Genomic DNA, 922746 nt, shown 5'->3' on the forward strand with positions numbered 1-922746 from the left:
GACCACCTGACCTGCTGGATATGTTGGCGCAACGGCCGGATCAAATGGCAAGATCCCGCTTAATCCTACTCCTGTCGATCCTGTTGGACCTGTAGCTCCCGGACTTCCTGTGCTTCCTGTTATACTCACACCCGTTGCTCCAGTAACTCCTGTCGCCCCTGCTCCCGCCAATAACGTGTAGTCCGGAGACGTTCCTGGTGTTCCCGTTGGGGATGCAGCAGTAGCGATATACGTACTTCCGTTGAACGTGACTACTTGACCGGCGGGATATGTCGGAGCAACGGCTGGATCAAATGGCAAAATCCCGCTTAGTCCTACTCCTGTCGATCCTGTTGCACCTGTAGCTCCGGGATTTCCTGTACTTCCTGTTATACTTACGCCTGTTGCACCAGTAACTCCTGTAGCTCCTGCTCCTGCCAACAACGTGTAGTCTGGAGATGTCCCTGGTGTCCCCGTTGGGGATGCAACAGTGACGATATACGTACTACCATTAAAAGTAACGATCTGACCGGCTGGATATGTCGGGGCAACGGCCGGATCAAACGGCAAAACGCCAGTTAAACCTATTCCTGTTGCTCCCGTTGGACCCGCTGAACCAGTAGGTCCGGCACCCGCAAGCAATGTATAATCTGGAGAGGTATTTGGCGTTCCAGTCGGAGATGCCACATTCGTAATATAAGTACTGCCGTTAAACGTAACCACCTGACCTGAAGGATATGCCGGAGCCGCAGCAGGGTCAAATGGCACCGATCCTTCCAAACCTACGCCTGTTGCTCCAGTCGTGCCAGTTACTCCTGCACTCGCAAGCAATGTATAATCCGGAGAGGTATTTGGCGTTCCAGTCGGAGATGCCACATTCGTAATATATGTTCCACCTGCATAGGTTACAATTTGCCCGGAAGCATACGACGGAGCAAGCGCAGGATCAAAAGGAACGATGCCTGTTAATCCTGCACCTGTTGCTCCCGTAGCACCAGTTGTTCCACCCGATAACAATAATGTAAAATCTGGCGAAGTTCCCGGGATACCCGTTGGGCTATTTACATTAGCTGCATATAAATTCCCATCATAACTGACAACTTGGCCTTGAGAATAACTTGGACCTTGTGTTGGATCATATGGCGTTACATTATCAAACCCTGCTCCCGTTGGTCCTGCTGGACCCTGAGCACCTTGTGGTCCAGCGGGACCAATCGGACCTACAGGACCTGCTGGGCCTACTGGACCTGCTGGACCCGCTAAGCCCGCCTCTCCAGGAGGCCCTGCCGGCCCCTGTACTCCAGGCACACCTGGCACTCCGGGGACTCCGGGCACCCCCGGTGGACCAGCAGGTCCGGTTATCCCGGACGAACCAATTCCTATGGTTGAACGGCTAAGTGATATAGACGTATTCCGAATCAATCCTACAAGCTTATCTTTCTCTGGCGGGGGTACCTCAAGCAACAAAGTCACACTCAACAGATCATCAAGCAGGTTCTGCAGATTGCCAGACAAGTTGACTAACGCAACAGGTACGACCTCTGAAGCTGCAATGGTTAATTCCAATACAGCTTGAAGCTCGGCTTTTACGCCAGCACGAAAACCTGACTCGTTCACAAAAGTAAGTACATTCCGTAATCCTGACTGCAGCGCAAGTATGTTAGCAGATGTAGGCTGACTAACTGCAGCGGGGATGGTGATTGCCAACGATTGAAGTAACGTTTCAAATTGCTCCTGCTCACCTGTTGTTATAGGAATGAAGGGCGATCCCGCCCTGAACGATCTACCTTCCAAAAAAGCTTTGATATTTACCCGTTTACGCCTATCGGACATGCTTTATCCAATCCTCCTTTAACTACCTTGTTTTTCAAGCTTATGTCACGTTGGAGGGAAAATTATCTTGGACAATAGAATTGTTTCGTTAATTTATCAACTTTTATATGTTCCACGTTGAACAAGATTAAACGGTACACTTCAACAAAAAAACACCCTCCTCAGGAGGGTGTTTCCACAATTTTCGTATGAAATCCGGCTATTTCGGGGAATTCACCGGAAATTGTAATATAAACTCTGTACCTTCGCCAAGCGTACTGTTCACATGAATGATACCATGATGTGCATCAACGATATTTTTCACGATCGCCAGACCCAGTCCAGTACCCACACTTTCTCCACGAACCCGAGCCTTATCCGCTTTGTAGAATCTTTCAAAGATAAATGGCAGATCGGAAGTAGGGATACCTGCACCCTCATCCTTAATCGACACTTTAGCCATGGACGTTCGATGATCTCCAGCCAATGTGGCCGCAATAATGACATTTTTGTCGGGAGGTGTATGACGAAATGCATTATCAAGCAGATTGGTAAATACCTGCTCAAGACGATCCTCATCAGCCTGCTGAAGCATAATGCTTGACTGACTACATTCAAAATGAAGCCGGATATCCTGTTCTTTGGAGCGTACGGAGAATTTCCGATACACCCGTTCCAGAAGTTCCACCAAATCGACTTCCTTCATCGCCATATCCGTATGCCCCGCTTCCATCCGGGCCAGATCCAGCAGATCCTTAACCAGTCTGCCCATCCGTAGGGATTCATCATGAATGACCTGAATCAATTCTTCACTTTCCTCGGGTGAAGCTGCCATGCCATCCAGAAGAGCTTCACTGTAACCTTGCATCATGGATAACGGCGTTCGTATTTCATGAGACACGTTGGCGACGAAATCACGACGCATTTTCTCCAAACGAACCTCTTCAGTCACATCACGCAAAACGGCAACCGCACCTCGAACAACACTATCTGCATATAGAGGTGTCATCTGAACAGACCACACTCCCTGCTGAACATGCACATTCGAGCTCTGATCGCCGCCATGCTCCATAACCAGTTTGAACAAAGGAATCAGTGGTTCGGGAACTTCCCGTGAAGACACACCCCCATTGTTTACTTCCTGCCCCTCTTCGTCCTGTGCCCAATCCAGGTCACACCAAGCCTGCATGATCTTTTCCCCTGGAGGATTCGTCAGAATAACCTTACCTTCACCATCAAAAGTAACAACGGCATCCGTCATGCTACGAAGCACACTCGCCAAATGCTCCTTTTCATGGTTCAGGTTCCGAATGTTGTCCTCCAGTTGAGCCGCCATGTGATTGAATGTGTTAGCCAGTTCACCAATCTCGTCGCTAGTCACGAGAGAGAGCCTAGTCCCATAATTTCCTTTGCGAATTGCGTTGGCTGCCTGAATCAGCTGCTGCATCGGCTGAGTGATCTTCGTGAACAAAAAGAGGGCGAAGAATGTCGTTAAACTGAACCCGATGATACAGACATACGTGAACAGGCGCTTGATGTCCCTGGACTCCGATTCCGCAAAGTTCGTATCGATATACGGTAGCAAAAAAAGACCCAGCGCGATGAGCACACAGCCCACGAGACATATAATCGTAATCCATAACTTCCCGACCAGTGATCTCCAGAAATTGAAACTATTTCGGTACTTCCAGTTTATAACCCACACCCCAAACTGTCGTAATCATAGCCGCCGATTCAGGCGACACCTTGTTCAGCTTTTCACGAAGACGCTTGACGTGTGTATCCACGGTGCGGAGATCACCGAAAAACTCATAATTCCAAACATCCTTGAGCAATTCCTCTCTGGAGAACACTTTGTCCGGAGAGGTCGCCAGGTAATGTAATAACTCATACTCTTTTGGTGTAAGACTTATCTCTTCCCCACCTGCAGTTACCCGATGAGCGTCATGCTCAATAACCAGATGAGGGAATACGATATTGTTGCTTGAGTTACTTTCTTTGGACAGATATGCAGTTGCCGAAGAACGACGCAGGATTGCCTTCACCCGATAAATCACTTCACGTGGGCTGAAAGGCTTCACCACATAGTCATCTGCGCCTACTTCAAATCCTTGAACACGGTTAATTTCTTCACCTTTTGCAGTAAGCATTAATACCGGAGTCGATTTCACCTGACGAAGACGAGTGCACACTTCTACACCATCCATGCCAGGCAGCATAACATCGAGCAAAATCAGGCCATAATCTCCAGCTGTTGCTTTTCGCAATGCTGTCTCGCCGTCTTCCGCTTCATCAATTTCATATCCTTCTTTTTCAAGATACATTTTCAAAAGTCTGCGGATCCGTTCCTCATCGTCCACGACCAGTATCCGGTTCTCATGTTCTGCCATTCCACTCCAGCCCCTTTGCAATAACTCCAATCACTTCTATTATGTTCGATCTGGCGAACAATATTTGAATGCCCACTTTTAATGCAGGGGCAATGCATGGTTTCATGGATTTTTCTCCAATACTTTAGCGAAACTGCCTATCCTAGTCGGCTCCTGCATAAGAGTGCAGTCCGGCAATGATCAAGTTCACACCTACCAGGGTAAACATGACAACAAGGAATCCGAGCACGGCAAGCCAAGCAGATTTTCGGCCCTGCCACCCTTTGGATAAACGCAAATGCAGGTACACACTATAATAAAGCCATGTAATCAATGCCCACACTTCTTTGGGATCCCAGCCCCAGAAACGGCTCCAGGCAATCTGAGCCCAAATCATGGCAAAAATTAATGCCCCTAATGTAAATATCGGAAAACCGATGGCGATTGCACGATAACTGATTTCATCCAAATCATCAGCATCAATGCCGTCCAGCATAGGTTGCAGAGCTTGTCCGAGCGGTCTTCTTACGATTAATCGTATAATTCCGTAGAGAATCAAACCTACAATCAATGACCAGACTACCGTATTCAATTTGCGTCCGGCGTTAACTCCGTTCATCCAGGATGGCGTCTCAAGTAGAGGTTCCTTCATCCCAAGAAACGGTGTCATACTCTCCACTTCACTCTGATAAGGTGCAAAAATTGGAGGCATGCGATAAATCACTTTCTCTATTGTACTATCTTCCTGTACCTCTGTGTCAATGCTGGCCGTTTTCTGGACAAAAACTGTCTCGTACCCCGTCGCACGAAAGGCAAATACGGTTCCAATAAACCCGATTACAACGACAATCGTAACGAAGGTAAACTCCACCCAGCCGCGCTGACGTCTGGACGATTTGTCTTTCCCACTGAAATCAACGGTACGGAGCAAATACATGAAGCCTGCTGCAAACCCAACCGCGAAGAAGGCTTCACCTAGAGCAGCAAGCGTTACATGGATTTTAAGCCAAATCGATTGCAATGCGGGGATTAAAGGCTGTACTTCCTGTGGGAATACGGCGGCGTATGCCATAATAATAATGGTAAGTGGTAATGCAAACAGTCCAAGCAATGATTTTCGATAGATGGCATATACCACAATAAATGCGACCATGATCATCATGGATAAAAAAGTCATGAACTCATACATGTTACTGACAGGAATATGGCCTGCTCCAGCCCAGCGCGTAAAAAAGAAAACGAAATGCGCCGCGAGTGCAACGATCGAAGCGATAAATGCTCTTTTCCCCCATCTGGCTACATGAGCCTGAGGATCTCGATTACTCCACTTCTTGCCCATAACAGCAATAGCATATAACAAAAATGCAGCACAATAGAGAAAAAAAGATACAATAAATGCGTCGCTGCTGAAATCCAATAAACTCATCCTTGGTTCCCCCCGTTATCCAACGACTTCTCATCCACTTCAAGATTCATCTGTTTTAACACGGCTGATACTTCACGTCTGAAGCCAAACCAGTTTTTGTTGGTGTGTCCTCCCAGTGTGAGCTGACCATCATCAATTCGGATCCAGATACGACGGTGATGCCAGTAGAAGCCCATGACCAATCCCAACATCACAATTCCGGCTCCAACCCAGACAAATGGCATGGCCTTATCTACACGTATATTCAGATAACTTACGGATTGGATAATATCAACCTTATCCATGCTGTCCACTTCAAGCTGCAGAGGAATTTCTCCCCCTATCAGCTGCTGGTTTATTGAATCCTGTCTAAAACGCTGTTTATCCACCTGTTTTGCGAAATAAAGATATTGAATCCCTTCTTCAGGCAGCTCCGGGCCTTTAATTACAAATAAAAAGGCTGGAGCATTAGGTGAAGGGGACAAGGATTTGGGCTGACCGTTTTCATCAAGTCCAAAATCCATAAACTTGTCTTTTACGGTAAGTGAATATGGACCTACCTCGAAGGAGCGCTCTGTATCGACCATGTCAATCTGGAATGAACCGTACTTCTCCCCCGTTTTGGCATCGACCAAATCAGGAGTTACAGAGCGAATGGTAGGTGTAAGGTCGTAATCGAACTGATACGCTTTCAACCCATGATAGTTTAATGGATGATTCACCTTTACATCATGACGGGCAACCTCATTTAATTGAGGCTTCTTGGATAGATCCGAGCAATCGGCGGTGCATTCATAGAGCACAACTTTGGTTTCGAACAGTTTTGGAACAATTTTGTTCAAATTTCGAAATTGCTCGGGAACTTCCTCTTCACTGTAAAATTCAACATTGAACTGTTCGTTTTTTAAGTACATAGAGGTATTAGGGATTTTCTTAATCTCGCCTTCCGGGAAGGCAACATGCTCGTCCAGATTAAGTCCGGGAAGGCCACGGGCCAACACAGCCAGAAGAAAAATAATTAAACCAATGTGAATCACATAGGGTCCCCACCGGGCGAATCGTTGCTTCTCGGCCAGCAGCGCACCTCCCTCTGTATGCACTCGATATCCCTTCTTTTTAAGCGGCGTAACCGCTTTCGTAATCCATTCTTCTGCCCCCTCTTCAATGGGACCTTGATATACCAGACGCTGCCTCGTTAGAAACTGCATGTGTTTACGGATTTTTTGCTTGTTGAGTGCCTTATAGAGCGGAAGCACCCGGTCTAAACTGCATATGACGAGTGAAGCCCCGATCATAACAAGCAATAGGATGAACCACCAGGATTCGTATGTATGGGACAGACCCAGCAGGTAATAGATATGGCCCAACTGTCCATAGGTTTCTTTGTAATACACAGATGGATCAATGTTGAGAAACGTACTCTCTTGAGGGTAGATGGTTCCCAACATGGACCCTACAAGGGTAAATACAATCAGATAGACCGCAATCTTCACGGATGAAAAAAAGTTCCACACACGATCAATGATATTCGGGTTGCTGCGCTGCGAACGACGGGCCCTGCCATCATAGCGCATTTCCAGAACTTCTTTCGATTTAGCCTCAGCTTCGAGCAGCGGTTTACCACATGCTTCACAGAGTACGGTACCGACCGGGTTCTGATGTCCACATTCACATTTGGTATTCTGGAACACGACTAGACCTCCTGTCAGGGCTGCTTCGCCAGTTGTGAAATTTGAGCGTCAAGCGTATCCAAATCAAGTTGACCGATATGAATGGTAGAGATTTTGCCCGTATTCGATACGAAAAAGGTTGTAGGCATCGGCGAGATTCCGAAATCCCGAATCGAAGTTTTGTCCTGGTCGAGCATAATCGGAAAATTGACGCCCACCTGACGAACAAAATTATCCACGGTCATCTGATCTTCTCCAGCATTAATGCCGATAAATTGAACACCCTGATCTTTCCACTTGTCTGCTTGAGCTTGAAGCGCTGGCATCTCTTTCACACAGGGCTCACACCAAGTGCCCCAAAAATTGATCACCATGGCCTTACCTTCATATTCTTCAGACGTATGCACTTGACCATCCAGGCCCAGCAATTCAAAAGAAGGAGCCTTGTCCCCTTCTTTCGGCTTGCCATTCGAGCCGGATACCGATGTGGTGATCGCATATCCGCCCAACACCAGGATCAATAACAAAATGACGATTTGCACCGTTCTTCTTGATTTCCCCATGTGCTGCTCCCCTTTGCAGTGACTGATTCGTAATTGTTCATCGTCTCTCCCAACTGTGAACATCCTATGAACAATTATAGCGAATTTCGTCACAAAACTGCGGCGGTTTTATGAAAATTATGTGTCCTCAGATTACCTTTTTTTCATTTTTTTGGCGGGTTCCGATTTTGCGAGTGTAATCAGGTTATTGACTTCCTCTTTGGTTAAATTACGAGTTAGTCCCCGTTTCAGGTTTTGCAGCAAAATACCTCCAAAGGAAATCCGTTTCAAGCGAGTTACCGGGTGGTTAATCGCCTCAAACATACGTCTTACCTGGCGGTTACGACCTTCGTAGATGGTAATGGAAATGACAGCTTCATTGTTAGCTGTGTCCACATCCTTGTACTCCACCTCTGCCGGAGCCGTCATCCCGTCATCCAGCATAATGCCTGTCTTTAATTTCTCCAGGGCAGTACCATGCGGAACGCCTTTGACCGTTGCCAGGTACGTTTTGGGTACATGGTGTTTTGGGTGCGTCAGCAAGTGAGCGAACTCACCATCATTGGTCAAAATGAGCAGACCCTCTGTGTCGTAGTCCAGTCGTCCCACCGGATATACACGTTCTTTGACACCTTTAAGATAGTCGGATACAATTTTCCGTCCTTCCGGGTCAGATGCACTCGTGATCACACCTTTGGGCTTGTTCAACATCAAGTACACTTTCTTTTCACTGCGAATCGGTTTTCCATTAACCGTAATCATATCCTCTTCGGGGTTCGCTTTTGTACCCAGTTCGGTTACGACCTCCCCGTTAACTTCCACTTTGCCGGACAGGATCAGTTCCTCGCTCTTACGGCGAGATGCAATACCTGCCTGTGCGATAATTTTTTGTAATCTTTCCATGTTTGTCATGTCACCTCACACTAATGATACCCATCAAGGCGGGAAATCACAAGGATAATCCAAGGAAAATGTAAACAGGAGGCGATAATGCCCTTTTTCAGCACGATCTCGTGCATATTTAATTAAAAAAGGCCCATCTTCCCATTTCCTGCACCATGACAGGAACTACGAAGATGAGCATGTTTAGTTTTGTGAATATGTATATTCACTTGACGTTAACGACGAAGAATTAACTGGTTACCTTGCCTGCGACAGCAATCTGTTTCTTGGCAGGTGATGTGGTTTCTTTGATGAAAGACTGCAATGTTTTCGACGTAATATAATAGGTTTTTCCGCCATATACAAATGTCATCATACCAATGACCCGATTATTCTGATCGAGTACTGGCCCTCCGGAATTGCCTTGTGCCATGGCTTTCACAATACTGCCAATTCCCTTTTTGCCCGGCACATCCGAAGCTTGGCTGCTGTATACCCGGCTTTTGGCAATCGTATTATAGGTTGAAGGAAACTCTTCGTCCAGCAGCACCAGATCACCGGCAGGATTCTTCGGAAATCCAATTGTATATACAATCTGGTTATCCCTCGCGCTTGCAAACGTAACCGGCTCAGCATCCATATCCTTGTCCAGCTTCAGCAAGGCCATATCAGTTACGGGGTCTGTCTTGATAATCTTTGCTTTAATGGGGCGTTCCAAGTGACCTGGACTCGCTACGGTTAACGTACCTTCGTCTCCATCCATTAGTTCAGCAAACTCCTGAACTACATGGTAGTTGGTCAGAACTTCATCCTTGGAAATCAGTATGGAAGTTCCCACGTCATAGTACACCATATCCGGCTCATCCTGCTTGACCAGACGAACGTTCACCACAGGGAATGAATCTGCAGTAACGGCCATTTGTGCACGAAGTTGTTTGTCAAAGTAACCTGTAAAATGAATCGTGTTGACTGCCTGAGCAGCCGCCATGCCTGTCTGTCCAGCAAGCAAAGAAACGGCAATGATGCTTGACATACCTAAGCGGAGCATTTGTTTTATCCTTTTATGCATGCGTCACTCTCCTCCTCCGCTATCATTCTAGCATATCTAGTATATCGGAAGGAGAGTCATTATATTTTAACCAAAGACAATCAAACAAATAGCCAGAGCAGCAATAAATCCGACCAGGTCAGAGAACAATCCGACTTTGAGTGCATATCGGCCATTTCGTATGCCAACGGCTCCAAAATATACCGTCAGTACATATAAGGTTGTATCTGTGCTCCCTTGGATTGTGGAAGCCATACGTCCGATCATAGAATCCGGGCCATATGTTTTGATTAGATCCGTTGTAAAAGCAAGAGAGCCTGTCCCGGTTAACGGACGTAATATGCCGAGTGGCAGTACTTCTCCGGGAACGCCCATCCAGGATACAAGCGGAGCGAACAGACTGATAACATAATCCAGTGCGCCTGAAGCCCGGAAAACACTGATTGCTACCATCATTCCCACCAGATGCGGGATAATGGTGATCGCCGTGGAAAATCCATCTTTTGCTCCATCAACAAAGGATTCATATACCGGAACCTTTTTAGTAAACGCATATAATGGAACGAACGCGATAATAACCGGAATGGCCCAGACGGAAATCCAGTTGATGAAGGTTAACATGATGGATTCATCCTTTCATGCTGGAATTACCGCTCTTTATAACACGTGGCGGTCTGTTTAAGGTCCTGTTCCTATACCAGCGATCTGCCAAAATGGCGGCGAGCGTGGCAATAATCGTTGCCATCAGCGTGGTGCCCACAATCTCTGTTGCATTGGCTGAATGGTAGTTCAAACGAATGGCGATAAGGGTGGTCGGGATAATGGTTATACTTGCCGTATTTAGTGCGAGCAATGTACACATTGCAGGGGAAGCTGTTTGTTTATCGGGATTCAGCTCCTGCAGCTGCTGCATGGCCTTGATTCCCATTGGCGTTGCCGCATTGCCGAGACCAAGCAGATTAGCGCTCATGTTGGACAAAATATAACCCATAGCTGGATGATTCCGGGGCACATCAGGAAACAAAAAGGCAACGACCGGACCGAGCAGTTTGGCTATTTTACCAAGCAATCCTGCATCTTCTGCCATTTTCATCATCCCCATCCAGAACACAAGCACACTAATTAATCCAAAACATACGGTTACCCCCGTTGCCGCCCCATCAAAAGCAGCCTGGGTAACAACCTCAATATTTCCTTTCGCCGCTGCAAAGCCAAACCCAACAACAATCATCATAAGCCAGATTACGTTAATCAAGACGTTAAAACCTCCTCTGGAAGCACAGTACATCCCAGATTCACGTTGAATGAGGTACTTATGCTTCCTGATCATTATGGAGATAACAAATGACTCAGCACCGCCCGCCATGCAGTTGCCCAGGTTGAAACTTTACCGATCTCGCCAAGAGCTGCGTCATCTGACTTCGGCTCAGGTGGAATGTAGCTGCCTTTGCGATACACCGGGATTGAACCAATAAACTCCCCTTTGAGCTTCAGATCAATGCGCCCAGCGAGGCCGAAGGATGGATCCAGTTGCTCCTCATTCTTTTCGCCTCTTGTCTCCGCTGGATTGGTCGTTAACACCAGCCTTTTGGTTACGCCCGACTTCTCACTCTCCGCAAGTGGATACGTAAATCCACGCCCCGTAATAACATCCGTGTTAGCCACTGGCTGCTCTTTTTGAGCAATCTCCACCAAAGGGAAATTCTCAAATCCAAAATCAAGCATGCGCGCATGATCATTCCAGTCATTTCCATCATTTAACGTGACAGCAGCCAGCTGCTGACCATTCCGAGTTGCGGAGCTAACCAGGCACCGAAACGCCTTTTTGGTATATCCGGTTTTCACCCCATCAGCGCCTTCATACAATCGCAGCATTTTATTTTTGTTGTGCCAGGAGTACTCCCAACTCTCATTCGGATTAGGCGCTGATTTGTCCTCGGTAGCAACGATTCGTTTAAAAACAGGATTGTGCAGTGCATAAGCCGTTAAACGGGCCAAGTCATTGGCTGTGGAATAGTGTCCATCTGCATCAAGACCGTGTGGATTCATAAAATGGGAATGCTTAAGTCCAATTTCCTCTGCCTTTTGGTTCATTAACAGGACGAAGCCTTCTTCCGAACCCCCAACATGCTCTGCGATAGCAGAAGCGGCATCATTGCCTGACCTCAGCATTAAACCGTATAACATGTTTTCCAGTGTCATTTCTTCTCCCAATTTGAGATAAAGGGATGACCCTTCCTTGGCAAAAGCGGTTGAGGATACTTTTACTTTGTCATCAAGTTTCCCTTGTTCAATGGCGACAATGGCTGTCATGATTTTGGTCAAACTGGCAATGCGCAGTTCCTTATCCCCGTCCTTGCTGTATAGGATTCTTCCAGAAGTCACATCAATGAGCGCTGCGCTCTGCGCATGGGTTGATGGGCCAGGGATCGTTCCTTGTGCTTCAGCAACCTGTATGAAAGGCAGAAGCAGCAATGGTACAAGCAAACTAATCATTACTTTCTTAAACATTCGCATCAATTCATTCCTCCGGGTCACTGGAATCTTGTACTAACTTATGTTCGGACAACCTAAAGTATGTCCCATCTTTCCAAACAGCAAAAATCCCTCTCACAAAGATCTGTGATAAGGGATCCAGATAAAACGGCTTAGCTGTAAGTGGTATGATCTGGTGTAACACGTACGCCAGAGTCATCATTCTGCGAAGTATTACGCTGGAACATCCCCTGTATTCTGTCAAGAACATAAGGTGTAGAATCAATGAGTTTCTCAAACAGATGAGTGGAGTTGTCCAGTGGCACGATGTGCACGCCTTGTTTTCCAACAACAAGGAAGGCAATCGGACGGATGGATACGCCGCCACCACTACCTCCACCGAATGGTGAAGCAACGTTGGCTGAATGAGCACTCTCAGTCTTTGCACCAGGAACGGAGCTGCCTTCTTTGCTCTTTCCATCATTCACATGAAAATCGCTGCCTCCAGTTGCGAATCCAAAACCGACTTTACTGATCGGCAGAATAACCGTGCCGTCTGGTGTTTCGACCGCATCGCCAACAATGGTATTAACATCCACCATGGCCTTGATATTCTCCATTGCGGTTTCCATTAAGCCTTGAATTGGATGATCTGACATTTGAATTCCCTCCAGTTTCAATTTAAACTAGGTTTGATCTAACCATATCATCCCCAAACCTGATCAGACTATGTAAGTCTCAGTGCAGAACAAGCAAGGAAACAGCACCCAACATTCTTGGAGGACTATCAAACAAAAGCAACCGAAATAGCATGTTACTGGGTTTGCCCGCGTTCAACCTTGCTGTTTTTTAATTTTTGCTTATGTCTGCGCCGTTGTTCCCGCAGTATTCTCAGCCACATTCGCCATCCGCCATCCACTTCAAAAACCCGTGTCATCAGCCTCACTCCTGCGAGCATAACCGCCGTAATGCGAATTCTCATTCTGCAGTTCAGCTCGGTTTGAAACTCCATTTCATCTTCCCAAACAGGAACCACTTCAAGCATGGGCGGACGTTTAAATTGAATCTGATACGACAAAAAACCGATGATAATCGACTTGATGCTCCATACCCAGCCTGTAAGAATAGCAGTGTGCGCTGCATCTCCGATACCTATTCGGGTTGACCAGGACAGCTGGGTCATATGTACACGGCTTAGCGTTTGTTGAACCCAAATTTTAAGCGCATCCGTAGCCCTCATCATGATTTTTACTTCTTTTGCCCACTTTTGGACTTTACGTTTGTTGACACGCTCGTGACCCTCGGCTTCTCCGTGCTTATGGTTCACATGCTGTTCGGTTTTTACCAAAAAACCTTCTTTCATATTACGAAAGACGATGCTTGGTATTTCATAGTTAATTCGCACAATACCGTAAAGGAGACGAACATTAATCCGAGCGTAATCATCACTTTTATGTTTACGGAACGTAAAATGCACATGAACATTCGAGATGAGAACAGCGGCAAGCAGCAGTGCGGCGAACAAGCCGATTCCTCCAAGCCAAATCCACACAGGCCTTACCTCCAAGCCCTCAATTCTTTACACGTCTAGTATGACACTCTATATAGGAAATAATTCACGGCTGACCTGAAAATTCCATACATAGTTGAAATTCCCCACGTTTGCTAAGGGTTCATGGTATGCAAAAAAACCGCCACCTTATCAGGCACCGGTTTATTACTGTTTCCTATGGACAATTCGAGCTTACGAGTCCAGATCCTCGTCATGAACCTCATAATTGTTATCCATATTTTCATGGTCAAACTCATTCTGATCCGTGCTTCCCGAGTCCACCTGTTGTCCATCCAGCTTGTTGAACAGCATCTGTGTCTCTTCTTCCAGATTCTCAGAATCTTCAAACAAACCCGGTTCAGGAAGATCTTTAAGTGAAGCAAGTCCAAAATAGTCAAGAAACGATTTGGTTGTTCCGTACAATATAGGTCGTCCAATCGCCTCAGCTCGTCCTACTTCTTCAATTAAATCCTTATTGACCAGTGTATGGATGGCCCGTTCGGATTTCACACCGCGAATCTCTTCGATCTCGACCCGTGTAATGGGCTGACGATACGCCACAATGGCTAGTGTTTCAAGTGCAGCCTGAGATAATGAGGTCCGTGCAGGAGAGTAAGCCAGCTTTTCAAAGTACGCAGCATGCTCCGGCAGCGTTCCCAACTGGACCACTCCCGCTATTTTGAGAATTTGAACGCCTCGCCCCTGGTTCATGAAGTCAGCGATCATTTCCTCTACGGCATCGGATACCAGTTCTACCCGCTGATCCACGATCTCGGCAATTTGTTTGATGCTTAGACCTTCCTCTCCGGACAAAAAGAGCAGCCCCTCAATAATCGACTTCAATTTCGGAAAATCCATGATTCCTTGCTTCCCCTCTCCACTCCATAACGATATCCTCAAACATCCGCTCCTGGTAACAGACAATCTGTTTCATCTTCATCAGTTCCAGTACAGCCAAAAATGTGACTACAATTTCATGCCGGTAAATCTGATCATCCAGCAGTTTGGAAAATAACAGCCTTCCTCCCGGTCCCATACTCTCCAGAGCTCCAACGACATCACGTATACGATCCTTCACCGAGATCTCATCGCGCTGAATTCGTGTAACCGTTGTACGCTTCTCTGCCTTGCGCAGTGCCTTCTGAAAAGCGGCAATCAGATCCGAAGTATGCAATCCCTCTACCGGATTTGATTGGGTCTCCACAGGCATATACGGCCTCAGGTCCTCAGGCTCTTTGGAGAAGATAAGGCTCCGTTCCCATTCCCGCTCATGCAGATGACGGGCTATTCCTTTGTATTTGCGATATTCTATCAGACGTGCAATCAGCTCCGCACGTGGATCATAATCTTCTTCTTCCATATAATCATAATCCTCAAAGTCTTCAATCACCGGTGGTTTGGGCAGTAAAAGTTTGCTCTTGATGGACAGAAGCGTTGCTGCCATTACCAAAAACTCACTCGTAATATCCAGCTCCAATTCCTGCATCGAATGCAGATACGCCATATATTGATCGGTAATATCGCTGATGGGAATATCCTGGATATGAATTTCTGCCTTATCGATCAGATGAAGCAGCAGATCCAAAGGCCCTTCAAAAGTTTCCAGTTTATATGTAACTACCGTCACTAGACGAATCCTCCCGCCAGAAAAATACAAAACCCCGCTAAGCCGCCGAATCCGGTCTCCCGAATTCGTCTGCGCAGAGCAGGGCACTACATTAAATAAGCACTATTTTAGCTGTTTCGTCAAGTTCGCCATTTCAATTGCAGCCGTGGCAGCATCCCAACCTTTGTTACCAGCCTTCGTACCAGCACGTTCAATCGCCTGTTCAATATTCTCCGTTGTAACCAGACCAAAGATCGTTGGCACGCCAGTTTTGAGGTTAATAGCCGCCACTCCTTTTGCCATTTCATTGCACACATAATCATAATGTGTCGTTGAGCCACGAATAACCGTTCCCAGTGTAATGACAGCGTCATATTTGCCGCTCTCCGCCATTTTCTGTGCAATCAGCGGGATTTCGAATGCTCCTGGAACCCAGGCTACGTCGACTTCACTGTCCTGCACCCCGTGACGTTTGAACGCATCAAGTGCTCCGCTGAGCAATTTGCTTGTAATAAATTCGTTAAAACGTCCTACAACCACTCCATATTTTAAACCTTCCGATACCAAATGTCCTTCAAAAAAGTTCGGCATTTAAGTCATCTCCTCTAATGTATAATGTAATGTAATTAACCGATTTGTGAGCATTTATTTTTCCATAAATTACATGAGAAAAAAGATTAATTTTTCTCTTCGTTCTGTTCGATATCATCGAACTTCAACATATGCCCCAGCTTCGCCTGCTTGGTATGCAGGTAAAGCGTATTATCCTCGTTCTCTTCCATCTGGATGGGAACACGCTCCACTACTTCAAGACCATAACCTTCAAGGCCTTTGATTTTGCGGGGATTATTCGTTAACAGACGAATTTGGCGAACGCCGAGATCCTTCAGAATCTGTGCACCAATACCATAATCACGCAGATCAGCGGCAAACCCCAGTTTCAGGTTGGCATCTACAGTGTCCAGACCTTCCTCCTGCAGCTTATAGGCTTTGAGTTTGTTAATCAGTCCAATGCCCCGGCCTTCCTGTCTCATATAGAGCAGAACGCCATTGCCTTCATCATGAATCTGTTTGAGTGCTGCATCGAATTGCGGTCCGCAGTCACAGCGGTGGGAGTGGAATACGTCGCCTGTAAGACATTCGGAGTGAACACGAACCAATACGGGCTTGGAAGAGTCGATTTCACCTTTGACCAAGGCTACATGCTCTTTGTTGTCCACTGCATTCGTATAGGCCACTGCTTGAAACTCGCCAAAATCCGTTGGCATGCGGACAGCCACTTCACGTTGAACCAGCTGTTCCTTCTCATTACGGTAACGGATCATGTCCTGAATACTAATCAGTTTCAGGTCATGCTTGCGGGCAATCTCCTGCAGATCAGGCAGTCTCGCCATCGTGCCATCTTCCTTGATGACCTCACAGATCACACCAGCCGGATAGGAACCGCACATGATCGCCAGATCAACAGCAGCTTCCGTGTGCCCGGCGCGGCGGAGCACTCCTCCGTCTTTGGCAATGAGCGGGAACATATGCCCCGGCTTGCGGAAATCACTGCTTTTGGCTTCCGGATCAATTAGACCCTTCACCGTAATGGATCGTTCATGTGCAGATATGCCTGTTGTTGTATCCTTGTGATCCACGGAAACTGTAAATGCCGTTCCATGGAAGTCCGTATTTTGCTGAACCATCGGTTTCAGATTGAGCTCATCCGCACGCTGCTGCGTAATGGGAACACAGACCAGACCTCTGCCCTCGGTAATCATGAAGTTGATGACTTCAGGTGTAGCCTTCTCTGCCAGCGCAATAAAGTCCCCTTCATTCTCCCGATCCTCATCATCCACAACAATGACGGGTTTGCCGCGCATCAAATCGTATATCGCTTCCTCTATGGGATCTAATATGGATTGATCTGACATAAGTTCCCCTCCAGTCTCTCTTTGTAATGGTTATGCTCCTTATGCAAAGCCATGGTTGGCCAAAAACTCTTCACTGATGCTTTTCGGTTTGCCAGCACCCGTTTCGGGATGCCCTTTGCCGTAATGGAGCAGATGGTCCACATATTTCCCCAAAATGTCACATTCAATGTTGATGGTATCCCCCGGCTTTTTCACCTGAAGCACCGTTTCTCCAATGGTATGGGGAATAATCGATACGGTAAACGAGGCTTCTGTCGTCTTCACCACGGTGAGACTAATGCCATCGAGGGTTACCGAACCCTTTGGAATTAAATATTTGAACAGTTCGTGGTCGTCAGGTTTGATCTCAAAAACAACCGCATTCTGATCACGTGTGATCCCGCCAATGACTCCCGTACCATCTACGTGTCCTTGTACGATGTGGCCACCAAAACGCCCACCCGACTGCATCGCCCTTTCCAGGTTCACTTTACTGCCCGATTGCAGCTGACTCAGATTGGTATGACGGTAGGTTTCAGGCATGACATCTGCGGTAAACCCTCCGCTTTCCAGCGTCGTTGCCGTAAGACATACTCCGTTTACAGATACACTGTCACCAATCTTCAGATCGTCCATGATGGCGGAAGCTCCGATATTCAGGACCAATGCTTCGCCTTTTCGACCGATACGCCGAATCTGACCGACCTCTTCCACCAAACCGGTAAACATGCTGCCGCCTCCTTATGCTTATATCTTGCCTTGCTTATTCGATCCGTTATTCAGGCCAGACAGGGATTCCGCCAATACTGATATTATCTCCAACTTGCTCAATTTCCAGCTGATTCAATTGAATGGCCTGACTCATGCGCTCCACCCCTTCAAATCGGAAGCTTCCCGGTGTGTCGTATCCGCCCACAATCTTTGGAGCGATAAACATCAACAGCCGATCGACCAATTTGGCTTCCAGCATGGCACCATTCAATGTGCCTCCACCTTCAAGCAGGATGGAGCCGATTTCCCGTTCTCCCAGCTTGCTAAGCGCACTCAGCAAATCCACACGTGGTCCAGGACCACAGCGAATAATTTCAACACCGTAGGCTTCTAGACGTTCGGCCGCCTCAGGGCTCGCCTCATCGGTCGTAAGTACCCATGTCGGTGCTAGTCCATCCTTGACCATCTTGGCCCCAACCGGGAGACGCAGCTTCGAATCGACAACAATTCGCACAGGACTGATCCCTTCCACTTGGAGGCGGGTGGTCAGCTCCGGATTGTCTGCAATAACCGTATCTACACCAACCATGATGCCCTGATGACGATGGCGAAGTACATGTACGATTTCCCGTGCGGGTTCGTTGGAGATCCATTTGCTGTCTCCACTGCGGGTTGCAATTTTGCCATCCAGCGTGGATGCCGTTTTTAAGGTGACAAACGGCAAACCGGTGGTAATGTACTTAATGAATTTTTCATTCAGACGTCTTCCGCGCTCACGCAGAACGCCAACTTCAACCTCAATGCCTTGTTGACGCAGCATACTGATTCCTCTGCCGGATACCTGCGGATTTGGATCCTCACAACACACCACGACACGCTTCACTTTCTCGTGAATCAAACGTTCGCTGCATGGCGGCGTCTTGCCATAGTGGCTGCACGGCTCCAACGTAACATAGACCGTACTGCCCTCAGCATCGCTGCCAGCCATATTCAATGCGTGTACCTCCGCATGGCCCGTACCCCGCTTGAGATGACTTCCCAGACCTACAACCCGGCCTTCTTTTACAACAACACATCCGACGACAGGGTTAATCCCCGTTTGCCCTTGTGCACGTTCTGCCATATCCAACGCAAGCCCCATATAAAATTCATCATTGATTATTTCCAAGTCCGGTCACCCCACGGTTAGAATCTTAGATTATAGGCCTCCCATCGAGCAGAGAGGCGGTTATACCATATCCAAATAAAAAATCCCCACTCGAACTATCGTTCGGGTAGGGATGATGAGAGACATGTGTCACCAGCAGGATGTCGTTGATACGATTGCCAACAGCACTCCGCCATAATTCCATTTCAGGCAAGTGAAAGCAAACACATACCTAAAGATCACAATTACAGGTAAAGAGCTTCTATGATGTGGCATATGTATGGAAACCGCCGGATAACCGACATTCCCTGCACAGAAATAAAACCTCGTCTCATGCTGTGCAGCAACGCATCTGCGGAATGCAGTCCAATTAGGGCTGCATCCTCTCCTTCTCCCATCCAGACTATACTGTCGGTTCTGGAATTGCACCAGATCAGCCATCTGCCACAGGCAGACAGGTCACGGACTTTGCAACAGTGCTGGATAAATATCCTCACACAGGTGCATCACCGCCGGTAGGGAATTTCACCCTGCCCTGAAGGATCGCTTTCGTTATTAATTGGATGTTAGCACTTTAACGCCGAAAAATCAATTGTTTTTTGTTCCTTTTTGTCACATACTAACTTTTAATAAGCAAAAGGATATAAAAAAACCGCTTCGTCTTATCAACGAAACGGCCATTTTTATCGATTAAGAAAACGATTAAACTTCTACGACTTCAACAGTTTCCATTTTGTCGCGACCTTCGAAAGCATCTACGAACTCCATACCTTTGGTTACTTTACCAAATACGGTATGTTGTCCATCCAGATGCGGCTGTGGCTGGTAGCAGATGTAGAACTGGCTTCCACCTGTGTTACGGCCTGCATGTGCCATTGCAAGTGTTCCGCGCTCATGTTTGTTCGGGTTGATCTCACAGTTGATTGTGTATCCTGGGCCACCTGCACCCGTTCCGTTAGGGCATCCGCCTTGTGCGACGAAGCCTGGAATTACGCGGTGGAATACAAGACCGTTGTAGAAGCCGGAGTTAGCCAGCTTCTCAAAGTTTGCCACTGTGTTTGGAGCTTCTTGATCGAACAGGTCGATTAGAACTTCTCCGCCGTTTGCCATTTTGATTTTCGCTTGTTTCGCCATATGTAAATGACTCCTTTCGTATTGACCATCGTTAGTGGTGCCATCCTGCATGACCCTGGGCCAAGCTCTATAGCACTTTTCTTAGTGTACACCGAAATGAGTCCAACCGCAAAATAAACCGCATTTTTTTTCGAAAATGTTGGGTCTAAAGGCAAAAAAAAGACAAAAAGGACTGTTCCTTTTTGTCTTTTTTACTATTTAGTATTTCTTAACATTAACGGGTTACAGGCTGTTTAGCGATACGCTCAGGCACGAGGTCATTCTGAATGATGTCCTGGTACGTTTCGCGACGTACAACAACATCACCTTGGCCGTCTTTAACAAACACGACTGCCGGACGGCGAATTCGGTTATAGTTGCTTGCCATGGAGTAGTTGTACGCACCTGTGCAGGCAACGGCAAGCAGATCCCCGCTCTGAACTTTAGGCAGGTCCAGATCCCAGATCAACATATCGCCGCTCTCGCAGCATTTGCCGGCAATCGACACGGTCTCCTGAGCAGACTCATTAGCGCGGTTGGCGAGTACAGCTTCATATTTGGATTCATACAGTGCTGGACGCGGGTTGTCCGTCATCCCGCCATCAACTGCAACATATTTGCGTACACCAGGGATATCTTTGCTCGTACCAACGGTGTACAGTGTCGTACCTGCTTCACCAACAATACTGCGGCCTGGTTCTACCCAGATTTCCGGAACGTCATATCCAATTTGGGCAAAGTGATTTTTAACAGCATCCGTGATGGCTTTTACATACTGAGCCACTTCAAGCGGAGTATCCCCTTCTGTATAGCGGATACCGAATCCACCGCCCAGGTTAACCACTTTGAACGCTACGTTAATACGCTCATATACACTCGCAGCGAATTCAGCTACACGCTGAATCGCCATTTGGAAACCTTCCACCTCAAAGATTTGAGAACCGATGTGGGAGTGCACACCCAGCAATACCAGGTTGGACTGTTTGGAAGCGAGTTCAATCGCTTCAAATGCCGTTCCGTTACCGATATCGAATCCAAATTTCGAATCCGTTTGACCTGTGGAAATATATTCATGCGTATGCGCCTCAACACCAGGCGTCACACGAAGCAGGATGTTCACTTGACGATTCTTCTCTGCGGCTACAGCCTGCAGCAAGTGCAATTCATTGAAGTTATCCACAACGAAGCAGCCGATCTCGGCATCAAGTGCCATTTCGATCTCTTCCAATGTTTTGTTATTGCCGTGGAAATGAATGCGTTCAGCAGGGAATCCTGCTTGCAGTGCTGTAAACAGTTCACCGTCCGAAACCACATCCAGTGAGAGCCCTTCTTCCGCAGCCAGAGCACACATCGCCATTACGCAAAACGCTTTGCTTGCATATGCGACTTGGAAACCCAGCCCAGATGCACGGAATGCATCCATGTATTCTCTGCAGCGGTCGCGAACCAATTGCTCGTCCACAACATACAGTGGTGTTCCAAATTGTTCTTTCAAGTCCGTTGCATCTACTCCGCCAATTTCCAGATGGCCTTGAGCATTTATTTTACTTGTACCATGTAAATACATAATCAGCATTCCTCACTTTTTTATATACTGGAACAGCTTCTTCTATTCCAATGATTTTACACCAGTATATCAAATTCGTCAGCGAGAAGAATGGATTTTTAGGCAGATCATTTGTGTTTTTTACTTTTTCGCTTTTCACCGTCCGGATCATCGGGCATTTTGGTGTTATCTCTTGTTTTGTTGAATGATGGACGTTTCTTATTTTCAAGCAGAGGCATACGGAACAGGAAGTTCCCCAGGGCCTTTGCATTAAAAGGTATAAACGGCCATAAGTAAGAGGAATTATAGGATCGGTGTATAGTCAGCGCTATAACAAGCAGTGTTGTACCTACCACAAACCCCGGCACCTTAAAAATGGCAACAGCGATCAGCAGAAACAGCCTCACCAGCCGATTCGCAAGCCCAAGCTCATAGCTTGGTGTCGCAAACATACCGATGGCAGCAATAGCCATGTACAGAACGACCTCATTGACAAAATATCCTGTTTTTACAGCGATATCCCCGACCAATATTGCTGCAATCAAGCCCATTGCCGATGCAAGAGGTGTAGGAGTATGAACTGCCGCCATACGTAACAAATCGACCCCAAGCTCAATTAACAGGAACTGCAAAATGATGGGCAGCTTCACATTCTCTTGTGGACCAATAAAATCCAGTCCCGCTGGTTTGAGCGCAGGATCAATAACCATCAGCATCCATAGCGGCAGCAAAAACAACGAGATTAATATGCCAGCAAAGCGCACCCAACGCAAGTAAGTCCCCATAAACGCAGTCTGTCTGTTCTCTTCTGCATGTTCACACAGATCGAAGAAAGTTGTAGGCAAAATCATCACACTTGGCGATGTATCGACGAAAATGACGACCCTGCCCTCAAGCAGATGAGATGCCGTAACATCAGGCCGTTCCGAGTAGCGCACCAGAGGGAAAGGGTTCCATCCCTTATTGATAATCGCTTCCTCCAGCTGTTTATCTGCTGCCGGTATACCGTCGATATCTACCCGTTTGATTTTTTCGCGGACTGAATCCACCTGCACTTTATCGACGATATCATCGATGTACACCACGCAAACATCGGTTTGAGTTCTCCGGCCCACTTGCATGATCTCGAACTTCAATCCAGGGTCGCGAATCCTGCGTCTCACCAAGGTCACGTTGGTCAGAAGTGTTTCGGTGAAGCCGTCCCTTGACCCCCGGACAACGCGTTCGAGAGAAGGTTCTTCGGGTGAGCGAACCGGATAACTCCGTGTATCCATCACTAATACCGAGCGGTCCCCTTCAACAAATAAAGCACTCATACCCGTAAGAACCTTGTTGATGACAGCACTCATTTTATCGACTTTCTCTACCTGGATATGTGGAATGTAGCAATCGAAATACGACTTAAGCGCATGGCCTGATATTTGATCAGGGGTTAGATAGGTCAACCTTTTCAACACTTCCAGCAAAATTTCATCTTTTGCAAATCCTGTCAGCATCAATAATCCGACATTTTTGCCTCCAAGGGTCATCTCTCTCATATTGACATCAAAGGACTCCCCGAGGCCCAAAACCTGCTTCAACGTATACTTGTTGTCACTCATACGAGCGGAGATATCATCCCTGTCCTGCCAGTACTGCACCGATTCTTCAACACTATCGGACATCTCATCCTGCTTCTTTTTTTCGTACGCCCTGCGCTCCTCTTCCTTTTGAATTTCATAGGGCGTCTTGTGCATCAGCTCTTCGGGTACTCCCTCACCTGAACCATGTCCAAGATTGTCAGATCTCACATCCATTTTCTTTCCTCCTTCGATTCCTTGACCTAACGCTGATATACAAAAAAGTCAAACAAGGAACCTGTCATTTTGCCCAAAATCATGGCCAGCAGCAGTCCAAACAAATACGATTTCATGCCCAGACGTTTAGCAAGTACTGGCAGCACATTTAATACCTCGGTCAGTGCCGCGGCAAGCAGGCCGATAAACACACCGCAAAAGCACCCAATTATTGGACTCAGGATCAATATTCCATGTACCTTCCAATGCCAGAAATCAGCAATGGTTCCAACGAGCGACCCTCCGATCAATGCTCCCTCATACCAATGCGTTTTGTCATAAGAACGGGTGAGCTGCGCCAATCTGGGGATCATATCAAGCACGAGAATGAGGGCGATCACGCCGCTTCCTACGGCAACTCCTCCCGCAATCCCAAGTACAATACTGATCGCTCCATTAAGAACGCTCATCGGCATTCATCTCCCCGCGTTCCTGCTCATGCATTCGTTCGGTTTCCTCAATGACGACAAACTTGTCTACATTTTGCTGATATAAAAACATTTCCACTTCAAGCGGAGTAGGTTCCTCATTCCACTTTTTCTTGAATAAATGATTAAAGAATACAGCCATACCAAACCCGATTCCGATGGAGTATGCCACCTGAAACAAATAAGGATGCTCGTCCCGGCGACCCGTTATCATTTCCACGATTCGAATCTGAACTTCCTGCATGTTCACATCTGCATGGAAATTCATGATGGTCAGGGCCGATCCAAAGAACAACAACAGCCAGACCAGGATGAACAGCGATTTGGAAGGTTTGCCCGTGCCCGCAACGACCTCAACCAGCGTATGCCCCGAACCAATGAGTTCGACGGTAACTTCCGGCAGCAGGCGCCGTATCTGAGGGATGATCTGCAAAATGTCAATCAGGATCAGATTGCCGTCCTCCGGTCCCGGGCGCAGCAGTTCAAGCTCAAGCAGCCTTCGTTCCCCATCTTCCGGAGAGGTTAACACATGAGCGATATCACCAAGCTTGACGCCTCTGCCCCTCTGGATGCGGATACGGCTGCGCAGACGAATATAGACCGTTGGAGTGGGTGTCAGAGACATCCGAAACACTCCTTTACTGCGTAATTTAGGTTAGTATTTGAAGAATGTGCAAATTTATTACATTCCGGTTGGAAAAAGGTTCGGTAACCTGCTGACACTCCGGGATGGATCGGTCACTGGCCGCTGTTCTTCGAATGTTAAAGAATAGAACTGACACGCGGGCACTTCGGCGGCAGACCAACCTTGCGATCGCTGTTGTCTCCAAATTTCCCTTATTAAATTTTCTGTTGTAGAAATTCGGAGTCAAAGGCGAACGCTTCGCTTCTTCAGGTTTATTCTGCCGCCTGCGTTGCTAGTGTAAGCATGAAGTAAACCTCCTGCGCTTCGCTCCCTTGACCGATTCCATCCCTCCGCTGCATGTGTCCCCGCTTTCCAAAAGACTGAAAAAATATGCTGGAGGGTGGGTAGTCGAGAGGAAGACTGTTTTCAATTGATCAACACTTTAAAAGCTAGCCTATTCCACAACAAAAAAAGCCGCCATCTGGCGACTGGACTGGATAACCTGGCAGAAAGACGGTTAATCGATTCGTTCCTCTTGTTTCTTCTCGGCGAGCTCTCTTCTGAATCGTAAAGGCGTCTTTTTCATGCTTTTCCGAAACTGGTTAATGTAATAGCTCGTGCTGTTAAAACCGACCTCATACGCGATTTCGGTGATACTGCGGTCGGAGAGCCGCAGAAGTTCAATGCTTTTCTGGATCCGGTAATCCATAACATATTGCATGGGTGTAGTTCGCAGGATTTGCTTAAAATACCGACATGTCTCCGATCGGCTTAACTGTCCCATCCTTGCAATATCCTCCAACCTGACCGGATCGGCATAGTTCAGATGAATCCACTGCAGCATATCCTTCATTCTTCTGCTCCTGGTCATCTCGGATGCATCATGCTCCAACGCATATCCGTTCTTAATGAGAAGCGTCCACATATCCAGCAGCGCTGAAGCAACCTTCAATTCGTAATAGGGCGCTTGACTCACAAGCTCCGTTCTAATTAACCTGATGGTCTCCAAAATCAGTGCTCCCCAGGCAATGCCCCCATCTATATAGAGAAAAGGCAAATTGGTAGCCGTTATATAGGGGTGTACATACTTTACGTACAGATCTGAAGGCGCTGCAAGTTGGGGCGTCAAATTCAGACATAGATATATGCAGTTATTGTTCCCTCCATGATCTTCGGCCATATGCAGAACTCCACTGTTAATAAAAATGCCATCACCTTTGGATACTTGAATTATTTGGTCGTTAATATGGAACAACACTGTCCCCTGGAGAACCGCAACAAACTGCAATTCATCATGCCAGTGCAGGGGGATGTGTCCGTGTATATTATTCACAATGGTTGTTTCATAACAGGCAACAGGTAAAGTATCGGTCCGATGCTTCGTCATTTCCTTCAAATTTTGATCAATGATAAATTCAGTCTTTTGCATAAGCCTCATCTCAATATATTTATATTTTTACGTGTAATATTGATATTAATATATCGCATTTCTCCTTAATATAGCACTATTCTTATATTTAAGGTGAGGCGATCAAGAGTGACAACATCTGCAAGTTCCAAGCTATCGGGTATCCTGCTCGTTCTAACAGGGGCCATCTGCTGGGGGATCGGAGGAACCGTATCCCAAAAACTGTTTCAACTGGATGGTATTGAAGTCAATTGGTATGTAACTGTTCGATTGCTGAGCGCGGGTACCCTGCTTCTGGTTATTCAATCTTTTACACACAGCAGATCTCAGATTATTGATGTATGGAGAAATAAAAAGACAGCTGTACAACTGATCCTATTTGGATTAGCAGGTATGCTCGCCGTTCAGTATACGTATATGGCTTCCATTAAACACGGTAACTCGGCTGTGGCGACTCTGCTTCAGTACCTTTCCCCCATCATGATCATGATTTACATTGCACTGCGGAAGCAGTCTGCACTCACGCGCAAGGACCTTGTATGCGGCATCCTCGCACTCCTGGGCTGTTTTCTACTGCTGACGAATGGCTCGGTTACACAGTTATCTGTCTCCTGGCTTGCGGTGATCTGGGGGTTATTGTCCGGGGTAGCTGCTGCATTCTATACACTTTATGCTGTACAGCTGATTAAGAAATTTGACTCACTTGTTATCGTTGGCTGGGCCATGATTATTGGTGGTCTGGGCCTTAGTTTGATTCACCCGCCATGGAAAGCGAACTTTGCCAGCATCTCTACTGAAACATACGGGTATTTGGTATTTACGGTTATCTTTGGGACGATGATTGCTTTTTGGTTCTACATTGCGAGTTTAAAAAGCCTTACACCCAAGGAGACCAGCCTGCTTGGAAGTGCTGAACCTCTGGCTGCCGTTGCTACAACCGTCGTATGGCTCCATGAACCCTTTGGTTTCTATCAATGGCTGGGTACTGCCTGTATTATCGGGTTGATTCTGGTCATGCAATACAATCGCTCAGGATCATCTAAACGGTTGAATGACAAACAACCTCACTCGCGTTAGGTGCGCGATGAAAGGTTGTTAGTTGTCGTATATTGGCGATTCGGCAACCGTGTTGGAGTCCGCACTCCATCATCTACTGCGCGATCTGATCGCGAATCGATTGAAGTATCTTTTTCTCCAGCCGGGAAACCTGAACTTGAGAAATCCCGAGCCTAGTAGCGACCTCCGACTGCGTCTGATCCCTGTAATACCGTAGATAAACGATCAGTCGTTCCCGCTCACTAAGGCCGCCGATCGCTTCATTGAGCGCCAGCTTATCAAACCAGCGTTCCTGAGATTCGTCGGCAATCTGGTCCATCAATGTAATCGGATCCCCGTCGTTCTCAAACACGGTCTCATGAATAGACGTCGGCGGTTTGTTCGCTTCCTGGGCAAAAACAACCTCCTCCGGGGTCACCCCCAGTTGTTCAGCCACTTCCTTGATCGTTGGCAGACGGTCAAGGTGTTTGGACAGTTCGTCCCTTTTTTTGCGGACTTTATTCGCCATTTCTTTCAGGGAACGACTAACCTTGAGGGTTCCGTCATCCCGCAGGAAACGTTGAATCTCTCCGATGATCATCGGTACCGCATAGGTAGAGAACTTCACATCATAACTAAGGTCGAATTTGTCCACCGATTTGAGCAGGCCGATACAACCAATCTGGAACAGATCCTCCGCTTCATATCCCCTGTTCATAAAACGCTGAACGACAGACCAGACTAGTCTGATGTTGCAGTTCACCAGCGTATCCCGTGCGACATGGTCACCCGACTGACTGAGCGCAATCAGCCGTTTGACCTCGGCATCGTCCAAATAGGTCTGTGAAGATGGTTTCACTTCAGCATCCATTAGACCAACCCCTAATTATACATTGCTTTCTTGGATTCAATCCTCTTCTTCATCTTGATGGAGGTGCCTCTGCCGGGCTCGCTGCTGACTTCGAATTCATCCATGAAGTTTTCCATAATGGTGAAGCCCATGCCCGACCGCTCAAGTTCGGGTTTGGATGTATATAGCGGCTGTTTGGCCAGTTCCAGGTCTTCGATTCCTTCTCCGCGATCTTCCACAATAATTGTAATCATGTCTTCGCGAATTTGCGCCTGAATGGACACGACACCCTCGGGATTGTTGTTATACCCGTGGATGATACTGTTCGTCACCGCTTCCGAGACAACCGTCTTCAGATCGCTGAGCTCGTCCATTGTGGGATCAAGCTGGGAGATAAATGCCGCGACAGTCACCCTTGCGAACGATTCGTTCTCCGACTTGGCCGCAAATTGCAAATTCATGAAATTTGTTCCCGTACCTTCACTCATGAGACGACCTCCAGACCCGAGAGAGCTGTTCCCTCATTTTCGTAAATCGGCATGATCTTGAACAAACCCGACATTTCCAGCAAACGATAGACCGGCGGATTAACATCACATACAACCATCTTGCCGCCTTTATTTTTAATGAGTTTGTATCTGCCCAATATAACACCCAGACCCGAACTGTCCATGAATTGAAGATCTTTCAGGCTAAGCACCAGATGTTCACACTGTCTGCGTTGGATGGCCTCATCCATTTGCATTCGAACCATATCGGCTGTATGGTGATCCAGCTCCCCGGATAATCGCACAATCAGAATCCCGCGGTGATGTTCCATTTCCACATGCAAGTTCACGTTTGCTCACTCTCCTCCCAGTCTTGAACAAGGATTTCTACGTTTCCGAAGGCTTTTCCTGCCCCCCGACAAAACTAGAAGAAAACCCCTATTTAACTACAAAATACGTTCAAGGAATGTATGCAGAACGCGCAAATCGGCGTTTAATCAAACAGGTTCGATGTTGTTCGTTTAAACAGCTTCCACCAGCCAGCCTTATTCACATCCTGAGGGGCCTGGATATCGAACTCCTTGATGACCTCGTTTCCTTGGTATACGACAAGCTTACCTACGCTCTGACCAGCCTTGACGGGTGCTTTCACTTCTTTTGCCATTAACAGCTCATGGCGGAACTCATCGGATTTGGCGCCTTTGCGCATCAGCACACTATAATTTTGCGTAGCCGTCAGCGGCAGCTCAGCGACTTCCCCTTTTTCAATTTTAAGACTGCCGAGCTGATCCCCTGCTTTGTACAAAGGTTTCATTGTGTATTGTCCGAACGCATAGTCGAACATCGAAGACACTTCAGCATTTCGAGTTTTCGTATTCGGTTCACCCAGCACTACAGCAACCGTACGCAGTCCGTCCTTCATAGCGGTAGCCGACAAGCAGAATTTGGCTTCTGATGTATAACCCGTTTTCAGACCGTCTGCGCCTGAGTAGAAACGGACCAGTTTATTGGTATTCACCAGCCAAAAGGGCTTTTCCGTATCTTTACGAAGGTAGTCCTGGTATGCTCCCGTGTATTTGGTAATGCCTGAATGTTTCAGCAGTTCACGACTCATCAGCGCAATGTCATGTGCGGAAGAATAATGATTCTCCACTGGCAGTCCGTTACAATTGGCAAAGTGAGTATCTTTCATACCGAGCTCTTTCGCCCGTTCATTCATCAGCTGTACAAAAGCTTCTTCTGATCCGGCAATTTTCTCTGCCATTGCAACAGATGCATCATTACCGGAAGCCATGGCGATTCCTTTTAACATGTCATCAACTGTCATCTCTTCGCCAGGTTCAAGGAAAATCTGTGAACCACCCATGGATGCAGCATATTCACTAGTTCTCACCTTATCCGTCAGCTTCAGCTTGCCGGAATCAATGGCTTCGATCGTCAGCAGCATGGTCATAATCTTTGTAATACTCGCCGGAGGCAGCTGATCATGACTGTTTTTTTCAAAAATAACCGTTCCCGTATCGGCATCCATCAATATGGCAGAACGAGCGGACGGGGCAAGATCTGTCCCTCCTGCCGTTTTGGGTGCTTCCTCCGCCAGCGCTGTTGTCGCCATAAGGGGTAGCAAAATACATAGGGTCATGAACGATGCCATTATTCGTTTCTTCACTAGGGTTAACCTCCTCAAATGACTTGCTTACTGCATGCTCCATGCATGTACTGCTAATCATTGTCGGCGCGTTTTCAGTAAATTATTCCATCCCATGAATGATTTCCCGAACTTTTTCTATTCTCAAACAAATGTACAAAAAAACGTGCCCCTCCTGAAGAGAGAACACGTAAGCTGCCCACTGTTGTGTAACGAGGGAATCATCCCCCTAAATCCCAGGAATAGATATTCCAGAAGATAAGAAACGAAGTTAATACGACAGATATACGGATGTTCCACTTTGTCGGAGCGGTATAGGTTTGATAGATCATGATCAAAACGATAATGATACTGGCAGCCAAAAACGCAATATTCGTTTTAACAAAGAAAAGCAGCAGCAGCACTCCAATATGTATGACTCCGATAAGACGGTCAATATTCATATCAAACCTCCTTACATCACATATAGATCGTTATAACTCCACTGAATGTTTTTTCCTTAGGCAGAACATTTTCATGTTACTCTTTCTATATTTTCTGAATTTCACTTTTTTGTAAAAAAATAAAAAAAGACAACCTCTTGAATGATCCCAAGGACCACCATAGGTTGTCTTACTGTAGCTTACGATTTACATTTGCGGAATGACGGCCAGAACAAGCGCAAGGAATGATTCACGAACACGCTCAGTCGTTTCCATGACCTCATCATGGGACAGCGGCTGATCAAGGATTCCAGCTGCCATGTTACTGATGCAGGAAATGCCGAGCACTTCCAGACCAGCATGACGTGCCACAATAACCTCGGATACCGTAGACATCCCCACCGCGTCTGCACCCAGCGTACGCAGCATCACGATCTCAGCAGGTGTCTCATAGTTAGGACCCAGCAAGCCTGCGTATACACCTTCACGCACATTAAAGCCTTGCGAAGCCGCTGTATCTTTCGCCAGTGCGCGCAAACGGCGGCTGTAGGCTTCAGACAGGTCAGGGAAGCGCACGCCCATTGCCGGGTCATTAGGTCCGATCAACGGATTTTTGCCCGTCATATTCAAGTGATCCGAGATCAGCATCAGATCGCCTGGCTCGTACGAAGTGTTCACACCGCCGGCCGCGTTGGTTACGAGCAGTGAAGATACACCAAGTTCTTTCATGACACGTACAGGAAACGCTGTGAGCTCGGGGCCATATCCTTCGTACATATGGAACCGGCCTTTCATCATAACAACCGGGCGGCCTTTAATGGTGCCGACCAGCAATTCCCCTTCATGCCCTTCTACCGTGGAGACCGGGAAGTGAGGAATATCCTGATAGGCAATACTTACGCCATCTTCGATAAGATCGGCCAGAATGCCAAGACCCGAACCCAAAATCAAACCGACTTCCGGCTTAATGGAGCTTTTGCTTTGAATGTAAGAAGCAGCTTCCTGAATCATCTGTTGATTTAATGCTGTCATTTCAAATGTTCCCCCTTGAGTTGAAACTTCCGTCTATGTCAGCTAGGTGCATCGTTCAGGTATATTCCTCCTGACCGATGCACTCGCTTATGTATAACGGCGTTTAAATGTGTACAGTTTATTTTATCCTAAATCAGCTATATGTTCCGCATCTATTATTGAACTTTTAGCGTTAAAGCCAATTATTTTGCTCGCGGATGATGCGTTTCATAGATCTCCTTCATCGTTTTGCGGCCATGATTCCCATATTGTTGTCCTGCCTGCTCCACATGGCCCAGCATGTCCTGTACTGCACGAGTATCCGCCCCGCTAGCAATCAGGTGGGCCGCAAAGGAATGGCGCAGCGTGTGCGGTGTAATCTCTTCCGAAATCCCTGCATCCATCGCCGCTTTTTTGAGCAGCTTCCAGAAGCCCTGGCGGGTTAAACGTCTTCCGGACACGTTGACGAACAGGGCCTGCTCGTCCGAGTCTGTTTTGAGCAGGCGGTTACGAAAATCGTTAACATACACACTTGCCCAATGTGCTGCCGGTGCGCCAATCGGCAAAATCCGTTCTTTGCCTGCACCTCCGCATCGAATAAACCGCATGCCAGGTTGAACATCCCGTATATCCAGTGCGATCAATTCCGAGACCCGAATACCGGTAGCATACAAAAGCTCAAGCATGGCACGATCACGCACCCCTTGGGCAGAGCGAGTATCGGGCGAGGCCAGAAGGAGTTCAATTTCATCCACCGTCAATACCTGTGGCGGCGTTTTGTCTGCTTTCGGAGCCTCGACATCAAACGTTGGGTCCTGCAGAATCTCGCCACGACGCATTAAAAAATGAAAATAGGAACGCAAGGATACCACGCTGCGAGCAATGGTCGCATTGGCACGCCCCGCCTGCTTCAGCTTGCCGATAAACAAGATAACATGAGTACGACGCACCTGCCCTGCCTCACGAATACCGTATTCCTTATCTGCAAATTCGATGAACTTGTCCACGTCCCGAAGATACGACTCCAGCGTACTGCTTGACATCCCTTTATCTTCTTCCAAGTATAAGGCATAGGGGTGTATCGTCTGTCTCATGTACAACGCTCCTCATCTGACAGCATTGCCGAACTGGCAACCTGCTTCCGTATTTGCATCCCTGGCTGTCCGGACTACTCCCCATACCAATAAAACAAACGGAGTCTCTCCGCCAGCGTAAGACGTGCTTCTCCATTGCCTGGCCAAACCGTCTCCTGAAAGACTTTGACTGCATTTCCTGTGGGCATCTGATACTGATCCACAGGTGAGATCCAGCCGTTGAACAAATCCAGAACATGATAGAACAGATAAACCAATCCTGCAAAAACTATAATAAATCGTATAAAACGAAGCCCTTGGCGCAGTGAAATAATCATGGGTTGTCCCCCTCCTGGTTTGAATCCCTTCATCTAGAATCAGGGTATGACGACAAACGCAGGAATATGACATTTGAGATGACATCAGAGGTAACCTCACATCATGTACTGGACCAAAAAAGCTCTCCCGTCAAAACCGCCGGTGAGAGCTTGAAGATATGCTATGTTATTCTTCATCTTTGGGCTTCTGGTCATTTTTAGCTTTGCAACGATAACAAATCCCATGAAAATCCAGTCGGTGATCTACTACCGAAAAGTTAAATTCCCGCTCCAGACGCTCTTCAAGCGGTCCAAGCCAGTCTTCACGTATTTCATCCATACTTCCGCATTGAACGCAAATTAAGTGATGATGGTGATGCTTGGATGTATCTCCGCGCAGATCATAACGCGCTACACCGTCGCCGAAGTTGATTTTCTCTACAACATGCAGCTCACTCAGCAGTTCGAGGGTACGGTACACGGTTGCCAGACCGATTTCGGGAGCTTTTTCTTTAACGAGCATGAATACGTCTTCCGCACTCAGATGATCTTCTTCATTCTCAAGAAGTACTCTTACGGTGGCTTCCCGCTGGGGCGTTAATTTATAACCTTGGGACTGTAGTTGCTGCTTAATTTTATCGATCCGTGCTTCCATTTTCTCCCTCCCCCTAGGAAATCACTGCACACTGCAACTTAACCCACTTCTTTCATTATAGGGGGAGTGCGTAATTAAAGTCAACATTTTACACGGTCCGTTACGGCGCTACGCCGGGAGCAGCATTGGCGTTACCCAGCGCATCATCGCAGGTGTTACCCAAGTTTCAAAAGACGCGACGCCTAACAGCAGTCCAGCCATAACCAGTGTCAGCAGCACATAAGAGGCAAACGGCCTTTGTCCACCCGGCGCCCGCTGCATGAGTACACGATTCCGAATGATATATAAGGAAAAGGTCATGGCCGACACACTGCAGATCAGCAATACCGGAATGACGAACAAATTATGCGGCGCGACGGATACCAGGGCAAACAGCAGCCCTTTCCAGGAATACTGTCCGACGAGATATCCAACGGTAAATCCGATCAGCACTCCTTTTAGAAAATCCAAAACCAATATACCCGGCAATCCGATGACGGACAGGCCCAGTATCCAGATAAGTCCAACCCATTTCAGATGTAGTATCGCTATATCCCAATAGGTTCCGGATTCGACGATCTGCCCGCTGTGCTGGACTGTCATGAAAAAATTGCCCAGATAGCCCTCCAGATCCTGACGCTGTTCAAGAGACAGGGCATTAACCATCAAGGCGCCAAAAATGACACCGACCAGAAACAAGACAGCTACAAATACATATAACGAGGTTTGACCTTTGAACGTGAAGTAGGAAGAACGCATACAGGAACGGGTCCCCTTTCCGGTTATCATGCTGCAGGATCTCTAAGAAATCCACACAGTCATTCTATGAACCGAAGTACGTGGGTATGACTCCTTGTCCCGATACGCTCCCTATCCTTCCCTTCTACCTGTCTTAGTCCATTTCCTTACCAGAGACCTTGCCATAGGTTCCCCCGCCTCCGGATGACAACTCCAGTCGACCATTTCGAGCAGAAACGATAAGACTGGCGAGAACGGGTCCCACAACACTCGCAAGCTCCTCTTCACTTGTTCTATGAAGGACATTCATTTCGGTGCCAAAGTGTTCCAAAAGCTGACGCAGCTTTGCCTTGCCCAGTCCCGGGATAAACTCAAGCGGTACCTGATAGTGGTACGGTGGCCTGAATTCTGGAACGTGAGGGCTCTCCCGATCTGCAATGGCCAGTATACGATCCAGAACGCCCTGCACCAGCTTCGTACTGCCGCAATAGGGGCAGCGTTCTGCTGACATCGCCTGTTCATCCATGATGCTGCCACAGGCTGCACAATACGTGCGGTGGTATTTGCCAAGCCTCGGGTTCAAGCCGTAATTGGCCCTGATACTTCTTCCAGCCTGCCCCTTCAATGCCATGCTGAATTCTTCAAATGAAGGATGGGCAATCTGCAGCTCATTATACTCGCGTCCGATTTTACCAAGGGAATGTGCATCCGAATTGGTTAGAAAAGGGAGCTGGTCAAGCTCCTGAATGTAGCTGGCCATAGATGAGTCTGAGCTTAATCCTAGCTCCACCGCATCAATCAGGCTTGTATCCAGCACATCTGCCATACGCGGAGCCGTGCTGCCATAGATGCCTTTATGAGGTGTAAAGGCATGTGCGGGCACGATGAGCCCGCCACGGGCTTTTATCTCGGCCTGCATTTCGAGGGATGAGACATATACCCGTTGTGAACTGAGATTCACATTTTTCATATAACGCTGCATCCACTCCGTAAATGACTTCATCGTTGTCAAATCACGAAAGTAGGCCAGCATGTGATATTCTCTCATCTCCGGTTCGCGCAGCTCGATTTCGGTACCGAGAAGAATCGTGGTGTCCTGGTAGGCAATGCCTCCATCCTTCAGCTCGGACATCGTGCCATTCTCAAGCAGCTGCTCGATATCCATCTGTACCACTGGTGAATGGCAGTCTATGACGCCGAGCAGATGAATTCCCTTGCGCTCTGACGCTTCACGAGCAATATTCTCGAAGGTCAGATCCCGGCTGCCACTGATTTTAACAGCTTCACCGCGGGACGTACGCCCAATGTGGATATGCAGGTCTGCGTAACAGGAATCCCACGTGTTAGACGTTGTCTGCTGATCTGCCATCATTAAAACCGCCCTGTTGTTCTGTACAGATCCCATGCGTACACAGCCATCATCGTTTTTGCATCACTGATCCGGTTCTGATCCATGAGCTGATAAGCTTCCTCAAGCGTGATTTCAGATACCTCGAGAAATTCGTCTTCATCCAGTGCCATGTCTCCGGCTTCGAGCTCCTCGGCAATATACAAGTGAATGATCTCGTCTGCGAAACCAGGTGATGTATAGAAAGAACGCAGATGACGCAGCGACTTGGCTGCATAGCCGGTTTCTTCTCGTAATTCACGAGCGGCCGCAGCCTCCGGCTCTTCTCCCGGATCAAGTTTGCCTGCAGGTATTTCCACCTCGGTACGCCCCATCGCCTGACGATACTGATCAACCACCAGCATGCGATCCCCATTCAGGGCAAGCACAGCTACGGCCCCGGGGTGACGAATAATCTCACGTGAAGCTGTCTGTCCATTAGGCAGCTTGACCGTATCGACCTGAAGAGAAATGACTTTTCCTTCAAAGATTGGCTTCGTCGAGACTGTTACTTCATCGAGCTTGGGATTAGACGGGTGGTTAGAGCCCGTTTGGTTGGTAGGATTCATATAGGATCAACTCCATTTTTTAAGATTTTATATTCACAATACGTATAATCCCCCGTTTTTTGGCATATCGTGAGCCTATAACCTTTCGAGAAATATAAAACAAATCAGGGGGATATCCAATGAACAGTTATGTGACATCTCAATCGGTACATGTGGTCGGACAAGCAAGGCAAGTCCAGCTTATACTCAAGCAATGGCTGCGTGAATGGGGTCCTGATGCCAAACTAAGTGAACTGATTGCGGGACGAAAGTAATCCTTGTTTACTTTCATTTCTCCCATGAAATATAACATGAATTCACAAAAAGTCCGAATCCGATGCTAACCGGTTTCGGACTTTTACGTAGAGAGGTGCTTGCTCCCAAATAAATACCTCTCAATATATGCTTACTTGCTGCCAGAAGCGGTCTCCTGAATGATGGCTACGACAACCTGGGACAGTTTAACGATATCTTCCGCACGAATGCGCTCTTTTGTCGTATGAATATCCTCATAACCTACCGCCAGATTGACGGTCGGAATGTTGAAGCCATTGAAGATGTTGGCATCACTGCCACCACCCGAAGCAAACGTACTTGTTTCCAGACCCAGGCCGCGAATCGCACGCTGTGCAAGCTGCACAACCTCATGCTCATCGTGGAACCCGAAGGCAGGATACAAAATCTCGCTGCGGAATTCGGCTGTGGCACCGTATTTGCGGCAGGTTGTTTCAAGAGCTTCACGCATCTGAGCAATTTGCTTTTCCACTTTTTCCTGTACAATACTGCGTGCTTCCGCTTCAATCTGTACAAAATCACACACAACGTTCAGTGCAGATCCGCCCTGAAACTTGCCAATATTGGCTGTGGTCTCATCATCAATCCGTCCCAGTGTCATTGCTGCAATGGCCTTCGCCGCCACTTGGATGGCACTGATGCCATCTTCGGGGTTCACACCTGCATGTGCAGATTTCCCATAAATGTTCATCTGAATCTCGGCTCTCGCCGGGGCAGCCACACAAATTGTTCCCACTGCACCATTGGAATCAAGTGCATAACCGAATTCAGCCTCAATATCTTTTGGATTCATTGCACGGGCACCGACCAGACCGGATTCTTCGCCAACGGTAATGACGAACTGAATTTTCCCGTGTGGAACCTTGTTCTCCTGGATCGCCCGAATCGCTTCAAGCAGAGCAGCAATACCTGCCTTGTCGTCTGCTCCGAGGATCGTTGTTCCATCGCTGCGAATCCAACCATCTTCCCCAAGCTCGGGTTTAATTCCCTGTCCAGGAGTTACAGTATCCATGTGGCAGGTAAAAAAGATCGGCGCTGCCTCCGGTGCACCATCCGCTTCCCAGGTAACAATCAGGTTACCTGCTCCATGCCCGGTTTTCTCCATGGTGTCGTCCTCATAAATGCTGAGACCCAGCTGGGTAAACTGCTCCTTCAATACGTTGGAGATGTTATGTTCATTCTTCGTTTCACTGTCGATCTGCACCAGTTCCATAAACTGATGTACAACACGTTCCTGTTTAATCATAGGACTTTCCTCCCTCTCATGGATACGGTACAATACAATTAATATGCTTGTTTATTTTTCATTTGTTGAAAGGAGTTCTCTCTTCATGCAAAAAAAGAAATGGTTCAAAATCGTGATCTATCTCATGCTGATTGCCATGATCGGGTCTACCCTTTTCATTGCTCTTGAACCTCTACTATTTGGATAGAATCTGAAGCCCTTGACTGTCTGAACTAGAGACGGACAATGGCTTCTTTTTCGGTTCTCCAAGTCATCTCGTATGGAAAAATACGTCCGAAATAGGGGACAATCTGCTGGGCAACTTGCTCCACGGTGTAGGTTCTGCCGGTGATGTCCTCGAGAGAGGTTACGCCGTACTGCTCTATGCCACAAGGGATAATCCCCTGAAATCCTTCATCCTGAATACCTGAAGTAATATTAAAAGCAAAACCATGACTCGTCACGAATCCTCGCCGATGTTTACAACGGTTGAACTTTACCCCGATGGCAGCGATCTTCATATCTCCGATCCATACTCCGGTGTATGCCTCTTTCCGGCCTGCCTCAATTCCCTCATCTGCCAGGTAATCAATGATGACCTGCTCCAGATTGCGCAAATACCCATGTAAATCAAGAGCTTCATCACGGCCGAGAACGAGCAGCGGATAACCAACAAGCTGGCCTGGACCATGATATGTAATATCACCGCCACGATCAATTTGAAACAAGGTAATCCCCTTTGCCTCGAGCTCCTCCTTGCTGAGAAGCAGATGCTCCGGATGATTCTGAGATCCGATTGTATACGTGGGAGGATGCTGCAGCAGAAGCATCTGCTCGACTCCCTCACCTTCGTCCAGCTGCTGTACAATTGCTTTTTGGCGGTTCCAAGCCTGTTCATAATCAAGCATCGGTATGTATGTCACATCCAGCGGCTTGTTCATGATTTCCCCACACCCTTCCGCTTCATTGTCCAAACCATATTTGATCGTTTAACCGCAGACAGTGGGAAAAAGTGCACGGCCTTTGGCACATACACTTTCCCTTGACAACTCTATTTCATTAATACACCTTTGTTTCCATATTATAACCCTCAAGGTTTTCCTTGACCCGCTGCAAGAACCTGCCGCAGATGACGCCATCCAGTATCCGATGATCCAGAGACAGACACAGGTTGGCCATCGAACGAACGGCAATCATGTCATTAATGACTACAGGCTTCTTCACGATCGACTCAAACGTGAGAATTGCCGCTTGTGGATAGTTAATAATCGGTTGCGAAAGAATTGAACCAAAGGAACCGGTATTATTGACTGTAAACGTACCACCTTGCATATGATCCAGCTTCAGGGTACCTTCACGGGTTTTGCGTGCCAAATCATCGATTTCCCGGGCCAGACCTGCGATATTACGCTGATCCGCATGCTTGATCACAGGTGTCAGTACAGAGTCTTCCGTACCTACCGCCATGGACAAGTTAATATCCCGTTTAACGATAATTTTGTCGACAGCCCAAACCGAGTTCATAATCGGGTAATCCTTAATCGCATTTACAACACCCTTCATCATGAAGGAGAGGTACGTCAGATTAATGCCTTCTTTACGCTTGAACTCATCCTTGAGCTTATTGCGCAGCATGACCAGGTTGGTAACATCCACTTCAATCATGGTCCATGCGTGAGGGATCTCCGATACGCTCTGACGCATGTTCCGGGCAATGGCATTACGCACAGGAGTAACATCGATAAAATATTCCGATCTTCCCTGGCCGCCACCTTCTACTTCAATCTGCGGGATTTTCGGAGATTCCGTCAAATGAATCCCTGAATGTCTCACGGGAACGCCAGCATCCTGCGCAGAAACCGCTTCTCTTGCGGAGATTCCCGTTTCTGCCCCGTTTTTGTTCAAACCGCTAAACGGTGAAGCAGATGGACTAGCTTCAGAGGAAGGTTGTGCTGACGGTATACTTGTTTGGCCACCTTGAGCGATAATAGCAAGCACATCCTTGCGTGTGATGCGTCCACCTGCTCCTGTTCCTTGAATGGCCTGCAAGTTGAGACCATGTTCTGCTGCAAGTGACTGTACCGCAGGAGAGTAGCGATTACGCATAGGCTGATTGGGATCATGACCTGCTGGAGTCACGGATCCTTGCTGTGCATTGTTCTGCTGGGATACTTGTGTCACTTGCTCTGCCACTTGCTCATCATCCGCAGCTGCTACCTGCATCCGGCAGATGGCTTCGCCAACAGCAATCGTCGTACCTTCTTCTACCAGAAGGTCGCCCATGATTCCATCCACTGTCGATGGAATCTCTGCATTGACCTTATCGGTGATTACTTCACAGATTGGCTCGTATTGTTCAACCCGGTCGCCCGGTTTTTTTAACCATTTTCCAATGGTAGCCGAGACCAGCGATTCTGCCAGCTGCGGCATAATGACCTCGATCCATTTCATACGTTCAGCCATTTGTTATATCACTCCAAACTTTGCTTTTAACCTTTTTTTCGAACAGATTGTCGAAACTTATGATCAACCGAATTAATACTCCGCAAGGGTGCGCATCGCTTCCTTCGCTTTATCCTTGCTAAGCATGTAGAATTTCTCCAGTGTCGGGCTGATTGGCATCGCCGGTACGTCCGGTCCGCAAAGACGCTGAATAGGTGCATCCAGATCGAACAGGCACTCTTCGCTGATAATAGCCGCAACTTCGGCACCAACACCACCTGTTTTGTTGTCCTCATGAACAATGAGCACCTTGCCTGTCTGACGAGCGGAAGCAATGATCGCTTCACGGTCAAGCGGCTGCAATGTACGCAGATCCAGAACGTGGGAAGTAATCCCTTCTTCTCGCTCCAGCTCTTCCGCAGCCTGCATTACAAAATGCAGCGGCTGGCTGTACCCGATAACCGTGATATCCGCACCTTCGCGAAGCACATTTGCTTTGCCGATCGGAACGATGTAATCATCCTCTGGTACGTCTTCTTTAATCAGCTTGTAACACTTCTTATTTTCGAAGAACAGTACCGGATCCGGGTCGCGGACGGCAGCTTTGAGCAAACCTTTGGCGTCGTATGCCGAGTAAGGAGCGATGATTTTCAAACCAGGTGTACCAAAGAAAATGGATTCCGGACATTGTGAATGATACAATCCTCCGAAGATCCCTCCGCCAATCGGCGCACGGATAACAATCGGACAGCTCCAGTCATTGTTGGAACGATAGCGGATTTTGGCCGCTTCACTAATGATCTGATTGGTTGCCGGCAGCATAAAGTCTGAATATTGCATCTCCGCAATTGGCTTCATGCCATACATAGCCGCCCCAATGGCTACCCCTGCAATGGCGGATTCGGACAAAGGTGTATCCATCACACGCATCTCGCCGAATTGCTCTTGCAAGCCTTTGGTTGTGGTAAACACGCCGCCTTTTACACCGACGTCTTCACCCAGTACAAAGACATTCTCGTCTCGCTCCATCTCTTCTTTCATCGCAAGACGGATCGCATCGATATATTCCATAACCGCCATGATTACCGTCCCCCTTCTTCGCTGTCCGCGTAAACGTGCGTCAGAGTATCCTCAGGTTTCGGATATGGCGCGTTGTCTGCATATTCAGTCGCTTCTTTCATTTCCAGCGCGAGCTGGGAAGCCAGATCCGCATCCCGGGCTTCGTCCCAGATGCCGCAATCAATCAAATAATTTTTCATCCGAAGAACGCCGTCCTTCTTCCAATTCTCGTCAACCTCTTCCTTGGTCCGGTAAGCCAGATCATTGTCGGAAGTGGAGTGAGGAGATAAACGGTACATCATGGCTTCAATCAGGGTAGGGCCTTCACCGGCAATGGCACGGCGGCGCGCTTCTTTGACGGCAGCATATACTTCAAGCGCATCATTGCCGTCAACCCGTAATCCAGGGAAGCCGTACCCCAGTGCGCGATCCGATATCTTGCCGCTAAGCTGCTTATGGACCGGAACCGAGATGGCGTACTGGTTGTTCTCACACATAATAATGACAGGCAGCTTGTGAACTCCAGCGAAGTTAGCTCCTTCGTGGAAGTCTCCCTGGTTGCTTGAGCCTTCACCAAACGTAACAAATGAAACAAATTCTTTTTTCTGCATTTTTGCTGCCAGTGCAAAACCTACGGCATGAGGTACTTGAGTAGTAACCGGGCTTGAGCCCGTAACAATTCGCAGCTTTTTATGACCAAAATGCCCTGGCATCTGACGGCCGCCGCTATTCGGATCTTCCGCCTTGGCAAATGCAGAGAGCATCAGCTCGCGAGGCGTCATGCCTACCGCCAATACGAAGCCGTAATCGCGGTAATAAGGTAAGTAATAATCGTGATCCCGGTCCAGTCCAAAAGCAGCACCCACTTGCGCAGCTTCCTGACCTACACCGGATACGTGAAAGTTAATTTTGCCGGCCCGCTGCAAGAGCAAGCAACGTTCATCGAACTTGCGTGCAAGCAGCATGTATTTGTACATGTCCAATACTTCTCCATCGCTAAGTCCCAGCTGTTCATGGCGGTGGACCGCATCTGCAGTACCTTGTGAACTCATATGAGGTACCTCCTTTTAATCAGAGCCTGTGCCCGTCTTACAACCCGATCTTATAACCTGGTACTAAGACTTGGCTTAACCTTATTATAATCCCTTTTGCCCAAAAAAGGAAAGGACCTTTCTTATAAGCCTGTTCAGACTTACATTCCAATGGCCTTTCCGTCTACGGCCAACATCGCTTCACCCATAATTTCGGAAAGGGAAGGATGGGGATGAATCGTCTGGCCTACTTCCCAAGGCGTCGCGTCCAGCATTTGTGCAAGTGAAGCCTCTGCAATCAGTTCCGTCACATGGGTACCAATCATATGTACACCCAATATATCATTCGTCTTGGCATCGGCGATTACCTTCACAAAACCGTCCCTGTTTCCATGAACGAGCGATTTGCCAATCGCCTGAAACGGAAACTTGCCGGTCTTGACATCGAAGCCGCGCTCTTTCGCTTCACGCTCCGTGAAACCAATGCTTGCAGCCTCAGGACGAGTGTACACACACCGCGGAATACGGTGGGATTCGACTGCATGAACGGTTTCACCTGCCAGATGATTCACGGCCAGAATGCCTTCATGACTCGCTGCATGCGCAAGCTGTAATCCACCAATAACATCTCCAATGGCGTAAATATGCCCTTCACCGGTCTGCAGATGTTTGTTTACCGCGATGAATCCACGGTCCAGTTTGATATCCGTGTTTTCGAGTCCAATATTCTCAACATTAGCCTGCCGCCCGACGGAAATCAGCATTTTGTCCGCACTGAGCGTCTCCTGCTGATCGTCATTAATCTGAACATCAATTCGAACGCCTTCTTGACCAGCCTCATATGATTCTGGCATGATTTTAGCCTTTGTCAGGAAGCGTACTCCGCGTTTGCCGAGCAACCGCTGCATCTCCCTTGCCACGTCCTCGTCTTCTGCGGGTAACACATGATCTGCAGCCTCGACAACCGTAATGTCCACCCCGAAGTCATTCAGCATGGATGCCCATTCCAGCCCAATCACGCCACCACCCACGATGATGAGTGATGTTGGCAGTTCATCCATCCGCAGAGCTTCGTCACTGCTCATGATATACCGGCCATCCGGCTCCAGGCCCGGAAGTACGCGCGGACGTGACCCGGTAGCAATGATGAGATTGGTCGGCACAACCGTATCCATCTCTCCATCTTCAAACTCTACAGCTACGGCTCCGCTCTGCGGCGAGAAAATGGATGGTCCGATGACACGGCCTTTGGCCTGTACGACCTGAATCTTATTTTTTTTCATCAAATATTGAACGCCCTGATGAAGCTGTTCTACAATGGCATCCTTACGGGCCTGCACTTTGGGAAATACCAGCGTTGCTCCAGCTGTCTCAATTCCATACGATTCGCTCTCTTGAATCTCTGCGTACACTTCTGCACTTCTTAGCAGCGCCTTGCTAGGAATACATCCGCGATGCAGGCAGGTGCCCCCAAGCTTGTCCTTCTCGATAATGACGACCTGTTTACCCAACTGGGCAGCACGAATTGCGGCAACGTAACCTCCGGTTCCTCCTCCGAGAATGGCAACATCACATGTAATTGGCATCTTTTATGTTCTCCTCTATCAATATGATTTCGTTATGAATGGAACGATGTTGATGATGGTGAAAAGCCTTTTGCAGAACTTTACTATATTCCATTGTACTCCCCTTGGGCAGTCAACTCAAAGTTTGTCCTAACACATGGACAGCGTGCACAAACCAAGCTATGATGGAATCAGGCATGACCTGTAAGCGCAACCTTTATTTTACGTCGACATTTGGCAGAAGGGGTTAAATGGTGATGAATACTAGACTGGTCTTTGCACGGTTTTTGGCGATTTTGGTCCTGGTTATTCCCGGACTAATGGCCATGAAAGGTTTTTTGATGATGAAAGACGCCCTTTTCCTATATTATGCTGAGCACGGGAATGATCAGATCTCACCAGGATTCCAGTGGCTTTCCTTTGGAGGCGGGCTTCTCTTGTTTGCTGCAGGCATGAGTTTCTTGGGGGGCTGGATTTTGTTCCGTGACCGTAAACGCAATTATGTGGGTCCCCGTTTCCGTTCCAAAAACACAACCGAACAGGCAGAGACACCCGGCAAGCTTTCATAAGTCCGGGCTTTTTGCTGTTCTCCCCAGCTTTATCATTCATGCAGGATCAGGTATAATGCTTATTTATTCACATGGATGTCTCAGCATCATCCCGTACGTAACTAGAAGAAAATGATGCGAATGATCGACATCAAAAAAAGACAGGATGGTTTAACATGATATCGTTTCTCATGACGCTGCAAAGATTGCTCAAGGGCATTTTCCACGCGTTCAAGGACCCCAAGTTTCTCGCACTCTTTATCTTGACTGCAGCAACACTGCTGTCAGGAACGTTGTTCTATACCCGTGTGGAAGGGCTGCACTGGATCGATGCGCTTTATTTCTGTGCCGTGACTCTGACGACGGTGGGGCATCCTGAATTTGTGCCTACCACTGGTTTCAGCAAAGCATTTACCGTGATCTACATGTATGCTGGCATTGGCCTTACCTTTGCCATGATTGCCAGAATTACAGCAGGTATTCTATTTCCTCGCAAATTGCAGACAGAAGAGAACCCGGAGTGATCTCCGGGTTATTCGTATAATGCATCCCTCAGCTTTGTTGACATCCGGGACTCTTTGGAAGAAGACTTCAGAATGGTTCTGCGCAGGGTTAAATTGCTGGCCTGCAGCCGCTCTATTTCCGCAAACAGATCGGCAATCAGTGCCTCCGCGCCTTCATGAAGGACAGCCTGTCCCTTTAATTCCTCATACCGCTGCTGCATTTCATTTATCGCTTCATTCACTTGTAAAACACCTCTTTTCCAATACTACAGCTTCACAACTGCCGTTACCAACAGTGTAATAATCCATATAGTAACACAAAGCAGCTTGGATTAGTTCTAGCTCTGAACGGAGATTTTGTGGTACTCTGTAATGGTCGCTTTTTTTGTTGAATCCGTATGTGAGAGGAGTAGCAGCACCGTGCAAACAGGACGTATTACCGTAATTACTGGACCCATGTTCAGTGAAAAATCCGGTGAACTCATTCGCCGTTGTCAGAAATTGATTCAATTTGGCCGTAAAAAGGTCGTTGCTTACAAACCAGCCGAAGATGATCGGTTTGCTCAGGACGAGATTGTCAGCCGAATCGGATATCGCCTTCCCGCCCATTCCATCCCCCGACAATTAACTCCGGAATCCGTGGAGATGATTCTTGCCCAGACCAAAGATGCTGATGTGGTTGCTTTTGATGAAGTGCAATTTTTCAGCAGTGCCATTATGGACCTGGTCTCCGAGCTTGCCTATTGCGGCAAACACGTGATTGTAGATGGTCTTAATATGGATTATCGAGGCAAGGAATTCGGATATATTGGGGGTCTGCTCGCCATGGCCGATGACATTGAGAAACTCTCCGCATTCTGTGCAGTTTGCGGAAGCCCTGATGCTGCCTTCACTCAACGTATTGTGAATGGAGAGCCAGTCACTCTTGGCCCGGTTGTCATGATTGGCGATTCGGAAGCTTACGAACCACGCTGCCGCTGCTGTTTCATTCCTCCTCACAAAGTAGAATGCTAGTTCAGCTTTTATTATATATTCGGCAGGTTCTCTGATACAGATCTCTGAGTCAGACCTGCCTGTTCTTAAAAAGCCCTGAAGGGCTTTTTTTGCTTAACCACTGCATTCGCTCTACCCGGTTCAACATTCATTACAAAAAAGCACCGCTTCAAAGCGATGCTCTAATTCGTAGTCTCCCACTATTCGCGGGAAACAAAATATTTGTTGGTCATGTAGTATGCGTCACCGCGGGACGTTTCTACCATTCCTTTTTTGGCGTCCAGAAATACGATCTCTTTACACTTCGTACAATACCATTTGGTTCGCTTATATGGAGATTCCGTTACATATGCCGTACCGCATTTGCAATCAATTTTCATCAATAGCTCGGTTGATTTATATGCACTGGACAAGCGTTCCAGATTATCCTGCTGCTGTGTGGGCATGATGGTCTGTTGATAATCGGATAAATGATTTTGAACTTTGAAATCTGCCACGAGGCCTGCATTCAATCCAAAGAACTCTTTCCCAATCTCGGTCACGAAGCGCTTCTCATTTCTGTAGCAATCCAGCCACTCAACAATCTGCTTATTAGACAGTGGAACCGTACCCTTGATACCGCTGTTTAAGGTGTAGGTCATGATGTATAAAGTATCGTCTTGTCTACCTGAGTACATTAGAATCCTCCTTCGAATACATTTGCTAATGTACTACAAAAATGCTCATAAATCAAAGCAATGTTATTTCCTGAGCATGATTCTTCCTATTAAATGGGGTACATTCCACGTTCATCCGCCAACAGCTTACAGGAACTGCATACACCTGCAACATTTCCCTGAGGCGCTGCGTAATGAACAACTGATTCAACTTTTTTCTTGCAAATGGAGCAGTAGTGCCTCCTTTCTTTTTTAGGTATGTAGTCCGATAGCTTCACTACGTTTTGTTTGCGTCTGAATCCGCGTAAGAAGCCCAGCCATTTCATCTCACTCTCACTCTTTCTCTAGACTTAAATTGCAGCCATTCTTCGTCGTTCTCCGGTCAAATTGAACTTGCCGGTATTATGTATACCATTCCCAGTTGTGCACGTCTATCTCATAATCTATTCGACGTTTTAGAGCCTTTTCCTGTCTTTAATCGGTACACATATCAAAAAAAACCGACAAAAGCTATCCTCCCTGGACACAGAACGAAGGATAGCCCTGTCAGCGTTAATCTTTATTTATAAAACGTACCCAGCACTTCCAGCGCCGGCGAACGCTCAATTCGAAATGGATAAATGTATCCTTGATTCAGCCTGGTAAACCTGCGGCTCCACAAATCCAAGCCGGAGGTAAATTGATAGGCCTGGTATACAAATTTGGAGCAATAATTTCGTTCAATGCTTCGCAAATTGGTCTGCAATCGATAAAACTTAACCTGCTTGTAGTGTTCGTGCACCCACTCGGCCGCACGCTGCCCAGCCTGGTTTAAACGTGAACGAAATACAATGAAACGATCTCCTTCATAGAACCTGGTAAGATACCACTCTAGGGAATCGGCGAACACGGGTCCATAAGGATGAACATGATACACTTTGCCGTCCAGTCCAATAATCCCCATGTGTCCTGCATAATAGGTCGATTCCGAACTTGGCGTGTAAACGATATCTCCCGGTTCCAGCTTCATTTGCCCAAGTTCTGCGACAGGAAGATCCTGCTGCAGTCGTTTGGCTGCGGATCGCTCACGCCTACTCTCAACCAGTAATCGATGCAAAGCACCGGCAACAGCAAGATAAATGGCTGCGTATTTGATTCGTTTCTTTCCTTTGGTAACCCTGAGGACAGAGGAAATGAAACTCCGAAACATTTTAGACATACCCCACCCCGTATTCTCCACTCTGTCAGATTTATTCGTCTATTTTCATATTATAGTTTTCACTTCGGAACTGATCAAACTGCCATACATCTTAGCTGCTGCATGTTTCAGTGTCTCTTAACAGAATAACCCAAAATTCCGATATTATAATAAGTATGATTAAAAAATCATGCGACTATCACACCCAGGAGGAATATCCTATGTTATCCGTTTCATCATCGAACAGAAGCACCGGAACCAATCAGAGCAGCAGTAATACAGCTACCAAAACGGACAAGATCATCCAGGACCTAATGAAACAAAAAGCAAGACTAAGCGAAGAAATTCAAACAGTGAGATCCAATGAAAAACTGGATACTAAAACGAAAATGCAGCGCATTCAAACCCTGAACTCCAGTATCCAGGAAATTGACGCTCAAATTGCTCAAATTAAAGCAGAAGAGATTCAGGAAAAGACACGTCAAAAAGAGAATGAAAAGCCCAAGAGTTCTGAATCTCAACCTGAAGATACGGTCTCACTCGGTTCTGTAATCAAGAATAGCAATACATACGATCAATTGGGAAAGCTGGTTGGATCCCGTGAGAAAATGCAAGGTTCAATCAACACGCTTGAGGGCGGCGTTCGATTTGATCGCACCTTATTAGACAGTAATCCTCATGCAGATAACGGCAAATCGGTAATGCTTGAAAATGCAGAGCATACCGTTTTTCAGATGAAACGAGAAATGGTTCAGGAAGTTAAATCCCACATTAGAAGTACGGATAAGAAAATTGGGGAATTACTCCAAGATATAAACGAAACAGCTCCACGCAATGAACCGACTGCTGAGAAAGCTTCTACAGAAGAGGTGAAAGCGGAAAAGGAAAATAAAGACCATATCCTTTCGGATAACAACGAGGTTACGGACAACAACAAACATTCCAATTCTTCAACAATGTTAACCCCCAATACATCAATTGACATTTTAGCTTAATAAATTTAGACACACAAAAAATAAACCACAACCCTAATACCTGATGTTCAGTCAAGGTAATTAAGGTTATGGTTTTTTGATTTGGTATTTATTCTTCTACAACACCGAGAGCTTTGTTTTTCTCTTTGAATCGGCTGTTATGAGAAGATACATAGGCAACTTTTTCTGCCTCAGGATCCATGTAAAGTTTGGCACTGTTGACCGCTAGGGCAGCATCCGTGAAAGTTCCTGCAATAAGATATAGCTTGCTGCCATAATCCACAAAGTCGCCTGCCGCGAATACACCCGGAATATTGGTTTGAAGCTTCTCTGTTGTGGTTACATGCCACTCTCCAAGATCCAATCCCCAGTCCCGAATGGGGCCAAAGTCACTCTTCATGCCGTGATTAACGATAATTGCATCGACTTCCAGCAGTTCACTTTCACCTGTTTCCACGTGGGATATCGTCACTTGTTCAATTACTTCGCCACTAACACTGTGCAGCGTATTCACTGCATAGGGTGTACGAACATCCACCGAGGATTCTCTCATACGAATGACATTTCGCTCCAGTCCGCCGAAGTGATCGCGTCGATGTACAACCGTGACTTGTTCTGCCAGAGCTTCAAGCTCGTTGGCCCAGTCGACTGCAGAATCGCCTCCCCCAGAGATAAGCACACGTTTGCCCCGGAAAGGTTCCAATTCCTGCACCGTGTAGTGCAGATTCGTTACCTCGTAACGGTCAGCTCCCTCAAGTTCCAGCTTCGCCATTTTGTATATTCCATAACCGATTGCCATAATGACGGTCCGAGTCCAGTGTTTCTCACCCGTAGCAGCCGTCAGAATAATCGTACCGTCAGGCTGACGTTCAAAACCTTCAATTTGCTGTTCAAACACAATCGTAGGGTCAAACGTTCTCGCCTGCTCTTCCAACTGCTTAATCAAATTTGCGCATAAAATCGGTGTTACACCACCCACGTCCCAGATCATCTTCTCCGGATAAAAGAGCATGCGTCCGCCGAGTCTGTCCCGTGCTTCAATCAATTTTGTTTTCATATCCCGCATACCGCTATAAAAGGCAGAGTACATCCCGGCGGGACCTCCGCCGATAATGGTTACATCATATAGTTCCAACTGCTGATCCATATTAAGGTTACCTCCGTTAATTCGATCCATAACATCGATTATTTGATATCGATTCTCATTATCACTTAATCCCTAGTTTAATGGGAATCTTATCAAAATACAATGGATAAAAATAAAACAATTTTCTCAAAACAAAGATGATCCAATAAGGGTCATTTTGTTTTTACTGTATCCAATAAATGTTCCACAACATAATCGAGCTGTTTGTTGATGGAATATACATCCGAATAATAGAAGAAATCAAAGTCAATTTCAATTAAACGTCCTTCTTTTACCGCGGGTACACTGCTCCAAACCGGATTATCAGACAGATCGTCTGCTCCTTCATATACAGATCGGAACACGTACTCCCCCAAATACTCGGGGAGAACTTCCATGGATACAGTTGAACCTGCAGCAGCGGTTACTGTATCTATTTTTTGCTGAACAGCTTTTGGCGCTTTCATGCCCAAGTACTCATAAATCACCTGAGAACCCCGTCCATATTGCTTGCTTTCCGCAACGGACATCTCCTTCAGACCACCTTCGACGATGGAAACCGTTTTGTCCAGTATGCCTGCATCAGCAAGTTTTTTCTTGCCTGCTTCAACTTTACTGTTTAATTCAACAATTAGCTTCTCGGCTTCCTGCTCTTTCCCAAAAATATTTGCGATATCCCGAAGTCTTTCTTCAGTGGTCATTTTCTCGTATGGAATGTAAATCGTAGGTGCAATATCTTTTAATAACGTATACGTTGCTTCCGAAGGTACAATAATCAGATCAGGATCCAGATCAATGACAGCCTCCGCATTTGGTTCAAACCAGCTCCCCAGTGAATTTACCCCGTCAAGCTCACCTTTGTACGCCGCTCCATCGAATACTTCCGAAGTGCCGATTGGTTTCACCCCAAGAGCAACAACATCTCCCTGGAGATAAAGCACCACGACACGTTTGGGATTTGCAGGCACAACCACTTCTCCCTTCACCGTCGAGATCGTACGCGTTTCGTTATCCTGATTCGTCTGTGCACTTGCATCCGTGGTGGTTGAGGCTGCAGTGTTAGTGTTCGAACTGCTACCCGTTGCTTCGCTGGCAGTCGGCGCTGCTGTTGATCCTGCCCCGCAGGCGGATAACATCATGGTCAAACTTAATATGGCAATGAATATCATGCTGGAGCTAGCTTTTCTTTTTTTCATTCGTGTAGACCCTCCGTTAACATATTGATAATGATTATCATAATCAATATATCTTTGGTTACGTCTACTGCCAATGGACAATTCAGAGACATCTAATGGACGATCCTCTATTATCCTTTGTTCTCTAACTTTTTGCTGATAACGGATCGGCGGCATGCCTACATGTTTTTTGAATAGGCGGCTAAAATAATATACATCGGAGTAACCGACCTCTGCTGCAATATCCCTCAAGGTAGTGTCCGAATAACCCAGCAATTTTTTCGCTTCTGTCAGCCGTAACTGGATCAAATAATCGATCGGGCTAGAACCTGTCTTCCGTTTAAACTGCATGGACAGATGACGTGAGCTGTAATTGAAATGATGTGCCAACGTATCAAGGGTCATGTGCTCCCTATAATGGGCTTGTATGTACTGAAGCACCTGTTTCACTGGATCTGGACGTGCTGTGCGTATTTCCTGCTCTGCCAGTTGAGACATAAGTTCGTAGACAAATTGATAAAATAGGCTTTTGAGCTGAAGTTGATCCAGATGGCTTGCGTGAATCCAGGCCTTTTCCATTTCATTAAGATAACGCAGCAATAGAAGAGGTTTGTCCGGCAAAAATGTATATTGAAGCGCAAATGGTGTAACCGAAGCCTGTTCTAAGCGCCATACATACCTCGGTTTCGGGAAGGCAAGAATTGCTCTGTAAAACAGCATAATATATTCGAACTCATCTTTGGCTTCGATATCAAGTCTTGACCCCTTAGTTCCATGCAGCAAGTTAAATTCCTTCGTCACATGCTTTTGTCCATCCATTTCAACGAGAGCATTTCCCCTCAAACTGTACATAAAACTGTTCGCAGGGAGATAATAGGCTTGAATTCGCTCTCCTGCTTCCAGAACAACCCGGCGAACATCCAGAATTTTGACCGCAGCCTGATTCCAAAGTTGTATCTGATCATTTGATTGCATGAATCTCTCCCCAATCTTACCTTCCAAATCAAACTTTCTAATTATCTCTCTATTATAAATGATAATAATTTTCATTATCAATAAAAAATAAATTAGAAAACAAAAAATAATGCCGCAATCTATAGGACGCTAATCGACCCGTAAATCGCGGCATTTAGTATGCTGTTGCTTTCATAATTACCTAACTACTCCCGGTCCTTTCAAGACACCTTATGCTCGATTCTCAGCTTGTCGGCAACCATCGCGATGAACTCGGAATTCGTCGGTTTCGACTTGCTGATGTTAATCGTGTAGCCAAACAGGTGGCTGATGCTGTCGATGTTTCCGCGTGTCCATGCCACTTCAATCGCATGGCGGATAGCCCGTTCTACGCGGGACGGCGTTGTTTTGAATTTCTCGGCAATCGCAGGGTACAGCGTTTTGGTAATCGCACCTAAAATTTCGATATTGTTATATACCATGGTGATGGCTTCACGTAAATACTGATATCCTTTAATATGCGCTGGAACGCCGATTTCATGTATGATGGACGTGATGCTGGCATCCAAATTTTTGTGTTTGCCCATTGGCACTACATTAGATTTGTTGGTCATAAACATGGATGAACCACTGTTCGTGCTTGAAGAGACGGTTGTCTGGGATCCTACAAGCTGGCGAACTCGGTTAGCGAGCACTTCCATGTCAAAAGGTTTGAGGATGTAATAAGAAGCACCGAGCTGCACGGCACGCTGTGTGATGTTCTCTTGACCGAATGCCGTAAGCATGATCACTTTCGGTTGTGGATTCAGGTTCAGGTTGCGCAGACGCTCCAATACACCCAGCCCATCCAGATGAGGCATAATAATATCCAGAATCAATACATCCGGCACATCACGGCTTTGCTCCAACAACTGCAGTACTTCTTCCCCGTTGTAGGCAATTCCGGTAACTTCCATATCTTCCTGTTCGGATATATATTCGGCAAGCAAATTCGTAAATTCACGATTATCATCAGCCAGCAATACCTCAATTTTTTGCAAAACGGTATCCTCCTTTGGTTTAACCACTGTTTCGTACATTTCCTTACAGGTTAAATTTTCGACACAGGCGAGGAAATTCCTTCTGTCGAAAATTATTTTTCTTTATTTTTTTTTCGCATTGCTATATAATAAATAATTTATTTCATTATGTGATAATTATCTTTTCCATTCGACAAAAAATCTTAAGGCGGTTTACCCAGCCTTAAGATTTTTTGCTTTTTCCTTTTTGATCATCACGCCGGCATCCTGTAACATCCACTCGATGAAACACCCGTAACCTGATTTAGGGTCATTAACAAACACATGTGTCACAGCGCCAATAAGCTTGCCATTCTGAACGATTGGGCTGCCGCTCATTCCCTGAACGATCCCACCCGTTTTATCAAGCAGCTTAGGATCTGTAATGCGAAGCACAAGACCTTTGGTTGCAGGCTCCGATTGATCGGCCACATGGACTATATCGATGGCGAAACGTTCAACCTGCTGACCATCGACAACAGTCAAAATTTCTGCCGGTCCTTCCTTCACTTCATGTGAGAAAGCGACAGGAATTCCTTTGGTGTATAAACTGTGATCGGGATTGTCGGACATCTTACCGAATATGCCAAAAGCCGTATTACGTTCAATATTGCCTAATATTTTGCTTTCCTTAAGAAAATGTGCGCGTTTTTCACCCGGATCTCCGGATTCACTTTTGGATATAGACGTCACATTTGACTGGACAATCTGTCCACTGCCTACAACAATGGATGTTTGAGTGTTCATATCCGTAATCACATGCCCCAAAGCTCCATACACGCCTTGGTCTGGTGCGTAGAACGTTAAAGTACCTACGCCTGCCGCAGAATCACGAATGTACAATCCAAGCCTCCAGGCCTGATCCTCGGCATCGTATGCTGGTGTGAGTCGTGTTTTAACGGTTTCCTTCCCACGTTGCAATACCACATCGATCCCTTTTTTACTTTTTCCTGCTTGCTCTACGGCTTCAGCAACGCCTGCAACACCATCCAGACGTTTGCCATTCATATGGGTTATCAGATCCCCAAGTTTAATGCCTGCTGTTTCTCCTGGAGAGACTCTTTGGTCTCCTTCAGCATGGACCAAGTGATGACCTACAACCAAAATCCCAGCGGACTTTACTTTTACGCCAATGGTTTGACCCCCGGGTACAACTCGCAAATCCGGAATCACGTTCACATTAACCGTTTTGACCGGAATTTTGCCCCACAGCTTCAAGGTTAATTTCGCTTGCCCTGTCTGCTGAGGATGAAGATGCAACGGTTGCTGCTTCGTGACATGCACTGCTTGCTCCTGTCCATCTAAACCAACAATATCCGGTCGGTCTACAACGGCGCTGGAAGAAGCCGGTACAGCGAGTCGTACATCTGCTTGCCTGCCTGCAAATACCTGTAATTCGTCAGGTAAGGAGGCATAACTCTGCACAGGCTGAATGGCCTGGCTGATTACACATAGAAAGAAGGCAAATAAAAGACCTAGCAATTTCTTCCTGAGGGGGGAATTCAATGGCTGTCACACTCCCTTTGCTTCTTTCGCTTGACGAAAGGTGGTCGCCAATTGCGTACCTATAAGATAACCTTGCCCCCAGGCTTTTATTACTGTCAATCATTACGCCGGTCGCTCGTTTCCTCCTTTTTTGGCTTCCGCCAAATTCAGCATTTCCTGTGCATGATGCAATGTTTTTTCTGTAATTTCAACACCACCGAGCATACGTGCCAATTCCTTCACTCTGCCCTCGTTTGACAGCGATTCCACCTGCGTCATTGTACGCCCGTCAACGACATGTTTTTCAATGAGGTACTGGTGATCTGCCATACAGGCGACTTGTGGCAAGTGTGTAATCGAAAATACTTGGCAGGTTGAGGATAAACGGAACAGTTTCTCTGCAATCGATTGTGCTGCCCGTCCGCTAACTCCTGTGTCAACCTCGTCAAATATAAGGACTGGAATTCGATCGTGACGCGCGAAAATACTCTTCATGGCAAGCATTATTCGGGATAACTCACCACCTGATGCAATTTTACCTAATGGGCGCAGCGGTTCGCCCGGATTCGGCGAGATGAGAAATTCGGCATTGTCCGCTCCCTGACGACTCAGCCGGAGCCTGCGCCCGTTCCATTCAATCCCCTTCGGATCTTCTGATGGCGTTATTTGTACACGCAGCGTTGTACGCTCCATTTGAAGATCCTTCAGCTCACTCTCCACCTGAGCAGCGAGTTCATCGGCACACTGCTTGCGTACCCGGCTCAGATCCTCTGCAGAATCCATCACCAGCACCAGGAGCTTGTCACGCTCAGCACGCAGTTTCTCCAGGCGCTCGTCCTTGTTTTCCAGCTGGTCTGTTTCATGGCTAATCTGTTCATAATAATTCAAAATAAGGTCAACACTGTCCCCGTACTTCCGTCTTAGACCAGAAATCAAGTTTAAGCGCTGCTCAACCTCCTCTAGTCGACCGGGGTTAAACTCTATTTTTTCACGGTAATCCCTTAACTGGAATGTAGCATCCTCCAATTGATAAAAGGCCGACTGCAGCTGTTCCACGATAGGCTGTAACCCTTTGCTATCGTAACCAGAAATATCTTCTATCCGGGAGAGGGCAATGCTTACTGCCTCGAGTCCGCGCTGACCACTGAGCAGATCATATGCACCGGCAACACTGTCCATCATTTTCTCACTATGGGATAGCTTGACCCGTTCCTCTCCAAGTAATTCATCTTCACCGCTTGTTAACCCGGCAGCAGCAATCTCCTCCAGTTGAAAACGATACATATCCAGCAGCTGATATGCACGCTGACTTGACTCCTGAAGGGCACGCAGTTCTTTCTCAGCAGTAATGAACCGGCTGTACCTTTCCTGATATTCCGACTTTACTGGACCAATGACAGCTGCTCCGTAGGTATCCAGTAAGCCCAGATGGCTTTCAGCACGCAGCAAACTTTGGTGCTCGTGCTGACCATGAATATTAATCAGTTTTTCTCCCACTTCTCGCAGCATCGTCAGATTGACTAACTGACCATTGATGCGGGATGTGCTCTTACCCTGTGTATTCAGCTCCCGTCTAATCACGAGGTGTTCTTCAGGTTCACAATGAATCCCAAGCTTCTCCAGTGTTTCCCACACCGGATGACCCTGTTCCATCTCGAACAGGGCTTCCATCTCCGCTTTGTCACAACCGTAACGGATCAGATCGGCCGAACTCCGGCCACCTGCGATCAAACCGAGCGCATCTATAATGATTGATTTACCTGCACCTGTTTCCCCTGATAACACATGAAATCCTGCGTGAAATACTACATCCACTTCTTCTACAACAGCCAGATTACGAATCGATAATGTAACTAGCATCGGCCAAAGCACCTCCGGATGACAAACTCAGCAATTATGTTTAAAATCGGATTTTAAGAAATGTAACCCATAATTCGATCGATAACCGTCACGCTATTTTCTTCAGTACGGCAAATGATGAGAATCGTATCGTCACCACAGATTGTACCCATAACTTCAGTCCATTCAATATTGTCCAGCAAGGCCGCAATGGAGTTTGCCGTTCCTGGCAGACATTTCATTACAACCAGATTATTGGTGTGGTCAATATGGAGAAAGTTATCCACTAGTGCCCGTTTCAACTTCTGGATTGGATTATACCGTTGGTCTGTTGGCAGTGAGTACTTGTAACGACCATCATCCATTGGAATTTTGATCAACAGTAATTCTTTAATATCACGGGATACCGTGGCCTGTGTCACCTGAAAACCGGCTTGACGCAGCGCTTCAACCAGATCATCCTGGGTTTCTATTTCATTCTGACTAATAATTTCACGTATCTTAATGTGTCGTTGTCCTTTCATACATGCCTCCAGTTTAAATAGTTACCATTGATTCCCTAGCTTAGATCATCCCCATCATATACATCTTCCTCATAATCCATCAAACGGATGATCTTCACGCTGGATTCTTCCGTATCCACGTACAATATACCTTCACAACCTGGATACAACAATAAATAGTACAAAAAGCGATCCCGTATGGCAGGACCTGTGAATTCCACCGGCTGTCTACGCCTTGACGTCTTGACCAAATATCTGATCTCATCACGCTCGGCAACATAATCAACAAACAGCCGACTATAAAAAACGGATTCATTGACCTCAAAGGCGAGCGGTATTTTCATTTTGCCTCCGATGACTTCATACCCCTCTGCTTCAAGCAGATCAACAACCGGGGAATGCGGTATGTCGGAATTCAGCTGCATGCCTGACAAACTTACCGGTACCGGTCGATTCAGCCAATTACGCAAACCGTAAAAGAGCCATATGATTAAAATGACAGCAATTACACCTATAACGATTGTGTCGGATTGCCCTTTCATCATCGTTCACCTCGAAGACTTATTCGAGGTCCGGCAGTCGATCTCCTGTTAATAGGATCACCTTTCCAGCGAAAAGAAACTCATCCTATGATGAGTTTCCCGTAAAAGTATGTGCGGCTTCCATAGCAACTTGCTGGGCAAGTGCATCGAGTGAAGCCAGATCCTTCTCTTGTTGTGATGCATCCGGTTCTTCCAGACGCCAATGAGCGAGAAATTCGATATTGCCCTCTCCACCGGTAATAGGCGAGAAGGTTAAGCCCCGAAGTTTTAAACCAAGTTCATTCGCGAAGTGAAGCATGGTTTCCAGTACTTCCTTGTGTACTTTTGGATCCCGAACCACACCAGACTTACCTACCTTCTCACGTCCTGCCTCAAATTGAGGCTTGATCAATGCTACAATATCTGCCGGCTGCTTCAGGAGAGCAAGCAAGGGCGGCAGTATAATACGCAGCGATATGAAGGATACATCAATGCTGGCAAAGTTTGGCTCAGGTCCAATTAAATCCGCAGGCGTCACATATCGAAAATTGGTTCTTTCCATCACGGTAACCCGGTCATCATTGCGTAACGACCAGTCCAGCTGATTGTAACCTACATCAATGGCATATACATGCGATGCTCCATGTTGTAATGCACAATCCGTAAATCCACCCGTTGAGGAACCAATATCAAGCATGACCAGGCCGTTCATGTCAAGGACGAAGTGTTTAATTGCTTTTTCAAGCTTCAATCCACCCCGCCCCACATAAGGATGCACCGAGCCTTTAACCTTTAGTTCAGCTTCCCGTGGTATTTTCATGCCTGCCTTTTCTATTCGTTCATTGTTGGCATACACCAGTCCAGCCATGATTGCCGCTTTTGCCTTCTCACGACTTTCATAATAACCCTGCTCGACCAGTAGAACATCAATTCGTTCTTTCGGGAGTGACATGTCTTTCTCCTATCATATAGTTAATTCATTTATATAGGTAAAGCAATCCATTGATCAAGAAGGAAAGCGGGTTCTGGACATGCCGTAAGAGGTTTGAGCTGCCAAACTGCGCAGCTGCACACATACGTTATCTACCGTAAGCCCAACTTCGGCCCGTTGTTCATTGATGCTGCCATGTTCAATGAATCGATCCGGAATCCCCATAAGATCAACATGTACATCATGCAGACCCTGTTCAGCATAGAACTCAAGCACCGCGCTGCCCATACTGCCTGCTTGAGAAGCTTCTTCAAGCACAATCAGTTTGGTACCACGAATCGCGAGATCACGAAGCATTTGCTCATCCAGTGGCTTGAGGAAACGTGCATTGATCACTCCGACTGTAATGCCTTCCTTTTTCACGGTTTCAGATGCTTCTTCAGCAACTTGAACCATGGAACCCGAAGCGATAATGGCATAACCTTCAGATGGGCGCAGCTGTTCCCAAGTACCGATTGGAATCGGTACGAGCTGCTCATCCATTGGAACGCCTACCACATTGTTTCGAGGATACCGGTAAGCAATAGGTCCTTCATTGTAATCAAGTGCCGTTTTCATCATGTGACGCAGTTCATTCTCATCCTTCGGCATCATAAGTACAATATTAGGAATATGTCTCATAAACGCCACATCATACACGCCTTGATGCGTCTCTCCATCAGGTCCAACAAACCCCGCACGGTCAATGGCAAAGATCACATTGGCATTATGACGGCAGATATCATGCACGATCTGATCATAAGCCCGCTGCATAAACGTAGAATATACAGCAAAGACAGGCTTCAGGCCTTCCATGGCCAGTGCAGCACACATGGTTGCAGCATGCTGCTCTGCAATCCCTACATCAATCATGCGGTCCGGGAATTCCTTGCTAAATGGAATAAGCCCCGATCCTGTCGGCATAGCAGGCGTTACAGCAACAATACGCTGGTCTTCTTTCGCAAGTTCAACGAGTGTCTGACCGAATATTTCGGTGTACATTGGTTTGCCAACTGCCTTGAGCACCTGACCGGATTCTATTTTATAAGGAGAGATACCATGCCATTTGTGTGAATCTGCCTCAGCTGGCTGGTATCCCTTACCCTTGGTTGTTAGAACATGAACGAGAACGGGTCCCTCCACGTTATCCGCTTGCTTGAACGTCTCAATTAATTTGGGAATGTCATGTCCATCGATAGGTCCCAAATAAGTGAAGCCGAGTTCTTCAAACAAAACACCCGGAACCATCATGTATTTGACGCTATCCTTAATCCAGCTTGCCGATTTAGCCAAACGGTCTCCAATGGCAGGAATCTTTTTGAGCATTCCTTCCACATCATCCTTGGCTTTAAGATAATGGCGATCGGAACGGATTTTGCTTAAATATTTATGCATCGCCCCAACATTGGGTGCAATGGACATTTCATTATCATTCAAAATGACCATCAGTTTTTTCTGCTCATGACCAATATGATTAAGTGCCTCAAAGGCCATACCACCTGTAAGAGCTCCATCACCAATCATGGCAATAACCTGATTATCTTCGCCCTTCAAATCACGTGCAAGAGCCATACCCATGGCAGCAGACAAAGATGTACTACTGTGTCCAGCCTCCCATACATCATGCTCGCTCTCATTACGCTTGACGAACCCGCACAATCCATTGTGCTGACGCAATGTATCAAAACGGTCCATGCGTCCAGTAAGAATTTTATGCACATACGCTTGATGCCCTACATCGTAAATCATTTTGTCTACGGGACTGTTATAACAGTAGTGCAGGGCTACCGTGAGCTCAACCACGCCTAAATTCGGTGCCAGATGCCCCCCCGTTACGGACAATTTCTCAATCAGAAATTGCCGAATCTCTGCGGATAATAAAACAAGATCATCCGGAGACATCGATTTTAGATCACTGGGTTGTTTAATTTGTGGAAGCAGCACGAGAATCTCCCCGCTTTCCTAGATTGTTTGATTAATTGGATAACACTTTTCAAACTGAATTTTATTAAATAACATTAAATCATTATAACATAAAAGAACAGGAATCATAATTTACGGCTTCATACTCCAGATTGCGAGCTTTTTCGCCAGCAAGACAAGTGAATTGAACCATTATTATGTATCCGTTATGTCAAATGTAATCACCGTGCAAAAAGCACATTAACATTATTACACCGATCTAAATCTTACGAAACAGCCGCAGGGCAGTTTCATTTACTTTTTAGACTAATGATCTCTGCGCATTAAATAATCTGCGATCTCCATCAACCGCGATGAATCTGACAAGTCAGCTCTGCCAAGAGCCTCTTTTGCGGATTGGGTCAAGGATTCCACCTGTTCTTGAGACGCTTCCATACCTATGAAATATGGATAAGTCACCTTTTGCTGATTTACATCACTTTGGGTTTTCTTGCCCATTTTTTGCTCATCCCCAGTCAGATCAAGGATATCGTCCTGAATCTGAAAAGCTAGACCAAGATCACGTCCGAATACACGCAGTGCATCAAGCTGTCCTTCTGTTGCACCACCAATACGGGCACCAGCCAGCAATGAGAACACGATCAAATCACCGGTTTTATGCAAATGAATGTACTGCAGTTGTTCCAGATCCGTCATCCCTTGCTCACCTTCCATATCGGCCACTTGCCCACCAACCATGCCACGGGCACCAGCCAGTTCGGAAAGATCCTCCACAATAGAAAGCAAAGCTTCTGCCGGAACACCGTTCTTGCGGCCTGCTTGCACCACACTATAGAACGCATGAGTCAACAAAGCATCCCCTGCAAGAATCGCGGTGGCTTCACCGTAAACCTTGTGATTCGTTAATTTTCCCCGACGATAGTCATCATTATCCATTGCAGGCAGGTCATCGTGGATAAGAGAATAGGTGTGTACCATTTCCACGGCGCAGGCTACCGGTAGCGCAGCTGCACGCTGTGCTCCGAGGGCTTCAGCCGCAGCGACGACCAGAAGAGGACGGAGGCGCTTGCCTCCAGCCATAAGTGAGTACTGCATCGCATCACGCAGGGATTGAGGCACATCCCAGTGAACTGGGAGAATCTCTTTTAAAGCTTTCGTAACCTCATCTGTAGTCTGTTGGAGATACTGTTCAAAGGAAGGACGACTACTCATTGCCTTCACCGCTCTCAACTTCCGAAGCACCGAACGGCTTCTTCCGAAGTTCCCCATCTTCTTCTACGATCATTTCAATCTTGCGTTCCACTTGTTCCAGCTTGATTCCACATAACTGGGAGAGTTTCATTCCTCGCTGAAACAGATCAATGGCCTGTTCTAATGGAACATCCCCATGTTCCAGCTGAGCTACGATATCTTCAAGTGCTGCCATTGCCTCTTCAAAATTCAGTTCCGGTTCATTCGCCATGGATGTTGTCATCCTCCTTCATTCCCCAAACCTGACAGTCCAGCTGTCCGTCTGTTAATTTAATCTTAATTGAATCTCCAGGCTGCACTTCCTTCAACGATTTGATCAGTCTTTGCTCCTGCTCGTCATACACCAGACTATATCCCCGAGACATGACTTTTAGCGGGCTTAGAGCATCGAGGTGGCGCACGGAAGATTTCCATTGCTGCTGCTTCGATCTGACGATAGACCTCATCGCAAGTTCAAGCTGACGCCGCGCTGCGGCATTTTCCCGTTGAGCCGTATTCACCTGTTCGCGCGGATTAAACCGCTGCAGAGCAGCACGAAGACGCTCCTGTTTCTCCGCGGTCCATTTCATTCGTGTATCTACTGTCCTCAAAAGCCGCTGTTGCAGCATGTCCAATCGTTCTGTATGCTGCATCAATGTCCGTCTTGGGTGAACAAGTACCGGCGAACGCTGTAATCTTGCAAGTCGTTCACGGTTATGTGCAGCCCGTTGACGTAGACTATGCTGTAGCTGACGCTGTCTTAGCGCAATCTGCTCAAGCAGCTCTGCACGGTTTGGCACAGCCAGTTCAGCAGCCGCTGTTGGCGTCGCAGCCCGCAAGTCTGCAGCAAAGTCTGCAATGGTAAAATCGGTTTCGTGTCCGACTGCAGAGATCACTGGGATATCTGAATCAACAATGGCTCTTGCGACCATCTCTTCATTAAAAGCCCACAGTTCCTCCAGTGATCCCCCGCCCCGGCCTACAATCAGCACGTCCGCTTCACCAAGGAGATTCAGGTTGCGAATGGCTTTTACGATCGAAGGTGCTGCGCCTTTACCCTGAACCAGAACAGGATATAGAAGAACTTTCGCAGAAGGGTATCTGCGCTGCAATGTTATCATGATATCCCGTACAGCTGCTCCTGTAGGAGACGTAACTACACCGATCGTTTTGGGATACCTCGGAATAGCACGTTTCCTGGACGAAGAGAAAAGCCCCTCATCCTCGAGCTTCTTTTTCAATTGCTCATAAGCCAGATAGAGGCTTCCGATTCCGTCAGGCTGCATCTGAGTAGCGTAAAATTGATATTGACCGTCCCGCTCATAAACCGATACATTTCCACGAGCAATAACCCTTGCACCCTCCTTTGGCACAAAGGGCAATCGCTGATTATGGGACGCGAACATAATAGCCTTAATCCGGCTGTCCTTATCCTTCAATGTAAAATACATATGGCCGCTAGAGTGATGTGTGAAGTTGGATATCTCCCCACGCAGCCAGACGTCCGACAGGACCTGATCGGATTCCAATTTCATTCGGATATACCGATTCAGGTCTTTGATGGAGTAGATCTGCCGATCTGCCACAAATGTACCTAGGCCAATCCGTGAGCGCGTTTGGCAGCGATCAGTGTATTTTGCATCAGCATGGTGATCGTCATTGGTCCAACGCCACCCGGAACTGGAGTAATAGGACCGGAAACTTCCTTCACACTTTCAAAATCCACGTCTCCCGCCAATTTACCATTGTCCAAACGGTTCATACCCACATCGATGACTACAGCACCCGGTTTCACATAATCGGCATCCACGAAGTTTGCACGACCGATTGCTACGACCAATATGTCGGCTTGACGCGTAATTTCTTTCATGTTTGCCGTACGTGAATGACACATTGTTACAGTTGCATTCTCACGTTGAAGCAGCAAAGATACCGGCTTGCCCACAATATTGCTGCGTCCGATCACAACAGCATGCTTACCTGACATTTCCAATCCTGTCCGCTTGATCAGTTCAATCACTCCAGCAGGTGTACATGGCAGCAAACTGTCATCGCCGATCACAAGGTTACCCACATTGACCGGATGGAAACCGTCCACATCTTTTTCAACCGCTATTGCATCAATAACAGCTTTCTCCTCAATATGCTTCGGTAATGGGAGCTGAACGAGAATCCCGTTGATCGAGCTCTGATTGTTCAGCTTGTCCACCAGAGCCAGCAAGTCCTCTTGGGACGTATCTGCATCCAGACGATGTACTTCGGAGTAAAAACCGAGATCGTGACAAGCTTTTTCCTTATTTCGCACATAGACTTGGGATGCCGGATCTTCCCCGACGAGCACAACAGCCAGACCAGGCACAACCCCCTGTTCGCTAAGCTGCTTCACTTCTTCAGTTATGCCTGCGCGGATCTCCTGGGACACTTCTTTACCGTTAATAATAGATGCTGTCATTGTACTCTCTCTCCCTTATGTGAACATTTAATAAGTAACTCGCTATTTAGGACAATTTCGCTTTGATCGTGTCAACTTCCTGGATCATGCGTCCAAGCACACCGTTAACAAACTTCCCGGATTCTTCTGTACCAAAATGCTTGGACAGTTCAATCGCTTCGTTGACCGATACTTTCGCCGGAACGTCTTCCCGAAACACCATTTCATATGCGGCCAGCCGCAAGATCTGACGGTCTACCCGAGATAGACGGCTAATTTGCCAGCCCTTGAGATAATCCACCAGCAATCCGTCGATGGCTTCCTTGTGATTCCATGTTCCTTGAACAATTTCCGTTACATAACTGCGCATTACATCTGCATCGTGAATAACGACTTCCGTTTCATTTTCCTCGGCCGCTTCGTTAATCAGCATATTTACAGCTTCAGCTGCACCTACTTCATTCATTTCCATCTGATACAGACTTTGTACCGCAATTTCCCTTGCCAAACGTCTTTTCATGTCCTGCCTCCTGCAGCGCTCATCCGAGCGTCATCATGCTTATTTTAAAATAAAAGAACCATCCACGCATCATGTTTGTGATGCTAATCGAAGTGGCCTTTACGATATGGTTATTGTTATCCCTTTTCACAAAAAAACCTGCAGTACGTTTCCTCCAAAAAACGGGCATATTAAACTAAGCTCTTTTCGGAAGAAACATATTGCAGGGTTCAGGTGGCTCACTTAAACGGACGCCAGCGCTCTCCGAGCCATTGTCCCCATTCCCTCCAGGGAATGAACAAGCCCAGCTTCGAATCGCTTCGTCTGCCTAATGTATAACCGATGAACACCAAAAGTGCAAAGAACAACATATCCCAAAACCCGGTAAACAAATAAAGAAATCCAAAAAAGATGCCGCCCACAATTCCGGTTATCCGGCCTCTGTGACTATCCCAAATCTCTCTCCACAGCATCAGTGAAACTCACCTCATTCCACTCGACTCTTGTAGTTAGGCGACTGGGTAACATTGGCAACATACACGGTTACATTCGAAACCGGGATCCCCGTAATCTCGTGTACATGATCATGTATGGCCTTTTGCAAATCCGAACTCAGCGTTGGAATTGGCGTCTCGCCATCGACCACTGCACGGATCATTATCTCCAATCCTGACTCAACCACACGAATACGTGCCTTAACATCGCGTACTCCCCGGAAGCGGGAAGTTGCTTTCAGGCAGAGATTTTCAATGGTCTCCATTGAGATCTGCACATCACCGTATTCCGTACGCTGATCTACAGATGGCAACGAAGCCCGCCCACGCCGTACCGAGATGTAAAAAAAACGCAAACTCAGGATAAACAAAATCGCAGCTGCAACAACGGCTGCAACAATGACGTTCTGTTCCTGCTGGTAATTCAATTCGTAAGGCAGTACTCCACTAATGAGTAGAATGACAACTGCCGATATTGCTCCAACGCTTATGCTGTATATAAACAACAGAAGCCGATCCAGTATTTTCGCCACGAACTGCACAGCCTCCCTTGCTCACTAACGTTGCTGTAACCTGAACACATACATATCATGTCAACACGTTCTATCCATATGTCCCAATGGAAAATGAAGACATGTCCAAGACGGGATAACCCCCGGCAGTCATGCCGGGGGAATCTGTCTTCTTTTATTTTACACGCTGACTGTTCAGGTCAATCTCTTCCACTTTTTCAGTGCTTTTGAACTGAACGTCATGAATATGCACGTTAACCTCGTTCACATTCAATCCAGTCATATTCTCAATGGAGCGTTTAACATTTTGTTGGATTTCAGTAGCCACTTGGGGAAGACGATAACCATACTCGATGATAACCGATACATCCACTGCAGCCTCGCGTTGGCCCACTTCCACTTTAACGCCTTTGGAGAGGTTTTTGCGACCAAGCAATTCAGCAAATCCACCCGCGAAACCACCGCTCATGCCTGCTACTCCTTTAACTTCAACCGTAGCCAGCCCAGCGATTACTTCAATGACTTCAGGTGCGATCTGGATTTCACCGATATCCGTTCGTTCAAATTCTGTCGGTAGTGTACTCATAACTGTTCAACACACCTTTCGCGTAATAAGTTTGCGGCCATCCGTCAGGGCGCTGTCCTACAGGCTTGATGGCTTTGGACACCCTGCCGGCCCGGGAAATTCCGGAACCCCTGCAAGCAAACTTCACCACGAAAAGTGTGGGCTTATCCCTTGCAGGAGACATGCGCTCTTATTATTACATACTATATCATTTGGGCTAGATTATGACAAACAAGCCCAATATGCTTGTTAAATCTCGTTTTCCTCGAGGAATTTAATATCAAAATCGCCCCGAATGAATGTTGGATGTTCCAGCAATTTCTGATGGAAAGGAATCGTGGTAGAGATGCCTTCAATCGCAAACTCAGCCAGTGCACGTTTCATTTTGGCAATCGCCTCTTCCCTGTTCGCACCCCACACAATCAACTTAGCGATCATGGAGTCATAAAACGGAGAAATCGTGTAGCCCGGATAAGCTGCGCTATCCACGCGGACCCCTGGACCACCTGGTGCAAGATAAAAACCAATTTTACCTGGTGAAGGCATAAAATTGCGATCCGGATCTTCAGCATTGATACGGCATTCGATTGACCATCCGTTGATGACAACATCTTCCTGACGGAATGACAGCGGGTTGCCTTCAGCTACCGAGATCATTTCGCGTATCAGATCCACGCCTGTCACCATTTCGGTAACAGGATGTTCCACTTGAATACGCGTATTCATTTCCATGAAATAGAATTCTCCGTTAGGGCTGAGCAAAAACTCAAGTGTTCCTGCACCGGAATAATCCACAGCCAGTGCTGCACGAACCGCAGCCTCGCCCATCCGTGTACGTACTTCCTCATTCAGCACTGGACAAGGTGCTTCTTCGACCAGCTTCTGACGACGGCGTTGAACAGAACAATCACGCTCGCCAAGGTGTACTGCGTTCCCATGCTTGTCGGCAATGATCTGAATCTCGACGTGTTTCATGCCTGTCAGGAATTTCTCCAGGTACACCCCGCCGTTGCCAAAAGCCTTTTGCGCTTCCTGCTGAGCAGCCGTAATCTGTTTGATCAGGGCTTCTTCATCTTCCGCGATACGAATCCCCTTACCTCCGCCACCTGCAGTAGCTTTGATAATAACAGGGTAGCCAATATCCCGGCCAAGCATGATCGCTTCTTCCATGCTTTCGACAAGACCGTCGGATCCCGGAATAACAGGAACGCCCGCGTCCTTCATCGTTTGCTTGGCGACAGCTTTGTCACCCATCTTGGTTATGGCTTCAGGGGAAGGACCGATAAAGGTGATGTTGCAGGAATCACAAATTTCCGCAAAATCGGCGTTCTCCGCAAGGAATCCATAACCAGGGTGTATTGCGTCACATTCCGTCAATGTCGCCACACTCATCAGGTTGGTGAAATTGAGATAGCTGTCTTTGGACAACGTAGGCCCAATACAATAGGCTTCGTCTGCAAGACGTACATGCAGAGAATCCTTGTCCGCTTCCGAATAAACCGCAACTGTCGAAATACCGAGCTCACGACAGGCACGAATAATGCGTACCGCGATCTCTCCACGGTTCGCAATCAGTATTTTTTGAAATTTCATTTCGTTATTGTCCTCCTTCGAAGCTAAAGCGGTTGCCTCTCCCCGGCGATTTACCGTTATTCCGGTTTAACCAGGAACAGGGGCTGTCCATACTCGACCAGCTGTCCGTTCTCAACCAGCACTTCAACGATTTCTCCCTTGATGTCGGCATCAAGCTCGTTCATCAGCTTCATCGCTTCAATGATACATACCGTTGTTTTATCAACAACCTTATCACCAACGCTCACAAAAGGACCCGCTTCCGGTGAGGAAGCTCTGTAAAAAGTACCCACCATCGGGGATACAATTTTATGTAAATGGCTTGTAGTATCCACTTGCGGAGCAGCTTCTGTTACAACTGCAGCAGGTTGTTGTGCCTGCGGAGCAGCAATGACTTGCGGTTGAACCGCAGCTGCCTGAACGTATTCGGTTTTACCCGGTTTGCGGATCGACAGACGTGATCCTTCATTTTCAATTTCCAACTCCTGAACGGAACTTTCATCTACCAGTTTGATCAGTTCTTTGATCTCACTCAATTTAAACATTTCCATTATTCACTCCTTCGGCATCATGCCAGTCTCACTAGGACGGTCATATGGCTTTATGTATTATATCATAATCGTTAAAAATGGAAAGAGCCCGAGACTTTAACAAGCTCCCGGGGCACTTCTCCATGGATCAGATTACTGTTCTGTCACGTATTGCACGCTGATTCTGTTTTGCGTAACGGCGAGCTCTTTCATGACTAAGTCCACGATAGAAACTGCCTGCTTAACGTCCAGTTTATCACTAAGCACGACTACTTTATACTTGTCAGCATCTTCTTGTACGATCGCATTGGCGAACTGTTGGGACAGCGTTTCTTCAATGCCGTTAATTTTGGCTTCTTTTTCCTCCAATGCACGGAGCTCTTCAGTCGCTTTCGCATTTTCCTCTGGCGTTTTGCTCAGATCGCCGGCAATGGTCATAAGTTCCTCATACTTGCGATTGTTGCTCTCTTCGCGCTGCCATTGATAATTTTGGAACTGACTGCTTGCGGATGCCGCCGTATTTTGTTCTTCCATCTCCTTCAGTACTTCTTCATCCGTTTTGGTTGCATTTCCCTCGGTTTGACTGCTGGCATCAGGTGTGGTGGCCGTTCCTTTATCTGCTTCTTCATTCGTTTCAGCCTTGTTCTCACCTGATTCTGCTGCTGGAGTTTGCTCTGTTTCAGCAGCCTGCTGTCCTTCAGCAGCCGCAGGATTCTCCGTTTCCTCGGAAGCTGTCTGGCCTGCAGGATCAGAACCGGTTACTTCGCCTTCGTTCACAACTTCATTGATAACCAAACCTTCTGTAGGATCAAGAATGCCGGCTGTCTCTTTGACTTCCCCCTGATTGATACCATCCACTTGCTGGCTCTCCGCCACTGGGGCATTAACTGGACCAGAATCTTCAGTGAACAGATAATATGCGGACAAAATGACCATCAGACTCAGCATAGAAACGAGCCATACCGTTTGGCGTTTGTTATTCATTAGAACTTCCTCCTCAAATTAGCTTGATTCGTATAATAACTGGGCCATTCCACTCGGATTGCACTTGACTAGTCCTGCTTACGCGGCACGACCGATATTCGGTATGCAGCGACATTCAGTCCTTTTTCCACAGCATCGGTTATCAAATCCTTCACGACTTTGTTTTCGGCACCTTTGGCAACGACGAGCACCCCCCTGATCTGTGGTTTGAGCTTTTTCGTAACAATCGGTGTCTGATCCCCTGAAATTTCATAAGTAATGATCTCGCCATCGCGGGTATATTGGGTCATGTGCCTCTTGCCTCCGTTTGCATCCGTCTCCTCGGTCAGCTGCTGCGAATCTTTTACGTTTCGTTGCACGACCAATTCCTCGGTGGAATCGACAGTGACCATGACATCCACCGTTCCTACACCAACGATGTTTTCAAGTACACCCTTGATCTTGTCTTCAAATGCGAATTCTATGGCCTGAAACGGATTTTGATCTGCCGGATCAGTTGGTAAAGACGCCATCGATGCTACCGGATCCGGGGGTTCTCGTCCGATGTTCTCGGAATCAATCTTTTTCACATTGACGAAGGAGTTAAACAGCATAATTCCTACTCCGATCAGGCCCAGAATGATGAGCCAGCGGAACGTCTGGCTTCGTCTGGCTCCGCCTTCGCCTCCACCGAGCAGGCCTTCAATCTTTTTAAGCCATTGCTTCATCGGATACCCTCCTTTTTTTACAACGCCTGAGCGCTTTTCTGTTCCTTCACCTGTACGTTGGTGGCATCAATATCCCACTTTTCGGTGAGAAGTGTAATAATTTGCACAGCTTGCTCGGAGCGGGACGTCCCTTGTTCTTTTTGATCATTGCCTCCAGAATCTCCATTCACAGGCTCGGATACGGTCCCATTCGTTTCATCTTGGTCCAGAGAACCTTCATTAACTGCATGTTGGTTAACATTCTCTTTGCCCACCTCAATCTGTACTTCAGGCACCTGTACCTGTCCAATCTCGATTGGCTGCGGAGATGAAGCTGCTTCGGAAGAATCCCCAGCTTGTTCAGATTCGAACACCGGGCTGGAGTTTACCGCTGTACCTTGCTGCTCAGTATCATTTCGCTTCCCGCTCCCAGGAGGGGACATTTGCACGATGACACTTTTAATCACGGGCAGATCCCCTTCGGAAGAAGCCTCTGTATCGGCCTGGCGTTTGGACATGACCAACTGGACTTCAACGGATTGAACCCGTTCTCCCGTCGTTTCCTCGATCTGCCCTTTCATCACACTCGCGAGTTCCCGTGCCGTCCACTGCAGGGATTGTTCCTGCTCATTCGATTGCAGCTGCCTGCCTTGAGCCAAGATCTGTTCCAGTGTGACATTCGCATCCGATGGTGATTCCATGGCTGTCATGGCCCGCTTCAGTTCACCAACCGGATCACTCCGCAGCAGCTTGGTAATGGGCGACAGGAGTGTTAGGAGGATGAGGAGGCTCAGCACAAGCTTGACGTAACGCTCCATGGAGCGGTTGGGTAACAGCATATCCACGAATGTTGCCAGCAGCACGATCATGATCAATTCCCGGAGCCAAGTGCTCAGCCACCCCATCCTTCCAGCTCCTTTCCCGAGATCACCTGCTCATCTCATCATGATTGTCAGGTTGCCTGCAGTAAGCAGTATCGTAATTGCCAGAAAAAACATCAATCCCACGGCAGCCAGAGCTGCGAAGACATAGATCATCGATTTCCCTATGGCTTGCAGGCAACCAACGATCGGCGTATCTCCTAACGGCTGCATGATTGCTCCTGTAATGTTGTAGATAAGGGCAAGTGTCAATATTTTCAGCGCAGGAAACGCACATAAAAACAGGATGATAATGACACCCGTTAGGCCAATGGCGTTTTTGACCAGCATGGAAGCCGTGATAACCGTGTCTGTTGCATCTGCAAATGTTCTTCCCACAATGGGGACAAAATTGCCTGCGATATACTTGGCGGCTTTGAGGCTTACGCCATCTGCAACGGAGCTTGAAGCCCCCTGTACTGAGATAACTCCGAGAAACATCGTCAGCAGAATGCCGAGTAATGCAACGCTAATGTTGCGAAGCAGATCTGCCAGTTGAGTCAGCTTATATTTGTCTGATATTGAACTGACAAGGTGCAGTACAGCCGAGAAAAATAATAGCGGAAATACAACGATGTGAATCAGCGTGCTGACCAGATGGATCATGAAAATGATCAGCGGATGCGTAACAGAAACGGTAATGATGTTTCCCATGGAGGCCAGGAGTGTGAATAGTAAAGGCACCATAGCCATCATAAAGTTGACCATACCTTCAATGGCTTCCTTGGCATATCCAATGGCTACGCTGAAGCTGTTAATCGCAATGACGATGATGACCATGTAACAGAGGGAGTAGGCGATTTTACTTATGTTGTTTTTCTCAAATGCGGTCTGCAGTGTTTCCAAAATCATGCTCAGCACACTCAGCATCACGATGGTGACGAGCAGTTTGCCGTTATATAAAATCTCATGCAGCATGAAAGTGCCAATGGCCACAAACACTGATTTTAGACTGAATCCCTCATTGCCCGGGATAAGCATATCCATGAAAGAAGGGGTCTTCCCATCCGGAAAAAAGCCACCATATTGCTGCATGAGCTGATCCCAATATTTCTCCACTTGATCCTTGGGAAGCTGATCGGCCTGCTGCTGCATCCATTCATCCGTGGGTGAGCTTGAGCCTGCTGCAACCTGTCCCATTATGGCAAACAGAAAACACAGCACCAGCACGATTGTAAGGCGCCATCGCTGCTTGTCTTGCATCATGTTCATTTGCTGTATGCACGCCTCCTTCTAGACCGGCATCAGCTTCATGACGGTTTCAATAATAATGCTGATGATCGGAATAGCGAGTACGAGGATCAATACCTTACCGGCAAGTTCAATCTTGGAAGCGATGCTCTCCTGCCCGGCATCCCTTACAATCTGAGCACCGAATTCGGCAATGTATGCTATACCAATAATTTTCAACACCGTTTTCAGATAGATATTTTCCATGCCTGAATTTTCGGCCAGCCGCTTCAGCACCTCAATCACAGCGCCAATCTTGCCAATGAGCAGCATGAAAATCACAATGCCTGTCGCAGCCGCAATCAGAAATGCAAACATCGGCTTCTGTTCCTTAACGATGAGAATAAGAACTGTTGCAATCAGGGCTAGACCCACGACTTGGATAATTTCCACAGGTCACCACCATCCCGGCTTCATGACCGTTTTCATTGAAACAGAAAGATCGATTTGATCTCTTGCAGCAGGCTGTCCAGCATGCGAACAACCATGAACAATACAACGACAAATCCGATCACGGTCACCCAGTGCGCCATATCTTCCTTTCCCATTTGTTTCAGCACCGTATGAATCATCGCAATGATGATTCCGATGCCCGCAATTTGGAAAATTGCGTTCACTTCTAGATTCATGACCTTGGCACCTCACTATCGCGGCAATTTCAAAAGATCAGAATGACGATTAACGCTCCGACAAGCATCCCGAGACTGCGGCTCATCCGTTCGTATTTCATTTGATCGGCTTGAGCACGGGATTCCTCATGCATAAGTTGTTGAATGGCTAGCGAAATGTGTTTGGTCTGATCCTGACGGTCGCTGGTGCCAAGGCTGTAGCTTAATTGCAGCATGACTTCCCTCTCATCTGCTTTCATCGCTGATTTTCCCCATGCTTGTTCGATTCCGGACTGCAGACTCTCTCGTGCTGTGTGACCCAGCGGAGGCTCCATTTGCTTGGCTGCATGAAGAAACAGGGTTTTGACAGGCTCCCTGGTTTGAACTCCCATTTTCCCCATCGCATCGGGAAGCGGGGTCAGTCCGTAGTTGATCTCCGTCATCAACCGCTGCAGGGCAGCAATCAATTCTCGCAGCTGTCTAGGTCTGAGCGCATACTGTTTGGCACGGTAAAAACCCGCGAGTGTGCTGGCAAGCAGAATCATTACAGCACCCAGCATGTTAACCAAAGGCTTCACCTCCTGCCTCGGTCTGCTGAAGACCTCGCATTTTGCCATCGGCCACCTTGAAGCTCATGCCTCGGCTCGTCCGCTGCAGCTGAACATAACGCTGAAACATCTGTGCTGCGATTAAGGTGCGTAATGCAGGCCTGGATGACAGCTCGGACAGATCCCGGCCGTGGGCAGTTGCAATAACCGAAACACCGGAATGCAGTGCCTCCATCACAGCTTCTGCATCTTCCGGACGACCGATCTCGTCCACGATAAGCACGTCTGGCGACATGGAACGAAGCATCATCATCATGCCTTCCGCCTTGGGACAACCATCCATGACATCGGTTCGGGGACCGATGTCAAACCCGGGTACACCTTTATAACTTCCGGCGATCTCGGATCGCTCATCCACAATGCCAACCTTAAGACGTGGCCTTAGCCCCTGAATCAGCTCACTGACACCTGTTAGCTTGGTTCCACTACTGATTTGTCTGGCCAAATCTCGCAGCAACGTCGTTTTCCCTTGCTGAGGCGGTGAGAGTATCAACGTGTGGAATACCTGTCCGCTCTTCAGATCCAACAGGTGGGGCAGGATTCGATCAGCTACCCCATGTACTTCCCGAGCTACCCTGACGTTGAAACCATTAATATCACGCAAATATTCCACTCGGCCGCCGCTTAACACCGTTCTGCCGGCCAATCCAATTCGGTGGCCTCCCGGAATGGTGATGAATCCTTTGCGCAGCTCTTCTTCCAGCGTATAGAGCGAATGATTGCTGATCAGATCCAGAAGCCGGTGTGTTACCTCTTTTTGAGGAATATAAGCTTCTTCAGGCTTCGCTGTCGTGCTGCCTTGTGCAGTAAGGAAGTGATAGGCGTTCCCAGCATTGATCTCGAGCGGCCTTCCTTCGCGGATACGTACTTCCTCCACTTGTTCCAATATAGCGGGCGGCATCCTTCCCAGAATGGTTCGAATCGGTTCCGGAAAGAGATCCTTCCAGTTCACCTTCATGAATAGGCCCCTCCAACCCTAAAATCGTATTTACCGCGTATCAGGTGCTTGTTCCTATCTCAAGTCTATGCCTGTACATTCAATTTATGACGCTGAAATCTAGCATTTCTTTCAGAACAGGCTTGAGAGTCAAATATCATAGATCCAGGCTTCTTCTAGGCACCCGTCTATATCATCATGCATATAGTGCTTGCAGACAGGTGAAATCCATTCCGGAGGGAAGAAAGTACCATCTATCCCCAATTGAAGAGAGGAGTTGTGGGGAGTGCAAGTCGACGTGGTAGGCAATGTGAATGAAGTCCGAAGAATCGATATCGCAGGGCGAAGTGCCGTTGTAATCGACGTGCTGCGTACAACAAGTACAATCGTTACAGCCTTGGCCTATGATGCTGCGGGTGTCATCGCGGTGGAGACCGTTCCTCAAGCCAAACAGATGACTGTTAAAGATTCGATTCGCGGAGGGGAGCGGTTCAACAAAAAAATCGCTGGATTCGAGGTGGGCAATTCCCCCTATGAATATATGACGCAGGAGATCGCGGGTAAAACCGTGATCCTGACCACTACCGACGGGACACGTGCGCTGATCAAAGCTGCCAGGGCAAGACATGTGCTGGCGGGTTCATTTTTGAACGTGCAGGCTGTTGCAGCTGCTCTCTGCCTGCTCCGAAGGGACGTTCTTTTGTTATGTGCAGGAGATCAGGATGAATTCGCACTGGAAGATGGATTGTGTGCAGGATGCATTATTGAAGAGCTGTACCGTCAATCCCATTACCCTATCAGGCTGAACGATCTTGGCAAGGTACTGCATCAGGCGGTTACCCAGTGCGAGGACACTTTACCGGATCTTGTCCGTGTATCTACAGGTGCAAGGCGGCTTGACAAATTGGGCAGAATGCATGACGTCACTTACTGCTCCCAGTTAAACGTGCTCGACTGTGTACCAGAGATGAGAGAAGATCATCGTATGGAATTGTTTCGGGGCTTGGAGGGAGAAAGGATATCCAAATTACTGTAAAGCACAAAAAAAGGTGTTCTGTCGCCTGGATGGGGCGATACAGAACACCTTTTGATCATTTATACATAGGCATCAAATTATCTGCGAACTTGTGGACCGCCAACGACAGCCTGCTCTGCCGTGTCGAGATCATACGCTGTGTGCAGTGCTTTGATCACATCATGAAGTTTGTCACCATCGATGACGCAAGATACCTTAATTTCCGATGTGCTGACCATTTTGATGCTCACACCTTGAGAAGAGATCACTTGGAACATTTTGGCTGCAACTCCTGGATGGCTGACCATGCCAGCACCCACGATTGATACTTTAACCAAATTATCTTCCGATGTGACTTCACGGTATGGCAAACGGCTGTGAAGGCCCTCTAGGACACGCAGCGCGTTCTCGCGATCAGACAGTGCCACCGAGAATGAAAAGTCTGCTTTACCGTCCATCACACCACTTTGTACGATAATATCGACATCGATCTGTTCAGATGCAAGTGCACCAAACACCTCGGCAAGAACTCCCGGTACGTCGGGAACTCCCAAAATACTGATACGAGCCACATTTTTGTCATAGGCAATTCCGCTTACCACGACACCTTGTTCCATTGCTGCTTCCTCCTTCACAACCGTTCCTTCATTATGGTTAAAGCTGGATCTTACAATCAAAGGCACACCGGAATGCTTCGCGTATTCAACCGCACGCGGGTGCAGCACTGCGGCCCCCAGGTTTGCAAGTTCCAACATTTCGTCATACGAAATTTCCTTAAGCTTGCGTGCGACTTTGACAATCCGGGGATCTGTCGAATAGATTCCGTCTACATCCGTATAGATTTCACACGCATCCGCCTTGATGGCTGCTGCCAGCGCTACTGCCGTTGTATCCGATCCACCGCGACCAAGTGTTGTAATTTCTCCATCTTCGGTCATGCCCTGAAATCCTGCAACGATTACAATATTGCCGTCCGCAAGCGCTTCATTCACACGTTCCGGATGGATATTATTAATTCTTGCTTTTCCATGTACCGGTTCAGTACGGAAGCCTGCTTGCCATCCGGTAAACGAAATTGCCTTACGTCCCAGTGCCTGAATGGCCATGGATAATAGCGAAATCGAGATCTGCTCTCCTGTGGTCAGCAGCATATCCATTTCCCGCGCAGGCAATTCACTGTTCAGCAGCTTCGCCTGATCAATCAGATCATCTGTCGTATCTCCCATAGCCGAAACCACAACCACACACTGATGTCCTTCATCAGCTTTCTCTACAACACGTCCGGCTACACGCTTCATGCGTTCCGTATCTCCGACCGAGCTGCCCCCAAACTTCATGACGTACAATGACAACGCAAATCCACTCCCTACCTTGTGCAGTATGCATAATTATGTCCATCGCCATTATTCTCTCCGAAAAATGACTTTAACCCAGTATATTACGAAAGTGACTGATAGGCTAATCTTTTTTCGAAAAAACCCTCTGCCAAATCATTGGCAAAGGGTTGAAATCATTGTGTATTTTGCTAACACCCCGTGAAAGTTACGCGCGGGAAGAGTATTTACCTTCACGTGTATCGATCAACAGCACATCGCCTTCGTTGATGAACAATGGCACTTGTACGTTCAGGCCAGTTTCCACTTTAGCGTTTTTGGTAGCACCTTGAGCAGTGTTACCTTTTACGCTTGGCTCAGTCTCGATAACTTTCAACTCTACGCTTGTCGGCAGGTCAATACCGAGGATCTCACCTTGGTAGCTAACGATTTTTACGTTCATGTTTTCTTTCAGGAAGTTCAATTCCCATTCCAGTTGGTCGCTTGTCAATGTGAACTGATCGTATGTTTCGTTGTCCATGAATGTATGCTCATTGCCACTTGCATACAGATAAGATACGCCACGGTTTTCGATGATCGCACGGCCAATCGTTTCACCTGCACGGAATGTACGCTCAACGGTGTTACCGTTACGCAGGTTTTTCAATTTGGAACGTACGAAGGCAGCGCCTTTACCTGGTTTAACGTGTTGGAAGTCAAGTACAGTGAAGATATCTCCATCCACTTGTACGGTCAAGCCTGTTTTAAAATCGTTTACTGAAATCACGAAAAATCCCTCCTGATATGGTTGAAAAGTAGGCGATATAAGACGATGGTTAATTTATAGGTCGGTTCATCTCTGAATTGCTGACCATGTGCTAGAGTGGCCGTTACGGGTTCGGATCGTTCCTCTGATCGCTGTTGTCTCCTCATTTTCTTAATTAGACTTAGCTTAGGTTGAAAATGAGGAGACAAACGCGAACGCTTCGCTTCTTCAGAATCGATTCCGCCCCTTCACTACTTTTGCAATGATCCAGAACAATCAGCAATAACCTGTACCTAAAAAATAAAAATCGTATTATATCGCTAGTGGCTAGAATGTTAGCCGATAACGGTGAACTTCTTGTCCGACTTCGTTAAGATATGAATGCCTGTTTCCGTGATAACCACGTCATCCTCAATACGTACGCCGCCAAGTCCATCAATGTAGATTCCCGGTTCAACGGTTACAACCATGCCCGGTTTCAACACATCGTCACTTAGTTTGGACAGGCGCGGAGCTTCGTGAACTTCCATACCCAGGCCGTGGCCTGTGCTATGTCCAAATTGATCTCCATATCCGTATCCTGCAATGATATCACGTGCCAGCGCATCTGCTTCCCGTCCGGTCATGCCCGGTTTCAGGTTTTCAAGCGTATGTAACTGGGCTTCCAGTACAATATCATAAATTTTACGCAGCTCTGGTACAGGTGTACCCGTTGCAATCGTGCGTGTCAGATCTGAACAGTATCCGTCAAGCAATGCACCGAAGTCAAATGTAATTAGCTCATTTTGTCCGATGACCTTGCTGCTCGCTACACCATGCGGCATTGCGGAACGTTCACCCGAAGCTACAATGGTGTCGAAGGAAGAGGATGTCGCTCCATGCTTGCGCATGAAAAACTCCATTTCCAAATCCACTTCACGCTCAGTCATGCCCGGTTTGGCAAACTGTAAAACGTGGCTAAACGTAGCATCGGCCAGATCAGCAGCTTTTTGCATTACAGCGATTTCATCCTCATCCTTGAAGATGCGAAGTTGTTCCACGATGCCTGATACAGCTTTCAATTCAATGGATTGAAGTGCTTCAGCATAAGCGGAGTGCGTGCCAAATGTGACTGTATCCTGCTCGAAGCCAACCTCATTGATGTTTGCTGATGCCAGCAGTTCCCGCACCGATTCCATCGGTTTTGGTCCATGCTCCACAACGGTAAATCCTTTTGCTTGCTGCGGTGCCTGTGTCATATAACGAAAATCAGTCAGCAGATAGGCTTCCTGTTCCGTAATCAGCACATATCCCGCTGACCCTGTAAAGCCCGTCATGTAACGACGGTTGATCGGGTTCGTAATCAGCATTGCGGTGAGTTCGCGCTCACGCATGGCCTCACGCAACTTATTTACTCGTTTGTTTTCCATCGGTAACCCTTCTTTCTCTCACATTCCCGGGTCCCCGGCTCAGGTTTGTTTGTCCAGATGACGCACGAGAGCCAGCAGCCCCAGTTCATAGCTTACATCGCCAAATCCGGCAATCTGCCCGATTGTTTCTGCAGCAATCACTGAATGATGTCTGAAAGCTTCGCGTGCATGAATGTTGGATAGATGTACTTCCACGGTAGGCACTTTGACTGCATTAATCGCATCACGTATAGCATAGCTGTAATGGGTGAACGCTCCGGCATTCAGCATGATTCCGTCTGCATCGTCCATCGCTGCATGAATACGATCAATGATGTCTCCCTCGTGGTTGGATTGATAAAAAGCGATGGAGACGCCAAGCTCCTCAGCCTGTCTGCGAATCTTGTCCTCAATATCCTTCAGACTAAGCGTTCCATAGATGCCAGGTTCACGTATACCAAGCATGTTCAGGTTCGGGCCATTGATCACAACAATCCGTTTCATAGCTGCTCCATCCTTTCTGCAAATAACCATCTGCTATTTTAACACAGCCATTGCCGGATTGAGAAGCTTTTTTGCGGCTATGCTCCCGCTTTCTCGGGCTCGCGTTTCCGTTCGTCCGTGTACTCCATGGCTACGGTATAGCCGATGAACAGCCCCCACAGCAAAAAGAAGCAAAACTCAGTGATAATGGAATCCCAAGTCAGACGGTTTATCGGCTTCACCATGTCCAGTTTGGGGCCAACCAGTACAAAGATGATCAGCCACCAAACGATCCCGTAACCGATACCGGGCAAGGGGCCTTTCCATTTTCTCAGCGTATATGTGTAAATTAGTGCAGCCACAATGGAGAACACAATGAAAAACAGCCAGCCTGTCAGATGCCCTGCAGCGGTATAGATGTACTCATGTTTGAAAAAGGGCTCCGCCAAAAAGCCCAACGGGATGATACTGAAGTGAAGCAGGTAGTTTAGCCAATGTATCCCTCCCCAAATAAAGCCTGCAAAGAAACCAAGCTCCACTGCAAAAGAAAACGGTTTGGTATAATAATGCTGCCCCTGGCGCTGCTTGGAGCGTCTGCCCTGATTCGCCTGAATTTCCGCATCCCCATGCTTTGTATCCACATGAGAAGCGTGTCTATCCGTATATTCTGCCATCTATATTCTCCTTTGCCTCAGTCATCTGTGTCTAAATAAAACCAGATTTCGATCATTCTCTACCGGGTAGTATGTTCAGAACAGGACAAACTTAACAACAACATCTCAAGGTTTGTCCCTGAAACTAGAAATCGGTCTCAAAATTCGATACAATAGGGGTATAAAACTACCTTTGAACCTGAGGGTATAGAACAGAATAGGAAGGTGAATAATTTGCCTCAACAATCCAAGCCTGTCAGCTACGGGGGGCAAGCTGTCATTGAAGGCGTAATGTTTGGCGGTAAACATGTCAACGTTACAGCTGTTCGAAGAAAAGACGGCGAAATTACGTATCTGGAAGTTCCCAAGCAAGACAAGACCTGGGTCATGAAATTGCGGCGGATTCCGTTACTGCGCGGGATTGTCAGCATTATAGATTCAAGTGTCAAAGGAAGCAAACATCTTAATTATTCTGCTGACGCTTATGCTGATGATGAACTCGAACCTGAAGAGAAGGCGAAACAAAAAGAAAAAGAAGGTTCCGGCTGGAGCCTTAGCATGATTATTGGTGTTACAGCGGTAGCCATTCTATCCTTCCTTTTTGGTAAAATTGTGCTCACGCTGCTTCCTGTCGTCATTGAGAATTTTTTGTTTAAAAATGCATTCGACAATCAGTTTTTGCATAATTTACTGGAAGGCGGCATTAAGCTGATTCTGCTTCTTGCTTACCTGTGGTTGATCTCACAGACGCCAATGATTAAACGACTATTCCAATACCACGGAGCGGAGCATAAGGTCATTAGTGCTCATGAAGCCGGTGAGGAACTTACACCTGAGAATGTTCAGAAATACAGTCGACTGCACTACCGCTGCGGAAGCAGCTTTATCATGCTGACGGTGATTATCGGTGTTTTCCTGTATTCCCTTTTCACCTACGACAACCTCTGGGAACGGATGGGACAGCGCCTGCTGTTACTGCCTGTTGTCCTCGGGATTTCATTCGAACTATTAAAGCTCACCAACTCGGTGCGTGACATTCCCGTACTGCGTTATCTCGGATACCCTGGACTTTGGCTGCAATTGCTCACTACCAAGGAGCCAACCAACGAACAGGTGGAAGTGTCCATCGCTTCATTTAACCGCATGCGTGAACTGGATGCGCAGCTTGCCAATGTATCAGCTACGTCCGAAGTACCTGTTGCAACACTCGATCCTGTGAAAGGGTGATTGATATGAATAAGCAGGCGGTCATGACTATCGTTTTTTGGGCAGCCATTGCTCTAGCTGCATTTGGAATAATACGCACACTGGGAGACAGAGGTATTCTCGGGTTGATTATTCCTGTTGTCGTTCTTGGGGCTATATTCCTGCTCTATAAGTTCCCACCGGGGCGTTGGGCACGTAAAACCAAGCCCAAGATCAAACCTTCTGCACGCACCATGGCTAAAATGAAGGCTCAATCCGGGTCCGGAGCAAGAAAAAGCAGCGGTTCCTCCAAAAAACGGAAAGATTATCCCTTTCATGTCATTCAAGGAAATAAGGGAAAAAGCGATGACGATATTCCCAAGTTTCACTAGTTTTTATCTGCAAAGTAAAAAGCACTGCTTCGTAACAGGAAGCAGTGCTTTTATTTGGTTATACAGGCGTTAAAGGGGGCGTTTGAGTTTTTTTTCGCTCTTCTCTTTTTTGTTTATCCAACTGCTCATCATAGAACTTCGTGTTCCATCGACTAAAAAACTCCGTACCTGCGGCAACACCCGATAAATACAATGCAGTACTTTCCTGTACGGACAGATTAAACTGTGTCGGCTTAACGCCCAGGGTGGGTATTTTAATCGTTCGGAAACGGTTAATCTGCTCAATATATCGCTCATCATGCGCTGTGAGCATCGTCTCAACCAATGCCTGAAGCATGCTTAAAGGACCTTTGATTCTGCTAGGCTCCCCCTCCGTCTTGCCAACCAGCTTGAAACCGATCGTGGGAATGATGTCTCCATCGCGCGCTGTACGTTCCCCGTCAAACAGCCATAACGGAAAATTACTGAGCAATCCTCCGTCCACGACATACACGAACTGATCGGGAAAACGCATGCCTTTGGACATCACAGGCGATCTGCGTATAGCCACCGGGTCAAAAAAATAGGGAATACTGCAGCTCATTCTTACAGCCTTGGCTACTTCGAACTTATTAGGGTCAATACCGAAACGCCGTATATCATCTGGAAGTACCAGTATAGTCCCGTTCGAGATATCCGATGCGGTAATCAGAAGCTTACCTGGTGGCAGGTCTGCGAATGTTCGAATTCCTTTTTGCTTGAGCATGTTCCCAATCCATGATTCAAGTGCTTCACCTGAATATAAACCCTTTTTCAAAAACAGCCTTGCCGCTGGTCCAATCCAGCGTATATCAAATATAGGTGAACGCCGCAGCAATGAGGCAAATGGCGTATTCTCTATGATGGATTTCATCTCTTCCGCTCGATATCCTGCGGCAATCAATGAAGCTACGATCGATCCGGAGGACGTCCCTGCCACACGATTGAACTGGACACCATAGTCCTGTGCACTCTGCACGGCACCTGCAAGCGAAATTCCCTTTACGCCTCCGCCTTCAAACACCCCATTGATTAACATATTAAAAACCCCCGTTCTCCAGGCAGTCCATTCCTACTGCCACTCTATGAGAACGAGGGTTGGTCATATTACGCTAAAATGAACTAAAGTCCATAATATGCTTTTAATTTCGCAATCAAGCCCAGCGGATTCTTCGTCAAATACTGCGAGCTAAAGTAAATATCGCCTTTGATCGTATCGTATTTCTCATTGTACGCGAGCTGATCAATAATTTCCTGGGAAGTCTGCCAGCCAACTTCAGGCGTACCCAGCTTATAAGGCGAGTGCCCAATATACAGTTTAACGTCGGTATTAGCGACTTCGTTTGCCCACCAATCCACCACTTTGTCATAGCGTGCTGCACTTAACGTCATGCTCCAGTATACTTGAGGTGCGACATAGTCAATCCACTCCTGTTTGATCCATGTACGTACGTCCGCATTCATGCTGTCATAGGCAGTTACTCCCGCTTTGGTATCGGAACCGGTGATATCGACAGCCTTATTGCGCCATACACCAAAAGGGCTGATTCCATACTCTACACCAGCTTTTACTTGGTGGATGCTCTCACCCAGCTGTTTAACAAACTGATTGATATTATCCCGTCTCCACTCGGCACGGTCTTTGGTATTCAATGTGTTATAGGCTTTAAAGGCAGCGTCATCGTTAAACGTTACATTAGAAGGATAAAAGTAATCGTCCAGGTGAACACCATCAATATCATATTGGTTTACCACTTCCATAATGGTGTCGATGATATGCTGTCTGGCTTCCGGAATTCCTGGATTAATGTAAAGTTTACCCGATGCATTCACGATCCAGTCCGGATGCAGTTTGGAAACATGATTGGCAGCAAGTCCGGTTGTGCTCACCGAGTTGGTTGCCCGGAACGGGTTAAACCAGGCATGGAATTCCAGTCCCCGTTTGTGAGCCTCCTCAATCATGAAGGCAAGTGGGTCATATCCTGGATCCTTGCCCTGAGTCCCTGTTAGCACACTATTCCATGGTACAAGACCTGAAGGATAGATGGCGTCTGCATTGGCCCGAACCTGAACAAATACGGCATTAATTCCCATGCTTTTGAGCGTATCCAGCTGCTGAGTATACTCCAGCTTCTGCTTTTCCACATTGCCTTTGGCACTGGAGGAAGGCCAATCACCGTTCACTGTTGAAATCCATGCACCACGCATGTCATCCGAGCTTGGCGTACTACCTGTTCCTCCTGGATTTGCCGGGGTAGCCGGGTCTGGCGTAGGAGCGTCTCCTGTCGTCAAACGAATTGTCTGTTCTGCCTGATTCCAATTCACTGTAATTCCAAGGTTTTCACTAACGAATCGAATTGGAACCATAACACGGCCCTTCTTCAGTTCAACCGATGCATCCAAATCGACTGCGATACCATCTACCGTCGCTTGCTGGCGTCCACTGGTCATGGTGATGACCGATTCGGATTTCTTGATCGTTACGGTCCTCGAAGCTTGTGACCAAAGGACGGACGCTCCCAATCCTTCACTAATTACACGCAGCGGAACCATCGTCACATTCACTTTGGGCAAAATGTAGGGCGATACATCGGATTCCAAACGTTGACCATCCAGATAAATATCAATCTCTTTTTGTGCAGCCTGCGCACTCAACCCAGCTGTCTGTAAACCCAGCACGAAAATGAGCAGCAGGATCAAACCATTACGAAGCTTCATCAGTACAATCCTCCATCATCATTAAAATTCTCGGCAAATTCTGCTAGTTTAATAGACGCTCCAAAGGATTGGTTAGTTGCGATAATTCACCAAATTATGGACAACAAAAAAACAGAGAGTATCTCTCTGCCATTTACAACGACAAAGATACACCCTCTGTTTTTTGAAAGTTTAAGCTCTTAAGGACCTCTGTGAATGCCCTATGCTGCCTCAGGATTCGGTATTGCTCATGAGTTCCTGAATATTTTGCAGATCACGCAATCGGCTCTCGTCCTGACGGAAATATTCTACCAAAGACTCGATGCAGGTAATGGAGTCCCAACTTAGATGATGCTCGATTCCTTCCACATCCTTGTAGATATTCTCTTCCTGGACACCGATCGTCGTCAAAAATTGTTCAAGCAGATGATGGCGTTCCATTAAACGTTTCCCCATCTTTTTCCCTTTTGGAGTAAGTACCAACCCGCGGTACTTTTCGTAAATCAGGTACTCGTCTTTGTCCAGCTTTTGGATCATCTTGGTCACCGATGAAGGATGCACTTCCAATCCTTCAGCTATATCTGACACACGAGCATAGCCCTTTTCATCAATCAGTTTGTATATACGCTCCAAATAATCTTCCATACTGGGCGTTGGCATCTGCTTCCCTCTCTTCTCTCTGACCGGCAATATTCTTGCCTGATCCCTATCTTATAATGATACATGTTATCAATACGCATTGGCAAGTCTTGTACGAATCAATCGCTATGTCGTTTGTAACACATGGGCGCTTCTGATCCGGTACGCAAGTATTGGCAAGGGTGACTTCTGCCCGTGTGAGGCAAACTAAGCAAGTTCCTATTGAAAGGAGTGATTCCGTGAGTACAAGTGTAGCGCAGCCCCCGGTTCGCAAAGCAAAAGGTACTAAACCCTTTATTCCCGATTTGGTCTATTTTGAACCCGGTGCGCTGGAATATGAGAAGGGCAAACGGATTATGGAATGGGTCACTTCCAAAGAAATTCCATATCAGATGACGACCTCCCATAACCGGATCACCAATCTGCCTGGTGAAACAGAGCAGGAAAAATACCGGATGGCGAAGCGGACCCTGGTCGTAGGTGTGCGCAAAACACTCAAATTTGATCAGTCCAAACCTTCCGCTGAATATGCGATCCCTATCTCAACGGGATGCATGGGCCATTGTCATTATTGTTATCTTCAAACCACGCTTGGAGCCAAGCCTTACGTCAGGGTGTATGTAAATACCGATGAGATCATTCAGGCGGCTAAAGGCTATATCGATGAGCGAGCACCTGAAATCACCCGATTTGAAGCAGCCTGTACTTCCGATCCGGTAGGACTCGAGCATATTACCGAAAATTTGAGTGATTTGATCCGTTTTATGGCGGATGAGGAATACGGACGTTTGCGGTTTGTGACGAAATATCATCACGTGGACCCATTGTTGAACATCAAACATAACGGTCATACCCGTATCCGGTTCAGTGTCAATTCGGATTATGTCATCAAGAACTTCGAGCCTGCTACTTCAAGGTTTGAAGAACGTATTGAAGCCGCAGGCAAAATCGCGCATGCGGGGTACCCGTTAGGATTTATCATCGCACCCATCATGTGGTATGACGGATGGCAGGAAGGATACGCGGAGCTTTTACAGAAGCTTGCCGACACGCTTCCGGAAGATGCCACGAAGGATCTAACGTTTGAAATGATTCAGCATCGATTTACCAAAACGGCAAAAGCCACCATTGAGAAACGCTACCCCAAAACCAAACTCGAAATGGACATCGAGAAAAGAAAAATGAAATGGGGCCGTTGGGGGCAGTATAAATATGTGTACAAGGATGACCAACAGGACGCACTGCGTGAGTTCATCACAGAGCAAATTTTTGAACACTTCCCGTTAGCGAACATTGATTACTTCACCTAAGTACTGACATCATATCCACGGTAGTGGCGATCAAAAAAGCAGGTTACATGGGACAGAATGTGCTCTGGCCTTCATGTAGCCTGCTTTGCTTATTTTCATACATTTAGTAGATCAATGGCCTTAACTGATACTTTGCTCAAATAATCATCCAATCGGGTGTAATCTGCTGCAGCCAAATGGTGATTTTGGTCATTTGATCCGTGAATAGCAGCACACCCAAAAACAGCATAAGCGCTCCCCCGGCTTTCATCATCACATTGGAATATCGCAAGATCCAGCGTGTTGAACCAATGAAAAAGGCTAGGATGAAGAAAGGTAATGCGAATCCAGCCGTATAACCGGTGATCAAGGCCAGCCAGGTTGTCGGTTCACTCGCAGCCATCGCAATAATCGCTGTCAGGATAGGTCCGATACACGGCGACCAGCCTGCGGAGAAACCAATCCCGAAAATAAAAGAGCCCAAGTAACCTGCTGGCTTCCATTTTAAATCCATCTTGCGCTCTTTCATCAGAAACTGCGGTTTGAATACCCCTAACAGGAATAAACCCATGAGCATAATTAAAATGGCAGATAACTGACGAATCAAATCACGGTTATCATTGAAAAATTGCCCAAACAATCCTGCTCCAAGTCCAAGCGAGTAAAAAACAGCCGAGAATCCCAAAATAAACGCCAGCGTGTGCGTTAACGTTTTAAGCCGTACTTCACGCTGATTGCGATCGTCTTTTAATCTTTGTACTGTCATTCCCGTAATGTAGGATAAATACGAAGGGTATAGTGGAAGACAACACGGTGATATAAATGAAGCTAATCCTGCGATAAAAGCCAGCCACACATTAACATCAGGCATGAAGCGGTGGTCTCCCTTCCCTGGGGCTCACTTGCACGCATATTTCTTCAGGCTCGGAACCCTTTTTTTCCAATCATCGTAAGAATCAGCATCATGATAAGCAATAATACAATCGTTGCTCCTGGAGCCAAATTCCAAATTCCCGCTACCACCAGACCAATAACTACTGCAATCTCCCCGATAACAACCGAGAGAATAATGGCTGACTTGAAACTGCGAGCCATAAGCAAACTTACGGCTACAGGAATGGTCAATAGTGCCGACACCAGCAGTGCCCCCACGATCTTAATCGCAGTACTAATCACCAGAGCCGTCATTACCGTTATCAGCATGTTAAGCAATTTTACAGGCAGACCTGTAACTGCCGCAGCGTCTTCCTCAAAACTGAGCAGGAAAAACTCCTTATGTAGCAGCGCAACAACGATAACTACAATCAGCGTTACCACTCCAACTAACTTCAAGTCGGTAGAGTCCAGTGTATAAATGCTGCCGAACAAGTAACTCATCACATCCGTATTGTACCCTTTGCCCAGTGTAAAGAACAACGAAGCAAGCGCGACGCCACCTGACATGATTATAGCAATGGATAACTCGGCATAAGTCTTATATGCCTTGCGCAGCTTCTCTATAGCAAAGGATGCGAGCACAGCAAAGACAAGTCCCACTGCAATCGGATAAACCTCAATCAAAAAACCGAGGGCAACCCCGGCAATCGTAACGTGAGATAGGGTATCCCCGATCATGGACAAACGCCGCAGCACCAGAAACAGTCCAATCAGTGGAGCTGTAATACCGATCAGCAATCCTCCTGCCAGTGCACGCTGAAAAAAATCACTCATTAAAATCTCCAAAACACACGACTCCTTCAGCCTTGTCTAATCTAGTTGTACAATATCATTATCGTACCAGGGCAGTAGTATGCTGCAAATTGGTCTCGGCACAATCCTCCACCTCATGCGAATGACGAACATGAAAGTTGATTTTCCCGTTGGTTGCTGCCGCTTCTGAACCAAGATAATTCTCCATCCGGTCCATATCATGTGAAACCATCAGGAACGTCATCCGGTGGTGTTCATGCATATGGGTAATAAGCTCAAAGAAACTTGCTTGAGACTCGGCATCAATCCCCACTGTAGGTTCGTCCAAAATCAACAAATCCGGGTGATTGATAAGCGCACGTGCCAAAAACACACGCTGCTGCTGTCCTCCGGACAATTGTCCAATCCGTTTGTTTGCCAGATCCTCGATACGCATAACCTCCAGTGCATCCGTGCACTGCTGCTGCGATTTGCGCGTTATCCGGCGGAACATATTCTTATTGTTGTACAAGCCAGACATGACCACTTCCCGCACGGTTGCAGGGAACAATGGGTTAAATGCATTTTTTTGCGGGACATAGCCGATCCGTTCCCAATCCTTGAATCTGCGAATCGACTGTCCGAACAATTTGATATCCCCCTGCGCTGGAGGCAGTAGTCCCACCAACATGCGCAGCAGTGTCGTTTTTCCCGCTCCGTTTGAACCGATAATACCGACAAAATCCCGTTCCTTGACCATAAAATCAAGATTTTCGATCACTCGCTGGTCACCGTAAGAGAAAGATAACTTCTCAATCTCAATGATTGGATCATGACATAGTGGCATGATTTGCTGCATGGCAAAGCCGCCCTTCATTATATATAAGGATTGCAAAAGAATCCTTCAGTCTATCTTATTTTAATGCGATCAGCAGATTTTGCAAATTTTTCTCCATCAGGGTGAAATAATCATCCCCATTAGCTGCCTGTTCCTTGGTAAGTCCTTCAACCGGATTCAGCACCATCGTTTCCACACCGGCTTCGCCAGCGAGTGTTTTGGCCAATTTGTCGGAGACCAGCTCTTCGAAGAAAATGTACTTGATGCCCTCTTCCTTCACAAGCTTGGACAGATTAACAATATCCTGACCTGTTGGTTCGGCATCCGGGGATAGCCCCATGATGGCATGCTGTGTCAAACCATAATCACGTGCAAGATATCCAAATGCTTGATGGGACACAACAATTTCTTTATTGGAGACTTTGGATAATTCGTCCGTAAAGCGCTGATCGAGCGCTTCGAGTTTGGTACGAAGTTCCTCATAACGCTGTTCGTAACCATCCTGATGATCAGGATCTACTTCGACCAGACTATTTTTGATATTTTCAGCCATCACGATAGCCGACTTGGGACTTACCCATGTATGAGGATCCACGTGATGGTCTGCAACGTCCTCTGTGCCTGCTTCTTCTGCGTGTTCGTCTTCATGCTCTTCTCCATGGTTATGCCCATCATCACCTTCAGCCGTCAGCAGGCTCACTCCATCACTTACAGCCACAGACTTCACTTGAGTATCGCTGTTAAGGGACTTGAGAAAGTTAGGTACCCATCCTTCTAGGCCAGCACCGTTGTATAGGAACAATTGTGCCTTGGAGGTGTTTACAATGTCCTGGCTCTTTGGCGTCCAGTCATGGGGTTCAACGCCGGTTGGCAGCAAATTAATAACGTTTGCGTCTTCACCGCCGATAGCTGTTGTAAACGCATATACAGGATAAAAACTCGTGATCACATTCACTTTGCCTTCCTCGATCTTGGCACTTTCCGAATTACTTTGTCCACACGCCGATAACATGAGCAAACTGAGAATAAGCAAGCTGCTCCATAACCATTTCGTTCTGGTTTGGCCACGTTTGCTTGTATGCTGTATCCGGGTATTCCTGGTTAGTGTTGTTTCATTATACCATTTCACTATTGCTTCACTCCGCATCTCTTAATCGTAAACATTACTGAAAGAATTATAGGTAACCTGAACGTGGTTGTCAAGCGGTCGGGTCCTATTTATTCTCCCCTGGAGCGCAGAGTTCATAACAGTATATGCTTGTTTTCCTACGTTATTAGCGGGGCAATCAAGACGAAAGAAAAAAGCGACCCGATAGCATCGGGTCACCTTCATTCTTCATATAATCAAGCGTCGGACTACATGTTCAGCAAATTTATTTTACTTGAGCACCATTAGGCATATTGTCCGGTACCGTAGCCAGTGTTAATTGGTCTCCATGAGATGCCGCCAAAATCATTCCTTGGGACAGCTCACCGCGCAATTTTACTGGTTTGAGATTCGTTACACAAATGACTTTGCGTCCAACCATCTCTTCCGGGGAGTAGAACTTCGCGATCCCTGATACGACCTGACGCTGCTCATAACCGAGATCCAGCTGCAATTTGAGCAGCTTATCTGCTTTTTTGACCGGTTCACAGGCGATAACCTGTGCTACACGCAGTTCCACTTTGGCAAAATCGTCGATGCCGATTTCTTCCTTGCTCTCAGGTGCAGTCACAGGTTCGGAAGCTTGCGCAGAATCACCAGCATTGCCTTGTGCGCCATCCGCTTGCGGTTCCGCTTTTTTGCCTCCGGTCATGGCTTCAGCAATATACGCAACCTCCTGCTCCGAGTCGAGACGAGGGAAAATTGGGTCACCCTTTTGCAGAGCATTACCCGCTGGAATGACACCCCACTGCTTAGACGTATCCCAAGCTGTAAGTTCGCCTTCCTGAATACCAAGCTGTTCCCAGATTTTATGCGGAGCACGAGTCAGGAACGGCTGGAGCAAGATGGAAGCAATACGCAGACTTTCGATCAAGTGAGACATAACAGATGCGAGTTCATCCCGTTTCGCTTCATCGCGTGCCAGAGCCCAAGGCTGTGTCTCATCAATATATTTGTTACTGCGGCTAACAAATTGGCTGATCGCCGTCAGCGCAACGGAAAATTGCAGATTTTCCATCGCCTGCTCCACTTTATCCACCGCAGCAAGGCCGGCTTCTTCCAGTGAAGCATCGAATTCTGTTACACCCGAAGTAAATGCTGGTGCCTTGCCTTCAAAGTACTTATCCACCATCGCAACGGTACGGTTAAGCAGGTTCCCCAGATCATTGGCCAGATCCGAGTTCACGCGCTCTACAAAGCTCTCTGGAGTGAACGTACCATCCGAACCGAATGGAACTTCACGCAGCAGATAATAACGCAGTGCATCCAGGCCGTAACGGTCAATCAGGGTCACTGGATCAACCACATTGCCCTTGGATTTGGACATTTTGCCGTCCTTCATCAATAACCAGCCATGTGCAAATACTTTTTTCGGCAAAGGCAGGTCAAGCGCCATCAGCATGATTGGCCAGTAGATGGTATGGAAACGAACGATTTCCTTACCTACCAGATGAACATCTGCAGGCCAGAACTGGTCATACAGTGATGAATCGGATGATCCGTAGCCGAGAGCCGTAATATAGTTGGACAATGCATCAATCCAAACATATACGACGTGCTTCGGATCGCCTTTGACTTTAACGCCCCATTCAAACGTTGTACGGGAAACGGCCAAATCTTCCAGACCCGGCTTGATAAAGTTGTTGATCATCTCGTTCTTGCGGGATTCCGGCTGAATAAAACCAGGATTCTCTTCATAATATTTCAGCAAACGATCTGCATATTTGCTCATGCGGAAGAAATAGGATTCCTCTTTGACAAGTTCTACCGGGTGTCCGCTATCTGGACTTTTGGCAGCGACAATTTCACCCTTCTCATTCTTTTCCACATCAACCAGTTGGGTTTCCGTGTAGTACGTTTCATCTGGAATGCTGTACCAGCCCTCGTACTCACCCTTATAGATATCTCCCTGTTTAAGCAAACGATCGAAAATATCCTGTACAACCGTTTTGTGGCGTTCTTCCGTTGTACGAATGAAGTCGTCATTGGAGATATCCAGCTTGTTCCACAGCTCCTTGATGCCTACAACGATGTCGTCTACAAATGCCTGTGGTGTCTGCCCCTTCTCCTGAGCCTTGCGTTCAATTTTCTGTCCGTGCTCATCGGTTCCTGTCAGGTAACGCACTGCATAACCGCGCAGACGTTTGTAACGAGCCATTGCATCTCCAGCTACCGTTGTGTACGCATGCCCAATATGCAATTTGTCACTCGGATAATAAATCGGCGTCGTCAGATAAAATGTTTTTTGATCAGTCATGAAAGACTTCTCCTCCTTCATATGTCATGCTTACTTTCGCGTTCTTAACTAAAAAAGAACACAAAAAACTCCCGCCCCTATGGGACGAGAGTAGATCTCACGTGTTACCACCCAAATTCCCCGTGCTTTTTGCAAAACACAGGCTCTGCCGGTCCTTCGACCGCCCATTAACGCTGGATCACGCCCCAACCTTACGACAGCGTCTACATACACGTCTGCACGCTCGGAAGAGGTTCCTCCGGGACCATATTCCATCCTCCTCCCAGACCGGTTCTCAGCTCATCCGGCTCTCTGCACTGGGGGTGTGTCTGTACTTATCCCTTCACTGGAAATCATTATACGAAAAATATACTGAAATGCTGCCCTCTTTGTCAAGTCGGCAGCTGCACAACTACGACCATGTCATTTGATCAGGTGGTTAATGACTCCACCTTTATCCCTCATCATGTACCATGACCGTTTTTTCTGTCTTTGGCGGAACCAGATCAACGCCTCCCGGATGAAACGGATGGCATTTTGCGATACGCTTGGCAGCCAGCAGCGAACCTTTGAATGCGCCATGAACCTCAATCGCTTCCATTGCGTATGCCGAACAAGTTGGATAGAAGCGACATGTAGGTGGCTTCAAGGGAGAAATATAATTTCGATATACCCGAATGGGCGCCTGTGCCACTCTGCGGGATAGCTTCATGGTTAGTGTTTCCCGTGATCGTGTGAATGCCCAGTGGACACTTTCGTCGGAGCATATTCCGCACAATCTTTGCAGTATCCGAACACTTCAAATTTATGATCCACAACCTGAAACTGTTCTGGAGCATCTGCCAGCTGCATCGGACAAAAAACGATCGGATAGGTCTTCTGACATTTCAGACAGATCATATGATGGTGATGGTGATCTTCACTGCAATGCGCTCTGAATTTTACACCGTCTTCAAAAATGACCTGCTCCAGTACACCCAAATCCTGCATGACACGCAAGTTCCGGTATACCGTGTCAAAGCTCAGTCCGCTGTAAGTCTTACCCATATATTCATAGACGTCCTTGGGTGTAAGATACCCAGGAGATTCGGCAAATAACCGGGCCAGTGTCTTCCGCTGATCCGTAATGCGAAGTCCCTGTGAGGACATAGTATTAATAATCTGTTCTGTCGACAGCATGACTTCAAGCACCTCCTGTCATACAAGCATTATGCATACATCCTAAGAGCAAATCCAAATTAGCAAAAAGCTGGATTACTAAAGTATATTCGTCCAGATGCTACCCATTGGACTTCATGTGAATTACAATTATGCAACACTGATACCATGCTTGTTATTATAATTCTAATAATGCCTCAAATTCGGATTAGAGTCAACGAAACGGCTAGCTCACTATTCATCGTCAGTTTATTAAGAGTTTCATTAAAAAGGACCCCATTCACATGGAGTCCTTCTCTGACGGTTCAGAAGATTATTTCTTCGGGCGACTTTTGGGGTGATCGGGTATATAAGATATAAGCTTTCACTCCAAACCGTCCGTTCCTCGTTGCCTGGTCAAGATTACTTCTCAGCTGGAAGCGGCGTGAACAACAGATTGACAGGAAGATTGCTTCCTGGGGCCGCTGAGAACAGAATGGTAACACTCTCACCATAAGAGCCTGTACGGTAGAGTACACTTTGCTCGTTAGGAGCACTCAAGGATTTACCCTCGGATATTTGCACAACCTGGCCATTAACAAGTGCCACACCGGAATATTTACCACCACGAGGGTTGAACGAGATCAGCGTACGCGGTGCTACGTTATTCAGTGTAATTTTATAAAGCACACCAAAGTTACCGGCGTTGGAAGCATCTGTGTAGGCCATCGGGTCTGTTCCGACCAGGTTTGGATCACTTGCATTGTCACCAAGCGGAAGACGGGAAGGCTTCGCACCTACTTCCTGATCATACGTAATGACACGTGTTGCATTCGGGTATGTTCCCCGGTTGTGAACACCATCACGATCCAGTACAGGTAGCGTAGACCATACTTCCATCGGGTCTTTGTTTTCTTCAATCATAATAATGTTGTAGTCCAGTCTGTAATCGCTGAATACATCGGAGTACAGGGAGATTACTTGGCCCTTCTTCATCGGCAGAGCACTAAGTTCTGTAAGAACCAGTTTGCTCTCTCCAGGCTGCAGGACAACGTCCAATTTGCCAGTGCCTTCCTGCATGGATTTGAACCAGCGGTCAATCGATAGCTTCCCAGCTACAGTAGCAAACGGAGATGGACCCGCGAAGCCCATGTTTTGCTGCTCCAGTGTTGCCGGATACATATTGTTGTTGGTAGCCACAACGTACATTTTTACGTTTTTACCTGTATTATTCACGTGGTGAATCATAAAACGTGTTTGTCCAATCGAAGATTCCTTGTAGACAATTCCTTCGCTGTTGACCGTTTCCGGACTGTTACTGCGAATCAGAATGCTTTGCTCATCATAGTAAGTGTATGGAACTTTCTCCATGGCAGGTACTTCTCCACCATTGAAGGTAAACTTCCCACCAACCGGTGTGAACAATTGATTGAAATCAGAGAGAGTGTACAACGTTTCGCCCGTGATATTGATGATTTTAGAATAGCTGTTACTCAGACCGTGTTTGTCTGTAACTGTAATCGTAATGGTCTTCGGTCCTGGAACAAAGAATGCCAGTGCGTTGTTGTCCCACTCTGTTGTCTCAATAGCATTCTCGTCGTCTGTGCTTTGATCAATGTAGGTTATCTTTTCACCCATTTTGTACTCTTCCTTGTCTGTAGTGAACATCGCTACAGGAGGAAGATTGGGTTTTTGGACCTGGATTGTGACAGAGTAAGGATCACTCCATTGACCGCTTGAATCCTGGACAGCATACGTTACCGTATATGTACCTGGTTGGTCGAACGAATCCTGACGGCCAGTCCAGCGCTCATCCACAATATCCAGTCCTTTGGGAGAACTGTATTTCGTTGTGTATGTTACGTTGTCACCGGCAAAAACTTCTTTGGGTACCGTGAAACTGGCTACCGGTTTGGTACTCAGTTTCAATACCACCGTTTTGGCGGATTGGTTCACTGTATAAGTAATGTTGAGTGCCTGTGTAATTGAAGTCAGCGGCACCATAAACGTATTCTTTTGTTGGTAAGCAGCGCCCTTCATCGTTCTTGCTTCACCATTAACGGTATAGATTTTGCTGTTGGTCTTGAAACGCAGCTCATCTTCCCCGCTAATAATGATCGTTTCCTTGGTCGTGTTGTCGTACTTCACATCATAGCCAACTCGGTCAACCAGCGCGCGGATCGCTACATAGGATACACCATTTTTGACAGCCATCGGCTGTCCGGCAAGGTATGTCTTGCCATCTTGCACCATTTTATTGCTGTTCATGTACAGCGTCAGGTCTCCGCCGGCAGTTCCGGACTGACCACTAGTGGAAGGCTGCTCAACCTCTACAGGTGTAGGTGCTGGCGCTTCTTCCTCTGTACCTTCTGCATCTTCAGATTCAGCAGGAGCTGCAGGGTCAACTGGAGTAACGTCTGTACCTGATGATTCTGTGGATTCAGGATTCGTCTCCTCCGTTGTATCGTTATCGGAAGTCTGTGTACCTGATTGATCTTTTACTTCGGATTCCGCTATGGTTTGTTCTTTCTTAATAACCTCAACGGATTTAACTTTGGCTGTATTCACTGGTGTCGAATCGCTTTGATCAGCTGCCTGTGCATTCGCAGGAATGGCTGCAAACGCCTGAAAAACAGCTAAAGCGGTAAGTATAGACAATTTCTTCTTCAAATTCATTCTTTTTCTTTGGCTCCTTCTGCTCCCATTTTATTAATATCCCCCTCAAAAAGTCATACTATTAGACGCTTGTCACCGGGAAAAGTTGCTAAAAATAATAGATTAGAAATGTAAAGTTTTAATAGAGCGAAAACACTATGAAAATAATTAGTTATCATTTCATCATCATTCAAAGATTCAAATGATATATTCAACAAAAAAACCTTACCATTATATGGATGAATATCACCACATAATAGTAAGGCCGTCTTTATCACTTTAAAGTTAACTTAATCGGACGGGCAAGCTTCCACTCGGATTCAGTTCACCCGTAATTAACAAGGAGAGTGCACGTACCACGGCAGGTGTATTTTCGTAAGTACATACGTAAGCTCCCGGCCTGGGTATTTCCAGCAGATCATAGGGATTACGCAAAGCTACAACAATTAATGAATGGTTTACACTCAGCCGTTCAATCAAGTAACGCTGACCTTTGGGAAGAACCCCAGCCGAGGTGTACGTGCATACAATGACTTGTTCTCCCTCCATTACACTTTTCGTAATTCGTTCTGCTTCTTCATATGACGGCTGTGTTGTTATCTTATGCTCACGAACATGATTTTTGTATTGTCCAAGCACCACCCCAAGTGAATCCGAATGGGACCAGGGTTCATCTACCTCTGTTCGCTGTACAACCTCAGGCCATACAACAAACACATTTTGTTCAGGCTTTAATGGCAGTACACCGTCATTATGAACTACGGTAATGCTCTTGCAAGCAATTTCATCTAACAGCATATTCTCCGGAACGGATGAAAACGAATTTTGTTCACTCGATTGTTCACTTGATTGATTACCGCAGCGTTTTTGCTTCCAATCCACGACACGCTCCAGCGCCAGGTCAATGATCTGCTCGTCGATGTCTCCATGGCGGACCGCTTCCACCACAGCATCTATAGCTGCAATTTGCTCCTCCAGGGTATGACTGACCAGAATTAAATCTGCTCCCGCCTTAACCGCACGAACAGCCGCATTCGCAACCCCATATGGTTTGGATATTGCGTGCATCTCCAGACAATCTGTAATAATAATTCCTTTAAACCCCATTTGTTCGCGCAGCAATTCATGTAATACGTTACGGGACAACGTTGCTGGAATAGGCTCAGGTTCAATTGCCGGAAAGATTACATGTGCGGTCATGATGGCATCCACACCTGCCTCAATGGCCCGGCGAAAAGGCCGCAGCTCCACCTGCTCCAGTCTTTGCCATTCATGCGGAACCGTTACCATGCCAAGATGTGAATCTACGGCTGTATCTCCATGCCCCGGAAAATGCTTCGCTGTGGCAGCTATGCCGCTGGACTGATATCCAGCAATGGCTGCCGCACCATGGACCGCGACGTTCTCGGCATTTTCCCCATAAGATCGCACGCCTATCACCGGATTAAGAACGTTATTGTTCACGTCAACAACGGGTGCAAGGTTCATATCGATCCCAATCCGCTTAAGCTCAGCCCCAAGAATTCGCGCACATTGATACGTATAGTCCGGATGACCTGTTGCACCAAGAGCCATGCTTCCCGGTACTCTGGTAATCCCGTCCTTATCAATTCTCGCAACCATACCGCCTTCCTGATCTACCGAGATCATAAGCGGCAGCTCACTGCTTTTTGCGGACAAGCTCTGCAGCTCGGCAGACAAACGGGTCAATTGTTCCACACTTTCCACGTTGCGCCTGAAGTAAATAACACCCCCAACATGGTAGTCCTGTATCAACCGCGTAATCTGTTCGTCCACTTGCTGTCCATGAAAGCCGCACATAAACAGCTGACCCACCTTTTGCTCCAGTGTGAAATGTCCCCATGAGCTCATGTATGCATTTCCTCCTCCAATGAAGTGGCTATTCTATGGCTTTGCCTGTATTCGGACGGTTTCATATGAAAATGTTTATGGAATACCTTGGAGAAATAACGCCGCTCTTTATAGCCCGTGGCTTCCCCAATTGACGTAATGCTCCATTCCGTTGTACTCAATAACATCGCTGCTGTTTCCATCCGTTTCTGGGTCATATATTCAACAAATGTAACCCCGACATGGCTTTTGAACAGCTGACAAAAATAACTTGAACTAATACCAAGCCAATCCGCTACTTCATCTATGCCAAGATCATGATCCAGATGTGTATCCATATACTCACATGCGGACTTGATCCATTCCGAAACCGAAGGACGCGAGGTGCTTTGTTTCTGACAGTGCCGGTATCGCTCAATAATCTGGTGGTCCAGACATACGGGCGTATCATCCAGAATAATCCTTGCCTTCATTGCTGAGTCAACAGCAAAGATGGCATTAAGTCTCTTTTGAATACGCTGAGCTAGTTGATCTGCTCTGGTCTCCCATCCAAGCGAAGCCTTGAGCAATATCCCCCATTCTCCCTTACGGACGTGAGTTATGATGCTTCCTTCGATTATTTCGGTTAGATCTCTAAGATTGGTATGAATTTCATCATGCCACTGCTGATGCTGGTCAGCTGTCCATCCGATGGAATGGCGGAAATAACCTTCTGCATCCACAAGAATCAGGACATAGCGATCAGCAGAGGGCAACGTTTCCGAGGATTGCACGGGGAAGCATGCCAGGTTTTCCTTTTCACCCCGCAGCAAGTCTGTCACATGTTTGTGCCTGATCCAGTTTTCCATTTCTATACTTCGATGGCGTTCAGACTCACTAATTACTCTCTTCTGAATAATTTGTTCAGTTAACTCACGTAATTTGTTCTCCAGATCCGAGTAATCAATGGGTTTACATATGTATTCATGTACATTGTAACGGATGGCCGTTCGGGCATATTCGAACTGCTGATATCCGGTCAGCAAAATAATTTCACATGACTCGCCCCGCTCGCGCAGGATTCGAATAAGTTCCAAACCATCCATGGTAGGCATGCGGATATCGCACAGCATAATGTCAGGATGGCAATCAGCCACCTTATCCAGTGCTTCTATTCCACTTCTGGCCGTGCCCGTAATTTCAATCCCCATGTCCTCCCAGGGCAGGATCAGTCTCAAATTTTCCAAAATCGGCAGCTCATCATCAACAATCATTGCCGTCAGATTCATCTAGGCATCCCCCTGCTCATATCGTGGAATTATGCATTGAATCACTGTCCCATGTCCTGGAGCAGAACATATGAATATGCCATATCCCGCCCCGTATCGAATTCGTATCCGATCCGCTACACTTCGTAAGCCGAGTCCCCGGCGTTCAGCCATGGAGGATAGGGAAAGCTCCCCTTCCTTTGCATGCGAATGTTCCGGAGGATCCTCTGCCATATATTCGAATCTCCCCATTATTTCCTGGGGAATGCCAAGTCCGTTATCCTCCACTTGCAGTATCAGATTATGGTGGAGCTCAAACGCACTGATTCGAAGTACTCCCTTGTACTCAATACCCTCGAAGCCATGCTGAATGCTATTTTCTACTAAAGGCTGCAAGGTCAGTTTAAGTACGGAGGATGCATATAAATGAGTAGGAATATCCACTTCGTACGTAAACAATTCGCTGAATCTGTATTGCTGAATTTCAAGATAACTCTGGAGATGCCTTACTTCCTCGCCCAGTGGAATTTCTTCCTGATCCTGAATACTGATACGAAGAATATTGCCAAGACGGTTTACCATTTCGCTGACTTTCCGTCCCTCTCCTCGCATCGCAAGCCCGTTGATGGATTCCAATGTATTGAACAGGAAGTGTGGCTTGATCTGAGCCTGCAGCACACGCAGTTCAGCCTTGGCCTTTTGCTGCTGCTCTGCCCGCACACGGCGAAACAGACTTCCAATCCTGTCCAGCAGTTCATTGAATCCATGGGCAAGAAGCTGCATCTCATCGAATCCCTTACCCTCAACCCGTGCGTTGAAGTCACCATCCTCGACTCGCCGCATGAAACGGACCAGCACCGCAATATTGCCGGTTATCCGATTCATGAAAAACAGGTTGAAGACCATCGCAGCAAGAAGACAGACCAGAATAATAATCACCGACCAGCCTGCAAACACGTTCGTTTCAGCCGACAGCGCTTCCCAAGAGGTGACACTGATTAAACTCCAACCGTAGTTTTTCAGATGATACTGGGACAGGATACTCTCCGTGCCATCAAATACGGTCCGGATGCTGCTGAAGCCAGGGCCATAACTGGATGCGTTCACACCGAGGTTCTCCATCTTCTCCCCACTGTATCGCCCGGATGGGTCATAGACTACCAAACCTTCTTCATTAATTAATAGAAAGGACGTATTTTGAGCAGAATCACTGATCTGCAAATGCCGGAAGATGCGATCGATCTCCCCCTTTTTGATTTGTACCACCAGAATTCCGATATTTTGAAAATAACTGAGTTCCTTCACTAACCTGATCTGCGTAAAGACAGGATCGTTACCGGTAAGTTCGGGATACTCAAGCGGGGCAAGCCATTTGGGCACGCCATTAAGCTGATGGATTTCCTGAAATAAAGGGTGTACCTTGAATTGCTGAAAAGGAAGCGTTTCAAAATTTTCCTTGGTAAATATGGAGACGATCTGATTGTTCTGGGACGAACGCAGATCATATAAGAAAGCATAGCTAATGAACGGATAGTTATATAGAAGAGATCGGAAATTGCGCTGGCTGGCATTGAGCGATAATTGATTACCGGTCCCGAGATCCTGCTTGGTCGGATCTTTGGCGTTAAGTGCCATTTGAAATACCGACGTGGCGATCCCGTTATCCGTGACATTGTTTATCTGCTGAAAAACATTTTCGATATTGTAACTAATGGCCTGGAGGGCATATTCGGCCTGTTGGTTGTATTTCTTCTCAATTGTATGTGAGGTAACCAGAAACATCCCGATACCCAGTGCACACATCGGTACAATAATTAACAGCAGAAATGCCAAGGCCAGCTTCATGCGCAAGTTCATATCCGTTCTCCCCAATAACCGCTTAGGCCATCAACCCTTGACGCCGCCTGCGGTCACACCTTCAATGATTTTCTCCTGTAGTATGGCGTAAATAACAATGACAGGCACAACACTATATACAATTCCTGCGGACATCTGGGCATAGTTCATCTGGTACTGATCACGAAACTGGACCATGCCTACAGGCAGGGTGCGCAGCTTATCTGTAGATAGGAAATAATTGGCGAGCAAAAATTCGTTCCAGTTGCCGAGGAAATTCACGATAAATACCGTAACGATGGCTGGAACTGTAAGAGGTATCACTATTTTAGCAAAGATCCCTGGGGCCCTCAAGCCATCCATTACCGCTGCTTCCTCTATCTCTCCGGGAAGTGATCTCATAAAAGCAGCCAGTATGATAATCGTAAAAGGAATGGCATTCGCTACATAGGGAACAATCAGAGCCAGATGCGTGTCCAATATGCCCAGCTTGCGGACGAGCAAATAAATGGGCAGCATGAGCGCATTGTTCGGAATAAGCATGCCGGCCAGTATAAGACTATAGAGAAACAGGCTCCACTTGCGGTGTCTCATCCGGGTTACAGCAAAAGCAAACATGGCGCCCAGTATAATGGTACCTGCCGAAGAGAGCACCGAAATGTACATGCTGTTCCAGAAATACGTACCAATCTTGGCGTTGACCCAGGCTTCCACGTAATTGCTAAACACCCAGTTCGTTGGCAGACCAAAAGGATGAAGAGCAATCTCATTGTTATCCTGTTTGAATGAAGAGAAGATAACGAATAAAAAGGGAAATAAAATAGCGATCAAATATAACATCAACAACACATGAGGAATACTGGCTCGTATATGCTTTACCATCAATACTCCACCCTTTCGTTGTGCCTTGCCACGAGCAGTTGGTACACAGCCGTCAGCACAAGTGTCAGAGCAAAGATCAGGACCGCTACCGTATTGCCGTATCCATATTTAAAATTGGTAATCGCATATTTGATCATATACGTAGCGAGCACCTCGGTGGAGCCGGCCGGTCCGCCTTTGGTCATTACAAGCACAATATCTGCTGCCTTCATCGCTCCGGCAATGGACAGCATGATGACAACCGAAATAATGGGCCTGATGAGTGGCAGCGTGATTCGGGTGGCCCGCTGCACTGCCGTCGCACCATCGATGGCTGCCGCTTCATCCAGGTCACGGGGAATGGCGAGAATGGCCGCCAGCACCATGACAATGTAAAATCCGGTCCACTGCCAGGCATTGGTCACAAGAATGGACAGCATCGCGAAACGATTATCCGAAAGCCAATACACCGGCGGAATGCCAAACGTATTGAGCAGTTGATTCAATAGCCCGATGTTGGGCTCATAGATAAATCCCCACAAAATACCGATGACTGCCGTCGACATAATGGAAGGTAAAAAAACAGCCGTTTTGTATACTCCCTTTAATCGTTTGACATTGGCAATAAGCAATGAGAATAATACAATCAGTGGGACCTGAATCAATACGGAAAATCCGATAAAAAAGCCATTATTGCGTGTGGATATCCAAAACCGTTCATCGGTTAAAGCCTTGGCGTAATTCGACAAACCCACAAATCGTGGGTCTGTCGAAACGCCATTCCAGCTGGTCAAGCTATAGTACAGTGAGCTGCCAATCGGATACAGGAAAAACATGACAAACAAGATCAATGCCGGTAATACAAACAGCGTGTAAATGAGTGGGCTGCGGAGTGAAGTATTCATATTCAGCCTCCTTCAGTAACTTCAGTTGCAGCTTGAGGTAGAGTAGATCTATTATTCCACAGAAGCGTTGGCTTCCTCCTGAACTTGCTGCAGCTCCTCCGCCATCTTCTCCGGCGTGGTCTGTCCACCAATTAGTTTTTGAATCTGCAGATTGCTGATCTCGGTGGTCACATCCGCCTGTACCAGCGCATCAAAGGCTGGGAATGATGTCTGGGATGCATTCAGGACAGCAACGATTTCCTTCATCAGCTCGTCGGTAATGCTGTCCGTTAATACCTTCTCATCCAGCTTCATGGCAGGAAGGACTCCATCTTCCACAAGTCCACGCACCTGCATATCTTCATTATAGAAGTTTTTGATGAACGCTTTTACCGCTTCCAGCTTCTGAGGATCTTCCGCTACAGATGCCGAGAAGCCATATCCATTATTGACGTCACGCATAAGGGAAGTCTGATCTCCCACGCCATTCTCTACCGGCGGCATATTGAAGAATCCAACCTTGCCGATCAACGATTCCCCGCTCTGTCCTTCCTTAAATACTGATGATTTCCATGTTCCGTCATACATCAATATTGCTTCACCACTTGTGAATTGAGTCGTATACTCTGCGTATTCGAAGCCGAGCTCGCCTTTTTTGAAATACCCCTTATCGACCCATTCCTTATGCTTCGCAAAACCTTGAATCACACCCGGATCGGTCCATTTGGCTTCACCAGTTGCAAACTTCGCAGTAATCTCGGGACCGGCATAACGGGACCACAGATGATTCGTCAACATCAGCGGGACCCAGCCCGCTTTGGAAGCAGAGGCAAGTGGCACTTTCCCATCCGCTTTGATCTCGGCCAGCATGTTATCAAGCTCAGCCATGGTCGTTGGTGCTTGCCAGCCCTTTTTTGCAAAATATTCTTTGTTATAGAAGAAACCTTCGCCTGAACCACCAATCGGCAGTCCATACACTTTGCCTTCATACGTGAATGGTTCAAGGGATGTATACTGATCCTGAATGCCCAGCTCTTGCAAAATCGGTGTCAGATCCAGCAGCATGCCTTCCTTGGCATACACTTTGGAGTCCGGGCTGCCGAACAGTTCAAAAATATCCGGTGGATTGCCGGCAGCCATTTCCCCGCGAAGCTTTTCCTTCCGGTTTACATCCGATTCAACCCCGTCCAGCGTAAAGGTCAGATTAGGGACCTCACTTTCCACTTTGTCGACGACGTCCTGCAGAATGGCCAGCCGTTTCTGTTTATCCGCCCCTACTTGGGTGTGACGCAGCAGCATTTCCACCGGTTCCTTGCTCGTCTCCGGTTCGGAGCCAGAAGCTCCCTGCGGATTTTCGTTCCCTGAGCCCGAACATGCAGCCAGCGTCCAGGACGTAACCAGCAGCAGTGAGAGCAGCATTATCATTCTTTTTTTCATCGTCGTTGACCCTCCTCGGCATATTGCGCATTTGGTTTTACACTCTGATTATAAAAAGCCGGAGCTACCATCGTAAGGATGACAATTCATCAATAAGGGGATAAAATCCTTCACTGAACAAGCCTTTTCGTAATCCTCATGTAAAATGCAACAAAAAACAGCCCTTGCGACGTTTGTCGCAAAGACTGTTTGAAGAGTGGGTTCATTTTCTATCGGACCCATGGATATGGATCATTTTGCCCGAGCAAGTGTGTCTGTCGTTTCTTTCCGCCCCTGTTCAATCAAGCGATAAGCCCGTTCCACTTCTTCTTCGGTAGGAGACGGAACGCCTTCGAGCGGATATACTTTTCCCAGTGCCTGCCATTTGTATATGCCCATCTGGTGATACGGTAAAATCTCAAACTTCTCCACACCATTCAATGTTCCGATATAGCGTCCCAGGTTAAGCAGATCTTGTTCATCATCATGAATGCCTGGCACGTATACGTGCCGAATCCACATTTTCCGGCCATGATCCGATAACCAGCGGGCCATCCGAAGTGTTCTCTCATTGGATTTCCCGGTAAGCTTGATATGCTTTTCATCATCGATATGTTTCAGATCCAGCATGACCAGATCCGTATGGTCCAACAAGTCAAGAATACGCTCAGGTTCATTATAGCCATTGCTGTCCAGGGTGGTGTGCAGTCCCCAGCGCCGCTTCACTTCCTTGAAAACCTGGCCGACGAAATGAGCCTGCAGCGTCGGTTCGCCTCCCGATACCGTAAGTCCGCCACCCGAACTGCGATAATAGGTCAAGTATGGCTCGATCTCAGCAAGAACTTCCTCCACGCTCATATCCCGGCCTCCATCAAGCGCCCATGTATCCGGGTTGTGACAATATTGGCATTTCAGGTGACATCCCTGCATAAAAAGCACGAAGCGGATGCCTGGGCCGTCAACCGTCCCGAAAGTTTCGAGTGAATGAATATGTCCGTTAACCATGCTGCCTCTTCCTTTCTGTATCCGCATCCGCTGTGCGTTTATGATGGTGATCTACTCCTGTTTACCGTTTTATTACATCGAACCGTGGAAGGTCCGGTTAATGACATCCAGCTGCTGCTCACGCGTCAATTTGATGAAGTTTACGGCATAACCGGATACCCTAACGGTCAATTGTGGATAATTTTCAGGATGCTCCATGGCGTCAATCAACTGCTGACGATCGAACACGTTCACGTTCAGATGGTGAGCACCTTGACCGAAATAACCGTCCATCATGGCAACCAGATTGGATTTGCGCGTATCGGACTCTTTACCGAGCGCTTTAGGCACAATCGAGAATGTGTTGGAGATACCGTCCAGGCTGTGTTCGTAAGGCAATTTGGCTACAGAACCCAGGGATGCCAGAGCTCCTTTTTTGTCACGTCCATGCATCGGGTTGGCACCTGGAGCAAACGGTTCGCCTGCTTTTCGTCCATCCGGTGTTGTACCGGTTTTTTTGCCGTACACCACATTGGATGTAATGGTCAATACAGATTGGGTTGGAATGGCATTGCGGTACGCTTTATGTTTGCGGATCATGCCCATGAAGCTCTCTACCAGTTCAACCGCAATGCTGTCGACACTGTCTTCATTGTTACCGTAACAAGGGAAGTCTCCTTCAATTTCAAAATCAACGGCGATTCCTTGCTCGTTACGAATCGGTTTAACTTTTGCATATTTAATTGCACTCAAGGAGTCGGCTGCAACGGACAGGCCGGCAATACCACAGGCCATGGTGCGTACGATATCGCGGTCATGCAGAGCCATCTCGATCCGTTCATAACTGTATTTGTCATGCATGTAATGAATCACGTTAAGGGTATTCATGTACAGTTTAGCCAGCCATTCCATCATCGGTTTGAACCGTTTCATGACCTCATTGTAATCCAGCACTTCGCTTGTAATGGCCGGATATTCCGGTCCGACCTGTGCTCCGGATTTCTCGTCACGTCCACCATTAATCGCATACAGCAGTGCTTTCGCCAGGTTGGCACGAGCGCCGAAGAACTGCATTTGTTTACCGATCTTCATCGCCGATACGCAGCACGCAATACCATAATCATCTCCGTAGATTGGACGCATCAGATCATCATTCTCATACTGGATGGAGCTGGTTTCAATGGATACTTTGCTGCAATACTCTTTGAACGCCTCCGGAAGTTTGGTAGACCAGAGTACGGTCAGGTTAGGTTCCGGTGCGGGTCCCAGATTGTGCAGCGTGTGCAGGAAACGGAAGCTGTTTTTCGTTACGCGTGTTTCCCCGTTCACGGACATCCCGCCGATGGACTCGGTTACCCATGTCGGGTCACCGCTGAAGAGCTCGTTGTAGTCCGGTGTACGCAGGAATTTGACGATCCGCAACTTCATGACGAAATGGTCAACCAGTTCCTGAGCCTGCTCCTCGGTGAGATGACCTTCCTGCAGGTCACGTTCAATGTAAATGTCAAGGAATGAAGATACACGTCCAAGGGACATGGCCGCACCATTTTGCTCTTTGATGGCAGCCAGGTAACCGAAGTACAGCCATTGGAATGCTTCTTTCGCTGTGGTAGCCGGCAGGGAGATATCAAAGCCGTGCATTTCGCCCAGCTGCTTCAATTCCTGCAGAGCCCGGATTTGTTCGGATAATTCTTCACGCAGACGGATGACATCTTCATCAATGACATCCACTTCAAGAGCGTTCAATTCTCCTTTTTTGGCACGGATCAGGAAGTCCACCCCGTACAGAGCAACCCGGCGGTAATCGCCGATGATCCGGCCACGGCCATAAGCATCAGGCAGACCGGTAATGATACCTGCTTTGCGTGCTGCACGCATCTCGGATGTATACGCATCGAATACACCCTGATTATGTGTTTTGCGAATATTAGTAAATATATCAATGACTTCTTGAGGCATTTCGAAGCCGTAAGCCTGACATGCATCAATCATCATGCGAATTCCGCCTGTTGGCTGAATGGAGCGTTTGAATGGAGCATCAGTTTGCACACCGACGATCTGCTCTTTGGATTGATCCAGATACCCGGGTTCGTGAGACACGATCGTTGCCGGAGTATTTACGTCCACATCCAGTACGCCGCCGTTGTCCCGTTCCTTTTTAGTCAGATCGGATACGATGTCCCACAGGTCTTTCGTATTCTGTGTTGCCCCTGCGAGGAATGACTCATCCCCATAATACGGAGACAGGTTATGTGCCAAGAAATCATTCACATCCACGGATTTGGTCCATGTGCCTTTGGTAAAGTTTCTCCAGCCTGTTTGTTGTTTTACGTCTTTTTCGATCACCGACATAGTAATCCCTCCACAAATTTGGATTTCCGGACACATGACAGGGTGCAGCAAAATCGTCTCATCTGTGCCCAGAGCCGCGATTAATGTGAACTTTTTCACATATCAGCCGGAACACGTTCTCTCTACATGGGAACCGGAACCGCGGGATGGATGTTTTTCTTACATTTTCAGTATACGTCTTGCGGGTTTCACCATCTGTGATTTTTATCACAAAGTTAGTGAACTTCCTCACTTCACCATCGCAGGATCATGATGAACCCAATAATTATTCACACTTAGCCACTGCGCGGGCCAGAACAACTTCCGATCGCTGTTATCACTGGATTTTTTTCATTTCTTATTCTAATTGGAAAAATCCATTGATAAAGGCGAGCGCTTCGCTTCTTCAGTTTTTTCTGTCCTCTCCGTTAATGTGTGAATACCAAACCGTTCAACGGATCCCCAAAGGATTCCGTCATCGACAAAAGGACGGCAATGTGGGCTCCCCTTTCGGGGAACCCTGAACCTATTGCCTAAACCTTAAACTCATTTTTGCTTGTTAACGATACTGTTTATTCAAACCGTCCGTAGAAGGCATTGCGGTAAACGTCTGCCAGTTCAGTCACCAGCGGCAGTTTTGGATTGGCGGTTGTACATTGGTCTTCGAAAGCACGATCGGCCAGGTAATCCACGTGAGCTTCAAAGTCCTTGGCATCAAATCCGATTTCCTGGAACGATTCCTCAATACCGAGTGTTTTGTTCAGTTTGCGAATTGCATTGATGAGGCTGTTCACCCCTTCTTCTGTAGTACGTGCAGGCAATCCCAGAATTCGGGCAATTTCAGCATACCGCTCATCTGCTACGAAGTGCGAATATTTCGGGAATGATGCAAATTTGGTCGGTTTTTTCGCGTTATAACGAATGACGTGCGGCATCAGGATTGCATTGGTACGTCCATGTGCGGTGTGATACTGTCCGCCCCATTTGTGCGCCAAGCTGTGGTTAATGCCCAGGAACGCGTTAGCAAAAGCCATACCGGCAATCGTCGAAGCATTATGCATTTTCTCACGTGCCAGTTTGTCACCTTGCAGCGCCGATTGCTCCAGGTATTGGAATACCAGCTGGATCGCTTTGATCGCCAGACCATCGGTGTAATCATTGGCCATAACCGATACATACGCTTCGATGGCATGTGTCAGTACGTCCATACCCGTATCTGCAACCGCTGTTTTTGGCAGTGAATAGACGAATTCAGGGTCTACGATGGCTACATCTGGAGTCAGCTCATAGTCTGCCAGTGGATATTTGGTGTTGCCCAGATTTTTATCTGTGATTACGGCAAACGATGTTACTTCCGATCCTGTACCCGATGTTGTCGGTATCGCTACGAATTTTGCTTTTGATCCAAGGCGCGGATATTTGTAGATCCGTTTACGGATATCCATGAATTTTTGCTTCAGATCATTGAAGTCCGTGTCCGGATATTCGTAGAACAACCACATGGCTTTGGCAGCGTCCATTGGTGATCCACCACCAAGAGCGATAATGCAGTCAGGCTGGAAGCGGCGCATCATTTCTGTACCACGGTCTACCGTTGTTGTTGATGGATCGGGCTCAACATCCGAGAATACTTCGATTGCTACCGGCATTTGGCGTTGACGCAGATAATGCTCCACTTTTTCCACATAGCCCAGTTTGACCATCATGGCATCCGTAACGATGGCTACGCGAGTAATATCAGGCATTTTGGCCAGATACTGCGTTGCTCCTTTTTCGAAGTACACTTTGTTTGGCACTTTGAACCATTGCATATTCACGGTACGGCGAGCCACCCTTTTCACGTTAATTAAGTTGACGGCAGTGACATTCGATGAGGTCGAGTTACGGCCATATGAACCGCATCCCAGAGTCAATGACGGCATGTTCGTGTTGTAGATGTCCCCAATGGCGCCGTGTGTCGATGGCGAATTCACGATAATCCGTCCCGTTTGCAGACGATCCGCAAATTTGCTTATGACTTCTTCATTATTCGAGTGAATAACGGAGGAGTGACCCATGCCGCCAAAGGCAACCACTTCCGCAGCACGCTCAATCCCTTCAGCTGCCGTTTTTACTTTGTAACAAGCCAGTACCGGACTTAATTTCTCTGCAGACAGCGGGAACTTGGTGCCGACGCCCTCAATCTCTGCTACAAGAATTTTGGTACCAGCCGGAACCTCAATTCCACACATTTGCGCAATGGTTACTGCCGATTGACCGACAATCGCCGGGTTAACCGCACATTTCTCCGCATTAATGGCACCTGCTGTCAATTTCGCAGCTTCATCCTTGTTGACGAAATAACACCCGTTCGCAATCATTTTCTTTTTCACCTGATCGAAGATCGGTTCTTCGATGATGACCGCTTGCTCGGAGGCGCAGATCATACCGTTGTCGAATGACTTGGACAAGATCAGATCCGTTACAGCCTGATTGATATCTGCCGTTTTCTCGATAAAGCAAGGTACGTTCCCTGGTCCAACGCCCAGTGCCGGTTTACCACAGCTGTACGCTGCGCGTACCATGCCTGATCCACCCGTTGCCAGAATGAGCGCCACATCGTTATGATTCATCAGTGCATTCGTGCGGTCCATGGAAGGATCATCAATCCACTGGATACAGTCGGCCGGAGCACCATGCTTCACCGCAGCTTCGAGCAGAATTTTGGCGGCTTCGCGGCTGCAGTTCTGAGCGGAAGGGTGGAATCCAAAGATGATCGGATTACGTGTTTTGATGGAAATCAACGCTTTGAACATCGTCGTGGATGTCGGATTAGTCACCGGTGTAATACCCATGATAATGCCTACAGGCTCCGCTATTTTCTGGAAGCTCTCATACTCGTTATCTTCAATCACGCCTACGGTTTTGTCATATTTGATGCTGTGATACACATATTCTGTTGCAAAGATATTTTTGGTGATTTTATCTTCATACACTCCGCGGCCGGTTTCTTCCACTGCCATTTTGGCAAGCATCATGTGTTTGTCCAGACCTGCCAGTGCCATGGCTTGCACGATGCGGTCAATCTGTTTTTGATCCATGGACATGAATGCTGCGTGTGCTTTATTCGCTTTGTCAATTAACGTTTGAATATACTGACCTGCTGTCGGTTCTTTTACTGGGGCGACTTCGTTCTTTACAGCCATCTCCCTCATCCTCCTAAAGGTTCGTATTGTTTTTTTGGTTTGTCTCTCTTCTTTACGTACACATCGTAACATGTCGAAAAGGTTAATTATGTGATTTTTTTCACAAAGTATAACAAATTTAATTTAAGTTTTTTGGAGTTCCTTCTGAAGGTCATTTTCACTTCCTATTTAAAATATATAGCTGTCAAATGCAGCCTTCCCTCTCCAAAGTGAATTTAATCACAATGTTTGAAATTTCGCCATTTTTGCCCCCTTTCCATGCCCCTCAAACGGTAAGATTAGGTATATACTGAACTTAAAAATTGAACCACCGCAATTTGTACCGTCCTCCCCTGCGGAATTGACCCTAATCAGGACGGTAACGGTTGCGGCGAACCACGGAGCGCGGACTGCAGCATGAATGTAATCCCCCTCCGGTGGATACAAAGGGGAGATAGACTTATGAGAGAACAACTGAGTGTCATGGAAAAACGCGGCAATACCAACTGTTTCTCGGAAGTGAATTTCAATCATCTGCTCGTAACCATGAAAGACCGTACCTATCCTGAAGGGACCCACCTGTATTGGGAAGGTGATGTGTCCGACAAACTTTATTATATGAAAAGGGGCCGTGCCCAGATCACCAAATCCACGGATGAAGGCAAAGAGCTTATCATGTACATGTACCAGTCCGGTGATATGATTGGTCAGGCAGATCCGTTCTTCGGTTCCAAGCATACCTTCTCGGCGGAAGTGCTGGAAGACAGTGAAATCGGTGTACTGGAGCACAAAGACCTGGAAATGCTGATCTGTCAGCACTGTGACTTCGCCATTGATTTTATGAAATGGATGGGCATTCATCACCGCTTAACCCAAACCAAATTTCGTGACCTCATGTTATACGGCAAACCTGGTGCGCTCTGTTCCACCTTGATCCGATTGTCCAATTCTTATGGCGAGCCCCACGGCGATCACGTGATTATTCATAAAAAAATTACCCACACGGATCTGTCCAACATGATTGGAGCTACCCGCGAAAGTGTGAACCGCATGCTTAGCGATTTGCGCAAAAAAGATGCCATTGAATATGATAACGGCATGATTGTTATCAAGGACCTGAAGATGCTCCAAGGCATCTGTCATTGTGAATTATGTCCCAATGAGATCTGCCGCATCTAAGCATTAAGCACTTGAAGTCATCACCTTCCGGTAATGAGCTTAATCTATAAGTGACATGAAAAAAGCCCGTCCTCCTAAAGAGGTGCGGGCTTTATGTTTATGTTTAAGATGCCGTTAACTGTAATTTAACCGCATCCCGTGGATTCAACTTCATATCCAAACCGTTTTCCATCAGTTCCTTGTCATTCACCATGATCACCCAACGCTGATTCATGCGTGGAACAACATTTTCAACCGAAACGACGTATTTGTTATTTTCCGACATTCTGACGATGCCGCTGGACTTAAGTACATCGCGAACCGTGCACTCCTTGATATAGACACCCGCATATTGACGATTAAGGTCTGGCATAATATTGCCGCCGCTGATCTTGAGCAGGGTTGTCTGATATGCAACACCTTCTCCTGTACTGTCGGCGGCTTTTACGTAAATGATCACTTCATCCTTGGCATGAAGCTCCATGCCCCAATTTTCCGGATCAATATCCTTGCCGTTTAGCTTAACTGCCCAGCTTAGCGAGGAATCAAGTGAAACTTCCCCTACGGATTGAATCCGCTTGCCGTCGGCCGTAAAATCAACCAGACCACTGTTCAATAGCGCCTTCTTAAGCGTGAGTCCTTCACTAAAATCCCTCTTGATCGACTTCGTTGCATCAGGTAAAAAAGTGCTTCCATCGACAGCAACGGTAATGGTATTGGAAGTATCGGTCTCCTTGACCACCGGCTGTTCAGAAGGCTGTGTCTCTGTACATCCGGCTAGAATTGCCATGATAAGCAAACATAAACCGATGTAACCGGGGAACTTCTTCATCATGTCGGTAACACCACCCTGCTTAAAATCTTCACCCTGTTGTCCATAACCTCTATTATGGCACAATATTCATCCAAAAAAAGTGTCAATGCCGTTACTTTTCTTCCATATTCCATCCTGCAGCACAAAGAGCCCGCTTGCGGGCTCCTTCGTTCGGATCGTTCAACCCTTATATTTAATTCCCCTCTATTGAACACACGCCTGCATATAAGTCCGGCCCCCGTCCCCATTTTTCAGGTACGGATTAAGCCCATGGAACTGTTCCTCCGACACATACACACCTGTCAAAAGTCGCCCTTCGAGCAGCTCTCCATCCATCTGTACACAGAATGTAGGAGCTGTTACGTATTCCTGATACAGCGGGATCTTACTGTACGGATGGTGAATCTTGTAGAGCTTGCCCTGCTCATGCAGGGGACGCTCTGAGAAGTATGTCGGTACAATGTACCGGGCGATGACATCCAGCTCTTGTGTGGTATAAAAAGCTTCATCACCAAGCCACGGTGCCAGCAGCCTGATTTTTTCATACTGGGACCATACAATGGCTTGAATTAGCATTTCGGGTTTTACATATCTTCGTTTCCCGGAAGCTCCAGTAAGCTGGCCACGTGGAAAATCATCATCCAGCTTATCCTGCACAGACCCCGGGTATCTTATTTCACAACCAATGCATTTCCAGCCTGACGATGTCTGAATCCACTTTTGCAGGACGACCGGAGCCAGTTCTTGCCCATTGCTGTTTCCAAGTGGAACTGCTTCCCCTGGGTCCTGGTTACCCACGCGGGGATTAAAATAATATTTAAACAGTTCCGCAGCTTTTTTGTAAATCAGATGAACCTGAATGGATGCGCTCTCAAGTTCCGCAATATCTTGCTTGCCGTAGCGTACTTCACGGGATAAGCTTTCTTCTCTCATGACAAGTGGCCTCCTCGCTCCGGCCGCCTGCGGCCATTTTTCTTAAATTATACTATAACTTCTGTCAATATGTGCAAGGCCTGCAGGAAAAAGGTGGTTTATTTCTACATTCCTGTATATTGAACAGACAAGCCATGATGACTAAGTAAGCATATAAGACAAAAAACTCCTGATTTCATCGAAATCAAGAGCTCTCTGTTGTCAGGTCACATCATTGAGCCTGGACATATGAATCGTTTAATCTACCCATTGCTCTGCCCAATCCTGAATTTGGTTCATGACAGGCTGCAAAGCTTTCCCTTTTTCTGTTAGCTCGTATTCAATACGAACCGGCGTCTCGGGATAAACATGACGAATCAGAATACCTTCACTCTCCAGATCCTTCATCCGTTCAGATAACATCTTGTCACTCATTGACGGAATCAGGTTGGAAATATCCTTGAATCGCTTAGACCCACTCATCAACGTTTGAATAATCAGACCGTTCCAGCGTTTGCCCAAAAACGAGAATGCCGTCTCAAAACGCGGACACATCCGTAAATCTTGGCCTTCCACATTAATCACCTCTTTAGAGATCACTGAACTTACATTTAGTTAGTATATTTCATAATAACACATTTACGTCACAAAGAAAACGTCTGCCGTAAAAAAGTTAAAATTTAATAGGCTTCTTTGCAATTTGACTATACAACAAGTATACCTCAGGACGATTCGATGAACCATGGCAAATATCGTATAACTCCCATGTACCTATCTTACCCAAAAAGAACCCAACTGCCACAGTCATACTTGACTCGGAGAAGGGTTCTTAGGTATACGTTTCATTTGCCCATCAGATACTACTTTTGCGGCCTAGACCAGCACGCCACCAAATGGTCTTACAGGTTCGCTCTTGCCAAATTGCGGCTTGAAGCTGCGGGCAGGATATGCCCATTTTACTGCATTGCTGATCACTCTCAGAATTTCCGGCTTGTAATACGTCGGATACGTTTCATGGCCTGGACGGAAGTAGAAGATTTTGCCTTCGCCGCGACGGAACGTACAGCCGCTTCGGAATACTTCCCCACCCTGGAAGTTGCTTACGAACACGAGCTCATCGGGTACCGGAATATCGAAGAATTCACCGTACATTTCTTCCTTTTCAAGTACAATCTTGCCTTCAATCCCATCCGCAATGGGATGAGAAGGATTGACACACCATACGATCTCCTGCTCGTCAGCAACACGCCATTTCAGATCACAACTGGTGCCCATCAAGGCCTTGAACGGTTTGGAGAAATGCCCGGAATGCAGAACAATCAATCCCATGCCGTTCAGTACTCGCTGTGCAACCTTCTGTGAGACCTCGTCGCTTACACGATCATGTGCCATATGTCCCCACCATATCAGCACATCTGTGGAATTCAGCACCTCATCACTTAAGCCGTGTTCAGGCTGATCCAGTGTAGCTGTCCGAATCGCAAATCCTTCGCCGCCGAGTCCGTCTGCCAGCGCCCGGTGCAATCCGTCCGGATAGACTTCCCTTACTTCATCGTGAATTTTCTCATGGACAAACTCATTCCAAATGGTGACGTTAATCATATTCAATTTCCCCCTAGTATAGCTCTAAACCCACCACATATCGCCCAGCGGTTCCTCAATCAATACTTGCCGGAGATTTTGTACGGCTTTAGAGAATCCTTCTTCAACCGACATCAGACCGTCTTCGTGTTCAATACTTACAACATAATCGTAGCCAACGAGACGCAGGGCACTGATAATATCTGCCCAAGTCTTGTTATCATGACCATAACCTACCGAGCGGAACTGCCAAGCGCGGTCAAGCATGTTTGTGTAATCCTGCATATCTGTCAAACCATGTTTGTTTACGTTTACCGGATCGATCGTTGTATCTTTAGCATGGAAGTGATGGATCGCGCCTTCACGTCCCAGAATGTGAATCGCTTGTACCGGATCAATTCCTTGCCACCACATGTGACTTGGATCCAGGTTCGCACCAATGACTTCGCCTGCAGCTTCACGCAGTCTTAACAATGTAGCTGGAGTATGCACTGAGAATCCACCATGCAGTTCCAATCCTACTTTCACATTGTGATCTGCTGCATACTTGCCCCACTCTGTCCAGTACGGGATCACTTTGTTCTCCCATTGCCATTTCAACACTTCCTGGAAATCATTCGGCCACGGTGCAACAGGCCAGTTCGGATACTTCGCATCTTCATGGTCTCCCGGACATCCGGAGAATGTGTTTACTACAGGAACTTCCAGCTTTTGTGCCAATTGGACTGTTTTCACGAAATCATCGTGGAAACCTTTGGCGATATCTTTTTGCGGATGAAGCGGGTTACCGTGACAGCTCAGTGCGCTGATGGTCAGACCTCGTGATTCCACTGCATTTTTAAAGTTTTTCAGTGCTGCTTCATTGTTCAAAAGCTCCTCCGGGTTGCAATGTGCATTGCCTGGATGGCCTCCAGTTCCGATCTCTACTGCTTTCAAACCCTTGGATGCTACGTAGTCAAGTGCATCCTCCAATTTACGTCCTCCGAATAGTACCAAAAATACGCCGAGTTTCAAGTGCGATTCCTCCCTGGATTAAATATCGAATAATTGCTGATTAAATGAACCAAGAACTGCAAAAATGTACCGTTCAGATCACCAGTTTGTTTTAATAGTGTGGAAAATCTAGAGCAATTCTATCCTGAAATTAAACGTAACAATACTGGTTATTCCAGATGGAAAAACCATCTTCCTGTGTTGCCCTAACTTCAACTTAAATCAACTGAATTACCTTAATTCGATTGCACAATTTCTGTCGGATCCTCATTTGCTTTGGTGGCTGCATTTGGATCGTAAGTACTCTCAAGCATAACGTGCTTGCCCTCCAAAGAAGAGCGCTGGAATGCATGCATCGCTTCTAGCACGTGATACGCGAGCTTGCCGCTGGCTTTGTGTTCCCGTCCGGCACGAATGGATTCGACCATCTCGGTAACACCAATTCCGCGTTCATTCTGACTGCTCTCGAAGACAGGGGTTACCGTTTCCCAGGTGTCCTGACCGAATCTGCGCAGCTTCACTTCCCCATTGAAATAGTTAGGATCCGGTACACTCAGCGTGCCTTCGGTTCCGTAAATCTCAATTCGAGGTAAGTCCGAAGCTCCACGAATATCGAAGCTGGTAATCATCGTTGCAATGGCTCCGTCGGTAAAATCGATGGTACCTGCCAGATGCGTCGGAGTTTGTACCCGGAGAGGCGTTCCTTCCTTCGGTCCCGAGCCAATAACACGATCGGTGATCTGAATGCCTGCAGAAGAGCTAATTCTCCGAATGGGTCCCAGCAATGTAACCAGCGCTGTCAGATAGTATGGTCCCATGTCAAACATAGGTCCTCCACCTGCAATGTAAAAGAACTCGGGATCGGGATGCCATGCCTCAGGTCCGCCACCCATGAAGAAGGAAGTCGCCGCAATCGGTTTCCCGATCAGACCGTCTACAATAGCCTGACGTGCCGTCTGAATGCCTGATCCAAGGAAGGTATCCGGTGCGGAACCAACATACAATCCCTTCTCTTCAGCAAGTTCAATGACTTTGCGGCCGTCTTCAAGCGAAATGGCCAGTGGCTTCTCGGCATAGACATGCTTGCCTGATTCGAGCACAGCCAGATCGGTCATGGCATGACTGCCAGGCACCGTCAGGTTCAACACAAGCTCGATTTCCTTATTTTGCAGCAACTCATCTACATTGTAAACGTTTGCGATATTAAATTCATCTGCCCGTTCCTGAGCACGTTCACGGATCAAGTCCGCTACGGCTACAATTTCAATGAGCGGGCTATTTTTCAGATTCTCCAGATAGATGGCGCTGATGTTACCGCACCCGATGATGCCTGCTTTTAATTTCTCCAATGTGACGTTCATCTCCTTACGCATGGTGAGAAGCTGTGATGAATGTTTTGTGCCTTGAATTTAATACTATGGTATTCCGTTTTGGGTTCAATTAAAATGAATAATATGATCGAAACATGAACTATCTGGTCATAATTTTCAAATTGCAAGGAGTATGCCAATGCCGACCGATTATTCCTGCCAGGTTCTTACAGCAGGCTTCTCATTTCATCGCAAACCCTATGCTGGTATTCATCCCGACGGGGTTAAGAACTACCTCCTAAGGCTGCAGACCGACGGTCGCTGCCGGGCACGAATAGACGGCGAGATGTCACTCGTCGATGCGGGCGATCTGCTTCTTTTCAGTCCGGACGAGCCTTATGAACTCAAAATAGACAATGAACGGAATCCGATGGGAGAACGACTCGTAGAGAGCGGTGACTACCATATCTTTTTTAATGGTTCCTGGGTGGATGAATGGTGGGAACGCCACAAAAGGCCAAACCGGATTAAGGTCGAATTGACCGAAAGCCTGCTGACCCTGTTCCGTCAACTCGTGCTGGAGCAGCGCCGAATCTCCAATCCATATCCCGAGATCTCCAGTTACTACATGCGTATCTTATGTCTGGAGGTGGATCGTCTTCTCTCTGAACATCCGACGATAACCAACACCAACTATGTGGCGTATGAAATAAAAAATTATATCGAGGAGAATGCTTCCTCCCTGTTCAAACTTGAAGATGTAGCAACCCATGTTGGTATCAGCGTTTCACGCGGGGTTCATCTGTTCAAGGAAGCGTTTGGCAAAAGTATCATGCAGTATACCCTGGACGTACGGCTGAACATGGCCAGAGAACGGATCATCTTCAGTCCAATGACGCTGGAGCATGTCGCCGAATCGTCGGGGTTTAACAATTACACGTATTTCCACCGCGTATTCCGCTCCCGGTTCGGCATGTCGCCCAAGGAATTCCGGCTCATACACCGAGAACAGATGTAAGGTATTATACGTAAATTCTGCTTATTTGCGCGCGGCGATTGCCTCCGATACCACCATGGCCAAGTCTTCGTTGCCAAACATGGACAACACACCCAGCACCGTATCATCCGGAATCTCTCCGGCTTCCTCCTTCGGCACAACCAGCTGCAGCACTTGCTGCAGCCGTTCATTGCTCTGCTGATCCGGGTAAGCTTGCCGGTACATCTCTTCTGGGTCCAGTCCATGATTGGCACACCACTGGGCAAATACAAGAATCATCATTTCTTCTTCCTGTTTATAGGTTTCTACGACCGCTTCCTCGATCTGTTTTCTGCGTTCCTTTTCATATTCGTCCATTGTGTCATTCCTCCATATGAGTTATGTTCTTTATCCCGTTTTCACAAAAAATCACTTGCGAATCAGCTGCTCTGCCAGCTCATGGCTATCCATTACGTGGCTGGAGCTAATGATGCAATCGTCCGGCGTGTCCAGGTTAGCCAAGAAATGATTGACGGCTCCGCTAAATCCTCTGCGCGTTAATATGGAGTCCCAGCTGCCGAAAGTTTCTTTGCGCTCAAGCTCTCCGCGTTCGGTATATCTGGCCTCTTCCATATTCACAACTTCTACCGATCTGCCTCCGCCGTGAAGTTCGATCTTCTCCAGGTCAGCCCCCGCCTCGCGCACCATATCGAATCGTCCGATGGCCTTTCTTCCAAGCTTGGCTGATCCGGCAGCATGAAGAAGCTGGTCCAACTCATTCGTGCGGACCCATTGATGAACCAGCTCCACATGATGATCCGAATACCATAACATCAGATCCAGCATATGAATCAGATCATCATAGATCGTTTTTGCTGCAGGAAGATGCTGAATGCCTGTCCGATGCTTCGTTAACATCAGGGATTCAAACCCCTGCCCCCGTTGCATCCACGCTTTCGCTTTCTGGTACATCGGTGCAAATCTTCGGTTAAAACCTACCGCAAGGAGCAGCCCCTGTGCCTCAGCAAAAGCAGTCATTTCTTCGGATTCCCGCAAGGTGTAGGATAGCGGTTTGTCCACATATACAGCCAGTCCCCGTTCCAAACATTGCATGACAATATCAAAATGTGCTTCCGTTGCTGTATGTACAAAAACGGCATCCAGATCCCAGGACAATAGTTCCTTCAGATCCGTCGTTCCGTTATCTAATCTATAAGCATGCTGAGCAGCCGTTACCGGCTCTGGAGAACGGTTCATAATACCGGCAATTTCCACATCAGGATGCGCGGTTAACAGGGGCAAGTATACTTTGTGAGCAATACCCCCAAGTCCGATGATCCCAGCTCGGGTTCGCTTGGTTGTTTCCATGATAAGCATTCCACCTTCAGATGAGTTCTAAGTTCCACGACCTATAGTGTAACCCTTCAGCCAGCAACATGCCAGTTGATCAGCACAAGAAGGATTGAATTATCCGGTTCCCGGTCGAACGTGGTACACTTGGGTAGAAAGGCATATAGGATCAGGAGATTGGAGTAGTGCCCTGACCTGAAAGGAGCGTTTGGGGATTTGCGGAAATGGTTATGGCTCCTCTTGTATGTTTTGCTCGCCGGAGTCACGTTTATTAACAGATATGAATTGCTGGCATGGACCGATCAGAATCAGTCCATACCCCTTTTAATTATCATAGCAATGCTTTTTGCGTTGGTACCTGTGATTCCCTACAAATTTGTAATCGCAGCTTTGGGGTACAGTTACGGCACCACAACAGCAGCTTGGGTATGCTGGGTGGGGACCACCCTCGCAGCACTGCTCGTTTATGCGGGAGCGAGATATGCTTTTCGTCATCAGGCCAGAGCTTACCTGGATCGCATCCGTGGATTGAGTCGTTTTACCACCTGGATGGAGGCGCATCCCTTAATGGGCATTATGACGCTTCGCCTGCTTCCCGTTGTGCCTCAAACTGCGGTTAATATCTATGCCGGCATTACCTACACCCCTTTTTGGGTGTTCATGGTGGCTACGGCCATCGGAAAAATGCCTGCCATCATAATTTTTGCCTATGCGGGCGCGCAAGCGGAAACTTCCATCTGGGCGAGTCTGCTCATTTTTGTGGGATACTTTGCCATTATGGGCCTCGTTTTACTGCTGTTTCGTGTTCGCTCGCAAAAAAAGACCTGATGATTATTCATCAACATGACTAATGAGCTTCATCGTCCCTGTCCGGCTTGGTTGGCTTGCCAATTCAGGATATAATAGAAGTGTAAGCCAAATTCATTAATCTTCATCAGAAATGGAGTGACTATAGCATGGAACAACATTCAAGCGAAAAAGCAACATTTGCAGGCGGATGCTTCTGGTGTATGGTATCCCCCTTTGAGGAACTGCCCGGAATCCACAAGATCGTATCGGGTTATACAGGAGGACATACCGAGAATCCCACATATGAGGAAGTCTGTTCGGAGACGACAGGACACGTAGAGGCCGTTCAAATTACGTTCGACCCTTCCATCTTCCCTTATGAGAAGCTCGTCGAGTTATTCTGGCAGCAGATCGATCCGACAGATACGGGTGGACAATTCCATGACCGCGGATCTTCATACCAGACGGCCATCTTCTACCACAGCGAAGAACAGCGTCAGATTGCAGAAGCCTCCAAGGCGGCTCTGGAGCAGAGCGGACGGTTTGATAAGCCGATCTTCACACCCATTTTGCCTGCCAAACCATTCTATGAGGCGGAAGAACATCATCAGGACTATCACCACAAAAATCCGGCTCACTATAAACGGTATCGCAAAGGCTCCGGACGTGAAGACTTTATCGAGCGCAACTGGTCCGGCAATGTGGATAAAAGCAATCTGAAAGAGCGTCTGACTCCACTTCAATACGAAGTGACCCAGAATAATGCAACGGAACCTGCGTTCCACAACGAGTTCTGGGATCACCACGGTGACGGAATCTATGTAGATATCGTTTCTGGCGAGCCTCTCTTCAGCTCAACGGACAAGTACGATTCCGGCTGCGGCTGGCCAAGTTTCACGCGTCCATTGCGTGATTACAATGTGAAGGAAAAAACGGATCTCAGCCATTTCATGATTCGTACCGAAGTCAGAAGCCGTGAAGGAGATTCCCATCTGGGGCACCTGTTCAACGACGGTCCTGTCGAAGCCGGTGGTATGCGGTACTGCATTAACTCCGCCGCTCTTCGCTTCGTACCGAAGGAAGACTTGCAAAAAGAGGGATACGGCGAGTATGCAGTCCTCTTCAAATAAATTAAATACGACTGCCTGACCGTAGAACCAATACACGGTCCAAAAAAGCAGGAGCAGCGGGTTATCACCGGTGCTCCTGCTTTTTTCATGTTCCTATATGAATCAGATACGACATGTAAAGAGTTCTTGACACCCACACTTTTTTCCATTTACAATACAGCTGTAAAGAGTTCTTTACAACCTAGTAGCACGGAAAGAGGTTGATTCATGCAAAACCGCATTAAGCTGCTGCGTGAAGAGCTGGGCATATCCCAGGGCAAACTCGCCGAGTTGTGCGACGTCAGCAGACAAACCATTAACGCCATAGAGAATGACAAATACGACCCCAGCCTTCCGCTCGCCTTTGCCATTTCCGAGGCGCTTGAGGTCACCATCGAGCAGTTATTTCAGTACGAAAGGAAGAATTCAGAATGAAAATAAAGCATTGGAAAATGACACTTACAGGTGCTGCAGCATTTATTGTGCTTGCTACCGTTATTTATCGTACTGCAACAGGAAAGGACATTGGATTGAACGATATTGCTTCACTTGGTGCAGTTACGATTCTTTTCCTGTCAGCCCTAACTTGGGGCAGCAAAGAGGATCGTGATGGGGTGCGTGAGGATGAGGAACTGGGCAGACGTATTACGGAGCAGAGCTCGAAAGTGGGATATTTTATACTGACCCTGTTCATTCTGGTGGCCGTTGGCATAGATCAATGGGTCCATGAAAAGCCAAGCCTCCTGCTATTATCGCTGCTCGGACTTTCCATGGTTACGCTGCCTTTTATCGAATGGGTTCACATCCGCAAATACAGGACAACAGAGGATTAACGTATCTGCGCAACGTCCCTCCCCTGATGCCCTGTTCCATTTACTTCTTCACATCCAGCTGACGACCCAGCCGATCCAGTAGGCAAATGGAATGAGCAGCAGCTGAGCCACAAGCGTGCCGAATAAACGAGATACCAGCATGCAGCCATAAATCTGATTCATTCGGTCCAAACGGATTTCGCCTCGCAGGGATTTGTCACTGAGCAGAGAAATTCGCGGATCGATCAGGATCGTTAGCAAAATGGTCGCCATTCCGTTGATCAGCCCTGTCGATTGAGACGCAGCCACTGCCTGCCCTGGATATAGATAAGCTGCGTACAAACTGGATAATACGCCCGTTGTGTAAATGGCTGTGACCGCTACATTAAGCGTCATTAGACGTCTTGGCATTCCATGCTGTACTAGCCGCTTAGCCATCTTCCAGGAAGGCGGTGTAATATAGTAGGCTGCGTTTCTGATCTTGGTGCCGTTCAGCAACCTGCGTACCATCACCGGAATGGACCCCGCTGCTTCAAAATGCACAACCATTCTGGACGCAAGCTTGACCATCGTTGGAAAACACAATATGGCGATTGCGGTTCCTGCTGTTGCCGCCCCCATCAGCCAGTGCAGCTGCACGGCAAAATGTGAGTTCCCTCCACTTGTTGCGGTATCCACCAGATTCCCTACCATCGGTCCCTGAGCCATGTTCGATGTACGCGATACCAGCAGCAGAATCCCGGACAAGGAAAGGGCCAGCGCAATTCTGCGGGTTCTTAGCCCGCCAAGACGAAGTGCATAAGACAGGCTGTCTGCAGCATGAATAAGCATGGTAAACAGCATCGGAATTGCCAGACTCAGACTGAACATATGATTGTACTCCTTTTATTTTCCTATATTGGACTTTTTGTACATGTGACAGCATTATACCCCTCCAGCTTGCAAAAGTATAGGAATGCCATCCCTGTATGACAGCTCATTCCCACTTCACAGCCTGTCCATTTTGTCGTTTATCCCTTCTCCCATAGGGTAATATACAACTAACCATGATTACTCTATAGGAGGGATTCAGGCATGCCTTGGAATAAGAATGATTATCCGGTATCCATGAAAAATCTGGAGCCCCGTATTCGAAATAAGGCGGTTGAAATCGCCAATGCCCTGCTGGATGACGGGTATGAGGAAGGACGCGCAATAGCGATAGCCACTGCCAAAGCCGAAGAATGGGATGAGAACCACCCTGAAGCGGGTTCAACGGATTCGAGCCGATCATCTGATGGTAGCGGTTCTGCTTCTAAACGTCGCCATTCAGAGCCCGTCTCCTCTTCCAAAAGCCATGACAATATTCACGTCGTACCCACGGACTCGGGCTGGGCCATTAAGGAAGAAGGCCAATCCCAATATGTATCCACGTTTGACACCAAATCGGAAGCGGTGAACGCCGCCAAAGAAATCAGCAACGAGCAGAACATTCGGGCCATTATTCATAACCAGGATGGACAAATCGCTTCTTCCATCAAACCCTGACAGGTTTGTGAATCGCCCTGATCTTGAATCCATATGAAGAGTAACTTCCCAGCTTAGAAAAGCATCAAAAAAAGTCCTTTTCACCGCCGCTCAGGCAGTCAAAAGGACTTTTTGGTTAATTTCATTTAATGTGTGACTCCTCTCGCCACCGAAGTCCGTGATGCAGGGGCAGTCACCGCCTTGGCTGCCGAAGGCATCGATACCTTCACAGCTGAGGTCGTAACAGGCCGGCGTACCGGAACACTGACCACGTACGTAATGACTTTGCTGGCAATCCACACGGCCAGAATGGTATATAAAGTTTCTTTTACCGGAAGAAAGAAAAGGGATAAGCCCAGTACAAACGCATCACTGACAAAGAAAACTGTTCCCAGCTTCCATCCCTTCCAGCGGCTAACGAGCACGGCGAGAATATCGTCTCCGCCTGTCGCCCCGCCGAATCGGAGCACGATCCCTGCCCCTACACCCGTCAATACGCCGGATAGGACTGCGGGAATCCACAGGTTTCCGTTGAATGACATCTGCAATGTGGAGTATCGTTCAAAGCCGTCATAGAACAGGGAGAATGCGCCGACGCCAATCAGCGCCTGAATCATGAACTTCCAGCCCTTGATGAACCAGGCCAGAATCATGACCGGGATGTCGAGTAACAGCATGCCAATGGCAGGCGATAAGCCCGTCGCGTATTTTCCGAGCAGGGCCAGACCGACAAATCCGCCCTCCGATAAATGATTCTGAAAATTAATGTGATAGTAGGCAAATGCCAAAATAAAAGTACCGAGCAGCATGATGGCGAGTTTTCCCGCCTCAGCCTTAATGTGTTGTTTGGTTAACGATGTTCTCTTCATTCAGGTTCCCTCGCAGTTTGTAGGTTGGTTTTTAGACCGACCGTACCCTGCAAAAGGCAAGCCTGGAAGAAATCATCGTATTTGTCCTTCGAATATTCATTCCAATCCCCTCTTTCGCAGAGTCAGCCGTTTTTTTGAATACGGTTGGTTTACTCTACAAGGGGCGCTAAGTGTATGAGAGATCGTAACGTTTCCAGATCGTCCTTGGGGAGATTGTCCTTCGGGAACTCATGGTATCCTGATCCTTTCTGTCTGTTTGTGGTTAGCTATTTCAATTAAACTGGCGTACATCACACGTTTGACTCATGAACTTTACACTTAACCACATCGATTGCAGCTCCCTCTTCCGATCGCTGTTATCCTCGGAATTTTTTTGATTCCCTTCTCCTAAGGGAAAAATTCGGTGATAAACGCGAGCGCTTCGCTTCTCCAGATGGGTTCTGCACTCTTCGTTCCGTGTAAATGACAATCTGATAAAAACATGTAATTTCTCTATCCAGTTTAAACTTCTATAGCTAACTTGCTTGTTCTTCTATTATATAACACCGACGTGGACGGGTCTAAACAGCAGACCCTTCAAAAATGCGCATAAAGCATGCTCTGGGCGGCTCCAGCAGGCAAACAGCCACACCAGGACAATCAATGCTTACTAATGGTGCAACCTGCTCCTTCATTCTATGACCAATGATTGCGAATATAACTGTCCAGTCACCCAACTGTGACAATTTGGGGCCATTTTTTATTTTTGTGCGAATTTTGAAGGAATCATTGGGAGCTTTCACATACACTATAGCAAACGAAATCGGCTTATTCTTGACCAGCGTGGACGTTTTCCAGACTTACTCTGCTTTTTATGGTATAATATAACAATTGAATCCCACTACCGTTTAAGCGAGGCGGATTGATGAAAACGTTGAAGCCAAGAGTCTTTATTGGCTGCTCGCTGGAAGCGAAGCCGATTGCAGCCGCAGTACACGAAAATTTGCGTTTCTCAGCCGAAGTTACTCCTTGGTACTCCGGTGTTTTCAATCCAAGCAGCTATACGATGGACGATCTGGAAACAGAGGTGCGCACGACGGACTTTGCCATTTTTATTTTTCATCCGGATGATATATCCAAAATTCGCGGGAAGTACTATGCATCTGTCCGGGATAATACAATGCTGGAAATGGGTTTGTTTATGGGCCGTTTGGGACGAAAGCGTATTTTTTTCATTCTTCCGGAGGATATTACAGACATCAAGGATGCTGCAAAAATTGAGGGATTACGTATGCCTACCGATCTGCTTGGTTTGAATCCACTGGTCTATGAGATTCGTTCTGATGGCAAGTGGGCGCCAGCCGTGTCGGTTGCATGCTCCAAAATCGCTGACAGTATAGAAGAACAAGGACGATGGGTAGATCCAGAATTGGAGAAAATCATCAATCAGCATAAAGTGACTGAAGGAGAAGCACGGTTACAATTGCTAAAGCTTCTGAGGTTCTTCAGAGAGCTGCTGCGGGTTCGCAAAGCTGATGCCGTCATGCTCGACCGAATGAGTGATGCCCTCCGTACGGCATTTGTGTCCCATCCTCCATTCGCAGTACGTGGTACAGCCATATACCGTACAGATGACAGTGGTTATATCGAGCAATTATGTGGTAATGTAGGGGAACCGGGGAGAAAATATGAGTTGTCTGCCAATGACGACAAAGAGCCGGATGACCCCAAGCGCATCCTGGTCATTGATTCTTACCGTGAAAATAAAATCAAGATTAACCTGTATGACGATTACCTTGAGAAAGAATATCTGCTATGCTATCCTGTAGCCAAGAGGTATGTGATTACGGTTCATATTATTGGACATATAGAAGCGGATGAGGCGGTATTTCAACAGATTGACCTACAGAATCGTCAACTGTTTAACGCCATCAACGATTTGTTAGGAGGCGAACCGGAATGAAACCGGAAATGAAAAAAATAAGCAAGCGCTGGGGCAGCGAAAAGAAGGTACGCCTCAGCTCTGCGCCTGAATCATCACGACCGGTTCCGGAACCTAAGGAAGAAGATCGTTTCCACAAACCGGCCGTCCCGCTAATTACGATCGGCCCCTCGCTTAAGGGGAAGGAAAGACCTTATAAGGTCATCCTGGAAAAAGAAGCTTTGTACGAGAAACCTCAATATTTAGCTTAACTTTCTATGCATTGTTCTCGATTCTGCCGCTGTAATCGGCAGTACGTCCAGGCCCCGCCGCCCAAGGCAGGGGCTTTTTTGTTGGCATTCTCCCGCAAGTAAACCAACCAACCGGAACATCCTCTCCCCACTAACCTCGTAAAGCTTAAGAATCCAGTCCTGCAATTGCATTAGGCCATTTCTTACGCTCTTAGGTTTCCTGCAAAACCCAGAAATTATACCTAAAATTTGGAGTATGCTTGTCCTGTTCAATCATCCCCATAATGAACGTACATGGCCCTGCCGAAAGCCCAATCCCATTTTTTTCTTGTTGTATTCCGTATCACCGTTGCATATATTGATTATAATATAAGAACACATGTTCTGTAAATATATATGTTCGAATTCAAGGTTAAGGAAGTGAATGTATGTCATCCTCCCCTTCCGCCCCATCCCCTACGGATGAAGACCATCAATTGGTTAAAAGCCTTGTTGTGCGTACCCTGCTGCTGGATGTGCTTGAACGGGATATTCACACCCTGGATACACTACTGCTGAAAATGCCCGAGGTGTACGTCCTATCCCTGACCCGCATACAAAATCAGGTACTTCAAGAAATGCTGGCAGTTCGGCAGCAGATGCGGAAACGCGGTGTCAAAATTGTTGAGGAGAAACGTGAACAGGAAGGCATCGAAACACTCTACCTGTGCAGAGGATATTGGCAGCGGTTCTACATGCTCTGGACGTTCGCACGTAATGAAGTTAAGCAAGAACTCAGCCGACATCTGCATATTGATCTGACGCAGCGCTTGTAGCTTGGACCAGAATACAGGTTGACCCGGAGTGGCCGGGTTCATTAAGATGGAATAGAACGTTATCGTTATCAACGATGAGACTATATTAGACGTGAAATGAATTCTTCCTAAAACAAAAAAGCCTGCCGTCTATAATAAGGCGAACAGACTCTATGATTAGAAATTCCCTCAGACGTCTCATTACTCAAGGAGTTGTACTTCATGAATTCAAATTCGGGTAACCAACCATCCACCAGATATACAGGCATTGCTGCAGATATCACCGAGTTGATCGGACAGACGCCGGCGGTAAAACTCAATAGGCTCACAGGCAGCGACTCTGCTGACGTATATGTGAAACTGGAATATTTCAATCCAAGCGGCAGTGTCAAGGACCGTGCCGCTTACAATCTGATCGTTCAGGCTGAACGGGCAGGGCTGCTGCTTCCCGGAGCAACCATCATCGAGCCGACCAGCGGCAACACCGGCATCGGTCTGGCCATGAATGCAGCCGCCAAAGGATATAAGGCCATTCTCGTCATGCCGGACAATATGTCCAAGGAGCGCATCAACATTCTGAAAGCCTATGGCGCAGATGTCGTACTCACTCCAGCGGCTGAACGGATGCCCGGAGCTATCCGCAAAGCCAAGGAGCTTCACGCTGACATTCCGGGAAGCTTCATTCCTCAGCAATTCGAGAATCAGGCCAATCCGGATATTCACCGGGTTACCACTGCTCCCGAGATTATGCAGCAGATGGAAGGCAAGCTGGATGCCTTCATTGCAACCGCGGGCACAGGCGGAACCATTACCGGAACCGGTGAAGAGCTGCGCAAGCAGCTGCCAGATATCCGGATCTATGCGGTGGAGCCCAAAGGTTCACCCGTGCTGTCCGGCGGCGAGCCCGGTCCCCACAAGCTCGTCGGTACAAGTCCGGGGTTCATACCGGACATTTTGAATACCGACGTGTGGGACTCCATTATCCAGGTGTCCGATGAGGATGCACTGGATACCATGCGGCAGCTTGCTGCCCGGGAAGGGCTGCTGCTCGGCCCTTCATCTGGTGCTTCGGCCTGGGCCGCACTGCGCATTGCGCGGGAATTGGGGCCAGGCCACCGAGTGCTCTGTATTGCGCCGGATACCGGGGAACGGTATTTGAGCATGGGTATTTTTTAACACAACATAATCTGTACTCCCAAAAAAGGCTGTCCCTTAAGTCATCATGTTGACCGAGGGCAGCCTATTCACGTTCACTTACTCCATGAACCGGATACACGCTTAGCTAGGAGTAAGGGAAACTCCACTTCAGGCACCCTCAACATCATATCAAAATCAAAATAAGCTCCTGCTCACCTGCAGATGATTCATCCGCAGAGAACAAGAACTTATTCGATAAGGAATCATTTTAAGAACATTTAACCTAAAGCAATCAGTGTGTCAACGTGGTCCATTCCACACCTTTGGGAAGCAGGGCCGCAATGCGGTCTTTGGCTTCCTTTTTGGTATACAGCGATTCATCGAGAATAACCGCAGAACCCGAGTCACTGCTTGTGCGAATCAAACGTCCCAGACCTTGCTTCACGCGCAGCAGCATGTATGGAAGATCAATCTCTTCGTAGGGTGCCGCCGATGCACTGCGTTTAGCATTAAATACAGGATCCTGCGGTGGATACGGAAGCGACCAGATCATGACATTGGATAATGAAGGCCCTGGAACGTCCAGTCCCTCCCACAGATTGACGGAGCACAGCACACTCTCCTCATCCTGCTGGAACGCTGCAATCAGATCACTGATCTCCCGGTCGCCTTCGTACATGAATCGCAGTCCCTGCGCTTCCGGGACATGAACGATGTCCTGTTTAAACGTTAGCAGCTCTTCCATGGTACGGAACAGAATAAGCGCACGACCGCCACTTTCCTGAAGCATCGACACAGCATCGCGCATCCGATTTTCGTTCTCCGGGTGACCTGGTACAGCTTGATCTGTAATCTTCATCTGCATTTTATCCGCATAGTCATATGGAGAAGCAACCGAGAATGATACAAAATCATCAATCCCCAGACTGTCTGCTACATAACGGAAGGAATTGTCCACAGACAAGGTTGCAGACGAGAATACAATTGGAATCCCGGTATTGAACACGCGCTCGTTCAGGATTTCTTTTACCGTGCGAGGCATGATGGACAGTGTCGTCTCGTCCTCATTCTCTTCAGCCCAGCAAATGTAGCCATCTTCCTTGCGGAACAGAGACAATGCTGTCTGGATCATATCCAGATGTTCTTCCACTACTCGCATTTGATACCCATCCAGAGAGAACAGTCCGCTCTCAAACACCAATTCTTCACCGATGGCATCCAGCACACTGGTCAGACGTTCAATTTCACGCAGCAGCGGTGCTTCTACCCGAACTTCCTTCCGTTCCGATCCAGGGATAGCTACCGTGTAGGTATCCAGCAGCTTAAACAATCGTTCACTGCTCTCAATGGCTTCGTCCACACGTTCTGCAAGGGTTTCACGAATCTCCCCTTCCAAAAGCCGGGTTACAAGTTCCTCAAAGATGCGGTGTTTCAGTTTGTAGCTGAGTGCGTTCAGCGCTGCCTCTTCAAGCAGATGTCCTTCATCAAATACAACCGAGCTGTGATCAGGCAGCAGCGGCAGCTGTCCCTCGCGTTTGCGGGCCTCATAGGTCCACACATGCTCCATGTAATAATCATGGGAGCAGATGATGATGTCCTTGGAGCGGCGATAGTGGTCACGTGATAACGTCAGGCCGCAGCGCTGTCTTTTTGGACAAACAAAGCAATCCTGGAATGGGTCCCAGTTGATCTTGTTCCACTGGCGATCGTTCAAATGCGGATACTGTTTGCGGTCACCATAGGGATGGAAAGCCTGAAGCGTTCCAGGTGTATTCACGAAGTCCGGCAGGCTCTCATGCACTTCTTCAATGACAGGTGCATCCTCATCCGCGAATCTCACTGCACTTAATTTGTTCAAACAAACGTATTGATCTGGTGATTTACCGAGACGAGCGTCCACCTGAAGATCCAGATGTTCAGCCAGCTTCGCAATATCTCCGCCCGGCTTCACCAATTGTTCAATCAATGACTCATCGGCGCAGGCAATCACTGCCGGTTTGCCCGTATAACGTGCATAACAGACCGCATAGAGCAGGTAGACTAACGTCTTGCCTGTCCCTACACCAGCCTCAGCCATAATAGTCTTTTTATCTCCATAGGCCCGTTCGAGCTGGTACGCCATAAAAATCTGTTCATCCCGTACCTCGAAGCCGGACTCAGGCAAAATATCGTAAAAAACATCGGCTACCCACTCTCCCAATCGGGATACAAAGGGCTCTGCCGGGTCATATGCAAAAGGATAACGTTGTGTAGACAATCCTTGGTCAGCCTCCATTCTTATACAAGCGGTCCTCAACATTTCCCGTTCAAAAAAGTCCGCTGGGCAAAAGTTAATTATCTCATACCATGAGGTAAGTGACAAGCTTTTTTTTATTACAAGAAATGTATAGAACAAGGATGCAGGGAAAATATATATTCGAATCCATCAAAAGGAAAGGCGGTGCTCCATGGATCATCATTCTTCACAATCAGAGCATTCCCCAGACACGTCACCAGAGACTTTAACGGATCGTCAGGGCCATCCCATCACCGATAATCAGAATGTCCGAACCGTCGGCAGCCGGGGACCGACTACGCTGGAGAATTATCATTTTCTCGAAAAAATTACGCATTTTGACCGCGAACGTATTCCTGAGCGGGTGGTACATGCACGCGGTGCTGGTGCTCATGGCATATTCGAAGCATACGGAACAGCGGGGGATGAACCCGTATCCAAATATACACGTGCTCGTCTGTTTCAGGAGAAAGGCAAACAAACCCCTGTGTTTGTCCGTTTTTCCACGGTAATCCATGGTGGGCATTCACCAGAGACGCTCCGTGACCCGCGCGGCTTCGCTGTGAAATTTTATACCGAAGACGGCAACTGGGATCTGGTTGGCAACAACCTGAAAATCTTTTTCATTCGTGATCCGCTAAAATTCCCGGATATGGTACATGCCTTTAAACCGGACCCGTTGACCAATGCACAGGACATGGAGCGGTTTTTCGACTTCGTTTCGCTTAGTCCAGAAGCTACCCATATGATTACGTTCCTCTTCTCTCCATGGGGAATACCGGCCAATTATCGCCAAATGCAGGGATCGGGCGTCAATACATACAAATGGGTAAACCAAGAAGGCACGGGCGTGCTCATTAAATATCACTGGGAACCCCTCAAACAAGGGATACGGAACCTGCTGCAAAAAGACGCGAGCGAGATTCAGGGACAGAATTTCAACCATGCCACCCTGGATCTCTATCATGCGATTGAACAGGGAGATTACCCGGAGTGGGAGCTGTGCGTTCAGATCATGGAAGACGGCGAACATCCGGAGCTGGACTTCGATCCACTCGATCCGACCAAGCTGTGGCCGCCAGAGCAATTTCCATTCTTGCCTGTTGGAAAAATGACCTTGAACCGCAATCCTGAGGACTACTTTAACGAAGTGGAACAAGCTGCGTTTGGCACTGGTGTTCTCGTGGATGGGCTGGATTTCTCGGATGACAAATTGCTGCAAGGGCGCACCTTCTCCTACTCGGATACCCAACGTCACCGGGTTGGTGCGAACTATCTGCAGCTGCCTGTGAATGCTCCCAAAAATCGCGTAGCTACCAACCAAAGCGGTGGTCAGATGCAGTACAAGGTGGATCGCGCGCCAGGACAGAACCCGCATGTGAACTACGAGCCTTCTTCTCTGGGGGGTCTTTTCGAAGCGGCTCCACGCGGCAAGGAGCATGAACCTCTTATTGAAGGTCGTCTGGTTCGGGAGAAAATTCCGCGTCCTAACGACTTCGGTCAAGCCGGTGATACATACCGGGCGTTTGAAGATTGGGAGCGAGAGGAACTGGTCAGCAACCTGGTTGATGCACTCTCCAAATGTAAACCGGACATTCGTGAACGCATGATCTCACACTTCACTCAGGCCGATGCCGACTACGGTCGCCGTGTAGCTGAAGGACTGGCATCTGTGCCGACCGATGACAGTGCCACGGTTCAGCCGAAACATGAACCAAGCGCGGAAGAAGCATCCCGGCGCGGGCACGAAGCAGATCCGTATTAAAATTCGAAACAAGGACAGCTGTGACAGAAGAGGTTAGCAAGTAGTACCGTATCGAAATTCATCCTTGGATCTGACCACCATGTGGCAAGGGTCCCGATGGCATCTGCCTAAAGCAGCTGTAATCGGGGCTTTTTTTAGTTATATCCATGGACAAATAATCTTCTAATTAAGTCCTTCTTTTCCAAGTTTAATGTGAAGTCCAGGTGCATTTCGGTGGATCAACCTTGTTTTCATGCCATTTTGTCATCCAGTTGACCCCTTCCCCGCGTTCATTTCAGATGATTGCTCGTTAAATTAAGGCGATCTGCCAATGTAAGGATTATGCATCACCTTTTAAATAGCAGCACTTCAGACCTCGACGTCTGACATACCGGCTTGTATAGCTGACCCAATGAAATGATTATTGTTGATAACGCTTACACGTTTTACGATGAACCTGTGCCTTACCGAAATGCACTATCCCATAACCAAGGAGGTTTCACAATGAAATGGTTCCCTTCTGCTTCTAATTATCCATCTGTACGCTCTGAACGTTCGTTGAAATCGAAAATGGCCTGCCTCTGCCTGTGTGCTGCTTTTCCTGTATTGTTATTTGGCGGGGGATCCGCTGGAGCGTTGGAACTCATCGAGAATGGTGCACAAAATTCATCAGAACAGGCTGCCTCGACAACTACCGCTACAATTGCTGCTGGTGATTTATATGTCGCTCCTAACGGATCAGCAAACAATCCGGGAACGCTGGCAAGCCCGACTACACTTGCGAATGCACTGACCCAAATTGCTCCGGGGAAAACCATTTTTTTGCGCGGCGGAACCTATAATTTCTCGGAAACCGTTACGATTGAGCGCGGCAACAGCGGCACGTCTGGACAGCGCAAAAATCTGGTTGCTTACGGAATGGAAAAGCCTGTCTTCGATTTCTCGGCCCAGGCCTTTGCGTCCACGAATCGGGGCTTGCAAATGTTCGGGGATTACTGGTTTGTTAAAGGGATCGAAGTGAAAGGGGCAGGCGATAACGGGATTTTTATCGGGGGCAGTTACAACCGTCTGGAGCAGATCGAGGCTCATCATAATCGGGATACGGGGATTCAGCTGGGACGATATGCTTCCACCGCCGCCAAGAGTGAATGGCCTGCTTACAATGAAGTCATCCGCTCCTACTCTCACGACAATTATGATCCTGATAACGGCGAGGATGCAGACGGTTTTGCCGCGAAATTGACTGTGGGCCCGGGCAACCTCTTCGATGGCTGCATTGCAGCCTACAATGTGGATGATGGATGGGATCTGTACAGTAAAACAGATACGGGTGCTATCGGTGTGGTCACGATTCGTAACAGTATTGCGTACGCCAACGGCGCTACTTCCGACGGTACATCCACCACTGATAGTGATGGTAACGGCTTCAAGCTGGGCGGCGAGAAAATTGCCGTGAATCATATTGTGGAAAACAGCATTGCCTTTAATAATAAAAAACATGGCTTCACGTACAACAGTAATCCCGGTTCCATTCAGATGAAAAACAACACGTCCTGGAACAACGGCCAAAGCAATTTTGCCTTCGATGTAGGCACCCATCTTTTCACCAACAACCTGTCCTTCCAGGGCGGCGCCAGTGACAAAACAAGCGGAACGGACGTCAGCAGCACCAACGTCTGGTGGAAAAACAAAAAGAGCGTAAATGACAAAGGCCTGCTCGCGAGTGCAGATGACTTTGTCTCCCTTGTACCGTCTGTAACTCGCAGCAGCGATGGGACGCCTGTACTGGGTAATTTCCTGAAGCTTGCTGCAGGCAGTGATCTGATTGGCTCGGGTACGCCAGCGGGTACGAATATTGGAGCAAGATAAGTGGTATGTAGTTTTGAGTTAGAGTAAAATGAAACGGTTTAAAGAAGAACCCCCTTCACGATGCCAGCCAAATTTGCCGGTGTTGGTGAAGGGGGTTTTTGAGTTGCTGTGGGATCCGGTTGACCTATGAATTTTCGCTATTTCTCCTGTGGATATATAAATACATAATTATTCTCATCCGACTTCTCTTCGGAGAAAACAAAATCTAACCGATCAAAGTTTCTAATCTCCTTGACATCTGTAATCTTACGTTCTGCCATGTACCGTACCATCTCACCTCTGGCCATTTTCGCCCGGGTTGCCTTTTCAACCATCTTCCCATTGACCATTTGTCCAAATACACAATTGATAAATCGGGTTTCCTCGCTCAAAAAAGGAATGATGTTTTTACTGTACTCTTTGGAAGCCAAATTTAGAATACAATTGCTTTCTGATTGAAGCTGATCTGCCAGCTTGCTGCCCCAAAAATGATAGAGCGAGCTGAAACCCGGACCTTGCAGCTTGCCCTGCATCTCCAACCGATAAGGTGTAACCCCGTCCAGAGGCCGTAACATGCCATAAAAACCAGATAATATGCGCAAATGCTGCTCCAGATACGCCAGTTCTTCCTGCTGAAAAACACCCGCTGCCATATACTGATACTGAATGCCCTCATAGGCATAGATGGCTGGCGTAAGATTGGCTTTTACATTCATTTTTCGAATCCGTTCCATGTTCTGTTCAGCGATTGCATCATTACACTTCCATAACGCCTTGAGCTCGTCATAGGATAACTTTTGGAGCACACTCAACAGTTGTTCTGACTCGTTTATAAAACGCGGCATCTGCGCGCTGGTCATCAGATCGGTATCGATCTTCATCTTTTTGGCAGGTGATATGATAATTCTCATCGTGCTAATCCATCCTTAATCTACCGTTGTTTTTATCGTTATCCATTGTACAGGATTGGACAGGCGAATCCAATGATGAAGCATATTTCCCTCTCTTGCCTTTGTAGAATAACTTGGAACAAACAGACTGTAGTCTAGGTTACATTTCGACATGAACAATCGATCGAACCCGCTTTGTCTGGCATAGGCCCTTGCTACTAGACCCAAGCAAGAACTTATCAATATGCTATTAGCTGAAGTTGGGCCCATATTCTCATGGTCACCATGAACTGTTTTGTTATGATTATGTACGATGTATTTGTATTGCTATTTTCCAAAGAGAAAGGGTGCCGCATTTTATGTTTGTTTTTCATTTACTACTCGCTCTCGCACTTTTGGGCGGTTCAGGCAGCTCCAATGATGTCACATCTACACCACTGGAAATCAATCCGTTACAGCCTCATCCTGCTGATTCTGAGCTTGTCTTGGAATCCGGTTTAAAGCCTTTCCGTGCTGAACTTACATACAAAGGACTTAAGCCAGATTATAATCCATTCGAGCAAGCTGCCAGCGATCTTCAGGACAAGCTTTTTGAAAGCGCACCATCTCCGCTTCTGTCCGAACCGGGAGATACAGGCACATTTGATTACGGCGGACAACTCAAACTGTTAAAAGCTGTGCCTCTGAAACAAAGTATTGAATTCGGGCCATTAACGATTCATATTATGGATGTTCAATTATTAGAGGCCCGTGAGATTCCTCAGGACTCCCGAGAAAACATTGCTATTCTTAATCAAGAAGATATCGGTTCTGATATGACTTATATCAAAATCGTCTACAGTGTAGAAAATACAACGGATCAAAATATCGGATTTTACGGTTTGAATTCAATCCATCCGAACACGGGTAAACCCATCTCAGCAGATCGTAATTTCATGAGGAAATCTTATGTTTATCATCAATACGACGGCGTAGTCATGGATAATATGGTCTATGGTTTCGTATATACAGATGACCCCGACAAGCTGGAATCCATTGAATTGGTTTTCAATAGAATCTATGACTATGACACCGGAGAGACCATTGTAGAGCCTACTTCGTTGAGTATTCCTTTCACGGTCCAACCATAAAAATAAACTCATATTTACTTCAGTGCCGAGATATCATTTGTCCGCGATAATATCATTGTTAAACCCCAGCCACGTACCTGCAGAAGAGCAGCATACACAGCTGGGGTTCCTTGTTGTTATTAAAAAAATGTATTTGCTCTATCTACTGCCTCAACCTGTCTCATCTCGTAAAATCATGCTGCCCAATCGTCAGGAGTGTCGGCCTGCTTTTGCTCCATAGCGAAGTTGCAATCTTCGGATTGTAATAATAGAGCGCACCATTCGTCGGATCAGCACCATTCAAAGCTTTACGCGCTGCCTTATAAGAAGTAGCCGTCGGCTTTGTATTGAACTGACCATCATCAATTGCAGTGAACTGTCCTTTCTGGAAAATCACCTGCGGAATGGATGACGGAAATGCATTGGATTGCACCCGATTCAAGACGACCGCCCCTACAGCAACCTGTCCTTCAAAGGATTCCCCGCGCGCCTCCCCGTGAATTAGCTTCGCCAACTGGCGCAGCGTCTCACCTTCGGCTTTAACCTTTTTATTCAGCCTATTCAGTGTCGCCGGGCCTGCAATCCCATCCGCACTCAGGCCCTGAGCCTGCTGAAATTTGCGTACAGCGCTTTTGGTAATGGAACCGTAATATCCGGTCAATCCGGCTTTGAAGTAACCCAGATCCCGCAATTGCTCCTGCAATTGCAGCACATGCTCACTTTGAACGCCCTGCTCCAGCTTCTGGGCTCCCGCAGACGGAGCTGCCATCGTGAGGCCAAGAGCAATCGCAAAGGCACTGAGTAGTACACTGACTCGTCCTGCTCTTTTGCCAGCCTTTTTCCCCCTCCGATGAGTTACTGCCCGACTCACGGTGATCGGTTCCATGCTGCCAGCAATTTTGCTTAATTCTAACCTATAGGCCCTGATCAGTTCATTGGCACTTTTCGTTCCACTCACATTATGCTTTTTAGCCATTTTATTCGTTTGATCCATTTTATTATCGTTTTTCATGATTCAATTAACCTCCATTATTCTGAGTCCAGACTCCATATCTTCCCCTGAACCCTCCCTTATGGACATCCCGAGTGTCATTATAGGATATCGCCAAAGTGCCGTCTATCGGACCGATGGAGCATGAAAAACAGGGCCTTGAATATAGCAAAAAGAGGCATGAGCCCATGGTCATATCAGGGCTCTGCCTCTTCTTGTATCAACCTTATGCCGCTTGTCCAGCCTCCATTTCCGTAGGCAGGCAGACCCGCACAAAAGTTGCGCTTGAATTTATTTACATCTACTCTGCCAGTTCCTGACCCTTCGTTTCCCGGCCGAGGAACAGTACAGCCGCTGCGCCAATCAGGATCGTCACGAAGAAAATCGTGAAAATCAGGCTGATGGCCACCTCACGCTGAACCAGCATGCCGACCATCAATGGAGCAAGTACGCCCCCAATGCGGCCCACCGATGTGGCAAGACCCACACCTGTCGAACGAACCGAATCTGGATATAGTTCCGGACTATACGCGTACAGACCACCCCACGCCCCCAGATTGAAGAAAGAAAGGCAGATGCCTGCGGTGAGAATCGCCGCTTCGGTTGTTGCCAAACCAAAAGCAATCGCGCTCACTGCCGTCAGTGTAAGATAAACAACCAGGACGAATTTACGTCCGTACCGCTCGATAAAATAAGCCGCTGTAAAGTAACCTGGGAGCTGTGCCAAGGTCATAATCAGCACGTACTGAAAGCTTTTGACCAGAGTGAAGCCTTTGGCCATCACGACGGAAGGCAGCCACAGGAACATGCCATAGTAGGAGAAAATTACCGTAAACCACAAGATCCAGAGCATGATGGTTGTCCGGCGATGCGGAGCAGACCATACTGCAGCCACTTTCTCCCGGAACGTCGTCTTCCGGATGGTCTTGTTTTGCTTGTAACGCGGCGGGTCCTGAATGACACGGCGCAGATACAGCGCGTAGAATGCCGGAACGGCACCAATCGCAAATGCAATTCTCCAGCCGTATTCAGGAATCACAAAGTTGGCAATGAGTGCCGATACAATCCAGCCTCCAGCCCAGAAGCTCTCCAGCAGCACGACGGCACGGCCGCGTTCTGCTGTTGGCATGGATTCTGATACCAGTGTGGAGGCTACAGGCAGCTCGCCACCAAGCCCAATTCCAGCAATCAGGCGCAGTACGCACAGTACGGCAAAGCCGGTCGCCAGTGCAGACAAACCGCTCGCAATGGTGAAGATTAACAGGGTCCACATCAAAATGGCCTTACGGCCAAAACGGTCAGCGAGTGCACCCGCAAGCAATGCACCCAGCGCCATACCGATGGAGTTGATACTGGTCAGCACACCGACTTGTCCGGGACTGAGGCTCCATTCCTTGGCAAGAGCTGCCACGATGAAGGAAATCATGCCGACCTCCATTGCATCAAACAGCCAGCTCATCCCGGCACTAAACAGCAGCTTGCGCTGCTTGGGATTCCGCAACACTTCCAGTTTAGTCATAACGATAGCTCCTTGATCTCTATGTAGTCATTCTGACACTAAACCATTATTATGCAGAATGATCCAGAAATCAATGAAAAATACGCTCTCCTCCACGTCACCTTCCAATAGCTCACCCCTTGAGTGAACCCGCTGTCAGACCTGCAACAAAATAACGCTGGAGCAAAATGAACAGCACAATCATCGGAATGGCCGTCACCAGTACTCCAGTCAGCATCATCGGATAGTTCGTCACGTACTCCCCGCGGAACTGCATAAGTGCCAGCGGTAACGTCAATTTGGACTTGCTGCTGAGCATGAGCATCGGAATAAGCAGATCATTCCAAACCATGACCAGCAGGAACGTAGCCGTTGCCGCAAGTGAAGGCGCAGCCAGCGGCAGCGCAATCCGTGTGTATAGGCGCCACTCGCTTGCCCCATCCATGCTGCCCGCCTCCAGAATTTCGGCATTCAGCATGCGCATGAAACCCGTCAGCATGAATACGGAGACAGGCATCAGCATCGCGGCCGATACAACGATCAGGCCCGTCAGACTGTCAGACCAGCCCAGCGTACGTGTAAGGGAGTAGATCGGCAGCATGCTGACCTGGGAAGGAACAATAAGCCCAGCCACAAACAGGCCAAACACAATCTTACCCACGCTTCCGCCCCAGCGAACAATGGCGTAGGCAATCATGCTGCTCAGCAGCAGCTCAATCACCACCGTCCCCAGTGTCACGACAAGACTGTTTCCGAAATATTGCCACATTGGCTGATTGCGAAACATGCCCGTAACGTTATCCCATGTAAACGGATCAGGCCAGCTGAATGGACTGGTAAAGAAGTTGCTGCTTGTTTTGAATGAGGATACAAATACGAAGTACAGCGGCACGATAATCAGCAGCGCGTACACCAACAATATCAGGCGATTGAACCATTTAAGAAACATGTGAACTCCCTTCTGCCTCTTGTGTGAGCACGTTCCGGCATCAATAGCTTACCCGGTCGGCACGCAGTGCCTTGAACTGCACAAACGTCAGCAAGGCCAGCAGAACCAGGAAGATCATCGAACCCGCAGAAGCGAGGCCAAATGAATAGCTGCCAAAGGCGGTATGATAGATATACGTCGTCAAAATTTCAGTTGCGTAGTTCGGGCCTCCGTCCGTCATGGTGAAAATAAGATCAAATGCCTTAAACGATTGGATCGTTGTATAGGCAACCACGATCGTAGCCGAAGGGGCAAGCAGCGGCCAGGTCACCGTACGGAATACCTGCCATTTGCTGCCACCGTCCATTCGGGCGGCCTCATACAGTTCAGCCGGAATACCTTGCAGTCCAGCGATAAACACAATCATCATTTGCCCGGCATGAGCCCAGACCTGCACGGCTGCAATGGAGTAGATTGCAATTTTGGGATCACCGATCCAGTTGCGTGCAAGACTCTCCATACCTGCCCCGTTTAACCCATAGTTGATCAATCCAATGGATGGATCATACATGAAAGCCCAGATCAACCCAACCGATACGGAGGACAAAATGGCCGGGAGAAAATACAGGGCGCGAAGTACAATCCGCGTTTTGGTGTTTCGGACGAGCAGTAATGCCAGCACAAGTGAAATAAAGGTTTGGGCAATAACCACTGTGAGCATGAATTCAACGTTATTGCCAAAAGCCTTGCGAAAGACGATGCTGCTGAGACTGTCCTTATAATTATCCAGCCCTACAAACGCATACGACGGGGATACCCCGTCCCAATCCGTAAAGGAGTAGAACAGCCCCGTCAATGTAGGAAATACGAACAGTCCCACGTACAGCAGCAACCCGGGTAACAGAAACAGGGATAGCTGAATACGATTCTTCATGACTTATTTCCCGATATGCTGTTCGATGATCGCTTGTGCCTGCTGCGCAGCTTCTTCAGGGGAAGTCCCGCTAAGCACGGCCTGAATGGAGTTGGTGACTGCCTTCTGATTATCTCCGTTCAGAATGGTGAACCGTGGCTGGAACACGGTCTTTTTGTTTGCCCACTCCCCTGCAACCTGGAGTTCTGCAGAATCATACTTCACGTCATTTACGGTTACGTTCTGACCCGTCTGGTTGGCATACGCTCCAGCCACTTCGGGTTTGCTCAGAAACTCGATAAATTTCTTCGCTTCTTCCGGATGTTTGGACTTGCTGTTTACCGCAAGCATGAACGTCGTGGTATGAACCCCTTCATACTTTGCCTGATCTGCACTTACGGTAATAGGTGCAAGCAGCTTTTGCTCCAAATTCGGATTTTGCAGCTTGTTCTGAGCGAGCTGATAGGAACCACTTGCAAGCATGGCTGCCTTCTCCTGAATGAACAACGCTCCGGCCGCCGGGTCCTTGGTACCCAGTGCATCCTGCTGGAAGTAGCCTTTATCGTTCAGCTCCTTAATCTGCGTGAGTGTTTTCACCCAGAACTCATCTGTCAGTTTCGCCTCGCCTGCTTCCACCTTGGTAAAAATGTCGTCACTTGGTGCATTATTCATCACCATGGTGTTCATGAACTGCCCTGGACCAATGTCCGCTCCGGCAAAGGCAATCGGGATAATTCCGTTGTCTTTCAGTGTCTGGCAGAGCGCCAGGAAACTGTCCCAGTCCTTCGGCGGTGTCAGACCGTATTTTTCAAACAGCTTCACATTATAAATTGGATCGTTGTATACGAGCTGATACGGAATGGCATATTGCTTGCCATCCTGCTGGCCTGCCTCAATCAGCTTGGAGTTATAGGCAGAGAGAAAAGATGACCCTGTCAGGTCCGTGAACAATCCGGCTTTGGTAAAAGCATCGAACTGTGCACCCGGGAAGGAGGCAAATACATCCCCTACCGAACCATCACTGATTTTGGATTGAACGGTGGATTGATACTGATCTGATGGGAGCGTCTGCATCTCCACATGAATGTTCGGATTTTCCTTTTCAAACGCGTCAATGGTCTTGTTCAGCGCTTCAGCATCTTCACCACGCCAGTGCATGAAGCTGATGGTGACTTTGCCTGAACCGGAGGCACCGTTATCGCCTGCTGCAGAGTTATCCCCGCCTCCACAAGCGGACAGCAGCAAGGACATGACCAGCATACTGACCAGGGGAAGGATCAATTTTTTATTTTTTCTCATGAAAGACGACCTCCTGAGTAATGATGAATTAGGTAATAATTGAATTAATTGCTGCTAAGCTGATGCTTCACATTTCTTGTACTCCACTTGCTGCGAATGATCGGCATTACTTTCTCACCGAATATTTCGGCTTCTTCCAGATGCGGATAGCCTGACAAGATGAATGTGGTCACACCGAGATCCGCGTATTCCATCAGTCGTTCAGCAACCTGTTCTGCCGTGCCCACGATGAGGATTGCCCCGCCCGAACGAACAACGGAAAGACCTGTCCACAAGTTGGGACCCACAACGAATTGCTGCTTCTCGGACAATTCACGGAGCTCATTCTGTCTGCGCTGGTTGGTGGCGTCTGTCTGAGCAAAAGCCGCTTTCGCCTTCTCGATGGCTTCAGGGGGAACTTTGCTAATAATCTCCCACGCTGCTGCCCAAGCTTCTTCTTCGGTATCCCGAATGAGCACCTGTGCCCGCATTCCGTAACGCAACTGGCGATCCTGTCCTGTTTCCTGTTTCACCTGCTCGCGGATCACTTCGATCTCCTCAATCTGTTCCTGAATCCAGTCGTGCGGTTCACCCCACATGAGGAACGTATCCGCATGCTCTACAGCCACTCTTTTGGCAATGGGTGAACTTCCCCCCAGATAAAATGGAGGGTAGGGCTTCTGGACCGTTTCCGGCATGCCTACCGGACCCTTAAAGTTGTAATACTGACCATTAAACTCCGAATTATCATCGCTAGATGCTTCGGCGTTCGCTTTGGAACCACTTCCGGCAAACTCGGTCAGGTTGAGTCCGGTCGATTGTGTCCACGAACGCTTCATCACTTCCATGTACTCGCTCGCCCGTACGTAACGTTCGTCATGGGCATGCGCCAGCGGATCTCCCAGTTCCTCCAGATCTCGGACCGAGCTGCCCGTCACGACATTAATCATGGCACGTCCGCCAGAGAGTTGATCTAGTGCAGCTCCCATCCGTGCGGCGAGCACCGGTGTAACCAGGCCTGGTCGAATGGCCACGAGAGGACGAAGTGTTTGAGTGTGACTCATTACTGCCGAACCGACGACCCAAGCATCCAGACATGCCCCACCGGTCGGAATCAATACGAATTCAAATCCTGCCGTTTCGGCCGTTTGTGCTACCTGTATCAAATAATCCAGGCTCGGTTCCCGTTCCGGGGCGACCCCAACATATTTTCCGTCTCCAGCCGTTGGCAAAAACCATCCGAATTTCAGTTCTTCGTGTTCACTCATATAAGGTCATTCCTCTCTGTTGATAAATAAAGTCCCATTTCAAAAATAAAACTAACAGCTGCGAAGTAGCCGTTCCGGTAACGAATCGTTCTTCCGATCGCTGTTATCCCCGGATTTTTTTGCATCCCTTTCTCAAGGGGAAAATTCCGGGATAAAGGCGAGCGTTACACTTCTCCAGAATCGATTTCGTCCCCTCCACTACTTTTGCACTTATCAAAAACTGATTTTAAGATTGCACCTTATTTTCAAATTGTAATTTGTAAGAAGTATTCTAATGCCGATTAATTAACTTGGTTTAATAGGTATGGTCATCATATCAATTGATTTGTCTGTGATCAATGTCATTTTACGACAACTTTATTTTGTCATTTTGTGGTCATCTTACAGGAATAAGTCATCCTGTTCTTGAATATATACAAAACCCACCTGTATAATAGGTTATATTATATTAACTCACAGATAGATATTGAAAATTAAACTTATGTTAAAGAGGTGTTCCTGATGACGGAGAGCATGAAGGAGGACCACCACGAGTTTTTGGATATTATTTTTTTTACTCCGTCCGAATTCGAGAAGGCTGGTGGAGCCTGGCCTATACGAATCGGACGCAATATCGCCAAGAACAATTATCATATCGGCCCTCGCACAACACCTTATCATTACCTGCTGTTTGTCCTCGAGGGAGAGGGTACATTTATACAGAACGGACAAGAGTATCCCCTCAGAGCCCGGGATGCATTCTGTCTGTTTCCGCATGTGACCCATGAGTATTGGACTGATCCCAAGGAGCCGCTCCAGAAGATCTTTATCGCCTTTGATGGTACCCATGCAACCGAACTTCTCTCGCGGCTTGGACTTACGCCAGATGCTCCTCATCGTTCCGGTATACTGACTCCGGAGACGGCTAGTGGAATGCGTGCTTTTATGGAGGAAGTTCGCAGACCTCAGGGGGGAGCAAGTGACCTGGGACGCCTCACACGGTTTCTCGGTCTGTTTGATCGCGTTTCTCGTTCCTCTGCCGCCAAGGGAATGCAGCCGGATGCGGCTATCCCCTGGCTGCAAAAAGGGAAGGAATACATGGATATCCATTTTGCCGGAGGGATCACGGTAGAGGGCGTGTCTGCTCATGCGGGGGTCGACCGAACCCATTTTGCCAAACAATTTCGTAAAGCGTACGGGCTGTCTCCGGTGCAATACATCCAGCAGCTCAAAATGGACCAGGCCAAGCGCCTGCTCGTCCAAACCCCTTTGACCTTGACGGAAGTAGCTCATTCGGTCGGTTATCCGGATTTATTCTCCTTCTCCAAAGCGTTCAAAAAACAGGTGGGTCTGCCGCCCAATCGGTACCGGACAAGCGAAAACGGTAAAAGCTGATGGCCAAGTCCAGCGCGGCAAAAAGCAAATAAAAAGAAAAAGGCAAGTCTCCATTAACCGGAAACTTGCCTTTTTGCTGCCTTACTTTTCCCATACTGTCCATTATTTCTCCTCATCACTCTTGCGAGCCAGGGGAAGTCCATTTTCCTTTGCGTACCACGCTTCATAATGATGCACAGCGACTCCAGTAAATGAGGAATGAGATCCGGCCAGGTCAAACACCCTGGCGATCTCTTCATCCATATTGCTTATGGATTTTCCGAAAAAGGTCAGATGCTCACCCTCATGTGTATCGGCAAGCTCCGCTCCAATCCATACGTCCTTATGAAGTTCATCCGCCTCATCCAGCTCTTCCTTCGACAGGTCGTACATCTGCTGTCCACTATCCCGATAAGCCATGATCGCAACGGCATCAAAGTGGGAAATGACCCACCTGCTGAACGTTCCTCCGCCTTCGGTTGCCTGACGGGCATCCAGCCAGAACGGTATGGCTGCACTCATATAGAGTCCTGCATCCTTACCAGCTTTCGTCCAGGCCTTCATGTTGTCACTCCACTCTGCAATGACGCTGTCCTGCTCATTCTCCCAGCGCTGCAGTTGGTAGGGCTCCACATCCAGCTGAATGCCTTCGAAACGCTCATTTTTGGCCGATGCGGCATTATATGCACGAATGCGTTCGATGAAAGTGAGTCCCTCTTCCTGTTTGTCCCTGTAGGCCCAGTCCGCATGACCATTCAGGGCATGTACCTGGATCTCTGCCTGCCGGGCAGACGCAATGAATTTGCGATACGTATCATCCGATACCTCATCCTGTATCTGTAGGAAAATGACATCAACACCCTGCTCTTTGGAGAAGGAGATGATATCCGGGGTCTGTTCTGCGATGATGGAAGCATCCCACAGCCAGGTCGCTTTTTTCTCCTCTGCCGAAAACCATTTGAACAGCCAGGGCAACAGCAGCAAACAAAAGGTCAGCGCGAGCAGAGCCCATTTTGTCCTCACCGACATCCTGCCCCAGCGAATCATGTTGTTTCTCAGACGAGCAACGCTTCACTTGGTTCCAGCACAGGATGCTGAACCGAGTGTCCAATTTTGTAAATGTGCGGCTGTGTGTAGGTCCGGAACGCATTGCGTGTATCCAGAATTGGCACACCCAAATCGGCAATATCGCTGTATGGCAGATCTCTGTGGTTGGTAATCAGCACGATGCAGTCATATTTCTTGAATTGCTCCAGGTTGAATGCTTCGCTGTACACCGTATCGTCATGCTTGTCACGGAAGGAATCGGCATATGGATCGAAGTAGCTGACATTCGCTCCGCTTTCCTTGAACAGTTCATATACTTCGAGTCCCGGTGACTCACGCAGGTCTGCAATATTCGGCTTGTACGACATGCCGAGCAGCAGGATGTTAGAGTTCCGAACAGATTTCGCGTATTCGTTCAAAATCGTTGATGTTTTGTTCAGCACATAGTACGGCATGTTGTCATTGGTCGATTGTGCCAGCTCGATAAATTTGCTGTAGAAGCGGAACCCTTTCGCTTTCCAGGACAGATACATCGGGTCAAGCGGAATGCAGTGGCCTCCGATGCCTGGGCCTGGGTAGAACGGCATGAATCCAAAAGGCTTCGTCGCCGCTGCATCAATGACTTCCCAGATGTCGATGCCCATGCGGTCACACATCATCGCCATTTCATTTACAAACGCAATGTTTACGCTGCGGAACGTATTCTCCAGCAGTTTGGACATCTCCGCCACTTTTGGTGAAGATACAGGTACAACCGTTTGTACATACTTGCTATACAGTGCCGTACCAAGTTTCAGACAAGCTTCCGTTGTCCCGCCGATAACTTTCGGCGTATTGTACGTGGTAAATCTTCCGTTGGACGGGTCCACACGTTCAGGCGAGAAGCAAAGGAAATAATCCTTGCCGGCTTCATGGCCGATTTTGTCCAGCTTTTGCTGAATCAGTTCTTCTGTTGTACCCGGGTAGGTTGTGCTCTCCAGTGTAATCAGCATGCCCGGTTTCATGTGCAGTTTGATCTGATCCACTACAGTCTCAATGTAGGATGTATCCGGATCCTGGTTCTCACTGAGCGGTGTTGGCACGCAGATGCTCAAGGCATCAATGACGCGCAGCATGCTGTAATCCGTTGTAGGCTGGAAGCGGCCTGTTTGCATCACTTTTTTCAATTCCTCGGACGAGATATCGTGAATATAGGAATCCCCATTATAGATACTGTCGACCTTGGACGCATCCAGGTCAATACCGATTACCGTAAAGCCTTGATTCACCATTTCCACGGCAAGTGGAAGTCCTACGTAACCGAGCCCGACCACGCCGAGCACCGCTTCTTTGTTTTCAATGGCATTCAGTAAAGTATGGAATTGTTGATTCTCCATGATATTCCCTCCAGGTTAATGTATTTGTAAAGTTCCGTAATTCCGTTTCGGTTGATCATCTTATTAGTGCAGGCAGCGACGAATACGTGCATCCAGCTCCACAGGGGAGAAAGGTTTGGTCATATAATCGTCCACACCGCTGCGGAAGCATTGGCTGATCGTCTGTTCGACACGCTGCTCGGTCAGCACAACAATCTTCGGCGGCTGCTCGACATCCAGGTTCTGAATATGGTGAATGAACGGCAGGCCGTCAATGCCATACAGATTGAGTTCAGTCAGCACCAGATCAGGTGACACCTTCTCAATCAATTCAAGTGCAGCAAGCCCATCTACAGCTTCATACGTCTCATAGCCTTGCATTTTTAGGCGCAGCTGGAGGAACTCACGAACCGTGGGGTCGTTATCCACGATCAAAATTCTGCCCGGCTCGTCCGCCGTCTTGTCCAGCGTATAGATATGAATCTCCGACGGGTCAACCAGCTTCGCGGATTCAGCCATGTGCTGAATCGTCGCCTGAGAAGGACGCTCACTATCCTTGAAGCTCGCCAGCGTAATCTGCGGCTCGGCTCCAGGAACCGTCTCCTGCAGCTCATGCTTGATGCGAAGCCCTTCATAGTGGACTTCGTTCAGCGTCAAACCGGGCAGCAGGACCGCAAGCGTCTGGGTTGCCCCATCCGTCCATAGCTGGAAGGCGAACTCACTCGTTTGCTCCAGATAGTTCCTGACCTGCTGCTCCGGCTGGGCCTGTACACCTCCGCAATGGATGAACATTAAGCCGCAAGTTCCGGCACCCGTATCCTTCAATCCCTGTTCTACACTTCGGTACACATTAACGGCAGCTTCACGCTGCAATGTTGCCGTATTAGGCATGTTCTTTTCCACCCTTCTCCCTTGGTTATCTATTCTGTTGCTGCTGTATTGCCATTCGTGAAAATTCAATGCTGCTTATAGCCAGCACCATTCGATGCAGATACGAATCAGGCAGCTTCGGTTCCCTTTTCTTCCTCGGACCAACTCTGACGTGTCATGGTTCCCCATGAATTGTTGTTTTGCATGAACTGAATATGTCCCTGCAATCTCCACAGCACGCCAAGCTGGTGATAGCCTACAAATTTTAAAGCGGAGTAAACCAGCATTTTGACCAGATCCGACAGCTTGTTGTATCTCCGGAACGCAATTTCTTCCAGAATCAATGCCCCTACGCTCAGCAGATAACCGCTCACGAAGTTCAGCAATCCGAACAGAACAAGAATCGGCCACTGCGTCATATCGAGCAGCACATAACCAGCAAGAGCGATCAGACCGGTAATCCGGAAATAAGGGTTGAGCGCTTCAAAAATGACGTTGTATGGCATGGTCAGCATGCCCATCACCTTATATTTCGGGTTGAACAGCATGCCGCGGTTCTCCAGCATGTTCTTCAGGTTACCGCGTCCCCAGCGCTTGCGCTGACTGGACAAGATGCGGTAGGAATCCGGCGCCTGTGTCCAGCAAACAGCTTCAGGACAAAAGGCTACACGGTATTTCAATTTATTTTCCAGCATATAGCGATGAAGCTTGATGATAATGTTCATGTCTTCTCCGGGATATCCGTCCCGGTATCCGCCAACGGCAATGACAGCATCTTTGCGGAACATACCGAAGGCACCCGACACGATGATCAGTCCATTCATGTGGCTCCAGCCAATCCGTCCGCCCAGAAAGGCTTTGAGATACTCAATGGATTGGAACATCGGCCACATTTTGCGCGGCAGGGAGACATCCTGTACAGCTCCGTTCTCGATTTTGCATCCATTCGCTATGCGAACATCTCCGCCAATCGCCACCGTCTCTTCGGGATTCTCCATATACATGCGTGCCATGCGAATCAAGGCATCCTTTTCCAACAAAGAATCAGCATCAATGGAAGAAATCAGCGGATAGTGGGACAGGTTAATTCCCGCATTCAGCGAGTCTGCCTTTCCCCCATTTTCCTTGTCGATTACATACAGATCGGGGAATTCCGGATTGTGGTATATCCCGCGTATGGTTTGACAAGGAATTTTGCCGCGCATCTTGGTATCCGTTACGGGTTTCAGACGGTATTCCTTCAGCAGCACTTTCAACGTACTGTCACTGGAACCGTCATTCACCACGATGACTTCATACGTTGGGTAATTCAGTGTCATCAGACAGTTCACATTTTCAATAATCGTCAATTCTTCATTGTAAGCAGGCACCAGCAGGGATACTGAAGGCACCAGCTCCGATCCTGACAATGTGTTGTATTTGGAATAATGGGACCGTCTGAAAATGGTCCAGATGTTACGGAATGATAGCGCCAGAATGGAAAAATACAGCGCATTTACAGCAACGACATAGTAGATGGCTACCATGCCATAAATCAATAATAGATCCCTAAGCAGTGTAATCCCCTCCTACCGCAGCCACACTGGTGCGTCTCTTCGTTGTTCGGTTACCCGGTACAGGGGCAAAATATTGGTCATAAAGCAGTCTTCTCTTGTTATGCACAATCATCTGGTCCACCGCTTTGTGATCGGCTCCGGATTGCTTCATCGTGCTCTCAATTTGCTGCATGGCAATCTCGCGCTCAACACCGGTACCTTGCACCGCTGCCTGACATAACGCTTCGAATCCGGGTTCGCCCAGCATGCTCAAGCTCTCTGCACTCGTATAGCGCACTCTCCAGTCTTCGTCACGGAGCGCCTTACGCAGCAGTGGAATGCTGCCTGCCGCATGCTTCGAACCAAGCGCCTGAACCACTTCTGCCCGTACTTCCGGATCAGCATCCTTCATCAGCTTGAGAATCGTCTCATCCTGAAGTGCCGGACTTGCACTCAGATACAGCTTCACCGCTTCCGCCCGTACATCCTGATGCTCTGCACCGACCAACCGGTCGAGTGCCGGCATGACTTCAGGTACAGCCTGTCCCCACATGGCAACAAGTCCAACCTTTACAAAATCAGGATTGCGGTCTTCCAGCAGCTCAATCAGAAGTCTGCTCGTATCCAGACTGGTCTCAAGCAAAATGTCCGCAGCTAGATGATGAATCGACTTCCCTTTGGTCAATAACACTTCAAGCATGTCCTTCAATTCACCCTGACGGGTTGTGCTTCTCGCAATGGAACGTCCAATCACGAATGCCATGGGCCCAGGCTTCTCATCCTTGAGCAACTCCATTAGGCCCGGAACGGCTTCTGGACAGCGCATGCCGCCCAATCGGTAAGCTGCATCGATCTGCCGACCATAACGCAGACGGCCCAGTTCTTTCAGATCATGCTCTACGAATCCTGCTTCGCGACAGAGTGCAATCAATTTGTCCCGGTACTCCCCTTTGAATTGATCAATCCACTCAATAAGCTTGCTCTGAATCACCTGTCGTTCAACCGGAGCCAGCTTGCCGGGAGGCAATCGCAGCGGACGGCCTTCAGTCAGTGCCGTTTGCAGATACGTGAAGTAATCCCGCTGCTTTTGTTTGTAGAATTCAATCTTGCGCCGTTTGCCGTTATGGGACACTTTCATGGCAAACAGCAGGATCACACCCAGAGCGACGAGCGCTATACAGATGTATAAAAATAGATAGGCCAAAGCCAAACTCGAAAACATGTGAAAAGGTCCTCCTTTATACTCACTTAATTCATCTGAGAACTTGGAATTTGTTCAAAGACTTTCTTCATTTCTTCGTAACTCAGCTTCAGTCGTTCACTGTATTTCACCTGTTCCCACGGCTGCCAGCTATAAACAGGCAAGGTTGTCAAATCCAACGTCGTCTGATCACCTGCAGGCCAGGCTACGTTGCCCGTCGATCGATCCATTAACCATGGAATCAGCGTTATCCCTTCGGTCGTCACCGTCTTAAACGTCCGTCCTTCCTGCAGGGGTCCATAATCGATCACTTGCAGTGAACTTGGGTCACCAAACCCAAGCAGCATCCAAGGAACTCGCATCTCCACTTGATTGCCGTCATACTGCCAGGTCGTCAATGAATCCGTGTCGGACTGTCCGGGAGCCGTTGTTCCCCGCTTCAGGATTCCTACCTTCTCATTCATAAACGGATGAGCGGACCGGGTATCCGGCGGCGTCATCCTCAGACTGACTGCCAAATTCCATGGATGGAAGGGATCAGCGGCATCAGCGTGCTTGTCCGGCAGCATATCGTATCCTTCCTTGCCGTACAGACGCTGGTTAAAATCATAGTCCTTGGCGATCTCAACCTGGGATTCATCATCCTGTCCCAGCGTGATGACCGTTTCGAGACCGTCACTTAGCGTTCGTTCCGGAAGCCGCTCGCCAGGCTGATTGCCGCCTGCCAGTGTATCCGTGCCTATGCGGAGCACCGTTTGATCTGGATCAAACGGCTGGTCCAGCGTCATCCCAATGTACAGGTAGGCCTCGTCGTGGGTCAGCTTCATTTCCTTAATGCCGTCCACCTTTCCCTGCCATACCGTAACTTCTTTTTCGTTCAGTGCAGCCCAGTCATCCAGTTTCCCATCGATGGTCAGCTGTTCCTGTTTGCCGGGGTCCATGGCGAGCAGACCGAACATTTTCTCGTTGGTCAGCACGTTTAGCCAGTAGGCCCGCCGATCAGCAGGGATTTCAAAAGGCATCGTGTTCCAGGTTTTCTTGAACCATTCATCCTGCCACATGAACAGAATCGCTCCCGCATACCCTTCGTCATAGATATCCTGAGTCAGTGAAGCGTCAATGGCTCCTTGTTCAGCCTCATTATGTCCGCCCTGATCCCTTCCTCCCATGCCTAGATGAGAAATCCCAAGGGAAGAAGGTACACCATACTCCGTTACCATCACAGGCATATCGGAATACTCGGCTTTTAGCTTGCGTAGATAGCTTTTGTACGTGTTGTACTCGCCGTTTGCATCCTTGATCGTTTGAAGGGTCTTGTCCGTATGGAATAAATCCGGATAGTAGGGATACACATGGTATGCTGCAAAATATCCTCCCTGCCATTCCTCCGGCTGAATATGCCGGGCATCCACACTGACGAGGTCCTCCTCGTACAATGGTTCGCCTGGGTGTTCCAGCACATCGGTTGTCACCCAATTGGTGAACGTCATCGGATGTTCCCATCCATACTTCTTCTCCAGAACGGCTGTGTAGTCCAGCAGCTCGGCTAACCAGTTCTCGAAAGGCGAAGCATCTGCAGTCCCGGAAAAATGAACGCCCTTGTATTGCGGAACATCGGGATGTTTTTCATTCGTGTTGTCTACCATCGTGGGATCCCACTCTGTGCCAACATGCCAGGCCATCAGATATTTACCGGCATTCTTCTTGTACTTGCCGCTGGAGGCTCCAGCCTTTTCGGGAATATCCGCATCCCCATATACCGCGGTTACCGCTTTTTCAATCTCCTGCTTGAACGTCTGTTCAATGTGATCAGCAAAAGCGTCCTGCTTCTCAATCAACTCTTCTTCCGGCGACCATATACCCTGTATAAAATATAACGGCTGCTCCCGGCCTCGGTTATAATCGACCAATGCTGAGTAAAAAATCGGTTCGTGGACCGTATATACCCGTATGACATTGGCCCCCATCTCCTGAATCTGCTGGAACCACCTTAGGTAATCCTCTTCGGTCAGGGGAAATTCTCCCGGATAATATCCCGGCGAAGTTGCACCCAGGTTGACGCCCTTAACGAACATCTCCCTCCATGTTCCATCGGGCCCGTATTCCATGAACCGGTCTCCCTCGGTCTTGAATTTCATCTCCGTGCCATTCTCGGCTGTGTAGGTAACGAGCTGGGGCTGCATGTAGTGCCAACCGGCCAATATTCCACCGGTCAGTACAACCGCTCCCGTCAACATCGTCAACATCCAGCGCTTTCTTCTTCGTCTGCTCATGGCTCCTGATTGCTCACCTCTCTATTATGCATCCTGCCTGTTTTGGTCTGAATCTGAAATTAAAGCTAACAGACATGCAGCCATTCATACTGCTTGGATGTCCGCTCCGGGTAGAGATGCCAGCGGTGTGTTCTCACTATAGCGCCAATACTCTGCATTTGTAACTAGGCTGATGGAAGCAAACGTGGAATGCAACATTCTGCCCATAATTCGTAAAAACGGCCATGAACTAGCATGAAAAGTTTGCCTAGCTTCTCTTCTTCACGAATGCCATTTTGACATTAAGAAAACCACGTTCTGAACTCTCTAACCTGTTGCAGTTCTCTACCCGTTAAAGTTATATGCAACGCGGTATGCAGCAGCTGTTTCTGCTTGAACACTTACCCCTTTAAACGCAAGTAATATGTTAAAGTTGCGGACGTTTTTACAGTATTAACCATAAAGATTACAAAATTGATACTATAGTCCGATAACGTATCAGTGAAAACCCGCGGCCTGACAAGGTTTTCTGAAAAGTGCAGAAAAGCAAAAAAGGACATCAGTCCCCCCTTATAGGACTGTGCCCATTTATATTACTTTTACAAAAAACGAAATGAACACCAGGTCATCACCCTGAAGTCACGAATCTCTTACATCAAATGTAAAAAAGCACATCTTATTTCCTAAATTCTGACTCTATTATTTGGATTCCATAATTGTGTCCAATTTGCAAAAAAATTCCGGTTGCCGCTTTAGAGCATTCGGGATATGCTTATAAAACAGGAACACACGTTCCAAAATGTAAATAAACTGTAAAAAAACATACGGCTGAATAGCTCTGTCTGTTCGTGAACAGCCGAATCATGGAATAAAGGAGAGACCTGTTATGTCCCGCAAAGATGGACGCGTCATTATGCTCGCAGACTGCCAGTCATTTTATGCCAGTGTGGAGAAATCGGCACATCCCGAATACAAAGACCGTCCCCTTGTCGTAGCGGGAGATCCAGCGCGCCGTTCCGGCATCATCCTTGCGGCCTGCCCTATTGCCAAATCTTATGGAATTACGACGGCTGAGCGACTGGGTGAAGCCCTCGCCAAATGTCCGGACGTTGTCGTTGTTCGCCCCCGGATGGCGGAATACATTCGCGTATCGCTTCACATCACCCGGATTCTTCAGTCCTACACTGACCTTGTTGAGCCCTACAGTATTGATGAGCAGTTTCTCGATGTCACCGGAAGCCTGGAGCTGTTCGGCAGCCCGGAGACGATTGCCCGCAGCATTCAATCCAGGGTCATGGAGGAGACGGGCGTGTATATTCGGATTGGCATCAGTGATACCAAAGTGGTGAGCAAAATGGCCTGTGACTTATATGCCAAAAAAGTCCCCGGAGGCATCTGTGTACTGAATCGTAAGGACATGGTGAAAACAATCTGGACCAAACCTGTCCGGGAGATGTTCATGGTCGGTTCACGGATGGGGAAACATCTCTATAACATGGGTATTCACACCATTGGTGATTTGGCACAGACGCCTCTGACCAGACTGAGGGAACGCTGGGGAGTTAATGGTGAAGTAATATGGCGCATTGCTCGCGGTTTGGACGATTCACCCGTGAAACCCGGGACATACACACATCAGCAGCAGGGCATTGGACAACAGATGACGCTTCCCAGAGATTATGAGTCCTGGGAAGAGATCAAGGTTATCCTGCTTGAGCTGGCAGAGCTCGTCTGTCGACGCTCCCGGGATAAATCACTGATGGGTAACGTGGTCTCCGTGGGATGCCGCGGGCAGGATTACGACCGCCCAACTGGCTTCTCGCGCCAGATGAAGGTGAACGAGCCAACCAACATTACGGATGAAGTCTATGATGCGGCCGCGGCGCTCTTCCTTCGTCATTGGGACGGATTACCCATCCGCCGCATCAACATCTCACTGACCGGGCTGGTGCCTGATTCCGAAGTACAGCTGTCCTGGTTCGATGATCGTGAACGCAAAAGAGAACTGGAACGTGCCACAGATGACATCAAGCGCAAGTTCGGAGACACCGCCATCATGCGGGCTTCCTCGCTCTGCTCGTCTGCACAGGCACAGGACCGTTCCCATAAAATTGGAGGTCATTACAAATGAGTAAAAAACTGCAGCAAAACGGACTCTTTGAGTCTTCGCGCATGATGCTTCCCGAGCACCGGGAAGCTTACATTCTTCATCAGGAACAGCTTGCTCCCCGGACCCGTCCATCACTGGATGCTCAGGCAGCGGAAGAAATGTCCCGTTTGCTCAGCAATTCAATGATGCTTGGAGATGCGGTGACCATAACCCTGTTCCATGAACATGACGATATCCGGTTTACTGGACAGGTACTGAAGCTGGACCCTACTGTACGAACTCTAAGGCTGTTGACATCTAACGGGACCCGGGACGTTCAGATGAATCTGATTACCAATGTGACACTGGCGAATGAATGACCCAGAAGAAAGCAAAATCCACGTTCCATCTTATATCGGCAATAGGAACTATTCACTTTGCCAACTCTCATTAGCGAATATTCCGCAATAGATGCAGCCGAATTCATGCATGCAGGACCCTTTTCCTACACTTCCAATATGGCTTTACGAGGCAACCCAACACCCATTTTTACTGGAATCGACTTCGTCCAAAAGAAGCAAAATGACCGATATATGATTCATCGGCCATTTTGGTGGGTATATGGGGAAATCTTTAGAAAAGACTCCAGTCAAATTCCTTGGAAAGGCGTTCCAGCAAATGCACACCCGCAATGCTGTTCCCTTTTCGATTCAGAGCTGGTCCTACAAGACCAATGCCAAATTGGCCAGGAACAAGGGTGATAATTCCGCCGGATACTCCGCTCTTGGCAGGCAGCCCGACTTCAATGGCAAATTCGCCCGATGCGTTATACATACCGCAGGTCGTCATGAAGGTTTTGGCAATCTGTACATAACGGCGTGGAATGAGTTCATTTCCGGTAATCGGATCTGTGCCATCATGAGCAAGCACCAGAGCCATCCGCGCCAGATCCGCACAAGTCACCTCGATCGAACAGTGTCGGAAATAGACACAGAGCACATCTTCCACATCTTCCTTGATCACACCATTATGCTTCAAAAAGTAAGCCAGCGAACGGTTCAAGTGACCTGTCTCCGATTCGGACCGGAAGACCTCTTCGTTATAGTCCAGCTGATCATTATTCGCGAGCTTGCGGAAAAACTCCAGAATTCGCCGTGACTTCTCTTCCTTGCAGTCTCCCGCGACCAGGGAGGACACCGTTATGGCTCCTGCATTGATCAGCGGGTTAAAAGGGATACCCGGTTCAACCAGTTCAAGCTTGATCATCGAATTGTAATCGTCACCCGTAGGTTCTTTTCCTACATTAAAGAAAACCGCTTCTTCCCCATGATCCATCAGGGCCAGAATTAGTGTGAACACTTTGGAGATGCTCTGCATCGTAAAGGGTACACCGCAATCTCCGGCAGACACATGATTGCCTTCGGCGTCCATAATATGTATACCCAGCTCATCCTGTGAAGCCTTGACCAGCTCCGGGATATAGGAAGCGACCTTTCCCTGCCCTGTATGCAAACGACTGGTCTCCAGCCATTCCGGCAGCAATTCGTTGAGACGCTCCATTACCGTATTGCTCATCTCCATCCCCTCCATATCTCTGTGCAGCATCCTGCATTATTCCCGGCCGGGTATGAGCTCCATGCCAGGTATAAGCAGAATGTGTATATATCATTACCCTTCTGGCTTGATCGGTTACCGACGTACCCTAAGGTTTAATTCCAGAATCTCGCCGGGGAGTCCTTCCATATCGCCTGTCCATGTGGATACAAAGTTCTGTCTGGTTAATATTCGACGGGATGCCACGTTGGATGGGTCAATGATCGCGTAGAGCACACCAATTCCCGCCGCCTGTGCTTTTAAAATGAGACGCGACGCAATGGACGTGCCATGACCTTGGCCCCAGTATTCAGGCAAAACCATATAGCCCATCTCCGCTCGGGACGAATCGGATTCATCCGGAATGAGTTTGGCGTAAGCGAGCCCAGCTCCATCTGCACCTGATACCCGGTAATATCCGCAACTGGAGCTCAGATTATAATCTAGCATGGACCGGAATTGGGTCTTCGCCTCCTCCTCCGGGAGAGTTCGTTCCGTAATCTGTTTCATGACTTCCATATTGGAAACCAAAGCATAATAGTCTGAAAAATCGGGTTCAGCATATTTAACGAAGTTCATCGAAATCCTCCTCCAGCTCCGAACAGATGTTGTCGTCCTTTAATTCACCTAGAGTATAGCAGAAGCAAAGGATACAATGCACGCTACCTCCAAGCGATCTACTACCAACCAGTTGTGTTCCCCTAACCCTATTGAAAAAAGCGGCCTCCGCAGAGACCGCCATTCATTTACTTAATATAGAAACATTAAATTATAACGATATTCTAGTTCGAATTCACTCAACTTGCCCGGGATGAAGGTTTGAGACTCATTGGGCCTTCATGCTGACGTGTACGACGATTTTGACCCGGAGGTGTAATCATCAAGGCAAGCAGCAGGGAAACAGCACAGAGGATGGCAATAACGATAAACGTCAGATGGAATCCGCCCAGCAGGGCACTGATGAAGGATCCAGCCAAGGCTCCGATGCCAAATCCCTGATAGATGACGCCATAGTTTTTGCTCTGATTTTTCAGTCCGAAGTAATCCGCGACAATCGCCGGAAATACGGTAATGTTACCACCGAAACAGAACGCTACTGCAGCCACGCAGGCGAAGAACACACCATAGGTCAGCGGAACGAGGCTTAGTATCATGACGGCAACTGCTGTAACCAGCAGTGCCCCGGCAATGACTTTCATCCGGCCTACTTTGTCCGACAAGGCCCCCAGAATGATACGCCCTGCTGTATTGAAGATCGCAACCATTGCTACAGCATTCGCAGCGGTAGCCACGTCAAGACCTGCCAGCTGTACGCCGATGTCTTTGACAATACCGATCAGATACAAGCCGCTCATACAAGCCGTGAAGAAAATAATGAAGAGCATATACGCTTCTTTGGTGCGAAGCATTTCTTTTACCGTGTACTGATGACGAATAACTTCTTCCTGCTTCGCCCCTTCAGTCTTGCTAACGGGAGCCTGTTCACGAACAACGGCTTCACGAATCAGGAAAGATCCGGCCACAATCAGGACCAGGACGATGATACCCCAATACATAAATGCCTGAGCAGGTCCTACAGCACCAATCAATGCCGAGTTCACATATTTAAACAACAGACTGCCTGTACCAAAAGCACCAACGGAAATACCCGAGATGAGACCTTTGCGTTCGGGGAACCATTTGATCAAGTTGGATAACGACGTGATGTATGCGGTCCCGTCTGCGAAGCCAACCACGAATCCTGCCAAAATGTAGAGCAGTGTTAATGAAGTAACCTGAGAACTGAGCACCAGTCCCAGACCAAGAACAATCCCTGCAACACGGATCAGACGCTGAAGTCCCCACCGTTCCTGCAATCGGCCTGCAAACAGCGTAGCAAATGCGAGTGCAAAACTCGTGATCGAAAAAGTTATCGCGACCGAGCTGACGTCCCATCCGAAACGGTCAGACAGCGGTTGATTAAATAAACTCCAGGTGTAGATGGTTCCAAGGCCCATTTGTACAATAATTGTTCCAAGTACAATAAGCCAACGATTCATTTTTATGGATGTCGATGCTGAATTAGGTGCTGATGAAATAGCTGCTTTCATCGTGATCTCCCCTTTGCCGATGTCATGTCTGAGCACATTGTCCAACATTTGGTGAATGACAATGCTGCTTTGAATGCGTTCACAAGCTAATCATACATGAAAGGGGATTCATAACACCGATTTAAGCATGAGTTGCATCAGAAACGGAATGAAATGCCTCTATATGCGCATGAGCTGCCTGAATTCCTTGACCTTGCCCCGGCTAACCGGCACTTCCGCTTCCAGATCGCGCAGACGGAGCAGATAGGTATTGTTAAACCAGGGTACAATCTCACGAATTTGAGACAGATTGACCAGGTAAGAACGGTGACAGCGGAAAAAGGACTCCTGAGGCAGTCGGCCATGAAAATCCGAAATGCTCACTGGCATCGTAAACTCACCATTTTTGGTATACACCTTCGTTACTTTCTCTTGTGCTTCCGCATAATAAATGTCGGCTGTATCCGTTACGATAATGTTATCGTTTCGCAGCAGATTAATTCGTATTCCACTTCCGGCGACAGATGCTTTTGGCGGTGATCCTTGTACGGAAGTGTCATCCGTCACTTGAGCCTGCCCGTGTTCAACCAATCCCTCTCCCGCATGATCACGTTTGAAGGCATTCTCCAGCTTGAGCAGCATGGCTGCAATTCGTTTCTCATCATAAGGCTTCAGAATGTAGTCAAAGGCTTCCAGCTCGAATGCTTCTGCTGCATGCTCCTTGTACGCAGTCGTAAAGACGATATAAGGCTTACTGGCGAACTTCCCGATATGATGGGCCAGCATCATGCCGTCCAGGGATGGAATGTTAATATCGAGAAAAATAACGTCCACTTCCTGCTCCTGCAGAAATTTTAGTACATCCAGTCCATCTTCCAGGCAGGCAACTACTTCAATCTCACTATGTTCCTGAATCAAATAATTCAATTCTTCACTTGCAGGAATTTCATCTTCCACGATAAGGGCTCTCATAGACCAATCACCTTGTCACGACATCTCCTTTGGGTACGTCAAAAATAATATCAGTTCCTTGCTTCAGCCGCGTAATGGTTACACCTTGTCCATAAATGAGCTTCACCCGTCGATGAACATTATATAGACCAATCTGATTCCCCGGCATTCGGTCATGATAGACCTTCTCAATGATATCGGGGTTGATACCAGCACCGGTGTCACTAACTCCTATTCGTACAAAATCAGGGTAATCCTGTACCCGAATCCGCACTGTTCCAGGACCTTTGACCTTGAGGACACCATGAATGATGGCATTTTCAACAAGTGGCTGAATAACCAGACTTGGAATATGCACCGCCACTTCATCAATCTCATAGATCACGTTAAGCCTGCTGCCATAACGGGCTTTCTCAATCTCCACATAATTGCGGACCTGCTCCAGCTCCTTATGGATATCGATCAGCTCATCCGACAGCTCCAGATTATAGCGCATATATCCCGACAGATTTACAATCAGCTCCCGTGCCCGGTCAGGCTTCGTTCGAATCGAAGAAGCAATCGCGTTCAGCGCATTGAAGAGAAAATGAGGATGAATGGTCGTCTGCAATGCCCGCAGTTCCGCTTTGTTGGCGGCTGCCTTAATCTCTTCGACCCGAGAAACTTCCATCTGAGTGGAAATAATCTGGGATAGTCCCACAGCCATGGTTTGCAGCGGATACGTAATTTTATAAGCTTTACGGTAATAAATCTTCAGGGCTCCCGTGACCTCGCTCCGCTCCTTGAGCGGAATAATTAGCAGGGAATGAATATCCGGTGTTTTCTCATCCGTCACATCATTACTGATCGTAATCTCTCCGCTGGAGATCGTCTGCTTCGTCATCTCGCTAATAATCTCATTGCCAATGTGATATCGTTCTTCCCCGAACCCGACATAGGCCAGTACATTGCGAGTATCCGTAATGGCAACAGCGTCAGCCTGGATATCCTCCTGAATAATGCGACAGATGGTCCGCAGGGAATCCTCATCAATGGAGCGGAAGTAAGGCAGCGTTTTGTTCGCAATTTCCAAGGCCAGTTTGGCCTGGCGTGCTGCGATCATTTCCTTTTCCCCTTCCACACTCTGCACCAGCAGTACGATCAGTCCAATATTGACCTCACCCAGAATCATGGGCAATGCAATCTTGGATACAATGTCCGCACCGAGCGGGTCCGGATAGGAATATAGCAGAATTAGCAGCATCGTAAGTGCTTCACAGATCATCCCGGCCGCAATACCAATCATCCACCGCTTCGACTTGGGTGTGTATTTATGAATGTAACCCGACACCAGACCGGCAATGATACTCGTTATGAGACACGGGATGGCCGTAATCCCATCCATATCAATCAAATACCGATGCACTCCCGATACGATCCCCGTAATAATCCCTACAGGTGCTCCAAACAAAATGCCACCCGACAAAATAGCGATAATCCGCACATTCACCAGTGAACCTTCAACATTGATCCCGGTATAGGTACCAAAGATCGCAAAAGCACAGAATAGCAGCGTCACGGCCACATATTCCTGCGGCCTTAGTTTCCCCTTCTGCAAAATCTGTCTAAAACGAGGTACCCTCGATAAAAAGAATAAAAAGATAATTAGCAGCGCCGCCCGCTCAAATAAACCCAGCAGCATCGTAAACATTTCCATGAAGCCCGCTTCCTCCAAATCCATCAAAAATCAGCAATATGCCTTATGCTTTGTTATTGCATCTCCGGTTTTCCCTTTTACATGATCCTATGAATGCTCATTTTGCGTTCATCCTTTTTGCTCGTATGCACCAGTTTACCGCTCTGCCAAGGAGAAAGCAAAGTCATCAGGTGGAAATGAGATGTAAAAGGATGCAGTGGAGAGTCTTTTGCTCCATTCAGACAGACTTTAAGGAATCCGTTACACCTTATTATGAGAATTAGTATGGAATGAAAAATCTAACGAACCTATGCCACGCTATATAAGTAAAAAACTGCTATTAACCTCCGCGAAAAGACGATATAACAGCTCTACGACTCGTGACGACACCGAACCCGAAGAATTTACCCGGATATCGTACGCTCAGTTCGTTACAACTATTTTAGCTTTTCGTTGAAACATGTCCTTAAGATGCATCACGGACGATTGGTCTGATGCCTACCATCAAAAAAGGCAGCCCATAAGTCAATTTCCTGACTTATGGGCTGCCCCGCCCTTTAACCAACCTACACCCTCGATGTACGTTGAGTTTTTATAAAAGGAATATTGGATAACACAGTAGCGGAGAGTGCAGAACCAATCTGGAGAAGCAAAGCGCTCGCCTTTATTCCCGGATTTCCCCATTCAAAAAGGGCGTTCAAAAAAATCCGGGAATAACAGCGATCGGAAGATGGTACTGCAATCGTAGCGGTCACGTGTACTGTCCTGCATGCATTTTATTATCCTCAACCTACAGCGACCTCACCGAAACATCCCCCACAGCTTAATCAAATGAAACGTATTGTTGGGATCAATCTTCTGGGCGATGACGAAGGCAACGAACTGCTCCTCCTGAGCTGACGAGAAGTTTTCATTCAAGATAACAGCAGATGACTTGACCAATCTTCTAACCTTGGCCCGGTCCTGAAGGTCAGACTTCGTAATTCCGTCAATCAGCTTTTTGATGCGATCTTTGACAGCAGGATTCTTCATCTTTAATTTGATCCGCTCCACCAGCTGCGGACTGATTCCATATTGTTGGTAACCCAAAACGTACAGCACCTCCCAAAAATGAACTCACTTTCTATTCATATGACGGGAGGGCTTGTTCACTTGACTTTTTTCGCACGAATTGCAGGAAAGCCATGCATTCAGGCCACAATCAATCGATCAGATCACCCTGGAATACCTGCTGCTGCTGTAAATACTCTCGCAAACCCGTATAGTCCACAGATGTCCAGAAATTCGGATCGCCGATCAAACTGGACACATCATCCCTCGCTTGCTCCAATACGGCAAAGTCTGCAACCATATCCGCCAGGCGGAATTCCGGTAATCCACTCTGTTTGGTCCCAAAGAAATCCCCCGGTCCCCGCAGATCGAGATCACGGCGAGAAACTTCAAAGCCATCCTCCGTTTCGGTCATGACCTTCATGCGCTCTTGCCCAACCTCTGTTTTGGGATCGGCGATGAGCACGCAATAGGACGCGTGGGCCCCCCGGCCAACACGGCCGCGAAGCTGATGCAGCTGGGACAGGCCAAAACGGTCCGCATCCATAATAACCATTAACGTAGCATTCGGTACATCGACGCCGACTTCCACCACCGTGGTGGAGACGAGAAGCTGAATATCGTTGCTGTAGAACGCACGCATCATCTCTTCTTTCTCCCCAGCCGTCATCCGTCCATGCAGCAGGCCCACACGATAATTCGGAAAGTTCTGCTGCATCTGCACATGCAGATCAATCGCATTTTGGACATCCAGCTTCTCGGATTCCTCAATTAAAGGGCATATAAGATAAGCCTGACGGCCCTGATCCACTTCACGGGAGATGAAACCGAGCACACGCTCCATCATGTCATGTTTAACCCAATAGGTGGAGATCGGAATTCGTCCCTTCGGCCGTTCCGAGATCGTGGATACTTCAATATCCCCAAATGCCGTAATCGCCAGCGTCCGCGGAATCGGGGTCGCCGTCATGGTTAACACATCGGGATTATAACCTTTTCGCCGCAAAATGCTGCGTTGGTTCACCCCGAAGCGATGCTGCTCATCCGTCACGACAAGACCCAGATCACGGAAGAATACATCTTCCTGAATCAAGGCATGGGTACCCACCACGATATCAATCATCCCCATTTGCAGCGAAGCGATCAGATCCTTGCGTTTCCGTCCATTCACGCTGCCCGTTAGAAGGCCCACCGTTACACCAAAAGGTTCAAACAGCTTTTGCAATGATCGCATATGCTGCTCGGCCAGAATCTCGGTAGGAACCATTAGAGCTCCCTGGAAACCGGACCGTACCGAGGTATACAGTGCTATGGCTGCAATCACCGTTTTACCCGAACCCACATCGCCTTGCAGCAAGCGGTTCATGGAATAAGGCGAACGCATATCGTGAAGGATTTCCAGTTCTACCTTTTTCTGAGCATCGGTCAGTTCAAACGGCAGACTGCGCACAAACTCGCGAATGGTGGCATTATCCGTTGTATGCACAACCCCATCCATCCGGTTTCGGTTCAATGCACGATAAGCCTGCATCTTCAGCTGGAACAAAAACAATTCCTCATAGACCATGCGCTGTCTGGCCTGCTGGCCTTCCCGATTATCCTGCGGACGGTGAATCCCTGCGATTGCCTGTTTACGAGGCATCAGTCCGTATTTTTTCATCAGAGATGGGGGTAAGATCTCGGGTATCATGTCTCCAAATTGAATTAACCCCTGATTGATCGTCTTGCGCATCCAGGATTGCGTCAGCTTGCCCGTTACCGAGTAGACCGGCTGCAGCGTACCTGAACGGCCATCTCCCTTATCCGGAAACTCCGAGTCCGAGACGGTCATCTGCATGCGCTTTTGTTCCCACTTCCCCGTAAGCACAATTTCGCGGTTTGGCGTAAGCTGGTCTTTTAGAAAATGACGATTAAACCAGGTTGCCGTAATCATCCACTCTTCGGTCATCACCTTGCAGGTGAGACGGGACTTTTTACCATAGCGCTGCAACACCGGAATACCCATGATCTTACCCTGGACCGTAATCTTGTCCCCATCTTTCACTTCACTAAGAGAACGCAGACGATAATCCTCATAACGGAACGGATAGTATTCAAGCAGATCTTTAACACTAGAGATGCCAAAGGCGTGAAGCTCTCCCTCTTTGAGAGCACTCACGCCGTTAATTTGCTTAACCGATATTTCTTCCAATTTCATGTTTAATCCCTCATTCCGGAACAGGCCACATAAAGATGGCAATAACGCCAGGCCCAACATGGCTGCCAATAACGGCTCCAATATTGGTGTACACCACTTCATTCAGTGTAAAATGCCCACGCAGCTGCTCTGCACAAGCAATCGCTGATCCGGGATCTGCGGTATGGCCTACGGCCAGGTTCACACGCTTACCCGCAAGGTCCTGCTGAAACAGCTCAATGATGCGTGCCATTGCTTTTTTGTGTCCCCTGACTTTTTCAACAGCGTATATGACACCTTCCTCATCAATGGACAAGATGGGCTTAATATTCAGTAAGGTGCCTAGAATAGCCGCTGCCTTCCCGATCCGTCCGCCTTTTTGCAGGTACTCCAGTGTATCCACCAGGAAAAATAGCTTACGGCTCTTCTGCATGGCTTCCACAGCTGCAGCAATCTCGGCTGCGGACTTGCCTTGACTCGCGAGTTCAGCTGCCTGAACAACCATCAGACCATATCCATAAGATGCCGACTTGGAGTCCAGCACCGTAATGTCGCCCTCGCGCTCCAGCAGGGATTTGCCCAGTAGTGCCGATTGATAGGTTCCACTCATGCCTGATGACAGGTGAATCGAGACAATCGGACGTTCCGGGTCTTCATCCAGCAGAGTCTGGTAGATGTTCATGAATTCGGTTGGCGAAGGCTGTGACGTTGTAGGTAACGCCGAAGCCTTCTCCAATTTGGCATAAAACTGTTCCGAAGTCAGATCAACGCCGTCTGCATAACTTTCTTCACCAAACAGAACACGCAGTGGAACCACATGAATTCCGTATTTACTTACAAGCTCTTCCGGTATATCTGCGGTACTGTCTGTTACTATCGCAATCTTATGGCTCAAGCGAGATCTCCTCCTTGCGTGAGTGTACTATCAGGACTCCACAGAGAACAAATAATAATAAACTGGCTGTCCTCCGGAATGTACCTCCACCTCAGCATCAGGATATTGCGACTCCAGCCATGCCGCAAGCGCTGCGGTAACCTCAGAGTCAGCTTCTTCCCCTTCGAGGATGGTAACCACTTCATCTCCATTCTCCATCATCTGCTGCAGCAAGCCTTCACACGCACGCAGCATGCTTTCATTTGTCGCAACGATTTTGGAATTATGGATGCCAATGTAATGGCCTGCCTTGATATCCAGCTCATCATACTGAGTATCTCTTACGGCATGAGTAACCTGACCCGACTGCACGCGGCCAATGGCTTCAAGCATCTGATCACGGTTGGTATCAGCAGACTCATCCTCTTGGAAGGCAAACGCAGCTGCCATTCCCTGCGGAATGGTTTTGCTCGGGATCACCGTGATCCGGCGTTCGTCTTCAAGCAGTTCTCGTGCCTGTTCGGCAGCAAGGACAATATTGGAATTGTTTGGCAAAATAAATACCTGTTCCGCAGCGATCGAGCGAACTGCATTCACAAAGTCCTCGGTACTTGGGTTCATCGTCTGTCCGCCGGACAGAACAACATCCACTCCGAGGCTTTGGAAGATTTCTGCAATACCCTCGCCTGAAGATACAGCGATAAAACCATACGGAGCCATCTCATCTGCAGGAGGTACTGCCTCTTCATGACTGCGCGTCGTTTCAGGCGGAATCTCTGCGAACAATTCAGGAGAAGGCGCTATGTCCATGCCCGCCGTCAGCAGATCCCGGTGCTGTTCACGCATGTTCAAAATGTGAATCTGAGTAATTTCGCCGTAACGAAGTGCCAGATTCAGTACATCTCCAGGTGTCTTGGAGTGCACATGCACTTTGATCACTTCGTCGTCAGCAATAATGATGATGGAATCACCATTAACTGACAACGCTTTCCGGAATGCCTCATCATCGAATGCCACGCCTGCATTATCTCCGAGCTGGCGGTTAATGAAGAATTCCATATCATACAGGAATTCGATATCTTCCGTTTCCAGTCTAGCCTGTGCAGACAACGGCATCTCTGGAGCAATGACCTGCTGTGCAGGCTTTGCAGGCACCTCTTCTGCCGGTACAGCTGGTTTCAATGCGGACGATGCCACAGATGGTTGTACTTCTTTTTGCAGGGATGCACGGCTAACACCGTCGGTCTGCAGCAGTACTTCCATAAAACCTTCGTAAATATATACAAGCCCCTGTCCACCCGAATCCACGACGCCAACCTGTTTTAGTACAGGCAGCAATTCCGGAGTCGTTGCCAGTGCCTCTTTTGCTTTTAACAATACTTCATTCATTAATTCGGTAATATCATTCGTCCGTCTTGCATAGTAGCTGGCATGTTTCGCCGCTTCCTTAGCCACGGTAAGAATGGTTCCTTCGACAGGCTTCACGACAGCTTTGTACGCTGCGTCCACGCCGTTTTGGAGGGCTGCTGCAAATTGGATCGTATTCAGTTCCTCATAAGGAGCAGCTGAACGACTGAAACCACGGAACAACTGCGATAAAATAACGCCAGAATTCCCCCGTGCGCCCATAAGCAGGCCTTTCGATAAAATACCGGCAGCTTCTCCGATGGAGGCAGAACTCTTGCGTTTAATCTCTGCAACTCCCGCACTCATTGTCAAATTCATGTTCGTTCCCGTGTCACCATCCGGCACAGGGAAAACATTCAGGGAATTGACGTGCTCTGCATGCTGTCCAAGTTGTTCCGCGCCGGCAAGTACCATTGCGGTGAAATCTGTTCCATTTAAAGAACGTATACTCAAGTGAGAATTCCCCTTCCTAGCTTGATACACGAACATCTTGCACCAAGATGTTAACTGGTCTGTTCATGCGTTGACGCTTCTGCGTCATTCTTCGTCCACACCTTGTCCGGCAAAGGCATACAATTCAACATGTCATCCGGATCTACGGTCTGGGCGGCCGAGCCACCGATATCCTGCAACCGCTGAAGCCCGAGTTCGGGGCATACGGATATGCACCGGTATCGAGAGCCGGCATGAATGCCGCATGGAGACTGGTGCCAGTGATGGAAATGTCACAGCGCACAGCGTTGCCAAATTGCAGACCCCCGACCTCTTGGGACGGTCAAATCTCCGGCTTTCTCGCGGCAACAGCCTGTTCACCGCTGTATTATGGACTATTCAACATTGTACTATATTAGGCAGGAGAAATAAATAAAGTTTTTGGATCAGTTGACGAAGCTTTTTTGGGTATGATATTATATTCAAGTATTGTTTTATGCAGGTTAAGTAATGGAAATGATCCGGCCATGCCGGCTTGAACAACGCCATTAGCTACTGGAGCCTGACCACTATGGTCAGGAAGAACAATTTAGCCTTTAAGGAATGACTTTCGTCTCTCCGAAGGCAACTGGTTATTTTAGGATAGGAGGTGTAATCTATGTCTCGCAAATGTTATGTGACAGGTAAGAAACCGGGCACCGGTAACCACGTATCCCACGCTAACAACCGTAACCGTCGTTCTTGGGGCGTAAACGTTCAGAAGGTCCGCATTCTCGTGAACGGTAAACCAAAACGTGTATACGTAAGCACCCGTGCACTGAAAGCCGGTAAAGTGACTCGCGTATAATCACGCAAAGCTACTATAAATCGGATAAGCAAAAAGCACCTTGTTCCTTGCAGGTGCTTTTTTGGTATTCAAAAAAGTACATAAATACCTGCACAAGCATGTGAATGCCCGCCGCATGGCACTTCTCAGGTCGGATTCCCCAATCGTCCTGAAGCCATAGCGGCGGTATTCGTCTTCCGAGCCTGCTCTCGATCTTATCAGTTCTTTTGAAACGTATTAAGGATCGCCTTTACAAACCCTCCCAAAAACTTCGGCAGTTTGAATGTGTAAAATTTCATACTTCACCCTCCCCATCATGCTCATGCATCCGCCGTATCCTATGCTTCAGGGCCTTCTTCACCTTAAACACGACAAAAAAGGCTACATGAGAAACCTGCTCATGTAACCATATTTATGCGGAACCACCTGTCCCTATTCCAACATGACGAGCCCGAAGAACAGCTCATTTACGTTTGGGCAGGAACAAATTGATAGACAGCGATCATGAATACGCTCAGCAAGTAATACAGTATGCTGAATATGACGAAGGTAACACGAGATCGTGTACGATCAAACTTTCGAAAATACATAATGACAACGCCCACGCCAATCAGTGAGGTAAGCGCATTGTATGGGGATTGAATGACTGCAAATAACGCAAGCACCAGTCCCGTTACAAGGCTGGCAGCCATTGTCCACAGCGTCTCCTTAAGGCCCATAGATCAGCCTCCGTAGCTGCTACGGATTTCGGCAATGGCGGCTGCACGGTCCTCACGTCCGAATACCGCACTACCTGCGACGAGTACATCCGCGCCAGCTTCAACAACGAGTGGTGCTGTATCGGCTGCAATTCCCCCGTCCACTTCGATGTGTACGTCATGGCGCCCTTTTTCATTCAGCCAGCTGCGAATTTGTCTGATTTTGTTCATGGTTCCCGAGATGAATGCTTGTCCGCCAAACCCAGGATTCACGGTCATGACCAGAACCATGTCCACGTCATCCAGCACTTCCTGAATGGCACTGGCAGGCGTCCCCGGATTCAGAGCAACCCCGGCCTTGACTCCCTGTTCCTTAATCAGATGAATCACACGGTGCAAATGCACACATGCCTCGGCATGAACGGTAATAACAGCCGCTCCTGCTTTGGCAAACTCCTCAACATACCGTTCCGGATTCTCAATCATCAGATGTACATCCAGTGGCAGGTTGGTACGTGGCGCAATAGCTTTTACAATGGCAGGACCCAGCGTAATATTCGGAACGAAATGGCCGTCCATGACATCAACGTGAATCCAGTCGCCTCCAGCAGCTTGCGCCTCTGCTACCTCAGCACCAAGACGTGCAAAATCTGCAGATAAGATGGATGGAGCAATTTTAATCATAATTAGTACCTCCGCTTCTTGTCTTTCATTTCTGTAAGGAACTGCTCATAATGCCGGTAACGGCTGTCGGAGATTAGACCTTCCTCCTTGGCTGCAAGTACTCGGCATTGGGGCTCATGTGTATGGGTACAGCCGCGGAATTTGCACTGATCCGCATACTGGGCAAATTCACGGAAACAGGTGGATAATTCCTCGACACCAATCTCGAGAAAGTCCAGTTGGCTGAATCCGGGTGTATCTGCTACAAATCCGCCATTATCCAGCGGGATCAATTCAACGTGCCTGGTCGTATGTCTTCCGCGGCCAAGACGCATACTGATTTCACTCGTTTCGAGTGTCAGCCCTGGCATCAGGGCATTAAGCATGGATGACTTACCTACACCGGACTGACCCGAGAACACACTGATCTTGCCTGCAAGGCGTTCTTTGAGTAGTTCATTGCCCTCACCGGTTCTCGAACTGGTCGAGATGACTTCATACCCAATCTGTTCATAGAGAGCCTTAACCTCAGCTACAGTGTCCCTGGTGTCCTTCTCTGGATCTACGAGGTCCTGCTTCGTTAATACAATTAGAGCATCCAGTCCTGCCTGCTCAATATGTACAAGAAATTTGTCCAGCAGATTGAGGTTCATGTCCGGTTCTTTAACGGAGAACAGAAGAACAGCCAGGCTGACATTCGCAACAGGAGGACGGATTAATTCAGTCTCCCGTTCCCGAATCTCATCTACTGTTCCTTCGCCATTCTCTGTCAGCATATAGCTAACGCGGTCACCGACAAGCGGAGATATGCCTCTCTTTTTGAATATGCCTCTCGCTCGGCATTGAACGGCGGAGCCTTCAACCGAAGGCACCCCGTTTTCTAACAATGGCATGACATAATAGTAACCGCTTAGCGCTTTTACGATGATACCTTCTGGCATAGCTCCGTCGCCCTCCTTTGATTTGCGGTGCATTCCAACCTAACGTCAGCAATAAGCCGTCCTCACGGACGGCTTGTTGCGTTTACGACTTCATTCTTCTTTTCTTTTCCATGCCCCTTGCCATTATTCATGGCAGACGTATCTTCACTTTCATTATCTTCTTCACCGTCGGCAGGAGTCGATTCAGGTTCACCTTCCTGGTTACCGTCGACGCTGCCTTCGTCACCACCGCCGCCTTCTTCAGGCTCATTCGCTGGTGGTGGCTGGTTACTGATCTCTGGCTCAATGGATGGCACGATTACGGTACCATTTTTGGCTTCAGCGTAGGTAACCACGTACGTATCCAGGAATTGACCATCACGATATACAGATACAGCACCATTCTCATTCGGAGCAAGAACAAGCGGAATGGTCAGGGCTTGATTCGACTGTTTAATGGTTCGAGTACCCCATTCCTGATTCTTGCCGCGGGCATCTTCGAATGTAATTCGAATCTTGCTGTTTTTGCCCTCTTCTTTTGGTGAAACATTGATATTGAAGGAATACTCGAGCGCCTCAGGAGGATAACCTGTGCTGACGAAAATGGTAATTTTGTCACCAGGTTTCACGTCGGCTCCGGCTTCCACAGGCCATTGCTGGGTCACTTTACCCCGCTCAACCGTATAGCTCGACTCTTCCTGAACCTGAGCCAGAACCAGTCCGGCAGACTTGATCAGCTGCTCTGCTTCGTTACGGGTGCGATTTTTCAAATCTGGCATCTTCACGGTTTCCGCGCCTCTGCTGACGGTTAAGACAATTTCGGTCTGTTCCGGATCAAATTCTTGATCGGCTCCAGGTGTCTGGGACATAACCAAGCCTGAAGCAACGTCATTAGAATATTCATCTTTACGCTTGATCCGATCCTCACTGATTCCCAGATTTGTCAGATCTTTAACTGCATCCTCATAGGCATCACCTTCAACGCTGATCATTTTGGTCAGTTCCTTTTCAGCTCCAACACTAAGTTGAATTTCCGAACCTTCCTTGACCACATCACCTTCGTTTCGGCTTTGTTCGAATACGATGCCGGGATCGACACCTTCCTTATACTGCCGGATGACGTCATCGCTCACAACCAAACCTTCATCCTGTAGCATCTGGCGCGCCTTTTCTTCAGTCTGGTTCACGACATTTGGCACTTTTACTTCAGGCACAACGAGCATGCCTTTGACGTACCACACAACACCCACCATGGCGATTAGAATTAAGACAGTCAATGAGATCAATAGTGTTGGTTTTTTCCAGTTTTTCGTCTTGGGCTTGCCTTTATGGTTCTCTTCGTCCGATTCCATGACCGGAGCCGCGCCCGTAGAAGTAATTCCACGTGGTTCCGGTTTGATGGCAGGCATGACACGCGTCTGATCCACATCATCCTCATCGGGGAAGTCGATCTTGTCTTCATTGCGACGCTCTGGCATCAAACAGGTTTCCAGATCGTTCTGCATTTCCTTGGCCGACTGATAGCGCTCCTGCGGATTTTTTCGCATCGATTTCAAAATCACATTTTCCACACTTTGCGGAATCAGCGGGTTGAATTTGCGAGGTTCATCAAATTCTTCCTGCAGATGCTTCAAGGCAACACTGATCGGACTCTCGCCGAGGAACGGAAGCTGCCCAGTCAGCATTTGATAGAGTACGATACCGAGAGAATATAAATCCGACTTCTCGCCAGTAACAATCCCTTTGGCATGCTCTGGTGAGAAATAATGCACCGATCCGACTACGGAACCAGTCTGTGTAATCGTCGTGGAGGTAACCGCTCGGGCAATCCCGAAATCGGTAACCTTCACACGGCCATTTCGGCCAATCAATATATTATGCGGTTTGATATCCCGATGAATAATCTGATTATGATGTGCATGATCCAGGGCGTCTGCAATTTGGGAAGCAATTCGAACAGCCTCATCCACCTGCAGCGGAGCCCGCTCTTTAATAATCTCATTCAGGTTTTTGCCTTCTACATACTCCATGACAATATAATGAACGTCATCTTCCTGGCCTACATCATAGATGCTTACGACGTTGGGGTGAGATAAGGATGCAGCTGACTGCGCTTCTCGACGGAAACGTCGGATGAATTCCTCATCATGTACAAATTGCTGTCTCAGCACCTTGATCGCCACATTCCGATTCAGAAGCAGATCCTGGGCCTTGTACACAAGTGCCATGCCGCCACCGCCAACACGCTCAATGACTTCATAGCGTCCGCCTAGCTGGTGCCCTATCATGACTCACACCCCGTTTCCGTCACCACGGAACCTTCCTGTTGCACTTCAAACAGCGCAACCGTGATATTATCATCTCCGCCAGCCAGCAGAGCCAGCTGAAGCAGTCGATCGGCACGCTCTTCCAGCGGCAACTCCTGATTCCCTGCCACTTGAACGAGCTGTTCATTGCTGACCAGATTGCTAAGTCCATCACTGCACAACAGCAGAACTTCGCCTGTTTCCAGCTTGATGGGATCCAGATCTACTTTGACTTCTGCATCTGTTCCAAGAGCACGGGTCAGCACGTTGCGACGCGGATGATGAGATACGTCTTCCTTGCTGATCTGACCATTTTTAAACAATTCATTCACCAGGGTATGGTCTTCCGTTAACTGGATCACTTGTTTGTTTGCAATTTTGTAAGCTCGGCTGTCCCCGATATGACCGATAACACCCTCTGCATCATTCAACAAGGCAGCAACCACGGTCGTACCCATGTTGTGGTATTTGTCGTCTCCGGATGCAGTCCGATATATCACTTCGTTGGCATGCAAAATAGCATCGCTGAGGGCAGCAGACAAGGATGCATGTGACAGCCCCGGTTCCAACGTTCCCAGGTCATGCACCAATGTCTCAACTGCCAGACGGCTGGCGGTATCTCCAGCGAGATGCCCGCCCATGCCATCAGCGACAATACCCAGTATATACCCTGTCTCCAGATTGCGGATCCAGGCTGAATCTTCATTAACCGAACGCACGCGTCCGATATGGCTCACATGAACTGTTTTGATCAAAACGTTCTCACCTCAACTCCATATGCTTTGCACGAAGCTGACCGCAAGCGGCAGCAATATCATGTCCCTGTTCACGACGAATGGTTACATTAACACCCTGCTCCGAAAGAATCTTCTGGAAATTGAAAATGTCGCTTCTCGATGTTCTTACATACTTGCGTTCAGGTACGTGATTGACCGGGATCAGGTTCACGTGGCAGAGCATGTTCTTGAGCACACTTGCGAGTTCCGCGGCATGTTCCGGCTGATCGTTCACGCCACCGATAAGTGCATATTCGAATGTGATTCTCCGGCCCGTTTTGGCCAGGTAATACCGAAGGGATTCCATCACATCGTCAAAAGGAAAACGACGGTTTACCGGCATCAATTTGGAACGCAGCGCATCATTCGGTGCATGGATGGAAATGGCCAGGTTAATCTGTGTATCTTCATCCGCAAACTTGTAGATGTTTGGTACAATTCCGCTTGTGGACACCGTGATGTGGCGCTGACCGATATTCAGGCCCTTTTCGTGAATCATGATGCGCAGGAAAGTCATCGTCGCTTCGTAGTTTTCAAACGGTTCGCCCGAACCCATGATGACAATACTGCTTACACGTTCGCCGCGCTCATCCAGAATCTTCTGAGCCTGTACAACCTGAGCAACAATCTCGCCTGCTGTCAGGTTACGCTTCAGCCCGCCCAGTGTAGAAGCGCAGAATGTACAACCAATCCGGCAGCCCACCTGTGTCGTTACACAGATACTGTTACCATAGTTGTGTTTCATGATAACTGTTTCGATGGCATGATCATCATGAAGACCGAACAGGAACTTCACCGTTCCATCCTTGGATTCAAACTTCGTAATTTCGGTAAGGGTTACAAATTCAAATTGCTCTGCCAGCTTCTCGCGCAATGCTTTGGACAGGTTCGTCATCTCACTGAAATCATTTACTCGCTTCACATAAATCCAGTCGAAAATCTGACCACCGCGAAAAGCGGGTTCCCCATTCTCAACAGCCCATTGCTGCAGCTCTTCCAGGGAAAAATCATATATAAAAGGTTTCATTTTGTTGTCAACACCTATTCCTTCTTTTCTTTTCATTCTTCCTATTCTATCACAAAGACCACTTTACATCCATGTATGCCCTAGAGTCTTGCACTTCATGCATTATAACACCTTGGCGCACAGGCCGCACCCCATTACAAAAGAAATCCGCCGAAGTTCCCCCCGGCGGCCTTCCTTGCGTGCTATGGATTTATTCATCAGCTGCACGTGTCAGCCTCGCAATGAAGAAGCCGTCACTGTGTGCATACTGGGGCAGAATCTGCACGCCTCCGTTTACCGGATTCCACTTTTCCATCTCGGTTCCGGTCCAGGCAGAATCCACGGCCTGGTATTCAGGATGGTGCTTCAGGAAGTCAGCGACCATAAGTTCGTTCTCTGCCGGCTCAATCGTACATGTGCTGTAGACCAGAACGCCGCCCGGCTTCAACAGCGGTGCAACCCGGTTCAGTAATTCTCGCTGCAGCCCCGAGATATCTTCGATATCTTCAGGCGATTTGGTCCATTTGACATCCGGCTTCCGGCGAATGACACCGAGACCTGAGCAAGGTGCATCCAGAAGGATCCGGTCGAACGAAGCATGAGGATAACGCTCATCCAGATCCAGTGCATCTCCGGTTACTGCGTCGATACAGCTCAGACCCAACCGGTCTGCCTGATCCATGATAAGCTGACGCTTATGTGCATGCACGTCATTGGCAATAATCCGACCACGGTCCTGCATTTTCTCGGCCATATGAGCTGTCTTACCGCCGGGAGCTGCACAGCAATCCAGTACAATTTGACCTTCTTCAGGTGCGACCGCTTCCGCCACAAGCATGGAACTTTCGTCCTGTACTGAGAACAATCCATCCCGATACCATGACGTTAATGCCATATTCCCACCGCTGCGTACAAGAATGCCGTCAGGACTTAACCGGGAAGGCTCTACCACTGCACCCGTGCTTTCCATCTCGTGCATAAGCTTCTCACGTGTGGTCATTGTCGTATTTACCCGGACACTCACTGCCGGTGGTTCATTATTGGCCTTGCAGATAGCTTCTGCTGTCTCTTCACCGTATTGGCCGATCCAGCGTTTAACCATCCACAGTGGATGAGAGTGTTCCAGTGCGATGCGCTCAGCAGCTGGCAGATCATTCGGAATCCGCAATTCATCCCGGTTACGGATCATGTTGCGCAGAACGCCATTGACCATACCCGAAATTCCCTGGTGACCCAGTTTCTTCGCCAGATTGACGGCTTCACTGACAACAGCATGTTCCGGAATCCGATCCAGATACAGCATCTGGTAGACGCTGATCCGAAGGAGACTTCGTACCCATGGCTGGAGCTTGGCCATTCCTTTGGCTACAAAACGTTCCAAGAAATAATCAAGCGTGTTTAGTCTTGCGATTGTTCCGTATACCAGCTCGGTTGCCAGCCCCGCATCAGCCGGACTAAGCTCCGCCTCTTTCAAACGTCGATTGAGCTCCAGATTACTGTAGGCTCCATCCTGCTCCACAGCACTTAGCACTTTCACTGCAAGTGCGCGTGGAGAAGTTTTGGGTCGTTGAGAGCGCGAAGCTTCTCCCGAGGTTCGAGAGCCCCCAGCGGTTCTGGAACCACTGGGTTTCCCTGGATTCGGGCGTCGGTTCTGTTTAGCGTTACCTCTGCTCGGACTGTCTACGGATCTGCCGGATCTATTCTCACTCATCGTAACACCGTGCCCGGTTTCAGCGTACCGCCGCGGCCAAAGTCAGCCGCCTTCATCGCTTTCTTGCCGGCCGGCTGAACTTCAGTCAGCCAGAGTGAACCGTCGCCGGTCTGTACCTCGATACCGGATGCATTCAGCTGCAGCACCGTACCTGGCTCAGCTTGTCCTTTGGCTCCGGTCTCTGAAGCTCCCATTTGATTGGGATTAGCAGCAGCCCATACTTTAAACACCTGCTCGTCCCACATCGTAAATGCACCAGAGAACGGAACAAGACCACGGATCTGGTTATAGAGCTCACGGGATGTTCGATTCCAGTCCATTTTCTCGTCTTCTCTAGTCAGGTTGCGGGCATACGAAGCTTCGGCTTCATCCTGAGGGACAGCCGTGGTTTCCCCTGCAATAAGACGGGGCATTTCTGCCTGCAGCAGCTTGGAGCCTGCATCACTGAGCTTCACAAACATGGTGCCAGAGGTGTCCTCATCCGTAATTGGAACTTCCACACGTGAGATCATGTCCCCAGTGTCCAAACCTTCTGCCATAAACATCAAGGTAACTCCCGTTACGGACTCCCCGTTAATAATGGAGCGCTGAATTGGAGCACCACCACGATATTTAGGCAAAAGCGAACCGTGCACATTTACACAGCCTCGCACAGGCATATCCAATACGGCCTTCGGTAAAATCTGCCCGAATGCTGCAGTCACAATCAAATCAGGCTTCCACTCAGCCAATCTGGCCACGGATTCAGGATCACGCAGCTTCACCGGTTGAAATACGGGCAGGCCATGGCGCTCAGCCGCAGCCTTAACAGGCGTTGGCGTGAGCACTTTTTTGCGGCCTTGCGGTTTATCGGGCTGGGTGACTACCCCCACCACGTTATAACCCTCAGCGATGAGCATATCCAGAGAAGGAACAGCAAATTCCGGGGTACCCATAAAAACAATATTCAAATCCATCACTCCTTAATTACGTCGCGGTCCAGTCTGATCGGCTGCAATTTCGTATACCTTCTCAGCGATATCCGTGAAGAGTACGCCATCCAGGTGATCAATCTCGTGCTGGAATGCCCGGGACAACAGACCGCTGCCTGTAATAATCAGTTCATTGCCTTCACGGTCCAAGCCTTTAACGGTAACTGTCTCAAAACGGCGAACGTCGCCGTTAATACCTGGAATACTCAGACAGCCTTCCGGCCCAAACTGTTCGCCTTCACTTGCGATGATTTCAGGATTGATCATTTTGATGAGGCCCTGTTCATCCCCGGCATCAATGACAATCAGGCGTTTCAAAATGCCTACTTGAGGGGCTGCAAGACCTACTCCTTCAGCGTCATACATGGTATCTGCCATATCATCCAGCAGTTTTTGTACATTGGGTGTTACTTTTGTAACTTCCTTGGCTCTTTTGTGAAGCACCTCATCTGGTTCTTTAACAATAATACGAATCGACATGTTGTAAGCACCTTCCTAACCCAAATCTCATGTTGGGTATCATTCTTTTGATTATCGTTTGCTTTGTTTTTAATCTATGTTTATACCGCTTGTTCACATCCACATTTTGCTCTAATCATTTCCCCAATTTTTATCACACGAAGTGTCCATGGAAAACGATGCATCATGCTTACATTAACATTTGCGGGTCTACATCCAAACTAATGAGCAGTTTTTGCGCCTGAACATCATCGTCCATGCGCCGGGCTGTCTCCAGGGCAATTCCGATAGCGTCTACATCCCCCCGCCATTTTATCATACATTGGAATCGGTATCTATTCTTGATCCGGGGAATGGGCGAGGCTACAGGCCCTAGCACGTCGAAGGCATCGTTGCTGAAACGGTCGAGGCTTCCCAGCCAGCCTGCTGCATTGGCACGTTCTTTCAACAGACGTGTGTAATTTTCAGCCAGCCGTATTAGTACAGGCAATTGCTCATGCGAAAAGGTCACCAGAATCAGGCGGCAATACGGCGGATATTGCAGATTGCGGCGGTGAAGCAGTTCCTCACGCACAAAAGAAACATAATCATGCTGGCTTGCATGTCCAATGGAATAGTGCTCCGGCGTATAGGACTGCACAAAAACCTCACCAGGCAATTGATGGCGCCCGGCACGGCCCGCTACCTGGGTCAACAGCTGGAAGGTCTTCTCGGCAGCCCGGAAATCGGGCAGGTTCAGTGCCGAGTCTGCCGTGATGACACCAACCAGGGTAACATCGGGAAAGTCCAATCCTTTGGCAACCATCTGGGTACCAAGCAGCACATCCGCTTTTTTCTCCCGGAACTGCTTCAGAAGTTTCTCATGCGACCCCTTCTCCGTCGTTGTGTCCACATCCATGCGGATTACACGTATTCCCGGAAACAACTTGGCCAGTTCTTCCTCCACTCGCTGCGTACCTGTACCAAAGTAACGGATATGTTCACTGCCACATTCCGGGCACACCTCGGGAGCAGCTTCCGCATACCCGCAATAGTGACACCGAAGATTGTTTGAACGCTGGTGATACGTCAGTGAAATATCACACTCGGGGCAGCCAGCTACATAACCGCAGCTGCGGCACATGACAAAAGTGGAATAGCCTCGGCGGTTCAATAGCAAAACGGTCTGCTCCCCGCGTTCCAACCGTTCCTCCAGTCCCTTGTGCAGAGCCCGGCTGAACATCGAACGGTTGCCATCCTTCAACTCTTCGCGCATATCAATGATCCGCACATCCGGCAGATTGTTGCCAAGCGCCCGAGTAGGCATTTCCAGCAGCAGCGGGGCAAAATCATCATTGCTCTGCGAACGTGCGGCATAGTAACTTTCCAGCGAAGGCGTAGCGGAGCCCAGGACCACGACAGCCTGATGCTGCTGTGCTCTTTTTACAGCTACATCACGGGCATGGTATTTCGGCGTTTCTTCCTGTTTGTAAGAGGTCTCATGCTCCTCATCCATAATAATTAGACCCAGTCGGTCAAATGGAGCAAAAACAGCGGAACGTGCGCCAATGGCAACCTTTACTTGGCCTTCCCGGATTTTGCGCCATTCATCATAACGCTCTCCACCCGAAAGACGGCTGTGCATAACGGCAACCTGGTCTCCGAATCGTCCTTTAAACCGCTCAACCATTTGTGGTGTGAGGGCAATCTCAGGCACAAGAACAATCGCCTGCCGATCCTGCTCAATACATTGCTGGATCGTCTGCAGATATACTTCGGTCTTACCGCTGCCTGTTACACCATGTAGCAAAAAGACGCCATGGCGCCTTTCCTGTAATCGGCCATTTATTTTATCGTACACATTCTGCTGCTCTGCGGTAAGAGCAAGCGGTTCAGTGGCGCGAAACTTTCTGCCCTGGTAAGGGTCACGAAAGACTTCCACGTCTTCCGTTACCAGCAGCCCTTTCTCCTCAAGCCCTTTGACGGTAGCCGCAGACACTTGAAGCGTGGCCAGCAATTCTTTCATCGGCATCGGCAGCAGCTCTTTCATTTCCAGCAGAAAAGCAAGAACCTCCTTCTGCCGCTGTGCCTTAGCGGGGAAAGATGCAAGCGCCTCCTGCGTCGCAGCCGCATCTACCGCCAAATCCACTGCCTTCATCGTTTTTTTGTTCAGCTTGTCCTTGATTGCCTGGCTCTCCAGCAATACACCGCCAATCAGAAGCTTTTTGATCAACGCTGCATGATTGGGATATTTACGGCTCAATTGCTGCAAAGGCACCTGTCCCCGACTTTGAACAAAACGTATAATGTCCTGCTGCACCTTCTCGGAAGTGGACTCCTCTCCCCACACGAAGAGGACATCTTCATCCGACGATGCTCCGGCCTGCTGTCCATCCAGTGCATCCCCAATAGAGATATATCGTTCTGCTTTACCTTTCAGTGCAGTCGGCACCATGACCTGCAGCGATAAAATGCGGTTGCTGGCATATCGCTCACTCATCCACTCCGCGAGCTGCACCAGATCTTCTGACAAGGGGGGAACGATGTCCAACAGTTCCTGAATAGGCTTCAACTTGAAGGATTCTGTTCCGGTACGCGGTACAAGATCAACCACAAATCCCTGCACGGTTCGATGTCCAAAAGGTACACCTACCCGACTGCCAATCTCAATCCAATCACGCATCGATTCCGGCACCAGATAATCAAAGGGCCGATCGGTCTGTTTCACCGGAACATCGACAATAACCTTGGCGATCTCCATATTTAATTCCTCCCGGCAATGCGCTCCGCCGCAATCGCAAGCAATCGGTGAGCTATGTCCTCCTTAGACATCACCTGAAGCTCTTCCACCAACCCTTCACGGTCATATATATGAACCGCATTGGTATCTGCTCCAAATCCGATACCCGGTCGGGCAACGTCATTGGCTACGATCAGATCACAGTTTTTCCGTTCCAGCTTCTCCCTTGCGTACATCTCTACAGAATGGGTCTCTGCGGCAAAACCAATTAGAAATTGATGATTCTTTTGCTTCCCTAATGTTTCAAGAATATCTATATTTTTAACAAGTTCCAGCGATAGCGTATCGCCTTTCTTTTTTATTTTCTCCTCATGTACTTCCTTGGGACGGTAATCGGCAACTGCCGCAGCCTTAACGACAATATCAGCATGTTCCCAGTGACTCGAGACCGCTTCGTACATATCCTGGGCAGACTGCACCCGAATCACTTCCACATTTGTTGGCGGCTGAACTTGTGTATTGCCCATAACGAGCGTAACCTCTGCTCCCAAATCACGTGCTGCTGCAGCTATAGCAAATCCCATTTTGCCGGATGAGTCATTGGTAATATATCTGACAGGATCAATACGCTCGATCGTCCCTCCGGCCGTCACGACCACTTTTTTGCCTTTTAACAAGGGGGACTGTTGTTTCAAGCCCGGTTTGGCTGCTGCCTGATCTTCAAAAAAACGTTCAACCACCTCAACAATTGTCTCCGGCTCTTCCAATCGCCCTTTACCCACGTATCCACATGCGAGTTGTCCTTCACTAGGTTCAATCATCAGTGTTCCTCGCTCGGAAAGCAGACGCATATTGTGCTGGACAGCTGGGTGATCATACATATGAACATTCATGGCAGGTGCGATCATTACCGGGGCAGTCGTTGCCAGCAGTGTTGTGGAGAGCATGTCATCGGCCATGCCATGTGCCATTTTGGCAATAACGTTAGCTGTTGCCGGGGCAACCAGAACCAGATCAGCCATATCGGCCAAATGAATATGTGATACAACCGATGGCTCACGCTCATCGAATGTATCACTGTAGACTACATTTCGGGTCAACGTTTGCAGCGTTAATTCGGTAATAAACTGTTTGGCAGAGTCCGTCATAATGACGTGAACGTCCGCCCCTTTTTGCACCAGTCTACTGCATAATGTAGCCGCCTTGTATGCGGCTATGCCGCCAGTCACGCCAAGTACGATTTTTTTACCGTTCAACATGGTTATTTCCCCCGATATATACGACGTATAAACGATGAATAGAGAAAAAAATAACAACCTCGCGGTTGTCAAATAAGTCCGGCTTGCGCCGTATGCAGTTGAAGAGCAGCCGCAGGCGGCTTACTCTTCTTCCTCTTCGTCCTGTCCTTTGATGACAACGAGATGATCACCATAAATTTCTTCGAGTGCAACGCCAACCTGTTTATGGGATCTCGCATTTCTCAGATCCGTTTTTTCGCCTTCACGAAGCTGTCTGGCCCGGCGGGAAGCAGCAACAACAAGAGAATACTTGCTGTCGACTTTGTTCATCATTTCATCAATAGAAGGATACAGCATGTTTACAAAACACCTCTTTGCATTAGTATAATCCCTTCGACCCGCCCAACAGAATGCAACCATTCAGTCGTTCACATGAACCGAACTTCGTCTGACCATCTATAGATATATGTCAGCAGTTCTCCGAATAATTGCATCCTGCGGCAGCCAAAAAAATTATTTATTGATCTTACAATGTTCGGCGATAATAATGCTTTCTATTCGTTTGCACGCCAAATCAATCTCGTCATTAACGACTGCGTAATCGTACTGCTCCAGCAGACTAATCTCATCCACGGCTACGGACATCCGGTGATCAATGGTTGCCTGACTCTCCGTACCGCGTCCCTGGATGCGATCTTTGAGCTCGTCCAATGAAGGAGGCAGCAGAAATACAAAAATCCCTTCCGGGAACTTCTCTTTTACTTTTAACGCGCCTTGAACTTCAATCTCAAGAATGATGTCGCGGCCTTCGTTAATCGTTTTCTCCACAAAGTCACGTGGTGTTCCGTAATAGTTACCTACATATTCTGCATGCTCCAGCAGCTGGTCTTCAGCAATCATGTTCAGGAACTCTTCATGACTTCTGAAGAAGTAGTTCACACCATGCTCTTCACCCAGACGAGGCTGGCGAGTCGTTGCAGACACAGAATAGATCAACTCCGGCACACGTTTGCGCAAAGCGCTGCATACTGTACCCTTCCCGACCCCAGATGGGCCGGACAACACTATCAGTAATCCCTTAGACATATTACACTCCATTTTATTCGTCGTTGTCATCATCTTTCGAAGAAAGACGATGGGCGACCGTCTCAGGCTGAACCGCCGACAGAATGACATGATCGCTATCCGTAATAATCACGGCACGAGTACGTCTTCCGTACGTTGCGTCTATCAGCATATGACGATCTCTTGCCTCTTGTATAATTCTCTTGATCGGCGCCGATTCCGGACTTACGATGGATATAATCCGGTTCGCCGATACGATGTTACCGAATCCAATGTTAATGAGTTTGATTGCCATAATCAGGTTCTTCCCCCTATACATGCGACTCTCTTGCCGAAATATGGCCGTTCATTCGATATTCGCCGCCTGCTCGCGAATTTTCTCCAGCTCCGCCTTCATCTCGACAACACGGTTCACCAGAGCCAAATGGTTGGCTTTTGATCCAATCGTATTGACTTCCCGATTCATCTCTTGAATAAGAAAGTCTAACTTGCGGCCTACCGGCTCTTCACTCTTCAGCAGTTCCCTGCTCTGTCCGAAGTGGCTGAGTAGACGCGTAAGCTCCTCCTCTATGTTAGAACGATCGGCAAACACAGCAATTTCCATACCCAATTTATGCTCGTCAAAAGGGAAAGAGCCTTCCTCCTGCATTTCCGTAAGCCTTTGTCTTAACTTGTTGCGGTAATCTGATACCACAGTAGGTGCAAGAGCAAGCATCTCGGTATGCAGCGACTCCAGACGACTAATCCGCCGTTCCAGATCACTGGCCAGATGAAGACCCTCACGCGCGCGCATTTGCTCCAGACTGGACAAGGCCTCTTCCAAGCTCTGCTGCAGCACACGCTCCCATTCGTCCTTCTCTTCCTCCGGAATTGAACTCGTTCCATCGGAATGAACCATGACATCCGGCAATGAAAGCATGTCCATAATGCTCGGTTTGCCCTGCATCCCAAAGCGGGATTCCAGCTGTTCTGCTGCCTGCAGATAGGCCCTGACTGCCTGCTCATTAAGCACGGCAGGAAGAGCCTGATCTTCATCTTTTTCTTTCATTACATAAACATCAATCCGCCCTCGCTTCAGCCGGCTCTGTACTCTTTTCCTCAATCCGTCTTCATAACATGTCCATTCTTTTGGCATGCGCATCATCACTTCACAGTAACGATGATTGACGGATTTGATCTCCAATTGTACCTTGAAGCCTCCAAAATGAAAGGCAGATTGACCGTATCCGGTCATACTGAATGACATCGGCATCACATCCGTTACACTATTGTAATTGATTATTAGGGTTGAAACAAGTAGGACATTGGTGCTCGGACTTCTCCCATACATATTGGGTCAGTTCGGCAGTCATGCCGTAGAACATAAACGGAGTCATCAGGTAGATCCCCTTGAAATGGGCTGTTGCCACATCCAATAGCTCTTTGGCAATTTTTACGCCCATTGCCCGTCCTTCTTCTCCTTCGAGACCAGCCATGCGAGAACGAACTTCATCCGACAGCTGAATGCCTGGAACTTCGTTGTGCAGGTATTCTGCATTTCGTCCACTTGCCAGCGGCATTACACCAACGAAAATAGGCACTTCCAAATGTTTGGTCGCCTCATGCATGGCTACGATCAATTGCGGGTCATAGACAGGCTGAGTCATAATGTAATCGGCTCCGGAGGCAATCTTTTTCTCCAGCCTCTGAACCGCCTTATCCAGATGTTTCACATTCGGGTTAAACGCTGCTCCGATGACAAAACCTGCCTTCTGTTTAAGCGGTTTGCCGGAGAACGCTACACCGTCGTTCAATTGCTTGATCATACGTATAATTTCAAATGAAGTCAGATCGTATACGGAACTGGATCCGGGAAGATCACCGAAACGCGCTGGATCACCTGTAACCGCAAGCACGTGGTTGATACCGAGAGCATCAAAACCCATCATGTGTGACTGGGTCCCAATAAGATTTCGGTCACGGCAAGCAATATGTACAAGCGGACGTAAGCCCGTACGATCCTGAACGAGATGTCCCAGAGCCATATTGCTCATGCGGGTTACCGCCAAAGAGTTGTCAGCCAGTGTCAGCGCATCCGCACCAGCGGCTTTCAGTGTTTCGGCACCTTTCATGAATTTGGCAATATCCAGGTCACGAGGCGGGTCGAGTTCAACGATAACGGTGTGGCGCTGTTTGACCAGATCCACAATGGTCGGCTGTCCACCACGGCCGGACCGTTCATCCACATTTTCATGCAGTACGATACGCGGTTTTGCTTCTGTTGGGTCAGGCAGGACGATGGGTGCTGCAGTGTATTCGGAAAGAGCCTGTGCGATTGCCGCAATATGATCAGGCGTTGTACCGCAGCATCCACCGATAATACGGGCGCCCAGATCGGCGAATTGCACCGCGGTCTGCCCGAAATATTCCGGTGTGGCACCATAACGGAACTGGCCATCGACGTAGTCTGCCGCCCCCGCGTTAGGGTAAACAGACATCGGAACTCCGATTCGCCCGGATACGGTTTCCATGGCACGCATAATTCCGTTTGGACCAGAACGGCAGTTAAATCCAATCACGTCCGCACCCTGCTCACGCATGATCCGGAACGCTTCCGGCATCGTGTATCCATCCAGCGTATGTCCAATATCCTCAACTGCAAACTGCCCAATCACCGGCAGATCACTCAGCTTGCGAGCCTGCAGCAGGGCGATATCCATCTCTTCGATATCATAGAAGGTTTCAAGCAGAATCCCGTCAACTCCTTCTTCAAGCAGGGCAAAAATCTGCTGTTCGTAAAAACGCTTCAGTTCGCTTGTCGATACATTGGTCCGCTTGCCTCCACGAATGGAACCCACGGCCCCTAGAACGTATCCGTTTGAACCGGCGACCTCCTTGGCAATGCGTGCACCTGCACGATTGACTTCCGTCACTTTCGATTCCAGTCCGAACTTGGACAATTTGTCATAGTTGGCAGAGTACGTATTGGTCTCAAATATTTCAGTACCCGCTTCCAAATAACGACGATGCACATCTGCTACCACTTCAGGTGAGACCAAATTTAATTCTTCGTATGAAATTCCAACCGGGAAACCCATTTGGTACAGATATGTTCCCATCGCCCCATCTCCAATGAGAACTCGTTCCTGCAAGACACTCCGCAAATCCGCCTTCATCCCTTTTCCCCCCGCCTAGCTGATCATTTCATACTAATGTAACACAAAAGCCGATCAATAACGTAGAAAAACACAGGTTTTCCATGAAATTCAGTCAAAAAAAGAGGCCCGAAGGCCTCTTGGCTTAATCTGTCATCTTATGATGTGACTCCCTTGAAAACAACCTCTGCCGGTCCGGTCATATACACATGATTGTCAGCTTCGTTCCACTCAATATGCAGGTCCCCGCCTTTGAGGCTAATAACTGCCGTACGATCCGTATGTCCGTTCAATACGGAGGATACAAGCGTTGCACAAGCTCCGGTCCCACAAGCCAGGGTCGGACCCGCACCGCGTTCCCATACACGCATATCGACGAATCCGCGATCACGCACAGTGGCAAACTCAACATTGATCTTTTTCGGGAACATCGGATGAACTTCCAGCACCGGCCCCCAAGTCGAGAGATCAAAGTTCACTGCATCATCTACATAAATGACAGCGTGGGGATTTCCCATCGAAACTGCCGTGAATTTGAACGCCTGTCCGTTCACTTCAATAGAATGATCCACTACAGGATTAGCATCTACCGTTGTCGGAACCTGAAGCCCGTCCAAAATAGGCTCGCCCATATCTACACGAACGGTTGCCACTTTGCCGTTAAGTACATTAAGGGTTACCGGCTGCACACCAGCGCCGATGGTTTCAATTGTGATGTGCTCCGATGTTACATGACCATGGTCATAAACATATTTCGCTACACAGCGAATCGCGTTGCCGCATTGTTCCGCTTCCGAACCATCGGAGTTCATGATGCGCATCTGAAAATCCGCCTTCTCCGAAGGCAGTATATAAACGAGTCCGTCCGCACCGATGCCGAAGAAACGGTTGCACCATTTCACAGCAAGCTCTGCTGCATCAGCCGGAAGCTGTTTCTCTCCAAATACAACGATAAAGTCGTTGCCAAGTCCGTGCATTTTTGTAAATTCCATATCCTTGCCCACTCCTTTTGGCAGTCTGCTGCCAAAGCGTTATTCTTGCCTGTTTACACAAAAAAGCTATCCTGCAAAATGTCGAAGGCTTTCGCCCCGAATCATTTTGAGGATAGCATAACGAAAACGATAAGGAAATGCTATTGATTTTATGCCGAAAACTTTGTACTTTTCGGTACGAAGCTTCCAGGACCCATCCGGCGACGGTTACGACGGCCACCCCAGACACTGCCTGCCCCCATCAGGAACGTTGGGATACCTGCGGCAACAATGGAAATGGCCCATTCACGCATGCCGAGCGGTACGGTTTTGAAGATCGGCTGCAGCGGTTCTACGTACATCACAACCAGCATCAGCACGACGGACGAGATCACTGCAAGAACCAGATATTTGTTCTGGAGCGGATTCCGGTGGAAAATGGAGCGCGAACTCCGGCAGTCAAATACATGAATAAGCTGAGCCAGAACAAGTGTTGCAAAAGCCACGGACTGTGCCTTGATAAGCTGACCCGGTTGATCCGGAGCTGCTTGAAGAGTAAGCCAGAACGCACCTAATGTACATAATCCAATCAATACACCGCGGCTGATGATTTTCCACCCAAGTCTCCGGGCAAAAATATTTTCCTTGGCGCCGCGTGGCTTGTGCTCCATCAGGTCTTTCTCCGGCTGATCCACACCCAGTGCCATGGCCGGCAGGCCATCTGTCACGAGGTTCACCCACAGAATCTGGATGGGCACGAGCGGCAGCGGCAGTCCCATCATCATCGCGAAGAACATCGTCAAAATCTCGCCCACGTTGGAAGCAAGCAAGTACCGAATAAACTTCCGAATATTCTCATATATATTACGCCCTTCTTCAATCGCGGCTACAATAGTAGAAAAATTATCATCACTGAGAATTAAGGCAGATGCCTCTTTCGTCACATCCGTACCTGTAATTCCCATCGCAATCCCGATGTCCGCCGCTTTGATCGCTGGTGCGTCGTTGACACCGTCCCCTGTCATCGCTACGACATGGCCTTTACGCTGCAGGGACTTTACAATCCGGAGCTTGTGCTCAGGTGACACCCGGGAGAAGACATAGATGCCTTCCACCTGTTTATCCAGCTCATCGTCCGTCAATCCTGCAAGCTGCTGCCCGCTTAACGAACCTCCGCCCCGCGGAAGAATGCCCAGCTGCTGGGCTATCGCCTCAGCAGTAGTCCCGTGGTCACCCGTAATCATGACCGTCCGGATACCTGCTCTACGGCAAGTTGCAATCGCATCTCTGACTTCTCTCCGAGGCGGATCAATCATGCCTGCAAGTCCAACGAATACAAGCTGATTCTCGGCAGCCTGTTCGTCATCCACTTTTTCCTCAGGGCGTACTTCACGATAAGCCATCCCCAAGACACGCAGGGCTGCTCCGGCCATCTTCTCGTTTGCAGCCATCACTTTCTGTCTCAACGTTCCGGTGAAGGGCACAACTTTGCCTTCCCATAAAATATAGCTGCATTGTCCGATCAACACATCAGGGGCACCCTTGGTGTAGACCATGCGGCCTCCCTGATGCTGGATAAGGACAGACATTCGTTTGCGGTCCGAATCGAACGGGAACTCCTGTTGACGTACATATAACTCTTTGAGACCGGCAGGAGTAAGACCCATTTTGGAAGCCAGGGTGACGAGCGCTCCTTCGGTTGGATCGCCTTTCAGCTCCCATACGACGCCATCCTCCTTGATCGCCTCCTTCTTGCCATCCTTACCCTTTTTCTTATTGCGTTCTTCCGAAAAACTTTCCACAATACTCGCATTGTTACATAACGCACTGATCTGAAGCAGTCTTCGCAGCGTCTGATCACTCTTCAGCTCCACCGTATGGCCGTCTTCCAGCATCTGTCCTTCCGGTGCATACCCGTCCCCGGTGACTTGGATACTGCGACCTTCCAGCCATACATCGGTCACTGTCATCTTGTTCTGGGTTAATGTCCCTGTCTTGTCCGAGCAGATCACGGAGGCACAACCAAGTGTCTCGACAGAAGGTAATTTTCGCACAATGGCTTTGCGCTTAATCATTCGCTGCACACCCAGCGCAAGTGCAATCGTGACGATCGCCGGCAAACCTTCAGGTATGGCAGCCACCGCCAGACTGACACCAGCAAGGAACATCCCAATCGCCGGTTGTCCATGCAAAATACCAGCTACAACAACCATCACGGTAAGTCCCAGTGCGACAAAAATGAGTATTTTGCCCAGTTGCTCCAAACGATGCTGAAGCGGCGTCTCCTGTTCCTCGGTATTTTGGATAAGATCGGCAATTTTGCCCATCTCGGTATCCATGCCTGTCCGAATGACAACGCCCCTGGCCGTCCCGCGGGTAACCATGGTGCCCATAAATCCAATGTTTTTCTGATCGCCGAGCGGTACGGCATCGTCTGCAATGGGGTTGCAGTGTTTGCTTACCGGAACCGATTCTCCAGTGAGTGCTGATTCCTCCACATCCAGACTGTTCGTTTCCAGCCATCTTACATCAGCCGGGATGCGATCTCCACTCTCGACAAGGATGATATCTCCAGGCACCAGCTGTTTGGCAGCAAGCTGCACTTCCTGACCGGCCCGAACAACTTTGGCAAGAGGTGCGGACAGCTGCTTCAATGCGCGGAGGGAACGCTCAGCCCGAAATTCCTGTACGAAGCCCAGAATGGCATTTAACACAATAATCGCCACAATGGTAACGGCATCCAAATATTCTCCGAGCAATCCGGACACCAGTGTTGCCCCCATCAAAACGAGCACCATAAAGTCCTTAAATTGGTTAAGCAGCAGTGTAATTGGGGATATACGTTTTCCTTCACTCAGCTCATTTGAACCGGCGAACTTCCTCTTCTGCGCAACAGCTTCATCCGTCAATCCTTCCTCCAGACTGACGTCAAGCGTGCTGCGAAGCTCTTCTACGCTTAGTTGATGCCACTTGGTCTGTTCCATGCTTCAAGGTTCCCCTCCCAGTCTATATTTCCTGTAAAAGACGTTCATACAGCTGCTCGTGATCGCTAACAGGCAGCTGTATGTCACGCCGGACAAACTACCTGCTCTATATGTATTCGGACAGGACCCCAATTAGCACCCGGATGGTGAATCCTTTCCCTGATGGACAGAATAGGCTAAAATAAAAGTCTGCGGTCATAACGCAGTAAAAGCCGAGTTATCTTATGCAAGAAGGCAAGTGACAAACGAACTGCAACCGGTTCTGATTTCTACATATTCCAGTTGTGTGTTTCAGTTATAGATAGAGAGGAAGTTGAAAAATATGGCATTGGACGGCATTGTTACACGAGCCATCGTACACGAACTGCAGGGCTGCAAAGGCGGCCGCATTAGCAAAATTCATCAGCCTAACGGCCATGATGTCGTACTGACCCTTCGTGCACAACGCGGGAACAGCAAATTGCTGATATCGGCCAGTCCGACGTATCCCCGTGTGCACTTTACGGAGAAGACATTCTTAAACCCTACAGAAGCACCAATGTTCTGCATGCTGCTGCGCAAGCACTGCGAGGGAGCCATTATAGAAGAGATTCGTCAGATCGGCATGGAACGGATCATCCACATCGACGTTCGTCAACGCGATGAACTCGGTGACGTATCCGTAAAACGAATCATCATTGAGCTCATGGGGCGTCACAGCAATATCGTATTGCTCGACCCGGTTACGGGAACGATTTTGGACGGTATACATCACGTTACCCCTTCCATCAGCAGCTATCGGGTCATCATGCCCGGCTTTTCCTACACTGCTCCGCCAGAACAGCACAAAGTCAATCCGCTGGAAGTGAACAGCGCTGTATTCCTCAAGGGTTACTCTGAAACGGAAGAAGAGGCTGCCCGCTGGCTTGTGAATTCCTTCAGCGGCCTGAGTCCGCTGATCGCAGGCGAGATTGCTGCTCGTGCCTCTAATCGTGACAATGGAGACGCGTCGGCCGAGGCGAACACCCTCTGGAATGCCTTTGATTCTGTGATGGAACCTGTGAGAGAGAATAACTACACCCCTATCACAGGACTGAATGCCAAAGGGAAAATGATCTTCTCAGCTGTCCGTCTTCAGAGTATTCAGGATGCGGAGAAGACCTACGACACGATGAGCAAATGCATGGAGGATTATTACGGGGATAAAGCCGAGCGGGATACGGTAAAGCAAAAGGTAAGTGATCTGCTGCGTTTTCTGCAAAACGAACGAAGCAAAAACGTCAAAAAACTCGATAATCTGAACAAGGATCTGGTCGAAGCCGATGACGCGGAAAAATACAGATTATGGGGTGAATTGTTATTTGCTTCTCTTCACCAGATTAGCAAGGGAGACAAAAGCGTTGAGCTTGTAAACTTCTATGATGAAGATCAGGCAACCATTACCATCGCACTCGATCCCCTGCTTACACCATCGGACAATGCGCAGCGTTACTTCAAGCGGTACAACAAATATAAGAACAGTCTGGCTGTCATTCATGAGCAGCTTGGCAAAACCAAGGACGAGATCGTCTACCTGGACAACCTGCTGCAGCAGCTGTCCATCGCCTCCATGAACGATATTGAAGAGATCCGTGAAGAACTGGTTCAGCAGGGATATCTTCGCGACCGCAACAAAAAAGGCAAGAAGAAAAAGAAAAACGATCGTCCAACCGTACATCAGTTTACCTCGACTGAGGGGATTGATATTCTGGTAGGCAAAAACAACTTGCAGAATGAATATGTCACTAACCGTCTGGCGTCGGCCAATGATACATGGCTGCACACCAAAGACATCCCGGGTTCACACGTTGTCATTCGCAGCACGGACTTCGGGGAAGCTACGCTGGAGGAAGCAGCACAGCTCGCAGCTTATTTCAGTCAGGCCAAGGAATCAAGCAGTGTTCCTGTGGACTATACCTTTATTCGTCACGTACGGAAACCAAGCGGTGCCAAGCCAGGTTTCGTCATCTACGATCATCAAAAAACACTATTTGTGACGCCCAATGAAGAGTTGGTCAAAAGCCTGCCATCCTCCATCAAAAACGGATAGGCCGCTGGTGCAACCATAAACAAAATGACACTAAAAGGCCCAGAACAGAGAATATCGTGTTCTGGGCTTTTCAATTTGTGTTATAGTTGGCGGTTTGCCGCTGTCCGCAGTTGTTCAAGCACATCCAATGCTACCGTCTTGCTCCCCAGATCCCCGTGAAAAACAACCCCCTGTCTCACACCGTGGTAATCTGAGCCACCTGTCACAATTAAATCAAATTCATGTGCCAATGCGGCATACCTGTGTTCCTCTTCAGGGCCATGGTCGGAATGAAATACTTCAATTCCGTCTGGACGGGACTGCTCAATGATCCGGCGAACCAGTTCATCATCTCCATAGAGACCCGGATGTGCAATAACTGCGGCTCCCCCTGCCTCTCTAATCCACTGACAGGCATCTTCAGGAGCGACACGTGGAACCGATACGAAGCCTGGCTTACCTTCCGCCAGATATCGATCAAAAGCATCCCTCATATCGACAGCATAGCCTTTGCTGACCAGGACATCAGCCATGTGCGGTCTGCCAATGCTCTCATCCGGCTCCAGAGGACGTCCCAGCCCCTCAATAACTTCCTCCCAGCTGATATCAAGACCAAGCTCCTGCAGTTTGGCAATAATGCGATGATTGCGTTCCTCCCGTGCATCACGAAGTCCATGCAGCCGCTCCAGCAAGAGTTCATCCTTTATATTCATATAATAACCCAGCACATGGATGTCTTTGCCTCCAGCGCGGGTACTGATCTCAACGCCGGCTACAACCTCGATACCACATTCCAGGCCTGTCTGCTGTGCCTCTGCCACACCTGCTACTGTATCATGATCCGTGATTGCAACGGCTGACAGTCCCTTTTGTTTGGCCAGCCTTACATTTTCGGCAGGTGACTGCATACCATCCGAAGCCTGACTATGCGTATGAAGATCACAGCGTCCGTTAGGTTGATCCATTAACAACATCTCCTTGCTACATGGTTGTGTTCACGATTACTTAATTCCTTTATCCATCATTTCTTCCGCTCCTGTGTTCTCCTGCTGTCTCAAGTAGTTCAAGAAAGCTACTGCAGATAGAGGGAGCAGGGAAGACTTCAAATGAATGGCATAGAATTGTCGTTTGAATGCAAGTCCGCGGATCTCAACAATATGCACGAGACCAAGTGCTAATTCATGCTGAACGGATGAAGGAGATAGCATGGTAATACCCACACCAGCTTCAACCGCCGATTTCACTGCACCCGTACTTCCAAGCTCCATCACGACATTCATGTCCTGCGGGTCAATGTTTTTCTTCTGCAGCTGGTCTTCCATGACCTGTCTTGTACCGGAGCCCTTCTCCCGCAGTACAAACGGATATACCATAACCTCTTCCAGCTCCACTTCCCCGCGATCGGCGAGCGCGTGACCTGCCGGAACAATCAGCTTCAATTCGTCCTGCATCACCGGTTCCACAATCATGTCGGGATGATGGATCGGGGCTTCGATCAGACCAAAGTTCAACTGGTGTTTCAAAATATCGTCCATAATTTGCGTTGTATTCATCACTTTCATTACGATCGAGATATCGGGATATTGCCTTGCAAAGGGACCAAGCATCCTCGGTAAAACATATTCGCCAATGGTCAAACTGGCACCGAGCTGTAATCTCCCCTGAAGCATCTGCGTGAATGCCGACATAGCTTCATCGGTCTGCCTGACCAGTTCCACGCTCCGCTTGGCATGCGGCAGCAGGGTTCGCCCAGCTTCGGATAATTCTATCTTCTTGGTTGAACGGTGCAGCAGCTTGGTGCCAAAATAGTCCTCCAGTGATTGAATCTGCATCGTCACTGCAGGCTGAGTCATATGTAAGGCTTGCGCAGCTGCTGAAAAACTCCCCTTTTCCGCCACGGTGTAAAAAATATGCAACTGATGAAAATTCATATCTTCGCCCCTCTTCTGTACACTTACTTCATTGTAGCCGATTTCTTGAATTCCAACAAAAAAAGCATGCAGCTTGTCTGCATGCGATGTAGCTTGAATATATCATGGCTAAAATCTTAAATGTTTCTTCTGAATTACCTATGCTTCCGACTGTTCTTCACCAGAGTCATTCGTCTGGAATGCCTCAACCAGGAATAATACGATTTCAGGTCACGGAGCTCAATGGTCTCTGACATTCGCCCCAAAAAGGTAACTACAATCATCTTGTGAAGAGGATTGCCGGCGATGTCATATTCACCTTCAAGCTCGGAAAATTCCGCAACCACTACCACATCCTCGTCGATGAGGTAGACGTCCTGCTCATTACGGTAGTATGGCGTAATACGGTCCTGCTTCAGACACTCCCATAACCAAGCCGCAATATGGTCATCATCATTACGTGTGGGCTCAATACGGTCTGCATACCGCATTTTGGCATGATGGGTAATGACGATGTCAGCCACTTTTTTGTCTCCAAGAGCTACGAAAAACGGCTCGTAGGTGCTCCAACGTTGCATCACCTTATCACGCATGGGAATCACTCTCCACCAGATAGGACTTTCTATCTATTTATTACCAAATATATTACAACATAAGTCCCGCAAGCTCAAGGCGTAAGTTCAGATTTTTTCACAAAATCCGTTTTGTGCCTAAATCTTTATAAAAGTGAGCAAAAACCTATGATGACCAATAACCTTCTCTCTATACTAATCTCTTTTTAAAAGAAAAGGAACCCGCGATATGCCGGATTCCGCAGAAGGTATTCAGTTTCTCACATCTACCTATAACACATGTCGTCCTGCGCCGAGCTCGACATCCATCGTTCTCAGCAGCTCATGTGACGCATCACATTTGTATTCCCAGAACATCAATCCCGCGAGATCCTGTTCCAGGATATATCGGCATTTGGCCGTTACTGATTCCGGATCGTCGTATGAAATGAGCGTGTTGCCATTAAACAAATAAGGTGCCTTCGCTTCATCATCCCAATACCGGATATATCCATTAAGGTCAATATATTTCTCGCTTAACTCTGTATAATCCGGACCGTAGCCTCCGGTCGTCTCAGCCATCTGATGCAATCCGTTGTTACGGTCAGGCACCCCCTCCCACATTCGAGAGTAAAATGCCGCACCAATGACGATTTTATTTCGGGGTACACCCGCCTTTAGAAACATGCGTACGGACGCATCCGTGCTAATCCGGTATAAATCACCTGTCGCAGTATAGAGGTTGGTATGGTGTCCAGTCAGCACCTGAAAACCTCCACGCATGTCATATGTCATCAGCTGCACATAATCAAGATACTGCTGTACCTGATCCATTTCCGTACCGTCAATGTAGTACTGGTCAGCACCGGCTGCAATCGTCAGCATGTAGTACCGATCATCTTGCTCACCTTGCTTCGTCAGAGCTGCCCTCATCGTTTTTAACAAAAGTGTAAAGTTAACTCTGTCCTCTGCAGAGGCAGCAATACCCGCCTCCCCATAGCAAGGGTACTCCCAATCCAGATCAATCCCGTCCAGGCCATAGGTAGTCACTGCCAGAACAGCTGATTCTGCGAGCTTTTGTCTTCCTTGCTCAGTCGCAGCTGCCTCCGAGAATCCGCCTGCACTCCAGCCTCCCACAGACAAAATCATTTTTAAATCCGGGAAAGCTTTCTTGATCATGGGAATCCGATCCATATGCTGCAGATGGCTGGTCTGAATGATACCTTCCTTTATATGACCAAAAGCGATATTGATATGCGTCATCCGGCTCAGCTCTGCCTCCGGTACATTATGCAAATCTCGATGTCCGACGTATCCAATAATCCATTTGGGGTTCATAGGCTGCCTCCTTCATGTTGGAATGGTTCACTGCGCTGTCCGGCCAGCTGCGAGCTTACCTGAATGGCTTCCTTCACGGCACCAATCCGATATCCCGATGAGACATAACGAATCTGATAAGCCTCATCCAGAACAACCAGATGGGGGTACCCTGACTCTGTCGCTCCAGAGCTGCGGAACACCTCGGGCAGTGAGGCAGGTGTTGCCTCGCCTAACCGGACTTGTGACGGCAGCATCTCGAGCTGTGGGGCCTTCAAGGACTTCCCCGTAACTGATGAGCCAGTAATCAAGATAACCGGTATATTCCGTTCCATTATTTCTTGCCTCAAGTCAGCAATTTCCTTCAGCAAATGCATGGTCGGTTCGCGGTCCGGTTCAATCCAGGAAAGAAGTATGCCTGAGGCCGTTCCACTTACGCTACGCTCGAGTGTAGATACGTTCTTGTCCTGCCATCGCAGTTCCATGTGTTTATCCACCGTTCCAAGGACAGGAATTTCTTCATCGGCGCTGCGGAAGGTTACGGCAACACAAGACTCTTCTCCTTCGTTCAAATTAAAATAGGTGAATCGAGCTCTTACCGTGCCGTTTTTCAAACGTACGCCTGTCGTCATGCGATAGGCTCCCTCCTCTGCTGGCAGAGGCTCGTCAAACAGCTTTGTCTCTTTATAAGGAAAATGCAGGGTCACGTATTTCCCCTGAACAAGACGAGCAATGGAAATATTCTCATAGTAGGAAGCCTCCGGCATGTTTCCTCCTGACTGGTTTTGCACAAGACGAATGCTTCCCATTCGCTGCTTCCCCTTTTCTTTATTACCAAGATTCGCGAAGATCCAGGACCCTTTCTGCCAATACTGCGGCTTGCGTTCGCTTGTATGCAAACGGGATGGGATGCCAAGGCTGCGACAGAGGGCAACAAACAGGATCGCCAGCGATTCCTCGTCCCCGGCCATGATCCGAAAGGTTCCTGCTGCTGTACCTTTTCCTTTCAGATTGGGCAGATCCTCCCAATGAGTGAACTTTTCCTTGAGTGCCTCAGCAAGAAGCGAAGGCTCTCTCACCATTGCGTCTCTCTCATCTGAAGCAAACGCGGCTCGGAATTGTTTCCTGTACGGCCCAAGCATTTCAAAGGCAACACGCGGACATAACAAATAGGGAATAAACAAGGTATCCGGGAGCATACCACGCAGCGGAAGCGAATAAGCCAAATGCTCATGCAGGACCGGACGGAACGTATCAATCAAATCTTTACTATTCAGCGACTCCAGCAGCAATAACGGCCATTGCCCGTGCTCAGGAGAGCTTTCCCTGAGAAACGCGGCAATTTCATGGCTATTTCCGCGCGCCTTCTGCATGACGTCCCATACCCTCGCCTCCGGAAGGTTTAGCTCGTGAGATAGATCGATGCTCTCCTTATGGGTTACAAACGTTGCTTCATACGCAGTCCGGATGTACGTCCCTTCCGACAAACGCTGCTGATGGAGCGACTCCGCTTCCTCTGTTAATGCCGGGAGTTCCTCTCCCACCGTCTCAGGCGGAGGAACCATTTCGAAATCAATTACTCCGCTCTCCTGCTCAGGTTGATTTTGCAGATCCAGCACGAGTTCCAATCGGTCTGTTTGGTCAATCGTGATCTTATGCTCCCGCCACCGTCCCTGATATACCACCCGGATGAGTAGATCTCCATGTCCCGTTTTGAAGACCACTTCTCCGTCTTCATTCGTTAATAACTCCGCAATCGGATAGAATTCGGCCATGTTATACAGCTCAAATCGCACGGAAGCACCCTCCACTGCCACTCCCGCCAGATCCTTGACCGCTACGGTCAGCTCCTTCGTTGGAGCGTAATTCTCCAACAGATTCAGCTCGGTGTACCATTCGGTTGCCAGTGTCACATCCTCTGGACCATGGTAACCACCCAGTACTCTCGTATTCATCAGCATCGACCGACGGGCAGGAGGCGTAAACCATCCCTGGTTCAGCCTGGCCTCCGGTTCACAGGCGCCGATATAATGCCAGGTTCCGTCAGCCCACGCTTCCACCCAGGCATGATTGTCGTCACAATGCGCCCAGCGAGGAGTGTATACCTGACGGGCAGGGATACCAATACTTCGCAGTGCGGTCACTGCCAGTGTTGATTCTTCCCCGCAGCGCCCCCTTGCACTCCGAATCATGGTGAGCGGCGAAACCGTCCTAAGGTCGCTGCCAGTATAGACTGCCTTTTCATGGCACCAGTAGTTGGCCTCCAGAATCGCGTCTGACATCGTGAGCGACGTGATGCGACCCGCCAGTTCTGCGTAGAAGATCGCTCGGCAATCCTCAATATTCTCCGTATTCACCCTGCATGGAAGCACAAAGTGAAGGAACAAATCATCCGGTACCCGCTGCCCCCATGGAACCTCCCGCCGTATTCGCAGAGTTGATCTTACGTGATTTAAAAACAGTGCACCCGGAACATCTGCCACATCCTGAAGCGGACTGTATGCATACACAAACTTGAGCGCCCACTCTTCTTCTACGGTCAGCGGCTCCCTAAATACCGAAAAGATCTCGTCAGCCTGTGCCTGGACAAGCTTCTTTTTGATACGGAGTCTATCTTCAATCGATTTCATTTCTTCGGGAGTAAGCGAAAACGCCGACGTTTGCACACTCATTTCGTATCCCTCTCTTCCCACAGGTTCCCGTCCTCGCGAATGAACCATCTTCCGGTCCCATCCGCAGTCGCAGCTGAAATTTGAAATAGGCTTGTAGCAGCATAAACCTCAGGATGAATTTCCACTTCAGAAATCCAGCCGAGCAATGACAGATCTTGCGTAAACGTTCCATTCTTTTCTCTGTAATTACGCTGCAGATAATATAGCTTTCTTAGCTCCCATTTAATCCGTTCATCCTGTGGCAGCACAAAATCGTCATGACCATCCTCACCCGCAAACACAACATAACCCCACAGTTCGGGATAATGCATATTCACCAGTCCCATCGGCGACCAGACCCAGTTGTCCTCGGGATATGGCTTACCGGTTGCGGGATCCATTATTTTGCGGTAATTTCCATCTACCACTTCAGTCTGCCATTCTACCCGTGAGAAATTGACTCTCCAAAATTCACCCGGCAGGGGTGCCCGCTTTTCCTTGGCGCATTCCTTCAGACTGGTCCACGGGATCGCAACCTCCACAGACCATTTCCGGTTAATCCCTTCGGGATGATTCAACTCGCCGTCAATATACACGGCTGTCTTCAATCCTTTTAAATCCCAGCTGTCCAGCGGTGGGCCTCCGTCCCGGTATGGCTTGATGAGGAGCAGGTCCCATACCGTATTTAGCGCATTGATCTCGAATTCGTAATAACCGTGGCTGTCCCCGTCAGGATCAATAAAAATTTCAAAGTCATTATCATAAAAAATGACAGAATCCCGCTCCGTCAGCGTTGCCCAGATCTGATCTTCCCAAAGCTCGGCACCAAAATAAAAATATTCATCATCCCATAGCATTTTCACCCTTGTATCCTTGGCCGGAGCAGGACGAAGATTCCCTTCAATATCTACGAACTTGTCCGTCCATTCCGCCTGATCCCAAAAAGGCTTATCCAGCCTTCCGTCAAGCTCCAATCCACCTGCTGCACGATGGCAAATGTAGTGTTTCGGCTGATAAATATCGATATGTGGTATAGGCACGCCACTTAGCATCATGTTGATCCCTCCATTCAGTTATGAGTAACGACTGCCCCGGTGCCGCCATACATGTCTACCTTTTCATCGAACTCCAGCTTCACTACCGTTGTCAGTTCATGGGTGTCTTCGCCCGTCAGGTGAATCCAGGTTGTACCAGGAATTTGAAACCACGGAACCCCGCCGTGAATGTCATACGTCAGTTCTTTGCCTGAATGCAGCACGGATACTTTCCTGATCTCGTTGCACAGTCCCTTCACACAAATGCTTTCCTTCGGATCGCCATGCACAAAGAGATAGAGTGTCTTTCCATCTGCCGAGAGCGTGCTTCCATCTCCATAATATCTGCTCATAATTCCTTCTCTTGTCCCGTATACCGCTTCTACATGCGCTCTAATCCACTCTCCCAGTCCAAGCAGGATGGCTTCCTGCCTCTCATCAATTGTTCCGTCCTCTCTTGGGCCAATATCGAGCAACATGTTGCCACCCATGGAGATGCAGTCGCAGAACATGCGAACGATCTGAGACAGTGATTTGTAATGCTGATCCGTAGGGACGTAGCCCCATGAGGAATTGATCGTTGTACAAAACTCCCACGGCCCATCTGGTCTCGTAATCGGCAGCCCTTGTTCGGGCGTTTTGTAATCCCCATGTCCCTGCAGGCGTGAATTGATGATGAGATCTGGCTGCATTGATTTCAAATACTGCTTGAACTCCGGCAGGTTCCACTGCTTCTCGCTTCGTTCCCAATCCCCGTCAAACCACAGCAGGTCAACCTTGCCAAATCCGGTGAGTAATTCTTTCAATTGATGGTTGTTAAACCGCAAAAACTTCTGCCATTTGGTTTCATCCTGAACCCCATCCAAGGGATAGGAGAACGGATTGCTAGAACCGGGGTCATCCGGCACCTTGCCACCTTCATATACACTTGGGTAATCCGGGTGGGACCAGTCGATCAACGAGTAGTAGAGTCCAAGCCGAAGTCCCTTCGCCGTGATCGCATCGGCATATTCTCTGACAATGTCACGCTCAGCCCGTGTTTTCTTTACCGTGTTCAAGTCACTGTACTGTGTATCCCATAGAGCGACTCCGTCATGATGCTTGGTTGTCAGCACAGCATACTTGGCACCCGATTTCTCGATCAGATCCGCCCACGCCGCGGCATCGAACTTGGAGGCCGTGAATCCCTCCATTTGCTTCATGTAGTCGTCATAAGTCATGCGCCCATTGTAAAAAGACCACGACTCCGCAACACCGTCCACGGCATAGATTCCATAGTGAATAAAAATCCCCAGCTTCGCATCCTCAAACCATTTCTGCATCATCATCTACACCTTTTCTCTGCGATATTTGGAAACCGTGTGCACACGTGCGAAAAAGCTATGTCCAAACCGTTTTTTTATTGATATCATTTATAAGAAAAGAAATGGCATTTCTCCATATGGAAAGGAGGCAGCATTTCACTTGCGAATGGACTATTTCAAATCCAAACTGTTCCTGAAATACATTTGGTCCTACCTGTTCATTCTGCTAATTCCTCTCGTATTCATGACCGTATTTCTCTATGAAAACGCAGTTAAAACCCTCCGTACTGAGATTGAAAGCTCGCGTCTGGCCCAGTTATCACAAACCAACGTAACCATTGACAGCCGCATGAAAGAGCTGAGCGAGATTGCTTCCCGCATTTCTTACGATAATCGGCTCTCTTCCTATCGGGTCACCAATACCCAAACTAGCCCGGAAGCCATTCGTGCCTTGGATCAGTACAAAGCCACCAGTTCCATGATTGATGAAATCTATCTTTATTTCCACGATGATACACGTATTTATTCAAGCAAAGGTCTGACCGATTTTGAGGTGTTTGCCGACAATCTCAGCTTCGAGAGATGGGACAAACAATCCCTGTATAACGATCTCAACGAAACGAAGCATCCTACCGTAAGACCTGCCGATGTGGTAACCAAAACTGGTGGAGTACAGGACCGCAAGCTTGCTTACCTTATTCCCATTACTCCCAACAGTCTGAACCCCCACGCCACGGTCATGGTTTTTATCAAGGAGTCGCAGATTACGAGCCTGATTGATTCCATACTCGGAAACTATCAAGGGCTGACCTATGTCCTCGATGCAGAGGGTCAGGTCCTAACGGCCAACCATCAGGGAGATACCCTAAGTACAGATGCATTGGCTTCCTTGTTTAAAACCATTACTCCAGGAATCCAGGAGCGGACGCTGGACGGCAAAGATCATTCGATCGTATCTGTGCAATCGGAAACCAACGGCTGGACTTACATGACTGTAATGCCAAGCTCCCAGTTCTTCAGCAGTGTACTGGATGTCCGGAGTTTCATGATAATGATCATAGGTATTGTGCTGCTGGTCGGAGTCGCCATTGCTCTCGTTCTCGCCAAGATGCAGTATCAGCCTATCTCAACTCTGGTCGAATTTGCCGCTTCCCGTTTCCCGGAAAAGAAACCTGATGGAGAATCTCGAAATGGAAATGCCAATGAACTGGAACGGATTCGTTCTGCCTTGCAGCATTACAGCTCCCGCATTGATTTACAGGAACCGTATGCTCGGAACCAGTACTTGTCGACCTTAATTAAGTCTGGAAATCCAGATCCATTATCTTCTGAACTGGTGCAGCTGTTCGACCTGAAACTGAACAAGGATTTTTTGTTTGTCATGGTCATTGGCTGGAATGATTCCAAGCATGCCGATATGGAACTCCGCCGCCGCATTGCAAGCAGTCTTGCACATATTGAATTGCCTGATCTGCAGGCAACCGGTTATGGCGTTGAGCTGCCCCAGCTGGACCGATTCGGTTTAATCATGAGTTTTGATTCCGCTGAAGGAATCGACCTGATAACACGAATAAAACAGTTTATGGAGCAGATAAGAGGCTTGCTTTTGGAAACATTGTCCATAACTCCGTTGATTGGTGCCGGAAGTGCTTATTCGCAGCTTCATGAACTGACCCAATCTTACGTTGAAGCCTGTTCTGCTTTTGATTTGCTTGTACCAGGTGAGTATGGATCATCCGCTTTATTTGAAGAAATGTCCAAGACACCGAGCCATTCCTACTGGATTCCGAACCATATGCAGCTGAAGCTGGTTCAAAGTCTGAAACAGGGAAATATCGATATCGCTTCCCAGATGATTCGCTCATCCGTGACCAGTTTGCAGTCTTCGATGCTGCCTGCACTGCTTGTGCGCTGCATCAGCTTCGATCTGCTGAACACGATCCTTAAGACAGCTTCGGAACTTGGAGAACATCAAATGCTGCAGCAGATTGCTCCCAACATGGTGTTTAGCAGCTCGCTGGAAGAGCTTGAATCCGTTCTGCTCTTGCTTGCCTCCCAGTTATGCAATGAGGTGAAAAAGGATACGCAGCAGGAAGAGCAGACATTGATAGACCGCATTATTGAATATATCGATGCCCATTTTACAGATCACAATCTTAGCCTGGATACGCTTGCGTATGAATTTGAAGTTTCACCTTCCCATGTGAGCCGCTCCTTCAAGGAGAAGACTGGAATCAACTTCCTTCAGTACATTTGGCAAAAACGACTCGACAGGGTCTTTCATCAGCTAAAAACAACGGATACCCCTCTGAAAGATCTCATTCAGGAAGTCGGATATCTGGATACACCGAATTTCATCCGTAAATTCAAGAAGGAGACCGGGCTTACACCAGGACAATATCGCAAGATTCATCGCACTACGGGTAGTGATGCAGGAACTGAATCGGCCAGCTAATAACAGGAAAGCCAACAGACGAACAATCAGGATTTCCGTCGATGTTGGCTTTTTTCTGTTATTTCAGAATGCTGCGAACGGGGATTCACATCTGTTTACTTGCCTGCGGAATTCCACGTATCATACACTTCCTGATAGATTTCCTGAATCCGGTCTCCACCCATTTTCTTCATCTGTTCAACATAGCCGTCCCAGTTGGACAATGGCTCTTCCCCGGTTACAAACTTCGCTTCCATCTGCTTCACGTACGTATCAAGATCAGATAACAATGCGGAGGCTTCATCCTGCTGTTCGTTGGTCAGATACGCATTCGGAAACGGTGCTTTACCGATCGGTATCAGCTTCTCTTCGTTCTCTTTCGCTATCCACTCGTCAAATTCGGTCGTCAGACCATTTGTCAGCTCCGGTGAGTTATGACCCGGAGTCAGCATGCCGAAGTTTGGCGTAATGGTGCCTCTGTACTCTTCCCGATCACCGCCTCCCGGAACAGGCAGCCATTCTTTTTCATACGTATCTTTGTTGGTATACTTCCACAGCGTGCCTTCAGGACCTTGATTGAAGAGCGTTTGTCCCTCGATGGAATACAAGTAATCGATCCAGCGCATGGTTGCTTCAGGATGCTCATTCACACTTGTGATGGCAAATGTTCCGTTAGCAGAGAGTCCTGGATGCATACCGTAAACAGGCGTTCCTGCAATATCGCTCGCCACGGGTGTCATAAGCGGATTTTTCATTGCCGCATCCGGATCGCCACCCAAAGTAAAGTAGGAGTAATAGTCGTTAAAGAGAGCAATCTGATTGTTTTCCCCTTTGGCTTTTTTCTGCTCAGGGGTTTGCGAGAAGGTTTCGTGATCCAGCAAATCTTCCTTCCACAAACGATTCATAAATTCCAAATATCCCTTGTATCCTTCCTGCATCGGGCTGTAAAACACCTTATCTTGCTTATCTACGTAAACGACAGGGTCATATATGCCCCAGAAGCCCAGAAAATACATGCGCAGATCATCCAGCTTCACGGAGGTCAGTGGAATTTCATCGGCCTTGCCGTTGCCATTCGGATCTTCTGTCTTCACTCGCTTCAGCAGCGCGTACAATTCCTCTGTCGTTTTTGGCAGTTCTTTTACACCAAGCGCTTCCAGCATACTGCCGTTATACCACATGGGACTGCGATACCAGACGGCGGCACTGTCGATAAATGGCAGGGCATAAATGTGTCCTTCGGGCGTTGTGAACGATTTGCGAATATCCGGATTCTCATCGAACAATTTTTTAATGTTCGGAGCATATCCCCCATCAATGTAAGGTTCAAGCGGGATAAGTGAGCCTTGGGTGCCATAGGTCACCTGCTCTGCCGGTGTAAGATCGGCTCCGTACAGTACATCAGGCAAATCTCCACTTGCAAAGACAAGGTTCTTCTTGGTTGCAAAGCTGTCAATCGGAGTAAGCTGAAATTCAAACTTGATGTTGGTAAGCTTCTCTGCTTCCTGAATAACAGGCATGGTATTCCAATCTGCCACGCCTACATCCTGGGACATCATGGTCAATGTGATCGGTTCCTCCACAATAGGAAAGCCCTCTTGCTTCACCCCTGTCTCTTCCGGTGTACCCGGTTCAGCGGTTGAACCGCCATCAGGAGATGCTCCGCATGCCGCAAGCATGCTTGCAGCAAGGATCAGACTTAACAGAATCGTTGATTTCTTGTGAGCTCTCTTCATGACAACAACTCCCTTTTTGATGATTTATTTGGTATAGATCAGCCCTTGACGGAACCGATCATGACACCCTGAACGAAGTACCGCTGCAAAAACGGATAGATGATAATGACCGGAAGTGTCGATACAATAATGACTGCATAACGGACGAGTGCCGCCACTTCGGCTTTGTTATTCAGTGCCGAGGCCGATGAGCCGTCCATCATGCCGGAGCCTTGAGCTGACATTTCCTGCAGGACAAGAATCTGTCTTAACACGAGCTGAAGCGGATATTTGGCCGAATCATTCAAATAGATCATTGCTGAGAAATAACTGTTCCAGTGACCTACTCCGTAGAAGAGCGCCATAACCGCTATGATCGGCATGGATAATGGCAGTACGATTTTGAAAAACAGCTTAAAATTAGAACAACCGTCCATCTGTGCAGCCTCCTGAAGCTCGCTCGGGATCGTTCCTTGGAAGAAGGTGCGGGAGACGATGATATTCCATACCGAAGCTGCAGAAGGCAAAATCAGTGCCCACATGCTGTTGATCATGCCGAGCTCCTTAATCAGCAGATAGCTCGGTACCAGCCCTCCGCCGAAGAACATCGTGAACATAAAGATGCCCATAAAGAACCCCCTGCCGACCAGGTCTCTTCTGCTGAGCGCATAGGCTGCAGGAATGGTGACCGCCAGGTTCACGGCAGTACCGACAACCGTATACAGAATCGTATTTGCGTAGCCTGACCAGATTCGTTGATCCTGAAGCACACGCTCATAACCTTCAAACGTGATATCTTTCGGAAATAGCCACATTGCACCTGAAGCAACTTCCTTCGGATTGCTGATGGAGGCGCTAATCATATATACCAGCGGGTACGCCACAAGAAGGAAAGCAATCGTAACGTAGATGTAGTTCAAGGTTAGGAAAATTTTGTCTTGTCTCGTTTCCTGAATACCGGTTAACATTCAGCCTCCTCCTTTACCACAGACTGTTCTCGCTCGTCTTGCGTACGATTTGGTTGACGGTAACGAGCAAAAACGCATTAATTACAGAGTTAAACAAGCCGACAGCGGTAGAGAAGCTGTACTGGGCATTTTCAAGACCTGAACGGTATACGAAAGTGGATATGACATCGGAAGATTCCATGTTCAGCGGGTTCTGCATCAGAAGGATCTTCTCAAACCCGACCCCCAGCAGACTCCCCATGTTCAGAATGAGCAGGATCGTCATGGTTGGTACCAGCACGGGAATGTTAATGTGCCGGATCCGCTGCAGTCGGTTTGCCCCGTCTATAATTGCTGCTTCATGCAGGCCAGGATCCACTCCAGACAACGCAGCGAGGTAAATGATCGTTCCCCAGCCCGCACTTTGCCATACGCCGGAGAGAACGTATACCGTCTTAAACCATGCAGGGCTTGTCAGAAATGCGGGTGCATCTATTCCCATCCATTCCACGAAACGGATCAGGATTCCGGTTGATGGAGAGAGGAAAGCAATCACCATCCCAACCATCACGACAACTGAGATAAAATGAGGTGCATAAGTGACGGTTTGGACCAGCTTTTTGAAACGTTTATGCTTCAGTTCATTAAACGCCAGAGCCAGAATAATCGGAATCGGAAACCCGACAGCCAGCTCATACAAACTGATCGCCAGTGTGTTCCACATCAAATCCCAGAAATAATAGGATTCAAAGAATCTTACAAAATGATCAAAACCTACCCAAGGACTCCCAAATACTCCGCGTACCGGATTGTAATTTTTGAACGCAATCTGGATGCCGTACATGGGTCCGTAATGAAAGATGAGAAAATACAGAAATGCGGGTGCAATAAACAAATACAGTTGCCAGTTTCTCCAGACCTTTTGCCATCGCTTTCTACTGATGTTCGGCTTGTATAATGTCTGCTGCCGATTGGCCGTTTTTACTTCCTGCACACAGGATCGCCTCCTTCTGTCGCTTCTCATGTTTGGGTCATACGCTGCAGGAAAAACGTTGGAGCATTCATGTTGCATGTTAGTTTTGTTGGCGCAGCTGTAGTTTAACAATAGGGGATCAGGTATTTTTTCGTAAATATGTCATTTTGTCAGGTCCAATAAACATTGATACAACAAGGTTTTTTAACATTTCTCCTCCAGTTTAACAATTCATAAATGTGTTGTTTTCGACCAAAAGAAAGCGATTACAATTGCAAAAGTGGAAAATTACCAATTGAAATTTTCGTGTGTACACGATTTATTTTACATCACGTTTACTTATTTTCGGTGAATTCACTCTTTTAATGTTATTTTAATTAACAATTTGATGACATATTCCTGCCTTCGCTTAGTACTTCTATGATTTCTTCATGGTCGGTATTTACCTACTGTTCATATGTACCACGTTCTTGCAGGTGGATCGAAGTATGATCCCAAAAGAAAAGGTCGCCATGAAGGCGACCTTGATCAAATATGTTTTATTATTCCGCGCTTATGTTCAGTTCCACCAAATCACTTTGAAGACTGTATATTTTAAATCCCGTAAAAACTTGTTTTGTCCATCGTTTTACTGGCATACTCTGTCTTGATTTCGTTACGGTAAGATCTTTCAATCTTGCGCACATAGGACAGCCGCTTCACATTTTTCATCGTATCTTCAGCCCGCTCTGCATTAACATACATGACGACATAATGCATACGGCGGGAAATGTAATGAACGGTACCATACTTTTCGAGATTGCGGGCTGCTTTTAGATCACTAACCCAAATAATAAATCCTGTCCTTTCCGCAAACATCATTTCCCCCGCCCTTCTTATAATGGAGACCGGACGCTTCGAGGAGAAGGTCCGGTCTATATGGATTTTAATTCATTCGGAATTCAGTTAACCGCAGCTGCACTTGCCGCCACTTCCACAGCCGCCACCTTTGGGGTTCGGGTCATTGCTCGGAACCTTGATTGTGGTAGAGACTGCATAAGCAATGGTCTCGGACATCTGGTGCAGCATTTCATCGAGCGCTCTCTCCGCCTGCTTAAAGCGAGCTACTGCCTCAATTTGTTCCAGCTCCTGTTCCAGAGCCTTCACCTGGTCTTTTGCAGCATGATAATCCGGGTGGAAGTGCCCAAAACGCTGTGTTTCTTCAAACAGTTCCTTTTTGGCTTCCAGCTTGCGTATTCCCGCTTGAACCTCCGGATTGCTCTCAACTTGCTGCTTCCAATATAAATAATCCGATACTTCGGCAGATTGGTTAATCATGTCGCCCAGTTCATATGCGCCCGTCAACACTTGGGCCATATCGACCGTGTTCAATTCCGCTACGCTCATGAAATTCATCCTATCTATATATAAAGTTCTACGTAAGGTAGACTACTTTATCATAGCATATCCCCCGGTAGTTAAGAAGAGTTTTTCCTGCAAATAGAAAATAGGGGAACATAAGCTCTTCCTGCTTCAGATCTGTTCCGGAACGATTAATCTGATCTTGTCCCAATCCATGGGAGAAATGGTGCACCGCTCTATTGCCCTCTCGTCTGCCCCAGGTACAATCCAGCCTGTCAGCGTCCAATCGTCCTGTCCCTGAATTTGATCCGGAATAATGTATACCTCGGATTGTTCGTTTCTCAGTCCCAGCTTGGTCTGCCATTCTATCGCTTTTGCCGTAATCTGACGTGTCGTGGACATATGATATCGCCGCCAATCGTTATGCCACATGTCGGGAATGGAGCCGAATGCGGGTAAATCAACCGACTGCTCTGCTATCGGCTGTCCGTGTGTATATGAAGATGCCCTATCCGGTTCATTTTGAATCAGGCCTTCCCTGCCATGCTCATAAAAGCTTTCTCGTAGACCGCTAAGCCCAACTCTTGGCTCATGCGTGTGAGTCTCAGTACTCTTATCCTCCCCAGACCCCTCGCTGCATATGAAATCAGTCGAATGTATACTTTGTATTTCCTCTGCATTTCCCCTGTGCTGCGCGTTCAATCGCTCCCACTCATTCCCCCACTGTTGAATCGCGTGATACACATGCTCAGGGACTCCCGTGGCAGCATAACGGCGCAGAAATCCCACCACCTTGTCAGACGTAAATCCGCGATGTGACGCATTTACAATTTGTTCTTTGGTCACACGATAGATGCTCATGCGATCACAGCTCAGCAGTTCGGCACAATTCTCTATTTTCCAGCGGACCTGAGGAACTACCTCTGCCGGGACCATAATTTCGAAATCAGGCTGTACAAAGAAAACATTCTTATCGCTGTCCAGTTCCTGCTGTACTTTCAAGGGCAACAGCTTCTCAGGCTCAACCAACCAGCGAAAAAACAAATCACCCGATGCATTTTCACCACTCTCTCCGTACCCCCATCCAGCCAGTGCGTTTAGCCAGCTCTGAACATATTCAGGAAGCCCGGTATCACTTCCACTGCCCTTGAAATGCGGAATCAGATCTGAAATATTGAACCAGGTCTCCTGTCCTTTACCAAGCAAGACCAGGCGATAGCGAAAATGTTGTTCTGCAGGTCTGGTTACACCATATCGCTCCATGCACACCTTGAATATCTCGCGATGCATGAACGACCACGGCTGCTCTAACCAGTGACCCAGAGTCTCATCATGTACCCTTATTTTCTCCTGATCCTTGTGGAGAAGCCCCAGAGCAAGCAGCATGTCCAGCATAATAGCAACATGAACAGGGTAGATATCCGGATGTTCGTAGTTTAAATTCAATCCGGCAAAGTCATCAGGGCATAAATGAGTCAAAGCGCTCAACCGCTGCAGCATTCTCTTGTGAATCGTACCTTTATTCGTCAATGTAAGCCCTTCTCTTGCGATCCAGGCCAATAGATGAATGATTTCGGCAGCGATATCAGGCCTTGCTTCACGAATAACGTGAATTTGACTACCATTGACCATCTGGGTTTTAGATTCCTTCTGATCCTGTTCATGTATTAAAAATGGATGTTTTCCGACTCTATTTGCGTAGGCTACGGTTAATGCAGGGATATAACGCAGCGGAATGTAGTATAGGTTCTCTCCCCAAGTTTTGCGAACCGCTTCGATCCACCCTTTTTGTCTTAGGCGCATAAAACCTAACCTGGCTTCCGCCCCGCTCAATCCTTCTTCCGCAGACTCAGTGGTGGTCATCATTACTGAAAAGGGTTGACACGCATGTTTGTGAAAAAGAGCACCAAGTACCGAATGTTCTGTTGCTGACAGTTCCATTATTTCATCGATATCCACTGCTTCATGTCCATGCATTACAATGCTCCCGCCTTTCCTTTTCCCACACTAACGATTAATGATGACTTAAGTATGTTCATGTATTATGGAGTATTCATATCCCTGCTCGACCAAAAACATCTGACGGCGCAATGCAAACTCCTGTTCCTTGCTATCCTCTGATACCAGCGCATAGAAATATGCTCTATTGTCACCAGGCTTAGGCCTTAAAATCCTGCCCAGTCGCTGAGCCTCTTCCTGCCTGGAGCCATAACTTCCCGATATCTCAAGTGCAACAGCAGCGTCAGGAAGATCGACAGCAAAATTCGCCACCTTGGAAACGACAATGGTTTTAATTTCGCCCCGCCGAAAGGATTCGAACCACTTTACCCTTTCGTGCTGTGACATCGTACCCGAGATCAGCGGAGCGTCAATTTCCCGGGCAATGGTTTCGAGCTGGTCCAGATACTGACCGATCACAAGTGCAGGCAAACCATCATGTTGACGTAGTAATCGTCTGATCACTTGTAGCTTAGCAGGATTTTCCGCTGCAAGACGAAACTGATGTTTTCCTTCTGCCTCCAGATAGGTCGTTTTCAGATCTGTTGAAAAAGGAACACGTATCTCCTGACACTGCACATTGGCAATCCACCCTTGCCGCTCGAGGTCTTTCCATGGCATATCATAGAGTTTAGGACCAATGAGGGAGAATACATCCTGTTCACATCCATCTTCCCTCACCAAGGTTGCCGTCAATCCCAGCCTTCGCGTAGCTTGAATATCCGCAGTTGCCCGGAAGACAGGAGCAGGTAACAAATGCACCTCATCATAAATGATGAGTCCCCATTCCCGCTCACTCAGCAATTTAATGTGAGTAAAATCGGAATCTTTGGATTTTCGATGTGTAAGAATCTGATACGTTGCCACCGTGACAGGCCGAACCTGTTTTTTCTGACCGGAGTACTCCCCGATTTGATCCGAAGTAAGGGTAGTTTTATCCTGTAATTCCTGAATCCACTGCCGCACAGAGGTCGTATTGGAGGTCAGGATGAGGCATTCACATTGAAGACGTTCAAGTACTGCCATGCCAATGACTGTTTTTCCAGCTCCACAAGGCAGCACGAGCAGCCCGCTCCCTCCCATGCCCTCACTTCCCTCAAATGCGTCTACAGCTTCTTTCTGATAAGAACGTAGTTCAAAGGCTTTCTGATCGATATCGGTTTCATGATGTGTATTCTTTTCATTTTTCCAACCAAACGGAAGACGTGTTCCTGGGCGATAGCCTGCATAATCTAGTACAGGGTAGCCCAGACGCGTCAATTCTTGCTTGAGCAAGCCCCGCTGTTCTCCGCGAACGACAAGCTCATCCCGGGCAACACGCTCCATCCGAAAGGCCGCAATGGTTTTGAGCCCGCTTAATTCATCCAGCAGTTGTTCACTGTCTCCAACCAGACGCAGGTGCTGGTGACCCTGCTCCCAATGCAGCTTCAATTTTCCGTATTGTTCTACGATTCTCCGAATATCCTGCACAAGTGCTGCGGGTACATTCCAGCGAGAAACGGACTCGAGACTGCTAACGACTTGTTCCGCACTCCAACCGAGTGCTGCAGCATTCCACAGAGATAATGATGTCATGCGATAGGTATGGAATCCCTCCGGCGTCTTTACAAGTTCGGCAAATACGCTTAGTCGTGTCCGTGCCTGCTCGAATCCCGGATGACCCACTTCCAGCAAAATCGTAAAATCCCGTTGAACAATACAGGCATCCGTCTTCTCCATGTCTACTCCTCCGATCCGGTACCGATTACGTTGTGCTCCAAAATAGATGCTCATGACAAAAAGTTCAGTTCCGGCACACCCAGAAATGAACCTTTACAGCCGACACCTACCCGGTAAATTTGCAAAAAAAAGAGCACCCTACTTCTATGAGTAGGATGCCCAACTATACCCAAAACATTCTATTTGCCACCCATATAATCGGTAGCCATGGCAATAAAGAGCTTAACCGCATGCTGCATGGCATCTTCATCAAAATCAAACTTTGGATGATGATGCGGATAAATGGCGTCTTTGTCCGGATTCCCTGCCCCGACAAACATGAAGCAGCCTGGAACCTGCTGCAAATAATAAGCGAAATCTTCTGCTGGCATCAGCATCGGAGACGTGTGCACTTGTTCATCTCCGAACACCTGAACGGCTTTGCGGAAGAAGCGGTCTGTTTCTTGCTTATCATTGACTACAGGCGGATAACCCATGATGTAGTTCACTTCCGTCTGTGCCCCATATGCACCACCTGTTTGGGAAACGATGCGATGTACACGTTCCTTCATTTCGGCTCTCGTTTCTTCATCAAACGTTCGGACTGTGCCACTCATTTTGCAGGACTCGGCTATGACATTCTGGGCAGATCCTGCCTGCATTGTACCAATCGTCAGCACCGCAGGTCGCAGCGGATCCACGGAGCGGCTGACCACCGTCTGCAGCTGCATGACAAGTGCAGAGCCTGCAACCAGACTGTCCACGGTTGACTGCGGCATGCCACCATGTCCGCCCTTTCCTTTGATCTCAATGTAAAAGTCGTCAGCAGCCGCCATCAGTGGTCCTTCCTTGCTGGCTGCCACTCCGACCGGAAGAGGCGTCCACAGATGGATGCCATAGATGACATCCACGCCTTCAAGCGCACCATCCGCAATGACTTTCACAGCCCCTCCAGGAAGCAGTTCTTCCGCAGGCTGGAACAAAAAGCGAATCTCGCCTTGGATATCAGCCTTGTGCTTGCTGAAATACAATGCCGTTCCAAGTAAAATGGAAACATGACCGTCATGACCGCAGGCATGCATTGCTCCTGCCTTCTGTGAGGCATACTCTACGTCCTTCTCATCCTGGATGGGCAGTGCATCCATATCAGCCCGAAGCATGACGACTGGACCGGGCTTGTCCCCCCGAATCGTACCAATCACACCATGACCACCTACATGACGTTTCACTTCAACGCCAAAGCTCTCCAGCATATCCGCTACAAAAGAAGATGTCTTTTCCTCATGAAAGGAAACCTCGGGATTGCGATGAAGATGACGCCGCCATTCCACCATATGGATTTGCAGATCGTCCCACCATATATTATTTGTCATTTTCTCCCCATCCTTTCGATCTTGAACGGAACTTTCATCAAGTCCGAACCATCCTCTTCAAACCTATTGCTGTATATTGTAGCAGAATTGGAAGAAAACCGATACGAAACGCCTTGGGAAAGCTTGCACGGGAAGGGGAAACATACTATCATGAACTAGAGAAATGCACGAGAATTATACTCGGAAGCTATGAGGAGGATCAGACGCTTATGATTTTTGAGAATACAGGCTTGGATGGCTTGAAAAGCGACTTGGCATACCTGGATGAGAGCGCCGAGAAAGTCGGATTTGTCCGGTGGCAATGGGAGTATTACCGTGCTACATATGACTACAAAATTGAAGATGACAACACCAACTCAGAATACTTTGTACGTATTAACACCCGTGTAGTAGATGGCAAACTTGAAAAACCGGATACCGTGCTCTCTGTCGAGGCTGTTTATCTTGGCAAAGCAACCTTTCCGCACGGTCTCGATTATGACTCTACCGTTCCGCAGCCAGTCGTGAAGCTGGCAGCCCAAAAATTGCAGCAGCTCAAAGAACTGCTGGAAGCATAGGCTGGGCCAAACCATGAAACAACAATCGGCCCAAACGAAAACGAAGAGAGGCACGCCAGATTTCCAACTGCTAATCCTCACTTTATTGTTAGTGGGCTTTGGACTGCTGATGGTATTCAGCTCCAGTTCCAGCATTGCAATTGCAAACAGTAGCTTTAACAATGATCCCCTATACTTCACGAAAAAACAACTTATGTGGGCGGTTATCGGTTTAGTTGGTATGTTCTTTGCCATGAACATTCGTTTTAATAAATACAAGAAGCTTTATGCACCTTTTTTCCTGTTCACCACGGTATTGCTGGTGCTCGTACTAGTTACAGGCGCCATGTTGAACGGTGCACGAAGCTGGATCCGCATCTTTGGCTTTAGCCTTCAGCCTGCGGAGTTCGCCAAAATTGCCATAATCCTATACCTTTCTGCACTGATCACCAAAAAAGGCGAACGCTTCAGGGACCTCAAGACAGGTTATATTCCGGTCCTAGTCATTGTCGGGTTCATTGCAGGATTGATTATGCTGCAGCCGGACTTCGGTACCTGCTTCATTCTGGTATCCACCTGTGGTCTCGTCATCTATGCAGGCGGAGCAAGCATGAAGCATATTATGGGTTCGATCCTGCTCGTTGTACTGGGAGGGGCACTCGCACTCGGTGCGAATGCCCTCTTCTCCTCCATGTCTCCTTCAGACGCTGTGGACAGTACTGCGGCCTCTGCCGAGCAGAATTACAAGATCGGGCGTATTCAGGCATTCCTTGATCCGTTATCGGACACTAGTGGTGGTAGTCTCAACCTTTTTCGCTCCCTTGTGGCCATCGGTGACGGCGGCATGACCGGTTCGGGTATTGGACAAGGTACGATGAAGCTTCATTATCTGCCAAACGCGTATAATGACTTCATTTTCTCTGTTATTGGGGAAGAGCTTGGTTTCCTGGGGAGTACGCTATTCCTTTTGGTTTATCTGTACTTTATCTGGCGAGGCATTATCGTCTCGTTGCGCTGTCCTGATCCGTTCGGAACGCTTGTGGGTATCGGAATCATGGGATTGATCGCCATTCAGGCGTTCATCAATATCGGAGGCGTGACCCAGACCATACCGGTGACGGGGGTTACCCTTCCGTTTATCAGTTATGGAGGTACCTCACTCTTTGTGATGATGGTGGCCATGGGTATTCTGCTCAGTATTTCGCGTACGAACAACCAGGATGTCATTAAGGAAGAGAGAACCAAGTCCGTAACGGTACAAACGCAAACACGTACTTCTCCCGCTCTTCGTTCACGGGATTCCAAATCCATTCGTCGTATTCGTTAACAGGTGTACCAGAATAAAAAAAAGACTTCGCATCCTCGGGATGTGAAGTCTTTTTTGGGTTAACTGGAGCTCAGAGAACATCAACGTTCATCTGCTCCAGTTAAATTGGAGGTTAATACCTTACAGGTCGTCGCCTTTGAAGGATACGCCTTCTACCTTCACGTTCACTTCGACAACGCGCAATCCGGTCATGGTCTCTACCGCTTCTCTCACATTCTGCTGAAGCATACGGGATACTTCATGAATCGGTGTCTCATACAGGACGATGATGCGCAGATCAATGGCTGCTTCCAGTTGGCCGACCTCAACGCCTACGCCTTTCTGTACGTTTTTACCGCTGAGACGTTTGGCCCAGCCCTCTGACAATCCTCCAGACATTGCGGCAATCCCGGGTGTCTCCATCGCAGCCATTCCGGCAATTTTCGCCACCACGTCATCGGCAATCCGGATGTTACCGCCTTCTAGTTGAAGTTGTTCTGCCATGCCACATCCTCCTTCACTTCGTTACTCGTATTTTAAATCCTTTCCACCCCAAAAAGCAAATTAAACTCGAAAACATGCGTTTACAACCTACCACCATTTGGTTATATTGAAATATGAAAATAATCTCATAAGGCTTTCATTGTCATTTAAAACAAAATAATTTTAACCGAGGTGTTTGTTGTGAGAAACCGGATTTCATCCATTTTGCTGATTGTCTTCTTTGCCCTCAGCGCCATCGCCCACTATCTGCATTGGAATCCGATCCTGCAGTTTGTGATTTCAGCCATTTCGGTTATTTTTGTGGCCGGTTTTTTAGGGAAAGCCACCGAAAATGTTGCGCATTATGCGGGACAGCGACTTGGCGGATTCTTGAATGCAACGTTCGGTAACGCTGCCGAATTGATCATCGCCATTTTTCTGGTCAAAGAAGGACTATTTGACATGGTAAAAGCCAGCCTCACCGGTTCCATTATCGGAAACCTGCTGCTGGTGCTGGGGCTTAGCATCTTTGCCGGAGGACTCAAGTTCAAAATTCAAAATTACAACGTCTCCCTTGCGGGACTAAACGGCTCCCTGATGATTGTGGCGATCATTGCCCTGTTCATTCCAGCTGTTTTTCTCAACACCCATTCGATTACTCAAAAGGACACAGATACGCTTAGCCTGATTGTCGCAGGGCTGTTGATTATTGCCTATATCGCTTGGCTCTTATTCTCGATGATAACACACAAGAACTATCTCGCAGATGTCACTGTCGATGAAGACGAAGAATTACCGCATGAACATGCGCCGGCGTGGTCCAAGAAAAAATCGATTCTATACCTGGTTATCGCCACAGTTATGGTAGCCTTTGTCAGTGAATGGCTCGTGGGTACTCTCGAGGTATTTACCGAAGAGTTTGGTCTGAGCGAACTGTTCGTTGGTGCATTTTTGGTTGCGATTATCGGTAATGCGGCCGAACACAGTGCAGCCATTATGCTTGCCATGAAAAACAAGATCGGTGCCGCTGTAGAGATTGCGGTCGGAAGCAGCTTGCAAATCGCACTTTTTGTTGCACCTGTGCTGATTTTTGTGAGTTACTTTACAGGCAGAACCATGGATATCGTCTTCACAACGATTGAGCTTCTTGCCATTGGAGTATCCGTATTTATCGCCAAGTCGATTACCCAGGATGGTTCAACGAACTGGTATGAGGGGTTGCTCCTGCTGGTTGTGTACATCATTCTGGGTGTATCCTTCTTCCTGGTGTAACGTTAGAAGCAACATCAATTCAGACATATATAACGAATAACAAAAGCAGTCCGGAAACCCGTTTCCAGACTGCTTTTGTTTATGGTCGCTTACGCTGCGCACTCAATATTTTCACCACGTTAAAACATACAAAAAAAGCATGCAAAACTCCTGCATGCCTTCTATTCTGACCCACACGATTGCAGGCTATTGCTCATTCTTTTTGTTCAAAGCTTCATATAGAATTGCCAGATTCCGCTCAAGCGCGCTTACCAGCTGCTTACCAGCACCTTCAGGAAGAAGCCCTGCACGAACAGCAAAATCGACTTCCTTGGAGAACCCATACATCTGTGTATCCAATACTTCCTCATAGAGAGGGCAGTAGCGGGTAGCCAGATTCTCCATCTGTACTTCAATAAGCTTCTGTATTTTATCTGCATCTTCTTGAAGAAGACTGATCGCTTTCATGTTCAGCTGGTCCTGCAGATCAGATGAAGTCATGCATTTTTCCCCCCTATGTCCCAAAAATCGCGTAAAGACGTTCTACCTCTAATATTAGACGAAATCAGGAGCTAATACAAGAACCTGACCAAAATAACCACTCAAAACGAAGGCTTGGACAGCACGTATTTTAACTCCTCGGCAACGGACCCAAAGAACCTGTTCATTTGTGTATACGAAAAAGCACCCCCGCCAAGACAGGCGGAGATGCTTCCTGGAATGATTACTCGGATGCGATGCTTACATTCAGGCCATGTTTGGCAAATACTTCTGACATGGCTGCTTTTGCTTCGTCTGCATCTGGTCCATGAACATGAAGTTCATAGCTGTGTGTGCTGATCAGCGTGGTAAACAAACCGAGAATACTTTTCACATCAATATACTTGTTCTCCGAATGAAGCACGATTGAAGAAGTAAACTTGCCTGCTGTTTGAGCAATTTCCACTACAGCCGCGTTATTACTCGACATAGGAATCCCTCCGTCTTTTCACATTTGGTATCATCTATTAATTACCACTACATGATACCGTGAATCCGCTTTCCTAGCAACAGCAAAATCCCGCAGTTACTTCAATTGGTCTGGATTCAGGCATTCCAGCTCTGGAATTACAAAGATGCCGTCTTTACGAATCAGCACATCGTCAAAATAAATTTCGCCGCCGCCGTAGTCTGGGCGCTGGATGAGCACAAGATCCCAGTGAATGGAGGAACGATTTCCGTTGTCCGTTTCTTCATATGCCTGCCCAGGAGTAAAGTGCAGACTGCCTGCAATTTTCTCGTCAAACAGAATATCCTTCATTGGATGCAGAATATGCGGGTTGAAGCCAATCGCGAACTCACCAATATGACGTGCACCGTCATCGGAATTCAGAATCTCATTCAAACGTTCAGTATCGTTACTTGTCGCTTCAACGATCTTGCCATCCTTGAAGGTGAACTTGATGTTTTCAAATGTTACCCCGTTGTACAGGGTTGCTGCATTATAACTGATTGTTCCGTTTACAGAATCACGCACAGGCGCACTGTAAACTTCGCCATCAGGAATATTTTTTTGACCAGAGCATTTCACTGCACCGATATCTTTAATGGAGAAGCTTAGATCTGTTCCTGGTCCTGTAATACGAACTTTGTCCGTACGGTTCATCAGGTTAGCCAGGGAATCCTGTGCTTTGTCCATTTTGGCATAATCCAGGTTGCACACATCGAAATAGAAATCTTCGAATGCTTCCGTGCTGGTATTCGCAAGCTGCGCCATGCTGGCATTCGGGTAACGAAGCACAACCCATTTCGTATGTTTAACTCGCTGCTCGCTATGTACCGGATGGGAATACAGGGAGTTATACATTTTCATTTTTTCTTCCGGCACGTCGGACAGGTCGTTCACATTTTCGCCTGCGCGGATACCAATGTAACAATCCATTTGTTTCATGCGGTTCAGGTCAATCTCTGCCCAGGTTTTCATCATCTCTTCTGTAGCATTTTTCAACATCGCACGTTGTACCGTCTTGTCGGTCAGCTGCACAAAAACATTGCCGCCTTTTTTGCCTACTTCTTCAATAATAGCGTTGATCAGATCACGTTCCGATCCAATCATCTCAACCAGCACGTTCTCGCCAGGCTGTACATCTACAGAGTAGCCAACCAGGTTAGCTGCAAGTTTCTGAATTCGTGGGTCCTTCATCTCGTAAATCCTCCTGTCATCTGCCATTCAAAAATTGAACAACGGTAAATTACGATACTATTGTAGCACGCTACTGCAATCCCGTCAGCAGGCAGACCCCACGTCTAATCATATGTTTTAAAATTAACATCCATGACCAGAGCTTCTTTGGTGCTTTTGTTGCTTGCATCTTGGTACGTCACCTGGCTTTCCGAAGAGAGCCGCAGCGGCAAACTGGTCTTCCGATCCACAGTCAGATGATATACCGTTTGTACTTTAGCCTGTTTCATCATTTGCTCCATACTGGCTTCACCCTGCAGCCAAACCTGGCTCAATTCCTTCTCAAGCTTCGCCTTGCTCGCCCCTTTGATATTACTCGCCTTGTGCATATATTCTGCCTTAATCGCGTTCATCTCGTCGTTCAACTGGGTTGTGGCCCAGGCTTTGGCATCTTCAGGTGCCAGTTCAATCCGCAGGATCCTTGTTCTTCGACCAGAACCGTATTCGGATTTTATCGTTTTGTTCATCCGGTCAATATTCTCCAGTTGGGCGATGGGGTTGAAACGGGACAGCGATCCACGGAGTGGTTCTTGCTCTGCGGTCAATGCCTCCCATTGTCCCTTTTTTCGTTGAAAAGAGGCGCTGAATCCGCTTGGTTGGGTAATCAGATTTGCAGAAGCGGCATGCATACCGTTTACCTTACTCGACCCTGCTGCAGTGACTGCTCCTGGGAGTCGTGTCTGCAGCGTTAGCTGATCATGATTTTCCAGCTTTCCTTCAAATTTGAACTGATTTTCAAAAAGTCCGCTGCTCTCTCGTCTTAACCCTGCTTCCCCTACAAAATCCAGCTTCTCCTTACCTGCAATTCCGGATAAGGCCATGGAAAACACCTCTTCTGGAGTGCGTTCACGATGTATCAGCCCACAGCCCGGTGCAGAAAGGATAACAACACTCAAAAGCAGCATTAATGTACGCATACCCTGCCTTGTAATCATCTAAAATCCATCCTTCCGTCCAAGGTTCTCCATAGCCTGCCCCTCCTGTATACCCTTATACTTCACATCAACGCAAACTTTGCTGCAAAAGAAAAAAGAGAGAACGACTCCAATCCATGGAATTGTTCTCTCTTAGCGTGTAACTTCCTGTTCTTCCAGCACGATCCGGTTGCGTCCGTTATGTTTCGCCTCGTAGAGCGCCATGTCTGCCCGGTAGAATAATGATTCTACACTGACCTTGTCATCCATCCAGTTCCACTCGGCTATACCACTGGATACGGTCACGGGTGGCCTAGTCTCTTCCGCCACTCGGGAGCGTATGACCTCTGCATACTCGAGTGCCTGGCGGATCCCCAGCTGCGGCACGTAAATGGCAAGCTCTTCGCCACCCCACCGGGCACAGATATCATCGGAACGAACGGAGGATTTAACAATATCACTAACCTGCTTCAACACCTGGTCCCCGGTTTGATGGCCAAATGTGTCGTTCACCTGTTTGAACTGATCAATATCAACCACAATTAATGAACCACAGAATTCATGGGCCTGCTTTTCGTGAATGACACTATCGAGATAATGTCTGACGTACAGTCCAGTTAACATATCAAGGTTGGCCAAACGGCGAACCTCCGCATGCAGCGTTGCATTGGAGAGAGCCAGTCCTACGTGAATGGACAGCATTTGCAGCAGACGATAATTATCGTATGAAAAATACTGCTGTTTGGGATGACCCAGCAAAATGGTTCCCTTCACTTGACCGTTGACTCGAATCGGTGAAGCCATCAGTGACATGGAGCTGGTAATCTCCATAAACACGGAAGACACTTTGGTGTACTGTGCATAATTGGACAAAATGAGCGGTTCTTCTGTCTGATACAGCAGACCAGCGATACCGTAATCCAGCGAAAAGGATTTATGACGCATTTCCCCAATATTGGATGACATCACTTCGAAACGATTCGTGGTGTCATTCAATTGAAGAATACAACAGGATTCAGCTTGAAAAATATCCTTTAACTCCAACTCGGCCATTTTATAAATCTCTTTCAACTGCAGACTTCTATTTAGACGTTGTGTCAAATCATTGATTAGACGAAGTTCCTGAATCAACATGTTCGATTGCTCATGCAATTTGGCATTCTCAAAAGCAGTTCCTGCCATATCAGCCATCATGGTGATAAGCTGCAAGTCCGGCTCTTCCATGAGCTCGTCATTCATCTCGATATGAAACACACCATAGATACCCTGCTTCCCTTTCAGCGGAAGTCCGACCTCCACAATACGATTCTCCCCCTGATCGGAGCGAATGACTATCGTTTGTCCATCTTTAAATGAACGGAGACAAATATCTTCCCCATGTTCATGGACAAGCAAAGGTCTGATTCTCGGATTGGAACTGTTGCGATCTTGGGACATGTACAGATTCATGTGTGTGGTCGGATACAAATAATCAATACTGTCAAATACCTCGTCCAATATGGCATCCACGTCCATTTTGTCATGCATCCGCTGCACGATCTGAAAAAGAATGGACCTCCGGTGCTCTTCACGCGCCGTTTGCTCATGAGCTTTTAGCAGATCTGCCATAAATATGTATTCAAATCTTCGGTAAAAGCAAGTACGATAATGCGCTGCCTCAGATCGAACAATCTCTTCTGATGTTTCATAACGATGAGGCTCGTAAATGAAAGCTGTAAACACGGCGAACATATCCTTGTTGATTCTGGAAAACAGAGGCTCGGCAATGTATAGGAAATCCCCGTATTCATCTGAACCCCGCAATGATTCCGCCCGTCCGGTTTCAAGGCACATCATTACCGTCTGAACTGATTCAGGCCTGTCCATAGACTCATCGGCGGTCGTTGCTACACAAGTACCTTCTGTATTCCACACGCTGTAAATCGCAGATGATGCGCTCCAGTTCGAATCATGCTGAGTCAGCCAATCCGTATAGGCTTGCTGCAGCAAGTTTTTCAAATATGAGAAATCAAAAGGTGTGATATCCATTTGCTGCATCCAGAACGCATGCTCATTACGCTGAGCTGCAGAAGATGCGGAATCGCCCGAACTTGGCGAATGCATGCTGGCTGGTAAACTTCCTAGATGTTCTAACATGTCAGGCGCTCCTTTGCACCGTTTTTGCAACCTCTAAAGGGATGCATTAATCTGCAGACGTTATCGCAAACCTGCAAAAACCTTACGATAACCTTAATGTACATGATCATTTAAAGTTAAGATACATTCTATTTTACTCTCTTTATTGCTTTTTTGCATCCATATTTCAGAAAATCGTCCCATTTTTTTGGGCCTAATGACCTATCGACAAATTTAGACGTTTTTTTGCCTTTCTCCTACCCTTGACTTTGTCTCTTTTAAACTGTAATATAAATTGTTGATGAAGACTACTAATGGGTCTTTAAATTTGGGCATTACCGGTTGTGTCACCCTCATTCTTTTTGTTGCTTTCAGGACAGCGGCTGAACTTTCCTGATTGACGTATGTGTGGCCTTGCCCGCATCAACAAATTGGAGCGCAAACAGAGCCCTATATGAACTTTAACTAAAAAGGAGCTACTATAAACATGGCACGTTACACTGGTCCTAAATTTAAATTGAGCCGTCGCCTCGGCATTTCCCTGAGCGGAACAGGCAAAGAATTGAAACGTCCTTTCCCTCCAGGTCAGCACGGAGCTAACCAACGCAGAAAAATGAGCAACTACGGTATGCAGTTGCAAGAAAAACAAAAACTTCGCCACATGTACGGTTTGGGCGAAAAACAATTCCGCACTCTGTTTGCTAGAGCGCAAAAAATGCAAGGTATCGCGGGTGAAAACTTCATGTTCTTGCTTGAGTGCCGCCTTGACAACCTCGTTTACCGTCTTGGATTTGCTAACTCCCGTGCAGGAGCACGTCAGTTGGTATCCCACGGTCACGTAACAGTAAACGGTAAAAAAGTCGATATCGCTTCTTACCAAGTAAGCACTGGCGATGTAATCGGCCTGCGTGAAAGAAGCCGCGGTCTTTCTTCCGTTAAGGAAGCTTTGGAAAACCGTTCGCATCTTCCAGCATACCTTGAATTCAACGACGCTGCTGTAGAAGGTAAATACATCCGTCTGCCTGAGCGTTCCGAGTTGTCCCAAGATATCGACGAAAAACAAATCGTCGAGTTCTACAACCGTTAATCGTTGGAATTTCAGTAAAGCATCACACAAAAAGCGATTCGAGATTTTCTCGGATCGCTTTTTTGTTGTCTGCAAATTTTTGCATATAGGATTTAGTAGGCATGAAAAATTTCATATTCCATAAAATAATGGCAATTTTCGACCATTGCTTGTATTTCTCAGGCATGCAAACCCGCCTTTTTATGCTATAATAAGTGCTGTTAAAAGGAGGAAGACACTGAATGGTTGATGTTAATAAGAAAAAGCCCGATGAACAGCCTGCCCGCAAGCGCAGCTTCGCCCGCAGACTGGGCAGTGTCGTCAAATGGGTGGTTGTCCTGGGTTTTATGGGGGCACTATTTGTAGGCGGTGCTCTGATGGGATACGTCAGTTCCATTGTAAAAGACGAGCCCGTCCGCTCCAGGGCCCTGATTGAACAAAAAGTCAGCGAAAACTCCATCACAGGCTTTGCTTACTTTGCCGACGGTAGCCCGATCGGTCAATTACGTACGGAAGAAGACAGGCGTCCGGTCACCTTTGACCAGATACCACAGAAAGTTATTGATGCTGTCATATCGATTGAAGACAATCATTTTTACGAACATAAAGGTGTAGATATGAGCGGAACGCTCCGAGCCGTGAAGCAGAAGGTGCTGAAAGAGTCTGTGCAAACGGGCGGAAGTACGCTGACTCAGCAATTGGCACGGCGTGTGTTCTTGAATCTGGATCGTACCGAAGACCGCAAAGTCAAGGAGATACTGCTGTCCTTGCGACTTGAACGATTCCTGACCAAGAACGAGATCATGACCGCGTATCTGAATAAAGTTCCTTTTGGTAACGGCTCCAGTGGATATAATGTGTATGGGATCAAGGCAGCCGCCAAAGGACTGTTCAACATTAATGATCTGGAGAAAATAAACACGGCTCAGGCAGCCTATCTTGCCGGATTGCCTCAGCTCCCCTCCTCTTACTCAGCCTTTAACGGAAAAGGCGATTTTGTAGAGGATAATTTTGAGCGTGCAATCAACCGCCAGCATCTGGTATTACGCCGTATGCTTGAACTTGGCAAAATCAATCAAACCGAGTATGACGAAGCTCTTGCTTTTGATATTAAGAGTTCGCTGGCACCGAAGACCGTCAAGGCTTACAACACTTATCCATATCTTATGATGGAAACCGAACGCCAGGCTGCACAAATTTTGATGAAACAAATGAATTCTGACACAGCAGCTGAAGGAACTTCCGAGGGTTCAGATTCTACCGAGGATGGGTCCCAAAAGGAAAGCAGTGCTCTGCTCGAAGAAGCTCAGCAGCAATTGCGTACAGGTGGCTATCGCATATACACAACGATTAACAAAAGTGTGTACAAAACCATGCGTACCATTGCCGAGAATGACAGCAATTTTGCTGCGGACGATCCCAAAAAGGGAAAAGAACAGACTGCAGCTATCATGATTGATCACAAAACCGGGGCTATTCTAGGCATGATCGAAGGCCGCAGTTTCCAGGATGAACAGATGAACTATGCGACCCAGATGATCCGTCAGCCTGGTTCAACGATGAAACCTATTGCCGCCTATCTGCCTGCTCTGGAAGAAGGACTGGTACAACCAGCGTCCATCATTGATGATTCACCGATTATTCTTAAGGATGGCCCTAATGGGTTCCATATTCCGAAGAATGCGAACAATCGTTATCAGGGACTTGTAACCGCTCGTAGAGCGCTGAACTATTCCCTGAACGTTCCTGCACTCAAACTCTTCAATGAAGACGTCGGGATCGAAAAAGCCTGGGCATTCTCCAAGAAGCTTGGCATAACGACTATTCAGCAGCAAGATTATCAGGCTCAGACGGGTGTTCTCGGGGGACTCCAGTACGGTGTAACCGTGGAAGAACTCACGAATGCTTACGGAGCTATTGCGAACAATGGGGTATATAACGACTCATACATGATTAGCAAAATTGTAGACTCCAAAGGAAATATCGTTTATAAACATGAATCCGAACCTGTCCAGGCATTCTCCGAACAGACGGCGTACCTGATGACAGACATGCTAAGAACCGTAATTACAGAAGGTACTGCGGATAAGGTTCGTGAAACGTATAAGTATACGAAAAGTGCACCTATCGTAGGAAAAACGGGTTCAACGCAAAACTATGCGGATGTCTGGTTTGAAGGCTATACGCCTGATGTTACGCTTGGTGTGTGGGTTGGATACAAACAGCCTGTTAACACCCTTGAAACCAAATCTCAGCGTAAACGTGCCCAGCAGCTCTGGTCTCAGATTATGAATGAAGTCGTTGCAACCGACAAGGAACTGTTCGTGACGGATTCATTCAAGAAACCATCGGGCATTGAAACACGTACGGTATCTGCTTATAGCGGCAAACTGCCAACATCACTGACTGACAAATTTGTAACCGATATTTTCAACAGCAAATTTATTCCCAAAGATAGTGATGATGGTGTCTCCAAAGCAAAATACATTACCTACAATGGTGTAAACTACATCCCTCGTGATGAAACACCTGGCGACATGCTGAAGGAGAAGACGGTTATTAAACGGAAGAAACCGATCTCCGATCTGATCAAGGAATTGCAAAATGCATTTTCACGGATGAGCCGTCACGAATCCCTTGCCTATTACCTGCCAGAAGATGCGGATGCAGACATGCCAACACAAGTCGACCCGAGATCGGACAATGGCAAGGCACCAGATGCACCAGGGAATGTGAGGATATCCGTTGCTAATGGCAAAGCTGTAATTACATTTAACGCAACGCCTGAAAATGACGTTGTCGGATATCGGTTGTATCGCTCCGTAAATGGTGCCGGCTTCCAGAATCAGGGCCAAGTTGTCCTGACAGGTGAATCGAGATCATTTACAGCATACGCACAGGGCGGGAATTTCACTTTCTATGTCACTGCTGTCGATGTAGCCGGCAAAGAGTCTGCTCCTAGTGCTGTGGTTAGCAGTGCAGGAGTCTCAGATCCACTCCCAGATGAGGAAGTAAAAGAACCGATCAATGTTCCTGGAACCATCGTTGAGCCGGAAGAAAATGAAAACAATAACGCTACAACCACCGTTCCAGGTACCCCTGGACAGGTTAGCGTAGCAGCTCTCACCCAAGGATTGCGCATTCAATGGGCCTCCAATCCGGAGAGCGATGGTGTACAGAGCTATGCCGTCTATTACAGTGAAACGGGCTCTGCCCCTTACACCAAGATTGGAACAACTTCGGGTACCTCAATGGATTACGGTGTACCAGCCTCTACAAGCGGATGGTTCAAAGTATCTGCCATCAACAGTGTAGGAGAATCCGAGCCCTCTGTTGCTGTCCCATATCAACCGTAAGATTGCCGTAACGCACGTTTTTTTAAGCCCCCACCCTCTCATTAGAGGATGGGGGCTTTTCTTCATATAATAAAAAGCCTGATCTGCATCTTACGCAAATCAGGCTAGTTCTTAAAAATACAGGCACCGCGTATTCAGTAATTAATCTTCATCGGTTATTAATCTTCAATGGTGGACAGATCACCTGTCGGCAAATCGAGCTCCCAAGCCTTCAGCACACGTCGCATGATTTTACCGGAACGAGTCTTGGGAAGTTTATCCTTAAACTCGATCTCTCGCGGAGCTGCATGAGCAGACAAGCCTTCTTTTACAAATCGATAGATTTCTTCCTTCAACTCAGGAGTCGCTTCATAGCCCTCACGCAGCGCTACAAACGCCTTGATGATCTCCCCGCGCGTCACATCCGGCTTACCGATAACTCCGGCCTCTGCTACGGCAGGATGCTCTACGAGCTTGCTCTCCACTTCAAATGGACCAATACGTTCTCCGGAAGAATTGATTACATCATCGATCCGGCCCTGGAACCAGAAATACCCTTCTTCGTCCATATACGCCGAATCCCCAGATACATACCAGCCAGACAGCCTGAAATACTCATCGTATTTGGCCGGGTTATTCCAAATCTTCGCCATCATGGATGGCCAAGGTGTACGTATAGCGAGGTTCCCCATGCTGTATGGAGGGAGTTCCTGTCCCCGGTCATCGATAATGGCTGCTTCAATTCCAGGCAGCGGCCGCCCCATTGAACCAGGCTTAATCGGCATCTCCGGATAGTTACAAATCAGCTGTGCTCCGGTCTCTGTCATCCACCAGGTATCATGAATCCGCTGACCATAGGCTTTCCATCCCCAACGCACCACTTCCGGATTGAGCGGTTCTCCAACCGACATTACATGCCGCAAGCTGCTGAGATCATGTTGTGCAATAGTCTCGTCCCCTGCACCCATCAGCATACGGAACGCGGTCGGAGCACTGTACCAGACGCTGACTTTATTTTTCTCAATGGTGCTGTACCAATCTTGCGGGCTGAACCGGCCACCACGAATGACATTGGTCACTCCATTCAGCCACGGTGCAAAAATTCCGTAAGAGGTACCTGTTACCCATCCAGGGTCAGCCGTACACCAGTACACGTCATTTTCCCGTAAATCAAGAACTACCTTGCCTGTATAGTAATGCTGAATCATGGCATTTTGGACGTGATAGACCCCCTTAGGCTTGCCCGTAGAGCCCGATGTATAGTGAATAAGCAACCCATCCTCACGATTCAGCCACTCCACTTCCATATCATCCGAGGCTGCAGACATCTCTGCGTCAAAGTCGATTAGACCCTCTTCAGTCTGGGCACCTCCACCCACAACAAAGATATGCTTCAGTTCCGTCAGTTCCGCACGTTTAATGCGTCCCAGCAGTTCTGGCGTCGTGACGAGAGCTACGGCCCCGCTGTCTTCCAGCCGGTCTTTGACTGCCGTCTCCATAAACGCCTCAAACAGGGGTCCGGCTATAGCTCCTGCTTTTAACACACCAAGCAGGCTGAAATACAACTCAGGACTTCTTGGCATAAAAATAAACACCCGGTCTCCCCGGACAATGCCATATTTGCGCAGGACATTCCCAAAACGGTTTGATTGCTCGCTCAAATCCGCAAAAGTATACGCTTCTTCACGCGAGGCATCACTGTATAACAGTGCCGTTCTCCCGCCTCTTCCTTCCAGTACATGACGATCAATCGCTTCATGCGCCATGTTGACTTTTCCGCTGGCGTGCCACGTAAAGTGCCTCTCCACCGATTCCCAATCAAACCGGCTTCGGGCCTCTGTGTAATCGCCCAGGTTAGATTCAGACACAACCGTTTGCAGCATCTCACCATGTGCTTGACTCATGCTTGCCAGCCTCCTTCAACTCGACATTTCGATTTCCCATAATGGGTTACTTCTCATTGCCTTTGTGTTGACTGAACTTCCAGTTAGCGCTTACATTAATAGAGAGAAATTCTCATCATGCACCTGTCTGGCCAAACCAATGAACTCAAATCTGCTTGAATTGTGAACGTTTTTTGTCTACGCAATTATAGCAAATCTACACAATCATCGTCTATGGGTTTTCAATTTTTTGATTTTTTGCTATAAGTAGGGGGAGAGAGGAGCATGAACCATGGAGCATATCAAGGCGTATCATATGCGTTCCATCTTCAAGTCCGGCCACCGAGTCACGGTAGAAGGCCCTGTGCCTCCCGAGGCAATCACCAAACTTGCGTTCCATCCCGATCTGGATGCCTTTCGTCGTCCTTCTGAGCAGCAGGAAGCGCTAGCCGAGATTGCAGCATTGCCTGAAGGAAGAATCATCATTGCACGTGAAAATGAGACGATTATCGGATATGTTACATTTCACTATGCGGATGATTGTGAACGCTGGTCTGAAGGGAACATGATGGATCTCATTGAGCTCGGAGCTATCGAAGTGGCTGACGAATACCGTTCACTCGGGGTCGGACGCGAGATGCTGCTCACCGCATTTGAAAATGGACAGATGGAAAGATATATTGTGTTCACCACGGAATATTACTGGCATTGGGATCTGAAGGGCAGCGGCCTTTCCGTCTGGGATTATCGCAAAATGATGGAGCGACTGATGCAGACTGTGGACATGACGTGGTACGCCACGGACGATCCCGAGATTTGCTCTCATCCGGCCAACTGTCTCATGGTGCGCATCGGCAGTGAAGTACCCATGTCCTCCGAGGAACAATTCGACCGTGTACGGTTTCGTCATCGCTTCATGTATTAATACCTTTATTGAGATATACGTGTATCTGAAAAAAACCGCCTCTCTCGGCAGCTCCAGATGGCAAGCTGGAACTGCCCACGAAAGGCGGTTTTCGTTTATAGACTCATACTTCTATATGGCAGCTTCTGAAAGAGACTCCACATTACATATTTTCAAGCATGTGCTCGACAATCCGATGAGAACGCTGAGAAGATTGCACGGTAAATTCAGCAAAGTTCACATGAGCTGACCCGTCCGCTTTATCGGACATGCCGCGCAGCACAACAAAAGGAACCCGATTCATGAAGCTAACCTGAGCGACGGCAGCTCCCTCCATCTCCGCACATGCTCCATTCATTTCGGTATACAGCATGTTCACGGTCTCCTTGCTCGCAATAAACTGATCTCCGGACAATACCTTACCAATCAGATACTTGGCTCCCTGTGCCTTGCAGGCTTCCTCTGCTAATGCAATCAGAGCAGGTTCCGCGGGGAATGCAGAGGTTTCCTGATACGGGATCACTCCCCGTTCGAAGCCGAGCGGAGTAACGTCCATGTCGTGCTGAACGCATACGGAAGAGATTACGATATCTCCAATGTTCAGTTCCGGGTTGACTGCGCCCGCAACACCCGTAAATATAATCCGGTCCACTTGGAAACGATCGATCAAAATTTGCGTGGTCACCGCCGCGTTCACTTTGCCGACACCCGATTTACACACCACGATCTGCTTGCCCAGCCATTCACCCGCCACATATGTAATGCCGGTTTGCTTCACCATCTCCAGCTGCTTCATGCCAGCCAGCAGAAGTTCTACTTCTTCATCCATAGCTCCAATGATCCCAATCGTTTCCTTCAATCTTGCTACCCCCTATTCACTTCCGGACCTGTCCGGTTCGCCTGATTCATCCTCATGAAGCACAAAAGCTCCGTCTCCGGAGCTTCCGTATATCCATTATGTAGAGAGAATTCCTTCTCCCTTTCCGAATTGCTTTGGCTTAGCCAGCGTGGCTTACTGACAGACGAAGAATCGTTTCATGCGGCAAAATAACCCGTGGGTTCTCCACATTTTCCTTCTTCATCAACTTGGTGAGCAAACGCATCGCTACTGCGCCAAGGTCATACATCGGCTGTGCCACCGTTGTCAATTGAGGACGAACCATGGAAGCCATACGAATGTTATCCACACTAATGATGGAGAAGTCGTCTGGTACCTTCAAGCCTTCATCCTGAATGGAGTGAATGGCACCAATGGCCATTTCGTCCGTTGCAGCAAAGATGGCGGTTGGTCTCTTCTTCAGTCCGAGGAAATATTTCATTGCTTCCACACCGGACTCGTAACGATAGTTACCGATCCGTACCAGATCCTCCTGATATTCCATTCCCGCCGCTTCAAGTGCTTTTTTGTACCCTTGGAAACGGGCATACCCGTTCGCAGGATCCTGCAGTGTACCACTGATCATCGCAATTTCCTTATGCCCATGACGAATCAATGTGTTCACCGCATCAAAAGCTGCAGCTTCGTGGTCGATATCCACGGAAGGATATGTTCCCTTCTCGTCACTCGTTGCACAGAGCACGATTGGTACAGCCGCAGACTGAAACGCCTGAATATGTTCATCCGTTACTGTTCCACCCATGAAGAGCAGGCCATCTACCTGTTTCTCCAGCAGCGTGTTGATGACACGGATTTCTTTTTCCTTTTTCTTGTCCGCATTACACAAAATAATGTTGTAGTGATACATATTCGCAATATCCTCGATCCCGCGGGCAATCTCTGCGAAAGTCGAGTTTGAAATGTCCGGAATAACGACCCCGACCGTGGTTGTCTTCTTGCTCGCCAAACCTCTGGCTACCGCATTCGGACGATATCCCAACCGCTCGATGGCTTCATATACTTTTTTGCGCGTTTGTGGCTTAACATTCGGATTGTTATTTACCACCCGCGATACCGTTGCCATGGACACACCAGCTTCACGTGCCACATCATAAATGGTTACCGTCACAGTACTTCTCTCCATTACCAGTAAATTTTCATACCATTTTCATTAAGATTTATATTACGACAAATTTTTGCATTAATCAATTAAAATAGGCTTTAGGACTCACTTAGAGCATTCGTGAGTGTGGACGAAGTAATATCCGAATGGGAAGTATGCCATACAGGGATTCCTTTTTTGACCAGAATCGCCTGCGGAGATTCATGCTTAACTCCCAGCTTGTCGGCTGCTTCATTAGACACAGGCCGATCTTCCACGACGTAAATGATGCCATAGTTTACATTTTCATTAGGATTATTTTGCAAATAATTGTTCATCTCCTGATAAGCATTCGCGCTGATCGGGCAGCGTGTGCTGTGCTTAAACAGAAGCAAGGGTTGGTCTTCAGTAGCCTCCACTGCGGAGTTTAGCTGTTCAATACTTGTCATTTTAGTCATGTCAGCCATTTGATATACATCCCCCTTTTTCAGGAATACCGCTATGTTTAGCGTTTTCACTCTAGGATATCTTAACAAAAAGCGCATGAAAAAGCCAATTTTCATGAAAACAAGCATTTAGCACGTCAAAATTAGACAGCATTCGAGAAATGCGCCTGCCATACAAAACCGGACAATTGGCTCAGCCTGCGCTCCGTGGTTTCCATCCATTCTTCGTCGCCCGACTTCTGAGCATATCCCATAATATCAAGCAGCAGATTAATTCGTTCGTTTACGGCTTGCTGCATGTGATGTTCCATCTCGCGATCACTTGCATCTGGCCAGGCCAGCAGTTGTTCATGAAAGAGATCTGCAAGTTCATTTTGCTTGCCAAAGGATAGATCCTGTTTCACGGGTTGTTCCCCCAGCTTGCTGATACATTCTTTCAAATCCGGCTTGACCGGCTGTAATACTTCGTATGAAACACAATCCGTGCATGCGAAAACTGGCACATTCCGAATCTCCACTTTTTTCGCATAAACTACAGTTCTCAATTCCAATTCCATTACATGTCCGCATTTGCACGTTTTGCGCACATTCATCACCTCATTCGTTCTATACTCGTATACGTTACCATTCGACCTTTCTCCGCGTAATCCTGCTGCAAACCACAGGTTGTACAAATTACCACTCCCCCCAAATGCAGGTTGTCGAAAATAAGTTTTCATATATATGTAACCGCTATCCGAACAGGGAAAATGCACAATCATGAAGTGTCATACAGAATCTGTTACAATATAAGTTGCGACATCCTAACCACGGCAAAAGGAGAGATGGTTGTGAGATTAACAGGAAAAAAAGTCATCGCACTGGTCGATGAAGAATTTGAGGATCTGGAGTTGTGGTACCCGGTACATCGTGTGCGTGAAGAAGGTGCAGAGGTACATCTGGCTGGAGAGAAAAAAGGTAAAGTCTACATCGGAAAATACGGTGTTCCCGCTGAAGCGGAATACAGCTTCGATGAACTGGACAGTTCACAATATGATGGCATTCTCGTGCCAGGCGGCTGGGCACCTGACAAGCTCCGCCGTTATCCGAAAGTCCTTGAACTGGTGAAGGACATGCATGCAGATCGCAAGCCGATTGGGCAGATCTGTCACGCTGGCTGGGTGCTGATCTCCGCCAAAATTCTGGATGGGGTCACCGTAACTTCCACACCTGGCATTCGGGACGATATGGAAAATGCCGGAGCAATCTGGAAGGATGAGGCCGTTGTTGTCGATGGACATATCATTTCGGCTCGTCGTCCGCCTGATCTTCCTCCCTATGGCAAAGCATTCTGTGATGCACTTGCTGAAAAGTAAATCAGGAATACAAAAAAAGCCCTTCGCTCATGGCGAGGGCTCTTTTTTTTGTATCATATTAACTTAAATGGTATAAAAATGAATATATTAATTTAAAGGTATTTTTCATGCCTCAATGGACTCAAGAAGCATTGGACCCGCTTTGTTCATCAGGATTTCCTGTTGAATCATTATATTTCTGCAAACGCTGCTCAATGTCTGCACTGGTTCTCAGTGCAAAGCAGTCACGCGCCACTTCTTTGGCGTCCACGGCTGTTGTGTTCAGCACCCTGTGCTTCACCCGCAGCAGAGATTGCGGTGACATGCTAAGATTACGAATGCCCAGCTCCAGCCAAAGTGGAATGGAACGTTCGTCACCTGCCATCTCTCCACACACACTAACCTCAATTCCAGCGGTGCGAGCAGCATCGACCGTTGCACGCAGCATTCTCAGAACTGCCGGATGATACGGATGGTACATGTGAGCAATCTGTTCATTCATACGGTCTACAGCCAGCACGTACTGTACCAGATCGTTTGTCCCGATGCTGAAGAAATCCGCTTCCTCGGCCAGCAGGTCAGCAATCATGACTGCTGCAGGCACTTCGATCATGATTCCCACTTTAATATGAGGATCATAAGCAATTTGACGTTCATCCAGATCGGCCATCGCTTCACGCAGAACCTCATTGGCCTGTCTAAGTTCTTCCACAGAGGAGATCATGGGATACATAATCTTGACGTTCCCTGCCGCACTGGCCCGCAGAATTGCTGTGAGCTGTGTCTTAAACAGATCCTTGCGGTCCAGGCTGATCCGGATGGCCCGATAACCCAAAAATGGATTATCCTCTTCAGGCAGTTCGAAATAATCGAGCTGTTTGTCACCGCCAATATCCAGTGTACGAATGACCACGGATTGACCTGCCGTCTTCTCCGCTACCAAACGATACACCTCATACTGTTCCTGCTCGCCTGGGAAGGTCGCACGGTCCATGTACAAAAATTCCGTGCGGAACAGGCCTACACCTTTTGCCCCGTGCTTGAGAGCCAGATCCAGCTCCTTCACGGAGCTGATGTTCGATGCCAGATGCAGCATTGCTCCGTCCTTCGTGATCGCATCCACTGTAGCGAGTACTTGGAGCTGTTCCTTTTTCTTCAGCTGTTTGCTGCGAATCATGGTGTACCGTTCAATTGTCTTGCGATCCGGTTCTGTGAATACCAAGCCGTTATCACCATCCACCACTAACATATCCCCGGTGTCCACTGGCATGCCAACACTCGCTTCCAAACCGGAAACGAGGGGGATGCCAAGCGCACGGGCCATAATTGCCGAATGCGACGTCTTGCCACCGATCAGGGTCACAATGCCCAGTACGTGACTGGGATTCAGATGGGCCAGCTGTGATGGAGACAGTTCCTTGGCTACAAGTATATAAGGTTGAGTATCCGAAGGGAGCGTAATCTCCGGGGCTCCCAGCAGATGCTTCAACAATCGGTTGCCGACATCCTTGATGTCGATCGCCCGTTCCTTCATATATTCATCATCCAGCAAATCGAACATGGTAACAAAGTGGTCAATGGCTTCTTTTACCGCCACTTCTGCCGCTTTGTACTGCCGTTCAATAATGCCGCGAATCTCGTTCATGAATACCGGATCTTCCAGAATGGCCAGATGTGCATCAAAGATGCTGGACTCCTCCGGACCGACAACTTCCTTGAACTCATTCTTGATAAATTCGATCTCATCCTTCGATGTCCGTATTCCCTCGTACAGCCGTTCGAACTCCTGGGCGAGATCCACCGAGTCCATCTTCTGGTCCGGCAGATCCCATTCCCAACTGGGCAGGACAAATGCTTTGCCGATGGCTACGCCTGCAGCTCCATTGATGCCTTGTATCTTCATTCTACCCCTCCAACGTTCCTGTCATAGAGCACCACGGACATGACGGATGCCTGACCTTTCTTGACTTGCTTAAATGGAGCAAAGCTCCATGATTTAACACGATCCGGATTCGTAATCACCATCGGTGTAGTGAGTGAAGCTGCCTCTGCCCGCAATACAGCCAGATCAAACTTGATCAACAACTGCCCGGGCTCGACGGTATCTCCTTCCTGAACAAAGGCTTCAAAATGCCCCTTCAGCTGCGAGGTATCGATACCGATATGAAGCAGGACCTCAAGTCCTTCCCGAGTGGATATGCCCAAAGCATGCATCGTCGGATACAGGTGCATAATCGTTCCGTAGACTGGTGACACCAGCTCTCCCTTTTCCGGAACAAAAGCCACCCCATCCCCAACCAGCTTCGCTGCAAAGATCTGATCAGGCACCTCTTCGATCGGCAGCATTTTGCCTTGAACCGGTGCACAGAACAGGACTTGCGGCAAATCCCGCTCCAGGAGCTTGGCAATCTCTTCACGAATCAATTCGGAATACGTGCCAAACACGACCTGGACGTTACCGCCACCGAGCTTGATCAGCCCCGCAGACCCCATACTCTTCATGGCTCCCGTATCGATGAGACGGTCGTTGTGCACCGTCAGACGAAGCCGTGTAATACATGCCTCTACCTGAACGATGTTCTCCTTACCGCCCAATGCTTCCAGGATCAATGGTGCCTGGTAAGGAATATTCCCCACCCACTCCTCCAGCATGGAGCCTTCTTCCCGTCCTGGCGTTGGAATCTTGAACGTACGGATGGCCCAACGGAACAGGAAGTAATAAACCAGCCCATATAGTATGCCAATCGGTATGAGTTTCCAAGCATTCTCTGATAGATGGAAGTTGAGTATGTAATCGATAATCCCGGCGGAATAAGAGAAGCCGTGCCTGATATCAAGCCAATAACCAATCCACATCGCAAGTCCGGACATAACGGCATGTACGATAAACAGATAAGGTGCTGCAAACAAAAAGGCAAATTCAATCTGCTCGGATACACCTGTCAGAAAACAAACCAACGCAGAAGTGAGAAATGTCTTTTTGATCTTCGGTTTCAGATCTTCCCTTGCCTCCTGGATAATTGCAAAGGCAATGGCAGGTATGGCAAACATCATGATGGGAAACAACCCTGCCATAAAGTAACCCGCCGTTGGATCGCCTGCAAAAAAACGTGGCAGATCCCCCTGCACAATGTTACCGTCTGGCGTTTCATACGTCCCCAGCTGAAACCAGAACACATTGTTAAGCAAGTGATGCAGTCCAAATGCAACCAATACTCTGTATAGCACTCCGTAAATGAACAACCCAAAACCGCCGAGACTGTATTCCCAAGCGGCGATCGCATTCAGTCCATGCTGTAGTATGGGGGCGAGCCACAGCATGAAACAGGAAAACAGCGCCGAGCACAGCCCAACGATCAGCAATACAAATCTGGACCCGCCAAAAAATTGCAATATCTCAGGCAGCTTGATGCTTTTGAACCGATTATGTGTCACCCCGGCCAGAGCGCCGAGAATAATTCCAACTAAAGAAGCTGGCTGTATGGTTCCATCCCCGAAATGGCGAGTCACCTGATCATATATAACGATACCGGCCAAAGCGGCAAGTCCCGCTTGTCCGGCCTGGTTGGAGAGTCCCAATGCTACACCGACAGCAAACAAATACGGCAAAAAATAAAAAATACCGTGTCCGGCCACGGTAGACACTTCACCAACAACTTTCAATCCCCAGGCGTCCCAGGGCAAACTGCCAACACTCAGCAAAATTGCGGCTGCGGGCAGGACCATTGTAGGCAGCATTACCGCTCGTCCGAGCTGCTGCAAGGATCCGAGCCAATTCATGGCGACCTCTCCTTTCTATCCTAGATGGTAAGCTTTACGAAACGTTTTGTCAAAGCAAAACGGTAAGCTGCTGGAAATTTGCCGCAAACTCTTATGACTAGCGACCAAATGACCACCACAGCTACAATCTTAAGGCAAGAAAGCAGTTTAAAGCGAAGGAGCATTCGCAGCTCTAAACACAGAAAAATCCCGTTAACTTGAAGTTAACGGGATCCAGTCTATTCCATATTCGCTTAACCGCGTCCGGCACCGCGCAGAACGATGGAGTCCTCCACCTTGATGCAGCGATTCGTTACGGCTGTCATTCCGTTCTCAGCCGCAATCTGTACAGCCTCATCATTGTGAATGCCAAGCTGGAGCCACAAGACGTTTGCTTTGATGGCTGCGGCTTCACGAGCTACTTCCGGTGTATATTCGCTGCGACGGAACACATTCACAATATCCACGGGCTCGGGAATATCCGCGAGGGTTGCATATACTTTCTCACCAAGGATCTCTCCCTGTGCTTGTGGATTAACCGGAATGATCCGATATCCTCTACTCTGCATGGCTTCTGCAACCATGTAGGATGTCCGATCCGATTTGTCCGATAAGCCGACGACTGCGATGTTGCCTGCCTTGCGTAAAAGTTGCCCAATTTCTTCGCGAGTTGGGTTGTTAAATTCCATGTTCAAGCACCATCCTTTTCTGCTTAAAGTGCGTGTTCAAAAAGACCAGTTTTCAGTACCGAGAAGATGGGATGAAGCTAGAAATGGAGTAGCGGAGCGTAGGGAAAACTACGTGAGCAACGGACATTTCGGCTGAATTCCATATTCGATGCTGATGATGCCGCTAGGCATCCTTCGTAATCAAAAGCGGACTTTTTGAACAACCTCTTAAACGTGTTATTTTACTCTTTTACCCATTGAACCGAGGCGCCAAGCGCCTGCAAATGATCAAAATATTGAGGATAGGACTTGGCTACGTGGTGTGCATCCCGAATACGAAGCGGCTCTTTGGAACGAAGGCCAACCACGGTCAATGCCATGATAACGCGATGATCGAAGTGAGCATTAATCTCTACGCCGCCTTCGACGCCCTCCGGACGTCCGTGAACGATAATCTCGGCCTGGCGCTCTTCCACGTTTGCCCCTGCCTTGCGCAGCTCGTTCAGGTAATCCGTAATTCGGTCACATTCCTTGTAGCGCAGGTTCTCTACATTATAAAACCGTGAGGTCCCTTCCGCAAATACAGCCGCGGCTACCATCGCCAAAACAGCGTCCGTCGCTGCATCTCCGTCAAATTCTACGGCTTTCAAGGTTCCGTTACCTTGTACATGTACCACATCATTTTCATGCGTGAGCGGCACTTCCATCATTCGCAGAACGTCAACAATCGCGCGCTCCCCCTGTTTACTCTGTTCCATCAGGCGCAGAATCTTCACATCCGATTGAGTAACCGCCGCTGCAGCCAGAACTGCGGCCGAACCAGGATAGTCTCCTTGAACGGTATACGTTTGCGGTTGATAAGCCTGACCACCAGGTACGCGGAAAGACATGTAATCATCGCTCGCATGAATAACGATTCCTGCCTGTTCAAGCACTTCAAGTGTTTGACCGATTACCACTTTGGACTTGAGGTCGTTCAACACTTCAATGGTGCTGTCTTCTGCAAGAAGCGGAGTAACAAAAAGCAATGCGCTCAAATACTGGGAACTTACTGATCCGGACACACGGATATGCCCGCCCTTGGCATTACCACCTTTGATCGTGATCGGCAGTCGTCCTTGTTCATGCTGCACTTCAACACCAAGCTGGCCAAGAGCATCAATCAGGTCGTCATGCGGACGTTTACCGAGTGAGTCCGGATAGGTATTCACAAAGGTAACTTCAGGGCAGAGCGCGGTTACGCCCATCAGGAAGCGAAGCACTGCACCTGCGTTGCCTACATTTAACTCGCGCACATCACGAGGATGACTGCCGAAGCCTTGAATGACGATCTTGCTGTCATCTTCTTCTAGTACGGCTCCAAGATCACGGATACATCTGCGCATTGCATCACTGTCTTCGCTGTGGGCCGGATAATGAATTGTACTTGTACCTTCTGCCAGTGCTGCTGCGAGCAGATAGCGGGTAGTGTAGTTTTTGGAGGAAAGGGCTCCAATTTCCCCATTCAGTGTAGGGGTTGGTTTAACAATTACGTCCATGGATGAAATTCTCCTTCATTGATCAGATTAATCTGCTTTATATATTTGTTACAAATAAAACGAAGTCGATTCGCTAAATTGACATCCCCCACATAGCTTGGGTATCATTATAGGCGTTAAGTCCATACAGAAAAGAGGACCTGAATGATGACTCAAATAGCTGAAATAGAAACATCCGAGCTGCGTCGCCGCCTGCAGGCAGGAGAGAAGCTTCAGATGATAGACGTTCGTGAGGACGAGGAAGTCGCGCAAGGCATGATTGAAGGAGCCAAGCACATCCCGCTGGGACAAATTCCGGACAGATTGTCCGAAATCGAAAAGTCCGGCGAGATCATTCTGATCTGCCGCAGCGGTTACCGCAGCGAGCGTGCCGCCGAGTACCTGCAGCAGCTTGGTTATGCAGGCTGCACCAACATGGTTGGCGGCATGCTGCAATGGCAGCAGGAAGACTGAGTAATATGGAGCAGAAACCCAACACAGCGTTATCAGGAATCGCAAAAAGGCAATTTCCCTGTAGCCTTTGGATTCCGCTCCGCTACAGTCAGTTTTAAACGGGCCATCTGGCCCGTTTTGTTATATTCCCACCAAATCATTGCTCCTTATCATCTGCTTCACAGTTGTAACTCCCCAATACTTGAGGTCATAATAGACATCAAAATGCAGCGAATACAAGCTTAGACGCGGTAATGCGCTAAAATAAGACGAGACACTTCAGCTGCGGATAACTCGGTTGTATCCACTGTGTAATGCGCAAATTTATAGGCGTCCTTCCGTTCCTTCATAATGGTATGAATGCGCTCCTTTGCATTGCCTGCCAGAAGAGGACGTTTATCATCGCCGCTTACGCGCTGTACAATTACTGCGGGATCAGCAGTCAGCGCAACAATCCAGCCGTTCTTCGACATGACATCACAATTGTCAGAACGTAGTACCACACCGCCTCCGGTTGCGACCACCTGCGACTTCTTTTCCAGAATCGAACATAACATGCGGCTCTCAGCATCACGGAAATACGACTCACCTTTGCTTGTGAACAATTCCGGAATCGTACAGCCTTCCTCTTTCTCCACCGCGGTGTCCACATCGATCAGCTTGTAACCCAGCTCACGGGCGAGCAGGTCAGCTACCGTTGATTTGCCGGTTCCCATCATGCCTATGAGAATAATATTGTTAGACTTGCTCAAGGGTGTACACTCCTTTATCTCAAGCATTTCATGAGCGCTTTTGTCCTATCATAACACAGCCCTGCTAACGGGGGAAGGCCACAATAGGTCTGTTGGAAAACAGACGTATCATGAAAAATGACCCGGAAGCATCCGGCATACCGGAACTCCAGGCCATTCTTCAAGAAAGGGTGTCTCAAACGAACAGGGAGAGCACCCCAACCTCATATTAAAGCTGTTAAGCTTCGAATGAACAAATGTATATTATTCCATCCAGTTGTGATGAAAGCTTCCCTCTTTATCCACACGTTTGAACGTGTGAGCGCCGAAGTAGTCACGCTGCGCTTGCAGCAGGTTTGCAGGCAAACGCTCTGTACGATAACTGTCGTAGTAGGAAAGCGCGCTGGAGAAGCCAGGTACCGGAATACCTTGCTGTACAGCAGCTGCTACAACTTCACGCCACGCATCCTGGTAGGATTCAACGATATTTTGGAAGTATGGATCCAGAAGCAGGTTTTTGAGTGCTGCATCTTTGTCATAAGCTTCTTTGATGTTTTGCAGGAACTGCGAACGGATAATGCAGCCGCCGCGGAAGATCATCGCGATGTTACCGTATTTCAGATCCCAACCATACTCGTCGGAAGCCGCACGCATTTGGGCAAAGCCTTGTGCATAGGATACGATTTTACTTGCGAACAATGCTCTGCGTACACTTTCAATGAACGCTTTTTTATCGCCGGAGAACGCTTCGGCTTTCGGTCCATTCAGGATTTTGCTCGCAGCTACACGCTCGTCCTTCATCGCGGACAGGAAACGGGAGAATACGGATTCTGTAATCATGGACAACGGTACGCCGAGATCCAGCGCGCTTTGGCTTGTCCATTTACCTGTTCCTTTTTGTCCAGCCGCATCCAGAATAACGTCAACCATCGGTTTGCCGGTTTCCGGATCGTATTTGGAGAAGATATCTGCCGTAATCTCGATCAGATAGCTGTCCAGTTCGCCTTGATTCCACTCTGTGAAGATTTCGTGCAATTCCTCAACGGAAACATTCAGAACGGATTTGAGCAGGTGGTATGCCTCACCAATCAACTGCATATCTCCGTATTCAATACCGTTATGCACCATTTTGACGTAGTGTCCGGCACCATCCGGTCCGATATATGTACAACAAGGATCGTCGCCAACCTTGGCGGAGATGGCTGTCAGAATCGGTTCAACCAGCTTGTACGCACTTTCCTGTCCGCCCGGCATAATGGAAGGACCTTTCAACGCGCCTTCTTCACCGCCGGATACACCGGTACCGATAAAGCGAATGCCTTTTTCCTCCAGCTCTTTGCTGCGGCGCTGGGTATCAGGGAAGTAGGCGTTCCCTCCGTCAATAATGATGTCGCCCTCATCCAGGTGAGGCAGTAATTGCTCAATGGTTGCATCCGTCGCTTTACCGGCTTGTACCATGATCAAAATTTTGCGCGGGGATTCCAGGGATGCCACGAACTCTTCAATGGAGAACGTGCCTGTGAGGTTTTTGCCTTCAGCTTCTTTCAGAAGATCATTGGTTTTCTCCGGGGAACGGTTAAATACCGACACCGTGAAGCCTCTGCTTTCAATGTTAAGGGCCAAATTTTTGCCCATTACTGCAAGTCCAATGACACCGATCTGTTGTTTTGCCATCTGGGTCCTCCATCCTTTGCTCCAATTAATTTTATTGAAATTGACTCTCAACAATACCCCCATTTTAACGGTTTTACGCATGGAAGTGAACCCCGTACTCCTGCTGCGCAACGAGAAAACACCCCAAATATCTGAGGTGTTCATCGTATTTTCATAAATACGGTCTTCCTGCTCAACCTTCGAGCATCAGCATGTGCCCGGACAGACGCTTTAATGTCTCTCGGCAGATGTCTGCTTTCTCTGTATTGTCCATCTGAATGGCAGCGTACAGACGCTCCAGTTCATCATCAATTTCCATCCGCAGGAGCATGAGACGCTCCTCCCCTTCTCGCGATAGAAACATCTCTTCCATCTCCTCCGCCGTCGGCGCGGGTTCCTTTTGAAAAATGACACGCTGTTTGAAGCCGGAAACTTCCACGAGACGTATTACCTCACCAAACAGAATGTTCTCCACCGTCATCTGCTGATCCTTGAAACGTTTAACGACAGCATGCCCGCGTGTATCCCCTATCAGCTTCTCAAGCCATTCTGCCAGCTTGGCGTCCTTAATGATGTAGTCACCTGTCATCTTGTAGTTCCCGCTGCGTGTCTGTTGAAAACGGAGCTTTACCAGCTTGCGCCCGGTGCGGACAGACAGAATAAAAAAGGATTCATCCTCGCTCCAATATAGTGAATACCCTTCACGAATAAGGTCTTTGATCAAATTTTGGATATGCCGACGGTTGAACCGCAGCTCCAGATTGCAATATTCAACTTCATAACTCTTATTCACGGCACTCCCCTCCATTTGTACCGGATGTGTTACCGGTCCTCTTCTTCCCGTGCTTAATTCATTGCTTCTTCCGTATCGGCTTACCCTATTTTATACTTCATTTTATGTAAGGGTACTTGGTTATTTGACTATTTTTCATCGAATCCTACAGTGGAATCGATGTTTCCGCGAATGCACAGGGGCAAGCCCCCGAATTTCATGATATACTGGACGCGAAATGGAGGAATACAGATCAATTTCTCGGGTTTTAACGACAACGATTTTGATGTATTTCAAGTTTGAGGATTTTGATAAAATCATTTAGCAAGCTGAAGACGGGGAAAAAAGCCGAGGTGATGTGCGGTCTGCGCAGGGATCGGGATATTCCGCTTCTTGCAGACGGGGACAAGTTCATGGAAACGGTCCGTTCCACATCCCAGACGCTCCTCCCGCTGTACAAGATGTCTTTTGCTTAAGTCCCTCAGAAAAATGGGTCCATTAACATCTATAAACAGTAACCATGTTCTGAATGTTGTGGCTTGCATATAGCAAAAGGAGTTCCAACACCGGATTCAACCCGGTATAGGAACTCCTTTTTATGTTCATTTGGCAGGTGCTGTGCGATACGGTCTTCGCGATAACACAAAATGCACAACCGCAAGCCCGGCCATAACAACAGCACTTCCGATAAATGGAGCCGGGTGGCTGATGTGGTCCCATAACAACCCCGAAACGATGGGGCCCACAACCATGCCGGACCCCTGAAGGGTGAGGAAAAATCCCCAGATGGCCCCTCGCTCCCCCTTCGGTATGAGAGTAGCCACGAAGGTATTCCAGGCAGGTAAAATCATGGCATAACTAACCCCTACCATCATAACGATGCCGAAAACAATCGGAATGGATGTAATGGACGCAAAGGCAAACAGACTTGCAGAGGCGAGTAAAAAGCCCATATGCAGAAATATCGATGTCCCGAATCGATCCACCATTTTACCCACTGGAAGCAGGGCAATCACCGTTATACCGCCGCCTGCGATTAACAGCAGACTATACAGGTTTGGTGAAATATGAAGGTCAGTTCGGGTATACAACGTAATAACCGGACTGAGGAGGCCTATAACAAAGGACTGCATAAACAGGGCAGGGTATACCAGCGGATTGACATTAAGCGTGCTGCGCACCCGCTGCAGGGTCCCCTGTACACTGTTTTTGAGCCTGATTAAAGGTGTAAGCAGATGAGGCTTCGGCGGGTATTTAACCGCTTTTGCGGTCGTTTCCCCTACTGTATGCTGCTGTTCTTCCACCACCACCCGTCCTGGTAGAATCATGGCGACCAAAATAACGAGGACGGCACAGCCAAGAAGGACAAGAAATACGGTACGATAATCGTGGTCGGTACGCTCAAGCAGCCAGTTCATGCCGATCGGTCCAAGTCCCGTTCCACCCAAAGCGGCCATTTCCAGTGCCCCCATCGCTGTTCCGTTTTTGTTTTGAGGTCCTGACAGGGCAGTCACCCCCGTCATGGCACAGGGCCAGAGCGGTGATGTCCCCACACCAAGAATCAGACAGGCCAGAGCCAGTCCAAATGCACTTTTGAAAAATATGATCATGAGTACCGCAATCAATGTACAGATCAGGGCCGTCACCATCGTTGCACGAAAACCGATGCGTTCTGCTGCCCAGCCCGATGGTGCCCTGAACAGATTGTCACCCAGGTATTGAAGGGCAAAGGCTACACCAATCACCCCTGCGGACAATCCCAAAATATTATCCATATACACTGGCAGGACGGCCACCAGTAGTGCTCCTTTAATCACTTCAACCAAGAAAAGCGTTAACCACATCGCGATGAAAAATGGTGAGCGCAAAATTTTGGCTGGTTTAATTTCTGTCTGCATTTCATATTCCCCTTTCGGTGTTCACCGGCCCATCTCCTATCCATACTGTAACCGTCAGGGATACGCCCAAATCTTAGCAATTTGAAAATTTGTCAAGCCTACCGCTTGCATTCGGTTCCTAATTTGCTATACTCATCTTTGTTTGACATTTTATCAGGAAAGGTTGTGACAGCACTGATGGATCACCGCCGTACGCCGCTGTTTACCGCTTTAAAAAACCATGCGGCACTCAATCCGGTGCAATTTCATATCCCGGGACATAAAAAAGGATTGGGAACGGATACCGAATTTCGTGAATTTATCGGCGATAATGCCCTCTCCATAGATTTGATCAACATCGCTCCGCTGGATGATCTTCATCAGCCAACCGGTGTCATTGAGGAAGCGCAGATTCTGGCAGCCGATGCATTCGGAGCCGATCATACCTATTTTAGTGTGCAAGGCACAAGCAGTGCAATCATGACTATGATTCTGTCGGTATGCGAACCGGGTGACAAAATTATTGTGCCCCGCAACGTTCATAAATCGGTCATGTCTGCCATTATTTTCTCAGGAGCGAAGCCTGTTTTCGTATCTCCCGCACAGGATGCCAACCTCGGTATCGACCACGGCGTGACTACAGGTGCTGTACGACGTGCGCTTGAGCGTCATCCGGACGCCAAGGCATTGCTGGTCATTAATCCAACGTACTTCGGTGTATGTACAGACCTAAAAGAGATTGTCGAACTCGCACATAGCTACCAAGTGCCTGTACTTGTGGATGAAGCACATGGCGTACTCATTCATTTCCATGAGGAACTGCCGTTGTCTGCAATGGCTGCCGGAGCGGATATGGCTGCAACAAGTGTGCACAAACTTGGCGGTTCCATGACACAGAGTTCCGTGCTGAATCTGAACACCAAGAACGGATTTGTGAATCCGCAGCGTGTACAGACGATTCTCAGTATGCTGACTTCGACGTCCACTTCGTATATCTTGCTTGCTTCACTTGATACGTCAAGACGCAATCTGGCGCTGCACGGTCACGAAATGGCGCAAAAGGCCATTGATCTGGCCCAATTCGCGAGACGTACCATTAACGATATTGACGGTTTGTACTGCTTCGGCAAAGAGCTGCTCGGTACGGAGGCAACCTTTAACTATGATCCAACTAAAGTAACCATTCATGTCCGTCATCTTGGCATCACAGGCTATGAGACCGAGAACTGGCTGCGTGAACATTACAATATTGAGGTCGAGCTCAGTGATATGTATAATATTCTGTGCCTGATCACTCCTGGCGATACGGATGAATCGGTGGACATCTTGCTGAACGCACTTCAAGATCTGTCCCGTACGTATTATCAGGTTAACCCTGCACATGAACTTGTGGTTAAGGTTCCTGACGTTCCACAATTGATGCTCACACCGCGTGATGCATTCTACGGGGATACGGAGGTCATTCCTTTTAAAGAATCTGCAGGACGTATTATCTCTGAATTCATCTACGTATACCCGCCTGGAATTCCGATTCTGCTGCCGGGTGAGGTTATTACGCAAGAAAATATTGATTACATTATCGACCATGTAGAGGTTGGATTGCCTGTAAAAGGCCCCGAAGACCGCAGTGTCACCAATGTGAAAGTCATTGTGGAAGCAGATGCGATTTTCTAAGGGATTAGTCTAATGATCCTACCCCCATGGGTAATGATATCGAAGGACCAAGCTCCGGCTTGGCCCTTTTTTGTTGCTTTTTTAAAGCGTGAAAACAAACAAAAGACCCCTTGAGATCAAGGAGCCCCGTTGTTCTATTGCATAAGAAAAAAATTACTCTTGTCCTGCGACGAGCTCGTTGTATGCCGCTTCAACGCGGTTCCACTCGGCTTCGTCTTCAATATTGTAGAGCACCATTTCCTCGTCTTCTTCTTCCATACGCAGAATGATGCCGTCAGCTTCAGGATTGTTACGTTCCAGTAGGAGCGCATAAACATGGTTTTCCACGTCAAACGTCTCCACCAAAACCATCTCCACGTCATTTCCGTTCTCGTCTGTCAGAGTCAGAAGAACTTCTTCATGCTCGTGGTCGTGGTCATGGTCGTGACCGCAGCCGCAGGCATCGCCGTGTTCATGTGTGTGATCGCTCATTGATATACCTCGCTTTGTAAATAGAAATTGTGTAACCTTGCATATCGTAACATGTTCGCAAGGCTAGGTCAATTTACTCAGCAACGTTATTTTTCGCCTCATTCGTTCAGTGCGGTAATGATTTTCTCTGCCACCAGAACGTAGTTGCTGTTTGCATTTTCTTTAATATGAAAACCAACCTGGTATTTGCCAGCACGACTGAAATCATACGTAAAATCGTAAGTCCGGAACCAGAAATTATCTTTCTGGGTTTTGAGCTCCTGGGATTGAATATCCTTCACCTGGCCACTCGGATTGGTAATGGTCACCTTCACTGCGGCTACATCCGTTGTTAAGCTGTCCACTTGAGAAAACACATTGAATTTCAATTTGCCAACGTTCACGTTGCCAAATACGGTGTCTCCCTTAAACAGAAAAATATGTACATTCGGCTTAATCACCGTTACTCGCTTGTTGCTGTTATCCCATTTGGCGATCCCGCCTGCTTCTCTCACAGGTACATAGGTCGTTCCATCGATCAGGTAACCTCCGTCAGCTGCTTCCTTGCCGTTAATGAGCACCCGAACCTTTTCGTTTACGGAATCCGCAAACAATAAAGACCCGCCGAGCAAGGAGAATACCGTGACACACAGCAATATTCTTTTCCATTTCATTCCGTCAATATTCCCTCCCCTGCTGCAAGCTGTTGTACATTTATACTGCAGGTTCAACTACAAAGTTGCGCTGTTTTTCATCATTTTTCATTTTTTATCCAGAAAATTTCCCACCCCTTGGAACAATCAAAAAGAGGCCCTTCTCCTTCGAGAACGCCTCTGTAGTATGGTTGTTGTAAATACGAGCTTATACGAATTATTTCTGGGAAACTTCAGCCTGAAAAGACACTTAGGAAGTCGTGTGCCGAGTCAGGATGCAAGGAACGCCTTTCCCTACGGCTCCTGCCGTCCGCATGCGTGCAGCGTATTCCATGCCTCGTGTACAGGGTGTCTTGCATCGCTCGCACACATCTGAAGTGACCAATTTCATGGACACACGGAGTTTGTCACTCTTCAACGCTGGTGCTTTTTTACCTTTGGCCTTTGCCATCCCGGATTCCCCATTTCCGCAAGTGCTTACTAATGTAGTGCATCATATGGGGATTCGCCCGGTTTGGTGTCAATGCCGAACGACTATTCTTGCGAGATCGTTAGATAAAACCACCGTTTACACGCAGTGTCTGTCCGGTGACCCACTGCGATTCAGGGCTGACAAGAAAAGAGATAACACTTGCAATGTCCTCCGGTTCGCCCAAGCGACCAAATGCATTCATCTTGCGCAGCCCTTCCAGCTGCTGTTCTGTCTTGCCAGCGGCAAACAGTTCCGTATTCACCGGACCAGGTGCCACTGCATTAATAGTAATCTGTTTGGAGCCGAATTCCTTCGCGAGCTGTCGAGTAAATTGCTCCACTGCACCCTTGGTACCTGCGTACACGCTATATCCGGGAAACATCTGGCCAATTACGGAGGTGGAAAAGTTCACGATTCGTCCTCCGATTTCCATGATTTTCAGAGCTTGTTGACAGGCAAAGAACGTCCCCTTCACATTAATCGCAAATTGCTGGTCAAACTCCTCCTCGGTAACGTCCGCCAAAGGTGTCGTTTTCATCACTCCTGCGTTGTTGATCAGAATATCCACTTTGCCCAGCTGCTTCACCGTTTCGGCAAATAAGTGCTCCACATGATTCTTTTGTGCCAAATCTGCGTGGATCGCGATCGCCCGGACACCCTTTTGCCGAACTCGTTCTGCCACTTCTTCAGCCTTGTCTGGACTGCTCGCATAGTTGATGACGATGTCTGCGCCAAGCTCGGCGAGCTGCAGCGCTATAGCCCGTCCAATTCCGCGTGATGATCCAGTAACGATGGCAACTTTACCTGATAAATTTGTCATGAGATTACTTCCTCCCTGTATTCAGATGAAATACACCTTGCTCAATCAGCAACCATACCTGCTCAAATTCCTCATCGATGGTCTCACGATGCCATTCATACGCATGTGCGGGATGATGAAAGCGAGCTGTTGCGTGTAAAATTCCTGCAGCAACCTTGTTCGGTTTCGGGAAACGAAGCTGCTGGTTCTGCTGTATAATCTCGGCGAGATGCTGTGTTAACTGCTCCACATGTCTGTAAATGAGTTCTGCCGATTCCTGTGTAACCTTGGCATACATATCAAATAACTCTGTGTCTGATTCTGCATAGTGCCGTTTAAGGTGATTTAAGGTTTCGATATATTTTTTGAGATGCTGTATTCCTTCTCCAGCTTCGGTCTGTACGCTTACGACCTTCGCAAGTGGAGCGATAATCTCATCTTCCAACCACTGTGCCGTTACACCTTCAAGCAACTCCTTCTTGCTGGCATAATGCCTGTAAATGGTTCCATGGCTGACTCCAAGCAATTTGGCTACATCTGTAACGGAGGTTTTGGCAGCACCAAAACGCCGGATGGTTTCCTGCGTGGCTGTAATGATCTGCTCTTTGGTCAGAAATTCAGAAATTTTGTCTTTGGTCATATCCTTAAGATGGTTAGACTAACCACCCATTTGTCACCTCCATCGTAAAGTTAGAATATCACAGTTTATGACAAGTGACAAATATTGATTTTTGTCATTTGTCACTCTAATGATAAATGCTCTTCAATCCCAGCAAAAAAGAGCCCCAGCAAAGGGACTCTTCATCTAATCGCTTCTTTATTTAGAAAACATACTTGAACAGTAAGAATAGGACAACCAGAATTCCTCCAAGAATCAGCCAGTTGCTGATTTCCCACCAAATGCCTTTACCTCCACCCGATATAAGCTGTTGTTCACGCTCCTGATGACGCTGGCTGTGTGTTTCTGTCTCTGAGGCATGCGGTGGTTTGCTAAAATCCATCATATACATTCCCCTTTCCAGCAGCTAAGTTCCGCCTTCAAGTTCCATTGTAACCCAGAATTGAGTTAAAGAATTAATTAATCTCATAGTAGATTCTGTTATCTATTCAGCGGATAACTCATCCTCTGTAACCCATTTATGATTTTTCACCAGATCTCCTCCAGTTGTCGGAATGTAATCCACCATATACACTGTCGTCTGTTTAGCGGAATCAACGGTGGCTTTCGCCCCTTTCATACCGGTCATGTGATCGGCATCCAATACAACCTCTGCTCCAACTTTAGAGGGCTTATCTTTGGGCTCCTTTATTTCCTCCTGAATCACCCACTTGTGATTCTTCACCGGCTCTCCTCCCGTTGTCGGTGTATACGTAACAGCATAAACGGTCGTTTCATAGGCCCCAACAATCGTAGCGGTTGCCCCTTTCATACCGGACATATGGTCGGCACTCATGATAACCTGGCTGCCAACCGGATAGGTAGGATCCACCTTTTCCATAAGCCCTTGCGGCAGCTCTCCTGAATCCGAATGGTGCATTTCTCCTGTAGTGGCTGTATGACTGTTATTGCTGTCTCCGCTGCCATTGCCGCTATTCTGTTCCGTATTTTTACCGCAACCACTTACTATCAGACTTCCGGTGATCAGTAGAGATACCATCATCATTACGTATTTTTTCATGTCTACTCTCCTTTGAAATGCTAATCTAGATATCCTATAATATACCCCATATAGGTATATTTCAACCTTCAACCTCCAAGCTTTACCCTTAGACCACTATAATAAAAAAAAACACCTTCAACTCTGTCCTTTCCCCTTTTTGCAATGGCAATGGGACAGACATTTGAAGGTGTTCTTAGTTCGTATTGATTGTTACGCCATCTCCAGAGTTACATTCACATTGCCTCTGATTCCTTTGGAGTATGGGCAATAGTCATGGGCAAGTTTGACAAATTTCTGGGCTGTCTCTTCGTCAAGACCCTCAATTTTCACTTCCAGCTCCACTTCCAACTTCACTCCGTTGTCCGAAGGATCTGTAACAAGCATAACCGTTGCAGATACGGTGCTTCGCTCAATTTCCACATTGTGTTTCTTCAATTGAAACTCCAAAGCAGAGTTAAAGCATGCACTATATCCTGCTGCAAACAGCTGCTCCGGATTCGTAGCCGTAGTCACTTTACCACCAAGCTCCGGCGGTGCAGCTACATCCAGCATAAATACGTTATCTGGTGATTGTACGATCCCTTGACGTCCACCTGTATTGATTACTGTCGTTTCATATAGAGTTTTCATTGTCATTTCTCCTCTTCATCATTGAATTTTATTTGATAAAATAATCTCGTTTAATTATTGTTTACAATTTGATTGTACACAATTTAATTTTGTTTGTAAATAATTATTTTGTTATAAAAAAAGAAGCCGCCATATTGGCGACTTCAACACTTCGTTTTCTTATTTTATTGCCTCTGATCCTGAAAAATCAGTTGAAATTTCCACTTGCGCGCGTGTCGGTCTTGGTAATGTTGCAATCACTCGCTTACCCATGGCAATAAACGGCTTTTCGATATACAGATAAAGGACATATGATAAAGTTATTGTTATAACCAGCAAAGATACAAAAGACAGCCCTGCTGTAAGGAGCTTTGAATAATTTAAATCGATGAAGAATTTTATTATGAAAGGCATTATTATCATATGCATCAAGTAAAGTGAATATGAAATGTCAGCGCCGAATTTAGACACTTTATTCGAAAGGAGTCCTCCAATTAATGAAATAATTGAATATATACTTCGTGGCAAAACAAGCTTCAAATTCTCGTAAAACATTAAGAAGATGAGCCCGATAGATAAGATAATTGTTAACCTGTCCTCCACCGCAAGAATAATGCACCCGTTAAGAGCAACAAATCTCCATCTAAGTTTTTTCAAGGCTGCCGCCGCAACCATCATACCCAAGATAAACACAGGCATTCTAAAGAAAAGGGCAGCTGGCATATCAAAATATGATTTTAAATAGTTAAGTGATAAAACAGATACTACAACGGAAATAACGGTTATCACACTAAATCTCAAACTTGCTTGTTTTCTAAACAGGACAGCAAAAATTATCGGGAACATAACGTAAAATTGCATTTCAAGTGATAAACTCCATGCTACAGATAGTATAGTACTGTCTTCGTGAGGTATCAGCCCATGAATAAAAAGTAAATGAGAGAACATACCCACCAATGTTGGCGTCTCTAATTTGCTCTCATTACCAAAAACAGTAATCGAACTACCGGTAAAAAACTCCAATATTTCTTTCCTTAACAAATACATATTTTCAACAAGGAAAAAGGCAGCAATTATAGCAAGAAAGTATATAGGGTAAAGTCTGAAAAATCTTCTCAAAATAAATTTTACTCCTGTGGACGCATCAAGAAATGGTTCTCTTTCTTCCCTGAGAATATAGTGGTAAGTCATTAAGAAACCAGTTATGATCATGAAGCCATTTACAGCTATTATGGGCTGTTGTAGTAGACTCGAAACAAAAGGAATATTAAAGAAATTTGTGCCCCCAATAATGATGTAGAAGTGCCCACAAACAACCCATAATGCTAGTAAAAACCTCAAACCATCCAATACACTGGTATTCAACTTCATTGCCCAGCACCTCTCTATCCACTCGTCTTTTGATACATAATGTATCATTTATTATTTGCTTTGATCAAGCACAATAATGAGTGAACTACATAAAGTGGCCTAACCGATTAAGAAACGTTAATGTTAAATGTACGGAACCCCTTGGACACTATAAAAATTACTTCCACAAACAAGAAAAAAGCCCTTGCTACGCAAGGACTTTTCGATATGATCTGTAGTGGGCTCGAACCACTGACCCCTACCCTGTCAAGATAGTGCTCTCCCAGCTGAGCTAACAGATCATGATAACCTATTCTGTTCGAATGAAGTAACAGTATCATACCAAGTAAACGCCTACAATGTCAATGGTTTATTGGTTATATTTTGTGGAGATTGGAGCACACTAAGGAATGATTACCATTTCATTAAAGAGGTGACTTCTATGCCACACGCAAGCTCCCATAAATCCTGGACCTATCGCAAAAAATGGGGCTTCATTCTCCCCCTCACCATACTTATTCTCGTGATCTCCGGTTGCAGTCTGGAACGGGATGAACATACCGTGCGATTTCAACAACTACAGCAACCGAATGTAACGGATGACCTGCCTGTTTGGCTTGATGTCTACTCGAAATCTGTCCATGAAGACGTCTATTCGCCTCAGGGAAACAGTGAACTTTTGCCCTGACACTCTTGCATGTTATCACTCATCCTCATCCCACTTTCTGGAGTAGGCTTTCTTGGTTACGTAATATAATAAAGCGATCATTCCGGCAGACATCAAGAGTGTAATGGTCATAATTCCTACCACGCCCATCCTCTTCGCCCCTCTCCTAATATGTTCCAGACTCAACTATACAGGAAAAGCGATTTTTTGTATAATGCAGTCTGATATGTCGCTCAAGAGCAGAAAGAAGGAATGGAATTGGCAGCCGAAATTAGTTATGTAACGACAGATGAACAGCTCCAGCAAGCATTGGGCATCCGCCATGACGTTTTTGTCATCGAGCAGCAGGTGCCTGCCGAGATTGAAATCGATCAATTTGATGTCATCAGTCCTGATGTACATCATGTTTTATTAAGTACGAACGGACAGGCTGTAGCTACAGGACGACTTATCTATTACAGCAAGGATACGGCCAAAATGCAGCGAATCGCTGTGCTTCAATCCCACCGTTCATTCGGTTATGGACGTGTACTCCTGCTTGCCATGGAAGAGCGGGCACGGGAGCTTGGCTTGACTTACTCTGTACTGGATGCGCAATGTCAAGCCCAGAAATTTTATGAGAAGCTCGGATATGAAGTGATCTCGGAGGAACCTTTTTATGATGCCGACATTCTGCACGTACGCATGAGAAAGAGTCTGTAAACCTATCCTTCAGTGAATCTACGTGTTTTACAAGTGTTCTACGATGTCATGCATACTTTTCTTCGATTCGGACAGGCTAAAGGGGAACTCAAATTCTCATTTCCTCAGATAAGGAGTGTGACATGATGAATCAGACGACACGTGAGAGCTTCACAGCAGTACAAAAGAATGGCGACGGTGATCTGACTGGCTTTCAAACCTCATCTGGACGCATACTTGATTATCAACAAGCGCTGGCAGAAGTACAGGCAGGAGCCATAGCGGGTGTGAATGTGTTTAAAGGCAAGGACGGGGAAATGTACATTCGCGGCGATGCGGACGGCGACCCGACCAACAATCTGGATCAACTCCCCACTTTCTGAATATATGAACGATGTGCAATAACGAAGCAAGCGCCAGTCCGCATCCCGGATTGGCGTTTTTTCATTTCGCAATAAAGTTTCCCTAGTATTCCAAAAAATATTTAACGGCATCTCCAGCAGGCTGACTCTTGCGGATCGGCTGCGGATCCTGTTCCCATGCCTGCAAGATTTGTATTCCTTCCAGCGTCGACTTATCGCCCCAGTTAATATGCTGTCTGCGCTCCAGTTCAAGCAATGATTCGCGAATGAGGTCACGGCTTCGCCCCGTCTTATTCTCCAGCTCATCCATTCGGGGCATACGTCGTCGCTGCCCAGCATAATTAACGATAATTCGTAAAATCTTCCGTTCAAAATCGTTTAACATATGCCCGCCTTCCCGTCCTTATGAAGGATAGGACGCCATGCCAGAATACCTTGCTCCAGGAATGTCCGGGGTGATCCATCTGCTCCTGCAGATGCTCGGATTCTCCCACCTCGCACACTGTTAATACGAATCTGACGCTGCGTAATATGTCCTGCACGATCCATGTACACGAGCTCCACCATCTGGCCAATATATTTCCCCAGCATAATCATCCCTCCGATAAGAACGTTTGTTTGTATTACCTATTATATGCGAACATAAGTTCTTTATTCAATAACTAAAAAAAGGATTTTATACAGCAAAAAACCAGGCTTGTCCCATCATTCAGAGATGCCTGGCTTTTTTTATTTTTTAGTGTCGATCCGATTCACTGAACTGCACCTTTTTTAACTGCTGCGTAGACGGATTAAAATCTACATTGACATACACAGCAAACTCTTTGCCATCCTTGCCCCGCACCCATAACTTAAACTGCTCCCGGGATTGGTTGGCTGTCAGCGATGTACGTCCAATATGCTTGTAATCCAGAATGTCCACATTATATTTGGTCTGCGTTTCTTTTACCGCGATGATTCCCCACTTCGCATAATCTGGAACGGGAGCCGCTGAACTCGTGGCTAGTCCCGACAAACTCAGCATAATCGTCATCAGTGTAACGATAAGTAATCTCATATTAATCACTCCTTGGGGCTTGTTTCCGTTAGCCTGCCCATGGGAGATATATTTTACACCATCAGTTGAATGATTAACCGCATAGGCTGCTGCACCCAGCGAATTATCTGAAGGATTGTTTGATGCCGATCCATCGGAGGATTGAAGCTTATTCCCCAGTCTCCTGACAATAAATGATCCGTGGGGTCCGGATTGGACGGTGTATCCAGCCCATACTTTTTCTTTAAGGCTTCCCTCGTTTCTTGATCCACTTCGACTTCATGATGAACATAAGCAGAGACCTGCTCCACATGAAGAAGTAAAAGTATACCTATCGTAAATACAGCGATAAGCCAACGTTTAAGCAAAACTTGTCCTCCTTTTCATTGCCCTCAGCGAAAATCCTCAATGACTCTAATTGTAACCCTAATACACTCTCAATGGAAACTAGATCCTGAATCGGATATATACGTCTTTAGCCCCAAATATGCTATATGCGGTTTGATTCTCCCATTCTATGTGTAATAGGCCTTGATAGACTGAAGGATGATCTGAACACCCATTTCGAGGAGGTTATATGTAAATGTTCAAACGAATGGATGAAATCTTGATTGAAATTCCCAATGTCGAGAAGCCCGATCCCAATGCAGCCGCATCCATACAGGAGCTGCTAGGCGGCAAATTCGGAGAGATGTCAACGTTGAACAATTACCTCTACCAATCGTTTAATTTTCGCTCCAAGGAAAAATTGAAGCCCTTCTACGACCTCGTCATGAGTATTACAGCCGAAGAATTGGGTCACGTGGAGCTGGTGTCTCACGGGATAAACCAATGTCTCAGAGGTTCTACCGCCTATAAAGAACCCGATGATACACCCCTTGGTTCCGTGAAGGATGCACGTCTATCCTATCATTACCTGGCTGGGGCCCAAGGCGCCATGCCTTTTGATTCTATGGGCAACCCATGGACCGGTGCAAATGTGTTCAACAGTGGTAATCTGGTTGAGGACCTGCTGCATAACTTTTTCCTCGAATGCGGCGCACGTACACATAAAATGAAAGTATACGAAATGACGGACCACCCTGCTGCCCGGGAAGTGGTTGGGTTCCTGCTTGTACGCGGCGGCGTACACGTCGTGGCCTACGCCAAAGCGCTGGAAATTGCAACAGGCGTGAACGTGACCAAGCTGGTTCCTATTCCTTCATTGGACAACAAGGCGTTCACCGAGGCCCGAAAATATGAAGAAAAAGGCGTACACACCAAGCTGTACACGTATAGCGATAAAGACTTTAATGCCATCAGCCAAATCTGGAAAGGAACACACCCTGAAGATGGACAACCACTTGAAGTCATTCAAGGTGTTCCAGAAGGCTTTCCGATTCCCGAAGCCCCTGCGGTGGAAGAAGAATTCGCCCCAGGCATTTCACATGAGGACTTCGCAGAAATTGCACGTCGTCTGAAAATGGCGGGGAATATTGCGGATTGATAAAGCATGATGATGTCATAACATATAAAGCCCTCGTTTGCTAGATAAGCAGATCTGAGGGCTTTTGTTTTTTTGTGCTTCATTCACTTTTTTTGTTCTTGCACCGATTCCACTGGCTCCACATCCCGGACTTCGAGTTCAATCTGGGCCTGATTATCATCCGCTGACATGGCATCCCGCATGCGAACCGTCCAAATTCCTTTATCGGCATGAAACTCAACGTCTTCAATGACCGGCAAACTTATCTCCTTACCATCGGATGAATAAATTCCGCCGCGAATTGCGTCCGCCTCACTGATCTTCGCGCCATCGGGCGTTGCCGCAGCATACTCTGCAATGGACTCTGCTCTTGCACGACCTGGATAAGGCTCAACCTCCGGACTTCCATCCGTCCAGACTTCAACATACGTACCAATCTGAGAATCAGGTACATTGGAAAACCATTTTGCCGGATAATACTTACGGGTTTCTCCATTCGTTCCGATTTCCTCATGTTCGGGATTCACAACAAGGATGGAATTCTCTTTGCGATCCACCACATAGCCGGCAAACCCTTTCTCTTTCGGAGCATCTGTTCGCGGCGGTTTCCCTTCCTTATGAACCTGTGCCGAACACCCTGTAAGAATTAAGATGATGAGCAGCAGAAGAACGATCATACGACTGGCCACTTCCATTCCCCCTCTATAGGCAACATGTAGTGCAATCTATTTCTCTGATAATAGACGGCTTCCCACTACACGATGTTGCAAAAGAAGAGCATGATTACTGATCAATTTCTTTGGGATCTTTTGTATGCAACCCTTCCCCAAATGATCAGACCTGCACAACACAGCAGAACACAGTAGCCCCAGGCAAAAAGCATGGCGATTCCCAGCCCGATATTGGCATCCAGCCGTTCATCGGTTAACTCGGTATAAAAAGCAAAGCCCAAGGGCACCGCCCCCACGATAAATAATACGGCCATCAAACCGCCCCAGCGTCTGAACACCGGCTTTTGATGCGATTGCGACAGTTTTTTAATGCCTCGATACAGGATGACCAGAAGCAAAAGGAATATCAGCCACGTGCCAAGAATTTGCGTCATCTTGTCCGCCTCCTTCGAATATAATCCCAACTTATCATGTAGAAGAATCATTTCCTGCTTATCCATTATATTTCGCCTTCTCCGGTACATTAATCACATCCATATGAATTAAAACAAAAACGCCTTCACCCGGCCCCATGCGAGCCCAATGAAGACGTTCTGTTACCATGTAAATTGCTCTATCTGGTTCTGCTCAATAGATAGAGGAAGTATGGGGCCCCAAGGATGGCAACCAGAATTCCCGCCGGAATCTCGGAAGGCTGCAGAATGACACGGCCCAGCGTGTCCGCAATGAGAACAAGAAGAGAACCGACCAAAGCGGATGCAGGTAAAAGAAACTGATGCTTCGGACCCACAAGGCGTCTGGCCAGATGCGGTCCGATCAGACCTACAAAACCAATTCCGCCACTGACAGATACGCAGGACCCGGCAAGACCTACGGCAGCAGCAAGCAGGATGAGTCTTTCACGATTAACCGATGCACCAAGTCCACTGGCGGTCTGGTCCCCAAGGTTCAGGACATTCAGTACACGCGCCTTATATAGAACGACCGGAATAAGAATAATTAAAAATGGAAGCAATGCCGTTACGAACTTCCAGTTTGATCCCCAAATGCTGCCTGCCATCCATGTCGCCACAAACTGATACTTCTCCGGACTGAGCCGAAGTGTAAGCACAATCATAGCAGAGCTGATTCCGGCAGCTACCCCAATTCCCGTAAGAAGCATACGGGTAGGCATAATGCCCTCTCCCTTCTTGTATGAAAGGACATAGATGAGAAAGGCGGCAAAACTGGATCCAATCAAGGCAAGAATCGGCAGTAAAAATACAGGGGCCGCCGTTGTTGTAGGGAAAAAGGATACGAATAGCATTACGACGAGCCCCGCTCCTGCATTGATCCCAAGTATCCCCGGGTCCGCCAGTGCGTTACGGGACACGCCTTGCAAAATACATCCGGACAAGGCAAGCCCGGCACCAACCATGATTGAAATTACAATCCGGGGCAAACGGAACTCAAACAGGATGAGCTCCTGCTTCGGAGTTCCCCCACCGAATAACGTACGCAGCACCTCAAAAGGGCTCAGCTTCGTGAACCCCGTGTTCATGCTAATCATAAATGCAGCAATAATCAATGCACCAAGTACAATCATAACAATGGTGCTTTTCGTTCTCTTTTTGCGCTCAGCACCAGTGAGAGTTGAGGATCCCATAATTACAGAGACCTCCTTTCTTTACGGGCCAGATAGAGGAAGAACGGTACCCCGATCAAGGCAACCAGAGCACCGATTGGTGTCTCGTATGGCGGATTAATCATGCGTGCTGCCAGATCGGCGAACACCAGCAGCAAGCTGCCCATGACAGCGGAACATGGAATGATCCAGCGATAATCAACCCCGACGATTTTACGTGTAAGGTGGGGGATGATAAGTCCAACGAAACCTACAGCACCAACCACGGATACGGCCGTACCCGCAAGAATAAGCACAACGATAAGACCAACGAGCTTAATCAAGCCAGTACGCTGTCCCAGTCCGACGGCAATCTCTTCGCCAAGACTAAGAAGCGTGATCGAACGAGAAATAATCAAGCCTACAATGAGTGCAGCCAGGACCCAGGGGAACATGACCCCAAGTTGAGACCATTTTGTACCAGCAACACCTCCCGCTGTCCAGAAGGCCAGATCCTGTCCAATTTTGAAATACAATGCAATCCCTTCACTCAGTGCGGACAACATGGCGGATACCGCTGCTCCCGCGAGCACCAGTCTAAGAGGCGTAAGGCCGGATCTGGACGCTGCTCCGAATCCGTATACAAGCAGTACGCCAAGCCCTGCCCCGATAAAGGAATACATAATGATATACATATACGGCATACCAGGGAAAAAAGCGAAACACACAGCCAGGGCAAATCCTGCCCCGGAATTCAGCCCAAGCAAGCCCGAATCTGCGAGTGGATTGCGTGTCATCCCCTGCATGATTGCACCAGCTACAGCGAAGCAGGCACCAACCATCGCCCCGCCAAGAATACGCGGCAATCGAATTTCCCAGATGATCTGATGCGGGGTAAGATCCGGGTTGAAGTTAAAGATGGCTTGCCAGACTACACCGAGTTTAATATCTGCGGCACCAAAAGAAATGGACAAGGCCATACCCAGGGCGAGCAGTACGAGACCACCAGTCAGGATCAAGGTAGCAGCCCATGGACGAGTATGTATTTTGGCTGTCGGAGATTCCGTATTATGACTTGCCGATGAAGCCTTCGAACTCATATGTGCCCACCCTTGTTATGAGTGGAGTAGACCAATCCTATGTACATAACAATCACCTCTCTGTTATTGCCGTTCTTTTAATGATATTGATTCTCATTCCCATACATCATTGTATGTCAACAATCTCTCGCTGGCAATGGACAAATGGGACAAGTTTATTGCATTAAACATTTTTTAGAACCAAAAAAGCTGCACCGAGCATAAGGGCTCAGGTGCAGCTTGTGTTTTTTTGTTAACGGCTATGTACTCCAATCAATGCGGCCAGTACATCGGGAACATCCGTAATGATCGCTTCCACACCCATCTGGATCAATGCTTGCATCTCTGCAGGATCGTTTACGGTAAACGGATGTGTCGAAATTCCCTGAGCCTGCGCAGCAGCTACTTCCTCCTGTGTTACAGCCAGCTTATATGGATGCAGTGCCGAGGCCTCCAGTTTGGCTGCATAGTCATAAGGACGATAAAGTTTTTCCATGTATAGAAGTGCCGTCCGAATCTCGGGAGCAATACGTTTACACTTCACCAACGATGCATGATTGAAACTGGAAAGGATCACTTGCTGTTCCAAATCCCAATTTCGAATGGCTTGCACAATCTTTTCTTCCATGCCCTTGTAAGCAACAATTCCATTTTTCAGTTCCAGATTAAGCAGAATCCTTTTTCCCCGCACGAGTTCAAACAGTTCTTCCAGTGAAGGGATTCGCTCTTGGGCAAAATCGGCATGGAACCAGCTACCTGCGTCAAGTTTGCGTAATTGCTCGTATGTTGTATCTTTAACCCAGCCGGATGCACCTGCAGTCCGGTTCAATGTCTCATCATGAATCAGTACCAATCTGCCATCACTGGACATCTGAACATCCGTCTCAATACCCGTGGCTCCAAGCTGCAGACAACGTTCGAACGCAGCCATTGTATTCTCGGGACAGACGGCGGAAGCTCCCCTATGCGCAATAATTTCAATCGCCATTCCTCAGCACCTCCTGTATTCGCACATCAAATCTAGCAATTCCACTATACGACCGGTTTGTCATAACCGTATTAACAGAACGTTTAATGCATGTTCGATTCCATATTGGACGTAGATCGTTTGGGGAAGATGTCCATTCAGATTGGGGATTCACTCATTTTTGCGAACTCAATCTGCAAATCGACATAACATAGTATGAGCGATAGAAGTTCCGTACTCCGTCATAAGGAGGTTGACTATTGAAGCCCTTAAGGAACAAGACCCTTCCCCCGCGCTCTCGCATCTCCCAGTCACAGTCGGCTTCCAGGCATTTCAGTCCCTCTGTGCACATCAAAAACCAGTCTAGCAAAAAAACAGCGTCGAATCAGCGGAACACAAATTACATCTCTTCCAGAACCTTGGATCAGCTGGCTGTTGTCGCTGCCATTCTCTCCTTGATCGCAGCTGCCATAGGGCTATATATCGCCTGGAAATCACTGAGTATACCAGACGAGACCGCTGTTGTGGTATAGACCAGTGCAACTTGTAGAACAGCTCTGCATGCCAGACGGTTGACCCTGTTCCTAAATGTCATGCAGGAGCAGGGTTTGTTTATTTTAAGTTCTAATTCATTTCTTCGCAGGAAAAACAAAAAAACCGTTCCCCTGAAACGCCGACAGCTGCCGGCGTTTCTTCGGAAAGGCTTATTCCTCATTCGGTTCGCTTCAGATCCAGCCTTCCCACCCGGGAATGGCTGACCGAATTACAGAATGAAGGTGCGGGAGATGATAACCAGCAGAATGAACAGTACCAAAATCGCGCCTGTAGATGTCCATGCTCCGCCGCCGAAGCCTCCGTATCCATACCCGTAACCTGTGCCTTTGATTTCGCTCATGAGTGACACTCCCCTCTTAAGAAAGTACACTATAGACTATGTCTCGGGCCGCAATTTGCTTGGGCAGAACGGAAAGTTTTCCGCAGATGCCGGTGGTCAACCCCTAACTTGGATTACTTTTGTTCATTAAGCTGAGTCCATTTCTGAGTCAACTGTGCGGGAACGTAAGCCGACATCTTCGCAAGCAGTTCGGCCGGTTCGGATTCAAGACTCCATAGGCTGAGATGAGAAGTATTCGAAAATCCTTCATGGACACTATGCTCCACCAGTTTCATCAAAGGTTCGTAATAACCGTTTACATTCAATAAACCAACTGGTTTACGATGAATACCGATTTGAGCCCAGCACAGCACTTCGAACAATTCCTCAAAGGTGCCCATTCCACCAGGAAGGGCGATAAATCCATCCGACAGTTCCGCCATTGTTGCCTTACGCTCGTGCATTGTCCCTACTTCAATCAGCTGTGTAAGGCCTCCATGCACAATTTCTCCACGAAACAATCCGGTGGGCATAACGCCAATGACTTCTCCGCCATTCGCCAGAGCTGCATCAGCCACCGCACCCATTAATCCCATGCACGACCCGCCATATACGAGGGAGAATCCGTTATCTGCTATTTGCTTGCCCAAGTTGATGGCTTGCTGTGTATAGTCCGGATGATTCCCGGGGTTGGAACCTGCAAAAACACATATACGTTTCAAAGGGCTTCACTCCTTCTTGTTGTCTATCTCATTAGTATATAACAAGAATGTCATTGCTATGTTACCCCTTCATATTGTCTGGAGACAAAAAAAGCCCGACCGTTTGCAGCCGGCCGGGTTCCCATGTTATTACACATCATTTAGAAGGGGTTGTTACATTTAATATAAAGGCCGAAGATTAAATCTATATGATCTTTACATGAAATGAATATTAAATATACGTGCCATATTAGCGTATGCCCCGTCTGGTACGCACTACAAACATATGCTTGTCCTTGCGAAGCAACCGCCCATCTGCAAGCTCGACCTGATCTTCATCATGACGAAGAATCGTCGTGGACAGGGCTACAATTTTGGCCCGCCGCCATATCATGACCTGTGACTTAAAATAGATGGCATTGTCAAATTGAATGGCCTTTTTCATCACATATCCGACCTTATGCACCTCAGAACGTGCTTTCTTCAGAGGAAGGCTCTCTTCGGGCAGAGGTCTGATCATTGCGATATTGTCGAACGACACCTTGATCCGCTTCGGTCCGATTCGTACACAATCCGATTCTTCATCCCACTCTACCAGGGTTCCCTTCAGTGGCTCTCTTATTCCTGTTGCCCGATATACTGCTACTTTTCGTCCAACCCAATGCCGCAATGTCCTCACCTCCGCTTATCTAGTTTTCCGGTATAGTCCAATCAATCGGTTGAATACCCTTGGAGGTCAGGAAGTCGTTGGCTTTGGAGAAAGGCCGACTGCCCAGAAAACCACGATGTGCGGCAAGTGGACTGGGGTGTGTTGATTCCAGCACCAGATGTTTGTCCCGGTCAATAAAGGCTCCTTTTTTCTGTGCATGACTGCCCCACAGCATGAACACCATCGGTTCCGAGCGTTCATTCAAGGCACGAATCACCGCATCAGTGAACTTTTGCCAACCCAGCCCCTGATGAGAATTCGGCTGGCCCTCGCGTACCGTAAGTACATTGTTAAGCAGCAACACACCTTGTTCCGCCCAGTGCACCAAGTACCCGTGTTTGGGAATTGGCAATCCCAGATCTGCATGAAGTTCCTTATATATATTTAGCAGCGAAGGCGGAATGCGTACACCTGGCATGACCGAAAAGCTTAATCCATGGGCCTGTCCAGCTCCGTGATATGGATCCTGACCCAGAATGACCGCTTTGACCTGGTGATAAGGGGTCAGTTTGAGCGCGGAGAACAGATTTTCTTTGGAAGGATATACCGTTTGTGTTTTGTATTCTCCCGCTAATGCATAACGTATATCGTTAAAATACTCCGATTCAATCTCTTCTCTAAGAACTGTGTCCCAATCGTTTTCAAACATATGTATGGGCTCCTTTCCCTGATGACAACATACCCGTGCTGCCAGAAACCTCTGGCTGCCCTTGTGTTGAGCCTGATTCAAGGCTCATAGACTATCCATCATTTTAACATACCTCCGGGCGGCAGGCCAGAAATGTGCTATAGGGGCATATCTGCTCAGACTCTGACTGGTCCTCTGATTATTCTATAAGCTATTTTCATGAGCTATAAACTAAAAAAACGAGCCCCCAGATGGCTAAGCCAACCGGGGACACGTTTTATGTTCATGCATCCATTTTGCGAAAACCCATACACTACTTCTGCATTTAGTACTTAATCAGATCCAGCGTTTCGTCGAACAGGAAGCCTTGCTCTTCGATCTTGCTTTCGTTGCCGACAACGCAGCGATTTCCTTGTTCCAGAATTGCAGATACGAGGGCAGCCGAATCAACGATATGAGCTTCCGTTGTACCCAGCACTTCATCACGCTCCTGTTGAAGATCTGCTTCGGTAACGTTGGACAAATAGCATTCCAGTGAGAAGTTCCCTTCCGAATATGGTGTTCTCGGGGTATCCAGATCCTGGATGGCACCGATAATATACCGCGTCATTTCACGTTCATCCGCTTTGAAATTTTGCAAGTACTGCGGAATGTCTTCATACACTTTGTAGGTTTTCTCAAGGTTAGGGTCTCTGTATGAGGCCAGATAGCTGTCTCCATTCCGTCTAAAACCGCTCATGCAGCCGTAGGCACCACCCTTGGCCCGGATATTCGTCCACAGATAATCAAGAGACAAGATCCCCTGAAGAACCCGCAGCGAGCCTGTATACTGGAAGCCCTTGGTGAGGAAGTTGCCCGTCTGAACAACATATTGCACTTCCGAAGGTGACTTGAAGCCTTCATTATGATGAACCTCTTGGAATTCAGCATGCTCCTTCGCCACATCATGTGTATACAGCTTGGATTTCAGGTCAGACACCTGCTGCTCCAATCCTTCATACCCTTTCTCATCTGCGGTATAGCTGACAAGCAGCAGTTCAGGTCTGAAGATCATGCCAGTCAATTCTTGAAGACGAGTGGCAAGCTCTTCTTTTCTCTCATCATAGTTCGCCTGGAGCTCTTCAATCCATTGATAAAAGGCGATTCCACTCACAGCTTCCCGGAAGGCAGCCACTGCTGAATGTTTGGCAGAAGATCTGCCCATGGCCGCAGAATGTCCACTGTTGATCAAGCTGCGCTGCAATTGTCCCTTCAGTTGGGAAATGATCTCATACAAGCGCTTCGAGTCGTCGAACCGGGAAGTCAGAATGATCTCTTTAATCATGTCAAACGCAAACCCCAGCTTGCTGTACAAAACCTTCGCTCCGAATTCAAAGTGAGCCCGGTACGCGTTGTACTGTTTCGCATCAGCACTCGCACCTACGCTTGCACTGATTCCGCCTGAATGGATATGAATTTCATTGGATAACTCGTTGAATGAGAAATTTTTCGTATCCACATAACCAAGTACACTTTTCAGCAGACCGGCATAAGGCAGCAGATGCTGCGGGATCTCTTTGACATCAAATAAAAGCTTCAGATAACCAATCCCGTTGGTGTATAGATTGTGATGCAGGATCGTTGTGCCCTCTACCGTCTTCAGGGTTTGGTACAGGGTCGATGCTTTGGGTTCGATATCTTCAATCGACAAGGTCGGAATAACCTGCTGTTGTTCTTTGGTGGAAGGCTCATTTTGATAATCCGCAAGCTCTTTTGTTTTTTGCACCAACTCTGCGATTTCGGTTTCATTCAGACTGGACTGATAGGATTTCAACCGGGTTCGCAGCGCTTCTTCCTTCCGCTGGTTCAGCCCTTTATCCGGAGTCACGGCAACAAATGAGGTATGTGTATTTTGCAGCAAATACTGCTCAATCAACTGCTCGAAGTATCCTTCATTCATTTTGGTTCGCAGCGTTGCAAATACGTCATTGGCCTCCAGGTGTGCAAATGGCGCCTGATCATCATAGAGCCAGCTCTGAAGCGTGTAGAAGCCATAGATGAGCCCTTTCGGCATTCTTCCAAAATCAGCTTCACGATGGTTAAATTCATAGGAGTTAATTCCCGCAAGCAGCGCCTTGGGATCAATTCCTTCCTTCACCACACGCTGAAGCACTTCCTGCACTGTATCCAAAAATACCTGCTTGCTCTCCAGGTTACTCTTCTTCAAACCGATGGTCAGTACAGGCTGATACAAGCTGTCGTCATACGAGCCATAGACTTCTTTGGCAATCCCCTTATCCAGCAGTGCCTGCTTCAGAACGGCTCCTGGCGCACTCAGAAGGGCATACTGCAAAATTTGAAAGGCAATATTCAGTTCCTGATCCAGCGTGGTTCCAATGACGGCATTATACGTCAAAAAGCTGTTATCCACTTCCGACTCCGTACTTCCCGCCGAATAGGTTTTGACCACATCCACCCGCTCGCTGAAGGCTTCCTGTACTCCAATCTCCGAGTCAGTCTCGATACGATCGTACTGGTTCAGGTAGGTTTCATCCAACCATTTCAGCTTCTCTTCCATATCCATATCACCGTACAGGTATATGTAGCTGTTCGAAGGATGATAGTATTTCGTGTGGAAATCGAGCAAGCCCTGGTAGGTCAGATCCGTGATCTCATCCGGAATGCCTCCAGACTCGCAGGAATAGGTAGTATCCGGGAAAAGTGAATTCAGGACGGCTCTGCGTACAACACGCTCCGGTGATGAAAATGCCCCTTTCATCTCGTTGTACACCACACCGTTATATGTCAATTCATCCTCTGGCGAGGCCAGATTGTAGTTCCAGCCCTCTTGCAGGAATATTTTCTCGTTCTCATAAATGTTGGTGTTCAGTACCGCATCCAGATAAATATCCATCAAGTTGTGGAAGTCATGATCATTGCGGCTGGCGATCGGGTAGATCGTTTTGTCCGGGTACGTCATTGCATTCAGGAAGGTATTCAGTGAACCCTTCAACAGCTCCACAAAGGAGTCCTTTGCCGGGAACTTCTTGGATCCGCACAGTACGGAATGCTCCAAAATATGAGGTACGCCCGTATTGTCACTCGGAGGGGTTCTAAACCCGATACTGAACACTTTATTGTCATCCTGATTGGATAAAACGACAATTCTGGCACCTGACTTTTTATGTTCAAGCAGATAACCATCTGATTTCAGTTCCTCCATCCTGCGTTCCTGTAAAACCTGGTAAGACTGAAGTTGTTTCAACATATGCTGATCCTCCATCAAAAGAAATTTATTTTTGCTTCTTCGAGTTCCGCAAGATAAAGGTAATTTATGCCTATGGATAGTATACACCATCGTTTCATGTCTTCCTAACTTACAGCCTGAGGCAACTAGACGTCTCCTGATATGTATTATGTACAATTTCGGTTTATGAACCCGAAAGGCCCGGAAATTCAATTCCATAGGGCTCAAAAGGGTATAAAAAAAGATCGCATCGACAGCTTGTTCAACAAGCGTCATGCGATCTTCTTAATAAGGATGCCGAGGACCGGGATCGAACCGGTACGGTAGTCACCTACCGCAGGATTTTAAGTCCTGTGCGTCTGCCAATTCCGCCACCCCGGCATATGTATGTATTACTTTATTACTTGAGGCGACAAGAAATATCTTATCATAGGACTGAACATAATGCAACATATAATTTATTTTTTTAAAATACAACTACCATAAAAAAGTGAAAAGGCACTACCAGCGTCAGCTGGCAGTGCCTAGAAAGTCCGAGTTGCGGTCCCGGACTTTCTATAAACCATCTATATTAAGGGAGGTGTGAGATCATAATACCGCCCCAACATTAAAGAAACCTAAAATCAGGCTTAAATTAAACTAAAAAGTTGCAAGAATCCTGTTCTACGCATCTTCCCCCTTCACAATCGGTGCAATGTGGGCAGCATCTTCCTCACTGCATTCCACCACGATAAGGAAGTGATCCTGAAGAAGCCACTGCTCATAATACTGAGCATCCTCTTCAGCAATACCGGCTTCTGCCAGAGTAAGAACGAGATCATCCGTTTCTCCTCCAATTTCATTGCCAGCCAGTCGGCGAACCGCTTTGCCCGCAGAGATCGTCTGGTCCATGCGTTTTCCCAATGCTGCGAGTACACCCTTGAAGACACCGAATGCACCATCTGTACCAGCACCCTTCAACGGTTTGTCCAGACCTGCTTTTTCACTGATCAAATCAAGATCCAAATGCTCCTTCGCCACAACCCCCATCGCTTCCGCTTCCAATCCTGCTTCCTTGAGCTGGTTAAGCATGATAATCGCTTCGTTCTCCGTTTGAACCAGCCCAACCAATAATTGTGTCATTCCGTTCCCTCCCTAATAGGACATGTAATAAACGCAACGTTATTCCGACTTGGATTAAAGCTCTAACAAATCATCTATTCCATAAGACAATTCACCTAAACCAGAAGGATTTATTTCTTTTCTGGAAATTCATACCTAGTTCTGATAGACTAGATAAAGAAGCCAAATTAACCATTGAAATTATTGACATATTAAGCAACCATCTCATAACCAGGAGCAATGTCTTATGAAAAAAGAGGTAGAAATTGCCATTCGTCGTAATCAACAAATTGCAGTTCGCAACACCAGCGGTCAAACGGTGACCGGATTTCCCGAGCGTTCTGCTGACTCATCCATTCTTACCCTTCGTACGGTCCAGGGAAACCTTTGGATTCCTTTTGATGAGGTTGAGCAGGTTACCCGCATACTGAGTATCCGTTCCCATCATATGAAGGGTATGCAGTTGAGTATTGCAGATCTATAGCTCCGTAGTTGTAAAAAAACAAAAACCAGACCCACTCGGGTCTGGTTTTTGTTTTGGCCTATGGCCTGTATCCTTATGCTACTGTACAACAAACTTCACCCGTGTTCCATCCGGATATGTACTCAGCTGATTACCAACCCATGAACCCGCTCCGCGGTTGTCCTTGGGCGTAATGTACTTGATATCTGCATTTGACCCGCCTTCAGCACACATGGCCATGGGCCACTCATCCCGATCCTTCCCTTTCTTCACGGGTACACCCTTGAGTGACAGGTCGCGATTGGCGTCTGCGCCCTCACGATCAATCGTGCATACATCCGAGTGCCCTGCCTTGATGGCGTCCTTGATATGCTTCGCCGTCTCCGGATACCGATCTGAGGGAAAGGTGATGGTGTGATCCACGCCCTGACTGCTCCCATTAAACGGGGACGGCAGATCCAGCGGCAATTCTCCCTCGAACCAGGCAAAGACAGCCAGAACCACCAGCGTTACCAGCGTAATAAACGATTTCTTAAGATTGCTCCAACCTTTGTTTTTCTTCTTCCTTGTGCGCTTCCTCTTCATGCTGTCTCCCCCGTTCCCTCTTGCATTATACCAGAACGTTCGTTCGTGAAACAATACCAAAAAGACAGTCCGCTTCCTCCCGAACTGTCTTCTTTCCGTTTATTCTTATTAATGGCTTGTTATCCCACATGTGGGATAACCTGCTGCCGTAACAGCGGTAGTGTCACATGGAAGTGTGTTCCCTGCCCTAGTACACTCTCTACAGCAATGTCCCCCTGCATCAATTCAAGTAGTTCCTTACAGATGGTCAATCCCAGTCCACTGCCACCAAATCTGCGGGCATGAGATACATCCGTCTGGGTGAACGCCTCAAATAATTGGTGTAGCTTCTCTTCAGGAATACCGATTCCTGTATCACTTACGGTGAATAGCAAGGTAATGGAATCCCCGTGTTGTTCCTTCACATCAAGCTGCAGTAACACTTCACCTTGCTCCGTGAACTTAATCGCATTGCTCAGCAGGTTATCCAGTACTTGACGCAGACGCAACGGATCCCCAATTAAAACGTCCGGTACCTGCATGTCGGCCTGACAGCGCAATTGGACCTTCTTTTGTTTAGCCGCAGGCTCGTGCGTTCTAACGATCTGTTGAATGAGCTTAAGCGGCTGAAATTCGATTTGTTCAACTTCCATCTTGCCGCGCCCCAGCTTCGCCATGTCGAGACTGTTATTCACAATATTGAGCAAGGCTTCACCGGACTGACGGGCGAGGTCCAAATATTCTTCTTGCTCCTCACTGATTTCACCCATGCTCGTTAACTCGATCATGCCCATAATCCCATTGAGCGGTGTGCGCAGTTCATGATTTAATTTTCCGATAAACTCCAGGTGTCCCCTGCTGTTCATCTCTGCCATCCTGGCCGCCATGCGAAGCTGCTCTTCGGCATATTTCCGTTCAGAAATGTCATATTGTATGCCAACAAAGAAGAGACACTGTCCCCCATCATCAAATATGGGATCAATGTTCAATTCGTTCCAGAATTGTTGACCACTTTTGGTATAGTTTAAAATATCAATTTTAATGGACTCCTGCCGATTAAGAGCTTTACGAATTTTGCTTACAGTTTCGGGATTCGTGTCCCTGCCCTGAAGGAATCGGCAGTTCTGTCCAACGACTTCTTCAAAGGTATAGCCTGTCAGAGCAGTGAACTGTTCATTGACATATATCAATGGTTGCTCTGGTGAAGTTGCATCGACCACAGTTACGGAAGATTTAAGCTTGGATATTAAAAACTCCCACTGAATGGGTATGGAGTGCTTATTTTGGATGCTCATGCTTCCCCTCCTGTTTTCTTGTGGTCCGTTGCATCAAATAAATATATAATTAGAATGATAACAATTGGGTCTTGGATCAACCGAAATCAATATATTTAATTGTAACACAGTTATTCAAATGATGTGGTTTGTGGTTAAAATACGCTTAACTCACACCAATCCGTCAGGAGGAACACATCATGAAATTTCTGTTGATTGTTATTATTGTTATTCTGGTATTGTACTTCTTCACTAGACGCAGACGTCGTTAATTTCGATTCGGGTCATGCAAACAAGGAAGGAAGATTGGGCATGAGAACCCTCTTTTTTATTTTCATGACACTTTGCATTATCAATCTCTGTTTTCCCAAATTCGGATGGTATCTCCGTTATGGATGGATTTCCAAGGGAGAGTCCGAACCCAGTAAGCCTTATATGACGTTTACCCGAATGACCAGTTTGGTTATGCTGATTATTGCTTTTACACTTGCAGCAGCCTGAAGAGCATATACTTATGAAGCAGTTGTCCACACGGATAACTGCTTTTTGAGCTATCAATGAACAGAAAATGATAATTTTATTTGTGGTGCATTGACCTCCATCCCTTTACTATTAGTATTGTTATTTCAGCGTACTGAATATATATGAACCTAGAAAGGGCATCTATGCATGAACATCATTTTCTACCCATACTGGGCTGCGAAGACACTCCTATCCTTTATACATGTATTATATATCATGGTTATCACTTTACTGGTCTATGGACAGACCGGATCGGTACTCTATGCCGTACTATTTCCTTTCATTCAGATGACAGCACGAATTGTGGCAGCCTTAACCTCTCCTTGGCTTGTGGGACGTTTCGCTGTGACCAAACTACTTATTGGCATTCCAGTAGCTAAGACGCTTATGTTCACCGGAATTGCCACATCACTTCCTTACCTGACTTTACATATCCCGGTCTTACTGGCTGTTATTACCGTTCTTTCCTTTCTGGAGGGCTGGGAGTCGCTGGTGCTTGACAGCATCACCCCCCGCCTTGCTGTACAAGACGAAGAGCTCGCAAAAACGAAACTCCTGCTATCCTTCTCCAGACAAACCGCAATCATTGTTGGATATGCAATAGCCGGTTTGCTTGTCAGTCAATGGGAAGCTTTACAGACATTCTGGGCAGCTGCAGCCATGTCATGGGCCAGCTTGACGCTTATGGTCGCCATCGGTTTACTCCTCGATGATACTAATGAAATGGGGGGCCTCAGACATCTTGAACGTCCTAATCAAAATGTCCTCCGGGAGGGCCTGTTATTGACTGCAGCTTTCGGTGTGTCTGCCATCTTGTTTGGATGGGTTGCGGATGAGTCAGGAATCTGGCTGGTCTATCTCATCGGAGGAGCCGTGCTAATTCTTTCATCTATATTTACTTCCGGAATAATTCAAGCACGCCAGCCCGCTCAATCCGAGCATAGGCATTTTAGAATAAAATAAAAGACGAGCAGATCCCTGCTCGTCCCAGGCTGTTCCGAACATTGGCGGAACAGCCTATTTTTTTTGAAAACCATATGCGCTGGTCATATCATTATCTAATCTAACGGGTAATCGGTTAGCGGCTTGCCTTGCTTGTAATATAAAGTCGGTGACAGGATGTTGAAGAAAATATGAGCATCAGAAAGGCCTTCGTCTGCCAGAATACCATGGATGGAAGATGCAATGCGATTGTGAACTTCCTGATCACGCTGGAACATCAGAATCTCAATCGAGGCAGGAGATGGGGTGAGAGCTTGTACATCATAACGCTCTGCCTTCAGTCTTTCTTGTGGAATATTACAAATGAGAGCCATCTGCTCAGTAATCCGGGGGACAGTTTCCTCCAATTGATGACCTGTGAATCCTCTAAAGCGAATAAACGGCATTACAATCCCTTCAATCTCTAAATTTAGTCTCTTATGTGATTTTAAGCACATTGTTTTGGCTTGTCAAATGCAAGGGCTTTCCGCTGCTCATCATTAGGGCGCAGGAAAGCCCCGCTGAAAATTCAGCGGAGCATGGTGCAGCGATTCGGTAGTTGACCGAATACGATATTACACCCAGAATGCTTTTGTGATGATGACGAGCAGAATGAAGAGTACCAGAATTGCCGCAGTAGAAGTACACATACCGTATCCTACTCCACCAACATTGTTACAGCCGTATCCAACTTGACTCATTTGATTGGCCTCCTTTGAATTTCAAGGTATGCCATAACATATGCCAATTCAGCACGATTGACCGGGCATATCCCCAATCCGCTACGCCCAATCCACATTAACTATTCCAGGCAAAATACACTGATATTCAGGTCAGCGGCCATCCAGTCCTGCCCTGTCCCCACTGACTTCAGGTCAATGATTCGGGTCCGAGTATCGTTTCTCGATTCGATCAGAATATCGCCACTCGGTGTGATGCAGTAGGCAATTGGAATACTGATGTCCGAGTCCCGATAAGCTCCGTCAGCATGGCTTGTCCCCATGATCACACACTGCTCCGCAATCGCAATTTGCCTCGCCTCCTTCAGCCATTCCGCATATTGCTCCTCACTGAACATCCCAACACCGATGGAATGCATGACCAGATGAATCTGCCTATCAAACTCCTTACGAAAACCCTGCCGTACCAATTCGTCACACAACAAAGTACCGATTACCCAGCCAGCCTCCTCAACCGTAGTGGCAGGTGTGTATTTCGCCTTTTCAAGCACGATGTCTCCTGCCTTATTCATAATGATGGCTCGATCCTTGGGTTTCTCATCCAATCTGCGGTGTCCGGACACAATCATCGTTTCATACGTTGCAGCCAACCTACGCGCTTCTTCCACATTCTGATTCAGATACCCCTCTGGATACAGCACAATATCCACATCAGGGTTGAATCTAAGTTCCCTTTCCAACTGGCTAAGGGCTGGCTCCAGTTTCGGTTGTCCAATCAGGATTTTCATTTCACGTGTCCCCCATTCATGAATAAAAGAATAACGATCAGCTTTCCAAACTTTGTAGCAGCGAACGTGCTTCTTCATGATCAGGCTCCATCACAAGTACTTCTCGGGTGTAATTCAGGGCTTCGTTTTCGAGCTCCAGCTCATAACAGCACACGGCCAAATCGTATAATACTGCTGAGCTGCCCTTAACTCCATCTGCTTCCAGAGCAAGTTCAAGAAAATGTTTCGCGTCTTCATACATCCCCATTTCATTCAACAATTGCCCTGCTAGAAATGCAATATCCCCCATCTGTTCCATTGTGTAATAGGAGGACCACATCATCTGAATGCCATGCTGGATATCCAACATCTCTTCATCACTTGCCTCAGGAAGGAGATCAGATATTCTCTGGGCACTATGTATCAAAAATTCGGCATCATACCTGCCCAAACGCCAAAAGGGCAAAAGCTGCTTAAGTTCCATTCTGCTTAGCTGATGGTCGAACCATTCTTTTATACTGAAGAAGTCATCTGGACCAAAACGCTCAATCTCTCGCAGATAGGCCAGTCTTATATTTACGTAGCTTATTGGCTCTTCTACCATTAACATACATCCGATATTCAGATCTTTGTAATGATGTGATGTAAAACGAACATGCGCTCCGCGCTGCTCAAAAACATGTTGAATGGCATGATAGTTCGCCGTCAACGAGAAGCTGCCATGAAGAACAAATTCAGGCGGCTCCGCAAACTTCCAATGATCCAGTCGATGATCCCCTTTATCAGCTGTAATAAGCACAAACCCGGATTGGGATAAAGTCTCCAGACGTTCCAGGCAAGCGAGTCCTGCGGCCGGGAATAAAATATGGGAGTCTTCCAGTTCTTCCTGGTATAGTGATATGACGTCTCGATACGGAAAGTCCGGTTTACTGTACTGCGGTGCCGGACGATACGCATAACCCAGCTCCATGTTTTTCAACATTTCATTAGGCTGAAGATTCGTGGAAACATCGGCATTCGATATTATAACATCACATTCAAAGATCTGCCCTTCACCAACATAGATCAATTCTTGAGGAATACTATCAAAGAAGTAGTTGGCAATAATCAGTATTGGCTGACCCAGCTCACCCGGGCGAATAACCGTACCCGCTACCGTCAAATTTAATTCCGTGTCCTGCATGGCATCAAATTGTGCAAAATCAAGCAATCCTTGCTGGATCAACGGTTGCATGGACGGATGATCCCTCCACCCCGTAACATTGTCAGCAGCAAGATCCGTCATTACATAACGAAAGGGCGGCAGCGTGGTTTCAGCATAGTCCCTGAGCTCGCATAGTTTGGTCACCATTTGAAAAGCCAAGCGTCCTACGCCAGCACCCAACTCCAGAATGGTTACCGTCTCTGATGTCTGTCCCTTGGCAGCCAAGTCTTGAAGGAAGCCAAAGATCATTTCCGCGTATGCAGTCGCAATCATGGGATTGCTTGTAATGTATTGTGGAACCTGATTATCCGTCCAGGCCTGCAGCCCTTGCTGCTCATAATAGGCTCGCTGCCATTCCCATACCGGAGCTTCACTGAAACGGAAGCGCTGTCCATCCTTTTCAATCATGTCATTCAAAACCCGCTTTCTATCCATAAATTCATTGGTTTTCATTATATCATAAGCCTGACACATCCCAAGAAATTCAGTACTCCCCCAATTATAAAAAAAGCCTGCCTTATCAGGCAGGCAGTGATAACCCCAAACTTCTTCGGTCTCGGATCATCGTTAAAAGCTCTTTTGAACTTCAGAAGCAGGTACGGGATTAGTCGGAGTACAATGCTCCATCAAAGTTCTCAGGACCTACACGAATGGTACCCAGCAAGTTCGAGCTGATAAAAGCGGTGTACGTCAGTTGCGGAAGAACTGGCGGGTTGTAATCATCCGCGGAGAATGTAATAACTTGAGGTGCCAGTACGCTTAAGCTGAAGGTGGACGTTGCGGAATATACAATGGGATCCGTTGGAGCCGTTCCGCGAACAACCGTAATCGTGATTCCGACGAGCGCCAATGGAAGCTGCACGGATACCGTACCTTTCATTTGCACACGCGGATTCGCCCCTATGCCAGCAGTCGTTACCAAGCCAATCTGTCCAAACAATTGCGGTGTATTCGCTACGAGGATAGGAACAGAAATGGAGTTAGCCAAGCTGGCATTCTGCGAGGTTCTCGCATCAATAAATTGACTCATGAAATCTACCTCCTATGGTTGGAATAGGATAGTATATGCGAGATACTAGAGACGGCATGGACAGACAAGGATATCCCAAAAAAAAGGCACCTCATCAAGTACTGCTTCCATCTTGACTAGACCCGTATTTGAAACTCTTCAGGAGGATTCTCTATGATCCTTTTAAGCGAGGATTAGACAGCCGTCCGGCTCATCTAATTTTTACCGTGTTTAATCCACCGATAGTATGATTAAATATGGCTAATGACAGTTTAGGAGGTGACTCGTATGTGTGGCAGATTTACCATAATTGACCCTCTAGAGGAATTAATGGACAGGTACATGGCTTCCATAAGTGAAGACTACGAGTATCAACCCAATTATAATGCTGCACCCATGCAGTATATCCCAGCCATTATTGGAAGCACCCAAGGAAACCGTCTGGGTTCCCTTCGCTGGGGCCTCGTCCCTACGTGGGCGAAAGACGACAAGGTTGGAAATAAGATGATCAACGCACGGGCAGAGACATTGGACACGAAGCCTTCATTTAAGCGCCTCATCAGCTCCAGACGCTGCATTATTCCCACGAATGGCTTTTATGAGTGGAAGAAGGAAGGGACGCATAAACAGCCTCTCCGTATTCTGCTGAAGGACGAACAGATCTTCTCGCTCGCTGGACTATACGACACTTGGGCAGATTCCGAAGGAAACAAATTGAGTACATGCACCATTATTACTACTGAACCAAACGAACTGATGGCAGACATACACAATCGGATGCCTGTTATTTTACGTCCACAGGATGAAGAAGAATGGCTGGATCGAAATCATAACGACGTCCCTTCCCTGCTGTCGCTTCTGAAACCGTATAAGTCTTCTGAAATGAGGGCCTATAAAGTGTCCAGGGATGTGGGGAATGTCAAAAACAATTCGGAAGAACTGTTGAAGGAAGTTGATTAGCCATAGCGATCATCTTCCATAAGTTAATCGCCACATGAAAAACAAGACAGAAAAAAACCCTTGCTGCGCAAGGGTTTTAAGAGTATGGGCCCTGAGGGACTCGAACCCCCGACCAATCGGTTATGAGCCGACCGCTCTAACCAACTGAGCTAAGGGCCCTAGACATAATGTATAACGTGCAGATGATGGCTGTGAATCATCCAAGTGAAGCTAAATTGCGGGGGCAGGATTTGAACCTGCGGCCTTCGGGTTATGAGCCCGACGAGCTACCGGGCTGCTCCACCCCGCGTCAGTAAAATATTAAAACAGCGACTTAATTAATATACACCATGCCACCCTAATAAGTCAAGGGGTAATGTCAGGGAATAAAACGAACGCCATATCTTCCTCTTTTTGAACGATATACTTCCACTTCTGCTGGCTCATTATGACCGTAAATCCACCCGTCCTGCTCCATACGTTTGGCAAGACACCCTGCCTGAAATTTAGTTGCATATAGCTTGCTGAAATATACCCAGCGCATCCTTTTCTTCCTTTCCGGAGTTATGATTCATCTCTGCTTGTTGTAGAATACCCCATTTCCCAAAAAAATAGCCGCCAGAGGTTAAAAACTCCAGCGACTATTTTGCACTATGCCAATATTAAAACTGTCTGCTTCCTTGTTAAGGCTTAAAATGTGGCCTTGGGATCCTTTTTTAATTTCTCTAACATTTCATTACCTTTGGCTGCCCACTCACCAAGTGCTTCTTTTGGCGTCTTCTTGTTCTCAAGCACCTGAGTGAAGTATTCCATGCCTTTCTCGCTCACTTGCCAGAGGCTCGGCATTTTTTGGTACAGATTATCCAAATTGGTATTGGTAGGAGGCACAGGCTTCAACGTATAGAACGCCTGGATATTGTAATCCAAACCGTCCTTCGGTTTAATGAAGCTTTTGCGGGATACCATCTCATAGCTGCTGCGTGCCTTAATCTTAGCCCAATCTTCACTGTTCATATATTTGATCAATTCCCAGGCATCATCCGGATTTTGAGCGGAACTATTGATCGCCATCAGGCTGCTGAGATAGATATTACCACCAATTTCAGGCGCTTCCGGATGTACTGGAGGTGTTACCACGTCCCAGTCCACCTTGGTGAAGCCTTCCATTTTATCTGCATTTTTGTTTGCGTCAATTAATTGGTTGATGTAGCTGTAATCCCCAATAACCATAGCAGCCTTGCTGCTCAGGAACAGATCACCTTGAAGCGGGTTATAACGTCCGTTCGGATCCTGATCCTGAGGTTCGTCTCCTTTAGGGATCACTTTATCAATAGCAAGCTTGCTGATGGTACTCCATACCTTCTCCCATTGCGGTGAATCTACGGTCATTTTCTCTGCTTTATCATCGAAGATCTTCAATTGCAGAGCACTGTAATATTGCTGCATGGTGTAGTAAGGGGAACCACCCTGGTACGTGGAGAATGAGAACCCGAATTCGTGATCTTTTCCTTCACCTTTGGTCAGACGTGTTGCCAAGTTGAAAATATCATCCCACGTCATGTTATCTGTAGGTGGCTCTACGCCTGCTTTTTGGAACATCGCCTTGTTATAGAACAGTGCGGACGAGGAGAAGGTCGGTGTCAGCGCATAGATGCTCTGATCGCCCAGATCCTTGATGCCTTCAATAACACTTGGCACAATATCGCTGGTATCGAATTTGTCCTCCTGTATCAGTGGGTCCAGCTGTTTCACCATATTCTCCTGGATGAGCGATTTAAGCGTAGCCGTGTCAGCCACAACGACATCCACTGGATTATCACCAGTCATGATTTTCTTCATGTTTTCCAGGCTATCTGGCATTTCCTGCTGTTCTTCCTGAGTGCCATAGCCATACATGCTGCCCTGATCTACTGCAGCCACCACTTCAATCGTTACATTCGGATGTGTCAGTTCAAATGCATCTGTAAATTGCTGACGGAAATAGCTGTCATCCTGGCTTCCCCACAATGTAGCCACACGCAATACACGCTGCTCTGTGTCCTTGGCCTCACTAGCTGTACAGCCCGCAATCAGCGGCAATGCCAGACTGGCTGTAGCCAGCACAGCAAGCACACGTTTTCCCCAAAACCTGTTCTTCATCTCCCAATTCCCCCTCAAATTTATCTTGGCGGTGTAATCACAATGCGCTCACCGTCAAATTCCAATGTTGCCCTGTTGTCAATGGCCAAGGCCTCCAAATACTCTTTGGGTACCTGAAGGCGTCCCGCCCGGTCAATGATGACAAAGGCCTCATGGATATCCGGTGCTCCCGCTTCAGATAATCCATGTTCGTCATCCAGGTTCGGATTCCGTTTCACAAACTCGGTGCTCGTCAAGCCATCACGTATCGCTACAATACGGTCCACCTTGCCGGCAAGCGTCAGATCATGGGTAACAATAACGATCGTGACGCCCAGTTCCTTGTTCATTTTGCGAAAAATGTTCATGATCGTATCACAAGTCTCGGAATCGACCGAGCCTGTTGGCTCATCTGCAAGCAGAATCTTGGGACGATTGGAGAGCGAGATGGCTATAGCCACCCGCTGCTGCTCCCCTCCGGATAATTGATGCAGCTTGTTGTGCATCCGATCCTTCAGCCCAACCCATTCCAGCAGCTGCATCGCGTATGCGCGATCACGTTTGCCGCCAAGAATCATGGGTGTTTCCACATTCTCCAGTGCCGTTAGATAAGGCAGCAGGTTACGCCCATTATTTTGCCAGATAAAGCCTACGGTATGACGTTTGTACTCTACTAGCTGGGCGTCTGTCATTTTCAGCAAATCCCAGTCTCCAACAACCGCAGTACCAGCCGTTGGACGGTCCAGTCCTCCCAGAATGTTAAGCAATGTGGATTTACCGCTGCCGCTGTTGCCGATGATTGCCATCATTTCACCTTGATTGACAGTCAGATTGAGACCTTGAAGGGCAACGACTTCCACATCGCTGGATTTAAAAATTTTTACGAGTCCTTCGCATTGGATCACGTTTACCTCTCCTCTCCCATTTTGACCGCTTGGTGAACCCGCAATCTGCGAATCTGCCACAGCAGCATCGTTGCTCCCACAATCAGCATGACCACAGTCACGCCGTACAGCTGCAGCATATCTTGTTGTTCAAATACAATCCGGAACGGAGGTACCTGTGCAGATACATTATCTGTCGTTTGTAAGAATGGCAGGAACAGACGACTGGATACCTGACCGATTCCGATGCCAAGTAGAATGGAAAGACCTGCCGTGAACACTTGTTCCAGGAGCAGCATTCCGCTCAGCTGTGCACGTGATAATCCCATGGCTCTTAATACACCAAACTGGACAACACGACCTGAAAGGTTAAAGAACCAATACAGGATGTACCCTATCAGGGATATGATGACCGAGACCAGGAAGCCCAGACTCAGGATGCCGAACACACCGCCACGTGACGGATGTTTGCCCTGGGACACCAATTCTGTACGCACATCGCGTACGGAGGATAGCTCAATGCCCTCTGCTGCCAGCTTCTCCATTAATGGAGCCACCTTGGCATCAGGTTCCATTTTCAGCCAGACCTCATACGGAATCAGCGGCACCTGATCATAGATATAGTCCAGATTGGCCACGAAGAATGGCGTCTGGTCCGGATACTGTGCAGGCCAGTATGGGATAATGCCGAAAACCACGAATTCAATGGCCTGGCCCTGAACGCCAATAGAGATCAGATCTCCCGTTTTGAGCTTGAACTTATCCGCAAATTTGGATGAGATCAACACAGCCCCTTCATACTTGCCTAACAAGTCAAGATACTTATATGGATGTGCCGGGAACAGGTCGTTACGGAACCACGCCACCTTAGCAAAGTCCACATTATCAATCCCGACCAGCATGCCCTGGCCGCCGGATTTGCCGGATACAATGATATTCCCTTTCGTCTGCAGCACTCTCGCGGCATGTTCCACACCGTCCAGTCTGCGGAATACTTCAAATGGAGGTTCGGAGTAAATGACTTTGGATGGTTGGGAATTCCCACCGCCCCCACCTGGAGCACCTCCACCGCCATTTCCGCCTCCGGCAGCACCACCGCCACCAGAACCTCCGCCACCGTTTCCACCACCTTGCTGCCCTCCGCCTGAACCACCGTTCTGACCGGAACCGCCAGGCTTAACTTCAGGTGTTCCTTCCCATACCGTTTGCATAATGACGTCAGAACCATATCGGTACAACGTACGCTCAGTAGAGTTCAGATCAATGGTCCGAGCTGCAGCCGAGTTGTACACACCAAGCCCGAGTGTCAAAACAAGCAGGATCATCAACGGGTAATAAGACGATGATGACCGCGATAACTGTGTCAGGGTCAAGTAGAGTGGAACCGGCAGGAATTTGCGCCCAATCCACTGAATGAGCTTCAGAATCCACGGGAACAACCGCAGGAAGAACAGCCCCAAGGCAAAGATCGCAAGCGCAGGTACAAAGAATAGAAACGGCTGTACCTGCAGCTGATCTGTCGTCATACCCGTCTGGAACGTCAGCATCTGACGTTCATAGAACAGGTAGTATCCATATCCTGCAAGACCCAGCAGCAGGATATCGAGGAACCAGCGCTGCCATATGGGAGCACGATCCGTACGTGCCTGACGTCGCTTGGCCGAAACAATCGTCGCTCGTGCATAGGTTATTGCCGGAATAAGTGAAGCAATAATGGCTACGAGTACGGCGACAAGGCCCAGCAGGATGGCTTCCTTGGACACACCGATTGGAATCGACTTGCGATCCACGAACGACAGGAACCCACTGGCTGATCCAATGCTTTTGGCCATAAACCAGCCAAGCATTGGACCAATCACGAGCGCGATGGCCCCCAGAAAGATACCCTCCAGCAGGTATAGGGAGAAAATTTGTCGTGCTGAAGCTCCGCGGCTTCGCAGTACCGCAATATCACTTTCCTGCTTCTGCAGGGACTGTCTGGCATTCATTGCAATAAAATAAAAAACCATCGCAATCATCGGTGCTGCCAGTGTAAACAGCATTGTCTGCAGCTGCAGACTCTGACTGCGGAATTGCTTCAACAGATCACCAAAGGTGATATCCACCTTCGTATCCTTAAGCCGCTGGTACAGATCGATATCCAAACGTTCCAGCATGGATGTCAGACCCGGCAGCTGACTAGTTTGGATTTCCTTCAGATCAAACGCATAATACCAGCGCGAATTCTGAAGAGGAATTCCTTTTTCCTTCAGCAACACATCATTGAACACGGACTCATCCACATATAGCCCATTCATCATGCCATCGAATCCCTGAACCCAATATGGACTATTCAGATCATCTGCCTTGAAGGAACCGGTGATTTTGACACGCAATGTGATATCAAGCCCGCTGTACACGGGGTATTCCAGAATATCACCGACGTGCAGGTCGTTCCGGTACATGCCTTCCTCCAGCATAACCGCTTCAATAATGTCGTCCTTCACTTGATTGCCTGGCTTCACGCCGGCCGTATAATTCACCTGTGCATCCAGCCCGCTCATCGTTCCGAGCGTCATGCTCCGTACCCGGCTGGCATCCACCTTGGTGGGATCCTCCGGATTCACCTCGGTGCTCCGAATGGATCTGGAGTTCACATACGTATGAAATGGAAAACCAATATCGCGAGGTACATCCTCCCGAATATAGCGATCCACTTCTTCTAATCCACGCGTGTCTGTCTTAACCCCGCCTGGCGCCTGATAACTCATAAGCAACGAACCTGCAGGCAGCCCCTCACTGTTATCCTGCAGGGTCTGTGCCACCACCCGTTTCAGTGCACCGTCGGCATACATCGGTATACTGACAGTGAATGCTACCGCCACAATCAGTCCGATCAGTGTACTGAATGTCATCCAGCGGGTGTTCCACATTTTCCGGAACAACAGTCTGAGCAATGGCAGCCCCATTAGCGGCCCACCACTTTCTGTCCAACCGTCAGACCCTTCAGAATTTCAACATCCGTGGATGTCTGCTGCCCCACTTCAACGTCCACTTCGCGCTTGCTGCCATCACTTTCAACGACCTGCACGTATGTTCTTGAACCGATGGAGCGCAGCGCCGATACAGGAATGACTATGGCATCCTCCGTACGCTGGGTCACAATGGATACTGTCAGAGGGGTTCCGCGTTCCACACCCTTGGGCATTTTCGTCAGGGAGACGATAACATACTGGTCGAGGGTTTCTTTGACTGGCGGGGTGCCTCCTTCGCCTGTACCTCCACCGTTTCCACTTCCACTTCCAGCAGCCTCAGCAACAGGCATCACTTTAACTCTGCCGGATACCTTGCCCGCTCCATTGATGTCGACATCCGCCTTCATGCCAGCCGAGAATTTCTCGAGATCTTCCTTGGCAAATGTAGCTGCGACAACCAGATTTGACGTATCCGCGATCGTTGCAATCGGATCATAGGCTTTGACTGCTGCACCCTTCTCCACCTGAACTGCAATAATCGTTCCTCCGAACGGAGCGGTCAGCGTCGCTTTACCTAACTGCTCCTCCAGATCAGCCAGTTCCTGGCGCAATTCTTCAAATGCAATGGTGGCTTCTTCGAACTCCACCGGATCCATCTCATCTCGTTTACGAAGCGTTTCTTTCATTTGTACTTCCGATTTGCGAATCTGCAGCTTTTTGGCCCGAATTTCCTTTTCTACACTCTCCACGTCGAGCTCTGCGAGGAGCTGGCCTTTCTTCACTTTGTCCCCCGGTTTCACGTTCAGTTCCTTGATGTGCATACCGTCCAGCGTGAAATACACCTTCTCTTCCCGCTGACTCATCATTTTACCGCTGCCGCTAACCTTTTTTTCCAGCGTTTCTGTCCGGACCTCATATTCCGGCTTTTTGGAAATCGTAGGCGGCGTGATCGGCGGAAGCACTTCTTCCTCTGTTTCTGCCGGCAGCAATGAGCAGCCCGACATCGTTGCAGCCATAATTGCACCAATTACAATTAGCGCTGCACGTTTCCCCCTTTTCGGAGCGGCCTCTTTACTGAATAAATCTGCCGTCCGCCATTTCATAAACATGGTCCGCAACCTCCAAAATCGTAGGATCGTGTGTAGTCATACATATGGTTACTTGTTCTACTTCAATAATATTGCGAAATACGGACATAACCTGTGCTCCCATCTTGGAATCCAGCTCAGCTGTCGGCTCATCCGCAAGCAGCAGTCTGGGTCTATGGGCAATGGCCTTGGCGATCGCGACCCGCTGCTGCTCCCCCCCGGACATCTCGAACGGCCGGTGCTTCACCCGTTTGGACAGTCCGACCAGATCCAGACAATGGCCAACCCGATCCTTCCATTCCGAGCGAGGCACATCTGCCATTCGCAATGACAGCTCTACATTTTCCCATGCCGACAGCAAGGGCATCAGTGCATAGGCCTGAAAAATAAAACCGATTTCCTTACGCCGCAGAGAGGTCCGCTTCCGGTCACCCCAATCCTGCAAAGGCTGTCCGGAAAACAGTATGTCCCCACTGGAAGGCTGATCAAGTCCGCCCAGCATATTGAGCAGTGTCGTTTTGCCTGAGCCTGATCGCCCTTTCAGCATAACCAACTGCTGCGGGTTGACTTCCATGTCGATGCCCTTAAGTACATGAATAATCCGGCTGCCCGTCTGAAAGCTCCGATGTACATTACGAACTTCCAGCACAGGTCCGTCGTACGGAGGCAGCAAGCTGGCTTTTGCCTTGGGCTGGGACTTCGCTTCGGGTTCGGCAGCGGCAACGGCCACCTCATCCTGGATCATTCCATCACTTATGGATTGCGAGTCGGTGGAAGGACTATCGGGGTCACTTATGTATGCCGAGGCTTCCTGCCCGGCGGTGTTCTGCTGCTCTGTGTGCCCTTTTGCATGCTTCCCGCCTGACTGGCTTTTGGCAGATTTCTTACTGGAAAATAATTTCTTCATGCCAGCAATCACGCTCATCCTTTCTTAACATCCCAATCATTTCATTAAGGGTACTAAAATTAGAAATCTATTCCATACTACACTGCATTATAAACGACCGGTCCCAACTAAAAGTTACAAGCTTTTTACAACGTAGCCGGGAAAAAGTTAATATTTTGATGAACAAACGAAAAAAGCACCCCAGAGTGCGGGATGCTTCTTGCCAATTCTATGAATTTGCCTCTATAGCGCCAATCATTACAATTTTGATACTGTTCACACGTCGAACAGCACAAGATGCACAGATGATATTATTTACCAAATGAAGAAGGATCTTCACGCCAGGATTTGAGCAGCTCGAAATCACTCTCCTGGATGGTTCCTTGAGCCAAAGCCACGTCCATTAGGGCCGTATAGTTGGAGAGGGTTTGCAGCTGAATGCCGGCTTCTTCAAATGCTTGTACCCCTTTATCCAGCTGATAGCTGAAAATCGCCAGCACGGCGAGAGGTGTTGCCCCTGCTGCACGTACTGCTTCGGCGGCTTTGATCGAGCTACCTCCTGTTGAAATCAGGTCCTCGATTACAACCACCTTTTGGCCTTCAGTAATGATGCCTTCAATCAGGTTTTCCTTACCATGTCCTTTCGCTTTGTCACGAATGTAGGCCATCGGCAGATTCAGCTTCTGAGCTACCCATGCTGCATGTGGAATACCTGCGGTTGCTGTACCTGCAACGACTTCTGCATCCGGGTACTGCTCACGAATAATGGCAGCGAAGGCTTCGGCAATGTCATTGCGGATCTCTGGATAGGACATCGTCAGACGGTTGTCACAATAGATCGGGGACTTGATCCCCGACGTCCAGGTAAAAGGCTGCTGCGGGCGCAGTGCCACGGCGTTAATCTTCAGCAGTTGGGAAGCAATATGATTAGGAATCTCGTTCAGTGCGGTCATGCGTTCAACATCTCCTTCAAAATGGTTTCTGCTGCTTCACGTGGATTGGGCGCACCTGTAATCGGTCTGCCTACAACAATGTAATGACTGCCTCTGGCGATGGCTTCCCCTGGCGTGAGGACACGAGTCTGGTCACCAAGACCGCTGCCTGCCGGCCGAATTCCCGGGGTAACGGTGTGAAAATCACTGCCGCATGCTGCCCGGATTGCCGGCACCTCAAGTGGAGAAGCCACAACGCCATCCAGGCCTGCTTCATGAGCCAGTCCAGCATAACGAACCACTGCCGCTTCCACACTTCCCTCAATGCCAATCTCGCTGTTCATTGTTTCCTGACTTGTACTCGTCAGCTGGGTAACTGCGATGATTTCCGGCCTTCTCAGAGAAGGATCTGCAGCCAGCGCTGCTTCCGCTCCTTCGCGTGCAGCACGCATCATGCTTGTACCGCCTGCTGCGTGTACGTTGAACATGTCTACACCGAGGCGGGTTATACTCTCGGCACCACCGCGAACGGTATTGGGAATATCGTGCATCTTCACATCGAGGAATACCGAATACCCTCTCGCTTTCAGCCCCCGGATAAAGTCCGGACCCGCTGCGTAGAACAGCTGCATTCCCACTTTCAGATAACACGGAATACCTTCGAGTGCCTGTACCAGCTCTTGGGCCTGCTCCGCATCAGGATAATCGAGTGCGACCATCAAACGGCCAGCCATTTCATTGAAATTAGGGTGATTCATCCAGTCCGCTCCTTCCACATGCTTGTTTTTTCCGTTTTTGCCCGATATAAAGGACATCCCGCCAGCCCGCAGGCTGACTGATGTCCTTCATCAGTACCTTTTTATTTTACAAAGACTGGCATTGCCTCTGAAGAGAAGTTGATCGTTTGCAGCATGATCAGCAGGGCACGAATCGTATCCAGGGAAGTCATACATACAATGCCGTTCTCTACCGCTTCACGACGAATTCGGAATCCGTCACGCTGCGGTGTTTTGCCTTTGGTCAGTGTGTTGAAGACAAAGTTCGCTTCACCGCTGCGAATCATATCCAGAATGTTCGGCGAACCTTCGCTCAACTTGTTCACCGTCGTTACCGGAATGTTTGCCGCTTCAAGCGCAGCTGCCGTTCCTCCAGTAGCCATGATTTTGTAACCCAGTCTGTAGAAACCTTCAAGCAGCGGTACAGCTTCGTCCTTATCTTTGTCTGCCACAGTAACTACAATCGCTCCGGTTGCCGGAATTTTCATTCCAGCTCCGATGAGACCTTTGAACAACGCTTTGGCGTAATTCGGGTCACGACCCATAACCTCACCTGTGGATTTCATCTCAGGTCCAAGGGTTGGTTCCACACGACGCAGCTTCGCGAAGGAGAAGACCGGAACTTTCACCGATACATGATCCGACTCAGGCCACAGACCGTCCACGTAACCCAGATCTTTCAGCTTCACACCAAGGATCGCCTGTGTTGCCAGGTTCGCCATCGGAATGTTCGTTACTTTGCTCAGGAAAGGTACTGTTCGGGATGAACGCGGGTTCACCTCAATGACATACACTTGGCCATCATGGATGACAAATTGGATGTTGACCAGACCAATCGTTTTCAGTTCTTTTGCAATCTTAATTGTGATGTCAACGATTTTTTCTTTCAAATCGTCGGACAGGTGCTGTGGCGGATAAACTGCGATGGAGTCACCGGAGTGCACCCCTGCACGTTCGATATGTTCCATGATGCCTGGAACCAGTACCGTCTCACCATCACAGATAGCGTCCACCTCAACCTCTTTACCCAGCATGTAACGGTCAATCAGTACCGGGTGCTCGGGATTGATTTTAACCGCCTGTTCCATATATGTCAGCAATTCGGCATCAGAGTATACGATCTCCATCGCACGACCACCGAGTACATAGGAAGGACGAACCAACACAGGGTAACCCAGGCTTTGCGCCGTCTCTACTGCATCATCTACGGAAATGACTGTTTTACCTTTAGGCTGTGCAATTTCCAAACGGGACAGAAGACGTTCGAATTTCTTGCGATCCTCTGCTTCATCGATGCTCTCCAGGTCCGTTCCGAGGATGGTCACACCTGCATTACGCAGTGGTGCAGCCAGGTTGATAGCCGTTTGACCACCGAACTGTACGATAACGCCTACCGGCTGTTCCTGTTCAATCACGTTCATGACATCTTCGAAGAACAGAGGCTCGAAGTACAGACGATCGGATGTATTGAAGTCCGTGGATACTGTTTCAGGGTTATTGTTAATAATAACCGCTTCGTAGCCTGCCTTTTGCAAGGCCCATACTGCGTGTACTGTTGAGTAGTCGAACTCGATCCCTTGACCGATCCGGATTGGTCCCGAACCCAGCACTACGACTTTTTTCTTGTCCGAAGGGATAACTTCATTCTCCGTTTCGTACGTCGAGTAGTAGTATGGCGTTGTTGCTTCGAACTCCGCTGCACATGTATCAACCATTTTGTATACCGGACGAAGGTTTTCCTGCTCACGACGAGCTCTAACCTCTGCTTCCGTTGTCAGTGTGCTTCCAGGTTGGCCTTGAGCACGCAGTTCAGCAATTGCACGGTCCGTGAATCCAAGACGCTTCGCTTGATACAGCGTTTCGGATGACAGCTCGGATTCCTCACGGATACGATCTTCGAAGCCGACCAGACCTTCAATTTTGTCCAGGAACCACCAGTCAATCTTCGTCAGATCCTGCAGTTGTTGTAATGTATACCCTCTGCGGAATGCTTCAGCCACCAGGAACATGCGCTCATCATCGGCTTTGACCAGACGTTCGTTGAGCGTAGCTTCGTCCAATGTTTCTGCCTCTTTCAAGTACAGACGGTGCACACCGATCTCGAGTGAGCGAACTGCTTTGTGAATCGACTCTTCAAAGGTACGGCCGATAGCCATAACTTCGCCTGTTGCTTTCATTTGTGTACCCAGCTTGCGGTTCGCGGAAGTAAACTTGTCGAACGGCCAGCGAGGGATTTTGCTCACGATATAATCCAGTGTTGGCTCAAAGCAAGCATAGGTTTGGCCTGTTACCGGGTTTACGATCTCATCGAGCGTGTAACCCATGGCGATTTTGGCAGCCATTTTTGCAATCGGATAACCGGTTGCTTTGGAAGCCAAAGCCGAGGAACGGCTTACCCGTGGATTCACTTCGATAACATAGTACTGGAAGCTGTGCGGATCCAGGGCGAATTGTACGTTACATCCACCTTCAATGTTAAGGGCGCGAATGATTTTCAGGGATGCTGAACGCAGCATCTGATATTCACGGTCAGACAGCGTCTGGCTTGGTGCCACAACGATACTGTCACCTGTGTGAACGCCGACCGGATCGAAGTTTTCCATGTTGCAGACGACGATACAGTTATCGTTCTTGTCACGCATGACTTCGTACTCGACTTCTTTCATGCCTGCAATACTCTTCTCGACCAGACATTGTCCAATCGGGCTGTACCGAAGTCCTGCTGCGACGGTCTCGCGAAGCTCTTCTTCATTCGCACAGATCCCGCCACCTGTTCCGCCAAGCGTATAAGCTGGACGTACGATAATTGGATAACCAATTTCAGCTGCAAATTCAAGAGATTCTTCAAGTGTCGTTACGATTACACTCTCAGGCACAGGCTGTTCCAGTTCACGCATCAGATCACGGAACAAGTCACGATCTTCTGCTTTCTCGATGGATGTCAGCTGTGTTCCGAGCAATTTCACATTTTCACGTTCCAGGACACCGGCACGAGCCAGTTCCACGGCCATGTTCAAACCGGTTTGACCGCCAAGCGTAGGCAGCAATCCGTCTGGGCGTTCCTGACGAATGATCTGAGTGACGAAATCGAGTGTAATCGGCTCGATATACACTTTGTCAGCCATGTTAGTATCGGTCATGATGGTTGCCGGGTTGCTGTTAATGAGTACAACTTCCACGCCTTCTTCTTTCAGTGCCTGGCAAGCCTGTGTACCGGCATAGTCGAACTCGGCCGCTTGACCGATGACGATTGGACCGGAACCAATCACCAGGATTTTTTTGAGGTCTTTGTTAATCGGCATGTTATTGTGCTCCTTTCACTGCGGCTGCCAATACGGCTTGACGCGGCTTTTGCGGGTTAGTGATTTTGTGCTCACGAATCATTTCGATGAAACGGTCGAACAGATAGCTGTTATCATAAGGACCTGGCGCTGCTTCCGGGTGATATTGTACCGAAAACGCAGGGAATGTTTTATGTTTCAAACCTTCAATGGTCTTGTCATTGTTATTGATGTGTGTAACTTCCAATTCAGTGTTTTTCACTGACTCTTCGTTAACCGTGTAACCGTGATTCTGGGATGTGATGAAGCAGCGCCCGCTTTCCAGTTCTTTGACTGGGTGGTTACCACCGCGGTGTCCGAACTTAAGCTTCTCTGTATCCGCGCCTGCTGCCAGTGCAAAGAGTTGATGACCGAGACAGATACCAAAGATTGGATACTCGCCAAGCAGTTCACTGATCATTTTAACGGCATGTGGTACATCTTTTGGATCCCCAGGACCGTTGGACAGCTGAATACCATCCGGATTAAGACGGCGAATCTCTTCTGCAGTTACATCATGCGGCACGACAACAACGTCACAGTTGCGCTTGCTCAGTTCACGCAGAATTCCTGTTTTTGCACCATAGTCTACAAGAACGATACGCTCAGCCGTTCCCGGACTGTTGTACACATGCTGCGTAGACGTCAGAGGTACCTGGTTGCGCAGCTCGGCGATGCTTGTGTCTCCCATCATCTCCAGCAGCTCTTCCACAGGCTTCGATCCTGTTGTGAGAATTCCCTTCATTGTGCCGTGATGACGAATCCGGCGAGTCAACATGCGTGTATCAATTTCGCTGATGCCGACGATGCCGTACTCTTTCAGCAGATCATCCAGGCTGTATTCAGCGCGCCAGTTGCTCGGTACCGTCTCATGACGGCGAACTACGAAACCATGCACGAATGGACGGATTGACTCGAAGTCGTCACGCGTAATGCCGTAGTTACCGATCAGCGGATACGTCATGGTTACGATTTGACCGCAATAAGAAGGATCCGAAAGCACCTCTTGGTAGCCTGTAATTCCCGTATTAAAAACGACCTCACCCGTTGTTTCACCTTCAGCACCGAACGCTTTCCCGATGAACAGTGTGCCGTCTTCCAACAATAATCTTGCCTGTGCCTGCATCCCATTTCACTCCTCTGTGTTTATAAACTTGAATGCATTTCGTTGAACATGGGGTGCGTGTCACGGTAGCGGTGACTTCGTGGACAGAAAGCCCTTCGATCGCTGTTATCCCCAGATTACTCTTTATCCATTTTATAAATGGATGTAATCCGGGGATAAAGGCGAACGCTTCGCTTCTTCGGGTCTTTTCTGTCCACTTCGTGTGCTACTGTGGCTCCCAAGTTCAAAACCATACCATTCAAATTTGCTTGTTTCGTATGTTAGGCTCTCGGCATGGTCTGCCTCGAGTTAGTTGAAAAGATGTAATTGCATTAAAGAGTTAATAACTCATAGGTAAACCGATTTACTGTTGTACCGTGTTATTCCATACGCTTTTGCCATCCACCCAAGTCTGTACCGGCCAGCCTTTCAGCTTCCAGCCTGTGAACGGGGTATTTCTTCCTTTGGTTGCGAACGTTGCAGGATCGACTGCTTTTTCCTCGTTCAGGTCAATCATGGTCAAGTCCGCAGGTGCTCCTTCTTCCATCCTGCCTGTATCCAGTCGGAATACCCGTGCCGGATCGGCTGTCATGCGTTTAACCAGGAAGTCCAGACTCCAAAGTCCTGTTTCTACAAACTTGGTGTACAGCAGCGGGAAGGCGGTTTCGAATCCGACGATTCCGAATGGTGCCAGTTCCATGCCTTTGGCTTTCTCCTCTTCACTATGCGGCGCATGATCCGTTACAATCATGTCCAGCGTTCCGTCCAGCAAGCCTTCAATGCAAGCCTGCACATCACGCGGTGAGCGAAGTGGCGGGTTCATTTTCCAGTTGGCATCCATGCCCGGGATGTCCTCATCGGACAGTACCAGATGATGCGGACACACCTCAGCCGTAACCTTGATGCCGATCGATTTGGCCAGACGAATCAGGCGAACGGATTGTTCTGTACTTACGTGGCAGACATGGTAGTGCACCCCTGTTGCTTCGGCAAGAAGGATATCACGACCAACGTGAATCGCTTCGGATTCATTCGGAATGCCTTTGATACCATGGCGCTTGGAGAATTCTCCTTCGGTCACGTATCCACCTACAACCAGAGAGTCGTCTTCACAGTGAGCGATGACTGGCATATCCATACTTGCCGCGAGGCTCATGGCATCTTTCATCATCTGCGCGTTCTGCACGCCTACGCCGTCATCCGTGAATCCGATGGCCCCTGCTTCTTTCAAAGCGGCAAAATCGGTCAGTTCGCGACCAAGCTCGTTTTTGGTAATGGCCGCATACGGCAGAACCTTTACCAAATCAGCTTCCTTGGCTTTATTCAGAACCAACTTTACTACATCCGGACTATCTGTTACGGGTCTTGTGTTAGGCATGCAGGCGATTGTTGTAAAACCACCTTGGGCCGCTGACCTGGCACCTGTCTCGATGGTCTCTTTGTGTTCGAAACCAGGTTCACGCAAATGCACGTGCATGTCGATCAAGCCCGGAATTAGCAATTTGCCTGAAGCATCTGTAATGCTGTGCGCAGATTGTTCTGCTTGCAGGACGGCTTTGTCCTCCACACCGACGATCTTTTCGATCTTGCCTTCATTTATAATGATCGTTTTCCGTTCGAGTTCCCCTTGAGCATTCAAAACATTCGCATTTTTAATAATCTGTAGCATAATTGCCCTCCGCTTCGGTTCTCACCCGGATTCCCTGAGGATCCGAATGATTTGGATTAATCGTTTACTTTACCGTTCTATAGAAGATCCGCCCTGTCAGCCTATGACCCATAGCCAGACCCTGTTACAGCTTTAATGCGCGTTCCATGACCGCCATGCGAATCGGAACTCCGTTCGCCATCTGCGGGAAAATCCGCGATGCTGTACTCTCTACAACCGCGTCGTCAATTTCAACGTTCCGGTTAACAGGAGCAGGGTGCATGATAATGGTGTTTGGATTCAGGCGTGCCGCCCGTTCTTCCGTCAATCCGTAGTGTTCGCGATAATCCTCTGCCGAGGTAATGAGACCATGCTTGTGGCGTTCCAACTGAACCCGCAGCATCATGACTACATCTGCATTCAGTGCTTCGTCCAGACCTACATAAGGAGCGTGCTCTGCGAGTTCCGGTGCTTGCATCGTTTGCGGAGCACAGAAGCGTACATCTGCTCCGAACTTTTGCAGCGCCCACAGGTTCGAGCGTGCAACCCGGCTGTGCATGATGTCTCCAATGATCGATACACGCAGACCTTTCAGCTCACCGAAGGCTTTTCGCATGGTGTACAGGTCCAGCAATGCCTGGGTTGGATGTTCGTTATTTCCATCTCCCGCATTGACCAGTGGAACATTCACCTTCTGTGCCAGCTGCTGCAGAACACCTGCTGGTTTCAGCCGAATGACTCCTGCATCAATGCCCATGGATTCAAGTGTTCGAACCGTATCATAGATGGACTCGCCCTTCTCTACACTTGAAGCTGCTGCCGTGAAGTTCAGCACTTGTGCACCCAGTCGTTTCTCGGCCATTTCGAATGAGAAGCGAGTACGCGTACTGTTCTCGAAGAACATGTTGGCAACAAAGCGTGATTCAAGTACAGGTACCAATTTATCCTTCTGAGCTTCCCAGTGGGCTGCTCTGTTCAGAATCGCTTCAATCTCACTGCGACTAAGTTCTTTCAGTCCAAGCAAGCTCCGGTCCTTCAATGCTGTCTGTGTAATCATCATGCTTGCTCCCCCCGGTTCTGAATGATTTTGACTTCGTCCTGTCCGTCCGTTTCCATCAGTGCCACTTCAATCTCCTCTGATTTGGAAGTCGGCACGTTTTTGCCGATAAAATCAGGTCGGATTGGAAGTTCCCGGTGTCCGCGATCCGCGAGTACGGCCAGCTGAATGTTCTGCGGTCTTCCACAGTCCATCAGGGCATCCATCGCTGCACGAATGGTGCGACCGGTATAGAGCACATCATCGAACAAAATCACTTTTTTGTCATGAATCGAAAGTGATTCAGGTGTCATTGTCAACAGTTCCTTGCGATTCGCTTTGTTCTCGTCCAAGCGGTCATCGCGATAAGGAGTTACATCCAGTTCTCCCCAGGGGACCTTGGCGCCTTCGATTTCTTCAATCTTCGCGGCGATCCGTTCAGCGAGATAAACGCCTCGCGTACGGATACCAACCAGCACACAACCGTCGATCCCTTTGTTTTTTTCCAAAATCTCATGGGCAATCCGTGTTAATGCGCGGCGGATCGCCGTTTCATCCATAATGACATGTGTTTCTGTGCTCATGCGTTCAGCCTCCTCAGGATTTCCCTCCAGATCATGGCCCCGTGACAGGAGAACAAAAAAGACTCCTTGCCGTGTTTATTGGCAAGGAGTCTCCGAACTTCAGACCGCTCTGAAGAAAGTTTACTCTCGGGATGCACCGTTACATTGCCGCAGCAAAAAACGATGTATCGTTCACGTTACCTTGCCAGTCTCACGGGACTGATTTAAAGGTGCTATTCATGTCGAACATATTGAAGTGCCTCACAGGGCGCTATTGATCACTATGCTCGTTTATCTTCATGAATTATGACAGAAAGACAACCCCCTGTCAACACCTCACCTTAGCAGGCGAACTCCCCTGCTGTATTCCCTTTAGAATCAACAGGTCGGCTGAAAAACATCCATGCACATTACATTTCATTCATTACTCATAATTATACAATAATTCTGCATATTTATCCATAGGTATTTGCAAACTTGAATCGATCCAATATAACCCTTCTGTTTATAGCTGCTAATATTACCTACAGGAAAGATCGATTATTCAAGCAAGAACGGGGTAAACAACTTTAAAACGAGCCCGTTCACATTACCTTACATAGGAACCGATATACATATAGATTTGTATCTTCCTGAGTTGGGAATGATATAAAACCTGTAATTTGTTTTTGAAATAGGAGGACATCATGCGTAACATATGGCAGATTTACAAAACGGACTGGCTTCACATTTTAAAAGTACCAACCGGCATATTCTTAATTGCAGCCATTATTTTACTGCCCGGGGTGTATGACTGGGTCAACGTCAAATCGGTGTGGGATCCCTACAGTAATACTCAAGGAATCAAAATCGCGGTAACCACGGAAGATCAGGGTGCAACGGTTGCCGGAACAACGGTTAATATAGGAGACGAATTAGTGTCCAGCCTGAAGCAGAATCATAAGCTGGGTTGGACATTTGTGGATCAGGCTGAGGCGAGCCGTGGTGTGCAGACGGGTGAGTATTATGCAAGTCTGCTTATCCCACGTGACTTTTCATCCAAAATCACCGGTATTGTCGATGGGAAACTGGAACGTCCCGAAGTCGTCTATACCGTGAATGAGAAAGTCAATGCCATTGCTCCCAAAATCACGGGATCAGGCATCTCTTCAATTACAACGCAAATCAACGAAAGTTTTACTGAAGCGGTTAGCGAGGCGGTATTAACCAAATTAAAAGAAGCTGGTGTGGAGATCGATGCACAGCTACCTACCCTGCGCAAGATGGAAAATGGAATCTTTACACTGGAAAAGAATCTTCCTGCGATACAATCTGCGGGACAAAAAGTGCTGGAAGTGGAAAAGGCGATGCCGGAAATCGTCAAAGAAGCCCAAAAAATTGTAGAAGTCGAGAAGCGTTTGCCCGAAATTAACGAAGCGGCACAGTATATACTTAAGGTGCAGGAATACTGGCCACAGATTATGAAGGCCTCTGCCGAGGTACTAGCCATACAGGAGCGAATTCCGGATATTCGAAACGCAGTCGAACGTATTCAAGAAGTGGATGAACATTTTGGTGAAGTATCCGGTGTCATTGATACGGCTTTAACCAAAACGGACAAGGCTCTAACTATCGTAACCGCTGCTCAAGATAAACTTGTCACGGTCTCAGGCATTACAGAAAACGGAGTAGAACTCGCTGAAGGCATGAATCGTTTCGTGGATGCCAGTGAAGAAGCATTTCAGACCATCGGACCGGTGATCCGGCAAAATCTATTGCTGGTGCAGCAGATTGCAAGTGCTGGTGGAGATCTGTTTAAACGACTTCAGAGTACGGATCTTAGCGTACTCCCTACAGCGGACGAACTGGACAGCATAGCTGTTCGGCTTGCCGTTGCCGTAAAATTGGTTGACAGTATGACCGACCTATTGGGCAAGATGGACAATCTCCTTCCAAACCATCCGTTAGCCGATAAAATCACCAGATTGAATACCCTATCGGACAAGTTACAGCTGCAAATGAAGCTTGCCGGTATCATCAGCGATGCATTACGTCGCAATACCACTCCACCAGCTGATATCATTGCTCAGCTGAGCACGTTATCAGAGGAAATCAACAGCGGCGTGAACCGAATCCTTGGAGCGTATGATGCTGAAATTGAGCCTGCTCTTACTACCGGAGCAGATAAACTAAAATCTATTCTCTCTGCATCAGCAGATACTTTACAAGGTGCCCAAGACAAATTACCGGATGTAGCGGACATCCTGTCAGCTACCAAGGAAGGTATTACTTTTGGACAGACGGAATTAAGAAAAATCCAAAGTGATCTGCCCCAAATACAGAACAAGATTCATGAAATCTCTCAGACATTACAAAGTAAAAGTGAAGCTTTCATCCAGGCACTGAATACAGTAGCGCCTTTAATTCAGAATGATCTGCCCAAAGTCGGAGCCAAGCTGAACGAAGCAGCCGATTTTGTCCGCAACGATCTGCCTAAGGCGGAGAAGCAGATTGGCAGAGCATCCGACTTTGTACAACATCAATTGCCAGAGGTTGAAAAAGGCGTGCACCGCGTTGCCACACTTGTGCGAGAGGACCTGCCGGATCTGGAAAGTGCCATCAGCAAGGCGGCAGATAAACTCAGAGAGGTCGAAGGCAATAATCAATTTGCCGAACTTGCCAAACTGCTGCGCGGGGATATTGAGGAAGAGAGCGCCTTTCTTGCGAGTCCCGTTCAGATCAAGGAAAATCAATTGTATCCGATTCCCAACTACGGATCGGCCATGTCGCCATTTTACGGCGTACTGTCCCTGTGGGTCGGCTCAACGCTCCTGATTTCCCTGCTTCGGGCTGAGGCAGAAAATCCGGACGGTAAGTTTCGAGGGTACCAATTGTACCTTGGACGCTTGGGTACGTTCCTGACTATAGGGTTGCTTCAGGCTGTGTGCGTAACGGTCGGAGATATGTTGATTCTCGGAACATATGTAGCAGATAAAATATGGTTTGTCCTGTTTGCCATGTTGGTAAGCGCCGTGTTCGTCACGATCACATACACCCTATTGTCCGTGTTCGGAAACATTGGAAAAGGAATTGCGATTATATTCATGGTGTTTCAGTTCTCAAGCTCAGGAGGAACATTCCCGATCAGCATGACTTCTCCCTTCTTCCAGGCATTGAACCCGTTTATGCCCTTTACGTATGCGATCAGCCTTCTTCGTGAATCAGTCGGTGGCATTCTGTGGTCGACTGCTCTCAAGGATATTCTATGGCTGTGTATATTTATAGCACTTAGTCTGATCCTAGCACTGGTGCTGAAACGTCCCCTTAGCAGTCTCACCAAGCGTTCAGCCGAGAATGCAAAGAAGACCAAAATCATAGCCTGATTCCAATAAAACAACCCTCTGGACGATGCTTCAGAGGGTTGTCGCTTAGTATTCACCCATTGAATCGAATTACACATTGAATTCAAAGAAAGAGAGACAAGCCGAGTGGATATCATATCCATATGACTTGTCTCTCTTTTGCTGTGACAACTGATTCACATCAATTCACTGTCTGGGTCTGCTGCAATTGTTCGTATGATTGTTTGATCGTGGTGAGTGTTTCTACATGACGGTAGATATTATTCGTTGCCATCACCAGTACACTAATGAAGAGTAAACCGAGCACTATTTTTTTGCCGATCCCTGGACGAAGACCAATCACCCACCCTCCACCAAGCAGGAAAAAAGCAAACAGATAGTGACCAGCATACAGGTACATATCGTATTGGAACACAGCCAGCCCGAAGCCAACTACGATATGCAGCAGAAATGCAAACAAAATATAGGGTGCTAGGGTCCATACTTCCCGTTCACGAATTCTCTTGATAAACCCGATCAGCGCCAGCAGCAAGATAAAGATACCGACAAGCTGAACATGAATCGGGTTGGAGCGGGACAAATCCGTTACAAAAGCGACCAGCCCCGGATCCAGCAAATGAACTTTGGGAGAGAGCATCGGATTAATCGTCAGCAGAGTCAGTGCCTTCCAATGAGCCGTAAATTGGAAAGGTGTAGCATAGCTCGTCCCTCCGTTCTGGATTCCGAGCAACCAATTGCTAACCCAACTTCTTCCCCCGAAAGCGACATACTGAATGCCTGTTAATACGATTATGAAGGCAACCGCCAGTGCCATGATTCCAATATACTTTTTCCATGTGGAAGCCTTGCGCCAGGTACGCCAGTTGAAAAACATAGCAGCAGCCAGAGGAACAATGTTCGTTGAGGTCAGTCCAAAGTTGATCGTTGCAATCAGGGCATTTGGCACATAGCGAACGTCATCCCGTTCACGTGTATATTGCATATAAAGAATGGACCATAGGATAAAGAACTGTACATACGGATAGGAATCCGGAATAAGTGCCGTAAACATCAGATACGAACTAAATCCGAATAGAACCGCGAAGAGCAGTGGTGCTGCGATCTGTCTATCCTTATGGCTAAGAAAAATAAAGACAAGCACTACGGATCCGGCATTGATCAGGGATTGCAGAATGAGGAAGAACCAGTTCCCTCCCAGCAACTGCGATACTGCACCAAGCGTGACGACAAGAAATGATATTAACGGATGAATAACCGAAGAACTGTTTGCCCCATAGTACATGGACGGATCAAAATTAAATAAATTCAGTGGAAATTGTTGTGTATTAAACGGGGTATATGCTCCAAGAACCTGTGACTGATCCGCCATGTACAGAACATAGGGCACATTCATCAGAGCATAAAAAAGGGCAAATCCAGCGAAAAGGCATAGTGCCGTCCAATTCGTTTTGCGATCATACCATATGTAGTCCAGAAATTTCATGTATTCACATCCAATATGTCATTTTTCAAAATACTCTCTACATTTCCTATCTGCATTACCAAACCAAGAAACACAAACCGCCCATAATGCAAACCACACCCAGCCAGCGAAGCGGGCCCACCTTCTCCCTGAATGCAAACTTTGCAATGAAAAGTGTCCAGACATACGTCAGCGCATTGGCAGGCAGGACCACTGTTAAGGGAAGGAACTTCAGCAGCACAATGTTCAGAAGCGCGCCCATACCATAAAAACCGAGGCCCATGAGGACATGCTGCTTTTTGCGACTTGTGGCGTAGGCTTTCAAACCAGCACCACCCATAGCACCGCATAATGTCATTACAATCAGTACAACTACCATCCAGCTATCGATCAACACTGGTTAATGTCACCCCGATTCCGAGCAGTACAACGGCTGCAAACTTCTGTATCGTGAGCTCTTCTCCCAGCAGAAAGTGACCGTACATGAGCGCAAAAACATAGCTTGCACACATCAACGGATAAGCCACAGACAACTTTTCTAGAGCAAAAGCCTTAATCATCAAGATGGCTCCCAGCCCATAGCACACAAATCCGATGCCCAGATAAATCCACTCCGTCAGCCCCCATTTCCAGAACAACTGTCCGGTGGCCGTGAGGAAAGCGGAGACAAGCATTAACCCCTTGCCTGTATGACGCCCCTTCATTTCCCCCACGATAATGCCTCCATATCCGGAACACTTCTGTTAATAAAATAGCGCTGTGCCACAAGCTGCATCACCGGCAGATCGGACAGCGAATCAGAGTAAGAGCAGGACTGTTCGTAATCAATAACCATGTTTTTCTCACGCAGGTAAGCTTGTATCCGACGCACCTTCTCTTCTCCTTTGCAATTAACGCCCTCGATCGTACAGGTGTACCCATTCTGGTGGCGCACGAGTTCGGTTCCAATGACATGGTCTACCCAAGGAAAATTTTTAAAATATTTCATATAAGCATGCGGAGACGCAGTCACCAGCAACACATGATAACCCGCTTCCTTGCGATGCTGCATTTCCACACTCGCCTCTGCAAAAATGGCAGTCCGCAATCGGGTTTCAAAAAAATGCTCCAGATCCTGTTCGGTCATGCGCTCAATACTCTTAAAGTATGAACGCTTGACTTGTTCCACACTCATTAGCCCCGCCTTGAACATCGCGGTATGAAAGGCAATAAGCGGAAGTCTCCATACCTGCCCAGGGTAACGGCGAACGCCGTAGTGCACGAACTGAAACATCGAATCCCGGCGTATAATCGTTTTATCAATATCAAAAATGGCAATTTTACTGCTTCTCACCCTGATCCCCCTCAAACTTTATAATCGATAAGTTCCTTATTCAAAAATCGCAAAGATGACCACAACACTAACCACGTACAGAATGACGGTAACCAAAATGGGCTTGTCCTCAAACAAAACACGATCCGGTGAGCCCCCCTGGTTTTTCATATGAATGAGATACAGATATCGGAACATGCCGTAGATCACCAGCGGAATGGTCCACATCAGGTGAATTGTACGGTCAGAGGTGAAGGTGAACAAAGAGTAGCTAATAATCGTTGCTGTCGTCACGATGGTATTAAACTGATCCAGCAGTGTTACGGAGTAGTTATCCAACACCTTACGATGTGAACCGGTATTTCCCTCAAGCAGAGTAAGCTCATTTCTCCGTTTGCCAATCGCCAGAAACAGGGACAGCAGCATGGTGCAGATCAGGAACCACGGTGTAAAAGGTACATGAATCAATACACCTCCTGCTATGGCACGAAGAACGAATCCTGCTGCAATGGTCATCATGTCCACAATAACGAGATGTTTAAGCACTAAAGAGTAAGATACGTTCAACAGGAAATAAACAATGCATAGTCCACCAAAAAGCGGGTTCATCACAAAAGCAATGCCTACAGAAAGAATCAACAGGATTATGCCAAACAGCAGAGCGTAGGCAGGTGGAACCTGTCCAGAGGCAATTGGCCGGAACTGCTTCACCGGATGCTGTCGATCCCTGTCCCGATCCACGTAATCATTTAAAATATACACACAGCCTGCAACAAGGCTAAACAAAATAAAACCAAGCAAGGTCGATAAAATGGTCTCAGTGCGAATTTCCTCAAAGGAAAACAATAACGCAGCAAATAACAGCAAATTTTTGGTCCACTGTTTCGGTCTCAGCAGCTTAAACAACCCTGTCATGGTGTTACCCGTTCCTGCTGTATGTGAGGACACCGTATTTGTTCTTGAAGTCAACAATTTCCATAACTCCCTTCCAAACCTACTTATGTATATAAAAATAACGTAAAGATTTAATCATAAGTTTGTTGGGTAATTTTGTAAAGGGATAAAACGGAATTTATTATAAAATTACGGACATAAAAAAAGAGACCGTCTCCGGTCTCTCGATTTATTTCATTCACTTGTATTGGTGAATTCCATTAGAATTCGAATTGTACGTCACTCAGACGACGTTTGATTTCAGCGATAACGCGTTTCTCTTCTTCTTCCCCTTTGGCTTCAAAGGTAACGGAGAATCGAACAAAGTTACCTGCATCATCCCAAGGTACAGAAGAAATCAATTTTTCACGAATCAGGAATTGGGAGAAGTCTTCCCCGGACTCGAAACGACGTCCGCCTACTACACCTTTTGGAGCTTCAACATACAGGAAGAAGGAACCTTTCGGTTTCTCAGCCTGGAAGCCCAGTTCATTCAGCGCAGCAACCAGCAGGTCATGACGACGGGAATATTTCTCTGCAATTTTCTCCGTAATTTCCGGATGGTTCAGACCGTAGGCAGCAGCCTTCTGAATCGCGATGAATTGACCCGAATCGTTGTTGTCCTTCACATCACTGAAAGCTTTAACAACGAGCGGATTCCCTGCAACAAATCCAATTCTCCATCCTGTCATGTTGTAAGACTTGGACAAGGAGTGCAGCTCAACGCCTACATCCTTCGCTCCAGGTACGGACAGGAAGCTGAATGGTTTATTGCCGTCATACGTGAGTGCCGCATATGGAGCATCGTGAACAACAACTACGCTGTACTTTTTCGCCCATTCAATCACTTTAGTGAAGAATTCAACCGTAGCGCCAGCACCTGTTGGGTTGTTTGGATAGTTCAAATACAGCAATTTTGCACGTTTTGCAATATCCTCAGGGATGGTTGTCAGATCAGGCAGGAAATTGTTTTCCTTCGTCAGCTGGATGTTGTAGACTTCTCCGCCCAGATATTTAGTGTGTGTTCCCATAACCGGATAACCAGGAACCGTCATGATCGTTACATCACCTGGATTAATGAAGCACGAAGGCATCATTGCCAGAGCTGGCTTGGACCCAATGGAGTGCACAATTTCCGTTGCCGGATCAATGCCTTCAACATTGAATACATTTTTCAGGTAAGCGGCTGCTGCTTCCTTGAATTCAGGGATTCCGTTATCAGCATAACCGCGGTTCTCCGGTTTGGAAGCTTCTTGCGCGAGTGCAGCTACGATGCCTGCATCAGCCATCTCATCCGGTTCGCCTACGCCAAGGTCGATCAGTTCAACATTTGGAAAATCTTTCTTTGCCGAAGCTTTGGCGCGTTTGATTTTCTCGAATTTATAAATGTTGGTGTCTTTACCATAGTTGGAGCCGCCAATACGGTCGGCAAAATTGGTTTGAATGTATGTTTCTTGATATTTATCGATACTCATACTCATGTTCATCTCCTCATTTGACGCAAATTTCTACAATCTAATATGAAGCATTTGCCCATGTATAGCCATGGACAAATTATCCGAACATTTGTACTTTCCCGAGGGGTCAGCGGCTGCGCAGTGATGCAAGGACATCTTCCATGTCTTGTGGAAGCGGAGCTGAGAATTCCATGTATTCGCCTGTTGCCGGATGAACAAAACCAAGAACCGCGGCATGCAATGCCTGTCCATTCATTTTGATCCCCTTGTTACGTCCATAGATTGGATCTCCCACAAGCGGATGACCAATAAACTTCATATGCACACGGATCTGATGCGTTCGACCGGTCTCCAGTTTCAGTTCAAGCAGCGTATAATCGTTAATTCTCTCCGTAACATTAAAATGCGTGACAGCATGTTTGCTGTTACGTTCGGTCACGGTATACATTTTACGATCATTCGTATCACGCCCAATAGGCGCGTCGATCGTTCCCTGATCATGACTCAAATGACCATGAACAAGTGCGATATACCGGCGGTTTACACTGTGATCCTTCAACTGGGCAGCTAATGAGGCGTGAGCCCGATCGTTTTTGGCAGCCATCAGCAGGCCTGACGTATCCTTATCAATCCGGTGCACGATTCCAGGACGTAGCTCTCCGTTAATGCCGGAAAGATCTTTACAGTGATACATGAGCGCATTCACAAGTGTACCTGATGTATGTCCAGGTGCCGGATGTACCACAAGACCACGCGGTTTGTTAACGACGATGACATCGCTGTCCTCATATACCACTTCAAGCGGAATATCTTCGGCAATGATCTCAACAGCCGTCGGTTCAGGAATCTGAAGTTCAATCCGATCACCCTCAGCCAATTTGGCATTAGACTTTACACCAGCTCCGTTTACGGTAACCAGACCATCTCCGATCCATAGTTGGACCTGAGAACGGGAGACATCATTCATTGCTTCAGTAATATATTTGTCAATGCGTTCCTTCTTATGCTCAGCAGAAACGGTCCATTCCAATCGTTCATTGTCATTCATCAGGTCATCGTCTTGTGCAGACGTATCCCCAGTAGTTTGTTCTTCATTGTGCATTTTACTCATGATGTTCATTCCCTTCAATCTTCGCGGCTGCCTTCTCGCGCCGTCCCTCAAGAAACGTCTCCACAATAATCAGTGCAACCCCGATACAGATGGCGGAATCGGCGATATTGAAAATCGGAAACGTATAACTGCCAAAATTAAGCTGGACAAAATCCACGACTTCACCCGTCAAAGCGCGATCCAGGAAATTCCCGATGGCTCCACCTAGCACCAGACTGAGTGCTACTGGCAGCAATTTGTGCGGGGAGTTTTTCACTTTTTGCAAGTACCAGATCAAAGCAATCACCACGATCACGGTAACGACGATAAAGAACCAGCGTTGGTCCTGCAAAATACCGAAAGCTGCGCCTGAGTTGCGATGTGAAGTGATTACAAAGAAATTGCCTATAACCGGAATTTCTTCCCGAAGTTCCATTTGCGTCGCAATTAAATACTTTGTTCCCTGATCCACCAAAAATACGATAAAAGCGAGGATATAATACACCACGTTTGTTCGTCACTCCGTTCTTGTCTTTTCCAAACCATACCAGGCTTTACGCCAGACTTGTTCATTGTAGCACAGCTGTTTGGAAGTCGTCCACGACGGGCGTTTTCCCTTTCTTAATGGCAAAATCGATAACATTTCCCTTCTGTAATCAAGGGCTGATTGGCACATCCTAGACCAGAGACCAAATTCGGATTCCAGACGGACAGAAAGGGGAAAACGATGGCACATCTTACTTCAGAACAAATCCAATCCTTGCGTTCCCAATTGATGGCTGAAAAACGTGGTATTGAACATCGGCTTGAGCAAAATGACCATTACGGCCTCAGTGGATCCATGAGATTTCAAACGGGTGAATTATCCCCCATTGATAATCATCCCGGTGATGTAGCTACCGAAATGTATGACCGGGAGAAAGATATTTCCCTTTTGGAGCATGATGAATTCCAATTGGAGCGTATCGACTCTGCCCTGCATTCCATCGAAGAAGGCCATTACGGAACTTGCGCAGTTTGTCAGCAGCCCATTCCTTACGAGCGTATGCAGGCCGTTCCTTACACCAAGTACTGCAAAAAACATCAGCCTGAAACGGTAGTATCCGATAACCGCCCAGTGGAAGAAGAGTTCCTCGCTCCGGCCTTTGGACGCACGAGTCTCGATGAGCGCGATGATCAGAACGGCTTCGATGGCGAAGATGCATGGCAGATCGTTGAAAGTTGGGGCACATCGAACACACCAGCCATGGCTGAAGGTCGCGATATTGACAGTTACGATGTGATGGCCATTGAAGCTACAGATGAGGTTGAAGGCTGCGTCGAAGCTTATGAGAGCTTCGTAGCAACCGATATTTATGGTCATGACGTATCCATCGTTCGCAACAGACAGTACCGGCAGTATTTGGAGAATCGTGAGGGTGAAGGCTTGCTCGAAATGGACAACGATTCTGTTCCATATGACATGTACTAGACATGCTGCACCTCTAATATGTGTTCAATTCAAGCTGACGCTGTACGATACGGACGATATCTGCAATATAATCTCCTACGATTGGCAGATTGAGGGCTCCCAGCACCTGTAACACATAAATGATGGTGGCCGCAAAAAAAGTAAAACCAATGGCGATCCCTACACCTCGTGCTGCGCCTGATAACAGGTTGAGCCCAATCAGTTTCCACGGCCGATTCAACAATTCCGTATATTGTGCAATACGTGAACGTTCAAGCTCATTAGCGAGTCGGTTCGTCAGGGTATGGAGTTCCTCAATTTTGTCATTATCGCTGCGTGGTGGATTGGATGGTGAAGCGGACGATGCCTGCTTGTCTTCATTCATGTGTTCGCTCAGTTCCTTTGGTATCATAGAGTAACTGCACAATAGAAATCATTGCCCATTTGCATAAAAACCAAACGAGCCAAGATACAGGGATTGTTCCCTGAGTCTAAGGCTCGTTTGTCTATACTCTATATCCTTTCCTAAATGGAATAGAGATACTCTACTTCATTTGGGATCCAATTTGTAACTTGAGTTTATCGATTCATCTGTATCAAAAGAGAATGGGGTTACACCTCGATATAAACGCCCATTGCTTTACCGCCAGCTTCAATGCGTTCCATACCTTCATGGGTACCAAATGTGACTTCAGTAACGAGTACATTCTCACGCAGGACCTCATCAAATGCCTCAATTGCAGCCTGGAGCTCAGGATCAACATCCAGTGTCAGGCGTACTCTCTTCTCAATCGGCAGATCCAATTTTTTACGTGTGTCTTGTACGGAACGTACAACTTCACGTACCCAGCCTTCCTGTTCCAATGCCGTTGTGATTTCGGTGTTGAGTGCTACGGTCAGACCGTACCCCGATGCCGAAGCAAAACCGGATTTGGCTTGTTTCTCCACCAGCAGTTCCTCACTTGTCACCTGCAGCTCTTCTCCTTCAGGAGAAACCACATTCAGCACACCTTCTGTCACTACTTTGCGTGTCTCCTCTGCTGACATGCCTTTGAAGAAGTTCTGCAGGAAACCTACGTTCTTGCCGTATTTTTTCCCCGCTACTTTCAGATTGAGTTTCAATGTGAAATCAACGAATTCGGCATCGTTATGCTCCGTACGGATACCTTTGACATTGATCTCATCCTTGATGATTTCTTCATAGCTCGCCAGATCAAATCCTTTATCAAGCGAAACGATCAACTCGGATAACGGCTGGCGATTCTTGATACCTGTTTCGTTACGCACGTTACGAGCGAGTTCGACCACTCGGCGAGCTGTCTCCATATCCTGTTCCAGATCCAGATCGATCAACGCTTCATTTGCTACCGGGTAATCTTCCATATGGACACTTTCACCTGTAGTCAAGTTCAGATAGATATCTTCCGCAAGCATCGGTGTGAATGGCGCAACCAGCTTGGCTGTAGTTACAAGCACCTCTGTAAGTGTGCGATAAGCATCCAGTTTATCTTCGGTCAAGCCACTTCCCCAGAAACGGTCACGGGAACGACGGATGTACCAGTTGCTCAGCTCATCGACGAAGGCTTCAATCGCTTTGGATGAATTTAGATAGTCATTGACGGACAGTGCCTTTTCCACAACGATGATCAGACTGTTCAGTCTTGACAGGATCCAGCGATCCAGCTTGTGCGCTGAAGGCTTAAACGGATGTTCCTGTGGATCAAAACCATCAATGGTCGCATACAACGTCAGGAATGCATGCGTGTTAACCAATGTATCCACCATTTTGGATTTCGCTTCACCCACAATACCTTTGGAGAAACGTTTGCTGTTCCACGGTGCACTGTCAGACAACAGAGCCCAACGGAACGCATCTGTACCATATTCTTCAATGACTTCCCATGGATCAATAACATTGCCTTTGGATTTGGACATCTTCTGTCCGTTCTCATCCAATACGTGGCCTGTTGCCATAACCGCCTTGTAAGGTGCTTTGCCTGTCAACAGAGTAGATACAGCCAGCAAGCTGTAGAACCAGCCACGTGTTTGGTCAATTCCTTCGCAGATCATATCTGCCGGGTATTGCTGTTCAAACGTTTCTTTATTTTCAAATGGATAGTGCTGCTGGGCAAATGGCATGGAACCACTGTCAAACCAGACATCAATTACTTCCGGAGTACGTTTCATTTCATATTTACCACAGGAGCTGAGTACTTTGACTTCGTCTACGTATGGTTTGTGCAGTTCCAGGTTCTCTGGTACATCTCCAACGGCACGTGCACGCAGCTCAGCGATGCTGTGCGGAGCGAATTGTTCGCCAGTCTCTTCACATACCCAGATGTTCAGCGGTGTTCCCCAGTAGCGATCACGGCTGATGTTCCAATCCACCAGATCCTCCAGGAATTTTCCGAAACGTCCTTCACGAACGTGGCCTGGATACCATTCCACTTCACTGTTGTTTGCAATCAGTTGATCCTTGATCGCTGTGGTTTGGATAAACCAGCTGTCCATTGCATAGTAGAGAAGTGGTGTATCACAACGCCAACAGAATGGGTAGCTGTGCTCATATTTCTCTTTGCTGAACAGGCGGCCTTTCTCGGACAGACTTCTCACGATATCAATATCGCAATCCTTAACGAAGCGTCCCGCGAAATCCGTAACCTGTGCCACAAATTTACCTTCAAGGTCCACCATGTTAACAAAACTGATGCCATTCTCGCGGCATACCCGGTAATCGTCCTCACCATGTGCTGGTGCCATGTGTACAATCCCTGTACCACTTGCATCCGTTACAAAGCTCGCACCCAGAATAACGTTTGTTTTTTCAGCCTGCACGTAGTTGAATGGAGGATCATACGTTTTACCAACTAAATCAGAGCCTTTCAGTCCACCAATGACTTCATACTCGCCTTTCGAGTCCTTCATGACTTTTTCCACGAGATTGGTTGCCATGATGTACACTTCTTCGCCCTGGCGTACACGGGAGTAATCCATGTCCGGATTAACCGCGAGTGCAACGTGAGAAGGCAGTGTCCAAGGCGTAGTCGTCCAGGCAAGCACATATTCGCCGCTGTCATCCAGCTTAAATTTGGCTGTGGCACTTAGGTCTTTGACATCCTTGTACCCTTGGGCCACTTCATGGGAACTCAGGGTAGTCTGACAAGATGGACAGTACGGACTCACACGATGTCCACGGTAGAGAAGTCCTTTTTCATGAATCGTGGCAAGGATATTCCATACACTCTCAATGTAATTGTTGTCCAGCGTGATGTACGGGTTATCCATATCCGTCCAGTAAGCAATACCTTCTGTCAGATCACGCCATTGCTGCTCATATTCAAATACGCTCGCTTTACATTCATTGATGAATTTTTCCACACCGTAATCTTCGATCTCCCACTTATGGGAAATGCCGAGCTTCTTCTGTACACCAAGCTCAACAGGCAATCCATGTGTATCCCAGCCAGCTTTACGAACCACACGGTAACCTTTCATCGTATTGTAACGTCCTACAAAGTCCTTAATAACGCGTCCAAGCACGTGACCGATATGCGGCTTGCCGTTTGCCGTCGGCGGTCCTTCATAAAACACGAAATTCGGTTTGCCTTGACGGTTCTCAATTGATTTCTTAAACGTATTTTCCGTTTTCCACTTGTTTAGCATGCGTAGTTCTCTAGCACGTGCTTTTTCTTTGACATCCACTCTTTGCATCATGATCTTCCTTTCAATAATTGGATTGTGGACCGTCCACAATTCACATTTTTGGACACAAAAAAACCCCATCCCTGGAAAGGGACGAGGTTGTGCTCGCGTTACCACCCTAATTCTGTTCATCACAAACCATATCCAATCACATGGGTATGCTTTGTCATTAACAGCACTTGTGCCCCGCTTCACTACAGCAGGGTGCCGATATAACGTTCGGCTTACGGTTTCGCTTACGCACGGCCATTCATCACCGCTTCAGCGTCACTTCTCCGGGGAGATATTCGGCTATAACCCATCCATTGGCTTGCACCAAACGCCAACTCTCTGAGGGATGAGATCATAACGTACTTGAACCCGTCATGGAATCATTATTCATTATGAATATAGTTATAGCCTCTTTAGAGTCAAAAGTCAACCGGGCAGGCAGACTAATAAATTTCCTTCATTTCCCGTTCACGATCACGGACTTCCTGTTCGCGACTCTCCAGTGCTTCCCATCCATCCTGGGACAGCAGTTCGAGCTGTGCTTCAACAAGCGTACGGAAACGGGCCCGGTAGATCGAAGCCTGCTTTTTCAGTTCTTCCACTTCCAAAGCAATCTTGCGAGACTTCGCCAAGGACTCGTTCACGATCCGGTCAGCATTTTTCTCTGCTTCCTTCACAATGAGCTGTGCTTCCTTCTTCGCATTGTTCTTCACATCGTCGGCTGCTTCCTGCGCTATGATAATCGTTTTGCTGAGCGTCTCTTCAATTGTGGCAAAATGATCCAGTTTCTCCTGAACGGACAGCAACTGATTGCTCAGCTCTTTGTTCTCGCGAATGACGCCTTCGTAATCTTTGATGACTTGATCCAGGAATTCATTGACTTCATCCTCGTCATACCCGCGCAAGCGTCGGGAAAATTCCTTGTTATGTATGTCCAGCGGCGTTAATGGCATGCTGTCCACCTCCTGTTAAAGTTCCTTCCCGTTCCGAGAAGGTTTGCAGCACATGGGTATTACCCAAAGGGTCGTATGCAAGATGTCATATAGCAGCTTGAACGACTTGCACTTGCAGAATCGACGTTCTGATTCCAATACAGTTATATCGACTTTGCACTTCAATGTATATCGGAAACAGCGAATGTTTTTTACACCTTTATCTTAAACATTTCGACAAGAAAACGGGTTTTCCTGCAATGCCGCTAAGCAAATTTGCCGATTTTTACACGACAACGTCCCTTTTTGGTCATCCCATCCTGTTCCAGCACCTTGAAACGGCCAAAACCTTGAATGGAGACCACGTCCCCGGCTTTCAGAGCTTTGGACGGATCTTCCTCGACTTTCCAATTTACCCGGCATCGGCCCGCTTTGATGGGAACTAGCACTTTACTGCGACTCAGTCGGTACACATCCGCACAAATTCCGTCCAGACGCAAGGATGCAACAGTGATATCCATCGTCTCCAGTTTGCTCTCCGACCACTTCATCTGATGCAGAGGAAGCAGCTCTGTAAACACATGAACCCGATGTACCTGGTTCAATTGAAGCGATAAAAAAGCGCCGGTCTCCGCTGCCACCACGGTGTGGCATCCGTCATCCAGCACTTGGATATCTCCGATCTTGCCGCGTTTCAGTCCAAGCCCGAGCAAGGCTCCCATGTAGTCCCCGTGCTCCAGCTCTGTAATTTTCTGATCATCTGACGTGATGCTAAGCACCTGCATACCCATATCCTCATCATCGAGATACCGATAATCTGGTGCAATCAGCGCACGTTTGCGTTCAGCTGCCTCGTAGCCTCCGTCCAGACGAATCTGGACGTCATTGCGACGATTGACAAGCGTTTGCAATATAAAGGCCTGTCTTGGGTCAAGAAAGTCCGTTAGCTTCATGTCATGAAGCTTGCCAGCTCGTTCCACCCAATCCGAGGCTTTATCCACGAAGTCACGCTCATCATGGCTAAAATGTTCGTAAATTTCACCACTCATCTATGTTCACCCTACCCTATCAGAAGTAGCTGATGATCGAGAGCAAACCTGATCTCGCCAGTTGAAGAGTAATTAACGCAACGATTGGTGAGATGTCCAGCATGCCGAACAAAGGCGGAATGAAACGTCTGAAAGGACTCAGATAGGGTTCCACCAATTTGGCAAGCCACTCACCAATGACGCTCTCCCGCGCGTTCGGAAGCCACGACATCAATACATATCCAATAATCATGTAGAAATAAATCTCAAACAGGTAAAACACGACGACTTGAAGTTGATACAAAAGCGGCTCACCTCATTCTGTTGTAATCTTGCTCGCTGTCAGCCAGTATTTCCGTAATTGCTCCTTGAATTTCAACGGTATCCGGCGTACAGAGAAAAATGTTGCCGCCAATTTTAGAAATTCCCCCGCCCAGTGCGTAAACTGTGCCACTCAAAAAATCAATGACGCGCAGTGCCTGATCTTGGCGCACCCGCTGCAGGTTCACAACCACTGTACGATGCGAACGAAGGTGGTCTGCAATTTCTTGAGCTTCGTCATAGGAACGCGGTTCATAAAGGACAACTTTAACATTTTTCTGGGAATGAATGCTCACAACATTATTCCCCCTTTGGTTTCTACGTTTATCTAGACTGGAGGTTTCAGCTTCCTGTTGTTCGGATTCAGCCTCCTCTTGTGCAGCCAAACGTTCGCGTTCCACAATCTCTTCCTCTTCTTGAAGACCAAGGAAATTCATGAATTTATTCATTACGCCCATCGTGAATCCTCCTCTTTTCCTACGAGAATTGATCCCAGCCGTACCCATGTTGCCCCTTCTTCAATCGCCACTTCAAAATCATTGGACATTCCCATCGATAGCTGAGTCAATGGTTCCGATGTCAGGGCTTGTCCATTCAAATGATCTCTCAGCTCACGCAGTCCACGAAATACGGGACGCGTAAGCTCCGGATCCTCTTCGTGGGGAGCCATGGTCATCAGACCGACGACCTTCAGGTTGCTGAAGCTGCTGATCTCACGCAGAAATGAACTCGCCTGTTCGGGCTGCAGCCCATATTTGCTCTCTTCACCCGATATATTCACCTGCAAAAATGTTTCCACTTGTGTCCCCAGAGCAGCTGCCTTTTTGTCCAGCTCCTTAGCCAGAGACAAACGATCCAGTGAATGTATGTAGCGGAATTTGCCTATGACGTCTTTTACTTTGTTGGTCTGCAAGTGACCGATAAAATGCCATGTTCCTTGCTGACCAAATGCTTCCCACTTGGCTTGTGCATCCTGCCAGCGGTTCTCTCCAATATGCTCAAGGCCACTTTCCAGCACAGCGCCTGTCGTTTCAAGGGAGACGTACTTCGTGACCGCAATCACATTTACGTCTTCGCGCTGGCGGCTACTGCGCTGGCATGCAGCTTCGATCTTCTGATTTACCTGTTGAATTCGCTCCTCCAATGACACAGAGGGTCACCTCTCTTCCAGCCCAATCCAGCTCGCCATTCTTCCGGTCGTTCCATTTTCCTTGCGATACGAGAAAAACAGTTCCGGGTGGCAGCTTGTACACCACGTTGTACATTCGATATGATCCGGCAATATTCCTGCTTTCATCATAATGTGTCGATTACATTCTTTCAAGTTTAACATCGTCTTTCCATTTCCAGACGAATGATATGCTCGGCCCTGCACAGAGTTGTTGTATTCATCATTACCCGGAGCAGATTCAAACCAAACCCGTACATGCTGCATAACTACCTCATCCACTTCATAACAGCAATCCCCAATGGAAGGGCCTATAGCTGTCCGGATATCCTGTGCCCGGCTACCATATTCCCGTTCCATGGTTTCAACCATTGACTGGGCAATGCCGGCAACAGTCCCTTTCCACCCCGCATGAGCAAGCCCCACGGCTTGTTGCACCGGGTCGTAGAAATATAGCGGAACACAATCCGCATAAAAGGAAGTAAGCAGCACACCAGGTACATTGGTGACCAAGCCATCCGTGTCCTGCAGCGCTGACTGTCGATCCATCAGACCTCTGCCTCGATCCTCAGCTTGTATAACAGCCACATGTTTGCCATGGACCTGTTCACCACATGTCCAGGCGCTTACCGAGAAACCAAGCTTTTCGGCCACCAGACGACGATTTGCCAAAACGTCTGAAGGATCATCGCCAACATGATAAGCGCAGTTTAGAGTGGCATAGGGTTCACTGCCCACCCCTCCCTGTCTTGTGGTAAATCCTGCCGTCATTCGGCTGAACTGTTCTCTCCACGGCTCCACATATAATAACAACGGATCTGGGCTTCCATTCACCACTTGATCTTCAGTCCGTTCAAAAAATGGTTTATTCAGAACAAAGGGTTCCATCTTATCACCTCACAGCTTCCAGTGTACCAAATGAGCCACGTTCTGTCTTGATTATATCGTTCGACGCTGGCTTCGGTCCAATCGTTCCAGGCGTTCAACCCGCTCCATACGGCTGCTTTGCTGTTCATCATACATCTTTGCTTCGCGATCTCGCTCATCATAGCTCGTTTCCCTGACTTCATCCAGTTTAACCAAAATAACGTCCGAACCGATCTTAACAATGTTCCTCCAGGGAATAACCAAGTCTGTTCCGCCCCCGAACAATCCCATGAACCGGCTGTAACCGGGTACCACGATGGCCTCAATTCGTCCCTGCTTGAGATCCAGTTCCAGATCACTAATCTGCCCCAGACGTTTGCCATCCGTGATGTTAATGACATCCTTTGTCTGAAAATCGGAGATCTTCATCCCTCTTTGTGCCGACTCACTTGCGTTTACTTTCATCTGTCGCTCGCCCCCCGCCTAGTCCGCTTATACCGTTCAACGCTTCTATACAATATATGTTTTATAGGCGAAAAATGTCCTGTTTTTCGGGGTATCCCTGAAATAAGTACAGCTTGATTCGAAACTAGGCGTTCTCTTAAAAGCCGCTCATTCGATCGCAGTTCTCTCCAGACCTAATCGTATGTTTTTAAAAATAGAAAAAAGACGACCAACGGATTTCAACCGTTAGATCGCCCTTGTGAATGAAGTGATGTTACGTCTTCACATGTTTCTGCATCTGCTGTATAGCCGATTTTTCCAGACGGGACACCTGAGCTTGGGAAATTCCAATCTCATCGGCAACTTCCATCTGTGTTTTGCCTTCAAAAAACCGCATGGACAGAATCATTTTCTCCCGCTGTCCGAGACGATGCATGGCCTCGCGCAGTGCAATTTCCTCAATCCACGACACATCCTTGTTTTTATCATCACTGATCTGATCCATCACATAGATTGGATCTCCACCATCATGATAAATGGGTTCGAATAGTGATACCGGATCTTGAATGGCATCCAGTGCAAAAACAACATCTTCCTTGGGCACGTTCAATGCTTCGGAAATTTCGAATATGGTCGGTTCACGAGAATTTTTGTTGGTCAAACTGTCGCGCACCTGAAGCGCCTTATATGCGATGTCCCGTAATGATCGGGATACCCGGATCGGGTTATTGTCACGCAGATAACGACGGATCTCACCGATAATCATCGGTACTGCGTACGTTGAAAATTTGACATTCTGGGATAAATCAAAATTATCAATGGCTTTCATCAGGCCGATACAACCAACCTGGAACAGATCATCGACAAACTCCCCCCGATTGTTAAAGCGCTGAATGACACTGAGTACAAGCCGCAGGTTGCCATTCACTAATTTCTCTCTTGCTGAGCGATCATGGTGCTGCTGTAGGGAATGAAACAATTCCCGCATTTCTGTGTTGGTGAGGACAGGCAATTTTGCGGTGTCCACGCCACAAATCTCGACTTTGTTTCGGGTCATCGTGATTTACCTCCCAAGGAGAAACATTAATGTACATTATCTCCGGGGCAGGCTTTTTTATTCGTCCCTGGCATCCTTGCCATTAATACCCATTATACTAAAAGCACAAGATTAGACCATCTTATTAAACTCCTTTCGGAGTCTTTTAATGATTCTTTTTTCCAGACGAGAGATGTAGGATTGGGAGATTCCAAGCAAATCTGCAACATCTTTTTGTGTCTTTTCCTCCCCGTCGGTCAAGCCAAAGCGAAGCTCCATAATCATCCGCTCACGTTCGGTCAATTTTTCCAGGGCCTTGTGCAGAAGCTTCCGATCTACCTGCTCTTCAATATTTCGATAGATTGTATCGTTCTCGGTACCCAGTACATCCGATAATAATAGCTCGTTTCCGTCCCAATCAATGTTGAGTGGTTCATCAAAAGAAACCTCTGTCCGAATTTTGCTGTTACGCCGCAAATACATCAATATTTCATTTTCAATGCATCGCGAGGCATAGGTCGCCAGCTTGATTTTCTTTTCCGGATCAAACGTATTGACAGCCTTGATGAGCCCAATCGCTCCAATGGAAACCAGATCCTCAATGTTAATGCCTGTGTTTTCGAACTTGCGAGCGATGTACACCACCAGGCGAAGGTTTCGTTCAATCAGCATGGCGCGAATTGCTGCATCCCCTGAAGAGAGCTTTTGCAGCAAAAATTCCTCTTCTTCCCGCGTCAGTGGAGGCGGCAGGGCTTCACTGCCCCCAATATAATAGATCTCCTCACTCTTCAAACCAAGCAGAAATAACAGACGGTAATACTGCAGCTGCGCCACCAGTTTCCATTTCACAAGCATGTACGTTCCTCCTATACCACATTCAGCGGCTTTTCTGTTGCTCCCGCAGAGAGAGCCGTAGACTGCGCAGAGGCAGCGTCTTGCACAAGCTCAGGGTGAATGACCGCGCGGTACTTTCCTTCTGACGACAACACTCCGCCATCCAGCCCGATTAGTACTTTGGTTGTCTCGTAACTCATTTGATCCAATGTCACTCTCACCAGATCAGGCTTGATTGCCAGCATAAATGCCGTCCCCTTGTTGATCCCACGGTAGGGTACCAGTCTTAGTCGACCCTGCCAATGAAAATCCTCCTGGTCCAGCTCCATAATAAGGTTGTCCGGTGCTTCTTCCTTCAACCGACCTTTCCAGGAAGCTGGCAGCATGTCTTGCCACAGTGAAACCTCCATCACCATAACCGGCAGACGGGAAAGAGGGTCCGTGAGTTGATTACCTGTATCGACAAGGCCTGTACAAGAAATAGTTACATCATCGATATAAACCTGCACTTGTCCCAGATAGGTTGTCATAAGGTCTGATTTTCGCTTGGAACTTTGCACGGCTTTGAATAAAAACAGCACTGCAAAGAATACGATAAAAGTAAACCAGAAGGCGATCTTCAGATCAAAAGACATTCCGCCCGAGGCTGTATACCAAATTCCGTTAAACAGCTCGCCCGAACTCTGAAGCATGTAGTGTATACCTAAAATGCCTCCGGCAGCGACGAAGTTAATGACATAGAAGGTACCCAGATTCCTCATAAACGCCTGGAGGCCCTTAAAACCAAAAGCGATAAACAACATCACGAGTGACAAACCAAACTTGATCAAAAAGGTAAACATAAAATCAAACTCCGGCACAAACATCATGACGACATAGAGGGCGCCCACAATGGAAGACAGCAGCCATCTCCACCAAACCAGCTTCGTTTTGCGCATCCAGGCTGTAAGTCCGATGAGTGCACCGTCAATACACAGGTTTGTCAAAAAAATAAGATCAACATAAACGACCAACTCTTCACCTGCCTCGTACCAAATATCGGTATAGCGTTGTTCCGATATTCTATGAGCATACACACAAGTATAAGGAGCTTCCTGTTCAAAGTCTGTCTAATCATGGGGGTGTCATCTCAACTTTTTTTGTCGTAATTCCTCGTGACCCTTGTTCAGAATTTGTTCATTTCTGTTTGATATGCTGTAGATAGAAAAACAGAAAAACCCGGTTTCTCCATAAGGAGAACCGGGTTTGAAGTTAAATATGAGTGCTGCTTAGTCGTTATTGTTATTGCGTGAGCGATTGCGCAAAAATGTCGGAATATCCAGCTGATCACTGCTCGGCTGGTTTCCGAACGGACGAAGATTAGGCGAGCGATTCTCAGCAGGCTCACTCGTTGGTGTCGGTTTGCGTCCTGGTGGTGGTGAGACAGGCTTGTCTTCAAAACCAGTAGCAATAACCGTAACCTTGATTTCTTCTTTCAGATTTTCATCAATGATGGCACCGAAGATCATGTTCACTTCTGGATCGGATGCAGACGTAACAATCTCGGCTGCTTCATTCACTTCATAAAGTGACAGGTTGATGCCTCCTGTGATGTTCATGATAACCCCGCGTGCACCTTCGATGGATGTTTCCAGCAATGGGCTCATAATCGCTTTGCGAGCAGCCTCAGCCGCACGATTTTCACCTGTTGCTTCTCCGATTCCCATCAAAGCAGATCCACGTTCAGTCATAATGGTTTTTACGTCTGCAAAGTCAAGGTTGATCAGACCCGGTACAGCAATCAGATCCGAGATACCTTGTACCGCTTGACGCAGTACGTTATCTGCTTGACGGAACGCCTCAAGCATCGGCGTCTTTTTATCTACAATTTCAAGCAAGCGGTCATTCGGAATGACAATCAGCGTATCCACTTTTTCCTTGAGAGCTTCAATCCCTTGCTCTGCATGGCTGGAACGTTTGCGTCCTTCGAAGGTGAATGGACGTGTAACCACACCTACGGTAAGCGCACCGCACTCTTTGGCAATCTCAGCGATGACCGGAGCTGCACCTGTACCTGTACCACCGCCCATACCGGCAGTTACAAATACCATGTCCGCACCTTTCAATGTGTTCATGATCAAGTCGCGGGATTCTTCAGCTGCTTTTTTACCTACATCCGGGTTGGCACCTGCGCCAAGACCACGGGTCAGTTTATCACCGATTTGCAATTTATGTTCGGATTTCGCCAGATGCAATGCTTGAGCATCCGTGTTCACCGTTATAAATTCTACACCTTGTACACCATTTTCGATCATACGGTTGACTGCATTGCTTCCGCCGCCGCCTACACCGATGACTTTTATTTGAGCCAAGCTCTCCATCTCGAAATCAAATTCCAACATATTATTCCATCTCCCCCTCAATGTGCATGGATGGCCCGTCCAATTTTTGATTGAACCGAATCAATTTCATATATCGACGAACGAAGGCGTATATATTAATACCAGCGCATTCAGACGGCTTCTAGAAGTATGAAATAGATTCAACCTGTTATATAAATTCGCTGAACATATTTTTCAGCCGTTCGAACAAACCCGGTTTTTGCTCCGATTCCGGAGACGCACTCGGCTTAACACGGTTGGTCGGTTTCTTGTTGTTATTATTATTGTTGCTGCCACCGCCACTGCTGCTTACCGATGGACGAATGCGCAAACTGCGAATTACACTGTGCAATATACCGACACCGCTTGTGTAGCCCGGGTCGCGAACACCGATGTAATCCGGAACGGCAATTCGTACCGATGCAGCAAGCTCATGCTGAGCTACTTGCAGAACACCTGGCATGGAGACGGTCCCTCCCGTTAGTATATAACCTCCGGGAAGCTCCGTGTAACCGAGGCGCTTCACTTCTTGGGAAATCATCTGGAATATTTCCTGAACACGCGGTTCGATAATCGCAGCAAGGTCCTCCTGCGAGAATTCCTTGTCCACATTGCTACCGATTCGCGTGACTTTGAACATGACGTCAGCCGCAGCATCATCAAGCCATGCGCAGCCATATTTCAGCTTCACCTTTTCGGCTTGATCAGTTAAGGTACGCAGTCCATACGCAATATCGTTGGTAACAAATTCTCCACCGATCGGCAGGGTTGACGTTGCAACAAGACTGTCTTCTTCAAAGACAGCGATGGTTGTTGCACCTGCTCCAATATCAACAAGAACAGATCCCATCGTTTTTTCGTCCTTAGATAAAGCAAGCTGACCTGCTCCAAGTGACATGAGCACCAGATCGCTTACCTTCAGACCCGCTTTTTCCACGCAGCGCAAAAGATTATGTATCGCGGTTTTTGCACCCGTTATGATTGTTGCCTCAACTTCCAGTCGAACTCCAATCATTCCCCGGGGATCCTGTATGCCCTCCAAGCCGTCTACAACGTACTGCTTGGCGACAACATCAATAATTTCCCGTTCCGGCGGAACCGCAATCACCTCGGCTGCTTTCAACACCCGTTCCATGTCTTCTTCTCCGATTTCACGATCCTCGTTAGACACTGCCACGACGCCGTGACTGCTCATCAGTCCGATATGATTTCCTGAGATTCCAACATATACTTCGGATATTTGAATACCTACCATACGTTCAGCATGATCCACTGCATTGCGGATCGACTGCACCGTTTGATCGATATCTACGATTACACCTTTGCGAATTCCCTCCGAGTCGGCAGATCCAACTCCAATAATATTAAAGGTTCCATTATTAATTTCCCCAATAATAGCGCGAATTTTGGATGTACCGATGTCCAAACTAACAATGATGTCATTGTTGCTCAAGTCTGTGGCACCTCCTGACTCCAATAGTAAAATACGTTCGGGTTTAAACACTCTTAAAACATATTCAACACACGTTAGGCTTTCCCTCTTTTTTCTACAATTTTTTTGGGTGCCAAGATCTGGTTGCGAGACATAAAACCTTGAAGAAAAAAGAAGGAGACAACTTATGTGCCATAAGTTCAAGTGTATCATTTTTTCTCCGTCTCAGAAAGAACAACTTTCACGGATGAAACAGGGTCAAACCCCGACCCTGCTTGGACTTTTCATTAACTGCCATACATGATTAGCAAGAGGATCAGGGCGTTGCACCTGGCTCTTCACCATCTTCAGGGTCATCCGCGATAAAAGGCACGTACGTGTCTGCCTCAAGCATCGTGATTTTCCCTGGCCGCTCCGTCTCAATAACCTGATTCAGGTACTCCACCTTATCCGGCAGCTTGGAGATCGTGGTAATCACTTCAAACTGTGATTTGGTATACAGCCGGATCTGATCCGGAAACGAAGGCGTAGGGTTAGGAATAATCTCCGATATATCCGTTGTCAATTCGTTTGGAATTTTGGCAAGCGTCTCACTCAATTGTTCTTTGAGCGGATCGTCTGCTTTCCACTGAGTCAGAATGGGCTTCTCCACAGCAACTCCAATATTGGCCGGAACATTCAAGCTTGTCCCACTGGCCAGGATCGCCTGGAGTGTACCATCCGCACCCAGTTCGTAAGCAACGGTCGGATACTCCTGAACCTTGATATGAACGATCCCCGGAAACTGTTTATCTACTGTCACATTTGCTACCGCTTTGAACGTCTTCAAACGCTCGATGACCTCAGCGGAGCTTGTCCCAAAAAACTGATCGCCTTCCTTCAAACCACTTTTCTCCAGCAGTTTGGAAGTTGTCGTGTATACATTACCCGTAATCTCAATGCTCGAAATCCGGCTCATGGAAGAGCGGAAGAACAGCACGGCAAGCAATACAATAAAAAGAAGTAACAGAATAAGAACAAGTTTACGGCTTGTGTTTCCTTTAGGCCGATTCTTCTTCAGAACCGGAATTTGACTTTTAGGCATAGGTCGCGCTCCACAAAGCCTTCGGCCCCCTCCCACAGCATTCTGAAGAAGGGGACTCAAAGGACGTTAATTGGCAAAATCCAGCTGTTTCGAAACGGGGGACTGTCGCTCAACCGAAGCTCCAAGGCTCTGGAACAACTTCTCGATGCGGTCGTACCCTCTGTCAATATGATGCACTTGCTCAACAATCGTTTTCCCCTGGGCAGCAAGGCCGGCAATAACCAGAGCTGCACCTGCACGCAGGTCGGTTGCTTCAACTGTAGCTCCGTACAAACGCGGGACTCCACGGATAAAGGCTGCATTCAGATCGACCGAAATATCTGCACCCATGACGTTAAGTTCATCCACGTGCTTGAAGCGTCCCTCAAATACCGTCTCCTTCATTACACTGAACCCATCAGCCAAACTGAGCAAGACCATGATTTGCGACTGAAGGTCAGTCGGAAACGAAGGGTACGGTGATGTTACAATGCGATCCACGGATTTGGGACGGCTCATACAGCTCACCGTCATTATATCATTGCAGACCGTGATTTGAACACCAGTGCGCTTCAACACATGTATAAGGGAAGTAAGGTGTGCCGGGTTGCAGTGTGTCAGGGTAACATTGCCTCTTGTCGCTGCTGCTGCAATCATGACGGTACCGGCCACGATCCGATCAGGTATGATCTCGTAGGAACAAGGCTTCAGTTTCTCCACACCGTTAATCGTAATTGTATCGGTGCCGGCTCCAATTATACTTGCACCCATCGCGTTGAGAAAATGCTGCAAGTCCTGAATCTCAGGTTCTCTGGCTGCATTGAATATCGTTGTTGTGCCCTCAGCCGTAACGGCTGCCATCATGATATTTTCCGTGGCACCTACACTTGGGAAGTCCAGATGAATATCCGTTCCAACCAGCTTACGGCCCCTACAGATAATCTGTTGATCAAGCTCTTCAATTGATGCTCCGAGCGCTTCCAGGCCCCGGAGGTGAAGATCAATCTTGCGTTCTCCGATGGCACAACCACCTGGCTGGTATACGGATACTTGCCCAAACTTAGCCAGCAATGGCCCCATCAAGAAAATGGAAGAGCGCATCTGTTTCATCAGATCCTCAGGCACATCATATGACCGGATAGACGATGTATCAATCGTCACTGTTCCCTGTTCATGCCGACACGTGCATCCAAGCCGTTCCAGGATATACAGCATTACTTCAATGTCCAGCAAGTGTGGAACGTTGTGCAGTGTGACTTCTCCATCTGCCAACAAACTTGCAGCCATGATTGGTAAAGCGGCATTTTTTGCTCCATGGATGCGTATGGATCCTGAGAGGGGTTTCCCGCCTTCAATCACCAATTTGTCCAATGTATCACCTCCGGGGTTTACCGCTCACCCACTGGAAAGACTTCCGGTACCAGGTTATACCGTTTTGAGATGATATAGTTGCTATGAATTTGCTGCATAAGGGTGATAACGTCCTCTGCTGTAGCTTGACTGGACTGACAATCAAATTGGCATGCAAGATGGATACCTGTAGGCCTCCCGTGTTTACCCTTTGGCTCTGCTGTTTGAAACAGCCGGGCCTCTCGGTCACTGGGCGGATTTCGGAATACGCTGCCTGCGTACGCATATGAAGTGGCAAAACGTCTATGATTTTGGGCAAGCACAATCACCTTCCGAAACGACTTTGCGCTCATTATGCCGAACTGAATATACAGCTTCTGGCACAACACCTCTCCATTAATGCAGCACAGAGTGGCAATACGCAAATTCCCTGTCCTCCTTGCTGTAACGTACCCATTCGCCTGTCTCCAGCACAATCTCAGCGGATTGAAATATACGTGACACATCCGATCCACAAGCACCAGCGTTGAATGTACACAACTTCTGCCCGCAGGGCCCACTTCTTTTGGTACTAACCACAATCACCTTTAATAGTATGGAATGCTTCTGCCGTTACGCATAAATCATGCTGCTCAACATCCATGGAAGTATCCCCTGCTATACGACAAAAACCGTGATGCGGCGCCTTGGAACGATTGTCACAATTTATACGGTATCTTATGTCAGTCCTGCCTTGTGTGTGACAATCGCCCAGAACACACTTTACCTGCGTACAGCAAGCCTTTGAATCTCCTTCACCAGCACCTCGGCTGCATCCGGCTTGCCAAGTTCCCGAGAAGCAGCGGCCATGCGTTTGCGGGCCGCTTCATCATTCATAATGCGGGCAATGGCCTCATATAACGCTTTTCCCGACAGATCCTTCTCCAGCATCGTGACTGAAGCTCCGCCACCTTCCAGTGTACGCGCATTCGCTTCCTGATGATTATTCGTCACGTTAGGTGACGGTATCAAAATGGACGGAATGCCAAGCGATGTAATTTCGGCCAGGAATGACGCTCCTGCACGATTCACAATCAATGAGGTACAAGCGAGAACCTCAGGCATATTATGCACATAAGGAAGCACATGCAAGTGGTTTGGCATCGTTCCAAGTGAACTGCGTATCGCTTCACGTGTTTCGTCAAAATAGGATTCACCCGTAACATAAACGACGTGTACATCGTCCAGCTTCTCCAGCATGGGAGCCATGTCCACCATCGCTTTATTGATGGCCTTTGCCCCGCGGCTGCCTCCAACAACCAGCACAACCCGGCTGTCCATGGGCACGCCCAGTGTGGCAAATCCTCGATCACGGCTGGCCTTGGCAACCGTGGTTGCCCTCGGATTACCCGTATACACGACTCTTTTCGCTCCCGAAAAAGCCTTCTCGGAACCTTCGAAGCTAACTGCAACGGTATCCACATAACGAGTAAGGAACTTGTTGGTTAAGCCGGGGATCGCATTTTGTTCATGAATGACACTTGGAATCCCCAGTTTGGCAGCTGCATAAACCACAGGTCCACATACATAGCCGCCTGTCCCGATCACCACATCAGGTTTGAATTCCTTCAGCATTTTCTTCGATTTTCGGACGCCCTGAATAAAACGCATAACGGTCTTCAGATTGTCCACGGACAACTTCCGTCGAAACCCTGTAATATCAATGGATTGAAAAGGAATGTTCTCCTGTGGCACTAACTTGCTCTCCAGTCCACGGGTTCCTCCAATATATAAAAATGTCGAGTCCGGATTCTCCGCCTCACATTGTCTTGCTATGGCAACGGCCGGATAGATATGTCCACCGGTACCGCCGCCGCTTAGTACGACTCGCATCGCATAGTCACCTCGCATAACGTGATAAGTTTAACAGTATCCCTAGTGCTGTCAGCATCAAGGTCAGAGATGATCCGCCATAACTGATCAGCGGTAGGGTTATTCCGGTAACGGGCATGAGCCCGATGACTACGCCGATATTGATAATGACTTGTACAGCCACCATGCCGATAATGCCTACACCCAGCAAACTGCCAAAAGCATCCGGTACTGTCATCGCAACTCGCATACCTCTCCAGACCAGTACCAGAAACAGTAGAAGTACAATGAGTCCGCCAATAAACCCGAGCTCTTCAGCCAGTATGGAAAAAATGAAATCCGTTTGCGGTTCGGGCACATAGCTGTATTTTTGCCGGCTCATCCCAAGGCCCAGACCTGCCAGGCCACCCGGTCCGATTGCGTATAACGATTGTATGATTTGATAGCCGGCACCCAGCGGATCGGACCATGGGTCGAGAAAAGCCGTTATTCGTTTCAACCGGTAAGGAGCCGCCGCAATCAATGCAGCAAACCCAGCAACGCCGCCAAGGGCAAGCAGCAGCAAATGTTTCATTCTCGCGCCTGCCGTAAAAATGATCAGCATGGATGCACCCATCATGACCGTGCCTGTCCCCAAATCGGGCTGCAGCATAATAATGCCGAAGGCGAGACCTATCAATCCAAGCGGGGGCAACAATCCGGTTGTGAATGTTTTAATTTTTCCCGGTTCCTTGCTCAGCCAGTGGGCCAAAAACAAAATCATGCCCAGCTTCATGAATTCAGAGGGCTGAATACCAAACGATCCAATGCCAAGCCAGCTTCGTGCTCCGCCGCGGACCACGCCGATCCCGGGAATTAACACCGCAATCAGCATAATAAAACAGGCGATCAATATCGGTTTAGCATATTTCCGCCAGACCCGGTAATCCACATTGGCTGTGACAAACATGGCAGCCAGTCCGAGTCCAGCAAATAACAACTGTCTTTTGACAAAATAAAATGAATCGCCATAGTCATGAAAAGCAAGCACCGAGCCCGCACTATAGACCATAATAATGCCGATGGCAAGCAATGCCACAATACAAATCAGGAGCCAGATATCCGGCGCCGGTCGCGTCTGTTTCATCAGGAGGCCACCCCTTGCATGGAAGTAGGGGCTTTTCCACCCCCCTACTTACAAGTTATGCGCCGCCTCTTTAAAAATGCGTCCCCGCTCCTCATAAGAAGCAAACATGTCCCAACTTGCACACGCCGGTGAGAGCAAGACTATATCACCAGGCGCTGCAAGCCGCGACGCTTCCTGTACTGCAGCGGTTAACGTCTGGGCAGCATCATCCTCATTATCGACGACCTTAATTTGCTTTAATCCCGCCAGTTCCGCGACCTTGGCGATTTTCTCACGTGTTTCGCCGAGAGCCACAACCGCTTTTACCCGTTCCTGGAATAAGGGGAGCAGCTCCATCATGTCTGAACCCCGATCCAGTCCTCCGGCGATCAGCACGACCGGATCCTTGAAGGAGTTCAACGCCATGACGGTTGCCTTCGAATTGGTAGCCTTGGAATTGTTGTAGTACTTGGCGCCATTGTGCTCCAGCACATACTCCAAACGGTGTTCAACCCCTTTGAATTCGGACAGGGGTTCCTCAAGCACAGCGGGATCGGCACCTGCCGCTACTGCAATGGCTACCGCAGCCAGCGCATTCCCAACATTAAATTGTCCTGGTATTCCAATGTTCTCAACGTCTATAACGATGTGATGGTTTCCTTGACCGTCGGCATATACCACCTGGCGTCTCACATCATCCTCTTCTCCATCCACGTAAGGAGGATCGACGTATACGCCCGCTTCCAGCTTCTCAGTCATGGAGAACGGAAGCAGCCTGCTTTTAATATAAGGAACCAATTCCCGGCATACGGGATCATCCCAGTTCAGCACGGCTACGTCATCCGCAAGCTGATTGGCAAAGATTTTAGCTTTGGAAGCGATATAGTCATCCATATCCCCGTGATAATCCAGATGCGTTTCTGTAACATTAAGCAGACTTGCAATCCGTGGACGGAAATGGACAGTTCCCTTAAGCTGGAAACTACTAAGTTCAACGACCATCCAGTTATCGGCCGTAGCTTGTTCTGCCGCCTCGCTGAGTGGTGTACCGATATTACCGGCCACAATCGGGTTCAAGCCTGCATGCTCCAGCATGTTGCCGACCCATGTGGTTGTCGTTGTTTTCCCGTTGGAACCTGTAATCCCAATCATCGGTGCTGCACAGAGGTGATAAGCCACTTCCACTTCCGTTACAACCTCAATTCCAAGGGAAAGAGCCTGCTGTACTGGTGGCGCCTGATAAGGGATGCCCGGGTTTTTAACCACAAGCTTCACACCCTCATGAATCAGATCATCGGGATGGCCCCCGCATACAACAGAAATTCCCAAAGCCTCCAATTCGGATGCTTCGGGACACTGTTCCCTCTCTTTTTTATCATTCACTGTGACTTTCGCTCCCGCACGGTCCAGCACCTTGGCAACTTGCACGCCACTCTTTGCCAGTCCGAGCACAACAACCTGTTGACCGCGATATGATTCAGGATGGTTCATGATTTACAACCCCTTGTTGAGATAAAGTCCGAGCGCAGCCAAAATAGCACCAACTGCCCAAAAAGTAATAACAACCCGCCATTCCGACCATCCGCTTAATTCAAAGTGGTGGTGAATAGGACTCATTTTGAATACACGCTTGCCCCGGGTCTTGAATGATACCACTTGAATAATAACGGATAGAATCTCGATGACGAACACACCACCAATGATTACAAAAAGAAGCTCCGTCTTCGTAACAATGGCAACGGCACCAATGGCACCACCAATACCTAGTGAGCCCGTGTCTCCCATAAACACTTTGGCCGGATGCGCATTGTATACAAGAAAACCAAGCACAGCACCAATCATGGCTGCTGCACATACCGCTGCCGGCATAGACGTCGCCTGCATCGCTACAATTGCAAACGCCCCAAACGCAATAGCACTGATTCCGGACAGCAAGCCATCCAGTCCATCCGTAAAGTTAACGGCATTGGTGATCGCAAGCATCATGAACACGACAAACGGATAATAGAACCATCCCGTCCAGTCGAAGGAGACGGATGTTCCAGGGATCGAGATCGCTGTGCTGTGCCCATTTTGAATGAGCAGGAAACACATCACGGCACTGAAAAACAGCTGTCCCAACATTTTTTGTCTGGCGGTCAGTCCCAGAGAACGTTTGAATACAATCTTGATATAGTCATCCAGGAAGCCGATCAGGCCAAAACCGAGCGTAGCCACGAGCAGCACATAGAAATCCGTATTTTTGACTGCTGAAAATTTCAAAAAGGCTAATGTAAAAGCAAGCAGGATCACAACCCCGCCCATCGTCGGCGTCCCGCTCTTTTTCAGATGGCTCTGCGGCCCGTCTTCCCGAACCTGCTGTCCGAATTTCATTCGGCGAAGTAATGGAATCAATAGCGGTGCAGCAATCACCGCCAAAATAAATGAAACGCCGATTGTTAACAGTAATACCTGAAAATCCATGGGTTCACCCCTCTAGTCTACTCAATTCTGTAATGATGCTATTTTTAGTGATTCGACCACGTCCTCCAGCTTCATGCCCCGGGAGGCCTTGAACAAAACGACGTCTCTGGGATGCAATTTTTCCAGCAGGTAACGGGTCATCTCTTCCTTGTTTTCAAATGCATGTACGGCTTCTGCCGGCATGTGCAGTTTTGCACCCTCAGCTATATTCACCGATAACGGTCCATAGGTTAGCACCATGTCCATTTTCCCAGGCGTAATATACTCTCCGATACCACGGTGAAGCTCCTCTTCCTGAGGTCCAAGTTCCAACATGTCTCCAAGTACGGCTACTCGAGAGCGATAACCTTTGAGTCCATCCAACACATCAATAGCTGCTTTCATCGACGTTGGACTTGCATTGTAGGCATCATTAAGCATCGTCAGTCCGCTGACTCCTTGAATAACCTCAATACGCATGCCCGTCAGTTTCAAGCTGGATAACCCGGAAGCAATCTGTTCGGCTGTTACACCAAAGTGACGTGCAACTGCAAGTGCAGCCAGACAGTTAACGACATTGTGTGTACCCAGCAGAGGAAGCGTAAGTGCTTGTTCCCCCAACTGTTTTGTCGTGAAAACAACACCGTTCTGCGCATTCATGAGTCCTGTCGGGTAATCATCATTGTCTGTCTGAAGTCCAAATGTAAATCGTTTCATTCCCTCGGGCTGCTTCGTTTCCGCTTCAGCCAGAACCTGCTTAATCAACGGCTCGTCTCCGTTATAAATTAACAGGCCACCTGGTTTCATGCCTGCAGCAATTTCGGCTTTTGCTCTGGCAATCTCCAGCCTGGAGCCAAGCTGCAGCAGATGGGATTCACCAATATTCGTAATGATGGCGATATCCGGCTGAGCAATCAAAGACAACGCCTCAATTTCTCTGCGGCCGCTCATGCCCATTTCCAGAATCACAATCTCGGTATCTTGTTCCATGCTTAGCACCGTAAGCGGGAGTCCGATATGATTGTTGAAGTTTCCCTGCGTCTTATGCACCTTAAATTTGGTAGAGAGAATGGCATCCACAATGTCCTTGGTTGTTGTTTTGCCATTGCTGCCGGTAATACCCACCACGGAAGTTTGGCTCTCTGCCAGATAAGTAGATGCAAGCCCCTGCAGGGCTGCCAGCGTGTCTTCAACGACGATGACTGCTCCTCCCTGCGGGGGAAAACCATGGTCATTCTGCCATAACGCCCCTGCGGCTCCCTTTTCTAAACAAGCTTGCACAAATTCGTGTCCGTCAAATCTCTCACCGACAAGCGGGATAAACAAACTGCCTTCTACTGGCTTGCGTGAATCCGTAAATACACCTTCAACGCGGATGTCACCGTAAGCAGTGTAGTCGTTTAGTGTTCCTCCGCACATTTCGGCCAATTGCGCTAATGTTCTTTTTATCAATTGGATTTGCCCCTTATCGCCTCTTTGGCTATGATCCGATCATCGAAATCCGTTTTGGTTGTTCCGATAATTTGATAGGTCTCATGACCCTTGCCCGCAATCAATACTACATCGGCTGGGCTTGCCATTTCAATAGCTTCATGTATTGCCTGACGACGATCTACGACCATGAGATAACGATCAGATGGTACGCCTTCTTCTACCAGACCTACTTCAATATCTTTGAGAATCAGATCCGGATCCTCTGTGCGTGGATTGTCAGAAGTTACAAAAACAATGTCACTATACTTCGCTGCAATTTTCCCCATTAATGGACGTTTGGTCCGATCCCGGTCTCCCCCACATCCAAATACACAGATGACTCGCCCTTCAGCAAACTCTTTTACCGTTCGCAATACGTTTTCCAAGCCGTCTGGTGTATGAGCGTAGTCCACAATAACTGCAAATGACTGACCTTCGTCTACGGCTTCAACACGTCCATCCACACCAGGAACCGTCTCAAGACTGCGTTTAATCTCTTCCAAGGGTACTCCTTCAACAAGTGCAGCAGAGATAGCTGCCATGGCGTTATATACGTTGAATTTCCCTACCATGCGCAAGTTAATGTCTGTACTGCCTGCGAATGTCTCCACATGGAAAGACGTGCCCTGCGATGTAATCGAGATGTTGGATGCCCGTACATCAGCATTATCTTCCATGCCATATGTAATGACTTCAGCTGCAGTCACTGATTTGAAATAATTGGCCGATGGATCGTCAGCGTTAATGACCGCAAATTTGCGACGGGAGACGTCTTCTGCAAACTCGTTGCCAAGTCTTGCAAAGAACAGGCCTTTTGCTGCGCGGTACTCTTCCATGGAATTATGATAGTCCAGATGATCTTGAGTCAAGTTGGTGAATACCGCAGTACGGAAATTGGTTCCTTTTACACGTCCCTGCTCCAGCGCATGTGAGGAGACCTCCATTACGCAGCAGTCCGTCCCCGCTTGAACCATATCATACAGACTGCGCTGCAGATCGAGTGCTTCTGGTGTAGTTCCCGACATTGGATAGGTCCGCCCGTCGTAACGCATTTGAATGGTACCAATCAAACCTGTCTTCTGTCCATGATCACTCATGATCTTTTCAATCAGATAGGTGGTGGTTGTCTTTCCGTTCGTTCCCGTTACACCAATCATATTCATCTTATGGCTTGGTGAGTCAAAGAAAGAGTCTGCAAGGACTGCCATTGCAAAACGACTGTCTTTGACCAGCAGCTGCGGTACAGGTAGTTCCAGTTGTCGTTCCACGACCAGTGCTACCGCTCCGGCATTCACTGCTTTTTCCGCATAATCATGTCCATCTACCGTATGCCCCGGAAGACAGATAAACAGATCTCCCGGTTGAACCTGGCGGGAATCTGTCTGTAAGTTTTGGCACTCTGTATTAGGCTCGCCAATCAGGCGTGCAGTTGTCAGCTTCGATGCAAATTGTTTTAAAAGCACATGAATAACCTCACTTCTCCAAGTTTACTTCTGCTCAAGGCATTTACTTTTTATTAATATCGTCCATATAGCCATTTAATGAAACGCAACTTTTTGAATTTTGTTGCGCTAGGACTTGGAGCCGGTTAAGGCTCCTGTCCTGCTTCCCCTGTATGATCGTGTGCTTCTTTCAGCACATCACTCATATAGATTCGTATGGTAGAGCCCTGCTCCACCCTTGCTCCTGGCTTCGGAGCCTGGTTAATTACGTACTTCCCGCTGCCGGACTTTGCCAGCATAAAGTTCATGTTGAGATCTTCATACAGATCTTCTACCGTTGCACCTGTGAGATCGGGAACCGTAACAATTTTGGTTTCGCCATACTTGTATTCTTTTGCAACCTGATCCTTGCGCACAGGAACATTCATATAGTGCAGCGAGTCTTCAAGAATATTCTGTACAATCGGAGCTGCAACGACACCCCCGAACTGAATCCCTTTTGGATTATCGACAGCCGTGTACACTACGATCTGTGGATCATCTGCCGGAGCAAAGCCAATAAAGGATACAATATGCTCGGTAGAGGAATAACGTCCGTTAATAACCTTCTGGGCTGTACCTGTTTTGCCTCCTACCCGATATCCGTCGATGAAGGCCGGTCTTCCTGTGCCTTTTGCAACAACACTTTCCAAAGCCTCACGAACCTGCTTGGATGTGTCTTCCGAAATGACCTGCCGCACAAGTTCCGGCTTGACTTCTTCCATCACTTCACCCGTTTCGGGATGAACCCACGCTTTGGTTACATAAGGTTTGTAGAGCTTGCCTCCATTGATGGCAGCCGAGACGGCCGCCACTTGCTGAATAGGTGTAACCGAAACGCCTTGCCCAAAGGCTGTTGTCGCAAGCTCCACAGGACCCACACGGGACAGCTTGAACAAGATACCACTTGCCTCGCCGCTCAGATCAATACCTGTTTTGGTCCCAAATCCAAAGTCTTTGATGTAAGAAAACAACGACTCTTTACCTAGCTTTTGACCTAGAGCGACAAACCCGGGATTGCAGGAGTTTTCCACGACTTGCAGGAAGGTTTGACTCCCATGGCCGCCTTTTTTCCAGCAGCGCAGCCGGGCACCTCCAACCTCAACATATCCTGGATCAAAGAACTGATCCTGCTGCAGATTCACCTTCTTCTCTTCCAATGCTGCCGCCAAAGTAATGATTTTAAAAGTTGAACCCGGTTCGTATGTCATCCATATCGGTAAATTCCGGTTATAGATTTCAGACGGATACTGCTGGTAATCCGCTGGTTCATACCCTGGTCTGCTGGCCATGCCGAGGACTTCACCCGTCTTCGGGTTCATGGCGATAGCCAGAGCGGAGTTTGCCTGGAATTTGACCATGGCCTGATCCAGTTCCCTTTCCATAATGGATTGGATCGATTTGTCGATCGTCAGCTCCAGGTTAAGACCATCTCTTGGTTCCACATACTTCTCAGATGAGCCCGGCATAAGCCTTCCGGCCGCATCGGACAAGTAGGACACACTGCCATTTAAACCGGTCAACTTCTCATCATACCTTTTTTCCACCCCAGTCAATCCCTGGTTATCAATCCCCGTAAAACCAAGAATGTGAGCGGCCAGATCATCATAAGGATAGAATCGTTTATTATCCTCTGCAACAACGATACCCGGAAGCTTCAAATCACGAATGCGCTGAGCTTTCTCCATCGTAATTTTGCGGCCGCCGGGTTGTAGTCGTACAATCAGTTCTCTTTTCTTGATGGTTGCCAGCACTTTCTCTTCAGTCATTCCAAGTAAAGGGGCTAGTGCCTTCGCTGTAGTTTCCGCTTCCTTCACTTGAGCCGGAATCGCCATAATCGTCGGTGTAGTTACATTATAGGCAAGAGAGGTACCATTGCGATCCAGGATCTCTCCCCGTTTGGCTGAGTATGGAATGTTCCGCCGCCAGGACTCCTCCGCTTTCGCAGACAATTCCGGGCCTTTCCCGAGTTGTACATAAGCAAGCCTGATCACCAGGGCCGAAAATAACAATACCAAAATGAGCAAACTCCATAACAGCCTGCGCCGTAAATTTACACTTGAACCCTTCACGAAAAGATCCCCCCACTCGTCCCAAAATCATGACCTCGTTCATTCATGAATATTCGGGACAACCGGGGGTTAGAACAAGCTATAAATTCAATGGTTATGGGAGGACCGGATCAATCGCGGCACCAGAAGACGAGTCCGTCTCATTGGTTGGAGCCTCGGTTCCATCCGAGTTCCCCGTTTCTTCTGTCTTGCTGGACTCTTCTGCTGTCCCCTCTTCCTCCAATGCAGCATCTGAAGACTCAGGATCTTCATCCGCTATGCCGGTTACTGCGGCCTTGGCAGTCTGCAATGTGAGCTGTATGGTCCGCTGTTCCCCGGAGACCTGCTCCTTTTGACTCACGACATAACCCTCACCCTTGACAATCACTCCCACTTTCATGAGTGAAAGAACTTCCATGGCATCCCGAAGCGATTCGCCTGTGAGATCAGGAACTTTCATACTGCTGCTGTCTTCCGTAAGCAGATAGATTCTCTGACCTGGGTTCATAAATTCGCCTGCCGCAGGGTACTGACGAATAACACTCTCGCCCTTCCCTAGGGTCTCGTAAGCAATTCCTGCGTTCAGAAGGTGGCTTCTAGCCTGTTTGGCTGTTTTCCCAGTCAAGTCAGGAGTCTTCGTCTGAACGATGGTAGCTGCCTTTTTGTCCGAGGTCTTTGTTGTATCTTTCGGAACACCCATATATTGCAGAGTTTGACTGACAATCTTTTTGAATACAGGAGCAGCTGCAGCCCCACCACCAATGTTGGTTCCACTCGGTTGGTCAATGACGACCAGCATCGCAATTTTTGGATTGTTTACAGGAGCAAATCCGATAAACGAAACGACGTCTTTGGTTTTACTATATTCCCCGTTCACCCATTTTCTTGCTGTACCCGTTTTACCGGCCACCCGGTATCCTTCTATATAGGCGTTACGCCCAGTACCGATCTGCTGGTCTGCTACAACCTGTTCCAAATAGCCACTTACCAGTTTTGCAGATTCCTTGGAGATGACCTGACGAACCTCTTTTGGTTTGGTCACTTCAGTTGTTCCGTCATTTGGATTGATGATTTCCTTCACCAGATGTGGAACCATCAGTTTCCCGCCGTTGGCAATGGCTGAGATGGCAGCCACCTGCTGAATCGGGGTTACTTGAACCAAACCGTGACCATAGGCTGCTGTTGCAATTTCGGACTTATAAACCAATGGTTTGATCGGTGAAGCAGACTCGCTCGGCAGATCAATCCCCGTTTTTTGGCCGAATCCGAATTCGTCTATGTAATGACGCAGACGTTCGCCGCCAAGCATGTTGTAACCGAGATTAACAAAGGCAACGTTACTTGAACGTTTGACGCCTTCGAGATAGGAAATCTGACCATAAGCGTGGCCATTATCACTAATCGAAAATCCCCCAATGTTGATCCGTTTGGACTCAAACGTCGCGTTTGGATCAAACAGCTTCTCTTCTACAGCACCAGCCAATGTAACAATCTTAAATGTTGAGCCTGGTTCGTAGATGGACTGTGTCGCATGGTTAATGAAATCTTTTTGGTCCGGGGTTTCCCAGTACGTATTGGGATTAAAATTCGGCCAGTTCGCCATGCCCAATATTTCCATCGTGTTTGGATCTGCTGCAATGACGGTCATACTGAGCGGATTATACTGAGCAACTGCTTCCTTAATGGCATCTTCAATGTAAAATTGAATGGTATCATCAATCGTCAGCTTCAGGTTATTTCCGTTTTGAGGTGGAAGATAGTTGTCCTGAGAATCTGGAAGCTTGATGCCTTTGGCATCCTTTTGGTAGTTCAGGTAACCATCAGTGCCCGTCAGTTCTTCATCATACGAAACTTCAAGCCCGTTTACAGCTTTACCGTCACGACTCATGTAACCCAGAAGATGCGAAGCAAGGGTTTCTTCCGGATAAAAGCGCTTCGATTCCTGTGCCATTACGATAGCGTTCTGAGCCTTGTACTCTTCCTTCAGTTCTTCCCTCAGCGCAGTTACTTTAGCTGCCAATTCCGGGCTGATTTTGTAACCCTCACTTCGCACCTCACGCTGTTTGTAAAATTCCCCTTTTTTATCTTTGGCAGTCACCAAAGCACGCATTTCACTTTCATTCTTGCCAAGTATTGCAGACAGTTTTGTCGTGACAACATCTTCAATCCCAAGCTCATTGATCATCTCGGGATTGACCGATACCGTATATGCCGGCGCATCTGTTGCCAGAATGTTGCCGTTCCGATCCGTAATAGACCCCCGGCTTGCCTTAATCGTCTGCTCACGTTCAACCAGCTCGGATGCATATCCTTGCCAGGTACTGCTGTTTACCACTTGTATAAAAAAGATTCGGGTTATCAGTACAAGAAAAAAGAGGGTAATACATCCCCCTATAAGCAGCGTGCGCATCTTTATTCTTTTTACCATCGGTACACCTCTTTACTTACTTGCTGTATCCGAAGACGACTCTGTATCCTGTGAGCTCGTTACACCTGTTGAACGAGGCACGATTATAACGTCTTTGCCGGACGCTTCTACATAGCCAAGTTTGCGGGCATTTTCAATAACCAAATTGTTTAGTCTTTCCTTTTCAACCTGCAGGTCTGCGATGGTTTTCTCCGCTTCTCTTGTCTCGGACAACGTTGATTGAGCCTGCTTGTTCAGATCATAGATATGAGCATAACGCCACATCAGTGCACCACCGATAACGATACAGACGATCAATGTCATCAGGTACAAGAATTTCTCTCGTGCAGGAAGACCCGTACGACGAGTGACCACTTTGGTGGTTTCCTTGTACCGCTGCTGCGTCACACGTTCTTGGGTTGCTTTTTCTTTCACTGCAAGGTTACCACGTGTATATGCCATACAAAGACTCTCTCCTTCGCTCTTGGTTTACAGTTTCTCGGCTACGCGCAGTTTAGCTGAACGTGCACGGGAGTTCTCGGCCAGTTCCGTATCCGTCGGAATCAGCGGTTTTCTGTTGACTAAACGCAGTACACCTTTACCGCCGCACACGCATAACGGAAAGTCAGGCGGGCACGTACACTTCTCCAGATAACTGCTGAATATTTGCTTGCAAATCCGATCCTCAAGCGAGTGAAAGGTAATAACAGATACACGTCCACCTGGTGCAAGACACCGAACCGCCTGATGCAATGCTTCCTCAAACGCACCCAGCTCATCATTCACTGCAATCCGCAAAGCCTGAAAACTGCGCTTCGCCGGATGTCCACCTGTACGGCGAGCAGCAGCCGGGATGCCTTCCTTAATCAATTCCACTAGCTCTCCTGTGGTCTCGATAACAGCCTGGCTTCGTTTTTCCACAATGACGCGGGCAATTCTTCTTGAAAACTTTTCTTCACCATAACGATATAAAATTCGGGCAATCTCCTCTTCAGGCCATTCGTTGACAATCTCTTTGGCTGTCAGAAATGCATCCTGATCCATCCTCATGTCCAGCGGAGCATCGTGATTGTAACTAAATCCACGTTCTCCTTCATCGAATTGAGGTGATGACACACCCAAATCGTACAAAATGCCATCCACCTGTGGCACGCCGTCCTTCATTGGGACATCCAGTTCTTTCAGAACCTGCTCCAGATCACGGAAATTCGTTTTTACAAGCGTGATGCGATCTCCATAGGAAGCAAGCTTCTCGCGTGCATTATCCAATGCCCAATCATCCTGATCCAGTGCGATAAGCCTTCCCCCTGGACCGAGCTTGGAAGCAATGACGGAACTATGTCCTCCTCCACCTAAAGTGCAGTCCACGTATATACCGTCCTGCTTGATGTTTAATCCCTCTGTTGCCTCTTCTTTGAGTACGGTTATGTGGTGAAACAACCTGCACCCCTCCTGACTTTATAGATCAAAATTAAAATCGACTAGCTTTTCGGCAATGTCGTTGAATGCTTCCTCGGATTGATTGAAATAACTCTCCCATATGCCTTTGCTCCAGATCTCCACCCGGTTCGACACGCCAAGAACAACACAATCCTTGTCCAATTTGGCATATTCCCGTAAATTGCCCGGTAAATTTACCCTACCCTGTTTGTCCAATTCACATTCGGTAGCACCCGAGAAAAAAAACCGGGTAAACGCACGTGCATCCGACTTCATCAAGGGCAGTGCTTTGAGCTTCTGTTCCATGACCCCCCACTCCTCCATAGGGTACACGAAAAGACATTGGTCCAAACCCCGTGTGACAACGAAAGACGGTCCCAGAGATTCGCGGAATTTGGCCGGAATAATAACCCGACCTTTGTCATCAATGCTATGTTGGAACTCCCCCATAAACATTGGCCCACTCACTCCTCACCCGTTTCTCCCACTTTGCCCCACTTTCCACCACCTAAGCATAATAGATTCGCACTAAAAAATCAAAACCCTTCTTGCTTGCTTCATTTTTTTCAATTTGCTTCATAAGAAAAACGCCTTTGATCCTCTTGCTCAGGATCAAAGGCGTTTCCCCGGTACCGGTTATTCTACTTACAATCGCTAATGAGCCATATCATCAATACACTATTCTAAACCCTTTGAATCAGTTCATCAGCTTGTAATTATTGGGTTTCCTTAAAACTTCCAGCTATCCAAATATTTCTCCTGTTCTGCTGACAACGAATCAATAGAGATATTCAGGCTTTCCAGTTTGTAGCTGGCAACTTGCTGGTCAATTTCATAAGGTACGTTAACAACAGTTTTACCCAATGCAGCGTAATTCTCGCTAACATAACGCAATCCCAAAGCCTGCAATGCAAACGTCGTGTCCATAATCTCAGCAGGGTGACCATCAGCTGCACCCAGATTCACGAGACGGCCTTCTGCAAGAAGGTACATTTTACGTCCATCTTTGAAACGATACTCTTCAATATTGCGACGCACAGTGCGGATGGACTCTGAACGTTTGGCAAGCTCAGGTTTATTCACTTCCACATCGAAATGCCCTGCATTGCTCAAAATTGCTCCGTCTTTCATCACATCATAATGTTCCCCTGTGATCACGTCTTTATTGCCGGTAACAGCGATGAAGAAATCGCCCAATTTGGCTGCTTCCACCATCGTCATGACTCGGAAACCGTCCATATGCGCTTCAACCGCTTTAATTGGATCGATTTCAGTTACAATGACATTGGCGCCCAGACCTTTGGCACGCATCGCCACACCTTTACCACACCAGCCGTATCCTGCTACAACCACATTTTTTCCAGCTACCACCAGGTTGGTTGTACGGATAATGCCATCAAAGGCAGATTGGCCTGTGCCATAACGGTTGTCGAACAGGTATTTGCAATAAGCGTCATTAACCGCAACCATCGGGAATTGCAGTTGTCCTTCTTTCGCCAAAGCTTTCAGACGGATAATACCTGTTGTCGTTTCCTCTGCGCCTCCACGAATCGTAGCCGCAAGGTCAGGGCGTTCGGAAGCGATAATGGTTGCAAAGTCGCCGCCGTCATCAATAATCAGGTCGGGTTTAACTTCCAATGCACGAAGCTGGAGCTGCTTGAACTCTTCTGGCCCCGGATTGTATTTGGCATACACTGTAACACCATCTTCTACAAGAGCCGCACATACATCATCCTGAGTTGACAGCGGGTTACTGTGTGTAATGGTCACTTCTGCGCCGCCAGCCTGAATGACTTTTGCCAGGTAAGCTGTTTTGGCTTCAAGGTGAAGGCAAATGGCAACCTTTAATCCTTTGAAAGGAAGATCCTGCTCAAATTGGCGACGAATGCGGTTCAATACAGGCATATGTGCTTCAACCCAGTCAATTTTCAAGTGTCCTTCTGAGGCGAGTCCCATATCTTTAACAATACTGTTTTGCAGTGCAGGTGTAGTCATGCCCATCCTCCTCGTTTATCTGTGTTTCTTCTATTATAAAGGTCTGCTGAACCACACAGTTACAGTTCAATCACTTGATGTTGACCCCGGAATTCACGTCCGCTCTCAATGAGCTCCTGAATCCACTTGGTTCCATAACGGTTCAAGTAGTAGAGCGCATTGTGCACTCGTTCCTGTGGTTTGTTCATAGGAAAGAGCGAGTTCTGTATGCCGTTCCAATGTCTGAGGCCAACCTCATGTTTATCCGCGATCGCCTTCTGTGTTTGCTTTTGCAGATATTGCATCTGTTCGTTAATCTTTTTCAGATTCGTATCACCGATCCGATCCAGTCCAGCGTGAATTTGCGCAAGTTGATCAAGCAATGGACGATAAAGCTCAGCAAAGGATTGCTGGACTTGCTCAAATTGCTCCTCGACCTGGAACGTTTCCTGTCCTGCGAGCCACTTCTCTCTTTTTTCTTCCATATGATATTGCACATCTTGGAAAGAGAGCTGGTACTGATTCATGTGCTTGTGATGGACATCCTCCAAAATGGTGAAGGACAACCTCGGCAGCAAGATGGGCATTTGCAGACCGAACTGGCGGAATGCGGTTCTGGTCAGTCCCCAGTATGCAATCTCACCTTGTCCCAATATCACCGCAGCTACAGGCAGCACGGAATCCTGCATTAACGGGCGGGTGAGTACATTATTACTGAATCGCTCGGGATGTTCCCTCAGCTCCTGAAGCAATCGTTCTTCTGTAAACGACACTAGCCCTTTTCGATCCGTGTACAAACCATCCTTCAGGAACAGGAGCAACCGGGTTTCATCATGGATATAAAACAAATTTGCTCCGTCTTCAGCGACTTCTGCCGGCATTGGATAGCCCGCTTCCTGTACCTTCGAAGCACCCTGCAAATAAGCTTCACGCAATGAACTATTCTCGCGAATCAATCGTTCGAATACAGGGCGTTCCAGTTCTCTTAATCCGGAATCCGCAGCATCCATTAGGACCAGTCCAGTACTGCCAAACAATGCCGACACCATTCTCGCAAAGGCATCACTAAGATTCGAGCTGGACTGATGGATCGAGACGAGCATCTCCATTAATCCTGGTTTATGTACAGTATCCGGCAGAAGATGCTCCACCTGCTCGATTACGTTCATCCATTGTTCCGTCTCAATCGTGACCCCGCTCACCGAATTTCGGCCATCGAACCGCCCATGCAGCTTGACCTTGGTCATTTCGCCCTTGTGACCGGGCAAATAGGTGTGATTCACTTCGTCCCAGTCATGGTCTTCACCAGCGATCCAAAATACGGGAACCACTGGTCGCTGGAGCTTGGCTTCAGCTTCACGGGCAGCTGCAACGACACTCGCGGCTTTGTAGATGACAAATAACGGCCCTGTCAACAAGCCGCTCTGCTGCCCACCAGTAACTACAAACGTACCTTTCTCGGCCAAACGTGCGATAGAATGATGTACGGCTTCGTGATCATTCAAACGTTTGTTATATATACGTAAATACTCTACCAGGTTCTCGCGATCCACACGTGTGTTCTCCGACTGATCCAGCCACTCGGCACGCGCATGAAGTCCGGACTCCCAGTGAATGTCATACTCGTAAAGGCCCCGCGCAGCATCACGTGAGCAGATGTAATCTTCTGCAAGTTGTGTTCCGCTGCGGAGTGCCTCGGTAATACCTTTCATGAGGTCTGCCTCCTATTCTGCTTCAAAGAGCCTTTCTTGATTGTACCGAACTACAGGCCACTTCGTCAAAAGAAAGTCACCTAAAAAATTAAAAAACCGCCGAACAAGCCGGCGGTTTAATAACATCAATAAGTCCAAACGGAATAATAATTCCTTATACGTATGGTTCGGAAACCCAGTGACCTTTGGAAATCTCGATCAATTGAGCATTCTCCAGGTTATACGGATCGTTTACAGGACCCGTTGCTCCATTTTGGATTGGTCCAGACTGTTCGTCCGGCAGCAAAATGCGGCGTTTGTTTGCTTCCACTTCCGGATCGGGTACAGGAATAGCAGATAGCAATGTTTTGGTGTAAGGGTGAACCGGGTTAGAGTAAAGTTCTTCACTCTCTGCCAGCTCAACTACTTTACCCATGTACATAACAGCAACGCGGTCACTGATATGTTTAACCATGGACAAGTCATGCGCAATGAAGAGGTAAGTCAAACCAAGGCGCTGTTGAAGCTCCTCGAGCAACTTAACCACTTGAGCTTGGATGGATACATCAAGTGCAGACAAAGGCTCGTCACAGATGATGAATTTAGGATCCACAGCAAGCGCACGGGCAATACCAATCCGTTGTCTTTGACCACCGGAGAATTCATGCGGATAACGAAGCGCGTGGCTTGGATTCAAGCCTACGAGATCCAGCAACTCCTCTACACGTTTCTTCCGCTCTTTACCGCTGGAAGCCAGTCCATGAATATCAAGTGATTCGCCGATAATATCCATAACGTTGAAACGTGGATTCAGTGATGCATATGGATCTTGGAAGATCATCTGCATGTCTTTACGCATTTCTTTCATTTTGCGTGGAGATAGCTTATAGATATCCGTTCCGTTAAAGTTTACATTTCCGCCCGTTGGCTCATAAAGGCGAAGAATCGTGCGTCCTGTTGTGGATTTACCACATCCGGATTCACCTACAACCCCGAGGGTTTCGCCTTCAAAAATATCAAAGCTGACATCATTAACCGCTTTGAGAATGTTTCCTTTACCCAAATTGAAGTATTGTTTCAGGTTCTTCACTTCAACTAGCGGCTTGTTGGCACCTTTGATAATACCAACCGGAGTCGGTTTTTCTTTCTTAGGCTCGTCCAAACGAGGCAAGGCGTTCAACAATTTGATCGTATATGGATGCTTAGGATTGCTGAAAATCTCAGCTGTCGTTCCCGTCTCCACAACTTCGCCTTCCTTCATAACGACAACCCGATCACACATACCGGCTACTACACCAAGGTCATGGGTAATGAGCATGATGGAAGTTCCCAGCTTTTGCTGCATATCTTTCATAACGTCCAGGATTTGTGCCTGAATCGTTACGTCGAGTGCAGTTGTCGGCTCATCCGCAATCAGAAGGGATGGACGACATGCCAGGGCAATGGCGATCATTGCACGCTGACGCATACCACCGGAAAATTGGTGTGGGTAGTGATTCATGCGAATTGCCGCATTTTTGATACCCACGAGCTCCAACATTTCCAGAGCGCGTTTCTCCGCTTCTTTTTTGGACATGTTTTGGTGTTTGCGAAGCACTTCGGTAATTTGTTTACCGACTTTAATTGTAGGATTCAATGAAGTCATTGGATCCTGGAAGATCATCCCGATATCTTTACCGCGGATAGCTTCCATTTGTTTATCTGTTTTTCCAAGCAGGCTCTGCCCGTGAAAAGTAATCTCTCCACTTTTGACCTTCGAAGGCGGGGAGGGAATCAACTTCATGATGGTTTGGGCGGTAACACTCTTACCACTACCGGATTCACCAACAATCCCCAGCGTCTCTCCTTTGCCAAGTTCAAAACTCACATTTTTAACGGCATCAAATTCACCAGAACGTGTTGTAAATGACACGCTTAGGTCTTTGACTGTTAAGATTGGCTCCATAATCCCACCTCCTATTTCTATTTACGTAATTTCGGATCGAGTGCGTCACGCAGACCGTCTCCGAGCAAGTTAAATGCAAGCATTGTAAGTACCATCAGACCTGCAGGGAACCACATCCGCCAAGGATACAGCGTCCAGCCTGTCAATGCGTCATTGATCATCGAACCCAGGGAAGATTTCGGTGCAGATACACCCAATCCGAGGAAGCTCAAGAACGCTTCAGCAAAGATGGCATTTGGAATAGATAGAGTCAGCGTTACGAGAATTGGTCCTACTGCATTCGGCAGCAAGTGGCGGAACAATTGACGTCCTGTGCTTGCGCCCATAGACCGCGCTGCAAGAATAAAGTCTCTGTTTTTCAATTGCATAATCTCACCACGTACAATCCAGGACATGCTGATCCAGCCTGTGATCGTAAGGGCAATGATGATCGTCGTAAGACTTGGTTCCAAAACAACGAGCAACAAGATTACAACGAGCATGTAAGGCAGGGAATAGAGAATCTCGGAGAACTTGTTCATGATACCATCAACACGTCCACCGTAGAAGCCCATAATCGCTCCGTAGATTACCCCGATGACAAGGTCAATCAAGGCAGCGGCCAGACCTACAGTAAGGGATACACGTGCACCTACCCAGGTTCTTACCCATACGTCACGACCGAGCTCGTCCGTTCCGAACCAGTGCTCCGCACTTGGCGCTGCATTGGCATTAAGCAAATCATTAGAATAATAATTATAACTTGTGAATAACGAAGTTGGACCAATCAAAGAGAAAATGACAACAAGAACCAGAATGCCCAAACTGATCATCGCGGCCTTGTTGGTTGCAAGTCTGTACATGGCGTCTTTCCATAACGATACACTTTCTTGCGATTTCACCGCTGCCTGACTATCCAGGGCAGTGTTCGCCGTTTCTTTATTGTTATTGTTCGTGCCAGACAACGTTATGCCCCCTTCCGGCTTTCCAGCTTAATTCTAGGATCAATCAGCACATATGCGATATCTGTAAGGAAACGTGCCAACATCAGGAGGATACCATAGAAAATCGTAATCCCCATGATCATTGTATAATCCCGGTTCGTAATACTCTCTACGAATACTTTACCAATTCCCCCGATGTTAAAGATTTGCTCAATAACGACGGAACCCGTGATGATGTTAGCTGTCATCGGACCTACATAAGTTACAACGGGAAGAATACCGTTACGAATAACGTGTTTAAACATGATTGCAGGCCATTTCAGACCTTTGGCTTTTGCTGTCTTGATGTAATCCGCGTGCAGTACTTCGAGCATGCTGGAACGCGTCAAACGTGCGATAAAGGCAATCGGGGATGCAGACAATGCCGCAACCGGAAGTACATAGTCAAGCGGTCCGTCGAATCCCATAACGTTAAACCAACCCAGTTTGAAGGCGAAAACGTATTGAAGCAGGGATGCGAGCAAGAAGCTCGGTACCGCGATACCAATTACCGCGAGGATCATCGTGACATCATCTATCAGCTTACGATGGTAAACCGCAGCGATAAGTCCTAGCAAAACCCCAACAACGACAGAGATCACAATAGCGAAGATCCCCAGTTTCAGAGATGCTGTAAACGTTTGAGTGATCATGTCGGTTACTTCTTGATTCAGATATTTCATCGAAACACCAAAATCACCTTTGAGAATTCCACCCATATACTTCAGGTATTGTTCATACATCGGTTTGTCCAGCCCATACTTCTCTTCCAGTAGTGCCCGAATTTCAGGCGATACTTTTTTCTCGGATGTAAAAGGGTCACCCGGAATGGCCTTCATCAGGAAGAAGGTTGCTGATGCGAGTATGAAAAGCGATAGCAGCATAAATAGCAATTTTTTCAGCACGTACTTAACCAACCCTTGCACACCTCCAAAAACAATATTTTGTATACAAATCGATTGTAGAATTAGACATGAATAAAGTCCAATCCATTTATCGGAAATTTCAAGAATTATAAGGAAAATCGGTGCACATACAAAAAAATCGGGATATATATGGAATTCCACATATATATCCCGAAGTAATCATATAGACTTCAGAACAACTTATTTCTCTTCCAGATATGCACGAGTGAAGTCAATTGCTCCACTGAAATCAAGTTGTACGCCTTTCAGGTAAGGCTTAGTCAAAGATACGTTAGTGTAGTAGTAAATCGGCATTACGCCCATTTCATCTTGAATCAGGATTTTCTCAGCATCAGCAAATGCAGCCATACGTGCAGCTGGATCAGCAGATTTTACAGTGTCTTTAACATCTTTGTCGTACTGTTCGTTGCTGAATTTGGAATCATTGTTTGTGTTTCCAGTAGTCCACATTTCCAAGAAGTTGTACGGATCGTTGTAGTCTGCAGACCAGCCTGCACGAGCTACTTGGAAGTTTTGGTTTTGACGGTTCTCAAGGAATACGCCCCACTCTTGGTTTTCCGTTTTCACGTCAACACCAAGGTTTTTCTTCCACATGTCAGCTACAGCAAGCGCGATTTTCGCGTGAGCATCACTAGTGTTGTAGATCAATGTAACAGCTGGCAAAGTTGTGTAGCCTTCTTCTTTCATACCTTCAGCAAGCAATTTTTTAGCTTCTTCAACATTTTCAGTGAAGTAGTCGTCTTTGTGCTCATCACGGAATTCGCCGTTTTCACCGCGGATACCTGGAGGTACAAAGCCGTAAGCTGGAACTTGTCCACCTTGTGTAACTTTGTCAACGATCAATTGACGCTCGATCGACATTGCGAAAGCTTTACGGATTTTAGCATTGTTGAATGGAGCTTCATTAACGTTGAACTGGTAGTAGTACGTACTTGCAATACCAGTTGCTTTGAATTCATCCGGCAATTCCGCTTTTACAGAAGGAATTTGGTCGGTTGGAATTTCACCGTTAGGTGCACCAGTGTAATCCAGTTGTCCAGACTTGTAAGCTTGCAGCTCGGAAGCACTGCTGCTTGTCAGGGACATGTTGATTTCAGACAATTTGATGTCAGAAGCTGCGTGGTAGCCTTCGTTTTTCTTAACTACGATTTTTTGACCTTTAGCGTATTGATCCATTACAAATGGTCCGTTAACGATCATGTTTTTGTAGTCTGTGAAGAATTTATCGTTTGTGTCAGCAGATTGGTGTACTGGGTAGTACGTGTAGAATGCAGTCAGACCCAAGAAGTAAGGTGTTGGGTTTTCCAACGTTACTTCGAGTGTGTGCTCATCAGTAGCTTTTACACCCACTTGGGAGAAATCTGTGATTTTAGTACCTTTGTATGTTTCGTCTTTGCTGAGGTTGTAACCTTCAGCGCCTTTGATGTAGTACAATTGGTAAGCGTACGGGGAAGCCGTTTCCGGTTTCAAAGCACGTTCCCAAGAACGAACGAAGTCTTCAGCAGTGATTGCATCACCGTTGCTCCATTTCGCATCCGGATTCAGGTTGAACACATATTTCAAACCATCTTCGGAAATTGTCCAGTCTTTCGCAACGCCTGGTGCTTCTTTACCATTCTCGTCGATGCGTACAAGACCTTCATACAAGAATTTCAGAACAGTGTTGGTTTGGCTGTCTTTTGCCTGAGCCGGGTCCAACGTAGGAGGTTCAGCTGTCAGGTTAATTTTCAGCACTTGATCTTTTGCGAGGCCGCTTCCCTCGCCTGCAGAGCCAGTTCCCGTGTTACTTGTTGTGCCTTCATTTTTCGATCCGCACGCTGCAAGTACGGTACCGAACGCCAGAATCAGCGTCAAAAGGACTAATAGACTTTTCCTTTTCATCTAACACTTTCCCCCTAAATTGATGTGGTTTATGTTTATAGATTATACAACCACCGGTCAAAAAAATCTACATTACTTTTTCAGAAAGTAATGTTTTTTTCAGTTTTCGACAAAATCGACACATTTTTTGGCCGTTTTGCGTTATGTAACCTTACATCTGTTTCATTAAGTATCTAAATAAGCCAAATATAGTAAACGAGACATACCCAAAACTCATCATTACAAAGGCCATGCGCCAAACGGCCCGGAACATTCGACCCCCATCGACCTTTCCTTTCAACCTATTTTGAGCCCCTCCAATCAATCCAAGTGCAATTAGTATGAGTATCATGGTTAAATAAAATCCAAAATTCGAATCAAATGTTAAGTTGAATAACGCCGAAACCGAGAAAATCAGAAAAACCGTGGTGACATCCATTGCTGTGCGAAGTGAAGCTCGTTTATCCTTTTTCCACCCATACATGACCCAGTACACAATAAGAAACGGAAAAAACGGTAGTATGCTCAGCACAATAAAAAAACCCATTAACTCACTCCTTCCGGCCTAATTCCTTCGATCAGATGAAGCATTAATTCATGCTGTGGAGCAGTCAACCCACACCGACGCGCCAGTTGTACCATTTGCCCACTGATGGATTCCACTTCGGTACGCCGTCCTTGCATAACATCTGCGAGCATCGAGGATGTATTCGAAGCCGTCGATCGACAAACGGATAGAATTTCCTCCCACATGTCGGTACCCAGCATAATATCGCTCGCCTTGTAAATGGCTAAAGCTTCATCATATAAACGACGCATGACCTTTAAGCGATAATCATTCTGAAGCAATTCTCCATTGGGTATTCTCCATATCGCAGTGAGTGGATTAATGACAGCATTGATCAGAAGCTTCCTGTATATCAGCTTATCGATTTGATTCGACGCTGTACAGTTAAATCCTGCCTGCTGCAATAGTGCCTCCAACCGAACTTCTTCCAGATTCCTTGAGGTGTCTTTCTCTACTTCTTTCGTATGTACATCTCTACCAAACCAGGTTTGTCCCTCACCAGCCCGTATGACCCCATACTGCACCCTCTTGGCACCTTCTGTAGTTACTGCCCGGTATATGCTGGACAACGGCAGGGCTGCTTGTATCTTCTCTATATGACCCATCCCGTTCTGGAAGCAGACAATGTTAAGGATATAATCTTTCATCGTCTCCATGATATGAATAACATCATCTATACTTGTCTGCTTAACCATGAGGAGAAGCCAATCACTAGGTTGATCATGCCAGTGAGCAGACCATTCGGTTATTGGATAGGCCTGAATATGTTGAGGAAGCAACTTAGTCTTCTTCCCTTGCTCTGTAATCGTTAGTCCGCGTACACGCAGTTCTTCCGCTTGTTCAGGCGTCCTTGTCCAAAACCGCACAGAATAACCTCCAGCCTGAAGCTTTCCTCCATATAAAAGACCAAGTGAGCCAGCTCCTACAATGTCGATCACCATGAGACATCCCTCTTCCACTCTCAATAATTACATCTATATATAATAGAACAAATAATTCAAACAAAAAACCCGTCTTACCTGCCGTTTGTAACGGAGATGTGACGGGCCTGATCAAATATCGTCATTCTTACAAACTTGATCCGTTATTCAATTCGTTCCAGATTGCCGTTGGCATCCATTTTGAAACGAGTTTTTAGTTCCTCATCTTCTTCAGCCAGAAAGGCAAGCCTGCGTGCACGATCCATGATCTGAATCAATGCCTTGTAATCATCATTTACGACACGGTAATCGGTTTGCACTTCATTCACTTGTTTGGATAAACGATCATTCTCACAACGAAGCTCATGGAGTTCATCTTCTTTTTCACGAAGTTCCTTTTCGAGCATTTTGAGTTGACGCCCATTTTCCTGAACATTACCTTTCCACTGGCGCAAAAAGCGAATTACTGCATCAATGGATAAGGAGTCTTCTGAAACGCCATCGGCCTTGTACAGGTTTTCTTCCGTATCAAGCGTAGATAGAGCTGCAACCTGTGGTCCAAGCAAAGCTGGCTGTTTTCGGAGATAACTTCTCTTTTGACGCTGTGCCTTCGCATTGCTGATGGCAGACTCATACTTTTTACGCACACAGCTGTTCCAGCGAAAACCGCAAGCGGCAGATGTTCTGCCTATTTTTTCGCCCACTTCCTCGAAGGCTGCGAGTTGTGTGCTGCCTTCCCGAATATGCCGCAAAGTCACCTCAGCCAAGATCAAATCGTCCTCTGTACTCCAAGCATCCTGTCTCACTGCAGTCATGCTATAATACCCTCCTAACAACATCCTAAAATAACCGTCCTCATTACCGGTTTCCCGGTTTGTGAATTAGGTATAAAAGCTGCTTCATTCATTCTTATGCCTCTCATAGAGTTCATAGAATTGATTTCATACTAAAATGTATGTCCATATTTGCGAGCACTCATACCTTACATATGGAAAAGGTGACCTATTTGCTCACGGATTCGATAAAAAAGAATTCGCTTTCATATCCAATTCTGTTTACACCTTTTTCCTTTCCCGGTATAATGTTGTGTAGACAATCTATGATCGTACATAGAGAGGAGGACTAACCGTGGCACGCATGTTTCGGGTACTCGGGTTCTTCACGCTAACGATTGGCCTGATGGCTTTTGCGGGAGATTTGGTCGAGATGGCTTTGCTTTTTTTCCTGCAGACTGCGTTTTTCGTCATTTTGGGGTATTTAAAATTCACCGAAAGAACGTACATATTGCTCTTCTGGGGTTATATGATCGTTACTTTCACAGGGTTCAGCTACTGGACTGTGTTCCAAATGGGGTTGCCGCTTTAATCCGCCAACAGCATCAAAGCGATTCGGCCATAAGCCGTTTCGCTTTTTTGTTTTTCCTTTATGGCTGTCTGATTAATGGATTGTTTTCAGAGTTATGTAACCACTAAGGATATTTCAAGATTTCATTTCATATATTGTCTGGAAGACAGAAGCCTGTACAATGAATATTGTACTTGAAGGAAAGGAGAATGATACGGTGAACCGTCGATATAGCATTTGTGCCCTAATCCTATGCACACTACTATTTGGTCAACCTACATCGGCATATGCCTATGGTGAACCTTCACCTGAGGAAACACGTGAAATTTTGCAGAAAAGTCTGTCCATCGTGGAAATCGATCACGAAATTGAACGTATTGCCGTAAGGCAGAAGGAACTCAATCAACAGCAGGAAGAATTGAATGTTCAGCTCCAGGAACAGGAAGATCAAATACATATTCAGCAAGATCGGGCAGGCGCTGTAGTAAGGTCGTATTACACCGGAGAACGAGACAGCCTTCTCATGACGGTCCTGGGGGCAAGATCGTTCAAAGACTTGTTTATCTTATTTGACTACTACCAAATTATTATTGGCAGAGATCAGGCAGTGCTAAGCAAATATCAGGACCGTTATCGCAGCATGCAGGAAACTTCAACGAAAATAAGTCAGACCACGGCTGAGCTGGACGAACTAAAGACTAATTTGGTAAGACAGCGAGAGCGTGTGGTTGCATTGCAGAAGGAAGTAGACGGACAAGTTTCGGCAAGTGGGAACCCGGCAGCCATTCAGAAGTTAATGGAGGAATTGACGATTTATTGGGAAAATGTTGGCATTTATGAGGTCAAACGTTATTTCAGAGCACTAGCAGCAGCCATGCAAAATCTCCCTCAGTTTATACAAGAACAGAATGGCGGAATTTCCACAACCGGAACAGCCTATACCATTCAAATTGGACAAGACGATCTGAATCAATTCCTGCGTGAACAGAACCCGATCTTCGAGGATTTTGCCTTTCAGTTTGACGACCGAATTACAGCCTCCGGACAGCGTGATCAGTTACAGCTCAGTATTGAGGGTCATTATACGGTAGAAAATGAACCTCAGAATTCGATCCGTTTTCATGTAGATAAGCTTGTTTTCAACCAATTGGAACTACCTGATACGACAAGACGTATGCTTGAAAAGGAATTTGATCTTGGTTTCTACCCGCAGAAAATTCTGTCCTTCGTGAAAGCTACAGATGTATCGACAAGTAAAGGGGTACTTGAAGTTAAACTCGCCATATCATTTTGATGATTGCTGCATTTTTAAAATGTCATTCACATACTGATTCGCAGAAACCTCTCCCTGAAGAAACTGTTGAACTTTCTTATTATATTGTAATACCAGCTCTGGGTTATCCATCACAGGGGTTTCAGATGTTTTGGACATAAACCATTCCTGACCATTACCACTCATTATTTGCCCTTCGACTGAGAGCTTTTGGGACGCTGTGTTCAATTGCTGCTGTTGACCAGGCAAATGATGAGCTTGCTGGTACCAGTCTGATTGCACGGAATTGGAGGTCATGCCCTCAATCCATCGACTGGCCTGCTCTGCTTCATGTGAACCCGACGTAATTACGAAACTTCTGGATGTTACAGGTGCAAGGGGTTTAAACATAATCCGATTCGTTAGACGATCTTCAGTTGCCAGATCATTGTTCACCAGTTGGGAAAAAGGTGTCACCACCATTAACGCTTCTTCCTGCATGTCTTTATCAGCAAAATCCGGGTCGGTATTTTGGGCCTGAATATAAGGTTGAACTCGGTTAAGCACCTGCAGCACCTGTTCATATTCCCCAGCTGTATGCGACTCTGTTGACGTTTTCAACTTACTCGGAGCGACTCCAGACCCAAACTCATTTAACCAAGCATCTGCAGCGGAAGCATCATCAATGTTGATCGCAAGTAACTTCTGGCTCTTATTCTCCATTTGACTAATAACCCTCGTCCACTCATCCAGGTTTTGTGGTAAACGTTCCAAGCCAGCATCAGCAAGAGATTTAGACCGTGATGCAAGGACGTAAGGGTCGAAATCAAATGGCATTCCCCATTGATAACCATTCCACTCTGTCTTCTCCCGTAATGGAGATACCGAGTCACCAAGCGCCTTCGACAATGTTGTTGCATTTAAAGGGTACAGATGCCCTCTTTTGGCGTAACCCTGAATTTCCTCACTATTAAGCAGGATTACATCCCCGCTGTCCCCTACAGCAAGCTCGTTATCCAGTACCTTCTTATATGTATCCGAGGGCAGATTCCGTAGATTGATGTTCACCACCCGCGCGGCAGCAACTTGTTTTGCGATTGCCGAGAACACCTGAAACTCACTTTCAGACATCGAAACGACAATTTCAACCGGCGCCTGTTGATTCTCACTACGGGTTACAGCATTAGGAAAGGCATCATTCTCCTGATCTTGATCCTGGTTCTGTTGTACTCCTCTAAAATCAAAGCTTGGAGACAGGATCGTCAATGAAAGCAGCAGCACTGCAAATAAAACAACCTGATGTCTACGCTTCATTAACTCTCCTCCTCGCTCCCTATATTTTTCCTGTAAAATTTATTGTAACAAAAAAGTAGTACTCCTGTCCTATCCTGCCAAAAAACATATTTTTGAGATTTTGCATACTAAGAGAATACATAGGTCTGTGCAATAACTCTTTTTAAATATTTCAGCAAAAAAAAGACCGGCTCCAATGAGCCGATCTTTTTTTATATTTTCCCGGGAAATATATCCGCTTAAACTTATAACAAATCCGCCGCCAATTGAGCCAGTTTGGAACGCTCCCCTTTTTCAAGCATAATATGTCCACTAATGCCCTCTTGTTTGAATCGTTCCACAACATAGGTCAGACCATTGCTCGCGGAATCCAGATACGGATGATCGATTTGCTCAGGGTCACCCATCAGTATGATTTTACTGCCTTCACCTACACGCGAAACGATGGTTTTTACTTCATGACGTGATAGGTTCTGGGCTTCATCCACAATAATAAATTGACCAGGTATGGAGCGTCCGCGAATATACGTTAATGCTTCCACCTGTATACTGCCTAGACCCATCAAAATTTTATCGATATCTCCAGCCTTTTTTGTATCGAACAAAAACTCTAGATTATCATATATAGGCTGCATCCACGGTCTCAGCTTCTCTTCCTTTTCCCCTGGTAGATAACCGATATCCTTCCCCATGGGAACCACTGGCCTCGCAATCAATAACTTTTTATACTTATGATCATCCTCCACCTTAAGAAGACCTGCAGCGAGAGCCAGTAAGGTTTTACCTGTGCCTGCTTTGCCCGTAATGGTCACGAGTGGTATATCGTCATTCAGAAGTAATTCCAGCGCCATACGCTGCTGAGCATTTCGAGCACTAATCCCCCATACGTTATCATTGCTTAGGAACAGCGGCTCAAGTTTGGTTCCCTCCGTGTTTACCTTTAGCAGCGCTGATTTGTTGGTACCCATTTCATCCTTAAGAATCACAAATTCATTAGGATACAGCTTATAGGACAACTGCAATGGTTTAATTGGCAGAAAACGATATGTGTAAAACTCATCGATTACCGACGGGTGAACTTTCAAGGCTGTATAGCCTGGATATAGTTCACTGAGCCCTGCAGTCCGATCGGACAAGTAATCTTGAGTGAACAGACCGAGTACATCTGCTTTGATACGTACAAGTACATCCTTGCTTACCAACACAACCTGCCGTTCCACAACCTCTTTCTCATTTTCTTCAATTTGATAATTTAGCGCAACCGCCAGGATTCGGTTATCATTGGTGATTTCACCGAACATTTCTTGTACCCTTACAAAACTGCGATGATTCAATTCGACCTTCAGGTTACCTCCATTGGCGAGAGGAACTCCACTGTGCAGGTGACCCAGTTCACGCAGACCATCAAGCAATCTCGAAACATTTCGGGCATTGCGGCCAATCTCATCAGCATTTCTTTTTTTGGAGTCAATTTCCTCCAGTACAACCGCGGGAATGATTACCTCATGTTCCTCAAAGGCAAAAATGGCATTGGGGTCATGCAGAAGCACGTTGGTATCCAATACAAAAATCTTTTTCATTCAATCCCCTCCAAAGCGGCGTCGTTAAAGGCATGGTTTGGAACGTGAACTCGGGAATGCCGGATTAGATCATAGGTTTTCCATGCACAAGCAGTCCTTTTTTCCCATTCCCAAGTTCATCTGTGATCGTGTGATCTTTCAGCAGCGGCATGGACAATCATGCTCCCATACATAAATGTATTCGTCTCGGACAAAATAATTGCAACATTCTGAAAAACTCCAAGAAAGGATGAACATTTATGAGATATTGGGTTTGTACGCTGCTTCTGATCTTTATACTTACAGGCTGCAACAACACTACACGCAATGCCTCTCAAGAGCAGCAAGGAACTCATGCGAGGGGGTACGGAGGGAATGTTACAACACGGCAAGATCAACAAAACGGATCCCATATGCTCTTCACAGAGGATGACCGAATGAATCCTTCACGCCTTGACCGTTTCAATGAGAATACGGGTGAAGTTCATGAACTGAACGTTGCTGATGATAACCAGACAGGCCGCATGACCAATGAAAATCGAATCACCCATCTCAAGGCACTTGCCAAGCAAGTGGAAGGTGTCAAAGACGCCAATTGCGTCATTCTCGGAAATACAGCGGTCGTTGGCATTGACGTAGATGGCGAACTGGAACGTGCTCGTGTAGGAACAATTAAATATTCTGTTGCAGAAGCTTTGCGCAAAGATCCAGAAGGTGTTGATTCGATTGTTACCGCTGATGCGGATGTTACCGAACGAATCAGGGAGATTGGTGAGCATATCCGCCAAGGACACCCCATATCCGGATTTGCTTCTGAACTCGCTGATATGGTGGGACGAATTATTCCACAGCTCCCGAAAGACGTCAAGGTCCGTCAAAACCCAGTTGAGCAGGCTCCTGAAGAGCAGCAAATGCAGCAGCATACCACCGACAAAAAGCAACAAAAAGCCCAGTGATTTCTCACTAGGCTTTTTTCATGGCAGCAAAAACCTGCTCATCTAATTTCTCAGCAGCACGCTGATCGTATATTTTGACATATTGAGGCATAGAAGATAGCTGGGCTCCATAAAACAGGGCATTTCTGACCGCTTCAATGGAGATGTCGAAACAGCACATATTAAAGGGTACATCCTGCAATGGGTCCTGTCGAACAGAAGCACGTCCATTGATGGCATAAACCGTTTCTTCTCCAAATACCGTAACGGTAATCAACGGATTTTGTTTCATATTGTTCACAAGACGTGAACGATGATCCAAAGCGACCCGAAGCGTGGACGCATTCTCCGCATAGATCCAGGAGATTGCGGTGGATGTCGGGCCTCCAGATTCAATGTCTACCGTATTCAGGAGTACAAACGTTTCGTTCTTGAATTGCTGCAAAAGAGATTCAGTCAATTGTGTGACGGCTTCGGACATTAAACCAGCCCTCCCTAACCTTCTTTATGCAATTCTTGATACTATGAATGATGTTATTATAACACACCCGGAAACTTGCTTCCAATCCCCCAGCTACTCTGCCGCCGGAGTAGCTGTTACTTTGCCTGAGAGCGTGTCCTGCAAGGCTTGCTTCGCATTGGCCAGCTCCGTCTCATTCACATAAACATAAGGGCTTCTCCAGTCCCCGGTTACAGGCGTATAGTGCACATCCGATTTGGAAATGTTCCAATACGTAGCAATAAAGTTTTTCATCTGCTCGGATTCCACGTCGGTTGTCATATTGTCATCAATCGCACCAATGACTTTGCTAATCTTCGTCACACCACCAAGTGACTTCATCTGATCCAGCATGGAATTCAGTACCTGGTTTTGACGCTTGTTACGGTCAAAGTCATTGGATTCATCCGTTTTGGGATCACAGTTGGATTTGCGGTAGCGTACAAAATCGAGTGCTTGCTTGCCGTCCAGATGCTGATCACCCGCAACCAGATTAATATCTGTATTGTCGGCCGTATCCCGGTAACACATATTTTTGTCGACCGTCACATCCACACCACCCACGGCATCAACGGCATCGCGGAATGCCTGGAAGTTAAGCACCGTTGTGTAATTGATATCGACGTCAAAATACTTGCCCATCATTTCTTTCATCTGATCCTCAGCATTCTTACCTGAGGTCTTCTCCTGGGCTTTAAACTTAGGATAGTATGAGTTCAGTTTATTTGCCTTGTACCCTTCAAGTTCTATCCGCGTATCACGCGGCAAGGAAACAATTGTGGCCGTTTTGGTATCCGGGTTCATGGCTGCTACCATAACAACATCGGACAGATACGTTCCGGTTTCAGGACGGTTATCTGTACCCAACAGCAGCATGGTAATGGGCTTAGTCTTGGCCGACATCCCTGGAGGCACTGGTTTATCAATGCCGGTGTCCGCCACCTGATTGTATACCCAGTAGAGGTATCCCCCACCTACAATGATGGCAATCACCAAAAGGCTCAAAACGAATTTGGCAAATGTGCGCACCCGCTTTTTCTTTTTTGGTGGCTTACCTTTACTGTTGTTAGACCCTGAAGCTCCGGATTTGGCTGGTGCCTGTCTACGCGGAGGCAGTCCGTTCGAATTCGAGTTCATATCTTCAACACCTTTATCACATCTGTTTTGGTCCAAATAAAAGACAACCGCTTTCCCGAAGGAAAACGGATGGACTGTACAGAGACAGATTTTATAAATTTCTGGCGGCAGCTTCCGCCTTTTTCTTTTGACGACCTTCGATGAAATAGCGCACTCGCACTAACAGCATCAAACCGACGGCTACCAGCAAACATTGAATAATTGGGAGCTTATCGATCTGAAAAATAAGAAGCATGAATGTGCCCATCGCCATCAATAGATAAAGAAAGATTTCCTTAACAAGTGGCAATTTCTGACGTACCCGAAACACCTTATTATATACGTAAGTAATCAGCACAAAGATGACGATGTAGGCTACGATCGGGTGTGATGCGAACCATGCTTGCATGCACAGTCAGCTCCTTTCGTTGTTCATGCTTGTATAAGTAAACCGGTTGCTGGAGTACCCTAGCAGCTTAGAGAGCCAGTACGTGCTATTGTGACCGTTTCGGTTTCAGATCGTTCTTCCAATCGCTGTTATCCCCAGATTTTTTTAATCCATTTACACAATGGTAAAATCCGGGGATAAACGCGAACGCTTCGCTTCTTCAGAATCGATTCTGATCCCTACACTACTTTAGCTCCACAAGCTTTCATTACTTACCGGGCCCATCAAACGTTAACTTATACATACTATTTTTTGTTAGTTAATGATTAAGCGTTATTTTGAGCCATTTTGCGTTGTTTTTCTGCACGCTCACGCTCGGATTTGTTCAGGATCTTCTTACGAAGACGAATAGATTTCGGTGTAATCTCACAATATTCATCTTCATTCAGATATTCAAGCGCCTGTTCCAACGAGAAGATAATCGGCGTTTTAATTTTAACTGTGTCATCTTTACCAGAAGAACGAACGTTAGTCAGTTGTTTTTCTTTGCAGATGTTGACAACGATATCATTGTCACGCGTATGCTCCCCAACGATCATACCTTCGTAAATTTCTGTTCCTGGCTCAAGGAAGAGCGTACCACGATCCTCAACACCCATCATTCCATAGAACGTAGATGTACCCGTTTCAGTTGAGATCAGTACACCTTGGTGACGTCCACCCACTTGACCGGATACGACTGGAGCGTAGCTGTCAAATGCATGGTTCATTACGCCATAACCACGAGTCAATGTCAAGAAGTTGGTGCTGTATCCAATCAGACCACGTGCAGGAATCAGGAACTCCAGACGTACTTGTCCGCTACCCGTGTTGACCATGTTAACCATCTCTGCTTTACGTGCACCCAGGCTTTCCATGACGGAACCCATGCTTTCTTCAGGGATATCAATCAACAAGCGCTCAAGAGGTTCCATTTTCTTACCATCAATTTCTTTGACGATAACTTCCGGTTTGGATACTTGAAGCTCATATCCTTCACGACGCATATTTTCAATCAGGATACCGAGGTGAAGCTCACCACGTCCGGATACGATAAATGCATCTGGGCTCTCTGTTTCTTCAACACGAAGGGATACGTCCGTTTCCAATTCCTTCAACAAACGCTCACGCAGTTTACGGGAAGTTACCCATTTACCTTCACGGCCTGCGAATGGACTGTTGTTTACGAGGAATGTCATTTGCAGTGTTGGCTCGTCAATTTTCAGAACCGGCAAAGCTTCAGGGTTGTTCGGGTCAGCAATCGTTTCACCGATGTTGATATCCTTAATACCCGCGATCGCAACGATGTCACCTGCGCCAGCTTCCTCTGTCTCAACACGTTTCAGACCTTGGAAACCAAACAGTTTCTCGATACGAGCTGTTTTACTTTTGCCATCACGCATAATAACCGTAACGGATTGGCCTTGACGAATCACACCGCGGTTTACACGACCGATAGCGATACGTCCGAGATATTCATTATAGTCCATCAGCGTAACGAGGAATTGCAGTGGCTCTTCAACGTTCTCTGTTGGATGAGGGATATGACTTACGATGGTATCGTAGATCGCCATCATGTTGTCATCTTGTTTGGCAGGGTCGTCTTCCATGCTGGATGTTCCGTTCAATGCGGAAGCATATACGACAGGGAATTCAAGCTGCTCATCGCTGGCACCCAGTTCGATAAACAGGTCAAGTACTTCATCAATAACCTCAGCCGGACGAGCCGCTGGACGGTCAATTTTGTTTACAATAACGATTGGAGTCAGGTTGTGCTCCAGTGCTTTACGAAGTACGAACTTCGTTTGTGGCATACAGCCCTCATAAGCATCGACAACGAGCAATACACCGTCAACCATTTTCATGATCCGTTCTACTTCACCACCGAAGTCGGCGTGTCCTGGTGTATCTACAATGTTGATCAGGTAATCTTTATAAGTTATAGCCGTGTTTTTGGCCAAAATCGTAATACCGCGTTCACGCTCCAAATCGTTGGAGTCCATTGCGCGCTCCTGTACCGTTTCGTGATCACGGAAAGTACCGGATTGCTGGAGCAACTTGTCGACTAGCGTTGTTTTCCCGTGGTCGACGTGGGCAATAATCGCAATATTGCGAATGTGTTCTCTTGAATGCATGGTTTGTATCCATATCCTTTCCAATTTCAATTCTTATCTACTAAACTTCCCGCATTTCTGCAGGCTACTCACCCAAAATAAGCGTCGGTGATATCCCGACGCATGTCTTTATCCCTTATATTATAGTTGATCATAGCTAAAAATCAAGATATTTCGCTTGGAGCAAGGTCGGGCAATGTTACCAGCCCTTCCTCCCGCGCCCGCGTCCAAGCAGCAACCAGACTCCGCCCAAAATCAAAAGGATCGCCAGCACATAAATAATTCCGGTATGAAGCAGGGTGAATCCGAATAAGACAATGGACAACGCACCGATGCCCCATGCTGCAGGCAGCACAAACTCGGGTTTATAGCGTTCAGCAAGTCCATACTCGAGTAAGCCGGCAGCAATCCCCAGCAAGAATGCCGGCCAGAGGCTGCTCATCAACCCTCCGCCCCATGTGTTCGTAATACCGAACAAGATACCATACACCGTTAATATCCCTGCGGGAACAAGTGACCACGTAGGAGTAACTCTTGCATAGTACAGGGCGTGTAGGGCAATTCCCGGCAGCAATAGAAGCAAAGGCCAGAAATGGCGTCCAATAAAGCCAAATACCCCAAGCTTGCCAAGCAAAATAATGATACCTGCTGCCACGATAAATATGCCGATCGCTCGTTCATTTCTCATCTTCATCTGCAATCACCTCTTATATCAATTAGGCTATGTAGGTTATAAGCTTCAACGAATTCGCCGTTTCATGATGACCAGCTTTTGTAGACCTGCCTCTAGTGTAGCCCATGTTTTTGCAAAAAACTATACTTGATGTCGCATTTCGTCGCTGCTCTTTTTATGTATTACCCTAAGAGTATGAATCCGTCGCTTGTTCCTCAATATTCACTACATGAGACGATTCAATTCAACAAAAAAACCGCCCTCGGCAGACGGTTGTCTCTTCACTCTATTTTTTCCGTGCATACCCAGAACAAAATTATGCATTTCGTCTGACAAACTTGTGGGCTCCTCCAACCGCTATGACCAGACCAGCCATCGCCACAGGTAGCAGCGTATGTGCTTCCGCTGTCAAGCTGCCAAGCCACTGACCCAGCTTCGGGTCACTCATCACCATTTCACCTGCCGTGAATGCCAGGATCCCGGAGCCCGCGAATACCAGAATCGGGAATCGTTTCAACAAACCGACAATTAAGCCGCTTCCCCACACCACAATGGGAATGCTGATGGCTATTCCGATGACGATAAGTGCCAAGTCTCCATCGGCTAATGCCGCTATGGCAAGCACATTGTCCAGACTCATTACAAAATCGGCAATCAAAATGGTCTGAACCGCTTTCCAGGTCGTAGAAGCTTCCCGAATATGTACTTCGTCTTCGTTTTGAAGCAGCAGCTTCACGGCAATCCAGAACAGTAATATCCCGCCCGCAGCCTGTATAAAAGGAATTCCTAGCATTAACACCGCTGCAAAAGTTAGCACACACCTTAGTACAACTGCACCAAAAGCCCCCCACCATACCGCTTGCTTACGCTGCTTCTCCGGCAAATCCTTACTCGCAAGCGCGATGACTACCGCATTATCTCCACTCAAAACCAGATTGATCATTAGAATTTCAGTCAACAGCCACAATGTATCCATGTTTCTCCTCCCCCCACTCTTACTTGTATGTCAAAGTTGTCCATGCTATTCTTAACGATTGAACAAGCTTTTTAGGTTCGGACATATAGAGGGAGTGACAGCATATGGAGCTTTTTAGCGCTGTTTTTTGGCTTGCTTTGGTGAAAATTGTATTTATTGATCTCATGCTGGCTGGCGATAACGCAATCGTTATCGGCCTTGCTGCACGTAATTTGCACCCTTCAGTGCAGAAAAAAGCGATTCTCTACGGGACAGCGGGTGCGCTAGTGATTCGGATTGTAGCCACAGTGGTTGTACTCTGGCTGCTTAAGGTGCCTTGGCTGCTGCTTGTAGGTGGCGTTTTGCTGATCTGGATTGCTTATAAACTATTGGCTGACCAAGGTGAAGAACATAGTGATATTAAGGCAGGCAGCTCCTTATGGGTTGCCGTTCGCACCATCGTCATTGCAGATGCTGCCATGGGACTGGACAATGTCATTGCAGTGGCTGGCGCGGCTGAACAGCATCTGGTACTCGTTATCATCGGATTGTTGATCAGTGTACCGATCATCGTATGGGGAAGCACCCTGTTCATCAAGTTAATCAATCACTTCCCATGGATTATATATCTGGGGGCCATTGTACTCGGTTATACCGCATCCCACATGATTACAGAGGAACACCGGCTTGTGCCGTTTTTCACCGAGCATCCTGCCCTTCGCATTCTGTTTATCGTGCTGGTCGTTGCAGGCGTGGTATTCGCAGGATACCGCAAACGCTCCAGCAGTAGACAAGGTGGAGAGCACCAGCGATCCTATTCGTAAAATAAAGATACACAAAAAAAGGACCAGCCGATTTGCCATCGGCCGGTCCTTTTTTTCCATCTCAGGCAACATAGTCCTTATTATGTCATTCTACCAGTTCAAGGGAATAGAATCAGAACCAGTCTTCCTTGATTTCATTCCCCGTATTTTCACTCGTTGCAGGAGCTGCTTCCCCAGCATGCAGAACGATGGTTTCCGTCCGAGCGACAGCTTCATCTATCCATTCCGGCAGATGGCTCATTGTTGCTTCAATTTTGTCCACAATGCGAAGATTCGGATTCGTTGTAGGTGATTTGGGCACGAACAGCGTGCAGCAATCCTCGTAAGGCAGAATCGATATATCATATGTTCCAATCTGTTTGGACAATGTAATAATTTCCTGCTTGTCCATCATGACGAGAGGACGCAAAAGCGGTAGTTCTGTTGCACGTCCGATGACATTCATACTTGGCAGCGTCTGGCTTGCAACTTGACCAAGGCTATCCCCGGTAATTAATGCAAGCGCCCGCTCACGTTCAGCGAGCTTGGTCGCAATTCGCAGCATGGAACGGCGCATCAGGGTGATGATCAGATTATCCTGACCCAGCTGGGTGAATGCCGTTTGGATCTCCGTAAAAGGAACCAGGTGCAGTTTGATGGTACCGGCATGATCAGCCAAGGCACGAGCCAGATCGATCACCTTTTCCTTGGCACGCTGGCTGGTGAACGGATAACTGTAAAAGTGTACACATTCCACTTCCAGTCCACGCCTCATGGAGGCCCATGCCGCTACAGGACTATCAATTCCTCCCGACAGCAGCGCCATCGCTTTGCCGTTGGTACCCAGAGGGAACCCGCCGACAGCGGGAATCACTTCATTGAAGATATAGGTCCCCTGATCTCGAATCTCCACTCGCAGTTCAATGTCCGGATGACGTACATCCACACGAAGCTGTTGGAACTTTCTTAATATCGGGGAACCCACCATGTGGTTCATTTCATGTGAAGAATGAGGATACTCTTTCCACACCCGGCGGGTATTCACTTTGAACGTCGTACCTTCCTTGAACTCGTTTTCTCTCTCATCCATGAAAGCTACAGCCGTTTCCACGATATCCTCAAGCACAGAAGGAGTTACTTTAACCGGACTGATGGACATTACCCCAAAAACCCGTTTGAGTACGGCAATCAGTTCGGTATGGGAATGCCCCCCGAGATCCACATACAATCGACCAAATTCCTTGCGCAAGCTTGCGCCTGGATATGGCTTGAGCAGGGCCCTTACCTGAGTAATAATGGTTTTTTCGAAACGTGAACGATTTTTGCCTTTCAGCATAAACTCTCCAAAACGGAGAAGCAGCATATCATATTTCATTTGACTTTACATCCGCCTTTCCAACGGGCGCAGCTGCGCCACCATCTGATGCAGCGCTTGTTCCAGCAAGGCCACATCCTCTTCTGTATGTTCGTAACCTAGACTAATCCGCAAACCTCCTGATGCGCTCGCGGCATCTCTTCCTATCGCAAGAAGGACTCTGCTGGGCTCCGCAGAGCGGGAGGAGCATGCTGATTGTGTAGAAACAATGATCCCAAGCTGCTCCAGCGTATGGAGCGCAACTTCAGCCTTCATCCCCGGATAGGAAAAGTGAATAATATGGGGAGCTCCATCCTGTCGGCTGTTCAGATGAAGTTCAGGAATGGTTTCAATAGTTTCCATAATCCGATCTCTCAGCACTGTGGCACGTTCAGCAAACTCCAGCTGCCGTTCTGCCGCAAGACGCATCGCTTTTGCCATACCTACAAGCAAGGGAACATTCTCTGTTCCTGCTCTCATGCCCTGCTCCTGCGAACCACCAGACAGCAATGGGGTAAGTTCCACTCCACTTCGTACATATAGGAGTCCCGCTCCTTTCGGACCACGGATTTTGTGAGCAGATAAACTGTACAGATCAGCTCCCCACGAAGCGGGCTTTGCTTCCAGTTTGCCAAACCCCTGTACCCCATCCACGTGAAAAAGCACGCGCGGTGCAGCACTTTTCAAACGGCTGCCTATCTCTGCAACGGGATGGATGATCCCTGTTTCATTGTTTACATGCATCAGGCTGACAAGAACTGTGTCCGGTCTTAATGCATCCATCACCTGCTGAGTGCTTACACGGCCATCCGAATCCACGGGCAGCCAGGTTACTTCCCAGCCCCACTGCTGCAGCTGCAAAAAACTCTCATATACGGAAGCATGTTCGGTAGCCGTCGTAATCAGATGTTTTCCCCGTGTCTGATACCTAAGTGCCGCTCCTTTTATGGCGAGGTTGTTACTCTCCGTTGCCCCTGAAGTGAACACGATCTCTTCGGGCTTAACACCAAGTGCTGCTGCGCACCCGGAGCGTGCACGCCTCAACAGTTGATCCGCTCGTTCTCCGTACCCATGAATGGATGACGGATTGCCAAAATGTGCCTCCATAATTTCAGCCATCGTTCGAACTACGTCTGAATCAGGAGGAGTTGTTGCTGCATAATCAAAATATTTCAAATGAGGTCAGACCTCCTTCAGATGTTCTCTAATCCTACAGTGAGCATTGTAACACGATCCCGTCCCAACACAAAAAGACCAATCAGGAACAGGCTGGCTTCCCAGGCATGCTCCCGAATTGATCTCCTCCTGAACTCGCTGTAAAACAATGATCTTTGACGCTATACCGTATATTTTGACTGTGCTTTTTCCACTTTGGAAATATACGCCTGTGTCTCCGCAGGCAACTGGTTAAGTACACTCATCAGCTCACTGTCGTTTGACACACCCAAACGGGAAACGCGCCCTGGACCAGCATTATAAGCGGCGAGCGCCATCTTCACCTCGCCACCAAAACGCTGAAGCTGAAGGGAGAGATATTTGGTTCCGGCATCAATGCTCTGAGCAGGATCAAAGGCATTCGTTACACCGAGACCAGCTGCAGTCCCATCCATTAATTGCATTAATCCCTTGGCACCTGCGGATGATACTACGTTCGGATTGAATCCGGATTCCGTGTCAATGACAGCCTTGATTAGAGATTCAGGTACTCCATACTTGGCACTTGCCGCTGCAATCAGAGATTCAAAATCGGTTGGAACGGATCCCTTGGCATCAGCATTTACAGTACTGGTATGTGTAGACAAAGATACATTCTCACTGCTGCTGGAAGAATTCACACTTGCATCCGTAGTATACAAACTGCCCAGTTGTAACCACAACAAGCCGTCACTGGATCTTTTGGAGATGCCCATTGACGTTGAAGAAGATGAATCGCTGCTGTTCGAAGCATTTGTACTCGAACTCAACAGCCCGTCCATCATATCGGCGAAGTCTGACGATGAACCCACAGTTTCACCTGATACATTCGTTTGATTGGCAACATTGGACAATTGAAGTTCCAGTAACTGCCGTGACCCGTTTGGATCAATCTGCATCTGTTTTCCCACTCCCGTATAAATAAACGTATATTATGCCTATATTCTACATCGTTTTACAAAAATCTGCCATGATTTTCAGAAAAATAAACCCATTTATTCTTCTGTTTGCGTAAACGCGAAAAACCTTCACCCATAACCCGGATTTACGGGAAGGGAGAAGGTTAAGATATGCCCTATTCAGTTCAAAATTGCTGGCTAAAAACATGTATTTTTCGTCAACAAGAGTTTAACGGGCAAATGGAATCATGAAGAAATAACTGATCGTAGCGAGTGCTCCCAGTCCAATGGACCAAGCTCCGGCCGTTTTACGCCCGTTTACATAAGCGTAATAACCAAGCACGGCTGCAGCCGGACCAAGTACGATAGACCACATAAATAAGGACGCAATCCCGCAAGCAAGTCCAATATAACCAGAGACCTTACCGGTTGACTCCATAACGCGGTCAGCTTCATGCTTTTCCGGGGCTGCTGCTGCCGGTTCAGCGCGTTCTGTACGTACAGAAGCCGGAGGTGCAACCTCTGCACCATACTCCTCGCGATGTTCACGTCGCGGATAATCCACACGCTCACGTTTTTTTACATTGGCGGGAGTGGCAGTTTTGGAACGATGAAATGGATAATCCTCTTTATTATCATTCTTCACTTCAAAGCACCTCCATAATAATTAGGGATGACTGCTCATTTGGGTTTGAATGTGTGACAGCATGTTGCCGAAGAAGTACGCGCATGATCCTGATGATCCGAATCAAACGTCTCTCCAGCAAATTCTTCATGCAAACGACGGGTAGCGTGTTGGTCGATGTCAATCATGATGGCATCGGCGTGACAGAAATTGTTTTCTCCCCAGAAATGACAGTTGGACACACTGCATTTGACAATTGGCTTGTCTTGGCTCATATATTTATCACCTCGACATCTATTGTCTCCCCAGTGTAAATCGGCTATTCTCTGGCGAGATGTCAGATGATGACATGAATTTAGCCACTCTTTTCTTGTCTGAGAACGCCAAAAAAACCGCCATTACTGGCGGTTTCATCCATTTTATAAAGTGGGTACAGCTAAACTATGCGTGATTGCGTTGATTCTGCATCCGGCGCTGGGTCAAATAGTCACTTTCATAAAAGGCCAGATCATCGCGCAGTTCTTCATACGTTTTGGAAACTTCAAGAATAACATCGCGTACTGCACGAACCGGCTTGTCACGGAAGCGAATGGCATCCTGGCCTGTGTACGCATATCTTCCGTCTTCGGAATAGCATTCATTTTTGGGATAGAAAAAGCTGTTTACGCATTGATGATAGGTATTATAGAGAGCCTTTTCGGCAAAATCGACATCAAAATTGGCACGACGCAGCACAACGCCAAGTTTTTCGTAAGAAACTTCAGAAAAAACAAGCAAATGACGGAGATCCGAAAGAAATCCTTTGTAGAAGGTTGTCGATTCCTCAGTCTGGTTCTGATCCAGTTCAGGCAAGGCATTTTCATTCAAAAATTGTTCGATCCGATCGATAGCAGGTTTTAACTTTTCCCTAGTTGACTCACAAGTTTTCTGTACATTGGCTGCTGACATAAAGGTAGCTCCCCCTTAAATAAGTCCTTACATATAGGTCGGCCACGGTGGTTGTCCCCTGACCTTGAATTCTCAGCTACTATCCTACCATAAAAAGATGACGAGCGGTATCCCTTAATCATCCTTTACATATCCGCCACGATCCTTACCCATTAAGCGAAGTCAGCTCCGTTTTAACCTGCATAAAAATAACCGCTTTTCCTAACGATAGAACTATGCCAAGGACAACGATGAATACAGGAAACTCATGACTGCTGTCCAAAATACAAGAGGAGGTTATATTCCCCATGTCCAGACCTAAATGGATAAACTGGGCCATTGCCGCCGGTGCAGGAGCGCTTGCACTGACCCTGCTGCTTCCGACATCCAACCGTCCTGCACCTGAGCCGAGTGCCATGCCCGATGCTCCTCATGAGGAACATGCAAATAAACAGCGTTTAAAAGTCCAGGATGTGAAAGCGACAGATTTACTGACACGTATGGATGCCAAGCAGCATCTCCGCTTAATGCTTGAGAAGAGCGCCACTATGAATGAAGCCGAGTTCGGTCGGTACGTTCAGGATTTACAGCGTACACACGATCATATTCGTTCCATTGATGTGCTGGATAGCAAGGGAACCGTCAAAAAACATTTTGCTAAAGAATCTGGTCAAGGAAGCAAAGTGGAGCAGCAAAAACTGGAACACTCCCTTAACCTTGCGAAAAAAGCGGTAATGAAACGCCAAAGCTTCGAATCTTCCTCATTTCCTCTAGGCAAAGAAAAATATTTCGTAATGGGCCTGCCCTCCAAGGATGGGAACAAAGCGGTTGTTGCACTCTTTAGCCAAAGTGTCTTGAATGCGGTGGAGCAACACCAGCGCAAAAATCTTCGCATGATTCCTTACCCGCGTGAGGGCAAATTCAAAATCGAATCCGTACACCCAGATACCCTTAACGAAGTCACGGTAAAAACAGGTCATGATAATGCCAATGCCAGCCATTTTTATGAAAATGAAATCGTTATTCGTTTCCGACAGGAGCCGGGTGAACGGGATATGCGGATCATCAAATCCGATTTGCGTACCCAATCTGCGCGTAAGCTGGGATACACTTATGTTTTTCGTTCAGAACACATGAACTACGAGCAGCTGCATTCCTATTTTGAACGCAAATGGAATCCGCTGTATATGGAACCCCACTACATGTATTTAACCAATGAAGCAGCACCTGAACAAACCGATACGGATGTAACGATTCCCAACGATGTTCTGTTCACGGATTACCAATGGAATCTCCCCGCTATTGAAACCAATCGGGGCTGGAATATTACAAAAGGGAAAGAAGACGTTATTGTTGCCGTAGTGGATACCGGAGTGGACCTCAATCATCCGGATCTGAAAGGCAAGCTGCTGGAGGGTTATAACGTCGTTGATCCGAAGAGCAAGCCACTTGACGATGTGGGCCATGGTACACATGTAGCCGGAATCATTGGCGCTATTGTCAATAACAGCGAAGGCGTGGCGGGGATGAGTTGGTATAACAAGGTTCTTCCCGTGAAGGTACTGGACAATTCAGGTTCAGGAACCACGTATGCCGTGGCCGAAGGCATCATTTGGGCTGCGGACCACGGTGCCAAGGTCATCAACATGAGTCTGGGCAATTATGCAGATGCCCAATTCCTCCATGATGCCATCAAGTATGCCTTCGATCGCGATATTGTCCTGATTGCTGCAACCGGGAATGATAACACTGAACGGCCTGGATATCCTGCCGCTTATCCCGAGGTGTTCGCAGTTTCGGCTACCGATCCAGATATGAATAAGGCTTCGTATTCCAACTACGGCGATTATGTGGATGTAATGGCACCTGGCAGCAGCATCGCTAGCACGTATCCCAACAATCAATATGCCGCCCTATCCGGAACGTCAATGGCCAGCCCCCATGTCGCTGCACTTGCTGGATTAATTCGTTCGTTGAATCCGGATCTGACCAATACGGAGGTCATGGACCTGATGCGTCAGAGTGTCATCGACCTTGGTGACCCCGGTCACGACAAGTATTATGGTTATGGTCAGGTCGATGTCTACAAGGCCCTTCAGTCCGCTTCAAGCAATAGTGCACCCTTACAGTTTTGGCCACAACATGTGAGGCAGCAGATGGATAATACGATGAAAAAATATACGAAGTAGCCTTTTGTGGATTGAAACTCAATTTGCTTCGTGTACAAAAATAAAAGCAGCTGCGCCCCGGGGCGTATGCTGCTTTTTGAGCTGTTCTCTATTTCCCCGGGGCACCCGCTGCGACTAGCGTTTGCGGGACGATGTGCGGGCTTTGCCGGATTTTTTCACGGATTTTTTCTTGCTGTTATAGCTGGATACATAGCAAGGATCTTCTTCTTTGACAACGACAGGATACAAATGGTGATGAACTGGCACACAGTGCGTTTTTTTGATGACTTCGATCGGGTGGATGACAGGTACGATCTGCGGAACGTAGTAATCCTCAACAACCTGGATCGGGTCACATACAATCGGGCAAAGCGGTGGACAGTAATGGTTCATTTAAAACCAACTCCCTTTCAAGTGATACTATAACGTATTGCACTAGGACGAAAGTGGATTGGATGTATGTCCTTGTTCCAAAAAATTAAATGAGCGGGAGCCTGTCCGCTGCTGTTCCCCCCTGCGTAGGCATGACCCTCTGAATAACAGCGCACAACACACGAAGCCCTTCACACAACCCTTTCAGATTCGTTACGGTAAAGCAGATTCGCAGACTTGCCGTATCCGTCTCACCTACATAACAAGCAGATCCCGGCAAAAAAGAAACTCCTGCAGCCAGAGACTGACGGTGGAGCTCCCGCATATCCAGACCATCTGGCAGCTGAAGCCACAGGTTTAACCCACCTTCAGGCAAGACCCAGTACATACCAGGCACACGGTACTCCTCCAGAACATCGGATGCTGCCTGTAGTCTCGCGTACAGCTCTTCGCGTAATCGAACGATATAGGAGCTATACTGATGCTGAATGAAGGATTGAATTGCCTTTTGTGTAAGTAAAGGACTGCCCAGATCTGCCGTGGATTTGGCTGCAACCAAACGGGTCAGCACACTCCCTTCAGCGATGGCGCAGGCTACGCGGCAACCTGGAGACAGCACCTTGCTGAAGCTTTTGATATAAACGACATGGCCTGTAGCATCCATCGATTTAATGGACGCAGGAGGAGAATCGCGGAAATACAGATCAGCGAATGGATCATCCTCCAAAATGAGACAGTGATAACTCTGAGCCAGATTCAACAACTGGGCCCGTCTTTTGGCACTCATCGTTACACCTGTCGGATTGTGGTATGTAGGGATGGTATAGATCAACTTTGGCGGGTACGTGTCGCAGAGGCGTGTCAACAGATCAATACGCATGCCTTCACCGTCCATTGGCACGGTAATGATTTTGGCTCCCCTGCTCGTAAATACATCAATTGCGCCCGTATATGTAGGAGCCTCCATATAGACCACATCTCCTGGCCCAACGAAGGTGCGGGCAACTAAGTCGATCCCCTGCTGTGTCCCACTTGTAATTAGCATTCGCTCTGGGGCGACTTGCAGGCCCCTTTCGGCAAAATGGCCTGCAAAGGTTTGGCGAAGTTCCCGGTCCCCCTGAAAAGAGCCATACGCTGCCATGCGTTCAGGGTGGTCGGAGGACAGCCTGTAGGCACTATTAATAATTTCAGTCGTTGGCAGCAGCTCGGGCTGGATGGCTGACATATGCAGTTCATACTGAACCTGAGGAGACGCATCAAAATGCCGCCAAAGCTGCGCACGCGGCAAATAATCCACAAGTGCCATCTGCCAGTTCCACGGGGTATTATTATCGTGATTTCGCTCGGCTTGCTGTTTTTTATCTGTATCCACCGTTTGATCCATCTCCTGGGCCCCGCGTACATAGCATCCTTTTCCCTGTGAACAGGTTATCAGTTGAATGGCCTCAAGTTCAGCATACGCCTTAGACACGGTAACGAGACTTACTCCCAGGTCCGCGGTCATTTTACGTACAGACGGCAGTCGTGTTCCAGGCTCAATCAATCCTGAACGGATCCGATCTGCGAGTGTAAGCGCGATCTGAATATACAATTTGGTACTGCTTCCCCGTTTCAATTCAATGTGCATCTGCCCGCTCCCCCAACTGTTATCATCCACATTTTACTGTTATATCGCATTCCGGCTATTATAGTTTATAATATCAGTATAACAGTGAATAACAGGAGATGAGAACACGATGAGTATCCCTTGGTCCAAAATGGCTTTAAACACCCCGTCCTCTGTCGTTCGCGACATGCTTCAGGCTGCACAGGCGCCTGGAATGATATCCCTTGCCGGAGGTTTGCCAGCACAGTCATCATTCCCGGTTGAGGCTATACGTGACGCATATCAACAGGTGTTTATGAGCGGTGCAGCTGCCCTTCAATATGCAGAAACGGAAGGCTACAGACCGCTGCGCGCCAAAATTGCCGAGCGTCTGGAATCCAAGGGCATTCCCGCTTCCCCCGATCATATGCTCCTGACTACAGGATCACAGCAATCCATAGATCTGGTGTGCCGTATTCTGCTTGATCCAGGTGACCGCGTACTGGTTGAATCACCAACCTACCTGGCTGCTCTTCAAGTTATCCATTCTTATCAGGCCGAATCCCATGGAGTAGCCTGTGATGAAGAAGGCATGCTCCCTGAATCCCTTGAAGAACAGTTAAAACAGCATCAGCCGAAACTGGTATACATTAATCCAACGTTCTCCAACCCTTCAGGCAAAGTGTGGAGTCGCACCAGAAGACAGCAGGCCGTTGACCTATGTCGCAAATACGGAGTGCTCATTCTGGAGGATGATCCCTATGGCGAAATCCGTTTCAATCCGGAACAACTGGATGCGCCTTCGCTCGTCGAACTGGATGCAGCGTCCTACGATGGACCATCCAACGTCATCTATACGAGCACATTCTCCAAAACCGTAGCTCCAGGACTTCGTACGGGTTGGATTCTTGCTTCAGCAGATATTGTTAAGATCGCTGCACGAGCGAAACAGGGAGCCGATCTGCATTCCAGCAGCATCGACCAGCGAGCTCTTCATGCCTTACTCGAAACGTTTGATCTTGATGGGCATATTCGCAGCATTTCCAAGGACTACGCCAAACGAATGAATACCATGACTTCCCTCATGAAAAAGAAAGCTTGGGAAGGAATCACTTGGAATTCTCCGCAGGGCGGCATGTTCCTGTGGCTCGAACTGCCTGAAGCGATGGCAGCCAGCAATTTGTTTACTTACGGTATTCAGGAAAAAGTGTGCATTGTACCTGGTGATTCCTTCTATGCCGGAACTCCTGAACTGAACCGGATGCGTATCAACTTCACGCATACAGACCCTGAGCAGCTTCCTGAAGCCGTTGAACGTATGGACCGAGCTATTCAGCGCTGGCATGCTGCTGTACAATCTGATACGGCGGTTACACTGTAATAAACTGTCATTAACTGTATTATGACTAGTATCCACTCAGAGCTTAATGCGTAAAAAAAATAAGGCGGCAGATCCGAGAATATCGGGTTCTGTCGCCTTATTGATGTTTAAATTTTTTTAGAAGAAAAGTACAATTAAATGTGAGTAAATCGTTTCAATACATGTTGTTGCAGTTTGGAAAGCTTACCGTAAGCCGGGTTCTGTGCTCTTCGTGGTTCAAACGGGAACTACCCTCCCACCACAAGCGACAATCATCTATCTAGGCCATACATTGCTGCACAGCTCAAGCGACCAACCTAGACACACCTCGGGCTAAGGCTGCCTCCTCCGAAGAGTCGGCTGTGTCCCATTAGGTCTTGCTCCAGATGGGGTTTACCAGGAACGAAGTCACCAGCGTTCCTCGGGGTCTCTTACACCTCGGTTCCATCCTTGCCTGTACCGGAAAATCCGGCCATCGGCGGTCCATTTCTGTGGCACTATCCTTCAACTCGCGCTGACTGGACGTTATCCAGCATCCTGCCCTGTGGAGCCCGGACTTTCCTCTCGTGGCAACAAGGCCACCAGCGATTGTCTGTCAAGCTTTCCGAACAACATTACATAGTATACAGGCATTTGAGTTTACAAACAAGCTTAATATTACTGGAAACGGGTGATCCCGACATAACTACATAAACTGGAATACTTCCGTATTGACCTCCGAAGCCGTCACTTGGGTCTCATACCGCTTGTCTGTCAATCGTGAACGCAGCCAGTCCGCTGTTTTGGACTTCATGATCTTCTCGGCATTATGCCCAGCATCTATGATGCACATGCCAGCCATCAGCGCATCATGAGCGGTGTGATAATCAATATCTCCCGTTACGATGACATCGGCCCCTTTGAAATGAGCAGTCAGGGTATAACGGCTTCCCGAACCGCCGAGAACTGCTGCTTTTTTGATCTGCCGGTTCAGATCCCCTACTACACGAACGTATGGCACGTTTAATTGGGCCTTTACGACCTCTACCAGCTCACCCAGTGTCTTTGGTTCCTTGAGGGGTCCCAGACGCCCCAGACCGAGTGTACGGCCTTTTAAATCCATTGCATACAGGTCATAAGCCACTTCTTCATAGGGGTGAGCCTTCAGCATGGCCTGCACAACTTTGCTCCGCAGACTCTGCGGTACAATGGTCTCAATACGCATCTCTTCCACTCGCTCCAGCTGGCCCTGTTCACCGATAAAAGGCTGTGTTCCCTCTCCTGGTACAAAGGTTCCTGTTCCTTCGGTATTGAAGCTGCATTTGCTGTATTGGCCAATACTTCCGGCTCCAGCTTCCAGAATGGCCTGAAGCACCTGTTCATGATGCGTGCGCGGGACGAATACAGCCAGCTTGTACAGATGGTCTGTATGTACATCTTCCAGTGACTCCTTACTCTCAATGCCAATCGCTTCAGCCATCCAATCATTCATGCCGCCTTCGGCCACGTCCAGATTCGTGTGACTGATATATACGGCAATATCATGCTTGATCAGCTTCTCATACAATTTCCCCATCGGTGTATCCGTATTGAACGATTTTACCGGCCGGAAAATAATAGCATGGTGTGCAATGATGAGATTGGCACCAATTCGAATAGCTTCTTCAACAACTTCATCCGTAACATCAAGAGCAATCAGAACGTGATTTATCTCTTTTTGCAGACTGCCCAGCTGCAGTCCGATCCGGTCATCGGGTACAGCCAGATGTTTGGGAGCCAGCTGCTCCATCAATTGAATTACCGTTTGACCTTTGGCAAACATTCGAGCACCTCCTTCAGGCTTGCAATCAGACGTTCCACCTCAGCAGCCTTTTCACGGGAAGAGTTCTGGTCCGACTTTGAGATGGACTGCACAACACCCCTAAGCTTAACGATCTCACTTTCCCATTTCGCAAAAAATATGTCTGTGGGTCTGTCCACCAGATATGGACCCATACGCAGCAATAGATCTTGTGTAAGAACGACTCCACCTTCAAGCGGACGGGCGAGGTACACTTCCTCATTCGCAATTGGACTGGATGCCTGCGGCATGGCTGTAATAATCTCATAGATCTTTCCATCTTCCTCAAGCAATCGCTCCGCCACAACCACCCATTGATGATCCAGCAGCCAGCGTCTGAGGATATCCTCACCCACATTAGGTTGAAGGATAAGCATCTTCACTTCTTCCAGTTTGGAAAGGCCGCGGTCCAGTATGGAAGCAATTAATGCTCCACCCATTCCTGCAATCGTAATGACATCTACCTCGCCTGCAGAGACGACTTCAAGCCCGTCTCCACGACGAACGGTAATTTGCTCCTGCAGCCCTGCATCACTTACCTGTTTGCACGCGGCCTCGTAGGGTCCTGGGTTAACTTCTCCGGCCACAGCACTTGCAGCCTTCCCACTGCGAACAGCAGCCACGGGCAGCAGTGCATGATCTGAGCCTATATCGGCTATACGGCTGCCCTCGGGAATTTGATCATGTATTTGTTGTAATCGATTCGAAAGTTTCATGAAGCACCTGCACATTCATTTAATTTATTGATTTGCATTGGACAACGAAAAGCGATAAAATGAAATCCAATCAAACATTTCAAGGATTAATTACCAAAACCAAGCAATTAAGACATTCCATTTAAAAATAAAGGAGACCTCGCCGCCGCCTAAGCGGCTTGCGAAAAGTCTCCCGTAGTTCTGTTATTCGAGGAAATCCTTAAGCCGTTTGCTGCGGCTTGGGTGGCGCAGTTTACGAAGAGCCTTAGCTTCGATCTGACGAATACGCTCACGCGTAACTCCAAAGACCTTGCCCACTTCTTCCAGCGTTCTCGTCCGTCCGTCGTCCAGACCAAAACGAAGGCGAAGTACATTCTCTTCACGCTCTGTCAGCGTATCCAGTACGTCTTCAAGCTGTTCTTTCAGCAATTCATAGGCAGCAGCATCTGCTGGAGCCAAAGCCTCCTGATCCTCGATAAAATCGCCCAGATGGGAATCATCCTCTTCACCAATCGGTGTTTCGAGGGAAACCGGTTCCTGTGCAATCTTCGTGATCTCACGCACTTTCTCCACACTCAGATCCATTTCAGCTGCAATTTCTTCTGGCGTTGGTTCGCGTCCAAGTTCTTGCAACAACTGACGGGATACCCGGATCAGTTTATTTATCGTTTCGACCATGTGCACCGGAATACGAATGGTACGTGCCTGATCGGCTATCGCACGTGTGATGGCTTGACGAATCCACCAAGTCGCATAGGTACTGAACTTATACCCTTTTTTGTGGTCAAACTTCTCTACGGCCTTGATCAGACCCATGTTTCCTTCCTGAATCAGGTCAAGGAACAGCATGCCGCGTCCCACATACCGCTTGGCGATACTGACAACGAGCCTGAGGTTGGCTTCTGCCAGTCGGCGCTTCGCTTCTTCATCCCCGTTTTCAATCCGTTTGGCGAGCTCCACTTCATCATCCGCAGACAACAAAGGTACACGACCAATTTCCTTCAGATACATCCGGACTGGGTCATTGATTTTGATTCCCGGAGGCAAGCTCAGATCATCATCAAAGTGGAACTCATCGTCTCCCTCTCTGCTGTTGTTTTCTGAGTCATCATTAGGACGAAGCGTAACCTCTTCATCATTTTCGTTTACCACGTCGATACCCAGGTCACTTAATTGTTCGTAAAACTCATCCATTTGCTCAGCATCCTGCTCAAACGGGGAGAGTTTCTCAATAATTTCCTTGTAGTTCAATGAAGCTCTTTTTTTGCCTGATTCAATCAGTTGATCCTTAACCTGATCCAGCGTCAATTCTGTTTCTAGTTCAGTATGCTGATCATTCGCCATAACTCGACTCCCTCCTCCCTAGAAACATCCAACACACGGACATTTACTGTCTCTCTAGGGCAATCATTTCAATTGCGATTTGTGCCGCGCGTACAAAATCACCTGCACGCTCTGCAGCAATCATTTCTTCCTTTTTTAGATCGTACTCTTTTTTGCGCGGATATTTCAGCACTTCCCTGATACAATCATCGAGTATCTGAACGTTCCATTCACCCGGGCCATCCATCATTGAGATTGAGCTGACGGTTTTCTCCAATCGATCATCATGCAATGAGGACATAAAACGGCTTGTATCCGGCGATTTGCCTTGCGCATAATAGGCATATAGATAAGCAGCAATAGCTGCATGATCATCCAAGTTAAAAGCTTCACCAAGATGCTCATTCACATACTGTGCAGCCTCATCATCCTGAAGCATCCAGGCAAGCAATTTGCGCTCAGCAGCATGGTAAGCCGGCAACAGATTGGGTGTAGGCACCTGCCTATTTTGTTGCCTACCATTATTCCACCTTTTCGGGTTATTATCCCCATACTGCTCGTTATTTTTCATGGACTGGCGCTCTTCATTACACTCCTGCTTCAGTGTCTCAAATGATACATCCACTTCAGCAGCCAGTTCACGCAAATACACTTCGCGTTCCGTAGGGGAAGATAAAGGCGCGATTAGCTTTACCGCTTCCTTGGAATAGGCGATCAGACCGCCGCCTTCTAGCAGTATATGGTTTTTTTTAAGGTTTATAAGCTTAAATTTTGTTGTGGTCACAGCACCGTCTACAATCTGGTTGCGAAACCGTTCACCACCGTACTTCCGAATAAAATCATCCGGATCAAGTCCTTCGGGTATAAGAGCCACCTTAACCTGCAGCCCGGCTTCTTCCAGAATGGGGAAGTTCTTAAGTGCAGCGGCCTGCCCTGCTCGGTCACCGTCATAACAGATAATGACTTCGTCGCACATGCCCTTGAGCATAAGCGCCTGGTTCTCAGTCAGCGCTGTGCCCATGGCCGCTACTCCGTTCTGGATCTCTTGATCCCAAGCGGAGATCACGTCGCCGTAACCTTCAAACAAAATAGCTTGTCTTTGTTTGCGAATTGCATTTTTGGCCTGATGCAGATTGTAGAGAACTCGGCTTTTGTTGAATAACCGGGTTTCCGGTGAATTTAGGTACTTCGGCTGCCCGTCTCCCAAAATGCGGCCTGCAAATGCAATCGGTTTGCCGCTTCTGCCATTAATCGGGAACATAACCCTGTCTCGGAAGCGGTCCACATAGCCCTGACCTTCACTCCGCTGCGACAGAAGACCGCCCTTTTCCATCTCTTCAAGTGGAAAGTTGCGCTTCTCCAGAAATTGCACCAACGTGTCCCAACGATTCGGCGCATAACCAATCTGGAACTGGTCAATCAGCTTGTCGCTAAAGCCCCGCGAGCGTAAATACTCCATGGCTGCTTTTCCATGCTCTGTATTTTTCAATAAGAAATGATACAGCTTTGCAGTTAGCTCATACGCCTCCAGCAGACGTTCGGTCTCCGGATTTACATGAGCGGATTCACGCCCTTGCCAGTCCCCCATCGAGATGTGACTTTCTTCCGCCATCGTCTTGACAGCCTCGGGAAAGGATAACCCTTCGATTTCCATCCTGAATTTGATGGCATTTCCACCCGTGCCGCAACCGTAGCAGTAGAAAATTTGTTTCTCTGGTGTAACTGTAAACGAAGGCGTCTTCTCGGAATGAAAAGGGCAGAGGCCTTTCATGTATTTCCCCTGCTTGGTCAGATGCACAAATCGGCTCACCGTATCGACAATATCATGCTGCTGTAACACCGATTCAATAATGCTTTCGGGTATACCGCCTTGTCCGGTACTCATCTCTGGCCACCTTCATCTCTTTCAGCACGTAAATATAATTCGCTAAACTTACACATTCTCCTGCAAATCTTTCAAAAGTTTTGTCAGTTTATGTTGAAAAATTTCCCGATCCTGCTCTGTGAAAGGCTTTGGACCCTTCCCATAATGCCCTCTTTTCCGTGCTTTGGCAGCAGTATGCCGGGAATCGAGCATAAAATCAATGTCACGATCATTAAATTCGCGACCACGAAATGATAAAACATAACAACGTTTGCCAAGCGCGAGTGCTGCCAGTCCGTAATCCTGTGTAATGACGATATCACAGGGCTTGATATGATTGGCGATGTACAGATCCGCGCTTTGATCACTGCGGTCCACCTGCACGGTACGCACCCCTTCTCCTCCCTGAAGCAAATGATCAAAGGAAGATACTAACAATACGGGGATATCAAAACGGCGGGCCGTTTCTGCAATCTCAGCTTTCACCGGACAAGCATCTCCGTCCACAACAATCTGGCGTACATTCAACTCACTCAACCTCAGGATCACCCGGCCTCATAAAATAGCTGCATATTGTTATATACGACTTCCGCCAGCGAAATTCCTTCTGACCAGTCAAGGTAAATCAAAGGCTAAAATACGGAACGGCTGTTAAAAATAAAATTTCACAACCTGTTCCGTATATTTATACCCTCATATATCCTTCTTTAATACTGAATTTGAAGTGTATGCTCTAACCCGTCTGTGCCGGGATATTATACTAACACCAATTTGGAGAAATCGGCAAATCCTTTCAAGTCACGATCGATAGCTGCGAGCAAAGCCAAGCGATTGGCACGGACTGCTTCATCTTCGGCCATAACCATTACGGAATCGAAGAATGATGTTATGGCTTCCTTCCAAGCTGATGCAATCGCCAGCGCTTCCGCTGCATCGTGCTGCGACAAGGCTTTGCGATATTCCTCATTGGTTCTGTTCCAAGCTTCATGCAGCTGCTTCTCTCCCTCTTCGGTAAACAGTTCAGGATGAACAGAAGCATTCGACGCTTTGGCAGCAAGGTTACCCACCCGGTTGAAAGATTCCACTGTTGTTTTGAACGCATCACCGGTTTGAACAGCGGCCATCAAGGCCTCGCCTTTTGGAACAATGGCACTAATATCATCGAATCCGGCAGAAATCACGGCATCAACTACATCATAACGAACGGTTTCGGACAACAGTTTCTTCACACGAAGACCGAAGAAGTCCTGCAAATCTTTACGAACCTCTTCATCTGCTCGTTTCAAAAGGTTCATCTGAGCATGTACCTGAAGCGCAACCCCGAACACATCCGAGAGAGTCAGTGGAAGCTGATGATCCAGCAAGATTTGTACAATACCCGCGGCCTGACGACGAAGTGCATATGGATCCTGGGATCCAGTCGGGATGATATTGATGGAGAAACAGCCCACGATGGTATCCATTTTATCTGCAGCACTAACAATCGCACCTACGAGTGAAGCAGGAGATTGGTCTCCGGCAAAGCGCGGCTGATAGTGTTCAAATACTGCTTTGGCCACTTCTTCCTTCTCGCCTGCCTTGCGAGCGTAATCCTCACCCATGACACCTTGCAATTCAGGGAATTCACCAACCATCAGTGTAACCAGGTCAAACTTGCAGATATCTGCAGAGCGGCTCACCGATTCAGCAACGTCAGCAGAAACCTGCAGCTTGGATGCGAGACCGTCCGCAATTTTGCGAATACGGCGTACCTTGTCACCAACGGTACCCAGTTCCTCCTGAAAGACAATGCTCTCCAGTTTGGACAATGCGTCCTTAATCTCGAGCTTCTGGTCTTCTTCGTAGAAGAACTTGGCGTCGGACAGGCGGGCACGCAGTACTTTTTCGTTACCTTTGGCGATGACATCAAGTGAATCACTGCCTCCGTTACGAACGGTTACAAAGTAAGGCAGCAATTGTCCTGCACTATCCAGCACTGGGAAGTAACGCTGATGCTCACGCATCGAAGTAATCAATACTTCCTGAGGGATATTGAGGAATGAAGGATCGAACGTTCCGAACAATACGGTTGGCGTTTCCACCAAAAACAGTACTTCCTCCAGCAAATCTTCCTTGATGGCAATATCCCAATTTTTCTCAGCAGCCAGTGCCTGAATCTGGGAAACAATCATTTGCTCCCGTTCCTTGATATCTGCAATAACATGTTCGGAACGCAGCAATTCAACGTAAGAAGCAGGGTTAGTAATCACGGTCTCCTTACCAAGGAAACGATGTCCCCGAGTTACATTCCCGGATTTCACACCTGCAACTTCAATATCAATAACCTCACTACCAAGCAGAGCGACAATCCAGCGAATCGGGCGGACAAATTTAAAATCATATGAAGCCCAGCGCATGAATTTAGGGAATGTCATGGCGTGCAGAATCGACAGCAATCCTTCACCGATTACAGTTGAAGTCTCTACACCTTTGCTGCTCTTGGTTGCATAGATGTACTCGACTCCGGCGAGTTCCTTAAACGTAAACTGATCCGGATCAACACCTTGACTGCGTGCAAATCCGAGTGCTGCTTTGCTCCAGTTGCCGCTCTCGTCAAGTGCAATTTTACGGGAAGGACCTTTTACTTCTTCTTCTACATCCTCTTGCTTCTCGGCAACATTCTGAATCATGACAGCCAAGCGACGTGGTGTAGCATAAGCGTTTACCTCACCATGTGTTATGCGGGACGCATCCAGCCATTTCACAATACGATCCTGCAGCTGTTCTATCGCCGCGCGCAAGAAACGTGCAGGTACTTCTTCCAGACCAATTTCAAACAACAGATCCTTAGACATGCTCTGCTCCCCCTTTCTTGATCAGCGGGAAGCCAAGCTTCTCGCGCTCTTCCACATATGTTGCAGCCACTTGGCGTGCCAGATTCCGGACACGCGTAATGTAACCGGTACGCTCTGTAACACTGATTGCTCCACGAGCATCCAGCAGGTTAAACGTATGGGAACATTTCAGCACATAGTCATATGCGGGAAATACCAGATGCTGTGCCATAGCCTTATTGGCTTCTTCTTCATGCATGTTGAAGAGGGTAAATAGCATCTTTACATCAGATACATCAAACGTATATTTGGAGTGTTCAAACTCAGGCTGCAGGAATACATCACCATAGGTGATTCCCTCTACCCATTCCAGATCAAACACATTTTCTTTTTCCTGAATGTAAGAAGCTAGGCGCTCCATACCATACGTAATTTCGACAGCTACCGGGTTCGTCTCAATTCCACCGACTTGCTGGAAGTATGTAAACTGTGTAATTTCCATACCATCGAGCCATACTTCCCATCCCAGGCCTGCGCAACCAAGAGAAGGATTCTCCCAGTTGTCTTCAACAAAACGGATATCATGTTTAAGTGGGTCAATCCCCAAACAATTGAGACTTTCCAGGTAAATTTCCTGAATGTTGTCTGGTGAAGGCTTAATAATGACTTGAAATTGATGGTGCTGATACAGACGGTTCGGGTTTTCTCCGTAACGTCCGTCGGAAGGACGACGGGAAGGCTCTACATAAGCTACTTTCCAAGGCTCTGGTCCAAGTGAACGCAAAAAGGTCATCGGGTTCATGGTACCTGCTCCTTTTTCCGTATCATATGGCTGGACAATAATACAGTTGTGCTCGGCCCAGAATTGTTGCAGCGTGAGAATCATCTGCTGAAAATTCATAATCATGCTCCTTTTCAATAAGTTTATTGGCAAGCTGAAAATACTTCCGATTTGCACAAGGCGTCGATCGAAGCCCGACGTAGAACGGACAAAACGCGTTTTGCGAGAGATTCCCGGAATGTATCCACCAGCCTTGCCGGAAATAATTCCACAATCAAAAAAAAAGCCCTCGCCCTACGCCTGTTGTCCAGACGTAGGGACGAGAGCTACTCCCGCGGTTCCACCCTACTTGGCTTGTGTACAAAACAGGATAACCTGTTCACGCAAGCCCACTTTTCCGTGTCCATTCATGCTCCCGAGTGCCATTTCACAGACCGATTCAACCCGGCTTACACCATCCCAGGCTCGCTCAATTATCGTAGTCAAGACCGTTTGGCCTATCTACGAGAATAATAAATCAGGTCCCCTACTCTCTCGTTCAATGCATGTCTCCAAAAGAGAAATTATAGTTCATATTAAATAAAAAAGAGTGCAAAGTCAAGTGAATCTTGTCATACCCAGAAAACACAGCTTAAATCCCGTATTTCTCCATCTGATCGAGAAAAGAACGGGATTTCAAATTGAGACCCAGCTGGTGATCCATGAAGGCTCTCATGATCTTCTTCATTTCATCTCTAGTGGCCTCACTGACGGATATGTTGCCCAGTCGCTGCAAATCCAGCTGTGCAAATAACCGCAGTAACCTTAGAGCTTTGGGACTTACGGACAACGCAGGTGGATCAAAGTGTTTACAGGCTCTGCACAGCACACCACCGAGCCTTGGACTTACAAACAACTGTTCATCGGGCCGTTCCTGGCCGCATGAAATGCATTCATCAAGCGACGGGCCATAGCCCGCCGATTGTAATATTTTCATCTCATAGAGACTGGTAATGACGCTGGGGTCCTTCTCTTCCTTTAACGCTTGAAGACAAGCCTTAAGCTGCTTGAACCAGAAAGCACCTGTTTCCTCATCCTGCAGGACCCGATCCAGCAGTTCACATGCATAGGATGCATAAGCTGCTTTAACCAAATCTTCCCGCAGCTCATGATATGACTCCATGATTTCGCCCGCATTTAGTGTCCCCAGGCCCGTGTTACGGAAATATACGTATTGACCGTACGTAAACGGCTGCACCAGCGCAGCATGTCGGCTTTTGGGCTTTTTGGCACCACGGACGAGTACGCCTACTTTTCCACCACTTTCGGTGCAAAGCGTAATAATTTTGTTTCCCTCGCCGTAGTCCATGCTGCGGATGACAATCCCTTCCACCCTGTATAGCATGCCTCGTCACCTAACCATTCCCGAATTAGCCAATTAACCCTCGGCTTCTTCATCTTCTATCACTTCCCCTGCAGTATCAGACTCCTGTCCTGTTGGCGCACTAGCCTCGGTATACAACAAATAGGACTCCACATCCCCCGTCATTGCAAAAACCTTCCACGAAAAATCTCGCATCAGAATTTCATCCTCTCTTCGGAAATGACGTCTGCATCTACCAATTAGGATGGAGTCTTGCAAGGTAAACTATGTGTTGCAATTAATGGATACTTGTTCGATTAAACGTCACGGTGGAAGCCGAGATCACGCAGAACGCGATCCTGATTTCTCCAATCCTTTTTCACCTTAACCCACAGATCCATAAAGATTTTCGAACCGAGCAGGTTCTGAATATCCGTACGCGCACGTTTGCCAACTTCTTTTAACAGGGCCCCCTGTTTACCGATAATGATCCCTTTTTGAGAGTCACGCTCTACAAAAATAACGGCCGAAATGTACACTACCCCGTTGTCCTGTACCTTCATATCCTCGATGGTTACAGCAATGGAATGTGGGACCTCTTCCCGGGTCATTTGCAGAATCTTCTCCCGAATCAGCTCCGCACAAACGAACTGTTCCGGGTGGTCTGTAACCTGATCTTCCGGGTAGTATTGCGGTCCTTCCGGCAAATACTTGCCGATCTGATCGAGCAGTGTACTTACATTGCTGCCGAGCTTGGCAGAGACCGGTACGATTTCTGCGAAATCATGCAGCTTGCGATACTCCTCAATAAGCGGCAGCAGCGCTTCCGGTTCAATTTTATCAATTTTGTTCATCACCAAAATGACAGGAGTCCGAACATTTTTCAGTTGTTCTGCGATGTAACGGTCACCACCGCCCATTCCTTCGGAAGCGTCAATCAGGAACAAGGCTGCTTCAACTTCCCCAAGTGTATTCAAGGCAGTCTGGTTCATATAGTCACCCAGCTTGGATTGCCGTTTGTGAATACCCGGTGTGTCCAAAAAGACTACTTGCTTGTCTTCGGATGTGTAAACGCCATGTATTTTATTACGAGTGGTTTGTGGCTTGTCTGACATAATGGCTATTTTTTGGCCAATAACCTGGTTCATCAAAGTCGACTTACCAACGTTAGGACGCCCAACAATAGCTACAAAACCCGATTTAAATGCTTTTTTCTTCATATGTTCCTCCTCAGGCGCCTAGGCCTGGAATAGTTTATTTTTTGGCAAAATCCAGATCTGACGGACCAAAAGCCCAAGGCAGCAGCTCGGCAACCGTCGTTTCCTGCAGGTCACCATTCAAGTTGCCCATGATGACTTTCATATCCGGCTCACACAGCTCAACCATAACCTGGCGACACACGCCACATGGAGCGATTGGACCTTCCGTATCTCCTACAACGGCAATGGCCTTGAAACTGCGAGGCTGCTGCCCCCCTGCAATCGCACTAAAAAGTGCTGTTCGCTCCGCGCAGTTGCTTGGTGTATAGGCAGCATTCTCAATATTGCATCCATGATGCACATTGCCTTCGCTATCCAGCAGAGCTGCCCCTACGCCAAAATGGGAATAAGGTGTGTATGCTTTTGCACGTGCCTTAATGGCTTCTTGCATGAGCTGTTGATTATCCATAATCCAAATCTCTCCCTCAGGTTATCACTATAATAAACTTCATGTTATAACAGGCTTATCAGAAACCAAGCCAATGTAAAACCGGTTTGAAGAACACCATACATCCGATGACTACAGCGAACACCGCAGCCAGCAAAACTGCGCCAGCCGCGGTGTCTTTCGCCGCTTTTGCAAGCGGATGAATATGCGGATGTGCCAGATCTACCGCTGCCTCTACGGCCGTGTTCATTAATTCGGTGACCAGCACCAAAAAGATGGCTGTCAGCACAAACATCCAGTCTGTTCTCGAAATCCCGAAGATAAATCCTGCCGAACACATGATGACGGCTACTCCCGAATGAACCCTTACATTTCGCTGTGTCCGAAAACCGTATACGATTCCTTCTGCCGCATTGCGGAACACCAGACTCCAGGAGCGCCTTTTCATTATCGTGTCAACCCGGCCTGGGCGAGTACAGCTTCCTGTTTGCCCATCATTTCGGCTTCGCTTGCTTCGTCCTGATGATCATATCCGAGCAGGTGCAGGAAACCGTGCACAAACAGGAAACCAAGCTCACGTTCAAATGAATGCCCGTATTCTTCACTTTGCAGGATCGTACGAGGAACGGAGATAATGATGTCACCGAGAACATCTGGCATCTCCTCCATCTCTTCATCCTCATCCAGTTCGTAGATGATGTCCAGTTCCTCATCCATGGTTTCATTCATGGCAAATGACAGCACATCTGTCGGACGATCGATTCCGCGGTAATCGCGGTTCAGCTCATGAATCTGGGCATCATCCACAAATGTGAGAGCAACTTCTCCATCTGCCACGCCTTCAGCTTCTCCTGCCAGGTTCAGCAATTGCTCCAGCATTGCAATCATCTGTTCAGTAATTTCTTTATCCTGTTGATCATTATTCCATGCCAGGTTAAGACTCATTCTTTCATAACTCCTGTCTGCTCATATTAGTAAGTCAACCTGCTTCAGGTGAGGTCGGCTTCGGTTTTTTGATCTCTTCCGGGTATTCAATCCGGGAGTGGAAAATTCCCATTACCGTCTCTTTCAAGGTCTTCGCTACGATATCCAATTCACGCATGGTGAGATCACAATCGTTAAACTGATGGTCATCGAGACGTCCCTTGATAATCTTCTCAATCATGGATTCCACTTGTTCCACAGTCGGTTTGCGCAGCGACCGAACTGCTGCTTCAACGCTATCCGCTATCCCCACGATAGCCGATTCCTTGGATTGGGCTTTTGGACCTGGATAACGGAAATCTTCTTCTGTAAAATCAGGCTCCACTCCCGCTTCCTCAGCTTGACGCAGCGCTTTGTGATAGAAGTAATGGAGGAAGGTCGTCCCGTGATGCTGCTCCGCGATATCCCGGATCGGTTTCGGGAGCTTGTAATCCTTCTGCATTTCCACACCATCTCGTGCGTGCGCAACGATAATTGATTTGCTCAATTTAGGATCAATGGAATCATGGGGGTTCTCCATATTGTTCTGATTTTCAATGAAATATATCGGTCTCTTGGTCTTGCCAATATCATGGTAATACGAACCAACTCGGCAGAGCAGACCATTCGCTCCGATAGCCTCGGCCGCGGCCTCGGACAGGTTTCCTACCATGACACTGTGATGATACGTGCCCGGTGTTTCTGTCAGCAATTTGCGCAATAACGGGTGGTTCGGGTTGGACAGCTCCACCAGCTTCAGTGCTGATAGTATACCAAACGAAGTTTCGAAAAACGGCATAAGCCCAATAACGAGAATCGCTGTTAGTACACCACCGGCAAAAGCAAATCCTACGCCATACAGTGTTGTTGTACGATTCCAGTCCCCCGTATCAATCAACGACAGTGTAAAGACGGCAATGGAACCAAACAGGCAGACCATGATGGCCCCCTTTAAGATGGTGGAGCGCTGGCTTGCCCGGTATGTCGCGAAGATGGCAACAAAAGACACCAGCACCGCAAAAAAGCCAAGCTCAAAATCAAAAATTTGACCTTGATGCGTATTCAGGATGATGCTTGACAACATGCCAATGATGATCGAGCAAACGAAAGCAAGCGATGTATCCAGCAACAAGGCAATTAACATCGCCCCCACTGCAACTGGTGCAAGGAAGCCGACATATGACCTGTCTGCTGTCTGGATGAATGCCGTTACATGCATAAGCACAATCGTAATAATGAAAATGAGTACAAGCATCAGCAGCTGTGCATTATTATATTTGAAATGCGTTCCGCTGAATTGCTGAATATACATCAGAATTGCTGCCGACAGCAGACAAGACAGCATGAGAAGACCTAGCTGCGGCCAGTAGTTCACTTCGTTTTTCAACAAATCATTTTCATCAAGAAGGGCGTACATTTCGGGGGTTATCATTTCGCCCTTGGCAACCAGTGTATCACCTTGCTTGATATAGACTGTCTGTGTATTTTCACGAGCCTGTACCTTGGCTTCCTTTGTCCCCTCTTCATCATAGAAACGATTGGACGTTACTACAAGACGGGCGAGCTCCTGAACAACCTCACGCTGCGTGCGCTTGCTAAGGGAACTTACACTTACCATTTCGGCAACTTTTGCCCTTGCTGTCGTAGCATCACTGATCTGATCCGTCATCAATCTGGACACGATATCCCGTCCAACGGACTTCATCTCCTGGATATCATCTGAGGTCAAGCGAGATATCTTGATATAGGTTTCTTCCGGAATTCGGTAGCTTTGCTCCTGCACCACGTTTCTGATCTCTTCCAAAAGAGTTTCGGAATATGTACCCGCTTTCCGATTGTTATTGATAAAGTTGGACACAAAATCCTTCTGCCGCTGCGGAATCTCATCACGATAAATATCAATCTTGTCCTGACTGGAAATCTGGTCATCCTGATTCAGACGGTCAATACGATCCAGCAGGGTGGTCATCAAATTTTCATTTCGCAGCTGCACAATTTGATAGATCGGCTGTACACGCTCAGCAGCTTCTTCCTGAGCTTTCAGCGTTGCCTTCGTGTTTGGAATCTGCATGGGCGCAGCAATATCCACTTCGCTTCGTGTGCCTTCCTGAATGTCATACCGCTCGGGAAGCAGCTTGGAGGCCAGACTGAAGTAGAAGAGTATCACCAGAAACAAAAACAGAAGATAGCGTGCCCACACGCTATACTTCCATCCTGTGGTTCTATTCTGAAAAGATTTGCCTTTTGACAGTTCCTTCGAGGTCACTTTAGACAATCCCTTCTATTCTTGATTTTCTGCGGCGTGGTTGTATGCAACGATAATTTTTTGGACGAGGGAATGCCGTACAACATCTTGCTCGGCAAAATAGACAAATCCAATTTCTTCAACTTCACTGAGTATCGTTTTTGCTTCCACCAGTCCAGACTTTTTGCCGCGAGGTAAATCAATTTGCGTTACGTCTCCGGTAATGACCATTTTGGAGCCAAAACCAAGACGGGTCAAAAACATCTTCATCTGTTCAGGCGTCGTATTCTGAGCTTCGTCCAAAATGATGAACGAGTCATCGAGTGTACGCCCCCTCATATATGCCAGTGGCGCAATTTCGATCAAACCGCGCTCCAGTGCCTTGGCCGTTTGCTCTTGTCCCATAACGTCATACAAGGCGTCGTACAAAGGCCGCAGATAAGGGTCAACCTTTTCCTGCAAGTCTCCAGGCAAGAAGCCCAGGCTCTCGCCCGCTTCAACAGCAGGCCGTGTAAGCACGATGCGCTTAACGCTGCCTTCCTTGAGAGCTGTAACCGCCAGTACAACGGCCAGATAGGTTTTACCCGTACCAGCTGGACCGATGCCGAATACAACATCACGTTTCTTAATTGTCGTTACATAGTGCTTCTGTCCAATGGTTTTAACACGAATCGGTTTGCCCCGGTAAGTCGTCGTTATCTCACCCTTGAACAGATCAAGCAGCTGGTCTGCACGCAGATCCTTAGCCAGTTCAATGGCATAGCTGACGTCTCGCTCGGTTAGCACATACCCGTTACGCACCAATTGCAGTAACACATCAAATAATTGTTCAAGCGATTCCACATTCTTTGTATTGCCATGAATGACAATCTCTGCTTCGCGAGAAGCGATCTGGGCTGGAATCTCGGATTCAATCAGTTTCAGAAAAATATCTTGGGGTCCAAAAAGAGATTGACCCTCTCCCGCACTCTGGAGGGAGATTCGTATGCTGCGTGTTTGTTCTGACAAATAGCCTCATTCTCCTTGACTATGGACTAACGGAAGTTCTTCCGCAATGCTTTCTTCCACTTCAAATAATACTTTCATATAAACTTTACCATTCTCTTTCTTCTCATGCAAAATTTTTTCACTTAAAATTTTTGTTCCTTTGCCGTTTTTGGCGATAATATCGTTTCTGGCTCCCTCCAGCCCTTTCGTTCGGGCCCACTCCACCGTCTTTTGTTCCTCTTGCTGCGTGGTCTCCATATCGGTCTCAGTCAACCATCCCAGCGGAAGCGTGAACGATCGCCATGTTAGCGGCTTATGGTCACTCGCCGTATTGAAAGAACTGAAAGGCGTCTTCCCATATCCCCACAGCTGAACAGCCCAATCCCCAAGCACAACATAGAAACGTTCCTTACTCTCACCTGTCAAGGTGTTGTGTTTCTGCACGAGAGGTACTTCCACCTCATATTCACGCCATACGAGTCCACGAACCTCGCCTTTGGCCACAACATTCTCTGTATTCTCTTCATCACCCAAAATCCCCGATATTAATACCTGACCTTTCTTAACACGTGTATCCTTCTGCACAACAGGACGCCCCTGTTCTGCGTATATCTGAGTAACGACTGCATCCGATTTGCTCACCAAGTGCCTTGGATTCAGCAGCGGTTCGCGTTGAGGCTGTGCAGATTCCACGACCTGGATCGTAATGGTTGTCCCCTCTTTGCTCACACCGATCCAGGTTACGTCGGGGAGTGCCAAAGCCATCTGCCTGGAGAGCTTGTCCTGACTCTGGAGTCTGAACCCCCACTGGAAAGGATATATCCCTTCTTTTTTGGCTGCAGCAAGCACCACATCAGTGGGAATCTTCACATTCCCTTTCACCTCAACATTCCAGACCATCGATGATAATGCAAACATGGCAATCACGAAAAGCACCATGCCCCCAAGGAAGAACTTCCTTTTCATTAATCTGGCCATAAAAAAAGGAATCCCGCTGCGGTGCGTCACCTTCACCCTGCAGCCTGTCCGCTTCAACAAAGGACGCAGCCTAAAAAAATGCGGCAGCAGAATATTCATCTCTGCCTTGCGTCCATCATGGGCACGCAGGTTCCACACTTCCAATCCCTGCTCTGCCACCATGTTGATCAGCGCTTCGATGTCTCCCCCAGTGACCGTTATTCGGACTGCACCTCGCAGTTTGTACAGACTGGGCTGTTTCATCCGTTTCCCTCCGCTCCATTCATATGTATATCCAGAATTGTCCCTTCCACCGCCACTTCATCCGGCAAAATATTGCGAATCATCAGATCAACGCCTTTAATCTCGAGCTGACCCTGGGTCAAAGCCAGAACAATGCGATTCGGCGTAAAATGGATCACACCGCGATGATTTTCGATATACAATTGCTTGCTGCCGATCAGGGTTAACCGTGGCATATCATAAAGCACGTCCTGCGGCAAATCCAGCACCTCACTGGTCCATCTGCGCAGCTTGCGGCTGATCCGGGTCATACGAAGGTCTTCCCCCTTCCTCTACAGTTCAACTTATGCGGAGAAACATGATTTTATGAAAACTACAGCTTCTGTTAGATCATTAATTCTTTAAAAAGGAGCACAACAAAAAAAGCCGTCTCTGGCATATTGCTCACCAGAGACGGCTCTATTCCCGTCCAATAGCTTGACTTGCTACAGTTTCCCTCGCGTACCGAACGGTTGCTTGGAACGGGGAGAACCCAGTACTTCTGCCCATAATACACCCGTGCGAATATCCGCCGGTCGGAGCGGAGACGCTCCCGATTCATCGGTGCTGGACTCATCCCAGCCGGAGTCAGACACAACGGGTCTATTTGCAGAAGAAATGCGATTCAATCGCTCTTCAATCAAGCGCTGCTGTTGTTCCATTCCTCTCATCTGTTCCTCTAGTGAATTTTCCATGGCGCTCATAGAGCCCTCACTTCTGTAGTCACTTGCGGGGCGAGAAGTTGCAGCAGGTTCCGAATAAGGCTGATCATAACGTTCTTCATATTGCTCTTCGTCATATCGATCGTCATACTGTTCATCATAACGGGGATCTGCTGGTCCGGAAGACTGCTGTGGAGATGAGTTGTCTCTCGAGCGATCATCCCGTTCTGAATTACCGCTGCCTCCAAATGTAGGCATCCCGTTGCCAGGACGCTTTTTGTTCGGATCAGCCGTTTTGGCGGCTTTTCCCAAGAAAGAGAAAAGCGCAAAACCGATGACGGCCACTATATACAAATTATCAAAAATCCATTCAAATAGGCCCATATGCACTCACCGCCTATCTTCCGTTTTTGGAATCACCCTGATCGTTGGAATTCGAACCTTCACCAGGTTTTCCCAAAGTATTGCGCATTTGAGTATCAGCCTCAATATTTTTCAGATTCATGTAGTCCATGACCCCGATTTTACCGCTACGAAGTGCTTCGGACATCGCCAAAGGTACTTGGGATTCGGATTCAACCACACGCGCTCTCATTTCCACTACACGTGCCTTCATCTCTTGCTCTTGGGCTACAGCCATTGCGCGACGTTCTTCCGCTTTCGCCTGAGCGATGCGTTTGTCAGCCTCAGCCTGCTCGGTTTGCAGGAACGCACCAATGTTCTTACCTACATCCACGTCCGCAATATCAATGGACAGGATTTCAAAAGCTGTACCGGCGTCCAGACCTTTGGACAATACAGTACGGGAGATCAGATCCGGATTTTCCAGAACGTCTTTGTGGGAATTCGAGGAACCGTTTGTACTTACGATACCTTCACCGACACGGGCAATGATCGTCTCTTCACCGGCACCACCGACGAGACGGTCAATATTGGCCCGAACCGTAACCCGAGCTCTAACTTTAACTTCAATACCATCTTTGGCTACCGCAGATACAATTGGTGTCTCGATGACACGCGGATTAACACTCATTTGTACAGCCTGCAGTACATCACGACCTGCAAGGTCAATCGCCGCTGCGCGTTCGAATTCAAGTGGAATGTTGGCACGCTGCGCCGCAATCAAAGCGTTGACTACCCGGTCTACGTTACCACCAGCAAGGAAGTGACTTTCCAGCTGGTTCATTGACAATTGAAGACCCGCTTTGGTTGCTTTGATCATAGGATTTACGATTCGGCTAGGTGTTACACGTCTGAGCCTCATCGCTACTAGTGTAATAATTCCGACACGTACGCCGGATGCAATGGCCGAGATCCAGAGCATTACTGGGAAAAAGCTGAAGAATACGCTCAATACGATAATGGCAACTACCGCAACGAGCAAAACCGTAATCAAGGTTGGTTCCATAGTCAAAATTCCTCCATTTGCACTTAAATTTTGTAAAAATCATCTTAAAAGTTTATGCTGCTAATTTTAGAAAAACACCATTCGGCAAGCAGCACTGCCTTATGGTTATGTACACTGCCGAAGCCCATCAGAACTCCGGCAAAACAAGCGTTTTACACCGGCAAAGCTTGTTGGACCACAATCCGGGTGCCTTCGGCTTTAACCACAATAATCGGTGTATCAACTGGAATAAAGTCCCCGTCCGAAACCACATCGACCCGTTCCCCATTAAATATTGCTGTTCCAGAAGGACGAAGCGGAGTCAGGCTGATCCCTTGGAGACCAATCAGTTCTTTACGTTCTGTCGCAGATGAATAACCTCGATCGGCAGACAATCTGTCACTCAGTATAAATCGATTCCATATGCCTCTGTCTTTAAACAGTATCACCACGATGGCTATAACCACCAGCGCTGCTCCGAAAGCAATTCCCAGTGATACAAATGCATCACTTGTGTCATAAGCCGCACGCACGACACCAGCCACAAGCGCAATGGATCCCAGTATGCCCAGGATACCAAAGCTTGGAATGAACATCTCCAGAATCATCATGATGAGTCCAACCGTAAACAGCACCCATGTCTCTGCTCCTGCAAATCCAGCAATGTAGTTCCCCGAGAAATAGAGGATAAAGCAGACGATCCCCACAATGCCAGGCACTCCGAATCCAGGCACAATCAGTTCAATAATTACGCCTGCAATTCCAAGAAACAGTAGTACAGTCATCACAACAGGATTCGTCAGAAAAGAAGATATATTCTCTGCAGCGGTTCGCTCCACAGTAAATACATCATCCTGACCATACCCCAACCAAGCTGCTGCCTCTTCCGGAGTTGAACTGATATGGTCCGCATATCCCACTTTCAGCGCTTCCTCGGCTGACAAGGCAATAATTTCACCCTTTTGCTTTGTTTTGTTGATCTCCGGCATCTCCACAACCATGTTGACATCTGTCATTCCGGCAGCGATACTACCGTCACGGCCGCCTTGTTCTGCCGCTCCCTGCATTTTGCTCTTCCAGAATGCAACCAGCTTCGGATCATCGACATGCTTACCCGTGCTGTCCACCATCGCTGCCGCGCCAATCATACTTCCTGGCGACATTACGATCTTATCTGCATTCAAGGCCAGAAAACTTCCAGCCGAAGCAGCATCTCCGCGGACAAAGGCAACGGTCTGAACAGGGCTTTCTTTAATCAAGTTACCCAGTTCTTCAGCCGTATCGACCCGTCCTCCCGGCGTATTGATATCCAGAACAATCAGGCCAGCATTCATCGATTCAGCTTCCTTGAAGCCACGCTCCATAAACTTGCCTAACCCCTGCTCGATTGGTTTATCAACCGGAATAATATATACGGCGCCGCTCTTTTCAGCTGCTTGTGCAGACGGCGATCCAACCCAGAGAGGAAGCAGCAGTGTCAGCAGCATCATGAGCAACAATGGCCCCGCAAGCCTCTTCCGGCGCTTTCCCTTCACAATAATCCCCCCTTTTCCATTATTGTTATACTGTCCAGCTTATGGTATTTATTACGTACAATGCAACATTTCGTTTCAAAATCTTAAAATTATATTTGAAAGCCAGAGGAATTGCAAGATATTAAATCTAATTTTATGTATATTAACCATTTTAAAGTAAATTTTTTGTCTGTTTTGAACATTATACTGTTTCTTTCTCCTGACATCGAATTCTCCCATGCTAAATCTAATAAAGTCTGAGGTGTAAATTCAGTACCATGCAAACAGGAAAAAACACCCCCTGACAAGTCAGGAGGTGTTCATTGATTGCTTTATTGCAGAAATTGTTGAACTGCTTGATTAACCAGTTTGCCGTCCGCTTTGCCTTTAACTTTCGGCATAAGGACCGCCATGACTTTCCCCATCTCGGCTTTCGAAGAAGCACCGGTTTCCTGGATGGTCTGCTGTACAATAACTTTAATTTCTTCTTCGGTAAGCTGTGCGGGAAGGTACTGACCAATTATATCAATTTCCGCTTTTGCATTTGCCGCGAGTTCTTCACGGCCCGCTTTGTCAAATTCTTGGAGGGCATCTTTGCGCTGTTTGATTTCACGACTCAGGATATCAAGCACTTCGTTGTCATCCAAAGTTCTTTTCAAATCTATTTCAAGATTCTTGATCGTCGAACGAATCAACCGAATGGTGGAGAGCTTGAACTTGTCCTTGCTCTTCATCGCTTGCTTCATATCTTCGTTCAATCGTTCGCTAAGATTCATGTTGTTCAAATCCTCCTAAAACTTTCTCTTACGAGCAGCCTCGGACTTTTTCTTGCGCTTTACGCTTGGCTTCTCATAATGCTTACGTTTCTTCACCTCAGCCAAGACGCCATCTTTAGCGATGGAACGTTTAAAGCGACGAAGTGCAGCATCAATAGTCTCGTTTTTGCGAACTTTAGTTTCAGACACCAGTTTTCCCTCCCTCCGACCAGACCGTCCAAGAGCAATAACACGGTTCATCACCTTTCATTATAGGCGAAAGGTAATAAAGGTGTCAACCTTAACGTAATGATCACTTTATTTATGCGAATCACAGTGCTTCTTTTTTCACCACCCAACAGGAGATGTAGAGCACAGGATCCATTATGATTTGTGCGAATCCGATAGGCTTGTCAGCGCACCGAGTCTGGTGCCTCCAAGCAGATGATAGTGCAGGTGATGGACGGTTTGTTCCCCATCTTTGCCGCAGTTATTAATCAAACGATAACCGGACTCATCGACTCCAAGGCGTTTCGCTGCTTCCTGTGCTGCCAGATGAACCTCACCAATCAGTGCTATATCATCTGCTGTGACATCATTCATGGAAGCAATATGTTTTTTCGGAATAACGAGGACATGTGTCGGTGCAGCGGGCTGGATGTCGTGAAAGACAACCACATGTTCATTCTCCAAAACTTTATTGGAGGGAATGCTGCCCTCTACAATTTTGCAAAACAAGCAATCCATTGTTCATACCCTCCTTTGATTTGAAGATTTATGTATACCTCTCTATCATACCGTAAGTGAAAAGTGACGTCCAATCTCACATGAAAAATAGCTAAACTCAATATGCTAGCCCCTTTGCTAGCATGCCATTAAAACCCCATTACAATTCTCATTCACTATTCGTTGATGAATAGCACAAAAAAAAGGACCTTTCTACATCCAGGTAGGCAGCAGCATGTTGCCAGAATGAGAATGGTCCTTATGATTTAAAATCCTAATCCGACTTTCAGTCCTCCATTAATAGTATGGCAGCAGTGTTAATGCAGTCAGCCCGATCAAGGGAAGCACCAGTCTGTTAAAACGTCTGCGACCATAACCATAGTATGGATAGGGATATGGATACGGATAACCGTACCCCGGATAAAACCCACGAGCATGAGATACGGGATAACCTGCTCCCGGCATCGCGTTTGGTCCCCAATTTGCATGATGCGCGGCTTCAGGACCGACAGGCACTGCCAAATAAATCATGTCGTCATCCACATTTTCCATAATACCGTCATAATGACTTCCATCCTTCATCTGTACACATACATAACGATGAATGTGTTCCTTACAGATCTTCTTTGCTTCCATCTTCTCCACTTCAGTACGCCTCCCTTATCGTGCTTCATCACCCTTTCATGGTATTCAGATCTGGGCGAATTGACACTAAAGGAACAGGGCAAAAAAAAGAAGCACCCCCTGAGCGGATTTCGAATGAAATCAGCTGCCGCGGACGTCTGACCGGGAAGCTTCCTGATCAAACGTCCGCCGGGGTACTTTACATAAGGTATGTCGGCTTGACTGTAGTATAACAGCTGGTTGAACCTGTATCTGTGAGGTAACTCACTCCATTTTACAAGATTCAACTTAAATATCCTCGTTTTACAGTCGAAGTAAGTCAATACCGATTCTCCGCTGTTAAAATCAGATAGCTTTATTAGCTTTCGGAGCAAGCAAAGAACATTTGTATATCAGAGACTCTCCAATACTACCCGTGAACCGCCTCCTGCTTCGCTCGCAGGAATAACAACCAGCTTGCGCGGCAGACGAGCCCTCAGTTCCGGTACGTGGCTGATGACCCCGACGGCCAAACGATCATCATGCAATTTCTCGAGCGATGTAATGACCGTATCCAGCAGATCCGGGTCCAATGTTCCAAATCCTTCATCCAGGAAGAAGAATTGAAGCGGGTACTGGCCGCGCAGCTGAATCTGTGCGGACAAGGCGAGTGCCAAGGACAACGAGGTCAAGAAGGTCTCTCCACCAGATAAAGTGGATACCGGACGCTTAACTCCACCGTTGGCATCATCGCAGATGACAAATCCACCGCCCGAATCCACCTCGAGTGAATAGCGCTGCTTCGTAAGAAAACGCAAACGCTGTGACGCAGCTTGGCTAACCTGCATGAGCTGCTCTTCTGCAATATACTCTACAAATGCATTGCCTCTGAAGGCTGCCTGCAGTTTGCTGAGCTGCTCCCCGTGATGACTCACTTCTACCCGTTTGTTCTCCAATTCGGTCCAGCGAACGTGACGCTGCTGAACATCTTCCAGATCCCGTTCTGCACGAGCCTTCGCACTTAGCGCAGCTTCATCATCAGCACGTCGTAACTTCAGACGTTCTGTGCAGGCTAACCACTGCTCTTCGGACACTTCTGCTCCACCCAGCTTTTGCTCCAGTTCACGCAGCTGGGAAACCAGCTCACGTTCCCTTTCACGATGATGCTGAATCTCTGCTGCCAGTCGCTCAGCCTCGTCTGCAGGAATCGCTGCCTCCAGAACGGCTTGTTCAGAGTCAAATGGAGATTGATCAAGCAATTGCTGCCAGCGTGCCTGCGCCTGTTCCAGATGCTCCGATGCTGAATTCAGGGCCTGTCTGGCCATGACGTCTTTCTTGGCAGACTCCTGTTTCAGGTTGTCCGCTTCCTTGAAGCGCCGGGCCGAGTCGGCTGCTGCTTTTCGCAGCCCATCCAGCTGTGACTGCGTGACAGCGATGAGCTCTTCTACACGTTGTTCGCCCACCCACTGGCGCAGTCGTTCTTCCTTCTCGGCCAGCTGTTTACGGTTTCCCTGCCACTCGGTTTGCCACTGGATCAGCTGTTTGTCCAGTTCAACCAGCTTTTGTTGGAGGGACTGTACGGACTGTTCCTTTTCTTCCAAAAACGTGACACTCTTGTTCAGCCGTTCCTTGATGTCTTCGGCACGTGCATCGCGTTCCTGCATCGCCTGATGAAGGGCGACAGCCTCCTCTGGGGCGATGCCGGGCAGTTCTGAGGCCCAGCGGCCTTGCAATGCCGCCGCTGCTGCCTCGCTTTCAGCCAGCTTGCGCTCCGCCTGGACGAGACCGGCACGGCCGGCCTCCTGCGCGGCTGCCGCCTCCATGCGGCGCTGCTGCGCACCCACAGCCGCCTGCTGCAACGCGGCTGCTTGCGCCTGCACTTGCGTCGCGGCGTCAGCCAGCGCACGCGCGGTCTCGCGCAGCGCTGCGGCACGCGCCGCCCAGTCCGCAGGTGATTGCCCGTGTGCGGGCAAACCTGCGGGCTCTTGCTCCGCTGCCGCAGGCGCGGCCTCGGCTGCGGCCGGTGCTTCGCCGGCCGCGGCGCCAAGCTGCGTCAGCAGGCTGCGACGTTCGTGCAGCTGCTGGCGCAGCCCGAAGCGCAGCTCCTGCAGCTCTGCCTGCAGGCTGCGCAGCAGTTCCAGGTCCGCATCGCCTGCGTGCGGACCTTCTCCCGGCGGCGCAGCCGGGAGCGGGTGGTGTGCGGAGCCGCACACCGGGCATGGCTCGCCGTCACGCAGCTCGGCGCGCAAGGCGGAGGAGAGCCGGTGCAGCTCCTGCTCGCGCATCGAGCCGCGCAGCTGCTCCTCCGCGCCGGCCAGCAGGCTTTGTTCACGGCCGATGTCCTGCTCACAAGCAAGCATGGCCTCCAGACCCGCCGACGCCTGTTCAATCAACAGCTTCCGCTGTTCTTGCAGGCGTTCCTCTTCACTTATCGCCGCCTGAAGTTTGCTTTCTGCCAGGCTGGCAGACTGCTTGTACGTCTCCATCTCAGCCTGGTTCTGACGCAGCTGCTCTGCTGCCGTATCCAGCCGATGCCGAAGCTCCAGCGCAGCTTGCAGTTGTCTTCGCTCCTCTGACTTGACTTCATTTGGCTTCAGACTTTCCTGCAATTCTTCCCGCCGTTTTCGTCCACGCTGCTGCAGTTCTTTTTCCTTCTCCAGCTGCTGGCCATGAACTTCCTGCTCAGCCTGTCCTTTCTCCAGAAGCTGCTTCAAACGTGAGCTGTCCTCCAGAAGACTGTCTCGTTCCCGCTGCAGCTCTTTGGCCTGTTCCAACTGCTCCAACCGAAGCAGCAGCTTGGGTTCGCCCTCAGCCAGCTGTACACGTGTCGTTTCGGCCTTTTCTGCTTCAAGCACAGATAATCGTTCGTGTTCCACGGCTTGTTCATGTGCAGCAGAAGCTGCAGTTTGTCGCAGCTTATGCTGGGTAACTGCATCCCGCATCGTCTGAAGCGCAGGCAGTATGGCATCTGCTGAGCTCGACTGTTTCAAGCGCTGCTCCCCGGTTTCGATTTGCGGTTCGAGAGCTTTGAGCTTATGTTGTTCATCCAGACGCTTCTGGCGTTCATGACTTAATTCACGTATTTTACCCTGCTGTTCCGCTTCCTTCGCAGCTTCATCCAGTGTCTGACGGGAGAGCTCCGCATGCTTCATGGCCTCCTGCAGAAGACGTTTGGTTTCTTCCAGCGTTTCTTGGCTTGCATTGCCAAGACCCTGCTGCTCTGCCAAGAGCGCTTGATGAACCATATCATTATCCTTCACGCGCCGGCTGAGCTTAATGGCAAGCTGATCCCCGTACTTTTCCAAATGAAACAGCCGCTGCAGCATCTGGCGTCGTTCACTACCTTTCAGCGATAGAAACTCAGCGAATTTCCCTTGAGGAAGCACTACAGCCCGCGTAAAATCATCCATTTTGAGCCCGATCACTTCTTCCACACAACGGTTCACATCAGCTAACTTGTCAGCGAGCACCTGTTCCTCTCCATTTACGGTCTCAATAAATTTACTGATCGTATTGCTTACCGATATTTCGTTATTCCGCTTAAAACGCCGTTCCACCCGAAATCTTCGCGCTCCTTCAGCTGACGACAGTTCGAAGGTAAAAGCGACTGCGAGGGCATCCTCAGCATGATTCATAATCCCCTGAGTTCCGTTAACTGCCCGCTCGACCTTTCCGTACATGGCAAGAGTAATGGCATCCAGCAGGGAAGACTTTCCGCTGCCCGTGGGGCCGAAAATTCCGAATAATCCGGTTTCGGTCAGTACCGTAAAATCAATCTCCTGAGCTTCACGATAACTTTGCAATCCGGCCACTTTTAATAAAATCGGCTTCATCTTCCTTCGACCTCCTCACGCACGCCTGGCTCGTCCTCGTCCACCAATTCTAGGAACAGCTGTACCAGACTGTCCTCCGGCTGTGCCCCGCCCGTCTGACGCTGGTAGAACTTGCGGAACAATTCATGCACAGGCAGCTCGGAACGCTGCTCCAGCAATCCGGCAGCGGCCATCTCCGGATACACTGGACGGATATGAATAATGCCATCATGTGACTTGCGCAGCTGCTGGATCTCTTTGAGTGACATGGCATCGTCCAGCCACACTTCCATATCAATGAATGCTTGGGCGTCTCTTCCCTCTTCCAACCAGCGATACACCTCGGCCAGACCTCCGCGTGCCTTCCAGCGCACAAGGGGGCGTCCACAGGACAACAGCACTTCTTCTACATTCGGAGTTCCGCCTGGCGCCAAATCCACCATCGTTACCGATTTGCTCTGTCCTGCTTCCGAGAAGCTGTAGGCCAGCGGCGATCCGCTGTACCGGATCACGCCGTCCCCTTTCACAGCCTGAGCGCGATGAAGGTGTCCAAGTGCTGTATATTGCGCACCGATTGATAGTGAAGATGGATCTACTGTGTAAGCCCCGCCCACCTGAATTGGGCGCTCCGAATCGCTTTCAACCCCGCCCAGCACATATATGTGACTCATCGCCAAATTCACCGTATCCGGACCAAATGAGTTAGCCAGACGCTGCATGAGCATGCCAACCCGGCGGCTATAAGCTTGACGAAGCACATTTTCATCACCATCCGTGGTGAGAACTTCATTAAGCCTTGCCTCTGAAGGATAGGGCAGTGCAGCAATTTTGGCAGTCTCGCCTGTTCTAGGCGCATGAATAGTCACCGCTTCCGCCGTTGGCATACCGACAAGTGTAATCCCCTGTCTGTTTACAAGTGGTGTCACAGAGGCTACCCGTTCCGGCTGATCATGGTTACCTGCAATGACTACCAGTGGTCTTCCCCGCTCGCTAAGCCTGGCTGCCGCCTCGTAAAACAGCTGCTCTGCCGAAGCAGGCGGATTGACCGAGTCATACACGTCACCAGCCATCAACACGGCATCAGCCTGCTGCTCATCTGCCAGTCTTACAAGTTCATCGACGAATTCTTCCTGCTCACGCAGCCTGCTTCTTCCTTCCAACGTTTTTCCCAAATGCCAGTCCCCGGTATGCAAGATACGCATATTCCGTTCATCCCCTCTCCCTACAAAAACCTAATCATAAGAGTGCCTATCCCTAAATATTAGAAGCTCATTCCTGAATGTCACTAGCCAATACGGAAAACAAAGGGGACACCATCGTTTCTAAGAAACCGATTCGTCCCCTTCGTGACTTTCATCGTCAATCGCAAGCACATATAACGAATATATCTTCCGTTTCAAGCTGCTCCATTAAAGTTCTACAGCATGTCCACCATCAAAGAAGTACAGCCACTTCCGATCTACCTTGCGCCCCAAAATATCTTCAATCGCCCGGCCATACAGCTCCAGCTGAAAACGATAGTTTCTGGTCAGTTCGTTTAATCCTCCGCGATGTTCCAGCACCCGGTCCGTTTTGTAATCCAGCAGCGTAAGCTCACCGTCCACCTCGTAGAGGCAATCAATGATCCCCTGTACAAGTACGGTTTCATTCTCGAGCGAGGCCTGTAGTCCGCTGTCTTCATCCAGGGATTGCATTCCCGCATTCGATGACAGATGCTGCACCCATTCGGCGGGAGAATGCTCTGCTGGAAGTCCATAGATAAAAGGAATCTCCCGTTTTACCCAATCAGCTCGCAGCAGCTCCGTGCCTGGTTCCGTCTGAAAGAATTGAGCCAAATGTTCAGGTTCAATCACTTCTGCCTGATAAGGCAGCAAAATCTGAAGTGTGGTCAGTCTTGCAAGCGTCTGTTCCACAATCGCGGCATCCACATTCGTTCCATCCAAAGGTAAATGCTGCATCAACGTATGATACACGGTCCCGCGCTCAGCCCCCGTCAACTGTTTCTCTTCCATAAACTTCGGGCGGCGCAAATGCAATTTGAAGGAATGCTCATTCATGCCATCCGTCCGGCCATGATGTGTCTTACTGACCTTATGTTCGGACTGCGGGTTTTCGAGAACCTCCGCATCATCCATTTGTCTTTCCAGCTCTTCCATCACATGTAGAGGTTGATGGTCCTGTATCGCAAGCATTGTCTTTAACTCTGAGACGGACGTGCTCGCAGCCACCTGGGTTGCCGCTTCATATGGATACGTCCATGATAGGCGCCGCTCAACGTTTAGCATCCATTCGGTTTCAGTTCCGACCCTATCAACCTTCATCTCATCTCGTGATAGCTCATCTGGTAAATCTCGATCTATCTCACCATGAATTGTGGAGGGGTATAAAATCACCGGTTTTACAGCTTGTAGAGCTTTCATTCGTTCTTGACGTGCTTCTGCCAATTCGTCTTCCTCACCATGTTTTGAATCCACAAAGGTCTCTCTCGATACCCAATCGGCAGACATGACGGAAATGCTCCAGCGTGATTCATCATCCATCAGACAAGCAGCATAGGAGTCTTGTACACCAGCCAGTTCGCGTAATGGAGCGGCCGACGGATGGCGAATTAGAGACGGTCCGATCCAATCCAGATAACTTCGTCCTGCCGCGAGCAGGTAATCCGGCAGAATCAGTTCCGAACTGTCTTTGATCTGTGACCAGGCGGCTGCCTTTTTGGCAGCATCCTTAACCGTCCCAACCAGAATCATTTTCTCCTTGGGCCGAGTCAGGGCAACATACAGTACCCGCATCTCCTCAGCCAGCAGCTCAAACTGGGCTCTGCGTCGAATGGCGAGATTAGCCAGTGTGGGATAAGCCACCCTATTTTCCCGATCCACAAATCTTGGACCGAATCCAAGCTCCTTGTGCATTAAGAACGGTGCATTCAGATCCTGCTGGTTGAACATTTTGGAGATGCCAGCCACAAATACAACCGGAAACTCCAACCCTTTACTCCGGTGAATGGTCATGATTCGGACCGCATTGTCCTGTTCGCCCGATCCCGCCACTGTTCCCAGATCCCCACCATTCTCACGAAGTCTGGAGACATAGGTCAAAAAGCGGAACAACCCCCGATTCGACGTCGATTCTTCATATTGACGCGCACGGTCATACAGGGCTTTCAGGTTGCTTTGACGCTGTATACCTCCCGGAAGACCACCTACCCAGTCCAAATAGCCAGTCTCCCTGTATATACGCCAAATGAGTTCACTTAGACTGCCTTGACGTGCCTCAAGCCGCCATTGCTGCAGCTGGCCCATAAAATGAATTAATTTCTGCTTTAATTCCGATCCTGCATGGGCTGAGTGCTCTCCTGGATCATGATAACCATCCTTTTCGATACCCTCATTCAGAGATTGCTTCTCAGATACCACTGACTCTGCTGTAACAGCGGCCTCTTGCTGGACCTGTTCCAGTTCTGTCCAGATTTCCGGCCATTGCATCTGTACTGCAGACGAATCATCATTGGTCACTTGCCCGATCTGAACAGCAGATACAACTGCATCATAGAAAGACTGCCTTTTATCCCCCAGACGAATTTGTGCCAAATCCTCTTCATTTAAGCCCACAATCGGTGAACGCAGGACTGAAGCGAGCGGAATATCCTGTCTTGGGTTGTCCACGATCTGAAGCAGGGATAACATGATCTCCACTTCCGTTGCCTGAAAATAACCCTTGCTCTGCTCCCCTCCGGCCGGAATTCCCTGCTGCCTGAATTCTTCGATCATTAACGGAGCCCACATCAAGGCAGAGCGCAGCAGGATGACAATGTCGCCGTAACGGGCAGGACGCATTGTTTTTAACGCCTTATCATACACATTCAACGCAGGCTGATCGGTATCGCCAACGATCTCCCGAATGCGCCGAGCCATGGCCCGTGCTTCCAGTTGAGCCGTTTCCAGTTCGGCACTTTCCAGTTCAGCCGACGCCAGGTGATCTCCATTTTCATCTACACTCTCACCCAGGTCCGGGCCTCCCCCTTGTCGGTCAATCAGAAGCAGTTCCGGCGTATAAGCTTCATCTCCCTCGGTTTCTGGTGGAAACGAAGCCCCATAGGCTAGCTGGGCCCGTTCGTCATAAGCGATCTCTGCTACGCCCTCATTCATGAGCTGACGGAACAGCATATTTACCGAATGAACCACTTCAGCACGACTACGGAAGTTACGTGCCAGGTCAATGCGTCTGCCTGCACGCGGCGTGCTTGCTTCTCCTTCATCACTTTGGGTGTCAGAGTTGTATTGACGGTATTTATTAAGAAATAGTCCCGGCTCAGCCAAGCGGAAACGGTAAATACTCTGTTTCACATCTCCTACCATAAAGCGATTACCTGGATTCTCCCTGGAAATTAGCTTTACGATATCTTCCTGAACGGTATTGGTATCCTGATATTCATCCAGCAGCACTTCATCAAAACGAGCCCTGTATTCCATTGCTGCATCTGAAGGCATGGAGAGCTCTGGCGTGGAATCCTCATGACGCAAAATGTGAAGACAATAATGCTCCAGATCGCTAAAATCAACCTGCCCACGCTCTTGTTTGGCCAGCTTGTAACGTTCGCCGAACTCACTTACAAGTTTGGACAGTTCCTGCATGAGCGGAGCAGCCTGCTCCAGCTCCTGCCAGAAGGAAAATGCACTCCGGCCAAAGAGCGAGCCTTTCAGATCGGTGATTGCCTTTTTTGCAGCCTCCCGAAGTTCCTTCACTTGTTCCTGCAGCGCCGGATCGGTTTGATCCTTTTTGCAGGGTTTCAGCTTGCCAAAAGCTGCGGGCTGAAATACTTCAGGCAGTCTCTCCCATGGCATAACCTCCACGGCAGACAGGAGCTCCTCCACCATGGCCAGATCTTCCTTTAAGGTATCCGCATACGGTTTTGGCCCTTCCGGCTGTAACGCAATGCCAATGCCTTGACGCAAGAGTCCCGCTGCACCGCTCAGGGTAAGTGCGGCATCTCGTAAAATGCTCTGTACCCATGCTGAATGACCAAGGGCCTCTACGCTTTCAACTTGAAATGCAGATGCCATTTCGGCGAGCCAGTGATCCGGCCAGGAGTGACTGCGCGAGAAATCATACAGGCGCTGCACAAGCCGGTGCATGGCATCATCGTTCCGTTCACCGCTGAACCAGTCCACAAGCTCACGGAATGTGCTGCCTTCACCTTCTTCCCCGTATTTATCTTCAAACAGCTCTTCCAGGAGCTCCTGACGCAGCATTTCGGCTTCATTCTCGTTTAATATCCGAAAAGCCGGGTTAAGCGGTATTTGCTGATAGTAACGGCGAATGACTTCCATACAAAATGAATGCAGCGTTGTGATTGAAGCTCGCCCAAGCAGCGATAACTGTTTGCGCAAATGCTCCTCCTCAGGCTCTTCCTCGAGTGCACGTTCAAGTGCTTCCCGAATACGCTGCTTCATCTCAGCAGCAGCCGCCTTCGTAAAGGTAGCCACCAACAATCGATCCACGCTGAAGCCACGAGAAGGATCGGCTATTTTACGAATAATCCGTTCGACCAACACAGCAGTTTTACCCGACCCCGCTGCTGCAGCAACGAGAATGTCTTCACCACTCTGGGAAATTGCACTCCACTGGTCATCGCTCCAGAAGCTGCCTTCCGGTTTTGGCATATTCGTCATGACGTCTCCCCTCCCTTGTTGTGTGACAGCATGTCCCAGATTTGCTGTTTGCCTGGCTTGGACAACAGATTATATTCATTGCCTTCAATATTCTCATCAAATTGACAGACGGGTTTAAACGGACAGAATGTGCATGCAACCTCCTGCTGAATGCGGTAAGGCTCTATGGCCACATCCCCATCCGTAATGCGGGTCCCGATCTCCCGGATATTACCTCGAACAGATGCGAGCAGCGTGTCCCACTGGTCTGGCGTAGCTACCGCTGCGCTGCTATAGAAGCTGCCGTCCGCCTTGAGTGCAACAGGAATAATGGCCGAGTAGCCTTTATCCAGCGTGTTATCCATCTGTGCAATGGCATCACGATCTGCCAGAAGCAGGCCCTTCATTTTGAAGCGTTTCAGCAATTCCTGTCCCGCCTGTTCTGAGGTCATGCCGTTCGCAGATTGCAGCAATGGGTTATGCACATGGAAATACAATGTTCCTCCAGGCATCGCCGATTCTCCCAGCCACTCTTCGGCAGCACTAAGCAGCACTTCCAGATACGTAAGCATCTGCAGGGACAGTCCGTAGTACACTTCATGCAATTTGAGATCCGTCTGGCTCGATTTATAGTCAATAACCCGAAGCAAAATTCCATTTTCTCCCTCGGCGACATCAACCCGGTCAATCCGGCCCACAATCTCCATCACACACCCGTTCTCCAGTTCGAAACGAAGAGGCGGCAAGGGTTTGCCTGGCCCAAAGTCCAGCTCAAGACCAATAGGTTCAAAACTCCCACGTCTCGATTGCTCACCCAAAATGACCGAAGCCCGGCTTACAATATCCTTCAGTTTGCGGAAAATGTAGCCGTAACGTTTCGTACTCAGCAGAATCTCGCCCTGAAGCTGAGGAGCAATCTGATCCACCGTTTGCTCCGCTTCCTTGCGGCATTGTTCCGGAGAGAGGCTGCCCCAGCTGCGGTTCTCTTCACGGAGTCGTATCGCCAGCTGACTCAGGGCAGCATGGAACAGCTGCCCAATGTCCGGAGCTTGAAGACGATATAGCTGACGCTCTTTCAAGCGTAATCCGTGCGAGGCAAAATGGGAGAATGGACATGCCACGAATCGTTCCATTCGAGAAACGCTTGTCCGCACCTCCGTGCCATACAATCGGCGGCTTGTCGAAGTGCGCAGTGGCAATGCACGATTGCGATAAAAAATGGAGCCCAGCAATCGCTCCAGCTGAGGTCTGAGGCTCTCATTCGTGCAGTGCCAGTTGTAGACCGACCACCAGAGTTCAGGAATCTCTTCACCCCTGCGCCATCTGCGCAGCTGCCCAATCAGAACCGACAGACTCTGCTCTGGATGAATAACGTAAGACCAGTGAGCTTCTTCCAAACCCGTTACTGGCGGCTGTGCAAGAAGTGGCACTTCATTCAATCCGAACATCTTTCGTACATGTCTCACAATTTCCGAAGGCAAAAGCGTTTTGCCCTCATCATCAGCCACAGGGTAACTTAACCACAACTGCTTACTTGCAGCAGTCAAGGCGGTATAGATCAGGAAACGCTCGTCCAGCATTCGTCTTGTTGTTCCAGGTCCAAGGCCGAGACCTCTTTCGGTCAGCAGCTCCCGCTCCTGCTCCGTTAACACGCCATCTTCCTGCGGCACAGCCGGGAGTTCACCGTCAACGGCTCCCAGAATGAATACATACTGGATATCCTGCAGGCGAGTCCGGTCCATGGAACCGACCAGCACCTGATCCAGCGCCGGCGGAACAAGTCCTAGCTTCAGCTCAGTCAACCCCGTCTCCATCAGGCCCGCAAACAGATCGATGTCCAGTCGTTCCGTTCCCATCATATCCACCATCTGGTCCAGCAGATCCAGGACAGCTCCCCACATCTGACGATGTTCCCGCGAACGCTCCGGGTCACCCTGAGCTGTTGCCTCAGCAGACATCATTTCGAGTTTCCAAGGAATTTCTGCGTCTTCGAGCAGTCCATATAGTGCAGCACACTGTTCTCTTGCCGTCTTGGCCTTGATCATGCGTTTCTCAAACGCAGCCATCGGATCCGTAATGACCGTTCGGCATTTTTCCATGAGCGACAGCATTTGTTCCCGCCCTCGGCTTCGGCCGTCTTGTCCATTGTCTTCCAGAGACAGACTCGGGACGTATTTCCAAGGCTTGCCGTCGGTCCAGCGGTATCCGTGAATTCCACACGCGAGTATATAATTTTCGAGCTGGTCCATATCTTCACGAGTGATGGAACCATCACGAGGAAGCAGCAGATCCGTTTTGACACAGCGAAATACATCTTCGTAACGCCAGCGGCGACGAACGACATCAATTGCAGAACGAATGAATTCCGAGAGCGGATGATGAAGCTCACTTCTTCTGCGATCCAGGAAAACGGGCACGTCATAGTCCCTAAAGAGTGGCTCGGCAATATCGGCATAGGCATCCAGCTGACGAACGAGTACGGCCATGTCCCGATAACGCACGCCTTCCTCCTGAGCCAATCTGCGCATTTCCCGCAATGCACCTTCCATCTCAGCCCTGCGATTTTCGGCTGCGTATAACTTCACGCCCGCATCGCGGCCATCACTTCTCCAACGAATCCGTCGGTCGAACCCAGACTCCAGATGGGCCAAACCAGGGCTGTGCTCATATCTTGGCAAAACAACCGGCTGCAGCACCATCGTTTCGCTCATGACTCCCAGATCCTCAGCCATACCCTTGAGCCGCGCATATGCGCTCGCTGTTGGATGGAACAGATCCAATTCGCTGGGCAGTGCGCCGTGATCATAAGGCCGATCCAAGGTCAACGTAATGGTTACTGAAGAGGACTGAAGCATCAGTCTTCCAATTACGCTCATTTCCTGTGGGGTAAAGCCCTGAAAACCGTCAATCCAGATTTGTGCATCCTGAAGAAGCTCACTCTCTTGCAAACGTTCGTTCAGTTCTGTCAGCGTGTCTTCATCATCGATGTAGAGTTCCGTTAGTTCCTGTTCATAATCACGATATATAAGAAGCAAGTCATGTAACTTGTCACCCAGGATCGGCGCTGAAGAAGATGTATTCCAATTAGAAAGGCCTTCTTCCAGCAAGCCGGGATCTAGTTCATAACGCTTAAACTCACTGTACAAATCATTCAAATGCCCTATAAAGCCCAATTGATTGCCCGAAGCGCCAAAAAGCTTCAACTCTTCCTTGCGCCGCTGTAATACTTTATAAAGCAGCATCTTTTTCCCCTCGGCTCCGATTGGAATCCGCGCAGACCCACCCGCTTCCTGCATGATACGATAGGCTAATCGGCGAAAACCCAATACTTCTGCACGCATGGTGCCTTTGATCGCGCCAGAAGAAACCAGAGCCTGCTCGGTGCGAAACGAGCTTTGTTCCGGAACCAACCATATGAGTGGTTTGCCTTGAGGTTCCTTTTGAAGCAAAGACGTAATTTCCCGGGTAATCAGCGTCGTCTTGCCGCTGCCTGCCCGGCCAATAATAAAGCGTACAGACATGTCTAATCCTCCAAACCATCACGAACAAGATTTTAATTCCCAGTATAACATACCTGACCTGGTTCGGAACATACGTTTGCCACAATCCGGTAAAGGCAAAATGATTTCCTGTAACACGAAACAAGCCCACAGCTTATTACACCGTGGACTTGTTTCTTAACAGCAACTTTTAACAAAATGACAGATCAGTTTGTTTTGCTGCGCACTTCAAAGATTGCAAATTTCAAATAATGCCCTTCATCCACACCCAAAATTTGCGGGTGATCCTTGCCGGCAGCTTTCCATTCAATCAGGCGCAGTACCTTGCCCGCATCTTCAGCTGCATCCGCAATCGTTTCCAGGAAGAGATCGGGACGCATATGATACGAACAGCTCGCTGTGACCAAATACCCACCTTCATTCACAAGCTTCATGCCATGCAGGTTAATATCCTTGTATCCACGGCAGGCGCCTTTGACTGCTGATTTGGTTTTGGCAAAGGCAGGTGGGTCAAGAATGACCACATCAAATGTTTTCCCGCCGCCAGCTGCAAGCGCTTTGGAGGTATCCACTTTCTGTTCGGCAGCCCGCGCACGTACGGAACGCTCTTCTACTCCCTTGACCTGTTCACGTAAATACTGGAAGGCGTCAGCGACAACAAATTCTACCCGATCCGTAAAACCATTCAATTCTACATTGGTGCGGGCACTTTCAATAGCATGCTCTGAAATATCCAGGCATGTGACTTTTTTGGCTCCATATTTGCAAGCGTTCAACGTGAAGCTGCCCGTGTGCGAGAAGCACTCCAGAACAGTTGCCCCATCCCAATAGGGGAAGGTTACCACTTTACCACTTTTATTTACAGGCAGCAGCTGATGGCTTCCCTCTTGTTCCACTTCCTGCAACGTTATTCCGCTTTTATAGCCCCAGCCCTTCATAAGCGGTTCAATCGCCGCCCGATTCTCGCGCTGGTCGAAGAAATAGCCTGTTTTCTGGCCTTCCACGATATCCACTTTAATAAGCAAGCCATTCTCGGTTACCGTCACATGACGTGGGCACTCCCCATACAGCGGTCCTTTGGTCTGCTCGAGTCCTTCCAGTTCCCGAATCGGCACATCACTGCGCTCATAGATTCCTTCCGGCTGCATCACTTCAATCAGAGCCTGTACGATGGCTTCACGGCAGCGATCCATTCCCAAGGTAAGCAGCTGTACAACAAGAACACTGCCAAAACGGTCCACGATCAGACCCGGCAAAAAATCAGCTTCTCCATAAACGAGGCGATACGCCTCTCCATCCTGGATAAAACGTTCCCGGTGACGCAGGCAGTCGCTGAAGCGAGCAGCAAAAAAGGCGGTGTCCATCTGCTCCAGCGGTTGATATGAAACGACTCTCACCGTAATCTGTGAAGCCGGGTTATAGTATCCTGTCGCCAGATAACGACCTTGATGATTCAATACGTTGACCAGATCTCCCGGTTCGGGGGTACCGTCAACCGAGGCAATTTCGTTGTTATATATCCATGGATGTGCATGTTCAAGCCGCTTTTTGCGACTGCGTTCCAGTGTAACCGATGGCAAGGTAAATCCACTTCCTTTGTAGTTAGTTAGTTGAAAAGATAGGTTTGGTGCAAATGGTGACCGCTGCGTGGACGGATTGGTCTTCCGATCGCTGTTATCCCCGGATTTTTTTTGATTCCCTTTTTACAAAGGGAAAATCCAGGGATAAACGCGAACGCTTCGCTTCTTCTGATCCAATTCCGTCCCCTCCGCTCCGTTTGCACGAATCACCGTATCTTTTGAATGGTGAGGTGAGTAGGTTAAGACAATCCTAAATTACGGAATTGAAAAATATATGTTGCTGCTACGGGACGGATTGGTCTTCAGATCGCTGTTATCCCTGGATTTTTTTCGATTCCCTTTTTCCAAAGGGAAAATCCAGGGATAAACGCGAACGCTTCGCTTCTTCTGATCCAATTCCGTTCCCTCCGCTCCATTTGCACGAATCACCGTCTCTTTTGAATGGTGAGGTGAATAGGTTAAAACCCAATTCTAAATTACGAAAATGGCAAAGTACTTGTTGCCGCTACGGGACGGATTGGTGTTCCGATCCAATTCAGTTCGCACCAATAATTTCCGGCTGTCATGGTTGTCCTCTCTTATTCATAAGATGAGATAACGACTAGGCACGGAAGGAATGATGAAACGAGATGTTCAGAGATGTTGTGCTGCCGCTCATATATGGGCTAATTATCTTTTTTGGTGGAATGAAACTGATGGAAACGGCCTTGCAGCGAATGGCTGGGCCAATGCTGGCCGGGTGGCTTAACCGAGCTACCTCAGCTCCATGGAAAGGCATGGCTTTCAGTGCAGGAGCCACGGCAATACTACAGAGCAGTACCGCCGTTACGGTGCTCACCATTGGTCTCGCGAATGCAAGATTAATTACCTATGGTCGCACACTAGGCATTATTCTGGGCACGAATATCGGTACATGTCTGACAACCGAGTTGATTGGGTTACAGATTGGACGTGCTGCCCTGCCCTTGCTAGTCATCTCGCTTACAGGTTGGGCTGTCTTTGTTGTTCTTAGTGAACGCAATCAAGCAGCCCCCGAACACACCCGAAGATTCCTAATCAACTCACAATACAGCTTTCTTGCAGCTGCCGGTTTTGCTTTGGTGATGACCGGCATTCAAGTCATGCAATCCATTGCCGTCCCCCTGCGCAGCATGGGCGTATTCCAGTGGTTTTTGGATCGCTCGGCTGACAGCCTGTGGTGGGGGTTCCTGGCTGGTGCCTGCCTTACGGCTCTCATTCATAGCAGCGCAGCTGTCATCAGCATGGCCATTACGCTGGCCGCTACTGGAGTGCTGCCTGTGGAGATTGGTATTGCCATTGTGATCGGGTCCAATGTCGGGACTTGTGTCACGGCTGTCATTGCAGCCGCCGGAGGAGCTTCCGCAGGCAAATTCGTTGCAGCCTCCCATGTTGTATTGAACATTGCGGGAGCCTTGATTTTTATGCCGCTGATCGGGTTGCTGCATGCAGCTTCAGCTTGGCTGTCAGCGGACTACGGGGCACAGATTGCGCATGCCCAGACCCTTTTTAACATCATCAGCTCACTGCTTGCATTACCCCTGTGCTATCTGCCGATCTGGCACAAAAAACCACCGGCCTCCGCTCCATCAGCGAAATCGCCCGCGGCATGATGCTTGGCTCCTCTACTTGGAAAAAAACCAAGCATCGCCGTACGGCAAAGCACTATACGTTAATGCCCAGCTTGTTCAGTGCCACGCGCAAAATGTTATCGTTGTTGTCGTAACCGTTCTGCTGCTGTCTTGACCAGGCCTCTTCTGGTGCGTACCAATCGACTCCCTTGATCTCTTCGATCTGCGGCTGCAGGTTTCCGCTCTCTGCTTCAACCAGATAATAGTGAACTTCCTTGTCTACCGGACCAAATTCAACGTGCTGATATGTGTAGGCAATGATATCGACAGGCTCCACAATTCGACCGACCATGCCTGTCTCTTCCAAAATCTCGCGCAAGGCGGTTTCCTCTACCGTTTCCCCTGCTTCCATCTTGCCTTTGGCAAGTGTTGTTTTGCCATAACGATCAACAATAAGCTGAATTTGAAGACTGCCGTCTTCCCCTTTACGATAGACTACACCGCCTGCGGATATTTCCTTTTTGTTCATTCTGGTTTCCCCCGTTCACAGATATGTCTTGCCTTTAGTTGAAAAACAAGGACCTCATCTCCCCGGGTACGCTCCCCAAGGAAATGAAATCCTTGTTTTACTGACGCCTCGATTACATCGCTGCGGACTTCAGATTATCTTCCAGTACACGAACCAGCGTAGCTTGGCTTTCGTTTACACCCGCTTCGGTCACTTTGACGCGGCACACTTTACCGATCATGTCCGTAGAGCCATCGAATACGAGCTGAATGTAGTTATCGCTATAACCATGCAATTTCCCGCTGCCTTCACGGCCTTTAGCTTCACCTTCCGGAATGACATCCAGAACCTGACCTACAAATTTCTGTGCATAAGCCAGCTGCATTTGTTCAGACAGGTCGATCAGTTCATGCACACGGGCATTTTTGACTTCTTCATCCACTTGATCTTCCATTCGGGCAGCCGGTGTTCCTGTACGTTTGGAGTACGGGAATACGTGCATCTCCGAGAAACCGATTTTTTTCATCAATTCATAGCCGTTACGGAACATTTCGTCTGTTTCACCCGGGAAACCAACGATTACGTCCGTTGTAATAGCCACATCCGGCATCGCTTCACGAATACGAAGCATTTTGTTATAAAATTCTTCGGTTGTGTACTTGCGGCGCATCCGCTTCAATACAGTGTCATCACCCGCTTGCAGCGGGATATGGAAGTGACGTACCAGCTTGTCCGAACGCTTAATGACATCCAGCATCCGATCATCGATCTGGCTCGCTTCAATGGAACTGATACGAATCCGTTCAAGGCCTTCCACTTTATCCAGATCCCACAGCAGATCAGTCAGATCGTAGTTCTCCATATCGTCACCATATCCACCGGTGTGAATGCCTGTCAGGACAATTTCCTTATAACCGGCATGTACAAGCTGGTGAGCTTGCTGAACTATGCTGTTTGCTTCCCGGCTGCGGGAGAGCCCGCGTGACCATGGAATGATGCAGAACGTGCAGAAGTTGTTGCAACCGTCCTGAATTTTCAGGAATGCACGCGTACGATCCGCGAAGTCCGGCACATCCATCTCCTCAAACACACGAGTTTTCATAATGTTCCGTACGGCATTGACTGGCTGACGGGACTCCTGAATTTCGCGAACATAAGGTAAGATTTTATCCCGGTCCTGCGTTCCGATGACGAGATCCACTCCAGGAATGTCGAGAATCTCTGCTGGCGAAGTTTGGGCGTAACAGCCCGTAACTGCCACAATCGCATCCGGGTTGCGACGAATGGCACGACGGATGATTTGACGGCTCTTTTTGTCCCCGGTATTCGTTACCGTACATGTATTAATCAGATATACATCTGCTGTCTGTTCATCGAAGTCCACTTGTTCGTAACCTTCATTTTTGAACAATTGCCAGATCGCCTCTGTATCATAAAAGTTAACTTTGCAGCCCAAGGTGTAAAACGCCACGGATGGCATAATTACATTCCCCCCATTTCTCCGGATTCATATAAAACACAAGTCAGCGCTGCCATCCCTGCGGTCTCGGCACGTAATATTCGCTTGCCCAGACCAACGGATACCGCGCCTGCCTGATCAGCTTCCAGCGTTTCTCTTTCGGAGAACCCGCCTTCAGGTCCAACCACAATCAACACGTCTGCAGCCGCATCAGGTGCGAGCTGTTCAATAAACGGCTTCAGCGCATCGCGCATCTGCTTGCCGTTCTCCTTTTCATAACAATAACATACCAAACTGTAGCCCTCAAAAGAAGACAGCAGCCCTTTCCAGGAAAGTGGCTGCTCGACGGATGGAATGCGATTCCGATGACTTTGTTCAGCGGCTTCCTTGGCAATTTTGCGCCACCGCTCCAACCGTTTGCCTTCTTTCTTGGCATCATATTGGACAATCGTCCGTTCCGAGAGGAAAGGTACAAAGGCTACCGCTCCGATTTCGGTACATCTCTGAATAACCGTCTCCATCTTGTCACCCTTCGGCAAGCTCTGGGCCACCGTTACGCGAATACGGGCTTCATGGTCCATTTTCAGAGATTCCACGATATTTGCCGTTACCTGGCCAGCTTCGATGCTCTCAATCTCCACCAAAGCCTCACGACTCTGTCCATCACTGACAATCAGTTTATCTCCAGGCTTGCCACGCATCACTTTACCGATATGGCGCGCATCATCTCCCAGAATGACAACAGAATGCTCTGTAAGCTGTTCTGCAGATACAAAATAACGCTGCATGGGTTTATCCACCTATTCTTTCCTGTTATGACTGGCATTCACCCTGCCGGGCGGCAGGCGTGAATCCAATCGCCACAGATGATCATACAACTTTTATGTCCTTCTGACCAGCATTTCAGTCCAAAAAACCTTGAATCCAACCTTATCAAAAGAAGCCCAAAATCAAATACGAGAAATCCACATACATGTTATATGCCAACTGGTATAAAGGTTGGATGGTTACTCTTTGCAGAGGAGGAATGATCAGAATTAGTAGAAAGATGAAAATGGACCATTGCTCCACTCCTTGAAGCTTGCGACTGATGGACGGTGGCAAAATATCTTCAAGAATTCGATAGCCATCCAGAGGTGGCAGCGGGATCATGTTAAACAAAAACAGGAAAAAGTTCGTCAGGTTAAACATGTAAAAGAATGTGGAAATCGCCGTGAACAGCCGTTCATTCTCAATCCCGCCCATGACGCCAGAACCAACCAGCGAAGCGTATATAATCGTTCCGACAACAGCTAGCAGCAAATTACTGAGCGGTCCAGCGAACGATACAATGACACCCATTAATCTTGGTTTGTCAAAATTCGCACGATTGACCGGAACAGGGCGCGCCCAACCGAACCCTGCAATGACAAGCAGCAGTACACCAAACAAGTCAAAATGCACTACTGGATTAAGGGTGACCCGACCCAGCAGCTTGGCGGTCGGATCCCCAAATTTATTGGCAAAGTACGCATGGGCAAACTCATGCACTGTGAAAGCAATTAGAATCGTCAGCAGGAAAAACGGGAGCTGATCAATGGGATAACGAAAGAACGAATTCAGAAAGTCCATTCGTTACCTCTTTCTGGCAACATAAGCCAGCCAGTCCTCGTCACGGTGGACCGCACTAATTTCAAAACCGGAAGCAACGAGTGCATCATGCACAACCTGCTCTTTGTTTTTCCAGATCCCTGAAGCAATATAGACACCGCCTGGTTCCAGTGCATTGTATACATCATCAATAAACAGCATAATAATCTCGGCCAAAATATTGGCTACGATTACTTTCACAGGCAGCTGAACACCTAATGCAGGATCTTGGCTTCCAAGAACAGATAGGAGATCACTCTCTTTAACCGTAACTTGCTCCTCCAGGCCGTTCAGATGCACGTTCTCCTTCGCACTCGATACTGCAACCGGATCAAGATCCAGTGCCAGAACATGCTTTGCACCCAGCTGAATGGCACCGATCGCCAAAATACCTGAGCCCGTACCCACATCAATGACTTCCTCGCCGCCCTGAATTACCGTTTCCAGTGTCCGCAAGCATAGGGAGGTTGTCGGATGTGTACCTGTACCAAAAGCCATACCTGGATCCAGCTCGATGATCTTCTCTTCCGGACTTTCGGGTGTGTAGTCTTCCCATGTCGGTTTGATCGTCAAACGATCGGATACGCGGACCGGCTTGAAGTACTGTTTCCATGCGTTAGCCCAGTCATCTTCATCCACCGTACGAACCTCATACCGGATCTCACCCGCATCAATATCAAATTCGGAGAGCTGCTCAATTCTCGGGTTAACTTCTGCTTTAAGGGCTTCCATGTCCATACCTTCCGAGAAATACCCTTTAATCACAGCCAAACCTTCTGGAATATCATTCAAAGGCAGCTCATACCACTGGCCATAAGACGTATCACGTTCTTTATTTAATGTGCCAGATTCTTCGATCGAGACCCCTCCAGCACCTGCTTCATGCAAAAAATTCGAGATCATTTCCACAGCTTCTTCTGTGGTATGTATTGTTAGTTCATGCCATAACATACTTGATTTTTCCTCCTCATTTTTCAAACATCCCAATCATTGTACTACACAAGGGAGCAGGAGCACAAAACCGTTCCTGAGATTTAAAGCAAAAAAACAGGACACCCGCAGCTAACTGCTCGGATATCCTGTTTCAAATTATGTTAAAAAAAGGGAGAATCCTCAGCAAAAACGTCCACCATTCTGGGTAATCATCTCTGCCGCCTGAGGGAGATAGTCGCTTGGTAATGAAACGGTCAGTAGGATCTCTTGCCCAGAAGGAGCGGATGCACGTTGTTCTTTCATATCCGTGACCTCGCCATTGGACAACATCTCAGGTTCATCACTGATGAGTGCAAGCACATTCAGTTCGCCACTGAATCCCCCTGTTATAGCTGTAGGTGCTACATCCATAGGCTCCTGTGGTTCTGTGTCTCTTGCAAGCGACTCGCTCGCAAGGCTCTCGATGCTCAACTGATTCGGATGCAGCAATGCCAGAGCCCTTCGTGCAGATTCGGCTTCCGACCAGCTGGTGAATACCGCCTCGATGGTTACAGCCGAGCGTTCTTCATTCATGAAGCTCCCGTCCCTGACGACGATCAGCCGCTTCACTGCGCCGGATTGCCTCTACATCATCATGGTCCGCAACCTCAGCACTGAATTCCACATCTTCGTTTTTAGCGGATTGCATCCGTTTCATCTTTTCCGTTTTTGTTAAAATCTTGCCTGGGCGTTCGTGTTCAGCCATCGTTATAATCCTCCCTCAAAATAAGTAAGTTAGTCCGCTTATTTCTAGATCATTCCACCAGCTTGTTCAATAATGGATAACGCTCTGTGATGAACCGCTTCGTCAACCACAACGGTTAACAATACATCTCTGCCGGTAGGACCTTCTTGCCCACCATCACTCATGCCACTTGCAGAGGGATCTGCTGCGGCCATGATTCCCGCTGTTGCATTCGTACCAAGCGCACCAGGTACCCATGATGAGAAGCTGCCTGAAACTCCTGGAGTATAGGAAGCGCCACTGGGTCCAATACCTGCGTAACGGCTGAAACGATTAATGGACAGGTCTTCCACACGCAAGGCTTCCAACTTTTTTGCTGCACCCTCGGCTTGCTCCGGACTATGAAAATAGGCCAAAATGTTTTTTTCGGTCATTCGATTCACCTACTTTCCAATATTGCGCATACAGTTATGCATGATCGTTCTCGCCTTGCTATCTTTCCGCAGTATTGCTCATATTATGCAGAAATCTCCCATGTGGGGCACCTATGGGTAGCTACTGTCATGTAACGCAGGAGCAGCACTCAAGCTTGAATCTTATGTTTATGAAAAAAAGGACACCACGGCATAAATCGCTGTAGTGTCCTTCATATCTTATATATTGATGCTCAGTCTCCGCGGAAAGCCCGTTTCACCCGGTCAAAGAAGGATTGTTCATGTTCATGGGTTTGCTCTCCATCCAGTGCAGCGATTTGACGAAGCAGATCTTTCTGCTCATCATTCAGCTTGCTTGGTGTAACAACAACCACTTTTACATGTTGATCCCCTTGACCCATGCCACGCAGGCGTGGAACCCCTTTGCCTTTAAGACGGAAATACGTTCCCGTTTGTGTACCCGCTGGAATTTTCAACTTCACTTTTTCAGTCAACGTTGGAATCTCAATCTCGTCACCCAACGCTGCCTGAGCAAATGTAAGCGGAATTTCACAGTAGATATCATCGCCTTCACGCTCAAAGAAATCATGTGATTTCACACGAATGACGATATACAGGTCTCCTGCTGGTCCACCTCGCAGACCACCTTCACCTTCACCAGTCATGCGCAGTTGAGCGCCGTCATCCACACCCGCTGGGATGCGAACGTGAATTTTGCGCTGCTTGCGGACTTTACCACTACCGCTGCATGTTGTACATTTTTCTTCAATGATTTGACCAGAACCATTACAGTTCGAACAAGCACGACGATTGACCATGCGGCCAAATGGTGTATTTTGCACGACTTCCTGTTGACCGCTACCTTGGCAGACCGAACAAGTCTTCGGCTTCGTACCCGGTTTGGCACCTGAACCATGACATGTATCACAGCTTTCGGTACGCGGAATGGTAATGTCGGTTTCCTTGCCGAACACCGCTTCCTTAAATTCGATGGTCATGGTGTACTGCAGATCATTTCCCCGCTGCGGAGCATTCGGATCACGTCGTCCGCCGCCACCGCCAAAGAACATATCGAAGATGTCGCCAAATCCGCCGCCGCCGAAATCACCGCCACCGCCGAATCCACCCTGATTCGGATCGATATGACCATACTGATCATACTGAGCCCGCTTCTGGCTGTCGCTGACTACATCATAAGCTTCTTTTACTTCCTTAAACTTGGCTTCCGCATCTTCTGCCTTGTTTACGTCAGGGTGATACTGACGGGCAAGCTTACGGTAGGCCTTTTTGATTTCCTCGTCGCTTGCATTTTTGCCAACGCCGAGTACCTCATAATAATCTCGTTTTTCAGCCACTCTTCCACCCCCATAACATTCACCTTATCGCACATCGTGACAAAAGGAAAGTCAAAGCACGGAAGACCCGGCTATGACTTTCCCCTCGATCCGAACGTCACCGATGATTAATCCACGAAAAACCGTGAATTCATTTTATTTTTTATCTTCATCCACGACTTCGTAATCAGCGTCTACGACGTTGTCACGTTTAGCGGAACCTTGTTGCTCTTCAGCACCTTGAGCTGCTTGCTCTTGTGCCTGCTCATACAGTTTAACAGACAGTTGTTGAACGATCTCTGTCAGTTCTTCTGTAGCTGCTTTGATATCTTCCAGGTTGTCGGAAGCCAGCACGCCTTGCAGTTTTTCTTTTGCAGCATTGGCTTTCTCAACTTCACCAGCATCTGCTTTTTCGCCAAGATCTTTGATCGTTTTGTCCACAGAGTAGATCAGTTGATCTGCGCTGTTTTTCGCTTCAACGAGCTCTTTGCGTTTTTTATCTTCTTCAGCGTGCAGCTCAGCATCTTTCATCATTTGTTCAACTTCAGCATCGCTCAGACCGCTAGAAGAAGTAATCGTGATTTTTTGTGTTTTGTTCGTACCTTTGTCTGTTGCAGATACGTTAACGATACCGTTGGCATCAATATCGAAGCTAACTTCGATTTGCGGAACACCACGTGGAGCTGGTGGAATATCTCCCAGCATGAAGCGTCCGAGCGTTTTGTTGCCAGCTGCCATTTCGCGTTCCCCTTGCAGGACATGGATCTCAACGCTTGGTTGGTTGTCTGCATATGTGGAAAACACTTGGGACTTGGATGTAGGGATCGTTGTGTTGCGCTCGATCATTTTGGTAAATACGCCACCTGCAGTTTCGATACCCAGGGACAGTGGAGTTACGTCGAGCAATACGACGTCTTTTACGTCACCTGTCAGTACGCCCGCTTGTACAGCTGCACCCAAAGCTACAACTTCATCCGGGTTAACGCCTTTGTGAGGCTCTTTACCAGTCAGTTTCTTGATCGCTTCCTGTACTGCAGGAATACGTGTGGAACCACCAACCAGAACGATTTTGTCGATATCATTAGCAGTCATGCCAGCATCGCTCAATGCACGGCGAGTTGGTTCAAGCGTTCGCTCAACCAGACCAGCAGAGATTTCTTCGAATTTCGCACGGCTCAGGTTCAACTCCAAGTGCTGAGGAACGCCATCAGCTACAGTGATGAACGGCAGGGAAATCGTTGTAGTCAATACGCCGGAAAGCTCTTTTTTCGCTTTTTCCGCTGCATCTTTCAAACGTTGTACCGCTGCTTTATCTTTACTAAGGTCAATGCCTTGATCTTTTTTGAATTCACTTACGAGATAATCGATGATGACTTGGTCAAAGTCATCGCCACCCAGTTGGTTGTCACCACTAGTCGCTTTAACTTCGAAGAAGCCGTCACCCAGTTCAAGGATGGATACGTCGAATGTACCGCCACCCAAGTCATATACGAGAATCGTTTGGTCTTCCGATTTCTCCATACCGTATGCCAAAGCTGCTGCAGTTGGCTCGTTGACGATACGCAGAACTTCCAAACCTGCGATTTTACCTGCATCTTTGGTTGCTTGACGTTGGCTGTCATTGAAGTAAGCAGGCACCGTGATAACCGCTTGTGTTACCGTTTGGCCAAGGTAAGCTTCAGCATCGGATTTCAATTTTTGCAGGATGATGGCAGAGATCTCTTGTGGAGAATAATCTTTGCTATCGATTGTTTCTTTGTGGGAAGTACCCATGTGACGTTTGATCGAGATGATCGTACGATCCGGATTCGTGATCGCTTGGCGTTTAGCTGTTTCACCAACAACGCGCTCTCCATCTTTTTTGAAACCCACTACGGATGGGGTTGTACGTGCGCCTTCCGGGTTAGGGATAACGACAGCTTCGCCGCCCTCCATTACCGCTACGCAAGAGTTGGTTGTTCCTAAGTCAATACCGATTACTTTGCTCATCGGAAAATTTCCTCCCTCAACTATTTAAAATGGATCAGGCTGATCCTTATTTGCAGTTCTTCCTTATCGCGCTCTATGTGTGTATACCTTTATATTAAACCTCGTCACAGCTTACATACCCATGGAGCGAGGCTCATAATTCTGCAACCCAAATTATGAGCTGACTTTAACCATGGCAGGACGAAGTACTTTATCCTTCAGCATATAGCCTTTTTGGACTTCCTCTACAACGGTACCTTCTTCATACTCGTCGCTCTCCACTTGCATAATGGCTTGGTGGAATTCAGGATTAAACGGCTGTCCAACCGTATCCATTGCAGTCAGACCTTCATTATTCAGCACCGTTTCCAGCTGGCGGAAGATCATTTGGATGCCTTTGGAGAAAGATTCGGACTCCGTACCTTCCGGCACAGTAGCCATGGCACGTTCGAAGTTGTCAATAACCGGCACCAGTTCGGTGACCAACTTCATTGAAGCATACTTCGCCAGTTCCTCTTTTTCCTTTTGTGTACGGCGACGGAAGTTATCAAAATCAGCTTGAGCACGGACAAAGCGCTGCTGTGTTTCCTCAGCCTCTGCCTTCAAACGTGCGAGCTCATCTTGCCCCTGATCTGCTATCTCCTCTGCCTGCGCTTCTGCAGCTCCTGCTTCGTTAACAGGTTCCTGGCTCTCGGCCGCTGTCGTTTCCTGCTGTTCCTGTTCTTCTGCTGCGAATGATTGCTCCTCTTTCAAGATGTTCACCTCCTTATACTAATGAATTCGTTCAATCCCGTATCCTTATGGCTTGCGGCATAGTTCCTATTTGAAGCGATGCGTTAGCATAGCCGTTAAATCACGAGATAATGTATTTAAAATATGAATGACACGTGCATAATCCATCCGTGTGGGTCCCAGTATCCCGATTGATCCCAGAGCTTCTCCATCCAATGAATAGGATGCAGTAATCAAACTGCAGTTGGCGAAGGCTTCATGATCATTCTCGGTGCCGATACGCACCTGAATACCTGATCCACCCGGTACAGGCATCATTAATTTCATGAGTGTTGGTGTCTCATCCAGCAGGTCAAGAATATCTTTTACCTTTTCGACATCTTTAAATTCCGGTTGGGTTAACATATTCGTTGCACCACTAAGGAAAAGACGGTTATCATGTTCGTTGTCAAAAGCACTGTTCAGCACCTGCATAACTTCCTCGTAGCGTGAAATATGCCGTTCCATCTCTTGCCCCAGCTCGGTGTAGAGGCGGGATTTCAGCTTGTAAATTGGCACTCCAACCAGTTTGGCGTTAAGCAAGTTAACCACTTTCTCCATCTCCGCTACCGAGATCTCCGGAGGAATTTGAACAGTCTTATTCTCCACTTGACCCGTGTTAGTCACAATAATAGCCACGGCCGTATTTTCATTTAGCGGAAGCAGTTGAAAATGGCGCAGCGACGTGTGAAACACTTCGGGTCCAAGCAGGATTGAAGTATAATTGGTCATGTGGGACAAGATGACTGATGCATGCTGAATTACTTGCTCCATGACGTTCAATTTTTCGGCAAAGAATGATTTTAGGTCATCCAGCTCTTGCGGCTCCACCTGATTCCAGGGAACCAGATGATCAACATAATATCGATAGCCTTTATGCGAAGGGATACGGCCTGCCGAGGTATGCGGCTGTTCCAGAAAACCCATATCTTCGAGATCCGCCATTTCATTACGGATCGTAGCCGGACTGTATCCAACATCTCCCCTTTTGGAAATGCTTCGGGACCCTACGGGCTCAGCTGAACGGATATAGTCATCCACTATAGCGTTCAGAATCATACGTTGACGCTCTGTTAACATGGTGAGTATTCCCTCCTTCTGACTGTACCGTCCCATGTCGTTAGCACTCCGGTTAGATGAGTGCTAAGCGGTAATACAAAAATACCAAACTGACGTGAAGATTGTCAAGTCAGTTTGATGAGTGCACTCATCTATTTATAGTATAGACTATTCCTGGCCAGTCATAACAGTGTCAGTCACTTATTGCTATAAAAGAAAAGGACCCTGCTCAGACGAAATTTACATTCTTCCGAAGCATGTGGTCCTTCATATTTTATGCAGATACATTCAATTCCTTCAGCACCGCGATCTCATCACAGCAGTCCTGCTTGCTGCAATGAACACAGTCTGTCCACACTTTTTCCGGGAATATCTCCTTGTTCACCACGGCAAAGCCATTTTTGAGGAAAAAGGAGACTTCATATGTCAGGGCCATGACCTTGGGGATTTGCTGCTTCTCAGCTTCCTCCACCAAACGGTCCAGCAGCAAGGAACCAATACCCATGCCTTTGTGTCCTTCAGAGATGCCAAGCGATCTGACTTCCACCAGATCATTACCGAGACGGCACAGCGAGCCGCAGCCCACCACCTCACCGTTTACTTCGGCTACAACAAAGTGTTCCAGCTGCCGGTGCAGTACTTCCCTTGATCGCGGAAGCATGATCCCACGTTCAGCATATCCCTTAATCATTTCAAACAATGGTTCAACATCTTCCGGCACGGCTTTTCTGCATATCGCCGACATCCCGCTCTCCTCCTATACAAGCTTTCCAGAGGAAAGCTGACTTCGTAGTTGTTATCCATAACACGCTCTGTAAAATCAATATGAATAAATATACAACAGAGTGTATGGAATTTCAAGCTACGAATTCAGCGATATCGAACCGATAAACTCGGCAAAAACGTCATTCCCGAACAGAATCCCCTGTTCACTGAGCCGGAAGCCGTCTGACGTCCGTTCAAGCAGTCCTGCATTCAGCATTTTGCCAAGCGGCTTAGCAAACACGTCTTCCATGGATTCTCCAAACTGTTCACTGAACCGCGAAGCAGATGCACCCTCCAGCATTCGAAGTCCAACCATTAGATAATCTTCCATAGCTTCCGCACGGCTGATCTCAAAATGGTCCAGGCGAGGCAGTCCTGCGCGGGAAGCTTCGACATAAGGATTTATACCTTTAATATTCATATGACGCTCACGGCCCACGTATCCATGCGCACCAGCCCCAAGACCATAATAGTCCTCATTACGCCAATACGTAATGTTGTGTCTGCTCTCAAAACCGGGTTTGGCAAAGTTACTGATCTCGTATTGCCCATATCCCGCTTCTTTCATTCGCTTCATTAATAGAAGATACATCTGCAGCTCATCATCTTCATGAGGGAGCGGCAGTTGATTTTTTTGATACAACGTATGGAACAGCGTATTCTCTTCCACTTTCAAACTGTAAATGGAATAGTGAGGCAAACCCAGCTCAAGCGCCTTATCAATACTCTCATTCAGCATTTCCACGGTTTGATTAGGCAAGCCAAACATCAGGTCGATGGACAGATTAGTCAATCCTGCCTTGCGGGCATTCTCCAGACTGCGGTATACATCGTCCGTATTATGAATCCGTCCAATGCCTGTCAGCAGGTCATTTTGAAAAGCCTGTACGCCGAAGCTGACGCGGTTCACTCCGCCTTCTTTCATCACCGCAAGCTTCTCTGCATCTGTCGTCCCCGGGTTAGCTTCCATCGAAAATTCAATATCGTCCGCCCAATTCGGGAAATACGTTTTAACCGACCGCAGGAACACGGCCATTTCGTCCGGCTTCAGAGCCGTTGGTGTGCCACCGCCAACAAAAATCGTTTTGATCTCTCCTGGCGGATTGGCTTTGACGGTATGTTCCATCTCTCGCTCCAATGCCTCAAGGTACTGCATTACAGGCTGGTCCTTCAGTACATAGGAGTTAAAATCACAATAGAAGCATTTATTTGTGCAAAAGGGAATGTGAAGGTACACCGCTTGGGGTGCACCTGTTTTCCGGCTGTGTGCTGCCAATGTCATGGCAAGTCCCCCTCTATTTGAAAAAAGGAAAGCCATCCGGCTTCCCTTTCAGCTTGGTTTATTTAGTATTCTGTGCAACATGTCTTGCCATATAATTTGAAAACACACACTCTGTGATGTACCTCAAATTAAATTGTTTAACGCATTCTCTGATACGCAACGTATTGTTGTACCCAGAGATTGCGTTTTAGTCATCAATTTTCAGCACCGCCATGAACGCTTCCTGCGGTACCTCAACGTTACCGACCTGCTTCATCCGCTTCTTACCTTCCTTCTGCTTCTCCAGCAGTTTCCGTTTCCGCGAGATGTCACCGCCGTAACACTTGGCGAGTACGTTTTTACGCATGGCTTTTACGGTTTCACGTGCAACGACCTTTGTACCTACGGATGCCTGAATCGGCACCTCGAACATTTGCCGTGGAATCAGCTCGCGCAGCTTCTCACAGATAATGCGGCCGCGGTTGTATGCACGATCACGGTGAACGATGAAGGACAGGGCATCGACCTGTTCACCATTAAGCAGGATGTCCATCTTCACCAGATTGGACTGACGATAACCGGACAGTTCATAGTCAAAGGATGCATATCCTTTTGTACTTGATTTCAACTGATCGAAGAAATCATATACGATCTCGGACAACGGGATCTCATACGTAATGGTAACCCGAGTTGTATCGAGATATTCCATATTCACGTATTCACCGCGTTTGTTTTGACAAAGTTCCATAATGGTACCTACATAATCATTCGGTACGATAATGGAAGCTTTTACGTACGGTTCCTCAACATAATCAATTCTTCCCACCTCAGGATAGTTGGATGGGTTGTCGATATGCAGGACTTCGCCATTAGTCAATGTGACGTGATAGATTACGCTTGGTGCCGTTGTAATCAGCGGAATGTTGAACTCGCGCTCAATCCGTTCCTGAATAACATCCATATGAAGCAACCCCAGGAATCCGCAGCGGAATCCAAATCCGAGTGCACTTGAAGTCTCCGGTTCGAAGCTGAGGGAAGCATCGTTCAGCTGCAATTTCTCCAGCGCTTCACGCAGATCCACATAATCGGAAGTCTCAATTGGGTAGAGACCGCAATAAACCATGGGATTGATTTTACGGTAACCCGGCAAAGGTTCCGGTGTTGGATTTTTCGCATCAGTTACGGTATCCCCGACTTGGGTGTCACCTACATGACGGATACCTGCAACGACGAAACCAACATCGCCGACGTTCAGCTCGTCCACAATGGTCATGCGTGGTTTGAACGCACCCACTTCAATAACCTCGAACGATTTTCCTGTTGCCATCATTTTGATTTTGGAACCCGACTTAATTTTGCCGTCAATGACACGGATATATACAATTACGCCTTTGTACGGGTCATAGTGCGAGTCAAAGATCAGCGCTTTCAGCGGTTGGTCAGGATCACCCTGCGGTGCAGGCACGCTCTGTACCACCTGCTCCAGGATTTCTTTGATCCCGATGCCTGCTTTGGCCGAAGCGAGTACCGCGTTGCTCGTGTCCAAACCAATGACATCTTCCACTTCCTGCTTCACCCGATCCGGATCTGCACTTGGAAGGTCGATTTTGTTGATGACTGGTAAAATCTCAAGATCATTGTCCAATGCCAGATACACGTTTGCCAGCGTCTGCGCTTCAATTCCCTGAGCCGCATCCACAACGAGAAGAGCGCCTTCACATGCAGCAAGACTGCGAGATACTTCATAAGTGAAGTCTACGTGTCCAGGCGTATCAATCAGATTGAGCAAATATTCTTCACCATCGTCGGCTTTGTAGTTCAGGGCAACAGCCTGCAGCTTGATCGTAATACCACGTTCGCGTTCAAGCTCCATTTGGTCCAGTACCTGCTCCTGCATTTCCCGAGTGGTGAGCGCACCTGTGTACTCCAAGATCCGGTCCGCAAGCGTTGATTTGCCGTGATCTATATGTGCAATAATTGAAAAGTTACGAATTTTACGTTGTCTTGCCCGAATGTCAGTCATTCCTTACCCCCAGAAACAGCCTAGTGTCAATCACTTCATTATAACAGTTGATGCAGGGTGCATCAATCCCGCGTTGTCTCAACTTTATAATAATCATCCCGTTTTGTGAATCTCCAGGGGTTTATTTTACCTATACCGAGCAGCTTTTTATTCAGCAACCCCGCTAAACAAGGAAACTACCCACTTAATACCATTATGAGACAGATTTTGGAGCAGTCCGGCGGTTTTATCTGCAAGCACATCGACGGGGGCCTTGTTCTGTTCCGCCCCAAGTACCTGACTCGGCGTTTGTACAGGAACAATCGGTGTCTCTATTTTTTCCTGTTGCACGGGAACAGCAGTTTCCGATTCGGCAGCGGGTTCTGGTTCTGGTTCTGTTTTGACTACGGCTGGCACCTCTGGAATGTTACCTACCTGAAAGTTACTTCCTGCCAGCTGCATCCCCAGCAGAACCCCTAGTAACATGAGTACGATGACCGTTAGCATTTTTTTGCCGAATTTGGACACATGCTTCCCCTCCAATCAGGTTACATTTTGAAATAATTAACTACCCTGTGACTTGGTCCCCGTACTTGCTTTATCCACGTTCTGATCTTCCCAATATACTTCGGCAATCATGTCAGCAAGCACTTGTGAAGTTCGCTTGAGCTCAGCCCCTGTATTGTCGATCCCACCGATTTCAATCAAAATGCTGTTGGGCGAGAGGGTTTGATTGTACTCGCCATTATTGGCTCCGCCGCCATCCTTGCCCCAGACTCCTCTGGAGACACCAGGGTACTTTGCTTCAAGTTTCTTGTGTATTTTTGCAGCGAAAGCTTCATTTTGTTGCCAGTTCGGATTCTCATGCCCGATGATGAAATATACTTTGGCATATCCCTTCCCATCAATGGTTGTGGTTGTTTTGTTGTGACGCTGGGAATCCCGGTGAATATCAATGAGATAAGTCAAATCATCATTTTCGGCAAGGGCTGCCTTTACCGTCTGACGTGAATATTTATAGGAATAGTTCCAGTTATAATCCTTCACTTTGGTAGGGTAATCGTCCTTTGCATGCTCCACTCCAACGCCAAGCTTTTGCAAACTGTCAGAAAGGTACGTCCCTACCTGAAAAACGTTACCTGTTGCTTTTCCGGAGGAAGGGTTATCACTCTTCGTGCCAAGCAGCGGATTGTATCCTTCACGGGGATGGGAATGATAGATCAGCACGGCTTTTTTACCCGTTGTAGCTTCACCTTCCTGACCACCGTTCTTCGGCGGCGGATCTTCTTTTACTTCTCCGCCCTCAGGCTCGTCCGTTTCGGAATTGTTCGGGTCATCCTGACCTGGTGGAATATGCAGTTCGCCACCTGTTTTGCCTCCTCCAGCTGATGCCGTATCCGTCAGCCCTGGTCCGGGTTGATAGTCTTCAGGTGCTTCGGCCTTCTCGTTTCCTGAACCCGGCCGGAGCAAAACCGGTTGATTGCTGCCCATGCCTGGCATCTCTCTTGCAATCAGGCTTTTGGGATCCTGTGGATTAACATTCGTAAGAAGTTGAAATACAAACGTAGTCAAGTTTTCGCCGGAGAATGCGGAAGTCTGCTCCTTCTGGGTCAGGTGGGGCATCTCCATGCCGAGCATATCCACAAAAAAGCGGCTGGATACGCTACTTGCGAAACCTTTCATGGAAGAAACCGGCGAGTTGTTCAACCTTTTCTCTGCCATGCCCCCCAGACCGAGTACAACAAAAAACAGAGCGGATATAATCATAAGCAGCAGCAGCGTACGGCCCATGGCCAGCACGTGCAGACATCTTTTTTTCCACTTTCCGATATTCCAGGCCAATATTTTGTTCATTCTTCTGTCTCCTTCCCTGCTGGACAACTCTTATACTTCAACTCTATGAGCCTGCAAGAATTGATAGAACAGAAAATAGAAATAGAAGAAAGACAAAAAAAGAAAGTCCGATAGATTCGGACTTTCTGCCTGTGATGGTTTACTGATTAATGAGTATACGCCGCAACGTTATCCGGATTCACTGCGTCATGCAGGGCAGCATTCAGGCCTGTCGCAATAACGTTGGCAATTCCCTCGATGAATTCATCGATTTCCTTTGGAGTAACAATCAAATCGTGTCCGAGTGGCTCCAACACCTCTTTCACCAAACTTAAACGATCCTGCTCACCGATATCGTCCAGCATGCCCATAATCTGCTTCGTTTGATCCGTCTCTTGACGGAAGTGTGCACTCATCATTTCAATGACATTATTTACTATAGTAGAAGCATAACACACGGTTGGTACACCAATGGCAATACATGGAACACCCATAATCTCTTTGGTAAGTCCGCGCCGTTTGTTGCCGATACCTGAACCAGGATGAATCCCGATATCAGCCACTTGAATGGTGGTGTTGACACGTTCAAGTGAACGAGAGGCCAATGCATCAATGGCAATAATGGCATCCGGTTTGGTCCGATCCACAATCCCCTGTACAATGTCGCTCGACTCAATTCCTGTAGTACCAAGCACACCAGGGGCGATGGCACTAACTTCACGATATCCTGGTGCCACCTGATCCGGTACCAATTCAAAGTACTGACGGGTTACCATCAAGTTCTCGACCACCAGTGGACCAAGCGAATCAGGAGTTACGTGCAAATTACCGAGACCTACAATAAGCACTTTGGATGTTTTGTTAACCCCAGCCTTGGTTAGAAAATCCTCCATCTCCCGCGTAAACTCCGCTGCCACGCGTTCCTGAAGTTCGGTGTCCCCGTTACGTAGTGACGGGACTTCCAGTGTGACGTAATGACCTTTGACACGTCCAATGGTCTTTGCGGCAGCATCGTTCAGCACATCAATCCGTGTGATGGTAATGCCGTCTTTTTCTTCTACGTCTTCCCGCAGCCCGGGAATCGTTTGTTTCTTTGAACCCTGAGCCATCTCCTTTGAGTCGATTGCCAAGTCAGTGCGAACGGTATAGTTCTGTAAATCAAGCGTCATCTGTTCCTGCCTCCCTTACCGCATTTGAGCATATTGTGTGGGGAAAAGGGGTTCTTTATGCAATGCCGAGAACACTATAGGAATATTTGTTGCATTTTACATGCTAGCGTGCTAGAATATTTTAAGTTGTGAAACGTTTGTATTCATGCGAATGCCTTACAGGAGGTGAATGTAATGCCAAACATCAAATCCGCTGTTAAACGCGTAAAAACGAGCGACAAGCGCCGCGCACTCAACGCTTCCCAGAAATCTGCACTCCGTACAGCTGTTAAAGCTGCTGATGCTGCTCTGGTAAGCAACGAAGTTGATACTGCAAAAGCTGCGATTCAAGCTGCTTCCAAAAAGCTGGACAAGGCTGTAACTAAAGGTCTGGTTCATAAAAATGCTGCAGCACGCAAAAAGTCTCGCTTGGCGAAAAAACTGAACGCTCTTTCCGCACAAGCGTAAGAAGCGTTACTTATACGATCCAATGGAAAAATCCTGAACAGCACCGTGCTTTCAGGATTTTTTAGTATCTGGTCTAATAAGTATATGAATAAAGAACCCGTATCCGGTGATCTATCCGGATACGGGTTCTTTTATTGCGAATCAATTTGATCTTACGATGCAGTCATTATGCCCCAAGTCTAAGCAAGAACAACTCCAAACCAAGCACCTTATCGACTGCACCTGTCTTCATCTGGTAATCCAGCTCACTAAGATGACTCAGAATGTTTCTGAGCCGTTCCGGTTGAAACTTGCGAGCCTGCTCTCCGGCAATTTTAACGGCATATGGATGCAAACCAAGCTGGCTGGCAATTTGCTGCTGCGAATAACTTTGCTGCCCAAGCTCTTTTACTTGTATCATGATTCGGAACTGACGAGCGATCAGGGCTGCAATTTTAATGGGCTCTTCACGCTGTTTCAGCAGTTCATAGAACAGTCCCAGCGCTTTCTCCAGACGCAAATTGGCTAGTTCCTCCACCAAGGCAAATACATTCTGCTCCGTACTGCGCGCTACCAACGACTCAATGTCCGCACGGCGGATGGTTCCTCCGTTACCCGCGTACAGACACAGCTTGTCTACTTCAGCAGACAGAGTCTGCAAACCTGTCCCTGCATAACTCACAAGTGTATCGGCAGCCCCTGCTTCAAAGGACACATCCCGCTGCTTCGCAAGCTTCACGATCCAATTCAGTAGTTCTTCTCCGCTCAGTGGAGCGAAAGCCAGAACAACTGCCTGTTTTTTAACTGCCTTTACCAACTTCTTACGCTCATCCAATTTGTCCCCCTGTGCAAGGAAAACAATGGTACTGTAATCAGCCGGATTATCCATATAGGTAAGCAGACGATCCACCTGGTGATCCATTTTGGACTCTTTACCTGCCGTAAACAAGCTCGCATCCCTTACAATAATTAATTTCCGAGGAACCAAAAAGGGAACCGTCTCCGCTTCCTCAATAACCACCTCTACAGGTGTTTCGGACAGATCATACGGAATAATCGCAAAATCCCGATGCTCTTCCTCAATAACCTGTTCTTTTAACATCTCCGTAAATTGCTGTATCTGGTATTTCTCCGTTCCGTACAGCACATATATCGGAGCCGTCTCCCCACTCCGTATCGCCTTTGTTGCACTTTTCACATCCATCACGGTGCCCCCTATCCCTACTATCCTACCAGAAAACTGGACAGACAACAAAGGGGCCTTCATCCTTAATAACGAATGAAGGCCCCCTGGTCCTACATCTATATAAACGAGGACACCAGCGATTCTAGAAATGGCTGGGCTCCGGTCATACGACGTCAGTTGTTACAACTGAGATAGGACGTTATTGATACGTTCAGTATATTCTTGCCAAGCTTGAAATGTTCTGCTGATTCGAGAGAGTAGGCTCACATTCTCCGAATTATTTGGTGGAAGTTCCAGCCGAGGCTGAAGGTACAGTAAATGAATTCTTTACCGTGGTTCCATCCTTGTCTGTCTCATAGTTAAACGAGGTACTGTCGCTGGACCAGCCGGCTGTCTTCAATGTACCTTCCAGATTGCGTTGTTCCACCAGATTCAGAACGTCTGAATCCGTAGCTGATTTGGAATACACACTTAATTGATTATCGATCAGCATGACCACATAAGATCCATCTGGTGAACTCCATTCCTTCGACGTCATGGTAGAGGTTATCCCCTGATCCGGTGCCACAAATTCTTTACTGCCATTCGGCGACGCAGCTCCTGAATCGGTACTGGAAGATTGATTATCTTCAGTCGGTTCCTTCATTTCTACCTCAGGCGCGATTCCCTGTGTGTTGTATGATTCTGGATCTCTACGGTCACTTGTTTCTGTTGATTCTTTTTCATTCTCTTCTGCAGGGGGTACCGCAGCTGTACTTGAATCCTGATTTTTGGGCTGCGTATCCTGTCCTTGATCCGGACTCTTCTGACTATCGGAAGTATTAGGAGCAGAGGGAGTATTTCGAGCTTCCGTGCTGTTGTCCGATCCAGACGTCGGGCCTGACTGGTTTGGCGTTTGGTTATCCGTCACCTTAGGTTCCTGTACGTTATCTGACTCATTTTCATCAGGAACAATCTCTGGATCCATCTTTTCTGCCATGGAAGACTTATTCTCAGTATCATCCACGAATGGACCGTTATTGCTATCAGGCGGTAAGGATTCGTCATTCTCCAGCTCCCGACTTAGCTCATTTTGTTCAACCGTACCAGTCTCCTGAGTGCTGCCAGAACTCATCATCATAGACTCGGCATTCTCCACCTTTTCAGGTTCGTAACCAAAGATCGCAACTCCCAGCACGACTGCCGCCGCAGCCGCACCCATGGACATCCGGCCCACCATGGAATTAAGCCACTTCTGCTTCGGTTTGCTCTCACTTGAACGTTGTAAATTCTCGAATGCAGCAGGGACAGGAGTCATTTCCTGTATTGTACTGCTTTGTTCCCTCCGCGCTTCGTCAATTGCATCCAATTGAGGCATAATGGCATCAACCAAACTGAATTTCGGGGTCACCTGCGGCAAATCTTCTAATTCTCTGGAAAGAGCTCTAAGCAAACTAAAATTCTCGGCGCACTCCGGGCACTGGGCCACGTGCTGTAGCATCTGCGCAGTTTCCGCGTCGCCCAGATCATGATCCAGATACCGGTGCATCCATTCCACCACCTCTTCGCATTTCATCCTGTCACACCACCTTTCTGATACTCCTGAAGTAGATTTTGCAATTGCTGTCTGGCTCTGAATAAATATGATTTGACTGTATTCAGCGGAAGATCAAGACAATCCGCAATTTCGTTATACGATAAATCCTGCAAATATCTGAGTACGATTACCGTTCGATGATGCTCTGGAAGCTTGTTGATCGCATCCTGAATATCTTTGGCAACATACGTGGACATGACTTCAAACTCCACATCCTGATTATCCTGAAATACCATCTCATGCTCGTCAATGGAGACCGAGGGCTTGGTTCTTCTGAATTTATCAATACAAATATTCGTTACGATGCGCTGCACCCATGTTTTGAATTGGGCTTTTTCTTCATAGGAATTAATTTTGGTATAGATTCGGATCAATGCTTCCTGAGCAGCGTCCAAAGCATCCTGTTCATTATTTAAGATGTAATATGCGGTTCGGTATACATGCTGTTCTATGTCCCGCAATAGGGTAATTAGAGCGTCGCGATCGCCCGATTGAGCGGCTCTGATGAGTTCCGGCTCTACCACAAAGGATCCCCCTCTCCCTGCAACCTTACAGACGTGTTCATCAATAAAATTGTTGCAAAGTTAAGTATTTTTTTAGACAGAAAAGGTAAAACAATGGAACATTCACACTTGTTATCGCTTACTAAGCTCAGCATAATTCTAGAATACGGTACTAGATGTGAATATTACCACAACAAAGTAACGGCTTATGTATGAAGGGCCGCTGAAACTTATCTTAGAATAACAGAAATTGCATACTGAGTCACCACGCCGCTTCAACCAGCCATTCCATTACTTACACGACTCAATTCAATTGCAATGGCATACATTATAGATAAACGCGTGAAAGTTTTCAAAAATAAAAAAAGTCGAAATTTGTCCAAATTTAAGCTCTTTTTAATGTAATTTTCATGAAAATAGTGTATTGTAAATTTACATTCATAATACGAGGTGATGAGCATGACAGCTCTTGCGAAAATTCAAATATTAAAAGAACAAATGCCGAAGGAATATCAAAGCATTTCCCATTTTGTGGAACATGCATTGCAATCCATTGATACTTTGGTTGAGGAACACCGTAAATATACCGCTGCACAGGCGTTATACGGCGATAAAATCGTCGGATCGGAAGAACGTCTGTACAGAGAAACTGTACTTGATGTCAGAGAGCAGCTTCTCCTCACACTGGAAAAAACAGTGGAAGACCTTTTGCACAAAGGTGACAAACATTGGAACAAACATTTTAAGGACGGCGTTGAATAATTCATTTCATTAATAAATGGCCCGTTTCGGCTATACTCCAACTGGGAGGCTAGCCGAAACGGGCTTTTTTGCATTAATAAATACTAATCAGTTTTCCATTAATAAAGCTCAAGGCACGCAATAAATTCGGCCCAGCATAGACCCACACTTCTATTTTCCCCTTTGAACCCATTTCTTGGGTGATGCTCGTGGGGTCTCCCCAAGCCAATCCTGCTTGTGTCGTCGTCATACCGAGAGCGACTTCACCGGCAATAATCTTCTTCCACGTGGACTGCGACCATTTGTATTTTTGGTAGGGGTCATAAGGGAAGAATTGATCCGCATCCGACAGCATTTCCGTGACCTGGCTGGCAGTGCCTCCGGCATAAGCAACAACCGTTTTACCTTTCGCGTTACGAAATACTACAGAGTAGCTCTTATCTCCAGAATCATACTTATCCATCTTGATATCCGTTATTGTTACTTTGCTGAAACGTTGCCCCAGCTCGGTGGTACTATTAATCCAATACGATTTTCCAATCAATCGACTAAGACTTCCAAGTTCTTTTTTCTTGATAAGAGCGGGTGTATCCTTCGATTCAATAAGAACGGATGACTTACCGACCAGAACCTCTGCCTGTTTTAGCTCCCCATCCCATCGAACTTTAATCCCTGCAGTCTGGCTCAAGAGGCTTGCTGGAAATACCGTCTGTCCTCCAATAGTTTGCACCTTCCCTTTTAACTTGAGATCTTTATTGTTAAATTGTGCAGTTGCACTCCCCTTTTGCAGAGTGATCTTGTCATCTCCAAATTGAATCACAAAAGACGATCCTTTCACATCGACTTTGGCTCCTAACGTCTTAAACACTGACTGAACTGGCAAATATATGGTACCATTTAATAGCGCAGCTCCTGTCAGCTTTTGCTGCACTCCAACATTCAACTGAATACTTGAAGTCAGGTCTTCTATTGTGACTGTTACCTTGGTCGTTCCAATCCCTGTAACCTCAAGTTTGCCGTCACTCTGAATTTTAGCAACTTGAGGATTTTCCAACGTTATTTCCGCAGGCAGCGGCTGACGCTTGGTTTTAAAACCGTTGCTATATGTCTGCTGAACCGAAAGTTCAACTTCATCTCCAATAACAGCTTCTTTCACCGATGCTGTTAATGTTACTTTAGTTAATGTAGGGACCTGGAGTGGTACCATTTGCCCTTCATTATAGACAACCCAAGAGCCATCCTGTAATCGTGCATATAATTCATCCAGCTCATACGAATATATAAGCTGATCGACATTCATTAGCCCCGGCAATCGTTCAGACTTATATTTAGCCGTACGATCGTAGCTCCATACCGTGCCATCTTTCTTCACCGTTAGCAGTTTATGTGTATTCCCTTGCCAGATTAGGGATTGAACGTCACTCGCGACCTGTACCTGCTCCTCTTCATACATCATGTTAACAATAACCACGGATCCGTCGCTCTTCAGAACAGCAGCATATGCACTATTGGTGGCAACGGCTTTTCCATCCGCTACATTCCCTACTTTTCGAACAATGTTACGATAATCCGCATAATAAACGTCTCCCGACGAAGATAATGCCCCGTATGCATAATTACGATCCACTGGATAAGGACCGACGTCGATAATGGATTCCAAGCCTTTAATCTGCTTTCCATCGTCGTGGAGTGTTCCATCCCGTAGAAGTATCAAACCATTTCCATACACCTTTTCTACGCCATTGTATTGATTGATCTCAGGCTTCTGCGGGTTGTCCACATCCCAACGATAGACTTGCCCATCCGTAGTCCAGCCATATAGGGAATGAGAATCACCTTTGGAGATGCCAACCAGGTTTCGATTTTGCGTCCAGACTCCACTGGTCAAGCCCTTGGACCAAACCGTACCATTGTCCAGTAAATAGTGGTTACGATCCAGCACGGAAATGATCGAGCTGCTTGTAGTGGATGCTGCTGCCGCAGGAGACTGACCGGGCAGCAAGCTGGAAAAGATAACTCCAATACACAACATCAATGTTATTCTGAGCCACTTGGCTCTGATATGCTGGTTCATTCCGTCGTTCTTTCGTGTTGTTTCTTCGTAGCCTATTGCTTCGTATCCCATTGCTTCTTATCCCCTTCTTATTATGTATCTCGGTATCGCTGGTGCCCAATAAAACTGGGACTAATCATTATTCGGTAAAAATAACCATTGTCCTGCACTGGGCGAAAATTCATAATTCATCCATAATCAATTTTTGACGTACGTCAATCTTGCCGTCCTTTATTCTCATCTGAATTTCGCCCATCTGATCTGTTCGGTATATCTGCGAACCCACAGCTTCGAGGCGTTCGAGCACACCCGGGTTGGGATGTCCGTATGTATTGTTGGCTCCTGCGGAAATGACTGCTGACTGGGCATTCCAATACTGCAGCCATGCCTCGGTCGACGAAGTCTTGCTGCCGTGATGCGCAACCTTCAATACATCGACTGCCGCTCGAGTGGCGGTAGACAAAGAGAACGAATCTCGCTCTTGTTTGAATGCAGCCGCAAGAGATCCGTCTTGGATCATATATAATAGATTCTGTTCTGCTGCCGCATCCATATCTCCTGTGAATAACAGGGAAGCCCCCGCCATATCCAGAAGGAATACAACCGAATCATGATTCTGGTGTTCAGACACAGGTAGCCTGTCTCCTTCATTCAGTGAATAATCCAGATCCGGTGCTATGAAATGAAGCATGGTCTCTGCATCAGGTGCATATGACATTCCTTGTTGAATGGCATATAAAGGGATATGTCGTTCTACAGCTGTATCCAGCAGCTTTTCGAAATTGTCTTTGCCACTTGTTGTGCCGTTAAACATGAAGCGCTCAACCGGAATCTGCTCAAGCACGGCCTGCAAGCCTCCGGCGTGATCCTGATCGGCATGCGTCAGAATGACCGCATCCAGTCGGTGAATACCACGTTTTTTCAATAAAGGTACAACCACTTTAGCCCCCACTTCGTAGGGATCTCGCCGAATTTTCCAGGATTCCTGATTGCCAAAATGAACTGTACCACCACCATCCACCAAAATATGTTTACCTCCAGGCGTAGTAATTAATGTGCTATCCCCCTGGCCAATATCCAGAAACTGAACGACCCCAGTCCCGGGAGGCCGTGGAGTCCGGTAAGCCCAGCCCAACCCGGCAACAAGAATCAGAACTAGCAAACCACACAACCCTTTATGAAGCAAACTCATCCGTTCACTTCCATAGTAGCCTGCACCTCGTGCCATAAACGCACTTGTATATTCCGGCCACGCAATGCTTGCACTGAGTGTAGTCATTGATCCAGAGCTGTCGCTCCGAACCTGATCACCCCTACCTTGGTTTTTTGTCGGGGTAACGATCATACCAGGCTGAACCGCTTCAACCATACGACGTTCTGGGGAAGCATGAATCAATGGTACCGTGTCTCCTTCAACGTTCAAGGTATGCAACATCTCTCCTTTCCCCTGACGAAGAAGGTACAAAAGTACATATAAAACCGCATAATATGCCGCAATCCATAATAGAGAAGGTGTAGCCCAAATGAGTACAAAACCCGGCAGGCTGTTCATCCATTCCACGCTCACAAATGTCAGTTTGTTGAGTAACATTGCAACCCAAGCAAGAGGTTTGGCCAGAGGCATCCATAGGAATGACAATAGAAGTGCGACCGTCCCAAGCGGCAGTACAACAGCACTAATTAAAGATACAAGCAGAAAATTGGCTGCGAAGGAAAGCAGTGAAAACTGGTTGAAATATAAAATAGTAACTGGAAAAGAAATAAGCTGTGCGGTTACCGTCACTGAAGCTGTCGCTGCAATGGCTTTGGGCCATCCGTTAAATAAACGATTTATAAGAGGCATATAGATCATCAGCCCTGCAGTCACGAGAAAAGACAGTTGAAAGCTCACGCTGAGCAAGAAATAGGGATTCCACCACATCATCATCAAGGCAGCTGCACTGATCATCTGCAGTCCATCCCTGGTCAGCCCTCGCCTGGCCATATACAAACCAATCATGGACATAATCCCTGCACGAATTACGGAAGGTGAACCTCCAGATAACAGAACATAGGCAGGGATTAACAACAAGGCAATGGTAAGTGATGTTTCGCGTGTCAACCTCAGCCACGACATCAGAAGTAATAGCGACGCCACATACACCGCAACATGTGTACCCGAGATAGCCAGTATATGCGTAAGTCCAAGTTGTGAAAACTGACCATACGTATCGGGATCGATGTCACTTGCCATACCGATAATAAGCCCTTTCATGTACCCTGCATGTGGTTCGGGAAACAGTCTGTCTACAGCAGAACCCAATTGGTTTCTCACCAGGTCATTCCAGCGGAGTATATTGAACTGCCCAACCCCTTCAGGAGAGGTGGCTGTTACCGAACTGGCTCCCTTCACTTTGAACAACCAGTGGATGTACTGTGTCTTTAGATAATTCCGATAATCAAAACCGCCGAAATTCCTCGCTTCTCCAGGCAGCGCCAGGGAACCCGTCAACGTGATTGCATCCCCTCGTCGCCATTCTGCCGCCACCTGCTGTTCTTCCTCTGCAGCCAATCGCACCTGCACCATCAGGCGTTCTTTTTTGGCAGGCAGCTGAAGAATCTCTGAATCTGTCCCGGATTGGCCCTCTCCTAGCGATTCAATGGAAGCAAGCAGAATCTGAAAGTCTGCCCGGTCGCCGTCAATCCGAACGTCTGAATCCAATGTTGCATGAAGCGTTGCAGCGTACCCGTCCAACTCCTCTACTGCCATATGAGTAATCTCGGGCAAACTGCTAACATTCCGAGCCTCATTCCACTCCCAGTGCACAGCACCACCCATTAGCGATGCAATTAACAACAACGCGGACCACCCGCGCAACCCAATCCATCCAAGTAGAAATGGCAAACAGGCAATAGCACCTAGCATCCCCCAAAAGAGTGTCCATCCAGTCAACGCACATGCCAGCCCACTGCCGCATAACCAACAGACGGTGAACACTACCAAAGGTCTACCCTTCACTAACTTATTCCTCCCTCCGCCATAAATAAATGAACGCAAAGAACCCCCGGCAGCTGAACCAGCTAAACCGGGGGTTCTTCCCCATCAACGCACTGAGCAATATTCTTTTTTTAAAAAGAGATCCTGCCTGTGTTTTCAAACATCCAGTCGCATTAGATCATCTTCAATCACTAATCGTCATCATGGTTTCACGCGGCGGTTGATAATTCTCCAACCTGCGGAATGTTATTCCCTTCTGAACCATCATGCGTGTCACTTTGCCTGTATCCTTGGGATAAGGGCGGTGAAAAACAATCTCCGTTATGCCGCTATTCGCCAGCATATTGGAGCACGTCCAGCAGGGTTCATCCGTCACGTACACGGAAGACCCTTCACGGTCATTTCGATCGGTGAACAGAAGCAGATTTTGCTCCGCATGTATTGTCCGTATACACCGCTGCTTTTTAATCATTTCCTCCTGGCCATCCGTCACCACCAGCTCATACTCTTCAGAAATCATGCATCCGGCTTCGGAACAGTCGGGAACGCCCATGGGTGCACCGTTATACGCTGTTCCAAGCAATTTTTTACCTTGAACCAGCACGGCCCCCACATGGCGCCGCGAACAGCGGGAACGGGTTGAGACCATATAAGCGATGTCCATGAAATAAGTATCCCAATCTTTGCGTACGTCTGCTGTACTCATGTTCGTTTCCTCTCCCGTTCGTTAATAAGTTACACTTTTTGCAATGCATATTTACTTAACATAAGAAAACTTTGGTTTACTATTCGTAATCATTTTATTACAGCCATTATCGGATCTGAACATAGGGGGCCATTTTCTCCAACATTTTCATCCCAATTCCCTTGACCTTTGTCAGATCACTCACTTTGGTAAATGGACCATGGGCATTTCGATAGTCGATGATGGCCTGGGCTTTTTTCTCCCCTATGCCCGGAAGCTCCGTAAGTTTGGAAGCAGGTGCAGTATTAACATCAATTTTACCATTATCGATATCCTGTACCGGCTGAGCAGTTTGGATATTTTCTTGTCCAGCTTCCGCAGCAGGTGCCGCTGCCGTTGACGAAGCAACCTCTGGTTCGTTTGACGCGCTATTTGAACCGGCCTCTTCATCGACAGGTTTTCCCTGTTCAGTTTCCTTCGAATCAGCAACATCAACAGCTTTCTTCGCATTTTCATCCGCAGTAACCTTTACTTCGCCTTGACCCAAAACAGCCGACTGCACAGCAGAGGGATCCTGCTCTTTCGTCGGCGTCTCGGTGCCGAGCTGCATGGGTTCCCAGCCAGAAGGCGGCTGTTCACTTTTGCCCGACCATAATATGAATATACTTCCTATCACCGCAGCAGCAATGGCTACTCCCTGTTTCCATTTCATGATTCCCCCACCTCTCCCTGTCTTCAAAATAAATATTCTGAACACGGGCGGTGCTTCCGAACCGTTAAATGTTGCTGGTGAAATCAAAGCTTTGCTTTTTTCATGTCATGTCATACAAGTCCTGGTGCATAGACTAGAAGGAACGAACTGCGCCAGTACCGTAAAGCATGAAAGGAGGCCTGAAACAATGAAGGTTGGATTTATCGGAACCGGCAGCATGGGAAGCCTGCTGATCTATGCCTTGATTCAATCCGGAGCACTTGAGCCCCGGCAGATCGCCGCAAGCAATCGGACCCCTTCCAAAGTGCGTCAGTTATCCCTCCGTTATCCCGGTCTGCATGAATCACAGAGCAATCGGGAAACTGTCATCCGAAGCAACATCATATTTCTATGCGTGAAACCACTCGAATTCAAGCATGTTATTGACGACATTCTGCCTGTTGTAAATTCCAATCATATCATCGTCTCGATTACGAGTCCCGTGCAGCTGCGCCATCTGGAATCTTCACTTCCTTGCAAAGTCTCCAAGATCATCCCCAGCGTTACACACCAGGTCGGCAGCGGAGCATCCCTGTGCATTCATGGCGAACGCATGACCCCTGAAGACCGATCCGTTCTGGAGGGACTTCTCAGTCACTTCAGCAGACCTTACCAAGTCGATGAAGCCTGCACGCGGATCACATCCGACTTTTCCAGCTGCGGACCTGCATTCATATCCTTCTTTCTGGAACAATGGATCGAGAGTGCTGTCAAACTAACAGGGATCAAACGCGCAGACGCCTGCGCTCTTGCAGGTGAAATGCTCCTCGGAACAGGCAAGCTGCTGACGGAAGGAGGATATACACCCCAAGAGCTCCAGGCTCGCGTTGCCGTTCCCGGTGGCATTACCGCCCAGGCACTTGCTTTAATGAAAAACAGTCTGGACGGTGTTTTTGACAGCCTTATCCATACAACCCACGACAAGTATGAAGAAGACTTGTTAAAGCTGGATGAAGTATTTAGAGCCGGTGAAATTAACCGGCAACAATATTAACAAGTTTGCCTGGAACGGCAATGACCTTGCGAATGGTCTTGCCTTCCAGAGCCTGTTTGACAGGCGCCAGTTCCATTGTAAAGTCTTGCATGCCCTGTGCATCGAGATCTTTGGCAATCGTTGCCCGGGTTACGATTTTGCCGTTGACCTGTACAACAATCTCCACTTCAGCATCTACCGTCATGGATTCATCATACTCCGGCCAAGCTACGTAGGAGATGCCTCCTTCATGTCCAAGACGGCTCCACAATTCTTCCGCCATGTGCGGTGCCAGCGGGGACAAGAGCTGTACGAAGTTTTCCATCGCTTCACGTGGCAATGTATCAGCTTTGTAAGCATCGTTGATGAAGATCATCAACTGGCTGATCGCTGTGTTGAAACGCAGATGTTCCAGATCATCCGTAACTTTTTTGATCGTTTTGTGAGCTGTGCGTTTGAATTCTTCCGTTCCGCCATCCACAGTGATTTTGTCGTTGATTGCTCCAGTATCCTCGTTGATGAAGAGACGCCATACGCGTGACAGGAAGCGGTACATGCCTTCTACCCCGTTAGCATTCCACGGTTTGGTAGCTTCCAGTGGTCCCATAAACATCTCATAGAGACGCAGTGTATCGGCTCCGAATTCATTCACAATTTCATCCGGGTTAATGACATTACCACGGGATTTACTCATTTTCTCATTATTGGTTCCCAGAATCATACCCTGGTTCACCAGTTTGTGGAATGGCTCCTTGGTATTCACCACGCCCAGATCATACAACACTTTGTGCCAGAAACGAGCATACAGCAGGTGAAGCACGGCATGCTCGGCTCCCCCGATGTACAGGTCAACCGGCAGCCACTGCTGCTGTTTCTCCTGGGAGATCAGCTCTTTGTCGTTGTGTGGATCGATAAAGCGCAGATAGTACCAGCAGCTTCCCGCCCATTGTGGCATCGTGTTGGTCTCGCGGCGGGCTTTCATTCCCGTTTCTGGGTCCACCGTATTTACCCACTCCGTTACGTTCGCCAGTGGAGACTCCCCAGTACCTGAAGGTTTGATCTGATCGATATCCGGCAGCAGCAAAGGAAGTTGATCTTCCGGTACCGTCTTCATTGTTCCATCTTCCAGGTGTAGAATTGGAATCGGCTCACCCCAGTAACGCTGACGACTGAACAACCAATCGCGCAGGCGATACGTTGTTTTCCCTTGCCCCTTACCATTCTCTTCCAACCATGCGATCATTTTCGCAATCGCTTCTTCGTTATTCAGTCCGTTCAGGAAGTCGGAGTTCACATGCGGTCCGTCGCCGGCATACGCCTCTTGTGTTACGTCCCCACCCTGGATAACTTCAATGATGTCCAGACCGAACTGCTTCGCAAATTCCCAGTCCCGACCATCATGACCTGGAACCGCCATAACCGCTCCTGTACCGTATCCTGCGAGCACATAATCCGCAATCCAGATAGGCAGCTTTGCACCATTAACCGGATTGATCGCATAGGCACCAGTGAATACGCCTGTTTTTTCTTTGGCCAGATCCGTACGTTCCAGATCACTCTTGCGAGCAGCCTGCTCCTGGTAAGCCTTAATGGCTTCACGCTGTTCTGCTGTCGTAATTGCATCGACCAATTCATGCTCAGGAGCAAGAACGGCAAAGCTTGCACCGAACAGGGTATCCGCACGTGTTGTAAACACTTTAATAACTTCTTCACTGCCCTCAATGGCGAATATAACCTCTGCACCTGTGGATTTCCCAATCCAGTTGCGCTGCATATCCTTGATGCTCTCGGACCAATCCAGCTCTTCCAGATCTTCCAGCAAGCGCTCTGCATATTCCGTGATTTTCAGTACCCATTGACGCATCGGTTTGCGTACAACCGGATGACCACCGCGCTCACTTTTGCCGTCAATAACCTCTTCGTTAGCCAGTACCGTACCCAGCGCTTCACACCAGTTAACCGGCACTTCATCTACGTATGCCAGGCCTTTTTTGTACAACTGGATGAAGATCCATTGTGTCCATTTATAGTATTCAGGGTCTGTTGTGCTGATCTCACGATCCCAGTCGTACGAGAAACCAAGGGACTTGATTTGACGACGGAAATTGTCGATGTTGCGGAATGTAATTTCCCGCGGGTGCTCGCCCGTGTCCAGAGCGTGCTGCTCAGCAGGCAAGCCGAAAGCATCCCAGCCCATCGGATGCAGCACATTATAACCACGCATACGTTTGAAACGGGAAACGATGTCTGTTGCCGTATACCCTTCCGGGTGACCTACGTGCAGACCTGAACCGGATGGATAGGGGAACATGTCGAGTGCATAAAACTTCGGTTTACCCGGGTCTTCACCTGTTTTAAACGTTTTGTTCTCATCCCAATACTGCTGCCAACTTTTCTCCATAACCTGCGGCTGATAGCCGTGCTTCGGCTGGTGATTTTCACTCATCTATTGTTCCTCCTCTTGGTTATTCACTTTTATTGCAACAAAAAAACCTCAGCATCCATAGCGTTTGCAGCGCTAGGGACGAGAGGTTGAATTCCCGTGGTACCACCCTAGTTAGCGGACGAACGTGCTTCGTCATCCACTCCCTTTGGACCTGTAACGGCGGTTAACCGATGCGGATTTCCATTCCTGAACGAATGCCAAACATTCAAGCACAGGATGGTGTAATCACCGCATTTCTCCAAGGCGAGTTCGTGAAATACTGTCAATCGGCTTGCACCAACCGCCGACTCTCTGTCATGTACAGGACCCACTACTGTTCCTTATCATCGAAATATGTATACAATATCGGGACCATTATATAAAAAAGCAAGACTAAAGTCAATATTGCTTGGTTTTTGACTATAGATAATGCTGTTCTTCCCCATTCGGCCTAGGACAAACGAAATCGCTCGATTCCTTCTTCCAAGTTATTAATTGCCCACTGAATGTGTTCCTTGTTATCATATTGTCGATATTCGCATTCAATCCACAGGATCAGATCAAAATACAGATCGTACAAGCTTCTCCGTTTTCGCTCACTCTCCGTTGTGATGACCCTACCATAACCCTTTACAAACCCTGGTGTATAATTAAAATGACTGAAGTAGTGCTCCATCAGGGGATCCGCCCAAAGGCAACGCTCAAAATCAATAATGGCTGTAATCTGCCCCTGTTCCACAAACACATTGCCATCCCACAGATCCCAGTGAATGAGTACCGGCTCGTTGACATCACTCAGTACATCCGATTTCTCTCTTATCAATTGGGCAAGCTCATCATAATCCATAGGAAGTTTTACGCCAGCCTCTCTTCCGTCGGTGAGCAGATCATCCATCAGACTCAAAAATGCTTCCTTCCAGGTGTTATACTTTGGTTTCTTTTCTGAAAAATAGCCAAACTTTTCACCTTTGATCTCATTGATCCGGCGATTGAATGCACCAAGCTGCTCTTCGATCTCTGCCTGCTCTGCTGCACTATACTGATCCTTGACCTTGTTATAAGGCGTGCCAGGCATATATTCCATTATAAAGTACTCCGCCGGAGCAAGACTGCATGTTGTATCACACGCTAATACACGGGGGACCGGTACATCTCGAAGCTCTCCCACGAGACGCAGTGCCTGAACTTCCGCCATCAGAAGATCCTGCTCACAACGCAATGGTTTACCAACCTTTGAAGGAGCGATTTTGAGCACCGCCTCTTGCCCGTTACCGAGCGAGATATAATAAGCATGGTTGGCCCATCCGTCAATCATTTCCCTGTATTCCTGGATGCCTGTATTAAAATGTTGCTTGGCAATTGCATTCAGCTGTTCTGAAGTCAGCCTGGTTTTGTATGTACTTTCCATTCTGCACCACCTTTTTATCAATACGAATTCTAATCATTAAGATCTTGTAATCGTTTTCCATTCTTGTCCATTATGGCTCTCTTCACCCTTGCTGACAATGCATTTCATCATAAAAAACAGAAAAAAAACCGCCCTTACTGTTGTAAGGACGGTCCCTATCTGGAATCTACTTCACCGCGACGTAAAATAGCCGCTGCGCGCCTTCTCCAGCTTCTTTCCATGTGAAATCAGCATATACACGGACATTCCTGAATCCAGCTTTGGTCAGTTCCAGCTTCATCCAGTCCGGATCGTATGCACGCTGAATGTGAACCTCTTCGAACCGCTGGTACATATCCTTGCCGCCGTCATCCACCCGGGAAAAAATGCTGAGATGATGCTCAATCTCACACCGTTCACGATCCATGTCGCAGGTCCAGATATAGGATACGGAGCGTTCATCCAGGACAAAAGGCTGCTCTTCTTCATATCGGATCAAGGTGTCTGGATGATGTACATCAAACAGGAATGTCCCTTCCGGCTTCAGCATCTCGTAGGTACGCTGGAACGTACGAATGACATCTTCCTTTTCCAGCAAATAATTAATGCAGTCACAGAAGGAGATTACTGAATCCACCGGTTCGGGTACTCTCCAATCCCGCATATCCTGCTGAACCCAGCGGACACTGCCTTCACGATACAATCGATGACCTTGAGGGGTTCCCTCCATTTTGCTTCGCGCTACAGATAACATATCCGCAGACAGATCAATGCCCGTCACTTCAAACCCCGAGTTGACCAGCGGGATCGTAATGGACCCTGTTCCACATCCAAGCTCGGCTACGCTCTTGGGCATGCCGTGCTGCTCCCAAGCTGTTCTTGCAAACCTTATCCAGTCCGGATAAGGCATATCTTCCATTAATTCATCGTACACATAAGCAAATTTACGGTAAGACATGTCAGGCACCGCACTTTCAATTTCATTTTCCGATTCCAAAAGAAAAAGCAGGGGCGTCCGGAGTTCACCCAGCCTTGCCCTGCCTTCCTTCGTTCCAATATGTCGTTAACGATTACTTGTTTTCACTTGAATCTTTGGGAGCTGATTCCGTCAAGTACGTCCAGTTTTCCTTCTGCGTCACCAGTCCGTCTTTCATCAGCTTGCCCAAAGCACGCTTAAAAGCTGATTTGCTGATTCCAAAGCGCTGCTTGATGATATCCGGTGGAGTGGCATCCGAATAAGGCATACCGCCCATAGGGCGCTCTTTCATAAACGCCAGAAGTTTGTCCGCATCTTCGTTACGGCCTACCTCTTTGCGAGGGGACATGGCCAGGTTAACACGCCCGTCTTCACGAACCAGCGTTACCCGACACTTCACCTTTTCACCCAGCCGCAGCATTCTGTTGCGCTCAGATGAATGGATCATGCCGATAGCACCGAAGCCAAGTACTCCGCCTTCTACAAGCACAAAAGTACCCATCTGCAAAGGTTTGTACACCGTTGCTTCCACCCACTCGTTCAACCATGATGTTGGAGCGTGGAATGACAGGGGAGCAAGCTCACGTTCCCCGGCCAATTTGGCACGAAGACGCCCCTGCTTGTCATGTTCCATAATAACAAAAACTTCATCGCCCACGTGTGGACGTAGTTCTTCCAATTCGGGCAATTCACGGATAGGGAGCAGCAGCTGCCGTCCAAGTCCCATCTCAAGGAAACAGCCAAGGCGCGGGTGGATATCTGCCACAACCAGTCGCGCCATTTCGCCCAGAGTGAGATATGGTTTTTTCATGGTTGCTGCCAAACGGTCCTCTGTATCAAAGAACAAAAAGACCTCGAGCGTCTCCCCGATTTTGACATCCCGTGTGAGTTCCGTATAGTGAAGCAGTACATCTTCCGATCCTGTCGTCAAAAAGTAGCCAAAAGGCGATACTTCACGATCAACCGGTAGGGAGACGACCGTACCTGCAATCAAACTCATACCGTTTCCACCACTTTGGCGTCAGACCATAGCCGTTCAATGTTGTAATATTCGCGCTCATCACGATGGAAAATATGCACAACCACGTCGCCCATATCCATCAGCACCCAACGTGCGGAATCCATGCCCTCAATTCCTTTAATGTTAACGCCAGCTGCATGTGCCTGTTTGCGAATTTCTGTTGCAATGGACTGTACCTGTGTATCGGAATTACCGTGACAGATTACGAAGTAGTCTGCAACCAGAGAGATGCCTTTCAGGTCCAGTGCTACAATGTTCGATGCCTTTTTATCGTCAGCGGCGGTTACCGCCATATTCATAAGTTCTTTCGATGATACTGTCATGAACCAACCTCCATATTTTATAAGTGTGCAATCAGATCATTCCGCGACAACATCGTTAGCGGATAAATGACGCGTCGCTGCGAGATCAGCAAGCTGATCGTGGAATCAAAACCGGCAATCAGTCCCTCTTCCAAGCTGCGCTCTGCCTGCTCACGAATGTGATCTACGCCTGGGAAATCTCTTCCCGGTTCAATATAGTCAGCAAGACATACAACCTTATCGAGCAGACTCATACCTACACGCCCGGAAGTATGCCAGCGGATTGCGTTAATGATTTCCGGATCATCAACACCATAATCGCGCTGTGCCACAAAAGCACCTACTTCAGAGTGCCAGAGCTGCTTGTCATGCTGTAAAAGTTCTTCGTTCAATCCGTTTTCACGGATGACCGCTTCCATCTCGGATACAGGCCAGTACTTGGCTACGTCATGCAGTATGGCTGCGAGGTCTGCTTTGACAGGATCCGCCCCATACTTCTCTGCCAACTGGACGGCCTTTTCCATTACGCCAAGCGTATGCTTCCAGCGCTTCTCCGGCATCTGACCGGAAACGGCCTTAATTAATTGTTCACGGCTTAGCCCCATATAAACCGCTCCTTACAATATATTGATGAACTGCATCAGGGATCATGAACCGTACCGAATGCCCCTTAGCAAGTCTCCTGCGAACAGCCGTGGATGAGATGTCCACCAGGGGCATCTCGGCCAGCAGCACGCTGTTCTGCAGTTCTTCCGGCAGGTCATCCAGATGCAGCTGAAATCCTGGCCGCCCCACACCGATAAAGGTTAATTTGGCAGCCAGTTCTTCAATCTGTTCCCACTTCGGAAGATAGTTCACCATGTCCGCTCCGATAATGAAATAAAATTCATGCTCCGGATAACGGCGCCACAGTTCCTTCATCGTATCGATCGTGTAGGACACCCCGCCGAGTTCCATTTCGATGCCCAGCACTTCATACTGCTCTACACCTTGTACCGCAGCCTCAGTCATATCCAGGCGCTGCTGTCCCGAAGCTCCAGCTCCGCGTTTATGGGGCGGAACATGGGAAGGCATAAACCAGATCTCATCCAGGGCATGTGAATCTCTTGCAGCTTCGGCAGCAAGCAGATGTCCCATGTGGATCGGATCAAACGTCCCGCCCATGATGCCAATCTTCACCCGTGTCACCGTCCTAAGGAAGTTCGATTTGTTTGTTGTCGCGTGATTCCTTGTACAGGATGATGGTGCTTCCGATAATCTGCACCAGTTCGCTGCCGGTTTCCCGAGCCACTTCTTCAGCGATTTCGTTTTTGTCATCCAGACAGTTGTTCAGCACTTGCACTTTCATCAGTTCGCGTTTCTCGATTGCCTCTTCAATATGACGGAACAGATGATCATTGGTGCCCCCTTTTCCGATCTGAAATACAGGGGTCAGATGATGTGCTTGTGAGCGCAAAAAGCGCTTTTGTTTACCGTTTAACATAATTACTCCATAACTCCTTATGCCCGGCAGGCACTGTAACAGCGTTTTTCGTCTGTCTGTTGCCTGACCGTTCAATGATATTTTTCACTGATTAAAACTATCCAATACAGCGCGTCTCATGGTCTCAACTGGCGCAGGAATGCCGAGCCAGTGTTCAAATGCGACCGCGCCCTGATACACAAACATACCTAGGCCACCGTGCACAACGCATCCACGCAAACGTGCTTCTCGCAGCAAGCGTGTCTCCAGCGGATTATAGATTAAATCGCTCACGGCAGCACCTTCCCGAATCAACTCCGGATTCACCGGTACATCATCGATATGCGGATGCATGCCTGCCGCCGTAGTGTTGATCACGATATCAGCGAAGGCTAACACTGCTGCAGCTTCTTCCATGCCGCTGCCAGTAATGTTACCCAATCCATGCCCTCTCAGATCGGAGGCAAGAGCCTCTGCTCTCTCGGCTGTACGATTCAGGATGCTAATTCGTTCCGGTTTCTCCAGTGCCAGAGCATAGATGACGCCTCTTGCAGCGCCTCCTGCCCCAAGAACTGCAATCTTCTTGCCTGCGAGTTCCGGCACTGCCTCTTCTTTCAACGAACGAACATAACCAATACCATCGGTATTGTACCCAGTCAGTTTACCATTATCGTTGACGATCGTGTTTACAGCACCAATCAGCCGCGCACTTTCATCAATGACATCGAGGTATTTCATCACTTCTTCTTTGTGAGGTATTGTTACATTAACACCCCGGTACCCCAAGGCAACAATGCCTTTAACGGCTGCTTCCAGCTGCTCTGGACGAACATGAAGCGGCATATACAATCCGTTCACACCCGCTGTCGCAAGAGCCGCATTATGCATAGCAGGTGACTTGGAATGCCCAATCGGATCACCAAAAACTCCGAGCAAAACAGGAAGTGAAGTATAGGTATTCTTTTGTTCTGGCATGCGTCTGCCCCCGATCTATAGAGAATCAATTTGCCGTATAACTAGATCAAAGATGGACGAACCAGCACTCGAATACCTTTTGGTGCATGTACAGCGACAAGCGCCCCATTCTCACCATTGACCTTAATCCAGCCCAGACCGGATATGAACACATCGGACTGGCTGCCGCGTTTGATACGGAACTCATGCCGTGTCCATTCAGGCATGTCCGCTGCATCCTCTCGGCTTGGCGGGGACAGCAGTTCTCCGACGTGGTCACGATACAGATCATCTGCACGCTCCAGCTTCGTCCGGTGAATATCGATTGCATTGCTTGTATAACAAGTGAAGGACTGACGATCACCTTCAATGAAATCAAAACGAGCCATGGCACCAAAGAACAGCGTCTGTCCGGCATTTAATTGATACACGGCCGGTTTAAGCGGCTTGTCCGGCATGATGGCTGCCAGATCCTTGCGTGATACGATCTCACTGAAACGCCATGGATACACGATTCCCGGCGTATCAATAATAAATTTGCCATCATCGAGTGGAATGTTAACCATATCCAGCGTCGTTCCCGGATAACGGGAGGTTGTCAGTTCCTGCTCCAAATCGCTGTAGTCGCGGATCAGACGGTTAATCAATGTCGATTTACCCACATTGGTACCTCCGACCACGTATACGTCACGATCCTCGCGATAGGTACCAACAAGCTCCAGCAGTCGATCAAATCCCTGATTTTGCTTGGCACTGCAGAGCACGATATCCACTGTACGCAAACCTTGCTCCTTAGCCTGCTTCTGTACCCAGTTACGAACCTTGTTCCAGTTGGTTACCTTAGGAAGCAGGTCCGTCTTGTTAACAGCCAGCAGAACGGGATTGTTTCCTACAAAACGCTGCAGACCGGAAATGATGCTACCGTCAAAGTCAAACAGATCAACGATATGGATGACAAGCGCATCCTTATCCCCGATTTTGCTGAGAAGAGCCAGGAATTCGTCCTGATCCACCGTGACGGATGATGACTCATTGTAGTTTTTGATCCGGAAACAACGCTGACATATGACCGGTTCACGATCCAGCGCTTTCTCCGGAATGAACCCCGGTTTGTCCGGATTTTCCGTTTGCAGATGCACTCCGCATCCACTGCATCTTACGGCAGAATTGCCGTTATGCGTTTCTGTCATTTCTTCTTTTCCTCCTCAAGCCATAAGCCTTTCTTGCGCAAACTGGTTAGAGCAATCCGTTCCACGCGACGATTGAAGCGGGTCATGAAACCTTCATCACCAATGGAAATGGGCAGTACCAAGACCGTATAAAGTCCCAGTCGGTTGCCTCCATATACATCCGTAAGCATTTGATCGCCTACAACAATCGTTTTTTCTGGAGTTAGCTCCATCATCTTCATTGCTCTACGAAACGGTGCATTCGATGGTTTGCGTGCACTATGCACAAACTGGATATCCAGCGGAGTCGCAAACAAAGATACACGGTTCAAATTGTTATTGGACACGATCATCAGCTTGAAACCCGCCTCTTTCACACGCGCAAACCATTCAATCAGTTCCGGCGTGGCATCAGGAGCTTTGGCACCGACAAGCGTATTATCCAGATCAGTTATAATTCCACGGTAGCCTTGAGCGTACAGCTCTTCCAGATTTATGTCAAAAACCGTGTCTACTCGCAGCTTGGGCATTAACATTTTAAACAAAGAAGTCACCTCAGTTTCATACGACACACTATATCACAAATCCGTCTTTCCTGAAAATGCATACAGTGCCTGATGGTATGGGAAAAAGGAAAAACGGGACGGGCATCCTTTATGCCCGTTCCGCTTTGAGTTCCTTGCGCAGCTTCGAGGCTGTCTCATAGACTGCCTTCCAATCGTCCGAAGTAACGGAAGCTGGGCTATAACGCGTGCGTTCAAACATCGCCAGCAGTTCTTGCAGCGTTGCTGCCGCAGCCGGTTTGGCCTGACTCCATCGGTTGACAGACTCGCGCAGGGTCTCGTCTCCGCTTCGGGTCAATCCTTTTCGTTTCACATAGCGAATCCAGCGTTCCGTCTCTGCAATAACTTTCTGCTCGGGGGTAAGTGGTCCTCCAGTGCGCAGACGCAGCATCCAAAAACGGAGTGAGAAGCGATTCCGCCAGAACATATAAGCGACCCATAGAGCAAGTACAGCCACCGCCGCCCAGATCACAAACGCGGGAATGCCGGATGCTGCTTGTTCAGGTGCAGGTGCTTGCTCTTCTTCTACAACCTGTTCTTCTTCTGGTTGTTCTTCAGGCTCGTCTACCGGCTGTACATCAGGCTGTTCCGTCAACAGAGGCATATCGAAGCCAGGTGTCGCTTCAACCGGAATCCATCCGTATTCACCAAAGTACACCTCAGCCCAGGAATGGGCATCTGCATTGGTCACGGTATACGTCGTCTCAATCTCAGAACCAGGCTGGCGTGGAGCCTGCATGTCGGAATTAAGAGACATTTGGCCAGGGGCATATCCTTTTACCCAGCGGGCGGGAATACCTTCAGAACGTGCCATCATGACGAGTGCCGTTGAGAAATAATCACAGTACCCCTCACGGATGTCAAACAAAAATCCTTCAACAAAGTCATTGCTCACTTTTCGGGATAAATCGGGATTGTTAGTGTAATTAAAGTTTTGTTGTAAGTAGTCTTGCAGTAATGCCACTTTTTCATACGGCGTATTTGCCGCAGCCGTTATTTCGGCCGCAAGCTCTGTTACCCGGTCCGGGAAACGGGAAGGCATTTGCAGGTACATGTCATCTGCAGGATTGCTTCCATATAGATCATCAAACGTCTTGGTACGGAGCTCATCTTCCACGATGACTGGTGCTTCGGATACAACCGTATACGTTTTAGGGAATTGCGGCTGCTGCCGATCTGTGACAATGTGCAGCTCTGCCTGATTTGCATTCCACAGCATCCGGCCTGATTCGTTCTCGCCATTGACCGAACTTACTTCAGTTATGGAATATGCACCAAAGAGGATTGGATACACACTATCGTTCAGCATGGTTACCTTTTGCGTAACTTGCTTGGTATTTACGTTACCCGCATCCTCATTCTCAAGGGTTTGTCCAATCTCTACATCTTCCGAGGACACCCGTCTGCGGTCATCCCACCCTGTACCGGTGTACTCTTCCCGGGTTTCACCCCGCCAGTAATTCCGTTCATTGGTCGTTACCGACATGACTGGTGTGTAGTCAAAGTTGAATCCACCGCCCAGCTGATTATCTTCCCGGCTGTATCCGGACTCTGTTGAACTTGGAATATCCAGCGTCCCGTTGCCAGTCTGGCTGGTAGAGCTTCCGGTATAGTTACGCCATGCCGTATAAGGATCTGTCAGCGTAGGCGGTACTTCGGGCATGTTAACACTCGCTACAATAATCAGAGAAAAAATAATGGCGATGTTGGCGAGTATTTTGTACGGATAACGGAGCAATCGTTTCCAGCCCTGTGGGTAGTTCAATTGGAAGTTGCGGAAGTGCTGGCAAACGAGCCACCCCATCCCGGCAAACATGACCCAAGCCACTTCAATCCAGAGTGGAATCTGGGTGAAGGAATCCAGAATACCCATCGAAACGATGTTCACACCCAGAAAAACTAGAATACGGCGTGTTGTCGTCACCAGACGAAGAGCAGCTTCAAGCATGACCCATGCGCATAGGGAGAACCAGATGTACGGGGTCAAATGCAGCAGAAATTGCTCCGTCCGATCGCTCAGTGTACCGTAAGGAATGTAGACAGAGTAATCAATGAGCGTTTTATGCAAAATATAAATAAGAACAATTGCCTTGATGATGTTACGGTATATCGTTTTGAAAGGTAAAATAATCTCCAGCACACTGACCGCAGCCAGCGTCCATAATACCAATGATGTCGTCTCGGTGTACCAGGATTCCTGTGTAAACGAAATCCACTGCATCCCAATCAGGAAAATCCAGAGCAGCGACGCGGCATGGTACCATGATCTTTTCCCCATCGACTGTTCTCTACTATTCGTACTCATACAGAACCTCCCCCCATAACCGTTGGAAGTTCCTGCAGATGGGAAACTACAAAGGATCTCGTGCCTCTTCCTCGGAGCATGGCGGCCCATTCGGCACTCTGACGTGAATCCTTGGTATCAAGGATAATATGACATGGAGTCATCCCGCGAGTATCAGCCCACCGCAGCAGTTCCAGTACTTTTTCATCCTTCTGGGGAGATATGACTACAAAATAAGCGCCCTGTGGCAGCTGACGAGCAAGCTTTTCAATACCGGGCAGCAGTCTTTTATCCTGACCATCATTCTGAACATCCACCAGATGATGCATCATCTTCTGCCGATCCATCAGGCTTTCGCTTGGAGGAAGCAGCGTCGTTTGGTCAGATAGCGTCATCAGCCCCATACCCATCCGTTCTCTCGTACCATACTCCAATAACGATGCCGCAGTGGAAACCGCCAGCTCAAATGTTTCCCCCTGCTCGTAACTGCTCGCCAGAGCGTCAAGTATTAAGATGGTTTTGGGTACCGATTCATGTTCGAACTCCTTGGATTTCCATGTTCCTGTCTTGGCTGTAGCATTCCAGTGAATACGGGACAGCCTGTCGCCATACACGTAATCACGAACACCGTTGATTTGAGTTGTTTCCCTGCGGGAACGCGTCTGTGCGGTCTGTGGACCAGACAGTCGTGATTTACGATCGTACAGCTGCCAGTACGGTATGAATACGGTACGAGGCAGCACCCTAAACTCGCCTTTGGCCTTGAATGTACCACGATGCTCAATCAGGCCAAAAATATCCTCGCTTGCACATTCCGTTTCGGAAAACGCGTATTTGCCGCGCTCCAGCGGCGGAGTCTGGAAAGACAGCTCTCCATTTCCCCGCATGTTCGGAATCAGGCTCTCCCTGAAAGACCAGGATTCTCCGTTATGACGGTGCAGCATTTCACGGACAACCACGTAGGGCAGTGGCAAAAATCCGGGAATGGTCAGCCTGAGCTTCACCTGAACCTGGTCACCGGCATGCAGCAGCTCTTCATGGTCCTGACCCGATGATAGCATTCGTACACCGCGTGCACGTCTTACTCCACTGAATCCGGCAATGGCAAGATACAGACAAAGGAGGGTTACCATCGAAAGCAGCATGATGGATGTTTTCCCGCCCTGGAATAATACATAGGCCAAGCAGCAAATCCACACCGTCGCGATACTCCATACGCGGGGGTGGCGCATTCCTCTTCTGACATTACTCAAAAGCGGCTTCATGAATTATTGCCCCATGGAGACGGGCACACGAACCTGCTGAAGTACAGAATTCAGTACGGCTTCAGAGCTCATGCTGTCCAGTCTCGCTTCAGGACGCAGTACAATCCGATGGGAAAGGACATACGGGGCCATCGTTTTTACGTCATCCGGGAGCACATAATCACGTTCCTGCAGGAAGGCAAACGCCTTCACCGCCATCATGAATGAAATGGCTGCACGCGGGCTGGCCCCCAGCAGAACGGACGGATGCGAACGTGTATTGCGAACGACGTCAAGCAGATAGTCCATGACCGGATCACCAATAAAGACTTCCTTGATTTCCTGCTGAATCGCCGATATCTGGTCCATGTGAGTTACGGACTCCAGCCGGTCCACGGGCTGTCCTGACTGATGCTGCTTCAGTAGTGTTCTCTCGATATCCTTGTCGGGATAACCCAGACTTATTTTCAGCATAAACCGGTCGAGCTGTGCTTCCGGCAGTGTATACGTTCCCTCAAAATCAATTGGATTCTGGGTAGCACAGAGCATGAACGGGTGCGGCAGATCATAGGTATCGCCATCTACCGTTACACTGCGTTCTTCCATCACTTCCAACAGAGCTGACTGGGTCTTCGTTGTTGCCCTGTTGATCTCATCCGCCAGAAGTATGTTGGTCATGACCGGACCCGGACGGAAATAAAAGCGCTCGTCACGCGGGTGGAATACGGATACACCTGTAATATCACTTGGCAAAATATCTGGATTACATTGAATGCGGCGGTATTCTCCGCGCATGGATTTCGATAATGCTTTGATCAACTGTGTCTTGCCTGTTCCGGGTACGTCTTCGATCAGAACGTGTCCGCCTGCAAGCAAAGCTGTGAGCAAAAGTTGAATTTCAAAGGATTTCCCCATTATGCAAGATTCTAGATTAGAACGAACTGCTGAAATGATTTGGATCGACTCTTTGCGCACAGGCATGTGGTCTAACCTCCTAAAAAAGCATACAGATTTCCTTTTATTGTACATGAACAACGGGCGCGAGTACACTCGAAGAGAATCACAATTTGTTTCCAGCCGTCAGATTGGCCGCCATTCTCGCATGATTGCGACAAAAAGCCCCGGATGTTAAACATCCGGAGCCTTTTAGTGTATACATATATGGCTAAAACCATTGAACTGCGCCTTGTCAGCCTTTCGGCCGAACCACCAGCGCGGCGAGAAAGGAGAAGATAATCGCCGCTGATATCCCTGCAGCCGTCAAGTCGAATATCCCGGTAATAACCCCGATCCATCCGTCCTTTTCAAGCTCGGTTAATGCCCCGTGCACCAGTGAGTTACCGAAACTGGTAATGGGAATGGATGCCCCTGCCCCTGCAAATTTAACCAGCGGATCATACCATCCGAGCGCATCCGCCACCGCCCCTGCCACAACGAGTGTACTCATCGTGTGAGCCGGCGTCAGCTTGACGCCGTCCATCAGCAGCTGACCCACTACACAGATCAATCCGCCAACAATAAACGCCCATAGAAATTGCATCGTTTATCCCTCCTTTTCAATGGCTACGGCGTGTGCAATACACGGGATGCTCTCACCCTGCTGGTAGGAAATCGGTGACAGCAGTGCACCCGTGGCCACAACCAGTACCCGTTTGAGATCGCCTTTTTGCATTTTGTTCAATATATGTCCATACGTTACAGTCGCTGAGCAGCCGCATCCACTGCCGCCTGCTACAACGAATGGCTGCTTCTCCCGATCATAAATCATGAGTCCACAGTCATTAAACGTCGTTTGTTCCATGGGGATGCCTTCCTTTTGCAACAGTTCCTTCGTGATGGGGTGTCCAACCGAAGCCAAATCGCCAGTGACGATAAGATCGTAATACCCTGGTTCAAGCCCTGTATCCCGGAAATGAGACACGATGGTATCTGCCGCTGCTGGGGCCATGGCCGCCCCCATGTTAAACGGATCCTTGATGCCAAGATCCATGACCCGTCCAATCGTTGCCCGCGTGACAGCTGGGCCTTCCCCTGAGCGGGAGACTACGCCGCAACCAGATCCGGTCACGGTGTACTGTGCATAAGGAGGTTTCTGGGATCCATACTCGGTCGGGTAGCGGAACTGCTTCTCCACTGTGCAGTTATGGCTGACCGTACCGGCGAGGACATAATCACCTCCACCTGAATCAACAATTAGGGATGCTAATGCCAGGCTCTCCATGGAGGTCGAACAAGCCCCAAATACACCGAGGTAAGGAGCTCCCAGTTTCCGAGCCGAAAAGGAACTGCTGATGATCTGGTTGAGGAGATCGCCACCAATGAAAAACTGCAGTTCTTCCTTTGTGATGTTTGCATTGATGAGTGCCAGCTGTGTAGCTTGTTCAAGCAGCTTGCGCTCCCCTTTTTCCCATGTTTTCTCACCAATCTCCAGATTGTCATAGACGTAATCGAAATCGGCGGACAGTGGTCCAGCTCCCTCCTCTGGCCCAACAACCGCAGCCCTGCCGATAATTCGAGGGCGGTTCTCAAACTCCCAGGTTTGGCGTCCGACAAGCTTCATAGATGCCCACCTCCTAATCCAAGGAAGGCGTAGATGATACCTATAATAAAGGCAGCCACGACGCCGAATACGATAACCGATCCGGCTAGCTTAAACATGTTGGCTCCAACGCCAAGAACAAGTCCCTCCGCACGGTGCTCCAATGCTGCTGAGCACATCGAGTTGGCAAAACCGGTAACCGGGACCGCTGTTCCTGCTCCGGCCCACTGGGCAATTTTATCGTAGACCCCAAGGCAGGTGAGGATAACCGAGATCAGGATCATGACCGCAACCGTAGGACTGGCCGCTTCCTTGGAAGTCATATCGAAACCTGCCTTGAATGCTTCCTGGATAGCCTGTCCAATGATGCAAATGAATCCCCCGACAAAGAAAGCCTTAATGCAATTCGCAAGGATCGGACGAGCGGGCTCATGCTTTTTGGCTACTTTCTTGTAATCCTGTTCGCTGATGGACAGGGATGATGATTTTTTTCCGTTACCGGATCCTTTGGTTTGAGCTGGCAAGATTCAGAACCTCCTTAGAAATCGTATAGGTCGCACAGCTTGTCGCTGCATCTCGTGTGGAATCCTATGTTCATTGTTTGTTAATCGTGGGAAGGTTATGTATCCGGCGAATTGCATCAATTGTTTCCAGTTGGGGAGAGAACGGTTTAGCAGCTTAAATTCAATACGCCGGATTAGAGAGAAGTTGAGCTAATCGCACAACAGTCAGGTGTGAAGTATTTCCCTATAAATAAAGAAGTACGATGACGAGCAAAATAAAAAGGACGATAAAAAGGATATCTTCATTGCCTTCATGAGGTGGCTTCATCTGGTGTCCCAACTCCTTCCTGTCGTCAAGCAAACGAATAAAAATCCCCGGTTATGGGAACGCAGGAGCGTCTCAACTCATGCATATTCAATCATGCTGTGAAAGGCGTGAGGGAAAAGCCCAATCCAAAAGAAAACTTCATGTTCATTGTACTAATGATGCATCCGATACGTGACACAGACATGGACAATTAGGTGCGCAAGGTTCATACTATAATGTGACCAGTGGTTAATAATGTCCTTTAAGAATGGAGGACAACAGTCTGCAGCCGTTCTGTCAAGACTGTCATACATACAAGCAGAGGAGTTGTCGACACATGAATGAAAAAACAATGGAGATGTTTCGTACGTTAACGGAATTCCCTTCCGCTTCCGGATTCGAGCGCGAGCTTCGCGGATGGATGAAGGAGCAGCTCTCCCAATATACAGAGGAATTTGTCCAGGATCGTCTGGGAAGCCTTTTCGGTGTACTTCGCGGTGAAGAATCAGGCCCGAAAGTTATGGTAGCCGGACACTTTGATGAAGTGGGCTTCATGACAACAGGCATTACGGAAACGGGCATGGTTAAATTCCGACCGCTTGGTGGATGGTGGAGTCAGGCTGTCTTGTCTCAGCGCCTTCAGATCATCACTCCCGATCGCCGTATAACGGGCGTTGTAGGTTCTACGCCTACTCACTTGCTGGATGAGTCCCAACGGAGCAAACCGGTTGATCTGAATCACATGTACCTGGATATTGGTGCGGATAACCGTGCTGAAGCCGAATCTTGGGGGATTCACCCAGGCATGCAAATCGTTCCAATCTGTGAATTTACACCCATGGCGAACCCGAAAAAAATCATGGCAAAAGCCTGGGATAACCGCTACGGAGTCGGACTTGCCCTTGAGCTCGTTGAGGCACTCCACCAAGAGAAGCTTCCAAACACGCTGTATTGCGGTGCAACAGTTCAGGAGGAATTGGGGCTTCGCGGTGCGCGTACAGCTGCCAATCTGATTGAACCAGACATCTTCTTCGCCCTGGACTGCAGTGCAGCCAATGACATGACAGGTGACAAACAGTCCTTTGGACACATTGGGCAAGGTGCTCTGCTTCGTATTTTCGATCCAGGCATGTTCACTCACCGCGGCATGGTGGAATATGTGCAGGATACCGCTTCTTCGAACCAGATCAAGATGCAATACTTTATCTCACCTGGCGGCACGGATGCAGGACAAGTTCATCTGAGCGGAATTGGCGTACCTTCAACCGTCATTGGGATCTGTGCCCGTTACATCCATACCTCATCTTCCATCATTCACACCGATGACTATGATGCTGCCAAGGCACTGCTTGTCAAATTGGTGAAGGGTTTGGATCGTACGACCATGAACACCATTATTGAAAACGCGTAATGCTCAGGGAGTGACAGAATTGAACAACTCTGGTTGATCTCTCTCCAGATAAAGAGGCGTTCCGACTTTGGTTGGAGTGTCTCTTTTTTTTTGCGTAAAAATAGATTAATAGTTCGAACATTATAGGAAATAACACATAAGATACAACAACGAAAGAGAACAAAACACCAAGCAGTGGGGGTCCTGTCATGGCAGTGGGAAGGAATGGAAAATCGAATAAAGGCTCCAAAAAATCAAATGCCGCAAACTCCCTTCTCAATGGCAACCTTAAAGGTAAGAACCTGGAACTCATTGTTGCAGCATTGCTAGTTAGCGGCAAATTAAGAGTCGACGCTGTGACCTTGTTTCGCGAAGCTACTCTGGTCGTTGAGTTGGTTGGACAATATAAAACACTGACAAACATTACGCCTTCGAATGCCGATAAACTGGTCCAATTTCTTGACGAGATGGGCGATGTGACACTAGATGATGTGATGCGAGCTTTCCAAAAAAGAATGAATTCCTAAATGAATGGAATGAAATGAGGCTGGGATGATGTCTGACTTTGACGGAACTGGATTTGCAGAGCTATTAATTGTAGTTATCCTTGTTGTGCTCTTTGTATTTGGCTCTTCGGATATTGATGAGCTTACCGATTCCCCATCCTCTTCCTGAACCTTGCTCCCAATTGTGGTTTAGCCCCTATACACGGTAAGGTTTAGTACAGGATTCGGAGAGCCAATAAAAAACGCCAGTCCTCTATTCTGGACTGGCGTTTTTGAATTCATGCTGATGTTGTCATGCGACATAATCCGATAAAGTAACCTCGATGCCTATTACTCAGAGTTACAGAAATAACGGTGAAAATGCGATCCATGCCAAAATAAGCGTTAGCACAATACATACATTCTCGACCACGGCTCCATGTTTGGTCCCCGTGCTCATTAAATTCGCCCTGATCCTCCACTTGAGTGGCGGAAGCGGACGAATCCCTCGATTCGTCAACGAGTCTGCAAGCAAATGCATGGCATAGGCTACGCCTCCGGCAACCCAAATCTCCGGTCCCTGCTCATGCGTTGTGCTGTACAGCAGTCCTCCCCAAACTGCAGTTCCATAGACCGTATGGGTTAAACCTCTGTGGGTCAGCGTAGTACATAACATGAGCAGACTCCCTGCAATCAGGTTCCATGGTGCGAGGGCGTGACCGTAGAATACAAGGCCCAGTCCGATGGCGAACATCAACACCTTGCGGAGCGAACGCGATGGCAGGAAAGATACCAGCCCGACCAAAATGGCCAGCAGCAGATTCCAAGGCTTCGCCTGCACATAAAAATACACAAATACGGCTGTAGGCAGCAAAATGGTTTGCAGTAGCCTGATCAGACTATTAGGCAGCGCCTTGGATACCAATAAGGAATTCGGCTCATCAATGTCCGGCAGCAGCGAGCCAATGAGCGCAACCGTAACAGCCGGTGCCGTGACTTGCACACCCATCAGCTGCAGTACTGAAAGTGAAACGCCTGTTCCAATAATCAGGTGGGATCTTCCCATCATGATGCGAAAACTTCCTTTCGAAGAAATAGGGAACATCATATCCCATTCTCGATGTTACAACGAAAACAAAAAGAGAACAATAGTTCGTATTTCTTATTTTTAAGCAGCATCTGGACCTCAATACCTTCCATTCTTCAAGCTCCAATAAAAAAACAGTTTCCGTGACCGGGCTCACACTTTTTAATTTGTGCTACTTATCTCTTTCTTAGTGAAATAAATCACATTAAGTGTTAGCAATTCACGGTATGATTCAAATATAAACCACTAAAAATGTTGATATTGTCCAGTGTTAAACCAAGGAGGCTTACACACATGAACGGAAACAGAGAAAAACTTGTCGTGATCGGTAACGGTATGGCCGGCATTAGTACAGTTGAACAAATTTTGAAATTAACTTCACGCTATGACATTACGGTCTTCGGCACGGAGCCCTATCCCAACTATAACCGTATCATGTTGTCCTATGTTCTGGAGGGCAGCAAAACCATTGATGATATCGTGCTGAATGATCTGCACTGGTATAAAGACAATGGCATTACACTTCATACCGGTACAACCGTGTCCCGTATTGACGCAGATACCCGGGAAGTCGTGACAAATGAAGGCACACGGGTGCCCTACGACAAAGTCATTATCGCTACAGGTTCCAGCTCCTTTATCCTGCCCGTTCCGGGTCATGATAAAGAAGGCGTTGTTGGATTTCGGGACATTGCCGATTGCAACATGATGCTGGAAGCAGCAAAGCAATATAAAAAAGCGGCTGTTATCGGGGGAGGTCTTCTCGGACTGGAAGCAGCCAAAGGCCTGGTACAGCTCGGCATGGACGTCACCGTAGTTCATCTCATGCAAGATTTGATGGAACGCCAGCTCGATCCTCAAGCTTCAGCCATGCTAAAAGCGGAACTGGAGCGTCAGGGCATTCGTTTCAAGATGGGCGCACAGACAGCTGAATTGATCGGCGGGGAACGTGTGGAAGGCCTCCGATTTGCCGATGATACCGTACTGGATGCAGACTTTGTCGTTATGGCTGTAGGCATTAAACCGAATACGATTGTAGCCCGCGAAAGCGGCATGGAAGTTAACCGGGGGATCGTCGTGGATGACTACATGCAGACCTCACTCGAAGGTGTATATTCTGTCGGGGAATGTACCGAACACCGGGGAGTATGCTACGGCCTCGTTGCCCCATTATTCGAACAAGGCATGATTCTCGCCAAGCATATCTGCGGCGTGGAAACTGCTCCGTATGAAGGCTCTGTCGTATCAACCAAATTAAAAATCTCAGGTGTGGACGTCTTCTCCACAGGCGAATTTCTCGATAGTCCCGACCATACGGTGATCAGCCATAAAGATGACTGGAAACGGACCTACAAAAAAATTCTGCTGCGAGACAACATCATGGTCGGTGCCGTGCTCTTTGGAGATGTGACGGATTCTGCTGAATTGCAGAAGTTAATCAAACAGAAAACCGAGATGACGGATGAGCTGTATGCCTCACTGATGGGGACGGGCTGTGGTGGTCACAAAAAAGCTGCTTCTATTGAAACGATGGCTGAGGACGAAATCGTATGTGGATGTAATGGTGTAACCAAAGGAACGATTGTCGATGCCATTACGAATCAAGGTCTGAGCAGCGTTGATGAGATCAAAGCCTGCACAGGCGCAACCCGTTCATGCGGCGGATGCAAACCGGTAGTAGAACAAATTTTACAATATGTACTGGGAGATGGCTTCACAAGCGGCGCCAAACAGGGCATCTGTGGATGCACCTCCCTCAGCCGGGATGAAATTGTAGCCGAGATCAAGCAAAAAGGATTGCAGACGACCAAAGAAGTGATGAATGTCCTGGGCTGGAGCCAGCCTGAAGGCTGTTCCAAATGCCGGCCGGCAATTAACTACTACCTCGGCATGATTGCACCGGATACGCATGAAGACGAGAAGGAATCCCGGTTTGTCAATGAACGTATGAACGCCAATATTCAGAAAGACGGTACGTATACGGTAGTACCGCGCATGTACGGCGGCGTAACCACGCCGGAAGAACTGAAACGCATTGCGGACATTTCGGTCAAATACGATGTAAAAGCCGTCAAGGTTACCGGGGGACAACGTCTTGATCTGATCGGGGTCAAAAAAGAGGATCTGCCGCAGGTATGGGCGGAGCTGGATATGCCTTCCGGTTATGCTTACGCCAAATCGCTGCGTACGGTCAAAACATGCGTCGGTTCCCAGTTCTGTCGCTTCGGTACCCAGGATTCCATGGCGATGGGTGCCCTGCTTGAACGCAAATTCGAGCGTCTTGATCTGCCTGCCAAATTCAAGATGGCGGTTAATGGTTGCCCTCGGAACTGTGCGGAATCATGTACGAAAGATATCGGTATCGTAGGTAACGATGGAGGCTGGGAGTTGTTTATTGGCGGTAATGGCGGTATAAAGGCCAGACTGGCAGACTCCTTATGCAAAGTTAAAACAGATGCAGAACTCATTGAACTCTGCGGTGCAATTATTCAATACTATCGGGAAACAGGCAACTATCTGGAGCGCACCTCGGAATGGGTAGAACGGATGGGGCTTGAGCAGATTCGTTCAGTTGTAGTGGATAATCTGGAGGAACGCAAAGCACTGATGGGACGCATCGAATTTGCTCTGAACCATGTGGAAGATCCATGGAAAAAAGCACTGCGTAACGAAGAAGGCCAGACCAAACTGTTCCAGGGGATTGAAGTGTCGGCTCGTCCTTAAGCTCTAACCCTTAAAATAGTAGCTTTCTATACTGGATTAATATGATATTTAATTTGCAGGTGAACCTGCCATAGAAAAGGAGCAGTCCATATGACAACCAAACAATCAGGCACCTACTTTCCGGCGGGAGAGATTGAAGAGTTTCTCCCCCGGATCGGGAGAGTGGTAGAAATTGAAGGCCTACAGCTGGCTGTCTTCCGCGCCTCTGACGGTACCGTATTCGCTGCCGATAACCATAACCCCCACCCCAAGGGTGGGCCGCTCGCCGAAGGCATCGTATCTGGACATTATCTCTATGATCCGCTTTACGATTGGAAAATTGACTTAAGTACGGGTGAAGTGCAGGCACCAGATCAGGGACAGGTTCAGATGTTTCCGGTGAAACTCGAGAACGGACAGGTCTGGATTGCTGTATAGCTAGCTCCATGAGTAGGAACGAGATAGATGCACAATAATGGAGGAGACCAGGATGTATACACCAGGTGTTGAAGGAATTATTGAAGCTGCCGTTAAAAAACGGGATCAGATGAATGCCAGCTTGCCGCGTTACATGGTAGCTGCCTTAATGGCAGGAGCTTACGTTGGGCTTGGAATTATTCTGATCTTTAGTATCGGTGCACCGCTGCTTGCAGCTAAGTCACCCTTGCAAATGATGCTGATGGGCATGTCCTTCGGGCTCGCCCTCACGCTCGTCATTTTTGCAGGCTCGGAATTGTTCACAGGCAACAACATGTTTTTTACCATGAGTACGCTGGCGGGCCGGACCACAGTTCGGGAAACCTTGAAAAACTGGGGACTTGTTTTCCTCGGAAATCTGATCGGGGCCATTCTGCTCAGTCTGCTTATTGTAGGCAGTGGCTTGTTTAAAACAGCTGCACCCGAGCACTTACTGTTTGCCGTATCAGCCAAAAAGATGGCTGCACCCGTTACCGAATTGTTCTTCCGCGGTATTCTCTGTAACTGGCTCGTCTGTCTGGCCATCTGGATGGCGGCCCGTTCCAAAGAGGATATTGCCAAACTGGTACTAATCTGGTGGTGTCTGTATGCGTTTATTGCCAGCGGGTATGAGCACAGTGTCGCCAACATGACGCTCTTATCACTGTCCTGGCTGCTGCCCAACCACCCCGATACGATCACACTGGCAGGTTGGCTGCACAATATGATTCCCGTCACGCTGGGCAATATCATTGGTGGTGCGTTGTTTGTCGGTATGGCGTATTGGTTTATTTCCCCGGTTCGAAAGAAAGCCTGATCGGATCTCGTACACATTTTCCTTCATCGAGAACCATTAAAAATCTAAAAAAACCACCATGAATCAGCTGAATAAAAGTTCAGTCGACATGCTGGTTTTTTGGTTTTGTCCGTGGATATCCCTTTTGTGTCTTTATCCCCATGCTTATGTCTTTCACTTTCAAGGTTTATTTTTACCTTTCTCGCATACATCGTTAATCCGTGGTTAACATAATTAAAGTATAGTCGGATCATACTCAACCAACAAAGGATGATAGCCTAGATGGGAATTCATACGTACTTTAGGTCACTGAACGATCTTGAACGCATCATTCGAACGCCTGGCAAGTTCAAGTTCGAAGAACACTGTGTTTCTGCCCATTCCTGGAAAGTAGTACAGTATGCCAAGACACTGGCCGATATTGAAGAACTGCACGGAGTAAGCATCGATTGGAAAAAGTTATACGAAATTACCAGCAGCCATGACTATGGTGAAATCTTCATCGGTGATATCAAGACACCCGTCAAACATTACTCGTTGGAACTGCGTTCCATGCTGCTCCATGTGGAAGAAGCGATGGTAGAGCATTTTATTCATGAAAATATCCCTGAGGAATTTAAGGACATTTTCCGCAGGCAGCTGCGAGAAGGCAAAGACAATTCCGTAGAAGGCCTAATTCTAGAAGTAGCGGATAAAATGGACCAGGTATATGAAGCCTTTGCGGAACTGCAGCGTGGCAATACGGAGAAAGAATTCATCGTCATGTACCGCTATGCACTGATCAAAATCAAAAATATCGACCTTCACTGTGTACGTTACTTCTTAGACAACATTCTGCCTGACATGATTGAAGAAGGCATTCGCTCCCCGTTCGATATCCGCAAAATCACCGAAGAAGCTTTGTCCCAATAATCAGCGCTGGCCATCTTGGTCCACTTGATCCGGGGCATGGCTTCTTTTCGTTATGGATGGTGATCTAAAACATAATATTTGACAACCTCACAATTTGTAACTATTATAGTTACAACGGTGGTGATCATCCATGAAACAAATCAGCAGCCGCTTTTCCATTGCGGTTCACACCCTGTCCTTGATCGCTGTTGCACCGCATGAGTGCACTGGGGATTTTATCGCTTACAGCGTAAATACAAATCCCGTGATTATCCGGCGGATCATGTCCAAGCTGAAACAGGCCCGTTTGATTGAGGTCAGACCTGGTGTCGGCGGTGCTTCGTTATTAAAGGACCCTGCAGACATCACCCTTCTGGATGTATACCGGGCACTCGAAGTGGTCCAGGAAGGGGAGCTATTCAACTTTCACAAACATCCGAATCCGGATTGTCCCGTGGGCAGCATGATCGAACGTACCTTGCGAGCCGAGCTCATTGAGGCTCAGACAGCGATGGAACAGCGCTTGAACCGCGTAACCATACAGCAGATGATGGATCAGGTTCATGTGTCTGAATAAAAGAAGCTCATTTCGAGCTTTTTTTAACCCTTCGGTTGTAATCACATCTGTTATAACGGACTTGATTACATCCAAAACTTTTTTCAAAATACTTAAACCATTGGAGGAACTTTTCATGAAAATTTTGGTTACTGGCGCAACAGGTCATTTGGGTTCACTGGTCGTAGAAGCTTTGTTAAAAACGGTATCAGCCGGCGATCTTGCTGTAAGTGTACGAAACCCGGAGAAAGCGGAAGCACTGCGCGCTCAAGGCGTTGACGTTCGTCATGGTGATTTCGATCAACCGGATACACTTGTCAAAGCTTTCGCTGGTGTAGATCGACTGCTGCTCATCTCCACAGATGGCGACAATGAGACACGTATCCGCCAACATCAAGCTGCGGTTCATGCTGCCAAGAGTGCAGGTGTTGGATTTATCGCGTATACCAGCGTGGTAAATGCCCAGAATAACACCCTTTCCCTGGCTGAAGTACACCGTGCCACAGAACAGGCGATCCGCGAATCCGGCATTCCTTATTCCTTCCTGCGTAACAACTGGTATCTGGAAAATGAAGCAGGCAGCGTACAAGCTGCTACTCAAGGTGCCCCATGGGTTCATGCAACCAACGACAGTCAAGTAGGCTGGGCTACGCGCAGCGATTATGCACATGCCGCTGCAGCAGTCCTTACAGGTGAGGGACATGAGAATTCGGTATATGAGTTGTCTGGTAAACTCCGCACGCAAGCTGAACTTGCAGCTATCGTTGGCGAAGTGCTCGGACAGGAGATCAATGTGCAAAACGTGGACGATGCGGCTTATGCCGACATCATGAAAGGTGCAGGTCTGCCTGACTTTGTGGTCTCTATGCTGGTTGATATGCAAGGTGCCATCCGTGAAGGCGCACTGGCTGTAGAGAGCGACACCTTGGAAAAGCTGCTTGGCCGTCCGGCTCAACCATTGAGCGAAGGCGTTAAGGCGATTCTGGGCAAATAAAACGTCTTCAAATCCATATCCGCTATTAGAACGAAATTCTATTAGCTGGATAACCAAAAGGGACACACCAACAAATGTTGATGTGCCCCTTTTTTCTGTACAAGTGCTTATATAACAAAATGATACTCTATTGGACTCGCGGGCAATATTCTTGTCAGCGGTCGATATAGCGTGCAGGTATGTGATCAGCGAGCCAGATATTTTCGTTTCCATGGTAGAAGAGGATACCGTCCATGGCTGCCTGCGAGGCATGAATTTTCAGGATTACGGGCTGATCATCACGTCTGCGTCCTACCTGTTCGGCCGTATTCATATCTGCGGACAAGTGCACATACTGCCGCTGCCGTGGCTGCAATCCCTGCTCCATAATCGAAGCCACCGCGCGAGCCGGTGTACCATGAAAAAGGGTTACCGGCGGCTCCGCAGGGATTTTGGATATCTTCTGCGGAGTGGAATGACCATATAGCGCCCGGATGCGGCCGGAACGGATTTCATGTCTCTTTTTCTCCGAGGCCTGAATCATCTGCTCCAGGTCCGCTTCCGTTACTTCTCTCCACTGCGGACTTTCATGTAGTGCTACGAGTAATTGCGAGATCTCTACCCAGCCCTCTTCATCCAGCTCCAGCTCATATTCCCAGGGGGCATGCCGCAGAGCATAAGAGAGCTCCTTGCTTAGTTTCATCAAATCCATCACGATCATCTCCCGAATCTAGTAACTCTCTTCTACCTCTCCGGTTGTACCGCAGTCAAAATCTCCTGAATATTGCGTGCCAGTCCTTCATCATCTTCCTGGTTAAATTGACGGTGGCCGTCAATCCCACGATGAATAATCGTGTTCATTACGGGATGCGCCTCCCGGTCCGAGGCCACCCGAATTAGATCGTCGGCAAAGTCCACTGCTTGCTGCTCACTGTAGTTAAATGGCTTGATCAACATCCGAATACTCAGTGCGTGAGCCTGGGACTCTGCTAGTTGATCCCGATGAGTAATGCTGTATACGGCCCCAAAGCCGAATGCAGCGATCACCTGTCGCTCCAGCTCGGTTGTCTGTTCCAAAGGCGTACCAATCAATTCACAAATTCTGCCCACCATCTGCTCAAGCTCCGAGGCAGCCGCTGCCAGAATGACGTCATTAATGTCTTCTGCGTTAATAAAATCAGTCATATTGTAGTTCTCCATTTCTCAGCCATATTTAATCCATTCTCTTAGACTCCCTGACCCCATTGTATCGGAGTTACAGTATTCGTTTCAAATCCCCTGTCTATCGAAGCTTCTCTCATTCTTGCATTACCCTTATATAAGCGAAGTCGATTGCGTTTCGAAACGATTTTTTGCGAGCTCCAGTGCCTTATCCTTTTCACCATGATTCATATAATATTTAAACAATATCTCCTCATAACGTTCGGCGAGATATTGGGAACCAAGCTCACGATAGTAAGGAAGAACTCTATCTTCTATCATTTCAAAATACGCTTCCTCCTGGCCTTGCAAAATAACACATTGGAGTTCCAATTCCATATAACTTGCGTCTCCCGTAAGATCAGATCGATGCAGGGCTTCCAGAGATATATTTAATAGCTTGTTTGCAGGAATGAGATTACCCAGTCTATTCGCTTCTACGTAATTATTAAGCACCATCAGGTAGAGCGGTTGTTTCTCCGGAATGATATCCAGCGCCTGATTGTACCAGTAGGCAGCCTCCTCATACTGCTTTCGCCGGTTATATTCGTAACCCAGATTGTTCAGCAGCTTGGCTTTTCGGTCAGGAAGACCGCAATCATCACATATCCGAATGAGATTCTCATATCTTCTTTTAGTCTCAGGAAAATCATGATACTCTCGGGAATTGAGCTGAACCAGCATAATGGTTTCGGTATCAATGATCCGGACCATATTGAGCGTTTTCCGAAAATGCTGGATAGCCTTCTCGGCGTAATAGTAAGACGTAATATTCGAATAGATCGAGTGATAGGCCAGGGACAAATGATAAAAGTATTCATGATTCGTATATTTCGATTGGTCAATAGAGGTTAACGTCTGGATGGATTTGGTATAATGCCCTGTTAGGAAATAGTAAATCCCCATCAGGTGGTGATAAAAATAATGCTCGTACGAATGCTCCAATTCATCCGGAATCTCGACTTTGTCTATAAGTCTTTCTGCCTCATCTATATTATTTAAAAATAAATAAAATCGGATCCGCAGCAAATCACAGGATAGACGCAAGTCTGGTATACCTGCTAGCGGTTCTTCTTCCAGCTTGTCTTTTAGACGAATAGCTTCGGCCGTTCTCTGCATAATAATGGCCTCTTGCCATGAATCCAGCAGTTCCTTCATTTGATGATATCTGGTTACTTCCCTTACCATATCAATATGGAGTCGCTCACAGAGCATGTCCATAATTTCCTGTGAGTACTCTGTCATTCCTCGTTCAATTTTGCTCAGATGTGTGACTGAACAGATCCCTTTCACCAGTTCGCCTTGAGTTCGTCTATGTTTCTCCCGGTAAAATTTAATAATCTTCCCTTCAATCATCACTACACCTCGTTTTGTCCATCGTTTATTCCTAATTATAGGGATCGAATGTGGACTCTACCAGTTATATATTGGAGTCTGGTGTACGTGGGAGGAGAATTTCGGGAGAACCGCAAGGTGCAGTCATGACAAAATAAGAGGCCCCCCTAATGCTGGAGGAACCTCTTATATTTGTACTTCTTATTTCAGCAACGAAAGTAAATTGTGAACCGTTTGGGCCGTTTCGGCACGTGTAGCACTATCTTGAGGTTTGAATTTCCCACCAGTAGAACCTTTCATTACACCAAGCTCAGCCGCTTTAGCCACAGCTTCTTTTGCCCAAGATGCAATGTTTGCTTCATCCGTATAACCGGCATCAGCTGACTGGGTATCATTTGTTTGGGTTTGGTATTCGTATGCTCTCATCATAAGCACGGCCATTTCTTGACGTGAAATGGTTTGAGTCGGAGCAAATGTATCACTAGATACTCCCTGAACCAAACCTGCTTGATATGCAGCAGCAACGCTATCCACATACCAGGCATCCTTGCTTACATCACCAAATGGCAATTCATTACCTTTTGCCTCTAAGCCAAGGGTTCTTACGATTAAGGCGGCGAATTCGGCACGAGTTGTTTGACCTTGCGGATCAAACGCAGTCTCTGTTTTACCTGTCAGCACATGTTTCGCTGCAAGAGACTTGATTGCTTCGCTTGCCCAATGCGTTGGTGCCATGTCTTCGAAGGATTTATCGTAGACGAACGGTGCATACGTGCCCAAATCGGACAATTGGGAAGTAACGCTACCCTTCTCTTCGTCTACGATCCCACCTGCGTAATCCCATTGATTCGCAGTTGAATGTTCAGTGTACATTCCAATCAGATCGCTGTTTAGCTTTCTGTCGTAATGGAGTGTCAGCGTAACATCTTCAGGAAGTGAGGACAAAGATAATTTCTCACTGGAAACCTGGAGATACAGTTCAATTTCGTAAGCAGCACCTGCGGTTGTCCACGTCAGACCTTGTTTCGCCGCTGGTAATTTCACATCTTTTTTGTTTATATCCAAGATGATTTTGCCATCAGCTGCACCAGGGCCACCTTTGGTTTGCAATTCTTTCAATACGCCAGAAGGAATGGTGAGCGATAGCACACCTTGCTGAGATATTGTGAGTGAATTCGCACCCAACAAATCCCCGGCATTGATAGGCAGCTCAATCTTCTTACCGACCGTCATCTCCACATTCGCGGTAGCGTTTGCCGCAGATTGCAAATCTTTTTCCGTAATGACCTGATTTGGGCTTGATTCTGATTCTGTAGATGGTGCAGGTGTTGGGACAGGTGCAGGCGTCGTAGAAGATCCGCCGCCACCGCTATTTCCCGAACCGCCCCCATTATTACCAGAACCACCATTGTTCATTTCCTGAATTTTATTGAGGAAGTACCCTAAGTCTTTGTCCCCAATTTGCAAGACAGGCTGCTTGGTAGAATAGTTAGCCGTCATTCCAAAGTTATTCGTAATATAACTCACTTCGGTGTCTCCTACATAACCATCCTGGTCAATATCAGCAGTTTCATCGGAAGTACGATAATATTTTGTTACAAGCTCCATGTCATAGATATCGATGGCTCCATCCCCATTAATATCTCCTGCATACGTATAATCAGACGAATTCAGTTGATTGATACCGTAGTATTCGCCATCAATCGTCTTGCTCAGAACCACTGCCAGCCTGGAAGGTAAATGGCCCGGAACTCGTGTGTAGATGGTCGTCACTTCTCCTGTTGCCGGAATCCCATCGATCAGGAACTCACCATATTTTTGCAAAGTCCCCTCATATTTCTCACCGGAAGCCGTCTCCGCATAAACTTCAATGCCCATTGCCGAATAGTCATTTGCAAAATCCAGATACTCTCCATCGACCATAAAAGCTTCGGGACGTAGATAACCATATGTTCTTGAAGATTTGGAAATCACTTCATAGCTGTCTGTGTTAAACGCGGCTAATGTCAATTTCTCTTCGTTCTCTTTCATGCCAACCGTCGTGTATTTCACTTCAAGAAATGGTACGTCGCTTTTCTTAAAATAGAATTCATCCTTCGGAACATCAAAGACAACATGGAACAAATCAAGATTCCCTGTGATTCCTTCAAAGGATCCCCCTGAGATGGAAGCCTCAAAGCTAATTTCTCTTGGGCTCACTACAGGATCACTGAATTTCACTTCAGCACCTGTGGCATCCAGTAATGCCTGCAGCTCAGGCGTTGGCTCAATCCGGTTAAATTGTTTATAGTCATACATCGACTCCAGGGTAAACGAAATACCGTTTAACTTCTCCACATTGTTCAATTGAATAGTCTGGGTAATCGTATCTCCTTTACGCACTTGTTCTTTGTCATATTTACTAGTCACATAAGGTTTGCCTTCGGAAATAAAGCCATAGCGGTGGTCCTTGACGGGATTGGCCGCTGTACCCACATCCATTCCAAAGAGTCGAAGTTCGTAACCATTGTCATATTCTTCTTTGGTAATACCAAATGATATGTTTCCTTCTTTGGAAACAGGCAAGTCACCGGAATAGAAGGGACTGCCATTCTCGTAAAAGATGACACGGTTGGAAGATTGATCATAATCCGTGATCCCATTATCAACAAAGGTTTGGACTGTTGAATCGATAGCTGTGCCATCATACCAGACGCCCTGTCCACCCTCCCTTTCCGTCAACATACTATCATTGAGCTCGTATACGCCAGGCTCTATACCCAAATCAATCTCTGGGGCTGTATTATCGACAACTACCAATCTTTCGTATGAATACTGCTTGGAGTCCGAATCCTTCCCGATGAATTCAAGTGTGTAGCTGCCCTCAGGCACAAATCGTGCAACGTTGGAAATCTCCCCGTTTTCAATCGGAAATACATAACCTCTAAACACATTCAGGATCAGATATTCCACTCCCGGAAGCAGGGACTGCGAATTCAAGGTACCTACAAACCCGATTTCTTCGCCGGTTTCGCGATCCTTCAGCAATACATCCACAGAATCAATGGGACTGCCCAAAAGAATGGCACTCAGTGTCATCCGGTTCAGGAACTGATGGAATGGGGTATCGTTTGTAACGGATGGCGGAATCATCTCCACCGAAGTAATCCCCTTTTCGCTAATACGAATGGAGAATGGGATCTGAATATGATCCGCAGCATTTTCCGTATCCAGATATACATATCCTTCATAACGGCCGCTCGGCGTGTCCTGTGGTATATCCACTGAAACAGTCATCTCTTCCGTACTTCCGCCACTTACAGTAATCGATTCTGGAAGATCTACATTTAAATTCATATCGTTTAACAGCTTGATGGAAGTGTTATACGTTTTGGCAAGGTCCCCTTTATTCTCTATTTTAACTGTCCGGCTGTCAGATACGCTTCCCTGGCCGTCTTCTTCCAAGTATGCACTATCAAATACGATCGAACCTGTAATTTCATCAATAAGGATGGATTCGTCATTCGAGAAGTGAATCGTTTTATCCTGAACTTTGGCAAATACGGATGTGTGGACTGCCCGGTAAGGATCTACTCGGCCTGCACCTACTTCATACACGGAATAATTCCCGTTCAGATCGACAGCTGTATTCATTAGAGCAGTCTTCACATCAAAAGGTGTGTACTCTTCATGTGCCTGAAGCATAAGTGCAGCAATACCCGCCATATGCGGCGTTGCCATGGAAGTACCCGAAATTCGTGCATAGGCAATATTATAATTCTCACCCGTATGATCATTCACAAATACAGGATAGGTTGAAAAAACAGCTACGCCCGGGGCTACGATATCGGGTTTAATGTCATCATTCACGGACGCTGGACCTCGGGAACTGAAATCCGCCAGTTTATTTCCTTCCGTAACGGTTTGGCCCGCTGCGCCAAAGGTGACCGTCACGCCGTTCAACTCTTTTAGCTTTTCTCCAAGCTCTCTCATCATTTGAAACGTAGGAATATACCCGTTCATTTCACCCAAATAATTGGGGATTGTTCCTTCAACATTATTATAAATGATTGCCGCTGCCGCCCCTGCCTTTCTTGCATTGACGATCTTGGCATCGAGTGCAATATCACCCCGCGCAATTAGGGCCACTTTGCCTTGTACATCAATACCTTCAAAATCAAAAGCATTACCAAGCCCTGCATAAACAAGTTCGTAGGTTTTGCCTTCAAGCGTAGTCAGATCGTCAGTAAAATCTTTACCAAACAGAGGTAACTCCTCAGTATAAGTTGAAGCAGGCGCTTCTTCTCCTACTGCTGGAACTTCTTCTTCTACTACAGGTGTTCCTTCTGCTGCTGGTGGAGTTTCTACTGGTGTCTCTTCTTCTGTTGCGGATGCTTGTACTTCTGCTGCAGATGGTTCGTCTGCTGCTGGTGGCGCTTCTTCTGTTGCAGGCATTTCTTCTCCCACTGGCACTTCTTCTTTTCCAGTAGGCGCTTCTGGTTCAGCTGAATTTTCGCCCGACTCTCCCGCACCTGGATCACTGTACACATCCATAGTCACGGTAGCCGTAGGAAGTGTTAACGGAACATCGGAAGCACCAATCGTAATGGCCAGCGCGCTCGCTCCCGGTGTACCTAACGTACCTTCACTGGGTCCATCATTACCAGCCGCAACCATACTCACCACACCTTGCAGCATCGCATTATTCAGTGCAATGGAGGCCGGATCCAATGGATCATTCGTTGCAGCACCGAGAGAGAGATTAATCACATCCAGTTCATCTTCAATGGCCTTGTCAATCCCGGCAATAATGCCACTCATTTCACCACTTCCACCAGGGCCAAGTACACGGTACACATATAAGTCTACGTCTGGAGCAACACCTTTTACAGCATACCCCACGTCATTTTTGGCCTGACCTGCAATGGTTCCCGATACGTGTGTACCATGGGAAGTATAATATTCTTCTGCTAAAACACCCTGTTCCTTGTAACCCGAATTTTCCCAATCTTCATATGTCGTCTCCATCGGGTCCGCATCGTTATCGACAAAGTCCCAGCCCTTAACCGTAGCCGGATCCACTTGTTTTGGATCTTCATCAGCATGAGCGCGATACCCTTTATATGCCCCTGTTAAATCCGGATGATTATAATCAATTCCGGTATCCAGTACACCCACTTTGATTCCCTTACCAGTGATACCCTCTTCATGAAGTTTGTCGATGCCGAGATATGGCACACTATCAGCCATTCGAGGCTGCATTCCGGGTGCAGATGCAAATTCACTTGATGTGTCTGTCTCTGGCAGATCAAGTGTCACTTCCTGGTCAGCCCATACTTTTTTCACTACCCCTGATTTCATCAAATCTTCTACGGCTACACCAGGGACTGTTAACGCAACGCCATTTAGCGCTGTCTCGTACTCCTGGGTAATCCGGATCGAGGCAGCATCATAGGATAGCCCTCTCTTCTGCTGCAAAGATTTAATGTGCTGCTTGAATTGCTGGTGATTTTGTTTCACTTTGCTCGTAGCCGTAAGCTCAGACATCTTCTCATTGTTTACTGCAGCCCGTTTCAAGGCAACCGCAGCGGGTTCACTTTTGAACTGCACAATCACGTTTACCAAATCGCTACTTTTGGTATTCACCTTGGGATCGATCACTTCACCGTCCATCACTTGAAGCTGGTTCAAAGCTTGTCTTTCTTCTGGCGTCAGTGATTGTAAAATGGACTTAGTGCTCTCACTATGCTGTAGAGGGCCATAGGCCGGCGCTGCGTAAGCTGGCATGGAGAGCATGGAAGATAACATGACTCCTGCTGCTAAGACACCGGATAACCATCGGGCTGATTTTCGTTTCATTTTATACCTCCTGCGGTTTGCAATAGATTAGGATTATCGTATTCCGCAGCGTATGGAATGTAAATTGGGGTAATTGAGTATGTTAATAGATTGAATCGATCTGATATTCTTCTGAAAAATTTACATATAAATAGACCGAATTATCTAATTTAGAGACTTTGCTTTACAAAACCAGGCTGACACCTTTATATTTGCAACTTCTTTTAACAAACAAGTATCTCTAGACCTAAAAACACTTGCGAAAATGAAGAGTATTTTGAATGCAAATTTACTTTTTATGCTATTTTTTGTGGGATTCACTCCAAAATTTCTGAATAAAAACGTACAAAATCTCACATCAATATTCCAAGCAGAACGAGATATGTGAGCTTATTTGACTTCATATACTCCAATTCTTCCAATTGTCATTTTTAATATGTAAAACAAATAAGCCAGACCACCCTTCAGTGGAAGCCTAGCTTAACTTGGTTCTTACATTTTATTCTCTACGTTAAAGACTGAGCTGCAATAAAGCTTAAATTAAGCCGTCTCATGCTTTTTGCCCGTTTCCAGATCATAGACTTGAGTATGTTCATCCTCTGCGAGTGTCCATTCCAACGTGCCTGGTTTGCGCAATTTCCACATCAGAGCCTGCACCCGCAAAGATCTTCTGACCCAGGCGAGCGAGGCACAGCGTTTCTCGGAGCGGACCGTCAGGCCCCAGTGAATGACACGTGCCAGCCAAGGATTCACATAGGTGTTGTGGCTGCGGACAGATGGTAGTTCATCCTGAAACAACCGCTGCTTCACGTCCAATGGAGGCTGCCCGCATGTCCAGTAATGCAGTAAAGCTGACAGACTATAGATATCTGACATCGGCCCCTGGATGGATTTCTCCGAATAAAATTCAAGCGGCGAATATCCGGAGGATGTGAAAATGGCCTGTTTATCTCCAGATTGCATCGGCCAACGGGCAGCCGAACCGAAATCCAGCAGCATCGGCGTCCCGTCCTCCATAATCATAATGTTGGATGGTTTCACATCCCTATGAAGAATGCCTTGCTTATGAATGTAGTCCAATGTATCGACCAGGGGAAGCAGGGTACCTTGAATAAATGTAGGGTCCAGTGCATGATCGTTTTCATGCAAAAACTCGTTCAACGTAACCCCGCTGCAGTATTCCGTAATCAGATACCCTGTGCCATTTTCTTCGAAATGATCTATGTATGGAATAATATGAGGATGTCTCAGACCCGACAACAATTCTCCTTCTACCATGAAAGAAGCAAGCAGCTCCTGATACTGCCCGCCGAATCCACGCGAAGAACAGTACACTCCCCGCTTGTCCGAATGCCGCGAAGCCAGCCTCTGCGGGAAAAATTCCTTAATGGCAATCTTCGCCCCTGTATTTTTGTCTCTTCCAGCATATACAATAGCCAGCTCGCTGCTGGCGAGTACCTGTCTTACCTGATATGTATCATTTAGAATGACATTGCGCTGCAGTGCCATTTTGTAATTGTCTTTTCTCATAACAGACCCTCTTTTCAACCTTGTCGATCGGAAGACTTGCCGCATGTTGCATTACTCTGTCCCAATCAGCAGACGTTTCATCGCCAACCATCTATATAAACCAATCATAGCAATTTGAAACACACTTATGTGGAAATAATAAAATAAATTACGATACCCTACTCCATACTAGTCTATACCTGATAGAATTTCAAAATCTTAGTTAAATCTTAAACTACTTATCTCATCATGTTATCGACAGATAGGGCGGATTCGTTTAATGGGCTTGAAACCTTTGATCCGCCCGTGCCTGTGCTATATTAATAGTTTTGTTGTAAAAACTGGCGAATCTCCTCGTTCATCTGAATGAGCACATCCTGTGAAGGAAAATGCCCCGTGTCGTACTTGACGGCTTGGACATTCGGGATAATTTTCTGAGCTCGTTCAATAACTTTGTCCCCAGGGAAAAAGACATCCTTCTCTCCGACCAGCAGCAGCGTTGGCGACGTATAGTTCACCAGCTCTTCCCGTTCCGTAAGCTTAGGGTTATCCTGCTCCATGCTGACGTATTTGAAAATTTTGCCCATAATATTTTTATCCATTTCCTTCATGCAGTTGCATGACATGGTGCCTGTAATTTTTTGCAAGGAAGATGGCGAAGAAGTCATCCGGTATTTCACAAGTGGAAGAACAATGTCCTGAGCTGTTTTAAATTTCGAACCCACAGCCAGTCCCGCAGGCGATACCAAAACGGAACATGCAATACGCTCCGGAATATAGGTAGCCAGTCTAAGAATAATTCCACCACCAAAAGAAGGCCCGATAAACGCACTTTTTTCAATCTTGTAGTGGTCCAGCAGGTCGGAAACCCACAAGGCCAAACTGTCAAACCTCGCCGAGATTCGTGTCTCTTCACTGTAACCGGGGTGACCGATCGTATCGGGAGCAATAATTCGGTAATCCTTGAATAAGGAAGAAAACCAGGATAACGTCATCGGATTCACACAGTTTCCGCCTTGGAGAATGAACAGCGGTTTCCCGTTCTCCGGCCCCGTCAGCAATACATGGGTTTGTCCAAAACGTGTCTCCACATATTCCCGCTCAACGCCCTCGCCCAGATTTTCCAGATAGGCTTCATAATCCTCCAGAATACTGTTCTTGCCTTCTTCACTTCTATAAATGGAACTCATGTCTGCCTCCTGCAATGTGTACTCTACCCTCTAATTTGACGAAAAAGGGATGGACCAAAAAGATAAAGAGGGCCTGCAGATGACAGGCTCCTCCATATGTGTAACTTATCATATTCAGATGATTATAGAATGGAAACTGGAAATTGTAAATATCGTTTCTAATAGACTACATATAATGGAACATACGTACAGGATCTTTGCTTATTTTCGCCCGTAATCCGCCTTGATTTCGCCCCACTGTTTCGTCTGCCATTTCAACACTTTATTGCTGTACGTATTCGTACGCAGCCATTGCTCCGCACGGTCTATCATGAGCCAGATCTCCTCCGTTGAGTTATCCCGAGGCAGCGTGGTGGATACTTTCTTTTGCTTCAGCCACTTCATGGCATTCACCGAGTCGGTATACACGGTCTTGTTGCTTCCTTCTTTTTTGAGATGCGCCAAGGCATGCACGATAGCCAAAAACTCACCCAGGTTGTTCGTTCCCTTGGAAATCGGTCCTACGGAGAAAATAATCTCTCCCGTGCGCGTATCCACACCTTTATATTCTACAGGTCCCGGATTTCCGCGTGTGCCCACGTCAACCGAAATACTGTCATAGTCCACTTCCTCCGATGTCTCCATCCCAGCGCTTCTGCCGCTGCTGACCGATTTGCTTTTGGAAGAACCACCTGCTCCACTCGAGCCCGTCCCCCAGTTCCCTTTCCACCCGGCACGATATGCTTCTTCGGCTGCTGATCTGGATTCGTATGATTTATATTTTGCTCCGGTAAAATGATCCGTCTGTGCTTTGCATTCCGCCCACGTGTTATACACACCTGGTTTCTTGCCTTCCCAGACGACATAGTATTTCTGTTTTGCCATCGTTACCCGCTCCTTCGTTTGCTGCAATCAATACCCTATTGTAAACGAAAGGAAGGGGTGAATGAAAGCACTCGATAGACAATCGTTCAGTTCACCGTCACCCTTATTTCCAGCTCCGCACCATATCCAAGGCTACGACCAGAAGCTTTCTTTCATTATGTCTGATTTGTTGCTCAATGACTTGCTCACATGTAAGTATTTGCTCGTCGGATAGCTTATCCTTTAGCTGCTCCAACAGCATAAATGATTGTGCACACACTTCCAGACTGGTATCACCAATAAACGGAATGATGTGCTCTATATGTAATATGTAATCCAAACGTTCAAGAGCGTATAAGAATGTTCCCCTGCTTCCTGATGTTCTGGGGTCCATGATGGCTTGAATCAAAGGCTCGACGGCTCTATCATCTGGTATCGCCTCTTCGGAATCTTCTTGGGAAAGAAGTTCCTGTATTATCTTCGTATGCATCGTACGCTGTATCACTCCTCGTTTGTTAGCAGAAAGGAACCTCCTTAATAACATCGGTCGTTTTCCACATTTGGAACGTAGTATAATGGTCCTTTTGTTTTTGGGACTATTTTCCCCACCGTCAGCGAATCACCAATTAACTGTATAATTCATCCATTCTCGCTGCTCCACAAAAAAGACCGTTCCTGCCAGCAACACAACATTGCTCTTGCGGAATACGGTCTGTTATTCTCGACTCATCTGTGGATCTACTCTAGTTTTATTTTTTTTGTATTAACGTGTACTTAGATAGGCTATACCCAATCCACCCGTAACCGGGTTTTCGTAAATTTCGCAATCTACCTCAAACACTTCCCCAATCATCTCACGTGTCAAAATATCTGCAGGTTTACCGTGAACCACGATCTGTCCCCGCTTGACCACATACAGGTAATCACAATATTCTGCTGCCAGTTCGAGATCATGGAGTGCTGCCAGTATGCCAATGTCCAACCCACGGACAATATTGAGAATTTGGAGCTGGTATTTGATGTCCAGATGATTGGTCGGCTCGTCCAAAATGAGAAATTCAGGCTGCTGTGCCAGTACACGGGCCAGGATGACACGCTGCTTCTCTCCACCGGACAAAGACACATAATTGCGATCCGCATGTCCGGACAGATGTACCTTTTCAAGCGCCTGCTCCACAATCCGGGCATCCTGCTGATTATCGGTTTCCAGCAGCTTTTTGTGTGGTGTCCGGCCCATCATGACCATCTCGCGCACCGTAAAATCAAAGCTCAGTTCGTTGAACTGTCCCACAACACCCATATGCCGGGATACGATCTTCGGACTGGATTTCAGAATGTCCTTATCGCCGAGTAATACGCTTCCCTGCTGTGGCTTGATCACTTTGTAGATGCTCTTGAGCAGCGTTGACTTGCCGCAACCGTTCGGTCCAATGATTCCAACAAATTGCTTGTCGTTTACCTGTAACGAAATGTTTCGGATGATGTCCGTATTCAGCACTGATATGGATACATTTTCTACGTTCAGTTTCATGGTTTATTTTCCTCCAAAACCGTAGCCTTTTTTGACCAGCATATACATAAACATCGGTGCACCAATCATGGCCGTAATAATCCCAATCGGCAGTTCAACGCTGGATATTAGAGATCTTGCGATAACATCCGTCCAAATGAGGAAAATGGCCCCGAATAATACCGACACGGGCATGACTTTGCGATGGTCTGAGCCAACCATACCTCTTACGATATGTGGAATAATGAGTCCCACAAAACCGATCATTCCGCAGCTCGATACCATAACCCCCGTCACCAGTGCTGTCAACAACATATACAGTCTGCGATATACACTAAGATTAATGCCCAGCGTCACAGCCGCTTCATCCCCGAGCAGCATCGTATTAAGCACACGGGACTGCAGCAGGAAGAACAGAATCGCTACCAGAACGACAATACTGATCAGCGGGAGCTTGTTCCAGCCCGAAGCCGCGAGGCTGCCCATCGTCCAGAATGTGACGGTTCGAATGCCTTCAGCATTGTTTGCAAAGTAAATGATAAAGTTCGAGAACGCACTGCATAGTGCGTTAATGACCATCCCGGCAAGTACCAGCTTGACGGATGTCATTTTGCCACGGATCCCTGCAAGTGTAAGGACCAGCAAGGATGCGCCCATGGCACCGGCGAAGGCCCAAAAGGCTACACCCGTTTGTCCCAACCAGCTAATGGAACCGAATCCGATCAAAATCGCAAACGTTGCTCCGAGTGAAGCTCCTGAGGATATACCTAATATGTAAGGATCAGCGAGTGGATTCTGCACAGCAGCCTGCATGACGGCACCACAGAGCGCCAGACCTGCCCCGATAAACATGGCCATTAATACGCGCGGAAAACGAATTTGCCAGATGATATCGGTAAAGGAACCCGATTCGATCGGCGCAGCTCCAAGCTGAAAGCCCGTTATTTTGTAGAGCAGAATCCGATAGGACTCGGCCAGCGGAATATGCACCTGACCTATGGATACCGCTATCCCCACCGATACAAGCATGAATACCACAAGTGCTGCAAGAAGTAATGCGAAACCGGTTTTGCTGTGAATCAAAGACTTGGGTTTACCCACGTGCTGCGTCTGCATCTGAACTGTTTGTGCCATTTCTTCCCCCATCACTTCCACGAAAATGTAAGATCTCAAAATTTAGCTATGTACAACGCTTTTGATCGGATTATAATTGAGAATGATTATCTTTGTCAATTTTAAAACATAACTCCCCTCTTGACAATGGTTTGATATAAAACTATATTTGGATTATGAAAACAAGAGATGCCATATCACTCATATCCAAAATTAAAGAGAGTTCCAACCGTTTTATCGTATCCGAGATGTCCAAGCATGGGGTTCAGGATATTGCGACTTCGCATGGTGATATTATCTATGCTCTGTACCACCGGCCTCAAATGACCATGGCGGAGATCGCCAAAAAAATTGGCAAGGACAAATCTACCGTCACAGCGCTTGTCGACAAGCTGGTTCGCATGGGATACGTCATCAAGGAGAGAAGTGACGAAGATACGCGCGTTGTTCATGTAGCACTGACATCTAAAGGCCAGGATCTCAAGCCCGTCTTTGAACAGATCTCTCAGAACCTGCTGAATGTCTTTTACGCGGATATCACAGAAACAGAGAAAGAGGAACTGCTTCGAATTTTGATGAAAATTCATAGCAACTTCTAAATTTTTTTGGATAAATAGTTTGATATAAAACTAAATTGAAGGAGGAATTATGCATGAAAGACTACACCAAATCGCTGCCTGACCATACCGTACAATACATTGGGGAACAGGATTTGTATCTGGAGATCTTTGAGGGAGATGAAATTCAAGAGAGAAGTAATCACAGACCCCCTCTCCTATTCGTTCACGGTGCCTATACAGGCAGCTGGATGTGGAGCAAATACATCCCTCATTTCGTTCAACAGGGCTGGACCTGTTATGTGATGAATCTGAGAAGTCACTACAAGAGCAGGGTGCAGGACATGACCCGGGTGACCTTCGAGGATTACTTGGAGGATATTCAGGAAATCCTCACCGAGTGCGGGGAGCCGCCTATCCTCATCGGATTCAGCATGGGTGGCATTCTTAGTCAAAAGCTTGCAGAAACCTCTCCCCTGCGAGGGTTGGTCGTAATCGATTCCAGTCTGAGCCAGGAGGTTCTTCGTTCCGTGCCTTATGCTGAAGTGGATCGCATAACGCCTGGCCTCGTCGTTCCTGCACCCGTTCATCATGAGCTGACCAGCATAGATGAATCGGCAGAGGATATTGCTTTTCAGCGCAAATATTTGGCCATGGAATCATCGCAGGCCTTCAGCACATTCTCCGCGTTCTTTGGTGGTGAGGACGTGGTATCCATTAACGGTGAGTCCATTACATGTCCTAGTCTCGTAATCAAAGCCGTGTCCAGTGAGGAAGAGGAGCAGCGAGGCAGATTAACCGCAGAGCAGCTTCGTGCGGAATATGCCGGACTATGGCACACGACACATACCGGTTTGCTCGTAGGTCAGAGGTATATTGAAGCAGTCGAGATTATCCTGGAGTGGCTTCAGCGGAGAAAGAGTGATTTCTCCAGTTAACATTGGCGAAATATCGTTCGCCGCATTAGTGATTATGTATATGTTTTGGATAATAAACACAAAAGTTTCTCTTTTACATCTGCCCATTCACTGTCTATGATGCTGTAAAAAATATTATCATGAACCGAACCGTCCGCCTTTATTCTGTGCTTACGGAATATGCCTTCTCTCTTGGCTCCGATTCGTTCAATGGCTCGTTGCGATCGGACATTTTGTCCGCTTACGGAGAACTGCACCCGCATTAAATTCAGTTCTTCAAAGCAATATTGCAGCAAAAGATATTTACACTCTGTATTTAATCCCGTCCGCCAATAGTCAGGTGCAAGCCAGGTCCATCCTATCTCAGCATTTCGGTTCCCCATGTCAAGATCACCTATTCGGGTAGTTCCGATGATGTCTCCTGTCGCTTGATCCACAATAGTGAAGGGAAGCTGTGATCCCTTCTCTTTATTGTCCAGTGCAAACGTCAGTACTTGATCAAGTTCTTCAGGTGTATGGATTGTTCGCCAAGTGAATTCCCACACTTCTGGAGTGAATAAGACACGAATTAATTTCGCCTTGTGGCTGTTTTCCATAGGTAGAAGAGTTACCCTTTTCCCTTCAAGAACAACATCTTTTTCTTGCATGATCACTGTCCACCTCCATCTGGTTTATATAAAACATATTACAAATTATTGAGCCATCGGTACAGACTCCTTTTGGTGCAAAACGTTTTTTACTGGGCAGCCGAAGGTGCTTCTGCATCCGCTTCAATTTCAAAATATGGTTAATAACTTCATTCAGATGAGAAATGGTCACTTTAAAAACGTAAAAAACCGCCCATCAAGGATGGACGGTTTTCGTTTTTACTTCTTTCAGAGTACACGGTATCTCCTCCGCATTGAAACCGTTAGCGCTTTAACCTTGCGTTGTGGTTGCTCTTCTTTTTTGGAACAGATAGATCACTGCCATGAGAATAAACCACACCGGCGTAACAAACAGCGCCACACGCGTATCCTCTGCCAATGCCAGAACAACCAGCACAAACACGAGGAAAGCCAAAATCAAGTAGTTGGAAAATGGATAAAGCGGCAGCTTGAAGTGACTCCGACTAGCGATCTCCGGCTGTGTCCGGCGGTATTTCAGGTGACAGATCACCATAATGCCCCAGACAAAGATAAAGCAAACGGTCGAAACACTGGTGATCAGTGTAAACACGCCCTCTGGCATGACATAATTCAGAATAATGGCAACCAGAATAACCAGCGTGGAGAAAAAGAGTGCATTGGAAGGCACCTTTCGGCCATTCAGACGGGCAAGCGACTCCGGCGCATTCCGATCCTTGGCCATGGAGAAGACCATACGGCTTGTACTGAAAATGGCACTATTACACGCTGAAGCTGCGGATGTCAGCACCACGAAATTCACGATCCCGGCGGCAGTCGCAATACCTACAGCTGCAAACACCTGTACAAAGGGACTTTCACTCGGCACAATCGCTTTCCACGGATAGATGCTCATAATAATCAGCAATGCACCCACATAGAAGAGCAGCACACGGATCGGAATTTGGTTAATGGCTTTCGGAATAACCTTCTCCGGATTCTCCGTCTCCCCTGCGGTCAGTCCGACCAGCTCCATGCCGACAAAAGCGAACACCACCATCTGGAACGAAATAATGAAGCCATGCATGCCATTCGGGAACCATCCCCCATGACTCCACAGATTGGTGAAGCTAGCCGTCCCCTGATCTGTGGTAAAACCTTTAAATATCATATATAGACCGACAACAATAAGGGCCAGAATGGCAATCACTTTGATTAAAGCAAACCAAAATTCCATCTCGCCAAACAGCTTCACTGTTGCCAGATTCATGATTAACAAAATGACTAATGCAATTAAACCAGGCATCCATTGCGGCACATTCGGAAACCAGAACTGCGTATACATGCCAACAGCCGTAATGTCGGCCATAGCGATAGAAATCCAGCAGAACCAGTAGGTCCAGCCTGTAATAAACGCCGCCATATTTCCCAGGTAATCACGCACAAAATCCACAAAGGAGTGATACTGCAGGTTGCTTAACAACAGTTCCCCCAATGCACGCATGATCAAAAATAAAACCACACCTGTGATGATATACGCCAGCAGGATCGACGGTCCTGTCAGTTGTATTGTCTTGCCCGCTCCCAGAAAGAGGCCTGTCCCAATCGCACCTCCAATCGCCATAAGCTGGACATGCCTGTTCTTTAATCCCCGTGTTAATGTTTCTTGCTGCATGGTAAACCACCACTCTCTTTCTGCACATGCTCTCTAGGTTGCTGAAACTTGTATACAACACATCATATAATAATCTGACCAGAATACATATCCTTCATTTATGATTTTTTTCACGCCAAAGAGGCCACCTCTTCTAACAAGGCGCCCTCTAGTTTGGGTCATCGTTATTTTTGCTTATAGAACTCATGATACAGCTTCATTAACGCCCGTTTCTCGATCCGTGAGACATACGAACGGGAGATGCCGAGTTCCTTGGCAATTTCGCGCTGGGTCCGTTCTTCCCCGCCAGCCTCCAGGCCGAATCGGCCAATGACGACTTCCTTTTCCCGGTCATCGAGAATATCGAGATTACGGTAAATTTTACTTTTTTCAATCTTAAGCTGCACCTTGTCTACGACATCATCTGCTTCGGTTCCAAGGATATCAATTAACGTAATTTCGTTGCCCTCTTTGTCCGTTCCAATGGGATCATGAAGGGAAACGTCTTTGCGTGTTTTCTTCAGGGACCGCAGGTGCATTAGAATCTCATTCTCTATACAGCGGGCCGCAAATGTGGCGAGTTTGGTTCCTTTGCCTTGCTGAAAGCTTTCGATGGCCTTGATCAAGCCGATGGTTCCGATCGAGATCAGATCTTCCAGATCTTCACCCGTATTGTCGAACTTCTTGACGATATGCGCAACAAGGCGCAGATTGTGTTCAATGAGCAAGTTGCGGGAGTGGGCGTTGCCTTCAGCCATGAGGCGCAGGTGCTTGGCTTCTTCGTCCTCAGCCAGCGGCTGGGGAAACGCATTATTTTTGACATACGAGACGAGCAGCGTTAACTCCTTGATGAACAGGGCAATTGCGGTAAACAATCCGGGCACAGATGACACCTCCTGCAGTTTTACAACGATCTGGCCTGAGCACGTGAAGGAACAGGGTCGATCTATTGTATGTAGGCGGGGGCCCAGAAGTGCACGTACACTTCAAAAAGGGAACGTTTCCTTGATAATTTAATGGATCTTGATGATGGAGAACGCTGCTGATTTATGTTGCCTGTGTCAAGTCGATCCTTTCGCATGAGTATTACGTACTCACTTCAACAATGGAGCCAACCTTCTGCAGGAGTAGAAATTCTTTTTGGACACTCTCAATGAAATACTTTTTCTCTCCCAATATCACAACATCATTCTCAGTTAATAGAACATCGCTTTTGAAATAGATAAAGTTATCTGCGCCTCTGAATGCGCCTTTATAGTAGTACAAACGGTCACCTTCTCTTAGAAAAAATGATATTAATGATTATTAAGCTTCTGGATCTAACTCTAATCGGTTCTCCGCCAATGACCCAAAATCCACCTCTTCAAGAGACACCTCGCAGGATGAAATATGTTTAATAAAGGGAGTTATACGATTTTTCGACATTAAAACTAAACTTTCGACAAATTATGACGATAATATCTATGTTTCTTACTTGATCATGTTTTTATTTCATACATGCAGAAACGATAAATTACTTCGAAGGGGAAGTCATGTAAAATGTTCTCAACGCTCAAAAAAATGGTAAGTACTCTGCTTGTAACCGTACTGACGGTTACTTCTGCCTCTGCTGTTTACGCAGAAGCAGGCACAAATTCTCCAGGGGACAGTGCATCACTCGTAAGCACCTCGATTACGATTCAAAGCACACGCAATCCATCCTCAGAAACCGACCCAGTAACGTTCGTAGCCTCGGTCTTTAGGGATCGCTCTTCTACTGTTCAGGCGGACCCAACAGGTACGGTAACAATTAAGGACGGGGACACCGTAATTGGCACTGCAAGTGTAGTGAATGATTCCATACCTAGCAGAGCACTGATTTCGGTAAGAAGTCTTGATGCTGGAGAACATGAGATCACAGCCGAGTATAGTGGCAACAGCACATTCAGCGGCAGTACTTCCAGTCCAATTATACAAACGGTATCCACTACGGTGACACCTCCTTCGGAACATCCGACGGTCACGGAGGTTACTTACCTCAATTCCCCTCGGTCAGGGGAACCGTTTACGCTTGATATAAGTACAAAAACAGACCCGCAATTCTCCCGAGATATCGCTGGAACAGTCATCCTTATGGATGGTGACAAGGAATTAGCTGCGCTTCCGATGTTTCCTAAAGGGGTTTTCAATGGTCATGCCAGAACGTCATATACGATAAGCAACCTAAGTGTTGGAGAACACCACATTACAGCTAAATATTATGGTGATACCAGATACGGTATTGCTGATAGTGTCTCAGATATCGTGCTCCAAGTGGCAGAAGGAAATGGTACCAATACGCCAACCCCTACACCCCCAAATGGAGGAGGCACAACTCCTCCGGAGGGCAGTGAAAACCTGTTTAATACAACCGTTTCGATTGAAAGCACACGCAACCCGGCTTCAGAAGGAGAGCCGATTGCGTTTATGGCTAGAGTCAGCAGAAACTATAAGGATACGTACGACATGCCGACAGGCACGGTTACCTTCAAGGATGGAAATATCGTGCTTGGTACTGCTGAGATCGGAACAGACGTAACCAAACCGGATCTGGCATTTTATTCGGTAAGAAGCTTAAGTGCTGGAGAGCATCAAATTACCGCGGAGTACAATGGAAACAGCACCTTCAAGGGCAGCACCTCAGCCCCGCTAACCCAAACGATAACAACTGAAGCAGCTTCTGCAACAGAACACCCGACGGTGACGAAGGTTACCAGTTATCTGAACCCGTCCAAGTATGGAAACGCGGTAACCTTTTACGTAAGAACTGAAACAAAACCACAAATATCCCGTGATATTGCAGGATCTGTAATCCTCATGGATGGCGACACGGAATTAGCTACACTTGCCATGTGGCCGGACGGTGTTGCGAATGGTGTGGCCAAAGCCTATTTCACAACAAGTGATCTAAGTGTCGGAGATCACCCGATCACGGCTAAATATTACGGCGATGCCAGACACGGTGTAGCTGACAGCACCTCTGAGGTGATGGTGCAAGTTGTCCAAGGAAGCGGTGGTAGTACAACACCGTCCAATCCACCTACGGTACCAGGTGGTGACACAACTCCATCCAGTCCAACGACAGGTTCGAGTTCAGGTTCGAGTTCAGGTTCAGGTTCGACCCCAACCGCTCCTGTTAGTTCTAAACCGCAAGAACCAGCTGTACCTGGAGCAACAACGGAGCAGCCAAGCACGCCGGAAAAATCCGGGGATTACCAGGATCCCAACGATATTTTTAGAAGCCGGGTCGTGAACGCAGATAGCAACGTAATTGCCGGTGTTCAATCCAGAATCGCTGAGATCCTCAGCAAAGGGGATGACTTCGTAACCTTACAGTTTGGTGATGTTCAACAGCATTGGGCGATACCGTCTATCGAAAAATTGACCAAGCTGGGCGTAATCAAAGGTTACCCTACTGGCGGGTTCGAGCCTGATGAACAGATTACCCGTGCAGAATTTGCAGCCATGATCAACCGTGCGTTTGTGGATATGGCGTCACGTGAAGTCAACCTGAATGAAGAGGATTTCGCAGCATACCGTGATATTAACAATCGCTGGTCTACCAATGACCTCAAGAGACTGGTAGCCGTTGGCGTATTGAATGGATACGAAGACGGTACTATCCGTCCGGAAAAAACCATTTCTCGTCAGGAAATGGCTCTGATCATCACACGTGTGTTGAATTCACTTATCCTGAATATTGATACATCCAAAGTACAATTTGCTGATTTGAATGGAGCATTTGGTGCAGATGCCATCCGAAAAGCAGCTGCTTTGGGAATCTTCGAAGGTAAGAATGAGCGTTCCTTTGACCCGAATGGCGGAGCAACGCGCGCAGAAGCAATTGAAACGATTTTGAAAACTTATCGTTTAAGTCCAGCCATCAAAGAGTCATTGGAAAATTTGAAGTAAGGACTCCAGTTAAGACATCATTTCCAATATCTATTTTTAACTGCCTTATAACATCTCAAAAACCGCTAACGAAAGATACGTTAGCGGTTTTTACTTCGTTAAACGATTCCCCGGCATACAAATGCCGCGCCAGCCACTTACATCACATTGTCCATATGTATTATCACCGACAGCAACCAACGTACCGTCTGATTTAAGTCCCACGGTATGGGCACAACCTGCGCCAATGGCGATGATATCATGCCAGTCACTTACATTACACTGACCATACGTATTCCAGCCTACAGCTGTAACCGTACCGTCTGCTTTCAGGCCAATGGTATGATTACTTCCCACCGCTATCGCCACCATCCCGTGCCAGCTGCCTACATCGCATTGACCATGTTTATTACTACCCACAGCCATTACTGTGCCGTCTGATTGCAGACCAGCCGAATGGAGATAACCCGCAGCGACCATTACAACATTACGCCAGCCAGTGACTTCACATTGGCGATATCGGTTATTCCCTACAGCCAGCACTGTTCCGTCAGCTATCAGGCCTAGGGTATGCCAGTCTCCTGCAGTTACTGCCACGATATCATTCCAATGACTTACCTGACATTGACCTTCTTGATGCCGACCGACGGCGACCACCGTCCCATCCGACTGAAGACCGATGGTGTGGCGCCAACCTGCCGCAATGGCTACAATATCGTACCAGTCGGTTACCTCGCACTGGCCATCCTTATTCCATCCTACAGCCGTCACGGTTTGATCCGATTTCAGTGCGATGGTGTGGACATTACCTGTATTTGTCGCCATATGTACATTACCTGCTGCGACCGCAATGATATCCTGCCAGCCGCTGACTTCACATTGGCCCATTTTATTATCACCCACAGCCATCACCAGACCGTCAGATGTAAGGCCAACGGTATGACGGCGCCCCGCTGCTATCGGATCTTGGGGCCACTTTTTCACCTGCAACCTTGCCTTATTCAGGGAACCATGTTCCATGCTGAAGTACCTCCCTTGAAGCGAAGTTTCTTGTGATAGTCCATTTCTTTACTTAACTTTCCTGAACTACTCCTCTTTTCGCCTGAAGCACATCTTACCCAGAAGAAGTGCTGTGCCCGAGGAACAAATCAGATATCCAAAGAACAAAAAAACCAAGAAAACAGCATGAAGATCTTCAGGAATCTGAAGTACACCTTCAAACCAAGCCAAACGAAAAGGATACAGAAGTGCTACCCAGATGATCAGCAAGACAAGAATAAAATTAATGATTTTCCTCACTGTAATGATCCTTTCAAGCCTGTATGGTGTCCGTTATGTTATACCAATAATACTTCAATCAGGATGGTTTGTCTTTTTCTAGTTAAAACTGCAAAGAAGCCTCCACTCCGCATTACACGGAGCAGAGGCAGTATCCTTCCATTCTTCCTGCCTAGACTCAGCTGAGCGGCGCAGGCTCCACAACGTCCGAGATTTCCGGCAAACGCTGTTTGCGTTCCATCCCCAGACTAATCACAAGCCCAAGCAAACCCAGAGCCGCAATGACTGCTGCGTACAATGGTACGGAAATAAGTCCCGTATGCGTAATCGCAAACCCGCCAATATAGGCTCCACCTGCATTCCCCAGGTTAAACGCGGAGTGGCTCGATGTGGTCGCAAGCAGCGGTGCTTCGCGAGTCATATTCATGATTCGAATCTGCAGACCCGGCATAATCCCGAACGCCGCAACACCCCAGCAGAAGATCGTAATGACCGCCAGATATGGATTCTTCAGTGTCAATGTGAGTACCGCCAAGAGTACGGCCAGTACGCCGAAGTTGACCATGAGGGACGGCATCAGTTTCCAGTCTGCCAGACGGCCGCCCAGCATGTTGCCGAGTGTCACACCAACGCCGAACAGCACCAGTATCCACGTTACACTCTGCTCCGCAAAACCACTGATATCCACCAGCATAGGTGTAATATAAGTAAACACTGTGAAGAGGCTTCCACAGCCCATGGCACCAATGAGAAGTATCAATAATACCTGCGGACGAACGAGATTACGGAACTGCTGTCCAAGGTTCGCCGGCTCCCCTTGCGAAATAACCGGAATGAAACGAATGATGCCGATCAATGAGATGATGCCCAAAATGGTGATGGCTCCAAACGAGGATCTCCATCCAAGCTGTTGGCCGATAAACGTACCGAAGGGTACCCCAATGATATTCGCAATTGTAAGTCCTGCAAGCACAACGGACACCGCACCCGCCCTTCTCTCAGGTGCAACGAGACGAGTAGCCATGAGCGACCCTACACCAAGAAACGTGCCGTGTGCAAATGCCGTCAAAATGCGTGCCGAAATTAGCAAGCCATACGTTGGTGCAATGACGGATAGTGCGTTACCGATGATAAAAATGCACATCAGCAGGATCAGCAGTTTTTTCTGCGGTATTTTATGGGTAAACACGGTCAGAATGGGTGCGCCAACCGCGACACCCAGGGCATAGCCCGTAATCAACTGCCCTGCTTGAGGAATGCTCACATGCAGATCAGCAGCCACATTCGGCAGCAATCCCATAATGATAAATTCAGTCATCCCAATAGCGAATGCTCCTACCGTCAGGCATAGAAGGGATAACGGAAATGCCCCTCCTTTTCCCGATTTTGAAGCACGTCGTTCTGTCTTGTTCATATGATGTTCTCTTCTCCTGTCCATCTTCTGTCTCTTTTTTTGGTTATTCCTTGTTACGATTTCAGGACGACATTTGGGCTGCTTTTAGCCACATCGCCTCGTTTAAGGACTCGAACGTTTCCAGCATCGCAAGCTTGTTCTGCCACTGTGCCGGGATGCCGCTCCGACCATAATAAGCACCAGCGATCTGTCCGTACACCGCACCGGTTGTATCTGCATCATCACCGAGATTAACAGCTAAGAGCGCACCTTCTTCAAATGTGGAAGATTTATGGAACGCCCACAATGCGGCCTCCAACGAACGGACGACATAGCCGCTCCCCTGAATTTCAGGTGGCTCCTTATCGCAGTAAGATCCACGAACAATCTCTTCAATGGCTGGGGTAAAAGAGGAATGACTCCTCCACTGACGGCATGTCTCAGGCAGCAGCATGGTGTGCTTGTCTGCTCCGCGCAGCCCCGCAACCAGAATAGCCGCAAGCACCTCGCAAGCTTCCAGGCTTTCCGTTGCTGCGTGTGTCGTGCGGGAGCTCAGCTTCGCATAATGCACAGCATCCTGCGGATGGCCCGCATACACCATAGCGACTGGCGCAAGCCGCATAATTGATCCGTTACCAGCCGTCATCGGATCGGTAGATCCGCTGTAAGACTCTCCGGTCTTCCTGAACCTTTCCAGCGCATTTCGCGTAGCCCCGCCGATATCAAAGCATGTTCCGGTACTACTCATGTAGCCGACCTCATACCAATTCGTGTATCTGCGCATCTGATCCGCCGGATCAAAATGTTCTTTTCTCACCAGACTTTCGGCCAGACATAGCGCCATTGACGTGTCATCCGTCCACTGTCCGGGAGCCAGGCCAAACACACCGCCCCCCACAATATCGGTTACAGGCTCAAATGTGCCTGGGCTGCTAAACTCCACTGTCGTTCCCAGTGCATCTCCTGCCGCTAGTCCAAGTAAGCATCCATTGAACCGATCCTTATCCAGCATCGCCGGTCCCTCCTCCGCATTCTTATTTCCAACATATCTCTTCCATTCTCCCACAGGGGCTGTTCTGTCGTAAAGAATTTTAAATAGATGCAGCATGGCTTCTTCGAATCGTACAAATGTCCACGGGCTCTCTTCTATTATAAATGTGTCGAAAAAGGGGGAACGATTGTTATCTCTCCGTATCGCAAAAAAAAGTTTATTTTTTTACAACGGAGAAAACCGTTTTTTCAGTATACCGCTTACATGCATAGGTCATAAGACTTTGCCTCGTTCACCTTTTTCTGAAAACACGTCATTTATGTGCAAATTTTCAATGTAAACAATCATGACGCGCTTGACCCCTCACTTTGTCCCATGTTACGGTTTTATTAGCTTCAACGCATCATTTTTTCCAAATTTATATTACTGGACATGTAACTGCGTTAACTAATCTACCGCAAACAAAAGTAATACAGGAAAAATTTAATTTTCATTTTCTTTTCTGGCTACATCCCAAAACAAATTCTGAAACAGGAGGAACAAATTTATGATTAAGGCACTGGTTTTTGATTTCGATGGAACGATTATTGATACGGAGACAGCATGGTATATCGCTTTTCGTGATGCCTACAAGGAACACGGCGTGAACTTGACCCTGGAGATGTATTCGCAATGCATCGGTACCAGTTTGAAAACATTCAATCCCTATGAGTACCTCATCACAGATTTGAATCTTCCGATCGATCGGGAAGCGTTCAGGGAATCGGTTCAGCTGCAGCATGCTGCATTAATGAACAAGGAGCAGGTAAGACCAGGCATCCAGAATTACCTCGAAGCAGCACGCGAGGCTGGATTAAAATTGGCCGTTGCCTCAAGCTCCAAACGGGAGTGGGTCGAACAGCACCTGGAACAACTGAAACTGAAGGATTACTTCGAAGTGATTCGAACAGCCGACGATGTGGCCCATGTGAAGCCTGACCCGGAATTATATAACCAAGCCCTGGAAGCGCTTGGAGTAACTGCAGACGAAGCCGTAGCGATTGAGGATTCACCTAACGGCGCACGTGCAGCTGCTGCAGCTGGTATTCACTGTGTTGTAATCTCGAATACCATAACAGGAACACTGGATTTCGATATGCCTCACCAACGGCTGTCATGCCTGACAGACCTTGAATTTAACGATTTGATTTCGAAACCCCTCGTCACCACCGTTTAGGTCTGCACGAATTCGCATTTCAAATTTTAAAGGGGGAGTTCACACATGAAAGCTGTACATTTTGGAGCGGGCAATATAGGCCGCGGTTTTATCGGTCATATGTTGTCCGCTTCCGATTACGAAGTCTGCTTTGTCGCACGTAACCCGAAGAAGATCTCCATGCTGCAACAAAGGAAAGAGTATCCCATTACACTCGCTAATGCAGATCAGCACACCACCATGGTCAGCAACGTCACGGCCATTCATGTGGGCGAACAGGATCGCCTGGCTGAGCAGATTGCATCGGCTGATCTCATTACGACAGCGGTTGGAGTATCTGCACTTGAGGATATCGCCGAACCCATCGCCAAAGGCATATATCTCCGCATGAAAAACAATAACCAGGCTCCTCTCCATATCATCGCATGCGAGAATGCCATCGGAGGCAGCACACGCCTGAAGAAACGGGTATATCCGTTTCTGGATGAACAGACCCGTACCAAAGCCGACCGCTATATCTCGTTCCCCAATGCAGCAGTAGACCGGATTGTTCCGGCGCAAGACCACAAGGATCCGCTGCAGGTCACCGTTGAACCTTTTTATGAATGGGTCGTTCACCGTCCGGCACTGCTGGATGGATTTAAGGAGATTGAAGGCGTACACTACGTCGACTCTCTGGAGCCTTACATTGAACGCAAGATGTTTACCGTGAATACAGGCCACTGTGTGGCTGCATACTTCGGATATCTCGAAGGATTCAAGACGATCAGGCAAGTCATGAGTAACGCAGCACTACGTGCCAAGGTTAAACAGGTTATGGAGGAAACGGGAGCCATGCTTGTGAAAAAACACGGATTTAATCCTCAAAAACACAGCCAATATATCCATACCATTCTCGATCGCTTTGCCAACCCCAACCTGACAGATCAGGTTACCCGGGTCGGTCGTTCACCCCTTCGCAAGCTATCGCCTTATGACCGGCTTGTTCGCCCAGCGATGCAGGCCAGCGAATTCGGATTAGAAATTCCCCATCTTACTTCCGCTATGGCTGCCGCAATGCTCTTCGATCACGAGCAGGACGAGGAAGCCATGAAGCTCCAACACATGATTCGTGACGATGGCGTCTCCGCCTTCATTCGTGAACGCATGGGAATTCCCGACGAACACCTTATTCATCAGCATGTTGTCGCCCGATACGAGGAACTCAAAGGGCACAAGGGATTGACCATTTTAACCTGACACCTCAGGTAAGACGGTTGGTTATGCACAACTGAATAGAGACGGCAAAAAAAGCCGGGAGGAACCCATGCCCAAGCATTGTTCCTTCCGGCTCTTTCATGTTATTTTGTCATGTTTGATTCATTCATAATGGAATTCAGGGATACATACGCCATCGGCAGGAATCCCTCAGATGGTTCACCCACAGGTGCATCAATGTGGAAAATGAAGCCATTGCCGTCCAGTTCTTTTACAATGAAATACTCCGACTTTTTATCGTTTTGAGACATCATATATAGTCTTGCATCCTTCATTGGGCCATTGCTGAGCTCTTCCTTGCTGAGTTCCTTGACCTCTCCCGTTTCGCTCAGCTCTTCTTTGGCATCCATCTTCAGCGCATCCAAATTGAAGTCTGAAGGAAGCTTCTCGATCTCCACTTTGTAGTCAGGATCAATCTTCATTGTCAATTCGTCGTCCTCTGCATCAAAGGCCATGGGTTCAAACACATAAAGCGAGTACCCCTCACCTTGAGCAAGTTCAGCTGGACGTTTCTCCGTCATGCCTTCCACCGTTACTTCCAGCTTTGTTGTTTTGGGACGATCCGATGTCACGTTATCGCCTGCATTGGAACCGTTCGGTTCATCCGCTTCGATCTTCGCGATTTCCGTAAGCACCAGCTGCTTGGTTGTATTGTCGCCGGTCTCAATCGTTCTCTCTACATATTTAAATTGTACTGAATCTTCATCATCAATGTCATCGAAGGATTTCTGCACATTCTCTTCCACCTGGAAAGCCATCGGAACCTCCTTGACACGGATCTCTACCGTGTGAGGATCTGCCCAGCCAGTCAAAATGCCTTCCGCTTCGATCACCGCACTGTCATTTGGCTTCTCCTCCGGTGCAGGCGTCTGTTCCCCTGTATTATTGGTTGGTGGCTGCGCTGCAGGACTGCTGTTACCACAGGCCACAAGTGAGAATCCCATGAGTAAAACGAGTAAAGATGCACTAATATTCATTGTATTTCGCATATGAACACCTCCGTTAGCTTATACGCAATGATGCTTGTCCATGTTGCTTTATTCTGCATACTAGTACTTACACGGCTGGTCGCTAGCTCAATCAGATAGATAAATAGAAGAAGCGGAAGTCGAGCACATCTCTAACTCGCTCGTTCCATTTGAACAAGCTTGGCGTTGGCCCCGTTAAACGCTTTTGTCTGCTTGTTGAATTGCTTTCTGATCTCGGCAAGCTGCGCATATTGGATGTTGCGTTCCCGGATTGCGCGCTTAATTTTCACCAGATTCGGCTCCACACTGCCCCTCATTAAGGAATAGAGCCGTTCATCGGCATCCAGACTTTGCTGATACGAGGTTACAAATTCCTCAAATGTCTGGGCTCTTACTTCATACTGGTCCAGAACGGTTTGTGCCTGGGTGAGCGTCTCTTCTTTTTCAAAAGACAAGCGTCCCAGGGACTCCCGTACAGCTGGAGTTTGCTCCCGCGTCTGATTCATCAAGGTTTCCGCCTGCTCCAGCAGTTTTCTCCGCTCGGCTATATGCTCTTCTGCCTGATCCAGCAGTGACTCCAGGTCACTGTTTTTGTTTTTCCCCTTATTCAAAATCGACGTGTACAATTCCATTTCCTCCCGTTCATGACGGGCAAGCTCCTTCAGATTCTGGGCCATCTCCTGATCATTCCGGATCAATTCGTTCACCTGGTTCGCAGCCGGCTCCTGCGGCTGGCCGCAGGCACTGGTGAGCACCGCCAGCGTCAGGCCAACGGCAGCCAGTGCCGATTTTTTCCACGTACGCACTCGTTCGTCTCCTCTCTGCATTTGTATTATCGTCTCTAAGTTACAAGCGGGTATCTCCGCTAAAATTGGCAGTCCAATGTGCATTCGGGTCATAAACCTCGAACTCATAACCCCGATCTTCAAGCAATTTCAGAATTTGCGGCAAAGCCTGCACCGTCTGCTCCCGCTCATGCATCAGGATCACTTCCTTGTCCCGGTGCACACTTTTTTTGACACGCGCCACAATTTTGTCCGGCTGACCCGGAAGGTTCCAATCCAGAGAGTCTGTTGTCCAATCCCACATTTTGAAACCAGCAGCGGCAATGTCGCCCCTGAAGGATTCACCGATCTGCGGACTGCTGCCGTAAGGAGCGCGAATCAGATGCGGCGTAAAGCCAATCAGATCCTGAACCATCTTCTGCTCCTTCTTGAATTCCTTCACAAAATTCGCGGAGCTTCCGCTTTTGTACAGAGTGTTATAGTTATGTGTCATACTGTGGAGCCCCGGATAGCTGCCCTCTTGGACCAGTCGCTCTACTGCCGACTTATGCTGATTCAACTGACGACCAATCATGAAAAAGGTTGCCTTCGCCTCATGCTCTTTCAAAATATCCAGCAGTTGTTCCGTATATTCACTTGGTCCATCATCAAACGTTATGTATGCCAGTTTGCGAACCTGTCCCTGAAATCGTGCAGGCTCTTCTTTCACATCCGGAATCATTTCAATCATGCCCAGCTTGGTTGGCTGTTCGATGGCAGCTACCGGGGGCGGGGCTACATAGCCCTTAATCCAGTGGGTCATTCCAATGAATGCATATGTTAAACCGGTAATGATCAGTGCAAGCAGCATCAGGGCTGCACTCAATCTTCCATACCGGATTCGTCTTCGTTTGTGTGTCTTCGTTCGACTGGTTCTGCTCGCAATGCCGCTGTTTTCTCCTGCTGTCTGTTGTTGAACTCTCACTTTCCATGCCACTTCCTTAATTTCCCGATTATTGGTATATTATATCGTTTCATGTCTCTATATAGAAGATTAATAGAAAAGCGGCATGGGTGAATGACAGAATAGTTACAAGCCCGGTTACAATCTGCTTATCTATTTTCCTTTCATCGCTTTTCGAACAGCTGGGGTCTCCTGTATAATGAATTGATTTACGCCATTTGACTTCAAGAAGGAGCTACATCCATGACAAGCTTGTTTCGTGCCGGCAGATCCATTGAACTTCTGTTCGTTGTCGGCATTATTGCCATCTCGTTTTCTTCCATTTTCGTGCGCTGGTCCAGTGCAGAAGTGGCTGTTATCGCCATGTATCGGCTGTTTCTCACCAATGTGCTGATGCTTCCGTTTGTCTGGAAATACCGACATGAGATGATGCGCCTGAACTTTAGGCAGTGGGGGCTGCTGCTCGCATCGGGTGTGATGCTGGCACTTCATTTCCTGCTGTGGATGGGATCACTCAGACTTACGAGTGTGGCCAGCTCCACGGTCATTCTCGCACTTGAGCCCATATTAATTCTCGCCGGTTCCGTCTGGCTGTTCAAAGCCAAGATTAACCGCATGATGATTATCGGCATGGGCATCGCCCTGCTTGGGTCCATAGCGATCGGAGCTGGAGATTTTCAGTTAGCCGGTACGGCACTGCAAGGGGATTTTCTATCTCTTCTGGGAACGATTGCGGTAGCCATCCATATGCTGCTTGGACAATTTCTGCGTTCCGGACTAAGTGCCTTCTCTTATAATTTCTGGGTATTTTTCGTCGCTGCCTGTACGTTGGCGGTATATAATTTGGCCATGGGACATCCGTTCGGGGGTTATGCCGCCTCGGAGTGGGGGATTTTCCTGCTGCTCGCCATCGTGCCGACGATCTTTGGACACTATCTGTTTAACTGGCTGCTTCAGTATATGAATGCCACAACGGTATCCATGGGCGTGCTTGGTGAACCCGTATTCTCCTCACTGCTGGCCTGGATGCTGCTTGGTGAATCTCTCAGTGCCATGCAGATGTTTGCCGGCGTCGTCATTATCTTTGGGGTATGGGTTTTCATTCGGTATGGCAAAACCAAACCGGAACCCATTCCCGCTGACGCGCCTGTAGGTGGAAAAGGACCTGCTGAACCTACGGCAGTGTAATTCTACCGCAGCATATGCCATGCAAAAAGAACGATTGGAGTCTGATACAACAGACTTCAATCGGAATCCAATACTCTTCATAAGGCGGTGTATTTTCATGAAAAACATTGTATCCATGCGCTGGCTGCTCGCCAGAATGTACGAACCCGATGTGGTCATTGCCGACTGCAGATTCCTGCTCGGCCAACCGGATGCAGGACGACAAGCTTACGAGGCTGGACATATTCCAGGTGCCGTTTATCTCGATCTCGAACAGGATCTATCCTCTCCTGTGTCAGCCCATGGCGGACGTCATCCGCTCCCTGACCCGGCAGAACTGGCAAAGCGTCTTTCGAAAGCGGGAATCGGCTCAAACGCTCGTATTGTTGCCTACGATGATCAGGGAGGCATGAATGCCTCAAGATTATGGTGGCTGCTTCGGTATCTGGGCCATGAACAGGTATACGTGATGGACGAGGGCTTCTCCGCCTGGCAAAACGCCAAGTTCCCAGTAACAATGGATGTGCCCGTGCGGATTCCGTCCACGTTCGAACCGAACGTACAGCCGCACATGCTCGCTAGCGTGCAAGATGCACAGCATGCTTCGGCGAACAGCTCAGCGGTGCTGATCGACTCTCGTGATGCCCGCCGCTATGTGGGGCTGGAAGAACCGATCGACGCCAAAGCCGGACATATTCCGGGTGCAGTGAATTATTTTTGGAAAGACGTACTGAATGAAGAAGGCCGGTGGTCTGACGTGAGTACATTGGAGGAACGTTTCGGGAAGCTGGCGAAGCACGAGCCCATCATCGTATACTGCGGCTCAGGCGTCTCGGCCTGCCCGAATGTAATTGCGCTGGAGGAAGCCGGATATACCAATGTGAAGCTGTACGCCGGTAGCTGGAGTGACTGGATTAGTTATGAGGAGAATTCGGTGGAAACTGGTAATGCGGAAGCTGACAAAAACGTATAGCAGTGTATCGATGTTGAATACATCGCCATGTGGCTTATCTGCCCCGGCGATGTATTTTTCTATGTTCGGAGTCAACATCGAGTCAACAACACCACCCTGTAAGTATTTAAAGTACACAGAAGTAGACATCAAGTGCAGCTTTTTCTAATGCATGATAATAGAAAATACCGTGATGGACATCTGTCCACCACGGTTGAATAATGAGATCTATTATTGCTTTTTACTTAACGATACATTTGCGGTTAACGTCTTGTCGATCGTCGTCCAGTTTACATAAGCACCTAGTATTTCATTAATAATAGAAACCGGAACTACGGTTTCGCCATTTAAAAGCTTAGGTACCTTACTATTGAACACTAGTTTCTCGTTAATTGAATACACATCTGAACCAATTTGAGCACTTATATTTTTCGTGCCTAATTCGATTTTCGTTGTACGCGTCTTATTATCCCATTCTACTGTGCCACCCAATAGCTCCGAAATGGTTCGAATCGGTACGTAAAACTCATCGTTTTGAACAACCGGCTTGATTGATGTACCACCTACATTCATTTTAACGTTAACATATTCAAGGAAATCGGTCTTTCGAATGAGTCCATGAACCCCTTTCGTTCGGTCTACAACCTGAGATACTTCATAATCCGTTGCAGCCGATAGGTACGCATAAGCTACACTTCTATCCATATCAAGCTTATCGGATAAGAATTGAATCGATTCACGTACTGATTCTTTCATTGCTTCATCCAAATCAGGGTCCAGTCCAATTGGAATCCAGTAATCCTCTGTTTCAGCAAAGGGTTGCGTGAATTCTCCACGATGTGGGAGTGATGGATCACCTTTCTTTAACACCGTTAACCGAACTGTCCCTCTTAAGGAAGCTTCCAATGCAGTTAACGCCACTTCTCCATCTCCTTGAGCAAAGTGTGGATCTCCAGTATAGAATAGCCCGCCTTTAACTTGAATCGGATAATAAATAGTTGCACCAACACCCAACTCATTAATATCCATATTTCCTCCTGTTTCAATCGGTGGGATCGAACTCACAACTTCACTGGTATCTGGTGCAACCCCATAACACCTAGAAACGGATTAATAGGGAAACGTACATTTTTGCCAGCTTTTGTTGGTAATACCCCATACCAGTTGCCGTTGATTTCTTCAATAGGTGTAAATATAGATACATTATTATATAATTCCGGTTTTGTTGCGCTAGCTCCCTCTTGTGGCCCTGCATTTTCTGGAAATTCGTTAGGAAGGGCACCTTTCCCATGGCGGTTAGAAATGACACCATATGGAACTCGAGTTTGCAACGAAAGGACTTCTACTTTAAGAACATCTCCTGGCTCTGCCCCCTCAACCGCTACTGGCCCAGTGATAATATGAGGTCCGTCTTTTACATAATCATGCTTAATCTCAGAAGCCGCAATTGCCTTCGCGTCATCCAACACGCCATCGGGTGAGATACCGAATTTGCCGAAGTACTCCACTGGATTTCTCCCCTGATCCTCGATCAGTCCCTCATGAGATACCGTATCAAATGTTACAGCACTTCCCGATGGTACAGTAAGAATTGGAGAGCTGTCCCGATTAGGCAGTGATCCCCAGCGAATGTTCTCAATCGCAGACGTTACATAATATTCACCTTCAACCTTATCCAGGGTTGTTGGTTGCAGCGGCATACTAAAGCCCACTGAAGGTAAAGCAAATGTAAACATACTTAGAATTCCTACTGAAACTCCCAATTTCCTAATCGTTCGGTTGATAAACATTACGCTCCCCCTCTACCACATGTAATGTTATGTGACATTATTTAACACATATAAACGATAACATATAAATGTATTTACAACAATATTTTCTTGTTAACAAAAATAACAACAAAAGCTAGAAATCAAGAATAAACTTATAAAAACAAAAAAAACAATGTTAACATATATGACATTTAAAAAACGTATAAAACTTAAATACATTTCCTAAACTTGATGAACATTCTTCAGAGATCTGAACAAACAAAATGAAGTAAGTTGGAGAGACTAGATCAGTTATGAGGGGAATGCGGTGGTTGGCCGTATTTATTCATCGGCTTTTTAGGTACTTTATTGGTTGGGGTACACGTCGTGATCTATCAAATTCATTCTATAGAATTCATTTGAATAATAACAATCGCCCTTATTTTGTTATCTATTAAACGTAGTAAAATATGATTTAGACCTGCTAAACTTATTGAAGGGTACCCCCTCGATCCATTAAGAAGAGGTGAACAACGATGACGGAGTCATATCATGGAATACATTCGAATTTGCAATTTCCAAGCAGCATCTTTAATATCAACCGCAAAGATGTTCCAGCATTTCTGTCTGGCCCGGACGTCAAGCAGCAGGAGACCATTGTAGAAAGACTGATAGGTTCAGAGTATGCACTTCATCTGCTCCTTGCTGTAGAAGCTGCTAAGCAACTAGTAGCAGAATGGACTAAAGCAGTACAGCAGTGGTCACCACCGCTTACCCTTGATCTGTCCATATGCTCAATTGACCGCTCTGTTGAATTCCTTCAAAATCCTGAGCGGCGACTGCTTCGCTTCTGGTTTTATTCTGAAGATGTTCCTGAGGACTGGAGAGAGGGATACAGTGACCGTTTTTTCGATCTTATGGTGACAATTGACGCCGAATCACTGATTATTCAGCATACGGCGGGACCAAGCCGTTAAAACCAAAAGCCTCCGCTGGAGGAGGCTTCAGGTGCTGCTGATCACTAACAATCTTAGTTCACTTTATTTCAGGAGAACCTTTATTTCCCGCTCTTCAATATCATTTTCCATAATCCTCCACGCGTCTCTGTCTACTCAGGCAGCTCCGCTATAACAACGGTTCGTTTGCGCTACGCAGCACCTGATTACTTTCGTTGAGCAGGATGCGAATCAGCCGCGTTTTAAAAAAAAAAGCCCTCTTCCTTAAGTTAGTTAGCTCTCATCTTTATTCACTATTTCAATTTACCTACCCATTCACTATTCTCCCAGATGTATACCAGTCCACAATTATACTCCTACACTCCGGTTCAGGCTAATTACCTTTCCGCATATGATTGCACTGGAATAACGGGATTCTCGAATGTGAAGTTGTATTCCGGAGCTGAAGTGACTGGATTAGTGATGAGGAGATAGAGGCATCTTTGCACGGGCAGACTTATCCAGTTCCTTTTCCCTCAATCTGCAACAGAACATGAGGGGAAGAATTTATGAGTCCGTGAACCAAGATACTTACCCATACTCTACGATAGCGGGCCCATAAATAACCAAGAAACAGACCCGTAACCCCATGATTTGCAATCACTGTTGCCACATCAATATCCCACTGACCAAATCCTTGAATGGCAACATGCCAGATGGACCATAGTATTGAAACTAGTAGTATGGCAGGCCATCTTCCAAGCAATGCCTCCAACCGGGTTTGCAGCCATACCCGATAGAAAACTTCCTCCAATACGCTATTGATCATAAAACCAATGAATACCAAGAGAAATAATTCTGTCAAATCAGTTGCTTCGATTACTCCTTCTGGTTGTGCAATTGGGGAATAGAACTTTAGATAACCCCAGACCACAATAATGATTAGTGGTGCAATGACGTTTCTTCGAGAGCGAGGCTTTGCCGAGATAATTTCTTGTTGCGCGCCAGTCGTTTTGCTATAAATCAGCAAGAAAATCAGCGGAATGAAAAACAGTGTCGTCAACTTGAACGCTAAATAATATAGCTCGAAATGTAATCCTTGTGGGTCTATCGTTACAAGAGCAGCCGTAAATAAAACACCCGATATCAATAACACAATCGATTGAACAACCAAGTGATGTCTCTCCATTTGTTGGAAAGGCAGATGATTTTGACTTTTATAAGGAATCAGACGGATCAGCAAAATACCAAGGAATGCCGGCAACCAACTATGCCATATTGGAATCACTCCCTCATGGTCGGCCGTGTACCTTATACTCAAGTTTCCGGTCCACACTAACCACAGTACAGCAGCAAACATAATTATCATGCACAATAACCCAATTGCCTTTCCCCATGCCGGAAGCATTACTTTGAATTGCTGGTTCATTCTCTTTGCACTCCTTTGAGTTACATGCGGCATTTGCCCCATTCTTTTTTTAATTCAGTTGAGTTAAATAAACTCTAGCACATTCCATATTAATCGTCTATTTAATTCAGTTGAGTTAAAAAATATGATATTCTGTGTGTATGCCAAAAATCGTGGACCATGAGAAAATGAAGAATATTATCGCTGAAGCAACTTGGAAAATCATTAGCGAGAAAGGCATTCATCAGGCAACGTCAAGAACGATTGCGAAGGAAGCCGGATTATCACAAGGAGCTTTAAGACATTACTTTTCTAAACAAGAAAGCCTATTAGCGTTTGCGATGGAGTTAGTTAAGGAAAAGGTTCTTATTCGGTTAAGAAATCTGAATGCAAGAGAACTGTCGGCTCAAGAAAGAATTGTTGAATACTTGCTTGAGCTAGTCCCGACTGATGAACAAACATTATTGGAAATGGAGGTTTGGTTTGCATTTGTAGCCTATGGAAAAACGCAAAAAGGGTTCGATACCAATTATGAGGACCTTCAAAACGCAATCAAGGATTGCATTATATACTTGAAAAATGAAGGTCTTCTGAGCACAACCGATGAAGAGAAGGAACAAGAAAAACTGTATGCCTTTATGAATGGAATGGCTCTCAATTTGTATCTAGAGCCGGATAAGATAAATCGAACACGAAGCAAAGAAATGATACAAGACTACATCAATTGGATCATACATTAAAGGGAAGATTGACGTATAAATCGGGGAGTTACGTCTGCTGGCCAGAGCCAAGCAGAATACACTTTCCGTGCCTGTGCCTATTCAGTTGTGCATGGATTGATATTCTCTTGGGGTCCAGAGCTGCCTGCTATGTAACCAATTGCAGAATCCAATCTAAAGCTGGAGCGACTGAATTATTTATGAAGAGCATTCGGTGGCTACGGGGGAAAAATAAATGAAAGAAGCCCACATCTAACAATGCGGGCTTTTCGTCTTCCAACTTGATGGCAATGGAGGAGAGGCTAGCCTTCATCCGAATTGACTAATAATTAGACGTATTAATATAGAAACAGTTCGACCCATACCACCAATTATTCGAAATATTTTATCTGCAGGTTGCTAAATACTGCCGTCCCCCCTTCAGCATACAGTGTGATTCCGCGGTCATTCCATTTTGGAAAAATGATATTGGATAACACCAAAGAACCATCATCAACGAAGACCTCGATACTGGTCTTGTCTACCAGAATCTTGAGATGAACCTTGTTCTTCTCCGGAGCGAATGCCGCTTGACTCTCCAAATCTCGGCCACTCCTGTCAGGATTCCCGGTATAGGTCCGGTTCACATAGACATAGCCACCTTCTACATTGACGCCTGTATCCACATGTCGGCTCTGGTCCTTGGATTCACGGAGCCTTAATCCAATATTATTGATCTTGGTCCACGATATATCAGTCTCAAGCTGATACGAATCTCCTGACACATGAAGTGTATGAGATCCCTTCACTGTAATCGGTTTAAAGGCAGTCTCCGAGACCACTGCCTGTTCCAGAGATTCAATCGGTCTTGAGATCAGTCGATACTGACCCGTTTTCGATGTAATCAGTTTAATTTCACGAACAATCGAATCCATGCCGTTGTAACCTTCCGTCAGTGTCGGCGTATTGTTGGCATAGCTCCAGTTATTCATCCAGGCGAATGCATAACGGTGACCGGTTTTGTCAGGGCTTGCCCCATCTTCAAATGTGACTCCCCCATACCAGTCGAAGCCATAGTCCAGCCATTGTGGTTCATGAAGGTCGGAAACAAATTCTTTGCCATTAAAGCTTCCGGTCCAGTAAGCGTAGGTATTGGGTTGTCCTGATGATCTGCCGTTGGCGCTTACGCCGAGCACCCATTTGTAGGTTCCGTTATCTGCCCGCATCACAAATAGATCAGGACATTCCACCAACCCCACGTTTTCCGTGAAGAAGCCGCCGGTATATCGCCAATTTTTCAAATTAACCGACTCATAGAACCCAATCTTTGTCCCTTCAGCCAGAGCCATAACCCATTTTTCGGAGGGCTCATCCCAGATGATTTTAGGGTCCCTAAAATCCTTTTGTCCCGGATTCTTAATCACCGGTCGATCTCCATAAGGATTAAACGTTTTCCCTTGATTGGTGCTATACCATAAATATTGTTCCTGCTGTCCGCTGCTGGCAGAGGGCTGAGTCATGATCGCAACAAGTGCTCCCTTGCCGAAGCCGGCTGTACCTGACTCATCCACAACCAATGAGCCAGACCATGGATCACCGTTTCGGTTTGTGTATTTGGGTATTGCCACGCCTTCATCCTTCCAATGAACCAGATCGACCGATGTGGCGTGCCGCCATTCCGTACCATTGCCTGTGGGATAATCACCATTATAAAGATAATAATAGTGGTACTTCCCGTCCAGATATATCGGTCTTTGAGGATCATTCTTCCACTTGTCTGGCGTTGTAAAATGAAAGCTGGCTCGCTGGCTCGCGCCAGATGAGGCTGCTCCCGTATTCACTGTAGGCCATAGGTTGTTGGTCAGGATCGGAATAACAGTGAAGGCAAGCGTGATCACACCACAGACAGCAGACCCAATGATTATTTTCCTTCTGATTTTGTTATTCATAACAGATACCTCATTTGTAAAAAAAGAAAATGCCAATAGTTATCGACATTTTCTTTCTTTTAGATTCTGCGGAATTGGTTTATTCCACTGTCAATTGTCCTTGTGCCAGAATGCTGTCCTTCACTACGGATGTTTTGGAGCCTTTGATATTCACCAGGAAACTTGGTGCGAAGGTAGAATGATGATCTTCAAACATTCCTCGGTTGGTCATATAACTAGTGATCACTACGTTGTTACCTTGAACCTGCGGAATAGCAAAATGTGCGTAAGTCCAGGTAACATCTTTAGGGTCCAGATCTTGATGCAGTACAAGCCCAGTACCATTCAATGGCTTATATGGTCCTGTCAGAGAACCAGATACATATCCCAACATGTAGATATCTTCAGCATCAACACCATCCACAACCATTTTGGATCCTCTTGTATCCGTGAACAAATACCATTTTCCATTCAATTTAAAGATATTTGCCCGTTCAATTTCATCTGTTACCGTATTGGATGCAATCAGCGGCTTCATCACTTGTTTTAAGGTATAGTCGTCATTCAGTTCAATGATCCCCAAAGCTCCATTGGCTAAGGAAGCTAACTTTTTATTAGGGCTTTGCAGCAATTTCTCCCTCTCGGCCTGGAAGAACTTCTTGCTTCCTTCGTAGAAGGCTCTGTTATTGAATGCATCCTCGCCCTGGTAGCCCGTCTCTGTTCCAGTATTGGCTTCGAAAACAAGGTATTTGTGACCATTATCTTCAACGTAATGAGGATCTCTCAGCGTATGATTGTCGGAATAATCCCCACCGCTGAAAGCCTGCTCCACGGTTTGATACATTTTTCCGTCACCATCAAAGATCGACTTGAAATCTTCAACACCGTCCACCTTGAGCGTGTTCTCTGCAAGTTCAGAGACATTGATTTGAGCAGTCGTCAGGGTTTGCTTGCCATAAAATCCGTTGGCCGGGTCCCAGCCATGACGATTGGTATAGAAAAGACGAATATGACCATCCGTAGTCAGCGTAGAAGAGCCAGACCATTCCTCTTCCTGGTGGTTCAGAATTGGATCGTTCGGAACGTCCTTGTCGGTGTTTTTGAACACTCTGCCTGCATTTTTCCAGGCATCAATGGATGTGTCTCCTGCTTTTTTGTAGAACATATAAATGAATGTGTCTGACCCCCGATCCGGGTCACCCGCCAGACCAAAAACGATTTGATAACCATGATAGTCAGCTACTGTACCATCCGCATTTTGCAGGGGCCAGGTATCCCACACATCCATGTCGATGACGTTACCCTTTTCATCATATCCTTTTGCAGAAGGAAGATTTTGGATGGTAGATGCGTCAAACTGAGGAACCTTGAATCGTGCTTTGATTTGTTCCCCAGGGATTTTCAGGGCGTCTGTGCGTGAAATATGCGAGAAACCATAACTCTCTTTGTAGTCTGTACTTTCTTTTGCAAAAGCCGAAACTCCCCCACCTGCCAATAGTGTTGTTGCAAACGTTACTGCCGTCACTCTTCTCACAATCTTCTGGAAATTCATTAGATGTATCCCTCTCTCTTGTCATTTTTTTCCGGAAAACAGAAAAAGACCTAAAAATCGTTAGGGTATGGTGGATACACCGATCCCAACGGACTTTTAGGTCTTGCCTGCTTACCAGTAACAATCCCGACATATTCAACTGTCGATAACTATTCTATATGGTCGGATCAAAACTTGACTATAGATCGAAACTCCCGATTCGGATCAAGGACCAGGGACTCAGTTTATCAAGCACCAGAGAATCAATCCGAGGATGGATGAAGTCGATGATCTATCCGGTTGATTTCCATGGCGATCACAACCAGTTGGCTTTCGGTAAAAGCATATCCATAATCCTCTTCAACCATTTCACCGATCTCGCGGGCCTGTGTATATGCTTCAGTAAAATTCATCTTTGCCATCGCTACAAGCTCCGGATTCAGTTCATTGCGGAGTTTGCCTGATTCATCCGTTTGCAGCATATTCTCAATCTGGGTCAAAAGTCGCTCATAGTTCGCAGACCTTCGATCCAGTACACCGGCAACTTGTCCTACACCTTCCGCGATATCCCTGATCATGGCCGTCTTTTCCGGAGCCTTGTGGCGCATGCCCGCATTCTTCCAGGCCGTATGGATATGCATGGCGATATAACCAACCTCATCTTCCGGGATGACCACCTGCAAGTTCTCGTAGATCAAACGCTTGGCATGAAGCCCAAGCTGGAACTCTCTTGGATAGAGGATACGAATCTCCTCAAGCAGTGTATTCCGAATTTCGATTCCCTTGCCAATCCGCTCCAAGGCAAACGAAAGATGGTCTGCAAGAGCGATATGAATGTGCTCCTGAAACGTAACACCCAATGCTTTCTCGGCGAAAGTGATGATCTGCTGGGTGACTGCGATTTCTTCTTCAGGAAGGCTCCCCAGTATTTCCTGAAGGTGGTTGTACTGCTTCGGATCAGTCATCACAAACACTTTTTCAACAAGGCTTGGGTCTACAATATCATTTTTTCCTTTTTGGAAAACAACACCCGGCCCCATGACAATTTTCTCTTCTCCATGATCGTTAACCACAGCGGCGTTATTGTTGAGTATTTTTTTGATCTTCATGTTAGTCTCCTATGCCTGTTCGTTAAGTTTATCAGCCTCTGGTCGAACAACGCGATCCACACCGAGCAGCAAGGTAACGCTAAAAGCCGTAGCCAGAGCAAGCACAAAACCGATCAGATAATGAACAAGATTCATCAACCCCGGCTGTACGATAAAAGCGATCATCGGGATTCCGGTTAGCCCAAATGAATTGGCCACAACCTGATGAAAAGCGACATATGCTCCTCCGGCGGCTCCTCCTGCAGCAGCACCTATAAAGGGGTGCCCAAGTTTAAGATTCACACCATAGGTGACTGGCTCGGTGATACCGAACAGCGCCGTGATCGAGGCAGGCAGAGCTATTTTCCTCAATGCTTCATCCCGGGTTCTGGCATACACTGCAAGCCCGGCACCTGCTTGCGCGATATTCGCCATGGACCAGATCGGTAGCAAGAAATTGAAGCCGATATCCGGATTGGAAATCAGTCCAACTTCGACAGCCTGAATCCCGTGATGAAGACCGGTGATCACAATGGAGCTGTATATCCCTCCAAGCAGAAGGCCAAATAGCAAGCTCCCGTAGTTGAAGACGTGTTCCAGAATACTTCCCAGCGAGCGGCCCAGACCCAGGGCAAGGGGTTCAATCACCAGTATCGCAAGGCTGCCCGCGATGCTAAAGCTTAAAAAGGGAACGAGAAGAACAGCTCCGGATGACGGTATCCATCGGCGTAGTCCTTTCTCAATTATCGTTAGCATAAACGCCGCAAGAACGGTTGGAATTATGGCTCCCTGATACCCGAATTGCGGTGATAGGGGCAAAACTTGAGCTAATGCCGGATCTCCACCGATGTCGGTGAACGGAAGAATCCCCGGATGAGTCATGACGATCCCAACAGCGGCACCAAGCGCCGGGGTTCCCCCGAACCGTTTGGCCGTGTTGTATCCGAAAAGAACCGCCATCAGCTGGAACGCTGAGCCCGTCAGCAGTGACAGAATTCGGAACCACATTTGGCCTGGATCATCCCAGCCGAATGCTCCCGCAAGTCCCAAGAGACCCAACAGCAGTCCAGCCCCGACGAAGAGCGGAATAATGGGCACAACGATATCAGAAAAAAATTGGAATGCGTCCACCAACCTGTGTAACAGCCCTCGTGAATGAATCTCCTTATCATTGGATGACCTGCTGGCCGTAGACACGGACGGCAGAAGATGAGAATCAGCATGATCTTCTTCGTGTAGCCGTGGTGTGGCAGGTCCTTTTGGGCTGTCTTCTTTTGGGATGGACGAAGCAGCTGACTGAAGCATGACATTCACCTGGCGATTAACCTTCGAGACAAGAGCGGGACCCAAGATAATCTGCAGTTGTCCAGCACGAACGTGCACCCCTTGAATTTCCTGCATACCGTCAAGACGTTCTTGTTCCACCAGATCACTGTTCTGCAAACGGAGTCGAAGTCGTGTCGTGCAATGGGTGCTTTCGATAATATTGTCCGCTCCTCCAGACCATTCAATAAGTTGCATGGCCAATGCCCTTGCGGAACTACGCCCCTTAGTGACACTCCGGTCATCCTGCTGCATGGATGCTCCTCCCTGTTACTTAGCATTAAAAGGACATCGAAGGATCGATGTCTATCATTGAAAGTTGATCTTCTACAAAAATAACAATTCCGTCATTTATGGCAATATTACTATTGTGACCACTTCACTTTCCAAAATCAATGGTCAGTAAATACCACTACTGTGAGGACAATGGCTCATCTTGGCTTTGCAGTCAGTTCTAGCAGATCGCCCCTTTTCTCCAGAATTCGAATACCCTCTAATGGAATCAATAGATTATATCTCAATAAAATCCCGATAGTTACGGGGAAAAGCAAGCAAAAAGAACCCGCGTCGGAAGCAGGCTCTTTGTTTTGTAGCAATTAACGGCCATTTCAGGCATTTTCTGTTCAAACCGATAGATTTCCAACTTCATTCTGAACCTTACTGATATAACGATAATAATCTTGAGCACTTTGGTTTATCTCTTCATCAGTCATTTGAAATGATGCACCGAAAACTGCAAAATACGGCAATGCTATCGCGCCCACATGATTGATACTGGCTTTGAAAGGTGCAATCACTTCATCTACCGTAAAAGAGACGGAACCTTCCGTCGAGTAATTTTCTTTTTTATCCCCAATCGACATGGCGAGGCTCAGCTTTTTCCCGTGCAGTTTATTGCCCGATGATCCATACGCCCACCCGTAGGTAAAAACATCATCAAACCACTTTTTGAGCAAAGGCGGATAGCTGTACCAATATAGCGGAAACTGCAGAATAATATGATCATATGCTTCGAGCAGCTTCTGCTCTCGGGAAACATCGATATCCCAATCAGGATATGCTTGGTAGATCTCATGGATGGTAATATCAGTTGCATGCTGCTCAAGCTCTTCTTTCCATCGCCGATTTACTCTTGAGACGTCGATATTCGGATGTGCCAGGATCACGAGTGTTTTCATTGTTGTACTTCCTTTCTTGGCTCAGGCTAACCCTTTTGTTTGAATAACGCCATTATCATATAGGCCTGACAGAAAGAAAATACACACAATAAAGTAAGATGGTTACTTCGAGGTGTGTATGGACTTCATCAGCAAAGTTGTGAGAAAATGAACAGTTATACCGCATCAACAAGATGTAATCTGAACGAGGTGAGCTGTCATAAAACAATATAATCTGGGAATCGAAGCAACGCTCGAGATTATAGGCGGCAAGTGGAAAGCGCTAATTGTATGCTTATTAATGTCAGGTGTGAAAAGGACAGGCGAGCTGCAGCGCAGTATCGACGGCATTTCACAAAAGGTCCTGATTCAGCAATTACGTGAGCTGGAGAGGGATGGCCTTGTCAGAAGACATGTGTATCAACAGATGCCGCCAAAAGTCGAATACAGTCTTACGGAATATGGAGTTACTGCCAACAAGATCGTGGATGTGATGTGTGCATGGGGACGAGATAATATAGCATTAAGACAGCAGCAGGGAGAAGAAATTTTGCTTTTGGAAAATAAAGAATCTGTTACTTGATCCGCTATCCTGATTCAGTAAATTGAAAAAGAAGGAGAACTTTGACATGAAAAACTATCTCGTATTTGGTGCAAGTAAAGGACTTGGAGATGCCTTCGTCAGAGGTGTTCCCGAGCAGGGAGACAAGGTCTGGGTCATCTCTCGCAGCAGGCCTGACAGTTTAAACCTGAATGACGGCGTAGAACGCATATGGATACAGGCAGATCTGTCCGATCTCCATGCAGCCAGCGTGGTCACAGGCGCACTTCAGAACGAAACACTGGATGTTCTCATTTACAATGTGGGCATTTGGGAAAAGGAAGGATTTGAGGAACACTACTCGTTTGATCAAGACGCTCCAGCGGATATCTCGAATCTGATACATGTAAATATCACATCGGCGATTGTAAGCATTCAGGCATTACTGCCCCATCTCCGGCAATCGACAGCTGGCAAAATTATTCTGATTGGCTCCACTGCCGGTCTGAATAATTCAAATAATACTCAGGTTTCATTTGTAGCTTCCAAATTTGCCATTCGAGGAATTACGGAAGCCTTGCGGGAACACACGAGACACGATGGCATTGCCGTTACGTGCATCAACCCCGGAGAGCTTGCAGCTGCAATCCCTTATGAAGAGGGCAGTGAACGTGCACTTGCTGAATATAATGGCACACGTATCCCCCTCCAGGATATGGTCTCCATCGTCAAATGCATCGTGAACCTGTCCAAGGCAGCCTGCGTAAAAGAAATCAATATCCCGGCGATAACTGATACGAACGCATAATGAGAGTCTTAATACGAGTCCGGCTCGAATATATGAAGAACCCTTATATAGGCTAAATGAATAACAGATTGATTCAATACAGTAAAAAGCCCGTTTAGTAACGGGCTTTTTACCTTTCCATGACGAAATTCAATTTTACGCTGACAAGTTACTTCGAAGCGGTCCTCGTCAGCAGCTCCACCAGTGCCCGCAGCGAATAATCGGAGGTGGAACACAGCTGAATGCTCCCGGCCTGCCGCGGTAGAGTGGCGTCATCATACGGATTACGCAGCACCAGATTCAGCAAGGGCTTAACCGAAGCCAGTGCCTCGGCAAGCGCCAATTGACCTGTGAACAGATGAGCATTAAGGGTACCCTGAATAACGACATCCGCAGCTGCAGCCTGCTGCACAAGTGATGTAATCTCCTCCGCATCAGGCTTCATAGCACAGTAGCGTGTCACCACGGTCAATCCTGCATCCTTCAAAAGTGATGCCAGCCTGATCTCAGCTGCACCACTGTTATCCGCCTGGGTCAGCTGCTCCTGCTGCGGCAGTATCAGCAAATAGTTCAGCGAAGTCTTGAGCGGAAGCAGGCTCTGAGGGTCCCGGGTAACCTTCAGGGTTTTTCGAGCCAGATTCAGTGCCTCCTCATCCCAATTCTCCCTAGGAATGGGCTGGGCAGACGCTTGGTATTGTTGAAATTTACCGTATAGCTGCCGGATCCGATGAACGGACTCGTCAATTCGTGCCTCGTCGATCCGCCCATCCTGCACGGCTGCCAGAATACCCGCAATAACCCGGCTCTGATACTCAGGAGTGTGACACATGAGAATCATATCGTTCCCCGCCTGGACGGCCAGTACGCCTACTTCATCCGGACTGAAATGGTTGCGTATGGCTCCCATCTCGATATCATCGGTGCAGATTACACCTTCAAAACCCAGCTTGTTACGCAGCAGCTCTGAGGCAAAAAAAGAACTGAGCGAAGCCGGAAGACTACCGGATTCCGGAATGTTCGGAAACACCAAATGGCCCATCATGACCGAATCCGCTCCGGCATCGATTGCCTCGACGAAGGGGAGCAGCGGTCCTTCCATCAATTGCTCAAGCGTCAGCTCGCACGCGGGCAGAACCACATGCGAATCCCCGCTTACTTGCCCGTGACCTGGAAAGTGCTTTGCCGTCACGGCCACACCTGCTTCATGCATTCCCTCAATATAGGCACGACCGAATTGGGCTACCAGCCGCGGGTCCTCTCCGAAGGAGCGAACACCCACAACCGGATTATCAATATTGGTATTTACATCCAGTACAGGTGCCCAGTTCATCGGAATCCCGAGCGCGTTCAACTCACTGCCGATGAATTTACCGAGCAGATAGGCGGTTTCCGGGTCTTCGCTTAATCCGACTGCCCGGTTACCCGGGATATAGGGGAAGAAGGTTTTGAACTTGGACAGGGTGCCTCCTTCTTCATCTACCGAAATATAATAAGGCAAAGCGCTTCCAGACTCTCCAGCTATGTCCTTAACTTCTCCGAGCAACGCAACCGTCTGCTGCTCACTCTCCACATTATGGGGAAAGATGCCGATCCCCCCAAACCGCTGCTGCGACATTCTCCCCCGAAATTCCGGCTCAGCACAGATCGATGGCGTACCAACCACACACATCATGGCTATTTTATCTTCCAGACTCATCGCCTTCGGTTCAGATTCCGTATAGGTCGCATCCAGCCCCAACTCATGATAGAGTGTGCGCTCCAGATAATCATGCAGATAGAACCTCGACTTCACAAAATGCTCTGCCATATCGGACGGCTGGTAACGCTCGAGCGCAGCCCTCAGGCGGGGAAGAACCTTCTCGCGTCCACGGCGGTTTCTCGTGTAGTTATTCTGCAGCGAGCGCCATTCCGCATCATCTCCAGGATACAGCTCCCAGCGGTAGGCATACTTGTGGATCGCTCTGGAACGGTCTGTAGCCACCTCATAATCATGCATAATGGCAATCAGTTCCGCTTCTTCCTTATGATTCCGAACCTCGTTCAGCAGCTTCCAGATCACCTCATAATAATCCTCCAACTGGTAATTGCCAATGCGAGTATGTCCGGTTACCGGATCGATGCCATGAAACAATTCCAGGAATCGGTCGATGAAGGTGGAGGCATCCACCTTACGATTCCAGGTTAAGTCCGCATGCAGCAGCATCGGGTACCAGGTGGTTTCAAAAATACCATACGGAACACCGAGACTGAACGGCCCCGTCCAGTTGGTGGCAACGATACAGTCAAGTTCCAGCTTGCCGGCTGTCTTGGCCCACTGAAGCAAATTGTCCGTCCGGTTTGATAATACCGGATAATTCTGATGCTCCGCCCAGTCAAAGCTGCGAACAGCTGGAGCCCCCATGACTTCGATGCCTAGCGATCTGAATTTGTCCGTATGCGAAGTAACCTCTGCTTCAATATTGCGTCCGTTATAAATCCAGATCATGGCTGCACTTCGCTGATCCAGTTTGGCCAGTTCCTCTGGCGGACATTTGTCCAGCATGTCATGCCAGAATATCGGCTGTTTCCCCCGCTCTGCTGTAAAGGCGATCAGCCGGTTCAAAAAAGCGATAAAGGCCCGTTCCCTCACGCCGCCAAATTCGACCTGGCAGCGATCGCATTCGCATAAGCTGTAGACCTCGTCACAGCCAAGATGGATATATCGCGATTCCGGGTGGGCGTCAATCATCTCTGCAAGCAGCGTGGCAATCAGCCCGAAGGACTCCGGGTGCGACGGGCAGATTTCCCCGGTGGACTGTTCTGTTTCGCGAAGGTGCCGCCAGGCTTCGTGGCGCAACACATACTCCAGATGTCCGAAGCACTGTTGAAGCGGAATAATCTCGATAAAATGTTCATGCGCCGTACGCTTCAGTTCTTCAAGCTGCGAAAGGCTCAATGCATGCTTCGAGTGTGCGAACTCTGGATGCGTACGGAATGGAAATTTATCCTCATATTCAATGAGAACTGCGTTGGTCTTATATTTAGCAAATTCCCCCAAATATTCGATCAAACGTTCCGGCTTCGAGAACGTCTGGCGCAAATCCAGGTTCATTGCCCGCACAGCCGTATCCGGCCAGTCTGATATGGACACGGCCGGGATGTCTCCATCCGGTCCACGAAGTTGAGCCAATGTCTGCAATCCGTAAAACAAACCCGCTGCATCCAGCGCACAGACCTCAGCTCTTCCGGCCGATACCTCTAACGTGTAACCTTGCGACCTCCCATCAAGACAAGCCCATTTTTCTTCCCTTTTTGCAGTGACTGAAGTGGCAGCATGAGGAGGTAGCTGGCTCTTCTCCTGTTCTTCCAGGACTTTATCAACAGTCTGATCATTCATCTCAGGCCCATGGTCTCTCTGCTGTGGTTCTTGGTCCGATAAATGTTCTGCAATAAGCCAGTAGCCCTTATCAATCCTTGAGGTTGTATGTTTAAGGCCCGGAAATGCCCGGCGGCAATGGATCTGGAGCCGAGGATCCTCCTGCTCCATATAAAGGCTTATCCTTGCCTTGCCATCCAGCCTTAAGGGGCCTTCCTGAATTTCTGTCATTTGCTTCGGTTGCGGTATCAAGCTCAGCATCGCTCTCCTCCTATTCGTTACCCTGTGGCTGCAGCCGCCCGTTCTTCCAGCATTGCATTATGCTCAACTTCCCACCGTTCATGTTGAAGCTAACCAGATCGGCCGGTGCTCCTGTCTCAAGTCCTGCGGCCTGTTGCAGCCCCAGGAGCTCCGCAGGATGCGCAGAAGCACAATCCCAGGCGGTGGCGAGCCCGGTTAGCCCCGTTCTCACAAGATAGCCCACCTGTTCCGGCAGCATCATCGCCGAGCCCGCCAGGAGCTGAGGTTGGTCGGCAAGGTGCAGCCGACCCTCATCCGTTAATACCACTTCACCCCCGATATGCGGGCGGTAAGAACCGGGTGGCATGCCGCTCAGTGAAACGGCATCGCTGACCAGAATGGCTCGTTCCCCCTTCATACGGAGAATCACTCTCAGCACGGACGGCGGAAGATGATGGCCATCTGCGATCATGCAGCCATACAGCTCATCTGCCGCGAGCTGCTCCCACAGATAATTGGGATGGCGAGGAAGCGTCAGATGCGCACCGTTGCCGAGATGGGTGGACATGACAGCCCCTGCCTGGACGGCTTCCCGGATCTGCTCAGGTGCAGCTGCCGTATGCCCAATCGAGACAAGAATACCCGATTCGCGGCATCGGGCAATAAATGAAGCGGCATTCGGCCACTCCGGTGAAAGGGTCACAATACGGATCAACCCTTCGGCGGCCTCCTGCCAGCGGCACAAGGCATCCCAATCCGGAGGAACGATATGCTGCCGTGGATGTGCGCCGCGCGGGCCGTCCTCCGGTGACAGAAACGGGCCTTCCAGATGAATGCCAGCAACGCTCGCGGCGACTTCGGGCTTCAGCCGAACAGCTTCTGCAATAGCAGATGCTGATTCAGCAAGCTGATCCAAACTGTTCGTGATGAGTGTCGGGCAGTAGCTTGTGACTCCCTGGCTCGACAGCAGCATGGTCAGCTTCAGCACCGTATCGGGGAACAGCGGAGCCGCATTCAGATCCAGACCCCAGCCGCCGTTCACCTGCAAATCAACCAGGCCAGGGGCAAGCCAGGGAAGATGTTCCGCGGAAGACGTCACGGCAAGCTCGGTAACAGCAGCAATGCGTCCCTCTCTGACTCTGACCTCAATGGGGAGCCCCGTCCGGTAGTGTCTCCCAACCATAGTCACGCTCACAGGCCGAAGGCTTCCCGGTCCGTAAACATCGTAATACCGGGATGTGTACGCAGGATGGTAGCCGGACATGCCGTGCTTATCGGATCATGTAAAGCTGCCTTGAGCGCCTGACGTTTCAACGCCCCTGGAACAATGGCGAACAGTCTCTTCCCTGCCATCAGCGCCGGCACCGTCAGAGTCAAAGCCTGTTCAGGTACATCATCCAGCCGGGCAAAACAGCCATCGTTTACCTGCTGATGTCGGCAGGCTTCATCAAGCTTCACCTTTTTCACAAGCAGTGGGTCATTGAAATCAGCAACGGGCGGGTCATTGAAGGCAATATGCCCATTCTCTCCGATCCCAAGACAGATGATATCGATGGGCGCAGCACGGAGCAGCTCTCCATATCTCTGGCACTCCTGCTTCGCATCGCCCAGTCCGTTCAGCAGTTCCACCCGCCCCGGCTGAATCCGGCTGAACAGCCGTTCCGTCAAATACTGGCCGAAGCGCTGCGGAGCCTCATCCGGCAAGCCAATGTATTCATCCATATGAAAGGCACAGACCCGTGACCAGTCAATGCCCTTCTCCTGCACCAGCCCATCATACAATTCGTTCTGCGAAGGTGCCGCAGCGAAGATCATGCGGACCTGATGCTCTGGATCCTGCAGCAGCTGTCTTAATCGATCTCCAACCGCGGCTGCCGCGGCTCTCCCCATCTGATTCCGATCGGCATAGATCTGTACAGACATCTGCTCTACAACCTGAGTCTCCAGCGGCTGTATCAAGCCATTTACATTCATGCTCCTCATCCTCCTTCAGAAGGCTCCTCGCCCGATGCTTCATGTCCCGCATTCTGCATCAGCAGTGCCGCATACGGCAGATCATGCCCTGCTGCATAGTAATAACCGCCATAAACGATTCTGCGCGGTTCAAAACCGACCTGCCTCCCCGGGACCACCGCTTCCGAGCCAAGCGTTATACTTCCATCTGCTCCAGTGATCCCGCTGGTATACCGTCCTGCAGAATAAGTGAATCTCCCCTCCACTTTCACACCCGTCAGCACCTCGCCAGTATTGTAATCTCTGACCTTTAGGGTGACAGATACTGCCGTTCCGTTATAAATCAGATTCATATCCGAGACAACCAGAGGCTTTAGTGAGGTACCTCCCGTTGTGACTGTCACTTCATCGGTGAGCGGGCCGATGTTGCCCTGCAAGTCGCGGGCCGCAATCCGATAGTAGTACGTCGTATCCGGCAGCAGTCCCTTATCCTGGTAGCTCAGTCCCCGGGCGAGTCCAGCGATATCCGAAGCAGCAGGCGTGAATCCTTGAACAGTGCTCCGATAAATTACATAGCGCTCCACTTCCATGTTATCCGAAGCTATTCCATATTTCAGTTGTATGGTCTGATAATCAGTCGTCTCAACAGACGGCATCCCTGCAAGGGCTGAAGGGGCCTCCTGATCATCCGGCGCGGTCCAAACTATGCCGTCCGTTCCCCAATAAGAAGGCAATGCACGGTAGGAATCATAGTGATGGACGGCAATACCGCCGAAGGCGCTGCTCTGCCCGTAAGCTGTATTGACCTTATCCAGTTCGGCCTCCATATGGCTGCGGCCTTCCTCCCAGAACGTGATCGTCTCCGGATCACCGCTGTTCGCGATATCCAGCGTCTCCACACCAATAACCACGGAATTCGGCTTGCCGATCTGGTCTGCATAAGCGAGTTCTCCGGCAGCCCCGGCAATAATGCCGGCGGTTCCATCCGCCGTATCCCGGTAATCCATGATGGAGATGTAGTCGGAGATATCCTGAACATGCTCGGAGAGCCACTTGCTGGAGCCATTCCAGACAATATTCGCACCCTGATCCGACGTGTCATACCATTTGGGCACAGCTGGACCAAACGGCAGCCGGATACCCGCCATATCCCGGCGATCAATCATTTTTTGCAAAACATCCAGATATTCCTGCTGCAGGAATCGGCTAGGATCTCTAAAGTCGGGGGAAATGTAAGGTTCAATATCCACATTGATGCCGTCAAATTTCTCCGGATCTGCCGCTGCAAGATTGTAATTGATAACCTGTTCCATTTCCCTCACTGCATGAGAATGATACTTCTCGTAAGCGCCCATGTAGGCCGGAGAGGTGCCTCCGGCAATTAATGCATGCACCTGCACATTTTTGCTATGAGCCCAGCTCAGGAATGAGCGCAGCTCGGCCTCCTGCTCTTCCAGTGCGTTGTACCCCGCATATTTGCCCACTGCGAGATACAGCGTCTGAACAGGCTCTTGACCGAATGTCTGTGTATCCGTAATGAACGATTCCAGCACCTGGCGCGAACCGGGATTCAGAAGAAGCTTGTAGCTTTCCGGTTCCCAGATCCACATGGCGCGGTCCTGATCAGGCAAAGGCAAGGCTGGTTCGTGCGTCCCGTTTCCAATCTGCGCATACACGGTTGGGCTGTAGCCGTACCGCTGGGGTGCACTGCTCGCTCGTGCTTCCAGACTGACTGTACGATCGCCCATTCCCGCTGCGTCCCACACGAATACATACACCGAGCCTTGCTGCACGGCCTGCTGCCACGCCCCTCGATTCACCCTCACCTCTACCAGCGAGACCGGAATCGGCGAGACAGCTTCAATCGTGACCTCTACCGGGCCGCTTAAAGGTACACCTTCGGACGGTCCAGTAATCGTGACCACAGGAACAGCCCCTGCCGGATTATCAACGGTAAGAATGGCGGGAACGCTCCATACCCCGTAGCGGGTAGATGTATCCAGCCCGCGGACGACCAGTTCCACTGACCCGTTATAGCCCGAGGTATCAAGCATGTAAGACCACGTGCCGCTGTCATCTCCATCGGGATCATTCATCAGTACCTCGTATTGGGACGTTCCGTTCACATACAGCCGAATGTCATACAGGTCGGTATAACTGCCTCCGATCTCTACCATCCCTCCGTCCGACACATATCCACCTTCGGGTACGTCCAGCGAGATGGAACCGGCTGCTCCCGCCTTACCAGGGAAGAGCATTCCAACGAATACCATACCTATCAACAAAACCATGGCCAGCCTGAATCCGGAGTACACACGCAGGTGCTGCTTTTTCATAAGCGAAGCCTCCTTTTGCCATTCTGCACTAATGGTCTAGGATCCCTGTGCCGTACATTCGCTCATTTGGCGCTCAACTGAATATTGAGGACCCGGTCATACGCTTCCTTATAAGTGCTCAGCAGCTGATCTACGCCAAGATTGTTCATTTCCTCTACATACTTCTCCCAATCCATCAGGCTGCGGGAGCCGGTCACGAATTTGGCAAAGCTCTCATCGCGGTGCTTTTTGATCGCCTGCCCGGTAATGGATATAATTTCATTTTCACCCTCGGTAAAAGCAGGTCTCGGCTGCATGGAGGAAGGATCATATTTCACTGCTTCTTCATAGGCATGCTTCAGATCATCCGAGAACAGCGACAAATGAGCATTAAAATCAATCCAGGTATAGGTTCCGCTCGTCTGAAGCCCCGTCTGCTTGCGCATTTCAATGACATCGTTATACTCCGGCTTGAACTTGATCGTATCCCCTTCCTTAACATAGGTCTCGCCCTCTACTCCCCAACTGCTGAACGTACGCCCTTCCTCGGAATAGAAAAAGTCCATGTACTTCATGACATCATCGATGTTCTTGGAGGTGGAGGCGACCGTCAAACCGCCCTCCATATAATGAAAGTAGGGATTAAGCTGCTTGCCCCCGGCAATGCCGGCCGGTGGTGCCATGAACTGCATGTTGAACTCGGGATTCTCCGGCTGCATGGCATTGTTGAAGAAATCAATCCGGCTGATATAATCGATGGTCACGAATGATTTGCCTGTAGAGACCATATCCTGCCACTGCTTGGTTTGCAGCGATAGGAAATCAGGCGGAACCAGACCTTCATCGTAGAAGCTTTTCCACATCCCTACCATGGATTTATAATTGTCTTCGGTCGGTCCATAACGCCATTCTTTCTGATCAAAATCATAGTAGGCGCCTTCTCCGGTTCCATAATTCACCGTCATATTTGCATTCATCTCATCCGGGATCTGCCCGTAGCGGATGGAGAGAGGGTAACTGTCCGGATATTTCTCCTTCAGCTTCTTCAGAGCAGTATGCAGCTCTTCGTAGCTCGTCGGAACCTGAATGCCTTCCTTATCGAAAACGTCCTTTCGATACATCCAAATCATGCGGTTCGTCTCACCGAAGCCCTGATTGGGAAACATATACATCTTGCCGTCGGCGGAGAGGGCAGCCTTCGCTTCCTCGGGGTATTGTTTCATCCATGCCTGCAGATTCGGCATGTTGTCCATATGCTCCATCAAGTCCACCAGGGCGCCCTGCTGCCCAAACTTGTTCGATTCCTTGCGATTCGGCATATACATCAGATCAGGCAGCGATTTGGAGGCAATCGCCAGGTTCAGGCTCTCATCCAGCTTACCGGAAGGTGTCTGCACTTCAAGCGTGACGCCAGTCTTCTCCTTCAACCAGCCCCAAACGGGCCAGCTCTTGGAATAAGGGAATGTGGCATTGTTATCCAGCAGCGCCGTAAAGGTTTTTCCCGTTCCCTTGGAGTCCGTAATGCCGTTCTCCCCCTGAGCATCCGTCGGCGTGCCGGAACCATTGCCACCTCCACTGCATCCCGCTACCATCGTTACAGCAATCAACAGCGGAAGTATTGCCAATTTCCATTTGCCCATGCGCTTCTCTCCCTTAATCTGAATTTGCGGTAGTTTTCTTGCCGATTAGCCTTTGACCGCTCCAACCATGGCTCCCTTTACAAAATACTTCTGTACAAACGGATAAATGATCAGAATTGGCAGGGTGGACACCATGATGGTCGCATACTTGAGTGATTCCTCCACCACCATATTATCTCCACCAATGGAAGTGACGTCGCCTGAGCTTGCACTGCCGGCCAGCACCAGATTACGCAGCAGCACCTGAAGCGGAAACAAATCGGGAGATCTTAGATAGAGCAGCGGGAAGATAAAGTTATTCCACATGCCCACGGCATAGAACAGGGCAATGGTGGCGAAGGACGCCTTGGAGAGCGGCACGACAATACGAATGAAGATGCCGATATCGTTCAGGCCATCCATGCGGCCCGATTCCTCCAGCTCTTTGGGAATGCCCGAGAAGAATGTTCGCATCAGGATCAGATTCCATGTACTGACTGCCCCTGGAAGAACCATGCCCCAGACGGTATCCACGAGATTCAGGGAGCGGACCACCAGGAAGGTGGGAATCATTCCCCCGCTGAAAAACATCGTAATGACAATCAGCACGGTGAAGCTGTTGCGCAGCGCCATGTCTTTCCTGGACAATGCATACGCTCCGGTTGAAGTGACCACCAGCGAGATCAGCGTACCGAGCACAGTATAGATAATCGTATTTCGGTAAGCCGTCCAGATTTGCGGATCTCCCAGCACCAGCTTATACATGCTCAGGTTGAAGCCCTTGGGCCAGAAGGAAATATTGTTTTGGATGACGTTTACGTTGCTGCTGAGGGAAACAGCCAGCATATGAAGGAACGGATAGAGTGTGACCACCACAACAAGCAGCAGAACTAACGATGCCACGAGATTAAACCAGGAGAACCGGAGGGATTTCACATTCACACCTCTTTTCTACCATAGACTGGTTTCACTTAGTCGGCGGCTAAGCAAGTTGGCCGTATAAATGAAGATCAGGCTGATGACTCCCATGAACAGGTCAATAGAGGCGCCATAACTGAAGTTTCCCTGGACCATCCCCACCCTGTAGACATAGGTGCTGATAATATCCGCTGTATCGTAGATCGCCGGGTTCTGCATCAGGAAAACCTTCTCGAAACCAATCTCAAGCACCTTGCCGATATTCAAAATCAACGTGATGACGATCGCAGGAGATATGCCGGGCAGCGTGACATGCCAGATTTTGCGCAATCGGCTTGCTCCGTCCATATCAGCCGCCTCATACAGCAGCGGGTCAATGGCTGTCAGTGCTGCCAGATAAATAATGGTCTCCCAGCCGATGTGCTGCCAGATCTCCGACAGGACATAGATCCCCCGAAATAGCCCGGGTTCATTCATGAAATTGATCGGTCCCACGCCAATCCATCCGAGCAGATTATTTATCAGTCCTCCGGTGGGGGAGAGGAACATAATGACCATACTTGCCACAATCACATTCGAGATAAAATGCGGCAGATAACTGACTGTCTGCACAAAACGCTTGAACGCCGCCTTACGCACTTCATTGAGCAAAATGGCAAGCAGGATCGGGGCCGGGAAGCCAAAAAACAACTTATACATCCCCAGCAGGAAGGTATTTTTCATGAGCGGCCAAAAATCAGGATTCTCCAGAAACATCCGGTAGTATTTGAGCCCTACCCAATCACTGGCCCAAATTCCCTTAAACAGATTGTAATCCTTGAAGGTGATGACCAGTCCGAACATCGGTGCATAGCGGAAGATTAAATAATACAGAAGGCATGGCAGGAAGAGCAGCCATAGCGCCTTGTTTTTGTTCCAGATCCGGGTCATCCGCGCCTTCCGCCGTGACGAATGAATTAATTTTCTTCGCAGTTTGTCTTGCATTAAGCCAGCATCAGCCATCGGCATGCCCCCTCTTGCTACATGATTGCAGCTCAACTAGATATGAGATGTGAGCTAACTTCCCCTGTATAACCGGGGTTTGTAACCGAATTATAGCTGGATTTCAATGGTAAGCGCTATCTACATGTTATATAACATTTCGCCTATACTGCTATTTTCCAAATATCCGCGTATAAATCAGTAAAAGTGCATATTGTTTGTGTCAGCTTTATGCCGCTATGATAGGATTAGACCAATGATCTGCGGCTGTATCCGAGGGGGGAATGTCATAATGAAGGGACTGCATACAAGCCAATTCGCGCTGAATGGCCTGTTCGTCAAGCTAATGCTGAGCTTCATCAGTGTCATCCTGATTTTGGCTTCATTTAACCTGTTCTCCCATCTGTACCTGAGCAACAAGGTTTATCAGGAGATGGTGAGACAAAATGAATTGGGCCTTGCGCAGACCGTCGAAGGTTATGAGAATCACTTTCGGCTGACCCAGAACATGATTCTGGCCCTCACTCAATCGGATACCTGGACAGCCAATTTAGGCATTTTGAGCCACCTTAAGGAGAATCGCCGTTACGATATTCCCGCTGAAGTAAAATCGGACCTCTCTAGCCTGTACGCCAATCCTTTTTTGCATATCGACAATTTCATTCTTTATTTCAAGCAGGAGGACTATGTACTGGAGAAGGAAGGACTTAGCAGCGCAGCAGACATGTTCGGGAAATATTATTTCAGCGAAACGTACTCGCCGGACTACTGGAAAAGCCAGACGATGAACAACCAGTTCCTGAAAGTGATGCCCGCAGCAGCTTTTACGGAAAATACCGTTCATTCTTCCCGCTCCCTTGGACAGTTGATGCCCGTCATGATGAAAGCCATTCCTTATGAGGATGTATACGGCATTGTGATGCTGAATTCGCAGCGCATGCAGGATACGTATGGAGATGGCAGCCATAATCCGTTCTACATCTTGGATAATGAGGGGCGTCTGCTGTTCTCTACCTCAGAAGAGGAAATGCATATTCCTCCGCTTCCTGCAGAGGAAAGCAGACATGAACGCATTGGAGATCAGTATTACTTCTATGAAAAAGGCAAGCAAACCGGCTTCACCTATGTGAAGGTCACCCAGGCCTCTGTGATTGCCGCGGAAATGCGCGGCATGCAGCTGCTGCTTACGGTACTGCTCGGCGCTGCCATTGTGATCAGCGTACTCTCCTCCCTCCTGTTTAGCCTGAGGTTAAACCAGCCGCTGCAGCACCTTATTGCCGCTCTTGACCGAAACCCCGGAAGCGGGGCAGACAAGTTGAGCAGAGTGAAGGAATTCGCCATGATTGGTGACCGTCTCAGTTCCATACTGGAGAACAACCGATTCATTCAAAGCGATCTCGCGCAGAAGAACTCTCTGGTGCGGCAGTTCGCTTATACGCATAAAGTCAAAAATATCCCGCTCAGCTCCCATCTGGCAGATCTTGAGGAGGTTCGGCAGCCTGAACATCCCTATGTCGCCATTTTATTCAAGGTTGGCTTCAAGGACACGCCAGATGAATTGGAACAGCATACCCTATTATTATGGAAATTAATTCAGAGCCTGTTCACCAGCAATCAAAATAACAGCGTTGCACTTCAGCCTGAACAGGATCAATTACTCCTGCTTCTATTCGATCCTGGCCCGCAGAGCGGTATCCTGCAGGCGCTCGATACGCTGAAGGAGCTGCTTGCTGCTGAAGAATGCATGTACCTGACCATCGCGCTAAGCCCGGTATATTCTGGGGATATTCCGTTTACCGATGCGTACCGGAATCTGTCCACTCTGCTCAAGGAGCGCAGACTAAACGGAGAAACCCAGGTTATTGTAGAGCCTCGAGCTTCCTCATCCACTTCGTTTCATGTCAAGGTGACCTATGGGGAAGAACTGCATGACCTGCTGCAATCAGGCAACGAGGAAGCTGTTTTTGCCTGGCTGGATCGCCAGCTGGAGCAGCTGAGGCACAAGGACGCAGCCGCAGAGGATTTTCGCACATTTGCTCTCGGTGCGATGGAGCAGATCGGTAAGACGGTGATGAAACTGAACCTGACGCACATTGAAGGCGGGCTTGTCTCCTCTCCATCTGGTGATCCTTTCACCGGATTTTATTCCATACAGCAGTACAGGACATGGCTTCAGTCGCGGATTCAACCGATCCTCTCGGCGATCAGCAGCCAATTGGAAACGAAAGATCCCGTTATCAGCTTTGTGCTCGATTATCTGAACCATCATTATGGGGAGGATATTAATCTGAATCTTGTTGCCGACAAGCTGAATCTCACGCCGGGGTATCTCTCCAGTGTTTTCAAGGAAAAGACCAACATCAACTTCAGCGAGTATCTCAATAATCTCCGGGTTGAGCGGGCCAAGGAACTGTTAGTGAATGTGGATCTGCGAATTCAGGATATCGCCGTGCAGGTCGGTTATCAGAACGTAAACTCGTTCATCCGCATGTTCAAGCGTCGATACGGGCTGACCCCGGGAGAGTATCGCAAGCGTCATGCGGGCGATGACCCGTTCATCTCCTCGAATCATGGATAGCCAGGTGTGACGGCTGAGAAACCCTAATATCCTATATAAGCAAACACCCGCTCGGAGAGCGGGCGTTTGCTTATTATCACATGAGAATGTTTGACAGGTGTATAAGAGCCATTGAGGGGATGCGTTGATCTTCTGGAATATTCTCATAGAGAAGATGTCCTTTTCCCGCATCAATCATATGTTTGCGCATGGCTGCAATACGGCCTTTGCCGTGATCGATGAAGCGAAAATCCACCTGCTCCAGACTTGGCATTTCGCTCAAACGCTCAAAAGCTTCCGCCTTTATTCCCTTATGTATTTCTTTCAGTTCCAGCACCTCTAACGCTCCGCAGTCCATAGGTTGTCTATTCCCGTAGTGATTTCATAAAATCCAATTCCAGCTGTCGCAGGTTCTTCATGCTCGAAAAGTCGCACAACCGCTCGACTTTGGGAAGTGACAGGTGCAAAAAGTCCAGATGATGTAATGCACTCAGCTCATCAATTTGGGCCAGATTCCGTACAGACGACAATCTCAGCATACGAATGTTTGAGTCAGCGAGCACATCCAGGGGTCCATTCAAGACACCATGATCGATGGCCAGATATTCAATAAACGGCAGGTCCACAACAAAGTTCAGCGTCTCGATGCTGCAGTTTAACACCAATGTAGTCAGCCGAATACAATCCTCAATCGGAGCCAGGTCATCAAATTTCCCGCTAAGAGAAAGGTACTGCAGCTGTTTGTAATTTCGGATGAAATCCAGATTTTGCGTTTTGGCTGCTCGTATATTCAGAAATTCCATTCCTTGCAGCGCACCAAGTACACTCAAATCCTGTTTCTGTTTCAGATCCAATTTCAGAGCCCTAACATATTTCAATCCCGCAAGTATCTTCAAAAACTCTTACGTGTAACGTCCCTTCTCCTCCACATTCGTAATCTTCAGGATCAGATCAGGCCGTTTGGAAAATACCCGCTCGTCCAATTCTGCTACATCTTCCAGCATATCTGCTCCGACTACAAAAGAAATGGTAGCCCGATTTCGCAGCTGCTTCACCGCATGATCCATTTTCGCTGCATTCCAGGGAACGCCGCTCATCGACGCAATCCAAGGTTCACTCATTTCAGATCCCCTCCATCCGGTTTTCCTGCAATTGTAAATGAATAAAACCGATTTGAGAAGTACGATATCGGTCTGCACAAGCAGAGTTTGTCAGCTTCTCTTCTCATTTGCTTCTTGCCCATCTATTATAGATATAAGTGTTTGAACAGACTGGAGGAACCACAGCATGCAATTTGCCAAACGAATGAACCACTTTAATGAAGGCATCTTTACTCGATTATCTGAAATCAAGCGACAACGTCTGGAACAGGGATTGGGCGTCATCGATCTGAGCGTCGGCGCACCCAACACCCCGCCAGCGCAACATATTATTCAGGCTTTATGTGAGGCAGCCGCCGACGTGCAAAATTACACTTACGCCATCAGTGACCAGAGCGAACTGTTGAAGGCTGTCAGCGAGTGGTACGAGCGCAGATACCAGGTTGATCTGGACCCCAAGACTGAAATATGCTCCTTGCTCGGTTCACAGGAAGGACTCGCCCATATTTCGCTTTCCATTGTAGATGAAGGAGATCTGGTGCTTGTGCCAGACCCTTGTTATCCCGTCTTCGCCGATGGACCCTTATTGGCCGGAGCAGAACTATATTACATGTCTCAAAAAGAAGAACACAATTATGTCATCCAGCTTGAGGATATCCCTGAGGCCATAGCACAGAGAGCCAAATTCATGCTGGTATCTTACCCTAACAATCCAACAACAGCCATGGCACCGGAGCAGTTTTATCTGGACCTGATCGCGTTTGCCAAAAAACATGATATCATCGTCCTCCATGACAATGCATACAGTGAGCTCGTGTTCGATGGGAAATCATGCGGGAGCTTTCTGGCCTTCCCTGGTGCCATGGATGTCGGCGTTGAATTCAATTCCCTATCCAAAACGTACGGACTCGCAGGGGCTCGAATCGGATTTTGCATGGGCAACGCAGCTGTAGTATCCATGTTGAAAAAGCTGAAATCCAACATGGATTACGGCATGTTCCTTCCGATTCAGAAGGCAGCCATTGCCGCCATTACCGGGGATCAGAGTGACGTAGACCAGGTCCGGGCCATCTACGAGGAACGTCGGGATATTCTGTGCCAAGGCTTCAGCAGACTCGGATGGGAAATAACGAAGCCCGATGCCACCATGTTTATCTGGACGCGGATTCCGGCTCATTATGACAGTTCGGAGCAATTCGCCATGGATCTGGTCAGCCGGGCAGGTGTCATCGTGACGCCTGGCAGTGCTTTTGGACCTTCAGGGGAAGGATATGTCCGGCTCGCGCTGGTCCAGGATCGGGACCAATTGGAGCAGGCACTTCAATCCGTGAAAGACAGCGGCATACTCATAACGAATTAATCATTAGCAAAGAGCGCCCGTTCCTTATTCAGTGAGGGGGTGCTCTTTTTTTTGCTCTCATGCCTAAGCAAGTTCATTATGCTCCGCTTTACATAGCCTGCATCATCCGATCCGGCAGGATAGCATGGAGCCGCTTCTCAGTATCCATGCCCAAGCTGAAGGAGAGCATAATTCGTAGTACCTTAACTTTCCCCCTCCCTCTATCGAAACAAAATCGAAATACCGAAATAAAAGGTAAGAGCAGCACAGCTCAATATCCGATCTTGGGGAGATGGCAGCATGGCACAGTTATTTAGAAAAAGAGGGACCCGGACATCAAGCATCGCCAATACACTGTCTATCATGTTGTTGGCCATCATTGTTGTCGTCTTTTCCATCCTGGGAGCATTTATGTTTACCAGCACTCGAAGCATCCTTGTTAAACAGCAGGAATTGATGCTGCAAACGAAAACGCAGGCCATTGTAGCCCAGTTCGATGCTTTATTTAAGGAAAAAGGATCTCTTGTTAAGCAAATGTCCACCAATAATTTATTCAGGCAGTATATTCAAACCACCGAATCTGCTTCTACCGCTACAACATCACCCTATGCTGCCGAAACCCAGGCTACACTTGCAGCCATAGTGAAGGAAGAACCTTCTTTTGTGGATGCTTGGATTGCGGGCATTGATGGAAAAGGCTTCTGGCTCCAACACGATGGTGCAGCGTCCGACTCTGAATTTGTGATTCAGGATCGCCCGTATTATAAACCAGCTGTTGAAGCCGATGGCTTATATTTCTCCGAACCCTATGCCGATATTGCTTCAGGTAATATCCTAATGGGCATATTCTTTCCGATCAAGGATAACAACAACGAGTTGATCGGTTTCGCGGCGGCAGATATTGCATTCAAGGATATTCCATCCCTTATGGAGAGCTACTCCCTTGGAAGCACAGGCTATTCCATTCTGGCCTCCAAGACCGGTGATATTTTATATCATCCTGACCAAGCCAAGGTGCTCAAGGAAAAGATTAACGAAAGTCCGGGAGATTTGGGTGAGATCGGCAAGAAAATGATGGCCGGTGAATCCGGAATCCAACTGATTAATGACAACGGAGAAGGCCGTTATGTCGGGTATGCCACCAGCGCAGATACCGGATGGTCTGTAGGTTTGACCATTTCGGAGCATGAAGTGCTCGAAGAATTAAAAGCCTTTACGTGGATCACCATTATAGGTTTTGCTGTAGCCGCCATCGTGCTTGTATTCATCAGTTATATCACCCTGCGATATCTGCTGAGATCCATCCCGAAACTGCTGCAAAAAATCAAACTTGTGGAACAGGGAGATCTAACCGTCCAGTTTAATACAACATCCCGCAACGAGATTGGTCAAATCTCACAAGGTATGCTCAACATGGTGCAAAAAATTCAGAGCATGATTCAGATGGTTGGGGCAACTGCACAAGTTTTAGGCCAATCCTCCAAGGATCTGCAATCCATTTCCGCTCGGACGGCCGTAACGATGAATGATACGGCAACAGCAATTAACGAAATTGCCAATGCAACCAATTATCAGTCCATTGAATCCGAGAACATTTTGCAAAAAACCGGATCATTATCAGGTCAAATCGACGACATATCAAGTGATGTCAAAACGATGGAGACCAAAGTTCAAGCTTCCGCAGAACAAAGCGAACGAGGATTGGAAGTGTTGAATCAGTTATCCAAATGGGCAGAGGAGAACCACCATTCAACCCAGGCCATGTCAGCCATTATCCATGATATTGATCTAAGCCGTCATGAAATCTCCGGTATCGTGGATACCGTCCATCAGATCGCAACCCAAACCAACCTGCTGGCACTCAACGCTTCCATCGAAGCTGCACGTGCAGGAGAACAGGGACGAGGTTTTGCCGTAGTCGCAGGAGAAGTTCGTAAACTGGCTGAGCAGACTGCGATGGCAACAGAGGAAATTAGCAAAAAGGTTCGTCAAATCGAAGATAAAACGAAGACATCCGTAGAACACACGGCTCACGGCCTCCTGATTGCAGAGGAAAATGCCAAGTCCGTGGAAGGCACTAAGCAGGTGTTCTACAGCATCAATAAAGATCTGGAGGAATTGAGATTACGCATGCTGCAGATCAGCAATAACACCTCTAGTGTTCATAAACACAAGGATGAGATTGTCCAGGCACTCGAAATTATCTCCTCCACCACCGAAGAAAATTCAGCCTCTACCGAAGAGGTTAGTGCGAGCACACAGGAACAACTGGACAGTATCGAACAGGTTGCGGAATTATCCCAGCAATTGAGTCAGTTGTCGAACAAGCTTGAGGAAGAATTAAATCAGTTCCAGGTTGATCAGAAATCATAGTGTGCACATGATTGCAATGAACAATAAATAAACAACAAAAGCCCGCTGCGTGAGCGGGCTTTCTAACGTCCAAATCCTATTTTGCGTTTGAATATACGCTTTACTTCATCGGTCTGTGCCAGTTAGAACGGTACATCAGGTAAAGGAAGTACGGTGTTCCAATCAAGGCAATCAGGATTCCTGATGGTATCTCTGTTGGCGCCATGACTGTTCTGCCGATCGTATCAGCGAGCACCAGCATCACTGCACCCGCGAGTGCGGATAAAAACATGGACCGTCTTAACTTATGTCCTGTCAGCAGCCGCACCATATGCGGGGCAATCAGACCGATGAACCCGACGGTTCCTACACAAGCAACAGCACCTGCTGCCAGCAGTACCCCCGTCGTCATGGCGAGCAATCTTGTTCGGCGTACGCCCAGTCCAAGTCCGGATGCACTGTTGTCGTCGAATACCAACAGTTCGAATCGACGAGCGAGCCACCAGGCCAGCGGAACCAGAATAACCAAAAATAAACCGATAACCTTCACCTGATCCCATGTACGGGCATAGGTACTACCTGTCAGCCAGATATATCCGCTGCTGCCGTATACAGCGCCACGAACAATCAGAATCTGAATTCCCGCTCCAGCAATGGCCGACATGGCGATCCCCAGCAGCACAACCGCAGACGGGTTAAGCCCTTTCTTCCAGGAGAGGGAGAATACAACCACTGCCGCAATAGCTGCACCGATGATGGCTGCGATGGGCAGCAGATATATTGGAAGACCCGGCCATAAAATAATGACCATCATGGCTCCGAGCCCTGCCCCGGAGGACACACCGACGATGGAAGCATCCGCCAGCGGATTACGCACGGCCATCTGAATGAGCACACCACTGATTGCCAGTGCAGCTCCAGCACCTGCAGCAACAAGCGTACGCGGAATCCGAAGCTGAATCACCGCCGAGAACAGTCCATCCGATCGGAATAAACTTGGCAGCAGATCAGCCAGCGGAATTCGCAGGCCGCCAAACATGGTACTAAGCAATATAAGCGCTATAGTTACGACCGAGAACAATACTGCCATTGGCCCAAACGCAAAGCGGCGTGAAGGTGCACCTGTGCTCATGGAAGAGGACATCCCCGAACCGTTTGATGCTTTCATGCGTGTAAGTACCAGCCAGATCAGCCACGGTGCACCAATAATCGCCATGACAGCCCCTGTCGGCAGCTCCATGCTGGAGTTATGTATCATCTTGGCCAGTACGTCTGCGCCAACCAGGAGAGCTGCTCCCCAGATAAACACACCGGGCAGCAGTAACCGGTTGGAGCGCACTCCACTTAACCGAACCAGATGGGGTGCTACCAGTCCCACGAAACCAATCGGCCCGATGACACTGACAATCACGGCAGCCAGCAAAACCGCGATAATGAGTCCACCCGCACGAGCCAGGCCAACCCTTTGCCCCAAAGAGGACGCCGTTGATTCATCCAGCTCCAGCATATCCCACTGTCTGGACAAAATGAGCGCGAGGATGGTGATGCCAACGACCCAAGGCCAAGCATAAGCGACACCGCTCCAGTCATTCTGGACGAGTGTTCCGGATCCCCATAGGAATAATCCCTGTGTTTCCATGGAGAAGAAAATATGCAGTGCGCTTGTAAAGGAACCGAGCACCATGGACACGATCATACCGGATAACGCAAGTCGAACCGGACTTGATCTTCGTCCCCCGCCCATGAAATAAGCTGCAAATGCCGCAAGCAGACCGCCAAGAGCCGCGAACAGAAAAGGCGACTGACTGAGCACACCCGGAAAGAGAATAGCTCCCAGCACCACGATAAAGTAGGCACCTGCATTAATGCCCAGTGTGTCTGATGCTGCCAGCGGATTACGGGTGATCGTCTGCAGCAGTGCTCCGGCAACAGCCAGCGCACCGCCTGCGATAATACCGATTACCGTACGCGGCATACGCAAATCCCAGATCATATTGTGCTCCAGCGTGTTCTGTTTGCCTGTAAGAGCATCCCAGACCGTACTCAATGGAATGGAAGCCTCTCCATAACAAAGACTTACAAAAAAAAGCACGATGAGAGCGGTTAGACCGCCCCCATATATGCTTATTGCGCGCCAGTTCAACGCTGGCCTAGTTCCCTGAACTGAACTCATTTGGTAATCGCCTCAACAACTCCGTCAACCAAAACTTTGGAGGAAATGGGTCCACCAAATGTCCATGTTGTGCTATCCAATTGATATAGACGGTTTTCCTTCACAAAATTCAGTCCGTTCCAAACCGAGTTATCTTTCATGGCTGTGCCAAAAACGTCATCGTCCGGCTGTGTAATATAGATGAAGTTACTGTCCTGTACATCAGATAAGGATTCAATTCCCACTGTAGAGAAACCATAGCCTTCAAGCTTTTCAGGCTTCCAGTCATTTACCAAACCGATTTTGTCCAATGTACCAATAACGACCGAGTTATCCGTGAACATACGCAGACTAGCTGCATTTTGATACGTGAATGCCTGTGTCAGAGCAAAATGGAAATCTTCTTTGCCTGCAGCAGCCAGTTTTTCTTTGGCTTCTACATAATGTTGATCAAGTTCATCCAGTACTTGCTTCGCTTTGTCCTCTTTGCCAAGAGCAATAGCAATGTTATTAAAGATATCTGTCATCTTGTCGTAGTTATAGCCATCGCCATCGTAAGGGTCGAATTCCATCGTTGGTGCAATCGCATTAAGCTGATCGTACACCGCATTATTGTTATCAGCATTGGCGATGATGAGGTCTGGTTTCAATGCAGCAATAGCTTCCAGATTCGGCTCACTCCTTGTCCCAATATCTGTCACGCTGTCATCCAGGGCTGCTTCAGGAGTAACATAGACTTTGTAGTTGGCGTTGTCGGCATTCCCTACTGGCTGAACGCCCAGTGCAACCACATCTTCCGTATATGTCCATTCCAGTGTAACCACGCGCTCTGCCGGCTTGTCCAGCGTAAGTTCTCCGCGTTTATGTTTAACGGTAACCGGGCCGGAAACCGCTTCCGTCTGCGTGTTGTCAGAAGCATTACCTTCACCAGCATCCGCAGCTGATCCGTTCGAGCTAGTGCTTGCAGAACCGCATCCTGCTAATGTAAGAGCAAAAACCAACAATAATAGTAGTCCGTTCAAGCTTTTTTTCATGTACTGTAATCTCCCCTGTTTATATGTATTGTCTCTGATAATAATTATCATTATCACATATTGGATTATGCGACAGAAATCACATTTTGTCAATAAAAAAGCGATAACGGGCTGGCTGCAGATTCTGCTATTGTGCCTATTATGAGAAAAAAAAAAAGAGGCCCTGGTTCCCCCATGGACTCTTCTCAACCAGCATCATGACATGCCAGATTTGCAGTATGTTTCATCTACCGTGCGCGCCTTCCATCGTATATAATCGTGCCCCAATTGTAACGGAATGCTAATGTTAGTTCAGTTCCATTGTAGTAATGCAGGTATTGTCCTGCTCATATGTGGAAAGCTGGGATTCCGCGACCTTCCCGTCGTGTACAATACGGACCAAGTATGTTCTGTTCCTCGGTAACCACAGATCCATAAAGCCATTCTTTCCGGTTTTTATCGGTTCTTCTTTCATAAACGTATTACCTTCTGAGTCATGAATCGTGACCAGGAACTCTTTGTTCTTCATTTCCCCCTGACAACCCGTCAGGCTATGAATGGCACATGGGTGAGTCTGCTCGACGTAAGGCGCAATCGAAAGGAAAAACTCCTCTTCAGGCAGATTATAGGTTTTCGTTTGATCATCCTTGCCGGTAACGACCAACTGGGTAGCATTAATGGAGGCCGATTTTGTTTCGACTTTGCCCGTACTAATATCGTATACCAATTCCTTAACATTGGTTGATTCAGGAGGGCCTGCTTCTTTTTTTAGCATATTATCTGCGATAAGGTATATTCCTAAGCCAACGACTGTAATGAATAAGGCTGCAATAAGTATTCCTTTTCTCAACTGGAGTTCATCTCCTCGTCCGTTTTGGTTTATTATAATGGAGAATGCCGCGCCATGGGCAATGTACACCATCAAAGTCACCAGATTTTCACATATTTGTCTTGTAGCACAAAAAAATCAGCAGCATATTAGAAGTATTATTGATAAGCATAGGAAGGTGTGTATATGCATAAATCTGCTTGCGAATCAGACACAGATCGAAGAATTTACAAATCCAAACAGGCGCTGAAGGCTTCCTTGCTGGAATGGATGTCACGCAAACCGCTGGAGAGTATCACCATCACCGATATTGTCAAATCGGCTGATTTGAATCGCAGTACGTTTTACAAACATTACGTTTACAAAGAAGACCTGCTGCGCGAGATTTTGACCGATGTGATCAATGACCTGATAGCCGCCTACCGAGCTCCTTATGAGCATTACCATGATTTTGAGATCAAGGATTTGAACGCATCGGCCATCAAAATCTTCGACCATGTTCTTGTCAATGCCAGCTTTTATACCTTGCTTGTTCAATCCCATATGCCTAGGGGATTTCGGGATACTCTCTATGAAACGCTCATTACCCTCTACCTGCAGGACGTAACGGATATGTCTCCGGATCCCAGGATCGACAAGGAGCTCCTTGCCTGCTATCAGGCTAATGCCGTTCTGGGTCTGATTACAGGCTGGGTACAGAGCAACTTCAAATACAGTTCCACTTACATGGCAGAGCAGCTATTGGAATTTACTCGTATGAATCGCTCGAATGAAGTTTATCGCTCGAATCTGGCCCCGGTCCATCGTCATAAACCAGGCTTGTCCATATAAAAAGAGGTACCAGCTCTCATTCAACATGAGAGTGGTACCTCCGAATAGCTGCCCTATTATCGTATTGTCTAGTTACTAATCCAGCCGCCATCGACAGGAAGCTCAACGCCTGTAATAAATTTCGATTCATCTGAAGCCAGGAACAGATAGGCATAGGCGATATCCATGGATTCTCCGGCATGCGGAGGCAAAGGCGCGAGATTTTTGTAATTCTCACCCATCTCCACTTGAGACTTGATGCCTGCTTTTTCCACCATGCCGGTAAATACAGCACCTGGATGTACAGAGTTAACTCTTATGTTGTCTTTCGCAAACCACTGTGCACCATGTTTGGTCAGTGAACGTACGGAGCCTTTGGAAGCACTATAGGCTGCGCCCTGCGCGTCTGCAATTCCGCCAATAATTGCAGCGATGGACGATGTATTAACAATGGAGCCTTGTCCATTCTGTTGCATGTAAGGAATAACGGCTTTCATCCCCAGCCATACCCCTGTACCATTTATGGACATGACCTTCTCCCAATCTTCCAGCTCGGCCTCCAAAATCCCCTTGGCTATGTGAATTCCCGCATTGTTGACCAAAATATCTATTTTTCCGTATTTTGCTACTGTTTCTTTCACAACTGCGTTCCACGACTCGGGACTTGACACATCCAGCTGAAGCGCGATGGCTTCTCCGCCACTTGCCACAATGTGCTGCACCTGCTCTTCCAGAGCTTCAATAGCCACATCAGTAGCGACAACCTTGGCCCCTTCTCTGGCAAACAATTGAGCCCCTGCCAATCCCATGCCGCTCGCTGCACCTGTTATTATTGCAACTTTTCCAGTTAATCTGCCCATTTCATATCATCCTTTCCTATTTGAAGATGAACGCCTAATGAAGGCATCCAATTCGTTGACCCCTTTAGTATACGGACGAAATGAAAGCTCTTTCAATCAGCAAATAGGCAGGCTTTTGTGGGATAACCAATAGATAGATAGGGATCTGTTTACTTCAAGAATGATAATCTACAATATGGACGAGATATGTTGTTTTGACTTCCGAATCTATGAATATTGCCAGCATCCTGCGAGGGGATCGATCATTTTCCCGTCATCGAACTTGGCGAACAAATATAGGGCCCCATAACCAAAGACGTACTCCTCAACCATCCCATCCGCATAACCATCTTCGTCAATCTGGATGAAGAAGTCGTATCCATCCTGATGCAGAGCTTTTAAGTAACTGTCCTCTTGCTGAATGAATCTCGGTGTGCCTCCAATTCTGACCAAACATGGCTCATCTGCTGCAGCCCCATCTTCAATCCATGTCCACTCGGTTAGACTGTGTTTATGCAGCGCAGTATTCGTGTAAGTCTCCAGCGCACTTTCAGTGGAGGCGGGATGCTGGATCACTTGAATGTCGCATGTTGGATAAATATTGTGCTCAAGGTATTTCTCATAATCCGCTGGTACAAATACAGAAATCATCTCCTGACCGGGAACAGGCTCCATAGCGTCTGTATCAGGAAGAGTCACACTGAGATAAAACAGATAATTTTGCTCACGCAGAAAAGCGAATTGGGGGTTATCATCAAAGTAAGCAGGTGCATTCCCCCCGATCCAACTCAGCGATGAATAATCTGTAGGATGTGGATACATAACGAGCGAATGTGTTCTATTCTCAAAAAGATCAGTCCATGCGGACATACGGGCACGTTCCTTTCTTACGATTTTCATTTGAACTTCCAATCCATTCCTATATAATAATTATAAATTCTGGAAACCGTGGTGGACAACAGATTTATTACTCATTAGACCAGACAGAATTGTTCTCCAAGAAGACCATGTAGGAGGAATATACATTGAAATGGCTCCGTGTACATAAGGAAGATCATGATATCAGGAATAAGATAGACTGGAACGGTGACCTTCCTAAGCATATCGCCATTATGATGGATGGAAATGGGCGCTGGGCCACGCGCAGAGGGCTCCCGAGAAGTGCCGGCCATTATGCCGGCATGCAGACGATGCGCGAAACGATAAGCATGTGCCACCGAAACGGGATCTCCTCTCTCACCCTTTATGCATTCTCTACGGAAAATTGGAAAAGGCCCAAAGTGGAAGTAGACTATATCATTAGCCTGGTCGTCGAATTTGTACAGGATACGACCGTTCAGGAACTCAATCAACATGGTATTAAGGTGGATTTCATCGGTGATATATCCAAATTTCCTCTTGAAACACAAGAGGCGATGCGCAAGGTGGTTGAACTAACCCGGGCCAATCGTGGAATGACCGTTTACTTCGCCATGAACTATGGCGGGAAAAGCGATATCGTCCAAGCTATTAAATTATGTATTGAAGAAAACAAAAACGTGCGGGACATCTCTGAACAGGACCTTGAGAAGTTTCTCTATACCGGACAAAATCCAGCACCAGATCTATTGATTCGGACTAGCGGGGAGAAACGGCTGAGCAACTTCTTATTATGGCAGGTTGCCTACGCCGAGCTGTGGTTTACGGATGTCATGTGGCCGGACTTTAACGAGCAATTGCTATATGAAGCCATTTTTGATTATCAACAGCGCAAGGTGCGAGCATTGGAGTAATTCGAGGTTCTGAAAATCTTCAGGGAGCTACCTGTCCTTTTGCACATTTTTTGTAACGTTCACCGTAACACTTCAAACTTTGCGCCATATACTGTGGTAACTCTCTCACTTGCAGAAGCCAGTCTCGAAGGACTCCATCCATGATTTCTGAAGTTGTCCCAGTTCATCTCTTCCAGACATAACTCCTTCAATCCCATTAAGCTTGTCCCCCATAACCCGATTACAGGATCAGAGGTTCATTACGAGATTCCTTCGATAAACTATTCGCCCATTCAGGCTCTACTTCCCCTAATTCTAAGGTTTCGGTTTCGGAACTAAAAAGGGCAGCGGTGATGTCTTTTAGCTACAGCATCCCGCCGCTCCTGTATTCCAAGCCGTCTATACCATCTCAATAAATAGACTTATGGACTGGATAAAAGGCATAAACTTTAATTTTTATGCTGACATAGACTATATTGTGAATCGACATTAAGGAGTCAATTTCAGAATAGTCACCGTGGTATTCAGATTGTTATGCAACTGTGCAGGAGTTGCATTCGCATTGACCAGTTGGATCGTTGTCGGAACTGTTGTGACCGTAACAATGACTTCAGCAGATATGGGACCTCCACCATTACCCGTGAAAGGCACGGGAGTTATAGGCGTTCCGTTTACTGTGAGGTTGAAATCGGCATCGCCCTGATTATGAATGGAGAAAGAGATAAAGTAACTTCCTGTTTCATTGATGGTTATCGTTGAAGATGGCGGCACGAAGGTAAAGGCACCACCTACGTTAGCCAAAACACCAGTCAACGTAATTGGCGAGTTTCCTGGAACGGTGTCCGTACCTGTACCGGGATCAGCTCGGAAAACACTCAGGAAATCAGAAATTCCAGCCCCCGTTGGCCCAGCAGGACCTGTTGCTCCAGTTGCACCTGCTGGGCCGACAGGGCCAGCTGGACCCACTGGGCCAACCGGGCCTGCTGGGCCCACTGGGCCAACCGGGCCTGCTGGGCCCACTGCTCCGACCGCACCAGCCGGACCCACAGGTCCTTGTATACCAGGAATTCCTTGCAATCCGACTGGCCCTGGTATCCCTTGAGCACCAGTGGCCCCTTTGGGACCTATCGGTCCTAGTGGACCAGGAATCCCTGGTACGCCTTGCGGTGCATTAACTATAACCTTAGGTTTAACCTTCAAAACCTTAACCTTCACACCGCAATGTACGTGTTTTTTGAATTTACGTCTACAAATCCGTTTCCCATGACGATTGATCAATGAACTCACCTCCGTGATATTTCTCCACATACTATGTGCAGTAATCACTGGGGGCGTAGACAACTAACCATAATTCAGAAAATTACAGGGCCCATTATGAGGAAAGTTGTCTATCTCATGGAGCAATATTTAGACTTTAAGCTTCTATTACATATCGAAAGAGCCTCTTACAAAACAGCCAAGAATACAATGCAAAGCATATTAAATTTTTTATACGTTACACATGTTTAGTGTGGGATGCTCTACCCGCAAACCAGTATGTGAGTGCACCTGACACGGCGAAGGCTAAGAGCAGACCAATGCAGGTATGCAGCAAGTTCAGCGTACCATCTTCCATGAATGCCGGAATTTGAAGCAGGCCTGCTGATTCGCTTAAAGCAAAGGATTTTACCGATACAATACCGAAGTAGAGTCCGCCGATAGCACTACCAATAAGCGCTGCATAAAAAGAAGCCCTCCTTCTCATATTGACGCCATAGATTGCAGGCTCCGGAACACCCAAAAGAGCCGTTCCGGTTGCCCAGAATGCGAGTTTTCTGAACTCGGTCTGTCTGCTGCGCAGTCCCGCAGCCAGTGCTGCCCCCGCCTGAGCAGTAAATGCAACAAACATCGCAGGAATGATCACGGAAAATCCGTTGGTCATCAGCTCATTCAGCATCAAGGGAACGAGCCAATAATGCAATCCGGCAAACAGCATTAATGCAAATGCCGCTCCCAGCAGCATCGCAGCCACGACCGGTGCATCCGTGAGCAAGGAATCGACGGCAGCGGGCATTCGCTTATCAATCCACGAACCTAGTGTGCCCAGCACCAGCAGGACCAGCGGGACCAGAATTCCGAATGTTAATGCCGGGGCCAGAATGCCTTGCAGCACCTTAGGACTGAATCGTTCAACGGCTCTTTCTACATAAGATGCAGCAGAGATCGTCAGAATCATCCAGAGCGTCGCCGAGAAAAAGGCTGCCTGCGAAACCATGGGCACACCCATAAAATGAACTTCCTCTTGACCTGACAGTAAATAACTCATTTGCGGGTAAAACATCAATCCGCCGATAGCTGCTGCAACGTAGATATTACTCCTTAACTGCCGGGCAGTACTGATAGCTGCCAATACAGGCAGCAAATAGAAAGCGCTATCCCCAATGGATTTCAATATCATAAATGTCTGGCTCTGTAGGAAGGATGAGGGTTCCGAAAAACCGTACGTACTAATCAGTGTTATGACTGCAAGCACAATTTTGAAGAGCGCAGCTCCCAGAATGGCAGGCATTATGGGTCTAAACACATCGGATATAAACGGTAATATTGAAAACGATCTGCGGTATGTATGCTTCTCTTTCCGTTCGGGATGATCGCGCATGCTTTCTGGCGTACCCATGTCCCTTAACAGAAGGTGATAATAGGAGAATTCATCTCGAATCGCCAAGCGACATTCTGTACCTGTTATCCGAATTGTTACTTCAAGATCGGTAGCAGCAGGCGCTGACATATCCACTTTACTGTTATCTTCTAGAATAAGTACCGTTGCCTGCTCTTCCCGCGTGACTTGTCTTATGTTTTCCTTTCCACCTGCAAGTTTCAAGATCTCTTCGAATTGCCTGTCATTCATATGTACCTTCTCCTTATGCTGCGGTAAACCCGAGTTTTGTGATGTGCCCTTATCTATATACCCATTTCCATGATCAAACTTCAATAGGATATTCAAACTAATTTTCCTTTCATTTCATGAACAATCAAGCAGGGTACATGGACCTAAATTCACCTAATAATAGAAAAAAAGCCTGCTTCCGCAGGCTCTTTCATAACCTCTTTACAATGTTTTTTGATTTTCCAGCCCTTATGACAACGCCAGCATGGCGTTCATATCTTCCTCTGCCGTTGTGATCAGCTTCAGGCCAAACATGTCAACAAGCACATCCAATACTCCAGCCGAGATGAATTCTGGCGGTTTCGGTCCAATTCGAATGTCCTGAATACCCAGACTGAACAGCCCCAGCAGAATGGCCACCGCTTTTTGCTCAAACCAGGACAGGACAATGCTGACGGGCAGCTCATTGACCGAACAGCCAAAGGCGTCCGCAAGAGCCATTGCAATTTTCACGGTTGAACCGGAGTTGTTGCACTGCCCCAGATCGATATAACGGGGAATTCCTGTATCCCCGACTGTACCGTAATCCACATCATTGAAGCGGAATTTACCGCATGATGTGGTTAAAATCACGGTATCGTTAGGTAGCGAAGTCGCCAGCTCGCGATAATAGTTTCCTCCTTTTCCAGGTGCATCACAGCCAGCAATAACGAAGAAACGACGGATATGACCATCTTTGACTGCCTGAATAATCTCTGGAGCGAGACCAATTACCGTCTCATGATGGTACCCTGTCGTTAGTACCTGCTCCGACTTAACGTCTGCTGCCGGTAAGGAAAGAGCGCGTTCAATTAGAGGAGTGAAATCATCATTAATAATTTTGGCTACACCCTCAAGTCCCGCGACTTCATACGAGAAGAATCGGTCGGCATATGTACCTTTGATAGGCATGACACAGTTTGTGGTCGCAAGTATGGCACCCGGAAACTGTTCAAATAATCTGCGCTGATCGTACCAGGCTTTGCCGATATTGCCTTTTAGATGGGAATATTTCTTAAGTGCCGGGTACCCGTGAGCAGGCAGCATCTCAGAATGTGTATAAATGTTGATGCCTTTCCCTTCGGTCTGGCGAAGAAGCTCTTCCAGCGCATACAGGTTATGTCCGGTCACTACAATGCATTGTCCCTCAATCTGGTTCTGCGAAACGGTGATGGGCTGCGGTATGCCGAATCTCTCGGTGTGCGCACGATCCAGCACGTCCATGATTCGGATTGCCGCGCTCCCTACTTGCATGGCCATATCGAGATGTTCCTGCACATTAAAATTGGAATTGGTCAACGTCATATACAGGGCCTCATGTGTAATTCGATCCACTTCCGGATCATGATATCCCAGCTGCCGAGCATGTGTTGCATAAGCCGCTATGCCTTTCAACGCAAAAATCATGGTATCCTGCAGACTGGCTATCGTTTCATTTTTGCCACAGACCCCAACTACTGTACATCCACCACTCGGTGTCTGCTCACACTGATAACAAAACATATCTGTTCCCTCCAACGTGATTCGATTTCATTCATCACTGGTAACAGCGTAACAAACCCGCAGGGGACCAAGTGTGATGGCGGACACAGTTTATCATTCGACACCTTATGGTCAAGATTAGCAAATATATGAACCTATTGTTTCCCCTCCAAGACTATCATCCAATCTTTCATTAGCTCCTTCGCATACGTTATTACGTAGTCCAAGCTGCCGTAGCAGCAGGTCTATAGAAAAGGAGGAGTTCAAATGGCTAAACCCGTTTCCATTTCTCAAACGTATCCTCGCTTGACGGTGTTCAGTGAAGAAAACTTCAGGGGCCGCCGAAGAGTCTATCGTGGCAACCTCGGCATCTCCGATGTCGATGCCATTCTGACTGGAATTGAGAGCTTGCGATTTTTTTCCACTAATCCAAACGCTACACTCGTGTTGTTTAATCGTTCACGTTTTCGTGACAATTTTGTTGTACTGCGGGGGAATCGCAGCATTCGCGAACTGGATGACTTTTTGCGCAGAGGAGATGTGGAATCCCTCATTGCATCCAATCAGCGCTTAACTCTGGCACAGATTCGCGAGATCAGAAGAACCGGAGAGTTACCTCCCGGTTACCGCTTAATCTGACCTGTCTTTCGCTGTTGCATGTGATATCAATGCAGTGGTGCACGTAACCGTGCATCACTGCAAATAAATAAATTGAACAAGAGGCATATCTTAGCTCCTTATGAAAAATACTGTGAACATAAAAAGTTGGAAATGAAACGATTCTATATTTTGCCCGTAAGGGTAATACACAGAAGAAATCCATTTAATCAAGGAGCTGGTCAATTGCAACATTATAGACACAGTGCTGAGGAGACACTTCAAGATTTGGATAGTTCCCCCAAGGGGCTGACTGCCTCCGAAGCTGCAAAAAGACTTGAGACAGAAGGATATAACGAGTTAAAAGGCAAAAATGCAACACCTGTCTGGAAACTGTTTCTTGAAAATTTCAAAGATCCCATGGTCATCGTGCTGCTCATTGCGGCAGGTGTACAGGTTGTGCTCGGACATCTTATTGAATCACTGATTATCTTCTTGGTTATCCTGCTAAATGCAGTAATTAGTGTTGTACAGACCAAAAAAGCGGAGAGCTCCCTCGATGCCTTAAGGCAAATGTCTGCTCCTGAAGCCAAAGTTATTCGTGATGGTGAGAAAAAGACTATTCCCGCCAGGGAACTCGTTCCCGGCGATATCGTTTTATTGGATGCGGGTGATTATGTGCCGGCAGACGGGCGGATTTTGGAATCCGGTAGTCTGAGAATCAATGAAGGCATGCTGACTGGAGAATCAGAAGCAGCGGAGAAACATGCAGATGCCATTCCGGAGGAGGCTCCCATCGGTGATCGGCGCAACATGGCCTTCAGCGGTTCGCTGGTCGTGTACGGCCGGGGCACTCTGGTGATTACCGGAACCGCGTTAAAAACAGAGATCGGCAAGATTGCCGAATTGATTGAAAATGCTGAAGCCAAAGAAACTCCGCTGCAGCGCAAACTGGAAGCCTTCAGCAAAAAACTGGGCTTTTTCATTCTTGGACTGTCCATTCTTATTTTCGCCATCGAGGCAGGACGTGTCTGGTTAACCGAAGGCACGGACAATCTGGGTCCTTCAATTATCAATGCACTGATGTTTGCCGTTGCTGTCGCTGTCGCCGCCATTCCTGAAGCTCTCTCTTCCATCGTGACGATTGTATTGTCGCTGGGAACGAATAAGATGGCCAAGCAGCATGCGATCATTCGCCGACTGCCTGCCGTGGAAGCGCTCGGTTCAGCCAGCATTATCTGTACAGATAAGACAGGGACGCTTACCCAAAACAAGATGACGGTTGTGGATTATTACATCCCCCATGGCACCAAAGAGGAATTCCCGGACGATCCTGATCAGTGGTCTGAAGAGGAACGACGCTTGTTACATATTGCAGTGCTCTGCAATGATTCGAATATTAACCAGGAAGGCAAGGAGCTGGGTGATCCCACAGAGGTAGCCCTCATTGCCTTCAGTAACCGTGTGAACAAGGACTATAACGAAATTCGGGACCAGTTCCCGCGGGAAGCAGAGCTTCCTTTTGACTCGGATCGGAAACTAATGAGCACAGTGCATACCTTCGAAGGACAGACGGCCTTATTAACCAAAGGTGGTCCGGATGTGCTATTCAGCAGGTGTACTCATGTGTTCATGAACGGAGAGGTTCAGCCGCTTACAGCTGAGATTCGCACACAATTCGAGGAGAAAAACGAAGCTTTCTCCAAACGTGCCTTCCGTGTACTGGCTTATGCTTACAAGAAATTCGATGACAAAAAGCAGGTTACACCTGAAGACGAATATGATCTGACGCTTGTTGGACTGACAGCCATGATTGATCCACCGCGTGAAGCCGTGTACGGCTCCATCGAAGAGTCCATGAAGGCTGGTATCCGCACAATCATGATCACAGGGGACCACAAAACGACAGCCCAGGCCATTGGACGGGATATTGGGCTTGCAGGCCCGGATGATCTCGCCATCACTGGCGCTGAGCTGGACAAAATGTCGGATGAAGAGCTGGATCGCCAGCTTGAACACATTTCAGTCTATGCACGGGTATCCCCTGAAAACAAAATCCGCATTGTGCGTGCATGGCAGCGCAAAGGCAAAATTGCAGCCATGACCGGAGACGGCGTCAATGATGCACCAGCTCTGAAACAAGCGGACATTGGTGTAGCCATGGGCAGCGGTACAGATGTTGCCAAGGATGCGGCTGCCATGATCCTGACGGATGATAACTTTGTATCCATCGTGAACGCAGTGAGTGTCGGGCGTATGGTATTTGATAACATCAAAAAAGCCATTGCTTACCTGTTTGCGGGTAACCTTGGCGCCATTATCGCCATATTGTTTGCACTTATCGTTGGATGGGTGAACCCGTTTACGGCCCTGCAGCTTCTCTTCATCAACCTGGTCAACGACTCCCTGCCTGCCATTGCACTGGGGACGGAAAAGGCCGAACCGGATGTGATGCGGCGCAAACCGCGTGATATTAATGAAGGCATCTTTGCCGGCGGTACGCTTCAAGCCGTGATTACACGTGGTGTATTGATCGGTGCGGCTGTTATTGTATCCCAGTATATTGGGCTTGGCATCTCTGAAGAAATGAGCGTGGCGATGGCCTTTACGACCCTGATTCTGGCACGGAGTCTGCAAACATTTGCAGCCCGTTCCAACACACAGACCATCTTCCAGGTGGGCTTCACGACAAATAAATTTGTCCTTGGCTCCATTCTGGTATGTCTCTGTCTCTACGGAATCACCTTGATTCCGGGTGTACGCGGCATCTTCGCCATTCCGGATGCATTTGGTTGGAACGAGTTCCTCGTTGCAGGTGGCCTTGCCCTGCTCGCCGTCATTCTGATGGATGTCATCAAGTGGATTCGCAACCGCGGCAAAGCGGTCAGTCCAGCATAAAAAATACTTCAACCCTTCAAGGCGCCCTCAGACGGGCGTCTTTTTTGCTGCCGGAAATCAACTTCTACAACACATGCAATTTCCTATCGTTTTTTGTTTGTTTCGATCTGTTTCACCCCATTTGTCACCGATGCGAAACTCTTCGAATTTTATGACATTATTGCCATATATGCAGATTGGGCGTAAAATGATTTATTGATTTTAATATAGCTTGACTCAATCCACAGACAGGAATGGTAACGTGAAAGATAAAATTGTAATGCCTCTCTGGACATGCTGTCTGTTCATTGTCGTGATGAACACCACCATGTTTAATGTATCCTTACCCGTCATTATTAACGATCTACAGATTACATCCGACCTGGGCTCATGGGTCATTTCCAGCTACTCTATCGGTTACGCATTATCGACCGTCATTTTCAGCCGGCTATCCGATCGGGTCCCGGTGCGCAAACTGCTGACCATCGGACTGCTGATTCTGGGCTTGTCCTCGTTACTTGGATTATTCGCACACAGCTTCGCCGTCCTGCTGCTGACGCGCATTTTGCAATCCGCAGGTGCAGGGGTTATGGCTGGGCTCGGCCTTGTCATTGCGAGCCGCTACATCCCGCTGGAACGCCGCGGAGCCGCAATTGCCCTCATCTCTTCAGGCAGTGCCATGGCTTTTGGGCTGGGTCCCATTGTGGGCGGACTCATTAGCGAGTACTGGGGATGGAATGGTCTTTTTGCAATAACCGTACTTGTTCTGCTTGCCCTGCCTGTATTGCTCTATTTTCTGCCGCGGGAAACACCAAGCTCAGACAACCCTTTCGATATGATCGGAGCAGTGTTAACGGTTATTAATGCCATAACGCTTCTGGTCGCGATTACCCAGCAGTCCTGGATCTGGTTTGCTATCGGTGTCCTGTCTCTTGTGGCTCATATGTGGTACATCCGCAAAGCACGCCTTCCGTTTGTCAATCCGGATGTATTTCGAACGCCAGGTTATACACGTTTAATTCTCATTGGCTTCTGCATCTTAGTGGTTAATCTGGGTAATCTGTTTCTAATGCCGCTTGTCCTCGCTGATCTGTTCGGACGTTCATCGCTCACGATTGGTTTGCTCATTGCTCCGGGAGCCATTGTCGCAGCCTTTTGCACTCGTTTCGTGGGTCGCTGGATTGACCGTTACGGCAACATGCGCTTTCTGATGATTGGACATGGGCTGCTTGCAGCTGTACTTGCCCTGTTTATGCTTGGACTGAATCAGTCCGCCCTGATCATTACCGCAGGCTATCTCTTTTTCTCACCTGCACTCTCCGCCTCCATGGCTTCACTGAATAACGAAACGTCCCGCATTCTCCCCAAGACGCAGATTGGAGCAGGTATGGGCATACTTCAGCTGATTCAATTCTTCGGTGGTTCGATGTCTGTGGCGGTCTGCGGACTGCTGTTACACAGCATCCCGGGCGTTTCGGTAGAGAAAGCCTATCACGTTGTTTATGGATGTCTGCTCTTCGTCTGTCTTGTCTCGCTTGTTATCGTAGTTTGGCATCACAGAGCCTCTCAATCTGGAGTTGTACAGAGTCAGAGTAGTACCGTGAAATAATGGAATACTTTAAAATAATTGTTATAAAATGAATACACAAACAGCCCGCATGCAGTGCGGGCTGTTTGTGTATTTCGATACGTCTTCAGTACGGAGTCATCCGCATCGATTCTAACTCTGGGTTCAAAATTCCGTATTAATTCCCATCCCGCGCTGCCTTCCAGGCTTCCTCCACCGATACAGGGGATTTGCTGCTGCCCTCTCCGCTTCCTTCCTGGGTCCACAGAGGCGGGTAATAGGCAAATACTTGTCCCCTCTGAAGCTGACCAAGATCATTTTGCCACCCTTCCCAGCGGAAGGTCTGGTAGAACTGCTGCAAATCGCCATCTGCCAGCCAGGTCAGAAATTCCGAATAAGTAAGCTCCGTCGCTTCCCATTCCTGAGCATCCGGCGCATAATAGTATATCTCTCCGGTGCGACCGAATTTGCCCGTATCCAGTGCAAAAAATCCGCCTGCCACATCATAGGCAACCACCATCATGCCCTGCAGAGCCTGTACACAGGGCTTGTCGCTCAGACCGTTCCAGCTGGTCAGACTTCCAAATACGCTCTCACCGCCTGCACCCAGCAGCGTGATCCACCCGTGATCAATCACCATTCCTTCCGTCTCGTAAGCAACAGCTCCCAGATAGGATTTGGTGCTCACTTGAAGACGATAGAGCGTATCCTCTCCATCCTCTGGTCGTGCAGAAACATACTCATATCTATTTTGCCCGTTATCCAGTAGTTCCTTGAGTTCCTCCCACGCGTGATTGTCCCGATCCAATAGTTCATCTGCAGATAATGTGTGCATATCTTTACTCCTTCCAAGGTATCAATTCATCATTTATACCTAGCATTCTTTTACTCATTTTCCGTGACCAAATCCCTCTAACACTTCACCATTCTCGTGGTCCAGCTCTACCCTACCGCGTAAAGTCTTCCTCATCATCCAATCTCATCGGTTCCCCTGCACAATTCAGGCAATGAATCGGCCACTTGTACGCAATCCTCGTACCCCAGATTTCCAGAATGAGCAAAAAGGATCGGATATTCCCCGTTTCGTGCTGGCTCTCTCATATCAAAAATATAATGATTGCCGCTTCCATCCATTGCGAAGGAAACCGAGCCGGGCATGTATTCTGCAAATTCATAGGCCAGATTCATCTCTCTAAAATCAGGAGTACCATGAAACTGAAAGATCCTCTCGCCATTCTGGAATTCTCCACCGTTGGAATAGGTGAGTAAATGCGCATGACTGTCTGGCAATGGTCGCTTCGGGAACGACCAGGACGAGGGATCAAGAGGTACATATTGTTCATAAAAAGGAGATGACTTCGGAAAGGGATTCTTCTGCCTCGCCCTGATCTCTTGCAGCTCCTGCACGGATAACGCATCATTCCACATTTGCAGAAATACATGCAATTCCTCCCGCTTCGCTCCAGGCCGCTTTTCCCACTCCTTTTCAAAAACATCGTTCCACATGCTTAACCCTCCATTACACACTCACATTTTACCTTTCTATCAGCATATCATGGCATATTTCACCATTCAAATCTGCTATAATCAAAACTTCACAGCTAACTCATAAGGAGGAAAACCTTTGCTTCGTGCAGTCAACTTTTGTTTTCTGGCTCTGACGCTGCTGGCAGCGGGTTGCCAGGATCAGGTCACATCCAATCCAGCCCCTGCTCCGACTGACAGATCCCACCATCAGGAAGTCTATTACATATCACCTTCAGGTGACGATGCAAACAGCGGTACGATTCAATCCCCTTGGAAAACAATGCAGCATGCTTCTGAACAAGCCACGCCAGGGAGTACGGTCTATTTGCGAGAGGGCGTGTACCAGCAGAAAGTCAAAATCACCCGGAGCGGTCATTCCTCCACTAAGCCTACCATCTTCTCCAGCTATCCCGATGAGAAAGCCATTATTGACGGAAAGGGTCTGTCTGTTAATGGACTTGAAGGCTTGATTGAAGTGGAGAATGCCAGCTTCATCACGATTCAGAATGTTGAGATTCGCAACTTCACCACAACACATGCTGATCAGGTACCCGCCGGGATTTATGTACACGGAGCAGGTGAATACATCCAAATTCGAGGCAACACCGTACACGCGATTGCCAACGTTGTTCAGCCGAAAGGACCCGATTTAACGGGAAGAGATGCTCATGGGATTGCTGTCTATGGCACGGAACACCCCGCAGCACTGCGGAATATTCTTATCCAGGATAATGAATTATATGATCTGGTCTTGGGTTCAAGCGAGTCACTCGCTGTTAACGGAAATGTGGACACTTTTTCCATACTGGACAACACCATCCATGATACGGACAACATCGGCATCGATCTGATTGGGTATGAAGGGATATCTGCAAATGACAAGTATGATCGAGCCCGAAACGGAATTGTAAGAGGTAACGAAGTATACGATATTACGTCCAATTTCAATCCTTCTTATGGCACCAACCTTCCCAATGACAGCCATTCGGCAGGGGGCATCTATGTCGATGGGGGTACAGATCATATCATTGACCAGAACCGGGTATACCTCAACGATATCGGCATCGAAATCGCATCCGAACATGCCGGGCGTTCCACAAGCCATATTACGGTTCAGGATAACCTGGTCTATAACAACAGGCTGACGGGCATTGCCATGGGAGGATATGACGAGGAACGCGGGTCTACCGAAAACAGCACGGTGATGTACAATACCCTGTTTCAGAATGACACTTTGGGCGCAGGCAATGGGCAACTATTCGTGCAAGCCATGACGAAGAACAACACGTTTAAGCGCAACATTGTCGTGTCAGGCAGCTCAGGTGTGCTCATCTACAATGAATACAACAGCAATTCAGGGAATCTGCTTGATGAAAATGTATACTATACCCCGGTTGCAGAGGAAGATGCCCTGTGGGTTTGGAAAAATGAAGGATATTCCGGTTTTCCAGCCTACATGAAGGACTCCGGCAATGACGCACACTCACGCTATGTAAATCCGGCTTTCATGGACAAAACCAGCGAAGACTTCAATCTCCAGCCCGGATCACCGGCAGAAGGTTATGGTTACCTTGCACCCAGGTAACAGCGGAGACTAAGAAAAGAATAGAAAATCAAAAACCGGATCGGATAAAGGGGTGTCCCTATCCTGTCCGGTTTTTTTCTGTTTTACTACATCATTAGTTATAAGGAGTTAGCTTTGGATTAAACCAGCTGCATGAGTCACCCGATTGCGCCCTCCGGTTTTGGAGGCATACAGCGCCATATCCGCTTTTTGGAACAAGGACTGATCCGTATCTTCCTCAGCAACCGTCGCTGCACCGATACTGATGGTGATATTATAGACTCCCCAATCCGCAGAAGCCACCTGAGTACGGTACCGTTCGGCTGTAATCACTGCTTGCTCGGCCGTACAATCCGTGAGAATAATCACAAATTCTTCCCCCCCATAACGAGCCACAACGTCCGAACTTCTGGATACCGACTGCAGCAGACCTGCCAGATTGCCAAGTACGAGATCCCCTACCGGATGTCCGTACGTGTCGTTAATGCTTTTGAAATGATCAATATCTACGACCAGCAGCGAGAACTCGCGCTGGGTGGCACGGTAGCTCTCCAGGCTTTCAAGCATTTTCAGCTGAAAGAATCTGCGGTTTTTAAGTCCGGTGAGCAGATCGGTAGAAGCCATCGTCTCGAGCTGGTCATTCACTTTAATTAATGCCTGCTGCTTCACTTCATATTCCTCGTGCAGCCGTTCAAGCTCCTTGTTTGCTTCATGCGTAGCCTGATAGAGCTCCTGCAGCTTTGTCTTCGTGTTCAAAATATCCTTCTCATGTTCAATCCGTTTACGCATGACCACGACCACACAGTCCACGACGCTTTCCCCGTCACGAGTCTGGCGAATCCCATTAAGCAGAACCGGAACATCCTGCTGCTCACTGGTGCGAAACGTAAAGTACATCTCGTCCACGCGGCCATACAGCTGAATGTACGGATAGAAATAGGTGTGGAAAAAAAGCTTGTTGGTGACCGACATGGTGGACTCAATATGTCTTCCCATTAGCTCGCTGCGTTCATAACCCAGCATCATCAGCAGGGTTTGATTGACTGATTGTATAACCCCCGAGTCAGAAATCGAGAAGTACCCGCAGGGAGCAAGATCTAATTGTGCATCCATCAATAACAGCCTTTCTTCTGGGTTTTATGCGCTCGTCAAATAATTATTAATCAATCGAATGGTTTCTTCCGGTTGACTTAAGTGAGGGTAATGTCCTTTGGCGGTCATCTGCTGCAGCATGCTGTTCTTCAGATGAGCATGCAGATAATCGCCTACTTCAACCGGGGCAATGCTATCATCGGAGCATTGAAGAATCAGCGTAGGTACAGATGCCTGTTCCAATTCCTCACGACAGTCGGACAAAAACGTCACCTCGGCAAATTGCCTTGCAATATGCGGATCTCTGGAGCAAAAGCTCTTCTCCAGCTCTTCCGTGAGCTCCTTCCGTTCCGCATTCTGCATCACGATCGGTGCCAAATAACTTGCCCAGCCAATGAAATTCAACTGCATCATCTCGAGCAGTTCATCAATGTCACGGCGATCGAAGCCCCCATAATAATTCGGCAGGTCATTCACATATCGCGGAGAAGGCCCCAGCATCACGATGCTATTAAAATATTGGGGAGCTTGAATTGATGCCAGCATGCCAATCATGCTGCTGACAGAATGCCCAACGAATATCGTATCTCTCAATTTGAGCGCTTCCATAATCTCCAGAACATCCGTAGCATATCCTTGCAAATCACTGTATTTATGCGCATCGTAATAATTGATCTGAGATTGCCCTGAGCCTACATAATCGAACAAAACAATTTGATAATTTTCACTAAAACCCGGAACGATATAGCGCCACATGTCCTGATCACATCCAAACCCATGAGCAAAGACAATCGTTCTGCTGCCTGAACCAAGCACTTTTACATTGTTGCGTACAAGGACGTCAACCGTCATTACAATCACCTCTCTGAGGTATTTTCCATTCACTTCATATGTGGTTATTATATCGGAAAAAGTTGGAATATGAATTAAAAATATTAATTCACTTGAGGTAAACATGAATAAGATTCGCATTTCCGCAAATCACAAAAACCTTTACAACCTGACTGTCGTCAGGTAATATCAATTCAACATGTCGCGCGACAAAGATAACAAAGTGGAGGAAGATGAATGACTACCCTTGGAATTGGAAATGCACCCCGGAAATTGTGGGGAAGATCTTTTATTTTTATCATGCTGGCTAACGCTTTATTGTTTATGGCCTTTGAAATGCTGTTACCAACCTTGCCTTTATTCGTTTCAACGCTTGGCGGCGATGCTTCCCAAATCGGCCTGGTCACAGGCATATTTATGTTCTCGGCCATCCTGGTTCGCCCTTTCACGTCGGTGCTTGCATCACGGATGGACAAAAAGTTTCTCCTGCTCATCGGTATAACCATATGTGCTTTAACTACAGGTTCATACTACCTTTCGTCAGGTATTTGGATGATTTTGATATTGCGGGTTATACACGGATTCGGATTTGGTCTGGCAACGACATATTTTGCAACGATCGCCACGGAAAACATCCCGCGGGATCGCCGGGGTGAAGGTATGGGGTATTTCGGTGTAGGAGAGACTGTAGCCATTTCCATTGGCCCATTGATCGGAACCAGTCTTCTGTACAAATACAATTATCAAAGTCTGTTCATGGGTGGTATGTGCATCCTGCTTCTCGCTCTGATCATGGCGATATTTGTATCGAGAAAACCAAAAACAGCATCAGGTGCAGACCCATCGGGTTCCCCCACACCTAAGGTCAAGCTAATCGAAAGAAAGGTACTCTTTCCTTCTCTACTGATTATGTTAGTTGGCGTTGCTGCCGGGTCGATCATGTCTTTTGTAGCCTTGTTTGCGGCAGAGAGAGGATTTGATAATGTAGCCTGGTTTTTCTTCATCGTGGCTATTGCGAGTTTTGTGGTCCGATTGTTCTCGGGGAGAATGTTCGATCAATTGGGCCCGGGGTCCGTATTGCTGCCATCTGCCGTATTTGCGATCGCGGGACTGTTCATACTGACCATCGCTCAAAATGACATGCACTTCCTCATAGCCGGTGCCTTGTATGGATTTGGATTCGGTGCCATTTTCCCAGCGATTCAGACCTGGTGCGTCAATCTGGTGGACGAGCATGAACATGAGAATGCCATGGCCTCCTTCTTTAATTTCTTCGATCTGGGCATTGGCGGTGGTTCACTGCTGCTTGGTATGATTGCTTCAGCATTTTCCTATACAGTGGTGTATGATATTGCCATAGGCATTTTTGTGGTATATATCCTGTTATATCTGGTATACTCCCGTAAACAACGGAGAGCTGAAGATTATTCATTGGAGGTAGACATTGAGTAAACAACGCATCAAGGACATTGCCATCCAACATTTCAATCGTCTGGGTTACGAAGGAACCAAGATGGCGCAGATTGCCGAAGAGGCAGGCATTCGCAAGCAATCGCTTGCGTATCATTACCCGACCAAAAAGGCACTGCTGCTTGAACTTTATGAGGAAGTGGTGCAGGAGGAACAGCAATTCGTCAAAGATTTCTTCCTGCAAGCGAATGAACTGCCTTTGGAGCAGCAATTGTACAACTTTTTGCTTGAGCATAAAAACAGATTCCTGACACATCCGAATGTGGCTTTTATGTACATTCTGTCCTTTATCACTCCGCTTGAAGTGCATGATTTTGTCCTCGCGCAGTATCGAACATATCTTGGCACGCTCAAAGCCGAGCTCGCCGCCGTGTTTGCCAAACATGAGAACATCCGTCTGAACCCTGAGGAAGCTACGGTGGCTTATGTCACGCTATTGGATGGACTGGATGTACAGCTCGTATATGAGACGAGACAATCTTATGAACACGCACTCACCATTGCCTGGAATGTATTCTGGACAGGCATACGTCGCTAGCGAATTTGACTTGTCCTGCAAGCAAAGAGGAGCGCATCTCCATGTTTATACTGTGGAGACCGCTCCTCTTTGTGATGTTCTTTTGACGCGAGCTATGCCTTCGTTATTTCGCAGTCACCCTTTGCCGTGTCCGTGTCCGTATCCGGTCTTAAGCAGGCCGCTTCCCTATCCCTTCTGCTCCGTTGCACCCAAGCTGTCTTCCCCATTAAAATGTTTAGCCACTGGCTCAGTCTTATAGTCATGTGGGACATTCCACTCGACCCCCAACATAACAGGTTGTAAGCTTTTCCCATTTTGATATAGTATAATTTCTATGGCGACAGGATCTATACATAGCATTAACATGACATTCATAACATCTGGAGGAATTAAAACCATGCAAAAATTGGACGCTGCCTTACAACAGTTTATTGAACAGCAGGATTTATACAATGAAGCTTACGGACTCTTCAAACAACATGATCTCCGCCCCCGCGAACAACCTAACCAGCCCGAAGTGGACAAGCGTATACCCCTCTCACCTGAGCTTGTGTATTTGTACACCCATTATGAGATGAGAGATGCAAAAGCTGAAGGGACACTCAAAATGAAAAATGCGGCCGTGGAAATTGGAGATGCGGCCCTATTATCCTTCGTTGCTCCTGAGCACCTGCATCGCCAGCAGCAGGGTTATCGCTGGATCGGCATGAATGAGCCATATGTGGAGTCGCCCTCCTGGAAAGCAAATCATGTCGTTATTGCCAACTTCAATGATGATCCATTGATTGTGGATACAAGCGAAGCCAACTCACCTGTGTATGCTGCCTTTGAAGGCGGAGAGCCCCGGCGTATTGCGGGTTCATTGTCCGACCTGTTCACTGCACTCGCCATCCTGATTGAAGCGGCACGCGCTTACGGCGGAGAAGTGAAGGATGAAGAGACCTATGAAACCAAACCTGAATATTTGGAGCATATAGAACCTTTATTGGTTGATCTGCTTGGCGCAGAGCACACCGCACATCTGGTTGAATATTTATCGCTTCGTTAAACCATCGGAATGAGAACAAGCAAGATTGAGTGGCTTCGCTAACGAATTGATAATGTGTGCTGAAATTTGCATACAGAAGAATTTATCTCTGATGAACTAGGGGGAAGACCATGATTTATGTTGCTTTGCTGCGGGGGATTAATGTAGGCGGGAACAATAAGATCAATATGAAGCAGCTGAAAGAAGCTTTTGAACAAGCAGGCATGCAGAATGTCGTAACTTACATTAATACGGGCAACATTATCTTCGCCGATGATCAGGAACGTATTCACGCTAACGCCGAGATATCCAAGATATTGGAGCAAGCCATTACTGCTGAGTTCGGATTAGAGATCCGTGTCGTGGTGCGCAATATGGAAGAAATGCAGACTGTGCTTCAGGCGCTGCCGGAGGAATGGACCAATGACGAGCAGGCCAAGAGTGACGTGATGTTTCTGTGGGATGAAGTCAATGACGTCTCGGTGTTGGACAAGCTGCCCCTCAAACCGGAAGTGGGCACATTGATATACGTTACCGGAGCCATCTTGTATTCAGTAAGCAGAGAAGATGCCGGACGCAGCGGGATGAACAAGCTTGTCGGCTCATCTGTCTATAAATATATGACGGTCAGGAACGTCAACACGACCCGCCAAATTTATAGGCTCATGCTGGCTGCGGCAGAGTGATCATAAGAACTTCGCATGAAAAAAATCCCCCAAGGGATGGCATGGAGGAACATCTTGACGGATGTCTCCATGCTGTTTGCCTTGAGGGATACCTTTTATGAATACAAGCTGCTGCATGTAAAATCATTAATCGATCTGAATACGTCTGTGCGTATGATCGTCTCCTGTACGTTTCGGAATTTCAAGCTTCAGCACGCCATCTTCCAATCGGGCCTTAATGTTCTCCTCATCAATATGTTCCACATAGAAACGCCGGAGGAATTCACCGGACCTGCGCTCCTGCCGAATAATTCGATTCGAATCATCCTTCTGTTCATGAAACTCATTACGTTTAGCACGGATCACCAGTTCATTGCCCTGTACCTGAATATCGATATCCTGCTTGGCGATACCAGGCAGATCAGCTTCAATCAAATATTTCCCATCTTCCTCACGGATATCCGTCCGGAATGGCTGGCTGCCGGTTCCAAAGGGAGAAAGCCACGGGCTGTCAACCATATCATTGAAGGATTTCAGCATGTGTCCGAACAGGTCTTCATTTCGTTTACGAAACGGGATCAGATCAAACATGAACATCATCTCCTTATATGTGATTGGTTTGTTGTTGCTTACATGGATTATTATAATCCTCTTGTGGATGATGCTCAAAATACGTAAGAGCCGAAAAAAAATGATTTTTCTTCAATATGGCTCGCTGCTTGAAAATAAATCCTTGTTTCTTTTGATTTGACCTTTTTTGACCTTCCTGCTTTTTCGGGCTCATTCAGAGAATGAACAGAACGCTATCCTTCATACTGAAAACGATCCAGAAACCGCTTAACGATGAGATTGGACGATTTGCTTTCACGCATAACCCATCCAATGGAAATCGCACGCTGTACACCTTCAATTTCCAGGATGGAGAAGTCATGATGCAGGACACTTCTGTCATGTGTGAATGAATATTCATGACCGATCGTCACCGCATCCAGCTGGGCAAGGGCGGCATTGACCACTTCGGAATTGTTCGTTCGGAACAATACATTCACCTCTCCTACCGTCTGTGAAAGCTCCCCTACAAACAAATCCACCAATTCGTCATTAAATAACACCAGTGTCTCGTTTTTCAATTCATGCATGGTGATCGACTTCTTGCCTGCCAAGTGATTGGTATGATTCACACAGGCACGCATCACCCCTTCATCAATGGGAACAAAGCGCAATCCTTCCAGATGCTGCTCCATATCATCTGTATATAGAGCGATTAGACCGAGATCGACCTGCTTGTTCCGCACATCTCTGATAATGTTGCGGGCAGCACTTTCGGACAGCTCGAATTTCAGATCCGGATATCGTTTCTTCATACTCGCAATGGTAGGTATGATGCCCGGAATTCCTCCAGGTATGGCTGACAATCGGAGTTCTCCATGGATCGATTCCCCTATATACTGGGCATCCTCCTTGATGTTTTGGACCGTATCGACAACCGATTTCATTTTGTCCAAAATAGGCTTGGCCTGTTCCAATACATACACACCGTTACGGGACCGGCTGAACAATGGCATGCCCAGCTCATGCTCCAGACGTGTGATCGCCTGACTGATCGTGGACTGCGTGACCGATAATGTTGCAGCAGCAACGGTAATAGAGTTGGTCTTTTCAACTTCAAGTACATACACCATTTGTTCCAGATTCATCGTTTAACTCCTAATCCTTACATTAATTTATTTTATGTTAAGTGCATTTTTGTTAAATATACATGAATCATAAAATTAAGTATACTTGAATTGAAGATGAATGTAAGCGAAATCATTTTTTTTATTTTAACCGACAAAGGAGTGCTACATATGAATCCATTTGAGAATCGATTTGCAGGTAAAGTTGCGGTTGTTACAGGTGCGGCATCCGGTATCGGATATGCCATTGCAAGACGCCTTGTCCAAGAAGGAGCTTCCGTCCTTGCTGCCGATCTGAATACAGAACGTCTGGACGCCATCCAGGTTGAACTTGGGGAACGGTTCTTCGGTGTTAAAGCCAATGTGACCGTTGAAAACGATATTGAAGAAATGGTGAGTGCCGCTGTCAAACAATTTGGCAAACTCGATCTGGCCTTTAATGTGGCAGGTGCCTCCCGTGCAGGCGTCATTACGGAACTATCGGAGAAAGATTGGGACTTCACCGTGGATCTGTGCATGAAAGGTGTCTTCCTAAGCATGAAGCATGAAGCCCTTGAGATGGCTAAACATGGTGGCGGAGCCATCGTAAATGTGGCTTCCCTCAACTCCCACGTGCCTATGTATGCCGGATCGGCCTATGCCTCTGCCAAAGCCGGTGTCGAAATGCTTACCAAGAATGGAGCACTCGAAATGGCGCGTAACGGCATTCGTGTTAATGCTATTCTACCGGGTCTCATCGATACACCTTTAACTGCGGAACTGCTCTCCAACGCAGATATCAAAGAAGCCTACATGGAGCGGATTCCGATGAAACGTGCTGCTCAGCCGGAAGAAATGACGGGACCTGCCCTGTTCCTTGCGAGCGAAGATGCAGGATATGTGTCCGGTTCCAGCCTCATCGTGGATGGAGCTTGGGCAACGACCGGATATCCAGACCTGAGCCGCTGGTTCTAAGTCTGTACATTTCCACATGGTTTCCATATACCAAGTAAAGCCTATTGGACAGAGCTCAGCTCTGCCAGTAGGCTTTTTTCACTTGGATGTCATTACTCGATATTTTTACAAAACTGCTTCAGTTCGCTAACCTCGGCTTAACAATTCGCCCCTATACTAAAACAATTGTACATACTATCAACCATGAATCGGTAAAAGGGGATCTGGAACTGTGAAAAAGAGAAATCAATGGCTCGCCGTTTTGTCCATGACAGCTATACTCGGTGCAGGAGCAGCCAGCTACACATCGATGGTTCATGCGGCAAGCGCATCCGAATCTACTAATCATGTCGTACTACGAACAGCCATCCAAAATATGCAGGGAACCGTCACTTGGGATAGCAGCAGTCGCAGTGTCGACATCCAGTTGGGTGAAGTCCGAGTGCAGCTTCCGGTCGAAACAGCTACAGCTACCATCAACGGGGTGCAAACGCAGCTGGACAGCAAAAGTTATGTTACGAAAGGAACGACATACGTTTCCCCACAAACGTTGAAACGGATTACGGATCAGGTGATCCTGCGCCAAAATAAAACCGGATTTGAACAGACAGCGGCCTTCCAGATGCCAAGCGGCAAAGCCGAAATTGCTGCCTCCACTCCGGACGGCAAGCGCCTCCTCGTAACTGAAGCAGACAATGGCAGCATTTCCGTGCTGGATATTGCTGATCTGAACAACGTGAACGTTCTGAAAACCGTCAGCTTCCATGATCTCTCTGCCAAAGCAGAGGTAACTAGCGTAACCGTATCCAAGGACGGCAAATATGGCCTCGCCGTTATTCGTACCGGCGATACAGATACCGAGGCGAACAAGGGGCTACTGGCGGTTGTTGATCTTGCAACCTACAAAACCGTGAAGACGTATGAGCTTGGGGTCGGGCCAGACTCCATCGCATTATCCCCGGATGGATTGCAAGCCGTGATCGCAATCGAAGATGAGGAACTTAACAAGGCTGCGGACGAGATCGATTACCCTAATGCCAAACGCCCAGGCAGCATCATGATTGTATCGTTTGCCGGCGGAAACGTCCTTGAAGGAGAGGTAACTAACCTGCCTGTGTCTCTGGAAGATGTGAGCGGTGCAAGCTATCCGCATGACCCGCAGCCAGAGTATGTTGCCATCAGCCCGGACAGCAAAACCGCTGCTGTTACATTGCAGGAGAACAATGTCATTGCCATCATCGACCTGCAAACGAAACAGATCAGCTCGATCTTCTCGCTTGGTACCACCTCACATCAAGCCGATCTGAACGATGACGGTGTCGTTCAGTTCACCGAGAGCCTGACAGCCCGCTACGAGCCAGATGGTATTGCGTTCTCTGCAGATGGCAAATACCTGCTGACCGCCAATGAAGGCGACCTGGGCAAAGACGAGTTTGACGATGGTGTCAAAGCTGGCGGACGCAATATCGCCGTCTGGGATTTGCAGGGCAAGCGGGTATATGACAGCCAAAACCTGATCGATGAAGCAACCGCGAGGGTTGGTTTATACCCTGATGATCGCAGTCCGAGCAAAGGCAGTGAAGTTGAAAATCTGACGGTATCCACTGTAGACGGCACAACCTATGCTGCCGTAGCCTCTGAACGGGCCGATGCCATTCTGTTCTTCGATCTGGCCGACCCGGTAAACCCGGCCTACCTCGGCCTGATTCCGACAGCTGGTGAGTCACCGGAAGGAATCCACCGGGTTAACGGCCGCAGCGTATTTGTTAGTGCGGATGAGAGCACAGGGACACTTAGCTTTTTTGAGAAAAAATAATTCAGTACGCAGCAGGCGGCTGTTCCAGCAGCTGGGTATTAAGTTCATGAAATTTCAAAAGGACATGAGAGCATCACGCTCCCATGTCCTTTTTTGCTGCCTGCTAGTGTGCCATCTCTGCAGCTTTAAAAGCTCCGAGCCAATCGTTCGAGCCATTCCACCGCCGGAGCGAGAACCGCTTCATCGATATCGAATTCAGGATGGTGATGGGGTGCAGGCAGATCACTGCCTACAATCATGTATGTGGCAAGCCCGCCCTGCTCCTGTACGCGTTTGATCATATAACTTGCATCTTCGCTTCCCAGGGCAGCGCCATCCGAGATCGCTTCAGCATGTCTTATTCCGGATATCCCTTCTGCCTTCTTCACGGCCAGCTCTGCAAGTTCCATATCACACCTGATCGGAATAGCTCCGCCTACAATCTCAACGGCGACACTTAACTCATGCATGGCTGCACTATGCTCCAGAATCTGACGCACACGCCGCTCCAGTTCAAGATTCGTTTCTTCCTTCGTGGAACGCGTCTCAATCACCATGCGAGCGTGCTCGGCAATGATGTTCGCGCCGGTTCCTCCTTCCAAAATGCCCACATTGATCCGTGTATCGGCTGTACTGAATCTTGGCAGGGCATGAATATTAAGCATGGCAGTTGCCGCACCAAGCAGCGCATTCCGCCCTTCTTCAGGTGAAGCTCCCGCATGCGAGGATACCCCCGTAAAGTGCGCTTCCAGCTTCGTCGTTGCCAGGAAACCAGCGGAAGCCCCTTTGACATGGCCGGACGGCACGTCGGTACCCAGATGCATGCAGAACAGGCGGTCTACCTGGTCGAGCATGCCTTTTTCCACCATGGCGTACGCACCGCGTACTCCCTCTTCGGCAGGCTGGAATAACAGCCGGACTTTCCCGGCAAACTGTCTGTCGCTTAACCGTTCTGCTAGTGCTAGACCAATGCTGGTATGCCCGTCATGTGCGCATGCGTGCATGATGCCTTCATGTTTCGAGCGGAACTGCCCAGACTGCGGCACGTGCTTGTCCTGCCCGCTTTCACGAATCGGCAGTGCATCCATGTCGAAGCGAAATGCCGTTGTCGGCCCTTCCTGAATTCCATCCAGCTCGGCGACAACAGCGGTAAATCCGCCGCGCATCTGTTCCACGATAGCGGGCTCCGCTCCTTCCTGAAGAGCACGCTGATAGGCATCTTCCAGTACTTCCGGTTTGGGCAGCCCCCGCCGGGACGTGTCATCAATGGCCTCTTTTCCATACGTCACACGATAGCCTAACGCTTTTAACATCTGTACAACTTTGGTCGCGGTACGAAATTCAGTGAATCCCAATTCGGGATATTGATGCAGCTCTCTTCGAAGCGCGATAATGTCGATCATATCGGTTCCCCTCTCTCAACTCTCTTATTTCCGAATCAGTCGATCTCCTATAATCTGGCGTGAACTCCCGGGCCAAGTGGCAGGTTGAAGACATACCAGAGAATGACCATGACGACCCAGACGGAGAAGAATGCAATGGAATATGGCAAAATCAAGGAATAATACGTTCCGAGCTTGGCATCCTTGCGGTATTCCTGCAAAAATCCGACGAACAATGGTACAAAAGGCGATACTGGGGCGAGTGGAATAATAACCGAGTCGGATACCCGGAAAATGACTTGAGTGAACGCCGGATGGAATCCAAGCAGCATCATCATCGGGATAAATACCGGAGCCAGAATGGACCAGATCGCAGATCCACTTGCAATAAACATTGTTAGCAATGCAGATAGGAAGATCAGCCCGATCACTACCGGGATGCCGTTAATGCCTGTTTTTTCAAGCAGATCCGTGATGGTGAGTGCGAGAAACTTACCCATGTTGCTCCAGTTGAACATCGCCACGAATTGGGATAGCGGGAAGACCATCACGATGAAGCCTGCCATCGTTTTGATCGGTTCAATCAGCAATTTCGGCAGATCATTCTGGTTTCGAATCACTTTCAGTTTAATGCCGTAAGTCAGTGCTACGGTGAAGAAGAACAGTAAAATGACAGGCACAATCCCTGCAAGAAAAGGCGAACCCATCACACTGCCTGTTTCCGGGTTGCGAAGAATGCCATTCGAAGGTACAACCATAAACGCGATGATAGCGATAAAAATAAGGGCGGCAAAACCAGCCGCACGCAGTGCCCGATTTTCTTCAGGTGTTGGAGCTTCCAGCTTGTACACACGTTCCCCTTCATATGTGCCAAGGCGCGGTTCCAGGAATTTGTCTGTCATTAAACCTGCGACCAGTGTCAACACAATCACAGAAGCGGACATGAAGTACCAGTTATCCAAGACCGTAACACCCACATTTGGATCTACCGAGGCGGCAATTTCGGTACTGATGCCTGACAGCAATACATCCGTAGTCACAATCAGCATATTTGCGGTGAAACCAGCACCAACGCCGGCAATGGCTGCAATCAATCCGGCAATTGGATGTCTGCCTACAGCGAGAAAAATTAATGCTCCGAGCGGAGGCATGATGACAAGCGCTGCATCTGAAGACACATGACTGAAGAATGCAATGAAAATAACAAGATAGCTGGCATAGCGGGCGGGTACCCGAACAGCCATTTTGCGCATGACCGCTTCCAGAAGCCCTACTTTCTCAGCGAGACCAATTCCGAGTACCAATGCCAGAATCGAAGCAAGTGGTTTAAAATCAGCAAAGTTCTTTACCACATTCGGCAGCAGCCACTGTATTCCCTCTCGGCTCAGCAGGTTTTTGACCTGAACCTTCTCTCCGTCAATCGGGTTATGTGCTGTCGCGTTAAAGAACGACAGTATAAGGGTAGCAATCATCAGCGCAACAATGAGATAGATAAACAATAAAAACGGATTGGGAAGCTTGTTCCCCACTTTCTCTACCCAACCAAAAAGTCCTGTACTCTCCTGCCTTTCCGCTTTCACCATGCAAATACCCCCTGACTGTGATATTAACGTACATTTAACGAAAATGTCGTAATTTTAGGACATTATATAATTAACTCCGTACAAAACTCAATACTTATGTTATGTATTTTGACACTACACATAAAAAATACCGATCTGCACCCGTTCACATTGTCCACCAGGAGTGGACATGAGAACTAAGTTTGCAGCATCGGTATCCTTATTCCGCCTCTATGTTCGTAAATCTAACGCAGCAGCCGATATCGGTTACTTGGCCGTCCTCTGCGGGTATTCAACTCATTTCCCGTGATTTCAGCCAGGGAGTATGCCGTAAGACTGCCGAGAATTCGCTGTACGTGCCTGATGGTCATTGATAATCCTGATGCCAGTTCACTGGCCGTAAATTCTTCTCTGCCCATCCGGCGTATGTATGCCTTCAGTTTCTGAAATGTACGAATGCTAACCCCTGCCTTGTTCAACTGTTCGAGCAATTCGGTGTCACTTGAATACATCTCATAGGATAATTCCTGATCCTCACCCGCTGCCTCCACAATCGTCCCATTCGTCTCATAGACAATCACACGTCCAGCTTCATCGTCCTTGGCATATTGGATCGCCTTCCGGGCATGACGCTCTGCATCAAATGCAGTTTCACCAAACCCGATCCCGGCAAAGGAAAGCAGATCTGTATCCAGCTCAAGCTGATGCATCGCTGTGTGCAGCGATTCCATATTGCGGGCCATTCCACCCCTTGAACCATACATCAGATATCGTCCTGTACCATCCTGGTGAAGGGAACCATCGATTTGTTCACAATGACGCAGGAGGATGCCTTTGATCTTGAGCTCCATATGCTGCAGCTGATACCGTTCCGTCGATTGTTCACCGGCTGCATGCCACCCTTCAATCTCAACCATTAACACGCCAATCTGGCTGTCTTTGAATGCAGAACTGCGGATCTGCTCAATCAGCATTCGTACCGCTTGCACCGTCTCCAGCTTGGTGGAATCAATCTTGAAGACAGGGACCCCTCTCTGAAGTAATCCTTCATATACAGCGTACAGACAGGTAATGGCTGCCTTGGTCTGCCCTTCCTCCCAGTGACGAACGTGGAATTGGATCATGTCTTCGACATCGTAATCGGTGGAGAAAACGTATTTTCGCAGTTGCTCATCCGAGAAATTCAATTCCTCAAGACTGTCCATCAGCCCCCAGCTTTCATTCCCTGTCATATCAATAGATATTTCCTTCACCGGATTGTCCAGTGTATAAATGGCTTGCAGCATAGCTTTGTACAAGCTGGCCCCGGTAGGCGGGCAGTAGATGGCATGTTCTTTTTCATGCAAGACGTCCTGGGCTGTCAGATAAGGAATGGGACCCGTAAACACCCACCCGTGTACTTTCTCGCGGTTCCTCGTAATAATCTCGCCCGTCTCGCGTGCATGTTCATAGGGATACAACTCAAAATGAGCCTCCAGCTCCTGCCCCTCCACAGCACGCATGGTCCGCTCAATGGACGGCTTCGGTCCTACAATTCCGATTCGGTACATGCACTCACATCCCCTTGTCCAACGCAGCATCGTTTAATTACAAAAATCATACCGAACTGAGGTTCCGCTGTAAACCTCTTCATCTCAGCCATGGCTTACACCCTCTCATTCCTGATTATGCATCATAATCGTAAATTTTACATTTAGTTAACCCATTCCTTACGTTCGTTTAGCAATTGTTGTATACACTGGTTTTTGGATACCAAACTATACATATCTATTTTAGGAGGATGTATTCATGTTAAACCGGTTCAATGCCCGTGCGGCCAAAATGATGCTCGCGGTTACAACAGTTGTTACAGCTACGCTGGGAGGAAGCAGCGCAGCATGGGCTGCTGACGACACTGCTGCACCCGCATCATCATCACCGATCAAAAATGTCATTATCCTGATTCCGGACGGTATGGCTAACGATGCCACTGCACTGGCCCGCTGGTACAAAGGGTCCTCCCTGACTCTAGATTCCATGGCAAGCGGTATGGTTCGCACACACTCCGCGGATGCTCCGATTGCGGACTCGGCTCCTGCGGGAACGGCTTTTGCTACAGGTTATAAATCACATACAGGATATGTTGGCGTACTGCCAGACAAGGCAACCATGCCTGGACAGAAGGCTATCGCTCCTGGAGATGCCAAGAAACCCGTTGCATCCGTGTTGGAGGCATCCAAATTGGCAGGCAAGGCAACCGGCATTGTAGCCACCTCCGAGATTATGCACGCTACCCCGGCAGACTTCTCTGCCCACTATCCGGATCGCAAAAATTACGATGCACTCAGCAAACAGCAAGTATATAACGGACTCGATGTTGTTTTGGGCGGCGGAAGTCGCTACCTTGAGCCGGCGGGTCGCAAAGACGGTGAAAATCTGGTCTCTTCCATCAAAGCACTCGGTTACGATTACGTGACCACACCGGCTGCCATGAAAGCCTCAAACTCCGGCAAGCTGTGGGGAATGTTCGCACCTGCAGGCATGGCTTATGACATGGACCGTGACCCTGCCAAACAGCCAAGCCTTGCTGAAATGACTTCCAAGGCCATTGATGTTCTGTCCAAAGACGAAGACGGTTTCTTCCTCATGGTTGAAGGCAGCAAAGTGGACTGGGCTGCGCATGCCAACGATCCGATCGGAATCATCAGTGACGTGCTGGCATTTGATGATGCTGTAAAAGTAGCCATGGATTTTGCCAAAGCAGATGGAGAGACAGCTGTTGTGGCAGTAACGGACCACGGTAACGGCGGTCTCACGATTGGTAACAATGCAACAACGGGCACCTATGACAAAGAACCATTGTCCACTTTCATCGGACCTTTGAAAAAGGCCAAGCTGACAGGTGAAGGCGTGGAAGCGAAGCTGAATGCCAAACGCACCAATATCAAAGCTGTCATGAAACAATACTATGGCATTTCCGACCTGACATCCGAGGAGATCGCTACCATTAAGGCAGCCGAGCCAGGCAGCCTGAACTACGCCATCGGACCAATGATCAGCAAACGCGCAGGCATTGGCTGGACAACTGGTGGTCACACAGGCGGAGACGTTGTGCTCTACACGTATGCTCCGAACAATGACCGTCCATTCGGCGTAATCGACAATACCGATGTGGCTAAATACATGGCACGCGTACTAGATCTGGATCTGGACAGCGTGAGCAAACAACTGTTTGTTCCTGCCAAACAAGCATTCACAGCCAAAGGCGCTGCGTACAAGCTGGACCTGACAGATGCCAAAAATCCTAAGATTCTGGTTACCAAAGGTAACACTAAAGTCGAACTGCAAATCTACAAAAACATTGCGCTGGTTAACGGCAAAAAGACTGCGCTGGAAGGCGTAATCGTGTATAACGGGGTAGATGCCTTTGTACCACAAGGTGCAGTGGATCTGATTCAATAAGTTTGAAAGATGGTCTGCGCTTATAAACCAAACACACATAATGGGAAAGCGTAGCGGTTTACAACGTTTCAACCGGAATTATATCATTGGGCTGCCGAATTTTTCGGCAGCTATTTTTGTTGTTCACAGACAAGGAGGGTACCCCCTCCTTGCTTGTCGTATAATAGACGTAACATTGATAAATAGGAGACAAAAAGGAGAGATTCACCCATGTTGATCAAATTAAACTGGATTACACTTCGGGTACGCAATCTGGAAGCCTCGCTTGGGTTCTACCACGGCATGCTCGGGCTTCCAATCCAGCGCCAATTCGAAAGTCGTGGGCGGCAAATTGCCATGCTGGGCACAGAAAATGAAACCATGCTGGAGTTGATTGAGGGAAGTGAATCCATCCTCAAAAAAGAATCTGGCGTGTCCATCGGCTACGAGGTGAGTTCACTGGAAGATGCCATGGAACGACTGACAGCACTGAATATTCCCATTGTTCGCGGGCCCGTTCAGCCAAATCCACATCTACGCTTCCTTTACATTGCCGACCCGGACGGCTTCGAGGTACAGCTCGCCGAACATGCATGATCTGGTGTGACACTCATAGATCAGCGTTACCACGTTTTGGTGTTGTGCTTGCCGGAATCAACAATAATATCCTATACAAAACAAGAGCATCTCTAATTGAGCCCAGAACATGCTCTTGTTTTGTATTCACAAATCATTTGTGGAACGCTGTTGGACACTTCACGCTTAGCAGCTCGGCAAGCTGGCGATAACCTGGTCCATCCTCGCTTTGGTTCACTTCATCTTCGTCCATCTCCAGCCAATAATCAGCATCCAGCAGCTCCACCATGTCCAGCATCGTGATCTCCGCACAGGCAGAATGTTCACAAACAGCCAGCATAGGCTCGGGACTGTCATCCCAGTTGTACCCGTCCACGACAGCATGCAGAAGTACAGCGGAGTCCAGCTCACGGATCTTCGCGGCTGCCCTCTCTGAAGATTCTTCGTACAAAATTTCATCCACGATGGCTTGTTCCGAATCAGTCAGCCGAAGTCTTACCGATCCCGTGGTGCTGAGCAGCATATCTGCAATGGCCGGGTCCCGTCTAGCTGCATTCCAGGCCGTCGCCTGAATTCCATATGCAGAGTCAAGCTTCACCCCATATTCAAGCAAGAGCTGGATGGCTTCGATCTGCTTGAACTTCACAGCTTTTTTTAGAGCGGTATCACCGAGTTTGTCCTCCGCGTCCAAGTCTGCTTGTTGTTCCAACAGACATTTAATGGCCTCAGCTGGCATGCGATACGTCAGAAAAAGCATAAGCGGTGTCCGTCCCCGTTCATCCCGCTCATTGATATCCAGGTTATGTACTGCTGCACAAGCTTGCTCCACATCTTTGGACTTACTAATTTCAAGCCAATTCATTCACAATTCTCCTCCTTGCACTTCACACTCTACATTACACTGTAAAGGAGATATTCACGGGGTTCAAGTCCACTTGACAGCAAAAAAGCCCGCCGGACGATGAACGTACGGGCGGACTCTACATTTTCTACTAAAAGGTATCCTACCTCTAAGCTGACAGCGCATCGATCGGTACTGCAGTTGGTGAAGGACGATCAGCATCCTTCTCTTCAGTGAGAGAAGAGGACAACTGATGATCCGACACCAGCTCATTCAGGTTCAGTATCAGTTGCTCCAGCTCACCGAAGCTGTCCACCATCTTCTGAGTCAGGCTGCGCTGCTCCTCCATACTGGCAAGAATCTCTTCCGTAGCGGCACTGGATTGCTGAGTCACACTAGAAATCTCGGAAACCTCATTCACGACTTTCGTGGAGGATTCCTTCATCGTGGCGGAACTGCTCTCGATATCCATGGCCTGGTTCAGCACTTCCTGGGAATTGCTATTAATCGTACGGAACACAACTTCTGCAGTCTGCACGCTGTCTCTTCCTTCTTGAAGAGCAAAGCGAATGCGTTCGAAGCGATCGGTCAGTGCCTGTGTTTGCCCTTTTAACCGGGTCAAAATGGTACCAATCTCACTAGCTGACTGACCAGAGTGCTCTGCCAGCTTACGAACTTCCTCCGAGACCACGGCAAATCCGCGTCCATGTTCGCCTGCACGAGCGGCTTCGATCGCAGCATTGAGTGCAAGCAAGTTGGTCTGGTTCGCAATATCCGAGATACTGTTCAACATCAGGGACATCGCTTCACTTTCCTCATTGAACTTTCTCATATCGGAAGCCGTGGTATCAATCGTCTCATAGAGTTCCTGCATCTGCACATTCAGATGATCCATCTGTGCACTTCCCGTTTCCGTGCTGGAAGCCATACTGGCGGATAATTCTTTCATTTGAGACGAATAGGAAGCAACATCACGGATATGATGATCCGACAGGGAAAGGGATTCCGAAATTTCTGCCACACTCGTAGCCTGGAACTCCACGCCTTTGGCCACTTCACTGAATCCAAGCGTCACTTCATGCGTGATGGACCCGGTCGCGTCCACCTTTTGTTTCAGTTGATCCGTATAAAGAGACAGGCCTTCCACCGAAGCTTTGACACGCTCCATCATGGTCTCTACTCTGTGTTTGGATTGCTCTACTTCCTGCCAGCGGACTTCGCTGTCCAGGAAAAGTCTTTGATTTAAATGGGAGACTAACATCAGGATTGCTCCGGTAAGAGCGAACAGTCCAACGTTAACGATATTCTCTATAAGTTCATCAGCATGAGCTGTGTTTATAACAAATAGCTGGAGCACACTGTGGACTAGTAAGACAAAAAAACCAATCATAAAAAACTTCTTGTTCGGAATGAGCAGCAAAACAGCGGTTATGACCAGACTCATCGTAAGATTAACTGTTCCCCAACCAACATAGACCCCACATATGGTAATCAAAATGGTATACAGCCAAGGAATTAAATGAATATGTTTTCTTTTCACATTAGCGTATGTAACCCAGGCTGCAAACAAAATGGCAATCCCATTGGAAACAAGCAGCTTAGGGAGCATGAAGCTCAGACCCATACCAATTGCAAGAATAATCCACAGAATGATACTGATCAGCTTGTTCCTTTTCCAAATAATCTCATCATACCGATTCATCCGTTCCCCGTCCTTTATCTAGGTAAATGTGTTGTTGTAGGGCAACTCTGTACTACATTCCATTGGTCTATGGTCCTGCTTATACGCAATCCGCAAATCCCCCGCGCTGTAGCATAGTACAAATTAACTTCATAAACATGAAATGAGCGCTACATTATGTATATCGGTATTCTAAATTTGAAATTTTATATGACTTCCAAAATAATATACTTCCATATTATATTGACAAACGAAAATAAGCCTGCTTATACGCTGTGACGCATAAGACAGGCTAATTGGTTAATTTAAGTAGATCACGTTACCTACTACAAATTCTATTTTATTTTCAACTCGATCATATCGCGTTCTGCTTCCTGAAGATCATCGTACGTTTTGCCTGGCACACCATGCAGCTTTAATACCAACGATTGTGGCTCATCCAGTAGGTTGCTGCTGAAGGAAAAAATCATGCCGTCTTCCGTTCCACTACCCGATACCATAATTAGCGTTGTCTCTTTCCCGTCTTTGGTTGTGGATACCATCTGAGTAGGTTGAACCACATCGTTAATGGACATTCTGGATTCAAAATCAATATCTTTTTCAGGTTCGTAGATGAATCTCGCTCGAGTCACTAGAGGCGATAATTCTACTTCAGATAACATCACCTCATATCCACCAACTGTGAATAGCTTATTCAGTTCCAAGACTTCCGTCTGTGGAATCGAGAATTTAGGGTCCAGATTGAAAGTGACGTTCATTTTTTTTGAAAATTGATATTTGCGTTCCTTTTTGACTGCATCTGAATCAGTCCCTTGGTTCGGAACAACTGATGAAATCTGTACATTCATCATGACTTGTTCAGGCAAGGGCTGATTTTTTTGAAACTCTATGGCGCTTTGACCATAAATGGTGTGCTCATCTTCTGAATGATGCACCCCTCTAATATTTCCGTCGCCCAATACATTATTCGTTACCGCGTTTGTCATCTTGGTATTCACAACCGAATAGACTTCTTGAGTATCGTCTGTCTTGGCTGTATATAACACAATTAACTTGTTCTCATCTGCCATTACTGCATTAACGGTAAATTGATATATTCCCGATTTCACCGTACGGTCGACAAGTTGAACATAGCCATTATTCATTGCAGATTCGATCGTACTCCCGCTAACGTCCTGCTCAGCCAGTTTTCGAAAAGGCTCCAGCACTCCCCAATCCTGAATGGGTTCAACTGCTGTGGTTTGTGAGGGAATAATCCCTCGGTATGGCCCGAGTAGGAAACATGCGGCAGTGATTACTGTTATGAGCACAGCAGTGATCCATTTTATTGGGAGACTGCTTGCCGTTCGCTTCGCTCTTGCTTTTGCAAGTCCTCGTTGGATGGCAAATGCCGTATCTGCCGGGTTCAAATGCTGTTTCTCCACTTCAACCTGATATGCGTCTGCGAGCAGTGCTTGTTCCTCCGGACTAGTTCTCATGCCAATCCCCCCTGTTCTTCATCAGCTTGCGTAATTGCTCCAGCCCTTTGTGCTGCCAGGTTTTGATGGTGCCTTCGGGTTTTCCGAGGATCAAGGCAATGTCGCTCAGTGTCATGTCGTTATAATATTTCAGCAGTAGTACATGGCGGTATTTCGGTTTTATTTTCTGCAAAAATCCCCACATGACAATCCGGTTATCATCCTGGCCTGCAACTGCGACCTCCGCAAACACATCCTCCAAACCGTCATTAGCCAGCGGTGTGGTTCGCTTGCGGCGTCTCTGTTCATCAATACAGACATAGATCAAAATACGAATAATCCATGATTTGAACGCTTTTTCATTTTTCAAACTCCGACGCTTCGTCCAGGCCCGGCATGTCATCTCCTGTACGGCTTCCAGAGCATCATGACGATTGCGGAGATAGCTGTAGGCAATGGAAGTCAGCGTATCTTGATGCTCCATGATGGACTGGACAAACACCGTCTCATCTTCGGTTTGCACGAATATCATCTTCTTCATCTCGGCTTTGGTCTCCACCCCGGTTCCCTCCTTCTCTCTCTCTTTCTGTGGTATAAGACGGGTAACTGTACCAAACGGTTTTTATTATTTTCCCAAATGCCAATGAGCCGGATTGTAAAATAGATTCAAACTGGCCCAATAAGGCTCAGGGCTGTCTAGAGATCTTTTGATTTAAACGATAAAAAGAATGACCCCTGTTTAAGACAGAGATCATTCATTAATCCGTACTGTTCTTTATTAAAGTGTGCTTTATAGATCATCGTACGTTTTTATAAACTCTATTTATTTATGTAATGTCGAATGGGCGATTTTCACTCACGTTAAATGGTTATCGCTGATCTACATGAGTTACAATGGGGTCCCTAGAAAGCTTAATTATTCTCATGCCCCTACTCTTCATTCAATTCATGGATGGAACGATCCAGCCATAACTCATACCAATCCAGAAAGCGCAGACGTTCCATATTGCCGAAATAATGATCTGGATAAATGCCGCTGCGATTCGCCCGATCATCGGTCCAGATCTCCCCGCTGCATGGTCCATTCAAGACCAGATTCATGGAAATGCCGCAGCCAAAATCACTGATGCGCAGCAGGCCTGCCGACCGTTTAGGATCATGATAATCATGGTCCAGTGCATCCCACTCCTCTTCTTCCTTGCTGTCATCATACCAGTCAACTTCCCAGTTCCAAGCCTCTACATAGGGAAATGGATCCGAGATAGCATTCAGCTCATCGTCATATCCAATGACGGCATACACCCCATCTTCCGGCTTCTCCAGTCCGTAATATGGACCTGCTCCTCCCGACCCGATATGCAGCAAAAAAGCCCGATACTCCTCTGGCAAAGTAATCTTCCATTTCTGTTCGAACCCTGTGATCTCTTCCGGTGTCCATACCCGCTCCAGCTCATATTCGTGGTTCTCTGCCCCAAACAAGCTCATATCCGCATCCAAACGTTGAAGATTCTTCAACTTCTCGCTTATGCGTTCCAGCTGCTGCTTATACACGACTGCTGTCCCCTCACCCTCTATTCCATTTGTTCTATGACATAACCACGTTGTTGCAGCTCATCCAGTGCTGCTTCTACATCACGTTCAGGACATAGCTTCCTGATTAAACCTGGCGTCACTGGTTTTCCTTCATATACTTCAGCAATCGCAGACAGCGGCAGTTCATGTGACTCGTAATAACCCTCTGCCCAATCAGCGAACGCCTCTGGCGTTTCCTCGATATAGCCCAGCAAAAAATCGGCACCGCCTGTGGCGTCGTCTTCGCTTTCTTCGATTAACGCTTGCTGAATCCAGCTTCCTGTCTTCCACTCCGTGTCTTTTCCCTCCTGCCAAATACAAAAGGTAACATCATCGGGTTCCATTCTCTCTTCCTGGTCCTCCAAGATGGCTCTTAATGCCTTCGGCACTTCATCATACATGCCCGGATAGACTTCACCATCGTCACGAGCATGGGGGCTTAAGGGAGATTCATGATCAAACCCCTTGATTAAGGTACCCGATGGGGTAAACAACACATGCAGGTGGTCTCCTGCCCCGTTGTCGATACTCCCCCAAGCTACACCAGGCAGCAGCTCTGCTTCATAGTGGTGTAAACGAAGCCATTCTTCCTCGGACAGGATGATATCCAGCGCAGCAAGTATCCGCATCTGTTGGTGCAGTTTATCTGAATCTGTGATCGTTGTGAAATTCCAATTCGGCATGTGGATTCCTCCCGCTTCAGCTTTCTTCATTCGCTTAATTTCTTGGAGACCTGTCCATACTTATAAAAAAACTTCAAATCCGGATCAAACTATCCAGCTCGTTGTGTCCTTGAGCACCTGGTTGAATCGTCAGTGAGATCTGATTGCCTTCTCTTGAGACGATGCAAGCCACATTTCCCGGCTGCAGCGATAGTGTTATTCCATCGCATGACTCATCCGGCTCCAGTTCTCCCCCACTGACATCTTCAGCTGCACCCAGAAATACGTTGCCGGTCGGAACTTGCAGATAGAATACCTGCGCATCTTCCGTTTCTTGCACTTTGCTAGCTGTATCCGAGATGTCCACACTCCATGTCACCTCGTACAATCCATCGGCTCCCAGATTGAAAAAGAGGCAATTGCCCGCATTCACCTCAGCCAGTTCATCTTCCGGAATGGACCACCAGTCGGGCGGTTCTTCTACACGGTGTTTTAACGAAGCCAGATCGAACAGGCACATGGTCGCCGTTCCCGTCACGAATTGAAATGTCCCACGCATTCTTATCTTCCTCTCTGATCGTCATGATTTATTGCATTAGCCACTCCAAGCGATGCAGCAGATCACCGTCCAGTTCCTGCCCGCATAACGACAGCAGCTTATGAAGACGTTCCCGTTCTGCCGTGGACAATCTCCCGCCGTAGCTGCGGTTCGGGTATCTGGCCCAGTTATATAACTGGCGATGAATGGCTTGTTTCACCCATTCGTGCCTTGCCGCTGGAAGCTGCTGCAGCAGCAGTCCAACCTGATTCCACTTGTTCATGGAAGAAATAATGCGCAGCACATTGCGGACGACATGAGGCAGGGCATCGGGGTCCGACAACAGATCAGCCACTTCATCAGGCTGTATAAGATAGGGATGCTGCATAAGCGCGCGGCAGGCCTCCCGGGAAATGCCAGGCTGCTCGCTTGTTAGCGAATGTACAAAATGCGTTCCGTATGAAGAAGCGTCCAGCCGCATTAATCCGCGGATAACTGCTTTTTGTACGGCAATCGATGGATGCTTCGCATATTCATACAGCACTTCTGCGTCTGCCTTGTCCCCCGTCTCTCCCAGTCCTGAAATTGCTGCAGTGAGATGCTGCTGTTCATCACCCCAGATGACATCCAGATACCACTCCGCATAGCTCACGTTCATCCACCGTTTGGCATACCTCCGTGCTGTATCCCGCACTGACAGGTTTGAATCCAGAAGCCGATCCATTATAATCGCTTTCGCATCATCAGAATACCTCGTGGCAAGTACAGCGAGACCTTCTCGGCGGATTGAAGGAACACTGTCCAGCTGCATGTCAAGGAGAGCCTCTCTCAGCTTTTGACCAGACAACATACGATCTACCCGCTGTGCTGCCCATCGCCGGATGGCAGGGTTCTCATCCTGTAATGCCTGCTCCATAATCATGCCAGCATCCGTGCCCTCTGCTTCGAGTGAAATCCGAAAAGCGAACTGACGGATGCTGTGTTCAGGGGATACCCGTGCGTTATGACGGACAAACCTGCATTCTTTCTGACGCAGCAGGTGATGTACAGATTCGATAAAAGACTCGAATTGATCCCGTCCGCAGATCCGAAGTCGCTCCACAAGCAGGATATTTTCCATCCACAGCTTGGCATGCTCGGGCTTCAGTTTAAGTTCCAGTGCCGCTCTCGCCAACTGACGAATTTCGGGCACCCAGTCATTCAACCGAAGCAGCAAATAAGGAAAGCTATAGGACTCATCCTCCCGAATCATTCTTCTAACCGCAGCCTCTCTGATGTAGCCGCTCCAGTGCATCGTCAACATGGACAAACGAATTGTACTGGCCTGATCTATCTTATGTACCTCACGTTCCACGACCCGCTTCCAAATGACGGGGGAAGGACGCCATTCCCTTACATGTTCGTTCAGCCACACCAGCTCGGATAATGGACATGCTTCTACCAAACGAGCTACCGCCTGCTCCGCAGCCTGACGGATAACAAGACTCTCATCATCCATCAACCGCAGCAGACTCGGGATCAAGATATACTCTCCGAATTGACCAAGATGACGGAGCTGCTCGGCGGTTTCCTGAACCGTTCCCGTCCCGAGCTGATCCAGTTTATGCCGGAGTTCAGAGGTTAATTGCCGCATTTCATCCGCTCCTTCCCATCTGATTCAGGTGAGGAATCAGAACCATATCCAACCATTATATCAAGCTAGACACCGGGGTTAAAGGAACTCAGGGGCTATATCTGTGTATGCTATACTTGTGAAAAAGTGCAATGAGGGAGGGGCTGTACTATGGACGGATGGGAAAGCGGCGTGATTCGGGTTCACGATAGCCTGAAATTGTACTCCGGTCTTACGGAGGAGGAATTGAAGGCAAGTTGGTTTTATCGGGAGAATCGTACGGAGGTTCAGAAGCTTACTACGGGATATACGTGGTATAAATTCAAATCAGATGCCTCTGCAGATGTTAAAGCATTTTACCTCGCCTTGTGTTTCCATCAGTCCCGGCTGGTTCAGGCCAGTTTGGCACTGGACGGCGAAGAATTCCCCTCTTCATGGGATGACTGGACCGAAGCAGGTGAGATGAAGCGAAAGCTGGCCCATGATGAGTGGCTCAAAAATCAAATTTCCGCTGCGCCGCATATTAACCGCTCCAAACCCTATCCCTATATGGGATACAGCTTCCCATGGGGATCAATATATTCCAGCCATGATCCACGGTCTGCGAGTGCGAGCATAGGGCTCACTTTTACCTGACATGGTGTTGGATCCCCTTCAATGCAAACAAGGCCATATCTCTTCATTTTCGGGTACAAATTGACGATATATCCATAACATGAACTTTTTGAACTTTGTGGAGGAAACTATGTCAATCAACCTTAGAAGAGAGCCTTTTCGTTATACATTGAAGGAACCCATCACGTTTGAAATTTACATTATCAGCATTAATGGAGTCTCTGCTCCGCACAAACCCATTCAGGCCGAATTGATCGATATCAGCCGATCGGGGTGCCAGCTTTCATTTCCGCTAAGCCTGCATGTGGAGTCCAATGAAATCCGGATCGGAATGAATCTGCTTCTTTTTGAAGATCCGTTAGATCTGGAAGGAACACTGCGCTGGGGCAATGAGGAGAACGAAACCTGGCACTACGGTGTACGGCTTGAGATACAAGACGGGAACCATGATCGCCTGTCCAGAGAACTGCGCATGCTTGCCGGACAGGGAAGAATCATGGTGAAGTAACGGTTTTGCTGGCGGTAGAAGCATTCTCCATTTTGGACCAGTTCACACTTTTCTCCAGAATCAGCGAGACCATAACTCCGATCACGAGACCATTGCTAATAATCGGAATAAGGTAAATCGGTAATGCCTGAAATGCCTCTGCAGGGATGTTCATCACTGCCACGCCGGTTAGCACAGGCAGAGCCACGCGGTAGATCGTCTTGGAATTAAACGCAGTACCTTCAATGGTGCGGAGAGCTGTTCCAAACATTTGCAGATAGGCTACAAACAGCACGGCACTGCCCACACTCGGTGGTATTTGCGCAAAAAAGGCAGTCACCGAAGGGGTGAGCCCCAAAATACATAACATGGCAGCTCCGATAATAAAAGCAGCACGCCGCAAAATCCGAGTGCTTTCCAGAAAACCGATAGACGAAGCAAATAAACCAAATGGCAGCACACCCACACATGCGGATAGCATGCTGAACAATCCGGTTAGCACATAGGAGCGTTTATATTGCTGGTCTGTCGTCTGTGTTTCATATATTTTCTCGACCGTGCTTAATGTCGTAATTGAATTCGTCATGTTGACCAATCCGACGAAGAACGCAGTTACAACAATGCCCGGCTCCCACGTCGGTACTCCCCATGGAAACAGCGTAAACAAACTCCCCCCAGAATTGCCCGACAACCCTGCATGCTGGCCTGGAAACACAAAACTGTAGGCAATCCACCCTGTCACAATGCCGATGAGGATGGAGTAGTTGCCCAGTTTACCTCTTCCCTTCAGTTGGATCAGGGCGACCAGAAAGGCAATAGCTACGGATAAAGCTGCAACCGGCAGGTTAAATGTACCGAATTCGGTATACCCAATCATGCCTTTGAAGAAATTCATGGTCAGCTGAATCGTCATGAGAAACAACATGGCGCTCTTGACCATGGGTGTAAACAGCTTCTGCAGCAGATGGGCTGCACCCAATCGGCCAAGAATGGCCATGGTTAGTCCTGCGAGCAGGAAGCCGGCAGCAAGTCCGCCCCCGATTCGCTCCAGACTCATGCCGGCGGAAGATGCCGATACGGTCAGACTGAGGGTCAATCCCCACCAGAGACCGGACGGTCCATCCATGACTGCATAACGATGCCCAAACATGGCCTGCAGAATACACACGGCTCCGGTCAGCAGAAAAGCGTGCTGCATGGATGCAGCGATGGCATCCGGTGACATCTGAAAATTATGACCAATGGATAATGGAACCACGACCGTGTTGGTAAACAGGAAGAAGAACCATTGAATTCCTGCCAAAACCAGAGATGATGTCTGACTCATATATTTTGTAATGAAATGCTCTTGTTGTCTGTTCATGATTTCATTCGTGTCCTTTCGCGCCTCAATATGGAAATAGGCACCTTCATTCAGCTATTCAATAACATTCGTTCCATTTCGGTATAACCGTTGCGTCTGGCATGAGCTAGTGGGGTAACGCCATCCCGATCGGCGATCTCTCTATCGGCACCATATTGCAGAAGCAATGCCACGATCTGTTGATGCCGCGGTCCACCGTCTCCCAGAATGACGGCCTCCAGCAGAGCTGTCCAGCCCAGATTGTTGACATGGTTCACATCCACATCCGTACAATTCAGCAGGAAATCCACAATGTTCACATGGCCCCTGTCTGCTGCAGGGATAAGTGCGGTTCCGCCAAAGCGATTCGTTAATCTTGTATCTGCCCCAGCCGCGACGGCCATTTCAACAATTTCCTTGAGGCCCTCGGCACTGGCATATAACAATGGATTATCCAATCGATTATCCTGAATGTTAATATCCGCTCCGGCATCAATCAACATGCTAACGGTCTGTACCTTGTTGCCATGCACTGCAGCCATTAGTGGTGTTCGCCCAAGCGCATCCCGTTCATTCAATCCGGCACCTTGTGTAATATACCGGATCACCTCATCTGTATGTCCAGCTTCTGCAGCGGCATGTATCGTATTAACCAATGCGTTCATCCTCCAATTCGTTGTTAACCTTGTGGATCAGCGTTCCAATGGAGATCGAATCTTGCTATTTAGGTGCGTAAATCTAATGTATGGTACCATAAGAGGATAGTATATTAAAAATACATGTTTTGTTGGCTAACTATACGAAATACATATACTTGCAACGAGGGTGAAAACAAGTGGATATCAAACAATGTCGCTACTTTATTGCCATTGCCGAAGAGAAACAAATTACCGCAGCTGCCCGAAGACTGCACATGGCTCAGCCTCCACTCAGCCAGCAATTAAAACTGATGGAAGAAGAGCTTGGCGTAGCCTTATTTGAACGCAAAGGACGCCTGATGGAATTGACGCAAGCAGGCCGCAGCTTCTATGATTATGCCGTCACGATGACCAAATACATGGAGGAAGCCGTTATGGAAATGCAGAGCTTCCGTTACGGCATCCGGGGCAAGCTATCCCTGGGCATGAATACCATTTCCGATAGTCTGATCCCGAAGGCGCTCCAGCAATTTCGCACAAGCCATCCTCAAGTAACCTATAAAATTCAGCAGAATGAATCCGCTCAACTATGCAGCATGCTGGATGATGGACTGATTGAGCTGGCCTGTGTACGTATGCCGGTAAAAACAAAACACTATGAAGTGCTGCATCTGCCGCAGGAGCCGCTCTACTACATATCCTTGGAGCCCCTGGAGACCAAGGGGAAACATGGCACTCACTTTGATCAGTTGGCAGAAGTTCCACTCCTGCTTCCCAGTACAGAGGGACTCGGCATGTTTGAACTGATTCTCGAGAAGTTTCGTGAACATCAGGTGAAGCCTACGATTATGGGTGAATGCTCAGATGTGGCCATGCTGCTAGAGCTGGTCCGGCTCGGATTCGCGAACTCCATCGTGCCTGGCACTGTGCTGCAGCTTCATCACGAACAATCATTCCATGTATATCGGATCCTTGATCCAAACTCCACCGTGGGTTCAGCGCTCGTCTGGCTGCACCATCGTTATCTGTCCAAGCCGGCCCAGCAATTCGTGCAGTTGGTTCGGGAGATGATCCCATAGGTACATAACGGATGAGGTGTTGCTTCTGACAGCAACGGATTTGCCTTTGCAGTGACATACAAAAAATAGTTATAAACAAAAAAAACAGCAGGGTCTCCAGTACGTTTGGAAACTCTGCTGTTTCTTATGGATTAGGCTTTGGCTGTATAGAGCAGCTCTTGCTCTTTAATTGCAGTACGACCTGCAGATACAATAGACTCATATTGATGCATGTTTGTGATGATGACTGGTGTAATGGTTGTATAACCCGCTTTTTCGATTTCTTCACGGTCAAATTCCATCAATACATCACCCACAGCAACTTTTGCACCCGCCTGAACCTTAGGCGAGAAGAATTGGCCTTTCAGCTTCACTGTATCAATTCCGATGTGAATCAGCATCTCTGCACCGTTGTCGCTGACCAGACCAATCGCATGTCCACTCTTCGACAAAGAGAACACCGTTCCGTTAATCGGGGAAACCACACGACCTTCGGTCGGCTGAATTGCAAATCCTTTACCCATAATTTCTTCAGAGAATGCAGGGTCCGGTACTTCACTCAACGGTTTTACTTCCCCTGTCATCGGGCTGAATACTTCTTGATCCTGGGCTTTTTCTTCTTCAATCGCAGATACTGCGGAAGCGGAACTGTTTACATCAGCGGCAACTGGTGTAACAGGCTCAGCTGAAGCTGTAGTCGCTGCTGCTGGAACCGCTTCTGGAACATCTTCGAATCCGAGGATGTAGGTCAGAATTGCTGAAGCTACAACCGCAATGACTATTCCGATCAGAGCATATACAAATGTCGGACCGATGATCATTGGAATTCCTGAAAGACCTGCCAGACCACCAATAACATACGCTTTTGTTTGGAAGAAGCTAATGAACGCTCCGCTAATTGCCGCACCAATCAGTGCTGCCACAAACGGTTTTTTGAATCGCATATTGACCCCGTACATAGCTGGTTCTGTAATACCCATAAGTGCGGTAACACCAGTCGATGCAGACAAGGATTTGATTTGTTTGTTTTTGGATTTCAGAGAAACACCCAGAGCACTACCTGCTTGTGCAAAGTTAGCAACCATCATGAGCGGAATCAAGTAATCGTATCCCAATGTTGCAATGGAACCGATCATGATTGGAACGAGCGCATAGTGCATTCCCGTAATAATCAAGAGGGAGAACGCTCCACCAACAAGCAATCCTGCAAACAAACCAGCATTATTAAACAACCAGTTAATACCGTCCGTCAAGCCGTTACCAATGATAACCCCTAGTGGTCCTACGGCGATCATCATAACAGGAACAATGATAAGCAGTGTAACTGTTGGTACAACAATCAATTTAAGTGAAGCATGTGTAACCTTGTCGATAGCTTTTTCTACATAAGATGCCAACCAGACTGCAATCAAAATCGGAATAACCGAAGATGCATAGGTTGCAGCTACAACCGGCAAACCGATGAAAGATACATTCTCACCCGGTGCTAACAAAGCGGTAATGGTTGGATGCATAACCGATGCACCAATGGCCGCACCAATGTACATATTGCTCCCGAGTTTACGTGCTGTACTAATCCCGAGAATGATTGGCAGGAAGTAGAACGCACCATCACCAATTGCGGACAAGATGATGTATGTTGAACTTGTTGCATCAATCCATCCAAAGGTAAGCAGCAAGGCCACGATTCCTTTGATCATACCTGCGCCAGTGATGGCTGGAAGGATTGGAGTGAACACACCTGAAATAAAGTCAAATACGGCACTCAGCGGATTTTTCTTTTTGCCGCCTGTTGCAGCAGCAGCTGGTTTCGCATCAGGAGATTTGGACATGTTTCCTACCAGCGCGTTATACACCACAGGCACATCGTTCCCGATAATAACCTGAAATTGACCACCATTCTCCATAACGCCCATAACGCCAGGTGTATTTTTAAGCGTCGCTTTGTCAGCTTTGCCGTTGTCATTGAGATTAAATCTGAGTCTTGTCATACAGTGCGTGACTTGATCAATGTTTTCTTCTCCACCGACCAATTTCAGAATATCTTTGGACAATTGTTGTTTATCCATTGTATTTTGCTCCTTTAATGTGTAATGAAGGTTAAAAAAAAACCTAAACACTGAATAATGACAAAGCAGTTTCAGCTTATCATTATTCAACGTTTAGGTTTTGCCTTTTTAGCAGTAACAATCCCAAAATTATTCAATTGGTTGTTCATTTCTTACAACACGCTCAATGTGAATCGTCAGATACAGTATTTCTTCCTTAGACAAGACCCGATTATAGATTTTCCGTGTATAATCATTAATCTTGACTGCACAAGCATATGCTTCAGGATATTGCTTACTCACCAGATCATGAAGCGGATTATCTTCTTCCTTGTCTTCAATGGCTGTACCTTGCAGCACACGTTGAGCAAAAAACTTCAGATGGGTTAAGAAGCGATAATAGCTCAGCGAATCCTCATCCAGTTCAATGACAAAACTGCGCCTTACAATGTTGAGTATGTCCTTGACAATATTCGTAATACTGATGGTTTCTCTCATCTCGCCGTTCATCTGGGCGTTGACCAGATGCATGGCGATGAATGCGCATTCGTCTTCGGGAAGCAGTACACCCAGCGTTTCTTCAATAATCTGTAGTGCCTTTAGTCCAATGGCATATTCCTTGCGGTACATGCGCTTGATCTCCCAGAACAGTGCGTTACGGATCTGCAATCCTTGACGATGTCGATCAATGGCGAAATGAATATGATCCGTTAGTGAAATATAGATGCTCTCATGTAACTTCTCACCTAACACCGTCTCCGCATAACGAATAATTTCATCCGAGCATTCAACATATTCAACTGGAATATCGGACAGAAGCGTTTTCAGTTTCTGCGATACTTCCTTGCTTTCCAATGAGAATATTTTTTCGACAAGACTTTCGTCGATCGATTCACCAGCATGTTTTTTGAAGGCAATTCCCCGCCCCATGACGACCAGTTCGTTTCCGCCCGAATCAATCACGGTAACTACGTTGTTGTTGAGCACCTTCTCAATTTTCATTTCTTCACATCACCTTGCACCGTCAAAGTAGTAAAAGGCAAAACCAAAGCAGGTCACGAAAGATGCCCTGCTTCTGGTTTTGCCTGATTGAACAGTAACAATCCAGTTATTCATTAGCCTTAGGCCCATCTTACCATATAAATATCTATATGACAATGTTTTTGTGAAAGCGGTTAATGTGACTAATTATGACATGAGAAGATGCTTGTCAACCATGCCTTTTGAACCACTATTATTCGTTAATGCCTTTCAAGCTTGCACCATTCGTACTAATAACTTCTTTGTACCAATGGAACGATTTTTTCTTATACCGTTCCAGTGAACCTGTTCCGTCGTTGTTGCGGTCCACATAGATAAATCCGTAACGCTTCTTCATCTCTGCAGTCGATGCACTAACCAGGTCGATACAGCCCCATGAAGTGTAGCCCATAACTTCTACACCATCTTCAAGCGCTTCACCCACCTGCACCAGGTGGTCATTCAGATATTGAATGCGATAATCGTCATTTACCGTTTTATTGCCGTTCTCGTCCGTGATCAATTCATCCACGGCACCCAGCCCGTTCTCAACGATAAACAATGGTTTTTGATATCGATCCCAGTATTTATTCAGCGTAACACGCAGACCTTGCGGATCGATCTGCCAGCCCCATTCACTTGCTTTAAGGTAAGGGTTTTGAACCCCTGCAAACAGATTTCCTTTTCCTTCAATGCGTTTCTCTGGATCGCCTGTCTCACAGATACTTACATAGTAGCTGAACGAGATAAAGTCGACCGTATGCTTCAGAATTTCCGCATCTCCGTCTTCGAACTTGATATTGATATTATTCGCCTTGAAATAACGGTTAATGTATTTTGGATAGTATCCACGTGCGTGGATATCGGCAAAAATGTCATTGCGTTGTTCTGCATGCATCGCTGCAACTACATCATCCGGATTCGGAGTCAGCGGATACGTTGGCATACTTAGAACCATACAGCCAATTTTGGCTTCCGGCATAATTTCATGACCCAGTTTAACAGCCAGTGCACTTGCCACCAACTCATGGTGAATCGCCTGATACAGATCCTGCTTGCTCAATTGATCTTTTGGCGTATAGATCCCGCCGCTCATGAATGGCTCCTCCAAAATGGAGTTGATTTCATTAAACGTCAGCCAGTATTTTACTTTGCCTTTGAAGCGGTTGAACAGAACGGTTACATAACGTTCGTAAAACTCGATCATTTTACGGTTAACCCAGCCGTCATACGTTTTGGACAGATGCAGCGGCGTCTCATAGTGAGAGATCGTTACTAGGGGTTCAATCCCGTATTTATGGCACTCATCGAACAGGTCATCGTAAAATTGCAGACCTTTTTCGTTTGGCTCAAGCTCGTCCCCTTTAGGGAAGATTCGGGACCAGGCAATGGATGTACGGAACACTTTGAAGCCCATTTCGGCAAACAGTTTTACATCCTCTTTGTACCGGTTGTAGAAATCGATTCCGATCAATTTCAGGTTATCTTCCGTAGGTCCTTCCGTTCTTGGCGTGGTGATCCCGTGAGGCATCACATCTTGGACAGACAATCCCTTACCATCCGTATTATAAGCTCCTTCAAGCTGGTTGGCGGCTACCGCGCCGCCCCATAGAAAGTCCTTAGGAAATGGTGTTGTCATCTCAATCATTCCTCTCTTATCGTGTCTATTCATTGTTTGTCAGAAGCGTTCAAGCTATCCGAACCTGTAATTACAGCTGTTCACCATTGCTTGCAATCACGTTTTTGTACCAGTCAAAAGAATCCTTTTTGGAACGTTCGAGGGTTCCGTTACCTTCGTCGTCCAGATCAACGTAGATGAAGCCGTACCGTTTGGACATTTCGGAAGTGGACATACTCACCAGGTCAATTGGACCCCAAGCCGTAAATCCGATTAGATCCACACCATCCTTGATGGCTTCCTTCATTTGTTCGATGTGTTTTTTCAGGTAATCCACACGATAGGAGTCATGAATCGAACCATCTTCTTCTACTTTGTCATAAGCTCCAAGACCATTCTCTACGATGAACAATGGTTTTTGGTAACGATCCCAGAAGTTGTTCAGCGTTATGCGCAGGCCAATTGGATCGATCTCCCAACCCCAGTCGGAAGCTTCCAAATAAGGGTTTTTTACACCGCCAGCCAGGTTGCCTGCAGTTTCCTCCAGGTCAGCAGAAGCTGATTTGGTTACGGACATGTAGTAACTGAAGGAGATGAAATCGACCGTGTTGTTCAGCAAAATTTCATCATCGCCAGCTTCTTTTTGAATCACGATGTTGTTCTCTTCAAAATAACGTGCCATGTAGTTCGGGTATTTACCACGAGCGTGCATATCCGTGAAGAAGAGGTTGATCTGATTCTCGTGTTGAGCCAGACGCACATCTACCGGGTTACAAGTCGCCGGATACGTCTCCATGCGAGCGAGCATACAGCCCACTTGGGAACCAGGAATAATCTCATGCGCAAGTTTTGTTACCATTGCACTTGCTACGAATTGGTGATGCAGCGCTTGATACGTCGTTTGCAATTTGTTGTCTACTTTATCGATCAGAATGCCGCCGCCAGTGTACGGGCTGAACAGCATGACGTTGATTTCATTGAAAGTCAGCCAGTATTTCACTTTGTTTTTATACCGGTTGAATACTGTTTCTGCATATCTTACGTAGTGCCCAATAACTTCACGGCTAGCCCAGCCATTGTACTTCTGTGTCAGACCGAGCGGAGTTTCGTAGTGAGACAAGGTTACCAGCGGCTCAATGCCGTATTTCAAGAGTTCATCGAAGACTTCGTCATAGAATTTCAGACCTGCTTCGTTCGGTTCCTGATCATAACCGTTCGGGAAAATGCGCGCCCAGTGAATGGACAAGCGGAATACTTTGAAGCCCATTTCGGCAAACAAGGCGATGTCTTCCTTGAAACGATGATAGAAATCGATACCAAAGCGTTTCGGGAAACGCTCTTCAATTTTGCCTGACAGAATCTCTTCGATGCGGGAAGAGGAGATTTCCATCGCATGTCCGCCAGTACGCTTCTCTTTGGGAACATGGGCAATCATATCTGCTGTGGAAAGTCCTTTGCCGTCCTTATCAAATGCACCCTCCAATTGATTGGCAGCAGTAGCGCCGCCCCATAGGAAGTTTTCAGGGAAACCTTTTTTTGCCGTAGTCATGAACAACAACCTCTTTTCAACAATTTATTTTGTAATGACAAGTCAGAAAGATAGAATGTCCTATTTCGAGCAAACCAACACGATAATCAGTAGATCCACTTGAGGTTGTTCCTGATCCATGGACCCAAAAGAGGCCAGAAAACAAGAAAAACCTAAACTCAAGGTAAAATAGCGCCCAAAAAAGGAGCTTTCATTTCACCATCAGTTTAGGTTTTGCCTGTCTTCGCAGTAACAATCCATCAAACGATGTATTGATTATTCGGTTGTTTTTCTCTCGTGATGTAAGCGTAACATATCTATAAATCAAAATCAACTTCACCACGTGACACCCATTTTATATAGAAGAACTTCAACGCGGCATGCACATAACGGCTGCTCTTGATGCATTTGTGCTGTCTGTATGACCCAGATAGCTTGCAGGACTTTGGTCGCCTAAAGCAAGCAGCTTTTTGCGCACCCATTCCAGTGCATACTCCCCCATTTCGCATAAAAACACCTGACATATATCTGCCGGAATTCCCTTTTGTTTCGCGCTTTCCACCAGTTTCGGATCGACCTGCAAAAAGCGATCGGCAAAGCACATAACAAATGAGTCCCAATTCTCCTGATTGAATTCAGCAAGAAAGATATCTTTCATACTCATGTAAAATGCCTCCCTGAAATGCGATTTGATACCCCGAAGTCCTATCTGACATAATTCAGCCTTAAGCCGCTTGAAACGATAACTGAGACAGGTAAACTTAATTTTACATGTTTTTTGGGAGATTGAACACCTGAAGGAGGAACCCATTATGACTGATGAAGCAAGCACAGCCGGCTGGGATGCCATTGATACAGCATTTAACGAACTTTATGGGGAGCAGGAACCCAAACATTATGGCACAGCCATCCCTTATGCGCTCGGAGGACCTGACCCTCTGGATGGAATCAGTGCCTATAAAGTGGAACATCCCACGCCTCATTGGCATTTTGTAACGTACGGCTTCTCCGAACTATATGACAAAGAAACCAATGATCCAGAGCACAGTGGATATGGATTCGAACTGACCTTTCGGCTTACCCGAACAGAGGATGAGACTGAACCTCCCGCTTGGGCTCTGAACTTGTTACAGAATATGGGGCGGTATGTCTTCAATAGTGGTAACGTATTTCGCCCAGGCGACTATCTGGATGCCAATGGACCGATCTGTCTGGGCTCTGATACCTTGCTGACCGCCCTTTCCTTTATTGAAGACCCGGATCTGAAGCAGCTATCCACCCCTAATGGTACAGTGGAGTTCATTCAAATGGTCGGAATCACCGGACGTGAACTGGAAACAATGCAAACGTGGAATACTCGCGGATTCCTCAAATCATGCGAACCTTTCATGCCCAAATATGTCACGGATCTCATGCGTAACTCCTATGTGGATATTCCATCGGTAGTGCAGGCTGTTCAGCGTGGAATTGAGCTTGAAGGCTCAAGCACGGCATTTTTATTCATACAACAACTAACTTGGACGCCTTCCCGCAAAAGATTGCTGCAAAAAAATGTGCCCGCCGAACTTCAGTTTGGAGCCAAACAGGCGGTTCTGATTGGAAAAATACTGCGCAGCCGCATTGCAAAAGGTGCTCCGTTATCACTTGTAGGTTCAGGAGTAAATATCACCTTCGAGGCCGGAGAAAATGCTGCTTTTCATGAAGAAGAAACCAAAATCACCGTAACCGTGAATGAACAGACAGTAAACGAACTAACAGCTCATCTTAAACCTTCGGAAATGACATTCGAAATACCTTCCCTTCCCGGCTTGGTTATCCGAATCGTCCGAACTGAAATTACCGACCAGGAAGGTCGCGTCGTAGAAACCATCGGTTAAATGTAAGGAGGTAGTATCATGTCTGTCACTACATCGGCCTTGCTGGAACCTTGGTCTGACATCAGTGCACCTAGATCGAGCATGGCTCATATTAAATATATTTCCAGGACCAGTCTGGAAAGATTGCGCAAAATCAATCATTTTCTGATCGGTGCCTTCCAGCGCAGTCTATCGGATATAAGGGAGAACCTATCCAGCACCTATCTGTTTCTGCTGACGGATGCGGATGGCGTGCTGCTCGCCATGGATTACAGCCCTGATCTGGAGGATGAAGTGAAGCAGTCACCGATTCGTCCAGGCATGGTTTTCACTGCACAGAGCTGCGGAATCAACGCCATCTCGGCCACCATGGAAAAGAACGAACCGGTATTGCTGCCACCAGAGCAGCATGAGAGCCCGCTTTTTCAGCAATGGCACTGTTACGCTACGCCTCTATCTGTAGGAATCAACCATTCCGGTTATCTGGATGTGTCCACCATTAACGCAGATATGCAAAGTGAATTAATCGCCATTGCCAAGCTCATCCCTGCCCATATGCAGAACAGCTATCAGAGCCTGATGTCATCCATTCCTTCCGAGAAACCTTCTGTGGATTTCACTGAGCGTCAGTTAACCATCCTTGAAATGATCTCAAAAGGGTTAACCGTTAAGGCCATTGCTTTGAAATTAAAAATCAAGGAATGCACGGTGAATCACCACAAAAAAGTGATCTTCAACAAATTAGGTGTGCAATCCAGCACGGAAGCTGTTTCAATTGCAAGCCGATTGTCTTATTTATAGTGGAACCCCTATAGTTTCCTATAGGTGGTCAAGAAGAACACTTGTGCTACAATTTTGTAGTACGTCAGATTAGAGAAAGAGAAAAAACACACACATTTAATTCAGGAGGGTTTTATGTCTATCACAAAAAAAACGTCTTTATTCACTATGCTCATCATGATGATGCTTGTTGCAGCCGCTTGCGGTGACAAGGCAGATAACAACGCTCAAACGGAAGACACGACTAAAACAGAAACTGCAGCCGCTACAGACACGGATACCGCCAAGACAGAGGATACTGAAAGTACGGAAACGTCGACTGACGCAGCAGCTGAGGAAGACAATTCAGCTAACGTGGAACTGGGCACAACCGAAAAAGGTTCTTACACGAATGACTACTTCGGTGTATCATTGAAATTCCCTGAGGAATGGGAGTTCCAGGATGCAGAAGGAATGAACGAGCTGACAAGTGCTTCTTCGGAAGCCATTGCCGGTGACGATGATACGAAGAAAAAACAGCTTGAACTGTCCCAAACAAAAACACTGAACCTGTTGATGGCTTCGGAATTGCCGCTGGGTGGTCAGGAAGTAGGTCCTTCCGCTATGGCCATTGCCGAGAAAGTCAGCCTGCTGCAGGGGATTCGCACAGGTAAAGACTACCTGGAAGCAACCAAGAAATTCATGGTCGACAGCCAGTTCCCTTATGAATATAAAGAAATTGCAACCGAAACGATCGGCGGTAAAGAGATGGATGTTATGCAAATCACAATGGATGCTGGTGACGGTACAACCATTACACAGGATTACTACAGCACCATCATTGAAGGTTATGCCTTCAACTTCATCTTCACGTATTTGGATGATGCAAGCAAAGCCGAGATTGACAACATCAAGAAATCCGTTCAATTCAAATAATAAAGTCCACACCTAAAACAAACGTATGAAGGACCCCGCACAGTTGATCTTGCACAGATCACTGACGGGGTTATTTTTTTGTGCCTGCTTGTTTGATCACTTTGATCCGTTCTAGCCGGAAACGGCCACCCAGTGCCCTTCCGTTACTTCGACCCACTTGGACTGCTCCAGATTGTAACGATCGGCTAGCTGCTCCCTGCTGTTTTCTTTAAACACCGTGCGTTTTTTCTTCGCTTCCACAGCCGGATCAGGGACCGGGATTGCAGAGAGAAGCGACTTCGTATACGCATGCTGTGGATTGGAATAGAGCTCTTCACTCTCAGCAAGCTCAACGATTTTACCGTTATACATCACAGCCACACGATCACTGATATGTTTGACCATGGACAAGTCGTGTGCAATAAAAAGATACGTCAAACCAAGCCGCTGCTGCAATTCCTCAAGAAGCTGTACGATCTGCGCCTGTATGGACACATCGAGCGCAGACAGCGGTTCATCGCACACAATAAACTCCGGTTCCACAGCAAGTGCCCGCGCAATCCCGATTCTCTGTCTCTGACCGCCAGAGAATTCGTGAGGGTACCGCAGCGCATGGGATGGCTCAAGCCCCACCATTTCCAGCAGCTCTTCCACCCGCTTCTCCCTCTCCGCTGTTGTCTTGGTCAGCTGATGAATATCAAGAGCCTCCCCGATAATGTCCATAATTCTCAATTTCGGGTTCAATGAGGCGTAGGGGTCCTGGAAGATGATCTGCATATGCCGTCTCATCGTTTTCATTTCCGAAGTGGACAGCCGGTTCAGTGGAACCCCTTTGAACAAGACATCCCCGCCAGTCGGTTCATGCAGTCTCAAGATGGCACGCCCCGTCGTGGATTTCCCGCTGCCAGACTCTCCGACAACCCCCAGTGTCTCGCCCTGGCGGATATAAAAGCTGATATCATTCACTGCCTTCAGCGTGTTGCCTTTGCCAAGATTAAAATGCTGCCGCAGGGATTTCACCTCAAGCAGAGGCTGATCATCTTGTAGATCCTTAGGGAACAGTGAAACCGGTTTGGGTTTCTTCTTCTCATCCAACCGCGGCAAGGCATTCAGGAGTCTGGACGTATATTCGTGTTTCGGATTCGCGAAGATCTCTGCCGTTGTCCCAGATTCCACGATCTGTCCCTCTTTCATGACCACGACGCGGTCGCACATTCCAGCCACAACCCCCAGATCATGTGTAATCAGGATAATGGACGTTCCCAGACGTTCCTGCATGTCTTTCATCAGATTCAGAATTTGCGCCTGGATGGTCACATCGAGTGCAGTGGTTGGTTCATCGGCAATCAGCAGCTCCGGGCGGCAAGCAAGTGCAATGGCGATCATAACCCGCTGACGCATGCCTCCCGAGAACTCGTGTGGGTACTGATTGTAGCGCACCTCACTCTGTGATATGCCAACCAGTTCGAGCATGGCGATGGCTTGCTTTTTCGCTTCCCTGCGGGACAGCTTCTGATGCTTGATCAGACTTTCGGAGATTTGTTTTCCAACTTTGATGGTCGGATTAAGCGAACTCATGGGGTCCTGGAAAATCATGCCGATGTCGCGGCCGCGGATGCTTTCCATCTCCTTTTGCGTTTTGGTCGCCAGGTTAACTCCGCGAAACAAAATCTCTCCCTGCTTCATCTGAGATGGAGGAGAAGCAAGCAGCCTCATAATGGAACGGGCTGTTACGCTTTTGCCGCTTCCCGATTCTCCAACAATCCCAAGCGTTTCCCCTTTCCGAACCTCGAAGCTGACCTCCCGTACCGCCTGAAACTCATTCTCTCCAGAATGAAAAGAGACCGACAAATCACTAACTTTCAGTAAAGGCTGCATGTAAACACCTGCTTTCCTTCATGTTTATGCGTTTCATAATATGTACACAATTCCATACCTTGACAATTGAATAGACCCTAAATAATATATACTATATCAATCGGAATAATGCAATTTAAAACTGAATGATGGGAGGTTTGCACGGTTTGAATCTTGCAGTAGACGGCAAAATGTCACGGCTTGCACAGCATCTGAGTTTCATTTATGGCAAAATGCTGCTTCATCCCTCCTACCGATATGTGCTGTTTATTCTCGGGCTGCCAATCAATCTGATTGTGCTTCTGGTGTGGCAATCCAAACGACAAAAGGATGGATGGCAAACCACTCAGCGAGCTGTAGAACAGGAGATGCACGCTTCTTCTTACCGGGATAAGCTTCGAACCATAGTAGAAGAACAGCTGCGGCGCAAACATCGTTTCTTCCAACAGCAGGTCAGTGAAACAGAATTCAAGCGTCAGACGGAGCAGTGGCTGGAGGAAACCTATCAGAAAGAGTTGTATGAACGAACGTCACGCAGGCTGCAGGGACATGGAGAACAGCGCCTGACCATGGCCGACACGTTCCGTGCATTGCTGGATAGACCCTGGTTTGTGGCTCTATCTATCATTCCAGGCTGTCTGATGTACGTCATACTATGGATCTATGGCAATCCTTATCTAAAGTACATATTCGAAAGAATACTGATGACTCTGTTCGTCATTCTGGGTGTAGCTACCCTCGTATTCACCATCCTGTATCTGTCTCCGTTCAACCCGGCAGCCAACATTCTCGGAGAGACAGCGACACAGGAGCAGATTGCAGCCTTTAATCACGTATACGGTCTGGATCAGCCTTATCTCGTTCAGCTATGGAACAATATCAAAGGAATCGCGCTGTTTGATCTGGGCAACTCCTTCTCGGGAAATGAGGATGTGACCGCGACCATAGCCAGAAAGTTTCCGATTACACTGACACTCGCAGTCATTTCTCTACTGCTTGCCCTTGTCATCGCACTTCCCATCGGGATCATCTCGGCGATCAAGCCCAATTCGCTGTTTGATTACACGTTTATGTTTATCGCCCTGATCGGATTGTCGATTCCGAACTTCTGGCAGGGACTGATCTTCATCCTGAACTTTTCAATTAAAATGCAGTGGCTGCCTGCAACCTTCAATCCTCAGAACTGGCTGTCCATCATTATGCCAACCATTGTTCTGGGAACAGGATTAACGGCTGCAGTGGCCCGGATGACCCGTTCTTCCACTTTGGAGGTTATTCACGAAGATTACGTGATGACAGCTCGCGCCAAAGGACTCAGCGAACGGAGTGTTCTGCTGAAACATGCGGTACGCAATGCTTTGATTCCAATCGTAACGGTCGTTGGATTGCAATTCGGAGGTATGCTCGGCGGAGCGGCCGTAACGGAGAAAGTATTTAATATTAGCGGACTCGGCAGTTACATTGTGGATAAACAATTTATTCCCGATATTCCGAGTATCATGGGCGGAGTAGTGTATACAGCGATTACCATTTCCATCATTAATGTAATCGTAGATCTGTTGTACGCATTTATTGATCCAAGAGTACGTTCCAAGATGAAACAATATTAAAGCAGGTGCAATATGACAAATTCGGGTTCCTTAACACAAGAAGTGCGTTTCCGGCTTAAGTCTTCACCAGAATACAGTCAGGCCAGCTTTGCATGGGTCACTTCTCTCCTATTAACGGTGTTACTGCTGTTTAACAGTTATGACCTGGGCAGGCAAGAGTTCAGAACCTTTCTGCTGACTGCACTTTGTATCTATCTTTTCTTCACGCTCATTCAAAGTATTCTGATGCTGCTCATCCGAAAAGACTTGACCAGACACGGACATATCTCAGCATTAACCCGCAGGCTGGCTTGGGTTCAGCTGCTGGCCATCTGCTCTGGCAATATTTTCATCGTCACAGCGGCATTTCATCTGATCAAAAAAGCAAAGCAAGTGGAATACACCTTTGCGGTCTATATGCTGCTGACGCAGCTGTTCGTTATTGGCGTATCGGCGCTCAATATGTTCAAACCCTATGTATCCGATATGTTTTTGCCAGCCATGGCCGCCTTGCTACTCATTCTGGTCATTGACCTGGTCGTTTTGATGATTGTAGCCCAGTATACTGCTGCTTCGATCATCCCGCGATGGATGGTTGCTGTCAGCATCCTGCTGATTCTGACCTCGGTCACAGGAAACGTTTTTGCACTGCTGCTCGGCATTTCCATCATTGGGCGCTACCGGAGACAAGGGAAACAGAAATCAAACTTCTGGAACGACCTCTGGGACCGACTGGCTCCTAACGTAACAGCGATGTCCGGCATGTTTTTTATCATCTTTCTATTTTCCATCTCGATCTGCAGTTTCTTCACCTTTGATTACAGCATGGCGGTCGAAAACAACTATTCCGCCCTGCTGCAGCCGCCATCCCTGGCTTATCCACTCGGGACGGATGACTTCGGGCGATGCCTGTTCTCCCGAATCGTATTCGGTGCCCGCATCTCGTTGATCGTAGGCTGCCTGTCGACCATTATTCCTGTAATCATTGGCGGAGTCCTTGGAGCCTTCTCCGGATTCTATGGAAGACACACAGACAATATCATCATGCGGCTGCTCGATGTCCTCTATGCCATTCCGGGCATCCTGCTGGCCATTGCCATCATTGCAGCATTCGGTGCCAATACGGTCAATCTGATTCTGGCCCTCAGTCTGGGATCGATCCCAACTTATGCACGTACCATGAGAGCCAGTGTCCTTTATGTTTCCACCTTCGAATTCGTGGAGGCTGCGCGTGCACTCGGCTATAACAACCTTTCCATCATTTTCAAGCACATCATTCCCAACTCGCTTGCACCAATGATCATCAAGTCCACGCTTACGATTGGCGGAGCGGTCATTGCTACCAGCAGCCTGAGCTATTTGGGACTGGGTGTCGAACCACATATCCCGGAATGGGGCAACATTCTCAAACTGGGCAGTACATATCTGGAAACGCACTCGTATCTCGCCATTTATCCGGGACTGGCTATCATTCTGCTGGTTCTGTCATTCAACTTTCTCGGTGATGGTCTGCGCGACGCACTTGATCCGAAGTTGGTAAAGGCTTAATTCAAGCAATTTCAATTTATTCAATTCATTCCATTCAAAATTATCCAGGAGGTAATCCCATGAAAAAACGTTCGTTGATCTCATTGCTGCTTATTCTCGTCATCGTGATTTCGGGCTGCAGCGTGAAGACCAAGTCCGAATCCCAATCGGAGACGGCCCCGACTTCGCCAGCAGAGAGCGCTCAGAATCAGGCTCCAGTCGACATTGAGCTGCTCGCCCAAAGTTCTTCCGAAAATGACGTTAATATCATCCGTGACCAGCTGACCAAAAACGGCTTCAATGTAAAGCTGAATCTGCAGCCGGATTACGGCAGCTACAAATCCCAACAGGACGCAGGCAACTATGATATTGCTCTCTCCAGCTGGACGACAGTAACCGGTAACCCGGACTATGCCGTTCGTTCTCTTTTCAAAACCGGTGGTGACTACAGCATTCTGGCGGATGAAGAGATCGATAAACTCATTGACGCCGCAGCTACCCAAACACCCGAAGAATACAAGGAAACGTACAAACAATTGGAGGACCGCCTGGTAACGGATCAAGCCTACATCGCTCCGTTGTACATTTCCCTGAAAAGTCAGGCCGTGAATCAGGACATCCTGAATCCGGATACGGTACGCCTGTCCAAGTCCCGTGCCATGGCTTGGGAACCGATCGAATTCAAAGACAGTTCCAAGAATACTAAGGATCCACTGATCCTGACTCAAAGTGCTTCCGTGCTGACTTCCCTTGACCCGATCAAAGGCAACGACGGCTCCATCAACCAATTGAACACCAACATGTATGTTCGTCTTGTAAACCTGACGGATGATGATCAACTGACAGCCGAAGGATCACTTTCCCACAATTTCAGCATCGCTGAAGGGAATTCGGAGTATTATTTCATTCTGAGAGACGATATTAACTTTGCAAAGATTGAAAACAAAAAGGCAGTAGATACCGGCGAGCGCGTGGGTGCCGATGACGTCATCTTCTCTCTGGACCGCGCCAAAAATAAAGACTCTGTTCCGGATCACCGGACATACAGCTTGCACGAGCATATCAAAGAAGCTGAGCTGGTAACCGACCTGAGCACCCTGGAATCGATCCAGCAATCCGGCGGTAAGGGAACCATCAAAGACGCTCTCGAGCAAGGACTCGATTCCAAAATCACCGAACTGGTCTCAGACAAAACAAAAGCGGATAATAGTGCAGGTAAATATCAGGTCGTGAAACTGACCACAACAGAGCCTTTCCCTCAAGTCCTGAATTACCTGGCTCACCAATCCGCGGGGATCGTGTCCAAGAAACAGGTGGAGAGCATCAACACGTATGACGTAGCTTCTTTTGACGTAAACAAGGATATTCCTTATGGTGACCAGAACACGGTAACGGAGGGGGCTTCGTACAACAACACACTGTATGCAAGCGGACCTTACATTCTGGCTTACAAAAACGACTACGAGGGCGTATTCTATCAAAACCCCGGATACCGCAAAGGATCTGAATATGCTCCAAAAATTTCACAGGTAAACGTGCGCTTCATCGCGGATGCTGACAGTGCGCTATCTGCCCTTCGCAGCAGTGAAATTCATCTGTATTACGGGGTACCCGAAACGAAGTATGACATCATTGAAAGTGACAGCAAGCTGAAGCTGCAGAGCATTCCGAGCAACGCGGTTTCCTATCTGCTGTTTAACACCAAGAATAGAGATGTGGCGAAGAGCAGTGACTTGAGAAAGGCAGTGCTGTACTCCATTAATCAGGATGAGATTCTCCAGTTCTATAAGAACAACAAGCTCAAAGCCTACTCTACGGTAAGTCCGCTCGTTCAGACAGGGAATGAATTGAAGTCTGATCCGGCCAAAGTAAAAGAGTTCTTGAGCAATTACAACGCATCCAAGTAGATAAAAGCATAAACGGCTGCTGACAGAATCACTCCAGGGTTCTGTCGGCAGCCGTTTTCATATCATGCAGATTGCAAGCAGGTTAATGGTAAAACTTGATAAAAGAACGTACGTTCGGTATAATGATGTTATCCTGAATGAGCGAGAGGCAGATATGGACGACAAATTTATTAAAGAATTACGCGAGATTAGTCGGGATGATAGACGAAGATCCGAATTCATGATTCAAGGCATGAAAGAAACACTGGAAGAAAGAAAGCAGCAGAACATACTTAAGCGCTGGATCCGGCGCAGGAAAGCAGAGAAGAAAATCTCACAACGATTCAATCCGAATCCCCACTCGGATCAAAAGTAAGACATAAAAAAGGAGGCAACACGTGCCTCCCTTACGTTTTACATATGAGAACTAATCTAGTAAATAGCATTTGTATTTCAATTCGACGCTTACTTTCAATAGAACTTGATTTCATTGGAGAGCTGCCGCATCAAGGCAAAATGGCAAAGGATCTAACCGGGAATCCGGAAGCCTTTTCGGCCTTGGGTACAATGTTGAAGATCACTGCACCTTTTGCTGGCACCTGATCTAGATTGGTTAACAACTCTACCTGATATGTATCCTGAGCAAGCACATAATATTCCGCGAGAAGTGCGCCATTCTTCTGATAATCCACAGCTGAATCGGTATCGAAGGTTTCATGACCAATGGCCTTGATTTTGCGTTCCTCGAACAAAAACATCAATGCACTAACCGACCAACCGGGTGCATGGCTGTTGCCTTCTGCATCCTTGTTGTCGAACTTTTCATGATCGGGCCAGCGTTTGCTCCAATCGGTACGAAGTGCCACGAAGCTGCCTTCTTCAATGACCCCATATTCCTTTTCGAATTCAAGAATATGCTCGACATCCAGCGTAAAGTCCGGATTGCCCGCCACGGCAGCAGACTGGTCAATGACCACCAGCGGCAGAACAAGTTCCTTCAGCCCTAGCTGATCCAGATAACGCGTGTCACGCACAAAATGAATCGGTGCATCCAGATGGGTGCCGTATTGGCCGGGGAATGTAAAGCTCTGAGCGAAAAAACCTTGGTCGTGATTGAACAGCGTAGCAAACTCGGCAGCATCAAATGCAGAGAAGTGCGGCGATTCCGGGCCAAAAGTATGGGTCAGATCAACCCACTTCTTTTCTTTTAACAGTTGAATGGCCTCGATGAGTTCGTTGGACAATTGGATCACCTCATACGCAGAATGGAATAAATTTCTACTATTATATCTTAAACCTCCACATATGGGAATGCTGCTTCTGCCCCTCCCGCCTCCATGAAACAGCCACCTTCCCAAACGGAAGATGGCCTTGATTCAGACTCCTAATTTCAATGTAATATAACCTTCGTATGCGAGTTGACACCTATTGCGCACGGATGACAAGCTTCCCACGTGTATGATGTGTTTCGCTTTTCTTATGCGCCTCCTGAAGTCCCTGTTCGCTTAAATCATACGTCTCGTCAATCACAGGTTTGAGTTTCCCTTCTGAGGCGAGCTTCGCCAGTTGGTCGAGCTGCTCCCCTTTCGGTTCCATCATGAATACATTCGCAGTTACGCCTGCCTCCTTGGCAAGGTTCTCGTCCGGTTGCTCCACCAGCGAAACCAGATGTCCGCCGGACTTTAGCACCTTGAAGCTGTCCCGCTGAATATCACCACCCATTGTATCGAGCACGACATCATACCCGGAGAGGATCTCCGAGAAATCTTCTTTTTTATAATTGATAAAATGATCCACGCCCAAGGAGCGAAGCAGCTCCTCATTGGACTCACTCGCCGTTGCCGCCACTTCAGCACCAATGTATTTGGCAATCTGTATCGCATAAGTTCCCACACCGCCTGCTCCCGCGTGAATCAATACCTTTTGCCCCTTGGCGAGGTGCGCATGATCAACAAGTGCCTGCCAGGCTGTCATGCCCGCAAGCGGTATGGCCGCAGCCTCCTCAAAACTCAGATTATCCGGAATACGGGATACGATATCTGCATCTACCGCCACATATTCTGCATAGGTTCCGAAGCTTCGCGGACGGGCAAATACTCGGTCACCCTCCCTGAACTGTGTAACATTGGATCCTACCTCTGCTACAATACCCGCAGCATCCCCGCCCAAAATCAAAGGGAATGAATCAGCCGCTTCTTCCATATGTCCTTGTCTGACTTTGAAGTCGACCGGGTTCACCGAGGTTGCATGAATCTGGATGATGACCTGATTGATTCCACATGTCGGCTTCGGTACTTCCTGTTCCTTCAATTGTTCCGCTCCACCAAACTTATCAATAACAATAGCTTTCATACCAAATCCCTGCCTTTCGATTGGATTATCGCGTGCTCTCCTTCTTCATTACCCTGTGCAGCCATTCACTTGACCTTGAATCATCAATCGCTCGACGTCCTCGTTCCATCTAAAACCAGCCATTAAGCATGCTATAATAGGAACATTCTCATTCTTCATGAACTAACGGACAAGCGAGGGAAAACAAAATGGATATTGAGGTAAATACATTACATGCATTTTCGGATATCGCTGAGGGAGGTAACCCCGCTGGGATCGTTCTGCAGGCAGAGCATTTGTCCGCGTCGCAGATGCAGGAGATTGCCAGACAAGTCGGATTTTCTGAAACGGCATTTGTCATGCCTTCGAATTCAGCTGATTACAAGATACGTTACTTTACTCCAAATCATGAAGTAGACCTATGTGGACATGCAACGGTTGCACTATTCTATCTGATGAAGGCAGAGCAGATGGTCGACGTGGGCAGGTATACACTTGATACACTTGCAGGCATTCTCGAGGTAACCGTCGAGAAAGGCGGTGACGTCTATCTGTCCCAGACGCTTCCGCAGTTTGGAGAGCTGGTTAACCGGCAGGACATCGCAGACTCTCTGCAGATTCCGCTGCAGGACCTACACTCAGAATTGCCTGTACAGATCGTGTCTACCGGGCTGCGCGACATCTTAATTCCGGTTAGGCATCCTGATGTTTTGACAAACATCAATCCTAATCTTCAGCAAATCTCCGACATCAGCAAAGCTCATCAAGTGGTGGGTTATCATGTGTTCGCACTCGAAACGAAGGATAATGCAGCCATCGCAGAATGTCGGAACTTTGCCCCGCTGTACAACATACCAGAAGAGAGTGCCACAGGTACATCCAATGGCGCATTGCTGTGTTACCTGCATAAGTATCAACAACTCCGAGCTCCCCATGATCAGACATATACGATCAAACAAGGGTACACGATGAACCGTCCTTCCAGGATTCTAGGCAGAATAACGCTCGGCCCTTCCAACGAGATCACTCAAGTTCAGATCGGCGGTGTTGCCGTGCATATCGAGAATATTCAAATTCATCTCCCTTAAGCAAAAAAATATCCGCGTTGCTCGCCTTTTCACTACCGTACTTGGTAGCATAGGAATCCAAAAAAAAGCGTCACACCCGAGAGTTGAAGTCTCTCCCGGCGTGACGCTCCTACCAAAATCCAAATCTAATCTAACCTGTCTCTTTCCTACGTAATCGATTTCTCAGACGCTCATATTGCCCATAGATCCACGGCGCTTCCTTCGTCAGGATCGGACCCAGAACCGCCAGAATCAGCACGTACAGCACAGCAAAGGACTGGATTGAAACCATCAGTCCTCCGGCCTTGCCAATGTTCGCCATAATGATCGAGAACTCTCCTCGGGAAACCAGTGTGAATCCTACCTTGAGTGAAGCCTTTGGCGTCATTCCGGACATTCTGCCTGCAATCATTCCTGCGCCATAATTGCTTGCAATCGTTAAAATGACCGCAATGATCGTCATCCCGACAGCTCCCCCAAGGGAGGAGGGTTCAATGGTCAGCCCAAAGCTAAAAAAGAAGATCGCACCAAAAAAGTCCTTGAACGGCATGACCTGATGCTCAATCCGGTTCGCATGTCTCGATTCACCGAGTACCAGCCCCATCATTAATGCACCGATCGCCTCGGCAACATGCAGCGTTTCCGAGAAACCAGCCACCAGAAAGAGCAGCGTCATCACGGTAAGCAGAAAGAGTTCGGATGACTTGATATTCAGCGCCTTGTCAATATACTTGATGCTCTTCCGGCCAATGATTAGAAACAGCACAATGAACAGCATCGCAGACAAGGATACCAGCAGTACACTGAGGAACGAGGTTGCCCCGCTGAGAACGAGACCAGTCAGGATCGAGATATGAATGGCAATGAACAGATCGTCAAACATGATCATGCCCATAATAATCTCCGTTTCAGGATTCGCCGTGCGCTTCAGATCAACGAGTACTTTGGCCACAATCGCTGTTGAAGAGCTGGTCATAATGCCGCACACCACCAGCGTTTCTTTTAACGGCAGCTCCATGAACCAGCCCAGCAGCAGACCGGAAGCAAAATTAAGCCCTACATAGAACATGCCTCCGGTCAATATGGCTTTGCCCGATTTCATCAAACGAGAAACCGAAAATTCAAGTCCAAGATAAAATAAAAGAAACAAAATGCCAAGCCTGCCCATAAATTCAATAAATGCCGAGCTTTCGATGAAACGCAAATCCACGATACCAAGCTGTGGTGCATGCGGTCCAACTGCCATTCCGATCAGAATGTAGAAAGGAATGACCGAAAATCGTAATCGTGCAGATATTAGCCCCGTAAGTGTAATCAGCGCAACAGCAATTCCCACTTCGAATATGAGCATATCCATGGGCTACAACCGTCCATCGGATAATAACCGTTTTAATTGCCTGATCTGATCCCGCTCTCCTGCTACGACAATGGTAGCCCCTGAGGCAAATGCATAGTCTGGACCCGGATTAAACTGTTTCTCCCTGTTCTTCTCCACCACCGCCAGAATGACAGCCCCCGTCGCTTGGCGGATATCCAGTTCCCCAATCGTTCTTCCAACGCTTCGTGAATGAGGTTCGATTCGCAACCATTCGATCAGCAGGCCCTCGAGCATAACTTCACGTTCATCCTGGAACTTGGGCTTATAAGTCATGCCTCCCACGATGGCAGCGACTGCCCGTGCCTCTTCGTCATCCAAGGTTACCAGGGATACCATATCTCCCACCTCTTCAGGCGTGTCACCAGATTCCATGTGAAACAGATCGCGCCGCTCATCATTATGAATCACGATAATCAAATGCTCTCCGCTACGGGTATGCAGCCAATACTTGCGTCCAATTCCCGGTAAATCCGTCTCTTTAAAGTGCATGATCCACACCTCCTGAAGACACCGGGTTCAAGGTTGTACTACTCCAAGTGATTTCCGTAATACGCACCCTCATGGAACCAGCAGGGATCGTAACGGATCTCGTTTCCCCTTTGCTGCTAAGCAGCAATTGACGTCCTACAGGCGAGAGAAAGGAAATGCGCCCTGCATCCGGATCCGCCTCTTCAGGCATGACAATCTTGAATTCATCCGACGTATGAAAATCAATGTAATCAAATCGGATCTCGCTCCCAATAAGCACGACGGAATGGAGAAGCTCATCCGGGCCGAGCAGCAGCTTCTGGACATATTCGGTGTAAGCAGTCAATAATTTCTCCATCTGTATCCGCTCGGGTTCACGCACGTCAAAATAGGCGTCGAGAAAAGTCCTTTTCTCTTCACCCAATGTAATGAGCTGTTTCACCAGTATTTCTCTGCAAGGTTGAAGGTTAGACCTATGGTTCATAATAGATCTCACCTCCTATACAAGCTTTGTTCTCCACATGAATTCGCATGTTGCTGTTCATCATCCTGTTTTCCTCCTTCTGTTAGATAAAAGCCCCGGAAACCGGGGCCTTCTTACCATCTTACCAAAACTAATTTTTTAATCCAGTCTATTCAGCTAACTTCCCGTTCAAAATGGGTAATCGGCTGTATTATCCAATTGTTGGAATGGAATCTTTACACCACATGATAGATCCATAGAACATTTTAATAACGTCATAAAAAACATTTTATGGGTTTTCATCTCGTATTTTTATTTTCTTTCCTGTATATTTAACTACAAACTTTTATGCAATTTATGCAAATAGCCAACCACAGACTTTAACACAATAAAGGAGTGCATCGAAAAAGTGTCCACTATTACTCAAGAATCAACTCAAGTCACTGCTGCAGAATATGTTCATTCCGTTTATGAATCGGTTATCGCCAGAAATCCGCAAGAACATGAATTCCATCAGGCTGTAAAAGAGATTTTGGACTCACTCATTCCTGTGATTGAAGCGCACCCGAAATACATGAACAACAGCTTGCTCGAACAGCTGGTTGAACCCGAGCGTGTCATTACGTTCCGCGTACCATGGGTCGATGACCAAGGCAAGGTTCAAGTGAACCGTGGATTCCGCGTACAGTTCAACAGTGCCATCGGTCCTTACAAAGGCGGACTGCGCTTCCACCCTTCCGTGTATTCCGGAATTGTGAAGTTCCTGGGCTTCGAACAGATTTTCAAAAATGCACTGACTGGACTGCCGATCGGCGGTGGTAAAGGCGGTTCCGACTTCGATCCCAAAGGAAAATCTGATCTGGAAGTAATGCGTTTCACGCAAAGCTTCATGACAGAGCTGTATAAATATATCGGTTCCGATACGGACGTACCTGCAGGCGATATTGGTGTAGGCGCGAGGGAAATCGGTTACATGTTCGGACAGTACAAACGCATTAGCAGCGGGCATGATGCAGCGGTATTAACGGGGAAAGGTCTGCTGTATGGGGGAAGCCTTGCTCGCAAGGAAGCTACTGGATTCGGTTGTGTGTACTTCGTGAACGAGATGCTGAAATCGAAAGGGCTGAGCTTCCAGGACAGCACAGTGGTTGTTTCCGGTTCAGGCAATGTATCCATTTACGCCATCCAAAAGGCTCAGGAGCTCGGCGCCAAGGTCGTGGCTTGCAGTGACTCGGGAGGATACATATACGATGCAGAAGGAATTAACCTGGATACCGTAAAACGATTGAAAGAAGTGGATCGCCTGCGGATCAGCGAATACGTCAAAGAGCATCCTCATGCGGTGTACACCGAGGGCTGTGCAGGTATCTGGTCCATCCCGTGCGATATCGCGCTGCCTTGCGCAACGCAAAATGAGATTGATGAACAGTCTGCTGAACTGCTCGTGCAAGGCGGCGTCAAAGCCATCGGTGAAGGAGCCAATATGCCTTCCACGCTTGCTGCAATCGATCTTTTCCTGAAAGAGGGCGTTCTGTTCGGTCCGGCGAAAGCAGCCAACGCAGGTGGAGTTGCAGTGTCCGCCCTTGAAATGTCTCAGAACAGCATGCGGTTGTCCTGGTCATTTGAAGAAGTGGACACGAAGCTGCATGAGATCATGCGGAACATTTACAACAGCTGTGTGGAGGCAGCGGATCAATATGGCTGTACTGGAAACCTTGTGGCAGGAGCCAACATTGCAGGCTTCCTGAAGGTAGCCGATGCCATGCTCGCTCAAGGCGTAGTCTAAGTTTTAATCAATTTGACCGTTCCACTTGAAGCGTGTGCACATCATAACTTTATTCATGAAGGACAGTTCTCCCTGAGGAGAGCTGTCCTTTTTCATCTTTTGAAATGATCGGAGCACCTCAGGCCACTACAGGATGAGAGGGTCCATGTGGTCCCGTTCTCCCTTACGCAAAAAAGCCGCCAAAATGGCGGCTATCACAGTCAATATGGTTTATGAACGAACGGTTTTCAGTGCCCCGCTCCAGGACAACACTTGGTCCAACATTCCGTTGAGATTGGTCAAGTGCAGATCAGCCGGTTTGAAGGTTCCGTTATCAAAATCGGTGAATAAAGAAAGTGCCGGGTGAACACGCACATCCGCAACCGACAGTTCTCCCAGAATACCGCGCAGATGTTCTGCCGCACGAGCACCGCCTACCGAGCCATAACTAACAATTCCTGCAGCTTTATCGTTCCAGGCTTCACGAGCATAATCCAGTGCATTTTTCAGTGATGCAGAGATGCTGTGATTATATTCCTGTACGATAAATACGAATCCATCGAGGCTCGCCAGCTTGGTGTTCCAGGCTGTAGCCTGTTCTGTTGCATCAGCTTCGCCCAATAGCGGCAGCTTATAATTGGCAATATCCACGATTTCATAGTTGGCATCACCGCGTGAATCAGCGATCTTTTTCACCCATTCTCCTACTTGCGGACTCAACCGACCTTCACGTGTACTCCCAAGAATAATCCCAATATTTAATTTCGACATCTTTGTTTCCTCCTCTTGTGTGTTGTTGTTAGTTTTACCGAATAACTTATCCATAAATCCCATATCTACACCATCCTGCATCCGTTTAATTGTTTGGCTTTTTATTGATAATAAGTTATATGGTTTAATTAGTCAAGTAACTTACATAAAGTTTGCAAATGTTTTTTTATCTCTACATATCATATCAATGCTGATTCCTATTTATGCTGCAATTCTGCCCTCCCATATGGAAACCTATAGGAATTGATCATATTTCAGTGTAATGGTAAAGTGATATTAACACTAAATATCCAGTTTTTTCATTTATCAAAGGAAGTGTACACATTGTCTAATCTATCCCACGGCAGTACGATGAGCCCTCATTTATACACGGACTGTGAGCAATGTTTCGGGCTGTGCTGCGTTGCCTTGCCTTATGGCAAGTCATCCGACTTTGCTTTTGACAAAGCCAGCGGCACCCCTTGCTCCAACCTGCGCTCAGACAATCGCTGCGGCATTCATACGCAGCTCCGGCAAAAGGGCTTCAAGGGCTGCACCGTCTATGACTGCTTTGGTGCAGGTCAGAAGCTGTCCCAAGTAACCTATGCAGGCAAGGATTGGCGGGATCATCCGGAATCGGCTGCCGAAATGTTCGACTGCCTGCCAGTCATGAGACAACTGCATGAGCTGCTCAGTTATATGAACGAAATGCTCATGCGTCCGGAAACCTCCTCTCTTCACGACGCCATCCGCAGTGTATACCAGGAGACGGAACGTTTAACCAATCTGGAGCCTTCCGCGATTCTGCGTCTGGATATCCCCTCTCAGCGGGCGATTGTGAACGATCTTCTGGTACAGGGGAGTGAACTGGTACGTGCACATGCGCCATCCAGTAGTCATGAACAAGGCAACTCCAAACGCAAAAAACTGAAAGGAAGAGACTTCTTGGGAGCCAATCTAAGAGGAGCTGACCTCCGGGGAGCAAGCTTTCGGGGCGCCTTAATGATTGCTTGTGACCTGCGCAATGCGGACTTAAGACATGCTGATCTGATCGGTGCCGACTTGCGTGATGCGGATCTGGGCGGAGCAGATCTGACCGGGAGCCTTTTTCTGACACAATCCCAGCTCAATGCAGCCAGAGGCAATTCCCGTACCAAACTGCCAGCACATCTCAACTTGCCTGAGCACTGGTTGTAACCATATCCTGCTGCTTCATAGTGGCTACAATAGAAACAGCCCGTCCCTCATAAATGAAGGACGGGCTGTTTCTATTTATTGCAATGATTAAATTGTTATATTTCAAACCTTACAGAAGATCGCGGCGAAGTTCCTCAGCGGATTTCGGGGACAGGTGACCAAGTGGAATATCAAATACGGTTTTGGCACCTTTATGTCCTTCCAAGCTCAAACGCTGTGCAGCCCGTGCATAAGCGACCAGTACACTAGCGGTGAATTCAGGGTTGCTATCGAGCTTCAGACCAAATTCCACAATTTGCTTTTGGCCTGTACCGGTAACACCACTACGAATAACAAATCCACCGTGCGGCATACCTTCATGTTCCGATTTAAGCTGCTCTTCAGTAATGAACGTTACCGTTGTATCGTAATCTGCAAAATAGTTCGGCATGGATACAATGGTTTCACGAATTTCATCCTGGTTAGCACCTTCTTCAGCCACGACATAGCATTGACGCAGGTGTTTCTCGCGTGTGGACAGTTCCGGTGTCTCGCCTGCGCGGATCCGGTTAATCACTTCTTCAACAGGTACAGTGTACTGAACACCTGCCTTAACCCCTGGAACACGGCGGATTGCATCGGAGTGACCTTGACTGACCCCTTTGCCCCAGAATGTGTACTCTTTACCCTCTGGCAGAATGGATTGGGCGAGCAGACGGTTCATGGAGAACAAGCCTGGGTCCCAGCCTGTGGAGATCACACTAACGTGACCGCCTTGCTCTGCTGCAGCATTCACTTCCGCGTAGAATTCAGGAATTTTCGCATGTGTATCGAAGCTGTCCACCGTATTGAACAACTTGGCAATGGCAGGTGTCTGCTCCGGAAGATCCGTTGCCGAACCGCCGCACAGAATCATGACATCAATTTTACCTATGTATTGCTCGGCAGCAGAGATGTGCTCAAAACGAGCTTCTGTACCTTCTGCAACCATCTGCTCCGGATTACGCCGTGTAAATACAGCAACAAGCTCCATATCCGGGTTTTGCACAATGGCTTTCTCCACGCCTTTACCCAGATTTCCGTAACCTACGATACCAACTTTAACCATGTTCGATCCTCTCCTGTCTTCTTCTATAGTTGCTTACTACTCTAGTATAAAGATATAACATACCATGTAACCTGTTAGGTTTCCAGTCGAAATCAAAAATACCTTGCACTAATGCAGCACCAAGCTGCTTTCATGCAAAGCATGAGCCATTCATTCCTATCCTGGACCTAGAAAAATAATCGAAACACATGAATGATGTAATCCGACTGTTCGGTAAAATGTGCTACAGATGCTGCATCTACTCTGGCTGTGAAGCACAAAAAAGATACGGTTAGAATCAAGAGAGAGAGTACACTGCTTGCCAGGAGCAAGGATGCGAACTTGGTGACGACCCTTAATTTTCTCATCCAATCTGCCTCCTGTTCGCTGTTTGTTTCGGAGATTATATGTTTCATTTGTGACCTGTGGATTCAGCCATGTCCAAAATGGCACCCGCAACGGCATACGGTTGACTGTTATGGATGTAATGTTTGGCGTGAGGAACTATCTGCTGTCTCCCCTGTACGGACCATGAGGCAAACTCGGCTTGATCTGCCTGCCATGCCCGGCTTCCCTCACTTGGTTGATCTGATCCGGCCGTAAGAATGGTTAGAGGAAAGGAAAATGGCTGTTTGTTCTCCAGCACACGGGCTGCGTTAACCTTGGAACGATGAAGCTCATCCATCACGTTGTCGTTGTACGCATGCTTCAGCGTCGAACGGGTAGCGGCCTTTTTCATTGGTTCTGCAACCAGGTCCGGGTCAATAACCAGCGTTGCCATCATCCGATCCGAATGCAGCAATGTTCGTGCAATACCGGTTTTCACCAGAAATCTTGCTGAATCGAAATACCAGTCTGGCGCATCCATCTCCGCCGTGCTGTAATATTCAGGACTACCCCCATCGATCATAACAATACCTGCCACTTCATCCGGATACATTTGTGCATATCGAATGGTCTCCAGAGATCCCAGGGAGTGACCCACCATAATGTACGGTGGTCGCTGACCGGATTTGCGCAGCAATTGATGCACTTCATCTACAACGGTATCGATGTCACGCGGCTGCTCTGTATAGTCGCTGTATCCATACCCGAATCGGTCATACACGGCAATTTTTACATGGGATTTCAGCTTGTCGTACAGCGGACTGAAATCCACGTAGGGATTCGGTGTTCCCCAGCCTGATGCAAGTACAACGGTCACGGATCCCTTCCCCGCCGAGTAGAGGTGCATATTACGTCCACTTACCTCATACAGCCTGCCAGGCGGCGTATATGACTTCATATCCTGTGCAGACTGATAAGCTTCGTAAGCCGTACCTGTAAGCAGCAGCAGACCTGTCGTCAGCATCAGGCCACCTAATACTTTCACCACTCTCCGTAAACCCTTGTTCATCGCTTCTCTACCCCTTACACGCTAATCTCATCTTCGTCTATGCCTTGCATAACGTTCCTATATGTATTCTTTAATCCTACCCAAGAACCGTTGTAACCGGAACAATCCGGGGTCCAGTTCTTCCCCCAACCAAAGTCCAGTTCATGACCTACCCTGCGGGCTGAGAAGGGACTGTCCAGCATTCTATTAGAGGGGATAGACAACCCAGTTCACACCAAAAAACCGCAAATTCCCGATGCATTATCGGAAACCTGCGGTTCTCACCTTACTCTATTATTCAGCCTATTCTGCGACTGCTACAGTTGCAGCGTTAATCCGACTGGACAGTGGTCACTGCCCATCACATGACAGTCGATGTTTGCATCTTCAACCAGTGGTGCCAGTTGATTGGACACGAGGAAATAATCGATACGCCAGCCCACATTCCGCTCCCGTACCTTTGGCATATAAGACCACCAGCTATACACGTCCGTGCGATCTGGATACAAATGCCGGAAGCTGTCCACATATCCCGCCGCCAGCAGTTCGGTCATTTTCCCCCGTTCTTCCAGCGTAAATCCGGAGTTGCCCATATTGGGCTTCGGATTCTTCAGGTCAATCTCCTGATGAGCCACATTCAGGTCACCACAGACAATGACCGGCTTGGTCTGCTCAAGCTGCAGGATATATTTCAGGAAACGATCCTCCCACTCCAGTCGATAAGGAAGACGGGTCAGATCACGCTTCGCATTGGGCGTATATACATTCACCAGATAAAAGCCGTCAAACTCCAGCGTAATCATCCGGCCTTCCGGTTCACTGTCTTCCTCCATCCCGTAGCGGACGGATAACGGCTTGACCCGGGTAAACACGGCGGTACCGGAATATCCTTTTTTGATGGCATAGTTCCAGTATTGGTACACATCTTCCCCGAGGTCCATCTCAATCTGCCCTGCCTGAAGTTTGGTCTCCTGCACACAGAAAATATCGGCCTGACTTTCCTTATAATAATCCATGAATCCTTTCGTAACGCATGCCCTTAACCCATTCACATTCCAGGACACCAGCTTCATATCCTCATCTCCTCACATCTCCCCAATATAGCATGGGCGAATTCATAAGGACAAGGTTATCCGCCTGGAAATGGGACGAGGGGTGCTCAAAGGCAGTTCCCGCTAGGTAAACAGCCACTCCAGCGCTTCGGGAAAGTGTTTGGCAAAGAACAGCATGTCATGTGTTCCTCCCTCTTCCTCCACGTAGTTCAACCGATCAGCGGGATATCCCTTTGCCAGAATCGCCCTGACCGCTGCACGCGTATAGTCCAGCATATGGGCCTGAATATTTGGTTTGTAGATCCCCTCCAGGCTGCCCACATACATATACAGCTTCAGCTCACTTCGATCAGACCAGGATTGCCCGGTCATGTAATCCAAAAATCCTTCGTACCACATCGAAGCAGACAGTGCCCCTACCTTGCCAAATACATGCGGGAATTCGGTGGCTGCATACAGGGAAATTAAGCCCCCAAGTGAACAACCCATGATCCCCGTATTCACTCGATCTGAAAATGTGCGGTAGTTCGAGTCCACGTGCGGTTTCAACTGATTGATGATCGTATCCAGATAGGTTCTGCCTTGCCCGCCAAAAGACGAAAACGAAGCCGTAAGGGCCGGCATTGGCCAAGGCGTATACTCATCGTTCCGATTATGGGGCTCAATGCCAACCAAAATCACTTCGGGCAGCCTTCTCGTTCGATAATAGTGATCCAGAAGATTACTGCAGACCTTGGCTACTGCTCCCCCATCCTGAATATATACGACAGGATAACGACCTCCATCGGCGTAGGAGGGTGGAAGAAGAAGATGAAGCGTCCAGCCGCCTACTGTCTCATGTATCCATTTACTCATGCTAGGATTCCTCTCCTCCAATGCGAATCCGGCCAATCACATCCGGTTTTTGAGCAGCAAAAATATAAAATACGGTACTCCGATAATGGAGATCACAATGCCTACGGGCAGCTCTGCCGGGGCAAATACGGTTTTGCCAATCAGATCACCCACGACGACCATGGCCATACCTACCAGCCCGGATACCGGAATGACCCGCTTATAATGAAGTCCCACCAGTCGTCTGGCAATGTGAGGAGCGATGAGTCCAACAAATCCGATACTGCCGGATACGGCAACACAGGCGCTGACCAGTCCCACACTGCCGAGCAGCAGCAGTCTTCTCTCCCGGTGCACATCCACGCCGAGCCCCTGACTGCTGGCCTCCTGCAGCTGCATTACATCAAGTACACGGGATTTCAGCCAAAGCAGTGGAATAAGCAGCACCAGCCAGGGTATCATGGCCGCAATGAAACGCCAGTTGGCATTATAGATACTGCCGGTCAACCAGACGGTGGCCATCTCAAAGTCCCCAGGGTTCATCTTCAGGGAAAGATAGAGCGTGATTGCACTAAAGCCCGAACCGATGGCAATCCCGACCAAGATCAGCCGCTGCGAATCCAGCTGTCCCCGCTCTTGGGCAAACCACAGAATAAGAGTTACCGCCACTAAGCCTCCGATCAGCCCAAACAGCGGCATGGCCATAATGGACAACCAGCCGGTCCCCGATATGGAACCCTGGAACAGAAGCATAAACAGCACCATGGCCGTTCCCGCTCCTGCATTGATTCCAAGCATGCCTGGATCAGCCAGCGGATTGCGGGCAATCCCCTGAATAACCGCCCCTGCAATGCCAAGTCCCAGCCCAAGCAGCAGGGCAATGACGATCCGCGGCAGCCTGAAGTCGAAAATAACCAGGTCATGTTCATGCACGGGGTCCAGCCGCATTAAGGTTTTGACTACCTCCATGACCGAGATATCGAACGTGCCGTTCGTCAGACTGATATACACTGCCGTTGCAATAATAGCTGCACATACGAATATAACGGCCCATAATCTTCCCCGCTTCCGTTCAGGCATGTTTTCCCCCTCCTTTGGTCTTGATCAGATAGAGGAAAAAAGGCACACCAAACAATGCGGTGACAACCCCAATCGGTGTTTCAAATGGTGAATTGATGAACCTGCTCAGAATGTCGCACCATGCCAGGAATATCCCGCCCAGAATGGCTGAACAAGGAACAACCCAGCGGTAATCCACACCGAAGAAAAAACGCGTGATGTGCGGTATTAATAAGCCGACAAATGCGATCTTCTCTGCCAATGCCACGGAAATCCCCGTTAAAATAACAACGCTCAGGATGGATAATGCCTTGACCCATGCGGTCCGCTGTCCCAGGCTTGTTGCAACGTCATCTCCCATGGACAGAATGGTAACGGACTTCGAAAGGATCAGCGCTAACGCCAATCCCACCACAGCAAAGGGAATAATCAGCTTGATCATGGTCGGATCCATCTGATGCAGTCTGGCGTTGTACCAGAAGCTGATGGTCTGGGAGACCTGATAGTAGGTCGCTACAGCCTGCGACACACCACCTAGAAACGTGCCAATAATCGTGCCCAGGATGGCAAGCCGCACAGGGGACATTCCGCCGGGCAGCAGCCAGGCAATGAAAAATACGAGCCCTGCTCCCAGAGCAGATCCCGCCAGGGAATAAAAAATAAGCCCAAGGGAAGACGTATTAGGCATAAATACCATGCATAGCGTGATTACAACGACCGACCCATCGGATACCCCCATAATCGAAGGGGAGGCAAGATAGTTTCTTGTCATCCCCTGCATGAGAGCGCCGGATACGGCCAAAAAAGCGCCGATCAGCAGAGCACCAATCACGCGTGGAAGCCGTGAAGACACAATGATCTGATGATCGATGCTGTTCGTGTCAAATTCAAAGATACTTGCAATGACCGTGGAAACATCAATATTTTGGGCTCCATACAGAATGGATGCCAGAATGGTGGCTGCAATAATCAGGGGTGCTGCTGCGAACAGCACCGCCGGATTCAATCTTCTTTTTTGCATGGATTATACACGCCTTGCTCTAATTATTTGGTTAGCTGCTCAACAGCGGCCTCCAGGAAATGAATTCGGCTCCACGCCGGACCTCCTTCGGCAAGCGGATCAATCACGTTAACAAACGCCTGATCATTTTGCAGGGCCTTCGTTTTCTGCAGAATCGGGTTATTCTTCAGATCTTCAAGCGCATTCGGCGTGTCTGCATTCTCTGTTGCTTCGAATTGAATAAACACCACATCCGGATTCATCTCGGCAAATTTCTCCACGGAGATTGCTTCCTGTGCTTTCGCTGCCTGAATCTCGGCAGGGACCTGGAATCCAAGGTCATTGTACAGGATCGGGTTCACGAAGACCGACTCGGGATATACATACATCTGTCCATTACGGATTCGGACCGCCACAACCTTTTTGTTCTGCAGTGTATCACCAAGCTCTGCCTGAGCCGTTGTCAGGGCTGCTCTGTATTGTTCAATCTCCTGTTTGGCCAACTCCTGCTTGCCTGTCAACTCAGCGAGCAGATTGAGATTGGCCTCCCAGTTCGTGGAAATGTGAGATACCTGAATGAACGGGGCAATTTTGCCGAGCTGCTCAGCCACTTCAGGCTTGAATTTGGTGGTGCCCAGAATAATATCCGGTTTCAGTGACAAGATGGTTTCAAAGTTTGGCTCAATCTTCTGTCCAATGGACTCTGCTTGATCGGTAATCGAGGTATACATCTCCGGGAACTTCCCGCCGAAGGTGATTGCACCTATAGGGTGTACGTCCAATACCAACGCATCTTCCATCGCTTCCATCGAACCGGTGATTACGATTCGTTGAACATCCGTTGGCACCTTATATTCCTGATCCAGATATTGAATGGTTCTTGTTCCTTCTGCTGCTTCGGTTGTTTCCGTTTCACTACTCGCTGCCGTACTTTCGGCCTGAGCTGAATTTTCCGTTCCTCCTGCTGTATCTTCCTGATTACCGCATGCCGCCAGAACAGTCAGCATACAGATCAATGCCAGCAGCAACCCCAGTTTTTTCTTCATCTCTGGTGATCCCCCTTCAATAGTTCCATTCTCTAATTGAGAATAATAATCATTATTGAATGATAAACAAGAATGACAAACAGGACCATGGACTCTGTCCTGAATCCCTATGGATTATTTACCGAAGCAGATTCATCATGTCATCCACCATTCGTTCATTGGATACAGGGGAATTTTCAAGCCAAGGGTCAGCCGTAATGATATACAGACGGTTATTCTGCACCGCCTTGATGTTTTGCCATAGGGATGTTTTCTGCACATCCTCCCATACGGATAATGTTTCACTCTCCTGACACACCATCAGGAAAATGCAATCCACCTTCATGGCGCTTAATTGTTCCAGGCTAATGGGTTCGTTGTATACCGCGCCCTGTGGACTCGAATAGGCGGATCTAACCCCCAAATCACCATAGAAAACCTCCGCCATGGAAGGTGAGCTGTACCGGGTGAACTGCTGTTTCAGCAGGCGTACAACTACAGCTGTGCCATTACCGAGTTCCTGCTGCACCAGCACCTTAGCCTGCTGGACCTTGAGGTCGTAGCTTGCCAGCCAGGCTTCGGCATCCTGCTTAACCCCCACCTGCGCAGCCAGCGTCTGCAGCTGTACGCGCCAAGAATGCTCCGAAGCTGCAATATACTGCACAGGCGCAATCTCTTCTAGCCGTTTCCTCTCTTCAGGCCGCAAATGGTCATAACTGATAATCAATTCGGGTTGATGCTCCTGCAGAGCCTGGATTTTGGATTCCCATTCCACGTCCAGACGATAGGCACTAAGGTGCACCGGGATGTCCTTCCCGAACATGCGATAGTAATAGGCCGTCCATTTGGGGTGCAGCGGGGCAGCATACGGAGTCATGTTCAGCGCCAGCAAATGTCCCGTCACCCCAATATGATAGGCTGCAATTTTACGGCGACGGCTGTTCATATATACCGAAGGGGATACGCCTACGATTTTTTTGAATTTGCGACTAAAGTAAAACTCATCCTGATACCCGACCTGATGGGCGATGTCACGCAGACGCAGATCCGTGCTGGCCATGAATTGCTTCGCCCGGTTGATCCGGAGTCCTGATATGTAGTCAGTGGTGCTCATTCCATATCTTCGTTTGAACAAGTCCACGTAATATTTCGGGCTGAGTCCGGCCATGCCTGCGAGAAGCTCCACCGTCAGATTCTCATTGGAATGTTCATCAATGTATTCTTTGGTACGCTGAATCAACATTTGCGAGTCTTCCTTGAGTGGTGTGTGAGCCTCTGTAACGTGAACCAGGAACTGCAGGAATTCCAGATAAGCATGGTAACGGCCCATCGGCTTGCCGCTGTGCCAGAAGTTATTCATTTCTTCACAACGGAAAGCCAGCTGCAAGGTGGAAGCGACAGCCAGTTCCCTACCAGATCGAAACAAAGGTGTGTCTTTAATGAGACGCAGCGAACTTGTGTCTTCTTGGTCTTCCTCATACAGATCGAAGCGGACCAGCGTTACTTCAGCGCCTTCTTCTCCAAAAGATGCCAAGCCAAACGTCGATTCAGGCACACATGAATATACGCCTTGTGCCCTAATGTTCACAGAACGGTGATCCAGGGTTAATAAAGCTTCACCACCTGTAACCAACACCAATATATAAGACGATGTATGCTGCTGGGGCAGCACCCAACCTGTTGTGGATTTGATTTTCTCAATATCTCGTATTTTCAAAGTCAGACGATCGAGCGGATATTCGGAACCCACCAGGCGATCCTTGTGAAAGTTTTGGGAAATCATCTATATTCCTGCCTCCATTTGATAACCATTCTCATTTACTCGTTTTAGTATATCAAATTTACGCAGGATGTCGCACGACCTTCTCAGGATCGACACATTCGAAAAAGTAATGATCCACTATCCTCTGGAGGCAAACCGGATTGCCCTGCTCATCAATATCGGCAGTACCGAAATATGACCTTCATCTTCAAAGCATGTAAACTCAGCACTGAAGTCCTCAAGTCCGGTCTGGCCCAGCCAATGTGCGAGCTCCCTGGAACGGCCCACTACTCCGCTCGGGTGGCTTCCTTCCTGCTCCCCTGCTGTGATTAAAACATGCATCTCCTTCCCGCAATTCTCCGCGCGCGAGACCCATGACGCTCTCTGCTGCACAATCCAAGCAGAATTCCAGTGGATGGACGGACTGCCTGCGATGTAATAGCGAAACGTTCCGGGATTGCCCAGCAGCATCTGCAATACCAATAACCCGCCGAGGGAGTGACCTACGATGGATTGCCTGCTGCGATCGATGGAATACTTCTCCTCCACCTCCGGCTTCAACTGTTCTTCAATAAAATGCATGAACGCTTCTGCCCCTCCATGTTCAGGCCAGCTTGCGCCATCCGGTCTTCGAGGCAAGTCCACTTCCGGAACCGGCATCATGAAATCGTAGTATCTTTCTGGTGGGAAGGGCTGCTTAGCCTCGTAACCAATCCCGACAATCACTGCAGGGACCACTCCCGTTTTGTCCGAACGAGCGGATTGTACGCGCATGGCCTCCACCATGGTACCGAACACGGCATTGGCATCGAGCAAATAGATCACGGGATATCCACTGGAAGGGGGAGCGATCTCCGGAACAAAAACATTAATTACATAATCGCGTCCACTCCGTTCAGCACGTAACTTATATACAGATGTCCCCGGCAAGATCACTCCCGGACCCATGCCATCTTGATTTATGACCTGTTTCATTGACGATTCCTCCTTGTTGTTAATGTAGTAACTTTTGATTATATCCAAGGCCCTTCCATCCTTCCATGGACGATCTCCCCGTCTGATATGGATAATGCACCGTTCATGCAGGGTTCCCAAAAAAACGAAAAAAGACCGGAACATGGTCCGGTCTTCGTTCGGCCGCGAAGAGGCGCGGCCTTTAGACTATTTGAATCCTTCCAAGTTGTGTTTCCTATACCTCGCTCTTTAACTTGGAGAACACCGCAAGATCGATGTACCGTCCCTTTTCAAACTCATGCTGCCGCAGCAGACCTTCCTGTTGAAAACCAAGCTTATGCAGCAGCCCGATCGAGGCCACATTCTTCGGTTCCACTCTCGCTTCAATCTTGTTCAGTTGCATGTTCATGAAGCCAAAATGCAGTACGGCACGTGCTACCTCAGTCATGACGCCCTTCCCCCAATACTCGGGATGCAAATCGTATCCGATCTCTGCACGGTTATGTACTTCTTCTCTATTGAGGAACCCACAGGTCCCCACCACCTTACCCGATTCCACATCTTCAATCATCCAGCGCAGACCGGACTGCTCTCTGAAAATCTTCGTATACCAACCGATCTCATCCATCGCATCGTTCACACTCTCAAAAGGCGTAAACGGCATGAATTCCACAACCGTCTCATTGGAATACAACGCCAGAACATCCAAGACATCCTGTTCAGCAGCGGCTCGCAGGTTGAAGCGGTCGGTCTTAAGCACAGGGAATTCGTCAAACACAAACGGGGTATTCATGGATCGTCTCCTTTAAGCCAAACTGTCATCAAACTCTATTTATCCATATCCATATGTTTCCTATCCATTGTACCAAAATCATGAAAAAAAGACCCCTTTATTGCACAGCAGATGATAAAAAAACAATCACCGTACTGTTCAAAAAGGAGTCCTACTGCACACGTTTAACCGTGCCTATTCACACTTGATGGTTATTCGATTACAACCCATGGGTATTGGGACGGCTTATCAAATAGAAGTCGTATTCGATCAGGTGCACAACCTTCCTCGTCAAATACGAGCAGTTCATTCTCGTCCTGGAGCCAGGAAACAGGAACCTTGTAATCTTCCTGCGGACCAATCTGCCAATATCGGCCCAGATGATGTCCGTTCAGATGGAGTGTTCCCTTGCTCATTCCAGTCAGCCGAACCATCAGATTCACTTGGTAATGTTCCGGTACATCAGACCGCGAGAACTTCCAACGGTACCACACCGGCTGGCCATAGGAACGATCAATCAGCGGACTGGCCATACGATTGCCACTATACTGAACGTCATCATTGGTTTCCATCGGATCAGCCGATCCATTGAATGTACCGAGCGTTTCCCACTGCTTAGGAAGCAGTGCTTCGTTGCCAGCCATGCGCCAATCTGTCAGCTCATCTGCATTTCGGTACAGAATAAGCTCTAATCGGTTCAGAGGGCTGCTGCTGTAAGGCATCTCCAGTGTGTTGACTTCACCTGGTTTCAAATAGAGTGACAGATCCACCGTATGGAATGAAAACCAGTCCTGATATCCTTCGAGCGGTACATCAATGCCATTGATTCGCAGCCCTTTGCTTACCGCTCCAACGAGAATAGCACGGTCCATGCCATCCAGCATGATACTCCGGCTGAGAAGTGGATGTTCCTCCAGATGATTCACTTCATCCAGATGAACAATTCCACTTGCTGCCTGCCAGTCCCGCCGGATATCCTGTACGGTGCCGCCAAGATATACAGGGCCTGCCAATCCTTTGCTCTCTCCCAGATGTGGGGAGAAATTGAGCCTTCCCATGTGCTGGATCAGGATCTGGAGCCTGTTCGTTCCTTTCACAGTCCTCACCGGGATAGCTGCCGCACCAACCTGTCTTACCAGCGCCTGTTCCACGCCACCTACGTACACTCTGGCCGTATCCTGAAGATTCGGCAGAATGAGATTGCGCGTACCTCCTTCCTCACTATGGAAGTCGCATTCATAGAGCAGATATCCGTAATCCTGCCTGTACTCAGCGAAGTGTTCCGGCTGACCGCTTGGTGATTGCGCCGCTGCTTCCAACTTTATACGTGATACGTCTGGGGATTCAGACAACCTTGGAGGCATCGGCAGCACTGGCAGCTGATGATGGTGATTGCCCTTCGTCTCATGGTAATTCTTCGTATCCTCCGCACGACCGGACTCCACTGCGACATCCGGTTGGATGAACTCGCGTCCAGTCAACATCTGTTCACCACAGGGCCAGCCACCGAGCAGCATCATGGACCGGTCCGGATCGGAGATCATGCCCTTGACCTGCCCGGATGGCAGAATGTCAACATCATCCAACCCAATCACATAACGCAGTTGTTCCTGATCCGCGCCTTCAATTCTCCAGGTTCTGTCCATCGCTTCACTGTCCAGTACAATGATGCGGAGCGGGACACCGCCAGCCTCCAGACGAATCGTCCCGGGTTCACGGAAATGGAACAAATCCAGGCGCCGGACATCACTTTCCGGATCGTGATCCAGGAGCAGCTGCATGCTGCTGCTTATCACTCGCAGGGACGGAGCTTCCAGTTCCACAACCGAACGCTGTCCCGTATCTCCCACAATGAACAACGTTCGTTCACCATTCACCATTTCGTTACCTGTAATCCACACACCACCAGTCAGGAAAACATCATCTGCAATCCGAATTCGGTCAAAAACCGGAACGATCTGCCCAGGGTCCAAAGCAACAGGAAGGGTCCGTCCTTCCTCCAGCGTAATGGGCAGCGTCTGCCGTTCATCCAGGTGACTCTCCAGGAACCAGACCGTCTGGTCGCCAGAACGCCGTCCTCGTATAGAGATCCCTTTGGGATAGCGCGGGCTAATCTCTACTTCCAGGATCTCTTCAGATTCCATGAGAAACGCTCCGAACGCATTCACGAAATAGGACCACTTCTTGGTCACCGCGTACTTCGGCGTCACACGCCCGTATTCATTCAGCGGTGCATCGTAGTCATACGAAGTGACCATGAATATATCGCTGCTGCCCACGGTTCTTCCGCCATATCCGCCAAAGTTGGTCCCTCCATAGAACATATAATGGCTGATCCCGGTGTACCCGGCACGGAGAACTTCCATCAGCCGCTTTTCCAGTAATGGCGCCGTTTTCTGAATGGCAGATGGCCCGCCCCAGTTCTCGAACCAGCCGGTCCAAAATTCCGTGACCATCTTCGGCGTATCCGGCTGTTTCTCACGCAGCTTCGCATAATGCCCGTCAGCACCTGACCAGAAGTTGGCCCCTTCGATGGTCCCCTCTGCACCCCCTACACAGGTAATGAGCGGAACTTCGATACCCCGCCGCAGCAATCCATCCCGGAGGCGGATCATATGGTCGCTTGCTGCGGCGTCATCCATCAGATACCCGTATTCGTTCTCCACCTGGACAAGAATGACACTGCCTCCAGTGGATACCTGGCGCTCACGGATGACCAGTATAATCCGGTCGAAGTACAGGTCCACATAGTGCAGATAGGTTTCGTTGTTTTCACGGAATTTCACGTTTGGCTTCGTTTCCAGCCAGTACGGAAATCCGCCAAAATCCCATTCTGCACAGATGAACGGGCCTGGACGTGCAATGACCCACATACCCAGTTCGGCACACAGATCCAGGAAAGCTCCACAGTCACGATCTCCTTCGAAATTCCATTGTCCTTCCTCGGGTTCATGTACGTTCCAGGCAAAGTACGTATCGATACAGTTCATGCCGGCCAGTTTGGCCTTAACTAATACCTCACGCCACTCTGCCCTCGGCATCCGGAAGTAATGAATCGTTGCACTGTTCAAAAATACGCGTTGTCCATTCCACATGAAGCTATGCCGGTCATAACTCCATTCCGAAGTAACACGGTTGTCAGCCCCAGGTTCTGTAATCTTCTCCTGCTCATGAAGCAAAAGGGATCGTTTCTCTTTCAATGCGTTCCCCTCCTTCTTAAATGTTTGAGTTCATATGTCATTCGTCTATTCCTAATCCACCGAATGGGTCTGCGTCTGTTCGATCTACTATTCCGCCTTCAACGTTACACCTTCCAGAACGACGGTGGTCACGGAATTGTCCGCCACAGGCACTTCCACTCCATTGGCATACACCGGAATGTCCTCAAGCTGATCCATATTCCGATCCGGTGAGGTCTGGTACACCTGTGCCGTAGATGAATTCCCAATATCAAAAGACTGTAAATCAAACGCCTTTTTCCCGGCAGACAGTTCATTGCGGATAACCAGCACCAATCTCTGACGCTCTGCGTCATAGGCGGCCAGCGTACGTCCATCATCAGTCGGTATAATCTGCGTACCCGGACGAATGTACTTGGTGAACTGGGCCATGCCGTAATACTGTTTGGTCATCTCAAACTGCTCATCCCCGTTAAAATTGGCATGGATGAATCCCCAGTTATTATTCGCACCTTCATCTTCAACCGCCTGCCAGTAGACCCAAGCAGAAGGCTGCATGATTTTCAGATCAAACATGATCCGCTCCGCCAGTTCCTGCACGGATGTCATATCTTCGTGATGATGAGGTTCACTGCCTCCCGTGCCATACTCGGACATCCACAATTTCTTGCCGTGCCGCTCGGCCAGCGTGCGCAGTTCCTCCATTTTGCTTCCATTATAAGAATGGGTGTTGATCTGCGCGATCACATCCAGCGTATCCTGATCATAGATGCTGAAGTTGTGTACGGTTTCATCAATACTGTTGTCGTCCGCAGCACTGATAACCGTACCATCCAGTCCCTTACTCTTCAGCGATGCAGCCACCTTCTTGATGATCTCGGCCTGCTTGTCGTTGCTGAAGTGACTGCCTTCCTGCATGTTGCCTTTTTTCCACCAGTCCGAGGAAGGTTCATTCAGGGGATCAAGCGTCCGGAACGTAATGCCCCACTCATCCCGGTAATGCTTCACCACTTCGGTCAAATAATCGGCAAAGGCGTCATACTGATCCTCACGCAGATTATTGCCGCCGTCTACAGCACCCGTTACCGATCCACTGATTGTCATCCAATACGGTGGTGAGTTGGAGAATGCCTCAGCGATGTTAACTCCGCGTTCCAGGGAGCCCTGCAATACCGACCGCTGCCCTGCATCCGCCTCCCAATCCCACACGCCCGGTTCAGGCTGGAAGCCGGGAACATCACCGCCAGGGCGAAGCGCCTTCATTTCCGGGTTTTCTTCTCCGCCGATATTGTAACGGACGATGTTCAGTCCCAATCCCTTTTCTGCATCAAAGACCAGATCCATGACTTCATCGACCTTCGACTGATCCTTCCACCCCCCCAGATCGTTGGCCCACCATGCAAGCGACGTGCCCCATCCTTCAAAATGGTCATAGGACTGTTCCAGTTGCAGACGTACCGGCTCACCCTCAAATGCGAGCATCTTGGATTTTTCATTGGCAAATTGATTCACGATGATTCCTCCTCCCGCCAGAAGCAAAATCAGGGCCATACCGATCAGGGTATAGCTCCTGTTGCGGCTGCTGCGCTGTTTGTTATCCGCCATGGTTCACCCAATTCCTTCTCCATGCATGAACATGACATCCACTGATTTTCACGACAGGTTCAATCATTGTACGTACCTCCCGTTACTTGATTCCGCTGCTGCCCCCGCTAATGTTGGCTTCATAGACATAACGCTGTCCGAACAGATAGACCAGTACCATCGGAATGGTTAAGAACAAGGAAGCAATCATGACCAGGTTCCAAGGAGGCATCTGCCCGCCGCCAACGGTAGTCAGGAGCTGAACGCCAAGCGCGAGCGGCATTTTCTCCGGATCATTGATATAGATGAGCGGCCCCATGAAGTTCCCCCAGTTATAGGAAAACGAGAAAATGGCGATGGCCGCCAGGATGGGGTACGTCAGCGGCATGATGATCTTCCAGTAGATACCCGGATGTCCCATACCATCGATCATCGCGGCTTCATCCAGTGATTTCGGAATACTCATCACGAACTGACGGATCAGGAATACGTTGAACGCTCCTGCGAAGAAGCTCGGTACGATGAGCGGATAAAATGTATTGATCCAGTCCAGATGACGGAAGATGATGAACTGCGGCACCATGGTGACCTCACCCGGAATCATCATTGTGCTTAGGAGGACGATAAACAGAAACCGACTGCCTTTGGCCTTGATGCGAGCGAAGCCGTAAGAAACGATGGAAGCCGACAGGACCGAGCCCACGATGGTGAATATGGTGATGATGATTGAATTTTTCAAATAGGTGCCCAGGTTGTTGTTGGTGAAGATCGTGTAGAAGTTCGACCATTGAAACTCCAGCGGCACAAATGTAAAGGCTGACTTCACCGTGGTTGCGTCACTCGCCAGTGCGATCGAGATCATGTACAGGAAGGGCGAAGCAAGCAGCACCCCGACCAGAATCAGAAATATGTAGGATATCGTTTTCTCCACAGTGGATGGATTACTCATTCGCTTTTCCCTCCTCGTAGTGCACCCATAGTGCCGATGAACGGAACACAACCAGGGTGAGTGCCATGATGATAATGAACAGCACCCAGGCTATGGCTGAGGCGTAGCCCATTTTGTAAAACTGGAATGCATTCTGGAACAGGTAGGGAACGACCATCTGGCTCGCATTGTCAGGGCCGCCCGCTGTAACAATGAACACCTGTGCGAACGTCTGCAGTGCCCCGATCATCCCAGTAACCAGATTGAAGAATATGACGGGCGTGAGCATCGGAAAGGTAATATGGAAGAAGGACTGTGTGCTCTTCGCTCCGTCAATGGCAGCAGCCTCGTACAGCTCCTGGGGAATACCCTTCATACCCGCCAGCAGCAGTACCACGCCACCCCCAACGCCCCAGAGGGACATGAGAATCAATGCAGGTTTGACCCAGTTCGGATCGAGCAGCCAGGCTGGACCCGGAATGCCGAAGATGGACAGAGCCTTGTTAATCAACCCTTCGGTCGGTGCCAGCAAATGAATGAAGAGCAGCGAGCTTGCTACGACCGGTACGACTGACGGCAGATAGAACAAGATGCGAAAAAAGGTAATACCCTTGATTTTTTTATTCAGATAATAGGCGATCCAGAGGGAAATCGACATGCCCAGTGGAATGGATATCAAGGCATAGAAGAACGTATTGCCCACGGACTTCCAGAACAGTGGATCATCGGTGAGCAGCGTTTTGTAGTTGTCGAACCCGATAAATTCCGGGGTCTGGAACAGATCCCAGTTGGTGAAGCTCATATAGATGGAAAACAGGATCGGACCCAGGGTAAGCCCCAGGAAACCGATCAGCCAAGGCGAGATGAAGAGATAAAACCATTTCCCGTCTTTTTTTCTCACGTTAAGCCCTCCCCATGACGTAGAGAGCAGATGGAGATCCGCACAAGTTCATGTGCTGCGCTCCATCTGTCCCCCTGTCCATGCTATTTGTAGAGTCGTTCCAGCCCACTCTGAATTTCGGTTACCGTATCATCCAGTGAAGCCTTGTTGTTGAAGTAGACGCCAAGCTTGTCATTGATCAGTTTCATCATTTCGTTCCATTGCGGGTTGAATGGTTCTGCATAAATCGTCGATTCGCTGAACGCAGCCATGTTGATCTTCTTGCCGCCATATTCGGCATTCAGGAATTCATCGCTGGACAGTCCCGCCTTCGTAGCCGGTGCATCCTGCCCTGCCTTGATCATCGGCATCTGTGCCTCAGGTGTCGTCAGTGCTTCAATAATCTTGAATGCTTCCTCCTTGTGTTTCGATGCATTCGTGATGGTGAAGCCGTTGAAGAATGCGTTCGTCTCACCCCATACCGGGGAGATGTCCCAGTTGATGCCTTCCACCTTAGCCAGTGAACCGATGTTCCAGAAGCCGGTTGTTTCCATCGCGATTTTGCCCTGAGCGAACAGCGGGTCTGCACCGATATTGCCCATATCGGCAATCTCCGTCGGCGTCGGTCCAGCACCGTGCGTGAAGATCAGGTCATTCATGAATTGCAGCGCATTACGCACCGGTTCCGTGTTGAAGGTTGGCTTGCCGCTCTCGTCGAACAACGACCCGCCGTTCTGGTAGATCAGCTGCATCCACTGCGGCCACCAGCTTCCCGGGTAGTACCCCCATTGAACCGTCTTGCCGTTCTCCTGTACCGTCAGCTTCTTGGCTGCTTCGAGCAGGTCTTCCTGGGTCCAGTCCTTGGTTGGGTATTCCACCCCGGCCTTGTCGAACAGATCCTTGTTATAAAAGAGTACCATCGCGCCTGCGCGGTCCGGCATGCCGAACTGCTTGCCGTCGTATTTCATGAGGTTCGCGATGTCATCGGAGTATCGCTCTGACATGTTGACATTGTTCGCCTGGATCATCTCATCCAGCGGAATGATCTGATTTTTGGAGGCGTACGCCTGATAATTCTCGGCAATCATCATGATGTCGGGCGCAGTTCCCCCGGCGATCATGGTCTGTACCTTTTGGTCATAATCCCCTGCAACCACGTTAAGCTTCACGTTAATATCGGGATAGGTCTGTTTCACAATGTCGAGTCTCTCCTGGTAAATCTTCTTCTCATCCTCCGAACCCCAGATCGTCATGCTCAGATCAACCTTGCCTCCGGCCCCGCCAGCTGAATCGCCGCCGTCTCCGCTGCTGCAAGCTGTCAGAACCACAACCATAACCAACATCAATAACGAAATGACCTTTAAACTTCTTCTCATACGGTACGCCCCCTCGAAATAATGAATGGATGACCACACTGAAACCCGTTTCATGAAATGGGTTTCATAAAGCTTAAAACTAAAACCCATTCCACTTCATGAAAGGGGTTTCATTTACGGACTCATTATATTTCACCTTTCGAGGGAATGTCAACGCTTTCTTTTCCAGATGTCCGTCCCTTTATCACTTGGCAGGACCGGTGCTCTGACGGATGATCAGCTCCGGCTGCAGCACGGTTTGCTTCTTCGCTTGTCCCTGATTAATCAGCTCGTGCAGCTTATCCACCGCCAGCTTGCCAAGCTGATACGTATTCTGTGACACGGTCGTCAGTTCCGGAATAACCGCACTGGCCAGCGGCGTATCATCGAATCCCACGATGGAAATATCCTGCGGAATGGACAGACCATGTTCAATCGTTGCCTTGATCGCACCAATGGCGGTGTAATCATTCACACAGATGACGCCTGTCGGTGGATTGTCCTGCTCCAGCAGCTTGGACATCTCCCGTTTGCCGTCATCGATGGAGAAACTGCCGAGCAGCTGGCGTTCTTTCGGAATTTCGAGTCCATGCTCCCGCAGTTTTTTCTGCACGGCCTTGACCTTGACCATTGTTGTGGACAGTTCTCTCAATCCGCCTACAAAAGCGATATCCCGATGTCCCAGTTCCAGCAAATGTTCCGCAGCGAGTACAGCTCCTGCCGCTTCATCCGTGTAAACCCGGTGGAAACCTCCTTTGGGAATATTGCCATTGACCAATACAATCGGCATGCGTTTGCCCATGTCGATCAATTCCTGAGCCATGTCGTCCGGACAATGCTGCATGTTGATTCTTCCCCCGAGGAAAATAATGCCATCCACCCGCTTTTCGCGCAAAATGGACAGATACTCGGACTCCCGGTTGTAATCCCCCGCCGTATTGCACAGAAAGAACGTGTATCCCAAGCCGCGTGCCTCATTCTCGGCACCCCAGAATACTTCCGGGAAGAACGGATTGGTAATGTCCGGAAGGATGATGGCAATCGTGCCCGTCTCTTTCTTGATCAGGCTTCGTGCCTGCGCATTGGGCTGGAACTGGTGCTTCTCGATAATCGACATGATCTTCTCCCTCGTGCTTGCCCGCACGGGTGCCGTATCGTTGAGCACTCGGGAGACGGTCGCAACAGATACGTTCGCTTCTTTCGCGATGTCATAAATGGTGATCGGTGTCATAAGTGGAACCTTCCTTTGTCTCTAATTTTCCTGCTTATCATACCAGATAAGGATGAGCGATGTAATGGGTTTCACGCTGATGCATCAACCTCGTGTCAAAATAAACAGCTTGCTGTCGGCATTCACGATCTGCGTACCGTTGTTCAGCTGCACAAGGGACGTATCCCAGTGGGTATGTCCGCAAAAGACGACCGTCTCCGGCCCGGCCTCCAGGGCCTGCCGGATCAGCGGTTCGCCCTTGAGCCCAAGCTCGGGAATGCCCGGGCTCTGGTGCAGCAGCAAGCAATCCGGCTGCTGCTTCAGCAGCTTGTTCAGGGATTGCAGGTAGTGCTTCTCCGGCAGCCGGTTCGGCTTGTCCGGCCTGCCGATAATGCCGCCCAGGCCAGCGATGCGCAGCAGCTGTGACTGGGCGGCAGCATGCGATGCAGGGCCACCTGGTGGCGGGCCTGCGTTAATGACGGCTGGGACATCCATATAGTGGATGCCCTTGCCGCTGTGCAGCCGATGAGCGCCTGCTTCATCGGTGAGATCATGGTTGCCGTCCACGCCGGCAACCCAGCCGAAGGCTTCCCGGAAGGCAAGCCAGACGGGAACCGGATTGCCGCTTGCTCCCCTTTTGCCGCGCCGGGCATACAGGTCTCCGCACAATAACACTCCCACACGATCCGGATCAACCTCCGGCCATTCCACCTCCAGCAGCAGTCGTACATGAGCGGGCAGCATCACACCGAGCAATGCATCCATGTCGGATTCAGCCGCTGCATCGGCTGTCATCGTGTGCGTTTCCATCCGGGGCACAGGCACAATGCCCTGCAGATCCGAAGCCACAATAAGTGCATCTATACCCTCCGGCAGCCCGGAAACCGTACCATGATATATGGGCAGCTGTGCCTCTGCGACCTCTCCCCCGGGGATGGCATTCAGGTAATCATACGGTTCGATCGGCTGGTCGTTCAGCTTCAAGATTTTCATGCAAATTTGCCTCCTTCGCTGACGAAAAATGTCCGTGTTTTTGTATAGAAGTCCTCTAAACTGCTATTAGGATTTATGTATGACTTCCAAGCTTGTACATGGAGCAAATTCATCTTCATTTTTCCTTGATTTTGCATGGATACTCCTTCTATTTTACATCACTCGCCCATATATTAGATTGTAAGCGAATTCATATGGTGATTAGAGGAGTGTGAACTTACGTTATGATCATTCAGGTCAGCCCGCTGGCAGAATCAAGACTTAACGCGATGCTGGGAGATCGGCCAGGCTATTTAAAGCTGTTTTATGACACCGATGGATGCGGATGCGATGGCACTGCAGTCCTCTTGATCGTTAACGAACCGGATAGTGATGACATTCCGATTGAATCCGGTGCGCTCCCTTTTCTCATCAACAAACAGCAGCAGATATATTTCGAGTCCAACTTGCGTCTGCAATCGGAGAACAGCTTCCCTTCTTACCGGCTGACCAGTGATTCCATGATCTACGGCAGCCATGTCAAGGTCCATGATCTTCGGGATACGGCCAACTCTTCACCCGAGCCGCTCAGTTGGTTCGTCCGCTGATTTATTTTACTACGCTTAACCACATATGCAAAAGCCGGCACTCCCATTGGAGCGACCGGCTTTTGTTATGGAAGGCATGGAATATCTATGCTTTATCGAATTTTCCTTTATTGTAATACCTTCCTCCTCCAAGCTGCCTCTTGACCAAACTCGCTTTCGCGTCTACATTATCATGTAAGCTAATTAAGCCTAATCAATCCGCGAGAGGAGGAGCTCTTATCACAACATTCTATGACGTTATTATCGTTGGAGCAGGCTCCATGGGGATGAGTGCAGGTTATTATCTGGCACGAAACGGGCTAAAAACCCTGATGATTGATGCTTTTGATCCCCCACATACCGAAGGGAGCCATCATGGAGAGTCGCGATTGATTCGCCATGTTTACAGCGGGGGACCTGATTACATCGCGATGGCGCTTCTTGCCCAGAATTTATGGCAGGAGCTGGAGGATATAACGGGTAATAATCTATTTGTTCGTTCAGGAGTCATCAACCTGGTTGATCCAGAATTTCATACGTTTCGCGACCGGTTGACTCATGCAGATGATGCCGGAGTCCGGTATGAGATGCTGCGTGCAAATGAGGTGATGAAGCGCTGGTCAGGGATTACCATACCTGAACATTATGAAGGCATGTACGAACCGGATGCTGGTTATCTGTTCAGTGAACGCTGCATTCAGACGTATCGGCAAGCCGCAGAACAAGCGGGAGCCACGCTGCTGACGCATACTCCTGTGGAACATGTCGAGTGCGGACCTCAGTCCGTATCCGTAAAAACCGCTGGAGGAGATACGTATCACGCAAGTAAGCTCATACTCAGCGCAGGTGCCTGGTTTCAGACATTGAAACCGTTTGTGAATCTCCCGATCCGGGCCGTTCGCAAAACGGTAGGATGGTTCGATGCACCGGAAGCATTGTTCGGCGAAGAACATTTCCCTGGTTTCACGATATCCGAACGGGAAGGGATCTATTACGGATTCCCCAGCATCGGCGGAGCCGGCGTGAAGATTGGCCGTCATGATACAGGACCTACATGGACGCCAGGAGAAGCACAGACACCGTTCGGAACGGATGAAACCGACGAGGGTGAACTGCGGAGACTGCTTGAGCTTCGCATGCCACAGGCTGCAGGCCAATTGAAACGTGGCAGTGTATGCAAATACGAAATGACGCCTGACGAGGACTTTATTATTGATCGTCACCCGCTGCATGAGCATGTTTGGTTGGCAGGCGGATTCTCGGGTCACGGATTCAAATTCGCAAGCGCAATTGGCCAAATCCTGTCCGATTTGGTCCAGACAGGACATTCGGATCAGGATATTGGACGGTTTGCCCTGTCCCGATTCGCCAAGACCGGCATCTCATCATCCCTATAAATTCAAAAGACGTGCAGGGACATCATCAATCTCTATCGTTTGGCGTCCTTGCACGTCTTCTTTACGAACACTTTTAATATCAAAAAATGATTCTTGTGATACTTGCTTAAAGCAGATAGGTTATTTCATTTTATTTAGTTCATTTTGATTGATTCATTGGGTCAATTCGTTTTAAACTTCGCCGCTTCCTCTGCAAGCCGTTTGGTCAGCTCATCAATGGTCTGCACCATCTCTGCCAAATGCTCTGTCATCCCCGCTTGCTCCTGCATCGTTGCGGTCACTTCCTCAACTGAAGCTGATACTTCCTCACCGGAAGCAGACAAGTTCTGTGCGGCCCCAAGGACATCATCCTTGTCACGCTCTATGGATTCGATCTCGGAAGCAATGGCCTGTACCTGGTCCATGATTTCATGCATATTTTGCGTGACAAACGTAAAGGTTTCCTTCGTTTGACCAACACTGCTCTTATGCTGTTCTGCAATGGCCTCAATGGCTTGTACGCTGCGGTTGTTCTGCTCGACATGTTCAATCGTCTGCATCACAATCCGCTTGATGTCCTCCGACTGTGCGGTTGTCTGCTCTGCCAGTTTACGGATCTCCGAGGCAACGACGGCGAAGCCGCGTCCCTGATCGCCTGCTCTGGCTGCCTCAATGGAAGCATTGAGTGCAAGCAGCTTCGTCTGATTCGCAATCTCGGCAATGGTGCTTGTAATCTGATGAATACCCGAAGAACTCTCGGCGAGCTGCACCGTAATTTTAGAGATATTTCCAACTTCAGCCTCGTTCTGATTGTTCACGGCAATTAGCTTATCGACGACCTCATGATTGTTTTCAAATGCATCGGTAATCTCATCGGCTTTACGTTTCACTGCCTGCGATTTCTCGCTCACACTGGCAATCTTGCTTCCTACGTTCATAAATTTATCCACGATGGATTCCGTATCACTTGCTTGTGATTCCATGGCCCGCGAAATTTCCATTGCCGTTGTCGTGGTATCCGCAATGGATGCTGAAGTCTGCTGCGTGGACTGATCCAGCTCGGTTGTACTGGTGTTCAACGTACCAATGGAGCTATTCATGCTGGAGATCAACTGCCTGTTGGTACCCGCCATCGTGTTGAAGCTGACCGCCAGATCCTTGAACTCCCCGCTGTATTTTCCTTCTGCCTGAACGGTCAGATCTCCACCTGCGAGCTGTCTGAACAAAGCGTTCAATCTCGTAATCGGTCTCGTTACCATGAGCGAGATTAGAATTCCAGCTGCGATGGAAACCGCAATGGCACTAAACAGCACGATATACATTTTGTTCGCCATGGATACAAGCGGCTTTCGCACGTCCTCGTACGAATCCTCCACAATGACCGTCCAATCCGAGCGCGGAATTTTGGAGTAGAATACCACTTTTTCTTCCGAGCTAACTTCCCCTTGCTGCAGCTGCTCGCTTGAAGGCAGATCAAGCAATGTCTGATACTCCCCTGACTCCATCTTCTGGCCTGCCAATGTATCATCTGACGAATGGAACATCACCGTACCTACACGGTCCAGGATGATAACACTACCATTTTCATTGATTTCGATGTTCTGCAGCTGGTCGACGAAGAACGAGGTGGTTGCAGTAGATACCAACACGCCTTCTACTTGATTGTCATCATTGTAAATCGGCATGGCGAATGCTGTACCCAGCGTTCCGAGCGTTTTGGATATAATCCCTTCACTGATGACATTCCGCCCTTGAATGGCCTGCTTAAAATAATCACGATCTGCACGTTCACCCTTGAGGGCTGTCGGATCATTCGCTGCAACAATAATACCTTCCTTGTCCAGCAAGATAATATTGCTGTTGCCCTCCATTCCTGCGAGACTGTCTGCCAATATGCCACTCGCTTTGTCAATCAGTTCACTGTTTTCCGCGAAAAATGCATCATCGCTCTGTTCTCCCGAATTCCGTATCTGAAGCAATTCTTCAAATGTACGATGGGTCGTAATGAGAAACGTTGACTGCTCCTCCAGAGTAAGGGAAGTGAACAATCCCGCCCCGATCCGATCGGAAGTCGCCTTAATCTCATCTTTGCTTTTGTCCAGCGTAATATTTTCTGCAACCCTGTAACATAAGATCGCCGTAACTACCAAAACGATACATACCAGCACACTGATCATCAGCGGCAACCTGACCCTGAAGGACATGTTCGCCATGCTTCCCTTCACCTTACCGAATAACTTCAATCCATTTCACCTTCCATTTTCATCATGTTGTAGTCCAACTTTTATGTATTTTCTTTATATCGGTATGTATCTGTGAATTGTTCAGTGATATAGAACATTTGCATTGATGTTTTCATATTCATGCAGTACCTCTGACGCCCTTTCCCCAGGATCTTTCTAGGACAAAGGAGAGAGCAACCGATTAGCAAATATAGACTTTGGTTTAATACAAAATATGACATCACTTACGTATAATCAAAGAACTACATATTTATTAGGGAGAGAACTGAAATTGAATACAAAAATGCCCACAATGTTAAACGTTATACGCTCACTGCTTGGGGTACAGATGATCTATATGGGAATTGCCACAGGCTTTGTAATCTACGATATGCTGCGCCACAGTGCAGATTACGCCGCGTTTCCGCTATCCGATCAGGTTGCTTACTTCACGAGTGCGGGAACCCGCATCCTGCTGTTCCTGGGCCCCCCGATTCTGACCATGATATTCATTGCAAAAAGAAGATATAAACTGACCATGACCTTCATGAGTCTTACCTTTTTGTTCACTGCCGGATTGCTTCAGAATTTTCTAGTCGTTCTGCATTTGTTCATGCTGCTTGTACTCCTGCTCCACAAGCCGAGCAAGATGTATCTCAAGCAGGAGGCTCATGTGCGGCAGTATTCCAAGCGGGATTTGCAAGTATAGATTTAGTTGTAGAATGGAGTCTGTGATTAGAATGAAAATGCCAAAATGGTTTAATGCCTTTTACTCTCTACTCTGCCTCAAAGTTGTCTATGAGGGGTACTCCCTTTTGAAAGCAATCTCCTTGTTTCTCAGCGGCACACTGGATAACGCTCCTGTTGTACTAGCGGATGCCATCACCCGGTTTATTTTGCTTGGCCTTCCCGCGATCTGGATCGTGGTTTGCATCTCCCAACGTAGGTACACCAGAACTATAATTGCGCTGATTTTGGCGTTACTGCTGGGCATAGCCCTGCCTCCCACCTGGGGTCAAACGTTATATCTATGTTCCATCCCGTTCCTTCTGCTGCATAAGCCGAGCAAAGAGTATTTAAAGCGTCCCAAGGAAGAGCCATCGGCCATTCGAATTCCTGCCAAAAAGGCTCGTATGTAAATGAAATCTGCTAACGCAACTTGATTCTCCCTGTGGCAGAAAAGTGCTCTTGTTCAGATCGGTTGGGGCGCCGATTGTTCTATAAGGAGATTGCTTGGTTAACGTTATATTAAATCCTTCTAGTAAAAAAAAGCTCCTGCCATAAATGTGGCAAGAGCTTTTCTGTGATCGTTGGCTAACAGTGACCGCAAACGTCGTATCCAGAATATTTACCCTCTTATAAATATTATCCTCGAACTGTTCTTCTTAACCCAGCTGTGCAATTCGCTGCTCTATGCGTGGAAATAAACGGAATGCATTCTCATAGAACACCTTGTCATGATGCTGCTCCGGCACAAGCCTGCGGATGAATTCGGCATACAGATCGATCGGCGCAAGCGGCCAGTCGGTTCCGAAGAGCATTTTCTCGTAGTGATCGGAATATACCAGCGCCCGGCGGAAATGATCCATGAACAGCGGTTCATTCATGAATCGTTCAAAATGAGGACGATCCCCCACCACAAGGCCGGACAAATCGGCATATACGTTAGGATTCTTCGCCACCACTTCGGCGGCATCCAACACCCAGGGATCACCCAAATGACAGATCATGAAGTTCACTCCTCGCTGTTGATAAGCTAGCTCATCCACAGTCAGCGGATGGGCATACTTCAGCAATCCATTCATGGAGTAGGTGTCCCCCGTATGAATGACGACGGGCATCTTGTACTTGGCTGCCAGCTCATAGATCGGAGTGTAAATCTTGTCATGGACATAGTAATGATAATACCCCGCGTACAGCTTGATACCTGCTACCTCAGGAGCCTGAAGCCTTGCTTCAATGCGATCCAGTTCGTCCTGCGCGTGTTCATCGCCAAGCCGGTTCGGATTGACGCCTACGCATTCCATCAGAAAGGGAGGAACCGTTTCTTCCAGATCAAGTCCCATCGGGTTCGGTGAACTGGAGTCCGGAAAGGCTCCCTTGGTCTGCTCGGTTACTCCCATGCCAATACCGAGAATAACGTCGTTCTTATCAAACTCCGCCTTAAGGCCTGCGGCAGAGTAATCGACTTGGGACAGATCGATCGCGGTTCGATGGAAGCTGTCAATGTCAGACAGATGAATGTGAATATCAATGATCGGCATGAGTGTTCTCCTTTACCTTTACACCAGTCGTGTTCCTAAAAGATAGCTTCAACAGGCTGCGGACATCTTCCGCATGCAGAGGAATCTGCCCTAAGACCAGATAAGTTGGTTTCATCCAGGCAGTCTCCCCATTGGATACCGGCAGATGTTGATGCACATTGTGGCTGAGTACCTGGTTATTCACATATACCGACGGATTATGGTTGGGATAGGCATCTACGGCATGCAGCATGTTTTTACGTGAAACCGCACCTACTCGCAAGATTCCCTTCAATTGAAGACCTGCATCCACCTTACCCAAGGAGAACCGTCCTTGCTCAGGATGTTCCAGCCAGCCTTCGTCAAAGATGGGTGACGGCCTGAAGAAGTGATCTTCGGTAAGCGAGTAATTCACCTGCGTCAACCCGGTTTCGTTCGTCACCGAATGCAGAGAACAAAGAACAGGCACCCCAGGCAGCATGAGGTAACGCTGTTGTACTGTGATTCCCCGATTCGCTTCCTGCTTCTCGATCCGGGTCGTCATGCAGATTCCTGTCCAGACGTTTCCGTGATCATCCTTCTGCTCCGTCCACACTGTACTTCGGTGCTCCTGCTGACGGCTAAAACCATTCATACCCGGGATTCCCACGCCAAGCCCGCCGTACCATGGATTCCACCAGGAACGTGGGGCAGCTTCCGGATACGAACTGTCCAGCCATTCCTCTCCCTGATACATCAAGGAATGCACGACACTTCCGAACCCGGGTGCTGCTGCGATCGAGAGAACTCCATTGCTCACCGTGTACACCGGACCTGCCGGACCCTCTTCAATCACACAGTCAACGGCGGATTGCGTCTTCGGAAACCAGAGAGCGGTCCGTTCCTGTATCCGATCCTCCCCGCGATATACGGCTCGAATCTTCCAGCCATGTTCACTGTTTTCCTTTGACACGGTTTCCTCAGGGGAGAACTCCAGCTGTACAGAACGAAGGTCCTGCTCCCGGTTTAATTCCATATCTGCAACTTTAAACTCCGATGCACCACCGTTCTGCGCATACAGCTCCAGATTTCCGGCTAGTGGTATCATTTTTCGCTCCATCCATTCGGCCTGCAGCTTCCCTCCCTCAAATGGATTACCACCGCCCAGAGCCAGTTCGAGATGGTCATCCAGCACAGGTACAATCCGATCGCGCTCTTTACGTGCAAAAGAACGGAAATCCTGCCACTTCACGAAAGTGTTCAACGCAAATACAGTCTTCTTGGTCTGTACAGTAGCCCCTGCCTGCATCCTGCCAAGGTCATGCTCCAGCCCCAGTGTATATTCCGGACGAAGCAGCTTCAGTGAAGGGTCCCAATAGATACCACATGCTCCGTACGCTTCCTTACAGAAAAGCCAGTTCTCCGTGATTTGGGCACTATCCCAATGGCCCGGATCGCTGGAATACGTATCACCCATGTCCACGTACCGACCTTGATACGGCAAAATTAGCCGATTCCCGAAGAATCCGAAGTTGGTCATCAAACTTACATTCTCTTCCAGATCTGTACTGCGCGTATTGATTATTTCGTGGTTAAATTCCGCAATCCCGCTGGCAAACAAATGGACCACAGACTTGATCTGCAACCCAGGAAAGTCCTCCGATTCATAAAGAGCTTCAAAAACCTGACTGTCCCCTTCGGGGTAGATGTTGACTTCTTTGGCTTGTTTCTTGGAAAACTCCTCGGCAAACGGCTTACCCAGCTTCGGATAGGTCCACCAGAACGTATGGTGAGAGCCCGGATACTCGATCCACATCGTATTATCCTGTCTGCTCATATGAAGGGAGAATGCGCCATTCACAGCTACCCATTGATCCCCGTGCTCTCCGCCATAACGCCCTTGGGTTCCCTTCATCAGAACGGAAAGTTTGCTTGTGAAAACGACTGGCTGGTGACCTGCCGGAACAGCTGTCACCTCCACCTTCCTCGAATAAAGTCCATACGAGCGCAGGATAAAGGATACAGGTATCGAAGCTTTACCCTTCGCAGGAACGGTGAGGCGTACCGAAGGTTCTGTCCATTCCAGGAATTCATCCTCAGGCAGGTCAAAAGCAAACTCGGCCTCTGCATCATAATTGTTCTCCACGTTCAGAACCAGCTCTGCCGGGACACCCGTGTACAGTTCCTTCACGGGCAGCACCAGGTTCAGCTTGGCTGGAAACTTCGGTGCAACGCCTATACGAAACTCCGCTTTCCTGCCTCCAATCAGCCATGTACTGGCGACAACAGGGTGGGTCTTCATCAGGTTCTGTTCCTCTGTGACCGGATCCAGATGAAACTCGCCTTCCACAACGATCGCCTCTCCCGGAGCCACTTCTCTTGTAGTGTCCAGAGCAAAGCGAGTATTTTTGTTGTCCTGCCCTTTGATTTCAAACGTCAGCTCAGATGCTGAGCAGTTCTTGATTCGGTAGCGAACCTTGTATGTGGAGCCAAACACCAGATCATGGTCATCGATCTCTGTGGAGATTACGTAATCTGGCGTGTCGAGTGCGGTCAAGCCACGACCGGACTTCTCGAACTCGGCGCGCAAGGAAATGTCTCCCCTTTTCCAAGTGTAATCGAAGAAATCAAAGCCTCGCTCCCGCCGGCCATCCGGCTCAATGACGAGCTCACGCGTACTATCGGTATACCAATCCAACACCTCGAAGTATGGAGCGAGCGCTTCGGTCTGCAAGACGGTTGGGATGAAGTTCATCAGGTGCACATTGTCCTCTTTTTTCTCCCAGAAAAAACCGCACTTCTTGTACATCGGCACGGCCTTAGTGTTGCCTGCCCACGTGAACAGATCGAGGCGGGGCCACCCCGCTTCCACGGTTTTGCGAACGGCGTTCAGGATCAGATTGCGGCCGACCTTATGGCCATGATAATCAGGACGCACGTTCAATAACGGCACATACAGCGCCCCTTCATCGAAACGGTAGTGGGCAAAGCTGCAAAAGCCAACCACTTCATGCTCATGAACTGCGAGAAACACATGCAGATTGGACGAACTCTCCATCTCTCGGCGCACGGTATCTTCTGTTCTCTGGTTCGTCCCGCCTCCCCAGCTTTCATTGCTCCGGTTCCACATGTCTGCGAGTGCGGCAGCGTAGGAGTGATCGTATTCAATAATGCGGATCTGTTCTAGATTTGAGGTTATTGCCATGTCTCTATCCCCTTTGCTTTATGTATAGGGTGGTCTACGTACTCGTTCGTGATGACCCGAATATATCCGATAGCCACAGAGATGATAGAGTACGTGTTTGCAGAAGCTATCGATAGTATGATCATACTATAAATGGGAAACATTTTCAGAGGATTAAAAATCTTTCTTTCACTAGGAGTGTCTACTAAATGCATTTAATCACCGGATAAATTCCAAATTCTATATCGAAACAATATAATTCGTTGCTTTATTAAAACTAGGTAAAACTAGAACAGAAGAGTTCGAAAATTCCTTTCGGGATAATAACAAAAAAATCCACGTCATTGAGATAGACGTGAATTTAAGTATGGGATCTCGTTTGGGAACTCAAAGCAATTCGTTCCCTTCCGTGCCAAAGTCTATTTCATCATGTCGTTTATCCTCTTTCACTTTAGAGAGCAGAGTCTTTTGATGAGAGCGCAGTTCTTCCTTGTAATTGGTCAGTTTGGTTTTTGGGCGCAACAACAATTCATTGTCTGCCGTCACTAAAATCTCAACTTCCGAACCTTCCTTCAGATTAAGACGTTTAAGTACTTGGTTAGGAATACAAATTGCGATACTATTTCCCCATTTTCTAAGTATGGCTGTAGTCATGGCAATCTCATACCTTTCGTTTGATAGTTGCTCCAATTATACCTCGCCCCGCGATATTTTCTATAAAACACCAAAAGTTGCATTGCATCCGTCTGTAAATTGAAAATTATATTTCTTCTACGGCTAGCTAAAATAATAGCATCATGTATCTCAGAATCAATAAATAAAAGAATCCCCGTTTAACTCCATCGAGGATTCCTATGCTATCTCACATAATTAATTTAAATAGAATAATTACTAAATCAGTTCCTGCTTCCGTTTCAGATACACAAACAGCACCACGCCCGACGCCGCACAGATCACAGCGCATAAACCGATGAACCCATAACCCGCCTGCAGACCGCGAAGCAGCCCCAACGGAGTAGTGGCACCATACGCGTTCTTCACGCCTTCAATAACCCAGCCAATCGCATAGTTACCAATGACGCTGCCGACCCCCATCAGCGTAACCGCAAACGTAATGGCGGTGTCGCTTCCGTTTGGATACCTTTTCGCAATAAATGCCATCACGGTTGGATAAATCATCGCAATACCTGCACCGGACACGGCAAACAGGAACGCCAGCCCCTCACCGCCCGCGATGGCCGCGAACGTACAGATAGCGGAGAAAGCCGAGAAAACAATCAATGAAAGTACAAAACCGATCCGGTCCGTAAGCGGACCGAGCAGCAGACGCCCGAGCGAGAAGCTGAGGAAAAATGCAGACAGCATCCCCGAAGCCTTCACGGTGTCCCATGTATAAGCCTTTTCCAGGAAGTTTACAAGCCAGCCGCCCACGGCCAGTTCGGATACCACGCCAAAAGAAAGAATCAGCACCATCATCCAGATGGCCGGATCCCGTGTCAGCATCTTCAGGGAAACCCGGTCTTCATGCGGAAGATCATCTCCCGGAAACGAACTAAGCATCGCCGCAATAATAGGCAGTAGGCAGAGGGATAACATGACCAGATACATGCCGCGCCAGTCCAGTTCATGCCCAAATACCGTCAGTGACATGACGCCCGTTGCCAGCAGCGGAGCTACGGTAGAACTCAGACCATAGAAGAAATGGGACAGGTTCATCATTGTACCTGTATTTTTCACAAAGATCCGAGCACCCAGAATCGCGAGCGCAATCTCCAGCATGCCGTTACCGATGTACATGAAGAAATACGATGAAGCAAAGAGCGGATATGTATGGGATAAATAAATGAACACACCCGAGAGAATCATGGAGGCAAAGGAGATTATGCTAACCGCCTTAATGCCCCATTTGCGGACAAGGATGGCCGTGAATGAACAAGCGATCAGGTACCCCAATGCGTTCAGGGATAACAACGTTCCGAGCTGCTTCTCGTCCAGATTGAAGTCGAATTGAATGCGCGGAATCGCTGGTCCTTTAATATTTTCCGATATGCCAAACACGATAAAACCAATAAAGATCGTCGCCAGCTGCATGGCATACATCTTATTAAACTTCTTTTTACTCGCTTGCTGCTCCAAAATAAGTACCTCCTGTTGTATAAGACAAATAAACGATTCGTCACATATGATCTACCATTTTTTCTCGATTAACTGGATGCGGTAGGTTAAGCTCTCCAACGTGACAGCCACCAAGCCGGTAATATATTCACGCCGTGTGTCATTTTGAATCATGACTTGTGGCATGTGCTCCTGTGGTATGGTTTGCAGGCAACCCTGGATCAGATCGTGCTGCATACCAGAGTCCATCGTGTCCCCTGTAATGACGATCGCTGCCGGGTTAATAATGACAATGATGGATACCAGCGTTTTGACCACAAGCTGATGCAGTCCCTCCGGAGTTTGCAGCATCCGAAGCTGTTCTTCGGATGACACCCCAAAAGGCAGGTAGGATACCTCGCCGCTAAAATGTGTGTTCCCTTTCAACGGGTGACCATCAATGATGAAACCTGCCCCGGGATAATGATTTTTTGGAAAAGTGACCACCGCAAAGTTTTTCTCTTCCTCAAAATGCTGCTCGTTGTACAGTCCGTACACCGTCAGATTCATGTCGTTATCAATAGTGACTTCAACGTCTTCGAATCGCTCCTTGAGCCACGGCCCCAGCGGCTGACCTGCCAGACCTGGCACATCACAAATGCCAATAATTCCGTTGTGCGCCACCCCCGGTATGCCGATCCCGACCGCCTGCACATTGTTGTACTTTTCAATCAAAGCTGCAATCAGATCCTCCACTGTAGCCACGGTAATCTCATCCAAAATAAGCGTCTGCTCATCCTTTATCTCGCCATTCAGATTAGCCTGAAGATGCGTGATCGAGTGAACACCGCCCTCTGTTCGAATAAACACGCATAGCACGCTGGCATAGTCCGCATTGAATTGATATCTGCTCGCAGGTCTCCCCCCGCTAGATTCATCCGGCCCCAGATCGATAATCTCCCCCGTCTGCAGCAGCTCGTTCAGAATTGTCCCGCAGGTAGCAACACTGAGTTTTGTTAGGTTCGCAATGGAAGACTTCGTTCCCACACCCGTTGATCTAAGTGTGTTCTTCACCAGCTCCACATTAATTCGCTTCACCTGCTGTGTGTTGTGTGATGTAGGCTGCATGTAGAATTGAACCCTCCTTTCATGGGAATATCATTCGAAGGAGTGTTTTTAAAAGTATTTTAATAATTGAAGTTTAGGGGGACACCCGGGGAAAGTCAATGCTTAATTGAAAGCGGGAACAATGTTAATGTTATTAGAGAGAGGGTTGATACATCATAGTATATTGTCAAAGGAGACACAGACGATGAGGAAAAAGGGACGCTTTATGCTTTCGATTATTTTGGTGGGTGGGCCTAATATTGCTAAGTGAATTATTCATTTGGTCTTCGGGGAGAATCGGATTGATTAATACAGTATGTAGGATGATTTCAGATGCACCTGATATAGCAATACAAGGCAAGAGATTATCTTACCAAGGAACAGTAAGTTTTGAAGATACTCTTAGTCTTGAACAATATGCATCCAGTGACGAGGGCAAAGCCCTGTACAAAGCAAAAGGTACTCCAATACCACCACCATGGATTTATGTTAAAAAAGATGAAAACCACTTTTTTCGATATAAAGTTCCACAGATTCCTTGGCGCATCTGACAATCCACCCGATCGCAATAACGTATACTTCATGGTCTTCTCGTCCCCATTGACAAACCCACTAAATAGGAATAACCTAATAACGAATCACTCATTCATTATTAAGGAGTCGTTCTCAATGGTGCAAGCCAAGAAAGACGAAGTGAGGAAAGAAATTGAATACGCAGCGCTGAAGGTGTTCTATGAGAAGGGCTTTGTGGATGCCAAAATGAGCGACATTGCGAATGAAATCAATATTTCGGTAGGCAACATCTATACGTATTTCAAAAACAAAAAAGATCTGTTCTACGCGGTCGTGCCACCGGATCTGGTGGATTACCTGAAAAAAGTGCTGGTCGATACCATTCACTTCGATAACCAGAACCTGTTCGAGGCGGAAACGGAGAGCGAAAGGAAATCGGCACTGTTACAGGAACAGGTTGATGTATTGCGCAAATACCGGAACCAGATCATCATCATTTTCGAAAAGAACAAAGGAACGATCTACACCAACGCCAAGAACGAGCTCGTCGAGACCATGATCGAAACCAAGAAAGCCTATCTCAAAAAGCAGTACAAACATTACGAGATTGGAATGGAAGAACACCTGGTCTTGCTCGATATCCTTGCTCACAATGTGATCGACATGAACCTGGATTTATTGAAACGGGATATGAGCGAGGACAGCCGCAAGCAGATTTTTGAAGCATTATATGTATACCGGTTATACGGCATGAAGAGTTTGAGCGAATAAGCTATATGCCTAGCTGGCACAGCGTGCAGACCAGGTCAACAAAAGTACTTGGTCCGCACGCCAAAAAAATGCCTAATTTACCCCCCCTTATTTTTTTTGATTCAAAAATGAATTAATAATTCAATTTTAAATTCGATGCTCATTTCAAGGAGGAACACCCAATGACGAACACAGCTTATGCATTAAAGAACTGCCATCTGATTCATGGAGACCTTAATCGCGATCTGGAGAAAAATATGACCGTCCTGGTCAATGAGCAAGGGCTGATTCAGGGGATTGGAAAATCAAGTGAACTGGCCATTCCGAGCCACTATGAGGTTATCGACCTATCGGGAAAATATGTGATGCCTGGCTTGATCAACGCTCATGTTCATCTCTTTGCGAATGGTAAGCCCTTCAGCCTGTCGGTCAGCGAAGGCATGCTGCAATTCGCCTATGATCGAATCCTGAACACGAAATTCGGCAAAAACGTTCTGAAAAAACGAATGAAACGCAATGCCCTGACCGCACTCCACGCGGGCGTAACCACGATGCGCAGTGTCGGTGAATTCTTCTATACCGATGTAAAATTACGGGATGAAATTAATAACGGTGAATTCGTTGGTCCCAATCTGCTTGTCTCTGGATTTTTCCTTAGTGTGACGGGAGGTCATGGTGCTCCTTTCCTGGCTCTCGTCGGGGATTCCCCTTGGGAAGCACGCAGAAATGTACGCATCAATGTCAAGAACGGCGTGGATCTCATCAAAATCTGCGTGACGGGCGGCGTGACGGATGCCAAAATGGTCGGCGAAGCAGGCCGTTTGCAGATGACGGTAGAGGAAGTTGCCGCAATCTGCGATGAAGCCCACAAGATCGGGCTGCGGGTGGCAGCTCACGTGGAAAGCACGGAAGGTGTCAGAGTTGCATTAAAAGGCGGCGTGGATACGATTGAGCACGGCTCCGAGATGGATGACGAGATTATCAGCCTGTTCAAAAACAATCCAAATGCCCTGAATGGCTATACTGCGCTCATTCCTACCTTTCTAGCTGCTTATCCCTCTGCTCTGCTCGATACCAGCGTAACGAAGGTGAGTGCAACCGTGAAAGAAAACGCCAGACTCGTGTATACATCCATGTTAAAAGGTGCGCAGCAGGCCATCGAAAATGGCATTACCATCGGTCTTGGCACCGATGCCGCCATGTCGTACGTGACTCACTATGACATGTGGAGAGAGATGGATTACTACCTCAAACAGACTACCCTTAGCAACAAGCAGCTGATCGATATGGTGACCCGAACCAACGCGAAGATCCTGGGTATTGAAGAGATTACAGGTACGGTCGATATTGGAAAACAGGCAGATCTGATCGTGCTGGACCAAAGCCCGTTGGAAAATATTGAAGCACTATCCTGTGTACGCATGGTCATGGTCAAAGGAAATCTAATTCAATCACCATCTGTGACGAGAATACAGCAAGTAGACGATGTTCTAAACTCGGTTTGGTGAATTCAGGAGTGAAATCATGTTAGGAATATTAGTCAATTGCTTTTCCATTGTATTCGGAAGTACCCTTGGAGCGATCACTAAAAAGTTTGTCAATGACGGATATAAAGCCATTCTGTATCAAGTCATTGGGATCAGTGCTATCATCATCGGCATTAGCACTACCATCAACAGCATCTCTACGAGCCAGTATCAGGTGATGTTTGTTATCTTTCTTACGATAGGCGGCATTATCGGTCAACTGATTAATTTCGATCAGATTTTGTCCAGGATCATGACCCGTTTCTCGTCCAATGGACTAAATGAAGGATTGACGGTTGCAATCTCCTTATTATGCTTAGGGTCCATACCGATTCTCGGACCGCTGCAAAGTGCACTGCAGGGAGATAACACCTTTTTGCAGATCAATACCATTTTCTCGGGCATTACGGCCCTAATTCTGGCTTCCTCCTTCGGCTTTGGCATTATGCTTTCAGCGATTATTTTATTTGTCATTGAAGCTCTGGTCTTCTTCTCGGCTGACTTTATCTCCGTATACATGACGGCCAACATCATTAACGAAATCACGTTGATTGGTGGTATTCTGGCGCTCTGCACCGGATTGAACGTCCTGAAGATTACGGAGATCAAAGTTTTGAATCTGCTTCCGGCCTTATTTATTCCTATTTTTGTGTTATAAAATGGTATGTAATTATTTGGTAGACAGCGAAACTTAAGAGGCTTATCCTATTGGGTAAGTCTTATACTACTATCTAGGAGGAATTTATAATAAAATTGCTAAAGATCTTATCGTTGTACGTGGCTTGTTTAATTGTGACTTACGTCATCATTGCCATCGGTACTGTTGGCCTTTATTTGGGTTCAGCCCTTGTACTTACTTTGCTTGTTTATATTGTGATTTTGCTCTTAAAGATACAGAAAAAATGAGGATTACCACAATAGTGGTAGTCCTCATTTTTATAAGTATTCTTTACAAGTACATTTATTCTTTACAGATGCATCGCAAGCAGCAATTTGTAAATCATAGCTGTCGCTTCCGCACGGGTCGTCATATTCTCCGCACGAACCGTATTATCGGTATAACCATTAATAATATCAGCTTGTACAGCTGCATCCATGGCGTCCTGTGCCCAAGCTGGCGTTTGTGCTGCATCGGTGAAGCTTGGTTTGGCATTCTCACCGTTCGTTCCCGCCTGCACATCACTCAACTTCAGTGCTTTTGCCATCATCACAGCCATCTCGGCACGGGTAATGGTGCGATCAGGCTTGAATGTATTATCTCCATAGCCTGTCACTATACCGGCTTGCACGGCAGCTGCAATCTCGGACTTCGCCCATGCAGGTACAGCTTCCTCATCTGCAAATGAAGTCGTGGACGCTACCGTTTGGAGAGCCAATGCTTTGCTAAGCAATGTGACAAACTCAGCTCTGGTAATCTCCTTGGACGGTTGGAAAGTTCCATTGGCATACCCTTGGATCACATTCATGCCCATCAAACGATCCGCATAATCAGATGCCCAATGTCCGTTCAGATCCGTCAGATTCACAGGTGTGTAACTGGATACTACAAAGGTACCCAGGTGATTCACATTCGCCGTAATGGTTCCAGCAGCATTCGTTTCCCCGCCGACAAATACCCAGCTCTGACGAGCTTCGTTATAATAATAGATTGCCGGCTTCGTTCCGCTTACCAAACCTGCCGGATCATAACTCAGGCTCAACTCTGCCTGATGGTTCAATGTCCGTCCGCCTGTGCGGCTAATCTGTACCGCTTGACTCAGCACGTTCAGCGAAGCTGTATTCTGCAGTTTGTCCTGTGCGATCACGGACAGCTGTATAGTATCTTTTTCCCCAACAGCTCCAGCCGGAGCTTTGAATTCCACCACGTTTTTAATACCTGTCTGTACAGGCTGATTCGCTTCCACTTCAACCTTCACTTCAGTCGAGGAATCCGATCCGGTGTCCGGAGTGGATGGTGTTGTAGGAACGGTAGGGGTTGTCGGTACGCTTGGCGTGCTTCCTCCGGCACTGCCACCGGTACTGCCTCCATTACCGCCGCCTGATCCACCGCCATTGTTCGAACTGGCTTGTACCGTAATAGTACGTGTGACTTCTGCTGCTGCATTGCCAGCGATATCTTTTACGTTATAACGAATCGTATAGATTCCGGCTGCTTGTGTGTTCACGGTGCCTTCCATCTGCACGGAACCGCTGATCCCCACATTGTCGGATGCCAATGCTCCAGGTTCACTGTAGGTATCCCCCACGTTCAGTGTCATCTGACTGCTGCCTTGCAGCGTAATAACCGGAATTTCACGGTCGATTTTGACAACCACCGGTAAAGTATACTCACTGTTCAGATCGTCTGTGGCTCGGAACAACAGGCTGTGCTCTCCAGGCTCAGCAATCTCCAGAGACGTATTCTCGGTATAAGGGCCATACGTTTGACCTCCATCACGGGACAGCTCAATGGTCGCCGAAGTAGCCGGTGCATAAACCGCGCTGGTTACACTAACGTTTACAGACTGATTCGTCCATGTATCCGTATGGTACGGCTGGCCGTCTGTGGTCGTCATATTGCTTTTCAGTACCAGAACCTGATTATTGGTGCCCTCTACGATGACAGTGAAAACTTTCGTTTGAGTTTCGTTGCCGCGTTGTACCGTTGCCGTCAGTTCCAATCGTTCATTGTTATTCGGTTGTGTCAGCAGCTTGCCTTGATTATCGATCAATTCCGGATTGGAACTGGACCAAGTAATTGTCGCTCCATGTTTCCCTTCAACCGGAAGAGTGAGGTCGGAAGTAACTGCGTTCAGGTCTCCCAGATCAATCGCTTGGAGCGTGTCATTTACAGCCTGCACATCACTATAAGGTGCCGCGTTCACGAAGATCGGGTTGGAGTAGAACCACAGATCCCGGTAGTTGCTGTCATTGATTTGGTTAAAACGCGTTTCTGCATCAGAAGTCGTGTTCTTCGGATCCAGCTGTGGTTCGCCATTCACTGTCTCACCTGGAACGTTCATCTCCAGATTCGTTCCGCGCAAGCGGAAATACTGGTCTTGATCCGTCGCTTTGATCTTATATGTGATAACATTGTAGCCTTCGGCATCTGTCGTCCAATCGTCCGATGTGAAGGTAGCCAGCACGCGGGTGGAATCATTGGTATCCTTGTTATATGCGGCTGTACCCTTCTCGGCCTTGCCTGTCACATCCCCTGCGATCAGGTCAACGTGGTCGACCACAGGTACCTGTCCAGCCGATATACCGCTGTTGATTGGCTTTTCATAATTGTTACTGGTCGTTGGGCTCTTGAACCGGATCTTCAGCTCCACTTCATCGCCCTGAGTCACGTTCAGATCCTCACCCATTTCAGCCTGCGCACCTGCTCCGGATGCGGTGAAATCCAGGGCGTTGATCAGATCACCGAATACGGAAAAGGATTTTCCTGAACGAAGTCCCTCCAGTACCGCCTGCATTCCGCTGCCCTCAATCCACGCGTAAGTCTTGGCATATTCCCCAGGGAAGTAACCACTGGAATTCGTGCCAATTGTTTTGAAATGGTAATCCGAGTTACCATAGTTCCAGAAGTGGCGCCCTTCTCCAAGCAATGCATCCCACAGTCCGCCGACTTTGGCCACCATGTAGTCTACACCGCCATATGTACGGTATTTGTACCCATCGTCTGCCGTCGGATTAGATACGTTGTAGGTTGTGTTATACCCACCACGATCCGGTTCCATCTGGTTGCCCAGCATACCTTCGATACCGAATAACACTTGTGGCGCCAGATCATTGAAATCGCGGAAGTCCGCAATCGTATATTTATTTTTGCCACGAGAAGGATGGTTGATCATCGCATAGCTCGTTGTTGGATAGTTGGTTTTTAGCCATTCAATGGCAGTTAAAGCATCCTGGTGTGTCGTATAGGCACGTCCACCTTCCTGATCCCAGGCCGCTACATCCGCCGGATCAAACAGACTCGCATTGCGATTGGTAAAACGATATTCGAATTCTTTGGCAGCTTCAAGCGCTTCGGTCGAATTCGGCTCATCGGTGAGAATGCCCACTCCGACGTGTTCATGCGTCGGCATGTCCCATTCGAAGCCGGAGAAAATCGTTTTGCCCTCATATTTGCCTTGCTCCTGTAGTGCCTTGATCTGTGGTACCTGATATTCATTCATCCCCACCGACATCGGAATGGACCCACCAGGAATTTCATTTCCGTTGTGATCCCGCTTGGATAACCGCAGATGATCCGTCAGCGCGATCCAGTCCAGCCCATATTGCGTCAAACCCGCATCCAGGACGTTCTCCAGCGAATTCTGCGCATCGTCCGATTCAAATGTATGTACGTGCAAATCCCCCGTTTGCCAAGAGCCTGCAGCCGTGCTGTTGACTGGCGTGTTATCTCCCGCAGCTGCATGAGTAATCGCCGCAGGAAACGCTCCCATGACCATCCCTGTAGCCAGGGGTATCAGAGTAAGCATAGCAAGCATTTTCTTTCCTTTTTTGTTGAACAACCTGATCCCTCCACCCGTTCTGTGTTGTTGTGCCGGGAGTAAATATATGAGACTTTGAGGGCAGGGTCAACGCGTTGAAAGCGCCTATTAAAAATTTTACATAGAGCTGCATTCGTTTACGTTCTATTAAAGCTTTATTTTGCTGTATGCATATGATGTATGCTCTATAAATCTCTCGTTTTATGAGTCAAAATGATTAAACACGGCACGTTTCGGCTCCTTGTAACGTTCAAAGTTTGTTCACCATTCAGGAAACTTTCACCACTCTTGTGGATGACAGGAAGAGCTTTGTGAGGATTACATGATAGACGGGGTCAAGCTGAAGAATTATGTAAAAATCGTCACGTGAACATGATTCTAAACACTGTAATACCTACCATCCATTTCAGGGATATTTATGCGCTCTACGTCCCACCGATACTTGGATTAAAGCATCATTTGACTTAAGTTTTACATCTCCCGTTATGTAAAAAGATTGTTAATGGGACGTCAATTCCAATGGCAATTCTACTACATATGAAGAGGCAAAAATTAATTTCAACAGAGGCTGACTTTCCCCATCAAAAGCTTTCTTATAACACCATTACTTTATACCTAAGACGTACTGCAAAAGAATTATTTCATCGTTGTTTTATAAAAATCTCTATACGTTGGACCGATAAAAATCATGCGCCATGGTTGCTAAGACGTCACCAAACCATTGATTGATCCAAAAGGAGAAAAGCATTGTGAGAAAACTCGGGAGTTTATTCATTATCTATTCCATGCTTACAGCCTTGTTTATGACAAGTTCTGTTATGGCAACTGGAGATACATTGGATTCAAGGAAAGAAGGAACCATTGCAACAACAAGTGCGACGAGTTATTACGTCTCTCCGAACGGCAATGATACCAATGCGGGAACGATAAATGAGCCATTGAAGAGCTTGATGCAAGCCCAGTCCCTGGCTTCATCCGGCGATACGGTCTATATCCGCGGCGGAGTTTACGATGATTTTGAAATCGCCAATACGGATAGTAATTATAATTACGTTCATGCCTTTAACAAAAATGGAATTACCTACGAGGCATATCCGGGTGAAAGACCTGTTTTTGACTTCAGTCATGTCCCAACTAATTTACGTGTGGCTGCATTCTTTGTTGAAGACAGGACAACGGGAGTCACTTTCCAGGGATTCGATGTCACTGGTGTTAAAGTAGGGGAGCAGCCTCAATCGGAGGCTTTCAGAATTAGAGGACAAGCCGACTTCGTGAACATGGCCGCTTACGGAAATGAAGCGATTGGTTTTTACTATACGGGGAATGGAACAGGAACTGTTCTTAACTCAGATGCTTATGACAATATTGCCCCAACGGATGAATCTGCCGGGAATACAGATGGCTTCGGAGCTCATGGCGGAGCGGTCTCGTTCATTAATTCCCGCGCCTGGAATAACAGTGATGATGGATTTGACAGTATCAGTTCAAAGGGACCTGTGGTGTACGATCATTGTTGGTCGTTTAACAACAGAGGCAACCAGAATGGCGTAGGCGACCAGAACGGATTCAAAGTCGGAGGATACGCCTACCGGACAACCGGCATTCCAGATCCACTGCCTGTACATACCGTTAGATATTCACTTGCCGTGAATAACGGAGCGAATGGCTTTTATGCGAATCATCAGCCAGGACAATCCGCTAACTGGACCAATAACACCGCGTACAATAACCGGCGGGCCAACTATGATATGCTGGAGCGCGTTAGTCCAACGGATATCACCAACATTCCTGGTTACAGGGAAGTGTTACATAATAACATTGCCTTCATGGGGACAACCATCAAAAACGATAACCACCCTATTGAAAATGTGTCCAATAATTCTTGGACCATTGATGGCGGTCTTCAGCTCACCTCAGAGGATTTTGTAAGTCTGGATACGACTCAATTATCGGCAGCTAGAAAAACAGACGGCAGTTTACCTGATGTCACGTTCATGCTTCCTGTAGATACGAGTCCTTTATTCAAACATGGTTTAGGATACCTTGCCGATAAGTAAGATTCTGTTTTTCAGTAGACCAAAAGGTGATGTCCAAGGAAATGTGGATATCACCTTTTGATTTTTTTACAATGACTACGTTTATATCAACACAATTTGCGCTACATCCCCCACACTACCCCTCCAACCCGTTAAACTGTCGAAGCATGGTGGTAAAACGTCCCAGCTCTTCATCATCCCAGCTGGATATGCGGTCATAAAAGGCCGACTCCTTCTCTTTCAGCGCGCCAACCGTTGATTGTTGACCCAGCTCCGTCAGAGACAGCAAAACACCGCGCCTGTCATCGGGGTCCTGTTCCTTGCTCACATATCCCGACTTTTCCAGCTGCTTAATCAGTCGGCTTACCGAGCTGCGGTCCATGGCAGTTGCTTCTGCCAAAGCTGCGGCACTTGTAGGACCATAAGAGTACAGCCACCGTACCAGGTGAAAAGCAGCAGGCTGCAACGTCGCATCAAATCGCTCGGCAGACCGAACATTGAGTGCATGTGAAGCACTAATCAGGGCATGGATCTGCTCACCAAGCGCCAGTTCCAGGGCTTCTCTGTCTTTTGTTTTGGCTGCATGTTCAGTCATTGTTGTTGTTCCCCTCTCCTCGATACATCCAAACAGGCTTCGGAATATATAGTTGACAAATATCAATTAAAATATATAGTTGATTTATGTCAATTATATCTTTCAACTCTGTTCGTGTCAAAAGGAGACTTCACTATGAAAACAACACAGTCTATTATCGTAATCACTGGAGCAACAAGCGGATTGGGGCAGCTTGCTGCCATCGAGCTTGCCAAACGCGGTGCACATCTTGGACTCACGGCCCGAAGCGAAGAGCGCGCCGAAGCTACCAGAAACAAAATCAGGGCAATCGTGCCCTCTGCCAATATCCACTTTTTCTTCGGAGACTTATCCTTGCTAAGTGATGTAAAACGTATTGGGCTTGAAATTGCCGCAGCGTATCCACGTATCGATGTACTTTTGAATAATGCCGGACTCCATGCGTTTGAACAGAGGGTGACTTCTGAAGGATTTGCCGAGATGATGGCCGTGAACTATTTGGCCCCTTGGCTGCTAACGCATACGTTGCGCAATTCCCTGATTCAGTCCGGCCATGCCCGTGTTGTAAACGTTGCATCTGAAGCCTCTCGGAATCATGGCCAACTGGTGCTGCCAGATGACTTGATGGATACCACTTCCTTTACTGCACGCGGCTCCTCTCGGATCTATGGCAAAACCAAACTGCTGAATATTATGTTTACTGGCGAACTAGCCAGGCAATGGGAAGGGACAGGGGTTAGTGTGAATGCCTTGAATCCAGGTTTCAATGTCACTGGTCTTGGACGGGAGCTGTGGTTCGCGAGTGTACTTGAGCGCATCTTAACGTTTCTGCACATCGGCGACCCACGCCGTGGCGCGGACATCATGACTCGTCTCGCTGTGGAACCCGAGTTTGGAAAGGTTTCGGGAGGTTATTTCAATGTGGGAAGCGGGGCAGCAATTACTCCTGTGGATCCAGGCGGAGATGCCGGAATGCAACACAAATTGTGGGCGGTAACGCATCAATTGATGAAGGAACGCGGCTTGCTTGATTAAAAGTAGCTTAGTGATAGATGTAAGGGGCCAATTTGCCCCTTACGAATGCTTATACAATACTTCACTTCCACCTTGGTTAGGGTAAATTCTATATAAGAAAAATGAAAAGACCCATACATCGTGTACGGGCCATGTTCCATCCATTTATAACTCCGCAAACACCTTGTCAAAGCCTGCTTTCGACTTGGCAAACAGCTCGCTTGAATCAAGTGTTGATGCAGGTGCCAGGACTTCCTGAGATACAACGCCCGTGTAACCAATAGCCCCTAAGTTTTTCAGAAAACCCGTCAGATCAATGACTCCCTCGCCTGGATACAGGCGCTCATTATCAAGCAATTCTTCAATTGGCAGATCAGAGGCATCATTGATATGAACGTGAACAATCTGTTCCCTTTTCAATTGCAGCACCTCTTCCATACTCAAACCAAGCGTATGCCAATGATAGGAATCCACCAGCAATCCTACATTGGGAGCATGAATGGTCTCGATCCAGTCCAAGGTGTCCTCCACACTCCAAATAAACGGATTCTTCCACTGGGTCCGCAAATGAAGGGGGCCGACAAACTCCAGCCCTAGCCGGATACCGTAAGCACCCAGGATATCTGCGCAGAGCCTCAGCCGTCTGGTAGCCGCCGCCATAAAGGATGCTGCAGGCTGATCGGTCGAGGGTAGAACATAGGTGCAGCAAGTGAAACAATTCAGCGAAGCAGAGGCTTCAGCCATTTCAACCAGAGATTTGAGTCCTTCACGAAATTGCTCTTCCGAGTTTCTCCAGTCCACGGTGAAATCCGCTGAACCGATGATGATATCGTTGCTTTCCAATAGGTGTGCGGCTTGCTCCTTGCCGTATTGTTGAACCAATGAGAGCGGATTCAAATCTACGGACTGGAAGCCATATTTGGCCGCATTCGTAATATATTGTTCATCAGACTCGATCTTCCCCAAACCTGCTTTCGTTAATCCTCTAATCATCCCAATCTCCTCCTGTGACTTGTCTAATAGGCAACGACTGCTGCACCCTCTCAAGCTCCAATTCAGGGTATAAATTCATAATAACAGCAGCTTCAAAAAAAGAAACCAGTAAGTTCCATTCTTTTATGGCACAAACCCTGCGCAACCCTTTCCCGAAATCAGCGTAATAGAAAAAAGTGGAAAGGAAGTGACACGATGACGAAATGGCTCAAGACAATTCAGTCCCCCACCATTATTTTCTTTTCATGCCTTTTGGTACTTTCTGTGATCGTTGGTTTCCTATCCAAGCCTTATTTCACAGAACACATATTCTATGCAGACAATAACAAGTATTTATTAGATCGACAAGAAGAAAACCAGTTCATATACCGGAGTAGAACGGCTGATTCCATTCAGGTGCAAGTGGAGCAGCAGAAGCGCACCGTATTCATCGATGATCAGAAATATATCATTACAGAACTCAGTTCCACACCTAATGCAGCATATAGCGTGTTATACCCCAAAGGAGACACGTATGAGGTTCAGGACCATGGCGGTATATTAAGAAGTTTTGATGAAGAAGGCAATATCATGACTTCCATCGCTTTTTACGTTAACAACCAGAGAGTACTTAGCGAGGACGAAGTGCAATTTTCACCGGATACAATCGTGACTGCTGCTTACCCGATATACCATCACACGCAAGGTGAGCCTGTCTACCTTTTTCTCGCACTCGCCGGTTTGATATTTGGATGGTGCAGCTTCTACTACAGGAGGTTTCAGGATATCCTCTTCCTCATCTCCCTTCGTTGGATCTGGGTGAACGACCCCGAACCTAGCGACTTTTACTACTTGATGACCCGTATTGGCGGCATTGTTGTCATGATGGGATCGGTCTGGATTGCCTTCAAAGCATTCTGAACCAAGCGGATTTGCATACAAAAAAGCGGTGATGACGTTGAAAATACGTCAATACCGCTCTTTTTTATCCCCCTATTAATGGGACTTGAGTCAAGTTTGTCAAACCTGAATATCATCGTCATCTTACTTCATTTAGTTCACATGTTCCAGCGTGTACCGATTACGCGGAATTTCAAGTCCCAGGTTCTCCCGAAGCGTCTCATGCTCATATTCCGTTCGGAACAGTCCTCGTTCCTGCAGAACAGGGACAACCAGATCCACGAAATCCGCCAGTCCATTAGGCACAACTGTACGAATATTGAATCCGTCTGCGGCTTCGCTTTCGAACCACTCCTGGATCTGATCGGCGATCTGGTCGGGTGTTCCAATAAATGATGTTCGCGGCGTTGAGGCTCTTAGCGCGACTTGACGGAGAGTCAGCCCCTCTTCCCGTGCCTGCTGCTTGATCTTGTCCGTTGTACTGCGGAAGCTGTTGCTGCCCACATCACCAATCTCAGGGAAAGGCTCGTCCAGCGGAAACTGAGAAAAGTCATAATGGTCAAAATAACGTCCCAAATAATTCAGCGCGTGGTCAATACTGACCAGGCCGGCAATTTCCTGATACTTTTGCTCTGCCTCTTCCGCTGTTCTGCCCACAATTGGACCGATACCCGGAAAGATCAGAATGTCTTCAGCCTGACGTCCATATACTACCGCTCTTGCCTTAACGTCCCGGTAAAACTCCCTTGCTTCCTCAAACGTCTCATGTCCCGTATATACAGCATCTGCTGATTTCGCTGCCAGGTCTTTGCCGGATTCGGATGAACCTGCCTGAAAAATGACCGGATAACCCTGTTTCGAACGTGCCACATTGAGCGGCCCCTGTACGGAGAAATGGTTCCCTTTGTGATTCAGCGTATGGAGCTTGGAAGGGTCGAAGAAGACACCATTCTCCTTGTCCCCGACAAATGCATCATCCTCCCAGGAATCCCACAGTCCTTTGACCACATTCAGGTGCTCTTCGGCAATTTCATAGCGCAGCGCATGGTTTGGATGTTCGCCTTTGCCGAAGTTAAGTGCCGATCCTTCCAGTGGGGAAGTGACTACGTTCCAGCCCGACCGTCCTCCGCTAATTTGATCCAGTGAAGCAAATTGCCTCGCTACCGTAAACGGTTCGCTGTAGGAAGTCGATAATGTCGCAACCAGCCCAATATTGGAAGTGGCTCCTGCCAGCACAGACAACAAGGTCAATGGCTCGAAGCGATTCAGGAAATGAGGATTGGATTTTTCGTTAATAAAGAGACCGTCAGCAATAAATAGGAGATCGAACTTGCCTTCCTCCGCTTTACGCGCCTGTTTTTTGTAAAAATCAAGGTTAACACTGGCATTAATCGGAATGTCAGGGTGTCGCCAGAAGGAAATACTATTCCCGACTCCGTTCAGATTGGCCCCCAATTTCAGTTGTCGTTTCGTCACATTCAAGTCCTCCCTATGTTTTCGTGAGTAATCCGGTCACTCTTGTTCATTGGCTTCATATCACTTGCCTTTACCACCCAGGCTGCCCCGAGAAGTACGATCCCTGTAAGCAGAAAAATGAAAGGAATGCCGGTCCATCCACCAAGAAAGCCGCCAATCAAAGGTCCAAGCACAATACCGAATTGGCTCGCCGTCTGGCTGAGACTAACTGCCCTGCCCCGGAATTCGTGCTCCGCATATTTGATTATTAATGCATTGAGAGCCGGGTAAACTGCAGCGAAGAACAGACCATAGATAAATCGCAAACTTCCAAAATACACGAGATTATACGCGGTTAGCTGAAGAAGACTGCCAATGCCGCCGCCGATCAGCCCGATAAACAAGGTTTTCTCATACCCGACCCTGCCACCAATCTTTCCCCATTTCGGTCCCATAATGACTGTCGCTACGCCGATGGCTGAAAATACAATGCCTGCACTGAGTGTCGCATGGCTGACATCTCCGCCGATCTGAACGACATACAGCGTAAGCACCGGTTCGATAATGAGCACGGACGTGGAGACGAGTAAAATGAGTCCATAGATCCGCATTAAACCGGGAGTGGAGGCCGCTCTCTTCAGATCACCCAGAATACTGGTGGAAGCCACTTTATAGGATCTGCGCGACTCTTTTACGCCAAGAACCAGCAGAGCCGAGAACAGTGTAATGATCCCGGAGGCAATGAAGCATCCCCGCAGCCCAATCCATTGACTGAGCACACCTCCAGCAAGAGGCCCAAGAATTCCGCCTGCTGCAGTGGATGTAGAGATGACACCCAGCGCGTAGCCGACATGTTTCTCCGGCGTATTCGTGCCAACCAATGTGATCGAGGCTGGATTGAATCCTGCCATGAGTCCCTGAAAGACCCGAACAGCAATAAAAGTATAAGGATCCTGAACAAAATAGTTGGCAGAATGGGCAATCGCCAGCCCGACACCTGAACGGATCAGCAACAGCTTGCTGCCGTATTTGTCAGCCAGTGATCCCCAGAAGGGCGCACATAGTCCGCTGATCAGAAAGCTGATCGAGATAGAGACACCGGACCAGGCCTCCAGCCCACTCTCAATTCCAAGATCATTTTGCAGAAACAGAGGAAAGAACGGCACGGACAAGGTGTACGACATATGATTGAAAAAAAGCCCCAACCACAGAATATACAGATTACGCTTCCAATCCGGCATATCGGTATTCTCCATAGTGTATAATTCCTATAAAATAAGTAGGTTATTATCCATATTAGGATACGGATGCAGGAAAGTATAATAGAAATGTTCAATAGACCCATTCAAGAATTAAATGAATGGGCCTGTCATTATGCCATTTAACGCTCAATTTTCAGTTAGCTGGATAGACATAAAAACATCTACCTCATCTTCACGATCTACAAGAAACCCGAAACGTTCATATAAATGCTTCGCCCGGCTTCCCTGTAGCACATTCAATATGACACGTTTACCTCTGACTTCGTCCTTTTCCAGTAGCTTTTGCAATACTTCGGTTCCAATCCTCCTGCCCTGCACATCCGGATGAATATAAAAGTGCTCCAACAGAGCACCCTCAGCCGTAGGCTTCAGTGACACACAACCTACAGGTGAACCCTCCAGCTGTATAATCCATGTATAGATCGGATCGAATGTGTTCCGGAAACGTTCCCGAACCTTCACCTCGTCATACCTTCCCAATCTGGTCAGATCATCATACAGAACCAGGGCACGCAAATCAGCAAGCCGCTCCACATCTTCCTGCACAGCTTGATGCATTGTTAGTTGGTTCATTAATACAACCTCCGTATTCAATACTCCTAATCCCTGTTTCTTCGTATATGTATTACCACTTACACATTTCTACATCAATTCATTATCCATTTTCTTGGCACGTATAATCTCGCGAATAATCTTCGAACGGTTCCAAACGACAAATTTGAAGACAAGTCCATCCTCCATCGTAATGGAAATACCATTAGGAATGATTCCCCATGTCTTACGTTTCTCAATTTTGGTCATGCCCCAGATCTCAAGTTGAAGCCATTCGGTCTGAATATTCAGGCCATGTGGGATAAAAACCAATCGTTCATTGGTTAGGAACAGCTTCCCTCCAACGCCTTCAAATCCCCTTAACCAGTTCGCATTAATCCGTTCAAAAATGACGTATTCCGTTGAACCCAATTCTTCCATTGCTGTCAGTCTCCTTTGATCAGCCGATCTTGATTATTCTACCAGTTTGAATCTCTCTTATTATAGGTCGTTTCTGCCCGTTTAGGAATATTTTTGCACCTAATATGATCCAAAAAAGCATTGTCCACCGGAGGTCATCCGTCATGGACAATGCTTTTTCGATGGTTACTATGGAAAGGCTGACCGCACTCTTCCCTACATCTCTTGCAGGATGCCTTTGACAAGCCCGATAAAGGTCGTCTTCACTTTTGCAGCCACTTCGATGACTTCATCATGACTGAGCGGCTGATCCAGAATGCCGCAGGCCATGTTGGTCAGACAGGAAATGCCCAGCACCTTCATGCCGCCATGGATGGCTACGATCGCTTCAGGAACCGTAGACATACCTACAGCATCCGCACCCATCGTCCGAATCATGCGAATCTCGGCTGGTGTCTCATACGCAGGGCCACTCCACCACGCATACACCCCTTGCTGCAGGCTGACCTTCTGCTCTTCTGCAACCTTAAGGGCAATACTGCGCAACTCGCGGCTATATACCTGGGACACGTCAGGGAAACGGACACCGAGTTCGGCGTTATTGGGTCCCATCAATGGATTGTTGCCTACCAGGTTAATGTGATCCGTAATGAGCATCAGCTGACCTGGCTGGAAGCTTGTGTTGATCGCTCCGCAGGCATTGGTAATGATCAATTGCTCAACACCCAGCGCCTTCATGATACGAACCGGAAACGTCACTTCATCCAGCGTGAAACCTTCATAATAATGAAGACGTCCTTTCATCGCGACGACGGTTTTGCCCATGAGTTCGCCAATGACCAGCTCGTTAGCGTGACCAACAGCTTCAGATTGTGCAAAATACGGAATATCCGTATAGGGAATAACTGTAGCATTCTCGATCTCGTCCGCAAGTGCTCCAAGGCCGGAACCTAGGATCATGCCTACGACAGGCTTGGTGTTGATTCGGTTTAATATGTAATCTCTAGCTTCTTGAATATGTTCGGATTGATGCATGAATGGTTTCCTCCTGATCATCTGTAGTGGGGATTCGTATGACTATACCTCAAGTGTAATGAACAATGGACATGATGTAAATGGAAGTCGGCAACCAACACTTCTGGACAGTCTCACGCTGTATACGTTAAGCATTAACACCCGTCTGTAACACTTGGAAATAACCTTGCAAAAGCTTATCAAAATCAGGAGTCTCTTCCTGAATCTGCTCTATATACTTCCACAAGATCAATTCTTCCGTTTCTATGTTTATTACCTCGTATTCCATTTGTCCGGACTCCCAGACAATCACTTGGCCCATGGCACACCCTGATTCATGAACAAACCCGGTCGAGGGATCGGGAATATACTGTTCGTTCACATGCCCACGGTTCACCGGTTCTGTAGTAATATGAAGCGTTCGCAGCGGGCCTGCCTTTTGTTCGGCCCATTGATTAAATTGTTTTCGAATCATATGAAAGTACCCCGCCTTCAGGCTTAACCATTCTTGTGTCATTCATGCTTCAACATTACACAAAAAACCGATCCTCTGTCGAGGATCGGTGTCATTCATTGACCAACATGTAATAGCAAGCTGCCTCACTTCTGCTCCAGCGAATGGCCCATTTTGCTTTTCACGAAATCCATCCCCATGCTCAGCAACAGCATCAGTGCCGCGAATATCATGGATTTGGCAATAGTTCCTTCAGGAAAGATCATATAGGCAGCTGCAAAATGGCCTGCAAAAAGAAACAAGTAATTCCTTATGCGGTCCATCTTCTCATCTCATTTCGGGATCAAATTCAGAACACAACTGTAACCTACTGCTCTACATTATCACATTTTTCCATATTGATCCATAATGCAAGTTATCTCTTTCGCCCAATCCCCTCATAGACAGCCTCGCACAATTCAGTTGTAAACCTGCCTGACATACCCTCCAGAGCTGTGTTCGTGAACGCAACAACGCTCAGCTCTTCTGTCGGATCAACAAACCATGAGTGACCATAGGTTCCTCCCATACGCCACGTTCCAACGGATTCCGGGGTAGCCGCCTCTATCGGATCTTTCAGCAACGTAAATCCCAGCCCAAATCCTCTGCCCGGCCAATAAGGCATGTCAAGATCGCCAATCTGATTGGTCGTCATATCGGTGACCAGTGATTTAGGCAGAAGAGAGCCCCCACCTTGACGCAGCGTTTCAAGCAAAAGAAGAAAGTCTCCTGCACTTCCAACCATCCCCGCGCCACCTGAGTAATAGGCCGATGGATCGAGAACTCTTTCTGGTGCAAGGCGGAAGCCGGCCGTTCCTTCAATAAAAGGAACATGGTCCATATCATGCAAGCGACGAGGTCGCCCATTACTGTTAAAACTGTCCGCATAGGCAGCAGTCAACCTCTCCGGATCGACAGCAGCAAAATCCGTGTCTTTCATGCCCAGTGGATGAGTGACGAACCGTTGTACCGCCTCGCGCAGTGTCATCCCAGTCACTTTCTCAATGACTGCACCAAGTACATCCGTTGCAATCGAATATCTCCACATCTTCCCGGGCTCATACAGTAGTGGTACAGAAGCAATCCTGAGCAAATTTTCTTCCAGTGTAACGCCAGCGATATCCATCCCATCTGATACTTCGGCAAGTTCGTAGGTTCCCCCGTTTTCCTGAAAAAAGCGATACGTTAACCCCGCCGTATGTGTCATTAGATGATGAACCGTCATTGATGCAACTTCCCCGTTTGGCTGTTGAGGAAGAAATTCAGGAAGCCATGTTGCTACCAGATCATCCAGCTTTAATTTTCCTTGGGAAATCAATACCATGGCAGCGGTAGATACAATCGGCTTGGTTACAGAAGCATACCTAAACAGTGCGTTTTCTTGCATTGGTATGTTCTGCTCCCGATCTGCAAGGCCAGCAGCGCTGTTATAGACCAGCTCCCCTTTCCAGGCAATCTGAACAACGGAACCCACGATTCTTTTTTCTGCCAACGTCCGGTGAATGACTTCATCCACAGATACAGAATTAAACTTCATATCTCTCTCTCCCATTTCCCTCTTCCTCTCCATGTGCTACCGCTTGATTATTTAAAGTAAGTATGCTTATTATATAAATGTCCTCATCCGTATTACATAAGGCAACCAAGTTATCCACAATAATCTGCCATGAATATAAAGGTAATTACAATGCATTTCCTATAATTTAAAGGGGGCCATTTCATGGACCAAATCGATACGAATATTCTCTTTCATTTGCAAAACCAGGCAAGGCTATCTATGACAGAATTGGGCAAGCTGGTAGGTTTATCTCAACCCGCCGTAACAGAACGTGTAAAACGATTGGAAGAAAGCGGTGTAATTGAGGAGTACCGCACCATCATTTCTCCACAGAAAATAGGGAAATCGAGTACTTCCTATCTCCTTTTTCGCACACGGGATTGTCATGCCTTTCTTGATTTCTGCCGTTCGTCACCGGAAGTGGTCGAATGTCATCGAGTGAGCGGAGAACATAACTACCTGTTAAAGATCATGACGGATTCCATTGCTGATCTTGAAGCATTTGGAGACCGATGTGATCCATACGGTACATACACTACCCTCATCGCCATATCTTCACCTATCGCAGCCAAAAATCTCATCGAAGAAACGAATGTGCTGTAAATGGTAGTTTCGTTCTTAGCCCGTTTTGGGAAAACCATTTTTTCTGGCGGAACAGGCGACAACCAAGGCGATAAGAATCAACAGAATCAAGGAAATCGGCAGAAAACGAGCTCCCACCTGGTTCAAAAGGATGGCTCCGATGATCCCTCCTCCCCCAATTCCCAGATTCCATGCTGTTACCAGCATAGATTGGGCGACATCAGCACTCTTGCCCCCGGCTTGCGCAATTGCAGTCTGCAATAACGTAGCGGCCCCTCCAAATGTAAGTCCCCAGGCAACTACCCCCATAATGATCACAGTCGGTTGATGGATAAAAACCCCCATCGCCAGCGAGGCAAGTGCGAATATAACTAAGCTGATTAGAACCAAGAGCCTGATGTAACGATCAATCAGCAGCCCAATAATCCATATACCGATCACTGAAGTCAGTCCAAAGATCAGCAGAACCAGATCCACCCGTTCAGACAGCACGGTCTCGCCCAGATAAGGTGATATATACGTGTACAGAATGTTATGGGCGAGGACCCAGGCCAGAACAACTAATAATATGGGACGCACCCCAGGAATAACAAAAATTCGATAAAGCGCAAGCTGATGACGAGCAGGCTCCCCCTTATAATCAGGTACTTTCCATAGGACCCAAACTACAAGCGCAGCCGTCAATAACGAAATTGTTCCGAAAATAAGACGCCACCCTGCGTAATTGCCCAAAAAGGTACCCAAGGGAACGCCCAGTGCAAGCGCCAAAGGTGTGCCCACCATGGCCACTGCCATCGCTTTCCCCCTTAACGAGCTTGAAACCATCCGGCGTGCGTAACCAGCAGTCATTCCCCACAATACGCCAGCAGACACACCCGCCATAAAACGGGCAGCAAGGGTAACTCCGTATACCGAAGAGACGGCCGTAATCGTGTTGAAAATCAGAAAACCGAGGATGCATAATAACAGCAGAGGCCTGCGTCTCCATCCACGTGTAGCAGTCGTCAAGGGGATCGCTGCCAGAAGAGATCCCACTGCGTATAATGTGACGAGTTGTCCAGCTAAACCTTCTCTGATTTCCAGATCTTGTGCTATTTGCGGCAGCAGTCCCGCCGGTAGACTTTCTGTAAGGATGCATATAAATCCAGCCATAGCCAATGCAAGCAGACCTGACCAGGGAAGACGCTCCTTTGCCATTGCGTTCACGTTCACGAAGACTCTCCTTTATCCCTTATTTGTGTAAGTCCAGAAGCCTCTGGCCTACAAGAATAAGCTTATAAAATCGGGTCTACATTTGGCATAGTTAATTAACGGCAGATCGATCGTTTTAGGAGGATAATCCGTTTTATTTCGGTGTTTCACTTTGAATTTAAATGTAAGCGATATCAATTGGTAATGGCCAAATGCTCGATGGTTAAATAGGATGGAAGGAAATCGAAGATGATTAATAGCGCTCCTGTTACTCACTAGATTGATAGGATAAAGTACAGGCATTGATATCAATGCCTGTGTTAACACATACAAAACGTAGCTTGATAGAGGAAAAATCCTTATGCAGATACACCTTGTCGACAATACGTTCTGGTAGCCGGGTTCGGTCCAATTACCATCCCAAAAAATCAAGATGAGCGGTATGTCTGCCGCAGATAACAGGCCAGCTGCAGATGAAGCAGGTGCTCCTGGTTACTCAAGGACATGCCCAAAATCTCTTCAATTTTGCGAATCCGCTGATACAGAGTATTGATATGAATATGAAGCGTGGCTGCCGTCTGGGCAGCAGATCCCCCGGAAGCCATATATGTCATTAGCGTTTCCTCCAGTCCGCCGGTCTGCCCTTTGACAGGTCGAAGCGGTTCAAAGATCTCTGCCATAAACGCATTCAGATCCTCCGAAGATTGCCGGATGAACAAACGGTTGACACCAATATCCGTATAGCGAATGGTTCCCCGTTCTCCCCTTGTCTTCTGGTACGCCAGTGCCTTATCGGCCTCCTGGAATCCCGTATTAATTGCATCCACCCCTGATCGGATTGAACTTAAGCCTCCGAATAATTTCACCTGATTTCGACTCTCCCAATCCTTCAGCAGGGAGCTGAACTGCTTCTCCAGCTTACCGGGGTTAACCGCATCGGTCACAATCAGCAGCAAGGTAATTCGTCTCTCATCCCCAAAAGCAACAGGCAGCGTTCCGCTTGGCATTTTCTCTCTCAGATAAGCAATGAGCTGAACGGATAATGGACTATATGTGGATGGATTCACCCGATCTGCAAACTCCAAAAGGCCGACTACGATGGATGTTGAAGGACCGATCCCGATCTCCCCCGACTTCTGCCAGTAATCCTCCGAGTCCTGACTAAGTCTCAGTTCATTGAAGAATTGCTGTGTTTTCTTGAAGTAAAATTCAGCCAGAGACTGCTTGCGCATCAATTCAAGAGCCAGAATGGAGCTCCCCTGCTCCAGCGCAATTAACTGCAATGGTTGCAGCGGAGTATTCATCTGCATGATCAGATAACCGAGACATTGATTAGCCGAAGCAATCGGGTACAAATATTGAAATACCTGGCTTTCTTCCCCCTTGATACATGTCAAATAATCAGGATGATGCAAGGATTCATACAGATTGCGCAGTTTCTCCATATCCCAATCATTCAGGACACTGCTCCGTTTGGGAATCCATTCATTATCAATAAAATCGATAAATACGATTGGCACGCCAATAATACGTGTCAATTCGTTAACGATGGATACCGCACCCTTATTCTGCAGCGAAAGCCGCATTAAGGATGAGTGAATCTCGTCTCGTTTGATGAGCGTTTCGTTCCGTTTGCTCAGATCCTCATAGAGCTGGGCATTCGTGATGGCAATGGAAACCTGGTCGGCAAAGCTCTGCAGCAGTCTTACATCCGATTCCGTGAATATGGGGACCCTACCTTTTTGATAAACGATTAACACGCAATCCGGCTCGCCTCCCACCTTGATCGGCACCGAAATGATTGACCCGATATTCTGAAAGTCGTATGCCGAATTCAAATGATCCTTGTTGTCGGGTGTCATGTTGCCAAAGTCATCTTCCACTGTGGAGAAACTGTTGTAAAGCTTGGGTGTGCCTCGCTTGAAGGTATTGCCAATAATGCCTTCACCCGGCTTCAGCTTCATTTTCATCATGTCCTCGCCCATTTCTCCAGCTCTCGCCTTAACCTTCAGTGCATCAATTGCAGGATCGTATCTCCATAACACCCCGATACATTCATAAGGAATGACGGATAGCGCACTCACCAAAATTCGGCCCAACAGCTCATTCAGATCTAACAGCTGAGTCACATCACGGATACTGTTCATGATTTCGTTCAAGGCACGTTCATGCTTGCTGGCCACAGCCTCCGTATAATACGGGTAGAGTAATGAGGATAGCGTAACTAAATCTTCCGCAGAACAGTGCCAGTTCTTAAAAACACGAATTGCCACACATATATTATTGTTATATGGCAGAAAAACTAACACAATATCATCTGATTCTTGCTCTACTTTGGGGTGTTGAAGAGGGAGACTTTCATCAAAACAAGGTGGTATACTTTCCTTTTTACCAATGGCTTCATTCAGCACCCAATCTTCCCAATTACTGCTGATCCAAACCTCATAATCGCATTTCCCCAAACGTTCTCTCAGGATTTCATGTAAGATTCCATTCAACAGAGCCGCCCCCAAGTCAATGTAGGTTTTCACATAAAACTACAATTTATTATACATATATATACATTGTGTTGGTAGCCTCTCATCCTGTAACTTTATATCAACACAGAAATCAAGTTAACAATTGATGAGAAAGAAGGTAACACAATGTCCAAAATCATGCACAGCAAACACTTCAAGTACATTGTTCTCGCTCTCTTGTTTCTCGGCTGGTGCCTAGGCAACCTGGATCGCTTCGTCATCAACTATGCCATTGTGGGAATAACTCAGGACCTGGGTCTGGGCGCTTCCGCACAAGGAATCATCCTCAGCAGCTTTTTCCTCGGGTATGCCATTATGCAAATCCCAGGCGGAGCACTCGCCGACCGTTTCGGCTACCGTAAGGTCATTCTTGTTTCCTTGTTCTCCTGGTCCATATTCACCATTCTGACCGGTTCCGCCTGGTCATTACTCTCTCTTATCTTCGTTCGTTTCCTGTTTGGTATTGGTGAAGGCAGCTTCTTCCCTTCCGGTTCCAAAGCTATCGCCACCAACTTCCCGGTCAATCAGCGAAGTGGAGCCATGTCGATCATGCTGGCGTCCGCTGCAATTATGGGGGTTGTCACTCCTATTCTGACTGGGCATGCCCTTGTGACCATTGGCTGGCGCAACCTGTTTTACATCATCGGTGCGGCGGGCATCCTCATCACTGCGCTTATGTTCTTTTTATTAAAAGAACCTGCCAAATCGGCGCTTACTTCCTCTGCTTCAGGCCAGCAACCGAAAACATCACTTAAAGACGTTCTGAAAACGCCTATGATCTGGAACTTGTTCATCAGCTACTTCAGTATTTATGCCGTCAACTGGGGACTCCAATCCTGGATGCCAACGTACATGGTCAATGTCCGGGGACTCGATATGACGGAAATGGGACTGCTTGCAGCCATCCCGGCTGTCGTCAGCATTTTCACCATGCTCCTCAGTGGCTATGTACTTGACCGCATCCCGGCTGGCAAAGATCGGATTATCGCTTCCGTATTCGGTGTACTTGTGGCCTTCTTCCTGTACCTCATGGGCTCCTCGGGAAGCATTGCTACATTTATTACGTACATGACAATCGTAACGGCCATGGCTGGATTTATTTCCACGCTGATCATTTCAAAATCACTAAAAACCATGCCCGAATCTATAGTCGCAACGGCCAATGGATTCATTAACACAGGTGCACAGCTCGCCGGTTTCCTGACACCGATGCTGATCGGATTTCTGGTAGAGGCTTCAGGGGGATCTTATGCAACGGCCTTCATCATGTTGATCGCCTTCGCCCTCATCTGCTCCCTTTCGTTATTCTTCTCGCGTCGTTCGAAACAAGACAGTGGTTCTGAAGTGCAGGCGACGGCTGTTTAAAGACGCAGCTTAGTACCCTTTTTCTCGATAAAAAAATCACGCATAACAAACAAGCCATTTCGTACTCAACATAAAACACATGTAAAGAGGTGTATCCCATGACAACAACGATTGATCTAACCCAATATATATCCGACGCCATCGAAGGAAAACGCGAGCTATTCACCCAAGCCAGTGACCGAATCTGGGAATTTGCAGAGACAAGATTCGATGAATATCAATCCGTAGAGCTGCTGATCGAATTGCTTGAATCCGAAGGCTTCACGATCGAGAAAGGTGTTGCCGGACTGGAGACCGGATTCATCGCCTCCTATGGTTCGGGGCTGCCTGTTATTGCCTTACTGGGCGAATATGACGCACTGGCTGATCTTAGCCAGGAAGCAGGAATCAGCACATATCAGCCCGTTCAGCCGCGTGGTAACGGTCATGGCTGCGGACATAACCTGCTCGGCATAGGCGCTGTGGCTGCGGCAGTCGCAGTCAAAGACTATCTTCAGGATAATCCGGATACCCAAGGAACGGTGCGTTTCTATGGATGCCCGGCCGAAGAAAGCGGATATGGTAAAACGTATCTTGCTCGTGAGGGCTACTTCAAAGATGTGGATGCTGCACTCTCCTGGCACCCTCACTCCATGAATGCCGTTATGCATGGAAGCTCCAATGCAGTCATTCACGGCACATTTACTTTTAAAGGCATCAGTGCTCATGCCGCTGCCGCTCCCCACCTGGGTAGAAGCGCTCTCGATGCCGTTGAGCTGATGAACATCGGTTCCAATTATATGCGGGAGCACATGATTGATCAGGCCCGAATTCACTACGCCATAACCAACTCGGGCGGTTTGGCACCCAATGTTGTGCAGGCGGAAGCCGAGGTCACTTATCTCGTTCGAGCACCGAAGAGCGCTCAGGTACGGAGTCTGTTTGATCGTCTGGTGAAGGTCGCTGAAGGGGCCGCCCTGATGACGGAAACCACGATGGATTTTAAATATGAAGGCGCATGCGCCAACCTGATTCCGAACAGCACGCTTGAGAAAGTGATGCATCAGCATCTCGTGGCTTTCGGTGCACCCGAATATGCAGAGGATGAATACGATTATGCCAAAGCCATCTATGAGACGCTGCCGCTCCAAAATCAGCAGGAAGCTGGCGCGTTAGTTGGTCCTGAACTCGCCCCTCTTCTGGCTGAGCGACCACTGCCGAACTTTATTGCTCCGTATTCAGACGAGAAGGAGACCTTCATGGGTGGATCAACCGATGTAGCGGATGTCAGCTGGAATGTGCCAACCGCACAGTGTATTACCACCACGATGGCCTTTGGCACGCCGCTTCATGCTTGGCAAACCGTTGCCCAAGGCAAGAGCAGTTTTGCTCACAAGGGCATGCTGCTCGCCGCCAAAGCGATGGCAGCTACGGCCATTGAATCCATTCTGCATCCAGAGATCGTCAAGGAAGCACAACAGGAGTTGCTGGACAGACTCGGCGGGGAAGTGTATGACTGCCTCGTTCCCGCAGATGTGCAGCCTCCCAAACGGGGAGAATGAGGCTGTGAGGTTCAAAGACGTATTTTCCATTATCGGTCCAGCCATGGTTGGACCGTCAAGCTCCCACACTGCTGGAGCAGCACGGATTGGACGCACGGCTCGCCAACTGTTCGGCGAATGCCCTTCCCATGCAGAAATCATCATGTTTGGCTCTTTTGCCGCAACATACAAAGGACATGGTACCGACACCGCCATCGTTGGCGGGCTGCTGGATATGGACACGGATGATCCCGGATTACCTGAGGCTTTTGCCCATGCAGACATGGCTGGCATGCAAACCGTTATCCGTCCGGGAACAGGTCTGTACCCGCATCCGAACACGACAGAGATTGTATTAACCAACGCAGCGGGAACTCGGACATTAAACATGATCGGAACGTCAATCGGCGGAGGGAATATCGAAATTGTCCGGATTAACGGCTACAACTTGAAGCTGACGGCTCTCTATCCTACACTCATCATTCGTCATAGCGATGAACCCGGTGTCATTGCTGTCGTCACTCGCCTGCTTGTAGATAATCACATCAATATTGGACACATGTCTGTGGATCGTAAGAACCGGCGGGGTGAAGCCATGATGGTGCTCGAATGTGATGGCCGGATTGACCAGGCCGTGGTGCGGCAGATTGAAGTGATTCCGGAAGTCCAGGAAGTCACACTGCTCCATCTTTAATTTGAATATTGAAATTGATTTCCGCTTAATCGATAAAGGAGCCTACGCCAATGAACTTTCGAACGCTAAAACAACTTGCCGAACTGGCGGAGACCCGCAATCTTTCCCTCGGCCAGCTCATGCTGGAAGAGCAATGTCATGAATCAGGCGATGACACGGGCACCGTGTTCGGTCAGATGCAAGAGTATTATGAGATTATGAAAAGTGCGGTGCACCAAGGTCTTCACACCGATACCACTTCCAAAAGCGGATTAACTGGAGGAGACGCCCGTAAATTGATGGCTTTTCGCGCAGATGGACAATCCATGCTCGGGGACCATGCCAGTCTGTCCATGAGTTACGCACTTGCGGTATCCGAGGTCAATGCCTCGATGGGCCGAATTATTGCTACACCGACGGCGGGTTCCTGCGGCATTATTCCCGGGGTATTTATCAGCAGCCAGGAGCGATTCGGCTGGACCGATGAACAGATGGTCTACGGCCTGTTCGCCTCCGGAGCAATCGGTTATGTCATTGCCAACAATTCGTTCATCTCTGGTGCGGAAGGCGGGTGTCAGGCGGAAGTGGGTTCAGCCATCGGGATGGCAGCTGGAGCGCTGGTGGATATCCGGGGCGGGTCCCCTTCCCAGGCCATCCACGCCGTTGGACTTGCGCTGAAGAATACCCTTGGTCTGATCTGCGATCCGGTAGCCGGGCTTGTCGAGATTCCGTGCATCGTACGGAACGGGTTTGGTGCCATTACTGCTCTCGGAGCCGCTGATATGGCGCTGGCCGGAGTCCGCAGTGTTATCCCTTCCGATGAGGTGGTACAGGTCATGCTTGAGGTTGGATCCGCCATGCCTGAATCATTACGCGAAACAGCAGGCGGCGGCCTCGCTCAGACCCCCACAGGGCGCAAGATCACACGGGATTTGCAGCATAAATAAAGATCAGGCATGTCATTTACACTCAGAGAGACGGTCAGAACGCCTCTCAAGGTTAATGCATGCCTGTTTTTTGTTTGACGTATATGATGTATTTCAACCATTAAACAGCTCGTACATTCTTCAGATAAGTTCAGTTGAACTAAAGGGGGCTACAGCTATAGCTTGTCCACCTGCAGCTGCGTAACCTGTTTTACGGTACACGCAGGACTGATCTGCTCTTCGGATAACACGTTCAGCTTGATCAGGCTTTTCAGCTTATGACTATCTACCTTGGACAGCAGTCGCCAAATGTCCGGATCAGGCAGTGCGGCATACAGCTTCTGGTCATCATATTCCTTCCGTTGCTGAAGCACCGTTTTCACCGTATAACCGCCAACCTTTGTCTCGTATACCCCTTGTTCGGCACAATATGCGACAATCTCATCTCGAAGTACAGATAATTGCTGCTCAATCTCTTTTTGCTGCTGCTTCAGTTGAAAATAGGTTTGCACCTTCTGTTCCATAACCTATCACGCTCCTCTATACCATAGGTATGCAGGAAACGATCATTTAGGACAGGCTAGTCTGACATTCTATCAACTTCTTCGGGCATCTTATCTCCATTGCAACAGACTCTCATTCAAATATGGATTATGGATGGCAATTCTATGAACTCGCTGCATTACGTTTGGTCCCATGGGTACATCGGCGACGCGGCTTAACAGAATCCAGCGTAGACAAGCCATTGCTTCAAAAACCCCTTCATCCTCCAGCGAATAACTTGCTGTACGCCTAAATTCAGCACAATACGTCTCTCCATAACTCTCTCCATTGTAGATCGTAATCAGAAAAACAGACCATGCAACATCGTACCTCGGGTCGCCCAATTGTCCGTTCGTCCAGTCGATAATGGTATAGTCATCCTCCATTTCAAGAATGTTACCCAGATTATAATCCCCATGGATTAAGCAGTCCTGCCTAAGCTGGACGCGCTGAAGAAGATACGACAGATGAGTGCTGATGTCTTCGTAAAGCTCTATGGAAGGAAAGAAATAACCAACAAAATCATACCTGGATATGTATGCTCCATCTTGTGCGGCACCTGCTTCATTCAACGGAAAACGATGGACCTCCATTAAATGTTGAGCCACATATGCCAGTTTGGAAGATGTTAATTCGGTCACAGGTACGCCATCATAGCTCGTTAACAGCACCTGATTATGCCCCTCATCCCTGCCCCAGCCATAAGGTGTGGAGACACGGATCCCATTATGGAGTAGTTTGGATAACAGCTTATATTGGTTGCCGACATTCGGTTTGGAATCCTTGTTCCATATCTTCAGAACATACGGCTGATCATCAAATACGATTTTCATCACATCCGCTTCCAGTCCAGGCGACAAAGGAATAACCTCATATCCCCCTTTCATCATAAGCCTTAGACTTTCATCCAATTGGATCCAATTTATACGGCTAAGTTCGATGGTCATACTTCCTCCTCTTCAGCACATGGCCCTATCCCCAGTAAAATAGGATCGTTCTCATCATTTTTTAGTCGGTCATGAGTCTGCCCACTCCGTTCAGTCAGGGATAATCAGGCCTTTACCAATCACATTGGCGGATACAGGTTCCTTGCCCAATTCTCTGGCCCATACCGACAATTGTCCCATATGGTGAATTTCATGAGCGATGACGTGGCGCATCACTTCTCCCCATGAATCTATTACAACTTTGCCATTCGGTAGATGATCAATATGAGCTTTCTTTTCCATGCTCGTGTCCCACGCGAAAACAAATGCCTCTACATCGGGACGCAGCTTGCGATCAAATTGTCGTACCGCTTCAAGGCTCTTGTAGTGTTCAAAATCTTCCGCTCCATCCGGCTTACCTTGCAGAATCTGAAGCCAGCTCCATTCTACATCAATGATATGGAAAAACGTCTTCAAGATGCTCCCTACCCCGCCTGTACGAGGCCGCAGCAATTCTTCAAGCGGTAGATCCTCACACCACGCATACCACTGTTCACGCACCATCCAGTTATAACGAAAAAAAGTTTCCATTTCCATTCCTCCTTTTCCGGTTGTGTTCTTTGTCTACTTTTCTGAACGGGTCAATCTCTTTTCATACTGATCTATTACATAATTTCCGTTAGTTTAAACTCTTCCTAAACGTAACACGCGAATAGCCTGCTTGGAAATAATCCTTCTCCAATTTCGATACCGAGTAACCAATCGATTTATAAAATACTAGTGTATCTTCATTATCAGGATGGCCGAGGGTGTGCAGCATAACTTCTGTTTTTCCTCTTTCTTGAATCGCATCACATACATGGTCCAAAAGAGTTTTCCCGATTCCCTTTCTCAGATGCCTGGGCGATACAACGACACCTACGATTTCGTAACACTTTTCATCGTTGTTATACATAAACCCGGCATGTCCTACAATCCTGTTCTTCTCAACCGCAACCCAGTAGGCCGAATTACTGGAATGATTTAAATAGCTCGCCCAACGTTCTGGATAAAGGTTAATGATAAAAGCGGGAAACTGCAGCGCATATTCCTCCATTAATTGCTTAACCAATTCCGGATCCTGTGGTTCCAACCGTCGGTAAGATATCACATACATCACCTTTTTATAAAATGGAATAATCCCTAATACCATGTTGACTATAGCTGCTTTTTACGAGCCTTGAAAAGAGCCTCCAAACCAAGATCGACCAGCACAAAGATCATCGCTGCAAATACACCAAGCAAGGTTAAGATAATGGTTTCTCTATACCTCAGAATATCTTCCCCTGCACCCATCAACAGATAAAATATGTACATGCCGACGAACCCAGCGCACGCGTAACTCAGTAATTTTACAATTAGATAGAGTACATGATTAGTAAATCTGATTTTGTTCACCAAGAAGTCTACTACGATCGACGAAGGTAACCCTATCAAAAAGATCAACGGAGTTGCATATATAGGGTACACTGCAATATAAAAACCAAAACCATAGGTTTCACTCATGGATAACAAGCTTGCAGCTAAACTAAACAAGATTACGGTTAAAAGTGAAGTTAAAAGCTTTCTACCCAGGTTCATTTCACCACTCCAATATGGGTATCCACAATTAATACAAGGTACTTATACGTCCGAATCCGCCGGTTTCCAGCCTACTTCCTGAAACCACAGATGGGCTTCCTGCAAGATCTCCCAGACTACAGGCCCTTTGCCCTCCACATACTTCGAACGTTGTTCCTTGTATAAACGCATGAGCCTGTGCTTTTCCTCCGCATACTTCAGGCAATCCAGTGGATGTTCTCGTAAATAATCCCTAAACAACAATGTCATCTGCTCTGAAAAACTCCCTGCTTGCCTAACGTGTATATGCGTTCGTCTATTCCCTGGTGCTTCGCGAAAATATCTTTTGCTCTGATCCGGATTATCCTCCCTAAATACAAAGCCGACCCTTTCAATATCCAACTGGAAATCCGGTAAGTTATCAAGATGCAACACCGAAATTTGAATGTCAATAATGGGTTTGGCGTCTAAATCGGTAATAGAAGTTGATCCGACGTGGTCGATGCGAAGAGCTTTTTCTCCTAATGCCTCCCTCAATCTGGATCCCGTCTCTAGAAACAACGACCTCCATGCCGGGTCATGCGTTGCAATTCTCCATTGCTCTTCCATACAGAACCTCAACCTCGTTTCGATATGTATTGGCTATATCATAAATAACAAGTCCTATCGCCTTTTGTTACTCATTATCGTGTGTTTATTGTTCATTCGTGCATTTAATTACCCTTCCCCTTAAACCACTTTCTTAGTTGATTAATATGAGCTTGATGGTAACGATTATGGTCAGCCATATGCCATATTCCCCAGCGTAGTGTGGCTTGTTTTTCATGGTCATGTCCAAAAGTAACAACACGGTCCAAATCAGCATCTGTTAATTGCTCACATGTCTCTTTCAGATCAGTTATTACTCCCTCATATTGAGAGATAAGCGTGTCCCTTGACACTCCACTCACCATCGGAAGGTTGTGGTTTTCATCGATCATCGGGCCATATTGTTCTATCAATGACTGGGGCAGCGGTATTCCCTTGATCCTGTAAACCCAGTTTAGATCAACGTATAGGATATGTTTTATTAACTGAGCCGTACTGTTGAGGTTATGATCGGGTCCCTTGTAGTCTACTTCCTCCTGTGACATTCCTTCTGTAATGGTTTGAAGTCGCTGGCTATTCTCTCTCACTGCTGAATATAGCATCCCAACTACAGGTGACATATTGGCTTGGCTTTGCAGGTCATGCAGCATATTTTTTTCCTCCTTGCCTTGTTCATAGCAGCATATTGTAGGTCATACCATGAAATATAACTACGGATTCGGGTAGGTCTCTTGTAAGAACTTAACCGACTGGTTTATCAGAGCTTTCAAAATATCCACATGAATGTCTTCGACTTTATTAATATACACGCATGCTTTTCCCGTCGTGTGTTTCCCCAGGTCCTTTAAAAGTGACTCTCGTTCTGTATCGCCAGTTGCAAAGTATAAACTAATTTTGGCCTTACGGGGCGAAAAACCCACCAGTGGGGCATCACCTTCGTGCCCGGAATCATATTTATAATGATACGAACCAAATCCAATAATGCTTGGTCCCCACATTTTGGCTTCATAGCCCGTTGTCTCAGCAAAAATATCCAGCAACGTATAAGCATCCTCACGTTTCTTTGGATGATCCACGCTCTCAATAAACTCAATAACACTATTGTCTGTCTCTTTTGTTTTTTGCTTGTACATCATGATTCACTCCTTTTCAACCTGATTGGCAGACTGGATCTGTCCAACTTCTCGCAGCTGATGATTCAGTTCATCCAATGATTTTTGTAACGATTCCATTCTCCTCAACCCTGCGTATTGATTACTAATTATGCCTGCAAAACCAATAACAACGACTATAATGAGATAGAGCAATGGAATCCCCCAAAATGAATTATCGTAATATAACTGTTAATGAGTGCAGCAGATAATTAATTCGTTAAATCTTTTACTTTCATTGAAAAACTCTCCCAGTCACTACTATATCCTACATTTGTTCCCCAACCCGCCGACCTTAGATCATTTCTTAATTGGATTAGCTTGCTAATTTCATCATTGTCCAATTTGGTATTTGGAAATCCTGTGAATGTGGGGAATTTAGCAAAATATCTATAAAATGCCCACAAGTCATTTTCTTGCGATTCCGTAATCATTCCAGCATCTTTGCCTGTAACCATTAGTTGGTTGATACCTTCTGTAATATCCTCAATCTTCTCAAGAACCATATTTTCGTCGTTCCACTTATTATTCATTTGATAATCAATTGTACTCTCCAATTGCACCAAATCGCCCTGAAGACCAAACGATAAACCCGAATGGATTTCCCTCAAGTGATTTTCTCTCCAAAAAACGTACGTGATCAAGATGATATTGAATACGATGGAAACAACAATAATGATATTCTTGGTCTTCATTGATTCCCCTCTCTATTAAAAAACTTCGCCACCTTAAGCGTCACGAAGTTCTCTTTCTGATCATTCTGATTTGGCCCCGGTGATTGATCTCATCCTCGAAAACATGAAACCACATAAAATAATAATTGGCCGGTTTGTTATACCAAAACTCCTCTTCCTTATTCAACCAGTCGTCACCTACCGTCTGAAATAACTGAAGTGTTCTCATCCTTACTTGGTCCATTTTCGTAAAATAAAAGGTGATATCATTGCCTTTGATCTTTTCCTGTCCTTCCTTACCTAATTGAAGGGCCGGGCCCCATTCCAATAATTCCTCTTCGTTCAGCTGCCGATTCTCAAACGTCGCCACCTGATAAGCGTATTCAACCCCCGCAAAGTGCAGCAGCAATGCTCCAATCGAGTTACTTTCCGAATCCAGCAAAAAATCCAGTTGATCGATGGATAGATCTTTGACTTCTTTAATCGTTGTATATCTGGCATAGTTCATCATTGAAATCAAGCGACTAATCTGAGGAGAATAACCTGGTATGTCACTTATCAGATAAATGTTATCCATGTTCATGATTTAATTCCCTCCACCTTAGGTATGTACGACTTGGCTCATGATAAAGTTCACAGCATCCTCAAAATCTCTGCAATATAATTCGGCTCGGTCACGGCCCGTGTCCATTAATCAGGGTTTAAGCTTCCTGTGCAATATTTTCCAATTAATATCCAAAAAAAGCCAAGAATGATTTTTACCTTCTTCACCTTTTTATTCATAAATTTAATTCCCTCTTTTGTATCGATGATCATTACCTTTTTTCCGATCCATACTCTAACGTACACTGACCTAAGACGGAAAGGTCTAGTAAATCCCTTGACCTCACTTTCCGTACCGTCTTCGTGTTCGAATTCCGTTCGGATGAACCAATGGTTTCCATATCCGATCTCTCTGAACTTTTTCACAGCATGCTCCTTTTCTTAAGACCTTTTCACTTTAATTTGATTCCGCAGGAATAATCATCTGTTGTACCTCTTGTACCCCAGGAATAAACCCGAGGTTATAATACACGGATTCCGCATCGTTTCCTTCCATGACATACAACCGTAGGATGGGATATTTTCCTTTCAGGATTGTCAAAGCTCTCTGCAGCATGTATGTAGCAATCCCTCTTCCTCTATGCGATGGGATGACACCAATACTGTATACTGCTGCCTCCGTGTCCTGTAAACAAATCCTGCAATTGGCGACAAGCTCTCCCGTACTTCTGTCATACACAAGTGTAGATGCTTCCGTGAGCACCTCATTGGTTAGAGACGGATCTTCATCAGGTATGAACTGTTCAAAGGAAGACTGATTTCGTCTTAACGCCTCAAAACCTCCTACAAAGCTTGCGAAGTCGCAATGAGCTATTTCATTTTCATTTGTAAATCGCTTGGTACCTGTTTCATCTTCAATAATTTGAGGACTCTGGATGATCAGATCGTCGTCCCATGTCACATCGAATTTTTCAGTGGGACGCTGCATCCAGCGGCATCTGAACTCCACTGGCCAAAATCCGGCTTTGGCAAATAAATGAACCTGATCCGGAAGAATTTCAAAAGCTTTAATGGCTTGGGTTCGATCAGACCAGCTGACCAGGATCTTTTTCAGTAGCTTCAGTACCTCAAATGATTGATTGAACGGTGGAATAAAAAATAAATGATATATAGTATTGGGTGCCATCCGTACCCCACCAATTTTCGATTCTCCCTGGTAGATCCAATACGCATTATTTCGGTTAGCACTGAACCGCTCTTCTCGAAAAAAACCAACAAAGCGCATATTGTAATAAACCGAGCAATATATTCCCCACTCTTCCGGGTCAGCCTTACGAATAGAATATTCGCTGGATATATCATACGTTTCCATGTTTTCAGACCATTCAGCTACCTGCATTCGTTATTCCCCCTTGAATATCTTCATAGAGAGCACTTTCTTATTACTATTCACTTCCGGCAAATTCAACGGAGCTGCTCCACATCACTTTGTCCAATTCGTAATATGGAATATTTAGTCGGCTGGACAGTGCTCTGGCCAAATAGGTTTTCCCACTGCCTGTGGAACCAATAATATGGATTCTCTTGTAAACCATCTTAATTTTTCTCGCCCTTGTCTTTTAAAAGTCTTTATCATTCAACTATTTAACTCATTATAAATTCTTGTATCCTTTTCCCGTCCTCAACTCGATCTGAGAAGTTTCCTTGTGTGTACTCGTGTATAACCTTATTCCAAAAGCGCTGTGCGGGCACATTATTTTCAAGCTGGTGTACTTCCCAGTGCCCCTTATGCATATCAAATAGTTGTTTAGCTACCGCTGTGCCTATGCCTTCTTTCCTGTATTTCTTCATAATAAAAAACTCCGCAATGGAGAAGTATTTTCTCTCTTCTGATTCTATGCATCTCACTAACACAAAACCAATATAGTTATGCTCTTGTTTGATGACATATGGAAATCGATGATCCACTTCGATCCAATAGTCTTCCAAATAGGGATATGGCTTAAATAGACCATCACCCTCCACATCACAATGGATAAATTCAGAGAAGTCATAAATATAGAATTGCATGAGATTTTGTATGATACCCTTATGTTCCTTGGATGCTTGAATTAATTCATAATTCATATCGTGGTTACCACCTCACCTTTACTTAGCTATGTGTAGCGTCTTCTTAAAGGCTTCAATCTGTTTTTTATGATGTTTATCATGCGAGATGAATGCCCTTACATACTTTTTAATACTGAATTTCTTTTTGTCTCCATCCTTATATTCTCGTGTATATTCTTCTTCGTTCAATCCCGTAATGTCATGGATAATGTTCATTCGTTTTTCTATAAATTCTTCAACAATGGTCTTCTTCGATCTGGTCTTTGAGTATTCCATCGCATTTGCATTAAATTCGTCAAAGTTCAGATGCTTTACGGTCAATGGTTCGCCCTGTTTGATTTTATAGATAGCTTCCTCATAAAAATATTGATCCCACAGCATCATATGCGTGATAACGTCCTTCAAAGTCCATTTGCCTTCAGCTATTGGCGTATTCCAAACCTGCTCAGATAGACTCTCCAACTCTCTCACATAAGAAGTAAACGACTTGAATTCCTCAATCATTTCATCCGTAGTTTTAGCCATGATTATATCGCTCCCTATAAGTGATTTTGTTCACCTTACTTTAAGATCGAACTCTGTTCAAAAAACTAATCCATCCTTGCTTTTATTCATTGATTAAGACTGACCTATGCCAGGCCTATTAGTATTAAATCGAAAATGTTAAGCGACGTCTAGGTAATCCGAGCTTGAATTGTACACATTATTGCTCACCCATACCAAGAGTACCCTGAATAGATCTCTCATAGTTTTCCCACATAAAATAAAATGGACCCACGTTTAATGGTTGGTTCTTGTGCTCCAGAATAAAGTCCTTCCAAATAACTACATCCTCTTCCCGATCCACTTTCACAGAGATATAACCACACTCTTCGTCTCCGCACCAAGGGCATACTAAAATGGGATATCTATAATACAGATACTCATGGGGTTCCTTTAACAAAAGGTATTGAATCATTTGTCTTTGATTTTCCTCACTTCCCCATCCCAGAGCTGGTACCAGATCGTGCCTCTTAAGCATCTGATATAAAGACTTTCCATCGATAATGAGATCTGCGAATGTTGTGTTTTTATTCCCATCCTGAGATGGATCTAATTCATCATACCGACTGGAAGGTTGAGTTTCTAAAACATTTATTGTAGTCATTACTAGATTCTCCTTGTTGTTTATCCTGCTGATAACTTATAAATAAAATAACGCTCTTCCATACGTAATAGTTATTACGTTTCCAAAAATCTACAGCCTTTTCTTCAGAAAATACTGAGCTATGCCCTCTGGATATTCATCAATGACTCCAAACACTTCATAGCCCATCTTCTGATAGAACTCTGGAGCCTGATAGGAAAACGTGCTGGTGTGAGCAAGTTTGCATCCCATACTTGAGGCTATGCTTTCCGCCTGCAAAAGGAGAGACTTCCCACTCCCCTGATTTCTATATTCCTCGTCGATCCAAAAGTTATCAATATATAACGTCTCACAGTATGTAGCACAGAAGATTCCACCTACAGCCCGGCCTTCCATATCCCTCAGAAATAGATGGATACTTTCTCCTGGCTTTTTTAACAACCCTTTCGTTTCTCTTACATTGTAGTTATATAAACGATCACAAATGGCTTTGTAGTCTTCCTCATGCTCTTCATACACAATCTGCAAATCAACATCTTGCTTTGAGCTACTCATCGCTCTATAACCTCATTCCATTCGATTAGATTTGTTTGTTCACTTGGTTCGTTCATCTATAGGTATTTCTTAAATGCTTTGCTTGACTCTCCATCGAACCCTAGTTTTTCATAAAAATGATGGGCCTCGCTTCGGGATGCTCCACTGGTTAGAAACATTTTCACACAATTTTTCTGTATACATATATTTTCGATATGCTTCATTAGTGCTGAACCGTATCCCTTGCTCTGAACATGCTCTGTAACAATGACTCGTTCGACTACTCCAAACGGTCTATCCTCTACTAGAGCATCCAGACAAATATGTAAGTGCGCTGTACCAATGACCTTTTGATCAATTTCACACACGAGCAAGAAACTGTTGGGATTATATTGGATCTCCTCAATCCGTTCTCCCAGCACTTTTGTGTTCAAGTTGTTTGGCAATAATTCTTTGTACAAACGTTCAATAGCCTGCGCATCTCTTGGCTCTGCTTCCCTGATCATCACGCTCACGCTCCTTATTTTCTAAACATAATTAATTCAGCTGATAACTCAATATAATGTCTCCATTGTCTTCAATTTCGCCTGTGTCCAGGAATCCAGAAGCTTTATATAGCGTGTTAGCCACAACGTTATGCGGTACATGAGACACTCTGATCTGTTGGCAATCAGCTCTGCTTTTTAGTTTGTTGATTACTTCTCTTATCGCTTGTTTGGCATAACCTTTTCCTTGGTATCTCTCATCAATCATAAATCGCAAAATCCAGTAATACCCGTCACTATAGATTTCATTGTCAAATAGAATGAAACCCACCATCTGATCCTCCGCGTAGATTCCGTATGGCTTGGAAGTGGTCTCCTTGATTGCATGAATGAGCGAGTCCGAATTCGTAGCCACTAGGTTCATTTGCTCATCCCGTGGTTTAAGGTTCATGCATTCCAATTCGTTTTCTTTCGTTATCAACCTTAGTGTGACGTTCTCTACTGACATGAGGGCCTCCCCTTAATCATTTATCATCGTCTTACTATAATTCATATAAATACTTGCACGGACCTTTCCTACAATTTATCCAACACATATACATCTGGAAAACTAAATCCATCATAACCCAAATCATGGTATATGCGAATAAATTATTCCTCTCTCCTTTGAGGTGTATCTTCTTTTAACTTCACAAAAAAACCACGGTTTCCCGTGGCTTCACATGATTTCTGCATTTCCCCTATACAGTTCCACTCACCATTTGCCCCTTGTACCAAACCGCCTGCCGGGCAGATTTACGGGCAACGGCTTCCGCCGAGCAGCTTGCCTGAACCAATACAAAGCTCGCCTCATCGCCTACTTTAGGCCAGACTTGTTTCCCTTCCGAATTCAGCGGTGTAACTCCACCCGTGATGAATCCAAGAGATTGGGACAACGAACGTTCATCATTGTATCCATACAATTCGGCGAAGCGCCCTGCTTTCTCCAGTTGATCCCCGCTGCCAAAAGGTGACCAATGATCGGTCAGGCTGTCTGTGGCCAGCTTCACGTTGACCCCCACGCGATGCAGCATCGGAAGGGGCATAACCATTTTGCCGATGGGTACCGTTGAAGCCACGCTCATGCCGAGAGAGGCCATACGCTTCGCCATATCCTCTGCCTCCTGCGGCTCCGCTTGAGCGAACCAAAATGCATGACTCACCGTAACCTTCCCTTGAAGCCCTGCCTCTTCCGTCAGATCAGCGAGTCGCTGCAGCGTTTGCTTGCCCGGCTCGTTGCGATCATGTAGATGGATATCAATCCCCGCCTGATGCTGCACAGCCAGATCTACCATGGCATGCAGCGATTTCTCGATATGCTCGTCCACCGTATGCGGATCAAGTCCACCTACGATCGTAGCGCCTTCTTGCATGGCTTGGCCCATTAACTTCACCGAATTGGAGCGAAGCAGCCCATGCTGCGGAAATGCCACAATCTCCGAGGAGAGTTTGCCTGAGAAAGTTTCCAGTGCGTGTCTGGTGGCCTCAAGCCGTTTCAATCCGCTGACGGGCTCAATGTTGCAATGGCTGCGTACATGAGTGGATCCATAGCCCTGAATCAGGTGCAGGATACTCTCCGCTTGACGTTTCGCATCCGGCAGCAGCTTGGGCAGCAGCGCCTTCTCTTCTTCAATCCGTTCGAAAATGCTCGATATGCTTCTTACGGCTTGCCAAGGTCCATCATAATACGTTTTATCCAGGTGAATATGTGCTTCTTCGAATGAAGGCAGCAGCAGATGCCCAATACCATCATATTGAGGCAGATCCGTCTGAAGTTCCGCTCCCTCATCCTTAATCTCAGTAATGATTCCGTTCTCCACCCGGAGATGGGCCTTCTTCGTCTGTGTTCCCGTTACCTGGCCCTCTTCCGTAACATAACCTTGCTCCAACGTTACGTTGGTCAACCAATATGCCTGATTTAACATGTCATCCCTCTTTCCAAGAAGTGTGCCGTGCACGGTATCGATCATCTGTGCTCTATGGTACCATAGGGGTGAACGAGGCAAAAATATGTAAAACGTTGGTGTTCCATACGATGATCGTTTGGATCTGACTAGCGGAAAGGTGTGCCCTCAACATGAACAAATGGCTTCATATCCTTGTAAGCGCAATCGCAATTACGCTTTTCATGCTGCTGTACTATACGGTAACCGGGATGTCCCTTTCAGAAGTACATTGGGGTTCGTACGCGGTAATCCTCCTACTTGTTCTAGTTACTCCACAGACGCTCGAAACGATAATCAGAGAACGCAAAAACAGGCACAACTAAGTGCCTGCACCCTATCCACCCTCCTAAATCACCGCTCTTCAAAAATGAAACCGCTCATGCCCGCCATTAGTCACGCCTTCAATCCGCTCTAAGTCTAGCAGTCTGCGCTTCAACTCCAAGCCTCCGCGGAATCCGGTGAGCTTGCGGTTGGCACCGATAATGCGGTGACATGGTAACAGAAGGGGAATGGGATTCGCCCCGTTCGCCGCCCCAACTGCACGAACCGCCGTAGGTCTGCCGATTGCACCGGCAATCTCGCCGTATGTGCGAACTTCACCATAAGGGACACGCCCCAGCTCTTTCCACACCTGCTGCTGGAATGCTGTGCCAATCAGATCAAGTGGAATCTCATCCGTATAACGAATTTGTTCCCCTGCAAAGTAAGCTTGCAGCCAGTCCACCATGCCTGTCCCCTTAATGGCTTGTTCATCTTCTACCAGCTCTGCTCCCGGGGCAATCCGGGTAATCCAGCTGCTCCAGTCCTCCAACGTTTCATTCGGCATGACAATACGGCAGATCCCAAGTTCCGTAGCAATCAACACCCACGGACTGCCGTCCAGCTCCAAGGCAGACCATATGATCTTTTTTCGCATGTGTCCACTCTCCTCCCTATGGAGTATTTCATTTCGTTTCTTTCTATATAAAGAAGGCTCCGCGGCTAAACACGAATAGATCTCTTGGTCTTCCGCTTCATGCCGCGAATCATCTGCTTGGTCTCCGGATCCACGCGATAAGACTCCGTTATTTTCTGCAGAGCTTTATTGTAGGTAAAATCATCGAGCGTATTGTTTTTCAAATATGGCATCGTCACTTCTGGCTGCTTCACATAGGCCATCGATATTGCCCACGCTACCGCCATTTTGACGTAGTACGCTTCATGTTTAATCTGATCCAATGAGACCAGAACCCGATCAATGTATGTCTCATCCAGATAAAAGTTCAACAGCATGACCACGCCAAAACGTATCTCGTACTCCTGATCCGACTTCAGATAAGGCTGTAGGAAATTCCACACGGATTCTGCATGCACCCTCGTATATTTCAATCCGGCGCAGAAGCTGTCACATATCGACCAGTTATCAATCTTGGGAACAAAAGCGGCGACATGCTCCAGCCATTCATCCAGATCCGCCTGGACATGACCAATAACCATGGCCTGCAGCATCACTTCTTCGAAATAGTCATCGTCAGCCGTCTCCAGGTATGCACGCCAGTCCCCTGCAGCGATCTTTTTCGCCATCTTTCGTATCGCAGGCAATCGAACACCCATCAGATTCGTAATATTGGGAATCAATGCAGCCGAGAATTTTTGGTACTCCGGTTCGGCCAGACTGAGCAGCTGTGTTCTGATCTCTTTCTCCACTCGTGCAAGTCCTCCTCATCAGTTACTTGTACAACCAGTATATCTCCGCAGCGCCTATTTGTAAGCACGTTCCGAATGGTTGAGCAAGATTTCAATAGCGCAGTCCATGCTTCACTCATCCAATTTGCTGTTTACCTCGCTTACATTGCGTTTAAAAATACGGAGCCCCGCCTCTAGAAAGGAGTCTTGATATGAACAAGAACGGACCTCAATCGCCTAAGAATAATTCAATCGAAGAAATCACCGCGCTGCTGGTTCAATATGTACAAACCCAAGACCTCCCCGAATTTTATAAAGCGATAAAAGAGCTGCATCCTTACGATCTTACGCTCATCTACAAAAAGTTTCCCGAACAGGAAACGAAGCGGCTGCTGCTTCTGTTCAAGCCAGATGTTCTCGCCGATATGGCCGAATCGCTCAAGCTTCACGAACAGATTAAGCTGTTCGAACAGCTTGGTCCTGAACGTACGCTTGAGGTCATGCAGCAGATGGACAAGAGTGATCTGATCCGGTTCCTGCATGATTTGCCTGCCAAACGCAGGGAACATCTGTTGTCGAACATGCATCTCGACCATTCTGCCATTATCCGCTCCGTGCTGAACTATCCTCCGGAGACGGCAGGCCGGATCATGACCGACCGTTACCGTACTCTTCTGGCGCATGAGACAGCGAAGGAAGCGATAAGGGAATCCCAGGGCACTCCGCCTATACCGGCTACGAGCTATCTGTACGTTACGGATGATGAAGGCAAACTCGTTGGAGTGGTCAGTCACCGATCCCTGCTTCAGGCGGGTGACAAGACCCGGGTAGAGGAGCTGATGACCAAGCGCGTCATTTATGCGACTGTGGACATGGACCAGGAAGAAGCTGCGCAGCTGCTGCAGCGTTATGAATTTATCGCCTTACCCGTCGTTGATGAGAACCACAGACTCTGTGGTGTCATTCAGATGGATGATGTCATTGATATCATCATGCATGAAGCCAGTGAAGACCTTGCCAAGATGGGGGGCGGCGGCAAGGATATTGATTTTGATACCAAACCACTCGTGGCGGTCAAACGCAGGCTCCCCTGGCTTATCCTGTTACTATTCATCGGACTCATCTCAGGCAGCATTGTGGACTTCTTCGAGGATACGCTGAATCAGGTGGTTGCACTCGCATTTTTCATGCCCATGATCGCCGGTATGACCGGGAACACGGGAACACAGTCCCTGGCTGTCGTCGTCCGCGGCCTCATTGGACGCAAGCTCGACAAGTCCACCGTACTGGCGTTGATCGGCCGGGAAATCAAGGTAGGTACCCTGATTGGACTCGTATGCGGAGTCATGATTACAGTTATCGCCTACTTCTGGCAGGGGGACTGGCTGCTCGGCACCATTATTGGTGTGTCCCTCTTTTTCACACTCGTTATCGGTACACTAACAGGTACATGTATCCCCCTATTGCTGAGTCGCTTCAAGGTGGATCCCGCCGTTGCCTCCGGACCCTTGATCACTACGCTGAACGATATATTGTCGCTGTTTATTTACTTCGGGATCGCAACCCGGTTTCTGGATGCACTCATGTAAAACCGGCTGTGCCTGACATACGGAAAACAGACCCACTATGAAGGATAGCGGGTCTGTTTATGCCTTTCCAAATGAATGAACAGTGCATCTAATCATAAGTGACATCCAAGCTTTAAGATATCGATGAAATGAAATGATCTATTTTTTGATCAATCTATGCCGATCTCTTATTTTTGTTATAGATATCGAAGGCTACGGCAAGCAGAAGCACCAAACCTTTAATTCCCTGCTGCCAGTCAATGCCCAGTCCAATGAGGGACATCCCGTTATTCAGTACCCCCATAACCAAGCCGCCGATGATCGCTCCAAACACGGTTCCAATCCCTCCGGAAGCTGAAGCTCCACCGATAAAGCAGGCAGCAATCGCATCCAGTTCGAAGTTGGTACCCGCTCTTGGGGTAGCCGCATTCAGACGAGCAGCGAAGATCAGACCGGATACAGCAGCGAGCACACCCATGTTTACAAATACCCAGAACGTCACTTTTTTAGTTTTGACTCCGGATAGTCCTGCGGCCTTTTCATTTCCACCAAGTGCATACACATGACGTCCCATTACAGTTCGGTTCATGACGAAGGAATACACGACGATCAGAACAAACAGCAGGATCAGGATATTCGGAATTCCGGCGTAACTTGCGAGTACGAAGGTGAACAGGTTCGTTACCGCAGCCACCACAATCAGCTTGAGCAGGAAAAGTCCCTGCGACACCACCGCGAATCCGTATTTCCGCTGGGAGCGGCGTTCCCGCAGTTCATTTACGATATACCAGATTGTAAGCGCAATCCCTACAAGAATCGAGATGAGACCGAAACCTGAGAATTGGATATCAGGCAGGAACCCGGAGCTAATCTTTTGGAATCCCCCCGGAAAAGGAGAGATGGACTGGCCCTCCAGCACAATCATCGTCAAGCCGCGGAAGAGCAGCATGCCCGCAAGGGTTACGATAAAGGCCGGAATCCGCACATATGCGATCCAGAAGCCCTGCCAGGCCCCGATTAACGCCCCCACCAGCAAAGAAGCAATCACTGCCAGCCAGGCTGGAAGCTGCCAGTCAACCATCATAATTGCCGCCACTGCACCGACAAAGGCTGCAACAGATCCGACCGACAGATCAATATGTCCTGTAATGATGACCAGTACCATCCCGATGGCGAGCACCAGGATATAGCTGTTCTGCAGAATCAGATTCGTAATATTGATCGGCTTCAGCAAGAGCCCACCAGTCAGCACCTCGAACAAGATCATAATGACAACCAGTGCGATAATCATGCCGTATTGGCGTATATTGTTTTTGAACAGTTTAGTTAGCATTTCCATGCTTCTCGCCTCCAGACTTCGTCATATATCTCATCAACGTTTCCTGCGTCGCTTCCTCGCGGCTGACTTCTCCCGTGATGCGCCCGGCATTCATGACATAAATCCGGTCACACAGGCCCAAAACCTCCGGGAGCTCGGATGAGATGACCAGCACGCCCTTGCCCTCAGCAGCAAGCCGGTGAATAATCGTATAGATCTCGAATTTCGCGCCCACATCGATTCCGCGGGTCGGTTCATCCAGAATGAGAATATCCGGTCCGGCAAATATCCATTTGCTCAGCACCACTTTCTGCTGGTTACCCCCGCTCAGATTGCCGGTTTTCTGAAGGATGCTTGGGGCCTTGATATTCATGCTTTTCTTCATCTCTTCGGCAACCAGCACTTCTTCACGTTCATTCACAACGGCGTTTTTGGTCAGCTTGCCCAGGCCGGTCAGTGAAATATTGCGTTTGATATCATCCATAAGAATAAGTCCGTATTCCTTCCGATCCTCTGTCACGTAGGCAAAACCATTCTGAATTGCTTCCGTTACACTGTTGTTCTGAATCGGTTGGCCATCCTTGATGAGCTGGCCCGATATGTTGCGTCCATAGGATTTGCCAAATATGCTCATGGCCAGCTCTGTGCGTCCCGCACCCATCAGACCAGCTATGCCGACGATTTCACCACGCCGAATATTCATGTTGACCAGGTCCAGCACTTTGCGATCAGCATGATGCTCGTGATAAACCGTCCAATCCTTCACTTCCAAAATGACATTACCAATATCCGCATGACGCTCGGGATAGCGGCTTGTCAGATCACGGCCCACCATACCGCTGATAATCCGGTCCTCGGTGACGTTATCCTTCCTCATGTCCAGCGTCTCGATGGTCTTGCCATCCCTCAATATCGTGACGGAATCCGATACCTTGGACACCTCGTTCAGCTTATGGGAAATCAGAATACACGCAATTCCCTGCTTCTTGAACTCCAGCATTAATTGGAGCAGGTTTTCACTATCGTCCTCATTCAGCGCTGCCGTCGGTTCATCCAGAATGAGCAGACGAACCTTTTTGGAAAGTGCTTTGGCAATTTCAACTAGCTGCTGCTTCCCTACACCGATGTTGGATACAAGGGTGTTCGGATTTTCGCTCAAGCCCACTTTGGAGAGCAATTCACGTGTGCCGACCAATGTTTCTTTCCAGTCAATGATGCCTTTGCTGGCACGCTCGTTGCCCAGGTAGATGTTCTCGGCAATGGACAGGTAAGGGATTAGTGCGAGCTCCTGATGGATAATGACGATTCCCAGGTCCTCGCTCTGCTTGATGCTTTTGAACTCGCAGGTTTTCCCCTGAAATAAAATATCTCCTTCATACGTTCCATGTGGATATACACCGCTAAGCACTTTCATCAGCGTGGATTTACCTGCACCGTTCTCACCGCACAGGGAATGAATTTCACCTTCCCGGATCTTGAGATTGACGTTTTCCAGTGCTTTGACGCCAGGAAAGGTTTTGGTGATGCCCTTCATTTCCAATATGATTCCGGTCATGGGACTTGCTCCTTTCCATTATTATTTCAGTCCGATTTCTTCTTTGGTGTAATAATTGGAGCCGACAATGTCCTTCTCCACATTGGTCCGGTCCACGGAGATCGGGTCCAGCAAATAGGCCGGAATTATTTTAATACCGTTGTTATATGATTTTTCGTCATTCACTTCTGCTTGTTTTCCTTGTAATATACTATTGGCCATCTCTACCGTCTGCTCCGCGAGCTTGCGTGTATCCTTGAATACCGTCTGTGTCTGCTCTCCGGCAACAATGGATTTGATGGAGGCCAGCTCCGCGTCCTGCCCAGTAATAACAGGCAGAGGCTTACTTTCTGATCCGTATCCGACGCCTTTCAGTGACGAGATGATGCCAATGCTGATTCCGTCGTATGGGGACAACACTGCATCCAGGTTATCTCCAGAGTAATAGGCACTGAGCAGGTTATCCATCCTCGACTGGGCGAGTGCTCCATCCCAGCGCAAGGTCGCAATCTGTGCCATTGTGGTCTGGTTGCTACGTACCACAAGCTTGCCGGAATCGATATAGGGTTTCAGTACAGACATTGCGCCGTCGAAGAAGAAGTACGCATTGTTGTCATCGGGTGAGCCGCCAAACAGCTCAATGTTGAATGGTCCTTTGCCTTCCTTGAGGCCAAGCTTCTGCTCAATGTAGGAAGCCTGCAGCACCCCGACCTTGAAGTTGTCGAACGTCGCATAATACGTGAGATAAGGCGTGTTCCGGATCAGGCGGTCGTATGATATGACTTGAATTCCCTCATCGTGAGCCTTCTTGATTACATCCGTCAGTGTATTGCCATCCACGGATGCAATGACCATCACATCCACTCCCTTGGTGATCATGTTCTCAATCTGTGAAATCTGATTTTCGACCACGTCCTCAGCGTACTGCAGATCCGTCTTATACCCTTGTTCCTGAAATAGACGGACCATGTTCTCTCCGTCGCCGACCCAGCGCTCGGACGATTTCGTTGGCATGGAGATGCCTACATATCCTTTTTCCTTGCTGCCTGTTCCGCTCTCAGCCAGATTGCATGCCGATAACATCAAGGTCATCACCAGAAGCCAGATCATCACTGCTCCTTTTTTCATATCAAGTTCCCCTTTCCTCAAATCATGCGCATCTGAATGAATTATAAGATAACGCTTACAATGTTGAAATGAACTTCTATTGCCTTCTGTTTTTGCCTGATCCCATCGTAGCATTGTGAGGTTTGAACGGTCTTTGCAGCTTTTAAACCTTTTTTATAAAAATTTAACTTTTGTCTAATCAGGAGGAGTGCAGCATCCCTTTCTTTGAATCCCGTTCATCACTGGACAAAAAAAAGAGCTGATCCGCTTCTCCGAAAGAAGCAGAGCAACTCCGTGGTATTGGTCATACTAATGATGCTACACCCGGTCTGCGGAGGCACTCTGCCCTGTGCCCCCATCCTTCCGATACTGTGCGGGTGAAATGCCCATCACTTTCTTGAACGCCGTGCTGAAATAGTGCTGGGTATCGTAACCGACCCGTTCTGCAATGCTGTGGATAGGCAGTGCCGTTGAATCCAGTAGCTGGACTGCTTTGCGGATGCGGGCATGTGTGACCAGGGTTACGAATGTATCGTTTAACTCTTTCTTGAGCACCCGGCTGAGATATACCGAGGAGACTTGCAGACGCGAAGCGAGCGATTCCAGTGTCAATTCCCGATCCGCGTACCCTTCATGAATGATCTGCCGAGCTCTGCGCACCAGCGGAGATAAGCGGGCTTCCCCATAGATAAGCTCACGGCATAACCGGTAAGCACTCGGGACTTCCTCCAATGCACCTGTATTCTGCTCCACATGAGCATGAACAGCAATATTCAGACAGGTACTAATTTGCTGTTCAATGGTGCAATCCAGTTCTTCCGGAGCTGTCTGCCATAGACAGAAGCCAATTAATCCATTCGGGTCCCGGAACAGGACATGGGGAAGATCTCCCAGCAGCTCACCGATAATATTTTCTACGGCAAAAAGAAACAATTGACGATCATTCTCTCGCATAAGGGACTGCCGTGCTTCGGCCGCAGGCCAGCGGACGACCCCGATCTGCACAGGCGGATCCGATGGCAGGCGCAGGAACGCAAGCTGCTCTGTCAGATCTTTTCCTTCCGCCCGTCCTTCCAGCCACTCCAGACAAAAACGCTGTCGCAGCAGCGGAATATTGCGTTCGATCTGGTCGGCAGCCTGCTTGACGTAGGCCGTACGTCTGCGTTCTTCATCCATCCGCTGTTTCAGGCGCATAAGTGCAGTGTGCAGCCGCTCTGCATCTACCGGCTTAAGAATGTAATCCTCCACGCCAAGCCGCACAGCCTCTTGGGCATAAGCGAATTCATCATGCCCGGAGATGATGAGGCAGCGGCAATCCGGACACTCATCCTGAAGGCGACGGATCAGATCAATGCCGTTCAGAAATGGCATGTTCATATCCACTAGAATGATATCAATACCGAACTGGACAGCCAGCTCCAGTGCTTCCTCGCCGTCCTCCGCTTCACAGGCAACCTCCATGCCAAGCGATTCCCAGTCAATGGCATCCCGAATGCCTTCGCGAATAATCGGTTCATCATCTGCGATCAGCACTTGGTAACGCGGGGCCGACTGCAATGTCTGGGCTGCAGCCACTGATGCTGCTGTACTCTCCGTCTCTGGTTCTGTCCAAGCTGCTTGGATCATTGCTTCCTTCATTGACTATCCCGCCTTCCTTCAGTATCGAATTGCAACGCTTGTGGAAGTTCTTTCATCAACGGCTGAGTGATGGTGACACAAGTCCCTTCACCTTCCCGACTATTCAAACTGATCCCATATTCTTCTCCAAAAGAAAGCCGAAGGCGTGCCTGTACATTCAGCATGCCATAGCTTTTGCCGCCCTGACCGGCTTCCTGTGTTTCCATGCTTTCCAGGGGCGTACCGAGCAGCTGCGCCATCTCGTGCAGCCGCTCGCTGGACATCCCGGCGCCATCATCCTGTACCGTCAGATACAGCTTATGATCTTGTACTTTGGCCTCAATTCGAATCTTACCCGGACCTCGTCTGCCCTTAATCCCGTGATAGATGGCATTTTCCACAATAGGCTGCAGCACCAGCTTAAGCACGAACAGCTCCTTCAGCTCCTCCGGAATCACCAGCTCACATTGAAGTCGATTCCGGTACCGGGTCTGCTGAATTTGCAGATAACTGGATATATGTTCAACCTCGGATTTCAAGGGAATGAAATCATTGCCTTTGCTGAGCCCGATACGAAACAGTCTGGACAGGGCTCCCACCATCTCGGATACATCGTCCACACCTTTCCTCTGTGCCATCCAATGGATCGTATCCAGGGTGTTATATAAAAAATGTGGTTTGATATGCTCCTGCAGGCTTCGCATTTCAGCATCCCGTTTTTGCCTCTCCCGTAATTCATTAAGAGACATGAGCTGCCGGATCCGTGCCAGCATTCGGTTAAAACTTCTGCCCAGCATGCCGATTTCATCAGCACGATCGCTCCAGCGGCCCGATCTGAGATTTCCCGTTTCCGCCCTGCGCATATAAGACATTAACCGGAAAATCGGTTGAGCAATGGAACTGGAGAACCGCAGGGAAGCGCTCAGACCAAAGAGACAGACCACGAACACAAAACTGACGACGTAAAACTGGATCTGGCGAACTTCAGCGATCGATTCCCTTGCCGGGAATACCCCTACAGTTCTCCATCCTGTAAACGAGGAAGACTGGTACATGAATAACAACTCCTTCCCATCCGCTTCAGCGTTAAATATTCCGCTATCCGCGGATGGGAACCACGCGGATGGGATCTGCTCAACAAGTGGGTTATCCGGCATATAGACACTTCGCCCTTCTGCATCGGTCACCATCACATATCCGGATTTCCCCAGCGTTACATCCCTGGCGGCCTGAGATACGGTACGCAGTTTCAGGTCAATCATAATGACACCGAGCACGCGTCCTGATGTTTCATCCGTGATGGAACGTGCAACAGACACAATTTCACTATCCTTATACCGAACATGTGTCGTGATGTTACGCTGTCTCGGTTGACCCAGAACAGTAAAAATGCCGGCATTCCGGGATGCACCTTGGTACCACTCCTCCTGAACCAGGCTCTGATTGGTTTTCGGGTACATCTCGTTGCTAATGTAATCTCCGTTTCCATTCACAAGGACAATTCCTGCAATTTCCGGATACAATGTCGTGAATCCTTGCAAAAACTGCTTGATCCCATACAGTTGTTCCTGATCTTTGGACTGATTCGAATCGCCACCGGATACGGCTGCTCCTGTATGACCGTCAAACTCCGTTTTCCCTTCCATGAACGCACGGATATCCGGGTCAAACGCAATCAGATAGGTCATGTTTTGCAAATTCTCCATCTTGCTGTCAAGTGCTTCATTGACTTTGCCGATTAGCTGCATCGTGTGTCCCTCGACCTGCCTCTCAACAATCCGTTCCACTGTCCAGTTCACCAGCAGTCCGAGTCCCACTGAAGGAACGATTGCAAAGAGCAAAAAGAGCAGCATCAGCTGATAGCGCAGTGGCATATTACGCAATCGCAGTCTCTGCAATCCGCTCTTCATCCAGAAACGAATTTTCTTCCAGCCGAGGGGCATTCGAGAACGATGTTCTGTTTTATTTGGCATAGTAATCATCTACATTCGATCGTGTCACGACAGAGATTCCGGTATCCACCCTAACCGGCAGCGGTGCATTTTCATCCGAAGAAGACGGTGCAGGTACGGTGAGTTGGTGGTGCAAATGAAACAGGTATTGAAGGGACCAGTAACCCATGTTCCAGGTTCCTTGTGCGATCGTTGCAGAGATTGTGCCGCTCTTGATCATGTCCAGTGTAGCTTTATTGGTATCAAAGGATATGATCTGTAGCGGATAACCTGCATCCCCATTCTGAACCGCTTCACCAACGCCCGCTGCTCCCGTAGCTTCGGTTACAAAAATACCGCCGAGCTCCGGATATGTCTTCATCATTCGAAGAGCTTCATCCCTCGATTTCATTGCATCTCCGTGCCCGTCCGCGACTTCAACAACCTTCATGGAAGGGTACCGATCACGGATGGTATTACGGAACCCTTCCGTTCGCTCCTCATGATTTTGCTGTCCCGGCATGGTCAGAACGGCGACTTCTCCCTCCCGGCCCAGAAGCTCGGCCATTTTGTCTGCAGCAGTCACCCCTGCTTGATAATTGTCCGTGCCGAGAAAAGAATAGGCCCTGCTGTCCGGGGCATCCGCATCAAACAAAACCACCGGAATCCCTGCATCCAATGCTTTGTTAATCACAGGAATAAGCGACTGCGGGTCAATGGCGGAGATAGCGATGCCTGCCGGTTTCCGTGCAATCGCTTGCTCAATGATCGTCGTCTGTTCCTTCGGGTCATATCGGGTAGCTCCCCGATACTCCACGGTTACTCCGAGCGCATCCCCCGCATCCTCGAAGCCTTTGAGCACACTTTTCCAATATTCCAAGCCGGACTGAAATGTAATCATGATGTATGTTTCACCAATATCTCCACGCAGTCCCTTGGCTTCCCAAGAGCCATTCGCTTCGCTTGAGTATTCATACCTGAGTACATACAGTGCAAAAGCCGAGATAAGCAAAATGTAGACCAGCAATGTCTTTTTCATATTCGTTTTCACATCCTTGAGATCTGTCCACTTGTGTTTCGCTTAAATTGTAAACGCAAACACGCAAAAAAGAAACCGCTTTCCTCTCCAACCAAAGTATCTTCATACTTTCGATCTCAGGTTGTGCTGCTGCAATAATGTACTATCGGTTCCCCCATTCCCGCAGTATGATCATGAAACTACAACCCGGGGAGGCACTATGAAACGATGAACCTTACATCTTTTTTGATTTATTGCATTGTGGTTACCTTTACGCCAGGACCCAGCAATATTGTCATTTTATCTTCTGTCCAGCACGCGGGTGCACGCAAAACCATGCATTATGTGTGGGGAGCCACCGTGGCATTTGGGTTGCTGCTTGCCGCATCGGCTTTCCTCAATCATCTTCTGGCCGGCATCTTGCCCAGTCTTCTTCATGTGATGCAGATCGTTGGCAGCCTGTATATGCTGTACCTCGCCTATCAGATCTACAAGATGGGATCTTCCGAGGAGGCACCGAAGCAAGCAACCGGATTTGTGAGCGGTTTAATTATGCAGTTTGTGAATCCGAAGGTAATTCTGTTCACGTTCACCGTCATCCCCAGCTATGTGCTGCCTTATTATGACACCTCGCTGTCAACGATGCTGTTTGTCTGTCTTATCACTTTGATTGGATTTTTGGCCTTTACCAGCTGGGTTGTTTTCGGCTCTGTGTTCAGGCAATTTTTGCATGATCATCAAAAAGCTTTTAGTATCGTGATGGCTCTCTTTTTGGTATACTCAGCCATTATGGTATCGGGACTCATCTAGATTGGAGGTATGCATGGAGTGGAGCTGTTCAATTATAAGAAGTCGTCTGATGTCCTGGCCCTTTCGGCCAGTTTTACGGATTTTACGTATAAGAAGCACTGTCACGAGGAATATGCGGTTGGTGTAACGCTGCGCGGTATCCAGCAGTACCATCTGGATGGTCATTATCAGGCTTCCCACCAGAACGGTGTCATGCTGTTTAATCGGGAGCAGTCCCATGATGGCAGTTCTTACGACAAGGCTGGTATCGACTATGTCATGTTGTATCTGAAGCCGGAAGTGGTAGAAGACATTCTGGGGAAAAAGGAATTGCGTTTCTCCACTCCCATTGTCTATGATCCGCAGCTGGCACGAAGTATTCTCATGCTGAACCATGCCGTTCAGAGTGGGCAAGATGAAGCCAAATGCAGTGAACTGCTCTTCAGCCTCGTACATCTGCTGTCCCGGTCGGAGATTGATACTCACATTCCCGGACCTGGTGACGGGCTTGTCCGAAAGGCCAAAGAAATGATGTTCAGCAGGTTCGATGATGTGCTGAAACTGGATGATCTCTGTACCGAATTCAATATGTCCAAGTTTCAGTTTATCCGGGAATTCAAGTCACATGCCGGCATATCACCCTACCAGTTCTTCCTGAACTGCAAGGTTGAACATGCCCGGCAGGCCATAGAGAAGCACAAGGATGTCTACTCCGCGGTAGCCGAATGCGGATTCGTCGATCTTACGCATTTGAACAGACATTTTAAGCGTGTCTTCGGTGTTACCGCGTATGAATATATGCTTCAACTGAACTGAGGCGCTAATCTTTTTGTTCAAGCTATATTTAAGGTGAAATGATAGCATAATATCCATATCGTATGGCTGGCGGCCCAACATATGAAATTCAGACATCCTGGAGGAACATGACATTTGAAACAGCAAGGGAAAAAGGCCTTCTCTATCCCGCTGCTCCTTGCAGCATTGAGCCTTACCGTATTTGCACTGATTGCCCTGTCTATCAGTGATAACCAGATCCACCGGTTTGATGATAACCTGATTGGATGGATACAAGGGATGGAAGCTCCCGGAATGACCAAGTGGATGCAGGTGTTCACCTGGATTGGCAGCGGATGGCCTGTGATCATCATTACGATCATTTCCATGTTGGTTTTATATCTTTTCCTGGGACACCGAAGGGAACTTCTGTTTTTGGCAGCAGTCATTGCAGGTTCCACGCTGCTAAACACCCTGTTGAAACTGGCATTTCAGCGTGCCAGACCCACCATTCACCGCATTATCGAAGCAAGCGGATACAGCTTCCCAAGCGGACACTCAATGGCAGCATTCAGCCTGTATGGTGGACTGGCCTTTTTGATCTGGAAACATATCCCCACGGCAACAGGTCGGGTAATCATGATTATCGTCAGTGCAGCCTTTATTTTGACCATTGGCATGAGCCGGGTTTATCTGGGTGTGCACTATCCCAGTGATATTGCCGGAGGTTACTTTCTGAGCGGCAGCTGGCTGGCCATTTGCATTTGGTTTTATCAGCGTTATGTGGAGCGGCTCTCCCTGCTTCATTCCAAACCTCTGACATAGAACATCAAATTTAGAACATATGAAAGACCCGCCACCCTCAGAGCTGAGGTTAGAGCGGGTTTTCCTGTAGTTATTCCTGGATACCGTCCTGGACGAGAGTCAGGTCCACGTGAGCCCGAATATCCATCGAGCCATAATTTTTATAGAACGTTTCACTGTCCCAATGGTGGGTACGACTTCTTACATACTCTCCAAACCCGATCGGATCCACATTTTCTCTCTGACACTTTCGGATCAGTTGATTCATTTTAGCTTCCATATGCCTTTTCATTTCGGCTTCCAGTTCCTTCATCTCTTTGCCGGATAACAGAAAATCATTCCGCGAAGCCTTAATCACGGATGCGCTGATGTGAATCTTTGAATCCAGCGTTGCTGCTGGCGTGTCTGAAACCAACCGATGCTTCACGGAGGAAGATAAGATTTTGATTAGGGCATCATTGTCTGTTGTATTGGCCGATGGCTTCTGGGCTCCCTCAACCTCATTGATCTGTGCAAGAAACTTGCCATTCTTGGCATCCTCCGTAAGCAGCTTCAAACAAAGCCCCTCTTCATCACTCAGCTGAAGTACAGCTTTTTCCCCTTTGAAAACCACAAGTCCACCCAGCATAATTTTATCCTGATCGTTCAAACGAAGACGAGGGAGATAAATATCCTGTCCTTTGCTGAAATATTGGAACAATGTCTGATGCAGACTGAAGTGAGGCAGATTGGCAAAATTGCCGTTTTGCTCGATTAATTTCATCAGATACAGAGGATCATGAGCGGGGATGGACGCCTTAATGATATCCAGTGCCTTTCCTTCCGCTACGGCAAACTGCATACGTCTGGATACCCGGGTATTATGGGCTAACACGCGCAGAATATCGCCTATCCCGTGTTTCGCATAGTCCTCACCCAGCACCATCATTCTTAATTGGCCATACTCAATAGGTTCTTTCGCCTGCATATTCATTCTTGGCATGACATCGAAGCTGTTGGTTGAATCGATCTCCAGCAGTTCGACATCACTCTTGTCCTTCTCGGTATACTCACCGATGAGCACGCTGTTGTGAATTTGTTTATCTTGCAGATCGTATGCGGAAGTTAGGACAAGGCTGATCTCATTTACAATGCTCGTATCCTGGCAGGAGCTGAGCAGCAGCATCCCCATTACGCACATTACGGCAAGGATCCGTTTGGATAGACGTTTCATACGCTCACTCCTCATCCAGTTGATTCGTTTGATGAACCCTTCCCGGCTTGTAGCGGATGAAGGAGAGCGGCCTTAAATAGCTTGGCCTCTTATCCGTCTGTTGATAGGAAGCACGAATCAGGCTGTCTTTCAGATCCCTGAACCGCATCGGATAAAAAGGAGCCATGTAAGGCGACCCCAACGACTTTAATCGCGACAGATGGACAAGGAGGAAGCACAGACCGATCGCAATCCCGAATGCGCCCCAGATGGCAGCCAGTATAATGATCGGAAATCGCAAAAAACGAATGGCATTGGACATTTTATAGATCGGTGTCACAAACGAAGCCAGTGCAGACAAGGATACGATGATGATCAGAACGTTGCTCGTAAGTGCGGCCTCCACAGCAGCCTGCCCAAGAATGATCCCGCCAACAATACCCAGTGTTTGTCCGATCCGGTTCGGCAGTCTGGCTCCTGCTTCACGCAGGAATTCAATCGTCGTCTCCAGAAATATAGCTTCCACAAAAGGGGGAAACGGTACATTTTGTCTGGATGAGATCAATTTGCCAAGCAGCTCCTTGGGTATGACCTCATAGTGAAAGGTCATTAATGCCACATAGAGGGCTGAGGCAAACAACGAGAAAATGACTCCAAAAATGCGAATCAGGCGAAAAAAAGATCCAAGTGCCCACGGCAGATAATAATCTTCCGGCGATACAAAAAAATCAAACAACGTGGATGGCCCTGTAATAAAACTTGGCGAGCCTTCGCTGATGACGGCAACCTGCCCGGTGATCAGGGCATAGATGACTCTGTCCCTTCGTTCTGTTGTCGTAAACAAAGGGAACGGCGTAAGTGAATTATCCGCGATCAGTTGATCCAACTGAGACGTATCCAAGACAGCATCAAAATCGATTCCCTTCAGTCTGTTCTCCATCCGGCTGACGTTCTCGGGATGAGCAATACCATCCATATACAGAATGGCCACTTGGGATTGGGACAAGGAGCCCAGTGTCATTTCCTTGATGATCAGATTAGGTGTCCGCAGCTGTGTACGGATCAGATGCAGGTTAACCGGCAATGCCTCGACGAATCCGACCTTGGGTCCGATTACGCTAAATTCATTTTCCGTGTCGTTATCACTTCGTATCCCTTCCTTGCCTGGCATGGGAGCCAGAATGGCTTCATGAGTCAGTCCGTACTCCCGAATTAGCAGACTGCCTTGAAGAAGGGATTTGACCATTTCCTCGCCTTGATCGGTAAGGCTCGTTTCCTCTATGGGAATATGCAAGAGCGCCTCATGCAAATTCACTTCTTCGCTTGAAGGGATGCGTTCCTGCAAGGAGTGGATAGCTACTTCAAGGAGATGGCTGTCCACCAGCGTTTTATAGTAGCAGACTTCAAGGGCCAGTCCTGAGACGGTCATCGTACTTATGATAAAATCATCAGAGCGACGGCATGGATCGAGTGGGTCATGAGATGTACTGGACATCTGTTGGTTGTCACTGGCAGGTGAATTCATGCTTCCTCTCCTTTGGGCTGGTCCGGCATATCCTGATGTCCGGTAGAGCCCCCCAGATTCTTGCGGATCAGGGAGATGATAAACAGAAGCGGGACATATAACAAAATCAATACTTCCCCCGTTCTGGTGTATATCTCGGTGACCATATCAATATTCACGGTGTCTTTAACAACAAATAAAAGAATAGCAAAAAGGATAATGGCGAGTTTCAGTCCGAGACTGGGCTTGATCGATCTCTCCAGTTTCAAACAATGACATGCTGCCCATAGCCCCAACGTGATGATGGACAGAATCTTTAACAGCCAAAAGGATAACACCAGATACTCCATCCGCTGGATCAAAGGCATTTCAATAATGCTGATCATGCTCAGGGTAGGCCACAAATGTTCCTTCATCTGTCCATGATTGAAGTACATGAAGGAATAGATAAAGAAAACCAGATACACTATAGCCGCTGTAACTAAGGCGAGATAAGCCCATTTGAGGGAGCGACCTGGCGTCTTGATGTAGGGATATACGACCAGCAGAATGCCGCAGCCGATAAATTCATGAAGCATATCCCGTGTGGACATCCATATGGAAGTGACATCGTGATCCAGCACAGGAAGAAGGTTTCGTGGATGAAGATAGGAAGAGATCAGGAACGTCTGCGGGAAGACAAATACTAGGATGAAGAGGGTGCCCCAGAGGCACATCCCGGTGACCGACTGAATGCCGCCCGACACACAGTAATAGACAAGCAGCAGAACCACGATGCCCAGCAGCCAATTATTTTGTGTGGGAAGAATCCACAGCTGGATGATATGAATATAGGAGCGATAGGCTACAAAAGCTCCCAGCAGAAAATATAAAATAAAGATCCAATTCAGGACTGAACCCGCGATTCGGCCCCAATACCGCCTGTTGATGTGAACGAGAGAGGAATGACCGGGGGATTGGCGTGACAGCAGGACAAACATCATTTTTAGGATGATGGAGATCATGACAGCGGCGGCCAAAATGCTGATCCATCCATCTTTCTCCGCGCCGCGCAGCATTTTATATTGAAAATTCATTAAACCCACGCCAACCAAACTTACATAGAGCACAAAATACAGATGAATGGGTGACATGCTGTAGCGATTCCCGGAAGTGTTCACAGAGATCTCCCCTTTTCTGAACGAACATATGAATCTGCTGAAAAAAATCACTGCTAGCGTTTTACCTTCACTTATGCTCAGTCTCTGAGTTAAGTATGTAAATTATTCGAGATTTTATTCAAAAGCAAATACCCGCCTACTCCCTATAGAGGGAACAAGCGGGTACGACATCTCTTTTTATCGGCAATTCATTATAGTTCTTCGCCATTGGATTCAATGACTTTTTTGTACCAGTGGAAGCTCTTCTTCGGTGTTCTGCTCAGATCACCATTTCCATCATTATCCTTGTTGACATGAATGAAGCCGTAACGCTTCTTCATCTCTCCGGTCGATGCGCTGACGAGGTCAATACATCCCCACATCGTGTAGGCAATGAGCTCCACCCCATCCGCGACTGCTTCTTTCATTTGCTCAATATGACCTCTCAAATAATCAATGCGATAGTCATCCTGAATGGTGCCATCTTCTTCTACCACATCGACTGCACCCAGACCGTTCTCAACGACCATCAATGGCACCTGATAGCGATCATAGAGATGATTCAGCGTGTAACGCAATCCTTTCGGATCAATCTGCCAGCCCCAGTCGGAAGCTTCCAGGTACGGATTTTTGATCCCGCCCAGCAGGTTGCCTTCGGCTCTCTCCAAGGACTCGTCCGCACTTTCAACCAAGGACATATAATAGCTGAAGGAGTAGAAGTCCACGCAGCCCTCACGCAGGGTTTGCTCATCTTCCGGCTGCATCTCGATCTGAATGCCCTGCTCTGCGAAGAAACGTTTGGCGAAACCAGGGTACGCTCCTCTCACTTGCACGTCCCCACAGATCATGTTTGAAAGCTGATCCTTCTTCTGTGCAAGCAAAATGTCATCCGGATTACACGTGTTCGGATAGGCTGTCATGAACGCAACCATACAGCCGATTTGGAAGTCGGGGTTAATCTCATGTCCAAGCTTGACGGCCTTTGCGCTCGCCACGAACTGATGATGCAATGCCTGGAAGCGAGTCTGCGGATCGTCGATGCCATCTGTCAACGTTTCTTTTCCTTCAAACAGAATACCCGCCGCCATATATGCGCCCATCGGCATGGTCAGACAGTTGATCTCGTTGAATGTCAGCCAATATTTCACCTGGTCCTTATAGCGAGTGAACAGGGTTGTACAATAACGGAGGTAACAATCAATCACTTCACGCGAAGCCCATCCGTTGTATTTTTGCGTCAAACCAAATGGTGTCTCATAGTGAGAGATGGTTACCAACGGTTCAATGTTATATTTTTTCAGTTCGGCAAAAACTTGATCATAGAACTGCAATCCCTCTTCATTTGGCTCCAGATCGTAACCGTTTGGATAGATCCGGGACCAATTGATGGACATGCGGAACATTTTGAAACCCATCTCTGCCATCAAGGCAATATCTTCTTTGTAATGTCCGTAAAAGTCTACAGCCTCATGGCTCGGGTAATACGTGCCTTCTTCAAGTACTGGCGTAATCCGCCGCGGAGTCGTATGGGTACCGCCTGTCATCATATCGGATGTGCTCGGGCCTTTGCCGCCCTGATTCCATCCGCCTTCGAATTGATTGGCAGCCGTTGCGCCGCCCCAGTAAAATCCATCTTTCATTTTCATGACAAGTCCTCCTATGAATAAGCTGCTTAACACTATAATACCAGTGTAGCACCCATACCCTGACACCTATTGTCATGGTATAATCATGGCATGGAAAATAACCGATTATTCCGAATACTGCTGCTGTTACTTGAAAAGAAAAAAGCCACCGCACCTGAACTCGCCCGTTTGTTTGAAATCTCGGTACGCACGGTCTACCGTGACATCGACCGGCTGAGCGCGGCAGGAATTCCCGTCTACACCACCACAGGCAAGCACGGTGGCATCCATCTGATGGACAATTATGTTATGGACAAGTCCCTGCTGTCTGAAGAAGATCAGAACGAAATTTTGCTTGGACTGTACAGTATCAGTGCCATTCCACACCTGAACAGTGTTCATATGCTCAAACGGCTGACTGCCTTGTTTGATCACAAACTGGAGTGGATTGAATTCGATTTCTCCCCGTGGGGCAATATTCCTGTGCAGGAAAGAGATATGTTCAACTTAGTGAAGCAGGCCATACTGACTAAACAAGGGATGACATTCAACTATATTGACTCTGACGGAGAAGCAAGTGTGGAGACCATTGCACCCTTCAAACTCATTTTCAAAAATAGTACATGGTATATCGAAGGACAGGACGAAAGCCTGCCGTATTCTACCGAGAAAAAGACATTCAAGATGAAACGGGTCTCCGAGCTCCGTTTGCTGCCAAGGCTGCAAGAGCATGGATCAGCTTCTTCCACAGCCGATGTGGAAAAGACACCTGTGAACACTCCCTTATCCCTGGATCTCTTATTTTCAAGTTCCATTGCTTATCGGGCGCTTGATTTCTTCGAACCCTCCCGGATCAACAAACAGCCGGATGGTTGCCTTCGTGTGACGTTGGAAATTCATGAAGGAGAGCGGCTGTATTCGTTTCTGATGTCCTTTGGTGCTGAACTGACCGTTCTCGAACCTCCACTTGTCAGACATGAACTGCTCCGCCGATATCAACAGGCTGTCAAACACGTGCAAGCCTTCAATCCTGACGGCTGCTAGCCCAATGAATGATATAATGGAATCGCCAAGAGCTTGAATTCATTAATTCATTGCACAAGTTGCCCATTTTGTAGAGGAGGTTTATCCATGCAAGACATCAGACGCAACAATGTGGAACGTTTCAAAGGCTTCGGTACGTTATATGACCAGAATCGCCCGGCTGCACCCACAGAAGTCGTGGAAATTTTGAACACCTATCTCGGCACCAAACCAAGATTGGTTGCTGATGTGGGCTGCGGCACCGGGTTATCCTCATGGATCTGGCTGAATGAAGCTGAACGTATTATTGGTGTAGAACCCAGCGATGACATGCGAGCCGTGGCGGAGGCCAAATGGGAGGCTGCAGGCAAACCGGATCATCTGCGATTTGTATCAGGCTTATCTCATGAACTGGGATTGCCGGACGGCAGTGTGGATATTGTAACCTGCTCCCAATCTTTCCACTGGATGGAGCCTGAGTCTACACTTCGTGAATTCGCACGTGTACTGCGACCAGGAGGCATATTTGCCGCCTATGATTGTGACTGGCCACCTATCCTCGATTGGCAGCTGGAGCAGGCATATCAGCAGTTGATCGCCGAAGCTGATCATCAAGCTTCCAGTCTGGCAGCACAGGAAAACCAGGCTCATAAATGGAGCAAGAACGGACATCTGCAGCAAATAAGCCAATCAGGCCTGTTCCGCTATGTTCGTGAGATCGTATTCCATCACCATGAGACGTTTGATGCGGATCGGTACGTCAATCTGGCCCTCAGCCAGGGCGGCTTGCAGACAGCGCTGAAGCTTGGAGCGGACGAACTATTAACGGCCGCAGATGAATTCAGAGCGCTCGCTACCCGGATATTTGACGGACAAACGAGAACGGTCTTGTTTTCTTATCGCATGCGCCTGGGCATCATCTGATCTTCCCATTATTCCAATCATATAGATCCAACCCGGAAGAAAGGCAGTGAATGGCTTTGAATGATTTGAACACCTTGATGCAAGATCGGGCTTTTATTGAACAATGCTTGGATAACTATTTCAATTCCCCTCATAGAGACATCCTGATGTCCCATCCAGCCAAAACAGAGGACGAGGATTACGGCGTTCCTAAGGACATGCAGGATGGTGCAATAGATGAAGAAGGCTGGGTTCGCTGGAGAATGCTGGCTTCTATGGTGACCGAGGATGAGATTCGCAGGCTGGAACAGTCCTGTGGATTGCCCGTTCCCGTCCCGCCGTTGTATCGTGCATATCTGAGCACAAGATATGTCATGAATGTCTATCTGCGCTTCGACGATTTTGTCATTGGTCTGCCGGATTTGCCCTCCGATCGTCCATTACGGGACTTACAAGATTTATGGGTAGCCTGGAAACCACTAATTGCCGAAGGATACATTCCACTCGCTACATACGAAGATGACGCCGGACCGGTATGTTGGGACATTCGCAAACCCTATGGTGCACATGATTATGCTGTCGTTTGGTTTGATCATGAGCTGCTGGTGCATAATGAATGGCCCAATCGCGAACAGCTTGAAGGCTGGGCTGTACCTCTATTCCCATCATTCCAGGATATGCTCACCCCACTTGCGTCCAGCCACGATTCATAACTAACAGGTATCGAAAAAGACGGTTCCTCCTATGTGGAGAGAACCGTCTTAGACTTATTTATCAAGATGAGAACAAATGGCTTAACTGCTCTTCCTGCACATTCAATGCAAGTACCAGCTTGGATGGATCCTGTTTGGAATAGATGACGTTAATGATGTGACCCTGCTGAACCTGAGACAGGGCGGAAGGCAGAATATCCTTTTGCGTTGTCACTTGAAACGTCTCCCCATTCGGTGGGGTCACGCTGAGCGTGAGCTGAAGCTTAATCTTGCCTGTTCCCGAATTTCCCAGCGGGGTGACGTCGAGAATCTTGGCCATCGCTTTCTCCCCCGTACGGGCAATATCCATCATATCTGGAGAAACACCCTCCTGGATCATCTTCTCGTTAAGCAGTTCCTGCAGGTCCGCTTGCGATAGCTGTCCTTTCAGATCAATCCCCACCTTACGCTCATCCTTCTCGGAAACGACCAGCGGAACAAAACTTCCTGGCTGAAACTGTGCCAGCGCTGTAAGGGGGACGACCGTTTTCAATTCAGCGTCATATTTCTCCCGCCCTTTGCGCGATACAGTCAGGCTGAGCCGCACTTCTGGCTGTTCATTAATATACGTGCCTGTCTGCTGAACGCTTCGAATGACGCCCACAGCAGGAAGTCCTGACTTCACCCGACCCACGCCGAAGATGTTACTTAGAATGGTTGGAATGAAGATTAGGCCAACGCCTGCAAAGATCGCCGGTTTATACCACCAGGCCTGCATGATGATAAAGGGATCATTCCAGAGCTGCTGTGCCAGAAATGGCGAAAATCCCACCCCGAATACGGTCAACACACCAATCATTCTCAATATACCTGTCATATCCCCCACTCCTTCATCTCTATAATTCGTTGTTATATGAATAAATCAAACTACTCTCTATCCGTACTGTGCTTAATCCTTGGGGTGAACACTTAACCTGTCAACAATCCCATATAAATCAGTTCCGACGGATTCGCAGGATTCTGACCTAATCCAATCCGGTCTCCCACCCGGGGAATCTGCATTTTGGACACTAGCGTTTCCAGCGTTCGCTGATACTGTCTTCCACTCGTCTCCGTTACATCCAATACGAGTACCACAATGGGATCAAAGTTAATCAGCTTGCCTGTATCCGTAATCGTGAGGACCGTAGCCGTGGCCGTTAAGGGAAGTGAACCCGTCGCCGCCAGTTGTGCCTGTTTCGCTGAATCCAGACTCTGATTGATTGCTTCCCGGTGCTGCTTGGGTACGAAGCCTTTCATCATCAGGCCGGTAAGTCCTTTGTTCATCACTCGATCTGCTTTTGCAATGGCGTCTTCCTGTTTGTTCTTCTTGCTAAACCATCCCATCCGAAACACCTCATTTGTTTGTTTTTTGTTATATATTCATTATAAACAGGAGGGCTTCGCTTTGAATATGCTTCTGACTGTATACAAAATAAACGCCAAATCCGTAAATTCAATCGTGATATGATGGCTGATTTTTATGTTTAGTTCATTTAATTAGCAAAAAAAGAGCCGAGTATCGGCCCTTTAATTGGTCTCGGAATCTTTTATTTTGTAGAAAATGGACCACCCCTGAACAAAAAACGTGATCCAAGCATGCATTTCAAGCCGATTTACTCCCTTATTTTTTGCGCAGCAGATAAACCAGCTTCTTATAATACATCGCTGCCTCTTTATACCTGCGCTGATCCTCGGATACCACCGCGAGTCCCTCATATAACGGCTCCAGTCTCATGGCATGCTGTGTCGATTCGAAATAGGGAAGGCATGCGAGGGCCTGTTCCATAAACGCTTCACGATTCCCATGTGCCAGGGCCAGATGACTCTGATAAAACGTTCCACTCATCTGTTGATCCTCTGTTATTGCACATGTAAGCAGTTGATCCACACTTTGCGCAAGCATGCCCCAATGTTTGCGGCCAAGTGCGACCTCACAGCGATACACACAGATGAGGGGCTTCATCGCCTGCTGTGTTTCTTCCGGTTCCTGCATTAGCAGCGTCTCAAATCGCTCAATCTCCGTCTGAGCCTTGTCTAACTCCCCCGTCATGGTCAACATGACAATACGATTGTTTGCAATTGCAGTAACGAGATCGCCCTGATTCCCGGCATACACCAGGTTGGCTTCCGCCATCGTAAGAGCCGAGAGGGCTTCCTGTACAAGCCCCATGGCGAAGCAATAACCGCTATAGGCAACATATAAACCCGACAAGCGGTGGAATAGACGCTGATCATACACATGCCGCATCGTCAGTTCAAAGACCTGTTTAGCCTCTTCGTATTGTTTGACCTGAATATAGGCTTCCATTTTGATATTTTGTACGGACAGCCAAAATTCACTACCAGGGAGAGCCAGCTCACTGAGCCTTGTTGCATGAGTCAACACGTCGACATAAGCAAGCTTGGAACGATAATACTGCACCTTGTAATACAAGAGGGCTTTTGCCAGCGGACGGGGCAGATCCACATCATCCGGACGACCGTATTTCTCCAAATAAAAATTCAAATAGGAAGTATGAATGTATTCATGAGCGGCTGCGTCGTTCAGCTGCTGGTAATACACTGCTTTCATAAGAGCGGTCGTCATTTCAACCGTCAGCGCATCATCCCGATCTTCCAGCGCATGCACGGTGTCTTCCGGTATGGCCGAAGCCGGCATGGACAGCTGTGCAAAAATAGCCTCTGCCCGTTCCAGCGTCTCCTCACTCTGATCCGCTGCGTGCAGCAGGTAAGACGGCTTGACTGCCAGGCGTGAAGCAATGGCTTCAGCCAAGTCCTCGGGGAGCGGATAACGATCCGCCAGTATGTTCGCAAAATGAGCCTGTGTCACCAGACCCTCAACCAAATCCTTGCGGGAAATTTGCTTTCTTTTACTCAGAAATTCAATCCGTTCCTTGAGCATGGGCGTGTGTTCCTTTCGATTCATTGCTGTAAATGCTATGAACTATCATCGCAAAATCAGGGAATCAATGCCACCCTTTTGACGAATTCAAATGAAACGGTTTCCGTTTCGGTGACAATTGTTTTACAATAAGGAGGTATGCAATGGAGAATATGGACTAACTATTAACACATGAGTTGATAATGAAAGGATGCCAATGAATGATTATTAAACCAAGAACGCGTGGTTTTATTTGTACGACTTCCCATCCTGTAGGTTGTGCCGCACAGGTGCAAGAACAGATTGAATACGTGAAATCCCAGCCGGCGCTGAAAGGGCCACGTAATGTGCTCGTTATCGGTGCTTCTACCGGATACGGACTCGCATCACGTATTGTCTCCGCGTTTGGCGCAGGAGCGAACACCATCGGTATTTACCGCCCAAGCAGCTCAACGGACAAGCGTACCGCTTCGGCAGGATGGTACAATTCGGCTGCATTTGAGAAGGCCGCGGAAGAAGCAGGCCTGAAATCCTACAGCATCACCGGGGATGCATTTGCTAACGAAACGAGAGAAAGAGCAGTCGAGCTGATCCGCAGCGAATTCGGCCAAGTTGACCTTGTGGTCTACAGTGTGGCATCCGCACGGCGCACCGATCCGAACACCGGAGAAGTTTCCAACTCCGTGCTGAAACCGATTGGACAATCGTATACGAACAAAACGGTCAATTTCCATACGGGCGAAATCACTTCCGTTACCCTGGAGGCTGCAACTGAAGAAGAGATTCGCCAAACAGTAACGGTAATGGGCGGCGAAGACTGGGAACTGTGGATGGATGCACTGCAGCAGGGCGGCGTGCTGGCTGATGACGCTACGACGATTGCATTCTCCTATATCGGTCCTGAACTGACACAGGCCATCTATCGTGAAGGCTCCATTGGCCAAGCGAAGGATCATCTGGAGGCGACGGCACACAAGCTGAATGATCGCATGAGTGCCACGGGTGGACGTGCATATGTGACTGTAGCGAAAGCTCTTGTCACCCAGTCCAGTTCCGCGATTCCAGTTGTACCGCTGTACATCTCTGCCTTGTACAAAGTCATGAAGGAAAAAGGACTGCACGAAGGCTGTATCGAGCAACTGCAGCGTCTGTTTGCTGATCGCCTGTATGCCGGAGGGGACGTTCCAACAGACGAACAAGGACGCATTCGTATTGACGATTGGGAGATGAGAGAGGATGTTCAGGACGAAGTGGCGAAGCTCTGGAATGAGCTGACCACAGACAACATCTACGATCTGTCGGATCTCGAAGGGTACCGTCGCGAGTTCTTCCAGCTGTTCGGTTTTGAGACCGATGGCGTGGACTACGAAGCTGACGTGGATCCCAATGTGGAAGTACCGCATCTGCGCTAATCGCTATTAAGAGATAACACAGTGCGGGTGCGTACATCAAACGAAATGATATAAACGTAAAGGAGAGCCCCTAGGCTCTCCTTTTGTTATGTTCAGATTTATTGAGTGAGTGAATGATTTATCTTCTTCAATCTCATGTACCCTTCATGCATCAGAGGATCAGAGGGACTTCAATCCCTTTTTTAGTGCTGCAGGCACTGTCTTTTCCACCTTGATGGACTGTGCTCCATGCATGATTGCGAAGAAGGCGAGTCCATCCCGAAAATCGGACATCCATTCTTCCACGGGGGGAGCGCTCTCCTCCATGGATAACAAACGGACCGTGAGTGTTCCCGTTTTACGATCCAGTCTGGGATCCATCCGCCCGATCAGCCGATCCCCGTGAAGAATGGGCATGGCGTAATAGCCATACGTCCGTTTCGCTTCAGGCGTGTAAATCTCCCACTTATAATGAAAATCAAACAAATCCACAATCCGTTCCCTTCTCCAGAGCAGGTTATCCAATGGGGGTAAGAAACGAACCGGACCTGATGCCTCATAATGTGTCTCATCCTGCTGCATTCTCAGCAGCAGCTCTTCATCCTCTGTCCGGATGTAGTAGGGTGTCACGACCCCCTCAATCTCCAGGGGAATCATTCGTCCATCCGCCACACGTGCAGCCATCTGGGCACGCCGCTCTGCTGCGGACCATTTCAGCCATCCGAGTCTGGCATCACGGGTATCCACTACCCGATAGGCATGGATGTATTTATCCAGAAGTGCCTGCTGTTGTATATGCGTCTCCTGTTCTACACGAAGGCCAGGCCTCTGTTGATAAAGATTCGGTTCAGTGATCTGGAAGTATCGTTCATTGCCCTGCCTTGCAACGACCCGGATGGCGGCAGTATCCAGCAGCAGGTTCAGTGCAAGACTTGTGTCCTTGGTCTTCGGTGCATCCGGACGATCCCAATAACCACTGACTCGTTCAACCGCACGAAATGCTTTGGAGGGCAGCGGTCCTTCCTCAGCAAGACGCTGCAGGACATGCTGTACAGTTATCTCCAGACGCTGCAGGGATGGATTAAGCCGTTCCCTTAATCTTGCGCGCACAGGTTCGAAGTACGCGTAGTCCTCCATCGGAATGACACAGGCGGCATTGGCAAAATACTCGAATACCTTGTGCTCACGAAGCAATGTATGTAAATATGCAGGTTCGTATCCCGGATCGCGGGCACCCAGAACCAAATGCTGATTGCCAATCACTGCTGCAACCGGATCAATCTGCACGCAGCCTAAAGTACGAATCAGACGCATAACCTGATCCGGTCCGGACGATCCCGATTCTGCTGGCCAACGTTCCAGCAGCAATTGTGTATGCAGCAAAAAGCGCCGAACAGCAGCCTTTGTCGTACGCAGGGGTGTAGTCATGATGGATCATTCGTCCTTTCTCACAGGATTCATGGTTCGCATTTACGATTTTTACAGTTTGTCCTATTTTTCCATTTTATCAGTCTTTAATGAAGCAATCCAACCAAAGTATTAAGTAAAACATTCATGAAGCTCCCTTGCCGCACGTCCCGTGGACAAAATAAAAAGAAGCACCACCATCCTGGATGATCCGCTTCTTGTGTTTGACCTTTTGCAGTTTTTCTTGTTTGGTTGGCATGAGTCGAACATGTTGGGATAATGCACCATAATTTTCGTTTACTCTTCGGCTCTGTTCGGGACAATATTGTCCTGAGCGCTCTGCTCTGCGTAATGCTTTTTGTGTTTGGGTACGTGCCATAATGGATATACACTCTCCTTTGGTTGAATACACTCAATATATCATGTGCAGGCATGCAAGTGAAGGTGAACCCTGCCTAATTTCCTCGTAAAAAGGCCCTATCGGGCCTGATAAATGCATTTCTAATATAGAACTCTAGCGTGTAGTTCGTTTTCGTCTCGATTGCCACGTTTCTACCGGTTCCTGATCATCTTCTTCAATGAGCTCCATCGCTTCTTCCACTCTTCTCGACTTGAACAGAACAATCAGATCCATTAGATCTTCCCGGTCCAGCAGCTTCACACCGTTGACCGCAGCCAGAGTCCGGCAGGCTTCCGTGTACCTCGCTGAAGTCAGAACGATTGAGCGGTCTGCTTCATAATAACGCATCGAGGTGTAAATCTCCTGCACGGCACTCAAACCAACCGGATGATTCGCTCCATATCGTTTGGCCTGAATCACATTCCGTCTGCCCAGCCGGTCTGTAAACACAAGATCCGCGCCGAAGTCACGGCTGCTGGTCGTCTTGTGAACTTCTTCGTAACCGAGCTGTTGAAACAAATGAAAGAGATACAACTCAAACTCCGAACCATCTTCCATTTTGTCGATGTCCTTAATTGAAATCTTGCGTGGGTTGGCTTCACTGCGTATACGCTGTCCCCGCCGGATGATTCGCCGAATTACCAAGGCTAGCAGCAGCAATACAGCGATCGATCCAATGACCCAAGGGGTTACGTTGTCATTCCAATTCATGTCTGTTCTCCTTGTACATTCCTCTGTCTGAATCCGTGCCTAGGTTAGAATTAACCATCATTACCGCACTTAATATAACAAACTTCTACCTGGTTCGGAAGAAGATGAATTCCCTGTAACCGTTATACTTCATCAAACATAGATAATAGGATACATCACGGATAAAAGGTTACAGTCTCTCAGGTTGAATTCCAACTGGATTAAATGGTAGAATTCAACAATCGGTTCTATTTTGAACCGAAGAAAGGTGGTTTATAACTTGCTTACATTAAACAAACGCAATACCAAAACTCTGGCAGCCCTGCTACTCAGCGGCGTGCTCCTCTTCAGTATGAATACAACGGGTTATGCCGCAGTACAGAGTGAGCCGCTTCCCAAACCTGCTTGGACTTCGCCTTCACTGATGCAATCCCAGGTCAACACGGAGAAAGACGTTCTGGTCAAGGAGATCAACGCTGTCCCTGCCAAAAACCTGGTATACGTACATTCCTCCCAGCCTGTGACCAAAACAAGTAGTGCCACAACGCTGGCCTGGCAGCTGGATACACTTCAAGCCCTGGATGCAACAACCGGCAAAGTGAAATGGAATTATATTTTTCATGAGAAAAGCGGGCCGTATACGACCTATTCCGATTCAATATACACCAGTTACGGCACAGCCTATGTATATATGGAATATTCGGATGGAACCAAGAAAGTATACTCATTTAACACATCCGGTAAAACGAATTGGGTCAGAACGGTAAATGCTCCTTCCGATCTGTATCTTCTCGATGACGAAACCTTGCTAGTCGCTTCCAGTCAAGGTGCACAGTCCAACGGTTCGGTTCGAACCGCTATCTCGCTTTATGACAAGAAGGGCAAGCTGATTACCGAAAAGACGGTTAATGGTGCTGTGCTCCAGGCAGGCAGTGACCGCATTGTGGTAGATGCCAGCAAACGAATCAAAGTCGGTAGTTACTGGCAGCCTGCAGCGAATCCCAAAGTGGAGATCTATGATCGTTCGCTCACTCGCCTGTCCTTCTATCAATTCCCGAGCAATGCAAACACGCAGGGAGACGGCGGTGGTGAGTCACTTGCCATACTGAACGATGGCTCCGTCATCATGCGTGCCAACTTTGAGAACACGGGCAACAAACTCATGGGCTTCGGAGCAGATGGCAAGCTCGCTTGGGGACGCAGCATTCCAGGTAATGCCTTCATTCAGACAGCAGGCGACGGATATACCCTGTTTACAGGTTCCAAGCTGGAGCTGTACAACATGAAAGGCAAAGTAACTGAGCGCACGTTCAAGGATCAACAGCCTGTGCTGATGCAAGTGAAGCGGACACAGGGTGGACAGTATCAACTTGATTTTGCCAAAACAGGTTATATTGTGGACCCCAAAACCCTGGAAGACGTGCATGTGTACACATCCAGTGCTTCGGTTCCTTCTATTATAAGTCCTTCAACGTATGTCAATGGTGTCCTCTACACCATTCAGGATGATACACTATCCAAACATGTGCTTAAGTCCATGTCCGCAAAATAATTCATCAGCCTTGATTAAAAAAAGCCGGGTCGACTCCAAAAGGAGCCTGCCCGGCTTTTGCTATACGATCTTCCATTGTCTTACTTCCAATTTGCTTCAATAAATTCATCCCGTCCGGATTGGGCACGGTCTTCCTTGTAATGCTTTTCATTTTTCTTGTGGTAATCCTGATGGTAGTCCTCAGCCGGGTAGAACACAACCGCATCCCGGATCTCTGTCACAATGGGCTGGTTAAATCGTCCACTTGCTGCCAGTTCCTGCTTGGACTGCTCTGCCAGTTCGCGCTGTCGCTCATTGTGTACAAAAATCGCTGTACGATACTGGGTTCCGCGATCCTGGAACTGACCCCCATCATCGGTTGGGTCAATCTGCGGCCAGTAAAGCTCCAGCAGTCGCTCATAGGGAAACAGTTCCGGATCGAATGTGATTTCAACCACCTCAACGTGTCCGGTTTCCCCTGTTTTGACCTGCTCATATGTGGGATGTTCAACGTGACCGCCTGTATATCCGGATACAATCCCGTGAATGCCTGGCTGTTCTTCAAAAGGTGTAACCATACACCAGAAACATCCCCCGGCAAATGTCGCTTTCTCCATTGTCTCTCTCTCCTTTGTGCACTCATCTATTATTAGGAAACCTTGCTAGTCAGCCAAACCAAGGTTTCGTTATGAACCGCTGCCTATATATCTTAAAACAAAAAGAGGTTGATGGAAAGCCATCCATATGGCTTCTCATCAACCTCTTCATTATAAACGGGAAACATCATTTATTTCCCATAGATTCGTAGTGCAATAACGTCGTTACCCGCGACTACGACCCATTGAACGGAAGATCAAGCTTACGATTGCTACAAGTACGATGGCACCAATTAATGCCGGTACGATGTAGAATCCGCCCATTTCAGGACCCATCTCTCCGAAGATCACGCCGCCTAACCAACCACCGATGAAACCAGCGATAATGTTACCGATAACACCACCTGGGATGTCACGACCAACGATCAGACCTGCCAACCATCCAATAATACCACCGATAATTAATGACCATAACCAACCCATACTACTCACCTCAATTAAAAGTTTTTGTTGTTGTCTGTCTACTATTAACCGCTACAGAAGCATTTAAACAACTGAATTAAAAATTGTTGTATATTACCTTTTATTCATATGCTTCATATTCGCACGACGAGCCCATCTCAGCAAGGAAACAACTCATTTTTGCTTTCCGTTCAACCTTCAACAGCTTCAACGGCTTAATTGTACCTCCCGAAGGTCATTGTATGTGGGAGCAGACAACCGTAGTATATCCAATTGAGATGTATAATATTTGGCGGTGTATGGTATTAATAAAAACCGGCTCGTCCTTTTCCAGGCTGAGTCAACCAGTTATGCTTATGGCTCTTGTCCAGCTCTCCCCGCATGGACTGAATAACTTGTACAATGTCCGTCTGGCCATTCTGATGCCATTCAAGTGCAGCACTGACATATAACTCACCGAGCTGTGCAAGGGAGAATGTATCTGTGAGCCGAGCCGCTTCCTGCGTTCCTTCTTCGCCGGCAAAGACCGGAAATCCCCGCTGCTGCAAGTATTGCAGCCGCAATGCTTCATCTGGCAGCGGAATTTCATAAGCCCGATCAAAACGTCCGGCACGGTTCATGAGACCTGGATCTATTTTCTCCGGATAATTCGTTGTGCCGATCAGAAAAATACCTTCTTTGGATGTTGCTCCGTCCAGTGTATTGAGAAAGAAGGAGCGCACTTCGTCCGGCATCGAATCAATATCTTCAATGATCAGCACCATGGGAGCCAGGCGTTTGGCTGCCTCGAATACTTCCCGAACGGACTCACTGTTGGTATACTCGGTAATTTGCCAGTATGCAGCTGGACCCGGAATGCTGCCCGCAATGGATTTGACCAAGGTTGTTTTCCCGTTGCCAGGGTGACCATACAGCAGAATCCCACGCTTATAGGGAATATCATATTCCCGGTAGAAGGAACGATCCGCTTCGAAGAACTGATCCAACGAGCGGAAAATATCCTGCTTAATTTGAGGAGAAAGAACCACATCGTCTCTTCCCACCGAGCGGGTGATGGATTCGACATGGCGTTCACTGCCATTGCGGGCATCGGTATACACCGTAACCTTTTTCATATTTTGCTGACGCTCCCGTTCACGCACACTGCCCAGAAACTGCTTGAGTTCTTCCTCACCTACCGCGAATACAAAGTCCTCATTGTAAATGCCATTATCCCGGAAAAAGGGAATACGTACGAGTGCAACCCCCCATTTGGGATATGCAAACACGTTGTTCCAAATGGAATAATGCACGCCATATGTAGGCACATCACCATCATCTTCATAATGCAGGGTACGGAGCTCCAGATCCTCAAAAATACGGGCAACCAGCTCCACTTCGTTACTATCGCTTAACAAATCCTCCTTCAGCAGCTCCCAGTATTCGTTATTCGGATCATCACTGGCAAACAGTTCGTAACGAACCCCGTACTTGCTGCTTAATGCTTCAATAATGCCCCGGATCAGGCGTGCATATGTCGCATAGCCCTGGATTCGGATCTGGTCGTCCTGTGTTTGGTCATAAGCATAGATAGCTCGGGTGTGATTTACTTTTTCATTTGGTATGATCATTATTTCGCTCCTTTCACAGCTGCAAGCGGTTTGCATTTGGCTACAACCTGAGCCAGGCCTGCACCGGTAACACTATCAATAATTTCATCGACATTTTTATATGCCTGTGGCGATTCATCTATAATCGATTCGAGTGATCGCTGATTCACCACAATTTCATCTGCTGTACCCACGCCAAGTGCGGATGCAAAATCTTCTACCGTAACCAGACGCTTGGTTGCGGTACGTGAACGAATGCGCCCTGCACCATGGCAGATCGAATAATAGTTATCTTCGCCCTGCGGCTGACCTACCATGATATACGAAGCTGTCCCCATCGATCCTGGAATAAGCGCAGGATGGCCTGTAGCCATATAAGGTTTCGGATTATCCGGGTGCCCGGCAGGCAGTGCACGCGTTGCCCCTTTGCGATGAACGAATACGCTGCCTTCTTTCGCATGAGATTCGTCCCAGGCATAGTTGTGCATCAGATCATACAATGTTCGGAATTCACATTTGGGTCCGAATACTTCCCGGAATGCCTCCCGAATAGCGAAAGCGATCAGATGCCGGTTAACCACAGCATAATTCAAAGCGGAATACATCATGTTGACGTAATGACGGCCTTCGGCGTGTTCCAACGGAGCAAAAACCAGTCTCGGATCCGATGTACCAAGCCCGTTTCGCTGCATCACTTTGGCAATGGCAGACGAGCTGGTCTGGCTCACATATCCGCCCCAGGCACGGGAACCTGAATGAATCATGACGACAATTTGACCATCAACCAATCCCCAGGCTTCCGCGATCTCACGATTTTCCTCTGCGATTTCAATAGACTGGATTTCGGCAAAATGATTGCCCCCGCCCAAGGTGCCCAGCTGGCGGTGTGCACGATGCCATGTCATATCCGGAACAAGATTGAGCACTTCCTCATCGTAGGCAAATTTGCTGCTTTCCACATGGGTAATGGATGTCGACTTCTTCGGCGTGTAACTGTCCGGAATATATTTTTTCGGCAAGCCGTGCAAGCCTTTGCGAATAATGTGTTCGAGCCTTATATCCGAGAAATGCCCACGCTGACTAGCCTCCATAGGCAATACCTTTTCAATGGCCTTGACCAGCTTGCGGCGCAATTTTACATCTTTCAGATCATCCCTGTGCAGATTGGTCATATGCACCCGCATCCCGCAGCCGATATCACTACCAACGATGGATGGAGAAACGTAACCCGTCTTTGCGTCCCATACGGCGGTAGTGCCGATGCAGGTTCCCACACCTACATGAACATCCGGGGTATAACTCATATAGGAAATGCCAGGAATTTGCAGATTGTTGTTAGCCATTTCAAACACTTTATAGTCCAAAGAGGAAAACAATTGCTGTGCGGCATATACCGTCAAGTCTCCTGCTGGCAATTTCACTTCATGCCGATATCCGCCAGGAAATTCGTTTTGACTTGTAAATAAATTAGGTTCTTTATTCATAAATGGTGATTTTTCCTTCCTGTTTTTCATCTTTAGTTGTTTATCTAAATAAGGAATGTTTGTATCGCATGGTTCATGTCCGCTTCAGTCGATACAACCAAAAAAGAAGCCATGGACGCTTCGCCCATGACTTCTTCATGACAATAACAGAGAACAGAACGGCATAAAAATGCAATACCTCTGTTCTCCATCGCTATATAAGCCGAGATTGACATATCTATGCCTGCATAATGAACAGTGAAAAGATATGCCGATTCTCCTATGTCGCCCGTAAGAGGCCAAAGAGACGATGAGCTGAATATGCAATTGTATCTACGCGACTTGGTGTCTGTGTTAATCGAACATCATAACCAACCATCATGTCTTTCGGCCTCCCTTCGTAAATGATAAGTCTTATATTAATAGGACTCGTTTCGATATGTCAACCCTTTTCTTGGAAAATAAACCGTTTGGCATGAATATGCATATACTAAAAAAATCAGGGGTCTGTATCCATACAGCCCCTGATTTTTACGACAACATATGTTGTTTGTGTTAAGCTTATACGCTTAGTTTCCTGCTTGTTTTTCCAACTCTTCAACCGGATTTTCATCCTCTTTGGCTGGTACTTTGGAAGACAGGAACCACCCGCATACCGCAATGGTAATCAATACGATATAGAATCCGAATTTCCAAATTTTATTTTCCGGGAAATGTTCATCCAGAACACCGAGCGAAGGATGGGCCAGCGTAATGACTGCCAGCTTAACCCCTACCCAACCAACGATAACGAAGGCTGCCACTTCAAGTCCCGGACGGGAATGAAGCAATTTAACGAAGAAGGAAGCTGCAAAACGCATTATGACGAGACCAATAAATCCTCCCAGGAAGATGACGATAAATTGTCCACCGTCCAACCCGCCAATTGGAGGCAATCCACTTGGTGGCAACGCCACAGCCAGTGCTACGGCTGCAAGAATGGAGTCAACCGCAAAAGCGATATCCGCTACCTCAACCTTGAAAACCGTCATCCAGAAACCGGATTGTTTCTTGGCTTTCTTCGGTGCATCATCGGCTGCTTCGTCTGTCTTGTTTCGGCTGCCCATAACTTTCTTGGCAATGTGGTTAATCGAGATGTAGAGAAGATACAGCGCTCCGATCGCCTGAACCTGCCACACATCGACGAGGAACGAGATCAGGAACAAGGAACCTAACCTGAAGATGAAGGCTCCGAGCAAACCGTAGAATAGCGCCTTTTTGCGCTTCTCATCCGGTAAATGCTTAACCATAATCGCAAGCACCAAAGCATTATCTGCTGCCAGCAATCCTTCCAGGACTACTAGGACGATTAGTACCCATCCATACTCCAATAATAATGACAAATCCAAATTTGACTCCTCCTTAGTATCCTTATGATGTACAAAAAAAGGACCTTTACCATCGCTGGTAAAGATCCTTTTTTATCCATAAAAAGAGACCTTTACCCAGCATGAAAACTTGGTAAAGGTCTCGCTAACAACAAATTGCTGCCAATAAAGCCGGGGATGTAATCCCGAATTGACGACTTTACTGTGAAAGCTACTCCCCTTTAACATCAGGAATATGCAGTTTTAGTTGGTGCATTTCTTACGGTTCAAATAACCTGTTCTCATCATATTCACAACGCTGCACAAAGTCAAGCTTTATTTAACAATACGTTGACCCTGATCCATTTTGCGAAAAACAAAAAAGTCATAAATGAAATTGCCCAGAGGGATAAACGATATGAAAAATAAAGCGATCGGACGGCGTAAACGCCACTTTTGCGTCGTATACAGACTAACCATAAACAACATATACATCAAAAACAGAAAACCGTACAAATTACCAAACCATGTAACCGATTGAGGCAAAATCCCTGCATTTTTCAAGGGGAATGCAACAAACAGCAATAATACATATGAAAGTCCCTGCAGCCACAGCAGTAATCGGAAGCGGCCCAGTGTTGAATGTAACATCATGTTCCTCCTGTTTCTATCCACCTAAAGAGTAATCTGCAACCTGTTCATTATATCACAAGTACCTATTTCTTCGGTACTGCCGAGGCGCCAAACGCTTCGTAAAAGCATAAGATGTGACGAAGATTCGATACGCGTATGGGACAAGGAGGAGCCACCCAATGAAAATAGCAATGGTCGCACCGGAGAAACTACCTGTGCCTGGAAACGGTTCAGTTGAAATAAGCATTCTGGGTATCGCTCGCGAACTTGCACTGCGTCATGAAGTGACAATTATTAGCCGCGAAATGCCTGGTCTTCCAGCCAAAGAGCAGCTTGAAGGCATTACGATCCGCCGTGTTCCTTCCAGTAGTCCTGATCGATATATTCAGGCCGTTATCCGGCTGTTAAAGGACAGTTCATTTGATCTGATCCAGGTGGATAATAGGCCACGCTGCTTGGCCCGAATCAAACGAAGCCTGCCTGACACCCCTGCAATCCTGTTCCTTCACTCCCTGACCTTCGCTCAGCCTGGACCATCAAGATTAGCGTTGTTACGACAAGCCGACTGCATCGCTGTCAACAGTTTGTCCCTCAGAGACAGATTAGGACGCAGGTTCCCTTCGGTGAAACATCTGATGAATGTTATCCCTCTGGGTGCCGATCTGACCCGCTTCGTTCCAGCGCTAAACGGCGGAACAAACTCCACGCCGTCAGAGCGTTCACAACCCTTTTCTGTGCTGTATGTCGGCAGACTGATTCCAGGCAAAGGTGTGGACATTCTGATTCGCGCAGTAGCACTTGTGCAGCAGAAGGTTGATGTACAGCTGATCATTGCAGGCAAGGGGCCGCAGGTCTATGTGCGCAAGCTGCGTCTGCTAGCCCGAAAACTCGGGATTCGTTCATCTTTTCTCGGACAGATTGCCCATGAACAGATACACCATTTGTACCGGGCCGCTGACTGCCTGGTCTGCCCGTCTCAAATGCACGAAGCCTTCGGGTTAGTTAACGTTGAAGCCATGGCTTCCGGTCTGCCTGTGATCGCTTCAGACAATGGTGGCATTCGAGAAATTATTGAGTCCGGCAGCAGCGGTTATCTGGTTTCTCCATATGACAAACCTCAGCCATTTGCTGCTTGCCTTCTGAAGCTTGCCCGGGATCCAAAGCTAGCCGAATCTCTTGGCAAGGCTGGGCGAGCAATTGCCGTGAACCAGTTTGGCTGGGCCCGAACGGCCATGCATCTCGAAGCAGCTTATACAAGACTTATCCGCCAATGAGCTAAATTGAACAGAAGTCATAACAAAGCTGCCCCCATTGCTGCGAGGGACGGATTAAGCTTTTTCCCGTGACTGCCAGCTTGTGATCCATGACTCCATTTGGGGGATGGGGACATGTACCATTTCAATGAGCTCAACAATAATCATATCTTTCATGGCAAACCGGACCTTCGCACAGGTCTGCTGGTGAAAGACATCATAAAATCCAGAGCCTGCCCAGCAACCGTGAGGAACAAAGACTGGGTCGTTCACGATATATCCCACGGTACCTATTGGTGGAATAACAACCTTGATCGCCTGATGATCTGTACGATTATTAGGATCCTTAACCAAAAATACGGTATCATCTACATTTAATGCCTGGATACCATGATAATGCTCCATTCGATCCATGGCTGCAAATAAGTTGCTGCTCATAACATGTTCTTCTCCTTTTCCTTCATTCCAAGTTTCAAGTTATAATAACCAATCAAATTATTCATCTCCCTCATAGTGCTTCAACCAATGAGTCAGCTGTTTGCGAATCTCTGTTCGAAATTCTCGGGGCTCAAGAACCTCCGCTTGAGGGCCAAATTGATATAACCACATCAGGAACTCACGACTGCTGTTTAGTGTGACTTCGAATAACAATCCACCATCTGGCAGATCCGTCATACGCGGACGAACAAACATTTCTTCTTCTTTTATGTAAGGTGCCATTTTTTCAGTAAATCTCACCTTGAAATGAATATGTTCGTCCCCTCGATCAACAGACCACGTATTTTTCATATACTGCGCTATGTTGAAATCCGCTTTGTCAAAGTGGGTACCTGTCTGATTCACGTCCAGAAAACGGCTCATGCGAAACAATCGCACCTTCTGCACCAGATGGCAATACCCGACGAGATAAAAGCGCTGATCACGTGGAATAAGATAGTAGGGATCAATGTCACGGACCGTAATATCATTATTGGTCAGTGTACGATACCGGGTACGTATGGTTTCCTGATTAAGAATAGCTTCAATAATCGGGATAAGCAGATTGGGGTCTTTTCCTTCCTCCCGGTATGCAGGCGTTCCCATGCGTATGATACCTGCAATGTTCTCCACGATATCACTGTTTCTTGATTTTAGCTTGGTATGGACTGACATCACTTTGTCAAAAGCCGCATCGAATTCAGCCGGCAATTGGGAAGTATCCAGGACAGACGGAAGCATGGAGAAGACCATAGCCTCCTGCTCCGTAAAATCGAGTGGATACAAGGCGAAATTCCCAATAAACCGATAACCCTTGCCATAGCCTTCGTTCATGATAGGGGCAACCCTGTCCAAAATCCGGAGATCGCGATAGATCGTGCGCACAGTTGTATCACATTTCGCAGCCAATTCCTTGGCTGAGATTCCGGGATACGCTTGTATAGCCTGAAGTATACGCAGCAGACGAATTAATTTCTCTGTCATGTAGTTTCTCCCCTTCGATATTTTATCGGCAAGGAAAACTAGTTCCTTTAGTACATCTATAAATCTTTAGTCCCATTCATTATTTCGCAAATTCACTAATTATGTATAGTTCTATTGCACTTTTTCTCATTTATTAATATACATTTTCTGACTATATTGCGCAAAATATTAGATACAAGTCCTTATACCTAAGTCTATAAGCCTATTTAACAATTCTAATAAAATGACAAAAAAGCCCCGTCTCGTGGGAAGAGACAGAGCTTTACGGATGATTAATTATGCAGCTGTACTAATTTTTTCAACACGTTCACCAAATGTTCACACAATTCCGGAATATCTTCCATTTGGTCTTCATTCACATTTCGATCAAAATACACATGACTTGAAATGTTATACCTGATGGGTTCCTCTCCATACACAAAATGAATGTTCTGTACCAAGCGCTGATCTGGCCAGCTCACTTGTATGATGGAGCGAATTGAGGGACATAGCCTGTCTGGCTCAGGAATCTCCTGGCTAAATCGAAGTTCAAGCCGACATCCAGGCTGGCTGCCGGGTGACTCCAATATTTCGGCCGCCAGCGCTTCCAGAGAGCTTCGGAGTATAATCTCCACTTTGACCTCAGAATGCTCCCTTAGAACGAACTGCAGCACAAACTCTCTGGACATACTCGCCATCTCCAGAATGTCTTTCCGGTTGGATATGTGAATGATCTCATCGAGATTGTCGAGATCATACAGATAGTTCTCAAAACCGACCTTGAGATTGTCGTACACAGTTGGATCAAACATGAAATTGCCTACTTTCCTAAGAACTTATACTGACCTGTTTGCAAATATGACCTTGATCCGCTTCGGATCGGTGTATCCTTGTATCTATTATAACCATCTCTACGATCGCAAAAAAAGCCCGGTCATGATGACCGGGCCTCGTCTGGGGTAGGGGAGCAGAACTCCCACGCCCCTATTATTCGTCTGCTGCCTTCTCTTCCTCTGCAGCCACAGGTTCTGCCTCATCAGCAGAAGCTGTTGGCTCTTCCTCAGCTGCTTGTGGTGCCATAACGGATGCGATAATGGAATCGGGTGACGTAATAAGTGTCAAGCCCTTATCCAGTTTAACATCTTCAGCTGTCAGGCGATCACCAATGTCCAGCCCGCTGACATCCACCTCAATGGAAGTCGGCAGGTCGGCTGGAAGTCCTTCCACTTCCAATTCGGTTTCCTGCGTTTGGAACACACCACCGGCTTTGGAGCCAGCAGCCGTACCTTGGAAATCAATCGGCACACTTACGCTGATCGGTTTATTTTTGGATATTTGCAAGAAGTCCACGTGCAGCAGACGTCCATTGCGCTCCTGCTGATCCTTAATCAGCACAGGAACGGTTTTGCCACCCTCCAGATTGAGGTTGAACATCTCGGAACGACCTGTACGAGCGACCTTGAGCATTTCTTTTTCATCCACATGTATGGAGGCCCCTTCGAACTCAGGACCATAAACGACAGCCGGAACACGTCCGCCTTGTCTTAACAGGCGCAATGCCGCACCTTTCTTTTCAGTTCGTGGAGTTGCAGTAAGTTGAGCCATTTTTCCGTTGGATTTCATGATTGAACATCCTCCTTCAAGGGATCCCTACTTTGTATTGGTGTTGGGAAGCATTCGGCTTCTCTCATAGACCAAATGGGTCTTCTTTTTCTGTGGCCAAATCTCGGGCCATATCTATATATACCCCAATGAACGGGCTTCTCAAACATTGGCTTGTACAATTCATCCCCTTTTCACACCAAAATCCAATCTCTGCGTACCAAAAAAAGACAGCCGGAAATACCCTCCGACTGCCTGCTGCTTCTAGGTTTATCTACTGCTACTATACGCATCTAACAAAAGGATTCAAGCACTGGTACGGTTATCCTCTTCATCACTCTCGCGTATAACCTGCATTTGGTCTGTACCGCTCTGCACAACAATCTGCACATTCCCGTCTTCTGGCACAATATCTACATATCGGTCTCCACAGGTATCCTTGGCCTGCCACTCATTCAGCCGAATAATCAGCCCCAGATGATGCAGGCCTGGAGCTACACGAATACGGGCCTCTGCGGCATTCCCCACCCGTTCAAGGGGTACCGCTCCATCTGCCATTCCTGTGCCCCATACCCAAACATCCCATCCCTCGTACTGTTGATCCTCCCGTTCATAACGAAGCGTAACGAGACGAGAGACGTGCTTGTGGACTTTGATTGTCGCCGTAGACTGTATGCTGCCAGCCATGGCTGTAATTTGCGCTGTCCCTGGGGATAAGGCACGAACGATTCCAGCTGTACTGACCGTTGCAATATCCGAATTCGACGAATGCCAGCGTATGCCGGTCCCTTGAAGCGGCTGCCCAAATTGATCCAGCACCAATGCACGGAAGCGACTGATTCGTGTCGTATACAGAACGGTTTCACCGACAAGCTCAATTCGTTCAGCATGGCGATGATCCACCTGCAAGAGGCTTGTAGCAAAGATATGACCACATTCAACCGTTATCGCTGCTTCACCTTTCTCTTTCGCATGAATCGTACCATCCGGATCGATCTGAATCAGCTGCGGCTCCGAAGAACGCCACAGGACTTTGCAATTCTCTACTACATTACCGAGGCGGTCACGCACAATCGCCCGCAGCCCCGCTGTCTCACCTGGACTATACACCTGACGTGGAGCATTAATCTCAATTGTAGCCGGTTCCGTTCCGCCAACATGTTCGATATCATACAGTACCATTAACGACCAGCGCTCTATAGGAGCAATGCCGCTAACCGTCCCAATCGAGTCTGTACCTGCCTGATGATCGTTAACGACCACATGCCAGTCACCTTCCGGCAAATGGATCTGCTGCTGGTACGCTGTTGCATTATAGGCCACAATAATTCGATTCCAGGTGTCCTGATTGGCCCCATCCTGCAGCATGAATAGGACGACATTACCGTCAGCACGTAGAATGCGAAGGTGATTCCGGATCTGGTCTGCGCTGATCATGCGAAAGGCAGGATGAGTACGGCGTAGATGTATTAAACCCCGGTAATAGTCAAAGACAGGTCTGAAACGGGATTTGTTCGCCCACGGAATGGCGTTAACCGCATCGCCGCTGCGGTAACTGTTGTGATCTCCCGCTTTTGATCTCAGGATCTCATCCCCTGCATGCAGAAAAGGTATCCCCTGAGAGGTTAGCAATATTCCAGAGGCTAGCAGCGAGCGGCGAACCATCTCATGGTTAAGCACATCATCAGCATCCACATACCGATAGGGATCTGCTGCCTTTACCGCCGATTCTGCACTACCTCCCCCCACCGGTTGCCCGTCTCTCCATGCTGGAAAACCCAATTCATGTCTGAGATTCATCGTGGTTGCGATTTTGTCCCACAGGTTCAGGTTGTCATGGGCCGTGACATAATTGACGGTCTCCACAGGTGACGATGTAAAGTCATCGATAGCTCCGGAAATCCCCTTAAGCAGCTCATGCTCGAGGCCATCTGCTCCGGTTACATACCCTTTCCCGCTGCCATCACTGTCCCCTTTGATCGCACTGCGAAAATGATCATTGAATACGGCAAATCCCTGACCCCGCTGGGTACCTTTCAGGGTTTTGCGATCCAGTGGTGAATCTCCACCTGTCCACGGCTCCCCGTAAATTAGCATGGCTGGATCAATCTGCTCACGCAGTTCACGGGTCAATTCGTTCATTGTATCGGTGTCAATCAGGCCCATGAGATCGAAACGGAAACCATCCACATGATATTCCTCAGCCCAGTACAGGAGAGAGTCTAGAATATATTTTCGCACCATTGGGCGCTCTGTAGCCAGTTCATTACCTACACCCGATCCATTACTCAGTGTACCGTCTGCCCGATAGCGGTAAAAATAACCGGGTACAATCCGTTCAAATGGACCTTCGTCCACACCATACGTATGATTGTAGACCACATCAAGCACAACACGTATACCCTGGCGGTGCAGAGACTGCACCAAGGCTTTGAACTCACGAATTCGCACGGCAGGATCCCGAGGATCCGTAGCATAGGAGCCCTCCGGGACGTTATAATGCTGTGGATCATAACCCCAATTATAAGGTGCTCTGAACGTTATGCCTTCTTCAGCCGATTCCAGTTCATTCACCGTCTGATAATCCGCCACAGGCAGAAGATGCACATGGGTAACCCCGAGTTCGGCAAGATGATCCACACCGATACGATGACCTGCCCTGTCGGTCAGTCCGGAAGCCGTGAAGGCTAGAAATTTCCCTTTATACGGAATATCGGCATGGGGATCGGAGGAGAAATCACGCACATGCAATTCATAAATGACGGCGTCCACCGGCCGCTGAAAAACAGGCTTCACGTCCAGCTCCCAATCCGGTGGATGCGTTGTATCGAGATCAATAATGGCCGTCCGCTGCCCATTGGGCGACACTGCGCGGGCATAAGGATCTACCACTACTTCTGTGCGTTGATCATCGTGTGTAATGCGATACATGTAATAAAATCCTGCCCAATCGCCTGCCAGCTTCACGCTCCATATGCCATCTTCATCACGAGTCATGTCACTTGCCTGCCCGCCATCATGTTCTGTTACCCATCCACTTGCATTGTAGCTGCCCTCATTTTCAAAAACCAATATAGAAACCTGCTGGGCCGTTGGAGCCCACAGCTTGAATGTACTGGAAGCACGAGTATATGTTAAGCCAAGATCGTTGCCTTCGTAACGAAAAGATGTCCATTCCGGCATCGTTCCCACCGCCTTTATATCCATTGATTTCGTGTTGTCCCGATGGTACGGAGCGGGACGTCATTTGTCAACCCGGGGTTGTCTGTACTCAACATATCGGTTGAACAGAGGCTTTCATGAAGTCACTCGCTGAATATTGGTCTAACCCTTGCAGCAATCGCTTTCAAAATACAGCATATGTAAACAAGCGCCGCAGATTGACAGCATTTGTACCTGTCTGATCAAAAAAACAAAATAAAGCACCCTTCTCTCCGTAGCGGAAAAGGGTACTTTATTACAGTACGCAAAAAATTTAATTATTGGCATACATGACCATCAGGGATATCGCCGGTACACTGACCCGCCCATCGTTGATGGTACGCAGTGGTTCAAGACCTGCTTGTCCCTGCTCTACAACAATATTCCACATTCCGGAAGGAATAGGGAGGATTCGGCTTTCCTTTGCCGCGTTGTAGATCACGATAATTCGATCCCAGGAATCGCCGGCAGCCGTGCCTGATAGCTCATACGCAAGCAGGCTTTTATCTTTTTTTAACAGGGTTACATGTTGATCAATGTCGTTCCGAGTTCTCAACCGGAAGGCTGCATGTTCAAGGCGAAGACGAATTAGTCCGCGGTAGTAATCGAATACCGGCTTGAACCGCTGCTTTTGTTCCCAACGAATCGCATTGACGGCATCACCACTCTCGTGACTGTTGGCATCGCCATATTTACTGCGCAAAAACTCATCTCCCGCCGCAAGCAGGGGAATTCCTTGGGATGTGAACACAATGCCATTCGCAAGCAAGCAGCGCCGAACCGTTTCATTCTCCAGCACATGATTCGGATCAATCTGCATATACGGATTCGCATGCTGTACTGCCTGCTCCACACTGTCATATCCTCGAATGTGTCCCTTATCATCATAGGAGATAAACCCAAGCTGATCTTCCAGTCCTTGTGTATGCACAACCTTGTCCCACAGATTCAGATTATCGTGAACTGTTACGTAATTCACCGTCTCGGATGGACTGGCCGTAAAATCGGTAATCGCTCCCCTTACACCCGTCCAGATATCCTCTTCCTTTCCCTCCGCACCTGTCGCGAATCCTTTCTCTGCTCCATCACTGTCCCCTTTGATCGCTCCACGATAATTATCGTTGAATACGGCTAGTCCGTCTCTTTTCTGATCTCCTTTGAGGGTCATTCGCTCCCCTAGTGGGGAGTCCATTGCCGCCCATGGCTCACCGTACAGTAGGATGGATGGAGATACATGTTCATGCAGTTCCTCGGCAAGTTCCCTCATGGTTGCCGTATCAATCAACCCCATCAGGTCAAACCGGAACCCGTCAATATGGTATTCCTCTGCCCAGTAACGCACCGATTCCAGGATAAACTTGCGTACCATGGGGCGTTCTGTGGCTACCTCATTCCCAGTCCCGGATCCGTTGCTGTATGTGCCATCCTCATTCTGACGATAGTAATACCCCGGTACCAGCTTCTCAAACGAACTGCCTTTCGTATTAAACGTGTGGTTATACACCACATCCATAATCACTCCAATCCCTCTCTGATGAAGTGCCAGCACCAAAGCCTTGAGCTCGCGGATGCGTGTACCAGGCTCATCTGCACGTGTCGCATAAGAGCCTTCGGGAACGTTGTAATGCAGCGGATCATACCCCCAATTATAGCTGGAATCCTCGGAATCACCATAAGCACTGTCTCCAGCCTTGGATTCGTCCACGGTGGCAAAATCAAACACGGGCAGCAGGTGCACATGGGTAATCCCAAGCTCGGCCAAATGATCAATCCCCAGTGTATTGCCTTCGGAATCGCACAGTCCAGTTTCCGTAAAAGCCAGATACTTGCCTTTGTTCACCATGCCTGATGAAGGGTGAATTGAAAAATCCCGCACATGCAGCTCGTACAATACGGCATCCACTGGACTCTTCAGCTCTGGACGAACATCCTGGCTCCATCCTTGGGGATCTGTCTCTTCCAGCCTGATAATAACTCCCATTTCACCATTCATGGTAACTGCCCTTGCATAAGGATCCACCGCTATCTCCTGTCGTCCTCCCTTGAAGGTGGCCCGGTACATATATCGATAACCATTCCATTCTCCATCCAGCTTCAACAACCAGATGCCGTGCTGCTGTCTTTCCATTAGGAATTCCTTTGGCTCGGCACGTTGTTCCCCGGTTCCTCCCTGTCCTCCTGGAAGCTCGGTAGTGGATGCCGGGTAGAGCAGCACGTCCATCTGAACGGCATCTGGTGACCAAACTTTGAATTGGCAGGATTGAGGGCCTATCGTAATCCCCAGATCTTTTCCTTCGTATGTATCATTTGCAATTATTTCTTGCTTATCATGTTCTTCAATCATGATGTCTTTCCCCTCTCGGTGAGTATAAATGGATGTGAAAAGAATGCTCCTTTCTTTTTATACCCTTTCTGCTGCCCAACCATAATCCTGTGAAAGAAAAAGAAGCCATGCTTCACGTTCGTTCACGTAAAACACAGCTTCCTTCGGGCACACGTATACTCTGCGCTTTGCTTTATTTCCCGTTCAGTTCGGCATAGGATGCCTCCAGTTCAGAGATCAGCTGATCTCCCCCGGCTTTTCGCCAGTTAGCCACTTCCTGCTCCCAGCCTGCATCGTCCATCTTGCCCATAATGTACTTGGTCTGTGCATCCCAGATCATCTGATCCAGTTCCTGACCCCGCTCGGTGTAGATGGCCGATGACAGTGTCAGCGCAGGATTCGGAATGGCATACTGCTCATTCTCGCGAGCCATCTTGGTGCCCTTCATGCCAATCGGAACATCAACCAATTCAGCCACGTTGTATCCTTCAACACTTAACAAATTGTCACGGTACGGCTTCACTTCGCGTTGATAAGCATCAAAGTCCTTGAGTTCGGTTTTACCGTCCGCTGTCTTGGTGTAGTGCACATCGAGCAGCCCGCGAAGCTGCAGCGTACTCAGCTCCTCATCCATCAGCTGATCGAGGAAGGTGAGCACTTTTTTCAGTTGCTCCTCATCCGGGACGGCAGCCTTCGGGATCACCAGCATGCCATAGTTCCCCGGTTCCCCTGCGATGCGTATACCATCTGTTCCCTGGAACGGAGCTACATCGATCACCCCATCCGGAGCGTTAGGCGTCAGCCGCTGCTGGGATGACTTGCCGTTCTGGGCCACGCCGTTCAGCTTCATCCCGACCAGGCCAGAGTCCATTTTTTTATCCGCATCGGAAGGATCGAGCGCAGGGAAATCACTGTTGATCAGACCTTCACTGAACAGTCGCTTGAACAGCTTCATGGTGTCCACATATTCAGTGGTCAGGAATTCCGGAGTCAGTTTACCCGCATCATCCACCCCCCACTTGTTCACACCCCCAATACTCACGGCAATCCGGGTCAGCGGAGAAGACACGCCTTCGTTATACTTCTTGAAGAGCAGCGCACCATACGTATCTTCCTTGCCATTCCCGTCGGGATCATCCTTGCGCATGGAACGCATCACTTCATACCAGTCATCCAGCGTCTTCGGCACATCCAGCTTCAACTTGTCAAACCAATCCTTGCGGTATACAATGGCCGTTCGTCCGATATCGCGGAAGTTCGGAATGCCGTAAATTTTGCCCTCAATCTTGATATTATTAAAATAGGCCTCGGATTGGGCAGACAGATTTTTATAATCCTTCAGGTAGGGCCCCAGCTCCCAGAACAGTCCCGTTTTGGCTGCATTGAACGTGGTCGGCACGTAGTTTACACGCATAATGGTCGGCATCTCTCCGGAAGCAACCATGACGTTCACCTTGTCATCAAAAGCCGACTGCGGAATCCACTGAACATTGACATCCGTATTCGTATACTGCTCAATCTTTTGCTCCACCCCATTTTCCTTCGCGGGCACATCGCCTACCTGCATCAACGAGATGGAAATGGGAAACTTGCCTTCCCCGGCGGCTGGAGCCTTTTCTCCTCCACAGCCTGCAAGCAGTCCGGCAGACATTGCACCAATGACAACAAATCCGCCTATACGGGACACCCGACCTTTTGCACTCATGAACCATCTCTCCCTTTTGTATTATCGTTATTACCAGCAATAGGCTCGCCTGAATGAAGGCGCTATCATAATTCTGTCTGAAGAAAAGAACCAGCGTTAAGCCAGCTCCATCTCCACACCTGCCAGAATAAACGGGGCAACCGATTTTGGATCATTGATTCGGATCGACTCGGTTACATAATATTCGTACGACCCATCACGATACGGACTTCCCCCAAGACCTGCACCACCATTGCACTGGGTCAGTGACAGTACACCTTCACGGTCCGTTTGCAGCAAGTGCTGCAGCAGACCCTGGTATCCTTTATCTGCGATATCCTTGAACTTGCCGCTCAGGTAACCTTTACGCACACCTTTGGCCAGTGCATATACAAACATGGATGTACCCGACGCTTCCAGATAATTGCGCTCACGTCCCGGCTGATCCAGCAGATGAGGCCAGAGCCCTGTCTGTTGATCCTGTACATGCACAAGTGCATTTGCCACACGTTCGAATATGCCGACAATCTGGCCGCGCTGTTCATGATCTACAGGCAGATGATCCAGTGTATCGACCACAGCCATCACGTACCAACCCATGGCCCGGCTCCAGACATGGGGAGAACAGCCGGTTTCGCCCGAACTCCAGCGCTGCTCCCTGCTTTCATCCCAGGCATGATACAGCAAACCGCTGCGCGGATCACGGGTATGCTTCTCCACCAGCAGCAGCTGCAGAGCCGCCCGGTCAAACCACTTTTCTTCACCCATTACTGCCCCATACTGCGTGAGAAACGGAGTCGCCATATACAACCCATCCAGCCACATCTGAAAAGGATAGATCTTCTTGTGCCAGAAACCACCTTCACTCGTGCGTGGCTGCCCTTTGAGCTGAACCATGAGCAGGTCTGCTGCCTTGCGATATTTCGCTTCACCTGTTTGGTCCATTAGGAAAAATAAGGATTTCCCCTGATTAATCTGGTCCAGATTGTACTCCTCAACGTTATACGAGCGTATCGTGCCGTCCTCCTGAATAAAGTGATCCATCAGCTCCCGGATGTAGTCGTAATACTTGGCTTCCCCCGTACGATGATACAGTTCTTCCAGCGCCTTCAGCAGGCAGCCGTTCTCATAGTGCCAGGCGGGGTACAGCTGATGATTGCGGTAACTTTCCATGAATTGATCGGCCATTCGTACCGGTGTGAACTGCAAGGTTTCCTTCATCGATACCCTCCGCATCCGCTCGCTTATTGAGCCTGTTTTTTGTAATCTTCTGCGTATTCCTCGCGAATCTTCGTTCCGCCCGCATTAGCCCAGTTCTCAATCTCCTGTTTCCAGCCATTTTCATCAATCTTGCCCATGATGTATTTGGTTTGCGCATCGGCAATCATCTGATCCAGATCAGCCCCGCGATCACCATAGGTCGGCGAGTATAACGTAAGCGCAGGGTTTGGAACGGCATGTTCGGCCAGCTCTTTGGCAAGCTCGGTTCCTTTTACACCAAGCTCGGTATCCTTCAATTTCGGCACATTGTAACCTTCAACGTATGGCAGATTGTCACGATATGGCTTCACCTCACGCTGGAACGCATCGAAATCGCTCATTTCCACTTCATCCTCGCCCACTTTGGTGTAATGTTTGTCTTCTATTCCACGCATGAGCAGTGTTGCCATCTCCGGTTCCATCAACTTATCCAAAAAGCTCAGCAGGCTTTTCAGCTCCTCTTCGGATTTCACGGTTGCTTTAGGAAAGGCCAATATGCCGGAGTTGCCTGTCTGGCCCGCAACACGGTCGCCGTTGGCACCAAGCAAACCTGCAATGTCCACAACTCCATCCGGGTCATTCTTGGAGAGACGCTCCTGCTGACTCTTACCGTTCTGCGCCACGCCGACACGCATGCCGACAACGCCGGAGTCGTACTTTTTCTCCGCTTCCGTGGAATCAAACACGGCAAAGTCCTGATTCAGCAGCTTCTCATCATACAAGCGTTTCAGCAGATCCAGCACCTGCATGTATTCCGGCGTCATGAACTCCGGTGTGAAGCCGCCATCATCCTCAACCTTCCACTTGTTCGGTGCACCGAAGCTTACGCCAAGACGCGTTGTGAAGGAATATTGATCTTCATTATATTTTTTGAACAGCATCAGACCGAACGTGTTATCCTGCCCATCTCCATCCGGATCGGAAGTTGCCAGGGTTTTGATTGTTTCATACCATTCATCCGGCGTGGTCGGTACCTTGAGATTCAGCTTATCGAACCAGTCTTTGCGATAAATGACCGTCGCCCGTGCAATATCAGAGAACACCGGCACACCATAGACTTTTCCGTCTACCTTGATGTTGTTGAAGAAGCGCTCGTTCTGGGCGGACAGATTTTTATAATCCTTGAGCAGGGGCCCGATCTCCCAAAACACATCGTTACGCATGGCACTTGTTACTGTCGGGTTGTACTGCACTTTGACGATCTTCGGCATATCGCTGGAAGCGATCATGACATTAATTTTGTCATTGTACGCCGAAGCGGGAATCCACTGAATATCCAGCTTGGTATTGGTAAAGGCTTCGATTTTTTGCTGGACCTCATTTCCTTTACCCGGCACATCACCTACCTGTGCAATCGCAATAGAGATGTTCTGTACGCCGCCTTCGGCAGCCTGACCCTCATCCGATCCGCATCCAGCCAGCAACCCTGTTACCAGTGCAAGTGTGCTCAGAACAGCCAGAGCTTTCTTTTTTGTTCCTCTCATCAAATGAAAACCTCCCCTTGTATACATTGCTGATTCCGCATGCTGCAAATTGCATTGCAACCATCCATTCAATCACCAATCTCAACCTTTCACAGACCCCAGCATCACTCCCTTGGCAAAATGCTTTTGCAGGAATGGGTACACAAGCATGATCGGAATCGTTGAGAATACAATGACAGCCATGCGAATGGTCAGCGGCTGAATCTCCGTCTCCTCAATACTCGTGTCACCAATCCGGCTCTGAGCCAGAATGACAATCTCACGAAGCCATACTTGAACCGGCCACTTCTCGCTGTCATTGATGTAGATGACGGCGTTGAAGAAGCTGTTCCAGTGAGCGACTGCATAGAACAGGGAGAACGTGGCCATCGCCGGCATCGACAAAGGCAGTACAATACGGAACAGAACGCCGACATCATTACAGCCGTCGATTTTGGCAGCATCCTCCAGTTCATCCGGAATGGCCTGGAAAAAGTTCTTGAGTACGATCAGGTTGAATGCACTGATGGCGGTAGGCAGCATCAGGGACCATAACGTATCGGTCAGATGCAGCGATTTAACCACGAAATAGGTGGGAATCATGCCTCCGCTGAACAGCATGGTGAACAGTACGCCTAGCAGAATCGGCTGCCGTCCTCGCAGATATCTTCTGGATAGCGGATACGCCATCAGTGACGTGAATAACAAGTTAATCAATGTACCGACCACAGTAATGTAGATCGAGACTCCGAGACTGCGAATCAGTGTATCTGTCGAGAAAATGTAGCGATAGGCCGCCAGGGAGAATTCTTTGGGAAAAAGGATGAATCCTCCCTTCGCCACCTCATGCGGGCTGGTAAACGAAACAGCCAGAATGTAGATAAACGGAATGACGGTCACAATTCCGATCAACAGCAGCAAACCATGATTGACGATATCGAAGATTCGGTTGCCCCACGTTTTATCCTGTTGCATCTTAATGTTCACTCCTGTCTGGTGAAGACGTCTGCTTGCTCATGTTAGTAGACGCCTTCCTCCCCGAATTTTTTGGCCAGCTTGTTGGCACCCAGTACAAGCGCAAGCCCAACAACCGACTTGAACAAACCGACAGCAGCGCTGTAGCTGTACTGTGCTTGCGTCAGACCTTTGGTGTATACATAGGTATCAAATACCTCACCCACATCCCGGTTGGTTGGCGTCAGCATCAGGAAGATCTGTTCAAATCCTGTATCCAGGAAGTTGCCCAGACGAAGAATGAGCAAAATCACGATCGTACTGCGGATGGCAGGCAGCGTAATATGCCAAGTCTGGCGCCAGCGGTTGGCTCCATCAATCCGCGCAGCTTCATAGAGCTGCGTGTCTACACCGGAAAGTGCAGCGAGGAAAATAATCGTGCCCCAGCCCACCTCTTTCCAGATGGATTGTCCGACAATCATGGAACGGAACCAGCCTGGCTCCAGCAGGAACGCAATCTTTTGCCCCGTCAGACTGTACAGCAATTCGTTGATGGCGCCGCCCTCCGTAGTAAACAGCATATAGAACACCCCAACGACCACAACCCATGATACAAAGTGCGGAACATAGACCAGCGTCTGTACAAAACGCTTGAATCGCTCACGGCGCACTTCGTTCAGCATCAGTGCCAGCACGATGGGCAGGGGGAAGAAGAAGACCAGATTATAGATCGCCAGCAAAAACGTGTTCCGGAACAGGGTCCAGAACTGCGGTTCCCCGAAGAAACGCTGAAAATGCTTGAGTCCTACCCAGTCACTCCCCAAAATTCCTTTGTACGGTGTGTAATCCTGAAAAGCCATCGTAATGCCATACATGGGTATATATTTGAAAATAACAAAGTAAAGCACTCCCGGTATCAACATGATGTAGAGCCACCGGTTTTTGATAACGTCCCTCCACAGCAGGTTTTTGTCACTGCGGGCAGCGGGCCGTGTCCGAGCCGTCGTTTCGGCTTTCATAGTGTTTTCCTCCCCACATTGGAAACGATTACAAAAGTTCAATTCCTGAACTCATGCCTTCATTGTGGAGGATAAACGGATCACTGGCTATCGTCCGGTTTTAGCTTCTTGTTTTTCCTTGCCAGGCAAGGGTTTACGACCCTTCCCCCGTTGGAATATCAGGCGCGGATGCACTCGTTTTAACCTCTATAATCCTGTCTTAACCCGGGACGATGGAGCGTGGCCAGCAGGGTGTACAAACATAAAAAAGCCTGCCCGCCATGGCAGGCAGAGCAGGCTTTGTTTTACCGCTGCTGTTCCCGATACTTGCCGGGAGTTGTTCCCGTAATTTTACGAAACGTTCGGATAAACGCAGTGGGGTTGGTGTAATTTAGTTTCTCGGCAATTTCCGATATTTTGAGGTTGGTGGTCTGAAGCCAGGTCTTGGCTTTTTCAATTCGATACTCTGCCAGAAATTCAGTGAAATTCACGCCGGCTTCCTTCTTGAATACCCGGCTTAAATAAACAGGATGGAAATTCAGCTCTTCCGCACAGGCTTCCAATGACAGTTCACGGTCATAGCGTTCCTCGATTAATCGGATCATCCGCCGGGCAATGTTCATATACTGCGATTCTTCCTGCTCCCGCCAGAAACGAATGACGGGTACAAATAACCGTTTACGGAACCAGTTCGTCATTTCATCAAGGGTGGAGAGCTTCAGCAGCTGAGCCATGGATGCCTTCTCACCAAGCACTTCGGCCACATCCCCTCCCTGTTCCTGCACAAGCTGGTACACACGAGATAGAAGCTGAACCATAATGACGGGATATTCACTAAAATGCAGTTTCTTGTCAGCGAGCAGCCCCAGATACTGTGAAAAATACATATCGGTTTTCTCTTCATCGCCTTGTTTCAAGGCAGAGGCCAGCTGATCCTCAATCATTCTGAGCTGTGTATATAAGGCTGCCTCGGTCTGGCCTCGCGGCTGGATATCTTCATAATGCAAAATGATACGGCTTCCCAGGCTCACCCTGCCCTGCAGCGCCTCACGGCTCTCCTGATACGCCCTAGGTGTATCTCCGATGGCAAAATAGGAACGGCTTATGCCGATACTTACGGGTAAATTGAGATAGGTGACTACGCGTTCCCTGATCCATTCCGCCTGGGTGTGCATCCATTCCTTGAGCTGCAGCTCATCATTCAGCTTTGAAGCTAGAACCGTCACTTGTGCATCATCTATCATAACCGGGGTGAAGCGCAATTCCGCAGGCAGAAGCTCTCCAACCATATTGTTAACGGCAAACAGCAGCAGATCCCTGTCCTGTTCTCCGTACCTTGTTCCTTCGAGTGTATCAATCTGAAGTGTAAGCACACCAAGACTCGACCAGTCTGACGGGAAATCATAACGTTCGCCCTGATATCTGAAATCCTCTTCCGAGATTTTTCCGGTCAGCAGTTTGGTCATGAAAAATTCCTCCAGATGAACATGCTGTCCCTTCATCTGCTCCCGCAGCGTTTTTTCCGAGCTGAACAGTGTGGATAAACGCTCCTCAATATAAATAAATTCATCCTGACGACGGCCTGTCTGCAAGGCCGGAGAATCCAGCCCTTTCGTAAACTGCAGCAGCCTGGAAATGGGCGAATACATCCGCCGGCTTCCGTATATCGCGAACAACCCGGTTACACATAGCATGACCAGTGTAGCCACTCCGGTAACAACTGCAATTTTCTGCGATTGGGCGGTGATTTGTCCAATAGATACCACAGATACATACAGCCACCCATTAAGTGGCGATTTCCTGTAGCTTACAGCCACCGGGTTTCCTTCCACCTCAGCGTTAAAGAAGCCCTCTGCCTGATTGCTCGTTTCCACCTTAGCCTGAATTTCCTCATTCAAGGCAGCATATTTCTCCTCTTGCCCATTCTCGTTCAGAAAAAAGTTCTGATCCCGGTCCAGTACATACATATCCCCGGTGTTCGGATTTTGGCTCAGAAACGTGCTAATCTCCGCATCAGCGATATCAATCACGAGAAATCCCTTTGGACTAACATTCGTCGGTACCATAGGAATTTTAAATACCATGCTGACGACATCATCCGATGAAATGAGTGTGGGCATCTGTTCCTGTGAACCCTCGGATACCCCTGCTGAAGCCGGTACGCTTTCTGTGGATGAATTTTTATTCTGGGTCACCCAGAACAGACTGTTCGCATAGGTGAGATAGGAGCCAATACGGTCCCGGATACTGAAATCATCCAACTTTCCAAAGGACCTCATGGAGACCACCCAGTCCTGATCCAGGTTAACCAGATAGGCCTGATCTATATTTGTAACCGCTTGCAGGTTGTTGAATCCAGACGTAAGATCACGTATTTCCTGAAACTCGGAGCTGTCCAGCGGCTTCTTCATGGCTTGCAGCACCAAGGGAGAATTCACATATTGGATGGATGACAATTGCAGGCTGCGTAAAACCTGTTCTACCCGCATTTGGGTTTGATGCAAAATCTGCAGATTGCTCTCACGTACTTTTTGTTCTATGTCACGCGAAGCGATCGAATAGGAAACGGAACCAATGACGATGACTGGAAGGGCTCCAAGAATCATGGTAAAACAGAGCAAACGCAGCAAATATTTAGGCAATGTGAGCATCCTCCTTTGTATAGAATCTGCCTATTTGAATGCCTGATGGAATGCATATCCATCTGTATAATATCGCTTTCATTGGATTAATTTACTATTGTTATTTTAAAACCCAATCTTATTCAAGTCCACTATTTATTCTTAAGATTGACTTTGGGGCCATTTCCAGTTTATAGTGGAGGCATATTCCTCAATTCGAAGGAGAGATTTTGATGTCGGTGAGCGTTCTTAACTAATCAAGTTTCATATTCAGGAGTTTGGCCTTTCATGTGCGCTTGTGCCTTATGGCATACGTGTATTTCTTGATGCGCCATAACCCTGTACTTAGTTAAGAACAGCGGATATCATAAATCGCCTCCGGGATTGTACTTGTCCGGGTCTATTTCCGCGCTGTGTTCAGCGTGGATTTTTTTGTATAGACCTATTATGGACTCTGCTTTCCCCTACATGCAGGGCGGAGAATGACGTTTGTTCATTCTCCGCCCTTTTTGCGTTTTCAGGAATAGATTCTGAGTTACAACCCAAGTTACAAATTCAAAATCCAAGGAGAGATCAAGCATGAATGAAAACACAATGAATACACTGGGCTATCATCAAATTCAAAACAAAGTCGCTTCCTGCGCCCTTTCTTATCTGGGCAAACGTTACGCGAAAGAAATGAAACCCATGGTGGACCCAGGGCTGATCCGGATGCGCCTCGCTGAAACAGAAGAAGCCTCTGCTCTCATCCGTTACGGGGCCAGTGTTCCCATCCCTTCGCTTGACGGTATGGAGACCATTATGGATCTGCTCGGTACCGGTTATCTGTTTAGTGAACGGGACTTCACTCAACTTGCGCAGTTTCTGCGAAGCTGTGCACAATTAATGAAATACATGGAGGGCAAATCCGAAGCAGCTCCTACGGTAAGCCGGTATGCTGCATCCATGATGCGGATGGAATCCCTGTTAAGCGAGATCGAACGCTGCATTTACAGCGGCCGAATTCAGGATCAGGCGAGCAAGGAACTGACACGTATCCGGAAAAAGATGACCGTGAACGAGGAACGAATGAAGCGCAAGCTGGATTCTCTCGTGAGCAAGCACCGGTCCATTATGCAGGAGAACGTAATCAGCCAGCGCGGTGGAAGAACAGTATTACCCATCAAGAAAGAATTCCGCAAGCAGGTGAAAGGCAGTGTCCTGGATGAATCAGGGAGCGGGCAAACCGTTTATATTGAACCCGCGGAACTGGTGGGACTGCAGATGGAACTCGCTTCACTGCAAGCCGAGGAATCCAGAGAAGAAATGAAAATCCTGGGTGATTTAACGTCGCTCGCAGAATCTTATAATCGCGAGATTGCGCTGAATACCGAGACGGTAGGTGTCCTTGATTTCCTGTTTGCCAAAGCGAAATACGCGGCAACCATGGATGGACGTACGGTCCAGGTAAATACATCGGGCCGAATTACGCTTCAGCAGGCGCGCCATCCTCTGATGGGCACCTCCATGATTCCGCTTGATTTTGCCATCGGAAGGGATTATTCCTCACTTATCATTACAGGGCCGAATACAGGCGGCAAAACGGTAGCGCTCAAAACATTGGGGTTGCTCACCCTGATGATGCAGTCCGGTCTGCTCGTTCCTGTGGGTGAAGGCGGCGAGATGGCCGTATATCATGAAGTGGCTGTCGATATCGGAGACGGACAAAGTTTGGAGCAGGCACTCAGCACCTTTTCAGCTCATATCCGCAACATGATCGGCATTCTGGAGCAGGCTGATGCATCTACCCTTGTGCTGATTGATGAGATGGCCTCCGGAACAGACCCGGGAGAAGGGGTCGGTCTTTCCATCGCCATGCTGGAGGAACTGCACAGCCGCGGAGCAACCGTAGTGGCTACCACTCACTTTGGGGAAATCAAGCATTTTGCTGCTGCCGCACCAGGATTTGAAAATGCACGGATGGAATTTGATACGGCTACACTGCAGCCCCTTTACCGTTTGCGTATCGGTGAAGCAGGGGAAAGTTACGCATATTCCATCGCCTTGAAGCTGGGAATGCCACAGCGCATTATTGATCGTTCCCAGTCCATATCGGACCAAGGCATATCGAAAAGTCCTATCAACAGCATGAGCTCCATCATGCCGATAGTGAAACCAATACCAACGGAGAGTTCTGTCCTTGAGCCATTTCCGAACTCCGCAGCTGCACAGAGGGCGGAGGAGAAAGTACATTCCCCGGCAGCGACTAAATATGGGAAACAATCCCAGAAGGTAGAAGATACGAAGTCGGTTCCCCCAGCGAAAAAATTTCGAAAAGGGGATCGTGTATACGCAGCCTATTTGAACCAGTCAGGAATCGTCTGTGACGTGGAAGACAGCCGTGGAAATATCGGGGTAATGCTGCGCGGGAGGAAAGTCAAAATTCACAAGAAACGCCTCACACTTCATATATCTGCAGATGAGCTGTATCCAGGCGATGACTATGATTTGGATATTGTGCTGGAGACGAAGGAGAATCGGAAGAAGCGCAAATTAATGGGACGTAAACATGTCGAAGGGCTAACGATTGAATTGCCACCTGAAGAATAGGGCCAGCCCTGTTATACTATGAAATATGACGATATGGAGAAAGTAGGCGTGCCATGAGCGGAAGTTCCAATTCACAGACCAAGAAGACAGGGACCAATGTGCTCTTATGCCCACTGTGCGGGGAGGCCAATGGCTGCTCCTATGCGGCTGGCCGTCCCCATTCGGAATGCTGGTGTAACCATGCCGAGTTTCCCGAAGGTGTGTTTGACCGCATTCCGGCAGAGCAGCGGCGTAAATCGTGCATCTGTCAGCGATGTCTGGAGACCTATAAAAATCAGACCGAACACCAACAAGAGCCTCACAGTTAACTCCTGTGAGGCTCTTGTTTTGCAATGGGATACCATAACACGGCACGCAATCATATATAAGTTGTTTCTTACATTTGATGATACTGTTCTACAGCCTGCTTGAGAACAGGGTGCTGCTCATCCATGGCTGTGTAGTGACTAAGTGCTGCAGCAATGCCCTTTTGTTTGATCATATCCTGAAGCTCTGCTGCCTCCGGATCATCCTGTACATCGAATTTGCAGGCTGCCGCCATGCCTCTTGCCAGGTTCGTCGTGCCCATTCCATAGTCATGTGCCTGTAGCGCTGGACGAACCAGACGGTCGTTGGGCGACAGCTTCCGCAGCGGCGAACGACCTACCCGGGTGACTTCATCGGTGAGATGCGGATTTACAAACCGCTCCAATATTTTATTTATATACTTCTGATGATCTTCGGGGTCGAAACCAAACCGTTTCACAAGTACCTCACCCGTTTCCTGCAGTGCACCGTAGACGAGGGATTTCACTTTGTCGTCTGCAATCGCCTTCTGAATCGTATCATACCCGTTCACGTAACCGAGATATGCAGCGCAGCAATGTCCCGTATTGACGGTAAACAGCTTCCGCTCGATATAAGGCTCAAGGTCATCCACATAGAGTACACCTTCAATCGGAAGGAATGCAGGCGCCATCTGTGAACGGTCCACAACCCACTCATAAAAAGGTTCAACCTGAACATGCAGCGAGTCTTCGTGATGCTGGATTGGAACAATCCGGTCTACTGCGGAGTCAGGGAAATACACATATTGATCAGCAAGAGCCTTAATGGGTTCTTCCAACAGAGCATACACATGCTCTTTCAGCTGTGTGCTGGCTCCAATGGCATTCTCACATGCAATGATGTGAAGGGGTTTCTGCACCGAACCTGAATTTAATCTTGCCTCAAGCCCCTTGGCAATGCCTGGTGCAATATGTTTCAGGATGCCCACTCCGACTGCGGTCGTAACGAGATCTGCCTCTGCAACGTTCCGGGCAACCGTCTCCAGCTGCGTTCCATCAATGGCACCTACCCCTTTGACCGTTTCCATATCTTTTGTTTCATTTGCCAATTCGACCGTATACTGTCCACGCTCCTGTAATGCCTTAACCAACTCTTGGTTCACATCCGAGAAGATGACATTATATCCTGCCCGTGACAGGATTAATCCGATGAACCCGCGTCCGATATTACCTGCTCCAAAATGAAGGGCTCTCATAGTTCCATTTCACTTTCGAGAATGGTAATGATTTCTTCCGCCGTTTTGGCATAACGAAGTGCTTCCATGTTCTCATCTTCCGCACAGATGACCGCAATGCTGGTCAGAATCTCCATGTGCTCACCGCCCTGAGCGGCGATACCGATCACCATGTAGGCTTTTTCATCCCCAAAATCTACACCTTGCGGGAACTGAATCACCGAAATGCCTGTGGACAGAATGAACGATTTGGATTCTTTCGTTCCGTGTGGAATGGCAAGTCCATTGCCTACATAAGTCGATACGATCTCCTCACGCTCAAGCATCTTGTCGATATAATCGGCAGTAATATGTCCTGCGTCTTTCAGAATCTGTCCAGCCATGCGAATAGCCTCATATTTATCCTGTGCCGTTGCGTTCATAACCACTTTGTCTGTTGTAAGTATGCTCATGTTTATTAACCTCCAATTTCGGTTTTACTTCGATAAAATCCAACCAATTCACGGGACAAATAATGAATAAGATCATCCCGGATTCCCTTTTCCAGCAGTGTAATCATCTCATCCTGCAGTAACAATGCACTGATCTCGCTTAGCACCTCCAGGCTCTCCCGGGATAACTCCCTCGGTCCAACCATCAGAAGGATATGGCTGACGCCAACCGGGTCCTCCGTCGTTACTAGCAGCGGCTCTGATAATTGAAACAGACTGATGGACGGCCTATAAATCCCATCACTGCGGGTATGAAACAGCGCGAGTGATGTATCCGGAATTTTCTGGCTGCCCACCTTTTCCCGAGCTTCAAGCAGCCTGGCGATTTCTTCCGGGTCCTTCAGCACCCCGGCTTCCTGCAGCACCTTGCACATGGCAAAAGCCGTTTCATAAAAGCCCATCTTGCGGTTATCCAGTGGAAACACCTGAAACTTGCCCGTGATCCTAACGATTTCAATGAGTGTGGCATCAAGCCCCGCCGGATCAGCATGGCGGTCAGGTGCCTTTGCACTTGCTTTACTCTCTCCATACTTAACTTGTACCCGCTGCAGCGTAGTATTTTGAATGTACAGACGCAAACGTTCACTTTCTTCTGCCGTTAACAACGGACTCACCTTGTAATACTGATGCGGTTCCATCGGCAGATCAACTGTCGATAAAATGAGATCATAGTCCTCTTCGGGGATCCGTGCAGCCTCATACCATGATGCACTGTCCACAATCCGAATCTCCGGAATTTCCTTGGACAACCGGCTGGAAAGCATACGGGATGAGCCAATTCCGCTTGTGCACACGATAATGGCCCGAATCTCGCGCTTCAGCACACGCAATCGCTCGATGGAAGCGCCAAAATGCATGACCAGGAATCCAATTTCCTCATCCGGCACGTCCGTATCCGGCCATGCGTCATGCACCGCGTTCTTCACATCCCCGAACAACGAATCGTAATCCTTGCGAATCTGCTGAAGCAGTGGGTTACGTATGCTTTGCCTGCCTCCAATCCGCTCCATCACCGGCTGCATATGGGCAATCAGCCCTTCTCGCAGAAGACGATCCTCCTGGAATGCATAGCCCGTTCTCCCCTGCATCTGATCCATCAGGGAACGAACCATGTCCAGCAATACCAGATCGTCAACAGGCAGTAAGCGTGTGGAGTGAATAAGCTGCTCGGTTTCAATTAATAATTTGTGCAGATAGCTCTGTTCTTCCTTGGCAAATGAGATGCCAAGCTGATCGGAAAGCACGCTGCATAATCTCGCAGCCATGTATTCAGGCACGCTCTGGTCTCCCGTAGAAGGGTAAACCGCTTTTTTATCCGAAGAAGGAATGCGACCGACGGTAAACCCCTTGCGAATGCGCACCAGCGCAACGGACAGCTGAATAAGCAATTTGGTATACTGTCGCTCCGGAATATTTTCGAGCCAGTCAATATCCGGCTGCCACAACGCATTCTCGACCGTCAGTACATCACGATGGCCAATCATGCCCAGCAGCTTCTGGTTCACCTTGGAAATCCCCTGGTCAGGTTGCCTTCCGAACAGATCAGATTCATCCAGATATTCAAGCGCAAGTCCTGCGATTGCTGCGCGGTAGGCCGTTTCACTGCCATTGATCTTCACTCCGTATCCTCGCCTGCGAACCAGCTTCAGGCCCGCTTGACGAATCCGGGGTTCCAGTTCATCCAGATCATTGCTAACGGTCGAGACCGTTACTCTCAGATCCGATGCAAGCGCCAGCAGTTTTACAGGCTCCGCCTCATCCAGCAAAATGCAAAGCATGAAGAGTTTACGCTCTTCGGGCGTAAACTCCACATATTCGTTCAGCTCCAGCTGCTCACGCAGTGAAGCCAAATCATCGGAACCAGGGTCTATGCGGACCCCGGTTCCTGATTTTTTTTCCAATTTCATGCCAAAGGGTTCAAGCCACTTCTCAATCATCTGAAGCTCCCTATGGACGGTTCGTGTACTGACTTTGACCGCAATTGCAATGTCGCCGGCGGTTACTTCCTGTGGATGTTCCAACAGGAACTCCACAATTTCACGCTGTCTTTTCGTAATACTCATATCTCAAGCCTCCGGCTCAGGGAAAACGATCGCAACCTGTTATTTCAGGCGTTCAACGAGTGCATCGTATTCCGGGCTTTTTAGGAAGTTATCGATGGATATATGTTCTGCGTTCGGTGCCACGCTGCGTGCACGGTCCGTCAATGTCTTCTGCGTAATAACAACGTCAGCGTCCTGCGGAATATCACTGATTGCCGTGTTGGTTACCGCAACGTCAATCCCTTCAGCTTTCATCTTCTTGCGGAGAATGGAAGCCCCCATGGCACTTGAACCCATACCTGCATCACAGGAGAAGACGATTTTCTTCACATCGGTTTTTGCTTTTACAGTTGAAGAAGCCAAATCCGCAGCTCTGTCTGCTTCACGATTATCTGCTGTAATAGCAGCATTCGCTGTATTGCCTTGACTCTTCATGTCTTTCATGCGATTCGCTGCAGACTCCAGATCTTCTTCTTTTTGCTTACCTGTTTTCAGCAGCAGTGCTGCAACCAGGAAGGATACGATAGCAGCCACAGCCACCCCGGCGAGCATCGGCAGATATCCACCTTTTGGCGTTAACAGGGAATATGCAATGATACTACCCGGTGAAGGTGCTGAGACCAGTCCTGCTCCGGTGAGCATGAAGGTTGCTGTACCTGCCACGCCGCCTGCGATTGCCGCAAGAATCAGAATCGGTTTCATCAGAATGTAAGGGAAATAAATTTCATGAATTCCCCCGAAGAAGTGGATGATAACCGCACCCGGTGCGGAAGATCTTGCTGTTCCACGACCGAAGAAGCAGTAAGCCAGCAGGATACCAAGTCCGGGACCCGGGTTCGATTCAAGCATGTATAATACGGATTGACCCAATTCTCTCGCTTGATCTGTTGCAATCGGTGTTAGAATGCCGTGGTTGATTGCATTGTTCAGGAACAATACCTTCCCTGGTTCAATGATCAGGTTGACGAGTGGGAGCAATCCCAGATTCATCAGCCCCTGTACACCAGCCGATAATACGGTGCTAATTCCTTCTACAGCAGGTCCGATACCCAGCAGTGCAATGATCGCCAGGATACCACCGATAATACCGGCAGAGAAGTTATTAACCAACATCTCGAACCCTGCTTTGATCTTGCCTTCAACGGCTTTATCGAACTTTTTGATGATCCATGCAGCCAGTGGTCCGGCAATCATGGCACCCAGGAACATCGGAATGTCACTGCCGACGATAACCCCTATAGTCATGATGGCACCAATGACACCACCACGCTGGCCATGCACCATCGTACCTCCAGTGTAACCGATAAGCAGTGGCAGCAAATATTTGATCATCGGATCTACTAACGTTGCAATCGTTTCGTTAGGGAACCAGCCTGTTTTGATAAACATGGCCGTAATTAATCCCCATGCAATAAATGCACCCATATTCGGCATAACCATGCCGCTCAGGAATCGGCCAAAACGCTGAACGCCTACCCGGAGACCGCCTTTGGAATTGGACGTTTGGTCCAAGTTACTCATTGTATTATCCTCCTCGGATCAAGTAGTTATCATTTATGAAAAGGGTATCATTTCTCCCCTGCTGTTATCCTAAGCCAGATTGGTCTCCGGTTCAACGAAATGAAAGCGTACTTTCGTCATGATCATTGATGACAACATTGTGTTTATGTAATCGTTTTTATGATGATGAGAGGGCTCTAACCATTGATATACTTGGTTTTTTTCGTGTGTGACTTATATCATTTACGCTGTTGATTCCAATAATATAGCTTGTGCGATTCAGCCTTATTCCATCCTGTTTAAGTGCCTCAAATGGCAACAAGCCACTCCTGGAGGACACGAAAAAGCCTGCATGAGCACCAAGGCTCACACAGGCTCTGAAGACGTGCACGACCGTCCAATGTATGAAAAAATCATGGATTAATAAAGGTTATTTAGTGCAAATACATTCTACTCCTCGATGTGCTTACGATATGCATCAGCATTCATCAGTTTAGACAACGCTGCTGTCAAATCACCTTCAACACGAATCTCAATCATCCAGCCTTCTTCGTAAGGCGAACTGTTGACGAGTTCAGGTGCATCCTGCAGTGCTTCATTCACAGCAATAATCGAACCACTTACCGGAGAAAACAAATCCGAAACCGTCTTCACGGATTCAATCGTACCAATGCTGTCTTCCGCTTTTACATCCGATTCAAGGTCAGGCAATTCCACAAACACAATGTCACCCAGCTGATGCTGCGCGAACTCGGTAATGCCGATCCGTACAGTATCCTCCCCTACGGTTTGCACCCACTCGTGCTCTTCACTGTACAGGAAATCACTTTTCAATTCGCTCATCGATATCCGCCTCGCTTTTCATTAATGAGTGCATGCGTCCTTCGGCCAACCCTTTTTCCCAGAACATAGCGTAAGATATTTTTGATTGAAATGTCAAGATACCTCACAAATTATTTGATTTTTGATGATTACGCCTGTAACGCAAACACCCTCACTCTACATATAATGGGTAATATTAGAATAGTAAGCGCACTCTTTTTATATACACGAACAATAAATTGGGATTTATAAATATTATTCGGTTTTTTATCGATTTCTGTGATATCGTTCTTGACATCGATAGTGGATTCACGTTTTAATGAGAGAGTAAATGTTAATCGTTGTGTGCATCACCCGCGGATGAATGTAAAGGGAGAGATTACCCGTGACGCCCAACTCTGGGATGCATGCGGTAACGCCGAAGGAGTAAACCACCCGACAAGCGGGAGGTGAATCTCTCAGGCAAAAGGACTTTTACGGGACGCAACTCTGGAGAGCATCTATTCGCTCGGAATGGGCGTTATGATCACCCAAGGGGAAACCTGCTGCAACCTATTGGCGGGGTAACTCTCAGGTACCAAGGACAGAGCCTAAGAATACAGCGTGCTTCTGGCATGCCGGTTCTTTGGCCTGTCCTTTTCCTTTTTCCCAAAAAAACGAAAGTCAGGATCGAGCCGGCGCTGTCATCAGCAGCCTTAACCATACTTATCCAAGAAAAGAATCATTCATGTTATACACTCGGCCCGGTAGCGGCCATAACGAGGTGATTTGATGTCCGATTTGCTTAGAACTCCACTCTATCCACTTTATCAGCAATATGAAGGTGTACGGTGCATCGATTTTGGAGGCTGGGAGCTTCCGGTGCAATTCAGCGGGATTCAGAAGGAACATGAAGCGGTGCGCGAACGGGCTGGGCTGTTCGATGTATCCCACATGGGTGAATTCACGGTGCAGGGTGAACAGGCCGAAGCATTTTTGCAGAAACTGACGACCAACGACGTGACCGCACTGGTTCCTGGCCAGGCACAATACACGTTAATGTGTTACCCGGACGGTGGCGTAGTGGACGATCTGCTCGTATACAAGCTGGAAGATCAGCATTATATGCTCGTCGTGAATGCCTCTAATATTGACAAGGACTGGGCCTGGCTGCAAGAGCACATGGTTCCTGGGGTGAGCATGACGAACGACTCCGCAGAAACAGCTCTACTGGCTCTACAGGGCCCGCTTGCTGCAGACATCATCGGAAAAGTTACAGATACTGACGTATCCATAATCGAGCCTTTTCGTTTTGTACAGCATGCTGAGGTCTGTGGTGTAAAACTGCTGCTGTCCCGCACCGGTTATACCGGAGAAGACGGCTTCGAACTATACGTACAGGCAGATCAGGCCGCTGCGGTCTGGAACGGATTGATGGAGGCGGGCGCTGATTACGGTCTGGTTCCGGCTGGACTTGGTGCACGGGATACACTTCGATTCGAAGCGAAGCTGCCCCTCTATGGACAGGAATTATCGCCGACCATTTCACCGCTGGAAGCAGGCGTTGGCATGTTTGTGAAGCTGAATGCCGGACCTTTTATCGGGCACGAAGCACTATTGCAGCAAAAAAATGATGGACCTGCCCGCAAACTGGTCGGCATTGAAGTACTGGAACGCGGGATTCCACGTCCCCACTATCCCATCTACGCGGAAGGCGTGCAGATCGGGGAAGTAACAACCGGTACACAGTCCCCTACGCTGAAGCGCAATCTGGGGCTCGCCCTAATTAACAGCCAATATGCTGCACTCGGCACCCCGCTCGAGATTGAGATTCGTGGCAAAAAGCTGAAAGCCGAAGTTGTGAAGACCCCTTTTCATAAACGGACACGTACGTCAAAGACACCTACCCAAGGAGCTGATCAAGCATGAGCAAGCACCGCTATATTCCCATGACTGAACAGGATCAGAGCGCCATGCTCGCAACCATCGGTGTGGACACGATTGAAGATCTGTTCCAGGACATCCCGCAGGAGATTCGTTATCAAGGCAAGCTGCCTGTCTCCTCCAAACTGGATGAATACGCACTGACACGCCACATGTCGAAGCAGGCTGGCGCCAATGCCAATTTTGAGACACATGCCAGTTTCCTGGGCGCAGGCATATATGATCATCATATCCCTTCCGTGATTAATCACGTCATTTCCCGTTCCGAGTTCTATACCGCCTATACGCCATATCAGCCCGAAATCAGTCAGGGCGAGCTCCAGGCGATCTTCGAATTCCAATCGTATATCTGTGAACTGACTGGCATGGCTGTAGCCAATGCGAGCATGTATGATGGCGCGACCGCATTTGCAGAAGCAGGGAATCTGGCCGCAGCGGCAACTCGCCGCAAACAGCTAATCGTTTCCCGTACCGTTCATCCTGAAGCCCGTCAAGTGTTGAAGGCTTACGCCCATGGTCTGAATTTGGAGATTGTCGAGATTGGTTATCAGAACGGGGTGACCGATTGGGATGCCCTTCAAGCCGCCGTATCGGATGATACCGCAGCTGTCATGATCCAGAGTCCGAACTTCTTCGGTGCCGTGGAAAATGTAAAACAGGCTGCAGACCTTGCGCATGCGCACAAGGGTCTGCTCGTGGTCAGCGCAAACCCGCTGGCGCTTGGTATGCTCGAAGCTCCAGGCAAGCTGGGTGCTGACATCGTTGTCGGTGATGCACAGCCCCTTGGCATCTCCGCTTCGCTCGGTGGTCCGACATGTGGATATTTCGCTGTATCCCAGGCTCATATGCGCCGGATTCCGGGCCGAATCGTTGGCCAGACAACGGATCGCAACAGCAAACGCGGTTTTGTACTGACGCTCCAAGCACGTGAACAGCATATCCGCCGCGAAAAGGCGACATCCAATATTTGCTCCAATCAGGCATTGCTTGCCCTAAGCGCTTCGGTGTATATGTCTACTATGGGAAGACAGGGCATGATTGATGTGGCTGACCTGAATTTGCAAAAGAGTCATTATGCTCTTCAAGCACTGACAGCAATTCCTGGAGTCAGCCTGACCTTTAAAGCCCCCACATTCAATGAGTTTGTCATTCAGCTGCCTGAAGGGACAGACGTCGATGCCCTTCAGTTGAAGCTGCTGGATGCCGGTTTCATCGGAGGATATGAACTTGGACGGGATTACCCGGAGCTTGCGGGGCATATGCTGGTCGCTGTTACGGAACGGCGCAGTAAGGAAGAGATTGACGAATTCGCACGTGTATTGGAGGGATCGCTGTGACTCAGGAAATGACAACCATCCAAGGACAGCCGGAAACGGCAGCTCCTTCCCAAGCCGAAACCAGCACGCAACAAATGACACAAGCAGCATCGCCTGCTCCAGAGCAATCACTGATCTTTGAACTGAGCAGCCCGGGTCGTGTCGCTTACTCCCTGCCTGAATGCGATGTTCCGCGTCAAGATCCTGCTAGCTTGATTCCCCGGGAAATGCTTCGTTCGGAAGCAGCTGCACTGCCTGAGGTATTTGAAGTAGATGTCATTCGTCACTATACTGCCCTTTCCCGCCGGAACTTCGGGGTAGATAACGGATTCTATCCACTCGGATCTTGTACGATGAAGTATAATCCGAAGATTAACGAGGATGTTGCTCGCTACAATGGATTTGCCAAAATCCATCCGTATCAGCCTGAATCCAGTATTCAAGGTGCACTTGAGTTGCTCTACACGTTGCAAAACGACCTTGCAGGTCTGACTGGCATGGACGCGGTGACCCTGCAACCAGCTGCTGGTGCGCATGGTGAATGGACCGGACTCATGATGATTCGTGCCTATCACGAAGGTCGTGGTGAGCAACGGACCAAAGTCATTGTCCCGGATTCTTCACACGGCACCAACCCGGCAAGTGCAACCGTGGCTGGCTTTGAGACGGTAACCATCCCTTCCCGTGCAGACGGTCTGGTCGATCTGGATGCACTGCGTGCGGCCGTTGGGCCGGACACTGCGGCCCTGATGCTGACCAATCCAAATACCCTGGGATTGTTTGAAAAGGACATTCAGGAGATTGCCTCCATCGTGCATCAAGCCGGCGGCCTTCTCTATTATGACGGAGCCAACTCCAATGCCATTATGGGTATTACCCGTCCTGGGGACATGGGCTTCGATGTCGTGCATCTGAATTTGCACAAAACGATGAGTACTCCGCATGGTGGAGGTGGTCCTGGTGCGGGACCCGTCGGCGTAAAAAATCGTCTGATTCCGTTCCTGCCAAAACCGATGGTGATCAAGAACGATCAGGGACAATATGCCCTGGATCGGGAAGGAGATCAATCGATTGGTCGAGTCAAAGCGTATTACGGCAACTTCGGTATCTTGGTACGCGCCTATGCCTACATTCGTACGTACGGACCTGAAGGCTTGCGCCGGGTATCCGAATGTGCCGTACTCAATGCAAACTATATGATGGCACGTCTTGCACCTTATTACGAAATTCCGTACCCAGGCGTATGTAAGCATGAATTTGTCATGTCTGGCCGGGGCCTGAAGCAATATGGTGTAAGAACATTGGATGTAGCCAAACGACTGCTTGATTTCGGGTATCATCCACCAACCGTCTACTTCCCGCTCAACGTAGAGGAATGTATCATGATTGAACCAACGGAAACAGAGAGCAAAGAAACGCTGGATGGCTTTATCGATACGATGATTCGTATTGCCAAGGAAGCAGAAGAGACACCTGAACTGGTACTCAATGCACCTTATGGGACTCCGGTTACCCGTCTGGATGAGACCACAGCAGCACGTAAACCTGTATTGAACTGCGCGTGCAGTTAATACACAGCCATTCAACTAAACGGCTTCAGCTGATGTTTTAACGTCAGCTGAAGCCGTTTTTTTATTTGCTGCTGTCGATGCCTCCTACTTGCGAGCGCTCTCTTTCTTTATTCCTATTGTCCCACATTAGCCCGCAAAAAAAGCCGGCATCCGCTGTTCGCAGATACCGGCAATATCGCTGCATTCCTGCAGCCCATTCATCGGAAAAAGAAAAGACCTTAAAATCCGGAGGAAAACCCTCGCAAAATTACGCTTTAATGCTTTGAACCAATTCGACCACTTGCTCAGCAGTTTGCATGTCCAGAGCTTTGGCAGCCAGTTCCTGCATGTCCGCACGGGACAGCTTGGTGATCTGGCTACGAGCTGGCAGGATGGATGTTGCGCTCATGCTGAACTCATCCAGTCCGAGACCAAGCAGCAATGGAATTGCTGTTTCGTCTCCCGCCATCTCTCCACACATACCAACCCATTTACCTTCGCGATGTGCTGCATCGATGACCATTTTCACCAGACGCAGAATAGCAGGGTTGTATGGTTGGTACAGATAGGATACACGCTCGTTCATACGGTCAGCTGCCATGGTGTATTGAATCAGATCGTTCGTTCCGATACTGAAGAAATCAACCTCTTTGGCAAATTGATCCGCTAGAACCGCAGTCGAAGGAATTTCGACCATGATACCCAGTTGAATGCTGTCAGAAACAGCAATCCCTTCAGCTACCAGCTTTTCCTTCTCTTCGAGCAGGACGGCTTTCGCTTCACGGAATTCACCCAGTGTTGCGATCATTGGGAACATGACACGCAGGTTGCCATGTACGCTTGCACGCAGCAATGCACGCAATTGTGTACGGAAAATATCCAGACGGTCCAGACACAGACGAACTGCACGGAAACCAAGGAATGGATTCATTTCTTTTGGCAGATCCAGATATGGAAGCTCTTTGTCTCCACCGATATCGAGTGTACGAACAACGACAGGTTTGCCTTCCATTTTTTCAAGTACGGCTTTGTAAGCATTGTACTGAATATCCTCGGAAGGAAGTTTGTCTCTGCCCATGTACAAGAACTCGGTACGATACAGGCCTACAGCCTCTCCACCGTTCTCCAGAACACCGGTAACGTCGTTCGGCGTACCAATGTTGGCTGCCAGTTCCACATGAACGTTATCCACCGTTACGGTTGGTTCGTCACGCAGTTTTCTCCACTCGGCACGTTGTGCATCATATTGTTCCTGTTTGGAACGATACTCAGCAATGACTTCATCTGTTGGGTTAACCAGAACATGACCGTCCAGGCCATCAACGATAATCATATCGCCTTGTTTGGCTTGAGCCAGAATGTCTTTGGTTCCCACAACAGCCGGAATTTCAAGAGAACGAGCCATGATTGCAGAGTGGGAAGTACGTCCGCCAATGTTGGTTGCAAAACCTTTAACATATTGACGGTTCAATTGAGCTGTATCGGAAGGCGTCAGATCCTCCGCCAGCACAATCACTTCTTCGCTGATCTCAGCCGGACTCATGAAGTCGATACCAAGCAAGTGATTCAGCACACGTTTGGTTACGTCACGCATATCTGCAGCACGTTCCTGCAGGTAAGCACTCTTCATGTTTTCGAACATGGAGATAAATTGCGATGCCGTTTCGTTGAGTGCAAATTCTGCATTCACTTTTTCATCAGCAATTTTTGCTTTTACCGGATCAATCAGTTCCGGGTCATTCAGAATGAGCAAATGGGAAGCAAAGATTTCAGCTTTCTTCTCGCCAAGCTCTTGTAAAGTACGCTCTTTGATCGCCTCAAGCTCAGACTGGGACTTGCCCAGTGCTGAGTCGAGTTTCGCGATCTCTGCGTCAACGTCGTTGATTTGGCGTTTTTCTACAGAGTAATCAGGATGCTCCAAGATAAACGCCTTGGCGATAGCAATACCCGCCGAAGCCGCGATCCCGGAAACATTAAGCATTAATTTCGCCCAGCCCTTCGTTAACCATAACGTCAGTCAGAGCTTGAAGAGCTTCAGCTTCGCCTTCGCCTTCAACGATGATGCTGATGGTGTCGCCTTGTTCCAGACCCAGGGACAGAACGCCCAGGATGGATTTCAGGGTTACTTTTTTACCGTTAGCTTCTGCAAAGGATTCTGCACCTTTGAATTTGTTAGCTGTATTAACCAAGGCTGTCGCCGGACGTGCGTGGATACCATCTTCGTCTGTAATTCTGAATGTTTGTTGCATTACAATCATCTCACTTTCAAGTAGTTTAATTTAGGCATTGCATATATTTACACTTGCTTGCCATTGTCGGAACACTTCTTATTTTATCTCAATGATTGGCTGATCGCCAATTTTCAGTACTCCACTCTTCTTCAGGGTCACCGTGGAGCCCTCTGGCAGGTTGGTGAAAATCACTGGCGAGATAATGGATGGAGCGTTAGCTTTCACATACTCCAGATCCACTTCCATAATCGGTTGACCTGCCGATACCAGATCACCTTCCTGCACAAGCACGTTGAAACCTTGACCTTTCAATTTTACCGTGTTGACACCTATATGAACCAGTACTTCCTTGCCTCCGTCAGACATAATGCCGACAGCATGCTTGCTAGGGAATACGTTAAACACTTTACCATACACTGGCGAAGTAATTTTGCCATCATGCGGCAGCACAGCGAAACCGTCACCTGTCATTTTCTCAGCAAAGACCGGATCAGGTACGTTAGTGATATCCATCAATTCACCGTTGACCGGCATGACGATATCTTCAGCAATAATGCGTTCGCCTTCTGCTCCCGCTGCCTTCTCCTCTTCAGGAGCAGGTTTAACATCAGCCGCTGGTGCTGGTGCCGGGGTGCGTCCTGCAATGATATCCTGCATTTGGGACTTGATTGTATCTGAACGTGTACCGAAAATGGCCTGTACATTATTACCCACTTCAAGCACGCCAGATGCACCCAATTGTTTCAAACGATCTTTATTTACATTGGATTTCTCATTTACTTCAATCCGCAAACGAGTGATACATGCATCCAGGTGTTTGATATTCTGCTGTCCACCAAAGGCTTCCAGAATATTGTGTGGCAGATCGTCCGTTGAACCTGATCCTCCACCCGAAGTTGTTTCAGGTGTTGCTTCTTCGCGACCTGGTGTTTTGAGATTGAACTTGCGAATGATCATTCGGAATCCGAAGTAGTAGATCACGGCAAGAATCAAACCGACGATAATAACGTCCCACCATGGTGTGCGGTTCGGGATAATCCCGAAAATCAGGAAGTCAATGAATCCACCGGAGAACGTCATCCCGATTTTGACACCCAGAATTTGCATTGTCATGAAAGACAAACCTGCGAAGATACAGTGTACTGCAAACAGGACTGGCGCCACAAACAGGAATGAGAATTCAAGTGGCTCTGTAATCCCGGTAAGGAACGAGGTCAGCGCAGCTGAACCCATGATCCCTGCAACATACTTTTTGTGCTCCGGTCTTGCTTCATGGTACATCGCAAGCGCCGCAGCTGGCAAACCGAACATCATGAACGGGAATTTACCCACTTGGAAGGTTCCCGCCGTGAGGTTTACACCATCACGCAATTGGTTGAAGAAGATCTGCTGGTCCCCACGAATAACGTCTCCAGCCTTGTTCACATACTCACCGAATTCAAACCAGAATGGAGAGTAGAAAATGTGGTGGAGTCCAAACGGAATAAGGGACCGTTCCACGACTCCGAAAATGAATGCCGAGAGCGTCGGACTCGTATCTACCATGAAATGAGATACAGCATTCAGTCCATTTTGAATCGGTGGCCAGATGACCACCAGCAGTAATCCGAGCAAAAGGGAAACCACTGAAGTAATAATCGGAACAAAACGTTTACCTGCAAAGAATCCAAGGTAAGACGGCAGTTCGATTTTGAAGAACCGGTTGTAACATAGTGCTGCGGCAATACCAATAATGATACCTCCGAACACACCGGTACTCAGTGTTGGAATCCCCAAAATGCTGGCATAACCCGGTACTTCACCGATCATTGCTGGCGTTACACCGACAGCAGTACCCAAAGTGACGTTCATTACCAGATAACCAATGATGGCCGCAAGACCTGCCACGCCTTCGCCTCCGGCTAACCCTACGGCTACCCCCACAGCAAATAGCAATGCCAGATTGTCAAATACGATCTGACCTGCGTTCATCATGATCGTCGCGATCGAGTTCACCCAAGGGGTGTCCAGTGCCGTTACGTATTGCAAAAAGTCCGGATTCACCAGCATATTACCGATTCCGAGCAACAAGCCCGCCGCTGGTAGAATGGCCACAGGCAGCATAAGAGCTTTACCTACTCTTTGCAAGACGCCAAAAAGCTTTTTAAACATCGCGTCGTATTCACCCTTTCGTATAAGTCTGTATGTCGTGATGCAAGCAAGGGAAAACAAAAAAGGCATAAGCTAATAAAGTGAACTGTACCAACCTTCGGGTATAGCATACCCTGTATAAGGTAAGAACAATCACACTCTAGAAACTCATGCCTGATCGAGTCAGTAACACGTCGCTTATGTTTTTTAGTTCAGTTGCTTGATTACGGACACCATTGTAGCATCACTTCAAAAACAGTGCAAGCCTTTACACTAAAATTGTTCGGACGCAATTCCAGCCGTGGGAATATTTCACTATCCCTCTTCTTCTTTCCTTTGATTGAGCCGTTGGAGATGGATGGTCAGATAACCAACCTCTGCTGGATAAACCGGCAGATTCAATCTTCTCTCCATCACTTTGGTCAACTTCCATGCAAGCGAGTACATTTCAGGGTACTCCAACTTGAGCAGGGAATCCAGCTTATGAAGCTCTTCCACCTTATCCCCCCGTCGCACTCGTTCCAGTGCAAAGCGAAGATGTGTAAGCAAACGCGAATAGTCCAGTGACTCCGTCTCAAACGAATAATCCAATTGGTCCGTTACGATTCCCACCAGATCGGTAATCAGCTGGGAATGCTCGCGTACTTGGGATATGTTCTGATTGGTCATGGCACTGTAGATATGGAGTGCAATAAAACCAATTTCATCCATACCCAGATCGACACCCAGCTTTTCCTTAATCAGGCGAACGGCGTAATCTCCCATTCGATATTCTTCGGGGTAGATCTCACGTGTTTCATATAGAAACGGATTTTGGATCACAATGCCCTGTTCTTTGCGTTTAAGTGCAAAGGAAATATGATCGGTCAATGCAATATGAATATGTTCGTTAAGCGGAACATCCGTACGCTCAGCAATATACGTAATGACTTCGTTAATAATCTCGATCAGTGCCTCATCCACTTGCGGAAGAAGCTGTTTGTACTGCTCTTGCTCCTGCTGGTTTTTCAAAATAAACATCTTCTCCACAGCCATCAAGGGAATGATGTCACCCGTTTTCCGGTTGAAGCCTATGCCTTTACCGATGACGACGACTTCTCCATGTTCAGGATGCTGTGCAATAATTACATTATTATTTAGCGCTTTGTTTACATGCAGGCTGCTCACTGTTTGCACCTCTTTTTTCATACCATCTGGAATGTGATTTGTCACAATCCTCGTAATGAACGAAAAGACGTCCGGTGCGGGCAAACCGCGCCGAACGTCTCGCTTAAAAAGTAACAAAAAATCACGTTAAGGTCAATAGAGCTTCACGTATCGTTCACACGTAGTCCTAATCCTCTGCTCCAGCTCTCTCCACAATCTTATCGATCACAGATGGAGTGTTTACAGTTTCGCTTTGCTGAACAGCAACAGGTGCAGGCGTTTTGGACTTGGTCAAACCTTTGATCAACTGCTCTACATCAATGCCCGATACGCTTTTCAGCATCTCAGGAGCTGTAGACATCAGTTCGGTCACATAGTTACTTACACGTGCTGCACCCTCACCCTTACCTGTATCTACCACAGTTAATTTATCAATGGATGAGATCGGCTCTGCAATTTTACCAGCAAGCTCAGGCAGCATTTTGACGATGATATCAAGTACTGCAGCCTCGCCAAACTTCTGGAACGCTTCCGCCAATTTTTCCTTCGCTTCGGCTTCCGCCAGACCGCGTAGACGAATGACTTCTGCATCCGCAGTACCCTTGGCCCGTTCTGCATCTGCCACAGCCTGCCCTTCAAGCCGCTTTTGTTCGGCTGTTGCTTTGGCTTGAGTCTCGATGGAGTATTGCACCGCATCGGCCTCGCGCATTCTTTTTGCTTTGTCCGCTTCGGCCGCCTGCTCGACAGCATAACGATCCGCTTCCGCTTTTTTCTTCACTTCGGCATCATACTGCTTCTCACGTACTGTAATTTCTTTTTCCTTCAGGTCAATCTCACGTTCTTTACGCACAAGTTCAACTTTCATTTGTTCTTCCACAACCGTCTGTTTCGCACGCGCTTCTTGGATATGATACGCCTGGTCTGCTTCGGCCTTAGCCGTATCCTGGTCGCGCTTAAACGCTGCCACTTTCAATTCCTTCTCTTTGGCTGCTTCCGCGATATTGGTATCCCGGAGCAATTCCGCCTTTTGCCCTTGCTCTTCTGCATTCGCTTTTTGAATACGAGCATCTCTCATTGCTTCGGCTTCCGCAATCTCGGCATCCCGTTTCACGGCAGCAATTCTCGGCTTACCAAGGGCGTCCAGATATCCTTGTTTGTCACGAACATCCTTGATGGTAAAGGATACGATCTGCAGACCCATCTTCTTCAGATCTCGTGCAGCCACACCCTGAACCTCTTGTGCGAACCGATCCCGATTCCGGTAAACTTCCTCCACAGTCATGGTTCCGAGAATGGCCCGCAAATGCCCTTCCAGAACTTCCTGTGCTTCGCCTCTTAAGGCTTCAACAGGTTTACCGATGAATTGTTCGGCTGCTGTTGCTACATCTTCCACAGCACTACCAACTTTGATAATCGCGACACCATCTGCAATAACCGGAACCCCTTGTTCCGTATACACTTCTGGCGTGGATACGTCCAGCTTATGAGACAGCAATGAGATAAATTCGGACTGCTGGAACACAGGCCAGATGAAGGCACCACCGCCACGTACAATTTTAATTTTACGTCCGGACTCATCCTCGGAAATATTTTTATTCCCCAGGAAGGAACCCGTAACGATCATCGCTTCATCGGGTCCAACCGTCTTATATCTCGCCCAGAAGGCCAACCCAAGAACCAGAATGACACCTACAACAATTGCAGGAATCAACAACACATCCATATTTAATTCCATTCCACATCTCTCCCCTTATTACAATGATGTCAAAACAACTTCTCTCGTTCTACTCAAACGTCTTTAAGTACATCTTCATCCCATTCCGCCACACGAAGCACACCTTCAGTTACGTCCACCACGACAACGCGCACTCCCGCCGCAATAGGGCGATGCTCGAAACTGGATGCCGTATGAATCGTGTTACCTGAAGCAACACGGATCATGACCTCACCGAAACCCCTTTCAGGTATTGGAATCGTAATTTCTCCGATTTTCCCGGATAGCTCCTTCATGGAAAATGCAATGGAAACCTCACTATTCCGCATCGGCTTGATATAAGCAAAGAATACCAGCATGGCAGCAGCAATACCTATAAGCAGGGATAAGATAAGACCCGCAATGGCACTTACGGAGCTATAACGCGTCAACATGATACCAGCTCCGCCAAACGCTGTGATAGAACCAGCAAGTACAACAGGTTTGAGAAAATCAATGCCTGGCAGTTCAAAGGCTCCATCCAGCAATCCGTCAATCAAATCACCCAGCACCACGCTGACGACCGCAAAAATGGCTCCTCCGATTAGACACCCCCAATAGATGGACTCCATTCCCCGTTCCTCCTCTCTTCTGCCGAAACTTTTAACCCACTGGGCATTCCTCATGTAAATAAATACGTAGCCATCGGCTTAAAGTTTCAAAATCTTTCCTCATTTGTATTCTAGACCCGATAATGGTTATTCTGCATGATATTTCACGCAAAAAGACCGCAAATCTCCATATTGTGGAGATTTGCGGTCTTTATTAATAATTGAATGCAATTTACAGAGAAGCCTTGTAAATGGATACAACATCCTCACGCTGCAGCTTCTTGAAGTTACCAAATGGGCCAAACAGCATCGCCTTGTCAGCCATGACATCAATCTGGCTGTCGTCAATGTCATAGTCAGCAAGACGACTAGGTGCGCCAATAGACGTCCAGAATTTACGCAAAGCTTCGATGCCTTCCTCAGCTACCTGTTTGTCCGATTTGCCTTCAGGATTCACTTCAAAGACATTAACAGCCAATCGTTTGAAACGATCCACGTTTACGTCCAGGTTGTGTTTCATCCAGTTCGGGAACAGGATCGCAAGGCCCCCGCCGTGCGGGATGTCATATACAGCAGATACTGCATGTTCGATGTTGTGGGTTGCCCAGTCACCTGCTAGTCCCATATTCAGTACGCCGTTCAATGCCATCGTACCGCAGTACAGAATGGTTTCGCGCAGCTCATAGTTTTCCAAATCCTCTACCAAACGAGGTGCTGCATCCATTACCGTACGCAGAATAGTTTCACAGAATCCAAGTTGTACTGGCGTATTCTCATCCAGATGGAAATAATGCTCCAATACGTGAGACATCATGTCAACCATGCCGTATACCGTCTGGTCCAAAGGCACGGTATATGTATTAACCGGGTCAAGGATGGAGAACGCAGGGAACGAATACGCACTGCCCCAGCCCAATTTTTCCTGTGTATCCTGATTCGTAATAACAGAACCCGAGTTCATCTCGGAACCTGTTGCTGCCATCGTTAGTACGGTACCAAGTGGAAGTGCGTCCTGAGCAACCGCTTTACGCTGAGCAAAATCCCACATATCGCCATCGTATTTCGCGCCTACGGCAATCGCTTTGGCACAGTCAAGCACACTACCGCCACCTACGGCGAGAATCAGCTCAATGTTCTGAGTTTTACAGATGTCTACTCCCTTATGGACAGTTGAAAGACGCGGGTTCGGTTCCACGCCTGCCAGTTCTGTAACTTCTGCGCCAATTTCCTTAAGCAATCCGATCACTTGATCATACAGACCACTACGTTTAATGCTGCCGCCGCCATATACAAGCAATACCCGTTTGCCGTACTTCGGTACTTCGGTTTTCAACGCTTCCAGTTGTCCTTTACCGAAGATCAGACGGGTAGGGTTATAAAATTGAAAAGATCTCATAATCTATGTCGCCTCCATTGGAGTTAGAATGTTTGTGCAACTCCAATTATAGTACCCCGATTTTATAAAAACAAATCCATAGTCACTCACTTATAACAAGCCGTTAATTTGCAGATGGGCACGGAACATATCCATGCTGGAAGGCAGACTCTCCTTGTCCACCCAGGACTCGGAAGACCACAATCCCGCCTGCTTGAATGCTCTCGGGCAATGGATAAAGCATTCATTCACGTCTACAATAACGGCTGCCCCTATCGTTTTCCCCGTCCAGCCCATACTGTTGATAAACTCCTCATCCTTCGTAATAGAAGCTGTTCCATTGATCCGTAATACTTCGTTCATGCCAGGAATGAGGAAGAGCATGCCCACCCCAGGATGGGTTAGGATATTTAACAGCGAGTCGATGCGGCGATTGCCTGGACGTTCGGGATAGACCAGACGATGCGGATCAAGAACCTTCACGAAGCCTGCTTCGTCTCCCCGGGGGGATGCATCACTTCTACCTTCCCCGTCGGAACTGGACAGAAAAAATAGGGGTGACATGGATAAAAAATGTTCAACATGGGAGTCCACAAACGATATCGCTTTGTTTCTCACGTGCTCATGAGGCTCACCCACCATGTTTTGCAGTTCTGCTGCATCGGTGATTAGCGGTATGTTCAGTGGCTTCTTTTCCATTTATTCGTCCCCGTTTCCTAAACTTCAAATATTTGTTCAAGCCTATGATAATCATTCTCATATTATACAATGAACCATCCCCCTCTGCCATGGCTCTGTGTTTATTGCTCATGCTGGAGGAATATTACTTACATGAGCTACATGAGTACAAATAACCATCGAGCCACATACCCAAGGAGTCGCAAGATGAATGATTTATTGTATTGAAAATAAGGATAGACGAGCATTGCTGCTCACCTATCCTTCAGATTTTTTTATTCATAGCATCATATTACAGCCCATTTGTATTTATTCGGTATATCCCATGCTTTCTACAAATCGACGGAAAGCCTGACGTCCGGCTTCATCATATTTGTAAACTCCTGCATGCTCCAAAATCTCGGAAAACTTAAGGCCGACTTCCTGCTGAATCAAAGCAACGGCCTGTTCCTTGTCCAGGTTGGAACCGAAACGTTCTTTCAGTTCCTCCGCCCAGCGAAGATGCTGGTTCAAAACATGATCAGAAGCCTGGGCAGCTTCCGCAAGCTGAGTGTCCCCTGCGAGAATATCGGCGATTCCGTCCAATTCTTCTTTTAATCGCCCTGGAAGGATTGCAAGCCCCATGACTTCAATAAGTCCGATGTTCTCTTTTTTCAAATGATGCATTTCACGGTGCGGGTGGAAAATCCCCTCCGGATGCTCTTCATTCGTACGATTGTTGCGGAGAACCAGATCCATCTCGTAACCACCGTCCGCACTGCGACGAACAATTGGCGTTACGGTGTTGTGAGGTACCTGCTCTCCATCCACCTCGCTGAACGCCTGGATCTGAACGGAAGGATCACTGTACAGTTTCCACGCTTCATACACGGCGTTACCCGCTTCGAGCAGCTCCGCTGGATCATGTGAAGCGAGCCGAAGAACGGACATTGGCCATTTGACCAGACTCAGGGTAAGTCCAGGTGCATCCTTATGACGGAACACAGCTTCAGGTTTCGCATTTTGGATGGCAAATGTATGGCGTCCGCCTTGGAAGTGGTCGTGAGTCAGGATCGAACCACCCACGATAGGCAGATCTGCATTGGAACCAATAAAATAATGCGGATAATCGCCTACGAAGGCAAGCAGCCTGCGCAGCGTATCTTTTGTCAGCTTCATAGGCACATGATCATGATGGAAAATGATACAGTGCTCGTTATAGTACACATATGGCGAGTACTGGAAGAACCAAGGTTCACCGTTTAATTCCAGTGGAATAACGCGCAGGTTTTGACGGGCCGGGTGATTTACCCGGCCAGCATAGCCTACATTTTCCCTGCATAATTGACACTTCGGATACACCGGCGGCGGAAGCAGTTTGGCCATGGCGATTTCCTTCGGACTTTTCTCCGGCTTGGACAGGTTTATCGTAATTTCCATATCGCCGTATGGCGTTTCCTGTGTCCAATACACATTCTTGGAGATTCGGTCCATACGAATGTAGTTGGAGTGAATCGACAGCTCGTAAAACTTCGATGTGGCTGCTTCAATACCTTCTGTTTGCTCTGTGTGGCGGAACGCGCGAACCACCTCGGATGGACGGGCCATCAGCTGACCCATAATTTTCGCATCCAGCAAATCACGGTACGTATCGGTATTCTCCGGAATGAGTCCAATGGCATAACCATAGTCAATCAACGTATCCAGCAACGATTGCGGCCCATCTGGTACAATCTCGTTCAGCGCTCCATCGTAAGGCTCGGAAAATCCGAACTGTTCCAGCAGAAGGTTACGGCTGTAATCCCGATCCGCTTCTTCAATCAGCTTGTTCTGCAAGGCAAATGCAACCAGACGTTCAATGGCATGCAGTGCTTCCTGCTGCTCCGGTGTCCGGTCTGTGGTGCCTGCAGCATTATGGGTCTGTGACATATTGATGTTCGCCTCCTAGTTTTTTCCGTAGCCGTTAGGATGAGATTGGTGCCAGCTCCAGGCACTCTGAATGACATCTTCCAAATTGGTCCGTGTCGGATTCCAGCCCAGTACGGATCTTGCTTTGGCAGACGAGGCTACCAGTACAGCCGGATCACCTGCACGGCGTGGCTCCTGTACAACCGGGATATCGAGCCCTGTCACTTTTTTCGCAGTTTCAATAACCTGTTTAACCGAGAAGCCTTGACCATTACCCAGGTTAAACACGTTACTGTTCTCCCCTTTGCGGAGATAATCTACCGCGCGCAGATGCGCATCTGCCAAGTCACTCACGTGAATATAATCGCGGACACACGTTCCATCTTCTGTCGCGTAGTCATCGCCAAACACGGCAATGTGCGGACGTTGTTTCAGTGCGGTTTGCAGTACGAGCGGGATCAAGTGGCTCTCCGGCTGATGGTCTTCACCAATTTTGCCGCTATCATGTGCTCCAGCTGCATTGAAGTAACGCAAGGACACGTATTTAATATCCTGTACTTTATCGAACCAGGACATCATGCGCTCCATCATCAGTTTCGTTTCACCATACACGTTTGTAGGTTCAGTGCGGTCACTTTCTTCGATTGGCACTTTCTCAGGCTCACCATAGGTGGCAGCTGTAGAAGAGAATACGATCCGGCGCACATTGGCTGCATTCATTGCTTCCAGCAGGCACAACGTACCGAACACGTTGTTGTCATAATATTTAACCGGATCCTTCATACTCTCTCCGACCAGGGAATTGGCCGCAAAGTGAATGACTGCATCAATGGAGTTCTCAGCGAACAGTTTTGCCAGAAACGCCTTGTCACGCAGATCTCCTTCATACAGTTTGCCGCCAAGCAATGCTTCCCGATGCCCTGTCTGCAAATTATCCAGAACCACAACTTCCTCGCCGCGTTCCAACAAAGCCGCTACCGTATGCGAACCAATATATCCTGCTCCACCTGTCACCAAAATTGCCATTTTACTTCGCCTCCTTCAATTCTTTGACACCGTCGCCTACTCCGCACACATAGAAGTCTCCCTTAAGACTTGTATGTGCTTCATACGCTGCCCCCACTTCCCGGACAAAGCGTTCTACATCATCCTCATGTACCAGTGACACCGTGCATCCACCGAATCCGGCTCCCGTCATGCGTGCGCCGAGTGTGCCTGGAATGCGCTGTGCTTCCTCTACCATCACGTCCAATTCCTCACAGCTTACTTCATACAGATATCGGAGCGATTCATGAGAAGCATTCATCAGCTTGCCGAACGTTTCCAGATCGTTATTACGCAGTGCTTCCACAGATGCAAGCACACGTGCATTCTCTTCAACGACGTGCTCTGCACGCTGTCTTACCTTCTCATCCTTGATGTGATCCTGCAGTGTTACAAATTGCTCCGGCGTCAGTTGCGCCAGATAATCAAGTGCAGGCAGCTGTTCCTTCAAAATGGCAAGTGCCTGCTCGCATTGGGAGCGCCGCTCGTTATAGGCCGAGTCTACCAAACCGCGACGTTTGTTCGTATTGCCAATGACCAGCTTATAAGAGCCCGTACGGAAAGGTACTTTCTCATATTCAAGCGTATCACACATCAGCAGAATGGCATGATCTTCTGCTCCGTTAGCCACGGCAAACTGATCCATAATGCCGCAGTTGACGCCAACGAACTCGTTTTCTGCTTTTTGGGACAGAAGCGACAACTGTACTGTATCGATCTCAGATACACCTTCCATCGACTGTATCGCGTATCCTGTAAGCACCTCCAGCGAAGCCGAAGAGGAGAGTCCGGCACCGTTCGGGATTTCACCGTGGTATAGGAAGTCATATCCTTTCGTTACCTTCACGCCTTTAGCTTGCAGTTCAACCATGACACCAACTGGATAATCTGTCCACTCCCCTGTTTTCTCCTTGCCGATCGAGGATGTGTCCAGCACGCCTTCATAGGACATATTGTTGGAAGCCAGCTGCAATTTGTCGTCCTTCCGTTCCCGGATAACAAGTGTTGTGCCGAATTCAAGTGCTGCCGGAAGCACGTACCCACCATTGTAGTCGATATGTTCCCCGATCAGATTTACACGTCCAGGAGCATGGAATACACGGAAATCCGCTTCACTCTCTCCGTACTTCTCAATAAACTTTTGTTTCAATTCATGTATGTTCATTGCTGCTGCACCTCATCTCAATGTTGTTGTTTTGTTAAGGTTATTATACAAGAAAGCGGTACCTCTTGAAATGCAACCATGTGTGTTTCATATGGATAAATGTGACCTTCCGTCATATAATGGAAAGAACACCACAGAAAGAAGGAACGGCACATGATTGATCAACACAAGGAACATTCAGCAGTAGATCCGATAAAAAACACACAGGAATCCTCGGGGAAAAGTGGAGCAAAAACGTACTCCGTTGCCTCCAATCCGGTCTATTATGATAAGGGACCATTACATGTCCTTTTTGCAGGCGCAAGCCAGACTCTTCCGGGTCATGCTCTTGGTCCAAAACTATACGATTACTATCTGCTTCATTATGTAGAAAAAGGCGCTGGTACATTCCGTACAGAACTCCATACCTACGAATTATCCGCAGGAGATTGTTTCCTCATTCATCCCGGGCAACTGGTCAGCTACCAGTCCGATGCCCGCCGCCCCTGGGAATATCGATGGATGGCCTATACAGGCAGCCAGGCTGGGAAACACACGGAAGAAGCAGGCTTCCGTCCAGAAAAATCCGTTTTTCATGCCGGGCCGTCCTGCGGAATTGCTGACTGGCTATCCGTCATGCAAAATGCATTTGCGGAGCGCAAGGAAAGCTCTCATTTTACATCCATCGGTACCTTATATATGATTCTAGCCGAAGCCCAAAATCACCTTTCTCAGGGACAAACCCTGATTCCAGGTGAATCTTCGATTAGACGGACGGTAAAACAGATGATCCAATACATGTCTACCCAATATGCTCACCCTGTCTCCATTGAACAGATGTCGGCCAGCCTCGGCTACAACCGCGCTTATCTATCCCGGATATTCAAGCAGGAAACCGGTCTGTCCCCGGTCACGTATCTGCTCAAGCTCCGCATTGACAAGTCGCGGCAGCTGCTGCGTGAACGCCCGGATCTGTCCATTGAGCAGGTATCCGCATCCGTAGGACTGCCAGATGCCCTTTATTTCTCCAAACAGTTCAAACGTTTCCACGGAGAAGCCCCGACTCTCTATCGGGAAAATATTCTCTCCAGACCTCCAGCTCCGAGGCCCGGCATGGCACAACCAAACAAGAAATAACCCTTCAGGAAAAGTGTAAGTGTTGCGAAACAACGTCTGTTTACTTGGGCACCATGCATGAGTGCAAATTAGTGAAAAAGAAAAGAAAAGAAGATGCATCTGCCATTACGGCTAACATGCACCTTCTTTTTTCATTTAATTATAGGTTCTCAGTCACATGCTTATTTGTCATGATGTTCGGGACTGAGAATGGATTCAATTCGCTCCAGCTCTTCCGATGAGAAGTCCAGCTGATTGAGTGCGGCCACATTCTCCTCGATCTGCGATGTACGGCTTGCACCGATCAATGCCGACGTTACCCTACCGCTTCGCAAAACCCAGGCAAGCGCGAACTGCGCCAGACTCTGACCACGAGCTGCAGCAATCTGATTGAGAGCACGAACTTTGCGCAGCGTCTCAGGTGAGATATTGTTCTCGTTCAAGAAAACGGACGGCCCTTTTGCACGAGAATCCTCCGGAATACCGTTCAGATATTTGTTCGTCAGTACCCCCTGTGCCAAAGGACAAAATGCAATGCTGCCTGCACCATACTCATCCAGCACGTCCTGCAGCCCATCTTCAATCCAGCGGTCCAGCATGGAATACTTCGGCTGGTGGATCAATAGAGGTGTACCCAAACCCTTCAGAATTTCGGCAGCCTCTCTCGTCTGCTCCGCCGGGTAATTGGAGATGCCCACATAGAGTGCTTTACCCGAACGAACAATATGGTCCAGAGCCATCATCGTTTCTTCCAGCGGTGTTTCCGGATCATAACGATGGGAATAGAAAATATCGACATAATCAAGCCCCATGCGCTTGAGACTTTGATTCAGGCTGGATACCAGATTCTTGCGGGAACCCCATTCGCCATAAGGTCCGGGCCACATATAATATCCCGCTTTGGTGGATATCACCAGTTCATCCCGATAGGGCTTCAGATCCTGGGCCAGCACCTGACCAAATAGCTGCTCTGCAGAACCTGCGGGCGGACCGTAATTGTTGGCAAGATCGAAATGCGTAATGCCCAGATCAAAGGATCGAGTAATCATGTTTCGACCGTTCTCTGCATTATTGATGCCGCCAAAATTATGCCAGAGTCCAAGTGAAATGGCCGGAAGTTTCAGTCCAGAACGTCCAACCCGGTTATATTTCATCGTTTCATAGCGTGTATCGCTGGCTAAGTAGACCATCATGAATCCCTTCTTTCCCCAGGTTCCGCTTCCTGCACTCTTTTCGAGCGCGGGAGAAGGCGGTTATTTCAGACAAACCGTTTAACCAAGAAGCTGGTCCACCTTAATCATTACCTCGCCGATCGGCTCGGTAATCAGCAAATCTGCCTGCCGGTCATACGCCGTTGGCGTGGCATTCAGTAAGACGGTGTGTTTTCCCCGAAAATACGTAATTAGCTGTGCAGCAGGGTGGACGGTCAATGAGGTACCGCCGACCAGCAGCAGATCAGCAGAAGAGATTGCGTCCACAGAGTGGTATAGCGTGTTCTGGTCCAGTTCCTCTTCATAGAGCACAACGTCAGGCTTAATGACCCCATTACAAACCGCACAGCGGGGAACCGCATCCTTCGACCGAATGATGTCATCCAGCGGGTAGAAACGCCCGCAATCCATACAGGCATTCCGATGAACGGAACCATGCAATTCGAGTACGTTGGTGCTGCCTGCTTTTTGATGCAACCCGTCGATATTCTGGGTAATGACCGCCTTCAGCCGACCTTCCTGCTCCAAACGTGCAAGGAGCTTATGACAACCGTTAGGTTCGGCATCGGGATGAAGCATTTTGCCCCGATAGAAATCATAGAAAATATCGGCATGCTGATCGAAAAAGTGACGACTCAGCAGTTCCTCTGGCGGATACGGAGAATGCTGCTCTGTCTGATATAGGCCCGCGGCAGAGCGGAAGTCGGGAATCCCGCTTTCGGTCGACGTTCCTGCACCTCCGAAAAAAACAATATTGGAACTTTCCTGAATCCAGGAAGCCAGCTGTTCTATCCCGTTCATCCTCTCTCCTCCTTAGCGGAATAATCCCTTTCAGGCACCATCCGGACTCACCCGGATTTCATGATAATCCCCGATAACGACATCCGCATCCTGTAAATGTACTGCTTCCTCCCCAGGGGGACAAAAACCAACAACATGTGAAACTCCTGCGTTCAGTCCCATCTTCATATCCCCGTTGCTATCGCCTATAACGATGGCCTGGTTAGGATGAATATGTAATTCACGACATGCCAGCTTGGCAGTTTCGCCATTCGGCTTGCCTAATGTAACGCGGTCACAGCCTACGATGGACGTAAAGAAAGACCGTATCCCCATCCATTCCAGATGTTCTTCTGCTGCGGGCGTGCTGTCCGAGGTTACCACCGCCACCTTGATCGAAGCTGCTTGGCAGCTCTGCAAAAAAGAAACCAGCCCAGGCATAGGCTCGGCCTGCCGTTTGGAACGCACTTCCTGCATGGCTGAATTGGAGAGCTCACGGACTGTTGTGATCGCATCATTCCAAGGCATGCCTGCCGCATACAACTGTCCGGCCAGGAGCCCGGTGCTCTCATCTACAGTAGCGATGGCCAGCGGACCCTGCCTGTCATAATCAACAATGCGTCCTTCGCTATCGTGTACTGTACCGAGTACCTTACCTCTTTCCACCGTGAAACCAGTCCCCATGCCAGATAACAAGGCTTCCAATTGATTTAGCAAGGAATCGGCCCACGGCCCCCATAATTGCAAAAATTCAAGCAGTGTCCCATCCTTATCGAACAAAATGCCCTGACAGGGAAGCTGCAGACCGTTTATTTGAAGTGTGGCCATAACCTTGCCGCCCCTCCTGGCAGATGTATTATTGGATACCTTCGAGCCATTCGGTAACCGCCTTTACCGTTTGAGACAACTGCTCTTCGCCCGTAATTTCAGGTTCTCCGTCACCACTCTGGTGCCCGTAGTCACCGAACTGCGAGTGGTTCCCTCCTTCAATGGTGTAGTACACCGTGTCTTCCGGCAGATAGACGCGGCCGTTTTGGTATTTGGTCGCATTGACGACTTCGTCATTGGTACCCAATATGGATAGCGCCTGAATCCCCAATGACTTCACGCTGCCTTTTTGATCCGGATAGGACGCCAGGAAAAAGATGCCTTGAAGCGCGCCCGGATGGGATGCTGCATAACGTGCAGCCATGGATCCACCCAATGAGTGTCCACCCATGACGAATGATTCGTCCGGATAAGCATTACGAATATCATCTGCCAGATTTTGTTTCAGTACTGCCAGATTGACCGGCATTTTGGCAATGATGGTATGGTGTCCGGCTTCTGCCAACTCTTTAGCCAGAGGAGCATAACTTTCCGGTTTCACCAAACCACCCGGATAGAAAATAACACTAATCCCTTCAGGTTTGTCTGGCATAAAATCAATCCAGTTTTCCTGTTCACTCACCGTAACCTGATCTGCTGTTTCCATAGCCTTCTGGGCCATTTCATGCGGTCCGTACGGGGTAAATAGCTTCCAGGCAACAAACCCGCAGCCAATGACAATGAGCGCCAGAAGTACGAGCAGAAATTTTCCGATGCCCCTCTTCTTGCGCCCTGTATTATACCGGTTCCTCAACTTCAATCACCTTTCTTCACTTACCGCAGGTACTGCGGCTCTTGGGGAATAGGAGCAAGGCTGAACCTGCTCACATTCCCCGCCTTGCCTCTATTCCGCTTTCGCCTTACGGTAAGCATCCATATATTGTTCCGCCTTGCGGCGAACATGACTTAAATCCCCTGTTTTCATCGCTTCGGAAGTCAGGTCGGACCCGATCCCCACAGCTACGGCTCCTCCCTTGATCCAATCGCCCAGATTGGACAAGGATACCCCGCCGGTCGGCATAAAATTCGCTTGAGGCATAGGCCCCTTCATTGTCTTGATAATGGATGGATCATACAGATTGCCTGGGAACAGCTTCACGATGTCCACACCAAGCTCAAGCGCACGTTGAACATCGGCAATGGTCATCACGCCAGGTAGGATCGGAATTCGATAGAGATTGCAGATCTTTACGGTATCCGGATTCAGCGATGGTCCGACAACAAACTCAGCACCTGACATGATTGCAGCTCTTGCTGTCTGGGGCTCAAGCACTGTTCCTGCTCCTATTATGGCAAACTTTTCGGGATCCTGTGTGTTCCAATGGTAGACACGGCTCAGTTTCTCGATGGCTTTGAGTGCACTGGGAACCGTCATCGTAATCTCAATCACTTTGATACCACCGGCGATGGCTTGCTCAGCCATGGCAATGACCTGATCGGCAGAGTCGGCCCGAAGTACGGCGACTACCCCGTTATCCGTTATTTTTTGCAGCAGCTGAAGCTTCTTCATTTCATTCTCTCCCTTATCAATGTGGTTGTTTATTACAAGCCTTACAATTGAAGAACGAAGATGAGACTTACATGATATCAGCAGCGACTAGCGCTCAACATGGGTTACGTTGTTCAGCTTGGCCTCGACTTGCTCCCACGTCGGAAGCGCCTCCCAATCACCAACGGCCTGTATGACCATGGAGCCAGTTAAGTTCCCGAGCCGGGTAGCCTCCTGCGGAGAGTATCCCTTGAGCAGGCCTGATAGGAAACCTGCACAAAATCCATCTCCTGCGCCAACCGTATCCAGCACATGATCCGCCTTGAAGTACGGAACTTCCGTTAGGGTACCATTCACCAATACATAGGTCAAATCCGGTCCACCTTTTACGATGGAGACGGCATTCAGAGCTGACAAACGTTCAAATATCTTCTGCTCATCCTGTTCGTTATACAGCAGCTTCATCTCGTCCAGGCCAGGCAAAAAGTAGTCAGCCTGCTCTGCCAGACGAAGCAAAATCGGACGAGCCTGCTCTGCTGACCAGAGTTTAAGACGCAGATTCGGATCAAAACTTACTTTTACACCAGCCTGTTTGGCTATATGTATGGCAGCTTCTACCGTAGACAAACCCGAAGGGCTTATAGCGGCAGTAATACCTGTAACGTGCAAAATCTCAGCCCCGGCAATATAGTCCGGATCCAGATCATCCGGAGTCATCGCACTTGCAGCGGATAGTTTCCTATAATAATGTACAGAGGATTTCCCGGAAGCGTTCTCACGAATCATCAGACCTGTTGGTTCCGCGTCACTCAAGCGTGCTCTGGATACATCTACACCTTCACCACGAATCGCTTTTAAGATCATGGTGCCGATGGGATCCTGACCCAAGCGCCCAAACCAACCACTTGTATGGCCCAGACGGGACACACCGATGGCCAGATTGCTCTCTGCACCGCCAAACGACTTGTCCAATGAAGCCGCGTATTCAAGACCTCTTGTATCCTTGGCTGTCAGCAAACCCATACTTTCACCGAATGTAACAATCTCAGGACTTTGGCGGGTATTCGTTGACATCGTTTCTTAGCCTCCTTAAATTTACAATTCCTCATCTTCTTTTCCCATTGTCATCCTCTATGCAACCGTTGTCAATCCCGCTCGTTCATTTTGTTGTCACAGCTCCGGGAAAGGATAGCGCTTTCTATTGTGAATTATATCACAATTATTCCTTCATATCCGTATTACCCTTATGAAAGATACAGATGACCTCGACCGTGAGGTCAACAGGAGGGTTACAACATGAACAACCGGACTGGAATCCGTGGTGATCAGGAATCATTTTTTTATAACTTGCGCTTTATGCTTATTGTCTGTGTACTCGTTGGAAATGCTCTTGAACCACTCATTACACGCTTTGCGGGAGCAGAGGCTCTGTTCCTGTGGATATATACATTTCATATGCCGTTATTCGTATGGGTTACCGGATATTTCGCCAGACATGCTCCTCAGGGTGCATCCGGACGCAAAGTACTTAAACAAATTGCACTTCAGTACGTTCTGTTTCAATCGTTATATGCTCTAATGGATGTTACGGTTTTCCACACCCCGCACATGAAACTGTCCTTTTTTGCTCCTTATCTGTTGCTGTGGTTTCTTGCCAGTCACTTCTGCTGGAGGCTCCTGCTCAGAGCTACCTTATCGTGGAAGCCGATCTATCGGCTCATTGCCTCCATTCTACTGGGAGTAGTGGCGGGTTACTTGCCTGTGGACGGATTTTGGCTCAGCTTCAGCCGAACGTTTGTGTTTCTTCCTTTCTTCATGATCGGTTATGACTATGGGGCCTCCATTCGTTCTTATGTGCGAACAGGCTGGGGGCGTCATGCCGCCGCAATATTATCTGCTGGTCTTTTGATATGGATAGGTTTGGGTGGACTTCAGATCTCCACAGGTTGGTTAATGGGCAGCATGACTTATGCTGAACTCGGTCACCATGAGTGGTATGCCGGAATCTATCGTCTTGCAATTTATGCCCTCGAAATGATCTCGGGAGCTCTATTTCTGGCCTGGGTGCCTTCTCTTACATCCAGACTGACCGATATGGGACGGCGTACACTTTATGTATTTCTTCTGCATGGATTTCTCGTTCGCCTTATGATCTGGTCAGGCGTTTATAATTATATCGAAAGCGGATTATACATTCCTGTGATCGTTGCCATAGCCGTAATGTTTGCTGTACTATTGGCCCAGCCCGCAGTACGTCAGGCCTTTCGGCCCATAATCGAACCGGATATCTCACGGTTTTCCCTGCATCGCCGTGAAATATTCAAGCGTTCTGCATGAATGCTCATCTGTCCCTTGTTCATTACTCTCTATCGTAACGGCTTGTTTCAGGCTGGAAGCAACGTGGTAAGTAGGGATACGCGCTACAAAAAACAACTTATCCCTTAAGGAGTGATTTGTAATGGCACGTTCACAGGCAGCTGGACAAAAGATGAGTCGAGAGGAAGCAGGCCGATTGGGTGGCAGAGCCACCTCCAAAAATCATGACCGCAGCTTTTACCAAATGATAGGCAAAAAAGGTGGAGAAGCGACCTCTGATGCTCATGATTCAGATTTTTACAAGGAGATTGGACGCAAGGGTGGCGAAGCAACCTCCGAAACGCATACCAAAGAATTCTATCGTGAGATCGGACGCAAAGGTGGAAGCAACTAGCCTTTTACACCGAATCTTATCCGAATAATAACAAAACGTTATATTGCTGTTAAGAAAGCCGAACTCCATGAAAATGAGAGACGGCTTCTTTCTATTGATTGTAGAAATATGACGACGGTTGTGATAGACTCTATAAAAAACCGGGTTGTTCACGGGTTTAAAGCAGCAAAGAACTTCATAAACTACGGGAAGCTCGAAGCCGACCGAGTCGGTTATTTTTTAGAGTACGGATGAAATTAAACGACAGATGCACTGCCATTTATATTTCCATTCATGTTGCTCAATATTATATATTTGGGGGGAAATACACCATGTCAGCCAATAAGATGCGTTCCGATATGATCAAAAAGGGTTTTGACCGTGCACCACACCGGAGTCTGCTCCGCGCAGCGGGCGTTAAAGAAGAGGACTTCGGCAAGCCGTTTATCGCTGTATGTAACTCTTACATTGATATCGTGCCGGGCCACGTTCACCTGCAGGAATTCGGTAAAATCGTAAAGGATGCTATTCGTGAAGCGGGCGGCGTTCCATTCGAATTCAACACCATCGGAGTAGATGACGGAATTGCCATGGGACACATTGGTATGCGTTACTCGCTGCCAAGCCGTGATATTATCGCGGATTCCGTGGAAACGGTTGTATCAGCACACTGGTTCGACGGCATGGTCTGTATCCCGAACTGTGACAAAATCACACCAGGCATGATGATGGGTGCACTCCGCTGCAATATCCCAACGGTATTTGTAAGTGGTGGCCCAATGAAAGCAGGTCGTGACAGCAATGGTAAGGCCCTGTCCCTGACTTCCGTATTTGAAGGCGTAGGTGCATTCCAGGCTGGTAAAATCGACGATAAGAGCTTGCTCGAGCTTGAACAGTTCGGTTGCCCAACTTGCGGTTCTTGCTCCGGTATGTTCACAGCAAACTCAATGAACTGTCTGGCTGAAGCGATGGGACTGGCTATGCCAGGTAACGGTACCATTTTAGCTGTAGCTCCTGAGCGTCGTGAGTTTGTTAAACAATCCGCGAAACAATTGATGGAACTCATCAAACTGGATCTGAAACCACGCGATATCGTTACGGTTGAAGCGATCGACAACGCCTTCGCACTGGATATGGCTATGGGTGGTTCAACCAACACTGTACTGCACACTTTGGCTCTCGCTCATGAAGCAGGCATCGATTATCCAATCGAGCGCATCAATGAAGTCGCTAACCGTGTACCTCACCTGGCGAAGCTTGCACCTGCATCCGACCTGCACATCGAAGATGTACACAATGCCGGCGGTGTAAGTGCAGTTCTAAACGAATTGCTGAAGAAACCAGGCGCGATCCACGCGGATTGTATTACCGTAACAGGTAAAACGATCCGTGAGAACGTAGAGGGACAAGAGATTCAGGATACGAATGTTATCCACAAGCTGGATAACCCGCATTCCGAAAGAGGTGGCCTTGCCGTATTGTTTGGTAACCTTGCACCGGAAGGTGCGATTATCAAAGTCGGTGCAGTTGATGCTTCGGTTGGCGGTTACCACAAAGGACCTGCGATCTGCTTCGATTCACAGGAAGAGGCACTCGAAGGCATCGCGAACGGCAAAGTAAAAGAAGGACACGTTGTCGTTATCCGTTACGAAGGACCAAAAGGCGGACCAGGTATGCCTGAGATGCTTGCTCCAACTTCCCAGATCGTAGGTATGGGACTTGGTGCCAAAGTCGGTCTGATCACAGACGGACGTTTCTCTGGTGCATCCCGCGGTATCAGTATCGGCCACATCTCTCCGGAAGCAGCAGAAGGCGGTCCAATCGCTTTTGTTGAAGAAGGAGATATCATTGAGCTGGATCTGAACAACCGCATTATCGAGCTGCACATCAGCGATGAAGAGTTCGAACGTCGCCGTGCTGGTTGGAAAGGCTTCGAGCCGAAAGTAAAAACTGGCTTGCTGGCTCGCTATTCCAAACTCGTTACCAACGCAAGTAACGGTGGGGTTTTGAAAATTTAATCCCTTGCAATTTTTCAATTGTTTTACTATATGATGCAAAATACAAAATAAAAAGGGTTGCTCCTCTGCCAGTGATGGCAAGGGAGCAACCCTTTTTGCATTGATTTACATGCAATCGAATTAGATATGAATAATACCCTTCTAGTTTATTAAACCGTTGGTGTGTTGTTCAGCTCAGCACCGGCCAGTACATCCGCTTCACTCTCCACCAGATCTGTTTGCATCTGTTCCGTTGTTGCAGCTACAAGGGCATGTTGTCCGTAACGCTGCATTAATACACCAAGCGGCATGGCAATCATTTTCGGAACCAATTGCTCGGATCGCTGTTTCAAACGCTTGGTTCCTGAAGGATGAATTACACTCAGCAATAGTTTGAGATACACCTTGGAAGCCGAACTGAAAGGTCCAGGCGGCAGATCCTTAACGGTAAATCCGAATTTCTCAGGTCCCCGATTAATCATACTTACACCGTACACTGCTTTGGCAGAACGGAGTTCAGGTTCCGATGCAATCTGCCGAGCCAGATCGGGAAGCTGCTGTTCCATAGCCCGAATCATACGGATGGCCAGATGCATACTGGAGCGCGAGGTCATCCCGAGCTCGAATAATTTTTTATTATCAAAATGAAGTTCAATAACCGGGTCGCCGTTTCGGATGACTTGCCCCTCGCTCATTTCAACCAACGCACCGTGATATACACGGGATCGATAATGAAGCATCGGGTCTTCCGGCGAAGCTGTCCGCAGATGGTATACCCAGTGGAACAGCTTCTCCCAGCCAAGCCATAAAGCAACCACAATTCGTTTCCATGGAGATAATACGGTCTGAGCTGGAGCTGGACTCGTTTTTTGAGATTCACTCACGGTAATGCCTCCTCCCATCAAGGTATCGATGCGTACACTTTGCAATCCCTGCCGCTCGGCCTCTTGCAGTACCACTTCCAAGGCCTGGAGCATCTGTTCAGGTGCATGTGCGTCAGCCCCAAGCGTGGTACCCCGGTCATGCAGCAGCATGACTTCTCCGCCTCTGAGCTCTTTCAACATGCGTTCTGTCAGTTTCTTCGCTCCGACACGACTTCTCCAATCCTCGAACATCGAAGACCACAGAACAATCTGGCGATCCTTTCTGCTGAAAAAATCAAACAGGTTCATGATCCCCCAAGGCGGACGGTAAAAACAGGTTCTTACCCCCGTGACCTCCTCTATAATCTGGCCTGTTCGCTGTATCTGATTTTTAACCGTACGCGGCCGCATTAACCAGTTTGTTTTGTGGATGTAGTTATGGATTCCGATCAGATGTCCTTGCTCATGAATGTGCTGGATAAGTTCCGGGTGACTGGCCGCATGCTCCCCAACCACAAAAAAAGTCGCCTTGGCATCGTATTGCTTCAGCAATCGGAGCAACCTTGGCGTATATATTGGATCGGGACCATCATCGAAAGTTAACGCAAACTGTGTATCGCTTTTCCCACGCCTGAACACGCGCAACCCAAAGAGTCTGCTGATCAAACTAGGAATAAAGGCGTAAAAAGATGAAATGTACAATGCCCATAAAAATAGGCTCTGAAGTAAATTTGTCATGCTCTGATTCCCCACTTCTCTTGCTGAATGACTGCTCCCATCCAAGTACTATGGAAAATAAATCGCCTTTAATTTTATCATAATTTAAACTTTTCTTGAATCCTGTTTTCCAAAAAACAAGTCAATCGTGTACAATAAATGGAATGAATGACGGATGAAGGAGCCCTGCCCATGTTACCCCTCTATAGAAAATATGGACGTACTGTTTTTGACATCGCTTTACTTGTGTTAACTGTATATTTGGTCATGTATGGCTTTAGCCGATTGTATCAAATAGCTGCACCTGTGTTTCTTTCATTTATCGTATACTGGATGATTGAACCACTGGCCCGTTTTTTGCATCGCCGAGGACTGCCCAAAACACTGGGAGCGGCGATATCCGTTTTGCTATTTCTTGCACTGATTGTTGCTGCCTTTTTTGGCGTGGGTCTGATTATTATCTCTCAAATATCCAATCTGCAGGATAATTTCCCTCGATACGTGGAGCTGCTGCAGAGCGAGTTCACCAATCTCGCCTACTTTCTTCAGGACAAGTGGAATGCACTTCCTCCTGGTATTATCGAGAAGATAAACGATTATTTTGCAACACTTACCGGTTTCCTCTCCAGCTGGGTGACCAGTGGTGCACAATTCATTATTGGATTTCTCAGTTCATTTTCATCATTTATTACAAACTTTGGGATTGCAATCATTCTTGCCTTCTTTCTCAGTATTGAGATTGAATCCTGGCGCAAGTTTGCCCGTGCCAAGACACCGAAAACATTGAAGCTCGCATTGGCATTTATGCGCAACCATGTCTTCAAAACCATTCGTTCGTACTTGAAGGCACAGATGATCATGATGCTGATTACCTTTGTATTGATCTATGTCGGACTGCTCATTCTTGGAACCAATAATGCCTTTACGATCGCTGCAGTCTGTGCGGTATTTGATCTCGTGCCTCTTCTGGGGGTTCCGGTTATATTTATCCCATGGATTGTCTATCTGTTTATCATAGGGAACAGCAGCTTGGCCATTGGTCTAGTCGTCGTTCTCGTGATTACAATGCTGACACGCCAGCTGCTTGAACCGAAAATATCCGGCAATTCGATCGGAGTGTCTTCCGCATACCTGATGCTTTCATTTATGCTGATCTCACTCTCCATATTCGGCATTGCCGGAGTTGTACTATCTCCAGTACTGCTGATTTTGCTAAAGGAACTGCTGCAGCAGGGGTATTTACAGCGGTGGATTCATCTGCCCAAGGATGAATTCGATTCTTCTCCATTAGTCATGGATACACCTGTGGGTGAATCCGCTGGCGTGAACACGGAAGTATCTGCCGAAGCTTCAACACAGACTGCAGATCAGGAAGATTCGGCCAAGTAATCCATCAACCGGCGAAAGAGTTCTGTAGCCTGGTGGTGTCCGCCTGGTGCTACATTCTGGACCAAAACAGCAACTGCATATCGAGGCTGCTCTACCGGGCCATACCCGATAAACCATTGATGATTGCGTTTCCGTTCTTTCTGCTCCACCTGTGCGGTACCCGACTTCCCTGCAACGTGCCACCGTGCATGCTGCAGGGTTTTTCCGGTTCCATCCGTTACTACCTTACGCATCCATCTCAGAAGCTGATGAGAGGTTGCGGGAGAGATCTGACCGGCTTCCGAAGGCGAGTACTGCGGGGGCATTTCAAGCATCACATCACCATCAGCATATCGGATACGCTGAACAAGCCGCGGCGCATGAACACGCCCATCATGAAGCAGGGTCACAATCAGATTCGCCGCCTGTAACGGAGATACGCGGGTATCTCGCTGACCAATGGCTGTCTGTACCCGGGCTCCTTCATCCTCAGATGAGACTGTTGTTGTACGTACCCGCCCAGCATCTTCGTGATCAAAATGACGCAGCATCGGCATTCCGGCCACATCCTTCTTCTCCCAGCCGATCGTCCGTGCCAAGCCCAAAGCATCGGCAGTTCGCTCCAACTGCTCCATACTGAGGCGGCGGGCTGTTTCGGCAAAAACAATATTACAGGACTCAGCGAAGCCCTGTTCCAGCTTCAGATCACCATGTCCATGTTCTTTCCAGCAGGATAACCCATACTTTCCCCATTCTCCGCCACAATGAAAGGTTTCTTTGGTTGAAACAGCTTGTGATTCCAGAGCTGCTGCCGCCGTAACCATTTTGAATATCGATCCAGGTACAGCACTCTGCACAGCCCGATTCGCCCAGGAGGAGTTGGATGGATCCACATGCAGCGGATCGTAAAATGGAACTGAGACCATTGCGCGTACATCTGCATTTGCCGTATCCATTACAACAATCGCCCCCTCTTCCATACCCGCTTCCTCTGCAATCTGTTCTACTCCTTGCTGTATGTCCGAGTCGACTGTGGTCTCTACCTTTAGAGGATAGTGACTATTTCTCGGGGCGATCACCCTTGGTTCAAATTCGGGAATAACCTCTCCTGTGCCAGTAACCATTCGAGTCAGCAGGGTTGGCCCCACGCCCATCAATAGGGGATCCAGTGTCCTTTCCAGTCCAGCTGCACCCGACTTTAGCGCAAAAGGTTGTTTCACTTCATCTGTATGATGATCTCTCACGCTCAGAACTTCAGGTTGTTCAGCCAGGTAACCTAACCATTGCCTTCCTGTACGTCTCTCGTCATAACGTGACATCACGGGGTATACGCTGGCTCCATCTCCTTCGAATTCCTGAAGTTTTGCCAATTGGGCCTTGTCCAATACCATGGGTTGATGCGTGCCTGCTGTCCAGAAATGAGGAGCATCTCCCTGCTCCCACTCTTTCATTAGGTGTGTTGTATCCGTATGCAGTATGGTTGCCAGCCGCTTCAATCTGACGTTTGTTGTATTCATCAGGGATTGGACATGCCTATGTCCGGAGTGCGGAAAAAGCACAACTCCCCACTGCAGGCTTCCTGTCAGTGATTTTCCCTTACGGTCTGTGATTTGTCCTCGGCCTGAATCAAGCATAACGCCCCGTTCACGCTGCAAAACAGACATCTCACGAACCGTTCGCTGGAATCCCGGCATGACTCGATTCACCTGAACCATCTGAACCCACCCGAGACGAAGGATAAGGATTGCAAAAATGACGGTCAGGAAGACACAACCAATATATATTCTTCTTTTTAGTTGTACACGCATGCTTCCTTATCCCCTTCTTCTTTTTTCTGCATAGTATGCTTCTTCCTAGCTGGAATTATCCGGAAAACAGCAACAAACCTGCTCCAGAAAAGGAACAGGTTTGTTGAAGATTTCACGTTTTTTGTATTTGATTATACCGTAAAGCGTGACAGTGTATTTTTCAGTTCAGTGGATACATTCTCCAGCTTATCGGACAAGTTCACCAACTGGTTGCTGATATTCTGCTGCTCGCTGCTCAAGGAAGCCACTTCTTCAGAGGTTGCAGAGGATTCCTCGGCGACTGCGCTTACATTACTCATCGCCTCAGACAATGTACCTTGAGACTTGCTCAGATCCCCGATGGAGTCCGTCACCATGCCCAGCTTCTCTACAAATGCCCCCATCTGCTCTTGAACCGAAGCAAAGATCACATTGGTGTCTTTAACGGCATCCATTTGCTCCCGGAATAATGGATTGACATTGGACAATGCGGTCACCGTTTCGTTCATCTCATGCATGATTTTATCGGTAATCTCGCCCACCATGTCAATGGACTGTCTGGATTGCTCGGCGAGTTGACGAACCTCACCAGCAACAACCATGAATCCGCGTCCGGCTGCACCGGCACGTGCTGCTTCAATGGTGGCATTCAGTGACAGAATATTCGTCTGTTTCGTAATATTCTGGAGCACATCCAGAACCTTCAGAACGGAAGATGTACTCTCTTTAAGGGAGTCCACCTTGTTCACCAGAGCACCGATCATCTCTTCGGTCTTCTGTGTCTTCGTCATTAACTGATTCAAGTGCTGCGTTCCTGTCTCACTGGACTGCTCGACATGACGGGCGGATTGCCCCATCTCCTCGTTCGCGGCAACAACACTCTGCATCTGACGTGAGATATTATCGGTTAACTCATTACCACGCTCGGCTTCCGTAGCCAGGCTGCTTGCACCACCTGCAATCTCTTCCGTGGCTACTGCAATCTCCGATGCAGAAATAGCTGTCTTCTTGGATGCATTGCTTAGCTCGGAAGCGGTATCCAGCACCTCCTGTGCAGAACGATTCGTTTGCTCAACCAACTTCGTGATCTGTTCCATCATCAGATTGAAGGCTGCTGACAATTGACCAATTTCATCTTTGGAGGTAAACGGTGTACGCACCTTCAGATTTCCTTTGGCCCCTTCCTGCATGAGGTCTTTCAATCTGCCCAGCGGACGGGCAATCATGCGAACCATCCATACGCCAATCAATACTGCAATGGCTGCATCGACCAATGCCATCCATAAGGTTAGCGTCAAAATGCCTTTGGCATCCTTAACCAGCATTGAGGTAGGTACCATTCCAATCAACTTCCAATCCGACGTTTCCATCGTGCTGTAAACGACAAGCATATCGGTAGATTTGCCATCAACCGCATACTCTGCATTGGTACTGCCTGTCTGTTCAGTCAACTCACCATAAAAAGCGAGTTCTGTCTCCTTACCTGTGCGGTCAGCAATCGTAGAGGCTACAACCTTTTTATCCGGAGCAATGAGCTGAATTACAGCTCCCTCTCCCAGATTAAGCGATTTCAACTGTTCCTCCAAAACTTCCAGTTTCAACTCAATCACCAAGACATATGATTGGTTTGTGCCCTGCAGGTTTTTCATGGAACGGGCAATTCGGAACGTTGGCGCACTTCCGTCTTCTTTAATTTCTGTTGGAAGCCAGCGATATCCGCCGGACTGTACAATCTCGTTATACCAAGCCTCGCTGCGAATATTACCCATTGAAGCACTGCTGCTGCCCGTTCCCATGGTAGACTTGTTTTCATCCGTGGGTACCAAATAAATCGCTTCCATAGATTTATTTGTAAAAGCAACGTTTGATAGCTGTTTATTGATGGAGCTTGAATTGATAAACATATCATACGCTGTCAGATCCTTATTAGACATGTTTTGCAACAAGGATTGCATTTCCGGATCAAAGAAGATCTGGGTTGACGTATCCACAAAACGCTCCAGTATGATATCCATTTTTTCTTTGGTTTGATCAATCGTTTCCTGGTTTGCCCGGGAGGCATTTTCCTCAATCGTGTTTTTGGCTTTCGAGTAGGATAAAAGACCCAAACTAATAACAAAAATCATAATCCCCGCAAAAAAGATTAAGAATAGTTTGACTCCTACCGATTTAACCGGATTTGCCTTCCTGATCTGAGTTAACGTTGTCCCTCCCATCTTATTCCACTGGATCTTTTTCCAATCCAGCTTAAATGGCTTCTTGTTCGATGGTTTTTCCGTCTTGCTTTTGAAGAAGCTCAATTTCTGAAACTTTTGCTCTCTCGGTTTTTTTTCCTTCACTGGTTTCTTCACCTTTTCCCCACTGTCCTTCTGCTTCTTTTGAACCAATCCCATTCACCTGCCATTTTGCTAGTTGTTTTTCTTTCTCTCCCCTATAAATATGTAATATTCGACAGTTTTCCCCTTTCCCCTTTTGTTTTTAAAAAATATTTTGCAACTTTTTTCCTATTTTTCTATAAAAAAAAGCCCACCATATACCGATATACGGAGGGCTAAATCGTTAGATTCATAACAACATATTGTTAATTCATAACACAATTTTGTTTTTGATAGGCCATTTAACCTATTTCTTTTTTCTCATCATATCAAAATAAGATACAGGCTGGTCTACTTTCATTTTGATCAACTGCAATGGGTGTCTTGCTGCGTCCAGTACATTGCCTTCTTCATCCTGAATTTCACCTACAACCTGTTTGAAAAAGGTGCCGTTTGGACCGAAAAATTCGATCTCTTGTCCAGGCTTGAAATGATTCCGCTGCTGAATGGTGGCCATTCCTGTAGCTGCATCATAGTCCATAACCAATCCGGCGAAATCATAAGGAACTGCTTTTTCTTCCGGCTCGTAGATGTGATCCTCATGGTCCGGTGTATCGTAGAAAAATCCGGTGTTTAACGGACGGTTGGCAGCCTTATTCATCTCTTCGACCCATTCCGGCTTCAACACATAGTTTTCCGGATCAGCCATGTAAGCATCGATCGCTTGACGATATACGTTCACGACAGTAGCCACATAGTGAATGGACTTCATACGGCCCTCAATTTTAAAGCTGTCCACACCCACATCAATCAACTCGGGGATATGGCCGATCATGCACAGATCTTTTGATCCCATGGAGAACGAATTATCCTGTTCCTGGAACAGGGGCAGCTGGTTCTCACCCAGCTTGAAAGGTGCCGGGGCCTGCATCTGCATTTCTTCTTCGCTTACCCACACCGCGTCTTCTCTGGCATCCTCAAACAAATCATACTTCCAGCGGCAGGATTGGCAGCAGCCCCCCCGGTTGGAATCCCGATCTGTAAAGTGATTGGAGAGTACACAGCGTCCCGAATAGGAGGAACACATTGCCCCATGAATGAACGCTTCTATCTCGATATCGACATTTGCCTTGATCTCTTCGATCTCCTCGAAGCTGGTTTCACGCCCCAGAACCACACGCGGGAGCCCCTCGTCTTTCCAGAACTTCACGGCTTGCCAGTTCAGTGTAGATTGCTGCGTACTTAGGTGTACCTCAAGGCCGGGTACAGCACGCTGAGCGACTTCAATAATCGCCGGGTCCGCCACGATCACGGCTGCGATGCCCGCATTGTACAGGTTTTGCAAATACGCCTCAATGCCTTCAATGTCTTCATTGTGTGCATAGATATTGGTAGCCACAAATACTTTGGCACCGTATTTACTCGCAAATTCCACACCTTCACGCATTTCCTCAAAGCTGAAGTTGTCTGCATTGGAACGAAGTCCATAGGCCTGTCCGCCAATATACACAGCGTCTGCCCCATAATGAATTGCAAATTTGAGTTTTTCCAGATTACCCGCCGGAGCTAGAAGCTCCGGTTTGTCCAGACGGTTACGTTTACCCGAGAACTTCCGCTGTACCGCCACTGTTTCCATTTCGTTCACCTCGTCTATTAATACACCTGTTCTTTGTAGAAAAAGCCAAATGACAGCTCCCGTTCAGGATCCTGCAGTTGGCGGACCTCATCCAGCCACTCATCCGAAAAAGCATATGCATCCGCATCTGCTGCATAACAATCAATAGCCCTCCGGTATGCACGGACAACAGCCTCATTGTAAACCAGCGGTTTGAGAATACCTTCAATCTTGAAGCTATGAACACCTGCCTCCATCAACAGATGAAGATCCTCCAAAATGCAAATATCTTCAGAGCTCATGATGTGCGTACCGTTAACATCTTCATAAATCGGGAATTTCTCATCCCGGCGTTCTGCCTCAATCAGAAATAGCCCGCGCTCTTTACCAAGGTGCCCCTCTACCGGGCGCCCCTGATGAGCCATATAACTTTGGACCAGACTGCGTTTGGAATGATAAATATTCGTCATGCCATGCACCTGGACCTGAGCTTCAACTTTTAGAAAAGGAACCATCTCTGTCAGCTCATCCATATTCAGCTCTCTGGCGAGTACAACACGACTGGCACCTTTGTTGCCCCAATAGTTGGCCGTTGCGTAGTTCGTTGAAGTCATCTCCGCATTCCAGTGCAGCTGAATATGGGGAGCATACTCCTTAATCGCAGCCAGCACGGATGGATCGTTAAATTCCACGGCATGAACCCCAATGCTGCCCAGAGCCTGAACATACTCAGGGAGCTCCTTCAACAGCTCGTTGGACATCAAGTTATTCATGGATACATAGACACGAGCCTGATGTTTGGCGGCAAGGGCAACCACTTCGGCTGTCTCTTCCACAGTGAAACTGCCGGGTAAACGCATGCCGAAGCGATCATCCCCAATTAACAAGGCATCTGCTCCGGCCTGGAGCAGTACTTCTGCTTCATTTACATTCGCTGCCGTAACCAGCAGTTCATGTTTCTTACTCATATACATCCCCTCCGCTTATTGCGCAGCCTTACTTTTGGCTATATTTTGCTGATGTTCCTTATACGTTTTGGCAAACAGGTGCTCGGATGAACCATCCTTCTTCGTAACATAGAACAGGTAGTCTGAAGCTTCCGGTGCCAGAGCGGCCTCAATGGATTCCAAACTCGGGCTTGCAATTGGCCCTGGCGGCAGTCCCTTGTTGAGATACGAGTTGTATGGACTCTGAACCTTCAAGTCTTTGAACAATAATCGTGCCTTGGGCTTGTCCAGCAAATATTGAACGGTCGCATCGATCTCCAGCTTCATGTCCTGCTTGATCCGGTTATCAATCACGCCTGCAACCAGAGCACGTTCCTCATCCACCACAACTTCTCGCTCCACAAGGGAAGCGATCGTAAGCAGCTCATGCAAAGAGAGATTGCGGGCTTTCAGTTTGGAATCCAGATCCGGTATGGTATTGATTTTGGTCTGAAATTCTTCAAGCATTCGCTGCATGACGTCATGGGTGGAGCTGTCCTTTTTGAGCTCATAGGTTTCAGGGAACAAGTATCCCTCCAAGGCGTAACGAAGTTCTTCATCCACCGGAATATCCTTAATGATATCGACATCGAAGGAAGACGGATCATTCGCCAGCTTGATGAATTCTTCACGATCTACGACACCTTCTGCAGACAATTTATCCGCCATTTGCAGCACGGTATATCCTTCAGGAATCGTAAATTTCACCATTTCTTCGGGTACTACTTCACCGCTGTTTAACTTGCTAATAATCTCGTCGTATGACACGCCAGGATTCATCGAATATGTACCTGCCATAAAACTCGATCCTTGGTTCTTCCACTTCAAATACCCTTTAAAAGCTAGACCACTTCGAATCAGTCCCTCTTGCTCAAGCTGATCCGCAATTTGTGATGTTCCAGATCCGCTTTTGATCTCGAATACAACCGGTTCTGCTGAATCCGAAACAGGTCGCATCATGTTCCAGACTGCAGCACCTGCCCCTCCGACCACAATTACAAGGATAAGCAGAATGACTAATATGACTTTCCCTTTCAAAAAAGACACAACTCCTTTACACAACCAAAAAGAGCGGACTTCTCCGCCCTTCCGGTTTCTTCAATTTGAAGCTGGTTAATCTTCGTCAATCGGGAGGGTACATTCATCGTACAGTTCCGAGATGTTCTCCCATTCTTCGTCATCATCAATCGTAACTAACTCAGGCATGATCTGGTCTTCGCTTCCCGGCAATACCCGCAGAAGTTCAACCTCGTCATAAGGACGCAATGAACTGCGGAGTACCGCGTACTGTTGACCATGGACTTCAAACTCAGCCAACAAGTCATACGGTTGCGATTTACCGTTCTCTTCCTCGAGCTCAACATGAGCACCGAATGCCAGACGCAGTGAATCTGTCCATTTCAGGTCTTTGCGGCTATATTCCGTCATTTAGTTCGCTTCCTCTTCATCTTCAGCTAAAAATGTATTAAACGTCTCCTCGACAATATCCCATTCGGCATCATCTTGGATGACGAAAAGTTTAATATCGTCGCCATCTTCTTCGTAACGGAATGCATATACATCCGTTTCGCCATCTTCAGGTTCAACCGGAGCAACCATCATATACTTGGCCTCCGACCCATCTACTTCAAACTTCATGATGACTTCGAATTCTTCTTCATTGCCCTCGTCATCCGCGATGTAAATAATCTCCGATTCTTCTTCCATACCCAGTTGATCTTCAGCCATTGTTGATCCCCCTCACCTTTTACTGTTCGCATCCAAATAATTTTGCAAAATCAAGCTTGCGGCCATTTTGTCCACAACCTGCTTGCGTTTTTTTCGACTGACATCCGCTTCAATCAGCGTTCGTTCTGCTGCCATGGTTGTCAGCCGTTCATCCCAAAGGTGAACAGGTAAATTCAGTTCGCCCCGAAGGCGTTCGGCAAAAGCAATGCAAATTTCACCACGCGGCCCTACGGTGCCGTTCATGTTTTTGGGGAGCCCGACAACGATCTCGCTGATTTCGTGCTCACGCACTAGTTCAGCAATGCGACCGAACTCACCTTCATCCCGGCGGCGTTCAAGCACTTCTAATCCCTGGGCAGTCCAACCGAAGGCGTCACTAACGGCAACTCCGATTCTTCGGTCCCCATAGTCCAAACCTAAAATTTTCATCCATGCTCTCCCATCCTCAAGCCCGCGCGGGAAGATAGGATTCTTCCCTTCTCAAGCTTCAGGCTGTCTTCTGTCGGTTCATTTCCCGCTGCATGCATGGCTGCATCACAGCGGAAGCGGTATACATTACCGGTGATTGGCCAGATAAGAACGTACAAGCTCTTCAATCAGCTCGTCGCGCTCCTTCTTCCGGACCAGACTGCGTGCGTTGTTATGACGAGGAATGTATGCAGGGTCTCCCGAAATCAGATACCCGACAATCTGGTTGATTGGATTGTACTCCTTATCCACCAGTGCATCATACACCGTGAGAAGAATCTCTTTGGAGGATGCTTCCTGCTCGTCAGCTTTCACATTAAATTTAACCGTCTTATCCATGGAGTCCATTGATGACACCTCGCTCCTGCATGAACATGGGGACCATGTCCTGCCGAATTGATTTCTGCTTATATAATAACATATTCTGACTGCCACGAGTAAACAAAGGAGAATGCAATTGTGTTTTTTGCTTGTCCGTTATTGTGCGATGAGTGAAACGGCCAGTTTCAGCGCTTCATCCAGCTTGGACGCATCCTTGCCTCCGGCTTGTGCCATGTCTGGACGTCCGCCGCCACCACCGCCGCAAACTGCTGCGACTTCCTTGACGATTTTACCGGCATGAAGACCTTGCTTCACTTTCTCAGCAGGAACAGCAACCACGAAGTTTACTTTGCCATCTGCAGGAGCACCCAGAACGAGCACAGCATCAGGCAGCTTCACTTTCAATTCGTCGGCAACGGTACGCAGCGCATCCATGTTCGGTGCGTCCACGCGGGCTGCGAGCACTTGTGTATCTCCTGCCTGTACCACTTGATCCGTCAACGAGCCTGCTTCCATGGCACTCAGTTTGCTTTGCAGCGATTCCGTTTCTCTCGCAGCTTCTTTCAGCTGTTGGTTCAGACCTTCGATCCGTTTAGGCACATCCGCAACATTGGCTTTGAGCAGGGCTGCCGATTGTTTGAGCAGCTCCAGCTGACTTTCAACGAAGAGGTACGCACCACGACCGGTTACAGCCTCAATCCGGCGTACACCGGAACCAATGCCGCTCTCGCTGACAAGCTTGAACATGCCAATCTCCGATGTATTGTTTACGTGACAGCCGCCACAAAGTTCCAAACTGTAGTCACCGATTTGTACGACACGTACAATATCTCCATATTTTTCACCGAACAATGCCATAGCGCCCATTTCTTTGGCTTCATCAATGGCCTTCAATTCAATGTTCACATTCAGGCGATTCCAGATCTGCTCATTCACCTGACGTTCAATCTCTGTCAATTCTTCCGGTGTAATGCTGCCGAAGTGAGAGAAGTCAAACCGCAGGCGCTGCGGCTCCACAAGGGAACCTGCCTGATTGACATGCGTACCCAGCACATCCTTAAGTGCTTTGTGCAGCAAATGGGTAGCTGTATGGTTTTTGATAATATCTCCACGCTTGGACGCATCCACTTCCGCTTGAATCATATCACCTACACGCAATTCACCCGACTCTACGCTTACCATGTGTACGTGCTGTCCTTGCGGAGCTTTGAACAGCCCTTGTACTTTGGCAGTAACGCCTGCTCCGCGCAGCAAGCCCTGATCGCTGACTTGTCCTCCGCTCTCTGCATAGAACGGAGTTTTATCGAGGATCACCTGACAGGTTTGTCCCTCGCTTACTGAATCGACAAGGGCATCGCCTGCAACGATGGCAACCACTTTTGCTTCCGTCAACAGGTCAGTATAACCAACAAACTCGCTTTTAACCTCCAGATCAGCAAGTGGTCCGCCTTGGACCTTCATGCTTTCGCTTTCCTGACGGCCTGCACGTGCACGATCACGTTGTTCCTGCATGGATGCATCGAAACCTTCACGATCAACAGTCAAGCCATGCTCTACTGCGTAATCTTCAGTAAGGTCAAACGGGAAGCCATATGTGTCATACAATTTGAATGCTTCCGGACCACTGATTACCGTACGACCTTCGGATTTGGCTGCAGCACTGATGTCTGCCAGAATCGCCAATCCGTCACTAAGTGTTTCGTGGAACCGTTCTTCTTCGGTTTTGATGACCTTCGCGATAAATTCTTGCTTGTCTACCACCTCTGGGTAGTATACGCCCATGACTTCACCGACTGTTGTTGTCAGTTCATAGAGGAATGGACGGTCCAATCCGAGAACCTTTCCGTAGCGTACAGCACGGCGCAGCAGGCGGCGGATAACGTATCCACGTCCTTCATTACTTGGCAGAACGCCATCGCCTACTGCAAAAGCAACGGTACGGATATGGTCAGCAATAACTTTCAGCGCTACATCAATCTCAACACTGTCGTTGTATTTCACACCGGCAAGTGCCGCTGTTCTTTGAATCATCGGTTGGAACAGGTCTGTGTCAAAGTTGGAATCCACGTTCTGCAGAATGGAAGCAAAACGCTCCAAACCTGCACCTGTATCAATGTTTTTGTTAGGAAGCGGCGTATAGCTGCCATCCTTGTTGTGATTAAACTGGGAGAATACCAGGTTCCATACTTCAAGGTAACGCTCGTTTTCCCCGCCCGGGTACATTTCCGGATCGTTCATGTCATTGCCGTAGGCTTCACCGCGGTCATAGAATATTTCGGTACATGGACCGCATGGGCCTTCACCGATATCCCAGAAGTTCTCATCCAGTTTGATGATACGTTCTGCCGGCAATCCCACTTTTTCGTTCCACAGTTTGAAAGCTTCTTCGTCTTCTGGATAAACCGTTACCGACAGACGCTCTGGATCGAATCCGATCCATTCCTTGCTCGTCAGGAATTCCCATGCCCAAGTAATGGTTTCTTCTTTGAAATAATCTCCGATGGAGAAGTTACCCAGCATTTCGAAGAACGTATGGTGACGGCGTGTTTTGCCGACATTCTCTATATCGTTGGTACGAATACATTTCTGGGAGTTCGCGAGACGCGGATTCTCCGGTTTCTCACGTCCGTCAAAATACGGCTTAAGCGGCGCCATTCCCGCATTGATCCACAAAAGGGAAGGATCGTTGTGAGGTACGAGCGATGCGCTTGGCTCAATTTTGTGACCTTTACTTGCAAAAAACTCTATCCATTTGGAACGGATTTCACTGGCTTTCATACGGACTGCCCCCAATTAATTATAATGGTCCGGAGCTATTTGCCCCGGTTGGTAAACATTGCTTTTGTAAAAACAAACACAAAAAACGCCCCTGAAATATCAGGGACGATGTTATCGCGGTACCACCCTGGTTATTGCTGCCTGTCCCTCATTTCAGACCAATCAGCAATCTCCTCGTTGATGCGAATAACGGTCGCGCCCGGCAGGGTTGTCCTGCACTCCGAAATCAGCTTTCCGCCGCTTCAACTTTCAAGACTCTTCCAGCCATCGGTCAGATCTGAATCTGATCCGAAGAAGTCTATTCTCTGAGGAAAGGAACCCCCGGCGTACTTCATTTCATCATCGATTTCATTTTTGAAACATGTGACTTCATTATATCGGTAGGCCATGCGAGTGTCAATGTACCCCCAAGACGCCTCATGCTCGAGCACTTAATCCGTCCTTCGCTTGATGTAGTAGGCAAAAAAGTGCTGCACGATGACTTTCAGAACGGCAAAAACAGGCACCGCCAGAATAAGACCTACAATGCCTGCCAGTTCTCCACCTACAAGCAGCGCAAAAATAATCGACAATGGATGCAGATGCAGCGTCCGCCCTACAACCTGCGGGGAGATGACGTTGCTCTCCAGCACCTGGCATAGCGTGTTTACGATGACCACCAGCAGGACCATTTTAACAGATACGGTTGAAGCCATAACTACAGCTGGCGCAGCACCCAGGAAAGGCCCCAGGTATGGCACAATATTAAATACGGCTACAATGCTTGCCAGCAGCAGCGCGTAAGGCATATCAATAATCACGTAACCGATATAGGCGAAGATGCCAACAATGACACAGACGATGAACTGTCCCCGAATATAATTGCCGAGTGCCGTATCAATCTCCTTCATGACCGAAACGATGGCTTTGCGGCGAGAACGCGGCAGATACGCAACGACCGTGCGTTCGAACACCTCAAAGTCTTTTAACATATAGAAAATGAGAAACGGCACAATAAATACGTTAAACAGCACATTGATCGTGGCTCCGATGTTGTCCATCAGCATCGTTATGCCTTGGGTAAGACGGTCTTCCATCTGGAAAAACCAGCTGTTCATGCCTGTGCGTACACTTGGTGGCATCAATTTATGATCCATGCTGTTCATGAGACTCTGTGCGCGCATCGACAATTCAGGCATATGCTCATTCAGTTCTTCGAGCTGCTCAATCAACACTGGAATGACATTCATGAGTATGACACCGATACAGGTGAGAAAAAAAGCATAGATCAGCAAAACAGCGATGGAGCGTGGCACCTTCCGTCCGCCCAACATACTTACAATGGGATTAAGTACATAGGAAATAATAAGGGCCACGATAAACGGTGCAAGTACGGTTTTCAGGAATCCGTATATATGAAGCAGCAAGGGCCTTAACAGCCATATAAAATACAGAATGATCAAGCCGAGCAGCAGCCAGATGGCATAACGGAACAGCTTGTTTTTGGTTAATTGCTCCACTTGCATCTCTCCCCTTTGGACTGGCTCTGAGAGTCAGTATATGTAGGAAAGGGAATATTTATTAACCCCGCACAGATGTGGAAAAGAAGAAAACAAAAAAGCGCCCCCCTCACTAAGGAAGGAGACGCATGTTGAGGCCTGCCCCAGCATACATTAATGCAGGCTGGACAGACTGCTATGTAACTGTCATCTATACACATCTGTCGTCGCTTTGCGACATGGTTCGTGACATTCATTGTCACAAAACCGCATATAGAGGAAGTTTCACTCGCATTTTAAGAAGATGCATGCAGATGCGGGAAGTCCTGTGGCAGCTCTTCCCCGAAGAATAGATCGTCAAGCGAGCTGAGCGTTCCATCTTCTTCAACTTGATATACAGACATTTTCTCACCGTTTACGTTCAGTTCAATAAAGCAACCCCAGCAATAGAACTGGTGGGAACCAATTTTCCCAATATCTTTGGAACTACAATTTGGACATTTCATATACATTCACCTATCCATTAACAGAATGAATGGCATTTTCCAAGCGCTGTTCACTCAGTGGAGGCACCATAATGGCACTTTCCCCGATAGACATATCGCTTGTACATGGCAGCCATTTACGGCCCTCGATCAGATCGGACACAAAACCGTCCGTAATTTCAATCCCTATTATTGTATTTCCCAACTCTTGGTCAAAATAAACATCGGAGACTCGTCCAAGCAGCAAACCTTCCTCGGTCAGCACGGACATCTCTTTCAATTTAGATTGGCCAAGAAGATACGTGTGTTTTATGTCGTCGGCTCCCGTCTTGCGGACAGCCTGTTGATTACGGATCATGACGGCATCTTCGCCGTAGGCAACAATGTCTTGCCACTGCACGATTTTGACATGATTGGTAAACAGGCCTTTGTTCTCAAGTTCAATGCCTTCAATTTTCCAATCGTCACTAACAATGAAATCCTGGATCTTACCGACCTGTTTCCCGTCCTCGACATCAAAAACGGCTAGTCCGATCATTTCCTGAAGCTTCATCGCAGGGTCCTCCTCATCTTCTTATCATTAAATAGGCGCGGCGCTATTGCTAGGTATGCCCAAAGTTGATGAGTGGCAATCAGACGCCGATCATCAAAACCGCTTCTATCTAACCGATGAAATGGAACTTCTTCCCTCCTTTTGTTCCATGTGCAAAAGAGCCCCTTAGGGTCTATTACGCAATCGTTCAAGAATGGTTCCAATTTTTTCGGCGGTTTTCATGATTTCTTCCGTAGTATTACCCAATCCCCAGCTAAAACGAATCGCTGAATGCAAAAATGCCTCCGGCAGCATCATTGCTTTGAGTACATGAGATACTTCGAGAGAGCCTGATGTACATGCAGAACCGCTCGCAACCGCGATGCCTTCCATATCCAGGTTCATTAACATGGTTTCTGTGGATACCTCAGGAAAACTGATATTCAGAATGTTGGGCAGCGTATATTCGGGATGACCGTTCACGTGAAAATGGGCTTTGCCCACATGGATTTCCAGCTGTTTTAACAAAAGCTTCCGTAATTCCAGATCATGCTGACGATGCGTCTCTGCTTGCGCTGTCGCAATGTTGAGTGCCTCTGCAAATCCGGCAATTCCTGCTATATTCTCCGTACCTGCTCGGCGCTGACGCTCTTGCAGTCCTCCATGGGATTTGGCTTCCAGTACAATGCCACGACGCACATAAAGTGCCCCTACACCTTGGGGCCCATTAATTTTATGCGCAGAGAAACTGATCAAGTCAACCGGTAGATCTTTACAAGAGATGTTTTGGGTGCCCAGAGCCTGTACTGCATCGGTATGAAATAAAATCTGATGCTTCCGTGCCAGCTCCCCTATTTCGCGGATGGGCTGAATCGTTCCTACCTCGTTATTGGCAAACATCATGGTAATCAGTACCGTATCCGGCCGAATTGCCTCCTGAAGCTCAGCCAAACTTATTCTTCCATGCTCGTCGACAGGCAGATAGGTAACTTCATAACCTTGACGTTCAAGCTCTTGGCAGCTGTGAAGAACCGCGTGATGTTCGATCACCGTTGTAATCACGTGTTTCCCCTGCTCTTTTCGTGCAGAAACTGCGCCAAAGATTGCCAGATTATCACTTTCCGTGCCACCACTCGTAAATACGAGTTCATCCGGGAAACAGTCCAAGGAAGCCGCAATACTGTCCCTTGCTCCGCTAACCGTTCGCTTCGCATCCCGTCCAAAAGAGTGTATGCTCGAAGCATTACCATATTGGCCTGTCATGACTTTCATCATCGCTTCCGCCACCAGCGGGTGCATGGGCGTGGATGCTGCGTGGTCCAAATAAATTCTGTTCATTGAATTCACCCCGTTATATGTTGAAATTCCATTTGATTTATGGGTATAAAATGTTGCTTTGCATGGCTAAAGCCCCCATAATGGGGGCTTTAGTGTATGGCTGAACGTTCCGTATCCACCTTGATTAGATGTAGAACATGTAGCTGTCTTTTTGTTCCTGATCCTGGAACGAAATCAGGTCTTTGAGCGTTGTGGAATCCAGCACCTCTGCAATGCTGTCACGAATGCGCAGCCACAGATCCCGTTTGGCCGGGTCATCTTCCTCGGTGAAGTCCACTGGGGAGATCGGCCCCTCCAGTACACGAATCACGTCTCCTGCAGTCACTGTCGCTGGATCTCCTGCCAAGATATATCCGCCGTATGCTCCACGGATACTCTTCACGAGTCCGGCATTACGCAGCGGAGCGATCAGCTGCTCCAGATAATGTTCCGAGAGTTGATTGCGCTCCGCAATGCTTTTAAGGGATGTAGGGCCTTCGCCAGTTCTGGCTGCCAGCTCCATCATGATAGTTAGCCCATAACGGCCTTTTGTCGATATTTTCAAAGGAGTCACCTCTTTCAATTTTCAGAAAAACAATTACAATATATACTTGGCGTGATGCAAGACCGTATTTTCATGATCCGCCACAGCGGGATATGAATAATACAGATCTCACGCAAGTAATCCTCCGTATTCCGATCATAACCCTCAGCTAATGTTAACATATCTGCAGGCTTTATGGAAAAGAAAGATTGACGATATTCCAAATTGTGCGCCTGGAGTGGACACTATCCAAAATTGGCCGGGTGTATCGTAACTTGAGTCCGGTTATGCTAGAATAGAAACGAAACACATTTATATATAGAAATGGTGATAACGATGTCCAAAACAATTGAGAACACTCGGGTCGTCGTTGGCATGTCCGGAGGTGTCGATTCTTCCGTTACCGCCTTGCTGCTGAAGGAGCAGGGATACGATGTCATCGGCATTTTCATGAAAAACTGGGATGACACGGACGAGTTCGGCCACTGTACCGCTGAAGAAGATTCAGAGGACGTTCGCCGGGTTTGTGAACAGATCGGCATTCCTTATTACACTGTCAACTTCGAGAAAGAGTACTTTGATAAAGTATTTACCTATTTCCTTGATGAATATAAGTCAGGTCGGACACCGAATCCAGATGTCATGTGCAATCGCGAGATCAAATTTGGCGAATTCCTGAACAAGGCGCTTGATTTGGGCGCTGACTACGTTGCCACAGGGCACTATGCTCGCCTTATCGAAGAAGACGGCACGTTCAAACTGCTGCGTGGCGTAGATAGCAACAAGGACCAGACCTACTTCCTTAATGCACTAAGCCAGAACCAGCTGTCCAAAGCGATGTTCCCGATCGGCCATCTTCCTAAACCGGAAGTACGGAAAATTGCTGAAGCAGCAGGCCTGTACACGGCTAAGAAAAAAGACAGCACAGGTGTATGCTTTATCGGCGAGCGCAACTTCAAGGAATTCCTGAGCAACTACCTTCCTGCCAAAGGCGGAGACATGGTTGATATTGTAACGGGTGAAGTAAAAGGCCGTCATGACGGACTGATGTATTACACCCTCGGACAGCGCCAAGGTTTGGGTATTGGCGGTTCCGGCAATGGTGAACCTTGGTTCGTGGCCGATAAGGATCTGGAGAAAAATCAGCTGCTTGTGGTTCAAGGCGATGCGCACGCGAGCCTGTACTCAACAGGTTTGACGGCTACTGACGTTAACTGGATTGCTGGTGCTGACCAAGTGCCTAACGTACCTTTCCGCTGCACCGCCAAATTCCGTTACCGTCAGCCGGATCAAGGTGTCACTCTGACTTGGCAGGAAGACGGAAGCGTCGATGTACAGTTCGATCAACAACAAAAAGCGATTACCCCGGGACAAGCCGTTGTATTCTATGATGGTGATGTTTGTCTCGGCGGTGGCACGATTGATCAGGTTCAAAAAGTACCTGTACCAGCAATGCAATAATTAGGAAAGCCTTCAATATGTATAGATGATGTGGAATACCCTGTATTCCCATCATAAAAGCCATCTTTCATGTATACCATGAAGGATGGCTTTTTTCCTGCTTTTTCCTGAAAAAAACATTTAAAATTTTTTAGTTATGCCGTGAACCAAACACCAGCAAAGCAGGCAGCTACACCCAGTAAAACGGAACTTACTACATATAGAATAGCTGATGGATACCGTTTCATGGTGAGCAATTGAATCGTTTCATACCCGAAGGTCGAGAACGTTGTATAAGCTCCGCAAAATCCGGTGCCCCACACAACCCAAAGTCCATCCGAGATCATCTCTGATTGATGCCATCCATATAACAAGCCCAGCAGCAGAGAACCACTGATATTAATGATCCAAGTCCCCCATGGAATAGCTGTGCCCAGTTTTCCTGAGATCCATCGCCCCAGACTGTAACGAAGTATGGCCCCCAAAGTACCTGCCAGTCCAATCCAGATCATCATGCTGCACCATCCTGTGACGATTTACCCCGCATGAGCTGCCCAAGCTGGATTCCCAACGCGCAGAGCATCAAACCCGCGAGCAAACTCACCACGATATAAATTACGGCCTTCGTCCACATGCCGTTCTCGAATAGGCGGACAATATCCAGCGTAAACGTAGAAAATGTAGTAAATGCACCTGTAAATCCGGTACCTATCGCAAGACGAAGTTGTGGTGTTATTTTGTCTGGGACGGCTATGGTAAAGAACCAGCCCAAAAACAGGCTGCCAAGCGCGTTAATCAGCAGGACTGCCCAAGGAAAGCCTACATTGGCTGATGGAATCCCCAATTGAATGGCATATCGGGTCAGTGTACCCAAAAATCCGCCAGCGCCTATATACAGAAGCTCTTTCATGTTGTATGCATCCCCCGGGTCATCAATCTTACAGTTCTTTTCTCCGCTGTTGGTTCAGCCTGATTTTCGACTCATTGCCTTGCTCTGTTGCTTCATAGAATACTCTTCGCGAGAGCTGTTTGGGCAGATATTCCTGCTTCACATAGTGCCCCGGATAATTATGGGGGTATTGATAACCTTCATGTCCCAGCTTCACTGCTCCCGAGTAATGGGTATCCCTTAAATGGAGTGGTACCTCAGCCGACTTCACCTCATCGATGGCGCTCATCGCCTTCGAAATGGCCGTGTATACCGCATTCGACTTCGGACTCTCCACTGCGAATAAAATGGCCTGTGCAATATTCAGCTTCGCTTCGGGCCATCCGTTGTTACGGTAGGCATCCAGTGCACCTATAGCTTGGGTCATCGCTTGTGGATTCGCCAGACCGATATCTTCGCTGCTCGCGGCAATCAGACGCCTGATAAATGTCATCGGGTCCATGCCAAGCTTCTCTACTGCGTACAAAAACCAGAACAATGCAGCATCACTGGAACCGCGAATGCTCTTGTGAAAAGCAGACAGCACATCATATTGCGTGGACTCATCCGCCTTCACAATCGGACGACGAATCGACTCCTCTGCCACGGCAAGCGTAATATGAATGGACCCATCCTTCTCAGGCGGCGTGGTCAGCGCAGCCAGTTCCAGCGCATTTAGAGCACGCCGAATGTCTCCATTGGCCATGGTGGCAATATGATCCAGAGCTTCGTCATCTGCCTGCAGTTCCATGAATCCAAGCCCCTTATCGGAATCCGCCAGCGCACGGCGCATGGCAACAAGCGAATGTGCCTTGTTCAGCGACTCGAGCTGAAAGAGGGTTGAACGGCTCATCAAGGCTCCATTCACATAGTGAAATGGATTCTCTGTCGTAGCACCGATAAATATGATGGTGCCATTCTCCACTGCTGGCAGCAATGCATCCTGACGAGAACTGTTAAAGCGGTGTACCTCATCCAGGAACAATATGGTTTTGGTTCCGTACAGCTGCTTGTTTGTCTGTGCCTGCTCGATAACTTCACGAACGTCCTTCACCGAGGCGTCTACTGCGTTCAGACGAACAAACTCTCCCTGTGTATGCTTGGAGATGATGTGGGCAAGCGTCGTCTTCCCGCAGCCGGGAGGGCCGTATAACAAGATGGACGAGATCTGGTCCGCTTCAATCGCGCGCCGCAGCAGCTTACCTGGTCCAATAATATGTTCTTGTCCAATATATTCATCAAGATGCTCTGGTCGCATGCGATCAGCAAGCAGTCTTGCCTGGGGCTTGGAGTCCTGTTGAAACGAAAATAAATCCACTGCTCATCACTTCCTTAACGGATTGCCTATCCTAGATTGGATCTGAACACCTCAATATTCTTTACTCTCTATCATATCATAATCCCGCGGCAGCATAGCCATAAATGCACCGAGCGCACTGCTGACAAACGCATCCTTGCGTGTAATAAAACGAGTCATCATCCGGCTCATGCCCGCGGGAAGCGAATGCTTGCGAAGTATACCGCTTTTCATCTGCTGACGAATAACAATCTCTGGTAACAATGAGATGCCCATCCCCGATGCTACGCCACTGATAATGGCTTCCAATGTGCCAAATTCCATGATTATAGGGCGATTTACCCCGCAGGATAGCAACCACTCCTCTAACGTCTGGCGGTAAGAACATCCCATGCTGTAAACAAGGATCGGTTTACGAATAAGCTCATCTTCTGGCATTACACCAGATGAAACCACAAACAGTTCTTCATCAAATACATCCAGAGACGCGATCTCGGAATGATCGCAGGCACAACCAATAAATGCACCTTCCAATTCATACCCGATAACTTGGTCTATAAGCTCTTGCGAATTCCCAGTAGTCAGTGACAAGGAAACATCGGGATATTGCCTATAATATTCTGCAAAAAGTTCGGGCAATCGCACCGCGGCTGCAGTCTGCGTAGAGCCTATTCGCAATGGACCCGATGGCGCACTTGTCGCCTGAAGCGCTTTGGAAGCATCGTTCAGCAGACCAATGATTTTATCTGCATAACTCATTAGCATCTCTCCCGCTGGAGATAACGTCATTCCCCGGTTGTGACGAATGAACAGCTTGGTGCCCGCCTCCGCTTCCAGATGTCTGATCCGGGCCGTGACGTTGGATTGCACATATCCCAGCTTCGAAGCAGCTTTCGTCAAGTTTCCTTCCTGTGCCACACATTGAAATATTCGAAGATCCCCGCTCTCCATCTTATCCCCCACTTCTGACATCATTCAAAATGATGGCCAGTTCACTAACAATCATTATACTCCATCCGCAAACAGGACTACAATTCATGTAGATTCCAAACCAGTTCACCCAGCTGGATGATGATAAGGAGTGTTCAACATGACATACTGGAACAACAGAGTAGCCTTAATTACAGGCGGCGGAACAGGCATTGGACGTGCGGTGAGTCTGCTGCTGGCCCAAAAGGGAGCACGGGTCGCTGTCAACTACTCCCGGTCGCGGAATGCGGCAGAAGAAACGGTTCAACAGATCGTAGATGAAGGAGGTCAGGCATTCGCTGTTCAAGCCAACGTTGCTAGTGATATGGAAGTCCGGAAGATGGTGGCTACAGTTACCGAAACGTATGGCCCCATAACTGCCCTTGTTAACAATGCCGGAATCACTCGTCACATTCCTCTGCAGGATCTGGAATCCGTTACGGAGGATGTTTGGAATGAACTGTATGATGTGAACGTGAAGGGCATGTTTCATTGCGCTCGTGCAGTGGCGGAAGGAATGCAGAAAGCGGGCAGCGGCTCCATTGTGAACCTCGGAAGTATTGCGGGCAGCACAGGTTCCGGCTCCTCTCTCCCTTATGCGGTTTCCAAAGCGGCAGTTCACGGCCTGACCTTATCTCTTGCCCACGCACTCTCACCGCTCATTCGGGTGAATGCCATCGTCCCTGGCGCCGTTGCAACCCGTTGGTGGGCCGGAAACGAGGAACGAATGAATCGTCTCGGTGGCTCGTTGTTATTACAGAGAATTTCTTCGCCTGAGGATATTGCGCACATGATATGTGCTGCGCTTGAACAGCCATCCATGACCGGACAGCTGATTACCGTAGATGGCGGTCAGACGTTATGAGCCCTGATAATAAAGCTGACAGCCAAGCAATGAAACCAATGAAATATACAATATGGATCTTGTTAACGACATTCATTATGGGTACTTCTTTTCCGGTCGGCAAAATCGGCATGTTGTATGCTCCACCATTCCTGCTCATGGGCATGCGTTACGTACTGGCAGGGGGCCTGATGGCCTGGTTTCTGCGGAAACGCCCTCTACCTGCAGGATGGCAAGCCTGGCTAAGAATCATTTTAATTGGCCTGTTCCAATCTGCTGGAGTGATGGGATGCGCATATTACAGCATGAACTGGATTACATCCGGTGAATCTGCCATTCTTACCTTTACCAATCCGTTGCTGGTCATTATCATCAGTGCTTTATTGTATCGGTTAACGTATCGCTTCAGCCAGTGGATGGGTGTAATCCTCGGCCTCGCCGGCGTCCTGTTAACCTTTGGCTCGCATATGAGTTTTAGCCCCGGAACCTGGATTGGAATTGGTGGTGCGGTTTCCTTCGCAGTCTCCACATTACTTATTAAACGCTGGGGTGAACGTTACGATACCTTTGTGCTTACCGCGTACCAGATGCTCGCTGGAGGCGCAGTACTGCTTCTGCTTAGCACATGGACTGAACAGCCTTATTTTATGCTGAACCCCACCTCGGTTGCAGTGCTGCTCTGGTTAACGCTTGTATGCTCCATAATCCAGTTCTCACTCTGGTTCTATTTGCTGCAGCATAGTGACCCCGCCCAAACCAGTTCCTATCTGTTTCTGACACCGTTCTTTGGAGTGTTGTCGAGCTGGATTTTACTGCAGGAGCAGGTTCAGTGGTTCGTTGGTGCTGGCGGCATACTCATAGGCGTAGGTATTTTCCTGGTTAATCGTCGTTCATATGCACAGAAAGGGAAAGAACGCTCATCTGAACTCCGTAGGCATTCTTCTCCAGTGAGTTGAGATTGTCACAGACCAGCAGAAAAGGCATGCGCTTATGGGATTTACCCATGAACGACATGCCTTTTATATTCTTGATATTACATTGCCCTACCCATGTTTATTCGGTGTCACTATCCGGCCAGCCCTGAATGGTTACCGATTCGCCTTCCGAATGGTGTGTTGCGGCCGCATAAGACGGAAGGTCACCATCATGGAACAGCCACAACTCGTGCAATGCCCTTGTACAGCCCACATACAGCAGCTTGGCATCGCCCGCATTAGACAGATAGTGCTGCTCATCCGCATCTGCCACAATAACCGCATCAAACTCTAGTCCCTTGGACAGATAGACAGGTAAAACGGAATGTCCGCCTGTATATTGCTTCTTGCCGCCATCGATCAGGTTCAGGTCCCAGCCCGCATCCAGAAGTTCACGATGAAGCTCAACCGCTTCATGTAGGGTACGCGTCAGAATGGATACTGTACGGTAGTCTTTCACCGTTAACAGCTTCAAAGCCCTTTCAAGACTCTTCGTTCTTCCTTCACCCTCATAGGCTAATGTTCGAACCGGATCTCCGCTCCGGAAGACAGGAATCGCCGTAATTCCGCTTTTGACCCCACGTTCCAGTATCGTATTGGCATAATCAATAATTTCCATGGTGGAACGATAGCTCCGGGTCAAGGCAAAATATGCATTCTGCTCGTCGGGAAACAGGGTGCTCATCTCTTCCCATGCATGAACCCCGCGATACTCATGAATACCTTGGGACAAGTCACCCAGTATGGTGAAGGAATGTCCTTTGACAAACAGATCCAGCAGAGCGACGTGAAATGGCGAGAAATCCTGCGCTTCATCAATCACGACATGATCGAATCGTTCCGCTCCTTCAATATCATGAATAAGCGTGTGAATATACACGAGCGCAGGCAGATCCTCTTCACGAATAACATCCTGCTTCAGATCTGCTGTCGTCTGCTTCATCACACCTTTGGGAATAAGACTGCTTAGTGAAGCAGGCACTGAGCCACCCTTAGCAGCCTTGAACAGCTGTTTATACAGCGTAAGCGGTTCATATTGGGGCCACTTTTTGGCGTATGCTTTTTCACGTGTCGCTGCTTTCTTTTTGCGTTCTTTACGCGCGCTCTCGGGACAAGGCTTCTTGAGCTCCATTTCGATCCAGCGGTGGATCCGCGCCATTACGCGCTCCTTCCGTTTAGCCAGTGGGTAGTGCTTATATTCTTCGCTAAACCAGCTTTCGATCTCTGCCTTGCTAAGTACCGCACCGTCCCATGGACTGAAGTCCAGATCGGGTACCGATTCCTGCTCCATACCTGACAGCCATTCCTGAATGAGATTCATGAAGCGTATCGAGCCCTTATAGCGACCAGGTACGTCATCATTCAATTCGGGACGTGCTTCCGGCGTTTCAAACCAGGTATTCAATGTCTCCGACGTATCTGCCAGAGGCATCTCCAATCCCAGCAGATTCATCGCCCAATCCGGGAATGTACGCTGCTGAATATCTCCAACGCCGAGTTCCGGGAGTACATCCGAGATGTAATCGAGGAACATGTGGTTGGGTGCGAAGATAACCATCTTCTCCGCAGATACCTGCTCTTTGTACTGATACAGCAAAAAGGCTAGCCTGTGCAGGGCAACGGTTGTTTTTCCCGAACCCGCCACACCCTGGATGATCAATGCCGTATTCCTTGCGGCACGAATGATCTGATCCTGTTCCGCCTGAATGGTGGATACGATGTCACGAAGTTTGTTATCCTTGTTCTCTCCCAGCCGATAGACGAGAAACTCATCCGATACGGCCGGCTGATCGCTATCCCGGTTGTATGTATCCGCAACGCGCTCCAATATCCGCTGCCGGATGACCACGTTGCGTTTCAGGTAGACCAGACCTTCGATCAAACCTTCCGGTGCTTCGTAGGTTGCGGAGGCTTCCCCTCCGGTAAATGAGTAAAACAGGCTCGCGACAGGAGCGCGCCAATCGATGACGAGCGGATGCTCTCCCACCTCTTCGCGGTCTACGCCGACTTTGCCAATGTACAGCGGCTTCCGTTCCCCGCTGCCCTGTTCTTCGAAATCCAAGCGTCCGAAATAGGGTTGCTGCGCGCTCTTGGACAAGGCGGTGCGGCGCTCTTCGCGTCCGGCTTCCAGCACTTGTTCGGTGAAATCGTGGCCAGTATAAACCGGTATATTCTTCAGCCGTTCCAGCTGACGATCCACTTCCTCCATCGTTCGCTCTAACCTGTACTCTTCTTCTTGATAGGCACTTTGAAAGCTGTCTGACATGTTTCAGTTACCTCCTAAGAATATGTTTTTTTGCATAGCCAATCTGACGACACAAAAGGATACCCACTATATCATATTGAATGGCAAAAAGCTACAGCTAACAGGACGAAAAGACAAATGAACCGCTGTTCCCGTCCTATAAGACGATAGAACAACGGTTCACATCGTTATCAATTAATACTCCTCGGGCTCTGGCTTCCCATCTTGTGCAACAAATTGTTTCTGAGCCAGCTCACGATATACTGGATGAGTGCTGATTAGCTCTGCATGTGTACCCGTCCCGGTGACATGGCCCTGCTCCAGTACAACAATCTGATCCGAATCCACAACTGTAGACAAACGATGTGCAATTACAACGGTTGTCCGTCCCTCCATTAAATTCGAAAGGGCTTGCTGCACCTCATGTTCTGAAGTACTGTCCAGACTGGACGTTGCCTCATCAAGCATGAGGATATCCGGACTGCGCAGCAGTGCCCTGGCTATGGCAATGCGCTGACGCTGACCACCCGAGAGCTTGATTCCGCGTTCCCCCACCTCGGTCTCGTAACCCTGGGGCAAATTATCAATAAATACGGACGAGTATGCCATGTCTGCGGCGTGCCGAATCTCGTCCATACTTGCTTCTCGTCCAAGCCCATAGGTAATGTTGTCCTTGATGGTACCTGCCATTAGCGGACTCTCCTGTGAAACATAACCGATCTTGCTGCGCCAGGAGGCGAGCGAATAATCCCTTATGTCTTGTCCTCCGTAGGTTATGTTGCCTGAACCTGGAAGGTAAAACTGCTCAAGCAGTGAGAATAAGGTTGATTTGCCGCTGCCGCTGGGACCGACGATCGCCGTCACTTTACGCGCTGGAACGGTTAAATGGATTCCGTGCAGCACTTCTTCTCCTGTGACATAGGCGAAATGCAGGTTGTTGAATGCAATGGTCTCGTTGCCTTTTGGAGCTAATTTCACACTGTGCCTTGGTTCTTCTTCATGTGCAAGAATAGCCTGAATGCGTTCAGTTGCCCCGACCACTTTTTGCAAACGCGAATACAGTGTCGTGAACTGCCCCATCGGCATAATCACCTGGAACAGAAGCAGGATAAAGGCCACCAGTTCCCCGGGTGATAACATTCCAGATGCTACCCGCATACCGCCAACCCCCAGAATAACAACTAAAACAGCGGTCATGACAAAGGTAAAGAGCGGTCCGATCAGCGCCAGGATTCTTGCCTCCTGCAAGCCAAATGCAAACATTTTGCCAATGCGGGAATGTCCCGCTTCCGCCTCCTGTTTTTCGGTGCCATACGCTTTAACCAATCGGATCTCACTAATGACCTGGCTCAGCACGGAAGTGAGGCCAGCCATCTCATCCTGCTGCTTTTTGGAGATTTTGTACATTTTACGTCCAACCGGCAGCAGAATCAGCAGCGTTAACGGTACCAAGCTCAAGATAATGAGCGACATGACCCAATCCAGATAAAATAGCAGAGCTACCCCGCCCACCACCGCAACGATATTGGATACAAAGGAGACCAGATAATCAGCAATCAGCGTCATGATCTGGCTTGTATCATTGGTGATGCGGCTCATTGTATCCCCTGTACGATTACGATCAAAATAGGGCATTGGCAGGGATAACACTTTGTTCCACAGCTTCGTTCGCAGTGTTGCAACCACGCGTTGCCCTGCATAATTCAACATATAGATGCTGATGCCCGAAGCAATCGCCTGAATGACAAAAGCACCAAGCAGGAGAAAAATGACGGATTTATTGAGTGCAGACATCGTTAGTCCATCAATGAGGCCCTTGGTCATTAGTGGAACAATTAACCCGGCCGTAGTCTGAATGAGGGTTAGAATCAATGCGACGATCAAAATGAGTTTGGGAGGTTCTGTGGAAGCAATCAGCTTCACGAAATCTTTGAATCCTTTTTTCCCCAGCTTCGGTTCAACCCGGTCCGTCTGTTCCTTCTCTTCCATTCCCCGTTCCTCCATTCTCCACCTGTTCACTAGACATTACACGAATAATTTGTCCTTACGTCCCAACTGATTACAATACGCCATGCAGTACAAAGTTGGCCAGAAACAGAATGGCAATGCCGTACATGACCACAGGCACCTGTTTCCCCTGACCTGCGGCCAGCTTCGCCAGTGGATAGGCAATGAAACCAAACGCCATGCCGTCCACAATGCTATACGTAAAGGGAATCATGACCATAATCAGAAATGCCGGGAAGGCCTCTGTAAAGTCACCAAAATCCATATCCTTCACACCTTGCACCATCAAACCGCCAATGATGATCAAAATGGGGGCTATTGCACTGTCCGGAATATACCCGAGCAGCGGAATGAAGAAAAAAGTCGCCCCGAACAGCACGGCTGTAACGAGTGGTGTCAAGCCCGTGCGTCCGCCTGCTGCAATCCCGGCCGTAGTCTCTGCCGCAGCTACAGGAGGGCTGCTCCCGAATATACCTGCCAATACCGTACTGATCGACAGTGCGCGCAGGCTGCCTTTGAAACGCTGCGGGCGATCAATCATTTGCGTCTGAGCCGTAATCAATCCGATATTTTCGAATACAACAATCAGCAGCAGCAAAAAGACAGCAATCCAGAACGCAACATCAGCCAGCTTCATCAGGGACAATTCGCCAAACAACCCGCCGTATTGACGCAGCGCCTCCATCGCGGACACGGGTTCACCCGGATTCACTGCACCTAGCACATAGGCAAGTCCAGTCCCGATCAGAATACTGATGAGAAGTCCGCCCTGAATATTACGTATGAATAGAATCACAGCAAGCACCAATGTTACGCAGGCCGTAATGACATTAGGATCATTGAAATGCCCAATTGCTACGAACGTGGTCTGGTGAGCAATAACTATTCCGCTTTTCTGCAAACCAATAAAGGTCAAAAATAGGCCAATTCCCACCGTAATCCCATGCTGCAGGTTTTTCGGTATGGCTTCGCTGATCAATTTATATAGGGATGTAAATGCAACGATTGCAAAAAGTATACCTGTAACGGCCACCACGGCCAGTGCTTCCTGCCAGCTCAGCTTCATGGAATGTACGAGTGTGTACGTAAAAAATGCATTAATTCCCATTCCGGGTACAACCACAATAGGTGACTTACCGCCGAATGCCATCAGCAAGCAACCCGCAATAGACGTCAGCAGTGTGCCTACCATCGCTGCCTGTAAAGGCATGCCGGCATCTGCCAAAATTGTAGCATTGACCATCACGATATAAACGACAGCAAAATAGGAGATGGCTCCCGCCACAATCTCCTTTTTCCACTGGTCCCCCGGCTCCACACCGAGACGTCTGGTCATCCAACCTTGTTTCATCCGTTCTGTTCCCCTCTCTCTATGTACACTGCCATTTCTCTATATATTTATCATCATTTCGCGCAGCACCACATATCATACACGGTTTTGGGATTGAAGTACATCACGCGATGACTATAAAAAAAGCGCAGGCGCCTTGTAGGCACCTACGCTTTTCGCTCAACAGGTTACTGTTGTTTTTTCGCTGCATTTTCAATCAATTCCTTGACTGCCACACTGACCATGATCAGGCCAGCTACCGGAGGAACAAACGCGTTGCTCGCTGGTGGCTGTTTCGCCTTGCGAATTTCCGGTGCGTTCTCAGGAACGATCTTTTGAGTAACATCTTCACGCGGCTTTAATGGCTCCTCCGTAGAGAAGACCACTTTGACCCCTTTTTTGATGCCTTCTTTGCGCAGTTTTGTGCGAACTACACGGGCAATCGGGTCCATGGACGTTTTGGAAATATCCGCAACCTGGAATTTCGTAGGGTCCATTTTGTTCGCTGCACCCATGCTGGAAATCACGGGAATCTTACGTTTAAGGCATTCCTTGATGAGATGGATTTTGTAGATGATCGTGTCGGATGCATCCAGGACATAATCCAGTTCATATTTAAACAATTCCTCATACGTTTCTTCCGTGTAAAACATGTTCAAGGCGATGGCATCAATCTCAGGGTTAATAAGCTTGACCCGGTCTACCATCAGATCGGCTTTTTTCTGACCAACGGTCGTGGTCAACGCGTGAATCTGACGGTTAACGTTGGTGATGTCCACCACATCCTTATCAATCAGGATGATGCGTCCAACCCCGCTGCGAGCAAGGGCTTCAACGGCTATACCGCCCACGCCCCCAATACCAAGCACGGCAACTGTACTATTTTTCAAAGCATCCAGACCTTCAGGTCCGATTGCCAGCTCTGTTCTTGAAAATTGATGGAGCATTGAGAATCGATGCCTCCTTTATTTCTTTTCCGCCACCGGTTTACGGGCTACACGGATATGAAGTTGTTCCAACTGGGCTCCGTCCACTTCAGAAGGTGCGTTCATGAGCAGATCGGTTGCACTTGCCGTTTTCGGGAAGGCAATAGTTTCACGCAGGTTTGTACGACCTGCCAGCAGCATAACGAGACGGTCAAGACCAAAGGCGATACCGCCATGTGGTGGAGTTCCGTATTCGAATGCTTCAAGCAGATAACCGAATTTCTCATTGGATACTTCAGGTGAAAGTCCAAGGGCTGCAAACATTTTCTCCTGCACGTCACGCTTGTAGATACGCATTGAACCGCCACCTACTTCATAACCATTCAGAACAAGGTCATAAGCTTGTGCACGAATCGCACCCGGGTCTGTATCGAACAGAGCCACATCTTCGTCTTTTGGACGAGTGAACGGGTGATGTTCTGCCACGTAACGCTTCGCATCTTCATCATATCCAAGAAGTGGGAAGTCCACAACCCAGGCAAATTTGAATTTGCTGTCATCGATCAGACCAAGTTGACGACCAATTTTCAAACGCAGTGCACCCAGAACGTCTGCAACCACTTTTTTGTTGTCGGCAGAGAAGAGCAGCAAGTCGCCTTCTTCAGCGCCAGTGCGTTCTTTCACCGCTTCAATCTCTTCCGGTGTAAAGAATTTCACGATTGGGCCTTTGAATTCGCCGTCTTTCACTTGAATCCAAGCCAGACCTTTGGCACCGTAACGTGCTGCGAATGGTCCGAGATCGTCGATCTCTTTGCGGCTCCATGTGCCACAGCCTTTGGCATTCAGCACTTTCACTTCTCCACCTTTTTCGATGACAGAAGCAAAGACTTTCACACCACTGTTCGCTACGATATCGTTCATTTCCACCAGCTCCATGCCAAAGCGCAGATCCGGCTTGTCTGAACCGTATTTACCCATCGCATCTGCATACGTAATCCGCTGGAATGGCAGCTCAAGCTCGATGCCTTTCGTTTCACGCAGCAATTTGGCCATCAGCTCTTCCATCATTGGCAGCAGGTCATCCTGTTCCAGGAAGGAAGTCTCGATGTCGACTTGTGTGAACTCAGGTTGACGGTCTGCACGCAGATCCTCATCCCGGAAGCAGCGAGCAATTTGATAATAACGCTCAAGTCCGCCGACCATCAGCAATTGTTTGTAGATTTGCGGAGATTGCGGCAGAGCGAAGAATTCACCTTCATGCACACGGCTTGGTACGAGGTAGTCACGCGCACCTTCCGGGGAGCTCTTCGTAAGAATCGGTGTTTCCACTTCAACGAACTCTTCTCCATCCAGGTAGTCACGGAATACTTTGGACGCTTTGGAACGCAATTTCAGTGTTTCGTACATTTCCGGACGACGCAGATCCAGATAACGATATTTCAAGCGAAGGGACTCATCGACTTCCACACCATCTTCAATGAAGAATGGCGGCGTTTTTGCCGCGTTCAGCACTTCGATTTCCGTAATCTGAACTTCAATTTCACCTGTAGGCAGGTTTTTGTTCACGGTCTCTTCATCCCGTTTAACCACTTTACCCGATACGGCGATAACATACTCACTACGCACCCGATCAGCAATTTGCAGAGCTTCGCCGGAGTAAGCCGGGTTAAATACCACTTGTACAATACCGCTGCGGTCACGCAGATCGATAAACAGCACGCCCCCCAGGTCACGGCGGGTTTGTACCCAGCCGTTCAATGTTACGGTTTCGCCGATGTGTGCGGTCGTTAATGCGCCGCAATGATGACTTCTTTTCATAACCAAACTCCTCATTATGTGAATTTCCGTTCTGTGCAAGTAGGCCAAGACCATTACTTTAACAGCGCGGTTGCGTGAAGACGATGTATTGAAAGGCGTTGTACTTACGGGAGCTGTAACCTTCTTGGACAAGATCCACATTGAATGGCTTCCAGGCCCCGTAAGGCTGCCGAATCATTTTCATAACTAAACTTACTTTAACGCAGGCTTGTACGAGCTTATCTGGCTCCCTGAATCGTTATGATCAGCTCTTCCAGTTTCACGGTTTGCTGTTCACCTGTATCCATCGCTTTGAGTGCAATCTCTCCACGTTCCAGCTCATCATCACCAAGAATCGCCGTATAACGGGCTTTGTAACGATCTGCTGATTTCATTTGAGCCTTCATCTTGCGCCCCAGATAATCACGTTCACCCGAAAGACCGGACTGACGAAGTTTGAACAACAGACGGTTTACTTCCCGATCTGCAGCTTCTCCAAGAGCAACAAAGTACACATCAAGTGGAGTGAGGGCACTTACATTAATGTTTTGGTGTTCCAGTATCAGTTGGATACGTTCCAGACCAATACCAAAACCGATGCCCGGTTGATCCGGTCCGCCGATGTCTCCAACGAGGCCGTTATATCTGCCGCCGCCACCTACGGTATCAATGGCACCAATCCCCTGGGCCTTCAATTCAAATGCTGTCATGGTGTAATAATCCAGTCCGCGCACAAGACGCGTATTCACTGCATAGTCCACGCCGAAATCATCCAGGAAACCTTGAACTTTGGCAAAGTGGTTTGTTGCTTCCTCGTCCAGGCTATCCAGAATGGAAGGTGCACCGACAAATTTGTCCTGATCTACCTTACAATCAAGGACGCGAAGCGGATTGCGTTCCATGCGATTTTGGCAATCCTTGCACAAGGTGTCCTTCATCGGTCTCAGGAAGCCCAGCAGCTCTTCACGATAGGCAGCACGGCTTGCCGCATTACCCACCGAGTTCACTTCAACTTTGACATCCTTCAACCCCAGCTCAACACAGAACTGATAACCAAGTGCGATAACCTCTGCATCAATTGCCGGATCTATTGCTCCGAATGCCTCTACCCCGAACTGGTGGAACTGACGCTGGCGTCCAGCTTGCGGACGCTCATAGCGGAACATGGGACCTACATAATAAAGCTTCGTTACATCTGGCTCCCCATAGAGCTTATTTTCTACAAAAGCACGTACAACACCAGCAGTTCCTTCCGGACGAAGTGTCATGCTGCGATCGCCCTTATCCTTGAACGTGTACATTTCTTTTTCAACGATGTCAGTTGTTTCGCCTACCCCTCGCTCAAACAGTGAAGTCTGTTCAAAAATGGGTGTACGGATCTCCCGGTAATTAAAACGGCGACACAGATCCTTAATTTTCTCTTCGACAAACTGCCACTTCTCTACTACGCCCGGCAGCAAATCCTGTGTTCCCGTTGGTTTCTGAAAAGCCATCTTCATCCCTCCAGCCTCTATTTTCTCTATATAACAAAAAATCCCTCGCCCTGTCGCTGCATACAGCAAACAAAGGGACGAGAGATTGTGTATATACATTCACCCGTGGTACCACCCACATTCCGGAACTCCTGACACTTTCGCCGTTCAGGGGATCATCTGATCGTAAAGGACTGCCTTGCAAAAATCCGATCAGACCATCGTTCCGCTCTACGTGTAACGCACGTCCTGCGCAGGCCGGCTAATGGCTATCAGAATCAGCTCTGATGTGTTCGCCGTCTGTTCTCGGGGAAGTCATTCGTCCGCTCATCAAGAGAATCCTTACAGCCAAGGGATTCCTCTCTGTTCATGTGGGCACGGAGTACTTGGTCCCGTCATCAAATCAGTAATATAATTCAAGAAAACGACTGATATTGACTATAGTCAACATATTATTTTCTGATTGTAATGAACCGCAGTACTAAAGTCAAGGGCTAACATCAAAAGACAGCAAAAAAAAGCCTGCACACGGTGTGCAGGCTCAAAGGATATATAAAAAAAGGGGGTCATGCTTGTTATTATAAACGCCCTATGTTAAAGCCTTATGTAACTAATATTACAGTAATATTACAAAAATGATAGCGCTTTATATTTATAAAAGTAAACTTATACAGAAGAGCCCTTGTGATCGCGCTGACATAATTGAAGTCAGGCGTCGCAGGGGCTCTTCCATGATCTACACGTTAATTCAATTCTTCCACATAGGCATTGTTGGAGCGAAGCTTATGAACAATTTCATCATAATCCTCATCCTGGACTTTGGCAGACAAAACATAATGCAGATCATCATAATCGTCCGAGGAGACGTCTGCTGCTCTGAGCAGGTCACCGTCCGCATTCACATTGTCGTGTACATCCCGGTCCCGGTCAGCATTACGATCCACATTACTAACCACTGGAACTACATTCTCACTTGCTGGAACTCCAGGTGCTGTACCGACACCCATGGCTCCATTTGTACCTGCGCCACCCGCTGTATTATAAGGCACCAGCGGCAGTAAGATGCGTTTGTCTCTGCCAATCGCACTGTCCAGCTGTCCTACCTCCAAATGCTCGGTTCGAAACGTCTGAAGTGAAGTTCTAGCACCCTCCGCCTCATCTTCGGTTCGAAAATATGCCTGAATATGCTTTGCCATGTCAAACCCTCCTTTGTCGGAATAAATTACATCATGTATTTGTGCAGATTAACTTGATAAACAAGTTAAATCGTTTACCTGTGACCGATTATATGACTTTCAACAGTTCACGAACAAATGCAGGCTCATCGGCTGGTGTTCTCGATGTAATGTAATTGCCGTCCACTACAGCCTCATGATCCTTAAATTCAGCACCTGCATTGACCATATCATCCTTAAGTGGCGGATAGGACGTAATGGTTCGCCCTTTGAGCAGGTCAGCGCTAGCCAGAATTTGCGGGCCATGGCAGATTGCTGCGATTGGCTTCTTCGCACTGTTAATCTCCGTTACAAACTTCAGGATGTTAGCATCCGTGCGCAGATTTTCAGGAGAAGATCCCCCTGGAATGACTACAGCGTCATAATCTGAAGCCGACACTTCTGCAATCGCCTTGTCTGAAGTATAGGAAGCCTTACCACCTTTACCTTTAAGCGTTTCTCCTGCCTTCAAACCGATGATTTCCACTTCGTGTCCGGCTTTTTTCACCTCATCATATGGAACCTGCATTTCCGAATCTTCAAAATCGTTCGCCAATAAAAAAGCAACTTTACTCATAACGTACGTTCTCCTTTCCGTGTTCGAAAAATCTTTTCGTATTCGGGTTTTGCAGAATTTAGCAATCTACAAATTCAGTAAATCCATGTACAAACCCTGAACCTCGGCACGATCCAGTGCCTCGTGTTGTTATTACCCTAACTGCAGCTGTTTATAACAGCTTAAGCAATCGATCATTGAGTTTCTTTCCAATACGGAAACAAAAACATCACATAAAAAAAGCCCTGATTCAAGTATCGAATCAAGGCTTTCGGCTCTGCTGCTATACGACTAAGCTTTCAACATATAAAATGACTGCTTGCTCACAGCTTTATTTTTATCATAACTAGGCACGCGGCAGGTGACTCTGTTCTCCCTTGTCCGAATCCTGGGTCGACCAGATCGTAGCCACGCATTCAGAAGCTGCGCGAGCCAACTTTAGCGACTCATACAGATTCCCGGGAATAAGCAGTGGTTCCATACGTGAACGTGTTATCTTGGCAGATTGACGCATAGTGAGAGATACTCCTTTGATCAGCTTATGCTAGCACTAGAACTATCCCTCATTATGGCCTGATCCCGGGTGAATTATGCACGTGCTTCCTGACGGAGCGGGCTCTCCAGCATTAAAGTCACGGGCCCCCAGTTGGTGAAGGACACATCCATCATGGCTCCGAATCTCCCTGTTTCCACCTGAATGCCTTTATCCCTCAATAGTTGATTAAAGGTCTCGTATAACACCTCGGCCGCTTCTGGCCGGGCTGCAGCCGCAAAACTCGGGCGTTTCCCTTTGCGACAGTCACCATATAGTGTAAATTGCGAGACCGAAAGGACTGCGCCACCCACATCCATCAGGCTAAGATTCATCTTTTCCTGATCATCCTCGAAAATGCGAAGTCCTGCCACCTTGTCTGCAAGATACACTGCATCTTTCTCCGTGTCTTCATGAGTAATACCTACGAGCAGCATGACCCCGGATTCAATCCGTCCCGTTATATCGTCACCAACTGTAACCTGAGCCTCTTTGCAACGTTGTACAAGCACTCTCATCTGACGGGCTCCTTACTGCATAATCCGATGCACGGAATAAACATCTTTTACCCGTTTGATCCGTTCGACGACAGAATGCAGATGCTCTGTATTGCGGATCAGGATTGTAACGTGCACCAATGCTAATTTATTTTTGTCTGTCCGTCCGGTGACGGCAGATATATTGGTTTTACTTTCGGAAACGGCCTGAAGCACTTCATTGAGCAGTCCATTGCGATCATGTCCGGTAATCTCAATGTCCACACTGTAGTTGGCCTCAATATTTTCTTCCCATTCCACCTCAATGACGCGCGCTGCTTCCTCTCCATCCCCGCTTGAAGGAATGTTCGGACAGTCGCTGCGGTGCACGGATACCCCCCGTCCGCGCGTAACGTAACCGATAATGTCATCACCCGGGACAGGATTACAACAGCGTGCAAAGCGAACGAGCAAGTTATCGATGCCTTTGACACGTATGCCGTTCGTTGGACGATTCTTGCGTTCAGGTGCCGGCTTCAGCTCCCGCATTTCGGAATTCAATTCGAGCAAGCTCGACTCTTCCTGTTCCTTGCGCAATTTCTCGGTTGCTTTGGTTACGATCTGCGCAGCGGTAATACCACCGAATCCAACCGCTGCAAGCATGTCATCAATATCGTTAAATGCGTATTTTTTGCATGCTTCCATCAATTTGTCATCCGTCATCCATGCAGAAGGATCAAGTCCCATACGTTTCAGCTCGCGCTCACAGCTTTCGCGGCCTTTTTCAACGTTTTCTTCGCGGCGTTCCTTCTTGAACCATTGCTTGATCTTGGCTCTCGCATGGGATGATTTCGCAATTTTGAGCCAATCCTGACTTGGACCATATGAATGTTTGGACGTCAAAATCTCAATGATATCTCCAGTCTTCAAATGGTAATCAAGTGGAACGATACGACCGTTGACTTTGGCTCCAATTGTACGGTTACCCACTTCGGTATGAATTCTGTACGCAAAATCCAGCGGCACGGAACCTGTAGGCAGCTCAATGACTTCACCTTTTGGCGTAAATACAAATACCAAATCAGAGAAGAAATCCATCTTAAGGGATTCGACAAATTCAGATGCATCCTGCGCTTCATTTTGAAGCTCAAGAATTTCCCGGAAGAACGTAATTTTATCTTCAAAATTATTTCCGGTTGCTGCACCTTCCTTATAAGCCCAGTGGGCCGCAATCCCGAATTCGGCAGTACGGTGCATATCCCATGTCCGAATCTGAACTTCAGTCGGCTCCCCATTCGGGCCCACCACCGTTGTATGGAGCGATTGGTACATGTTAGCCTTAGGCATGGCAATATAATCCTTGAAACGCCCAGGCATCGGCTTCCATAATGTGTGTATAATGCCGAGGGTAGCATAACAATCTTTGATATTATCCACAATAATACGAATCGCAAGCAGATCGTAGATTTCGTTAAACTGCTTGTTCTTCGTTGTCATTTTTTTGAACACACTGTAAATATGTTTCGGACGACCAGACAGATCTGCCTGAATTCCCATCTCATCAAGCTTGGTCGTGATTCCATCCATCACCGTATCGATGTACTGCTCACGTTCTGCACGCTTCTTGTGCATCAGATTTGCAATACGGTAGTATTGCTGCGGATTCAAATAACGGAGAGCAATGTCCTCCATTTCCCATTTGATCGCAGATATACCCAAACGGTTGGCAATGGGACAGAAAATCTCCAGCGTCTCATAAGAAATCCTGCGTTGGCTTTCTTCCGATTGAAATTTGAGTGTCCGCATATTGTGCAGGCGGTCAGCCAATTTGATAACGATGACACGGATGTCCTGCGCCATGGCGATGAACATTTTACGATAGTTTTCGTTCTGCTGCTCTTCCTTGGAGCGGAACTGAATACGTTCCAGCTTCGTCAAGCCGTCAACAAGCATGGCACACGTATTGCCGAAATGAGTGCGGATTTCTTCAAGCGATACCGTAGTATCTTCTACAACATCATGAAGAAGCGCTGCAATAATGGAGATGGTGTCCATCTGCATGTTCACAACAATGTCGGCAACCGCAAGCGGATGCAGAATATACGGTTCTCCCGATTTACGCGTCTGTCCATGGTGGGCCTGATCAGCAAATTCGTAGGCTTCACGTATGCGCACCAGATCGGGTTCTTTGATATAAGCTCCGGCCTTCTCGAGTAATTGCTCTATGCCCATTCTGATCTGTTCCGTGTCCTTTCTATACAAAATGGAACCCGTGACAAATGCATCAACACAGGTTCCCCGTAAAAGTAATTTCCTATAATTATGACGCTTCGCCCGTTTCCCGTCAACTGCTGACGATTAAGAGCATATATCCAATATTTTTAAAAGAATTTATGACTGGTCCATCCATGTCTCCATAATCCGCTTAACGGGATTAAACCGTGCCTTTATCTTAAATATTATGGCCATTTATATTCGAAATAGAATCAATATTTGCTAAAAAACGTACATTCGAAGCCGAATCGCAAAAAATGTTATTGCTTAATTAAGAGAAACTCTGTAATCTATTGAAGATTTGTGTTTCGGAAAAGGAGATGAATGTTCATTGCAACGCGAAATTCAGGTTAATCAGAAGATGCCACTAGGATCTGGCTCCCTGCTCAGTCTGCAGCATTTGTTTGCCATGTTTGGCAGCACGGTGCTTGTACCCAACCTGTTCGGGGTTGATCCAAGCATGATCCTGTTAATGAATGGTATCGGAACATTGCTTTACATATTAATGTGCAAAGGCAAAATACCAGCATACCTGGGCTCCAGTTTTGCTTTTATCGCTCCCGTATCGTCTGTTCTGGCTTCTCATCCAGACAACGGTTACTCTATGGCCCTCGGAGCGTTTATTGTAACAGGCATTGTATTCTGTCTTGTCGCTCTTATTATCAAATATGCCGGGACAGGCTGGATTAATGTTGTGTTCCCTCCGGCAGTCATGGGAGCCATCGTAGCCCTGATCGGTTTGGAACTCGTGCCTGTTGCAGCTGGCATGGCTGGGCTGATCAACTCTGACCCTGTGAACAACCCCAACTGGGTTCCTCAGGCCAAGCCCATTATTTTATCCATGGTAACTCTCGGTATCACTGTAATCGGAGCCGTAACCTTCCGCGGATTCCCCAAAATCATTCACATTCTGATCGGGATTGTATCCGGATATGTACTTGGGTACTTTATGGATGCAGTTGAAACGGAAAAGATTGCAAGTGCTGATTTGATTTCCATGCCAACGGTCACCACACCAACGTTTGACTGGTCCGTTATCTTCACTATTTTGCCCGTAGCTCTCGTAGTTATTGTAGAGCACATCGGACATTTGCTCGTAACGAGCAGCATTGTGGGCAAGGATCTCTCCAAAGACCCTGGTCTCCATCGTTCCCTGCTCGGAAACGGAGTTTCCACTATCCTGTCCGGTTTTGTTGGATCCACGCCGAATACAACGTATGGTGAAAATATCGGTGTTATGGCACTTACAAGAGTTTATTCCACTTACGTTATTGGTGGCGCAGCCATCATAGCGATCGTGCTCTCGTTTTCAGGAACATTCTCGGCGCTTGTTGCCAACATTCCGGTTCCGGTCATGGGTGGTGTATCCCTGCTTCTGTTCGGTGTCATTGCCGCATCCGGTCTGCGTATCCTGGTCGAGCAAAAAGTAGACTTTGCCAAACCAACGAACCTCTTGCTGACAACGCTTGTACTTGTGATCGGACTCAGCGGAACTCAGGTATCCATTTATGGAGTACAATTGAAAGGCATGGCACTGGCTACTATTGTAGGTATCCTGCTGAGCCTGTTGTTCAAATTGTTTGAAGTACTCGGATGGTCTAATGACCAGTCGGAAAAACAGCCGCTGACAGAGAAAACCCCAGACTAATGTCCTTGGTCGGATCATAATCATCCGCGTTCGGGTTACCTACAAACATAGATACCAAAAAGCCTGCTCTCTCAATTCATAGGAAATGAGAAAGCAGGCTTTTTAATAATCATTAATGCTGTATATTATTTCCCGGGAAACGGGAGATGCACTTTAAAGTGATAAGACAGCACGCTTGCAGGGATCTTAGTAGTTCATCAGCGTAAATACATCGATCTCCGGCAATTTGGCACGTCCATTCAGGTCAGACAGCTCAATCAGGAATGCCGCACCTACAACTTTTCCTCCCAATTGTTCAATCAGGTTAACGGAAGTTGCAATCGTTCCACCCGTTGCCAGCAAATCGTCAGCAATCAGGACGTTTTGTCCTTTTTCAATTGCATCGGTATGCATCGCAAGTGTATCCTTGCCATATTCGAGATCATAACCTACTTCAATCGTCTCTCCAGGCAGTTTTCCACTTTTGCGAATCGGAGCAAAGCCGACACCAAGAGCGTATGCCAGAGGGGCGCCCACAACGAAACCACGTGCTTCAGGTCCAGCAATGACATCAATTTTGAGATCAGAAACCATTACTTTCAGCTCATTGATTGCCTTGCGGTACATTTCTCCATCCTTCAACAATGTCGTAATGTCCTTGAAGCTGATTCCCGGTTGTGGAAAGTCAGGAATGACACGAATATACTCTTTAAAATCCAAAATAATCTCCTCCTAAAATAAATACACAACTTCCATCTAAGATACGCCCTTCATCCGGGATATCATCCATTGTGTCAGCTGCGGTGTAGATGCATCCAGCAGTACCTGTTCTGTCTCGGCCATATTTTCCAATGCCTGATAATGACGGGACGAGGCCAGATCGCGTTTGGGCGGGTTATCCACAAACGATATTTTGCCATCCTTGCGGGTGATGAACGATAACTCTTCAAACACATCCAGCATCATGGTAATCATACGCGGCGAACATCCACACTGACGACTGAGCACAGGAGTAATCTCTTGTTCCTCTACCGGTTCAGCTCTCCATTTCGACACCAGCATATAAATACGCTTGAAGAGGTCTCTGGAAGGCATCTGAAGGCGATCTCGGCGGTTGCCTGATCCGTGCAGAAGGATGATATTCTCGGCTCCGCTGAACATGGCCAGCATGGCATCAAGTTGTTCCGGGGTTTCCGGCGTATCAAACACAAATAACGTCCGGACCTGTTCCTGTCCATAATGCTGCGCTGCAGCATTATACGGAAACAACCCGACCTTTCTATCATATACCCAAAGGCACGGTTCATACAATGAATTTCCCTCAGAAACATGGATATCCTTCCGGACAATCGCACCTATTGAGCCAGATGTATACCTTAGATGTACTTCAAGTGAATCAAGGAACTGCTTCATCGTGTTAAGTGGATCGGCATTCCCACGCAAATCGAAGACTTGAGCATGTGGAACATGAATGTCCTGAAGCATCAATTGCGGTTTGCGCATCCCGTTCCATTCATTGATGGAAAATTCGCCCATTACATCAATAAGAGTACCCACAGGTAAAAATTCGGCTAAAGCTCCCTTGCCAAAGGCAACCGTTTCAAGCTGCTGCCCGTCTTGTTCGAGAACCAGTTTCAGATGTCGTTTCTCCCGGCCCATCGTTCGTGTTTCTTTTACCATGACATTCCTCAAAACAAAACGAGGCGAAGGATTGCTCATGCCGAAAGGTTGAAGTCTGTCAATTTCCTGAATGACTTTCAGCGGCACGTCACTAATTCTACACTCGTCATCTGCCAGTCGCTCAGGCATAAAATCCGCTTCCGTCAGAACGGCGGCTGCAAACTCATTCAACCCCGATTCCAGCTCTTCCAGCTGATCCCGATGAAGAGTCATGCCTGCCGCTGCCGGATGTCCACCGTAGTGGTCCATTGTATGTTTACAAGCGGTAAGTGCCTCATAGATATCCAGGCCATCAATGGAGCGGGCAGAGCCTTTGCATACACCCGTCTGAGGGTCTATTCCCAAGATGAGTGTCGGACGATAATAGCGTTCCAGTATTTTGGAAGCCACGATGCCCACAACCCCCACATTCCAGCCTTCTCCCGCAAGAACGATCACATCGGGAACTTTGCCGGACCACAGCTGAATTTTATGTTCCAACTGCACGCTGGCTTCCTGGACAATGCCCTCGACGACCTGCTGGCGTTCCCGATTCAACAGATCGAGTTGGCCTGCAAGCATATGAGCCTCATCCAGATTCTCGGTGGTAAGAAGCGAAACAGCTCTGCCTGCATGATCCAAACGACCACTGGCATTAATACGGGGAGCCATCGCAAAGGCAATGTTCACCGATGTAACCTGGCTTTGATCCACGCCGCTAATCTCAAGCAGCGCACTTATGCCTGGCAGACGTGATCCCCGCATGGACTCAACGCCATAACTGACAATAACCCGATTCTCTCCTTCAAGCGGCATGAGATCGGCGACGGTGCCAATGGCAGCAATCTCCATCCATTCGCCGGGCACCTCACCGATCAGGGCTTGGGCGAGTTTCAAGGCTACTCCCGCGCCGGCCAAGCCTTTGAAAGGATAGGGACAATCGGGAAGTTTGGGATTAATCAAAGCAAACGCTTCTGGAAGAGTCTCAGGCGGTTCATGATGGTCTGTTACGATGACTTCCATTCCAAGTGTTGCCGCATATGCAATTTGATCTACAGCACTGATTCCTGTATCAACCGTAATAATTAGACTAACCCCTTGCTGATGGGCCCAGTCCAGCGCATGATTGTGCAATCCATAGCCTTCATTGGACCGATGAGGGATGTAGATATCATAGGATGCCCCAAGATGCCGCATTAAATGGATCATCAGCGAAGTACTGGACACACCATCTGCATCGTAATCTCCATAAATTAAAATATGTTCACCACGCTCGAGCGCAAGCCGGATGCGGGGTACAGCTTCCTTCATGCCCCGAAGCAGATAAGGATCATGCATCTGCCCCAGATCGGGATGAAGAAACCGCTCTGCCTCAGTTTCATTATGGACTCCCCGGCTAACCAGCAAACGGCCAACAAGTGCTGAAACGGAAAGCGCCTGCGAGAGTCCCGCAGCCGCCTCCAAATCGATATTCGGTGTGTTCCACCGGTATTGCGAATAAAGCAATGATAACGCTCCTTTCCTGATCTACGGGACCCGCGCTTCATTACTGAATTAATGTCGCTTCATGATCGGGCAGTTCATGATTGGATTTGTATGGATATCCCGGATCATAAGGGATAGCCTGGATTTGTACTTCTTTTACATGACTAAACCGGGTTAATAGCAAGGTCTTGGCACGATTGGCAATTTCCTGTGCTTCCAACACCGAAATTCTCGGATTCACACTAATGACCAGTTCAACGGTTACAGCATGTTCCTGTTCCCGGGCAGTCAGATGTTCAATCGTAATAACACCATAAACCCGTTGTACCGTTTCCTTGAAATCCATGGCCTCTTCCTGTTCCAGTTCCTGAACGAGCGAGCCATAGACGGTATCTACAATCATACGGTAACCCTTATGAAGGACGAAGCAGGAAGCAATAAGTGCAGCCGCTGGGTCCATATACAGCAGCACATGAATCCCCATCGTTTCACCAGCCATTGAACCTGCAATGCCTACGAGTACGGTGAGAGAACAATAGAGCGCACGGCGATGTTCCTGAGCATAGGACAGTGCCTGCGACTGATTGCGCCTACGGTAATATCGATATTGAAATTGGAAAATAGCTTCTTTCACAGCAAGTGCAGCAAAAGCTGCGATAAGTGCATGATCGTATTTTGCCGATTCGCCAGGCTCATCCCCGGTCAATCCGGTCAGAGCAGAGATTGCAATCTGGAGGCCTCCCATAAGGATCAAGACGGACAGCAGCACCGTAATCCCGGGCCTCGCCATGCGCGAATGCTCTCTGGCCTTCTCCCTGCGAGCTTTATTCCTATCCTGTACAGACTTCGAGGGGAAGAGACCTGCCAGTGAGGAAGCAGCTTCCGAGGCAGAATACAGACCATCGGCAAGCAGCGATTTGCTGTTCGCCATATAACCGACGCCAGCCTTAATCACTGCAAGTGTCATATTCCCGGCAATACCACTCCACGTTGCCGCTTGAGCAGCTGGAATACGTTCTCTGGTCATGAAAATTCCCCCTTAATTCTGTACCTAAAGTTGCAAAACCGCGCCTGACAGACGCGGCTTGCAAATAAGATGTTTAGTTGGATGCTTTGGCAGTTGCTTTAGGCTTTGTTGTCTGCTTGCCTTTGAGTGTAAACCACAACGGTGCTGCAATAAAGATGGAAGAGTATGCGCCGAACAATGTTCCGATTACCATTGCAAGCGAGAACATGCGAATGGACTCTCCACCGAAGATAAACAAGCAAAGTGACGCAATAAACACCGTAAATGTCGTATTTAATGAACGCGTCATTGTTTGCGATAAACTGCGGTTAACTACTTCACGCAAATCAGCTTTTGTTGTTTTCTTAGCAAAACGAAGATTTTCTCGAATCCGGTCAAATATAACGATCGTATCATTAATCGAGAATCCGACAATCGTCAATACAGCTGTAATGAATGTCAAATTCACTTCAAGTCGGAAAAGAGAGAAAACACTAATCACTACAAATGCATCGTGGAACAGAGAAACAACTGCTGCCACAGCAAAGCGCCACTCAAACCGAATAGCTACGTAGATCATAATCCCGATACTTGCAATGAGGACCGCATAGATTGCGTTACGCTCAAGCTCTTTAGCCATTTCCGGGTCTACGGTATTGACTTCATAAGAAGCCTCTGGGTCCAGCTTGGTGAAGTCTTCTTTGAACTTGCTCTCTTGTGTCTCATCCAATACGTTGGAGAAACGAACGTTAACTCGGTCGGCACCTGGTGTAATGTTAACATCGCCTTCATTCACACCAATGTCTTTGATAATCGGAGTAATTTGTTCTGAAGTAATTGCCTTGGATACGGTAATATCCACATTCGAGCCTGATCGGAAATCAACCGCATAATTCAATCCAAGGGAGAACAAACTGATAATCCCTGCCAAAGTTAAAATAATGGAGAACGTATAGGCAATTTTACTGCCCTTAATGTAATCAAAGTTCCAATTAAAGCGCACGAATTTCACTCTCCTTCACTCCGAAGTACTTAGGCTTCTTCAACACGTTAGCCCGCACAAGCAGGGTCAACAGGAAGCGGGAGAAGAAAATATTCGTGATAATGCTGGTGACGATGTCAAAAATCAGCACGAGCGCGAAACCTTTGACTGCACCTGTACCCAGGAAAAACATAACGGCCGCAGCAATGATGGTTGTGATATTGGAATCGATAATGGTACGGAAGGAATGTTTGCTTCCCGCCTTAACTGACGACAGAATCGATTTACCACTCCGCATTTCTTCCTTAATCCGCTCGTACGTAATGATGTTGGCGTCAACTGCCATCCCTATACCCAGAATAAATGCAGCAATACCCGGAAGGGTAAGCACAAATTCGCCCATATAGAAGATCGCGAGTACCAGCCACGTATGTGTAATCAAGGCAAAGCTTGCGATGATCCCCGGAATGCGATACAGACCAATCATGAACACTAAAATAATAACGGAACCGATCAAGCCTGCTTTAATCGTTTGGTCGAGTGATAATTTACCCAGCGTTGCTCCAACGCTTTGCGAGTATTTCTCTGTAAGTTTCAGAGGGAGTGCACCCAGGTTAATGGTATCACGCAGCTGGTTTGCTTCCTCACGCGTGTAACTGCCTGTGATTTGCGCCGAACCGTCCGTCAATTGCTGCTGTACGGTTGGGGCAGAGAGCAGCTGATCATCCAGATAGATGGCCAGAGGTTGTCCAATAAGGCGCTTTGTAATTTCAGAAAATTTCGCCTTATCCTTAACCTGAATGTCAATCATCGGTTCATTCAGCTGATTGAAAGTCACTTTTGCGCCGTTCTCAACAAATTCGTTTCCTCGAAGCTCGATCTTTGTGTACTCGCCTTCCTTGTCATTCTCCGCTTTACTACGGAAGGTCAGGACGGCAGGTTCTTTCATTTTGGCTCTTACTTCAGCCTCGTCCGTAACACCAGCCAATTTCAAACGAATCCGGTTGGTTCCTTCAGTGGTTACTTCCGGCTCGCTTGTTCCGAGCGCATTGGCACGGCTTTCCAGACTTCTTGCAGTTTGTACCAAAGAAGCTTTGGTAACTTGCTGCCCTTGTTCCAGCGGCTCTGCTTCATATAAGATCTCGTAGCCTCCCTTTAAATCAAGGCCCAAGCGAATATTTTTGAGCAGGCCCGGACTTGTGCCCAACATGACTCCTGTGGTCACAAGCACGACCAGAATGAAACTGATAATTCTCTTCATGCCGTTCCTAGATCCCCCTTCATTCTCAATATTCCTATTATAGCGATGCCGTAAAAAGCAGTCAATTTCCAACACAAAAAGATCCCTTTCGTTAGAAAGAGGACCCCCGGTATGCAGAAACGGTCATAAAGTTCATAAAGCTTGTTGCTTTCAGTGACAAAATGTCGTTCACCAATTGATGAAGCGGTGGAATGCCCTGTTTTTCATATTTATGACTAACGCAATTCCAGACATCTTTGCTGGTCACATATTCGTACCCGACGAGCCTTAATTCCTCCGCCTTGCTGCGACATAACATCTCAATGGATTCTTCCAGCTCCATATCGTTCATTTCTTCCAAGCGGGGAGCGCCTCCCTTCTTACGCACAAGCCTTTATGCGGCATCAATATTACATAATTCGACTTCATATATTCAGATTCCTGCTTGCCCGATCTGGATCTTTTTGTTAATGAAGTCCAAGTTGTCATGAGAAGACAGTGGACTGGCATAGGATGAAGAACAACGGCTTTGTCCCGTTTACGAGACCTGTTACTTTCAACCGGGAAAGAGGGGTAGTTTTGAAGAAACAGACATTTATCCAGGGAGCCATGATCCTGCTTGCAGCAGGCATTATTAATCGCATTCTCGGTTTTATCCCCCGTATTGCGCTGCCTCGCGTGATCGGAGCAGAAGGGGTTGGTTTGTATCAGCTGAGCTATCCTTTCTTCATCGTACTTGTGACGTTGATTACCGGAGGCATACCGCTCGCCGTTGCCAAACTCGTTGCGGAAGCAGATACAGGGGCCAATCGCTATTCTCCCCAGCGCATATTACAGATTAGTCTAAGCTTCACCTTGACCCTTGGCGTTATTTTCATGTTTCTGTGCATTGTCTTTGCCCCGTGGGTTACACGTTATGTTCTGACGGATGAGAGGGTGTATCATACGTTTGTGAGCATGAGTCCGATGATTGCAATCATAGCTGTATCCGCGGTGTATCGCGGGTATTTTCAGGGCAAGCAGAATATGATTCCTACTGCCGCTTCCTCCATTACGGAAACCATTGTACGCATTATTTGCGTGATCTGGTTCTCTTGGCTGCTTCTCCCGCAAGGTATTGCCCAGGCAGCAGCAGGGGCCATGCTCGGGGCCCTCGTTGGTGAATTTGTCGGCATGCTTGTACTGCTATGGAATTATAACAGATATAAAAAGGATCCTGAGCGCTCCAATCATCTGATCCCACCAAATGCAAATGTCCCTTCACCCACAATACCCATTGATTCAAATGCATCACAAACAGGATTGATCAGGCGACTCCTGGCCATCTCTGTACCCGTAACAGCAGGCCGACTTGTAGGATCACTTTCCTACCTTGCTGAAACCATTGTCACCGCTCAGAGTCTGGCTCTTGCAGGCATATCCCGTGGACTGGCCACCGCTCAATATGGTGCGTTACAAGGCATGATCATTCCGCTACTGCTTCTGCCGGGTGCACTCACTTCATCACTTGCCACATCACTTGTTCCCTCCCTGTCTGAAGCATCCGCACAGGGGGATCGGGCGCTCATCCATAAACGAATGCACCAGGCACTGCGGCTTGCCCTCGTCACAGGTGCCCCTTTTTCTGTTTTTATGTATGTGCTTGCCGAACCGATGTGTTTAGTACTGTATAATGATGCATCGATTGGAAGCATGCTTAAACTCATGGCTCCTTTTGCTCTGTTTATCTACATCCAGGCACCTCTTCAAGCTGCTCTGCAGGCACTCGATCGTCCAGGAAAAGCTCTTCTCAATACATTTATCGGTGCGGTCATTAAAATCACTTTGATTTTGCTGCTAGCATCCAAACCTGAATACGGCATTTTTGGTGCAGTAATTGCGATCTGTGTGAACTCAACTGTGGTTACTCTTTTACATGCCAGAAGTGTGCGCAATTTGCTTCAGTTCCGGTTCAAATGGATGGATTGGGTCAAAACAGCAACCGGCATGGTTATTATGGGAGCAGCAACCCTTTTGGTTTATGAACATACGGCCATTTTGCTGCCCTTCTGGCTGAGAATGATCCTTGCCCCTCTTGCTGGTCTTATTGTTTATTTTATTGTGATGGGCATGACCCGCATGATAGACTTTCACGATCTCTCCCGGATGCCGATCATTGGTTCCTGGTTCCAACGGCGTTCTCGGAAATAAAAAGACTATCGCTATTTTTTATCATCCTTCAAACTTACGAATACTTTGCCATTATGGTCGATGGAGCAAATAAACACATCCTTGAAATCGAGCACGCCCTTCTGTTGTATCTGATTCTTCAGCCAAAAACGTGTTTTTTGGATCAGCTCCAAATTTTGGTCTTGGACTTTACCATCCATAATTAACGGCAGGGGAAGACCCTCATATTTAATATTTTGAAAGCCGTCGATCTTGTCCTGTCTGGGCTTTTTCATATTATTTTGCGATGAACTGTTGCCTTGGCCCGAAGAAGAGTTATTCATGGGGATAACGGTTAATTTCCCGGTCGTTTCCAAAATGGCAAATTCAACTTCACCAATACTATCGATATTCTGTTCACGCAACTGCAGCAGCAGGTCATCCAAATTATACCGCTGTTTGCGCATTTCATCGCGATGCAGTGTACCCTTGGAGATGAGTACCGTCGGTTTGCCATCAATCATGAGTCGTAAACGACGGCTCTTTAGACTTAGAAAAGCCATACCAATCTGAACAACAAGTACAGTCACCATGGGCACAATGCCGTGAGACAACGGCTTATCCGTATCCTCAATGACAAATGCTGCTATCTCGGCAAGCATAATGGACACAACCAGATCGAACATGGACAGCTTGCCTATTTCCCTTTTACCCATAACCCGAATGGCTCCATAGACGATAAAATACATGAGAATCGTTCGAAAAATATGTGCTCCTATATCCGAAAAACTCATAACATGGTCCCTCCTTCACATCTGGTTTACAAACAGATACCTGAAGCGTAATCCCTATTTTGACCGGAACCAGATATGCTCATGCGAATCTTGATTGTTCATTTAATGGAAAATTCAGTTCATAACTACAGAGGCTTGACCATACAATGTAATAATTTCAAACTTGTACAAGGGGGTTGCTTCATGCAGCTGATTCGCCGAGTGATTTCGTTTCGAATGTCCAACCCGATTTTGTCGGGCCTCTGCCATGCTTTTGTATGGATGTTACTGGGAGCGTTAATCCTCTCCCTCTTTCTCTGGATGAGCAGCATGCGGGAGCAAGAACTTTCGCTTTACACGTATGTCGTTCATGGCTTGTCTTTGCTGGTTGGAGGATTTGTAGCGGGAAAACGGTCTGGCGAAAAAGGCTGGTACCATGGAGGGCTAACCGGTATCATTTATGGACTGATCGTATTGCTTATTGGTTTCCTCGCTTTGGATGCTTCATTCAATTGGAAAGACAGTCTGCAGCTTGCAAGCGCATTTCTGATTTCGGCACTCGGAGGAATTTTCGGGGTGAATACACACAGATCGTAGAAAATTTGAATCTTATGACCTTTTAGAGAAAAAGAAAAAGAGAACCGGGTCTCTAGAGATCCGGTTCTCTGCACTAACTATAATAATCTATTCAACAGCGGTTTCACGACTCACTGCACTGCTGATCGCATTACGGTCGAATGTAAGCTTAGTTACATCGTTTACACGAAGTACAACCACATCATCCGTAATTTCAGCGATTGTACCGTGAAGGCCACCGATCGTTACTATTTTATCGCCCTTTTTCAACTGGTTCAGCATCGCATTACGCTGCTTTTGCTTTTTGTTCTGTGGACGAATCATCAAGAAGTAGAAAATCGCAACCATGAGTACCAAAGGTACAATCAAAGATACAATTCCACCGCCCGCATTGGCCGCTTGTAAAGGCATTACCTGAAACATTCAAAACTCCCCCTTATCGACTATACTTACAGTTACTGCTTGTTTCTCCGGTTCTGCAAAACCTGATCAGAAACCTTTGTCGTTGTCATGAAGACCATATTGATCGAAAAATTCATCACGGAAATCAAGCAAACGATCTTCCATTATGGCTTTGCGCACATTGCGCATCAAATTCTGCAAGAAATGAAGATTATGAATGGTCGTCAAACGCAAGCCAAATGTTTCATCCGCTTTGATCAAATGACGCAGGTAAGCTCTGGAGTAGTTACGACAAGTGTAGCAATCGCATTCAGGATCCAGTGGACCAAAATCGGTTGCAAACTTGGCGTTACGAACAACGAGTCGTCCCTGACTTGTCATTGTTGTTCCGTTACGGGCAATCCGGGTAGGCAGGACACAGTCGAACATGTCCACTCCACGAATCGATCCCTCAATCAATGCATCGGGCGAACCTACTCCCATCAAGTAACGTGGTTTATTGGAAGGTAACAGCGGTACTGTATAATCCAATACGCCATACATCAAATGTTTCGGCTCTCCAACACTCAGTCCACCAATAGCATACCCCGGGAAATCCATGGAAGTCAAATCCGCGGCGCTCTGACGGCGCAAATCCTCGTGCATGCCTCCCTGTACGATGGCAAACAGGCCTTGATCATGCGGACGAGCATGACTTTCGAGGCAGCGTTCCGCCCAGCGGCTCGTTCTTTCGAGTGATTTTTTTACATATTCATATTCAGCCGGATACGGAGGACATTCATCGAATGCCATCATAATATCGGAGCCGAGCGCGTTCTGAACTTCCATGGCCACCTCAGGTGAAAGAAACTTTTTGTCTCCATTCAGGTGGGAACGGAAGTGAACGCCTTCTTCTGTAATTTTGCGCATCTCACTGAGGGAGAATACCTGAAACCCGCCGCTGTCCGTCAGAATCGGCCGATCCCAGTTCATGAACTTGTGCAGACCACCAGCCTGGCGAACAATCTCATGTCCTGGTCTGAGGAACAGGTGATAGGTATTGCTCAGAATAATCTGCGCATCCATCTCCTTCAACTCTTCAGGACTCATCGTTTTTACAGTCGCCTGTGTACCAACAGGCATAAAGGTTGGTGTCTCGATAATGCCATGCGGTGTATGTACACGTCCCAGACGCGCACCGGATTGTTTACATGTTTTGATATGTTCATACGTAATTGCTGCCATTGGTTTTAATCATCCTCTAAAATTAATCGTTAGCTTCAGTATGCCTTTGTGAATCAATAGATTAACATGGCATCGCCAAAACTGAAAAAGCGGTATTTCTCTTGAATCGCCTGCTCATATGCATGCATGATATGTTCTCTGCCTGCTAGTGCACTAACTAACATAACAAGAGTCGATTTCGGCAAATGAAAGTTTGTAAGCATGCCATCTATAACTTTGAAGGTGTAACCTGGGTAGATAAAGATTTTGGTCCAGCCGCTGCTCTCCTGAAGCACCCCATCTTCGAACTTGCTGCCTACCGTTTCAAGCGTTCGACAGCTCGTCGTTCCTACTGCAAATACACGGTTACCACGTTTCTTCGTTTCGTTAATCAGGTCCGCCGTTTCTTGAGACATCGAGTAATACTCTTCGTGCATCTCATGCTCTTCCACAACATCAACAGACATTGGGCGGAATGTTCCGAGACCAACATGAAGCGTAATGAAAGTAACATTGACGCCTTTGGCACGGATCTGATCCAGCAGCTCATCCGTAAAATGCAGCCCAGCTGTTGGAGCCGCTGCTGATCCTTCGTGCTTTGCATACACCGTCTGGTATCTTTCGCGGTCATCCAAAGTCTCTTTGATATAAGGAGGCAATGGCATCTCGCCCAAACGATCCAGGATCTCCTGGAAGATTCCATTATAGGAGAATGTAAGCGTCCGTGCGCCCATTTCGCCTTCTTCATCGATGACAGCCTTAAGCTCATCACCGAATACAATAACGGAACCGGCTTTCAGCCTCTTCCCTGGTTTGACAAGAGCTTCCCAGCGGTCTCCTTCCACATTTTTCAGCAAAAGCACCTCTGCTTTGGCTCCGGTATCTTCTTTTGTACCAAACAGTCGCGCGGGCAATACCCGTGTGTCATTTAGTACCAGTGTGTCGCCAGGCTCTAGAAAATTGATGATATCCGGGAACGAGCGATGATTAACCTCACCGTTCTCCTTGTTCAATGTCAGCAGCCGCGATGCTGTACGATCAAGCAAAGGCGTCTGTGCAATCAGCTGCTCTGGTAATTCAAAATCATATAAGTTCACATTCATTTTCAATTCATTCCTTAACAATAGTCGCATTTTGATAATAGTGTTTCAATATTGTCTGGTAATCATACCCTTCATCTGCCATACCTTTGGCACCCCATTGAGACAAGCCCAATCCGTGACCATTACCTTGGCCGATAAACATGAAGGTTTGACCCTGGGTTACTGCTCTGGCTTGACCATCACCGCTCATAACGACAAGAGCATTACCGGATGATGTTCCCGTTCCAGAAGCGGACAACACAGCAGCACCTTTTGATCCGGTTTTGCTTGAGGTTTGCCCGTCAGCGCCTAATACAGTATAACTTCCGGTCCCTGCAATATCAAATAAAGTACTCGGCAACCCTCCAAGTGCAGAACGATATGTATCTGCATATTTGACTGTCAAGGGTTGTCCATTCGCACTCACTTCAAGAGCTCTTCCTGAAGGTCCACGCTTGGTGATTTCCAAGGTAGAGATGGATGCCGGAACGGTGGTCGTTGTTTTTCCTTGTAACGCTTTAACCAACGCAGCGGAAGTAAACGGTCCTCTTACCCACGCGTAATCATTGGATTGAGCCACTTTCGCCAAAACAACAGCCTCCGTGCCCGGGTTCATTTTGGCCACAGGTTCAACCGTGGATTGAATCAGTGGAATGGGGCGTACGTTGGTATTTTGGGCAGTGACTGTGACTTTAAACAATCCTGCTTCTGTTTTAGTCGTCAATTCTTTTACATTATCCTCACGGATGTATCCACTAACCCCTGAGCTTAGCAGTACATGGTACCATGTGTGTAAACCAGCCTGAGCCGACGCATCTCCAGGGCTGTCCACATTACTGAATACGCCTGCTCCCCCGTTCCATACTTCGGATGGGTGAGCCGTTTGGCCCCCAGAATTGGAAGAGAACACAGCTTCAACGATTTTACCGCCGCTTTTGATGACTTCACCTGCTGTTGCATCTACTGCACTGGTTACTTTATCGTTCTCCGAGCCTATTCCGTTATACGCTTGGCTGAGTGTCGTATCCACAACATTGGCGATTTTGAATCGCTCTCCCTGTTGAAGAGCATAAGACCGAGCTGCGACGGCCTGAACTTTTAGAGCCTCTGCCGGCCAGGATGAATATACTTCAGCTCCTACAACCGAGTATAGATACTGCTCAAGCGGGACAACGTTGACCAAAGCCAGTTCTCCGCCAACGATACTAACTTCCATGTCCCCGCGGTATGTCCGTGCGGAACGCTCCAACACTTTAATCCCACTTCCATCACCCTGCACATAAGCTTTTGCTTCACTGCCTGCAATTGTGTAATGTGGAGCAGTTTTCAGTGTATCTGTGCTGAGTCCCGCATCCTGTCGGATCATGAGCACATTGCTGTCAGATACTGGCGTCAAGCTCACGCCCGGCACCTTGACTTCCACCGTTTTTTTCAATGCTGCAAGTTCGGCCTCCGTTACCGCTTCCCCGACCCATACTGAATATCCTTGAGCCCCGCCACTGAGCTGCAATACGGTAATAGCATTGACTCCAGCGGCTAAGAGCGATCCCTGTGCAGCCTCCGCTTCCTGAAGCGAACTGTAGCTCCCTGCAGACAAGTGTTTGTTTCCAGTTACCACTGGTTTTTGACCGCCGAGCCCGGCTGCTGCCACCTTTTGCACTCGTGCAACGGCTTGTGTAGCCAAAGCCTCTGTCGCATAATTTCCTGTGTATAGTTGATACGTGGCCTTACCGCTCAGCGTCGTTGTGAACAGCAATGGTTTATCACTGGTCGCCTGCAACAATTTTGCTGCGGCTGAAGCAGTCTTGAAGTCCCCGGTTTCCAGCACTTTCACGCGGAAGCCATCTGCACTGAAGCGAATTTGACCAGCAGGAAGTGTAACTCCTGCCCCACTCTCTGATCCAATGCTCCATTTACCGGTTGATTCAAGTGTAATGAGAGGGGTTGTTGACTTATATGTGCTCCCCAGATTCGCAAACATGGCTACCCGAATCATCTGCCCGTTACTCTCAGCAGCAAAAGCGGGCACTTGCAGACATCCCACTGTTAAGAGAGCAGCAGCCAGTACCTTTAACCGCCGACTCCACTTCTTCTTTTGTAATGCTTTCCCCACGTTCAAACTCCTCTCCATGCTGTTTCTACACGTTATATCGGGAAGTTTTCATAAAAACTTCAATTTGGTTTTTTAAGTACTACAGAGCCTGGTTTACTTTCCGTCCCTCGGTGGTATAGGCAAGCCAAGATGATGATAAGCCAGATCCGTAACAACCCTGCCTCTTGGTGTACGCTGAATCATCCCGATTTGCAAAAGATAAGGCTCATAGACATCCTCAATCGTCTGACTTTCTTCACCAATCGTAGCTGCTATCGTATCCAGTCCAACGGGTCCTCCGCGGAAACTGTTAATCATGGATGTAAGCATCTTGTGATCAATCTCGTCCAAGCCGCGCGGGTCAATCTGAAGTCGTTTCAACGCTTCTTCAGCCAGTGCCTGGGTAATGATTCCATCGCCCCTTACCTGGGCAAAGTCACGTACCCGTTTTAGCAAACGATTGGCAATTCGCGGTGTCCCGCGTGATCGGAGAGCAATCTCTTCTGCAGCATCGCCAACAATTTCGACGCCCAAAATTTCCGTAGATCGTGAGACGATATAAGCGAGCTCATCCACGGTATAAAACTCCAACCGACTGATTACACCAAACCGGTCTCGAAGTGGTGCAGACAGCAATCCAGCGCGTGTTGTAGCCCCAATCAAGGTGAATGGTGGAAGGTCCAATCGCACGGAACGCGCACTTGGACCTTTTCCGATCATAATATCAAGGGCAGAGTCCTCCATCGCTGGGTACATTACTTCTTCAACGGTACGATGCAGACGATGAATTTCGTCAATAAACAGAACATCGCCTTCCTGCAGATTCGTCAGCAGTGCAGCCAGATCACCCGGTCGTTCAATCGCCGGTCCCGATGTGGTACGCAAGTTTACGCCCAATTCGTTGGCAACGATATTGGCAAGTGTCGTTTTACCAAGTCCTGGCGGACCGTAAAGCAGCACATGATCCAATGCTTCATTGCGTAATTTGGCAGCTTCAATATATATTTTCAAATTTTCCTTAACCTTGTTTTGCCCGATATATTCATTCAGATACCGGGGACGGAGACTCAGCTCAACATTCTGATCCTCCATCATCAGGTTAGCGGAAATAATCCGGTCATCCATGTTCATCCCTACCTTTTTTTGTGCGGGCTACTGCCATTATATATGCAAATTCAACTATCCGGTAAACAGCATTTGCAGCGCACGTTTCATCAACACATCAACAGAATCAGCCGATGTAACATCCTTTTTCAATTTCAGCCACACTTTATCTAGCTCACTGTCTGTATAACCGAGAGCCTTCAAACCGTCCCGAGCCTCATCCCAGGCCGATCCACTTCCCGCTTCTTCAGAAGGTGGGGCAAACAAGCCTGTAGCATAAGCCGCTGCTCCAAACCCGTCCAGCTTGTCTTTCAGATCCAAAATCATGCGCTGTGCTGTCTTTTTGCCGATACCCGGCAGCTTCGTCAGGAACGTCAGGTTCTCCTGGTAGATCGCTGTAACGACATGGTCTGGCGTACCACCGGCCAGTATACCCAGTGCCACCTTTGGTCCGATACCAGATACTTCAATTAGTTTGCGGAACAAACGCTGTTCTTCCCGTGTAACAAACCCAAATAGCAGCATCGCGTCTTCACGCACATGATGATGAGTATACACCGTGATCTCGCCTTCCTGCTTCGCAAACGCAAACGGATTTGGACAGAATACGCGGTATCCCACGCCATGAACATCCAGCACAATATATTCATTCTCTACATGTACGAACTGTCCTCTTAGAAAATCAATCATTTTCGCAATACCTCATTCAACTTGGAATTTAATGTATATGAGTGCGCGTGACATACAGCCACAGCCAGAGCATCCGCTACGTCATCCGGCTTCGGTATAGCCTGCAAACGCAGAAACATTTTGACCATTTCCTGTACCTGCCGCTTTTCTGCCTTACCATATCCTACGATAGCCTGTTTAATCTGCATTGGAGTATACTCCGCTATAGGCAATCCCTTCTGAGCAGCAGCAAGCACCATGACGCCTCTTGCCTGACTGACAGACATCGCTGTAGTTACATTCCTGTTAAAGAAAAGCTTCTCCAGTGCTACTGCATCCGGTTTATATTTATCGATCAACTGCACCATGCCTTCATACACGTGAAGCAGCCGTTCTTCTTCAGGTGTATGGGCTTCAGTCTGAATGCAGCCATATTGTACGGGTACCACTTTACTACCGATCTTATCCACAAATCCAAAACCGACAATCGCAATCCCCGGATCTATTCCCAAAAAACGCAAAACCATCTCTCCCTTACAATAAAGCGAACATATGTATCGTTCATTTCATTATAACAAAAGATAGACCCTGCGACAGGAAAAACTTTGTCTAATCTCAGGAGTGCATGGTTCGGCATCATACTGGCTTTTCTGCACGATATGCTTGTCCTTGTCGACTGGTTATTTTTACTACGACAAAAAGGACATCTCTCGATGTCCCATGATTACCTCTCAGTATGACCACTTTGGATGTTATCCATTTATCCGCCATTTCGAAGCTCTTCTTTATGTGGTCCATCAATGGCATAATCACTAAAAGTCGAAATCACGCTGTTATATTCATCCTTGTCTTGTACACGGATACCTTGCTGTAGCTGCTCCAGTACCCCTTCAGGCAAAGAACTCTCCAGCGATCCGACGTCCATTTGAAAAAAAGTGCGAATTACTTTTTCTTCTGCAGGTCGACCTTCGTAAAGATTAAGATTACCAACCGCATCCACGCTAATATATGCCTGTTCCTTGCATAGCGGAGATAGATCATCCACTTGTTTTTTAATTTGCAATGTATCAGTAGTCACTACCTCAGCCTCCCACTCCGGATGCTGTTGAAGTAACACTTTTAATTGAGGTAGGGCCATTTTCCCCAATTGTTCCGTTTCAATTCCGCAAATATAATGCGTCTCCATAACCACAGAAGTTAAACGATCCGTCTCGGACCCAAGCCGTCCCAATATACTTTGTACTTCTTCTTCGGAACGTTCTTCCGTGACTGGAGCCATAGCCGTAGTGGCCTCACTGAAGTTAGTGGTTAACAACCGCTCAATGTGAGATGAAATCGACAACCCGCTGTATGCCAGGATAGTAATAGCCACCAATGAGGCAGCCATCCATGTCGTTCGTTTCCAACGCCGCCATCGTCTTTTAAACTGTTTTCTGAATTTAAACGTTTTCACATGAACCCCTTCTATCACTTTTTTAAACCTAGTGTGACCGAAAGGGTTATGCTTTATGCAAAATTAACCCAATGTGAAAAGCCAAAGTACTTTGCTCATTATTTTAGAAAACATAAAAGTGGACTATCTTATTATAGATAGTCCACTTCTTAAGATCGGGATGACACGATTTGAACATGCGACCCCCTGGTCCCAAACCAGGTGCTCTACCAAGCTGAGCTACATCCCGTTATGTTATACCGGCGAGAGGACTCGAACCTCCACGGTTTCCCACTCGATTTTGAGTCGAGCGCGTCTGCCATTCCGCCACGCCGGCAAATAAGTTTTATAATGGCGCGCCCTGAGAGATTCGAACTCCCGGCCTTTTGATTCGTAGTCAAACGCTCTATCCAGCTGAGCTAAGGGCGCAAAATAATTGGAGCGGACGACGGGAATCGAACCCGCGACCCTCGCCTTGGCAAGGCGATGCTCTACCGCTGAGCCACGTCCGCATGCGGTATTAAATGGCGGAACCGACGGGATACTCTCACTTCGTTCGAGACTGCGAAGCTGATGCTCTCGAAGTGTATGCTCCGACGAACCCAAAACGGATTCTCATCCCTGAAGCATAATCAAGATGGCGGAACCGACGGGATTCGAACCCGCGATCTCCTGCGTGACAGGCAGGCATGTTAGGCCAACTACACCACGGTTCCAAATCACTTTCTTTTAGGAAAGTATAATTGCGGGGGCAGGATTTGAACCTGCGGCCTTCGGGTTATGAGCCCGACGAGCTACCGGGCTGCTCCACCCCGCGTCGTTATAAAAATTATATGGTGGAGGCTGAGGGGCTCGAACCCCCGACCCTCTGCTTGTAAGGCAGATGCTCTCCCAGCTGAGCTAAGCCTCCATATCTATGACCCGTAGGGGATTCGAACCCCTGTTACCTCCGTGAAAGGGAGGTGTCTTAACCCCTTGACCAACGGGCCTTACTGGCTCCCCGAACAGGACTCGAACCTGTGACAACTCGATTAACAGTCGAGTGCTCTACCAACTGAGCTATCAGGGAATAATATGCATTTGCAAGGCAAACGCAACATCGTACAACGTTAACATGCAAAGCCTGTTTTCTATGTAAGATGAAAGAGTTCGCTTGGCAGCGTCCTACTCTCCCAGGACCCTTCGGTCCAAGTACCATCGGCGCTAGAGGGCTTAACGGTCGTGTTCGGGATGGGTACGTGTGGAACCCCTCCGCCATCGCCACCAAACGAGCATTTGTGTAACAAATGCATTCGCGTTCCATTCGGTCCTACACATCGGTGTGGATGAATGGTTCAGCGTCTGTGGAACTGAAAATCATACACACATTGGAGTGTTGTACCGATTTTCATTTCAGAGATCATTCTCTGAAAACTAGATCCGAAACGAAACTTGCGACTAGAACCTGCATATTTGGATAAGCCCTCGACCGATTAGTACTGGTCAGCTCCATGCATTACTGCACTTCCACCCCCAGCCTATCTACCTCGTCGTCTTCAAGGGGTCTTACATACTGGGAAATCTCATCTTGAGGGGGGCTTCACGCTTAGATGCTTTCAGCGCTTATCCCGTCCGTACATAGCTACCCAGCGGTGCTCCTGGCGGAACAACTGGTACACCAGCGGTACGTCCATCCCGGTCCTCTCGTACTAAGGACAGCTCCTCTCAAATTTCCTACGCCCACGACAGATAGGGACCGAACTGTCTCACGACGTTCTGAACCCAGCTCGCGTACCGCTTTAATGGGCGAACAGCCCAACCCTTGGGACCTACTTCAGCCCCAGGATGCGATGAGCCGACATCGAGGTGCCAAACCTCCCCGTCGATGTGGACTCTTGGGGGAGATAAGCCTGTTATCCCCAGGGTAGCTTTTATCCGTTGAGCGATGGCCCTTCCATGCGGTACCACCGGATCACTAAGCCCGACTTTCGTCCCTGCTCGACTTGTAGGTCTCGCAGTCAAGCTCCCTTATGCCTTTGCACTCTTCGAATGATTTCCAACCATTCTGAGGGAACCTTTGGGCGCCTCCGTTACTCTTTAGGAGGCGACCGCCCCAGTCAAACTGCCCACCTGACACTGTCCCCGTACCCGCTAAGGGCACCAGGTTAGAACCTAGATACGATCAGGGTGGTATCCCAACGGTGCCTCCACACAAGCTGGCGCTCATGCTTCAAAGGCTCCCACCTATCCTGTACAGATCGTACCCAAATTCAATATCAAGCTGCAGTAAAGCTCCATGGGGTCTTTCCGTCTTGTCGCGGGTAACCTGCATCTTCACAGGTATTAAAATTTCACCGGATCTCTCGTTGAGACAGCGCCCAAGTCGTTACGCCATTCGTGCGGGTCAGAATTTACCTGACAAGGAATTTCGCTACCTTAGGACCGTTATAGTTACGGCCGCCGTTTACTGGGGCTTCGGTTCACAGCTTCGGGATTACTCCCTAACCGCTCCCCTTAACCTTCCAGCACCGGGCAGGCGTCAGCCCGTATACTTCGCCTTACGGCTTCGCACAGACCTGTGTTTTTGCTAAACAGTCGCTTGGGCCTTTTCACTGCGGCCCCCTCGTGCTATTCACACTACCGGGGCACCCCTTCTCCCGAAGTTACGGGGTCATTTTGCCGAGTTCCTTAACGAGAGTTCTTCCGCGCGCCTTAGAATTCTCTTCTCGCCTACCTGTGTCGGTTTGCGGTACGGGCACCTTCATCTGGCTAGAGGCTTTTCTTGGCAGTGTGAGATCATGACCTTCGCTACTGTAATTTTCACTCCCCATCACAGCTCAGCCTTACGATGTGCGGATTTGCCTACACATCAGCCTTACTGCTTGGACAGACATCCATCCGTCTGCGTCACTACCCTACTGCGTCCCCCCATCGCTCGTAACGATTTACGGTGGTACAGGAATTTCGACCTGTTGTCCTTCGACTACGCCTTTCGGCCTCGCCTTAGGTCCCGACTTACCCTGAGCGGACGAGCCTTCCTCAGGAACCCTTAGGCTTTCGGCGGATCAGATTCTCACTGATCTTTTCGTTACTCATACCGGCATTCTCACTTGTATAATGTCCAGCGCTCCTTACGGTACACCTTCAACCCTTATACAACGCTCCCCTACCCCTGATGCAAGCATCAAGCCATAGCTTCGGTGGTGTGTTTAGCCCCGTTACATTTTCGGCGCAGAGTCACTCGACCAGTGAGCTATTACGCACTCTTTCAATGGTGGCTGCTTCTAAGCCAACATCCTGGTTGTCTGTGCAACTCCACATCCTTTCCCACTTAACACACACTTGGGGACCTTAGCTGATGGTCTGGGCTGTTTCCCTTTTGACAATGGATCTTAGCACTCACTGTCTGACTCCCGGAAGTAAGTCTATGGCATTCGGAGTTTGACTGAGCTTGGTAACCCTTGCGGGCCCCGCACCCAATCAGTGCTCTACCTCCACGACTCTGTTTTCCGAGGCTAGCCCTAAAGCTATTTCGGGGAGAACCAGCTATCTCCGAGTTCGATTGGAATTTCTCCGCTACCCCCACCTCATCCCCGCACTTTTCAACGTGCGTGGGTTCGGGCCTCCAGTGCGTGTTACCGCACCTTCACCCTGGACAGGGGTAGATCACCCGGTTTCGGGTCTACGTCCACGTACTAACTCGCCCTATTCAGACTCGCTTTCGCTGCGGCTCCGGCTCTTCACCTTAACCTTGCACGGGAACGTAACTCGCCGGTTCATTCTACAAAAGGCACGCCATCACCCCTAAAATGGGCTCTGACTTCTTGTAAGCACACGGTTTCAGGTTCTATTTCACTCCCCTTCCGGGGTGCTTTTCACCTTTCCCTCACGGTACTGCTTCACTATCGGTCGCTAGGAAGTATTTAGCCTTGGCAGATGGTCCTGCCGGATTCATACGGGGTTTCACGTGCCCCGCACTACTCGGGATCCGTCTCGGAGGGAACAGACTTTCAATTACAGGGCTTTTACCTTCTTTGGCGGGCCTTTCCAGACCTCTTCGTTTAACCGGTTCCTTTGTAACTCCATGTGAGACGTCCCACAACCCCAGAGAGCAAGCTCTCTGGTTTGGGCTGTTCCGCGTTCGCTCGCCGCTACTGACGGAATCACTATTGTTTTCTCTTCCTCAAGGTACTTAGATGTTTCAGTTCCCCTGGTATGCCTCTGCACAACCTATGTATTCAGTTGTGAGTAACTGGATATTACCCCAGCTGGGTTTCCCCATTCGGACATCCCCGGATCAAAGCTTGCTTACAGCTCCCCGAGGCAGTATCGTTGTTCGCCACGTCCTTCATCGGCTCCTAGCGCCTAGGCATCCTCCGTGTGCTCTTAGTAGCTTAACCAATTCGCTCGTGTTCGAGGTGTCTCTTCCCTTGGTTTGCTTGCGCAAATCCAAAAGTCGTTCCATTCGATCACTCGCTCATACAGTTATCACTAATATTTGAAACTTGTTTGTACACAAGTTCAGCTAAAAGGAATGTTCTAATTCGCAATTTTCGTTTCGATATCTAGTTTTCAAAGAACAAGCTCCATGCAAAAGCAAGCTGTTTGAGAGTTTGAGCTCTCAAAACTGAGCAACGAGTGAGTTAAAAGCTTTACGAAGTAAAGCTCGCTTCGGAAGCATACTTCCTGAAGACTTTTTGAATGTTTCCGCTACGGGAAACGATTCTCCATAGAAAGGAGGTGATCCAGCCGCACCTTCCGATACGGCTACCTTGTTACGACTTCACCCCAATCATCTATCCCACCTTCGGCGGCTGGCTCCTTGCGGTTACCCCACCGACTTCGGGTGTTATAAACTCTCGTGGTGTGACGGGCGGTGTGTACAAGACCCGGGAACGTATTCACCGCGGCATGCTGATCCGCGATTACTAGCAATTCCGACTTCATGCAGGCGAGTTGCAGCCTGCAATCCGAACTGAGACCGGCTTTTTAGGATTCGTTCCACCTCGCGGCTTCACTGCCCGTTGTACCGGCCATTGTAGTACGTGTGTAGCCCAGGTCATAAGGGGCATGATGATTTGACGTCATCCCCACCTTCCTCCGGTTTGTCACCGGCAGTCACCTTAGAGTGCCCACCCGAAGTGCTGGCAACTAAGATCAAGGGTTGCGCTCGTTGCGGGACTTAACCCAACATCTCACGACACGAGCTGACGACAACCATGCACCACCTGTCTTGAATGTCCCGAAGGAAAGGTACATCTCTGCACCGGTCATTCAGATGTCAAGACCTGGTAAGGTTCTTCGCGTTGCTTCGAATTAAACCACATACTCCACTGCTTGTGCGGGTCCCCGTCAATTCCTTTGAGTTTCAGTCTTGCGACCGTACTCCCCAGGCGGAATGCTTAATGTGTTAACTTCGGCACCAAGGGTATCGAAACCCCTAACACCTAGCATTCATCGTTTACGGCGTGGACTACCAGGGTATCTAATCCTGTTTGCTCCCCACGCTTTCGCGCCTCAGCGTCAGTTACAGCCCAGAGAGTCGCCTTCGCCACTGGTGTTCCTCCACATCTCTACGCATTTCACCGCTACACGTGGAATTCCACTCTCCTCTTCTGCACTCAAGTCACCCAGTTTCCAGTGCGATCCGGGGTTGAGCCCCGGGATTAAACACCAGACTTAAATGACCGCCTGCGCGCGCTTTACGCCCAATAATTCCGGACAACGCTTGCCCCCTACGTATTACCGCGGCTGCTGGCACGTAGTTAGCCGGGGCTTTCTTCTCAGGTACCGTCACTCCTTGAGCAGTTACTCTCAAGGACGTTCTTCCCTGGCAACAGAGCTTTACGATCCGAAAACCTTCATCACTCACGCGGCATTGCTCCGTCAGGCTTTCGCCCATTGCGGAAGATTCCCTACTGCTGCCTCCCGTAGGAGTCTGGGCCGTGTCTCAGTCCCAGTGTGGCCGATCACCCTCTCAGGTCGGCTACGCATCGTCGCCTTGGTGAGCCGTTACCTCACCAACTAGCTAATGCGCCGCAGGCCCATCCTCAAGTGACAGATTGCTCCGTCTTTCCAGCTCCCTTCAGGCGAAGGAAGCAAGTATTCGGTATTAGCTACCGTTTCCGGTAGTTGTCCCAAGCTTGAGGGCAGGTTGCCTACGTGTTACTCACCCGTCCGCCGCTAACCATCAGAGAAGCAAGCTTCTCTTCAAGTCCGCTCGACTTGCATGTATTAGGCATGCCGCCAGCGTTCGTCCTGAGCCAGGATCAAACTCTCCAATAAAGATAAATTTCAGCAGCGCGGTTAGTCGCTATGAAAATCATCTGAGGTATTGAAAAGAGCGATTAGCTCATTTTGAATCTGACGAGATTAAAAATCTCATTGTTGTTCCAGTTTTCATACAGTCAGATGACATGTACCAAAAACCTTCACGTTCATCCTGCAAGCAGGATGATTACTCACTCGTTGTTCAGTTTTCAAAGATCAAACTTGATTAATATGTTTCTCTTTCGCGTCAGCGCTGCGTTTCAGCGGCGACTTAAATAATATAACATATCGTTCAGATCAATGCAACACTTTTTTCTTTTTTTTATTTCATAGATTTTATATAAGTAATAACTCTACCAAAATCAATTGAAATAATATAGATAGGGATAAAATAAAACGTATGGATATATTATCACAGATACAACGAATTAACAATTATTTTACAACTCTTCGTTTACTTCTAGTTCACATTCCTTCGTTTCCTCATTCCCCTCCTCTTATTTAAAGCAAGAGGCCAGCCTTTCAACTAGGCCGGCCTCTTTTTAACAATCAGGATCTGCGATCCTGTCTGTATTAACTAAGACTGTATCCAGGGATTACGGCGTTTTTTGGTTAAATTACGTTTCTCTGCCTCTGAGTTACGTCTTCCATTTGCAGAAGAAACAGACACTTTGGATGTTCTTTTACCACTTGATTTGCTTGTTCTGCGTTTTGCCGTGCCGGTTTTTGCAGATGCTTGCTTGGTTTTTCCTCCTGCATCCGTTACTTCTTCTCCGGATACATTGGACTGGCTTAAATCCGCTTCTTCACGTCCGCCTTTTTTAGTTCCAACATTGCCTTGAGCTGGGTACAGTTCCCCAAAAGCTCCCAGAGGAGATGGGGGCACCATGTTTTGTGAAGGATACGGATTCTGATATGCATACTCTACGGGCTGGTTTGGTGCAATGTTTGGCCCCATATGCGTCTGTACACCGTACGGGTCATATGAACCATACATTCCCCACGCAGGATCCTGATAATTGTATCCAGTGTGGCCGTAATGCGGGTTATGCATATGTCCGCCACATCCACAAGGTGGATACGGAAGTGTTGAGTAAGGGGAAATAAACGGCTGCTGGTTCATATGTGTATCTGCAACAAATGGAGGGAACGGGCTGTTGACTTGTGCAGCGGGTGCGGCTGGATACACATTATCCTGCTGATGTTCAGGAGCCAAATTCGGCGTAAAGTTATTGTGGTTCTCTGTCCATTGACCCTGGTAAGAAGGGCTTACCGAATAAGGAGTAGCTTCAGGTAACCCTGGGAACCCAGAATTGTGATTAAATCCAGCAATATGTGATGATTCAGGAACAGCATAAACCTCTTGAACAGGAACAGGGATTTGAGCATACGGATGCTCAGCCGGCGCATGATGCAGTTTTTTACCACAGCCACAAGGAGATTTGGTCGCAGGTGAAACGACAGACGGCGACTTCGTATTAGGGATGACTGGTAGCGGCATAATTTCAGGAGAGAGATTAGGCATGGTGTATGTTGGCACTTCCGGCAAAGGCTGTACTTCAGCAGCTGGGGCCACTTGTTCTTTTTTCTCAGGCGCCTTCTCCGGTTTAACCTCAGGTAGGTCTGGTAACTGCGGTAGCACTTCCAATTCAGGCATCACATTTGGCATGACAGGATTAGCAGGTAATGGTGCTGGTGTTGGTGTAGGAGCTGGCGTCTCTTCTACTGCCTTAGGTATTTCCGATGCTGGTGGTGCTGGCTCTTCTTTGACACCTGTATATTCCTTGCCTTCAGGTGAAAGCTTTTCATGAGCAGCAACATTACCCGCACTGCTTCCTGTAACCGTATTTCCCTGAACAGGTTGGGACGGGATATAGACTGTCTCTCCTACAAGCAGGGCGTTCGGATTTTTCAGCTGAGGGTTTGCGTTGATCATATCCTTTAATGAAACTCCCCAAGCCTGAGACAGCTTCCATAAAGAATCACCCTGCTGGACTTTGTGACTGTGCAGTATTCCTTCCGGTTTTGGTGTTACAGGCTCCGCAGGAATTTTAACTTTCATACCGATTTCCAACTTGTCGGGATCAGTAATTTGCGGATTAGCCGCAATAATTTTGTCCAGGCCCACATTATATTTTTGGGACAGTAAATATAACGTGTCGCCTTTTTTCACCATGTGTATTTTCACGGGGAACTAACCTCCTAGACGTGTTACTTGGGCAGTGCATTCGCCCATACCGTTACTACATCCTATGCAGAAACTGGGCTAATGACATCATCTAAACAAAAAAAATCCTCCCCGCCTCCAAAACCCGCACCCTATGTAGGATGCTGATCTTATTGGACAAGAAGGATATTGCATTTCAATATGTTTAGAAGAGTTAGGCTTCCCAAACCTTATAACCGTCTTTGTCTACAATTTGACGGAACGCTTCGAGCAGCCTCAACGTGACTGGGCCAGCTACACCCGATCCAATTGTTCTTCCATCCACCTCATATGCAGCGATGACTTCTGCGGCTGTTCCCGTGAAAAAGACTTCGTCAGCGATGTACACATCATGCAGGGTAAACGGAACTTCTTTTAACTCCAGATCTAATTCCCCACACAGGTCAATAATAGCCTGACGCGTAATACCTTCCAGAGCTCCGAGGTAACAAGGCGGTGTGTAGACTACCCCATTTTTGATAATGAAAATGTTGTCACTTGATCCTTCGGTAACATATCCTTGGGAATTCAGCATGATTGCTTCGCCAACACCTGCATAGTTGGACTGGATTTTAACAAGGATGTTATTCAGATAATTTAATGATTTGATTTTGGGATTCAGTGCATCCGGGATATTCCGGCGTTGAGATACAGATACAGCCTTTAACCCTGTAAGATATGCTTCCTCAGGATATATTGCCAGCTGCTCTACAATAATAATAACAGACGCTTTCGGGCAGCGCAGCGGATCCAGACCCAGATTACCTGGTCCACGAGATACGATTAAACGGATATAGCCGTTACGCATATCATTGCGGCGCACTGTTTCTGCCATTACTTCTAGCATTTCATCATAGGATAAAGGAATGTTCAAACTGATCGATTTTGCCGAATCGTACAAACGGTCCAAATGCGCTTTGCATCTGAAAATATTGCCGTTATAAATCCGGATACCTTCGAAAATTCCGTCCCCATACAAAAAGCCGTGATCATACACGGAAACGGTTGCGTTCTCCTTGGTTACATATTGACCATCCAAATAAATCCACTGTTCTGACATGGATGACTGCACCTCCGTTTAATTTCCAATCATTATCTCCCGAATCTTGAATTGTTCCATTACATTGTACAACATGTTGCAACCTTTTACGTTCACGTTTTACCCGTCTCAATGCCAATCCTCAGCAAATCCTAACCGTTTATCAGGTGGTTTTCAATGAAGGATATGTATAGCAGGGATAACTGCCCAGAACACGGACCTGACAATTCAATGCCTCAATCTCAGCCATGGCTGCTGTGAGCAATACGGATTCTACGGTTTCTTCAACATCGATATAAAAATAGTAACTGCCCAGCCTTTTCTTCGTAGGACGAGACTCCAGCCTAGTTAAATTCAGCTTTCTCCAGGCGAATGCGGACAATACCTGATGCAGAGCACCAGGTGCATCTTCAGGCAGTGTAACCAGCAAACTTGTTTTCACATGATCCGGCTCACGTTGAATCTGCACTGGCTCATGACCAATAAGTACAAAACGGGTGTAATTGTTATCATGATCAGTCACCCGTTCAGCCATGATATCCAATCCATGCTTTTGTGCAGCAAGGCGGGTGCCAATAGCGGCCCAGCCCTTTCCGGGATTCTTTTTTACCAACTCGACCGCTTCTGCTGTACTATTGACACCCTCAAGCTCAGCATCCGGGGAATGAAGACGGATAAAGTTCTGGCACTGCGGGATGGCTACCGGATGAGACATGATCTTGGTAATTTTGCTGAAGTCGTATGCACCACTCCCGTCAGCGAACTCGGAACCATGTCCAATCACATTTTGTATGGAGGGATACACCCACTCCGCTTGCATTGGAATATCCACTTCGTTAACCAGCCAGTCCATATGCAAACTAACGGAGCCTTCAATTGTATTTTCAATGGGAATGACGCTATATTGTGACTTGCCACTATCCGTGGCGCGAAACACATCAGAAATCAGTTTGGAATGAAGCAGCTCGAGCGGTTCCCCATTAAACAGAAATTCTACAGCTTCATGGGAAACGGAGCCTTCAGGTAATACGGCAATTCGTTTCATGCTTTTACTTCCCCTTTAATTCTGTCCAAAAAAGGACGTTCATCTTGATCAGGCAGTACGGTTACACCGTCCAGGTCCGGATCCAGCCATAGTGGCGCTGCATTAATGCCTTCCTTGCCCATGGTCTCCATCAAATACTGTTCTAGCTCTGCTTTGCGGGGATCATGCCGATCCACCAATGTCAGAACAGTTGGTCCTGCTCCACTTAGTGCAGCTCCCAAAGCACCATGCTCTACAGCATGTTCCAAAATTTCAGTCATGCCAGGTACCAAAGATGCCCGGTATGGTTGGTGAATACGATCCAGCATCGCCCTTTGTATCATATCCAGTCGCCCGCTGGCCAGCGCTGCAACCAGCAGGGAAGACCTGCTGATATTGTGCACGACATCCGACTTGTCAAATTGCTGTGGAATGACATTTCTTGCTTTGGAAGTCGATAGTTCGAAGTCTGGCACAATCACCAACGTCTGTAAATCCTGATGCGGCTCAATACGGATGTGATCCACACGACTTCCATCCCAAGCAGCCGCAATAATACCCCCATATAGAGAAGCCCCCACATTATCCGGGTGCTTTTCGAGCGAAGTAGCCATATCCATTAGCTTATCGTCCGATAGCGGAGAACCAATTAAGGCGTTCGCAGCAGCCAGAGCACCAACTATGGCAGATGCACTGCTTCCCAGTCCACGGGTAAGAGGAATATCCGAAAACATGGAAATCTCCAGTTCAGGAACAGACACGCCTGCTTCATTAAATACCATCTGTGCGACTTCATAGATTAGATTGGATCTATCCGTTGGCAAACCATTCAGATGATCTCCATACAGATGAAACACCGTCTGTTCGGACGGCTTCATCTCAATCCAGGCATACAAAGACAATGCCATGCCCAGGGTATCGAACCCCGGACCCAGATTGGCTGTACTTGCAGGTACTTTTACTGTAACTCGTTGCTGCAAACTCATACGGATTGCTGCTCCAGCTGAGCAATAGCCGCCATAACCGCTTCTTCCGAATCATCTACTACAAGCGGCTCTGTTGCTACCGTTTTGATCGCGATGTTCGGATCTTTCAAACCATGACCCGTCAAGACACATACAACCGTCTCTCCGCCTTTAAAGTATCCTTCCTGCTTCAATTTATATACTCCCGCAACCGAAGCAGCCGATGCCGGTTCAGCGAAGATACCTTCCCGTGCTGCAATTGTACGATAAGCTGTCAAGATTTCCTCGTCCGTTACATAATTGATCTGTCCACCGGACTCTTCAGCCGCGGTCACAGCGGTCTTCCAGCTAGCCGGGTTACCAATGCGGATCGCAGTGGCCACAGTCTCTGGCTCAAGAATCGGCTCTCCCTTAACGATTGCCATCGCGCCTTCTGCTTCGAATCCAACCATCCGCGGCAAGGAATCCGATTTTCCAGCCTCTTTGTATTCTTTGAAGCCTTTCCAGTAAGCAGAGATGTTCCCTGCATTGCCGACTGGGATTGCAAGTACGTCAGGTGCTTGACCCAATTGATCAACCACTTCAAATGCAGCTGTTTTTTGACCTTCGATGCGATAAGGATTCACAGAGTTCACCAGTGTGATGGGGTGCTTCGCTGTAATCTCACGTACAATTTCCAGTGCACGGTCGAAGTTACCGTTAATCGCAATCACTTTGGCTCCGTAGATCATGGCCTGGGCCAGCTTGCCCAGTGCGATGTTATTGTTAGGGATCAATACGATACAGTTCAGACCACCGCGTGCTGCATATGCTGCTGCAGCTGCAGAAGTATTCCCTGTGGAGGCACACATGATCGTGCGGCTGCCCTCTTCCATAGCTTTTGCAACAGCCATTACCATACCGCGGTCTTTGAAAGAACCACTTGGATTCAAGCCTTCGTATTTAAAATAAAGATTCAGTCCAAGTTCCTTGGACAGATTTTCGGCATGAATCAGTGGAGTGTTTCCTTCCTGAAGCGTAAGCATAGGTGTATTTTCATTAACCGGAAGGTACTCTTTGTACGTTTGCAGCAATCCTTGATATCTCATTGTAGTAAGCTCCTTTATGATTAAGTAATACGAATATGAAGACCTGAATTTATAGTATTAAAAATTGTATATTCAATTTAACCTAGCAATTCGAACTTTATATGATTAGAAAAATAACCTTACCCCTCAACCCGATATACACTCTTGATACGGCGTATAACGCTAAGAGATTCAAAGTGTTTCAACACTTTGTCCATGCTTGCCTTGCTTGCATTATGAGTAACGATGATGATCTCGGCATCCGGGTTATGCTCGTTCGGCTGTTGAACTACCGAAGCGAGGCTGACTTCATACTCGGCAAAAATCTGCGTGATTTGCGCCAAAACGCCCGCTTTGTCGTCCACGTGCAGCAAAATGAAGTTCTTTGACATGATCTGTTCATCGCTTTGCAGACGCTTCTGCTTGTAAGGAACGATGGCTTTAAGTCCGTTTACGCCAAGCTTCAGATTTTTGATCACAGCCACCAGATCTGCAACAACGGAAGTCGCCGTTGGAAGTTCACCTGCACCCGCACCATAAAACATCGTTTCGCCTACTGCTTCCCCGTGTACATAAACTGCATTGAACACGCCATTAACGGAGGCAATTGGGTGACTCTGTCTCACCATGGTAGGCTGAACACTGATATTGATCTCGTCATCACGGCAATCCGCAATTCCAAGGAGTTTCATTTCATAACCGAGTCTTCTGGCATACATAATGTCCTCACGGGTTACGGACGAAATACCACTAACCGCCACATCTTGGAGCTCCACATTGGTGCGGAAACCCAGCGTTCCCAATATTGCCATTTTGCGAGCGGCATCCAGTCCCTCCACATCCGAAGTTGGATCGGCTTCCGCATAACCAAGAGCCTGTGCCTCTGCGAGGACCTCTTCATAAGAAGCACCTTCCTGGCTCATTTTGGTCAAAATAAAGTTCGTTGTTCCGTTCACAATCCCCATAATACGGGTAATCCGGTCAGACGAGAAACCTTCTATCAGGGTGCGGATAATGGGAATCCCACCAGCTACGCTGGCTTCATAGAAGACATCACATTTCTTTTCCTGTGCCTTCGCCAATATCTCAGAGCCATGGAGAGCCATTAGATCCTTATTGGCCGTGACAATATGTTTTCCCCGCTCCAGCGCTTCAAGAATGTACTCCTTCGTCTGTTCAATACCACCCATAACCTCCACAATCACATCGATGTCCGGGTGGCGAATCACTTCCCACGGATCTTCTGTCAGTTTGGCTCGATCCACAGCAATGACGCGATCCTTAACCGTATTTTTTACAGAAATCTTCTCGATAACAATCGGTGAGCCGACCTGACTGCTCAGATCCTCCTGGTTCCCTTCCACGATGCGAACAACCCCGGTACCTACTGTTCCGAGTCCCAATAATCCTACTTTTACCGGTTTCACCAACGATCTACCCCCTAATGTCTTTTATGTCTGCCACCTCTGTACGCTCTCTGTGTACAATGAAGCAGTTTTTTTCATATATCCGGACGTTATGAGATAAAATCCAGTTAGCCCTGACCTACAATCCGTGTGCGCCGAACCCCCGGCATATCCTGCATCCGATCCAACATTTCACCGATTTCTCCGTGAAGATGTGACGTCTCTACCGAGATAACAACATTGGCTCTTCCTTGAAGCGGGATACTCTGATTAATCGTGAGTACGTTGGCTCCATATCCAGCCACATGTCCCAACACGCGAGACAATATACCAGACTGATGCTCCAGATCAATCGATATGGTGACGATTCTTTCCCGTTCCAATTGGTTGATGAGGTGAATTCCATCCTTATACTTATAAAAAGCACTTCGGCTTAATCCGACCTGCTCTACCGCTTCATGCACTGTTTTGACATCCCCCGAAGCAAGCAGCTCTTTCACCTGCATCGTCTTCACCACTGCTTCCGGTAAAATGTCTTCCCGTACTAAGTAATAGCGTTCATTCACAGAACGTCCTCTCCTCAAAGACTCATGTTTTCATATAGTGGACATTATATCGGATCTATACTAAAAGGGCAATACGTTACATGTCTATTTTTTTCTAAGCCATTTCTCAAAGTATACAAGGTTCTCCCTGCCACATGTTAGGAAAAAACAAAAAAAACGCAGAGCAGCGGGTCATTTCCCACTTCTCTGCGTTTACATGTCCTATATATTTGAGCAGGCATACATTAAATTTTACACATCAAACTTAATAGTAGCTGCTGCCTTCAACGAATTCAAATTCAAAATCACCGATGCGCACAATCGTGCCTTCTTCAGCACCACGTTTACGGAGCTCTTCATCCACACCCATATGACGCAGTGTACGCGCCAGTTTAAGGATGGCCTCATGCGAGTTCAGCTGCATCCGTTTCATCATGCGATCAATCTTGGCACTCTCAACAACAAAGATCTCATTCTCCCGCACAATACGGAAGCCTTCGTCCTCTTTCTTATCCAGACTGTACACTTTGCGTTCAGATATGTCCGCTACTTCTTCTACGACGACTTCGTCCGGAATCTGATCAAGCAGATCCGCCGCACGATACAGGAGTTCCTGAATTCCTTTGCGAGTCAGGGAAGAGATTGGCATGATCTCAATATCCGGCTGAACTTCACGAACCTTCTGCATAAATTGCTCCAGATTCTCTTCCGATTCCGGCATATCCATTTTGTTGGCGGCCACGATCTGAGGTCTCTCCGCGAGTACCGGATTGTACAGCTTCAGCTCGTCGTTGATTTTAACCCAGTCCTCAAACGGATCGCGTCCTTCCGAGCCAGACATATCCACAACGTGAATAATGATGCGGGTACGTTCAACATGGCGCAAAAACTCATGTCCAAGTCCGATACCTTCATGAGCACCTTCAATCAGTCCTGGCAAGTCGGCCATAACGAAGCTGCGTCCTTCACCTACACCGACTACGCCCAGGTTAGGTGTAATGGTCGTAAAGTGATAAGCTCCGATCTTCGGCTTCGCCGCTGATACAACGGACAACAGGGTAGATTTCCCGACACTCGGAAAACCAACCAAACCAACATCCGCCATAACTTTAAGCTCAAGCACAATATAGCGTTCTTCGCCCTCTTCACCATTTTCGGCAAGTTCAGGAGCTGGATTATTTGGTGTGGCAAACCGGATATTCCCCCGACCGCCTCGGCCACCACGCGCAACAACAACCTGTTGACCATGACGCGTCAGGTCTGCCAATACTTCTCCACTATCATCATCCAGAATGACAGTTCCCGGTGGAATGCGAACAATCATATTCTCAGCGTTCGCGCCATGCTGACTTTTATTCCGTCCCTTCTCACCACGAGGGGCCTTGAAGTGACGCTGGTAACGGAAATCCATCAATGTACGCAAACCTTCATCCACGCGGAAAATGATGTCAGCTCCTTTGCCTCCATCACCCCCGGCAGGTCCGCCGTTTGGTACATACTTCTCTCGACGGAACGAAATAATTCCGTCTCCTCCATCTCCTGCTTTTACATAAATCTTCGCTTTATCTACAAACATAGCTACCCCTTCTTCCTATATTCCACACGGCATTCTAAATTGTATAAACGTGTCTTCAGACGGAAGCTGCTCCGTTCTGACTTTTTTTCCTTTGAGTACGGCATTAAGCTGCCGTAATGTTTCCGGATCGGGTGTTTGATCCCCGTCCAGCCGAACAACCACATCCCCATGGTCTTGTCCGAAGTTCAAGGTCAGTTTGCGAACCTCTCCCCAAGACGACCGGCCGCCACCGTATTGATAGGCTCTGATTGCATCTGCAATTGCGCCCGTAAGCGACTCGCCATCCTCGGGAGAGATCAGAGCACTAAGCTGCAATTCTTCCTCGACTTCCACATGCAATTCCAGAGCGGCGCCACTGGCACGAAAAGACTGGAGATAAAAAACGAGTGAGGGAATGCCTAATTTGGAAATCCGACTTTCCTCGGTTACCCGTTCTTTTATTCTTTCCACACATTGCACGGATTTATCAAGTTTGCCCAGCCGAAGATATCCATATAACACCTGAAGATCGTTCATCCAATCATGCCGATGATGATTTAGTGATGCAATTGCTGTCTTTTCCATAGATTGTATGATGGTTCTGCGTTCCGCTTCCGCCTGTCTCTTCATCGCATTCATTGAAACAAAGATTACGGCCACGGACCACAATGCGCATACAGCACTCGAAATGGCTGCCGGATACAGCACAACGAAAACCAAAGGAATCAGAAGTGAACATGCCGCAATCCACGGCACTCTTTTCCAAGATTTCATGGCTTCTCCCCGTTCTACAAAACTCGGTTGGTTTTAAACCCCACCGTAACCAAGTATAACATGTCTTTTCTGCCAGTTCATTATCGAAAACATCTATCCATCCTAAATACAAAGAGCCTTCGGCAAAATTGCCGAAGGCTCCTTAGGCGGAATGCCGATATTATGCTTTTACTGCAGCTGCTACTGGAGCAACGTCCACAGGGTAAATGCTTACTTTTTTGCGATCGCGTCCCCAACGTTCGAATTTCACAACGCCGTCCACTTTCGCAAACAAAGTGTCATCTTTACCGATACCCACGTTCGTACCTGGGTGAATTTTTGTTCCGCGTTGGCGAACAAGAATGCTACCACCAGTTACTGTTTGACCGTCAGCACGCTTAACGCCAAGGCGTTGCGCTCTACTGTCACGACCGTTCTTCGTGGAACCTACACCTTTTTTCGATGCGAATAACTGAAGATTTAATTTCAACATGATTGGTTGTCCTCCTTCTTTACTTATTTGAGTTGCTCTATCTTAATATACTTCCCGTATGACTCTGCAATATCAGTGAGCATAAGAACCATAGATTCGAGCAGCAATTGCACCTGGGACCAAGTTCCATCTCTCTCCAGCACTGGCAAAGAAGCGCTTAAAAAGCCATTCTTCATTTTGGCATCCATTTTGACACCAGTCAATGCTTCGATTGAATTCACTGTACCCACTGTAACAGCGGATACCCCGGCACATACGATATCTTCTCCCCGCTTGGCATAATTGGCATGCCCTTTGATGGAAAAGCGATCGATGCTCTCGTCATCGTTACGAAAGATTTGAACGATAATCACTTATCGCACCCTCTTACGCTTGGATTTTCTCGATAGTTACTTTAGTGTACGGTTGACGGTGACCTTGCTTCACATGGTAGTTCTTTTTCGGTTTGTATTTGTATACAACAACCTTTTGACCTTTGCCATGTTTCTCCACTTTAGCCGTTACAGTAGCTCCGGAAACCAATGGTGTACCTGCTGTCAAACCTTGATCGTTAGATACAGCCAGGACACGGTCGAACGTTACGCTTTCGCCATCGTTCGCAGTCAATTTCTCGATGAACAGAACATCGCCCTCTTGGACTTTGTACTGTTTGCCGCCTGTTTCAATAATTGCGTACATTTGCCTTGCACCTCCTCATGTCTCAGACTCGCCCGGTCTCAGGTGACAGCCTCCTTGCGGAGCTGTTCTTGTACCCGGCCAGTGCGGTTACAGCATGTGCAAGACCAATAGGCTAAACACATACCTGATGATTATATCATCATCGCGAGTAAAAATCAATGCAATGGTGAAATATATCTTTTACCTGTCCCGTGACAAGAAGAACAGGGCTCCACATAAGGAAGTGTACTTTCTTCCCGGACTTTTTTACGTGTAAGTTCAAGCAGGCCAAGCTTGGTCCAGCCCATGACAAAAGCCTTGGTCCGATCTTTTTTGAGTTCAGCCTCCAGCGCTGCAGCAACTTCCTGCCGATTGGCTGCTTCCTCCATATCGATAAAGTCCACAATGATCATGCCACCAATGTCCCGCAAACGCATTAAACGTGCAATTTCGACGGCTGCCTGCATGTTGGTTTCCGTAACGGTTTCTTCCAGACTATCCCCGCCGCCTCCGGTGAATTTGCCTGTGTTAACGTCCACCACAGTAAGTGCCTCTGTATGATCTATGACGATGTAACCTCCGCCGGGGAGCCATACTTTACGTGCAAAATCCTTATTGAGCTGCTCTTGAACACCATACGCAGCAAAGATGGACTCTGCGCCCCGGTAAACCTGTACCTTTGGCTGATGACCCGGACAGATCTCCTCCAGTAAAGCCCTCACCTCACGGGCTTGTCCTTCACTGTCTGTAATAACCTCATCGCTGCCTGGAGTGTACACATCCCGAATAATTCGCTGAACCATGCTGTGATCCCGATGCAACAGGCTCGGTGAAGGCAAACTGTCTGCTTTTTCGCATATCAAACGCCACTGCTCACGCAACGATTCCAAGTCAGCCTCTATGGCCTCCCGCTGCTCTTCTGCGGATACGGTTCGAATGATCAGCCCTTCCTCCCCACGTCTGAGCTGATCGCCCAATGCCTTAAGACGGGAGCGATCCCCTTCACGGGCAATCTTCTTCGAGACGGCTATGTAGTCCGCTATCGGCATGTAGACAAGCCATCGGCCCGGTAGTGAGTAATGTGTCGTCACCCGGGCTCCTTTGCTTCCTACCGGCTCTTTTAGAACCTGAACGATGACATCCTGACCTGGACGAAGCAATTCGGAGATTGAAGGTTTCACCTTCGGTTGTTTCTCCAAATGAGGGTGCAGGACATCATCCACATATAGAAAGGCATTTTTTTTCTGACCTATATCCACAAAAGCAGCCTGCATACCCGGTAGCACGTTGACGACCCGTCCTTTGAAAAACGAACCAAGCAGTCCGCGTTCGCGTGTACGTTCTGCTGTAAATTCCACAGCTTTGCCTTCTTCCAGAAGCGCCATTTGCATGAGGTTGTGTTCATTATGTACGATCATTTGTTTCATGGCTTGACCTCTAGAAGACAATTCAATTCATCCACATCCATTCTGTGTCTTTGCAATTCTCAATGTATATGTATTACCCCAAATCTGGACGAGTTCACCAACCGTTTTACAGTTTGTCTGTGTTCTGCTTGAAATAGGAACCGATAATTCGCTGTTCAGGCAAAACGGCCATAATTCGTCCCTGTCTGTTCATCACATATACCATATGATATTTCTCTCTCTTTAATAGACGCAGAATAGTGTCCAAAGGTTTCGCCGGAAATGAGATTATCGGCTGTGCCAAACTGCCTGTAGCCGCATGATGCGCAAATGCACCTTCCCGATTCATCAAAAAGCGGATAAAGCGATAAGGTACGTTTCGATAATCGGTTACGTTGGAATAGAACAGAAAGAGACCAATGAGCAAGATATTCAGCGGGAGCCCGTAGTCTCCAGTGATCCATTTGCTGATCGCAAACAGAATAACCCCTGTACTACATAAGATGCTAATCCGATAGGTCCACATTAATGTCGTATAGTAGGGAGCAATCAGACTGACGAGTGCCTGTACTATTTTACCACCATCCAGCGGAAGTACGGGCAGCAGATTAAACAGGGCAATCAGCAGATTCCCTTGGATAATGTACGCCAAGAATACTGGATCTCCCAGGTTGGCGTACTGCAGCAGCATGGTGATCCCGACCATCAATATGTTTTGCAGAGGACCGGCCAGCGCTATTATAATTTCCCGCCCAGCCGTAAGCCGGCCCCCGTCTTCAATAACAGCCACACCGCCAAAAGGAAGCATCTGAATCGACAGGACACGGCAGCCCAGAAGGGCTGCCGCCGCAGCATGTCCACATTCATGAATAAATACGATTGCAAACAGTGTGATGAGTTCTATAAAATGTCCTGTAGCCAAGGAGGCCAGCATAACAATGACGAAAAACGGATGCAGCGAAATGCGTACACCCCACAACCTAATCAAGGGCAACCACTTCCGCAGGATCTACATACTCTTCGCCCTCTTTTACAGCGAAATATAGCGTGGCAGGTTGTTCTCCGCCTGTGGACTTGAGGCTACCAACGACATTTCCGGCCTCCACCCAGTCATTCACTTCGACTTCACTCTCGTTCAGTCGGCCATATATCGCAGTCAAGTTGCCTGTATGCTGGATGACTACGGTTATCCCATTCTCTGTATCACCAAGAACTTGCAGAACTCGTCCTGCATCCGAACTGACCACCTGTACAAAGCCAGTCCCCTCTGCTTCGGGGACGATCTCTATGCCCTTCATGCTCAGTGCAAATGGTTGAACGATTGTCCCAGAGAGCGGTTTACCCAGCAGTGATCTAACCCCCGAACCATTAACTGCATCTGTGGTGTGGCCCAGCACGGGCAGGAAAGACGGCGTCCCGCCAAAGTGCCGTTCATACCAGAGCGCTGCCGACGCAAAGTCCATGTCCCGATGGAGCGCATCTGCAATTACCGTTTTGGGTGAAGATGCCCATGACGCATTGAGTTGAAACAGTCCCCATACGGCACCAAAAACCATTGCACTGACTACTGTTCTACGCACCAACGATTTCACTAGGTTAAAACGTGTATGGCCACCTGAACCGTAATGTCCGTTCTCTTTTTTCCACAGCCATTCAGGATCCCTTTCCTGTTCTGCCAGTAGTGATCCAACTTGTCTTGTCTTATCCTGTATATCAAAAGAAGAAGTAGGTCTTGGGCTCTCGGCAATCTTCTTGCTGGGCCCCGAATTCGCTTCCTGCATAATCTCCATCGCAGCGCCATCCAGCAACCGCCGTATCCGTTCTTCTCTTCTTTGCTTGATTCGAAGTTTCGTATTCATGGAATATCCTCCCGCCGAGGCTTGTTTAATACATCCTATGAAGAGCTCTTTCATAATATGAACAAGCTTCCGGGTCAAAGCAAAATAACTCCACCCAGGTTATATCAACCTGCCGAGTGGAGTTTAATGTGGAGAAAAATGATAGGGATTTCTGTGCTGAAAGCATTAAAAAAGCCGGGCTGCAAAGGCCGCGGCGGTAAGTGTTCATATCTATAAGGACGATTGTATTAACCCATTTAACCCATACCAAAAAACTTTTTAAAGCGTGAGAACGCGCCCTTTTTCTGCTCTAACTGCATCAGTGGAACCGTATCTCCCAGAATGCGACGAGCAATGTTCCGATAGGCAATCGCTGCAAGCGAGTCTGGATTCATGACTGTAGGTTCTCCAGAGTTAGCCGCTTTGATGACAAGTTCATCATCTGGCACAATGCCAATCAGATCAATATTGAGGACTTGCAAAATACCATCAATATCAAGCATATCGCCCGATTTGACCATGTTGTTCCGAATACGGTTTACAACCAGCTTCGGTGATTGAATATGCGAGCTTTCGAGTAGACCGATGACCCGATCCGCATCACGTACAGCAGCGTTCTCCGGTGTAGTTACCACGATAGCCTGATCTGCTCCAGCGACCGCATTTTTGAATCCCTGTTCAATCCCGGCAGGGCAATCGATAATGACATATTCAAAATCTTTTTTCAATTCCAGAATGATGTCCTTAACCTGTTCCGGTGATACAGAGTTTTTGTCTCTTGTTTGCGCTGCAGGCAGCATGTACAATTCTTCGAAGCGTTTGTCTTTCACCAACGCCTGATTCAGACGGCAACGCCCGTCTGCCACGTCACACAGATCATAAATGATCCGGTTCTCGAGTCCCATCACGACATCCAGATTGCGAAGGCCGATATCGGTATCTACCAGACAAACTTTTTTTCCGAGCAGCGCCAGCGCTGTTCCGATGTTTGCTGAGGTGGTTGTTTTACCAACGCCGCCTTTACCCGAAGTGATCACGATCGCCTCTCCCATGAGCTACACTCCTTTAAACACATTAAAATCTCGGCGCAACCGAACGATATTGCTCATCTTGTCGATCTGCATCTGATTGTCCTGTAAATAAGCAAATTCCATCCCGGTATCCCGGCTCTCCCATTCGTCAGGGGGACGGCTGATGATATCAGCGATTCGAAGCTGCGTCGGTGCAAATACCGATGCGGCAATGATTGACTCGTCATCCCCGCCGATCCCAGCGTGAGCCATGCCTCTGAGTGAACCCAAAACATATATATCTCCGGTACACGTCACCGTGCCCCCCGGATTGATATCCCCAAGAAACAGGAGATTCCCTTCGTGATGAAGCACTTGACCTGAACGCACCATGCCACACATCGTAACAATTGGCGGTGGCCCTTTAACCTCTGGTTTAAGGGCTGGTGAATCGATGGAGCGAATGAGCAGATTCCCTTTTTGCTTCAATATGTCCAATATCGCTTCTTTTTGGTCCTCTGTCACTTCGCGGCTGCCCAGTTTGATATCCACATGAACAATCGGTCCGGTCAAAATATTTTGATGGCTGTGTTCCAGCTTATAGCGGAGCTCATAGAGCAATTCCTCGAATTCACATTGATCGTCCAACAGGAAAACCAAGCCGTCTCGGATGCCTTTAATCGTTACGTGATTCGATTTTACCGTCATAAGCCTGTCCCTCCCATCTCATTACATTTCGTGCCCGGGCCTCGAAGTTCCTGCTTTTCACTCTATAAAATGTATCAGGATGCTTCCTGCACCTTGCTCTTTCTTTTGCCGATACGCTCCAGCTGCTTCCGCAGCGGAGTATAAATGATCAGGGCAAACACGAAATGAATGAACAGATTGGGAATCATATATTCAAGCAAAGCCCAGTCAAAGGTCACGTGATTGAGGCGGAACAGCTTATATAAAAAGAACAACATGGTGTCATTAAGCAGACTCCCCAAAATGACGACTGTAACCATAACTGGAAGCGGTGCACGCGGTGCCTGGAATATAAGTCCCATCATATAAGCAGATAACCCCATTGCAAATCCATAAGGTCCGATCATCTCTCCATAAAATACAACGTCATGAAGCAGTCCAAAAAAGATGCCGAGCACCAGAGCAGTGTGGCGATGATGATATACAGCGATAAACAGAATCACGATATAGACCAAATTGGCCGAAATGCGCAGCTGCCATCCCGAAGGAATAAGCAATGGCAAAATCGTCCCTTCCGCGATGAACAAAACGAACAGCAACAGGAACAAGACTTGCTTGCGTGTCACCATTACTCCTTCACCTCGGGAGGAATAACCACCATTAGCTCTTTCCAATCCAGGAAGCTCGCATATGGTTCAATCGTTGCTGTGCGCGTGAGTCCATATTCGCCAACTTCAATTTTCTTGACTTCCCCGATTCGCATGTACTTCGGAAAATTATTGATAATACCCGATGAGATAATTTCGTCGCCTTTTTTGATATCAGACTCTTCCGAAATTTTAGTCATCTTGAACATGCCCGTCTTGGGATCAAAGCTCTCGATCATACCGAAAACCGTATCTTCCTTGCCCACCGCCGTTGCTGCGATGGCATTGGAATTGGGATCGTTGGCATCCATCGAGGTTAGCAGATTCACCGTTGAGGTATAGGCACTAACGTGACTGATCACCCCAACCAGACCCTCCTGGGAAGTGACGGCCATGCCTGGCTTGATATCCGCATTCTCCCCAATATCAATATTGATCGTTCTGCTATTGGGATCGGAATTGGCACTGATGACCTGTGCAATACGATATTCGTAGTTATACCGATTTCTCTGTTCAGCCGTAAATTTTAGCAAATCCTTATAACGATCATTGGTTTTTTCCATCTCGTTATACTTCAATCGATCCCGGGTATAGTGCCCCATCGCGATTCGCAGCTCTTCATTTTCTTGATATACCGCACGCATGTTCGCTACATCTTTGAAAAAGCCCGCTACAGCAGAAGCGGGCTTGTAAAATACGTATTGTACAAATCCGACTGAATCCTTCAGGAATTTTTCCGGCCAGGATAGAGCGGTTCGCGGACCGAGCGTAAAGCCCATTAACGCGATAAATGTAACAAGGCCCACCAGCAAAACAAAAAGTCTTTTGTTGCCCAGCAGCTTAAACAGTTCGAACACCCTCTAACATCCATATTCTCTTCCGAGCTATGCCCGGCGGGGAGACGTGCAGACTGATAGTCCCTTCGAGAATATTCGCTGATCTCCCCGGTTATGCGGGTAATAGCTCTCCCGACTGAAGTCGGGTCCTCTTCGTTGGCGACTCACGCTTAACTCGAACGTGACATTAAGCGATCCGTGCCGGATTAACGTTTGGAACGAACTGCCGAACTGCTTCTGCTTTTAAACAAATGGATGTTCTCCAGAGCTTTACCTGTTCCGATTGCTACACAATCGAGTGGATTTTCCGCTACGATGACCGGCATACCTGTCTCACCAGCCAGCAGCTTGTCCAGATTGCGGAGCAACGCGCCGCCGCCAGTCAACACGATACCGCGGTCCATAATATCTGCCGCAAGCTCAGGAGGACATTTTTCCAAAGTTACTTTCACAGCTTCCACAATAGCATTTACCGTATCTGCCAGAGCTTCGCTGATTTCATCCGATGTAATCGTGATGGTCTTAGGCAGACCTGTTACGAGATCGCGGCCGCGAATTTCCATCGTTTCCACTTGTTCCAGTGGCATAGCTGAACCGATCTCCATCTTCAATTGCTCAGATGTACGCTCACCAATCATCAAATTATACTGACGTTTAATATACTGGATGATCGATTCGTCCATCTCATCACCAGCTACACGAACGGAACGGCTTGTTACGATTCCGCCGAGGGAAATAACCGCCACTTCAGTCGTTCCGCCACCGATATCCACAACCATACTGCCTGTTGGCTCCCATACCGGAAGATCTGCACCAATGGCTGCTGCAAATGGCTCTTCAATCGTGTATGCTTCACGCGCGCCGGCCTGTTTTGTTGCATCTTCAACCGCACGTTGTTCTACCGCTGTAATTCCGGATGGTACGCATACCATAACGTTCGGATGACGCTGGAACATCGAGCGCTGTTTCTGCGCCTGGCGAATAAAATATTTGATCATCGTTGCCGTCGTATCAAAATCAGCAATAACGCCGTCCTTCATTGGACGAATCGCACGAATGTTACCAGGAGTACGTCCGATCATTTTTTTGGCAGATTCCCCAACAGCCTCAATGCTCTTGGTATCTGTCCGCAGAGCAACCACCGAAGGCTCCCGCACTACAATACCTTTTCCACGTACATAAACCAGCGTATTCGCTGTCCCCAAATCAATACCCAAATCTTTCGTAAAACCACCAAACATGACGTAATCTCCTTTTCTGCCTCATATAGCCGCCCTATTAACGTTCAGAGCGTTTCATTTTCATTTCCTCTGCAATCCAGCAGGGTTCATCATTCATTGAAATGTATTGCATCTGTAAAGTGAACCTATCTTCTACGGACAACGCCGTCAATATTCATAGGAAAACATCAACGCCAACCATTATATTATACTAAGCCCTTCTCCTTCAAACTTACGTATGTTCCATCGCCGATAATGATGTGGTCCAGAACATCTATGCCCACGATTGAACCTGCTTCGATCAGTCTCTTGGTTATTTGAATATCCTCAGGACTAGGCGTAGGATCACCGCTCGGATGATTATGTGCGCATACGATCGAGGCACTGCTGCATTTGATGGCAGCACGGAACACTTCACGTGGATGTACAATTGAAGCATTAAGGCTACCCATGGAGAGTGTTTCCTGGGCAATAATATGATTTTTGCTATTCAGGAAAAGGCACACAAAGTGTTCCTTCTGTAAGTAACGCAGCTGCTCGAGTAAAATATCAGCTGCGTCACGCGGTGTACGGATGGAAGGAGACTGCACCCGTCTGCTCTGCGCAATCCGGTGACCAAGTTCAATGCCAGCCTTAAGCTGAACAGCCTTGGCCATACCAATTCCTTTCATGGCAGTCAACTCGTTCAGACTCATATCCATTAGCGAACGGATGCCACCTGCTTCAGTGAGAATGCGCTGTGCCATGTGCACAGCCGATTCCTGCCTCGTACCTGTCCGAAGTAAAATAGCCAGCAGTTCTGCATGGCTTAAGGCGCCCGCCCCATATTCCATCATGCGTTCTCTCGGGCGTTCTTCATGGGGGATGTCGCGCATCATGTACTGAGGCGACTCCATATATTCCCTCTTTTCACATCATTCATTTCCCATAATCAGGCTCGCTGCAGCACATGAACTCCGAATCCATCCAACATGTCGCTGAGCAGGGAAAGAGGCAAACCCACAACATTAAAGTAACATCCTTCAATGCGGTCTACCAGTGAAGCGCCAATTCCTTGAATTGCATACGACCCTGCTTTGTCCATAGGCTCGCCTGTCTGAACATACGCCCCGATCGTTGCCTCGGACAGCTCCTTCATCGTTACTTCTGTCTGCCGATAGTGCACAACGGACTTTCCATCTCCAGCATCAACACATGCAACTCCAGTGAATACACGATGTGTACGTCCCTGAAGTCTGGCGAGCATACGTTCAGCATCCTGTTCATCCACAGGTTTGCCCAGAATGTCTCCATCCAGCACAACGACAGTGTCACTGCCTACAATGATGGCGTCCTGTTCCTGACCTTCAAGCCCACGATAGACAGCCATTGCTTTGCGCATGGCAAGCTCCTGAACCGTCTGCTCAGGAGTCCATTCCGGTGGCGTGTCTTCATCCGCGTGACTCGGTATTACTTTGAAAGCTAGTTGAAGTGAAGCGATCAGATCCTTGCGCCGCGGCGAAGTGGAGGCCAGAATAATAGGGCGCGATTGTAATTTATTCAAAATAAACGGCTCCTTATGCTACGGCGACATCTGTCGCATCACCATAGTAGATGTCATTCGCTTAGTTTCGTCGTCAAAAATCGTCATTCTCCTACAGTCTGCGATACAGCCATACAGCCGCAATAATACCAATCAAACTGAGGAGGCTCATTTGAAATTGAAATGAAATGTCATAACTGATAATATCCAGATCAGCCTGCGGTGACCAACGTATGGTCGTGGCTTTGGTTAGAATGGCTACAGCCTTGACTGGCTGCAGTGCCTTGGCGATCCACGCTCCGGCCATCCAGCCGAGCAGAAGAAACAGTATTAACATGCCGAAGTTTTTTTTCATCGGTTATCTTCCCTCGCCATTTTTTGACACCCACATTATTATACGGGGTTTTGTACGTCAATACAAACACAAATCCGGCAAGGGGAACTATTTCCAGTTCCTTGCCGGACAGGGATTTCGGGGCTGTGTTAGGGGAAGGAAAACTTATTGCTTAATCCCTTCAAGCCATTTTTTCTGCTGCAGAACATAATTCATCAGATCCGCTTGTACCGCCCACATGTGTACATCGGAGGGATTTTTGTTATACTCGGCAACTGCCGTAATTGCACTGTTCATCGATTTTTCCATGGCTGAAACGATCGGCGCCGCTTCTTGTCCGAGACCTGCCGAGAGTTTACCCATACCTGTTATCCAGGCCTCGTGCTGATTCTGTAATGCAGTCATCGTTTCCGAGGCTATAGGCTCTGGATTTGCTTGACCAAGCTGCCCGATGGACAATGTGGATAGTTGCTCCACCAATGCATTGCTGCTGCTGAAGAAGAGCTGAACATCTTCCTCATTCATACCGAGAGCTGCAGAGTCCACTGCAGGATATGCGATCTCTTTGACATACAATTCCACACCCTCCGCCTTAAGACGGGAGCTCAGCAGTTTGGCTTCCTCACGGTCGGAAGAGATGCCCGCATACACCCGATTCCCATCGTCCGGATCCGTTCCTGCAGCGATTCCAGACTGGGAGAGTTCAAGCTTGGCCTGTTCAGCACGTTCAGGCGAACTAAAAACACCGTACTGAAGCGCATAGTAACTGCCTCCGCTAAGTGCTGACTGTGCTTGTTGGTCCGTCCCGGAAGTCCCCTGCACTCCCGTCACACTCGATACTGGTTGATTGGTTTGGGGAAGCACGTCCGGACCTGTTCCTTCCCGATTAAAAAAAGAGAGAATAACCATACCGAAAAGGGCACCGGTGACCAGTGCTCCCGTAACCGAACCAATCATCTTCCAGCCCCTCGGAGGGCGATTTCGCTTGTAGGAGTAATGATCACGATCCACCATCCAGTCATGACCCACATCATTGCTGTCTTCAGGAAGCTCTTTCTCATTTTCGTCAGGGTACACTGTAGAATCCGAATAAACATACTGCGACTGTACAGGATTTGGATTCCGGTCCTTTCTCTGATCCGGCTCCAGTATACTTGTTCCGCTCAGGGTGGTCTCTCCCCAATCTCCAGGGATATCCTCCGGTGTCCATGAAGGCGCGACATCGATCCGCGGAGCACTGTGCGATATCTCATCAGATAAGGGTGGAAAGGTTCCAATCACTTTCTCATCCTTATGATTCGGCTTGTCCGACTCGTTCTCCCCGAAACGAAACGTCATTCTAGCATTGCTCACCCCGTACCCTCTCCTTTGTCCCATTTATATCAGCTATATGCCCAGAGACAATGAAAGATTCCTAGAAATTCAAAAACCCGCCTGCTTCTTTACGAAGCAAAGCGGGTCATAAAATGGACTATTTCAGTCCTTTGGCAAGTGTGTCGCCAACCTTCCAGATGTCCCCTGCTCCCATCGTGAGGACAAGATCTCCTGGCTGCAGACGATTCTGCAAATCTGCTACCACTTCTTCCTTGGTAGGCAAATAACGAGCAGCAGCATTACTATTCTGAACAATCAGTTCAACCAGCTTAGCGGAGTGAACACCTTCAATCTGTTTTTCTCCCGCCGGAGAATAGATGTCGGTAATAAGTACCTCATCTGCCTCAGCGAAAGCACGACTAAACGCATCCAGCAGGAAGAAGGTACGCGTATATCTCTGCGGTTGGAACACCGCGATAATACGTTTCCCTGTCGCTTTCGCTGCACTGATGGTTGCCTCAATTTCAGTCGGATGATGAGCATAGTCATCGATAACCAGAATATCCCGTGCTTCACCCAGCACCTGGAACCTGCGTTTGGCACCATGGAACTGAATAATGGCAGCCGTGATTTTCTCAAACGGAATGCCTGCTTCCAGACAGGTAATGACCGTAGCCATGGCGTTGTAAACATTATGTTTGCCTGGAACAGAGAGCTCTACCGTTCCCAGTGCGTTACCCTGATGGCTCATGGTGAAGGAGATTCTGCGGTCACCCAGTACGATATCCGATGCCATATAATCAGCCTTCTGATCAATGCCGTATGTCGTGACTCGGGATTTCAGCTCAGGTAAAATGCTTTGAACGTTCTCATCATCCGCACAGACAATGGCTGTTCCTTCCGGACGAATTTGACTCAAGAACTGTACATACGCTTTTTTGAGCTCCTCGAAGTCGCTGTTGTAATTCTCCAAATGATCGGCTTCAATATTGGTCACAATACCTAGCCACGGATGATACTGCAAGAACGATCCATCACTCTCATCTGCTTCAGCCACGACCCAATCGCCCTGGCCTGCCTTCGCATTGGTTCCCAAATTCATGATTTCTCCGCCAATGATATACGTTGGGTCTGTATCGCATTTGTCCATGACAAGTGCAATCATTGAGGAAGTCGTCGTTTTGCCGTGGGCACCTGCAACCGCAACACCTTTGCGCTCATTGAGCAGGCGCGCCAGCATCTGTGCACGGTGAAGAATCGGAATATTAAGCTGCTCGGCTGCCACTCGCTCCACATTATCCGCCGGAGCTGCTGTAGAATAGACCACAAGATCTGCTCCATTTACGTGTTCAGCCGTATGTCCGATATATATTTTCGCTCCCTTGGCTGCCAGCTTCTCAGTCAACTCCTGTGAAGCGACGTCCGATCCGGTAACGGTGTATCCCATCTCCAGCATAACTCGTGCGATGGCACTCATGCCATATCCGCCAATCCCTATAAAATGAACGTGTTCTGATGTATTTAACAAAACTTTCACCAACCTTTTTCAGAATCGGTTTGATGCAAAAGGGCTGCCCTCACATCTGCAATGAGATACAGTGTGCCGGACACCACCCCCAGATCTTCCGCTTCCGTCCGTGACTTCAATAGATCAAGTGCCTTCGCCCAATCGGGCTCGACGATGATTTCCAGATTCTCTTTCGCAATGGCGGGACGTAACCGCTCGACGATCTGCAGCAATTCGGCTGCATCCATTTTGCGTCGGAAATCTGGCTCGGTCAGGATCAGCGTATCCACTAGTGGCAGTATATGCTGCAAATACGCTTCGTGATGCTTATTCGCCAGCATGCCCATCATCAAATTTAACTTGTTGTGAGGATATACGTCGACAATGCTCTTGGCCAGTGACTCTGCCCCTTCCGGATTATGCGCACCATCCAGTACAATTCGGGGTTCGTGAACGACCTTCTCGAATCGGCCAGCCCAGAAGGCATTCTCCAATCCAAGGGCAATATCTCTGTCATCCAGAATGAATGCCATGTACTGTCTGAGCAATTCAAGCACCATAAGAGCACCCGCAGCATTATCCATCTGATAAATACCCTGCATTCGAATGCGAGCATCCAGCTCGCGGAATGGTCCAGCAAAATGAAAGGATTGACCATTCTCATCACTATGGAGTCTATGGTAAGAAAATTGTTCTCCGGACAAATACACAGTTGATCGGACTTGCTGGGCCTTTTCCTGAATCACCTTAACAGCCTCTGGCTGTGTAACACAGGTGACAACAGGTACGCCTGGTTTAATAATGCCTGCTTTTTCTCCCGCGATCGCTTCAATGGTATCACCCAGGACATCCGTATGATCCATACCGATATTCGTAATGACCGAAACCACGGGTGTAACGATATTCGTTACGTCCATCCTTCCCCCCAGCCCAGTCTCCCATACTACTACATCCGGATAACACTCTTCTGCATAGTACAAGAGTGCCAGGGCTGTAGACACTTCGAACATGGTAGGTGATCCAAGAACAGTAGTGGCCATATCTGTGACCAGCGGATGGAGTCGATTCGCCAGCTTCAGCAGAGTCTCTTCTGGAATATCCTCGCCGTTGTATTGAAAACGATTCGTGAATTTCGTGATATACGGAGACGTAAACGTTCCTACATCGTACCCCGCCTGAAGCAGCACCGACGTCAAAAAAGCGCAAGTCGAACCTTTTCCGTTCGTTCCCGCGACATGAATAAATTTGAGACGCTGATGAGGATTACCGAGCAATGACATGAGCTCCGTGATTCGTTCCAATCCGGGTCTGATGCCAAAAGGAATAAGGCCATTGATCCAGTCCACAGCCTCGTCATAGGTATGCAGAGGGGCATCTACGCCCGTGCCATTAAGTTCCGTCATATGTTTCACCTTCGGTCCCGAGTTTGATTGAAAAAAGCGGCCGGATGGCATGCTTGCTCTCCATCCGACCCAGAAACATTAACCTTTCAGTTCCTTGATCCGGGCGATGACTTTATCCCGTTTATCCGAATAATCCGCTTGTTTGGCGCGCTCTTCCTCAATAACCTTGGCTGGTGCCTTGGCTACGAAGCCTTCATTGGCCAGCTTTTTCTCTACACGGAGTACTTCGCCTTCAAGGTTCTGCAGCTCTTTCTCCAGGCGAGCCACTTCCTGCTCAATATCAATCAGTCCCGCCAGCGGCAAGTAAAGTTCAGCTCCCGTAATTACAGCGCTCATGGCCTTATCCGGTGAACTCAGATCAAGTCCGCTGTCGAACTCGGATGTATTGCAGAATCGTTGAATGTAATGGCTGTTGCGTTCGATAATACTGAATGTCTCGGCACTGTTCGCTTTTACCATCAATTCAATCTTCTTGCTCATCGGCACGTTTACTTCTGCACGAATGTTACGTACGGCACGAATGGTATCCATGAGCAGGTTCATTTCGGCAACGGCTTCCGGATTTTCCAGGGCAGGATCATACACTGGCCAAGATGCAAGTGTAATCGTCTCGCCTTCATGAGGCAGATGCTGCCAGATCTCTTCCGAGATGTAAGGCATAAACGGGTGAATCAGGCGCATGGTATGATCCAGGACATAAGCGAGTACCGATTGTGTTTTCTTCTTGGCAACCGGATCTTCACCGTAGAAGGACAACTTGGAAAATTCAATATACCAGTCACAGAGGTCATCCCAGATAAAGTTGTACAGCAATCGCCCTGTTTCCCCAAATTCGTATGCTTCGATTAGACGCGTAATATCGCGGGAAGTTTCGTTCAGACGGTGCAGAATCCAATAATCGGCTGTTCCAAGCTCTCCGCTGATGTCGCGATCTTCGTAAGTAAAGCCTTCCAGATTCATCAGTGCGAAACGTGATGCATTCCAGATTTTGTTCGCAAAGTTACGTGCCTGTTCTACCCGCTCCCAGCGGAAACGAAGATCCTGGCCAGGCGTGCTGCTGGTGGAGATCATATAACGCATCGCGTCTGCACCATATTTCTCAATAACATCCAGCGGATCCACACCGTTACCGAGTGATTTGGACATTTTGCGGCCATCCGCATCACGAACCAGACCATGCATCAGAACATCTTTGAATGGAATTTCGTCCGTGAACTCCAGAGCTGTGAAGATCATCCGTGCAACCCAGAAATAAATGATGTCATATCCGGTTACAAGCACACTTGTCGGATAGTAACGTTTCAGATCTTCTGCATCTTCAGGCCAGCCGAGCGTGGAGAAAGGCCATAATGCCGAACTGAACCATGTATCCAGAACATCTTCATCCTGTCTCAGCTTACGACCAGCGTACTCTGGCAGGGTTCTTGGATCTTCAGCCGATACAATAATTTCGCCAGTCTCATCGTCGTACCAGGCAGGAATACGATGTCCCCACCACAACTGACGTGAGATACACCAGTCACGAACATTTTCGATCCAGTTCAGATATGTTTTCTCAAAACGATCCGGAACGAAGTTTACGCCTTCCCCGTTTTGCTGTTTTTGAATGGCTCTTTCGGCGAGAGGTTTCATCTCAACAAACCATTGTGTGGACAAATAAGGCTCAACCACAGCTCCCGTCCGTTCGCTGTGTCCAACCTGATGTGTGTGATCCTCAATGTTGATCAAGACACCCAGTTCCTGCAAATCTGCAACGATCTGCTTGCGGCAGTCACTGCGATCCATACCCTGATATTTGCCTGCTTCCGCATTCATGGTACCTGTCTCATCCATTACTGTGATCTGAGGCAGGTTATGGCGAAGACCCACTTCGAAGTCATTCGGATCATGTGCAGGCGTAATTTTTACAGCACCGCTTCCGAATTCCTTATCTACATAATCATCTGCAATAACCGGAATCTCCCGGCCGATGATCGGCAGGATCAGCGTTTTGCCAATCATGTCTGCATAGCGTTCATCTTTTGGATGAACCGCAACCGCAGTATCACCGAGCATCGTCTCCGGACGAGTCGTCGCCACTGTAACATAACCGCTACCGTCCTTAAGTGGATATTTCAGATGATACAGGTGTCCCTGAACCTCTTTGTACTCAACCTCGATGTCAGACAATGCAGTACGGTTCACCGGATCCCAGTTAATAATGCGTTTGCCTCTGTAAATCAAGCCTTTTTCATATAGCTGAACAAACACTTTGCGCACCGCTTGGGAAAGCCCTTCATCGAGCGTGAAGCGTTCACGTGAATAATCCAGGGAGAGCCCCATTTTACCCCACTGCTGACGGATCGTTGTCGCGTATTGGTCTTTCCAATCCCAGACTTTATCCAGGAACTTCTCGCGTCCGAGATCATAGCGGGTCAAGCCTTCTTCACGCAGCTTTTGCTCTACTTTGGTTTGAGTCGCAATACCTGCATGGTCAGAACCTGGAAGCCACAAAGCGTCATATCCTTGCATCCGTTTGGTGCGGATCAGGATATCCTGCAGTGTAAAATCCAGTGCATGCCCGATATGAAGCATGCCTGTTACGTTCGGGGGTGGAATTACAATGGTAAACGGCTCAGCATCCTTGCGCTGACCAGCCTTGAAATATCCACGCTCTGTCCAGGTAGAATACCATTTCTGCTCCGCAGCTTTCGGATCATACGTCGTCGGCATTTCAGTTGCCGCTGATTTTTTTTCTTCAGACATGTGTCATTCCTCCGTTACTTAATCATCATCGCCAAAAAACAAAAAAACCTTTCATCCATCAAAGGACGAAAGGTTAGCTTTCGCGGTACCACCTTTGTTTCACGCAGACAGAAAGAAACAGCATGCCTTTCTGAGGCTATCGTGACACTTCAAGCAGATAACGGCTGCTACCGGCCCATCCTACTTCAGGAACAAACAAATCACAATGACATGTCTCATCGTTCCTCATATTCAAACAGGCAACTCCCGGGCGACTTCGATCAGTAGGTTCCTGCGGAATTTCTCAGCGCTGCAATCCCGCTCTCTGAAAGGCCTTGCTGTCTACTACTCCCATTCGACGTTGTTCTTTAAAAAACCTAAACACATCATACCCTGACCGTGCCCGATAGTCAACCTGACAACAGCGGAAACGGGCGGCAGCCCTGCATGTTAAGCCAAAAAGCAGCAAAAACCCGCAATCCTTATTGGATCGCGGGTTGGTATGGACGTTATTTTACAAGTCAGAGATCAGGGGATGTATAGAATCTGCCCCTCTTCAACGACCTGTTCAGATAACCGATTGTATAACTGGAGCTCCCGGGTACTCAATTGGTAGCGATCAGCAATGCTATCCAAGGTCTCTTCCCGCTGGACGATGCACAGTTTAACTTTGCGGAATGGTGTCTGATCCACAATCGTGCCCAAAAACAGGTTCTTCCACTGAACATCATCTGCCTGGTAGGCTTCTTCCTGTACGGAGCCAGCGACCGAATCTTCCTCCCGATCCGTTTCTGTATCCCGCACTGACCTACCCGAAGATAACAGGGACGAGATACCCACCCCTTCTTCCTGTCTTGGTGAAGACTCCCTCTTGCTGCCAAACGCGACTTTGAGCTCTGGCTTGTCTTCTGTCTCAGCCACAGGTTCAGGAATGAACGAAACAGGCTCTGAAGATTCATCTGCATCCACTGCTTCCGGTGCAGAAGGTCTTTCCCCCTCGGCAGATTCCAGTTCAGACGCTCCAAACACTTCCTGCCAATTCTCTGCTGGCTTCTCAGCCTCCGTCTGATCTTCCTGCGGTGAACCTGACCTGGAAGATTCGAAGTTCCAAACATTCGAAACAGCCACGTCTTCCGATGGTTGTTGGCTCAGCCCCGTGTTTGTATGTAAGGTCTCCACGGAAGGCTCGGCCCAGATAGATGGTGATTCCTCAGCCAGAGGTAGCAATGGCTCTGACTCCGGATAAGAAGCCAGCCGGTCTGCAGTCTCCGCCATAAAAGACGAGACGGGTGAAGGTGAGGAGGGCACTTCATTACCGGTTGCTTCATCTTCTTGGGTGATTAATGAAGGAGCGTTATCTTCAGCCGGTCTTTTCTGATATTCTTCTTCATATTGATTCTCAGGCGTATCAGCATAGATCTGTTGCGGTGCAGGAATTAACTGCTCTTCCGGCTGCGCATCTTCTTCATAACGGATAGTTTCTTCAGCGGCTTGCTGCGGATTTCCTGGCAATTCAGATGTGTCTAGAGACTCGGCCGTTATAGGCAGACCTTCCTCTTCACTGCGCTGCAGCAGATATTCCTGGGCAAAGGTGTTCAAGCCAGCATCTGCATCCCCCGCCTCCGGAGAGCGGTTAACCTGCTGCGGATCAGGGGAGTGTACCACGGTAAACTCTTCCGCCGACCAGGCCTGCGGCTCTTCAACAGGAAAGCCCTCAATGCCACGCAGTGACAACACACCTGTAATATTCAAGCTTCGGCTGGATAACAAATCCACATCAAAGTTTTCAATCTCAATTGAGATATCCTCAAGTGATCTTACCCGATTCAGGGGAACTGTGATCTCAACCGGAATAAAATGTTTCAGTTCCTCCGAGATCTCGTTCTCTCCCCGATACGCACCTGTAAGCAAAAGATGGCCTCGCAACGTTGCATGATCATCCTGACCGATGACTTGAATACGCGGGTATAACTCAATTTCCTCCAGTTCCTCAATGGCAGGGACTCCCTCGGACAAATGAACGCGCTCATAAATATCGAACCGCAAACCATAAGGTTGATTCAACAAAGGTGGCGTCCTCCTTTCGGCATATGTTCACCATGATCCTTCTCATGGGACTGATCCATGGTCCAAATCCTTCGTTACCCCATCTATATGCCATCGATGAGATGAGCATGCCACCTTTGTTCAAAGCTTGCCTTTTTATTAGGTTGTTCGTTCCCGCTGGACTAGCTGTTCAAAATCGGAAGGCCACGGATCTTGAACTTCAATCAGCGCTCCCGTGAGCGGATGATTAAACGTTAACACTTCACCATGAAGTGCCTGGCGTCCAATGGCATCTGACCTTCCTCCATACAGCTGATCGCCAACAAGCGGGTGTCCGGCATAACTCAGATGCACTCTGATCTGATGTGTACGTCCAGTATCCAGTATTAAACGCACAAGTGTAGCCCGCTCCCACACTTCCACAATCTCTACATGTGTTACTGCTTCCTGCCCACTCTCGGAAACGCGTCTGCGCTGCTTATGATGCCTGTCCTTACCGATGGGCGCATCAATTTTGCTGCATTCCGGAGGTACCTGCCCTTCCGCAATGGCTACATACTGACGCCCAATTTCTTTGCGACGCATGGCCTCATCCAATTTTGCCAGAGCAAAAGCATTCTTGGCGTAGAGAACGGGGCCTGTTGTATCTTCATCGAGGCGGTGCACATGGCGCACGCTGGTGTCGATACCATTGATCTCATAATAAGAGGCGACAGCGTGATCCAGCGTAATGGCATGATCGGCACGAGTTCCATCCGGATGGAGCTTCATACCCGCGGGTTTATGTACAACCAGACTAAAATCATCCTCGTACAGCACCTCAATCTCTGCCCAACGGGGTTCAACATCAATGGGCCGAGATGCAAAAAGGGCCAGCCGAAGCCGGTCCCCTGCGAGTTGAATTCCGTGATTTGCCTTGAGCTGACGAAGCAGCTTTTCTGGAAACGAAAGTTCAGTGAGCAGCCATTGCTCTGCCGCAAGCTGTCTGTCTGGATTGCCTGTTACCACTTTGCCTGGCATCAGCTCCAGCCATTCTCCACGACGCTTCCAACTTTTGATCGTCATAGAGATTGAAGAGCCTTGCGGTTTGCTTCAATCGTATCATCAATGTCCTGCTCTGTATGCACACCAGACACAAACATGCCTTCAAACTGGGAAGGTGCCACGCTTACACCCTGATCAACCATTGCTGCAAAGTAGCGAACAAACTGATCCAAATTGCTTCCTTTGGCTATATCGTAATTGGTAACAGGTACACTGCTGAAGAATGGACATACCATGGAACCAACACGGTTAATGGTTACAGAAATCCCCGTCTCTGCTGCATTCTTATCGAAGCCAGCCTGCAAACGAGCCGACAACGTCTCCAAACGATCATAGACTTCCGGTGTCAACAGCTTGAGGGTGGTATACCCTGCTGCCATAGCCAGTGGGTTACCACTTAGTGTTCCCGCTTGATAGATCGGGCCGGTTGGAGCGATCTGCTCCATCAGATCCCGACGACCACCATATGCTCCGACCGGAAGGCCGCCGCCGATAACTTTACCAAGACATGTCAGATCGGGCGTAACACCATATCGCCCCTGTGCACAGTTCAAGCCGACACGGAAACCGGTCATGACTTCGTCAAAAATGAGCAGGCTGCCGTACTGGCTCGTCAGACTGCGCAGGCCTTCAAGAAAGCCCTCTGCCGGAGGTACAACGCCCATATTCCCAGCCACAGGCTCGACAATGACAGCAGCCAGCTCCTCACCAAAACGTTCAAAGGCAAGGCTAACCGATTCCAGATCATTGTAAGGTACCGTGATCGTATTGGTAGCGACCCCTTCAGGAACTCCAGGACTGTCTGGCAATCCAAGGGTAGCGACACCGGAGCCCGCTTTGATCAGCAAGCTGTCCGCATGTCCGTGATATGAACCTTCAAACTTCAAAATTTTGCTGCGGCCCGTTACACCGCGCGCCAACCTGATGGCACTCATGGTTGCTTCCGTACCCGAGTTGACCATCCGCACAATATCAATGGATGGTACGCGTTCGCAAACAAGCTTAGCCATCTCGGTCTCCAGCAGCGTTGGAGCACCAAAGCTCGTTCCTTTCAGAGCTGTTTCACGCAGTGCTTCAACAACATCAGGATGGGCATGTCCCATGATAAGCGGTCCCCATGAGCCCACATAATCAATAAATACATTGCCATCAATATCGTAAATCTTGGACCCTTCTCCGCGTTCTGCATAGATCGGGGTAAGTCCTACGGATTTGAATGCCCGAACGGGACTGTTTACGCCTCCAGGTATGTACTGCTTGGCTTCCTCGAATGCGCTGCGTGAGCGCTCATCGTTTCGTCTTTTTCCTGATTGTGCAGTCATGAACATCCTCCTTAATATATAGGCCCCGCTCTTATATGAACAGTAAACTGATCTATACAATGATCTATACAAGCGACATAACAGGGTCGTGCAGGGCCTTGCTATATGTTGATCATTTTATAACGACTCTCTTAGCAAACGTGTAATTACAAAGAACGATTACTTCTCAGCCAACCAGCGGGAGGCATCTTTTCCGTAATACGTAATGATCATATCCGCACCCGCGCGTTTCATGCTGAGCAGAATTTCCATGGCGACCTTTTTCTCATCAATCCAACCCTGCATTGCTGCAGCCTTCACCATGGCATACTCACCACTTACATTATAGGCCACAAGCGGGAGGTCAAATTGATCCTTGATTGTACGCATCACGTCCAGATAGGAGAGTGACGGTTTCACCATCAGCATGTCTGCTCCTTCCAGCACATCCGTCTCGGCTTCGCGCAGTGCCTCGCGGGCATTGGCCGGATCCATCTGATATGATTTGCGATCCCCAAACTGTGGTGTGGAATCCGCTGCTTCACGGAAGGGACCATAAAAAGCAGATGCATATTTAACGGAGTATGACATGATTGGAATATGGCTGAATCCATTCTCATCCAGTCCTGCCCGAATGGCCTGGACGAATCCATCCATCATATTGGATGGGGCAATAATATCCGCGCCTGCTTTCGCTTGGGATACAGCTGTTTTTACAAGCAGATCCAGTGATTCATCATTCAGAACATCTCCGCAGATATGTCCGTCAACTTCAACGGTATGCACCATGCCGCAGTGCCCGTGATCCGTAAATTCACACAGGCAGGTATCTGCCACAACCAGCAGGTCGGGATACCAGGACTTAATCAATTTCGTTGCTTCCTGCACAATACCATCTTCAGCGAAACCAGAAGAACCAATACTATCCTTTGTCTCAGGAATACCGAACAACAACACGGCCGGAATTCCCAGATCGGCAATCTCTTTTACCTCTTCCTGCAGACGGTCAAGAGAAAAACGGAATACGCCTGGCATCGATTTGATCTCGGATTTTACGTTTTCACCGTAAGTTACATAGATGGGCTGGATAAAATCATCCACGGTCAGATGAGTCTCTCTGACCATATTGCGGATGCCTGTAGATTGACGTAAGCGACGGTGTCGTACAATTGGAAAACTCATATAGATACATCCTCTCTTAGAGTAAAGTAGAGCAAAAAGGGAAGCGCGCCGGTATCCTAACGAATTCAGCACGCTTCATCAATCTGCATTTTGGTATATGGATACGATCTATTACAATAGCGATACACTTCCTAAATCAACGAGGCACAGCCCCTTCTGGAGAAGGCGTCCTTTTCCACTCAATCAGCGCAGAGATCATACTTTCGATCGTTGCTTCTGCGGCCATCAGCGTTACCTTCAAGCCAGCTGCTTCTGCCGTTTTGGCAGTCACTGGCCCTATGCAAGCAACCTCGACATTCTTTAACAACGGTAATGGATCTTGGAGTCCCATCCGTTTAAGCATCTCCATGAAGTTCGTAACCGTTGAAGAGCTCGTGAACGTCACCGCGTGAATACCGCCTTCTTCCAGCAGCTTCAGAAGTTCATCATCATCCTCACCCGCGAGTACGGTGTCATAGATGATCGCTTCCGTGACCTCAAGTCCACGTTCCTTCAACTGGTCAGGCAACCAGGATCGTGCCAGATCACCGTGGGGAAGCAGCACTTTCTGACCTTTTTTCAGTTCACTCTCAAAAGCTTCCAGCATACCTTCCTGCTGAAAGGGCCCTTTGACCACTTCGGCAACAATACCGTGTTTGCGCAAGGCCTCGGCAGTTGAAGGTCCAACCGCAGCAACTCTTGCTTGATGCATAGCCCGGATATCCTTGCCTTGCTCTTCCAGATGACGGAAGAAAAATTCCACACCGTTTACGCTCGTGAAAAATACCCAATCAAATGTATTTAACGCACCGAAGGCATCCTTGACACTTTGTTTTCCTTTTTCACTCGAAGGCATAACGGTTTCGATAACTGGAAACTCATACGGTTCACCACCAAGTTCCTCGATGCGGTTCACCAGCTCACTCGCCTGACTGCGAGCGCGCGTCACCAGAATTCGTTTGCCGAACAACGGTAGTACCTCAGCCCATTTCAATTGCTCACGTTGGTTCACCACTTCCCCCACAACAATGACTGCAGGCGGTTGGAAGTTGGCTGCAATAACCTTGGCTTCTATATTTTCAAGCGTACCCACAAGGGTATCCTGCTCAGCTCTTGTTCCCCAACGAACCAGTGCGACTGGTGTCTGTGCCGGACGGCCATGACGGATGAGCTGTTCACTGATATAGCCGATCTTGGCCACACCCATCATAAATACCAGTGTTCCCGTTGCGTTCGTTACTTTATCCCAATGGATGCTGCGATCCAGCTTGTCCGGGCTTTCATGCCCTGTAATAATGGAAATGGATGATGCATAATCGCGGTGGGTCACCGGTATTCCGGCATAAGCAGGCACACTTATGGCTGCGGTAACCCCAGGCACGATTTCAAAAGGAATGCCGTTTTTGCGCAGCAGGTCTGCCTCTTCGCCGACGCGTCCAAATATCGTTGGATCTCCGCCCTTCAGCCGAACAACCACTTTCCCTTCAAGGGCCAGATCGACGAGCAGCTGATTAATCTCTTCCTGTTTCATCGTGTGACGGTCAGGCCGCTTGCCTACGTAAATCTTCACTGCGCCAGGCTTCATCTGTTTTAACAATCTCGGACTGGCCAAACGATCATAGACTACAGCATCTGCTTTGCCGATAGACTCCCATCCTTTTACCGTTATCAGCTTAGCATCCCCTGGACCTGCTCCTACCAAAAAGACCTTTCCCACCATGTCCTCATCCCCTAACTTCTGCCAGTATCTGCTCTGCTCCCCGTTCAATCAATCTCCACGCTACTTCTTCTCCAAGACGTACCGGATCTGTTCCGGTCAGAGCTTCTTTAAGAATCAGTCCGCCATCCGGCGTACCAACCATACCCGTTAATTGTAACGTGTTTTGCCCATTCGGGGAATCTGTATCTTGCTGACGATTCCAGACGGCATGAGCACCGATAGGCACCTGACATCCCCCATTCAATACACTGAGGAATTTACGTTCTGCCATAACAGGAAAAGCAGTCTCCGGATCGTTATACAGCTTCAACAGATGAAGCAGCTCTGCGTCATCCTCACGGCATTCAATTCCCAGTGCACCCTGGCCAACGGCAGGAAGGCAAGCCTCTTCGGACAGATACTCGGTAATCCGATCCTGCCAGCCCATTCGATACAATCCTGCAGCAGCTAAAATAATAGCATCGAGACCCTCTGTCTCCAGCTTGCGAAGACGTGAGTCAATGTTACCACGCAGGGATTCGAGCTGCAGATCCGGGCGGTATGCCTTTAACTGACTGGAACGACGGAGACTGCTTGTCCCCACTCTCGCCCCTTTCGGCAATTGATCCAGAGATAACCCCCCATTGGAAATCAATGCATCACGCGGGTCAGCACGGCGCGGAACAGCGCCGTTGATTAATCCTTCCGGCAGTTCGGACGGCATATCCTTCATGCTGTGCACAGCCATATCAATGGTTCGATCCAACATGGCCTGTTCGATCTCTTTGACAAACAGACCTTTGCCACCGACTTTGGACAGCGTTACATCGAGAATCAAGTCACCCTTCGTAACGATCTTATGTACTTCAAAGTCAAATGCTAAACCTTCTCGCTCACAAATGCTGCGTAAATCCTGAATTACATGGCCTGTCTGTGTCAAAGCCAGTGCGCTTTGTCTGCTTCCCACTTTAATTGTACGCATGTCTACAGCTCCTCCTGATTACGGGATATCCAGCTCCCGATTTCTTCTTCTGTCCACCACCGAAATTGCCCTGCACGGATATCCTCCAGCACATTCATTTCAGTCAATCGCCGCAGTAAAACGCTTCGCACACGCGGAGACGACACACGTGACTTCACTTGAATCCTCATCTGATGCAGAAATTCAATATACGTCTCGTATTCTTCTCCAAATTGCTGCTCCAGTGTAGATCGAATCTCTGCAGCAGCTGCCGGACCTGCTCCAGCCGTTGAGATGGCAATGCTCAATCTTCCACGCCTGACCACACTGGGGGTGATGAACGCACTGTTCTCGGAAGACATCGCATCATTCACCATTATGCCCGCATCGTTAGCTTCCTGTACTACCTGTGCGTTGACTTCAACGTGATCCGTTGCTGCATATACGAGAAAGGCCCCCCGCAAATCACCTTTGCGGTAGGACCGGGCTATCCACTCAATTCGGGACTCCTGATGCAGTTGTTTCAGCTCCGATGTGATTTCCGGACTAAACACCTTAATATGCGCTTCGGCGTGAAGCAAACCTTTGATCTTACGTTCGGCAACACGTCCGCCCCCAACAACGCAGCAGGTTTTGCCTGAAGTATTTACATATAACGGCGTATAGCGATCCATAGTCCTCACTCCCCTGTCCAACGATGAAACGCTGAATACGCATTGGTTAAAAAGCTCATAATGACAAAACCATATCCAATCAATGTCCATCTTGCCATGATGATGTTGGAAAACTGTTTTCTCTGCTTAGAAACGAAATAACCGATATAGATCGCGATAGCGAGACCTGTTGCAATGACTTTCAGATCCAGAAGCAGATACCACCTGGTCTCAGCGACAATGGATAATACGGCCAGCACTACGGAGACGCCAAGTAACGGTGTTCCGATCAATGTTGCGCCATCCATGTATTTGCCAATGACTTCAAGACTCGGCATCCGCCGCATCGTATCATTCCATTTTTTGTTTTTCAATTTACGGTGCAGGAACAGATACAACATGGCGAAGACCGCAGCTACTGTGAGGGCTGCAAAGCCCAGATTTGCCAGCGTAATGTGCATGATCAGCAGCCCGTGAACGGTCTGCCAGTTATGCAGCGAGATCTCCCCAGCTGTAAACCACAATCGATTCAGTACGGTAACTGAGAAGCCCACGATATTCAATAGCAGGATGACAAATTCCGAACGCTGGACACGTATCATCCCCAGGGACATCAATACGATACTAAACGAAAAGATAAACAGAAAATCGAACGTTGTATAAATCGGAAAATGGCCCTCGGTCCACATTCGCAAAATCACATGAACGACCTGAAGCAGCCAGACAACAACAAGAAACCCTGTGCCCGTTCGCTTCGCCCCCGCATTCCGTCGAATGCAGTCCGAGAAATAGAACAGAAGGCTCAGGGCATACATATAGATCAGAGCTTCATAGATTTGTTCAGAAAGGGTCAAGCTGTTCACCCGCCCTTATACACTTGCCGGAGCATAAGCCGGCATTGCGTCTTGCCGGTTGTCTTTAAGATGAACGGCGGCCGGTTTACCCAAGGCCGAGGCATCGCTTTGGTTTACTTTTTCTGCGGCCGTCTCCACTGCATCCTCCAAGGCAAAAATTTGGGTGAACATGCGTAGTGCTTCATCTCCATGCTTGCCGCCAGCCATTTCCTTAATCCGGTTGATCGGATCTGTCGTCATTTGATTCACGATGCTTTTGGTTAAACGACGGATAACCTTACGCTGATGTTCGTCCAGCTCAGGCAGTTTATTAAAGAGACTCTCCATCGTATCTTCATGAATGGAAGCTCCTTTCTCCTGCAATGCTCGAATCACCGGGCGAACGCCTAATGTTTTGAGCCAGTGATAGTAGTCTTCCATCTCCAGTTCAATCATTTTTTCGATTTTGGCCGCTTCTACCTTGCGCATCTCCAGATTGCTCTCCACGATTCCTTCCAGATCATCAATATCATAAAGGAATACGTTGGATAACTCTCCGATGGCCGGATCAATATCCCGAGGAACCGCAATATCGATCAGGAATAATGGACGTGATTGACGGCGCTTCATGCTCTCACGAACAACGGAAGCATCCAGAACATATCGCTCTGCTCCTGTCGAACTGATGACAATATCAACCTCACTCAGTCTCTCCAAAGCCTGCTCCATCGTGCAAGGGGTTCCCCTGAACTTGGCAGCCAGCTCCTGAGCCCTTGCAAGAGTTCTGTTCGCTACAATGACCTCTGAGGCTCCATTGGCATACAGATGCTTGACTGTCAACTCACTCATTTTGCCCGCTCCAAGAATAAGTACCTTCTTGTCCGTAAACATGCCAAAAATACGTTTCCCCAGTTCAACAGCTGCGTAACTGACCGAGACTGCACTTTCTCCTATGGAAGTCTCCGAATGTGCTCTCTTGCCCAGAGTTACCGCCTGTTTGAACAGCATGTTAAACCAGGTGCCTGTCGATTTCTCTTCCTGGGCAGTGAAAAAGGCCTGCTTCACCTGTCCAAGAATCTGTGTTTCACCAATCACCATGGAATCCAGCCCGCAAATAACACGGAACAAATGGCGAATGGCTTGATCATCTTCATATATATATAAGTGTTGCGTAAATTCTTCCCGCGGAACATTAAACCATTGTTCCATAAACGTACGAATAAAATAACCACACATGTGAAGACGGTCTACCACAACATACAACTCGGTACGGTTACATGTGGCTACGATTACACCTTCCAATACACTCTTGGTCAGCTTGAGCTGCTGCAGCGCTTCAGACAAGTCTTTTTCTGCAAATGTGAATCGTTCCCTAACCTCTACAGGCGCCGTGCGATAATTCAAACCAACTACAACGATGTGCATTGCAAGTTCACCTGCCTAATAAATTTCCAATCAAAGTGTTTTCTACATATCTCCATCCATTTATGCTTGACATGGTTAATTATATCACACATCATGACCGCGACCGGGCCATTTTTATGAAATGTTTATGAAATCCCCATGTAGATTATCCTATGCATTGTCATTTATTGTAGTGTCTCACCAATCTTCTCCGTTATTCGTTAAAATCCATTTCTTCGAATATTAAAACAAATAGTCATGGAATAATTCCATGACTATCTATAATTCGGGATCATTGCTTCCTTCCCAATATGTGAACATTACTCATGTTTATCTACATCAATTAGACCAGTTCGATGGGTTGCATTGTCGGTGTTACGACCTGCAGTTCACCCAATCCACGCACCAATTTCTTAGCGTACGTTTTCTCCGGTTTCAAAACGGATACCAGGTAGTCAATGGCCAGCTGTGGGTCTACCGTTTCACCACAGGTGTAGCAGTCAATCGCCGCAAACCCTCTCTCAGGATACGTATGAATGGAGAGATGGCTCTCTGACAATAGCACAAGCACTGTCGCTCCTTGTGGCTCAAACTGCTTGGATTGCACGGACATTACTGTCGCACCACATGCCTCTGCAGCTTCAACCAGTTGGGCTTGCAGATACTCTGCACTGTTCAGTAGATCAAAGTCGACACCCCAAACATCAACAGCAACGTGTCTTCCGAAAGTTGAATATTCCATCCTTCGGTTCCCCCTTCCTAGGAATAAAATGTTTGAAAATTTCATCCGCTAGGACCTACGTCATTCACTTCCCGAGGGAAAAACCTCTCGCAACATATAATGTCCTGAGTGAATCCTGGTTCCTATATTCTTTTCAACGAGAATAAAAATAACATCTATTTTAAAGGAATGCAACCCTTTTTTTACAGTTAAACAAATAAATTATTGCCAGCTTAAATGAACGCATCCTTCACAAAAAATCCCCTTCGGAACCTGAACCGGCAAGTGCCTGTGATCAGAAACAATAAGGGGATGGATCAAGCATTTAAAGTCGTATAACGGGCGTTTTAAGGTTCGTTAAGCCTCAAGTTCAAAGAGCCGTTTTTGATGTCGAGCAAGTCTTGCATCAATCTGATGAAGCTCTTCAGGAACGGATGTATGAATCCTAGTATCCAGAAGTGTGTCCACCTCTGCATATAATCGGTTAATTTCACGCTCAACATCCCGAGCCTGGAACTGACGCTGTAATTCAAGCAATGTGTTTTTGTATTCATAAATCAGTCGGGTATTTTCCCCATTTTGTTCTACAATTTTACGAACAGAGCCTTGAGCATAAACATACGTCATGGTGAATTCTTCATAAATCCGATGAACAACGCCGTCACCCTTGAAGGTCATAAAGAGTTTTCGGACAACGTTGGTCAGATGATGGTTTACCAGACGGCAAGACAACTCACAGATGTAAAACCCTTTCTGACGGTCAAAAGGAAAATGAACTTCCTCTCCACTGACATCTGCAAGCACAATTTCCTGACAACCATTATCAAGCACCTTAACACGGTGATGAATCCGGCCATCGTCCGATATGCGCAAAAACTGATGCATCTGGGGTTCTGACAATTTAAAAGTGGCATTAACATACTCTGTGGCTAACCGCTGAGCCATACAAATCTCCTCAATTCTTCCCCGATTGTTTTGCCTTCCTGCTTATGGGCAGTCATCTCAAAATTCTTCAGGCCGGCAAAGCCGGTATTTTTGTTCCTGTGGCATGAACGCACCTACATTCATTATACACCACCGCCAAACCAATATGCTCCAGAACAAAACAGTGAATTCTCATAAAATCCCATGAAAATATGGATAAAATCGATTAATCATTCTTTATTCAGCCAGCATACTCACTTTTCCGCATTAACATGGCACAATCTCTATATCATCCGTTAATTTCGGTGTTTTCTTCCTCTTCTGGATTACCTTCTGCATCCATTACTTCCGGTGCATATTTATCTATGCGGGCATGGCGGGTGATGATGTCCCACAACTCTTCTTTACCCAATCCTTCTTCTGACGAAAACGGTACAAACAAGTCTCCTGGACGTAGATCGAGCGCCTGCTTGATGACTTTAATATGTTTGGCTCTGCGTGTCTTTGGAATCTTGTCCATTTTGGTTGCTACGACTACCAAAGGCAATCCGTGATGGCGAAGCCATTCATTCATCATCTTGTCATCCTTGGACGGTTCATGTCTCATGTCCACCATTTGCATGACAAGCTTCAATTCCTTGCGGCTGAGCAGGTACTTCTCCATCATTTTACCCCAGGCAAAGCGCTGCTCCTTGGAAACTTTGGCGTAACCATAACCCGGAAAATCGACAAAGTATAGATCCTGGTTAATTTTATAATAGTTCAGCTGCTGCGTTTTACCCGGTGTCGAACTTGTTCGTGCCAAATTTTTGCGGTTAATCAAACGATTAATCAGAGATGATTTGCCCACGTTTGAACGTCCCGCCAAAGCAATCTCCGGCAGGCCATCATCGGGATATTGTTCAGGCCTAACGGCACTGATAATAAATTCGGATTGGTTTACTTTCATCATATATCTGTCCTCTCTGGATCTCTTGTTCTTGCATTAGAAGCTAATAAACGTATTATGCCTTGGATCATTGTTCTATCATACCAAAAAAACCGTTCCAGCGGACGCCGAAGCTTCCGCAGAACGGTTCATTCTTCATACGCTCCCTTGGTTAACTTGATCTACAGGTGAATTCCTGTCTGCTCCACGAGTGCATGCTGCAGCACCTGATCCATATGGGCTACGGGGACAAATTCCACATCTTCCTTGATGCTGTCCGGAATGTCTCGCAGGTCCCGTTCGTTATCCTTGGGCAATAATATTTTTTTGTAACCGGCGCGATGTGCTGCCAGTGATTTTTCCTTCAAACCGCCGATAGGCAGCACGCGACCACGCAGCGTAATCTCACCCGTCATCGCAATGTCTTTCGACACATGTTTGTTCGTCAATGCAGAAATCAAAGCTGTAGCCATCGTAATTCCTGCAGAAGGTCCATCCTTAGGAATGGCTCCCTCAGGTACATGGATGTGGATATCATTCTTCTCATGGAAGTCAGCCGGAATGCCTAACTGGGCCGCTTTGGACCGGGTATAACTGAATGCTGCCTGAGCAGATTCCTTCATGACATCACCCAGTTTACCAGTCAATGTCAGCTTTCCTGTTCCAGGCACAACCGTGACTTCAATAACAAGCGTATCTCCACCTACTTCGGTCCATGCAAGCCCGGTTACGGTACCAATCTGGTCTTCCAGTTCGGCCATGCCGTAACGGAACTTGCCAGGTCCAAGGTAGTCCTTGATTTCATCCGGTGTGATATTGATCTGACCTTCCGCACCAGATACGATATTTTTAGCCGCTTTCCGGCATAGTGAAGCCATCTGCTGTTCCAGATTCCGTACGCCAGACTCGCGGGTATATTCACGAATGACACGGAGCAGGCTGTCATCGCCAATCTCCAGCTGTTCCTCTTCCAGACCATGATCACGCTTCTGCTTCGGCAGCAGATAGTTTTTGGCAATCTGCAGTTTCTCGATCTCCGTATACCCAGGAATATTGAGCATCTCCATCCGATCAAGCAGCGGACGGGGAATGTTGTGCACCGTATTGGCGGTCGTAACGAACATGACGTTGGATAAGTCAAAAGGCAGTTCCACAAAGTGATCGCTAAACGTACTATTCTGTTCAGGATCAAGTACCTCAAGGAGCGCTGCAGATGGATCCCCGCGGAAGTCTGATGCCATTTTGTCGATCTCGTCCAGCAGGAAAACGGGATTAAGTGAGCCGGCTGTTTTCATTCCCTGAATGATACGCCCAGGCATGGCACCTACATACGTACGACGGTGTCCACGAATCTCCGCTTCATCCCGCACGCCACCGAGAGAGATTCTTACAAACTCCCGGCCCAGCGATCTTGCGATCGAACGGGCAAGCGACGTTTTCCCTACCCCCGGCGGACCAACCAGACAGAGAATTGGCCCTTTAAGCTTTTTGACAAGCTTCTGAACTGCCAAATATTCAAGCACACGCTCTTTTGGTTTTTCCAGACCGTAATGATCGGCATTCAGCACATCTTCAGCTTTTTTAATATCCAGATCATCCTCTGTCATCTCGCTCCAAGGTAGAGCCAGCAGCCAATCCACATAGTTGCGAATGACCCCGCCCTCAGCGGAGCTGGCAGGCATCTTCTCCAGTCGGTCAATCTCTTTCTCGACCTTCTCCTTGACATTGTCCGGCAGGCCCAGCGTCTCCATCTGGTTACGGAGTTCCTCAACCTCACCCGCACGGCCTTCTTTTTCACCCAGTTCTTTTTGAATTGCCTTCATTTGCTCGCGCAAATAATATTCCTTCTGGGTTTTCTCCATCTGCTTCTTCACGCGCTGGCTGATTTTGCGTTCAAGCTCCAGCACTTCCCGCTCATTATTGAGAATGTCGAGAAGCTTCTCCAGACGTTCGCGAACATCAATGGTCTCCAGAATCTCCTGTTTATCCTTGATTTTCAGGGAGAGGTGACTCGTGATCACATCAGCCAGTCGGCCCGGCTCTTCAATATCGGACACAGCGGCAAGTGTCTCGGGTGTTACCTTTTTGGACAGATTAATATAATTTTCGAACTGGTTCAGAACCGTACGCATCAGGGCATCCGTCTCTGGATGGCTGTTCTCTTCTTCAGGCAGTTCCTGTGCCAGCACTTCGTAATATTCCTCGTTGTCCGTATATTCAATGATTTCAGCCCGTTCCAAGCCCTCCACCAGAACACGAATCGTTCCGTTTGGAAGCTTCAGCATTTGTCTGACCTTGGCTACGGTTCCGATTCTGAAAATATCTTCTTGTGTTGGTTCTTCAATGTTTACCTCGGCTTGGGAACATAGGAGAATCAAATGTTCTTCTACCATCGCTTTTTCTAAAGCCTTGACCGATTTCTCCCGGCCCACATCGAGATGCAGTACCATACTCGGGTAGACGAGAAGTCCTCTTAAAGGCAGTAAAGGAAAACGACGACCTTTCGTTTTGCTCGGTCCCATCGCTTTCGCACCTCCAATGGCTCTCAGGTTGTAGTCATTCATTATTCTATCAAATGTTCACATAAAAAACCAATTGAAGGGAAGCGCTTAGCAGCTTCCCGAATCAGTAACCTGTCCCGGACGGGTCAGGTCAGCACGTAAAAATGAAGCAGATGCTGGAGGAAAAATCTCTGCAGCGGGTGCTGCTGGCTCATCTGCGTGCTTCGATTGCTCCGCCTGCTGAGAATCAGGCGCCCAGGCAAATACCTCACGAAAAACATCTTGGACCGTATCTACCGGAATGACGCGTAATCCATCCAGATTCTCAAAAATGGACTGCCAGTTTTCGGCGGGAATAATAACGGTCTTGGCTCCCGCCTGAAAAGCAGCCTCTACTTTGGCGAGCACGCCGCCAATCGGCTTCACCCGGCCATGAATGCTGATCTCCCCAGTCATCGCTGTCTCATGGTCAACAGGACGTCCCTGAATAGCAGAGACAATTGCCGTGGCCATCGCAATTCCGGCTGATGGACCGTCAATTGGTGTTCCTCCCGGGAAGTTGATATGCAAGTCATAGTCATTCGGACGAAGTCCCATGGCTTTTAACACGGTTATCACATTCTCAACCGAACCTTTGGCCATGCTTTTTCTCCGGAGTGTACGCGAACCGCCTCCAATCTCTTCCTCATCCACCACGCCCGTAATATTGATTCGGCCCTGATCTTTGAGCACAGGCACGGCAGACACTTCGATCTCAAGTATGGTGCCCATATTGGGACCATATACGGCTAAGCCATTAACAAAACCAACCTGTGGCTGCTGAGGCACCTTGCGATCCGGACGCGGCTGGATTTGGCTGCTGCCAGCCACCCACTCGACATCCGAGGCCTGAAGGGTCTCCCTTTTTTCAGTGAGTGCCAGTCCGGCAGCGAGCTGAATAATATTCACTGCCTCGCGTCCGTTCGTGGCATATCGCTTGACCACTTCAACGGCATCCGGGCAAGGACTGAAGCCGATTTTTTGCACCGCGTCCTCAGCAATTTTCCCGATCTCTTCCGGCAATAATGGTCTGAAGTATACTTCCATGCATCGCGAACGAAGCGCTGGAGGCAGTTCATGAGGCGAACGTGTCGTCGCTCCGACAAGACGGAAATCGGCCGGCAGGCCATTTTGAAAAATATCGTGGATATAAGCAGGAGTATGCGTGTCTTCCGAGTTATAGTACGCACTTTCCAAAAAGACCTTGCGGTCTTCCAGCACTTTGAGTAATTTATTCATTTGAATGGAATGCAATTCACCGATCTCATCGATAAACAACATGCCCCCATGGGCTTTGGTCACCGCTCCCGGTTTCGGTTGAGGAATGCCCGCAACCCCCATAGCACCTGCTCCCTGATATATCGGATCATGTACTGAACCGATTAAGGGATCGGCAATCCCGCGTTCGTCAAAACGAGCGGTTGTCGCATCCAGCTCTGTAAACTTGGCATCTGGCTTAAACGGTGATGATGGATTTTTTTTGGCTTCCTCCAAGACCACCCTGGCCGCTGCTGTCTTCCCAACTCCGGGAGGCCCATAAATGATTACATGCTGCGGATTCGCACTGCACAAGGCTGCCTTGAGAGCACGCAAGCCATCTTTTTGCCCCACGATATCATTGATACTAGCTGGACGCGTCTTCTCTGCGAGTGGTTTCGTAAGTGAAATGGAGCGCAGCTTACGCAGTTTCTCCAGCTCTTTGCGAGACTCACGCTCGACGGCACTGCGATTGGTTTTCTGGCCCCGAAGCAGATTCCAGAAATACAAACCAATCACCACACCAAAAAATAACTGTATCAACATGAAGACCATGCCTAAATCACCCATATCTCAACATCCTCCTGTTCTTCTGACTGTTCCCTACGGAATCATACTAATACATGGTAGTATAGCCGTTTCACCAACAGGTAAACGGTCCTGGCAGAATTTATGGATGTTAAGACACCAAGAGCCCGCCATTGCTGACGGGCTCTTGGTTAAGCATATATGAAACGATCAGTGCGAACGTCCAGGAATTACTCCTGTTGTTTCATAGGTTTCGACGATTTTATCGATTTCCTTTTTCAATTCCTCTACCATGATTTCCTCAGGCACTTTACGGATCATCTTACCGTGACGGAACAAGAGACCTTCTCCGCGGGCACCCGCAATCCCGATATCCGCTTCCTTCGCCTCACCTGGACCATTCACCGCACATCCCAGTACAGACACTTTAATCGGCACTTTGAGTTTGGAGATATACTCTTCCACCTCGTTGGCAATAGAGAAGAGATCAATGTCCAGACGACCGCAGGTCGGGCAAGAAATCAACGTGGCGGCATTCGAAATGAGCCCAAAGGTTTTGAGCAGATCGCGTGCAACCTTGATTTCTTCTACCGGGTCTGCGCTGAGCGAGATCCGCATGGTTGAACCAATACCCATGGAGAGCAGTGCACCCATACCTGCCGAGCTCTTAATTGTACCCGAGAACAGCGTACCCGCTTCAGTGATTCCCAAGTGCAACGGATATTTAATGATCTGAGCTGCCTTGGAATACGCTTCAATCGCCATCGGTACGTCCGATGCTTTCAGTGAAACGATAATATCATGGAAATCAAGTTCTTCCAGAATACCAATGTGATACAATGCACTTTCTACCATAGCATCAGCTGTTGGATATCCGTACTTCTCAAGCAAATGGTTTTCCAGTGAACCCGCGTTAACCCCGATCCGAATGGGAATACCACGTTCCTTACATGCTTTCACGACTTCTTCCACTTTAGCACGTTTACCGATGTTGCCTGGGTTAATCCGGACTTTATCGATGCCGTTCTCTATCGCAAGAAGGGCCAGTTTATAGTTAAAGTGAATATCTGCTACAAGCGGAATGTGGATGCGTTTCTTGATTTCTTTAATGGCTGCAGCAGCTTCCTCATTATTTACGGTTACACGTACGATTTGGCATCCTGCTTCTTCCAATCGCAGAATTTCCGCAACGGTAGCCTCAACGTCTGCCGTTTTTGTAGTACACATACTTTGGATAATGACTTCATTACTGCCACCAATCGTTATATTCCCTACTTTTACGGGACGTGTATCTTGTCTTAAATACATGAGTGATTTCTCTCCCCACAACGTCAAAGCTCCACCCTGACAGAGACATGAATTCGCCTTCTGCCAAAGTGGAGAACTGACAAGTCTATATTTCAGAGCTGAGCAGGAATGCTACCTTCAGTTAGGCACTTTCTTCCTGCTTATCGTCCTTCGATTGGCCAAGTTCAGGCACAACTCTTTTCTCAACGACTTCTTCGGTAATCACACAGTTCGTAACATCTTCACGTGAAGGTACTTCATACATGATTTCAAGCATGATACCCTCAATGATGGCGCGCAATCCCCGCGCACCTGTGTTACGTTTGATTGCTTCTTTTGCAATCGCGAGCAATGCACCTGGTTCAAACACCAGATTCACATTGTCCAGCTCAAGCAATTTTTGATACTGCTTGGTCAGGGCGTTTTTTGGTTCGGAAAGAATCCGTACCAGTGTATCTTCATCCAGTGGCTCCAACGTGGAGATGACTGGGAGACGGCCTACAAATTCCGGAATCAGACCGAATTTCAGCAAGTCTTCCGGCAGGACCATACCCAAGTACTCACCCGGTTTGAGGTCTTTTTGTTCCGCAACGGTATTGAAGCCAATGACTTTTTTACCGATCCGGCGTTTGATCATTTGCTCCAGACCATCAAAGGCACCACCACAAATAAACAGGATATTTGTTGTATCAATTTGGATAAATTCCTGATGTGGATGCTTACGGCCACCTTGTGGTGGTACAGAAGCAACCGTTCCTTCCAGGATTTTCAGCAATGCTTGTTGTACCCCTTCACCCGATACGTCACGTGTAATGGACGGGTTCTCGGATTTGCGGGCTACTTTGTCAATTTCATCGATATAAATGATACCGCGCTCTGCTTTTTCCACATCATAGTCAGCAGCCTGAATCAGCTTGAGCAAAATGTTCTCTACGTCTTCACCGACATAACCGGCTTCAGTCAATGAAGTCGCGTCAGCAATAGCAAAAGGAACATTGAGGATTTTGGCCATCGTTTGTGCAAGCAACGTTTTACCGGAACCTGTAGGTCCGAGTAGCAAAATGTTACTCTTTTGCAGTTCAACGTCCTCAATCTTGCTTTGTGTATTAATCCGTTTGTAGTGATTGTAAACCGCTACAGACAAAGACTTCTTCGCTTGATCCTGCCCAATAACGTATTGATCCAGAATATCGCGGATTTCTTTTGGTTTCGGTATATCTTTGAGGTCCAGTTCTTCGTCATGACCGAGCTCTTCCTCAACGATTTCGGTGCAAAGTTCGATACATTCATCACAAATGTAAACGCCCGGTCCAGCGACCAGCTTGCGCACCTGTTCTTGAGATTTACCGCAAAAAGAGCATTTCAGTTGCCCTTTCTCATCGTTAAATTTAAACATGAAACCACCCCTTTAGGAATTGATCGGTCTGCTGAGCACCTGGTCAATAATGCCGTACGCTTTGGCTTCTTCCGCACTCATGAAAAAGTCACGGTCCGTATCCCGCTCAATTTTCTCAAGGGGCTGACCTGTACGATCGACGTATATTTGATTCAGTTTCTGACGTGTTTTGATAATCCATTCGGCGTGGATTTTAATATCCGCAGCCTGTCCTTGAACGCCGCCAAGCGGTTGGTGAATCATCACTTCGCTGTTAGTCAGCGCATATCGTTTACCAGGCGCACCGGCCGTTAACAACAACGAACCCATGCTTGCTGCCATCCCAACGCAAATGGTAGATACATCCGGCTTGATATACTGCATCGTATCGTATATACCCATCCCTGCGGTGACAGAACCACCAGGTGAATTAATGTACAAGCTGATATCCTTCTCAGGATCGTCGGCTGCCAAAAATAAAAGCTGTGCTATGACAAGATTGGCTACATCGTCATCAATCGCACTGGTTAGAAAAATGATGCGATCCTTCAGCAAACGCGAATATATATCGTAAGACCGTTCGCCTCGATTGGTTTGTTCCACAACCATTGGCACCAGACTCATGAGACCAACCTCTTTTCTACATGTAATTAGACATAGGCTACCTGTAAAGCAAACCCAAATTCATTCTAACACGTTCCTGTGACAATGTCATTTTTCACAAGTAGTGTCAAGCATAAGTTAGTTTACTTTTTAGCCTGATCATATTTAACCATGTTTTCTATGTATGTGCAAATCGAAGGAATCCTATGCCGTTTAACCTTATTTTATTTGCATAAAGTACATAGGAGCTTGAAACAGTATAACCCTTCCCAACATTATAACCATCCATATTATTACTGAATCATCTATAAAATGGATGCCATAATTTAAAAATAAGGCACGCAATGATTCACGTGCCTTATCCTTTATTCAGCTGCTTGTTGCCTTACAGCTTGTCTTATTTTTCGTCAGATTCTGCAGCAGCTTCTTCAGCAGGAGCTTCAACTGGCTCTACAACTTTGCTGTTCTCAACGAGAACATCGATCGTTTTGCGCAGTTTAACTTCATCGCGAAGGCTGTCGAGGGAACCATTGCTCTCCAGAATGCCACGAATCTCTTCAGCAGGACGCTTGTAGGATTCAGCCATTTTTTCGAGTTCTTGGTTCACTTCTTCATCAGATACTTCGATGTTTTCCGCTTTACCTACAGCTTCAAGAACCAGGTTGTTGCGAACACGTTTGGAAGCATCGTCTTGCATTTGTCCTCTCAGGTCAGCTTGTGTTTGACCGGAGAAGCTCAGGAACATTTCCAGGTTCATGCCTTGGTTACGCAGGCGGTTGTCAAAATCACGCATCATGTTTTGCACTTCGCTGTCAACCATTGCAGAAGGGATGTCCACTTCAGCATTTTCTGCTACTTTTTCTACTACCGCATTTTCTTGAGCTGCTTTGAACTCATCTGCTTTGCGGGATTCCAGTTGTGTTTTCAGATCAGCTTTGTACTCTTCCAGAGTATCAAATTCGCTGACATCTTTTGCAAACTCATCATCCAGTTCTGGGAGTTGTTTGCGTTTAATTTCGTGTACTTTCACTTTGAATACCGCTTGTTTGCCAGCAAGTTCTGCTGCGTGGTAGCTCTCTGGGAAAGTTACTTCAACGTCTTTGAAGTCGCCTGTGGACAGACCCACAACTTGCTCTTCAAATCCTGGGATGAATGTGTTGGAACCCAGTTCCAAGGAATAACGCTCAGCTTGTCCACCTTCGAATGGTACGCCATCAACGGAACCATCGAAGTCGATAACTGCAACGTCACCGTTTTGTGCAGAACCTTCGTCGATTACAACGAGTTCAGCGTGACGTTGTTGAAGACGCTCAAGCTCTTCAGTTACTTCTGCATCTGTTACTTCGCCTTTAGCTACAGCAACTTCGATTCCTTTGTAGTCACCCAGGGTAACTTCAGGTTTCACTGTTACTTTCGCTTTGAACTTGAATGCTTGTCCTTTGGCGAATTGTTCGATATCTACATCCGGACGATCTACCGGGAAAATATCCGTTTGGTCGATAGCTTCTGTGTAAGCTTCAGGAAGCAAAATGTCGATTGCTTCTTGGTACAAGCTTTCTACACCGAAACGAGCTTCGAAAATTGGACGTGGCACTTTACCTTTACGGAATCCAGGCACGTTCGCTTGTTTTACTACTTTATTAAAAGCTTTGTCGAGTGCTGCAGTTACACGATCTGCACCAACTTCAACTTCAAGAACCCCAAGGTTCTTCTCTATCTTTTCCCAAGTTGCTTTCATTGTATACTTTCCCCTCCAAAATTCACATGTTCACGTAGGCGATCACGTACAAAATAACCATTTTAGTATAAACAAGATTACATTCTTTTTCAAGGGGAATCCCTTGATGCAGTTTGAGGTAAACGTTTCCGGCCCTTATTGGCCCTCCAAACCTGCAGAAACAAACTGCTTCATCGAACGATATGCCTGCTCCAGACGGAAGCGCATCGCTCCAGTTACAGCATACATGGAACGGGTATCTTCTTCGTCGTGGGAGCCTCCCAGGCTGTCTGCAACGGTCATATGTAGTGCTGCTGCCCATATATCTGTCATGGAATCATTATCTTCCAGCATGGAATCGTAATCTCGTGTTCCATACACCGCCATGACAAACTGGATCCAAAGTTCCTGTGCAAAATAAAAGAGTGTCGGTTCGTGAACTTCCGTCTGATCGGCCACTCGCTCGAGAATGCGCACGATCTGAAGCGGAAAATCCTCCGGACGCAGAGGGACCGTATCAATCTCCACTTCAACCTGCTCTTCCCCTCTTGTGAACGTGATGAAGCCCTGCGTACCGCGACGCCGCAAGGTTTGCAACACCCGGAACTGCAACAGTGGATGAAGAGATTTATCGGTCAACCAGCTACTGAGTGCCTCATCGATCTCCGGAAGTTCAAGATAGGCCAGCTGCTCCAAGGCAAGCATCGTTTGTTCGGATAGCGGTTCTTCCATTACTGTTCGAAGCAGCTTATCCGCATATCCTTGATCCTGCTCCAGCTTGGACCTGGCGTGCTGACGTGCCATATCTTCCTCACTGATTTCCTCTTCTTCTTGTACATCCGGGGCAATAGAGGAATCTTCCGCATAATGAGGGAAGGCAGCTTCAAGCCACTCCAGCAGAGCCCGCCATTCATCATAATGACGTTCTTCCTGTCCCTGACATTGCAGCAAGAAGCGGAGCAGATTCATGGCTTCCCCATATCGCTCATTTTCAAGCATGACAGTTAATTGAATCTGGTAATAGTCCAGCGTCTTAGGAAACAGAACAATATTGTTACTGTGCTCGTTTTCCGGGGTCGTGGATTCCTTGATAGGAGCACCTCCTCTATATCCTTAATCTCCAGTCGGAATCAACCATAAATAGATGTATATTAAACGAATGTCGATCTATTTTCTGAGTTCTCCTGATATTCTAACATAACCTTAAATATAATGAAAAAAACGTTCCCTGCCGCCAAATATCATATACGAATAAGTTATTTAAATAAAATGTTTGATATTCATCATTATTTATGATAAAATCATTTTTGCTTGAAAAATTTCATGTCTCAGTAGCTCAGCTGGATAGAGCAACGGCCTTCTAAGCCGTCGGTCGGGGGTTCGAATCCCTTCTGGGACGTATTAAAAAAGAGCTTCCTTCGGGAAGCTTTTTTGTGTTCTGGGGATGAGAACCCCAAAGGTTTGTCGGAGCATCTTCTTCGTTAGCACCACTTCGCAGTCTCGACTGCAAGGAGAGTATCCCTTCTGGGACGCATTAAGAAAAGCTTCCTATGGGAAGCTTTTTTTGCATTCTGGGGATGAGAACCCCAAAGGTTCGTCGAAGCATCTTCTTCGTTAGCACCACTTCGCAGTCTTGACTGCAAGGAGAGTATCCCTTCTGGGACGTATTAGGAAAAGCTTCCTTCGGGAAGCTTTTTTTGCGTTCTGGGGATATGTTCATTCCACTTCGTTGCCCAATGTTGACACCGAATGTTATGCTTGTTGGGGTATACGTATGTATCAAAGTATACATATTAGAAAAAAATAAATAACAGGAGATTTACCTATGCCATCCTCTTTACATCAACATTCGCCTGATCATGCAGTTGCGGATAACTCTACAGCGTCCGTGAAACTCGGACTTCTCCTTACAGGCATCATCCTGATTGCAGCCACGATGCGATCGCCCATTACAGCGGCAGGGCCTATCGTTGATTTAATTCGTGCCGATACAGGGATAAGTCATACCATGGCGGGATTGCTCACTTCACTACCACTGCTTGCTTTTGCGGCAATTTCCCCCTTTGCTCCGCAGCTGGCAAAAAGATTTGGTTTGGAGGCCGCACTGCTGACCGCAATCATTATTGTAACGTTTGGTATTGCACTGCGTTTTTTGCCGTCTGTCCCTGCACTTTTTGCAGGCACAGCCATCCTGGGATGTGGAATCGCACTGAGTAACGTGTTACTCCCCAGTTTGATTAAACGGGATTTTCCATTACGAGTGGGACTGGTTACTGGCCTATATTCCGTATCCATGAACATATGGGGTGCCATCGCCTCGGGAATTAGCGTTCCGGCAGCAGGATTCACCTCTATGGGTTGGCATGCTTCACTTGGAATGTGGGCTGTGCTCTCCATCCTGGCTCTTATCTTGTGGCTGCCTCATGTTCGTAACGGACGCCGCGGAGAAGTCTATGTAGCATCCCGGAATACCGAGAAACCGGTACGACTCATCTCATCTTCACTCGCTTGGTATATCACGCTTTTTATGGGATTACAGTCGTTGATTTTTTACTCGACCATTACCTGGCTGCCCGAAATTTTGTCTACGCAGGGTTTTAACCCATCTTCTGCAGGATTGATGTTGTCCATGATGCAGATGGTCAGCGTTCCAGTGACGTTCGTTATCCCCATCCTGGCTGGGCGAATGAAGGATCAACGCGTTCTGACAGCCATCACCTGTATTTGCCTCATCTTGGGATATGCGTTCCTCTTAAGCGGGATCTCCTCACTGGTTACTATCGGAGTGGTTCTCGCTGGTATTGGTGGCGGGGCTTCATTCGGTCTGGTTACGATGTTCTTTGTACTTCGGACTGCGGACGCAAGACAAGCGGCAGGATTATCGGGAATGGCTCAATCGTTCGGGTATATGCTGGCAGCGGGAGGCCCCTTGTTGTTCGGACTAATTCATGATTGGACGCATGGCTGGACCATTCCATTGCTTTTACAGGTTGCACTCGCCTTCGTATTGCTGATTACAGGTATCATGGCCAGTAAAAATCGTTTGATTGGTGATTCATGAGATAGATAAATTTCAAACGATAAAAAGGGACCCTCCGTGACGGAAGGTCCCTTTTTATCATTAACTATGCGATATGCCCTATGCTCATTAAATTTTGCCCAGATGTTCAAGTAGGCGGTACAGAATAACCGATACCTGTGCGCGGGTTGATGTGGCTTTGGGAGCAAATTGATTACCGGTCATCCCTTTAACCAGACCATTCTCTACCGCAAAAGCTACAGCGGATTTCGCTTCATCCGAGATCTGATCTCCGTCTTTGAAATCAACTGATGCCGGTCCTTGTTCCAGTTCCAGAGCATCTGCGATCATTAGAACCATTTCTTCACGAGTCAATTGTTCCCGTGCTCCAGCCTCTTTGCTGCGTACTTCCCATTCGATACCCGTTCCAAAGATTCGGTCAAGCAGCGTTGCAAATTCTGCATGAGTAATGGTTCTATTAGGTGAAAATGTATTTGCATTAATACCTTTAGTGATTTGTTGAGATGCAATTACTTCAATTTCATCTTTAGCCCAGTGATTAATAATATCCCCGAAGGTTACGTCATTTTCCACCGCAGCATATGCTCCTGGCTCTGTAACATTGAACTTCAATTGCCCTTGTTGAGACACATCCGACAAAGATGCAGGCTGCCACACTTTTTCTGTTGTTTGGTGGTAAGCAATGACTTTGCGCGGATCTTTCACAGACTTCGCATCATATTTCAAAGTAAGCGTAATGTTGTGCTTAAATGTGTCTTCTTCCTGATCTATGAACACGATTGAAGAAACACGCTTCTCATTCTGATTGTCCGCTTGCTCTTTTAATACATGCAGTTTCAAACTGAAGCCGCTTGAAGAGATGTAGTCCGTTAGTGAAATTGCAGGAATAGACACATTAAACGCTCGGCCTTCAATAACCAAGCTTTTGCCAGCTGCTTGAATCTTATCAGCTATAGATTTATTTAATGTTAGTTCCACTTGACTATACTTCTCAAATTCTATAGCGGATAAATCCAGTTTCACTTCTTTTCCATTACCTGATAATTGTGTATTGATAGCCGTTTCGGAAAGTACAGCTGTAGCTTGGATTGTTCCGTCCGTATTTTTCTTCTCGGTTACGGATGCATCACCCTTTACAGTTGGCGATGGCGTTGGTGTTGGCGAAGGTGCTGAGCTTGATCCACCTGAAGAACCAGAGCCTGGAGATGGTGTGCCAGGATTAGGCACTTGTGGATCAGGATCTTTTTTTACAGTTAAAGCGGTAGAAGACGTTCCCACCAATCCTTGAAGATCTTCAATAGTGATTTCCACACTATATTCTCCTGGAAGCAATCCCTCAAGACTCACAGTAAATGAAGCGTCTGATTCTACTTCAAAGTTCCCCTCTTTGATCTTCTTATCAGTAGAGTCTTTGACGATATAGCCGGACTTCAAGGATTTTGTTACGTCAAGATCATAATTCCATCCACTTTTAAGAGCAGGAGCAACAGTGAAATACAGGTCTTCAACCGTACCTGACAGAGAGTTCGTACCTGTTTGCTTTATTTCTAGTTTTTCAGGCACTTTTACCACTGGTGCTTCTGTTTTCACCAAGAATGGAGGGGTATCTTCAATATACTTTTTGCCGTCTGTACCTAAAGCTGTGATATCAACGGTGTACAAACCATCTGGTATTTTCGTTGCTTCTTCTGTAGCGTAATCCAAGTAATTTCCGGTCCAAGCCAGGTTATATCGGGCATTGGCATTGAAGTCGTAGTAATCTCCAAATATACTTCCAATGTACCCATCCTGATAAAAACCACCATCCGGGTTCAGACCATCAAAAATTTCTATAAGTGCGAAGTTCATGGGATTGTGGAACTCCATCGCTACATTTAACGTATCCAGTGTGCCGTCTTCCTTCAATGGATAATGGAATGGATTTGTCTCATTACCATACTTCGTTTCAATGTATTTAACGCCAGCCTCTGTAACATTGAAGTGAGCCACGTACGGTAAGCTGTACGTTTTCGCTCCATGACTGAACTGAAGATACCCTTGGGCTTCTCCAACAGTCGTCACGCCTTTTGGAACCGTAATCGTCACCTTAACCTCTTCTTCTCCGTTCAATTCAAAGGACGTCTTATCAACGGAAACCGCGACACCATTAATGGTGCGAGTAGGATTAACGGATACAGAATATTCCCCGCCTGCCCCTTTTAGTGACTGTACTTTGAGCGTTTTGCTGACCGTTTTTTCGTCTGTACTCAGGAAGTTGCCGAAATTAACACTACCTGTAATATTTTCTTTTTCTACTGCCTCGCCGTTTTCAGTATATTTCGTGACATCCATGACTTTAACGAAAGTCTCAGGATCAATCGTCTCTACTGCCTGTATACGGCCAGCACCTTGATCGAATACATCAAAGTTCTCTGTATTTAGTACCTTGGCATTGTTCATAAGTGCAACTTTGATGTCGAAAGGTGTCCAATCCGGGTGTTTTTCGATCAACAATGCAATCAGCCCCGCTACATGCGGAGTAGCCATACTTGTACCCGTTTTGCGTCCATAGGCTTGCCCGTACTCCGCTTCCGGCTCATCTTTGCCATATGCAGGAATTGTAGACAAGATACTTGTTCCCGGTGCAACGATGTCGGGTTTAATGTCCAGGGTTACCTTGGCCGGTCCTCGGGAGCTCGATGAATATACCTCATCTCCCTCTGTCGTATCTTTGACGAAATCACTGAAGCTGACTTCAACGCCTTGACCAGCATCGAGCTGAGTCTTGATCGCTTCTCCATCTTCCTCGCTCATGCTCAGAGTAGGGATAAATTCAAAATCATCCCCCAAACTAACGCCAATTGGCCCAGGAATATTATTGTAAACAATAACGGCAATCGCCCCAGCCGCTTTGGCATTGGCAATCTTATCAACGAATGCCAGCTCACCGCGCTGGATGAAAGCAACCTTGCCATTCATATCTTTTCCTTCAAAATCAGTTGGTTTGCCCAGGCCGGCGTACACCAAATCGTATTGTCCATTCAATACCGTTTCTGGATCCTCCGCCAGATTCCAGCCCATCACGTCCAGACGATAGACTGACTCTGTAACGGTTAGTGGATGGGTGTCCGTTTCCGTTGGAGCTACAGCTTCCTCCTCTTCAGCAGGTGCCGCTTCTTCCGTACTAGGAATAGTTGTATCTTGTGTTGTTTCCAAAGTAGTCTCTGCTTGCTCTAGTTGTGGTAACGCATCTTCGCCTGATGATTCAGGCTTTTCAACGGTTGGCTCTTCTTCATCTGGTGTTCCAGCAGGAATGTCTTGCTCTGGATTTTCTGGAGCTTCAGCTCCTGGTGCTATTCCCAGTTCTGGCGCTTGTTCTACTTCAGGTACAGGCAACTCTTCAGGCAATGTACCTTCGCCTTCCTCACCAATCCAAAAATGCGTATTGGCTGTAATCGTCTGGCTAGGTCCCGTAGAGTTACCGACCGTGATTGCCATAGCCGATGCTCCCGGAGAACCTAATGTATAACGGTTCGGACCTTCATTACCACTTGCTACCACTGCAGTTACACCTGACAGCATGGCATTATTGAGGGCAACTGAAGTAATGTAGCTCGGATCATTTGCTGTATTCCCCAGTGAGAGGTTGATGATGTCCATCCCATCTTTCACCGAGCGATCAATTCCACCTAATACCCAAGCTGTTTGTCCGCTGCCATAAGGCCCTAATACGCGGTAAGCATAGATTTCAGCTTCAGGAGCAATACCAATAACTCCATAATCCCCAGCTTCACGAGCGGCAATCGTTCCTGCTACGTGAGTACCGTGGGATGTATAATAGGAACTGCCTCTTTCGTTAAACTCGGGCTGTCCTGACACCTTCCACTCTTCTCTTGTTGCTTCATAAGGATCTTCATCGTTATCCACAAAATCCCATCCCCCCTTATAACCTTCGGTCAGATTAGGGTGCTCGTAGTCGATCCCTGTATCAATAACGCCGACTTTGATACCATTTCCTTTGTATCCCAAATCCCATACTTCCGGGGCACCGATAAACGGAGCTGTATCCTTCATATAGGGATTAACTTCATCATTCTCTGGCGTTAACGCGATTTCAAGGTCAGGATACACACTGACCACACCTGGTATGCGAAGCAACTGTCCCATTTGGCTTCCATTCACTTCAATGGCTACACCATTCAGGGCGTATGCGTACTTTTCCAATACTTCGTGATTGATTTTATTCTGAGTGAGGCTATGTACAAATGACTGTTGTTGTTGTTCGACCTTCGTCACAGCATTTGTTTCCATAGAGGAGGTAAATGACTTTCCTGAGAGGGTTGATTCGCCTTGCGCTACAGCTACGGGTTTGTTTGAGAGTTCAACGATGACTCTTGTTTTCTCTCCACCTAGACCTTCCAGCCTCTGATCCAAATAAGGCTCTGCAGCAAGTTTCTCTTCCCGCTGGTCGAGAATCTCTCTCCACTGCTCGGCTTCAGCCTTGGTAGGCAAATTCCTGTCAAGCTGTACTTCTGCTGGAGCGGCTCCAGCCGCAGGCATGATGATGGAAAAAATCATAAGGACACTTAATAATATGGATATCAATCGTTTATTCAAGGCGATGCCCCTCCTTCTTAATATGAATACCTCACCAATCCCTGGGGTCTTGTCCGAACAAGTACTGCAATACTTGTATAATGTCACCATCCCTTCCACAAGGAGTTTGACCCATGGTAAATTATTCTACTAAATCATCACATTTCCCTTCAAAATAATTACATATATGATATAAAAATTACTTATATGGTTCTTGAGTAAGAGGAAAATAACGAAAATGTATTTATTTGTCGATGAAGATATTGAAATTTTGAACGAGTTCATAGGAAAAAAGACCACAATCCTCATAGAAGCATGAGAATCATGATCCTCCAAGATAAAGACTTTAAAGAGTGATGACCCTTTAAATTTCATTTAACATAGAAAATAATACATTTATTTTACTTATCAGGTTTTACAGCCTCCACTCGCAAACGCTTATAATCCGCATAGACGGCATCTTCTTTCCAAAGCTTGGGTACTACTATTTTACTCGTTTCAAGACAAATTCCCTCCATTTGTTCCTTGCTTAGACCCGCAAAATAGTCCCCTCCAAAATGAGCTAACCACCCCTCAATACCCTTCTCCCCATCTTGAAGCTGGGTAGGACGATCGTAATGATAGGCCTGCCGAACCAGGAATCCCTTCTCTTCCAGGAGGGAGCTGTACTCACCGATTGTTGGAAAGTACCAGGGATTGCGATCTGCAGCATGAATTCCTGTTTTTTGTTCGAGCACTGCCTCCAGTGCAGTTACTATGGTCTGAACGTTACCCTTTCCACCAAACTCCACGACCAGGCGTCCGCCAGGCTTTAGTGCATTCCACATGCTTTCTACGACAAGTTCAGGAGACTTCATCCAGTGTAATGCCGCATTGGAGAAGATTGCATCATAGGATTTGCTCGCCTCGAATCGGTGTCCGTCCCCTTCCACGAATGTGATTTCTGGGAACTTCTCTCTGGCACGCTGTATCATCTCCGGAGAGGCATCCATGCCAACCACCTCTGCTTGTGACATGGCGATTTCGTGTGTCAAATCACCTGTCCCACAGCCTAAATCGAGAATCCGTTCTCCCTTTTGAGGTTGAAGCCATGAAATTAAACTTTTTCCGTATCCCGATACAAAGGCCAATTTGTGATCATATTCCTCTGCCTGCCATTGATTAATTGATTTCATCTGCACCACCGTCGCTTTCATAATGATAAGTTTATTGTGGCATACCCGAACTTATTATTTAAATATATAATTTCTATCTCATTAATAGGTAAAACCTATATGATTCCGGCCCAGGAGGGATACTCTCCTTGCAGTCGAGACTGCGAAGTAATCCTCCCGATGCTTATGCTCCGACGAACCACTGGGGTTCTCATCCCCTGAACGTAAAAAAAGCTTCCCGAAGGAAGCTTCTTTTTAACGTCCCAGGAGGGATTCGAACCCCCGACCGACGGCTTAGAAGGCCGTTGCTCTATCCTGCTGAGCTACTGAGACAAGTATGTATAAATAAAATTTTTGGCGCGATTTCTATTATACTCGGTTTTCTATATTTTTCAATACTTTTATAAAAAAATTAATAGGTTGCATCCAGTTACATTCATTTACGTATAATTTCATACGCTGCTCAACCGATCGAATATGATCTGGATTCGCAGGCAATATTGTTGATGGCAGGGTATATCCCCCATGTGGAACATAGACTATTCATTGTCAGCGTGGCTGGGTAATCTTTTGCATACATACCTTTACACCAGAATTCATTCAAAGAAGGAGAGAATTGTTATGAGACAGCTTTTGTCCGCCTTATCCTATTTCAGTATTTTCTTCGCTCCTTTTCTGTTCCCGATTATCATTTGGATTGTTGCGCGGGATAATTATATTGAGGGACATGCCAAACGGGCCTTGTTTTCACACGTTTTCCCGTTTCTCGCTGCCATCCCCCTCTTTTATTTCTTCGTTACCTCCCATAGCATCGGTGGTGCCATCGGGTATGTCATTCTGTTCTTTGTGATTTATGGATTAAGCTTTATTTACAATATCGTCAAAGGAATTCAAGTCCTTCGTGAGTATGCCTGACCTCCCACCGTCTTCACCATCAGATTACATGCAGAAACCCGCCGTTTCCAAAAGGAAAGGCGGGTTCTTCATTCCGGTTACTTGTTTCCCTTACGCCATGGATTTCTAAGCGTAGGACGCTTGCTGTTAACGGCGAGCACTTCCCCGGCAAACTCGGTATGATGCGCGTAAAGGTTTCCTTTGTTTTTCTTGAACTTGGAAGCCATTGCTATCACCTCCCCGGAACTTGGTTGTAGTATGCTCCGGGTTAGCTCCATTATCCAAGCTGGAAGATGATTACGCCTGACCAACTAGGTAACGTTGAAGGGTTGGACCGAGCAGCCCAAACGCAAACAATTCACTTTGGAACCGGGCTTTATCTTCTCCAGCGGTTATACCTTCGCTGTTCTGAAACGCTGTCTCCGTTGCATCCTCAAAGGCAGTGTGCATATTGTTGTTGTACCAATCCAGAACAGCATCCGAATGGTTGCGTACAATCCTTACCACTTCCAATGTGCTTCCAGGCTGAGTTGCTGCTACATATACTAATAAAGAAGGATCTCCCGCGTTCGCTGGTTGTACCTCCACTTCTGCACAAGACAATCCATCCACCTCGGTTAATCTACGGATCTTGGCATCCTGAATTGCATACATTGTTATCGCTCCTTATCGTTTCATGTACTTTGTTCGATCTCTCGTCTTGTCTCCGGTGTTCCCATACGATAAATCTCTTGATAAACCTGCTGTATAGCAGCTTCATATGCCCGATTCACCGATTCTTCAGGTGTATCCGGCCACGGGAATACCATTCCTGGAAAGGCCTCTTCCTCTTTTTCCTGCATCAGGTTGAGGAGTCCCATTAAATGGTCTACTTCCTGAGGTGTCGCCTGAATAACCCATTCATAAGCAGCTGCGTGCTGATCCTGCAAAACGGAACGTCCACCCACAGAAACATAATAGGTTGTTTTGTCCACAGTCCATTCTCTCCTTCACAGGCATGCTGAGGCCGTTGTTCCTAGATATAGTTTCCGAAGAGGACAGACATTTTATGCCTGCTTTCGGCATATATTTGTTACGACTTCTGACGAAAAAGACAACATTCGCTGGCTACATGCCATGCAACACTCTACAGGATCAACGAATCGACTAAGAAAGGATGAACAACCATGTGCGGTATAACCGGCTTCATACAGTGGAATCGGGATTTGACCCAGGAATCGGAACTGCTGCTCCGAATGACGGACAGTTTGTCGAACCGGGGGCCCGACGCTTCAGGTACATGGATCTCCAATCCTTGTGCATTTGGACATCGCCGGCTCAGCGTAATGGACCCGGAGAACGGGGCTCAGCCCATGCATGCGTTACAGGGAGACACCTCCTATACCGTCGTGTATAACGGAGAACTATACAATGCACCCGAATTGAAAAAAGAGCTGCTTCAACGGGGGCACCATTTCCGTACGCAATGTGATACGGAAGTTTTGCTCGCCTCTTATATCGAATGGGGACCGGCATGTGTAGACCGTTTTAATGGCATTTTTGCTTTTGCCATCTGGGATGGAGGACGCGAACAGGTCTTCATGGCACGTGACCGCCTTGGCGTCAAACCATTGTTTTACAGCAATGCAAAAGACGCTCTCGTATTCGGCTCCGAACCCAAATCCCTTTTGCTTCACCCGGATGTTGAAGCTGCAGTTGGCCCCGAGGGCCTGGCAGAAGTATTTATCGTAGGTCCGGCCAGGACGCCTGGACACGGTGTCTATTCCTCGTTGAATGAACTCAAACCAGCACATGCGCTCATCTTCAACCGGAATGGAATCCGAACCTACGCATATTGGAAGCTGGAAAGCCAGCCTCACGAGCATGATCTGGATGAGACTGCCGCCGAGGTACGGCGCCTGCTGCAGGATACGCTTGAGCGTCAGCTCGCTTCCGATGTTCCAGTCTGTTCCCTTCTGTCAGGAGGCCTTGATTCCAGTGCCCTGTCTGCACTGGCCGTAGACTATTACAACCGAACGGGTCAAGGTCAAGTCAGTACGTATTCTGTCGACTACGTGGATAATGCCAAGCATTTTCAGGCGCACTCCTTCCAGCCTGGTGCAGATGGCCCCTGGATCCAGCGTATGGTGGATGAACTGAAGACAGATCATCACTGGATTGAGATTGAGAACGGAGAGTTGGTTCATGCCTTGAATCAGGCCATGTTAGTTCGGGATTTGCCCGGGATGGCCGATGTGGATTCTTCTCTCTATTTGTTCTGTAAGGAAATCAAGAAAGGGGCAACCGTCGCCATCTCGGGAGAGGCAGCCGATGAGGTGTTTGGAGGGTATCCCTGGTTCCATCGGGACGAGATGCTGAATTCGGGAACGTTCCCTTGGTCGGTAGCACCTGACATGCGGGCAGGTTTGTTATCTGCAGACATTCGGGAGTGGATCAGACCACTGGACTATCTTGCAGACCGATATTCGGATGCTGTGGCTGAGGTTCCTTTGCTGGATGGGGAGACCGGAAAGGCAGCACAAATGCGTGTCATGTCCTATTTGAACATCACCCGCTTCATGCCTACCCTGCTTGATCGGAAGGACCGGATGAGTATGGGGGCAGGGCTCGAAGTTCGAGTTCCTTACTGTGATCATCGCCTGATTCAATATGTATTTAACATTCCCTGGGAAATGAAAATAACGGGCGGCCGCGAGAAGGGAATCCTGAGAAAAGCGTTAGAGGGTGTATTGCCTGACGATGTTTTATATCGTAAAAAGAGTCCTTATCCCAAAACACATAATCCAGAATATTTGGCGGCCGTTAAGCAGCAGGTGCTGGATATCCTTGATGATGCATCTTCGCCGATTCTGCCTTTAATTGACAAGGCCCAGATTCGCAAGCTCGCATCTTCACCTGATGCTTCGTCTAATCTGCCCTGGTTTGGGCAGCTGATGTCCGGTCCACAGCTGTTTGCTTACTTGTCACAGATTAATTCCTGGTTGCGCACATATAAGGTTGCCATTCGTTAACAGAATGTAGTTTAAAAAGAGGGGTGCCAGGTGAACAGCATTTATGCATTCACCTGGGCACCCCTCTAATTTATTGTCGCGACTTAGTATAGCCATAAGCATTAATCAGAAGTCTTCATGATCTCCAGCTTACTATTAGTAGATCATCGAGTCATCACAACGGATTCCGGGTTTCGTTCAAGCAAGCCACGGCCATAAATCTCCCTGAATGGAGAGTCCGTCATATGAACGTATCCAATATAACAGCCGCACTTTTTCATCCTGCAGGGAAGATCCGCAGACAGCTTTTCCAACCCGTCACGGTACAAATGGCCAATAATCCGGCGATCCTTATAACACCTTTTTACATGTCCCGAACCCTGCACATAAAATACCTCCGAGCCGGCCGCACAGCCTTTGCCATAACTATCATAATCCCGTAAGTTCCCCTCAAACAGCGGATCGATCGACCGCAAATAGGTAACCTCTTCCGGCTCGTAATAATTAGGCTTATCCTTAAAGGCATTGATCCACATGTAGATATCGTCCGGCAGCGCCTCTCTCATGGACTGAATGGCAGGAAATGCACTGCGGAGTCCCACCGTGCCCACGCTGAATTCGAGACCCATTTCACGCAAAGTAAGGCATTGTTTAATAAAAGAAGATTCCTTGGTCTCACGAGGATGATAGGTTGCCCAGAACGCAGCTGTCCCAGAATTCAATTCACGGGCCCAATCCAGCTTCGCGGAAAGGTTGGTCTGCACAGCAATCTTATGGACGTGACGCATATGTGACAGCTCAATCATGGCTTCCCTGTACCAACGCCGTACCAGCGCCTCGCCATATGGATTGAAGAAAATGGACAATTGGTGTCCAGCCTCTTCCTGAGCCTTCACCCAATCCACGAACTGACGTAATTGTTGTTCGTCTGTTTCCAGCGTCTCCTTGGAATCCACAGTTTTGCTAAACGGACAATAGGGACAATCATAATTACAGGAGGACAGCTTCCCACGATAATACAAGGTTGCTCTCATGAGAACACAAACCCTTCCATTTGCTCGCGAATCTCGGCAGATATTAACCAATCTCCAATAGCATCGGAATATCCCAGACCTTCTTCGGTTAAACGCAGCACCTGCTGTCCATTCTCCTGCTCAATCACAGCCATTCCCTCTGTCAGCAGTTCGGAGAGCCAGGGGTAATCCGTCATAACTTCAGTTCCGAACCGCTGGAAATAATCATCCAAAGTCAGACCTTCCCGATGCAGCAGTGCTTTTAAAATAAATCTGCGTTTCTGCTCTTCCCTGCTCAGCACAATGCCATAATCAGCAACATCATATCGCTCGGTAGCTACATAATCGGCGATGATGCTCTGGGTAGCCTTATAGCTCACTCCGTATTTTGATGCATAATGTACTTCGCTGGTATAGGAACGGGCACCGCATCCAAGGCCAACCATGCCTTCCTCCTGACAGCTGTACGGCAGCAGCTCTTTGTTTGCATGTGAGGATGACTCTTTTGCAAACCTGCGCATGGAATACTGAATATATCCCCTGCTTTTTAATGTTTCTCTTGCCGCAGTGTACAGCTCCATGCGAATATCCGGCCCTTGACGCTGAATATCCTCTGGCTTCACGATTGTATTCTCGCGGGTATACAGCGGATAAATGAAAATCTCTCCCGGCTCATAAGACAGGACACGTTCAAGCGAATACAGCCATGACTCCACCGTTTGGCCGGGAAGACCATAGATCAAATCCAGGTTCAGCAAAGGAAAGTTGTACCGCGTAAGCTTCTCCAGTGCGCGCTCTACTTCCTGTGGTTTCTGCGGGCGATAAATTGCTGCAGCCTCCGCTTCAATAAAGCTCTGAATCCCCATACTGACACGGTCCACGCTGCGTTCCTTCAGTAACGCAAGCTTCCCTTCAGTCACGGTGTCAGGCGAGGTTTCTATTGAGATGGAAGCATGGGCGGGATCAAGTCCCATCACATTTTCCGCAATGTCAAACAAACGGTTTAACTGAACCTCATTCAATAAGGTTGGCGTTCCGCCACCAATGGCAAACCTCGAATACGGTCTGCGTGAGGTCAGGGGAGCCCATTGCTTTGCCTGGCGTTCCAGTGCATCCACATAACGTTCATGTGTATCGTCACGCCGGTCAGGCAAAGTGAACAGATTGCAGAATCCGCAGCGGGCAGCGCAGAACGGAATATGCATATATAAAAAATACGTGTCTGTATTTTCACGTTCCCAGAGCGGCCCCAAGTGCAGCGGGGGGTCCAATTCCCGGTATGCCGTCTTATGCGGATAAGAGTATAGATAAGAGCGATAAGGTAAAGTCAGTATTTCCCTAAGACCTGTGGTCGTATTGGATCCGGACGCTGCGGAATGACCTGTTGTTGTAAACTCAGACGGATGATCCATCGGTTGCCTCCTGTCTCCGGTTGTTTTCACTTACAATAAAATGGTTGCAATGCACGCTATAAAACAAATTCACGATAAGGTACATTCCAGACAACCTCATGCGCCAATCTGTGTCCCTGATACCCATCTTCGCCATAAGCTGTTCCATGATCCGAAAATGCAAGACAGAACGTTGGCCGCGAACGCTCTCGCATGGCATCAAACAACGGCCCCAGCGCCTGATCCACATACCGAAGGGCAGCCCGTTGAGTCTCAACAGAGTCCTCCCTTGCCCCTTCCACAAAATAGCGATTGGGACCATGAATGGCCGACACATTCAAAAATAGAAATACTTTCTCATCCTGTGGTATCTGTTCAAGCAGCTTCAATGCGTGCTGGACCTGATGCTCTGTCGAGCGAGGATTGGTAACCCCAAAGGTCATTCGCCAATAACTCTGCTGAAAGTAACCAGGCAGCACTTTGGCCAGCGGATTTTTTTTCGTAAAAAATATGACTCCGCCTATACAAATTGTACGGTATCCCTCCTCTGCCAAACCGGAGACGATATCCGGTGTATCAAACAACCACGTATGCGGATGAGTCTTCAATCCGGTATTACGGGAATGAAACAGCCGGACATGCGAGGCCTTGTCCGTATTGGCGGGCGTAGGCATGAAGCCACCAAAGAAGGCATGATGTGCTGCATATGTAAAACTTCCTGGGGTATGGCGTTTCTCCCAGGGACCCGATCCGCACAGATTGGGACAATTCGCTTCCTCCTGCTTCGCTACGTCATATCTTAACGTATCCAGAGTAATCATTAACAGATCATGGGAGCCAACAATGGTGTTCATATCAGGCATGTTCGCAAGGCTCCTTTCGCAGAATATCCATCTCCCACTCATATGTTCCAAGTCCGTTGTGCTGTACGTGGTACAGCAGATCACCGAACGGATTCACATCCAGAACATAGGCACGCGGGTTATCCCCGCCGCTGAGCATGACATCAATGCCTGCAGACCATGAATTCGGAAATGCAGCCATCGCTGTTTGGGCAGCGGTTTGGACCAGACTCAGCCTGTAGCCGTCCAGTCCTGCTTCCGCGGGCAGCATCCGCTCGTTGCGTAAATGCAAATTTGTTATAGGCGTCTGGCTCAACCTCACAATGGCATGACCTGCATGACCGCCAGCTACAAGCTGACGAATATCAAATACACGCGAGCCATATGAGGCCTTGGTCATCCACCGTTCAATTTGAGCCCCTTCTGTACATAACCAGTCCAGCAGAGTCTTAATTTCCTCACTGCGGGTATACCTCTGCATGCGGCCTTCGTTGTAGAAAACCGGCCTGCCCTTAACTACTGCCATCCCCACAGTGGTAACAGCAATCTCGGCACCCGTTCGCGGGTTTATCTGATAAGCAACTACACCAGATGCCGCCGAGCCATATGCAAGCTTAACAAATACCCGGTACATGCCTGAAGCCTGCATGGCCGCGCGCAGTTCCGAATAACCCAGGATTCGCTCAAGAGACTGGAGAACGGGAGGAACATCAACTCTATGAGCCGACAAATGCTGTTGGCATTTCCTTTTGTCAAACATGGTAGCAATGTCTTCTGGATCGTTCAGAAATCTGGCAGAAGGCCACAATTCACCCACTTCACTTCCGATCCGTTTCAGACTGCTTTTCCATCCATTAAACCACTGGGCAGGTGCATAGATGCGGCCCCAATCCTGCTGTAAACCTAGCGCCTCCTCTGCCGTAAACGACTCCCTGCTGAATGGTTCAGCGTTGGGTTCGCCATCCTTCGCACCAAGAGATAACAATTCGCGCTCCACATCCCATTGCTCTCCCGGTGCATCAATTCGAATCAGAGGTGCCACTTCCGTTGTAAGCTTGCGTTGTAAACCTGGATCGGCCACGTCGGCCAAGGATCCACCCTTTCTCCAGGTCTTGAGCACGTCGGCATAGGGGATCACTTTAGCAGGGCTCAAGCCACATTGCAGCCTCGCCTGCTGCAGGCCTTTGGTTCTGCGATTATCCGGATTTCCGATCAACCAAAACGGCCGTTCTATGTGCATCTCATTACTTTGGGATTGTAGTCTCTGATCTGTCTGGTTCGCTCTAACCCCTGACATCTCTTATTCCGTTAATGACGGATAACGCCAGTCATCTTCATCACTCTGCTGCTGATCGCTGACATCAACGGATAAGCCTGAACGTTTCCAGCGAATGAGCATTTCGTCTGTCATGTAGTGGTAGCTGAGATCGAGATGCTTCAACTTCTTAATCTTGTCGCTGGTAAGCAGAGCCTCAGCCCCTTCATCCGACAATGTACCTTGGGAAAGGTCCAGTACTTCCAGTTGATCTACAATGGGAGCCTGTGCCACGGCTTTGGCGATGTCATCTTGAATATCACTGTCTTTTAGGCCAAGGTACACTAGCTTGGGGAATCGTCCCTGTTCCAGCAGCGGAAGCACATCTTCAAGTGAACCGTCAAAACCATAATCATCTACACCCAGGTACAATTCGAGCTTGCGCAGCTCAGGCAAATGAGCATTGGTAATGGAAGCGAGCACCTCCTGAGGCAGTCCACCACAGATAATGACCAGTTCTTCAAGCTTGGCATGCTGCAAGGGTTCGAGACTTAATCCGCTACTGCCTTTCACCGTAAAGGACTTCAGTTCTGGAAAAGCCTTCAAAAGTGGGGTCAGATCAGTCTGAATAATCCAGGAAACTTCACACTCTTCAAAGCCCATATCTCCAATGAACAGCTTTTTTAATGACGGAAAACTTGGCGCCAATTCAATAAGAACCTTCATGAATTCGTCCGGAGAACTCTCGTAAGCTTGTCCCCAGTCTCCAATAACCAGACTTTCCAGTGAACCCGCTTCGGGTTTGGCAGCCAATTCCCTGATCAAATTCTCCATACGGATACCATTCTCATAGTCATCAAAAGATACCGTAAGCTTCACTTCCTGCATTGGTTAATCCCTCCGATTGAATTCATTCTTGATTCGTTAATTTGAATGTTACCCCATCCTGCACGGGGCTTGCAACTTCTTCCAACTCCGGTCCCAAGATGATTCTCAAACGCGAAACGGCTATACTTCATTAACTAGGAAAGAGAACACATGTTCTTTTTTCAGATTGTTTCGAAAGGGGGATTCCGGTTAGGTATATGGATGGATATAAATTAAGGTCACCAATGTATACCTTGGATCTATACACTTCGATTCTGTGACCGTCTGGATAATATCAAAAAAGGCGTTAATAGCCGGAGTCCATTCCACAATTCTCGGGAATGATACTCCTTCTATTAACGCCTTCTTATTTGTTCAGGTTGTTATACCTGATTCATAAGGCTCCTGTTAACCAGGATTCAGCCTTCAAGCCGGGATACAAGTGCTCGCAGTGCATGACCACGATGACTGATGGCCTGCTTTTGTTCCAGCGTAAGCTCGGCCATCGTCATCTCGTATTCAGGTACATAGAACAGAGGATCGTACCCGAAGCCGCCACCACCGGCAGCCTCACTCGTAATCCAGCCTTCTGCTGTACCCTCCGCTTCAAACTTGTCCCCTGTTGCCGGGTCATACAGAACCAGGGCACATACAAAGCGTGCCGGACTGAGCAGCGGCTGCTGCGTATCCTCACCGGATTTGATGGACTCCAGCGCTGCAAGCAGCTTGGCATTATTCAGGGCATCCGTTGCTCCTTCGCCAGCATATCTTGCCGAATACACACCCGGCTCCCCATCCAGCAGGTCCACACAAAGTCCTGAATCATCGGCCAGCACAGGAAGACCAAGAGCATCTCCTACCGCTTTTGCTTTCTTCCATGCATTCTCGGCAAAGGTTACCCCGTCCTCCACGACATCCGGAAGTTCGGGGTAATCGAACATGCTTTTGACCTCTTTGCCAAGAGGTGCAAATGCATGGGCAAACTCTCTTACTTTACCCTGATTCCGGGTTGCAACAATGATGATTGGGCTGTCCAGATGCATCTTAGGCTTCTCCTAATCCACTAGCGCCGATCTTGAGCGCAATCGGTCCAAGCACTTCTTTTTGCCGCTCAATCATCTCCAGAATTCCCTGCTCACCCAGTTCCAGCATGGCATTCAGCTCACGGCGGTCAAATGGGGCCTCTTCACCTGTTCCTTGCAGCTCTACATATTTTCCGCCACCTGTCATGACGAGGTTCATGTCTACTTTTGCCTTGGAATCCTCATCATAATTCAGATCCAGAACAGGCTGTTCTCCGACTACACCTACACTCACAGCTGCAATGAAATCCGTGATGGGGAAGGTTTGCAGGCGGTGCTGCTGGGCAATTTTGTTCACAGCCAGTGCCAGCGCAACAAACGAGCCGGTAATGGACGTTGTACGAGTCCCTCCGTCCGCTTGAATGACGTCACAGTCCAGGGTAATGGTCCGCTCGCCAAGCGCCTGCAGATTCACCACAGAGCGAAGTGCACGGCCGATCAGACGCTGGATTTCCATCGTACGTCCAGTCAGCTTCCCGCGGTTCGCTTCACGCTGATTCCGAGTATGTGTTGCACGAGGAAGCATGGAATATTCTGCGGTAACCCATCCCTTGCCTTGTCCTTTCATGAAAGGAGGAACGCGTTCCTCCACCGTTGCGGTACAGATAACCTTGGTATCCCCGACTTCAATCAGTACAGAACCTTCGGCGTATTTATTTGTGTTAATTGTTAAATTCATCGGCCGCAGCTGTTCGCTGGTTCGTCCGTTAGATCTCATCATTTCTGCCTCCTACGACTTAAGCATCCTGTAATTGTTGAACTGAGTCACACTTTACTAATCCTTTTTATTTTACCAAAGAGTTCTGTTAAAAGCATCTATCCGCCAAAGACTCTGTTACCCGTCCCCAATTTTGTCCCAGTCCTAGATCGGAATTTCATTGATATACTCGGGCTTGGAGACCGGCGAACTATAGTCACGGTTATCGTCACCCATGACAGTTTTTTGGCCATTCCACTCGATTTGAACCTTGGCATCCTTGCTTGCTGTATTTTCTGTCGTTGTCAACACGACCGATTGCAGCAACTCGCTTGGCACAGCGTCTCCTTCGACGAACATATCGTCTTTGAGTGCGACCGTAACGGTTCCATCCTCCGCCGTTTTGACGGATTGCAGTTCGGTGCCGCCTGTCATGACCTCTTCCAGCTCCCCGCCCTTGGCTGGCCCCTTAATCAGCTCATTGAGTGCGGCTTGCACCCGGTCCGTACCTGGTGTGACCAGGCGCGTAACAGGAACATAATATTGAATGCCTGCAGGGGAAGCAGCTGAGAAATACACAGTGACTGGACTGCTGTTGGTGGTGAACGTGTCTCCCAAATCAAGATTGATACCTACCGCCCGATTCAGCGGTTCAGGCAGCGGCGTGCTGTTCACCGGCATTTGCGTCAGCTTTTTGCCATCCACCCAAATCTGCACGTTCTCCACATCCGGTGTACCTGTCAGCGTCCACGTGACGGCTTCCAGCATTTTGCGCTCATCCTTGGCGTCGTATTTGGCAAAGTTACCTGAGAACTCCACAACTGCAAGCTTGTCGTCCGGATGAACCGTTACATTCTGTACTACCGTGCCCTGTGGAAGAACACCTTGGAATCCTTCAGGCAGCATACCTGCATAAGCACCACCTGTTACTAGTGTATCCAGGGCTGTCTTCGGACTACTAACATCCGAACCTGCCGGAAGCGTCAGTGATACCGGAGCGAGCAATCCTTGCTGATCCTGCAAATAGACTGTTGTGAGCGGAAGGGTTGCAAGTGTCCCGTTGCCCTCGGCAGCCTGAATCATGGCTGCCTCCTGAATGGGCGGCGGTGGATCGATAGCCTCGGATGACTGTGCATTAAACATGCCGCAGCCGGACAGCACCATCGGAATGCTCAGCAGCGCTGCTGCTGATGCTGTACGCATATATCGGATCTTACTCATGATCACGTTCCCCCTCATCATTTTTACAGTTTGTACTACCATGTATACGAGCCTTCGTCCAAAAAATAACTACTTTTTAAACAAGCCCTGATACACCAAGCAAAAACAATATTGAAAGAAAGAAACACAAAACGGGTTAATACGTATTAGGAATCAAGTGTAGGGACATTGCTAACTTCAGAGGAGGAATCGCCCATGGAACATCCAGAACAAGAAAAAATCCCTTACAGCCTGAACAGCCGCAAAGTCGCGGACGCTACAAGGGAATGGCTGCACAAGCGGGGCGTCACGATCCCAGAGATCGCAGAACTGGTCATGTTATTGCAGAAAAAGTACTATCCAGATCTTACGATGGAAGAATGTATCGATAACGTGGAGAAGGTTCTTCGCAAGCGGGAAGTGCAGAACGCCGTTCTGACAGGCATTCAGCTGGATCTGCTCGCAGAGCAGGGTCAACTCATTTCGCCTCTGCAGGAGATGATCGAAAATGATGAAGGGCTGTACGGCGTGGATGAGATTCTTGCCTTTTCCATCGTCAATGTATATGGCAGCATCGGGTTCACGAATTACGGTTATGTAGACAAGCTTAAGCCTGGTGTACTTGAAAGGCTGAACGATAAAAGTCTGGGACCTGTACATACGTTTCTGGATGATATTGTCGGGGCCATAGCCTCGGCAGCAAGCAGCCGAATCGCGCACCGCAAACAGTCGGAGCTGGAAGAAGCGTTAGGTGAGAAACCGGTCAGTGATGATGTCGTTTAACCCCCATTTGTCATATGGAAATGAGACATGTCTATTCAGGACGAGCTCATGGAAAAAAGCGGCCCCTTGGGCCGCTTCTTTTTCGTATATACACCAGATGTTATCACGTCTATTTTAACCCTTCCTGTCTTCCCGCTCCAACAAGTCCGTATGCTTCGCCCCAGTTCCGTTCCATGGCTGGCTGTGACTGTGAACGATTGGGTCCAATCGTGATTTGCGGTCCTTTGCGTTCACGCAGAAGCCCCCGCAGCACCGTAATGCCAAGGATGGACAAGCCGGTAAAGACGTACATTAAACGCATCAGTACATTCCCCGAGTCAGAACCTGTAATCATGCCATGCATCAGCAAACCGATAAAAGCAGGATAAGACAGCATGTGGAACGCAAACCACCATTTGCGGCCCAGTTTATTACGCAGATCACTGGAGAGCAGCACAATCAGCAAGGCGTAAAAGGATAACGTCCCAAGCCCACTGCCAACCGGATGTACTGAGGCACTAAATGGAATAAGCAGTTCACTCCAGGTTAACGGACTGTAATGGTCGATATACAGGGTTAGTGCATGCAGGATACCAAGTCCAAAGGCAAGCCAGGTCGTCCGGGTATGCCACTGGTACATGGTGGCTCTGGGTTTGCCTTTGGCGGCAGGCATCCCTTGGGCGATTCCCAGAAAGACACCTGCAAAGAGCAGCAGATAAGCGGCTATCCCGCTAATACGAATAATATTCCACGTCGGTACATGATCAACAATCCATTGTGCCATAGCCGGCTCCCCCATATCTGATAGACTTATCGTTTCATCACTTTGCTTCAATATAAAAAAACTGGATGCAGGATACTCATCTTTAAATAAGGCTGAAGCAGTGATCCGGTTCAAAGCCTGGCCACCGCTTTTCCAGTGCGTCCATATCCCCTCTGAACCAGAGCTTGCCTTCCCGGGTTATCCATAAAACATCATGCCTGTCATAATGCCTGTTCAACCAGCCCATCGCTTCAGCACTTCCCAGGATACAGACGGTCTTCGCGATAATCTCGCATTGCGAGACATGCTGGCCTACAGCGGTGCATTGCACCACATCCGTATCAGCCGGCTTCATTGTCCGCGGATCAATCAAATGATGGGACAGACTTCCATCCGTCTGCTGCCACTGTCTTCGTGCAATTCCTGAAGTCGCAACCGCCCCAGAGTCTAACTGAATGCTTCCTGTCAGATTGCGTTTATCCAGCATAGGATCCTTGATATAAACAGTCCATGCAGAAGACGCAGGTGTACCCCACATCTGAATATCTCCTCCCGCATTAATCATGCCTGCAGGAATGTGATGCGTGCGCTGCAGCCAATCGGCAATACGTTCCGTTGCCCAGCCTTTCACAATGCCGCCCAGATCCAGTTCCATACCGGGATCCAGACGTACCATCCGGCTGCCCTCTCTGTGCATCCATCCTGGACAGGTATAATCGTGCTCCTCTTCCGAAATTAGTGCAGCAACCGTGGTTGAGGTAGGCTGCAAGGGCTGCGTCATGCCTCGCTCCTGCTGCCCGACCTGTTCAAAGCTGACATCATATCCCTGTTGCCGAAGAGCTTTTGAAATGCGCGGTTGAAAAATCCCTTCCGTCTGACCTATATATCCGTATGCCAAACTCAATACCTCATCCATGGCAGCGGAAACTGGGATCCATCCCACAGAACGATTCAGACGATTCAATTCACTATTGAATATAAACCGACTGAAGCGCTGTTCTTGTGTTTCAAACCAGTTTTTTACGAGCGCTGCTGCATGCTCAGCTCCCTCATGTCCGGCAGTTACCAGCTGAACCTCCACATCCGTATTCATGGCACGAAATCTGAACTTAAACGGACACGTAGTCTCTGCAGCGGGGCTCATGATGCACCTGTGCGTGACTGGTAACTGCCACTGCCGGTTCCGGAGTCAGATACCCGATCAGACTGACTGAAATCCCGGCTATAGGATCTGCTCCGTTCGTGCTGTTCCTCTTCCTGATTTGGGACAAAGCTGCCTATACATTCATCCATTACATCGTCCCGGGGATTCGACTGACTTGCAGGTAAACTATCGGTATCTATTCCATTTGCTGCTGCATATGCAACATCAAAGGCATCAGAGGATCTTACATATTGAAAGAGTGCAGCCACCGTTAAAGTTGCCATCGCTGAGGCTTGCCATTTTCTCCATTGATTTCGTTTCTTTCTGTTCATCGCTCTTCCCTTCTTTCTCTGGCGAAGTTCATGCACTTATCTTAGGGGTCCTGGATTAAAAGCAGATGAATGAACCGTTAAGAAAGACTAAAGCTTTCCATTTCCTCAAATTCCGTATACACAAAATAGGCCCTAAACAGGAGATGTTCTCCCATTACAGAGCCTCATGAATAATTGCTTTTGCTTTCCTATTTTCGAACGAACTCCGTTATGCTTTTCTGAAAAAAAATGATCCATCCGCACTCTGTTCCTGCGTAATTTGCCCCCGCCGAATCAACTCCTGAAGATGAGCGAGCGTTTCACTCATGGCAAAGCGCAGCTGATGTGTGCCCAATCGATCACCAAACAAGGAAACACAAACGTCATACCCGTTCGACGGGCGCTGAGCAATATGCTCAGCCATCTTCTGAAGCCGCTCCTCATGGTGGGCTAGCAGATGAGAGGTTCGTTCCGTAAATTGGCTGAATGGATTTCGATGCCCCGGATATGCCTTCTCGACAGCCAAACTCCCTAGACGCTGCAGCCCCTGAAGATAAGATAACAATGGCTGGTCATCACTTCCCGGCTGCAAGCTGATATTGGGCGAAATCTGTGGCAGTATGGCATCACCGCACAATATCTCTCTGGATTCTGGTGCATAAAAGGATAGATGCCCTGGGGCATGTCCACCTGTCTCGATGGCTATCCACCTTTTGCCGCCCATATCCAGCCAGTCCCCATCTTCAATGAACGTCACTTCCGGCAAGGGGGTGATCTGAGAGATAAATCCCTTCATATGTTCACGGATCTGTATGGTCTTCTCATCCGGCATTCCATGTTGGCGATAATATTCAGGCAGTACCACATCAATGGTTGCACTCGGGCCCCACATGTAATCTGCCTCTTGACGTGCCCTGGCAGACATGCGTACAGGGGCGCCCGACTTCTGCTGCATCCAGCCTGACAAGCCAAGATGATCAGGATGATGGTGGGTCAATACTATTTGGCAAATGTCCTGAAAAGACAATCCCAGATTGGTTAGAGCTTCCTGCCATTCCTGTTCTGTTCCCTGGTTGCGCGGGCCTGGATCAACTACGGTTATCCTTCCATCGGCTTCAAAGAGTACATAACTGTTCACCCATCGCAGCGGGAAAGACATCGTGATCTGAAGCCGATGCATGCCCTCTGGCATGCTGATTGCTTCCGTTCGTTTCATTTTCTTCTCCTCCCTGCTGGTCTTACTCCACAGGCCGATGACCAACAAAAATCATGCGCGGGGAATCCTGCTCCTCATATTCCTCTTCGTCATAACCTCCATGAACCTGATCTACCACAAGCCCCGCCTCCTGCAGCATGTCACTCAATTGTTCACGGGTGTATAGCTTGACACGTTCCTCATGAATCCGGGGTTTCTGACTGGACCCGGAATCGGTAATGTGAATTTCCTTCTGCACAAATCCGTCCTTGATCTGGCGGAACTCCTCAATACGATGCCCTTCCGTCTCTCGTTTGGAATGCGGAACCAAATGACGGGTTACGTAAGCCGTGTTCATAAAATCAATAATGTAGCTGCCGCCAGGCTTCAGCATATGACGGATGCCCTGAAGCACCTTGAGCTGCTCACCATCCTCACGAAAATAACCGAACGATGTAAACAGGTTGACTACCGCATCAAATCCACCTTGGAGCGGCAGATTACGCATGTCGGCATGAATCCATTCCACCCGATTCTCGGTGTCCATCTGGCGCGCTTCACGCAGAAGCACATCCGACAGGTCAATTCCGGTGACCCAGAAGCCTGCGTCTGCCAGAGCCAAGGAATGCCGTCCCATACCGCAGCATAGATCCAGGACCCGTGCCTGCGGCTCCAGTTTTAACCAATTGATCATTTTATGTACTTCTTCATATGCTCCCTGCACATCCCTGTGCTTGTATACGAGAAAGTAGTCTTCTCCAAAGCTATCTTCATACCATTCCGTCATTCGTATCGCCCTCCACATGGTCAATGGCCCTGTTCTCTCTGTAACGTACTTGATATAGGGCTGATCATACCTAAGCTTGTAGTAATTGTATCTTCTTTATTCTTCAAACTCAAAGATTTCCAGCGGCTTCCGTTCATTGAACGACCTGAATTCGCCCTATATAATGTTAAACATAGTCACGTGCCCGCAAACCGGTTAACTATATATAAGCTTTAGAGACAGAACAGCAGGAGGTGTTATTTATGATTCATATTGGACTCACAGGATGGGGAGATCATGATGATCTGTATCCTGATCGTACCAAAGCCAAGGACAAGCTTCATTTATATGGACAGTACTTTTCAACCGTAGAGGTCGACAGTTCCTTCTATGCTGTACAGCCTCGGGACCGGATGGCACGCTGGGCAGCTGAGACACCGGATGACTTTTCGTTTATCGTCAAAGCATATCAGGGGATGACCGGGCATCTAAGGGGCAAACCTTATTTCACCAGTACCTCAGACATGTACAAGGCTTTTCGGGAGTCGTTGGAGCCGGTAATGGAAGCCGGCAAAATGCAGGCGGCCCTGTTCCAATATCCGCCGTGGTTTGACTGCAATCGTGATAATGTTAACGAGCTGCGTGAGGTGAGATTACGAATGGAAGGCATTCCGTGTGCGCTTGAGTTTCGCCATCGCAGTTGGTACGAGGATGGCATGCGTGAGCGGACACTTGCTTTTCTGCGGGAACAAGGCTGGATTCACAGTGTCTGTGACGAGCCGCAAGCGGGCTCAGGCTCCATTCCAATTGTACCGCAGGCGACGGATTCGGAGATGACGCTCGTGCGGATGCACGGACGCAATGTGTCTGGTTGGCACCAGAACGGTGCACCCAACTGGCGGGAGACCCGCTATTTGTACCGGTACAACAAGGAAGAATTGATGGAATGGAAAGGATATCTGGAACAGCTGCACGAGCAGAGTAAGGATGTCTATGTGATTTTCAATAACAATTCGGGTGGCGATGCAGCAGCCAATGCACAAATGATGATGGAGCTGCTGGATATGCCGATCCGACCATTCCCTGATCGCACACCTGACGAGGAAGAGGATGGGCCTGAGCAGCTGGAGCTATTTTAAATCTACGCATGGCATTTTATGCGCAGGATTGGAGGTGAGTTCTTTAAACGCAGATTCATAGTTTCAGAGACTATTCTTTCACTAAGCTGATGTTTGGCAAGACGAACTAAGGAAGTGACTTATGAGAGAACAGAATCGCGCTCTAATTGGTGGAATTATAGGAGTCGTAGTTACCGTCGCTGCGTTTGCTATTTATTATTTTGTTACCTTAAATACAACCTTTCAAAAGGCTGTTATTGAAGAACTCCCAAGTGAAAATAATGCTTATCTAAGTATCGTTCGAGTGCCCATGTCACCTGAGACTAACGAAGAAATTCAAACACTTCAAATGGACTTGGATGGCTTACAAGACATATTAGATCAATTATCAAGTCTAGAACTTAAGAAAATAAGCACACCAATTAAAGATAAAAGCTCGCTTTATATCTATAACATTTACGTCTATGATAAGAGTGATCATAGAGAAATCGTCAACTTTGGAGTTGATAATAGCAAACAAATTTCAATTGGCAGTTCTAAAGGTTATCAAAGATACGAAGTAACCAGTTCATTTGATTATGATACCTTTCGTGCCTCTGTTGATAAACTTCTTACTGATACTAAATGAAATCAGAATACATATGCGGTGAGAGTCAAAGTTTCCCTTCTTTCAAAAAAATACAAAAATCATATAAATAACATTGCCAAAAGAGGACTACTTCAGGTCAAATCCCCCTAAAATAGTCCTCTTATCATTTGTTAGTTTAAGATTTCCTCAAGCCTTCTGCATCGTACCCTCTTCTTCAGTAACGTCCATCCGGCTCAGCTGCAGGTTCATTTTATGCGCTTCAATTCCTGCCAGGAGTACAATTCCGATCCCGTGAGTATCGTTCAGAATCCAGCCCAGATCGTCACGATAATAGAGCGCGGTAAAGGAATAACCCGAACCACGGCATACACCATATATATTGCCTTTGTAGTCAATGGACAGCCTTGTCATGCCTTCCCATCCTTTGCGGACAGCTTCCAGATATGGCGCAGGTGTCTCAAGCCATCCCTCGCGAATTCCACGGGCATAGGCGTAGATGAACATCGACGTGCATGAGGTTTCCTCATAGGAGTCCGGACGGTTCAGCACCTGATGCCACAGGCCATTTTCCCCTTGCAGCGCCAAATATCCCTGACACAGATCACGGTAGAAACTCAGCAATTCCGAACGCCTTGCATGATCCTGAGGCAGAATGCTTAATAGCTCGGTCAGGGAGAAGAGAACCCACCCGTTTCCACGCCCCCACGGGATGCCTGTTGCCCGTCCACGTACAAAATCATACACATGCGACATGATCTGCTGCTCAGGAATATAGAGATACTGACGGAACAACAGGAACTGGTTAATGGCATCATCCCAATACGCCGTATCGCCCGTCAGTTGCCCATAACGCATCAGGAATGGTGTACTCATGTACAGATCATCACACCACATCGTTTCGTGACGCATCTCTCCGCTTCCGCGAACACGATAAAAGGCTCCATCCTCCAGTCGTTCCTGCTTATCCGTAATGTAGCGGGCAATCCGATCTGCCGTATCTCGGCCCCCGCGAATGTCACCCAGTTCCATCGCAGCCAGCAGCGTTGATCCGAACGAACCACAATCATCCAGACTGTCGATCGCAGACAACTGGTTGTTAATTCCCGCTGCACCGTAGGTTTCCCGATCCCATAGACCATAACGGTCGAATGAAGTACTCAGGCCAATATGCTCCCGAACATACTGGATGTAATCGTCACGTTTCAGCTCCTGTCCGATACGCAGAAGTCCAAGCAGCGTAACCCCTAATGGATAGTTCCATTTTCCGTAATGTGTATTTTCGAGATATGGGCGAACGCTTGTATCCGGCTGATCTACCTGCCAGTAAACACCTTTCGATCCATCATCAAACACAGTATCGGTCACGACAATATCTGTGGGTGAAGGTACAGAACCCGGAGTAAATTTCCCGGTATACAACCATACGTCAGAACTGCCAGCAACCGGATGCGGAGAGCTTAATCTCCAGCCAGCTGAACCCGAGAGCCCGGGCGATTCCAGCGTGAACCCCCAATGGCCCTCCCCGGCCTTGGTTTCCCCTCGTGCCACCAGATCGGATAGTCCATAGCGGCGCGGCAGTTCCACGCGATAAGGTCCACTTTTGTCTGAGGTATATACTTCCTTACCGTCCAGGTACAAATGAAGGGCACCTTCATGCTGACCTTGCAATACTACAGGAGATGATCCCGGCAATGTTACATCCAGCTTGGTCCACGCGTAGGCAACGCCCGGTTGCTCTGTACCAAAGATCCTCGCGAAAGAGCCGGCCTTCCGTTCTTCTTCTGTCCATTCTCTTCGTGGGTACCAGGAAAGCCCTGTTTCTTCTTCCGTCATTCCGTCATGGGGAATCGAAGTTACAGGTACATCAAGAGGCTTGGAATACAGCCAGCCTTCCTGACCTTGCCGATCCACTCCCGGAGTGAGGAAATGAAGCGGGAAGTTCTTGAAGGAAGCGGTACCATAAATGCCGCCGAATCCAACCTCGGTTTTGACAAAACAAAGCAAGACGTCATTCCAGCCAACCTTTACGTGAATTGGAATCTGGGTTCTTCGCTCGGGAAATAACTCCTGCAGCAGCTCGGATTTGAAGGCCTCTACCCCGTTGACATAGATCGTTACTGGACTGTAGCAGTTCAGGCCTGTGTTCAGCGTAGTCTCCTGCTGGCTCCATAATTTTCCCCATACGTATACGTACTGCCCTGCACTCGCTTCCGGCCACTTGTCGTCCAGGTTCAGATCGTAACGGTAATCCCCCAGTCTGCGGAAACCTCCACGGTGGTAGGCCCGGAACAGAAAAGAATGTTTGGGATGATCGCCGATATAACGCTGGGCCACCGTCGTCAGAATATCCGGAATTGAATGATGCACCTTACCTGCAATCGACTCGTTTGCATGAAAATAACGAATGATCATCAGCCCCTTCCCTATACCTTGATTCGTTCGGTTAAACGCAATGTCTCCCCTGCACGCACTTCAATGACCTGCTGATCTGCCGTGAACCAGACGGATATGGCCGACGGATTATGGATAATGGATCGGTCTGCTGAACATTCGAGTCGTTTGACCGCTTTCCAATAGGCAATGATCTCGAAATTCGTCGCATACCAGATATCGTCTCTTCCACCAATCTGCTCGCCAAACTGCTCAATGATCTCCCAATTGTCGTTATCATTGAATTCATAACTGTGTCCCCAAACATAGAGCAGGAGCGGTGTACCCGTTTTGGAATGCTGGATAAAACGCTCGGCATGCGCTGCCAGGTCATTTTTATGATGACAGGTCGGATGCCATTCAAGCGGGCGTTCTGGCAGCGTATATCTGCCGTGGGATTCAACCGTCCGGGCATAGTCCAAGCCTAACCACTCCAGTTTGGTGCTTAATTCGCGATCAAACCCTCCATTGGGATAGGCCATTCCCCTCACCGGATAACCAACAAGCTGCTCCAGTGCTCGGCGATCCTCCATGATTTCTTCGTTCAACAGCTCATCCGGTACATAAGGCAATGTAGGATGAGTAACCGTGTGTACAGCCACTTCATGCCCGGCGTACAGTTCAGCGACCTCCTCGCGCTCAATTCGCCCCGGTTTCCCGAGCGTACCGGAGTTCAGATTGAAAGTGCCACGCAGTCCATAGCGATTCAAAATATTGACCAGCCTCCGGTCGTGGACCACACCATCATCATAACTAAGCGTCAGTGCCTTCATCACACCGCCAGGATATCGATCAAACTGAATGCGATGTCCCATCTTGGACCTCCTCCTTACCCTGTTCTTCCAACGTTTCGTTCACCTTAAAATATCGAAAAACGCCTTGGCCTCCACGATTCGCAGATTGCGTGTTTAGAGCAAATACCCCCATCTTCGCACCAACCCAAAGTGCAGTTGTCGCCGTAAACGGTGCACCAATGGGCTGAAATTCTTCACCGTTCTTACTCCAGCTAAACTGGCAGCGAGCAGGTTCCTCCAGCGAAAAGCGGAGATGAATGGTCCAACCGGTTTCCGGTGAACCATGCTCACTCCAATCCAGTCCGGCTTCTTCCGATTCATCCGCATGCAAATGGTTGTCTGGCTGTTTGGCTCCGCGGAGCAGGGACAACCTGACTGCTCCAGTGTCAGTCTGAGACAGACTCAGGCAAGCATAATCATCACCAAAAACAATGAGACCCGCTCGGTCACCCTCCTGCTTCGGCAAAAAGGTCAGCTTGGTTGTCGCTTCAAAGGCGGAGGCAGGAAGCTTCTGCATAAGCAGCTGCGGAACGCCGAATAAGGAATGTATGCCTTCCGGGTAAGGATGCATATGTAATACAAGTCCCTTGTCCGGAACAACCTCTGCCCATTCGGGACGGGAGTTGGCCTGCCACTGCCACTGAACTCCTATGCGTTCATTTTGGAAATCATCTGAAACATCAGGCACAACAATCGGGTAGGCAGCACCCACATCGGGTTTGGTGTACACATCCACAGGCTCACCTGTTCCATTTCCTTCACGATCTACGCCAATGACAGGCCATCCGTTCTCGTTCCACTTCATGGGCTGAAGATGAACGATTCGGCCATATGCATCCCGATCCTGAAAATGAATGAACCATGACTCTCCTGATTCCAGTTCCACGTATCCCCCCTGATGAGGACCATTAACATTGGAAGCTCCCTGATGCATCACGATCCGATCCTCATAGGGACCAAACACCTGCTTGGAACGCAAAACGGTCTGCCATCCAGGCTTCACACCCCCGGCAGGGGCAAAGATGTAGTAATACCCGTCCCGCTTATAAAACTTCGGCCCCTCAATCGTAGGGTGATGAGCTGTACCGTCAAAAACAATCAGCCCTTCATCCAGGAGCCTGCTTCCATCCGGTGCCATGCGGCACACCTTAATCTTGCTTTTTATGCCAGCGCGGCTCTTAGCAAAGGCGTGAACCAAATAGGCTTGACCATCTTCATCCCATAACGGGCAAGGATCAATCCAGCCCTTCACCTCATGGACCAGATGAAGAGGCGACCATTCGCCCTCGGGGTGATCGGCTGTTGTCATGAAGATGCCTTCATCCGGCGTGCTGAAGAAAATCCAGTACTTCCCGTCATGATACCGGATGCTTGGTGCCCATACGCCCTTGCCATGAAGCGGTACATCATACCCTTCCAGATCCAGCCGCTGAATGGCGTACTGCACCAGCTTCCAGTTCACCAGATCCTTCGAATGCAAAATGGGCAGCCCGGGTATGTGCGAGAAACTTGAAGCAGTCATATAAA

At 48.0% G+C, this 922746-nt stretch carries 826 protein-coding genes, 15 tRNA genes, 3 rRNA genes, 1 other RNA gene, 2 pseudogenes, 3 riboswitches and 4 other annotated features (2 of these 854 cut by a window edge); of the genes and pseudogenes, 162 read left to right on the forward strand and 685 right to left on the reverse strand.

The annotated features are described in order from the left end of the window. The 25 genes from AC3RCI_RS19175 to AC3RCI_RS19295 all read right to left on the reverse strand — a co-directional run. Nucleotides 1-1812: the beginning of a BclA C-terminal domain-containing protein gene (locus AC3RCI_RS19175; RefSeq protein ID WP_492526013.1), read on the reverse strand. It extends 3963 nt beyond the left edge of the window; 1812 of the gene's 5775 nt are visible here — the first part of the coding sequence; the start codon lies at nucleotides 1810-1812; its stop codon lies off the left edge, out of view. Nucleotides 1813-2011: 199 nt separating this feature from the next. Continuing rightward, nucleotides 2012-3496: an ATP-binding protein gene (locus AC3RCI_RS19180; RefSeq protein ID WP_492526015.1), complete on the reverse strand. Its 1485-nt coding sequence runs from the start codon at nucleotides 3494-3496 to the stop codon at nucleotides 2012-2014. Continuing rightward, nucleotides 3465-4181: a response regulator transcription factor gene (locus AC3RCI_RS19185; protein ID WP_017687664.1), complete on the reverse strand. Its 717-nt coding sequence runs from the start codon at nucleotides 4179-4181 to the stop codon at nucleotides 3465-3467. Before AC3RCI_RS19185 ends, AC3RCI_RS19180 begins: the two co-directional genes overlap by 32 nt. 142 nt (nucleotides 4182-4323) lie before the next feature. Further along, nucleotides 4324-5586, reverse strand: coding sequence for a cytochrome c biogenesis protein CcsA (gene ccsA / locus AC3RCI_RS19190; RefSeq protein ID WP_127537969.1), 1263 nt, complete (start codon nucleotides 5584-5586; stop codon nucleotides 4324-4326). Next, nucleotides 5583-7256, reverse strand: coding sequence for a cytochrome c biogenesis protein ResB (gene resB, locus AC3RCI_RS19195; protein WP_336780720.1), 1674 nt, complete (start codon nucleotides 7254-7256; stop codon nucleotides 5583-5585). The genes ccsA (AC3RCI_RS19190) and resB overlap by 4 nt, the downstream gene beginning before the upstream one ends. A gap of 14 nt (nucleotides 7257-7270) precedes the next feature. Further along, nucleotides 7271-7798 carry a redoxin domain-containing protein gene (locus AC3RCI_RS19200; RefSeq protein ID WP_336780719.1) on the reverse strand — a complete coding sequence of 176 codons (528 nt, stop codon included), beginning with the start codon at nucleotides 7796-7798 and terminating at the stop codon, nucleotides 7271-7273. 132 nt (nucleotides 7799-7930) lie between these two features. Then, nucleotides 7931-8680 (reverse strand): pseudouridine synthase, encoded by a 750-nt coding sequence (locus AC3RCI_RS19205; protein ID WP_095290531.1) that lies wholly within the window; start codon nucleotides 8678-8680, stop codon nucleotides 7931-7933. Between the two features lie 229 nt (nucleotides 8681-8909). Further along, a complete protein-coding gene (locus AC3RCI_RS19210; protein ID WP_492472590.1) occupies nucleotides 8910-9728 on the reverse strand; it encodes a S1 family peptidase in 819 nt (272 codons plus the stop codon). Nucleotides 9729-9794: 66 nt separating this feature from the next. After that, nucleotides 9795-10328, reverse strand: a complete 534-nt coding sequence (locus AC3RCI_RS19215) for a spore maturation protein (RefSeq protein WP_336780717.1) — start codon at nucleotides 10326-10328, stop codon at nucleotides 9795-9797. A gap of 7 nt (nucleotides 10329-10335) precedes the next feature. After that, nucleotides 10336-10941, reverse strand: coding sequence for a nucleoside recognition domain-containing protein (locus AC3RCI_RS19220; protein ID WP_492529951.1), 606 nt, complete (start codon nucleotides 10939-10941; stop codon nucleotides 10336-10338). A 95-nt stretch (nucleotides 10942-11036) separates the two neighbouring features. Then, nucleotides 11037-12224 (reverse strand): D-alanyl-D-alanine carboxypeptidase family protein, encoded by a 1188-nt coding sequence (locus AC3RCI_RS19225; protein ID WP_492526017.1) that lies wholly within the window; start codon nucleotides 12222-12224, stop codon nucleotides 11037-11039. Nucleotides 12225-12355: 131 nt separating this feature from the next. Next, complete coding sequence (ytfJ, locus tag AC3RCI_RS19230; RefSeq protein ID WP_492526019.1) at nucleotides 12356-12841, reverse strand: GerW family sporulation protein; 486 nt, start codon at nucleotides 12839-12841, stop codon at nucleotides 12356-12358. Between the two features lie 155 nt (nucleotides 12842-12996). Continuing rightward, complete coding sequence (locus tag AC3RCI_RS19235; protein WP_336780715.1) at nucleotides 12997-13734, reverse strand: DUF2953 domain-containing protein; 738 nt, start codon at nucleotides 13732-13734, stop codon at nucleotides 12997-12999. A gap of 192 nt (nucleotides 13735-13926) precedes the next feature. Continuing rightward, complete coding sequence (gene scpB / locus AC3RCI_RS19240) at nucleotides 13927-14592, reverse strand: SMC-Scp complex subunit ScpB (protein WP_492472587.1); 666 nt, start codon at nucleotides 14590-14592, stop codon at nucleotides 13927-13929. After that, nucleotides 14561-15361 carry a segregation and condensation protein A gene (locus AC3RCI_RS19245; RefSeq protein WP_095290518.1) on the reverse strand — a complete coding sequence of 267 codons (801 nt, stop codon included), beginning with the start codon at nucleotides 15359-15361 and terminating at the stop codon, nucleotides 14561-14563. The genes scpB and AC3RCI_RS19245 overlap by 32 nt, the downstream gene beginning before the upstream one ends. A gap of 102 nt (nucleotides 15362-15463) precedes the next feature. After that, nucleotides 15464-15931 (reverse strand): 6,7-dimethyl-8-ribityllumazine synthase, encoded by a 468-nt coding sequence (gene ribH / locus AC3RCI_RS19250; RefSeq protein ID WP_095290516.1) that lies wholly within the window; start codon nucleotides 15929-15931, stop codon nucleotides 15464-15466. Between the two features lie 86 nt (nucleotides 15932-16017). Then, nucleotides 16018-17256 (reverse strand): bifunctional 3,4-dihydroxy-2-butanone-4-phosphate synthase/GTP cyclohydrolase II, encoded by a 1239-nt coding sequence (locus tag AC3RCI_RS19255; RefSeq protein ID WP_127537963.1) that lies wholly within the window; start codon nucleotides 17254-17256, stop codon nucleotides 16018-16020. Between the two features lie 39 nt (nucleotides 17257-17295). Continuing rightward, on the reverse strand, nucleotides 17296-17964 hold the full coding sequence (ribE, locus tag AC3RCI_RS19260) for a riboflavin synthase (protein WP_095290513.1): 669 nt from the start codon (nucleotides 17962-17964) through the stop codon (nucleotides 17296-17298). A 46-nt stretch (nucleotides 17965-18010) separates the two neighbouring features. Next, complete coding sequence (ribD, locus tag AC3RCI_RS19265; RefSeq protein WP_336780712.1) at nucleotides 18011-19114, reverse strand: bifunctional diaminohydroxyphosphoribosylaminopyrimidine deaminase/5-amino-6-(5-phosphoribosylamino)uracil reductase RibD; 1104 nt, start codon at nucleotides 19112-19114, stop codon at nucleotides 18011-18013. Between the two features lie 361 nt (nucleotides 19115-19475). Continuing rightward, a riboswitch (FMN riboswitch) is annotated at nucleotides 19476-19640 on the reverse strand. Nucleotides 19641-19795: 155 nt separating this feature from the next. Beyond that, nucleotides 19796-20227, reverse strand: a complete 432-nt coding sequence (locus AC3RCI_RS19270; RefSeq protein WP_095290511.1) for a peptidylprolyl isomerase — start codon at nucleotides 20225-20227, stop codon at nucleotides 19796-19798. A 214-nt stretch (nucleotides 20228-20441) separates the two neighbouring features. Then, on the reverse strand, nucleotides 20442-21773 hold the full coding sequence (lysA, locus tag AC3RCI_RS19275) for a diaminopimelate decarboxylase (protein WP_153979219.1): 1332 nt from the start codon (nucleotides 21771-21773) through the stop codon (nucleotides 20442-20444). Nucleotides 21774-21880: 107 nt separating this feature from the next. Continuing rightward, a complete protein-coding gene (locus tag AC3RCI_RS19280) occupies nucleotides 21881-23488 on the reverse strand; it encodes a spore germination protein (RefSeq protein WP_492529953.1) in 1608 nt (535 codons plus the stop codon). A gap of 86 nt (nucleotides 23489-23574) precedes the next feature. Next, complete coding sequence (locus AC3RCI_RS19285; protein WP_164764228.1) at nucleotides 23575-24003, reverse strand: stage V sporulation protein AB; 429 nt, start codon at nucleotides 24001-24003, stop codon at nucleotides 23575-23577. Further along, nucleotides 23984-24640 (reverse strand): stage V sporulation protein AA, encoded by a 657-nt coding sequence (locus AC3RCI_RS19290; protein WP_154895566.1) that lies wholly within the window; start codon nucleotides 24638-24640, stop codon nucleotides 23984-23986. The genes AC3RCI_RS19285 and AC3RCI_RS19290 overlap by 20 nt, the downstream gene beginning before the upstream one ends. A gap of 517 nt (nucleotides 24641-25157) precedes the next feature. Beyond that, entirely contained in the window at nucleotides 25158-26069 is a 912-nt protein-coding gene (locus AC3RCI_RS19295; protein ID WP_492526020.1) for a helix-turn-helix transcriptional regulator, read from the reverse strand. Nucleotides 26070-26177: 108 nt separating this feature from the next. On the opposite strand from AC3RCI_RS19295, the gene AC3RCI_RS19300 reads away from it, so the two are divergent. Next, nucleotides 26178-27125: a DMT family transporter gene (locus tag AC3RCI_RS19300; protein WP_492526022.1), complete on the forward strand. Its 948-nt coding sequence runs from the start codon at nucleotides 26178-26180 to the stop codon at nucleotides 27123-27125. Between the two features lie 73 nt (nucleotides 27126-27198). Here AC3RCI_RS19300 and sigF read toward each other — a convergent pair whose 3' ends face one another. The 12 genes from sigF to AC3RCI_RS19360 all read right to left on the reverse strand — a co-directional run bounded on the left by sigF (nucleotide 27199) and on the right by AC3RCI_RS19360 (nucleotide 36220). Then, nucleotides 27199-27954, reverse strand: coding sequence for an RNA polymerase sporulation sigma factor SigF (gene sigF / locus AC3RCI_RS19305; protein WP_492526024.1), 756 nt, complete (start codon nucleotides 27952-27954; stop codon nucleotides 27199-27201). 11 nt (nucleotides 27955-27965) lie between these two features. After that, complete coding sequence (spoIIAB, locus tag AC3RCI_RS19310; RefSeq protein WP_095290499.1) at nucleotides 27966-28421, reverse strand: anti-sigma F factor; 456 nt, start codon at nucleotides 28419-28421, stop codon at nucleotides 27966-27968. Then, on the reverse strand, nucleotides 28418-28771 hold the full coding sequence (gene spoIIAA / locus AC3RCI_RS19315) for an anti-sigma F factor antagonist (protein ID WP_036663380.1): 354 nt from the start codon (nucleotides 28769-28771) through the stop codon (nucleotides 28418-28420). The genes spoIIAB and spoIIAA overlap by 4 nt, the downstream gene beginning before the upstream one ends. A gap of 143 nt (nucleotides 28772-28914) precedes the next feature. Continuing rightward, nucleotides 28915-30036: a D-alanyl-D-alanine carboxypeptidase family protein gene (locus AC3RCI_RS19320; protein ID WP_261780046.1), complete on the reverse strand. Its 1122-nt coding sequence runs from the start codon at nucleotides 30034-30036 to the stop codon at nucleotides 28915-28917. Between the two features lie 254 nt (nucleotides 30037-30290). Beyond that, nucleotides 30291-30512, reverse strand: a complete 222-nt coding sequence (locus tag AC3RCI_RS19325) for a hypothetical protein (RefSeq protein ID WP_154895559.1) — start codon at nucleotides 30510-30512, stop codon at nucleotides 30291-30293. A 186-nt stretch (nucleotides 30513-30698) separates the two neighbouring features. Continuing rightward, nucleotides 30699-31523, reverse strand: a complete 825-nt coding sequence (locus AC3RCI_RS19330; protein WP_095359253.1) for a purine-nucleoside phosphorylase — start codon at nucleotides 31521-31523, stop codon at nucleotides 30699-30701. 182 nt (nucleotides 31524-31705) lie between these two features. Continuing rightward, the gene (locus tag AC3RCI_RS19335; protein ID WP_336780708.1) at nucleotides 31706-32596 is read right to left on the reverse strand and encodes a tyrosine recombinase; all 891 of its coding nucleotides are present in this window, start codon (nucleotides 32594-32596) and stop codon (nucleotides 31706-31708) included. Between the two features lie 74 nt (nucleotides 32597-32670). Continuing rightward, complete coding sequence (locus AC3RCI_RS19340) at nucleotides 32671-32913, reverse strand: DUF4227 family protein (protein WP_127537952.1); 243 nt, start codon at nucleotides 32911-32913, stop codon at nucleotides 32671-32673. A 166-nt stretch (nucleotides 32914-33079) separates the two neighbouring features. Beyond that, the gene (gene fur, locus AC3RCI_RS19345; protein WP_024630961.1) at nucleotides 33080-33547 is read right to left on the reverse strand and encodes a ferric iron uptake transcriptional regulator; all 468 of its coding nucleotides are present in this window, start codon (nucleotides 33545-33547) and stop codon (nucleotides 33080-33082) included. A gap of 108 nt (nucleotides 33548-33655) precedes the next feature. Continuing rightward, nucleotides 33656-34285: a stage II sporulation protein M gene (gene spoIIM / locus AC3RCI_RS19350; RefSeq protein ID WP_127537951.1), complete on the reverse strand. Its 630-nt coding sequence runs from the start codon at nucleotides 34283-34285 to the stop codon at nucleotides 33656-33658. Nucleotides 34286-34418: 133 nt separating this feature from the next. After that, nucleotides 34419-35636 carry an endonuclease Q family protein gene (locus tag AC3RCI_RS19355; RefSeq protein WP_492526026.1) on the reverse strand — a complete coding sequence of 406 codons (1218 nt, stop codon included), beginning with the start codon at nucleotides 35634-35636 and terminating at the stop codon, nucleotides 34419-34421. Beyond that, nucleotides 35636-36220, reverse strand: a complete 585-nt coding sequence (locus tag AC3RCI_RS19360) for an NUDIX domain-containing protein (RefSeq protein ID WP_095290485.1) — start codon at nucleotides 36218-36220, stop codon at nucleotides 35636-35638. Before AC3RCI_RS19360 ends, AC3RCI_RS19355 begins: the two co-directional genes overlap by 1 nt. 119 nt (nucleotides 36221-36339) lie before the next feature. On the opposite strand from AC3RCI_RS19360, the gene AC3RCI_RS19365 reads away from it, so the two are divergent. Continuing rightward, on the forward strand, nucleotides 36340-36474 hold the full coding sequence (locus tag AC3RCI_RS19365; protein ID WP_095290484.1) for a Z-ring formation inhibitor MciZ: 135 nt from the start codon (nucleotides 36340-36342) through the stop codon (nucleotides 36472-36474). A 131-nt stretch (nucleotides 36475-36605) separates the two neighbouring features. On the opposite strand, the gene AC3RCI_RS19370 is transcribed toward AC3RCI_RS19365, so the two are convergent. Continuing rightward, on the reverse strand, nucleotides 36606-37739 hold the full coding sequence (locus AC3RCI_RS19370) for a M20/M25/M40 family metallo-hydrolase (protein ID WP_492472581.1): 1134 nt from the start codon (nucleotides 37737-37739) through the stop codon (nucleotides 36606-36608). A gap of 85 nt (nucleotides 37740-37824) precedes the next feature. On the opposite strand from AC3RCI_RS19370, the gene prli42 reads away from it, so the two are divergent. Beyond that, nucleotides 37825-37926, forward strand: a complete 102-nt coding sequence (gene prli42, locus AC3RCI_RS19375; RefSeq protein WP_095290480.1) for a stressosome-associated protein Prli42 — start codon at nucleotides 37825-37827, stop codon at nucleotides 37924-37926. A gap of 25 nt (nucleotides 37927-37951) precedes the next feature. Here the strand turns inward: prli42 and lipB are convergent, their stop codons facing one another. The 5 genes from lipB to lpdA all read right to left on the reverse strand — a co-directional run bounded on the left by lipB (nucleotide 37952) and on the right by lpdA (nucleotide 43836). Beyond that, a complete protein-coding gene (lipB, locus tag AC3RCI_RS19380) occupies nucleotides 37952-38659 on the reverse strand; it encodes a lipoyl(octanoyl) transferase LipB (protein WP_492472580.1) in 708 nt (235 codons plus the stop codon). Between the two features lie 118 nt (nucleotides 38660-38777). Then, entirely contained in the window at nucleotides 38778-40181 is a 1404-nt protein-coding gene (locus AC3RCI_RS19385) for a dihydrolipoamide acetyltransferase family protein (protein WP_336780705.1), read from the reverse strand. 72 nt (nucleotides 40182-40253) lie between these two features. Continuing rightward, complete coding sequence (locus tag AC3RCI_RS19390) at nucleotides 40254-41240, reverse strand: alpha-ketoacid dehydrogenase subunit beta (protein ID WP_095290475.1); 987 nt, start codon at nucleotides 41238-41240, stop codon at nucleotides 40254-40256. Between the two features lie 2 nt (nucleotides 41241-41242). Next, nucleotides 41243-42271, reverse strand: a complete 1029-nt coding sequence (locus AC3RCI_RS19395; protein ID WP_095290473.1) for a thiamine pyrophosphate-dependent dehydrogenase E1 component subunit alpha — start codon at nucleotides 42269-42271, stop codon at nucleotides 41243-41245. 140 nt (nucleotides 42272-42411) lie between these two features. Next, a complete protein-coding gene (lpdA, locus tag AC3RCI_RS19400; RefSeq protein ID WP_336780704.1) occupies nucleotides 42412-43836 on the reverse strand; it encodes a dihydrolipoyl dehydrogenase in 1425 nt (474 codons plus the stop codon). A 230-nt stretch (nucleotides 43837-44066) separates the two neighbouring features. Here lpdA and AC3RCI_RS19405 point away from each other — a divergent pair, with 230 nt between their 5' ends. Together AC3RCI_RS19405 and AC3RCI_RS19410 are read left to right on the forward strand one after the other, a co-directional pair. Further along, nucleotides 44067-44384, forward strand: coding sequence for a DUF2627 domain-containing protein (locus tag AC3RCI_RS19405; RefSeq protein WP_095290469.1), 318 nt, complete (start codon nucleotides 44067-44069; stop codon nucleotides 44382-44384). Nucleotides 44385-44539: 155 nt separating this feature from the next. Then, the gene (locus tag AC3RCI_RS19410; protein WP_095359262.1) at nucleotides 44540-44887 is read left to right on the forward strand and encodes a potassium channel family protein; all 348 of its coding nucleotides are present in this window, start codon (nucleotides 44540-44542) and stop codon (nucleotides 44885-44887) included. Between the two features lie 8 nt (nucleotides 44888-44895). Here AC3RCI_RS19410 and AC3RCI_RS19415 read toward each other — a convergent pair whose 3' ends face one another. Then, nucleotides 44896-45108, reverse strand: a complete 213-nt coding sequence (locus tag AC3RCI_RS19415; RefSeq protein ID WP_095290465.1) for a hypothetical protein — start codon at nucleotides 45106-45108, stop codon at nucleotides 44896-44898. Between the two features lie 178 nt (nucleotides 45109-45286). On the opposite strand from AC3RCI_RS19415, the gene AC3RCI_RS19420 reads away from it, so the two are divergent. Beyond that, nucleotides 45287-45880, forward strand: a complete 594-nt coding sequence (locus AC3RCI_RS19420; RefSeq protein WP_095290464.1) for a thymidine kinase — start codon at nucleotides 45287-45289, stop codon at nucleotides 45878-45880. Between the two features lie 179 nt (nucleotides 45881-46059). Here AC3RCI_RS19420 and AC3RCI_RS19425 read toward each other — a convergent pair whose 3' ends face one another. Together AC3RCI_RS19425 and AC3RCI_RS19430 are read right to left on the reverse strand one after the other, a co-directional pair. Further along, complete coding sequence (locus tag AC3RCI_RS19425; protein ID WP_336780703.1) at nucleotides 46060-46536, reverse strand: hypothetical protein; 477 nt, start codon at nucleotides 46534-46536, stop codon at nucleotides 46060-46062. Between the two features lie 538 nt (nucleotides 46537-47074). After that, a complete protein-coding gene (locus AC3RCI_RS19430) occupies nucleotides 47075-47713 on the reverse strand; it encodes a hypothetical protein (RefSeq protein WP_336780702.1) in 639 nt (212 codons plus the stop codon). A gap of 200 nt (nucleotides 47714-47913) precedes the next feature. On the opposite strand from AC3RCI_RS19430, the gene AC3RCI_RS19435 reads away from it, so the two are divergent. Next, nucleotides 47914-48687, forward strand: a complete 774-nt coding sequence (locus AC3RCI_RS19435) for a FlxA-like family protein (RefSeq protein WP_336780701.1) — start codon at nucleotides 47914-47916, stop codon at nucleotides 48685-48687. 88 nt (nucleotides 48688-48775) lie between these two features. On the opposite strand, the gene AC3RCI_RS19440 is transcribed toward AC3RCI_RS19435, so the two are convergent. The 27 genes from AC3RCI_RS19440 to spoIIIAA all read right to left on the reverse strand — a co-directional run bounded on the left by AC3RCI_RS19440 (nucleotide 48776) and on the right by spoIIIAA (nucleotide 74047). Continuing rightward, nucleotides 48776-49813 carry an NAD(P)/FAD-dependent oxidoreductase gene (locus AC3RCI_RS19440; protein WP_336780700.1) on the reverse strand — a complete coding sequence of 346 codons (1038 nt, stop codon included), beginning with the start codon at nucleotides 49811-49813 and terminating at the stop codon, nucleotides 48776-48778. A gap of 152 nt (nucleotides 49814-49965) precedes the next feature. Then, nucleotides 49966-51942, reverse strand: a complete 1977-nt coding sequence (locus AC3RCI_RS19445; RefSeq protein ID WP_336780699.1) for a helix-turn-helix domain-containing protein — start codon at nucleotides 51940-51942, stop codon at nucleotides 49966-49968. 200 nt (nucleotides 51943-52142) lie between these two features. Then, nucleotides 52143-52961: a sporulation transcription factor Spo0A gene (gene spo0A / locus AC3RCI_RS19450; protein WP_095290453.1), complete on the reverse strand. Its 819-nt coding sequence runs from the start codon at nucleotides 52959-52961 to the stop codon at nucleotides 52143-52145. A gap of 192 nt (nucleotides 52962-53153) precedes the next feature. Then, nucleotides 53154-54485: a SpoIVB peptidase gene (spoIVB, locus tag AC3RCI_RS19455; RefSeq protein WP_336780698.1), complete on the reverse strand. Its 1332-nt coding sequence runs from the start codon at nucleotides 54483-54485 to the stop codon at nucleotides 53154-53156. Between the two features lie 102 nt (nucleotides 54486-54587). Continuing rightward, nucleotides 54588-56324 (reverse strand): DNA repair protein RecN, encoded by a 1737-nt coding sequence (gene recN, locus AC3RCI_RS19460; RefSeq protein WP_336780697.1) that lies wholly within the window; start codon nucleotides 56322-56324, stop codon nucleotides 54588-54590. A gap of 53 nt (nucleotides 56325-56377) precedes the next feature. Beyond that, entirely contained in the window at nucleotides 56378-56827 is a 450-nt protein-coding gene (gene ahrC / locus AC3RCI_RS19465; RefSeq protein ID WP_336780696.1) for a transcriptional regulator AhrC/ArgR, read from the reverse strand. A 35-nt stretch (nucleotides 56828-56862) separates the two neighbouring features. Further along, nucleotides 56863-57351 (reverse strand): hypothetical protein, encoded by a 489-nt coding sequence (locus tag AC3RCI_RS19470; RefSeq protein ID WP_492526028.1) that lies wholly within the window; start codon nucleotides 57349-57351, stop codon nucleotides 56863-56865. An 82-nt stretch (nucleotides 57352-57433) separates the two neighbouring features. Next, the gene (locus AC3RCI_RS19475; protein ID WP_492526030.1) at nucleotides 57434-58279 is read right to left on the reverse strand and encodes a TlyA family RNA methyltransferase; all 846 of its coding nucleotides are present in this window, start codon (nucleotides 58277-58279) and stop codon (nucleotides 57434-57436) included. 54 nt (nucleotides 58280-58333) lie between these two features. Next, nucleotides 58334-60241: a 1-deoxy-D-xylulose-5-phosphate synthase gene (dxs, locus tag AC3RCI_RS19480; protein ID WP_336780694.1), complete on the reverse strand. Its 1908-nt coding sequence runs from the start codon at nucleotides 60239-60241 to the stop codon at nucleotides 58334-58336. A 285-nt stretch (nucleotides 60242-60526) separates the two neighbouring features. Continuing rightward, nucleotides 60527-61432, reverse strand: coding sequence for a polyprenyl synthetase family protein (locus AC3RCI_RS19485; protein ID WP_492529955.1), 906 nt, complete (start codon nucleotides 61430-61432; stop codon nucleotides 60527-60529). Beyond that, nucleotides 61425-61682, reverse strand: a complete 258-nt coding sequence (xseB, locus tag AC3RCI_RS19490; RefSeq protein WP_095290439.1) for an exodeoxyribonuclease VII small subunit — start codon at nucleotides 61680-61682, stop codon at nucleotides 61425-61427. The genes AC3RCI_RS19485 and xseB overlap by 8 nt, the downstream gene beginning before the upstream one ends. Next, nucleotides 61672-63036 (reverse strand): exodeoxyribonuclease VII large subunit, encoded by a 1365-nt coding sequence (gene xseA / locus AC3RCI_RS19495; protein ID WP_492526032.1) that lies wholly within the window; start codon nucleotides 63034-63036, stop codon nucleotides 61672-61674. Before xseA ends, xseB begins: the two co-directional genes overlap by 11 nt. 8 nt (nucleotides 63037-63044) lie before the next feature. Then, entirely contained in the window at nucleotides 63045-63902 is an 858-nt protein-coding gene (gene folD / locus AC3RCI_RS19500) for a bifunctional methylenetetrahydrofolate dehydrogenase/methenyltetrahydrofolate cyclohydrolase FolD (protein ID WP_127537934.1), read from the reverse strand. 46 nt (nucleotides 63903-63948) lie between these two features. After that, the gene (gene nusB / locus AC3RCI_RS19505) at nucleotides 63949-64401 is read right to left on the reverse strand and encodes a transcription antitermination factor NusB (protein WP_336780692.1); all 453 of its coding nucleotides are present in this window, start codon (nucleotides 64399-64401) and stop codon (nucleotides 63949-63951) included. A gap of 218 nt (nucleotides 64402-64619) precedes the next feature. Continuing rightward, nucleotides 64620-64853: a DUF2273 domain-containing protein gene (locus AC3RCI_RS19510; RefSeq protein WP_095290432.1), complete on the reverse strand. Its 234-nt coding sequence runs from the start codon at nucleotides 64851-64853 to the stop codon at nucleotides 64620-64622. Between the two features lie 14 nt (nucleotides 64854-64867). Beyond that, nucleotides 64868-65407 (reverse strand): alkaline shock response membrane anchor protein AmaP, encoded by a 540-nt coding sequence (gene amaP / locus AC3RCI_RS19515; protein WP_095290430.1) that lies wholly within the window; start codon nucleotides 65405-65407, stop codon nucleotides 64868-64870. A gap of 154 nt (nucleotides 65408-65561) precedes the next feature. Beyond that, nucleotides 65562-65972 carry an Asp23/Gls24 family envelope stress response protein gene (locus AC3RCI_RS19520; protein ID WP_024630996.1) on the reverse strand — a complete coding sequence of 137 codons (411 nt, stop codon included), beginning with the start codon at nucleotides 65970-65972 and terminating at the stop codon, nucleotides 65562-65564. A gap of 228 nt (nucleotides 65973-66200) precedes the next feature. Continuing rightward, nucleotides 66201-67544 carry an acetyl-CoA carboxylase biotin carboxylase subunit gene (gene accC, locus AC3RCI_RS19525; protein ID WP_095359280.1) on the reverse strand — a complete coding sequence of 448 codons (1344 nt, stop codon included), beginning with the start codon at nucleotides 67542-67544 and terminating at the stop codon, nucleotides 66201-66203. Between the two features lie 56 nt (nucleotides 67545-67600). Further along, the gene (gene accB / locus AC3RCI_RS19530; RefSeq protein ID WP_095359390.1) at nucleotides 67601-68068 is read right to left on the reverse strand and encodes an acetyl-CoA carboxylase biotin carboxyl carrier protein; all 468 of its coding nucleotides are present in this window, start codon (nucleotides 68066-68068) and stop codon (nucleotides 67601-67603) included. A 138-nt stretch (nucleotides 68069-68206) separates the two neighbouring features. Continuing rightward, nucleotides 68207-69037: a SpoIIIAH-like family protein gene (locus tag AC3RCI_RS19535; RefSeq protein WP_336780691.1), complete on the reverse strand. Its 831-nt coding sequence runs from the start codon at nucleotides 69035-69037 to the stop codon at nucleotides 68207-68209. Between the two features lie 68 nt (nucleotides 69038-69105). Beyond that, complete coding sequence (spoIIIAG, locus tag AC3RCI_RS19540; RefSeq protein WP_095290425.1) at nucleotides 69106-69744, reverse strand: stage III sporulation protein AG; 639 nt, start codon at nucleotides 69742-69744, stop codon at nucleotides 69106-69108. Between the two features lie 17 nt (nucleotides 69745-69761). Then, the gene (gene spoIIIAF, locus AC3RCI_RS19545) at nucleotides 69762-70628 is read right to left on the reverse strand and encodes a stage III sporulation protein AF (RefSeq protein WP_492526034.1); all 867 of its coding nucleotides are present in this window, start codon (nucleotides 70626-70628) and stop codon (nucleotides 69762-69764) included. Between the two features lie 30 nt (nucleotides 70629-70658). Further along, complete coding sequence (spoIIIAE, locus tag AC3RCI_RS19550) at nucleotides 70659-71855, reverse strand: stage III sporulation protein AE (protein ID WP_336780689.1); 1197 nt, start codon at nucleotides 71853-71855, stop codon at nucleotides 70659-70661. Nucleotides 71856-71876: 21 nt separating this feature from the next. Then, nucleotides 71877-72266 carry a stage III sporulation protein AD gene (gene spoIIIAD, locus AC3RCI_RS19555; RefSeq protein WP_095359283.1) on the reverse strand — a complete coding sequence of 130 codons (390 nt, stop codon included), beginning with the start codon at nucleotides 72264-72266 and terminating at the stop codon, nucleotides 71877-71879. 32 nt (nucleotides 72267-72298) lie between these two features. After that, nucleotides 72299-72502, reverse strand: coding sequence for a stage III sporulation protein AC (spoIIIAC, locus tag AC3RCI_RS19560; protein WP_017687585.1), 204 nt, complete (start codon nucleotides 72500-72502; stop codon nucleotides 72299-72301). 29 nt (nucleotides 72503-72531) lie between these two features. After that, nucleotides 72532-73050 carry a stage III sporulation protein SpoIIIAB gene (gene spoIIIAB / locus AC3RCI_RS19565; RefSeq protein WP_095359284.1) on the reverse strand — a complete coding sequence of 173 codons (519 nt, stop codon included), beginning with the start codon at nucleotides 73048-73050 and terminating at the stop codon, nucleotides 72532-72534. After that, nucleotides 73043-74047, reverse strand: a complete 1005-nt coding sequence (gene spoIIIAA / locus AC3RCI_RS19570) for a stage III sporulation protein AA (protein WP_127537930.1) — start codon at nucleotides 74045-74047, stop codon at nucleotides 73043-73045. The genes spoIIIAB and spoIIIAA overlap by 8 nt, the downstream gene beginning before the upstream one ends. A gap of 265 nt (nucleotides 74048-74312) precedes the next feature. Here spoIIIAA and AC3RCI_RS19575 point away from each other — a divergent pair, with 265 nt between their 5' ends. Then, entirely contained in the window at nucleotides 74313-75062 is a 750-nt protein-coding gene (locus tag AC3RCI_RS19575; RefSeq protein ID WP_336780688.1) for a 2-phosphosulfolactate phosphatase, read from the forward strand. A gap of 77 nt (nucleotides 75063-75139) precedes the next feature. Here the strand turns inward: AC3RCI_RS19575 and AC3RCI_RS19580 are convergent, their stop codons facing one another. From AC3RCI_RS19580 to AC3RCI_RS19600, 5 genes are all read right to left on the reverse strand, one after another. Beyond that, entirely contained in the window at nucleotides 75140-76393 is a 1254-nt protein-coding gene (locus AC3RCI_RS19580) for an aspartate kinase (RefSeq protein ID WP_110759098.1), read from the reverse strand. Between the two features lie 190 nt (nucleotides 76394-76583). After that, nucleotides 76584-77141 carry an elongation factor P gene (gene efp, locus AC3RCI_RS19585; protein ID WP_154895518.1) on the reverse strand — a complete coding sequence of 186 codons (558 nt, stop codon included), beginning with the start codon at nucleotides 77139-77141 and terminating at the stop codon, nucleotides 76584-76586. A gap of 314 nt (nucleotides 77142-77455) precedes the next feature. After that, a complete protein-coding gene (locus AC3RCI_RS19590) occupies nucleotides 77456-78529 on the reverse strand; it encodes a M24 family metallopeptidase (RefSeq protein ID WP_251643822.1) in 1074 nt (357 codons plus the stop codon). A gap of 39 nt (nucleotides 78530-78568) precedes the next feature. Then, on the reverse strand, nucleotides 78569-79012 hold the full coding sequence (gene aroQ, locus AC3RCI_RS19595; RefSeq protein ID WP_336780686.1) for a type II 3-dehydroquinate dehydratase: 444 nt from the start codon (nucleotides 79010-79012) through the stop codon (nucleotides 78569-78571). A 77-nt stretch (nucleotides 79013-79089) separates the two neighbouring features. Next, entirely contained in the window at nucleotides 79090-79665 is a 576-nt protein-coding gene (locus AC3RCI_RS19600; protein ID WP_492471559.1) for a YqhR family membrane protein, read from the reverse strand. 213 nt (nucleotides 79666-79878) lie between these two features. Here AC3RCI_RS19600 and AC3RCI_RS19605 point away from each other — a divergent pair, with 213 nt between their 5' ends. Next, nucleotides 79879-80871 carry a DUF1385 domain-containing protein gene (locus tag AC3RCI_RS19605; protein ID WP_336780685.1) on the forward strand — a complete coding sequence of 331 codons (993 nt, stop codon included), beginning with the start codon at nucleotides 79879-79881 and terminating at the stop codon, nucleotides 80869-80871. A 5-nt stretch (nucleotides 80872-80876) separates the two neighbouring features. Continuing rightward, the gene (locus AC3RCI_RS19610; RefSeq protein WP_492471558.1) at nucleotides 80877-81221 is read left to right on the forward strand and encodes a hypothetical protein; all 345 of its coding nucleotides are present in this window, start codon (nucleotides 80877-80879) and stop codon (nucleotides 81219-81221) included. 58 nt (nucleotides 81222-81279) lie between these two features. On the opposite strand, the gene AC3RCI_RS19615 is transcribed toward AC3RCI_RS19610, so the two are convergent. From AC3RCI_RS19615 to mntR, 3 genes are all read right to left on the reverse strand, one after another. Then, nucleotides 81280-82278: a patatin-like phospholipase family protein gene (locus AC3RCI_RS19615; protein WP_336780684.1), complete on the reverse strand. Its 999-nt coding sequence runs from the start codon at nucleotides 82276-82278 to the stop codon at nucleotides 81280-81282. An 83-nt stretch (nucleotides 82279-82361) separates the two neighbouring features. Beyond that, nucleotides 82362-83957, reverse strand: a complete 1596-nt coding sequence (locus tag AC3RCI_RS19620; RefSeq protein WP_492471557.1) for a family 10 glycosylhydrolase — start codon at nucleotides 83955-83957, stop codon at nucleotides 82362-82364. 210 nt (nucleotides 83958-84167) lie between these two features. Further along, entirely contained in the window at nucleotides 84168-84596 is a 429-nt protein-coding gene (mntR, locus tag AC3RCI_RS19625) for a transcriptional regulator MntR (RefSeq protein WP_095290400.1), read from the reverse strand. 218 nt (nucleotides 84597-84814) lie between these two features. Here mntR and splB point away from each other — a divergent pair, with 218 nt between their 5' ends. Beyond that, nucleotides 84815-85885, forward strand: a complete 1071-nt coding sequence (splB, locus tag AC3RCI_RS19630; RefSeq protein ID WP_127537923.1) for a spore photoproduct lyase — start codon at nucleotides 84815-84817, stop codon at nucleotides 85883-85885. 136 nt (nucleotides 85886-86021) lie between these two features. On the opposite strand, the gene AC3RCI_RS19635 is transcribed toward splB, so the two are convergent. The 17 genes from AC3RCI_RS19635 to adhE all read right to left on the reverse strand — a co-directional run bounded on the left by AC3RCI_RS19635 (nucleotide 86022) and on the right by adhE (nucleotide 110140). Then, nucleotides 86022-86735: a cytochrome c biogenesis CcdA family protein gene (locus tag AC3RCI_RS19635; RefSeq protein WP_492471556.1), complete on the reverse strand. Its 714-nt coding sequence runs from the start codon at nucleotides 86733-86735 to the stop codon at nucleotides 86022-86024. 47 nt (nucleotides 86736-86782) lie between these two features. After that, the gene (locus AC3RCI_RS19640) at nucleotides 86783-87586 is read right to left on the reverse strand and encodes a metal ABC transporter permease (protein ID WP_095290395.1); all 804 of its coding nucleotides are present in this window, start codon (nucleotides 87584-87586) and stop codon (nucleotides 86783-86785) included. A 46-nt stretch (nucleotides 87587-87632) separates the two neighbouring features. Then, nucleotides 87633-88391 carry a metal ABC transporter ATP-binding protein gene (locus tag AC3RCI_RS19645; protein ID WP_492471555.1) on the reverse strand — a complete coding sequence of 253 codons (759 nt, stop codon included), beginning with the start codon at nucleotides 88389-88391 and terminating at the stop codon, nucleotides 87633-87635. A 55-nt stretch (nucleotides 88392-88446) separates the two neighbouring features. Continuing rightward, nucleotides 88447-89382, reverse strand: a complete 936-nt coding sequence (locus AC3RCI_RS19650) for a metal ABC transporter solute-binding protein, Zn/Mn family (RefSeq protein ID WP_255247901.1) — start codon at nucleotides 89380-89382, stop codon at nucleotides 88447-88449. Between the two features lie 361 nt (nucleotides 89383-89743). Then, nucleotides 89744-91774, reverse strand: coding sequence for a methionine--tRNA ligase (gene metG / locus AC3RCI_RS19655; protein WP_127537920.1), 2031 nt, complete (start codon nucleotides 91772-91774; stop codon nucleotides 89744-89746). A gap of 433 nt (nucleotides 91775-92207) precedes the next feature. Further along, complete coding sequence (gene yidD / locus AC3RCI_RS19660; protein ID WP_127537919.1) at nucleotides 92208-92465, reverse strand: membrane protein insertion efficiency factor YidD; 258 nt, start codon at nucleotides 92463-92465, stop codon at nucleotides 92208-92210. A 2-nt stretch (nucleotides 92466-92467) separates the two neighbouring features. Continuing rightward, nucleotides 92468-92932, reverse strand: a complete 465-nt coding sequence (locus AC3RCI_RS19665) for a Fur family transcriptional regulator (RefSeq protein ID WP_336780682.1) — start codon at nucleotides 92930-92932, stop codon at nucleotides 92468-92470. 381 nt (nucleotides 92933-93313) lie between these two features. Continuing rightward, nucleotides 93314-95566, reverse strand: a complete 2253-nt coding sequence (locus AC3RCI_RS19670; protein WP_492471554.1) for a stalk domain-containing protein — start codon at nucleotides 95564-95566, stop codon at nucleotides 93314-93316. A gap of 264 nt (nucleotides 95567-95830) precedes the next feature. Continuing rightward, nucleotides 95831-97417 carry a beta-N-acetylhexosaminidase gene (gene nagZ, locus AC3RCI_RS19675; protein WP_492526036.1) on the reverse strand — a complete coding sequence of 529 codons (1587 nt, stop codon included), beginning with the start codon at nucleotides 97415-97417 and terminating at the stop codon, nucleotides 95831-95833. Continuing rightward, nucleotides 97414-98664, reverse strand: coding sequence for a response regulator (locus AC3RCI_RS19680; RefSeq protein ID WP_492526038.1), 1251 nt, complete (start codon nucleotides 98662-98664; stop codon nucleotides 97414-97416). Before AC3RCI_RS19680 ends, nagZ (AC3RCI_RS19675) begins: the two co-directional genes overlap by 4 nt. Beyond that, nucleotides 98665-100500, reverse strand: coding sequence for a cache domain-containing sensor histidine kinase (locus AC3RCI_RS19685; protein ID WP_492526039.1), 1836 nt, complete (start codon nucleotides 100498-100500; stop codon nucleotides 98665-98667). 30 nt (nucleotides 100501-100530) lie between these two features. Next, nucleotides 100531-101361, reverse strand: coding sequence for a carbohydrate ABC transporter permease (locus AC3RCI_RS19690; protein ID WP_336780677.1), 831 nt, complete (start codon nucleotides 101359-101361; stop codon nucleotides 100531-100533). Then, a complete protein-coding gene (locus AC3RCI_RS19695) occupies nucleotides 101361-102245 on the reverse strand; it encodes a carbohydrate ABC transporter permease (protein WP_095359303.1) in 885 nt (294 codons plus the stop codon). The genes AC3RCI_RS19690 and AC3RCI_RS19695 overlap by 1 nt, the downstream gene beginning before the upstream one ends. Nucleotides 102246-102296: 51 nt before the next feature. Beyond that, on the reverse strand, nucleotides 102297-103661 hold the full coding sequence (locus tag AC3RCI_RS19700; RefSeq protein ID WP_492526040.1) for an ABC transporter substrate-binding protein: 1365 nt from the start codon (nucleotides 103659-103661) through the stop codon (nucleotides 102297-102299). 231 nt (nucleotides 103662-103892) lie between these two features. Further along, nucleotides 103893-104645 carry a pyruvate formate-lyase-activating protein gene (gene pflA, locus AC3RCI_RS19705; RefSeq protein ID WP_492471550.1) on the reverse strand — a complete coding sequence of 251 codons (753 nt, stop codon included), beginning with the start codon at nucleotides 104643-104645 and terminating at the stop codon, nucleotides 103893-103895. Nucleotides 104646-104717: 72 nt separating this feature from the next. Continuing rightward, on the reverse strand, nucleotides 104718-106976 hold the full coding sequence (gene pflB, locus AC3RCI_RS19710; RefSeq protein WP_492526042.1) for a formate C-acetyltransferase: 2259 nt from the start codon (nucleotides 106974-106976) through the stop codon (nucleotides 104718-104720). 551 nt (nucleotides 106977-107527) lie between these two features. After that, the gene (adhE, locus tag AC3RCI_RS19715; RefSeq protein WP_492526044.1) at nucleotides 107528-110140 is read right to left on the reverse strand and encodes a bifunctional acetaldehyde-CoA/alcohol dehydrogenase; all 2613 of its coding nucleotides are present in this window, start codon (nucleotides 110138-110140) and stop codon (nucleotides 107528-107530) included. Nucleotides 110141-110581: 441 nt separating this feature from the next. On the opposite strand from adhE, the gene AC3RCI_RS19720 reads away from it, so the two are divergent. Then, the gene (locus tag AC3RCI_RS19720) at nucleotides 110582-111298 is read left to right on the forward strand and encodes a Crp/Fnr family transcriptional regulator (protein WP_095290364.1); all 717 of its coding nucleotides are present in this window, start codon (nucleotides 110582-110584) and stop codon (nucleotides 111296-111298) included. 103 nt (nucleotides 111299-111401) lie between these two features. Here AC3RCI_RS19720 and AC3RCI_RS19725 read toward each other — a convergent pair whose 3' ends face one another. The 6 genes from AC3RCI_RS19725 to AC3RCI_RS19750 form a co-directional block, all read right to left on the reverse strand. Continuing rightward, nucleotides 111402-112112: a hypothetical protein gene (locus AC3RCI_RS19725; protein ID WP_492526046.1), complete on the reverse strand. Its 711-nt coding sequence runs from the start codon at nucleotides 112110-112112 to the stop codon at nucleotides 111402-111404. 183 nt (nucleotides 112113-112295) lie between these two features. Then, complete coding sequence (locus AC3RCI_RS19730; protein WP_492526048.1) at nucleotides 112296-113024, reverse strand: hypothetical protein; 729 nt, start codon at nucleotides 113022-113024, stop codon at nucleotides 112296-112298. 237 nt (nucleotides 113025-113261) lie between these two features. After that, on the reverse strand, nucleotides 113262-113558 hold the full coding sequence (locus AC3RCI_RS19735; protein ID WP_148565210.1) for a winged helix-turn-helix transcriptional regulator: 297 nt from the start codon (nucleotides 113556-113558) through the stop codon (nucleotides 113262-113264). Between the two features lie 318 nt (nucleotides 113559-113876). Then, a complete protein-coding gene (locus tag AC3RCI_RS19740) occupies nucleotides 113877-114605 on the reverse strand; it encodes a ThuA domain-containing protein (protein WP_127537906.1) in 729 nt (242 codons plus the stop codon). Nucleotides 114606-114629: 24 nt separating this feature from the next. Then, nucleotides 114630-115598, reverse strand: coding sequence for a sugar phosphate isomerase/epimerase family protein (locus AC3RCI_RS19745; protein WP_492526050.1), 969 nt, complete (start codon nucleotides 115596-115598; stop codon nucleotides 114630-114632). Between the two features lie 215 nt (nucleotides 115599-115813). Continuing rightward, complete coding sequence (locus AC3RCI_RS19750) at nucleotides 115814-116926, reverse strand: Gfo/Idh/MocA family protein (RefSeq protein WP_095290354.1); 1113 nt, start codon at nucleotides 116924-116926, stop codon at nucleotides 115814-115816. A gap of 160 nt (nucleotides 116927-117086) precedes the next feature. Between AC3RCI_RS19750 and AC3RCI_RS19755 the strand changes: the two genes are divergently transcribed. Next, nucleotides 117087-117905: a helix-turn-helix domain-containing protein gene (locus AC3RCI_RS19755; protein WP_095290352.1), complete on the forward strand. Its 819-nt coding sequence runs from the start codon at nucleotides 117087-117089 to the stop codon at nucleotides 117903-117905. A gap of 21 nt (nucleotides 117906-117926) precedes the next feature. Here AC3RCI_RS19755 and yxiS read toward each other — a convergent pair whose 3' ends face one another. Beyond that, nucleotides 117927-118241: a protein YxiS gene (yxiS, locus tag AC3RCI_RS19760; RefSeq protein WP_095290350.1), complete on the reverse strand. Its 315-nt coding sequence runs from the start codon at nucleotides 118239-118241 to the stop codon at nucleotides 117927-117929. A gap of 51 nt (nucleotides 118242-118292) precedes the next feature. Further along, complete coding sequence (locus AC3RCI_RS19765) at nucleotides 118293-119231, reverse strand: Gfo/Idh/MocA family protein (protein ID WP_492526052.1); 939 nt, start codon at nucleotides 119229-119231, stop codon at nucleotides 118293-118295. Nucleotides 119232-119429: 198 nt separating this feature from the next. Here AC3RCI_RS19765 and AC3RCI_RS19770 point away from each other — a divergent pair, with 198 nt between their 5' ends. The 4 genes from AC3RCI_RS19770 to AC3RCI_RS19785 all read left to right on the forward strand — a co-directional run bounded on the left by AC3RCI_RS19770 (nucleotide 119430) and on the right by AC3RCI_RS19785 (nucleotide 121944). Then, nucleotides 119430-120041: a TVP38/TMEM64 family protein gene (locus AC3RCI_RS19770; RefSeq protein ID WP_492526054.1), complete on the forward strand. Its 612-nt coding sequence runs from the start codon at nucleotides 119430-119432 to the stop codon at nucleotides 120039-120041. Nucleotides 120042-120169: 128 nt separating this feature from the next. Further along, nucleotides 120170-121132 (forward strand): peptide-methionine (S)-S-oxide reductase MsrA, encoded by a 963-nt coding sequence (gene msrA, locus AC3RCI_RS19775; RefSeq protein WP_095359314.1) that lies wholly within the window; start codon nucleotides 120170-120172, stop codon nucleotides 121130-121132. 207 nt (nucleotides 121133-121339) lie between these two features. Then, nucleotides 121340-121546 (forward strand): helix-turn-helix transcriptional regulator, encoded by a 207-nt coding sequence (locus AC3RCI_RS19780; RefSeq protein WP_095290343.1) that lies wholly within the window; start codon nucleotides 121340-121342, stop codon nucleotides 121544-121546. Next, a complete protein-coding gene (locus tag AC3RCI_RS19785; protein WP_492526056.1) occupies nucleotides 121543-121944 on the forward strand; it encodes a hypothetical protein in 402 nt (133 codons plus the stop codon). Before AC3RCI_RS19780 ends, AC3RCI_RS19785 begins: the two co-directional genes overlap by 4 nt. Nucleotides 121945-121992: 48 nt before the next feature. On the opposite strand, the gene AC3RCI_RS19790 is transcribed toward AC3RCI_RS19785, so the two are convergent. Then, on the reverse strand, nucleotides 121993-122793 hold the full coding sequence (locus AC3RCI_RS19790) for a lipid II flippase family protein (protein ID WP_336780670.1): 801 nt from the start codon (nucleotides 122791-122793) through the stop codon (nucleotides 121993-121995). Nucleotides 122794-122997: 204 nt separating this feature from the next. Between AC3RCI_RS19790 and AC3RCI_RS19795 the strand changes: the two genes are divergently transcribed. Further along, nucleotides 122998-123450, forward strand: coding sequence for a DUF2188 domain-containing protein (locus AC3RCI_RS19795; protein WP_492526058.1), 453 nt, complete (start codon nucleotides 122998-123000; stop codon nucleotides 123448-123450). Nucleotides 123451-123575: 125 nt separating this feature from the next. On the opposite strand, the gene AC3RCI_RS19800 is transcribed toward AC3RCI_RS19795, so the two are convergent. Further along, nucleotides 123576-124298 carry a YitT family protein gene (locus AC3RCI_RS19800; RefSeq protein ID WP_492471540.1) on the reverse strand — a complete coding sequence of 241 codons (723 nt, stop codon included), beginning with the start codon at nucleotides 124296-124298 and terminating at the stop codon, nucleotides 123576-123578. A gap of 904 nt (nucleotides 124299-125202) precedes the next feature. Here AC3RCI_RS19800 and AC3RCI_RS19805 point away from each other — a divergent pair. The 4 genes from AC3RCI_RS19805 (at nucleotide 125203) to cysK (ending at nucleotide 128419) form a co-directional block, all read left to right on the forward strand. Continuing rightward, nucleotides 125203-126240 carry a nucleotide-binding protein gene (locus AC3RCI_RS19805; RefSeq protein ID WP_095290334.1) on the forward strand — a complete coding sequence of 346 codons (1038 nt, stop codon included), beginning with the start codon at nucleotides 125203-125205 and terminating at the stop codon, nucleotides 126238-126240. Then, nucleotides 126237-126470 (forward strand): hypothetical protein, encoded by a 234-nt coding sequence (locus AC3RCI_RS19810; protein ID WP_095290332.1) that lies wholly within the window; start codon nucleotides 126237-126239, stop codon nucleotides 126468-126470. The genes AC3RCI_RS19805 and AC3RCI_RS19810 overlap by 4 nt, the downstream gene beginning before the upstream one ends. Nucleotides 126471-126877: 407 nt before the next feature. Continuing rightward, nucleotides 126878-127264, forward strand: coding sequence for a YhjD family protein (locus AC3RCI_RS19815; protein WP_492526060.1), 387 nt, complete (start codon nucleotides 126878-126880; stop codon nucleotides 127262-127264). A 201-nt stretch (nucleotides 127265-127465) separates the two neighbouring features. After that, the gene (cysK, locus tag AC3RCI_RS19820; protein ID WP_492526062.1) at nucleotides 127466-128419 is read left to right on the forward strand and encodes a cysteine synthase A; all 954 of its coding nucleotides are present in this window, start codon (nucleotides 127466-127468) and stop codon (nucleotides 128417-128419) included. A 253-nt stretch (nucleotides 128420-128672) separates the two neighbouring features. Here the strand turns inward: cysK and AC3RCI_RS19825 are convergent, their stop codons facing one another. After that, nucleotides 128673-130637: an ATP-dependent DNA helicase gene (locus tag AC3RCI_RS19825; protein WP_492526064.1), complete on the reverse strand. Its 1965-nt coding sequence runs from the start codon at nucleotides 130635-130637 to the stop codon at nucleotides 128673-128675. A 190-nt stretch (nucleotides 130638-130827) separates the two neighbouring features. Here AC3RCI_RS19825 and AC3RCI_RS19830 point away from each other — a divergent pair, with 190 nt between their 5' ends. Beyond that, complete coding sequence (locus AC3RCI_RS19830) at nucleotides 130828-132420, forward strand: catalase (protein ID WP_492526066.1); 1593 nt, start codon at nucleotides 130828-130830, stop codon at nucleotides 132418-132420. Nucleotides 132421-132903: 483 nt separating this feature from the next. Then, nucleotides 132904-134268 carry a right-handed parallel beta-helix repeat-containing protein gene (locus tag AC3RCI_RS19835; RefSeq protein ID WP_492526068.1) on the forward strand — a complete coding sequence of 455 codons (1365 nt, stop codon included), beginning with the start codon at nucleotides 132904-132906 and terminating at the stop codon, nucleotides 134266-134268. Between the two features lie 137 nt (nucleotides 134269-134405). On the opposite strand, the gene yaaA is transcribed toward AC3RCI_RS19835, so the two are convergent. Next, nucleotides 134406-135158 carry a peroxide stress protein YaaA gene (gene yaaA / locus AC3RCI_RS19840; protein ID WP_492526070.1) on the reverse strand — a complete coding sequence of 251 codons (753 nt, stop codon included), beginning with the start codon at nucleotides 135156-135158 and terminating at the stop codon, nucleotides 134406-134408. A 338-nt stretch (nucleotides 135159-135496) separates the two neighbouring features. On the opposite strand from yaaA, the gene AC3RCI_RS19845 reads away from it, so the two are divergent. Continuing rightward, nucleotides 135497-136267, forward strand: a complete 771-nt coding sequence (locus tag AC3RCI_RS19845; RefSeq protein ID WP_492526072.1) for a hypothetical protein — start codon at nucleotides 135497-135499, stop codon at nucleotides 136265-136267. Nucleotides 136268-136427: 160 nt separating this feature from the next. Here AC3RCI_RS19845 and AC3RCI_RS19850 read toward each other — a convergent pair whose 3' ends face one another. The 6 genes from AC3RCI_RS19850 to AC3RCI_RS19875 all read right to left on the reverse strand — a co-directional run bounded on the left by AC3RCI_RS19850 (nucleotide 136428) and on the right by AC3RCI_RS19875 (nucleotide 143122). After that, nucleotides 136428-137015, reverse strand: a complete 588-nt coding sequence (locus AC3RCI_RS19850; RefSeq protein ID WP_419719998.1) for a cell wall hydrolase — start codon at nucleotides 137013-137015, stop codon at nucleotides 136428-136430. A 523-nt stretch (nucleotides 137016-137538) separates the two neighbouring features. Beyond that, nucleotides 137539-138756 carry an MFS transporter gene (locus tag AC3RCI_RS19855; protein WP_154895454.1) on the reverse strand — a complete coding sequence of 406 codons (1218 nt, stop codon included), beginning with the start codon at nucleotides 138754-138756 and terminating at the stop codon, nucleotides 137539-137541. Nucleotides 138757-138868: 112 nt separating this feature from the next. Continuing rightward, nucleotides 138869-139684 carry a carbohydrate ABC transporter permease gene (locus AC3RCI_RS19860; protein WP_127537890.1) on the reverse strand — a complete coding sequence of 272 codons (816 nt, stop codon included), beginning with the start codon at nucleotides 139682-139684 and terminating at the stop codon, nucleotides 138869-138871. A gap of 40 nt (nucleotides 139685-139724) precedes the next feature. Beyond that, nucleotides 139725-140597, reverse strand: a complete 873-nt coding sequence (locus AC3RCI_RS19865; protein ID WP_174818694.1) for a carbohydrate ABC transporter permease — start codon at nucleotides 140595-140597, stop codon at nucleotides 139725-139727. 3 nt (nucleotides 140598-140600) lie between these two features. Further along, on the reverse strand, nucleotides 140601-141875 hold the full coding sequence (locus AC3RCI_RS19870; protein WP_492526074.1) for an ABC transporter substrate-binding protein: 1275 nt from the start codon (nucleotides 141873-141875) through the stop codon (nucleotides 140601-140603). 44 nt (nucleotides 141876-141919) lie between these two features. Continuing rightward, nucleotides 141920-143122: an LLM class flavin-dependent oxidoreductase gene (locus AC3RCI_RS19875; RefSeq protein ID WP_492471531.1), complete on the reverse strand. Its 1203-nt coding sequence runs from the start codon at nucleotides 143120-143122 to the stop codon at nucleotides 141920-141922. Between the two features lie 501 nt (nucleotides 143123-143623). Here AC3RCI_RS19875 and AC3RCI_RS19880 point away from each other — a divergent pair. Further along, nucleotides 143624-144496, forward strand: a complete 873-nt coding sequence (locus AC3RCI_RS19880; protein WP_336780656.1) for a helix-turn-helix transcriptional regulator — start codon at nucleotides 143624-143626, stop codon at nucleotides 144494-144496. Between the two features lie 102 nt (nucleotides 144497-144598). Here the strand turns inward: AC3RCI_RS19880 and AC3RCI_RS19885 are convergent, their stop codons facing one another. The 6 genes from AC3RCI_RS19885 to AC3RCI_RS19910 form a co-directional block, all read right to left on the reverse strand. Further along, entirely contained in the window at nucleotides 144599-145504 is a 906-nt protein-coding gene (locus AC3RCI_RS19885) for a hypothetical protein (protein ID WP_261780023.1), read from the reverse strand. Between the two features lie 26 nt (nucleotides 145505-145530). Continuing rightward, nucleotides 145531-146898 carry a nucleotide sugar dehydrogenase gene (locus AC3RCI_RS19890; RefSeq protein ID WP_127537886.1) on the reverse strand — a complete coding sequence of 456 codons (1368 nt, stop codon included), beginning with the start codon at nucleotides 146896-146898 and terminating at the stop codon, nucleotides 145531-145533. A gap of 63 nt (nucleotides 146899-146961) precedes the next feature. Then, on the reverse strand, nucleotides 146962-147768 hold the full coding sequence (locus tag AC3RCI_RS19895; RefSeq protein ID WP_336780655.1) for a response regulator transcription factor: 807 nt from the start codon (nucleotides 147766-147768) through the stop codon (nucleotides 146962-146964). Nucleotides 147769-147875: 107 nt separating this feature from the next. Further along, nucleotides 147876-149273: a glycosyltransferase family 2 protein gene (locus AC3RCI_RS19900; protein ID WP_336780838.1), complete on the reverse strand. Its 1398-nt coding sequence runs from the start codon at nucleotides 149271-149273 to the stop codon at nucleotides 147876-147878. A 22-nt stretch (nucleotides 149274-149295) separates the two neighbouring features. Then, nucleotides 149296-150504, reverse strand: a complete 1209-nt coding sequence (locus AC3RCI_RS19905; protein WP_336780654.1) for a HEAT repeat domain-containing protein — start codon at nucleotides 150502-150504, stop codon at nucleotides 149296-149298. A 26-nt stretch (nucleotides 150505-150530) separates the two neighbouring features. Next, the gene (locus AC3RCI_RS19910) at nucleotides 150531-152756 is read right to left on the reverse strand and encodes a hypothetical protein (RefSeq protein ID WP_492526076.1); all 2226 of its coding nucleotides are present in this window, start codon (nucleotides 152754-152756) and stop codon (nucleotides 150531-150533) included. 865 nt (nucleotides 152757-153621) lie between these two features. Here AC3RCI_RS19910 and AC3RCI_RS19915 point away from each other — a divergent pair. Both AC3RCI_RS19915 and AC3RCI_RS19920 read left to right on the forward strand, forming a co-directional pair. Beyond that, complete coding sequence (locus AC3RCI_RS19915; protein WP_492526078.1) at nucleotides 153622-154866, forward strand: DNA polymerase IV; 1245 nt, start codon at nucleotides 153622-153624, stop codon at nucleotides 154864-154866. Beyond that, nucleotides 154863-155204, forward strand: coding sequence for a YolD-like family protein (locus tag AC3RCI_RS19920; RefSeq protein WP_426642591.1), 342 nt, complete (start codon nucleotides 154863-154865; stop codon nucleotides 155202-155204). The genes AC3RCI_RS19915 and AC3RCI_RS19920 overlap by 4 nt, the downstream gene beginning before the upstream one ends. Before the next feature lie 253 nt (nucleotides 155205-155457). On the opposite strand, the gene glsA is transcribed toward AC3RCI_RS19920, so the two are convergent. From glsA to AC3RCI_RS19965, 9 genes are all read right to left on the reverse strand, one after another. Beyond that, on the reverse strand, nucleotides 155458-156399 hold the full coding sequence (gene glsA, locus AC3RCI_RS19925; protein WP_492526080.1) for a glutaminase A: 942 nt from the start codon (nucleotides 156397-156399) through the stop codon (nucleotides 155458-155460). Between the two features lie 114 nt (nucleotides 156400-156513). Beyond that, the gene (locus AC3RCI_RS19930; protein WP_336780649.1) at nucleotides 156514-156996 is read right to left on the reverse strand and encodes a GNAT family N-acetyltransferase; all 483 of its coding nucleotides are present in this window, start codon (nucleotides 156994-156996) and stop codon (nucleotides 156514-156516) included. A 218-nt stretch (nucleotides 156997-157214) separates the two neighbouring features. Further along, nucleotides 157215-158507, reverse strand: coding sequence for an L-lactate MFS transporter (locus AC3RCI_RS19935; protein WP_492526082.1), 1293 nt, complete (start codon nucleotides 158505-158507; stop codon nucleotides 157215-157217). Nucleotides 158508-158666: 159 nt separating this feature from the next. After that, nucleotides 158667-159458 carry a LytR/AlgR family response regulator transcription factor gene (locus AC3RCI_RS19940; RefSeq protein WP_127537878.1) on the reverse strand — a complete coding sequence of 264 codons (792 nt, stop codon included), beginning with the start codon at nucleotides 159456-159458 and terminating at the stop codon, nucleotides 158667-158669. 7 nt (nucleotides 159459-159465) lie between these two features. Further along, the gene (locus AC3RCI_RS19945) at nucleotides 159466-161133 is read right to left on the reverse strand and encodes a LytS/YhcK type 5TM receptor domain-containing protein (protein ID WP_492471524.1); all 1668 of its coding nucleotides are present in this window, start codon (nucleotides 161131-161133) and stop codon (nucleotides 159466-159468) included. 780 nt (nucleotides 161134-161913) lie between these two features. Beyond that, nucleotides 161914-162201 carry a stage VI sporulation protein F gene (locus AC3RCI_RS19950; RefSeq protein WP_095359342.1) on the reverse strand — a complete coding sequence of 96 codons (288 nt, stop codon included), beginning with the start codon at nucleotides 162199-162201 and terminating at the stop codon, nucleotides 161914-161916. 112 nt (nucleotides 162202-162313) lie between these two features. Continuing rightward, nucleotides 162314-164359, reverse strand: a complete 2046-nt coding sequence (gene recG, locus AC3RCI_RS19955) for an ATP-dependent DNA helicase RecG (RefSeq protein WP_492526084.1) — start codon at nucleotides 164357-164359, stop codon at nucleotides 162314-162316. A gap of 10 nt (nucleotides 164360-164369) precedes the next feature. Next, a complete protein-coding gene (locus tag AC3RCI_RS19960; RefSeq protein ID WP_154895427.1) occupies nucleotides 164370-165233 on the reverse strand; it encodes a DegV family protein in 864 nt (287 codons plus the stop codon). A 30-nt stretch (nucleotides 165234-165263) separates the two neighbouring features. Further along, nucleotides 165264-167072, reverse strand: coding sequence for a DAK2 domain-containing protein (locus AC3RCI_RS19965; RefSeq protein ID WP_492471522.1), 1809 nt, complete (start codon nucleotides 167070-167072; stop codon nucleotides 165264-165266). 637 nt (nucleotides 167073-167709) lie between these two features. Here AC3RCI_RS19965 and rpmB point away from each other — a divergent pair. Further along, a complete protein-coding gene (rpmB, locus tag AC3RCI_RS19970) occupies nucleotides 167710-167898 on the forward strand; it encodes a 50S ribosomal protein L28 (RefSeq protein ID WP_024631107.1) in 189 nt (62 codons plus the stop codon). A 197-nt stretch (nucleotides 167899-168095) separates the two neighbouring features. Here rpmB and spoVM read toward each other — a convergent pair whose 3' ends face one another. The 19 genes from spoVM to AC3RCI_RS20065 form a co-directional block, all read right to left on the reverse strand. Then, complete coding sequence (gene spoVM, locus AC3RCI_RS19975) at nucleotides 168096-168176, reverse strand: stage V sporulation protein SpoVM (protein ID WP_019424875.1); 81 nt, start codon at nucleotides 168174-168176, stop codon at nucleotides 168096-168098. Between the two features lie 168 nt (nucleotides 168177-168344). Beyond that, nucleotides 168345-168596, reverse strand: coding sequence for a hypothetical protein (locus AC3RCI_RS19980; protein WP_095359346.1), 252 nt, complete (start codon nucleotides 168594-168596; stop codon nucleotides 168345-168347). A 3-nt stretch (nucleotides 168597-168599) separates the two neighbouring features. Next, nucleotides 168600-169259: a ribulose-phosphate 3-epimerase gene (gene rpe / locus AC3RCI_RS19985; RefSeq protein ID WP_492526086.1), complete on the reverse strand. Its 660-nt coding sequence runs from the start codon at nucleotides 169257-169259 to the stop codon at nucleotides 168600-168602. 2 nt (nucleotides 169260-169261) lie between these two features. Then, nucleotides 169262-170179 (reverse strand): ribosome small subunit-dependent GTPase A, encoded by a 918-nt coding sequence (rsgA, locus tag AC3RCI_RS19990; RefSeq protein WP_336780644.1) that lies wholly within the window; start codon nucleotides 170177-170179, stop codon nucleotides 169262-169264. 62 nt (nucleotides 170180-170241) lie between these two features. Next, nucleotides 170242-172446: a Stk1 family PASTA domain-containing Ser/Thr kinase gene (gene pknB / locus AC3RCI_RS19995; protein WP_336780643.1), complete on the reverse strand. Its 2205-nt coding sequence runs from the start codon at nucleotides 172444-172446 to the stop codon at nucleotides 170242-170244. Continuing rightward, nucleotides 172443-173219, reverse strand: a complete 777-nt coding sequence (locus AC3RCI_RS20000) for a Stp1/IreP family PP2C-type Ser/Thr phosphatase (RefSeq protein WP_127537872.1) — start codon at nucleotides 173217-173219, stop codon at nucleotides 172443-172445. The genes pknB and AC3RCI_RS20000 overlap by 4 nt, the downstream gene beginning before the upstream one ends. Before the next feature lie 7 nt (nucleotides 173220-173226). Beyond that, nucleotides 173227-174267: a dual-specificity RNA methyltransferase RlmN gene (gene rlmN, locus AC3RCI_RS20005; protein ID WP_095290542.1), complete on the reverse strand. Its 1041-nt coding sequence runs from the start codon at nucleotides 174265-174267 to the stop codon at nucleotides 173227-173229. Between the two features lie 190 nt (nucleotides 174268-174457). Next, nucleotides 174458-175957 (reverse strand): 16S rRNA (cytosine(967)-C(5))-methyltransferase RsmB, encoded by a 1500-nt coding sequence (rsmB, locus tag AC3RCI_RS20010; protein ID WP_492526088.1) that lies wholly within the window; start codon nucleotides 175955-175957, stop codon nucleotides 174458-174460. Further along, nucleotides 175954-176913 carry a methionyl-tRNA formyltransferase gene (gene fmt, locus AC3RCI_RS20015; RefSeq protein ID WP_170948185.1) on the reverse strand — a complete coding sequence of 320 codons (960 nt, stop codon included), beginning with the start codon at nucleotides 176911-176913 and terminating at the stop codon, nucleotides 175954-175956. The genes rsmB and fmt overlap by 4 nt, the downstream gene beginning before the upstream one ends. 6 nt (nucleotides 176914-176919) lie before the next feature. After that, complete coding sequence (gene def, locus AC3RCI_RS20020) at nucleotides 176920-177408, reverse strand: peptide deformylase (protein ID WP_095290270.1); 489 nt, start codon at nucleotides 177406-177408, stop codon at nucleotides 176920-176922. A 169-nt stretch (nucleotides 177409-177577) separates the two neighbouring features. After that, nucleotides 177578-180127, reverse strand: coding sequence for a primosomal protein N' (priA, locus tag AC3RCI_RS20025; protein WP_492526090.1), 2550 nt, complete (start codon nucleotides 180125-180127; stop codon nucleotides 177578-177580). Between the two features lie 2 nt (nucleotides 180128-180129). Further along, on the reverse strand, nucleotides 180130-181365 hold the full coding sequence (gene coaBC / locus AC3RCI_RS20030) for a bifunctional phosphopantothenoylcysteine decarboxylase/phosphopantothenate--cysteine ligase CoaBC (protein WP_492526092.1): 1236 nt from the start codon (nucleotides 181363-181365) through the stop codon (nucleotides 180130-180132). A 120-nt stretch (nucleotides 181366-181485) separates the two neighbouring features. Then, nucleotides 181486-181701: a DNA-directed RNA polymerase subunit omega gene (gene rpoZ, locus AC3RCI_RS20035; protein WP_095290265.1), complete on the reverse strand. Its 216-nt coding sequence runs from the start codon at nucleotides 181699-181701 to the stop codon at nucleotides 181486-181488. 156 nt (nucleotides 181702-181857) lie between these two features. Beyond that, nucleotides 181858-182430, reverse strand: coding sequence for a guanylate kinase (gmk, locus tag AC3RCI_RS20040; protein WP_090901057.1), 573 nt, complete (start codon nucleotides 182428-182430; stop codon nucleotides 181858-181860). A gap of 13 nt (nucleotides 182431-182443) precedes the next feature. After that, nucleotides 182444-182704 carry an extracellular matrix/biofilm regulator RemA gene (gene remA, locus AC3RCI_RS20045; RefSeq protein ID WP_006209218.1) on the reverse strand — a complete coding sequence of 87 codons (261 nt, stop codon included), beginning with the start codon at nucleotides 182702-182704 and terminating at the stop codon, nucleotides 182444-182446. A 51-nt stretch (nucleotides 182705-182755) separates the two neighbouring features. Further along, nucleotides 182756-183655 carry a YicC/YloC family endoribonuclease gene (locus AC3RCI_RS20050; RefSeq protein WP_336780638.1) on the reverse strand — a complete coding sequence of 300 codons (900 nt, stop codon included), beginning with the start codon at nucleotides 183653-183655 and terminating at the stop codon, nucleotides 182756-182758. Between the two features lie 19 nt (nucleotides 183656-183674). Further along, nucleotides 183675-185564, reverse strand: coding sequence for a bifunctional homocysteine S-methyltransferase/methylenetetrahydrofolate reductase (locus AC3RCI_RS20055; RefSeq protein ID WP_492526094.1), 1890 nt, complete (start codon nucleotides 185562-185564; stop codon nucleotides 183675-183677). Between the two features lie 137 nt (nucleotides 185565-185701). After that, on the reverse strand, nucleotides 185702-186535 hold the full coding sequence (gene dapF, locus AC3RCI_RS20060; protein ID WP_492526096.1) for a diaminopimelate epimerase: 834 nt from the start codon (nucleotides 186533-186535) through the stop codon (nucleotides 185702-185704). 149 nt (nucleotides 186536-186684) lie between these two features. Continuing rightward, nucleotides 186685-189498, reverse strand: coding sequence for a calcium-translocating P-type ATPase, SERCA-type (locus AC3RCI_RS20065; protein WP_492526098.1), 2814 nt, complete (start codon nucleotides 189496-189498; stop codon nucleotides 186685-186687). A 322-nt stretch (nucleotides 189499-189820) separates the two neighbouring features. On the opposite strand from AC3RCI_RS20065, the gene AC3RCI_RS20070 reads away from it, so the two are divergent. Next, a complete protein-coding gene (locus AC3RCI_RS20070; protein ID WP_492526100.1) occupies nucleotides 189821-191566 on the forward strand; it encodes an Rqc2 family fibronectin-binding protein in 1746 nt (581 codons plus the stop codon). An 80-nt stretch (nucleotides 191567-191646) separates the two neighbouring features. Here AC3RCI_RS20070 and AC3RCI_RS20075 read toward each other — a convergent pair whose 3' ends face one another. The 7 genes from AC3RCI_RS20075 to AC3RCI_RS20105 form a co-directional block, all read right to left on the reverse strand. After that, the gene (locus AC3RCI_RS20075) at nucleotides 191647-192510 is read right to left on the reverse strand and encodes a PHP domain-containing protein (RefSeq protein ID WP_336780633.1); all 864 of its coding nucleotides are present in this window, start codon (nucleotides 192508-192510) and stop codon (nucleotides 191647-191649) included. A 36-nt stretch (nucleotides 192511-192546) separates the two neighbouring features. After that, entirely contained in the window at nucleotides 192547-193476 is a 930-nt protein-coding gene (locus tag AC3RCI_RS20080; RefSeq protein WP_492471511.1) for a selenium metabolism-associated LysR family transcriptional regulator, read from the reverse strand. 134 nt (nucleotides 193477-193610) lie between these two features. Next, nucleotides 193611-194048 carry a hypothetical protein gene (locus AC3RCI_RS20085; RefSeq protein ID WP_095290252.1) on the reverse strand — a complete coding sequence of 146 codons (438 nt, stop codon included), beginning with the start codon at nucleotides 194046-194048 and terminating at the stop codon, nucleotides 193611-193613. A gap of 249 nt (nucleotides 194049-194297) precedes the next feature. Continuing rightward, complete coding sequence (locus AC3RCI_RS20090) at nucleotides 194298-195344, reverse strand: glycoside hydrolase family 18 protein (protein ID WP_492526102.1); 1047 nt, start codon at nucleotides 195342-195344, stop codon at nucleotides 194298-194300. Further along, nucleotides 195341-197995 carry a transglutaminase domain-containing protein gene (locus tag AC3RCI_RS20095; protein WP_492526104.1) on the reverse strand — a complete coding sequence of 885 codons (2655 nt, stop codon included), beginning with the start codon at nucleotides 197993-197995 and terminating at the stop codon, nucleotides 195341-195343. The genes AC3RCI_RS20090 and AC3RCI_RS20095 overlap by 4 nt, the downstream gene beginning before the upstream one ends. After that, complete coding sequence (locus tag AC3RCI_RS20100) at nucleotides 197992-199029, reverse strand: carbohydrate-binding family 9-like protein (RefSeq protein WP_492526106.1); 1038 nt, start codon at nucleotides 199027-199029, stop codon at nucleotides 197992-197994. The genes AC3RCI_RS20095 and AC3RCI_RS20100 overlap by 4 nt, the downstream gene beginning before the upstream one ends. 14 nt (nucleotides 199030-199043) lie before the next feature. Next, on the reverse strand, nucleotides 199044-200330 hold the full coding sequence (locus AC3RCI_RS20105; protein WP_492529957.1) for an alpha-L-fucosidase: 1287 nt from the start codon (nucleotides 200328-200330) through the stop codon (nucleotides 199044-199046). A 148-nt stretch (nucleotides 200331-200478) separates the two neighbouring features. Between AC3RCI_RS20105 and AC3RCI_RS20110 the strand changes: the two genes are divergently transcribed. Further along, complete coding sequence (locus AC3RCI_RS20110; RefSeq protein WP_492529959.1) at nucleotides 200479-202767, forward strand: helix-turn-helix domain-containing protein; 2289 nt, start codon at nucleotides 200479-200481, stop codon at nucleotides 202765-202767. A 95-nt stretch (nucleotides 202768-202862) separates the two neighbouring features. On the opposite strand, the gene AC3RCI_RS20115 is transcribed toward AC3RCI_RS20110, so the two are convergent. The 8 genes from AC3RCI_RS20115 to AC3RCI_RS20150 all read right to left on the reverse strand — a co-directional run bounded on the left by AC3RCI_RS20115 (nucleotide 202863) and on the right by AC3RCI_RS20150 (nucleotide 212791). Further along, entirely contained in the window at nucleotides 202863-204482 is a 1620-nt protein-coding gene (locus AC3RCI_RS20115) for an extracellular solute-binding protein (protein WP_336780628.1), read from the reverse strand. 38 nt (nucleotides 204483-204520) lie between these two features. Next, nucleotides 204521-205429, reverse strand: a complete 909-nt coding sequence (locus tag AC3RCI_RS20120) for an ABC transporter permease subunit (RefSeq protein ID WP_154895389.1) — start codon at nucleotides 205427-205429, stop codon at nucleotides 204521-204523. Nucleotides 205430-205442: 13 nt separating this feature from the next. Continuing rightward, nucleotides 205443-206432, reverse strand: coding sequence for an ABC transporter permease (locus AC3RCI_RS20125; RefSeq protein ID WP_492526108.1), 990 nt, complete (start codon nucleotides 206430-206432; stop codon nucleotides 205443-205445). A gap of 543 nt (nucleotides 206433-206975) precedes the next feature. Beyond that, the gene (locus AC3RCI_RS20130) at nucleotides 206976-207239 is read right to left on the reverse strand and encodes a YlbG family protein (protein WP_095290540.1); all 264 of its coding nucleotides are present in this window, start codon (nucleotides 207237-207239) and stop codon (nucleotides 206976-206978) included. Between the two features lie 87 nt (nucleotides 207240-207326). Beyond that, nucleotides 207327-207767, reverse strand: coding sequence for a YlbF/YmcA family competence regulator (locus AC3RCI_RS20135; protein WP_095290237.1), 441 nt, complete (start codon nucleotides 207765-207767; stop codon nucleotides 207327-207329). Nucleotides 207768-207893: 126 nt separating this feature from the next. Then, nucleotides 207894-209699, reverse strand: a complete 1806-nt coding sequence (locus AC3RCI_RS20140) for a helicase-associated domain-containing protein (protein WP_492526110.1) — start codon at nucleotides 209697-209699, stop codon at nucleotides 207894-207896. Between the two features lie 48 nt (nucleotides 209700-209747). Then, nucleotides 209748-211439: a DNA repair helicase XPB gene (locus AC3RCI_RS20145; protein WP_492526112.1), complete on the reverse strand. Its 1692-nt coding sequence runs from the start codon at nucleotides 211437-211439 to the stop codon at nucleotides 209748-209750. Nucleotides 211440-211618: 179 nt separating this feature from the next. Further along, nucleotides 211619-212791, reverse strand: a complete 1173-nt coding sequence (locus AC3RCI_RS20150; protein WP_492526114.1) for a M20 metallopeptidase family protein — start codon at nucleotides 212789-212791, stop codon at nucleotides 211619-211621. 209 nt (nucleotides 212792-213000) lie between these two features. On the opposite strand from AC3RCI_RS20150, the gene AC3RCI_RS20155 reads away from it, so the two are divergent. Further along, the gene (locus AC3RCI_RS20155) at nucleotides 213001-213348 is read left to right on the forward strand and encodes a YugN family protein (RefSeq protein WP_095359371.1); all 348 of its coding nucleotides are present in this window, start codon (nucleotides 213001-213003) and stop codon (nucleotides 213346-213348) included. Nucleotides 213349-213361: 13 nt separating this feature from the next. Continuing rightward, nucleotides 213362-214654 (forward strand): putative lipid II flippase FtsW, encoded by a 1293-nt coding sequence (gene ftsW, locus AC3RCI_RS20160; protein ID WP_492526116.1) that lies wholly within the window; start codon nucleotides 213362-213364, stop codon nucleotides 214652-214654. A 120-nt stretch (nucleotides 214655-214774) separates the two neighbouring features. On the opposite strand, the gene AC3RCI_RS20165 is transcribed toward ftsW, so the two are convergent. Beyond that, the gene (locus AC3RCI_RS20165; RefSeq protein WP_095290227.1) at nucleotides 214775-215137 is read right to left on the reverse strand and encodes an Asp23/Gls24 family envelope stress response protein; all 363 of its coding nucleotides are present in this window, start codon (nucleotides 215135-215137) and stop codon (nucleotides 214775-214777) included. Between the two features lie 180 nt (nucleotides 215138-215317). On the opposite strand from AC3RCI_RS20165, the gene cax reads away from it, so the two are divergent. Further along, nucleotides 215318-216388 carry a calcium/proton exchanger gene (gene cax, locus AC3RCI_RS20170; RefSeq protein ID WP_127537849.1) on the forward strand — a complete coding sequence of 357 codons (1071 nt, stop codon included), beginning with the start codon at nucleotides 215318-215320 and terminating at the stop codon, nucleotides 216386-216388. Between the two features lie 186 nt (nucleotides 216389-216574). On the opposite strand, the gene AC3RCI_RS20175 is transcribed toward cax, so the two are convergent. The 5 genes from AC3RCI_RS20175 to AC3RCI_RS20195 all read right to left on the reverse strand — a co-directional run bounded on the left by AC3RCI_RS20175 (nucleotide 216575) and on the right by AC3RCI_RS20195 (nucleotide 221638). After that, on the reverse strand, nucleotides 216575-216868 hold the full coding sequence (locus AC3RCI_RS20175; RefSeq protein WP_095290224.1) for an Fpa/YlaN family protein: 294 nt from the start codon (nucleotides 216866-216868) through the stop codon (nucleotides 216575-216577). Nucleotides 216869-217091: 223 nt separating this feature from the next. Next, entirely contained in the window at nucleotides 217092-217337 is a 246-nt protein-coding gene (locus tag AC3RCI_RS20180; protein ID WP_095290222.1) for an HPr family phosphocarrier protein, read from the reverse strand. Nucleotides 217338-217433: 96 nt separating this feature from the next. Continuing rightward, on the reverse strand, nucleotides 217434-218549 hold the full coding sequence (locus AC3RCI_RS20185; protein WP_095359374.1) for an aminopeptidase: 1116 nt from the start codon (nucleotides 218547-218549) through the stop codon (nucleotides 217434-217436). A gap of 104 nt (nucleotides 218550-218653) precedes the next feature. Then, nucleotides 218654-219523: a hypothetical protein gene (locus AC3RCI_RS20190; RefSeq protein WP_336780624.1), complete on the reverse strand. Its 870-nt coding sequence runs from the start codon at nucleotides 219521-219523 to the stop codon at nucleotides 218654-218656. Between the two features lie 132 nt (nucleotides 219524-219655). Continuing rightward, nucleotides 219656-221638: a sensor domain-containing diguanylate cyclase gene (locus AC3RCI_RS20195; protein WP_336780623.1), complete on the reverse strand. Its 1983-nt coding sequence runs from the start codon at nucleotides 221636-221638 to the stop codon at nucleotides 219656-219658. Nucleotides 221639-222104: 466 nt separating this feature from the next. Here AC3RCI_RS20195 and rpsD point away from each other — a divergent pair, with 466 nt between their 5' ends. Next, the gene (gene rpsD / locus AC3RCI_RS20200) at nucleotides 222105-222704 is read left to right on the forward strand and encodes a 30S ribosomal protein S4 (protein ID WP_095290216.1); all 600 of its coding nucleotides are present in this window, start codon (nucleotides 222105-222107) and stop codon (nucleotides 222702-222704) included. A 221-nt stretch (nucleotides 222705-222925) separates the two neighbouring features. Further along, entirely contained in the window at nucleotides 222926-226039 is a 3114-nt protein-coding gene (locus tag AC3RCI_RS20205) for a transglycosylase domain-containing protein (RefSeq protein ID WP_492526118.1), read from the forward strand. A gap of 158 nt (nucleotides 226040-226197) precedes the next feature. Here AC3RCI_RS20205 and acsA read toward each other — a convergent pair whose 3' ends face one another. After that, on the reverse strand, nucleotides 226198-227922 hold the full coding sequence (acsA, locus tag AC3RCI_RS20210) for an acetate--CoA ligase (protein ID WP_492526120.1): 1725 nt from the start codon (nucleotides 227920-227922) through the stop codon (nucleotides 226198-226200). A gap of 271 nt (nucleotides 227923-228193) precedes the next feature. Here acsA and AC3RCI_RS20215 point away from each other — a divergent pair, with 271 nt between their 5' ends. Then, entirely contained in the window at nucleotides 228194-228826 is a 633-nt protein-coding gene (locus AC3RCI_RS20215) for a GNAT family N-acetyltransferase (RefSeq protein WP_095359379.1), read from the forward strand. 142 nt (nucleotides 228827-228968) lie between these two features. Here AC3RCI_RS20215 and AC3RCI_RS20220 read toward each other — a convergent pair whose 3' ends face one another. The 4 genes from AC3RCI_RS20220 to AC3RCI_RS20235 all read right to left on the reverse strand — a co-directional run bounded on the left by AC3RCI_RS20220 (nucleotide 228969) and on the right by AC3RCI_RS20235 (nucleotide 231904). Continuing rightward, the gene (locus AC3RCI_RS20220; RefSeq protein ID WP_492526122.1) at nucleotides 228969-229664 is read right to left on the reverse strand and encodes a 5'-methylthioadenosine/adenosylhomocysteine nucleosidase; all 696 of its coding nucleotides are present in this window, start codon (nucleotides 229662-229664) and stop codon (nucleotides 228969-228971) included. A gap of 139 nt (nucleotides 229665-229803) precedes the next feature. Continuing rightward, nucleotides 229804-230811, reverse strand: a complete 1008-nt coding sequence (gene ccpA, locus AC3RCI_RS20225) for a catabolite control protein A (protein ID WP_127537845.1) — start codon at nucleotides 230809-230811, stop codon at nucleotides 229804-229806. 92 nt (nucleotides 230812-230903) lie between these two features. Beyond that, on the reverse strand, nucleotides 230904-231251 hold the full coding sequence (ytxJ, locus tag AC3RCI_RS20230; protein WP_127537844.1) for a bacillithiol system redox-active protein YtxJ: 348 nt from the start codon (nucleotides 231249-231251) through the stop codon (nucleotides 230904-230906). A 122-nt stretch (nucleotides 231252-231373) separates the two neighbouring features. Continuing rightward, entirely contained in the window at nucleotides 231374-231904 is a 531-nt protein-coding gene (locus AC3RCI_RS20235; RefSeq protein WP_492526124.1) for a hypothetical protein, read from the reverse strand. A 150-nt stretch (nucleotides 231905-232054) separates the two neighbouring features. Between AC3RCI_RS20235 and AC3RCI_RS20240 the strand changes: the two genes are divergently transcribed. Then, a complete protein-coding gene (locus tag AC3RCI_RS20240; RefSeq protein WP_095290198.1) occupies nucleotides 232055-232585 on the forward strand; it encodes a type 1 glutamine amidotransferase domain-containing protein in 531 nt (176 codons plus the stop codon). Nucleotides 232586-232706: 121 nt separating this feature from the next. On the opposite strand, the gene ptsP (AC3RCI_RS20245) is transcribed toward AC3RCI_RS20240, so the two are convergent. From ptsP (AC3RCI_RS20245) to aroA, 4 genes are all read right to left on the reverse strand, one after another. Continuing rightward, entirely contained in the window at nucleotides 232707-234467 is a 1761-nt protein-coding gene (ptsP, locus tag AC3RCI_RS20245) for a phosphoenolpyruvate--protein phosphotransferase (protein ID WP_492471499.1), read from the reverse strand. Then, nucleotides 234464-236344, reverse strand: a complete 1881-nt coding sequence (locus AC3RCI_RS20250; RefSeq protein ID WP_492526126.1) for a glucose PTS transporter subunit IIA — start codon at nucleotides 236342-236344, stop codon at nucleotides 234464-234466. Before AC3RCI_RS20250 ends, ptsP (AC3RCI_RS20245) begins: the two co-directional genes overlap by 4 nt. A 233-nt stretch (nucleotides 236345-236577) precedes the next feature. Next, complete coding sequence (locus tag AC3RCI_RS20255; RefSeq protein WP_095290193.1) at nucleotides 236578-237012, reverse strand: CoA-binding protein; 435 nt, start codon at nucleotides 237010-237012, stop codon at nucleotides 236578-236580. Between the two features lie 221 nt (nucleotides 237013-237233). Continuing rightward, complete coding sequence (gene aroA, locus AC3RCI_RS20260; RefSeq protein ID WP_127537840.1) at nucleotides 237234-238529, reverse strand: 3-phosphoshikimate 1-carboxyvinyltransferase; 1296 nt, start codon at nucleotides 238527-238529, stop codon at nucleotides 237234-237236. A 147-nt stretch (nucleotides 238530-238676) separates the two neighbouring features. On the opposite strand from aroA, the gene AC3RCI_RS20265 reads away from it, so the two are divergent. Beyond that, nucleotides 238677-238982 (forward strand): rhodanese-like domain-containing protein, encoded by a 306-nt coding sequence (locus AC3RCI_RS20265; protein WP_095290189.1) that lies wholly within the window; start codon nucleotides 238677-238679, stop codon nucleotides 238980-238982. Nucleotides 238983-239203: 221 nt separating this feature from the next. Here AC3RCI_RS20265 and AC3RCI_RS20270 read toward each other — a convergent pair whose 3' ends face one another. The 3 genes from AC3RCI_RS20270 to AC3RCI_RS20280 all read right to left on the reverse strand — a co-directional run bounded on the left by AC3RCI_RS20270 (nucleotide 239204) and on the right by AC3RCI_RS20280 (nucleotide 242138). After that, a complete protein-coding gene (locus AC3RCI_RS20270) occupies nucleotides 239204-239713 on the reverse strand; it encodes a shikimate kinase (RefSeq protein ID WP_492526128.1) in 510 nt (169 codons plus the stop codon). A gap of 243 nt (nucleotides 239714-239956) precedes the next feature. Continuing rightward, nucleotides 239957-241366 (reverse strand): NADP-dependent phosphogluconate dehydrogenase, encoded by a 1410-nt coding sequence (gene gnd / locus AC3RCI_RS20275; protein ID WP_492526130.1) that lies wholly within the window; start codon nucleotides 241364-241366, stop codon nucleotides 239957-239959. A gap of 172 nt (nucleotides 241367-241538) precedes the next feature. Next, nucleotides 241539-242138, reverse strand: a complete 600-nt coding sequence (locus tag AC3RCI_RS20280; RefSeq protein WP_127537838.1) for a YkzI domain-containing protein — start codon at nucleotides 242136-242138, stop codon at nucleotides 241539-241541. Between the two features lie 287 nt (nucleotides 242139-242425). Here AC3RCI_RS20280 and AC3RCI_RS20285 point away from each other — a divergent pair, with 287 nt between their 5' ends. Beyond that, a complete protein-coding gene (locus AC3RCI_RS20285; protein ID WP_492526132.1) occupies nucleotides 242426-242593 on the forward strand; it encodes a hypothetical protein in 168 nt (55 codons plus the stop codon). A gap of 126 nt (nucleotides 242594-242719) precedes the next feature. On the opposite strand, the gene AC3RCI_RS20290 is transcribed toward AC3RCI_RS20285, so the two are convergent. Then, nucleotides 242720-244015 carry an MFS transporter gene (locus tag AC3RCI_RS20290; RefSeq protein WP_492526134.1) on the reverse strand — a complete coding sequence of 432 codons (1296 nt, stop codon included), beginning with the start codon at nucleotides 244013-244015 and terminating at the stop codon, nucleotides 242720-242722. A 177-nt stretch (nucleotides 244016-244192) separates the two neighbouring features. Here AC3RCI_RS20290 and AC3RCI_RS20295 point away from each other — a divergent pair, with 177 nt between their 5' ends. Then, a complete protein-coding gene (locus AC3RCI_RS20295) occupies nucleotides 244193-245668 on the forward strand; it encodes an aminotransferase class I/II-fold pyridoxal phosphate-dependent enzyme (RefSeq protein ID WP_095290184.1) in 1476 nt (491 codons plus the stop codon). A 153-nt stretch (nucleotides 245669-245821) separates the two neighbouring features. Here AC3RCI_RS20295 and AC3RCI_RS20300 read toward each other — a convergent pair whose 3' ends face one another. The 10 genes from AC3RCI_RS20300 to AC3RCI_RS20345 form a co-directional block, all read right to left on the reverse strand. Then, nucleotides 245822-246139 (reverse strand): DUF1292 domain-containing protein, encoded by a 318-nt coding sequence (locus AC3RCI_RS20300; protein ID WP_095290091.1) that lies wholly within the window; start codon nucleotides 246137-246139, stop codon nucleotides 245822-245824. Between the two features lie 98 nt (nucleotides 246140-246237). Continuing rightward, entirely contained in the window at nucleotides 246238-246792 is a 555-nt protein-coding gene (locus AC3RCI_RS20305; RefSeq protein WP_095359403.1) for a stalk domain-containing protein, read from the reverse strand. A 229-nt stretch (nucleotides 246793-247021) separates the two neighbouring features. Further along, complete coding sequence (locus tag AC3RCI_RS20310; RefSeq protein WP_095359404.1) at nucleotides 247022-247222, reverse strand: hypothetical protein; 201 nt, start codon at nucleotides 247220-247222, stop codon at nucleotides 247022-247024. A 100-nt stretch (nucleotides 247223-247322) separates the two neighbouring features. Continuing rightward, nucleotides 247323-248063: an SDR family oxidoreductase gene (locus AC3RCI_RS20315; RefSeq protein ID WP_492526136.1), complete on the reverse strand. Its 741-nt coding sequence runs from the start codon at nucleotides 248061-248063 to the stop codon at nucleotides 247323-247325. Between the two features lie 4 nt (nucleotides 248064-248067). After that, the gene (locus AC3RCI_RS20320) at nucleotides 248068-248682 is read right to left on the reverse strand and encodes a TetR/AcrR family transcriptional regulator (RefSeq protein ID WP_492526138.1); all 615 of its coding nucleotides are present in this window, start codon (nucleotides 248680-248682) and stop codon (nucleotides 248068-248070) included. A gap of 181 nt (nucleotides 248683-248863) precedes the next feature. Beyond that, nucleotides 248864-249046 carry a hypothetical protein gene (locus AC3RCI_RS20325; RefSeq protein WP_095290083.1) on the reverse strand — a complete coding sequence of 61 codons (183 nt, stop codon included), beginning with the start codon at nucleotides 249044-249046 and terminating at the stop codon, nucleotides 248864-248866. 99 nt (nucleotides 249047-249145) lie between these two features. After that, nucleotides 249146-249721: a YdhK family protein gene (locus AC3RCI_RS20330; protein WP_492526140.1), complete on the reverse strand. Its 576-nt coding sequence runs from the start codon at nucleotides 249719-249721 to the stop codon at nucleotides 249146-249148. 192 nt (nucleotides 249722-249913) lie between these two features. Next, nucleotides 249914-250333: an organic hydroperoxide resistance protein gene (locus AC3RCI_RS20335; protein WP_095290080.1), complete on the reverse strand. Its 420-nt coding sequence runs from the start codon at nucleotides 250331-250333 to the stop codon at nucleotides 249914-249916. 159 nt (nucleotides 250334-250492) lie between these two features. Further along, nucleotides 250493-251683 carry an acyltransferase family protein gene (locus tag AC3RCI_RS20340; RefSeq protein ID WP_492526142.1) on the reverse strand — a complete coding sequence of 397 codons (1191 nt, stop codon included), beginning with the start codon at nucleotides 251681-251683 and terminating at the stop codon, nucleotides 250493-250495. A 208-nt stretch (nucleotides 251684-251891) separates the two neighbouring features. Then, nucleotides 251892-251964, reverse strand: a tRNA-Val gene (locus tag AC3RCI_RS20345). A 140-nt stretch (nucleotides 251965-252104) separates the two neighbouring features. Between AC3RCI_RS20345 and AC3RCI_RS20350 the strand changes: the two genes are divergently transcribed. The 3 genes from AC3RCI_RS20350 to AC3RCI_RS20360 all read left to right on the forward strand — a co-directional run bounded on the left by AC3RCI_RS20350 (nucleotide 252105) and on the right by AC3RCI_RS20360 (nucleotide 253393). Continuing rightward, entirely contained in the window at nucleotides 252105-252350 is a 246-nt protein-coding gene (locus AC3RCI_RS20350) for a hypothetical protein (protein ID WP_336780611.1), read from the forward strand. A 237-nt stretch (nucleotides 252351-252587) separates the two neighbouring features. Next, nucleotides 252588-253031: a GNAT family N-acetyltransferase gene (locus AC3RCI_RS20355; RefSeq protein WP_095290183.1), complete on the forward strand. Its 444-nt coding sequence runs from the start codon at nucleotides 252588-252590 to the stop codon at nucleotides 253029-253031. A gap of 125 nt (nucleotides 253032-253156) precedes the next feature. Further along, nucleotides 253157-253393, forward strand: coding sequence for a DUF3892 domain-containing protein (locus tag AC3RCI_RS20360; RefSeq protein ID WP_095359408.1), 237 nt, complete (start codon nucleotides 253157-253159; stop codon nucleotides 253391-253393). 82 nt (nucleotides 253394-253475) lie between these two features. On the opposite strand, the gene AC3RCI_RS20365 is transcribed toward AC3RCI_RS20360, so the two are convergent. From AC3RCI_RS20365 to AC3RCI_RS20380, 4 genes are all read right to left on the reverse strand, one after another. Further along, entirely contained in the window at nucleotides 253476-253757 is a 282-nt protein-coding gene (locus tag AC3RCI_RS20365) for a hypothetical protein (RefSeq protein ID WP_492526144.1), read from the reverse strand. Then, nucleotides 253751-253963 (reverse strand): hypothetical protein, encoded by a 213-nt coding sequence (locus tag AC3RCI_RS20370; RefSeq protein WP_127537831.1) that lies wholly within the window; start codon nucleotides 253961-253963, stop codon nucleotides 253751-253753. Before AC3RCI_RS20370 ends, AC3RCI_RS20365 begins: the two co-directional genes overlap by 7 nt. 145 nt (nucleotides 253964-254108) lie before the next feature. Continuing rightward, nucleotides 254109-254429 (reverse strand): DUF3889 domain-containing protein, encoded by a 321-nt coding sequence (locus tag AC3RCI_RS20375; protein WP_239300184.1) that lies wholly within the window; start codon nucleotides 254427-254429, stop codon nucleotides 254109-254111. A 53-nt stretch (nucleotides 254430-254482) separates the two neighbouring features. Next, nucleotides 254483-254776 (reverse strand): hypothetical protein, encoded by a 294-nt coding sequence (locus AC3RCI_RS20380; protein WP_492526146.1) that lies wholly within the window; start codon nucleotides 254774-254776, stop codon nucleotides 254483-254485. A 215-nt stretch (nucleotides 254777-254991) separates the two neighbouring features. Here AC3RCI_RS20380 and AC3RCI_RS20385 point away from each other — a divergent pair, with 215 nt between their 5' ends. Then, entirely contained in the window at nucleotides 254992-255894 is a 903-nt protein-coding gene (locus AC3RCI_RS20385; RefSeq protein WP_336780607.1) for a manganese catalase family protein, read from the forward strand. An 83-nt stretch (nucleotides 255895-255977) separates the two neighbouring features. On the opposite strand, the gene AC3RCI_RS20390 is transcribed toward AC3RCI_RS20385, so the two are convergent. From AC3RCI_RS20390 to AC3RCI_RS20410, 5 genes are all read right to left on the reverse strand, one after another. Further along, nucleotides 255978-256562 carry a DUF3221 domain-containing protein gene (locus AC3RCI_RS20390; protein ID WP_492526148.1) on the reverse strand — a complete coding sequence of 195 codons (585 nt, stop codon included), beginning with the start codon at nucleotides 256560-256562 and terminating at the stop codon, nucleotides 255978-255980. Nucleotides 256563-256663: 101 nt separating this feature from the next. Next, complete coding sequence (locus AC3RCI_RS20395) at nucleotides 256664-257044, reverse strand: hypothetical protein (protein ID WP_492526150.1); 381 nt, start codon at nucleotides 257042-257044, stop codon at nucleotides 256664-256666. A 113-nt stretch (nucleotides 257045-257157) separates the two neighbouring features. Then, nucleotides 257158-258189, reverse strand: a complete 1032-nt coding sequence (locus AC3RCI_RS20400; protein ID WP_492526152.1) for a FecCD family ABC transporter permease — start codon at nucleotides 258187-258189, stop codon at nucleotides 257158-257160. 2 nt (nucleotides 258190-258191) lie between these two features. Next, the gene (locus AC3RCI_RS20405; RefSeq protein ID WP_336780603.1) at nucleotides 258192-259247 is read right to left on the reverse strand and encodes a FecCD family ABC transporter permease; all 1056 of its coding nucleotides are present in this window, start codon (nucleotides 259245-259247) and stop codon (nucleotides 258192-258194) included. A 232-nt stretch (nucleotides 259248-259479) separates the two neighbouring features. After that, the gene (locus AC3RCI_RS20410; protein WP_154895333.1) at nucleotides 259480-260214 is read right to left on the reverse strand and encodes a glycerophosphodiester phosphodiesterase; all 735 of its coding nucleotides are present in this window, start codon (nucleotides 260212-260214) and stop codon (nucleotides 259480-259482) included. A gap of 239 nt (nucleotides 260215-260453) precedes the next feature. On the opposite strand from AC3RCI_RS20410, the gene AC3RCI_RS20415 reads away from it, so the two are divergent. Continuing rightward, complete coding sequence (locus tag AC3RCI_RS20415; protein ID WP_154895332.1) at nucleotides 260454-260726, forward strand: hypothetical protein; 273 nt, start codon at nucleotides 260454-260456, stop codon at nucleotides 260724-260726. A 230-nt stretch (nucleotides 260727-260956) separates the two neighbouring features. Here AC3RCI_RS20415 and AC3RCI_RS20420 read toward each other — a convergent pair whose 3' ends face one another. The 7 genes from AC3RCI_RS20420 to AC3RCI_RS20450 all read right to left on the reverse strand — a co-directional run bounded on the left by AC3RCI_RS20420 (nucleotide 260957) and on the right by AC3RCI_RS20450 (nucleotide 267453). Beyond that, nucleotides 260957-261088, reverse strand: coding sequence for a YjcZ family sporulation protein (locus AC3RCI_RS20420; protein WP_217506391.1), 132 nt, complete (start codon nucleotides 261086-261088; stop codon nucleotides 260957-260959). Nucleotides 261089-261201: 113 nt separating this feature from the next. After that, a complete protein-coding gene (locus AC3RCI_RS20425; RefSeq protein ID WP_336780600.1) occupies nucleotides 261202-261789 on the reverse strand; it encodes an LOG family protein in 588 nt (195 codons plus the stop codon). A 229-nt stretch (nucleotides 261790-262018) separates the two neighbouring features. Next, nucleotides 262019-262438 carry a hypothetical protein gene (locus tag AC3RCI_RS20430; RefSeq protein WP_127537820.1) on the reverse strand — a complete coding sequence of 140 codons (420 nt, stop codon included), beginning with the start codon at nucleotides 262436-262438 and terminating at the stop codon, nucleotides 262019-262021. A 19-nt stretch (nucleotides 262439-262457) separates the two neighbouring features. Next, entirely contained in the window at nucleotides 262458-263126 is a 669-nt protein-coding gene (gene ung / locus AC3RCI_RS20435; protein ID WP_127537819.1) for a uracil-DNA glycosylase, read from the reverse strand. Between the two features lie 304 nt (nucleotides 263127-263430). After that, nucleotides 263431-266352, reverse strand: a complete 2922-nt coding sequence (locus AC3RCI_RS20440) for an insulinase family protein (RefSeq protein ID WP_492526154.1) — start codon at nucleotides 266350-266352, stop codon at nucleotides 263431-263433. A 274-nt stretch (nucleotides 266353-266626) separates the two neighbouring features. Then, a tRNA-Leu gene (locus tag AC3RCI_RS20445) sits at nucleotides 266627-266712 on the reverse strand. A 282-nt stretch (nucleotides 266713-266994) separates the two neighbouring features. Continuing rightward, nucleotides 266995-267453, reverse strand: a complete 459-nt coding sequence (locus tag AC3RCI_RS20450; protein WP_336780598.1) for a general stress protein — start codon at nucleotides 267451-267453, stop codon at nucleotides 266995-266997. A 226-nt stretch (nucleotides 267454-267679) separates the two neighbouring features. Between AC3RCI_RS20450 and AC3RCI_RS20455 the strand changes: the two genes are divergently transcribed. After that, a complete protein-coding gene (locus AC3RCI_RS20455; RefSeq protein ID WP_492471485.1) occupies nucleotides 267680-267916 on the forward strand; it encodes a hypothetical protein in 237 nt (78 codons plus the stop codon). Between the two features lie 78 nt (nucleotides 267917-267994). Here the strand turns inward: AC3RCI_RS20455 and AC3RCI_RS20460 are convergent, their stop codons facing one another. Together AC3RCI_RS20460 and AC3RCI_RS20465 are read right to left on the reverse strand one after the other, a co-directional pair. Continuing rightward, nucleotides 267995-268480 (reverse strand): NucA/NucB deoxyribonuclease domain-containing protein, encoded by a 486-nt coding sequence (locus AC3RCI_RS20460; protein WP_492471484.1) that lies wholly within the window; start codon nucleotides 268478-268480, stop codon nucleotides 267995-267997. Between the two features lie 119 nt (nucleotides 268481-268599). Continuing rightward, nucleotides 268600-269754: a sensor histidine kinase gene (locus AC3RCI_RS20465; protein WP_492526156.1), complete on the reverse strand. Its 1155-nt coding sequence runs from the start codon at nucleotides 269752-269754 to the stop codon at nucleotides 268600-268602. A 291-nt stretch (nucleotides 269755-270045) separates the two neighbouring features. Here AC3RCI_RS20465 and AC3RCI_RS20470 point away from each other — a divergent pair, with 291 nt between their 5' ends. Further along, a complete protein-coding gene (locus AC3RCI_RS20470; RefSeq protein ID WP_127537815.1) occupies nucleotides 270046-270234 on the forward strand; it encodes a DUF6199 family natural product biosynthesis protein in 189 nt (62 codons plus the stop codon). Between the two features lie 168 nt (nucleotides 270235-270402). After that, on the forward strand, nucleotides 270403-271218 hold the full coding sequence (locus AC3RCI_RS20475; RefSeq protein ID WP_492526158.1) for an MFS transporter: 816 nt from the start codon (nucleotides 270403-270405) through the stop codon (nucleotides 271216-271218). Between the two features lie 95 nt (nucleotides 271219-271313). On the opposite strand, the gene AC3RCI_RS20480 is transcribed toward AC3RCI_RS20475, so the two are convergent. The 5 genes from AC3RCI_RS20480 to AC3RCI_RS20500 form a co-directional block, all read right to left on the reverse strand. Continuing rightward, entirely contained in the window at nucleotides 271314-271643 is a 330-nt protein-coding gene (locus AC3RCI_RS20480; RefSeq protein ID WP_336780593.1) for a DUF1904 family protein, read from the reverse strand. 168 nt (nucleotides 271644-271811) lie between these two features. Next, nucleotides 271812-271937 carry a YjcZ family sporulation protein gene (locus AC3RCI_RS20485; RefSeq protein WP_336780592.1) on the reverse strand — a complete coding sequence of 42 codons (126 nt, stop codon included), beginning with the start codon at nucleotides 271935-271937 and terminating at the stop codon, nucleotides 271812-271814. Nucleotides 271938-272038: 101 nt separating this feature from the next. Continuing rightward, on the reverse strand, nucleotides 272039-272782 hold the full coding sequence (locus AC3RCI_RS20490; protein ID WP_336780591.1) for a hypothetical protein: 744 nt from the start codon (nucleotides 272780-272782) through the stop codon (nucleotides 272039-272041). Further along, on the reverse strand, nucleotides 272742-274295 hold the full coding sequence (locus tag AC3RCI_RS20495; protein ID WP_492526160.1) for a tetratricopeptide repeat protein: 1554 nt from the start codon (nucleotides 274293-274295) through the stop codon (nucleotides 272742-272744). The genes AC3RCI_RS20490 and AC3RCI_RS20495 overlap by 41 nt, the downstream gene beginning before the upstream one ends. Before the next feature lie 196 nt (nucleotides 274296-274491). Beyond that, a complete protein-coding gene (locus AC3RCI_RS20500; protein WP_492526162.1) occupies nucleotides 274492-274917 on the reverse strand; it encodes a hypothetical protein in 426 nt (141 codons plus the stop codon). A gap of 267 nt (nucleotides 274918-275184) precedes the next feature. On the opposite strand from AC3RCI_RS20500, the gene AC3RCI_RS20505 reads away from it, so the two are divergent. Further along, entirely contained in the window at nucleotides 275185-275856 is a 672-nt protein-coding gene (locus AC3RCI_RS20505) for an SOS response-associated peptidase (RefSeq protein ID WP_492526164.1), read from the forward strand. Between the two features lie 85 nt (nucleotides 275857-275941). Here the strand turns inward: AC3RCI_RS20505 and AC3RCI_RS20510 are convergent. The 15 genes from AC3RCI_RS20510 to pyrR form a co-directional block, all read right to left on the reverse strand. Beyond that, nucleotides 275942-276015, reverse strand: a tRNA-Ile gene (locus AC3RCI_RS20510). Nucleotides 276016-276071: 56 nt separating this feature from the next. Then, nucleotides 276072-276145: transfer RNA gene (locus AC3RCI_RS20515), tRNA-Met, on the reverse strand. 69 nt (nucleotides 276146-276214) lie between these two features. Beyond that, nucleotides 276215-276379 (reverse strand): hypothetical protein, encoded by a 165-nt coding sequence (locus AC3RCI_RS20520; RefSeq protein WP_164764226.1) that lies wholly within the window; start codon nucleotides 276377-276379, stop codon nucleotides 276215-276217. A gap of 146 nt (nucleotides 276380-276525) precedes the next feature. Further along, on the reverse strand, nucleotides 276526-277974 hold the full coding sequence (locus AC3RCI_RS20525; RefSeq protein ID WP_251642461.1) for an ABC transporter substrate-binding protein: 1449 nt from the start codon (nucleotides 277972-277974) through the stop codon (nucleotides 276526-276528). Between the two features lie 20 nt (nucleotides 277975-277994). After that, entirely contained in the window at nucleotides 277995-278858 is an 864-nt protein-coding gene (locus AC3RCI_RS20530) for an ABC transporter ATP-binding protein (RefSeq protein ID WP_127537808.1), read from the reverse strand. Nucleotides 278859-278860: 2 nt separating this feature from the next. Beyond that, nucleotides 278861-281785, reverse strand: a complete 2925-nt coding sequence (locus AC3RCI_RS20535; protein ID WP_492471477.1) for an ABC transporter permease — start codon at nucleotides 281783-281785, stop codon at nucleotides 278861-278863. Next, the gene (locus AC3RCI_RS20540; protein ID WP_492471476.1) at nucleotides 281785-282900 is read right to left on the reverse strand and encodes an efflux RND transporter periplasmic adaptor subunit; all 1116 of its coding nucleotides are present in this window, start codon (nucleotides 282898-282900) and stop codon (nucleotides 281785-281787) included. Before AC3RCI_RS20540 ends, AC3RCI_RS20535 begins: the two co-directional genes overlap by 1 nt. After that, the gene (locus tag AC3RCI_RS20545; protein WP_127537984.1) at nucleotides 282863-283624 is read right to left on the reverse strand and encodes an ABC transporter ATP-binding protein; all 762 of its coding nucleotides are present in this window, start codon (nucleotides 283622-283624) and stop codon (nucleotides 282863-282865) included. The genes AC3RCI_RS20540 and AC3RCI_RS20545 overlap by 38 nt, the downstream gene beginning before the upstream one ends. 452 nt (nucleotides 283625-284076) lie before the next feature. Continuing rightward, entirely contained in the window at nucleotides 284077-284718 is a 642-nt protein-coding gene (gene pyrE / locus AC3RCI_RS20550) for an orotate phosphoribosyltransferase (RefSeq protein ID WP_492526166.1), read from the reverse strand. Continuing rightward, nucleotides 284715-285455 (reverse strand): orotidine-5'-phosphate decarboxylase, encoded by a 741-nt coding sequence (pyrF, locus tag AC3RCI_RS20555; RefSeq protein ID WP_336780583.1) that lies wholly within the window; start codon nucleotides 285453-285455, stop codon nucleotides 284715-284717. The genes pyrE and pyrF overlap by 4 nt, the downstream gene beginning before the upstream one ends. A 101-nt stretch (nucleotides 285456-285556) precedes the next feature. Next, on the reverse strand, nucleotides 285557-288775 hold the full coding sequence (carB, locus tag AC3RCI_RS20560; RefSeq protein ID WP_336780582.1) for a carbamoyl-phosphate synthase large subunit: 3219 nt from the start codon (nucleotides 288773-288775) through the stop codon (nucleotides 285557-285559). A 1-nt stretch (nucleotide 288776) separates the two neighbouring features. Then, nucleotides 288777-289919 carry a glutamine-hydrolyzing carbamoyl-phosphate synthase small subunit gene (gene carA, locus AC3RCI_RS20565; RefSeq protein ID WP_492526168.1) on the reverse strand — a complete coding sequence of 381 codons (1143 nt, stop codon included), beginning with the start codon at nucleotides 289917-289919 and terminating at the stop codon, nucleotides 288777-288779. Nucleotides 289920-290262: 343 nt separating this feature from the next. Further along, a complete protein-coding gene (gene pyrC / locus AC3RCI_RS20570; protein ID WP_492526170.1) occupies nucleotides 290263-291567 on the reverse strand; it encodes a dihydroorotase in 1305 nt (434 codons plus the stop codon). Nucleotides 291568-291691: 124 nt separating this feature from the next. Beyond that, nucleotides 291692-292603, reverse strand: a complete 912-nt coding sequence (locus AC3RCI_RS20575; protein WP_371859958.1) for an aspartate carbamoyltransferase catalytic subunit — start codon at nucleotides 292601-292603, stop codon at nucleotides 291692-291694. Then, entirely contained in the window at nucleotides 292603-293166 is a 564-nt protein-coding gene (pyrR, locus tag AC3RCI_RS20580) for a bifunctional pyr operon transcriptional regulator/uracil phosphoribosyltransferase PyrR (RefSeq protein ID WP_095290017.1), read from the reverse strand. Before pyrR ends, AC3RCI_RS20575 begins: the two co-directional genes overlap by 1 nt. Before the next feature lie 665 nt (nucleotides 293167-293831). Here pyrR and AC3RCI_RS20585 point away from each other — a divergent pair. Further along, nucleotides 293832-296507, forward strand: a complete 2676-nt coding sequence (locus AC3RCI_RS20585; RefSeq protein ID WP_492526172.1) for a YhgE/Pip domain-containing protein — start codon at nucleotides 293832-293834, stop codon at nucleotides 296505-296507. Between the two features lie 160 nt (nucleotides 296508-296667). Here the strand turns inward: AC3RCI_RS20585 and AC3RCI_RS20590 are convergent, their stop codons facing one another. The 8 genes from AC3RCI_RS20590 to lspA form a co-directional block, all read right to left on the reverse strand. Further along, on the reverse strand, nucleotides 296668-297969 hold the full coding sequence (locus AC3RCI_RS20590) for a DUF6080 domain-containing protein (protein ID WP_492526174.1): 1302 nt from the start codon (nucleotides 297967-297969) through the stop codon (nucleotides 296668-296670). A gap of 55 nt (nucleotides 297970-298024) precedes the next feature. Further along, nucleotides 298025-298345, reverse strand: a complete 321-nt coding sequence (locus tag AC3RCI_RS20595) for a DMT family transporter (RefSeq protein ID WP_255247905.1) — start codon at nucleotides 298343-298345, stop codon at nucleotides 298025-298027. Next, nucleotides 298332-298652, reverse strand: a complete 321-nt coding sequence (locus AC3RCI_RS20600) for an EamA family transporter (protein ID WP_110821575.1) — start codon at nucleotides 298650-298652, stop codon at nucleotides 298332-298334. The genes AC3RCI_RS20595 and AC3RCI_RS20600 overlap by 14 nt, the downstream gene beginning before the upstream one ends. Continuing rightward, nucleotides 298649-299281 (reverse strand): HAD family hydrolase, encoded by a 633-nt coding sequence (locus tag AC3RCI_RS20605; RefSeq protein ID WP_492526176.1) that lies wholly within the window; start codon nucleotides 299279-299281, stop codon nucleotides 298649-298651. The genes AC3RCI_RS20600 and AC3RCI_RS20605 overlap by 4 nt, the downstream gene beginning before the upstream one ends. A 36-nt stretch (nucleotides 299282-299317) precedes the next feature. Next, the gene (locus AC3RCI_RS20610; protein ID WP_492526178.1) at nucleotides 299318-300229 is read right to left on the reverse strand and encodes a decaprenyl-phosphate phosphoribosyltransferase; all 912 of its coding nucleotides are present in this window, start codon (nucleotides 300227-300229) and stop codon (nucleotides 299318-299320) included. 185 nt (nucleotides 300230-300414) lie between these two features. After that, nucleotides 300415-301668 carry an LL-diaminopimelate aminotransferase gene (locus AC3RCI_RS20615; RefSeq protein ID WP_110821237.1) on the reverse strand — a complete coding sequence of 418 codons (1254 nt, stop codon included), beginning with the start codon at nucleotides 301666-301668 and terminating at the stop codon, nucleotides 300415-300417. Nucleotides 301669-301777: 109 nt separating this feature from the next. Then, nucleotides 301778-302698: an RluA family pseudouridine synthase gene (locus AC3RCI_RS20620; protein WP_419719995.1), complete on the reverse strand. Its 921-nt coding sequence runs from the start codon at nucleotides 302696-302698 to the stop codon at nucleotides 301778-301780. Nucleotides 302699-302753: 55 nt separating this feature from the next. Continuing rightward, nucleotides 302754-303248, reverse strand: coding sequence for a signal peptidase II (gene lspA, locus AC3RCI_RS20625; RefSeq protein WP_095290000.1), 495 nt, complete (start codon nucleotides 303246-303248; stop codon nucleotides 302754-302756). Between the two features lie 219 nt (nucleotides 303249-303467). Here lspA and AC3RCI_RS20630 point away from each other — a divergent pair, with 219 nt between their 5' ends. Next, the gene (locus AC3RCI_RS20630) at nucleotides 303468-304211 is read left to right on the forward strand and encodes a TraR/DksA C4-type zinc finger protein (protein WP_492526180.1); all 744 of its coding nucleotides are present in this window, start codon (nucleotides 303468-303470) and stop codon (nucleotides 304209-304211) included. Between the two features lie 13 nt (nucleotides 304212-304224). On the opposite strand, the gene AC3RCI_RS20635 is transcribed toward AC3RCI_RS20630, so the two are convergent. The 37 genes from AC3RCI_RS20635 to AC3RCI_RS20815 all read right to left on the reverse strand — a co-directional run bounded on the left by AC3RCI_RS20635 (nucleotide 304225) and on the right by AC3RCI_RS20815 (nucleotide 346629). After that, nucleotides 304225-304575 carry a DUF5665 domain-containing protein gene (locus AC3RCI_RS20635; RefSeq protein ID WP_193723821.1) on the reverse strand — a complete coding sequence of 117 codons (351 nt, stop codon included), beginning with the start codon at nucleotides 304573-304575 and terminating at the stop codon, nucleotides 304225-304227. A 227-nt stretch (nucleotides 304576-304802) separates the two neighbouring features. Next, the gene (gene ileS / locus AC3RCI_RS20640; RefSeq protein WP_492529961.1) at nucleotides 304803-307901 is read right to left on the reverse strand and encodes an isoleucine--tRNA ligase; all 3099 of its coding nucleotides are present in this window, start codon (nucleotides 307899-307901) and stop codon (nucleotides 304803-304805) included. A gap of 77 nt (nucleotides 307902-307978) precedes the next feature. Beyond that, nucleotides 307979-308268, reverse strand: a binding site (T-box leader). Between the two features lie 58 nt (nucleotides 308269-308326). Then, on the reverse strand, nucleotides 308327-308836 hold the full coding sequence (locus AC3RCI_RS20645; RefSeq protein WP_056696170.1) for a DivIVA domain-containing protein: 510 nt from the start codon (nucleotides 308834-308836) through the stop codon (nucleotides 308327-308329). Between the two features lie 245 nt (nucleotides 308837-309081). Continuing rightward, nucleotides 309082-309864 (reverse strand): YlmH family RNA-binding protein, encoded by a 783-nt coding sequence (locus tag AC3RCI_RS20650; protein ID WP_095359449.1) that lies wholly within the window; start codon nucleotides 309862-309864, stop codon nucleotides 309082-309084. A gap of 19 nt (nucleotides 309865-309883) precedes the next feature. After that, nucleotides 309884-310147: a YggT family protein gene (locus tag AC3RCI_RS20655; protein ID WP_227779725.1), complete on the reverse strand. Its 264-nt coding sequence runs from the start codon at nucleotides 310145-310147 to the stop codon at nucleotides 309884-309886. Nucleotides 310148-310154: 7 nt separating this feature from the next. Next, the gene (locus AC3RCI_RS20660) at nucleotides 310155-310622 is read right to left on the reverse strand and encodes a cell division protein SepF (protein WP_095289991.1); all 468 of its coding nucleotides are present in this window, start codon (nucleotides 310620-310622) and stop codon (nucleotides 310155-310157) included. Then, on the reverse strand, nucleotides 310613-311314 hold the full coding sequence (locus AC3RCI_RS20665; RefSeq protein ID WP_492526181.1) for a YggS family pyridoxal phosphate-dependent enzyme: 702 nt from the start codon (nucleotides 311312-311314) through the stop codon (nucleotides 310613-310615). Before AC3RCI_RS20665 ends, AC3RCI_RS20660 begins: the two co-directional genes overlap by 10 nt. 6 nt (nucleotides 311315-311320) lie before the next feature. Further along, the gene (gene pgeF / locus AC3RCI_RS20670; protein WP_492471468.1) at nucleotides 311321-312220 is read right to left on the reverse strand and encodes a peptidoglycan editing factor PgeF; all 900 of its coding nucleotides are present in this window, start codon (nucleotides 312218-312220) and stop codon (nucleotides 311321-311323) included. Between the two features lie 51 nt (nucleotides 312221-312271). Then, nucleotides 312272-312664, reverse strand: coding sequence for a YlmC/YmxH family sporulation protein (locus AC3RCI_RS20675; protein ID WP_127537787.1), 393 nt, complete (start codon nucleotides 312662-312664; stop codon nucleotides 312272-312274). Between the two features lie 253 nt (nucleotides 312665-312917). Next, nucleotides 312918-313700, reverse strand: a complete 783-nt coding sequence (sigG, locus tag AC3RCI_RS20680; RefSeq protein ID WP_095289985.1) for an RNA polymerase sporulation sigma factor SigG — start codon at nucleotides 313698-313700, stop codon at nucleotides 312918-312920. A gap of 111 nt (nucleotides 313701-313811) precedes the next feature. Further along, the gene (gene sigE / locus AC3RCI_RS20685) at nucleotides 313812-314534 is read right to left on the reverse strand and encodes an RNA polymerase sporulation sigma factor SigE (RefSeq protein ID WP_095289983.1); all 723 of its coding nucleotides are present in this window, start codon (nucleotides 314532-314534) and stop codon (nucleotides 313812-313814) included. Between the two features lie 11 nt (nucleotides 314535-314545). Then, entirely contained in the window at nucleotides 314546-315526 is a 981-nt protein-coding gene (gene spoIIGA / locus AC3RCI_RS20690; protein ID WP_492529963.1) for a sigma-E processing peptidase SpoIIGA, read from the reverse strand. A gap of 255 nt (nucleotides 315527-315781) precedes the next feature. Further along, nucleotides 315782-316894 (reverse strand): cell division protein FtsZ, encoded by a 1113-nt coding sequence (ftsZ, locus tag AC3RCI_RS20695; protein ID WP_095359452.1) that lies wholly within the window; start codon nucleotides 316892-316894, stop codon nucleotides 315782-315784. A 148-nt stretch (nucleotides 316895-317042) separates the two neighbouring features. After that, nucleotides 317043-318326, reverse strand: coding sequence for a cell division protein FtsA (ftsA, locus tag AC3RCI_RS20700; RefSeq protein ID WP_492526183.1), 1284 nt, complete (start codon nucleotides 318324-318326; stop codon nucleotides 317043-317045). A gap of 295 nt (nucleotides 318327-318621) precedes the next feature. Further along, nucleotides 318622-319389 (reverse strand): cell division protein FtsQ/DivIB, encoded by a 768-nt coding sequence (locus AC3RCI_RS20705; RefSeq protein WP_492526185.1) that lies wholly within the window; start codon nucleotides 319387-319389, stop codon nucleotides 318622-318624. A 66-nt stretch (nucleotides 319390-319455) separates the two neighbouring features. After that, entirely contained in the window at nucleotides 319456-320739 is a 1284-nt protein-coding gene (gene murA, locus AC3RCI_RS20710; RefSeq protein ID WP_336780573.1) for a UDP-N-acetylglucosamine 1-carboxyvinyltransferase, read from the reverse strand. A 17-nt stretch (nucleotides 320740-320756) separates the two neighbouring features. Further along, nucleotides 320757-321143 carry a hypothetical protein gene (locus tag AC3RCI_RS20715; RefSeq protein WP_492471466.1) on the reverse strand — a complete coding sequence of 129 codons (387 nt, stop codon included), beginning with the start codon at nucleotides 321141-321143 and terminating at the stop codon, nucleotides 320757-320759. A gap of 337 nt (nucleotides 321144-321480) precedes the next feature. Next, complete coding sequence (gene murG / locus AC3RCI_RS20720; RefSeq protein ID WP_095289972.1) at nucleotides 321481-322590, reverse strand: undecaprenyldiphospho-muramoylpentapeptide beta-N-acetylglucosaminyltransferase; 1110 nt, start codon at nucleotides 322588-322590, stop codon at nucleotides 321481-321483. A 7-nt stretch (nucleotides 322591-322597) separates the two neighbouring features. Then, nucleotides 322598-323695 (reverse strand): stage V sporulation protein E, encoded by a 1098-nt coding sequence (gene spoVE, locus AC3RCI_RS20725; protein ID WP_127537782.1) that lies wholly within the window; start codon nucleotides 323693-323695, stop codon nucleotides 322598-322600. 48 nt (nucleotides 323696-323743) lie between these two features. After that, nucleotides 323744-325165 (reverse strand): UDP-N-acetylmuramoyl-L-alanine--D-glutamate ligase, encoded by a 1422-nt coding sequence (gene murD / locus AC3RCI_RS20730; protein WP_492471464.1) that lies wholly within the window; start codon nucleotides 325163-325165, stop codon nucleotides 323744-323746. Between the two features lie 3 nt (nucleotides 325166-325168). Then, entirely contained in the window at nucleotides 325169-326137 is a 969-nt protein-coding gene (gene mraY, locus AC3RCI_RS20735; protein ID WP_095289967.1) for a phospho-N-acetylmuramoyl-pentapeptide-transferase, read from the reverse strand. A gap of 21 nt (nucleotides 326138-326158) precedes the next feature. Beyond that, the gene (locus AC3RCI_RS20740) at nucleotides 326159-327565 is read right to left on the reverse strand and encodes a UDP-N-acetylmuramoyl-tripeptide--D-alanyl-D-alanine ligase (RefSeq protein ID WP_492529965.1); all 1407 of its coding nucleotides are present in this window, start codon (nucleotides 327563-327565) and stop codon (nucleotides 326159-326161) included. Beyond that, entirely contained in the window at nucleotides 327565-329052 is a 1488-nt protein-coding gene (locus AC3RCI_RS20745; protein ID WP_336780569.1) for a UDP-N-acetylmuramoyl-L-alanyl-D-glutamate--2,6-diaminopimelate ligase, read from the reverse strand. Before AC3RCI_RS20745 ends, AC3RCI_RS20740 begins: the two co-directional genes overlap by 1 nt. Before the next feature lie 125 nt (nucleotides 329053-329177). Then, nucleotides 329178-331142 carry a stage V sporulation protein D gene (locus AC3RCI_RS20750; protein ID WP_154895149.1) on the reverse strand — a complete coding sequence of 655 codons (1965 nt, stop codon included), beginning with the start codon at nucleotides 331140-331142 and terminating at the stop codon, nucleotides 329178-329180. 94 nt (nucleotides 331143-331236) lie between these two features. Then, entirely contained in the window at nucleotides 331237-333549 is a 2313-nt protein-coding gene (locus tag AC3RCI_RS20755) for a penicillin-binding transpeptidase domain-containing protein (RefSeq protein WP_492526187.1), read from the reverse strand. A 12-nt stretch (nucleotides 333550-333561) separates the two neighbouring features. Further along, nucleotides 333562-333990, reverse strand: coding sequence for a hypothetical protein (locus tag AC3RCI_RS20760; RefSeq protein WP_154895146.1), 429 nt, complete (start codon nucleotides 333988-333990; stop codon nucleotides 333562-333564). Nucleotides 333991-334017: 27 nt separating this feature from the next. Continuing rightward, on the reverse strand, nucleotides 334018-334968 hold the full coding sequence (gene rsmH / locus AC3RCI_RS20765; RefSeq protein ID WP_095289960.1) for a 16S rRNA (cytosine(1402)-N(4))-methyltransferase RsmH: 951 nt from the start codon (nucleotides 334966-334968) through the stop codon (nucleotides 334018-334020). Nucleotides 334969-334986: 18 nt separating this feature from the next. Next, on the reverse strand, nucleotides 334987-335424 hold the full coding sequence (gene mraZ, locus AC3RCI_RS20770) for a division/cell wall cluster transcriptional repressor MraZ (RefSeq protein ID WP_017687291.1): 438 nt from the start codon (nucleotides 335422-335424) through the stop codon (nucleotides 334987-334989). 273 nt (nucleotides 335425-335697) lie between these two features. Continuing rightward, nucleotides 335698-336963, reverse strand: a complete 1266-nt coding sequence (locus AC3RCI_RS20775; RefSeq protein WP_095289956.1) for an adenosylhomocysteinase — start codon at nucleotides 336961-336963, stop codon at nucleotides 335698-335700. A 59-nt stretch (nucleotides 336964-337022) separates the two neighbouring features. Continuing rightward, entirely contained in the window at nucleotides 337023-338654 is a 1632-nt protein-coding gene (gene bshC / locus AC3RCI_RS20780) for a bacillithiol biosynthesis cysteine-adding enzyme BshC (RefSeq protein ID WP_492526189.1), read from the reverse strand. 154 nt (nucleotides 338655-338808) lie between these two features. Continuing rightward, on the reverse strand, nucleotides 338809-340578 hold the full coding sequence (locus AC3RCI_RS20785) for an ABC transporter ATP-binding protein (protein ID WP_095289952.1): 1770 nt from the start codon (nucleotides 340576-340578) through the stop codon (nucleotides 338809-338811). A 17-nt stretch (nucleotides 340579-340595) separates the two neighbouring features. After that, complete coding sequence (locus AC3RCI_RS20790; RefSeq protein ID WP_371859956.1) at nucleotides 340596-341477, reverse strand: ABC transporter permease; 882 nt, start codon at nucleotides 341475-341477, stop codon at nucleotides 340596-340598. A gap of 47 nt (nucleotides 341478-341524) precedes the next feature. Then, a complete protein-coding gene (locus tag AC3RCI_RS20795) occupies nucleotides 341525-342457 on the reverse strand; it encodes an ABC transporter permease (protein WP_095289949.1) in 933 nt (310 codons plus the stop codon). Nucleotides 342458-342646: 189 nt separating this feature from the next. Next, nucleotides 342647-344347, reverse strand: coding sequence for a peptide ABC transporter substrate-binding protein (locus AC3RCI_RS20800; RefSeq protein WP_336780566.1), 1701 nt, complete (start codon nucleotides 344345-344347; stop codon nucleotides 342647-342649). Nucleotides 344348-344498: 151 nt separating this feature from the next. After that, nucleotides 344499-344873: a DUF3397 domain-containing protein gene (locus tag AC3RCI_RS20805; RefSeq protein ID WP_492526191.1), complete on the reverse strand. Its 375-nt coding sequence runs from the start codon at nucleotides 344871-344873 to the stop codon at nucleotides 344499-344501. Then, nucleotides 344873-345835, reverse strand: coding sequence for a ketopantoate reductase family protein (locus AC3RCI_RS20810; RefSeq protein ID WP_492526193.1), 963 nt, complete (start codon nucleotides 345833-345835; stop codon nucleotides 344873-344875). The genes AC3RCI_RS20805 and AC3RCI_RS20810 overlap by 1 nt, the downstream gene beginning before the upstream one ends. A gap of 143 nt (nucleotides 345836-345978) precedes the next feature. Next, nucleotides 345979-346629, reverse strand: a complete 651-nt coding sequence (locus AC3RCI_RS20815) for an RsfA family transcriptional regulator (RefSeq protein WP_095359469.1) — start codon at nucleotides 346627-346629, stop codon at nucleotides 345979-345981. A 313-nt stretch (nucleotides 346630-346942) separates the two neighbouring features. On the opposite strand from AC3RCI_RS20815, the gene AC3RCI_RS20820 reads away from it, so the two are divergent. Together AC3RCI_RS20820 and AC3RCI_RS20825 are read left to right on the forward strand one after the other, a co-directional pair. Further along, a complete protein-coding gene (locus tag AC3RCI_RS20820) occupies nucleotides 346943-347179 on the forward strand; it encodes a DUF2626 domain-containing protein (RefSeq protein WP_095289941.1) in 237 nt (78 codons plus the stop codon). Nucleotides 347180-347375: 196 nt separating this feature from the next. After that, nucleotides 347376-348452 (forward strand): coiled-coil domain-containing protein, encoded by a 1077-nt coding sequence (locus AC3RCI_RS20825; protein ID WP_492526195.1) that lies wholly within the window; start codon nucleotides 347376-347378, stop codon nucleotides 348450-348452. Here AC3RCI_RS20825 and AC3RCI_RS20830 read toward each other — a convergent pair. Both AC3RCI_RS20830 and AC3RCI_RS20835 read right to left on the reverse strand, forming a co-directional pair. Next, nucleotides 348444-349724 carry an ABC transporter substrate-binding protein gene (locus AC3RCI_RS20830; protein WP_492526196.1) on the reverse strand — a complete coding sequence of 427 codons (1281 nt, stop codon included), beginning with the start codon at nucleotides 349722-349724 and terminating at the stop codon, nucleotides 348444-348446. The genes AC3RCI_RS20825 and AC3RCI_RS20830 overlap by 9 nt on opposite strands. 224 nt (nucleotides 349725-349948) lie before the next feature. Continuing rightward, nucleotides 349949-351283, reverse strand: coding sequence for a PhoH family protein (locus AC3RCI_RS20835; RefSeq protein WP_095289936.1), 1335 nt, complete (start codon nucleotides 351281-351283; stop codon nucleotides 349949-349951). A 239-nt stretch (nucleotides 351284-351522) separates the two neighbouring features. On the opposite strand from AC3RCI_RS20835, the gene AC3RCI_RS20840 reads away from it, so the two are divergent. After that, nucleotides 351523-352218: a YhcN/YlaJ family sporulation lipoprotein gene (locus AC3RCI_RS20840; protein WP_492526198.1), complete on the forward strand. Its 696-nt coding sequence runs from the start codon at nucleotides 351523-351525 to the stop codon at nucleotides 352216-352218. 7 nt (nucleotides 352219-352225) lie between these two features. On the opposite strand, the gene AC3RCI_RS20845 is transcribed toward AC3RCI_RS20840, so the two are convergent. From AC3RCI_RS20845 to AC3RCI_RS20870, 6 genes are all read right to left on the reverse strand, one after another. After that, the gene (locus AC3RCI_RS20845) at nucleotides 352226-352678 is read right to left on the reverse strand and encodes a pyridoxamine 5'-phosphate oxidase family protein (RefSeq protein ID WP_095289932.1); all 453 of its coding nucleotides are present in this window, start codon (nucleotides 352676-352678) and stop codon (nucleotides 352226-352228) included. Nucleotides 352679-352771: 93 nt separating this feature from the next. Beyond that, entirely contained in the window at nucleotides 352772-353833 is a 1062-nt protein-coding gene (locus AC3RCI_RS20850; protein WP_154895134.1) for an LCP family protein, read from the reverse strand. Nucleotides 353834-353924: 91 nt separating this feature from the next. Beyond that, nucleotides 353925-354221 carry a YlaH-like family protein gene (locus AC3RCI_RS20855; RefSeq protein WP_492526200.1) on the reverse strand — a complete coding sequence of 99 codons (297 nt, stop codon included), beginning with the start codon at nucleotides 354219-354221 and terminating at the stop codon, nucleotides 353925-353927. A gap of 305 nt (nucleotides 354222-354526) precedes the next feature. After that, nucleotides 354527-356374, reverse strand: coding sequence for a translational GTPase TypA (gene typA, locus AC3RCI_RS20860; protein ID WP_095289927.1), 1848 nt, complete (start codon nucleotides 356372-356374; stop codon nucleotides 354527-354529). Between the two features lie 178 nt (nucleotides 356375-356552). Further along, nucleotides 356553-357047, reverse strand: coding sequence for a hypothetical protein (locus AC3RCI_RS20865; protein ID WP_286456585.1), 495 nt, complete (start codon nucleotides 357045-357047; stop codon nucleotides 356553-356555). 295 nt (nucleotides 357048-357342) lie between these two features. Beyond that, entirely contained in the window at nucleotides 357343-358002 is a 660-nt protein-coding gene (locus tag AC3RCI_RS20870; protein WP_095289923.1) for a TerC family protein, read from the reverse strand. Between the two features lie 104 nt (nucleotides 358003-358106). On the opposite strand from AC3RCI_RS20870, the gene AC3RCI_RS20875 reads away from it, so the two are divergent. Next, nucleotides 358107-358805 carry a TerC family protein gene (locus AC3RCI_RS20875; protein WP_492526202.1) on the forward strand — a complete coding sequence of 233 codons (699 nt, stop codon included), beginning with the start codon at nucleotides 358107-358109 and terminating at the stop codon, nucleotides 358803-358805. A gap of 112 nt (nucleotides 358806-358917) precedes the next feature. Here AC3RCI_RS20875 and thiI read toward each other — a convergent pair whose 3' ends face one another. The 6 genes from thiI to AC3RCI_RS20905 all read right to left on the reverse strand — a co-directional run bounded on the left by thiI (nucleotide 358918) and on the right by AC3RCI_RS20905 (nucleotide 363804). Beyond that, complete coding sequence (gene thiI / locus AC3RCI_RS20880; RefSeq protein WP_336780558.1) at nucleotides 358918-360159, reverse strand: tRNA uracil 4-sulfurtransferase ThiI; 1242 nt, start codon at nucleotides 360157-360159, stop codon at nucleotides 358918-358920. Nucleotides 360160-360165: 6 nt separating this feature from the next. Further along, entirely contained in the window at nucleotides 360166-361314 is a 1149-nt protein-coding gene (locus tag AC3RCI_RS20885; RefSeq protein WP_492526204.1) for a cysteine desulfurase family protein, read from the reverse strand. A 161-nt stretch (nucleotides 361315-361475) separates the two neighbouring features. Continuing rightward, nucleotides 361476-362231: a lytic transglycosylase domain-containing protein gene (locus tag AC3RCI_RS20890; RefSeq protein WP_492471569.1), complete on the reverse strand. Its 756-nt coding sequence runs from the start codon at nucleotides 362229-362231 to the stop codon at nucleotides 361476-361478. A 229-nt stretch (nucleotides 362232-362460) separates the two neighbouring features. Continuing rightward, nucleotides 362461-362877: a hypothetical protein gene (locus AC3RCI_RS20895; RefSeq protein WP_402876077.1), complete on the reverse strand. Its 417-nt coding sequence runs from the start codon at nucleotides 362875-362877 to the stop codon at nucleotides 362461-362463. A 35-nt stretch (nucleotides 362878-362912) separates the two neighbouring features. Then, nucleotides 362913-363131 (reverse strand): DUF1540 domain-containing protein, encoded by a 219-nt coding sequence (locus AC3RCI_RS20900; RefSeq protein ID WP_095289916.1) that lies wholly within the window; start codon nucleotides 363129-363131, stop codon nucleotides 362913-362915. Nucleotides 363132-363297: 166 nt separating this feature from the next. Then, on the reverse strand, nucleotides 363298-363804 hold the full coding sequence (locus AC3RCI_RS20905; protein ID WP_095289915.1) for a YpuI family protein: 507 nt from the start codon (nucleotides 363802-363804) through the stop codon (nucleotides 363298-363300). A gap of 287 nt (nucleotides 363805-364091) precedes the next feature. Between AC3RCI_RS20905 and AC3RCI_RS20910 the strand changes: the two genes are divergently transcribed. After that, complete coding sequence (locus tag AC3RCI_RS20910) at nucleotides 364092-365972, forward strand: S8 family peptidase (protein ID WP_336780555.1); 1881 nt, start codon at nucleotides 364092-364094, stop codon at nucleotides 365970-365972. Between the two features lie 114 nt (nucleotides 365973-366086). Here AC3RCI_RS20910 and AC3RCI_RS20915 read toward each other — a convergent pair whose 3' ends face one another. Further along, nucleotides 366087-366344, reverse strand: a complete 258-nt coding sequence (locus AC3RCI_RS20915; protein ID WP_127537761.1) for a hypothetical protein — start codon at nucleotides 366342-366344, stop codon at nucleotides 366087-366089. Nucleotides 366345-366429: 85 nt separating this feature from the next. Next, nucleotides 366430-367950, reverse strand: coding sequence for a MocR-like pyridoxine biosynthesis transcription factor PdxR (gene pdxR / locus AC3RCI_RS20920; RefSeq protein ID WP_492471454.1), 1521 nt, complete (start codon nucleotides 367948-367950; stop codon nucleotides 366430-366432). Between the two features lie 109 nt (nucleotides 367951-368059). On the opposite strand from pdxR, the gene AC3RCI_RS20925 reads away from it, so the two are divergent. Then, nucleotides 368060-369289, forward strand: a complete 1230-nt coding sequence (locus AC3RCI_RS20925; RefSeq protein WP_336780553.1) for an aminotransferase-like domain-containing protein — start codon at nucleotides 368060-368062, stop codon at nucleotides 369287-369289. A gap of 174 nt (nucleotides 369290-369463) precedes the next feature. Here AC3RCI_RS20925 and rnpB read toward each other — a convergent pair. The 31 genes from rnpB to AC3RCI_RS21080 form a co-directional block, all read right to left on the reverse strand. Next, an RNA gene (gene rnpB, locus AC3RCI_RS20930) (RNase P RNA component class A) lies at nucleotides 369464-369872 on the reverse strand. A gap of 81 nt (nucleotides 369873-369953) precedes the next feature. Further along, a complete protein-coding gene (locus AC3RCI_RS20935; RefSeq protein ID WP_492526206.1) occupies nucleotides 369954-371069 on the reverse strand; it encodes a Nif3-like dinuclear metal center hexameric protein in 1116 nt (371 codons plus the stop codon). Next, complete coding sequence (locus AC3RCI_RS20940; protein ID WP_492526208.1) at nucleotides 371045-371803, reverse strand: tRNA (adenine(22)-N(1))-methyltransferase; 759 nt, start codon at nucleotides 371801-371803, stop codon at nucleotides 371045-371047. Before AC3RCI_RS20940 ends, AC3RCI_RS20935 begins: the two co-directional genes overlap by 25 nt. A gap of 183 nt (nucleotides 371804-371986) precedes the next feature. Beyond that, the gene (gene rpoD, locus AC3RCI_RS20945) at nucleotides 371987-373126 is read right to left on the reverse strand and encodes an RNA polymerase sigma factor RpoD (protein WP_095289908.1); all 1140 of its coding nucleotides are present in this window, start codon (nucleotides 373124-373126) and stop codon (nucleotides 371987-371989) included. Nucleotides 373127-373169: 43 nt separating this feature from the next. After that, nucleotides 373170-374990: a DNA primase gene (gene dnaG / locus AC3RCI_RS20950; protein WP_095289907.1), complete on the reverse strand. Its 1821-nt coding sequence runs from the start codon at nucleotides 374988-374990 to the stop codon at nucleotides 373170-373172. A gap of 48 nt (nucleotides 374991-375038) precedes the next feature. Continuing rightward, entirely contained in the window at nucleotides 375039-375506 is a 468-nt protein-coding gene (locus AC3RCI_RS20955; protein ID WP_371859954.1) for a YaiI/YqxD family protein, read from the reverse strand. A 218-nt stretch (nucleotides 375507-375724) separates the two neighbouring features. After that, a complete protein-coding gene (glyS, locus tag AC3RCI_RS20960) occupies nucleotides 375725-377803 on the reverse strand; it encodes a glycine--tRNA ligase subunit beta (protein WP_492526210.1) in 2079 nt (692 codons plus the stop codon). Continuing rightward, nucleotides 377796-378683 carry a glycine--tRNA ligase subunit alpha gene (gene glyQ, locus AC3RCI_RS20965; RefSeq protein WP_492526212.1) on the reverse strand — a complete coding sequence of 296 codons (888 nt, stop codon included), beginning with the start codon at nucleotides 378681-378683 and terminating at the stop codon, nucleotides 377796-377798. Before glyQ ends, glyS begins: the two co-directional genes overlap by 8 nt. A gap of 225 nt (nucleotides 378684-378908) precedes the next feature. Continuing rightward, the gene (locus tag AC3RCI_RS20970; RefSeq protein WP_336780548.1) at nucleotides 378909-379049 is read right to left on the reverse strand and encodes a hypothetical protein; all 141 of its coding nucleotides are present in this window, start codon (nucleotides 379047-379049) and stop codon (nucleotides 378909-378911) included. Nucleotides 379050-379194: 145 nt separating this feature from the next. Next, nucleotides 379195-379947 carry a DNA repair protein RecO gene (gene recO / locus AC3RCI_RS20975; RefSeq protein ID WP_095359490.1) on the reverse strand — a complete coding sequence of 251 codons (753 nt, stop codon included), beginning with the start codon at nucleotides 379945-379947 and terminating at the stop codon, nucleotides 379195-379197. Between the two features lie 33 nt (nucleotides 379948-379980). Next, nucleotides 379981-380121, reverse strand: a complete 141-nt coding sequence (locus tag AC3RCI_RS20980) for a YqzL family protein (RefSeq protein ID WP_336780547.1) — start codon at nucleotides 380119-380121, stop codon at nucleotides 379981-379983. Nucleotides 380122-380222: 101 nt separating this feature from the next. Then, complete coding sequence (gene era, locus AC3RCI_RS20985; protein ID WP_095289897.1) at nucleotides 380223-381125, reverse strand: GTPase Era; 903 nt, start codon at nucleotides 381123-381125, stop codon at nucleotides 380223-380225. A 34-nt stretch (nucleotides 381126-381159) separates the two neighbouring features. After that, nucleotides 381160-381573 (reverse strand): cytidine deaminase, encoded by a 414-nt coding sequence (locus tag AC3RCI_RS20990; RefSeq protein ID WP_095359493.1) that lies wholly within the window; start codon nucleotides 381571-381573, stop codon nucleotides 381160-381162. A 58-nt stretch (nucleotides 381574-381631) separates the two neighbouring features. Further along, a complete protein-coding gene (locus AC3RCI_RS20995; protein WP_095289893.1) occupies nucleotides 381632-382000 on the reverse strand; it encodes a diacylglycerol kinase family protein in 369 nt (122 codons plus the stop codon). After that, nucleotides 382000-382497, reverse strand: coding sequence for an rRNA maturation RNase YbeY (gene ybeY / locus AC3RCI_RS21000; protein ID WP_095289891.1), 498 nt, complete (start codon nucleotides 382495-382497; stop codon nucleotides 382000-382002). Before ybeY ends, AC3RCI_RS20995 begins: the two co-directional genes overlap by 1 nt. A gap of 34 nt (nucleotides 382498-382531) precedes the next feature. Further along, a complete protein-coding gene (locus AC3RCI_RS21005; RefSeq protein ID WP_095289889.1) occupies nucleotides 382532-384781 on the reverse strand; it encodes an HD family phosphohydrolase in 2250 nt (749 codons plus the stop codon). Between the two features lie 15 nt (nucleotides 384782-384796). Continuing rightward, entirely contained in the window at nucleotides 384797-385768 is a 972-nt protein-coding gene (locus AC3RCI_RS21010; protein ID WP_492471450.1) for a PhoH family protein, read from the reverse strand. 6 nt (nucleotides 385769-385774) lie between these two features. Next, nucleotides 385775-386968 carry a sporulation protein YqfD gene (gene yqfD, locus AC3RCI_RS21015; protein WP_492471449.1) on the reverse strand — a complete coding sequence of 398 codons (1194 nt, stop codon included), beginning with the start codon at nucleotides 386966-386968 and terminating at the stop codon, nucleotides 385775-385777. Then, the gene (yqfC, locus tag AC3RCI_RS21020; RefSeq protein WP_095289883.1) at nucleotides 386965-387258 is read right to left on the reverse strand and encodes a sporulation protein YqfC; all 294 of its coding nucleotides are present in this window, start codon (nucleotides 387256-387258) and stop codon (nucleotides 386965-386967) included. Before yqfC ends, yqfD begins: the two co-directional genes overlap by 4 nt. 174 nt (nucleotides 387259-387432) lie before the next feature. Then, nucleotides 387433-388032, reverse strand: a complete 600-nt coding sequence (locus AC3RCI_RS21025) for a YqfB family membrane protein (RefSeq protein WP_492471448.1) — start codon at nucleotides 388030-388032, stop codon at nucleotides 387433-387435. Nucleotides 388033-388045: 13 nt separating this feature from the next. Then, nucleotides 388046-389056, reverse strand: coding sequence for a flotillin-like protein FloA (gene floA, locus AC3RCI_RS21030; protein ID WP_095359498.1), 1011 nt, complete (start codon nucleotides 389054-389056; stop codon nucleotides 388046-388048). A gap of 152 nt (nucleotides 389057-389208) precedes the next feature. Then, on the reverse strand, nucleotides 389209-390525 hold the full coding sequence (locus AC3RCI_RS21035) for an NfeD family protein (protein WP_154895753.1): 1317 nt from the start codon (nucleotides 390523-390525) through the stop codon (nucleotides 389209-389211). A gap of 356 nt (nucleotides 390526-390881) precedes the next feature. Beyond that, nucleotides 390882-391325, reverse strand: a complete 444-nt coding sequence (locus tag AC3RCI_RS21040) for a GatB/YqeY domain-containing protein (protein ID WP_492526214.1) — start codon at nucleotides 391323-391325, stop codon at nucleotides 390882-390884. A gap of 15 nt (nucleotides 391326-391340) precedes the next feature. Continuing rightward, on the reverse strand, nucleotides 391341-391514 hold the full coding sequence (gene rpsU, locus AC3RCI_RS21045; protein ID WP_005547957.1) for a 30S ribosomal protein S21: 174 nt from the start codon (nucleotides 391512-391514) through the stop codon (nucleotides 391341-391343). Between the two features lie 174 nt (nucleotides 391515-391688). Further along, entirely contained in the window at nucleotides 391689-392051 is a 363-nt protein-coding gene (locus AC3RCI_RS21050; protein WP_095289876.1) for a histidine triad nucleotide-binding protein, read from the reverse strand. 276 nt (nucleotides 392052-392327) lie between these two features. Continuing rightward, nucleotides 392328-392666, reverse strand: a complete 339-nt coding sequence (locus AC3RCI_RS21055) for a hypothetical protein (protein WP_492471565.1) — start codon at nucleotides 392664-392666, stop codon at nucleotides 392328-392330. A 380-nt stretch (nucleotides 392667-393046) separates the two neighbouring features. Continuing rightward, nucleotides 393047-396466 (reverse strand): SbcC/MukB-like Walker B domain-containing protein, encoded by a 3420-nt coding sequence (locus AC3RCI_RS21060; RefSeq protein WP_492526216.1) that lies wholly within the window; start codon nucleotides 396464-396466, stop codon nucleotides 393047-393049. After that, nucleotides 396463-397647 carry an exonuclease SbcCD subunit D gene (locus AC3RCI_RS21065; RefSeq protein WP_492526218.1) on the reverse strand — a complete coding sequence of 395 codons (1185 nt, stop codon included), beginning with the start codon at nucleotides 397645-397647 and terminating at the stop codon, nucleotides 396463-396465. Before AC3RCI_RS21065 ends, AC3RCI_RS21060 begins: the two co-directional genes overlap by 4 nt. Nucleotides 397648-397854: 207 nt before the next feature. Beyond that, on the reverse strand, nucleotides 397855-402117 hold the full coding sequence (addA, locus tag AC3RCI_RS21070; protein ID WP_492526220.1) for a helicase-exonuclease AddAB subunit AddA: 4263 nt from the start codon (nucleotides 402115-402117) through the stop codon (nucleotides 397855-397857). Further along, complete coding sequence (gene addB, locus AC3RCI_RS21075; RefSeq protein ID WP_492526222.1) at nucleotides 402114-405617, reverse strand: helicase-exonuclease AddAB subunit AddB; 3504 nt, start codon at nucleotides 405615-405617, stop codon at nucleotides 402114-402116. The genes addA and addB overlap by 4 nt, the downstream gene beginning before the upstream one ends. A gap of 185 nt (nucleotides 405618-405802) precedes the next feature. After that, nucleotides 405803-407176 carry a class I SAM-dependent rRNA methyltransferase gene (locus AC3RCI_RS21080; protein ID WP_492526224.1) on the reverse strand — a complete coding sequence of 458 codons (1374 nt, stop codon included), beginning with the start codon at nucleotides 407174-407176 and terminating at the stop codon, nucleotides 405803-405805. 629 nt (nucleotides 407177-407805) lie between these two features. On the opposite strand from AC3RCI_RS21080, the gene AC3RCI_RS21085 reads away from it, so the two are divergent. Further along, nucleotides 407806-408807 (forward strand): Na/Pi cotransporter family protein, encoded by a 1002-nt coding sequence (locus AC3RCI_RS21085; protein WP_492471443.1) that lies wholly within the window; start codon nucleotides 407806-407808, stop codon nucleotides 408805-408807. 52 nt (nucleotides 408808-408859) lie between these two features. On the opposite strand, the gene AC3RCI_RS21090 is transcribed toward AC3RCI_RS21085, so the two are convergent. The 18 genes from AC3RCI_RS21090 to gpr form a co-directional block, all read right to left on the reverse strand. After that, nucleotides 408860-409294 (reverse strand): NUDIX hydrolase, encoded by a 435-nt coding sequence (locus tag AC3RCI_RS21090; RefSeq protein ID WP_127537744.1) that lies wholly within the window; start codon nucleotides 409292-409294, stop codon nucleotides 408860-408862. 112 nt (nucleotides 409295-409406) lie between these two features. Next, the gene (gene mtaB, locus AC3RCI_RS21095) at nucleotides 409407-410753 is read right to left on the reverse strand and encodes a tRNA (N(6)-L-threonylcarbamoyladenosine(37)-C(2))-methylthiotransferase MtaB (RefSeq protein ID WP_127537743.1); all 1347 of its coding nucleotides are present in this window, start codon (nucleotides 410751-410753) and stop codon (nucleotides 409407-409409) included. Between the two features lie 2 nt (nucleotides 410754-410755). Further along, nucleotides 410756-411520: an RsmE family RNA methyltransferase gene (locus AC3RCI_RS21100; RefSeq protein ID WP_492526226.1), complete on the reverse strand. Its 765-nt coding sequence runs from the start codon at nucleotides 411518-411520 to the stop codon at nucleotides 410756-410758. A 145-nt stretch (nucleotides 411521-411665) separates the two neighbouring features. Continuing rightward, nucleotides 411666-412343, reverse strand: coding sequence for a site-2 protease family protein (locus AC3RCI_RS21105; RefSeq protein ID WP_127537741.1), 678 nt, complete (start codon nucleotides 412341-412343; stop codon nucleotides 411666-411668). A gap of 3 nt (nucleotides 412344-412346) precedes the next feature. Continuing rightward, nucleotides 412347-413312: a 50S ribosomal protein L11 methyltransferase gene (prmA, locus tag AC3RCI_RS21110; RefSeq protein ID WP_492526228.1), complete on the reverse strand. Its 966-nt coding sequence runs from the start codon at nucleotides 413310-413312 to the stop codon at nucleotides 412347-412349. Between the two features lie 162 nt (nucleotides 413313-413474). Further along, on the reverse strand, nucleotides 413475-413867 hold the full coding sequence (locus AC3RCI_RS21115) for a hypothetical protein (RefSeq protein WP_492526230.1): 393 nt from the start codon (nucleotides 413865-413867) through the stop codon (nucleotides 413475-413477). After that, entirely contained in the window at nucleotides 413860-414039 is a 180-nt protein-coding gene (locus tag AC3RCI_RS21120) for a YfhD family protein (protein ID WP_110821281.1), read from the reverse strand. The genes AC3RCI_RS21115 and AC3RCI_RS21120 overlap by 8 nt, the downstream gene beginning before the upstream one ends. 44 nt (nucleotides 414040-414083) lie before the next feature. Next, the gene (locus AC3RCI_RS21125; protein ID WP_095359515.1) at nucleotides 414084-414452 is read right to left on the reverse strand and encodes a hypothetical protein; all 369 of its coding nucleotides are present in this window, start codon (nucleotides 414450-414452) and stop codon (nucleotides 414084-414086) included. 233 nt (nucleotides 414453-414685) lie between these two features. Beyond that, entirely contained in the window at nucleotides 414686-415807 is a 1122-nt protein-coding gene (gene dnaJ, locus AC3RCI_RS21130; protein ID WP_239299801.1) for a molecular chaperone DnaJ, read from the reverse strand. Between the two features lie 135 nt (nucleotides 415808-415942). After that, complete coding sequence (gene dnaK, locus AC3RCI_RS21135) at nucleotides 415943-417775, reverse strand: molecular chaperone DnaK (RefSeq protein WP_492526232.1); 1833 nt, start codon at nucleotides 417773-417775, stop codon at nucleotides 415943-415945. 153 nt (nucleotides 417776-417928) lie between these two features. Beyond that, nucleotides 417929-418507: a nucleotide exchange factor GrpE gene (gene grpE / locus AC3RCI_RS21140; protein WP_336780532.1), complete on the reverse strand. Its 579-nt coding sequence runs from the start codon at nucleotides 418505-418507 to the stop codon at nucleotides 417929-417931. A gap of 66 nt (nucleotides 418508-418573) precedes the next feature. Further along, on the reverse strand, nucleotides 418574-419605 hold the full coding sequence (gene hrcA / locus AC3RCI_RS21145) for a heat-inducible transcriptional repressor HrcA (RefSeq protein ID WP_095289841.1): 1032 nt from the start codon (nucleotides 419603-419605) through the stop codon (nucleotides 418574-418576). A gap of 253 nt (nucleotides 419606-419858) precedes the next feature. Further along, on the reverse strand, nucleotides 419859-420329 hold the full coding sequence (locus AC3RCI_RS21150) for an N-acetyltransferase (protein WP_095289839.1): 471 nt from the start codon (nucleotides 420327-420329) through the stop codon (nucleotides 419859-419861). A gap of 117 nt (nucleotides 420330-420446) precedes the next feature. Further along, entirely contained in the window at nucleotides 420447-421631 is a 1185-nt protein-coding gene (gene hemW / locus AC3RCI_RS21155) for a radical SAM family heme chaperone HemW (RefSeq protein WP_095289838.1), read from the reverse strand. Nucleotides 421632-421818: 187 nt separating this feature from the next. Beyond that, nucleotides 421819-423633, reverse strand: coding sequence for a translation elongation factor 4 (lepA, locus tag AC3RCI_RS21160; RefSeq protein WP_095289836.1), 1815 nt, complete (start codon nucleotides 423631-423633; stop codon nucleotides 421819-421821). A gap of 147 nt (nucleotides 423634-423780) precedes the next feature. Then, nucleotides 423781-424140 carry a hypothetical protein gene (locus AC3RCI_RS21165; RefSeq protein ID WP_492526234.1) on the reverse strand — a complete coding sequence of 120 codons (360 nt, stop codon included), beginning with the start codon at nucleotides 424138-424140 and terminating at the stop codon, nucleotides 423781-423783. Nucleotides 424141-424176: 36 nt separating this feature from the next. After that, nucleotides 424177-425466 carry a stage II sporulation protein P gene (locus tag AC3RCI_RS21170; protein WP_127537734.1) on the reverse strand — a complete coding sequence of 430 codons (1290 nt, stop codon included), beginning with the start codon at nucleotides 425464-425466 and terminating at the stop codon, nucleotides 424177-424179. Between the two features lie 146 nt (nucleotides 425467-425612). Continuing rightward, a complete protein-coding gene (gene gpr, locus AC3RCI_RS21175; protein WP_095289832.1) occupies nucleotides 425613-426614 on the reverse strand; it encodes a GPR endopeptidase in 1002 nt (333 codons plus the stop codon). Nucleotides 426615-426788: 174 nt separating this feature from the next. On the opposite strand from gpr, the gene rpsT reads away from it, so the two are divergent. After that, nucleotides 426789-427061 carry a 30S ribosomal protein S20 gene (gene rpsT / locus AC3RCI_RS21180; RefSeq protein WP_024628504.1) on the forward strand — a complete coding sequence of 91 codons (273 nt, stop codon included), beginning with the start codon at nucleotides 426789-426791 and terminating at the stop codon, nucleotides 427059-427061. Between the two features lie 166 nt (nucleotides 427062-427227). On the opposite strand, the gene holA is transcribed toward rpsT, so the two are convergent. The 3 genes from holA to AC3RCI_RS21195 all read right to left on the reverse strand — a co-directional run bounded on the left by holA (nucleotide 427228) and on the right by AC3RCI_RS21195 (nucleotide 430326). Beyond that, nucleotides 427228-428244, reverse strand: coding sequence for a DNA polymerase III subunit delta (holA, locus tag AC3RCI_RS21185; protein WP_492526236.1), 1017 nt, complete (start codon nucleotides 428242-428244; stop codon nucleotides 427228-427230). Between the two features lie 259 nt (nucleotides 428245-428503). After that, nucleotides 428504-429781 carry an anti-sigma factor family protein gene (locus AC3RCI_RS21190; RefSeq protein WP_492526238.1) on the reverse strand — a complete coding sequence of 426 codons (1278 nt, stop codon included), beginning with the start codon at nucleotides 429779-429781 and terminating at the stop codon, nucleotides 428504-428506. After that, nucleotides 429778-430326, reverse strand: a complete 549-nt coding sequence (locus tag AC3RCI_RS21195) for an RNA polymerase sigma factor (protein ID WP_095289827.1) — start codon at nucleotides 430324-430326, stop codon at nucleotides 429778-429780. Before AC3RCI_RS21195 ends, AC3RCI_RS21190 begins: the two co-directional genes overlap by 4 nt. Nucleotides 430327-430764: 438 nt before the next feature. Between AC3RCI_RS21195 and AC3RCI_RS21200 the strand changes: the two genes are divergently transcribed. After that, nucleotides 430765-431067, forward strand: coding sequence for a hypothetical protein (locus AC3RCI_RS21200; protein WP_492526239.1), 303 nt, complete (start codon nucleotides 430765-430767; stop codon nucleotides 431065-431067). Nucleotides 431068-431140: 73 nt separating this feature from the next. Here the strand turns inward: AC3RCI_RS21200 and AC3RCI_RS21205 are convergent, their stop codons facing one another. The 4 genes from AC3RCI_RS21205 to AC3RCI_RS21220 all read right to left on the reverse strand — a co-directional run bounded on the left by AC3RCI_RS21205 (nucleotide 431141) and on the right by AC3RCI_RS21220 (nucleotide 437473). Beyond that, nucleotides 431141-433171: a copper amine oxidase N-terminal domain-containing protein gene (locus tag AC3RCI_RS21205; RefSeq protein ID WP_492526241.1), complete on the reverse strand. Its 2031-nt coding sequence runs from the start codon at nucleotides 433169-433171 to the stop codon at nucleotides 431141-431143. A 109-nt stretch (nucleotides 433172-433280) separates the two neighbouring features. Continuing rightward, nucleotides 433281-436097, reverse strand: a complete 2817-nt coding sequence (locus AC3RCI_RS21210) for a ComEC/Rec2 family competence protein (protein ID WP_492526243.1) — start codon at nucleotides 436095-436097, stop codon at nucleotides 433281-433283. Between the two features lie 163 nt (nucleotides 436098-436260). Continuing rightward, complete coding sequence (locus tag AC3RCI_RS21215) at nucleotides 436261-436782, reverse strand: deoxycytidylate deaminase (protein ID WP_492471433.1); 522 nt, start codon at nucleotides 436780-436782, stop codon at nucleotides 436261-436263. 106 nt (nucleotides 436783-436888) lie between these two features. Continuing rightward, a complete protein-coding gene (locus tag AC3RCI_RS21220) occupies nucleotides 436889-437473 on the reverse strand; it encodes a ComEA family DNA-binding protein (protein ID WP_492471432.1) in 585 nt (194 codons plus the stop codon). Nucleotides 437474-437660: 187 nt separating this feature from the next. Here AC3RCI_RS21220 and comER point away from each other — a divergent pair, with 187 nt between their 5' ends. Further along, nucleotides 437661-438506 carry a late competence protein ComER gene (comER, locus tag AC3RCI_RS21225; RefSeq protein WP_095359528.1) on the forward strand — a complete coding sequence of 282 codons (846 nt, stop codon included), beginning with the start codon at nucleotides 437661-437663 and terminating at the stop codon, nucleotides 438504-438506. On the opposite strand, the gene leuS is transcribed toward comER, so the two are convergent. From leuS to spoVAC, 17 genes are all read right to left on the reverse strand, one after another. Beyond that, the gene (gene leuS / locus AC3RCI_RS21230; protein ID WP_336780526.1) at nucleotides 438487-440931 is read right to left on the reverse strand and encodes a leucine--tRNA ligase; all 2445 of its coding nucleotides are present in this window, start codon (nucleotides 440929-440931) and stop codon (nucleotides 438487-438489) included. The genes comER and leuS overlap by 20 nt on opposite strands. A gap of 71 nt (nucleotides 440932-441002) precedes the next feature. Then, nucleotides 441003-441267 (reverse strand) — a binding site (T-box leader). A gap of 94 nt (nucleotides 441268-441361) precedes the next feature. Continuing rightward, nucleotides 441362-442318: a phosphotransferase family protein gene (locus AC3RCI_RS21235; RefSeq protein WP_336780525.1), complete on the reverse strand. Its 957-nt coding sequence runs from the start codon at nucleotides 442316-442318 to the stop codon at nucleotides 441362-441364. Nucleotides 442319-442484: 166 nt separating this feature from the next. Beyond that, nucleotides 442485-443255 (reverse strand): class I SAM-dependent DNA methyltransferase, encoded by a 771-nt coding sequence (locus AC3RCI_RS21240; protein ID WP_336780524.1) that lies wholly within the window; start codon nucleotides 443253-443255, stop codon nucleotides 442485-442487. Nucleotides 443256-443367: 112 nt separating this feature from the next. After that, complete coding sequence (locus tag AC3RCI_RS21245) at nucleotides 443368-444273, reverse strand: CvfB family protein (RefSeq protein ID WP_336780523.1); 906 nt, start codon at nucleotides 444271-444273, stop codon at nucleotides 443368-443370. Beyond that, complete coding sequence (rsfS, locus tag AC3RCI_RS21250) at nucleotides 444270-444617, reverse strand: ribosome silencing factor (protein WP_095289811.1); 348 nt, start codon at nucleotides 444615-444617, stop codon at nucleotides 444270-444272. The genes AC3RCI_RS21245 and rsfS overlap by 4 nt, the downstream gene beginning before the upstream one ends. A 17-nt stretch (nucleotides 444618-444634) precedes the next feature. Then, a complete protein-coding gene (gene yqeK / locus AC3RCI_RS21255) occupies nucleotides 444635-445201 on the reverse strand; it encodes a bis(5'-nucleosyl)-tetraphosphatase (symmetrical) YqeK (RefSeq protein ID WP_492526245.1) in 567 nt (188 codons plus the stop codon). Next, nucleotides 445185-445775, reverse strand: a complete 591-nt coding sequence (locus AC3RCI_RS21260; RefSeq protein WP_492526247.1) for a nicotinate-nucleotide adenylyltransferase — start codon at nucleotides 445773-445775, stop codon at nucleotides 445185-445187. The genes yqeK and AC3RCI_RS21260 overlap by 17 nt, the downstream gene beginning before the upstream one ends. A gap of 13 nt (nucleotides 445776-445788) precedes the next feature. Beyond that, nucleotides 445789-446079, reverse strand: a complete 291-nt coding sequence (gene yhbY / locus AC3RCI_RS21265) for a ribosome assembly RNA-binding protein YhbY (RefSeq protein ID WP_095289806.1) — start codon at nucleotides 446077-446079, stop codon at nucleotides 445789-445791. Nucleotides 446080-446163: 84 nt separating this feature from the next. Continuing rightward, nucleotides 446164-447033, reverse strand: coding sequence for a shikimate dehydrogenase (gene aroE / locus AC3RCI_RS21270; protein WP_492526249.1), 870 nt, complete (start codon nucleotides 447031-447033; stop codon nucleotides 446164-446166). A gap of 41 nt (nucleotides 447034-447074) precedes the next feature. After that, a complete protein-coding gene (yqeH, locus tag AC3RCI_RS21275; RefSeq protein WP_492526251.1) occupies nucleotides 447075-448202 on the reverse strand; it encodes a ribosome biogenesis GTPase YqeH in 1128 nt (375 codons plus the stop codon). Beyond that, the gene (locus AC3RCI_RS21280) at nucleotides 448199-448726 is read right to left on the reverse strand and encodes a YqeG family HAD IIIA-type phosphatase (protein ID WP_095359536.1); all 528 of its coding nucleotides are present in this window, start codon (nucleotides 448724-448726) and stop codon (nucleotides 448199-448201) included. Before AC3RCI_RS21280 ends, yqeH begins: the two co-directional genes overlap by 4 nt. Nucleotides 448727-448835: 109 nt before the next feature. After that, complete coding sequence (locus AC3RCI_RS21285; protein ID WP_492526253.1) at nucleotides 448836-451049, reverse strand: transglutaminase TgpA family protein; 2214 nt, start codon at nucleotides 451047-451049, stop codon at nucleotides 448836-448838. Then, the gene (locus AC3RCI_RS21290; protein ID WP_492526254.1) at nucleotides 451046-452293 is read right to left on the reverse strand and encodes a DUF58 domain-containing protein; all 1248 of its coding nucleotides are present in this window, start codon (nucleotides 452291-452293) and stop codon (nucleotides 451046-451048) included. The genes AC3RCI_RS21285 and AC3RCI_RS21290 overlap by 4 nt, the downstream gene beginning before the upstream one ends. Nucleotides 452294-452296: 3 nt before the next feature. After that, nucleotides 452297-453253 carry an AAA family ATPase gene (locus tag AC3RCI_RS21295; RefSeq protein WP_095289796.1) on the reverse strand — a complete coding sequence of 319 codons (957 nt, stop codon included), beginning with the start codon at nucleotides 453251-453253 and terminating at the stop codon, nucleotides 452297-452299. A 208-nt stretch (nucleotides 453254-453461) separates the two neighbouring features. Next, on the reverse strand, nucleotides 453462-453812 hold the full coding sequence (gene spoVAE, locus AC3RCI_RS21300; protein ID WP_336780517.1) for a stage V sporulation protein AE: 351 nt from the start codon (nucleotides 453810-453812) through the stop codon (nucleotides 453462-453464). Between the two features lie 3 nt (nucleotides 453813-453815). Beyond that, complete coding sequence (spoVAD, locus tag AC3RCI_RS21305; protein ID WP_492526256.1) at nucleotides 453816-454832, reverse strand: stage V sporulation protein AD; 1017 nt, start codon at nucleotides 454830-454832, stop codon at nucleotides 453816-453818. After that, entirely contained in the window at nucleotides 454829-455335 is a 507-nt protein-coding gene (gene spoVAC / locus AC3RCI_RS21310; RefSeq protein WP_170948175.1) for a stage V sporulation protein AC, read from the reverse strand. Before spoVAC ends, spoVAD begins: the two co-directional genes overlap by 4 nt. A 623-nt stretch (nucleotides 455336-455958) precedes the next feature. Between spoVAC and AC3RCI_RS21315 the strand changes: the two genes are divergently transcribed. The 3 genes from AC3RCI_RS21315 (at nucleotide 455959) to AC3RCI_RS21325 (ending at nucleotide 457686) form a co-directional block, all read left to right on the forward strand. Next, nucleotides 455959-457032, forward strand: a complete 1074-nt coding sequence (locus AC3RCI_RS21315; protein ID WP_154895081.1) for a M42 family metallopeptidase — start codon at nucleotides 455959-455961, stop codon at nucleotides 457030-457032. Between the two features lie 188 nt (nucleotides 457033-457220). Beyond that, nucleotides 457221-457538 carry a hypothetical protein gene (locus AC3RCI_RS21320; RefSeq protein WP_492526258.1) on the forward strand — a complete coding sequence of 106 codons (318 nt, stop codon included), beginning with the start codon at nucleotides 457221-457223 and terminating at the stop codon, nucleotides 457536-457538. 25 nt (nucleotides 457539-457563) lie between these two features. Continuing rightward, nucleotides 457564-457686 (forward strand): hypothetical protein, encoded by a 123-nt coding sequence (locus AC3RCI_RS21325; protein ID WP_492526260.1) that lies wholly within the window; start codon nucleotides 457564-457566, stop codon nucleotides 457684-457686. A gap of 171 nt (nucleotides 457687-457857) precedes the next feature. Here AC3RCI_RS21325 and AC3RCI_RS21330 read toward each other — a convergent pair whose 3' ends face one another. Then, nucleotides 457858-458565: a metal-dependent hydrolase gene (locus AC3RCI_RS21330; protein ID WP_095359546.1), complete on the reverse strand. Its 708-nt coding sequence runs from the start codon at nucleotides 458563-458565 to the stop codon at nucleotides 457858-457860. Nucleotides 458566-458877: 312 nt separating this feature from the next. Here AC3RCI_RS21330 and nirB point away from each other — a divergent pair, with 312 nt between their 5' ends. The 6 genes from nirB (at nucleotide 458878) to AC3RCI_RS21360 (ending at nucleotide 464979) form a co-directional block, all read left to right on the forward strand. Next, the gene (nirB, locus tag AC3RCI_RS21335; RefSeq protein WP_492526262.1) at nucleotides 458878-461307 is read left to right on the forward strand and encodes a nitrite reductase large subunit NirB; all 2430 of its coding nucleotides are present in this window, start codon (nucleotides 458878-458880) and stop codon (nucleotides 461305-461307) included. Nucleotides 461308-461397: 90 nt separating this feature from the next. Next, nucleotides 461398-461724, forward strand: coding sequence for a nitrite reductase small subunit NirD (nirD, locus tag AC3RCI_RS21340; protein WP_336780512.1), 327 nt, complete (start codon nucleotides 461398-461400; stop codon nucleotides 461722-461724). 52 nt (nucleotides 461725-461776) lie between these two features. Further along, a complete protein-coding gene (locus AC3RCI_RS21345) occupies nucleotides 461777-462559 on the forward strand; it encodes a formate/nitrite transporter family protein (protein ID WP_154895075.1) in 783 nt (260 codons plus the stop codon). Nucleotides 462560-462820: 261 nt separating this feature from the next. Continuing rightward, a complete protein-coding gene (locus tag AC3RCI_RS21350) occupies nucleotides 462821-463450 on the forward strand; it encodes a YfbR-like 5'-deoxynucleotidase (RefSeq protein ID WP_492526264.1) in 630 nt (209 codons plus the stop codon). A gap of 130 nt (nucleotides 463451-463580) precedes the next feature. Beyond that, nucleotides 463581-464006, forward strand: coding sequence for an Rrf2 family transcriptional regulator (locus AC3RCI_RS21355; protein WP_492526266.1), 426 nt, complete (start codon nucleotides 463581-463583; stop codon nucleotides 464004-464006). A gap of 115 nt (nucleotides 464007-464121) precedes the next feature. Further along, complete coding sequence (locus tag AC3RCI_RS21360) at nucleotides 464122-464979, forward strand: SDR family oxidoreductase (protein ID WP_492526268.1); 858 nt, start codon at nucleotides 464122-464124, stop codon at nucleotides 464977-464979. A 154-nt stretch (nucleotides 464980-465133) separates the two neighbouring features. Here the strand turns inward: AC3RCI_RS21360 and AC3RCI_RS21365 are convergent, their stop codons facing one another. The 10 genes from AC3RCI_RS21365 to AC3RCI_RS21410 form a co-directional block, all read right to left on the reverse strand. Continuing rightward, nucleotides 465134-465670: an RNA 2'-phosphotransferase gene (locus AC3RCI_RS21365; protein WP_492526270.1), complete on the reverse strand. Its 537-nt coding sequence runs from the start codon at nucleotides 465668-465670 to the stop codon at nucleotides 465134-465136. Between the two features lie 32 nt (nucleotides 465671-465702). Beyond that, on the reverse strand, nucleotides 465703-466143 hold the full coding sequence (gene imm48, locus AC3RCI_RS21370) for an Imm48 family immunity protein (RefSeq protein ID WP_336780507.1): 441 nt from the start codon (nucleotides 466141-466143) through the stop codon (nucleotides 465703-465705). Nucleotides 466144-466272: 129 nt separating this feature from the next. After that, complete coding sequence (locus AC3RCI_RS21375) at nucleotides 466273-467514, reverse strand: helix-turn-helix domain-containing protein (protein WP_492526272.1); 1242 nt, start codon at nucleotides 467512-467514, stop codon at nucleotides 466273-466275. A 180-nt stretch (nucleotides 467515-467694) separates the two neighbouring features. Then, nucleotides 467695-473331 (reverse strand): S8 family serine peptidase, encoded by a 5637-nt coding sequence (locus AC3RCI_RS21380; RefSeq protein ID WP_492526274.1) that lies wholly within the window; start codon nucleotides 473329-473331, stop codon nucleotides 467695-467697. Between the two features lie 519 nt (nucleotides 473332-473850). Then, nucleotides 473851-474840, reverse strand: coding sequence for a serine/threonine protein kinase (locus tag AC3RCI_RS21385; protein ID WP_336780506.1), 990 nt, complete (start codon nucleotides 474838-474840; stop codon nucleotides 473851-473853). A 299-nt stretch (nucleotides 474841-475139) separates the two neighbouring features. Next, nucleotides 475140-476009: an alpha/beta fold hydrolase gene (locus AC3RCI_RS21390; RefSeq protein WP_127537680.1), complete on the reverse strand. Its 870-nt coding sequence runs from the start codon at nucleotides 476007-476009 to the stop codon at nucleotides 475140-475142. A 201-nt stretch (nucleotides 476010-476210) separates the two neighbouring features. After that, on the reverse strand, nucleotides 476211-476873 hold the full coding sequence (rnhA, locus tag AC3RCI_RS21395) for a ribonuclease H (RefSeq protein ID WP_492471418.1): 663 nt from the start codon (nucleotides 476871-476873) through the stop codon (nucleotides 476211-476213). 103 nt (nucleotides 476874-476976) lie between these two features. Then, complete coding sequence (locus AC3RCI_RS21400) at nucleotides 476977-477342, reverse strand: hypothetical protein (protein ID WP_154896943.1); 366 nt, start codon at nucleotides 477340-477342, stop codon at nucleotides 476977-476979. 273 nt (nucleotides 477343-477615) lie between these two features. Then, nucleotides 477616-478383, reverse strand: a complete 768-nt coding sequence (locus tag AC3RCI_RS21405) for an ABC transporter ATP-binding protein (protein ID WP_095359561.1) — start codon at nucleotides 478381-478383, stop codon at nucleotides 477616-477618. A gap of 3 nt (nucleotides 478384-478386) precedes the next feature. Further along, nucleotides 478387-479496, reverse strand: coding sequence for a FecCD family ABC transporter permease (locus tag AC3RCI_RS21410; protein WP_154896944.1), 1110 nt, complete (start codon nucleotides 479494-479496; stop codon nucleotides 478387-478389). Between the two features lie 155 nt (nucleotides 479497-479651). On the opposite strand from AC3RCI_RS21410, the gene AC3RCI_RS21415 reads away from it, so the two are divergent. Together AC3RCI_RS21415 and AC3RCI_RS21420 are read left to right on the forward strand one after the other, a co-directional pair. Then, nucleotides 479652-480074 carry a MarR family winged helix-turn-helix transcriptional regulator gene (locus AC3RCI_RS21415; RefSeq protein WP_492526276.1) on the forward strand — a complete coding sequence of 141 codons (423 nt, stop codon included), beginning with the start codon at nucleotides 479652-479654 and terminating at the stop codon, nucleotides 480072-480074. A 53-nt stretch (nucleotides 480075-480127) separates the two neighbouring features. Continuing rightward, the gene (locus AC3RCI_RS21420) at nucleotides 480128-480970 is read left to right on the forward strand and encodes an alpha/beta hydrolase (protein ID WP_492526278.1); all 843 of its coding nucleotides are present in this window, start codon (nucleotides 480128-480130) and stop codon (nucleotides 480968-480970) included. A 32-nt stretch (nucleotides 480971-481002) separates the two neighbouring features. Here AC3RCI_RS21420 and AC3RCI_RS21425 read toward each other — a convergent pair whose 3' ends face one another. The 4 genes from AC3RCI_RS21425 to AC3RCI_RS21440 form a co-directional block, all read right to left on the reverse strand. After that, nucleotides 481003-481596: a GNAT family N-acetyltransferase gene (locus AC3RCI_RS21425; RefSeq protein ID WP_492526280.1), complete on the reverse strand. Its 594-nt coding sequence runs from the start codon at nucleotides 481594-481596 to the stop codon at nucleotides 481003-481005. Between the two features lie 271 nt (nucleotides 481597-481867). Next, entirely contained in the window at nucleotides 481868-483229 is a 1362-nt protein-coding gene (locus tag AC3RCI_RS21430) for an amino acid permease (protein WP_492526281.1), read from the reverse strand. 164 nt (nucleotides 483230-483393) lie between these two features. After that, nucleotides 483394-484092 carry an RNA polymerase sporulation sigma factor SigK gene (gene sigK / locus AC3RCI_RS21435; RefSeq protein ID WP_095289757.1) on the reverse strand — a complete coding sequence of 233 codons (699 nt, stop codon included), beginning with the start codon at nucleotides 484090-484092 and terminating at the stop codon, nucleotides 483394-483396. 202 nt (nucleotides 484093-484294) lie between these two features. Next, on the reverse strand, nucleotides 484295-484474 hold the full coding sequence (locus AC3RCI_RS21440; RefSeq protein ID WP_154896948.1) for a hypothetical protein: 180 nt from the start codon (nucleotides 484472-484474) through the stop codon (nucleotides 484295-484297). 273 nt (nucleotides 484475-484747) lie between these two features. Between AC3RCI_RS21440 and AC3RCI_RS21445 the strand changes: the two genes are divergently transcribed. Further along, the gene (locus tag AC3RCI_RS21445; protein WP_492526283.1) at nucleotides 484748-487138 is read left to right on the forward strand and encodes an Ig-like domain repeat protein; all 2391 of its coding nucleotides are present in this window, start codon (nucleotides 484748-484750) and stop codon (nucleotides 487136-487138) included. Nucleotides 487139-487228: 90 nt separating this feature from the next. Here the strand turns inward: AC3RCI_RS21445 and AC3RCI_RS21450 are convergent, their stop codons facing one another. The 3 genes from AC3RCI_RS21450 to AC3RCI_RS21460 all read right to left on the reverse strand — a co-directional run bounded on the left by AC3RCI_RS21450 (nucleotide 487229) and on the right by AC3RCI_RS21460 (nucleotide 490800). Then, nucleotides 487229-488137, reverse strand: a complete 909-nt coding sequence (locus AC3RCI_RS21450; RefSeq protein WP_492526285.1) for an RCC1 domain-containing protein — start codon at nucleotides 488135-488137, stop codon at nucleotides 487229-487231. A 436-nt stretch (nucleotides 488138-488573) separates the two neighbouring features. Next, complete coding sequence (locus tag AC3RCI_RS21455) at nucleotides 488574-489809, reverse strand: MFS transporter (RefSeq protein ID WP_492526286.1); 1236 nt, start codon at nucleotides 489807-489809, stop codon at nucleotides 488574-488576. A 61-nt stretch (nucleotides 489810-489870) separates the two neighbouring features. Then, a complete protein-coding gene (locus tag AC3RCI_RS21460) occupies nucleotides 489871-490800 on the reverse strand; it encodes an ADP-ribosylglycohydrolase family protein (RefSeq protein ID WP_492526288.1) in 930 nt (309 codons plus the stop codon). 526 nt (nucleotides 490801-491326) lie between these two features. Between AC3RCI_RS21460 and AC3RCI_RS21465 the strand changes: the two genes are divergently transcribed. Both AC3RCI_RS21465 and AC3RCI_RS21470 read left to right on the forward strand, forming a co-directional pair. Continuing rightward, the gene (locus AC3RCI_RS21465) at nucleotides 491327-491995 is read left to right on the forward strand and encodes an HAD family hydrolase (RefSeq protein ID WP_095289745.1); all 669 of its coding nucleotides are present in this window, start codon (nucleotides 491327-491329) and stop codon (nucleotides 491993-491995) included. 45 nt (nucleotides 491996-492040) lie between these two features. Beyond that, complete coding sequence (locus tag AC3RCI_RS21470; protein WP_492526290.1) at nucleotides 492041-493213, forward strand: mannitol-1-phosphate 5-dehydrogenase; 1173 nt, start codon at nucleotides 492041-492043, stop codon at nucleotides 493211-493213. Between the two features lie 101 nt (nucleotides 493214-493314). Here AC3RCI_RS21470 and AC3RCI_RS21475 read toward each other — a convergent pair whose 3' ends face one another. From AC3RCI_RS21475 to AC3RCI_RS21485, 3 genes are all read right to left on the reverse strand, one after another. Next, nucleotides 493315-494220: a DUF8580 domain-containing lipoprotein gene (locus AC3RCI_RS21475; protein ID WP_492526292.1), complete on the reverse strand. Its 906-nt coding sequence runs from the start codon at nucleotides 494218-494220 to the stop codon at nucleotides 493315-493317. Nucleotides 494221-494351: 131 nt separating this feature from the next. Further along, nucleotides 494352-495005 (reverse strand): YkyA family protein, encoded by a 654-nt coding sequence (locus AC3RCI_RS21480; protein WP_492526294.1) that lies wholly within the window; start codon nucleotides 495003-495005, stop codon nucleotides 494352-494354. Between the two features lie 40 nt (nucleotides 495006-495045). Further along, nucleotides 495046-495948, reverse strand: a complete 903-nt coding sequence (locus AC3RCI_RS21485) for a polysaccharide deacetylase family protein (protein WP_492526296.1) — start codon at nucleotides 495946-495948, stop codon at nucleotides 495046-495048. Nucleotides 495949-496170: 222 nt separating this feature from the next. On the opposite strand from AC3RCI_RS21485, the gene AC3RCI_RS21490 reads away from it, so the two are divergent. Then, nucleotides 496171-497115: a DMT family transporter gene (locus AC3RCI_RS21490; RefSeq protein WP_492526298.1), complete on the forward strand. Its 945-nt coding sequence runs from the start codon at nucleotides 496171-496173 to the stop codon at nucleotides 497113-497115. Between the two features lie 97 nt (nucleotides 497116-497212). After that, nucleotides 497213-498067, forward strand: coding sequence for a sulfurtransferase (locus tag AC3RCI_RS21495; RefSeq protein ID WP_492526300.1), 855 nt, complete (start codon nucleotides 497213-497215; stop codon nucleotides 498065-498067). A gap of 210 nt (nucleotides 498068-498277) precedes the next feature. On the opposite strand, the gene AC3RCI_RS21500 is transcribed toward AC3RCI_RS21495, so the two are convergent. Together AC3RCI_RS21500 and AC3RCI_RS21505 are read right to left on the reverse strand one after the other, a co-directional pair. Next, nucleotides 498278-499075 (reverse strand): stalk domain-containing protein, encoded by a 798-nt coding sequence (locus AC3RCI_RS21500; RefSeq protein ID WP_492526302.1) that lies wholly within the window; start codon nucleotides 499073-499075, stop codon nucleotides 498278-498280. Nucleotides 499076-499107: 32 nt separating this feature from the next. Further along, a complete protein-coding gene (locus tag AC3RCI_RS21505) occupies nucleotides 499108-499836 on the reverse strand; it encodes an acetamidase/formamidase family protein (RefSeq protein WP_492526304.1) in 729 nt (242 codons plus the stop codon). Nucleotides 499837-500333: 497 nt separating this feature from the next. Here AC3RCI_RS21505 and AC3RCI_RS21510 point away from each other — a divergent pair, with 497 nt between their 5' ends. Further along, nucleotides 500334-500774, forward strand: coding sequence for a hypothetical protein (locus AC3RCI_RS21510; RefSeq protein ID WP_492526305.1), 441 nt, complete (start codon nucleotides 500334-500336; stop codon nucleotides 500772-500774). A 475-nt stretch (nucleotides 500775-501249) separates the two neighbouring features. On the opposite strand, the gene AC3RCI_RS21515 is transcribed toward AC3RCI_RS21510, so the two are convergent. Further along, entirely contained in the window at nucleotides 501250-502161 is a 912-nt protein-coding gene (locus AC3RCI_RS21515) for a CPBP family intramembrane glutamic endopeptidase (RefSeq protein ID WP_492526306.1), read from the reverse strand. Nucleotides 502162-502301: 140 nt separating this feature from the next. Between AC3RCI_RS21515 and AC3RCI_RS21520 the strand changes: the two genes are divergently transcribed. Next, complete coding sequence (locus tag AC3RCI_RS21520; protein ID WP_492471768.1) at nucleotides 502302-502880, forward strand: TetR/AcrR family transcriptional regulator; 579 nt, start codon at nucleotides 502302-502304, stop codon at nucleotides 502878-502880. A gap of 350 nt (nucleotides 502881-503230) precedes the next feature. Here AC3RCI_RS21520 and AC3RCI_RS21525 read toward each other — a convergent pair whose 3' ends face one another. The 5 genes from AC3RCI_RS21525 to AC3RCI_RS21545 all read right to left on the reverse strand — a co-directional run bounded on the left by AC3RCI_RS21525 (nucleotide 503231) and on the right by AC3RCI_RS21545 (nucleotide 509886). Continuing rightward, nucleotides 503231-504787, reverse strand: coding sequence for a glycoside hydrolase family 32 protein (locus AC3RCI_RS21525; RefSeq protein WP_492526308.1), 1557 nt, complete (start codon nucleotides 504785-504787; stop codon nucleotides 503231-503233). 79 nt (nucleotides 504788-504866) lie between these two features. Continuing rightward, nucleotides 504867-506318 carry a glycoside hydrolase family 68 protein gene (locus tag AC3RCI_RS21530; protein ID WP_492526310.1) on the reverse strand — a complete coding sequence of 484 codons (1452 nt, stop codon included), beginning with the start codon at nucleotides 506316-506318 and terminating at the stop codon, nucleotides 504867-504869. 242 nt (nucleotides 506319-506560) lie between these two features. Further along, entirely contained in the window at nucleotides 506561-507406 is an 846-nt protein-coding gene (locus tag AC3RCI_RS21535) for a PRD domain-containing protein (protein ID WP_336780478.1), read from the reverse strand. Nucleotides 507407-507415: 9 nt separating this feature from the next. Next, complete coding sequence (locus tag AC3RCI_RS21540; RefSeq protein ID WP_492526312.1) at nucleotides 507416-508963, reverse strand: PTS transporter subunit EIIC; 1548 nt, start codon at nucleotides 508961-508963, stop codon at nucleotides 507416-507418. Between the two features lie 368 nt (nucleotides 508964-509331). Further along, complete coding sequence (locus AC3RCI_RS21545) at nucleotides 509332-509886, reverse strand: NAD(P)H-dependent oxidoreductase (RefSeq protein WP_492526314.1); 555 nt, start codon at nucleotides 509884-509886, stop codon at nucleotides 509332-509334. Nucleotides 509887-510085: 199 nt separating this feature from the next. On the opposite strand from AC3RCI_RS21545, the gene AC3RCI_RS21550 reads away from it, so the two are divergent. Both AC3RCI_RS21550 and AC3RCI_RS21555 read left to right on the forward strand, forming a co-directional pair. After that, nucleotides 510086-510448 (forward strand): winged helix-turn-helix transcriptional regulator, encoded by a 363-nt coding sequence (locus AC3RCI_RS21550; protein WP_336780475.1) that lies wholly within the window; start codon nucleotides 510086-510088, stop codon nucleotides 510446-510448. 46 nt (nucleotides 510449-510494) lie between these two features. Beyond that, nucleotides 510495-511214, forward strand: a complete 720-nt coding sequence (locus tag AC3RCI_RS21555) for an SDR family NAD(P)-dependent oxidoreductase (protein WP_154896969.1) — start codon at nucleotides 510495-510497, stop codon at nucleotides 511212-511214. Nucleotides 511215-511362: 148 nt separating this feature from the next. Here AC3RCI_RS21555 and nagZ (AC3RCI_RS21560) read toward each other — a convergent pair whose 3' ends face one another. The 7 genes from nagZ (AC3RCI_RS21560) to AC3RCI_RS21590 form a co-directional block, all read right to left on the reverse strand. Further along, a complete protein-coding gene (gene nagZ, locus AC3RCI_RS21560) occupies nucleotides 511363-514809 on the reverse strand; it encodes a beta-N-acetylhexosaminidase (RefSeq protein ID WP_492526316.1) in 3447 nt (1148 codons plus the stop codon). A 10-nt stretch (nucleotides 514810-514819) separates the two neighbouring features. After that, nucleotides 514820-515983, reverse strand: a complete 1164-nt coding sequence (locus AC3RCI_RS21565; protein WP_492526318.1) for an N-acetylglucosamine-6-phosphate deacetylase — start codon at nucleotides 515981-515983, stop codon at nucleotides 514820-514822. Then, entirely contained in the window at nucleotides 515980-516762 is a 783-nt protein-coding gene (locus AC3RCI_RS21570) for a glucosamine-6-phosphate deaminase (RefSeq protein ID WP_492526320.1), read from the reverse strand. The genes AC3RCI_RS21565 and AC3RCI_RS21570 overlap by 4 nt, the downstream gene beginning before the upstream one ends. 5 nt (nucleotides 516763-516767) lie before the next feature. Beyond that, nucleotides 516768-519077: an Ig-like domain-containing protein gene (locus AC3RCI_RS21575; protein ID WP_492526322.1), complete on the reverse strand. Its 2310-nt coding sequence runs from the start codon at nucleotides 519075-519077 to the stop codon at nucleotides 516768-516770. Between the two features lie 62 nt (nucleotides 519078-519139). Beyond that, complete coding sequence (locus AC3RCI_RS21580; protein WP_492526323.1) at nucleotides 519140-520696, reverse strand: extracellular solute-binding protein; 1557 nt, start codon at nucleotides 520694-520696, stop codon at nucleotides 519140-519142. A gap of 45 nt (nucleotides 520697-520741) precedes the next feature. Beyond that, entirely contained in the window at nucleotides 520742-521611 is an 870-nt protein-coding gene (locus AC3RCI_RS21585) for a carbohydrate ABC transporter permease (protein ID WP_261780104.1), read from the reverse strand. Between the two features lie 15 nt (nucleotides 521612-521626). Beyond that, on the reverse strand, nucleotides 521627-522523 hold the full coding sequence (locus AC3RCI_RS21590) for an ABC transporter permease (protein WP_336780827.1): 897 nt from the start codon (nucleotides 522521-522523) through the stop codon (nucleotides 521627-521629). Nucleotides 522524-522866: 343 nt separating this feature from the next. On the opposite strand from AC3RCI_RS21590, the gene AC3RCI_RS21595 reads away from it, so the two are divergent. Further along, nucleotides 522867-525152 (forward strand): helix-turn-helix domain-containing protein, encoded by a 2286-nt coding sequence (locus AC3RCI_RS21595; RefSeq protein WP_492526325.1) that lies wholly within the window; start codon nucleotides 522867-522869, stop codon nucleotides 525150-525152. Nucleotides 525153-525228: 76 nt separating this feature from the next. Here AC3RCI_RS21595 and AC3RCI_RS21600 read toward each other — a convergent pair whose 3' ends face one another. Genes AC3RCI_RS21600 through AC3RCI_RS21610 form a run of 3 tightly spaced genes read right to left on the reverse strand, consistent with a single transcriptional unit; the run spans nucleotide 525229 to nucleotide 526252 of the window. Next, a complete protein-coding gene (locus tag AC3RCI_RS21600; RefSeq protein WP_492526327.1) occupies nucleotides 525229-525468 on the reverse strand; it encodes a hypothetical protein in 240 nt (79 codons plus the stop codon). Between the two features lie 28 nt (nucleotides 525469-525496). Next, nucleotides 525497-526009 (reverse strand): hypothetical protein, encoded by a 513-nt coding sequence (locus AC3RCI_RS21605; RefSeq protein WP_492526328.1) that lies wholly within the window; start codon nucleotides 526007-526009, stop codon nucleotides 525497-525499. A 24-nt stretch (nucleotides 526010-526033) separates the two neighbouring features. Continuing rightward, nucleotides 526034-526252, reverse strand: a complete 219-nt coding sequence (locus AC3RCI_RS21610; protein ID WP_492526329.1) for a hypothetical protein — start codon at nucleotides 526250-526252, stop codon at nucleotides 526034-526036. A gap of 166 nt (nucleotides 526253-526418) precedes the next feature. On the opposite strand from AC3RCI_RS21610, the gene AC3RCI_RS21615 reads away from it, so the two are divergent. Both AC3RCI_RS21615 and AC3RCI_RS21620 read left to right on the forward strand, forming a co-directional pair. Then, nucleotides 526419-527591 carry an aminotransferase class I/II-fold pyridoxal phosphate-dependent enzyme gene (locus tag AC3RCI_RS21615; RefSeq protein WP_492526330.1) on the forward strand — a complete coding sequence of 391 codons (1173 nt, stop codon included), beginning with the start codon at nucleotides 526419-526421 and terminating at the stop codon, nucleotides 527589-527591. A gap of 279 nt (nucleotides 527592-527870) precedes the next feature. Beyond that, a complete protein-coding gene (locus AC3RCI_RS21620) occupies nucleotides 527871-529943 on the forward strand; it encodes a methyl-accepting chemotaxis protein (protein WP_492526331.1) in 2073 nt (690 codons plus the stop codon). Nucleotides 529944-530043: 100 nt separating this feature from the next. Here AC3RCI_RS21620 and AC3RCI_RS21625 read toward each other — a convergent pair whose 3' ends face one another. From AC3RCI_RS21625 to AC3RCI_RS21635, 3 genes are all read right to left on the reverse strand, one after another. Beyond that, a complete protein-coding gene (locus AC3RCI_RS21625) occupies nucleotides 530044-532095 on the reverse strand; it encodes an iron ABC transporter permease (RefSeq protein WP_492526332.1) in 2052 nt (683 codons plus the stop codon). Then, nucleotides 532092-533108, reverse strand: coding sequence for an ABC transporter substrate-binding protein (locus AC3RCI_RS21630; protein WP_492526334.1), 1017 nt, complete (start codon nucleotides 533106-533108; stop codon nucleotides 532092-532094). Before AC3RCI_RS21630 ends, AC3RCI_RS21625 begins: the two co-directional genes overlap by 4 nt. Nucleotides 533109-533394: 286 nt before the next feature. Continuing rightward, nucleotides 533395-533937, reverse strand: a complete 543-nt coding sequence (locus AC3RCI_RS21635) for a CueP family metal-binding protein (RefSeq protein ID WP_336780460.1) — start codon at nucleotides 533935-533937, stop codon at nucleotides 533395-533397. Between the two features lie 165 nt (nucleotides 533938-534102). On the opposite strand from AC3RCI_RS21635, the gene AC3RCI_RS21640 reads away from it, so the two are divergent. Beyond that, nucleotides 534103-534747, forward strand: coding sequence for a TetR/AcrR family transcriptional regulator (locus AC3RCI_RS21640; RefSeq protein ID WP_492526335.1), 645 nt, complete (start codon nucleotides 534103-534105; stop codon nucleotides 534745-534747). Nucleotides 534748-534815: 68 nt separating this feature from the next. Here the strand turns inward: AC3RCI_RS21640 and AC3RCI_RS21645 are convergent, their stop codons facing one another. Together AC3RCI_RS21645 and AC3RCI_RS21650 are read right to left on the reverse strand one after the other, a co-directional pair. Then, nucleotides 534816-535586 (reverse strand): SDR family NAD(P)-dependent oxidoreductase, encoded by a 771-nt coding sequence (locus tag AC3RCI_RS21645; RefSeq protein WP_492526337.1) that lies wholly within the window; start codon nucleotides 535584-535586, stop codon nucleotides 534816-534818. A gap of 207 nt (nucleotides 535587-535793) precedes the next feature. Continuing rightward, nucleotides 535794-536465: a hypothetical protein gene (locus AC3RCI_RS21650; RefSeq protein ID WP_492526339.1), complete on the reverse strand. Its 672-nt coding sequence runs from the start codon at nucleotides 536463-536465 to the stop codon at nucleotides 535794-535796. A 125-nt stretch (nucleotides 536466-536590) separates the two neighbouring features. Here AC3RCI_RS21650 and uppS point away from each other — a divergent pair, with 125 nt between their 5' ends. Then, a complete protein-coding gene (gene uppS, locus AC3RCI_RS21655) occupies nucleotides 536591-537337 on the forward strand; it encodes an undecaprenyl pyrophosphate synthase (protein ID WP_492526341.1) in 747 nt (248 codons plus the stop codon). A gap of 468 nt (nucleotides 537338-537805) precedes the next feature. On the opposite strand, the gene AC3RCI_RS21660 is transcribed toward uppS, so the two are convergent. The 3 genes from AC3RCI_RS21660 to hcp all read right to left on the reverse strand — a co-directional run bounded on the left by AC3RCI_RS21660 (nucleotide 537806) and on the right by hcp (nucleotide 541724). Further along, on the reverse strand, nucleotides 537806-538516 hold the full coding sequence (locus AC3RCI_RS21660; protein ID WP_492526342.1) for a collagen-like protein: 711 nt from the start codon (nucleotides 538514-538516) through the stop codon (nucleotides 537806-537808). A 295-nt stretch (nucleotides 538517-538811) separates the two neighbouring features. Further along, nucleotides 538812-540203, reverse strand: a complete 1392-nt coding sequence (locus AC3RCI_RS21665; RefSeq protein WP_492526344.1) for a PTS transporter subunit EIIC — start codon at nucleotides 540201-540203, stop codon at nucleotides 538812-538814. 228 nt (nucleotides 540204-540431) lie between these two features. Continuing rightward, nucleotides 540432-541724 carry a hydroxylamine reductase gene (gene hcp / locus AC3RCI_RS21670; protein ID WP_492526346.1) on the reverse strand — a complete coding sequence of 431 codons (1293 nt, stop codon included), beginning with the start codon at nucleotides 541722-541724 and terminating at the stop codon, nucleotides 540432-540434. Nucleotides 541725-541970: 246 nt separating this feature from the next. Here hcp and AC3RCI_RS21675 point away from each other — a divergent pair, with 246 nt between their 5' ends. The 3 genes from AC3RCI_RS21675 to AC3RCI_RS21685 all read left to right on the forward strand — a co-directional run bounded on the left by AC3RCI_RS21675 (nucleotide 541971) and on the right by AC3RCI_RS21685 (nucleotide 546786). Continuing rightward, entirely contained in the window at nucleotides 541971-542342 is a 372-nt protein-coding gene (locus AC3RCI_RS21675; protein WP_095359607.1) for a hypothetical protein, read from the forward strand. A 204-nt stretch (nucleotides 542343-542546) separates the two neighbouring features. Further along, entirely contained in the window at nucleotides 542547-545198 is a 2652-nt protein-coding gene (locus AC3RCI_RS21680; RefSeq protein WP_492526348.1) for a cation-translocating P-type ATPase, read from the forward strand. Between the two features lie 241 nt (nucleotides 545199-545439). After that, a complete protein-coding gene (locus AC3RCI_RS21685; protein WP_336780450.1) occupies nucleotides 545440-546786 on the forward strand; it encodes an MFS transporter in 1347 nt (448 codons plus the stop codon). A gap of 136 nt (nucleotides 546787-546922) precedes the next feature. Here the strand turns inward: AC3RCI_RS21685 and AC3RCI_RS21690 are convergent, their stop codons facing one another. After that, entirely contained in the window at nucleotides 546923-547579 is a 657-nt protein-coding gene (locus AC3RCI_RS21690) for a DUF2625 family protein (protein WP_492526350.1), read from the reverse strand. A gap of 134 nt (nucleotides 547580-547713) precedes the next feature. Beyond that, nucleotides 547714-548250: an SMI1/KNR4 family protein gene (locus AC3RCI_RS21695; protein ID WP_492526352.1), complete on the reverse strand. Its 537-nt coding sequence runs from the start codon at nucleotides 548248-548250 to the stop codon at nucleotides 547714-547716. A 118-nt stretch (nucleotides 548251-548368) separates the two neighbouring features. Between AC3RCI_RS21695 and AC3RCI_RS21700 the strand changes: the two genes are divergently transcribed. Continuing rightward, nucleotides 548369-549856, forward strand: a complete 1488-nt coding sequence (locus AC3RCI_RS21700; RefSeq protein WP_492526354.1) for a right-handed parallel beta-helix repeat-containing protein — start codon at nucleotides 548369-548371, stop codon at nucleotides 549854-549856. 108 nt (nucleotides 549857-549964) lie between these two features. Here AC3RCI_RS21700 and AC3RCI_RS21705 read toward each other — a convergent pair whose 3' ends face one another. After that, nucleotides 549965-550948, reverse strand: coding sequence for a sensor domain-containing diguanylate cyclase (locus AC3RCI_RS21705; protein ID WP_336780446.1), 984 nt, complete (start codon nucleotides 550946-550948; stop codon nucleotides 549965-549967). 24 nt (nucleotides 550949-550972) lie between these two features. After that, a complete protein-coding gene (locus AC3RCI_RS21710; protein WP_336780445.1) occupies nucleotides 550973-551779 on the reverse strand; it encodes an alpha/beta fold hydrolase in 807 nt (268 codons plus the stop codon). A 216-nt stretch (nucleotides 551780-551995) separates the two neighbouring features. On the opposite strand from AC3RCI_RS21710, the gene AC3RCI_RS21715 reads away from it, so the two are divergent. From AC3RCI_RS21715 to AC3RCI_RS21730, 4 genes are all read left to right on the forward strand, one after another. Next, nucleotides 551996-553210, forward strand: a complete 1215-nt coding sequence (locus AC3RCI_RS21715) for an MFS transporter (protein WP_336780444.1) — start codon at nucleotides 551996-551998, stop codon at nucleotides 553208-553210. Beyond that, on the forward strand, nucleotides 553203-553766 hold the full coding sequence (locus tag AC3RCI_RS21720) for a TetR/AcrR family transcriptional regulator (protein ID WP_336780443.1): 564 nt from the start codon (nucleotides 553203-553205) through the stop codon (nucleotides 553764-553766). The genes AC3RCI_RS21715 and AC3RCI_RS21720 overlap by 8 nt, the downstream gene beginning before the upstream one ends. 376 nt (nucleotides 553767-554142) lie before the next feature. Beyond that, nucleotides 554143-554793 (forward strand): hypothetical protein, encoded by a 651-nt coding sequence (locus AC3RCI_RS21725; protein ID WP_336780442.1) that lies wholly within the window; start codon nucleotides 554143-554145, stop codon nucleotides 554791-554793. Between the two features lie 110 nt (nucleotides 554794-554903). Then, nucleotides 554904-555458, forward strand: coding sequence for a DUF1697 domain-containing protein (locus tag AC3RCI_RS21730; protein ID WP_154896222.1), 555 nt, complete (start codon nucleotides 554904-554906; stop codon nucleotides 555456-555458). A gap of 126 nt (nucleotides 555459-555584) precedes the next feature. On the opposite strand, the gene AC3RCI_RS21735 is transcribed toward AC3RCI_RS21730, so the two are convergent. Both AC3RCI_RS21735 and AC3RCI_RS21740 read right to left on the reverse strand, forming a co-directional pair. Beyond that, on the reverse strand, nucleotides 555585-556028 hold the full coding sequence (locus AC3RCI_RS21735; protein WP_154896221.1) for an Hsp20 family protein: 444 nt from the start codon (nucleotides 556026-556028) through the stop codon (nucleotides 555585-555587). Between the two features lie 212 nt (nucleotides 556029-556240). Then, entirely contained in the window at nucleotides 556241-557134 is an 894-nt protein-coding gene (locus tag AC3RCI_RS21740; RefSeq protein WP_336780441.1) for a LysR family transcriptional regulator, read from the reverse strand. A 150-nt stretch (nucleotides 557135-557284) separates the two neighbouring features. Between AC3RCI_RS21740 and AC3RCI_RS21745 the strand changes: the two genes are divergently transcribed. Then, complete coding sequence (locus AC3RCI_RS21745; protein ID WP_154896219.1) at nucleotides 557285-558067, forward strand: SDR family oxidoreductase; 783 nt, start codon at nucleotides 557285-557287, stop codon at nucleotides 558065-558067. Between the two features lie 211 nt (nucleotides 558068-558278). Then, entirely contained in the window at nucleotides 558279-559862 is a 1584-nt protein-coding gene (locus AC3RCI_RS21750; protein WP_492526356.1) for a choice-of-anchor I domain-containing protein, read from the forward strand. A gap of 125 nt (nucleotides 559863-559987) precedes the next feature. On the opposite strand, the gene AC3RCI_RS21755 is transcribed toward AC3RCI_RS21750, so the two are convergent. The 3 genes from AC3RCI_RS21755 to AC3RCI_RS21765 form a co-directional block, all read right to left on the reverse strand. Next, nucleotides 559988-561244, reverse strand: a complete 1257-nt coding sequence (locus AC3RCI_RS21755; RefSeq protein ID WP_492471799.1) for an amidohydrolase — start codon at nucleotides 561242-561244, stop codon at nucleotides 559988-559990. 47 nt (nucleotides 561245-561291) lie between these two features. After that, nucleotides 561292-562806, reverse strand: coding sequence for an AbgT family transporter (locus AC3RCI_RS21760; protein ID WP_492526357.1), 1515 nt, complete (start codon nucleotides 562804-562806; stop codon nucleotides 561292-561294). A gap of 224 nt (nucleotides 562807-563030) precedes the next feature. Beyond that, entirely contained in the window at nucleotides 563031-564335 is a 1305-nt protein-coding gene (locus AC3RCI_RS21765) for a hypothetical protein (RefSeq protein WP_492471801.1), read from the reverse strand. Nucleotides 564336-564573: 238 nt separating this feature from the next. Here AC3RCI_RS21765 and AC3RCI_RS21770 point away from each other — a divergent pair, with 238 nt between their 5' ends. Together AC3RCI_RS21770 and AC3RCI_RS21775 are read left to right on the forward strand one after the other, a co-directional pair. Beyond that, entirely contained in the window at nucleotides 564574-566226 is a 1653-nt protein-coding gene (locus AC3RCI_RS21770; protein ID WP_492526359.1) for an alkaline phosphatase, read from the forward strand. A gap of 210 nt (nucleotides 566227-566436) precedes the next feature. After that, the gene (locus AC3RCI_RS21775; RefSeq protein WP_492471803.1) at nucleotides 566437-566802 is read left to right on the forward strand and encodes a VOC family protein; all 366 of its coding nucleotides are present in this window, start codon (nucleotides 566437-566439) and stop codon (nucleotides 566800-566802) included. Between the two features lie 133 nt (nucleotides 566803-566935). On the opposite strand, the gene AC3RCI_RS21780 is transcribed toward AC3RCI_RS21775, so the two are convergent. From AC3RCI_RS21780 to AC3RCI_RS21815, 8 genes are all read right to left on the reverse strand, one after another. Next, nucleotides 566936-567643, reverse strand: a complete 708-nt coding sequence (locus tag AC3RCI_RS21780; RefSeq protein WP_492526361.1) for a DUF4274 domain-containing protein — start codon at nucleotides 567641-567643, stop codon at nucleotides 566936-566938. A gap of 148 nt (nucleotides 567644-567791) precedes the next feature. Next, the gene (locus AC3RCI_RS21785) at nucleotides 567792-569324 is read right to left on the reverse strand and encodes a methyl-accepting chemotaxis protein (RefSeq protein WP_492526363.1); all 1533 of its coding nucleotides are present in this window, start codon (nucleotides 569322-569324) and stop codon (nucleotides 567792-567794) included. A 314-nt stretch (nucleotides 569325-569638) separates the two neighbouring features. Beyond that, the gene (locus AC3RCI_RS21790) at nucleotides 569639-570781 is read right to left on the reverse strand and encodes a DUF4179 domain-containing protein (protein WP_492526364.1); all 1143 of its coding nucleotides are present in this window, start codon (nucleotides 570779-570781) and stop codon (nucleotides 569639-569641) included. Beyond that, entirely contained in the window at nucleotides 570771-571319 is a 549-nt protein-coding gene (locus AC3RCI_RS21795; protein ID WP_492526366.1) for an RNA polymerase sigma factor, read from the reverse strand. Before AC3RCI_RS21795 ends, AC3RCI_RS21790 begins: the two co-directional genes overlap by 11 nt. 371 nt (nucleotides 571320-571690) lie before the next feature. Continuing rightward, nucleotides 571691-572311, reverse strand: a complete 621-nt coding sequence (locus AC3RCI_RS21800) for an SMI1/KNR4 family protein (RefSeq protein WP_336780430.1) — start codon at nucleotides 572309-572311, stop codon at nucleotides 571691-571693. A gap of 20 nt (nucleotides 572312-572331) precedes the next feature. Further along, a complete protein-coding gene (locus AC3RCI_RS21805; protein WP_492526367.1) occupies nucleotides 572332-573015 on the reverse strand; it encodes a hypothetical protein in 684 nt (227 codons plus the stop codon). 73 nt (nucleotides 573016-573088) lie between these two features. After that, nucleotides 573089-573553 carry a DUF6386 family protein gene (locus AC3RCI_RS21810; RefSeq protein WP_492526369.1) on the reverse strand — a complete coding sequence of 155 codons (465 nt, stop codon included), beginning with the start codon at nucleotides 573551-573553 and terminating at the stop codon, nucleotides 573089-573091. Between the two features lie 28 nt (nucleotides 573554-573581). Continuing rightward, nucleotides 573582-575165: a HEAT repeat domain-containing protein gene (locus tag AC3RCI_RS21815; RefSeq protein WP_492526371.1), complete on the reverse strand. Its 1584-nt coding sequence runs from the start codon at nucleotides 575163-575165 to the stop codon at nucleotides 573582-573584. Between the two features lie 150 nt (nucleotides 575166-575315). Between AC3RCI_RS21815 and AC3RCI_RS21820 the strand changes: the two genes are divergently transcribed. Both AC3RCI_RS21820 and AC3RCI_RS21825 read left to right on the forward strand, forming a co-directional pair. Then, nucleotides 575316-575780 (forward strand): hypothetical protein, encoded by a 465-nt coding sequence (locus AC3RCI_RS21820; protein ID WP_492526372.1) that lies wholly within the window; start codon nucleotides 575316-575318, stop codon nucleotides 575778-575780. A gap of 109 nt (nucleotides 575781-575889) precedes the next feature. Then, nucleotides 575890-576267, forward strand: coding sequence for a PilZ domain-containing protein (locus tag AC3RCI_RS21825; RefSeq protein ID WP_354482443.1), 378 nt, complete (start codon nucleotides 575890-575892; stop codon nucleotides 576265-576267). On the opposite strand, the gene AC3RCI_RS21830 is transcribed toward AC3RCI_RS21825, so the two are convergent. After that, nucleotides 576254-577609, reverse strand: coding sequence for a uracil/xanthine transporter (locus tag AC3RCI_RS21830; RefSeq protein ID WP_492526374.1), 1356 nt, complete (start codon nucleotides 577607-577609; stop codon nucleotides 576254-576256). The two genes, AC3RCI_RS21825 and AC3RCI_RS21830, sit on opposite strands and share 14 nt — an antisense overlap. 50 nt (nucleotides 577610-577659) lie before the next feature. Further along, nucleotides 577660-578253, reverse strand: coding sequence for an ankyrin repeat domain-containing protein (locus AC3RCI_RS21835; protein WP_492526376.1), 594 nt, complete (start codon nucleotides 578251-578253; stop codon nucleotides 577660-577662). A 170-nt stretch (nucleotides 578254-578423) separates the two neighbouring features. On the opposite strand from AC3RCI_RS21835, the gene AC3RCI_RS21840 reads away from it, so the two are divergent. Further along, nucleotides 578424-579305, forward strand: a complete 882-nt coding sequence (locus AC3RCI_RS21840) for a LysR family transcriptional regulator (protein ID WP_492526377.1) — start codon at nucleotides 578424-578426, stop codon at nucleotides 579303-579305. 131 nt (nucleotides 579306-579436) lie between these two features. Here the strand turns inward: AC3RCI_RS21840 and AC3RCI_RS21845 are convergent, their stop codons facing one another. The 5 genes from AC3RCI_RS21845 to AC3RCI_RS21865 form a co-directional block, all read right to left on the reverse strand. Then, the gene (locus AC3RCI_RS21845; RefSeq protein ID WP_492526379.1) at nucleotides 579437-581353 is read right to left on the reverse strand and encodes a beta-glucoside-specific PTS transporter subunit IIABC; all 1917 of its coding nucleotides are present in this window, start codon (nucleotides 581351-581353) and stop codon (nucleotides 579437-579439) included. A 129-nt stretch (nucleotides 581354-581482) separates the two neighbouring features. Beyond that, the gene (licT, locus tag AC3RCI_RS21850; RefSeq protein WP_127538791.1) at nucleotides 581483-582334 is read right to left on the reverse strand and encodes a BglG family transcription antiterminator LicT; all 852 of its coding nucleotides are present in this window, start codon (nucleotides 582332-582334) and stop codon (nucleotides 581483-581485) included. 232 nt (nucleotides 582335-582566) lie between these two features. Further along, the gene (locus tag AC3RCI_RS21855) at nucleotides 582567-583991 is read right to left on the reverse strand and encodes a glycoside hydrolase family 1 protein (RefSeq protein ID WP_153979579.1); all 1425 of its coding nucleotides are present in this window, start codon (nucleotides 583989-583991) and stop codon (nucleotides 582567-582569) included. Between the two features lie 70 nt (nucleotides 583992-584061). Next, complete coding sequence (locus tag AC3RCI_RS21860) at nucleotides 584062-585519, reverse strand: glycoside hydrolase family 1 protein (protein WP_354482433.1); 1458 nt, start codon at nucleotides 585517-585519, stop codon at nucleotides 584062-584064. Nucleotides 585520-585868: 349 nt separating this feature from the next. Further along, nucleotides 585869-586162, reverse strand: coding sequence for a hypothetical protein (locus tag AC3RCI_RS21865; RefSeq protein WP_492526380.1), 294 nt, complete (start codon nucleotides 586160-586162; stop codon nucleotides 585869-585871). 148 nt (nucleotides 586163-586310) lie between these two features. On the opposite strand from AC3RCI_RS21865, the gene AC3RCI_RS21870 reads away from it, so the two are divergent. From AC3RCI_RS21870 to AC3RCI_RS21880, 3 genes are all read left to right on the forward strand, one after another. Beyond that, the gene (locus AC3RCI_RS21870; protein WP_492526381.1) at nucleotides 586311-587375 is read left to right on the forward strand and encodes a suppressor of fused domain protein; all 1065 of its coding nucleotides are present in this window, start codon (nucleotides 586311-586313) and stop codon (nucleotides 587373-587375) included. 18 nt (nucleotides 587376-587393) lie between these two features. Beyond that, nucleotides 587394-588155 carry a helix-turn-helix domain-containing protein gene (locus AC3RCI_RS21875; RefSeq protein ID WP_492471817.1) on the forward strand — a complete coding sequence of 254 codons (762 nt, stop codon included), beginning with the start codon at nucleotides 587394-587396 and terminating at the stop codon, nucleotides 588153-588155. A gap of 114 nt (nucleotides 588156-588269) precedes the next feature. Continuing rightward, the gene (locus AC3RCI_RS21880) at nucleotides 588270-589049 is read left to right on the forward strand and encodes a hypothetical protein (RefSeq protein ID WP_336780415.1); all 780 of its coding nucleotides are present in this window, start codon (nucleotides 588270-588272) and stop codon (nucleotides 589047-589049) included. Nucleotides 589050-589160: 111 nt separating this feature from the next. On the opposite strand, the gene AC3RCI_RS21885 is transcribed toward AC3RCI_RS21880, so the two are convergent. Next, a complete protein-coding gene (locus AC3RCI_RS21885; protein WP_492526383.1) occupies nucleotides 589161-590906 on the reverse strand; it encodes an ABC transporter ATP-binding protein in 1746 nt (581 codons plus the stop codon). Between the two features lie 128 nt (nucleotides 590907-591034). On the opposite strand from AC3RCI_RS21885, the gene AC3RCI_RS21890 reads away from it, so the two are divergent. The 4 genes from AC3RCI_RS21890 (at nucleotide 591035) to AC3RCI_RS21905 (ending at nucleotide 596263) form a co-directional block, all read left to right on the forward strand. Beyond that, entirely contained in the window at nucleotides 591035-592495 is a 1461-nt protein-coding gene (locus AC3RCI_RS21890) for an ABC transporter permease (RefSeq protein WP_492529967.1), read from the forward strand. 12 nt (nucleotides 592496-592507) lie between these two features. Further along, nucleotides 592508-594022 carry an ABC transporter permease gene (locus AC3RCI_RS21895; protein WP_492526385.1) on the forward strand — a complete coding sequence of 505 codons (1515 nt, stop codon included), beginning with the start codon at nucleotides 592508-592510 and terminating at the stop codon, nucleotides 594020-594022. A 59-nt stretch (nucleotides 594023-594081) separates the two neighbouring features. Next, nucleotides 594082-595908 (forward strand): ABC transporter substrate-binding protein, encoded by a 1827-nt coding sequence (locus tag AC3RCI_RS21900; protein WP_492471820.1) that lies wholly within the window; start codon nucleotides 594082-594084, stop codon nucleotides 595906-595908. A 154-nt stretch (nucleotides 595909-596062) separates the two neighbouring features. Next, entirely contained in the window at nucleotides 596063-596263 is a 201-nt protein-coding gene (locus AC3RCI_RS21905; RefSeq protein WP_492526387.1) for a hypothetical protein, read from the forward strand. A 130-nt stretch (nucleotides 596264-596393) separates the two neighbouring features. On the opposite strand, the gene AC3RCI_RS21910 is transcribed toward AC3RCI_RS21905, so the two are convergent. Together AC3RCI_RS21910 and AC3RCI_RS21915 are read right to left on the reverse strand one after the other, a co-directional pair. Continuing rightward, nucleotides 596394-597131 carry a cyclase family protein gene (locus AC3RCI_RS21910; protein WP_336780408.1) on the reverse strand — a complete coding sequence of 246 codons (738 nt, stop codon included), beginning with the start codon at nucleotides 597129-597131 and terminating at the stop codon, nucleotides 596394-596396. 181 nt (nucleotides 597132-597312) lie between these two features. After that, complete coding sequence (locus AC3RCI_RS21915) at nucleotides 597313-598239, reverse strand: NADP-dependent oxidoreductase (protein ID WP_336780407.1); 927 nt, start codon at nucleotides 598237-598239, stop codon at nucleotides 597313-597315. A gap of 188 nt (nucleotides 598240-598427) precedes the next feature. Here AC3RCI_RS21915 and AC3RCI_RS21920 point away from each other — a divergent pair, with 188 nt between their 5' ends. Beyond that, nucleotides 598428-599306 (forward strand): PhzF family phenazine biosynthesis protein, encoded by an 879-nt coding sequence (locus AC3RCI_RS21920; protein ID WP_492526389.1) that lies wholly within the window; start codon nucleotides 598428-598430, stop codon nucleotides 599304-599306. Between the two features lie 130 nt (nucleotides 599307-599436). On the opposite strand, the gene AC3RCI_RS21925 is transcribed toward AC3RCI_RS21920, so the two are convergent. The 3 genes from AC3RCI_RS21925 to AC3RCI_RS21935 are packed head-to-tail and all read right to left on the reverse strand — an operon-like array spanning nucleotide 599437 to nucleotide 601615. Continuing rightward, nucleotides 599437-600642, reverse strand: coding sequence for a cation:proton antiporter (locus AC3RCI_RS21925; RefSeq protein WP_492526391.1), 1206 nt, complete (start codon nucleotides 600640-600642; stop codon nucleotides 599437-599439). Between the two features lie 3 nt (nucleotides 600643-600645). Next, complete coding sequence (locus AC3RCI_RS21930; RefSeq protein WP_336780404.1) at nucleotides 600646-601152, reverse strand: cation:proton antiporter regulatory subunit; 507 nt, start codon at nucleotides 601150-601152, stop codon at nucleotides 600646-600648. Next, entirely contained in the window at nucleotides 601142-601615 is a 474-nt protein-coding gene (locus tag AC3RCI_RS21935) for a GreA/GreB family elongation factor (protein ID WP_492526394.1), read from the reverse strand. Before AC3RCI_RS21935 ends, AC3RCI_RS21930 begins: the two co-directional genes overlap by 11 nt. A 388-nt stretch (nucleotides 601616-602003) precedes the next feature. Between AC3RCI_RS21935 and gdhA the strand changes: the two genes are divergently transcribed. Further along, a complete protein-coding gene (gene gdhA, locus AC3RCI_RS21940; RefSeq protein WP_154896187.1) occupies nucleotides 602004-603380 on the forward strand; it encodes an NADP-specific glutamate dehydrogenase in 1377 nt (458 codons plus the stop codon). Between the two features lie 210 nt (nucleotides 603381-603590). On the opposite strand, the gene AC3RCI_RS21945 is transcribed toward gdhA, so the two are convergent. Continuing rightward, entirely contained in the window at nucleotides 603591-604130 is a 540-nt protein-coding gene (locus AC3RCI_RS21945; protein WP_492526395.1) for an NADPH-dependent FMN reductase, read from the reverse strand. A gap of 351 nt (nucleotides 604131-604481) precedes the next feature. On the opposite strand from AC3RCI_RS21945, the gene AC3RCI_RS21950 reads away from it, so the two are divergent. Then, nucleotides 604482-605306 (forward strand): pentapeptide repeat-containing protein, encoded by an 825-nt coding sequence (locus tag AC3RCI_RS21950; protein WP_492529969.1) that lies wholly within the window; start codon nucleotides 604482-604484, stop codon nucleotides 605304-605306. 109 nt (nucleotides 605307-605415) lie between these two features. Here AC3RCI_RS21950 and AC3RCI_RS21955 read toward each other — a convergent pair whose 3' ends face one another. From AC3RCI_RS21955 to AC3RCI_RS22040, 18 genes are all read right to left on the reverse strand, one after another. Continuing rightward, nucleotides 605416-606393, reverse strand: a complete 978-nt coding sequence (locus AC3RCI_RS21955; protein ID WP_127538775.1) for a diaminopimelate dehydrogenase — start codon at nucleotides 606391-606393, stop codon at nucleotides 605416-605418. Nucleotides 606394-606560: 167 nt separating this feature from the next. Then, on the reverse strand, nucleotides 606561-606740 hold the full coding sequence (locus AC3RCI_RS21960; RefSeq protein ID WP_336780402.1) for a hypothetical protein: 180 nt from the start codon (nucleotides 606738-606740) through the stop codon (nucleotides 606561-606563). A 44-nt stretch (nucleotides 606741-606784) separates the two neighbouring features. Further along, the gene (locus AC3RCI_RS21965; protein ID WP_492526397.1) at nucleotides 606785-607768 is read right to left on the reverse strand and encodes an alpha/beta fold hydrolase; all 984 of its coding nucleotides are present in this window, start codon (nucleotides 607766-607768) and stop codon (nucleotides 606785-606787) included. A gap of 296 nt (nucleotides 607769-608064) precedes the next feature. Next, a complete protein-coding gene (locus AC3RCI_RS21970) occupies nucleotides 608065-608820 on the reverse strand; it encodes an exodeoxyribonuclease III (RefSeq protein WP_336780400.1) in 756 nt (251 codons plus the stop codon). A gap of 102 nt (nucleotides 608821-608922) precedes the next feature. After that, nucleotides 608923-609654, reverse strand: coding sequence for an alpha/beta hydrolase (locus AC3RCI_RS21975; protein WP_492526399.1), 732 nt, complete (start codon nucleotides 609652-609654; stop codon nucleotides 608923-608925). A gap of 36 nt (nucleotides 609655-609690) precedes the next feature. Then, nucleotides 609691-610713: a FecCD family ABC transporter permease gene (locus AC3RCI_RS21980; RefSeq protein ID WP_492526400.1), complete on the reverse strand. Its 1023-nt coding sequence runs from the start codon at nucleotides 610711-610713 to the stop codon at nucleotides 609691-609693. Then, nucleotides 610706-611713, reverse strand: a complete 1008-nt coding sequence (locus tag AC3RCI_RS21985; RefSeq protein WP_492526402.1) for a FecCD family ABC transporter permease — start codon at nucleotides 611711-611713, stop codon at nucleotides 610706-610708. The genes AC3RCI_RS21980 and AC3RCI_RS21985 overlap by 8 nt, the downstream gene beginning before the upstream one ends. A gap of 23 nt (nucleotides 611714-611736) precedes the next feature. Continuing rightward, the gene (locus AC3RCI_RS21990) at nucleotides 611737-612738 is read right to left on the reverse strand and encodes an ABC transporter substrate-binding protein (protein WP_492526404.1); all 1002 of its coding nucleotides are present in this window, start codon (nucleotides 612736-612738) and stop codon (nucleotides 611737-611739) included. 118 nt (nucleotides 612739-612856) lie between these two features. Continuing rightward, nucleotides 612857-614500, reverse strand: a complete 1644-nt coding sequence (locus AC3RCI_RS21995) for an AraC family transcriptional regulator (protein WP_492526406.1) — start codon at nucleotides 614498-614500, stop codon at nucleotides 612857-612859. 117 nt (nucleotides 614501-614617) lie between these two features. After that, nucleotides 614618-615454 (reverse strand): alpha/beta hydrolase, encoded by an 837-nt coding sequence (locus AC3RCI_RS22000; RefSeq protein WP_492526408.1) that lies wholly within the window; start codon nucleotides 615452-615454, stop codon nucleotides 614618-614620. Nucleotides 615455-615668: 214 nt separating this feature from the next. Then, nucleotides 615669-616226, reverse strand: coding sequence for a GNAT family N-acetyltransferase (locus AC3RCI_RS22005; RefSeq protein WP_492526410.1), 558 nt, complete (start codon nucleotides 616224-616226; stop codon nucleotides 615669-615671). Nucleotides 616227-616417: 191 nt separating this feature from the next. Continuing rightward, nucleotides 616418-619405: a beta-galactosidase gene (locus AC3RCI_RS22010; RefSeq protein WP_492526411.1), complete on the reverse strand. Its 2988-nt coding sequence runs from the start codon at nucleotides 619403-619405 to the stop codon at nucleotides 616418-616420. Nucleotides 619406-619492: 87 nt separating this feature from the next. Continuing rightward, nucleotides 619493-620989, reverse strand: a complete 1497-nt coding sequence (locus AC3RCI_RS22015) for a glycoside hydrolase family 30 protein (protein WP_492526413.1) — start codon at nucleotides 620987-620989, stop codon at nucleotides 619493-619495. Between the two features lie 82 nt (nucleotides 620990-621071). Then, the gene (locus AC3RCI_RS22020; protein ID WP_492526414.1) at nucleotides 621072-621917 is read right to left on the reverse strand and encodes a carbohydrate ABC transporter permease; all 846 of its coding nucleotides are present in this window, start codon (nucleotides 621915-621917) and stop codon (nucleotides 621072-621074) included. After that, nucleotides 621910-622797, reverse strand: coding sequence for a carbohydrate ABC transporter permease (locus AC3RCI_RS22025; RefSeq protein ID WP_127538764.1), 888 nt, complete (start codon nucleotides 622795-622797; stop codon nucleotides 621910-621912). The genes AC3RCI_RS22020 and AC3RCI_RS22025 overlap by 8 nt, the downstream gene beginning before the upstream one ends. Before the next feature lie 83 nt (nucleotides 622798-622880). Continuing rightward, nucleotides 622881-624152, reverse strand: a complete 1272-nt coding sequence (locus AC3RCI_RS22030; protein ID WP_336780390.1) for an ABC transporter substrate-binding protein — start codon at nucleotides 624150-624152, stop codon at nucleotides 622881-622883. 184 nt (nucleotides 624153-624336) lie between these two features. Continuing rightward, complete coding sequence (locus tag AC3RCI_RS22035) at nucleotides 624337-625362, reverse strand: LacI family DNA-binding transcriptional regulator (RefSeq protein WP_492526416.1); 1026 nt, start codon at nucleotides 625360-625362, stop codon at nucleotides 624337-624339. An 84-nt stretch (nucleotides 625363-625446) separates the two neighbouring features. Further along, nucleotides 625447-626334 (reverse strand): metallophosphoesterase family protein, encoded by an 888-nt coding sequence (locus tag AC3RCI_RS22040; protein ID WP_492526418.1) that lies wholly within the window; start codon nucleotides 626332-626334, stop codon nucleotides 625447-625449. Between the two features lie 224 nt (nucleotides 626335-626558). Here AC3RCI_RS22040 and AC3RCI_RS22045 point away from each other — a divergent pair, with 224 nt between their 5' ends. Beyond that, the gene (locus tag AC3RCI_RS22045; RefSeq protein ID WP_095289646.1) at nucleotides 626559-626921 is read left to right on the forward strand and encodes an iron-sulfur cluster biosynthesis family protein; all 363 of its coding nucleotides are present in this window, start codon (nucleotides 626559-626561) and stop codon (nucleotides 626919-626921) included. A 218-nt stretch (nucleotides 626922-627139) separates the two neighbouring features. Continuing rightward, nucleotides 627140-628297 carry an N-methyl-L-tryptophan oxidase gene (gene solA, locus AC3RCI_RS22050; protein WP_492529971.1) on the forward strand — a complete coding sequence of 386 codons (1158 nt, stop codon included), beginning with the start codon at nucleotides 627140-627142 and terminating at the stop codon, nucleotides 628295-628297. A gap of 161 nt (nucleotides 628298-628458) precedes the next feature. On the opposite strand, the gene AC3RCI_RS22055 is transcribed toward solA, so the two are convergent. Then, complete coding sequence (locus AC3RCI_RS22055; RefSeq protein WP_492526420.1) at nucleotides 628459-630489, reverse strand: methyl-accepting chemotaxis protein; 2031 nt, start codon at nucleotides 630487-630489, stop codon at nucleotides 628459-628461. Nucleotides 630490-630790: 301 nt separating this feature from the next. On the opposite strand from AC3RCI_RS22055, the gene AC3RCI_RS22060 reads away from it, so the two are divergent. After that, nucleotides 630791-631207, forward strand: coding sequence for a hypothetical protein (locus tag AC3RCI_RS22060; RefSeq protein ID WP_336780386.1), 417 nt, complete (start codon nucleotides 630791-630793; stop codon nucleotides 631205-631207). Nucleotides 631208-631238: 31 nt separating this feature from the next. Beyond that, nucleotides 631239-631637 carry a hypothetical protein gene (locus AC3RCI_RS22065; RefSeq protein WP_492526422.1) on the forward strand — a complete coding sequence of 133 codons (399 nt, stop codon included), beginning with the start codon at nucleotides 631239-631241 and terminating at the stop codon, nucleotides 631635-631637. 246 nt (nucleotides 631638-631883) lie between these two features. Here the strand turns inward: AC3RCI_RS22065 and AC3RCI_RS22070 are convergent, their stop codons facing one another. The 5 genes from AC3RCI_RS22070 to AC3RCI_RS22090 all read right to left on the reverse strand — a co-directional run bounded on the left by AC3RCI_RS22070 (nucleotide 631884) and on the right by AC3RCI_RS22090 (nucleotide 639126). Then, nucleotides 631884-632762: an amidohydrolase family protein gene (locus AC3RCI_RS22070; RefSeq protein WP_492526423.1), complete on the reverse strand. Its 879-nt coding sequence runs from the start codon at nucleotides 632760-632762 to the stop codon at nucleotides 631884-631886. Then, the gene (locus tag AC3RCI_RS22075; protein WP_492526424.1) at nucleotides 632749-635925 is read right to left on the reverse strand and encodes a GNAT family N-acetyltransferase; all 3177 of its coding nucleotides are present in this window, start codon (nucleotides 635923-635925) and stop codon (nucleotides 632749-632751) included. The genes AC3RCI_RS22070 and AC3RCI_RS22075 overlap by 14 nt, the downstream gene beginning before the upstream one ends. A gap of 366 nt (nucleotides 635926-636291) precedes the next feature. Further along, nucleotides 636292-636558: an AbrB/MazE/SpoVT family DNA-binding domain-containing protein gene (locus tag AC3RCI_RS22080; RefSeq protein ID WP_255247923.1), complete on the reverse strand. Its 267-nt coding sequence runs from the start codon at nucleotides 636556-636558 to the stop codon at nucleotides 636292-636294. A 237-nt stretch (nucleotides 636559-636795) separates the two neighbouring features. Then, complete coding sequence (locus AC3RCI_RS22085) at nucleotides 636796-638004, reverse strand: MFS transporter (protein WP_492529973.1); 1209 nt, start codon at nucleotides 638002-638004, stop codon at nucleotides 636796-636798. A gap of 87 nt (nucleotides 638005-638091) precedes the next feature. Continuing rightward, nucleotides 638092-639126 (reverse strand): ROK family protein, encoded by a 1035-nt coding sequence (locus tag AC3RCI_RS22090; RefSeq protein ID WP_492526426.1) that lies wholly within the window; start codon nucleotides 639124-639126, stop codon nucleotides 638092-638094. 281 nt (nucleotides 639127-639407) lie between these two features. Here AC3RCI_RS22090 and AC3RCI_RS22095 point away from each other — a divergent pair, with 281 nt between their 5' ends. The 4 genes from AC3RCI_RS22095 (at nucleotide 639408) to AC3RCI_RS22110 (ending at nucleotide 642552) form a co-directional block, all read left to right on the forward strand. Next, a complete protein-coding gene (locus AC3RCI_RS22095; RefSeq protein WP_492526427.1) occupies nucleotides 639408-639656 on the forward strand; it encodes a hypothetical protein in 249 nt (82 codons plus the stop codon). 118 nt (nucleotides 639657-639774) lie between these two features. Next, complete coding sequence (locus tag AC3RCI_RS22100) at nucleotides 639775-640389, forward strand: TetR/AcrR family transcriptional regulator (RefSeq protein WP_492526429.1); 615 nt, start codon at nucleotides 639775-639777, stop codon at nucleotides 640387-640389. A gap of 161 nt (nucleotides 640390-640550) precedes the next feature. Continuing rightward, nucleotides 640551-641876, forward strand: coding sequence for a metal-dependent hydrolase family protein (locus AC3RCI_RS22105; RefSeq protein ID WP_492526430.1), 1326 nt, complete (start codon nucleotides 640551-640553; stop codon nucleotides 641874-641876). Between the two features lie 16 nt (nucleotides 641877-641892). Further along, nucleotides 641893-642552 (forward strand): DUF554 family protein, encoded by a 660-nt coding sequence (locus tag AC3RCI_RS22110; protein WP_336780377.1) that lies wholly within the window; start codon nucleotides 641893-641895, stop codon nucleotides 642550-642552. A gap of 310 nt (nucleotides 642553-642862) precedes the next feature. Here the strand turns inward: AC3RCI_RS22110 and AC3RCI_RS22115 are convergent, their stop codons facing one another. Continuing rightward, nucleotides 642863-646393, reverse strand: coding sequence for an S-layer homology domain-containing protein (locus tag AC3RCI_RS22115; protein WP_492526432.1), 3531 nt, complete (start codon nucleotides 646391-646393; stop codon nucleotides 642863-642865). Nucleotides 646394-647121: 728 nt separating this feature from the next. Between AC3RCI_RS22115 and AC3RCI_RS22120 the strand changes: the two genes are divergently transcribed. Further along, nucleotides 647122-648429, forward strand: coding sequence for a right-handed parallel beta-helix repeat-containing protein (locus tag AC3RCI_RS22120; protein ID WP_492526434.1), 1308 nt, complete (start codon nucleotides 647122-647124; stop codon nucleotides 648427-648429). A gap of 115 nt (nucleotides 648430-648544) precedes the next feature. Here AC3RCI_RS22120 and AC3RCI_RS22125 read toward each other — a convergent pair whose 3' ends face one another. After that, a complete protein-coding gene (locus tag AC3RCI_RS22125) occupies nucleotides 648545-649003 on the reverse strand; it encodes a MarR family winged helix-turn-helix transcriptional regulator (protein ID WP_492526436.1) in 459 nt (152 codons plus the stop codon). Between the two features lie 135 nt (nucleotides 649004-649138). Here AC3RCI_RS22125 and AC3RCI_RS22130 point away from each other — a divergent pair, with 135 nt between their 5' ends. Next, nucleotides 649139-650017 carry an SDR family NAD(P)-dependent oxidoreductase gene (locus AC3RCI_RS22130; RefSeq protein ID WP_492526437.1) on the forward strand — a complete coding sequence of 293 codons (879 nt, stop codon included), beginning with the start codon at nucleotides 649139-649141 and terminating at the stop codon, nucleotides 650015-650017. Nucleotides 650018-650161: 144 nt separating this feature from the next. Here the strand turns inward: AC3RCI_RS22130 and AC3RCI_RS22135 are convergent, their stop codons facing one another. Further along, nucleotides 650162-650989 (reverse strand): sugar phosphate isomerase/epimerase family protein, encoded by an 828-nt coding sequence (locus tag AC3RCI_RS22135; RefSeq protein ID WP_492526439.1) that lies wholly within the window; start codon nucleotides 650987-650989, stop codon nucleotides 650162-650164. 195 nt (nucleotides 650990-651184) lie between these two features. Between AC3RCI_RS22135 and AC3RCI_RS22140 the strand changes: the two genes are divergently transcribed. Continuing rightward, nucleotides 651185-651889, forward strand: coding sequence for a DUF6199 family natural product biosynthesis protein (locus AC3RCI_RS22140; RefSeq protein WP_492526441.1), 705 nt, complete (start codon nucleotides 651185-651187; stop codon nucleotides 651887-651889). Between the two features lie 132 nt (nucleotides 651890-652021). Here the strand turns inward: AC3RCI_RS22140 and AC3RCI_RS22145 are convergent, their stop codons facing one another. The 8 genes from AC3RCI_RS22145 to AC3RCI_RS22180 all read right to left on the reverse strand — a co-directional run bounded on the left by AC3RCI_RS22145 (nucleotide 652022) and on the right by AC3RCI_RS22180 (nucleotide 658580). Further along, nucleotides 652022-653344, reverse strand: coding sequence for an LLM class flavin-dependent oxidoreductase (locus AC3RCI_RS22145; RefSeq protein ID WP_492526442.1), 1323 nt, complete (start codon nucleotides 653342-653344; stop codon nucleotides 652022-652024). Nucleotides 653345-653346: 2 nt separating this feature from the next. Then, complete coding sequence (locus AC3RCI_RS22150) at nucleotides 653347-654579, reverse strand: MFS transporter (protein ID WP_492526444.1); 1233 nt, start codon at nucleotides 654577-654579, stop codon at nucleotides 653347-653349. A 132-nt stretch (nucleotides 654580-654711) separates the two neighbouring features. Further along, a complete protein-coding gene (locus AC3RCI_RS22155; RefSeq protein WP_492526445.1) occupies nucleotides 654712-655158 on the reverse strand; it encodes a GNAT family N-acetyltransferase in 447 nt (148 codons plus the stop codon). Between the two features lie 69 nt (nucleotides 655159-655227). Beyond that, nucleotides 655228-655557: a GRAM domain-containing protein gene (locus AC3RCI_RS22160; protein ID WP_127538729.1), complete on the reverse strand. Its 330-nt coding sequence runs from the start codon at nucleotides 655555-655557 to the stop codon at nucleotides 655228-655230. Nucleotides 655558-655752: 195 nt separating this feature from the next. Continuing rightward, complete coding sequence (locus tag AC3RCI_RS22165) at nucleotides 655753-656571, reverse strand: purine-nucleoside phosphorylase (protein WP_492471840.1); 819 nt, start codon at nucleotides 656569-656571, stop codon at nucleotides 655753-655755. A 127-nt stretch (nucleotides 656572-656698) separates the two neighbouring features. Continuing rightward, nucleotides 656699-657025 carry an immunity protein TriTu family protein gene (locus tag AC3RCI_RS22170; protein ID WP_492526447.1) on the reverse strand — a complete coding sequence of 109 codons (327 nt, stop codon included), beginning with the start codon at nucleotides 657023-657025 and terminating at the stop codon, nucleotides 656699-656701. 125 nt (nucleotides 657026-657150) lie between these two features. Next, the gene (locus AC3RCI_RS22175; protein WP_492526449.1) at nucleotides 657151-657327 is read right to left on the reverse strand and encodes a hypothetical protein; all 177 of its coding nucleotides are present in this window, start codon (nucleotides 657325-657327) and stop codon (nucleotides 657151-657153) included. Nucleotides 657328-657419: 92 nt separating this feature from the next. Continuing rightward, nucleotides 657420-658580 carry a serine hydrolase domain-containing protein gene (locus AC3RCI_RS22180; protein WP_492526451.1) on the reverse strand — a complete coding sequence of 387 codons (1161 nt, stop codon included), beginning with the start codon at nucleotides 658578-658580 and terminating at the stop codon, nucleotides 657420-657422. Nucleotides 658581-658763: 183 nt separating this feature from the next. Between AC3RCI_RS22180 and AC3RCI_RS22185 the strand changes: the two genes are divergently transcribed. Next, nucleotides 658764-659204: an Lrp/AsnC family transcriptional regulator gene (locus tag AC3RCI_RS22185; protein WP_492471844.1), complete on the forward strand. Its 441-nt coding sequence runs from the start codon at nucleotides 658764-658766 to the stop codon at nucleotides 659202-659204. A 15-nt stretch (nucleotides 659205-659219) separates the two neighbouring features. On the opposite strand, the gene AC3RCI_RS22190 is transcribed toward AC3RCI_RS22185, so the two are convergent. Both AC3RCI_RS22190 and AC3RCI_RS22195 read right to left on the reverse strand, forming a co-directional pair. Then, on the reverse strand, nucleotides 659220-660380 hold the full coding sequence (locus AC3RCI_RS22190) for an MFS transporter (protein WP_492529975.1): 1161 nt from the start codon (nucleotides 660378-660380) through the stop codon (nucleotides 659220-659222). A 422-nt stretch (nucleotides 660381-660802) separates the two neighbouring features. Next, the gene (locus AC3RCI_RS22195) at nucleotides 660803-662872 is read right to left on the reverse strand and encodes a helix-turn-helix domain-containing protein (protein WP_336780360.1); all 2070 of its coding nucleotides are present in this window, start codon (nucleotides 662870-662872) and stop codon (nucleotides 660803-660805) included. A 147-nt stretch (nucleotides 662873-663019) separates the two neighbouring features. Between AC3RCI_RS22195 and AC3RCI_RS22200 the strand changes: the two genes are divergently transcribed. The 4 genes from AC3RCI_RS22200 (at nucleotide 663020) to sdaAA (ending at nucleotide 667398) form a co-directional block, all read left to right on the forward strand. Then, a complete protein-coding gene (locus AC3RCI_RS22200; protein WP_492526453.1) occupies nucleotides 663020-664258 on the forward strand; it encodes an MFS transporter in 1239 nt (412 codons plus the stop codon). Nucleotides 664259-664368: 110 nt separating this feature from the next. Next, nucleotides 664369-665799, forward strand: coding sequence for a M20 family metallopeptidase (locus AC3RCI_RS22205; RefSeq protein WP_492529977.1), 1431 nt, complete (start codon nucleotides 664369-664371; stop codon nucleotides 665797-665799). Between the two features lie 4 nt (nucleotides 665800-665803). Beyond that, complete coding sequence (sdaAB, locus tag AC3RCI_RS22210) at nucleotides 665804-666472, forward strand: L-serine ammonia-lyase, iron-sulfur-dependent subunit beta (protein WP_492471847.1); 669 nt, start codon at nucleotides 665804-665806, stop codon at nucleotides 666470-666472. A gap of 50 nt (nucleotides 666473-666522) precedes the next feature. Then, entirely contained in the window at nucleotides 666523-667398 is an 876-nt protein-coding gene (gene sdaAA / locus AC3RCI_RS22215; protein ID WP_492526454.1) for an L-serine ammonia-lyase, iron-sulfur-dependent, subunit alpha, read from the forward strand. 155 nt (nucleotides 667399-667553) lie between these two features. Here sdaAA and AC3RCI_RS22220 read toward each other — a convergent pair whose 3' ends face one another. The 20 genes and pseudogenes from AC3RCI_RS22220 to AC3RCI_RS22315 form a co-directional block, all read right to left on the reverse strand. Further along, on the reverse strand, nucleotides 667554-667901 hold the full coding sequence (locus AC3RCI_RS22220; protein WP_492526456.1) for a hypothetical protein: 348 nt from the start codon (nucleotides 667899-667901) through the stop codon (nucleotides 667554-667556). A 90-nt stretch (nucleotides 667902-667991) separates the two neighbouring features. Continuing rightward, nucleotides 667992-668867, reverse strand: coding sequence for an aminoglycoside phosphotransferase family protein (locus AC3RCI_RS22225; RefSeq protein ID WP_492526457.1), 876 nt, complete (start codon nucleotides 668865-668867; stop codon nucleotides 667992-667994). A gap of 90 nt (nucleotides 668868-668957) precedes the next feature. Beyond that, nucleotides 668958-669437 (reverse strand): DinB family protein, encoded by a 480-nt coding sequence (locus tag AC3RCI_RS22230; RefSeq protein WP_492526459.1) that lies wholly within the window; start codon nucleotides 669435-669437, stop codon nucleotides 668958-668960. An 88-nt stretch (nucleotides 669438-669525) separates the two neighbouring features. Next, the gene (locus tag AC3RCI_RS22235) at nucleotides 669526-670038 is read right to left on the reverse strand and encodes a GNAT family N-acetyltransferase (protein ID WP_492526461.1); all 513 of its coding nucleotides are present in this window, start codon (nucleotides 670036-670038) and stop codon (nucleotides 669526-669528) included. 5 nt (nucleotides 670039-670043) lie between these two features. After that, nucleotides 670044-670466, reverse strand: coding sequence for a hypothetical protein (locus AC3RCI_RS22240; RefSeq protein WP_492526463.1), 423 nt, complete (start codon nucleotides 670464-670466; stop codon nucleotides 670044-670046). Between the two features lie 42 nt (nucleotides 670467-670508). Beyond that, nucleotides 670509-671054: a GrpB family protein gene (locus AC3RCI_RS22245; RefSeq protein WP_492526465.1), complete on the reverse strand. Its 546-nt coding sequence runs from the start codon at nucleotides 671052-671054 to the stop codon at nucleotides 670509-670511. Between the two features lie 104 nt (nucleotides 671055-671158). Next, entirely contained in the window at nucleotides 671159-671683 is a 525-nt protein-coding gene (locus tag AC3RCI_RS22250; RefSeq protein WP_492526467.1) for a DinB family protein, read from the reverse strand. A gap of 60 nt (nucleotides 671684-671743) precedes the next feature. Next, complete coding sequence (locus tag AC3RCI_RS22255) at nucleotides 671744-672166, reverse strand: DUF1801 domain-containing protein (protein WP_336780821.1); 423 nt, start codon at nucleotides 672164-672166, stop codon at nucleotides 671744-671746. Between the two features lie 230 nt (nucleotides 672167-672396). Next, nucleotides 672397-672879 (reverse strand): hypothetical protein, encoded by a 483-nt coding sequence (locus AC3RCI_RS22260; RefSeq protein ID WP_492526469.1) that lies wholly within the window; start codon nucleotides 672877-672879, stop codon nucleotides 672397-672399. A gap of 40 nt (nucleotides 672880-672919) precedes the next feature. Beyond that, the gene (locus AC3RCI_RS22265; RefSeq protein ID WP_492529979.1) at nucleotides 672920-673435 is read right to left on the reverse strand and encodes a DinB family protein; all 516 of its coding nucleotides are present in this window, start codon (nucleotides 673433-673435) and stop codon (nucleotides 672920-672922) included. A 113-nt stretch (nucleotides 673436-673548) separates the two neighbouring features. After that, nucleotides 673549-673827: a DUF3977 family protein gene (locus AC3RCI_RS22270; RefSeq protein ID WP_492526471.1), complete on the reverse strand. Its 279-nt coding sequence runs from the start codon at nucleotides 673825-673827 to the stop codon at nucleotides 673549-673551. A 31-nt stretch (nucleotides 673828-673858) separates the two neighbouring features. Next, the gene (locus tag AC3RCI_RS22275; protein WP_492526473.1) at nucleotides 673859-674800 is read right to left on the reverse strand and encodes a GNAT family N-acetyltransferase; all 942 of its coding nucleotides are present in this window, start codon (nucleotides 674798-674800) and stop codon (nucleotides 673859-673861) included. A gap of 79 nt (nucleotides 674801-674879) precedes the next feature. Next, nucleotides 674880-674996: pseudogene (locus AC3RCI_RS22280) on the reverse strand (helicase HerA domain-containing protein); the annotation flags it as partial. A 49-nt stretch (nucleotides 674997-675045) separates the two neighbouring features. Then, nucleotides 675046-675528, reverse strand: coding sequence for a GNAT family N-acetyltransferase (locus AC3RCI_RS22285; RefSeq protein ID WP_492471861.1), 483 nt, complete (start codon nucleotides 675526-675528; stop codon nucleotides 675046-675048). 21 nt (nucleotides 675529-675549) lie between these two features. Beyond that, nucleotides 675550-676035 (reverse strand): DinB family protein, encoded by a 486-nt coding sequence (locus AC3RCI_RS22290; protein ID WP_492471862.1) that lies wholly within the window; start codon nucleotides 676033-676035, stop codon nucleotides 675550-675552. 178 nt (nucleotides 676036-676213) lie between these two features. Continuing rightward, nucleotides 676214-676657: an oxidoreductase gene (locus AC3RCI_RS22295; RefSeq protein ID WP_336780341.1), complete on the reverse strand. Its 444-nt coding sequence runs from the start codon at nucleotides 676655-676657 to the stop codon at nucleotides 676214-676216. Between the two features lie 90 nt (nucleotides 676658-676747). Next, nucleotides 676748-677191 carry a GNAT family N-acetyltransferase gene (locus tag AC3RCI_RS22300; protein WP_492526475.1) on the reverse strand — a complete coding sequence of 148 codons (444 nt, stop codon included), beginning with the start codon at nucleotides 677189-677191 and terminating at the stop codon, nucleotides 676748-676750. 56 nt (nucleotides 677192-677247) lie between these two features. Then, on the reverse strand, nucleotides 677248-677676 hold the full coding sequence (locus AC3RCI_RS22305) for a GNAT family N-acetyltransferase (RefSeq protein ID WP_492529981.1): 429 nt from the start codon (nucleotides 677674-677676) through the stop codon (nucleotides 677248-677250). Nucleotides 677677-677707: 31 nt separating this feature from the next. Then, nucleotides 677708-678163: a GNAT family N-acetyltransferase gene (locus AC3RCI_RS22310; protein WP_492526477.1), complete on the reverse strand. Its 456-nt coding sequence runs from the start codon at nucleotides 678161-678163 to the stop codon at nucleotides 677708-677710. 232 nt (nucleotides 678164-678395) lie between these two features. Further along, nucleotides 678396-679619, reverse strand: a complete 1224-nt coding sequence (locus tag AC3RCI_RS22315) for an amidohydrolase (RefSeq protein WP_492526479.1) — start codon at nucleotides 679617-679619, stop codon at nucleotides 678396-678398. A gap of 152 nt (nucleotides 679620-679771) precedes the next feature. On the opposite strand from AC3RCI_RS22315, the gene AC3RCI_RS22320 reads away from it, so the two are divergent. Next, the gene (locus AC3RCI_RS22320) at nucleotides 679772-679963 is read left to right on the forward strand and encodes a hypothetical protein (protein ID WP_492526481.1); all 192 of its coding nucleotides are present in this window, start codon (nucleotides 679772-679774) and stop codon (nucleotides 679961-679963) included. Between the two features lie 38 nt (nucleotides 679964-680001). On the opposite strand, the gene AC3RCI_RS22325 is transcribed toward AC3RCI_RS22320, so the two are convergent. Together AC3RCI_RS22325 and AC3RCI_RS22330 are read right to left on the reverse strand one after the other, a co-directional pair. After that, entirely contained in the window at nucleotides 680002-680556 is a 555-nt protein-coding gene (locus AC3RCI_RS22325) for a methylated-DNA--[protein]-cysteine S-methyltransferase (protein WP_492526483.1), read from the reverse strand. Nucleotides 680557-680621: 65 nt separating this feature from the next. Continuing rightward, nucleotides 680622-681326, reverse strand: a complete 705-nt coding sequence (locus AC3RCI_RS22330) for a DNA alkylation repair protein (protein WP_492526485.1) — start codon at nucleotides 681324-681326, stop codon at nucleotides 680622-680624. A gap of 191 nt (nucleotides 681327-681517) precedes the next feature. Between AC3RCI_RS22330 and mgtE the strand changes: the two genes are divergently transcribed. Further along, entirely contained in the window at nucleotides 681518-682894 is a 1377-nt protein-coding gene (gene mgtE / locus AC3RCI_RS22335) for a magnesium transporter (protein ID WP_492471870.1), read from the forward strand. Between the two features lie 154 nt (nucleotides 682895-683048). Here mgtE and mmsB read toward each other — a convergent pair whose 3' ends face one another. The 6 genes from mmsB to AC3RCI_RS22365 form a co-directional block, all read right to left on the reverse strand. Further along, complete coding sequence (gene mmsB / locus AC3RCI_RS22340; RefSeq protein WP_095359718.1) at nucleotides 683049-684212, reverse strand: multiple monosaccharide ABC transporter permease; 1164 nt, start codon at nucleotides 684210-684212, stop codon at nucleotides 683049-683051. Next, complete coding sequence (gene mmsA, locus AC3RCI_RS22345) at nucleotides 684196-685746, reverse strand: multiple monosaccharide ABC transporter ATP-binding protein (protein WP_492471871.1); 1551 nt, start codon at nucleotides 685744-685746, stop codon at nucleotides 684196-684198. The genes mmsB and mmsA overlap by 17 nt, the downstream gene beginning before the upstream one ends. Nucleotides 685747-685767: 21 nt before the next feature. After that, nucleotides 685768-686853, reverse strand: a complete 1086-nt coding sequence (gene chvE, locus AC3RCI_RS22350) for a multiple monosaccharide ABC transporter substrate-binding protein (RefSeq protein WP_095289592.1) — start codon at nucleotides 686851-686853, stop codon at nucleotides 685768-685770. A 297-nt stretch (nucleotides 686854-687150) separates the two neighbouring features. Continuing rightward, nucleotides 687151-688470 carry a response regulator gene (locus tag AC3RCI_RS22355; protein WP_492526487.1) on the reverse strand — a complete coding sequence of 440 codons (1320 nt, stop codon included), beginning with the start codon at nucleotides 688468-688470 and terminating at the stop codon, nucleotides 687151-687153. Beyond that, nucleotides 688467-690323: a cache domain-containing sensor histidine kinase gene (locus AC3RCI_RS22360; RefSeq protein ID WP_419719992.1), complete on the reverse strand. Its 1857-nt coding sequence runs from the start codon at nucleotides 690321-690323 to the stop codon at nucleotides 688467-688469. Before AC3RCI_RS22360 ends, AC3RCI_RS22355 begins: the two co-directional genes overlap by 4 nt. A gap of 88 nt (nucleotides 690324-690411) precedes the next feature. Next, complete coding sequence (locus tag AC3RCI_RS22365) at nucleotides 690412-691419, reverse strand: substrate-binding domain-containing protein (protein WP_336780333.1); 1008 nt, start codon at nucleotides 691417-691419, stop codon at nucleotides 690412-690414. A gap of 207 nt (nucleotides 691420-691626) precedes the next feature. On the opposite strand from AC3RCI_RS22365, the gene AC3RCI_RS22370 reads away from it, so the two are divergent. The 3 genes from AC3RCI_RS22370 (at nucleotide 691627) to AC3RCI_RS22380 (ending at nucleotide 693786) form a co-directional block, all read left to right on the forward strand. After that, the gene (locus tag AC3RCI_RS22370; protein WP_127538702.1) at nucleotides 691627-692208 is read left to right on the forward strand and encodes a LysE family translocator; all 582 of its coding nucleotides are present in this window, start codon (nucleotides 691627-691629) and stop codon (nucleotides 692206-692208) included. 18 nt (nucleotides 692209-692226) lie between these two features. Then, nucleotides 692227-693003, forward strand: a complete 777-nt coding sequence (locus AC3RCI_RS22375; protein ID WP_127538701.1) for an AraC family ligand binding domain-containing protein — start codon at nucleotides 692227-692229, stop codon at nucleotides 693001-693003. 114 nt (nucleotides 693004-693117) lie between these two features. Continuing rightward, complete coding sequence (locus AC3RCI_RS22380; protein ID WP_127538700.1) at nucleotides 693118-693786, forward strand: phosphatase PAP2 family protein; 669 nt, start codon at nucleotides 693118-693120, stop codon at nucleotides 693784-693786. Nucleotides 693787-693856: 70 nt separating this feature from the next. Here AC3RCI_RS22380 and AC3RCI_RS22385 read toward each other — a convergent pair whose 3' ends face one another. From AC3RCI_RS22385 to AC3RCI_RS22400, 4 genes are all read right to left on the reverse strand, one after another. Next, nucleotides 693857-694978, reverse strand: coding sequence for a Ger(x)C family spore germination protein (locus AC3RCI_RS22385; protein WP_492526489.1), 1122 nt, complete (start codon nucleotides 694976-694978; stop codon nucleotides 693857-693859). 4 nt (nucleotides 694979-694982) lie between these two features. Continuing rightward, nucleotides 694983-696482 (reverse strand): spore germination protein, encoded by a 1500-nt coding sequence (locus AC3RCI_RS22390; protein WP_492526491.1) that lies wholly within the window; start codon nucleotides 696480-696482, stop codon nucleotides 694983-694985. After that, nucleotides 696479-697621, reverse strand: a complete 1143-nt coding sequence (locus AC3RCI_RS22395; RefSeq protein ID WP_492526493.1) for a GerAB/ArcD/ProY family transporter — start codon at nucleotides 697619-697621, stop codon at nucleotides 696479-696481. The genes AC3RCI_RS22390 and AC3RCI_RS22395 overlap by 4 nt, the downstream gene beginning before the upstream one ends. A 191-nt stretch (nucleotides 697622-697812) precedes the next feature. Beyond that, nucleotides 697813-699246 (reverse strand): glycoside hydrolase family 1 protein, encoded by a 1434-nt coding sequence (locus AC3RCI_RS22400; RefSeq protein ID WP_492526495.1) that lies wholly within the window; start codon nucleotides 699244-699246, stop codon nucleotides 697813-697815. A gap of 90 nt (nucleotides 699247-699336) precedes the next feature. On the opposite strand from AC3RCI_RS22400, the gene AC3RCI_RS22405 reads away from it, so the two are divergent. The 3 genes from AC3RCI_RS22405 (at nucleotide 699337) to AC3RCI_RS22415 (ending at nucleotide 701864) form a co-directional block, all read left to right on the forward strand. Beyond that, a complete protein-coding gene (locus AC3RCI_RS22405) occupies nucleotides 699337-700269 on the forward strand; it encodes a helix-turn-helix transcriptional regulator (protein ID WP_492526497.1) in 933 nt (310 codons plus the stop codon). A gap of 87 nt (nucleotides 700270-700356) precedes the next feature. Further along, nucleotides 700357-701172, forward strand: coding sequence for a class I SAM-dependent methyltransferase (locus AC3RCI_RS22410; protein WP_492526499.1), 816 nt, complete (start codon nucleotides 700357-700359; stop codon nucleotides 701170-701172). 50 nt (nucleotides 701173-701222) lie between these two features. Continuing rightward, a complete protein-coding gene (locus tag AC3RCI_RS22415; RefSeq protein WP_336780324.1) occupies nucleotides 701223-701864 on the forward strand; it encodes an SMI1/KNR4 family protein in 642 nt (213 codons plus the stop codon). A gap of 61 nt (nucleotides 701865-701925) precedes the next feature. On the opposite strand, the gene AC3RCI_RS22420 is transcribed toward AC3RCI_RS22415, so the two are convergent. The 3 genes from AC3RCI_RS22420 to AC3RCI_RS22430 form a co-directional block, all read right to left on the reverse strand. Beyond that, on the reverse strand, nucleotides 701926-702720 hold the full coding sequence (locus tag AC3RCI_RS22420) for a hypothetical protein (protein WP_492526501.1): 795 nt from the start codon (nucleotides 702718-702720) through the stop codon (nucleotides 701926-701928). A gap of 92 nt (nucleotides 702721-702812) precedes the next feature. Continuing rightward, nucleotides 702813-703229, reverse strand: coding sequence for a hypothetical protein (locus AC3RCI_RS22425; RefSeq protein WP_336780323.1), 417 nt, complete (start codon nucleotides 703227-703229; stop codon nucleotides 702813-702815). A gap of 277 nt (nucleotides 703230-703506) precedes the next feature. Further along, nucleotides 703507-704787, reverse strand: coding sequence for an XRE family transcriptional regulator (locus AC3RCI_RS22430; RefSeq protein WP_492529983.1), 1281 nt, complete (start codon nucleotides 704785-704787; stop codon nucleotides 703507-703509). Nucleotides 704788-704987: 200 nt separating this feature from the next. Between AC3RCI_RS22430 and fabV the strand changes: the two genes are divergently transcribed. Further along, nucleotides 704988-706178: an enoyl-ACP reductase FabV gene (fabV, locus tag AC3RCI_RS22435; protein WP_336780322.1), complete on the forward strand. Its 1191-nt coding sequence runs from the start codon at nucleotides 704988-704990 to the stop codon at nucleotides 706176-706178. Nucleotides 706179-706337: 159 nt separating this feature from the next. On the opposite strand, the gene AC3RCI_RS22440 is transcribed toward fabV, so the two are convergent. From AC3RCI_RS22440 to AC3RCI_RS22450, 3 genes are all read right to left on the reverse strand, one after another. Next, on the reverse strand, nucleotides 706338-707585 hold the full coding sequence (locus AC3RCI_RS22440; RefSeq protein WP_336780321.1) for a DNA glycosylase AlkZ-like family protein: 1248 nt from the start codon (nucleotides 707583-707585) through the stop codon (nucleotides 706338-706340). Between the two features lie 124 nt (nucleotides 707586-707709). Next, nucleotides 707710-707943 carry a ribosome rescue factor BrfA gene (gene brfA, locus AC3RCI_RS22445; protein WP_390582123.1) on the reverse strand — a complete coding sequence of 78 codons (234 nt, stop codon included), beginning with the start codon at nucleotides 707941-707943 and terminating at the stop codon, nucleotides 707710-707712. Nucleotides 707944-708078: 135 nt separating this feature from the next. Then, on the reverse strand, nucleotides 708079-708675 hold the full coding sequence (locus AC3RCI_RS22450; RefSeq protein WP_336780319.1) for a restriction endonuclease: 597 nt from the start codon (nucleotides 708673-708675) through the stop codon (nucleotides 708079-708081). A 259-nt stretch (nucleotides 708676-708934) separates the two neighbouring features. Between AC3RCI_RS22450 and AC3RCI_RS22455 the strand changes: the two genes are divergently transcribed. Next, entirely contained in the window at nucleotides 708935-710206 is a 1272-nt protein-coding gene (locus tag AC3RCI_RS22455) for a hypothetical protein (RefSeq protein ID WP_492526503.1), read from the forward strand. Nucleotides 710207-710286: 80 nt separating this feature from the next. Here the strand turns inward: AC3RCI_RS22455 and msrA (AC3RCI_RS22460) are convergent, their stop codons facing one another. From msrA (AC3RCI_RS22460) to AC3RCI_RS22485, 6 genes are all read right to left on the reverse strand, one after another. After that, nucleotides 710287-710802, reverse strand: a complete 516-nt coding sequence (gene msrA / locus AC3RCI_RS22460; RefSeq protein WP_127538686.1) for a peptide-methionine (S)-S-oxide reductase MsrA — start codon at nucleotides 710800-710802, stop codon at nucleotides 710287-710289. A gap of 204 nt (nucleotides 710803-711006) precedes the next feature. Continuing rightward, on the reverse strand, nucleotides 711007-711264 hold the full coding sequence (locus tag AC3RCI_RS22465) for a GlsB/YeaQ/YmgE family stress response membrane protein (RefSeq protein ID WP_095289572.1): 258 nt from the start codon (nucleotides 711262-711264) through the stop codon (nucleotides 711007-711009). A 284-nt stretch (nucleotides 711265-711548) separates the two neighbouring features. Further along, nucleotides 711549-712853, reverse strand: a complete 1305-nt coding sequence (locus AC3RCI_RS22470; RefSeq protein ID WP_492526505.1) for an AAA family ATPase — start codon at nucleotides 712851-712853, stop codon at nucleotides 711549-711551. Continuing rightward, a complete protein-coding gene (locus AC3RCI_RS22475; RefSeq protein WP_492526507.1) occupies nucleotides 712853-714316 on the reverse strand; it encodes an RtcB family protein in 1464 nt (487 codons plus the stop codon). The genes AC3RCI_RS22470 and AC3RCI_RS22475 overlap by 1 nt, the downstream gene beginning before the upstream one ends. A 548-nt stretch (nucleotides 714317-714864) precedes the next feature. Further along, nucleotides 714865-715683, reverse strand: coding sequence for a TerC family protein (locus AC3RCI_RS22480; protein ID WP_127538683.1), 819 nt, complete (start codon nucleotides 715681-715683; stop codon nucleotides 714865-714867). Between the two features lie 294 nt (nucleotides 715684-715977). Beyond that, nucleotides 715978-716295 carry a DUF3817 domain-containing protein gene (locus tag AC3RCI_RS22485; protein WP_154896105.1) on the reverse strand — a complete coding sequence of 106 codons (318 nt, stop codon included), beginning with the start codon at nucleotides 716293-716295 and terminating at the stop codon, nucleotides 715978-715980. 158 nt (nucleotides 716296-716453) lie between these two features. On the opposite strand from AC3RCI_RS22485, the gene AC3RCI_RS22490 reads away from it, so the two are divergent. Next, a complete protein-coding gene (locus AC3RCI_RS22490; RefSeq protein WP_336780313.1) occupies nucleotides 716454-717548 on the forward strand; it encodes a glycosyltransferase family 4 protein in 1095 nt (364 codons plus the stop codon). Nucleotides 717549-717602: 54 nt separating this feature from the next. On the opposite strand, the gene AC3RCI_RS22495 is transcribed toward AC3RCI_RS22490, so the two are convergent. The 12 genes from AC3RCI_RS22495 to AC3RCI_RS22550 all read right to left on the reverse strand — a co-directional run bounded on the left by AC3RCI_RS22495 (nucleotide 717603) and on the right by AC3RCI_RS22550 (nucleotide 735094). After that, nucleotides 717603-717965: a DNA-binding protein gene (locus AC3RCI_RS22495; protein WP_336780312.1), complete on the reverse strand. Its 363-nt coding sequence runs from the start codon at nucleotides 717963-717965 to the stop codon at nucleotides 717603-717605. A gap of 57 nt (nucleotides 717966-718022) precedes the next feature. Beyond that, a complete protein-coding gene (locus AC3RCI_RS22500; RefSeq protein WP_127538679.1) occupies nucleotides 718023-718988 on the reverse strand; it encodes a helix-turn-helix transcriptional regulator in 966 nt (321 codons plus the stop codon). Between the two features lie 272 nt (nucleotides 718989-719260). After that, entirely contained in the window at nucleotides 719261-719779 is a 519-nt protein-coding gene (locus AC3RCI_RS22505; RefSeq protein ID WP_492526508.1) for a hypothetical protein, read from the reverse strand. Nucleotides 719780-719954: 175 nt separating this feature from the next. Next, nucleotides 719955-720590, reverse strand: coding sequence for a 50S ribosomal protein L25 (locus AC3RCI_RS22510; protein WP_492526510.1), 636 nt, complete (start codon nucleotides 720588-720590; stop codon nucleotides 719955-719957). 285 nt (nucleotides 720591-720875) lie between these two features. Beyond that, a complete protein-coding gene (gene pulA / locus AC3RCI_RS22515) occupies nucleotides 720876-723752 on the reverse strand; it encodes a type I pullulanase (protein WP_492471885.1) in 2877 nt (958 codons plus the stop codon). Nucleotides 723753-724044: 292 nt separating this feature from the next. Continuing rightward, a complete protein-coding gene (gene pulA / locus AC3RCI_RS22520; protein WP_492526511.1) occupies nucleotides 724045-726114 on the reverse strand; it encodes a type I pullulanase in 2070 nt (689 codons plus the stop codon). Between the two features lie 172 nt (nucleotides 726115-726286). Beyond that, nucleotides 726287-727798, reverse strand: coding sequence for an extracellular solute-binding protein (locus AC3RCI_RS22525; RefSeq protein WP_154896099.1), 1512 nt, complete (start codon nucleotides 727796-727798; stop codon nucleotides 726287-726289). 96 nt (nucleotides 727799-727894) lie between these two features. Then, nucleotides 727895-728998, reverse strand: a complete 1104-nt coding sequence (locus tag AC3RCI_RS22530) for a glycoside hydrolase family 88/105 protein (protein WP_492526513.1) — start codon at nucleotides 728996-728998, stop codon at nucleotides 727895-727897. Between the two features lie 23 nt (nucleotides 728999-729021). Continuing rightward, nucleotides 729022-730521 carry an extracellular solute-binding protein gene (locus AC3RCI_RS22535; RefSeq protein WP_492526515.1) on the reverse strand — a complete coding sequence of 500 codons (1500 nt, stop codon included), beginning with the start codon at nucleotides 730519-730521 and terminating at the stop codon, nucleotides 729022-729024. Nucleotides 730522-730602: 81 nt separating this feature from the next. Then, nucleotides 730603-731475, reverse strand: a complete 873-nt coding sequence (locus AC3RCI_RS22540) for a carbohydrate ABC transporter permease (RefSeq protein WP_095289558.1) — start codon at nucleotides 731473-731475, stop codon at nucleotides 730603-730605. A 44-nt stretch (nucleotides 731476-731519) separates the two neighbouring features. After that, nucleotides 731520-732473 carry an ABC transporter permease gene (locus tag AC3RCI_RS22545; protein ID WP_095289557.1) on the reverse strand — a complete coding sequence of 318 codons (954 nt, stop codon included), beginning with the start codon at nucleotides 732471-732473 and terminating at the stop codon, nucleotides 731520-731522. Nucleotides 732474-732757: 284 nt separating this feature from the next. Then, nucleotides 732758-735094, reverse strand: coding sequence for a helix-turn-helix domain-containing protein (locus AC3RCI_RS22550; protein WP_492526517.1), 2337 nt, complete (start codon nucleotides 735092-735094; stop codon nucleotides 732758-732760). A 558-nt stretch (nucleotides 735095-735652) separates the two neighbouring features. On the opposite strand from AC3RCI_RS22550, the gene AC3RCI_RS22555 reads away from it, so the two are divergent. Further along, entirely contained in the window at nucleotides 735653-737662 is a 2010-nt protein-coding gene (locus tag AC3RCI_RS22555; RefSeq protein WP_492526519.1) for an endonuclease MutS2, read from the forward strand. A 53-nt stretch (nucleotides 737663-737715) separates the two neighbouring features. Further along, nucleotides 737716-737970 carry a cysteine-rich CWC family protein gene (locus AC3RCI_RS22560; RefSeq protein WP_492526521.1) on the forward strand — a complete coding sequence of 85 codons (255 nt, stop codon included), beginning with the start codon at nucleotides 737716-737718 and terminating at the stop codon, nucleotides 737968-737970. A 68-nt stretch (nucleotides 737971-738038) separates the two neighbouring features. Here AC3RCI_RS22560 and AC3RCI_RS22565 read toward each other — a convergent pair whose 3' ends face one another. The 5 genes from AC3RCI_RS22565 to gcvH all read right to left on the reverse strand — a co-directional run bounded on the left by AC3RCI_RS22565 (nucleotide 738039) and on the right by gcvH (nucleotide 744039). After that, nucleotides 738039-739184, reverse strand: coding sequence for a mannitol-1-phosphate 5-dehydrogenase (locus tag AC3RCI_RS22565; protein ID WP_492526523.1), 1146 nt, complete (start codon nucleotides 739182-739184; stop codon nucleotides 738039-738041). After that, the gene (locus tag AC3RCI_RS22570) at nucleotides 739181-739615 is read right to left on the reverse strand and encodes a PTS mannitol transporter subunit IIA (RefSeq protein ID WP_095359756.1); all 435 of its coding nucleotides are present in this window, start codon (nucleotides 739613-739615) and stop codon (nucleotides 739181-739183) included. The genes AC3RCI_RS22565 and AC3RCI_RS22570 overlap by 4 nt, the downstream gene beginning before the upstream one ends. A 5-nt stretch (nucleotides 739616-739620) precedes the next feature. Next, the gene (locus AC3RCI_RS22575; protein ID WP_336780302.1) at nucleotides 739621-741717 is read right to left on the reverse strand and encodes a BglG family transcription antiterminator; all 2097 of its coding nucleotides are present in this window, start codon (nucleotides 741715-741717) and stop codon (nucleotides 739621-739623) included. Nucleotides 741718-741756: 39 nt separating this feature from the next. Beyond that, nucleotides 741757-743217 (reverse strand): PTS mannitol transporter subunit IIBC, encoded by a 1461-nt coding sequence (locus AC3RCI_RS22580; RefSeq protein WP_336780301.1) that lies wholly within the window; start codon nucleotides 743215-743217, stop codon nucleotides 741757-741759. 429 nt (nucleotides 743218-743646) lie between these two features. After that, on the reverse strand, nucleotides 743647-744039 hold the full coding sequence (gene gcvH, locus AC3RCI_RS22585; protein WP_492526525.1) for a glycine cleavage system protein GcvH: 393 nt from the start codon (nucleotides 744037-744039) through the stop codon (nucleotides 743647-743649). A 339-nt stretch (nucleotides 744040-744378) separates the two neighbouring features. Next, nucleotides 744379-744502: riboswitch (glycine riboswitch) on the forward strand. Nucleotides 744503-744505: 3 nt separating this feature from the next. Next, nucleotides 744506-744607: riboswitch (glycine riboswitch) on the forward strand. A 182-nt stretch (nucleotides 744608-744789) separates the two neighbouring features. Here gcvH and gcvT point away from each other — a divergent pair. The 3 genes from gcvT (at nucleotide 744790) to gcvPB (ending at nucleotide 748828) form a co-directional block, all read left to right on the forward strand. After that, entirely contained in the window at nucleotides 744790-745926 is a 1137-nt protein-coding gene (gene gcvT, locus AC3RCI_RS22590; protein ID WP_492471892.1) for a glycine cleavage system aminomethyltransferase GcvT, read from the forward strand. Next, the gene (gene gcvPA / locus AC3RCI_RS22595) at nucleotides 745923-747278 is read left to right on the forward strand and encodes an aminomethyl-transferring glycine dehydrogenase subunit GcvPA (RefSeq protein WP_492526527.1); all 1356 of its coding nucleotides are present in this window, start codon (nucleotides 745923-745925) and stop codon (nucleotides 747276-747278) included. The genes gcvT and gcvPA overlap by 4 nt, the downstream gene beginning before the upstream one ends. 74 nt (nucleotides 747279-747352) lie before the next feature. Beyond that, nucleotides 747353-748828: an aminomethyl-transferring glycine dehydrogenase subunit GcvPB gene (gene gcvPB / locus AC3RCI_RS22600; RefSeq protein WP_492529985.1), complete on the forward strand. Its 1476-nt coding sequence runs from the start codon at nucleotides 747353-747355 to the stop codon at nucleotides 748826-748828. A gap of 247 nt (nucleotides 748829-749075) precedes the next feature. Here gcvPB and ptsP (AC3RCI_RS22605) read toward each other — a convergent pair whose 3' ends face one another. The 11 genes from ptsP (AC3RCI_RS22605) to AC3RCI_RS22655 form a co-directional block, all read right to left on the reverse strand. After that, entirely contained in the window at nucleotides 749076-750788 is a 1713-nt protein-coding gene (gene ptsP, locus AC3RCI_RS22605; RefSeq protein WP_095289546.1) for a phosphoenolpyruvate--protein phosphotransferase, read from the reverse strand. Then, on the reverse strand, nucleotides 750781-751056 hold the full coding sequence (locus AC3RCI_RS22610; RefSeq protein WP_036617010.1) for an HPr family phosphocarrier protein: 276 nt from the start codon (nucleotides 751054-751056) through the stop codon (nucleotides 750781-750783). Before AC3RCI_RS22610 ends, ptsP (AC3RCI_RS22605) begins: the two co-directional genes overlap by 8 nt. A gap of 78 nt (nucleotides 751057-751134) precedes the next feature. Further along, nucleotides 751135-753189 carry a glucose-specific PTS transporter subunit IIBC gene (gene ptsG, locus AC3RCI_RS22615; protein ID WP_154896088.1) on the reverse strand — a complete coding sequence of 685 codons (2055 nt, stop codon included), beginning with the start codon at nucleotides 753187-753189 and terminating at the stop codon, nucleotides 751135-751137. Nucleotides 753190-753483: 294 nt separating this feature from the next. Then, nucleotides 753484-754335 carry a glucose PTS transporter transcription antiterminator GlcT gene (gene glcT / locus AC3RCI_RS22620; RefSeq protein ID WP_154896087.1) on the reverse strand — a complete coding sequence of 284 codons (852 nt, stop codon included), beginning with the start codon at nucleotides 754333-754335 and terminating at the stop codon, nucleotides 753484-753486. 166 nt (nucleotides 754336-754501) lie between these two features. Beyond that, complete coding sequence (gene floT / locus AC3RCI_RS22625; protein WP_492526529.1) at nucleotides 754502-756049, reverse strand: flotillin lipid rafts scaffold protein FloT; 1548 nt, start codon at nucleotides 756047-756049, stop codon at nucleotides 754502-754504. A 53-nt stretch (nucleotides 756050-756102) separates the two neighbouring features. Beyond that, the gene (locus AC3RCI_RS22630; protein ID WP_492526531.1) at nucleotides 756103-756639 is read right to left on the reverse strand and encodes an NfeD family membrane protein; all 537 of its coding nucleotides are present in this window, start codon (nucleotides 756637-756639) and stop codon (nucleotides 756103-756105) included. A 211-nt stretch (nucleotides 756640-756850) separates the two neighbouring features. Continuing rightward, nucleotides 756851-758014: an iron-containing alcohol dehydrogenase gene (locus tag AC3RCI_RS22635; RefSeq protein ID WP_336780294.1), complete on the reverse strand. Its 1164-nt coding sequence runs from the start codon at nucleotides 758012-758014 to the stop codon at nucleotides 756851-756853. 90 nt (nucleotides 758015-758104) lie between these two features. Next, nucleotides 758105-758692: an MSMEG_1061 family FMN-dependent PPOX-type flavoprotein gene (locus AC3RCI_RS22640; protein ID WP_336780293.1), complete on the reverse strand. Its 588-nt coding sequence runs from the start codon at nucleotides 758690-758692 to the stop codon at nucleotides 758105-758107. A 288-nt stretch (nucleotides 758693-758980) separates the two neighbouring features. Beyond that, nucleotides 758981-760579 (reverse strand): UDP-glucose--hexose-1-phosphate uridylyltransferase, encoded by a 1599-nt coding sequence (locus AC3RCI_RS22645; RefSeq protein ID WP_492526533.1) that lies wholly within the window; start codon nucleotides 760577-760579, stop codon nucleotides 758981-758983. A gap of 15 nt (nucleotides 760580-760594) precedes the next feature. Then, a complete protein-coding gene (gene galE, locus AC3RCI_RS22650) occupies nucleotides 760595-761584 on the reverse strand; it encodes a UDP-glucose 4-epimerase GalE (protein ID WP_492471898.1) in 990 nt (329 codons plus the stop codon). Nucleotide 761585: 1 nt separating this feature from the next. Next, nucleotides 761586-762767, reverse strand: a complete 1182-nt coding sequence (locus tag AC3RCI_RS22655) for a galactokinase (protein WP_492526535.1) — start codon at nucleotides 762765-762767, stop codon at nucleotides 761586-761588. 153 nt (nucleotides 762768-762920) lie between these two features. Here AC3RCI_RS22655 and AC3RCI_RS22660 point away from each other — a divergent pair, with 153 nt between their 5' ends. Further along, nucleotides 762921-763883, forward strand: coding sequence for an AraC family transcriptional regulator (locus tag AC3RCI_RS22660; RefSeq protein ID WP_336780289.1), 963 nt, complete (start codon nucleotides 762921-762923; stop codon nucleotides 763881-763883). A 161-nt stretch (nucleotides 763884-764044) separates the two neighbouring features. Here the strand turns inward: AC3RCI_RS22660 and mgrA are convergent, their stop codons facing one another. The 6 genes from mgrA to AC3RCI_RS22690 all read right to left on the reverse strand — a co-directional run bounded on the left by mgrA (nucleotide 764045) and on the right by AC3RCI_RS22690 (nucleotide 769283). Continuing rightward, on the reverse strand, nucleotides 764045-765052 hold the full coding sequence (gene mgrA / locus AC3RCI_RS22665) for an L-glyceraldehyde 3-phosphate reductase (protein WP_095289537.1): 1008 nt from the start codon (nucleotides 765050-765052) through the stop codon (nucleotides 764045-764047). Between the two features lie 81 nt (nucleotides 765053-765133). Next, nucleotides 765134-765874 (reverse strand): NAD-dependent protein deacylase, encoded by a 741-nt coding sequence (locus AC3RCI_RS22670; protein WP_336780288.1) that lies wholly within the window; start codon nucleotides 765872-765874, stop codon nucleotides 765134-765136. Between the two features lie 30 nt (nucleotides 765875-765904). After that, nucleotides 765905-766681, reverse strand: coding sequence for an HAD family hydrolase (locus AC3RCI_RS22675; RefSeq protein ID WP_492526537.1), 777 nt, complete (start codon nucleotides 766679-766681; stop codon nucleotides 765905-765907). Between the two features lie 28 nt (nucleotides 766682-766709). After that, a complete protein-coding gene (locus tag AC3RCI_RS22680) occupies nucleotides 766710-767474 on the reverse strand; it encodes an alpha/beta fold hydrolase (RefSeq protein ID WP_492526539.1) in 765 nt (254 codons plus the stop codon). 90 nt (nucleotides 767475-767564) lie between these two features. Beyond that, on the reverse strand, nucleotides 767565-768230 hold the full coding sequence (locus AC3RCI_RS22685) for a bifunctional 2-keto-4-hydroxyglutarate aldolase/2-keto-3-deoxy-6-phosphogluconate aldolase (protein ID WP_336780285.1): 666 nt from the start codon (nucleotides 768228-768230) through the stop codon (nucleotides 767565-767567). An 87-nt stretch (nucleotides 768231-768317) separates the two neighbouring features. Further along, complete coding sequence (locus AC3RCI_RS22690; protein ID WP_492526541.1) at nucleotides 768318-769283, reverse strand: sugar kinase; 966 nt, start codon at nucleotides 769281-769283, stop codon at nucleotides 768318-768320. A gap of 222 nt (nucleotides 769284-769505) precedes the next feature. Between AC3RCI_RS22690 and AC3RCI_RS22695 the strand changes: the two genes are divergently transcribed. From AC3RCI_RS22695 to ilvD, 3 genes and pseudogenes are all read left to right on the forward strand, one after another. Continuing rightward, complete coding sequence (locus tag AC3RCI_RS22695; RefSeq protein WP_492526542.1) at nucleotides 769506-770546, forward strand: acyltransferase family protein; 1041 nt, start codon at nucleotides 769506-769508, stop codon at nucleotides 770544-770546. A 121-nt stretch (nucleotides 770547-770667) separates the two neighbouring features. Beyond that, a pseudogene (locus AC3RCI_RS22700) lies at nucleotides 770668-770910 on the forward strand (KGG domain-containing protein); the annotation flags it as partial. Between the two features lie 320 nt (nucleotides 770911-771230). After that, nucleotides 771231-772916 (forward strand): dihydroxy-acid dehydratase, encoded by a 1686-nt coding sequence (gene ilvD / locus AC3RCI_RS22705; RefSeq protein WP_095289529.1) that lies wholly within the window; start codon nucleotides 771231-771233, stop codon nucleotides 772914-772916. Nucleotides 772917-773065: 149 nt separating this feature from the next. Here ilvD and AC3RCI_RS22710 read toward each other — a convergent pair whose 3' ends face one another. Then, nucleotides 773066-774496, reverse strand: a complete 1431-nt coding sequence (locus tag AC3RCI_RS22710; RefSeq protein ID WP_492526544.1) for a polysaccharide deacetylase family protein — start codon at nucleotides 774494-774496, stop codon at nucleotides 773066-773068. Nucleotides 774497-774667: 171 nt separating this feature from the next. Here AC3RCI_RS22710 and AC3RCI_RS22715 point away from each other — a divergent pair, with 171 nt between their 5' ends. Then, nucleotides 774668-775864 carry an AI-2E family transporter gene (locus AC3RCI_RS22715; protein WP_492526546.1) on the forward strand — a complete coding sequence of 399 codons (1197 nt, stop codon included), beginning with the start codon at nucleotides 774668-774670 and terminating at the stop codon, nucleotides 775862-775864. Here the strand turns inward: AC3RCI_RS22715 and AC3RCI_RS22720 are convergent. The 15 genes from AC3RCI_RS22720 to cymR all read right to left on the reverse strand — a co-directional run bounded on the left by AC3RCI_RS22720 (nucleotide 775843) and on the right by cymR (nucleotide 792218). Continuing rightward, nucleotides 775843-777651, reverse strand: coding sequence for a peptidoglycan D,D-transpeptidase FtsI family protein (locus AC3RCI_RS22720; protein ID WP_492526548.1), 1809 nt, complete (start codon nucleotides 777649-777651; stop codon nucleotides 775843-775845). The genes AC3RCI_RS22715 and AC3RCI_RS22720 overlap by 22 nt on opposite strands. A gap of 131 nt (nucleotides 777652-777782) precedes the next feature. After that, nucleotides 777783-780023, reverse strand: coding sequence for a methyl-accepting chemotaxis protein (locus AC3RCI_RS22725; RefSeq protein WP_419719987.1), 2241 nt, complete (start codon nucleotides 780021-780023; stop codon nucleotides 777783-777785). A gap of 229 nt (nucleotides 780024-780252) precedes the next feature. Beyond that, nucleotides 780253-781581, reverse strand: coding sequence for a peptidase U32 family protein (locus AC3RCI_RS22730; protein ID WP_095289526.1), 1329 nt, complete (start codon nucleotides 781579-781581; stop codon nucleotides 780253-780255). 17 nt (nucleotides 781582-781598) lie between these two features. After that, entirely contained in the window at nucleotides 781599-782528 is a 930-nt protein-coding gene (locus AC3RCI_RS22735; protein WP_154896072.1) for a U32 family peptidase, read from the reverse strand. A gap of 15 nt (nucleotides 782529-782543) precedes the next feature. After that, nucleotides 782544-783584, reverse strand: a complete 1041-nt coding sequence (gene mltG / locus AC3RCI_RS22740) for an endolytic transglycosylase MltG (RefSeq protein WP_336780279.1) — start codon at nucleotides 783582-783584, stop codon at nucleotides 782544-782546. A gap of 75 nt (nucleotides 783585-783659) precedes the next feature. Continuing rightward, on the reverse strand, nucleotides 783660-783974 hold the full coding sequence (locus AC3RCI_RS22745; protein ID WP_127538642.1) for a DUF1292 domain-containing protein: 315 nt from the start codon (nucleotides 783972-783974) through the stop codon (nucleotides 783660-783662). Beyond that, nucleotides 783975-784274: a DUF1292 domain-containing protein gene (locus AC3RCI_RS22750; protein ID WP_127538641.1), complete on the reverse strand. Its 300-nt coding sequence runs from the start codon at nucleotides 784272-784274 to the stop codon at nucleotides 783975-783977. 12 nt (nucleotides 784275-784286) lie between these two features. Beyond that, nucleotides 784287-784703 (reverse strand): Holliday junction resolvase RuvX, encoded by a 417-nt coding sequence (gene ruvX, locus AC3RCI_RS22755; protein ID WP_095289522.1) that lies wholly within the window; start codon nucleotides 784701-784703, stop codon nucleotides 784287-784289. A gap of 126 nt (nucleotides 784704-784829) precedes the next feature. After that, a complete protein-coding gene (locus tag AC3RCI_RS22760; protein ID WP_024633073.1) occupies nucleotides 784830-785090 on the reverse strand; it encodes an IreB family regulatory phosphoprotein in 261 nt (86 codons plus the stop codon). Between the two features lie 129 nt (nucleotides 785091-785219). Beyond that, complete coding sequence (alaS, locus tag AC3RCI_RS22765; RefSeq protein WP_492526550.1) at nucleotides 785220-787841, reverse strand: alanine--tRNA ligase; 2622 nt, start codon at nucleotides 787839-787841, stop codon at nucleotides 785220-785222. Nucleotides 787842-788272: 431 nt separating this feature from the next. After that, nucleotides 788273-789340 carry an AI-2E family transporter gene (locus tag AC3RCI_RS22770; protein ID WP_095289520.1) on the reverse strand — a complete coding sequence of 356 codons (1068 nt, stop codon included), beginning with the start codon at nucleotides 789338-789340 and terminating at the stop codon, nucleotides 788273-788275. Nucleotides 789341-789615: 275 nt separating this feature from the next. Then, nucleotides 789616-789825 (reverse strand): YrzR-like zinc ribbon domain, encoded by a 210-nt coding sequence (locus AC3RCI_RS22775; protein ID WP_095289519.1) that lies wholly within the window; start codon nucleotides 789823-789825, stop codon nucleotides 789616-789618. Between the two features lie 10 nt (nucleotides 789826-789835). Next, nucleotides 789836-790357, reverse strand: coding sequence for a PRC-barrel domain-containing protein (locus AC3RCI_RS22780; protein ID WP_095289518.1), 522 nt, complete (start codon nucleotides 790355-790357; stop codon nucleotides 789836-789838). Nucleotides 790358-790522: 165 nt separating this feature from the next. Then, a complete protein-coding gene (locus AC3RCI_RS22785) occupies nucleotides 790523-791674 on the reverse strand; it encodes a cysteine desulfurase family protein (RefSeq protein ID WP_154896070.1) in 1152 nt (383 codons plus the stop codon). A 124-nt stretch (nucleotides 791675-791798) separates the two neighbouring features. Then, on the reverse strand, nucleotides 791799-792218 hold the full coding sequence (gene cymR, locus AC3RCI_RS22790; RefSeq protein WP_127538637.1) for a cysteine metabolism transcriptional regulator CymR: 420 nt from the start codon (nucleotides 792216-792218) through the stop codon (nucleotides 791799-791801). 315 nt (nucleotides 792219-792533) lie between these two features. Between cymR and mnmA the strand changes: the two genes are divergently transcribed. Beyond that, nucleotides 792534-793658 carry a tRNA 2-thiouridine(34) synthase MnmA gene (gene mnmA, locus AC3RCI_RS22795; protein WP_492526552.1) on the forward strand — a complete coding sequence of 375 codons (1125 nt, stop codon included), beginning with the start codon at nucleotides 792534-792536 and terminating at the stop codon, nucleotides 793656-793658. A 134-nt stretch (nucleotides 793659-793792) separates the two neighbouring features. On the opposite strand, the gene crcB (AC3RCI_RS22800) is transcribed toward mnmA, so the two are convergent. Genes crcB (AC3RCI_RS22800) through AC3RCI_RS22815 form a run of 4 tightly spaced genes read right to left on the reverse strand, consistent with a single transcriptional unit; the run spans nucleotide 793793 to nucleotide 796813 of the window. Beyond that, nucleotides 793793-794152, reverse strand: a complete 360-nt coding sequence (gene crcB, locus AC3RCI_RS22800; RefSeq protein WP_336780274.1) for a fluoride efflux transporter CrcB — start codon at nucleotides 794150-794152, stop codon at nucleotides 793793-793795. Further along, on the reverse strand, nucleotides 794149-794547 hold the full coding sequence (gene crcB, locus AC3RCI_RS22805) for a fluoride efflux transporter CrcB (RefSeq protein ID WP_492526554.1): 399 nt from the start codon (nucleotides 794545-794547) through the stop codon (nucleotides 794149-794151). The genes crcB (AC3RCI_RS22800) and crcB (AC3RCI_RS22805) overlap by 4 nt, the downstream gene beginning before the upstream one ends. A gap of 28 nt (nucleotides 794548-794575) precedes the next feature. Further along, entirely contained in the window at nucleotides 794576-795883 is a 1308-nt protein-coding gene (locus tag AC3RCI_RS22810; RefSeq protein WP_492526556.1) for a replication-associated recombination protein A, read from the reverse strand. Nucleotides 795884-795934: 51 nt separating this feature from the next. Continuing rightward, nucleotides 795935-796813, reverse strand: a complete 879-nt coding sequence (locus AC3RCI_RS22815; protein ID WP_492526558.1) for a LysR family transcriptional regulator — start codon at nucleotides 796811-796813, stop codon at nucleotides 795935-795937. A gap of 139 nt (nucleotides 796814-796952) precedes the next feature. Here AC3RCI_RS22815 and AC3RCI_RS22820 point away from each other — a divergent pair, with 139 nt between their 5' ends. Together AC3RCI_RS22820 and AC3RCI_RS22825 are read left to right on the forward strand one after the other, a co-directional pair. Further along, the gene (locus AC3RCI_RS22820; RefSeq protein ID WP_492471911.1) at nucleotides 796953-797696 is read left to right on the forward strand and encodes an SDR family NAD(P)-dependent oxidoreductase; all 744 of its coding nucleotides are present in this window, start codon (nucleotides 796953-796955) and stop codon (nucleotides 797694-797696) included. Next, complete coding sequence (locus tag AC3RCI_RS22825; RefSeq protein WP_492526560.1) at nucleotides 797693-798631, forward strand: DMT family transporter; 939 nt, start codon at nucleotides 797693-797695, stop codon at nucleotides 798629-798631. The genes AC3RCI_RS22820 and AC3RCI_RS22825 overlap by 4 nt, the downstream gene beginning before the upstream one ends. 97 nt (nucleotides 798632-798728) lie before the next feature. Here the strand turns inward: AC3RCI_RS22825 and AC3RCI_RS22830 are convergent, their stop codons facing one another. The 11 genes from AC3RCI_RS22830 to AC3RCI_RS22880 all read right to left on the reverse strand — a co-directional run bounded on the left by AC3RCI_RS22830 (nucleotide 798729) and on the right by AC3RCI_RS22880 (nucleotide 813436). Next, on the reverse strand, nucleotides 798729-800915 hold the full coding sequence (locus AC3RCI_RS22830) for a HelD family protein (RefSeq protein ID WP_492526562.1): 2187 nt from the start codon (nucleotides 800913-800915) through the stop codon (nucleotides 798729-798731). 174 nt (nucleotides 800916-801089) lie between these two features. After that, on the reverse strand, nucleotides 801090-802898 hold the full coding sequence (locus AC3RCI_RS22835) for an ABC transporter ATP-binding protein (RefSeq protein ID WP_336780267.1): 1809 nt from the start codon (nucleotides 802896-802898) through the stop codon (nucleotides 801090-801092). A 55-nt stretch (nucleotides 802899-802953) separates the two neighbouring features. Continuing rightward, the gene (locus tag AC3RCI_RS22840) at nucleotides 802954-804252 is read right to left on the reverse strand and encodes an NCS2 family permease (RefSeq protein WP_127538628.1); all 1299 of its coding nucleotides are present in this window, start codon (nucleotides 804250-804252) and stop codon (nucleotides 802954-802956) included. 167 nt (nucleotides 804253-804419) lie between these two features. Further along, nucleotides 804420-805178 (reverse strand): tRNA threonylcarbamoyladenosine dehydratase, encoded by a 759-nt coding sequence (locus AC3RCI_RS22845; protein ID WP_095289508.1) that lies wholly within the window; start codon nucleotides 805176-805178, stop codon nucleotides 804420-804422. A gap of 18 nt (nucleotides 805179-805196) precedes the next feature. Continuing rightward, nucleotides 805197-806975: an aspartate--tRNA ligase gene (gene aspS, locus AC3RCI_RS22850; RefSeq protein WP_095289507.1), complete on the reverse strand. Its 1779-nt coding sequence runs from the start codon at nucleotides 806973-806975 to the stop codon at nucleotides 805197-805199. Between the two features lie 218 nt (nucleotides 806976-807193). Next, complete coding sequence (gene hisS / locus AC3RCI_RS22855; RefSeq protein ID WP_492526564.1) at nucleotides 807194-808447, reverse strand: histidine--tRNA ligase; 1254 nt, start codon at nucleotides 808445-808447, stop codon at nucleotides 807194-807196. 722 nt (nucleotides 808448-809169) lie between these two features. Continuing rightward, nucleotides 809170-809622 (reverse strand): hypothetical protein, encoded by a 453-nt coding sequence (locus AC3RCI_RS22860; RefSeq protein WP_492526566.1) that lies wholly within the window; start codon nucleotides 809620-809622, stop codon nucleotides 809170-809172. Between the two features lie 88 nt (nucleotides 809623-809710). Next, a complete protein-coding gene (locus tag AC3RCI_RS22865; RefSeq protein ID WP_127538624.1) occupies nucleotides 809711-810217 on the reverse strand; it encodes a type 1 glutamine amidotransferase domain-containing protein in 507 nt (168 codons plus the stop codon). Between the two features lie 325 nt (nucleotides 810218-810542). After that, nucleotides 810543-810710 carry a hypothetical protein gene (locus AC3RCI_RS22870; RefSeq protein ID WP_153979744.1) on the reverse strand — a complete coding sequence of 56 codons (168 nt, stop codon included), beginning with the start codon at nucleotides 810708-810710 and terminating at the stop codon, nucleotides 810543-810545. Between the two features lie 74 nt (nucleotides 810711-810784). Beyond that, complete coding sequence (dtd, locus tag AC3RCI_RS22875; protein ID WP_492526568.1) at nucleotides 810785-811246, reverse strand: D-aminoacyl-tRNA deacylase; 462 nt, start codon at nucleotides 811244-811246, stop codon at nucleotides 810785-810787. A gap of 12 nt (nucleotides 811247-811258) precedes the next feature. After that, entirely contained in the window at nucleotides 811259-813436 is a 2178-nt protein-coding gene (locus AC3RCI_RS22880) for a RelA/SpoT family protein (protein ID WP_127538623.1), read from the reverse strand. Nucleotides 813437-813809: 373 nt separating this feature from the next. Between AC3RCI_RS22880 and uraA the strand changes: the two genes are divergently transcribed. After that, on the forward strand, nucleotides 813810-815126 hold the full coding sequence (gene uraA, locus AC3RCI_RS22885) for a uracil permease (RefSeq protein WP_492526569.1): 1317 nt from the start codon (nucleotides 813810-813812) through the stop codon (nucleotides 815124-815126). 186 nt (nucleotides 815127-815312) lie between these two features. On the opposite strand, the gene AC3RCI_RS22890 is transcribed toward uraA, so the two are convergent. The 6 genes from AC3RCI_RS22890 to AC3RCI_RS22915 all read right to left on the reverse strand — a co-directional run bounded on the left by AC3RCI_RS22890 (nucleotide 815313) and on the right by AC3RCI_RS22915 (nucleotide 821829). Beyond that, nucleotides 815313-815825, reverse strand: coding sequence for an adenine phosphoribosyltransferase (locus AC3RCI_RS22890; protein WP_095289483.1), 513 nt, complete (start codon nucleotides 815823-815825; stop codon nucleotides 815313-815315). Nucleotides 815826-815861: 36 nt separating this feature from the next. Then, nucleotides 815862-818270 carry a single-stranded-DNA-specific exonuclease RecJ gene (recJ, locus tag AC3RCI_RS22895; protein WP_492526571.1) on the reverse strand — a complete coding sequence of 803 codons (2409 nt, stop codon included), beginning with the start codon at nucleotides 818268-818270 and terminating at the stop codon, nucleotides 815862-815864. Nucleotides 818271-818310: 40 nt separating this feature from the next. Next, nucleotides 818311-819276: a cation diffusion facilitator family transporter gene (locus AC3RCI_RS22900; RefSeq protein ID WP_095289481.1), complete on the reverse strand. Its 966-nt coding sequence runs from the start codon at nucleotides 819274-819276 to the stop codon at nucleotides 818311-818313. 73 nt (nucleotides 819277-819349) lie between these two features. Further along, nucleotides 819350-820258, reverse strand: a complete 909-nt coding sequence (gene secF / locus AC3RCI_RS22905) for a protein translocase subunit SecF (protein ID WP_492526573.1) — start codon at nucleotides 820256-820258, stop codon at nucleotides 819350-819352. Then, nucleotides 820248-821498 (reverse strand): protein translocase subunit SecD, encoded by a 1251-nt coding sequence (gene secD, locus AC3RCI_RS22910; RefSeq protein ID WP_354482026.1) that lies wholly within the window; start codon nucleotides 821496-821498, stop codon nucleotides 820248-820250. The genes secF and secD overlap by 11 nt, the downstream gene beginning before the upstream one ends. A 91-nt stretch (nucleotides 821499-821589) precedes the next feature. Continuing rightward, entirely contained in the window at nucleotides 821590-821829 is a 240-nt protein-coding gene (locus AC3RCI_RS22915; RefSeq protein ID WP_095289489.1) for a post-transcriptional regulator, read from the reverse strand. A gap of 227 nt (nucleotides 821830-822056) precedes the next feature. Between AC3RCI_RS22915 and spoVB the strand changes: the two genes are divergently transcribed. Continuing rightward, nucleotides 822057-823667 carry a stage V sporulation protein B gene (gene spoVB / locus AC3RCI_RS22920; RefSeq protein WP_492526575.1) on the forward strand — a complete coding sequence of 537 codons (1611 nt, stop codon included), beginning with the start codon at nucleotides 822057-822059 and terminating at the stop codon, nucleotides 823665-823667. An 11-nt stretch (nucleotides 823668-823678) separates the two neighbouring features. Here spoVB and AC3RCI_RS22925 read toward each other — a convergent pair whose 3' ends face one another. Continuing rightward, entirely contained in the window at nucleotides 823679-824419 is a 741-nt protein-coding gene (locus AC3RCI_RS22925) for a YetF domain-containing protein (RefSeq protein WP_402876411.1), read from the reverse strand. A gap of 183 nt (nucleotides 824420-824602) precedes the next feature. On the opposite strand from AC3RCI_RS22925, the gene AC3RCI_RS22930 reads away from it, so the two are divergent. Next, nucleotides 824603-824995, forward strand: a complete 393-nt coding sequence (locus tag AC3RCI_RS22930) for a TIGR04086 family membrane protein (protein ID WP_095359806.1) — start codon at nucleotides 824603-824605, stop codon at nucleotides 824993-824995. A gap of 87 nt (nucleotides 824996-825082) precedes the next feature. Here the strand turns inward: AC3RCI_RS22930 and yajC are convergent, their stop codons facing one another. The 66 genes from yajC to AC3RCI_RS23260 all read right to left on the reverse strand — a co-directional run bounded on the left by yajC (nucleotide 825083) and on the right by AC3RCI_RS23260 (nucleotide 891346). Continuing rightward, nucleotides 825083-825397 (reverse strand): preprotein translocase subunit YajC, encoded by a 315-nt coding sequence (gene yajC / locus AC3RCI_RS22935; RefSeq protein WP_095289475.1) that lies wholly within the window; start codon nucleotides 825395-825397, stop codon nucleotides 825083-825085. A gap of 66 nt (nucleotides 825398-825463) precedes the next feature. Beyond that, nucleotides 825464-826600 carry a tRNA guanosine(34) transglycosylase Tgt gene (tgt, locus tag AC3RCI_RS22940; protein ID WP_095289474.1) on the reverse strand — a complete coding sequence of 379 codons (1137 nt, stop codon included), beginning with the start codon at nucleotides 826598-826600 and terminating at the stop codon, nucleotides 825464-825466. 53 nt (nucleotides 826601-826653) lie between these two features. Then, nucleotides 826654-827682 (reverse strand): tRNA preQ1(34) S-adenosylmethionine ribosyltransferase-isomerase QueA, encoded by a 1029-nt coding sequence (gene queA / locus AC3RCI_RS22945; RefSeq protein WP_492526577.1) that lies wholly within the window; start codon nucleotides 827680-827682, stop codon nucleotides 826654-826656. Nucleotides 827683-827689: 7 nt separating this feature from the next. After that, nucleotides 827690-829774, reverse strand: coding sequence for a SpoIID/LytB domain-containing protein (locus AC3RCI_RS22950; protein ID WP_492526579.1), 2085 nt, complete (start codon nucleotides 829772-829774; stop codon nucleotides 827690-827692). A gap of 93 nt (nucleotides 829775-829867) precedes the next feature. Then, nucleotides 829868-830878: a Holliday junction branch migration DNA helicase RuvB gene (gene ruvB / locus AC3RCI_RS22955; protein WP_095289471.1), complete on the reverse strand. Its 1011-nt coding sequence runs from the start codon at nucleotides 830876-830878 to the stop codon at nucleotides 829868-829870. Nucleotides 830879-830932: 54 nt separating this feature from the next. Next, nucleotides 830933-831547, reverse strand: a complete 615-nt coding sequence (gene ruvA / locus AC3RCI_RS22960; protein WP_095289470.1) for a Holliday junction branch migration protein RuvA — start codon at nucleotides 831545-831547, stop codon at nucleotides 830933-830935. Then, on the reverse strand, nucleotides 831544-832047 hold the full coding sequence (gene ruvC, locus AC3RCI_RS22965; protein ID WP_056701196.1) for a crossover junction endodeoxyribonuclease RuvC: 504 nt from the start codon (nucleotides 832045-832047) through the stop codon (nucleotides 831544-831546). The genes ruvA and ruvC overlap by 4 nt, the downstream gene beginning before the upstream one ends. Before the next feature lie 239 nt (nucleotides 832048-832286). Beyond that, nucleotides 832287-832979, reverse strand: coding sequence for a BofC C-terminal domain-containing protein (locus AC3RCI_RS22970; protein ID WP_492526581.1), 693 nt, complete (start codon nucleotides 832977-832979; stop codon nucleotides 832287-832289). Nucleotides 832980-833134: 155 nt separating this feature from the next. Next, nucleotides 833135-833208: transfer RNA gene (locus AC3RCI_RS22975), tRNA-Pro, on the reverse strand. Nucleotides 833209-833216: 8 nt separating this feature from the next. Then, nucleotides 833217-833295 (reverse strand) — tRNA-Leu (locus AC3RCI_RS22980). Nucleotides 833296-833310: 15 nt separating this feature from the next. Then, a tRNA-Arg gene (locus tag AC3RCI_RS22985) sits at nucleotides 833311-833387 on the reverse strand. Nucleotides 833388-833395: 8 nt separating this feature from the next. Further along, nucleotides 833396-833470, reverse strand: a tRNA-Gly gene (locus AC3RCI_RS22990). Between the two features lie 126 nt (nucleotides 833471-833596). Next, nucleotides 833597-833674: transfer RNA gene (locus AC3RCI_RS22995), tRNA-Asp, on the reverse strand. 27 nt (nucleotides 833675-833701) lie between these two features. Next, nucleotides 833702-833775, reverse strand: a tRNA-Met gene (locus AC3RCI_RS23000). A gap of 17 nt (nucleotides 833776-833792) precedes the next feature. Beyond that, nucleotides 833793-833868 (reverse strand) — tRNA-Val (locus tag AC3RCI_RS23005). A gap of 7 nt (nucleotides 833869-833875) precedes the next feature. After that, nucleotides 833876-833947: transfer RNA gene (locus tag AC3RCI_RS23010), tRNA-Glu, on the reverse strand. Nucleotides 833948-833951: 4 nt separating this feature from the next. Further along, nucleotides 833952-834027, reverse strand: a tRNA-Asn gene (locus tag AC3RCI_RS23015). A gap of 82 nt (nucleotides 834028-834109) precedes the next feature. Continuing rightward, a 5S ribosomal RNA gene (rrf, locus tag AC3RCI_RS23020) occupies nucleotides 834110-834226 on the reverse strand. A 184-nt stretch (nucleotides 834227-834410) separates the two neighbouring features. After that, a 23S ribosomal RNA gene (locus tag AC3RCI_RS23025) occupies nucleotides 834411-837337 on the reverse strand. A gap of 333 nt (nucleotides 837338-837670) precedes the next feature. After that, nucleotides 837671-839222: ribosomal RNA gene (locus AC3RCI_RS23030) — 16S ribosomal RNA — on the reverse strand. The 16S, 23S and 5S rRNA genes sit together here with 9 tRNA genes alongside, the layout of an rRNA operon. Before the next feature lie 562 nt (nucleotides 839223-839784). Next, on the reverse strand, nucleotides 839785-841395 hold the full coding sequence (locus AC3RCI_RS23035; protein ID WP_336782721.1) for a LysM peptidoglycan-binding domain-containing protein: 1611 nt from the start codon (nucleotides 841393-841395) through the stop codon (nucleotides 839785-839787). A gap of 193 nt (nucleotides 841396-841588) precedes the next feature. After that, nucleotides 841589-842473, reverse strand: a complete 885-nt coding sequence (ilvE, locus tag AC3RCI_RS23040; RefSeq protein WP_095293327.1) for a branched-chain-amino-acid transaminase — start codon at nucleotides 842471-842473, stop codon at nucleotides 841589-841591. A gap of 142 nt (nucleotides 842474-842615) precedes the next feature. After that, nucleotides 842616-843497, reverse strand: coding sequence for a prephenate dehydratase (pheA, locus tag AC3RCI_RS23045; protein ID WP_390586742.1), 882 nt, complete (start codon nucleotides 843495-843497; stop codon nucleotides 842616-842618). After that, complete coding sequence (gene thrB / locus AC3RCI_RS23050) at nucleotides 843494-844462, reverse strand: homoserine kinase (protein ID WP_492526583.1); 969 nt, start codon at nucleotides 844460-844462, stop codon at nucleotides 843494-843496. Before thrB ends, pheA begins: the two co-directional genes overlap by 4 nt. Next, nucleotides 844459-845529, reverse strand: coding sequence for a threonine synthase (gene thrC, locus AC3RCI_RS23055; protein ID WP_095293324.1), 1071 nt, complete (start codon nucleotides 845527-845529; stop codon nucleotides 844459-844461). Before thrC ends, thrB begins: the two co-directional genes overlap by 4 nt. 119 nt (nucleotides 845530-845648) lie before the next feature. Continuing rightward, entirely contained in the window at nucleotides 845649-846935 is a 1287-nt protein-coding gene (locus tag AC3RCI_RS23060) for a homoserine dehydrogenase (protein WP_336783120.1), read from the reverse strand. 107 nt (nucleotides 846936-847042) lie between these two features. Next, on the reverse strand, nucleotides 847043-847480 hold the full coding sequence (locus AC3RCI_RS23065; RefSeq protein ID WP_024633956.1) for an ACT domain-containing protein: 438 nt from the start codon (nucleotides 847478-847480) through the stop codon (nucleotides 847043-847045). Nucleotides 847481-847724: 244 nt separating this feature from the next. Further along, on the reverse strand, nucleotides 847725-849035 hold the full coding sequence (obgE, locus tag AC3RCI_RS23070; RefSeq protein WP_336782728.1) for a GTPase ObgE: 1311 nt from the start codon (nucleotides 849033-849035) through the stop codon (nucleotides 847725-847727). Between the two features lie 15 nt (nucleotides 849036-849050). After that, the gene (locus AC3RCI_RS23075; protein ID WP_127541095.1) at nucleotides 849051-849788 is read right to left on the reverse strand and encodes a Spo0B domain-containing protein; all 738 of its coding nucleotides are present in this window, start codon (nucleotides 849786-849788) and stop codon (nucleotides 849051-849053) included. Nucleotides 849789-849948: 160 nt separating this feature from the next. Then, nucleotides 849949-850260 carry a 50S ribosomal protein L27 gene (gene rpmA, locus AC3RCI_RS23080; RefSeq protein ID WP_095293321.1) on the reverse strand — a complete coding sequence of 104 codons (312 nt, stop codon included), beginning with the start codon at nucleotides 850258-850260 and terminating at the stop codon, nucleotides 849949-849951. 23 nt (nucleotides 850261-850283) lie between these two features. Continuing rightward, nucleotides 850284-850613: a ribosomal-processing cysteine protease Prp gene (locus AC3RCI_RS23085; protein ID WP_492526585.1), complete on the reverse strand. Its 330-nt coding sequence runs from the start codon at nucleotides 850611-850613 to the stop codon at nucleotides 850284-850286. Nucleotides 850614-850626: 13 nt separating this feature from the next. Beyond that, on the reverse strand, nucleotides 850627-850938 hold the full coding sequence (gene rplU / locus AC3RCI_RS23090) for a 50S ribosomal protein L21 (protein WP_095293319.1): 312 nt from the start codon (nucleotides 850936-850938) through the stop codon (nucleotides 850627-850629). Between the two features lie 14 nt (nucleotides 850939-850952). Next, nucleotides 850953-851037: a sequence feature (ribosomal protein L21 leader region), on the reverse strand. Nucleotides 851038-851093: 56 nt separating this feature from the next. Further along, nucleotides 851094-852344, reverse strand: a complete 1251-nt coding sequence (locus AC3RCI_RS23095; protein WP_127541093.1) for an Rne/Rng family ribonuclease — start codon at nucleotides 852342-852344, stop codon at nucleotides 851094-851096. 106 nt (nucleotides 852345-852450) lie between these two features. Next, the gene (locus tag AC3RCI_RS23100) at nucleotides 852451-853311 is read right to left on the reverse strand and encodes a M50 family metallopeptidase (RefSeq protein WP_336782735.1); all 861 of its coding nucleotides are present in this window, start codon (nucleotides 853309-853311) and stop codon (nucleotides 852451-852453) included. Beyond that, nucleotides 853304-854182, reverse strand: a complete 879-nt coding sequence (locus AC3RCI_RS23105; RefSeq protein WP_336782736.1) for a peptidoglycan DD-metalloendopeptidase family protein — start codon at nucleotides 854180-854182, stop codon at nucleotides 853304-853306. The genes AC3RCI_RS23100 and AC3RCI_RS23105 overlap by 8 nt, the downstream gene beginning before the upstream one ends. A 236-nt stretch (nucleotides 854183-854418) precedes the next feature. Further along, nucleotides 854419-855213 (reverse strand): septum site-determining protein MinD, encoded by a 795-nt coding sequence (minD, locus tag AC3RCI_RS23110; RefSeq protein ID WP_024633965.1) that lies wholly within the window; start codon nucleotides 855211-855213, stop codon nucleotides 854419-854421. A 3-nt stretch (nucleotides 855214-855216) separates the two neighbouring features. Next, complete coding sequence (minC, locus tag AC3RCI_RS23115) at nucleotides 855217-855879, reverse strand: septum site-determining protein MinC (protein ID WP_095293315.1); 663 nt, start codon at nucleotides 855877-855879, stop codon at nucleotides 855217-855219. A gap of 74 nt (nucleotides 855880-855953) precedes the next feature. Beyond that, nucleotides 855954-856487 carry a rod shape-determining protein MreD gene (mreD, locus tag AC3RCI_RS23120; protein ID WP_095361431.1) on the reverse strand — a complete coding sequence of 178 codons (534 nt, stop codon included), beginning with the start codon at nucleotides 856485-856487 and terminating at the stop codon, nucleotides 855954-855956. After that, complete coding sequence (gene mreC / locus AC3RCI_RS23125) at nucleotides 856487-857362, reverse strand: rod shape-determining protein MreC (protein ID WP_154896280.1); 876 nt, start codon at nucleotides 857360-857362, stop codon at nucleotides 856487-856489. Before mreC ends, mreD begins: the two co-directional genes overlap by 1 nt. A gap of 185 nt (nucleotides 857363-857547) precedes the next feature. Next, on the reverse strand, nucleotides 857548-858582 hold the full coding sequence (locus tag AC3RCI_RS23130) for a rod shape-determining protein (RefSeq protein WP_095293312.1): 1035 nt from the start codon (nucleotides 858580-858582) through the stop codon (nucleotides 857548-857550). Nucleotides 858583-858767: 185 nt separating this feature from the next. Next, on the reverse strand, nucleotides 858768-859457 hold the full coding sequence (gene radC, locus AC3RCI_RS23135) for a RadC family protein (protein WP_095361429.1): 690 nt from the start codon (nucleotides 859455-859457) through the stop codon (nucleotides 858768-858770). A gap of 35 nt (nucleotides 859458-859492) precedes the next feature. Further along, nucleotides 859493-860104 carry a Maf family protein gene (locus AC3RCI_RS23140; RefSeq protein ID WP_492526587.1) on the reverse strand — a complete coding sequence of 204 codons (612 nt, stop codon included), beginning with the start codon at nucleotides 860102-860104 and terminating at the stop codon, nucleotides 859493-859495. Nucleotides 860105-860195: 91 nt separating this feature from the next. After that, entirely contained in the window at nucleotides 860196-860438 is a 243-nt protein-coding gene (locus AC3RCI_RS23145; protein ID WP_095293309.1) for a DUF4321 domain-containing protein, read from the reverse strand. A 144-nt stretch (nucleotides 860439-860582) separates the two neighbouring features. Then, nucleotides 860583-861770: an SPOR domain-containing protein gene (locus AC3RCI_RS23150; RefSeq protein ID WP_492526589.1), complete on the reverse strand. Its 1188-nt coding sequence runs from the start codon at nucleotides 861768-861770 to the stop codon at nucleotides 860583-860585. Between the two features lie 118 nt (nucleotides 861771-861888). Next, on the reverse strand, nucleotides 861889-863259 hold the full coding sequence (murC, locus tag AC3RCI_RS23155; protein ID WP_127541081.1) for a UDP-N-acetylmuramate--L-alanine ligase: 1371 nt from the start codon (nucleotides 863257-863259) through the stop codon (nucleotides 861889-861891). Between the two features lie 5 nt (nucleotides 863260-863264). Further along, the gene (locus AC3RCI_RS23160) at nucleotides 863265-864641 is read right to left on the reverse strand and encodes a bifunctional folylpolyglutamate synthase/dihydrofolate synthase (RefSeq protein WP_095361444.1); all 1377 of its coding nucleotides are present in this window, start codon (nucleotides 864639-864641) and stop codon (nucleotides 863265-863267) included. 78 nt (nucleotides 864642-864719) lie between these two features. After that, on the reverse strand, nucleotides 864720-867386 hold the full coding sequence (locus AC3RCI_RS23165) for a valine--tRNA ligase (RefSeq protein ID WP_492526591.1): 2667 nt from the start codon (nucleotides 867384-867386) through the stop codon (nucleotides 864720-864722). A 58-nt stretch (nucleotides 867387-867444) separates the two neighbouring features. After that, nucleotides 867445-867733, reverse strand: a binding site (T-box leader). A 160-nt stretch (nucleotides 867734-867893) separates the two neighbouring features. Further along, nucleotides 867894-869432 (reverse strand): LysM peptidoglycan-binding domain-containing protein, encoded by a 1539-nt coding sequence (locus AC3RCI_RS23170; RefSeq protein WP_492526593.1) that lies wholly within the window; start codon nucleotides 869430-869432, stop codon nucleotides 867894-867896. A gap of 138 nt (nucleotides 869433-869570) precedes the next feature. Next, nucleotides 869571-870476 carry an RluA family pseudouridine synthase gene (locus tag AC3RCI_RS23175; protein WP_492526595.1) on the reverse strand — a complete coding sequence of 302 codons (906 nt, stop codon included), beginning with the start codon at nucleotides 870474-870476 and terminating at the stop codon, nucleotides 869571-869573. Then, nucleotides 870473-871777: a glutamate-1-semialdehyde 2,1-aminomutase gene (gene hemL, locus AC3RCI_RS23180; protein WP_492526597.1), complete on the reverse strand. Its 1305-nt coding sequence runs from the start codon at nucleotides 871775-871777 to the stop codon at nucleotides 870473-870475. Before hemL ends, AC3RCI_RS23175 begins: the two co-directional genes overlap by 4 nt. 159 nt (nucleotides 871778-871936) lie before the next feature. Next, entirely contained in the window at nucleotides 871937-872938 is a 1002-nt protein-coding gene (gene hemB / locus AC3RCI_RS23185; RefSeq protein WP_336782754.1) for a porphobilinogen synthase, read from the reverse strand. Between the two features lie 136 nt (nucleotides 872939-873074). Then, nucleotides 873075-874637, reverse strand: coding sequence for a uroporphyrinogen-III C-methyltransferase (gene cobA / locus AC3RCI_RS23190; protein WP_492526599.1), 1563 nt, complete (start codon nucleotides 874635-874637; stop codon nucleotides 873075-873077). A 4-nt stretch (nucleotides 874638-874641) separates the two neighbouring features. Next, nucleotides 874642-875598, reverse strand: coding sequence for a hydroxymethylbilane synthase (gene hemC / locus AC3RCI_RS23195; protein ID WP_492526601.1), 957 nt, complete (start codon nucleotides 875596-875598; stop codon nucleotides 874642-874644). A gap of 2 nt (nucleotides 875599-875600) precedes the next feature. Further along, on the reverse strand, nucleotides 875601-876251 hold the full coding sequence (locus AC3RCI_RS23200; protein WP_336782759.1) for a precorrin-2 dehydrogenase/sirohydrochlorin ferrochelatase family protein: 651 nt from the start codon (nucleotides 876249-876251) through the stop codon (nucleotides 875601-875603). A gap of 5 nt (nucleotides 876252-876256) precedes the next feature. Beyond that, the gene (gene ccsA / locus AC3RCI_RS23205) at nucleotides 876257-877084 is read right to left on the reverse strand and encodes a cytochrome c biogenesis protein CcsA (RefSeq protein WP_375335150.1); all 828 of its coding nucleotides are present in this window, start codon (nucleotides 877082-877084) and stop codon (nucleotides 876257-876259) included. A gap of 15 nt (nucleotides 877085-877099) precedes the next feature. Then, nucleotides 877100-878488, reverse strand: a complete 1389-nt coding sequence (hemA, locus tag AC3RCI_RS23210; protein ID WP_095361417.1) for a glutamyl-tRNA reductase — start codon at nucleotides 878486-878488, stop codon at nucleotides 877100-877102. 322 nt (nucleotides 878489-878810) lie between these two features. Continuing rightward, nucleotides 878811-879209, reverse strand: a complete 399-nt coding sequence (gene speD, locus AC3RCI_RS23215) for an adenosylmethionine decarboxylase (RefSeq protein WP_095293297.1) — start codon at nucleotides 879207-879209, stop codon at nucleotides 878811-878813. A gap of 336 nt (nucleotides 879210-879545) precedes the next feature. Continuing rightward, the gene (locus tag AC3RCI_RS23220) at nucleotides 879546-880133 is read right to left on the reverse strand and encodes a non-ribosomal peptide synthetase module (RefSeq protein WP_127541059.1); all 588 of its coding nucleotides are present in this window, start codon (nucleotides 880131-880133) and stop codon (nucleotides 879546-879548) included. Between the two features lie 268 nt (nucleotides 880134-880401). Beyond that, entirely contained in the window at nucleotides 880402-881061 is a 660-nt protein-coding gene (yihA, locus tag AC3RCI_RS23225) for a ribosome biogenesis GTP-binding protein YihA/YsxC (RefSeq protein WP_492529987.1), read from the reverse strand. A 161-nt stretch (nucleotides 881062-881222) separates the two neighbouring features. Continuing rightward, entirely contained in the window at nucleotides 881223-883562 is a 2340-nt protein-coding gene (gene lon / locus AC3RCI_RS23230) for an endopeptidase La (RefSeq protein WP_336782764.1), read from the reverse strand. A gap of 87 nt (nucleotides 883563-883649) precedes the next feature. Beyond that, nucleotides 883650-885407 carry an ATP-dependent protease LonB gene (lonB, locus tag AC3RCI_RS23235; protein ID WP_154896293.1) on the reverse strand — a complete coding sequence of 586 codons (1758 nt, stop codon included), beginning with the start codon at nucleotides 885405-885407 and terminating at the stop codon, nucleotides 883650-883652. A gap of 168 nt (nucleotides 885408-885575) precedes the next feature. Then, nucleotides 885576-886673 carry a flavodoxin-dependent (E)-4-hydroxy-3-methylbut-2-enyl-diphosphate synthase gene (gene ispG / locus AC3RCI_RS23240; protein ID WP_095293293.1) on the reverse strand — a complete coding sequence of 366 codons (1098 nt, stop codon included), beginning with the start codon at nucleotides 886671-886673 and terminating at the stop codon, nucleotides 885576-885578. A 121-nt stretch (nucleotides 886674-886794) separates the two neighbouring features. Next, nucleotides 886795-888048, reverse strand: coding sequence for an ATP-dependent protease ATP-binding subunit ClpX (gene clpX / locus AC3RCI_RS23245; RefSeq protein ID WP_095293292.1), 1254 nt, complete (start codon nucleotides 888046-888048; stop codon nucleotides 886795-886797). 12 nt (nucleotides 888049-888060) lie between these two features. Continuing rightward, nucleotides 888061-888651: an ATP-dependent Clp endopeptidase proteolytic subunit ClpP gene (gene clpP / locus AC3RCI_RS23250; RefSeq protein WP_091001992.1), complete on the reverse strand. Its 591-nt coding sequence runs from the start codon at nucleotides 888649-888651 to the stop codon at nucleotides 888061-888063. A gap of 376 nt (nucleotides 888652-889027) precedes the next feature. Beyond that, nucleotides 889028-890368, reverse strand: coding sequence for a trigger factor (gene tig, locus AC3RCI_RS23255; RefSeq protein WP_127541053.1), 1341 nt, complete (start codon nucleotides 890366-890368; stop codon nucleotides 889028-889030). Nucleotides 890369-890503: 135 nt separating this feature from the next. Then, complete coding sequence (locus AC3RCI_RS23260; RefSeq protein WP_492526603.1) at nucleotides 890504-891346, reverse strand: hypothetical protein; 843 nt, start codon at nucleotides 891344-891346, stop codon at nucleotides 890504-890506. 326 nt (nucleotides 891347-891672) lie between these two features. On the opposite strand from AC3RCI_RS23260, the gene AC3RCI_RS23265 reads away from it, so the two are divergent. Further along, a tRNA-Arg gene (locus AC3RCI_RS23265) sits at nucleotides 891673-891746 on the forward strand. Nucleotides 891747-892172: 426 nt separating this feature from the next. Then, the gene (locus tag AC3RCI_RS23270) at nucleotides 892173-893408 is read left to right on the forward strand and encodes a CynX/NimT family MFS transporter (protein WP_492526605.1); all 1236 of its coding nucleotides are present in this window, start codon (nucleotides 892173-892175) and stop codon (nucleotides 893406-893408) included. Between the two features lie 87 nt (nucleotides 893409-893495). Here the strand turns inward: AC3RCI_RS23270 and AC3RCI_RS23275 are convergent, their stop codons facing one another. The 3 genes from AC3RCI_RS23275 to AC3RCI_RS23285 all read right to left on the reverse strand — a co-directional run bounded on the left by AC3RCI_RS23275 (nucleotide 893496) and on the right by AC3RCI_RS23285 (nucleotide 899449). After that, nucleotides 893496-897983: a S8 family serine peptidase gene (locus AC3RCI_RS23275; RefSeq protein ID WP_492526607.1), complete on the reverse strand. Its 4488-nt coding sequence runs from the start codon at nucleotides 897981-897983 to the stop codon at nucleotides 893496-893498. A gap of 380 nt (nucleotides 897984-898363) precedes the next feature. Continuing rightward, nucleotides 898364-899137 carry a class I SAM-dependent methyltransferase gene (locus AC3RCI_RS23280; protein ID WP_492526609.1) on the reverse strand — a complete coding sequence of 258 codons (774 nt, stop codon included), beginning with the start codon at nucleotides 899135-899137 and terminating at the stop codon, nucleotides 898364-898366. Nucleotides 899138-899375: 238 nt separating this feature from the next. Beyond that, nucleotides 899376-899449 (reverse strand) — tRNA-Arg (locus AC3RCI_RS23285). A 288-nt stretch (nucleotides 899450-899737) separates the two neighbouring features. Here AC3RCI_RS23285 and AC3RCI_RS23290 point away from each other — a divergent pair. Beyond that, on the forward strand, nucleotides 899738-900031 hold the full coding sequence (locus AC3RCI_RS23290) for a magnetosome magnetite crystal formation protein family (RefSeq protein WP_336782776.1): 294 nt from the start codon (nucleotides 899738-899740) through the stop codon (nucleotides 900029-900031). A 77-nt stretch (nucleotides 900032-900108) separates the two neighbouring features. Here the strand turns inward: AC3RCI_RS23290 and AC3RCI_RS23295 are convergent, their stop codons facing one another. The 3 genes from AC3RCI_RS23295 to AC3RCI_RS23305 form a co-directional block, all read right to left on the reverse strand. Then, nucleotides 900109-900237 (reverse strand): hypothetical protein, encoded by a 129-nt coding sequence (locus AC3RCI_RS23295; protein ID WP_255248063.1) that lies wholly within the window; start codon nucleotides 900235-900237, stop codon nucleotides 900109-900111. Nucleotides 900238-900307: 70 nt separating this feature from the next. Then, nucleotides 900308-900664 carry a hypothetical protein gene (locus AC3RCI_RS23300; protein WP_095361407.1) on the reverse strand — a complete coding sequence of 119 codons (357 nt, stop codon included), beginning with the start codon at nucleotides 900662-900664 and terminating at the stop codon, nucleotides 900308-900310. Nucleotides 900665-900684: 20 nt separating this feature from the next. Continuing rightward, entirely contained in the window at nucleotides 900685-900984 is a 300-nt protein-coding gene (locus AC3RCI_RS23305) for a hypothetical protein (RefSeq protein ID WP_336782779.1), read from the reverse strand. 192 nt (nucleotides 900985-901176) lie between these two features. Here AC3RCI_RS23305 and asnB point away from each other — a divergent pair, with 192 nt between their 5' ends. Continuing rightward, entirely contained in the window at nucleotides 901177-903021 is a 1845-nt protein-coding gene (asnB, locus tag AC3RCI_RS23310) for an asparagine synthase (glutamine-hydrolyzing) (RefSeq protein ID WP_492526611.1), read from the forward strand. A gap of 143 nt (nucleotides 903022-903164) precedes the next feature. On the opposite strand, the gene AC3RCI_RS23315 is transcribed toward asnB, so the two are convergent. The 8 genes from AC3RCI_RS23315 to AC3RCI_RS23350 form a co-directional block, all read right to left on the reverse strand. Next, nucleotides 903165-904034, reverse strand: coding sequence for an STM4011 family radical SAM protein (locus AC3RCI_RS23315; protein ID WP_492526613.1), 870 nt, complete (start codon nucleotides 904032-904034; stop codon nucleotides 903165-903167). Then, complete coding sequence (locus tag AC3RCI_RS23320; RefSeq protein ID WP_492526615.1) at nucleotides 904031-905425, reverse strand: STM4012 family radical SAM protein; 1395 nt, start codon at nucleotides 905423-905425, stop codon at nucleotides 904031-904033. The genes AC3RCI_RS23315 and AC3RCI_RS23320 overlap by 4 nt, the downstream gene beginning before the upstream one ends. Nucleotides 905426-905481: 56 nt before the next feature. Continuing rightward, nucleotides 905482-906267, reverse strand: coding sequence for an STM4013/SEN3800 family hydrolase (locus tag AC3RCI_RS23325; protein WP_492471943.1), 786 nt, complete (start codon nucleotides 906265-906267; stop codon nucleotides 905482-905484). Further along, the gene (locus AC3RCI_RS23330) at nucleotides 906260-907543 is read right to left on the reverse strand and encodes an STM4014 family protein (protein WP_492526617.1); all 1284 of its coding nucleotides are present in this window, start codon (nucleotides 907541-907543) and stop codon (nucleotides 906260-906262) included. Before AC3RCI_RS23330 ends, AC3RCI_RS23325 begins: the two co-directional genes overlap by 8 nt. A gap of 3 nt (nucleotides 907544-907546) precedes the next feature. Beyond that, on the reverse strand, nucleotides 907547-908389 hold the full coding sequence (locus tag AC3RCI_RS23335; RefSeq protein WP_492526619.1) for an STM4015 family protein: 843 nt from the start codon (nucleotides 908387-908389) through the stop codon (nucleotides 907547-907549). 398 nt (nucleotides 908390-908787) lie between these two features. After that, nucleotides 908788-909411: an XTP/dITP diphosphatase gene (locus AC3RCI_RS23340; RefSeq protein WP_095293275.1), complete on the reverse strand. Its 624-nt coding sequence runs from the start codon at nucleotides 909409-909411 to the stop codon at nucleotides 908788-908790. Between the two features lies 1 nt (nucleotide 909412). Beyond that, nucleotides 909413-910171, reverse strand: a complete 759-nt coding sequence (gene rph, locus AC3RCI_RS23345; RefSeq protein WP_095293274.1) for a ribonuclease PH — start codon at nucleotides 910169-910171, stop codon at nucleotides 909413-909415. Between the two features lie 141 nt (nucleotides 910172-910312). After that, nucleotides 910313-911368: a GerMN domain-containing protein gene (locus AC3RCI_RS23350; RefSeq protein ID WP_127539030.1), complete on the reverse strand. Its 1056-nt coding sequence runs from the start codon at nucleotides 911366-911368 to the stop codon at nucleotides 910313-910315. 195 nt (nucleotides 911369-911563) lie between these two features. On the opposite strand from AC3RCI_RS23350, the gene AC3RCI_RS23355 reads away from it, so the two are divergent. Continuing rightward, on the forward strand, nucleotides 911564-912130 hold the full coding sequence (locus AC3RCI_RS23355) for a phosphatidylglycerophosphatase A family protein (RefSeq protein ID WP_175394425.1): 567 nt from the start codon (nucleotides 911564-911566) through the stop codon (nucleotides 912128-912130). 109 nt (nucleotides 912131-912239) lie between these two features. On the opposite strand, the gene AC3RCI_RS23360 is transcribed toward AC3RCI_RS23355, so the two are convergent. From AC3RCI_RS23360 to AC3RCI_RS23380, 5 genes are all read right to left on the reverse strand, one after another. Further along, nucleotides 912240-912893 carry a ferric reductase-like transmembrane domain-containing protein gene (locus AC3RCI_RS23360; RefSeq protein ID WP_492526621.1) on the reverse strand — a complete coding sequence of 218 codons (654 nt, stop codon included), beginning with the start codon at nucleotides 912891-912893 and terminating at the stop codon, nucleotides 912240-912242. Nucleotides 912894-912975: 82 nt separating this feature from the next. Further along, entirely contained in the window at nucleotides 912976-913965 is a 990-nt protein-coding gene (locus AC3RCI_RS23365) for an FAD:protein FMN transferase (RefSeq protein ID WP_492526623.1), read from the reverse strand. 47 nt (nucleotides 913966-914012) lie between these two features. Beyond that, a complete protein-coding gene (locus AC3RCI_RS23370; RefSeq protein WP_492526625.1) occupies nucleotides 914013-914348 on the reverse strand; it encodes a hypothetical protein in 336 nt (111 codons plus the stop codon). 208 nt (nucleotides 914349-914556) lie between these two features. Further along, nucleotides 914557-915543: an MBL fold metallo-hydrolase gene (locus tag AC3RCI_RS23375; protein ID WP_492526627.1), complete on the reverse strand. Its 987-nt coding sequence runs from the start codon at nucleotides 915541-915543 to the stop codon at nucleotides 914557-914559. Nucleotides 915544-915565: 22 nt separating this feature from the next. Next, complete coding sequence (locus AC3RCI_RS23380) at nucleotides 915566-916309, reverse strand: class I SAM-dependent methyltransferase (RefSeq protein WP_492526629.1); 744 nt, start codon at nucleotides 916307-916309, stop codon at nucleotides 915566-915568. 242 nt (nucleotides 916310-916551) lie between these two features. Between AC3RCI_RS23380 and AC3RCI_RS23385 the strand changes: the two genes are divergently transcribed. Beyond that, nucleotides 916552-917427, forward strand: coding sequence for a DUF72 domain-containing protein (locus AC3RCI_RS23385; protein ID WP_336782806.1), 876 nt, complete (start codon nucleotides 916552-916554; stop codon nucleotides 917425-917427). A gap of 121 nt (nucleotides 917428-917548) precedes the next feature. After that, nucleotides 917549-918034, forward strand: a complete 486-nt coding sequence (locus AC3RCI_RS23390) for a hypothetical protein (protein WP_492526631.1) — start codon at nucleotides 917549-917551, stop codon at nucleotides 918032-918034. 147 nt (nucleotides 918035-918181) lie between these two features. Here the strand turns inward: AC3RCI_RS23390 and AC3RCI_RS23395 are convergent, their stop codons facing one another. The 3 genes in view from AC3RCI_RS23395 to AC3RCI_RS23405 are tightly spaced (at most 11 nt apart) and all read right to left on the reverse strand, a layout consistent with a single transcriptional unit that may run on beyond the window. Next, nucleotides 918182-920407, reverse strand: coding sequence for a glycoside hydrolase family 88/105 protein (locus tag AC3RCI_RS23395; protein ID WP_492526633.1), 2226 nt, complete (start codon nucleotides 920405-920407; stop codon nucleotides 918182-918184). A gap of 11 nt (nucleotides 920408-920418) precedes the next feature. Continuing rightward, nucleotides 920419-921240 (reverse strand): polysaccharide deacetylase family protein, encoded by an 822-nt coding sequence (locus AC3RCI_RS23400; protein ID WP_492526635.1) that lies wholly within the window; start codon nucleotides 921238-921240, stop codon nucleotides 920419-920421. Next, on the reverse strand, nucleotides 921218-922746 hold the 3' portion of the coding sequence (locus AC3RCI_RS23405) for a glycoside hydrolase family 43 protein (RefSeq protein WP_492526637.1). The gene runs 133 nt beyond the window's last position; the window shows 1529 of its 1662 coding nt (coding positions 134-1662); the start codon falls outside the window, past its right edge — the gene reads right to left on this strand; the stop codon is at nucleotides 921218-921220. Before AC3RCI_RS23405 ends, AC3RCI_RS23400 begins: the two co-directional genes overlap by 23 nt.

Source organism: Paenibacillus sp. MT124 (assembly GCF_058792755.1).

Bases quoted from the DNA above. Each gene is read 5' to 3' on its own strand.
- AC3RCI_RS23220 (WP_127541059.1), bottom strand. From the start codon at position 880,133: ATGGCTCAGCGGTTAGCCACAGAGTATGTTAATGCCACTTTTAAATTG.
- AC3RCI_RS22245 (WP_492526465.1), bottom strand. From the start codon at position 671,054: ATGGAAGAGCAATGGAGAATTGCAACGCATGACCCGGCATGGAGGTCG.
- AC3RCI_RS20085 (WP_095290252.1), bottom strand. From the start codon at position 194,048: ATGCGTGATAAGGTGATGCAACGTTGGAGCACCTACGAGCCGTTTTTC.
- mgtE (WP_492471870.1), top strand. From the start codon at position 681,518: ATGAACAAGAACGGACCTCAATCGCCTAAGAATAATTCAATCGAAGAA.
- AC3RCI_RS20110 (WP_492529959.1), top strand. From the start codon at position 200,479: ATGGACTATTTCAAATCCAAACTGTTCCTGAAATACATTTGGTCCTAC.
- galE (WP_492471898.1), bottom strand. From the start codon at position 761,584: ATGGCAATTTTGGTGACAGGTGGAGCAGGATATATTGGTTCGCATACG.
- addB (WP_492526222.1), bottom strand. From the start codon at position 405,617: ATGTCTGTACGCTTTATTATTGGCCGGGCAGGCAGCGGCAAGACGACG.
- AC3RCI_RS21495 (WP_492526300.1), top strand. From the start codon at position 497,213: ATGAAAAACATTGTATCCATGCGCTGGCTGCTCGCCAGAATGTACGAA.
- AC3RCI_RS19440 (WP_336780700.1), bottom strand. From the start codon at position 49,813: ATGGATCAGCAGTTGGAACTATATGATGTAACCATTATCGGCGGAGGT.
- mntR (WP_095290400.1), bottom strand. From the start codon at position 84,596: ATGCCAACGCCCAGTATGGAAGATTATTTGGAGCGTATATACAAACTG.
- remA (WP_006209218.1), bottom strand. From the start codon at position 182,704: ATGGCAATCAAACTCATTAACATTGGATTCGGTAACATCGTATCGGCG.
- gmk (WP_090901057.1), bottom strand. From the start codon at position 182,430: ATGTCTAAGGGATTACTGATAGTGTTGTCCGGCCCATCTGGGGTCGGG.
- AC3RCI_RS20620 (WP_419719995.1), bottom strand. From the start codon at position 302,698: ATGAATGACAATGAACGATTGGAATGGACCGTTTCTGCTGAGCATAAG.
- AC3RCI_RS20615 (WP_110821237.1), bottom strand. From the start codon at position 301,668: ATGAGTATCGATAAATATCAAGAAACATACATTCAAACCAATTTTGCC.
- AC3RCI_RS20295 (WP_095290184.1), top strand. From the start codon at position 244,193: ATGGATCACCGCCGTACGCCGCTGTTTACCGCTTTAAAAAACCATGCG.
- AC3RCI_RS21995 (WP_492526406.1), bottom strand. From the start codon at position 614,500: ATGATTTCCCAAAACTTTCACAAGGATCGCCTGGTGGGTTCCGAATAT.
- AC3RCI_RS22710 (WP_492526544.1), bottom strand. From the start codon at position 774,496: ATGACAAATTTACTTCAGAGCCTATTTTTATGGGCATTGTACATTTCA.
- AC3RCI_RS20205 (WP_492526118.1), top strand. From the start codon at position 222,926: ATGGTTGATGTTAATAAGAAAAAGCCCGATGAACAGCCTGCCCGCAAG.
- AC3RCI_RS22285 (WP_492471861.1), bottom strand. From the start codon at position 675,528: ATGAATTATGAATTAATTCAAGCATCCAAGGAACATAAGGGTATCATA.
- AC3RCI_RS20065 (WP_492526098.1), bottom strand. From the start codon at position 189,498: ATGGAACAGACCAAGTGGCATCAACTAAGCGTAGAAGAGCTTCGCAGC.
- AC3RCI_RS22610 (WP_036617010.1), bottom strand. From the start codon at position 751,056: ATGCAACAAACATTCAGAATTACAGACGAAGATGGTATCCACGCACGT.
- carA (WP_492526168.1), bottom strand. From the start codon at position 289,919: ATGCAGGCACAGGCAAGATTATTGTTGGAAGACGGCACACTGTTCATC.
- AC3RCI_RS21775 (WP_492471803.1), top strand. From the start codon at position 566,437: ATGTTGATCAAATTAAACTGGATTACACTTCGGGTACGCAATCTGGAA.
- AC3RCI_RS21825 (WP_354482443.1), top strand. From the start codon at position 575,890: ATGTCAATCAACCTTAGAAGAGAGCCTTTTCGTTATACATTGAAGGAA.
- AC3RCI_RS22900 (WP_095289481.1), bottom strand. From the start codon at position 819,276: ATGACCAGAGAACGTATTCCAGCTGCTCAAGCGGCAACGTGGAGTGGT.
- AC3RCI_RS23395 (WP_492526633.1), bottom strand. From the start codon at position 920,407: ATGATCATTCGTTATTTTCATGCAAACGAGTCGATTGCAGGTAAGGTG.
- AC3RCI_RS19780 (WP_095290343.1), top strand. From the start codon at position 121,340: ATGCAAAACCGCATTAAGCTGCTGCGTGAAGAGCTGGGCATATCCCAG.
- AC3RCI_RS19390 (WP_095290475.1), bottom strand. From the start codon at position 41,240: ATGGCGGTTATGGAATATATCGATGCGATCCGTCTTGCGATGAAAGAA.
- AC3RCI_RS22860 (WP_492526566.1), bottom strand. From the start codon at position 809,622: ATGGCAAAGCATATTCAGGCATATTTTCGAACCGAAGATGAGGCGGAG.
- AC3RCI_RS23200 (WP_336782759.1), bottom strand. From the start codon at position 876,251: ATGGATCGCTATACGCCGTTATATGTAAATACTTCAGGCAAAACCTGC.
- AC3RCI_RS19370 (WP_492472581.1), bottom strand. From the start codon at position 37,739: ATGATTAAACAGGAACGTGTTGTACATCAGTTTATGGAACTGGTGCAG.
- AC3RCI_RS20585 (WP_492526172.1), top strand. From the start codon at position 293,832: ATGCGTAACATATGGCAGATTTACAAAACGGACTGGCTTCACATTTTA.
- AC3RCI_RS20150 (WP_492526114.1), bottom strand. From the start codon at position 212,791: ATGACAAATAATATATGGTGGGACGATCTGCAAATCCATATGGTGGAA.
- AC3RCI_RS22425 (WP_336780323.1), bottom strand. From the start codon at position 703,229: ATGGGATGGTTTAGCAAGAAGAACAAACAGGAAGACGCCATTGCAAAA.
- AC3RCI_RS21575 (WP_492526322.1), bottom strand. From the start codon at position 519,077: ATGAAAAAGCAGCACCTGCGTGTGTACTCCGGATTCAGGCTGGCCATG.
- AC3RCI_RS21425 (WP_492526280.1), bottom strand. From the start codon at position 481,596: ATGCAAGAAAAAGATGTTGTTCTTGAAGGGAAAAGGGTAACTCTTCTA.
- clpP (WP_091001992.1), bottom strand. From the start codon at position 888,651: ATGAGTCTGGTGCCAATGGTTGTGGAACAAACCAATCGAGGCGAACGG.
- AC3RCI_RS22555 (WP_492526519.1), top strand. From the start codon at position 735,653: ATGAATGAAAACACAATGAATACACTGGGCTATCATCAAATTCAAAAC.
- AC3RCI_RS20645 (WP_056696170.1), bottom strand. From the start codon at position 308,836: ATGCCATTAACGCCGCTGGACATACATAACAAGGAATTTTCCCGACGC.
- AC3RCI_RS19590 (WP_251643822.1), bottom strand. From the start codon at position 78,529: ATGGAAAACAAACGAGTAAATAAGTTGCGTGAGGCCATGCGTGAGCGC.
- AC3RCI_RS21830 (WP_492526374.1), bottom strand. From the start codon at position 577,609: ATGAACAGACAACAAGAGCATTTCATTACAAAATATATGAGTCAGACA.
- AC3RCI_RS21430 (WP_492526281.1), bottom strand. From the start codon at position 483,229: ATGCAGCAAGAAACATTAACACGGGGATTAAAGAACAGGCATGTCCAG.
- AC3RCI_RS19435 (WP_336780701.1), top strand. From the start codon at position 47,914: ATGTTATCCGTTTCATCATCGAACAGAAGCACCGGAACCAATCAGAGC.
- yxiS (WP_095290350.1), bottom strand. From the start codon at position 118,241: ATGGACGAATATGAAAAGGAACGCAGAAAACAGATCGAGGAAGCGGTC.
- AC3RCI_RS19620 (WP_492471557.1), bottom strand. From the start codon at position 83,957: ATGAAGCTTCGTAATGGTTTGATCCTGCTGCTCATTTTCGTGCTGGGT.
- AC3RCI_RS21220 (WP_492471432.1), bottom strand. From the start codon at position 437,473: ATGAAATGGAAACAGGGAGTAGCCATTGCTGCTGCGGTGATAGGAAGT.
- mnmA (WP_492526552.1), top strand. From the start codon at position 792,534: ATGTCCAAAACAATTGAGAACACTCGGGTCGTCGTTGGCATGTCCGGA.
- AC3RCI_RS22170 (WP_492526447.1), bottom strand. From the start codon at position 657,025: ATGATTCGAAAACAATTTAATCAATGGGCCGAACAAAAGGCAGGCCCG.
- AC3RCI_RS19600 (WP_492471559.1), bottom strand. From the start codon at position 79,665: ATGGCAGAATATACGGATAGACACGCTTCTCATGTGGATACAAAGCAT.
- fmt (WP_170948185.1), bottom strand. From the start codon at position 176,913: ATGGATTTGAATATTGTTTTTATGGGTACCCCGGAATTTGCTGTTCCT.
- AC3RCI_RS19410 (WP_095359262.1), top strand. From the start codon at position 44,540: ATGATATCGTTTCTCATGACGCTGCAAAGATTGCTCAAGGGCATTTTC.
- AC3RCI_RS19335 (WP_336780708.1), bottom strand. From the start codon at position 32,596: ATGAGACAGACGATACACCCCTATGCCTTATACTTGGAAGAAGATAAA.
- AC3RCI_RS20090 (WP_492526102.1), bottom strand. From the start codon at position 195,344: ATGAACCCCAAATGGATTATTGGATACGTCGGACATCGAGATTTGCAT.
- lysA (WP_153979219.1), bottom strand. From the start codon at position 21,773: ATGTATTTACATGGTACAAGTAAAATAAATGCTCAAGGCCATCTGGAA.
- thrB (WP_492526583.1), bottom strand. From the start codon at position 844,462: ATGAGTTTGCAGCAACGAGTTACAGTAAAAGTACCTGCAAGTACAGCC.
- yidD (WP_127537919.1), bottom strand. From the start codon at position 92,465: ATGAAGCTATCCCGCAGAGTGGCACAGGCGCCCATTCGGGTATATCGA.
- rpe (WP_492526086.1), bottom strand. From the start codon at position 169,259: ATGATTAAAATTGCTCCATCCATCTTATCTGCAGATTTTGCACGTCTT.
- AC3RCI_RS20290 (WP_492526134.1), bottom strand. From the start codon at position 244,015: ATGCAGACAGAAATTAAACCAGCCAAAATTTTGCGCTCACCATTTTTC.
- AC3RCI_RS21390 (WP_127537680.1), bottom strand. From the start codon at position 476,009: ATGAGTTCCATTTATAGAAGTGAAGAAGGCAAGAACAGTATTCTGGAG.
- AC3RCI_RS21085 (WP_492471443.1), top strand. From the start codon at position 407,806: ATGTTCAGAGATGTTGTGCTGCCGCTCATATATGGGCTAATTATCTTT.
- AC3RCI_RS19785 (WP_492526056.1), top strand. From the start codon at position 121,543: ATGAAAATAAAGCATTGGAAAATGACACTTACAGGTGCTGCAGCATTT.
- AC3RCI_RS20405 (WP_336780603.1), bottom strand. From the start codon at position 259,247: ATGAGTTCGAAGGCTTCATCGGCAAGTCATAATACGGAATCTCCGACA.
- AC3RCI_RS22190 (WP_492529975.1), bottom strand. From the start codon at position 660,380: ATGGCAAAGGAGCGTCTTCCCTGGTCAGGTCTGCTTGCATTGGCTATG.
- AC3RCI_RS20195 (WP_336780623.1), bottom strand. From the start codon at position 221,638: ATGTTAGAACATCTAGGAAGTTTACCAGCCAGCATGCATTCGCCAAGT.
- AC3RCI_RS20805 (WP_492526191.1), bottom strand. From the start codon at position 344,873: ATGGGTTTTTTTATTGTGCTGAGCATACTACCGTTTTTTCCGTTTCTT.
- AC3RCI_RS21805 (WP_492526367.1), bottom strand. From the start codon at position 573,015: ATGCCGAATTGGAATTTCACAACGATCACAGATTCAGATAAACTGCAC.
- yqfD (WP_492471449.1), bottom strand. From the start codon at position 386,968: ATGAAACAGCCCAGTCTGTACAAACTGCGAGGTGCAGTCCGAATAACG.
- spoIIM (WP_127537951.1), bottom strand. From the start codon at position 34,285: ATGCGTTCTTCCTACTTCACGTTCAAAGGTCAAACCTCGTTATATGTA.
- dtd (WP_492526568.1), bottom strand. From the start codon at position 811,246: ATGAGAGTGCTTGTACAACGTTGCAAAGAGGCTCAGGTTACAGTTGGT.
- AC3RCI_RS21980 (WP_492526400.1), bottom strand. From the start codon at position 610,713: ATGCCTGAACGGAAGCGGGGAAGATTATGGGCCGTTATATTCGTATGT.
- AC3RCI_RS22030 (WP_336780390.1), bottom strand. From the start codon at position 624,152: ATGAGAAGAAGTTTAAAGGTCATTTCGTTATTGATGTTGGTTATGGTT.
- era (WP_095289897.1), bottom strand. From the start codon at position 381,125: ATGAAGAAAAAAGCATTTAAATCGGGTTTTGTAGCTATTGTTGGGCGT.
- holA (WP_492526236.1), bottom strand. From the start codon at position 428,244: ATGGATGTGAAAAGTGCAACAAAGGCGATACGGAGTGGGGAGACGGCT.
- AC3RCI_RS21365 (WP_492526270.1), bottom strand. From the start codon at position 465,670: ATGGATTTGATGAAACTAAGCAAGGAGCTCTCTTATGCTCTGCGGCAT.
- AC3RCI_RS19475 (WP_492526030.1), bottom strand. From the start codon at position 58,279: ATGTCACTCCCGAAAGAACGAATTGATGTTCTACTGGTCGAGCAGGGT.
- secD (WP_354482026.1), bottom strand. From the start codon at position 821,498: ATGAAGAGAATTATCAGTTTCATTCTGGTCGTGCTTGTGACCACAGGA.
- AC3RCI_RS22125 (WP_492526436.1), bottom strand. From the start codon at position 649,003: ATGACTGAACATGCAGCCAAAACAAAAGACAGAGAAGCCCTGGAACTG.
- AC3RCI_RS20145 (WP_492526112.1), bottom strand. From the start codon at position 211,439: ATGGAGAAGACGGATGCCTGTATTGTTCAACGGGATTTTACGATTTTG.
- AC3RCI_RS21610 (WP_492526329.1), bottom strand. From the start codon at position 526,252: ATGAGTGAACCTTGGATTGCGTCGATGAGCGGCGTTCCCTGGAATGCA.
- AC3RCI_RS19635 (WP_492471556.1), bottom strand. From the start codon at position 86,735: ATGCCTGATGTTAATGTGTGGCTGGCTTTTATCGCAGGATTAGCTTCA.
- AC3RCI_RS19940 (WP_127537878.1), bottom strand. From the start codon at position 159,458: ATGAGAGCCCTTATCGTGGAAGATGAAATTCCTGCAAGTGAAGAATTG.
- AC3RCI_RS22820 (WP_492471911.1), top strand. From the start codon at position 796,953: ATGACATACTGGAACAACAGAGTAGCCTTAATTACAGGCGGCGGAACA.
- AC3RCI_RS21455 (WP_492526286.1), bottom strand. From the start codon at position 489,809: ATGAACAAGACAGAACGACGTGCTTCAAAATCGGGAAAAGGAGGGGCA.
- cysK (WP_492526062.1), top strand. From the start codon at position 127,466: ATGAATTCAAATTCGGGTAACCAACCATCCACCAGATATACAGGCATT.
- AC3RCI_RS19340 (WP_127537952.1), bottom strand. From the start codon at position 32,913: ATGATTATTTCACTGCGCCAAGGGCTTCGTTTTATACGATTTATTATA.
- radC (WP_095361429.1), bottom strand. From the start codon at position 859,457: ATGGAGTCGCCTCAGTACATGATGCGCGACATCCCCCATGAAGAACGC.
- AC3RCI_RS19355 (WP_492526026.1), bottom strand. From the start codon at position 35,636: ATGATGGCAGATCAGCAGACAACGTCTAACACGTGGGATTCCTGTTAC.
- AC3RCI_RS21415 (WP_492526276.1), top strand. From the start codon at position 479,652: ATGAAAACAAGAGATGCCATATCACTCATATCCAAAATTAAAGAGAGT.
- ftsW (WP_492526116.1), top strand. From the start codon at position 213,362: ATGAAACAACAATCGGCCCAAACGAAAACGAAGAGAGGCACGCCAGAT.
- AC3RCI_RS19535 (WP_336780691.1), bottom strand. From the start codon at position 69,037: ATGAATAACAAACGCCAAACGGTATGGCTCGTTTCTATGCTGAGTCTG.
- spoIIIAA (WP_127537930.1), bottom strand. From the start codon at position 74,047: ATGAAGGTGAACTGGAAGGATCTCTTTCCGGAACCGATTCGAACCATT.
- pgeF (WP_492471468.1), bottom strand. From the start codon at position 312,220: ATGGAACCCTTTGTTCTGAATAAACCATTTTTTGAACGGACTGAAGAT.
- AC3RCI_RS20500 (WP_492526162.1), bottom strand. From the start codon at position 274,917: ATGAGTCAATTTATTGATGCGAGAACCTCGCAGAATGCCAGCTTGGCT.
- AC3RCI_RS21105 (WP_127537741.1), bottom strand. From the start codon at position 412,343: ATGGACTTTCTGAATTCGTTCTTTCGTTATCCCATTGATCAGCTCCCG.
- AC3RCI_RS23165 (WP_492526591.1), bottom strand. From the start codon at position 867,386: ATGTCTGAAGAAAAAAAATCAGCGGCAACTGAAATGCCGACGACGTAT.
- AC3RCI_RS21965 (WP_492526397.1), bottom strand. From the start codon at position 607,768: ATGAACAAGGGTTTACGGAGAGTGGTGAAAGTATTAGGTGGCCTGATG.
- tgt (WP_095289474.1), bottom strand. From the start codon at position 826,600: ATGGCAGCAATTACGTATGAACATATCAAAACATGTAAACAATCCGGT.
- floA (WP_095359498.1), bottom strand. From the start codon at position 389,056: ATGGAACCAACCTTGATTACGGTTTTGCTCGTTGCGGTAGTTGCCATT.
- glyS (WP_492526210.1), bottom strand. From the start codon at position 377,803: ATGTCTAAGGATCTGTTGTTTGAAATTGGTCTGGAAGAAGTACCTGCA.
- AC3RCI_RS21985 (WP_492526402.1), bottom strand. From the start codon at position 611,713: ATGCAAAAAAGAAGATTGAATCCGGCGGTGCTGTTCGCAGCAGCACCC.
- AC3RCI_RS23260 (WP_492526603.1), bottom strand. From the start codon at position 891,346: ATGCTTGAAAATGAGCGATATGGGGAAGCCATGAATCTGCTCCGCTTC.
- AC3RCI_RS21640 (WP_492526335.1), top strand. From the start codon at position 534,103: ATGCATAAATCTGCTTGCGAATCAGACACAGATCGAAGAATTTACAAA.
- AC3RCI_RS21970 (WP_336780400.1), bottom strand. From the start codon at position 608,820: ATGAAGCTGGTGTCCTGGAATGTGAATGGGTTAAGGGCATGCGTTACG.
- AC3RCI_RS19270 (WP_095290511.1), bottom strand. From the start codon at position 20,227: ATGGCGAAACAAGCGAAAATCAAAATGGCAAACGGCGGAGAAGTTCTA.
- AC3RCI_RS20900 (WP_095289916.1), bottom strand. From the start codon at position 363,131: ATGAGCCAAGACAAGCCAATTGTCAAATGCAGTGTGTCCAACTGTCAT.
- spoIIIAE (WP_336780689.1), bottom strand. From the start codon at position 71,855: ATGAACATGATGCAAGACAAGCAGCGATGGCGCCTTACAATCGTGCTG.
- AC3RCI_RS22880 (WP_127538623.1), bottom strand. From the start codon at position 813,436: ATGGGCATAGAGCAATTACTCGAGAAGGCCGGAGCTTATATCAAAGAA.
- AC3RCI_RS19290 (WP_154895566.1), bottom strand. From the start codon at position 24,640: ATGTCTCTGACACCCACTCCAACGGTCTATATTCGTCTGCGCAGCCGT.
- AC3RCI_RS21235 (WP_336780525.1), bottom strand. From the start codon at position 442,318: ATGGAAAGTACATACAAAACCAGGCTGACTTCAGAACAGCTGAATGCA.
- AC3RCI_RS20545 (WP_127537984.1), bottom strand. From the start codon at position 283,624: ATGATCCAGGATGAGGTGGCCGTTGCCGCTGCCGAACCCGAAGCGAAG.
- AC3RCI_RS22470 (WP_492526505.1), bottom strand. From the start codon at position 712,853: ATGATCATACCAAATGAAAAAGTAAATCACACCCGAGCTATCTATGCT.
- AC3RCI_RS20490 (WP_336780591.1), bottom strand. From the start codon at position 272,782: ATGAAGAAGCACGTTCGCTGCTACAAAGTTTGGAAAGCTGATCGTTAT.
- yajC (WP_095289475.1), bottom strand. From the start codon at position 825,397: ATGTTTCAGGTAATGCCTTTACAAGCGGCCAATGCGGGCGGTGGAATT.
- AC3RCI_RS21815 (WP_492526371.1), bottom strand. From the start codon at position 575,165: ATGCGGCAATTAACCTCTGAACTCCGGCATAAACTGGATCAGCTCGGG.
- AC3RCI_RS19665 (WP_336780682.1), bottom strand. From the start codon at position 92,932: ATGCTGTCGACAGAACAGATTATTAATACTATGTCCTCACAGGGACTT.
- ribE (WP_095290513.1), bottom strand. From the start codon at position 17,964: ATGTTTACCGGTTTGGTGGAAGAGGTCGGTCAGATTCGGCGTATCGGT.
- AC3RCI_RS20050 (WP_336780638.1), bottom strand. From the start codon at position 183,655: ATGTCATTCAGTATGACCGGATACGGTCAATCTGCCTTTCATTTTGGA.
- AC3RCI_RS22745 (WP_127538642.1), bottom strand. From the start codon at position 783,974: ATGACGGAATATAGCCGCAAAGACCTGAAATGGACAGATTCACTGCGT.
- ruvX (WP_095289522.1), bottom strand. From the start codon at position 784,703: ATGAAAATTTTAGGTTTGGACTATGGGGACCGAAGAATCGGAGTTGCC.
- ccsA (WP_127537969.1), bottom strand. From the start codon at position 5,586: ATGAGTTTATTGGATTTCAGCAGCGACGCATTTATTGTATCTTTTTTT.
- AC3RCI_RS19690 (WP_336780677.1), bottom strand. From the start codon at position 101,361: ATGGTAAAGCATATACGAGCCAGTATTCCTCATGTGTTGTTGATGTTA.
- AC3RCI_RS23350 (WP_127539030.1), bottom strand. From the start codon at position 911,368: ATGAGTAAGATCCGATATATGCGTACAGCATCAGCAGCAGCGCTGCTG.
- def (WP_095290270.1), bottom strand. From the start codon at position 177,408: ATGTCGATTCGTATTATTGTTAAAGAACCAGATGAGGTGCTTCACAAA.
- AC3RCI_RS21245 (WP_336780523.1), bottom strand. From the start codon at position 444,273: ATGAGTTTGATTGCAGGTACGGTCGTCTCCCTACCGGTTGATCGTGAA.
- AC3RCI_RS19875 (WP_492471531.1), bottom strand. From the start codon at position 143,122: ATGAGTGAACACGAAGAACTGAAATTCGGATGGTTTTTGCCAACGGCT.
- AC3RCI_RS19485 (WP_492529955.1), bottom strand. From the start codon at position 61,432: ATGAGTAGTCGTCCTTCCTTTGAACAGTATCTCCAACAGACTACAGAT.
- AC3RCI_RS22290 (WP_492471862.1), bottom strand. From the start codon at position 676,035: ATGGCTAAAACTACGGATGAAATGATTGAGGAATTCAAGTCGTTTACT.
- AC3RCI_RS21960 (WP_336780402.1), bottom strand. From the start codon at position 606,740: ATGAGAAAATTAAGGGTCGTCACCAAGTTCGCATCCTTGCTCCTGGCA.
- AC3RCI_RS19330 (WP_095359253.1), bottom strand. From the start codon at position 31,523: ATGACAGCATTAAATCAACAGATGATTCAGGAAGCTGCTTCTTACATT.
- AC3RCI_RS22645 (WP_492526533.1), bottom strand. From the start codon at position 760,579: ATGTCACAGACCCATAATGCTGCAGGCACCACAGACCGGACACCGGAG.
- ahrC (WP_336780696.1), bottom strand. From the start codon at position 56,827: ATGAAAGGACAACGACACATTAAGATACGTGAAATTATTAGTCAGAAT.
- addA (WP_492526220.1), bottom strand. From the start codon at position 402,117: ATGACGAATATGCCAAAACCGGAAGGCAGCTTCTGGAGCGATGACCAG.
- yqeK (WP_492526245.1), bottom strand. From the start codon at position 445,201: ATGGGGCTAAGCCGTGAACAATTAATTAAGGCCGTTTCCGGTCAGATG.
- ptsG (WP_154896088.1), bottom strand. From the start codon at position 753,189: ATGTTTAAAAAGCTTTTTGGCGTCTTGCAAAGAGTAGGTAAAGCTCTT.
- AC3RCI_RS22420 (WP_492526501.1), bottom strand. From the start codon at position 702,720: ATGACAGGTATATTGAGAATGATTGGTGTGTTGACCGTATTCGGGGTG.
- AC3RCI_RS22305 (WP_492529981.1), bottom strand. From the start codon at position 677,676: ATGATCAGGGAAGCAGAGCCAAGAGATGCGCAGGCTATTGAACGTTTG.
- AC3RCI_RS20525 (WP_251642461.1), bottom strand. From the start codon at position 277,974: ATGAAGAACAGGTTTTGGGGAAAACGTGTGCTTGCTGTGCTGGCTACA.
- AC3RCI_RS22690 (WP_492526541.1), bottom strand. From the start codon at position 769,283: ATGTCAACGAATACCCGCCAAAGTCCTGAGATTGTTACATTCGGTGAA.
- gcvPA (WP_492526527.1), top strand. From the start codon at position 745,923: ATGAGCAAGCACCGCTATATTCCCATGACTGAACAGGATCAGAGCGCC.
- AC3RCI_RS21865 (WP_492526380.1), bottom strand. From the start codon at position 586,162: ATGAGTATGAAAGATATCTTTCTTGCTGAATTCAATCAGGAGAATTGG.
- AC3RCI_RS21290 (WP_492526254.1), bottom strand. From the start codon at position 452,293: ATGAAGCCGCTTTTGAGTAATGTCAGAAGAGGAATGCGCCACCCCCGC.
- AC3RCI_RS23315 (WP_492526613.1), bottom strand. From the start codon at position 904,034: ATGAGAGCAACCTTGTATTATCGTGGGAAGCTGTCCTCCTGTAATTAT.
- gpr (WP_095289832.1), bottom strand. From the start codon at position 426,614: ATGACGCTTGATTTACAGAACTATACCGTTCGCACTGACTTGGCAATC.
- AC3RCI_RS20250 (WP_492526126.1), bottom strand. From the start codon at position 236,344: ATGAATTGGCTCGGATCCTTGCAGCAGCTCGGACGAGCGGTAATGCTG.
- AC3RCI_RS20870 (WP_095289923.1), bottom strand. From the start codon at position 358,002: ATGGATACATTGTGGCTGTTGACTGAAATTCTAATGATCAATCTGGTT.
- AC3RCI_RS22570 (WP_095359756.1), bottom strand. From the start codon at position 739,615: ATGAGCATACTTACAACAGACAAAGTGGTTATGAACGCAACGGCACAG.
- AC3RCI_RS22780 (WP_095289518.1), bottom strand. From the start codon at position 790,357: ATGAAGCTTCAGGAAATGATCGGACTAGCCGTTTTTGATGTCGAGGAC.
- AC3RCI_RS22140 (WP_492526441.1), top strand. From the start codon at position 651,185: ATGACGAAATGGCTCAAGACAATTCAGTCCCCCACCATTATTTTCTTT.
- AC3RCI_RS23355 (WP_175394425.1), top strand. From the start codon at position 911,564: ATGGAACATCCAGAACAAGAAAAAATCCCTTACAGCCTGAACAGCCGC.
- AC3RCI_RS21595 (WP_492526325.1), top strand. From the start codon at position 522,867: ATGAAGGGACTGCATACAAGCCAATTCGCGCTGAATGGCCTGTTCGTC.
- AC3RCI_RS20470 (WP_127537815.1), top strand. From the start codon at position 270,046: ATGAGAACCCTCTTTTTTATTTTCATGACACTTTGCATTATCAATCTC.
- AC3RCI_RS21625 (WP_492526332.1), bottom strand. From the start codon at position 532,095: ATGAGTTCAGTTCAGGGAACTAGGCCAGCGTTGAACTGGCGCGCAATA.
- AC3RCI_RS19325 (WP_154895559.1), bottom strand. From the start codon at position 30,512: ATGAATATTGACCGTCTTATCGGAGTCATACATATTGGAGTGCTGCTG.
- floT (WP_492526529.1), bottom strand. From the start codon at position 756,049: ATGGAATTAAATATGGATGTGTTGTTGATTCCTGCAATTGTTGTAGGT.
- AC3RCI_RS23290 (WP_336782776.1), top strand. From the start codon at position 899,738: ATGAGACAGCTTTTGTCCGCCTTATCCTATTTCAGTATTTTCTTCGCT.
- AC3RCI_RS22160 (WP_127538729.1), bottom strand. From the start codon at position 655,557: ATGGAAGAATTGGGTTCAACGGAATACGTCATTTTTGAACGGATTAAT.
- AC3RCI_RS21615 (WP_492526330.1), top strand. From the start codon at position 526,419: ATGCAATTTGCCAAACGAATGAACCACTTTAATGAAGGCATCTTTACT.
- yqfC (WP_095289883.1), bottom strand. From the start codon at position 387,258: ATGACCCGGATCAGCCGCAAGCTGCGCAGATGGACCAGTGAGGTGCTG.
- AC3RCI_RS23390 (WP_492526631.1), top strand. From the start codon at position 917,549: ATGAGAGAACAGAATCGCGCTCTAATTGGTGGAATTATAGGAGTCGTA.
- ribH (WP_095290516.1), bottom strand. From the start codon at position 15,931: ATGCCGAACTTTTTTGAAGGACATTTGGTATCGGAAGGTTTAAAATAT.
- AC3RCI_RS21050 (WP_095289876.1), bottom strand. From the start codon at position 392,051: ATGGATTGCTTGTTTTGCAAAATTGTAGAGGGCAGCATTCCCTCCAAT.
- hemA (WP_095361417.1), bottom strand. From the start codon at position 878,488: ATGCACATCGTTGTAGTTGGTTTGAATTATCGCACGGCGCCTGTAGAG.
- AC3RCI_RS22630 (WP_492526531.1), bottom strand. From the start codon at position 756,639: ATGGAGTCCATCTATTGGGGGTGTCTAATCGGAGGAGCCATTTTTGCG.
- AC3RCI_RS23380 (WP_492526629.1), bottom strand. From the start codon at position 916,309: ATGACGGAATGGTATGAAGATAGCTTTGGAGAAGACTACTTTCTCGTA.
- AC3RCI_RS22510 (WP_492526510.1), bottom strand. From the start codon at position 720,590: ATGAAATCCAACGGAAAAATGGCTCAACTTACTGCAACTCCACGAACT.
- AC3RCI_RS19200 (WP_336780719.1), bottom strand. From the start codon at position 7,798: ATGGGGAAATCAAGAAGAACGGTGCAAATCGTCATTTTGTTATTGATC.
- AC3RCI_RS22300 (WP_492526475.1), bottom strand. From the start codon at position 677,191: ATGAGTAGCTCAAAGCAAGATGTTGATTTGCAGATTGTGTATGAAGAG.
- AC3RCI_RS20465 (WP_492526156.1), bottom strand. From the start codon at position 269,754: ATGAGCATCCAAAATAAGCACTCCATACCCATTCAGTGGGAGTTTTTA.
- AC3RCI_RS20830 (WP_492526196.1), bottom strand. From the start codon at position 349,724: ATGAAGCGTAGACATCAGGTTGTTTTATTTGCAGTGCTGCTGCTTTCA.
- thrC (WP_095293324.1), bottom strand. From the start codon at position 845,529: ATGAGATATCAAGGATTGCTGCAAACGTACAAAGAGTACCTTCCGGTT.
- lepA (WP_095289836.1), bottom strand. From the start codon at position 423,633: ATGACTGACATTCGGGCAAGACAACGTAAAATTCGTAACTTTTCAATT.
- pheA (WP_390586742.1), bottom strand. From the start codon at position 843,497: ATGAAACGAATTGCCGTATTACCTGAAGGCTCCGTTTCCCATGAAGCT.
- coaBC (WP_492526092.1), bottom strand. From the start codon at position 181,365: ATGTTGAACGGTAAAAAAATCGTACTTGGCGTGACTGGCGGCATAGCC.
- AC3RCI_RS23365 (WP_492526623.1), bottom strand. From the start codon at position 913,965: ATGAATACGGATGTGGAGGTTCAGCTGGTAACTGCCGGACATGAGGGA.
- AC3RCI_RS20450 (WP_336780598.1), bottom strand. From the start codon at position 267,453: ATGACACAATTATTGGTTGGGCTGGTTCAAACGGAGAACGAAGCGATT.
- fabV (WP_336780322.1), top strand. From the start codon at position 704,988: ATGATTATTAAACCAAGAACGCGTGGTTTTATTTGTACGACTTCCCAT.
- AC3RCI_RS22400 (WP_492526495.1), bottom strand. From the start codon at position 699,246: ATGAAAATGAAAGATGGATTTTACTGGGGCGGCGCAACGGCTGCCAAT.
- AC3RCI_RS22505 (WP_492526508.1), bottom strand. From the start codon at position 719,779: ATGTTTGATCCAACTGTGTACGACAATCTCAAGGTCGGTTTTGAGAAC.
- ilvE (WP_095293327.1), bottom strand. From the start codon at position 842,473: ATGTCAGAACAGTGGATTTATTTGGATGGTCAATATGTAACCAAGGAG.
- AC3RCI_RS19730 (WP_492526048.1), bottom strand. From the start codon at position 113,024: ATGAGAGAAGAAAGCTTATCCCGTGAAGTACGCTACGGCAAGCAAGAT.
- AC3RCI_RS22150 (WP_492526444.1), bottom strand. From the start codon at position 654,579: ATGGAGAATACCGATATGCCGGATTGGAAGCGTAATCTGTATATTCTG.
- pflB (WP_492526042.1), bottom strand. From the start codon at position 106,976: ATGTCGGTGATCGAAAAAGACGTAAAACAACAAACAGGCTGGAGAAAC.
- AC3RCI_RS19510 (WP_095290432.1), bottom strand. From the start codon at position 64,853: ATGCTGTGGAGAGAGATTTGGGATAGTCACAGAGGCCGGATAACCGGA.
- AC3RCI_RS23385 (WP_336782806.1), top strand. From the start codon at position 916,552: ATGATTCATATTGGACTCACAGGATGGGGAGATCATGATGATCTGTAT.
- nirB (WP_492526262.1), top strand. From the start codon at position 458,878: ATGAACGGAAACAGAGAAAAACTTGTCGTGATCGGTAACGGTATGGCC.
- AC3RCI_RS20575 (WP_371859958.1), bottom strand. From the start codon at position 292,603: ATGATTACACAGACAGCATTGAAGGACCGGAGCTTGCTTGGACTGAAA.
- AC3RCI_RS22405 (WP_492526497.1), top strand. From the start codon at position 699,337: ATGGAAAATAACCGATTATTCCGAATACTGCTGCTGTTACTTGAAAAG.
- AC3RCI_RS19830 (WP_492526066.1), top strand. From the start codon at position 130,828: ATGGATCATCATTCTTCACAATCAGAGCATTCCCCAGACACGTCACCA.
- speD (WP_095293297.1), bottom strand. From the start codon at position 879,209: ATGGAATATTCAACTTTCGGAAGACACGTTGCTGTTGATGTTTGGGGT.
- AC3RCI_RS21665 (WP_492526344.1), bottom strand. From the start codon at position 540,203: ATGAATGACAGGCAATTCGAAGAGATCTTGAAACTTGCAGGTGGAAAG.
- AC3RCI_RS22005 (WP_492526410.1), bottom strand. From the start codon at position 616,226: ATGAATACCCCGTTTGTGTTTGACGAATTCCCTGTGCTTAAGACCGAC.
- AC3RCI_RS21040 (WP_492526214.1), bottom strand. From the start codon at position 391,325: ATGAATCTTAGCGAACGATTGAACGAAGATATGAAGCAAGCGATGAAG.
- AC3RCI_RS22485 (WP_154896105.1), bottom strand. From the start codon at position 716,295: ATGATGTTACATTCAACACTGGGCCGCTTCCGATTACTGCTGTGGCTG.
- AC3RCI_RS23160 (WP_095361444.1), bottom strand. From the start codon at position 864,641: ATGACGGAACTTAATGGCACGGGCGTAGATGCCCCTCTGCATACCTAT.
- AC3RCI_RS21725 (WP_336780442.1), top strand. From the start codon at position 554,143: ATGCAAAAATTGGACGCTGCCTTACAACAGTTTATTGAACAGCAGGAT.
- lpdA (WP_336780704.1), bottom strand. From the start codon at position 43,836: ATGCCAATTACATGTGATGTTGCCATTCTCGGAGGAGGAACCGGAGGT.
- AC3RCI_RS21675 (WP_095359607.1), top strand. From the start codon at position 541,971: ATGGCTAAACCCGTTTCCATTTCTCAAACGTATCCTCGCTTGACGGTG.
- AC3RCI_RS22365 (WP_336780333.1), bottom strand. From the start codon at position 691,419: ATGAAAAAGACATTGCTGGTCTACATTTTGCTTATCTCGGCTTTTGCA.
- AC3RCI_RS21860 (WP_354482433.1), bottom strand. From the start codon at position 585,519: ATGACTACGGCAAAAAAAGGTTTCCCTGAAAACTTCCTATGGGGCGGC.
- AC3RCI_RS22185 (WP_492471844.1), top strand. From the start codon at position 658,764: ATGGACCAAATCGATACGAATATTCTCTTTCATTTGCAAAACCAGGCA.
- AC3RCI_RS21520 (WP_492471768.1), top strand. From the start codon at position 502,302: ATGCCAAAAATCGTGGACCATGAGAAAATGAAGAATATTATCGCTGAA.
- AC3RCI_RS20135 (WP_095290237.1), bottom strand. From the start codon at position 207,767: ATGAGCGTAGCGGAATTGAACACGGTCGATATGGCCCAAGTGTTGACG.
- AC3RCI_RS21620 (WP_492526331.1), top strand. From the start codon at position 527,871: ATGGCACAGTTATTTAGAAAAAGAGGGACCCGGACATCAAGCATCGCC.
- AC3RCI_RS21895 (WP_492526385.1), top strand. From the start codon at position 592,508: ATGACAAATTCGGGTTCCTTAACACAAGAAGTGCGTTTCCGGCTTAAG.
- AC3RCI_RS21315 (WP_154895081.1), top strand. From the start codon at position 455,959: ATGAATGAAAAAACAATGGAGATGTTTCGTACGTTAACGGAATTCCCT.
- AC3RCI_RS20485 (WP_336780592.1), bottom strand. From the start codon at position 271,937: ATGAGTCAAGTTGGATACGGCTGTAACAATGTTGGTGGAGTAGGATAC.
- folD (WP_127537934.1), bottom strand. From the start codon at position 63,902: ATGACAGCATCTATTATTAACGGTAAAGAAGTGTCCCAGGAGATCCGC.
- AC3RCI_RS22130 (WP_492526437.1), top strand. From the start codon at position 649,139: ATGAAAACAACACAGTCTATTATCGTAATCACTGGAGCAACAAGCGGA.
- AC3RCI_RS22100 (WP_492526429.1), top strand. From the start codon at position 639,775: ATGGTGCAAGCCAAGAAAGACGAAGTGAGGAAAGAAATTGAATACGCA.
- AC3RCI_RS19385 (WP_336780705.1), bottom strand. From the start codon at position 40,181: ATGGCTGAACGTATGAAATGGATCGAGGTCATTATGCCGCAGCTGGCA.
- AC3RCI_RS20105 (WP_492529957.1), bottom strand. From the start codon at position 200,330: ATGCAGAAATGGTTTGAGGATGCGAAGCTGGGGATTTTTATTCACTAT.
- AC3RCI_RS22085 (WP_492529973.1), bottom strand. From the start codon at position 638,004: ATGTATGCCATGCAGCTGGCGACGATCTTTATTGGTTTTATCGTGTTT.
- crcB (WP_492526554.1), bottom strand. From the start codon at position 794,547: ATGAAAGAGCTTCTGTATATAGGCGCTGGCGGATTTTTGGGTACACTG.
- AC3RCI_RS21200 (WP_492526239.1), top strand. From the start codon at position 430,765: ATGACAGCTCTTGCGAAAATTCAAATATTAAAAGAACAAATGCCGAAG.
- AC3RCI_RS21380 (WP_492526274.1), bottom strand. From the start codon at position 473,331: ATGAAACGAAAATCAGCCCGATGGTTATCCGGTGTCTTAGCAGCAGGA.
- acsA (WP_492526120.1), bottom strand. From the start codon at position 227,922: ATGAGTCAAGCACATGGTGAGATGCTGCAAACGGTTGTGTCTGAATCT.
- AC3RCI_RS20385 (WP_336780607.1), top strand. From the start codon at position 254,992: ATGTTCAAACGAATGGATGAAATCTTGATTGAAATTCCCAATGTCGAG.
- AC3RCI_RS21905 (WP_492526387.1), top strand. From the start codon at position 596,063: ATGGACGACAAATTTATTAAAGAATTACGCGAGATTAGTCGGGATGAT.
- AC3RCI_RS20300 (WP_095290091.1), bottom strand. From the start codon at position 246,139: ATGAGCGATCACACACATGAACACGGCGATGCCTGCGGCTGCGGTCAC.
- AC3RCI_RS23270 (WP_492526605.1), top strand. From the start codon at position 892,173: ATGCCATCCTCTTTACATCAACATTCGCCTGATCATGCAGTTGCGGAT.
- AC3RCI_RS20630 (WP_492526180.1), top strand. From the start codon at position 303,468: ATGGCACATCTTACTTCAGAACAAATCCAATCCTTGCGTTCCCAATTG.
- AC3RCI_RS22560 (WP_492526521.1), top strand. From the start codon at position 737,716: ATGAGCGGAAGTTCCAATTCACAGACCAAGAAGACAGGGACCAATGTG.
- AC3RCI_RS20185 (WP_095359374.1), bottom strand. From the start codon at position 218,549: ATGAAGGACCCACGAATTCAGAAACTTGCAGCTAACCTGGTTGGCTAC.
- ruvB (WP_095289471.1), bottom strand. From the start codon at position 830,878: ATGGATGACCGGATTATTTCCGCTAACCTGATGATGGAGGATCAGAAT.
- AC3RCI_RS20810 (WP_492526193.1), bottom strand. From the start codon at position 345,835: ATGGTGATCGACATTGTAGGAGCTGGCTCACTTGGTCTTTTATATGGA.
- AC3RCI_RS22870 (WP_153979744.1), bottom strand. From the start codon at position 810,710: ATGCGTCAATCTGCCAAGATAACACGTTCACGTATGGAACCACTGCTT.
- AC3RCI_RS22250 (WP_492526467.1), bottom strand. From the start codon at position 671,683: ATGCTGCATGACCTGCAAAGCCAAGCCAATATGTCACCTGTAGTTGGG.
- AC3RCI_RS21740 (WP_336780441.1), bottom strand. From the start codon at position 557,134: ATGAATCTGGAACAAATGGTGTATGTACTTGAAGTTGAAAAGACCAAC.
- AC3RCI_RS19740 (WP_127537906.1), bottom strand. From the start codon at position 114,605: ATGATTAACGTCACCATTTGGAATGAGTTTGTCCATGAGAAAATTCAC.
- AC3RCI_RS22265 (WP_492529979.1), bottom strand. From the start codon at position 673,435: ATGGATAACATTTATCTGATAAGTGACATACCAGGTTATTCTCCTCAG.
- mraZ (WP_017687291.1), bottom strand. From the start codon at position 335,424: ATGTTTATGGGGGAGTTCCAACATAGCATTGATGACAAAGGTCGGGTT.
- hisS (WP_492526564.1), bottom strand. From the start codon at position 808,447: ATGGCTTTTCAGAAACCAACGGGAACACAGGATTTGCTGCCGGGCGTA.
- AC3RCI_RS20480 (WP_336780593.1), bottom strand. From the start codon at position 271,643: ATGCCGTTTATTCGCTTTAGAGGATTCACAGGTCATCAATTGGAGGAA.
- AC3RCI_RS20755 (WP_492526187.1), bottom strand. From the start codon at position 333,549: ATGGTAAAAAGAATAAAGATGCGCACGCTGCTTATAGGGGGATGTATT.
- AC3RCI_RS20760 (WP_154895146.1), bottom strand. From the start codon at position 333,990: ATGGCATATACACGTGGTAACCTTGCAGTGAAAGAAAAAGCAACCCAA.
- accC (WP_095359280.1), bottom strand. From the start codon at position 67,544: ATGAAATTTCAAAAAATACTGATTGCGAACCGTGGAGAGATCGCGGTA.
- AC3RCI_RS19845 (WP_492526072.1), top strand. From the start codon at position 135,497: ATGTTTGTTTTTCATTTACTACTCGCTCTCGCACTTTTGGGCGGTTCA.
- recO (WP_095359490.1), bottom strand. From the start codon at position 379,947: ATGCTATACAGGGTGGAAGGGATTGTCATCCGCAGCATGGACTACGGC.
- AC3RCI_RS21890 (WP_492529967.1), top strand. From the start codon at position 591,035: ATGGGAGGTTTGCACGGTTTGAATCTTGCAGTAGACGGCAAAATGTCA.
- AC3RCI_RS22525 (WP_154896099.1), bottom strand. From the start codon at position 727,798: ATGAGTGCAAAAGGTCGGGTGTCCCGTATAGGCGGATTTGTTGTCATT.
- AC3RCI_RS21475 (WP_492526292.1), bottom strand. From the start codon at position 494,220: ATGCGAAATACAATGAATATTAGTGCATCTTTACTCGTTTTACTCATG.
- AC3RCI_RS21345 (WP_154895075.1), top strand. From the start codon at position 461,777: ATGTATACACCAGGTGTTGAAGGAATTATTGAAGCTGCCGTTAAAAAA.
- AC3RCI_RS21355 (WP_492526266.1), top strand. From the start codon at position 463,581: ATGAAACAAATCAGCAGCCGCTTTTCCATTGCGGTTCACACCCTGTCC.
- ftsZ (WP_095359452.1), bottom strand. From the start codon at position 316,894: ATGTTGGAATTTGATTTCGAGATGGAGAGCTTGGCTCAAATAAAAGTC.
- AC3RCI_RS19850 (WP_419719998.1), bottom strand. From the start codon at position 137,015: ATGGCAGCTCCGTCTGCGGGAGCCCAGAAGCTGGAGCAGGGCGTTCAA.
- AC3RCI_RS21360 (WP_492526268.1), top strand. From the start codon at position 464,122: ATGAAAATTTTGGTTACTGGCGCAACAGGTCATTTGGGTTCACTGGTC.
- AC3RCI_RS19910 (WP_492526076.1), bottom strand. From the start codon at position 152,756: ATGAGCAGACGAAGAAGAAAGCGCTGGATGTTGACGATGTTGACGGGA.
- AC3RCI_RS20440 (WP_492526154.1), bottom strand. From the start codon at position 266,352: ATGTTGAAACAACTTCAGTCTTACCAGGTTTTACAGGAACGCAGGATG.
- AC3RCI_RS20330 (WP_492526140.1), bottom strand. From the start codon at position 249,721: ATGAAAAAATACGTAATGATGATGGTATCTCTACTGATCACCGGAAGT.
- AC3RCI_RS21450 (WP_492526285.1), bottom strand. From the start codon at position 488,137: ATGGAACATGGTTCCCTGAATAAGGCAAGGTTGCAGGTGAAAAAGTGG.
- AC3RCI_RS21285 (WP_492526253.1), bottom strand. From the start codon at position 451,049: ATGAGTACGAATAGTAGAGAACAGTCGATGGGGAAAAGATCATGGTAC.
- clpX (WP_095293292.1), bottom strand. From the start codon at position 888,048: ATGTTTAAATTTAACGATGAGAAAGGGCAACTGAAATGCTCTTTTTGC.
- AC3RCI_RS20120 (WP_154895389.1), bottom strand. From the start codon at position 205,429: ATGTTAACCGGTATTCAGGAAACGAGACAAGACAAAATTTTCCTAACC.
- dapF (WP_492526096.1), bottom strand. From the start codon at position 186,535: ATGGAATTTACAAAAATGCACGGACTTGGCAACGACTTTATCGTTGTA.
- AC3RCI_RS21205 (WP_492526241.1), bottom strand. From the start codon at position 433,171: ATGGGATACGAAGCAATAGGCTACGAAGAAACAACACGAAAGAACGAC.
- rph (WP_095293274.1), bottom strand. From the start codon at position 910,171: ATGATGAGATCTAACGGACGAACCAGCGAACAGCTGCGGCCGATGAAT.
- AC3RCI_RS22845 (WP_095289508.1), bottom strand. From the start codon at position 805,178: ATGCTCCATCAATTTTCAAGAACAGAGCTGGCAATCGGACCTGAAGGT.
- AC3RCI_RS21325 (WP_492526260.1), top strand. From the start codon at position 457,564: ATGATGTCTGACTTTGACGGAACTGGATTTGCAGAGCTATTAATTGTA.
- AC3RCI_RS23175 (WP_492526595.1), bottom strand. From the start codon at position 870,476: ATGACGATCAAAAGTTGGAAGCGTCGTGGAGAATGGCTGGAGCTGATG.
- AC3RCI_RS22440 (WP_336780321.1), bottom strand. From the start codon at position 707,585: ATGACTACACCCCTGCGTACGACAAAGGCTGCTGTTCGGCGCTTTTTG.
- AC3RCI_RS22500 (WP_127538679.1), bottom strand. From the start codon at position 718,988: ATGACAGAGAAATTAATTCGTCTGCTGCGTATACTTCAGGCTATACAA.
- AC3RCI_RS19885 (WP_261780023.1), bottom strand. From the start codon at position 145,504: ATGTCGGTGAGGACAAAATGGGCTCTGCTCGCGCTGACCTTTTGTTTG.
- AC3RCI_RS22495 (WP_336780312.1), bottom strand. From the start codon at position 717,965: ATGAGCAGCAACTTATTTGCAGCCATGGATCGAATGGAGCATTATCAT.
- rpmB (WP_024631107.1), top strand. From the start codon at position 167,710: ATGTCTCGCAAATGTTATGTGACAGGTAAGAAACCGGGCACCGGTAAC.
- AC3RCI_RS20155 (WP_095359371.1), top strand. From the start codon at position 213,001: ATGATTTTTGAGAATACAGGCTTGGATGGCTTGAAAAGCGACTTGGCA.
- AC3RCI_RS20130 (WP_095290540.1), bottom strand. From the start codon at position 207,239: ATGTTTGCGGAAAGGACAGGATTTATTATTTGGGTTAGTGATCTAAAA.
- brfA (WP_390582123.1), bottom strand. From the start codon at position 707,943: ATGGCACGTACCCAAACACAAAAAGCATTACGCAGAGCAGAGCGCTCA.
- AC3RCI_RS23375 (WP_492526627.1), bottom strand. From the start codon at position 915,543: ATGAAACGAACGGAAGCAATCAGCATGCCAGAGGGCATGCATCGGCTT.
- AC3RCI_RS20990 (WP_095359493.1), bottom strand. From the start codon at position 381,573: ATGGATAATCAACAGCTCATGCAAGAAGCCATTAAGGCACGTGCAAAA.
- AC3RCI_RS19905 (WP_336780654.1), bottom strand. From the start codon at position 150,504: ATGTTTTCGAGTTTGGCTTTGGCCTATCTATTTTTATACATCTGTATA.
- imm48 (WP_336780507.1), bottom strand. From the start codon at position 466,143: ATGACTGATTTTATTAACGCAGAAGACATTAATGACGTCATTCTGGCA.
- AC3RCI_RS20095 (WP_492526104.1), bottom strand. From the start codon at position 197,995: ATGAGTGTGCAAACGTCGGCGTTTTCGCTTACTCCCGAAGAAATGAAA.
- hemC (WP_492526601.1), bottom strand. From the start codon at position 875,598: ATGCGTACAATTAAAGTGGGAAGCAGACAAAGCGCACTGGCTTTGACA.
- AC3RCI_RS20875 (WP_492526202.1), top strand. From the start codon at position 358,107: ATGGAGCTTTTTAGCGCTGTTTTTTGGCTTGCTTTGGTGAAAATTGTA.
- AC3RCI_RS22695 (WP_492526542.1), top strand. From the start codon at position 769,506: ATGAACAACCGGACTGGAATCCGTGGTGATCAGGAATCATTTTTTTAT.
- AC3RCI_RS21545 (WP_492526314.1), bottom strand. From the start codon at position 509,886: ATGAAAACACTCGTGATCCTGGCACATCCGAATATCGACGTCTCAAGA.
- AC3RCI_RS22725 (WP_419719987.1), bottom strand. From the start codon at position 780,023: ATGGGATTGGTTCAAAAGAAGCAGAAGGACAGTGGGGAAAAGGTGAAG.
- AC3RCI_RS21920 (WP_492526389.1), top strand. From the start codon at position 598,428: ATGGATATTGAGGTAAATACATTACATGCATTTTCGGATATCGCTGAG.
- pulA (WP_492471885.1), bottom strand. From the start codon at position 723,752: ATGCCGGAATGGACATCTTTTCGTTACGAAGGCAACGATCTTGGCTTA.
- AC3RCI_RS22450 (WP_336780319.1), bottom strand. From the start codon at position 708,675: ATGAATTGGAATGACAACGTAACCCCTTGGGTCATTGGATCGATCGCT.
- AC3RCI_RS22135 (WP_492526439.1), bottom strand. From the start codon at position 650,989: ATGATTAGAGGATTAACGAAAGCAGGTTTGGGGAAGATCGAGTCTGAT.
- AC3RCI_RS21120 (WP_110821281.1), bottom strand. From the start codon at position 414,039: ATGGCTGAACACGAACGCCCAGGCAAGATTTTAACAAAAACGGAAAAG.
- AC3RCI_RS20660 (WP_095289991.1), bottom strand. From the start codon at position 310,622: ATGGGCGTAATGAATAAATTCATGAATTTCCTTGGTCTTCAAGAAGAG.
- AC3RCI_RS19735 (WP_148565210.1), bottom strand. From the start codon at position 113,558: ATGTGTCCGCGTTTTGAGACGGCATTCTCGTTTTTGGGCAAACGCTGG.
- mmsB (WP_095359718.1), bottom strand. From the start codon at position 684,212: ATGGAAATGCTAACTAAACTGTTCAAAAACAATATACGCCAATACGGC.
- AC3RCI_RS21755 (WP_492471799.1), bottom strand. From the start codon at position 561,244: ATGATCGACATTATCGCGCTTCGAAGAGAGCTGCATCAATATCCCGAA.
- msrA (WP_095359314.1), top strand. From the start codon at position 120,170: ATGGAACAACATTCAAGCGAAAAAGCAACATTTGCAGGCGGATGCTTC.
- AC3RCI_RS19870 (WP_492526074.1), bottom strand. From the start codon at position 141,875: ATGAGAAAAAATAAAAAATTGATCCTTCCCCTGGTCAGTATGCTGGTC.
- nagZ (WP_492526036.1), bottom strand. From the start codon at position 97,417: ATGAGCTCATGGGGACATTTCACACTGGAGCAAAAGGTGGGTCAGCTG.
- AC3RCI_RS20370 (WP_127537831.1), bottom strand. From the start codon at position 253,963: ATGCTGGGGAAATATATTGGCCAGATGGTGGAGCTCGTGTACATGGAT.
- AC3RCI_RS22315 (WP_492526479.1), bottom strand. From the start codon at position 679,619: ATGTTAAATCAGGCATATTGGTTGACCAACGTAACGTTGGAGCAAGGT.
- AC3RCI_RS21060 (WP_492526216.1), bottom strand. From the start codon at position 396,466: ATGAAGCCGATTTTATTAAAAGTGGCCGGATTGCAAAGTTATCGTGAA.
- accB (WP_095359390.1), bottom strand. From the start codon at position 68,068: ATGTTTAAATTGAGTGAGATCAAAGAACTGATCAAACTGGTAGATGAA.
- nusB (WP_336780692.1), bottom strand. From the start codon at position 64,401: ATGAAAAGACGTTTGGCAAGGGAAATTGCGGTACAAAGTCTGTATCAG.
- AC3RCI_RS19945 (WP_492471524.1), bottom strand. From the start codon at position 161,133: ATGGAAATGTTTACGATGCTGCTGGGTTTATTTGAGCGGGCGGCGCTG.
- AC3RCI_RS21125 (WP_095359515.1), bottom strand. From the start codon at position 414,452: ATGACCGAAAAAAACATTTTGGCCTATTTTCATAGTCCGGAGCAAGCC.
- AC3RCI_RS21715 (WP_336780444.1), top strand. From the start codon at position 551,996: ATGACTACCCTTGGAATTGGAAATGCACCCCGGAAATTGTGGGGAAGA.
- AC3RCI_RS19920 (WP_426642591.1), top strand. From the start codon at position 154,863: ATGAGTAAAAAACTGCAGCAAAACGGACTCTTTGAGTCTTCGCGCATG.
- AC3RCI_RS19680 (WP_492526038.1), bottom strand. From the start codon at position 98,664: ATGAATCTGACGGCAATGATTGTTGATGATGAGCTGCCGATTTTGGAA.
- recN (WP_336780697.1), bottom strand. From the start codon at position 56,324: ATGCTAGTTACATTATCGATTCGTAATCTGGCTGTTGTAGAAGAAGTG.
- AC3RCI_RS21975 (WP_492526399.1), bottom strand. From the start codon at position 609,654: ATGAGTAAATGGATACATGAGACAGTAGGCGGCTGGACGCTTCATCTT.
- AC3RCI_RS22655 (WP_492526535.1), bottom strand. From the start codon at position 762,767: ATGAACATACATGAATTGAAACAAAAGTTTATTGAGAAGTACGGAGAG.
- AC3RCI_RS20455 (WP_492471485.1), top strand. From the start codon at position 267,680: ATGAAAAAAGAGGTAGAAATTGCCATTCGTCGTAATCAACAAATTGCA.
- AC3RCI_RS22310 (WP_492526477.1), bottom strand. From the start codon at position 678,163: ATGTCAGTAGAGAACGTCACACTAAGGTTGATAACGAAAGAAAACGAA.
- AC3RCI_RS21445 (WP_492526283.1), top strand. From the start codon at position 484,748: ATGTTCTCAACGCTCAAAAAAATGGTAAGTACTCTGCTTGTAACCGTA.
- AC3RCI_RS20335 (WP_095290080.1), bottom strand. From the start codon at position 250,333: ATGAAAACTCTATATGAAACGACAGTAATCAATACAGGTGGACGTCAA.
- rsgA (WP_336780644.1), bottom strand. From the start codon at position 170,179: ATGCCAGAAGGTATCATCGTAAAAGCGCTAAGCGGTTACTATTATGTC.
- AC3RCI_RS19445 (WP_336780699.1), bottom strand. From the start codon at position 51,942: ATGCAATCAAATGATCAGATACAACTTTGGAATCAGGCTGCGGTCAAA.
- mgrA (WP_095289537.1), bottom strand. From the start codon at position 765,052: ATGGTCTACTTAGCCAGCGATACACGCTATGAAACGATGAAATATAAC.
- scpB (WP_492472587.1), bottom strand. From the start codon at position 14,592: ATGGATTTTCCGAAATTGAAGTCGATTATTGAGGGGCTGCTCTTTTTG.
- dnaK (WP_492526232.1), bottom strand. From the start codon at position 417,775: ATGAGCAAAGTAATCGGTATTGACTTAGGAACAACCAACTCTTGCGTA.
- rpsT (WP_024628504.1), top strand. From the start codon at position 426,789: ATGCCAAACATCAAATCCGCTGTTAAACGCGTAAAAACGAGCGACAAG.
- AC3RCI_RS20910 (WP_336780555.1), top strand. From the start codon at position 364,092: ATGTCCAGACCTAAATGGATAAACTGGGCCATTGCCGCCGGTGCAGGA.
- AC3RCI_RS21705 (WP_336780446.1), bottom strand. From the start codon at position 550,948: ATGGATGCACAATTAGATCTTGCTCCCTGCGGGTACTTCTCGATTTCT.
- AC3RCI_RS22930 (WP_095359806.1), top strand. From the start codon at position 824,603: ATGCAGCTGATTCGCCGAGTGATTTCGTTTCGAATGTCCAACCCGATT.
- gcvH (WP_492526525.1), bottom strand. From the start codon at position 744,039: ATGAGCGAATTGAAAAGTGATTTCCTGTACAGTGAAGAGCACGAGTGG.
- AC3RCI_RS19880 (WP_336780656.1), top strand. From the start codon at position 143,624: ATGACGGAGAGCATGAAGGAGGACCACCACGAGTTTTTGGATATTATT.
- AC3RCI_RS21465 (WP_095289745.1), top strand. From the start codon at position 491,327: ATGATTAAGGCACTGGTTTTTGATTTCGATGGAACGATTATTGATACG.
- AC3RCI_RS21780 (WP_492526361.1), bottom strand. From the start codon at position 567,643: ATGAATTGGCTTGAAATTAGTAAGTCCAAAGATGTGGAGCAAGCTTGT.
- AC3RCI_RS20165 (WP_095290227.1), bottom strand. From the start codon at position 215,137: ATGGCAGAACAACTTCAACTAGAAGGCGGTAACATCCGGATTGCCGAT.
- AC3RCI_RS19425 (WP_336780703.1), bottom strand. From the start codon at position 46,536: ATGTACTCAGGTAGACAAGACGATACTTTATACATCATGACCTACACC.
- spoIIAB (WP_095290499.1), bottom strand. From the start codon at position 28,421: ATGAGTGAAGGTACGGGAACAAATTTCATGAATTTGCAATTTGCGGCC.
- AC3RCI_RS21785 (WP_492526363.1), bottom strand. From the start codon at position 569,324: ATGAATCGGTATGATGAGATTATTTGGAAAAGGAACAAGCTGATCAGT.
- AC3RCI_RS21400 (WP_154896943.1), bottom strand. From the start codon at position 477,342: ATGCATACGAAGATAATACAGGAACTTCTTTCCCAAGAAGATTCCGAA.
- AC3RCI_RS21765 (WP_492471801.1), bottom strand. From the start codon at position 564,335: ATGTACCGAATCGGAATTGTAGGACCGAAGCCGTCCATTGAGCGGACC.
- AC3RCI_RS20395 (WP_492526150.1), bottom strand. From the start codon at position 257,044: ATGGATAAGCAGGAAATGATTCTTCTACATGATAAGTTGGGATTATAT.
- mreD (WP_095361431.1), bottom strand. From the start codon at position 856,487: ATGGTGACACGCAAGCAAGTCTTGTTCCTGTTGCTGTTCGTTTTGTTC.
- AC3RCI_RS20535 (WP_492471477.1), bottom strand. From the start codon at position 281,785: ATGGGGCTGCCATTGCTCAGACTGTTGTTCCGGAAAATGTGGAACACC.
- AC3RCI_RS21770 (WP_492526359.1), top strand. From the start codon at position 564,574: ATGTTAAACCGGTTCAATGCCCGTGCGGCCAAAATGATGCTCGCGGTT.
- AC3RCI_RS21240 (WP_336780524.1), bottom strand. From the start codon at position 443,255: ATGTCTTACCGTAAATTTGCTTATGTGTACGATGAATTAATGGAAGAT.
- pyrC (WP_492526170.1), bottom strand. From the start codon at position 291,567: ATGCTACAGATTATTAAAAATGCGAATGTTTTGAATGCTCAAGGGGAA.
- ytfJ (WP_492526019.1), bottom strand. From the start codon at position 12,841: ATGTCAGATCATCCAATTCAAGGCTTAATGGAAACCGCAATGGAGAAT.
- AC3RCI_RS19800 (WP_492471540.1), bottom strand. From the start codon at position 124,298: ATGAAGAGAACATCGTTAACCAAACAACACATTAAGGCTGAGGCGGGA.
- AC3RCI_RS20800 (WP_336780566.1), bottom strand. From the start codon at position 344,347: ATGAAAAGGAAAAGTCTATTAGTCCTTTTGACGCTGATTCTGGCGTTC.
- AC3RCI_RS20590 (WP_492526174.1), bottom strand. From the start codon at position 297,969: ATGAAATTTCTGGACTACATATGGTATGATCGCAAAACGAATTGGACG.
- AC3RCI_RS20320 (WP_492526138.1), bottom strand. From the start codon at position 248,682: ATGACCAAAGACAAAATTTCTGAATTTCTGACCAAAGAGCAGATCATT.
- AC3RCI_RS20850 (WP_154895134.1), bottom strand. From the start codon at position 353,833: ATGAACTCGAATTCGAACGGACTGCCTCCGCGTAGACAGGCACCAGCC.
- AC3RCI_RS19915 (WP_492526078.1), top strand. From the start codon at position 153,622: ATGTCCCGCAAAGATGGACGCGTCATTATGCTCGCAGACTGCCAGTCA.
- AC3RCI_RS22415 (WP_336780324.1), top strand. From the start codon at position 701,223: ATGGCTTTGAATGATTTGAACACCTTGATGCAAGATCGGGCTTTTATT.
- AC3RCI_RS19765 (WP_492526052.1), bottom strand. From the start codon at position 119,231: ATGGAAACAACCAAGCGAACCCGAGCTGGGATCATCGGACTTGGGGGT.
- AC3RCI_RS20140 (WP_492526110.1), bottom strand. From the start codon at position 209,699: ATGCATGGACATGAAGCAGTGGATATCGATGAAATAATGGAACTGTCA.
- AC3RCI_RS22730 (WP_095289526.1), bottom strand. From the start codon at position 781,581: ATGGAAACAGTGGCGGTACAGCGGAAGTTCTCGGGTAAACGTAACCGT.
- AC3RCI_RS20940 (WP_492526208.1), bottom strand. From the start codon at position 371,803: ATGAAACTTTCGAATCGATTACAACAAATACATGATCAAATTCCCGAG.
- AC3RCI_RS21885 (WP_492526383.1), bottom strand. From the start codon at position 590,906: ATGCAGCCTTTACTGAAAGTTAGTGATTTGTCGGTCTCTTTTCATTCT.
- AC3RCI_RS19225 (WP_492526017.1), bottom strand. From the start codon at position 12,224: ATGCGAATGTTTAAGAAAGTAATGATTAGTTTGCTTGTACCATTGCTG.
- AC3RCI_RS22660 (WP_336780289.1), top strand. From the start codon at position 762,921: ATGATTGATCAACACAAGGAACATTCAGCAGTAGATCCGATAAAAAAC.
- prmA (WP_492526228.1), bottom strand. From the start codon at position 413,312: ATGTTATGGCATGAACTAACAATACATACCACAGAAGAAGCTGTGGAA.
- AC3RCI_RS22235 (WP_492526461.1), bottom strand. From the start codon at position 670,038: ATGGTATTAGGGATTATTCCATTTTATAAAAAGGTGATGTATGTGATA.
- ptsP (WP_492471499.1), bottom strand. From the start codon at position 234,467: ATGAAGATACAAGGCATCAATGGAGCTGCAGGCGTAGCCATCGGCAAA.
- AC3RCI_RS22775 (WP_095289519.1), bottom strand. From the start codon at position 789,825: ATGAAATGTCCAAATTGTAGTTCCAAAGATATTGGGAAAATTGGTTCC.
- AC3RCI_RS19835 (WP_492526068.1), top strand. From the start codon at position 132,904: ATGAAATGGTTCCCTTCTGCTTCTAATTATCCATCTGTACGCTCTGAA.
- AC3RCI_RS20460 (WP_492471484.1), bottom strand. From the start codon at position 268,480: ATGAAGAGGAAGCGCACAAGGAAGAAGAAAAACAAAGGTTGGAGCAAT.
- AC3RCI_RS22020 (WP_492526414.1), bottom strand. From the start codon at position 621,917: ATGAGTAATCCATCCACTGTGGAGAAAACGATATCCTACATATTTCTG.
- AC3RCI_RS22200 (WP_492526453.1), top strand. From the start codon at position 663,020: ATGTCCAAAATCATGCACAGCAAACACTTCAAGTACATTGTTCTCGCT.
- AC3RCI_RS22815 (WP_492526558.1), bottom strand. From the start codon at position 796,813: ATGGAGAGCGGGGATCTTCGAATATTTCAATGTGTGGCACAGGAAGGA.
- gcvT (WP_492471892.1), top strand. From the start codon at position 744,790: ATGTCCGATTTGCTTAGAACTCCACTCTATCCACTTTATCAGCAATAT.
- AC3RCI_RS22735 (WP_154896072.1), bottom strand. From the start codon at position 782,528: ATGAGTAAGAAACATGAACTGCTGGTTACGGCAGCGAATGTAAATGAA.
- AC3RCI_RS20215 (WP_095359379.1), top strand. From the start codon at position 228,194: ATGGAGCATATCAAGGCGTATCATATGCGTTCCATCTTCAAGTCCGGC.
- AC3RCI_RS19855 (WP_154895454.1), bottom strand. From the start codon at position 138,756: ATGACTAAACTGGAAGTGTTGCGGAATCCCAAGCAGCGCAAGCTGCTG.
- AC3RCI_RS22360 (WP_419719992.1), bottom strand. From the start codon at position 690,323: ATGCCACTGCGCTATCAGCTGATGCTGCTCTTTTTGCTCTTTGCAATC.
- AC3RCI_RS22640 (WP_336780293.1), bottom strand. From the start codon at position 758,692: ATGGAAAAGAAGCCACTGAACATACCGCTAATCACCGATGCAGCAGAA.
- AC3RCI_RS21460 (WP_492526288.1), bottom strand. From the start codon at position 490,800: ATGCTGGATAAGGATCGGTTCAATGGATGCTTACTTGGACTAGCGGCA.
- AC3RCI_RS22325 (WP_492526483.1), bottom strand. From the start codon at position 680,556: ATGCGAAAAAAGATCATATGGTCTGCCTTGGAGCTGGACGGCAGTCCG.
- AC3RCI_RS21580 (WP_492526323.1), bottom strand. From the start codon at position 520,696: ATGGGCAAATGGAAATTGGCAATACTTCCGCTGTTGATTGCTGTAACG.
- AC3RCI_RS21650 (WP_492526339.1), bottom strand. From the start codon at position 536,465: ATGAAAATCGTAAGAAAGGAACGTGCCCGTATGTCCGCATGGACTGAT.
- AC3RCI_RS21855 (WP_153979579.1), bottom strand. From the start codon at position 583,991: ATGACAACACCATTTCCTAAGGACTTTCTATGGGGCGGCGCGGTAGCC.
- AC3RCI_RS23105 (WP_336782736.1), bottom strand. From the start codon at position 854,182: ATGAATACGAAACTTCGAATCAAGCAAAGAAGAGAAGAACGGATACGG.
- hemW (WP_095289838.1), bottom strand. From the start codon at position 421,631: ATGACATTGGCAGCACACAGCCGGAAAACAGGTGCACCCCAAGCGGTG.
- AC3RCI_RS22035 (WP_492526416.1), bottom strand. From the start codon at position 625,362: ATGACACCGATCACCATTTATGACATCGCGAAAGAAGCGAACGTATCT.
- AC3RCI_RS23370 (WP_492526625.1), bottom strand. From the start codon at position 914,348: ATGAACAGAAAGAAACGAAATCAATGGAGAAAATGGCAAGCCTCAGCG.
- AC3RCI_RS21515 (WP_492526306.1), bottom strand. From the start codon at position 502,161: ATGAACCAGCAATTCAAAGTAATGCTTCCGGCATGGGGAAAGGCAATT.
- AC3RCI_RS22105 (WP_492526430.1), top strand. From the start codon at position 640,551: ATGACGAACACAGCTTATGCATTAAAGAACTGCCATCTGATTCATGGA.
- AC3RCI_RS22370 (WP_127538702.1), top strand. From the start codon at position 691,627: ATGAACCTTACATCTTTTTTGATTTATTGCATTGTGGTTACCTTTACG.
- AC3RCI_RS19935 (WP_492526082.1), bottom strand. From the start codon at position 158,507: ATGAAAGCAGCTATTTCATCAGCACCTAATTCAGCATCGACATCCATA.
- mraY (WP_095289967.1), bottom strand. From the start codon at position 326,137: ATGGATTTTCAGGTATTACTGTTAACAATCGGCGTTTCATTTATTTTG.
- metG (WP_127537920.1), bottom strand. From the start codon at position 91,774: ATGACTGATCAAAAAACATTTTATCTGACGACGCCGATTTATTATCCG.
- yhbY (WP_095289806.1), bottom strand. From the start codon at position 446,079: ATGTTAAACGGTAAACAAAAGCGCTTTTTGCGCTCACAAGCACATCAT.
- AC3RCI_RS22840 (WP_127538628.1), bottom strand. From the start codon at position 804,252: ATGAAACAAGGTTGGATGACCAGACGTCTCGGTGTGGAGCCGGGGGAC.
- AC3RCI_RS21190 (WP_492526238.1), bottom strand. From the start codon at position 429,781: ATGAAATGCGAAGAGGTGGTGGAATGGATGCACCGGTATCTGGATCAT.
- AC3RCI_RS20115 (WP_336780628.1), bottom strand. From the start codon at position 204,482: ATGAAGAGAGCTCACAAGAAATCAACGATTCTGTTAAGTCTGATCCTT.
- AC3RCI_RS22785 (WP_154896070.1), bottom strand. From the start codon at position 791,674: ATGAACAGAATTTATTTGGACCACGCAGCATCCACGCCCATGCACCCG.
- AC3RCI_RS22110 (WP_336780377.1), top strand. From the start codon at position 641,893: ATGTTAGGAATATTAGTCAATTGCTTTTCCATTGTATTCGGAAGTACC.
- AC3RCI_RS21690 (WP_492526350.1), bottom strand. From the start codon at position 547,579: ATGCACACATTATCTGCAGATGAACTATTGGATCGGGACAATCACGCG.
- pknB (WP_336780643.1), bottom strand. From the start codon at position 172,446: ATGATAGGGCACCAGCTAGGCGGACGCTATGAAGTCATTGAGCGTGTT.
- AC3RCI_RS23330 (WP_492526617.1), bottom strand. From the start codon at position 907,543: ATGTCAGGGGTTAGAGCGAACCAGACAGATCAGAGACTACAATCCCAA.
- aspS (WP_095289507.1), bottom strand. From the start codon at position 806,975: ATGAAAAGAAGTCATCATTGCGGCGCATTAACGACCGCACACATCGGC.
- AC3RCI_RS22275 (WP_492526473.1), bottom strand. From the start codon at position 674,800: ATGCAGGTAGCTGAATGGTCTGAAAACATGGAAACGTATGATATATCC.
- AC3RCI_RS19470 (WP_492526028.1), bottom strand. From the start codon at position 57,351: ATGATGAAAGGGCAATCCGACACAATCGTTATAGGTGTAATTGCTGTC.
- AC3RCI_RS19365 (WP_095290484.1), top strand. From the start codon at position 36,340: ATGAACAGTTATGTGACATCTCAATCGGTACATGTGGTCGGACAAGCA.
- rpsD (WP_095290216.1), top strand. From the start codon at position 222,105: ATGGCACGTTACACTGGTCCTAAATTTAAATTGAGCCGTCGCCTCGGC.
- rsfS (WP_095289811.1), bottom strand. From the start codon at position 444,617: ATGACAGTATCATCGAAAGAACTTATGAATATGGCGGTAACCGCCGCT.
- spoIIIAC (WP_017687585.1), bottom strand. From the start codon at position 72,502: ATGAATCTAGAAGTGAACGCAATTTTCCAAATTGCGGGCATCGGAATC.
- AC3RCI_RS20100 (WP_492526106.1), bottom strand. From the start codon at position 199,029: ATGATGCTAAGTGGCGTGCCTATACCACATATCGATATTTATCAGCCG.
- AC3RCI_RS22175 (WP_492526449.1), bottom strand. From the start codon at position 657,327: ATGGACCGCATAAGGAATTACTTGTTTCTTTTTGCAGGCCATTTTGCA.
- aroA (WP_127537840.1), bottom strand. From the start codon at position 238,529: ATGGACGTAATTGTTAAACCAACCCCTACACTGAATGGGGAAATTGGA.
- AC3RCI_RS23295 (WP_255248063.1), bottom strand. From the start codon at position 900,237: ATGGCTTCCAAGTTCAAGAAAAACAAAGGAAACCTTTACGCGCATCAT.
- AC3RCI_RS19890 (WP_127537886.1), bottom strand. From the start codon at position 146,898: ATGGAGAATCAACAATTCCATACTTTACTGAATGCCATTGAAAACAAA.
- gcvPB (WP_492529985.1), top strand. From the start codon at position 747,353: ATGACACAAGCAGCATCGCCTGCTCCAGAGCAATCACTGATCTTTGAA.
- AC3RCI_RS22225 (WP_492526457.1), bottom strand. From the start codon at position 668,867: ATGACCATCGAACTTAGCCGTATAAATTGGATCCAATTGGATGAAAGT.
- AC3RCI_RS20075 (WP_336780633.1), bottom strand. From the start codon at position 192,510: ATGGATCAACCTAACGGACGCTGTGATCTTCATACGCATAGTCAGGCT.
- AC3RCI_RS19395 (WP_095290473.1), bottom strand. From the start codon at position 42,271: ATGAGTTCACAAGGTACTGCAGATGCGGTCCACCGCCATGAACAGCTG.
- AC3RCI_RS22240 (WP_492526463.1), bottom strand. From the start codon at position 670,466: ATGAACCTGGGTAGAAAGCTTTTAACTTCACTTTTAACCGTAATCTTG.
- AC3RCI_RS23095 (WP_127541093.1), bottom strand. From the start codon at position 852,344: ATGAAACAAATGATCGTACATAATGAACACAACCTCATGCAAATGGCG.
- AC3RCI_RS22575 (WP_336780302.1), bottom strand. From the start codon at position 741,717: ATGAGTATTACGAAAAGACAGCGTGAAATTGTGGAGTTCCTGTTGGAA.
- AC3RCI_RS22670 (WP_336780288.1), bottom strand. From the start codon at position 765,874: ATGAACGGGATAGAACAGCTGGCTTCCTGGATTCAGGAAAGTTCCAAT.
- ilvD (WP_095289529.1), top strand. From the start codon at position 771,231: ATGTCAGCCAATAAGATGCGTTCCGATATGATCAAAAAGGGTTTTGAC.
- aroE (WP_492526249.1), bottom strand. From the start codon at position 447,033: ATGCCAGAACAAAAGAATACCTATACTTCACTTCCTGTTTTGCTCGGA.
- licT (WP_127538791.1), bottom strand. From the start codon at position 582,334: ATGAAAATTGAGAAGGTGCTCAACAACAACGTAGTTACCGTGATTGAT.
- AC3RCI_RS22410 (WP_492526499.1), top strand. From the start codon at position 700,357: ATGCAAGACATCAGACGCAACAATGTGGAACGTTTCAAAGGCTTCGGT.
- AC3RCI_RS21540 (WP_492526312.1), bottom strand. From the start codon at position 508,963: ATGCAGCAGGATGACCGGAGTGTCACTAAGGGGCGTAGTTCCGCAAGG.
- AC3RCI_RS22390 (WP_492526491.1), bottom strand. From the start codon at position 696,482: ATGAATTCACCTGCCAGTGACAACCAACAGATGTCCAGTACATCTCAT.
- AC3RCI_RS19520 (WP_024630996.1), bottom strand. From the start codon at position 65,972: ATGAGTACACTACCGACAGAATTTGAACGAACGGATATCGGTGAAATC.
- AC3RCI_RS19685 (WP_492526039.1), bottom strand. From the start codon at position 100,500: ATGAACTTGCGCATGAAGCTGGCCTTGGCATTTCTGCTGTTAATTATT.
- AC3RCI_RS23300 (WP_095361407.1), bottom strand. From the start codon at position 900,664: ATGTATGCAATTCAGGATGCCAAGATCCGTAGATTAACCGAGGTGGAT.
- rplU (WP_095293319.1), bottom strand. From the start codon at position 850,938: ATGTACGCAATTATTGAAACAGGCGGCAAACAGTACAAAGTCCAAGAG.
- lipB (WP_492472580.1), bottom strand. From the start codon at position 38,659: ATGAACAAGCCGCTGGATGTGACATACATACCGATGCTTGATTATGAA.
- AC3RCI_RS23360 (WP_492526621.1), bottom strand. From the start codon at position 912,893: ATGGCACAATGGATTGTTGATCATGTACCGACGTGGAATATTATTCGT.
- AC3RCI_RS19645 (WP_492471555.1), bottom strand. From the start codon at position 88,391: ATGCAGCAAATCATGCCACTATGTCATGATCCAATCATTGAGATTGAG.
- AC3RCI_RS21555 (WP_154896969.1), top strand. From the start codon at position 510,495: ATGAAAAACTATCTCGTATTTGGTGCAAGTAAAGGACTTGGAGATGCC.
- pyrE (WP_492526166.1), bottom strand. From the start codon at position 284,718: ATGACCGCACTGAACGAGATTCCTAATCATATTGCTTCCCAACTGCTG.
- AC3RCI_RS22865 (WP_127538624.1), bottom strand. From the start codon at position 810,217: ATGAGTAAAGTTGCTTTTTTATTGGCGAACGATTTTGAAGATTCGGAA.
- AC3RCI_RS19210 (WP_492472590.1), bottom strand. From the start codon at position 9,728: ATGCATAAAAGGATAAAACAAATGCTCCGCTTAGGTATGTCAAGCATC.
- AC3RCI_RS20475 (WP_492526158.1), top strand. From the start codon at position 270,403: ATGAACATCATTTTCTACCCATACTGGGCTGCGAAGACACTCCTATCC.
- AC3RCI_RS22465 (WP_095289572.1), bottom strand. From the start codon at position 711,264: ATGGGTTGGTTATGGTCATTAATTATCGGTGGTATTATTGGATGGTTG.
- AC3RCI_RS21735 (WP_154896221.1), bottom strand. From the start codon at position 556,028: ATGTTTGATCTGATCCCGTTTCGTAAACGAAATGAAGACCTGTTCGGA.
- AC3RCI_RS21955 (WP_127538775.1), bottom strand. From the start codon at position 606,393: ATGGTTAAAGTTGGTATCGTAGGTTACGGAAATCTGGGTAAAGGCGTG.
- AC3RCI_RS21490 (WP_492526298.1), top strand. From the start codon at position 496,171: ATGACAAGCTTGTTTCGTGCCGGCAGATCCATTGAACTTCTGTTCGTT.
- spoVAE (WP_336780517.1), bottom strand. From the start codon at position 453,812: ATGCAATTTCTATGGGCGTTTATTGTTGGCGGATTGATCTGTGTAGTG.
- typA (WP_095289927.1), bottom strand. From the start codon at position 356,374: ATGCATTCAAGAGAACACATTCGCAATATTGCGATTATTGCCCACGTC.
- AC3RCI_RS21760 (WP_492526357.1), bottom strand. From the start codon at position 562,806: ATGGTGAAAGCGGAAAGGCAGGAGAGTACAGGACTTTTTGGTTGGGTA.
- AC3RCI_RS22825 (WP_492526560.1), top strand. From the start codon at position 797,693: ATGAGCCCTGATAATAAAGCTGACAGCCAAGCAATGAAACCAATGAAA.
- AC3RCI_RS19930 (WP_336780649.1), bottom strand. From the start codon at position 156,996: ATGAACTTCGTTAAATATGCTGAACCCGATTTTTCAGACTATTATGCT.
- AC3RCI_RS21710 (WP_336780445.1), bottom strand. From the start codon at position 551,779: ATGACGGTTGACGTCCTTGTACGCAACAATGTAAAAGTGCTTGGTTCA.
- AC3RCI_RS23280 (WP_492526609.1), bottom strand. From the start codon at position 899,137: ATGAAATCAATTAATCAATGGCAGGCAGAGGAATATGATCACAAATTG.
- AC3RCI_RS21150 (WP_095289839.1), bottom strand. From the start codon at position 420,329: ATGTCGGCGATATGCAGAAAAGCCGTGCCGGAAGATGTTGAACCATTG.
- AC3RCI_RS20775 (WP_095289956.1), bottom strand. From the start codon at position 336,963: ATGACTACACCTGCACTGCAAAACAGTATTGTTAAAGATATGGGACTC.
- AC3RCI_RS22065 (WP_492526422.1), top strand. From the start codon at position 631,239: ATGAAAATGCCAAAATGGTTTAATGCCTTTTACTCTCTACTCTGCCTC.
- AC3RCI_RS22925 (WP_402876411.1), bottom strand. From the start codon at position 824,419: ATGAGTTTTTCGGATATAGGAGCACATATTTTTCGAACGATTCTCATG.
- AC3RCI_RS20980 (WP_336780547.1), bottom strand. From the start codon at position 380,121: ATGCGAGATTTTTCGTGGAAGGTTTTTGCAATGACGGGGGATGTGGAG.
- AC3RCI_RS20350 (WP_336780611.1), top strand. From the start codon at position 252,105: ATGCCACACGCAAGCTCCCATAAATCCTGGACCTATCGCAAAAAATGG.
- AC3RCI_RS22750 (WP_127538641.1), bottom strand. From the start codon at position 784,274: ATGGCTGAAGATCAACTGGGTATGGAAGAAGAATCGGAGATTATTTAC.
- leuS (WP_336780526.1), bottom strand. From the start codon at position 440,931: ATGAGTGAAAATCACCAGCCGAAGCACGGCTATCAGCCGCAGGTTATG.
- AC3RCI_RS19670 (WP_492471554.1), bottom strand. From the start codon at position 95,566: ATGAATTTGAAGAAGAAATTGTCTATACTTACCGCTTTAGCTGTTTTT.
- AC3RCI_RS22715 (WP_492526546.1), top strand. From the start codon at position 774,668: ATGTTACCCCTCTATAGAAAATATGGACGTACTGTTTTTGACATCGCT.
- AC3RCI_RS21295 (WP_095289796.1), bottom strand. From the start codon at position 453,253: ATGCCTGTGCGCAAAGAGTCGATCCAAATCATTTCAGCAGTTCGTTCT.
- AC3RCI_RS22000 (WP_492526408.1), bottom strand. From the start codon at position 615,454: ATGAAACAGGTCATAAATCAAGATGGCATGGGTCCGGGAGTGATCTTG.
- AC3RCI_RS21990 (WP_492526404.1), bottom strand. From the start codon at position 612,738: ATGAAGAAAAAACTGGGGTTGCTGCTGGCATTGATCTGTATGCTGACT.
- ruvA (WP_095289470.1), bottom strand. From the start codon at position 831,547: ATGATTGATTTTCTAAGAGGACAGTTCGTACATGTAGAGAATGAATAT.
- AC3RCI_RS19215 (WP_336780717.1), bottom strand. From the start codon at position 10,328: ATGTTAACCTTCATCAACTGGATTTCCGTCTGGGCCATTCCGGTTATT.
- AC3RCI_RS21405 (WP_095359561.1), bottom strand. From the start codon at position 478,383: ATGAAACTGAACGTAGAAAATGTATCCATATCAGTGCTGAATACGGAC.
- sigE (WP_095289983.1), bottom strand. From the start codon at position 314,534: ATGCTTGTGAAATGGAAACTGGTGGCGCAGCTGCAGTATTACCGTCTG.
- ung (WP_127537819.1), bottom strand. From the start codon at position 263,126: ATGTTTGAAAACGATTGGGACACAGTTCTTAGAGAAGAGATTGAATCG.
- AC3RCI_RS19860 (WP_127537890.1), bottom strand. From the start codon at position 139,684: ATGTTTCTTAAATGGTTCAATCGCCTGATATTGTTGGTGTACGCGCTG.
- AC3RCI_RS22320 (WP_492526481.1), top strand. From the start codon at position 679,772: ATGAACAAATGGCTTCATATCCTTGTAAGCGCAATCGCAATTACGCTT.
- AC3RCI_RS19695 (WP_095359303.1), bottom strand. From the start codon at position 102,245: ATGAATACTTCACTCCGCAGCCCACTCATTTACACGCTGTTTGTATTA.
- chvE (WP_095289592.1), bottom strand. From the start codon at position 686,853: ATGAAAAAAGGAGCAGTGATGATCTGGCTTCTGGTGATGACCTTGATG.
- AC3RCI_RS23400 (WP_492526635.1), bottom strand. From the start codon at position 921,240: ATGGGACATCGCATTCAGTTTGATCGATATCCTGGCGGTGTGATGAAG.
- AC3RCI_RS22915 (WP_095289489.1), bottom strand. From the start codon at position 821,829: ATGAACGATATGGAGCTGGAAGAATCCATTGAGATGTTATGTCGCAGC.
- AC3RCI_RS22565 (WP_492526523.1), bottom strand. From the start codon at position 739,184: ATGAGAGCCCTTCATTTTGGAGCAGGTAATATCGGACGCGGGTTCATC.
- AC3RCI_RS21730 (WP_154896222.1), top strand. From the start codon at position 554,904: ATGATTTATGTTGCTTTGCTGCGGGGGATTAATGTAGGCGGGAACAAT.
- AC3RCI_RS21410 (WP_154896944.1), bottom strand. From the start codon at position 479,496: ATGGCACAAACAGTTCAGATGCAGACGCAGCACGTGGGTAAACCCAAG.
- AC3RCI_RS21375 (WP_492526272.1), bottom strand. From the start codon at position 467,514: ATGATTGAAGGGAAGATTATTAAATTTTACCGGGAGAAACATAGACGA.
- carB (WP_336780582.1), bottom strand. From the start codon at position 288,775: ATGCCGATTAACAAAGACCTCAAAAAAATCCTGGTGATTGGTTCCGGT.
- AC3RCI_RS21035 (WP_154895753.1), bottom strand. From the start codon at position 390,525: ATGATGCTGCTGACACTGCTGCTTCCTCTCTGGGTTGGATCGCCGTCT.
- AC3RCI_RS19320 (WP_261780046.1), bottom strand. From the start codon at position 30,036: ATGGCGACAACAGCGCTGGCGGAGGAAGCACCCAAAACGGCAGGAGGG.
- AC3RCI_RS20905 (WP_095289915.1), bottom strand. From the start codon at position 363,804: ATGTCAGCAGCCAATGTACAGAAAACTTGTGAGTCAACTAGGGAAAAG.
- yqeH (WP_492526251.1), bottom strand. From the start codon at position 448,202: ATGACAGAAACGCATAACGGCAATTCTGCCGTAAGATGCAGTGGATGC.
- AC3RCI_RS22075 (WP_492526424.1), bottom strand. From the start codon at position 635,925: ATGGCAATAACCTCAAATCTAGAACAGATCCGCATTATTGAATACGAT.
- AC3RCI_RS19795 (WP_492526058.1), top strand. From the start codon at position 122,998: ATGCCTTGGAATAAGAATGATTATCCGGTATCCATGAAAAATCTGGAG.
- AC3RCI_RS19865 (WP_174818694.1), bottom strand. From the start codon at position 140,597: ATGAAGAATCGTATTCAGCTATCCCTGTTTCTGTTACCCGGGTTGCTG.
- AC3RCI_RS22675 (WP_492526537.1), bottom strand. From the start codon at position 766,681: ATGGCCACACTTCAAATAAACGGTCTGCAGCTTCCCTGTCAGGGCATT.
- AC3RCI_RS20495 (WP_492526160.1), bottom strand. From the start codon at position 274,295: ATGATTGAAAAGGATGGACAGCGCTTCCGTTTCAGTGAAGCTCCGGTA.
- rsmB (WP_492526088.1), bottom strand. From the start codon at position 175,957: ATGAGTGAGAATAGATCCGGCAGATCCGTAGACAGTCCGAGCAGAGGT.
- AC3RCI_RS19805 (WP_095290334.1), top strand. From the start codon at position 125,203: ATGAAAACGTTGAAGCCAAGAGTCTTTATTGGCTGCTCGCTGGAAGCG.
- tig (WP_127541053.1), bottom strand. From the start codon at position 890,368: ATGAAAGCAACTTGGGAAAAGATAGAGAAGAACCTTGGGGTTCTTGAA.
- AC3RCI_RS22015 (WP_492526413.1), bottom strand. From the start codon at position 620,989: ATGGCGGATAACAAACAGCGCAGCAGCCGCAACAGGAGCTATACCCTG.
- ispG (WP_095293293.1), bottom strand. From the start codon at position 886,673: ATGTATTTAAGACAAGATACACGTCCCGTAAAAGTAGGGAATATAACG.
- AC3RCI_RS19700 (WP_492526040.1), bottom strand. From the start codon at position 103,661: ATGAAAAAAAGAATGATAATGCTGCTCTCACTGCTGCTGGTTACGTCC.
- AC3RCI_RS21820 (WP_492526372.1), top strand. From the start codon at position 575,316: ATGGACGGATGGGAAAGCGGCGTGATTCGGGTTCACGATAGCCTGAAA.
- hrcA (WP_095289841.1), bottom strand. From the start codon at position 419,605: ATGTTAACAGAGCGTCAACGTATGATTCTGAACGCTATAGTGGATGAC.
- AC3RCI_RS22090 (WP_492526426.1), bottom strand. From the start codon at position 639,126: ATGCAGCCTACATCACACAACACACAGCAGGTGAAGCGAATTAATGTG.
- AC3RCI_RS23320 (WP_492526615.1), bottom strand. From the start codon at position 905,425: ATGGATCATCCGTCTGAGTTTACAACAACAGGTCATTCCGCAGCGTCC.
- AC3RCI_RS23130 (WP_095293312.1), bottom strand. From the start codon at position 858,582: ATGTTTGGTGGTTTTACGAAAGATTTGGGTATTGATTTGGGGACAGCG.
- sigF (WP_492526024.1), bottom strand. From the start codon at position 27,954: ATGGATGCTGAAGTGAAACCATCTTCACAGACCTATTTGGACGATGCC.
- gnd (WP_492526130.1), bottom strand. From the start codon at position 241,366: ATGGCAAAACAACAGATCGGTGTCATTGGACTTGCAGTAATGGGCAAA.
- AC3RCI_RS21525 (WP_492526308.1), bottom strand. From the start codon at position 504,787: ATGAATAACAAAATCAGAAGGAAAATAATCATTGGGTCTGCTGTCTGT.
- AC3RCI_RS22055 (WP_492526420.1), bottom strand. From the start codon at position 630,489: ATGGCGAACATGTCCTTCAGGGTCAGGTTGCCGCTGATGATCAGTGTG.
- AC3RCI_RS21330 (WP_095359546.1), bottom strand. From the start codon at position 458,565: ATGATGGGAAGATCCCACCTGATTATTGGAACAGGCGTTTCACTTTCA.
- AC3RCI_RS20340 (WP_492526142.1), bottom strand. From the start codon at position 251,683: ATGAAGTTGAATACCAGTGTATTGGATGGTTTGAGGTTTTTACTAGCA.
- glyQ (WP_492526212.1), bottom strand. From the start codon at position 378,683: ATGAATTTTCAGCAGATGATTCTCACGCTGCAACAATTCTGGGCCGAG.
- AC3RCI_RS20925 (WP_336780553.1), top strand. From the start codon at position 368,060: ATGAGTATCCCTTGGTCCAAAATGGCTTTAAACACCCCGTCCTCTGTC.
- AC3RCI_RS23325 (WP_492471943.1), bottom strand. From the start codon at position 906,267: ATGCCTGATATGAACACCATTGTTGGCTCCCATGATCTGTTAATGATT.
- AC3RCI_RS23340 (WP_095293275.1), bottom strand. From the start codon at position 909,411: ATGCATCTGGACAGCCCAATCATCATTGTTGCAACCCGGAATCAGGGT.
- rlmN (WP_095290542.1), bottom strand. From the start codon at position 174,267: ATGAAACCTTTTATATATGATTTTTCCCTGGAAGAGCTGCAGCAATGG.
- sigG (WP_095289985.1), bottom strand. From the start codon at position 313,700: ATGACCCGAAACAAAGTCGAGATTTGTGGCGTGGACACCGCAAAATTG.
- hemL (WP_492526597.1), bottom strand. From the start codon at position 871,777: ATGACTGCACAATCAGGAAAAAGACGAAACGATGAGCGCTCACGCAGC.
- AC3RCI_RS20890 (WP_492471569.1), bottom strand. From the start codon at position 362,231: ATGCAGATTGATCCAAACGGGTCACGGCAGTTACTGGAACTTCAATTG.
- AC3RCI_RS20865 (WP_286456585.1), bottom strand. From the start codon at position 357,047: ATGAAGATGAGAAATGAACGAGCGATCGGCATATTTATCGTGGCAGCA.
- AC3RCI_RS19220 (WP_492529951.1), bottom strand. From the start codon at position 10,941: ATGATGATTGTTGTTGGGTTTGGCTTTGCAGCGGCGAAAGGAAATATT.
- obgE (WP_336782728.1), bottom strand. From the start codon at position 849,035: ATGTTTGTAGATAAAGCGAAGATTTATGTAAAAGCAGGAGATGGAGGA.
- AC3RCI_RS22295 (WP_336780341.1), bottom strand. From the start codon at position 676,657: ATGACTACAATAAATGTTTTAGAAACTCAACCTTCCAGTCGGTATGAT.
- lon (WP_336782764.1), bottom strand. From the start codon at position 883,562: ATGGGACCGAGCAAAACGAAAGGTCGTCGTTTTCCTTTACTGCCTTTA.
- AC3RCI_RS22040 (WP_492526418.1), bottom strand. From the start codon at position 626,334: ATGAAAATCTTGAAGCTGAACGACCAGCCGATCGAACCGTATGATTAC.
- AC3RCI_RS20505 (WP_492526164.1), top strand. From the start codon at position 275,185: ATGTGTGGCAGATTTACCATAATTGACCCTCTAGAGGAATTAATGGAC.
- AC3RCI_RS22165 (WP_492471840.1), bottom strand. From the start codon at position 656,571: ATGCATCAATCCGAACATATTCAAGAAGCTAGAGATTACATATTAAAC.
- AC3RCI_RS20055 (WP_492526094.1), bottom strand. From the start codon at position 185,564: ATGAAGGCGGATTTGCGGAGTGTCTTGCAGGAACGAGTTCTCATTGGA.
- AC3RCI_RS20310 (WP_095359404.1), bottom strand. From the start codon at position 247,222: ATGGCAAAGGCCAAAGGTAAAAAAGCACCAGCGTTGAAGAGTGACAAA.
- lonB (WP_154896293.1), bottom strand. From the start codon at position 885,407: ATGGGTGATTTAGGCATGGTCTTCATGTTGATACAGTTATTTTTTGGT.
- AC3RCI_RS20325 (WP_095290083.1), bottom strand. From the start codon at position 249,046: ATGATGGATTTTAGCAAACCACCGCATGCCTCAGAGACAGAAACACAC.
- AC3RCI_RS20915 (WP_127537761.1), bottom strand. From the start codon at position 366,344: ATGAACCATTACTGTCCACCGCTTTGCCCGATTGTATGTGACCCGATC.
- adhE (WP_492526044.1), bottom strand. From the start codon at position 110,140: ATGGCTGTAAAGAACGAAGTCGCCCCAGTAAAAGAACCGACAGCAGGT.
- AC3RCI_RS19405 (WP_095290469.1), top strand. From the start codon at position 44,067: ATGGTGATGAATACTAGACTGGTCTTTGCACGGTTTTTGGCGATTTTG.
- AC3RCI_RS21510 (WP_492526305.1), top strand. From the start codon at position 500,334: ATGACGGAGTCATATCATGGAATACATTCGAATTTGCAATTTCCAAGC.
- AC3RCI_RS19895 (WP_336780655.1), bottom strand. From the start codon at position 147,768: ATGCCTAATACGGCAACATTGCAGCGTGAAGCTGCCGTTAATGTGTAC.
- AC3RCI_RS21055 (WP_492471565.1), bottom strand. From the start codon at position 392,666: ATGGAAGCAAAGAAGATCTGTAAGGAACACATTCATCGTTATGTATGT.
- yaaA (WP_492526070.1), bottom strand. From the start codon at position 135,158: ATGAGAATTATCATATCACCTGCCAAAAAGATGAAGATCGATACCGAT.
- AC3RCI_RS21810 (WP_492526369.1), bottom strand. From the start codon at position 573,553: ATGCGTGGGACATTTCAATTCGTGACGGGAACGGCGACCATGTGCCTG.
- AC3RCI_RS20520 (WP_164764226.1), bottom strand. From the start codon at position 276,379: ATGCGCTGGGTATATTTCAGCAAGCTATATGCAACTAAATTTCAGGCA.
- AC3RCI_RS20705 (WP_492526185.1), bottom strand. From the start codon at position 319,389: ATGCCTAAAAGTCAAATTCCGGTTCTGAAGAAGAATCGGCCTAAAGGA.
- AC3RCI_RS22535 (WP_492526515.1), bottom strand. From the start codon at position 730,521: ATGAGAGGAACAAAAAAGAAAGCTCTGGCTGTTCTGAGCACACTTGCA.
- AC3RCI_RS21870 (WP_492526381.1), top strand. From the start codon at position 586,311: ATGACTGATGAAGCAAGCACAGCCGGCTGGGATGCCATTGATACAGCA.
- AC3RCI_RS21790 (WP_492526364.1), bottom strand. From the start codon at position 570,781: ATGAGAACTAGTCCGGAGGAACAAGCACTGCTCGCAGACGCATATCAG.
- AC3RCI_RS22080 (WP_255247923.1), bottom strand. From the start codon at position 636,558: ATGACTACAGCCATACTTAGAAAATGGGGAAATAGTATCGCAATTTGT.
- fur (WP_024630961.1), bottom strand. From the start codon at position 33,547: ATGGAAGCACGGATCGATAAAATTAAGCAGCAACTACAGTCCCAAGGT.
- AC3RCI_RS20180 (WP_095290222.1), bottom strand. From the start codon at position 217,337: ATGTCGAGTAATAACGCGGCTGTAGTGGAAATTGCTCAAACAGCAGGC.
- crcB (WP_336780274.1), bottom strand. From the start codon at position 794,152: ATGATGATCTGGATTGGACTGGCAGGTACTTTGGGGGCCATACTTCGT.
- hcp (WP_492526346.1), bottom strand. From the start codon at position 541,724: ATGTTTTGTTATCAGTGTGAGCAGACACCGAGTGGTGGATGTACAGTA.
- AC3RCI_RS21845 (WP_492526379.1), bottom strand. From the start codon at position 581,353: ATGGATAAACAACAATTGTCCAAAGATATTCTGAAATTGGTCGGTGGA.
- AC3RCI_RS19725 (WP_492526046.1), bottom strand. From the start codon at position 112,112: ATGATGAAGAAGTTCCCCGGTTACATCGGTTTATGTTTGCTTATCATG.
- AC3RCI_RS23075 (WP_127541095.1), bottom strand. From the start codon at position 849,788: ATGAAATCTTGGAAAAGAGTGCCGTGGATTGCGGCATGTTCACTTCTG.
- AC3RCI_RS21500 (WP_492526302.1), bottom strand. From the start codon at position 499,075: ATGGATATTAATGAGTTGGGTGTTGGTGCAACTATTTATTATCCGATT.
- AC3RCI_RS20410 (WP_154895333.1), bottom strand. From the start codon at position 260,214: ATGGCGATTGAAATTATTGCGCATAGGGGAGCTTCCGCCGTCTGTCCC.
- AC3RCI_RS21925 (WP_492526391.1), bottom strand. From the start codon at position 600,642: ATGGATATGCTCATATTCGAAGTGGGAATTGCTGTTGCGCTGATTACA.
- AC3RCI_RS19430 (WP_336780702.1), bottom strand. From the start codon at position 47,713: ATGTCTAAAATGTTTCGGAGTTTCATTTCCTCTGTCCTCAGGGTTACC.
- AC3RCI_RS19295 (WP_492526020.1), bottom strand. From the start codon at position 26,069: ATGCAAAAGACTGAATTTATCATTGATCAAAATTTGAAGGAAATGACG.
- AC3RCI_RS23335 (WP_492526619.1), bottom strand. From the start codon at position 908,389: ATGCAGGAAGTGAAGCTTACGGTATCTTTTGATGACTATGAGAATGGT.
- AC3RCI_RS19790 (WP_336780670.1), bottom strand. From the start codon at position 122,793: ATGTTCAGTCTGAGTCTGGCAATTCCGATGCTGTTTACCATGCTTATT.
- rnhA (WP_492471418.1), bottom strand. From the start codon at position 476,873: ATGGCAAAACAGAAATACTATGTCGTCTGGGAAGGCAAGAAACCAGGT.
- AC3RCI_RS19185 (WP_017687664.1), bottom strand. From the start codon at position 4,181: ATGGCAGAACATGAGAACCGGATACTGGTCGTGGACGATGAGGAACGG.
- AC3RCI_RS22760 (WP_024633073.1), bottom strand. From the start codon at position 785,090: ATGGACTCCATGGATAAGACGGTTAAATTTAATGTGAAAGCTGACGAG.
- AC3RCI_RS21630 (WP_492526334.1), bottom strand. From the start codon at position 533,108: ATGAAAAAAAGCTTGAACGGACTACTATTATTGTTGGTTTTTGCTCTT.
- AC3RCI_RS19610 (WP_492471558.1), top strand. From the start codon at position 80,877: ATGAATAAGCAGGCGGTCATGACTATCGTTTTTTGGGCAGCCATTGCT.
- yihA (WP_492529987.1), bottom strand. From the start codon at position 881,061: ATGAAAGTAAACCAATCCGAATTTATTATCAGTGCCGTTAGGCCTGAA.
- spoIIIAG (WP_095290425.1), bottom strand. From the start codon at position 69,744: ATGAAGCAATGGCTTAAAAAGATTGAAGGCCTGCTCGGTGGAGGCGAA.
- AC3RCI_RS20855 (WP_492526200.1), bottom strand. From the start codon at position 354,221: ATGCAAGCATGGTTCGCATCACACCCGATCGTAGCCTACATCGTCATC.
- AC3RCI_RS19205 (WP_095290531.1), bottom strand. From the start codon at position 8,680: ATGGAAAGATTACAAAAAATTATCGCACAGGCAGGTATTGCATCTCGC.
- AC3RCI_RS20785 (WP_095289952.1), bottom strand. From the start codon at position 340,578: ATGGAGCCAATCTTAACAGTCAAAGACCTAAGCGTGTCATTTACAACA.
- AC3RCI_RS22155 (WP_492526445.1), bottom strand. From the start codon at position 655,158: ATGAACCAACTAACAATGCATCAAGCTGTGCAGGAAGATGTGGAGCGG.
- AC3RCI_RS23145 (WP_095293309.1), bottom strand. From the start codon at position 860,438: ATGAAAAAAAACTTCGGCATGTTAATACTGTTTCTTCTGCTCGGCTGG.
- AC3RCI_RS21470 (WP_492526290.1), top strand. From the start codon at position 492,041: ATGAAAGCTGTACATTTTGGAGCGGGCAATATAGGCCGCGGTTTTATC.
- AC3RCI_RS20675 (WP_127537787.1), bottom strand. From the start codon at position 312,664: ATGAAAGTAAACGCAAGTGAGTCGGCACAAAGAGGGATGAAGATCTCC.
- AC3RCI_RS19255 (WP_127537963.1), bottom strand. From the start codon at position 17,256: ATGTCAGATCAATCCATATTAGATCCCATAGAGGAAGCGATATACGAT.
- AC3RCI_RS22635 (WP_336780294.1), bottom strand. From the start codon at position 758,014: ATGAGATCTTTTCAATTTTATAACCCTACCCGTCTGATCTTCGGTAAA.
- AC3RCI_RS20845 (WP_095289932.1), bottom strand. From the start codon at position 352,678: ATGTCCGAAGCCGTCACACAATTGACTGAATCTCTTTTGCAGCAATTC.
- AC3RCI_RS19360 (WP_095290485.1), bottom strand. From the start codon at position 36,220: ATGAATCCTACCAACCAAACGGGCTCTAACCACCCGTCTAATCCCAAG.
- AC3RCI_RS20540 (WP_492471476.1), bottom strand. From the start codon at position 282,900: ATGTTTATGAAATGGCGGACGGCAGATTTATTCAGTAAAGAGGCCGCT.
- AC3RCI_RS20360 (WP_095359408.1), top strand. From the start codon at position 253,157: ATGAATCAGACGACACGTGAGAGCTTCACAGCAGTACAAAAGAATGGC.
- AC3RCI_RS22220 (WP_492526456.1), bottom strand. From the start codon at position 667,901: ATGGAACAGAAGGTGCAAACCTATTTTCAACTGAAGCAGCAGCAAAAA.
- AC3RCI_RS20815 (WP_095359469.1), bottom strand. From the start codon at position 346,629: ATGACTGCAGTGAGACAGGATGCTTGGAGTACAGAGGACGATTTGATC.
- AC3RCI_RS19810 (WP_095290332.1), top strand. From the start codon at position 126,237: ATGAAACCGGAAATGAAAAAAATAAGCAAGCGCTGGGGCAGCGAAAAG.
- comER (WP_095359528.1), top strand. From the start codon at position 437,661: ATGAAGGTTGGATTTATCGGAACCGGCAGCATGGGAAGCCTGCTGATC.
- AC3RCI_RS21570 (WP_492526320.1), bottom strand. From the start codon at position 516,762: ATGAATGTAAATGGCTTGATACAGCCGCTGGAGACTCAGGTTGTAGAG.
- AC3RCI_RS19285 (WP_164764228.1), bottom strand. From the start codon at position 24,003: ATGCCGATGAGCGTTCTTAATGGAGCGATCAGTATTGTACTTGGGATT.
- AC3RCI_RS21745 (WP_154896219.1), top strand. From the start codon at position 557,285: ATGAATCCATTTGAGAATCGATTTGCAGGTAAAGTTGCGGTTGTTACA.
- AC3RCI_RS22720 (WP_492526548.1), bottom strand. From the start codon at position 777,651: ATGCGTGTACAACTAAAAAGAAGAATATATATTGGTTGTGTCTTCCTG.
- prli42 (WP_095290480.1), top strand. From the start codon at position 37,825: ATGCAAAAAAAGAAATGGTTCAAAATCGTGATCTATCTCATGCTGATT.
- AC3RCI_RS22545 (WP_095289557.1), bottom strand. From the start codon at position 732,473: ATGAAAGCCGAAACGACGGCTCGGACACGGCCCGCTGCCCGCAGTGAC.
- AC3RCI_RS19815 (WP_492526060.1), top strand. From the start codon at position 126,878: ATGTCATCCTCCCCTTCCGCCCCATCCCCTACGGATGAAGACCATCAA.
- murG (WP_095289972.1), bottom strand. From the start codon at position 322,590: ATGCGAGTCGTACTAAGCGGCGGCGGTACCGGTGGACATATCTATCCG.
- AC3RCI_RS21505 (WP_492526304.1), bottom strand. From the start codon at position 499,836: ATGTTTATCAACCGAACGATTAGGAAATTGGGAGTTTCAGTAGGAATT.
- murD (WP_492471464.1), bottom strand. From the start codon at position 325,165: ATGAACCATCCTGAATCATATCGCGGTCAACAGGTTGTTGTGCTCGGA.
- pflA (WP_492471550.1), bottom strand. From the start codon at position 104,645: ATGGTTAACGGACATATTCATTCACTCGAAACTTTCGGGACGGTTGAC.
- AC3RCI_RS21950 (WP_492529969.1), top strand. From the start codon at position 604,482: ATGAGCCCTCATTTATACACGGACTGTGAGCAATGTTTCGGGCTGTGC.
- thiI (WP_336780558.1), bottom strand. From the start codon at position 360,159: ATGAAATATGATATGCTGCTTCTCCGTTTTGGAGAGTTTATGCTGAAA.
- AC3RCI_RS21835 (WP_492526376.1), bottom strand. From the start codon at position 578,253: ATGAACGCATTGGTTAATACGATACATGCCGCTGCAGAAGCTGGACAT.
- priA (WP_492526090.1), bottom strand. From the start codon at position 180,127: ATGGAGATCGCCAAGGTTATTGTCGATGTTCCGGTGAAACAGACCGAT.
- AC3RCI_RS20935 (WP_492526206.1), bottom strand. From the start codon at position 371,069: ATGTTTGCCAAAGGTCAAACGGTAATTCAATTGATGGAGCAGCTGGCT.
- AC3RCI_RS20635 (WP_193723821.1), bottom strand. From the start codon at position 304,575: ATGAATGAAGACAAGCAGGCATCGTCCGCTTCACCATCCAATCCACCA.
- AC3RCI_RS21695 (WP_492526352.1), bottom strand. From the start codon at position 548,250: ATGTGGAACGATGTTTTTGAAAAGGAGTGGGAAAAGCGGCCTGGAGCG.
- AC3RCI_RS21385 (WP_336780506.1), bottom strand. From the start codon at position 474,840: ATGAGAAAAGACAATTACAAAATGGCACTGCAGCGCAATGTCATTCTA.
- cobA (WP_492526599.1), bottom strand. From the start codon at position 874,637: ATGGTGGGAAAGGTCTTTTTGGTAGGAGCAGGTCCAGGGGATGCTAAG.
- nirD (WP_336780512.1), top strand. From the start codon at position 461,398: ATGACAACCAAACAATCAGGCACCTACTTTCCGGCGGGAGAGATTGAA.
- AC3RCI_RS19650 (WP_255247901.1), bottom strand. From the start codon at position 89,382: ATGTTATCGGCGTGTGGACAAAGTAATTCGGAAAGTGCCAAGATCGAG.
- AC3RCI_RS22530 (WP_492526513.1), bottom strand. From the start codon at position 728,998: ATGAAGGAAACCTTGCAGTTCACACCGGTACGAATGGCCGATCAATTC.
- AC3RCI_RS22835 (WP_336780267.1), bottom strand. From the start codon at position 802,898: ATGGAGGAACGGGGAATGGAAGAGAAGGAACAGACGGACCGGGTTGAA.
- glsA (WP_492526080.1), bottom strand. From the start codon at position 156,399: ATGAGCAATACGGTAATGGAGCGTCTCAACGAATTGCTGCCGGAATGG.
- AC3RCI_RS19900 (WP_336780838.1), bottom strand. From the start codon at position 149,273: ATGGTAGCCATCTACTATGTCGTTGCTGTAAATGCGCTGTATTTTTCC.
- rpoD (WP_095289908.1), bottom strand. From the start codon at position 373,126: ATGGCGAATGATCAGCATACTGAACTAGAAACAGAATTGACGCTGGAT.
- AC3RCI_RS20375 (WP_239300184.1), bottom strand. From the start codon at position 254,429: ATGAGATTACTTATCGTTACACTGATGACGATTATGCTGAGTTTGTCG.
- AC3RCI_RS21880 (WP_336780415.1), top strand. From the start codon at position 588,270: ATGTCTATCACAAAAAAAACGTCTTTATTCACTATGCTCATCATGATG.
- AC3RCI_RS20070 (WP_492526100.1), top strand. From the start codon at position 189,821: ATGGCATTGGACGGCATTGTTACACGAGCCATCGTACACGAACTGCAG.
- rpoZ (WP_095290265.1), bottom strand. From the start codon at position 181,701: ATGCTGTATCCTTCTATTGATGAAATGATGAACAAAGTCGACAGCAAG.
- AC3RCI_RS21900 (WP_492471820.1), top strand. From the start codon at position 594,082: ATGAAAAAACGTTCGTTGATCTCATTGCTGCTTATTCTCGTCATCGTG.
- AC3RCI_RS21420 (WP_492526278.1), top strand. From the start codon at position 480,128: ATGAAAGACTACACCAAATCGCTGCCTGACCATACCGTACAATACATT.
- AC3RCI_RS21100 (WP_492526226.1), bottom strand. From the start codon at position 411,520: ATGCAGCGTTATTTTGTATCTGCAGAACAGCTTACAGAGCATTCTGTT.
- pulA (WP_492526511.1), bottom strand. From the start codon at position 726,114: ATGATTGAAGAACATGATAAGCAAGAAATAATTGCAAATGATACATAC.
- AC3RCI_RS22045 (WP_095289646.1), top strand. From the start codon at position 626,559: ATGATCATTCAGGTCAGCCCGCTGGCAGAATCAAGACTTAACGCGATG.
- aroQ (WP_336780686.1), bottom strand. From the start codon at position 79,012: ATGAAACGGATTGTTGTGATCAATGGCCCGAACCTGAACATGCTTGGT.
- AC3RCI_RS21115 (WP_492526230.1), bottom strand. From the start codon at position 413,867: ATGAATGAAGAACGCTCGGCTGTAACCATCGAGGCGGTATTCACCAGC.
- AC3RCI_RS21350 (WP_492526264.1), top strand. From the start codon at position 462,821: ATGGGAATTCATACGTACTTTAGGTCACTGAACGATCTTGAACGCATC.
- AC3RCI_RS21945 (WP_492526395.1), bottom strand. From the start codon at position 604,130: ATGTCGAAATTAAATATTGGGATTATTCTTGGGAGTACACGTGAAGGT.
- AC3RCI_RS22355 (WP_492526487.1), bottom strand. From the start codon at position 688,470: ATGAAGGAAGCAATGATCCAAGCAGCTTGGACAGAACCAGAGACGGAG.
- queA (WP_492526577.1), bottom strand. From the start codon at position 827,682: ATGAATGTGAACTTATATGATTTTGAATTACCAGAGCAGCTGATTGCA.
- AC3RCI_RS19755 (WP_095290352.1), top strand. From the start codon at position 117,087: ATGCCGACCGATTATTCCTGCCAGGTTCTTACAGCAGGCTTCTCATTT.
- AC3RCI_RS21875 (WP_492471817.1), top strand. From the start codon at position 587,394: ATGTCTGTCACTACATCGGCCTTGCTGGAACCTTGGTCTGACATCAGT.
- AC3RCI_RS20650 (WP_095359449.1), bottom strand. From the start codon at position 309,864: ATGAGTGGTGAAATTTACGAACATTTTAGCCATGATGAGCGTGACTTC.
- pdxR (WP_492471454.1), bottom strand. From the start codon at position 367,950: ATGCACATTGAATTGAAACGGGGAAGCAGTACCAAATTGTATATTCAG.
- AC3RCI_RS21090 (WP_127537744.1), bottom strand. From the start codon at position 409,294: ATGAACAAAAAGGAAATATCCGCAGGCGGTGTAGTCTATCGTAAAGGG.
- sdaAA (WP_492526454.1), top strand. From the start codon at position 666,523: ATGAACTTTCGAACGCTAAAACAACTTGCCGAACTGGCGGAGACCCGC.
- AC3RCI_RS22070 (WP_492526423.1), bottom strand. From the start codon at position 632,762: ATGCCGATCATTGATATTCACATTCATCTGTCTGACATTGACAGCTTC.
- AC3RCI_RS21535 (WP_336780478.1), bottom strand. From the start codon at position 507,406: ATGAAGATCAAAAAAATACTCAACAATAACGCCGCTGTGGTTAACGAT.
- spoVM (WP_019424875.1), bottom strand. From the start codon at position 168,176: ATGAAATTTTACACATTCAAACTGCCGAAGTTTTTGGGAGGGTTTGTA.
- hemB (WP_336782754.1), bottom strand. From the start codon at position 872,938: ATGAGTTTTCCAATTGTACGACACCGTCGCTTACGTCAATCTACAGGC.
- pyrF (WP_336780583.1), bottom strand. From the start codon at position 285,455: ATGAATCACCCTAATTTCAATGAAATGGCTGGCCGTTTGATGGTCGCA.
- AC3RCI_RS20995 (WP_095289893.1), bottom strand. From the start codon at position 382,000: ATGAAAAGGCGCTCCTGGAGTCTGGTGTTCCGCAATGCGGCAGAAGGA.
- pyrR (WP_095290017.1), bottom strand. From the start codon at position 293,166: ATGAGCACAGAAACACATGTCATTATGGATGAAACGGCGATCCGCCGC.
- AC3RCI_RS19280 (WP_492529953.1), bottom strand. From the start codon at position 23,488: ATGCACAAGACGCCCTATGAAATTCAAAAGGAAGAGGAGCGCAGGGCG.
- AC3RCI_RS22430 (WP_492529983.1), bottom strand. From the start codon at position 704,787: ATGCTCAAGGAACGGATTGAATTTCTGAGTAAAAGAAAGCAAATTTCC.
- AC3RCI_RS22260 (WP_492526469.1), bottom strand. From the start codon at position 672,879: ATGAAGACCAAGAATATCATTATTGTTGTTTCCATCGTATTCAATATC.
- xseB (WP_095290439.1), bottom strand. From the start codon at position 61,682: ATGGCGAATGAACCGGAACTGAATTTTGAAGAGGCAATGGCAGCACTT.
- AC3RCI_RS22540 (WP_095289558.1), bottom strand. From the start codon at position 731,475: ATGCAACAGGATAAAACGTGGGGCAACCGAATCTTCGATATCGTCAAT.
- AC3RCI_RS22385 (WP_492526489.1), bottom strand. From the start codon at position 694,978: ATGAAACGTCTATCCAAACGGATCCTTGCCGTAATGTGCGTAATGGGG.
- AC3RCI_RS20080 (WP_492471511.1), bottom strand. From the start codon at position 193,476: ATGAATTTTCATCAGTTGCATATTTTTTACACCGTGGCGGAAAAGGGG.
- AC3RCI_RS20420 (WP_217506391.1), bottom strand. From the start codon at position 261,088: ATGAGCGAAATCAAAGGCACAGGTTACGGGTATGGATACGGAGGCTTC.
- AC3RCI_RS22685 (WP_336780285.1), bottom strand. From the start codon at position 768,230: ATGAAGAAGCTTCAGCTGCTGCAAAAAATAACGGATAACGGGGTAGTC.
- AC3RCI_RS20840 (WP_492526198.1), top strand. From the start codon at position 351,523: ATGAGATATTGGGTTTGTACGCTGCTTCTGATCTTTATACTTACAGGC.
- ptsP (WP_095289546.1), bottom strand. From the start codon at position 750,788: ATGCTTAATGTTTCCGGGATCGCGGCTTCGGCGGGTATTGCTATCGCC.
- AC3RCI_RS21170 (WP_127537734.1), bottom strand. From the start codon at position 425,466: ATGAACAAAATATTGGCCTGGAATATCGGAAAGTGGAAAAAAAGATGT.
- AC3RCI_RS21215 (WP_492471433.1), bottom strand. From the start codon at position 436,782: ATGAGTACAGCAGACGTACGCAAAGATTGGGATACTTATTTCATGGAC.
- nagZ (WP_492526316.1), bottom strand. From the start codon at position 514,809: ATGCTGAGCTTGATACCGCAACCGAAGCAAATGACAGAAATTCAGGAA.
- AC3RCI_RS20600 (WP_110821575.1), bottom strand. From the start codon at position 298,652: ATGAAGGGGCGTCATACAGGCAAGGGGTTAATGCTTGTCTCCGCTTTC.
- alaS (WP_492526550.1), bottom strand. From the start codon at position 787,841: ATGAAAGCCAGTGAAATCCGTTCCAAATGGATAGAGTTTTTTGCAAGT.
- spoVE (WP_127537782.1), bottom strand. From the start codon at position 323,695: ATGAAACAGACGCGACCGGCGCCGGATATCTGGCTCCTGATTTGTATT.
- AC3RCI_RS20315 (WP_492526136.1), bottom strand. From the start codon at position 248,063: ATGACAAATTTATCAGGTAAAGTTGCCATCGTTACTGGATCATCACGC.
- AC3RCI_RS22255 (WP_336780821.1), bottom strand. From the start codon at position 672,166: ATGTACAAGCAAAAAACAAAAGAGACAGACAATAGTGTTATTGAGTTT.
- AC3RCI_RS21915 (WP_336780407.1), bottom strand. From the start codon at position 598,239: ATGAAAGCTATTGTTATTGATAAGTTTGGTGGAGCGGAACAATTGAAG.
- spoIIIAF (WP_492526034.1), bottom strand. From the start codon at position 70,628: ATGGGGTGGCTGAGCACTTGGCTCCGGGAATTGATCATGATCGTGCTG.
- AC3RCI_RS20255 (WP_095290193.1), bottom strand. From the start codon at position 237,012: ATGGAATTTAACAACCCAACTCGCGAAGAAATTGGGCAACTTTTACGC.
- recG (WP_492526084.1), bottom strand. From the start codon at position 164,359: ATGAAATTGGAAGAAATATCGGTTAAGCAAATTAACGGCGTGAGTGCT.
- AC3RCI_RS20190 (WP_336780624.1), bottom strand. From the start codon at position 219,523: ATGATTACAAGGCAGGGTATGCGTACATTAATGCTGCTTTTGAGTGTT.
- AC3RCI_RS21320 (WP_492526258.1), top strand. From the start codon at position 457,221: ATGGCAGTGGGAAGGAATGGAAAATCGAATAAAGGCTCCAAAAAATCA.
- dnaG (WP_095289907.1), bottom strand. From the start codon at position 374,990: ATGAGTACCGGACAAGGCGGTATACCCGAAAGCATTATTGAATCGGTG.
- AC3RCI_RS22830 (WP_492526562.1), bottom strand. From the start codon at position 800,915: ATGTCAGACAGCTTTCAAAGTGCCTATCAAGAAGAAGAGTACAGGTTA.
- AC3RCI_RS21590 (WP_336780827.1), bottom strand. From the start codon at position 522,523: ATGACCCGGATCTGGAACAAAAACAAGGCGCTATGGCTGCTCTTCCTG.
- asnB (WP_492526611.1), top strand. From the start codon at position 901,177: ATGTGCGGTATAACCGGCTTCATACAGTGGAATCGGGATTTGACCCAG.
- AC3RCI_RS21025 (WP_492471448.1), bottom strand. From the start codon at position 388,032: ATGGGCCTATTTGAATGGATTTTTGATAATTTGTATATAGTGGCCGTC.
- AC3RCI_RS22490 (WP_336780313.1), top strand. From the start codon at position 716,454: ATGAAAATAGCAATGGTCGCACCGGAGAAACTACCTGTGCCTGGAAAC.
- AC3RCI_RS21645 (WP_492526337.1), bottom strand. From the start codon at position 535,586: ATGGGCAGATTAACTGGAAAAGTTGCAATAATAACAGGTGCAGCGAGC.
- minD (WP_024633965.1), bottom strand. From the start codon at position 855,213: ATGGGAGAGGCGATCGTGATCACTTCGGGTAAAGGCGGCGTTGGTAAA.
- rpmA (WP_095293321.1), bottom strand. From the start codon at position 850,260: ATGTTGAAATTAAATCTTCAGTTATTCGCATCGAAAAAAGGTGTAGGT.
- AC3RCI_RS20400 (WP_492526152.1), bottom strand. From the start codon at position 258,189: ATGGGATCCTCAACTCTCACTGGTGCTGAGCGCAAAAAGAGAACGAAA.
- AC3RCI_RS22230 (WP_492526459.1), bottom strand. From the start codon at position 669,437: ATGGAAACTTTTTTTCGTTATAACTGGATGGTGCGTGAACAGTGGTAT.
- AC3RCI_RS21930 (WP_336780404.1), bottom strand. From the start codon at position 601,152: ATGCACTTTAAAGAGACGGATTTACCGGGAATTGGACGCAAGTATTGG.
- AC3RCI_RS21065 (WP_492526218.1), bottom strand. From the start codon at position 397,647: ATGCGTATCTTGCATACCGGGGACTGGCATTTGGGAAAAACGTTGGAA.
- AC3RCI_RS20305 (WP_095359403.1), bottom strand. From the start codon at position 246,792: ATGAAATGGAAAAGAATATTGCTGTGTGTCACGGTATTCTCCTTGCTC.
- bshC (WP_492526189.1), bottom strand. From the start codon at position 338,654: ATGAAAGGTATTACCGAGGCACTCCGCAGCGGAACACAACTTGCAGAA.
- AC3RCI_RS20265 (WP_095290189.1), top strand. From the start codon at position 238,677: ATGACTCAAATAGCTGAAATAGAAACATCCGAGCTGCGTCGCCGCCTG.
- AC3RCI_RS21530 (WP_492526310.1), bottom strand. From the start codon at position 506,318: ATGAATTTCCAGAAGATTGTGAGAAGAGTGACGGCAGTAACGTTTGCA.
- mtaB (WP_127537743.1), bottom strand. From the start codon at position 410,753: ATGCCATCCGTGGCGTTTTACACCTTGGGCTGCAAAGTTAACTTTTAT.
- AC3RCI_RS19615 (WP_336780684.1), bottom strand. From the start codon at position 82,278: ATGTTAATCAATGGGGTGTTTGAAGGCGGAGGCGTAAAGGGAATTTCG.
- AC3RCI_RS21935 (WP_492526394.1), bottom strand. From the start codon at position 601,615: ATGAACCATAGGTCTAACCTTCAACCTTGCAGAGAAATACTGGTGAAA.
- mmsA (WP_492471871.1), bottom strand. From the start codon at position 685,746: ATGACCGGAATCATATTGGAAATGAAGGGCATCACCAAAACCTTTCCT.
- AC3RCI_RS20835 (WP_095289936.1), bottom strand. From the start codon at position 351,283: ATGAAAAAGATTTTTGTATTGGATACCAACGTGCTTCTGCATGACCCC.
- AC3RCI_RS20175 (WP_095290224.1), bottom strand. From the start codon at position 216,868: ATGACTTCATCTGATCTGCAGGACCAGCTGAACATGAAAGCGATCAGT.
- ileS (WP_492529961.1), bottom strand. From the start codon at position 307,901: ATGCAAAGAGTGGATGTCAAAGAAAAAGCACGTGCTAGAGAACTACGC.
- minC (WP_095293315.1), bottom strand. From the start codon at position 855,879: ATGACGGTAAAATCGAATCACGTAACGATTAAAGGCATCCGAGACGGC.
- AC3RCI_RS22475 (WP_492526507.1), bottom strand. From the start codon at position 714,316: ATGAATAAAGAACCTAATTTATTTACAAGTCAAAACGAATTTCCTGGC.
- AC3RCI_RS20125 (WP_492526108.1), bottom strand. From the start codon at position 206,432: ATGAGAAGCGACAGAAGGAGGCGATCCTGTGTGCAGGAAGTAAAAACG.
- AC3RCI_RS22180 (WP_492526451.1), bottom strand. From the start codon at position 658,580: ATGAAGTTTAATTCTGTATCTGTGGATGAAGTCATTCACCGGACGTTG.
- AC3RCI_RS22580 (WP_336780301.1), bottom strand. From the start codon at position 743,217: ATGAGTAACTTGGACCAAACGTCCAATTCCAAAGGCGGTCTCCGGGTA.
- AC3RCI_RS20365 (WP_492526144.1), bottom strand. From the start codon at position 253,757: ATGTTAAACGATTTTGAACGGAAGATTTTACGAATTATCGTTAATTAT.
- ybeY (WP_095289891.1), bottom strand. From the start codon at position 382,497: ATGAGTCTTAACCTGGCATGGAATAATGATCAACAGGATAAAGAAATT.
- AC3RCI_RS20240 (WP_095290198.1), top strand. From the start codon at position 232,055: ATGGTTGTGAGATTAACAGGAAAAAAAGTCATCGCACTGGTCGATGAA.
- msrA (WP_127538686.1), bottom strand. From the start codon at position 710,802: ATGGAGAAAGCGACATTTGCCGGGGGATGTTTCTGGTGTATGGTTACA.
- spoVAD (WP_492526256.1), bottom strand. From the start codon at position 454,832: ATGAAGCTTGTCGGACGCCAAACCTGGGAGTTTGAGAACCGCCCTCGA.
- AC3RCI_RS19720 (WP_095290364.1), top strand. From the start codon at position 110,582: ATGAGAGAACAACTGAGTGTCATGGAAAAACGCGGCAATACCAACTGT.
- AC3RCI_RS19980 (WP_095359346.1), bottom strand. From the start codon at position 168,596: ATGGGCCTTAAGGAGACGCTGTGGACAATGGCTGCCAGCCTTGTAACG.
- ytxJ (WP_127537844.1), bottom strand. From the start codon at position 231,251: ATGGCTGACATGACTAAAATGACAAGTATTGAACAGCTAAACTCCGCA.